Raw genomic sequence first — 922746 nt, 5'->3', positions numbered from 1 at the left:
GTCGATCATCAACATCCGCACTTCGTCCGGTCGACACGTCATCAGGATCGACGTGATGATCGCGTTGAGACAAACGCTCTTACCGGTACCGGTACGTCCGGCGATCAACAGGTGCGGCATCTTGGCTAAATCGACGACCATCGGATTGCCCGAAACGTCTTTGCCCAAGAAGACCGGAATGTTCATCTTCAACGAGCGCATGTCCGACTCTTCCATCACGTCCCGCAACCGAACGGCTTGACGTTTTTCGTTCGGCACTTCGATCCCCACCGTGTTCTTGCCGGGAATCGGCGCCACGATGCGGACGCTGGGGACGCGCAAACCGATCGCCAGGTCTTCGGCCAAACTGGTGATCTTGCTCAAACGCAATCCGGCTTCCAGCTCGATTTCGTATTGCGCGATGACGGGTCCTGTTTCGATCTCAACGACCCGGATGTTAAAGCCGAAATCGGCAAACGTCGCCTCCAGGATCTTTGCCTTGCGGCGAACTTCGCTCAGCTGTTCGTCGTAGTCGATGTCATCGCTGGCTTCCAGCAAATCGACGCGCGGCAAGTGGTACTCTTCGCTTCCCGCCGGAGCGTCTTCGACCATGTCTTCATAGAGCTGATCCAGTTCGTCTTCGGTCTTGCTTTTCTTGGGCAGTCGAATCTTGGGTCCCGGAAGATCGTGCGGCTGGTCGCCGCGCAGTGCGACGGTTTCGTCGCCGACTTCGATTTCACGAATCGCGGGATTGTCGTGTCCAGCTTCGTCACCGCCGGAATCCTCATCCTCGTATTCTTCGTAGTCGTCGTCCTGGTCGGTCGATTCTGGCGGTTGGGAAACGGCGACGGCTGAGTCCGCCTCGGCCGCGTCGCCCTCGGCAGCCCCCTTGCGACGCTTGCCCGCACGGACCTTGATCCGCGGCTCCGACCGAGACGTTTCGGACTCGTCTTCGGCGGCCTCTTGCGAATCCGTTTCCACGGTCGACACGGTCTGCGCCGGCTCGGCGGTTGCCTGGGCTTGGTCCGCGTCCGGCGACGCCACAAAGGGCGCCGGATGCTCTTGGAACGGTTTACGCCGCGGACGCAGCGCCGGTGGAATCGCTTGCGCCGCCCGCTGCACGCCGCGACGTGAGACCTGGGCACTGCCGGCAACGATGCGACGGCTGGCGTACAAGATCGCATAGTCGGTCGTCAAAAGCGTCCCAATCACCAGCAACGTCAATGTCAAAATCCACGCACCGCTGGCGTTGAAATGCTCCAAGAGCCACGTCGACGACATCGCCCCCAACACTCCCCCGGCACCAAAAATCGTGATGCCTTCGTTCTCGATCGGAAGCATCGCCGCAGCCGTGGCCGTGCCCAACAAAATGATCGTGCCGCCCAATGAACGCAGCACCGGCGCGTTCAGCCGGCCACGACGCAACAACGCAATGGCGGTCCCACCAAGCGCTGCCACCACGATCCCCGACGCCAACCCCATCGACGTCATCATCGCCGACGCGATTAACGCGCCCCAATAGCCGCACGCATTGGTGATCTGCTCGGCCGGCGGATAAACCAAGACATCCGGCAGATGCAATCCGCTGATCGGCCAAAACGGCTCCTCCAGCGGATCGGCCGGGTTGCGCGTCACCAATGAAATCGTCAACAGGATCGTCAGCGCAATCAGCATGATCGCACCGACATCGCGAGCGAAGTCCGGCGTTGCAGGAGTATCGTTGATCAGGTCGGCCGACATGCAGTGTCCGATAGGTGGGCCAATTTCAGTTTCCGAACAAGGCTTGTCGGCTAAAATCGTCCGTCAAACTCAACCGACGTGAATACCGCTGCTGGAACTGCAAAGACCCGATTGAGCGAAAAAGCCTGCCCGTGCCGCAAGGTTTGCCAAAGCCATCAAAGCTCAGTAATCGTCAAGGTTTTGCCAGCTGCTATCGGAGCGAGACGATCGGCCAGATTGCCACCAACTCCAGACGAATTTTGCTGACACGCCGGCGCCAGAGGCAACAATGGTACAGTGACCGGACATGACGGCCGGGATGATCCACGGGCTTGAGTAAATCGAACCGTTGCGAACGCCGGAAACGGCGAATCAGAACCAGCCAGGGAGCGGTGGCAGGCCAACCAAGTAGCGCCATAAAATACACGAGAACGTCAAGTGTCCATCGAACTCCTACACACCTCCTTTGGAATCCTGTTCACCTTCGTCTGGCTGTTTGTCGGCCAAATCCTGGTCGCCGGCCGCTAGGGACGTCGATTCTATTACTGCAGGATTTGGCAACCGATTGAGATTCTCTCCCTCTGGGAGAGACGGCGTTTGCGCAGCAAGCAAACGCCAGAGAGGGCCGGCACGGCGAAAGTTTTGGCGGCTTCCGCTACGATCAACTCCGACACTTATTTTCCGTGCGTTGATGAAGGGGAACATGATGAGACTCTGTTGGTTGGCGCTGCTCTCTGCCGCATTCTGTTGCCACGCTGCATCGGCCTCGGCCGACGATCGCCCCAACATCGTGGTCATCGTCGCCGATGACTTGGGGTATGGCGAAACCGGGATGATGGGCAACCGGGAAATCCCGACGCCCCACATCGACGCCCTGGCCGATGGCGGCGTCCGCTGTACCGCCGGATATGTCACGTCGTCCTACTGCAGCCCCTCTCGCGCCGGCATGCTCACCGGACGCTACCAGTCCCGGTTCGGATACGACATCAATCCGACCGGAAAACGAAATCTGCTTCCCGATGCGGGGCTGCCGACCTCTGAAACCACCTTCGTCAAAACACTCAACGAAGCGGGGTACCGGACCGGGTTGGTCGGCAAATGGCATTTGGGAGCGACCCCGTCGCGGCATCCGATGCAGCGTGGGTTCGATTCCTTTTACGGGTTCTTGCACGAGGGGCATTTCTATGTCCCGGGATCACATGTCGACGGAGTTCCGTACCCGAACGTGCTGACGATGATTCGCGACGCCAGCCTGGATGCGGGCGAGCGCGTCCGCAGCGACAATTTGATCCGTGGCAACTATGCCCGCATGAGTGAACCGTCGTACGACCAAGACAACCCGATCATGCGGGGCACGGAAGTCATCGAAGAGCCGCGTTATCTGACCGAAGCGATCACCGACGAAGCGGTTTCGTTCATCGACCGACATCACGACGATCCGTTCTGTCTGATGGTCTGCTACAACGCCGTGCACAGCCCGATGCAGGCCAAGTTAGAAGATTGCCAGGCCTTGCGCAGAATCACCGACGTCCAACGCCGCATCTTTGCCGGCATGTTGATTTCGCTCGATCGCGGCGTCGGCGCGATCACCGCAGCGATCGACGAGCACCGATTGCGCCGCAACACGCTGGTCGTCTTTCTCAGCGACAACGGCGGGCCGACCGCCGAGCTGACCAGCAGCAACGCCCCGCTGCGAGGCGGAAAGGGGTCGCTCTACGAAGGCGGTGTGCGAATCCCGATGGTCTGGAGTTTCCCAGGCCGCTTGCCCGAAGGCGTCTCCGAACCGCGACCGGTCATCAGTCTGGACATCGCGGCGACGGCACTGGATCTGGCCGGGCTGCCGGCGAACGCCCAAGCCGATGGCGTCAGCATCTTTCAATGGATCGACAACCCGATCGCGACCGGTCGTCAACATCTTTATTGGCGAATGCCCGGCGGAAAACAGGCGCTGCGGAGCGGCGACTGGAAAATCGTGCGTCCCAAACGGGGCGAACCGATCGAGCTGTACCATCTGAAAATCGATCCCTCCGAAGAGCATGATTTGGCCGCCATGCAGCGTGAGAAGCTGAGCGAGCTGATCAACCGCTGGCAGGCCTTCGATGCACAAATGGCGCCCTTGGCCCCCTGACCACACGATGAGACGCCTGGCGCTGCAGAAGTTAGCGGAACGGCGCGAGCGGGCTGTCGATTGAGTCGGGATCTGCTGAGTCAATGGTGAGCCGCTGGCCGTAAGGCCTCGGGCAGCGTCGCAGTGCCCGGCCGCTGACGCACCCGCGGCTCACAAAATCGACAGCCCTCGAGCCGTCCGGTTGCAACGTGAAAGACCGGGGGGCTCGCGCCCTGCCGCTAACAATAAACACACCGCTTGGCGTCAAAGGATGTGGCATGGGGCTGACACGACCGGCAAGCGCTGTGCCAGCCTCTCCGGGCTTCCGAGGAGCCAAAGATCGCTCTTGCACCGCGATTGTGAATCTGCGAGTTTCACGGTCCACCTTCAACTCGAGTCAGTGTAAGGAGACCGGAACCGTGGACCGTTATTGCCTCGCCATCGCATTCACCCTCGCCGCCTTGGGGTCGACCGCTCATGCCGCCGACGATGAATCGACCAAGTACTTGCTGCGTTATTCGTTGAACGGCGGGCAAAAGCTCAGCTACGAAGTCACGCATGTGGCAAAGACCAAAACGCGGCTGAAAGGTGACGAGGAAATCTCGCAGGTCCACACCGTCAGCCAACGCCATTGGGCCGTCACGCACGTCGACGGCGAAGACATGACGTTTGATCACGTCGTCGATTCCGTCGAAATGACGCAGCAGCAAGGCGACAAGGAAGAAATCCGTTGGTCCAGCGGGTCCGGTGAAGAACCGCCCCGGGTGTTCTCCAAAGTCGCCGAACAGATCGGAAAAACATTGGCCACCGTAACGATCAACCCACGCGGCCAAGAAACCGACCGCCAAGACAACGGCGGCAGCAAGGCGTCACTGGGGATGGGATCCCTATCCCTGGCATTGCCCGAAGAAGCGATCGCGATCGGCGACTCCTGGGCGATCCCCCGAGAAATCAAAACACGCACCGAGGACGGCCTGGTCAAACCGATCAAGATCCGCGAACTCTACACGCTGGAAAAAGTGAAATCCGGCGTCGCCACGCTGTCGGTCCGAAGTGAACCGCTGACGCCGATCGACGAAGAATCCGTGCGGGCCCAAGTCGTCCAACAACTCAGCAACGGCACGATCAAGTTCGACCTGGATGCCGGTCACATGATCAGCAAGGAACTCAACTGGGATGAAACCGTGGTCGGATTCCAAGGCCCCAACAGCATGATGGAATACCGCGCCCGGATGACCGAGCAATTGATCGACAGCGTCGTCCGAACCGCACGCCGGCCCTAGAACGATTCGCCGCAACCCATCCTCAGTCACCCTCCCTCGGGACGTCGATTCTATTGCTGCAGCTTTTGGCATCCGATTTAGTCTCTCTCCCTCTGGGAGAGACGGCGTTTGCGCAGCAAGCAAACGCCAGAGAGGGCCGGCAGCTCGCGAAAGTCTTAGCGTTTTCCGCTACGATCAAATCCGTCACTTATACAATTGACGTCCCCTGGGAGGGTCGAGCGAAGCAAGGGGGCTGTCGATTGACTCGGGATCTGCTGATTCAATGGTGAGCCGCTGGCCGTAAGGCCTCGGGCGGGCGTCGAAAGGCCCGGCCGCTTAGGACCGTCGGAAGAATAAGTGGGATAGGCTTCCAGCCTGTCATGGCGAAAACGACAGGCTGGAAGCCTATCCCACAATCAATCCCCGCGACGACATTCACCGAAACAACGAATCGCGATCGATCTGAATTTCGCAATCATCGCAGATCGACAGTCTGATGGTTTCGTTGACGACCTCGTGCTTCCAGTCCCCGGTCGGCGTTCGTCGGTAGGCCTCCAGCGTCTCACCATCCGGGTCGATCAGCAGATAAGTCTGCACTCCGTTTTCGCGATACAAATCACGTTTGGCTTCGCGATCACGCCCAGCCGTCGATTCCGATTGAATTTCCGCGACCAGCGCAGGCGGGCTTTCGACGTGTTTTTCGGGTGCGTCTCCGCAGATCAGCACCACATCGGGACGCACCACCGTCTCGTCGCTTACGATCCAGTCGATCTCGTACAGCACGCTCGCGCGGCATTGCTGTTTTCTGATTTGCGACTCGATCTCAAACACCACGTTCTTGGCGATCCTCTGGTGGGGACCAAACGGGCTTGGCGTCATCGACACCGGGATCCCCTGCCAAAGTTCCCAGTCGCCTTCCCACTGCCGATAGTCTGCGACGGTGTAGTGCGGCAAATAGCGAGGGGCTGCTGACATGGGGAGTTGCCGAAAGTGGGTGGGCTAGCCGGGCCGGCGAAGATCAATCAAATCCATGTTACCAAAGCGTGCCCAAGGAGCAACAATCTGCAGGCCTGCCGGAACGCTCCAGCCCCATCCCATTTTTTGACCACCCCATTTTTTGACCTTCAACTGCTTTGCCGCCAGCGCGGCGCAACGAACACCAAATTCGCGACGACCCATGCACCGAACAGCGTGTAACCGACCGTAAACGCCCACGGCTCCAGATCAAAAAACATCGCGTCATGCAGCCAATTGGCGATGAAATCCCCTTGGTAAGCCTGTCCCCCCGCGGCTGATCGAAAGTCCTTTTCCAGCGTCGTCAGCGGACACGTCACACCCGCCCAGGCTTCCAGCACGACCACCAGGATCATCGCCAAATGAATGCCACGAAACCAGCGATTCCGCACCCAACCCCAGCCCAACACCGCGCCGGCCATCGTCAACGGAACTCCCAAGACGACGAACGCGACATATCCGAAATGAATCGCGACGGTCAGATCGGCGAGTAGCTTGTAATACATCCCACATCCCTCCATTTCGAAGCCACCTGTTCAACAGACAGACGACTCCACCACGGAGACGGATTCCAAGATCACAAAATTTTGCGGAAGATACCTAGTGGTCCGTCTATCGGTAGATGTCATGCGAGAGAGCCATGGACCGTCTGGCAATCGGCTTCCCTAGATCGATCGAACAGACGATCTCCGGTACCACAGCAATGGATCACACCCACGGATGGCAGCGCGTACCCACGGATCCCAGGCTGCTTTTCATCCGTGGGTTCGCTCTGCCATCCGTGGGTTCATTTAAATCGGGCACTCGGGGCTGTCTTCAGGCTGACGCTTCCAGCGTCGCACTGCAACCCGCCGGTTTGACTCCGCGATCCAATCAGACGGATGACCGGCGCATGACGTTTACCGCTAGACGGTCCACTAGTCCGAACATCTCCCCCCCATCTTTCTGCCCCCATCTTTCTGCCCCCATCGTCTTGCCCCCATCGTCTTGCCCCCATCGTCTTGCCCCCATCGTCTTGCCCCCATCATTCTGCCCCGAATCATTCTGCCTCCACTCTCCCCGCCTCTCCCCTCCGCAGCTCCCCCAGCCCGACGCCACAAACGACAAACGTATCACTGGGTCCAAACTCCCCGGTCTCTCGAAGTTCCTGCCGCCGCTGATCGATCTGCCGCATCCGCTCGATCGCCTGCTGCTTCGTCAGCACCGATTGCCCGTAAAGCACTTGCACGGACCGCCAAGCCAGGGCCTCGTCATGGCGTCGCAATTGCTCAAGCAGTTGGATGAGTTCATCGATCTGGGCCAGACGTTCGTCGGCCGACGGCTTCAACCCGGTGGCGATCAGCTGGGTCCGCCCGATCAGCTCGGCACGCTCGGCCGCAGCATTCGACGATTCTTCACGTCCCAATTCGGCCAACGATTGACTCAGTGATTCATACGCCAGACCATCGGTTGGATCTTGCAAGACGACTTCGCAAAAACAACGCGTCGCGGACTCGTGGTCCCCGGACCGTGCATGCTGTGTCCCCAAGGCGAACCAGGTATGGACATCGTTGCGGTCCATTTTTTGGCGTACCATCCATTCATCGAGCGCCTTGGCATCCTGGACAAGTGCCAGCACGCGCGCGAGCAACGCATTTTGGTCGGCGTCTTGGATTGAGGATTCAAGCAACACCTGGCGCGCATCTTGCAGCTGGTTCTCCGCGATCAAATCGAGCGCCTTGGCACGACCATTCAGCGGGTCGATCGAGTGTGTCCCGGATAGCGGAACGGAGACTTTCAACAGGGTCAGCAACTCTGATTCGTGAATGTCACCCTGGCGACAGATGATCCGCAGATGATCGGCAGCTTCGAGACGTCTGCCCAGACCGAGCAACAAGTTGGCCAGCGCGCGATGCGGCATCGCGACTTGGGGGACTTCATCCACGAGGCGTCGCAAGCGTGATTCGGCGTCCGCGTAGTCGCCGTGCAGAACAAGCCACTCGGACGTCTGGCCCAACGCGGGCAGACGTGTTTCCGGATGCGCGACCGCCAGCCGATCCAGCATCTGGACCGCTTCGGGGAAACGGTGCCGCAGTCCCAGCACGCGTGCCATCAAGAAGATCACTTGCGGATCCTCGGGCGTTTGAGACATCGCCACCCGTGCGTGTTGGTAGGCCGCATCGATGTCCCCGGTGCGCAACGATTCGGCGGCGCGTTTGGCCGCTTCGGCTGCGGACATCGGGGACGCCGTCATCGGGGGCGTCGACATCCGGGGTGTCGACTCGGCGACATCCAGCTCCGGACTCCCAGGTTCAACCGGCTTCTGTTCCGGACTTGGCTGTTCTTCGACGCGTCTTTCGGTCACGGGTTTTGACACGGTGTCGCCGCGCGTCGATTCGGGCGTCGCGTGCTCGCAACCGGCGAGCCAAAGCAACAGGCAGCCGCCAGCCACGACGCAACGGACGCCTCGTCGATGTCGGCTCGGCCGGATCCCTTGGCAGTGCTGTGGAGACACGCCGCTCGCAGAACGGGTTTTCATTTCTCCTCCCGCACGCGAATCCAATGGTCGTGAAACACCATCCCTTGCTCGAACGTTTTGGCCGGCATGTGACATTCGATACATCCGTCCGTCGGGGACACGCTGCATGCGACATGATCATCAGAATCTGGCACGTGGCAATTGCGACAATCCTGTTCGTAGTCGGCGGTCGACTTGGTCTTTGAATCTTGATGGGGGTTATGACACGTCGAGCACATGAACGTGCCATCGGATTCCAAATAGCATTCGCTTCTCAGCAGCCCGACAGGTTGAAAACGCAGCAATTCGTTCGCGTATTCCCGGAGTGCGAGCGGGTCAATGTGTCGCGGCAATCGATGACAGTCACCACACAATTGCAGCTCGGATTCCAAATCCCACTGCTTGCGGCCCACTGAATACGGGGGCGGTGAGGATGACGTTCGTGCTTGACGCACATGTTCGCTGCCGGGGCCGTGACATTTTTCACAGTTCACGTCGGCAACCAGATTGACGATCTCCGTCCCGACGACGGTGCCGGTCGTCGTGTGACAAGAAACGCATTGCCTGACGCTCTCGCCACGAACCACATTGCCCCAATGTTCTGTTTCGTTGTCTGGGACCATGCCGACGTGTCCCGGTGTCAAACCGAAATCACCATGCGAACCGAACCAAGAGATCCGGTGTTCGACCCCGGCGACCTCGGGCCCGTTGTCGTCGATCAGCGTCAGCAGCGTCATCGCATTGCGTCCCGATCCGAGGACGTATTGCAACCGGAACGGCCCTTGATTGGGATCGGCCATTCGGCGCGTCTGCAACCCGTCTTCGCCGAACCGATACTGGAACACCCCATAGGGCTCTCCGGCATCGAGTGCCTTGTCCGCAAACCGCTTCGCCACTTCTGATTCCAGCGTGGTCGCAAACGTATCGGCGTGTCCGGAGTGTTGATGGAGTTCAAAGTTTTCTGGGTGGCATTCGCGACAGACCAGTTTGCCAACAGAGGTCGGTTGCGCGCCTCCGCTGGCGACTTGAGCGGCGACAGTGTTGCCAACGCCATTGATCGTGACGACACGACCGAGCGTCCCCAGCACGCTGCAGCTTGCGGCGACTCCCAGAATCCTCAGCCACACGCTTTTGGCGGCATCGTTCATTGACACATGCGTCATAAAGGCGGTCGTTCGTCGACCCGGCCGGCCGGATTGCCGGGGTCTTCAACCGAGGCAATCCGGCGTTGGTCCATTCGACAAAAATGGAACTCGATCACTACATCGATTTGGCCATCTCTTTGGCGTATTCCTCCTCGCTCATCCCTTCGACGGGAACATCGCTGGTCTCCGTTTCTGATGGCGCTACGACCGTGGTATCGCCGGAGCCTCCGCAACCGATGACGGGGACGAAGCAGAGGACGCAAATCGATGCCAAGAAATATTTTCGCATGAAAGAACCTTTGTGAAACATCATCATGAATAAAACAAACTTTTCAGACGCATAAAACAGTGGCCGCAAACATGAGTGGGATAGGCTTCCAGCCTGTCAATGCTGCAAGGATAGACCCAAAGCCTATCCCACTCTCAAGAGAAGACGCGTTCAACGCCTAAACCGCGAGACCACCATCGCTGGTCTCGTCCCCAAATAAATGGGGACGAGACACGATGAAAGAGGACAACGAGGCAGCCTATTGATTCAGCTGCTCTTCGATCACTTCGCTGGCAGCCTTGGTGCCGAGCGCACCCCACAGGCCATAGGGGCTTTCGGCGCCCGGGCGGGACTGGTTCTGGTCGTACCAGATCCCCGGCTCATTTTGATTCCCTGCTTCGATCGAATCGGTGATGAACGTGACCGCACCATCACCCATCAACACGTGGCAACCACCTTGGTGGAAGCTGCTGGGTGAAAAGTTGCCCAGGTTGTCGGCCCATTGCCCGATACAGAGTTCGCTGTTGGGCGGACGGACGGTAAAGACCGCTTGAATCGAAGTCCGAAACGCGGACGCCCAACTCATCCCACGACCGTTGGTCTCGTTGACCACGACCCTGACCGGCGGCGTGCATCCCCCGGTGCTTTGGCTATCACACCAAAACCGAGGTCGATCGGGATCGATCTCGTTGGATTCGATACAGTGCAGCGGTTTGAAGAAGTGATCGTCGCCGTTGCCACCGGGATCCCAGGAAATGGAACCATTGACCGCCTTGTCGCCTTGGTCGGTGACGATTTCTCCGCACGCAATCGTATTGGACAATCCGTCTTTGACATCACGAAATGCAAATTTCGTGTACGGAGCAAACATGCCGCGGTGCAGTGCCTTGGCATTCCGCGCACCGCCGGCACTGGTCGTCGGCACCATTTCGGCGGTGTTAAAGTGGGACATGATCTGGTTCTTGGGTGCCTCGCCCAAGCAGGCGCCGTAGTTGACGCGGCCACGCCCAGGAAGTCCCGACCCTCCGTCACTCGGGCAACGCAGCGTCGGAATCTCCGACTGCCAAGGGATATACCCCGGGTTGGTCGAATACGACTTGGGACTCGGACCCATCGCCGGCCAGTAATTGAGTGGGCCGGGAGGTGCGGCACCGGTCACCGTCTGGATACTTCGATTGGAAATGTGATCCCACAGGCCCTGCTGCTCAAAGTACGCCGTCAAAGGCACCCAAATACTCAGGCTTTTGCGATTGGCCGTGTTGCTCGCACGCCACCATGCCGGCGGCGTCTCCAGTCCTTTGCCCGTGCCGCCACCGTACGGCGGCAGTTGCTTGAATGCGGAATGATAATTGTGAATTGCCAAACCGAGTTGCTTGAAATTATTACTGCAACTCATGCGTCGCGCGGCTTCTCTCGCGGCCTGGACCGCGGGCAACAGAAGCCCCACTAAGATCCCGATGATGGCGATCACCACCAATAACTCAACGAGTGTAAAACCAGTAGGACGCCCTACTGAGCGAGTTCGAATCATGTCGTGCTCCGATGAAACAAAGAAGGAAGTGATAACACCACCTAGAAGCTCACATCTCGTTGTAGTTCGATCGCGTTTCAATTGCATTGCATTCGCTGAATACCAACAAATGAACATCGATAACTCTTGAACCACTCCCCCTCAAACAAGGAAAGATTCAATGTCTATTAAGCGGGTGAACGCATTGCCTCTAGGCGGGCGACCGAGTGCTGCCCCGTGGATGGGTTTGCTATCGGCCATGTTGAGCAATGAACCGTGTAGGCTAATAGAATGTTCCGCTCGAAAAGCTGCTTTTATCGTTTTTGGGCCGCGTTTTCTGCCTTTCACGCACTCTGGGGAAAACCAATCACCCATAAGTAGCATTTGTTATGTACATGTCCAAGCGGCTGTCGATCGGCGTTTCGATTCCAGCCCGCATGCGTCAGCAAGGGGCCGCGTGCGGCGTTCCTCGCTGATGCGTCGGGCCAATTGGATCTCGTTGATTTTGGTTCATCCACTCGATCGACAGGCCGCAAGCGTCCGGACGCCCATCCCGTTTGGAATCCACGCATTGCTTTGCCATCTCGATGCGATTGGCATTAGACTAACCGACCCACCGATTCATCTTCCCACTTGCAGCGTTGGGCATGACGCCTCCTACACCTCCATCTCATTCTGGCAACCTTGACATGGAGCGGCCGGGTCGTGAGTGTGGATTGGACACGTCGACGTCCGATCCTTCGGCGCGTTGTTTTTCAACACCTCGTTGGTGTCTGCTGGTCGCAATGTGTTGCGTCGTGGGTTGCGGTGCCGATTCGAAAGAGGTGATCGAAACCGAGCCTGGCAACGATCACCGACACATGCCTGATCTGATTCAGACGATGCGGCGCGCGGTTTCGGATCGCAACTGGGACGCCGCTTGGGAACACGCCCCACACGTCTTGCTTTTGCACCCCGAGGATCCGGAGAGGTTGACAGAAGTCGCCATCATCGCGGCGCAGACGGGGCGTACGTCGCAAGCGGCTGAATTAATGATCCGGGCCGCACGTCACAGCGACTTCGATCCGCAGCGGGTTGAAAATGCGATTCGAGCCAACATCGACGTCGGGCGACTCTACGACGTGATCGACTTGCTGCAAGACGCGGTCCAGGCCAATCCATCCGATCAATCGCTGCGGGTCAAGCTGGTCGGCTTTTTAAAAGAAGCCCAACGCAACGTTCTGATCGAGCCACACTACCAGACGCTCGTCCGCAACCGCAGCTTCGATCTGCAGTTGTTGGTCGCATTGACCGATGCCGAAAGCCGCAAGTTTTCAACCCAAACCGTGCAATGGATGATCGAGCGCAATCCCGATGACCGGCGAATCCGGTTGGGAGAAGCGATTGACTTGGCGGACAATCGAAAATTCGAAGCGTCGCAGATCGTCTGTCGAGAGATCCTGGAACGACATCCGGATTTTGCACCCGCCCAAGCGCTGCTTGGGTATGTCCTCGCGGTCCAGCATCGAGAATCGGACTTGGCGGCCTGGAGCGCGGGCACGTCGGATGACTGCATGGAACGGGTCGACTACTGGCTGGCCCTTGGCACCTGGTCGGCAGCAAGCCACAACCACGCCCAAGCGGCGCGCGCATTTTATGAAGCGACGCGGCGAGACCCCAATAGCAGCGTCGCCTGGACCCAATTAGCCACTTCGATACGAGTGCTTCGCAGCTCGGGAGAGAAGTTTTCTGGCTCGGTATCGGACGCCCAACTGCAGCAGATCGACCGCCGCGTGCAGAACCTGCTGCTGATGCGGAAACAGTTGAACGCCTTCACTTGGAGCGAGTACACGAGTCAACGGATTGCCCTGCAGATCGCTCAGTCGCTTTCGAGTCTGGGTAGAAACTGGGAAGCGGAAGCGTGGGCCGCGGTTGCGACGACGCTCGCGGACGACACCACTGATGATCTGGCCGGCATCCGAACACAGATCATCAACCGTCTGAAGAAGGATCAACGCTGGCAATCCACCCGTTGGAACCATGAGTTGGACATCGACCTGTCGCAACTGCCGGTTCCGGTACCGGACGACGTCGACATGCCGCGGCGATTGGCAGGCGTCCCGAAGGGTTCTGCGGATGTTGCAATCCGCCTGAGCGATGAAAGTGCCCGCTGGGGATTGACGGGCATCGGTGCCGACAGTGATCCGGACGACGATCGACGCGGCGCGCTGACGCGGTCGACGGGCGTCGGCGGTGGGGCCATCGATTACGATCTGGACGGCTGGTCGGATGTCGTCGTGATGGGGGCGGGCGGAACCATGCTGCAATCCGACTCGCACCCCAATGAATTGCTAAGAAACATGGGTGATCGACTGGCGCGGGTGTCACAGCTGGCCAATGTCGATGACACCGACTTTGGCCAGGGATGTTGCGTCGGCGATTTCAACGAAGACGGCTTCCCCGATCTGTTCTTTGCCAACCTCGGCGTCAATCGGCTGTTGCGGAACAACGGCGACGGATCGTTCAGCCATTGCGACGACCTTTTGGGCGACGAAACGCCGGCCGAATGGACAACCTGTGCCGCGTTTGTGGACATCAATGGTGACGGAATTTCCGATTTGGTGATCGGCAACTATTGTTCAACCGAGGAAGCCCCCGACCGACCGTGCCCGAACGAATCCGGAGAGTTGGGGACCTGTCATCCGCTGCGATTTCGCGCCCAGGCAAACCGTCTTTATCTGGCAAATGCTGAGGGTCGTTTTTCCGAATCAACCGATCGCCTGACCGACCACATCTCACCCGGTCGAACGATGGGTGTACTGGCGGGCATGCTCGCACCCGACGCGCTGACGATCTTTCTTGCCAACGACATGTCGTCCAATGAACTGTTGACACAAACCGTCGAAACCCAAACCGACGGAACTTCGATGCGGCTGGATCAAACGGCGGTCGCACGTGGCGTTGCCGTCGACGCCGCCTCCCGGCCCCAAGCTTCCATGGGGATCGCGTCCAGCGATTTTGACGGCGATGGGGACCTGGATTTGTACGTGACGGGTTTCGCAAATGAATACAACATCTACTACGAACAAGTCGCGCCGGGGTTTTGGAGCGATCAGACCAGCAAGGTCGGCATGTTGCAACCGACCCTGGCAACGGTGGGATTCGGGACCGAAGCGATCGACCTGGATGGTGACGGGACCGACGAAATCGTGGTGACGAACGGTCATATCGGTGAGTTTGACGACGGTGCGTATGCCTATGAACAGCCGTTCCAGATTTTTCAGCGCCACGGCGATGGCAAGTTCTCTTTGCTCCACGACGATGATTGGGGAGACTATTTTTCACGCCATCACGTCGGCCGTGCCCTGTGGACCGTTGACATCAACGGGGATCACCGCAACGACGTGATCATCACCCACACTCGCGAACATGCTCGACTGTTGATCAACCAAACCCCCGCCACCAACCGCTACCTCTCCTTTCGATTGGTGGGGCGGGATTGTTCGCGCGATGCGACCGGCGCGTTCGTTCGGTTTTCCCATGACGGCCGAAACCGATCGTTGTGGTGTTTGTCGGGCGATGGCTATCTGTGTAGCAACGAACGCATCTTGCGAGCCGGTGTCGGATCGTCCGACGAAGTCACTGACGTTCAAGTCGTCTGGGCCGACGGCTCGATCGATCACATCGGCACGCTGACAACCGACGCTCATTACTTGATCGTCCAAGGTGACGGCGCGGCGACCAAACTCCCTCGCGGACAGAAGTAAAACCCAATGCAATACGTGCGGCAAACGACGCGTCGGAGTATCACATCACTTCGCACCGATTCTCGCCGGACCCGATCAACCTGGGGCGCGGCTTGCCCGATGGTGGCGACCGTGTTGATCATCGCCTTGTCGGCATCGACCGGCTGCCACTCTCAACCGTCGGACGATCCACAGGCGACGGATCGCGGGCAGCTTGCCTCCCACGATTCGCACGATCGGATGTTGCACACCCTCGCGAAAATCAAAGCAGAGATCCCCGAGCAGAATTTCTTCCTGGGCAGCGCCGACCTGATCGAGTTACAACAACAGCTCGATACTCAACCCGAACACGCCTTCGAAATGCGGGGAGCGTTGCTGTTTGAAATCGGCAGCAGAAACGTCTTCCTCGGCCGGACGGCTCAGGGCATCGAACAGCAGAAGGCGGCGTTCAATTTGCTCCGCCAAGCCGAGGTGCCGCAGAGTGTGTTTGACAAGCTGTTCTTTTCCATCGGCGTGTCGCATCTGCGGAAAGCGGAAAATGACAACTGCATCGACAACCACACCGCGGACAGCTGCATCTTTCCGATCCGAGACGATGGAGTCCATGTCCATCAAGAAGAAGCGTTGCGGGCGATCGCCTACTTTTCTCGTGTGCTGGAGACTCGGCCCGACCATCTGCCCTCGCGGTGGCTGTTGAACCTTTCCTACATGGCGATCGGTCGCTATCCCGACGCAGTCCCCGAACCGTTTCTGATCCCACCCGAAGCGTTCGAGTCCGAACAGACGTTCCCTCGGTTCGTCGATCGCGCCCCGGATTTAGGACTGGACACGTTCAGTCTGGCTGGCGGAGCGATCGCGGATGATTTTGACGGCGACGGATTCTTGGATCTCGTCGTCTCGTCCTGGAGCCCCGCAGGACAGCTGCGTTTCTACCGCAACCATGGCGATGGAACCTACTCCGACGAAACCGAAGCTGCCGGGCTGCTGGGCATCTATGGCGGTCTGAATCTGCTGCAAGCCGACTTCGACAACGATGGGGATCTCGACCTGTTCGTTCTGCGCGGCGGTTGGTTGGGAGACACCGGCCGCCACCCCAATTCGCTTTTACGCAACGACGGCAATGGTCACTTTCGTGACGTCACGTACGACGCCGGCCTGGCCGAAGAAAACTATCCCACACAAACCGCCTCGTGGGCCGACTACGACAACGACGGCGACCTGGACCTGTACGTCGGCAACGAAGCTTTCCCGAACCAACTGTTTCAAAACCAGTCCGACGGGACCTTTGTTGAAATCGGCAAGGAGGCCGGCATTGCCGATCCGGGATTCACCAAGGGAGTCGTTTGGGGCGACTACGATGACGACCGGTTTCCCGACGTCTACGTTTCCAATATGGACGGTCCCAATCGGCTGTTTCGAAACCTGGGAAACGGCAGCTTCATCGACGTGGCACCGGAACTGGGAGTGACCGGCCCGAACGTGAGTTTTCCGCTTTGGTTTTGGGACTACAACAACGACGGTGCGTTGGACATCTTCGTCGCAAGCTTCTCACAAAGCGTTGACCCGATCGCCGCCGACTTCTTGAAGATCCCCCATCGAACGGAAATGGATTGCCTGTACCAAGGCGACGGCAGGGGCGAGTTCGACGAAGTTGCCGCGGAAAGAAACTTGCAACGGGTGACACAACCGATGGGGTCCAATTTCGGCGACCTGGACAATGACGGTTACTTGGATTTTTACCTGGGAACGGGGTTTCCAAATTTCGAAGCCCTGGTCCCCAATCAGATGTTTCGCAACGTCGATGGAAAATCGTTTTCGAACGTGACCACCGCAGGCGGATTCGGCCATTTACAGAAAGGGCACGGTGTCGCGCTGGCCGACCTGGATCACGACGGAGACCAGGACGTGTTGCACGAACTCGGCGGCTGGTTCGCCGGCGACGCGTATGGAAACGCTCTGTTCGAGAACCCGGGGTTTGGCAACCACTGGATCGTCGTCAAATTGGTCGGCACAAAGTCCAACGCGGCCGCGATCGGCGCCAGAATTCGTGTCGACACCACCGAATCGTCAACGCCGCGTTCGATCTATCGCTGGGTCAACAGCGGCGGCAGTTTCGGCGGCAACCCGCTGCGCCAACACATCGGACTGGGAAAGACGAATCGCATCGCGCGTCTGGAAGTGTTTTGGCCCACGACCGGCAAGACTCAGGTCTTCGAAGACCTGCAGGCGAACCAGTTCATCCGAATCACCGAAGGCCAATCCGACTACCAGACGCTCCCCTACAAGCCAGCCCCGTTTTCCGCAGCAGCGACCGCAACGCCCGATCATTCCCATCACCATCATCACACCACCGACGGTCAACACTAACGATTCATCCCGTTCCAAAGTTTGGAATGTCCCCCAGTTGCACCAGCCGGAACCTCGTTTTTCTCTCCTTGTTGGTGCTGTAGGTATTAGCGGAACGGCGCGAGCCGTCCGGTCGCGCTTCAAAAACACCGTGAAAGACCGGAGGGCTCGCGCCCTACCGCTAACAAGCAACACCCCGCATGGCGTCAAAGCGCGAGGCATTGGGGTTGCGTTATGCAGCGAGACACCAACGAAGATTACAACTCCATTCGGACTCGGCACATTTAATCGCAACACCATTTACCGAAACACGCCGACGATTCGCCAAAGCCCCAACAGCGCGACGCCACACACGACGAGCGCGGCCAAAAATTGACGCACCCGTCCAACCCTTTCTCCGGTCGTGCGTCCACGCCAAATCACCACCAGCAACAGAAAACAGGCGACGATCGGCAACAATAACCCGTTGGCAACTTGTGCGAATTGGATCGTCAGTGCGGGACTCTTGCCGAACCAGATCGCGACCAGTCCGCCGGCCAACACCACGCCCAGCGCGATCACTCGAAAGCGTCGGCTCGATGGATCCGCTTTCCAATCCAACGAACCACAGATCGCGTACGCGGTCGCGATCGGCGCCGTGACCGCGCTGGTCAGCCCGGCCGCAAACAGCCCCAGCGCGAATGCGACACCGCCGCCCCGGCCCAGAGCGGGTTGAAGCTGCTGGGCGATTTGATCGATCGATGTCCAAGCCGTCCCGGTCTCGTGAAACGCGGTGCTTGCGGTCACCAAGATCGACGCCGTCACCAATCCGCCCAGCGCAACCGATAGCCCGGTGTCCCAGTCCGATTGCCTGGTCGCCAGAACCGGATCGACACCCCGCCACGTTGCCGCGGCGCCGCTGGCATGCAAAAACAAGTTGTACGGCACAATCGTCGTGCCGATCAACGCGATCACGATCGTCAGGTTTTCGGCGCTGAGTCGCGGCAGGAAAAGCCCGTGCAAAATCTGTGTCGCAGACGGCATGGAGATCACGCCGGCGACCAGGAACGAGACACTCAGAAGAATCACCCAGACGACCAAGACGCGGTGCAATATCTTGTAACGTCCCAGCCAAATCACGCCCGACGTCAATGCGATCAGAATGATCAACCAAACGACGGCGTCACCATGAGTCACCGAAGTGATGCCCGCCGCCGCTCCGGTTAGATTTCCCGTCTGATACGCCGCGTTGCCCACACCGATCGCCGCGATCACCAACACCATCGCCGGACGCAGCAGACGCGACTGTGAAAGTGATTGTCGGATCGATTCGCCCAAACCCGCGCCGCTGGTGATTCCCAAGCGGGCCGCGAGCGATTGAAGCACGATCGTCCCCAAGCTGGCGAACAGAATCGTCCACAGCAATTCGCATCCGAATTGGGCGCCGGCCCGGCTGGCCGTCACGACGGTGCCCGGCCCGATGAACGCCGCGGTGACCAGCAACCCCGGGCCGATTCGAAACCGGGCTCGCGGCTGGCCTACCGTCGCATCACGGTCGACCATCGGCAACTCCGACGCCCGCGATCGCGTACAACCCGAACGTCGCCAACCAGTGATCGCCCTCGTAGTGCCCGCTGTTGATGTACGCCAATCCCGCCGCGAGATGCGACTCCGCGTTCTCTACCAAGACACGTTTGAGTGGATGATCGTCGCGCAGCGCCGACGCAACCGAACGCAGACACCAGGCGCGGTTCAAATTCAATCCCGCCAAGTGAACGATTTTCGGATCCGTCACATCGCTGACTGCAACCGGCGCGATCGTTCCGTCGGTCAGTTGCGTTGCCAGCTCAGGCACAAACCGGGCCAGCCAGTCCTCGAACGCTTGTTCCGATAACACCCGACGCATCAAATCGGCTTCGTTCCAACATGATGAGAAAAAATCGTGCCCGGAGGGTTCATAGTGCACGGGGTAGTCGAGGTCGGTTGCAAAGTACTCTTTCGCTCGATCGATGACCAAAGCCTGCAACTCCGGCATTTCCATCGCACGGGCGTAATCCAAGATCTGTCCCAAAGCGAATCCCGTGTCGGTGTGCTGGCCGGTTCGAATCGGAAACGTCAACTTCGGCAGATAGTCATTCACGCGTCGCGCCAAGACTTCTTCCAGCGGCCGCAGATTCTCCCGCCAGCGTCTCGCGTCCGCATCGTCCCAGCCGTCGAGTTCGATGACCAAGCGAAACAACCACGACCAGCCATACATCCGCTCGAACGTCTTCTGCTCGCCCCGGGCAAAAAACGCAGCCTCCTGTTTCAAGTTCTCGTCGGACAGGTGTCGCGACAGCACCTCGCGTATTCGAGGTACCGATTGCATACCGGGATAGTCTTTCAACAACCGAACCAGCACCCAATGCCCGTGCACGCTGCTGTGCCAGTCATAACACCCGTAAAACGCCGGAAAATGCTCACGCGGTGCTTTGATTTGATCCTTGTTCAGATAGACCAATGACAGCTTGTTGGGAAATTCGGTGTCGACACCCTTCAGCACCAGTCCCGCCCACGACTCCGCCATCGCCTCGTCCATGGCGACCGGAGTGGACGGCTGCGCGATCGCGTGGCCTCCGGTTTGGAGCATCGCAAACGCGACGCTGGCGACCCACCACCAACGAGCGAGTGGTGGCCAGGCTGGCGTAGAATGGATCGACAGTTTGATCGGGAGCATCGGCATTGCAGATCGGAAGCGTTGAGATTGAGGGCAAACAACGGTGCATCATGACAGATGATCCGACACCGCTTGCACGCCAGGCCCCGATTATGGGTCAAAAAAGGGATGGGTCAAAAAAGGGGTGGGTCAAAAGATGCCTGACGCGAATGGTACGGGCGTAAGCAGAATGAGATTCAGCCACCGTTGGTGTTAGCCTTCAGGCGATTCCCGGTCGCTGCTACGCAGCGACAGTGGGCGGCTAAAGCCTGCACACCAACACTTATGCCCGTGCCCTTCAAGTCTGACGCGGATTCGTCACCGTGCACGACTCCCATCTTTTGACCAACAAATCTTTTGGCCAATCCCCCACATGCCGGAGACGTGACGTGTGTCGCCGGCGTTCCGGCGTGGCCAGCGAAAACACGGACGCCGGCAAAGAACTGACCGGTGAAAGAAGATTTTTTCCAGCCGGCGGATTGTCGGCGACGAAGGGGTGCCCCGGCACGTAATCGGTAGCCAATTGATTGCTAGGGAATCAGCTTGGCACCTCGGGCTCCATTCCCTTTCCCCGGATCGCGGATTTCCACAGCGTTTTAGGATTGCTCAACGGTTGGCACGAATTCTGCAATGAGTGATGCGGAGGTTTTTGAGCACCTTCTCTCCCGCACCATGTACGACCGCTTGTTTCGGAGCTCCGCGATGTCCGCCGGCAATCTTTACCCCACCTATCTTCCGATCGGCCACGAAAAACGACGTCTGTTGCGCCCCCGTGCGGCGAGCAGGGAGACGGTGAACCACCCCTTCCGAATCGACGCGCGAGCGTGGTGGGTGATGCTGATCGTCAGCGTCGTCGCCCTGGGAACGAGCGGCTACCTGGCGTGGTCGTCCTTCACCGCGTCCCCCGTCGCCGGTTGTGATGGCGGCAGCGTCTTCAATTGTGAACATGTGCTGCACAGCCGTTGGTCGACGGTGTTGTCCCTGCCGGTCAGCGTTCCGGCGCTGGTGTTGTACTCCACGGTTCTCTCACTACTGCTTTGGAATCCGGGGTCGGAGTCCGCCACGAGAACACGTGCGTCCGTCTTGGGCGCTGCGTCGCTGACCGCCGGCATGGCTGCGATTTGGTTTGTCGGACTGCAAATCTTCTCGCTCAATCACCTTTGTCCCTACTGCCTCGTCGCACACGGCTGCGGGATCGTTCTCGCCACCACGTTCTTGTGGAACCGCCCGATCACGTCACCCGGATTGAAGTGGACGGCTGGTTTCGCAACCCTCTCGATCGCGGGTTTGATTGCTCTGCAAAGCATGAACGCAGAACCGGAAACGTTCGAAGTGATCGAGTATGCCGATCCCGTTCCGGCCCAGCTTGGAACACCCACGACGTCACCGGTCGAAACGCAAGACGAGATGCTTTTCGAATCACCGGTCGCAAATTTGAACGCGGATTCAAGTCAGCCGATTCACCAACTCGGCCGTGAACTGCAGTCCGTCCTCGGAATGCTGGCCCATCCGGCGGCGCTGTTGACGCTGCAAGTCACCGAACCGGCCGGCCAACCCCACACCGTCAGTATTCTCAACGGAACCAAACTGGACACCGCCAGCTGGCCGCTGCTGGGAAATTCCGATGCGCAGTTCGTCCTGGTGGAGATGTATGACTACACCTGCCCCCATTGCCAGCGAACTCACGCGACGATCGAAAAGGTTCGAAAACAGTACGGCGATCGCCTCGCGGTGATCACGCTGCCGGTCCCGCTAGACGGCAAGTGCAACCCGACCATCCGTTCCACCCATGCCAGCCATCGCGAATCCTGTGAGCTTGCCAAGCTGGCGATCGCCGTTTGGCTCACCGACCGAAGCCAGTTCGACGGTTTCCACCACTACTTGTTTGATGCCAAACCCGGTTACGCACAAGCGATGGCGAAGGCAAAGACGATCGTCGCCGGCGACAAACTCGATGAGCACTTGCGGAGTACCTTACCCGGTGACTTCATCAAGCAGCACATCAAGCTCTATCAAAAAGCGGGTGCGGGAACGATCCCCAAATTCCTGTTCCCCAAAGCGACAACCGCCGGGTCAATCGAATCACCCGACGCATTGATTCGTTTGATCAACCAACACCTAACGTCCTAGTGGTGTGTCAAAATTAAGTTTCCGAGTTGCATCGGTCGAGCGGAAAAGCGTTCAAGGACGAACGGCACGGGCACAAGTAACCAGGGATTCAGCAACCGTTGGTGTTTTAGCCTTTAGGCGATTCCCGGTCGCTGCGACGCAGCGACAGTGGGCGGCTAACGAGACCGTCCAGCTTAGGGAGATCGCTTTTCTGATGTACGATGGCCCTTCCGGGCCGTCGCCCGTGGGGCTCTGCGCGACGACCTAGAAAGGACGTCGTACACCCCTCCGCCGACCACCTCTCACCCATTCGGTCAGATCATTCAGATTTGTCGCGTTTCGCGCTAGCCCTAAGCTGGACGGTCTCTAAAGCCTGCACACCAACACTCTTCAGATCGTTCCCAGGCTCCGCCTCGCATGTTCGCCGGTGGAGCCGGCGAGGATGGCAAGCAGGATGCTTACCCCACTTCCACTTCGCGCCAGCCTACGCGCCCCCATCATTCTGCCCCGAATCATTCTGCCATTGCAACTCGTTCCCCGGCTCCGCCTCAGTTCGTCGCGCAAACCGTTCCGCAGCGTTTGCCCGAAGGGCATCCACAACATAGCCTGGGGTCAGGGAGCGAGCGCAGCGGAGCGACCGCCACCCCAGGAAAGGAAAGCCAAATTCTCGCCCTCCGCCTTTCGATCGGCGGCGGCTCTGCCGCCGCCGATCGAAAAGCGGAGGATTTTCTGAATCAACCTGACGGACTGCTCGACGCACGTAGCACAGAGAGCTGTTTCTGCAACTCCAACGCTTCCCTCGCATTCGGGTCCAAGGTCAACACGATACGAACCTCTCGAATCGCCTCGTCCAGTTGCCGTGATTCCAACAACCGCTGCGCCAATCGGATTCGCCAAACCACCTTGGTCGGGTCGTGATTCAGAGCCAGGCGAAGCGAATGGATTGCTTCGTCCGACTTCCCCAGTATTCCATAGCACCGGGATTGCATCTCGTGAAGCGTTCCCTCTTCGAGCCGTCGCTTGGTCGCCGAAGGCGTTGCCAACAGCTCTAGCGTCCGCCGGGCGCACTGATCACGAGCGTCGGAATCATTCTTGCGATCAAAAGCCAGCGTGGCTTCCAAGGTGACGACCGGATCCGCGGGCAACAGCCGCTCGATGATCTCATCATGGCTCAGCACGGTTTCCGCCACGCTCAAGATGCCGTGCAAGTACTTCGTTGAATAGGTCAGCGATTCGTTCCAGTGCTCGACGGCCTCGGATACCCCTGCTTGATCTAATGCCAGCTTGCCCGTCAGGAAAGCAAGGTTCGGATCGCCGGGATGAAGCGTCCTGGCCCAACGCAAGTCATCCAGTCGCTCCTGGTCGTTCGTTTGGTGACGGCCGTAGTTGGCCAGCCAAACACTCGGCTCCCAGGCAAGCGGACACAGTTTCATCGCGATGATGCTGTGTTCATTGATCAAATCGACCAACACCTCTTTCGCCGCGGGCGAATCCAACCGGTCCATCGCCAACTGGCTCGCTTTCGCGACTTGCAACTGTCGGGTGATGTCCTCAGGCGTCAACTTGGCCGCACTGACCATGTTCTCAAGTGACTGCTTCGGCATCGATTGATCCATCCGCTCGACCGCGGCGATTGAAAATCGTTCTGCCAGATGGTAACGACGCTTGGTGTAGAGAGCGAAAAAGGTGAACCCGATCACAGTCAACGCGGTGACGTTCACCCCCAGACGGGCAACGGCGTTGGCAAACGCCGGCATCGGTCGGTCTTTGGCAGGTTGCGTTTGCCGTCGACGCTCCCGTGAACCAACGCGTTGGCAGCAAAGCAGTGCGGTAACGATCACCGCGAACATCCCCGTCGCCGGAACGCGTAAACCGAAGTCGACCAGGCTGTGCAGCAGCACGGCCAGCAATCCGATGCACGCTCCTGCCGACAATGCACTGCGACGTGCCCCGATGGCGATTTGGTACACGACCACACCGGCCATCAAAACCAGCGACAGCAGGCCCACAATGCCGTACTCGTTCAAGACATCCAGAAACTCATTGTCAGCCCGGATGGACTTGTTCGTTTCGCTGGTCCACTGCGGATCCCCGGTCATCTGAATCGTTTCCCAGTAACGATACGTTTCGCCACCAGATCCGAACCAGGGAAACTCGGGAACGCTAGACAATGCCGCCTTCCACAGAATCCATCGCCCGTCGCTGGAGTAGCGATCGGAGTCGGCGAGCATGTTCAGACGGGATTCATAGAAATCGAATCCGACCCAAAGCAACAGCAGCGTGGTGGCCGCCGCGACGGCAACGCCCAAAACCAGCCAGCGTTTGACTCCGCCGACGCTCAGCCGCAACAACAACACCACGGTGATCGCGACGACCGCCGACAACACACCGCCACGCGAGACGCAGACGATCAGACTGGCAATGATAAAGATCAACGCGACCAACAACCAAGTCGCGACGCCGTCGGCGAGCAGCAACCGGTGCCAATGCCGCCCCATCTTCTCCAACCGTTCCATCAACAATCCGAGGGTCAAGCCGAGCCCCAGATTCATGAAGAATGGAAAATGGTTGCGATTGACGAACGGACCAAACCCCAATCCGCCTGGGATCTCGTACGTCCAATAGGCCAGCCCGTCGTGGGATCCGAAGTGCTGAGCGATCCCGAATACCGCAAGCGCCGAGGCAACGATGACGGCCGTGATGCTCAGACGCCGCAAACTCCGTTCGGGCGACTGAAAGCAACACACCATGCCGAACAGACAGGCCGCGGCAAGGTATCGAATCAGGAACTGGAAACTGCCGCCTGCATTCAGCCCGAGCTTCGAGCCCGCGAACCAAGCGGACGCAGCGTCAGCAGCGAGAGTGTGCTGACCAGAAAGAGAGGCCGCCGAACCATGGTCCGCCGTCCAGGTCGAGACACCGGGTGCGAGTTGGGCGATGGCCCATTCAGGAAGCGGGATCAAATGCAGTCCGGCGACGGCCGCCAGACCCAGCATGCCGACCAAGACCAGTCGCCCCGACCATCCGGCCCTCCATCCAGGCCTGGCCCCGAACATCAGCCAGACGGAGAACACCAGCAACGCGCACGCGAGGCCACAGAACAAGAAGAACTCGGCGCTTGCCCCTGCGGACCCGAAGGGCCAAGGTGAACACAACACCATCCCCAGCAGCAACGCCTCAATGACGGCTTGAGAGGACTCCCCGATACGCCCCGACGCATTCACTGAACTGAATTGTCCGCCCAATCGTTGTACGACGTCCTTTCTAGGTCGTCGGTGGAGTGTGACGCGATCAGCGAATCCGTTGTACGACGTCCTTCCCAGGTCGTCGAGGAGAGCCCCACGGACGACGGCCCGGAAGGGCCATCCTACTCCGAAAAGCGGCCGCCTAAGCCTGGACACCAGCGCGCTCCCAGCCGCTCCGCTACCGGGACATATTTCAAATCCGAGATCTTTGATTTGAAATTTGCGAACTCGATTTCGAGTTCGCAAGGCAAGACGGTTCGCCGCCCGCGAACCAGAATGCTAAGAAATTGACGGGACTCTTCCCGGAAGAATCAGAATCCGCCGGGTGAGATGATTCGGCATCGAGCCCGACGCGCCGTGAATTCCCAATCTTGCAGCAATTCCGTCTCAGCGACGTCGATGCCACTTTCGCTCGGGGAAACGGCCTCCGCCAGGTCCAACATTTCCGTGGCCGGCACCGGTGCCATCGCAACGGCAGCCGCGCTGCCGATCAGCAAAACACAGAGTCCAACACACGTTCCAATTTTCAGCTTATTCATACTTGAGGTCCTCGGATGATGAATCGGTCTAACTTTAGGGCTACGGACAATTTTTGGCAAGATAGACGACACAGAAAACTTATTCCCGTCGGCCACCTTTCGCCGTTCAGATTCGCCGCCGACGACGACGCAGTCCTGTGACCAAGCCGATCGCCGCAAATGCCAGCAGACTGCTCGGCTCGGGAACCGCCGACACGCTAAACGCGAGATCAGAGGTGTATTCTGTCTTGCTAATCGTATCACCCACCAATTCCGCGTAGTGCTCAATGGAGACGCCATCGCCAACCGTAGAACTGGAGAATGGTATCGCCCAGACGTTTCCCAGTGCGGGATCTGTCGGATCGAATTGATAAGGCAACGTGGCGACGACCGAGAACCAATACGTCTCTCCGCCCGTGATCGCGAATGGTGTGACGTCGGCCGAGTATTGATAGTAACCGGGCTGAAGCAGCGTCTCGGATGCCGTCCCCACGTCGAACGAGTACAAAGCGGTGTCAGCAGGTTGGTTCGAGAAGGGGCCCGTCGTCGTGTCGTTGGCGAAAATACTGATCGTAAACTTCTCGGCAGGAAAGATCGTCACACCTGGAGGTTCGTTGTTCTTGTAAAAGCCCAACCAACTGAATGAGGTGACAGTCAAATCCTGCGAAAAGGAAAAGTTGTCGAAAAAAGTGCTAAAGTCCTGCCTGGGATCATTATCGTCAGTACTGGCTGGAACACTTGTGTCGAACTGTGAAACACCACCGGTACCGCCAGCAACAGTCACCGGAACGAAGGGGTCCGCAATCTGATTGAAAACAACACCCGCTTTCGCGTCCGATGTCGTCACCCACGAACTCACGACGATCACCGCCGCGAGCGTCAGAAACCGAAACTTTTTTGATGAATATTTCATAAAGCACCTATTGATCTACACTGGAAAGAACACTGCAAGTTTGCCTCGACCGCGTCGAGTGTTTGTGAATATCTGGAAAGCCCGTCGTCGCACGCTCTGCCTCGGAAGTTGAACTCCGAAGCACGCGTCATCAAACCCGCCAAGGCGCTTGGTTGGTCCGACCCATTAAAGGTCCACTTTTCGATCCAACAAGGGCAACGCAGATGAAGATTGAATTCACGAGCACTAGGGACTGTCGCCACGCGGTAGCTTTCAACAATGGGCGTTGCGCCACCACTACAGATTGCTTTCTTTGATGGACTCTTGGTGGACAGTCGCGTGGTCGGTTCCAGCCCTCCCTCGCGAACCCGCGCAACGCTTGACAGGCCGTCGATGCACGTACCGATGTCAATCAACCGCATCAGGGACATCAACGCCCCCGCCCAGCGGAGCGTCATCCTGAACACGTCCGCCATCGACGAATTCATGCAGCGCGTCCACCTCGCAATAGTAAGCACTGCCGTCGCTGTTCCCGCTCGCCACTCCGATCAACCGCCCCTCAGCATCCAGCAGCGCGCTACCGGACATGCCAGGGGATGACTCTTGGCCGAGACGCCAGTAGGACACGCCAACACCGTCTTGACTACGCCGCGCGGTCTGCCGTGTCACGTTGTCAATTTTTGAAACGACCGCCGCTCCCGATCCCGTGCAATCGACGATCCACGCTTCGCTCAGGATCGATTCCACCGGCGCCGCGGAAGTGACGGAAACGCATTGAGCCGGTTGGATCAGTGCCGAAACACGCAGGTAAGCCAAATCGACGTCCGGATCCGAGCGAAGGATTGTCACGGCGGAGGGCGCATGACGAAGCGTCGTACCCACAACGGATGACGTCCGAAACGATTCGATCCCGTATCGCCCCGGCTTTTCAATCACGTGGTACGCCGTGACCACGTCGAACGATCCCTCTCGTTTTGCAACGACCACTCCGCTGCCGACGAATTGTTGGTTCGCATCCAAAATCCGCACCGCAGTTGCCCGCCCGAGCGTTTCAATGCGTTCGGCCGTCATCGCCCCCGCAGACGGCTCGCCCTGCGACTGCCTCGTGCCATCGCCATCGTGTGCATCGCCCGAGATTTCCCCCGTATGCGTTGCAACTTCGTTGACCGCAGCAGTTTCGTCCGCCATCCACGCAGGGAGTTGACTCTCGTCCAACTGGCCGTCTATATCGATCAGAGTCAGGTAGCCCAGCTGCACCACGACAAGAACCAAACAGACCGAAGCAATCAAAATTTTCATAAGAGTCAGGCAGAGTCCCAGGAGACGATGACGCACATCGGCAGCGAAAACGTGTAGGAATCAGTGACTTCCACGTTGGTTTCTAGGCCCGGGGGATATCGTTTGTATAACGGCAGCTTTTGCCAACCAATTCAGATTCTCTCCCTCTGGGGGTTCTTCCGCGAATTTAGTGGCTGCTCTCGGATACTCGGGGAAGGTTTTTTGAGGGATGACTGCGATGTCCGATGGTTCTGTTCGGTCTGATGGCGAAGCCAGCTGTAGCGGAGACGGGCTCTGCGGAGGAGCAATCCGCCTAGGAATCACCTGGTCTGCGATGCGGCGAAGGTGCTTCGTGCCCTCCACCGGCCCGCGTCGCCGGAGGGGCAATTGAACCGAGCGTTTGTCGTCCAACACCCATTCGGACATCGCAGCAATGCCTCAAAAAACCTGGGTCCTGAGTGATTAGCCATTAATATCCACGAAGAACCCCCTCTGGGAGAGACGGCGTTTGCGCAACAAGTGAACGCCAGAGAGGACCCACGGTGCGACACCCCTGAACCGATCGCCGACACCACCGGCAACCACTAAACCGAACAACTTTGGTCCGCTGCGGGAACGGACGGCGCAGCGATCCAACGGACCAGCAGCACGAGACACTCCGCCGCACCGACGCCTGCAAACGTGTACCCCACGTCGGGCCAGCTGAATCCGCGTGTCGGGATCCACAACTGCATGAACTCCAATCCGACCAACACGGTCACGACCGCGGCAAACAACACGCGTCGCCTCCGATCCGATACCTCCGACACCAGCAAGCACGCCGGGACCAGACACACGCCGAGCGCCATCACAAACGTTCGAAAGTTGAAATTCGCGTCCAACCAGGCAATGACCGGGTTCGGCAAGAGCGCCAAATCGGCCGCCGTCGTGCCGGGTTTTAAAATTGCATACGCGGCAATCGACAGTGTCATCGCCAGCCAACCGCTAACCAGACGAAACCGCCAAGGATGCACACGGTCTTGTTGCAGTTTTTCTGCAGCGATATTGATTTGATCCGTCGTGTCCACTGTTCAACGTCCTGCCGTACGAGAAGCTTCCGTGATAAACCCCTCTTGGGATTGCCCTTCGATCGCCGGGGTTCCCATCGATTCAGCCGCATCAAAACGGACGGCCTGCATGCAAGCGGTGTCGCCACGAATCGCAGAACCCGTTGAACCGACACTGTCGACGGTGACACGTCCATCATCGATCGCGCAGACGTCTTTCAAATCGCGAATCCACTTCGCCAGAATCGATCGCCGCCCCAAATGCTTGACCGCATACTGCCGCGCCGCGGCACCCATCGACTCTCGCAGGGCCGCGTCACCGGCCAATCGCGCGACCGCATCCCCGAACGCCACGTCGTCTGCCGGCGGAACCACGATCCCGTGTCCATCGACGACGTCGGCGATCTGCGTTCCCGGCGAGGCACAGGCGACGATCGGGCGGCCGGTCGCCAGCATGCCGGTCAATTTCGACGGCATCACCAGATCGGCCGCATCGGCGCGTTGGGGCAGCAAATGGATGTTCGCACAGTTCATCAATTCGTTGAAGCGTTCCATCGGCTGTGGCGGCAGGAATTGCACGTTCGACAAACCTCTCGAAGATTCCAGCAACGACTCATAAGCCGCGCCTCGGCCGCAGATGACGAAGTGCAAATCGACACGATCGGCGGATCGGCGGGCGGCCTCGATGACGATTTCCAATCCCTGTTTCGCGCCGATGTTTCCCGCATACAACGCGACGCACCGATCCGGCGGAATGTCAAACTTCGCCCGCAACTCGGCGTCCGCATCGATCGGTTTCATGACCTCGCAGTCGACCCAATTGGGGAACGAAACCACACGTTGTTCGGCGACACCTTTTTGAACCAATTTCAACAGCATGTTCGGCGAGATACTCGAGACGCGATCAAACCGCCGCATCAGAAACGCTTCCGCCGCCAAGACGAATTTCTTCAGTAGCGGTTGTTTCAGAATCCCGAGTTCAAACGCCGCATCGACCTCGAAGTCCTGCACATGCAACCAGGCTTTCGCGCCACAGAGCCGCGCGGCCAACCAGGTCGTCGGCATACAAAACGCGGCCGGTTCGACCGTCATCACCACATCCGGCCGAAACCGCAACGCCTTCCAAAGCACGACCGGAATGCTCGACAATCCGAACGAAGCAAGGTGCACAATCCGCTTCAACCCCGTGACCTTGCCCGGCACATAAAGCGGACAACGAATCACTTCGACAGGGAAGGGAGTTGGCAGTTGGCAGTCGTCAGTTGGCAGAGGGGCGGAAGAAGAAGTAGGCAGTTTGCAGTTGGCAGTTGGCAGCGGGGCATGAGGAGCGTGGAGACGCTCAGACGCGTCCTTCTCTTCTCGTCCTGACGACTGACGACTGACGACTGACGACTCCCGTTGAAAACGGGCCCCGCTGAATCCTTCGGCGATTTCCCACTGCGGGTAATACGGGGGCGTGGTGACGACGACGACCTCGTGTCCTTGTTCGGCCAGTTCCCGAACCATCTCCCCCGAGTACTTCCCGATCCCGATTTCTTCGGGAGCGTAGTTCAGACCGTGTAGCAGAATCTTCATGTAGCAGACATCAACCTAGTATAATAATCGACGCAATGGATAAACGTCGCTCGCGTGGCCTTTCGGAAGTTTGGGCTTGGAACGGCAGTCGTTAATCGGGTGACCAAGCGCATTGCCGACGTGAAAAGGCAAAACGATGGGGGCAAGACAATGAGAGAGTCCGACAAGTTGGCTGCCACCGATGCTCTCTCTTCCATCATTCTGCCATTGATCGTCTTGCCCCTATTCGTCGCGTCACACCCGTTCCTTGCAACTGCGATGACCGCGCGGCGGCAGACAGCTTCCCGAACTTCAATCAAACGACAGATACCTTTCGCGTTACAACAGTGCGTCAAGGCGTGTCATGATTTCGGGTTCCTCTTTCAGTTCCACCAGAGGAGCCAATTCGGTGCGAATGAGGTCACGATCCAAACGATCGCCCTGGCGCACAATCACCTTTTCAAGGTCGATCCAATCTTGGGGCCGGGCGGCAAACGCTTTCAACACAATCAGATCTTCCGCCGAGCAGGTGCGGATCACGCCGTGTTTGGGAACGATCCAGTCGCTCGCCCGGTTCATCATCCTTTGTTCAAACGGAAAACCACCCAAGGAAGCATCGAGACCGATTCCGCTGTCACTTTCGAGCAGCAGGATCCGATTCGCCAGCGCAAATTCCTTGGGGTTCTCGATCCGTGATTCAAAACGGTCCAGGAGTTGTTGGGCGACTACCATCTCAGCGCCAAACGTCAAGGAAATCGTGACGTCGACATCCGCCGTTTGCCTTGGCTCTCCCCATCGCTGGTTGGCAACGCCGCCGATGACGCAGCCATCCAATTCCAATTCGACCAAGACCTGTGAGATTTCGGCGGCGAAACGCAAGACATTGTTATCGCCAAAGACGTTCTTTTCAGAGCGTTTCACGACCCGACATCCTTGGAATGCCGCAGCCACCGCTGGTATTCAATCAGTCCTGATGTCTGACGAGGCACAAGGGGTTGTGGAACGCCCAAAAACGTCGCACGCCGAGTCCCCTCCGCATCCGTCAGCGCACGCAGGTCTTCGTTGCGGATCTGGCTCAGAATCGGTCCAAGCTTTTTCCACCGATCCACCCATTCTTGTTCCGGCGATTTCGTCTTCATTGTTGCAACGTAGGTGAAGCAATCTACCAATCATCATCAGCGAGTCCATGCTAACCGAACGTCACCGGCGATGCCAAATCATTTTCCCCTCTCATCTCTTTTTGCCCATTCTCGTCCGCTTCCCGGTGACCGATCTCAACTCACAAAGATAACGTCAAGTCCACGCACGGTCTGCCATCAGCAAATGTCCGCGCCGCCCATTCACACTGCCTCCATTTTCCGACCAACAGATCTTCTGACCGACACCCCGGCAGCAACTGCAGCGCCCCATCGTTTTGCCCCCATCGTTTTGCCCCCATCGTTTTGCCCCCATCGTTTTGCCCCCATCGTTTTGCCCCCATCAATCACCCCTGCGGCTCATGCGCCACCGCAGCAGCGAGCAACGAATGTGCCACCTCGGTCTGGGTCGATTCTCGTGTTTCCGCTCGAAGTTCTTGAATCTTGCAATACACCTGCGTGAAGTAGCCCATTTTCAACAGGGCAAACGCGAGTCCCCGTTTCCCATCCAAGAAGCCGCCCATCATGAAATAGGCGTCCAAGAAATAGACGATGCCCGCAAACGGAGACTCGATCAACCGATACTTGATTTTCTGCTTGAGCGTCAGCGGCATCGTCGTCTCGCCGAGCGACTGCATCTGCAAGAACCGACGTGGTTCCCACGACGAGTACTCGTTGTGCTTGGCGATGTAGTGGGACACATCGCGAAAGTCGCGGTGATCGATTTTGCTCTCGATCTTCCCCACTTCACCCTCAATGATCGGATGCTCATGAATCTCCATGTCCAGGTGACTCCATCGCGATTCATCAATCCGCTCATACTCGCCGGCCCCGACTCGAAACAGCGCCAGCTTCTTTAGCGGATCCCCATATTTCAGTTCCCGCCCCATGAAGTAGATGGAGTAGTTCATCCAATACCCGGATGCCTTTGATTCCGGCAGCGTCTTGGCAAGCTCTCGCTTGAAGATTTCATCGGCATCCAAGAACAGCACCCACTGAGTCTCCGGAGCTCGATTGCGCAGGTACCAGTTGCGTTTCTTTGGAAATCGCCCATTCCAGTCAAACTGTTCGACGACCGCGCCGGGACCCGATGCGATTTGACAGGTGCTATCGGAATTGTTTGAATCCAAGAAAAGGTCGACTTGGCAAATTTGACGCCGATCGCGTCGAGACATTGGGGAAGGCTCGACGCCTCATTCCGAGTCGGAATAACGATTGTCAAGTCGAGTGGCATGAGGTTCTTATGGATCAGTTTGAGTTGTCCTAATGATATTACGCGATTTTCTTGCAGAGACGCGTTGGGGACACAGGAGCGAGGGATTTTTGTTTGCGACATCAACTGCGACAAATACATTGGCAGGAATGCTCTTCGTCTCGCCGCACGCAACGCTGACCACGCAACGCTCTCCAATTATTACGTAAAGCACGAAAAATGCGCTCATCCTCAGGAGGACGCTGCCTCCAGAGAAAGTCATGCGGTTCGCCACAGCAAATTTCCCTCAATCAACTTTTCCATCCATGCATATTCATGTGCATTTGATACCCGCAACTTGCGGGGGTGGGATTCCGTCTCCACAATGCCAATTTGACCAATCCAAATCGCCCGGCGAGATTCATTGGGACGCCAAGTGCGGGCCGTCACTGGCTAAGCACTCCCAGCAGGTTGCTGCGACCATTCACCTGCTCAAACCGTTCTGTGCTTTCACGACGTTCCCCCAGTTTGCAGGCAGGAACCCCCCCCCAGATCTCGAGTCGTGGAATTGATTTTGTGACCACAGCTCCCGCGGCAACAATGGCTCCACATTCGATGGTAACGCCCTTAAGTACAGTAACGTTCACACCTAACCAGACATTTTCCTCGATGACGATGGCGGCTTCCCTGCCTTCCTGAATGTTCATCGGTTTGACTGTATCGGAATATCCGTGATCGTGATCAATGAATTTGCACCCCGATGCAATTAGCGCATCATCTCCAATCGATATTGATTCCCTAATATTGAATTCGACAAATCGGCCCAGGAACACTCTGTCTCCGATAATGATTGATTTGCCCTCACTCCAAATCCCATCATGCTTAAACAAGACCCCCGGTTCGATAATGCAGCTGTCTCCAATCTTCACCTTATGTGGCCATGTCATCGAAAGTGGGGGCAACTTTGTCTTTCCTATTGAGAGCCCTCGGATAACGAAGCTAGCCGTGCGTATTGGCGATGCGACAAGTGACCTAAATCTCTCGCCAACGCGGAAACACGCTTTCTGAAGCACTTTCATTGATTGCCCAACTAATACTTGATTCATTTCCTTAGCCACAGCGACATCAATGCCCCATAATCGGCTTCACGCGTAAAGCCACTCGCTTCTCAACGCGAGTGCTGACTGCGTTTATACGCCACAACCTTCCTCCCCGCTTGCAGCCCTGAATTGCTAGGCAACTATGCTGGGCTAACCAATGCCGACACGACGATCGCACCAAACCTAAGCTTCAAACACGAGTTTTTCAAGGATTTGAGTGTTCCAGCCAGCGATTTTCCGCATCCGTTTGAGACTCTTGTTGCGCTTGAGGAGCGTCGTCACAAACCGGCGAGCGGAGCTCAAGTTCGATGTCGCGTTTTTGGTTCGGAGTCGGTTGGAGTCCTCATGAAACACGACATAGAGAACCCAGTGGATGCCCCTACCCCCTAAAAACAAATGGCGACGAGCACTCGTTGAGAATTAACGTACTCGTGCCGGTCGATTTGAAATGCAGTAGCGAACGTCCCTTGATTGCCGGTCGGCACGAGTCGTGCAAGTCTCCGCTTGGCAGGTACTTTTGCTCCCTTCTACTGCCCGGTCAGTTCGCGGAGTGCTTTAGGAATTGGGAAGGTCGACAGAGGAGTTCACTAAAGCAAGGCTTCAACGAATACTGAAACAAGATTTTGGCGCGATCGTTGTGATGTTGCCTCCCGTTTGCGGTCCCAATGCTGTCGGCACCTAAATGCCGCCCCTTTTTTCAAGCTCAGAAGTCTTACCTCAGGCCGTTGAGGCGTGAAATATTCTAGAATCGTAAAGACCAAAACCGCACCGATCGTTGAGAAGCTCTTGCTCAGAAAATTAGGCGCGGAGAGTGTCGACGATTTCCCGCGAACGACTGCCTTGCCCCGTGCGGCACCTGGTATCTTAACCGGCACTACGTGTTTTCCAGGTTTGCTACTTCCAACGCAACCCAACGGCGACGGCAGGATTACCCCGGCAAATTTGATTTGCCGGCAAGCTCATTGTAACAACACTGCCCGCAGTTACCACGGTTTCAGCATCAACGGTAACGCCTGGTCCAACAAAACTCTGCGCGCCGATCCATACGCCACGTTTGAGTTCGATCGGCTCATTACGAAACGTAAATGTAGAATCTCGAAAGTTGTGATTTCCGCAACAGAGGAAGACACGCTGCGACAAACAGCAATCATCACCTATCACAACCGGCTCAAAATTGAGAATAAATAATTCTTCGCCCAGCCAACAATCATTTCCCAACGTCAGTTTCCACGGGAAATGAATGTTCACCCGGGGCTTAATGTTAATTCCGCGTCCGACTTTGGCTCCAAAAGAACGGAGGATGAAAAGTTGCAATTGGTTGGGCCACGGTATGCTTGACAGAAAAAAGAGGCACTTTGTTAGGTACCAAAGAGACTCTTTGAGTCTGGAGGCTCCCCGGTCGACCCCGCGTGAAGGATCGAAGGATTGAAGATTGACTGCGTTCATTCGATTAGAGTTAGGACCGCCGGAACAATTAGTGTCGCGGGTTTTCGCTGGATGGGGTAGACTTTCCGCGTCTCAATCCACCAGCGAGGGTGCCAAGGATGGCGTTTGTATTCGAAAATCAGCTTGACGATCTGGCTGCCAAGCGAGCAGTCGATTTTTATTCAACCTTGTCCGAAAAGGATCGCCGTCGGTTCGCGGCTGTCGAGGCACAGCGTCTCGGGCGAGGAGGTGTACCGTACATCAGTCAATTACTGGGCTGCTCGACTCGCACCATCGAACGAGGTATCGCTGAGCTCGATCAACTCTCCAATGATCCGGCGAAAGGTAGGATACGGCGGCCAGGTGCTGGACGAAAAAAAAGATCGAAACCGATCCCGACCTCGAAGACAATCTGAACGAACTATTGAGCGTTCGTGTTGGAGGCGATCCTGATGAGCCCGACGTGGTTTACACAAACCTGGCCTCCACTGAAATGGCTGAGAAGGCGGCCGAGGCCGGCACCCCTGTGAGCGACAAGACGGTCTCCGCTTGGCTGAATAGCTTGAAGATCGGTTTTCGAAAAATGATCAAAACTATTTCCGGTGGCTTGTCAGCGGATCGCGAGCAGCAGTTTGATCTCATCGCAGGACATGTGGAGAGCTATCAGGCTGCCGGCAATCCGGTCTTTTCGATCGACACAAAAAGCAAAGAATTCCTGGGCCGTCTTTACCGGGCCGGTCGCATTCGCACCACAGAGCCCATTGAAGCGTTCGACCACGACTTTCCGAGTTGGGCTGATGGCGTTGTGATTCCTCACGGAATCTACGACATCGGACGAAATGCTGGGCACGTCAACATTGGACTCTCTCACGAGACGAGTCGCTTCGCGACCGATAGCCTCAAATGGTACTGGAACCGGATAGGGAAACGTTGTTATCCGGATACCAATTCCATTTTGCTATTGTGCGATTGCGGCGGTAGCAACTCAGCTTCAAAATACATCTTCAAGCACTACCTTCAAAAGTTGGTCGACACGATCGGCATCGAAATTCGGGTAGCCCACTATCCAAGCTACTGTTCAAAATACAATCCGATTGAACGCCGTTTTTTTCCGCATCTTGGACGTGCTTGCTCCGGGATGCTTTTCGATAAGTTGGAAACAGTTGTCAAGTTGATGCGGAACACATCGACTCGGACCGGCCTTCGCACTACGGTCAACGTCTTGCGAGGGTTGTACGAGACGGGTGAGAACGCGACCGCAACAATGAAAGCAGCTCTGCGTACAGTTTTTGACGAACAAATACCGAGATGGAACTATCGATTCTCGCCAATTAACCGACACTAATTGTTCCGGCGGTCCTTAGCGGCGCGGAAATGCAAAATTTGCATCGTGCTTGGTCTGGTTCCCGATAGAAAATGCGATCACGCAATCGAGTCTGCACATACGTTCGCCCTACGTTCGCCCTACGTTCGCCCTTCAAGAGCGCTCAGCATTTGAGAAGCAGCTTGGCGGGGCTGGTAATGAGTTTGGTAACACGCGGTTGTCTGGTCCGTGATCCGCCGTCGCGATTCATCCGACATACCTAACCAAAGTGAAAGTACCTCTGAGACACCCGTTGCCGTAGTCGGTCGCACGATTCCTGCTCCAGCCGCTGATATCTCATCGCAGATATTGACTTGATCGGAGATCAACACCGCCTTACGGCATGCGAGTGCCTCGACGACCGCGATCCCAAAATTCTCTTGATGACTAGGAAGGACAAATGCTTCACAGCCGTAAAAGGCGCCCCATTTGGCATCGCCGGTAAGCATCCCTGAGAAGTGTATTGCACAGGAAGCCCCCCGCTGACGCGCCTCTTCTGCTCGGCGGCTCGCCAGCAACTGCATGGAGGAAGCATACGTAGAATCCGTCGGGCCCGCGATCACTAGATCGGGCATACTCGCCCTAACGGTATGTTGCGCCAAAGCGACATCCACATAGCCATTGATCAGCAAGTCGATGCCTTTTTTAGGGTGAATCCGGCTCAAGAACAACAGGTATGGTTTGATCTCAAGTTCAGTTCCCTTCAGCTCAATTGCACCGGAATTTACCGGAGCGGCACCGCCTGAAACGACAGCTGACACGTGCGAACCTCCCTTCCATCTTTGACTGATAGTTTGACATTCCGACGGTCCAGCTGCCATACGATTCATGGTAGCCGTAAGTGGATTGATAAGTTCTGGGCAAGTTGCCAAGAAAGCATTGCGCATCGCCGGTGTTTCAGTCGGCGGTGGGGCCACTCCATATCCCACGTTTAATTCGCGTCGAGGCCGATAGGGTCGAAAAGGCTTTCTGGCAAGCTCCAGCTCTTTTTGGCAGGTAAATAGCATTCCGTCAGCCATTTCAATCGTCTGCCGTTCGATCAGTTTCCAATATGCCCAATTCCGGTAAGCCTTTAGCCTACGCGACGGATCCTTTTGAAACCACGGATCGAGCATACCGTGCGGCATCACAAAAACACGAGGCAAACGAGAACAAGAATGGGACTCAGTCTTTTTTCGCTTTGCCAGAGTCGCGGAGGTGCCTGCAGCAAGGCGTTTGCGAAGTCGCTGCATGACGGTCGTTACTGCGTAGCTGTGGTACTGCCAAAGCCCGTGTATGATTACTATATCAAATCGCGGCAGATGTTCGGCGAGCCACGGCTTGAGGTCAGGGTGTCGTCCCCACGGGCCAGTCCCCTGCCCCAATGCGTGAATTGTCAACAGCTCATCGGTGAGGTAATCGGCGGCAGGGTCATCAAGGCACACAATCTCATTATTGCACCCTAACGCAGCCAATTCCGGAATGGAATTTCGAATGCCCTGACACGGCCCGCCCATTTTTGGATCCATGCTTGGAATCACGCGTAGAATATTCACGATTGATTCAAATCTTTCCCGGTAAACATGTCAGCTCACAGACCAACGCAGTTTTTCATTGCGAGCATCATTGACAACAGAAAGCGGTTGGAGGACATGTCGGCCGTTGCCCCTCGCCGAAGATTAAAACTGATTGACTCACACCTTGTATAAATTCGAGCACCTTGCATCAGCAATCAGCCAAGCTGAATGAGTAAAGGGCCCAATAAGTCAGGCAACACGGGAAGTTGCCAACACTTCGCGGTAGATCGCCTCGTATTGGCCTAGTGCACGCCCCGTGTCGAATCGCTTCGCGTTGATCAAGCTCGACTCGATGCCACGCTGTTTCTGATCAGATGTTTGGTTTAGACATTTCGCGATTAACTCAGCTCCGTCACGAGCCCACTGCTCTCTCTCGTCCATTGAGCTACGCCGGTGATAGATCGCTGCGTCTCCGCCGACCTCGGTCATGGGAGGTGCATTTGTCGTAATGACCTGCGTCCCGCAGGCCATCGCCTCGGCAATGGGCCAGCCAAACCCCTCTTCGAGGCTCGGGAACAAGAACAAGGACGCCATGTTGTAAGCAGCGATCACTTCCTCATTCGTCAGTCCTGTCAGAAAACGAACACGTCCCCCATTGGGGATCTGCTTGGATGCTTCGATCAGGGCCGCTGCCGGTTTCGCGCCTACCAACCACAGCGGAACCGGCCTAGAGACCATTTTGCACCAAGCACGATATAGCTCGACCACGCCGCAACGATTCTTGTACCATTGGTTTCCACCGACATGCAGCAAGAAACCGGATGCATCCTCCGCCGTCAAATGCTTTCGAAGGCATCGTTGGGCATCTTCAACAGCCAGCACTCTGAAGTCTCCATTGAGTCCATTGTGAACCACTTCGGATGCAAGCGGTTGCCTTCCAAGGAACCGATGCAGATCGTCGCGTGTCCGGTGAGAGACAGAAATGAAGTTCTGACCGCGCCGATAGCCACGACGAATCAACGCCTGATAGCGTTGACCGGTCCAACTGGTCGGATTCTCGGGAAGCTCTCCGACCGCGGAACGCTGTGCCAAAAAGTCGTGACAATGGATTACGTGGGGGCGCCGAGCGATCCGTGGCACCCACGGTCCAAGTGCATGATCGGTCACCACAAAGAGGGTGCTGCGCGGCTCCCGCCGGACACGGCGGGCCAGCATCGACGGGTAGGCGATAAACTGATCCACATAGCCCAGCCACTTACGACCACCGGCGTGCGGAACTGCTAACCTTCCCGCAAAATGCGGTGAAGTCCAGTACTCAACGTCATGGCCTTGCGCCGACATGCCCTGCCCAAGCATTCGAGCAAATCGTGGCATGCTTGCCGACGACAATCGTTCGGGATGAGTAAAGAAAACGATCTTCATGGATTGAACTTGAGCACGACACAACCGTCTTCCGCTCTCTGAACTTGGTAACGATCAATATGCAATGGAAGGCCTTGGCTTGGTTAAAACGCGAACTGGACTGCGCGAAACGTCTGGTCTTCGGGGGGCGTGCGAACAGCCGCGATGATCAATCCCGTGATCAACGTATAAAATCCGAGTGCGGTAGGCTGAGCCCATCCGCCTTGAGCTATTACCAGAAAGCCAACGCTGAGTAAGATCCAGGCCAACGGATCGCCACGGGTCAAGTTTCGATATCCTAAGCACAAGAAATGCACCGTCATCAAAACGCGAAAAAGAATCAGCGGTAAACCGAGGATCGGCCCGAGTTCACCGACTTCACGCGCCCATTCCCCTTCAGCGATTAAGAAGCGTTTTTCACCGGTTGTGTATTTCGCTCCCACGTTTGTCCCCAACCCGATTCCTTGGCCGAAAAGCGGCAAATCGGCGGCACCAAAAACTGCTCCGGCCAAGCCACCCAAAAACCGATCGACGAGAGTTCCCTCCAATCCGCCTTCGCTTCTCGCGGCATTTTCAAACCGAGCGGTGAAAACGGTGAGTCCTGTCTGAAAAGCCGTTGTCCAAGAAATGGCAGCAAGCGCGACGGCGACTGCCAGCGCAGCTCCAAGAACTCTTTTCAAGTACATCGGCTTCCGCATTATCACCAGGATCGCAAACGCCCCGGTTACCATCGCGTGAAACAACAGGGACCGACTGATTGACAACGGGATCGCAAGGATCATGCCGCCTGTCGCCAGAAGCAAGGTCACGCGATTGCACTTTCCTGGAGACAGCCAGAAATAGGCGATCCACACGCCGGCGACACTGAAGAAAAGCGTAAGTCCATTGGTAAACGAGAATGTTCCTGGTGGCCGCATGAACCCCATCGCCCCAGAGAACCCGGCCCCCCCCATGTCTCCACCTACTCCGCGGTTGACCCAAGCCGATTGCGGGCTAAAGAACTGCATCGCCATCAACGCCGCCATGGGAATTGCAAGGCAGACAATCACCCTACCGATTCGCAGGACCTCCACCCTGGACAGGTTACGGCCGATGACGAACGCCATCGGTACGTGCAAGACTAAAATCCTTGTACCAAACGCTGCCACAAACGCACTCTGGTGCCCGATCGTGATCGCAGTCACAAACCCTAAGCAACCAATCGTGATCGCAGAGATAACGTACGTATTCAACGGAAGTCGCCCGTGTCGAACCGCGAGATAGATACTCACCAGAGCAATCGGATCCCGTACCACCAGCAACGGCGTCGCCAAGCCTGGCAGCACCCACTTGCGAAGCGCACCCTCGAAAATCACGAGGAGAAAGTAGGACCAGACTCCCCAGCGGATAAGCTGGTCTGGACTTACCTTCAGGCCACGCTTTGCTTTTCGCGTGCTAGAACCTCGTCGCGAAGTTGTTGGATGGACGCGGGGGCGGGACCGCTCCGCAGCCCCGGGGAGAACCGCTATCTCGCATGACGCTGCGCATCGGGGCTCTCGGTCGCTGGATTCCACCTCGATTGGCTGACTGTGGCTATTGGCCATCGACTTCCGTTTCCAGATAGGTCTTGATCGCAGTCGCCAGGGTCTTCCCATAGGTCTCCCAGGGCCGACGCATCGCCGTCTGACGTGCATTCTCGCTGATCCTCACGATCTGGTCAGGATCATCGAGGATATTCTCGACGGCGGATCGTAACGCAGGCGTGTTGCCCGCGGGGATGATCCAGCCATCCTCACCTGACGTGATTACATCCGGCCCTGCAGTTCGATCCGTCGTGATGACCGGCGTCCCCTGCGACATGGCCTCGGTAATGACCAAGCCGAATCCCTCGAATAAGGAGGGGAACAAGAGCACGTCGTTTTCTCGCATGAGCCGCAGCACGTCATCGTGTGGCAAACTCGGAATCCATCGATGGCGCCCCAACGCGTCGTTCAAGACGTTGCAACTTTGCACCGCACTGCGTCCAACGACGGTTAAGTCCACCGCGTCGCCGAGTTGGTCAGCAATCGCAAACACATCTGCGATTCCTTTCCGCTGGGACAATCCGCCCACAAACAGCAGTTTCAACGGACGGTGATGAATGTCTTCGAAGCTCCGCTGCGGTCCCGGATCAGGAAAGCCATACGGAATCACTTCAACAGGGGCCAAAGGGCCATCAAATTCGCTCAACGTTTGTTTTGTAAATCGGCTCGCGACATAAATCCGATCGGCGAGCTGCAGTTCCTCGTCCTTGCAAGCAAGTTTCTCGTCCGAGTCCCGGAAACCCGGCATGGTCGACTCCCATTCGGGCCAACGCTCTCGTTCGGTTTCCAGTAATTTGCGAGCCGATTTCCAATAGCCGATCGGCAGGTCGTAGAGACACTTGATCCCTAGCGACTTTGCGGTCCGAAACGTTTCGAGCGCCCCATCTTCATACGAGTACACGGCTCGGAACTGGCTCCGGCCTATGCGGCGGGCAACGTGCCGATCAAGATCGCGATAAACTGCGTCCACGCTACATAAGCTTGTCTCGTGTCGCGTCAGAAATCCGAGCCCCAATCGCCCGGCGACCATCCGGGCCAATTCCCGACTGGGCCGCTGATGGGTTCGCGCCTTGGCTGCCTCGTCGAATCGGCGACGCCCGAAGTCTCGCCCCAGGCGAGTCTTTCCGAGTTGTGCCCAAATACCACGGTCAAAGGTTGCGATCGTGGTATGGAAAGCTGCCAACTGATCGGATGCCAACAGCCCCCCAAGTACGCCACGCGAGTTGGCGTTCCCAGTGGGGTGCGACAGGACAATTCCAGAATCGTCTGCTTCAGCAGGCAATCGCATGGTCAATCACGTTGATACATGTGCGGAAAGGCCGGCGCTCGAACGCTCCCGCCCAACGAATTCTTTCTAACCCAACTGGACACTGTTTTCGATCGTCTTCAGATACTTGCTGGCAACGACCGAGGGGCGATGTTTTTCCAGATGCGACACCGCCGTATCACGATAATGCTGCTGCCTTGAACGATCCTGCATCAACGCCAAGCTCTCTCGAATCATCGACTCCAAGTTGCCTCGCTGAAAAACGATCCCAGCGTCCCCGACTGCATCCGGCAATCCACCGCCATCTGATGCGATAGGAATGCAACCGCAAGCCATGCCTTCGAGGGCGACGTTGCCGAACGGCTCTTCCCATTTCGAAGGAATCCAGATGAATTTGAATCGGTTAAGCGTACTTACTAACTCCTGACCCTGCAGTGCCCCGTGGAACGTAACGGAGTCCGTCAATCCCAACTCCTTTACGGTTGACTCCAATCGCTCACGGTCCGGCCCGTCACCGATGATGGCAAGAGTGCTTGCCCGACCTTGCGGCGTCTTCCTGATCTCGTAAAACGCAGCGATTGCGTCGTCAACGCCTTTATCTGACACGAGACGGCCGAGAAAAACAAAATCTCCGTTACGTTCGATTTCTGAAGATTCAACGAACACGTCGTGCCGGTACGGATTGCCGATAACCTCAGCCGGAAGCCAGCATCGCTTGCGAACACTGTCGCTGACCGCAATGACGCCATTGGCGCGACGCAACCACATCGATTTCGCCGTTTTCCGAAGCGAGTTGCGTCTTAAATCATCCGACAACCACGTCCGCAATGCAATCACCGACCTCTTACGGAAAAGCGCCGCCGGCCATGACAACCGAAGGCAGATGTTGTTCTCATAGACGACATCCGACCATCGGTGCGCGGCAATCAACTCCGAGAGTGTTGGCTGACGCACCACGTCGAATTCCCAATCTGGCTTGTCGTCGCCCGCGGACCAAGTCAGCAAACGCACGCTGTGACCGGCACGGGAAAACTCACCGGCCAGGATCTCGGAATTCACCTCGATCCCGCCTATCTCGGGATAAAATCGGTGCGACAAAAAAAGGATTTTCAATTTAACACAACCAGTTGTTCGCGGGCAGAAAGCACAACAATCTCATCTAGATTTGGTCACAAGCAGAGAACTTCTGAGACAGATACTGCCGTGCCAGTGATTGCGGACACGCCGTTGAGGCTCATCCTCCAATGCCACGCACACCGCGCAAGCACTGGAGAATCTCATCAACGATCCCGACCAAATAAAACCTACATGGAAATCAGCAAAACCAAAAACCGATTGAAATCCCTAATTTTTGAAACCCCGTTTTTTTCCTCAGGCAGGCATGCCAATTCGACCGCGTCGATCAGATACTGAAACAGCATCGTCAACTAGGCAATCATCCGCCGCGATTCAAAAACCGGCTCGCAGACAATATGTGTGCTGTTTGATTTAATTTCAGCCATCTTCTCGATGTCGAGTCGGAATCCCTGATTCCACTTTTCAAGCATCGCCTCCGAAGAGTACTCCCCACACGGGAAGGTCTCGTTCTCGGTTTGGACTCGATTTAAAGCAAAGTTTTGAATGCAGCGTTCGGTCAAACAATAGCCCTTTCTATATTTGAACCAAAATCGATACGGTCCAAACGCTGCTTCGAGAGAATTGGGGTTCTTGCATTCAATGCTTTTTAAGAGGGCAACAACCTCACGACGGCTAAACACATTTCCGTCGAGGGCCAACGGCATGGCCCAACCTCCAATACTTTCCCTCCAAGAGAACGACCTCCAAGGTTCATACCCAGCAGCCTTCAGACGCGGAACAGGAGACTCACATTCATGTGGTTGACAGTACGTTACCTGAGAGTCAAGGCGGGTACTTGGGACAGCATTGATGAATCGAAAACGTTTCAACCACTCGGTTCGAAACTCACGGATAAACAAGATGTCATCGACAAGAAACATCACGGAACCGGCGGGGGTCTGCTCGAGAGCTTCAATCGTATCTTTGAGAAACTCACTCTCTTCGATCGATCGAATGTTCATGCCACGTAGCTGGCCGAAGACATCGCCATAGGCCGCAAGGAATCCTTCATTGCTAGCCTTCCACAACACAGTGATCTCGAAATCGCCACTGAGATGCTCTCTCACTGACCTGAGCAAGGCGTCCAACTGCAATGGACGGTCTTTGCTAAAAACGGTCAGTGCCAAGCTCGTCCCTTCGTTGCGAAACGAACCTAGAGCACCTCGAAGGAGACTCCAGATGCCGCTCAACGTGCGTCTTGATTTCATCGGTCTCAGACTCTCCTGTATTCCGCGATCATTGTGGTCCCCGCCATCCGCCGCAGGCTGTCAGACGCAGCTACAATGGAATACAGGGTCGCCAAAAAACAAAGTGCTTTCGCTGCCAAGTGCGGATTCCCAACCGAACTCAGCCGCTCACCGCGATTTGCCGTGCGCCAAGTCTCTCTGCGCAGGCCCCAATGCTGACAAGGGAACGCGTAAAATCGCCTGCAAAAACACCTGCGAAGATTCTCGAGCAAACCTCCTATGGGTGCATTGCCTCCGGGTGCGACACACCAATTCACTATCTGTTTACTTTTTGTTTTGGCGTCGCAAGGACCCTTCGCATTCTTTGCTTTAACAATGAATTGCGAATCACCGCAAAGCAAGACTTGATCAATCGAGAAATGCTTGGTTGGAAATAGTCAGAAAATATTGAGAGTGCGATCGTGAAAACGAACGCAAGGACCAATCCGCCAGTATTTGACGGGCCAGACTCAACGCTTACCGCGCCTCCTGCCGCTGCGAACAGGACCAGGACTGGGAAATGGAATAGATAGATAGGAAATGTCAGGTCTCCAGCTCTTCTTATCCACTTCGCGAACGCCCCGTTAATGTCAAACCAAAACACCTTCTCTGCGACGACCAATGCCCCCGCAATGCCGATAGCAAGAATGTTATCGGAAATGAAGCTGCTAGAAAAATTCAGCGGAGGTGTTCCTGGCTGCAAAGGAAAACGCCATCCGGAAAGAGTAGCGTAAGCGACGATCACAGCTGACACGAATGCAACGATTACGGTTGTGAATCTCGTGAACCTGAACCTCTTCGCGTGGAACGCGAAGACTCCTAAGAGCCAAGCCGGGAGCAGCAGCATGATCCCTGGCCCTGCGATCGCAGCGACAACCAATGTTGCGAAAGCCCGCGTCTTCCAATTATTCGTCAGCGTCGTGACTGCAAACAGCATGTAGTATGCAAATTCGTAACTCAACGACCAGAATGCCCCATTGATCGACGGCGACAAATGGCGAAACCAAACGCTTTGCATAAACCCTAGTGTAACAAGGTACCTGATGAAGTCGTACGGCTTCGCAATACTGACGCAAAGATCTGGGCTCAGCTGATCCAACGCGATTGTCGCAACAATCGAAAGACCGATGGCCGGAATGACTGTTGCATAAAGACGGGACACCCTAGCTTGAATAAAACTAGCCAATTCACGTTTATTGACCTGTTGGGAATAGGCAATGACATAGCCCGACAAAACAAAAAACATCACAACTGCATCATGCGTGTCCATGAAAAACGGCAAACGCACTTTGCCGAACCAGCCGAACTCAGCGTGACCGGCGAACACTGATAAAGCAGCATAGAGCCGAATGACATCCAGAAACGCAGAGTACGAACGTGATATCTGACCTGTCATGTCTAGAACGGTTGCCTTATGTGTTGACTTGACGCGATGTACATTGAATTGAGGAACTCATGGCAAATGGACGTGAGCTTCGTTGGCTCTTCTGAGGGGCGTCTTTCAAACTTCTTCAGGTCAGCAAAGCTATTGAGGACCATTTTGTGTTCGCGTTCGATGAACAGCCCAGTATGTGGATGAGCAACGGAAGTAACTGGTGCTGCGACCGGAGTGCCATGCTCAAAAAAAGCCGCAACGCTGCCACTCTTCCCAATCGCATGCCGCGGCACGGTGGTTATCCCGAGATCCATCGACCTCAGGTAGACCGAGAGTTCTTCAGGCACCATCCACCCATGAACAGCGACCTCGGCTTTGCCGGCAAGACTTTTCCGCCAATAGCTCTCCGCTGCGCTTCCCCGCGCCCCCGCAAGGTGGAGGCAAACACTGCTCCCGCCTTTCTCGGCATCCTCGGTAAATGTAACTATCCAGTCACGAACCTCTGCGACTGGATCCTGCTGCGAAAAGAATCCAATATTTACAACACCGTTGATGGCCCTATTGCCCACAAACTGCGTACTACGTGCGATGTTACTGAATAGGGGCAGTGGACTTGCGTTGATCCCGCATTGTGCCAATGCCTCCCTGTACACAGGAAGGTGTGTGTGCACGACATCGCACAGTCGCAGTTGACGGACCACCGAACGCTGCAATCGAGATATGACCCGACTCGATAGTGGCTTTCCCTCTTGAGGCCCAATCCAAAGCTCATGAAACATGATGTGCCATCGCCCCCCTACCACCGCTCTGCATTTCCAAAAGCATCGCAGGAACTGAAAGGGAAGGCCTCTTGCGTTGAAGGAGTAAGGGACAAATTGAATGCTAATCACATCGGGTGACTCCTGCCGAAGAATCTGAGCGAGCCGTCTCGTCTTCCGCGCCCAACCGTCATTTCTCGACCAACGGACGCATCGAACGGCGGTGCCCTGGTCGCTTTGATGCTTCTCGATTTCACACTTCGAGTCACTGAATAGAGGGTCTTCGCGATCGCAAAGCGCAATAACCAAGGCATCATGACCCTGTCGGATACACTCGGCAGCCAGGCGCCGTGTATAGTCACCCACACCATCACGCCCCGGTTCGAGGCTCCCGCATAGAAAGACGATCGTCAATCGCCGTGCACTTTTCGTAGGAGTTTGTGATTTCTGTCGGATGTGGTTCATGCCCGACCCGTGACTTGCCATATTTTCGATGTCATCGAACAGTGAATAGCTGAGAAAACATCCCGCTGGCCAGATGCATTCTATTGCGTGCAATGGCTGTTCCAGAATTCCATATCGGTTAGGTGAAGCGAACTGCTTTTGAGCGACTCTGGAGAAGCATTCCTCTCGAATAGCTCGGTCTGCCCTGCGGAATGATGCACAGGTCATCGCGACCAATGCGATTGCAGCCCGATACCGGTATCGCGTCTGAATTGCAAGCAGAGGAGAGTTGTCTTGTCACGGACATGTCGTGAATTCGCTACCCTCAATGCCATGAGCGTCGATAATCAATATGGTACTTTAGCTCGCAATGACGTCTTCCAATTTCACGTGCAGGCGTGCCGGCGACTATCATCATAGGGGCTACATTTCTTGTGACCACACTGCCAGCGGCCACGACTGCTCCTCGCCCTACGTGAACACCAGGCAGTAGCATGGCTCGCGTGCCAATCCATGCGTAATCATCGACCGTGACTTCAGCATGCCTCCCCGCGAAGGAGCTTGACTGCGGATCGTGGCTTGCGGTTAGGATAACGACATCTTCGCTCACCGAGACGTTTTCACCGACCCTTACTCCACCACGCGTGTCAATGCGGCAGCCGCGATTGAGGACGGAGTGTCGCCCCATCGTGAAATTCGACTTGGCATCGAAGCGGCAGGCTAAATGCACTGCACTTCCTTTGCCAATATTGAACTGCATAATCCTGCGATAGAACATCAGGCGAAAGCCGTGCGATGGCACCTGATTTACAATGCAGTTCGCCAAGTAAATGCGAAAGTTGCATAAGTTTTCTCGGAACATGCTTTTCAAGATATGACAATGCTGGTGTTTGTATGCGTCACTGTCGCAACTCCCGCCCAGGAAAGCAATTTGTCCTGGATCCCACGAGACCTTCGTGCTTAGGAGCCCACTGCGATCTCGCGGAGACGCAACGCTAGAGCGAGCATGCCGTCATTGCCGCGTCCATTTACGAGTTTACGGCAGGCCCCGTCCGTTAAAGCGAAGCTAGGAATAGCTACAGTACGCATCTGTTGCCGATCCGCCTGCAGGAAAAGTTGCCTGCGGGACAAGCCTTCGACACTTGCAACTTAGCGATTGTTGGTAGGCACGAATCTCTTCCCCGTCGCGAAGGCTGCACCCCAGACGGATCGATGCAAAATGCACACCCGCTTTCAGTCGCAGTCGGCTGCCCAGCCACATAAGACTTCTGCACGACGAACCTGTGTTCTTATCTTGTTTTCTTTAACGTTCATGTGCGTTACGTCTACTTCCTTACCAGCACCCGTAGCCCCTCGGTGATCCATGCGAGGTTCAGCAACGCTGCATAGGGCACCCCTTTTCCACTGTATCTCCAAACTCCCGGCAGTGTAACTTTTACAAAGCTGGCAACTCCGGCTCTAATGAAATACGCGGCTTCACTGCTTGGTTTCGCTTCGTGCTTCTCCCAGAACATCCGGGTGGCAGCGAAAACCATGTGCTCCTTTGATATTGCACGGGGCGCTTTCCACGGGTGAACTACACATGCGTCAGGAAGAAACTTTATTACCCTTCCTGATTTGAGGATGCGTTGCTGCAGGTCCTGGTCTTCTTTCCAGAACAAGTATTCTTCATCAAAGCCGTCCAATTCGACAAACAAACTCCTCCGTATCGCAAAATTGCAGGACCAAAGGCAGCCACCGTATTCGTTTATGGGAGCCGTCTCACTGAGCCGCACTCGCTTCCGATTCGAGGTCGTCTTGCCCTCGAGCACATCAAACTCCCCGGTATACTTCGCGTACGCGTCTATCCAGCCGGGCCGAGGTAAGCAATCATCGTCTGTAAAAACGAGCCAGTCTCCCCTAGCGTGGCGTGCTCCACTATTTCGGTTCGCTGCAGGCCCCTGCCCTGGCCCTGTGAAGTATCGGCACCATGAAAATCGATCTGCAAGCAACATTTCCAAAGACTTGTCACAAGCGTCGTCACTAACGATCACCTCGACCGCAAACGAGTCGCTGCAGCCACGATCTTCAGCGAAGTAGGGAGCCAAGCACTCCAGGCAGCGGCAAAGGTCGTCAGTGCGGTTATAGGTCGGAATAACAACCGACATCTTTTGTGGGCTAATGCTGCTCATTTTGCGTTTGCAGTTGGAAATGGACCCGATGGAACGGGGAGGCCGAGGAATTGACAAATCCTCTCAAACGTCAACTCTCCGCGTGAAATATCAATCGTGCAAAGCTTGCCTTCGCGGCCGTCGAAGTGCTCGCGGACACATTGCTCATGGTCCAAAAACGCTTTCGCTAATCTTGGTTTATCAAATCGAGCTGAGTTGTAGATGGCAAAGTGCATTTCGTCGGCTAGTTCACCAGTAGTCCACCCACGTTCGTAACGGCCGCGTTCGAGCAACCATTCCATGCTATCCAACCAGCTATCGATTTGACGCGTCGTGTATATAAACTTCGCATCTGGAAAGGCCCCGTCCAGCTCCTTGAAAAAGAGTGGAATTGGCAAATCCCCGAAAGCGTCATAAGAATTGAGTGTGACGACAGGGTCATGCAGCCTGAGCGCCTTCAACTCTTTTCGCAACTGCCAACGCCTAGACAAGCTCCGCTTGATTTTTGGGTAGAACTTCTGCGCCCAAATAACTTCCGGTCGCGCAAAAAGCTCGAATGGAAAATGCTTCGTCTTTAGCCCCAACGCTTCCAGTCCCAAGCAGAGCGAGGTCGTTCCGGTCCGAGAAAGCCCGAGGCAAAAAACCTTGCGTCCGCCCGATACACTCATGACGTCAGTGTCCTTTTCTGAGAACTGTGTTCCTTTGCTTCCAAATACGCCGCTTTTAGTCTCCCCACAACCTTCTCAACACAACCGGTGCCGCTGATATGCTTCAACCTGGAGTTCGCCCCCCAAATGTTACGCAACGTTTGCATTGCAACGGGCTTGACAAAACGCTTGGGTGTGACGGAATACCAATTTTCAGCAAATCGCGGGAACTGCCATTTCAACCAGTCCAGCCGATTTCTCGAAGAAGTCAATTCTGGCATTGGCTCACTCAGGAGCTTCATGATGCCATAAAAAATCCTTGCGTGTGGCTCACCCGAGTACCGCTGCCAAGGCTTGGGACGTTCCAGAAAGTGATAATTGTACCCCCCTCGCCCAACAAAGCTTTCGGACGGTGAATTGAGGTACGCACGGTTGAGCGAATTAAAGCAACGAGGCAATTCGGAGATACGACGGTGAAGAACCACGTTGATTGCACTTTGATCATGCCAGAGATAGTTCCCAGCATTCCCTCTTAGGAAGTTGATAGCCATGGCACTGAAATTGAATTCACGCAAACCGTCCAGATCCATCACCATCACCCCGGTATTGAAGTATGACGCGTCATCCGGAATCCCAAATTCGTGTAGATTGCTCACGTCGTCACCAAACGCGATATTTTCACTTGCGGCTGCGATCAGCGCATCCCCAATGCTTCGCCCCCAAAGCTCAACACAGTCTCGAAACACCAACAGATCCGCATCTAGCCATAAAACCCGAGGCCGTCCTACCAAATCCGGCAATGCCAATCTCGCGTATTCCAAAAAGTTTCCATTCATCGAAATTAAGCCGTTGAATTTTTCGATCCGTGGAACCAACCACCGAATGCCGTGATTGTTGCCAAATGCGACAACAAGTTGCTCCAGCTTTTCCTTTGACAGTTTGTCAATGCCTCCATCGAAAATAAAAAATTCGAATCGCTCGCGATCACGAGACGACGCCAGCGCTGTAAAAACTGTCGCTAAAAGCCCCGGGAAATATCGCTGATCAGCAGCGAGAACAACTGAAACCCTACTCTGCATGTTATTTAGCTTGCTTCAAGTGGGTGAAAAAAATCGCATTCTGCACGACTGGGGCAATGGCGGCTCGCGTCAGATCGACGTACAAGACTCCGATGAGCGTCGTTGGCTGGAAAACTGCCGCCGTAACTGCAACGATTGCAAGGTTTAGCGGAATCTGAATTTTTGGCGACATGATATACCCTCGGCTTGCATTCAGACCCACTAGCGTTCCGATTAGCACACCGAAAGCAGCGACCCCCAACTTTAACTGAAAAGCAAGGGTGAGCGATGCGTACTCAACTGGCAATATCGCGAGAATGGGGCCCGCAAGAAAGCAGCCCACTAAGCATCCAAAACCGCATACCACAAAGAGCACAAGTTGCACTTTTATATAGAACGCCTTCAATACAGATGGCGACGCTGGGAGCCGCGCAAATCGCGGAATGACAAGATAGGAAGAAATTGTCGTTAGCACACCAACCGCAACCGCGACTCGGCTTAGCGCCCCAAGTTGAGCGATTGATTCGCCGGATCCAAAAAACGAAAGCAACCAAAAGCTAAGCTGAAGAGAGAAGCTGAAATAGATAGACGATGGAAGGACACGCCGAACAATCACTAGCATCTCGTCTCTCACATTTCGATCTTCAGCCACCTGGAAATCGGCATATTCTTCGGTTCGTGCCGCAAGCCGTCGATTCCACCAAATCTGGGCGACACCAGTTGCAGCAATCGCCACCGCTGCAAGGGGAAATACCATTAGCAGAAACCCACTAGATGCAAGTCTAATGAGGTTGGTGCCGACTTGGAGCTTTTGCAGTTTCGAAATATCTTGATTTAGTTTGGGTGCTATCTCGAGCAGTTTGCCACTCAGCGTCGCAACGAAAACGGGCATTAATGAGAATGCGAGCATCGCCGAAACGCCCCACGACGCACCATGATGTCGGAGGAGGTACAATAGAACGGGTATCGCAACAAACGCACTCCCGACTGCAAATTTTCGACGTAGAGCGAATCCCGTGACCAGCACAGCTCCCAGCTTCTTCTTATCGCTCCAAACCTTTCCGCCCTGCGACATCACCCCTGACGAGACACCACCATCGGCAAGCAACGCCATGGTGCCGAGCATCGTGTTGGCAATTGTGTATAGCGCGTATTCTTGGGTTGGCAGCAACCGTATAACGAGTATTCCGGTGATGAATCCTATCGCCTGGACCGCTACCTGAGCCGAACCAGTGATTGCAATAAGCTTGCCCCACTCGCGGACGCGTGGCAAGGCCAGGATGAACGCGCGATACGCCGACTGGGGGGTGGCTATCAAGGGCACATCCGCCTGCATCTCTGAACGTTCATTCGTATTGTTTGACAATTTAGGCGGTTCACAGACAAGCGTACATCAAGCCGATGCTACTGCTGTTTGGTCAACGCCGAACCTGATGGGATTCGGGCGTTCGAAGTTATGTTCGGCGTGCGTAAGCAACGATGTTCTTGAATGCGTCAGTGCAATTGTTCGCTACCTGCATGCGGTGACGGGCAGACTACTGGCTTTATAGAGGAGGTTGCGAACCGACATAGATGAATCTTTGGTGGACCGGCAGTGTCGATCCCATGACGCTTAGACGTCGCGCTGTAGCTAGTGGTTGTTTTCGCCGATCCCACTGAGTCCTGATCAGCAACCGCAATGAGTTGCCGCCATTCAGTTTGGCGGCTGACGAAATCGGCAACTTTGCCTTTGGTGTATACGAATCATGATGAATTATTACTCCACCGCCACGCTGACGGTGTGGCCGTGGAGTTTGAGGAGGGCGTGTTTGCGGGCGTTTTCAAGATCGTTGGCGACCATTTCGGCGCACATTTGTTCGACCGTGATCTCGCATTCCCAGCCGAGTTTTTGTTTGGCTTTGGTGGGGTCGCCGAGCAGGGTTTCCACTTCGGCCGGGCGGAAGTAGCGGGGGTCGACCCGGACGATCACGTCGCCGGGGTTCACCGAGGGAGCTTTCTCGCTGTCGGTGACTTGCGTGACCGTGGCGATCTCGTCGACGCCTTCGCCCGTGAATTCGAGTTCTAAGCCGGCTTCGTTCGCCGACATCTTGACGAACTCCCGGACGCTGATCTGCTGCCCCGTTGCGATCACGAAGTCGTCGGCTTCTTCCTGCTGCAGCATCATCCACTGCATCCTTACATAGTCCTTGGCGTGCCCCCAATCTCGCAGGGCGTCCATGTTGCCCAGGTACAGGCATTCTTCGAGGCCCTGGGCAATGTTGGAGATGCCTCGCGTGATCTTGCGGGTGACGAAGGTCTCGCCCCGCCGCGGTGATTCGTGATTGAACAGGATCCCGTTGCAGGCATACATGCCGTACGACTCGCGGTAGTTGACCGTGATCCAGTACGCGTACATCTTCGCCGCCGCATAGGGCGAACGCGGATAGAACGGCGTGGTTTCTTTCTGCGGGATCTCTTGAACCAAGCCGAACAATTCTGACGTGGAGGCTTGGTAGAAACGGGTTTTCTTTTCCAGGCCAAGGAAACGAATCGCTTCGAGCAGTCGGAGCGTTCCGATCGCGTCGACGTCGGCGGTGTATTCAGGCGACTCGAACGAAACCGCGACGTGCGACTGGGCACCCAAGTTATAGACTTCGTCGGGCTGCACCGCGTTGATGATCCGCGTCAAGTTGGACGTGTCGGTCAGGTCGCCGTAGTGCAACTTGAATTGCGGTTGCTCCTCGTGCGGCGACTGATAAATGTGATCGATTCGGTCCGTGTTGAACGAGGACGCTCGACGTTTGATCCCGTGGACCTCGTAGCCTTTCTCGAGCAGGAACTCGGCGAGGTAGGATCCGTCTTGACCGGTGATACCGGTGATGAGTGCTTTTTTCATTGTAGAGTTGGCAGAGAGAGTTGGCAGTCGTCAGTTGGCAGTTGGCAGAAAGAAAAAGGCTAAGAGTGGGCAGGTGGGAGGGAGAGTTGGCAGTTGGCAGTCGTCAGTTGGCAGTCGTCAGCGGGGGACATTGCGGCGTTTGTATGTAGTCACCAAGCGAAGGCATTTGCTCCAATATGTCCGTGCTGTTTCTTCCATCTTCTTTCTGCCAACTGCCAACTTCTTACTCTTCCCGCCTCCTGATGCTTTTGATTAGGCCTTGGATCATTGCGGAGAGTTCTTTTGATTCTTGTTGCCAGTGGCGGCCATTGGATTCGTTAATAAACCCGGCTTTCATCCCGACAATGACCTGCGTTCGCACTTCTCCGCACGAACCACGTGCATAGTCCAGAAACCGACATTGGTCCGACACGGTTGATCGCTCCATCCCCTCAGCGATATTCGATGGAATCGAAAGTCCTGCCCGTGTGACCTGGTCTCGAAAACCAAAGTCTCGCAAGGACTTCGTTTCGAGATAAATACTCGCGCTCATCTCCACCGCGCGCTTCCAAACATCTAAATCCTCAAAACCAGCCATACCCCTCACACTCCATTCTTACTGCCAACTGCCTACTGCCTACTGACGACTCGCCTAACACGCTCCTTCGCGGAGCAGGGCGGTTTTGACGGTTCGCCAGAGGATGAAGATGTCCAGACCGATCGACCAGTTGTGGAGGTAGAAGCGGTCCATGAACACTCGCTGCGTGTAGCTGGTCGAATTTCGGCCGGAGACTTGCCAAAGGCCGGTGATTCCGGGCCGCACCATTTGATAGAGCTCAAAGACTTCCGGATACTCTTGGATGTATTCGCGGTCGTAGTCGCCGCTGTCGATGATCGGTCGCGGCCCGACCAGACTCATCTCTCCGACCAGCACGTTGAACAGTTGCGGCAACTCGTCCAAACTGGTCTTCCGCAAGAATTCGCCGATCTTCGTCACCCGTGGATCTTTCTGCAATTTGTGGGTTCGCTTCCACTCCTTCATCATCTGTGGATTCTTCTGCAGATATTCACTCAGCCGGCGATCCGCGTCACAGACCATGCTGCGAAATTTGATCGCGCGAAACGGGTTGCGATACCTGCCGACACGATCCTGATAGTAAAACACTGGCCCCGGATCAAAGATTTTGATGGCGATCCCGATCGCGATCATCAGTGGCAGCCAGAACGGCAGGGTCAGCAACACCAGGCCAAGGTCGATCACCCGTTTGGCCAACTGGGCATGGGGGCTGGTCAGTGCCGTGTAACAATGCAGTTCGATTCCCGATCCACGCTCCGCCAACCGCACCGATTCGGTCGGATGATAGGAAAAATCCATCGGCAGCATCACGTGCGGGATCCCGTGAAACGCGTGATAGTCCTGCCATTGCCCGGCGTCCTGCTCGGCCAGGGCGAGCCGGCACGCGCCGGTTCCACGAAGGATCGATTCCAATTCCGTCGTCGGCCCCAGCCAGCAACTCTCCGAGCGACGCACCGGTGCGCCGTTGCCGACTGGACTACCGTTAGATCGTCGCAGCCCCTCGGGTGAATCGATTCGAACGAACTGACCATCGGCTTGTTCCCGCACTCGGGACTCCGTCGTTTTTCGCTCGGGTGCATTCGTCGCCGGAAAACCGTCCCAATGTCGCGTGGGGTCGAAAACGATCCCCGCCGGTCGCAACCCTTCATGTCGCGATCGGTCCAGTCGATCAAACAGCTGTCTGCTCGCACTACCGTTGCCGACGATCACGACCGGCTGAGTCCACCAGTCAAATTGGCTTAGGAATCGCCTGGCCGTCGGACGCACCGCGGCCAGACCAAAGAACAAGGTGATCGACAGTGTGGCCCAGCAGAGCCAAGGAAAGGCGCCCACGCTGGAACTCATCAGCAACCCGAATGCGACGCCCACCGTCACAACGATACAGGTCCGCATGATCCCGCGAAACTCTTGCGCGTAACTCGCACCACAGGCCGGATACAATCCGTGGATACGATGCATCAAGACGACCAGCAGGATCACGCTCAAACTAAACGCCGGATGCGGCGTGCCACCGTTCCAGCGGTGAACCAGCGTCGCCGCCGTGACCGCGACACTGCTGGCCAGGATGTCAGAGATCAATAGCGGCAAGGTTGAACGCAGGTCATACCACGCCTGTTTCCTGCCCAAGGCCAACGCCGTCGACGTGCCGAGCTTCTGCAGCGACGCAGCATCGAGACGACTGCCCGATTCGGACGGGTGCGTCGCAGCCACGCTCTCCATCACCGGACGGGCATCCGACGGCTTCTTTGCTGTTGTGCTGATCGCGTTCATGTTCTTCCGTGACCCAGTTTCTTAAAAAACATCATTGAATTGAGAGAACGAGACACCTGATCAACGCTTGCCCGTGATCAAACGATCGCTGGCACCGCGTCCATTCATTTTGACCGCTTCTCCATTGACCCGCTTTCGCGAACGCCCGTTGGAGATCACAGCCTCTTCTTCGTCAGATTCGTAGTACCGCCGGTAACCGTCGACGTAGCCATACTGGCCTTTTCCGTAGTAGTTGTAGCTGCTGTATCCATAGCCGCGACGACGTGAATCACGACCGTTGACGATCACACCATCGATCGGCACACATTGATCGCGAAGGATTTCCGTGGCCCGCTCGACGAGCGTTCGGTTGTTTTTTTCGATCCGCACGGCCAGCAGACAGCTGTCGACATGCAGTGTGATGATCGCCGGATCGGTCACCGCCAACAGGGGCGGGGAATCAATGAAAATCATGTCAAAGGACTGCCGGGCCTCCGCGATGAATTCCCCGAAAGACTCCGACTCCAGCAACTCCGACGGGGCCGAAGTCCGCGAACCGGCCGGACACAGCGTCAGATTGATTTGCTCGCATTCGTGCAGACTTTCCGAAAAACAGACGACGTGATTCAAGTAATCAGAAAGACCGGGCGAACGTTCAATGCCAAAGTTTTTTGCGACCGTCGGCCGCCGCAAGTCCGCATCGACCAACAACACCCGCTTGCCGGCCTGGGCCATCGAGACCGCCAGGTTGGCGATCGTCGTCGACTTGCCGTCGGAGGGACTGGGACTGGTCAGCAAGAACACTTGCTTCGATTGCTTCTTTGCCAAGAACAGAACCGACGTTCGAACGACGCGAAATGTTTCAGAATCAGTCGCCCGGGGAACGTGGAACGCCGCGATCATCGGTGAAATGGCGGAATCTTTGATCGCCTGTTTCTGAAGCTTTGATTCGCGAAGCATCGGCATGTGGGCCAAGATCGGTGCGCCGACCACGCTTTCCACTTCCTCGGGATTTCGGAACGTGCGGTCGGCCAACTCGGCCAGCATTGCCAAACCCAGCCCCAACATGATTCCGCCCATGATCCCCATCATGGCGATCTTTGACTTTGCCGGCCAAACCGGCAGACTGGCCGGAACAGGCATCACCAGCAAGTCGGTCGAAAAGCCGGAGTAGTCGTTGGTGAGATTCAATTCTTGCAGACGCTTGAACACTTCGTCGTAACGAGCCTGCGCCCGGTCGAGGTTCGCCTTGAGCGCCGTCCCCTTGAGAAAACTCAACTCAACTTCTTTGGCCAGCTTGGACTCCTGCTCCGAGAGGGCGAGCAACTCGGTTTCACGTTTGGCAAACTCGTTGATGTCACTTTTGAGCACGGCATAGTAGGCGGCCAGGATTTCGGCAGGCGGGACATCGAAATCACTTTCCTTTTCCTCAGACGGTTCATCGCCTTCCTGCGGAGCGAATTTTTGGATGCTGGCGATTTCGGTATCGAGTGCGACCACACTGGGGTGCCCGGCACCATAGGTGGCGCGCATGACCTGTCGCTGACTGAGCAACCCCATCAATCGATTGACTTTTGATGTACTGGACGTGTTCGCCACGATCCGAGCGATGTCCAGACCATCGTCTTTCGCTTTCCTCTCTTTTGCGATACTGACCAGCGTTTGCAGCCGAGCCATGTCATCTTCGGTCAACAGCGTCATCACTTCGGCATCGGTCAAGTCCTCCGGCCTCTTGCCCTTGACCGCGTCGGCGATGACCAGCCTTCGCGAACGGGCCGAGGCGAGAGCCGTCCGCACGCTCGCAAGCTCGCCTTCAATACTCTTGAGCCGGGTCCGGTGAATATCCTCCAGGTTCCCCACGCCGCTGCCGCTGACGTTTAGCAACGCGGGCACCGATGCCACGAAGTCGCGGTACGCCTGATCGGCTTCCTGAAGTGCAATCTCGTTTTGGACTTGAGCCTTTGCGATCAACTCGACTGCCTCGGCTCCCACGTCGTGCGACTGACCATCGACGTAAAGCTGATACGAATCAAAAACGGCTTGCAGCACCTTGGCTGCGGTTTCTGGATCACCGTCTCGATACGTCGCCCTCAAAATACTGGCACTCGCGCCTGCCCCCTGGCCTCCCTTGCTGATCGACAGACCACCGCGAAGCTGCCCAACCGAACGGTTCAAATTCGCCCGATCGATCGCTTGCTGAAGGACCTTGGGGCTGCTGAAAAGCTCGATATGCGTTGACAAGACTTCGTCTTGCATCGTCACCGCACCATCGGATGTGCCACGCACGCCCGTGCTCGCCATCTCGCTGGACAACTGGCCCACCAAGACGGCCAAGCTCGACTCGTAAACCGGTTTTTGTTTCACAAAGTAAATCGTGGCGCACGTCGCACCGACCAAGACGCCCAACATGATCAGATGAAAACGGCGGCGAACGATGCCGAGCAAATCGATATTCAGCTCTGCGCCGTCGTCGGCATCCAGAGCTTCGTCTTGGTAACGTTTCATGGCTTCAGTGGGGAGGAAGGAGACGCGTTTGAAGCGAGAAGGGGGTCAAACGCGAGCGCGGGGCTTTGATGCGTGTTCATCAATGATTTGCATGAATGTGGCGTAAGCTTCCAGCTTGCGTTCTCCACTGTTCGACAGGCGAGCATCGCTCTGAAAGGCAAGCAAGATGCTTACCCCACTTCCTAAACCTGGACTTCGTCCGCTTGGGTGACACTCACCCCATTCACACAACAACTGTTCACTAGTCAGTATTCGATCGATCAACGTTTTGATCCCGACCCGACGCGGCGCAACGAGATCACTTACAAATTTTGGGGCACCCTGCGGTGCGCAGCTTTAGCCGCCAGCGAGCCGATTGCGAGGCTCTATTGATTGATGGGGCATGGTGGATTGAACCAACCTTATGCCGATTGATTGCTCATCGAGAGTCCCTTGATGGCGGCGGCCCGTACCACTGACTGGCACACACCGTGCCGGACGCGACTGCGGCTGATCGACCGCCATCGGCTGCTGGGGCGGTGACGCAGCGCTGAAAAAAGAGACTGTCCGTGCGACGAACGGAGGCCATTGCCCAAGCACGTTGTTGACCGACACAAACAGAGAGACCTGCGTCGGCGTGCTTCACTGGCGGTCGCCCTGCGATCTCGATGGCTCGGACCACGAGTCGCTTTATGTTACGGCAACGATCAGTCAATCGCTGCGTCATCTCCGTAATCGGTTTCAATGAGAACACGTTTACACGGTCGTCATCGGATCGTTGGCAAATCAAGTTTTCGCTCCAGCGAAGGTCTGCTCTGTTTCGATAGTGTCGCCGCCATTCGACGCCCCGATTCTACATCGATTCAAAAACTGTCAAGCAATTTGATCAGCGCCAAGATCAAGTTGGCTCGGTGTCCCCCCAATCTGCAATCAGAGAATTTTTGGGATGTGCTCCAGTTCCCCCTTACGCAACACGAAGGGGACCTCGCCGAACCGACACAAATTGATTGTCGCAGCGCTTCACCGAACATTTATTTTGCAAATTTCTTTGCGACACCAGGACGAAGCTTACGGACGAACATCGGTTCACGCATTCCTCACCAGCTGCATCATCCATCCACACATGTCGTTGCAATGCGGTTGCCGGCGCAGTGTCGGAGATTCATTCGCAGGGGACGTCGATTGAATGAATGACGTCAAGGAAAAGGCAAGACGTGCGTTCAAAACAACGGGCAAGAGTGTTGGTGTGCAGGCTTGAGCCGCCCTCGTTCGCTGCGTCGCAGCGACCGCTTTGCGCACGTACGATGGCCCTTCCGGGCCGTCGCCCGTGGGGCTCTGCGCGACGACCTAGAAAGGACGTCGTACACCCCTCCGACGACCACCTCTCACCCATTCGGTCAGATCATTCAGATTTGCCGCGTTTCGCGCTAGCCCTAAGCTGGACGGTCTCGTCAGCCAGCCGCGACGCAACCGATCATTGCTTGGGATCGATCTTGACGATCTCGGCTTGAAAGGTTTGCACGCAGGCTTGGATCCAGGGATGGGATTCAATCTCTCGCATCCGTTCCATCCGCTCTTTGGCTGTCGCCTTGGGCGCCGGCTTGGGGGCCTGGGGGCGCCCGGGCGACGCGGCGCCGGCGACCAATTGAAGGGTGACCGGATGGCCGACGATTTCGGCCAGCGCCTCAGACACCGGCCCGCGATGCTCGGGCAAATCCATCCGCTTCATCGACATCGATGACTCGGCCGGAAAGACCAAATTGATTTTGGAGCTGCCTTCCAATTGCGCCTCCGCCATCGAGGCGATCGACGCGGTCATCGGCTGAACGCCCTGGAGCGCCTGCGCCAGGACTGCTTGAACGTTCGACGCCGACAATCTCATCTTGGGCGACGGCGGCGAGCCCGACGCGTCCGCGGGTCCAGCAGGCGCCGGCGAATTGGTGGCCGGCGTACTCGTGGCTGGCGAACTCGTGGCCGGCTCGGGCGGTTCAGGCTGGGTCGGTGACGTGGCCGGAGCAGCAGAAACCGGAGCAGCCGCGACGGGGGCCAGCGGCTCGGCGGGTGCCGGCGAAGAAGACGTCGGCGTGGCGGGTTGCCCCGCGATTGGCGGCGCTGGATCAGCCGCTAGCTTTTTTTTTTGCGGTGCCGCCTGGGCAGGGGGCAGCGGTTTTCCGCTGCCAGCAGCGGCGGCCAAATCCGCTATCGCTTGCAAGTCGGGCAAGTTGCAGATCTGAATCACGGTCGACTCGAGTAACACCCGCCCGTAGACGCTGTGCCGAATCCGAACGAGCGTCTGGTCGATCAATGCGACAACGGCCAGGACGGTTTGCAGCCCCCAGGCGTCCCCCAATTTTTTCAGCTCGCCGTGCATGGAGGCAGCGGTGTGGCGTTGCAGCGTGGCGTCGCAGCCGACCGTCACGGCCATCAAGTCGCGAAAGTACCCCAACAGTTGTTCGGCGATCCGCCCGGCGTCGACACCGGCATCGACTGCCGCGTCCAATTGAGCGAGCGCGTCGGCGGCATCGCGCTCGCACATCGCTTGGGCTAGCCTGTGCAGCCGTTCATCATCGGCGGTCCCGAGCATCGAGTGAACTTGATCGGCCGTCAAATGCCCGTCACTAAAACTGAGCACTTGCTCGAGCAACGATTGGCTATCCCGCATCGAACCGGCGGCCCGGCGTGCGACCAGCTCGAGGGCCGCCTCGTCGGCCTCGGCATTTTCCGCGGCCACGATCTCCTGTAGCCGTTTGACGATTTTGGAAACTTCGACCGGCGCAAAATCGAAGCGTTGACACCGACTCAAGACCGTGATCGGCATCTTCTCCGGGTCGGTGGTGCAGAAGATGAACTTCACATGCTCGGGCGGTTCCTCCAGCGTCTTCAGCAACGCATTGAACGCCGCCTGGGTCAGCATGTGGACTTCGTCGATGATGTAAATTTTGTACCGCGAGCGGCTGGGCCGGACGCCGACGTTGGCCCTCAGGGAGCGGATTTCGTCGATCCCGCGATTGCTGGCTCCGTCGATTTCGATCACATCGATGTCTTCGCCCGAATCGATCGCCTGGGCGACATCGTCATTGTTGTCAAACGTCGCGCTGGGCCCGCCGGGGTTGTTGAGCGCCTTGGCAAAAATCCGCGCCGTGCTGGTTTTCCCGACCCCCCGAGCCCCGGTGAACAGGTAGGCATGACCGACCCGCCCGGTTTCGATCGCATTGGTCAGCGCCCGACCGACGTGCTCCTGGCCGACCAATTCTTCGAAATTGCGGGGACGATAGCGGCGAGCGACAACGACGTAGGAGGAATCGTTTGCGGGTACAGGAGGGTCGTCGGACATTCGTGATGCAATCGAATTCGAACCGTGCGGGCGTTAATCTGGGCATCCTACACGATATCGGATGGAAAAGAATCTGGTCAGAAAATGGGCGGGTCGAAAAATGGGGGGAACGAAACCTCAGCCATCGACGACAAGCCCAAAGCCGATTCTGAAATTCAGTGATGCAACCCTCCCGCACAGAGGTCGTGCAGTTTTTAAGTCGTTGAATTCAAAGGGGTTTCGCCACTCTCCCTCTGGGAGAGTCGAGCGTAGCGAGGAGAGGGTTCTCTTTGCTGCTTGGGACGCGAATCTGGCAGCTGAAGTAAAACTCGCAATTCACCGTTCGACCTCCCCTTGCTGCGCTCGACCCTCCTGCGAGGAGGGCTGCTTCGTAAACTGCACGACCTCTACACCGGAGGGTTTCTTAGGTTGTGCAGAGATCAACCGCTACCAGGAGGGTGGCTTTAGAAACTGTCCGCCTCAGGCGGGGGTGGTTGCCAGATTCGGCTTGGCGACCGGCGACTTGGGGCTCGAAAACCACAGGATGCCCAACCCGATCAACGTCGTGGTGGTCAAAACGACCATCCAGGTCGCCGGCAGATGCATTTGGTTCTCGAACCCTTCGCCGAGAAACGCGATCTTGTCCTGGTACTTCGTGGCCAGATTCAATAGGGCGTTGTGGGTGAAATGCATCAGCACACCGGGCCAAACGCTTTGGGTGCGATAGGCGATCCAGCCGAGGATCAGCCCCAGCAGCGTCGTCGGCACAAATCGCTCGATCAGCAACATGTTGCCGGTCACGACGTGGAACAGTCCAAAAATGACGGCGGTGGTCACGATCACCCGAGCCGGCGAGAGGACCTTGCGAAGTGCCGTGAACAAAAATCCGCGAAAGCACAATTCTTCGATCACCGCAGGTGCCAGCGCCAGGGTCCCCACCAGCAACCACGCCGGAGCGACTTTCAGTGCTTCGACGGTTTGCCGTGTCTTTTCGATCCGATCCACATCCAGCCCGCCGATTCCCATCTGCTTGGCAATCACAAACGACTCGTGCGCAAACCCCCAAGCTCCCAACCCGACCAGCAGCGCCCCCAGCAGTGCCAGCGGTGACGGCATCGCCAATTGATAGCTCGTCGAGAAATTGCAGCGTGCCAACACGACCGAGACAAACGGGATCAGGCCGAAGGTCAAAATCAGCGCGATGGCGTTGAGCATCAGCACCGTGGTGATGGACAGCTCGGGCACGATCCGGATCAGCACGTTGCTGACCAGATAATAGATCGGAACCAACAACGCCAGCGTCATCGCGGCGGCTTGGGGTGACGGCGTCGGCGTCGGGCGCGTCGGTCGTTTCAACATGGCGCCGAACGATTGCCCGCTGGTACGGCTGACCGCATCGCTGCCGAACAACTTCGATGCGATGGCGATCGCGGCCACGGCATATCCGATTGTACTGAGGACCGTGATCACCGCGGGCGCCGCTTGCGCCGTCCCCTGCAACACCTCACGTGCCAGCAAGACGATGTTGATCAACGGGGCAATCGCCAAGGGCCCCTTCAAGGTCACCCCGGGCATCAGCGACAACATCCCCGGAGTCAACGACAGCAGCATGACGGGAATCAAATAGGCCTGGGCTTCTTTGAACGAGCGCGCGAAGCTGGTCAGCGACAGCAGCACGGCTGCAAAGAAGCCGCTGAAGAGCACCAACAGCCCGAGGATTTGCAGCACGGCCAACCACGGAAACGCGTCTTCCCCACCGGTCAACAGTGGTAGCAGCCGGCCTGCCCACAGCGTCGTGAACATCGCCAACAGGTTCGCCATCGCGGTGAGCAAGGCGACGACGACGACGGCAACGTATTTTGAGAACAAGATGTACGAGCGGGGCACCGGCGATGCCATCAGCGACTCCATCGTGCCCCGTTCTCGCTCGCCGGCGGTCAAATCGATCGCCGGGTAAACCGCACCGGTGATCGTCATCAACACCAACACGAGCGGTACGATTGTGCCCAGCATCGACGGCTTTTCGGCGACCCCGACGTTCTCCACGGAGACCTCCGTCGGCGGCGTGTAATCACTCAATTGTGACTGGGCGAGCGTTTCGGCACGCGCCAAACGCAACCAATGCAGCCGTTCGGTCAAAATCCGTTGGGCGCCCTGGCTGGGCGGATCACCGTTGAACGCCGTCAATCGCAATCGTGGCGGATTCCCCGCTTCGATGCGGGCTGCCAAATCGATCTTTTTCTCTTGGAGGGCTTGCTTGGGATTGAGTCCGACGGACGTGGTGTTGACGACACGAAACGTGGCGAGTTTCCCCTTGCTGGCCTTCAGGATCGCCGCGGGTGGCTGGCTCATCGGGTCTTCCAGCCACGCCAGCAACAGGTTGCCTTCGTCGTCGGTTTCGACGCCGATCGTGTACGGCGTCTGCTCGGACGTTCCCGCCGTGGACGAAACCAAAAAACGATTCAGCGCCATGCTCAGCAGCGGATAGACCAGCAGGGGCATCATCACCAGCGTGATGATCGTTCGGCGGTCACGCATCGTCTCGCGGAGCTCTTTCTGGCACATCCGGACGAGCCGATTGCCGGGCTGATGACTCTGCCGGCGTGGGCGGCGCTGCGCCGTCGCGGCGCTGCGATCCTGGAGGCTGCGATCCTGGGGGCGGCGATCTTGGGGGTCGTTCGACACGCTCGGCTAATTCCTGATCAAGTCCACGAAGATGTCCACCAACGATTTCTGGCCGGTCTGTTCCTTCAACTCGTTGAGCGTGCCACAGTATTTTAGTTTGCCGGCGTGCAACAAACCGAACCGATCACACAAACGTTCGGCTTCGTCCAAACGGTGCGTGCACACGACCACCGCTTTGCCACCGCGACGCAAAATATCGATGTAGTCAAAAATGGTTTGGACACCGACGACATCCAACCCCCGCGTCGGTTCATCGAGCAGCATCACCGGCGGGTCATGAATCAGCCCGCGAACCAGCGTCACCCGTTGCCGCTGTCCCGTGCTGAGTTCACCGGCACGTCGATCCAACAGAGGCTTGATATCCATCATGTCGGCCAAACTTTCGCAGCGTTGTTCGGCCAGCGTCGCATCAACGGCGTACAGATCGGCGAAGTACAACAGCATCTCCCGGACCGTCAACCAGGGGTAAACCCCGTCGCTGGCCGAGACGAAACCGAGACGGCTTTTGACGGCCATCGGATCGGCCGCCGTGCGGACCCCGTCGACTTCCGCATAGCCCGAATCGGGCTCCAGCAATCCCAAGATCATCCGCATCGTGGTCGTCTTGCCGGCCCCATTGGGCCCCAACAACCCGAAAACCTCTCCCGGGGAAATCCGAAACGAAACGTCGTCGACGGCGGTCAAGACACCATCATCGAGGGGAAAGGACTTCGTCAGCGAATCGACATGCAGCATGGACGTCCGCAACCACGGAAAAGAGCAATGAGTGAAGAAGAGGAAACCTGACCGCCGCCCGGGAACGCCCGGGTCAGGTTACGAAGTCGACAAACGCAATACGCAGCGACTCGCGTTTCGGTGCATTGTTACAGAGAATCCGCCGACTCGACTACTCCCAGCGGCCCGTTCTGCGATAATCCACGCTGCGGACCTTCCAATCGCGGTCCACGACACCTTGAAACACCGTGTCGGATCGCAACAATCGCGAGCAACGAATTCTCGTGACGCCCCACGAAGCCCCCCGACGATCGATTCCATTGCCCGAGCCGACCGACACAAACGATCCGGCCCCCCTTCGCATCCTCTCGTTCCCGGGCGACAGCCCACGCGACGGCGGGGATGGCGCCGAACCGCCCAGCACGGACGATCCCCCGAGCACGGACGAACCGCACGACGCGACCGAACCGCAAGACGCGACCGCGTCCTTCATGACGCTGACGGGGGAGACCGAAACGCAGCCCCCCAGCACGCTGGAAAACTGTACGCTGGACACTCTCGTGAGCGAGGACGAGGGCGACGATGGAGACTCGGACGCCGAGTTGTTGGTCGGTGAACCGTCCCCGAACAAGTCCAGCGACGCCGACCCGGCGAGCTTCGCGGACAAACGCGTTGCCTTGGTCGGACGATTCGGCAGCATGAGTCGACGTGAAGCGGCGAACGTGTTGCAGTCGTTCCAAGCGGTTGCCGTCGATCTGCCACGGCGTTCCTCGGCTGCGGCGAGCGGAAAAAAACGCGACGATCCGTCCGCACCGCCCGCCGACCGCATGATGCTTGACTTGGTCGTCATCGGTGCCGACCAACCGCCGCTCTCGCAGGACGAGTTGTTGCCGCCCGGCGTGATCGATGCCGCCGGCCGCGGCGAGCTTGAAATCATCCACGAAACCGAGCTCTGGCAGCGACTGGGGTTGTTCGATGTCGGGCGCTCTGCACAGCGTTATTACACACCGGTCATGCTGGCCGACCTGCTGGGCGTTTCGGTGCGCGTGATTCGGCGGTGGCACCGCCGGGGCCTGATCACCCCGGTGACGACGTTGCACAAGCTGCAATACTTCGACTACGCGGAGGTCGCGACCGCGAAGCGTCTGGCCGGGTGGATCTCCGCCGGTGCCAGCCCAGCGGCGATCGAACGTCGACTGGTCGACTTGGTCCAAGTGCTCCCCAATATCCGCCGCCCCCTCGATCAGCTTTCCATCTTGGTCGAGGGCAAGCACGTGCTGTTGCGGCAAGGCGACGGACTGGTCGAGCCGGGCGGACAGATGCGTTTCGATTTCGATGCGTTGGAAAGCGATGGGGCATCGACGCCGGAGGTGTTGGCGTTTGAACCGCCCGACCAACCGCCGATGCTGCGCGCGGTCAGTACCGCCGAACACGATCCGATCCTGATGGCCGCCTATCAAGCCGAAGACGAGGACGACCTGGAAACCGCGATCGACCTGTACCACACCATCCTGGCCCGCGACGGGGCACGCGCCGATGTCAGTTTCCAGATCGGCGAACTGCTTTATCGCATGAATTTTTTGATCGCCGCCCGCGAACGCTACTACAGCGCGATCGAAATGGATCCGGAATTCGTCGAAGCCCGTGCCAGCCTGGGCGCCGTGCTGGCCGAACTCGGGCAATTGGAACTAGCCGTCGCCGCGTTGCGTGGCGCCCTGTCGATGCACGACGACTACGCCGACGTCCACTACACGCTCGCCAAAACGCTCGATCGAATCGGCGATGACCGGCAAGCCCTGCAGCATTGGCAACGCATCCTGCAACTCGCCCCTGATAGCCCCTGGGCCGCAGAAGCGAAAGAGCGGCTGGGGGTTTAGGGAGGGAGACAAGGAGACAAGGAGAATGCGAGCTGTGGAGCTTTAGTTGGTATCTGTCGTCTTGCCCCCATGTAAAGTTAACCCGGCCGGATCGGGCGAGACGCGAAATCGCTTGTGAGAAAATCGGAAAAGAATCCGCAACGAATCCTCGGACGCGACGACGACAGAGACCACGCAGGCGACCGAATTCTAAACGGGGATTTCAACGTGAGCTGGTCATATGACAGTGCAAGCCAAGTCTGGCGCTGCACCAACTTTTCGGATTTGCAGTACGCCGAAATCAACAATTTTGCCGAATACGGCCAACCCGTCAGCCCTTACCAACCGGGTTACGACCACGACCACGTTCCGGATTTTGGCAACGTGGTGATTGAAATGACGCAGGCGGCGGTGATGAACAGCGGTTACGGTGAGAACATCACGACGCTCGATTTCCCGCTGGTCAACCATTTCTTGGACAACGGCGTGATGATGGGTGACACCCGTTACATGCCGCAAGTGGTCGAGCGCGGTGCCGACGCCATTCTGGCCGCCGTCGGCGCGATCCCCCGATTGCCATCGGGGCGGCATCAATTGGGGCATCTGATTGCCCGCGGGAGCGTGCGAAACAGGGATCGGTTCATCTCGACCAACCTGTACGGATGGGGTTCCTACGGCATCACGCCGGGTACCATTTCAGCCGGCGACGCCGCCTACATTCACGGCACCGTCAGCTTTGCATTGAAACGTAACACCGTCTTCGTCGTGACCTCGGCAGAACGCCGCGTGGAAGCGGAGATCGGTGCCGGCGACGACAACTGGGACTTCGATTCCGGCACGATCAACCCGGTCGTCAATGCGACCGTGGCCACGCTGCTCGGCCCGGACCACTACAACCTGACCGCCCCGATCCGCATTCAATTCCGCGGCACCGGCAAACGCATGACCGCGACGAAGCGACTGTGAGTGGCGTAAGCTTCCAGCTTGCGTTGTTCGAGCGGAAAAGGGGTCAGGTACCAAAAACCTAATGGCCCGCAGGGTGCTTCGCATTTTTGGGACCTGCCCCCTTTTTCGCGGCACCCTAAATCTAAAAGTAGCCAGAGCACTAGACCATTCCCCAACGCCGTCGCAGATACCACTCCGCCGACAACATCCCGGCGAACAGCGTGAACACCAGCCAACCGCTTGCGGGGCCATCTCCCAAGCGGTTCTTTTCGATCACCGGCGTTTCGGCACTGCGGCGTTTGTTGGCAATCGCATCGATCAACGCATCGATCTGTTGCGGATCGAACGAGGCGCCGCCGTGGTCGGCGGTCAGGTCGGCCAATTGTTTCATGTACACCGGATCGGCCATCGGCCGCGCCAGCTCACGACTGGTTTCGGTGACTTGAAACGCGACTTCATCGGGCTCGATCGATTCGTCGCTGGCGCGGACGACCAACTTGTAAAAGCCCGGTTCCAATGGTGGAATCTGTCCACTGATCCGCGGCTCGCCGCCGGCCGTTGCGGTCACATCGAGCGTCGTTTCGTTGCCTTGATCGTCGACCACCGTCGCCGTCAGCGTCACGTCGGTCGCGGTCTCACCGACGCGCATCAACCTGGCCCGAAACTCCGGTCCTCGGTCGGATTCGAATCGCCGCAGGTCCAGTTCCGCGATCAAGCGATCACCGCCGGATTCTTCACGCGACATCAGCCACAACATCAGCTGGCGCCAGAACCGTTGATGGGCTTCCGCCTTGCCCGCTCGCCACCAACGAAAGGTTTCATCGATCGCCAGCGAGGCCACACGGCCCTTGCCGTAGCCGCCGATCACCAACAGCGGCTGTTGTTGATCGGTCGTCAGCAACGTTTGCACCCCGGCCGCGGCCTTGGCGCCGACCAGTCGGTTGGCGCCGGACAGTTCGGGCAACGACTTCCAAACCGACGCGGGGTCGCGTCCGCCCAGGTCGACGATGGGGTGCCGCCGGGCGACTTCGATTTTGATCGGTCCGGGAATTTGCGCCTCGGATCTCGCCGCCCGCTCCGCCGCGGTCATCACGCCACGTGTCGGTTGGCGACGCCGCGACGGATCCATTTGGATCGGCAGCACCTCGGCGAGTTGTCCGTCGGCGTAACCGCCGGTTCCATAGGTCTGCAGCCCACCGAGCGTGATCAGCCCGGCGCCCTGGCTGACCCGTTCGGCGAGTTGTTTCAACTGTGCATCGCCCAAGGCATTGGAATCCAGATCACCGATGATGAAGATGTCGTAGCGTCCCGGTTTCAAGACGGTGTCCAGCGACACCGGCCAGGTTCGGTCACCGCGGATCGGCGCGTAGTCCAGTTCCAGATCGGGAAAGCGTCGCAGCGAACGTCGCAAGAACGTTTGTTCCGGCCGCCCCGGGCCTTCTAGAATCACAATGCGACCGCCGCCTTCGCGGACGTCGACGAACGCGGTTTGAGCGTTGTTGCTGGTCACCCATTCGCCGTCTTGCGCAGCCGCTTCGACTTGCAAACGATACAACCCCGGCGCGGGCGCCGTCATCGGGATGGTCAGCGCGATGGATTCACGCGCGCCGCGGGGATCGATCTGACGCGACCGCGCTTCGGTCTTGGTGCCATCGGCATCGATCCAGGACACGGTGACGGGGATTTGTCGATTCGCCAAACCACTGGCTTCGACCGTCACGGAAACATCGAATTGGTTTCCCGCAAACAATTGAAAACTGTCAGGCAAATTAGTCAGTGCCACGTCGCGTGCCGACGCGTCGCTGCTGGGCGGCCCGATCGGGACCGTCCACAGCGGGACCGCCAGCGCATCGAGCACTTCGGCGCTGCGCCGGGCGGCGGTACTTTGGTCTGCCGTCTGGCTTTCGGAATCCGCGACCGCCGTTTGCGTTCCGTCACCGAACAAGACGACGCCCGCCATCGGTTTGCCGGCGGCCGCATCGATCGCGCCTTGCATCGCCAGCCCCAAGTTCGTTTCATCGCCGACCGGTTGCATCGAGTCCACGGTATCGGCCAGTCGCGCGATTGCATCACGTTGCCTGGCCTGGGCGATTGACTCGGATCGGGAATCATAGCGGAGCAGTTGCACGTCCAGCATTTCATCCAGCGTGCCGACATCGGACAACAAGCGCCGCAGCGCCGTCTGCTGACTGGTCCAGCGATCCGATCCGTCACCATCGGGCAGCGACATGCTGCGCGAGGTATCGACCGCCACGACCAGCGTTGCCGCGGCGGGACGATTGTCGGTTCGCACCACAGTCGGGCGGATCGCGGCGATCAACAGCACGATCGCGGCCAAGGATCGCAGCACGATCAACCATGTTCGCTTTCTCGGATCGTCCGTCGGTGGCGTGACCAGCGTGATGACGGCAACGATCGCGATCATCGCCGCCAATGCGACCCAGATCGATCCGTACAGCGGTTCCAGGGTGAATCGTGTCATGCCGCCGATCTCCGCGTCGTCGAGCCTGACTTTGACGCCGGCGAGCGTCGATAAAATCGGTTCCCCAACACTTGTTCCAGCATGAACACAAACAGCGCCAACAACATGATCGGCGACCAGAGCGAGACGACGCGGGTTTCATCGCTGGACGTCCACTCCATTTCATCGAGCGAATCGATTCGCCGCAGATGGTCGGGGCCGAGCAGACGTTCCAACCGCGCCGCATCGATCCGCGTCGTCGCCAGTTGCTGGCGGGGCAAATTGGCCGTGAAACCGAGCCCGATTTCATCGCCACGGATCCAATGCACGCCACTGTGTTTGGGTTGCCCGACCACGATCCGCAATGCCCCGCCGCCTCGCCCGTTTTCGCCTTGCGGGACGTTGATCGGAACCGGGGTCGCCCCGACCGGAGGAAACCATTGCAACCGTCGTGGTTTGCCATCGGCTTCGATCGCGATTTGATTGCGAATCGGAATCGAAACCGGCGCACCGACGCGGGTCATCCAGCCCTCGGCGCTGCGTCCGGTCACATAACGGGTGACATCGCGGACCAGCGAAAACGCCGGCCAGTACTCGTCTGCTTGAAACAGTTCGTTCCAGGCCGAGGAGGGGGGCGTGATGGCCGGGATCGGTGTGGTCATCAACACAATCCGCCCGGAGCCCGACGCGTTCTCGGCCGCCGAATCGACCCCGGCAGTTTTCAAACTCCATTCGACGAGCGCGGCATGGTCCGTGCCGGCGTAGCGCATCAACACCTGGGCGTTGTCCGAGGGTGCGAGTTGCCAATACTGGTGGATTCGAAAATCTTGGAAGGGAACACCGCCGGGCGTATTGGCCAGCGTGACCAGGGCGGGATGGGATGCGGCAGAGATTTCCAGGAACGTTCCCGGTTCGGGGACGCGCCAACGGCGGCGGAACACCGGCCAACCTTCGACCGTGACGGTTTCATCGCCCAGCCGATCGCCCGTTGCGACCCACACCGAACCACCCTGTTCACGATACCGAACCAGTTCGGGCTCAGCGAGCGCGCTGCCGGGCGGGTCGAGCAAGAGGACGCCGTCGAAGTTCGTCATCCGCGAGGCGGCCAGGTCATCGTAGCCGATGCGTTCGATCGCGTACTGGGATGCCGGGTCATCGATCGGCACCGGGGCCGACACGGCCCAGGCGATTTCCTCGGCTTCCTCCGGTTGGTCGCTGACCAACAACAATCGACTCGGCGGCAGCACCGCCACGCTAAAGTAGCTCGCGTCATCGATCGCCAAGGCGTCCGCACCGACCAATCGGATCGCACCGTGATGCAACCCGACCGGCAGCGGCGGCAAGGTCATTCGCAATTCCACGTCGCGGCCGGGTTGCATCGTCACGCTCACGCGGTCCACCGGTTTGGCCTGGGGGCGAACGATGTCGCCGTCTCGGACCACGGGCAGGGCGGGGCTGCTGGGAAACAACACGCATTCGGCCGTGACGCTGAGTGAACCCGGTGGCGTTGCGCTTGATCCACCGGGCGGGGCGTCTTGATCCGCCTCCGACTCGCCCGCGTCGTCAACGGGAATTGCCGCGGCGGCTTCGTTGAGCGACAGGACCGCCGCGACGGCGATCGACGTTTCCGGGGCGGGCGATACGTCGGAAAGGGTTGCCAGCGAGACGGAGCGATTGGTGCCGACGGGACCGCCCATGTCCCAGACCGTCACGCCGACGCCGGATGATTCCAACAGCGCCGCCATCGATTGCCCCGACGACTCCGTGGCGAAACTCGACTCGGTCAACCCGCTCAAAACCACCACTTGTCGCGACTGAATCTCGCTCGTTTGCAGCAATCTGGCTGCTGCTTCGATCCGCGATTCCAGGGGCTGCACCACTTCCAGTGCACGCAGGGCATCGGTTTTGGAGAGCGCCCCGGTCCTATCGAGTGAAAACGCGGCGGGCGCGCTCGACCGATCGATCACGGCAAGTCGGCTTTCCCGGTTGGCGGCCAGGATCAACTGTTTGGCAGCCGCGCGGAGACGATTCAGTTGTGTCTCCTCACCGGTTCGCCACGCCGCCAATGGTGCATTGTCGACGACGATGGCCAGGGCGACCGGTGACGCATCATCGATCTCAGGCTTGGTTCCACTGGCCAACGTGTATCCGCCCCAACCCACCGCAACGATCAAGGCCAAGCCTGCCGCGGCGAGCAATGAGCGGACCAGCGTTTTCTGATTCGGTTTACCGGCCGCGACCGAAGCCATCGCCAACAGCGCGATCCCGGCGATCGACAGGATTCCGATCGTCGACCAGGTCAGCGACAGCGCACCGGCGATCACGGGGCGCGCCAACGCCAACGCGACCACGGCAATGGCGGCGATACGAAGTGCCAGCAACCACCATCGTCGCACCCGGACCTTGCTGCGGTTGGTTTCGAAGCGTTGGGTCAGCAAGCGCACCGACGGAAACATCACCTGTTTGGGTTCTTTTCGCGCGATCAGATGCAACGCGATCGGAATCCCGACCGCGGCCAGCGCGAACAACAAGGCGGTGTTAACAAACGTCACGAATGAATTCTTTGATTGTAGATTGGTTGTCCAACCCGGGTGGGATAGGCTTCCAGCCTGTCACGTGCAGGGTCGACAGGCTGTAAGCCTATCCCACTTCGTAACCGTCCGATACGAACGGCGACTACTCCTCTAAAGCCCGTTTTCGCATCCGCCGAATCTTGTCCTGGTGATGACGGTGGGTGCGAAAGGCATCCAGTCCGGCGAGGATCACGATCACCATCAGGATCAACGAAACGATCGACCAGGCCGCGACAAAGACGATCCCGACGTCGGCAAACGTGGCGACAAGGATCAACAACCCACAAATTCCGATCAACACATTGACACGCAGACGAGACTTTTTGCGTCGCTGACGGTATTCGACGTCTTCCTCGCCGTCGTAGGTATCGTGGGGCCAACCGCGGTGTTCGGTCCACTGTAACCAACCGGCGAAAAACAACAGCGTGACGCCCAGCAACAACCCGCCGTAGAACATCGCAGACACTCCTATCGAGTCGGTTCGGTTGCGGCGGAACTCAACGAGAGGAGCCACTGGTGTGCGACCCAAACGACCGCCGCAATCGACTCGCCGCTGCAGTTTTCGGGCACGTCTTGTTCGGTGTGCCAGTACGACGGCGCCCCGATTCCCGGCCGCGGATAGTCGAAATCGATCACATCGATCGTGGGGATCTTGGCGATCTGGTTGAGCGGCAGATGGTCGTCGCGCAATTCATGCCGCGTCCGCATGACAAAGGCTTCAACACCGAGCTGATCCGCTTTTTTCCAAAACGATCGCGCCACCGATTTGGCCAATCGGATGCTGTTGACTTCATAATAAAGCTTCAACTCCTTGTCCCCGATCATGTCAAACAGGACCCCGGCGGCGTAGGGCACCGCGGGAGGATCGTTTCGGTACTGTTCGGCAAAGTAGGTCGATCCTAGAAAATAGCGACCGCCATCGCGTTGCCAAATGAACTCTTCGCCGTCAAACAGGACCAAATCGACGCCGATATCGCTGGGCAGATCATCCAGCTGATTGGCCAATTCCATCAGTCCGGCGGTGCCGCTGGCGCCGTCGTTGGCACCGACAAACACGCCGCGTGGATTGTTCCGATCGCGGTCCGGGTAGGGGCGGGTGTCATAGTGGGCGCAAAACAAAAACCGTTTCGGACGCTCGGGATGCCAGGACGCGATCAGATTGACCATCGTCAACGGCGAACCGTCGCGGGGGTCGCGTGTTTCAAACGCTTGCCGGGTCACCGCGGCGCCACGTTCCTTGAAGAACGCTTCCAACAGACGTTGTTGACGCACCATCGCGGCGCTGCCCGAGGGTCGCGGGCCCAGATCGCACAGCTGTTTCAAATACGACATCGCCCGCTCGGCATCATAACGATCGGGAATCGGGTTTCGCGTCGGGCTCTCCACCGCGACCGCCCCCCGCTGGAACGCGCCGGTGGAGACGAGGATCAGCCACGATCCGGCACCGAGCAACAGACCGATCATCAGCCACGCGAAGACGGGGCGTGATCGGTTGGCCGATCCGGACGGTTCCGCCCGGCCGGAATCGTCGCTCTCGGTCATCGGATGGCGGGAACGGGCACGCGGCGAAGACGTCATCGCAGCATCGGATGTTGGGGTCATTCGAAGTCCATTTGAAGACGTCAATCGGTTCGCCGGCGGCACCACCGCATGACCGGCAGTTTCATTGTACGCGCTCCTGCCGCCCTCGGGCTAGGAGTTGATGCCGGCACGACGAGCATCAAAACAGCCGGTTGTAACCGTTCAGCGCCGCGACGCGGTAGGCTTCGGCCATCGTCGGATAATTGAACGTCGTTTCGACAAAGTATTCCAACGTCAGGTCTTCGGAATCCATCACCGCCTGCCCGATGTGAACGATCTCCGACGCGTTGGCCCCGAAACAGTGCACCCCCAGGATTTTCAGGGTTTCGCGATGGAACAAAATCTTCAGCATCCCGACGGTGGTGCCCATGATTTGAGCCCGTGCCAGACTTTTGAACTGGCTCTGGCCGACCTCGTACGGAACACGCCGCTCGGTCAATTCTCGTTCGGTTTGGCCGACGGAGCTGATTTCGGGACTGGTGTAGATTCCGGTGGGCAGATCCTTGACACGCAGGTTGCCGTCTTTGCGTCCCAGGACGTGCATCCCCGCCGCCCGGCCTTGGGTGTAGGCGGCACTGGCCAGCGAGGGATAGCCGATCACGTCACCGACGGCATAGATGTGTTTCTTGGCCGTTTGAAATTGATCATCGACATCCAGTTGCCCACGCTTGTTGGGCACCAAACCGATCGCATCGAGTCCCAGATCATCGGTGTTCCCGGTCCGTCCGTTCGCCCACAGAAAGACGTCGGACTTGATCTGTTTGCCGCTTTGCAAATGCAAGACGACGCCGTCGTCTTGGCCTTCGATACGATCAAACGTCTCGTTGTGACGAATCACCACGCCCTGGTCACGCAGGTGATACGACAGTGCGTCCACGATTTCATCGTCCAAAAATTCCAGCAGCTTGCCACGCGTGTTGACCAGATTGACCTTGACGCCGATGTTGCGATACATCGAGGCATACTCGGTGCCGATCACGCCGGCGCCGTAGATGGTGATGGACGTGGGTTTTTCGGCAAGGTCCAGAATCGTGTCGCTGTCGAAGATTCGCGGATGGTCGAAATCGACTTCCGGCGGTCGATAGGGGCGGGTTCCGGTGGAAATCACGAACGCCTTGCTGCGGACGGTTTCACCGTTTTCGATCGTCACGGTGTGATCATCAACAAACCGCGCGTGGCCGAAATAAATCGGCACGCTATTGCGGTCATAAAACGATTGACGCATCGTCACCTGCTTGGCAATGATCTCGGCGGTCCCCCGTCGCAGCTGCTCCATCGTCGGGCTGGTGTGAATCCCCATTTCGCGGAACACCGGGTTTTTCATCACGTTCATCGTGCTGGTGATCGTGTAACGCAACGCTTTGCTGGGAATCGTCCCCCAGTGCGTGCATCCGCCGCCGATTTGACGGTATCGTTCAGCGATGCCGACCCGCAGACCGCCCTTGCGAGCCTGCATCGCGGCCCCTTCGCCACCGGGTCCGGTCCCGATGACGAACAGGTCAAAATCAAAGTCGTTGTCAGCCATTTGTGTCCGCTTTTTTCGTTCGAGTTTTCAGTGCTTACTCCGCTTGTTTTACGTTGTTGATCGATTGTGTCCAATCCGATGGGACGTTTGCCCGGCCGAACTCCGATTTGACGCGTGGTCTCGCCTGGATGGGAAAGGCGGCAAATGCCCCGTCCGATTCGGCGAACCGGTCCGTCGGGGCAGGCCGGCGCCGAATGAGCGTTTTTTCCCGACTGCATGCTCAGTAGAGAAACGTCTGCTTTCCCGCGCGCAGGCCCGAGGCGTGGCACCCAAAATCAACAGTCCATTTCTTTCTCAGCTCGGCGGATGCGGCGGCTGTGTTGCAAAACCATGTTGGCAGACAAGGGCCGTGATGGATCAAATCTCCGTTCGAGTTGCGTTTTTCGCAATCCAATCGACCAGCTCGTCGCGTTCCACATCACCAGCTGCAAGCTTCAAGAACAGCGATTCCGCGTCGTCGACATTGGCGTTCAATTCATGACCATTTAGAAACAGAAAGGTTTCCATCGCAGCATGACCGATCCGTTTGTTGCCATCGACAAACGGATGATTCATCACCAGCGAGAAACACAACGCAGCTGCTTTGTCGATCAACGAAGGATAGAGTTCGTCGCCGTCAAACGTCATTTGTGGTTGCACCACAGCAAACTCAACGCCAGCGAGATCGCGCACGCCTCCAGCACCACCAGTCTGCTCGATCACGCGTCGATGCAATTCAAGCACCTCCGAAAGGGTGAGACATCGCATTAACCCAGCCGTCGATACAATTCGCGATTCTTGTCAAGGACAGATCTCGCTGCGCGGTCGAAGTCCTCCGCTGGTCGCGCCAAGAGATCATTGACTGCCGCTTTCGCTAGATCACGCGGATCGACGCCGAGTTCTTGTGCACGCTGTTGCAAACGTTTGGACTGGTCGTCGTCAAGATTCAGAGAAATGGACATTGGGTCTCACTAATGTCTGCCGACGGAACCTTTGTACGACACCGTCTGCCCTAAAGAGGAAGCCTTGAACTTTCTAGATTGGCCAGTTTAGCGTCAGATGGGGCTGGTGACAAAGTCAATGGCCGTCCGTTTGGGGAGTGGGGAGCCAGTGGACATGGTGGTGGGGCTTCACGCCTGCTCCGTTGAACGCGTTACCGGACTTCGATGTTCAGCGGCGGGATCGCCGCGTAGACGCCGCGGGTAAAGATCTGTTCGATCCAATTGTCCAGACGGACGATGGGTCGCTGGGGCACGATCACCACGTCGTTGTCGCGCAGCCAGATTTCGTCCGCCGGTGTCGGTCGCTTTCCATACACCGCTCCTTGCAGATCCAGCATCGTCGAAATCAATCGCCAATCTTCGGCCCGTCGCAGCACGACGACTTGACGCATGTTCCCGCCGGGCAGGTGACCGCCGGCTTGGGCGATCGCACCGAGCACCGTCGTCGGACCTTCCAGTTGAATGCGATTGGGCGTCGCGACTTCGCCGAGCACGTAAACGAAATGACTGGCCTGCTGGGTCAAAATCGGTTCGGCTTCCAATCCGACGACCAACTCGCGATAGCGCAGGTTGATCTCTTTCTTTAATTCCGGAAGCGAGAATCCCTGGACACACAGCCCGCCGATTCCCGGCAGCCGAATCTTTCCGTCGGGCATCACGGTGACCGTGAGTGCTTGTTGCTGCAAACCGCTCTGTCCGCCGACGGCGTTTCGAATGTCATCGGCCAATCGATTGGTTCGTACGGGCGTGACATCGATCGACGGTTCGTCATAGAGTTTCTTGTACTTCTGCTCCAGCACCTGGCGCAGCTGGCTGATCGAAAGGCCGGCGGCGTGGACTTGCCCCAACAGACGAACCGTGATGGTTCCATCGGGCTGAATTTCCAGACCGCGTTCGAGCGTCCCACGCTGCAGATCCGCATCGGCCACCGACTCGATCAAGACTTCGTCGCCGGGGGCCAATCGATAGTCGCCCTGGTCTTGGCGTCGGGTGATCAAATAGATGACTTGCAGTTCATCGCCGGGCCGCAGCCGATACTCGCCCAGATGCGCGTAGCGCGATGGACCGGCATAGCCGCCCGGTCCGTAGGCATCAAAGGGCATCGGCGTCATGTCTTGCCAACGCCCTTCGGCCCCGCAATGATTCTGACAGTCGACCGCCATCATGCATTTGGGGCATCCGCCCTGGCATGGATATCCACCGGGCACGTTGCGACAGCCACAATCGGTTTCGGTACTTCTGATTCCGCCGGAAACCGGTGCCTGCGCCAGTGCCTGCGCCGGCGCCGTCACCGACGTCTGGGCCGACCCGTTCGGGCACGCGAACAGGCACGCGACGGCTGCGACGGTCACGATCAGCGTCGAGACGAGATTCAGGCGAACGGATGATGGAGACTGCATGGCCAAATCTCACGGACTCGAATGACGTTGGGAGTGGGCGACGGAAACGCTTGCGGGTGAACGCGGATGAACAACGAGCGACACGACGCTACCACAATCTTGGAAACTTGCCGAAGAACCGTTTGATCGCCGACCCTTGCTGCCCCGGCGCGGGGCCGGTCGCCGAAGCATCGTAAACCTCGTACTCATCAGCGCGATAGCGTTCATCCACGCTGGCTTCGATCACGTCGGAATCAAACGTTGACTGCTCGGTTGATGGCGGTGCCGAACTCAGTCTCGGAAACCGAAATCCGGCCAACGAGGCGGGGATGAATCGAGACTTCTTCTTGTTCGGCTGCGTCGTGACCGGGGCGGCCGGTTCGGCCGACGGTGGCTGGCGTTGGCTATCATCGCCGGACGCGGGTCGGGCGAGAGACGACGGTTGCGTCAGCGTGTTGACCGCTGGAGAGATGGATGCAAACTGGGTCGGCGACAGTTCGATCACTTTCGGAAAACGTGTCCGCGCGGCGACCGGTGTCTCGGCTTGGACCACACGTTGGTCGACGCCCCCGACCGGGTTCGTCTGTCGCGCCATCACGCTGTCTAACGCGGCTGCGATCTCTTGGGTCGGTGAAAGCGTCATCGCGTGTTGAAGCGTCCATTGTGCTTCGGCATCGAGCCCCATGTCGGCCAACTGCATGCCCAGACGCGTCGCCAGACTGGCGTTGGAAGGCTGCCCCTGGAGCGCCGCACGACGGAGACAAAGCGACGTCTCTTCGGGCAACCCTTTGGTTTCATTGCGACCGAGTTGGATCGCCGCGATTAAATCCATCGCCTGGGCGGCTTGCACGTGACGGGCGGCAAGCGGCGCCAGTTTCACGCGTGCGTAATCCAGATAGCGGTCCGCAGACTGGGTCGGTGTCAGCCCGATCGACCCTGCGTCGGCGAGCGCGGGCGTTTGGTGCGACGACGCGATCGCGGCAATCAGCTGGTCATCGACCGCCGCTCCCGATGCGACGAAATCCCGCGCTTCGCGAATCGCGGTGCGAGCGATGCGCACGTCTTTGGCAGCGGTCGCGGGCCGCTGCGTCGATGCGGCCTGTCGATCGGCAACGTCGATGCCCGTCGCGGTCAATTCCAACGCCTTCCAAGCCGACGCTTCCGCCGAGGACCATGCCCCGACGGAATACTCGCGGTACGCATCATCCAGATGTCGGCTGCCCCGAGCCAAGCACGAATCGGCCGTGATCGACTGCAACCACGGCGACGAAACCACCTGGTCCGCGGCCGGCTGCGGCGCGGCCGTAGGCAAGGGAAGTGTTGTCGATTCTTGCGGCGGTTGGGTCGGGCGAGAGTTCACCGGCGGCAAACGACGGGGCACCGTAACGGTGGGCGGGTTCACCAAAGCGACGTCGTCGAGCCCGATCGCAGCGTGATGGGGCCCGGCGTTGCCGATTCCCGCGTTGCCGATCGCAGCGGGCGGATCCGCCTGGGTGAGGTCCGCGGCGGGATGGCCTGCGGGGCCGGCCAGATCCAAGGGGCCGGCCAGATCCGAGGGGCCGGCGACTTTCGAGGGCGCGTCGCTGTAATAGGGGTTGTCGCGTGTTGCGGCGTCCGCCGTCGAAGCGGCCCCCGAGAGCACGATGCCGAGCAGCACAACGCGTGATCGATTGCGAAGCGTCATCCGTTTCCGCTTTGTTGGGTCCATGGGTCTTCCGTGTCCGTGCCGTCCGGTCAGGCGTCAACTCAAACGTGCGCACCCTGTCGGGAGAGTGATCACCGTTGTGATGATCGGACAGGTCGCAACGATGATCCCTGTCATTTCGGCGATCGGCGGCTGTCGTCGGCGGTTCTAGACGGACGATCTGATACAACCGGCATAGATTCGCCAAACGCGAAAAATGACAGCAAAGGCTGCATGCACTACAGCGGGGCGGGGCGGCCGTAGAAGTAGCCCTGGGCCAAGTCGAAACCGAGCCGTTGACAGGCCTCCGCTTCGGTCGACGTCTCGATCCCTTCGGCAAGGGCCTTGATCTCCAGGTCGCGGACCATTCGAACCAGCGTTTCGAGCATCCGATGCCGAGGCTCGTCGGCATGATCGATGGCGTGAATCAGCGAGATATCGAATTTCACGTAATCAGGACGTGCTTCGATCAATTCCGCCAACCGAGCTTGTCCGGAGCCGAAGTCGTCGAAGGCCAATTCGATTTCCAGATCTTTGACCGCGGCGGACAGTTCTCGCATCACCTTGCGATTGGTGACGCTGGCTTCGTGGATCTCCAGAACCAGGTCGGTGTTGCCGGACATCTGTCGGACTTGGACCAGCGATTCGATCAGTTTGTCGGCATCCTCCATTTCTTTGGGATGCGTGTTGACGAACAGATTTGGCCGGGTGGGCAGATCGCGTCCGACGCGAACGCCTTCCCAACGCAGCAGCTCGCTGAGTTCGACTTCCAAATTCAGTTGGCTGGCGGCGTGAAACATGGCGGCGACCGACTCGAGCCCGAACACGCTGCCGCGTCCGAGGATTTCGTGCCCGACGACGTTTTCGGTTTCGACGTCGACGATCACCTGGAAGTGCGGTCGGACGAGTTTTTCGCTCATCATTCGGTCGAATTGAACGAGCGCCAACGCTTCATCGCAGACGTTGCGGGCGATCGTTCCGGCCGACTGTCCGGTGGGCGATTGGCGAAGGACCCGAAACGGTGCTTCGGCAAAGTGGATCAAGTCTTCTTCATCGACGGTGACTTGTCCTTGGATTCGTTCGCCGTTGACGTAGGTGCCGTTGGTGCTGCCCAGATCGGTCAGCAACAATTTGCCGTCGTCGGCCGACAGGATCGCGTGCCGTCCGCTGACGGTTTTGAAGTTCAACTTGAGCGAGGACCCGGGCTTTCTGCCGATCGTGAATTCGGGCTCGTCGATCGGCAGGTGACGCAGATTGTCTCGCGGCTGGAGAGCCCCGGACAAAAACCAAACGTCACTCCCAACCACCGTGCTGTGGCAGAGTCGATCGAGTGCGGAAGTATCGAGCGAGGTCATTGGGTAACGAGCGGATGGAGGCATCAGATTGATGGGTTCGGGATGGGCAGGTCTGACGACGGACGTAGATCCCCCCGAGTGAATCGGTGTCAGGGAAACTGTAGGTTGCGAATTGGCCCCCCATCGATCGATTGCGGATTTCTTTGTGGGGGGCAGGATCTTCGGTGGAGGGAATTGGTGGTGTGGGGGCGTTGTCGCGTCGGCGGAGGCCGGCGAGGGGAGGAAAACCCGCCTGGAAAGTGTCTCCCTGGGCGCAATCGGTGTGACGCCGGCTATTGGTGAGCTAGTTTTCATGCAATCGCGTTGACAGGACCCACCCGTGCTCGCCCGCCGGTGATCACACCGCCAGTCTCGCGTCCCCAGGATCTCGATTCTCCCCACGACATCCTGCGACACCCACCCCACTCCCAATCCATTCATTCGGTATGAACGCCGCGATCCACGAAACCCATGCCGTTGATGCAGGCTTGCTCGGCAGCCTTCTGACCGACGATACGTTTTGGCCTGCCGAAACCCAATCACTCTCCGAAACCGGATTGAGCGACTCCTTCATTGAAGGGCTGATCCTGAAATCCGTGTTGAGCGTGGGCACGCTCAGCGGACGCAGCCTGTCGGAGTTCATCGGTCTGCCCTTCAAGGTGGTCGATCCGCTGCTCGATACGATGCGAACCCGCAAGATGATCGCGCACGTCCGTCCGGCGCCGTTCAACGATTATTATTATTCGTTGACCGAACTCGGACAGAATCGCGCCGCCGCTCAGATGAAGCAGTGCAGCTACGTCGGCCCCGCGCCCGTCCCGCTGTCGGATTATGTGCTCAGCGTCGAAGCCCAGTCGGCCGGTCTGGAGCCGGTCACGCAAGACCAATTGCGTCAAGCGTTGTCGGGAATCTCCTACCAGCAAGACTTGCTGGACTTTATCGGACCGGCGATCAACAGCAACACCGGGCTGTTCCTGTTCGGTGAACCCGGCAATGGCAAAACCACCATCGCCCGCTGCTTGACCCAATGTCTCGGCCAGGAGATCTGGATCCCGCACGCGATCCTGGATGACGGCAACCTGATCAAACTCCAAGACGACGCCTTTCATCGCCCCGCGCCGGTCCCCGAAACCGCCGCAAAGATTTTGAAGGCCCAGGAATGGGACCGGCGCTGGTTGCGGATCCAACGACCGACGGTGATGGTCGGCGGCGAACTGGTGATGGAAAACCTGGAAGTCCGACACGACGCCCGCAGCAACATTTGCGAAGCACCGCTGCAGATGAAGAGCAACTGCGGCTGTCTGTTGATCGATGATTTTGGACGCCAACGCATCGCACCGGAAGAATTGCTCAATCGCTGGATCGTTCCGCTGGAAAACCGCTGCGATTTCTTGACGCTACCGACGGGCAAGAAAATCCAAATGCCGTTCGAACAGATGCTGATCTTTTCGACCAACCTGGATCCCGGCGACCTGGTCGACGAAGCCTTTCTGCGGCGCGTGCCCTACAAGATTTTTGTCGGCGATCCGGCTCCGGATGAGTATCGGCAACTGATGAAAACGGTTGCCCGGCAAATGGGGTTTCCGGAAACACCCGAGGCAGCGGAATACCTGCTGTCGTTCTACCAGAAAAAAGCTCGCAAGCCTCGGCGTTGCCATCCGCGCGATCTGCTGAAACAAATCGAAGCCTTTTGCCGGTACCGCCAACTGCCCTTGGGTATCCGCCCGGAATACCTGGAACGCGCCTGTCGAAGCTACTTCAGCGACCTGTAGCGTCCACCCGAATCCAACTGAGCTGAGTCCACCAGAGCAACGGAAGATGACGACTGTCAAATCGAAACGTATTCAAGCGGGTTACGAGCCGATCGAAGGCTACGTGCTGGAAAAACGGATCGGCCGCGGCGGGTACGGCGAAGTCTGGCGTGCCGTCGCCCCCGGCGGGTTGAAGAAAGCGGTCAAGTTCGTCTTCGGACAACAGGACGAACGACGGGCCGAACAGGAACTGAAGTCGCTCGAACGCATCAAGAGTGTGCAGCACCCGTTCATCCTGACACTGGAACGATTCGAGCTGATCGAAAACCAATTGGTCATCGTGACGGAATTGGCCGACGGATCCTTGGAAGACGTGTTCAAGCAACACCAGGGCCGCGGTTCCTGCGGCATCCCCCGCGACGTGTTGCTCGGCTACATGAAAGACGCCGCCGATGCACTGGATTATCTGCACCAACTCTACAAGCTTCAGCATCTGGATATCAAACCGGCCAACCTGCTGATCGTCGGCGGACGGGTCAAAGTCGCCGACTTCGGTTTATTGAAGGATCTCGGCGAGGTCGAATGCAGCATGGTCGGCGGGCTGACACCGATCTACGCACCGCCGGAGGTTTTTGACGGACGCCCCAGCCTTCACAGCGACCAATACAGTCTGGCGGTGATGTACCAGGAACTGTTGACGAGCACTCGACCGTTCAGCGGACGGACGATCGCGCAGCTCGCGACCCAGCATGTCCACAACGCCCCGAATCTGAAGCCGCTGCCGGCCAGCGATCGCCCTTGCGTGGCACGGGCATTGGAAAAGTCGCCGGAACGGCGTTTCGCCAGCTGCACCGAATTCGTCGAAAAACTGTTCCGCCCCCACGCCGGACAGGGCGCCGACGCCAACCACACCGTCGACACCGTGGCCACCGAACCGGCCGCCCACGCGGTCGAAAACCTGCCGCAACTCGACGGCTCCGTCGGCTCGCCGAGCGATGTCCAACAATCCCAAGCGTTGGTGGTCGCCCTGGGCGGCACCGGCGCCGATTGCCTCAGTGAGCTGCGGTCGCGGGTTTATGAATTCGGCGCCGGATCTCCGGTCGTCCTGCACAGCGTCCTGATCGACACCAACCCGGTGACCACCCAGACCGCCTTGATGGTCGACGGCACCGACGTGGTCCCACGCTGCCGCGTCGTCGAAGCCCGGCTGCGGACGCCCAACGAGTATCGCAACAGCGGGACCGGTCGATTGAAGACCATTTCGCGACGCTGGATCTATAACGTTCCGCGCAACGGCCATACCGGTGGGATGCGGCCACTGGGGCGTCTGGCGCTGGTCGATCACGGCGAACAGGTGATGCAGACGTTGCGTGATGCGGTGGAAGCCTTGAAGGTTGCCAGCGGCGAAACCGGCCGGCCCAAGATCTATGTCGTCGGCTCCTTGACCGGCGGGACCGGCAGCGGGATGTATCTGGACATCGTCTACTTGCTGCGTCACTTGCTGGACGAATCGGCCATGGAAAACGAACCGATCTTGTCGTTCCTGACGACCAATCGTTTCCAAGGCGACCCCTCGCGACCGCTCGCGCTGCACTCGACCAAATCCGCGATCCGAGAATTGGCCCACTTTTTGATGCCGGGCAATAGTTATCCCGGCGACGCCGGCGTGGGTTGGCCGAGCGTTCCCGCCGCCCGAACGCCGTTGCACAACACCTACGTCATCGCGCAATCCGATCGGCCCGGTGCCCCCTCACCACTGCACTCGGTCGTCGATTACCTGTGGGCCGATGCAACCGTCTGCGGCGAGCTGTTTGCCCGGGGACGACACGAAGAAGACGATTCACCGTCGGGGCAGCGAACCATTCGGACCATGGGCGTCGCCCAAATCGGTGATCCCGGCGAACGACAACCGAGTCTGCTGGCGCCCCATTCGATCAAATTGCTGTTGCTGCGATGGCTGGGCAACCCTCGCGATTCAAAGCCCGCGGCGAAAGAATTTGCATCACGTGTATGGCGACGGTGCCGCTTGGACAGCGACGCGCTGCGTGGTCAAACCGAACAATGGTTCGGCAACAACCGCCAAGCACGCCGCAGCAAACTGATGGAGCGACTCGGCAGCCTGGACCCGTCGCTGCTGAAGAACCCCGCCGCCGTCAGGTCTCACCTGGTCAAATGGCTGACCGGCGTGATCGATCTGGACCAAACCGAGGTGCTGGCCGGACAAATCGTCGAACAGATCGAACGCGAAATCAATGCTCGAATCCAGGACGCAAGGCTGAACCTGTCATCGACGATCACCGGGCTGAACGAAATCCGTCACGCGCTGACAGAACTCCAGCAGACACTGCTGAAAAAATCGGACGACGAATTCCGCCAGCTCGCCGACGGGGGCCAAGCCTCGGCCGACCAGCCGCCAACGTCCGGAGCCGTGGCACCGCAACGGCCGATGGCATCACTCCGCAGCGCCTGTGGCATCGGCGAACAACTGGTCGCAATCATCGCCTGCCGCGCCGCCGCCTCGGTCGCGACGGCGCTCGCGGAGAAACTGGCCGACCTCACCGAAACCTATATCGACGCATCAACCCGTCTCGCCCAGGCGATCGCCAATCTGGCCGACGACGACGTCCGAGCCGTCGATCAATGGTCGACGTTGCCCCCAACGGTTCGCGATCAATTGCCCGGCATCGTGGACCAGCTCCACACCGACAATGTCGCCAGTCAACTGTTCCGCATCATTCAGACTCCGGTCCACGTGACCACGGACAGCGTGGTCAACGAAATCTCGGTCCTGGCGGCCGGTCTGATCCGCGAACGGATTGCCCCCTCGGGCGATTCACAGCCTTCCGACTCCAAGTCACGTGATTCACGGGGTTCGGACTGTCTGGACACCAAGACGTCATCGATCGCAACGACCGATGATCTTGTCGTCGGTAAAACGACGTGCTTCAACCCGCAATCCGATCCGGTCGCGATGACGCAGACCCATTCCTGGTCGTCTCCCAGCAAACCGCCAAGTCTGACCGCCGAATCCGCGTTCGAAGCCGTGCGGCCACCGCTGTTGGAATGCGGCGGCAAACAACGCATCTATCTGATCTGTCGCGATGCCTCCGAACAGACGACGTTGCAGTCGCAAATTCCGGGCTCGAAGGATGTGTCGCTGACCTCGTTCCAGGCCCGAGCTTCGATGCCCATGCTGGTCCACGAAGCCCGGGACATCAAATTGGACAACGTGTTGTCCTGGCTGGATGCGTTGACCGGCGACGACGGTCGCATCAGCGATCGCCTCGCCACGCGTTGCGATCTGGATTGGAGCTGAGCATCGAGCCGGTGGCGTAAGCTCAATGCCACTTACTTTAGCGCTGAAGGTGTTAGCGGAACGGCGTGAGCGGGCTGTCGTTTTTGTGAGCCGCGACGCGGAAGCGGCCGGGCATCCAGGCACCCGCCCGAGGCCTTACGGCCAGCGGCTCACCATTGACTCAGCAGATCCCGACTCAATCGACAGCCCGCGAGCCGTCCGGTCGCGCTTCGAAAACACCGTGAAAGACCGGGGGGCTCGTGCCCTACCGCTAACACAAGCACCCCGCTTGGCGTCCAAGGATGTGGCATCGGGTGTAAGCTTCCAGCTTACAAGCTCTACGCCCGCGGCAGACGGATCGTGAACGCCGTGCCGACGCCCACGGTGCTTTCGACTCGGATCTTGCCGCGATGCGCGTCGATGATCTCTTTGCAGGCGGCCAGCCCAAGCCCGGTGCCACCTTTGCCCGATTCGTCGGGCCCCATTTTGGTCGAAAAGAACGGATCAAAAATCTGCGGCAGCGTTTCCGCAGGAATCCCCGACCCGCTGTCCCGGACGACCAGTTCGACCCACTGGGGGTCTTCGCTGTTGGCCAGCCGGATCAACAAGTTGCCACATTCGCCGATCGCTTGTCGGGCGTTGATCAAAAGATTCAACATCACACGTTGAATCTGATTGCCACTGACGATCGCCGGGGCCACGTCCGGGGCGATTTCGGTCGTCACCGACACCCGGTACTTGTTCATCTCGCGTTCGAGCAACACCAGGGTGTCCAGAATCAAACCGCCCAGATCGGTCGGCTCGAACGATTCGCTGCGATTGCGTGCCTGGGCCAAAATCGTGCCGGTGATTTTCGAGGCACGCTCGGACGCTTCCAGAATTTTCCCGAGCGCCTTGTCGCGTGAAGCGTCGTCGCGATTGCGGATGCCGAGCCGGGCATAATTGATGATCGTCATCAACACGTTGTTGAATTCGTGCGTCGCCGTGCTCGTCAATTCCCCCAGGGTGGCCATCGATTGCGACTGTCGCAATTGGGCCTTGAGATGTTGGATGTACTGCTGCTCGTCACTCAACGGGGAACCACCGGCCAGCGCACCGGTGGAGACCGGTTTGCCGCTTGACGAGGGGTTTGACGTCGCGGGCGGCGTTGGGATGGCGTTGGGTGCGTTCATGATCCCCGGGTGGGTTGGCTGGCGATTGCATCGTGTCTCCTTTGACCTATCGTCTGCCGCGGTTGATTTGCTACACCCGGTCCTGGGCCGCAGGCAAAGCTTGCCAGTGCTGGTGACGGCCCTCACAATCGGAAAAGTTTCCGGAGAAAGAGATGCCAACCGTGCCCCAACAGTCCCACCCACGTTCTGCGACCGATTCCCCCAATATCGTTCAGAGATTGGCCCAAGCGATCGGCACCGCCAAAGAAATGGGATTTGAAGTTCGCAAAATCGTTTTGGACGACCAGCTGCCCGGCTGGTGTCAAATCGGCCCGAAAAAGATCCTGTTTCTCGACCTGACCGCCTCCACCGGCGAACAACTCGAGCAGATCGACGAGATCATCGCGTCGTATTGCAACCAACGCGAAGCACGCCACGAAGGCAGAATCGCGGCCTAGCGATTCAATCGCCGCGGCGGGATCGATACAATGTGGGTGCGCGGGTACGAGCGTCACCTCTTTTCAAACGATCTTTCAGGCGTAGCGGATGTTCTTTAGGCGAATGGGGATAGCGGCAGCCGGCGGGTTCTGTCGGCGGATGGGCATCGGATTGCGTGCCGGCGCCGATCTCCTGCGACTGCTCCAGTCTGAAACCCAATACGGTTCACCGCCACAGCGCGAAGCGATTTCCCACGTCTTGGAAAGCGTCAAAGCGGGCTTTCAGATCAGCGACGCGATGAAACAGCGCGGCAATTTTTTCCCGCGTCTGATGGTCTCGTTGACACGTGTCGGGGAAAGCACCGGCAAACTGGAGCGTACGTTTCTGACGCTGGCGGCACACTTCGAGCAACAAGTGGCGCTCAGGCGCCTGTTTCTGACCTCGATCGCCTGGCCGGTGATTCAGTTGGTGCTCGGGCTGGGCGTCATCTCGATCGTGATCTACTTGATGGGCATCCTGACACCGTCCACCGGCGGCCAGATGACCGACATCTTGGGATTCGGGCTTCGCGGCGGCAAAGGCGTGTTGATTTTCTGGGGCTACATCAGCTGTGTCGCCGCCGTCCTGTGGTCCCTGTACTACGGCTATCGACAGAATCTCGGCGGCGTCCAAAACATCGTTCCGCTGTTGTACATGATCCCGAAATTCGGCCCTTCGCTTCAAACGATCACCTTGTCCCGATTCACCCGCACCCTCTCGCTTGCCCTCGGCGCCGGCCTGGATCCGATCCGCAGCGTCAAATTGAGCTTGGATAGCACCGACAGCGACTATTACCGCAGCGGCGGCGACCAGTTCGAGACGGCGATCCGTGATCGAGGCGACACGCTCGCCGGCGGTTTGCGAGGCACCGACTTGTTTCCCGATCCGTTTCTGCACCTGGTCGAAGTGGCCGAGATGTCGGGCACCGAAAGCGAATCCATCGACCACTTGGCGGTCGAGTATGAAGAGCGCGCCAAAATGGCGATGCGAACGCTTTCGGGCGTTGCCACCGGCGTCATTTGGCTCGCCGTCGCCGGCACCCTGATCTTCTTTATCTTCCGCTTGGCGTCGGTCTACTTGGGCGCGATCAACGAAGCCGCGGGACTGAACTAAATCACCAAACCGATGTGAGCGGAAGGGCGCAAGCCCTCCGGTCTGCCCTCACCCTACCGGACGGCTCGCGGGCTGTCGATATAGTCGGGATCTGCTGCGTTAATGGTGAGCCGCTGGCCGTAAGGCCTCGGGCTTTCGTCGCAGTGCCCGGCCGCTTACGCGTCGCGGCTCACAAAACCGACAGCCCGCTCGCGCCGTGCCGCTAAAAGCACCCCATCGGACGCGGCGTTGGTCACCGACTGCCTTCGGGCCATTCCGCCGGGATCAACTGAACGCCGTGACGTCCCCTCGGTTCGGCGACCCGCAACGAATCGCGAACATAGTCGTGACATTGAATGCACAAGTTCGTCATTTGCAAGTAGGTGAACGTCACACCCTGATGATTCTGTTCCTCGGCCAACGATTCGAGTTGACTGCATTGACGACGGAACTCGGCACTGAAATGCTCGTACACCGTGTCCCGAGCCCTCGGCCATTCGGCCGCCTCGCTGATCAACTTCATCTCCTTCGCACCACGGGCGATCGCGGGGAAATCTTTGCGAAGCAACCCCTCCAAAACGTGCTGCGATCGTTTCAACTTGGAACGCATCAGCACGCCTTCGGATTGTTCGATCGGCTGAACCACCGGATCGGCCCACGTGAGCACGGCGACCGGAATGCTGGCAAGCACAGCCATCAAGACCAATTTGAATCTCATTTCAAAGCCTAGTGCGGAAGCGCATCGCAACCAAGCCTAGTGCTTCGTCAACTTTTAAACTGAGAGTGCCGCGGAAAAGGCGTCAGGTACCAAAAATGCGAAGCACCCTGCGGGCCATTGGGTTTTTGGTACCTGACCCCTTTTCCGCTCGACAAACGCACGCTCGAAATTTTAAAGCTGACCAAGCACTAGCGGCCGCGACACCATAGATCGAAGTCTCAGGGTCAAGCATCATCAATCGTTCCTCAGTAGCAAAATCACCGGACACCGAAAACGGCAACACGCCGTCTGGAACCGATTTCACGTAAAATCGCATCCGGGTGTGCAGCCACGCACACGGCAATCGCGATGCGTTCACACCGCGGCGGGGACAAACGGCGAAGGAATTCCCTCAACCGGGTGGCTTTCCCGGGTTCATGGTGAACCGCGTGTTAGCGTTCCCATGAGGAAAAGGTCAACCGACAGCGGTCGACGGCCTTTTGAATGACCGTTTCATTGCAAATCATGTTGATTTGCGTTACCGGGAGTCGGCTAGGGTGACCGTCTTATTCGTCGATGATGAACCGCAAGCGCTGCGTCAGCTGGAACGGCAGCTGATTGCGGAGGATGTCGAGTGGGAATGCGATTTCGCGACCAGCGGCGAACAGGCGATCGAGATGCTGGGGACGGCCCGATACGACGCGGTGGTCACCGACATGCGAATGCCGGGCATGGATGGCGCGGCGCTGTTGAATTATGTCGGCAAACACTATCCCAACACGGTGCGGATCATACTGTCCAAGCCGTCGGATCGCGACGCCGTGCTTCGATCGATCATGGCGATGCATCAGTTTTTGCCGAAACCGTGCGACGCCACAGAACTTCGAACGACGATCGATCGGGCTTGCTCGCTGCGAGATGTCTTGGTTTCGGATTCCCTGCAACGCCTGGTCGGCGGGCTTTCTCGGTTGCCCAGTGTCCCGGCGGTCTATCGAGAATTGACCAACGCACTTCGTAACGAAGACGCCTCGATCTCGTCGATCGGCAAGATCGTCGCCAAGGACGCGGTGATGACGGCAAAGGTGCTGCAGTTGGTCAATTCAGCGATCTTCTGTTTAAGCCATCATATCTCCGACCCGATCAAAGCGGTATCGTTGTTGGGTGCATCGACACTCAAGTCACTCGTTCTCGCGATCGGCATTTTCCAAGAATTCGAAGCACTCGGCGTGAACGGGTTTTCCGCCGACGTGCTGATGCAACATTGCTTGCGTGTCTCCCGCATGACCAAGCTGATCGGTCGGCGGGAACGTCTCGACTCCCAGGCCCTCGAAGACGCCATCACCGCGGCCACGCTCCACGATATCGGCAAGCTCGTGCTGCATTCGATCGATCCCAAGTCCTGCGCCCAAGCGGCGTTGAAAGCGGAGATCGATGACATTCCATTGTGGCGAGCCGAACGTCAGATCTTCGGTGCCGATCATGCCGCCATCGGAGCCCACTTGCTCAGCGTCTGGGGGCTGCCGCAAACCATTATCGAAATCGTCGCACTGCATCACACGCCGACCAAAGCGTTCGAGATATCGTTCTCGCCGCTAACCGCCGTCGTCGCGTCAAACTACCTCAGCCGAGCCGGCAGTCAGTTGCCGCTGCCCACCCCGGATGAGGAGCTGATTCGCTATTTCGAGATGGTCGTGTGTGGCGAAAAGCTGGAATCCTGGCACAACCTGTGCTCCGACGTCGGCCGGCGAAACGACGAACAACGCAAGACGCCGCTGCCGCAAGACGTCAGCCTCTGAACGTTTCACCGACCCGTCGCAGCTCCCTCTGCCAGAAGCTGTCCCTCCACGTCGGCCGTTAATGCCGACAGCGCTCGATCGATCGATTCCCGGTTGCCCAGTTCGGTTTGGCCATAGCGACAGCGTTCGAAGGCATCGGTCAAGCACTGCAGATCGGGATAACGCTGTCCGACGCGTTGCAACAATTCACTCGGTGTTTCGTCGGATCCTCGTGTGACGCCGGCGCGTCCGAGTTGCTTCAGCGTTTCGGCGTAAAAAGGCAACCGGGGCTGCACAACGCGTGAGTCTCCACGGACCTTGACGCGGCGCCGGAACTGCGGCAATCGCAACCGCAACAAAACGGCGAGCATCGCGATCGCGGCGCCGACGATGAAGGCGGAAATCGCCAAGGATTGCAGCGGCAAATCGATCTCCCCGTCCTCCAACCGCCCGGCGCGGATCGCAGCCAAGTTGCTTTGCAGGGCGGCCCACATGCGTTGATACGAACTCCGCACGTCGCGCAGTCCGGTCACTTGCACCAGATCATCGCTTTGACGCTGACGATCCATCTCCACGACGTAGTCTTCCCAAACATTGTTCGCCAAGTTCAACAGTCCATCGACGCCCTCCGGATTGCCGTCGTCGAGTGCACTTTCGGCGGGTGTCGGGTCCAGCCGCATCCAATACCGCGGTGCTCGACGCTGAACGGCCACGCGCTCTCCTGCCGATTCTTGATCTCGTTCGATCAACGCTTCGACCCATGCATGGGCGTGCAGCTGCCTGGCGATGTAGTACTTGCCGACGTTGTTGTATTCCTCGGTCCGATACCCCACGACGACGCGACAGGGAATGCCAACGCTGCGAAGCATCAGTGCCAACGCCGACGCGAAGTACTGGCAATGGCCACGCCGATCGACCGACAGAAACTGCTCGACCGGATCGACGCCAGGAATCGGCGTCGCGTCCAAGTTCAACGTGTAGGAAAACGCGGGATCTGTCTTCAAATACTGTTCCATCGCCACCGCGGCCAGCGACGGGCGGCGGTTCTCCTCACCGATGCCCTCCAAAACCTGGGTGGCCAAACGAACGGCGGTCGGCACACTGGCACGATCGATGCGAAGCAAGTCCTCTTCGTAGTCGCGTCTCGGCCGCGCCGCACGGCTATTGAGCCTCCGTTGCCAAGTCAACTCGTACGGCGTGATCATCCGCTCCGCCTCGGATGCTTGAGCGATCCGGCGTGTTTGAACGCCATCGAGAAACGCGCGCGTGCCGAATTCATAACTGATACGCGGAAACGGCGGATCAGAGGATTCGCGAGCAAGGGTCCAACGATCGATCGCGTGAACCACGTCGACAGCATCACCTTCACCGTCTTGATGATAGGGTGCGATCGAAAACAACGCCGGCCGGCTCATCGCTTCACAGGTGATCTTGACATGCACGCGGTCATGCGGCGGCTGGCCGGATCGTCCGCGGGGGCGATCGGCGCTGGGAATGCGGCCGCGACGGCTGATCGAATCCTGGTCGGTCGAAATCCACTTGGCGATCGGCCGATCCGTGGAGTAGTCGACCTGGTAATCCTCCAGCACCTTTCCTCGCAAGTACAAACTGTCGTTGATCAGGTAAGGTTCACCGCTGTCCTTCTCGGTCAACTTGACCCGCACCGCCGGGTCAGAGTTCTGCATCACCTGGCCCAATTGTTCCATTCGCACTTCATCATCAAATCCGACCATGGCGGGACCGCGCGCGGCCGACCGTGACGGTTGGACGCGTCGGGGCAAGACGTAAAAGAACGCCGCCGCGATCACGATCACCGCCGGCGAAAGCACCAGCAGCGCGTAGCGTGACCAAGGTCCGGCCGCCCAATAAATCGAAATCACCGATTCCGGCGACGACGTGGCCACGATCGCGTTCCGCGGCGGCACGTCTTCACGCCCCCCGATGATGAACTGGACGAAACGTCCGAATCGGGTTTTGGGAGGCTCGGGGACAGCTCGATCCAGCGTCACATCCAGACTCTCCATCATCGTGACCAGCCCCAGCAAGCTGAGCGCACTGGCGCCGACAATCGCGATCGGAATCATCCACACCCCGAAGCCGATCGCATCACTAAAGATCGCCGCGACGACCAGCTCGAGCAAACAGAACACCGCCAACTGTTCCAAGATGCGCCGCGATTTGCGTTGCATCATCAACACGCCCTGGACCAACACCAACAACAGGGCGACGGAGACCATTTGCGGTTCGCCCCGCTGTTGCAGTCCCCAGAAATCTTGCACGCAGTACACCGCGGCGCCCGCCATCGCCAAATACGCCCCGATCGGCGGCAACTCAATCAAACGCAACCAATCGACGAAGACGAATCCGACGACCGCGGAAAAGACGGCCAACAAGGCGATCCCCTCGGTACCTTGCCCGCTCGCCAGCACCACCCCGCCGGCCGCCGACAACAACGCAAACTGAAACTCCAAACGCGTCCGCACGGACGGCACCGCCAGCAATTCATCACGCAACGAATCGGGAAGATCCACCGTGTCCCGCTTAGTGATGGACATATCCAGCCCCCTCGGTCGTTCCATCGGGCACCACACGGTCCGCGTCGCCGGCCAACCACCGTCGCACCGGCGGCGAGCTGACATCGATCCAAGACAGCCGCGATCGTTGGTCAAAGTAGCGCCACACCGACAACGCCTGTCGGCCGGACGGATCCGCCGATCGGCGGTGGACGGTGTCTTTGAATCCCCGCGCGCTGACCACCACCAGGTCGTAAGCCTGGAGCTGGGAAGATCGGTCGGCGACCGCATGCGCCAACGGATCGTCTTGCGAAGATTTAAGGTGCACGGGTTTGGCAATCGCCAGTCGCTCCAGGAGCGCCGTGGCATCGGCCCCGATCGATACATCAACGTTGGATCCGGGCGATGCGTCGGCGACCAGCAACGCCACGGAACTGGTCGGCGACGCCAGCTCATTGATCAGCGTCGCGGCGACTTCCAAGACCTGTTCGACGATGCCGGGTGCGTCCGAGCGGTCAACCGCATCGACAACGAGACAGATTTGATGTCGGTTGCGCTGCTCGAATTGTCGCACGGCCGGTTCGCCGATCCGCGCCGTCGTCCGCCAGTGGATGTGTTTGATGTGGTCGCCCGATTGCCAGGGACGCAGCCCAAAGAACTCACCGTCTTCATTGCTTCCACCGGTCGACCGATGACCGTCTCCGCCCCGCCGTGGCGGCAACAGCGATTTCCACCCACGACGCAACGTGATCAGCCGCGGGTAAACGTAAAGCGGTTCGACCGCCACCGGAGAAAGTCGCTCGCAATTCATCAGACAGAACGGAAACGTCGTGGAGACAACGACCGGCCCCAACTGGTAACGCCCGCGACGATGGAAACGACACATCACCGACGTGCCGCGGGTCTGACCGGCCGGAACGTTGCCCACACTGCCGACCAATGAGACCGGCTGTTGGCGGATTGGCTGCTGATCGTCACCCGACTCGTCGATTCCATCGACATCGACACGGTCCGGGGCGATCACACGGTCTTCGATGCGTAAACACCACAGCGGAAGCAACCGCCCCGCATTGGTGATCTCGTAGCGGATCGCCATCGGTGTCCCGGCAAACACACCGGTCAATTCGTGGCGATCAAGACGCACCCGCCGAATGGCATGCCGTCCCTGTCGCCATTGCAACAGAACGATGCTGATCAGCAATCCCGCCAGCACCAGCAATAAATTGAATCCGCGCAGCGACCCGCCGATCATCGCGAACAAGGCGACGAACAAAAAATGGAATCCCAGACGCGTGATGCGGTAGCGGAACAGCGGTTTGGATCGACTTGTCGCCATCAGTCCCGTTGGAGAAGAGGTTTTTCTAGGGCTATAGTATCACGACCGGCCGATTCACGTTCGCTCCCCTCCATTGTACCGCTCGCCCTGATGCCCTCTAGCGCCGATCAAAACGACTTCATTGTGATCGGCGCCGGCATCGTCGGGCTTGCGACCGCCTGGCGTCTGGTGCAGCGTTTTCCCGACTGCTCGGTCGTCGTCGTCGAATCCGAATCCGACGTCGCCGCCCATCAAAGCGGCCACAATTCTGGCGTTTTGCATTCCGGGATCTACTACAAACCGGGGTCCATCCGGGCGGCGACCTGTCGCACCGGCAAAGCGGCGATGGAGGCGTTTTGCGAGGAACATCAGATTCCCTGGGATCGCTGCGGCAAAGTCATCGTTGCCACCGATCCGACCGAATTGGAATCAATGGAAAAGATCGCTGCCCGGGGTTCCGAAAACGGCGTCGTTTACGAACGTCTTGATAGCGACCAGTTGCGAGAACTGGAACCCAACGCGGCCGGAATCGCGGCCCTGCACGTGCCCGAAACGGGGATCGTGAATTACGCGACGGTGTGCAAGAGACTGGCCCGCTGTCTCCGCGATGCGGGCGGGCGGATCGTGTTTGGATCCGAAATCGTGGCGATCGATGCGACGGTCCGATCGATTCGTCTGACCGCGGCCGACGGCAACGTGTTCCACGCCGCGATGATGATCAATTGTGGCGGGTTGCAATGCGATCGAATCGCCGCCTTGTCGGGCGTCTCCCCCGAAATTCGAATCGTCCCGTTCCGCGGCGAATACTATGAATTGGCGCCCGGCCGCGAAACCCTGGTTCGCAACCTGATCTATCCCGTCCCCGATCCCTCGTTCCCTTTTTTGGGCGTGCATTTCACGCGGATGATCGACGGGGGTGTGGAGTGCGGCCCCAATGCCGTGCTGGCGTTCTCGCGCGAAGGATACGATTGGAAAACCATTCGGCTCACGGACCTGGCGCAAACCCTTCGATTCGGCGGGTTTCAAAAACTGGCACTGCGACATTGGAAAACCGGCTTGGGAGAAATGCACCGTTCGCTCAGCAAAGCGGCCTTTGTCACCGCCTTGCAAAAACTGATGCCGCGCTTGACCGCGTCCGATCTGGTGCGGGGCCGCGCCGGTGTTCGTGCCCAGGCGGTTTCGCGCGAGGGTCAATTGGTCGACGATTTTCTGTTTCAACGAAGCGATGCGGCCGTGCACGTCTTGAACGCACCATCGCCCGCGGCAACGGCATCGTTGGCGATCGCCCAAACCATTGTCGACCAGGTCGAGCGTTAAAGCGTGAACGTCATGTCTTCCAACGACCGGCCGGCCGCTTCCTCGATCCATTGCCGCAACGTCACGGTCCGATTCGCTCCGTCGTCGGTCGCGGTCGATCGTGTGGAACTGACGATCCAGAGCGGGGAAATCGTTTCGCTGATCGGCCCCAGCGGTTGCGGCAAGACGACCCTGCTGCGGGCGATCGCGGGCTTGCAACCGATGACCGAGGGCCAAGTCGAACTCGATCCGGTCGCCATCGCCAGCGAAGGACAAATCGGATTCGTGTTTCAACAACCCGGACTGCTGCCGTGGGCGAGCACGCTGCAAAACGTCCTGTTGCCGCTGGAGCTGATCGGACGCGGGACCTGTCGTCAGCGACGCGAGGCCGCCCAGCACGCCCTGGAGTCGGTGAAACTGGCCGACGCCCGAGACAAGCGCCCCCATGAGCTTTCCGGCGGCATGCAGATGCGGGCGTCGATCGCACGGGCCCTGGTGACCCATCCCCGCATCTTGCTGTTGGATGAACCGTTTGCCGCACTGGATGACATGCTCCGCAACGAACTGGGCCGGTTGCTGTTGTCGCTTTGGCAGCAGCAACAATTCACCGCCGTGATGGTCACCCACAATATCAGCGAGTCGATTCTGCTATCGCGTCGAATCGCCGTCATGCGCGACGGCGTCTTGGAATCGGTGATCGACAATCCGATCGCATGGCCGCGCAGCCCGTCACAGATGAGAACCCCCGAATTCGCCCAGTTCTTTGGCGTCGTCAGCGATTCGCTCCGCGGCCCCTCGTCTTCCCCGACGCTGCGAACACAGGAGGAAGCGTCATGAGCGGTGCCGCTGAACGTCCTCCGGCAACCCGAATCGCCGACGCGGCCCGCCATTGGGGCCCCGCGATCCTGGTTGCCCTGATCGCCATCGCGACGTGGTGGTTGATCGCCTGGGGATTCGACATGCCATCGGCGCTCTTGCCCAAACCGTCGGAGGTCTGGCGGGCGGCGACGGAGAACCGGATGGAATTGTTGCGGGCCTTGTACGCGACCGGCCTGGCCGCCGCAGCCGGCTTGCTGGCGGCCATCGCGTTGGGATCGCTGATCAGTGTTGCGTTTTCCCAGTCGCAGCGTATTCGACTGGCGTTTTTTCCCTATGTGATCTTTCTGCAAACCGTGCCCATCGTCGCGATCGCGCCGCTGTTGATCATCTGGAGCGGGTACCAGTTTCGCACCGTGGTCATTGTGACCGTCATCGTGTGCCTGTTCCCGATCGTCAATAGCGTGACAGCCGGACTGATGGCGATCGATCGTCAATGGTCGGACCTGTTTTCGCTGTACGGGGCCGGCCGGGCCAAAAAGTTGGCGCGTTTGCAAATCCCCGCCGCCGTGCCCTACCTGGTCTTGGGAGCTAAAACGAGCAGCGGGCTGGCAGTGATCGGAGCGATCGTGGCAGAGTTTTTTGTCGGCAACGGCACCGATTACGACGGCTTGGGAACGCTGATGACCCACTGGCAAGGCTTTGTCAAAACCGACGCCCTGATCGCCGCCGTGTTCACCTCGACGCTGTTGGGACTGTTTCTCTTTGGCCTGGTCCACGGGATCTCGCGGACCCTGCTGCGCCGCTGGATGGACGCCGCGTGACTTGTGCCCAGATGAATGGTGCAATCGACAGCCCGTAACCCCTCAATCGGTCACCTTGAGATCGCGGCGTATTTTCAGTCTCCCGTATCGGTTTTCTCCGATCAACCAAACCTGCATCTTGTCAGCATTTTGTGTCACGCCGGCAGGGATGGTCACCTTGCCCGCCTTCCGGTCAGCTTCGCTAATGAACACGTTGTGTTCGTCATGACCGTCGGCTGAGTTCTTGAAGTAAACGATGATTGCATTCATGTTGTCGGACGTGAGTGCAATCTCCCATGGCGTTCCTCGCGAGATTTTCGCGGACGGCAGACGGAAGTCGAGTTCACAGACGGCGAACTCGCAGGCCTGGCTCAGCGAACCGCCTTTCATCACGCAGTGCGCCGTGTAATCGCCGCAGGTCGTGAAGGTTCGATCCAAGACGCCCTTCTTCGGATGCTCGATCTCTTCGACAAGTTTGCCGTCACGCTTGATCACCAGCGTCTGAATCCCTTGGTCGTCACGATCCATGAGGTTGATCTTCACCGGTTGCCCTTTGTGGTAGGGAACCCAGTCGCCGCGATCGAGCAGCAGGACGCGATTGATTTGCGGCGTCGCCGAGTCGTCTTCGTAGTTGGGAAACAAGAACGCTTCGGCCCTGTTGCCCCCGCGCCAGGCGTCCAAATCGGTGATCCGGTACAACTCTCGATTCCGGGACGCCAGGTGTGCGTCAAACTCTTTCGCGGTTCGCAGCGTGTTGCTGGTGGTTTGTGGTCGACTCTCCTCAATCCGGACGTGCGTCACCCGGCCTGCGTCGTTGCGGACGACTTCCGTGACCATCTCGACGTGCGAGCCTCCGTTTTTCTTGGCCGGCGGGGTGTAAATGATATCGCCCCGCTGCGCCGCTTGCGCCGACTGCAGCTCCACGATCTGGACGCCGTCACGAACCCGGGGGCCGTGAACCTTGCTGACGTACCAGATTCCACACTGCAGTGCATAACTGGTGTACGAGGAACAGACCTTGCCGTAGTAGCACTCCGCGTTGCTCACCTTTCCGTAGAGATTCTCGGTGTAGAGAACGCTGTTGGGGTTTTCCACCGCGGCGAGGAAGGTTTTTAGAAAGATGTCGAATCCGATGTAGCGGCCAACATGCTTGACGCTCGAATAAGGAACCCCGGTGTATTCCTTTCCGGCGGTGAAGTGACCGCCGCGCCTCGGCATGCCGTCCGCCACCGGCGTCCATTTCACCCGCGACATGATGCGGGCGTACTCGACCGACTTGTCCTGCCAAGGGCGCGGACCGTCCGCCTGGCGCTGCCCGGTTTCACCACTCGTCTCGTCCGCGAATCCAGGTAGGCAGAAGACGGCGGCCAACAAAGCGATGGTGAGTGTTTTCATGCGTGCGCCTCGTGTTTGCTACTGTCTGATCAACCTACTGGGACCCTTCGACGATTCGAAACAAGTCCGCGTTTGGACAACCGTGAAACTAGCACATTTGAAATGGCGCCGCACAACACTCTTGAAAGCGACGGAACGCAACGCAGACACCGCCACCATCCCAATGACCAGGCGGCGACACCCACAAATGGCGAGACGATCGGGGGCAAAGCGATCCTAGCGCGACTCGTCGAAGCAGACCGTCACGTCAGACGATTCGAATTCAGCATCACGCACGAACGCTTCGCGCGAAACCAATTGGGCGTTCAGCGGCGTCTGTAAATCTGAATCTCGTCAAATTTGCCCGCGTATGCCTGTGCCGTCCGCTGGATGGTTCCTCGCACAATGGGACCGCGCCCCATCTTGCTGACCATTTGATTGCGTCCTCGCCATTTGGCGATTTTCCCCAAATGAACGTATTCATCGTTTGAGCCATGAATCGCGAACACGACGACATCGTTGTCACCGAGCGACTCGAGCCTATCGAGTTCATCCCACTCAATTCCCGCCAGCGGATAGGTCGCCAGAGAGTAAAAATATTCCTGCAGCAGAACGTGCGCAGGATTCTGATTGTTTGTACAACTGACCGCCTGAGTGATCAAAAAATCGGCACGTGAAAGTCCAATCACATCGCCGATCGCGAAGGTGGCACAGTTGAAAGTCGATTCGTCTTCGGGACGATGGGGCGCAACGCGCCAACGACTGTCAGGTGGAAGCACTTCTCGCACCAACTCGCTTTCTGCATCGGTCCCGCGGTATCGCTGCTGTTCTTCTTCACTTACAAGCTCGATCGGAGGACGCAGTACGACACATTCGCCGCCAGGAAACCGAAAGAGTCTGCGACCGGAATAACCGATCGGCGTCGGTATCGGGGGCAACGTCTCCACTGCCAAATCCTTTCGCTGGCGCCCCGCAATGGCGCTGTTGACCGCCAAAACGGCGACGAGCGCCATCGCCAAGGCCGCGTACCGACGCGAGCCGAAATGTCGATTCCAATCCTTCATGCTCATTGATTTCCCTGTTGAGCGAGCAACGATGACACGAGATTCAGGTATCGCTCGGCATCCACTGCGTCCCGAGCCAATTCAGCGTCCTGCGGCGATCGGTCCGTCAGTTTTTTTGCCGACAATGCAAGACGTTCAGCAACTTGCAAGGATTCAGCGTAGAGCTTGAGTTCAAGACCGAGTTGAGCGAGCAATTTGAGCTCTGGAAACAGCGAGTTGTGATACTCAAAATCCGGGACGAGCGTTGACTCTTGCAGCACATGCAACGCTGTACGAAATTCGCTTTCTGCCGACCGAACGTTTCCGCGCGCAAACTCCACATAGGCGATTTGTGCGTGGGCGTTGAGCCACAGCGAATAGAGTTCGACAAGCTTGGGGTCTGCTTGCAAGCACGCCCCAAATAAGTCTCGCGATTGCCGATAGTATTCGCAGGCCCCCTCTAATTCTCCGATCGCCTGATAACAATGCCCGATCCGTTTTGCGGCATAGGCCTTCGCAAGTCGCGTTGCCGGATTCACACTCGCCTGTGCCACGTACTGACGATCGTACACCAGAAAGGTATCCAGCAGCTTTCGATAGGACGCCAGATGCGAAGAATCCTCCTGTAGCTGCGACTCGATGACACGAAAGAGCGAGTCCAATTGTTGTGTCTTCAATAGACCTTCGCCGACCGAATCCTGGTCGGCGTCCGTTGCGACAAAGACCGGCCGGGCGACTGCCAAAATAGCGGCTCCCAGTAACATGCCGGTGCCAAGGGGGACCAGCCAGCGGCCGAGCAAGCTGGAAGCCCGTGATGGCTCCAGCGGCGGGGGTTCATCCGATTGATGGAGCGTGATCGCTGCGGTCCCATCGGATGGTTTCAGACGGCAACGCCGCCGCCGGCGCGGCGCCATCAACCCCGCCATCCCAAGGGGAGACATCGCAATAGAGATTCCATCAAACCAGACTCGCGGGCAGGGTGTCAGAGTGTTGAAGGGGTTCGCAGTGCACGCACGATCCCCGTCGATCATACGGTTTCAATTGCGATCAAAGGAGGCCATTGTTGACGGGCGTCAATGGTGTGCACGTCAGTAAAGAATCACAAAGCAATCCTCTAAGGACCGTCGGAAGAATAAGTGGGATAGGCTTCCAGCCTGTCATGGCGAAAACGACAGGCTGGAAGCCTATCCCACAATCAATCCCCGCCACTTATTCTTCCGACGGTCCTAAACCGAATGCAGCGGGGAATGCCGTTTCGACATCCATTGAAACACCGGACAAGGGCGGCGGGATCCGACGAAAACGACAAGAATGGGAAGGTTTTTGATTGCCGCCCCCCTTACGACTCTCGCGGCATCCTCTTAACGGTGGACCGAGAGCGAAGGATGCCGGGGGTCGAAGTTGATCGACTATTGCTTTGATGAAAACACGGGAGTGAATGGGGTATCACCGAGATTCGAAACCAGGCAGTGCAACGCCCCGCCGGTATGACGCAAGCGGGTGCAATCGACGAAGTGAACCTCCCAATCGGGTAGCAACGCCTCATAGGTTTCCTTCACTTTCAACTCCTTTTCTTTTGACTCGCCGGAGTAGGACGGGACGAGCAGCACGCCGTTGGCAAACACCACATTGGTGTAGCTGGGAAACGATGTCCCCGCGCCGTCGGGCATTGGGATTCGAACGACCCGGAGGGGCGTGTCATCGACGACGACCGTGCTCAGCAGAGTCGCCGTTTCATCCAGCAAGGCGGCATTTGGATCCGCTCGATCGGCGTACTCACCGACCACGACCGTGGTGGGGGAAACGAAGGTCATGAACAAATCGATGTGCTCGGTTGGCTCGCCGATGAGCGTGTTGAGAAAGAGCCATCTCCTTGCGCCGGTCACTCGCCTCAGTTCCCGGGTGATCGCTTCATCCGAGAACCCGTATTCCCGATTGACCCGGACGATCGCGGCAGATCCGACGGCCAACCCGTTTCCATTGGAGAGCAGCATCCCGCCTTCCAAGTGGATCGGCACGTCCGCGACACGCGTTTTCCAGTTGCGGCGGAGCATGGTTGGCAACGCGTCCAGAACGACGCGTCCGCTGCGATCACCACGCGTCAGACTCGAATCAAACCAGACCGCGTCCCCGGACTCGGATCGCGAAACGATCGGCCCTTGGTCACGGAACCACGGTGTTTCGCAGTCGCAGATACCAAACCGGACACGGCTGAGTGGTACCCCGGCGTCTACCAACGCAATCCGGGCTTCGTCCAGTGACTCTTCCGAGTCAGACACGATCACCAATTGAGTCCGATCATAAACGTGTTTGGCAACCGCCGTCGCAGCGGCGTGAGAGAAGTCAAGCTCGCCCCAGGCGAGCACCAGTCCAGACTGCGATTCGAACTCGGCAACCATGGTTCCTGCGACGGACAGGTGATTGGAGACCAACTCGGTCCGCAGGTCCATCAGCGGATGCCACTGCCAGCGGTGGACGGTTTTGCCCAGCGATTGTTTGGTTTTCGGGTCTGCGACGGCAGCCTCTCGCACTTGTTGCAATGCTGCCAAGTTGCGTTCGACAAAGCGAAGTGCGTTGACGTGTCGATTTCGTGCAATCAGGTGTTTGTCAACACCCAACAGATCGACGTGAATATATTTTGACTGCAGATCGTCCTGCGTTTCCCGGGCGAGCCGAACAGCCTCGTCAAGAAGACCCTGCGACCAATACATTTCACACAGTGTCATTCGCAAATCTTGCAACAATTCGCTCGTTAATCCCCAGCTTTCGCTTTCGCTTGACCGCTCGATGAGTGCAATTGCACTGCGTGTCGCCGCCGTCCCGTCGCGCCCCAGGGCACGTTCGACCAAGCCCAGATTGCGGAGCGCTATCGCGCACACATTTTCCTGGCCCTCGACATGATTCAAGACGTCCGAACACGCGCGGAACGACGCGTGCGCCGATCCATAGTCACCATCAGCCGCGGCCAAACAACCGAGCGTATTCTTGGCTTGGGCGACCAACACATTGTCATTGATCTTGACGGCCAACTCGACCGCTTGCTCAAGCCGACGACGCGCCGCATTCTGGTTGCCCTGAAGAATCATCACGCGGCCCAGGTAGTAGTTCGCTTTTGCCGTTTCGTGTGGCAAAACGGACTCGTGTCGATCGACTTCCAAAAATTCGACGAACGACTCTTTGAGTTGGTCGAGTAAATAGTTCCACTCGCCGCGAGGCTGTCGTTGTCTGGCCAGAAGCACGGTCAGTTCGTCCGTCCGCGCAAATGCGTGACCAATCGACTTCGCAGCATTGAGGTCGGAAGTCCGTAACGACGATGACACCTCGGCCAGATACCGAGATGACTGACTCAGCGCGCGAGTGCTGATGATCGCGGCCAACAGCGAGGCGATCGCCGCGGCAGCGGAAACAGCACGAACCAGTTTTCTTCGATTGTCCATCAAGTTTCCCAGGTAGCGTCCAACCAGTATGAAACGCTATGGCCGCGCAAGGAGACCGCCAAAAATTTTGAATGAATCTCGATTCTTGAACGCAACTCGGCCCCCGGGAATTCACCAGCGGTCTCCGCAGCCCATGATCAAGAGTTATCGCACGGGTTGGCCGGTGCGATACGATAAAAAGAAGCCTGCTGCTTCAATACAGTGGCAGGCTCGACGTGAAGACTTCGCTTCGTCGGATGAAAACGGATGCATCCAATCCTCTTACACCGGGCCCCGCGGTTTTCATGACCAATTTCTGGCCCCGGTCTGCGCCCCCCCTAAACTGAGGTCGGCACCGCAGGCTGAATTGAGTTTCACCGGCGCGCGCGTCTAGCCCATAGCCGATACCCGAGGCCGCCAACCTTGACACCAAACGGGTAACGCTGTGAAGCATTTATTTCCTGTGTTTTACGAGGTGTTAGCGGCAGGGCGCGAGCCCTCCGGTTCCTCATCTCTGCCAAAACACCGGAGGGCTCGCGCCCTACCGCTAAAAATGCTTCACGGCGTTGCCAAACGGAGTGTTTCTTGTCAGCGGTAGACCGCGAGCGGGCCGTCGATTGAGTCGACGCTCCGAATTGAAGTCGTTCTCAAGCTGAAACCGGATGGACAAATCCCAAGTGCCCCTCAAAGTGCCTACACTGCAACGCGTCGTGTTGCGCGCGGGTCATGCTGCCGAAAAAGACATGAGCGGGCAGCGGATCGGTGGCCTTGAATTTTTCGTACGCTTCTCGCAGATGTTGCAGCCCGTCCTCGGTCGACACCGCTTCACTCGTCCACAGAACACTCTGTGCCTTGGACGGCAACTTGAACCCGGTCATCGCCTTCCGCAACACCATCGGCCGGATCAGCCGCGACAGGACGCGCATCGGCAACGGCGAAGGCGGCATTTCTCGTTCCTTCAACACCACCTCAAACGTCCGCGCCAGGTGCTCGAAAATCTGCCCGAGTGAATACTGCCCCGTCGTCCGGGTCTCGGACGCGGCCAACCGCTCGGCTTCCGCCAGAGCCGCTGCGATGGATTCGAAACGCAGTTTACGATGCTCAGCTGCCATCAGATGATTCCTTCTCGGGGTGTGAACCGTTGTCTCACTGACAACGATTGGTCAGTGTCCCGATGCCGTCGACGATCACGCTGCAACGATCTCCCGGTTTCAAATAAACCGGCGGATCCTTGGCGTCCCCGACACCGGGCGGCGTTCCCGTGAAGATCACGTCGCCGGGTTTCAGCGTGACAAACTTGGACAGATGCGCGATCGTCGTCGGAATGTCAAAGATCAATTGCGCCGTCGTGCTGTCTTGGACGACGTCGCCATTGAGTTCCATTTGCACACGCACGTCTGACGGATCGGACAATTCCGCCGTCGTGACCACACACGGCCCCAACGGCGCAAACGTATCAAAGGTCTTGCCGAGCAACCATTGACCGCCCGGACGCCCCTTTTGCCAATCGCGTGCCGAAACGTCGTGTCCGCAGGTGTAACCATAAACGTACTGCATGGCTTCGTCGACAGAAACGTTGCGGGCTTCCCGTCCGATCACCACCACCAACTCGGCTTCATAATCAACCTTGGCAGAAATCTCCGGCAATTCGATCGCTTGCCCGTGACCAATCACCGCAGTACCGAATTTGCTGAACACGACCGGTTCGGATGGGATCGGCGAATTGGTCTCGATCGCGTGATCTCGATAATTCAATCCGATGCAGATGACTTTGCCGGGTGGTGGCACCGGCGGCAACAAGACGTCGGGCGCGGTCGACCAGTGCTCGTCGGCGATCCCGCCCAGATCCGGAATCTGACTCGATGTCACGTCAAACAATTCAAATTCGACCGGCGCGGTTTCCATCACCTGACGCAAGGGACAAACCTTGCCGTCTCGATAAAACGCGTACTCGGGGCGACCGTCGGGACCGGGGATGCGACAGATTGGCATGGGAGGATGCAGGTTGAAGTGGAGAGTGGTTCGGTCGGATCATCCTGCACTGTTCTCGCCCGATTGCCAACCCCGCGACCGTTTGACCATTGCGTCCAACGCCAACGGCCGACGGGCCTTCCGGCCCGTCGGCAGCTTCAATCTGGTGTCGCGACTCGTTCCCAGGCTCCGCCCTATGCCCTACGCCGTGAACGATTTGTTAGCGGCAGGGCGCGAGCCCTCCGGTGTGTTGGCAATAACAAGGAACCGGATAGCTCGCGGCTGCCGATTGAGTGGAATTGCTCAAGGCAAGGGTGAGCCGCTGGCCGTAAGGCCTCGGGCGGGCGCCTGGATGCCCGGCCGCTTACGCGTCGCGGCTCACTAAACCGACGGTCCGCTCGCGCCCTACCGCTAACAAAGGCTTTCCTGTGTTGCCCGTGACCGTTTGAGCGTTGCGCTGCTAGAAATCGGAAATGATTTGTTCACGCAGCTTCATCAATTCGATCACCAAATCGCTGTGCTCGCCGGCCAGGTTCTGTTGCTCGCCCGGGTCGTGATTCAAATCCACCAGAAACAGCTTTTCCTTCAGCTGTCCGCCCCGAACCTGCTCGGTCTGCGGTGGCGTGGTGTCGCGCGGATTGCCGATCAGCTTCCAATTGCCGCGGCGAACGGCCCACTGAGGCGCTCGCCCGCCGCCCATTTGCCAATAGAACTGTTCGCGCGGTGCCGGCGCGTTCTCGGTCAACACCTCAACCATCGAAACGCCGTCCAGCCCGGCCTTCGGCAACTCGACGCCACACCACTGGGCGACGGTGGGAAACCAATCACACGACGTGATGAACTGGTCGCGGGTTTCACCGGCCGGCAATCGCCCGGGAAATCGAACGACACTCGGCACCCGAATCCCGCCTTCGAATAGAGAAAATTTCGCGCCGCGATACGGCCCCGCGTCGCCGCCCCCGCCAAACGCCCGTGTTTCCGTGCTGTGCCCATGATCGGGCTGATAAATCACGATCGTATTGTCCGCCAAACCACGCTCGTCCAAATGGTCCAGCACCTTTCCGATGTACTGGTCCATCGTCGACACGAACGCACAGTACTCACGACGCGGCGTCGGCAAATCGCTGTAGTGCTGCAACCACTCGGGCGTTCCCTGATAGGGATAGTGCGGCGCGTTGAAGGCCCAGTACAACATCCACGGTTTTTCGTCCGCTCCGTCGCCGGATTGTCGGTCGATGAATTGTTTGCAACGATCGACCATCAACTGCGGAAAGTACTCGCCGGGACGATGCACTTCGGTCCCGTTGTCCCACAAGTCGTGACGGTTCGGCCCCGACCAGTAAAAGAAGTGTGAAAAGTTATCGATGCATCCTTCCAGATGACCGAACCAGCGATCAAAACCCTGGCCGGCGGGATTGATCGTTTCGGTGCGTCCCAAGTGCCACTTGCCCACATGACCGGTCGCGTAGCCGGACTGGCGAAACGCTTCGGCGATCGTCACCTCCTCCGTCTTCAGATCACCGTTCCCGGGTTGCCCCGCACGCGCGGGATAACGTCCGGTCAGCAAACCGACCCGGCTGGCCGAACACACCGGTGCGGCAGAATACATTTGGGTCAGCTTCAAACCCTGAGCCGCCAAGCGGTCCATGTTCGGCGTCTTTAAGTCCTTGACGCCAAAACACCCCATGTCGATCGAACCTTGATCGTCACCATAAATGATCAACACGTTGGGACGCTTCGCCTCCGCCACGTCTCCGATGGCAAGGGTCAACGCAATCGTCAGCAGCAAAAGAACAGTCTGTCGCATGGAGCGTGTCCGGTGGGAGCAGTCGCGTGGAAAAAGAGACGCGACAGTCTAACCCAAATTCACCCACGCGTCCCCGCCGGGATCGCATTCCAGCACGTGGCGGCAGCCAGTGGCGCGCGGCCGCCGTTTCCCACGTTCCAAGGCTCCACCCCGTCAAGTCGGTGGGGATCACGGGAGGGATGGCAGAATGATTCGGGGCAGAATGATGGGATGGCGTCGAGAAAGTGCGCCAGCCTGTCGTTTTCGCCGTGACAGCTCTGGAAGCCTATCCCACTTATTCTTCCGACGGTGCTTAGTCGCACAACTCGACCAACGCCTCCGCGTTGGCTTGATCATCGAACAACGCGGCGATCGGGATCTCGAAACCCTCCACCACCCTCGAACCGATCGAACCGCCCGCCAACTTTTGCGCCAGATGGTACTCGCGCTCGTTGTCCCGCAAGACGTACTGCTCGATCGTCTTCTCATCACAATCGACGATCCAGTATTCACCGATGCCGTGCTGGCCGTAGTCCTGAAACTTGACGCCCCGATCGCGCGACGCGGTGCTCTCGGACAACACCTCGACCACAAAATCCGGGGCCGGAAACTCCATGTGATCCGGCCCGAACGTCGAGGCTTTTTCTTTGCCGAAAAACACGACGTCGGGCTCATAATCATTGCGGGTCAAGCAGATCAGCGCCTTCTCGGAAAAGACTTCGCCGAGGCCATGTCGGTGAACATAGGTATCGAGCAGTTTGAGGAGCCTACGGGTCACTCTCAGATGTTTGGCCTTGGCGGGTGAGTGCATCACGACTTCTCCGGCAATAAACTCGGCCTTGACGCTCGGCGTCAATTCACGCCGAAACCTTTCGCGTGCCTTCCGCTCGGCGGCCAATTTGGAATTGATCACCTCCGCGATCTTCGGCAATTCGGGACTCGCAAAAATCGATTCGAGATTGGATTCGTCAAGCATCTTGGTGGTAGTCTCCTCGACCACAGTTTATCACGCCCCCCGCCAAGTTTGCCAATCGAATGAACCGTCTTTGCGTCCTTTTGTCAGGCGATCAGCTCGTTGATCACTTCGCCGCCGAATTGGCTGAGCTGTTTGAAACGGCCGCCGTGGAAATACGTCAGCTTGTTGTCGTCCAATCCCAGCAGCTTCAACAGCGTCACGTGGAAATCGCGAATCGGGTGCACACACTCGACGGCCGACGAACCGAGCTCGTCCGTTGCACCGACCACGCCCGGCTTCACTCCGCCACCGGCCATCAGCATCGTCATCGCCATGTTGTTGTGGCCGCGGCCGAGTGAGTAAACGCCGCCCCGTTTGTTGTTGTCCGGCGTGCGACCAAACTCGCCCGTCCAGATCACCAACGTGTCTTCCAACATGCCGCGTTGTTTCAGATCACGAATCAGAGCCGCCATCGGCTTGTCGACGCTCTTGATTCTGGATGAGTGACCGCGTTCCAAATAATCGTGGCTGTCCCAACCGCCGCTGAAGATCTGGACGAATCGAACGCCGCTTTCGACCAACCGCCTCGCCATCAGACATTGCCGTCCGAACGTTTCGGTCTCCGGATCGTCCATGCCGTACATTGAGATCGTGTCCTGGGACTCTTTGGCCAAATCGATCACGCCCGGAACTTCGGTCTGCATGCGGAACGCCAGCTCGTAGCTCTGCATGCGGGCGCTCAGTTTTTGATCCGCCGCACCCAAGGAATCCAGGTGGGCCTTGTTCAGACGCGCCAATTCGTCGAGCGCACGCCGTTGGTGTTCACGCGACTTGAAGTCCTGCGGCGTCAGATCCAAAATCGGCGAACCTTCCGGACGCAGACGTGTGCCCTGGTAATACGGCGGCAAAAAACCGTTGCTCCAGTTCGTCGGACCGCCCTGGGGCAACGCCAGTTCCGTCATCACCACATAACCCGGCAGATTCTGATTTTCCGTTCCCAACCCGTACGTCGCCCAAGCACCGACCGCGGGATCACCTCCCAAGCGGCTGCCCGTGTTCATGTGGAACAGGGCCTCGGGGTGGTTCAGCGATTCGGCCTGACAACCGCGATAGTTGCACAGCTCGTTGGCGACGTAGGGATCGGACAGGTATTTCCACTGGTCACACATCTCGATGCCGGTGTCACCGACCTGATTGAACCCGAACGGGCTGCCGACAAAGAACTTGAACCCTTGTTCTTGGCCCGCCTTCAGTTTTGATTCAGATTTGTGCAAGCGTGTCAATTCAGGCTTGGGGTCAAACGTGTCCATTTGGCCCGGCCCGCCTTCCATGAACAGCATGATGACGTTCTTCGCCTTGGCCGGCATCATCGGAGGCTTGGGCGATAGCGGCGAACCGCCGGCGGCCGGTTGCGCCGCGTCTTCGCCTTGAAGCAGCGCCGAAAAGGCGACCGACCCCAGAGAGGCACCGAGTCCGAATAACGCGTCGCGACGATTGAGTGATGAATTCATTTGACTAATTTCCTATGCGATGAAGTTGTATTGTTTGTGTTGAAGGTGTGTTCCACACGCGCCACTGGCTGACGCCACGTGCTGGTGTGCATATCTTCACTCCACGTACATGAACTCATTGGTGTTCCATAACAGCAAACACATGTCCGCCAACGCCCGTGTCTGTGGCGACACGTCGCTGGCCTTGCGATCGTACTCGTAATCTTCAAAGACCGGCAAAATCTCTTCGTACTCGAACACCTTGCCCGAGAACTCTTCCACCAGCGAACGCGTGATACTGGTCGGATACTCGACCGGCGCGGGATCGACCGATTCGTGGTACGTGCGCATCTCTTTGACATAGCGTGCCAACTGCGTTCGCTCGTCGTCCGAGGCAGCGCGTCCGAACGTCAAACGAAACGCCCGATCGATCTGCGCCGGCAATCCGTCACGCTCCTTTTCCAGTCGCAGCGCGAACGCGATCGATCGATCGGTCATCATGGCGCTGTTGAGCAACGTGAACACTTGAGGCGTCACCGATGCGGATTCTCTCAATTCACACGACTCGTTCGGGTTCGGCTGGTTGAACAATTCCGTGAACGGATCCGCCATCCCGCGGACGTGATAGGCATAGATCGTTCGGCGGTTGCGCTCGTCGGCCTTCCGTGACGGTTGGTACGACGGGGCAAGCGAAAACTGAATCATTCTCGGCTGCAACGCCACTTCCATGTTGATCTCCGGTTTGACCGGCACACCACCGTCGCAGTGTCGTAGTTCGCCGGTGATCGCCAACACCGAATCTCGCAGCTCCTCGGCACTCAATCGACGGCGTGGAAAATGCGAAAGCAATCGATTGTTCGGGTCCACCTCGGCAAGCGTTTCGCTGTCCGTGGGTACCGTGGATCGACGATAGGCATCCGACAGCATGATCATGCGATGCAGCCGTTTGATCGTCCAACCGTTTTCGACAAAGTCGCTAGCCAGATAATCGAGCAATTTCGGGTGCGAAGGCTTGTCGCCCTTGGCGCCGAAGTTATTGGCATTGGCAGCCAAGCCGACTCCGAAATGGTACTGCCAGATTCGATTGACGATCGAACGCAGCGCCAATGCGTTGTCCGGATGAGCGATCCATTTGGCCAGCCCCAATCGCCGTCCGTCGACTTCGGGCGTCAGCAGGAACGGGTCCTCGACCGCTGCCGGGTCCAACGTCGGACTGGCGGGCAACGCGACCGCACTCAAGACGCCCGGCAGGACCTGGTCCCCGAGTGCCGTCAATGCTCCGCCGACCAGAATGTGGCTGACGATTGATTTCGTTTCTTTCTTTGGCTTGCCGATCCGCAGCTTGCGGGCACCGTTCCAAGCCATGTCCGCATAGGCCGCGTTGTAAACGCTTTGCGCCATCGGCTCGTAGCGTTCCAGGCGACGCTTCCAGATCCATTCGTCTTGCTCGCGAACCTTCAACTGTCCCTGTTCGACATAATCCAAACCGACATGCCGTTCCGGTTTCTCTTCGTCGGGCAGATTCTTTCGCTGGTTCTCGTTTTTGTAGGGCAGACCGTGTTCGTCGAACCATTTTCTCGCCGCCGCTTCGCGTTTCTCGACCAGCTTGTTCTTTTCGGAAACCGCAAAGTCCAACATCCGTTGAACGTGCTCGCGTCCCCTTTCAAACGCGTCCGTTGATTCTTCGGCCAACAGCGGCACCGCGCGTTCAGCCATGTGCGTCGTCGAAAACGCGGCGTACATGCGGTAGTAGTCTCGCGTGGGGATCGGGTCGAACTTATGATCGTGGCACTTGCAGCATCGCATGGTGGTCGACAAGAACGTCTGGCCGGTGATGTTGACCAGGTCGTCCAGATAGATCTGTCGTGCCTCGTCGGCCTCGATCATCGCGTTGTCCCACGGCCCCAGTCGCAGGAACCCGGTCGCCACCAGCCACTCGGATTCTTCGGGCGTGTAGTTGCCGTTAAGCCGAGTTTCTTGGACGACGTTTTCATCGCCCCCGCTGCGGGCTCGCACCGATTGGTCGGCCAATTCGTCGCCAGCGAGTTGCTCGACGATGAATTCGTTGTACGGTTTGTCTTCGTTGAACGCCCGAATCACGTAATCACGGTAGCGCCACATGTTGGAGCGTTCGTAGTCGTTCGACATGCCGCCGGTGTCGGCGTAGCGTGTGACGTCCAACCAGTGACGTCCCCAACGCTCGCCGTAGCGGGGACTGGCCAGCAAGCGATCGATCGTGCTCGACCAGGCCGCGTCCGGATCTTCGCCCCACGCTTTGACGAATGCGTCGACTTCTTCGGGTGTCGGCGGCAATCCGGTCAAATCATGTGTCGCCCGACGCAACAGGTCGCGCGGCTCGGCTTGCGGCGAGGCCTTTAGATTTGCTTGTTGCAGTTTTTGCTCGACGAAGTAATCGATCGCCTGCTCTTTCGGAGTGCCTGCGGGCAACAACTCCGCCTTGGATTTCAGTTTGTCCCAAGACCACAGATCCTCGGGCTGGTAGCGGCGATCGGTCCATTGCTGGCTGGTGCCGCCGCTTGTGGCAAACAGCACGCCATCCTTTGTGGCTTTCTTGGTTCGCTCTTCGTCACGGTAACGCTGCTGGGTTTCTTCGTCGGGCCAGGGTGCACCGCTTTTAATCCAGCGGCGGAACAGTTCGACCTGCTCTTCGCTCAATCGATCGTTCTCCTTGGGCGGCATCTCCAACCCTTCCCAGGCGATCGCTTCGATCAACGTGCCCTCGTCGGGATGGCCCGGAACGATGGACGGTTCTTCCGACTCGCCGCCACGCAACAAGTCGTCGCGGCGGAGCACGCTGAATTCTCCCTTGATGTCCTCTTCGTCGCCGCCGTGGCAGCCCAGGCACTTGTCCGTCAGCAGCGGCAAGACCTTGAGCGTGAATTCGCGCTCGGCCGACTGCACCGAATCCGCAGGCCAATCACCCTCGGCCGATTCGTCCGCCCGAGCCATCCCGGCCAGCAACACCACCGCCACCACTGCCAGCGGGAAGCGTAAGCGACCGGCACGCGGGACAACGCCCATCACGCGCCACGGGCTGACGCCACGTGCTGCTAGGCTTAAACAGTTCCGCCAGCCACTCGATCGTCGTGGCGACTCGTTCGATTTCATTCCGGTGGGTCTATCGCTCATTCGGGTTTCCAACGTGATAGAGACTAGTGATTTCTTCGTGTGAAACCGCGCCGGAGAAAAGCGCGAACTCGTCCACACAACCATTCAAATTTCGGACAACAAACGTCGCATCGCTGCGGTACATCGGTTCGCTCCAATTGCATATGGATGCGGAACCGATCTTGATCGACTCGACCAACAACGCCTCCGGGATCGATTCACGACTGATCGGCTCTCCGTTGACATAGTGGGTCACCAGCTTCTGGTCGACATCGTAAACCGTCGCCAGCATGATCCACTGGCCACTCATCGAGGTCTCCCAGAACGGCGGAGAGTGAAACACTTGTCGCTCCCGTTCCGATGGCGGCAATTGGTCGATCTCGGGCGGTTTGACGGAGAAGAACAATCGGCCGTCATTCATGAGCTGCCAATGCGGCTCGCGATCTTCGTGGCCGTCGGTCAGGAACAGTGAATTGTACCAGCGGTCCAGACTGTTGATTTTCACCCAGCACATCAGCGTCAACCCGCGATGCTCGCCGGGGACCACCACTCGGACTCGGCTGCCCATCCGACTGAAATCCAGTGCGCCGCCGTCTCGCCCCCAGCGATCCTGGGTGCGTGTCGCAGCGACCACCGCCCCGTCGCCGGCGATTGCGGTGCCGTTGACCCGGCCCGCCGCCGACGCCCGGTTGATCAGTTTTCGCGACCAACCTTGGTCCGGGTCGACCAGATAGTGCGCCATCAGTCGCGGATCATTGCGCAGCAATTCCGTGGCGAGTTGCCAGCGACGAAAGTGATCAGATTGTCGTTCGGCCAAGGCGTCTTGAAATGCGGCCGGTCCGATCAACGCGATGTCGTCGGCCGACTCCTTCGCCAACGATCCGTCGGCAGCCAATTCAACCCCTTCGCCGTCGCGTAGACGCCGCACCTCGGCTTCACGCGTTCGCAATTCCACTTCGCCGTCGACCACTTTCACGCTCGAACGCGACTCATCGACATCGACGGTGAACTCGGTGCCCAAATCGACGACTTCCCCGGCACCGGTTTTCAGACGAAACCCGTGTGCGGGCTCGGGCACATGGGCCCTCGCGCTGCCTTTTCGCATGCTGACTTGCATCGGCGAATCGATCGAAAACACCGCGTCGCCGCGAATCACCATTTGCACGCCGCTGAACAACTCGACGTGGACCAGACCGGAAACGAGGTGCAATTCGCCTTGCGGTAATAATCCGCCGTTGTCGATCGGCTCGCCTTCCCAAACCGCATCGGACTGCCCGCTCAAGACGGCAAAGCCCGTGGCCGAGGGTTCATTCTTCTGGATCGTCTGCGCCAATTCGCTTCGATCATTCTGATCCGCGGGGTCGGCCGGCATCGCCACGACCAAAATCAATCCCGCCGCGATCGCGGTGAGGAGTCCGGCCCACCACAGCCCGCGGCTGAGTGTGCGTTGCGTCAACGGCTCGGAAACCGGAGGCAAACGGTGGGCTTCCTCCGCGGCCACTTCCTCAAGCAGCAGATCCATTTCCAGCCGTCGATAGTAAGCCTTGCGGACCTCGGCATCGACGCTCAGTTCGGCTTCCAGTCTCAAGAAGTCGGCTTCGCTGATGTCGCCGTCCAACAACGCATCGAACAGTGTGGATTGTTCGTCGGGGGTCATTCCGTCTCTCCCGTGGCAACCAGGCGTCGCTCGATACATTCGGCCAGCGCCGTTCTCAACCGATGCAGCGTCACTTTCACGCCACCGACGGAACGACCGACTTGGCTGGCAAATTCGGCCAACGGTTGCTGCGATGCGTAGCGCCGCATCAGCAGTTCGCGGCTGGCCGGTTTCAGCGACTGCATGCACTCGCGGAGCGCCGCTTGCCGCTCGGCCAGATCGTCGTTGACCTCCGCCAACTCGGCGGCGACGGTTTCCTCCAACTCACTCGAAAAATGCAGCCGCGCGTCACGGGCTTGGCGTTTGCGATGGTTCAGCACTTCGAACCGCGCGATCGCCATCGCCCAGGCCTTGAAATGGGTGCCGGGCTCAAAATCACCGCGTTTTTCCCAGATCTTCGCGTTGGCCTGCTGGATCACATCGCCGGCGGCGGGATCGCCCGGCAGCAGTGCGCGGATATACAACCGCAGCGGCAGCTGGCATTCGGTCAGCAGTCCCACGATGGCGGAATCTGCGGAATCGTCGGTGCGATGTTGGTTCACGGGCTCCATGATAGATAAATGCCGCCCGCGGCCCGCAGGTTAACAAGAATCTAAAAAAAATCCCCGCCTTCCCCGCCGACATCATTCCGCCCCGAATCGTTCTGCCGCCATCACCGCCCACCCCGGCTTTCCGGACCGCCCAACCCCACCGCCACAAGCTGCGTCAAACACCTGCAACAGAGCATCTCGCTCCCGCCGAGGGGGCATCACCCACCACCAAGTTGCAATCTCGACAAAAAACAGAATAATTCGGGGACGACTTATCGCCGCCCCGGGGATAAGGCCGCCAATCCAAAATCCAGCCGGGGATAAGGCGGCAGAGAATCCCCCCGGCCGGCGAGACCAGGTAATAAACAAGTTCTGCCAAGGAGTGCGAATCTTGAGGACACTTATAGCGTTTTCGCTCTTTGTTGCGTTGGGCATACCCGGAACCACGCTTGGCGAAGACAACCCGAACACAGGCGGTCAGCTTGAAAGGGTTCTCCGCGACCGTCCGCAGATGCGCGGGATTTTCCCGGATGACGACGTGGTTGTCCGCTGGGTAGAACGTAGATTCAAAACTGGTCGTTCAGGCCACGGTGTGGTTTGGGATGATAAAGAACCAACAAATGGCCTCGCCGAACACGAATCCTCACTTGCTGGCGAGCCCGCGCTAGTACGTGTCACCAAACGGGAAGACGTATCGGGAAGAGACAAGTGGTACATGCTCGTATTTGAGTTGTTCAATGAATTTCATCCGCTCGAAAACAAAGCTTTCGACCAACTAGCCGCAAGCGGAACGGTAGACCGTATCCAATTTGCATCCGCTGTTCTGAATCATGAGTACCAACGGATGCTTGTCGCAAACAGGTTCTTCAAACGGCACCCGATTTTGGGTGCAACGCCAGAGAACGCACCGCTCTATACTCAGTACATGGGAATTTTTGATGAAACCTGGGTTACTGATGCTGAGGACCAAAGCACAACGATTCCGCAACCTAGCCCCGAGTTCGCCGGACACTACGAACATTATGGTCAATGGTATGACACATTCAAAAGGTACGGTCCGAGGAAGGCAGAACCAAGCCGTGCACCGGAGCACTCGTTCACGGGATTACTAAAAGCAATATTGTCCGCTCGTGCCAGGTGACGGCGGACGTTCCCCGACTAAATGACGATGCTGACTCTGCGAACCTGCGTCCTTATCGCTGCAATTTTTGTTCGTCCATGCGCCGCAGACGAAACTGCTAGCGTTCCACGCTACCACGCTCTTGCTAGCCTCGTTCAGGCTGCTCACACGACAGATCTTCCCGTCGTTGATCGTATCGAGGTGTTTGCTCTACCCGTTTTGGATGACGAGGAGAATAGTGGACCAACCCCGCAATCGGAGACGTTTCTCGTCCGTCCGGCATCACCGAGAACCGCTGGCTCGGTGGAAATCCCGTTGTCCGAGATTTCTGTCCGCCCACTTGCATCCAAGGCCTTCGCCGCGAAGGTGGCGAAACGTATTGCCGATGACTGGCGAGCCCTCGAGTTTCAGCCAAATGGTGCGTTCTGCCACGTGCCGACTTACGGGATTCGCTTCTATCGTGGCGACGATTTGATCTTCAACGTTTCTGTATGCTGGAAGTGTCACAACTTTTACCTCCCGGCGATCGATCCAGATTCTGGACAACCTTCCGCAAAGCTGTATGGTTTCGACGACAACGCGCCTGCCAAACGACTCTTGAATGATCTGCGTCGTTTGGTTCCGCACCCGCAAATCAAACATCCGCGACTCCGATGACCGGAGAGAAGCGGGGAACCATCCCGTGCACCGGAGCCGGGCTTGCGAGTTTTCACAAATGGACAATCAACTTTCCCGGCCCGGTGACGGGTACCGTTACCCGACGCAAATGAATGCCCCGCACTCCTACGTTGTCGTTTGCGAACTACACACCGGGATCGTTCTTAAACAGGTCGACAACGGTTGGTCGCGCATTCTCAATGGGGATGGCGGCACTCACATCCCGTTTGCGTCGATCGATGAGGCGAAACGATTTGTTCGCTCCACCATTGCGTTGGACGGAACTCTCGAATGCAATTTGTTTGATGTCGACAAAGAGCACGTTGCTCGGTACTTCGAATCCAACCTTCCATAGTCGTTTCGAAATCTGTCTTGTCGATGGCGAGTTGCTGGCAATGTGTTCTACCTGAACAAAGCATGGATCCTAACTGCCCACCTATCGTGGAATGCAAAGCCTCTGTTCGGCAAACCTGTTGGGCTGAAAATCAAACAGAACTGGTGATGGCCGCAAATGCGTTGATGGAGAACTGCGAGACCGATCCGACAATCACCGTGGACGACGGTCTCGCATGCCTCGACCATCCTGGCGTTGTCGCGGAGATGGGCGCGAGGATTCTCTACGTACTGACGGGACGTGATGGTCTTGGCTGGCGTAGTGCGGGCTACAATGAACTATCGTTCCACGTCGACAAACAGAATTGGCTTCGCTACCTGGCGGACCAATCTCGGAACGGGGAACAATGAAATGCACGCGAGGACGGGAGTCGCGGATTTTGGTCTACTCGCAAGTCGATCGCCCGTCCCGCGTGATTTCCGCCGTTCACGCTCCTGAATCGTACTCGTACTTCGGCGTCAGCCGGTACTCGTACTCGATAGGATGGCAAACAGACCAACATCGGTCGGCCACGCTGCTGAACGTTGTGGCTGAACTCGGCCCATCTGATTTCACCAGACCTCTGTTTCCTAAGATTCGCATTTGATGTCACGGTTCGATAGGTGCGCGGTCGACTCGGCTGATGAAGACAAACCAATGCCTGTCGATTCGAGTAGGAGTACGAGTACCGCGTTGCTGAATACGAGGACGGCTTTCAGGCCCGGAGGGCCGGTAGAATGTCTGCCGGTGGCGTCAGCCACCGGGAGTGGATTCAAAGGAATGCTCAAGGCCCAGCGGGCCGACACAATGCCCGCGTTTGGAGTGGACCGGGAAACCCATTGTGCCGGCCTTCCAGGCCTCAGCAAATTCGTACTTTCGATACCGGTGGCTGACACCACCGGCAAGCATTGTGCCAGCCTCTCCGGGCTTCATCCCGAACCCAAAAAGAAATCGGTACAGCAAGGGGAGTGAAATTTCCCTCGGCGCTTCCGATGGAGTACATTGGCACAGAGCGACGATGGCTCAAGCCGTCGTCGAGGCCGGACGCGTGAACTAAGTGGTGCACCGCAGTCGGCGAGTGGAGTTTGTTTTTGAGTTCTGGTCCATCGCGCCGACGCGGTGACCACAGCCGTTACACCATCAAAAAGAATGTCATCTGACACACGCGATGCTCCGGCGCGATTCGGGATCACTCTGTGTCAGTGCGCGGGAGACAGTCCCGATCAATCGCAGGTGCGAATGGCGGCCGAGTCGCTGAATCGCGATCCCTACATCACCGACAACGATGGTTTCTACTGCGATCTACTGGCTGCAGCTGTTCATCCGGATGGCCACCGCCTCGCCTATGTCGAGCAGCGGGCCAAACAAGACAATCGACACATTGACATTACGATCAAAATCCATCTTCTTGGAGAAGATGAGCAGCATCGTTCGGTTGACATTAAATCCTACAATCCGTACTCGGGATGTCATGTGCGCTATTTTGCCTGGTGGGCCGATACTGCTGTGCTAATTTATCGCGAGAAACATCGAACCTACGCGGCACAGTTTGGAGCGACTTGGCCACCGGACTTCCGCGAAATTGCTGATCGATGGCTCATCGCGAGAACGACCCTCGCGTATTTGAATTCAAACGGTGGCGTCTCGCGACTCTCGCTCCCCGAACTTACTGACCTGCAGCCGATGAACATCAACGTGGCACGAGAGCAAAATTTATTACCGCCCGACCTCGATGGCTTCCTTGATTGGCCAGAGAAAGAGGTGTAACAATCGGAATCGGGATAGGGACCCGGATTGCTCCGGGTTCCCTCCCACACCACCTAGCATGCGGGTCCGCCCGGGGCAGGCTAGCACAGTGCGGTTCGCCGTTTCGGAGCAAGCGCGCTCCATCGTTCTTCAAGCGTGAATAAGCCTTGAGACTGCAGCCAGGCGTTCGATAAGGCTCGGTGAACGCCAGACGTCGTTGAGAGACGCCAAGGCCCCTTGCCCGAATGGGCCGGAGGGTAGGCTTCATCGTAGGAGCCTCCAAGAGCTTGCAGCTTCTTCAATCGGGTGCGTGGTAAGCGCCAATTGCTCCAGTAGCACGCTCGGACCCGTCGCCCCGAGTGAGTTGGGTTGGGGCACTTGTCCAAAGTGAGCGTTAGACTCTTGCGTTGCTCTAATACGAAGTAATCGATCCAACCTCGAAGGTACAGCCGAAGTTCCCGAAACCGCCGACGCATCGAAATGCCGCGGTTGCGGGTCAAAATTGCTTTTGCCCGTTGTTTGAACTTCTTGAGACTCTTCGGCCTCACTCGGATCTGGCCGCCGAAACCATGGAATTGGTAGCCGAGGAACTCGACACCGGCGGTTCGGCAGACACGACTTTTGTCGTGATTGACGACTAGTTTCAGTGTCCCAGTGAGATAGCGTTCCACCGAGCGGAAAACACGGCGTGCCGAACATTCCGATTTTACGAAGATCAGAAAATCGTCGGCGTAGCGAACAAAGCGGAGCCCCCGTCGCTCAAGAACCTTGTCAAAATCATCCAACAAGATGTTGGCCAACAAGGGAGATAATGGGCCGCCTTGCATCGTGCCTTCAGTGGAAGGTTGGAGGATGCCATCGACCATCACGCCCGCACGCAGATAGCGCCCGATCAGCTTCAGGAGTACACGGTCGTGGACTTTACGAGACACGCGTGCCATTAAGACATCGTGATGGACCCGATCGAAGAACTTCGAAAGGTCCATGTCCACGCACCAGCGGAAACCGCTGCGAATCGTTTGCTGGATCTGCTTTGCAGCCCCCGCTCACGAAGTGATTGCTGAGGGCTCTGTGCGGATCGTTTGGGTCGAAACCCGAAACTCGATTCGGAGAATCCGGGATCGAAAATCGGGGTCAAGACTTGCAGGATAGACTGTTGAATCAAGCGATCGATCACGTTTGGAATACCGAGATCTCGCGTGCCGCCATCCGGTTTGGGAATCGACTTACGCCGGGAGGGTCCCGGGCGGTAAGTTCCTTCCAAGAGTTGTCGGCGAACTTCTGGCCAATGGTGCCGGAAGGTCTCGAAGAATGCGTCAAGGGTAATGCCATCGGGCCCGGGGGCCCCTTTGTTGACTTTGACGTTCTTCCAAGCGCGCTCAATGTTAGCGTCGTCGACAACTGCTTCCATCAGAGAAGATAGAGAAACGTTCAAGGCTGACTTCTCCGTGGCCGCCGAAGCCGCAAGGCTCGACTGAGGTTTATGCGCGGTGTCGGGAAGACACGATGCGTCGGGATTCGTCGAGGTCACGGGTGGTTCGTTCCTTGTAAAATGACGTTCAGCCCTTCGCCAGGCCGTTGGAATACGGCCAGTGGCTACTATGGCTTTTGCTGACTTCTCAGAGCACGGAGTGCGTTACCGCATCCGCCCCACCTTTCGGGCAAGCCCTACTCGCGGGTACGCGTCTGAGATCTCCCCAAATAAGGGGCTCCCGCAAGCGGGAGCATCGTGATCTGTCCCTGCCCAAGCTCCCCATTTACCTACGCCCTTTCTTCCGGTTCGGCTTCGCAGTCAGCAGCCCGCTGGAACGCCTTGGGTCGCTCTGCGACGGGCCTGGAGTCGTCGGCCTCGTATGAGGTTTCTGTTCGTAGCCTGGCAGGTCTCGGCGAGAATGTGGTCGACGGCGGTGTTCAGGTCGACACTTACGCACACATTCGCAGGCTTCCTCTCCACGGTCTGTCGCCTCGCCGCAGTTGCCCTCGCCTCGTACTCTCTTTCGTTAGAATTTCATTTGGTAGACTAACCTCTCGAAAGAACCGGAACTAAGTACAGGGGACTTGCACCCCACAAGATCACGCCCATGTTGGGCGTACTGCACCAAAGTCGGGCTTGCGAGCTTTAACAAGTGGAGCATCAACCGTCCCGACTCGGTGATGTGTAACGTTCCTCGTAAGCAGCGAGGCAGTTCCAGGCACCAGTCTAACTTGCCGGATTTATTGGGCCGATTGTCTGGGCGTCGCACTTTTCAGGCGCGTGCACACCGCGTTGAGCGTTCGGCGTCGGACGGTTTCGGTCGATTGATCGATGCCGCACGTTGCGTCTGATTGCTTTGGATCGTCACGGCCCCTTGGCTGACGCAGATCGGAGACTTGGTCCGAGCCACGACGGACCTGTGCTGTGGTCCCGATGGATCGCCCGTCAACCTCTCCACGCTCCACCATGCCCGTTCTCTTTTCGTGTCTTCTCGTGTTTTTCGTGGCTATCCACCGCTGGATCGGTCCGCCAGCTTCGTGTCACTCGTTTGGCAGACAACAATTTGCTTCGTCTTTCTCGTCGCGGTATTCTCTTGCATCGGTTGCATTCAACGCTGCCGCCGAGTACTCGACGAGATCCGAGGAACAATGCCGTGCACCTGAGCACTCGATCGAGTCAGTTTTGAGTTCAAGTGTTTCCGCTCGTGCCAGGTGACGCGTGTCGTTCTGCTTACGGGAGAACCCCAATCGAATGTCGAAGTCTTGCGAAGTCGTCATCAACCGACACTCGGTGACGCTCAATCGACGCGCGCTTTCCTGCGCAGTCCCGCTCGACTCGTTCCAAGACTTTTTGGGTAGGCCAAATCGGACCGGCCCATCGATTGGCCTCGCATATGTACTCGGACATTACGGAAAGGCACACCTGTACGATAACCTTGGTCTGTTGATGCTCGAACACCACGAGACGGCATTGATCACCTCCATCGAATTGTGCGGGGAGGATCCGGATGGCATCCAGACAACCAAAGGTCCGTTCCGCGAGAAGCTTACGATTGGTGGTCTTCCGATTCACATCGGTGATCCGTTGGAAATCCTAAACGATTCGGACATTCACTTTTCGACTCGACTTCCGAAATTCCGATTTGCTGATGTACCGTCGTCTGATCGGGGAGGATTTACAATTGGTGTGTCTGTTCGACCTCGAGTCTCATTTCGACATTCGGACGACCCGTCATGTAATGATCGGGGCGCCGTTGGAAGCGTCTTGTTGATGCTGCACCATCCGTCAAAGCTCGATCGAGCAGAACCGCATGCCCATACCTGATGCCCACCGAGCCGTAGTGGAGGACGTAAAGGTGCACGACATTTGACACCAAAATCACTCGCTTTGGCGTAAAATACAGAGCGTTGGGTACTGTCGGACGTTCCGAACACCGTCCCGGTGTGGTTCTGACGGTCTGGATCGTTGAAGACGATGATCCCCCACGCCTGGTAACCGCGTATCCGGAATGACTGCCATGATCGCTGAACACTCGCTCGTTGTCCTTGACGCCGAACCGCCTCACGAAAAACTCACTCGTGGTGATGTGGGTACCGTCGTACACGTCTACAAGGACGGCAAGGGATACGAGGTGGAATTCGTCGATGGTGGTGGCCAAACAATTGCGTTGGTAACCGTTGGTTCCGACGATGTACGGCCCATCGGGGCTGGTGAGTTGCTCCACACTCGCAAGACCGCGTAGAGGCGAACCATGGGTTGCAACGGAGACGGGTGGTCCGTTTTCTCGTCTGCTTGCAAGTCGTTCGCCCGTCCCCGCTGATCGCTACCGTTCGCTCTGCTAGCCGACGCCTGACTGCACGGCCCACTTCTTCTTTTGTGTCTTCTTGTGCTTTTTGTGGCAAGTGATCTGCGGCGGTTTGACTGGTGCGCTGACGTACTTGCTGGAAGGGGCTCACGCAAAGCCGCAAAGATTAGAACCCATTCCTTGGCGGCTTGGAGGAGAAAAAGGGTCAGGAGCCTTTTTGGCAGTTTAGGGGGGCAGGTGTTGCAGCCTGTCGTCGCGTCAAGCCGTTGCACTTTCTGCGAATTGTTTTCCGATTCGATGGTTGAGGTGCGGTCGCGGTGGACTGAGGCCAGCGTGGGACTGGCAACCGTAGGCTGACGCCAGATTCTCAAGTCCACTGGCCGTAGGTCGTCAGCGTTTGGGTGCGACAGCCGTCTTGACCTCTTGTGGCCCATCGAGTAACCCTGCGGCGCATGACTCCCCCGTCACTCGCGTCGTGTGGTCGAGGGTGTTTTCTTTGACGAAGAGACGAATCCGATCGAACGCACGACGCGCCGATCCCTGGGAGTCGAGCGCCTTTGGATGTTTGAAGTGCACCCATGAGATCGAAACGCGGTTCGCATCGCGACGCTGATGAATTGCGTGCAAGTGTTTCGTGAAGCGGACGGTGCTTTGAGGGGCAAATCCTTCGGCGTGAGGCGGCGGCTTGTGCCGCGGGCTTGAGAGAGATAGCGTTGGTGTCTTCGTCAGCTTCCTCAACGCGGGTCGGAGCGGGTGTTCTGATGATGAACCGTGGGCGATGCATCGGCTGGACATGGAGGTAGGAAGATTTGGGTAGGAAAAGAGAGCGCGGTGTTTGCCGGGTGCCTGGTCTTTCAGCTCCCCGTTTTTCTAACCGAAATATTCCTACCTTCTCCCTGCATTCAGCGGGTTGGGAAAACAACTTGCTCCCAGCGATCGCCCCCAGTTTTTCGGTCGGTCTTCGAGGTTTCCATTTCGCCGGAGGCTGCGTTCGGCGGGGTGCCGGGATTCGCTACGACCCCGTCGGGACGTCAATTGTATAAGTGACGGATTTGATCGTAGCGGAAAACGCTAAGACTTTCGCAAGCCGCCGGCCCTCTCTGGCGTTTGCTTGCTGCGCAAACGCCGTCTCTCCCTGAGGGAGAGAGGCTAAATCGGATGCGTTGCCCGGAGGTGGCGCTGCGCTGACCTCCGGCTAATCGCTGCGATCCCTCCGGGATAGCTTGGACTGGTGTGCTGACGTTTTTGCCGGAGGGGCTCACTCAAAGTCGCAAAGCCGCAAAGTGTCTCAGGCCCGAAGGGCCGGTAGAGTGCCTGCCGGTGGTGTCAGCCACCGGGGGTGGATTCAATGGTATACCCAAGGCCCAGCGGGCCGACACAAGCTTCCGGCGTCCATCGCTCCAGGACGCCAACAGACCGATTGTGCCAGCCCGTCGGGCTTCGTCGCAGCTGTCCAGCGAAAACGGCAGCGCCATGGGTGCGAGATGCTCTCGGCGATTGCGATCGAGTACATTGGCACAAAGCGACGATGGCACGGGCCGTCGTCGTGGCCGGACGCGCGAACCAGATGGCGCGCCGCGTTATAACACTCGCAAATTGGAACAACGAATCATTGCTTAAGCTTGACGGCAAGTCGCTATCTGTCCTGCACGCTGACGCATCGCTATTCGCTGGTCGGTTGGGTATCGATATCGATACCGATTTCGGCGAAATTGCCTTGGACAACATCCCCGTCCGCGACATCTTTGACTTCCGCGATTTTCGTGGCTATCGCGTTCAGATACCGAATTGCGAAGACTATGGTTACGAAAATCCGTTGCTGCATCCGTGGTTCAGCACCGACTCGGGATATGCTGACATACAACGACTTGATGCATCGCTCGACCTACTGGACGACCGACTTCTCTCTGTGCAAATCGATCTCACGACATCCGAATGCGAAGACGCTCTTCCTCGAAGTCTATGCGGAACATTGATCGCTAACTGTTGTCCCTTAGATTCAACTCAACTCTTGCATTCACTGGGACCAATTCCAGTTCGATTCGCCGAACGTTACTTGCCCATGCTCGACTTGCCCGGCTTGCCTTCAGATGCTACCCAAAAGCATGCTATCGCTGCTTTTGGCCCCCCTGACCACTCCGGCGGTGGCATCTCATCAAAACAAGGTACAATCCCTGAATGGATCCGCTACGCTCTGCCGAACTGCTATTTGCGGTTCCAAATCGTACACGATCGAATCACCAATTTCACTATCATGCGACTATCGGATCCTCCGTGTGACCTGCTTAAAACAGAATCAGACATAAGCGTCGTTTAGCGGTTCGTGTTTCCGGAATTGTGCACCGCAAATGAACACTGATCCACGGTGCACCGCCGCTATGTCGCTAATCGCACAATGAACACCCGGCAACGTCTCGACTCCTTTCTCGATGCACTCGAAGCTGCACGGCAGGGCTCTCGACAAGTCGCTCGCTGCTGAGTTGCACACGCGAATGGCGACAATTGATGCCTCTTTTCGCCGTACGAAGGAATGCGAGCAGACAACACGAACGATTGCATCGATCCCTATCCGTTCGCCAACCTCGGACACACCTGATTGGTGGTCGCCTCCAACTGGTACTGGAGCCGCAACGGAGAACATGCTGTGGTATCTTGATGCAACTTACGGCGTCGCGCAGGGATGTTACACTGTTTACGATGCGGCAAATGAAACCCTTTGGGTTTACGAATACGCCGCACAGCACGACTCGCGCTGGGAGCGTGGCGCTCGTCCCGCGTATGACGCGACCGCTACTCCTACACCGGAAGAATGACAGAACCATCCGATGCAACCGAGCGGCGAAGTCGGGCGTTTTGAAGTGGTTGATCTTCCGTCGCTGCCGGCTGATCGGCAACGTTCCACAACTGAATCGATTGCTGCCGGGATTTGGCAACCACGAAGAGCACGAAGGATGGACTCTGTTTGAATACCGTCGAATGGGACCTCATCCTCAATTGACTTGCTGATCGAGTTTTTGATACGGTTTGTGGGTTTCTCGAATCACTCTTCGCGGGGAATGTCATGGATCGATCACGCTTCTGCTCAATTTCAGTCCTCGGATTCCTTTCAATATGTCTTGCCGTGGACTCGGCAACTGCAGATGCACAAGAAAGCCAGCGTTACGTCGATACTCGAGGTCAATTGAAGCATGCAAGGAATTTGTTTGATGCAGGCAAGCCTGTTGCCGCAATGGATGCCGTGAATGATGTTATTGAGCATCATCCATCCCTGGCAGAAGCTTATGCCACTCGCGGCAGTTTGCGACAATACGCCAACAATCACGAAGAAGCAGTTGACGACCTCTCGAAAGCAATTTCTCAAGGAATGTCGCGTTGCGAGATATACGTGACAAGGGCTATTTCCAAAACCGAACTAGGTGATTTCAGCGGAGCAATTGCGGACTGTTCAACTGCAATCGAACTCACCAGCGACTCGAGTTTTGCATACGCGATTCGTGGTTCCTCACGATTAAGACAGAAGGCGTACAAACGAGCAATCGACGATCTGGATATGGCCATAATGCTGGACGTCAAGTGCGAGATTGCGTATCTGTGTCGGGCAGTCTGTAGACTGAATGAGGGTGACATAGTCGGTGCGGCAGAGGATTTTCGGAAACACCAGAGTCTAAAAGCCAAATCACTCGGCCATGATGGTTACCGAGCGTACGACGGCCAGCCGTTCACAACTAAATAGCCAACGAACCATGGCATGAACGGAAGTTGCGGAGTCGAGGTCTTTGAAGTGGTTTATCTTTCGCCTCAACTCGGTTATGCCCGACGTTGAACTTAATCGAATTGCTTACCGCTTCGGCGGTTGATGTGCGGTCGCGGCGCGCTCATGTTGCGTGGGACTCCGGGCAGAAAAGCTGACGCCAGATTCTCAAGTCCACTGGCCGTAGGTCGTCAGCGTTTTGGGGCGACAGCCGTCTTGATCTCTTGTGGACCTTCGTGTGATTCAACGGCGCATGACTCCCCCGTCACTCGCGTTGTGTGGTCCGAGGGTGTTTTTCTTTGCCTCAAAGACGAATCCGACTCTGCACACGCTCACGCCGATCCTTGGGAGTTGAGCGCCTTTGGAGGTTTGAAGTGCACCTATGAGATCAAGACGCGGTTTGCACCGCGACGCCGATGAAGGGCGTTCACGAAATTCGTAAAGCGGACGGTGTTAGGAGGGACGGCTCGTTCGACTTGACCCGGCGGCTGTTCGTGCGCCCTTGCGAGAGATTGCGTTGGATCCTTGCCAACTTCCACCACGCGAAGTGGAGTGGGTGTACCGATGATGATCCCGTCGAAGATGCATCGGTTGGAGATGGAGGCAGGAAAATTGTGGGTAGGAAAAGAGAGCACGGAGTTTCCCCGTTTGCCTCGTTTTTCAACCACCGTTTTCCTACCCCGAAATTTTCCTACCTTCTTTCTGAGTCCCCGGGTTGGGAAAACAACTTGCTCTCAGTGGTCGCTCCCGATGTTTCGGTCGGTCCCCGGGGCTTCCGTTTTGCCGAAGGTTCCGTTGGGCGGGGTGCCGGAATTCGCTACGCCCCGTCCGGGGTCGAGGGAGGATCTGGGGCGTGGAGCTTGATATCATGGAAACTGGCTGGACGGCCGATGGCACGACTGGTCTGCCACAAAAAACACCACAGAATAATGACATGCCCGGGAGGACCCTTGCGGCGTTTACTTGAATGGATGCTCAACTCTCCGTTTCCTGAGATGTCTGTCGTTCGCCATGCCGCGGTGAACGTTCGTCGGATGTAATTTGATGCGATTGGCACTACTCTTCACGGCTACGATTTCATCTTTAGGTTGCATGGCAGAGTCAGCGCCGTCATGCCGCTCCATCGAGCACGCGCAGTCAAAAGGCGTTTTGATCGCGAGCTACCCACTGGATCAAGACGCTGAGTTGCCACCTTACCGCATCAAGGAAGTCTGGATCGAAAACGACCGCAACTTGGTCGTCCGGCTTGACGGCCCTCACGTCGACGACGAACCGCGAGTGAATGTCCGGGGATTGGACCGTTTCGCATATCGCACAATCTGGTCCGAACCGAATGGTCCTCCATATGAGATTTGGACGCTACCTGGATCGCCCCCAGACTCGATCGTCCTCGAACGCGAAGGCAATGTAATCGAGCTCGCAATTCAACGATAGAATTTTAGGATTCCTCGAATTCGCTTCACGGGATGATCTTTGTATGGCTGAAATCGCGGGCAACTGGAATAGTTTTTCGACGAGAACCGACGAACCAGTACAATGCACTCGATAGGAATCGTTGGTATGGATTTCGAAAATCTTGCAGCCGCACAGCTAAGAGACTACGACCGGCACCAACCCGGGACTGCTTTCGCGGAACCGGAATTTTTCCTATCGATTGAGCAGGCTTACGAGTTGCAGTTCCAAGTCGCTTCTACCATCCAGGAGTTCCTCGATTTGAATCGTCCATCTCAAAGGTCAATTGCATGGCTCGCGATGCTGCTGTTTGCAATCGCGTGGCCGCCGATCTACTCGACTTTCATTCATCTGCATGTCTATCGACAAATGGATGCGGGCTTTCTCTCCGCCGATGAACTGAAGAATCTCCTAGACGCTCGACGCTACACGATCGACGTTCCGATGGAACTGGATGGGCATTTCCTTACTTTCGATGCCATTGTTGATGGCAAGGCAACTCAGGGCGGAGGATCATCTGTCGAAGGTGGCACGAGGATCGTCTTGCTGTTACGACGTGACCGCGAATCACGTAAGATCGAATACTGCTGGCTAGGGCGCAATAGCGTGTCACGCGGAATCTTAGATGACCCACTTACAAACGCAGGAACATCCACAGAAAGAAGCGACGGCGCTATCAACCCAGGAGACTGGCTTCTTCGTGGCGGACGTTCGAGCGTCCAGATACACCCGGCCATAGAGCCCGCTGAATTTGAACTGCGTTTGGCGTTTAGCGATCCGTAGCGAAGGCAGAACCATCGCGCATACCGGAAAACACAAGCCGATCCTGTTCTTTCCACGCGTTCCCGGTGACGCGTACCGTTGAACTGAATCGAATTGCTTACCGCTTCGACGGTTGAAGTGCGGTCGCGGTGGGCTGAGGTTGCCAGGGACTTGCAACCGTAGGCTGACGCCAGCTTCTCAAGTCCACTGGCCGCAGCTCGTCAGCGTTTTGGTGCGACAAGCGTCTTGATCTCTTGTGGCCCTTTGTGTGATCCAGCGGCGCAGGACTCCCCCGTCACTCGCGTTGTGTGGTCCGAGGATGTTTTTCTTTGACGAAGAGACGAATCCGATCGAACGCACAACGCGGCGATCCTTGGGAGTCGATCGCCTTTGGATGTTTGAAGTGCACCAGTGAGATCAAAACGCGGATTGCGCCGCGACGCCGATGAAGGGCGTTCACGAAATTCGTAAAGCGGACGGTGTTAGCAGGGACGGCTCGTTCGACTTGACCCGGCGGCTTTTCGTGCGCCCTTGCGAGAGATTGCGTTGGATCCTTGCCGACTTCCACCACGCGAAGTGGAGTGGGTGTACCGATGATGATCCCGTCGGTGATGCATCGGTTGGAGATGGAGGTAGGAAAATTGCGGGTAGGAAAAGCGAGCACGGAGTTTCCCCGTTTGCCTCGTTTTTCAACCACCGTTTTCCTACCCGAAATTTTCCTACCTTCTTTCTGAGTCTCCGGATTAGGAAAACGACTTGCTCTCAGTGATCGCTCCCGGTGTTTCGATTGGTCTCCGGGGTTTCCGTTTAGCAACGCTCGGAAAATAAGTGGGATAGGCTTCCAGCCTGCCAACGCTGGAATGACAGGCTGGAAGCCTATCCCACTCGCTAGATCCGACACTTATTTTCCGTGCGTTGCTTAGCCGAAGGTTCCGTTGGTTCGGGAATTGGCTTTGCTGCGACCCCGTCCGGGGTCGAGGGGAAGAACAAGGGCGTGGTCCGGAGGTGGCGCTGCGCTGACCTCCGGCTACTCGCTGTGATCCCTTTGGGATATCGATTGTATACGTGGCGGAGTTGATCGTAGCGGAAGTCGTCAAGCCTTTCGCAAGCCGCCGGCCCTCTCTGGCGTTTGCTTGCTGCGCAAACGCCGTCTCTCCCAGAGGGAGAGAGTCTAAATCGGTTGCCAAATCCTGCAGTAAAAGAATTGACGTCCTTCGGGATGACATGGACGCTGCACCGGTGGCAAGAAAGTGCAACGAAGCCGGAGTCGGCATCACCTCCCGCCACCCAGCTCGAGCTCGCACGAGCCTGAGAAACTGGCACCGCCTGGCAGGATCCATTCTAATCAGCTTTTCTGACCGGCCCTCCTGATGGGCGACAACGTTCTGGCGCCCGATGGATCCTCGTTCCTCCGCCTGTGCGGATCGATCGCACGTCGCAATCCGAAAACACATCGTGAAATGGAGACATGAGCACACTTCATAATACGGTTGGCGGCAGTGACGCGGATTCCAAACGCAAGCGTTTCCTCGCCTCAGCAGGATTCGTATGCCTTGGCTGGCTTGTTGGGCGCTACCAGTCTTTCCACGCAATCGAAGCCTTGAAAGCGGAAAACGCGGCGATTGAAACTGCCCAAGATGGACTCGAGCGTCACCTCGCTGATACTGCACGCAGTGGCGACAGGATGGAGGACTATCCCTACGCGTACGCTGTTGCTGATCATCGTCTCGCAGCCGGCGACGAGCACTTTCTCGCAGCCTATCGCTATGCAAAACGTGACGAGACCGCAATCCCTCCGGATGACTGCGAGGTGCTGTGGTTTGATTTTGTCGCAGCAGAAGAACCGCGAGAAGGAATGGCAAGCGATTGCTTCTTAATCGTTGTCGACGGCGTGATTTGCGAAACAGGTCACGGAGAAACCCTACAATATTGACTACCAGCACTCGGATCACCAACGGAATCGGGAGAGGGATCCGGATTGCTCCGGGTTGAACTGAATCGAGTTGCTTACCGCTTCGGCAGTTGATGTGCGGTCGCGGTGGGCTGAGGTTGCGTCTGGCGGGGTGCCGGGATTTGCTGCGACCCCGTCTGGGCAACGCTGTGAAGCATTTTCCCCATGTGTTTCTTGAGGTTTTAGCGGCAGGGCGCGAGCCCTCCGGTTCTTCATCTCTGTCACAACACCGGAGGGCTCGCGCCCAATGCCATCGACTTTAACGCCAGGCGGGGTGTTTTTTGTTAGCGGTAGGGCGCGAGCCCTCCGGTCTTTCACGGTGTTTTTGAAGCGCGACCGGACGGCTCGCGCCGTTCCGCTAACACCTTTAGAGCCAAAGTGGTCCGGAGGTGGCGCTGCGCTGACCTCCGGCTAATCGCTGTGATCGCTCCGGGATACCGTGGACGCTGCGTCGGTGGCGTCCGGTTGGTGGTGCACGCCCGTCGAGGCAATCGAGGCGGATCGGTTGAGAAAAGGTGCCCGGCCGACTTGGCCACCGAAGATAAACCGACGTCTGAAGAATCGGACTCCTACCGATCGCGTGTCGACATCCGAGCGTACCCACATGTCGGTTTGAAGAGGCAGTGATAAAATAGTCGTTGTGCCGTTTTATAAACTTAATTGTTTCTTTGATTGCATTGTTAAATTAGCATACATGATGCACACGAGCATGATTCGTGGTGATTTTGCGAAAACATGAGGGCAATCATGGAAATCAGCAAGCCATTCCAGACATCGTCGAAATGGATCGGTGGAGGATTGATTGCCGCGACGCTCGCAGTCTTTGGGCTTCTCGCAGTCCCCGGCGTGACATCACCGAATCAGAAAGCCGCTCCTTATGTGAGCGACTCGACCTATCCGATCGTGCGTGGGGCCGTCAGTCTTGCGAGTTCGATGTGGGACGATCCATTTGTTCACCACGAAAGCGATCGGGTGACGGAACTTGCCGAAGACTCCGACTCGGTCAAAGAACTCGTGGCGTCGAAGTTGGGTTCATCTGGAAAGATCATGTTCTTGGTGGTCCCCGTCGACGAAGGCTTCGAATCCGAGAAGGTTGAAAGTCGTCGGCGGCGACGTCACGCGGTGGAGTTGGCGATGGCCAATCAGGGGTTCTCGTTGTCTTTCCCTGATCGCATGACGTATAGGAAAGCGACGTACACCCACTATTTTTCAGATCGCAGTCCCAATGACGTCGTTGCCGGAGCGACGTCAAACGACGTGCAGGTCAAAAGTGTTTGCGATTTGCCGACGAAATTGTATCGGCACCGAGGCCCCGATGGGGATTTGATTCTTGTCACCTGGATTCAGAATTCGCATCTCGGCAAGCGTCCGTTGGATACGATACGTCAGGTGATTGAGCCCATCGTCGCCGAACGTCTTTGCAAACGGGCTTCATTCTGTTTGCTCGGTCCACCGTCAAGCGACACCTTGCGCGAGATCGTCGCGGATGCGGGTAAGATCCGATCCCAGGTCGATGAGCGTCGACGCAGGGAGGAACTGAATTCGAGCGTCGGTACAAAAACCGATGCCCCGCCCGGTTCAGTTGACCCTCGCGGATCGGTCGAAGATTCGGAAGCCCTCAACACGCAAGAGTTCTTTAAGCAATTCAAACGGGGAAGCGTGATTTGCAACATCGTTTGCACGGCACGCAACAGCAGCATTGGAATTCGGGCGGGACAGGATTGGATCGAACTTGGCGACGATGTGGCGATCAAGATTTTTCACACCATCGGGTCCGACGATCGATTGCTATCGGCCTTGCGGCGAGAACTGGACTTGCGTGGCGTATTACCCGGACCGGAATCGCTCAGCCAGATGATCTTATTTGTGGAACAGAGTTCGCTCAGCTACATCAATGACTTGCAAGCCAGCTTTAAGGAAACCGCGGGAAACATTCCACCGGTAGTGATCCCCTATCTGAAAGGGATCGCGTCGGATCTGGCAGAATCGGCAAGCGAAACGTCCGGTTCACTCAAAGGGACGTCGTCGGTTCGCGACTATCTGGATCGTTCGATGACGGAACTGACGACCATTTCTTCTTCGCGTGGGATCAACCCCAGTCGTGTTCGGTCGGTTGGCATCATTGGCTCGAACTGGGAAGACAAGAACCTCATCCTGAAAGAGGCGCATGAGGTTTTCCCCGTCGCAACCTTCTTCACAACCGAACTGGATGCCCGTTACAACGTTCCACAAACTGTCCCGCACGCCCGCAACTTGATTGTCGCATCGCACTATGGATTAGCGGTCCATGGACGTGAAGACATTTTTGGGCGAGTGAACAACATCCCCAGTTTTCGCGACGGGTACCAAACCTCTGGATTCATAGGAACATCGATCCTTTGCTACGCGTTTCGCAACGATAAACTCAAGGATGAAACGTTGACGCTAACGTTCGGTCCCCAGTCCCAGGATCTATTTGATTTAGTCGGCCGTGGGACAACAAGCACTGCGGAATCCCCAGCCTACTTGGCGCCGCTGACGTTCGAAATTGGAAGCCGATCTCCGGTACAGTTTGGTAGCACACCGAGTGCATCCTACCTTCCGCTGAGACAACCGCCGCCGGTCAATTCCATCCTCGACGATTGGCGTTGGTTGTGGATGATCTTGATTTCCTCGATTGGCGGACTCCTGTTTGTAAATTTCCTGGCACGATTTTCCACGGACCTAACGAGGTTTCAAGCCATCGTTGTCAACACGGCGAAGGCGACCACCGGGTTTTTGCAACGGTTTGCAAGCGGAGGCAGTGTCGTGCGTGAATCCCCGGCCATCTGGCCGATCGTTTTTGGGGCACTACTGATCGTTCTGGTCATCTTGGTCATGCTTGTGAGCGATGCCACCATTCAATCGGAGCCGATCCTGTTTTTCAACGGTGTCAGTTTGTGGCCTCCGATTTGGGGTTTGACTTTCGTCGTGATCCTCAGCCTGAACGGGATTGCCCGTGCCCACCAAAACATCCCCGACAACATCCATGAATTCGCCGCAGAGACAAACTTGCAGCAGCCCGATCTCCCCGCCGCGTTCAAACTCGCGGCGACAACCGCGATCGTGTTCTATCTTGTCTCCTACATCGAAAGCGGTGTGATCCAACCTCCCGCGCGGGACTGGTTGGTCAGGTGGCTGGCTATCGGCACCCTACTCGCCGCGACATTAGGCCTGTTGACCATCACGTTCAACAGTCTTTTGTTCTGTTTGTACGCCAGGAAGATCATCACCAATGCGATCGAACGTTTGCCCCAGGAGATGTCCTCGTCCGCACAAGTCCAATTGGTCAACGGTGCGCGATGCACAATGCACTTGAGCATCGTTTCCAGTCGCAAGCTTGTCCTCCCTGCCATCCTATCGATCTTGTTGATTGCCGCACGCTGGCGCATTTGGGACGCCTGGGGGCTGGACACGAGTTGGTACATCTTGTTGGCAATCCCAATTTTCATTTCCTTTCTGGCCGCGATCGTCGTGCGATTCTCTGCGATTCGCTACCGCGATGAAGTCGTTGAGAACATCCGACAAGCCCACTACGCGTTTGTCTGCGAACAGAAGTCGACATCCTTTTCGGGCGCATCGCTGCAGGATCAAATCGACATGCTTGATGAATCAGAAGAAGAGATTACGCGTTTGCATTCCGGACCGTTCGGCCCAATTTCGCAGGACTACTTGCTCGGTGCGGGAGCGTTGGTGGTGACGATCGCAGTCACCGGGCCGGCCAGCCTTTTCTTCAACCGACTGTTGACGATTGTCCCCTAAAAGAGACCCTCATCCGCAGAATCTTTACCTGCTCCCTGTGCTCTGCGGCTTGGGAAAATGACTTGACCCCAGCGATCACCCCCGATCATTCGGTCGGTCTAGTGTTTTCCGTTTAGCCGGAGGTTGCGCCTGGCGGGGTGCCGGGATTTGCTGCGACCCCGTCCGGGGTCGAGGGAAGGATTGGGCCGTGGTCCGGAGGTGGCGATGCGCTGACCTCCGGCGACTCGCTGAAATCCCTCCGGGATACCGTGGACGCCGCGATGGGTGACGAAATCACGATCCGCATTCCGCCCGCTGGCGAATACGACGAACCTGACGGCAGGACGGACAGTCCCCGGAAAACAATCGATGATGCGGACTTTGGTCAACTGAACTGCTACATTGATTCGTTTGACAAGACGGCGAAACGAACCCGCTGGTCGACGTCGGCTCGAATTGACGAACGATAGGTCCTTGCCGTGAACCAGCCACTATCAATTGTCGTGACATTGCTCGCCTTGCTCGCTGGTTGTCAGCAGCGAGCAAGCAACCCTGCGAGCTTCATGCGGGAAGGATTGCCCGACGGCGTCTGGATCGTTGCGGAGGACCCTGTTGAACTTGGCCATCAGTGGGGAGAGATCGAGGAAACGGGTGAACCCTTCGACGACTACACGTTTGGCATGCGTTGTTTGAGCCGTGACAAGGAAATCCAATTGCTCTTCGACAATGGTTTCGTTGGCAATCCGTTTGGGCTGCAAGTTGGTGATCGTTTTCGCTTTGAGAGATCGATCGAATCCATGACTTACAATGAGTTCTGGGAAGGTTACTACGCCTTCAAGAGCGAGATTCTTCCGGTGGATGAATCCGGTGCGCTGCGGGCCGAGCGAGAGGACGAACCATAAGATGCATGGGAGGTCGGCTTTGCATGGCTCTTGGGACTCGTCGCACAGGCCGTCACTTCCTCATCAGTTCTTCAATGATGTTTGCCAGTCCATCCGGTCGGCCTTTGATGGACACGTAGCGGTGTTGCATTCTCGGGTCGGAGTACCACCGCGTGTGTCCGTCTGAATCGACGACGACGCGACCGTCCCCGCTGACGGTCCACCATTCGGGCTCGATGCCTCGCACGGCCAGCAACACCGCGGCTTGGTCATGAGCCGGTTTGCCGTGATCGATGGCGAATCCACCAAGATACGGCCGCAGCGCGAAAGCTCGTCGAATCGGGTTGTCGGCGGAGGCATCCTTGAGCTTCGCACCGCAATGCAGTGCGGCGCCGATTTCAAAGCCCTGCCAAAGGATCGGTCCCGGCCATTCGTGCACGACGGCGACCGCAGCAGGCGGATCGAGTTTGAGATTGGTTTCCGGATGGGAGGACCGCGGAAATTCCCCGCCCATGATGACCGTTTGTCGGACCTTGGCATCAATCAATTGGATTCCCGTCAATGGGCTGTGTCCATCGCCGGAAGAATTCAACAGGTCTTCCAGGTTGCTGAGTGCTCCCACGCTGCAGATCACGACCGAGTTGTCTTGTGCGGTGGCCAGCGTTTTGCGGTACACATCGAGCGCATCGGGCAGTTCGCTGTCAACCGGGCTGTCGTGCGGAAAGTCTCCAAAGAGAGTCGGCGTGTAGGTGCTGGGCTTGTTCCAACGAACCTTCGCGCCGTCCTTGTCGGTTCCGATGGGGATGTCCGGCCGACCGTAGAAGGTGTTGATCGCATCGCTTGCACCACCGGAAACGCCGGCGGCGCATTTGCGATTGGTCACCACAGCCAGGATCTGGGCTTCACCACGATCGGCCAACGCGTTCAGCACGGCCAACGCGCCGGCGTCGTCGCAGTCGCCGGCCATGTCGGTGTCAAAGATGATCGGTACGGGATCGGCAGCGACCGTGGCAACGGAAGGGAATGCAACAAGAATCAGAAGTGACAGGAGGTTTCTCATGTTAGGTATCAGGCGATGATGTCGTGAACGACGCGACCGTGAACGTCGGTCAGGCGGAAATCGCGGCCGGCGTGACGGTAGGTCAACCGCTCGTGATCGAGTCCCAACAGATGCAAAATCGTGGCGTGCAGGTCGTGCACGTGCATCTTGTCGACCATTGCACGAAACCCGAAGTCATCGGTCTCGCCGTACGTCATCCCTCCCTTGACGCCGCCGCCGGCCATCCACATCGAAAATCCATGATGGTTGTGGTCGCGGCCGTTGCCGTTTTCCGACGTCGGCGTCCGCCCGAATTCTCCGCCCCACACGATCAACGTGTCTTCCAACATGCCGCGTGACTTGAGGTCTGCGATCAACGCCGCGATCGGCTGGTCGATGTTTTTGCACAACTTGGGCACCGTGCCGTCGTGCCCGCTGTGCGTGTCCCAGGGTTGGCCGTTGCCATAGTAGACTTGGACGAATCGCACGCCGCGTTCGGCCAAACGCCGCGCCAACAGACAACCGTTGGCAAAATGTCCGTCGCCGTACGCCGCCCGGGTTTGCTTGGTTTCACGATTCAAATCGAACGCCTCGCTGCCTTCGAACTGCATGCGAAACGCCGTCTCCATCGATTCCATGCGGGCATCCAACATCGAGCGGTCGCGCTGTGTCGACGACTGCACGGCGGACTGCGCAGCGGTCTGTTCGGCACTGAGCTGCTGCAACAGATCGAGTTGCTCGCGTTGGGTCTGACGGTCCCAGCGACCGTTCCGCAGATGGGGCAGCATTTTCTCCGGATCGATGGTGGAGTGATTGATGTACGTTCCCTGGTATTCCGAAGGCAGAAACGCGCTGTTCCACAAGATGGAGAATCGAACGGGACGTCCCGGACACAACACGACATAGCCGGGAAGGTTCGCGTTCTCGCTGCCCAAGCCATACAGGAACCAGGCTCCCATGCTGGGACGCGTGGGTGTGATCGTGCCGTTGTTCATTTGCAGCAGCGCCGGCCCGTGATTCGGATTGTTGGCATGCAGCGATCGCAACACGCAGATCTCGTCGATGTGCCGGCTGAGTTTGGGCAGCAACTCGCTGACCGGAACGCCGCTTTCACCACGGCGGTGAAATTGAAACGGCGATGGCAGCAAGCCGCCGGTAGGACGCTCGGTCAGAAGGTCCGCGCCGGCTGGCCGAGTTCCGGCGTATTTCTTGAGCACGGGTTTGGGATCGAACAAGTCGCCTTGATAGGGCCCGCCGTTCATGAACAGGTGAATCACCCGTTTCGCTTTGGCCGGGAAATGCAGACCTGTGTTGCCGGTCGATTCGGATGCCAACAGGTGGGCGGCACCCAGCATTCCCATCCCGCCGCCGAGTTGTCCCAGCAGGTGGCGTCGGTCGATCGTTGGCGTCGGTTCGTTTCGCATCGGTCGGTCTCTTCGTCTGGTCACGCCGTTGGGCTCACTCGACAAACAGGGCTTGATTGGAAACCAGCAGCGCGTGGGCGTAGGGTTGCAAACGCGTGGCGGGTGAAGTTGCATCCGTCGGTTTCAGGAACTGCAAACCGATCCGCAACTCTCGGTCGTCGGGTGGTCGAGAGAACAGCAGCCAATAGAGCTGGTGGATTTGGGCGGCCGGATCGTTGGGGGCATCGCGTTGCAGTCGTGTGATTAGCGATTGCGATTGTTTTAGCAACAGCGGCCCGTTCAGGGCATACAGTCCTTGCAGCGCCGTGATCGTGGGCGTCCGTTGGGGGCTGTGCTGTGTCGGGTCGGGGAAATCGTGAACCATCAGCGTCGGCGACATGTCGCGTCGATGAACGGTCGCGTAAAGTGTGCGTCGTCGATTCGAGTTTGCGTCCAGGTCGATCGATGGGCCGCCGATCGCCAGATTCAACTCGCCGCTGGCCGACAGCATCGAATCCCGCCACTCTTCATAGGTCAACCGACGTGGATTCATCCGCGAAAGCCAACGGTTTTCCGGATCGCGTTGAAACGAATCCTGGCCGGCCGACGACGATTGTTGCCAGGTGGCCGAGAGCAGGATCTGGCGATGCAGTTGTTTCATCGACCAACCCGAAGCGATGAAACGCGCGGCCAGATCGTCCAGCAATTCCGGATGCGATGGCCGGCTGCCCTGGGTGCCGAAGTTGCTCGGCGTGTCGACCAGCCCTTGTCCGAAGTGTGCCAGCCAAATGCGATTAACGATCACACGCGCGGTCAGCGGCGCCGCGTCAGTCAGGATCGACTCGGCCAGTTCCAACCGACCGCTGCCGTTGCGATAGGGTTCGGATTGTCCCGAAAGAACGGTCAAAAAACGGCGTGGAACGACTTGTCCCGGACGATTCGGATTGCCCCGGATGAACGCCGGCAGATCGCGTGGTTGGGCGCGATACTCCAGCTTGGTTCCATCTTGTGGCGTCTTCCCGGCGCGAACGACAAACATCGATTCTTCGGTCAAGGCGTTGGCCATCGGCATGTCATACCGTGGCGTCGATGCTTTGATCGATTTGATTTTCGCGGTCAGATTGGCGATCGTTTCGGCCGGAGCCGGTTTTTCGCGTTTTCGTTTTGCGATCTCGGCTTCCAGCTCGGCAACTTGTTCGCGCGCCAGACGCACCGGCTCGTATTCTTCCTCGGGAACAAGCGGCCGTTCGACTTGGCGGCAACTGGCAAAGATGCCGGCCAACGCATAGTAATCCTCGGTGCTGATCGGATCGAATTTGTGGTCGTGACAGCGGGCACAGGCGACGGTCAGACCCAAAAAGGTTCGCGAAACCGCGTCGACGCGTTCTTCCCATTCATCGGCGACGATCACCTTGATGATCTCGCAGGGCAGTTTCAATTCTTTCCAATAGGTCGGGCTAAGGCTGATGAAACCGAGGGCGGGCAAGTCGCGTGGACCGGTCTCGGGCATCAGATCGGTGGCCAACTGTCGGCGCACGAATTCATCGTAGGACATGTCTTGATTGAACGCGTCGACGACCCAATCACGATAGAAGTGCGATTGCCCGGTCTGGTACAGCCAGCTCGCGGTACGATCGGTGTAGCGCGCCATGTCCAGCCACCAGCGGCCCCATTTTTCGCCGTATTTGGGCGAGTCCAACAGGCGGTCGACCAGTCGTCGGTACGCGTCGGGTGATGCGTCATCGACGAAGTCACGGACCATGGCGGGCGTCGGCGGTAGCCCGGTGACGTCGAAACAAAGCCGTCGAACAAGTGTCGCACGGTTGGCCGCGGACGTTGGCGTCAGGTCGTGACGCTGCATTGCGGCCAGGACAAACGAATCCAGAAGCGTTTGCGGCCAATCGGATCCGTCGACGTCGGGCAGCGGTTGAGGCTGGACCGGTTGAAACGACCAAAACCGCCGGCCTTCGTCAAAATCGATTGCCCCGTGATGGGCGTGCTCGGTTTGCTCGGAAGGTGGAAAGGATGCGCCCTGTTGAACCCAGTTCGTCAGCGTGGCCAAATCCGACGGGGAGAGTTTTCCGTCGGGCGGCATTTGGATGTCGCCGCCGTAGCGCAGCGTTTCGATCAACAGGCTCTCGTCGGGCTTTCCGGCAACGACGACGGCGCCGCTATCACCGCCCTGCCGAACGCCTTCGGCGGTGTCCAGTCGCAAGCCGCCATGGAGCGTCTTGGCCTCGGCCGAATGGCACTTATAGCAGTGCTCGACCAACAGCGGACGGACCTTGCGTTCAAACGTTTCGTAGTCGTCGGCGTCTGATGATGTTGGAACGACAAGCAGTCCAAGCAGAACCATCAGCCGCATCGCTAGGCGAGACATGGCGGGCGTCGCGGGAGGTGGGAGGAAGGCGGGCGATGCCATTGTACTCGAACAAAAGCAGTGGCGTAAGCTTCCAGCTTGCGATTGGGGACAGCACAAGCTCGAGGCTGACGCCTCGGGGATCGCAAGCTGGAAGCTTACGCCACTTTCTTAGGCTGGAAGCTTGGGCCACTCGGGTTCAGGTATGCTGGTGAGGCAATTCTCCGTTTGACTCCCACGCTTCCCAGCCATCGCCATGCGTTCTTCTTTGATCTGTTTGTTGTGGATTGCATGCTCAATCCATGTCTCGGCTGCTCCACCCCGGGCGCTACCCGGTGCAACGCGACCGGCCGACCGCCGATTGGCCGAACTGCGAAATCTAAACAGCTACTTTCCGTTCAAGCCGGTGGAGGCCCCGCAGGCCTGGCCGCAGCGCCGAGAGGAGATTCGACAACGGATTTTGTTGTCGCAAGGGTTGTGGCCGATGCCCAGCAAACCCGACTTGAACGCGGTGATCCACGGCCGAGTCGAGCGTGACGACTATGTGGTCGATCGCGTGTACTTCGAATCGATTCCGGGACATTTTGTAACCGGCAGCCTGTATCGACCGAAAGGCAGGTCTGGTCCGTTTCCTGCAATCCTGTCTCCCCACGGGCATTGGAAAGACGGTCGGTTTTACGACGCCGGTGAGGCTCCGATTCGTGCCGACTTGGCCAGCGGTGCCGAACGCTTTGAAGTCGGCGGACGGTTTCCGATTCAGGCTCGGGCGGTGCAACTCGCACGGATGGGGTGCCTGGTTTTCGTCTACGACATGACGGGAAACGCGGACTCGATCCAGATCGGACATCGCCCCGACAAGGCGGCGCATCTGGATCGCGCGACCGACCGGGGGTTTTTCAGCGCGCAAGCGGAACTGCGGTTGCAAAACATGATGGGCCTGCAAACCTGGAACTCGATTCGCGCCGTCGATTTTCTGTTGGAGCTGGACGAGACCGACGCGAGCCGCATCGGCGTGACCGGTGCCAGCGGCGGTGGAACGCAATCGATGATCTTGGGCGCGATCGACGATCGCATCGCCGCGGCCATGCCGTGCGTGATGGTGTCGACGTCGATGCAAGGCGGATGCACGTGCGAGAATGCGCCCTACATGCGGATCGATCAGGGCAACGTCGACATCGCCGCGGCGATCGCGCCGCGACCGTTGGGACTGACCGCCGCGGACGATTGGACGGTCGAATTGGAAACCAAGGGCTATCCAGACTTGCGTCAGTTGTACGCCGATCTTGGACACAAAGATCGATTGACGGCGGCATTCAATCTGCATTTCAAACACAACTACAACCACGTCAATCGCGCGGTGATGTATGCGTTTTTCAATCGTCACTTGAAGCTCGGATTCAAGGAGCCGATTTTGGAACAAGACTACGTGCCGCTTTCCCGATCCGAAGCAACGGTGTGGACGGACGAGCATCCGGCGCCCCGCGGTGACGCGATCGGCGATCCCCACGAAGTCCGGATTTTACAACTCGCCGCGGAAGAGTCTCGGCGGCAGATGGACGCGTTGATCCCTGAAACGAAGGACCAGCTTGCCGAATTTCGACGCGTCGTCGGTGGTGCTTGGGAAACGATTCTGGGACGTCGATTGAATCAGGTGCAATCGACTTCGTTTGACCAAGCGAAGGTGATCGAACAAGAAGGATTGTCGATCACGGTGGGGCTTATCGATCACGCCGGCGAACAGTTGCCGTTCGTGGAAGTCCGAGATTCCGGCGCGAAGGGGACGGTCGTGTGGATCACCGATGAAGGAAAACAAGGCCTGTTTGATGGCGATCACGTCCACCCGATGGTGGCGAAGATCGCCCGCGCGGGATACCGCGTCGTGTCGGCCGATTTGATCGGGCAAGGTGAATTTGTCTCCGGCGGTGATTCGCTCGACGCTCAACGGATGTGGTACCAGCGGGGCGGCGAATCGGCTTGGCATCGTTTCGCCGGGTACACCTACGGTTACAATCATCCGCTGTTCGTTCAGCGCGTTCATGACGTGTTGTCCGTCATCCAACACGCTTCATCGATGGGCGATCAAGACATTCATCTGGTCGGGATCGGTGGCCAAGCCGGTGCGATCGTTGCTGCCGCACGCAGCCAAGCCGGCGACGCGGTCGGGCGAACTTTCATCGATTTGAATGGGTTTCGATTTGCGTCGCTGCAGCGGCAAGACGATCCGATGTTCGTCCCCGGTGCGGTCAAATACCTGGACGTCGGCGGACTGTTATCACTGTGTGTTCCCGGGCGGTTGGACGTCGTTTCGCCCGAACTGCCGATTGTGGGGCACGTGGAACGGGCGAGCGGGACGCCGACGAGCGTTCGTTGGCATCAAACCGGTGAAGCGTTATTGTCGGCGATCGGGGAATGGGCCGTGCGTTGATCGTGTTAGGATCGTCGGAACAATAGGTGGGATAGGCTTCCAGCCTGTCATGGCGAAAACGACAGGCTGGAAGCCTATCCCACAATCAATTCCCGCCATTTGTTGCTCCGAAGTTCCTTACTCGTTCACGCGGGGATCGAGGGTTTTGACACGATTGGCTTCGACGCCCTTCGGCGTCGTGCCAAGCGGGGGCCCGATGTCCGGAGGTGTTGCTGTGCTGACCTCCGGCTACTGGCTTTGACCCCTGCGGGGTGTTGCTGTGCTGGCCTCCGGCTATTGGCTTTAAGTCCTTCGAGGTATCGCCACCGATCAGCCGCCGTTTAGTCTGCCGAGCACGGCGTTGGCACGTTGTCGTTTGCGTTGGGTCAGTGGTGGACCGTCGTGCTGGAGTGCCTGATGGAGCAATCGCTTGGCTTGATCGTGATCGCCGCGTTGGTACAAGACGATGCCGCGGTTGTAGTAGGCCCAGGCATTGGTCGGGCACAAGCTGACGGATTCCTGGTAGTCACGGTCGGATTCTTCCATGCGATCCAATCCCGCCAGGGCGAAGGCGCGGCCGTTGAGTGCGAAGGCGAGCACTTGGTGCAATCCTTCCGTACGACTCCGTTCGATCGCGGCGTCCAGGTCTTCCATCGCAAGGTTCCACTCGCCCATTTCTGCGTACACCTGTCCGCGTGAGCTGAGTAAATCCGCATCGGGCTGTTCGGAGGTCATTTCCAGCAGACGCGTGTAGTCCTCACAGGCTTCGACGTGTTGTTCGGTGTACCAGCGAATCCAACCGCGCAGGCGGTAACCGGCGGTGTGTTCGGGGGCCATCTCGATGATTTCTTCCGCGACACCGATCGCTTCGTCATAGCGTTCTTCGCTTTCCAGCCGATTGACTTTGGCGTGCAGCGACTGGATCGCCGCTTCCTGGGCGGTTTCGGGGGCGATTTCGGCGAGACGATCGATGTCGGCTTCGGCCGCTGATTCGTCGCCTTGCATCTGATGGGCGTAGGCGCGGCCGGAGTAGGCGTAGGGATCGTCGGGAAACTTTTCGATCAATTTCTCATAGTCTTCGAGGGCCTTGTCGTGGCGTTTTAACCGCATCAGCACCGCGGCCCGTCGCAATCGAGCGTCGTCATAGACGCCGGACAGGTCCAGGGTTCGGTTGAAATCTTCCAGCGCCAATTCGTCTTCCTGGCGATCCATGAAGAAGCAGCCGCGGAGGAAAAAGATATGTTCGTTTTCCGGATCGAGTTCACAGGCCCGCTGGTAGTCACGGAGGGCATCATCGTGGTTGCCCGCTTGAGTGTGCGCGAACGCTCGATTGACATAGTGGGCCGGTTGTTCGGGTTCTTGCTCGATCAACGCGGACTGTTCTTCGATGGCCGCCTGGGGATTTTCATTCATGCGGTGCAACAACGCGATCTGTTCGCGGGGTTCGGTCCATTGGGGCGCCAGCCGGCTCGCTTCGGTCAAGGCTTCCATCGCCGTTTCGAGTTCGCCTTGTTGCAGACTGAGTGATCCGAGCAAGTGCAGCGCGATCGGGTTCTCCGGGTCCAACTCCAACACCGCGTGACAATCGGCCAGGGCCAGGTCGCGTCGGTCGGTTGCCGCATAGGAAAAACCGCGCGTCAAGAACACGGCCGGCGTGTCGACGCCCAGTTCGATCGCGCGATTGCAAGCCTCGATGGCCTCATTGAACTCGCTTTGCATTTGCAGGATTCGCCCGCGGAGTGCATGCGCCTGGCCTTCGGCGGGTTCGATTTCGATCGCCTTGTCGCAGTCGTCCAGGGCGAGCGCGAACTTATTCTGCGAGGTGTAGAGCATGCTGCGGTGGAGCCGAGGCGCGATGGCACCGGGCATCAATTCAATCGCGCGTTCAAGATGCGTGAGCGCCCGCGGCTCGTCACGCTGCTCTTCTTGCTGGTACAACCATCCCAGCATCGCGTGGCTGGCGCCGTTGTGTGGATCGAGCTGCAGAATCTGGTTGAGTTCATCGATCGCCCGCGTCCCATGGTCTTGGTACAGCAGGATTTCGGCACGACGAAAACGGAAGGCCGGCTCGCGTGGCGCCCAGCGGATGGCCGTGTCCAAATCGGAAAGCGACGGGTCCCACGCCTCCAGCCCCGAGAAAATTTTTGAACGATGGAAATAAAACCAGGGAGCGAAGGGCGCCAGTTCGATCGCCCGGTTCAGGTCGCTCAAGGCGGCTTGATGGTTGCCGGCAACCAAGTGGTACCAACCGCGGCGTCCCAGCAATGGGGCGCACTCGGGGGCCAGTCCGATCGCGCCCGAATAGGCTTCGATCGCATTCTCGAATTCCTCGTTCCTTGCATGGCGTGCGGCAACCGCGACATGCAGCGCCAGCTCGAAGGGACTTTTTCGTAGCAACCGTTTCAGTTCCGCGTCGGAGGTGCTGGCATAAAGTTCTTCGGTGTATTCGATCCAGGCGCCGACTTCCTGAAACTTTTCCTCTGCCGTCGGCGGCGGCTCTTCTTGCTCGGATGGTTTGGAAACGAGTTGCCGCAGGCGGTCGCACCACGCGTTCCACCATTTGGGTGCTTGGGGAGACTTTTCTGAGGAAGGGTCGACCAACTTGGCGGCGCGCATCAACGCTTCATCGATGCCGCGTTTTTCGATTTCGTTCTGATACAGGCTGAAGGGCTTGATGCCGATTTTGGTGCAGGGGTTCGAATTGATGCGGCGGTAGACCAAGAAGGCGACCGGCCCGTCTTGGACGTCCGGGACGGCGACGGACTCAATCCGCTGGGTCATCCGATTCACGACATTCTGCCGCGCCTCGCCGTCGTTTTCATCGCTGTCCGTGGGCTCGGTTTCGATCTGCATCAACCGCGTCGCGCCGGGCAGAACCGCCAGCGACACCATCAGCTCAAACCCGTCGCCGGTCTGCGTTTCAGACAGGACCGTGTCGATCGCATCCACGACCACGCCGGAATAGTTTTCGATGGCTGTTGTCGAGACGCGTCCGGTCGATCCGATTTCGCCACAGAAATGGACATAAAAAGAACTCGGAATCTCGGACAGTTGGTTATCGGTCGCGGTTTCCACCGGGCCGATCGATTGCCCCAGAATCGGTTCGTCGCGCTGCTGACAGCGTTTCATCTCGCCCAACGATGGGACGCTGAAGCATCCGCCACAGGATTCACACTCGATCGTCGCCCCTGCCTTGGACGGCCGCACCTGGACTCGCTGGCCGCAATGGCAGGAAACGGTAAACATGATGCGAGGCTCCACGAACTCGAAAAGGCGACAGCCTGTATTCTAGGCCGCCGGTCCGTGCATTCTAGCACGGCTGCGCTCCGGCCAACGTTTCTCGTTCCACGTTCTCGTTCCAGGGCTCCGCCTTGGAACGCGATGCCTCGGTGGCTCCCGCCACCCAGGGCTGACGATCGCCAGGCGGGGACGTTGATTGTATAAGCGGCGGAGTTGATCGTAGCAGAAGTCGTTAGGACTTTCGCGGCGCCGGCCCTCTCTGGCGTTTGCTTGCTGCGCAAACGCCGTCTCTCCCAGAGGGAGAGAATCTAGATGGGTTGCTCAATCTTGCAGCGGAAGAAACGACGTCCCGATCCTGGGCGCAAGTCGCCCCGTCGTGCCAATGCGTCACGGTTGCTTGGCAAATCGAAACAAGATCTCCGCACCCTGATTGAGTTGTTCGATATCGATCCACTCGTCTTTGGTGTGCGCCTGGTCGATCGAACCGGGGCCGAAGACGACGGTCGGCAAGCCCGCCGCGGCGAACTTGGGGGCCTGGGTCGTGAACGCGACGCCGATCGCTTCGGAAACGCCGGCGACCTGTCGGGTCAGGCTGACCAACGACTCGGCCAGGGCTTCATTTCCTCCGTCCCGTAGCGGATCGCAGACCGTGTCCGGCGGCAACATCTCCAACGCGATTCCGGATTGGCGTTCCAGTGCCTGCCGGGTTTGATCCAAGATCGATTCGAATGACTCGCCGGGGACGACGCGGCGGTCGATTTCGATGACGCAGGTCTGCGGAACAATGTTGACGCTTTCGCCGCCCCGGATCGTCCCCACGCTTAGCGTGGGGCGACCGCACAGTGGATGGCCGGGGCCGGAGGTTTGGAGTTCGTCGGCGAGCTGTTCCAATCCACGGACGGTGCGTGCCATCGAGTAGATCGCGTTTTGACCGAGCCGGGGACGACTGCTATGGGCCGCGACGCCCGTCGTCCGGATCCTCCATCTCAAGACACCCTTGTGTGCGACCACGACATTCAACTCCGTCGGTTCGGCGACGATCGCCAAGTCCGGTGTGGGCGTGAGGAAGCTGTCACCGGTGCCAAACCGCCGGGCCAAATCGATCGCGCCCTTCTGTCCGAGTTCCTCATCGCAGGTCATCGAAAGGACCAGGCTGGCGTGGGATCGAGCTTCTTCGCGATGGAGACGCGCCACGGTCGATAGAATCGCGGCCATCGGGCCTTTCACGTCGCAGGCGCCGCGACCGTAGATTCGACCGTCGCGCTCGACGCCCCGGTACGGATCGATGGTCATGCCGGCAACCGGAACGGTGTCTTGATGGGCGTCCAGCAAGATCGTGGGACGATCGGGATCGCCGTCCAATTTGGCGATCACATTTCCACGCCCCGATTCGATTTGGTCGTAGCGATGGGGTATGTTGTGGCTTGCGAAAAACCGGCAAAGCCAGTCGCTCATGCCCTGTTCGCACCATTCCGGTCCCCGCTGGTCATGCCCCATCGGGTTTTGGCTCGGAATCCGAATCAGCTGGTTCAAGATCGCTAGCGGTGTATCGTCGTCCATCCAGTGAGCCTCGCAGGAAACATCATGAGTCAATTCGATTTAGCCAACACTCGGCAACGCGACCGTGCGACACTGCGTCAATCGATGGGGCGACGCGAATGGATCGCCGGCGTCGCCGCAGCCGCCGGCACGGTGGCTTTGCCGTACCATCGCGTTGCGGCAGAATCGTCCGATGATAAAGGGTACATCGATGCGCACGTGCACGTGTGGACGCCGGACACGAAAACCTATCCGCTGGACCATCGCTATGACGTTTCGGCGATGCAGCCCCCCAGTTTCACCCCCAAGCAACTGTTGCAACTTGCCGAGCCGCTGGGCGTCAGCCGGATCGTCTTGATTCAAATGAGCTTTTACGGATTCGATAATTCGTACATGTTGGATGCGATCGCAAACCATCCCGGCCGGTTTTCGGGCGTGGCGGTGATCGACCCGAATGATCATCCGGTCGAAACGATGAAATCGCTGAAGGCCAAAGGGGTGCGTGGATTCCGCATCGTGTCGGGGAAAAGCGATCCGGATACTTGGCTGTCCGGCGAAGGGATGAAAAAGATGTGGGCCTGTGCAGCGGATGAATCGATGGCGATCTGTCCGTTGATCAATCCCGAGTATTTGCCATCGGTCGACAAGATGTGCCAGCGGTATCCCGAGACGGCGGTTGTGATCGACCACTTCGCCCGGATCGGAATCGATGGATCGGTTCACGCCCGGGATTTAGATGCCCTGTGTCGTTTGGCAGAACATCGACACACCCACGTCAAAACATCCGCATTCTACGCACTGGGAAAAAAAGCGGCGCCCTACACGGATCTCGGCGCGATGATTCACCGGCTGGCCCACGCCTACGGAAGCGATCGGTTGATGTGGGCGACCGATTGTCCGTACCAAGTACAAGCCGGACACACGTATCATGATTCCCTGGATCTGATTCGATTCAAGTTGGACTTTCTGACCGAACGCGATCGCAGTTGGATGTTGCGAAAGACGGCCGAGAAGGTGTTCTTTGCGTAGTCGTTAAACGGCGTGCTTCAACACGTCGATCAACCGTTCGATGGACGCTTGATCGTTGTAGCCATGGATCGCGATTCGCAGTCGTCCGGCGTGGCACATCACGTGAATGCTCTGCTGGTGCAGCGCGTGATAAATCCGGTCTGCATCGGGGTGCATGAACGCCATGATACCGGCCAGGTGGTCCGGTTCGTCGGGGGTGATGCACTGCACCGGCAATCGTTTCAGTTCGTCCATGCACTGTCGAACCAGCGGGCGGCAATGCGCATCGATTTGTTCGACGCCCACCGATTGGATGTATTTCAATCCGGCATCGATCGCGTAGACGGCAGGATAATTGGGCATCCCGACAGAAAAACTGGCGGCGCCGTGCTTGGGAACGGCCCGTTCAAAGCGATCGGCATCAAACGCGTTTTCCAAATGAAACCAACCGCCTGCCGGTGCCGTCAGCCGCTCGGCACTCGCCGCAGGAATCCCGACCAAGCCGCCACCGTGTGTCGCCAGAATCCATTTGTGTGTGGAACTGACGACCAAATCGACATCGTTCAGATCCAGCGGAATTCGGCCGAGCGCTTGGGTGACGTCGACGGAGATCAGCGCGGGGCAATGCCGTCGGACGACGCTGGTCAGTTCGCGCAGATTGATTTTGTGCCCATTGAAAAAACTGACCAGCGATGTGGTGACCAACCGAGTTCGAGGGCTGAGCAGCGGAATCAGATCTTCGATGCGGAGTGACCAGTCGCGTGCCCGCCAGACTTTCACGGTCGCGGGACAGCTGGCGTGCAACCACGGCGTCGCCCCGGCGGGAAAATCCAGATCGTTGATCACGACCTCGTCGCCTTCGCGCAACTGCAACGCCATCGCGGCCAGGTTGTACGCTTCGGACGAACAGGAGCAAAGGCTGACTTCGCCGGCAGACAATCCGTAGGCCGAGGCGATTTGATCCTTGGCACTGCTCCAGACTTTCGCGTGTTTGTCGCGCCCGTCCATTCCCAGCAGTTTGTCTTGTCCATAGGTGTGCAGTGCGTCCAGCACCGCGGTCGGAGGAATGCCCTCGGCGGCCGTGTTGAAATAGTCTTTGCCGGTCAGGCCGGGGAAATCATGTTGTCGCGAGGACTCGGTCAGCATGGGGGAAGCCACTGTCGAAGGAGGGGGGCATTGGACGACGTCCTTTCGAGGTCGTCGGGGCGAGCCCGACGGACGACGGCCCGGAAGGGCCATCGTACTCGCAAAAGCGGTCGTCTACAGAGACCGTCCAGCTTAGGGCTAGCGCGAAACGCGACAAATCTGAATGATCTGACCGAATGGGTGAGAGGTGGTCGGCGGAGGGGTGTACGACGTCCTTTCTAGGTCGTCGCGCAGAGCCCCACGGACGACGGCCCGGAAGGGCCATCGTACTCGCAAAAGCGATCGCCTACAGGCTAGACACCAACGCGCGGAGTGCTGACACCCGCCCTTGGCGTCGGGAACTGTATTCGATGACGGCCGGGTGACAAATGGCTACAATAGGATTCCCTCCCGCCTTCGAACACCTGCCATGCACACCCTCCCCATGCACTTGCCCAGTTCTCTGCTGGACGCGTCGAAACGCTTGACCGGCCGTCTCACCGCGGTCGTGTTCGTCGTCGCCGGGTCGATCGGGCTCGGCCAAGATGCGTCACCGCAAGCGATCGCGTTTTTCGAAAAACAGGTTCGGCCGGTGTTGGTCGAGCACTGTTATGACTGCCATTCCGCCGAAGGCAGCGTCAAGGGTGGGCTTCGGCTCGATACCCGCGCGGGATTGCTTCAGGGAGGCGACTCGGGTGCCGCGATCGTCGCCGGCGACCCCGATGCGAGTCTGCTGATCGAAGCGGTCGAATACAAGAACCACGATCTGCAAATGCCGCCCCGGAATCGGTTGTCGGAAACTGCCGTCAAGGCGTTGAGGAAATGGGTCGCCGACGGTGCCCCCGACCCGAGAGCCTCGGCGCCGTCCACCCCGGCCGCCGATCGCGGACCGTCGGGGATGAGCATCGAAGAGGGCCGAGCGTTTTGGGCGTTCCAGCCGGTCCGCGCCCCGGCGATTCCGGAGCTTGCCGACACGCAGTGGACCGAAAACCCGATCGACGCGTTTGTGTTGGCGCGACTTCGCGACAACGGCCTGTCGCCGGCGCCGGCGGCCGACAAGATCACATTGATTCGCCGCATCACGCAAGACCTGATCGGGTTGCCGCCGACCCCGGAAGAGATCGATGCCTTCGTCGCCGACGAATCGCCGACGGCGTATGACAAGGTCGTCGAAAGGCTTCTCAATTCACCGCATTATGGAGTCCGCTGGGGAAGGCATTGGTTGGACGTCGCGCGGTACGCCGATTCCAACGGATTGGACGAAAACTTGGGGTTCGGCCAAGCGTGGCGTTATCGTGATTACGTCGTCGATGCCTTCAACAACGACAAACCCTTTGACCGTTTCTTGATCGAGCAAGTGGCCGGTGACTTGTTGCCCGGGGCGAATCGTGAAACCAAAACGGCGACCGGTTTCTTGTCGTTGGGGGCGAAGGTGTTGGCCGAACCGGATCGACAAAAGCTGGAAATGGACATCATCGATGAACAGCTCGACACACTCGGCAAAGCGTTCCTGGGGATGACCTTCGGCTGTGTCCGATGTCACGACCACAAATTTGATCCGATCAAGCAATCCGATTACTACGCCTTGGCCGCGATCTTTAAAAGCACCAAGACGCTCGGCGAGACGAACACCGGGGCAATCAAACACTGGTACGAGCACTCGTTTGCGTCAGACGAGGAGGCCGCAAGGCTGAAGGAGATCGATGCACAGATCGCCGAGAAGAAGAAGGCGGCGACGAGTTTCAAGAACGCCGCGATCGCCAAGATCCGCGCGGAGGCACGCGACAAGGTTGCCGACTACCTGGCCGCCGCGGCAGAGTTTGATGTTGCCACGCCGTTGACCACCGTCGCGGAAATTGCCAGGCCGCAGGGGCTGCATCCCAGGATCCTGCATCACTGCCGCATGCATTTGGATTTCCATCGCGATGACCCGCTGTTGGTCAAATGGCATCAACTGGCCGCTGAGGGAAAGGTCGATGCGATTCGCGAGCACTATGGCGATTTGTTTGGCCGTGCGGAACAAGCGTTTGCCGAGGCGAAGAAGCAGGATCCGAAAATAAAAACGCTGGACGATCCGACGTTGCAGGCCGCCCGATCGGCCTTGTTGGATGCTTCGGGGTTGCTGGCCGTGCCCTCCAAAGAAGCGTTCGCATTCGACGAGCAGACGCTTGCGCAGTACTACCGGTTGATGGACGAGGCGCGAGCGTTTGAAAGTGTCGCCGCCGACGAAACGGCAGCCATGGGCGTCAGCGAAGGAACGGTGGTTGCCGAACTGCCGATTCATATCCGTGGCAGTTACAAGAATCTGGGCGACCCGGTATCGCGAGAGTTTCCCGAAGTGATGCGGCACTCCACGGTCCGCCCCGTCTTTCCCAGCGGGCAAAGCGGCCGATTGGAACTTGCCCGCTGGATGGCCGACACCAGGCATCCCTTGACGGCGCGAGTGATCGTCAATCGCGTTTGGGGATGGCACTTTGGTGAGGCGCTGGTGCGGACGACCGAAAATTTTGGACGGCTCGGTGATCGCCCCTCCCATCCCGACTTGCTCGACTGGCTGGCCCGGCGATTCATGGCCGGCGGTTGGTCGATCAAAGACCTGCACCGTCTGATCCTCCGCTCCAACGTCTATCGGCTCGCCTCTTCGCATCCGGAAGAGGAGCGTTACGCAACCATTGATCCAGAAAATCGGCTGCTTTGGAAAGCCAACTTGCGGCGATTGGAAGCCGAGCAGATCCGCGATTCGATCCTGGCGGTCTCCGGGCGTTTGAATGGTGCGATCGGCGGAAAAACACTGCCGCTGCGGAATCGACAATTCGTCTTCAACCACACCTCCGAAGACCACACCAAATACGACAGCGTTCGACGTGCGTTGTATCTTCCGGTGATCCGAAACAACTTGTACGCGTTCTTCACGCAGTTCGATTATCCGGATCCGACGATGCCCACCGGGTCGCGCAACGCGACGGTGATCGCGCCGCAGAACTTGCTGTTGATGAACGACGCTTTGGTGATGGAGTCGGCCGACGCGCTGGCGCGGTCCGTTCTGGCGCAGTCGAAAGACGACACCGACCGTGTCGCCGACGCGTATCGACGAGCGGTCGGACGCGAGCCGTCACAGCGCGAGACCGAACGCGTGATCCGGTTTCTCTCGCAATGGACCGACGCTGAAGATGCAACGACCGATCGGGGGCACGAGCAAGCTTGGTCGCTGTTCTGTCAAAGTCTGATCGCCAGCAACGAATTCATTTATCTACGTTAGGTTCTTTCTGATGCAATCCCGACGGCAGCTCCTTCGAAACTCCGCGATCGGATTCGGTCACTTGGCGTTCTCCGCGATGCTGGGCCAGCAAGCCTCGGCCGCGGGGAACCCCTTGGCTCCCGAGGGGCCGCATTTTCCGGCTCGCGCCAAGCGGATCGTATTTCTGTTCATGAAAGGCGGTCCGTCGCACGTCGACACCTTTGACCCCAAGCCCCAATTGGATCGGGATCATGGCAAGGCTCCTCCGTTTGACCTGCCGGACGTCACCTTCGCCAAGCAGGGCAACCTGCTGAAGTCGCCGTGGAAGTTCAAGCAATACGGCGAAAGCGGATTGCCGGTCAGCGAGTTGTTCCCCAACGTCGCCCGCCATGTCGACGACCTATGTGTGTTGCGATCGGTGCATGGAACCAATCCCGCGCACGGCGGGGCGCTGTTGAAACTGCACACCGGCAGCGATCAATTCGTCCGACCCAGCATGGGGTCCTGGTTGGTTTACGGACTGGGGACGGAAAATGAAAACTTGCCGGCGTTTGTCACGATCTGTCCGACGTTGGCCCACGGTGGAGTCAACAACTGGGGCACCGCGTTCCTGCCGGCCCATTGCCAGGGCACGCCGATCGGCAACGCCAGTTTGCCGGCGACGGCGGCCAAGGTCAAACACATCCGAAACGATCGCATCGATCCCGATCTACAGCGTCGACAACTGGACTTGATCGCGTCGATGAATCGGGAACATCTTGAAATGGCCGGTCGCGATCAGGCACTCGAGGGACGATTGAATTCGTTCGAATTGGCCTATCGCATGCAAACTGCGATGCCCGAGATCCAGGACTTGGCGTCGGAGTCCGCGGCGACCCAGCGTCTGTACGGGATCGATGATCCGGTCACCGAAGATTTCGGCCGACAGTGTTTGATGGCGCGGCGGTTTCTCGAACAGGGTGTCCGGTTTGTTCAAGTGACCCACAGCGACAGTGTCGTGCAGTGGGATCAGCACTCGGGGTTGTACCAAGGTCACACCAAGAACGCAGCCGAAGTCGATCGGCCGATCGCAGGTTTCCTACAAGACCTGAAAGCGAGAGGACTGCTCGAAGACACGCTCGTTTTATGGGGAGGCGAATTCGGACGCACGCCGACGGCTCAAGGCAGCAACGGCCGCGACCACAATCCGCACGGGTTCACGATGTGGATGGCCGGCGGCGGAGTGAAGGGAGGGTACGCCTACGGCGCGACCGACGACTACGGTTATTACGCCGTAGAAAACAAGATGCACGTCCACGATCTGCACGCAACCATTTTGCACTTGATGGGGCTCGACCACGAACGGCTGACCTATCGCTACGCCGGGCGAGATTTTCGCTTGACCGATGTCGAAGGCGTGGTGGCGAAGGACATCTTTGCCTGAACCTCACCCGCCGGAAAGCGGCCGGAGCGAGTGGCACTTAGGACGACCGGTTTTTCGAGTACGATGGCCCTTCCGGGCCGTCGTCCGGAGGGCTCGCCCCGACGACCTAGAAAGGACGTCGTACAACGGTCCGCTGACCGCATCACACTCAATCGACGAGATCGTTCCTCTTTGTCGCGTTCCGCGTCTGTCTAAAGCGGGACGGTCCCTCATGGCCAAACACCAACGGATGCTGAATCCCTTTTCCATTCAACGCGGCTCATAAAAGTCGCGACCAGACCACCGCCGCGAAGCCGATCGCGATCAGGCACAAGCACCATGAGGCCAGCAAACGCCAATAGAGTCTGGGGTCTCGATAGGCGGTCCTGGGGACCTCAAAGACCAACAAGAACAGCACATAAAAGGTCAACAACGGTGGCAGGATGAAGATTCCGATGACGGCGCCGCGAAAAACGCGTGCAACCAGTTCGCCGTCACGGGAATTTTGCTCAGCCTGCGCTGAATCGGATCGTGGACCGCGATCCTCGTTGGGGATCAGGACCGGCGCGTAGGGATTGGAACTGGCCGGTTTTCGCGGCGGCTGATCGGTGACGACCACCGGGCCGGACTCTCGGATGACCGGTTGTTCTAGCTCGAGCAACGGACGCGACAGGTCCGATTCGTCCCGAGGCTTTCCGCAACTCCAGCAGAGATCGAACAAGGGTTCGTTGCGTTCGTCACAACGGCTGCACTGCCATGCCGTTCGCTCGCTGCGCTCGATCTCATCCGTTTCCAATATTTCCTTCGCCCGCTCGAAGTCCTCCGGCGCCACCTCCACCCGCACCCGGACGACCGCGGATCCGATATGGCTGAGCATCGTCGCGACCTCGCCGCCATTGACGACCGCGAAAATCCCGGCGGCATCCAGCCGCGCGCGAAGAATCTCCGCCTCTACGGCATTGCTAAAGATCTGCAACGTTCGCACCGATCCGCTCCGAAAAAGGGGCTTGCTCATTCCTTGCTTCAATATCGCGATCAGTTCCGTTGGATCAGACGCGACCTAGTTCAAGGGTAATCCATACCGCCACCAAAGTATCGCCGCGGCGCCGACAGAATAGACGGTCAATGAGACCAAGAATGCGGTGGTTTCGGTAGCGAAATTCCCCATGCCCTGCCGGTTGTGAATCCATCGTGTCGCAAGTGCCCCCGGGATAGCGGCCGGGAATGCACAGAGAAAGATCCAAGCCGAAACAAGGTTGTGATCACGACAGATCACAAAGTAAACGTAACACATCGCGATGAATCCGGCGGCGGTGGCCCGGCCATGCCAAGGCGAACCATGCGGGGCGTTTCGCCGCAACTGGGCCACGATCATCGCATGCTGGAACACCAGAAAAAGACATCCGGGCCATGTGAAGATGAATTCATTGAGGGCATGAGACAGCAGCGGACCAGCCGTCATGCAGGTAATCAGGCTAAGCGACAAGAAAACGGCATAGCGTTGCGAACGCAGGGTTCGCGGACCGATTAAACAAGCCACCGCAGTCAAGATCGCAGCGCAAGCAGTCGATGCCGTCGTTGCGATCCAACCGTAAAACATCGACCCGGCGGTCGGCATTCGAAGTGTGTCCTCTGACCGAATCCCGATCCAATTTCTTGCAGAGCCCATTTCCGGTTTCGACCTCAAACGGAAAGACCGCTGCAAAGCAGTTGCGTTGTCCCGATCGCGGCGGCCCAGGTACACACAGACTGCAGTTGAATGGTTGCGAACGAAAAGCAGCCCACGATGCAACGCGGGTGTCGCCCACGCGGTTTTACCAGCAAGGACACGTGCTCTGGCCAGTTCAATGTATTGCTCCGGCGACGCTTTGGCGAGAACGAGATCGCCGGTGTCATTGAGCAGGATTAGCTTTTCATCGGCAACAATCACCGACGCATGGCCGATTGTTTGCGACTGTTTCATCGTCTCGAATTCCACGCTGCGGCGCGGCTTCGTGTTCCCATTGGACCAAGCGATTTCGCCGGTATAGAAATTCACGCAGCGAAAACTTCCACGCGAAGGATGTCGGGCATTCGACTGGGATTCTTTCAAATCAAAACCATAGACATACTCGCCAACCAAAACACTGGATGCGACGTCATTGGACATCGATTCATATTCGCCGATCAATTCGATCGCTGGCGACTGATCGGGTCTGATCCGATACAACTGGCTGCCGCCTTGAAAGGGTGATGAGATCCAGACAAGATCGTCCCGCGTGATCGGCCAGGCAGAATGTTCGTCGTAGCCGCGTGACAGCGCGACACGAAACAATTGCGATCCCGCATGCAGATCAAATCCACAAAGACTATTTTGCAAAAGTCCGATGACGAGCTGTTTTTCGAGAACCGTAACAGGCAGCGCCGACGAATAGCTGGCCGGATCATCACCCGATTTCCAAATCAGCTCTCCGGTCCGCTTGTTCAATGCGATCATGGCGGAGTTCCTGCCTCCAACCGGAAGCAGGATTCTCTCGCTGGCAATGATGGGGCTGCACGCGTATCCGAATCCAGTGCCGCGCGACTCAAAGCGTTGCGACAGATCGACCGACCAGAGTTCCTCGCCTTCCCAATTCAGACAACCGACCGTCAAGTCGGGACTGGTAAAGTAAATGTGTTTCTCGTCAATCGTCGGCGTACTTCGTGGTCCGGGATACATCCCACCGAGTTCGTAGGGATCATCATATCGATGTTGCCAAAGCGTCGAACCGGTGGTGGCATCCAAACAGAGGACAAATTGACCCGCGAGTGTTTGGTATTGTGTGAACACGCGACCGTCGAACGCCACGAATGATGAGTAGCCCTGGCCAAGATTGCGGCGCCACAGCACCGGCGGCCCGTGGTTCGGCCACGCGTCGGCCAGATGAATTTCGTCGCTGTGCCCAGTCAGATGGGGTCCCCGAATTGTCGGCCAACCGAGGTCTTCGGCCCCTTGGGGAAGAAACGCGTTCGAATCAACCGGAGAGTGCGTGTTGGAAGATGTGAACCATACCAAGACACATGCAACGATGAGGATGATCGAAGCCGATCCGATCGATCGGGAATGCATGTTTCGCAGTTGTTTCACAAAGCAAACTCGCCCTGGCAGATCGGCGTCGGACTATTGCGGAGATGGGGGGCACATTAGCGTCTCGACGTCAGCCGACAACAATTCTTGTATTTCTTTCCGCTGCCGCACGAACAAGGATCGTTGCGTCCGGGCGTTTTGTCGGTATTTCGAATGGTCCCGACAGGCGGTTGCGGTGTCGGGTGCGGCGCCTCGTTCGTGGTCGTAGAAACCGGGACGGCTTGAGGCTTCGTGACCGACGGTTGTGGAGTTGGCCTTTTCGGTATGTCTATCGGTGCGAAACAGGCCCACCTACTCAGTTCCTCCACGACATCAAACTCTAAAGGTGGCATCTCATCCGCCTCGCGAATAGAGCTTTCGTCAAAACCGTTGATCGTTTCCTCAAGTTTTTTTTGCGACACGATCCCCTCAGCGACATTCCCCGACGCATAGGCGCGCCGAATGGTCTCCATGGAGTCAGGGACGCCGAAATTGGCCAGTTCCATACAGAGACCGGCGTTTAACTCGTAGCAGGGGAACTCCATCAGCCGATTCAAATGTCGCTCCAGCCTCTCGGCGCCGTCTTCGCGACTCAGTCGTCCTCGCCGGAACAGCAGGAAATAGGTGCAAGCCAACGACCATCTCACGTACTCGTACACGTCTTGGTTTTCGATCAGCTGTCCGATTTGATCGTAATCCGTGCCGATCAATTTGACGATGAGCCGTTGCAAATCGCCATGGATCAGGTCCCCGAGCAACGAATTGAGGGCTTCGTGCGGCAACGAAATCGCTTCGATGACTGCCGGTAGGGCGCGCGGGTCACCGATGGCACTGAGCAAAATAAATGCGAAGAATGCACCATCCGTTTCGATGGTGTTCCCCTTCGACGCGTATTCGGTTTCAGCTCGAAGGATTTCGATCAATCCGGGAACCACGGATTCGCCGCGAGATTGGAGTTCATGCAGCAGAATGCGGGGAAGACCGTCTGTGGGAGTTCTCTTCAGTTCGTCAAGCAGTTCGGCATCCGTCTTGCTTTCCAGGCTGGGTGTTGTAGCGTTCAAAAGTCTTTTCAATCTTGATTCAGAGTCTTGATTGGGTTGGTTGTCGTTCACCGACCTGGACGTCGTAGAGCTTCCGTCGAATGGGTTGGGTAGAATTGTTTAGACCGTTACGCCAGACTCGCAACGGCATCGGCATCGGCATCGGCATCGGCATCGGCATCGGCATCGGCATCGGTGATGATATCGCCAACGCGCGACAATCGCAAAACCATTGGCCGTGCTATTCGCTCCGAACGCGTCGTCTCATTTTCCTGCCCCACATTTTTCTGTCATCTCGGCGACGCATTTTGGGACCGCATGCGTTAAAACACCCCCTTCCCCTTTTTGGTGCGGGGGGCGTCTAGCAGGTCTTCGATCCGTTTGGTGATCGTTTCTCGGTGGTGGTCGGAGTCGACCAGTTGCTCTGCTGCGACACGTTGCAGTTCGGCTTGCTGAGGGTTGGCTGCGAATTGCAGGATCGCTTGGGCGAGTGACGGCGGATCGCCGGGTTCGGCCCAGAAAGCCGTGGGGGCGTCGCCCTGCAGTTCGATCGTTCCCCCGGCGCGTGTGGCGATCACCGGCGTGCCGAGCGCCATCGCTTCCAACACCACGTTCGGCATGCCTTCGAATCGGGACGGCAACACCAATGCGTCGGCCGCGTTGATCTCCGCGGCCGCACTGGCGAGGCTGCCGATGAATTGAATCGGATCGGACAAACCGAGTGATTCGGCGCGCGATTCCAGTTCGCTGCGAAGTGGTCCGTCACCGATCAGCCGCACCGTCCACGGGGGACGGTTGTCGGGCCACTGTGATTTCACCATGGCCAGCGCATCGATCAAATCCGCATGCCCTTTCTCTTCGGTCATGCGTCCGACACAAACCAGCACGGTTTGGTCTCTGGAGCGCGGCGGAGGCGTGCCGGCGGATTTGCGAAGGGCCGCAACATCGACGGGATTCTGGACGACGACGACACTGCCCTTTGCCAATCCGTAATACGTTTCGGCCGACTCGGCGGCTTGCCGGCTGACGGCGACAACGACGTCGGAGTTGCGGTAGGCCGCGGCCAATCGGCGGCGTTTGAGTGCGACGAAGCGTTTTTCGACCAGCGGCAGCGCCAGGTGCGGCGGGCTGACGATGGTCGAGACCCGGCGTCTTCCCGCCGCCGCTTTGCCGGCGATCAGCGTCATGTGGAACGTGCGGTCGTAGACGACGTCGATCTGGTTGTCGCAAATCACCTTGCGCAGAAACTCGGTCTGACGACGAAGCTGTCGCCCGGGAAAATAGAGGCCACCTGGATCCTGACAGGAATCAAAACAGTGGATCGGGACGTCAGATGGGACTTGATCCAAAAATTCGCCGGACGCTTCGGTCAGGTAGAGATGCGGTTCGAATCGCGACCGATCGAGTGCTTGTGCGAGCAACAGCACCTGACGTTCACTGCCGCCGCCGCGCATCGAGCTGACCATCAACAAGACTCGTGTGCGCTGGTTCGGCATGCTGTTTCAATCTTTGATTATAACACGTGGCGTAAGCTTCCAGCTTGCGATTCAGGCGAGCTGGCAAGCTGGAAGCTTACCCCACTGTTTATCGTTTCACGTCGATCCAGACCAGCCTGTGATCGCTGGCTTTGATCCACGTGCTTTGCGGGGCGTCGCCGGTCGGCCAGAACACCCCGCTGTCGATGACATGCAAATCCTTGCTGGGCAGGACAAAGTCGACTCGCATCAAACCGTTGCGTCCGAAATCGGCGGTCTTGTTCTGCTGGACGTCTCGGGTGCGGGGGTGATTCAACAGCCGGATAATCGCTTCACGGCGGCCGCTGCCGTCGATCGGGTCGGCGTTCAGATCGCCCATCACGACGAAACTTGCGTCGGCATCGAGCGGGCCGGCGCGGCCGTCATCGTCGATCAGCCAGGTGTCGGCGGTATCATCGTCGGACAGGTAGTGATTCCAAAATTCAATTTCGTCATGATTGCGGGCGCCGTTGCGGTCTTCGGGCCCGTCGAAGACCGGAGGCGTCGGATGGCTGGCGAGCACGTGGATCACGGTATCACCGACTAGAATCGGCACATCGATGTGATTCTTGCTGCTCAACCGCAGCTTGGACCACGTGGCGTCATCGTAATAGGACTGCCCGGTGTTGGGATCCACCGGTCGAATCGCACCGGGCAGATCTTTCCAACGCAGCTTTTGAAACGAGCGAATCGACGCGGTGTCGATCGGAAATCGGCTGTAGACGGTCATGGCATACTGACCGGGGTAGTTTCCAAAACCCCAAGCATCGTTGCCGGAACCCAATTGTCCATCGTTGTTCAAATCCAACGTCGAATCGATTCCGGTGTTGCTGGGAGCACTGTAGACGTACGGAAAAACGACGGGAGAGAGTTTGCCGTCGGCAGTGTTTTGCGCAACGGCGAAATAGTTTTCCGCAAGCAACCTGGCCGGCGCCGCATCGGGTTCGTGATCGAGTTCGTTGATCAGCAGGACATCCGGTCGTATGGTTTGAACGATGCTTGCGACCCGTTCGGCTTGCAGGTCATCGCGACGAGAGAGACGCTCTCGGATTTGTCCTTGGCGTTTGCCGTACAGCGAGACGTTGAAGGTCGCGATGCGAAGGGTGTTCACTGCCGGAGACTCCGTGGGCGACGTTTGAGCGGTCGCCGTCGCCGCCAGAAAGGAGACACCGACGAGAGCGAGGGCGAGGGCGAGGGTCATTCGAATCATGGCCGTCTTTCGATACATTGGGTCGTGTTGCGTTCCAATCGTCACACCGCCGACGTTGTCCAAACCGTAGCCTACCCTGGACGCAGACCCATGCTAAGCCAGCTGATCCATTTTTCGACATGCTTCATCAAAGCCGATGATTGATATTCACAACTGTCCCGCGATCGAAGTTCATCAACACCTGGGGGCTCGGCCACTGGCCGACGGGTCAACCTGTTTTTCGGTTTGGGCGCCGCTGGCCGATCGGGTCGGCATCGACGTGGTCGATGGACCGCAAGCGATTGAAATGACCAAGGATTCGGTCGGGTTTCATCACGCGACGGTCGCCGGGGTCACGGCCGGATCGCGTTATTTTTTTCGCGTCGACGGCGGGCCACAGCGGCCGGACCCCGCGTCACGGTTTCAACCCCAAGGGGTCCACGGACCGAGCGAAGTGGTCGATCCGAGCTTTGATTGGAGCGACCAGGACTATCGCGCCCCGAGTCGCGACGCGTTGATCATTTACGAGCTTCACGTCGGGACCTTTACCGACGAGGGCACGTTCGCCGCCGCGATCGATCGAATCGATGAACTGGTGGAATTGGGGATCACCGCGATCGAGTTGATGCCGGTCGCGGCATCGGCCGGCCGCTGGAACTGGGGATACGACGGCGTTGCGCTGTTCGCACCGTTGAATGCCTACGGGACCCCGGACGACTTTCGCCGCTTCGTCGACGCCGCCCACGCCGCGGGGTTGGCCGTGTTTTTGGACGTCGTGTACAACCACCTGGGGCCGGAAGGCAACTACTTGCCTGAATTCGGTCCGTACCTTTCGTCCAAGCATCAGACGGTTTGGGGCGATGCTCCGAATTTCGATGATCCCGTTCACGGCGATGCGGTGCGGCGTTTCTTTGCCGCCAATGCGGTGTACTGGTTGGACGAATTCCATCTGGACGGGTTGCGTGTCGACGCGATTCATTGCATGGCGGATGATCGTGAACCACACGTGGCCGCCGAGATCAGTGACGAAGTGGCATTCTGGTCGCGTCAAAACCGACGCAACGTGATGCTGATCGCCGAATCAAACGTCTATGATCCCGAGATGACGGTTCATCGTGAAAGCGGCGGGATCGGTTTCGACGCGATGTGGTGCGACGATTTTTTGCACAGCACGTTTTCGGTTCTCCGCCCCGGCGAACAGCTTTGCCATCGTCCGTACTTGCCCAAGACCGATTTGGATCACACGCTGCGGCATGGCTATGTTTACGAGGGCACCCTGCGAAGCGAACGCCGACGATCGACGCCCCCCCGTCGTGTCGACACGCATGGTTTGGTGTATTCGATTCAGAACCACGACTTCATCGGCAACCATCCGCTGGGCGTCCGCTTGCACCAGCTCACGTCCGCCGATGCCCAGCGTGCTGCCGCTGCGCTGATGATGCTGGTGCCGGCGATCCCGATGTTGTTCATGGGCGAAGAGTTCGCGTGCGAGCATCCGTTTCGGTTCTTCGTCGATTTTTCGGACCCGGGACTGCGTCAAGCGGTCGTCGAGGGCCGCCGCCGTGAGTATCCCCAACATGATTGGGACGGCGGAGTCTTGCCGACCGATCCGGCCGCGTTCACCGCGGCGAAGATTGGTTCCCGCGCCGACGGCGATGCGGTGACCTTGCAGTGGTATCGCCAGTTGATCGAACTGCGGAAACGGTGTCGCGCGAGTGGCTTGCTGGTTGATGACAACTTGACGGTCCAGACCGACCTGGAGAACAGTCTGTCTCTGCTTCGTTACGCCGACGACAACCAGACGTTGACCGTCGCCGTTCGGCTCTCACCGCTGTCCGATCCGGATGATGCGATGGAATTAAAAATCGACGGTGAGGTGATTCTCGATTCGCGTGGCGAACCGGGGGACAGTGGCTTGCGATCCAACCATGCAAGGGTTTATCGGGGTTAACGAAAATCCACGCGGACCCGTGTCAACGGATCGGGCATCAGGTGGTAGCGTCTCGGTCGGCCGGCGGCGAGCGACTGGGCTTCGACGAACCAGGTGTCTCCCTCTCGCAGCGACACGGCCAGACTGCGTTGTTCGATCGCGATCTCCGCGGTCAGGACGCCGTCGCCGGACGCATGGGTTGCCACGTACCAGGTGGGGTTCCAGCGGTCCGAGCCGTCCAGGTCGTCGTGGGTCCGGCCCCGGCGGGTGAAGCTGAGGTTCATCGCGGTCAGTAGATCACGATCGATGTCGAATCCCAATGTGACGCGATCCGATTGTGTCAGGTCCGCATCGCGACGCCCCACCGGTTCGGAATCAACCGTTTTGACGAAGTGCTCGGCGGAGCCCTGTACCGCGACATACAGGTACTGTTCGTCCCAAGCGAATCGAAGCGTCAGCGGTCTCCGGCCTCGTGTCTGCGCCGGTTGGGCATCGGTGTCGTTCCAGAACGGTTCCTGGAGTCGACCGTCCAATCGTGGAGGTGCTGCGGTTTTTACGGCGATCGCGGTCTGGCGGGAAGACGGCCGAAGCAAACTGGACCAAGGCGACTGATGATCGGCGATGCGCCGCACGTCGGCGGAGAAATCGTGCTCCGCCACGGCGCTTCGGGTGGGGGCTTTCTCGCCCTGTTCGGTCGCGGCCTGTTCGGTCGCGGCCTGTTCGGTCGCACTTCGCTGCTTCCGGGCCAATGCGTCTTCGACGATCAAACGAACCGGATGCATTTGCCAGGCCAGGTCGATCTTGTGTTCCTGCCTGTGCTCGGACGCCTGGCGAAAGGGGGTCAGCAGGCGATTGGATCGGTGCAGGCCGTTGAAGCGGTGATTGCCCAGCGGAAGCGCCGCGGAGGCTTGGATCACAGCCGGTTGCGAATCCGGGGTCGCGGTACGGTTGGACTGGAACGGTGAAACGATCGCCGCGTGACCGCCGACCGTCGGCAACAGTTCTTGGGCGGCGTCGGGCAGCGACTGGACGCCGCTTGAGGAAGTGGCGACCGGTGCACCGGATGGACGCAGGCCGTTGATCAGCGCCCGATGGCGATCCCATTCCTGGCTCTGCTGTCGCGCCCGGGCGTGGAGTCCCAGCAGTTGGGCGGCGGAGGCCCCGTCGAATCGGCGTGCGACCTCCTCCCACACCGCGATCGGATTTGATTGACCGACGGACCGCCGCGCGATCGACCAGGCGGATCGGAATTGATCTTCGCGACTGGTTTGATCAAGCAGCCGGCTGAGCGCCTCGGCAAACTTGTCGGGAGCCGTTTGTCCTGATGCGTCCGTTTGCGTCCCCAGTAACTCGATGATGGCCGCTTGCTGTTTCAGTCTTCCTTGGATGATGTGCAATCGCCGACGACTGGCTTTGCTCTGGCGCGGCGGCAAACGGTGCCCACGGTTCAGACGCACGCCCAGGCCTAAACTGTCACCGCGGGCGAATTGGGAACCACCGCTGTAACGGGTGTTGATGGCGACCCAGGGATTTTCAACGACGTCGGCGTCGCTGGCGAATTCAAAGTCTGAGACCAACATCAAACCGTCGGCAGCGAAATCACCTGCCAGCACGCCGCTTTCGGGAAGCATCGCGCTGTCGTGCAGCAGCGTCTCGCCGCGACCGTGCAGCGCGTACTCGACCACTTTTTCGGCCCCGCCGGCGACGGCGTGTTGCAACAGCGCCGTCTTGGTTTCCGCAGACAGTTCGTCGTCGAGGACCAGGATCGGCGGCTGGTGGACGTCGATCCAACGTCGCAATGTCGCCAGCGAAACGTCCTCGTCGGATGCAGCAAACGAGTCCACCGCCGCAACGCCCAGCCTCATCGCGGCTTGGTCGAGTGCATGGTCGAGTGCATGGGCCCCAGATGCGTCGAGCGTCCCGACGACCAGATTGCAACGCAATCGTTTTTCCAACGTTTCGCGTCCGATCAATGCCCACGGGACCCGGTCTTCGTTGGCGGCGATCACCAACATCGCACAGGCCCCGGGCGGTCCCTGCGAGGCGTCGTTCGACCACGCAGCCGACCGCACGGCCGACCAGGTTTGTCCGCCATCGGTGGATCGAAAGATGTTTCCGTGGTCGCCGGCACACAAGATGGTTTGGTCGTCGAGTTGGCACGAGGCGCGGATGATCGATCGCGTGTTGACGCGCTCAGACAAGTCTGCCGACTGTTCGGCGGTGGCGGTCGGTCGGATCGGCGATCGTTGCAACGCGTCGGTCGATGCAACCGCTCGCGGGGCGAGCATGGATTGCCAGCTACGTCCGCCGTCGCGTGATTGAAACGAGGTGGCTCCGGTGATCGGATCCGGGGCACCGACGGCGGTGATGGAAGAACGCCGGTCGCCGGAGTGGTTGCCACGGGTGCGCTCCACCGAGTACAGCAACGGCAACTCGGAATCAGCCGATCGACGCCACGACGCTCCTGCATCATGGCTGACCAAAATCGCGCCGCGGCTGATCCGCGTGACCACATCGACACCGCCGCCGAGCGCGACGACGATGCGGTCATCGACCCACAGGACGTCATTGAGTCGGCACTGCACGCCGCTTTCCACATCCTTCCAGGATCGTCCGCCGTCGGCGGTGACAAGGATGCTGCCGTGGTCGCCGACGGCAACGCCACGCTCCTGCCCCCAAAACTGCAGCGCCCGAATCGTCGCCGAGGTGCGCAGGGTGTCGCTATCGCAATACGGCGGAGACGTCAGCGCGGCCGGGGCGGTGCCTTTGGAGCCGGCGCCCGACGTGATCGGGAGGGCTTGAATCGGCGGTAGCGATCGCAGGCGATCGGGGCCGTTGGGGGCCGGCTGGGCCTGGGCTGCCGGGGTGCCGACCAGTGCGAGGGACAACATCGTGATCAGGGCTGCCCACGCCGGGAGAGACCTTCCCGCGCCCCTTCCGCACAAAGCCCTTCCGCACAAAGGTCGTGCGGTTTTAAAGTCACCCTCCTGGCAGGCATTGACGTCTGCACAGGTCGCAAAACGTGAAGTCACCCTCCCTCTGGGAGGGTCGCGGAGGAGTTTACGACGACGCGGGGAGGGTCTATGTGGCTCGGAATCACTCAGCAACAATCCATCAACCCTCCCCTCGCTGCGCTCGACCCTCCCTGGCAGGGAGGGTGACCGAAGTTGTGTCGACACCAATGCCCAGGGGGAGAGTGACGAACCCCCCTTGCGATCAACGACTTTGGAACCGCGCGACCTCCACACGGGAGGGTGATTCCCTGACCCGGTGCATCGGCAGGCTGTGGCGGGCGTCTTCGCCGTTTGGCGGGGAACGCGACCTCCAGATTCGTGGTCTCTCTGGTGCATCAAAGTTCTGTTGTTCATGTTTGAATCCACCACCTGACCAGGTTGCCCGCGAGAATCAGTGCCAAATAGCCGAGGATCAGATTGGCCAGGACGTAGATGCCCGATGCCCCCCAACGACCTTCGCCGGCCAGCATCGAGGACTCGGCCGTGAACGTGGAAAACGTGGTCAACGAGCCCAGGAATCCGACCCGAACGGCGAGCATTAATCGCTCAATCGACTCCGATTGGGTCGGGTCAAGGGAAGACAGGGCTCCCAAGAGGCCGCATCCGACGATGTTGGCGATCGTGGTTCCCAGCATCGTCGACCCGCCCGGCAGCGCTGCCGCGGTGAGCGTCACGCCGTAGCGGCAGAGCGATCCGATTGCCCCGCCCAGGGCGATTGCTGCCAAATTGAACCAACTAGTCATCTTTGCCGGGTGTTTTTCGCATTGCCTAAGCTTCGGCCCCCACTTACGTTAGCGGCTAGGTTCGGAAGTTCTCCCTGCCACGTAAATGTCAGTTTCCCTACTTTCGACGTCTCCATTTCCATTTCGTCCTAGCAATTTCCCACTCATGAGCACCGCAAAAGCTGCCAACACTGAAAACCGCGTGATGACCGGAGCCGACATCATTGTCAAATCACTGGTAGATCACGGGGTCGATGTACTGTTCGCCTATCCGGGCGGATGCAGCATGCCGTTGCACCAGGCCCTGACGCGTTACGGCGATTCGATTCGGACGATTTTGCCGCGTCACGAGCAGGGCGGGGCGTTTGCCGCCCAAGGCTACGCCCGTTCGACCGGCCGGGTCGGCGTGGTGCTGGCCACCAGCGGCCCCGGGGCAACCAACCTGGTCACCGCAATCGCCGACGCCAAACTGGACAGCATTCCGATGGTCTGTCTGACCGCCCAGGTTCCCACCCGAGCGATCGGTTCGGACGCGTTCCAAGAAACGCCGATGGTCGAGGTGTGCCGCGGAATCACCAAGCACCACTACCTGGTCACCGATATCAGCGAATTGCCGCGCGTGATGAAGGAGGCGTTCCACATCGCCAGTTCCGGACGCCCGGGGCCGGTGTTGGTCGATCTGCCCAAAGACGTTCAGTTGTCGGACGTGACGAGCAACCTGGATCTCGATCCGCCGATGAATCTGCCCGGCTACGAAGCGGCGCCGCCGCCGGTGGCCAGCGAAACGATCCGTCAGCTCACCGCCGCGATCCGACTCGCCCGTCGCCCGATGATCTACGCCGGTGGCGGGATCATCTTGGGCAACGCCAGCGAAGAGCTCAACGAGTTCATCAACAAAACGGGCATTCCGACCGTGACCACCGTGATGGGCATCGGTGCCGTGCCGCCGGACAACGAAAACTCGATGGACTGGTTGGGCATGCACGGCGCAGCCTATGCCAATTACGCCGTCCGAGATTGCGACTTGCTGATCGCCCTGGGCGTTCGTTTTGACGACCGCGTGACCGGGAAAGTCGAAGCGTTTGCCAAGGACGCCAAGATCATCCACGTCGACATCGACGGATCCGAGCTGAACAAGAACAAGGAAGCCCACATCCCGGTCCGTGGCGACGTCAAACAGGTGCTCAACGCTCTGAATAAAACCGTCACCAAATGCGACATCGATCCCTGGCGCGAGCACTGCAAAGAACTCAAGGCGAAGTACCCCTTCAAGTATGACTCGGAGTTCGACGGGATCTTGCAGCAACACGCGATCCGGACGCTCAGTGACATCACCGCGGACATGGATGCCCAGATCTCCGTCGGTGTCGGACAGCACCAGATGTGGGCGGCACAGTTCTACCGATTCCGACGCCCCCGCACCTGGCACTCCAGCAGCGGGCTGGGCACGATGGGATTTGGGCTGCCGTGCGCGATGGGCATTCAAGCGGCGCTGCCGAATTCGTTGGTCATCGATATCGACGGCGATGGCAGTTTCCAGATGAACGTCCAAGAACTGGCGACCTGTTTCTGCGAAGAATTACCCGTCAAAGTCTTCCTGCTCAACAACCAGCACTTGGGCATGGTGGTGCAGTGGGAAGATCGCTTCATGGATCGAAACCGAGCCCACACTTACTTGGGCCCGATCCATCACAACGAAGCCAGCGGCAACAGCGAGGCGGAACGATTTTCCTACGCCACCGAGCGCTACCCCGACTTTGTCAAGATCGCACAAGGCTACGGGTGCGGTGCGGCGACGGTGAGAAAGAAAGCCGACCTGGAAGGCGCGATTCGCGAAATGATCGCCCATCCCGGTCCCTACGTCCTGGACGTCGAAGTGCCCTACCAAGAGCACGTCCTGCCGATGATCCCCGGCGGCATGACCGTCGACGACATGATCCTGCAGTAGGGGCAAGGTCACGCTTGCGCCGCGTCCCAGCACGTGGCGTCAGCCAGTGGCGCGTGTTGGCGTTGGCTTCACTACGGACCGGTCGCTGACCGATCCGCTGATTGATCCACGATCCACCGAGTCAATGGTGAGCCGCTGGCCGTAAGACCTCGGGCAGCCGCCGCAATGCCCGGCCGCTTACGCGTCACGGCTCACAAAGCCAACAAGCCGTCACGCGGGGCGCGAAGCGGTCGACGATCGCCGCTACAATGAATCGTCCCCTCCCTTCCTGGACGACTCTTTCAAGTGATGGTCATGATCGATCCGCGTCAATGCATGCGCACTCCTCCCCTCGCCCTCCTCGTGGCATTGCTTGCTCTCGGACGCTCCATTTCCGCACAGGAGCCCGAGCACATGTACACAAACCAGTTGATCAACGAAACCAGTCCGTACCTGCTGCAACACGCCCACAACCCGGTCGATTGGCACCCCTGGGGCGAGGAAGCGTTCGCCAAGGCCAAGCGGGAGAATAAACCGATCTTTTTGTCGGTCGGCTATTCGACGTGTTACTGGTGCCACGTGATGGAGGTCGAATCGTTCGAAGACCCCGAAGTCGCCGCGGTCATCAACAAGTACTTCGTCGCCATCAAAGTCGATCGCGAAGAGCGACCAGATATCGATGAACAATACATGCTGGCCACGCAGATGATGACCGGCCGCGGGGGCTGGCCCAATTCCGTTTGGCTGACCCCCGACGGCAAGCCCTGGATGGCGGGAACGTACTTTCCCAAGCAGACCTTTATCTCGGTGCTGAAACAGATCAACGAGTTTTGGGTCAATCGCCGCGACGACGTCAATCGCCAAGCCGACGCGCTGGCCGACGCGGCCAAGCGGACGAGCACGACGGCGGCCATTGAGGCGGTCCCGCTGTCGCTGGAACTGGTGGACCAAGCCATCGCAAAACTGGTCGGTCAATTTGATCCCCAAAACGGCGGATTCGGCGGGGCACCAAAATTCCCGCCCCACGGCACTCTGGCGTTGCTGATCGACCAATACCAACGCAGCGGTGACACGTCGCTGATCGAACCGATCACCAAAACGCTCGACGCGATGTGGCTCGGCGGCATGCACGACCATCTCGGCGGCGGCTTTCACCGCTACGCGACCGATGCCGATTGGCTGTTGCCGCACTTCGAAAAAATGCTCTACGACAACGCGCAACTGATGCGCATCTACGCCGACGGGTACCAGATCACCGGCAACGAACGTTACCGTGACGCCGTCGAGGATATCGATCGCTGGGTGCGCCGCGAAATGACTTCGCCCAAAGGAGCGTTCTACAGCGCGCTCGATTCCGGTGAAGTCGGAAAGGAAGGCGAAGCGTATGTCTGGACCGCCGACAAGATCAAAGACGTACTCGGCGAAGAAGACGCGGCACTGTATTCGCAAATCTACAACATCGTCCCCGAAGGCAACTTTTTGGAGGAATCGACCGGGCACAAGACCGGCGAAAACATCCCCCACCTGAAACAGTCCCTCGACGCTGTCGCCCAATCTCATCCGCTGGGCAAGCAAGGGTTGATCGATCGAATCGAAGCGATGGAAGACAAGCTACTGCGCGATCGGCTGACCTGGCCCCAGCCACACAAGGACGACAAGATCCTGACCAGCTGGAACGGATTGATGATCGACGCCCTGGCACACGCCGGCCGAGTCTTGGAGGAACCGAAATACATCGATTCGGCCGCCGCCGCGGCCGACTTCATCCTCCAATCGATGATCCGCGATGGAAAGCTGCTCCGTACGTTCCGCGGCGGAACCGCCAAGCTGCCCGGCTACCTGGATGATTACGTCTACTTCTGCAAGGCGCTGTTAGAACTGCACGCCGCGACCGATCAGCGACGTTGGCTGGACGAAGCGACCGGGCTGGTTGATTTCATGCTCGCTGAATTCGAAGACGACGCGGACGGCGGATTCTTTTTCACCGGAGACTCGCACGAAGCCTTGATCGTGCGTTCGAAAAACCTGGGTGGCGGCGGTAACATGCCCAACACCAACGGCATCGCCGCGCAGTTGCTGGTCAATCTGGCCGAGTTGACGGGCCAAACCAAGTATCGCGACTCGGCCGAGAAAACGCTGCAGTCGTTTTCGGGGGTGATGGCCAAACAACCGCACACGACCGAACATCTGCTGATCGGAGTGTCTCGCTATCTGGCCACGTCCGCGGCGGGCTCCGAAAAGACCGCCGAAGGCAACACCAAACGCGTTGACCCGATCACGTTCACGGTCGGTCTGTCGAAGTCTCAGGCGCGCCCCGGCGAGACGTTGACGGTCACGGTGACGCTGGACATCGATGACGGCTGGCATCTTTACGCGACCAATCCCGAGGCGGAGTTTTTGATCCCGACGAAGGTTTCGGTCACGAGCGATGCGGCGATCACGGTCGGTGAAATCGTCGCGCCAAAGCCGGAGTCGCGAACCGATCCGATCCTCAAAACCGAACTCAATACTTACGCCGGGAAGATCGAGTTCAAAGTCCCGGTCACGGTCGATGAAGCGGCGAAGTCCGGCACGGCAACGTTCACCGTGGTCGTTGACTCGCAAGCCTGTGATCAAGCGAGATGTCTGCAGCCGGAGAAGACGACGTTTGAGATGAAGGTGAAAGTTCGCAGATAAGGTCGCGGAACTCGTTAAGGGTTGGGGGACCGCACCGTTGGCTTGCCGAAATACGTGGCGGCTTCCATTGCGGTCTTTCCTGAATTCTCTCGCTACTGAAATCGATAGATGCCTCCGCTGAGGCCCGGAGGGCTGGCATAATGCTTGCCGGTGGCGTTAGCCACCGGTAGATCAGCACGCGAAAGGCTGAGGCCTGAAGGGCCGGCACAAAAGGAACCAAAATCCAGGCATTGTGTCGGCCCGTTGGGCCTTGGACATTCCTTGGAATCATCTCCGGTGGCTCACGCCACCGGCAGACACTCTGCCGGCCCTCCGGGCCTTAAATTCTGTCATCAGGCAAGTTGCATGACAGACATAGAAAGGGTTGACGCCATCGGGTGTTCAGTTGCGACGCGTGAGACGGTGATGCGTGGCCGAAATCCTGGACGGCTTCCGCCACGCTGATCAACGGAACTTGAGCACCACAAACTGTTTTAAAATCGCGGAAAGCGTTCCATCACGCGTGCCGAACGTTCCGCTGTAGCCGCGGCCATCGGTGAACCAGATCGACGCGTTGCCCAATTCACATCTCTCTCCATCGGACGCGAATTGAAACGGTCCGCCTAACGGATCCAGGGTTGCGCTGGCCGGTAGGTTCACCTTGGCCAAATCGTTGAGTGTTGCCGGGTATTGGTCGAACTTTAGCTTGTACCTCGCCACCGCGGCGGCCGTCCGGGCGTACCGGCGTTCGTTGGCGACACGGGTGTAAACCGTCGCCAAGTAGTCTTTCGATTGGCCCGCGCTGTAGGGTTGATTGTACGCGGGGATCTGGAGCGCCAGATCCAACCCGGAACCTGATTCCCGACGGAACTTCTCTTGCAGTTTCATCACCCGCTTGATCGCGGCAAATGTTCCGATTCCGCCGACACGCGAGAATTGGTCGTTGCGATTGAGCCATTCGATGCGACGGCTGGGGGCGAACGTTTTCGGCATCGGGTCATGACGCCACGTCTGGACGACTTCGCCACGCAGCAACCAAGGGATCTGCGCCAGTTTGGTCGAGCGAATGCTGTCCTGCCACGCCTGGTTCAAATCCGGTGACGCCTCGATCCGATGAACGATTTCATCCAGCTCAGATTCACTCCAAATCCCCGTGGCGATCGACTCGGTGACCAACGGGAGGATGCGGTGGGAGACGAGTTCGGTCGGTCCGATACCCAGTCGCTGAAACAGTCGAAAGGCTTCCATCGCCCGATCGGTCTGTTTGTCACGAACCGCACCGCGAAATTCCGCTCGCAACAACTCGGGCAATCCACGGATGGAGCGCAGCCCGCTCGAATATCGGTTGGGATTTCCGAATTCGTTGGCATGCCAAATCGAGGACTGATCCAGTTCGAGCTGTTTGGCCATTTCCAGCAACGGTGCCGCTTCGGCCAAATAGCCGTCGAGGAACTTGTCGATCGGGTGCTCTTCGTCCAGGTTTTCAAACAGATCTTCCTGTTCATCCAGCACTTCAAACAAGATCTGGTATTGGTCGTTGAGCACGTCGATCGCAAACATCAATTCCAGGTTTGATTTCGTGTGCTCCTGACTGGTTCGGGCCGCGTAGTCGGTGGCCAGGGCAACCGGCGAATCGATCAGCTCGGGCGGGAACGACCGCTCCAGCATCGGTCTGATCTTTGCCGCACCGGACCGCCAGGTTGCGGCGGCCGAGACGCAGAACAGCACCAGCGCGATCGGCGGAGCGATCGCCAAGGCGATCATCGTTCGGTCTCGAGAGGATTTTGGTGAAGCACTCATGGTTGTTTCCCGATCTGTAATTCAACGTATTCCCAGTCGCGGCCCCAGAGTTGGCCGTAGCCGTTGACGTTTCCGAGGATCATCGTTTCGATCGCCGGCATGCTGCGCAGTTCGTCGCCGTAACGACTCGCCTGGAACACGCCACCGGTTTGATGAAGCTGGTGAAGTTTCAGTCGCCAACCGATGTCGTCACTGCGGTTGGCCGCGGCATCGATCCCCTCCAGCATGGCGGCGACCAACGAATCATAAAGCCTCGGCTGCATCCAACCGACCAGCCCCGGAGGTAGATGACCCAGCACCGTCAGATTGTGATTCAGATAGCGTCCCCGGTCGTCCTGGAACTTGTGTTGCCATGTCACCACCACCGCGCGGCGACGCGCCGCTGCCCGACTGGCCGGTGTTCCGATGGCTTGCATGGCGGTCTGAACGGCGGCGGCGTCAACACGGTCGACGGGCACCTCGTGTTGCAGCGTATCGATCAGCAACACTTCCAGGCGATCGGCAACTTCCTGGTCCGAGAGCAGGCTGCTGCGGCGGAGTGCGGGAAGCAGGATAGCGGACGCGTCCAGCCAATTCGCCAATTCGGTCCACGCTTGATCGTCTTGGGTCTGTCGCCACTGGATCCGTGCCCGCATCAGGTTGCCATGCCAACGCGAGTACTCGTGCGGACCGACGTGGGCGATCACTTTGCTGCCGGCCCTGGATCGAATCGGCTCGACGGTTTCCAGCGGGTCTAGGTTGTAGCGGCCCAGAGAACCTTCCAGCTCTTTCATCTTGTCGCGGAACGGATCGTACCGATGCGAGTCGTCTACCATGAGCCCCGTCATCCGCAGGTAGGCCGACGGGGCGTTCCCGACGGAATCACGCTGGGCTTCGCTGATCAGCTCCGATCGCAGTGTCGGATCCATGGCGGGGACCGAGAGCACGTGAGCGGTGGCAAAGCCGATCGGCAACAACACGATCAGCCCAACCACGCCGCCGCCGACGACGAACGTCAACGGTCGGTCAGACGTGTCCATGTAACGCCGCATCATCACGTACGTCGCCACCATCGGAGCGAGCCCGCAGAGAATCAAACCGTAGATCGGAAAGCCGAGTGAGACGTAGGCGAACACCAGCCAGCCGACCGTCACCAATGACAGGATCGGAGCCAGAATGACCGACAAAATCAGCGTGCGGACAAACTGGCTGACCCACTGGGAGATCGCATAGATCCAAACGACGATCATCAGCATCGTCACCAGCGACGGCAAACCCGCGGCGAAATCAGAGACCGCCTCCCGATGGATGATCGTCAGATTCCAAAGCCCATACACCAAGAGCGAACCGCAAAGGATGGCGATCGGTACCGCATGCAGTGCGAAATAAGTCTTGCCCGGTGAGACGCCACGGTCGGCCAAGAAACGCACCCGTTCGGACGCCCCGTCGTGCTTGAACACGCTGATCCCCAACCAGCAGACGGCAAGCGGAGCCATCAGCAGCAGCCATGGCAAAAGGCCGATGATCCCGCGGTACCGATCCACCGCCGCCATTTGAATCGCGGCCAGGAAGCTGACCAGCAACATGCCGATCAAGATCGCCAACATGCCCTTGGCCGAGTGAATCGATTGCCAAATGATCGGCGCGGTTTGCGTTCCAAACGTGGGGGCGATGGAATCGTTCGTTTCGCGTGCCGGGGAATGCGGCGCGACGTCCAACAACGGTGTGACCGCAGGGGCATCCGCGGCACCGAGCGTGCGGATCGCGGCTCGATAGGTGATCGGAGTGACGATCGCAATCCCCAGCAACGTGAACCCAAAGTTGATCCAATCCAATGGGCCCGTCGCCATCGGGCGATCGGAAAACTCGGAAATCAGCGACGTCGCGATCATTGGCGAGAACGCCAGCGGAATCAACGCGATCAACGAATAAAATTGATTCTTGATCCGCCAGGCGACATAAAAACCCGCCAGCAACACGAACAACGAATGGGAGATCCAAACCGGATAGCTGAACGGGTTACCGGAATAACCGGTCTGGCCGCCGATCGTCCAGTGCGATGTGTCGCGTTGCCCGAGATCAAACGCCGTGATGACCAGCAACGCAAACGCCCACATCACGGCCAGGCCGGCCATGCCGACCAGCAATTTTGTCGTCGCGAGTCGCTTGGACGAGATCGGCAGCAATGCCAGCCAATCGATCGTGCGTTGAGACCGTTCCTGGCCGACCAACAAGGGGCCTGCCCCGGTCGCGAACAGACCTGGAAAGACCAGCATTGTCACTTCATGGGGCAATTGAAATCGAAACGATTCCATCGCAACGCCCAGGATGGCGTTGATGACGATGATCAACAGCGAGACGATCGCCAGCAGCGCCACCAACGGTGCCAGCTGGCGAGTTTCCTTCCACCAGAACCACGCGGTCGAAGAAGCTTCGTGCCGCGTCGTCGTCAGTGCAGTGAGTGTTGCTTCGGTGCTCATGGTCAGATCAATTGAAGTGTTCCGCCCGGGGACGGCGGTTGCATCAACCGATGGGCGCGAGCCCACGGGCTGGTCAAAGGAGTAACTCGTTCGGGTGCCGCGGACGCTTGCGCGTTCCGACTGGTTTCAGCAATGGTCTCAGATCGCCGCCGACATCGTTGCGGTCATCGCCGGTGCGGTGCGGTCGGACGTGCAGGCGACAAAAATTTCTTCCAGTGTCGCGACACGCGTCCGGACCTCCGTCACGCCCGGCGTTTCGCGAAGCGCGTGGATCATTTCCGGTGACAGGTGTCGGACGAACAATTGGCGGGATCGGCCCGACGTCTCTTCGGTCAACACTTCGGCCGGCTCCGGAGGCGGTGCGATCGATCGCAGCGGATCATCGACGTCGATGACCACCTCGTGAATCGATTCGCGCAGCTCCGCCAGCGGGCCGAGCAACCGGATTCGGCCGTGGTGCAGGATCGCGATCGTGTCGGCGACCCGCTCGACTTCACTGATCTGATGGCTGGACAGGAACACCGTTCGCCCCGTCGCGGCGCGGTCGATCATCGATTCCAGAAAGTTGCGACGCACCTTCGGGTCCAGCCCGCTAGTGGGCTCATCCAAAATCAACAGCGACGGGTCATGGGCGAGGGCAAGTGAGAGCGCGACCTTGGCACGTTGGCCCTTGGAAAGATGGCGGATCTTCTGTTCCGGGCGGATCTCGTAGCGGCGGATCGACGCTTCATAGTTCGGCAAGAACGAGTCATCATAAAACGACGCCGTGAAGCCGCCGATCTGCGCGACCGTCATCCAATCGTAGAGCGCCGGTGCGTCGGAGACGTAACCGATTTGACGCCGTACGCCCTGAGGGTTCCGCAGCGGGTTGACGCCGCAAACCGTGCATGAGCCGCTGGTCGGTTTTTGGAACCCGGTCAGAATGCGGATCATCGTCGTCTTGCCGGCACCGTTTTCGCCCAACAGTGCGAACACCGTTCCCGGCTGGATTTCCAAGCTGACGCCCATCAGCGCGTCACAGCGGCGGAAGTGCATGGTCAGTGCGTCGGTGGTGATCACGGGTTCCATGGTCGTTTCGCTCCGTTGAGACAGACGGTCGGTTGTTGGTGCTTCGCTATTCATCGTCGGCTCCCCCGTTGTCGCTCGGTTCGGTGGACGACACCATGACGGCCGGCTCGGTATCCACCAATTGACGCAGGTGATCGTCCACAAAAGTCTTGATCTGCTTTTTCGAAAGCCCGGCATGCCAGGCCTCGGCCAAAACCGATCCGATGCGTTCGTTCAACACCGTCTCGCGCTCGCGGCGACAGATCTCGACCGCCACGTCGCGGACCACCATGCCGCGGCCACGCAAGGCCTCGATCACACCGTCGGCTTGCAGCTGGTTGAAGGCCCGGGCGACCGTGTTGGGGTTGAGCGCGACCTGGTTGCTGAGCGCACGGACGCTCGGGAGCAGTTGTCCCGGGCGGATGGTTCCCGCGGCGATGGCAAATTTGACTTGCCGAACGAGCTGCAAATAGATCGCGACGTCGCTTTGGACGTCGATCGAAAAAAACATGGCTGGACCTGAACGAGGAACCAGTGATTGAGTGTGCTATCGAGATAGTACGGTAGTTCGTATTGCCTGTCAACGAGATTTTTTGAAAATCTGTTGTCGGCCACCCGATCGCCATTTGCCGCCATTGAAGGTTTGCCAGCACCATGCCCGAAGGACACAAGACCCATTTCCTTGCCCGCCAACACACCGATTGGTTTGCCGGGCAATCGTTAAAGGTGACCAGTCCGCAAGGACGGTTTCGCGGCGACGCGCGCAAGGTTTCCGGCCGGGTGATGGATCGTTGCGAGGCGATCGGCAAGCACCTGTTTTATCACTTTGAAAACGATCGTCTGATTCATGTTCATCTCGGCCGGTACGGGAAGTATCGAATGCACTCGACGCCGCCGCCGGCTCCGGTCGGGCTGGTCCGGATGCGATGGGTGGGCCAGACATGGTCGCTGGATCTGAACGGCCCGACGACCTGCCGCGTCATCGATCGGCAAACCCGCGAGGAAGTGATCGGCAAGCTCGGCCCGGACCCGCTCGCCGAGGGTTCGCCGGCCCGCAAGAAGGCGCTTGTTTGGGAAACCGTTCGCGTCAGTGGGAAACCGATCGGGGCGCTCGTTTTGGATCAGTCCGTGGTCGCGGGTGTCGGCAACATCTTTCGCGCCGAGCTATTTTTCGAACTCGGCCTCGATCCGCGTACCCCCGGTATCGAGCTGGGCAAGGCGACGTTTGATTCGCTGTGGAAGTCGTTGGTCAAGATGATGCGAACGGGATTGAAGTATGGAAAGATCATCACCGTCACGGCCAAGGAGGCCGGCGCGCCGCGAGCGACACTGGAAGGCCGCGATCGATTCCGCGTTTATGGCAAAGCGTCTTGCCCCCGTTGTGACCGCTCCATCGAAACGATCGAAATCGCCGCGCGAAAGCTGTATTGGTGCCCGGGATGTCAGGGCTAAACAGAAGTGGGATAGGCTTCCAGCCTGTCGTCCCCTGGATTGACAGGCTGGAAGCCTATCCCACTGGATTGACAGGCTTCCAGCCTCTCCCACGGTCGCTACGCCGGTCGGACGCGTTGGACTTCGCCGCTGCGAAAGTGTCGCCGGTTGCCGTCGACGATCAACTCCAGCGATCCGTCGTCGGTGATGCCGGTGCAGTGCCCCGTGATCGTTTCGCGGCTCTGTTTCAATGACAGGTCGTGACCGGCCAGCGCGCATCGCGACCGGTACGGACCGATCCATTCATCGGGCCCCTCGTCGAGTTCCCCGAGCATTTCGGCGAGCGATTCGGCGTTGGCGGCCAGCATTGATTCGCGGCTGACGTGGCGATCGGTGAGTTCGGCGATGGACGCCGGCGGCGTGGAGTGCGGGGAATCCAGCTGCGGTTTTCCGTTCAGATTCAATCCCACCCCGACCACCATCCGCCCGCCGATGGTCGCGTTGGTTTCGATCAGGATGCCTCCCAGTTTGTGCAGCCTGGGGGGCGTGGCGGAATCACTTGACCGCAGCGTGCAGATGTCGTTGGGCCATTTGAGTGCGACGCGGCAGGGCGGGCAGCTGAACTCGATCGCGCGGGCCACTGCGACGCCGACGGCGGGCGACAGCACGGAGGCGGACGGGTGGGTCAATTCAAACGGGATGACCAGTGAAAACGTCAACGCGTCGTCCTCGCTGATCCACGCATTGCCGTGTCGGCCGCGGCCGGCGGTCTGCCGGTCGGCCAGGACCAGTCGCGGCAGCAAGCGATCGTCGATCCGGTCCGTCTGCAGCTCCGCCAGGGCATCGCTGTTGGTCGATGCGGTTGCCCTGCGATAGACCGCCGACGCGATCACCCCGTTTCGGATCAATTGATCGAGGGTGTGGCGCAGGCTCGGTGTGACGCCATCGTCACAATTCAAAACGGCATCCAAAGTCCCAGCGACATCCAAGTGTAGAGTGCAAACAGAACGAGCAGACCGATCGCGACGAGTTGCCAGTGCAGTGGCGTGCTTTTGGAACGCAGCGGCGTTCCGAACTCGCGCTCGACGAATTCGTCGTAGTCGAACTCCTCGTCTTCTTCGTCGTCGTAGCTCATCGGGGTGGGGTAAGCTTGCCGGCTTGCCATCAGGGTACGGATCGCAAGCTGCGAGCTTACGCCACGGAACGCAAGCTGGAAGCTTACGCCACTTGGGTTAGGTGAACAATCCGAGCGGGCCGGCGGTCGAGCCGGAGGAGAAGAAGTTTCGGATGTTGGGAATCACGTCGACCAGGTCTTGATTGTTGCCGACGCCGAACCACATCGCCAGGTCCGCGGCCATCTCGTCGACCGAGGTGGTCGGGATCAGGCGTCCGCGGCCGAGGTTCAGGTTGCCGGCGATCGAATCGACCGGAGTGCTGAGGCTGGTGGGGTACTTGCCGAACAGCTTGCCGCCGTCGACGCTTCCGCCGGCGACGATCTGGTTGCCGCCCCAGGCATGATCGCTGCCCTGGCCGTTGGTGCCCAGGGTGCGGGCGAAGTCCGAGGCGGTGAACAGGGCGACGTCGTTTTGGATGCCCAATTCAACGGTGGCGTCATAGAAGGACCGGATCGCGCGGCTGACTTCGGCCAGATTGGTTTGCTGGGCCCCGATCAGACCGCTGTGGTTGTCCCAACCGCCGTTGGTGACAAAGAAAATCTGGCGGGTTTGACCGAGGCTCGCTCGGGCACCGATCACCTTGGCCACCATTTTCAGTTGGTTGCTCGGGTTTTCCGATGCGAACGGTGTGTTGATGTCGACCGCATCGGTGGCGGTATTGAATTGCAGCGCGGCGTCTGCGGAGTTGCGGTTGGTTTCGGCGAATGATTTCGCCAACAGGTCGTTGTAGGTTTGATCCAGAATGTTATTGATGGCCCGGGAATTCATCCGATCCTGGCGTCCCAGGCTGCCGGCGTAACCGTTCACCTTCGTCGCGCCGTTGTTTCCGATCGCATAGGGAACCACGTCCGAACCGGTTTGGAACAGGTTCATGCCGTTGACCGAGATGTTCATCGAGACGCTCGGGTTGGAATTGGTACTCTGCAGCAGATCGGCCATGCGACCGCCCCAGCCGGTGATCTTGCTGCGTGATTGCGGGAAACCGGTCTGCCAGTGGCGTTGCAGGTCGGCGTGGGAAAACAACCCCAGGGGAAGCCCGGCCCGCGCGTTGTACTGATCCCGCGTGGTCGGTTCGATCAGCGAGCCGACGTTGGAAACGAAGCTCAATTTTCCCGCGTTGTAGAGACCGGCGACACCGGTGGTGGAAGGGTCCGGCAGCGGATCGGGTTCCGGGTCGGCAAAGGCTTGGGCGGCCATGGCCGGGTGCAGGCCAAAATTCCGTGAGTCGGGTCCGGCGATGGAGACCAGCGAGCTTTGATCCAGGGCAAGGCCACCCGGGTTGGTGTCGGGATCATTGATGCCACCGCGGACGTCCACGTAGTCGCCGTATTCGCCGCTGGTCGCGGTTCCGTCGTACGGCGTCAGCATGTTGTAGGAGTCGTTGCCCCCGAGCAGAAACAGGCAAACGATCGCCTTGTAACCGGTCGGGTTGGTTTCGGCCGCCATCAGCGACTTGGTCGCTTGCAGATTCAACAGCGTCGCCATCAACGAGGTGTTCGTCATCAGGCCGCAGCCGCCGGCGGCTTTGAGCAACGCGCGGCGCGAAGTGAAGATCGATTCGCTGGAGTGAAGATTCATGGCAAAGGATCCGGAAAAGCAGACAAGTGTTGGGGTAAAGCGCCGATCAAGCCGTTTGATTGATCGGGGCGAATGAAGACGCGGCCTCTGGCTCGGCCTATTGTTCAATCGCGCAGTCCGGGGACAGGACCACGGCGTTGAGCATCACTTCGAGACGCTCGACGTTGGAGGCGGACGGTTCGCTGGCGAGGGCGTTCTTGATGCTCGTTTTGGTCGCTTCGCTCATCGACCCGTTGCACAACCAGAGATCAAAACGCTGCAGGATTTCATCCAGGTTGGCCAGGTCTCGCGCCAACTCCAATTCCGGTTCCAGGTGGAACGTGATCCGGCACGAGCCCTTTCGCATCCCATATTCCACGTAACGCCTGTAGGTCCAGACTCGCAAACGATTCAGCGTTTTGTTGGCGGTCACGCCGTTGAGGATTTGGAACTCCGGTGCGACCAACGCGTCATAGGGGTTTCGCCGCGTCGGCGTGTAACCGATCAAGTCGCCGGGGGGCTGGAAGTCGGGCAGGTAGAAATTAAAAACGCTGGGCGAACGGAAGGGCATCTGGCCGAACTCACCGCCGACGCCGGCGGACAGCATCATGTAGCCGGCCGCGTAGTTCGTCGTCGGCCGCATCACTCGGATCAGGGAGGTCGCACGCAGGATCGGTTCACGCAGACGGCTGTATTCGGTGCCGCGAACGATCACATCCACGCGGGTCGGGCTCCGTCGCCGCACCGTACGTTGGCCGCGATACAGTTCCGGGTCCGTCAAGATTGCTTTGACCACCGCCTTGATGTCACCGCGAACGCCGCGGCCGTTGTCATTAAAAATTCGCGTCACGCGTCGCAGGTACGCCCGTGACGGATTCGATTTCACCAGCCGCTGGATCAGCAAACGGCAGATGAACGGGGCCACGTTGGGGTGACCGGCGATCGCATCGAGCCCCGCGCCGATCTCGGCTTTCACGTCCGCTTGCGTCACCGCAGACGGCAGCGGAGGCAACACCGTGCCGAACACCGTCTTGCTCGCCGGGGCACCCGGGTCTTCGGAGTAGTTCAAGTTGTTGTCGTGCTCGGCAACATGAATCTCCATCGGATCGCCGAAGTTGCGCGGCACGTAAAAGTCATTTCGAGAGTAGTGTTTGTATTTGAATCCCGTGAACAATCGCCCCAGTTCTTTGATTTGTTCGTTGTCGTAGGTGGGGATCAAGTTGCCGTCTTCATCGGTCTTCAAGCGACCATCTTGGTGCATGTGGTACAGACCGACGGAGAACAGTTGCATGATCTCTCGCGCGTAGTTCTCATCGGGGAAACGCCCCGCGCTGAGGTCAGCTTTGCGATTGCCTCGCGAACTCAGCCAATCACCCATGCAGGGATGGTAGGTGACATCTTCGAGTAGCTCGCGATACGTCCCGTCGACACCGTCGCACAACATGTCGTAATAATCGGACATCCCCAGCCAATCGGTGATCGAGACTTGGCCGGCACCGAGCGAACGTCTGTCGTCATTGTTGAAACCGGTCCCCGAGTCGCCGATCACAAAGATTTGGGAAAGCGCCCAGGCGACCCGCTGGCGCAGTTGATCTTCGCCGGTCAGGGCGATGTGCCACCAGGCTTGATAACGGTAGTTAGCAACACCGATGCCCTGTGTGTCCGGCTCGCGTCCATCGACGTGGATGATGTCGCGGGCCACGGCTTCGTGCGAGGAAGGCGCCAAATCGAATTGCTGGTCGATCCATTGCGACGTCGCGCGTTTGTAACCGACTTCACTGATTCGGCGGGCGAGTGCGTCGATCGAGGCTTGCGTCGGACCGAAGGTGGCTTTGGAAAGAAACTGCGATGCCCGAACCTTGGCTTTCATCAGCCGCACGTCGCGTGAACTTTTGACCGGAAACTCACCGGCTTGAGAAACCGCGGGGTCAAGCGATGACGAGCCGATCCATGCGACGAGGAACAGTGCAGGGAGAACCCATTGAAGTCGATCGCGTTGCTTGCGCATGATCACCACCTAGAACGAATCGGGAAAAACGCCGGCTGGGAAAAGAAAGACGAGAGGATCAATCAGCCTGGCGAGATGCGGTTTACGGCCGACTTCGCCGCCGCCAAGGCGTTCGAAATTAACGCGAAGCAAGGCCCGACGCAAAGCGCAATGCCGGCCTCATGGACCTTACACAGCAAATAATCGCCACCCCTCCCCCCTTCGGTGCTGCGTTGTGTAAGCGTTTGTATCGAAACGCCTTGTGAGACTGCTCCAATGGGTGGTCCCGCTCGCATCCCCTCTGGTCGCGTCCGCGCGATCGAGGACGTCGAAAATCCGACTGAATTCGGCTAGGCTGAAGCGACGCGACGCCTGTTGCCGGTTCTGCACTCCATCTCCCTCCTGTCGACGCGCGACGATTGACCACGCCTTCCCCTGCCGAACGTCCGACCGACAGCGCGATCGCTGACCCGCTGGTCGATCGATTCGATCGCGTCCACCGCAGTCTGCGGATCAGCGTGACCGACCGATGCAATCTGCGCTGCTTTTACTGCATGCCGGAAATCGGCGCCGAGTTCGCCCCGCGTGCGACGTTGCTGACGTTTGAAGAGATCCGGCGGATCGCCGACGTGTTGGCCTCGCGTTGCGGGATCCGGGACGTTCGTCTGACCGGTGGTGAACCGCTGGTGCGAAAGGACCTGCCCCGACTGGTCGAGATGCTGGCGTCGATCGATGCATTGGACGATTTGTCGTTGACGACCAATGGGATTCTGTTGGAGCAGTTTGCCGAACCGTTGCGGCGGGCCGGATTGAAGCGATTGAACATCAGCATCGACACCCTGGACGAAGTGAACTTTCAAAAGGTCTCGCGGCGGAGCGGTATCAACCAGGTGATCCGCGGAATCGACGCCGCGATCGCGACAGGGTTTGAAACGATCAAACTCAACACGACGGCCGTCAAAGGCGTCACCGAAAGCGAAATCATCTCGCTGGTCCAGTTTGCCATTGAACGCAACGTTCAAATTCGGTTCATCGAGTTCATGCCGCTGGACACCGACCGCTGCTGGCGGACCGAGAATGTGCTCAGCGGCGAGACGATCGGCGCGATGATCGAGCGAGCGTTTGGGCCGCTGGTGCCGGTTCCCCCGCCGGTCGCGTCCCAGCCGGCAACTGATTTCCGCTTGCCGGGCGGGCAGTCGATCGGGCTGATCCAGTCGGTGACCAAGCCGTTTTGTGATGCATGCGACCGCATTCGTTTGACAGCGGACGGCGCGATTCGAAATTGCTTGTTCTCACAGCAAGAATTTTCGATCCGAGAGTTGTTGCGACGTGGCCTTCGCGACGACGAATTGGTCGACCAGTTTCGGCGGGCGGTTGCGGCCAAGGCGGCCGGCCACGGGATCGACGACGGCGACTTTTCGCCGCCCGAGCGGCCGATGTATTCGATCGGCGGGTAAACTCCAACCCACACTGTTAGCGGGCCGCCGGACAGATTAAATTACCGCCCATGAATAATCTATTTGAACTCAATAGCGACGTCGCGGCGGTGATTGGTGGAACCGGCGAATTGGGCGGGCTGATGGCTGAAGCACTCGGCGCCGGCGGCGCCAAGGTCGCCGTGATCGGCCGCAACGCCGAGCGTGGTGAAGCGCGGGCCAAGAAGATCACCGACGGCGGCGGCGAGGCGAAATTCTTTGCCGCCGATGGATTGAGCGGCGAGTCGCTCGATGCGGCCCGGCAGGCGATTTCCCAGTGGGCCGGCGCGCCGACCTCGGTGCTGGTCAACGCGGCCGGCGGCAATCGCCCCGAGGCGACGATTCCTCCGGGAGGCGATTTCTGCAAATTGCCTCTGGACGCTTGGCGCGATGTTTTCGATCTGAACCTGGTCGGCGGTGCACTGCTGCCTTGCCAGGTGTTCGGCCAAGACATGATCGATGCGGGCGTGGGCAGCATCATCAACATCGCATCGATGAGCGGCATCATCCCGCTGTCGCGCGTCGTTGCGTATTCCGCAGCCAAGAGCGCGGTGATCAACCTGACGATGTGGCTGGCCCGTGAATGGGCGACCACGGGGGTTCGCGTCAATGCGATCAGCCCCGGCTTTTTCCCCGCCGAACAAAACCGAAAACTCCTGTTCAACGACGACGGCAGTTACACCGAGCGTGGCGGCCAGATCATCGGGCACACGCCGATGGGCCGATTCGGCAAACCGGAAGAGCTGGCCGGTGCGACCATCTGGCTGGCCAGTCGCAAGGCGTCGTCCTTCGTCACCGGACAAAACATCGCGATCGACGGCGGCTTCGCATCGGTCACCATCTGACACTCCGCACGATAGGCTCCCAGCCTGTCAAACCACTGTGGGATAGGCTTCCAGCCTGTCAAACCACTGTGGGATAGGCTTCCAGCCTGTCAAACCGCTGTGTGATAGGCTTCCAGCCTGTCAAACCGCTGTGTGATAGGCTTCCAGCCTGTCATCACAACCGCCGACAGGCCGAACCCCTACCTCTCCATTCCCCCAACCATTTCGTCGCACAACGAGACCATCGGAAATGATCGAACTTCGCAATGACGCCAAGTACGCCCTCGTCATCCCCACCAGCATGGGCACCCGGCTGACGCCGGTCGACCATCAGCCGTTCCACTGCAGCGACACCTTCAAGATGCAAGCGACGAGCGCCGAGTCGAACGTCGGCAGCGTGTCGTCCTTTCTCGGATTGCCGGTCAAGATTTTGACGGCGTTCGTCAAAGACAGTCCGATCGCGCGGTTCATCAAGGACGACTTGGCGCGGCGACACATGGACTACGAAGGCCCCGAATTCGAACAAGCCACACCCTGGGGCGTTCGGCACCAGATCAACATGGCCGACAGCGGTTGGGGCTCGCGCGGACCACGCGTCCAGAACGACCGCGCCGGTGAAGTCGGACGCCTGCTCAGCGTCAAAGACTTTGATTTGGATCGGATCTTTCGCGACGAAGGGGCAAAGATCGTTCACATGTCTGGCTTGATCGCCGCGTTGTCCGAAGAAACCAGCCAGTTCTGTTTGGAAATCGCCCGCGCGGCCAAGAAGCACGGCGCGCGGATTGCATTTGACCTCAACCACCGGGCTTCGTTTTGGGTCGGCCGCGAAGACGAATTGTCGGCCGCGTTCAAAGAGATCGCCAGCCTCTCGGACATCCTGATCGGCAACGAAGAAGACTTTCAATTGTGCCTGGATATCCAGGGACCCGAAGCCGGAGGAAAAGACATCGGGGCGAAAATCGATGGTTTCAAAGAGATGATCGGGCGGGTCAAAAAGGAGTATGCCGACACGACCTTGTTTGCCACCACGCTGCGGGAAGTCGAAAGTGCCAACTCCCACATGTGGGGCGCCATCGTCTCTCACGGAACCGACTTTACCGTCGTCGAGCCACGCCAAATCGGAGTCTTGGATCGGATCGGCGGCGGTGATGGTTTCGTCGGCGGACTGCTCTATGGCGTGCTCAACGGATGGGATGTCGAAAAGAGCACGCAATTCGGTTGGGCCACCGGGGCGCTGGCGGCAACCATGCTGACCGATTACGGCCAACCCGCCGACGAAGATCAGGTGTGGAGCATCTGGCAGGGCAACGCGCGCGTCAAACGCTAACCGTTGATTGAGTCGGCATCGGCTGAGTCAACTCGTGAGCCGCTGGCCGTAAGGCCTCGGGCCGCGTCGGAAGGCCCGGCCGCATACGCGTCACGGCTCACCTCGATTGGTGCCACCCACCAATCGCAGCCTCTACGTGGCACCGCCTAATTTGCTAGCAGCACACTCCGCGTCGCCCCCGCCACATTAAGTGGGTGGCACCAATTGGGAGCCTAACCGTTGCAGGCCCAGCCCGACATCCTAGCGGGACGCGACGGGCCGTTGATTGAGTCCGCATCGGCTGAGTCAACTCGTGAGCCGCTGGCCGTAAGGCCTCGCGGCACACTCCGCGTTGCCCCCGCCACGTTTAGTGGGTGGCACCAATTGAGAGCAAGCGCTAATCGGTCATCCTGATTGCCACTGCAGAATCGCGTCGCTGGGCCAGACCAGCATGATGATGTTCAACAGCAGACTGTCGCGGATCGTTGCTAGCAGTGCGACTTCGACGACAATCAAAATGGCCGCGCTGTAATACCACTTCAGCCGCGATGCGATGGCATACCCGGCAAGGCAGGCCAACAGATCGAAGACACTGTTGGCGATCGAGTCGCCGTAGTAGTCCAGTGAAATGGTCGCCTCGCGGTAACGCTCGATGATCATCGGCGTGTTCTCAAGAATTTCCCAAGCCGCCTCGACCACGGCCGCTGTTTTCAATCGAACGCCGGCGGGCATTCGCCGCCGAAGCGGCCACAACGCGGCAAAAAACAAGATGCCGTGCAGCACGTGGGTGAAGGTGTACGGGTCGATCAGGTGCTGGGAATTGTGCCGGGAATAAATCTCCCAGGACCAGGGTCTGTAGGACCCGCACTGGCACCAGGGCGGCTGTCCCAGCAACCACAACGTCGTCACCATCGCAGTCGCGATCAGGGTCAGGTCCAGCCACACCGGCCGCGCCCACGAGGTGGGGCCAGACCGAGGTTCCGGTTGTGGTTCGGATCGGGAGTCTTGCATCACACGGTTGCCGGAAAGTTTGGAGGAGGACGCCCCGGGTCGCGAAAATTTAAAGCTGACGAAGCGATGAAAAAAAATTTGGCCGCCACGAATGATCGTCCGGTTCGCCGCGGCCCGATGACTTTGTGAACTTGAGGGCGCGCGATCGCTTATTGCGCCGCGACAACGGCACATGCAATTCCCATCGGCGTTCGGCTCCGCGGATCCGCTGGGCAATCTGGAAGTGTCGGCTGTAACGCAATGATGGTTTCCCGCGATTATCTGACACTGGGGGGTTTCATAGGAGGCTGCGCGGGGGTTGAATACTAACGTCGGGACCAATGCCGGACTGCGGGGGCAGGCGGGCGACGGGATGAACGCAATGGTCGACAGCGCCGTTGCGGGTGATCCAATCGTGACCGCGTACTCATCCTGTCAGCCGGCCTGAAAGTCTACTTTTCTATCGGCAGTTCCATGAATCGAATTCCTCTTCTTGTGTTCGTTGTGGCATCCGTCGCCCTGCCCGGGTGTTTCTCCAGCGAGCCCACGGTGATCCAGCCGCGGACCTATCAGATGAGTGAGCAGGAGCAGGCCAATCGCGACCGCGCCACCCAAGCGCTGGCCGAGCATCGTCAGTAGACCCTCACCCGATCACTCGTCATCTCATCTCACGGATCGTCATTGATAGGGGAAGCGACAATGAAACTGAATCCATGCCGGGCCAACGCAACCCGGGCGCGAGCGTTCACGCTGGTCGAGCTGTTGGTCGTGATTGCAATCATCGGCATTCTGGTCGGTTTGTTACTACCGGCGGTTCAGTCCGCCCGCGAAGCGGCGCGGCGGATGAGTTGTAGCAACAATTTCAAACAGATCGGCTTGGCCGTTCACAACTACCACGCCGCGTACAAGCAGCTGCCGATTCATCTGAACGGAACCCGCCGTCTTCCACCCACGGGAAGTTGGTTCAGCGAATACGGCGACGATTGCAACATGATGATGCTGAGCACGTTTGTCGCCCTGACGCCGTTCTTTGAACAGCAGGGGATCTGGGATCAGATCAGCAATCCCAACTCGGTTGACCTGAACAATCCAGGGGTGACGCGCGTTCCGCCATGGCCTGCGATGGGCCCGACGCCGACCGAAGAACCCAACAGCGTTGTCATCGTCAATCAAAGCAACCATGCTTATCCACCATGGATGACGGAGATTCCCACGCTCCGCTGCCCCAGCGATCCGGGCGTCGGCCTACCGGCAATGGGACGGACCAACTACGCCGCTTGTCTGGGCGACGGGTTGCACTACACCGACAACGGTCCGTACTGGTTCAACTTGCGTGGGGTTCCCAAGATCGAGGTCCACAACAACTCCAACACCAGCTTGTTGGCTTCGGCGCGGGGCATGTTCGTGCCGCGGGTAGAGAAAAAATTTCGAGACGTGTTGGATGGCCTGTCCAACACCATCATGTACGGTGAAATTGCGACCGATCTGGGCGACCGCGACGTTCGCACCCTGGCGCACAGTTTTGCCCCGGGCACCTTCAGCGGGCTGCGCAATGCCCCCACCGCCTGCCGCGACGACATCGACCCCGACCGTCCCCGATTCTGGGATCCTTCGCTGGCCGACGTGATGGCAGGCAATCAGGGGCGAGGGTTCCGCTGGGCCAGCGGGATGCAACCCTACACGGCGATGAATACGATTCTGCCGCCCAACTCGGAAACCTGCATGTCACTCGAAGACACCACACCGGGCGTGCTGTCGGCGAGCAGCCGTCACCAAGGCGGTGTCCACCTCTTGATGGGCGACGGGGCCGTGGTTTTCATCACCGATTCCGTCGAGGCGGGCGATCCGACCATCGGAACCGTGGTCTACAACGGGACCGGAAACCGCCGCCCCGGGGCGGCAAGCCCGTACGGATTGTGGGGAGCGTTGGGGACGCGAGCCAACCACGAGGTGATCCAAGCGCAGCTCAATCAGTGAGGCCCCGCTGCGCTGCAGGCCCGTATTTTGTCGCTCCGATTCGGCATTGAAGCCGCAGTCGGCGGAACAGATGGCCTATGATTGGCCGTGCAAGTCCCGGTTCACCTCCGCCCCGCCAATCGTCATCATGGCCGATTCCACCGCGACGAATCCGTTTCGACGCAAGAAAAAACGACGAAAGCCGAAACCGGGTGACCCGATCCCCATGCCGGCGTGGCTGTTTTATCCGCTGTCACTGGGCAGCCTCGCCGCGGCGGTTCTGCTGTACCGACGCGGTGATCCCGTCACCGCCATCACGATCGTTGTCATCGCGCTGGCCGGTTGGGGCGGGTTCAGGATGGGGTTCGCCCGGATCGCGGCATCAATCCTGGCACTCGTCGCCGCGGTCGCCTACGCGCCGGCGATGGGCATGCACTACCAGGCCGCGTTTTCCGAACGATTCGGCACCACTGGGCTGACCAATCGTTTCCTTTGCATCGCCGCCATCGGCGTGCTGATCTCGTTGGTCGTCACACTCGGGATCTCGATGATCAGCAACTGGGTGTTGGCAAAACGCCGCGTCTGGAAAGGGGCCAATCAATTCGCCGGTCTCGCCATCGGATGGGTCGAAGGGGTCGCGATCTGTTACCTGCTGCTCGGTGGACTGATCAGTCTGCAAATGTGGCAGCGTGCGGACGACATCAAGGACAACGCCGTCGCGACGGCCGTCGACGATTGGGCCTCGCGAACACGTCAAAGCCTGCTCGGCCCGTTCATTCGTGACTACAACCCCTTCCAGCGCTTCGAGCCGCTGGCCGGCGTCGGCGAGTTCCGCCAAACGGTGCAACGATTGGGCGACCCCGAAAACGTCCAGCGTCTGTTGGAGGATCCCGGCATCGCAGAACTGCGATCCGATCCCGCCTTCAATGCAGCGATCGATGAGATTCGCAACGATCCGGCGCTCAACGAGTGGATCGAGCAGAATCGTCCGCCGGACCGACAGTTGCTGCTGCATTTGATGAGCAGCCCCGGCTTGATGCATCTGGTGGACCATCCCGATTTTCTGCCCAAGGCCCGTCAAGCGATCCAGGAAATGCGTTAGCCAAGTGGCGTAAGCTTCCAGCTTGCGAATCCCAGGCTGAACGCAAGCTGGAAGCTTACGCCACTTCGTTTTGCACAAAGGGGATCACGTAGGGGCCTTCGGGGATGACGGCCACGGACTTGCATGCGCTGGCGTCAATGCAAGCCTGCAGGGTGGCTTCGAGATCGTCGACAATCGAGACGCCGGTGAGCGTTTGCAATGACGGAGAAAGCGAAGAGTAGAGATGGACCGTTCCCCGCTCCGTCGCTTTGGTTTGCATTTGGGTTTGCCAGGCATCGATCTCCGCAAACGGTTGGTGCCGGATCGATTGCAAGAAACCATCAGATCCCAAGCGTGTCAGCGTCGCCTGGGCGGCGGCGTATTCCTCCGATCCCAACCCTTCGCTGCACTCGGACACGATGATCAGATGGCCGCCGGGCTGGAGGATATCGATCGCACCGACCATCCCTTTGACGGTTTGATAATACGTTTTGTCCAGCGGGTAACCGGCGGCGCTGGTGATCACCGTCGGGTAGCGCCGCGGCACGCTCACACGACAATACTGGCCGATAAACGCGACGGCATCCTGGTGGCTTGCGGTGATTTCGCCGAAGTTGACCAGGGACAGGTTTCGTTGGTCGTCGATGACCGTGTTGAGCGCGTACGCGCCGCCGATCATCTTGACGATTTCCAACTGTTCTTCGTGCAGCGGGTTGCGATGCAGGTTGCAATTGGTGGCGGCGGCGTCGGACATGAATCGATGGTTGTGAAACGTCCGGATCGTGTCGGCATGTGCCAGCCCGGGCGCGATCACTTTGCGGCCTCCCGAATAGCCGGCCATGAAATGCGGCTCGACCAGTCCGGTGGCGATCCGAAGATCGGCTTGAACGAACCGGCGATCGATTTTGACCGGTGTCTGCCGTGTCGGGGTTTGGCCCAAATCGATGTGGTCCTGATCGCACAGCGCGTCGTGGTTGACGACGTTGACGTGTTGCAACACCCAAGGGTCGCCGATCAGTTCGGCAAGCTCGTCACCGAGATTGGGGCGATGCAATCCCGTCGCGACCAAGACCGTGACTTGGTTTAGCGGCACGCCGGCCGACACGAGGGTCTCGATCATCGGTCGCAGGAACAGGTGATTCGGGACCGGCCGTGTGATGTCGCAGATCGCGATGCAGGCGCTTCCGGCCCCCTCGGCGATCTCGCGCAACCCCGCCGCACCGCTCGACCCCACGGGGCAGTTCAATGCCTGGTGAACCGCGGCAATCGGATCGCCCTGTCGCGGCATCTCCGGCTTGGCGATCAGCGTCACGTCGGCGTCGCGCGGCAAGGGCACCGTGATCCCGCTTCGACCATAAAGCAACGACACTTGCATGATGACGACGGACTCCTGGTGTTGCTACCGAGCGGGAATGATGACGATGAATCAAAGGTAGCCGATCATCGACCAAGAGACACAGCAAGTCAAGAATCAACGCTCGCTGGCAGCATTGGTGTCAACGCAGCTCGCAAGACCTGAAATCACCCTCTCATTTAGGGAGGGTCAGACGCGAGGTACAAGCGGGCGGGGACGTTTTTTGGCGGCTCGCAATCAGTCTGCGATGTCCAACCGACCCTCCCCTCGCTTCGCTCGACCCTCCCTGCCAGGGAGGGTTTCAAAGAATGTGTTGACACCGATGCTCTGATAGGGAGCGTGACAAAAAGCACTTTGAAATCAACGATGCCTTAAGCACCACGTCGCGGGAACGCGACCGGTTGGCCGTACCACGGCGGGTGCGCGCCGGTTTTGACGGCCAACAGGATGGCCTTGCCGTGCAGATGCTCCGGCCCGTGCGTGTAATCCCATTCCAAGCGTTCTTCGTAACGCAAGATCCTCAGCGCGGAGGCTTCCTCGGTGGCCCAGCCGGCGAGTTGATTGGGGGCAAAGTAATTGACCACCGCGGCGGCGGTCTCGCTTTGGGGGGCATCACTCTGCGATCCCGGCCATCGGTCGCTGCCGGGGTCTTCGGTCGTGTGGACTTCGACGTAAACCACGCCGCCGTTGCGGAGACCGGCCATCATTCGGTTCCAAACCCGCCGGGCATCGTCGGCCGGGAGATGATCCAAGACGGTCGTTGCGCAGATGGCGTCGAAGGCGTCGGGTTGGATTTCATGGTCGCAAACGTTCGCCACACAGGTCTGCACGCGTGAGCCGACGCCGGCAGCCTCGGCCCGTTGCCGGATTCGCTCGGCACCCCGCGGGCTCAGATCGACGGCGGTCACGTGAAAACCGGCTTTGGCCAATTCGATGGTGTCACGCCCGGCTCCGGCCCCCAGATCGATCGCCTGGCCGCTACAGTCCACCTGGTCCAGGTAGGCGGCCAGGGGAGCCGACGGCACGTCCCCGTAGGCGATCTGGTCGCGGTCGTAGGGTTCGAAAAACGGGTCGGTGGGGTCTGACATGAACAATCCAAGAGTTTTTTTCGGTTCCAATCATCAAGATCGGTTCATCGGGGGCGAATGGAACGAGAATCACTCGCCATTTCTGCCGCCGTTTGTGGATAATAGCGTGGGGGCTAGCGACTGTACCAGCGATGCAAAACTGACGATGCAACTAATTTGAAAATGATCTGATGAAACAATTCTTCGTCTCCGTCGCGAAGTGGAGCTGGTTCGGGCTGTTGATGCTGGTCGCGTTCGGGTACATGGCGTCCGGGCTGTCCGAATCCTCCAACGATCGACGTCGCGAGGTCGAAGCGGCCAGCGACGTTCGATTGGAAGGGACGCAGCCGTCGGCCGATTCGGAATCCACTGATCGGGAATCCGTCGATTCGGCGCCAATCGATGCTGCTGCCCCGAGCGAATCGATTGACCGCGTCGTCGCTGCGGTCAACGCGGCGCGCACCGAACAACTTGCCGAGCTCGGCTTGCAGAGTGCCCCGCCGGCCGATTGGCTGGCGTCGTGTCGCCGCATGTCGTTGGCGCTGATCGGCAGCGGCGTGTCGCTGCAAGAAATCCGCGGGTTGGAAAGTCTGCCCGAAGATCGGCGTGAATCGACACACCTGTCGAATTTACTCGGCGACCCGCGATTCCACGACTATTGGGCAGAGCGGTGGACACGGTTCGTTGTCGGTGCCGACGAAGGCCCGTTCATCGTTTATCGCAGACGCCGTTTCCGGCACTGGTTGTCCGACGAACTGGCTGCTAATCGTCCGTATGACCAGATCGTCCGCGACTTGATCACCGCCGAAGGGCTGTGGACGGACCGTCCGGAAGTGAATTTTTTGACGGTGACGTTCGACAGCAACGACGGCAACCCGGATCCGATTCGCTTGGCGGCCCGAACCAGCCGCGCGTTCCTGGGGCTGCGCATCGATTGTCTGCAATGCCACAATGACTTTTTGGGCAACGTCAATTTGGGCGATCCCGTCGAGACTCGCGAAGGCCTCCAACAAGACTTTCACCAGCTGGCCGCGTTCTACAGCAGCGCCAAAACGAACGGATTGCAAGGCGTCCGCACGGGCCAGGCCGACTACGAGTACCAGTACCTGGATGAAACCGAAGCGGTCCAGGTGACACCGGCGGTGCCCTACGCCGCCGAGTTGTTGCCGGAGGAAGGCGACGCCCGATCGCGTTTGGCGACTTGGGTGACGCATCAAGACAACCGCCAGTTTTCGCGCGCCGCCGTCGCCCGGTTTTGGGCATTGATGTTCGGACGCTCGGCAACCGAAGCGGTCGACAACCTGCCGCTGGATGAACCGCTGCCGCCGATGTTGGAGCCGATCGTGGACGATTTTGTGCAACACCGCGACATTCGACGCACGATTCGGATCATCGCGCAAAGTGATGCGTTTCGCGTTGCCAGTCGGGCGACATTCGACGTCACTGAACCGCATGAACAGCGCTATGCGGTGTTTCCCCTGACCCGTTTGCGTGCCGAACAAGTCGCCGGATCGATCGTTCAGGCTTCCAAGATCAAGGCGATCAATCGTGATTCCTCGTTGTTGGTTCAATTGATCCGATACGGATCGATCAACGACTTCTTGGAACGGTTTGGTGACTTGGGTGAAAACGAGTTTTCCAAAGACGGCATCACGATTCCGCAACGATTGTTGATGATCAACGGCAACATGCTCCGCGAAGCCGGCGAGCCGAATCCGGTTTTGAACGCGACCGGGCACATCAACCTGTTCGCACGTGACGACGCGCAAGCGATCGAGACGATTTATCTGTGTCTGCTCAATCGCTATCCCGACGCCGAAGAACGCGACTATTTCATCGACAAACTGACCGAGCGTTCCGACCGTGGAGAGGCCCTGGAAGACCTTTATTGGACGCTCGCCAATAGCACCGAGTTCACCTGGAATCATTGACGCAACGTCACTGCGACCACCAATGAAGACCGCCGATTCCCCACGTTTGCAATCATCCACCCGCCATTCCATTCCGTCTCACAGCCCGATCCCATGTCCCATCACGATCTGCTTTGCGACCCGCATGCCCATCTCTCTCGGCGAACACTGCTGGGTGCCGGTGCCGGCGGGGCGATGCTCTCCACCATCGCCCATCAACTCGCCTGGGCCGACGCGGTCGGTGTGACCGAGACGTCTCGGCCCAAAAACGTGATCCTGTTGTGGCTCGAGGGTGGACCGAGCCAATTGGAAACGTTCGACCCGCACCCGGGATCGGCCATCGGCGGCGAAGTCAAAGCGATCCCGACCAGTGTTCCCGATCTGCAGATCGCCGACACGTTGCCACGCGTGGCCGAGAAGATGCATTTGGGATCGCTGATCCGCAGCGTGACCAGCAAAGAAGGCGATCATCAACGGGCGATTTACAATATCAAGAGCGGGTATCGCCCCGATCCGACGCTGGTGCATCCGTCGATCGGTTCGATCCTGTGTCATGAGTTTCCCGAACAGTTGGACATCCCGCGACACATCTCGATCCTGCCGCAGAACGCTCCGGCCCGCGGCGGTTACCTGGGCCCGGTCTATGATGCGTTCAAAATCGGTGATCCCCAGAACCCGGTCCCGGATCTGAAATCGCCGATCGCCGAAGACCGGTTCGATCGCAGGATGAAAGATCTGCAGTGGCTCGAAGACCGGTTCCGCCGGCAGCGACTGCGTGACTTGGACCAAAACCGAACCCTGCACCAGTCGTCCACCGATGCGGCGCTGCGGATGATGTCCAGCGAACAGGTCAGCGCGTTTGATGTTTCCAGCGAATCCAAGGAGACGCTCGAACGATTCGGCCAGACGCCGTTCGGACGGGGCTGCCTGGCGGCGACGCGTTTGATCGGCGCGGGGGTGCGTTGCGTCGAGGTCACGCTGGGCGGTTGGGATTCCCACATCACCAATCACTCCTTGCAATCGGCCCGCTGTGAAATCCTGGACGCAGCCCTGGCGGCCTTGTTGGACCGGCTGGTTGAGCAGGACTTGCTGGAAACCACACTCGTCGTTTGCGGCGGCGAATTTGGTCGCACGCCACAGATCAACCCGGCCGAAGGACGGGACCACTGGCCGCACGGATTTTCAACCTTTTTGGCCGGATGCGGCATTCGCAAGGGAGGCGTGTACGGCGAGACGGCGGCCGATCCCAAACTGGATCCCGACAAGCCGCTGGCCGATGTCGCCCGTCCGATCACCATCGGTGACCTGCACGCGACGATCCTGTCGACCTTGGGCGTGCCCTATCACGAAGAACGCCAAACCCCAATCGGACGCCCGTTGAAAATCAGCGAAGGCGAACCGGTCGGGGCCGTGTTGGCATAAGGGACGTGTAGGTGATGCTGTGCATCACATTCGGCTACCATTCGGCACGCACAGCGTGCCCTACCGTGAAAGCACCTTCCGCCGCTTAGTGCGAGTGATCGAACGCGGGCTCTTTACCTTCGTAGGCGCGGTACAAATCGAAGATCGCTTTTTCGAGCACCTTGGCGGTTTCCGGATCCGCCGACTGCTTGCACTTCATCGCAGCGATGATGACGGCGTGGGCGGCGGTCAGTTTCTTGGTGTAACCTTCGCTGCCCGGTTTGATGCGTTGGGCCAAGAAGTACGCCGAGATCGTGTCTTGAATCTTCGTGGCGTGCTCTTCTTTGGTCGTGACCCAACGTCCGGCTTGGTTGATCGATTGGGCCGACATCTCGCCGTCGGCGATCTCGTTGATCTGCAGCTGAGCCTTCGAAATCGTGTGCTCATCTTCGAGCATTTGTTCAAATCGCAATTGGTCTCCGTAAATGCCGCAGGGGACCTGGCAGTGGGCCATGGCGATCGACGCGGTGATCATCAGTGCAAACGCAGCGGTCAAAATTCGGGTCATGTCGTTTTCTCTCATCAAGTCGTTTGTTCAATCAGTTAGACACAGATCGTTCGCTTCGTCGGCGGTCCGCTTTCGGAGCGCAGGCGACGAAGCGAAGCGGGTTCAGATTATAGGGCGCAAGCGGGCATTGGTGGCGGGGGGACTGTCCAGAGACCGTGAATAATCCGGTACACAGGAGCGGGGATGGTGCCGGGAGTGCGGTCGGACCGGTGCAGGTTACAATGGGCCCGGCGGTCAAAACGTTGCGTGAACGTTTCGTGTTGATCGCGTGATTTCCGCAACATCACCCCCTACCCCCAGACCGACTGCATTGTTTCAGCACGGAATTTTTCGCATTCACGCGGCGGCCCCGCCGACCGTTATCGCCGATCCGGCGGCAAACGCCGAGGCGATTTTGAATTCGATCGGAAACATCGACGCCGACTTGACCGTGCTGCCCGAACTGGCGCTGACGGGCTATACATGCGGTGACCTGTTTGGCAGCGATACGCTGCTGATCGGCGCCGCCGAGGGGTTGATGCGGATCGCCGAGTCGACTCGGGCCAGACGGGGCGCGGTGATCGTTGGATTACCGCTGGTGGTCGGGGATTGCCTGATGAACGTTGCCGCGGTCGTCTGCGGCGGCACGATCGCCGGCGTCGTGCCGAAATCGTTTTTGCCGACCTACCGCGAGTTCTACGAGGGACGGCACTTCCGCCCCGCCGGACCGGCCGACCCCGCGACCGTCGCCATCGCGGGACAGGACATTGCGTTCGGGACGGACCTTTTGTTCCGCCTGGGCGAAGCCGTCATGGCGATCGAAATTTGCGAAGACCTGTGGACGCCGATTCCACCGAGCAGCAACGCGTCGGTGGCCGGCGCCAATGTGTTGGTCAATCTTTCGGCCAGCAACGAAACGATCGGCAAGGCCGCTTGGCGTCGCGACTTGGTCAAGTCGCAATCGGGCCGTTGTATCGCCGCCTACGCGTATGTTTCCTCCGGTCCCGGCGAGTCGACGTCGGACCTGGTCTTTGGCGGGCACTGCCTGGTCGCCGAAAACGGCTCACTGATCGGCCAGTCGCGGCGGATCGGAGACGGCCGATCGCCCGAATGGGTCGCCGAGATGTCCGTCACCTGTGACATCGATCTCCAGCGACTCGCCCATGATCGACGCGTGGTCGGATCGTTTGATGATGTCGCAGATCAACTGAAACCGAGTTATCGAACGATCAAGCTGATCCAAGACGCTGCCAAGCAAGCGGCGCCCCAGACACTGCTTCGCTATGTCGATGCCCATCCCTTCGTGCCGTCCGAAGAAGGTGAATTGGCCGAGCGCTGCGGCGAAATCTTTGCGATCCAATCGGCCGGTCTGATCAAGCGACTGTCGTGTCTGCCAAAATCGACTCCGTTGGCGATCGGCATTTCCGGCGGATTGGACAGCACCCTGGCACTGCTGGTCGCGCTCAAGGCGGTCGATGCCGCCGGCTGGCCGCGGGAATCGATCCATGCGATCACCATGCCGGGATTCGGCACCACCGATCACACCCGCACCAGTGCCGATCGGTTGATCGAATCGACCGGCGTGACCGGCGATTGCATCGACATTCGCCAACTCTGTTTGGACACCTTTCACTCGCTCCGCCACCGACCGCTCGGACTGGAGATCGACGAGCACACAACGGTTGCATCGTTGCAACGTCAACTGAATCAGTTGCCCGATGACGCAGCCGATTTGACCTTCGAAAATGTCCAGGCACGCATCCGCACGATGTTGTTGATGAACCGCGGATTTGTGCTCGGCACCGGTGACATGAGCGAGCAGGCGCTCGGATGGGCGACATACAATGCCGACCACATGTCGATGTACAACGTCAACACCTCGATCCCCAAAACGCTGGTGCGATTCCTGGTACGCTACGCCGCGGATCACTACTTTGATGGTCAACTGGGCAGCTTGCTGCATCGGATCGCCGCGACGCCGATCTCACCGGAACTGTTGCCGCCGGCCAGTGACGGAACGATTCGGCAGAACACCGAAAGCTCCATCGGGGCATACGAGCTGCATGACTTTTTCCTGTACCACTTCGTCCGCAACGGATTCACACGCGACAAGATCCTCTATCTCGCCTCCCAAGCGACGTTCGATCAGCCGTATGACTCGGTGACGATCGCCGCGACGCTCGACCAATTCATCACGCGGTTCTTTCGCAATCAATTCAAACGCAATTGTGTGCCCGATGGGCCCAAAGTCGGTTCGGTCAGTCTTTCGCCACGCGGTGACTGGCGGATGCCCAGCGACGCCGGTGGCGGATCGTTTTGAACCGCGAAGGGCGGGTTTCTCGCGACAGTGTGAATAATTCGCATTCCGGTCTTGCCGGATATTCCAGAACGTCGCATTGGTCCGAATCGGATGTTCGTTCGTGTCTGAGCGGTTGACGGCGTTGGAGGGTGCTCGGAGATCGATTTTGCCGGGCCCACGCCGGTTCGATTCTCGCTCGTGGTGGCGACTCGTCGAAGCCAATGGAGCAGCAATGTGCGATCCAAGGATGGTTCGCTCGTCGGCAGACCAGCAAGGAAGCGTGAGATGTCAATCAGCAATCGTGGCGGCAAATCGGTCGCAAAACTTGCCGCGGCCCTGTGTGTGCTTTCCACAGGCGTGGTTCCGGCAGACGGGGGCGAGCTTCCCAAGTTGATCCGCACGACGTCACCGATTCGCGTCGCCCCCGCGCCCGTTGAGGATGGCGAGGGCACGTTTCGTTTTGCCGAACTGGGCGAGACCGGAGCGACCGGTATAACCGACACACTTCCCCCCGCCCGATCGGCGGCCCCTGCGCCATCGATCGCCGCTGCCCGATCGGCGGCCATCGTGCAGCGCCCCCCCAATCCGCAAACTCGAAGTCTAAGTTTGGATACCGGGCGTGGCGAGCGACTGACCAATCCGCTGGTCGTCGACGCGCCACCGAAGCTGCGTCGCTTCCGCGTCCAGGATTATCCTCTGGTGATGCCGACGATCGATTCGCAGTCCTCGGCCGACGCCGAAGTGGATCGCCGACACGTCCTGCCGCCGCAGCCGGTCGCCGACCTGGATGCCGCAATGGACGTTTTGTCGGCCCAGACCAATCCGGAACCGGCGCTGCTTGGGACCGCGATCCAAAGTGGTTTCGGCAGTTTAGCAATCGACCAAATCGGCTCGCACTTGGAGCAGCCGTCGTCACCGGGACACACGATGGACTATCCGCCGTTGGGCCGCTTTTCCACCGACCTGGTGCTTCCGCCGGGGCAACCGCTCGAATTGCACACGCCGGGCATGACCAGTTCGTTCCGCGAACAATTCGGCACGATCGACGCCGGCAGCTTGATCGAAGACACGTCCGACTTGCCGGACGAAGCCGTGCCGGCCTTGCCATCACCGACGGGGTCGCCGCAGGCCGCTGCGATCGCGAGGTCGTTGCAGGTGCTCGGCCAAGGAGCCACGCAGCCGGCAAGTCCCGCCGCGATGGAGGTTGCGTTGAACGATCGCGGGGACGGCGAGGGCCGAGTCGCGTTGGAGGTGGAGGAGCTGTTGGCGGCCAGTTCACAGCAAGCGGAAGACTCAGGATCGGAATCAAAATCGAATCAGGACGTCGGCAGCACCAAACCGTCGTTGGCCGAAAAATTCGTCGGCTGGTCCAGACGGTTGACGTCCGGTCGCACGTCGTCACAGAACCAATCCGTTTCCACGCGACTTTCTAGCGAGCGATCGTCCGACGACTCATCGGCCGATACGCCCTCCGCGGGCGGACCCACACCGCGGCAAACCACCCCGCAGCCGCGAAAACGATCCGGTGGCATCCTCACCCAGTGGCTCAACCGATCCCGCTAGACGTCGCAGACCGCGTAGGCTTCTTCGAGCGAGCGGATCGGGTCATCGCTGGTGGGAATGAATTCCTGGGCGACATAGCCGCGGTACCCAGTGGCCTTGATCGCGCGCATGACGGCCGGGTAATTGATTTCGTTGCGGCCATCGAGTTCGCGGCGTCCCGGATTGCCGGCGGTGTGGTAGTGCCCGATGATCGACTGGTATTTTTCCAAGTTCGCGATCAGGTCGCCGTTCATGATTTGAACGTGGTAGATGTCGTAGAGCAGTTTAAATCTTTCACTGCCGACTTGATTGACCAATTCGGCGCACTGGTGAATGTCGTCGCCCCAGTATCCCGGGTGTCCCTTCATCGGATGCACCGTGCCGTCGGGGTTGAGGTGTGCCTTGCTATTGAGATGCTCCAGGACCAAACCGATCCCTTTTTCTTCGGCATAGGGAATCACGCGTTTCCAGCAATCCAGACAGTTCTTGCGGGCGGCAGCGTCGCTGATGCCTTGTTTTCGCATCCCGGTGAAGGTGATGACGTTGGGGGCGCCGTATTGGACCGCCAAGTCGATTCCGTCGCGAAGTTTCTTTTCGACTTCGGCGTGATTGTCTCGGTCCAGCGGCCCGGTGGCGAAACCGTGGCTGCCGACCAAGGAGATCTTCAGTCCCATCGCGGTGACTTGGTCGTAAAGCTTTGCATTGATACCTTCCATGGCTTCCAAGCCGATGCGTTTGCACTCGACGGCCAATTTCAGCATGTCCATCGGGTTGAAGCACCAGCCCATGATGGATTGTCGAATGCGGCCACCACTTGCCGCGTCGTCGTCGCCGATCAGGTGTCCGGGGGCCAGTGCCGCACCGGCGGCGGCGATCAGATTGGCGGCGACAAAATCACGGCGTTTCACGGTGGGACCTGTACGGGTTTGGGACGATTGAAGAATTGGGGATCGTGCTTCCTATGCTAACCGAATTTCAGCTCAAGATGGAAAACGCGGTCCTGCGGCTCCGTCCCGGCGAAGTCGTCAGTTTTGGTGACATCGCGGCCGCCGCGGGCCGGCCCCGGGCGTCGCGCGCCGCCGGCCGCCTGCTTGCGCAGTCCCTGGACACCCTGCCGTGGTGGCGTGTCGTCTACAGCGACGGGCACCTGCCGCCCTGCAATCCCAGCGTCCAGGCCGAACGTCTGGCCGAAGAAGGCGTCCAGCTCAACGGCTCCCGCGTCGTCGCGTCACCCTTGGGACGCTTCAAAAAATCGCAGGGAAGCTAAGCTGCCCCGGACGAAGGAGCTGACAAAGCACTAGTGCTTCGTCAACTTTTATTCTTAGGGTACCGCGGAAAAGGGGTCAGGTACCAAAAACCAAATGGCCCACAGGGTGCTTCGCATTTTTGGTACCTGACCCCTTTTCCGCTCGACAAACGCAGGCTCGAAAATTGAAAGCTGACAAAGCACTAGTTGGTACGCACGAGTTCGACGATGAAGTGAAGGTTCGAGTGAGGTGGAATCGAGCCTGGGGAACCGCGTTCGCCATAGCCGAGTCTTGAAGGCACCCACAGTTCGATCATTCCGCCCTCACCGACCCGTTGCATGCCTTCGGTCCAACCGGCGATGACATTTCCCAAGGGAAAGGTTGTCGGTTCACCACGCTCATAGGAACTGTCGAACACTTTCCCGCTATTGAGCCAGCCGCGATAGTTGACGGTCACGGTGCTGGCGGCCGTGGGTTTCTGGCCGTCGGAATTCCGCAAGATCCGATACCTCAGGCCCGAATCGGTCGATGAGAACTCAGGCGGGTCGCCCGCATCCATGGGCCCCGTTCCGGCTTGTAATTCCGGCTTGTCGACAAACGTGAGTGGTTTCCATTGCGTGGTGGAGGCATCGGAGGTCGCCGACACTGATGAAACGTCCGGGCTGGGTTTCGCTGTCGTGCGACACCCCGGAGCGATCAACACGAAGCTCAAAAGACACCACGGCAGCCGACTCTTCATTGCCATTCCAACGCTCCATTCTCGTATCCCGCATCCATCCGCTACGCCCATCAGGAACGAACCTTGCCTTCCAGCTTCATCGACATTTTTCAATCACGGAAGGACATCCAACGACTCGCGGCCTCATCATCCGTGAACATTCTCCGCGCAATGCCGTTTCCCCCGATGGTGTTGAAGCCCTCCACCATGTCTTGCCAGTCCTCGGGCGTCCCGACGAAAACCCGCGTCGCGGGATTGGATGCCTTGGCGTCTGCGCGGTCTCGGCCAGAATTGGGGAGATTCCTGTGCTTCCTGGCCGTGGAAGCGGAGTATTTCTCCATCTTTGCAACAAAGGGATATTGCTGCCACGCAGCGTCGACGACGAAGCGGGCGCCGCCTTCCGCTACGAAAACGGCCACGTGACTTCGAATGTCACCGGCGGGGACACGCCAGCGTAGCGCGATGAATCCCTTGGAATCAAGATCATCACCAGGCGTCGCCGCAAACACTTCTTTGGCGATCACCATGCATCTCCCATTCATGAGCCGTGGCTGGGGAGTGGTGTCGGCGGCAGCTGCCTGACCGATCTCGGCAGCCGCTTGTTTGGAGAGCGTCATGAGTCTTCTTCGCTTCCTGGTGGGGAGGCATGTTTCAGAGCTTGGGCCACGAAGATGCAGTTTTCATTGTACCGATTCATTGTACCAACCATTGCGCTGCGATTCCACGACGGACGATCGCATGGGATGCAGGACCGCATCAAAGGGGGTCAGGCCTGACCGCTCTGATTTGATTCATTCCCACCATGCAAGACTCGCCCCGATTCGGCGTCTGGGCTAAAATAGCCTGCTCCCGTTGGCCGACACGTTTCGACGCTGAGGCTGATGCAACCGCCTTTCGCATGGAAGGCGGTTATCTGTTGGTCTGATACCCGCCTGAGGTAAGTCATTGGATTTTCGCCCTGCTCTCTTAACGCTGATCCATCGAGTTTTCTTCGGCATCCTACTGATAGCCAGCCCGTGCGGTTTCGCCGACGAAGCATCGCCTCCGCCGAACGTCGTCCTGGCCGATGCCCCGAAGAGCGCCGGCGTGCCGAAAGCACGGTGTCAGAAAACCAAAGCATTGCACCGCACGGCCGCTGCTCAAGCGGGGCGTGCCAAAGTGGTGTGTTTCGGCGACAGCATTACGAATCGCGGGTACTTCAAGGTGCTGGAAGAGCTGCTTGACATCGAATCGATCAACGCAGGCAAAGGCGGTCATTCCAGTGCCATGGGGTTGCGGCGTTTGCAGAGCGATGTGATGGTGCACGATCCGGATCTGGTCGTCGTGATGTTCGGAACCAATGATCTGCGGGCTGATTCCGAACGCGTGTTTGTTCCCGTCGACAAGTACAAGGAGAACCTTCAGGCGATCATGACGTCGTGCCGAGAGCACGGATCGAAAGTGGTCCTCTGCACACTTCCGCCCATCAACGAGCAGAAGTTTTTTACGCGCCACGAACGAGAGCCGTTTGCTGCGTTGGGAGGATTTTCGTCGGTCGTTCAACGTTATTGCAACGCTGCGCGGGAGGTCGCAAGCGAACACGACGTACCACTCGTCGACCTGAATCGTCTTCTCGCGAAGCAGCCTGAATGGCTCAGCCAAGACGGTGTCCACCCGAGCGAGACCGGGACGAGGTTGATCGCCGAGCACATCGCAAAAGCAGTGCAAGCGGTGATCGGCGGCGAATCAATCGGCACCGCTCCCCAGTAGCGATGACGGGCAATGATTGAAAGTCCATCGATGTCTCATAGGCAAGTTCGCTCAACGGATCGCGGGTACGATTGACCCAAGGCTGCTCAATCGGTCAAACAAAGAGTGTGCTGCAACTGATGCGAATTCATTGTGCGAGCCGCCTGAACCTTTGGACTCCGCCTGTGCTCTCTGTTGGCGGGCATCTTCGCTCGCTATAATACTCCTGGCTCGTCCGTGGGACTTTGGAGCAACTTCCGCGTTAGCCTCTGAAGCTGAAGAGCTCGTTGTTCCATCTTATTCCCCGGGCGAGCAGTTCTTCTTTCTGCAAGACCGGCATCCGTGAAAAACGCGTCGCAATCTCGGGATGAAATCTACGCTGCTCAGAAGGAAGCGAGCGAGCGAGAAGACTTGGTCATGTTCATCAACGCGTGCTTCGCGGCGACCGGGCAAGCGGAGTACTACTGCAGTCGCAGTTACGGACGTGTGTCCATCGATTTTTTGCACAGCTATGTGCTAGCGAACTACCGCAGGGTTTATCGGCGCGTGCTGGCAGCGGGCGTGAATGACTTCAACCGGGCTCGCATTGTTTTGAAGCTTCTTGCTGCAGGGGCACCTCCGGACAAGGCGGATCGCGAGGAAGAGGGCAAGCTAATTTCGGCGACGCTGCATAGCTTGCCGGCCAATCGCGTCTTCACGTTGTTTACTCGGTTGCGTGAAGCGAAGATCAACAATCGTCGAAGCCGAGCGGTCGTTCGTGACTATCTGAAGTGGCGATCCAGTCCTGCATTTGATGCGGTGAAGTACCGATCAAAGGTTCGCATCGTCGCTCGCCATACCCACCAGGACCTCGATCCGGAAACGGGCGCATTTCTGTTTGCACTGAAGGAACAGAAACAGTTTGAGACGCCACTGTTTGATTCGTTTCTGCGTGCGCACTATTCCAAGCAGGCGGTCTACGAGTTGCCCTACTCGGTCGCGGAGGGGTTCGCAGCACGACACCAAATCCCGAGGCTAGAGTTTTTGCGGAAGATCGAACCGCGGATGACTCATTCGGAACGGCAACGAGCGCAATCCAGTGCCGAGCGACTTGGAAAGGAAAAGCCAAAAGTCGATCTTGCCCGAACGCCGCTGACCAAATTGGCGATGTATGTGATCGGTTTGCCCATCGAACAACAGCGGCGACGGGCGGCGGAACTACACGATGCTTTGCGAGCCGCTGCGGCGAGAGCTTTGCGAAAGCGACCTCTCAGTCTCGGCAGAACCGCTGCGGTGTTGGACCGTAGTCGATCGACGTGGGGGTCACGAGAGCGACGTCGGCGACCTTTGGCGGTTGCAGTCGCCGTTCACTACCTGCTTGCCGCTAGTGGGAACGGGATGCAATCGTTTTGGACACCGTCTCGTTCGGGCGACTTGGAATCGGCCACGGCAGAAGACCATGTGTTTCTTGTCGAAGCGGGCGGCCAAACGGATTTGGCCACGCCGTTGTTGGCTGCGATCGAGTACCAGGTCGACAACGTTATCATTGTTTCAGATGGCTATGAAAACGCACCCGCCGACGCTGCACGCCAAATCGTTCACGCCTATCAGACGCGTCTTTCACAGACCCATCCCATCGCCTTTCTACATGCCAATCCCGTGTTCGACCCCGACCACTTTTCGCCAAAGCCGCTGGGCAGTCCATTGACTACGATCGGGTTGCGTGACGCGGAAGATCTCGGCGCGTCGCTCGGCTTTGCGAAATTTTCATCCGGAGAAGCTTCGCAAACGCAACTCGAAGCCTATCTTGGAATGCTCGCTACGGTGTTCATTGGAGTCAGTCATGACTGATCGTCAAAAGACGTCGAGCGGCATGCGACTCAACGGTCTCACCTTGGCTCCGCCACAGGTGTTGGGCGGAGTGCGGTTGGTGCCGTTGATTCGCAGCGGGCATCGCGAAGATCTGCGATTGTCACCACGCGTCTACTCGGAAGAGTTTGCGTTCGTGGAAATTGATCCGAAGACGGTCTATACCAGCTACGTGCCGCATGGGCTGGTTGCCAATTGGACGACGGACGGTGGGGCTGTCTATGGATCACAGATGGCGCTCGCGGCGAAGAAGAAAGATGGAAAGTCGTACGGGCGGTTCATGACCGCACGCGGTCTTCGCAAGATGGCGCGGCGCGAAGGCAAGACGCAATTGCGATTCCTGCCTTTGCACGTCGCAATGGAAGGCCTGCTGGCCTTGCATTTTGGCGGCCCCGACATCGCGTGGACGGAATATTCCACCGCTGTGATGCGAACGGGGCTATCGCCCAGGAGTGAAACGGTGGTCCCCGGGGACCAAATCGCTGGCCTGGACGATGCTCTGCGTTTGTTCGAAATTCATGAAAACCAGGTCGGCATGCTCGTCTTTGTTTCTGAGAGCTTGGCGTCCGCATTCGTCGTCCCCCATCCGGATGACTACACCGCTTTGCATCATACACTGATCACCGACTTCTACGGCGAGCTGATCTGGCAATTCGGGTGCTACGCGACTGAAAACGTGATGTTTCCTGAGCCAATCAACATGCAGTCGATTGAGAGCATTGCGGATTTGCGTCGTGAAGTCGATGCACTACGACGTCGGTGGAATCGATTCAACACCATGATGTCGCCTGCGCTGTTCGACCGGGCATATCACAGCGAACGTGTGTACCGTTTCAAACCATTCAGTCTAGAACGGTTCGTCACCGATTTGGATCCATCTGCGGAGAATCACATCGGGGAAGCGATCTACGCCGACGACGGAACACTGCAGTATTTAAAGACATACCGATTGTCATCCGCCCAAACCCGGAGGGCGTATTTGCTGAGCCAACTGGCAGGGCAGGACTGGGATCTGGAGCGTTGCGCCGAGACACTTGATTGTCGAAAAAACGAGCTGATCTTGCGTCTGGAAAACGCCGGCTTCGGGTACTTGCTGCACCAGCATGTGCTTGACGAAGCGAGAGCAACGGAAAAGAAACGGCTCAAAAGCGGACTTTCAGGTGTGAGTCGGGCCGACTTGCTTTCCTAGTTTTCACAGCCCGCTGCAATACCTGCACTGATACGACCAAGCCGATCGATACTCAGGACGGTCCGATCTCGTCAAGTCACTTCGAGCAGTTCGTTGACGGCCATCATGTGGACTGCCGCCGTCTACTTCGTTCCAATACGAGACAACGCCCATCGCCGCTTTCGAGAAACAACCCATGCTGACACCCTTTCACCTCGCCATTCAGGTCCGTGACATCGCAGAGGCTCGTGACTTTTACGGCACCAAACTGGGGTTTTCCGAAGGGAGAAGTGACACCTGCTGGGTCGACTACGACATGTTCGGCCACCAACTGGTCGTTCATTTGAACCCGGAGATCGGGGCAACGGGCAAAGTGGTGAACTATTGCAATCCGGTCGACAGCCATGCCGTCCCGGTGCCGCACTTCGGCGTTGTTTTGCAAGTCGACCAATGGAAGCAGCTTGCCGAGCGTGCGCGGACGTTCGTCGACACCTTTATCATCGAACCTTATGTCCGCTTTGAAGGACAACCTGGCGAACAACACACGATGTTTTTTGAAGACCCCAGCGGAAACGCATTGGAATTCAAAGCGTTTGCCGACATCCAATCACAGTTGTTCGCAAAGTAGGTGGCATCGACGATAAAAAAGGGGACGGGGGTGTATTCATGGGGACGATCACGCAAGAAGTCCCAAGCAAAACCCGTCCAACCGCCTGCGGAAAGACCCCCGTCCCTTTTTTGTCTACGGTAATGGAAAATACTCCGAATACGGATTGCAGAAAAGGGTGACGTCCATTTCACGGTACCAGGGTACGCCCACCTGGCCGACAAGGTCGCTGCAGAGATCTCGGCGGCGCTTTCGAAGCAAGAGCAAGGAATCGGAAGGAAGTAGACCATGAACATGAAGAGATCGATCGTCCCACTCAACGGAGACAACGAATGACTCAACGAGAGTTTCTTTTCAGTCAGTTTGTGTTGACGACCGCGTTTCTGGTGACAGCAGGACCGCCAATCACGGCGCAAGACACTTCAACGTCGACACTCGGACTGGCCCCGCCGGACGGGGCGGTGGTGCTGTTTGATGGCACGGACTTCGATGCCTGGAAACCGTTCTCTTGGCAGTGGATCAACCCGAACGATGATCAGCAGGAAATTCAGTGGAAGCTGGTCGATGACAAGGCGATGGAGATTGCCTTCCAATTTGAGGGCAAGCGACGCAAACAGTTTCTCTGTACGAAACAGACATTCGGTGACTATCGCCTGCACCTTGAGTTTCAGTTGCCGGAGGAAGGCAGCGGCAACAGCGGGGTTTTCTTCGGGCCGCTGTACGAGTTACAGATTCTAAACAGCACAGGCAAAGAAAGCCCGGGCATGGGCGACTGCGGCGCGATCTATCAGATCCGTGTCCCCGACGTGAATGCGGGATTGGGGCCGGGCGTATGGCAAACGATCGACCTGGAGTACCAGGCAGCGGACATCGGACGGAACGGATTCATGACCGAGAAGGGCGCTGCCCGCGTCACGATTCGGCTGAACGGCAAGTTGATTCATGACGACGTCAAGCTGTCGCTGCGGCGCAACAAGTATGCCGCCTTCCCCGAAGAACCGACTTCGCCCATCGTGCTGCAGGAACATGGATCCAACGTGAAGTTCAGAAACATCTGGGTGGTTGAGAAATCCGCCACCGCAGAGTCGCGACAAGACAAGTAGACACCGCCGTTATCCCTCATCGCCTTCCAAGGTAGAACAATGAAATTGAGTTCAATCCTTCCAGTCCTGAGCTTCCTGCTGCTGTCGACAGGTACCGCCCTGGCAGAGGAACGCTCCGATGATGCTGCCAGGCCCAACATCCTGTTCATCTTTACCGACGACTGGGGCTGGGGCGACCTCGGCTGTCACGGGCATCCGTATGTAAAAACCCCGAACATCGACCGACTCGCACGAGAGGGAACGGACTTCACGCGGTTCACGGTGGCCAGCGGCGTGTGTTCCCCGAGTCGTACGGCGGTGATGACCGGGCATTTCCCCGCGCGTTATAGCATCAACGGTCACTTTGCGACGGCCAGGAGTAACGCGAATCGCGGGATGCCGGACTGGCTCGATCCCAAGACGCCGACACTTCCGAAGATGTTGCAGTCGGCCGGCTACGCGACGGCGCATTTCGGCAAATGGCATCTTGCCAACAACATGATCCCGGATTCGCCGCTGCCGACGGATTATGGATACGACGAATACGGGGCCTTCAACTGCGCCGGCGAGCAGATGCCGGTCCATGAGGACGCTGCACGCGCGATTGCATTCATCGAGAAGAACGCCGCCGCGAAGAAACCGTTCTTCATCAATCTATGGATGCACGAGCCGCACACGCCGTTTCACACGTTGCCGGAGTATCGCAAGCGATTTCCGAGCCTGGGGGATTCGGACAATGTGTATGCGGCTGTTCTGTCCCATGCCGACGACCGGATCGGTGAAATGCTCGCGGCATTGGACCGGTTGGAACTGTCCGACAACACGCTGGTGATTTTCAGCTCAGACAACGGTCCCGCCGGGAGCGGCCGAGGCGGCAGGCTAACCACGATGTACGATTCGGCGACCGGCGAGGGGTTTGGGATTGGATGCTCCGTCGGGACAACCGGAGGCCGAAACGGACGCAAGAAGTCGATCCTGCAGGGCGGAATCGGTGTCCCGTTCATTGCCCGCTGGCCGGGAAAGATCAAGGCCGGCGCCATCGATGACGTATCGTGGATCTCCGCGGTCGACCTGCTGCCGACCTTCTGCGAGATCGCCGGCGCGAACCTGCCCGAGGGATATCGGCCCGACGGCAAAAGCCGAGTGGCGACGTTACAGGGAACCGAGCTTCCGCTGCGCGACAAGCCGTTGTTCTGGAAGGGACTGCCCAGATCGAAAGGTCCGGTCTACTCGATCCTGGATGGGCAATGGCGACTGCTCACCAGCATGAACTTCGATGTGCTCGAGCTTTACAACGTGAATCAAGATCCCTTGGAAAAGAACAATGTGAAGTCTTCGCATCCCGAGATCGCCGGTGAACTGCTCAACAAGCTTCAAGCCTGGCATGCGACGCTTCCCGAGAAACCCAACCCCGACTGTTTCTCAAAGTACCGTGCCAGGAACGCCGGCCCGCTGCCTCCCCAAGACAAGCCGCTGTTTCAGTTCGACCCGTCTCGATAAGGCTGCTCCATCGAGGTGATCGCTGTCGCCGTCGACTGGCAGAGAGCCTCAAAGCAAATCCATTTGCTTGCGTAACTTTTGACCCTGGGCCGGATTGACCATCTGGACGTAGGCGATCATTCCGGCGAGCCAAGCCGCGAAATTCGGATGGCCTTCACGATTTTGCGCTTCGAGACCCTCGTGCTTGGCGCGGTGGAGGATGGCCCGCAAGCGGCGAATCGTTTTTCGGTCAATCGAAGGCCGGTCGTTCACGACAATTCCAGTGACGCTTTGCCTGGTCGATCGCTTCAGCACCCGCGTCTTGGATTCCTTGACTCGAAATCCCTCTTCATCGGCAAAGTGGCGCACACGCGAGAGCAAGTAGCCAATTTTGGCCGATGCTTGTGCGCCTTGGTCGGTCCCGTCCTTTGCGATCGGGCAAGAGAACGACAGGTCATCGGCATAACGCGTGTATCGCCAACCGATGGACTCGGCCATTCCGACCAGGCGATTGTCCAATCGCTTGCAGATCAAGTTGGACAACGCAGGGCTGGTGCAGGCGCCTTGCGGCACGGACCGGTTACCGATGGCAACATGGAGCGTTTCATCGCCAGAGCGAATCACTCGTCTCGGTGATTCGGTGCACAGCAGCGACATGATGGTGGCGACAGCCGGCGAATATCCCATCGCGCGGAACAATCCGGCCACCCGTGCGAAATCGATCGTGGGAAAGAAGTTCTCCAGATCCATGTTTACCACGACTTGGGAACCGACATGCGGCAATGCACCGGTTAGAGTACTGCGTTGCGTGACAAAACCATGTGCGGCGTCATGGGTTGGGCGCTTGGCAAGGATGGATTCCAAAATCCAGCGTTGGGCGGATTCGAGTTTCTTTTGTGGACGACTAATCGTTCTTTCGCCGCCGGAGCGTTTGGGAACCTTCCAGTGGTGATAGTGCGTCGTTTTGCTGGCCGGATGATGGAACGACAGCCATCGCAGTGTGCCAATGGAAATGCCTAACGTGTTCGCCAGATCCGCCGGCGTCGACAGCAGTGGCAAGTCGGATGCCGCCAAGCGTTCGATGTTGGATCGGCGATCGGCCAAGCCTTTGGAGACGCCTCGCCCAAGAAACACGATGTCGGTCGCCTTGCGATGGGCGACCGCTTGTTGATGAGCCTGTTTGCGTTCGGCCGCCCGCTTCTTCATCTCCTGTTTTCGAGCGTCACGGGCCGCCTGCGACTGATCGACGGCCTGCTGTCCTGCGTCGGCAATGACGTGATAGTCTGTCCGGAACTTGGACATCCGCTGGCCGATGTCATGAATCTCGGCCAATTCGTCGGCATCGATCAGCCCCATGCCGACCATCGTTTGATCGATCACGCGGATTCGCGGCAGATGGGTCGACGGAATGACGTTCAGCGGATCCCAGTACGCCGTTTGCCAACCCGGCTGGGCGGTCGCATCAAGGGCTTCGGATGGGGTGAGCGGTTGAAAGCGACTCGCGTCCAGACCCTCCAACCCGCCGGCCGGTTTCGACGTTGCCGCCGGCGCTGGTGTTGTCGCGGGTGTTGCCGACGACAGCGGTGCGGAGGATGTCGCAGGCGACGGTTCCGCTTGTCGCGGCGGCGTCAGGCTGCCGGGATCGATCGCGGACGGGTCGCTCGGCGCACCTCGCGGTGGCCCGGGCCGCCTCTGGCCGGGTGCGAAGATCTGCTTGAGGATCTCGAACAATCCCATCGCTGAAAAAAATGACCCGAGCGGGTGACGATTCAACTTCACGTCTGCGGACCGAGGTCGTTCACCAAGGCCGACGGGGCTACCCGTTACGTCGAAAGCCTTGGCTTGCCTTGGTCGACGGAACGGGTAGCCCCGTCGGCCAAACGAACAACGACCTTGGGGACGAATGAGAAGCAAAACTCAGCCACGGCGGATCGCCGCAGCAAGGTAGGCTTGAATCGTCACCACGCTCGAATCAGGTCTCCTGTTTGTAAACGGTACGAATGGTAATTGGTAGTGGAGGTCGTGAAACCTCCGGTTCGATTCGGTGGATCTTTAACAAGACCCACTCCGTTGTTCGGAATGTCTGTGTTGCGAACGCAATGCCTGAAGGTGTCGGCAAGGTCCATTGCGGATCCCGGCTTTTCGGTGCCACGAACACAGGCACTTGCCGCGGCGGATCATGCCATCGGCATCCATCAGCACTTCGCAGGGTGTCGACTCAACCTCACCGGTCAGGATCACACCACCTCGAGGTCCTGCGATCGCTTCCTTCAGCAAAACTTTCCCTTGCTTCAGCAGAATCGTCGACGCTTGCTGCTCGGGATGTGGCGGTCCCATTTCTTTGTCAGAGAGAGCCATTGGCAGAACACTTCGCCAGCGATAGACACCGCCGTGCAGGTCAAAAACCGCTTGGCCTCGCAATGCCAATTCATTGAGCGCCGACGCTGCAACGTCGGGCGCGATCCGCACCCGATCCGCCAACTCCTCTAAGCGTCCTTGGCGACGGCTCGAAAGGCATTCCGCGATCGATGCCACGTCCGCTGGATCAGGTTTCTGCTGCGGCATCAGCATGTCGATGGCTGTGCCCGCCGACCAATCGTTTGTCGTCCAACCGCTTAGCCCCAGCGTCAATCGCATCGGCCCCAATCGGGCGACCCAGAAACTAGGCAATCCGGTGCCTAGCAAATAGACGTCGAATCCTTCCGCCAGCGGCAAGAGACGCGAAAGCGTCAGCAACCGCCGACGTCCCCAAACTCGAATCGCCTCGGTCGGCGGCCCATGATAGGTCGAACCGGTCGCTTCGATGCTTTGTTCCCAAGGCTCTAGCGTCAGACGCGGCACCTGTCCGTCGGCAAGCTCGAAGCGAATCGCGCGTGGACTCGTCTTTGCTTTGTTTCGCTTCAAGAAAGCCAGCAACGAATACATCGTCGCTGTCGGCAAGGAGACGCGACGCATTGGCATCCCCATCGCCGATTGCAGCTTCACAAACCCTCGCAGCCAGCCGTCGGGGAGATCGATTTTCTCTTCGCGATGCTCTTCGCCGCCGCCGGATGTCGTGACCTCGAACGCTGACGGATCGATTTGGAACCGCGTCTGACGATACGTCCGCAGGCTCTGAAAGCTGTCGTAGAGGTCCCACGAGTAATCGACATTCGTGGTTCCGAACTGTGTTTGACCGCTCTCGCCGAATCCATCACCGCGATCCACCGTCAGGCAACCGTAGCTGGACTGGTCCACGGAAAAGCACTCGAAGAAGACGACGTCATCGGCGACCGTGATCACCGGATCGTAGGGCATCAGACGACGCCAAAGGGCTTTGTTCTCTTTTCGTAGACGCCGGTCAAGCGTCTTTCGAGCCGACCAGTAACGTTTGAGCGCCGACGCATGAGCCGTCTTGAGATCGGAATCCGGCTTGGCGACCTTTCCGGCCGCAATCTCATCACGCTTTTGCTGCATCGCGGCTTGCCGAATGGTCCGCTCTTGCTCACGTTGCACAACGAGCCACTGTTGATACGCGGACTTGTCTCGCGGCTCGAAACGCAAATCGTTGATCACGATGTCATGCAACGCGCTGATCGCTTCGCGGAACTCCAACGGCCGATTCAGCGCCCCGTCAAACGACACCTGTTGTCGAGCCAAATTGGGAGCCATCTGCAACAGTTTGGCACCGCCGGAGATGTCCATCAAAGCACTGCGACTGGCGTAACGCATGCTGACCTTCATGTCGCCACCCCCTTTTGACCATCGCCGGTCACCGCCTCGGGCGACCAGTCCCATTCGGTCATGCGATCGGCAACGATCGATTCCAGATCACCGGAATGCGCCACCAGTCTTGCCAAAGCCGACAAGCCCGCCGCACGCTCCGGACCGCGAACACTGCGCGCGGCGATCGCAAGGACCGAAACCACCGTCGACGCATGTTGGCCGCTGGAGATCGCGAGCGAAGTCAGTTGTTCAATCGCCTTGGGTTTGCTGCGTGATCCGCGATCGACGCACAGCACGACAGCAGCCAAGACACGCAACTGTTGCTCGACCGAAAGCGATTCGAGGTAACGCTTGGGCGAACGGCTCAAAACCCCACGCAACGTTTCCACCAAGGCAAAACGCACCTGGTCATACGGTGTTTCGGTTAGCTTGACCCACAACGCGGGATCGTCTTGCAGGCGCTGGCCTGCGAATCCATCCTTCGCTTGTGCGGTCAGCCAATTGCAGGCCGCATTGCGGACGGCGTTTGACCGTGAATCAAAAAACTCGGTGATTTGATCGGCTGAATGGCTGCCCGAAGCGGCGATGTTGGTGATCGCCCACGCGGCAATCGTTTCGGCTTCCCATTCGCATTTGGCTTTCGCCAGGCGAACCAGCGATTCGGATGAAAGCGGTCGCTCATCGTGGCGTTGTTGCAGCCAGTCAAAACCGAGTCGTGCAATGGCCGCGGGCGTGGCCATCGTCAACTCGATCAACTGGTCATCACTGAGCCTGGCTGGTGCGATGTGACGCTGCATCGCTTCGCAGATCGTTGGGAGGACCGAAAAATCGGCTTGATCGAGCAATCGCAACCACGTCGATACCTCAACGCTCGAAAGCGAAGCGTGATTGCGAAACAGGTCGGCCGCAAACTCGGCAACCGTGGCATCGCTGCTCGAAAGCATTCGCAGCAACTCCTCCACCCCCAGCCGCGACAACCACTGCGAATGCTGCGTCTGCAACATCTCGATCGTCCACATTCGCACGAACTGGCTACGGGCCTCGGCCAACAGTGTCCACAAACGGCTAGCCGAATCGTCGTCGGTCCAAACCTCGGGTCGATACGGCGCCGCGGCGAGCGTCGCGAGTGCTTCGCCGACAGCGAGATTCGTATGCGATGCGGTGAACGAGATCTCCTTGGCGTGAAAGTAACAGGCGTGCATCAGGGACCAATTATCCAGGATCGCCTCGCCCGTGTCGAAAAACGAATCGTCGTACAACGCCAACACCTTGCAAACTGATTCCACGTATCGCTCGGGATCGCGGTGGGCCATCACGCGAAAGTTCCGCCACACTCGCCGACGCACGTAGGCGCGTGTTCGTTGGCTGAACAACCGGTGCCCCGGCTTGTTGCGGATGTCGGGCAACGGCACGCGATAGGTCCTCCTGCGACGCGTGTATTCCTGGTAACGCCCGGTGACCTCTCGCACCGTGCGGTTGGGCTTGGCGAACAAGTATTCCCGCCGTTGATACTGACGGGTCCTGTAGTCGTAGCTGTAGCCCGGCATCCGTTTCCGGCGGACCAGCCCGTCCATGGCCACCGTCAGATGAACGATCAACCCGATCTCACTCCTTTCCAAGGCGGTCTTGAGAACCCGTTTGACGACGACTTCATGACCAGGATGATCCAACGGTCCACGCAGGTATTCGATCAACTGGTCTTTTGCCCATTGCCGTGAGTCATCCAGCCATTTGATCGTAAAGTGCTTCAACATCTCGTACGAATCAAACTGCACGAACACTTCCAAGAAGCGATCGTCCTGGTCCGCGAAGAGTTCTTCGAGCAGGATTTTCGAGGGTCGATTGTTTTCGGCGGACTGTGGCCCGGTCATCTTTGCTAGTTCGCTCGTTCATCGCGCAAATGTGCCGCCGACGCCAGACGGACGCACAGGATTGTATCAAAATAGAAACGCCCGCGATGAATCGGAGCCTCGCAGCCGTTCTGATTTTCTAATGGTGGGCCCCTGCATCGACCAATGCCACATTTCCCACACAGCATTAGCTTGACTCGCTTGTACGATTTGTAATCGACCGCCGGAAAATTAGTGGGATAGGCTTCCAGCCTGTCGATGTCACAATGACGAGCCTGGAAGCCTTATCCCACTGGAAACTGACACTTTTTTTCCGTTCGTTGCTAAGTTCCAGATCCCCACTGAAATGAGCAGCATCATGAAACGACGAATGATCTACGTGGCAGCAACGATCGGGTTGGCCGCCGTCGCGATGGCGGCGTGGACGATCACCGCGCGGGCCGGATATGAGTCGGCGGAATACGAGGTGATCGAATCCGACGGCAACATCGAAATCCGCGAGTATCCAGATCTGATGCTGGCGGCGACGGATTCGAAAATGGACGCCCAGGGCCGTGACGGCAGTTTCATGCGTCTGTTTCGCTACATCAGCGGGGCCAATGAAGACGGTCAGAAAATCCCGATGACGACTCCGGTCTTCATGGAAGGCGATGTCGGCGAGTCGGACGTTTCGATGGGATTTGTGATGCCCAAAGAAGTCGCCGCGGAAGGCGTGCCGGAACCCAAGGGCGACGGCGTCAAGATTCGCAAACGCGAGGGCGGTCGATTTGCCGTGATCCGATTTCCCGGCCGTCTCGACTCGCGGGTGGCCGAGGAGCAGGAGGCGAAGCTCCGCGAGTGGATGAAGTCGCGTGGACTGGAAGGTGAGACGAAAGCGGAAGCCGCCGGCTACGATCCGCCCTTCACGCCGGGGCCGCTGAGGCGCAACGAGATATTGATTCGGCTGAACGACGCTGCAAACACGGATGCGGAATCATGAACGGATCGGATGACGCTGAGTGGCAAGTTGAAGTCTTCTACGACGGCGAATGCCCGCTGTGCCTCCGCGAGATCAAGTTGCTTCGCTGGCTGGATCGCAAGCAACGGATCCGATTCACGGACATCTCAGATCCCTCCTTTTGTCCGGCGGATCTGGGCAAGACGATGCAGGAGTTCATGGACGAAATCCAAGGACGATTGCCGGACGGAACATGGATCCTCGGTGTCGAAGTCTTCCGTCGGCTCTATTCGGCAGTCGGCTTACGACCTCTCGTCGCGCTAACACGGTTGCCCGGGCTTTCACAGGGTCTGGATCTTGGGTACCGATTCTTTGCAAAAAATCGGCTTCGATGGACCGGACGATGCAACGCGGGAACCTGTCAGGTCATGCGTCGACGCGAGCCCGATGCGCCAGTCGCTCCACCGGCGGACAGTCCGTAAGTTGGTGTGCAAGTACGATGGCCCTTCCGGGCCGTCGTCCGCTGGACTCCCGACGACGACCTAGAAAGGACATCGTACATCGGTCCGCTGTCGCTGCGTGGGACGTCGATTCTTTTACTGCAGGATTGGCGACCGTTTTAGATTCTCTCCCCCTGGGAGAGACGGCGTTTGCGCAGCAAGCAAACGCCAGAGAGGGTCGGCGATGGTGTGCTGGTTATCGGTTTCATTGTTGGCATCCGAATCGATCAGCAAACGAATCTTCTGGCCATCATCATTGATGTTTTTACAGTGACAGACCCAACGTACGCTTTGCAGATCGGTACATTGATCTTGCCCGATCAGCCAAGCGTACACGCGGCCGGCCTGTTCCCCGTCAAATGTCGAGGTGACAATCAGAGGCCAAGGACTAAGATAGACCGGCGACTGCTGCGTCTTCGCGCCGCCCCTCCCGTATGCCATTCGAAGGATTCAAAGAACCGATGAAGTTATTGTCACTCTCACTGATCACCGTTTGTCTCGCCGGCGCTCCACTGCGGGCCGCCGACTGGACGATCGACAGCGCGGACGACTGGACCAAGAACATTCAATCCGCCGAGGGAGCTGAAGTCGCCGATGGTTCCGTGTCGCCGACGGCGAAGCAAGCGACCCTCGCCACGAACCTTCACGCGTCGGACGTGAAGCGTTCCGCCAAGTCGCTCGCCGTGATCCAGTCGCCGATCTGGCAAAACTGGAATCCGATCGAGAATCTTGGTCCCGTCAATCTGGCCGATGCTCCCGTTCTGCTCACCGTGGGACCGGACAACTACTGGATGTTTGGTCGCTACCGGAGTGGACCGCCGCGACGAAAGAAGGGCCAGCAAGCGCAGTCTCAACCCGCGTTCCAGCCCAAGCCGGCAAGCCTGGAAGGATTCGACATCCCGCTGCAAACCACGCAGTTTCCCAATCAGTTCGACGCGCCCGGTGGGCTGAAACCCGGCAAGGGCGGATACCACGCCTGGCAGAGTCGTGACATGAAAAACTGGGTCCACCACGGTCCGGTCACCGAAGGTTTTTCGAAGTGGGTGACCAGCGCGGAATGGGTCGACGGCAAGGCGCTGATCTACTACGACTTCCCGAATGATCAGGATCCGCACGTCTATGTCGACGAGGATCTGTTTGACGGCGAGCCGGGAAAGAATATGGGCATGGCCGTCCGGGACCCGTCTCATGGAAGCGATGCCGGCTTCATTCGCGATCTTCAAGGCAATATGCATGTCATCATCGAAGACTGGAGTCCGATCAGTGCCAACAAACGCTCTTGGGATTCGCCCCTGGCCGGTCACGCGGTCAGCCCGAACGGAATCGACGGGTTCCAATTCCGAAAACCGGCCGTTGACAATCGCACGAAACCGACGGGAAAGATCGCGACGTACAAGCACCCGCACTGGGCAAAGGAAGATCCAAAGAACTACAAGACCAACGTCGCCGAGTACGAAGTGCATGAACCCGAACAGGAAGCCTATGGCGACTGGGCGGCAATCTGCATCGGCGGCCAGTACTACCTGTTCGGCGATTACGATCCGGTTGGCGGGCATCAGATGAGCGTCGGCTGGTTCACCTCGTCGTCGATCGACGAACCATTCACCTGGTGCGACAAGATCGGCAACGGACATCCCGATCCAGACGTCGCGTTCGCGGAGGGCCAATTTTACCTCGCGACCCAGCAAAACACCGACTTCGTCAGCCCCGGCCCGTGGGTGGAAACCGTGGAGGCGCGTGTCGGAGTCGATAACGACAACGACGCCGAGATCGATCAGTGGACCGACTGGACCGAGCTGAAAGAGACGTACGACTACATTCCGGGGTTCTCCAAGCAAATCGCGAGAACGCCGGCCGAACTGGATCTTTCAATGCTACCGTCCGGTTACGGATTTCAAATCGAATTGCGTCTGACCGATTCCACGGAGAATAAATCAAAGCCGATCATCGAACGCCTGTCACTGTCGTTCACCGAGTGAGTCGGCTCGGCCGGTGTTTCCGGGCATGACGAAAGAGTTGAAACGACGCGACAGCGCGACCCCGCTGGGGTCGCAGAAAGTGCTGTGACCCCGTCGGGGTCGGCCATCAATTCTTCTGCGGTTCCGGTGGTGCGCTATCGCGACCACCGGCTACTCGCTTTCACCCCTGCCGGGGTAATGCATCCATAGACCGCTCGGCGGTTTACGAATCGGTTCCCGGCTTTGTGTCCAGCCGCGGGGAGACGAGAGCCTATTCTGTCACGTCGTCCATCTCCCCCGTGTCCTCGGACTCCATGTCCAAGACGGCCTGCTCGTAGGCTTCGATTTCACTCAGCTCGACGCCCTCGGTCATCGACGTGGGGGCCGATTTTTCGCCGCAGCCGACCGAAATGATCATCGCGGTGGAGGCACAAAGAATCAGAAGCGACCTGGAAAATGTCTTCATCGGAGTTCACCAGATTGAGATGGGTTGGATCGTGACAGAATGATGGATAATGGCCGCGTCAACACGCGGCACGGAGGAGCGCCGATCGATCTATTGGTTCAATTGTTCCTCGATCGTTTCGCTACTGGCGCGAGTCCCGAGCGCTCCCCAGAGTCCATGGGGACTTTCGTTGCCGGGTGCCTGGTTGCCGGTGCCGTTTCGCCAAACATCGCCTTGATTGCGACTGCCGGCTTCAATCGAATCGGTAATGAAGATCACGGCTCCATCGGCCATCAGGACATGAGCACCACCGGTGTGCCGGCTTGACATGGGCGCGGTTCCGGACAGGTGATTGGAATTGTGTCGTCCGCAGTACACATTGTTGGGCGGCAGAATGGTGAAGCAGCCCGAAAACATCTGGTTGGCATCGGCCCATTTGAAACCACGGGCATGGGTCAGCCTGTCGCCGCCGTTGAGCCAGAACCGCGGACGGTCGGGGTCGATGAATTGGTCGCAGGTACCGGGGTTATCACGGATCATTCGAATCACCGCGAGATTGCCGCCCAGGCCTCGGCCGTCTCTCGGCGGACTGGTCGAAATGAAGCTGTCCCCCAGGTCTGTCGCGATTTCTCCCATCGCGATCGTATTGGACAAGCCGTCCAGAACGTCACGGAAACGACCGGTTTCATCGAACGGTTTGAAAAAGCCGCGGTGAGCTGCTTGCGCATCCAAGACACGACCTCGGGCACGCGTGTCACGGCGATTGTTCCAGGGGCCCCACATCGTGAAGTAGTGGCTGTCACCCAAGCAGGCGGCGTAATTGGTTCGCCCCAACGCGGGCAAGCCCACCCCGGGGTCACTGGGGCAGCGGTACGTCGGAATCTCGTAGGTCCAAGGAAGGTATTGGATGGTGCCGGGCGTCGGGCCCATCGCAGCCCAGGGCGTGGTCGGTGTGCCGACCGCTGCGCCGGTGTCGCCGTCGGTTCGCGTGGCGTTCGGATTGGAGATCTGATCCCAAAGCCCCTGCTGTTCAACAAACGGAAGGATGCCCACCAACGTGCTGAGACGTCGGTTGTTGACAAACAGCGTCCCGTTTCCCGCGGCGCTTTCTTGCCACCAAGCTCGGTTGTGGCTGGGAGTCGCGATCGTGCCGATACCCTGGGCCGGTATCCGCTTGTACGCGGCGTGATAGTTGTGCATGCCAATTCCGATCTGCTTGAAATTGTTGCTACAACTCATTCGGCGTGCGGCCTCGCGTGCGGCTTGCACCGCCGGCAACAACAGGCCGACCAAGATTCCAATGATGGCGATGACGACGAGAAGTTCCACCAGCGTGAAACCTCGTTTGTGCTGTGAGCGTCTCATAAAACGACCCGATAAGAAGTTGAATTCGGCGGGGACCCCCCCAAAAGAAGTAAGTCTTCCTTTGAACCTAGCCGCGACTCAGTTGGCGTGCAATGAGATTTTGCGTCTCCGGAATGGTGTTTTGCGACACCGTGAGTGCGAATGAAGGGACTTTGGCCGCCGTAGAGTCTTGCCGCGGCCTGCTGCTGACACCCGGAGCCCCCGGTCCCAGACTTCTTGGCGGGCGACGACGTGTTTTGCCGCGGCCGTCTTCGCGGCTTGTGTATAACCAATACCGAAGGCGATGATCGAATCCGTGCCGGAGTCATATCAGTGAGTGGTTTGCAGCGATGAGTCAAACATCAAGAACAATTCTTTTCGTCGTGCTGGCATCGGTCTGTTTCCAGACGAAGGTCATGATGGCGGCCGAGCCGCGCTATGACGGCACCTGGGAATCACTTCAAACGATGCCGGTTCCGGCGTGGTTTGATGATGGCAAGATCGGCATCTTCATCCACTGGGGACCGTACAGTGCGATCGGTTACCGCAAGGGCAACCGGGGATACGCCGAGCATGTGCCGAAGTTACTCTATGAAGACTCGGCGCATTATTACCCCTACATGAAACAGCGCTGGGGCGCGACGCCGCCGGAGTTCGGCTACAAGGACATCCTCCCCGAGTTCAAAGCCGAGAAGTGGGATCCGGACGCGTGGGCGGAGTTATTTGACGACGTCGGTGCCCGCTATGTCGTGCTGACGGCGGAACATCACGACGGCTGGGCCAATTGGGATTCCGATCTGACACCGTGGAACGCCGTCCGCATGGGGCCGAAACGGGACCTGGTCGGTGAGCTTGGCCAGGCGGTTCGCAAGCGCGGCCTCAAGTACGCGCCGTCGTACCATCGCGAGCGGCATACCGGTTTCTTTGCCAAAGACAAATACGTCGTTCACAGCGAGCCGCGCGACGATATCGCCGAAGAGATTCGTCGCGTCCCCGAGGCGGCGTCGCTATACGGGCCGTTCCACTACGACAAGGCGTTCGTCGACGACTACGTCGCCAGATGGAAGGAGATTCAAGAGAAGTATCACCCGGATTTTCTGTGGGTCGACGACTTTCCGATCTACACCCGCGACGGCAATCAGGTCCGCAACGGAAAGATGAAGTCCGAGATCAAGTACTTCGACGATCAAGTCCGCCTCATGATCACCGACTTCATGAACGACGCTGCGGCCCGCGGCCAGGAAGTGTACTGCAACAACAAAGGCGCTAACCGCAACTGGCCCGACGGCGTCGGCTGTTTGGAGAAGGACAACCTGAAGCTCAAGGTGATCGGCCCGAAGTGGCAGAGCTGCACGACGTTCGGCACGTCCTTCGGTTATCTCAAAGGCGATCGATACAAAACGGTTGAAGGTGTCATCCATGAAATGGTCGAAGTGGTCAGCCGCAACGGCAACTTCCTGATCAACATCGGACCGAAAGCGGACGGCACGCTGGTTGCCCAGCAGGTCGAGCGGCTTCGCGCGATGGGAGACTGGTTGAAGATCAACGGCGACGCCATCTATGGCACGCGTTATTGGAAAGTGAACGCTCAAGAAAATGAACGCCTCGCTTTTACGACCAAGGGGAACACGCTGTACGCCATCAAACTGGCAAGACCCTCGGCCCCCTTCACGATCGAAGCCACCGCCGGCTGGCAGGCGTCGGACGTGAACTCCGTCCGGTTGATCGGCAGCAAGTCCGCGGTCGATTGGTCCATCGGAACCGAGGGACTCCGCATCACACCGCCGAGTGAGGTTGGCACCAGCCAGTACGCCTGGGCGTTCGAAATCGTCACCAACGCACCGCAGCACCAGCCCGCCGCCATCGTTTCCGATCCCGAACAGGCCTTGAAGCGCACCCGCAAGGTCGATCTTGACGGAAGCGGCAAGTGAACGTGTTCAGCCCTTCGATCTGCCTAGAATTTCGCTCGGATCCAGAGTGTGATGATGCGAGAGGCAGACCCACGGATTGTTCTACCGATGCTGATCCGTAGGTTTTACCTATTTCCCAAATCGGGCCCAAAAAGAGGGGCAAAACGATGGGGGCAAAACAATCCCAGACTGCCATTGTTTTGCCCCCATCGTTTTGCCATTTGCGTGTCTTCCGTTTCATCAGCTCTCCCCGGCCCGGCACGATCCCGCGTCTCCATTTATCGGCGACCCAGCAATGCGTCTTTTTCCGGGATGGCCCGTCCATGTGGTGTAAGGGCAAACGGTTGCCCGAATTCACCGTCCATGTGAGGAGAAAAAATGTCCGACCAAACGTCAAAATGTTCCTTTGAATGCTCAAACGGCATGAGCGGGTGCTGCAATTGCGGGTGTTGTTGCGGGTGCTGCTGTGATTGCCGAAAATGTGACTGCGGGGACGGGCCCCCACCACAAACCGGAAACCCTGGTTGCTGCCAACGATGAACCCCAGTCCGCCATCGGTGACGACTGAACAGATCTGGCGTGAGCTGAGTGAACGGCTCCGCCATTTCGTTCAGTCTCGAATTCCTGGTGCGGGGGATGTCGACGACATTTTGCAAAACGTGTTTCTGCGAATCCATCAGAAATTCGACGCGTTACGGGACACGGAACGGATGGAATCCTGGGTGTTTCAAATCACGCGCAACGCGATCACCGACCACTATCGCGGCAAGCGAAACTTGACTCAAGAATCCGATTCGCTCTTGGAAGTGACGGAACCGAGCAGCGAAGGAAACGTGAACCAGGAAGTCGCCGCCTGCATCGCGGCGCTGATCGATCACTTGCCGGAAGTCAGCAAGCGAGCGGTTTCGATGTACGAACTGGAAGGGTTCTCCCAGGCCGAGATCGCCAGACGCGAATCGATCTCTCTTTCGGGTGCCAAGTCGCGGATTCAGCGGGGGCGAAAGAAGCTTGAAGAAATCCTTCACGCGTGTTGTCAGTTTCAGCTGGACACGCGCCGCAACGTTTTGGAGTGCGAGGCCAGGAGTAACGAAAAAACAGCCGATTGCGATCGCTGCGACTGACGGCATCAAGCTGGCCCGTCAATGGGCTTCCTGCTGGACCTCCGGTCACGCTCGGGAATAATTTCCGCAGCCGATCCGCTGCACGTTTCCTCCAAAACAGTCCGAAGTTCAGGGCAAACTGCGACGAAGCTTTTTCGCAAACTCCGAGCGGTCGATGCAACCGATGCGCCCTCAGTTGTCAGTCTTTGTTGCTCGACTGGACAACGAACGATGGGCAAGACGATGGGGGCAAAACGATCACGGCCTAAAATTGTTTTGCCCCCATTGTTTTGCCTTTGCTCCGAGGATGGGGTAACAATCGTGCAATGGGACCAATAGGACACATAGGACTTATAGGTCGCATCTGTCCTATTGGTCCTATCGATCGCGGGACCCTTCGCCGCTTCGGTTGGACCAACCGCCGCATGTTGGGCAATTCCCTTGCGCGCGGCGGTGGCGGACACCGCTGCGCACTTTGCACGATCAATTTGGGGTCTTCCGCCGAATCTGTGGGTAGATCCTAGACGAACTCGTCTTTCGCACGAGATGCGGACCGTTCGTTCGTTGGCCTTAGTCTGGACGATGCTTTCAGGATGGACACCTGCGTGAACCTATTGTGGGGACTTGGCGGGCAGCTGGACTTCGACGCGGCGAAATTGGACCCGAGTGCTGCTGGCGGAATGCTGTAGTGCAATTCGACCACGGGCGAACAGGTGCTGCGCATCAACATGGGTGGCAATCCTCTGTCCCGATAGCCGGGTCTCGATGCGGTTGCCGATCACGATGAACTCCAACGTGACCCAGGTGTCGGGCGCGATCGCCAGACTGGAGGGTTCCAGGATGCTCCAGCCACGGTCGTGCCGACTGACCGCGATGGCACCGGTTTGCCAGCCGGCCGCCAACACGGTGCCGGCCTGCAACTGTGCTTCGTAGCCCGGCAATCCGTTTTTGGTGGGGCGCTGAAACGGCGATCGGGCAATGATTCCCGCGTCGCCCCCGGCGTTGATTCGGACTTCGCAGCGCAGATGAAAGTCGGTGAAATCATCGCGGGTCGAGAACAGGTAGCCGGGATTTCCGGAAGCGGTCAGCAGACCGTTCTCGACGTGCCAGCTGCCGAGTTCGTCAGGATGCGGCTCCCATCCCGACAGGTCTGCGCCGTTGAACAGAGGAATCCAATCGTCCGTCAACAGCTGGTCGCCACCTGCCAATAGCGAACGATCCTCCACACCGGCGTCGGTCGCAGGCGGCGCGGTCGTCTCTTGTTCGACATAGGACACCAGGAACTTCACACGATCGCCGGCCCGCAGCCGCAGATTCTGCGGTGGCGAAGTCAAGTTGACCTGATGTGATCGGTGCAGCCAGTCAAGGCGGATCAGGGCCACGTCGTAGATCCGCAGCGTTGAATCGGGGTGGTGCACGCGCAGTTCATAGCTGCCCGCCGGCAAGTCGACTTCGCCGTACCCGATCTGTGTGTCGACGAGTTGCCCGTCGGCGTAGAATTCGACCGTGGTCTCTCCGGAACGATTCAGGCAGTCGACACTGGCCTGTCCCTGCCACATCAAACGGAGGACCGGCATCAGATAGACGGTTGCGGCAAGGACCAGCATGCCTGCGGTTGCGACGGCCAACTTGGTGACGGGTCCCGATCGACGCGGAGCGGACGTTTTCTTGAACGGCTGCAACCGCTTGTCGACCGGGGCCATGGCCACCACGTTTCCGGAGGCTTGCAGTTCGACCAGGCAGCGTGCCAGCAGGTCGCCGACTTCCCGCGCCGAGGCGAATCGATTCTCCGGTTGCTTTTCATGAAGTCGCCCGACGATTTGGCACAACCAGTCGGGGATGTCCGGAATGATTTCCTGCATCGGTCGCGGGACGTCTTCGGTCACCCGTTTCAGAATCGCGAGCGCGCTGGCGGCGCGAAACGGTGGGCGTCCGGTCAGCATCTGGTATAGGACGCTGCCCAGGCTAAACAGGTCTGCCCGCTGGTCCAATTTTAGACCGAGCGCTTGTTCCGGGGCCATGTAGGAAGGTGTGCCGGCAATCGTACCGCTCTGCGTCAAACTGGCATCGTTGGCGGTACGGGCCAGCCCGAAATCGGTGATTTTTACGTGGTCATCGACACCGGTTTCCAGCAGGATGTTGGCCGGTTTCACGTCACGATGAATCAGCTGGCCGGCATGGGCCGCGGCGAGTCCGTCGGCGATCTGCTTGCCCAGCCGCAGCACGTCACCGACCGGCAGCGGGCCGTGATGGTCCAGCCGATGCTGCAACGTTTCGCCGGGGATGTACTCCATGACCAAGTGCGGCAGCGGGCTCTCTTCGACGGCATGAATACTGACGACATTCTCGTGCCGAATCGCTGCCGCCGCCCGTGCCTCGCGAAGAAAGCGTTTCCGCGCCGGCGACATCACCGCGAGTTCGGGATTGAGCACCTTGATCGCCACCACGCGCTGCAGTTTCGTGTCAAATGCCTTCAGCACCGTCCCAAAGGCTCCTTGCCCGACGACCTCCAGAATCTCGTATTGGCCCAGTCGACCGAGGGAATCGGCGCGGGACGTGGGTTGAAGCCAGTTGGGTGGACACGCCGCGAAAAACTCCGTGGCGTCAGACCCGGCATCGGCAGCGGTGGGGCATTCGTCGGTGGTCGCATCCTGATTCGCGGGGCGCGGCATCGGACGTGCGTTACCCAAACCGGTTGCGCCGGCCTGGGCAGTCGGCTGGGAGTTCGCTTGGGCAGCGGCCAGCTGTTCCGGAACCGGTGCGTCGAGAAACTCACCGGTTCGTTCGTGAGCGTCCAGCAGCGTTTCGACGCGGCGCATCAATTCCAGATCCTCGCCACACGCGGATCGGAGATAGGACTGCCGGGCGACCGCGTCGGAAAGCTCCAGCGCGGAAAGAAAAAGTTCGCGTTCATTCATCGGCCAGCCCTTCAGTGACAGTAGGATCGGGGACGTTCTGAATTCAATGCGTCGCGGTGACGGGATGCACGCCAAACTTTTTTTGTTTTTTCCTACCTCTCCTCCGGATCGGACAATTCCGTCCGCAACCATGCTCGTCCGTAGGCCCAGAGTCTGTCTGCCGAACGAGGTGAAAGACTGAGTACCGAGGCGGCCTCGGCGATCGAGAGACCTGCGAAGTAACGCAACTGAACGAGTTCCACCGCGGCGGGATCGATGGATTTCAGGCGATCGAGGGCCAGGTCCAACGCGACCAAATCCTCGCGAATTTCCGGCGCGGCCAACTCTACATTATCCGCTTCCAGTCGCCGAAAGTCACCACCGTGTTTGACTCTTTTTTTGCGTCGGGCGTTGTCAACCAGGATGCGTCGCATGGCGGTCGCGGCGGCCGCAAAGAAATGCCCCCGGCTGTCCCAGTTGCGGTCACCGTTGCCGTCGACCAGCCGCAGGTACGCCTCGTGGACCAACGCCGTGGCCTGGATCGTCTGGCCCGGATGTTCCAGCGACATCTTCAACGCGGCCAGCTTGCGGAGTTCGTCATAGACCAGCGGCAGCAGCTGGTCGGCGGCCGCGCCGTCCCCATCGCGAATCTTCGATAGCAGCTTTGTCACTTCGGTCATCAGATCGGGCTTTGCCAGGGGGCCGTCGCATTCAATCCAGCCGAGCAGGTCTGGGCCAACGGTCTGATTGCAATTGTCACGCATCGGCTGGCCGGCGGAAACCGGACGGCTCGCGCCGTTCCGCTAACACGCTGAGACGATGGTTAGCGGCAGGGCGCGAGCCCTCCGGTCTTTGGAGGTGTTTTTGCGCAGCAACCGGACGGCTCGAAATGGGATCGTGACAGTTGCGATTCCATCTGGCCAATCGTGATCGGGAGCGATCTGCGTCCCATCAGACATGCAAAACCAACACCGAGCAAACAGGCAGCTGCCGATTCTGCTCATTTCCAGCAAACAAGGAGAGAGGTCAATGTTAGGGCGTCGATTCGCGATCAGCGCGTTCTCTGTGTTCGTGTTCGCAGCGTTTGTCGCCGGTGTTTCGGAGAGGCTTCAAGCACAGCCGGCGGTGGAAGCGAATGATTTTGGTGGCTTTGTCGAACCGAAGCATCCCCATCACCATCACTTCGGTGGCTGGTACTTGGGCGTCTACGGGAACTTCACGCCAGGTGGGTTGTACTTGACCCAGGTTTATCCCGGGACCGCCGCCTGGAACGTTGGACTGGAAGTCGGAGACCGAATCTTGGCGGTCAATGGCCGCCGTATCAGCATGCACTACCCGCTGAACGTGGCCTTGCAGTCGACGCACAGCGGCTGGGTGCAATTGTGGGTCCGAGACTGGAGGACCTCTCGATTGCTCAGCGTCAACGTGCGATTGACTCGCAGTCGGGTTCACTTTTAGGGCGTGGCAACGTCAACATGGGTGCGGCACAGTCTTGTTGGGGGCATTGCCTTCGATGATACTCAATGGCAAGCAGCACGGCCTTGAGAATCGAAACAACGAAGCCCTGGAACTGGACGCAGCCACCATGCGAATGAAAATCGATCGATCACTCATCGGACTGATCGCCGCAGTGCTCTCCATCATCGGTCTGTTGCCGGCAAGGCTGGATGCGGAAGAGGGTTTCGTCGAACAATTCAAATTCAGTGGCGGGATCGTCGTCGCGATTGATTTTGAGGACGGAGAGTCCATCGCGGATCTGGCGACCGAGGGACCGTTCGTCATTCATGCGTTGATGCGAGATGCGGACCGCGTCGCGGCGGCGCGGCAGACGATTCAGCGGGCGGGGCTTTACGGAAAGGTTTCCTGTGAACGCTACAACGGGCGCGACCTGCCCTACGTCGACGGTTTGGTGAATCTGGTGCTGTCCAAGGCTTCGTCCGAGGTGCCGGAGGAGGAGTTGATGCGGGTGCTCGTTCCCGGCGGTCGTTTGGTAGTGGAAGCGGCGGATGGCTGGAAGAAGCGGGCCAAGCCGATTCCCGACGGTCTGGACCAGTGGAATCAGTTCCTGCACGGCGCGGACAACAACGGCGTTTCGCTGGATGACGTCGGCCCGCCCCAGCGACTCCGCTGGCACGACACGCCGGAATACGGACGTTCCAAGTCGCTGTCGCCCTCGTTGACCAACATGGTCTCTGCCGATGGCGTGTTGCTGACCATCGAGGATCGGGCGACGACCGAAGACATCAACGCGCCGGTCGATTACCAACTGGTCGCCCGCGACGGATTCAACGGCATCGAATTGTGGAAACGACCGATGGAGCAATGGAGCCGGTGGCAGACCGGCAGCATCAAATCGATTCCGACCCAGCAGCAGCGCTGCCTGGCGGCGGTCGGCAAAACGGTCTACGTCTGTTCCGGTTTCGGCGATCCCGTCACGGCGTTGGCGATCCGCACCGGTGCTCAGAGAAGGGTTTATCGGCACACGAAGGGGGCTGCGGAGTTCGTCATCGACGGCAAGACACTTTATGTGATCAAGGGAACGCCGTACAAGCTTCCCGGAGCGGAGGCGGCCGATGGTCGTGCGGAGCTTTGTGCCGTTGATTTAAAGGACGGCGCCGTGCGGTGGAGTCGGGCGATGGCGGACGAGTACACCGGTGGCACCTTCGCGGTGAAAGGTGCCCGCGTGGTCTATCACAGCACCGGCGGAGTGAGCTGTCTGGACACGACCAGCGGGGAGGTGCTGTGGACGGAGCCGATTCCGATCAAGACCGCGCCACCGGTGACCAAGGCTGCGGGGCGGGCGCTCCGGCGCGGCAAGAAACCCCGCGATTCGGCCCTGTTTTCCGCCAACATCCATCCCACGTTGGTGCTGACCGATGAGTTGGTGTTTTGCGCCATTGGTGAAACCATGACCGCGAAGCGGCTTGTCGATGGCAAGACGCTCTGGTCGGCACCGGCCGGTACGAACTACATGAAGAGCACCGAGATCTTCGTCGCCGACGGATTGGTGTGGAGCCGCGACCTGAAAGGGCGCGATCCCAATACCGGCGACGTCGTTCGCACGTTGGCCCAGGAGATGACCGGCCCGATGTCGCATGACCGCTGCTACCGCAATCGCATCACGCATCGGTTCTACCTCAACAGCGCCTCGGGCGGCAGCGACTTTGTGAAGCTCGATGGGACGGCCGAGACGCCGAATCCCTGGGCGCGTTCGACTTGCGGGCTGGCCGTGATGCCCGCCAACGGCATGCTCTACAACGGGCCCTATGTCTGTCAGTGCGCGATCGGAACCATGGCCACCGGCGTGAACGGTTTCTACAACGGATCGGGTAATTCCGCCCGCCGCTTCACCGTCACGATCGAGCCGCGTTTGGTGAAGGGGCCTGCGTTTGGAACGGGCCAGGGCGCCGCGGCTTCGGCGGACGACTGGCCGACGTACCGCTACGCCAACACACGCAGCGGGATCGCGCCGGGGCGGACTCCGGAACAGTTGTCCGCCAAATGGAACGTCGATATCGGGTCGCATCCGACTGCGCCGGTCGTCGCCGGTGACAGTGTGTATGTCGCCGATCGGGACGGCTACACGCTTTATTCACTGGATCGCGAGAACGGTGACATCCGTTGGACGTTCATCGCCGACGGGCGCATCGACAGCCCACCGACGTATTCCAACGGTTTGATCTTGGTCGGCAGCCGCGGCGGATCGGTCTCTTGCCTGCGAGCCTCCGACGGCCAGTTGGTGTGGACGTTCAACGGGATGCCCCAGCGACGATTGATCTGCGACGCGGGGCGATTGGAATCGGCCTGGCCGGTGCACGGCAGCATCATGATGTTTGATGGCACCGCTTACTTTGCCGCCGGACGCAGCACCTTCCTGGATGGCGGCATCGCGGTGTTCGGTCTCGATCCGGTCACCGGCGCGTTGAAGCACGGCAAAATCATGCAGGGACCGTATCAAGACGACACACGCAGCTTTCCCGTCCAGGCGCGAGGCCAGTTTCAGTTAGAAGGCTGCAAAGCCGACATCTTTTCTTGTGCGGCCAACAAGCTGTTCATGCGGAACCAGGCGTTCAATCCCGATCTGGAACCCGTCGTGACCGAAAGGGTGAAGACGCTGCACCTGATGGCGTCTCCCGGCTTTCTGAACGAATCGCCCCAGCACCGCACCTACTGGACCGTGGATCGGGATCTCCGCTACGGCGGCGCGACGGGCAAGTTCAGCTCTGGTCCGGCGGGCGATGTGATCGCCTTCGACGGCAAGCTGTTCTATGAAATCCGTGGTTACGCGCCCGGACGCAATCTGCCCGGTCGTGGGCGGGGGCTCGATCCGTTGGAACTCTACAGCGTCTATTCGGGACGCTATGGCGGGATGGACGAAAAGGAAGACAAGTCGGCGATCCCCGCGATGGGCACGTGGCAGCAGCGCTGGACGACTGCGACGCCTTTTGCCGGGCACGCGATTGTCGCCGCCGACAACACGGTGATGGCCGCCGGGGTTCCCCTGCTCAAAGGCTACTCGGTGGACGACACCAATGCTTCATACGCCGGTGAGAAAGGCGGCATCGCCTGGTTGCTGGACGCCGACGACGGTCGCCCGTTGCAGGAGTTGCGTTTCGAAGCCGCGCCGGTCTGGGACGGCATCGCGATCGCCCACCACAGCTACTTCGTTTGTTTGAAGGATGGATCAGTCGTCTGCCTTTCCGCCGAGTAATGCTCGGTCAGCTTTGATAGGCACGTGCATCAGCGGACCGTTGTACGACGTCCTTTCCAGGTCGTCGGGGCGAGCCCTCCGGACGACGGTCCGGAAGGGCCATCGTACTCGCGGATCGTCGTACGACGCCCTTTCCAGGTCGTCGGGGCGAGTCCAGCGGACGACGGTCCGGAAGGGCCGTCGTACTTGTGGATCGTTGTACAACGTCCTTTCCAGGTCGTCGTCGGGAGTCCAACGGACGACGGCCCGGAAGCGCCGTCGTACTTGTGGATCGTTGTACGACGTCCTTTCCAGGTCGTCGTCGGGAGTCCAACGGACGACGGCCCGGAAGGGCCGTCGTACTTGAAAAATCGGTCGTCCTAAGCTGGACGGCTCGAGGCGAAACACCAACGGTTGCTGAATCCCTGTTTGCCCTCTCTCACGTCGAGCGGCATTGAGTCATGCGCGGCGTAAAGACGCCGCCGAAGGCTGAGCAATTCGCACGCCGATGCGAATCAAGGTAGAACGATACGAAGCGATACAATCGAAGGGGCGTTTGATACACCGTGCAGACGTTGATGGATCAGATGCCGGCCGCAAGGCGACGCAAATCGCTCGGGTGGCGTCGCAAAAATCGTTGTTTGCCGAATCGGGACGGCTATATTGAATGCTGGCGCTCCGTCGCCGCTGCGAGGTGATCGAGAGATCAAGCTGCATGAATGCCACGACGTGTGATTGCAGCCACCTTGGTATCCGGTGATGGCGGCGTGCGATCTTTTTCGTTTGCACTCTTTATCACGTTGGCTAGTCGAATGAAGTACTCACAGCGCAATCGAGGTTTCACATTAGTGGAACTTCTTGTGGTCATCGCAATCATCGGCATTCTTGTCGGATTGCTCCTACCGGCTGTTCAAGCCGCCCGCGAAGCAGCTCGGCGGATGAGTTGCAGCAACAATTTCAAGCAGCTCGGAGTTGCGCTTCACAACTATCACTCGGCGTTCAAACAAATTCCGAGACATGGAGGGGGGACTTTGCCGTGGACTGGTGCGTTTGCGCCGGGACCTTGGTTTCGTCCGTCGGACTTCGGCAATCGATTTCGTTTGAGCTCCCTGGTTGCGATGACTCCGTTTATCGAGCAACAGGCTCTGTGGGATCAAATCTCGAACCCTAACCAGGCCCGAACCGACGGTGGGCTCCAGAGTCCGCCATGGCCGGCGATGGGACCGACGCCTGACCGGATTCAGTACATCCCATGGGTCAACGAAATTCCCACCTACCGTTGTCCGAGTGATCCCGGAGTCGGATTGCCCGCTTTGGGACGGACCAACTACGCGTCGAATCTCGGCGACTCGATCTGGCTGCTTCACGTCGCTCCGTACAACAACAATCGGACGAACATCACGACGGGGCGAGCACGCCACGCCCAAGCCGCGCATCGCGGTTTTTTCAAGCCGCACCAAGATGCCAAGTTCCGCGATGTGCTCGACGGCTTGTCGAACACGATTGCGATGGGCGAGATCATCACTGACCTGCAGGACGGCGACATTCGCGGCAATGGCGTCGCGAACAACGGTGGAAATTCAGGCCCGTTCGGCTTCGCGGCATCGCGGAACAACCCCGCGCTCTGTCAGGACAATGGCTACATTGATCCGGAGCGGCCTCGATTCTGGCTGCCTGAGTGGCAACAGCGCAACCGGCGTAACTTCGCACGAGGTTACCGCTGGGCAAGTAGCTACCCGATCATGACCGGCATCACCACCATCCTGCCTCCGAACCGGGAAGCGTGTGGTCGGTACAATGCGTTGGGGACGACGTTGGTTGCCCCACCGTCGAGTCGGCATCAAGGTGGTGCACACGTCTTGATGGGCGACGGAGCAGTCATCTTTATGACCGATTCCGTTGAGGCGGGCAACTCACGCGCCCCGATGGTCTGGCTCAACGGCACCGGTGCCGCTTCCCCAGGTTCGCAAAGCCCCTATGGATTGTGGGGTGCTCTGGGAACTCGGGCCAACAGTGAGACCATTGAAGAGCAGTTGAACCAGTAGTTCGACGAATCTTGCTATTGCCCTATTGCCGCCCAGCTGCTCTGCGCTCTGGGCGGCTCTTCCCTTTTAAGTTACCTGTAAACCCAAGAAAAGAACTCGATGAAGTCTATTTACCTTTCGCTGATGGTTTTATGTGCCATTACTTTCGCCGGCTGCGCGAAGCAAGAAGAGAACGCACTTGCGACCGATGGTGCCACCGCAGACGACTACGCCAAATACGAAGAAGAACTGGCGGCCGTCTCAGGTGGCGAAAGCTATGAAGACGCGATCGATTCCGACGAATAGGTCGAATCGCTGATCGCCTTGGCAACACACGCGAAATCCAAACGTGGCCGCTGTTGAGACCGATCAGACTCCGTAAACGTGCACCCGGTCACCTCTTGCTCCCAATCAGGGTCATTCGCGACCTTGGAGCGGGGTCCGGTGCACGTGGTTTGGAACCTCGCTCTGAGATTCGACGCGTGCCGATTGAGGCTCCCCGAAGCCGGCTCTACATCTGTATCGCCATGTGTCGGGATTCGTGCTGCATGACCGTGCAACCTGCATGACCGTGCAACGACGGTTCAACTCGTTCCAAGGCTCCGCATTGGAACGCAAGGCCGCGGTGGCTCCTGCCACGCGCCGATGGCAGCTAGCAGGCGGGAGCCTCCATGGCAGTGTGTTCCCAGGCGGGAGCCCGGGAACAAGGAAAGGGTTTGCGTTGTTGCCTGGGGTCGCCCATCAAGAGTGGAGTGAACGCCGCGAATCACCGATCGACCTCCCCTCGCTTCGCTCGACCCTCCTGCCAGGAGGGTGACTTCAAAAACTGCACGACCCTCTCCTTGTCTCCTTGTCTCCTTGTCTCCTTGTCTCCTTGTCTCCTTGTCTCCTTGTCTCCTTGTCTCCCCGCCTCCCCTTCCGCCGTTCGGATGGAATCAACCAACGATGCGAACGCCGCTCCCACTCTGCGCCCTCCTCTTCCTGACTCCGCTAGCCATCTCAAACGCGGCTGAACCGGCGCAGCCGAACATCGTGGTCTTCCTGGCCGACGACATGGGCTGGGGTGATTCGGCCACCTACGGTCATGAGCTGATCCAAACGCCCAACGTCGACAAGCTGGCGTCGCAGGGTGTGAAATTCACTCAGTGTTATTCGGCCTGCGGGGTCTGCTCGCCGTCGCGATCGGCGATCCTGACCGGGCGAACGCCGTATCGCAACGGCGTCTATCGACACTTGTCGGGCAATCACGAAGCCCACTTGCGGGCCAGCGAAACCACCTATCCAAAGCTGTTGAAATCGATCGGCTATGAAACCTGCCACGTCGGCAAATGGCATCTCAATTCAAGGCCACAGTTCAATACGTCAAAGTATCCACAACCCGGCGATCATGGCTACGACTACTGGATGGCGACGCACAACAATGCCGAGCCGAGCCACAAGAATCCGAACAACTTCGTCCGCAACGGAACGCCCGTCGGCGAACTGAAGGGATTTTCGGCGCCTTTGGTTGCCGCCGAAGCGGCGCGCTGGTTGAGTGACATTCGCGATGATTCGAAGCCGTTCGCGCTTTCCATTTGGGTCCATGAGCCGCATTCACCAATCGCGACCGACCCGCAGTTCTCGGCTCTGTATGACGGTCACGAGAACAGCACCTACATGGGCAACATCACGCAACTCGATCACGCACTCGGTCAGGTGATGCGGGCGTTGGACGAAGAGGGCGTCAGCGACAACACGTTGTTGTTCTTCACGTCGGACAACGGTCCGGTCGCGAAGTTTGGCGGCACGACCGGTGGTTTGCGCGGCGGCAAGCGCAGCGATCATGAAGGCGGCATCCGTGTACCCGGTGTGGCACGCTGGCCGGACCACATCAAGCCGGGGACGGTCAGCGATGTCCCCGTTATCGGCACGGATATTTTTGCCACGGTGCTGGACATCACCGGCATCCCGCTTCCGACGGATCGCACCATCGATGGCGTCAGTATGTTACCCGCATTTGCAGGTAAACCTGTCGAGCGGAAGATCCCGCTGTTCTGGCGAACCCACGTTTCGCCGCCGGGTGACCGCGTGGCGATGCGGATCGGGGATTGGAAGATCGTCGGCGATGAAACATTGTCCGAATTTCAACTGTATGAAATCCAAAAAGACTGGAAAGAAGAGAACGACCTGTCGGTCAAGCTGCCGGAAAAAACGGAGCAGATGAAACGCACGCTCTTCCAGCTCTGGGCGGACATCGAATCCGAAGGCCCCGATCAATGGTGGAAGGACGAGCGTCAGCCACCTGTGCGAGGCGGGAAGCTAAACTATTGACTTCGCTGGCCATCGATGCGTTCGCTCGGCCCGTTGTGCCCAGGTCGCAAAATCTTACGGCCGTGGCGTAATCCATCCTCGCGGTGATGCGTGGTGCAACGAGAATTTTGCGTTGCCTCTAACAGGAATCCAAAAGGAGCATTCCCGCACCAGCGTGAAGCCCTACGCCATGAACGATTTCTTTCCCGTGTTTTAGGAGGTGTTAGCGGCAGGGCGTAACGCGAAGCCTGGGAGGAGGGGTGGCTCGCTCACCGCAGAATGGCTGTGCAACTGACCGGGGACTCGCTGGCGGAGAAATGGTCGCGTGCCGGCGTGGTATGTTGATGGCAAGATGGGCCCAACTCGGAACACATGTAAAGGAAAGGGGGGAGCGCCGGCATCAAAGCGGCCCCCACCAAGATCAAAGAGTCTCATGCAACACACTATCAAGTACTTCAGATTTCTTTCGCTGATCGCGGCCGTGTTGTTGGTTCGCGCCAACTTCTGTGCGTCGGCTCCGGCGGCCGACAACGCGTCATCCCGGCCGAACATCGTGTTTCTGTTTGCGGACGATCAGAGCACCTATTCAGTGGGATGCTATGGCAACAAGGATGTCCAAACGCCCAATATGGATCAGCTCGCTCGCGACGGAGTGGCTTTCGACAAGCACTACAACACCACCGCGATCTGCATGGCCAGTCGAGCCAGTGTGTTCACGGGAATGTATGAATACAAAACCGGATGCAACTTCACCCACGGTGACATGCGTGAAGAGGTGTGGGCGAATTCGTATCCCGTGTTGTTGCGTGAGGCCGGCTACCTGACCGCATTCGCCGGAAAGTTTGGGATCGTGGTCACGGGCAAGGCGCTTTGCGAAAGTGACTTCGATTTTTGGGGCGGCGGTCCCGGCCAGACGAATTACGCAACGGCGAAGAACCGATCGATGACGAAGTATGCAGCAAAGTATCCCCATTCGACGTTGTCTTATGGAGCTTTCGGGCAGGATGTGATTCGCGAATCGGTCAAACAGAAGAAGCCGTTCTGTCTGTCGATCAGTTTCAAAGCACCGCACAAGCCGGCGACCCCCGATCCCCGCTTCGACGACGTCTACTCAGGGAAGACGTTCACCAAACCGGATAACTTTGGCCGGGAATACGGCACACACCTTTCGCAGCAAAGCAAGTCCGGTCGTCAGTACCCTCGATTTACCGATTGGAACTATGACACAGACTACGACGGTGAAATGGCAAAGTACCATCAACAGGTTTATGGGATTGACGTCGCCGTGGGGATGATCCGCGACGAGTTGAAAGCACAGGGCGTGGCGGACAACACCGTCGTGATCTACACCAGCGACAACGGTTACATCTGCGGTTCGCACGGCTACGGATCCAAAGTCCTGCCCATGGAAGAATCGTCTCGTGTGCCGCTGATGATCTATGACCCACGAAGCCCGTTGAACGGACGTCAGATTCGCTGCGATCGATTGACCGGCAACATCGACTTCGCGCCGACGATCCTGGAGTTGGCCGGTCTGGCGATCCCGTCCAACATGGACGGCAAAAGCCTGATGGGGTTGTTGCAGAATCCGGATGAAGGCGGGCATGACCAGATGTCCTTCATCAACGTGTATGGCCCTCTGGCGACACACAGCCTGACTTGCCTCACCAGGCAACACAAATACACCTATTGGTGGTACGGCGACGACAAAATGGATCCGGTCGAGGAACTCTTTGACACTCAAAACGATCCGCTGGAACTGAAGAACCTCGCCAACAGCCCTGACAGTGCGGATGTCCTTGCATCGATGCGCAGCCGATACGATCAGGAACTCAGCAAATGGAAAAACCAGGCGGTGGACTACAACGATTACCAGCGATACGGCACGCTCTTTGATCGATTGATTCCACTGGGTCAAAAGACTGCCCTGATGAGGAAAGACCGGCCAGCGAAGCAACCCAAACGCTCGAATTGAGAGCAGCGCAGGAACGAAAGTAAGAGACAATGAACGATTTGAAACACGCGTTGTGCTTCGCCGCAGGCACCTTGGTTCTGTTGCTTGGTACCGATAGCTCAAGTGCCGAGTCCCCGAGTGCATCACGTCCCAACATCATCATGCTGTTGGCGGACGATCTCGGTTACGGCGACCTGTCTTGTTTCGGCAGCCCCGCCGTCAAGACGCCTCACCTGGATCGACTGGCAAACGAAGGCAAACGATTCACGCATTTTTACGCGGGATCCGCGGTCTGCACGCCGACGCGTGCCTCGGTGTTGACGGGGCGCTATCCCCTGCGATTCGGGATCACGAAACACTTCAACGACGTCAATCGATGGCTGCCCGAGTCGGCGACGACCGTTGCCGAGCTTCTTCAAGACGCGGGCTACCGCACCGCACACGTGGGTAAGTGGCATCTCGGTGGGCTGCATGTGGACGATCAGGGACGGCGGTTGAATAATCAGCCCGGCCCGCGCCAGCACGGTTTCGACGTCTATCAGACCCAGATTGAACAGCAACCGGTTCGCGGACGCATGGGGCGAGATCGAACCCTGTTTCGACAAGGCGGCACGGTGCTCCTTCGCAACGACCAACACGTCGGCGAAGATGACGCCTATCACTCAAAACACTTGACCGACGCCAACGGCGACTTCGCGATCGAGCTGATCGAAGGATTCGCCGCCGGGGACAAGCCGTTCTTTCTCAACCTCTGGTGGTTGGTTCCCCATAAACCCTATGAGCCCGCTCCCGAGCCGCACTGGTCCAACACCGCGGCGGAGGGCATCAGCGACGATCAGCATCGTTTCCGCTCAATGGTCCAGCACATGGATGCCAAAGTCGGAGAGATCCTCGGCAAGCTCGACGAATTGGGGATCGCAGACAACACGCTCGTCCTGTTCACCAGCGACAACGGCGCTGCCTTTGAAGGTTTCATCGGGGATCTGAAGGGCGGCAAGACCGATCTGCATGACGGGGGAATTCGCGTGCCGATGGTGGTGCGGTGGCCGGCGGCGATTCCAGCCGGTCAAACGTCGGATGCGTTTGGCCACACCAATGACCTGTTGCCCACGTTCTGCGAAGCGGCCGGAGTCGAAGTGCCGAGCGAATTGTCGATCGATGGAATGAGTTTGTTGCCGCACATGAAGGGCGGGCCTCCGCCGAGCGACGAAGCCAGGGGCACCGTGTTCTGGCAGCTCGACCTGTACAAGAAAATTCAACGCCACTATCCGAAGCCCAAGCCGTTTGCGACCGAAGTCGCCATGCGGGGAAAATGGAAGCTGCTCGCGCTCCGCGGAAACCCCGTGGAATTGTTTGACGTCGAAGCCGACCCCAACGAGCAGCAAAATGTCATCGACAACCATCCCGATCTGGTCGCTTCGTTAGCGGCCGAGCTGGAACAATGGCTGAGCACGTCGAAATAGCGACTGCTGCGCCGTGCTTCGGATTCTCCAATTGATCAGACGACAAACAATGAAAAACGTTCCCCTGATACTCTCGGCCAGCCTTGTACTGTCGTTGGCGACAGTCTCACTCTGCCGCGCCGCTGACACTCCACCCAACGTCGTGCTGATCTTTGCCGATGATCTCGGCTACGGCGACCTGGGGTGCTATGGCGCGAGCCATGTGCAAACGCCCAACATCGATCGGCTTGCCGCCGAAGGACGCCGGTTTACCGACGCGCATTCGGTCTCGGCGGTCTGCACCCCGTCACGCTACGCGCTGCTCACCGGCCAATACCCGCTGCGCGGCAACGGGGGCAGGGGCATCTGGGGCCCCGCTCCGGTGACTTCTTCGCTTCTTGTCGACACCGAAAAAACGACGATCGCGGATGTTTTTAAAAACAGCGGCTACAGCACGGCGGCTTTTGGGAAATGGCATTTGGGGTTCGGCCAGGAAAAGAACGATTGGCAGGAACCGCTCCGCCCCGGGCCGCAGGATCTCGGTTTTGATTACTACTTTGGGATGCCTGTGGTGAACAGTGCACCTCCGTATGTGTTTGTGGAAAACGATCGCATCGTCGGAAGCGATCCCGCCGACCCGTTGGTTTATCTGGGCAGGAACAACAAGGGCGCCACGCCGATCACACCGATTCCTCCGGAGGCCGCACAGCGCAGCGCCAACCAATTCGGCGGGGCGAAGGAAGCGCACAAGTTGTTCAACGATTACCGGGTCGGCACCACGCTGGCGGAGAAGTCCGTCGAGTGGATCAATGCCCGCAAGGACCATCCATTTTTTCTGTATCTGGCAACGACCAACATTCATCACCCCTTCACGCCGGCCAAGCGTTTCCAAGGCACCAGCCAGTGTGGACTCTATGGCGACTTCATCCATGAACTGGACTGGATCGTCGGTGAAGTGCTTGCGTGTCTTGAAGAAAACGGTTTGAGCGACAACACGCTGGTGATCTTTACCAGTGACAACGGCGGCATGTTCAATCGCGGCGGACAGGCCGCGTTCAAAGCCGGGCATCGACAAAACGGCGACTTGCTGGGGTTCAAGTTCGGTGTCTGGGAAGGCGGCCATCGTGTGCCGATGATCGTCCGTTGGCCGGGCAAGGTGAAGGCCGGGACGACGTCCAACCAGTTGATCGGAAACGTCGACATGCTGGCGACGTTTGCGGCACTGACGCAGCAACAGCTGGACAAGGCTGAGCAGGCTGACAGCGTCAACATGCTGCCCGCGTTCATCGGTGAACCCGAGCAACCGATCCGCGACCATCTGGTCCTCGCCCCGCACAAGGGCACGCACCTGTCGGTCCGCAAAGGGAAATGGATGTATATCCCCAGCCAAGGCAGCGGCGGATTCGGCGGACGAAAACCCGGCGACCACACGTTCGCCGGGCCGCCCGCGGTCAGTTTTGTCGGTTCGGTCAACAGCGACATCGAAGACGGAAAGATCAAGAAGGATGCGCCGTCCGCCCAGCTGTATGATCTGGAATCGGACGTCAATCAGACGCAAAATGTGATCAACGATTATCCCGAAGTGGTCAAGGAACTGAACGCACTGCGGGCACGTTATGCACCGCCGGTACAGAAACGCCGTCCCGGAAACGTGAGTCCGCGTGGGCCCGGCAACCCCGCAAAGAAAACCGCCGCGACTCCGAGTTCGCGAACCGCGTCTTTCGACTTCGAGTCCGGCAAACTGGAACCTTGGAAAGTCGTCGATGGCGAATTCGGGCACCTCATCGGCAGCCGAGACCAATTTTTCCACAATCAAAGAGAGTACAACAAGCAGGGAAAACATTACCTGACAACGCTCGAACCCTCGGCGGATGCCAAGAAAGGCACGGACATGCAGACCGGCGTGATTGTTTCGCCGCTATTCATTCCCCAAGGCAGAACGATGACCTTCCGGATCGGCGGCGGACGCGGTCCGTCCACCTATGCCGCGTTGTGCACCGCCGACGGCAAAGAAGTTGACGTCGCACGCGGCATCAACGACCAGGTCATGCAGAAAGCAGCCTGGGACCTGACCCCGTATGTCGGTCGGAAGGTGTTCATTAAAGTCGTCGACCACTCGACCGACGGCTGGGGCCATGTGACCGTAGACGACTTTCAGTTCGATGCGAAAGTGCTGGACGAATACTCCCAATCGGTGTCCGACTAAGCAACGATCGAAATCCAGTGAAGAATTGAGCCTTCGATCAGCTGGTGAGTACGACAGGAAGATGGAGGACAGGAAAATGGGCGGCAGGTGATTTGCTCCAATTCCCTGTCTTTCGAAAGCTTTGGAGGGTTCCCTGAAAAACCGATTGTGGATTTCGTCACGACGGGTGCGAAGGCTGCTTGGACGCAGAAATATCGTCGCGTAAACTCCGTCAGTGGGGAGAAAGTTGTTAGGTATCCCTATGATCTGCCATGTTGGCGATATAATGGAGTTCAGTCGATTTTCTCCCAAAGCAATTTTCAAAACCATGTCCACCACCTCCTCTTCGTCGACCAAGTGGGATTACGAAAGCTACGCGGCGATCCCTGATGATGGGCTGCGTCATGAAATCATCGCAGGAGAACATTTCATGAATCCCGCTCCCAGCCTTGATCACCAAACCGTTTCGCGACGCATTCAGTTTCAACTGTACACCGAAATCGAGTTAACCGAGCTCGGCCAAGTATTCAACGCTCCGGTGGATGTCCAGCTGAGCGATCACGACATTGTGCAACCCGATCTGGTCATCGTCAGCAAAGACCGGCGACACATTTTGACGCCCACGAAAATCAAAGGCGTCCCCAATTTGATCGTCGAGATTCTATCGCCTTCCAACTCTGACCACGATCGCAAGCGGAAACGGACGCTCTACGAGCAAAATCTGGTTCCGGAGTACTGGATCGTCGATCCAGAAGAGCATTCGATTTTGCAACTTGTGCTCACCGGCGGCGTTTACCACGAGCAGTCGTATCATGATGAGATCTCAATGACGATTCCGCCTTGTGTTTCGGTTGATCTGACGAAGGTCTGGTAGAAAGAAAAAGGGGTCAGGACTCTTTTCGGAGATCGAAGTCCCCCACGGGGAAGGCCGGAAAAACAGTCCTGCCCCCTTTTTCATGGCCGCATTCTGGATCCGATTCGGCTTAAATCGTCGATGAAGGTGTATAGCACGGGGATCGCAAGCAGCGTCAGAAGCAGCGACAATGTTTGCCCGCCGGCGGCCAACACGGCGATGGATCTGCGTTCTTCGGCGCCGGGCCCCGTGGCGATCAGCAACGGCAACAATCCCGCGACAAACGAAATGGTGGTCATCAGGATCGGACGCAGGCGGTCGCGGTTTGCCCGCATGATCGCGTCATGACGTGGCAGGCCTTGGCCGCGAAGTGCGTTGGTGTGATCGACTTGCAAGATCGCCGCCTTTTTCACCACGCCGAACAACACCAAAATCCCCAACGCGGAATAAAGATTCAGCGTTTCGCCGCCCCAATACAAACTGACCAAACCGAACGGAACGGCAATCGGCAGCGACAACAAAATGATCACGGGGTAAACCATGTTTTCGTATTGAGCCGCCAACACGATGTACATGAACACAAACGACAGCAGGAATGTCCATCCGAAATCCGCAATCGTTCGTTCCAGCTCACGTCCGCCGCCGAGGACTTCGACATTAAATCCGACCGGGATACCGATCTCTTCAGCCGTTTGTTGCAGCGCATCGATACGGTCGGCGAGCGCGTAACCGTCCGCAATGTTGGCACGCACCGAAACCATCCGTTGGCGACTGAGTCGGTCGATGCGTGACGCGGATGTGCTGAAGCCAAAGGTGACGACGTTGTCAAGTCGTGTCAGCGAAGACATGCCGGGCACATCCGACGATCCGGATGACGCCGTGTTCACACCGGAAACCGAATCCAGCGGCTCGATCTGGTTGGTCGGGTTGGTCCGTACATACAACTGCGAGATCGACGGAACATCCTTTCGGTCGACTCCCACCAATCGCAATTCCACGTCGTACGCGTCACCGGCCGTGCGGTCCAAGTATCGTGAGACCCGATCGTCGCCACCGACCGCGACCCGCAACGTATCGGCGATCTCTTGCACCTCCACGCCCATCGCTGCGGCGCGCGGTCGATCGACACGCACCAGCAACTCGGGATTGTCGATCTGCAACGTCGAATACACGTCCACCAGCCCGGGGATCTGCTTGGCTTTTTCGCGAAGTTCGTTGCTGAATGAAAGCAACCGATCGGCGTCGGGCCCGGTGATGGCAAGGTCGATATCGACCGGTGCACCTTGCCGAAGCGATGTCAGGTTTCGCACCGATAGCCGCAGGTTCGGAATGGTTTTCAAGCGACCGCGGATCTCGGTCATTTTCTCACGCTGTGTGAAATTACCTCGCCACGCGGCCCCCGGGTCGCCTGCCAAAAGTCCGTTCCAGAGGCGTGTGAGTGAAAACGAACGCTGCTGGCTATCGGTCAATCGAATGAAAAAACCGGCTTGATTCACATCGCCACCGCCTCGCGTGCCGACCGTCGCCAAAACCGTTTCGATTCCCTCGACTTCGTCCAGCACCGCCTGGACTTTGCCGATGGCTTGACGCATCGCCAAAATGCTGGCGCCTTGTCGCGCCTCGGCACGGACCTCGAATTCTGATTCATCGACGTTCAACGGTACATAGTCCCGCTGCACCAACTGGCTCAGCGGCACATTGGATGCAATCACAATCACGACGACGGCCAGCACCCCCCATCGGAAACGCAGCGCCAACGCCAGCATCCAAAGGTAAAGCCGCTCGACCAAGGCATACAGGCCTCGCCGCGATGCCGGCGCGGCCCCGGAACCCGTCGTTTTGTTCTTGCGCAGCAGCTTGCTGCACATCATCGGCGTCAATGAAAAACTGATCAGCATCGAAATCAAAATCGCGACCGTTGCCGTGACACCAAATTGAAACAGCATTCGACCGGTCACGCTGGACAGAAACGACACCGGCAGGAAAACGATCACCAACGAAATCGTGGTCGCCAGCACGGCCAATGCAATTTCGCGAGTCCCTTCGATCGATGCTTTGACCGGATCCATCCCTTTTTCTTCGATGCAATGAAACACGTTTTCTAGAACCACGATGGCATCGTCGATGACCACACCGACCATCAGCACCAGCGCCAACATCGTGACATTGTTCAACGTGAATCCGAACCAACGCATGAACGCAAAACTGGCGATGATCGATGCGGGAATCGCCACCGACGCGATGATCGTCGAACGCCACGACCGCATGAAGAGCAACACGGTCAGGCAAGCCAAAATGCTGCCGGAGATCAAGTGGCGTTCGATTTCATGGAGTGCTTCAACGATGTACCGCGATTGATCTTGGATGATCGTGACGGAAACATCATCAGGCAGCAGGGCTTCACTGCGCGACAATCGTTCTTTGATTCCTTCGATGACCGCGACGGTGTTTTCACCGGACTGCCGTTGAATTTCCAGCACCACGGCGGGCTGTCCGTTCAACAGAGCCAGCGTGCGGACTTCTTTGGTGCTGTCGGTGACGGTTCCCAAATCGTTTAATCGAACGGGCACACCATCGACCGTGGACACGACCAAGTCCGAAAACTCGGCCGAATCATCGATCCGCCCGAGTGTTCGCATGGTCAATTCACGGCCACCATTGTCGACGCGTCCGCCGGGAATTTCGGCGTTCTGTCGCACCAAGGCTTCGCGGACTTGCAAAATCGAAAGCTGATGCGCCGCCAACCGATCTGCATCGATGTTGACTTGGATGGCGCGGTCCGCGGCGCCGGCAATCAAGACTTCTCCGACACCCCGAGACGACTCGATGACGTTTTTGACGTAACGATCGGCCAACACAAACAGCTCCCGTGCCGAACGTTGCCCCGAAACCGCCAAGGTCATGATCGGTGACGAATCCAAGTCGCGTTTGTCCACGATCGGCGGATCGATCCCCGCCGGCAGACGTTTGGTCACACCGGCAACGGCATCGCGCACATCTTGAATCGCCGCGTCGATGTCGCGATCCAATTCGATCGTGATGATGACGAACGAACGACCGTCGCGCGAAATCGATCGCAGTTCTTCGATGCCGGCGACTGTCGCCACGGCATCTTCGATCACGCTACTGACCTCGGATTCGATTTCTTCGGCCGCCGCGCCCACATATTCCGTGTTCACGAAAATCTGCGGCATGTCCATGTTGGGAAAACGGTCGACTCCCAACGACGGAAACGCCACCATGCCGGCGACCACCAATGCCGTGATCAGCATCAGCGCAAAGACCGGGCGTTTCACACAAACTTCAGCCAACCAATACATCGCCGGCTCCCTTGACGAAAAAATGGGGGCGTTTCACGAAGCTTCCCTGACGTTGGAAGCGGCGTCGGCGCGGGGTTCGGACGTCTCAACCGATTCGGAAGCATCAGACGACAGTGATGTGTTCTCGGCATCCGGCAGCTTCGGTGTCAACTCGGGCGCGAGCACTTTGGCCACCATCCCTCGCTCACCATCCACCAACAGCTGGTCGCCGACGTCCACGCCCTGGTCGACACGACACAGGTTGTCGCGAGATTCCGACGTGGTCACGGTTTGTTCGGCCGCGACTCCATCGACGACCTTCCACACCTTTTGGTTGCCCGCGAACTCCACCACAGCGGACTCGGGCAACACGATGGCTTTTGCATCCGGGTCGATCACCACTTCCGCTTCGGCAAATAAACCCGTTCGCAGCTGTTGGTCTTCGTTGTCCACGTCCGCTTCGAACATCAGCGTCCGCGAACGTGGGTCCAGCATCGGGCTGATCCGCGTGACCGTCGCCATCACGGGCGTCGAGACCGATTGGATGGTCAGACGAACGTCTTGGCCCAGCCGCAACGATTGAGCAAACCGTTCCGGAACGGCACCCCGAAATCGCAGCGGATTGGTTTGAACGAGCACGGCGATCGCTTGGCCTGTCGCGACGTAGGCTCCCGGCGCGATGTCACGTTGCTGAACAAACCCGCTGAATGGAGCTTTCACGACGGAGTCCACGAGTTGCTGCTTGGCGATCGCCAATTCCGCTTCGCGAACACGAATCACGGCGAGCCGTTCTGCCACGGCGTTGAGCGACGAAACGTATTGTGCTTCGGCAACGCGTTCGGCGGCAGCGGCTTGATCGAATTCCGCCGCTGACAGTGCATTGCGATCTTTGAGCAACTTGGCACGCTCGAACACGGCGATGCCTTCGTCCCAAACCGCCTTGGCCTCACGAACCGGCGCGGCGTTTTGTGGATCCAAATCCGCCGCGTTCTGATCGGCTTCCAGACCCACCGTTGCGCGGGCTTGCAACAATTGCGCCTCGGCCTGCGTGACACGAAGCCGGGCTTCTTGTTGGTCCAAGGTCGCCAGCGAATCGCCTTGTTGGACAAAGTCGCCGATTTCGACGTGCACCTGATCCACCCGTCCGCCGATTTTCGCGCCGATCACGACTTGTTCGTCGGGATGTAAACTGCCTTGACTGCGAACGACGGTCGGCCAAGGTTGCAGCTGAACCACGATCGTTTCGGCCGTCAGTGTGGGCACGTCCTTGAACGTTTGTGCGCTCTTTGAATCGGCATTGGTGTCACCACCACATCCGCTCAGCAAGAATGTGCAGGACCACAGCAGGCAGCACCATCGGGCGGCAAACCGTCGTTTTTCGGCAAGCGTCATGTTGTCGATTAATGTTTCGTCATCGTTGGCGGGAACTGCTAGCGCATCGAACGGATCGCGATCCGTTTAGTCCGACGAGAATCAACGCGATGCCCCGTGGTTTCTCGTGGGACGTCGCTGAATAGACAACACGTTGCTGGGATGCATCTCGACGCAGTTTTTGGTGGGCAACCCGATTAAACACGACAGGACGACAGAAGTTTCGATCGTTTTACCGGCTTTGCCGTCCCCCCAAAAAATGCCGGCGGTGATCGCAGCTACTCTCGCCGAAACCCCTGGGACGCTCCTGCCATCGGTAAGTAACACAGAGGAGACAGCGTTTCCGACAGCCCCCCCCAGTTTACCAAAAAGGTGTCAGACACCTTTTTCAGGTCCGCTGCGACGCAGCGACAGGGAGTGGCTAAAGCCTGCACACCAACACGCATGGACGTGCCGTTAGTATCTGACACGTTTTTCGACCGAAGTGTCTCAGCGGTCGCCTCGAGCGCGCAGGGAATTGTTAATTTTTGATGTCACACTTTGAGCGCCTGTGACAAGGTTTTCGTATGAGACGTCAAAATCGAGCGATTTCGCCGGAGTTCACGCAGTTGGTTGCGCAGCAACACCAGCAGTTGCGTTCGTTCGTGCGGACCCTCGGCGTTGCCCCTGACTGGGTCGACGATTTGGCGCAGGAAGCGTTTTTGGTTGCCTGGCGAGAAAGAGATTCGTTTGACGCTCAGCGGGACATCGGCAAGTGGCTGCGAGGGATTGCGCGAAATCTTGTCCGGAACGAACTTCGCAAAGACCAGCGGCGGAAGCGGATTCTGCATGAACGATTGTCCGAAATCCTTGTCGGCTCGCCGGATGATGCAGCGGAAGCGGCGGACTGGGAACAGTGCCGGATGCCGGTGCTGAGGGATTGTGTGGAGCAACTCGCTCCCAAGAGTCGTCAGATCGTGGCCGGTCGCTATGGCGATGGCTGGATGGCGCCGGATCTGGCCGACCATCTGGGCATGACCGCAGCAGCCGTTCGGCAGGCACTGATGCGTATTCGGGAGCAACTCAAGCAGTGCATCGAGTTTCAGATGGCGGAGGATTAGGCCATGGCACACGATCGCTTCGACGAACTGATTGGACGGTTGCTTGACGACGACATCTCGTCCGACCAGCTTGATGAGCTGGCTCAGGTCGCGGCCGCGGATCCGCTCAAACTGCAGCGGCTTCGCGAACACCTGTTGTTCAGCGATCGTCTGTCCCAGTACGAAGATGAACTGCGTGACGAACAGCGTTTTCTGTCGGCTCTGCAGGTTCGTGCACATGCCGCCGACGACACCGCGGACTTCGTCAGCCAGGTCGTGGCATCGGTCACAGGCGAGACCGCCGGTCTTCGCAATCAAGGTCCGTCGCCACAATCGCAGCATCATGATCGGGGCTGGAGCCGGTTTCGCGGACTGGCCGGATGGGCGACCGCGGCCGCTGCATTGCTATTGCTTGCCGCGATGCTGATCAGTCAGGCGATTGACGCTGGCAAGGATGAACCGTGGCCTCAGATAGCCGGTGGAGACCTTGCCGAACTCACCGAAGTCAACGACAGCGGCGTGGCCGTGCTGACGCGGATCGCCGGCCTGCAAGAAACAACAACGTCGGATTGGCGAGTCGGCGAAACCATCCCACGAGGAACGATGGCGTGGGATGCGGGGCTGCTGCAATTGGAGTTTTATGGCGGAGCCACGGTGGTTGTGGAAGGTCCGGCGCAGCTTGAACTCCTGGATGAATCGCGGGTGACCTTGCAGCTGGGACGACTTTGGGCCCATATTCCGATACCGGCACGCGGGTTTGCCGTGCTTGCCCCGTCCTTTGAACTGGTCGACGTCGGAACCGAATTCGGACTGAATGTCTCACGCGATGGTGTGGCCGAAATCCATGTGTTTGACGGCAAGGTCGAACTCTACGATTTGGAATCGAACCGCAACCAGACAACGCGCCGGGAACTCAATGCGGGAGACGCGCTGACGATCGATCGTGACGGAACTTCGAAACCCATCGAAGCCCAAGATGCCGACTTCGTCACACCGACGCGGCTCAGTCAGATGGCGGACGTGCACAGACAGGGTCAACTTCGGGACTGGCAAGCGTTCCGCGACACGCTGCAGGACGATCCGCGAATTGTCGCGTATTTTCCGTTCGACAGAAGCGCCGACGACGATCGACTGCTGATCGGGTATGGGCCCAACGGCTCTTCCCTGACGGGTGCCATCGTCGGGTGTGAATGGTCGCAGGGACGATGGCCGGGCAAAACATCGTTGCAATTCAAACGGCCCGGCGATCGCGTGCGGATCTCCATTCCAGGCGAATTCGAATCGTTGACCTATTCGACTTGGCTGCGGGTGGACGGGCTCGACCGCCAATACAACTCGCTGTTGCTAACCGATGGTTTCCGCCGAGACAGTCCGCATTGGCAGATTCTTCAGGATGGAACGCTGATCCTCGGCATGCGACATTCCAATCGCGTCTTGCACGGCTATCGATCGGATTCAATCTTCAGCCTGTTTCGACTGGGACAGTGGGTGCATTTGGCGACCGTCTACGACTCCGGTCAAGGGCACGTGACACACTACGTCAACGGGGAACGAACCACGCGTGAGCCGCTGAAAGGCCCCGCTTTCGCTTTACTGACAATCGGCGATGCGACGATCGGCAATTGGAGTGTTCCGACCAACCGGAACCGCAGGTCGAGCATTCGCAACCTGAACGGATGCATGGATGAACTGATCGTTTTCGGCCAGGCATTGGACGATCACGAAGTGCATCGCATTTACGAGGTCGGCCGACCATGACGCCCCATCGAAAACGACACCGTCTCGTCGACAGGCCGCAAACCGTTTGCACGCCGCACACGAAGACAGGCTGACTGACAACCGAAACGACCCGAGAGAATCCAATTCGATGAACTTCCATCTAGTCACCATCGCGATCCTGTTCGGTAGCCTTGTGGCCGGCACGCCACCGCATCGCGCTGCGACGGCCCAGGAACCGACGGCGCCGGATGAACCGACGCTCGAAGAAATCAAGGCGGCGGGGGCACTTCGATCCAGTTATCGAACACCGATTCCGCAAGTCGGTGCTGATCAGACCCCGAAAGCAAACTTGCAGGCGTTTCGCGCCGAGATCGAGCCGATATTGAAGAAGGCTTGCTACGAGTGCCACGGATCGGCGACGGCCGAAGGCGACATTCGCGTCGACACGCTGGACCCCGATCTTCTGCACGGCGATGACGTGAGTTGGTGGCTGGAGGTCTCCTCGGCCGTGGGCAACGGTGAGATGCCTCCTGAAGACGGACCGGAACTGACTGGCGAAGATCGCAAAAAGATCATCGAGTGGCTCTCCGCTGAGATCCAGACCGCGTCACGAGTGCGGCGTGCCGAACAGGGGCGTTCCTCGTTTCGTCGGATGACGCGTTACGAATACAACTACGCGCTGCAAGATTTGCTCGGGCTTGATCTGGACTTCGCCAAAGACCTGCCGCCCGACCCGATCTCGCCCGATGGTTTCAAGAACAGCTCCGACATGCTGCAGATGACGGGCGGGCAGTATGCCGAATATCTGCAACTGAATCGCAACGCACTGTATCGAGCCACCGTCAGTGGCGAGCGTCCCGAGGTGTTGCACTGGGGCGTTTCGGCTCAGGCCGCATCGGCAAGTCAGTTTGCCGAGCTCGAAACGTCAAACGAATCATCCGAGAACCCGCCCCAAGCCACACAGGCACCCGCCGCTCAAAATAACAGGCAGAGAGGTGGTCGACGCGGAAGGGGTGGCAGGCGTGGCAGACCGGCTCACTACAAGAACACAAAAACCGGCCAGACGGTGCCCGCCACATGGTCGTACGTCGGAGCGGTCAATGCGTGGGCACCCACATCGGCGGCCCCTGAAGTACCTGAGCCATCCGAGGTCGTTGCCGTGCTCCCGGCAAGCCAACGGATCGTGGTCGAACTTGGAAACCGATTGCCCGACAAAGGAACCCTGCGAGTTCGTGTCCGTGCTTCGCGAGTTTCTACCGAACAAGACCCTGCTCCACGTCTCGCTTTGGAATTCGGTTGGCAAGGCGACAAAGACCAAAAGGCCACGTTTCGAATCAGCAACCGTGACCTGGTCATTGACGCGTCGCCCGAACAACCGGTGTTCTATCAATGGGAGATTCCGCTAAGCGAAATCCATCCCCGCAATCCGGTCCGCAAGACTGTGGAACTGGGCACGACCGTGGGGACCAATCCGTCCGAGTACATTCGACTGTACAACACTTCGAAGGGACAGTCCGCGGACATTCAATTCGATTACGTCGAAGTGATGGCCCCGGTCTACGATCCCTGGCCGCCCGTCTCGCATTCGGCGATTTTCATCGACAGCGAGAACTCCGATGACGAACAGGCGTATGCGAGGGAAATCATGACGCGTTTCATGCGTCGGGCCTGGCGACGCAACGTCACCGCAGCGGAAGTCGATTCGCAGCTGGAGCTGTTTGCCCAGATTCGCCCGATTTGCGAAAACTTCGAACAGGCCGTGGTCGAGACACTGGCGGCGGTGTTGTCGTCTCCCCGATTCCTGTATCTGGTTCATTCGGATCGGTCGCGGCCGGAAGCTCAACGCGGGCTGGACGAATTCGAACTGGCCACGCGTCTTGCCATGTTCCTTTGGTGCAGCGTGCCAGATGACGAACTGCTCGACCTCGCCGCCAAAGGGAAACTGGGGCATTCGGACGAGCTAGTCCGTCAGGCGCAGCGGATGCTTGCCGACCCGCGGCACGAGCGTTTTTCGAAGCACTTCGTGAGGCAATGGTTGAACATGGCGCCACTCGAGTTCGTGACCATCGACAGGGAGACGTATCCGCAGTTCGACGACACCTTGAAGCAGTCGATGCAACAAGAGCCGATCGCGCTGTTTGAGGAAATGCTGCAGAACGACTACAGCGTGATGGATTTCCTTCACTGCGATTACGCGGTGGTCAATGGGCGACTCGCCGAGCACTACGGGATCACCGGCGTTCAGGGAAACGACTTTCAGAAGATCTCGCTGAAACCGGAAGACAATCGCGGTGGGTTGCTGACGCAGGCTGGGTTGTTGGCCATGAATTCCGATGGAACGGACTCGCATCCGCTCAAACGCGGCATTTGGTTGCTGGAGAGTCTTCTCAATGACCCGCCGCCGCCGCCGCCACCGGCCGTTCCCGAGATCGACGTGGCCGATCCCGAGATCATGAAGTTGACCCTCAAACAGCGGATGGAAGATCATCGCCAACAGCCGGCCTGTTTTTCGTGTCACGTCAAGATCGACCCCTGGGGGATCGCTTTGGAGAACTTTGATGCCCTCGGCAACTGGCGGACGGAGAGCCAAGGAAAATCCATCGACGCATCCAGCCTGCTGAACAACGAGCATGAGCTTGACGGCATCGACGGAGTGAAACGTTTTCTGCTCGCCAACCGCCAAGACCAATTCGCACGGGCAATCGTTCACAAGATGACCACCTTCGCGCTCGGACGTCCACTGACCTTCGGTGACCGATCGAGCATCGACCGCCTGACCTCTGAATTAAGGAAGCAAGGGGACGGGCTGCAAACGTTGATTCGGCTGTTAGTCGTCAGCGACCTCTTTCAGAATCGTTAAGTGATGAGTTTCCCCATGATTCGAAACAAATCCAACACATTCACCACTCGCCCCGCTTCGAGATCGTGCAGTTTTCGGCGTCACCCTCCTGGCAGGCATTGGTGCCGACGCAAGTCGCAAGATTTGAAGTCACCCTCCCTTTTAGGGAGGGTCGGACGCGAGGTACGAGCGGCCGGGGAGGGTTCGTTGTGGCTCGAAATCATTCGATGGTGCGAACAGACCCTCCCCTCGCTGCGCTCGACCCTCCCTGCCAGGGAGGGTGACTTAAGTTGTGTAGACACCCATGCCCTCTGGGAGAGCGGCGAAAACCCATTGTTGTCAACAACTAAAAAGCGGCACGACCTCCCGAAGCGGGGAAAGGGGTGCCAGTGTGATTTCTTATTGAATCGTTCCTATCCCATGGATTTATGATGACCCTCAATTCACTCGACCGTCGCCGATTCGTTCGCGGAGTCGGCGGATTCGCACTCGCCCTGCCTGCTTTCGAGACGTTTTGCGGAGCTGCGGGGGCCGCTGAGAAACCGGCCACCCCTCGACGGCTGGCCTGTTTTTACTTGCCCAACGGTGTGCCGATGCCGCTCCCAGAGGATCCGGCCTACCAGGATTGGTCATGGTTTCCCCATGGCGAAGGACGGGATTTCTCATTCAGCAAATGTCTGGATCCACTGGAACCGCTGCGCGACGAGTTGACGATCCTCTCCGGTTTGTCGCACCCGGCATCGCGCAACAACCATGGCCATCACAACGCCGACCAGTTTCTCACGGGGGCCGCGATCGGCGGGGGCGGCAACTACCAGAATTCGATTTCACTCGACCAGGTCTATGCGGCACATGTAGAAGAGCAGACCCGATTCGCGTCCCTCGTCATGTCGACCGACGGAGGTACGGGGCCCCAGCGCAAGGCCCATACGATTTCGTTCAACCACGAAGGTCGCCCGATTCCGGCGGAACACAAACCGAAACGGATCTTCGACAGGCTGTTTGTGAAACAGGACGGCGACGCCGCACGGCGTTTGGCGCTCAGCGAAAGCGTGCTGGATCATCTGATGGAAGACGCGCGTTCGTTGCGAAGAGATCTATCGAAACAGGACCAGCAGACGTTCGAGGAATTTCTCGGCAGCGTGCGAGACACTGAGATCAAGGTCGCCAAGTCGGCACGGTGGATCAACCTTCCGCTTCCGACCGTCGATGTCGATCATTTGAATCTTGAGATCACGGCGGAGGACCCGCGCGAGTACATCCAAACCATGTACGAGCTGATCTACCTGGCGTTTAAAACCGATTCGACGCGAGTGGCGACCTACCAGCTCGGCAAGGAAGTCAGCAAAGGGATCAGCGACTATCTCGCTCGGGCCGTCGGGCTTCCCCTCACACACCGACTCTCGCACCTCACCAAAAAGCCCGACGGCTGGAAGAATTTCGGCACCTTCTGCCGATTCATCAGCGAAGAGTTCGGACGCTTTGCCGGCAGATTGAAGTCGACTCCAGAACCTGCCGGTGAAGGCAGCATGCTCGATAACACCTTGCTGCTGTTCGGGTCCGCGTCCAGCGCCTTCCATCTCTCCCGAAACTATCCCCTGATCTTGGCCGGTGGCAAATCGATGGGCTTCAAGCACGGACAATACCTCAACTACGCCGGCGCCGGCGCCTTCCGCGGGGGCTGGGCCCCGGGCGAAAAAGAGCCTTGGAGAATCAGGGCCAGCCACGAGGACATTCCCTTGTCGAATCTGTACGTCACCATGCTGCAACGATTAGGTGTCGAGACCGAAACCTTCGCCGACAACACCGGATCACTCGGCGAAGTTTGAACCGACAAGAATCGGGCGAGAAAAAGTGGGATAGGCTTCCAGGCTCGTCATTTCGACACCACCGAAACACAGGCAAGGCATTTACACTCCGCCCCCACGACATGCAGCACCCAAAGAAATCACAACAGAAGAAAATGAAATCGCAGATGAATCGGCAATCGCCCCTCACACTCGTCACAACCGTCGTCCTGCTCGGAGTCGTGTTGACTCATCTACGCGATCCCCAAGACGCGGTTGCAGATAGCGACAAGACGTCCGTCACCAAGGTGTTCAACATCAAGAACTTCGGCGCGATCGGCGACGGTGTTGCGATGGACACGCAAGCGGTCCAAGACTCGATCGATGCCTGTCATGATGCGGGGGGAGGGATCGTGCGCGTCCCCGCCGGCGATTTTCAAATCGGCACGATCATTTTGAAAAGCAATGTCACCCTCTCGCTCGATCACGGGGCCAGCTTGCTCGGAAGCACCGATGTGGCAGACTACCCCACTGAAAACCTCAGCCGCCCCCGAGAGGGCGCCGCCCATTGCCTGATCTACGCCGAAAACGCAAAAAACATCACCATCGAAGGACTCGGCGTGATCGATGGCAGGGGCACACACGAAAATTTCCCCCGGAACAGAAAGGGTGGTAGAAACACCGGCATCCGCCCGCGTCTGATGCGCATGGAGAGTTGTCAGGACCTCACCTTTTCTGGCGTCACCTATAAGCGTCCGGCTTTCTGGGGGCTGCACCTAATCGACTGCAAAAACATTCACTTTAGTGCCGTGACCTTGCGATTCCGCAACAACAACTACAACAATGATGGCCTGGACCTCGATGGTTGCGAGAATGTGCTGATCGAGAACTGTGATCTCAGCACCGGAGACGACGCGATCTGCTTGAAGAGTTCAAAGAACCCTTGCCGAAACATTGTGGTCCGCGGGTGTAAAATGGACAGCAATACGGCTGCGCTAAAGTTCGGCACTTCATCCCGCGGCGGGTTCATCGATGTGACGGTGACCAACTGCTATTTTCACGACTGCCCGATGGGCGCGATCAAGTTGCAGTCGGTGGACGGCGGACGCCTGGAGAATGTCGATATCTCCCGAGTGAAAATGAAAGATGTGGGATGCCCGATATTCATACGGTTGGGCAACCGCGGCAGTACCTTTGGCGATGGACGAGAAAGCCCGCCCGTCGGCACGTTGAAAAACATCCGAATCAGCGATGTGGTCGCCGAGGTCACCATCGAAGATCGAGCGAAAGCTGCCGAAGCGGTGTACAAGAATCTAAAAGTAGATCCTACCCCCGGCGTGACGGACAACGAGAAGTCGAAAGCCGGGCCGATCATGATCACGGGCATCCCCGGTCACTTCGTCGAAAACGTCGTCTTAGAGAACATCAAGATCTCCTTCCCGGGTAAGGGCACCGAAGAAGATGCACGACGAACCGTTGCTGAAGACATTGATCGCTATCCGGAGCAGTTTTTCTTTGGCGTGCTGCCGGCTTGGGGTGCGTACATTCGTCATGCCAAAAACATCGAGTTCAAGAACGTCGAATTGACGCTTCGCGACGCGGATGAACGTCAAAAGGTGGTGCTGGATGATGTGGAAGGTTTCGTGGATCTGTAATCGCGGCGCTGAGCGGAAGATTGGTGGGATAGGCTTCCAGCCTGTCGATGCCGCAATGACAGGCTGGAAGCCTATCCCACTCCAATTGATCCGACACTTATTTTCAGCTCGATACTTTGGAACAGGATCAATCACATGAGAACAAAACGTTCGTGCATTCCGTCGGCGCGGAGGGTCTTCATGTGGCTTCCGATTCTACTTGTCGTTGTTGTTCCCAAGACAAGCCTTGCGCTGGATCTCTACGTGTCCGTTGATGGAGGAGCCGATGCGGATGGCAGCTTGGCGAAACCGTACGGATCACTTTCCGATGCGGTGCAGGCGGTTAGAGCCTTGCGGGGTGCTGGCAATACGGAACCCGCCGTGATTTACCTTCGCGAGGGACGTCACCAATTAGACGAAACTTTGGTCTTGGGCCTCGCAGACGGTTCTCCTACGACGGCCGCTGACGTGATGCTTCCGCAGTATGGCGCCGGTGATAAAACAGACCCCGCCTTCTTGACCTTTGCTGCCTATCAAGACGAACGTCCGGTTGTCAGTGCAGGAGTGCCGGTTTCCGGTTGGAAACGATTGGGATCGCCGCCCGCTGATTTGCCAGCCAAAGCGGTTGGTCACGTGTGGGTCGCAGACATGCCGGCCGGATTGGAAAGATTTTACACCCTCTATGATTCGCAAGGGCGATTGAATCGTGCCAGGGGTGACGGATTTCTGCCGACCGAAAATGGAAACAACCGCACGTTGCATTTTCCTGAAGGTGCTTTGAAGAACTGGGACAACCTTGAAGACGTAGAAATCCAAGTGCGGCCAGGTGTCGCCTACGAGATCAATATGCTTCCGCTCGAATCGGTCGATGAAGCGACTGGTATCGCACAAACTCGAGTGGCGGCTGCAGGGCGAATCGGATCACTACCTCCCTATCTCTTGGGACTGATGGGGGACGAAGCGGCTTCGGTATGGGTTGAAAATGTCCTCGAAGAACTTGATGAACCCGGGGAATGGGTCGTCAACACGAAAACTCGCAAGATTTATTTGTGGCCGGCCAATCCAGCAGCGGATGGGGCTCCGCAAGGAATCCTTGCGCCCGCAACCAGCGAACTGATTCGTGTCGAAGGGAAAATTGACCTGGAAGGCGCGGCAGATACTCCGGTCCACGGAATCGCATTTTCAGGACTTACCTTCACGCATGCCGATCGTTGGGCGTGGACAAGCAATGAAGACGTTTCGGGCTGGGGATTGCAGCACTCCTGGGACATGTTCGACAAGCCCACTGCACTGCTTCGCTTCCGTGGGGCCGAGGATTGCGAAGTGTCAGAATGTCGATTTGTAAATTCCGGAGGCTCAGGAATACGTCTGGACCTTCACGCCCAGCGCAATCGCATCACCGACTCTGAATTCGCTCACCTGGGTGAGGCGGGGATTCTGCTGGTCGGATACGGAGTTGGGGCCAAAGACGTCAATCACCACAATGAGATTATCAACAACTACCTCCATCACTTCAGTGAAATCACGTGGCAATCCCCAGGCTTTTGGGCCTGGCAAAGTGGGCACAACCGGATCGCGCACAACGAATTTGCCTACAGTGGCTATTGCGCGGTGGTCATCAGCACCCGCTCCGCCGGCAACAAAACCAGACCTCAAGGAACGGGCCAAGAGATTGGAGAAAGAAGGCGAGGAGGCAATCGGGGACGGGACTATGAAGGTTGGAAACTTCGCGAAAAACAACTCCATTCCCGTCACAACCTGTTTGAATACAACGAGATTACGCATTCCGTTCAACTGCTTTCTGATGGGAACGGCGTTTACGTGTCTGGGACCGGAACGGGCAACATCATTCGCTACAACTACCTGCACGATAATCAGTCGCATTCGCTGCCGGCGGCCATCCGTTGCGATGATGACCAGCATGAGACGCTGATCTACGGAAATGTTCTCTATCGCAACGGCGGCCATGCGGCGGCAATCGCATCCAAGGGTGTCAACGACATCATCAACAATTTCATTGTTGATCAACAGAACTCGCCACGAAACGGTTACATCAGCTTTGAATGGGTTCCGGTAACCGGGTCGAAAGTCCAGCGAAACATCATCATCTCTCATCCCGATGGTGGCCTGCCCCAATCCGAAAGGTTGCGTGGGGGCCAAACCACCGGCGGACCGAAGCTTGAATCAACGGAGATGGATTCCAATCTCTACTACCATCCGACGAATCCAAGCTGGGTGGACAACCATCTGGCCAAGATGCGGGCGGTCGACAATGAGCAGGCCAGTCGTTTTGGCGATCCCCAGTTTGTGGACCCCGCGGGCGGCGATTTCAGTTTTCAACCCGGCAGTCCCGCCTTGGCGTTGGGGATTGAACCATTGAACGTTTCAAAGATGGGGCGTGTGAGCGATCGTGCCTCAGCCACAACAAATGAAAGGAAAAACTCGAGTGACTAAATGGAAATCTGTAGTTATTGTCCTTGCCTGCTCTCGCTGGCTGCGATCGCCAGGGCACAGGAAAACGCAGACGCAACTGGAAACCTGCAGCAACGGAGATGTGTGATGCCGATTAAGTTTGGGATGGTTACCTTGTTGACATTGGCTGCGTTTTGCGTGACCGCCAATGCGATGCAGGTCGGGCCGTGGGATTTGGATGAGTTGTCTAGGGTGCCGAAATGGGAGGAAACGGACAAGGCCGCCAAGGAGGGCATGACGGGGATTCTGTATTCGTCCATCCCCTATGATGGCAATCCAGTTCAGGCCTTCGCTTACTACAGTGCACCCGAGGGAACCGCTCCCGAAGGTGGCTGGCCAGCGGTTGTGTGCATCCACGGTGGCGGCGGTACGGCGTTTGATGACTGGGTAAAACGGTGGAACGAGCATGGGTATGCGGCGATTAGTATGGACCTGGAAGGGCATTTCCCGGTGAGTCAGACGAAGGGCAGCAGAAGGCCGCGTCTTTCAACGGACAATCCCGGGCCGAGTCGGGTAGGCGTGTTTGGTGACCATGCCAAGCCGATTGAGCAGCAGTGGTACTATCACGCAGTCGCGCAGGTCGTGATTGTCCACTCGCTCATACGGTCATTTCCGGAGGTCAACGCAGAGAAGATTGGCGTTACCGGCATCAGTTGGGGCGGAACCCTCACGAGCACCGTGATGGGTGTCGACAACCGATTTAAGTTTGCCGTTCCGGTCTATGGCTGCGGATTTTTGCCCGATTCGGACGGCCATCAGGGCGAAGCGATCAAACCCGGCCGGCAGACCGACGTCGTGATGACGAACTTCGATGGCTCGGCCTACTTCAAGAACGTCACGATCCCAACGCTATGGGTCAACGGCACCAACGACAATCACTTCACCATGCCGATCACGCAGCAGTCGTCCCAGGCGGTGCAGGGGCCATCGACGTTGCGGTACCAATTGGAAATGAGCCACGGTCACGGTTCTGGCTGGAGTCCAGAGGAGATCTACACCTTTGCCGATAGCGTTGTCAATGAAGGCACGCCGTTGGTGCAGTTCGACAAACCCAAGGTTGATGGCGACCAGGCTTCCGTGACCTGCACAGCTTCCACAAAAATCACCAGCGCCGAACTCTTGTACACAATGGACTCGACGAGCGTCTGGCCAGAACGCAAATGGCGCAAGATGCCCGCGACGATTCTCGGGACAACGATTAATGCATCCGTTCCGGAGAACGCCGTTGCTTTCTTTTTTTCCGCCACAGACGAGCGGAAAATGACGACGACTTCGGAATTTGTGATGTCTCCATAGACACGGTCATGACTGGTCCGATGGCACAGACGCCAACGACGTCCACGGCAAGTGGTTGAGTTTTTTCATTAGCGGAAGAAGTGATTGCGGAGATCAAGTCGCTTGAGGAAGTGACGTACGCGTGCGTCTCGAGACGCTGCACAGGCCCGAGTCGGAGGAACAGGTACTCGCTCCTAACGGTCTACTCACTTTCGATTCGGCGAATCCGAATTGATTTGAAACAGAAACTGCTGTTGAGGTGGTAGGGGTCAGTTCCACCGGCCGATCACACTGAATTCCGGCCGGTCGGAATCGGCCCTACTCCACTCCGGCGTCGGCCGCCGGAGTAGAGTGGCGGAGTGCCCGAAACTCGCATCGGTGTCCAGCACTTCCTGCAGTTCGGGGATCACCCAAAATGCTGAGGTTGGTCCAACCGATGCGGCGAACGAACGTTCGGAACTGGCTTCGGGATCTGATGGAGTACGAAATTGCGGTCTCCATTCTATGGCCTGCCTACTTTATACTGGCTCCCTTCTCCCCCTGCGATGAAAGCGAGTCGTGCTCGCTTTCATCGCAGGGGGAGAAGGGCTGGGGATGAGGGGGCACGCAGACGGCACCAACAAATCTCAGGGGCATCATGAACAGACGACCTCGACGGGATCCAGAGGCGATTTCATTCGCCCGCGATCAACGTGCCGGCGCAAATGAGTTCGCCCGAGATGTCTGGCAGATGTTGCGCAATCGCCGTTGTCGAAATCAGAAGTTTCGGCGCGAATACCCGATTGCACCGTACACCGTTGATTTCTGTTGTGTGGACTTGAAGTTGATCATTGAGGTCGATGGTAAGCAACATCAGACGGATGAGGGCCGTCAGTATGATCAGCGCCGCGCCCAGTATTTGGCCGAGCGAGGGTACCAAGTCGTGCGGATCCCGGGTTACGAGGCCTTGCAAAATCCAGTTGCGGTGCGGCACCAGATCGAACATGCAATTGATGCACTTCTGTAGCACATTGCCCCCTCATCCCCAGCCCTTCTCCCCCGCGGCAAGAGCGAGCACCACTCGCTCTCGCCGCGGGGGAGAAGGGAGCCAGAATGAAAGAGTGCGATCGCACCGAACAGAGAAAACGCGATTTCTTCGCGCAGTCGGTTGCATCGACCGAGGCGAGTTGGCTTAGATTTTTCGACGCACAGATCGTGATAGATCCGTCTCGATGTACAGGAAGTGTGCATCGAAGGAGGAATTCAAGGTGCCAGGTACCAAATCTGCAGTTTGGGCAGCCGCGGTCCTTTTGACTTGGGCGTCTGGCTGCGGTTCATCCTTGGGTTGCATCTCTCCCAAGTTGACGTGGTCCAATGTGTCTCTGAAAATCTCAAGTTGCCCCGCGTCAGCCGGTTGGGACCATTCAATCACCGAGTTTTGGAAGAAGGGCTCCTCTATGATAACGCGAGAACGCGGAGCCAGCGAAAAACCAAGCATTCAGCACGTAGGGCCGGGTTTCAATTCTGCACGATGATCCAGGACGTGATTAGCATTACACTTTGGACACCGAATCAGAGTGAGTTTTCTGGAGAAATGATGTTTGTACGCAAGTCAATGACAGCCGTCTTCGCCGTATTCACGCTGGCCTGGACGGGAGTGATGCTCGTTTCGGAGCTTTCCGCTGCGGAGCCTGCCCCTGGTTCGCTCGCAGACGAGGCCGACAAGACCCTGCGGCTCTGGTACGACGAACCTGCGCCGGACAGTGACGCCGGCTGGGTCAACCGTTCGATCCCGATGGGCAATGGCTACATGGGGGCCAACGTGTTCGGTGGCACGGCCAGCGAACGAATCCAGATCACCGAAAACAGCCTGTACGACTCGACGGAAGGTCGAGGCCTTCGCCGCGGAGGCCTGAATAATTTTGCCGAGGTCTACCTGGATTTCGGCCACAACGACACCAGCAACTACGAGCGGGAACTCAACCTAAACGAAGGCGTCTCGCATGTCAGGTATCAGCGGGACGGCGTGGAGTACTTGAGAGAGTACTTCACCAGCTACCCCGACAAGGTGTTGGCGATTCGCTTGAGTGCGTCGAAGGCGGGCATGTTGTCGTTCACACTGCGCCCCACCATCCCGTTTCTGGGGTCCGGCAAGTCCGGTTCTGTTGTGGCAAAGGATGACACCATCACGCTCTCCGGTGTCATGAACTACTTTAACGTGAAGTATGAAGGCCAGTTCAAGGTCATCCCTGCCGGTGGGACGATGATGGCCGCCAATAAGAACTCACAAGGAACCATCACCATTTCGGATGCCGACAGCGCGGTGATTTTGCTCGCGGTCGGAACCAATTACCAGTTTGACCCTCAAGTGTTCCTGACCAACGAGAACGCCGAAAAGCTATCGAGTTTCCCCCACCCCCACGCCAAAGTGACTCGGTACTTGGGCGATGCGGCGACAAAGTCGTACGAACAGTTGTTGGCGAACCATCAGGCCGACTACAAGGAGCTTTACGACCGTGTGAGCCTTGACCTCGGTGCCACGGAACCGACAGTCTGCACCGACGAACTGGTCGATGCCTACCCCGATGGCAAATCGAGCCGCTACCTTGAAGAACTCGCGTTCCAATTCGGGCGTTACATGCTGATCTGTTCCTCCAGGGCAGGCACGCTTCCGCCTCACCTGCAGGGCATCTGGAACGTCTATAGCGATCCGCCGTGGGCGTCCCAGTACCTGCACGACACGAACCTGCAGATGGCCTACGCGCCGGCCTTCAGTGCCAACATGCCGGAGCTGTTCGAGTCCTACATCGGCTACTTCAACGCCTTCGTGCCGCGGCAGCGTTTGCACGCGACGCAGTACATCGGTGAGTTCAATCCCTCGCAGCTCGACCCAGGTGGCGACAACGGCTGGGCCGGACCGTTCTGGACCAACCCGTACAACGTGCCTGGCAGGTCCATCGTTGCAGGCTTCGGCACAGGTTCTTGGATCGCTCAAATGTTCTGGGACTATTACGACTACACTCGCGATCCGTCCCTGCTGGCGGACAAGGTGTATCCCGTCATGTACGACCAGGCAAACTTTGTCTCCCGATTCGTAACCGACGTGGATGGCGTCCTGCTGGCCAACCCTTCCTCGTCCCCGGAGCAAAAGCTGCGGAACACCGTTGGTACCACCTTCGACCAGCAGATGTTCTACGAAAACCACCACAACACCTTGACGGCGGCCGAGATTCTGGGGCGTAGCGATAGCCGATTGTCCACACTCAAGACCCAGTTGCCGCTGCTGGACCCGATCCAGATCGGCAAGTCGGGGCAGATCAAGGAATTTCGTCAGGAGCAATACTACGGCGAGATCGGCGACCCCGCCCACCGGCACACCTCCATGCTGCTCGGGCTGTATCCGGGCCAATTGATCAACGACACCACGCCGGCCTGGCTTGATGCCGCCAAGGTCAGCCTGACCAAACGCACCAACAAGAGCAACATTGGATGGTCACGCGCCGAGCGGATCGCGATGTGGGCCAGAGTTCATGACGGCGAAGAAGCTTACTCGTTCTATGAAGCGTTGTTGGGCGGAAACTACCTGCACAACCTATTCAACGACCACCGGGGCGGACCGCTATTCCAAGCCGACGCGAACTATGGCGCCACGGCGGGCGTGGCTGAGATGCTTCTACAGAGCCAGGATCATGTCGTGGCTCCGTTGACGGCAATGCCCGCGGTATGGTCGCAAGGCAGCTACCGGGGCCTCTTGGCGCGGGGCAACTTCGAGGTCTCGGCGGAGTGGACCGGCGGTCACGCGAGTCGGCTGGAAGTGTTGTCAAAATCCGGCGGGAACCTGGACTTAAGGTACCCCAACGTCGCCCTGGCCGTGATCAAGACCCCGGCAGGAATGACGGTAGACTTCGTTGCCAAGGGCAGTGACCAAGTTCGCATCAAGACCACCAAGGGCCAGACCTATGTGGTCACGGACATCCCGGCCTGCACTGCGGTGCTCGCGCCCACGAATCTCAAGATCAACAAGGAATCTGCAGCAGATCAAGTCCAGCTCTCTTGGACCGGCAGCACGAATGCAGCGTCATACAAACTGTACCGCGCGGTCGGCAACGCACCGGACTATGAGCTGGTCGCTTCAGACATCACAGTCACCGATTTCGTCTACGAATCCGCCGACCTAAAGCAAGTCGAGCAGATGACCATCAAGGTCACTGCGGTGCGTGCTGATGGCCGCGAGAGCAACGAGGGAGCATCAGTGATTCGGCTGTCGCAGTAGAAAGAAGCATCCAAGAGGTCTGCCCCCTTAGATCAAGACGACTGGTCCGCTTTGCTGAAGGCTCTAGTTCAACCTTAGCGGAGCGACACCCTGGGGAACAACACGGATGTTACGGCCGGAGGGCGTTTTGACTTTCGTGTCGGTGTCGATGCCAAGCTGATCTAAAACCGTAGCCAGCAGCTTTGTGGGCGAACACGGGGAATCGATCGGTTCGTGTCCTTCCTTATCGGTTGCTCCGACTGCGGTGCCCGCAGGGAAGCCGCCGCCGGCAAGCAGGGCAGTCATGGCACGTGAGTGATGATCGCGACCGGCATTGCCATTGACGATCGGAGTCCGGCTAAACTCTCCGACACAGTAGACAATGGTCGACTCGAGTAGTCCACGTTCCTCCAGATTAAGGATCAATGCCGACAGTGCCTTGTCCAGTTGCGGAAGCAGATTCTGACGAAGCGTCGTGAAATTGCCTTGATGCGTGTCCCAGCCACCGAAGGTAGCAGTCACAAATCGAGCACCTGCTTCAATCAGCCGGCTTGCTCGAAGTGCGTTGCGGCCCAGACTTCCCGAACCAAACTTTACCAGACGTTTCGTCTTTTCAGTTTCCAAATCGAGTGCATCGCGAATCGTATCCTTTAAAAGTACATCGGCGGCTTGTTGCGAGAAGCGATGCAGCCCGTCGACGACTTCGTCCTGATTGAGCCGATCAAATCCAGAGTCGAATCGTTTGCGTAGGGCAAGTCGTTTTTGAAATTGCTTGAGTTGCAAACTTACGTTGTTGGGGTCACCGCTGCGATTCAACGAGACTCCGCGAGGCAGCTCGCGAGCATCAGGGTCTAGATCAAACGGATTCCAAGCCGATCCGAGGTATCCTGCTCCCGCCGCTGGCGGCGCGGCAAACGTCACATAAGGTGGAATGGAAACGCTCGCGTCGGCAAGTTGGCTTGAAACCAATGAACCGACGGAAGGGTAGTCGACTGCTGCAGACGGCAGCTGGCCAGTTAGCAAATATTGTGCCCCGGGGCCGTGAGCAGGAATGTTATGTGTCACACTTCGGATCAACAGACAACGATCCATGATCTTGGCGAGCTCTGGAAAGTGTTCACAGATTTGAATTCCCGACGCACGGGTGGAGATCGGTTTAAATTCGCCGCGAATGTGGTCGGGTGCCTCAGGTTTTAGATCCCACATGTCGATCGTGGAGGGCCCGCCATCGAGCCAAACCATGATCACGTTCTTGGCTTTTCCTGTTGAGGTCGCCGCGAGAGCCAAAATGGCTGGGGAAAGATTGAGCCCTACCAGTGCCGCTGGGCCGATGCACAAAGCACTTCGACGCGAGATTTTCGACTTCACGCTCATACTCTTTACCCTTCTGGTGATGGTAGGTGCTCTGTTGGATTCAGTGGTTGGTGAAAAACTCACGTGTCGTCACAAGACTCCAAGCCAAATCGACGACAGCTTCAACCCGGTCCTCGGATTCGCTCAAGTATTCCATCGCCGTTTTACGCTCGTCTCTCGTCGGCGGGCGAGAAAGCGTGGTGAAGAACAATTGCCTCACTCGTTTCCGATCCCTGCGAATGTGAGTGAAGTCTTCGGCGATTCCCTTTCGGAGGCGCTCCAAGAGCGTGTCGTCGGAGAGGAGTAGCATGGTCTGTCGCAACGAAGGAGCATCACTTCGTTCGCAATCGCATGTTGCAACTCGCTCGGGACGATCGAACACTTGGAAGTACTCCGTCGCGCCCGATGTTTTAGGGCGGAACAACGGAGATTCAACGGCCCGTTGGTCGCTGTCTCCTGCAACGTCAGCGATAGCATCTACGATGACTGCGGCTGGCAGAATCCGTACTTGGAAGCGAGAATAGTTGCGACTGTTGTTTCTGCGATCCGTTGCAATCGTGGCAGCTCTCTGCCAAGCATTCGAGTTCAAAATCATCCGCTCCAACCGGCGGATGTCATAGCCACTGGCAACAAAATCCTTTTCAAGCCAATCCAAAAGCTCTGGATGAGACGGCGGGTTTGAAGCCGAGAACGCGTCGACCGGTTCTGTGATTCCGCGACCGAAATAGAACGCCCAAACACGGTTCACAATGTTGCGAGCAAAAAAGGGATTGTCAGGCTGCAAGAGCCACTGGACGAACTGCTCGCGGCGATCTCCTTCTGGCTCGAACGGGGCGCCGCCCAGTGGCCTCGGCTTTAGTACTTCCATGGTTGTGGCATCGCGGAAGTTCGCAGAACGGTTGTCCGTGACGTAGACTTCACGGATACGCGGAATGCGGAGTGGACTTTCGCCTGCAGCGATACTTGCACGACGCTCTTCGAGCGCGTTGGCCAATCCCGAACGCAGTTCGGGGGACAAACCGTATCGAATTTGGGCAAACACATTGGCAAAGGACCGATGGTCATTCTGAGTCCAGCGATCGAACGGATGCTTGTGGCAGCGAGCACATTCCATTCGAACGCCGAGAAAGGCGGCGGCAGTGCGTTCCGACAATGACTCGAGGTTGACCCGTTCATTTGCTTCTCGGCGCGCCCAGTATAGATCCAATGTCGGCTTGGCCGCGTAGGATGCGGCATCCAACGCCACGTCGGTGGGCGTTTCCGCGCAACGTCTAATAAACTCGCCCACTGCATGCCGATCGCGGGATGTCGCTGTCAAAACGCTACGAGCGATTTGATCGTATGGCGTGTTGTCGGCAAAGCGAATGCGAAACCACTCATGCCATCGCCGCTGCTGTTTCTCTGCGACAGCGGCATCTGAAGACAAATGTTCTCGGCTGCCGGTGATTTCACACATCCGAGTCGCCCAGAGGCTCGCGTGCTGTGGCGAGACGAGTACACGATCGATCGCTCGGGAGCGTTTGTCGCCACTTGAGTCAGCAACAAACGATTGGATTTCTATCGGTGTCGGCAAACGCCCCGTTGCGATCAGATAAAGTCGTCTTAGGAATGCATAGTCGTCCGTTTTCTCTGCGGGAGAAATCTGTAGCCGCACCAGCTTGCGGTTAATCCACTCGTCGACTTCGTTTGCAGGTGGTTCCAATCTCAGTGTGTTTTCCGGATCGTCAACTAACAGAACCGCCGCGCTGGCCGAGCGTCCGCCGTAGGTGGCGATGATGGATGTGTCTCCATTACCGATGCGAGTGAGCCTTCCGCTGGTGTCAACTTTCGCTAGCGAATCATCTAAAACGTGCAACTTGGAAACGTTGGTAACGTCCAGTCTCGAGTCATCGGCGAACCGGGCGACAACTTTGAAATCGGCCTCCGGGGTGGTGGAGCTTAGATTGACTTGAGCGGGGACAATGGAAAGTTCGACCAGTGCACCGAGTACTTCGTTTTTTGCGCCTTCTCGAATCCAGCGTTTAACCAACTCATAAGAGGGTGAATCGACGTTGAATCGCGTGCCGCCTTCATGATCCAAGTTTCCGCTTGGCTTGAGAAGCAGCAAACTTTGGTCCGGTGATTTCGCCACACGCTCAGCGTCCTGATCGATGATAGCTTGGTAGTCCGCAGCAGCATCAAAGCCGAACAAACTGAGTTTGAAACCGCCTTGCCCTTCAGCGGCGCCGTGGCACGCGCCCGCGTTGCAACCGAACTTGCTAAACAGCGGCGAGATGTGCCGCTGGTAGTTGACGGTGCTCGACGGTTCAGCAGCTTCGCCGAGGGGCGATGCAAGAGCGAGCAGAAGTATGAAGCGAATCGCAGTCATCGGATCGGTCCCTCCGAATACTAATTGGCGTCTGCCGGCTTGGCGTCGTTTTGCTTGGATTCCTCTTTCCTGCCAACTCGTTTTTCCATCACGAACACAATCTCCTTCGTGTCACCTTCCGCCAACGACACGGTTTGCGCGTCGGCCACATAGTCGAACTCCTGAGACTTATCCTCGGGATCTTCACCGGGTGACGGGGACGGTGCGTCTCGATTGCCTTGATCGATCTTGACAATCGTGACTTCCAATTTGGTGTCCGGCTGCATCTGGCCAGAACGCCAGCGACCGTCCGGTTGTTTTTGAAAGTTAAGGGCCCCGCCGTAGACGAAGCTACCTCCCATCATCTTTCCGCCGTCTTTGGTTTCAATGTACTTCGTGTCGGGCTTGAAGCCATTGATCGGTTTTCCGTCCTTGTCCACGATTTTGACGAGCAGGATGGGGGCTTTGTAGCGGACCATCTCCAGCGTGGTCAGATCCTCTTCCAGGGTGCCTAGATCAATTTCACGTCCGATGGACAATGGATCTTCCGGCTTCAGTCGCCAGCGCAGGGCACTGTGCTCATTGGTCATCGTGTTGATACGAACTTCGCTGGCACCGTGAGGCACTTTGAATTCGAACCATCCGTCATCACCCGGGTGAGAGCTTTCCGTGAAGAAGAATTCGCCGTCGACCTTGCCGAACAAATGCTGAGTGTGGCTCGCGCGTGGTCTGCCTTTGGGATCGAAGAAGCGTCCTCGGACGATGACATGCGGCAGTGCGCGTATCTCAAGTGGCTCGTTGACATTGTCATCCGAGATTGTGAGCTTCATCCGTGAAAAAACGTGGCCTAACTCCCTCTTCGGCTTTCTTCCTTTATGCTCTTCCGTTGGATCGTGGGCCTGATCTTCGATGCGTAGGGAAAACTCGCCTGCTGGCAAAGGATGCAGTTGGAACCTGCCTTGATCGTCCGTCATTGCGGCAGCGCGAATGCCCCTGGAAACGGAATTTCGATTTAGAAATTCGTCGGCATCTTCGCCGTCACTCTGGCTTCTCAAGGAGACTCCGACATTCGGCACCGGCTCGCCACTGGTGCTCAACACTTGGCCGGTGACACGTTTGCCTTTTACAAGCTGGATTGGATCAAGCTTGCCACGCTTGTCACCAAGACGGATCGCTTTGGGGGCAGCGTTCTTGGGGTAGATCCAAAGCACTCCGTCACCGGGCGTTGCGACGACCACACGAAAATTGCCTTGTTCGTCTGTCACGTCGTATTGGAAGGCTCCGCGTGTCCAGCTATTGCGTTCACCTTCGGACGGTGGTTTTGTGTAAGCCATTAGACGAGTGTTCGCCGCCGGGGAACCATCAGGATTTAAGATTTTTCCAACGATCGGCTCGCCCGGAGAAAGCTTGATTGTTTCGTAGAACGGCGGCTCTCCCTTTTCCAAGTTCGTGCGGATCATCGAGTGCGAGTAGCCGCTTCTCCCCTTGGGTTGATAGTCGGGGTGATTCGCATCGACGACGATGTAAAGGGATGGCTGAGCGACTTCCTCTGGCGGCAAAGTGAACTCATACCTACCGTTTTTGTCCGAGATGTGTTTGGTCGTGTGAAGTGTGACCCACTGATTCGTTTTCGGATCGCGACTTAGCTCGTGAGTGACTTCAACCGTAGCGCCTTCGATCGGTTCCCCCGTCTTGCGATCGACCACTTTCCCAACGTAAGTGATTGGATCGGGAAGCTGCTGATCTTCCTCCGTCGTCTCGTCACCGACGCTTTTTTGATCGCTGTTGTCCTCCTCGTCCGCAATCGCCGGTGTGGCTGCAACTGCTGATCGAGACCCCAGACGCAGCAGACTTAATCCTGCGACCGAGACGATGCCTGCTAGAGCAATGGCGAGAACGGACCGTGCGTTCGCCCTGCGGATCAAAGGGACGTTTGAGGTCACAAGCACTCGGACTCGACGAAACAGATTTGACTTGCTGTCGCCGATGCCCAAGGCTAAAGCACTATGGTTAGGAATTTCGCCACGCGCCAATTCGACTAAAAACGCCGCGTAATCTTCTGCGGATTCGCCATGGTCGGTTGCGTAAGCATCTGCAAGGTAGTCTTGGCTAAGTGTCAATTGCCGTCGCAGCCACCAATAGTGAGGTTGGAAGAAGCAAACAAACTTCGCGATCCCAGCCAGGATCCAAGTTGGATAGTCACGGTTGAGGACGTGTGCCCATTCGTGTGCGATGCCCCATCGCAGGCGAGTTGGTTGGCCGTTTTCGAGCGAAGACGGAATGACAATCGTTGAGCGAATCAAACCCCACATGACTGGCGATTGGATGTCATCGCTGACAAGCAACCTAGGCAGTTTGTTTGTTCCGGCAATGCTTTGGAGCATCTCTTTGCTCGAATCCTTTGCAGGACGACTACGGCGTGTGATCGCAGATCGCCTCGCAATCGCCAGGCACCAAAGGATGCTCATGCCGGCAACCGTAGCGAGATAGAGAACTTGTGCGACGCGCCAAAGAGAACTAGCCGAAAACCAAGGCGCGGCTTCGGCCTGAGCTGTTTTCTGGGCGTTTGAGGGCGGGCTACTTCCTTGTTCAATGATGTGCCCACTTGGATGGGTTGGGGGCTGGAGTCGTTCTGTGCTTGGATCCGATTGCAGTAGAGATGATTCCTTGTGTCCCTCCGGCGTCAAATTCAACTGGACCCTTGATGACGCGACTCTCTGCATCGGAACGATTGCGTCAGCCTTCGCTGGCAGCAGCCCCAACGAATAGTTCGGCAGAAACTCGAATCGCTGGAATAGCGGGACGAGCAAGCAGGCAGTGAGCGTCCAGTGAATGATGCGAACGCGATGCACCGGCTGGCGAAACAGCAGGACCGCGATCGCACCGAGCGAAAGTAGGATGGCTCCGAAGAACATCGAATGAGCCAACCATTGTGAGAAACTTTGCAAGATCATGATCGCTTTTTCCTCTTCTTTGATTTTTTCAAGCGGGCTTCTGCGATCATCGATTCCAACTCTTGCAACTCTTTGTCGCTGAGTTTTTCAGATCGCAACATGTTCAGCATTAGCTCGTTGACGGCTCCGTCGTAGACTTGCTTTATGAATCGCGACGAGACGTCCTCACGAGTGCACTGAGGACGATAAACAAACGTTCTCCCTTCGCGTCGATGTTCGACAAGTCCTTTGTCGTCCATGATGCGGAGCTGAGTTTGGATCGTGTTGAAATGCAAACCCGACTCGGGCTCCAAAAGCTCGTGTACATCACGTACAGAGCCTTCTTGGATTTCCCAAAGTACTTTCAGGATTTCCATTTCGCGTTCTGTCGGAGCAGAGTCCATTGGCATCGCTTCCCAACGAATGAAGTCGAAGTAGTGGCAATAAAGCAGCCATCTGCAAACCGCGCGGTACCACCTAAGTCTTTAGGTATATCGTCACGCAATTCCTCCGTCAAGAAAAATACCTAAAAAGTTAGGTGATTGTTCTCGTCGGTATCCGGTGACTAATCTGTCGTCACAAATACTCTGGAATCCTTCCAGCACGGAGCACACCGTTTTTATTTTACAGCGTCCGATTGGCAAGACAGTCGAATTCGATTGGACTTGGGAAGGTGCGAACGCCTTTTGTCCGAACTCGCTTGATGACGACAAAAGCTTCACGGATCGGTTCTATGAAAAAGCCGACGATCAAGATGAGATCGACTGGTCGGGCGAGATTGTCGAAGCCGATGAGCAGAACGGATGTTTGTTCGTTGCCCTCGATGATCCAGAAGCGAGACCCAAGGTCGGTCCATTTTTTTGCGACCGTTCGAGTTCCTATCGGTGCTTGACGCCATCTACAACGGCAGCGAATTCGAGCAGGTCCGAGAACAACTGCCCGAAAGACTGAGTGCTGCCGAGGGTCATGTCCAGGTGTCGCTACAGATCGACGGATTCGCGAAGTTTGCAGACTACTTCTTCGATGGTCTGATTTCTGATTGGATCGTACAGTCAAAAATTCAGAAGGCAAAAGTCAAATGCTCCGAAACGCTCTCTCGTGTCAAAACTGCGATTCGCCAATGCAAAAGTCGTCTGGATTCGGTTTGCTCTGAGATCGAGATACTTACCGAACGCAAATGCGAAAAGCCTTTGGGCACGATGCCGGATCTGCTTTGTTTTCGCATGAGTCAACTTTGATTTGAAGTTGAGCGGTCATCGGGACAGATTCACGATTCGACGGGTTCATCACTCGACCGGCCAATGGTCGGTGCGGAACGATGATGCAGGGAGTCCGTCTTTGTTCGACAGGTTTGGTGTATCGTCGCTGTCCCAGGCGAATCGCGTTGCTGTCCTACTGAACAACAATTGTGTCGCAACGTGCGGCAGGGTTACCAAAGCAGTTCTGGAAAGTTGCCGCCACCGATGTTGTTACTCAAGTTCCTGTTTCGCCAGCACAGCGGATATTTCATGAGCGACCTTCTCCGCCAAGTGGACATAACCCGGTTGCGTAAAATGGACATCGCCGCTGCGAATTTGAGTTTCGGGCAATTTCAAGAGCGCATGGGAATGCAGGTCGTTGATCAACACCCCGTTCGCTTTCATGATCTTTTCCGCAATCCGGTTGTACTTGATGTCATCGCCCAACTTTCGACCCGCTTCATGCTCCGGGACCGGCGTTGTTGTGCACCAGATCAATTTGGCGCCGGTCTTCTTCAGTCGCTTCACAATCTTTTCCAAGTTGGCCCGGTATTGTTCCGGGGAAGCCGTCAGCGTCCCGTCTACCTTGTCCCGATTTCCCTGGGTTTTCGACTCGGGGTTTCGGTAACAAAGGTCCCACAATCCCCAGTTGAAATGGATGACATCCCATTTTCGAGTACCGATCCACTTGTTCAGATTCTGCAATCCGTATTCCGAGTATTTTCCATTGCCGCGAATGCGAAAGACATCCGCCTTCCCCGCCAATTGCCCCTGGACATGCGGCGTATAGCCAATCGATATCGAATCGCCGATTAATAGCACATTGGGAAGTTCAGGACTGTCCTCGGGAGTGGAATAGGTGGTACGGTTTTGGCTATTCGACTTTCCGTCGACTTGGATGCCAGACGCTTCCGATCCCACAAACACGAAAGCACCGACAACACAAAGTCGGAGCAGGTGCGTCAGTTTCATCTGTTTTCTTTGATGGATAGTATCTGTCATTGGTTTCACCTGTGATCCGGGTTAATTCTAGCAGTCTGAGACGATTGCGTCATCATGAACAAACAATGAAGCGACTCGACGCGGGCTGTCCACTAGACTTTGGTGAAATCGTGTGATGTCGATCGTTCTGTTTACGGTTGAGACTGCACACCAGGGTATCGCTAAACTGTGGGCAACTGAGCATCGAAGGTAGCCTTCACGCGGAGAGTGATGGCGACAGTGAATGCTACGTTTGTCTTCAGTGAATGGATTGCCGCACCCCGCCTACCGAAAGTGGACATGAAATGAACATTGCCGTTGTTGGGAGCGGGATCGCAGGAACGACAGTGGCTTGGCAGTTGGCTGATCAGGGGCACTCGGTAACACTTTTTGAACAGGCAGGCAAATGTGGTCCGATAGGAGCGGGCATTTTGTTGCAGCCTAGCGGACAGGCGGTGCTTGCGCGGTTGGGAGTGCTGGATGAAGTGACGCTGAAGACGGCGAAGATCAGCAACTTGCTGGCACAGCATCGGTCGGGCCGCACACTGGTGCATCTTCCCTACGCAAAGGTCTCTGGCTGTTCGGCGACAATTGGTTCTCCGCTTCGTGTTGCCTCAGCCGAGAAGGATACCCAAATGGAAGGACTAGAAAGAATGCTGGCATAGGGCTGCTGAGCGTAGCGAAGCCGCCCTATGCCAGCGGTTACATTTTTCATAGGCGAGCAAGACACTTAGGTCGCCGTGGTGCCCGTCACTAATTTCCTTGCCATGATATTCCGCCACTGACTCACGCGACGTTGAAGCGTTCGTAGTTGACCGCCGTTGTATTTGTCGGGCGATCGTTCGATGAGCCTTTCGAGTAACGACGACGCAGTTGCGTCTGGGGATTTTTCAAGCCATCCAAGAATCGTCGTCCAGTCTCCTTCAAAGGGGTCTGGACGCGTTCGATAATCTCGCGTTCGCATCGGCTTCGGCTGATGAGTTGGTCGGGCCTCGCCTTTCTTCCATAGCTCCGGTAACTGTGAAAGAAATTCTTCGAGATCAATCTGCTGCTCCTGGGAGAGCGAATCCTCCGTCGACAGCGAATCCAGCGCAGCTTGCGATTGTCGGATTGCGTGTAGTAGTTCTAGCGGGTCCTGTTCAAGACGGTTGCGTCGCAAATACTCTTTCGATTCGGATGATACTCGCGAGTCACTAAGTAGCCGTTCACATGGCGTTTGAGGTGAGTGAAACTTCTTGCTTACCCTGGCGCCGTCACGAGTCTTGCTTAAGAGCTTGAAGGATGGCTGAAACATGTTCACGTACCAACGAACACTATCGAAAAGATGTGCGATGGTTTGGCATGCGATCGGTCCCGAGAATCGCTGATAGCCGAGGTGTTTGCGAACGATAGAACCGTTCTTCTGCTCGATCCATGCCTGATCGTTTTTTCGATAGGGCCGTGATCGAGTAAATGTGATACTTTGGGAATCGCAGAATTTGATGACTGATTCGTTGATGAACGAACTGTCATTGTCAGTGTTTATTCCCAGGACTGGAAACGGAAATCTGTTCCGCAGCAATTCCAAAGATTCGACGACGAGAGACTGCTCGCGAATCAGAATCGGGATGCATTCCGTCCATCCAGACGCAACGTCTGTAGCAACCAAACTGTGTATGAATGGGCCGGATAGATTCCCTCCGCAGTGAGCAACAAAATCTACTTCGAGACTCCCAGGGGCGACATCATCCCATTCGGAAAAGGTCTTGACGGCAACTGCAGCGCGGACCTTTTTCTTTGGGCGAACGCGTTTCTTTCCAGTCGCTTCCTCACGTATAGGACGAAGCAGTCGGTCTATGGTTGAAGCACTTGCCGACAACACCCGCGTCTTGAGAGAATCATCAAGATTCATGTGACCGTGCGACTCCATCGACTTCAGCAACTCGGGAAGAATCGCTTTGAGGCGTTTGCCGCATAGGCGATCGGAAGATTCCCAGAGCGTTACAAGCACCTCCTTGACCGCGCAGTCGTATATTTTGCGGCCCACGACTTCACAACGCTCTGGGGTGGTGTTTTGGCGTTCAGCGAGAATTCGCAGCGCGTACTTACGTTGGTGTCCGGTAATCGCAACAAATTCATCGAGTATCCGCGACTTGTCTCGTTTCCGTGCGCCGTAGTATCGCGAACGAACGCATTGCCTCAACAATTCGGATACCGAACGATGGTGGTTGCCTCAACAGAAAGATACCCAAATCGTAGGTGGCGCCATGGAAATGCAAGCAAAAGCTGCACTGATTGACTCGATTCGTTCGCGATACTACGGCGCACGGAAACGAGACAAGTCGCGGATACTCGATGAATTTGTTGCGATTACCGGACACCAACGTAAGTACGCGCTGCGAATTCTCGCTGAACGCCAAAACACCACCCCAGAGCGTTGTGAAGTCGTGGGCCGCAAAATATACGACTGCGCGGTCAAGGAGGTGCTTGTAACGCTCTGGGAATCTTCCGATCGCCTATGCGGCAAACGCCTCAAAGCGATTCTTCCCGAGTTGCTGAAGTCGATGGAGTCGCACGGTCACATGAATCTTGATGATTCTCTCAAGACGCGGGTGTTGTCGGCAAGTGCTTCAACCATAGACCGACTGCTTCGTCCTATACGTGAGGAAGCGACTGGAAAGAAACGCGTTCGCCCAAAGAAAAAGGTCCGCGCTGCAGTTGCCGTCAAGACCTTTTCCGAATGGGATGATGTCGCCCCTGGGAGTCTCGAAGTAGATTTTGTTGCTCACTGCGGAGGGAATCTATCCGGCCCATTCATACACAGTTTGGTTGCTACAGACGTTGCGTCTGGATGGACGGAATGCATCCCGATTCTGATTCGCGAGCAGTCTCTCGTCGTCGAATCTTTGGAATTGCTGCGGAACAGATTTCCGTTTCCAGTCCTGGGAATAAACACTGACAATGACAGTTCGTTCATCAACGAATCAGTCATCAAATTCTGCGATTCCCAAAGTATCACATTTACTCGATCACGGCCCTATCGAAAAAACGATCAGGCATGGATCGAGCAGAAGAACGGTTCTATCGTTCGCAAACACCTCGGCTATCAGCGATTCTCGGGACCGATCGCATGCCAAACCATCGCACATCTTTTCGATAGTGTTCGTTGGTACGTGAACATGTTTCAGCCATCCTTCAAGCTCTTAAGCAAGACTCGTGACGGCGCCAGGGTAAGCAAGAAGTTTCACTCACCTCAAACGCCATGTGAACGGCTACTTAGTGACTCGCGAGTATCATCCGAATCGAAAGAGTATTTGCGACGCAACCGTCTTGAACAGGACCCGCTAGAACTACTACACGCAATCCGACAATCGCAAGCTGCGCTGGATTCGCTGTCGACGGAGGATTCGCTCTCCCAGGAGCAGCAGATTGATCTCGAAGAATTTCTTTCACAGTTACCGGAGCTATGGAAGAAAGGCGAGGCCCGACCAACTCATCAGCCGAAGCCGATGCGAACGCGAGATTATCGAACGCGTCCAGACCCCTTTGAAGGAGACTGGACGACGATTCTTGGATGGCTTGAAAAATCCCCAGACGCAACTGCGTCGTCGTTACTCGAAAGGCTCATCGAACGATCGCCCGACAAATACAACGGCGGTCAACTACGAACGCTTCAACGTCGCGTGAGTCAGTGGCGGAATATCATGGCAAGGAAATTAGTGACGGGCACCACGGCGACCTAAGTGTCTTGCTCGCCTATGAAAAATGTAACCGCTGGCATAGGGCGGCTTCGCTACGCTCAGCAGCCCTATGCCAGCATTCTTTCTAGTCCTTCCATTTGGGTATCCTTCTCGGCTGAGGCAACACGGCCGGGAAAACCAATCGCCGCTAGACACTGGCGAATTGTTTGGACTGGGCGTGCTGCGTAGTCACCTCTTTCAAATCTTGTTCGATCGGTGTGGGAGCGCGGGCGTGCAGGTTCGCGAAGGGCAATTGATTGCCAGTTACGTGGCGACAGACGCTGGCGTTGAACTGATCGGAAAAGACGGTGACAGAAAAGGTGGTTTTGATCTATTGATCGCGGCAGATGGAGCTCGGTCGCGACTCCGTGAGCATTCTGGTTTGACGCGATCCATTCGCGAGTACCCGGACGCAGCGTTGTGGACGATCGGTCCTTACTCGGGGCCGCAGGATCGGTTGCTACAGGTCGTGGGACGGTGCGGACGATTGCTGGGGATGTTGCCAGTGGGAGATGGACGCTGCAGTTTCTTTTGGGGTTTGAAAAAAACCGAAGAGCCACACGTGCGAGCAGATGGATTGGACGCTTGGAAACGGCAAGTGGTTGAGTTTTTTCCGTTAGCGGAAGAAGCGATTGCGGAGATCAAGTCGCTTGAGGAAGTGAGGTACGCGACCTATCGAAATAGTCGGATGCGCCGAGTAACGCAGGGGCGGGTGGTGTTCATCGGCGACGCGGCCCACGCGACAAGTCCGCATTTGGGGCAGGGTTTGAATTTGGCGTTGGTGGATGCGGCGGTCCTGGCCGAGCAAATGTCGATTCATGCAGACTACCGAGATGCGTTTGTCGCGTATGAAACTTCGCGTCGATCAACGACAGGCTACCACAGTGTTTTGACGGGAATGCTGACGCCCTTTTTTCAGACATCAAATCGAGTGCTGCAGTTTGGGCGTGACCTCTCGCTGCCCCTGATGCCGCATTTGCCTTACATTGGAAAGCAAATGGTTTACACGATGGCGGGCCTGAAAACCGGCTGGCTGGGGGCCGATCGCGGTCGAGATCATAAAGCTCTGCCTTATTGCCGTCGCAGGCTAGATCGCCGTAACCGAGGTCATCGGCCATGATGAAGATGATGTTCGGCTGGCTCGCAGATCCGATTTGGCAAGCGAGACAACACGCAAAGATTGCGAACACAAATCGATTCATTTCCAGTAGCTTGACTGGATGCGTTTGATGCTTCTTAAAGCAGAGCGGAGATTCGCGGGCGCTGATCGGTCACGCCGAATTTCGGTCGTTGGGAACCGGCCCTACGTCTCAGCATTCGTTGTGTCGCAAAGCGGACCCGGTTTACGAAAGCAATTCGGGAAAGTTGCCGGTGACCCCTGCGAAGCTGTCGGTTTCCATCCCCAGCTGCTGCAGCATCGTGACAAAGACTGGTGTCAGTGGTTGATCATCGTGGGTGATCTCTTTTTGATACGGCTCGGGGCCGCCTCGCCACGCTCCGCCGATGGGATTGGCTCCGGCATAATTCAGGTACCTGCCGTGCTTGAATCCCATGTTTTGACCACCGGCGAGGACAAGCGGGTAGTTGCGCGAAAGATGAAACGCGCTCGATGCGGAACCGAACAGGAGCAGCGAGTTATCGAGCATGGAACCTGTGCCAGCTGGCTCTGGCGTTTCTTTCAGCCGCGTTGCGAACCGGGCAAACTCTTCATTGAGGAACCGACAATACTTCCCCAGGTTTTCCCAGCCACCGGGATTCTTTGTGTCGTGCGTTAACTGGTGTGCAAGATTGAACCCAACCGCGCGGGCAAGACGGTCGCTGACCCCGGCGCCATTCTCACGTCCGATCTGATAAGTCGCGACGCGAGTCGAATCGGTTTTGAAAGCGAGATAGATCATGTCCAACATGGTCTGCACGTACAGCCTCGGAGACTCCGGCGAGATGTCTGCTTCTATTTTTGCCCGGTCGACGGTGGGAAGAGGCCGATTCACCCAGTCCTTCGCTTTCTGGACGTGAATCTCCGCTTCGCGAACGGAATCCAGGTACTCGTCGAACCGAAGCTTGTCAGCGGGCGAAAGTATTCTGCGAAGATCGTTTGCGTCTTCAAGCATTTCATCCAAAGCACTCTCGTTCTTCGCCAATCTGCGAGCCGCATCGGCGTCGCTCTTGACGAACAGCATGTCGAAAATTCGCTTCGGGCTTTGCTCTGCAGGAATCGCTCGACCCGTGCGGCTGAACGAAAGTGTTTGAGCGGCACGTGGCGTTCCGATACCACCATCGGTCGACATCACGAGCGACGAGAACCGCGTTTGATCTCCGACGTGCTCGGCGTAGACCTGATCAAGAGAGATGGAGTTTTTGTACGGACCCTCGCGACGAATCCTGGCGGCCGTCAGGAATTGGTCAGCATTGCGATGGCCGTGTACTTTGCGGGCCTCGGGGTGCGAAAACCCAGACAGCACGGTCATGTCGTGACGCAATGGCTCGAACACGTCGGTGCAGTTTGTGAAAGTGAATTCCGTTCCGGCACCATGCGGAAACCACGACCAGTCCTGGTACGCGGCGTCTTCCCGCAGCGGCATGGGAACACCGTCGGGGTAGTAAATGCAGGCCAGACGTCGTGGACATTTCTGCCCGTCGTGATTGGCCGCAGCAATCGGCAAGGTGGATCCCAGAAGCGGAAGTGCCAGCGCGGCACCGGATCCTCGGAGAAACCGACGTCGATCGAGTTGATTGAGGTTGAAAGCCATTTTTCGTGATCTCTTGAAAAATCAAAACGTGGGTCTCGGTCGCGTCAACCCGATTGTATGCGTCACGGGTTACCGTGATTCGATATTACTTTTCTTGGAACAGCTCACTCGTCACAAGGCACATCACCATGGTTGCAATGCCATCGCCTGATTCTCGCACTCGTCCCATTATATCCCTGACTGCCGCGCGATCTCCAAAATCAAGCTGTCGCCCCAGGGCGAATGACGCCATTTTCTCAAGCGTTGCTCTTACAAATTGTTCCTGGCGATCCTGAATCAGATGTTCTTTTAGTCCCTGCATCCCGTCGAGCCTGGCGTTGTTGGGCAGAATACTGGTGGCGTCAACGAGTTTCCCATCGATCTGATCACGCCAACGCCCCAACGCATCGTAGTTCTCAAAAGCGATCCCCCACGGATCGATCTTCTGATGACACGAGAGACACGCGGGATGATTGCGATGGTCTTCAATGCGTTCTTTCAAAGATAGTTTTGCGATCTCTGGATCGGCGAGATCGATCTCGGGAACGGCTGGTGGAGGCGGCGGTGGTGGATCGTTCAGCAGGTTCGTCAGCAACCACACCCCGCGTTTGACCGGATGGGAATCCTCTCCGTCGGAGTTCATCGCAAGCAAACCCGCTTGAGTCAGCAGACCACCACGTTTCAAATCAGCTGGCAAGGGAACGCGGCGGAAATGATTGCCTTGGACTCCAGGAATTCCATAGTGCTTGGCAAGACGCTCGTTCACGACCAGGTAGTCCGAATCGATGAAATCCAAAACACTCGCATCGTGCCGAACCATGTTTGCAAACAAAGCGATCGGTTCCTGCTTGATCGATTCCAGCAGTGCTTCATCGAGACCATCCTCAGCTCGGGTGGGGCTCAGGAATTCCAACGGCTGCATCTTCAGCCACTGCCCCACGAAGTGCCTGGAGAAACGTCTTGCACGAGGATCGGCGAGCATTCGTTCGACCTGCTGTCGCAGAACTTCGCGGTCGTTGAGGCGGCCGGCGGAAGCCAAATCGAGCAAACTTTTGTCGGGCAGGCTGCACCAAAGGAACAGTGAAAGCCGTGTCGCCAATTCGTTTTGCGACAGTTGATCCTTCAGTCGGTCTTGTTGCGTCTCCTGCTCACCGGGCAACACGTAAAGGAACTTCGGCGAAGTCAGAATCGTTGCAAGAACTTCGACGATTGCCTCCTGGAAATCTGTGCTGCTGGGCCGCAGCCGATGGAACAGTTGCAGCTTGCGATCGATATCACGCGTTATGGGCGGGCGTCTCCAGGCACGAGACATGAAGGCTGAAATGATTTCCTGAGCGTAGGCAGTTTCATCGTGCGAGTTCTCGCTTTCAATGAACACCTCGTGGTGCGACGGTGGCGGCCACTGGTCGTAAACCGGTGCGGCAACTTCCACATAGTCGATCAGAATTGCAGGGCTCTCCGTTTCTTCTCCGCCGTGCCCAACCGTACTGTTCGTCAAACGGATGTACTCCGACGGGCTCGGTTGATCCCCCAGTTTCATCTCGCCGCGATAGGTATTGCGGTGCTCGATCTCGCTGAGAGGGACATCCCATTGATAAATTTCCGGCTCCCCGTAGGAAGCTCGAATGGGGACGTCCTGCCCGCTCACTCGTTTGATGGATCGTCCTTGGTCGGTTGCCTGGAATCCGAAGTGCAGTTGTAAACTCGGAATCCGCTGCTCGGCATCCTTCGCACGCGACGCCCGAATGCGAACACGCATCGTTCCTTCGTCAGGCAACCTATCGCCGAGTTCAACGGTGAGTGCCTGTCTACCGCCCGGCTGCACGACGGCGAAATGTGAACCACGCTCCGGCATCGCTTTGTACGTGTCGCTGTGCTTGAATGCATAGCTTGCTTTACGGTAATTCCAGTCGGCCTCCGCTCTCAGGCCTGTCGAAAGTTCCAGGTAATGCGATCTGTCGGCAGACGCCTGAAAATTCCGATTCAGACGTTCGATCTGCTCGGCCTGTTTGTCCGGCATGTCCTCGAACTTCTTCTTGGCCGATTCAATGCCCCTGTCAAGCCGTTTCTTTTCGCGTTGGAAGGCGTTCTCCATAGGAATCGCCCAATGCACCACCGGCGGTCGATCACCACGAACCGTGACTCGACGCAATGCCTGCAGTGCAAGCTGGTGATAAGCCTGCACCTGCTTCACAGACATGTGCAGCGACTGGGCATTATTCTCGAAGGCGTCGTCCTCGCTGGCTTCAGCCGGAAGATCCCCCGCAAATGTCCACGGCACACCAAACAAGTCCTGGAGTGCGTAGTTGTATTCGTAACGAGTCAGCCGTCGAAACGAAGAGTGATTGCCACTCGCCTTGCGTTGTCTTTCCGCCGCCTGAATCTCAGTGGAAAGCCAGTCCACGATGCGGATTCGATCTTCGTCGGTGAGTTCGCTAGACTCCGGCGGCGGCATCTCGCCCTTGCTAAGAACGGAGTACAGCTCCAACCACCAGGCGATGTCTCCGCCGCCGACCAAATCAGGATCAAGCCGATCGGCGCGGAAGTTTCCCTCGACGGTGTCCCCGCTGTGGCAATCGAAGCACGCCTGCTCCAAGAGTGGCTTGATCGATTTTTCGTAACGCTGCAGGTCACCTCCGGGTCTCGCACTGGCCGGCATCGAAGTTCGTTCAGTGGCAACGACTTTGTTGTCACCGCGCGTCCTTTCCTTTGGATCCACGACCTGCGCGTCGACCGGACTCTGCGCAACAAGGCCCTGGATGAGCAGAATAGCAAGCAAAACAATGGCACAGGATCGCCATGCTTGAGTCGGGGGCATCTCAGCGTGTTGACTGGTGAATCGAGGTGGGAGCATTGTCGCGAGGGAAGGAAGGAGCGTGGCGACATAGGGAATCGAATTATACCGAAACTTCCTTCCCCGGGTTCCACAATAAGATCGCGTCCGACTGCTAAACGCGTAGAAATCAGTGAAACGGACTTCTTGACACCGATTGACCGTACCGTGCGTTGAATGAAACGCAAATTTCCGACTTGCATGCGGAGACGCGCCCACGCGCCATGCAGACGAACGACAAAGGAAGTACAGTGATTGCAGCTTGGGGGTATCGTCCAGGACGCAAGCGCTGACCCAGTCAAACATATGTACACGGTATTCCGCGAACCCGGTAACGATTACGCCGAGGACCTGCTCAGGAAACACCTGCTGGAAAGTCCACACCACCAGGAAGACAACGAGGCATCAAACCCTGACGGCTTTCGTTAAACTCGTCCACAACAGAAGAGCAAGACATGGCTGAAGATGGCGGGTCATCCGCATTCGCAACCGTTCAAGCGGGCCTGAGAAAGGCTGCGTTTACCGTTTGCGTATTGGCATGTGTGTTGATTGCATTTTGCTATCCACCCGTCTTCATCCGTTGGGGCAACTTTGAACTCAAGACGCTGATCGTCCCGCTGATTCAGTTGATCATGTTCGGCATGGGCGCGACCTTGACTCTTTCGGATTTCACTCGAATTCTGAAGATGCCGCGAGCCGTGCTGATCGGGATTGTCCTTCAGTTTTCCATCATGCCACTGCTGGGATTCTCGTTGGCCATGGCATTTGGTTTCGAGCCGGCCGTCGCCGCAGGTGTGATCTTGATTGGATCGTGTCCCGGTGGTGTTGCCTCGAATGTGATGACCTACCTTTCCAAAGGAAATGTGGCGTTATCCGTGACGATGACGGCGTGCTCCACACTGCTTGCCCCGGTCTTGACTCCGCTGTTGATGTACCTACTGGCGGGCACTCTGGTGGAAATTGTCTTCCTCGATTGGGTGATCAACATTACGAAGATCATTATCGTTCCCATCGCGTTCGGCTTGATCGCCAACAGTATTTTGCGCGCGCTGAATCGGCGCGGCCGGTGGATCGATCGAGTGTTGTCGTTGATCGCGATGGCTGGAATCTGCTTCATCGTAGGAATCATCATCGCCGGCTCACGCGACAAGCTCCTGACGATTGGTCTGGCATTGGTGGCGGCTTCCGTTTTGCACAATGCGGCCGGATACGTGCTCGGGTTCTATGGGGCTCGGCTGGCCAAGTTAGATGAGAGCAGCTGCCGTACCGTGGCTATTGAAGTGGGACTTCAGAATGGAGGCATGGCGACGGCCTTGGCGATCAACACACTGAAGGATCCGCTGGCCGCTCTCGCGCCTGCGATTTTTGGTCCATGGATGAACATTTCGGGTTCAATGCTGGCTTCGTGGTGGGGCGCTCGTCCTGCGGCAAAGGAAGCCGAATTAAAACCAGGCAAAAAATCACATTGATCATGAAACACCGCTCCTTCCATTCCCTCTTGACAGCTGTGTTCTGTCTTCTTGCGACAGGCCTCGCCCGCCAGGCTATCGCCGAAGAGAGAATTACGCCTGCACTCAATACAGAATCGACCGCTCAAGCCGGAGAGGAGATTTTGCATCAAGGTGATCTCTATCAGCGAGCCGCCATTTTTCTGTCAGAAGAAATTACTTTCGGCAAAGATGGGGCATACGCCCTGACGCCTGGGTACTACTTCCGAGGCGGGGACAGCATCGGCTGGGAAACCTATTCGCCGGCGGATGGACCTGATGCCGGTCGCGTCAAGAAAGCTCCGGGCGCGATCACGCTACAAGGGTCGTTTCACTATTCCAACGACGGCAAAACCATTGGCGTGATTACGAATTTCTACCAGGCCATCAACACCAAAGCCAAAGGCATCACCAGGACGACTCGGCCAGCCATTTCACCAGACGCACTTCAGCGGTCATTGGTTTATGGCGGCAAAACGGGGACCAAAATCAAACTGGCCTACCGGGAGATTTGGAAGAACATCACCAGGCCATCACAAGATACCTTTGTGGAATACGATCTTGCCGACTCGAAGGTAGTTGAGATCCAAGGCGCTCGCATCGAAGTCATTGAAGCGACCAACAACGGTATTCGATATCGGGTCACTCGAGCTTTCGATTCGAAAAAGAAATAGACGAGGGAACGGTTGGACAACAACCATCGGACGTTGCCCCTCCCGCTTTGGGAGGTCATGCAGCTTAGGAATTCACTCACCTACTCGGCTCACGACATGAAATTCAACTCAACTGGCCAGTCCACGATTCATTCGCTGATGTTCGCCGCGTTACTCTTCGGACCAAGCATTGCCAGCGCCCAATCAAAGACGGTGCGTCCACCGGTCGTGGGAGACGGCAAGTTTTCCGCCTTGCCGGATGACACCGTGGTTCCCCAGCAGTTCTATGTCGAGCGGCCGACGCTGAATAATGCGGGATTCGAATGGTACGTCTCCGGCGATGAAAACCACAACGCCAAGGTAACCGTCCGGTTTCGCGAGGTGGGCAAGTCCCAATGGCGCGAGGGGTTGCCTTTGTTGCGCATCCAACGAGAAAAGATTTGGGGGCACGAACAACGTGACGTGTATGAGACGCCCAACATGTTCGCCGGCAGTCTGTTTGGCCTGGATCCGGACACCACCTACGAATGTGAATTCACGATGTCCGACCCCGACGGTCTGATCGGTGTCGCGACGAACACTGAAATAATCACGACCCGCGCCGTTCCCAAGCCGTACGAACACGGCAAGGTCTACCATGTCTACCCGCTCGGTTACGAAGGACCTCGCCAAGAGCCCGCCTTCACCGGTTTGAACGAGGCCTATCACGGCTACAACGGCAGCGGTGATTGGTGGTTGTATTCCGAACCCCGCGTGAAACCCGGTGACACGATTTTGGTTCACGCGGGTCTGTACAAAGGCGAGCGATACAAATACGCCAATCCGTTGGGACTCGATTTTCACGGAACCTACGTGCTCACCCAAGACGGCACTGCGGAACGGCCCATCACCATCAAAGCCGCGGGCGACGGCGAAGTCATCTTCGACGGGGAAGGCAACTATCGCTTGTTCGATGTGATGGCTGCCGATCACCACTACTTCGAAGGCCTCACGATCGTCAATACAGAGATCGCGTTTTACGCAGGGCTAAAACGGGTATTGGGCTGCTCCGGACTTTCCGTGGTGAATTGCAAGATGGACAAAGTCGGACAGGGTGTGATGACTCACTGGGCCAAATCCAATGACTTCTACATTGCCGACAACACCATGATCGGGATGCATGACCGCGACCGGGTTCACGGTTGGGCGAGAGTCCCAGATCCCGCGCCGATTACGTCCTACAACGCCGTCAAGGTTTACGGCCAGGGACATGTCGTTTGCCACAACTACATCGCCTATTACCACGACGCGATCTGCATCGATACCCATGGGCGGCCGGAAGGAGGTCCCGGCGAGCATTGCGCCTCGATTGATTTCTACAACAACGACATCTTTGTGATGGCGGATAACTTTATCGAGACCGATGGCGGCGCCCACAATCTCCGCGTCTATGACAATCGCGGGGTCAACGTTTGGCATTCGGCCCTGAGCAGCCAACCTGTTTTTGGTGGCCCGGCCTACTTCATTCGAAACGTCATCCACACCTCCGGAGACTCGCTAAAATTCTCCGCCCGACCAACCGGGATGGTCGTCTACAACAATACGTTCTGCACTGAAACAAGGGTGCGCCAATACTCCAACGGCCATTTCAGAAACAATCTGTTCATGGGGCACCTCCCGGATCAGCCGACGCTTTCGTCGATGAGTTACACGTCGTACACCTCCTTTGACTACAATGGCTACCGAACGAAGCCCGAGGCAAAGCCGTTGTTCCAATGGGCGCAACCGACTGATCGACTCCAAGATTTCACGCTGTCCTCCCGCGGAATCAAGGATGGTCCGGGCAACGGCACGCAGTGGTTTCAATCGCTCGACGCATTCAGTGCGGCAACGGGTCAGGAGAAACACGGCGTCATGCTGGATTACGACGTGTTTGAAGGCGTGGAACCACTCGACCCGAACGATCGGTCACGCGTCTACAAGCTGGAAGAACTCGATTTCCGGCTTCGCGAGGGATCGGCTGCAGTGGATGCCGGTTGCGAGCTGCCGACGCTGACAGATGGCTTCATCGGAGAGGCGCCGGATCTTGGTGCATACGAACGTGGCAAACCACTTCCGGTCTACGGACCACGCACTTCCGCTCGATCCTAGCAAGCCGAACGGGTCAATACGGCCGAGCGGATATGGGTCAAAAGATTTGGTGGTCAAACAATTTTTCGACGCCGAAGCGACCTTTCTGGCCTGCGTTGGAGCGAAAAACGCCACGCGGCCCGCCCATTCACGCCCGCCAACGCGAGTCGCTTTCGCCCGCCGCCTGGCCCGTGACCGTCTCTTTTGCGTCCCGTTGCGTCGCCGCAGTGCCGCAATTCGTTATAACGATGTTGCGAATCAATATTCCAGAGGCGTTGGATTCAACTACCGTCTGGTTTCTGGCAGAAAATCGTTGCGACGCAAATGCTTTCTGCCGGAGGATGCCTCCGCCCACACCCCTGAGAGCATGCAGTAAGGAATCGAATGACTGACGAAGACACTCCGACGGCCGAGACGGCGACAGATGGCCCAGCGACCGATGGCCCAGCGCGCGATTTGCCCGTGGTGCCGACTCAATTCATCTATCCGTTTGTGATTGTCACGACGCTCTTTGCGCTCTGGGGATTCGCCAACGACATCACTAACCCGTTGGTGCGGGCGTTCAAAGAGATCTTCCTGATCAGCAACGCGCAGAGCAGTCTGGTTCAATGGGCGTTCTATGGCGGTTACGCGACGATGGCGATCCCGGCAGCGTTGGTGATCCGCAAGGTTTCCTACAAGTCCGGCATTATCGTCGGTTTGTTGCTGTACGCCGTCGGTGCTCTGTTGACGATTCCGGCCAGCATGATGATGAACTTCAACGTCTTCCTGGTCGGCTTTTATGTCCTGACCTTCGGGCTGGCGTTTTTAGAAACGACCGCAAACCCGTACATCCTTTCGATGGGCCCGCGCGAAACGGCGACGCAGCGACTGAATCTTGCCCAAGCCTTCAACCCGATCGGATCGCTGACCGGTATGGTGGTCGCCAGTACGTTCATCTTGCCGGCTCTCCAGGTGTCGGAGTTCCGGGAGACTGAACTGCAGGCGCACCCGGAATACGCAACGATGTTGCCCAGTGAAGTGGATGGTTTGATCACCACGGCGATGGAGCAGCATGCCGAGGAGTTTGCTGACGCTCGGCAAGCAATGGTGGCTCATGATTTGGACGTCGTGAAAACGCCGTACGTTGTGATTGCCGTCGTCGTGTTGTTGGTGCTCGTCGTATTCGCCGTCTCGAAGTTGCCCGATACGGGACATGAGGAAGAGAAGATTGAGCTAAAGGCGCTGCTCAAGCACCTGTTGACGAGTTGGCGATACGTCGGCGGTGTGGTCGCTCAAGCCTTTTACGTCGGCGCGCAGATCATGTGCTGGACGTTCATCATTCACTACGGAATGACGCTGGTGGGACTGAGCGCGGCGCAGGCCCAGAACTACAACATCATCGCGATGGTGATCTTTCTGGCCAGTCGATTCATTTGCACCTTTATCCTCAAATACCTGTCGCCCGGATTGCTGCTGGGAATCCTGGCCGTCGGCGGTGGATTGCTGACGACGGGAGCAATTTTCATCCAAGGCATGCCGGGATTGTATTGTCTGATCGGCGTTTCGGCCTGCATGTCGCTGATGTTCCCGACCATTTACGGTATCGCTCTGAGCGGGTTGACGCCCAACGACGCCAAGCTGGGATCGGCAGGATTGATCTTTGCAATCGTCGGCGGCGCGTTCATGCCACGCTATCAAGGCGGATTGATTGACGGCCCAGGGATGACGATTGCCGGGCAAGCTTTGGAATCCGTTCGCGTGTCGTTCTTCTTGCCGTTACTTTGCTTCGTCGTCATCGCGATCTTCGGATTCGCGGTCTACCTGTGCTCCGGAAAAAGCGAAACGGAAACCACGCCAGTGAATTGAGTTTTCAAGCTCGCGGTCGTTGCTTTTTTTGACGTGTAGAGAAGGGACCGGAAGATGAGAAATGGATCAACGAAACTGATTATTTTCTGTGCGCTCGCTGCATCGTTCGCACAGCCTTGCTTTTCGCAGGAAGCGACAAAGGCGAACAAGCGATTGCCGGCGGCTTTGGAGACAGCAGGCGAGCGGAAGCTCGATGTCGTCTACAAACAGGTCCGTGGCAAAAAGTTGTCGTTGGACCTTTATTACCCAACAAACAATCGTGACGGCAAGTTTCCGTTGATCCTCTACACGCATGGCGGAGGCTGGGCGGCCGGTAGCAGACATGGCGTCACCAAGGGCTTGTTCAAGCCGCTGTTTGAGAAGCTGATCGACAGAGGGTTTTGCGTGGCGACGGTCGATTACCGGCTCGTCAAGAAGGGCAGCGGGGTCGTGATGCGTGACTGCGTGATCGATTGCAAGGATGCGGCGCGGTACTTAGCCCGCAACGGCGATGCGCTGGACCTGGATTCCACTCGATTTTTTGTGATGGGCGATTCCGCCGGGGGACAGATCGCACAAATGCTGCTGCTCTCGACCCCGCAAAGCTTGCCGGGAGATCCAAGTCTCGCGGATGCCAACTACAACATCGTCGCCGGCGTCTCTTGGTATGGCCCCTGCGATTTTGAAAAAGTTGACTTGTTTCAGACGTCTGATTCCTCCAAGAAAGCAGACCGCTTTGGAGGCCGGATTCTGGAGTCGGATGCCGACCCGAAAGACAAGTTGCCCCGCTACCGCGAAATGAGCCCGATCAATTATCTGTCCAAGGACAGCCCGCCACTGCTGATGATTCAGGGTGACAAAGACACCACCATCCCGGTCAAGCACGCGTGGTACATGCAACAGAAGGCGGAAGAACTTGGGGCACCGGTCGAGGTCCTGATCGTTCGAAATGCCGGGCACAACTGGCGAAAGGTGGGCGCGGAGATTGAACCGTCATTCCATGCCATTGTCGACCGCAGCGTGCAGTTCTTCGTGGAACAGTTATCAACAGTAAGCAGCAAATGAACAACATGAAAAGTGGATTGGTTTTGTTGCTGGTCCTGGTGACCGGAAGTGTTTGCCCAGCTGCCGAGACCGATGCCGATGCCGATTGGTACGTTTCCACCAATGGATCGGACAACTGGTCGGGCACGCTGGCAGAACCCAATGCACAGGGAAACGACGGACCTTTCGCAACCTTGCAACGGGCACGTGATGCGATCCGGGAATTGGGAGAGCGTCCGTCCAAAGATCTTGTGGTCCTCGTCCGCGGCGGAACGTACCGACTGACGGAGACCGTTGTGTTCGGGTTGCAAGATTCTCCACAGGGCGATGCAACCGTCACCTATGCCGCCTATCCCGGCGAGACCCCCGTCTTCAGTTCCGGTAGAGCGATCGACGGGTGGAAGAAGGCCACCGAAGATCTGCCGGGCTTACCGGACGCGGCGATCGGTCACGTGTGGGTGGCGGACATCTCGGATCAGTTTTTTACGCTTTATGATGCCGAAGGCATGCTGCCGCGAGCCCGTTCGGCAGGTTTCATCCCGCTCCGCGGCGGCAGTCGCAACCGGCTTCATTTCCCCGAGGGCCGGTTGAAGAATTGGCCGAATGTGGAAGACGTGGAAATCATTGTCCGTCCACATCATGCCTGGATTTCCAATGTGCTGCCGTTGGCATCGGTGGACGAAAACAAACAGATGGCAAGCACGTCGATCGACGCAACCTATGCGATGAACAAGCTGCATTTCTTGCCCACCGTCGAGTCGTGCTGGGTGGAGAATGTGCTGGAGGAACTCGACGAACCGGGCGAATGGGTGCTCAATACCAAGCAGGGCAAGGTCTACCTCTGGCCGCGAAACCAGTCCCCCGTGGTGGCGCCCCAATTGACGGAGTTGATTCGCATCGAAGGTGAAATCGACAAACAAGGGCCGCAGGACATCCCGGCTCGGAATCTGTGCTTTCGCGGTCTGACGTTCATGCACGGCGAACGCTATCGGTTGACCGCGGACGATGCGGGCCTGCAGCACGATTGGGACATGCACGACAAAGCCAATGCCTTGGTTCGGCTACGCGGCACCGAGAACTGTGTGATCGAGCAATGTCGATTTGCCCACAGCGGCAGCGGCGCGATCCGCGTGGATTTGCACGGCCAAGACAACAGAATCTCGGGCAACCAGATCGAGTACCTGGGAGGGGCCGGCATCTTGCTGTGCGGATACGGCCCGGGAACCAAGGACGTGAATCGAAACAACCTCGTGTTCAACAACCACATTCATCACCTGGGGCGTATCTATCTGCATTCGCCCGGAATTCTGGTCTGGCAAAGCGGTCACAACCGTGTGGCGAACAACTTGATTCATGACATGCCCTACTGCGGAATCATCGTCTCCGGTTTCATGACGCACTTCTTTGACCGAAACGGCCGCGAGCTTTGCCGGACGATCAGGCACCACGAGGTCAGAGACTTGCCGCGCAATCCGACGCTGGAAGATGTTCGACCCTATCTTCACTCTCGTGACAACGCGATCGAATACAACGAGATCCGTCATGTGATGGAAACCATGGGTGACGGCAACGGAATCTACATTCGCGGCGCGGGTGCCGGAAATGTGATTCGTCGCAATTACATCCACCACCTGGTGACCCCGATGCTGATGCAGGCGGCGATTCGAACCGATGGCGGGCAGCGAGACACGCTGATTGCGGAGAATCTGATTTACAAGTGCATGGCGCAAGGGATCATTTTGAAGCTGAACAATCGAGCCGAAAACAACATCGTGGCCGATGTCCTTGCGCCGCCTCGGGGCTACTACCTGTCGCTGCGTGAGGGGCCGATGGAGGGTGCCGTGATCAAGCGGAACATCTTCTATTCCGTCGGCAACGAGGCAACCTTCATCGATGAATTGGCTCCCGGCAAAGGACGCAAAACCGAAGATAGCCGAGGGCGTGAGTTGGCTCGATCGAAGGACGCCGAGACCGACTTCAATCTCTACTACAGCGCGGTGGATCCCGAATTGGGGAAACAGATGCTGGAAAAACAGCAAGCCGATGGAGTAGACGCCAACAGTCGGGCTGCAGACCCGATGTTCGTCGACCCGGAACACGGCGACTTTCGATTCAAGCCGGGATCTCCCGCACTGGAAATGGGCATCGTCCCGATCGACCTGTCCCAGATCGGATTGCGCACCACCGAACACAAGAGGAAATGATCGTGAAACCGAGTGCTTTGTACCAGTGAAAGCATCTCTCATGCACAATGGCACGGACCTAAGTCAAAAGGTATTCAGCAACCGTTGGTGTTTAGCCTTGAGGCGATTCCCGGTCGCTGCGACGCAGCGAGAGTGGGCGGCTAAAGGGACCGTCCAGCTTAGGAGCGATGCGAAACGCGACGAATCCTAATGATCTCGTCGGTTGAGTGTAATGCGGTCAGCGGACCGTTGTACGACGTCCTTTCCAGGTCGTCGTCGGGAGTCCAACGGACGACGGCCCGGAAGGGCCATCGTACTCGAAAAACCGATCGAACTAAGCTGGATGGTCCCTAAAGCCTGCGAACCAACACTTGTCCCCCTGCGATTCATCTCTGAAAACTTTTACCCTTGAGGAACGGAATAAGATGAAGACATCTGGCATTGCTTTATTCGCTTTCGCGCTACTTTCGACGTTGTCGTGGGGGCTGGGGCATGTGGCCCAGGCCGCTCGTCCCAACGTGATCTTGATCATGTCCGACGACCAGGGCTACGGCGACCTCGGATGCACGGGGAACCCGATTATCAAGACGCCAAATATCGACACGTTGGCAGCGGAAAGTTCCGGCTTGCGCGATTACCACGTCGCTCCGACGTGTTCTCCCACGCGTTGCTCGCTTTTGACCGGCCACTGGACGAACCGCACCGGGGTCTGGCACACGATCATGGGGCGTTCGATGCTGCGTGAGAACGAAGTCACCGTCGGTCAGATGTTCGCCGACGCCGGCTACGAAACAGGCATGTTCGGGAAGTGGCATCTCGGCGACAACTATCCCTATCGCCCGGAGGACCGCGGTTTTACAGAGGTCTTTCGACACGGCGGTGGCGGTGTCGGCCAAACGCCGGACATCTGGGACAACGCCTACTTCGACGGGTCCTACTTTCACAACGGTGAAATCGTTCCGGCCAAAGGCTTCTGTACCGACGTCTTCTTTTCTCGTGCCTCCGACTTCATCAGCACGTGTGCGAAACAAAAGCAACCGTTCTTTGCCTACATCTCGACGAACGCTCCGCACGGCCCGCTGCATTGCCCGCAAGAATACCTCGATCTGTATCCGGACCAATCCGACAACATCGCCGCTTTCTACGGCATGATCACCAACATCGATGACAACGTCGGCAAGACCCGCAAGCTGATCGAAGAACTTGGGATCGCCGAGAACACCATCTTCATTTTCACGACGGACAACGGAACGGCCAGCGGTGCAAAGATCTACAATGCCGGGATGCGTGCCGGCAAAGGGAGCCCGTATGACGGTGGCCACCGCGTGCCGTTCTTTCTGCATTGGCCTGCCGGTGGCCTGACGAAACAGCATCATGTCGACCAACTCACCCACGCCGTCGATATCGTTCCAACCTTGCTGGAGATGACCGGGGTGCCGAAGCCTGAATCGGTGACGTTTGATGGCGTCTCGATTGCCAGCTTGCTCGACCCGACCCAAGACGTCGATTGGCCCGAGCGTTTTGTGATCAGCGATTCGCAACGCGTTCGCGATCCGATCAAATGGCGTGGCTCATCGGTCATGTCGCAACAGTATCGGCTGATCAACGGCAAAGAGCTGTACGACATCGCCGCAGACCCGGGTCAGAAGAACAACATTGCAAAAAAACGTCCGAATGTCGTCGCGAAGATGCGCGCGTTTTATGAGCAATGGTGGGCCGAACTCGAACCGACCTTCTCGCAGACGACCGAGATCTACCTCGGCCATCCCGAACACCCCGTCGTCAGCTTGACCGCGCACGACTGGATCCAGGAGGTTTATCCCCCCTGGCACCAGGGCTCCATCCGCGCGGCGATCGAACTGAAGGCCTCCGGAAAACTCGTTCACAAGGGCCACTGGGCGGTCAAGGTGATCCGGGATGGCAAGTACCAAGTCTCGCTGCGTCGCTGGCCGGCCGAGTCGGGAGCCGCGATCAACGCACCGCTTCCTGCGGGCGATGATGTTCCGGGAGCGGCGACGGCTTTTCGTGTCACGCCAGGAACCCCCATCGGTGCGACCCACGGTGTCCTGCGTCTGGACGGCAAGGATCTTGACCGGAAACCCGTCGAGCCCGACGCCGAAGAGGTCCGCTTCGTCACCGAACTGAAGCAGGGCTCGCATCAGCTCGCCCCGTATTTTGAAATCAAGGAAGGTGAGTTGGGCGCCTACTACGTCGTCGTCACCCGTCTCGATTGAGTTGGCCTTTCGGCAGACGATTTGGGTTGCGGAAATCTGTTTAATTTCTGCAACCCCGTCGTCAAATGCAAAAGAAACCCGCCAGACAAAAGGCAATCCATGATGACGCGACTGAGAACGCTCCTTGCCGTCTTGCTTTGCCTGTCCGCTCCTTCCGTCGGTGCAGGCGAAACGGTCACGATCACATCGTTGCTCGATGAAATGATTGACCGTGATTCGGTGGCGCGTTTCCCGGAACAGCAATTTCGGCTGAAACAGCACAGCAGCTACAACCGGGCCTCCAACACTCCGGAGGACCCCGAAGGCTGGTTTGCCAACGGAGATTACAATCGACCGCCCAACGGCAGGAACTTCATCCGAACGGAGGAGAACAGCGGCCGGAAAGAATGGGTCTTGATGGACCATCAGGGTCCGGGCGCGATCGTCCGCACCTGGATGCCCTGGCACAATCCAAACAATGGCGGCACGGAGATCAACCTGCGGATTTACTTGGACGGCGCCGAGGAACCGGCGTTGGAGGGCAACATGCTCAGCATGTTCGATGGCAGCGGAGTGTTCCCGTTTCCCTTTGCGCATCCCTCCCTGCGCTCGGCGGTCAGTTTTTTCCCGATCCCGTTTGCGAAACGCTGCAAGGTGACGACGGACCAAATGCCGTTCTTTTTTCAGTTCACCTTTCGGGCGTATGACGAAGGCACTCCGGTCAAGACCTTTACGATGGCCGACTTCCAGGCAGCCAAGGACTTGACGACAAAAACGGGCAAGACGCTTTTGAACCCCACCGTTTCCGGCGCAGGAGAGCCGCTTCGATTTAGTGCCAGCCTGGGCAACCAAGACGAGCAGTCACTGGAGCTTCCGGCAGGCACGGCCGCGGTGCGGGAACTTTCGGTGAAACTGGGCAGCTATGCGGATCCTAAGGTCACCCGCCAAGTCGTGCTGAAGATGCAGTTCGACGGCAAGCAAACGGTCTGGTGCCCGATCGGCGATTTCTTTGGCTCGGGCATCGGATTGAACCCCGTGCAAGGCTGGTACCGCACGGTCGCCGAAGACGGCACGATGAGTTGCCGCTGGGTGATGCCGTATCAAAACGGCGGTAAGGTCTCGCTGGTCAACTACAGTGGCGAACCCGTCGATGCCGAGTTGGAAGTCAAAACCGGCGCATGGACCTGGGACGAACGGTCCATGTATTTTCACGCCGGTTGGCGCGGACAGTATCCGGTCTCGACACGACCGTATTCCGATTGGAATTACGTCACACTGAAAGGGCGCGGTGTGTATGTCGGCGACACGCTGACGATCATGAATCCGGTCGAAAGATGGTGGGGCGAAGGCGACGAAAAAATCTGGGTCGACGGCGAAGATTTTCCTTCGATTTTCGGAACCGGGACCGAGGACTACTACGCCTATTCCTGGGGCGGACGCAGCACAGACTTTTATGAGCACCCCTTCCATGCGCAGCCGTTCTCCCACCGCTACAACAAACTGAATCGCAAAACGACCGACGAACGCAACACCCACGGCTTTAGCGTGGAAACCCGCAGCCGCTCCCTGGATACCATGCCCTTTGGCAGTTCCTTGCAACTGGACATGGAGATCTGGTCGTGGAGCGAATGCGAAATGGGCTACGGCGTCGGGATGTACTGGTATGGATTCCAGGACACAACATCGAACCGCAAACCCGAACCGGACCAGGTGCTCAACGTGCCGGTCGTGCCCAAGGTGGAAACGGCTTCGACAAATGCTGGAGCAGACGAGTTCAAGAATGCGGTGGAGATCAACGCCAAGAGCGTCATTTCCAAGCCGGACACGATTGAAATCAAGCCGCAAAACTTGAAGCGGTTGAAGCTCAAGGGCGTATGGAATCTGAATACACACGCTCTGTTCAAGAACGCCCGAGTCGGTGACGTGGTGGAGATTCGCATTCCGGCGACAAGTCCGGTAGCCGAAAAGTTGACCCTGCACGCGACGAAGAGCTGGGACTACGGCATCCTGCGTTTCTCAGTCAACGGGAAAGCGGTCGAACAGCAGGTGGACGTTTATGCGGAAAAACCGGTGCCCACCGGACCGATCACGCTGGGTGCATTTGATCCCGTTGACAGTGCGTACGTGTTGCGTGTGGAAGTGGTCGGCAAAAACCCGAACAGCCAAGACGCATTCTTCGGTCTCGATTGCGTGACCTTGAGTGCGGCCCAATAACGAGAAAACAATGAACCGGAAAAACAGCATCTTATCGATCCTTGTGGTTGCGAGCTTGAGCGGGCTGTTCGCGCCATTGGCCCCTGCCCAAGACAGCCGGCCGAATTTCGTGGTGATTTTCACCGATGACCAGGGCTACGGCGATCTCAGTTGTTTCGGTGGCGAGCACGTCAGCACGCCCCGGATCGATCAGATGGCGGCGGAAGGGGCCCGGCTGACGAGCTTTTATGTGGCCGCCCCGGTTTGCACGCCGTCCCGCGCCGCTCTGATGACCGGGTGCTATCCCAAACGCATCGACATGGCGATGGGCTCCAATTTCGGAGTGCTGCTCGCCGGCGACCGAAAGGGATTGAACCCTGATGAAATCACGATCGCCGAAGTGTTAAAGACCGCGGGCTACAAAACAGGCATGTTCGGTAAGTGGCACCTGGGAGACCAACCGCAGTTCCTGCCGACCAAGCAAGGCTTTGATGAATATTTTGGGATCCCCTACAGCCACGACATCCATCCGTTTCATCCCAGGCAAAATCACTACCAGTTTCCGCCACTGCCGCTATTGGACAACGAATCGGTCATCGAGATGGATCCCGACGCCGACTACCTGACGAAACGCATCACCGAGCGTGCGGTGTCATTCATCGAGGCCAACAAAGACGAGCCGTTTTTCCTTTATCTGCCGCATCCCATTCCCCACGCCCCATTGCACGTGTCGCCTCCGTTCATGGAAGGCGTCTCCGATGATGTTGTGGCGAAACTGAACGCGGAAGACGGCAAGATTGACTACGGCACGCGGCACAACCTGTTCCGTCAGGCGATCGCCGAGATCGACTGGTCCGTCGGGCAAATCCTGGACACACTCCAAGCCAACGGCCTCGACGAAAACACACTGGTCCTGTTCACCTCCGACAACGGTCCTCCGAAGAACACTCTCTTCGCCAGCCCCGGCCCATTGCGTGGCAACAAGGGGACGACGTTGGAAGGCGGCATGCGCGAGCCCACCGTCGTCCGCTGGCCGGGAAAAATCCCCGCCGGTAAACCCAATGACGAACTCATGACCACCATGGATTTGCTGCCGACGTTCGCAAAGCTGGCGGGCGCGGCGATTCCCACCGATCGCGTCATCGATGGCAAGGACATCTGGCCGACGCTGATCGGTGAAGCCCCGACGCCGCACGAAGCGTTCTTTTACCATGGCGGAAACCAGCTACGGGCGGTCAGGTCCGGGAAGTGGAAACTGCATACCAACAAAGGGAAACCCACGCAGCTCTACGACCTGGAGAACGACATCGGCGAGAAGAAGAATGTGATCGAGGCGAATCCGGAAGTCGCGCAGAAGCTGGTGCAGCAGTTGAAGGCGTTCGCCCAAGACATCGCCGAAAACAGCCGGCCCGCCGCATTCGTCGAACATCCGACACCCCTTTCACAATGAGTCGCAACACATGTATTTGAACCTTGGATTTGGCAGGACGATGGAGACGGGGAAATTTCGGCCCGCGGCCTTCCTGCCCCGATTGTTTTGCCCCGTCGCCATGTTGCTGTTGGGATGCTGTTTGGCCAGCGCGGCGCAGCGCCCGCCAAACTTCGTCGTCATCTTCGCCGACGATCTCGGGTACGGCGACATCAGTTGTTACAGCCCGACGGGTGTCAAAACTCCGCACCTGGACGCGCTGGCCGCCGAGGGATTTCGCAGCACAGATTTCTTCGTTCCCGCCAATGTCTGCAGCCCTTCGCGGGCCTCGCTGTTGACCGGACGCTACCCGATGCGATGCGGCATGCCAGTCGCCCGAACGGAGACGCCGGGTTCTAAGTACAAGGACTACGGATTCGCCCCCGATGAGATCACGATTCCCGAATTGCTTGGGCCCGCCGGCTATCGTTCGCTGATGGTGGGCAAGTGGCACTTGGGCATGGACGTCGAGGGCTCCCATCCGATCGACGCCGGATTCGACGAACACCTTGGCATCCCCAGCAATTACTCCAAGAACCGCGGTCCAAACTACAACACGCTGTATCGCGGCAAGAAAGTCGAACAAAAAAACGTTCGGTGTCAGGAACTGACACGACGATATACCGATGAAGTGGTCAAATTTATCAAGCGGCAGAAAGACGATCCGTTTTTCATCTACGTTTCACATCACATCGTGCATTCCCCGCTGTTGCCTAGCAAAGACTTCGTCGGCACGTCACAGAAAGGCAAGTACGGGGATTTTGTCAAAGAGCTTGATCACAGTACCGGGCGAATCATGAATGCGATCCGCGACGCCGGCCTCGATGACAACACGCTGGTGGTCTTTACCTCGGACAACGGTCCGACTCGATTCGGGTCCACGGGTGGCTTGAACGGTGGCAAGTACTGCACGATGGAAGGCGGACATCGCGTACCCGGCATCTTTCGCTGGCCTGGCAAGATTCCGCCCCAACAAGTGTCCGACGTCACGCTGACCAGCATGGACCTGTTGCCCCTGTTCTGCGAACTCGCCGGAGTGGAGCCGCCGGGTGATCGCAAGATCGACGGGAAACAGATTCTGCCTATTCTTCAAGGCAAGGTGACCGAAACGCCCCACAAGGTACTTTACTACTACAACGGCACGAACCTGCAGGCGGTACGCGAGGGCGACTGGAAACTGCATCTGCCACGGACGCCCAACGATCAGCCGTTCTGGTCCAAGAAGCCGGACAAGACGAAAGGCTTCGTGTCCCTGGATGAACCGAAGCTCTTCCATTTGAAGGACGACCTCGGCGAAAAACGCAACCTCGCCGACGCACACCCCGAGGTCATGCAACGGCTTCAAACGCGGGCCAAGGAGGCCGTCGCAGAACTCGGCGACGTCCGCGTCACCGGTTCGGATCAACGGAAAATCAACTTGGTCGACCCGCAGGAGAGATCATGATCCATCATCTGCCACTCGCCTTCTGTCTGTGCATGTTGACCGCATTGCCAGTGGGCGCCGACGAACCGACCACGAATGCCGACTCAGCCGCGACGGCGCCGATTATCGATATTAAACACAACGGAGCACAACATGAAAACATTCTTCTACGTCGCGGCAACTGTCGTGATGGCGGTTGCCACCCACGCCGACGAACCAGCCACTCGAACCGTCACCGTCACGCATTCGGCGATTGAAGGCATCGGTGCCGAACCAGGCGTCATGCGTCGCGATCCCAGCGACATCATCAAAGTCGACGACTTGTATTACGTCTGGTATTCGAAGGGAAAGATCTCTCCGGGATACGATGCGACGGTCTGGTATGCGACTTCATCGGATGGTCGCAAGTGGACCGAGAAAGGCATGGCGTTGGCAAAAGGCGAGCCCGGTAGTTGGGAAGGGGCAAGTGTCTTCACGCCCAACATTCTGGTTGCCGAAGGACGCTACTGGCTGTTCTACACGGGCACGTCCAGAGAGTACGGCAAGGGCTTCAATCCCGATTCGAAAATCGGGATCGCGGTTTCCGATTCACCCGCTGGCCCCTGGCAGCGTCTGGCCACCAATCCGGCTTTGAAAAACAGCGACAACCCGGCGGATTTCGACAGCCATCTTGTGGATGATGCCTGCCTGATTGTTCGGGAAGGCAAGTACTGGTTCTACTACAAGGGCCGCCAGTTGGGAAAAGGTCCCGGGCAAACGCAAATGGGCTTGGCGATCGCCGACCATCCGCAGGGGCCTTACGTGAGGCACGAGGCGAATCCGGTGATTCCCGGTAATCATGAAGTGTTGGTCTGGCCGCAAGGCACGGGCGTCGCCGCGATGATCGGCACGACGGGGCCGAAAGCGATCACCAATTCGATTCTCTATGCGGAGGACGGAATCGAGTTCTCAAAGACGCACAACGTGACGAACGGTCCTTGGGCCGGGGGAGCCTATCGTCCGGAGGCGTTCACGCAGAGCGGTACCGGTGATCTCCCTGAATGGGGCGTGGAGATCGGACGGCCGAAAGGCCGCAACACTCGCCTGCCTTTCATTCAGCGGTTCGATGTCTCGGAGGAACGGGAATAGATCGAAAGCCAGAACTTTGTCGGGCCTCAGGTGGGCCGGTCACAGGACCTGATTAGAACGGATCCTGCCAGACGGTGCCAGCTTCTCTGGCCCAGGCGAACTCGAACTTGTTGGCGGGAGGACGGTCCGGTTCGGACTCCGGTTCCTTTGCACTTTCTTGTTCACTTTTCGCACGACCAGTCGTACCAAGTGTGAAAAACCTTCACCCATCGCGATGCCACCGACGCAGCGTCCACGATATCCCGGAGGGATCACACCAAGTAGCCGGAGGTCAGCGCAGCGCCACCTCCGGAACACGCTCCCTGATCCTCCCCTCGACCCCGGACGGCGTCGCAGCAAGTCCCAGTATCCCGGCGAGCGTCTTGGCTTGCTGCTCGGAATCCCAGAGCCCCACCAACAAATCGGGAGTGATCACTGGGGGCAAGCCGTTTTTCCAACCCACAGAACGCAGCAGGAAGGCAGGAAAATTTCGGGTAGGAAAACGGATGCCCGAAAAACGCCACACCCGACAAACACCCGGCTCTCTTTTCCTACCCAAAATTTTCCTACCTCCATCTCCAACCGATGCATCGCCCGCGGATCATCATGAATGCCCCCAATCCTCTTCCCGTTGAGGGTGTTGGCCTGGATGCCGACGCAATCTCTCACAAGGGTGCACGACACGGCTCTTGGTCACGCCGAACGACCTGGCCCTCCGAACACCGTCCGCTTCACCAATCACTTGCACGCAGTTCATCAGCGTCGCGGTGCAGACCACGTTTTCGTCTCGTTGGTGCACTTCAGACATCCAATGGCGCTCGACTCCCAAGGATCGGCGCGACGTGCGTTCGGATTCGTCTCTTAGGACCGTCGGAAGAATAAGTGGCGGAGATTGATTGTGGGATAGGCTTCCAGCCTGTCGTTTTCGCCATGACAGGCTGGAAGCCTATCCCACTTATTCTTCCGACTGTCCTTAGTAAAAGAAAAACACCCTCGGACTTCGAAGCGGCAAGCAATTCGACTACGTTCAACGGCGGCGAGATGCGGTCTGGGAGAATCGATTTTCCATTCGTGAAACCTCGCAAGCTCGGCTCCGTTTCATCGCATGGTTCGCCGCACTCGGGCGAGAGATTCACTTTGAACCATAGAATTGTAGTGAGATCACGAAACGGTTGGTAGCTGCGTCGTATACGCCGTAGAGTTTGGGAAACCGACCACCGTATCCGAACAACACCTCAGGCGAATGATCTGGAGTGAATTCCGGCAGCTTGACCTCGCGATCCTTCAAGTAAGCAAGGATGTCGTCACGTTCGGCGATCTCCGTTCCATCTTGGGACAGCGAAACCTCTGCGCTATCGCAGAATCTTACGATGGAATCTTGGGTTGCAGTCCCAGTAATAGTAAATGTGCCGCCACCATGTGGATGTTCGTAGCCGCGGAAGTTGGCGGGTTCGATAAACTCCAGTTCGGACAGGTTCTCTCCAACAATCGGGATGTCACTCGGAGTTGTCGCGTCACCGCCAAATCGGGAACCAGTGGCGTGGTAGGCGAGCCAAGCAAGCAGTGCGATGACGAAAATGACGGTCGCGGCTTTGCGCATGTTTCAAGTTACAACTTGCAGTGTTTGTTCGCCCTCAGTCGTCGCGTCTTTTCACGCCGTCAACTTCAACCACCAATAGCGTCTCGAGACCTTCGTACGCTTCGGATGTGAAAGTCACGTTGTTCAATTCAGCGATTCGCTTGAACGTGCGGTAGACGTGGCGTTCCATCGCGTACTCGCCGCACGAGCCGCCGAAGTCAGACATGATGTCACGGAAAGTAATCGCGTCAATCCGACAGTCTTCGGCGGCACTAAAGCTACGCTGCATAACCGCAAGAGCGTTCTCTTGCGAATTGGCGATCATGCATGCGTTTTCATTGTACTCGTAGCATTCCTCAAACGTATCGAAGACAGCGTACCCCACTACCGTTTCCAATTCCTGGTGGTCCATCGAGATCAATTGCTCAGCGAAAGGTGGTGATTGATTCGGATTCAATAGCAGAACGAATTGTGATCTATCCGCGCACGCGGAGGAACGGGGATCGATCGTGCGCCAGAACTTTGTCGCTCTTCAGTGGGCCGGTCACAGGACCTGATTAAAACGAATCCTGCCAGACAGTGCCAGCTTCTCAGGTCCAGGCGAACTCGAACTGGGTGGCGGGAGAACCGTCCGGTTCGGACTCCGGTTCCTTTGCACTTTCTTGTTCACTTTTCGCACGACCAGGCGTACCAGGTGCAAAAAACCTTCACCCATCGCGATGCCACCGACGCAGCGTCCACGGTATCCCGAAGGGATTTCAGCGATTAGCCGGAGGTCAGCGCAGCGCCACCTCCGGAACACGCTCCCTGATCCTCCCCACGACCCCGGACGGGGTCGCAGCAAATCCCAGTATTTCGGCGAGCGTCTTGGCTTGCTGCTCGGAATCCCAGAGACCCACCAACAAATCGGGAGCGATCACTGGGGGCAAGTCGTTTTTCCAACCCACAGAACGCAGCAGGAAGGTAGGAAAATTTCGGGTAGGAAAACGGATGCCCGAAAAACGACACACCCGGCAAACACCCGACTCTCTTTTCCTACCCAAAATTTTCCTACCTCCATCTCCAACCGATGCATCGCCCGCGGATCATCATAAATGCCCCCAATCCTCTTCCCGTTGAGGGTGTTGGCCTGGATGCCGACGCAATCTCTCACAAGGGTGCACGACTCCCGGCGTCACGTGCAATTCATGGATCTCCGTCGGCCTGTCGTTCGGCAAAGAAATCGTGGCGTTCGTTGATCAGCGTCGCGGCTGGATCATGGCCAAACCGTGTCTTAAGCGTGGGATTTCCGAACAGCGTTGACCAAGCCGTGTCGCCGATTCCGACGATCGAGCAGAGAAGTGCGAACCAGACTACCTGCACAAATTCATCAGTGATGCGGAACCATATCAGCGCCGCGGCAAACGCGAACACTGCTGTACTGCACCATCTTGCTAAGCGAGAAGAAACCATACGAAGCCGTCGCTTGCATACTCGGCATCGCGGCACGGGTCTCATTCGATCAATTAGTCGTAAAGAAGAATCGCATACGGGGCAACATTTCCAAATCCCACAATCACCTACCGGAACGATGGAAGCGGGCTCTGATTGCGGCGGTCGATACGGGTCATGAATGTGTTCCACGATACTCGTTTGCTTATAACGCTGAGTCGGAGGCGGCATTCACGGAAAACGTTCACGATCAGCCGGCAGCGGGAGTTGACATTGATCTCACGAAAAACCACACCACCGCCGCTCCGTTGCATCCCATGGTTCGTCGTCGTTTATTTGGGCGAATCGGACGTGGTCGACAAAGCATCGGCCAAGTAGTTCCGGATGCGTTCATTCGGCTCACTGCCAACGAAGTGGCTCTCCGAACCACTCGCCAAAGTGATGACCTTCATCGGCGGGTCGCAGCTAGCAATTGTAGCGGGCCTCGTGCCCCACCGGATATTCACGAGTTCCTGTAGTTCCTCGAAGGTGAATTGATCTCCGTGCCCCGCTTCAGACTCAAATTCATCCTCCAGATCGCTCCAGTCAGATGGCCAGATATTCCCAGTTGACCGCAAGTGGCGAATCACGAACTCGGAGGTCCAGTCCACCGCGTAGGCCTCTTGCAAGTTGGTCAGCACGGCGTTAACGGTCCGGAAAGAAAAAGCAATCACAGCAAAGATCATCGCGCAAATGGCGGAGACGATCAGAAGTCTACGAATGCCGAAACGGACACCGGGTCTATTTCTCGAGCGGGGCATCGCTACATACGACGAACGGCGGCGGTCACCGCGTCGGCGCGGTCGACCTGATTTCAAAAACAAACTCGACTCGCCGACTGCAGTGCACCAAATGGTTCACGCGTCCGGCCACGACGACGGCATGAGCCATCGCCGCTGACGGCCAATGTACTCGATCGGAATCGCCGTGGGAAATCGAGTCACCCAATCAGCGGTCGGCACTTCAGGCGTCGGTTTGTCTTGGATCGTACTCGTACTCAGCATTGCGGTACTCGTGCTCGTACTCGATCGACAGGCGTCGGTTTGCCTTCGCCGGCCGAGTCGAACGCGCACCTATCGAACCGTGACATCAAATGCGAATCTCAGGAAACGGAGGTTCGATGACATCCGGTGGACGTCCTTCGGGTCACGATCAAACGACAGCAAATCAATTGCCACAAAAGAACGCGAGAAGACGCAAAAGAAGAAGTGGGCGCTGTCGTCAGGCGCCGGTTAGCAGCGTGAACGTTTACGATCAGCTGGCGGCGACGGTAGATCAACGATTTCAAAACGCCCGACTTCGCCGCTCGGTTGCATCGTTTGGTTCTGCCTCTTCGATCTCAATGACGTAGTAGTCCCTTTCGTCGTCTGTATCGGCCGTCCGAAAGCCACGAAATCGAATCCTTGCTATGCCAGGGTTAATCGTATACGAATCCTGAAGTTCCCAGGGCCAACCGAAAACACCGATCTGCCCAGATGGAACGTCAATCGCGGTCACAATGTCAAAATCAGCATTGTCATCGGGTTCACTCACCGCTTCGCGTGGGCCGTAGCTTATGACACGAGCGACAATGTCCCCGGCGGGACACAAAGCCGTAATGTGGTCATGCGTGTTGTGCCTCTGTTGGACATGGGTGTCAGTCCAGTCCTCGGGCGTCTCCGGTTCGAGAACCTGATCTGCGACATAGATTTGACGATAGGTGGAATCAACTTCGTAGGTCTTCATCTTCTTGGCAGAACGGCTGTGGTCACCGCGTCGGCGCGATGGACCAGAACTCAAAAACAAACTCCACTCGCCGACTGAGGTGCCCCACTTAGTTCACGCGTCCGGCCTCGACGACGGCTTGAGCCATCGTCGCTCTGTGCCAATGTACTCCATCGGAAGCGCCGAGGGAAATTTCACTCCCCTTGCTGTACCGATTTCTTTTTGGATTCGGGATGAAGCCCGGAGGGCTGGCACAATGCTTGCCGGTGGTGTCAGCCACCGGTATCGAAAGTACGAATTTGCTGAGGCCTGGAAGGCCGGCACAATGGGTTTCCCGGTCCACTCCAAACGCGGGCATTGTGTCGGCCCGCTGGGCCTTGAGCATTCCTTTGAATCCTCCCCCGGTGGCTGACGCCACCGGCAGACACTCTACCGGCCCTCCGGGCCTGAAAGCCGTCCTCGTACTCAGCAACGCGGTACTCGTACTCCTACTCGAATCGACAGGCATTGGCTTGTCTTCATCAGCCGAGTCGACCGCGCACCTATCGAACCGTGACATCAAATGCGAATCTTAGGAAACAGAGGTTCGACGAATTCCGGTGGGCGACCTTCGGGTCACGATCCAACGACGGCGAATCAATTGCCACAAAAGAACGCGAGAAGACACAATAGAAGAAGTGGCCGCTGCCGTCAGGCGCCGGTTGTCAGCGTGAACGTCGCCATCACCGAGGACGGCCAATGTGGTTTCCATTTGCAAACGCGTCATGCCGTCCTTCGGTGGATGGCATGGTTATTTGCTCGTTTGCGGTGAGATCGTCGGCTCACTATCGGCATTCGCATCGTCATCGAGCATTTTGAGCATCTTCTCAATGTTGGCTTTTCGACGGCGATTGAATTCGTCCTCGCGTAAATAGTCACGTGAGTAAATGTAGTAGCTATCGATCCCATATTGCGGAATCGAGAGATCGCGGTTTGTAAGCATCATGTCGTTGCCGTTCTTGACGACGATGTGTGCCCGAATTCGACTACGTTTGTCCGTTGGTCTAGCGACTGAGGCTACGCCATCAACCGGTCCACGTTCTCTGATCTCAAGTATCACCTTGCCATCGCTCTCGACCGTGAACGAACCAGCGATCCGTGATGCACCCATGCGGTGACGAATGACTCTCTCGAAGGTGCCGTCTTTGCGAAAGCTCAAAGTCTCCCAATGGCCAACACCAGGGAATGGGTGATGCCAAACTCCCGTTAGGGATTTGACCGTAACGGTTGTTGATTCGTCTGCAAACGCATTAGTCGCTACTAATGCAACCATGGCGCTCGCAACGAAGAAGCGTGTGCGCTGCATCATTTGCAAATAACGGCGGTGGTCACCGCGTCGGCGCGATGGACCTAAACTCAAAAACAAACTCAACTCGCCGACTGCGGTGCACCACTTCGTTCACGCGTCCGGCCACGACGACAGCCCGAGCCATCGCCGCTCTTTGTCAATGTACTCGATCGGAATCGCCGTGGGAAATCCAGTGTCCCAATCTGCGGTCGGCACTTCAGGCGTCGGTTTGCCTTGGATCGTACTCGTACTCAGCATTGCGGTACTCGTGCTCGTACTCGATCGACAGGCGTCGGTTTGCCTTCGCCGGCCGAGTCGACCGCGCACCTATCGAACCGTGACATCAAATGCGAATCTCAGGAAACGGAGGTTCGATGACATCCGGTGGGCGCCCTTCGGGTCACGATCAAACGACAGCAAATCAATTGCCACAAAAGAACGCAAGAAGACGCAAAAGAAGAAGTGACGCTGTCGTCAGGCGTGGGTTAGCAGCGTGAACGTTTCAGATCACCCGGTCCGAGGAGTTGAGCAACCATTGCCAAGAGAAATTCGACGACTCGGCGTGCATCCGTTGGTTCGTCGTATTGTACCGAAGCGTTGGGGTTACGTGCCGTTCTTTGGCAGGCCAGTGAAAAGCTTCATCACCTTATCGTAGTCACGCACGATCGTAACGTCACCGCCGTCCACGGAACGCTCGATTCGTGTCTCCAGAATATGGTCGCAGAGGTGTTCGAATCGTGTTTTCACCATTCCATTGCGGAGTTGCAGTGTCTCGTCTTCCAAGAGAACAGTGTGGGTAGTGCCGTCGTGATTGACTACGTGAATAAAGAAATGATAACGTGGAGCCCAACCGATAGGACCCGTCAACACTTCAAACTTTGATTCCGCCGGCCAGAGCGATGAATCAGACAGCGCCTGTATTTCGGGTTGAGAGTCAACGGCGAAGAAAATTGTGTCACCGACTATTCGATGCGCCGCGTTCGTTTCCCACGCAAGTATTTCTACACGAGTCGCTTTGCCGATTGCGGCGCGCAGAGCGTTCACCTGATAGGTACACGTTGAACGTCTACGAGCATCAACGTACCGCACAGTGGCAAACAGTGTCGCCGCGAGCACGATCAGAGCTAAGAGCGATCGAGTACGAAAGCGAATTCGCAAAATAGCACTTTGTGAGAGGTCACACGACGAACGGTTGCCGTCACCTGGGACGGACGAGTGATTTTCCACTTGTGAAACCGCGCGAGCCGCCCTCAGGTGCACGGCTTGGTTCTGGCTTGGTTCTGGCTTCCTGCCTTGATCGTACTCGTACTCGCACTCAGCATCGCGGTACTCGTACTCGGTCCCTGCATTGTACTCCACCGGCGATTCGGCCACGGCATCGGATCTCGCGATCAACCGAGTCAGCATCGAAACGATCCGATGAAGCGAACGTTTCAGTTCGTGGTGGCGTTCAACATCCAGTCCATCGGTTGCGGCAAGCACGTCTTGAATTGCGACACATTCCAGCGCCGAGCCACGAGCGATGTCAAGAAATCGACTACGATCTTTGAGGCTTCGCTTCCCGTTGCCCTCGGCGATGTTCAGCGGTATGGATTGAGCGGCGCGAAGCCATTGATCACGAGCGTGGCGATGACAGCCGCTCAAATCTCTCGCGGCGGCGAATGACGAAGCAACGTATTCGATAGAGAAACGGTAAACGTCTAGTCGATCGTGGTCGAAGATGGGTTCGGTCATTGGTGCCCCGAGTCGAGTAGGAGTACGAGTACCGGGCGGCGCCCTGAGTACGAGTACGATTTCCAATGCCAGAACGAAATGCGATCTATCCGGGTACGGAGTACACGGATAGATCGTGCGTTGAAGTTTGTCGGCACGACTTGGCCGATCTGGGGGACGCTATTAGAACAGCATTCGTTGCTGCATGCCAGTTTCTGCGGTCGTCTCGGTCATGGCGTCCAAGCCCGGGGACTCTCTTGCACTTTCAATGCCACTTTTCAGATACCACTGGTACCACTCCGAAAAACCTTCCCCCATCGCATCGTCCCAGAACCGAATCTCATCAAGTTTTTGGCTCTCACGGCACCAACCTGGGCTACACTCCGAATCGCGTCCCAAGATCTCGCTCCAGGATCGCTTCGGATACTCGTGCGTCAGACGAACCGACTCGCTGCCACAGTGCTCACAGCATAGCTCCGGCTCGGTCTCCAACTCGGCCTCCGCTTCTTCCACCGCAGCCATCACGGCCATGCGAGCCTCCGCACCGTCGGCTGCACTCAGGGAGGCAAGGCAGCGTTGCTGATACGCCACCGCTTTCGTGCTCGACCAACCTCCGAATTGACGCGTTTTGGTTAGCTGATTGGGCTGGATGTGCAAGCACCAGCGGCGAATGAACTCCGCCGTCGAAAGAGTCAACGGAACTTGAATCGACTCACCGCCCGTCGTGTATCCTTCACGTGCCCAGAGCCGTAGGCAAGCTTTCGTTCTCGGATCAGATGGAGCTGGAAGGTTCTAACGTCTTCGACGGTTGCCTGGTCGAGCGGTTTTTGGATAAAGTCGGCAAACTTTCGCACGTGATAGGTGTAGGCGTCGATGGTGGCTTCGGCCATGTTGCGGATCACCATGTCTTCGGCGAGCCGCTTGGTGAGTTTGCAGGTTCGTTTTTTGTGTGACATCACGGTTGCTTGTCCTTGTTATGAAACAGAGTTCAAAAGAAGTTCGCGCCGCAGCGTGCGGGGAACACAACAAGGGTGCGTCAACGAGCAAAAAGCGCAAGTTAAAACGCCAGGCAAGGCTTAAAGAAAGCGACAGAAAGAACGCCCAGCGCGCACAACTGGCTAACCGCAAAAGCGCCTACAGGCGCGCCGAAAGACAGACACGTTGTGACCCTCACACACTCACCGCACTGACAAGAGAAAACGGTCACGCCAATGAAGTCGCTGCCGATTAAGTTCAACGATAGCGATGACCGAGTCGCGACGAACGACGTTGCGATGGCCAAAAGATCTGACTCGCGACTTCGTGTCCATCGCTTGGTTCTGCCATTTTACACGGGTAAAGATTCATCGTGTTGCTTGAGGCGAGCGATCATATTCTACGGTTTGGATCACCCAGATCGATCTGCTATTACCGGGATCCAACTCCGTCGCCGTCTTTCAACAATCGCACAGCATCAATTGGAACGATTACGTCAGCCCCGGTTTTGCCACACTCGATTCGAAGCTGGACCTTAGGACGAATCGACTCAATCGCAATCGCGGCTCCAGTAATCCCGCGATACTCACCTGCTACGATCGCTACGGCGTCATTGATTGCGAACGGTACGTCAATCGACCTTTGCCCCGCGTAGAACGCATCGTCAACTTTCTTCGGGACGTGACGCATTGAATCAATCCTTTGCAGAACGTTGGCGATCAGCGAGCGGCGGGAGTTGACTCACCACTTGCAGAAACGTCGCCACCGCCGCTCCGTTGCTTCGCATGGTTCGCCGGCTTGCGTGAAGGTCGGCGAATGCAAGTACGCCCAGACTCGGCCTGTACACGACGAATCCGAGCAAAAATACGGTCAAGATCAAAACCATCATCCGCCGCCAGTTGATGACGGATACGCTTGATCTCAGCGGTTGGGTCAGGAATCATCGAACGCCTCCAACAGTTGTTCGGGGGTGCAAATCGTCGCCGGCTCGTAGCCCGCGTTTCGACAGATCGCGTCAATTAGGTGTTGTGTGGCAGGATTAAGTATATGCTTGAAGTTCCATGTTGCCAACAATTCGACCCCGTTCACGGCGGCAATCGCGATGTGGGTTGCGTCCCGTGGCTCGGACCGAGGAACCGCGTTTCCATCAAGCAGCAAATCAGCGAGCGATTTTGCACCGTCGCCGCCATCGACCATCGGAAGGTCGCCAATCACAGCGAGACGTTCTGAGGCAGCGGTAGGGTCGCCGCCGTTGCATTCGTCAACGGCCAGCGATGTTGCCAATGACGGTCGCTTCGAGATAGACACTTTGCATTGAAGCATCTTAGCAGGTTTCGCGCAGCGAGACCGTTACGCACCTGCCGATCGGCGAACGTTCGGACATCACCGAGCACGCGCGGTGGACCAACCACTTCAAAAAAGTCGACTCGCGTGCTTCGGTGCATGTCATTGTTCCCCGATTTCCGCGATCAGCCAACCGGCTTCGGTCAGTATGCCGTTTGGTCCCGTGGCACGTTCTGGATTGTCCTCCGACCAACGGCGCACGTTCGCGATAAATTCCCGACCCGCGTCTGTGTCAGCATAGCGTACGGCCGCCGTGCGGTCGATTCTCGCAAGCATGCGAAAAGCAACTGAACGAGCAGTATGCTCGCCGGTCGGGTCGCGTCGTGTGTCGGTTAAAGTCAGTTCGACGAGAAGATCGACGGTTGCAGCAGGTGGCGTGCCAAGGTCAGCGAGTCCCCAAATTCCTCCGATTGCACGCTCAGGGTTTCGGTGCAAGGCAAGCCGTTCAATCCAATCGAACACACGTTTGTGGAGCTGGTTGCCAACGTCGTAGCCTATCGACTGGACAATCCGCCCAGATGCGCGTGCGGCGTAGAACGTGATCCAGTGTTCCAGTTCCGATACATCGGAATCGATATCGATCCCATCGCAGATATCGAGAAGTCGAAAAAGGTGGACGCTCGATTCCGGCCCAGCGTTCATCAGTTGAACGGCAGCCCACCATTGGGATCTACGGTCAGTCGACGCGAGACGTGATGTAAACCATTCAGTGTCCATCATTCATTCGGGGAACGGTAGAAATCACGGGGAACGGGCGAACGACTTGCAAGCAGACGAGAAAACGGCCCCCCCGTTCTCCCGTGCATTTCATGGTTCCCCGCCATCTTGAATGACACCAAAAACTCTGACGCTGTAGAAATCGTCCTTAGCGGGCCAGTCAATGTCTGACATCGCCTTGATGATCGGTTGCCAGTCGTTGTTGTCAAGCAATACTTCGACGGCTGAGGGCTTGTTGTCGAACTGTGCATAGTAGCAGCGAAACCAGTGGGTGCCACGGGGAAGGTCCGTATTCTCGATTGCACGCTGGACGATTGGAAACCAATGTGTCGGAGGATCAAAGGGAGCATCTGTGAATGTCCGGACGTTCATGCCCCCAATCGTGACGCGACGTGATGTTCCTGCGATATCCCAGTTTTCGATCTCGATTTGGTCGTCCGCGTTAACATTGAATAACGAGGAAAGTAGTACGTGGAAAGAACCGCCGGTAAAGTTCTGGATGCCGTCTTTCACGGCGTCAGCCTTTGTAGCACCAAGGCCGCCAACAGATTCGATCATCAGTCGCCCGTCTTCGAGTTCAAAGTAGAAATCGAGTTGGATATTAGCTGTGCCTCTTGGAGAAGGATACTCTTTGACGACAGCTCCAGTCATGCGCATGCCGTTCTCTGCAATGAGCCAAGTTCCATCTGCGTCTGTTGGAACGCCGTGATGTTCGAGCAAGTCCTTGAGTATCGGAGCGACGATCGAATCCCCGCTCACTTGGGTAGCGGAAGTAGGGACTTCGTTGACGGCCGGCGGCTGGCATCCGGTTAGGGACGCAAGTAACGCGGCGACGATGTTTCTGAGCTTGCCAAACAAGTACGACTCGATTTTAGTCGGGGAACGTCCGCCGTCACCTGGCACGAGCGGAAACACTTGAACTCGAAACAGACGCGATCGAGTGCTCAGGTGCACGGCGTTGTTCCTCGGATCTCGTCTGGTGCTCGGCGGCAGCGTTGAATGCGACCGATGCAAGAGGATACCGCGGCGAAACAGACGACGCAAATTTTCGTCCGCGAAATGAGCGGCGCAAATCTGGCGGACCGATTCAGTGGTGGCTAACCACGAAAAACACGAATGACACGAAACGAACGGGCGCAATGACACGCGGAAAGTCTGACGTGGGTTTCATCGGAACCGCAGCGTAGGTCCGTCGTGGCGCGGACCAAGTCTCCGATTTGCGTCAGCCAAGGGGCCGTGACGATCCAAAGCAATCGGCCAAAACGTGCGGCAACGATCAATCGCCCCACACCGTCCGGCGCCGAAAGCTCAACACGGTTTGCCCGCGATGAAAAAGTGCGACGCTGAGACATTCGGCTCAGTAAATCCGGCATGTCAGCCCGACGCCTGGAACTGCCTCGTTGCTAACGAGGAACGACGGTGGTCACGTGGTCGGCGCGAACGACTCACCACTTCAATTGACTCAACTCGGCGACTCACGTGCATCCGATGGTTCGTCGCTCTTCGCAGGACCTAAGAACCACGCGGGCATTTCCGGTCGTCCACTGAACATACATTACCGGACATCAGCCGGTGGTATCGGTCTTGTCGGCTGGCCATTCAATCAGCGTGTGATCCATTGGATGGGGAGTGAAGCATCGCTGAATATTCTCGCACCAGTGTTTCCACGCAGCTGCCTTACCAGCTTCAATCGATTCACATTCAGTCGCTCGTCCACCATTCTGATATGAATAGGACCAATTCGTGCGCCCCTTGAGTTGTTTGACCATGTATTGCCCGAACTGCGTGCTAGCGAACCACGTCGTCATCCCAGATGCCTCCATGGGCCCATGCCATTTCAGCGGCGCGAGATGGTCCGTAATAGACGTCCGGTCTTTGGGTTCGGCCATGAAGCGTTGTCCAAGTGTGGATGGTTTGTCGACGAACGTTAGACATCACGCGGGACGGGCGAAAGACGTGCAAGCTGACTAACAACCGCGCCTCCCCTCCTCGCGTGCATGTCATGGTTCATCGCGGCTTGAATTCCGGATCCGATTAGTCCCCAACCCGATCAAGTCGGTATCGTTTAATGCAATCCGGCTAAGGTCCAATTTGACAATATGCTTTACCGTACTCGCATTTGTGTCGACAGGTTTTCGAATTTGCCGAGCGCCGTAGTAGTACGACACACTTGGGCCTGAAATTGCCGCACGAAGTCGTGAGTTTTGATCTCTAAGTTCACCAACCGTCCGTTGTAGTTGCCGTCTGTCGACCATCCAGCCTAAAAGAATTGCGGCCACGAATGTTAGGAGCAACAAATACCGGACGGAGAACTGCATGTGAATCTTTTGTCGTAGGTGACACGAAATCGAAACCGACAATGGCGATTCCAAGAAAACAATCACTTTCTGTGTCGATGAACGTCCGCCGTCACCTGGCACGAGCGGAAAAACTTGAACTCAAAACAGACTCGATCGAGTGCCCAGGTGCACGGCATTGTTCCTCGGATCTCGTCTGGTGCTCGGCGGCAGCGTTGAATGCGACCGATGCAAGAGGATACCGCGGCGAGACTGACGAAGCAAATTGTTGTCTGCGAAACGAGCGGCACGAACTTGGCGGAACCACACAGCGGTGGATAGCCACGAAAAACACGAGAAGACACGAAAAGAGAACAGCATGGTGGCACGTGGAGAGTTTGACGGGCGATCCATCGGGACCGCACGCAGGTCCGTCGCGGCTCGGACCAAGTCTCCGATTTGCGTCAGCCAAGGGGCCGTGACGATCCAAAGCAATCAGACGCAACGTGCGGCATCGATCAATCGGCCGAAACCGTCCGACGCCGAAAGCTCAACGCTGTGTGCACGCGACGGAAAAGTGCGACGCTCAGACAACCGGCCCAATAAATCCGGCAAGTCAGTCCGACGCCTGGAATTGCCTCGCTGCTGACGAGGAACGGCACGGATCACGCGGTCGGCGCGAGCGATCATCCACTTCAATGAAACCCGACTCGCCGACTCGTCGTGCATCCGATTGTTATCGCATGTCTAACCGAAGCACACGACTTCGTTCATACGCTACGCGCAACTATAGCCAAGAAACGAGCACATGGTCGGTGCCGCAAGAAAGTCGGGGATATTGCAACGAGTAGAGGCCACGCAAAATCCGGTTGGATATAGTCATCAATCAGCTGCTCCCTTCACGTTTCGCGTTCTCACGTTGCAATCTGATCCCTCTCAACAAAACGCCTCCACCCAACGGGATGCCAAGAAGACTTCCGAACACGTATGCCGAGTTTGACGGTTCGGGCACTAGATTATTCATCAGTAGTAGAAGGTAAGTAAGTGGGCCGACAATCCAGATTGCTCCCCAAATTAGGGATGGGGTCGCCGACGGTTGCTTCCCTGGAGCGTTCATAGGTTCTGGTGCATTGTTGGAAATTGACGAGTAGCAGTGTATGCGGTGAGAATGTAACTGGTAAGCAGTACCAACGTTTGTCGCAACTGTGGGCCACCTTTGCGATAACGGTAGAAATCACGGGGAACGGCGGTTGATTTTCCATTGTCAATTGACGACGCCCGGTCCTTCGGTGCATCGGATGGTTCGCCCTTGTTGGAAGTAGTCCAGCGGCTTTCTTTGGGGCGATAGGTGGGGTCTGGAAATGCATCTCGAAACACCCGAAACGCAATCCCTATCGTATCGTCAAACATTGTCTTTCCGAAACCGTCAAAGTCATTCGTGTGCCAGCTCCAAGGGTCGTCGTTCATGATCACGTTGCCTTTCCGGTCCAAAATCCCGGACCATTCAACGCCAGGATAATAGTTCGACCATTTGTTCGGTCTACCGCGAACCGACCCAATCCGCAGCCGACTGTCCGTGTCAACATTAGCAAACTGGTCACCCAAAAATAGCCACGGATTATCAACGGCGTACGTCAGCGTCGCCAAGAATTCTTGCGTTTCGGCGTATGTCAGGTCGTTCCATTCCTCATTGATCCAGTCTGTACCGCCGGGCCAACCATGACCGATCCTGTATCGACGCTTCAATTTGCATGCCTGAGGAGAGGCGTGTAATTCGATCTCTTCTACAACAATTCCACCGTAATCCCCCGAGCGGAACTTGAGCTTCGTTGACCATGAATCCGGCAACAGCAATGGATAGCTGGGGCAGGGCAAATTCTTGGCTCCGGGAATTTTCTTCCACGCGTCGGGATACCGTTTGCCTTCTTTTCGATACTCCTCCGCGTAGCGCTTCCCGTATACATCCCACCATTGTTTCCACTTAGCAATCGCCGACCGATGCTCCCCTTCGACATCAGAGTCCGCGTACAGAAGTTGGTCAAACTTACATCGCGAGATCGTGCGAAGTTGACTGACGATTATCACGCGGTCGCCAGCAACTCCGGGCTTGCCTTTGAATCGCGGATCAATTGCAAGTTTGAGCAGTTCAGGAAACCGCTCCAAGGTGGGGAGCGTTTTGACGTATTTGTAGTTGGAGTCGATTTCGTACGAGTAACGCATCCACTTCGTATACGACCCGGACTCGCCCCAGGAGTCAGTTTCTTGCGAGCGAGCAACGCCAACAATATAGGAGAAAACGGCAATCGCGAGCAGGATGGTTTTCATTCGATTGGGCGAACGGCAGACGTCACCGAGCCGGGACGATTGACGTTCAGTTGGTGAAATCGTGCAAGCCCGGCTTCGTGTGCACGTCATTGTTCTGCCTCATCATCGTGACAATCGGGCCACGATCGAAGTAGGCTGGTCTGTTCCTGTCGCGATCGAAATGATCAGCTTTTCCTTTTCTTTTTCAGCATCGAAACGGCCATAACTTAACTCGCTATTTACCTTCCATCCAGCGTCAACCAATGCACTTCGATAAAACTCGATAACTCGTTCATGGGCATCGCCTGTCTCCCAGAGCATTACAAAAACTCGTTTAGCCGAGTGCCCCTGTTTTGGCACGGCGCCATCGTAGACCGGGATATCGCTAGGAATCGTTGCTTCGGCTGCAGTCGACTCGTCCCACTTGGTAACGCCCGGAATGGGTGCCAGTGGGTCGTAAGCTTTTGCGTTCGCCGGTGCTATTGGATTAGGTTCATTGTCGGAATTTGATGTCTCTGCAGACGAAGGAGAATCAACTCGCGATGAAGACTCGTTGCATCCAATAAAGGCAATCGCAAAAATAGCTGGAATCGTGAGTAGTCTGAGACGAGGTATATACACAGGCTTTTCGCTTAGTTGGCAGAACGGTTGCCGTCACCGAGCGGCGACGATGGATTCTCAACTTCAACAACGACGACTTCGCCGCTTCGGTTCACGGCATGGTTATCGCAATTGCATTCAGTCGACGGTATTGCCGACAAAGCACCATTCTACGGGATCGTCCTCATCGGTGTTGGCGTAAAGCGGAAAGCAAATGCACTCGCCTCGCCCAAGCCACTCATTCGCGATACCCGCGTATTCGTGTGCTTTGGATGACAGCAGTTTTCCAGAGCCAAATTTGGCGATGACTCCGACCGGCGCAAGTGGCTTTGCCGCTGACCAACCCGCGCCGTCGTTGCCCGCTATTCCCTCTACATCCAAAATGTTGCCTATACCTTGTCCCGTGTCAGCGTGTAGTCGGCGAACCAAGTGTAGACGCCCACGGAAATCAGTTGGAATCGGTTCGGATGCAATGAGCTTTGCCCGTTCAAGTTCCGCTTTGTAGTGGTCATGCAACCCATATTCGTCACCCTCTGGTGTGTCGTCAAAGGCCCGTTGGCTGGATGCAAGGTTTGATGCGACCATTTCCGGAAGGTCGTATCCATCAAGTTCAGTCGCTTGTAGCGATTCAAGTGCGACGTTTGGGTCGCTCGTGTATGCGGATGTGTGAAAGAAAAGTTGAGCGCCCATTGCGTTCTCGGTCTCGATGGCTGGATGCGATAACGTTCGTGATCAGCGAGGACGGGCGAACGACTTGCAAGCAGACGAGAAAACGAACCACCCGTCCTTCGTTGCATCACATGGTTATCGCAAATTTTCGTCAACATCGCCATCGGCGTCTTGCGAGGCATGAAAACGGTCCTCTGAAATGTGCCAAATCATTGTACCCAGGAAATAGCCGAGTACGGGGCCACCACCAACGATCAAGACAATGTAAGGAAACGCAAGGCGAAAAAGGTGGCCGTCGATTTGCGGGCGTTCGATCAAATAGATTGCGTAGCAAATCGCAGCTGATATCAGCGGGAACGCGATGAGACTAATGATTGTCCACTCAGCGACGAACCGGCGCTTGCCACGTTGCCGTTGGTGAGACCACTGTTCGTGCTCTTTGTGCGAGTATGGAATCGGTGCTCGATACCGATGTGCGTCAGGTATGAACCATGGCACATCGGGATTGCGTTCTCCGTCAGGCATCACGCGGATTGCGAATCCTTTTCTATGCGATAACGTCGGCGGTAACCGAGTCGCCGCCAAGCAACTTTGATTTCAATAAAACGCGCTGTCGGCGACTTCGGTTCACCGCTTGGTTCGTCGGTATTCAGTGCTGCGACTTGATTCCGCAAAGTAGCGCGGCGTGAACTCCTGCTTTCCGCCGTCATGATACGCTACGTGGACAGTTGACTCACCTGCGAAAGTTCCCAGCGTTCCTGTGGAACTGCCAACTACGACGCCCTTGGAGTTCACCACGTCCGCTGCGAATGTCATGTTGCCGCCTTCTCCGCCGGAAAGAACTCTAATGTTGCCGAGATGATGAGCATCGGCAGCAATATGCTTCCACTGCGGATCGGTGATCGCTGCTGAAACTGCGGAATTGACATGCAATCGAATTGCCTCATCGTGTCCGTCTTGATGGCCGCGCATGTACGAAGCGAGGCACGCAGCAATCGCCACCACGACAAGGGCCAATGTTAGAACCGAGAATCTTGGGCTTTTGCGAGGTGCTGCGTTCATGTTCTGCATGCCGCCTTGTTGGTGATGTTGTTTGTGGATGGAAAGAGGTTCCAGACGACGAACGCCCGGGATCAGCGGGCGGCGGGAGCTGACAATGATCCCACCAGGAACTGCACCACCGCCGCTCCGTTGCATCCCTTGGTTCGTCGTCAGTTGTCAGCTAATTCTTGGGACGCATCGACACAAGAAGATCAACGATCTTGTCATGATTCTCGAGTCGTGTTGAAATCACGAGCGAAGCATTTTGCGGATATGGAGCCATTGTCGAATCGCCGCTACCCGGTTTCCAGTCCGATGGAGACACTGAGGCCTGAATCAGTCGCATCAGTACCGATGGATCATATTCCTTCTCGGACGTCCACACGGGAAGATCTCTAACCTTGTAAACCCTTGTCTGAGTTTGCTTTGCTTTCTCTACCACGCTATCGGAAGCAATTGAGTCCCGCTGAATCGCGAAAACCGTTAGCCCAAGTACTAGGATTACCGATGGCAGAACTGTGGGCAGTCTCATGATTCAATCCTTCGTTGGTGTGTGAGAAAGTGATTCCGCGGTCAGGGTATCGCATCACACATCTGGGGCCAATAGTGATCAGTCGACGAACGACCGCCGTCACCTGGCACGAGCGGAAAATCTTGAACTCAAAACAGACGCGATCGAGTGCTCAGGTGCACGGCGTTGTTCCTCGGATCTCGTCGATTGCTCGGCGGCAGCGTTGGCTGCGACCGATGCATGAGGATACCGCGGCGAGACTGACGAAGCAAATTTTTGTCCGCGAAATGAGCGGCGCGAACGTGGCGGAACCACACAGCGGTGGATCGCCACGAAAAACACGAGAAGGCACGAAAACAGAACGGGCATGGTGGCACGTGGAGAGGTTGACGGGCGATCCATCGGAACCGCAGCACAGGTCCGTCGCGGCTCGGACCAAGCCTCCGATTTGCGTCAGCCAAGGGGCCGTGACGATCCAAAGCAATCAGACGCAACGTGCGGCATCGACCAATCGGCCGAAACCGTCCGACGCCGAACGCTCGACGCGGTGTGCACGCGACAGAAAAGTGCGACGCTCCAACAATCGGTCCAGTAAATCCGTCAACTCAGACCGATGCCTGGAGTTGCCTCGCTGGTGACGAGGAACGTCCGCCGTCACCTGGCACGAGCGGAAACACTCGAACTCAAAACAGACTCGATCGAGTGCTCAGGTGCACGGCTTTGTTCCTCGACTCTGACTGTCTTCATGGTTGCTCGGGCACTCGCGTCAAACGCTGCCCGGCGGTCACAGGATAGCGTGATGAATTAGGCGAAGCAACTTTTTTGAGCGGCATTGAAATAGTCGAACGCGGAGGCTCGATGGGCGCGGGACTGAGCATTGCGATACAGCCCGAACCGAGATGTCGAAATGACCTTGCGGTGAACCACACGTCAGGTCCGTTGCGGCGGGTACCGACGTGCCGATTCGCTTCGTGGGGCAGCGCGACAAAAAGACATCCCGATCGTCATGCGGCATCGATCAATCGAGCGAAGAAGCCCGACGTCGGCAGTGCGACGATGTATCCGCCCACCGAGAGAGTGAGACGTTCAAACAATCTGCCCAGTAAATCCGTCATCACAGATTGACGTCTCGAGTCTCGGTTCTTACGAGGAACGTTCAGGATCACCGGGCGGCGAGATTCCGGCAACCATTTGGGATAGCTAACCATCGCCGCTCCGTGTGCATCCGTTGGTTATCCGTGATTGCTGATCGAAAACGGGTGTCGCCAATGCGGCTCGCACCTGGATAGGATTGCGACACTCAGGCATCATCGTCCCTTTGCCTAGATACCGCGTCAATGGAACCACCGAAGAAAACAAGCACCGCCAGAAAACCAATTAGTCCGTATACCCGTGCGGTACCCCAGTCGCCTGATTTTCCGTTCACGAACCATGCGAATGCAACGGCAGGAATAGCCAGGGCCGAAATAGCCACCGATACAGATACGCGGTTTCGCAACCAAAGCGAGGCCAACAGCCCGACGAGCAAGCCGATCGCACCAAGCCCGATGAGAGCGATCGCAAGTGCCGGCCAAAAATCAACCGGATTGCGAGGCGGAAAACGTAGCGCAAGCAAAAGACCGACGACCATCATCGCAGTGGGAGGAAGCGTGAGAGCAATCCGAGCGGCGCGTTTGCGAGTGTTCATGGGCAGCGACCAGCGAAACAACCAAGCAGGTCAGTCGGATAACGATACGGATCACGTGGTCGCCGCGAAAGACTTACCACTTCAAAAAACTCAACTCGGCGACTCACGTGCATCCGCTGGTTCGCCGCTCGTGTTTGGTTACGGATGGTCCACCACGGTTGCGTATCGCTCGATTAGTTTCCGTGCTCGAACTACAACGCCGCGTTCCGTCACGTCGCCCGTTCTTATCCATTGTCGATAGTGTACCAGTTCATGGGCAAGTGAGTGAAGAAACATCGAAAGCGCGTCATCGCGACCGTTCTCGGCAAGCAACTCCGGGTAGTCCCCCGTAGCAATGCGGATGTACGGTTCGACGCGAGGGTCAAAGGGTGCGAAAAAGGCGGCGGTTACAAGCTCGCCGTCGATCGTCTTGAGGCGCCGATGCGGAGAGAGGTAAACGGGTACACGAACCGGATATGTGTCGACTGTACGCAGCCATTTCGCGAAACGCAGGATTGCGGCGTGAACTTCAGGTTGACCACGCTGTCCACGTATTCGTAAGCCGCCAGTTCGTTGAGGCTTTGCCCACATTCGATTTTAGCCGGCGAACGTCCGCCGTCACCTGGCACGAGCGGAAACACTTGAATTCAAAACAGACGCGATCGAGTGCTCAGGTGCACGGCGTTGTTCCTCGGATCTCGTCGATTGCTCGGCGGCAACGTTGGCTGCGACCGATGCATGAGGATACCGCGGCGAAACAGACGACGCAAATTTTTGTCCGCGAAACGAGCGACGCGAACACGGTGGAACCACACCGCGGTGGATCGCCACGAAAAACACGAGAAGACACAAAAACAGAACGGGCATGGTGGAACGTGGAGAGTTTGACGGGCAATCCATCGGGACCGCAGCGTAGGTCCGTCGCGGCGCGGACCAAGTCTCCGATTTGCGTCAGCCAAGGGGCCGTGACGATCCAAAGCAATCAGACGCAACGTGTGGCATCGATCAATCGACCGAAACCGTCCGACGCCGAACGCTCAACGCGGAGTGCACGCGATGGAAAAGTGCGACACTCAGACAATCGGCCCAGTAAATCCGGCAAGTCAGTCCGACGCCTGGAACTGCCTCGCTGCTGACGAGGAACGGTACACATCACCGAGGACGCGCGAGAGACTCAGCCATTGCCAAACCGCCCAACTCGCGTCCTTCGGTGCATGTGGTGGTTCTGTCTTCTCGGGAGTCTGGGCAGGTCGAACGGCCACCAACCGTCGGAACACCATTCGTAGTATAGATCGTCCGGGTGGGACGGTGAAAGGTAGCCGAGGAACTGACGATCGATCAATTCTCCGTCGCACGAAACGGACTCGATTGAGCCATCGTATTCGCAATACCAGTAGTCGCGAAAAACACCAATACTATTCCAGTCATCGACGAGTAAGTCCCAAAAAGCGGCGGCGACGTGTTCGCGTTGCGCACGACAGGTATGACTGCAGAATGCAAGTGACGGTTCGCCATCGTATCCATAGTCGCCAACGCATCCGCGCCATGTGTCGGACAGTAGCATCAAGTCAATTTGATGTTGACCGTCGCCCGCATGTGTCACGGCGGCTATTGGGAAATTTAGGAGTGTCTGAAGGCAGTGCCCCGTTGGGTGATTGATTCCGAAAAGCGAAATCAGACGCGCTCGAACCCAAAGTGGGGTAAAGCCCTCATCGTCATCGATGAACAAGGAGGAGAGAAACGTCAGATCAGTGTGCTTGTGCAAGTAAAAGCGAGGTGTTGAAAACCGGAAGTGGCCGAGCACAGGGATAAACGTCACATTTGGTCGCACAACGGGACGGCCGATCACATCGGACAATCCAGGAACAGCACGCAATTGGTTGAGTCTCCAGTAATGACAGAACGTCCGCCGTCACCTGGCACGAGCGGAAAAACTTGATCTCAAAACAGACTCGATCGAGTGCTCAGGTGCACGGCTTTGTTCCTCGATTCTGACTGTCTTCGTATTGCTCGGGCACGTCGCGTGACGCGGGCCGGCGGACTCAGGATAGCGTGACGGATCAGCCGAGGCAAATTATCGGGCGGCATCGAATCGTTTCAATACGAAGGGCCAATGGACGCCGAACGCAGCGCTGAGCCACCGTCGGTACAGCGATGTCGAAGCGGCCCTGTTGCCGACCACACGTCAGGTCCGTTGCGGCGGGTACCAACGCTGCCAATTCCCATCAGGCGACGTGGCGACCCAAAGCAAGGTGGAACGTCATGCGGCATCGATCAAGCGAGCGAAACCATCCGTCGCCCGCAGTTCAACGATGCATGCACCCACCGAAAGAGCGACACGTTCGGGCAATCTGTCCAGTAAATCCGTCAATACAAATCGACGTCTGGAGTCGTCTCGGTCTTTACGAGGAACGTTGGACATCACGGGGAACGGACGAACGATCTTCCACTGGTAGGACCATGCAAGCCGTTCTCCCGTGCATGTCATTGTTCTGCCTTCTTAGTGTACCGAAAAGTGGCGATGTACGATTCGATCATGTCCGGCAAATCGTCGTACGAATCAAAGATCGAGTACCGAATCTCGAACCAGATCCCCTCGCGTTGAAAGCACAGTGTATAGGACATTGCCGGTGGATCATCCATGAAGCTGCCGTCTCGCGTTGTGATGTGCTCGTGCGCAGGTTGCCCCTGAAACTCGGAGTGCCGAAACCCTTCAATGTCGACGCGATCTTCGGGTAGTTGCGTGACAGACAGCGAAACTCCGTATCGTCGTGTGACGCGGGTCGACCGTGGCGAAATTGCGATAGTAGGCGGCATGTACGGATCAGACGCCAAAATAAGCTTGGATTTCCAGTTGTTGGGATTGATGATTGAAAACCCGTTCGGGTGAACAATTCGATTCGACTCGCGTGGAGGCTCCGACGGAATGTCACGACCGTCATCTTGTGCGAGCAACCACGCAGCGGCGATAAATGCGAGAATAAAAAGGCTGGCGATGGCAATGCGGCGCACATCAATTCCGTGGCAGAACGTTGGCGATATGCGGGCGGCGACGAACATCCCGAACACAGTTTAACGACGACTTCGCCGCTCCGTCATCATCGCATGGTTATCGCTTTACATCGGGATACCATAGTACATGCTGACCAGAATTAAGCCATTTGCCATTGAATCCACATGGCCAATAGCCAAGGCGAATGTATCCGAACAACAAGTCGTAGTAAGTTTCTGTCTTCCCGTGGAAAGCGCGCGAGTACGCAGTGTAAAGCAAGGTTGCCGCAATGTCTTCGCCGATGTCGGTAACGATGTCTTCATCTAGCGCGGGCGCGGTGGACAAGATTCGGTCGGAAATACTTCGCCAAGTATCACATGCCTCAAAGATCGCGCCCCTCACCTCTCGGTTTTCTCGGGCCCATTCGTGGTATTCGGTCGTCCAAACTTCCTGAGCAATCATATTGCTTAGAATGTCGCGCCAAAGCCAACCAGCGGTTTCGTCTGGGTGAGATAGGCCCATCAGTCGAATACCAGCGGCGTCCAATGGAATGAGTGGCTCAAAGTCCTGGCTAAAGCTCCGTTCCGTTGCTGATTCGACATCGGCAGTAAACACAACGTTTTCGATCGCCGCGTTGGGCGACGTCGCAGGTCTGAAACCCGATTGCGCCATCTCGAGAACGGGCATGACGAGATAAGGATTAGGGCCTTCGTACTTCATCAGTGCGAAAATCTTCGATGCGATAACGTTACCGATCAGCCGGCGGCGACGGATGATCATCCACTTGAAAACGCCCGACTTCGCCGCTCGGTTGCATCGGATGGTTCTGCTCAATTCTCGGTGACGTCCCCAAACTCGAACAGGTGAGAAGCAAGTGCCAAGTGGCTTGCGTAGCCAGACGGAGTACGCCAGTCCAATCCACGCTCAGCAAAGCGAGCAAAATCACGACGGTAATTTGAAGCGAGATCAGGACGCCGGTCAAGGAAATTCTTTGCAGCCATACGAGCAGTTCCAGCGTTCGAGAAACACATCAGGAAATCTATGACCTTGTCGATAGTGAATGACGGAACGTCCGTAATAACGACGCGTTCGATCATGGTATTGAGGTTCTCGAATTGAGCGAAGTAGGGCAACGCAATGTTGGCGATCGAGTGATTCACATTAGCGATTACAGCGTTGCGAGCATCGTTGTCCGCCAAGTTCCAATCGTTGAACACAGTTTCTTCAGTGAGATTCCCCAGTTGACCGCCGGCGACGTAGTCAGCGCCGTGCAGAAGTGGGTAGTCCGCCCGCCAACGTTTGAGGCGTTTTGAGAAGACGGTGCCTGAAATCCAAAGCTTGACCAGCTCGCCAGCTGTGTTTCGGAAGCTCGAACTGAACAATATTTGGAAGGTAAAGTCACCAAGCTTCTTAGTAGCGTGCGGTCCGCTTTTGGCATATCGAAATCCGCAAGTCGAAAGTTCGGACGCTATGGAGTCACAAGCAGCGGTGAAAACCTGTCGAGGCGATTCCATTTGTGTTGAGTGTCAATCTGTGGCAGAACGAAATGCGATCTATCCGGGCACGGGACGTGCAGGGATAGATCGTGCGTTGAAGTTTGTCGGCTCGACTTGGCCGGGTTCAGGTAGACCGCTATTAGAATAGCTGCAGTTGCCGCGTGCCAGCTTTGGCGTTTGATTCGGGTGCGGTTTCTGGGGCCGTCTGCTCCCTTGCACTTTCAATGCCACTTTTCAGATACCACGCGTACCATTGCGAAAAGCCCTCACCCATGGCCCCGTCCCAAAAGCGAATGTCGTCTTTTTCTTGACTCTCGCGGTACCAACGTGGGCTATCTTTCGAGTTCCGCCGGAAGATCTCGCTCCACGGTCGCTTCTCATACTCGTGCGTTAGACGAAGCGATTCGCTGCCACAGTGCTCACAGCACAACTTCGATTCGGGCTCGGCCTCGACCGAGTCGACTTCACCAGAGAGGAAGTCGAGAATCCCTGCCTGCGAACCGCCGGCGTTGGTGAGTGACGCTCGGCACTTCGCGAGATATTCTTCAGCTTTCGTATTCGACCAGCCTCCAAACTGACGCGTTTTGGTCAACTCTTTTGGCAGAATGTGCAGGCACCAGCGTCGGATGAACTCCGATGTCGAGAGCGTGAACGGAACTTGAATCGATTCACCACCGGTGGTGCGGCCTTCGCGGGCCCAAAACGTGACCTCGTGGTCGTCCGCGGCGATGATGCGGTAGTCACTGATCGGCCCGCCGGTCAGATAACGCGTTAAGTAACGAACCACGTGCTCGCCGCGACTGGTCGCGGTCGGAGGTGGCTCGATGTAGCTGACCCATTCCTTTGATTCCAGCTGTCCGACCAGCTCCTCCCAGGCTTCGTCACCTTGCAGGTACGCCAGCGAGCCGTCGAGTTTCAATTTGTCGTTCTTACGAAGACGTTGGAGGTGAGCCACCGCGATCTTCCGAAACGATCTTCGAAGCTTGATCGCATCGACGAGGTACTGGCGGTCATCTTCATAGCCGTCGACTTGCGGCGCCCTGGCTTTAATCCAACCTCCATCGCTTAAACTCGGCCCCGCCCCAGGAACCAATGCGTGAACATGCCAATGAGCGTCCAGCTTCTGGTTCCAGGTGTGAAGTACCATCAAGGCGGCCAGTTCGTATTGCTGTTCGGTTTCGACCGTCTTCTTGAGAGCTTTCCAAGCCGAGTGGAACAGCAACTCGGCGATCTCTTCGCGGTTCGCCAACGCCATCGTCGAGATCACGTCCGGCAACGTGAAGACGACTTGGTAGTAGTTCACACCGTCGAGGATCAGTTTCGAAGCTCTATCGGAGAAGTTCTGGCGTTTTCCGCCACTACATTGCGGACAGTGCCGATCGCCGCAGGAGTTGTGTCGTTTCGTCAGGCGATCACAATCATCACACTGATACCAACGACCACCAAGTGCAGACGTACGACACAGAGTCGTTTTGGCCAAGACACTTTGGACCGTCATCGTCGCTGCACCGTCGCGGTGCTCGTTGACGTAACGTTCGGCACCGCGACGAAGGAGTTGATGGACGGTTAGCTTTTCTTGCCTGAATCGTCCTGTTCGCCGTTCTCCTGCGGCGGCGTGTACGTCGGCAACTGCTTCACCGGCAGCCAATCGAGCGGGCTCGGGACACTGTGCAGGTGCTCCCGACGGCAATGTAGATAAACCATCGTCGTGATGAAGCTCGCGTGGCCGAGCAGCTTGCTGATCGTCAACAAGTCCACCCCGGCTTCGAGAAGTCCCGTCGCGTAGGAGTGCCTCAGGACATGCGGATAAATCCTGCGTTTGATTCCCGCTTTCACTCCGGCGTCCTTCATCGCTTTGCGAATCGTGGTGTCGGCGTAGGGCTTCCCCGGTTTCTTGCCTGGAAACAGGAAGTCGGTCGGCTTGTACTTGCGCCAGTAGATCCTGAGCTCTTTCAAGAGTCTCGGTGAGAGTGGCACCAACCGTTCCTTGTTGCCCTTGCCGTTGGCGACTCGGATCATCATCCGTTTGGAGTCGATGTCGTGGATCCTCAAGTTGGCTGCTTCGGAGAACCGCAGCCCTCCGGAGTAGAGCGTCATCAGAAAGGTTCGGTGTTTCAGATTGGCCGTGCATTGAATCAGCTGGTCGACTTCTTGTCGGCCGAGCACGGTAGGCAGCTTCTTGGGCCGTTTGCCGAAGGGAACCATCGTGACCGGCCAGGGCATGGGCTGGGTGTAGCGATAGTAAAACCGTAAAGCACAAACGGCCTGGTTGAACGAGCCGTAGGCAAGCTTTCGTTCTCGGATCAGATGGAGCTGGAAGGTTCTAACGTCTTCGACGGTTGCCTGGTCGAGCGGTTTTTCGATAAAGTCGGCAAACTTTCGCACGTGATAGGTGTAGGCGTCGATGGTTGCTTCGGCCATGTTGCGGATCAACATGTCTTCGGCAAGTCGCTTGGTGAGTTTGCAGGTTCGTTTTTTGTGTGACATCACGGTTGCTTGTCCTTGTTGTGAAACAGAGTTCAAAAGAAGTTCGCGCCGCAGCGTGCGGGGAACACAACAAGGGTGCGTCAACGAGCAAAAAGCGCAAGTTAAAACGCCAGGCAAAGCACCAAGTAAGAGACAGTAAGAACGCCCAGCACGCACAACTGGCTAACCGCAAAAGCGCCTACAGGCGCGCCGAAAGACAGACACGTTGGGACCCTCACACACTCAACGCACTGACAAGAGAAAACGGTCACGCCAATGAAGTCGCTGCCGATTAAGTTCAACGACCGCGATATGCGGGCGGCGGCGGATGACTGACCACTTCAAAAACCATAGCTCCGCCGCTCCGTCATCATCGCTTGGTTATCGGTCTGTTTCGCTACGCATCCAAGCAATCTCGGCTGGGTGCATTCCCATTTTGTTGACGCAAAAATCACGTTAATCGTCGGCCGAAATGAGTTGTTGGTCAGTGGCTTCAACTTTGCAGCTCATTGGACGAGGCTCCCAGTGCCAACTGTCGCTTGCCTGGGTGCGACGGAATTCGGCCAGCTCGCCGATTGATTCATCCCAACGATCAGGAATCAGATGAGCGCGAACTTGAAGCATCTGCTCCGCGTTTTCGCTTTTCCAAAACATTGCATTGCTCTTCAGACGCAAATTGATCACGCGGCGAATGCTGCTTTCGATCGCCCCGCTACCACAAGGGATTCCGCTGCGACGATAGGCAGGGTAACTCAACCGACCCGCTTCACCATGTCGGCAAAGGTAATGGATTTCTGTTTCCAGTTCTGTGGCCGATTTTCCGACGCGTTCTAGGCCGGCGAGCTCATCAACCACTCGCCGCCATTGACCGTTTCGCAGCAGCGTTCGGTACTGACGATAAAGCCCCTGGCGGACGTCTGCGTCGAGCCCAAGCGAAGCAATCGCTTTGGAAACGTGATGCACCGCATGGCAGCAGTCCAAGACCTGATGCGTGACGACGCTCGTTAGTCCCGCATATTGAATGATGCGATCAATACGATCCCAAATCCAGGGGGCGCCATCGGCGACGAACGTCACGCTATGTGCCTCCGCGGCTCCGAGCCGATGCAGATGCATCGCAACCAATTCGGCGATCGCGTCGGGCCCAGTCAGGGTGCCGTCGATCGTCGCTTCATGCTCCTTCACCATCCGCCCCTGCTCGTCGTGAACAAAAATCGTCATCAGTTTAGGCTCCCGCCAGTCCGCTTCAAACGAGCGTGCAGGTTTCTTTGCCGAGCGCCCGGGCGAGTCAGCTTGCCCCTGAGCGACATCATCGCTTGACGCATTGGAAGTCGATGCAGTTAGCATTTTGCCGCGTATTTTCATTCTTCCGCCATCAATTTGCACCGACACTCGTTTCCCGGCCAATTCACCGGTGCTCGCCAACTTGCCCTGCCGAAACAGTTTGAGCCGATGCCGTCGTAGTCGCAATAAGCCGTCGCCAGATTGATAGGCGATCCGTTTGACCGCCTTGATATCAAGTGTGATACCATCGCGAACCAGTTCTCGGTGAGCCACTTCGATCGAAGGACACAATGCCACTTGGCGTGCCACGCGACTCTCCAGCGCGGGCGAGACGCCTTTGCCGAACCCGAATTGAGCAAGCGAAACATGCAAGCCGACGCGGGGCGAATCGTCTCGACCAAGCAACTTTTTCTTAGGGGCACAGTAGAGCGCTGTGGCCCAGAACAGCATGCCGCCGAGCAAACGAACGGCGACCCTAGTCTCGCGCCCTTTCTGAAGCGGTCTTGAGAAGTTGACCCGACTCGATTGGCATGCCTTTTCAAAACCTTTTTCGATCATGGTCGCGGAGATCAGCCCGGCGACGACCATGTCCGCACCGCGGGCAAAGGCATCATGGATGGTTCTTTCCAGCGTTGCGAGTTGCTCGGGATGATCTGAGATCCGTTGTTTCCAGAGCGTAACTTTGGGAACCAACTGAGCGTAAAAGAGCGCGAGCATTTCTTCGGCCGACTCAATCCGTTCACCATTCTCTTGCCCCATGTCTAGTCCTTGCATTGTCGTCGGCATCCTTGCTAGGCGAGTGGAAAATCATCCTTGAATCGCCCAAGATACCGTCAGCACCGGACCCAGGAACAGCAGCCGAGCCCCCGACGGGTTGCTAGCAAAAGCGTCAACTAAATGGGAATGCACCCTCTCGGCTTCTAGTTCAGGACCTCTGTCATAATTGCCTTCTGGTCGTTTGGCATTCTGATTGAGCCAATGTTCCATTGAAGTTATGTACTCTTTGCACGCAGCGGAATCGAGATATCGTGATGCAGACTCGCGGTCAATTCGAGCCAGCATGCGAAATGCTATTGAGCGACACGTTGCAATTTCGTGATCACCTTTGAGTAAACCACCCAAAAGAATGTCGACGAGCCGTTCCTGTACCACGTGTGGTGGAACCCCAATTTCGCCAAGGACCCAAATTGCTGTCGCTCGGAGTTCGTTGTCCGCGTTTTTTGATAAGTCGAGTGTCCAGTCAATGATTTGCTTGTGCATTGCTTCGGACGAGTCGTAACCATACGCATTCAATACAGCTCCAACGGAACGCATCCCAGACAAGATGAATCCGTAGTCGGCAGGCGTTGGATCACGTAGAGCGAGAACGTCGCCACACATTTCGAAGAGCGTTGGCACATGCGCCATGCCATCGGCTCCCATGTGACGAAGATGTGCAGCGGCCAAGATGTTCCGCTTCGGTGAACTACCTGAGAACGCTCGAACAATCCAGTCATGCTCCATATTCTTTCCGATAACGTCCGCCGTCACCTGGCACGAGCGGAAACACTTGAATTCAAAACAGACGCGATCGAGTGCTCAGGTGCACGGCGTTGTTCCTCGGATCTCGTCGATTATCGGCGGCAGCGTTGAATGCGACCGATGCAAGAGGATACCGCGGCGAAACAGACGACGCAAATTTTTGTCCGCGAAATGAGCGGCGCGAACGTGGCGGAACCACACCGCGGTGGATAGCCACGAAAAACACGAGAAGACACAAAAACAGAACGGGCATGGTGGCACGTGGAGAGTTTGACGGGCGATCCTTCGGGCCCGCAGCACAGGTCCGTCGTGGCGCGGACCAAGTCTCCGATTTGCGTCAGCCAAGGGGCCGTGACGATCCAAAGCAATCGGCCAAAACGTGCGGCAACGATCAATCGACCGAAACCGTCCGACGCCGAAAGCTCAACGCGGTGTGCGCGCGACAGAAAAGTGCGACGCTCCAACAATCGGCCCAGTAAATCCGGCAAGTCAGTCCGACGCATGGAACTGCCTCGCTGCTTACGAGGAACGGCACGCGTCACCCGGTACGCGCGAAAGATTTTCCATTTCAAAACCGCCCAGCTCGCGTACTCGGGTGCACGCGATGGTTCCCCGCTCTTGCAGGCTCAGAGCGACGGACGAAGTGCTAGGATCAGTCGTTTGATTTCCGTGAATGTATCAACTGGCATCCAGACTCCAAAGTCCCAGGTGACATCGTCTTGTCCGACCACGATGGCCATAACTTTGCCGTCGCAACGGGACCAGTGCGTGGGTGCGTTGAAACAAGTCCCGGCCGTGACGGCATGGTCATCCGGCGCGACGGGCAATTCCTCACGATTGAGACGATCAACGTCATCAGCGGATAGCAGAACGTTGATTTCGTAGTTGTCTCCTTGGATTTTCACGCCGACAACGCTTTGGTTTCCAGCGAGTACGAGTTCAGCGACAACATCTGGACGTTTCACAAAGTTACAGCGTCGGTGCGAAGTTCAAGAGTGGGATCATCCCAGTCGGGGAACGTCTGCCGTCACCTGGGACGGACGAGTGATTTTCCACTTGTGAAACCGCGCAAGCCGTCCTCAGGTGCACGGCTTGGTTCTGGTTTCCTGCCTTGATCGTACTCGTACTCGTACTCGTACTCAGCATCGCGGTACTCGTACTCGGTCCCTGCATTGTACTCCACCGGCGATTCGGCCACGGCATCGGATCTCGCGATCAACCGAGTCAGCATCGAAACGATCCGATGAAGCGAACGTTTCAGTTCGTGGTGGCGTTCAACATCCAGTCCATCGGTTGCGGCAAGCACGTCTTGAATTGCGACACATTCCAGCGCCGAGCCACGAGCGATGTCAAGAAATCGACTACGATCTTTGAGGCTTCGCTTCCCGTTGCCCTCGGCGATGTTCAGCGGCATGGATTGAGCGGCGCGAAGCCATTGATCACGAGCGTGGCGATGACAGCCGCTCAAATCTCTCGCGGCGGCGAATGACGAAGCAACGTATTCGATAGAGAGACGGTAAACGTCTAGTCGATCGTGGTCGAAGACGGGTTCGGTCGTTGGTGCCCCGAGTCGAGTAGGAGTACGAGTACCGGGCGGCGCCCTGAGTACGAGTACGATTTTCAATGCCAGAACGGCGGCCGTCACCTGGCACGAGCGGAAACACTTCAACTCAAAACACACTCGATCGAGTGCTCAGGTGCACGGCATTGTTCCTCGGATCTCGTCTGGTGCTCGGCGGCAGCGTTGAATGCGACCGATGCAAGAGGATACCGCGGCGAGACTGACGAAGCAAATTGTTGTCTGCGAAACGAGCGGCACGAACTTGGCGGAACCACACAGCGGTGGATAGCCACGAAAAACACGAGAAGACACGAAAAGAGAACAGCATGGTGGCACGTGGAGAGTTTGACGGGCGATCCATCGGGACCGCACGCAGGTCCGTCGCGGCTCGGACCAAGTCTCCGATTTGCGTCAGCCAAGGGGCCGTGACGATCCAAAGCAATCAGACGCAACGTGCGGCATCGATCAATCGGCCGAAACCGTCCGACGCCGAACGCTCGACGCGGTGTGCACGCGCCTGAAAAGTGCGACGCTCAGACAACCGGCCCAATAAATCCGGCAAGTCAGTCCGACGCCTGGAATTGCCTCGCTGCTGACGAGGAACGGCACGGATCACGCGGTCGGCGCGAGCGATCATCCACTTCAATGAAACCCGACTCGCCGACTCGTCGTGCATCCGATTGTTATCGCATGTCTAACCGAAGCACACGACTTCGTTCATACGCTACGCGCAACTATAGCCAAGAAACGAGCACATGGTCGGTGCCGCAAGAAAGTCGGGGATATTGCAACGAGTAGAGGCCACGCAAAATCCGGTTGGATATAGTCATTAATCAGCTGCTCCCTTCACGTTTCGCGTTCTCACGTTGCAATCTGATCCCTCTCAACAAAACGCCTCCACCCAACGGGATGCCAAGAAGACTTCCGAACACGTATGCCGAGTTTGACGGTTCGGGCACTAGATTATTCATCAGTAGTAGAAGGTAAGTAAGTGGGCCGACAATCCAGATTGCTCCCCAAATTAGGGATAGGGTCGCCGACGGTTGTTTCCCTGGAGCGTTCATAGGTTCTGGTGCATTGTTGGAAATTGACGAGTAGCAGTGTATGCGGTGAGAATGTAACTGGTAAGCAGTACCAACGTTTGTCGCAACTGTGGGCCACCTTTGCGATAACGGTAGAAATCACGGGGAACGGCGGTTGATTTTCCATTGTCAATTGACGACGCCCGGTCCTTCGGTGCATCGGATGGTTCGCCCTTGTTGGAAGTAGTCCAGCGGCTTTCTTTGGGGCGATAGGTGGGGTCTGGAAATGCATCTCGAAACACCCGAAACGCAATCCCTATCGTATCGTCAAACATTGTCTTTCCGAAACCGTCAAAGTCATTCGTGTGCCAGCTCCAAGGGTCGTCGTTCATGATCACGTTGCCTTTCCGGTCCAAAATCCCGGACCATTCAACGCCAGGAAAATAGTTCGACCATTTGTTCGGTCTACCGCGAACCGACCCAATCCGCAGCCGACTGTCCGTGTCAACATTAGCAAACTGGTCACCCAAAAATAGCCACGGATTATCAACGGCGTACGTCAGCGTCGCCAAGAATTCTTGCGTTTCGGCGTATGTCAGGTCGTTCCATTCCTCATTGATCGGGTGCGATCCGCGTAATGCGCCCCAGAATCAGTCCGATTGGTATTTATGAAAAGAGGCTTCCCCCTGCAAAATGTTGGTTACCAAGCTAACACCGCAGGAAAGGAAGCCTCATGGATGTCAAAGTTAACGCTGGAAACCTTGTTTCGGCAATCGCAGATTCTGAAATTCAGCCGGCTGTGGACGAAATCGTCGACGAGTTTCGGAAACAAGTTTTCTCGCTGGTCCAATCGTTTGTTGCTGACCAACCGACGGCCGAACAGACTCATGGCCTCGAAAATCGACTTCATCAGCAACTCCTTGAGGCTGGCCGACGGTTGATCGAGTGGCTCTTTTCGCAACTCGAACCCGCGATTGAAGAGATGCCCGACACCGTTTCGTTTCGCGATCAGTCTCATCGGCGTTTGCCTGACAAAACGCTTCGGTCAGATATCGTGACACGGTTCGGCAAGATCTCGCTCGAGCGAGCGAGGTATCGACGCGGGCGAGCCGGCAAAGTGATCTTCCCGATGGAGATCCTGTTGGGAATTGAAAATGGGTTTACTCCGGCCGCCGCTGACCGGGTCGGCAAACAATTCGCGGCCTGCGGAAGTTCGCAGGGGCGGACGCTGGAAATGATCACCGATCAAATGGGAACCAAGATCGGTACGGAGAAGCTTCGCAAAGTCGTCGGCACGATCGCTGACGGCATGGAACCGCATCGTGAGAAAGCTCAAGTTGAGGAACTGATGAAACTGATTGGCAAGGCTCGTGACAAGAAACAAACGCCGGTATTGTCGGTCAGTCGTGACGGCGTCGCACTGGGTCTTGCGCCATGGAGCTTTTTTGAGATGGCCAGTGTCGCGTGCGTGAGCGTGTTGGCCGCCGGCAAGAAACTCGGCACGGTGTACTTGGGCTGCGTTCCCGAGACCAATCAGGCCACTCTTTCGAATCAACTTACCAATCTGCTCAAAGCAACCATTCGTGGCTGCGGCGATCGCGTCCCTGAGATTGTGTACGTCAGCGACGCGGGCAAGATCGAAACGGCTTACTGGAAAAACACGTTGCGGGCATTCTTCGTCGATGGGCGGCGGATCAGGATTGCTCGTGTGGTCGACTACTACCATGCCGCTGAACGTCTGACTGTGATCGCCGACGCATTGAAGTTTGGCGGGGACTCTGCAAAACGGGCCAAGTGGATTGAACATGCGAGGTGGTTGCTCCTACAGCCCGGTGGCCACGGACGCATGCTGCGCAGTATCGCGAAGATGCGTCAGCTCTATCGCTACACGGCATCAGCAACAGAGGAGGCGGAAAAGGCCGAACGGTACCTTCGTCGTTATCATCGTTTCATGGACTACGCGTCCATGAAATCACGAGGTTGCCCAATTGGCAGCGGCGTGGTGGAATCAGCTTGCAAGCAGATCGTCAGTGAACGGATGAAACTGTCGGGGATGCGTTGGAGCAAGGAAGGCGGTCAGCGAACGATGACGCTACGCTGCATCTTGCTGAGCGGAATCTGGGACACCGTGTATAAGAAATGGCTTACGGGAAAACCGACCGTCAGGGACCTTATCAAAACCGAAGACGCGTGATTGGCGAATCGAGCCGCGCATCACGCGGATCGCACCCTCCCACTCGATACGCTGCCTGGGCGTACGCGGATGCTATTTCGCTGCTGAAACGGTCAGGGATAGGGATACTTAGATGCTGGTCAAAGAATTGACCGTAGACTCGCATTGGACCACGCAGCATTCCTTCGACCAAGCGAGCAAAGTCAGTCTCGCGTTCATTAATCCAACAGATCTGCCATATGATTTGGGAAAAGAAACGATCGGCTGTTCGACCCTCGCAGCCGTACTGGTTAGGCCGGTGAAGGGAGTCGCGAAGTTGAGCAATTGTGATTTCACGAAATTCTTCAAGAGTTCGCATTCGCTGAGCTCCATCGGCTAACGTTAGCGATCACACGGTCGCCGCGAGTGATCATCCACTTCAACAACCACGACTCGGCGACTCGTCGTGCATCGCATGGTTATCCGATATCTACTAATCAAAAAAGTCAGAGAGCGTCCCGTCGAAGGCCTCAAAGAACTCAGCAGGATCTTGATCAGGCTCGTAACTGTACGCCTCATGCGAAAATTCATGAAGTCCTGACACCAATTCACCATCGGTTGCGTAGATAAAGCCCATCGAATTCCCATTCAGCCAATCGATGCAGGGAAGATAGCGTTTGGCAAACTCCGGATGCGTGCCGGAAAAAACGCTTCGGTTGTTCTGTACGAAATCAGGCAACAAAGAGGATGGAACCAGGAACCATGGCGACAGCAAGCTGCCAGCTCCCATTTCGAGTCCATAGCCATCGACGCTCGCATACAGCTCTGCAAGTTCATCGGGAAATACGAGCCCGATACTGTCCTGAATATCACGAAGCTGTTCGAGGCTCGCTGGATCGCCGAATTTCGGGTCGTAGCCTGAATCTCCCTGCATTCTCGAATGATGCCGTTCGAGTAGGTCTCGCCAGTTTGTCATTCTATAAATCTGAGTCGGGTTCGGATAACGAAATGCGATCTATCCGGGCACGGGACGTGCAGGGATAGATCGTGCGTTGAAGTTTGTCGGCTCGACTTGGCCGGGTTCGGGTAGACCGCTATTAGAATAGCTGCAGTTGCCGCGTGCCAGCTCTGGCGTTTGATTCGGGTGCGGTTTCGGGGGCCGTCCGCTCCCTTGCACTTTCAATGCCACTTTTCAGATACCACGCGTACCATTCCGAAAAGCCCTCACCCATTGCCCCGTCCCAAAAGCGAATGTCATCTTTTTCTTGACTCTCGCGGTACCAAAGTGGGCTATCTTTCGAGTCCCGCCGGAAGATTTCGCTCCACGGTCGCTTCTCATACTCGTGCGTCAGACGAAGCGATTCGCTGCCACAGTGCTCACAGCACAACGTCGATTCGGGCTCGGCCTCGACCGAGTCGACTTCATCAGAGAGCAAGTCGAGAGTCCCCGCCTGCGATCGGTCGGCATCGGTGAGTGACGCTCGGCACTTCGCGAGATATTCTTCAGCTTTTGTATTCGACCAGCCTCCAAACTGACGTGTTTTGGTCAACTCTTTTGGCAGAATGTGCAGGCACCAGCGACGGATGAACTCCGATGTCGAGAGAGTGAACGGAACTTGAAGCGATTCACCACCGGTGGTGCGGCCTTCGCGGGCCCAAAATGTGACCTCGTGGTCGTCCGCGGCGATGATGCGGTAGTCACTGATCGGCCCACCGGTCAGATAACGCGTTAAGTAACGAACCACGTGCTCGCCGCGACTGCTTTCGGTCGGAGGGGGTTCGATGTAGCTGACCCATTCCTTTGATTCGAGCTGATCGATCATCTCCTCCCAGGCTTCGTCACCTTGCAGATACGCCAGCGAGCCGTCGAGTTTCAATTTGTCGTTCTTACGAAGACGCTGTAGGTGAGCCACCGCGATCTTCCGAAACGATCTTCGAAGATTGATCGCATCGACGAGGTACTGGCGGTCATCTTCATAGCCGTCGACTTGCGGCGCCCTGGCTTTAATCCAACCTCCATCGCTTAAACTGGGCCCCGCCCCCGGAACCAATGCGTGAACATGCCAATGAGCATCCAGCTTCTGGTTCCAGGTGTGAAGCACCATCAGCGCAGCGAGCTCATATTGCTGTTCTGTTTCAACCGTCTTTTTGAGAGACTTCCAAGCAGAGTGGAACAGCAACTCCGCGATCTCTTGACGATTCGCCAGTGCCATCGTCGAGACCACCTCCGGCAACGTGAAGACGACTTGGTAGTAGTTCACACCGTCGAGGATCAGTTTCGAAGCTCTATCGGAGAAGTTCTGGCGTTTTCCGCCACTACATTGCGGACAGTGCCGATCGCCACAGGAGTTGTGTCGTTTCGTCAGGCGATCACAATCATCACACTGATACCAACGACCACCGAGTGCCGAAGTACGGCAGAGGCTGGTCTTGGCCAACACGCTTTGGACCGTCATGCTGGCTCCCCCGTCGCGGTGCTCGTTGACGTAACGTTCAGCACCGCGACGAATGAGTTGATGGACGGTTAGCTTTTCTTGCCTGAATCGTCCTGTTCGCCGTTCTCCGTCGGCGGCGTGTAAGTCGGAAGTTGCTTGACCGGCAACCAGTCCAGTGGACTCGGGGCACTGTGCAGGTGCTCCCGGCGGCAATGCAGATAGACCATCGTCGTGATGAAGCTCGCGTGACCAAGGAGCTTGCTGATCGTCAACAGGTCCACGCCAGCTTCCAGCAGTCCCGTCGCGTAGGAGTGTCTCAGGACATGAGGATAAATCCTGCGTTTGATCCCCGCCTTCTCCCCTGCATCCTTCATCGCTTTGCGAATCGTGGTGTCGGCGTAGGGTTTTCCCGGAATCTTTCCCGGGAACAACAAGTCGGTCGGCTTGTACTTGAGCCAGTAGATCCTGAGCTCTTTCAAGAGCCTCGGTGAGAGAGGGATCAAGCGTTCCTTTTTGCCCTTCCCATTGGCGACTCGAATCATCATCCGTTTGGAGTCGATGTCGTGGATCCTCAAGTTGGCCGCTTCGGCGAACCGCAGCCCTCCGGAGTAGAGCGTCATCAGAAAGGTTCGGTGTTTCAGATTGGCCGTGCATTGAATCAGCTGGTCGACTTCTTGTCGGCCGAGCACGGTAGGCAGCTTCTTGGGCCGTTTGCCGAAGGGAACCATCGTGACCGGCCAGGGCATGGGCTGGGTGTAGCGATAGTAAAACCGTAAAGCACAAACGGCCTGGTTGAACGATCCGTATGCAAGCTTTCGTTCTCGGATCAGATGGAGCTGGAAGGTTCTAACGTCTTCGACGGTTGCCTGGTCGAGCGGTTTTTGGATAAAGTCGGCAAACTTTCGCACGTGATAGGTGTAGGCGTCGATGGTGGCTTCGGCCATGTTGCGGATCATCATGTCTTCGGCGAGCCGCTTGGTGAGTTTGCAGGTTCGTTTTTTGTGTGACATCACGGTTGCTTGTCCTTGTTGTGAAACAGAGTTCAAAAGAAGTTCGCGCCGCAGCGTGCGGGGAACACAACAAGGGTGCGTCAACGAGCAAAAAGCGCAAGTTAAAACGCCAGGCAAGGCTTAAAGAAAGAGACAGAAAGAACGCCTAGCGCGCACAACTGGCTAACCGCAAAAGCGCCTACAGGCGCGCCGAAAGACAGACACGTTGTGACCCTCACACACTCACCGCACTGACAAGAGAAAACGGTCACGCCAATGAAGTCGCTGCCGATTAAGTTCAACGTCCGCCGTCACCTGGCACGAGCGGAAAAACTTGATCTCAAAACAGACTCGATCGAGTGCTCAGGTGCACGGCTTTGTTCCTCGATTCTGACTGTCTTCGTATTGCTCGGGCACGTCGCGTGACGCGGGCCGGCGGACTCAGGATAGCGTGACGGATCAGCCGAGGCAAATTATCGGGCGGCATCGAATCGTTTCAATACGAAGGGCCAATGGACGCCGAGCGCAGCGCTGAGCCACCGTCGGTACAGCGATGTCGAAGCGGCCCTGTTGCCGACCACACGTCAGGTCCGTTGCGGCGGGTACTACCGCTGCCAATTCTCATCAGGCGACGTCGCGACCCAAAGCGAGATGGAACGTCATGCGGCATCGATCAAGCGAGCGAAACCATCCGTCGCCCGAAGTTCAACGATGCATGCGCCCACCGAAAGAGCGAGACGTTCAGACAATCCGAACAGTAAATCCGTCAACACAAATCGATGTCTGGAGTTGCCTCGCTACTTACGAGGAACGATTCGAATCACGCGGCGACGGCGAACGACGTGAACACAGCAGCAAACTCAACTCCGTCGCTCGCGTGCATTCGCTGGTTCTGCCAATTGCTTCAACATTAATTCGATTGATTTGGCGTCATCGATACGGAGGAATCCGAGTTCTTGCATTTGCTTGTCGCCGTCGGAATCTCTCCAAGAATTACGAAATATGATAACGTCTCCCGTCCCATCTTTGTGTTCGCGGCGAAAGGTGTCGTTCAGTTTTTCAGGAGTGTACGATCGAATCGTGTAGGACATCCCTCCGTCGATTGTGATTGCTCGGCGATCAGTAATCAGGTAAACGGTCCTGAGCGAGTTGCGGTAGGCCCAGAGCGGTGAAGACAGCATTCCAATTCCAATCAGGAAGAACGGAATGCCAAAGAGCGGAAACAAGTCTTCTCCATTGTTGAACTGCGGGATCTTGAATCCGGCGGCTCCAGCCATCCAAAAAACAGAAAACGCAGTCCAAGGAATCGCGAAAAGAAACATTCCAAGAGCGGGGCCGCTGAAGTATTTAGGCTTCGGCATCTCGCTCCATACCACGCGTTCGTCGCAATCAAGTTCGCGTTGGACAATCTCTTGAAGTTTCAGTGGTATCGAGGCATCAAGCATCGCTTCTTAGCAGAACTTGTTTATTACCCGGTCTCGCGGGCCGGGGGTCTTATCTGCCGTCTTATCCCCGGGTCGATAAGAATTTGGCGGTCTTATCCCTGGCTCGGCGATAAGTATTCTTCGAATTATCCGGTTTCCTGAGAAAAACACACCCCCCCCTGGTGATGACCACGCCCCTCCGCAGCGAGAGGCTGATCTACAGCGGGCTTCGACTCCAGTTCCACAGGGAGTCAGGCCGATGGCGGGGCGCAGTGGGCCGGAAAGCAGTGGGCCGGAAAGCCGGACTGGGCGTTGATTTGGCATCAGGAGCTAGCAATCTTTCATGGCGCCGGTGGCGAATCGAATTGGCGTTTTGGCCAATCCGAAGTGATTGAATTTCTGGCGGACCGGAAAAAGAAGGGCGTGCCGGCTTTACCAGAAACGCTTTCATCGAGACTCCGGCGGGCGATTGGGCCGCATTGTGGCTCAGTTGCGTTACAAAGCCAACTGCGAGCGACGAGCGGAGCTGTCGGGCCCCGAGGTCATGGGGTTTTTGCGCGTGTCGTTAAGCATTGATGTCGTCGAAACCCGCTGGAGGGCGATGTGGGCTGGGACAGGACGATGGGCGTACGACGGTGCGGGGGAGGTTGGCAGCATGATTCGGGGCAGAGTGATCAGATAAACGAAGTGAGAACTGACCCCAACAACCGAGCTCACTCCCCGATCTGGAGACGACTGTTGAAAGACCATGGATTCGGATTCCGCACCGAGTTCCTGTCGCGATCGCTTCAGATCGTCAACCATCGGTGGCGGGCCGGAAGTAGTCTTGCCAACTTTGGTGGGGCCGCCCGGCGGCTTTTTCGAAGTGACTTTCGTTGTTGCAGGCACCGTTGCGGATGCCTTCATAGATTCCGGCGATGATGGTGCCCAGGAATTCACCGAGTTCCCCAACCCGTTCGTCTCGATACTCAGCAACCGACATCTCGCGGTACTTGAGGTCCGTGCCAAATGCCTGGTTCAGGTAATCGGCCAACGCCGCTTGCGTGATCGCTTCACCGTGCAGGTTGTAGGTTTCACCGTTGTGCTTGGGCTCGGTCAACATCCGGGCGTAGGCGGCCGCCAGCTCGCCGCGGGTGGTGTAGCCACACAGCCCCTCGCCGGCACAGTTCGCAATCTCGCCTCGCTCTTTGTACGTTTCGATGTACTCGACGTCGGGTTCGATGTAGATGCCGTTGCGGCCGATCACCCACTCGAGCCCGCTGTTGCGGACGTCTTCTTCAGTCTGGCGATTGCTTTGCACCACCGGCGAGAATGCCGTGTGCTGCTCCGCTCCCTGGATACTGGTGTAGACGATTCTTTTCACGCCCGCGTCTTTGGCCGCCTGGATGACATTGCGATGCAGCGGGATGCGTTTGTCGGGCGCGTCCATTCCCGACACCAGCAGCACCGCGTCAATGCCTTGCAGGGATCGTTCCAGATCACGTCGCGATGCATAATCGCCGGGACGAATTTCCACGCCAAGCGATTCGGCTTTGGCGGGCGTTCGAGCGAGTCCAACGACGTTTTCCGCGCCCACCTCGTCGATCGCGGCTTTTACGATTTCCGAACCGAGCTGGCCACTGGCCGCCGTCACTGCGATCTTTTTCATTGGATTATCGCTCGCATGTGTTCGCTGACATCGGCGGTGCGCTCCATCCGGTCCAGCATCTCGGTGTAGGTCTGCGCAAACCGCTCGTTGTCGGCGAGGTCACCGAACACTTGTTGGAGTTTCAAAAACGACAGGCGATCCTCGCGACTGGATTGAGCAGCATCGTGCAAGCTCTCTTTTAGTCCATCAGTGACGTCGAGTGGCTGGCCGTGTCGGTCGGCGTGTTTGTCACTGTAGTAACACCACGCTGCCACCACGAGCGCCGCGTATTGGACGCTTCCGCCCTTGGCCAGATTGTCGCGAATCGTGGGGATCAGGAAGACCGGCAGCTTGCTGGAACTTTCGAGGCAAATTCTGGCAAGGTTGTCTTTGACGTTGGGGTTTCCGAACCGCTCGATGAGCGTCGCTTTGTATTCGTCCAGGTCAATCCCTTCCACGGGATCGAGCACGGGAGTTGCCTCGACGTCGAAGAATTGGCGGAGGTACTGGCGAAACAGATCATCGCGCACACATTCGTCGATCGTCTGGTATCCGTAAACGCTGCCCAGAATCCCGAGCACCGAATGACCGGCATTGAGCAGCCGCAGCTTCATCTTTTCATACGGCGCGACGTCGGGAACGAATTGCACGTCGACGTCCTGCCAGTCCGGTCGGCCGATGGGAAAGCGATCTTCGATCACCCATTGGCAGAACGGTTCGCTGACGACCGGCCACTGGTCATCGACGTTAAACCGCGTGCGCAGAAGCTCGATGTCCGCATCGGTTGTCACCGGCGTGATGCGATCGACCATCGCGTTGGGAAAGCTGACTTCGCGTTCGATCCAATCGGCCAACTCGGAGTCTTGCAGCCGGGCAAAGCCGACCAGCATTTTTCGTGTCAAGTCGCCGTTGTGCTGAATGTTGTCACAAGACTGAACCGTGAACGCCGGCACTCCATTTTTTCGCCGTTTTTGCAGCGCCGCGGTCAAGTATCCGAACACCAACCTGGGTTGCAACGGATGGTTGACGTCGTGCACCGCGTCCGGGTTGGACGCGTCAAAATCACCGGTTTCGGCGTCAACGTTGTAGCCGCCTTCGGTGATCGACAGCGAAACAATTTTCGTCTCGGGATCGGCCATTTTGTCGATGACCGCCGCCGGATCATCGCAGCCCATCAAGAAATCAACGATCGATCCGATCACTCGGGGTTCGATCTTACCGTCGGGATGTTTGACCATCAGCGTATAGAGATAATCTTGCTGTTTCAGGATCGTCGCCATTTTGCGGTCGGACCCGCGTACGCCGACGCCGCAGATCCCCCACTGCGTATTGCCATCGCCATCGAGCAACCGATCGGTATAAAAGGCTTCATGAGAGCGATGGAATCCTCCCACGCCGACGTGGACGATCCCCGCGGTCAATCGGCCGCGGTCGTACGTCGGCCGCTCGAGTTCGTCGGGAAGGCTCGAAAGGTTTTCTTCGTTCAACGCGAGGGGCGTGTTCATGTGGGTGCCTGATGAAGCTTCTTGGTGCGTTGTAAGACCCAGTAGGCGGAGGAGAAGTAAACGATGGTCAAGACAAACGCCCAGGGATAAAAAATGGCGGCGTTGCCTTCATAGGCATCCATGTCAGAGCTGCCGAACATCACGATCAACGCCAAGATCAAGGTTGCCGTCAGGGCGAGCCATTTGACGACGCGCAGTACCCGGGTCAGCACCGAATCGTCGGCAGCCGGCTTGCTTTTGGCGAGTGCCTGTTGCGATTGAAATTCTTTGATCGCTCGATTCTGTTCCCGCTCGGCAGCCTCTTCGGCCGGATAGCTTTCGCTCGCGCCGTAGCGGCCGGCCATGAAGGTGTACACGACGATCGTGAACACCCACGTCGGCAGGAACAGGTAAAAGAACGACATGACTTGCAAGTAATTCAGCCCGAATCCGAACACCAGCCCGGCGGCCCAGGATGCGATCGCCGGAGTGCTGTGAGTCAGCCCCTTGTATTTGGCCCAATACCGTGTCAACGAGACGCGTGGAAAGATGACGTGTTCGGCGAAGACGATCGCGCCGACGGGGACCACCAGCAGCCCGGCGTAGGTCAACAGGGGCAAGATCTGTTTGTACACAAACGGGAAACAGGCGATTGCGACAGTCGCCACGCCCACGGCGAAGGTGACCCGCATCCGCGAGTGCTTGTGAAAGATCGCTTGTGCCGCCAAGCCCGCTCGGTAGAGGTTCGCGTTGGCGGTCGTCCATCCGGCGATGATGACGATCACGTAGCCCGACAAGCCCAGTGCCCGATAGGCAACGTCGCCGGGGTCCAGCTCGACGATCGTTGAATTCATCAGCACCGCCGTGCCGGCGCCCATGATGCCCGCCGCGATCCAAGCGATGTAATGACCGAACAACATGCCCGCACTGGTACAGAGCCCATAGATGGGTCGCTTGGCATAACGCAGCAGCGCCATGTCGATCAGACCGAAGTGTGTGATCGTATTGGCTGCCCAAGCGAACCCGATCACTTCCAGCAATCCGATCCCGGGGTCGCCATCGCTATTGACGCCGGTCCAGATGGATCGGTCGCCGATCGTAATGAAGTCGTCAAATCCGGTTAATTGCGCCCTGCCGAGCACCGCGTCGGCCACCGCCGGAAACAGAACCAGGGCGCCGCTGACAAACATCACGACCAACCAGGGCCCACACAGGCTGGAAAACTCGGCCACCGCATTGAAACCGTACATCGCCACCAGCACGACGATCATTCCCACCACCAGAACAACCAAAACGAACAGGCCGTCGGTCGGATACCATTGCAATTGCGCGGGGATGCCCAGCAACAACCGAACCGCCGTGCACGAAACGGTGATCATCGCGGATGAAATCACGCTGAAGATCAGCACGTTGGCCCAGTTATAGAGATCGCTCATCGAATCTCCGGCGATCTTGTGCAGATACGTGTAGAGACTGAGCCGGGTCTGAACGGCGATCGGCGTCGTGATCAAAGTCCAGCTCAGAATCGCAAGCACGTTGCCGATCAGCAGCCCGATCAGAATGTCTTGGGTCGAGGCGCCCAGTGCCACGAAGGTTGCACCGATCACGAACTCGGTCGCCGCCACGTGCTCGCCCGCATACAACCCCGCAAAGTGGGTCCATCCGTGCAGTTCGTGCTCCGCAACCGGCAACTGCTCCGGGTTCATTTCGGCAATGGAAATGGAGTCAGCTTTGTCAGGCATGGCGATCGACTGCCGAAATCAGGCTTCAAATGGAAAAGGTGATCGGCCTGGTCACGCATTGCGGGCAGGTCGTCAGCGTTATGAAGTCTAAAGGGCTGCGATCATTCCCACAAGCTCGGCGCGGCGAGTTGCGTGATCGATGCGTTTGGAAAACCACCGACCACGCGGCCGTCACGCTGGGGAGCGCGTGCTGCGTTGCGACACCAGTCCCCAAACAAAGAAAGGCTGCCGAGAACGCTTGGTCCCCGCCAGCCTTTCGGTGACAATGGTTGCAACCGCAGTTTCGTCTACTGACGGTTGGACTCACGATTGAGTCGCTTCAGTCGCTCTTTGGCGTCTTCGTTGCGGTTCACACCGTAACGCTTGTCCAATTCGCGGGCCCACCGTTTGTCGGCCATGTCGGGCCAGTTGTCCTCGTCAAAGCCTTCTTGGCCCTCGAGTTGTTGCTGTGTGACGTCGAGCACCAGCACGTAGTCATCCGCATCGACATCGTCGTCACCCACTTCGTCTGGATCGACTTGCACTTTGAAGGCTTCGAACGGCACCGCAAACAGCTTGTTACCCAAGCCGATGAAACCGCCGTAGGTCACTGCAGCGTACTTGACTTTGCCGGTTCGGGAGTCGATCACGATGTCCTTGATTTCACCGACGCTTTCGCCTTGTGAATTCTGGATATTGTAACCCATCAGTTGGCTGACCCGGATACTGGCACCACGGGTCTTTTGGTCCAGCTTTCCGGCGTCGTCGGCACGTCGTTGCAGGCGTTCGCGATTGACATTCGTCGCCTCTTGAGCCATCGCGGCAGTCACGGTCATGCATGCGATCGCAGCGGTCGCCAATAGAGTGTGAATTGCAGCTTTCATGGTTTTTGTCACTTTGTTTCTGTTCTGTAAATCGTTTTGTTACACACAGTGGGGAGGAAGTCACAGAGCCCAATCGCTGTGTTCTATTGGACTCTGTGGTTGTTGCCATTGGAGGCTAGCAGTTGCAAGACGACTCAAACTCTTGAACTTGACGTTCTGCTTCGTCGCGGGCGATGCCGTATCGTTCTTGCACCACACCGACCATCTCTTCGCGCTTGCCATCGACTCGATCGAGTTCGTCGTCGGTCAATTTTCCCCACTTCTGTTGCGCCTGACCTTTGACTTGTTTCCACTTGCCTTCGATTTGATCCCAATTCATTTTTTGTCCCTTTGTTGGTTGAGTGTCAGAAGAACGCCGCTTCGCCGAGCGGCCCAACCGACATCATGCACGTTGCGGACCAATACGGAAGAACTTGGGCAGGTGTCGCGGCAACACGGTGTTTGCGACGGTCCGCCTGTTCACGGCGAGTCGATTGGTTGCTAATCGACCACGGGCGACGTTCACGTCGCCTGTTTCGCGATCGCGCCGAACTTCAATCTCGCCATCAAGCCTGTACTGAATGGTTGGCACAGATTGTGCGGCGCATTCAGGGCGCGAACCGATTTCACTACAGACTGGAAATTGAACTGTCATGAGAAGCGACCGATTTGACCTCATTGCGATCGGAACCGGCCCGTCCGCGTCAACGATCGCGAAGAAGATTGCGGAGGATGGAAAGCGGGTCGCTGTCATCGAGTCGCGGGAATATGGCGGCACTTGTGCACTACGCGGGTGCAACCCGAAGAAGGTCTACACCAATGCCGCTGATTTGCTCGATCGGGTACGCAATGGACAGGACAAGTTCATCGAATCCGACGAGTTGCATGCCAACGGGACGAAGCTATTGCAATTCAAGCGTGAATTCACCGATCCGGTACTGGATCACAGTGAAGAATCGTTCCAGAAACGCGGAATCGCGACGTTTCATGGAGAGGCAGCGTTCATTGATCCTACGACGGTCCGTGTTGGTGAACACCAACTCTCCGGAGATCGCATTTTCATCGGCGTCGGCGCCCATCCGCGACCGCTCGGCGTGCGCGGCGACGAACTGGTGATTCGCAGTGACGAGTTTCTTGATTTAGAAACGATTCCGCAGCGCATTGCCTTCATCGGAGGCGGCTATATTTCGATGGAGTTTGCGTGTGTGGCAGCGCGGTTCGGCTCGCAGGTGACTGTTTTGGAAAGGGGTGACCGTGTGCTGTCTCCATTTGATCCGGACCTGGTCTCGCAATTGGTGGATTACGGGAAATTGCACGGAATCGACGTCCGGCCCCATGCGGAGGTCGCCGAGATTTCCCAACGGGATGACGGGGCGTTCGTCGTGCACTACGGTGAACCGGGGCGGAGCCAAGCGGCCTTGGAAGCCGATTTGGTGGTTCACGGCGCGGGGCGTGTGCCGAACCTCGGCTGCTTGAATCTGAAAGCCGGGAAGGTTGCTTTCGGCGACGATGGAATCAAAGTCGATTCGCTGATGCGAAGCATCTCCAATCCGGTCGTTTATGCTGCGGGTGACTGTGCTGAGACGGGACAGCCGCGCCTCACGCCGGTTGCCAATGAAGAGGCACGCGTCGTCGTCAAAAACCTGTTCGCCGAGATCCCGCAAGATCGGCCAGACTATGGGTTGGTTCCCAAAGTCGCCTTTACGATTCCCCCGATCGCATCGGTCGGGATGTCACAGCGCCACGCGGAAGAATCTCATCGCGTTGTGGTTCATCACCAAGACACGTCCTCATCGGGCTCGGTCCGCAAGACGCACCAGCCGTGTGGCGGGTACAAGGTACTTCTCGACAAAGACAGCGATCGTATTCTTGGAGCGCACCTGATCGGCCCGGCGGCGGACGAAACGATCAACTTGTTCGCATTGGCGATGAAGTTTGGATTAACAGCCAAAGACATCAAATCGACGTTGTTCGCATTCCCGACGCATGCGTCTGATGTGCGTCAGATGCTTTGAGTCCACCGCGAGGCATTCGTCGCGCGAAACACCCAATTAATACGCCGCAACGGTGTGCTTACGATTCGATCGGTTGAACGTCAGTCGGATGACCGGCGTACATTAAGGTGTCGAGGTGCGATGATGCCGATCGACCGCGGCGTCGTCGACGGCCACGGCGTGAATCCGAGTCACGTTGGTTCCGATCGCGCTGGTTCGACACGTCACGCGTCTCCGGCCGGCTTTCGCGGAGCTTCAACGCGGCTTGCTCGGTGTAGGGAGCTTCCAGGCCCTTGCGGTTGTGGTAGTGATTGAAGACCCGTTCGTACATTGGGCGAAGTCTGCCGCGACTGTTGTTAGAGATCGACTTGTAGTGATAGCGTCCTTCAACACTTCGGTACGCAACGTAGGGCACATCAAAACCCAAATTGTACTTCGCGGTGTATTCAAATCCCTTCAGCAGTCGGTTGTCCAGAGCGCCGTACAGATCGACGCCTTGGATCCACGCCGTCTCGCAGGTATTCGCCAGGAACTCCAATCCCATCTGGGTGTGCGCCTGGTCGCGTCCTGATTCTTGGCATTGTCCGGATTCCATGAAATAGTTTCCGATAGCACCGTTGCCTTTGCCGTGCAGAAAATACTCCTTCGCCCGGTCGAACATTTCCTGGTCATCCAGAAAGACACCCATCGCAATCATCACCTGCAACATGGACGCGTCCCAATTGCCGTTTGCCGTCGGATAAAAATCTTTGATCACCGGGTACCAGACGTTTCGAAGCATCGATTCGAATTGCGATTGTTCTTTTTCCGGCCATTGGTCCCACGTGTGTTTGAGAAGCTCCGCTGCGATACAGAAATGGTAGCCGCTCATACCGATCAACAAGCGGGCATCGTGGTTGCCGATCGACTGCAGCGTGCCGGACCAAGCGTTGATGATCTCCGCAGATTTCTTCGCGTGCCGTTCATTTCCCGACAGAGCCCAGCAGAGCGCATGATGGTAGGCCGCGTTTGCATCGTTGCTGAATTCGGACGATCCGATGTTGGGGTCGTTGTACGGGCCGCGTTCGACGTGCGCGAAAGGTTCCGGTTTCCAGTCCGTCGACGCGTAACGCGAGTTGCTGAGTTGCTGCCAGGCATCCGCCCAAGGTTGATCCCCCGCCGCGATCTTTGCTTTGACAAACTCAATGCTGGCTCGGCTGTGGGCGATCCCGGGGTGGACAAATTCACCGAACGCGGTCACAGCTTGAGTGCAGGCGAGCACCAGAAAGAAGGTGGCGAGCGACACAGTTGGCATTTTGTTCATGTGCGTGGTGTCTCGTTCGAGTGGCTGGTATTCTAAGTGGGAAATAAACAACGCAACGATCGTACGCGGCCATGAACAACAAACAAAAAATATATTCCGTCTTCATCCTCGCCGCGGCGATCTTCTGCGGGGCCTATCCTGAAGCCTCCGCAGGTACGACGGCAACCCCCAATCTTGTGGTCATTTTTGCCGACGACCTCGGATACGGGGACGTCAGTTGTTATGGAGCCACAAAGATCAACACTCCGAACATCGATCATCTGGCGAGCCAGGGGATGCGGTTTTCGGATGCCCACTCGGCGGCCTCGCTTTGTTCGCCCTCCCGTTACGGATTGCTGACCGGCCAAAGCCCCTGGCGGCTTCACAGAAAAGGTAACGGTTACCGTCTCAGTCCCGGCCAGACCACGCTCGCCTCGTTCTTGAAACAAGCGGGTTACACGTCGGCGGCGATCGGGAAATGGCACCTGGGATACAGCAAAGACTGGAACCGGTTGCCGATCACCGGGCCGTTGGAAGTCGGTTTCGATTATCACTTCGGCGTGCCCTCCAACCACAACGATTCGACCCGGGCGTTCATCGAGAATCACGATCTGGTCGGTCGCAAGCCGGGCGAACCATATCGCATCGTCAAAGGACGTGACTTCCCCGAAGGCCTGGACCAGCCGCGTGTGGAAGACCAGGTGGACAGCACGCTGACCGACAAAGCGGTTGCGTTTCTGCGAAAGAATGCGGACAAACCGTTCTTTCTGTATTTCACCCCCTGCGCCCCGCACACCCATGTCACACCGGCGGCCGAGTTCCGCGGCAGCAGCAAGGCCGGACTGTTCGGGGACCACGTCCAGGAACTGGATTCGCATGTCGGCACGATTCTGGACACGCTCGACGAGTTAGGCGTCGCCGAACAGACGCTGGTCGTGTTCACCAGCGACAACGGCTCCACGCCAAAGGATTTCAAGGGAACCCAGGGCGTCAAATTGAATCTGGCCGACGACTCGGGCGACATTCACAAGAAATTTAAAACCGCCAAAGAAGACGCGAAAAAGATGGGGCACGTCACCAACGGGCCATGGCGTGATGGAAAGGGCTATGCCTACGAGGGAGGCCATCGCGTCCCCTTGATTGCTCGCTGGCCCGGGAAAATCGAGGCCGGAAGCTCGTCGGATTGCACGGTCACTCTCACGGACTTGTTCGCCACGTCGGCCGAGTTGATCGGTCGCGAGCTTCCACATCAGGCTGCCGTCGATTCGTTCAGCCTGCTCCCGGTGTTGCTCGGCAAGGAAAGCCAAATTGCCGGGCGAGAGGCGGTGTTGATCTTGGGCAACGGCAAAGACAGTTCGATCGCGGTCTGCACCGGTCGCTGGAAATTGATCGTGCGGTACGGCAGTGATCGGGATCAAGGGAACGAGCTGTATGACTTGTCCAACGACCCGGGGGAACAGACCGATCTCTCCGCGGAACGGCCCGAGATCGCCAAACGACTGGAAGCGGTTCTTGAGAAAGCCGAGGCGGACGGACGCACCCGGTCGTGAAGGTGCCACCCGACGTCCACCACTCACGCGTCGGGCCAAGCAACCAGCGGAATAGAAGTGTCGAATCTCTTAAGGTGGGATAGGCCTGGATCGAAAACGAAGTCGCCGTAAGATGACACCGACGGCTTCGGCCGACACGTGTTGCGCCATTGAAACCGATCCAAACTTCTGCAAAAGCGATGACGAAACTTTATCACAATCCCAGGTGCAGCAAATCACGAACCGCCCTCGCATTGCTCCAATCACGGGGCGTCGAATTCGATGTCATCCAATACCTGGACGATCCGCCGAGCGAAAAAGAATTGCGTCAGATCGTCAAGATGCTGGCGATCAAGCCGAGCGAACTGGTCCGCAAGGGTGAGAAGCTTTACAAGGAATTGGGACTCGGTGACAAGACCCTGACCGACAAGCAATGGATCGCGATGCTGGCCGAGCATCCCAAGTTGATCGAACGGCCGATCGTGGTGCACAACGGCAAGGCTGCGATCGGTCGGCCGACCGAAAACATCGAAGCGATCCTGGGTTCCTGATTTGACCCGCGTCGAAACTCCGCGAAATCTTGTCTGTGTCCGACGAGTATGATCTGATCCGTCCTTGCCATGAAAGTGTTGATGAGATGAAAACGAGATGTGTTTCTTTCACGAGTTCTCTTTTGTTGATGGTTGCCACCATCCAGGTGCCTGGTCGGGCGCATGCCGCGGAACTCGTCTTCGCCGGAGTGCTGGGAAATTCGGGGGGAAGTGGTCCGTCGCTGGTGACCTTTGCCGATCAACCTGCGGCGGGCATGGGCCCGGTGATCGATGAGGATGCGGCGATTTGGGAGCGGGGTGGATCGACGCGATTGAACCGCTATGCGCTCGACGGACGGTTGTTGGCGAGCTATCCGCTGCCGGAATCGACCGGCCGCAACGATCAGTTGACGCGTGTCGGCCCCGTCATGCTGATGCAAATCCGAACGGCTCTTTACTCTTTACCGCTCGACGCGGTCGCCGGTTCAACGCCGCAACGATTGGATGGCAAGGCGGATGTGATGTCTTCCAACGCGTTTGCGGGCCGTGTCGTGGTGTTCGAAACGAATCGAGATCAATTGTTTTGGTTCGATCCTTCGACCGGCCAGCGGATGGAGATCGCGAAGCCTGGCATGCGCGTGATCGCATTGCACGTCGGCGACGACGGAACGGTTTATGCCTTCGACGGCCGGCAGGTGCAGGCGTGGCGGGACGGTGCCCCAGTGGCCGGTTTCCCCATCGGCTTTCGCGGCGAACGACCGCAACAAATCGGCCGTTATTGGTACGCGCACGGTTGGCATGGCACGATTCATCGCATGAACGAGCGGTTCGAACCGGAACCGGGAGTGGTGTTGGGCGGGGCGTCGGGATCGTTTATCGGGTATCTGCCGGAAAGTGCCGATCTGGCCAACGGGCGCGGCCTGGCGCACGTCCGCGACGACGTTTACGCAGTGTCCGGGCTCGGCGGCGTCGTTCAATTGCTGCGTTGGAACGATGTCGAACAGCGATTCGAATTGGCGCGACGCATCGGAGCTTTGGCAAAACTGACCGGCGTCGCGCTCGATGAGCGGGGCGATATTTGGACGCCGCTCGGAAGTTGGCGGTGGGACGATACCTGCGAGGTGCCGCACACCGTGGGCGACAAAGAGCCGAACGTTCACGCGCAACCGGTGGTCTTGAACGGCCAGACGCTCTGCGTGTTGAGGACACACTACCGCCAAGTGCACCTTGCGCTCGGGGCGTGCATTGATTCCAACGGTTGGTCGCGTCTGGAAACCCGACGTGTGGACGATCTTGATCTGGCGGAATCGGTCAGCGGTGCGGCGGCCATTCCGAGCGACGACGGTTTGTCGCTGCTGGTGGTCCGGCAAGACGGCCAAGCGGTTGAAATGGGGATCACGGCGGAAGGGCGGCAACGTTCGAAACCCGAACCGGTCACCATCGAAGGACTGAATCAGTGCACCAGTCTTGCCTGGTTCGATGGGCGATTGGTCGCCGCCGCCGACGGAGCGGTCATCGCCTATCAACGTGATGGTGATCAACGCTGGACGGAAACGTCACGCATCGCGGATTACGATGGGAAAGCGTACGTGCACAGCGATGGGCGGCGGTTGGCCGTGTGCGATTCCGCCGGCGGGACGCTGCGTCTGTTTGATGCCGACCTGTCCCCAGTGGCGGCCTACGACGGACTCGACGCGCCCATGCACGTGGCAGTCTCGGGGGATCGCGTTGTGGTTTACGAGGCGGGGCGCCAGCGTCTGGTGAAACTGCAACTGGCCGAACGGCACACCGATCCGCCCGTCGGGCACGCCGAAGCCTTGGCCGTCCGCCCGACGGAAACAGGCCTCCATACCGATGTCGATTTCCAGGATTTCAGTCGCCCCGCCGGTCTTCCGTTCGCCGTCGCCATCACCCCCGATCAAGAGGGGCTTGCCATTTCCATTCGCACGCGCGCGGAATCCAAACCAGAGTTGCGACTTGGTATCGCAAACGACAAACAGGCGTTTGTGCTGACGGGCGGGACTGGATGGCAAACGGCCCCAGCAACCGCTGGATCCGCCGCGGATGAACAGGGCCGAATGACGCCGCGACGGCAAGTCGATTTTCGCTTGCCCGCCGGCGACTGGTCCCGCCTCCGTTTTGCAGCAACCATTGAGACACCCCGACGACGCGAGCGATTCGGGTTCCAGGACCACCGCGCCCTCCACGCGCCGTTTTCTACCGACCCCGCGGATTGGGCGCTGTTCGATTGGGAGGACTACCGCGAATCGGTGAGCGCCCGGCGGCAAGAAATCCGCATCGCATTCCAACAGCCATCCGATGGAAAAGCGACGCTGGTCATCGAAGATGAATCCGGACGGCGGGTGCGGAATTTGGTGTCCGGGCGTTCCTTTACCGGCGGATGGCAAACGCTGGTTTGGGATGGACTGGATGAACAAGGCAAACTGGTCCCGCCGGGACGCTATCACTGGCGCGGGATCACTCATCCGGGAATCGAACCGGTCTATCGAATGAACTTCGCCAACGGCGGCGAGGACACGACTGCACCTTGGGGCCCCAATCACAGCACGTTTCATCACGCCGCCACCAATGGCGAGCTTGTGTTCTTTGCCGCACCGGTGACCGAAGGCGGTTGGGCGCTCGTCGCCCTGGACGCCGACGGCAACTTCGTCCAAGGCTACGAACACCTGCACGGTTACGGCATCGGACACGACGCCATCGCCGCGGACGACCAGTACCTGTACTGTGCTCAGGATGGGTTCACCTGGGGCGGTACCAAGGGGGTTGATCTTGGCAGCGACAACTGGACGGCAACCTGGAAACTGACCCTCGTCCGCTACGATATCGCGTCGGGCAAGATCGCGGAATTCCCCGGCAAACGGCGGGCCTTGGAAGTTGACACCATGCAAGTCGGGCCGGGCGCCAAGCACCCGAATTTAGACGAGTTCAACTTGGGCGGCCTGGCGATTCAAGACGGCAAACTGTACGTCGGATCGCGCGACAAACAAGCGGTGCTGGTGCTGGACGCCGCGACCGGCCAGCGACTGGAATCCCTGCCGCTGCCCGGTGTTCGCCATCTGACCGCGGGGACAGAAATCTACGCCGCTACCGATCACGGCGTGGTGCGAGTGCGTGATGGGAAAACCGTCGTGTCCTCCGCGGACATTGCGTCCATCTCACAGGGCGAACCACAACTAAGCGGCATCACCATCGCACCCAATGGTGACCTCCTGGTCAGCGAAGCGAAGTCCCACCAGATTTATCGCTTCGCCGCGAACGGCAGTTTGGTCGCAACGATCGGCGCACCGGGCGGGCCGTACAAGGGGGCTTACGACCCGAAGCGGATGGTCCATCCCGCCGGACTGGTGTTCGGCCCCGACGGCAAACTCTGGGTGACGGAGAAACGCTGGAACCCGAAACGCGTTCTCGCCTGGGATGCGGCGTCGACGAGCAACGTCGTCTATGAAAAATTCGGCATGCCACACTACGGCGGTGACGGTTCGGGGTTCGATCCCCAGAATCCACGCCGTTGGATTGGGCTGGGCTGTTTCTGGGATGTCGATGTTGAACAAGGCACGGCGCGGCCGACCCACATCCTGTCTTTCGAAGAAGGCCACTTCGGCAACTACGAACCACACAGCTACTTGTTTTTCCGTGAAGCCGGCCGGACCTTCGTCTGCGCCCGCGGCAAGATTTCCTTGATCTCCGAAGTCCTTCCCGACGGGACACTCCACGACATCTTGGCCGTGGCCGGGACACATCACTTCGCCTACGGATGCCAATGGGCCCCGCCGCAAGCCTACATCGATGCGTTCTACGCCAAATGGCCGGAGAAACGGGCCCGCGAAAAGCCAGGCATGAAGGGGGACGGAAAACCCTGGTCCCAGCGTGGCATGGGCGTGTTGTGGGTCGACCGCAATGGGGACGGCCAGGCACAGCAAGAAGAGTTCGATTTTTGCGGCGACAATCTGGCGCTGGGCGATGGAGCGTGGGGGCATTTGCAAACGTCGTTGACGCTGTACATGCCGCTGGCCGACAAGGATCAAGCCTCCATCGTGGCGATCCGTCCGCGTGGGTTCCTGCCCAACGGCGTACCCAATTATCCCAGCTTGGATGAAGCGATTGCCGAGGCAACGCCGATCGATCTGACGCCGGGCTACAAACGCAACGGCGTGCCCACCGTGCGTGACCGATTCGGACGCTTCATTTTCAATTCCGATCCGGAAATGAACGCGTATCAAACCGACGTCGATGGCGCCACCGCCAAGACGCTCGGGCCGCCGACCGAACCACGCCCATCGCTGTGGAGTTTTCCGAATCGGTGGAGCAACGTCCATGGATCACACCGCGCGCCGCTGCCCGAACCCGGCGTGATGCAGGGAACACTCGGCATCCTCGGCCTGGCGTCGCTGGACGATCAAAGCGATGTGTTCTTCCTGAACGGCAACCACGGCCGTTGCTTCTTGTTGACCAGCGATGGATTGTATCTCGACGAGGTCTTCGTTGACGTGCGCGTCAGTTACCAGAACAACGAATACCGGCTGGGCGGAGAGATCTTTGGCGGCAGTTTCGGTCGCTCGGAGACCGACGGAAAGTATTTCGTGCAGATCGGTCACGGGCCGTACCGCATCTATCAGCTGGCGGGTTTAAGCGACGTCGCACGTGTCGCCGGATCCATCGACGTCACCAAAGAACAGATCCTCGCGGCCCAACGGCAAAACTTGAGACGTGTTGCGGAAAGCCAAACTGCGAAGCAAGCCGATGTGCCTGGCACCGTCCGCTGGGATAAAAGTGGTCAATTCCACGTGGAGCTGGACCTGGCCGCCGATGCCACACATCTGCACCTGCACTACCGGGTGGAGGATCGTTCGCCGTGGGTCAATAACGGCCGCGACTGGACCAAGCTGTTCGCGACCGGCGACTCGGTCGATCTGCAAATCGCGACCGACCCGACGCGATCGCCCAAACGCAGCGGTCCTGCCGAAGGAGACAAACGGTTGATGATCGCGCCGCTGGAGGGCCGGCCGATCGCGGTTCTGTACGAACACCGCAAACCCGGCGGCGAAAACCCCATCGAATTCACGTCGCCCTGGCGCGGTGAAAAAGTCGACAACGTCCGGCGACTGCCCGACGCAACGATCGAAGCGAAAACCAGCGGCGGCGGTTACGAAGTCAAGGCCTCCGTCTTGCTCAGCGATCTCGGTCTACAGCCCCAGCCCGGGCAAACCTATCGGGCGGATTTCGGCGTCACCTACGGCGATGCGGAAGGCACCGACACCAACCTGCGTTCGTATTGGTCCAACCACAGCACCGGCCTGGTGGATGACATCCCCGGCGAAATCATGCTCTCGCCCAACCTTTGGGGTGAAGTACGATTTCAGCCCGATGAATCAACCCCAGCGCAATAGTCACCAACGCGTCATCATCACAAGCGTACCCGATCGGCTGACCCAACCACATGAGCATCATCACTTGGCAAGAATTCGAGAATGTCGATCTGCGCGCAGGCACGATCACTTCCGTCGACGCCTTTCCCGAAGCGCGGAAGCCTGCCTACAAGATCCGGGTCGACTTTGGGCCGGAACTGGGAACGAAACGCACCAGCGCGCAGGTCACCGAGAACTATCGGAAAGATGACCTGATCGGCCGACAAATCATCGGCGTGATGAATTTTCCGCCCAAGCAGATCGGTCCGTTCTTGTCGGAGTTCTTGCTGGTGGGGTTCTACCGCGACGATGGAACGGTCGTTCTGGCGGTGCCGCACCAGCAGGTGCCCAACGGTGCGAAACTGGCGTAGGCCCGACCGCATCGATTGGCGTGTTCAGGGTAGCGGTAGGCCGCGAGCCCCATCCCACTCGGATTGACGCCTGGCGGGGTGTGATTGTTAGCGGTAGGGCGCGAGCCCTCCGGTCGTTCACGCTGAAACCGGACGGCTCACGGGCTGTCGGTTTAGTCTGGATCTGCTGAGTCATTGGTGAGCCGCTGGCCGTAAGGCCTCGGGCAACGTCGCAGTGCCCGGCCGCTCACGCGCCCGAGGCTCACAAAATCGACTGCCCGCTGGCGCCGTTCCGCGAACAGCCTTTCAAAACCAAAGTAGGTGGCATTGGCCGCAATGCTTGCCGGTGTCGCGGACGCCCCTTCTTTCCGGCGCTGGAATGCCCCCCGCGTGCTCGGGCCCCCCGCGTGCTCGGGCCTCCCCGCGTGCTCTGTGCCGGAAGTCGCCTTATACTGTGGCGATGGCTGATGATGTCACTCAGATTTTGCAAGCGATCGACGACGGCGACCCGCAAGCGGCCGGCCGGTTGTTGCCGCTGGTCTACGACGAACTGAGGCGGCTGGCTGCGCGAAAGATGTCCCAGGAATCACCCGGGCATACCTTGCAGCCGACGGCGCTGGTCCATGAAGCCTTCTTGAGGTTGATCGGCGATGAGGTTGCCGAGCAAGCCGCCGAGCAGTGGGACAGCCGGGGGCATTTTTTCGCCGCCGCGGCCGAAGCGATGCGGAGAATCCTGATCGAAAACGCCAGACGGCGCAAAAGCTTGAAACGCGGCGGCAATCTGGCCAAAAACGAGCTACAGGACGGCGACGCGCTGCTGGACCCCGACGACCAGGACACGCTGTTGGCCCTCGACGAGGCGCTCACTCGGCTGGCGTCGGTCGATGCGGATTTGGCCCGCTTGGTGCAACTGCGGTACTTCACCGGGCTGACGATCGACCAGACCGCCAAGGTCTTGAATGTCTCGCCACGGACGACCAAACGAAATTGGGCCTACGCCCGAGCCTGGTTGCGGCGTGAGATGGAGGACACGGAGTGACGTTCGTCTCCGCAAATTTTTTTGGCCCGGCTCGGAAATGGATTTCGCATGACAGATAGAATCAAGTTGCGTCTGCGCCGTTGACGCAGCCAAGTCATAGACGCTGTCCCGGCGAAGTCATTCCGCGGCCGAATCAAAATGTTTGAATCGTCAGAACAAGCCATTTTTCTCGAAGCCCTGGATTTCGAGTCCGAAGAGGCCCGCGCGGGGTATCTGGACAAGGCCTGTGCCGGGAATGCCAAGCTTCGGGCGTCCGTCGAAAAACTGCTCGGTGCCCATGCTTTGCCGGAGAATCCGCTCGACCACCCCGTGGCGATCCTGGCGCCAGATTCAACCCAGGATCTGAGCGAGACGCTCCAAGTGAACCGGCCGATCGTGGAAGGTCCGGGCGCGTTGATCGGCCCGTATCGGTTGATGGAGCAAATCGGTGAAGGCGGTTTCGGCTTGGTCTTTGTCGCCGAGCAACAACAGCCGGTCCGTCGGAAAGTCGCATTGAAAGTCGTCAAACCGGGGATGGACTCGCGTGACGTGATCGCGCGGTTCGAGGCCGAACGGCAGGCGCTGGCGATGATGGATCATCCGAACATTGCCCGTGCGTTCGATGCCGGGACGACTTCCAACGGCCGGCCCTACTTCGTGATGGAACTGGTCCGCGGCGTTCCGATCACGGAATTTTGCGATCAACACGAGCTGAGTTTGCGGCAGCGTCTGGAGATTTTTACCACGGTCTGTCGTGCCGTTCAGCATGCTCATCAAAAAGGCGTCGTGCATCGCGACATCAAACCGTCCAATGTCCTGGTGACGCTTCACGATGAAACGCCCGTGCCCAAGGTCATCGATTTCGGTGTCGCCAAGGCGATCGGACAAAGTTTGACCGACAAGACGATCTACACCCGATTTACCGCGATGATCGGCACCCCGCTGTACATGAGCCCCGAACAGGCCGAGATGAGCGGGTTGGACATCGACACGCGGAGCGACATCTATTCGCTCGGCGTGTTGCTGTACGAATTGCTGACCGGATCGACGCCATTCGAGCGTGAGCAATTTAATTCTGTCGGTCTGGATGAGGTCCGTCGCATCATTCGCGAAGTCGACCCGCCCAAGCCGAGCACACGGCTGACCACGGTCGCGGCGACGCTTTCGACGACGTCGGCAACACGTGTTCGAAACCCGCTGCAGTTGTCCTCGGCGGTCCGCGGCGACTTGGACTGGATCGTCATGAAAGCGTTGGAAAAGGACCGCGGCCGGCGTTATGCGTCGGCCAGCGAACTGGCAGACGATGTGCGCCGTTTTCTCGCCGAGCAACCGATCGAAGCGCGGCCACCGTCCCAGCTTTATCAACTCAGCAAGTTCGCCCGTCGCAACAAAGCCGTCCTCGTCACCGTTTCGTTGATCGCCGCCGCCATGATGCTGGGAACCGCGGTCAGTCTGTGGCAGGCGTCGGTGGCCTTTGGCGAGCGAAACGATAAAGACGCGGCCTTGCAAAAGGCGCTCCGATTGCAACAGGAAGCCGATGCCGCACGCGAAGAAATCGCTCAATTCGCCACCCGGATGAAGGAAGCCAATGTGCTGGTCACCAGCGGCCGGGCCCACGTCGATGCCCAGCGCTGGGCGGCCGCCTACGCCGATTTCACCGAGGCGATCGAGCGGCAACCGAACTACTACAACGCCTGGACCGAACGCGCATCGCTGGAGGTCAAGCTGGGGCTGTGGGAGTTGGCCGCGCGGGATTTTTCCCAAGCCATCGAGTTGGGCGTGCCCGGCGATAACCCGGCCAATTGGGCCATCCCGCAACTGTTTCTGCTGACCGGCGACACCGACACGTATCGCGAGTACTGCACGACGTTACTGCAGCAGGCCGAGCAGCGCGGCGAACGCCCCTCGATCTCACTGATTCGCAGTTGTGTGCTGGCGAGCAACCCGGTCGGAGACCCCGAGCAGCTGGCCGACCAGGCCCTGGCGATCCTCGCCGAGATGGACGCAGAAAGCGCCCGGGAATCGCAACGTCGGCCGCGGTTCGCGCCCTGGGACCGCGGCGGCCCACTGGCTGGGGGCCCACTGCCTGGTGGCGCTTTGCCTGGCGGCCCATCGCTCGGAGTTCCGCCCGAACCGCCGGTCGGCAGGCCGGGTCAGTACGCTGATCCGGGGCGGCCGCGCGACGGCGGACCACCCCGACCCGATGAATTCAGACGCATGCGGATTCCTCGGGGGGTGGCACACTACACGACAGCCATCGCGATGTATCGAGCGAAACGATACGACGAAGCGATCACGTACTTGAGTGAAGCGTTAGCCGACGACCGTTGGCGAAACATGCAACCCGTGTATCCCGCGCTGGCGATGGCGTATCACCGCAGCGGCGACGCCGATCGGGCTCGGGAGGCCTATGAGAGATCGCAACAGGAGATCGACGCGCTGACGCAATCGATGGCACAAGGCCCCGTCGGCGCCATGCCGATCCCCTGGTTTGACTGGATCGAATGCCAGTTGTTGCATCGCGAAGCCTCGATTCTGTTGACCGGATTTGCGCCGGCGGATGATCCGCGACTGCGAGACATCCAACAGCGCGGCCGCAGCCAGATCGAAGCCGGCGAAGCGTCCTTCTGACACCGGGATGCTGGCGGTGGGCGGGACCATCGCGATCTTCGCGACTCGTTCCAAGGCTCCGCCTTGGAACACGATGTCGGTGTGGCTCCTGCCACACGCGGTGCACGGTCAGGAGGCGGAGCCTCCAAGACAGTGTGTTCCCAGGCCGGAGCCTGGGAACAAGATGGAGATCTTCGCGACTCGTTCCAAGGCTCCGCCTTGGAACACGATGTCGGTGTGGCTCCTGCCACACGCGGTGCACGGTCAGGAGGCGGAGCCGCCGAGACAGTGTGTTCCCAGGCCGGAGCCTGGGAACAAGATGGAGATTGCCCCCTCGTTCCAAGGCTCCGCCTTGGAACACGATGTCGGTGTGGCTCCTGCCACACGCGGTGCACGGTCAGGAGGCGGAGCCTGGGCTGCGCAAAACCGACCGGTTTTGTGTTGAAATTGCTATTTGAGAATTTGACGGAATTGGTTCTCTTATATGCAGTTTTTCCGCGTCATGGAGGTTCAGTCATGTCTCAAGCCACGATTGAGTATAAGTCACCTGTTTCCAAACTTCTTGGTTCGGCACGCCGTGGACGAGAGAAATGGAAGAACAACGCCATGCAATCCAAGCGGTTGATTAAGGAACTCAAGCAAAACCTCTGCAATGCGAGAGAGAGCCGCCAGCGATGGAGAGGCGAGGCAAGCCAACTGCGGCGGCGCGTCGCCGAGCTGCAGAGTGAATTAGAGCAGTTAAAAACGCGGAGCAGCCCCTGAAGAATCGCCCGACGCAGCCGTCGACTCAATTGCTGCCGCCGGCCCCCCAACATTCTTTTTCGTTGAGTCTCGTTGTACTCACGATTTCTTGGGTGCTCCAAGCAACCATCAGCTATCGAGCTTGTGAGAAAATTGCCCGCACGCTAGGCACCATCCATTCTGGATTGTCTCACGCCCCTACGGCAAACACGATTCAGAACTGGACGCTGCGACGGGGGCTGCATGAATTAACGCGTCCCAAAGAACAGGCCGACGATTGGATTCTCCTGGTCGACCACACGATCCAATTGGGAAACGAGAAATGTCTTTTGATCGTTGGGATTCGCCTTGAACATTGGCTCAATCTCGATCGGCCTATCCGACTGAGCGATCTCTCGGCCATCCTGATCGAGATTGTCCAGACATCCAACGGCAAGATTGTTGCCGAGCAACTGAAGAAAGCTGCTGACCGAGTCGGTCAGGTCAAGGCCATCATTTCCGACCAAGGTTCCGACTTGGTCAACGGAATCGCTGGTTTTCAACAGGAAAGCGAGTCGACGATCGCATTGACCGACATGTGTCACCGAACTGCGACGGCACTCAAACATGTCCTGCAGAAAGACCCTCAATGGGATTCGTTTCTCGGGCACTGTGGAAAGACACAACCGAAAGCCAAACAGACTGAGCTGGGATCGTTGTTGCCTCCCAAACTCAAGGTCAAGGCACGCTTCATGAATCTGCACAGTCTGATCGGGTGGGCAGAGCGGATGTTGCGTCTGCTTGACACCCCCCATGGAGAACGTCAGCAACAAGATCGACTTGGTCGCCTGGAAGAGAAATTCGCTTGGGTGCTTGACTATCGTGAATCGATCGCAGTCTGGGCACGTCTGATGCGGATGGTCGACAAGACGTTAGAGCACTCACGAACAGTCGGTTTTAACGCAGACTCGGCTGCTTCCCTGGCTGAAAAACTTTCGTGTGATGTAGGCGATTGGCAGAGCCAAGCGTTTCGCGACGAGATCGTCTCGGCGATCGAAGAGAATTCAAGCATTCTTGCCCCCGGGGAGAGGTTGCCGGCGAGCAGCGAAATCCTTGAATCCTTGATCGGTAAGGGCAAGCAGATGGGTCGACAACATTCTCGCAGCGGTTTCACCCGCAACGTCTTATCAATGGCTGCCAGCATCGCCGACGTCAGTGCGGAAGCCATTGAAACGAGCCTCGCCTCCGTTACCCACAAAACCCTATGCAATTGGGTGAAGGACAACCTCAGACAAACCATGACGATGTTCCGCCGCAGCGTACTACCGTCATCCCCAGGAACCGATACGGCCTAAATCTGCTATCCTTCTGAGTTGCAATTTTGCGCAGCCCAGGCGGAGCCTCCAAGGCAGTGTGTTCCCAGGCGGGAGCCTGGGAACAAGATGGAGACTCGTTCCAAGGCTCTGCCTTGGAACGCGATGTCGGTGTGGCTCCTGCCACACGCGGTGCACGGTCAGGAGGCGGAGCCGCCGAGACAGTGTGTTCCCAGGCGGGAGCCTGGGAACAAGTCTTGAGCCGTGGGATGTGGGTCGGAGTCGCGATCTTCATCTTTTCTTCAAAATTATTGGCCCGATCTCGAAATCGTTTTCGCATTGCCCTCCGTGAGACCCGAATGGGTCGCACACGCAACTCTTTTCCATCCAACCATCGTCGGTCGTGATCGACCGGCTCTCAACACTGAAACGGCCCATGGAGTTCCTGGAGATCCCTCTGTATGACGACGACGTTTTCAAGCTGCTGGTGCGGTTCGGAATCGATCTCGCCTTCTTGCTGCTGATCGTCGTGTTCGCGATCTACCCCAACCAGCGAGAACGGGAGTTCGCGTTCACGGCGGTGATGCTCAATGTGATCGTGTTCTTCATCTGCTTCACGATGAAAAAACTGGAACTCGATCTCGGTCTGGCGCTCGGATTGTTCGCCGTCTTCGGCGTGCTCCGCTACCGAACCGACGCGATTCGCCCCAAGGAGATGACGTACCTGTTCATCGTCATCGGCATCGGCGTCATCAACTCGCTGGCCAACAAGAAAACCAGTTATGCCGAGATCGCGTTGGTCAACTCGGTGATTTTCGCGACCACGATGCTCAAGGAGTGGATCGTCGGCAGGGTGCCGGCTGAGTCGCCTTCCAAAGCCGACGAGACCGCGAACGGCAATGGGAACAGCAACGGAAATGGCAACGGAAATGGCAACGGAAAGTCAGGCGGCGGCAAAAAAGCTCCCAAGTACACAATCGAGTATGACCGGCTGGAATGGCTGGGCGACTCGCATCGAGAAACCTTGTTGACCGATCTGCGGAATCGGATCGGCATGGACATCACGAAAGTCGAAGTCAAGTCGATCGATCTGCTGCAAAACAAAGCAACGTTAACGATTTGGACAGCGGCGGCGACTTAACGGTGAAACCCGGTTGGGCACGTTGCCCTGAACTGTATCTCTTCTCTGAACCCGAGACTCTGCACGATGAAACGACGCTTTCTACGCTTTACCCTGCTCACGGTCCTGGCCGGTTTGTCGGCCGCGGCGTTGGCCCAGCCGCCACAAGGCTTTGGCGGCCCGGGAGGCCCTGGAGATTTTGGTGCCGGCGGTCCAGGTGGCCCCGGCGGACCTGGCGGCCCCGGCGGACCCGGCGGACCAGGTGGCCCCGGCGGACAGCGCGAGGATCGAAAACTGGTCGAGCAATTCGACGAGGACGAAAACGGTTGGCTCAATCGCCAGGAGCGGGCCAAGGCGCGCGCCGCGGCGACAGAGCAGGTGGGCGATCAACGCGGAGGCTTCGGTGGTCCAGGTGGTGGACCGCCCGGCGGTGGGCGTCGCGGTCGCGGCAACCGCGAACCGGCCGAGCCCGGTCGTCGCGTCTCGGTTCACGAGGTCGAACAGTTTCCTGACGCCGGTCTGTACGACTCGACCGTGCTGCGTACGCTGTTTTTCGAGTTCGAGAATCAGGACTGGGAGAAGGAACTGGAGGACTTTCACGGCACCGACGTCGACGTTCCGGCTACGTTGACCGTTGATGGTAAAACCTATGCCAACGTCGGCATGCGTTTTCGTGGTCAGTCGTCCTACGGGATGGTCCCCAGTGGCTACAAACGGTCGTTCAACGTGTCGATCGACTTGGCGGACGAGGACCAGCGGCTCTACGGTTACAAAACCCTGAACCTGCTCAATAGCAATGGCGATCCCTCCTTCCTGAGTTCGGTGCTGTATTCACACATCGCCGGTCAGTATCTGCCGGTGCCCAAGGCGAACCATGTCCGCGTGGTGATCAATGGCGAAAGCTGGGGCGTGTACGTCAACGTGCAACAGTTCAACAAGGATTTCCTTGCCGAGCACTATGAATCGTCCAAGGGAACACGCTGGAAGGCGAGCGGAAGCCCCCGAGCCGATGCAGGCTTGCGTTACCTCGGTGACGACCTGGACGAGTACAAACAGCGTTTTGAAATGAAGTCCGACGACGGAAAGAAGGCTTGGAAGGCGCTGGCGGAGCTATGCAAAACGCTCAATGAAACACCGCTCGATGAATTGGAACGCGAACTCGCGCCGATGCTGGACATCGACGAAACGCTTCGCTTTTTGGCCTTGGATGTGGCCCTGGTCAACAGCGATGGCTATTGGACGCGATCGAGCGACTACAGCCTGTTTCTGGACAGCGACAAACAATTCCACGTGATCCCCCACGACATGAACGAAGCGTTTCAAGCCGGCGGCGGTCACGGTCCTGGAGGCCCCGGAGGTCCCGGAGGACGAGGCGGATTTGGTCCAGGAGGCCCCGAAGGCTCCGGGGGACGGGGCGGATTCGGACGGGGCGGATTCGGCCCGCCGCCGGGCGGCGGTTTTGGGCCGCCCCAAGGTGACGGTTTTGGGCCGCCGCAGGAAGACGGATTGCGGCCGCCGCCGGGTGGCGGTTTCGGCCTGGGCCGATCAGACGATGGCCCACCGAATCGCGATGCGGATGGAGAGCGTCGACGCGGTCGTGGTGGATTCGGCGGCCCGGGAGCTGGCGGCCCAGGTGGCCGTGGCGGACCAGGTGGCGGCGGCGGACCGGGCCATGGCGGCGTCGATCTCGATCCGCTGGTGGCCGTCGACAACCCGCGAATGCCGCTACACAGTCGGCTGCTGTCGGTGCCGAGTCTGCGGAGCAAGTATCTGCAGTATGTGCGTCAAATCGCAGAGCAATCGTTGGCGTGGAATGAAGTCGAACCCGTCATCGCTCAACACGCCAAGTTGATCAAGGAGGAAGTCGCCGCCGACACGCGAAAGCTGACCACGCTTGAGGCCTTCGAACAAGCGACTTCCTTGCAGGCCCCCGACGACAAGGGAAACCAACCGTCCCTGCGCAGCTTTTTCGAACAGCGGCAGAAATTCCTGCTGGAGTACGAAGCGCCCGGCGACGCCGAGCGTCGTTAGCGATCGAGCGAAATCGATGCCGAATGGTCGTGCAATCGTTAACATGAGTGGATAGATCTCGCGATCGGGCGTTCGTTTCCGATCGCGATGCCCCCCAAACACACGGAGGACTGACGATGGGAGCGATGGCCGATGCGATGGCTGCATACGCACAACCATTGATTGACGAGACCGACGGGTCACCAGAGCAGATGCAAATGGCGCTGAACGTCGCGATGGCCTGTTGGAACATCGGGAAACTTCCCGAGGACAAACGACAGTCAGCGATCAATTCGTTCGCTGACTCAATGGGGCTGGACGAAGCCGAATGTGAAGCGTTTCAGGATGATGTGCTGATGCCGATGATCAGTCGCCACGATGAAATGTTCGGCCAAGTGTTTCAGAGCAATGCGCCGGGGCGGTCAGATTGGGAATCCGGTTTGGAAGCCAAGCCGCCCAAGGCCCAGGCCCCAAAACCAGGTCGTTACGATCCCTGTCCCTGCAACAGCGGGAAAAAATACAAGTTTTGCTGCGAGCGCGCCGCACGAGCTCGCTAGCGCAGCGACACTTCCGGACTTACTGCTCATTCTATTTCGTGCCATGCTTGGGTCGAACGGGCACCGGCGGAGTCGTCGGCCGCGGGCCTTGCAGATCAAAGAACCGCATGTTCTCGCCGACATGGTTGTAGTCGCCAAGGTCCGACCGCATCGCGTCGGCGAGCGCAAGTAGATGCTTCACGACCGCGGGGTGGTCGTCCGCCACGTTCGTCGTTTCACCTGGATCATGGTCCAGGTCGACCAGAAACGGGCTCTCAAAACCGATCCGATCGGCCGGCGCAATGTGCGTATTCTTGCGGAACTCCACCGCACCGACCGGTTCGTTTTCACGCGGCAGATGCAGTTTCCATTTGCCCTGACGGACGGCCTGCAGGTGGACGCGCAGGTAGTAGAAAAACGCTTTGTCGGGGTTCGCTTTTTCAAATTCGCCGTGCAGCAAATGGCGAATGTCTTCGCCGTCGATGACGCGATCGGTGGGGAGTTCGGCACCGGCCAGGGCCGCAAGTGTGGGGAGAACGTCCAGCGTCGTGGCAATCGAATCGCACGTTTGCCCCGCCGGCACGTGACGATTTCCCCAAACAATACATGGCACTCGGACGCCGCCTTCAAAGGTCGACACTTTGCCGCTGCGTAATGGGCCCGCCGATCCGCCGTGGTCGCGGGGAAGATGCCCGTCGGCATGGTTTTTGTTCTTGATCAACCAGGGACCGTTGTCGCTGGTGAAGAAGACGTAGGTGTTGTCTTTCAGGCCCATGTCTTTGACGGCATCGAGCAGTCGGCCGACGTTGAAATCGATCTCCTCGATCACGTCGCCGTACAGACCTCGTTTGCTCTTGCCCTTGAATTGGGGCGTTGCGTCCAAACGGGTGTGCGGCATCGTGTGCGGGATATAGGCAAAGAATGGTCGCTCCTTGTTCTTTCGCATGAACGCGATCGCTTCGTCGGTGTATCGCCGGGTCAGCGTCGCCATCTCCGTCTTCGGTTCGATCAGTTCTTCATTGCGATACAAGTTGACGATCCTGTCGTTGCTTGTCGGCGTCCCGAAGAAAGAATCAAAGCCCTGTCGCGTGGGGAACAGGTCCATATAGAATCCCTGCTGAGCATGCTTGGCGAGATCCCATTTCCCGAAACAGGCGGTCGCGTAGCCTTTCGTTTTAAGAAGTTCCGCGATGGTGATTTCGTCGCTGTGAAGAATCGGGTGAACCTGTTTCGTGTTACCGCGTTCGGCGACACGCATCGGATAACAACCGGTCATCAACGCCGCCCGCGACGGCCCGCAAATCGGTTGCGCATAGAAACTGGTGAACTTCACGCCTTCGGCAGCCATCGCATCCAACCGCGGCGTGCGAATGTCGGGCGATCCGAAACAACCCGCATCGGCATAGCCCTGGTCGTCGGTGAAGAGGATCACGAAGTTGGGCGGGCGATCCTCAGCCAGCGCCACCGAGGGGCCGAAACACATCCAACAGATTGTCGCAAGACAGATGATCTTCAGTGGCATGGATCGCTTTCCTCGTTTCCTTCGTCAGGCCATGTGGTTCTAAACCTCCCCAGTTGGCAGGTATTGCAATCGGTATCTTAACTCAACTCCACGGCTACGTAGGGCATGCTGTGCATGCCGATGGGCCGTCAGGCAGACCCTGGGCTGCGCGGAATTGATTGTTGCGGCCGGTTCGAATCTGAGGCGGAAACGGTTCCGCAGCATTTGTCCAACGGGCATCAGCAACATAGCCTGGGGTCAGGGAACCAGCACAGCGGAGTGACCGCCCCCCCAGGAAAGAAAGCCAAACCAACGCCCCCCCCTTCGATCGAGGAGGTATTTCGGTGGCGCGGATTATTCTGCAGCCGGGCTGTCCAGCTTTTCGAGCGAATGCTTGATCGCACCGAGTAGCTTTTTTGAAGCATTGACGGAGAAACGATAACGATGCGTTTTTTCCTTGAGTTTGTTTTCCAGATGCACGACTCGGGTCTCATCGTCTTCGGCAGCGGTCAGGGACCAGATTGCGCCTTCGAGCGACGTCTCGATCTGCACTCCCTCCGGCTTCTCGCCGGGTTTCGATTCCACGGCATCGGTGAACGCTTTGATGAGCGTTCGGGTTTGTGCTTCGTTGAGCAACAACATCCCGCCTCCGGGAGGTTGTGTTTCTCCCGCTTTCAGTGGCAGCATGAGGGAGAGTTGCACCGCCGGATCCAGCCCCGGGTAATTCGTGGCATTGACGTGGGTGTATCCGGTACGTGATGACTGGGCATGGACAAAGGGAGAGGGATCGCCGATCCAGGATCGGTCTCCAATCACAACCGATGGAAGACTCGGATCAAAGGTGTCGTCTTCGGCACTCCAGTCATCGGCTAGCAGCAGACCGGCCGTGAGCAAGAACAATAATGAGCAAAGCGAGCGGGCCATTCTGCACCTCTTCTTCAGTTGAGTTTGCACGGCGTTGCGGCCGCGCCGTCCGAGTCCTCTCAGGATAGACAGCCTGATGGGTTTCTCCAAGCCACTCCTTCATTGTCCCCACCCTACGGCCTTCTATCCGCATAGCCTGCCAATTCGGCTCCTGACCCTTTTTCTGGTCGGCAACATTCCATCGAGCAGCTGGACTACAATCCCTTGCCCCGAAGTCCTTCCCAAACATCCTGCCCCCAAAATCCCCTGCATCGGTCATCGCGTCTCGCTCCACTCCAGCCTGCACCGCATCAGGCGATGGACGCCGAATCCATCCATCGAAACGATGCGCCCGCTGGCCGAGACGCTTCGAAATCAGCATGAGCGAATTATCCTTCCCCATCACCTGTTCGGCTGCGATGTTGTTGGCCGTAGCGCGACTGGCACTCGTGCCGGCAATTTGCACCGCACAGGTCCAAGCGACACAGGCCAAAGCGACACAGGCTCAAACCGGGCGGCCCCACGTCGTGGTCCTGCTTGCCGACGACATGGGTTGGGGCGATCCGCAATGCTACCAGGGCGACTCGAAGATCCCGACGCCGAACCTGGATCGGCTTGCCGCCGCCGGCATCCGTTTCCGTGACGCGCACACGCCGTCGTCGGTTTGCACGCCGACACGCTACACGCTGCTGACGGGACGCTACTGTTGGCGGACGTCGCTGAAAAAAGGCGTGCTCGACGGTTTTGCTCCGCCCTTGATTCAGTCCGGCGAAGACACCCTGGCCTCGATGCTCAAGCGTCGCGGCTATCGGACCGCTTGTATCGGCAAGTGGCACTTGGGGATGCAGTGGCACGACAAAGACGGCAACCCGGTTGAGCGGCGTGGGGTCGGCGTTCGCTTTCGTCCCGGAGACGGAATCGATTTTCGGCGTGACGTTACCGGCGGTCCGATGGATGTGGGGTTCGATTCCTTTTTCGGCATCTCCGCTTCGCTGGACATGGCGCCCTATGTCTACATCCGGGATCGCCGCGTCGAAACCTTGCCCACCGAAAGACACCAAGAACTCGACGGCACAATCTTTCTCAACGGCGTTTCCGGCGTGAAATCACCGGGGTTTGACATTCATGGTGTGCTGCCCCGCTTGGGTGACGAGGCCGTGAACGTGATTCAGTCGCATGCCAGTCGCGATCAACCGCTGTTTCTCTACATGCCACTCAATTCACCCCACCTGCCCATCGCACCCTCGAACAGCGCGAAAGGCAAAAGTCACGCCGGTGACTATGGTGATTTTGTTTGGCAAACCGATCAGGTCGTCGGCCGCGTCCTCGATGCGCTCGATACCGCCGGTATGACAGACAATACATTGGTTGTATTCACCAGCGACAACGGCGGCCTCTGGCATTGGTGGGATTTCCGAGCCGACGACGATGGTGGGAAAGCACCGATCACGCCTCGTGGTCAATACGTGAAAGACTTCTCCCATCAGAGCAATGCCCATTGGCGCGGCACCAAGGCCGACATCTACGAAGGCGGGCATCGGGTTCCGTTCATCGTCCGCTGGCCGGCACGTGTCAAAGCCGGACAGGTAAGCGACGAACTTGTCGAACTGACCGACATCTTTGCGACCGTGTCCGAGATCACCAACAGCGACCCCCGCGGTGAGTCCGGAATGGACAGTTTTTCCTTTCTTCCGGTGCTGGAAGGTAATCAGAAACCCACTCGCCCGTTCGCGGTTCATCATTCGGTCTCGGGGATTTTTGCGCTCAGGCAGGGGAACTGGAAACTGATCGAGGGGCGCGGCAGCGGCGGATTTACCCGTCCCAAGCACGCCCGAAACTTCAGCGACAACGTCCCCGGCCAACTGTACGATCTGGACGCGGATCCCGGTGAGCAGAAAAACCAGTGGCTCAACGAATCCGAAACGGTGCGGTCGATGAAGGTGACACTGGAACGCATCCGCACACGTCGAAACGGATGATCGCAGCGAGACCGTGATGAGCCGAAGCCAAGTCAATCACATGCCAATGATCCATCCATCAACGACCTCAATCTGCATTGCAATCCTGCTTGCCTTTTCATCGATTGCCCATGCGATCGAGGCCGAGGTCTGCGTTTACGGAGGCACATCGGGCGGCGTCGTCGCCGCGGTTCAGGCGGCGCGGATGGGAAAACGCACCGTGCTGGTGGAACCCGGGCGACACCTCGGCGGGATGACGTCTGGCGGGTTGAGTGCCGTCGATATCGGTGACCCCCGCAGCGTCGGCGGACTGACCCGCGAGTACTTCACGCGGCTGGTGGCGACGTATGGCAAGGAATTGAACTGGGGCCAGGCTTTCAAGGGAAACGGCGGTCCGGCAACCGGCGGGGCGTATTCGATCGAACCCCATGTCGCCGAGCGGATTTTTGACCAGATGGTGACCGAAGCCGGTGTCGTCGTGCTCCGCGAAGCACGTTTGAAATCGGTGCGCAAAGACGACGCCCGCATCATAGAACTGGTCACCGAGGACGGCCGCAGGATTCGCGCCGACATGTTTCTTGACACGACCTATGAAGGCGACTTGATGGCGGCAGCCGGTGTTTCCTATACGCTGACTCGCGAAGCCAATGCTCAATACGGCGAACAGTACAACGGCATTCACTACACGGCGAAATACACGCCCCGCACCGGGCACGAGCAACCGGGGGCGAACGGCCGCGTCCCCGGCGGCCAGGGTGTTTGGGATCGAGACTTCCCCCTCGACCCCTACGTCATCAAGGGAGACCCTTCCAGTGGGCTGCTGCCGCTGGTCAACGACGGTCAGCCCGGCCATCACGGCGACGCGGCTCCCGGGATCATGGCGTATTGTTTTCGTCTCTGTTTGACCACCGACCAAACCAACAGCAGGCCCATCGAAGCGCCGGACGACTACGATCCGAAACGCTACGAGTTGGTCGCTCGATTTATCGAGGCCTGTCTGGCCAACGGCGACGAGATGGACCTCCGCTGGTTCAACAAGCACGACCCGCTGCCGAACGACAAATGGGATTTCAACACCGCTACCTTCGGCGGGAATCTGCCGGGCGCCAGTTGGGAATGGCCCGAAGCGACGTACGATCGGCGCGAGCAGATCGCCAGGGAGATCGAGAACTACCATCGCGGCCTGTTCCATTTTCTGTCCACCGACCCCCGTGTTCCGCAGAAAGTACGTGACGAGGCAAGTCGATTCGGGCTGCCGAAAGACGAGTTCACCGACCACGGCGGTTGGCCGCACCAGTTGTACATTCGAGAAGGCCGCCGCATGATCAGCGATCTCGTCCTGACCGAACACCACACCTTCGGCCGACAGATTGCGCCCAAGTGCATCGGTCTCGGTTCGTACGGCACCGACGTTCACGAAATCCGACGCATCGTCAAAGACGGTGTGGTGGCGCGGGAGGGGAAAGTTGCCGGGGGACGCGGCGGGTTCGGTCCGTACAACATCGGTTACGACGCGATCGTGCCGAAGCCGTCCGAGTGTCAGAACTTGTTCGTCACGTTTGCCCTTTCCGCCAGCCACACGGCCTTTGCCAGTATTCGCATGGAACCGGTGTTGATGGTGACCAGCCAGTCCGCCGCCACCGCCGCATGCCATGCGATCGACGCGAACGTTCCGGTGCAGCAGGTCGACTACGCCAGGCTGCGGACGCGACTGATCGCCGACGGACAGGTGCTGCAGTGGAAGCACGGCACGAAGCAGCCGCCACGGGCATCGGTGAACGCCGCCGATTTGCCCGGCATCGCGATGGATGACGACGAAGCGGAGTTCACCGGCCAGTGGGTTCGAAGCTCCGGCCTGCCATCATGGATCGGTTCCTCCTATCACCACGATGCAAACTCCGGGCGCGGCAAAAAAACGATGACGTTCAAGCCGACCCTCCCCGCCGCCGGCCGCTACGAAGTGCGACTGCTCTACACTGCCGATGCCAACCGTTGCTCCACGACCAAGGTGACGATTCACTCAGGCGACGGAGTGAACGTCGTCTCGGTCAATCAACAAGCCCCGGCGATCGTCGACAACGTCCCTCCAGCGCTGGGCGTCTTTCACTTTGACAAGGGTTCGTCCGGGGCCGTAGTCATTTCGAACGACGGCGCCGACGGTTATGTTTCCGTCGACGGACTTCAACTTGTCCCGACCGAAATCGCGCGCGATGAGCGTGCCGGCAGACGATCGTCGGGGTATCTCTCCCCGCAGGCCGAATCACAGGAAGAGTCGCGGCTGAGCCCCAACAGTCAAAAGTAGTGAACTCCCAATGGTGCCCCCAACCGCCGCGAAAGTAGAAAACCGCTTCGCCATCAATCGTCAAAGTCAAAAAACGTAGGGAAGAGTGAGCGGTCGGTTCTGTTTCGTTGGTGTCTAGGCTTTGGCCAAACAGACAAGCGGTTGGTTGATGGTTTACCGAGTGGCTCGTTCCCGGCTTAACTCGCTTAGGATGGATTCCGATTTAGCAGTATCTTTGCCGATTCAGAAAGCGGCTCCCGGCCGAGCCATCTTCTTGCAAGCTCGTCCTTGTTCCTGAAGAGGACCAGAGTAGGGTCCTTTGGTAGACGAATACCTGGTAACCAATGAAACAGATGGTCTATGTCAGACGATGAAATTGCGTATCGATAGCTTACAACCACAGCTGGAATTCCCAAACCCTTACTATCTCCTAATTTCACCTGATGAAGCTCAGCTTTGTGCATTTGTGTCGCTGGATGACTTTCGGGAATGAATAGAAGAAAAAACAACGTCCCCGCTTCCTCCCGCGCATTCAGCTCCGTTAAGTTGCAGGGCGAGAACATCAGATTGGACGATACATCAACCGAGTTACTATTTCTTTCGTCGATTGGTGAACGCGAACTGCACGCTGACATGGAGAAGACAGCAAGGGCCATGGCACCAAAGGCGAGAGTATTTTCCACTGATTTTAGATACACACCAGCTCCTTTGACGTAGTCACAACCACCTGGGCCAGGTCTCACACGATTGACGCAGACCTTTGTTGCTCCAGAACTATCGTAGTCAATTTGCTCTGAGTACGTGATTTCCTTTTCGCGATCCCCAATGCACTTGCCTGATTGCAATTTGTCAAAAATGCACGGAATTGACGCGAGTGGATCGTCAGAATCACCACCGCATCTCCCGACAAAAGACGTCGTTGTAGGTGGGGCTGGTCGACGCGGTTGCTGAGGTGTAGTCCACGACGGCTTGATGGCCATTTTGCACATCGATGCTGACCGTCGTGCCATTCGTAAAAGACGGCGTCGGTCAGGCTTTTCGGTTGCCCCGTGTCCAGATACGTGAACTCCGTCGCGCCGCCGAACCGGTCGGTCTGGAGTAGAATGCCGAAATAGCACGGACTGTGCTTCAACTTGACTTGCGCGCATTAGGATTCCCGGATGAAGATGTTGACTCGTTTTTTGACTCTTTGGTTGCTAGGAGTGGTGTCCTTGTCGGCATCTGCCGACGACTCCGTTCAGTGGTCACTCGATGCGGTCGAATCACCTGACATCCAGATCCATGGCGACGCAAGTTCGGGCGACGGCATTGATCGGAAATGCCTGGTGCTGGACGGCGAGACGACGATCGAAGCGAAAGGTCTTGGAAGTGTGTTCGAGGCTGACGAATTGACCTTCACGATCTGGGTCAATCCTTACGTAACGGATCGTGATCAGCAGATGATCGCCGCCAAGAACCGGTATTCGATGGATGATCGCGAATGGTCGCTGATGGTCGACCGCGATGGGCATCTCCGTCTCTATCTCTGGCAGGATCGCTGGCTGACCGTCCAGGGGCCGCAACCACAGCCGGGCCATTGGCATCAGGTGGGTCTGGTGATGAAACGGGATCGCGCCGAGTTGTTTGTTGATGGAGCATTGACCGGCACCGCCAAGCTGGACCGTCCGATCCGATCGACCGGGGCTCCGTTAACATTCGGTGGAGTCCGCGACGACGGACGCATTCGGCAGACGTTCCTCGGGGCACTGGACGAAGCCCGGTTGTTTCCGCGGGCGCTGCGGCCGGATGAGATCGCGGCGCAGTATCGGCCGGTGACGGCGCGGCATGAGATCCCCAAACCGGCGCCGTTGTTTCCGCTCTGGGACGTCGCATCGACGCTGCCCAAGGCCGACGACCTGCCTCAACTGGGCGGCGTTGAGTTCCACGTGATCAAGAAGTGGGACCAGCCCCGAGACGGCTATCAGTTTCTGCACGGCGTTTCGCTCGCCTGGCACAAGGGGCGGCTGTTCGCATCGATCGGCCACAATCAAGGCAACGAAAACACGGTCACCGAAGAAGCCCAGTATCGTGTCAGCGACGACGCCGGAAAAACCTGGGGACCGCTGCAGGTGATCGACGCCGGTGAAGAGGAGAATCTGGCCGTCAGCCACGGCGTGTTTCTGTCTCACGAGCAAACCTTGTGGGCGTTTCACGGTGCCTATTACGGACGCATGGACCGCATTCATACCCGGGCCTATCGCTTGGATGAATCGACCGGTCACTGGCAGCCCCTGGGCGTCGTGCTGGAACAGGGGTTTTGGCCGATGAATCAGCCCGTGCGAATGGACGACGGCAACTGGATCATGCCCGGTTTTCTGGGCAAACGCTACTCCGGCAACGCGGCGTTCCCGGCCGCCGTCGCGATCAGCCACGGCGACGACTTCACCCAGTGGGACCTCGTTCCGATCCCCGTCAGCAAGCCGGTCAAACGGATGTGGGGAGAGTCTGCGCTGTTTGTCGACGGGAACACCGTTTTTAATCTCGCCCGTTACGGTGGCGCGGCGTCGGCCCTGGCCGCGATCAGCAACGACTACGGTCGCACCTGGTCGGCGTCTCGCCCCAGCAATCTTCCGATGGCGACTTCCAAGCCGGCCGCCGGCGTGTTGAGCACGGGCCAGCGGTACCTGGTCTGTACGACGGCCAAGGATAACGGGGGAAAGCGAACACCGCTGACGATCGCCGTTTCTCGCCCGAACGAAAACACGTTCAGCCGCGTGTTTGTCATCCGCCGGTCCAGGCATCAGGATCAGCCGGGAGAATCCGCGGAAAACTTGAGCCTGTCGTATCCGTGCGCCATCGAACACGAGGGCAAGCTGTACGTCGGGTATTCCAACAACGGCGGCCGACGAGCGAATCTCAATAGCGCCGAGATGGCGGTGATTCCGGTTGAGGCCCTTCGGGTCAGGTAATTGGATTGGAGCAAGAGGGTCAAAAAATGGGTTGGTCAAAAGATGAAGGCAGTTGTTCGGACTCGACTGGGAACTCGCGACTCGACGCTGCCCACAGCCCATTTTTTGACCAACTCATTTTTTGACCAACCGCCTTCCGTGCCATGGACAACGCGTTTCGATCGCGGAGATGGTATGATGCCGAACGCCGCTGATTCATTTCCGAAAGTCGCAAACGGTCTCTCCCACGCCATGATTCGATCCATCTTCTTGGTCATTTTGCTCGCGACGTCTGTTGCCGTGACCCGCGCCGCCGAACCTCCCAACGTGGTGCTGGTTGCCATCGACGACCTCAACGACTGGGTGGGATGCTTGGGGGGACATCCCCAAGTGCAAACGCCGCAGATCGACAAGCTGGCGGCCCGGGGCGTGAATTTCACCAACGCGCACTGCCAGGCACCGATCTGCAATCCGTCGCGGATCAGCATGTTGCTGGGCAAGCTGCCGTCGACGACGGGACATTACTTTCTGGCGCCCGGGTTTCGTGACGTCGACGTCACCCGCGACGCGGTGACCATGTTCCAGCACTTTCGCGCCGGCGGCTATCGCGCCGAGTCGATGGGCAAAATCTTTCACGGGCCCGCCGATGCCGCATCGTTCGATCACGTCCAGCGGTCGCGCGGCCTCAGGCGCCCGCCTGGGAAAACCGAAAAACTGCGTTATCGGGTGCCGGGTTCGCATCCCGCGTGGGACTGGGGACAAGTCGACTTTGCCGATGAGGACCAGCGGGATTATCACACCGCGGCGTGGGCTGCCAAGCGGATCCCGGAATTAGCCAAACGCGATGAGCCGTTTCTCATGGCAATCGGCTTTCACCTGCCCCACGTGCCGATCTACGCGAGCAAGAAATGGTTTGACCTGTATCCGCTGGAGACGCTGGTGATGCCGCCGGTGCCCCGAGGAGATCTTGACGACGTGCCGCCGATCGCGGTTCAGTTGAGTCTGAATCCGACGGCTCCCCGATACGAGTGGATGAAAGACAATGGCGAAGACAAACATGCCGTGCAGGCCTACTTGGCGTCCATTTCATTTGTCGATCACCTGGTCGGGATGGTGACCGATTCGATCGCAGCGGCCGGGCTGGATGACAACACGATCGTGGTGCTGTTCAGCGATCATGGTTTCCATCTCGGCGAAAAGAACAAGTGGGCCAAACGCAGCTTGTGGCAGCGAACGACGCGCGTCCCGTTGATCGTCGCCGGACCGGGGATCGCCGGCGGAGCGGATTGTGACGCACCGGTCGGCTTGATCGACGTCTATCCCACGCTGGTGGAAAGCTGTCGTTTGCCGGTCCCGGAAGGCCTGGACGGACACAGTCTAGACGGACTGTTGAAAGACGCCGCGTCGCCGTGGGAACATCCCGCGATTTGCACGTTTGGTCCCGGCAATCATTCGGTTCATTCGCGGCACTACCACTACATCCGTTATCGCGACGGTTCCGAAGAACTGTATGACCATCGAACCGACCGGGACGAGCACCGTAATCTTGCCGGCGATCCGAAGCTTGCCGCGATCATTGCGGAGCATCGCCAGTGGGTGCCTGCCGATGACGCGCCGATGGTCCCCGGTAGCCGGGGCAGCGATTCACCGCTGTACGGCGAAGCCGAAGGGCTGCAAAAAGCGATGAAGCGAGGGAAGTAGGATCGTTGTGGTCGACCTGAATGACTGGCACCTGGAACGTGATGGATTTTGTCTACTCAAGCGCGCCGTGTCCGCGGAATCGATCGCGAGCCTATTGGAGGCGTGCAGCCGCGCGTTTGACGGTGATCCCCAGGGTGTGCGGGCTCGGTCCAGTCGCGGTCATGTGTACGCGGCGCGAAATCTGATCGAGTCGATTGCCGAGGCGACAACCGTCTGGCAGAGCGATCCACTGCTGTCGTTCCTGCGTGAGCAACTCGGCGCGGAATTCGGTTTGGTGCGAGCCCTGTTCTTTGACAAGCCACCGGATCGCACTTGGGCACTGGCTTGGCACAAGGACACGTCGATCGCGGTGAAAGACAACTCGATCGCGTCTACCTCGTTTTCACGCCCCACCACCAAAGCCGGCGTGCCGCACGTGATCGCATGCGATGACGTTTTGAAGCAGATGCTGACGCTGCGGATTCACCTGGATGAGGTGACCGAAGAGAACGGCCCCCTGCGGGTGATTCCGGGATCGCATCGATCCAGCGACGGCGAAGGGGTGGGAATCGACGGTGCCGTTGATATCCACGCCGCGCCCGGCGATGTGCTGGCAATGCGTCCGCTGATCAGCCACAGCAGTGGTCCGTCCAAGCCGGGCACGACGCGTCATCGACGGATTCTGCATTTGGAGTTTGCTGCGTCGGCGAGATTGCCCGACGGAGTGCAGTGGCATGATTTCGTGCGCGGCGGATGACTCGACTGGTAGACAGACTTGGTGATCGCGTCGATACTAGATTCCTGGATTTCAAAAAGCCACAGTGTGGTGTCGTTGGTTCGCAGTGTGATTCCGAAAATGGACGAACCCCAAATTTGTCAATGCAAAGGCGGTTGCGACTCGCGCCGGTGCAAGTGCCTGAGAAACGGCCAACCGTGTACGGACGCTTGCAAATGTGTTGATTGCAAGAATCCTCTCAACGGCATGGATGTTGCGAACATGTCCGATTGTGCCATCGGAAATGCTGTCGTGGTCCGTTCTCTCACCAACGAGCAACTCGAATCCTTCATTCCGCTTCCCTGCGATCACGAATCGGTGCCCCTGAAGAAATTAATTGGCGGGTACGATTGCCCAGAATGCAAGGACGAAACTTATTTCCTCTCGTTCTGCCATAACACAGTCGAACAGGAAAGCTGCACGTGGCATTGCAGTATCTGTGGCACCTGCCGTGACTGGAGAGAATGGCATTGTGATCAGTGCAATCGATGTACCTATGGACTATCCCTTCCCTGTGCGCGATGCGGATCATGAAGAAACACGAATGGCGTGAGAAAACCGAAGAAGGCGCCACGCGTCTGGTCACCGCCACGCGGCACGGCGGCAAATGGAAGCTGCAGTCGCGACTGAAGTCGGACACCGAATGGACTCAGTTTCCGGTCATCGAGTTGGAAGACCTGGAGACGCTGCGTGAACTGCTTTGGAACAAGTATCAGCGGAATCGCATCCCCCACGAACAGGTTTTGGAAATCGACGCCCTGATCGAAGCGGCCAAACAGGGCGGCTAGTGCGAAACGCGACAAATCCGAACGATCTGACCGAATGGGTAAGAGGTGGTCGGCGGAGGGGTGTACGACGTCCTTTCTAGGTCGTCGCGCAGAGCCCCACGGGCGACGGCCCGGAAGGGCCATCGTACATCAGAAATGCGATCGCCTTAAGCTGGACGGTCTCTAAAGGCTAGACCCCAACGGTTGCTGAATCCCGTTGTACTAATGCCTGCGCCCCATTTCCGCTCGCGTACAACACAACGGATGCCATGCGTCACTTGGCTTGTTTGACCAGGTGGATCGCGCGGACGTCGAACAAGGCGCCTTTTGCGATTCGCTTGGCTTCGATTCGCAATTGATAGGTCCCGGATTTCGTGACCGTGATGTCTCCCAGGTGATTCCAGCGAAAGTTCTGAAAGTGTCCTGTATCGATGGTTTGGAATGGCAACTCGGCGACGGTGGACGCTCCCTCGCGAATACTGATCAACGCATCGCTGCCGCCCTGGCCTTCGCCACAGCCTTGCAACACGGCAACGCTGTAACGCCCCGACTGGTCCAGTTTCAATTCCCAAGTGGCGTAGTCCTTGGCGACCGTCCAATAGCCGACGGTGTTCTTGTACCACTGGGGTTCGAACCGCAGTTTTTCGCCAAAGGTTGCCGCGTGGTGGGCGTGTAGCATCACCGACGCGTCTCCGGCGGGTTCGGTCGGTGAAACTTCGTCGGGCAATAGCGGGGCGCCGTCAAACTCCACCTTGATCAACGCTTCCGCAGCGACGGCGGCATTCCAGGAGAACCGCCAGTGGTCCGGTTCAGGAACAAAACCAAGATCGCGTTTGGCATCGTCGTGCCAGTTCAACGAACGGATCGGGGCGCAAAGCCGCGGGAGATGGAAGCTGCGTGCTTCGATCGATTCCGGACTCGGCAGCAACCACAACGTTTGTCCGTCGCGATAGACGTTCAACGCATCGCTGCCGAGCGAAGGCACCCTCATTGCAGCGTCCGGCAGACCGCTGGGCCGATCCGTCGGTCGGGGTGGAATCGAATCGGTCGATTGGCCGCTGACGGTCGCGTTTGGAACGCAAGCAACGATAATGGCTGCAATCGCGAACAAACGGAATGGATTTGGGAAGGTGAAGTGCATGGTATTGGGTTGAACGAAAGATATTTCAAACGTGGGAGAGGCTTCCAGCCTGTCATCGCGGAATTGACAGGCTGGAAGCCTCTCCCACTTGGTTTTACGCCAGGATTTCGTTGACAACGCGTGCCGGTTCGACACCGGTCAGTCGGGCGTCCAGACCTTGAAACTTGACGGACAGGCGATGGTGGTCAATCCCCATCAAGTGCAACAGCGTGGCGTGAAAGTCTCGCACGTGCACGCCGTCGGAGACCACGTTGTAACCGAACGGACAGGTCTCGCCATGATTGACACCGCCCTGGATGCCGCCGCCGGCCATCCACATGGTAAAACAACGCGGATGGTGGTCCCGGCCGTAGTTCGTCGCGGTCAACGTGCCTTGGGAATAGTTCGTCCGCCCGAACTCACCGCCCCAGATCACCAACGTGTCGTCCAGCAACCCGCGTTGCTGCAGATCTTGCAGCAGCGCCGCGGACGGTTGGTCGGTGTCCCGACACTGGGTTTTCATGCCGCCGGGGATGTTTCCGTGGTGGTCCCATCCCTGGTGGTAAAGCTGGATGAAACGAACACCACGCTCGGCCAATCGTCTGGCCAACAGGCAGTTGGCGGCAAACGATCCGGGTTTCGAAACGTCGGGTCCGTAAAGATCTTTGACGCGTTGCGGTTCGTCGGCAAGGTTGGCAACGTCGGGAACACTCGATTGCATTCGATACGCCATCTCGTACTGTTCGATCCGCGTTGCCAGTGCGGGGTCGCCCAGACGGTCTTGTTCCAGTTGGTGCAGGTCGTTAAGCCGATCGAGCATGTTGCGTCGGCTGCCCGCTGAAATGCCCGGCGGATTGGACAGATACAACACCGGTTCTTTCCCCGAGCGAAACTGGACGCCTTGATAACGTGCCGGCAGGAACCCCGATCCCCATAACCGTGAATACAGCGGCTGGCCGCCCTTGCCTTTGGTCACCAACACGACAAAGGTCGGCAGGTTGTCGTTCTCGCTGCCCAGGCCGTAGTGCAACCAGGAACCGATGCTGGGGCGGCCGGAAAGCTGGTTGCCGGTTTGCAAAAACGTGATCGCCGGATCGTGATTGATCGCTTCGGTGTACATCGATTTGACCACCGCGATTTGATCGACCTGTTTCGCCATGTGCGGCATCAACTCGCTGACCCAGGTGCCGTTTTCGCCGTGTCGATTGAACTTGTACATCGAACCGGCCAACGGCAGAATCGCTTGATTGCCCGACATGCCGGTCAAGCGTTGGCCTTGGCGAACGGAGTCCGGCAGCGGCTCGCCCTGTTTCTCGTTGAGCAGTGGTTTGTAGTCCCAGGTTTCCAGCTGCGAAGGCCCGCCCGCTTGAAACAAGTAAATCACTCGTTTGGCTTTGGGGGCATGGTGCGTCGGGTTGATCACTCCGCCGCTGGGGACGCCGCCGTTCGGGGAAACCGCGGGAGCGGCAGCGGCAAAATCGCGCTGCAGCAATTGGGAGGCGGCAATCCCGCCAAGTCCCATGCCGAACTGTTGCAGCCAGTGACGTCGTGTGATTGAGGAGTCCATGGTCGTTATCGCTCGCTGATCGTGGTGCGGAGGATAAGTGGGATAGGCTTCCAGCCTGTCATTGCAAGATCGACAGGCTGGAAGCCTATCCCACAGGGTTGTTGATTGGTTAGCGGAGCATGATGGTTTCGTCATAGGCAAACAGGGCTTGGACCACGATGGTCGTCGCCGCCAGATCCGTTCGCTCGGCCGAGCCTTGCAGCGGCCGAGCACCGACGTTGAGGAACTCGCCGGCATCGGATTCGTTCTCGGAGAAATACGCCTGTTGTTCGTCGTACAACTGATTGATCACCGTTCGTTCACGGTCATGGGGCAGACGGCTGAGCAGTCTGCGGAACAATTCATTCCAACGTGCATCACGATCTGCCGGATACGTTTGCACCAATGATTCGGCCAGCACGCGTGACGCTTCGACGTATTGTGGGTCGTTCAAAAACACCAGTGCTTGCAGCGGAGTCGTCGTCAGTTCACGTCGGGGCGTGCAGCTTTCGCGACTGGTCGCATCGAGCGTCAACATGGTCGGCGGCGGCGCGGTCCGTTTCCAAAACGTGTACAGACTGCGTCGATACAGCCCATCGCCCGTCGATTGGTTGTACGATTTCCCGGTCCCCGATTCTCTCCACAGGCCGGCCGGTTGGTACGGCATCACGCTGGGACCGCCGATCTTTTTGACCAGCAATCCGCTGGCCGCCAACACGGTGTCACGCAGTTGTTCGGCCGACAGCCGATGTTTGGGGCCGCGGGTCAACCAGGTGTTGTCGCGATCGCGTTCGTAAACACTCGGGTCATCGACCTTGGACGATTGTCGATAGGTCGACGAGAGCACGATTTCGCGGCACAGCCAATGCAAATCCCAATCGTTGTCCATCAGCGAACGAGCCAGATGGTCCAGCAGTTCCGGGTGCGAGGGTGGTGTACCTTGGGAACCGAAATCTTCCAGCGTGACGACGATGCCGCGGCCGAAGAACAGGTGCCACATGCGGTTGGCGATCACGCGAGACGTCAGTGGATTCTGCGGATCGGTCATCCACTCGGCCAACGACAACCGATCGTCACCCGCATCGGGCAGTCCGCCGGCCAACTCGGGGGTGCCGGGCGAAACCTGTTCTTGTTTGTTGGTGTACTCGCCACGGCCGAGCACGTGTGTCGGCGGCGCGTTTTCGTCGTGACGCATCGTCATGATTTCACGGACAGCGGTGACGAGTTCGTTTTCGACCTCGCGAGCGTTGGCCAGCCTGCGACGCGCCTGGGCGACGGTTTCGTCGGCGGTCAACAAGTGATGCTGCAGCGCCATCCCGTCGTCCAGGTTCGGCGGATCACCCTCGGGTTGAGCGGCCGCAAAGATCGACAACACCTCGGCCGAAGAGAGTTGGAGATCAAAGACTTTTAAGTCGTCAACGCTTCCGCCACGGAAACCGATGTCACGGAAACGGGCGCCCAATGCGAGCGTCACCTTATCGACGTCCAGATCCCCCCATTCGTTTCGTTGCCGCACGTCGCGCGTCAATTTGTCACGAATGACCTCCACGTCGGCGCGCTGACCGTTGATAAACAGCTGCACGCCATCGGCACGCCCGCTGCCGTCATGCGTCACGGCAAGATGTGTCCAATCGCCGCTGGGAATCGCGTAGACGGCACGAACCCGCAGCGCATTGCCGGGCCAAAAGTGGATCATCGAGAACTGCGGGTGCCCTTCGTCGAGGGTCAATTCCACCCCGCGGAATGCGGCGTCTTCGGCGGCCCGGGATTGGTGCAGCACCATCATCCGCGGGCCTTGCGATGCGGGGCGAACCCACAGGCTGTAGGAAAACTCGTCGGTGCGTCCGAAGCGTGGAGCGTCCTTGCACTCGATGGCGTCGTCGCCGTTGCAAACGGTCGCCTTGCCGACCACGCCGACGACCGTGCCTTCCAACGGCAGCACAAACGCCGGTTCACGTGGCTCGGGAAGCGTCTCGATCGGTGCGTCGCCGCGCGATCGCCATTGTTGACGCCCCGCCTGGATCGCCGCTTCGAGTGAGGCTTCGGCTTCCGCGATCGCTTGCTTGGCGGCTGCGTGTCGCTGTTGCTGGTCACCTTCATACAACAACATTGCCGGCGTGGGTGCGGAGAAGGTGAAGTGCGAGTAGAGGCCGAATTCGTCGATGTCGGAAAAGTACGCCGACAACTGATAGAACTCCTTTTGTTTGATCGGATCAAACTTGTGGTCGTGACAGCGGCAACATTCCATGGTCAGCCCCAGCAGCGCGGTGCCCGCCGTGGTGGTCCGATCGGTGATGCCGGTCAAACGAAACTCTTCGACGACACTTCCGCCTTCGTTTGTTTGTCGGTGCAGTCGATTGAACGTCGTGGCCAGCCGTTGGGAGACCGTCGCACCGGGGATCAGATCGCCGGCGAGTTGCTCGGTGATGAATTGGTCATACGGCAGGTTTCGGTTGAAGGCTTCGATCACCCACTGCCGCCACGGCCAGACCTCCATCGGAATATCATTTTGATAGCCGAACGTGTCGGCGTAGCGTGCGATGTCCAACCACATCACCGCCATGCGTTCGCCGTAGGCCGGAGAGGTCAGCAGACGCTGCACCACGTTCTCATACGCATCGTCTGATGCGTCGGCCAGGAACGCGTCCAGTTCGGGCAACGTCGGTGGCAGCCCGGTCAAGTCGAACGTGACGCGTCGCAGCCAAGTCGCCTTGTCCGCTTCTCCATTGGGCTGAAACCCTTTTTCTCGATGCGTCTGTGCCACGAACGCGTCGACGGAAGTCCGCGGCCAATCATCCACTGACTCTGGAATCGAAACCGTCTCCGGCAGCGGTTCGAACGACCAATGCTTTTGATACTCCCCGCCTTGGCGAATCCACTCGGCGAGCAACTCCTTTTGTGCCGTCGTCAATGTCTTGCCGGTTTCCGGAGGCGGCATCAGCATGTCCGGATCGTCGGACTCGATGCGTTCGATCAACAGACTTTCGCCCGGCTCCCCTTCGACGATCGCTCCGTAATCCACCGCGGGCTCGCGTTGATCCAGCCGCAGATCCGCGGCGCGGGTTTCTTCGTCCGGCCCGTGGCAGGCAAAGCAGTAATCGGACAAGATCGGACGGATCTGCGAATTGAACGAGATCGGTGTCTGGCACCAGGCGGCCGGGCTGTCCCAGAGGACCAAGCCCAAGCACGCAGCGATGGTAAGATTCTTCAGTGCAGCCATGTCGCAAAAGCCGGGGGGGAGGAGATGGCGGGGGGCGTGGGGAAGCCTTCATTGTCGCAGATTTTTGCGCCAAGTCTTGTACCAGCCTGCGTCGATTTTGGTACGTTTTGCCGATGGGCGTCAATTCTTTTGCTGCAGCTTTTGGCAACCGATTGAGTCTCTCTCCCTCTGGGAGAGACGGCGTTTGCGCAGCAAGTAAACGCCAGAGAGGGCCCAGGTTGCGAAAGTCTTAGCGTTTTCCGCTGCGATCAAATCCGTCACTTAACCAATTGACGTCCCATGACGAATTCGGGCCCCGCAACCACCGGCAGTGCATTCAGCGAAGCATTTCTGGGGAAAAACCCCGGCGTACGCAGTGTCATCGAACTGTTCGAATCGCTGCCGCTGGTGCTGTTTTATGCCAAGGACAGTCAGCAGCGGTACATCGCGGTGAACCCCCGCACGCTGACCGATGTGTTCGGTTTGACCGACGTCGAGGAGCTTTACGGGCGGACCGACAGCGAATTTCAACCGCCCGCGTTGGCCGATGCTTACCACGCCGAAGACCGTCGTGTGATGCAATTGAAACGCACGATCCCCAACCAGGTCTGGTTGGTGCCACACGTCCGCGGCACCCCGCAGTGGTACGTCTCGACCAAGACGCCGCTGTTTTCGGCCGAGGGAGGGGTGATCGGGATCGCCGGTGCCATGTACCCGATCGCGACGCCGGCCGAAGAAGCGTCGTTCTTCAGCGAGTTGGCACCCGCGATTCGATTCATCGACGAGCATTATGCGACGACGATTTCGATGAAAGCGTTGGCCGCGATGACCGGTTTATCGACGTCGCAATTCAACCATCGCTTTCGCAGCGTTTTGCGCATGTCGCCCACGGAATACCTCCTGTCGCGTCGCATGCAAGAGGCGCGCGACCGACTGACGCGAACCTCCGAATCGATCACCGAGATTGCAGTCGCGGTCGGGTTCTTTGATCAAAGCCACTTCACCAAACGGTTTCGCCGCTTCACCGGCATGACGCCGCTGGCTTATCGCAAACGCTTTCGGCAGCGTGAGTAAACGGTCGATCGTCCGATGGGTAGCGGCAGGGCGGGAGCCCTCCGGTCTCGCGGCACCGGACGGCTCGCGCCCTACCGCTAAGACGGCAATCGAACCGGACGGATGGTAGCGGCAGGGCGCAAGCCCTCCGGTCTCGCGGCACCGGACGGCTCGCGCCGTTCCGCTAAGACGCTCGTCCGCCGTCGGCTGGCTTGCTGCTGAGGACCGTCTGGATGTCCTCCAAGATCAGGTACAAGCAGGGCACCAGGACCAGGATGATGGCGGTGGCGAACAGGATGCCGAAGCCGAGTGAGATCGCCATCGGGATAATGTATTGGGCTTGCAGCGAGTCTTCAAAGATCAGCGGCACGAGCCCTCCGAACGTGGTCAGCGTCGTCAGCAGGATCGGACGGAATCGCCGCAGTCCGGCTTGCGAAATCGCTTCAAACGGCGAGCGACCTTCAATGCGGCGGCGGTTGGCATAGTCGATCATGATCAAGGAGTCGTTGATCACGACACCGGAAAGCGCGATCACGCCCATCAGACTGACCAGCGACAGGTCGTAACCGAGCAGGATATGCCCGAGCACGGCACCGACGATCCCGAAGGGAATCGCGACCAGCACGATCAACGGTTGCACGTAACCGCGAAATGCGATGGCCAGCAACGAGTAGATCACCGCCAGGGCGAGACCGAACGATCCCCAGAGCGACGCGGTGGCCTGACGCATCTCCGCGTCACTGCCTTCGAAACTCCACGTGATGCCGGGGTAGTCGGCGCGCAATCGGGGCAGCTCTTCATTGCGAAGCGCCTCGATCACTTGAGTCACCGCGCGTTTGGGTTCGACATCCATCGACACGTTGATCACCCGCCGGCCGTCGCGGCGATCGATCGACCGAAAGGCCAGCGATTGCTCGAGCTCGGCGACATCCAGCAGCGGCACTTCGGCCCCCGACGGCGTCCGGATGATCATGTCTTCCAGGTTGTAAATGTCTTCACGCTGGTCCTCGGGCAACTTGACGCGGACTTCGATTTCGTTGGTGCCGCGCAACAGACGGAGCGCCAGGGAACCGAAAAACGCGCCGCGAAGCTGTTCGCCCAACTCTTCATCGGTCAGCCCCAGCGCGCGGCCTTCGGGGCGGAGCCGAAAGTCGTATTGGACCTTGCCCTTGTTGTAGCTGTCGTTGACATCGCGGACGTTGGCAAAGCTTTCACATCGCTCGACCAACGCTCGGGATGCCTTTTCCAACACGCCGATGTCACTGTGGCTGAGGTCGATGCTGATCGCGCGACGCGCCCCTCCGGGACCTCGTTCGGCTTCAAAGGTCACTTGGCTGACGCCCGGCAGGTCGCCGATCGATTCACGCCACAATTCGATCACTTCGCCGGCGGTCATGTCGCGCTCGTCCGGCGGCTTCATCACGATTTCCACATCGATGAAGCTCTCGCCACGGACGTTGGTTTTGATGCCCTCGGCGACTTTGTACAGGTCGTGTTCTTCGAACATCCGCAGACTGGCATCGGTCACGGCCTTGGCGATTTCTGCCGCCTGGGCTTGCGTGGTCCCGACCGGCATTCGCACACCGGCTTCGATTTCATCGGCGGACACTTCGGGCATCAGGATCATGCCCATGTGGGAACTGGTGGCATAACCGCCGACGACCAGGAACAGGCCGAGCGCGGTCGAGGCGGTGATGTAACGGAACCGCAAACAGCCGATCAGGACGGGGCGAAACGCCACGTCGACGATGCGATTGAACGCCCGGCCGAATGCCTGTTGGCCGCGGTGCAGCGTGGCGCCCAAGCCACGTTTTTTACGTCCGCCGGCACGGGCATGCGCCAGGTGTGCCGGCAAGATAAACAGCGATTCGATCAGGGACAGGGACAGCACCAGAATCACGACGATCGGCAGCGGTCCCCAAAACTTGCCGGTTTCGCCGGGGATAAACATCAGCGGGACGAAGGCCACGATGTTGGTCAGGATGCTGAAGACGACCGGACCGGCAACCTCGCGGGTTCCATCGATCGCGGCTTGCTCATCGTCGTCGCTTTCCTGCCGTTTCTCGTAGACGTTTTCGCCGACCACCACGGCGTCGTCGACGACGATGCCCAACACGACCAGAAACCCGAACAAGGAAATCATGTTGATGCTGACGTCGGCCAGGGGCAGCAGCAAGATCCCGCCGATGAAGGAGACGGCCATGCCCATCATCACCCAAAACGCGAGTCGCATCTCCAGGAACAATGCCAGGATCAACAGCACGATACAGACCGCCATCACGGCGTTTTTCAACACCAGATTCAAGCGGCGGCGAAACTCTTCGGCGTTGTTGCGATCGACCCGCCACTTCACGCCCGGCGGCAACACGCCTTCAAAGTCTTGCATCGTCTGTGCGACCGCATCAGCAACGTCGGTCGGCGACTGGGAACCGGTGCGAAAGATGTCCAGTTCCACCGACGGCGTTTGGCTGAACTGGGAATGAAAGCCGACTTCTTCGAATCCGTCGCGGATCGTGGCGATGTCGCCGAGGGTGACGGCCGGACCGTCACGACCGGAGACGATTTCCATGGTTGCAAATTCATCCGCCCACTGCTTGCGCGCCTTCACCCGCAGCAAGATCTCTCCGCCGCTGGTTTGCACCGAACCGGCAGCCACATCTTGGCTGGATGTTCGGATGATGTCCGCCACGTCGGGCAGCGTCAGCCCGTACTCACGCAGCCGTTGACGCGGGATCTCGACGTGGGTGACATAGGCCGGCACCCGTCGCAGTTCGACTTGCGTGATCTGGTCGTGGGCTTGCAGCTGGTCGCGCAACTGTTCGGCCAACTTGCGCAGGGACCACACATCGATCGGGCCGTAGATCGCCACCTGCATCGCTTCGCGCTGCTCGGACTGCAAGCTGACTTCGGGCTGTTCGATCTGATCGGGAAACGTGCGGATCCGGCTGACCGCTTGCTCGATGTCCTGGAACGCCTTCATCCGTTGCTGGCCGGCGACGATTTCGATCAGCACCTCGCCGCGACCTTCCCGTGCTTCGCTGGTGATTTCACGGATGCCTTCGACCGAGCGGACGGCACCCTCGATCGGTCGCAAGATGCCCTGTTCGACTTCCTCCGGCGCGGCGCCGGGATAATCGACCCTGACTTCGACGATGTCGAGTTCGAATTGTGGAAAGACTTCCTTCTGGATCACGGCGGCCGACCAGATTCCGCCGCCGAGCAGAATGATCATCAACAGATTGGCCGCGATCGAATTGCGCGCCATCCACGCGATCGGCCCGCGTGGCGATGGGCGGTCGACTGACTCTGGAGTCGCCGGGTCTGAAGTTGCTGACTTTTGAGTGCCCGTCGATGGATTCACGGAGCCGGCTCCCCGTCGCTGACTTCCTCGGGATCCGATGCGTCGCCGATCTTCCGCAGCCCGACGCCCTCGGCGACGGTCGCCAACGTGGTCACAACCACTTCGTCGCCATCTTCGAGACCGCCGCGAACGTAGGCGTACTCGGCGTCGCGAAACACAATCTCGGTGGGGCGGATCTCCAGCATCTCGTCTTTCATCACCCAGATCGTATCGCTATCGCGGACCAGTTTTCGTTCCAGACGCACCACGTCTGCGATCGGTTTGCCTTCGATTTCGGTTTCGATCAGCGTGTCCAAGATCAACGGCGGGGCGTCGGACGATTGCCCGAGCGGATCGGGCACGGTGACCAGGACGCGGGCCAGGCGGGTTTGTTGATCCAGCGTGCCGATCATCCTTGCGACCTGCCCCAGACGCTCGGTTCCCTCGGGCCACGAACCGGGGTTCCTCAGCCGCACCGTGGATCCTTGGCGGGAATCCCCCTCTTCGGGTTTGGGGAACTGGATCCAGGGCAAACTGCGGACCGGGACGGCAGCCATCACCCAATACTCTTCGATGCCGACCAGTCGGGCGAGTTCATCGCCGGGTGAAACCTGTGAACCGACGTTGACCGACCGGCTCAGGATCTGGGCGTCGAAGGGTGCCGTCACGCGGGTTCGTTCGAGGTCCAATTCGGCCCGCTCGACCGCCGCCTTGGCCGCATTGAACTCGGCCCGGATCGATGCGATTTGTGGCTCGCGCAGCACCAGCGAACGGTTGGCCTCGCCGATCGTTCCTTCCAGCAGGGCGAGTTCTTTTTCGGCCAGACTCTGCCGCCCCTGCTCGATCTCCAGTGAGGCTTGGGCTTGCTGCAATTCACTCTTGCGGATCGACAGGGCGTTTTCGAAGTCGGCCGGATCGATTCGCAGCAGGGAGTCGCCTTCGCGGACCATTCCGCCGGGAACGAATCGGGGGGACAGCTCGATCACTTGTCCGCTGACGCGCGGGCCGAGCACGATATCCTGGGCGGGCTGGACGGTGCCGAGCACGGACAGGCGGGGACGATAGGTTCCGCGCTGCACCGTGATCGTTTCAACCAGGGCGGCCGACTTGCGGGTGGCATTGATCGTTTGCGCCGTCGGTTCGGTTCGATTGATCACGACGATCGCGGCCGCCGATGCACCGAGAATCGCGAAACAAACAAGCACATTGGCGATCAAGCGGAGCCAACGCCAAATGGGGCGTCGTTGCGGGGCGTCATTCATTTGCATCGCGGGCGGGGAACGGCTCTACGGACCTGAGAAGTTGCTGCAATTCAGAGGCCGGCTCCGGCAGCGACTCGATTTCCGAGCCACCGTTCTCCTCCTCCTCGACAGACGCTTCTTCAGGCACGACCAACCCCTGTAACTCAAACTGCTCTTGCGGACGGGTTTCAAAATCTCCGGCCAACGCCAGATAGAGCGCGACGCGGATGAGCAGTAAGTCTAATCGGGCGGCCAGTGTTTCGCGCTGCAATCTCTGTTCGGCCGTGGTCGCGCTGAGCACATCGAGGTAGTCGGCCTCCCTAAACAGGTAGCGTCGACGTAGCTGATCGGAGGCCTGTCTGGCGTACTCCGATTGTGCTTCGAGATGCTTCAAACGTTCCAGCTGGTACCGTTCCAGTGCCAAATTGTCCTCGACTTCACGGAACGCGTTCAGCATGGTTTCACCGTACTCGTTGAAACGCTGGCGAACCACGGCGGCGGTGCGATCGATTTCGGCGCGTCGCTGTCCGCCGTCAAACAGGGGCGCGATCAATTGCCCGCCGATGCCGACAAACCAGTCGCGGAGCAGCGTTTCGGGGTGATCAGCGATGCTGAGCACCGACGCGCTCAGATTCAGTCGGGGGTAACGGGAGCTGATCGCCGATGCCAGATCACGATCGGCGGCCATGAATGCCAAATAATCGCGGCGCACGTCGGGGCGGCGTTTGAGCAATTCCGATGGCAATCCCGTGTCCGGCAGCGGGGGCAATCCGGGCAGTTCGGCCCCGGTGTAGAAGCTGGCTTGCTGGGGCAGCTGCCCGCGCAGCACGGCCAACTGGTGTTCCAGCACGTCGATTCGGGACTTGACGACCACCGATTGCTCCAGGGTCGATTCGACCAATTGGCGTTGCCGAAGCACGTCGGGGCCGCCGACCTCTCCGGAACCGAATTTCAGCTCTTGGGCGATCACGCCGTTGCGGTTGGTTTCAATCTGTTCTTCGACCAACGCCAACTGGGCACGGGCTTCGATCAGCGAGAACCAGGTGCGGGCGATTTCGGCCGATAACGTCAACGCGATCGCGTGGTAGTCCGCGCCGGTGGCGGCCGCCCGCAGTCGCTCGGCCTCGACCCGCGATTCGATTTGCCCCCACAGGTCGACCTGGTAGGACGCATCCAGCCCCAACGTGTAACTGGTTGGATCGCTGCCGGGACCAAACACACCACCGATTTCCGCGACGCCGTCGATGTCCGGCCACAAGTCCGAGGCCTCGCGACGGGTCAACGCCCGTGCGGCGGCCAACCTGTTGAGGGCGGCGGCCAACGAAAAATTATCGCCAAGGGCGGTCTCGATCTGATGATTCAGCCCGGGGTCGTCAAACGTCGTCCACCAGCGATCCGGCGTCACCGCCGATCCGCTGGCCGAAAAGGGTGGCGGAGACTCGCTGCGGAATGTGCCCGCGACGTCCGGACCGGCGCAGCCGACCAGCGACGAAAGAAGCAACAAGGCCGCCCACCCAAAGGGGCGGGGCCGAACTGGGGCGAGACGGATCATGGCCCAGATCTAGGAATCCCAGCGGGGTGGCGACAAGATCAATCGCGGCATTGAACACGAGCCTGCGGCGAGGGGACGCCCCCCTTCCAGCGAGACAAACAACCCGGCGTCCCTCAACGCATCAACACCGCCCCCCATTGATAGCAGTACCCAACCGGGGACAGACCCCATCCAACCATTAACTGCCATTGATAGCACCCGACCGGGGACAGACCCCATCCACCCATTAACTGCCATTGATAGCAACCAGCCGGGGACAGACCCCGTCCAACCGGGGACAGACCCCAACCGACCATTGATAGCAACCAACCGGGGACAGACCCCGACCGACCGTTGCATTGATAGCAACACCCGATCGGGGACAGCCCCCGACTGGCCGACCATCATCCAACCGGGGACAGACCCCATCCAACCGGGGACAGACCCCATCCAACCGGGGACAGACCCCATCCAACCGGGGACAGACCCCGACCGACCATTGATAGCATCCATCCGGGGACAGACCCCGACCTGCCATTGATAGCATCCAACCGGGGACAGTCCCCGACCTACCATTTCCGGGGACAGACCCCGACCTGCCATTGATAGCAACACCCGACCGGGGACAGACCCCGACCGACGAGCAACCATCGGGGGACAGACCCCATCCATCCGGGGACAGACCCCGACCTGCCATTGATAGCAACACCCGACCGGGGACAGACCCCGACCGACGGGGCTGCCGGGAGGGTGAATCGCGAAAACGGCACGACCGCGTCACGATTCTCCGCCGCGCGCGGCACGATCCCTTCTGCGCTTCGCCGTCTCGATTACAATCTGCGGATCTCCCCCTCGAAATTCTCCACCGACCCCATCGTTCGCCACCCCGCGATTTCCGCACGGGCATTGTTCGCTTTCAAGAACAGCCCCCAAAACAACAAGAGCCTCATGAACATCATCCGCAGCTTCGTTGCAATACCGAAGTCCACTCTCATTCCACTGTGGCTCGTTGGCGTCTTGTCCGCAGCAGTCTTTCGCCCCTCGGCCGACGCCGCCGAACCGTTCGAATTTCAGCCCAGCGACGTCGTCGCCATCTACGGCAACGGGCTGGCCGACCGAATGCAGCACGATCCCTGGGTCGAAACGGTGCTGCAGAGCCAGCTGAAGGGCAAAAACGTCAGCTTCCGGAACATGAGTTTCTCCGGGGACATGGTCAACAAACGCCCCCGTAACAAGGGGTTCACCAACGATGCCGAATACCTGCAACACGTCGGACCAGACGTCGTGTTCACTTTCTATGGCTACAACGAATCGTTTGCGGGGAAAAGCGGTGCGGCTGCCTATCAGGCCGAACTGGTGAAATTGGTCGAACGCTACACGCAGTTGCGCAAGGAAGCCGGAAAAGACATTCGCTTTGTTTTGTTCAGCCCCATCGCTTACGAATTCACCGGCGATCGGCACCTGCCCGATGGGAAAGAGCTGAACGCGAACCTGGCCGTCTACAGCGAAGCCACCCGCCAAGCCGCGGCGGAGACGGGAGCGACCTACGTCGACCTCTATACACCGACCCGTCAGTTATTCGAATCCAGTTCCGAGCGGTACACGATCAACGGCATCCATCTGAACGCCAGCGGGTACCAAAAACTGAGCGAGATCATTTCCGCCGCCTTGCTCGGCAAAACCGCACCGGCCGCCGACACCCTGGGCGATGTTTACGCCGCGGTGGAGGACAAGAACTGGCATTGGCACAATCGCTACCACGCCACCGACGGCAACGACATCTGGGGCGGCCGATCCACGCTGACGTTCGTCGATGGGCAAAGCAACGCCGACGTTCTCAAACACGAATTGGTGATGCTGGACGTGATGACCGCCAATCGTGACGAAGTGATTTGGGCGGCCACCGAAGGCCGCGACCATGCCGTCGACGACAGCAACGTCCCGCCGCCGGTGAAAGTGATTTCCAACGTCGGCGGGGGCAGCAAAAGTTCCAGTGCCGCCAAAGAAGGCAGCATCGATTATCTGAGTCCCGAAGAATCGATGGCAAAGATCAACGTGCCCGAGGGCTACGAATTGAATGTCTTTGCATCCGAGGTCCAATTTCCCGACCTGGCCAACCCCGTGCAAATGCAGGTCGACGCCAAGGGGCGGCTGTGGGCGGCAAGCTGGAACACGTACCCCAAGTGGGAACCCGGCAAGGAGATGAACGACAGCCTGATGATTTTTGAGGACACGGACAAAGACGGGACCGCGGACAGCCGCAAGATCTTTGCCCACGTCCACAATCCGCTCGGGTTCGAATTCTGGGGCGGCGGCGTGATCGTCACCTCCGGCCCCGACCTGCTGTTTTTAAAGGATACCGATGGAGACGACGTGGCAGACCTGCGTTATCCCATTTTGCAAGGGCTGGGAACCGCCGACACGCACCACGCGGCGAACAACCTGGTCTACGGCCCGGACGGCGGCATCTATTGGCAAAGCGGGATTTTCCTGGTGCACAACCACGAGACGCCATGGAAACAAAACCTGAACATCGGCGCCTCGGGGATGTATCGCTTTGACCCACGGACCTTCGTGATCACCCCGCATGCCGGCAATTCGCCCAACCCGCACGGCACCAGTTTCGACTACTGGGGTTACTGCTACGCCAACGACGGCACGGGCGGCAAGTCGTATCAGGTGCGCCCCGAAGGTAAGGGGTTCAAGATGCACACCTTGCTGGAAAAGGAATTCCGTCCCGTCGCGGCCAACGCGATCCTGTCGTCACAACATTTCCCGGAGGAACTGCAGGACGACTTTTTGATTTGCAACACGATCGGTTTCTTGGGTGTCAAACAGTATTCGCTGGATCGTGAAGGCAACGGCAAAGACCGCGCGTTCGGACACGTTTGGGGAACGCCCGGCATTGAATTGCTCAACAGCGAAGACCGCAACTTCCGTCCGACCGATGCGGTCATCGGCGCAGACGGCGCGCTGTACGTCGCCGACTGGCACAACGCCATCATCGGTCACATGCAACACAACATCCGCGACCCCAACCGCGACCACCAGCACGGACGTATTTTCCGTCTGACGGTCAAGGGCCGACCGCTGCAGGAACCCGTCAAGATTGACGGCCAACCGATCGCGGCGCTGCTGGAAAACCTCAAGCACCCCGTCAATGGCGTGCGTCACCGGACCCGCGTCGAACTCAGTGCCCGTGACTCCGACGAGGTGATCGCCGCAGCGCAGCAATGGATCAAGGATTTTGATCCCAATGACGAAACCGAGGCCCACCACCTGCTCGAAGCCCTGTGGTTGCACCAACAGCACGGCGTTCGCAATGACGACTTGCTCGATGCACTGTTAAGCTCTGACGTCAAGCACGCGGTCGTCGCGGCGGGCACCGTCAAACACTTCTGGGAGAACGTGGACGCGACCGGGGCGAGCGGATTTGCGGCTCCGGCCGAAGTGGAGTTCGTCAAATTTGATCCCCCCAAGCACCTCAGTCGCGCCGACCGCAAGGTGTACAAACTGGGCGCCGAGGTTTACCAACGTGAATCGCACTGTGCGACCTGTCACCAGGCACACGGAAAAGGAAGCGCGAACATCTATCCGTCACTGGTCGGCAGCCCCTGGGTCACCGGCAGCGAAGAGCGTCTGATCAAGATGACCTTGCACGGGCTGTGGGGCAAATTGACGGTCAACGGAAAGACCTATGACCCGTCGCGCGGCGTCCCACCGATGACCGCCTTCCGCTCGTTGCTCAAGGACGAAGAACTGGCAGCGGTGCTGACCTTCGTCCGCAACACCTGGGGCAATCAGGCCTCGCCCGTCAGCCCCGCCAGCGTCAAGCAAGTTCGCCAACAAACGACCGACCGTTCGACGTTTTGGACGCCCGACGACCTGCTCGCCGAACACCCGCTGGAACAAGCCCTGATGACGAACGATCCGGCAGCGGAAGTCGAAGAGTTTTCCAATCAAGCGTTGGAAGAGGAACTGCTCGGCACGCCGACCGCGGAACTGGTCAAGGTGGCGATCGCGGAAGGGAACCTCCGCCGGGGAAAGAAGGTCTTTTATCAGTCCGCCGCCGCCTGCTTCGCCTGTCATGACCCGCCGGGTGGTGCAGGCCGCTTGGGTCCGGATCTGGCAACCCTCAAGACCAAGCTGACCGCCGAGCAGCTGGTCGAAGCGATCCTGGATCCTTCGAAGTTGATCGACAAGGCGTACGCACAAGTCAGTGTGCTGACCGCCGACGGCAAAGTCCACACGGGCGTGCGGATCTCGGAGAACGACGACGAGATGGTGTTGAGAAACCTGGCCGAACCCGAGCCGATCAAGATCGCCCAAGACGACATTGAAGACGTCAAAGAATCCAAGGTCTCCCTGATGCCCGCCAACTTGGTCCGGCAACTGAAGAGCCGCAAGGAATTCAACGACCTGATGCGATACGTGATTGAAACGAGAAAGTGATGTTGATGTGCAGGCTTTAGCCGAGCACTTTTCGCACGTACGATGGCCCTTCCGGGCCGTCGTCCGTAGGGCTCGCCCCGACGACCTAGAAAGGACGTCGTACAACGCACCGCGTGTGGCAGAGCCACACCAACATTGCGTTACCAGGCGGAGCCTGGGAACGAGTTGGATGTTGATGTGCAGGCTTTAGCCGAGCACTTTTCGCACGTACGATGGCCCTTCCGGGCCGTCGTCCGTAGGGCTCGCCCCGACGACCTAGAAAGGACGTCGTACAACGCACCGCGTGTGGCAGAGCCACACCAACATTGCGTTACCAGGCGGAGCCTGGGAACGAGTTGGATGTTGATGTGCAGGCTTTAGCCGAGCGCTTTTCGCACGTACGATGGCCCTTCCGGGCCGTCGTCCGTAGGGCTCGCCCCGACGACCTAGAAAGGACGTCGTACAACGCACCGCGTGTGGCAGAGCCACACCAACATTGCGTTACCAGGCGGAGCCTGGGAACGAGTTGGATGAAGGCCTACTTCCTCTTCTTGCCCTTGCCGACAATCGCGGCTCGGTTTTTCGCGAAACCGGCCGCGTTGCGTTTGGCCACTAGCTGTGTTTGCATTCGCTTGAGCACGTCGGCGTACTCGGGGTTCTGGGCCAGGTTCGTGAACTCGCCCGGATCGTTTTTCAGATCGTAAAGCTCCATCCCTTTCTCGCCGAAGCCCCACTGCGTGAACCGCCAGTCGTCGGTGCGTAGGGATTCCCCGCCGCTACGGCTGATCGTAAAGGCTTGTTCCTTGGTCCATGCGGACGACTGGACATCCAGCAGCAGCGGCTTCAGACTGGTGCCCTGCAACGTGTCGGGGGCGGCAACACCGGCCAGTTCGGCCAGCGTCGGATACAGATCGACCAGCTCCGTGATCTTTGTGGTTCCACGACCGTGTTGGTCCGCCAGCCACGGCACGCTGATGAGGAACGGAACCCGCGTCGCTTCTTCGAACAGGTGCTGTTTCTGGAACTTGTGGTGATGCCCCAGCAGGTAACCGTGGTCGCTGGTGAACACCACGATCGTGTTGTCCTGTAACCCCTTTTCTTCAAGCGCATCGAGAACACGGCCGACCTGAGCATCCATGTAGGACACGCTGGCGTAATAGGCCTGCAACAATCCCTTGTGCAGTTCCGGTGTGACACCGTACGTGGTGCTGTTGGCTTTGTACCCGCGGATGATGCCCGGCACATCGTCCAGGTCATTCTCCGGAACCCGCGGCGCTTCCATGGCCTCCCGATCGTACCGATCAAAGTATTGTTCGGGGGCGACCAACGGCACGTGCGGACGGACAAAGCCCACGGCCAGAAAGAACGGTTGGTCCTTGACGCGATCGAGCATCTCGATGGCTCGGTCGGCCGCCATGCCATCGGCGTGCTCGCTGTCGCCTCCGGAGGCAACAACCGCAGTAAAGCTCTGTGACCCCTTGTCCTTGGGCGACCAATTCGTCAATTCACCCGGCGCATGCTGCTCTGGGGCTTTGATGTTGATGGCTTCGTCCCACGAAAACGGATCATCGCGTTCGGCGGTTCCCGCAATGATCTCATTGGGGATTCCCATGTGATAGATCTTGCTGACGCGACCGGCATAGTAACCACGTTTGCGAAAGGTCTGTGACAGCGTGACCACGTTCGGCATGCTGCCACGGAGGGTGCCGGCGTTGCCGAGCGTCAGGTTTGAATACGGGTACAGCCCCGACATGATCGATGCGCGCGACGCGCCGCAAACCGGATACTGACAATGCATGTTCTCGAATTTCACACCGCGATCGGCCAGCCGATCCAAATTCGGCGTTTTGCACTGTGGGTGCCCAAAACCGCTCAACGCGGTATTCAGGTCATCGGCAATCAAGAACAAGACGTTCGGTTTCCCAGGCTCTGCGAGGGCGGGGGCAGCCAGTGCCATCCCCAGTGCAGTCATCCCCATTGCAACCGCGATGGCAAGGCAGGTGTTTTTCATCAATCGACCTTTGGTTTTGTTCTCGGGGAAGCCATCGGGCAGGCGAACAGCTAAGGACCGTCGGAAGAATAAGTGGGATAGGCTTCCAGCCTGTCATGGCGAAAACGACAGGCTGGAAGCCTATCCCACAATCAATCCCCGCCACTTATTCTTCCGACGGTCCTAACTGGCGGCCAGCGGGGCAAGACCCCGTCACCTACTCCGACGCGACCGGGCCTGGGGTCATCAGGTAGGCGACTAAGTTCGTGACATCCGTTTCACTCAGATAGGTCAGAATACCATCAGGCATCAGTGACAACTGGGACAATTTTCGCTGGGCGATCAATCCCTTGTCCACCTGTTCGACCTGCTTTTGTGTTTGCAGTGTGATGACGTTGTCGTTTTCGGCCGTCACGACGCCGGAGAGCACGCGTCCGTCCTGCAACAGAAAAACGCTCATGCGATAAGCCGCCGGGACGACCGCGCTGGGGTCGAAAACGTTGCCGAGCAGGTAGTCCAGGTTGTGCCGATCGCTGCCGGTCAGGTTGGGACCGATCGGCTGCCCGTCGCCGTAAAGCTGATGGCAGGACGCACATTGTTGCAGATAGATCGCTTTGCCCGCGACCGGATCGGCGGCACCGATGCGGTCGGCGGTCAGCAAGCTTTTCCACCGCGCCATCTCCTGCTTCTTCGCTTCGGGGGTCTCACGAATGTTCCCCCAAACCTGTCGCAACCGCTCGCTCAGTTTGGCATCGCCGTGATTCTCGATCTGGCGCGCTTGATAAGGCGAAATTGCGTCGGCCGGGATCTTGCCCGCTTCGATGGCCGCAAGCAAATCGAATGCGTGCTGCTTTCGCGCCACCAATGAATCGATCGCGGCGCTGCGATCGACGACGGATCGTCGCCAGCGATTGATCAGACGAATCGAAACCCCCGGCGCGTCGTAGTGTGCCAAGGCGCGAACGACCTCGCCCGCGATGACATGATCATTGATCGCGGCGATTAGCTTGGGCAGCAGATCGTCGCTCGGCTGTCGCATCAGACTGTTCACGGCGGCCCGCCGATTCGCCGGATCCGCCGCGGTGTCAAACGCCAGCGTGACCACGGCGTCACGAGCGCGTCCGTCGCCGAAAACCAACGAGAGTTCTTGCACCAATTGTTTTTCAACGGCCGAACCATCACGCTGCACCGCCGCAGCAACCGTATCCCAGTTCGGTGGCGCTGCGGCGTGCGCTCGGCCCCGCAGTCCCTGGCCCAATCCTTGCAACACTTCGGGACGAATGCCGGCCGACTGTGATGCCAGCGACGCCGCCAACAATCGTTCGACTGCCGCCGGTTGCTCGTCGAGTGATTCGCCGAGCCGACGTGCGATCAAGGAGCGGATTTTGGGAATCCGTGTCTGGATCGCCAGCTTCACTGCATCGTCGGCATGTTCGACCACCGCTTCTTCGATACCGTACCAGATCATCAGCGGTTGTTGGCGATCGTCGGCATCCTCGCTTCGCTCGCAGAGCACCGCGGCCACTTCGATTCGGCGGTCGATCGGCAACCGTTGCAGACCCGCGGCCACTTCGCCCCGCACCAGACCCGACGCCTCGGTTCGAGCAAGGTGAACCAGACGATCGACCGTCGTCGCTTGGGCGCCAAAATCTTCGCACAAGAACCGCACGCCCATCGCACGCCGGGCTTCCTCGTCGGATTCGAGCAAGGCGTTGATCTGATCGCTCCCAAAATCCGACTCCGCCCGGGCGGTCAACCAGTCGGCGTGTTCGGGTTTCGCTTCTCCCTTGGCATCGCCGTCGTAGACGACTCGATAAATCCGACCGCTGCTGCGATGCAGCCCGGTGTTGTCGTGGCACTCGCCGGTGTCTGACCAATCATTGATCCACAGCTGGCCGTCGGGACCGGCGATGACGTCCAGCCCGCGGAAAAACGGATCCTTCATCAACAGGAAATCTTCGCCGTGATGGGCGACATAGCCACAGCCGTCACGCTCCAGGATGTCACGATTGATGCGTCGACCGTGAAGATTGCACGTGAACAGATTGCCCGCGTACTCGTCGGGCCAGACGCCGCTCTTGTAGATCAAGCATCCCATGTGGGCGTGTCCGCCGCCGAGCGCCGACGTGCTGCTGCTGAGTCCTTCGCGGATCGTGTTCCAATCTTCTTTCCCCGTGTCCCAATGAAAGTGATCCGCGGTTTGTGAGATCACTTCATAGGCATGCGGATTCACCGGGGCACCGAACATGCGTTCGTAGTACGCACCGGGGAAGGCGTGCCACAAGTGACCGATCACCGTGTTGGTGTAAAACAGTTGGCCGTCGGCGTTCCAGTCCAGCCCCCAGGGATTCGTCCCGCCGTAGCAAAACACTTCAAACGTTTCCCGCTGGGGGTGATAACGCCAGATCGCCGTGTTGACCGGTGTTCGTCGGCCGTCTGGCGTTCCGGGTTTGCCGACCAGGGAAACGGACAAGATTCCGTGACGACCGTACAGCCAACCATCGGGGCCGACTTTCAAACCGTTCGCCACATTGTGACTGCTCGTGTCGACTTCGAATCCGTCCAAGACCACTTCGGGTTCGCCGTCGGGGACGTCATCTCCATCGGCATCGGCGATGAACAGCAATTGGGGCGGACACAACGCGTAGACGCCGCCGTCGACGTGAGCGAGGCTGGTCAGACGATTCGCCTGGTCCCAAAACACGTCTCGTTTGTCGGCACGCCCGTCACCATCGGTGTCTTCCAAGATGATGATGCGATCACGCAGGTCATCGACCCATCGGTCCGGCCGTTCGGCGTAGGTGTAACACTCGGCGACCCACAGCCGGCCGCGGCCATCAAAACACATCGCGATCGGCTGTTGCACGTCCGGTTCGCTGGCGAACACTTCGCAGCGAAACCCCGGTGGCAACACGGCCGTCGCCGCCGCCTGTTCGGCCGACATCGGCGATGTTTTTTCCGGCTCGCTGTCGTACGGCTGGGGGAAGTGGTGGTCATGGTCTTCGGTCGACGTAAAAGCTGGCGTCTGCGCTGACAAGCACGGGACGAAAAACGCTCCGCAGACCAGAACGCCAAAGAAAGAATCGAGCAGTTTCGTGAAAGTCATCGGTGATCCTTCGAGAACATTTCCCGAGTCGGGTGGGGTGGGACATCGTGGCGGGCTGACATCATACATCGGTCGGTCACGCGATGCGTGACCGATGGCATGCAAAGCATGCCCTAATTTCCCCCCACTCGCCCCACTCGTTACGAGGCTCCGCCTTGTAACGCACTGCTCCGGAGGCTCCCGCCTCCAGCGACCGCGTGAGGCGGAGCCCTCACCGCCACCGCGTTCCCAGGCAGAGCCCGGGAACGAGTGGCAGATGGCATGCAAAGCATGCCCTACTTTCCCCCCACTCGTTACGAAATCTTGGTTGTTTAAACATGGGGTCAAGGTCCTCAATAGGTTCACACGCATCGTCACTCGTTTGACTTTTGCGGGTGCCAACCCCTCGGGGTTGAACAAGACTACAATACCGAATCCCTCCCTCGGAGCTGATCGGCTCCTCTCCGTTTGGCAAGGTCGCGGTTGCAAATGTCTATCGTTCGTTTTATTGCGTTGCTCGTTTGGATGCTCGTCCCCGGACTCGGTTGGGCGGTGCAACCACCGGGGAACGATTCGGCCGAACGGATCAAGATCGAGAATCCGCCGGCGATTCAGATGTTGGTGCCCGGTTTCGAAGTCCACGAGATCCCTGTCGAGCTGACGAACGTCAACAACGTGCGGTTCCGCCACGACGGGAAACTGTTCACGTTGGGCTACAACGGTGACGTCCACTTGTTGAGTGACAGCGACGGCGACGGACTGGAGGATCAGGCGAAACTGTTTTGGAAAAACGAAGGGTCGCTGCGGGGACCGATCGGTCTGTTGGTCACGCCAAAGGACTATTCGCACGGCCAAGGCATCATCACGCCCAGCAAAGGCAAGTTGTCGCTGATCGTGGACACCGACGGCGACGATCGGGCGGACGAAGAGAGGGTCGTTGCGACCGGCTGGGACGAGATTCCCCAAAACGTTGACGCCACGGGCATCGCGATGGGCTCCGACGGGTCGCTGTATTTTGGCCTGGGAACGGCAAACTATGCCAACGCCTATCTGATCGATGAACAAGGTGTCGCGCACTACGACTTGCAAAGCGACCGAGGCACCGTGCAGCGTGTCTCGCCGGATTTCAAAACGCGGGAAACGGTTTGCACCGGCATTCGTTTCCCGATCGCATTCGCGTTCAACCGCCACGGCGACTTGTTTTGTGCCGAGCAAGAGGGGGCGACGTGGTTGCCCAACGGGAATCCGTTTGATGAGCTGCTGCACATCGTTCCGGATCGTCATTACGGTTTTCCGCCACGGCACCCGCGACACAATCCAGACGTCATCGACGAACCATCGGTATTCGATTACGCCCCACAACATCAATCGACTTGCGGGATGGTTTTTAACGGTGACGATGCATCGGCGGCTCGATTCGGGCCCAGCGGATGGGCGGAAAACGCGATCGTTTGCGGCGAGTCGCGCGGCAAGATCTGGCGAACTCAACTCGCTAAAACCGAAGCCGGCTACGTCGCATCGACCCAATTGCTGGCGTGTTTGCAAATGCTGACCATCGATGCCTGTGTCGCCCCGAACGGCGACTTGGTGGTCGCGTGCCACAGCGGACCGCCGGACTGGGGCACCGGCCCGACGGGCAAGGGCAAACTGTTTCGCATCCGCATGTCCGATCCGAACGTCGCCCGCCCCCACAACGCGTGGGCAAATTCGCCGCGTGAAATCCAGATCGCATTCGATCGTCCGCTCGACGCCGCGATGCTGCAGAACATCGCCGACGAAATCGTGATTCAGTATGGCCCGTTCGTCCGCGCCGGAGATCCATTCGAAACCCTCGTGCCGCCCTATGCCGTCGTGCAGCGTCAATTGGCAACGCCACGCCGAAACCTCGCCATCCGCGGCATGGCGTTGTCCGCCGATCGTCGCAACGTGCTGCTGCAGACCGATCCGATGCTGGCCAATTCACACTATGCCGTTTCGATCCCCTATCAACCAACCGGTGACCAAACGTCGAATGGATCCATCGAGCAGGTGCGGTCGATCGACGTGGACGTGACCTTAAGCGGTGTAGAGACGACGTTCACCGGCGACTCCGATGACGGGGCGGGGGAAGTTGTTTGGACGGGTTGGTTGCCGCACGTCAGTTGGCAGGTGTCCGACGAATTCACACGCGAGAGTGCGATCCATGATGATCTCCGTTCGCTGTTGCCGGCAGGTGGCGAGATGACGATGACCTCGCGGCTTGACGTGAAAGATTTGCTGCGACCGAAAGTCCAACCGGGATCGACGTTGGATTACCAGTGGCCCGAAGAAATCGTCACGCTGACCGCCGGTTCGTCCCAGCCGATGAGTCTTGAAATCGACGGTCGCCAAATCGTGGCGACTCGCGGGGAGGACGGAAGATTCGTTGCCCGCGTCGAGATTGCCCCCGATTCGGCGGACCGCGTTTCGCTGACGATGCGTGCGCGGGTGGCCGCGAACTCCACGCCCGATTGGTCGCTCGCCGCATCAACCAACGAGGACTCGCGATTGCGTGCCCTACCGCTGCGCCGCTTCCACTTGCCGTGGACCTCGACGTCTGGGTCGGATGCCGAGCCGGTTGAATCAACGACAATCGCTGAGATCGAAGGCGGGAACTGGGGACGGGGGCGTCGCGTTTTCCACAGTGACGCGGCGGGTTGTTTCAAGTGTCACGCGATTCACGGCGGCGGTCCCAACATCGGACCCGACCTGACCAACCTGGTGCATCGCGACTACGCTTCGGTAGAGCGTGACATCACGCATCCAAGTTTTGCGATCAATCCGGATTACCTGGGCAACACGGTTCTGACCACCGACGGTCGCGTGTTGACCGGAACGCTGCAAACCCGGCAAGGGCATTTGATTTTGGGGGACACCAACGGCAAGATCACGCGACTGACCGAGGCGGAGATCGACACGATCAAGCCGGCCGACGTGTCGGTGATGCCCAAGGGCCTGGACGAAAAACTGACGCCGGACCAGTTCCGTGACCTGATGACGTTCTTGCTGTCCCCACCGCCGCAGATGCCGCTGGATTCGCCGATCGAGGCGCCGCCGGTCCGCACGCAAGCCGAAGTCGCCACCGTCCTGGCCGGGTCACAGCCGCTGCCGAGCCCGCTGGATGCGATCAACATTGTTCTGGTGGCGGGCAAGAAAGACCATGGCCCGGGGGAACACGACTACCCGGCGTGGCAGATCCAGTGGGGGCAGTTGCTCGCCGCGGCCGAAGCCGTGCACGTCGATGCGGCCTGGGATTTCCCGGATGACCAACAGCTCGCCAGCGCCGACGTCCTGGTGTTTTTCCAAAAGGGCGATTGGAACGACCAGCGACAAAGCAAGATGGACCAATTCTTTGATCGCGGCGGTGGTGCGGTTTACATTCACTGGGCGGTCAACGGAAACGACCGGGCCGCTGATTTTTCCCGCCGCATCGGGTTGGCGTCCAAGGGAGGCAGCATCGGCTACCGACATGGACCGCTCGCCTTGAACGTCCACCACACCGACCACCCGATCATGCGGAACATCGAGCCGTTGCAGTTGTACGACGAAAGCTATTGGCGACTGACGGGCGAGCCCCAGGATGTGACGTTGTTCGCGTCCAGCATTGAAGACGGCGCCGCGCGGCCGCAGATGTGGTCGTACGAGCGTTCGGCGGGGCGAGTCTTTGTCAGCATTCCCGGTCACTACAGTTGGACCTTCGACGACCCGATCTTTCGCACCATCCTGATGCGTGCGATGGCGTGGACGGCCAACCAGCCGATCGATCGTTTCAATGAACTCGTCCCGCTCGGTGCGAGGATCTCAAAGTGAACGTTGCCGGGTGAAGGCTTGCCCATTATTCTGTTGGATTGATCATGAAATTTTCCAGTGTCGTTCTCGGCGTCGTTCTCCTGCTGATTGCGGGCGCGATCGTTTGGATACCTCCACCGCCCCAGGATGACAATGCGGTCGGCAGTCGATCGAGACCAACTCGGCCAAACGAGCCAGAGACGTCTCGCTGGGAATCGTTGCCTGTGGAGACCTCGGAGCGTTGGCCGGTTGAAAGGTTGAGAATGATCCACGATCAAACCGACACGAGCTTTCGCGCTGCGATCGGCTTTGGTCGGTCGCGTCGCTTGCCTCCACTCGGCTACGATCAATCACAAGCTCATCTGCTGATCATTGTTTCCCACGTGCTTTTCATCCCGCAAGAGCTGGCGGCGGATCCTGAAGAAAACAAATTCGATCGCCTATTGGCGAGGAAAGATTTGGACGAATTGAAGATTCATTTTATCCATCTGGTCAGCACGCAGCGTAGATTGGCCTATCTGGAAGAAATCCGAAGTCGGTTTCGTGAGCCCCACGACATGGAGCGGCTTGCCGACCCATCGGTTGCCACCCGGCCATTGAATGAGTTCGAGACAGCCGGTCTCAACAAACTTATCAAGGGCGACTCTCTGGTCGTCGAGCGAGCTGGCGAATGCATCAGCATGCTCGGAGCGATCCGTGCCGACACCACTTGTGTCGAATGCCATTCCGACGCTAGCGTTGGAGACATTCTGGGCGCCTTCAGCTACCAATTCAAATCGGAACCGGAACCCTTATGAACAACCCACGAATCTCGGTGACTTGCCTGTCGGTGCTGGCCATCGGAATGATGTTGTCGACGGCAAACTGCACGATTGCCGCCGATGCGTCATCAGCAGCCAAACCCAACATCGTCCTGTTCCTGGTCGACGACATGGGCTGGATGGACAGCACGCCTTACGGGTCGCAGTATTACGAAACACCGAACATGAAACGGTTGCAGCGGCAATCGATGCGTTTCACCAATGCCTACGCCGTGCCCCTGTGCTCACCGACCCGCGCTTCGATCTTGAGCGGCCAGTACTCGTCTCGCCATCGCGTCACGTCCGCCTCCGGTCATCAGCCGGCGGCCCCCGCCGATGCGTCTCCGTATCCTGCCCGAGCGGCTGCCCATCGGCCATTGATTTACGCCAACAGCAAAAACTATTTGGACCTGAACCTGGTCAGCTTGGCCGAAGTGTTGCACGGCGCGGGGTACCGGACGGGCCACTTCGGCAAATGGCACTTGGGATTGAGCCAGCAGCACTGGCCGGAGCAGCACGGATTCGAAGTCGCCTTCCACGCCGAGCCGAGCCCCGGGCCGGCCAGCTACTTTTCACCTTATGGGGTTCATGCCAACGGCGTGCCCTCGGGGAAACATCACGTCGGAACGATCACCGATGGCCCCGACGGCGAATACATCACTGACCGGCTCACCGACGAAGCGATTCGATTTGTCGAAACCCATCAAAGTGAACCGTTCATTTTGAACTTCTGGCACTTCGCCGTGCACGGCCCCTGGGGGCACAAGGAAGAGTACACCAGGCGGTTTGCCGAAAAGACCGACTCGCGTGGTCATCAGAAGAATCCGATCATGGCCTCGATGCTCCAAAGCGTCGATGAAAGCCTCGGCCGCGTATTGGACACGTTCGACGAACTCGGGCTGACCGACAACACGCTGTTCATCTTTTACAGCGACAACGGCGGCAACACCCACAGCAACGTGCCCGGCAGTCGTCAGATCAAAAACATCAAACCGGGACATCCGAAATGGGGTTTCGTCCAGGACTGGAAAAAGTGGGCCGGCGATCAGCCACCGACCAACAACGCGCCGCTGCGTGAAGGCAAAGGAAAAATCTATGAAGGAGGTCAACGGGTTCCCTTGATGGTGCGTTGGCCCGGTCAAATCCAGCCCGGTTCGACCAGCGATGCGATCGTCGGGCCGATCGATCTGTATCCGACGATTCTTCAGGTCGCGGGTCTGAAGCAGCCCCAAGGTCACATCGTCGATGGCGAGTCGTTGATCCCCGTCTTGAAACAAACTGGCCGGCTCAAACGCCAAGCCTACTTCACCTGGTTCCCGCATTTGATTCCCGCAGTGTCGGTCCGCCAGGGCGATTGGAAATTGATTCGACGGTTTGAACCGCATCCCCAGTATCCCGAGGTCCGCGAGCTCTACAATCTGGCCGACGACATCGGGGAAACACAGAACTTGGCCGGTACGATGCCACAGAAAGTGGCGGAGCTGGATGGTTTGATCGACCGATTTATCCGTGACACGGGCGCGTTGACCCCGAAACCGAACCCCGACTTCAACGCGGACGCCAAAGCGGGCGGCACGAACGTGCCGAACTCGTCCGACATCACCGCGGGGCTGGTCGCCCGGAACTGCGAACTCGTCAAGACGGACGGTGCGATCCGTGTCGTGGGTCGGGGACGATTGCCGTTTCTGGGGACGGCCCAAGTGAAATCCAACGGCCCGCTGACCCTGCGGCTTCGTACACGCAGTGCGACCGGTGGTGAAGGACGGATTCAATGGAAGACGCTCGGTCAGGAAACGTTTCCCGAGTCGGGTCAAGTCGTCCGCTTTGATGTTCCGGCGGGAGCATCCTGGCAAGACATCACCGTTCAGATCCCCGTCGACGGCAGGACCAGCGTTGTACGCTTGTATCTTCCGGCCGAGGAAAGTGTGATGGATATTCAATCGATCAATTTTGGAGACGAAAGCGGTCGCGGAAAATCATGGGACTTCGCCGGCGTGTCACCGTAGGGCTGCGCCAACGTTTAAACTTAGGATGCCGTCGTCCGACGGCGGCCGTGCCGAGACAGTGATGGCAGAATGATGGGATGGCAGAACGATGGGGTGGCGGTCAGATTTTCGCTCCGCGATCGGAGCAGTCGGAGAATCATTCTGCCCCGTATGATTCTGCCACTTCATCTGATGAAGAAAAAACCCGCCGAGAATCGCAATGTCTGTTTCCAGGCATCGCGTTCATCGGCGGGAGGGTGTTCAACGCATCCGAGCGGATGCAGTTGAATCAAACGTGTCGATCAGTGATCGCGCTGGATCAGTTATCGAGCGACCCGTCCAATTCGGCATCGGTCGTAGCCGATCCACTTGCATCGACATCCAGACCGGAATCGAGTGACGCGTCGGCGTCGATCGATCCATCCACATTGGCCGACGTGTTTTGACCGCGACGCGTTTGGTCGCCGTCCTGGCCATTGATTTGGGCGTCACCTTGAACGCTGCCTTGGACATTGCCTTGGGCGTTGTAGTCGCCACGCAACTGATCGATCGTCGATCTCAGTCGCTTCACTTCGTCTTCCAACGCCGTGATGCGTGCTTCATAGGCGGCCGAGGCGTTCGCCGAACCGTCCAGCGCAGGTCGGTTCGCGCGATAGCGATCATTCTGATTCTGGCGTGCGGCCAACGTTGCGTTCACCGTTTGCTCTTGCCCGTTGCGGAGAACTTTGATTTGCAATTGGGCGTCGGCATCGGCGTTGCGGACCAGACGCGCCAATTGATCGGTCGACGAGATCGTTTGGCCATTGGTACTGATCACCACATCACCGGGTTGCAGTCCCGCTCTGGCGGCGGCGCTGCCCTGCATGACGTTGGTGATTCGGATGCCTTGATTGCTGTTTTGCAATCCGATACCCAATCGAGCGCGTTGTCGCGCGGCGACGTTGGATCCGGCGACGTTGCTGTTGGCGTTGATGTTGGCGTTGGCGTTGATGTTCGCGTTCGGCAGAACCTGCCGCGTCGCTCGATCGACGCCGTCGCGGATCACTTGGTCAGCACCCTGTCGAAGGGCTTGGTCGGCGCCTTGCTGAATCGCACCGCGGACGCTGCCGCCTTGCCGAATCTGATCGGCGGCGGCTCCGATTCCTCCGCGGACCGCATTATCGACGGCGTTGCCGAGACCGTTTTGGGTGGTCGGAACGGCTTGGCCGAGGTCTTGCGCGGTGGTGTTGCCGGTCGGCAATGCCATGGTCGCACCAGCCAACGCGGTGACGCAGAGTAGATTTTTGACTCGCATGTAAAAGTCTCCTTTGATTTGTTGCGAAAGAGTCGTCGGACAAGCACCTCCTTGCCCGAACGGGTTCTCCAATTTGCGATGCGGCGGAAGCCCCATCGCGTTGATGTCCCAGACAGCGGAACACCGACAACGAAACATCGACAGCGATGCGTTGCCTGGGGCGTCGAGGGACATGCAGAACGCGTGCCATTGACGTCGCAACGGCAAAAACAACTTCGTTTGATCGAAAGACGTTCAACGATCGTTCGCAAACCCGGCAAGCTGATCGACGAACGCCGCTCGCCTTCCTAAGCAACGCACGGAAAAGATGTGGGATAGGCTTCCAGCCTGTCGACGCTGGAATGACAGGCTGGAAGCCTATCCCACTCGCAGGATCCGACACTTATTTTCCGTTCGATCCTAAGCAGCACCTCCAAGCCGCACGTCGGACTCTGCCCACCCCTCCACGCTGCGAATTCGAAGGCAACAGAGCTGCAATTGCGCACACCTGTTCAGATGGTGTTTCGTGTGCAGCGTGTGAATCGTGAAATCAGGTTGTAAATCCATTGAATTCCATTGCTGGCAACCTTATAGTGACAGACGTGGCCGTTGGGGGGTTTGGCAGTCCGTCCGTTAAGGGAAGCACCAACACCGATCGAATCGAGGCCGGGGCATGGCATTGAATCAAATCTTATCGCACGTGGAAAACGTGCCTCATCGCGTTCGTCTCGCTTTTCTTCCGCTTTTGACCGCGATCGACTATGCATGTCAATCGAATTGTGACCGCTGGCAGTTTGCCGTGGAAATGGAACAGTTGACGGCTTTGAACTTGGCACCGAACGATTTTCGTTGGCTGGTGCGAAATGGATGGGTCCAACATCAGCGTGAAGTGACGTTGGAGAGCGACGACGGGCGTTCGTTCTTGCCGACGGGTGACTTGACGTTTCCCGAACGAACGTGCTTTGTGCTGACCGATCAAGGCATCGAGTTGGCGCAGGGGTTGTTGGCCAACCATCAAACCGGTGTCCCCGAGACGCAGCCTGCGATTCAACCACGCCCCGCGGCGACCGGTGCCGTTTTGCTCGGTGGCGTCTTGCCCGGCGGTGTCGGCTTGCACGCCGTCAACGGCAGACGTCCTCGCGTGGCGCAGCGCCCGCGATGGGATTCGGAGCGTCGCGTGTTGGGCGTGGGCGGAACGATCGTCAAGCGTTTCAAATGGGTCGCGGTCAACCAGCAAGCGATCCTGTGTGCGTTTGAAGAAGAAGGATGGCCGCCGAGGATCGATGACCCGCTGCCGCCGCACCCCGAGCAGGACGCCAAACGCCGTTTGAGTGACACGATCAAATGTCTCAATCGCAAGCAGACCAACCCGCTGGTGCATTTCCGCGGCGACGGCACCGGCGAAGGCATCGTCTGGGAATTCGTCGACGCCCGTGATTGACGCCGGCTTGGAATACGGGACTGTCGTGCTTCAATGGAAAACGAAATTTTCAGTCCGGTGAGTAAGTAGTCTGGCGGCATCGGCGGATAGAGAAAGGCAATGCGATGTCAGCGACCTGCCTGCTGCGTCCCGCTGCTGAGAACTCCGGGTGCCCCCTTTTGCTTTTTCTTGTCTGGCTACTTCTTTCCACCGTCCACCCTATTTTTCTGCCCCTGATTTTTCTGCCATCTCCAGAAATCGGAAGGTGGGTGGCCCTATTTATCCCGGGCGGCAGACGTTGCTCGCCGGGACAACAACCGTGCAATGGGACCAATCGGACACAGAAGACGTATGGGTCCAATAGGTCCTATTTGTCTGATCGATCGCGGGCCCCTTCGCCGGCGGAGGTTGGAACATCGTCCCAAGAGCGGGCGATCCGTTCTGGACGCCCTTCCCATTGGCTTCCGTTGAAAAAGACGTGCTGTCTTGTTCAATGATGGTCGTGCCGGATTTGCGTTGCGAGGGTTCGCCGACGATCCGGTTTGCGTTTGCCTCACGTTTTCCATTGAGTGTGCTGTGTCAACGTTTGTGCCACTCGGGTTCGGCTGGCAGCCTGATCTGCCCGACGGTCGCGACCGAACGTTCCGTGATTGCGAGATCATGGAAACGTTAAAACGCTTGCCGGCCCAGTCGGGTGTAGTGTTGCCGGACGTGGTCGATTTACGTCGTGACAGTGACGGGGTCTATTTCACCGACGTGGATGATCAGGGACCGCTGAATGCATCGTCGGCCTTTGCCGTGCTGGCCTTGCTGGAATACTTCGAGCGACGGATTCACGCCCGCACCTTCGACGGATCGAAACTGTTCCTGTATCAGGCGACCCGCCATCGCCTGGCAGCATCGCAACATCCACCGGCCGACGCGGGCGCCGAAATCCGCGGCACGCTGAAGACCTTGATGCAAATCGGGGTGCCGGCGGAAAAGAGCTGGCCCTACCTGGCGGATCGGTTCACCACCGACCCGAGTCCGTTTGTCTTTTCCGACGCCAAACCGATCGCCAACCTTTATTATGTCCGGCTCAATGATCCCAACCACAGCGGCGACCAGACTTGGGCCATCGTGAGATCCTTTCTCGCCGCCGGATTCCCGGTCGTCTTCGGCTTTTCGGTTCCCTCCTCGTTGACACTCGACGCCGACATTCCGTTCCGCCCGGAGCATGATGCCACGCGGGGTGGTCAAGCGGTCGTTGCCATCGGTTACCACGCCAATCGCTACGGCCCCGACCAAGACGCGCTGCTGATCCGCAGTTCTTGGGGAAGACGATGGGGAGACAATGGGAATGGTTGGCTTCCCGTCGCCTTTGTCCGCCATCAGCTGGCGCGAGATTTTTGGACCCTGATTTCAGCGGACTGGCTGGATAGCGGTGAATTGAGCCGGCCGGTGATTTGCGGCTAACGTGCCGTCCAACGGAAGCCACCGCACTGGTCATTTCTCCGGCTTCCTCTCCATCATGAAGTCCTCGGTCAAAATCATCGGCCGAATCGATTCGAAACAAGAATCCGCGCTGCGGCAGGTTCACGGCGTGATCAGCGTCGACGAACCCCAGGTTTATCCATTGCCCCAAGCGGTTGCGACATGCGGTAGGAGATCGACGGCCTTCCCATTCGCTTCCGGGAGCCGTCTGTAGAAGCGTCGTGGTCGGTTGTCAGACTGGCATCAGTGATCTCTTCTCACTGTGCTCATGACATGACACCATGAAATCACCTTTTGCTTTTGCCTCGACCGCGCTCATCGTCCTCTGTCTTTGCACCGCGTGCACGCCCGTAAAGCAAACGCAAACCGACGACGCCAAAAAACGAGCCACCGCGGAAAACGTTTCCAACGATTCCGCGGCAGCCTATTTCACGTACCGCGACCCCGACCCGTACGACAACGATGACTCGCCGCACGTCCCCGACTTCTTTGCGGGGATGGACGCGATCAGCCGACCCGCGATGAAGACGGAAGACACAGCGGAGAAGGATCCCCGGCCGAGTGAATTTCCCGATCCACTGTTGGACCGGTCGCGAGACGACAACGGATCGCTGGTGCGGGCGGAGGTGACGGTCGAGCCGGCCGACCTGAACCTCAACGAGAGGATCGGCCGCAACACCTGGATGGCCTGGTGCGCCGGCAACGAAGGCTTTTGGGACTGGCTGTGCACCGACAGCCTGGGGTTCATCGATCTGTTGAAACTGGTCGACTCGCGGCGGCGGGCACAGCGGTTCGCCGAAACGGGCATGATCAACGAGCCCGGCATGGAGCAAGCCCGCTCGGCCCGTGAGGAAGAATTCGGTCTGTGGCTGGATTCACCGACCGATGATCGAGTTCGCCGTTGGCGACAGGCCTACGTCCGGCAGACCTTTGCGGCGATCGCGGCGGGCAAGCACAAATCGCAAGTCGGGCTCCAGCGACGCGCGCCCTCGGGCGGCTACGACGGGCCGCCGCTCTACACCGGTGCCCCGGACGCGTTCAAAAACGAAGGCTATCGCTATCCGTCGAGCTACCTTACCAACCAAGACGCTTCCTACGGTTCGGGCAATCAGACTGGCTACGCCGGTGACGCCCCATACCGGGCCGGTGGGGATGGCCAGTCCGAATCGTCCGAGCCGTCGCAGCGGTCGATCGACGACATCATCCCACCGCCCGATCTGTACGGTTTGTCCAGCGGCGTGATCGGTCTGCGGTTGTTTCCCAATCCATACTTCGACGCCGCGGCCCAGGCCCGCTGGCAAGCGGAGCGCTTTTACAACGACGATTCTTTCTACAATGACCCGACTTTGGTCCGGCCGTATCGCGTCGGGATGAGCTGCGCGTTCTGCCATGCGTCATTCCACCCGCTCGAACCGCCGCGCGACGTGAACAATCCGCGTTGGACGAATCTTTCGGGCAACATCGGCGCGCAGTACCTGAGCATGCGGGCCACCGTCGGCGGCCAGTTGACGCCCGACCAATTTGTCTACCATCTCCTAGAAAGCCAACCGCGTGGCACGATCGACACCTCGTTGATCGCATCGGACAACATCAACAATCCCAACACGATGAACGCGGTGTTCGGGCTGCCGCAACGCGCGATCCTCTCGTTCTATAACCCGCAAGAACGTCTGTCCAACGAAAGTTCTCGGCTGCCGTCGTTGTGGAAGCACCCCAACCCGGATCGCCCCGGCGACGGCGAGGATGTGGTTCCCCCGGAGTGGGTCCAACGGGCGGAGGAACTCGACCTGGTCGACCAAGTCGTGCATTCCAATGACAACCCGCGCCACGTGCCACGCATCCTGTTGGACGGATCCGATTCGATCGGCACCTGGGGTGCACTGGCCCGCGTTTATCTGAACATCGGCAGCTACTGGGAACAATGGAACCAGTTGCATCAAGTCGTCATCGGGTTGGACGATCAAAAACCGTTTCGATTGGCCGACTGCGAGGAGTACTCGGTTTATTGGAATGCGACCGAGCAGCGTGTGCCGGGATTGCGTGACTACTTTTTAAAGATCACGCCGACGATGCCGTTGCTGTCCACCGCGGGCGGCGAAGCGCGGATGGAGCCGATCAGCGACGAGCAAGAGGCGCGATGGAAACGTCAATCCGAACGCGAAAAACGTGACGTTGAATCGCTGTCGGCTGCCGAGCGGGCCAAACGCATCGACGTCCGCCAACTCGCCAGGGGCAGAAAGGCCTTCGCCCGCAACTGCATCGTCTGCCATTCCAGCATTCAACCCGAAAGCACCGCCGCGATCGTCAAAGCGTTTCCGACGAATGCTGATTTCGACGCCTTGGTCGCCAAACGCCTGGCGGTTCGCAACGCATCGCAGATCAACGGTGAGTTTTGGGAACACGACCCGGCGCAGTGGCTGGACGATCCGAGCTATCAAGCGTGGGCCGAGGCGATTGTCGAGGAACCGACGTTCTGGACCGAAAACTATCTTTCGACCGATTATCGCATCCCCGTCAACCTGGTCAAAACCAATGCGTCGCGTGCGATGGGGACCAACGGCATGACCGGCCACATGTGGGAAGACTTTGCGTCGGAGAGTTATCGCGAACTGCCATCGCCCGGCGAGATCGAATTCTTCAATCCCTACGAGGGCGATGAAGGAACGATGCAGTCCTTCTCGCCGCGACACATCAATCCGGGCACGGGCAAGCGCGACGGGGGTGGCGGACCGGGCTACTATCGCGTGCCAAGTTTGATGTCGATTTGGGCGACCGCGCCGCTGCTGCACAACAACAGCCTGGGCCTCTACAACAATGACCCCTCGGTCGACGGTCGGTTGGCCGCGTTTGACGACGCAATCCGCAAACTGCTGTGGCCCGAAAAACGTCTCCAGAGCAGCAGCTACAACGACGCCACGCCGGAACGGCTGCGGCGCGACCACGGATTGATCTGGCGAACGACGGAGAAATCGTACTTGCGGGTCGATGCGAAACGCGTGCCCGGGTTCGTCTATCGATTGCCCTTCGTCAAAACACTGCACCAATCTCCGCGTCTGATGTGGCTCCGTTCGGTCCATCCGCTCTGGCTGCCCGGGGCGATCTTTCTTGGCGGTGCGCTGATCATTCTGTTGGTCAGCCGCATTGAATCGAAACGCTTGGTCGCCTATCTGATTGTCGCCATCGCGATCGTCTTGGCGGCCGTGCTGTGGTGGGCCAGATCCTACAGCGGCGTGCAATGGGCGGCCCCGCTGCGGAACGTGTATCCCTGGCTGCTGCCGGTGCTGACGTTGGTCGCCGTCGCGCTGGTGTTGTGGTTGCCCCTGTCGCGCCGCGTGGCCCGCTGGTGCGGCTACGGGCTTGTTATCGCCGCTCTAGTCGTCAGCGGACTGGTGTACTTCAAAGCCGGCCGTCTGGGCGATGTCAACATCGGACCGATTCCCAAGGGAACACCGGTGAACCTGCTGGCCAACTTCAATCCCGAAGCGGAATTGGCCACACAAAAGGACAGTGTCGCAACGCTGATCGCCGGGCTTGCCGAAATCGAATCGCGGCACCTCAAGCCGGACGCAGCCGATCGAGTGATGAAGGACAAGATTGCTCCGGCGCTGATGGCCGTCAACAAATGCCCCGACTTCGTCATGGACAAGGGGCACTATTTCCCCTGGTTCGACTCGATGACCGACGAAGACAAGAACGCGTTGATTGAGCTCCTCAAGACACTGTGACCACCATGAGCGACGAACAGGCGAACGACACCCCCGACGGTTTTGATTACATCATCGTCGGTTCCGGCGCCGGTGGTGCGCCGCTGGCATCCCGGCTCGCCAAGGAAGGGAAAAAGGTGTTGGTGATCGAAGCCGGATCCAACCACACCCATCGGGGGCCACGTGACGGCGGAAACGAAGTCTCGCGGGTGCCGTTGTTGCACGGAGCCTCGAGCGAACATCCCGATCTGTCCTGGCGGTTCTTCGTCGACCACTACCGGCACAACGACGCGGGGCAGCTTTCCGATCAAATCGACCGGGACCCCAAATGGCACACGCCGGATGCCAACGCCGGTGAAAACGAGACCCACGAAGGCATCTTTTATCCCCGCGCCGCGGGCATCGGCGGCTGCACGATTCACAACGCGATGATCACGATCGCCGGCCCCGAATCGGACTGGGACGATCTGGCGGAGCTTCTGCAGGACCCGAGTTGGAATGGCCGCCAAATGCGAGCCTATTTTCGTGATTTGGAACACAACGACTACCAACGTCCCCCCGATCGCAGCCGCCAGCGGAAATGGCGTCACCAGTGGCGCTATGTTTGGAACAGCCTGCGGTTTCTCCGCGGTTCGCGTCCCGACCCGACCGGCGGACGGCATGGTTTTCGGGGATGGTTGCACACCAGTTTCACCGACTTGTCGATCGGATTGCACGACCGGCAACTCGTCAAAATGCTCAAGGCGGCACTCTGGGTCTCCAAATGGGAGGGTCTGGACAGCGCCTGGTCTTGGACGCGAACGCTGCTGAAAGGTCGTGTCCGGCAATCGCTGGACCCGAATCACTGGGAAACGCAATCCAACAGTCCCGAAGGCGTGGTGTTGATCCCGACGTCGGTTTATGGGGGTGACACCACGATTCACCAAAACCGCGGCACGCCCTACGCGATGCTGGGACGCCGCAGCAGCCCACGCGAACGGTTGCTCGAAACGGTCGCCCAGCACGGCGACAAACTGACGATCTGGACCGATTGTTTGGTCACCAAAGTGATCTTGGAAGGTGACCCGCCGACCGCCGTCGGTGTGGAACTGCTGCGCGGGGAACGGTTGTATCGCGCCCATGTCGATCCGAATCAACAACCCGGACAAGCGGATTCCGTCCGGGTCCGCGCCGGCGGCGAAGTGATCCTCTGTGGCGGTGCCTTCAACACGCCGCAGTTGTTGATGCTGTCGGGGATCGGTGACCCCGAGATGCTAAAAAACATTCACGATCCCCGCCGCCCGGGACAGGACAACCAATCGATTCCGTGCACGGTCCCCTTGTCCGGTGTCGGCAAGAACCTGCAGGACCGCTACGAGGTCTCGATCGTCAGCCAGATGAAAAAGGACTTCAGCTTGCTCGAGGGGGCGACGTTTCAGGTGCCCGCCGACCCCGACGCCCCCGATCGCCATCTTCGACAGTGGCGCGAAGAAGGCACGGGGCTGTACACCAGCAACGGCGCGGTGCTGGGAATTTTTAAACGATCGCGACCCGACCTGGCCAAACCGGACTTGTTCATTTTTGGGGTTCCGTCGGAGTTCCGCGGCTATCAGCCCGGTTACTCGCGGATCGATGATCACGACCGATTCACCTGGGTGATTTTGAAATCGCACACCCGTAACCGCGAGGGCGTTGTGCGGCTGCGCAGCGTCGATCCGCTGGACACCCCCGAGATCAATTTTAATTATTTCGGAACCGGGTTGGATCTGCGCGAGCAATCCAGCGCCACGGACCCCGACCTCCGCGCGATCGTTCACGGCGTCAAATTCGTCCGCAAGATTCTACGGTCGGCGCGGTCTGTGGTTGCCCAGGAAATCCATCCGGGCCGGCAATTCGACAACGACGCGGCGGTGAATGATTGGATTCGGCGTGACGCCTGGGGACATCACGCCTGTGGGACCTGCCGGATGGGGCCCGACGGTGACAACGGCGCCGTTCTGGATAGCCGGTTTCGCGTCCGCGGGGTTGCCAACCTGCGCGTCGTGGATGCGTCGATCTTTCCAAGCATCCCGGGCTACTTCATCGTTGCCAATATCTACATGGCGAGCGAAAAGGCGGCCGACGTGATCTTGGAAGACGCCAAGTGTTCGGGGAAACAAGACAGCGTTGACTACCCGCACCGGCTGCGCGAGAAAGAAGCCGAACTGATCAAGCAGCGTCGCGAGCAAACCGAGTTCGTTGCCACCGCAGATGAACCAACCGCTGAAGAATCAACCGCTGAAGAATCAACCGCTGAAGAATCAACCGCTGAAGAGTCAGCCGCAGAAGAATCAACCCCAGCAGAGTCATCGGAATCTCCGGCGATCGACCGTGCGAGTGGATTCGCGCCGCCCTTGGGAGAGCAGGGGCAATGGAGTAGCGATGTGACCGGATTGGCGCTTTCCGGCGGTGGCATTCGCAGCGCGACGCACGCGTTGGGTGTGTTGCAGAGCATGGCCCGCAAGCGTTTGTTGCGACGTATCGATCTGATGTCGACGGTTTCCGGCGGAGGCTACATCGGTTCATTTCTCGGTCGATGCTTCGATCGTCTGCGGCCGGAAAACATCCGCAGCGCGGGAGGGTTACAATCGACTCCGCCGGCAGACCTTGTCGAACAGACGCTCAGTTCGTCGCAATCGCCCGCGATGGAGTGGTTGCGCAGCCACGGCAACTACATCGCCCCCAATGGCCCCGGCGCGATACGGCTGAATTTTGCCGTGTTCGTACGCAACCTACTCAGTCTGCATCTGGTCGTCGGTCTGGCCATCGTGACGCTATTCAGTCTGGCCAATCTGATTCGTTACGGCGGGCTGGATCAATTCTGGGGTCTGACCGGCTTGCTGGACCTGGGCGAAATGCCAATCGGCCATCTGCTGCAATCGTTGGCCGGACCGTGGCTGAGCCCCTGGTTCATCCTGGTGGAACTGTTGCTGTTGTTTCTCGTCTTGCCGCGGATCATTGGCTATTGGATCGTCTCACAAGACGAGCACGAATCGTTCAAGGCGATCCCGATGGTGATCCTGTTTGCGGTCGCGGGCGTGTTGTTGTGGATCGGCGTCACCAATGGCCTTCGACTCGAGCCGTTGCTGCTGGGGCTGGCGATGTTCTCATCACTGGGGCAAGTGGAATTGGCGTGGCGGCGTGGACGCGAGCGCGAAGCGGCAACGGGTTCGGGCGGCGTCGAAACGCAACGTCTGCGGACACGGAACTATTTGACGTACGACCTGGGGCTTGCGTTGGCGCTGACCGGTGCGGCGTTGTTGTTCGCGCTGATCGATACGTTGGGACACGGCTTGCAGGAATGGGCATTGCAAGGCAGCATCACGTACGCCGAAGCGTTCGCGTCGCTCGGAGCGGCGATCATGGCGATCATTCCCATCATGCGATGGCTGGCCGGTTTTTTTCGCGAGCAAGGCGCCGGCGGCCCCCCCTCGACGCTCAAACGCATCCTGTTGCGCGACATGACGGCGGGATTGTTGGCGGTGATTCTGTTCACGGTGCCGCTGGTCGCGTACTCGTTCGCTTCGCATGCCTTGTTCCAGGGCGGCATGACGTTTGGGCTGGGGATCGCCGTGACCGCCGGGACGTTGGCGTTGACCGTCTTGCTGGCGCTGCCCAGCACGCTCACCTTCGTCAATCGTTCGTCGCTGTCGCAGACCTATTCGGCGCGGTTGGCACGCGCCTACTTGGGGGCGTCCAACCCCGCGCGACATCGCCCCGACGGGATCAATGTGACCGAAGTCATCGAGGGAGACGACGTGGCTTCGATTCGCGACTACCGCCCCCATGAAGCCGGCGGGCCGTTGCATTTGATCAACGTCACCATCAACCAAACCGTCGACTTCGGTTCGCGTCTGCGGAAACGTGACCGCCAGGGGTTGAACATGGCGGTCAGCTCGCTGGGCGTTTCGGTCGGCGAACACTGGCACAGCGAGTGGACCGAGGCGTCGCATGCCGGTCGGTCGGGGGCGCGGAAAGTCCCCGCCGGGCTGGATCCGATCGGCAAACAACCCGGCCGTGCGCACCCCTTGGTCGACCAGATGAACCGCGCCGCCGATCGTGCCGAAATGCTGTCGCTGCGGCAATGGATCGGAATTTCTGGGGCGGCAATCGATCCCGGCCGCGGACGCACGACCCACCTCGGCACGGCGCTGTTGATGGGCATGTTGAATATGCGAACGGGACACTGGTGGGACAGCGGGATCTCCGCGGCCGACCGGATCGGCTGGCCGGTCCTGTCGCCGATGCGCCGTTTTCTGTATCTGATCCCGCGCTGCTTCGGGACGCAATCGCTGCTGATCTCCGAATGGATCGCCCGTTATCCCGGCCCCTGGGAACGCTTTTGGCACATTTCCGATGGAGGCTATTTCGAAAATCTGGCCGCGTACGAACTGATTCGCCGCCAAATCCCACGCATCATTCTGTGCGACGGCGGTGCCGACCCGAACTACGAATTCGAAGACTTCGCGGAGTTGGTCCGCAAGGTGCGAATCGACTTCGGGGCACGGATCGAATCGTTGACCAGCGCGGAATTGGACGCCTTGGTGTCCGACGGCGTGATTTCACAAGCGACACGCGATCACCTGGACACCGTTGACGAGCTTCATCCCGCCGCCGACGGCAGCGGAAACCCATCGGGGCCTTCCCAAGCACACGCGGCGTTGTGCTGGATTCACTACCCGAACGCGCCCCAGACCAACCGATCGTTGCTGCTGTATGTCAAAGCCAGCCTGACCGGAGACGAACCCGACGACGTCCGCAACTACCATCGAACCCACCCGGAATTTCCGCATGAATCGACCGGTGACCAATCCTTCGATGAAGCCCAATGGGAGAGCTATCGGAAACTGGGTGAACACGCCGGATCGTCGCTGTTTGCCAGTGATTGGTTTTGGAACGTTCCATTGCCGCCCAGCGACGGAGAACCGGCATGATCAGATCCCGATTCCTTTGCAGTCTGCTCCTGGTCTTGCTGCCGTTTGCCGCCGCCGCGTCGGACCACGCCGATCCGATCGATGTGCTGAATCGTCAACGCCAGGAGCGTGCGCTGACGGATTTGTTCGTGTTCCCCGTCAAGGCTGACGGCACGCCGGCGTTTCCGTTTGAGCGTGAAGCCAAGTTGCCGCTTCACGATCCCTTGGCCGATGTCGTGCGTGAACCACTCAGCGACGAACAGCGCCGACAGATCGATTCGCTCGTCTTCATCCTCTGCGTCCGCCGTCAATTGACCGACTCGACGACGCTCAAACTGGAACCGTACACCTACAAAATCAACATCGACTACCACAGTTTGGTTAAGTTCCCGAAACGGACCGATGCCGACCCAAATTCCGAAGCCGGGGCGTCGTCCGCGACAGCGCCGCCAACGGCTCCGACGGCGGATGACCACGGGCATGCCCACACGAAGAACAAGCTGTCGATTGTCGAAGCCTTCGCGCGGTACGGCGGAAGTATCCCGCATCCCGAAAAGATCAAAGAAGACATCGTGATCGAGTTCCGGCTCAACGACGATGGCAGGCTACAGCCGGGTTACCCGCGTTTTTCGCAACCAAAGAACTTGGACGTCGACCTCCGTCCGGACGCAGGCATCCACGACGATCCGTTCATTTTCCCTGCGTTTTTCGGCACCAACATCGTTGCCATGCAGGTCCGTCTGCCGATCAGTGTGTTTCCGAACGACCGCACGAATTTTTTGATCTGGGCAACCTCGCACAAGGGTTCCGGCGGCCCGATCGATCACGTCGGTCGATCCCTGCGGACCCAGAACCCTCGGTTCGAACTGCTCAACACCTTGCACCCCAGTCGACACGTCGCGGCGATCACTGAGGAACACAATCATCCCAGTTTGATGCGGGACATTCTGTTGCGTCTCAACTTCGGATCGCTGTTTGCCTATCGGAGTTGGGACTTTGTTCCCGATGTGATGTGCTACTCGACAATTTACCCGGTCGGGTTTCCCAACGGCCGACTGTTGACCGATGACGTGGCGGCGATCCTGGCCCAGCACGGCGACACGTTGTTGTATGAACTGTCGTTTCAAGATGATCGTTACCGCTGGCCACGGCAGACCACCAATGACGGACGCAGTGACGGATCGGAAACGTTTCTTTCGAAGGCACCGTATTTGTTGCCGGCTAATCCGCAGCGTGCCCAACCGCCGCCATTGCGGCTTTCCACAGCGAGCATCGTCAAGTTGACGTTGATCGTCATCGCGCTGCTGTCGCTTTGGGCGTTGTCCCTATGGCTGTTTGCCCGCTGGTACTACCGTCGTCAAATCCGCCGCAGGTACTTGTAGGTCATGAAATTTGACAGCGACCATCTCGGACCGCAAGGCACCGATGCGGACGACAAAGACGACGCCGGATCACGCTATGCGGACGTGAAAGCCGCGCTGTTTCACAATGCCTACTACCTGACATGGGGCGACCAGGGTGAACCAGAGCTGCCTTGCTATGCGGTGACCTTGGGGCGGATCTTGCGTGGCATCTTGCCACGTGGTTTGCCCTGGCAACTCAAAGCCGCGGCAGAACGCACTGTTGATTCGGGCGCCGACCTGCGTTGGGGTACCGACCGTCGCGGGTTCCGACGGCTGCTGCACCCCAACGGCGTCTGTCTGTTCGGACGCTGGATCATTGATGCCGAAAGTGACTTTAGCGGCTACTTTCGCCCAGGCAGCGAAGCATTGATTGTCGCCCGCTATTCGACTTGCTGTACCGAATCGAGGCGCGGTTACACGCGTTCGCTTTCGCTGGTCGGCAAACTGTATCCGACCACCGATCCGGATCACGCCGATCCGCTGCGCACCGCCAACTTCATCACCCAAGAAGACCTGGGGGGCGAACGAACGCTGTACATCAATGATGCCGAATTGCGGAACGCCCCCGACGTGACGCCATGGCGACGCGGCTGGGGAACGCCGATTCTGCTGATCAGCGGTCTGCTGTTCAAATTTGTTGATGTCGAACCGGCGATCCGCCAATTGCACAGCATCGCCGAACTGGGCAAGCCGGCGGACGAACCGACACGCACGCCGGCCTTCATGCGATTGACGGTCCCTGCGGATCAGCCGCGCATCGAGGGTGACGGATTGGATTTCCGTGACGAGATTCTGGAACAACTTTATGACCGCGGCAATTCCGCATCGACCGGGCGAAAGCTGATCTTCAACATCGATGTCACCAACCAAGGAAAACGTCGCGGTCTGCTGCGGCAACGCTGGCGGTTCGACAACTGGCAACGGATCGGCAGGATCGAATTCGACGAAGCCGTCGCATCCTACAACGGCGACTTTGTCGTTCATTTCCATCATCCCGCATGGCGCACCGACCGCAACGATCCGAACACGACGCGGCGGGCAGCACCCCCAACCCGTTGAGCACTCCCTGCTATCACAAACGGCAAGCCGAAAAAGCCGTCGATTAAGAAAGCTTCCCCCCATGCACTCTACTAGAATTGCCACCACGTGTGCACAGGCAAAACGGATGCTCGTTTCGATCCATCGCCAACCTCTCGGATGATCTGACCCATGAGTGACTCGTCGAAATCGCCGATCAATGGTTTTCTGATGCGATTGCCCGCGGCTGCATCGGGCGCACTGGCCGCTTCGGGGGACGCGTTGAAACCGGCCGGCAACAAGTTTGAATTCGAGCCGCTGTTTTCAACACCCGCTTCGAACCTCGGTCTCGCTGCCGACGGCGGCGGCGGCAAGGACTGGATCCTGGCGCGGCCCAAGGAGTCCCTCGATGGCGGCAACCCTTGGGACCTGGTGCACGAGACGCGTGAAATGATGGCCGGCGGATTGGGGCTGGCTTCGGGAGCGACCCCCGACCTGATCGAACCGGATCTCTGGCAAGACTGGCTGCCGACGATACCTGGTCAACCGGAGGCTCTGGCCGCGGCGGGTGACGTTTGCGCGTTTGAGGACCAAAATCAAGAGCTGCCCGGCCGCCGGGGCGAGTTCGCGTGGCACTTGGATGACAGGTTTTCCCAGTTGGCCGGTGCGCGTGATCTGGTCGGTTCGGATGCGGCGATCGTGCGCGTCGCGCATTTGGATACCGGCTATGACCCCGATCACCAAACCCTTCCATCCGACTTCATCGAAAAGCGACTTCAACGAAACTTCATCGACGGCGATTCACCCGACGATGCGCGCGACCCCGGCAACACCGGCCCGCTGCGAAACCCCGGCCACGGCACGGCGACACTGGCCCTGCTTGCCGGCGGACGTTTTCAGTTCAACGGCGCGGGGTATCACTTCGATGGCCTGCTGGGAGGAGCACCCCAGGTCCGTGTCGTACCGGTGCGCGTCGGCAATTCCGTCGTCCAACTGACGACCAGCAGTGTCGCCCGAGGGATTCAATACACGGTCCAGCTGAGCACGAAGAAACGCACCCGCGTGCACGTGATTTCGATGAGCATGGGCGGGGTCGCATCGCAAGCTTGGGCGGATGCCGTCAATCAGGCCTACGAAGCCGGGATCATTTATGTGGCGGCGGCGGGCAACAATTTTTCGGCGGGCTTTTTCGGAGTCCCCACGCACCAGATCGTATACCCCGCGCGGTTCCGACGTGTCATCGCGGCCTGTGGCGTGATGGCCAATCGCAAACCTTACTACGACCTCAGCTTCGGCACGATGCAGGGCAATTGGGGGCCGCGATCGAGTATGGCCACGGCGATCTCGGCCTACACTCCCAACGTTCCCTGGGCTCGAATCGGTTGCAACGAACTGGTGAACATGGATGGCGCCGGCACTTCGTCGGCGACGCCGCAAATCGCAGCCGCCGCGGCGCTTTATCTGCAAGTCCACGCGGAGGAGTTGTTCGATGCGCAACGCTACCCCGAGCCATGGATGCGCGTCGAAGCGGTCCGCCGGGCGCTGTTCTTGTCGGCCGACAAAACCGCCGACCGGGGCCGCAGCGAAAAACTGGGCAACGGATTGCTGCAAGCGATGACGGCGTTGGAAATTGCACCGGCAACCCCCACCACGCTCCGCAAGACGCCCGCCGACTCCGCCGGGTTTCCGTTTCTGAACGTCCTTTCTCGACGCGGCCTTGCCGATTCTCCCGAAGACCAGATGGTTCAGCTGGAAGCGACTCAGTTGATCCAACACTGGGAAAACACTCAACAGATCAATCCGCTGGAAAGCGCCGTCGAGGATCCCGATCGCCCGGCGGAGGACGTGTCACCCAACCAGATCATCGACTTCATGGAACGCGTTCGCGAGCATCCCAAGGCGTCCAAGGTGCTCAAGGCCAGGGCCAACGAGTACTTGGATGCGACGGTACGAACACCCAAAACGCCGAAGCGGCCGACTGAAACGGTGCCGCCAGACGAGTTGCCGCCGGGAAATCTGCCGCCGGGAAATCTGCCGCCGGGAGAATCACTGCCGGGAGAATCGCTGCCGGACAAAGCGTCTGAAACCACTCCGTCGCTCGGCAGTTTCACGCCGCCGCCCCCGCCGTTTCGATCCCTGCACGCTTATGCCGTCGACCCGAGTCTGGCAACGTCTTTGGAGACGGCGGAGATCAGCGAAGTCACACTCAAGCTGCCCTGGGAACCGCTCAAACCCGGACCGGTCGGCGAGTACTTGGAAGTGGTCGATGTTGATCCGCCCAGCGGCTGCGTCTATGAGCCCGTCGACCTGGACGCCCCGGCGTTGCTGGCGCAAGACGGATTGCCGCCGTCGGAAGGATCGCCGCAGTTTCATCAGCAAATGGTCTATTCGGTTTGCAGCCTGACGATCAACCACTTTGAGCGCGCTCTGGGACGCAAGGCATTATGGCGACCGGGACCGCCGAAGCCAGGCGTGCATCCCAAAAACGACGCCCACTATGTCGGTCAGCTACGTGTTTATCCGCATGCGTTGCGCGAGGCGAATGCCTTTTACTCGCCGTCGAAGATCGCCCTGCTGTTCGGCTACTTCAACGCCTCCTCGGATCACCCCGGCGCCCATTTGCCGGGCGGACGGATCTTCACCTGTCTGTCGCATGACATCATTGCCCATGAAACCACGCACGCCTTGCTGGACGGCATGCACCGCCAGTTTCTCTTGCCCAGCAACCGCGACGTCCATGCCTTTCATGAGGGATTCGCCGACTGCGTTGCGATGCTGCAGCACTTCACGTTTCCCGAATTGGTCACGCACCAGATCGCCAACACGCGCGGGTCGATCGACGCGCAAGAAAACTTGCTGGTGCAATTGGCGTCGCAATTCGGACACGCCACCGGCCGGCGGATGGCCCTCCGCGACGCGATCGGAAAGGTGGGGGAAAAGGGGTGGCAATTGCGCGAGCCTGATCCGCAAGAATATGAAACCACCCAAGAGCCCCACGCCCGTGGCCGCATCCTCGTTTCGGCGGTGTTCGATGCCCTGTTGTCGATCTACAAACGCCGAACCGCCGATCTGCTGCGATTGGCCACCGGCGGCACCGGCATCCTGCGGCCAGGTGCGATCCATCCCGATCTGGTTCAGCGTCTGACGCGTGAGGTAACGCGTTCAGCCCAGCATGTTTTGACGATGTGTATCCGCGCCTTGGATTACTGTCCCCCGACCGACATCACGTTCGGCGAGTACTTGCGCGCGATCATCACCGCGGACCATGACCTTGTCGCCAACGATGATTTGGGTTACCGGGTTTCGTTCATCGAAGCGTTCCGGCGGCGCGGCATCTATCCCCCGGGCATCCGCACGCTAAGCGAAGGGAGTTTGAGGTGGCGATCGCCGGAATCGGAAGACCCGATGCCGTCCAAGATGCTGTTGGACTACCTAAAGGAATTGCGTGGCGCCGGCTCCGATCACCTGTATGCCGAATCACGCAAAGAAATTTTTGATCTGCAACGCGAGATGCGTTACCAGCTTCATGCATGGCTCAGCCGGCACTTCGAATCCGGAGCGGATGCGCAGCGTGATGCCCGATTCCTGGGGCTCGATCCGGAGAAGTCCTTCGAAGTCCATTCGGCACGGATTGCGTACCGCATCAGCCCCGACGGCGGCATGTTGCCCCAATTGTTGATGGGGCTGTTGCAGACGACCACACAGCCGGTGGACCCCAACGACCCGCACGGTGACACGATGTCGTTTGAAGGCGGTTGCACCGTGGTCGCGGATCTGCGGGCCAACAACGTGCGTTACTGCATTCGCAAGAGTCTGCAGAGTCCGACGCGGTTGGAACGGCAACAGGCATTCGCGCTGGGCGAATACGATTCCTTGCAAGCGACGTACTTGGGCGCCCGTTCGCTCAACAAGGAGTCGCCCGCACAAGATGATCAGTCGTCCGCGCATGACGATCAGTCGTCCGCGCATGACGATCAGGCGTCTGTACGTGACGATGAGCCGTTCGCACTCCTCCACCGTGGTCCATCCCTCTAGGCAACTCTCATGGCAAAACGCAAATCAGCCAGTAAGAAAGTCAAAACGCCGTCGCAGGCCTCGACCAAGACAGGACGAAGCAAACGCAAGAGTGCAAAACGCAAGCGCGTGACCCGAAAAGCTGCCCAAGGGAAGACGTCAAAACGCAGGTCCACGAAACGCAAGAAAACACCAACGCAACCCGACCTGCCCGCCGTCCGCGTGCGGATGTTTCGCCAGGGGCTCGGGGACAGTTTTCTGGTGACGTTTGATGTCGGCGGCGACGAGCGTCACATGCTGATCGATTGTGGCACGCTGGGCAACAAGAACTCCGGCGTCAAAACGAACGACATCGTCAAACACCTCGAATCGACGATTCTAGACAACGGTCGGCTAGACGTCGTGGTCGCGACACACGAGCATCAAGACCATCTGTCCGCGTTCCGGACCAAGGCGATGAAAGCGTTGGTCGGCAACGTCGATCACGTCTGGTTGGCCTGGACCGAAGACCAAGATGATCCGGATGCAAAAACGCTCGTCAAGTACAGAAACGATTTGGGCAAGGCGTTGGCGGAGATCGCTCTGGCGTTACCCGAGACCGAGGTCGGCAAGCAAGTCCATGACTTGATGGGGTTTGCCGGCGAACCGTCCGACGATCCGTTGGGCTTTGCCAAGACCGTCAACGAAGCGATGGAGTTCGTCCGTAGTGGACTTGGCGTCAAACCGACCTATCACAACCAGGGAGATCTGATCGAAGCCGACTGGTTGCCCGGCTTTCGAATTTATGTGCTCGGACCTCCCCGCGACAAGGAACTGCTCAAGGATCTCGGCAAGCACGGCAGCGACGAACTGTACGGCCTGATACGTGCGGCGAAGTTGAACGCAGCGACCGCGGCAAGTCCGGCGTCGGCTGCCGACGAAGAGGCATCGGAAATGGAGCAGCCGTTCGATTCGCGATTCCGTCTTCGCGATGAAACGCAAAAACATCAATTGTATCCCAGCTACTGCGATGCGAAGCAGCACTGGCGATCGGTCGACGACGGCTGGATGAACGCGGCCACGCATTTCGCACTCCAGCTCGACAGTCTGACCAACAACACCTCGTTGGCGCTTGCGATCGAGCGGATCGCCGACGGAAAGGTGTTGCTGTTTCCCGCCGACGCCCAGCAAGGAAATTGGCTGTCCTGGCATGACCCGGAACTGCATTGGTCCGTCACCGACGCGGGCGGCGCGGTTCGCAAGGTGACGGCCGCGGACCTGCTGTCGCGAACCGTTTTTTACAAGGTGGGACACCACGCCAGCCACAACGCGACGGCCCGCGGCCAGGGCTTGGAACTGATGGCCAACGAAGACGAATTGACGGCCTTCATCCCGGTCGATCGCAAGCTCGCGCTGTCCCGCAACCCGAAGGGATCCTGGCAAATGCCCGCCCGACCGCTGTACGTTCGTCTGCTGCAAAAATGCCAAGGCCGCGTCGTCCGAGCCGACACCGGCTGGGCGGCCCCAGCCAAGTCAAACGACGAGACGGAGGAAGCACTGCGTGACCTGGCCGACGACGCGCAATGGACCAAGTGGAAAAAATCCCAAACCACCGCCAAACACATCGACACAAGCAACAAGCTGTTCGTCGAGTACACACTGGAATAGACGTGTCGTGCGAGAGCTTCATCGAAGTGGGTCACGCAGTATCGCCATCTTTTTGGCCAGGTGGCGCTGGACTCCCTTTTGCGCCGCCGGTGCTTTCGATCGCGCCGATTCGGGATTGCAGGCCATCTCGAGGATGGCCGGGACGATGTCGTCCCACATATTACCCTTGGACGTCTGTTCGGCCCAACGACAAACGATCGCCTGACTGGCACGCGCCAACTTTATCTTCTGCTGAGTAGCCCCAGACAAACCGTTCACGGTGAGTTTCCTGAGAACGAGTCTACCGTCTCTTTCCTGTCGAGGCGGGCTCAAACGAAAACCTGGAAAAGTCGGTAAAAACCTCACGAACGTTGTACTTTTCCTCTTTTCCCTCACAGGTGTTGCCGATCTCCCCCAAGTATGGAAACGCGTCCTTGAACTTCGACGCGTTTCCAATGCGGAGAATCCCATTCGTCGTCGCCCCGGAAAAGACTGAAGTCATGCAATGGAAGCGAATCATCGCTGCAGCGGGCCTCGTGATTACTTTGTCGATCGGACCGGTTGCTAATGCGGAACGTCTGTTCTGGAGTCGCGCCCGAGCATGTAATCAGTCGAGTATTCGCGGATACCGATATTCCGAAGACGAGCTGGCGAATTCTGTCTCCATTGATCTGATCAATTCTGTCGGTCAACCGGAGCTTGCAACATTGGCCGGTCCGGACGATTCCCGCACGACAGTCAGACGAAAGTCTTACTATCCAACTCGGCGAATGACTACGGTCGACGGACTGGCCGTTACCGGGATGGTTGTCCAACTTCGAGACAATGGCATGGTGACCAGCAGTTGCCACCTGGCATTTGATGGACGCGAAGAAGCCGCACTAAGGGGCACCAACGTCACGCTACGGCTTCGTGCGTACACGGGTGCGAACACAGATGATCGGGAGCAACTCACGATGATTTGGGAATCGGTCCAATCTACTTGGGTGTCAACTGGGCGGCCAAAGTCGATTCCAATCGTCCCCGTTTCCCAAGATTATCGAGTCCACTCGCGAAACACGGTGTACCCAATCGGCGCGATCGGACACGACCGAGAGACGCCTCTGCAGATTCGGGATCTTCGTTCCCGCCCCGACGCCGTACTTCGCGAACACTTCGATGCGATCGATCTTTTTGAGTTTGTTATCGAGAAGCAGACGGACCGATGATGTCTCATTACGGAGCAAGAATGATAAACCGTTGCGCCGCGATCGTTGCGTTATTGCTTGTAACGTTTGCCGGCATGCCATCCACTACGGCAATCGAACCGCTCTCCATCGGCCTGAATCAGTTGGTCGTCATCAAACCGGGAGCCCACGAACAAGGGCTTCCCGCTGTGCGATTGGAACCCGGCGACCACGACGGAACAGTTGTGGTTGACATCCCGCCGACTTTGCACGTTCATCGCTACTTCTACGACGGAGATCGAGAGTACCAAGGGCCGATCGTCGAAGGCGGACCCACGACGGTCGTTGCCAATCATCCCAAGACAGGAAAGCGGATGTATGTCAACGTTACACTCCCAGCCGGGGCTCCCACGATCGCGTATAGCGGATCAACGATCACGTATGTCTACCCGGACCGCCGGGTCCGGATCAAGTTCTGCCGAGGCGACACGGACGGTGTCGTGGTGGACTACTTTTCGGGACAAGGGGTGCGGCGGCGTGCCTCCGAAATGGTCGCGTCGGCGGTTCAGCGTTCAAAGTCTCTGCTTTCCAGATCGTCGACGCTTCAATCGGTGGCCGACGTCGCTGGCGAATCGAGGCAGACCGTCATGGGCGTTACCTCAGCGGCCGATTCGACCGTTTCAAAGCTGCTTGATGGGGCAAAGAGCCTGATGGACGCCTTCCCGGGCGTCACGCCGCTTAAGAGCATGGGCGACTCAAGCCAACAACAAGCCTACCAAGCACGACTCCGTGGGCTGACCCGCCAGCTTGACACTGAAATCGGTTCCGAGATTCGCACGAACCGGTAATCTCTTCGATACCAACACGCTTGCCGAAGTAACCCTAGCAGCAAAACCATGTTCAATACCCATGTGGTGATTAAATCGCTTGCTTCCTTGACGCTTGTCGTCGTCGGCGTGCTGGTCTTGCTGGGTCGAGGAAATGCACACCAAGGTCAATCCGGCCGTTCATCCGAAACGGAAGTCGTCGCAGTCGCAGGCAGTCCGCCCATCCTGCATCAATGGCGCGGTGCTGAAGGTGGAGCGGTGGCATCGGCCGACGACTCCCAACCGAACATGATTCGTCGCGCCGCGCACAACGAGGTCGGTCCGGGGCGTGTCATTCCTGTCAATGGCTGGTTGCCGTCAGGTTCCACCACGCGAAACGGCAATCAACTCGTCGCCGTTGCCAGTGCTGTAACGCAAGATTCACCGAATCCCCCGGCCCCAATTCCGACCACCGCGACCAACGAACCCGCCACAAATTTCAGCAGCTTCCAAATCCAAATCACAAAGAACGTCAATGATACGACCCCGCTCGATGAAGCAGCTCTCCAAACCCGGGCGGGACGCCTTGGCGTTGATTACCAAGACGGCAAAGTCAAACTCTCCATCGCTGTCGCGGGCACGGTAGCCGATACGATCGATACCGGCGTGATCGAAATTCGAAAAAAAGGCGGCTCTCGAGTGGCTGACCTGATTCAACTCCCCAAAACGGATTCGTCCGTTGTGGGGGACTTCGAACTCAGAGATATCCGCAATCAGGGCAAAGTGACCATCGAAGTCGTCGCCCTGTACGATAAGTTCCCTCGACCTGAGCTGATCAAGGAATTCACAATCGATGTTGACACGATCGGGCCCCAGCTCGTCAACGCGAAAATCGATGGGACGAATTCAATGGATGGTGTGCTGTTGGGTCCCAAAATTTTACTCGCGTTTTCCACCAACGACATCAAGAAGGAATCCATCACCGATACGAATCTGTACCGCATCGAGCGTTTCTCCGACAACAATTCGCTCAAGCAGGTCGATCTTAGCAAATCACCAACGCTGCAAACGATCTCCGTTCTTGGCGTCGAGAAGAAAGTGATCCAGCTTGAATTCGACCAACTCAATTACGGCGTCTACCGAATCACCATTCCGAAGGCAGATCAATCGGGTGACCAAGATCCGGCAAGACCCACGACGCCTGCAATCACAGATGAACACGGAAATGTCGCCGGTGGCAGCGGGCTTGTCGGGGCGGCACAAGAACAGATCGTGGAAGTTTACCCTCCGCGGCCCGCGGGCAAGCGTGTCGAGTTCCCTGAATTCTTACCCACGGCGCCGCAGCCAATCACCGAGCGTCGTATTAATCCCGCCGACAAGGTCGAGACCGCCGTCGTACGATTGTTTTATTTTCGCGACGCCCATCGCGTCGCCCAACTCGTCAACCGCAATGTTCGATCCCTGAATTATGCAGCGGTGACCCAGGCAGAACAACGGGCTTCCGACGCTCGAGACGATGCAGAACAATTGACCCTTCAGCGACGTGCTGCTGAACGCGAGGCCGCACGAGATGCCGAAGACCTTCGTCAGTCCGAGAATCGGTTGGAGGATGCGCGTCGGCGTGAAGCAAGCTTGAGCCGTGACAAAGCAGAAGCATTGCGTCAGAAGCAACGCAACGAAGAAGCGATCGAAATCCTCAAAGAACAACTCCGAGCACAACCCTCGCCAGCGGATCCTGGCCAGCCAGGGGATCCTTCGCCGACAGCAGATGAATTTGTAAGCAACCGCGATCCCGCATCGTTTAAGAATGCTTCATGGATGCTTGAAGGTGAAGAGGCGACGGCTGCCACCGAGCCAAGCGAACGCTTCGAAAACGCGCGCCCGAGTACACTCGAGTCACGAATCAACAGTCTGCTGAGGGCGAATGATCGACTGGACGCGCGGATCGGCGAGATCGAAGTGCTCCAGAAGCAGCAAATCGACATTGAAGGTCAGGTCAAAAGCTTGCGAAAGGACGCAAGAGCGTCCAACGAAGCGGCATTAAACCTGGCAGAACAGGAAGAACTTCAAAAGAAGAATCAATTTCGAGCCGAAGTTGCTGCCGCCCACGAAGATCCCGACACCTACGCTGCCGCGGAACTGTACACCGTTGACCCAGTCGCCCAAGTTTCCATCAGCGTGATCGGAGAGGGGCTGATCCAATTGCGAGGACCCAGCAAAGGAATCGACGCCATTCGCACAATGATCCACCAGATCGATGCCCCGGTGGGTCAGGTCAAGGTCGATGTCATCACCGTCCAGGTCAACGGTGAAGACGGTGCCAAAATGGAAAAGCCGGTTGGTAAGATCGATGCGCACTTGAAGATCTCACGCGGACTTGTCTCACATTCGCTGATGTTGCTTCGAAGCGCGGTTCAACAGGAAGCGACGCGAATTGCCATCGAAAGCGACCAGGGTGGTCACTATCAGATCGATCGCGACCGCAAGTACTTGTACGCGTTTTTTGGCCGCGACTTCATCGACGAACTCTACGAAATGGATTCGGAGTTTCTGAACAGCGAAAATAAGGTGTTGGGTCTGCACTCGATGGACACGATCAGTCTACATCAAGCGCTCTTTGTGCTTGCCCTGGCAAAAAACGATGTGCGTCAACGGATCCTCGCACAATTCATGATGATGGTCCGGAACGATTTGGTACAGGCGGAATTTAACCTCCGGCGATCCGCCGAAGTCTTTCCGCACAAGACTCGATTCTGGCTACCGCATCACACACGAGAGCATGCCGAACAGTGCTCAATCGAAGGCATCTCGCTCAACAACGTTCAACGCTATCATTTCACCCACGTGATGAATTTCTTTGGCGCAATGGAGCTGGCATGTGGAGGATTCGCCGGATACGAAGGCTCCAGCGACACACTCAATCCGATGCAGCGAGAATTTATCCGACTGGCCCAGATCTTCAAATCCCGTTTGGTGGCCGAACTGGAGTTGAAACAAAGATTGATCGAACGCACGATGATCGAAGACAACGTGCTCAATCAAATCAACGACGAGGAAGCCGCAGCGAATAGCTTGCGACCACGGGTCCTCGATTTGGCAAGAAGGACACAAGACGAACGTTTATCCGCGGCGCAGGACTTGGTGGAATCGAGGTTTAAAGGTCTGGGTGTGGGAGCTCAGATTCGGCGCAGCTTGGAAGTCGGAGAAGAGCGGGTCACCAATTTAATCATGCAGTGGAGTAAACAGGGCACAGGAACCATCAACTTGGCGCTTCTCGAAATACTAAATAGCCCGAGTCCGACCGTTGCAACAAGAATGAGCATCGAGGAGTTGCTCAAGCAAATACGGAGCACGAAGGTCCTTGCATCCTATGCTTCACCCCGGACCCGAAACCTTCAGAACTTACTTTCTGCGCTTGAGTCGCTTGAATCTCTGTCCCAACGCGCTCTTAATGCGAACGAGGGAGGTTGGCGGAGCATCCGGTCGGAGGTCTTACGCCAACCCGGCGTTCAGAATGACTTGGTCGCAGGTGCAAAGATCGTTTTTGACGAAACGAAGGAGTATTGGACGAAGGTGGAAAAAGCGTTTTCGAAGATGAGTGCCGCCGCCGAACCGTCGAATCTCGATTTTGAGACATTGAGCCGCAACTATGAAGACTTGAAAGAGTTGGAAAAGATGCTACTCGATCCCGATCCTCACGAAGTGAGCATCTTCGATATCGCCGATACCATTTACGAGGACTCCCTGGAGCTTGCCAAAGTCGAAGCTCAATACGAAAACGCCAAAGAGTTTCTTCGGCAAACGCGAAGTTCGTTGGAACGTCGCAAACTGCTCGATTTTCTGATCCAAGAGCAGGAAGAAAAAGTCATCGATCTGCTCGAAGGGACTCGGGCGCGAATCGCCGCCATGGACGGTTACCTCAAACGCCTTTCGGTGGCCCTCGAAGATGATTTCCAAGTTCAATTTTATGATCCGGCGTTCGTTCGGATCCGCGGTGCCGCGCGGCACATGAATGTTACCTTTGGCCAGATTGAACGGACGTCGGTGCTGACCAACAACCGCGCGTTTGCGAAAGTCAGCCCCGCCGCGACGATGGAATTCGATCTTCCCAAACGCAATATCGCGATCGTCGAAGCGCTCGATGGTGCCAAGGCGATCGCCCAGGACTTTGGTCCGCTTTTGCAGGACCCGACTTTCCTGGCTGCGTTTCAAATGATGGGTGGCGCACCGTCAAACGGAAAGGTTCAAGACGTGCTTCCCGGTCTGCCCAGCTCGGGCGACGAACAGCAAATGGGTTTCACACAGGTTCCCGACCAACAATCAGGCGCAGCCCTTCAATCGCTCGTGCCTGATCCCAGTGTTTACAAGATCGAAACCGGAACGGGCTATGAAATCCGTCCGGTCATTCAACCCGACGGAATCTCCGTCGTGTACGACTTCAATTACATGTACACGACCAACGTTCGCGAACCGGTTCAAGCGGACGAGAAACACCTGGGACGGGTGAAGCGTCACTTCATTGACACACAAGTCCAAACGACCAGCTTTGAATTGCGTCGCGTCAGTCGTTACCAAGTCGCGCTCAAGACGGCGCGAACGTCGCAAGGCGTACCGCTTCTCCAAGACATTCCCGGCGTCGGGGCCTTGTTCCGACCGGCACCGAGTGCGGAATCCGCGATCCAGGAAAATATCATCCTGTCACAATCGGTGGTCTACCCGACCGTCTTCGACGTGATGGGATTACGCTGGGCACCCAGCGTTGTGGATCTCAATCATATCTCCGTCCGTGACAGCGAGCATGTCGTACGGGGACGCCAACAAACCGTCAAGAATTCGGTCTTTGAGAACACCACACGTACCGTCGATGACGTATTGGGTCTCAACAAGAAGGACTCTCGTTTCAACCGTCCCGATCTGTACCATCGCCAAACCGATCCTTCACCGTATCATCCGGGCGGGTACGTGCATCCCGAACTGGAACCGGACGACGATCCGAGTGGCCGCGGATTCATGCACCTTGATCGTCGACCGACCGAAATGCGAGACCCTCCCTACGACTATCGTCGCAGAGTGCCTCAGCAATTTGAAACGGAAACCTATTCTCCAGAGACTGTGCCGGCTCAAATCGATCATGCGGTTCCCGGATTTCAGCAGATGCTGTTGAACTCACCGTAAGCACAAATCGTCCTCAAGCATTAACGAGTCCGATTTCACCGTTGGCGGCTTGAGCGAATCGGTAAGCCTTGTCGTTGTCAACGAGATCAAAGACGATGTCCTCAAACTCACGCTCGCCTCCCGAAAATCCCTGGTGATTGAGCACGCGAGTCTTCGCATCATTGAACGGCACGGGACCTTCCAGTTTCGCGATGCGTTTCTCAAGGACGTCGATCACGATTTCCTTGTCTGTCTGTGCCGGTCTCAGAGCCTCTAACGGCGCGGCGCCGAGCGGGCTGACTGAAAAACTGGGCATCGCAGAGGGCCCCACCGACCGGCGAGCAGAACGTGTCGATCGCGTCCCGGCCTCTCTCGTGACTGAAGCATCGTTGAGTGACAGAAAGACTTGAGAATTGATCAACCGCAAACAAAACGGCGTTGCAGTCGGATCGGTCGCCGCAGTCGTGAAGATTTCCGCAAACACCGCTGACGCGGCAGCGCCTGCGAGCGGGAAATTGACTTCAATCACCGCGCGTGCAATCTCCTTGGGCAGGGGCCCGTTGGCCAACACTTGCATGAGCAATGCCACGACGTGATCCGGATCGACTGTCACGTCGGGTGCGGAATGGTAACCCGGAGACACGTTATCGATTTGATCATCCGGTGATTGATTCATGCTTGCCCCGCTGGTTTTCGATTGACGCGACCTTGCTTTCTTCTGAGTCGACGATGGCTTGGATGCCTTCGTTCGTCGCGGACTTCCGTCCGACTTCTTCCTGGTTGTTCTTTTCTTCCGCATCGCCTTTTACTGGGTTCGTGACGAAGATTTTCGTGGCATGGGTTCGCTCCTGCTGGTTGTATTCAGCTCGAGTCGCTTTGCCGCCGGCGATTGTGGAACGGACTATTGAACGCTCGGCGTGTGTTCGATCCAAACCTCCCGACGATGTTCTCGCATTCCCGCGGGCTGATCGGGGTTTGGCGCATGGGGACGATCGATCGCATGATCCGTCTGATGGTACGATTTGAGAACCTCAGGTTGCCCCATGATCATCAGTTTTGTTTCCATGGTATCGATCGTGTGCAACGACTTGCTGGTGGCATTGTACGTATTCCACGTCTCGAGTGTTCTGGATGTCCGTATGGTGACTGGGGGACCGGACGCTTCCTCATTCACGTCCACCGGTTCTTGAGTATTCGACGAGTCGACCGGCGATTCAATTTCGACGGAGATGCTAACATCCGGTTCCCTTTGTGGGGCAAGCTGGGCTGCGTCTTCGGTTCGCGTGAGTTGTTGCGGAGCGTGATCGTTCGCGATGGCCTGGCATGCCGACTGAATCAATTCGGGGCCGAATTCCTGCTCACTGAGGACGGTGAATCCGAGAGTCGGCAAGATCGAAGTTGACGAAGACGTATCAAGCGACAAGCTATCGAACGACAGGTATTCGTCATCGTCCGGCAACAGGTACGCCGTTTTGCAACAAACCTTCAAGCGATGGCCACAGCAATCCAGATCCCCCATGTCGCCCACTAGACCCATTTCGCACCGACAATCCTGAGTGTCGCAATCGCAATTCTCGTCACGCAGGCCGACTCGGATGGTGACCTTGCGACCCCGTGGGCCGATGTCAGAAATCAGGAAGTGCCGATGTTTGTTCCAAACCCGGTTACGCGTCGGCCGGCCGTCAATCGTAATGTACGCGCCACTGGGCACGTAAAGACGCAGTCTTGCCGTCCCGCCTCCCGGCACCGGCAAGCCGCTCGATGCGGGAAGATCCGCACCGGGAGAAGACAGATTTGGCATCACGCCGTGAAACTGGTCCGCTGACTTGAATCGATGATCCGGAATGATTGGCTGTGATCTATGGCGGTCGTTTGTCGTCTCTTCGGTATTTGGCGTAATTTCGAATGCGGCTGCAGATGGGGGATTCGAAACAAGACTGCCCGCTGGTTTACTTCTCGACGCCGGCTGCTTTGCAGGTACAGGCAGCGGCTCCACAGCACCAGTAGATGGCGATTGCTGATTGATGACCGTCAAGAAAAGGAAGCCGGCTAAAAGAAACATCGTTTCACCTGATTTGATAATATCGATGAAGCAGAACAAACGTGGACACGTTGACTCCCCCCAGGTCCGAGTTTAGACGGCGAATCACCATATACAAGCTCTATCCAGGCTTTCAGTCGCCGTGGAACTTGCGCATGATTTACAGCTACGGCGTCACCACCAACTGCGTAAAGTACTGTTTCCTCTCTCCTCCCACTTTTGGAACAATGACGATTGGCACCTCCGGTTTCGTTTGCGTGAGTGACCGCAGATACTCTCGAAGCTGGTGAAAATTCTTGATGGCAATCTTGTCAATTTCCACGATTACGTCCTGATCGGGAACCAACTTGAACTTCTGACCATCCGGTTTGCCTTTCACCTCCCAAAGGTTGGTTGCGGGAAAACCTGGAATCACATTGGTTACTAGAACCCCCGTGTCATTGTTAGTGGAAAACTCGTAAAGCACTCCGGCAACGCCGAGAACGGGCCGCTTGCTCGTCACGGGTTCGACGGCGTCACTTCGCGATACCAACACAGCAATCAAACAGAGAATCGAACAAATTCGTAGCGACATCATACGCCCTCTCAAAACAGGATCGGACAATCCAGACGGAATCCAGGGACACTCACTTTGATACACATTAATCAAACAGTCGGATCTCTGTTTCAACCCTGTCACGACTCGCCGCTATCTTTTTCGAAAAACGCCCATGCCCATCTGCATTCATGATTCATTCCTACTCCCCTGCCGATGGGAGGCTCAAGTCGACTCGGCCATCGGGGTCGGTCCTGGCCGCGATTTCCGGATCGGCAACGGGACTGGATCCAATGCTCACCGCAGCCATGTCGACCGGTAGCCGGCAGAGTTGACGACGCGAGTACTTAACAACGCACGGAAAATAAGTGTGATAGGCTTCCAGCCTGTCGACGCTGGAATGACAGGCTGGAAGCCTATCCCACTCGTAGGATCCGACACTTATTTTACGTTCAATCCTTAACGACCAGGCGTCCGGCATCACTACTCCTCATTCCAATTGGTGAGGTTCTGATAGAGCGGCGTCGTGATTCGCGTCGCAGAGTTGTTGGTTGGGCCGCCATAATCGCTGAATGCTCCCACCCTCCAATCGTGATACACACTCAGAGATTTGCTAGCCGATAAGGTGTTCCCACACGCGGCTTTCCGGTGGCACCCAACCGTAGTCGGAAACGATCAACCATCATTGATACGCCGTCTCTCCAACAGGCTGCCGACCGTGACGTTTTTCTATTCCCGCGCGATTCACACCAGCTCGTCACGCAGGATCGCCATCGTTTCGGCTTGGTGGCGCTGGACTCGCTGTTGCGCCGCCTGTGCTTTCTGTCGCGCCGACGCCGGGTTGCGGGCCATCTCGAGGATGGCCGGGACAATGTTGGGCACGTCAGCGGGGTCGTCTAGGTTGAACAGCCATTCACCTAATCCGATGTCGTCCCACATGTATCCCTTGGACGTCTGTTCGGCCCAGCGGCAGACGATCGCGGGAACCCCGTGGCCGATGCACATGATCGGCGAATGCATCTCGTTGCCGAACAGCCCCGCACTGCGGACATAGACGCTGACCGCTTCACCGGTTAACCAATAGTTCGGCCGCCAGACCACGCGCTCGCGGACGTCGGCCGGCAGGTGATCCAGGATCACGTCCTTGCCCACCTGCATCTGCGTTTGGTCTTCGGGACAGAGCAACACTTTCAAGTCGGTCGTCTTGGCGATCTCGATGATTGCCGCCCGCAGTTGAGCGTGATCGTGCTCCTTCATCTCTTCATTACGGGCGTGCTTGACGGGATCAAACGGACGGTCTTTGATCAACCAATACGGCGTGTAACGCAGCCTGGGGATACAGCACAGGAACTTGCCGGTTTCCAAACCGTGCTTGGCCAGAAACGCCTCCGCACGCCGGTCATCGCGGAGGTCACAGGCGAACGCGCCGTCGGGGCCGAACTGCATGATCGGCGCCGTGCAGCCTTTGTCTTTGGCGAGCGAGAGCGAGTGTGAATCACGAAAGAACACGAACGCGACTCCGCTGAGCACGCGAATCGTTTCGGTCATCGCCGCCGCCGAGGTCGCTTGGGTCGAACTGGATTTCTTCGGCGGCAGCGTGATCCCGTAGATGCCGTACGGCTTGCCGGTTTCCTCAGCCCAACGAACGACATCGCGCTGCGCGACCAGGGACGCCCCCGATCCGTGCAACAGAAAATCGCACTCTGCAAACGCGGCCATGAGCTGATCCGCTCCCTTGGCGATCCGCAGCTTGGGGAATCGTGACAACAATAATTCTTCCACACCGTTGTCCACCTTGCTGGGCCACAACGTGACCTGCACCTCGGGAAGGTGCGTCTCCAGGATCCGCAGCACGCCCGGAGTGTGCGCGATGTCGCCGATATTGACGGTCTGCCACGACGATCGCAGCAAAATGTGTTTCGGGGCCGTCGGTTGTGCGCCCGCTAGAGTCACGTTGCATGTCGCCGCAGCCAGCAACGCCAAAAGATCTCGTCGGTTCATCGCGTTACGTTCCGCTGATGCCATCTTTCATTCCTTGGGATAGAGGTCTGTCAGTTATACGTAAATGTCAGGAACCGTCGTGGCCGAACGCTCGACAAACCAATGAAAAGTCTTTAGTTCGACGCAGCCCATAGTAGCGGTTAGGGGTGCCGATGAAGTGCGACGCCGGCGGGTTGTCATTCTTGCGAATGTCGCCTTTTAAGGTGAATCCGGCGAGAAAATGGTTGTGATGGCGAAACGATTCGCTACAAATGGCGAAGCGTTTCGCTATTTATCGCCGCATTGAGGTGTTTTTTGATGCCGGATTCGATCGCCCCCACCGACGTGGAACTGCGCATTTTACAGGTCTTGTGGAAGCAGCCTGGCGCGACCGCTCGGGTGATTCACAATGCCGTTCATGCCGACCAAGCAAAAAATTACTCCACCACCGTCAAAATGCTGTCGCTGATGCTGGAGAAGGGATTGGTACGTCGCGACGACAGCGTCAGACCCCAGACCTTCGTCGCGGCGGTCAGCGAGCGGAGGGCTCAGAAGGGGCTTGTCACTCGGCTGGTGAAAAAAGCATTCGACGGGTCGGCCGTGTCATTGGCCATGCAGGCATTGTCCGGCGGAAAGCCGTCGAAGGAAGACTTGCAGGAGATTCGGGAGCTGATTGAAAAGCTGGAGGAGCAACGATGAACACAAATCTCTTCGGCCGGCTGAATGACCTTTACGGCTCACCGCGTGCCGAGACGTGGGTCGATGTGCTCGGCTGGATGCTCGTGCATTCGCTTTGGCTCTTGCTAATTCCGGCGGCCGTGTTTGGTCTTGTGTTACTGGCAACGCCGGCGTCATGGTCTCGCGTGCGGTATGGCGCCGGCCTGGCGAGTCTGTTGACGATGATTCTTGTGCCGGCTTGCGCCGTACTGTGGATTGATTTCCCCGCGGCGGCCTTGCCGACGGACTCGGCAGTGACCGATCTGTCTGGCGGTTTCGATTTGACCGAGCAAGGTGATCGTCTTGCCGTTGACCAAGGCGAACGGCCAGATGACGATTTCGCAGTTGCGTTCGAGGAAAGCGATCGGCCGGCGATGGAGCTAAGTGGCGATCCGGGCGATGCGACGATCATCGCAACTGCACCGACGAATGCCTTGGGTTCAGCCCAACCGCCGGCGCCGGATGCTGTTGATGAGATTCGCGCGGGCGTCGACGCGCCCCCTGCTGCTGCCGGATTGGCCGAACGCATTCTTCCCTGGCTGCCGGGGGCGGTGGCCGTGTGGCTGACCGGCACACTGTTGATGACCCTCCGATTGCTGGCCGGATGGCGGGCGGCTCGTCGGGTGGCACGTGAAGGTCGATCTGAGGTACCGATTGCCGTGCGGCGTGCCTTTGAAGAGTTGCGAACATCGATTGGCGCCTCCCAGGCGGCACGCGTCGCTCAATCTGTTTTGGTGAAGGTGCCATCGGTCGTGGGGTATTTCCGTCCCATCGTCCTTTTGCCGGTGTCGGCCGTCACGGGGCTCAGCGATCAGCAGGTGCGCGCGATCCTTGCGCACGAACTCGCCCATGTGCGGCGCTACGACTATGCCGTCAACGTGCTGCAGACGACCATTGAAACCGTTCTGTTTTATCACCCGGTCGTCTGGTGGGTGTCACGAGTCGTCCGCACCGAGCGCGAACATTGTTGCGACGACATCGCTTTGGCAGCGCAGTGCGACGCCTCCGATCTCGCTCGGGCGTTGGTCGCAGTGGCCGCCGTCAACGAACAGGTCGACGAATCGGCGGCAACCGTGTTGATTCCCCCGACGCTGATGTCTGCGGCGGACGGCGGCAATCTGCTGCGCCGGATTCGGCGGCTGGCTGGCAACCCGCGCGAGGATCGTGTGTCACGCCGTTCGTGGATCGCGGGTTTGTGCGTTTTGGGGCTGCTGGCGGCGACGGGCACGCTCGCCGTACTTTCCGACGCTGTCGCCGAGGACGATCAGTCGAACACGACTCAGCAGGTCGACCCCCAAGCCGACACTCGTGATGCCGTGGCAACCGTCTCGGGCCGCCGGCTCGAATTCGACGGCGGCTACTACGTGGAGCTGTCAGCCGTCGGCGACTACGTTCGGCAGCAGGCGGAGAGTGGTTCCGATGATGGATCGCCCGCGGTGTGGAATGGCGCAGGCGAAACGATCGACCCGCCCTTCACCGGCACAAACTCCAGCGGCTACGACGTAGAATCCGACAAGATCGCGCGCAAGTTTTACCTGATGGCTCGCATGCCGTTGGAAACGACGCTTAACATCGACGTCCCCGGCGAACGGTTCGGCGGCTCCGGAGTGACGACTTCTTCCAGTCAAACATTCGTCACCGCTCAAGCCAGTTGCATGGCAGAATTCCCGCGCGATCAGCAGACTGCGGACGTCAGTGTCGAACTAAATCTGCCCGCATGGAAAACCTTCGCGACGTTCGACTTTGCCGGTGGAGTCAACAACGGCGTGATCATGGACTGGGAACGCAAAGTCACCGAGTACACGCGTTTTACCGCCACCGGCGACTTCGGTCCCGGTGCGAACGACGACAACACGCGTATCGTCGCCTTCGACCGCGATCACCAGCCGCTGAAGACCAGTCGGACCGGAGCGATGTCGAGAGGCGGCAAACTGCGGAAGCTCGACGTTTCGTATCTTAATGAAAATGGCCGACCCAACTATGTCATTGTGCAGCGACGTGAGCCGACGCGCAAAATCGTGATCCGCGACGTGCCGCTGCATCCGGGCATCAAAAGCGAAGTCCGCTGCGAGATCGATGGCGTGGACCTGGCCGGTCAACCCGCCGACGAGCCGTTGCCGTTGACCGCGCTGTTGCAGCAACCGCCCCGTCCCCTGTCGGCAACGCTTCCCGGAGTCGGCAACATCACGCTGATCGGTCTGCGTGATGCAACCGAAAACCCCCGCCCCGGTTGGCACGCTGACGGTTCACCTCGAATCGTTCCGCCAGACGTCGATCTTGATCCCCCATTGCGGTCGGCGTCGGACGGTAAGAAGAAGCTCAATGCGTTTTTCCACTTCGTGCCCGAGACGACCGATCTGACCGTCAGCAAGGTGCGGATCGATCCGGTCGATGCAACCGGCACCACAACGTCGAAGACGTTCCGCGATGAGGACGGAAAACTTAAGCGACAATCCTTCCTCCAGACGATGGACATTCTAGACGATCGCGAAGTCGATGACGTCGAAGTCACATTGTATGCCGGTCCGCCACAACGTCTGGCAACGGTGACGGTCGGCGACGTGCCGTCGGGTTTCGATAGTGACAAACGGTTCCTCTACGAACCCGGTGACGAGGTGCAGAAGACGGCGTTCCAGATCGGTCGTTCTCGTACCGGAGATCGGTTGACTCTGATGATCGTGCTTCCCAGCGATGTCCCGGATGGAACTGACGTCACGGCATTGACGTCAACGGGCGACGTACTGATTGGCGCGACGAACCACACTCGCGGCCGCACTTTGATCGCGACATTCACCGTGCCGCCGGGGCGATCGATCGAGTCCATCGACGTCACATCGGTTCCCAAGCACACCGTCATGTTTCGCAACGTCAGCGTGTGGCGAGGTCTGGGGTCGCGGGCGTTCGTGGATATCGACGGACAACCACCCCTCGTCGACCGGGCAACCACACCCACACGTATTTTCCTGCGTCCCAGTGGCCAACGGGTGACGCAGCGAGAGGACTCTGCGGCGGCATTGGAGGCTGTGGCGGAAATTGAACGCCGAGGCGGTCTGCTGCGATTCGATGATGAAGCCGAAGCGCCATCGGGCGAGACGTTGCGTTATCTGACCGAAGTCCGCTGGGACGACGTCCGGCCCGACGAGACCCAGTTGCTGCAGCCGTTGGCGGGATTGCATCGTGTGGCGTTCAGTTCCGAATACGTCGACGACGAGTGTCTGCAATCGATCGAGCATCTGACGTCGCTACAGAAGCTGCGAGTCAGTCGGTCCGATCATCTGACGACCGCCTGCTTGGCTTCCGTCGGCAAGCTGACAAATCTCCGCGAGTTGCGGCTGGTGAGTTCTCTGAAGTGGAATCAAGACGGGTACAACGCGACCGACTTCGAACACCTGCGTGGTCTGACAAAGCTGACGGATTGGGAACCATACGACTGGAGGATGGACGACGCTGGTATCGCTTGGCTGGACGAATGCGACGACCTGGAACTCGTCTACGGGTGGGCTCCGGAACTGACCGACGTCGGCTTTGCTGCGCTGGGCGGCAAATCAAACTTGCAGGTCATTCGGCTTGGACCGACAAAGATTACCGACCTGTCATTCCGAGCGCTCGAGAATCATCCGACGCTTTATTGGTTGCAGTGCAGCAGTCCGAACCTGACGGACGCGGCCATCGATTCTGCCGTGACAATCTCGAACTTGCGTGATCTGCATCTTGACGGCTCACAGGTCACCGACGCGGGCATTGAGCGGTTGATTGCGGCCATTGACGATCTGCCCAAGCTGCAAACGGTGAACGTGTCGGGGACTCGGGTCAGTGAATCGGCTGCCGATCGGCTTCGGTCCGCCAAGAAGAACCTAACCGTGATAGGCGGCATGGCTCCGTCGCCTGATGAACAGCAGACGCAATCATCGTCGACAGCCGCACCGAGCGAGGTTCCATGGCCAGTCGAAAAGTATAAGTCTTTTGCCGCCTACCCACCCAGCGGCAGCGGCATCCGTGTGAAGCTGGACGACCGTCGTTGGGTCGAACTGAACTCTCTATCGTCGTCTCCCAAACGTGATAGTGGTGAACCCAAGGTGTTCTGGCAACCCAACGGCGAGATTCTCCATCCGCCGAAAAACTTTGATCCACTGTCGTTGGTTCCGAAACGCGAGGGCGGTGAAATGCCGGCCGTCACGCGAGAAGCCGCCATCCAGATCGTCGCCCCGACCGGCACCGAGTTCACGTTGCAATCCGGCGGCAGCGGTGCCTATGGCAGGCTGTACGTTCCCATTGATGATCAATTCACCCAGGTGCCGATCCAGTACCCGATGTCGCAACTGGGACGCAACCACACCCACGTCGAAGTCCACGTGACGCAGGAAGACTGGGAACCGGTGCCGCTGGGCGGAAACGACGAGATTCGAGTGATCATGGCGCCCGAAGATCACCGGATGGTCGTTGTCGCTGCGAACGTGCAAGCGTACTCATGGAAGGTCCAAACGCAGGGCAATGACGACGACGAACCCAAATTGATCGACCCATTCACGACCGGTGTCGACGTGCACAGTGATTGGTTGGACAACGTGCTGAGCGACGGACTGCGCGAGCGATTGTCCGATTCCCCGGCCGGCCACACCGCGGTGATCTTTTCGTTCTACAAAAAGAAACCGTTCCCCAAAGTCCTGGCGCTGCGGCGCAGCCGATTGGACGTGGTTCGCTTCGATAACCTTGCCGTTTACCCGGGCCCCAAATCGGCGGTGAAGGTCAGCGTCAACGGCGTCCCCGTCGCCGCAGCGGACCGGCCGACATTGATGGACGCCGATGACGTTTCACCGATCATACCGCCGAAGCCGAAGAACGAAGCCGGCGTCATCAACCTCAGCGGTACCGTCGTCGACGCCGACGGCCAACCGGTCGCGAAGAGCTGGGTCGGCATGTTCGTAGAACCGCAATACTACAACGAACGCAAGGCGGATCAGTCCGCATTCCAGCCGCGGCCAAACTTTGTGATGGAGGCGACCACTGACAGCAAAGGCCGCTTCACCCTGTTGTTGGCGCCGAAGGATCACTTCGTATTCGACGGAAGTTTTTGGGCGGTAAGCCGAGACGGCAGATCGGGCGCCCGGCGACTCAACTGCACGTGGTCCTACCTACAGAACAACCTGGAAATTAAACTCGACGACGCCACGGCCGCGGTGAAAGTTGTTGACCCCGACGGCAACCCGGTCGTCGGAGCCGAAGTCATTCCCGAAGCGATCCGCAAGAACCGTCGTCCGGCTCATTATTTCCCGGCACGTGTCCAGCAGAAACTAAAAGCCGTCACCGATGAGGACGGCACGGTCGAAATTGCCGGCTGGTCCTCGAGCGGTATACGGGGCATCGCAGTCACCGCAGACGGCTTCGGGACTCAGTATCTGAACCCGCGAATGGCGTCGCAATGGGCCAAAGATGGTGAGCCGCTGACGTTGACCTTGCGGCCGGTCGCCGCGCTCTCGGGACGAGTCTTGGGCTTCGATCCGCAACGCGACCGCGGACTGAAACTGCAAATCCGAACCGAAGCGTACGAACGGGGAGCCCGCCCACCCCTGTCCGGTCGAGCGATCGTGAGCGTTGCCGACGATGGCAGCTTCACCGCGCCGCACATCGTCGAAGGCTATGTCTCGTTCGATGCGTCGATGCCTCCTGATTCGCTTCGCAAGGTCCGCGTCGCGTCGATTGCTCGTTTGGAAATAGGCGAACACCGCAAGCTGACCGACGACGTCTGCCCACAGATCGTCGACGCGGTCGCCGTTCGGCAGCGTCTGGTCAAGGGCGATACCGACGAAGCTGCGCCCGATGTCCAACTGCGAGTGCTCTGGGGCGACTCGATGCGGCACAATGGTTCATGGAATTCCAGTCGCACGACCGTCACCGATGAGAATGGCTGGTGGGAAGCAAAGGTGCTGCCCGGCACGATCAATGTTCGGATCAACGGTATTCCGAAAGGCTACCAGGGTACCGCTTGGTTCGACGGTCGCAACGGATCATCGGGCGTTGAACACACCGTCCCGGCGACCGATCAAGTCGTGATCCTGCCAGCGGAAGTTTACGTTCCGGCGATTGCATTGAAAGGCCGTTTGCTGCTTCCCGATGGACAACCCGCCGTCGGCTGGTCCGCCTACGGTCATCCGATTTCGTGGGACGACGTCGGCGTCGGCGGAGTCAGTACCGACAAGAATGGCAACTTCACCTGGACCTATCCTGAGGGCTACCCGCCGCGATTGTTCAAAGTCAGCAACAGAGAATGGCTGACCGAACATGATTTCAAAGACAACTACGCCTACCCAAACGTCGTTTCAGAAGCCCCATTCGTGTTGCAGATTCCAAAACTCGAGGCAGTCGCCCCGTAAACCCGGTCAAACTATCGAAGCGACTGCTGCGATGGATAAACCAGAGTGTTTCTCCGAGTCGAATCTGGGTTGAAATGGTGATCGTCGTGCGTCGCAGAGGCTGTGATGGCCAACAGTTCCCCTCGCTTGTGTCCCAAAAAGGATGGAGTTGAATTTGCTGTCCAAATGGGTTGTGCCTGCCGATAAACGCGGAACGGCCTAACCGTAGGATGGTCACGGCACAACGCAACTCCCTTGGCGGTTTAAGCCCCACCCAGAATATCGAAGAGGGTTTGTCGCTGTTGTTGTGAATCTGACGCGGCTGCCACGCCAGATCTGCTTGTTTGGTCGGAATGCCCCGTCGAGCTTGCCGTGGAGTAGACCGAGAGCTAGAATCGACAATATGAACTCACCCCTGCTTGCCCTGCTGTTGATCGTCAATTTGTTGGCGTGTCCGGTGCGTTGCCTGTCGTGCGAAACGACGGCGGCGGTGGGTGGTGAGCGCGCGGCGGAGACGTGTGCTTGCTGTTCGCATTGCGACCAGGCTCCGGTTTCGGAGCTGCCTGCCCCCTGCGGTGATGAGTGCAATTGTCAGAGCTGTATCTGCGAAGGGGCTGTCATCCAGACGGAGACCGAGCTGCCGGACACGGATCTGATGATCTGTTGGCAACAACCGACATCGGCTCCTGTCGCTTGCTCCGCTGGGCAAGACATCTTCTTGACGCGACACGGGTTTGCCTGCACCGGGCAACTTCGCTGCGGTCGCGATATGCGCGTGGCGCATCAATCCTGGCTGATCTGAACCGGCCAGATGAAATGAACACCTGCGGCGTGATCGAAGATTGCGCCCCTGTCGTTCGTTATGTTCCCTGATCGCGAACGCCAGATCGCGGACCGAATGAACCCCTGTAGGGCATGCTGTACATGCCAACTGTCGCGACTCGTTCTCAGGCTCCGCCCGACGCCGTGAACGATTTGTTAGCGGCAGGGCGCGAGCCCTCCGGTGTTTCGGCAAAGATAGCGGAACCGGAGGGCTCGCGCCCTGCCGCTAACACCTCCTAAAACACAGGAGAGAAATCGTTCATGGCGTAGGGCTCCGCCTGGGAACGCAATTCAGCGCCGGCTCCGCCGGCGGTCCGGGGAGGCAGAGCCTCCAAGACAGTGTGTTCCCAGGCGGAGCCAGGGAACAAGTCTTGACAACTGTATCCAACCGTCACGCACAGCGTGACCTACCGAGCCAACCGTCACGCACAGCGTGACCTACCGAGTACAAGGTTTAAATTCTCGTTCGATGTTACTGCCCTGGGAATACGGTGTTCGCAACCTGGCTCGACGGCCGGTGCGGACGACATTGACACTCGTCGCCTTGGCGACGGTGGTGATGTTGGTATTCGTCGTCGTCGGTTTCATTCGTGGCATGGAGCAATCCCTGTCCGTCAGCGGTGACCCGGACGTTGTCTTGGTCTATTCGGTGAACTCCGAAGAGAACATTGAAAACTCTTCGATCGCGGCTCGGACGCCGTCGTTGTTGACTGCCAGTTTGCAGGGAACGGTCAAACGGTTCGGCGTGACACACGTCTCGCCCGAACTGTACCTGGGGACGCGGGTCAAAAACGAATCGGCCGACGGCGGTTTGGGACTGGTTCGCGGCGTCACGTTGGCCGCGCCGCTGGTCCGCCGATCGGTCAAGTTGACCGACGGCGACTGGCCGGGCGCGGGTGAAGTGATGGTCGGCCGTTTGGCAGCGGCCAAACTGGGCAGTTCTGACGAAGCGATGGCGGTCGGTCAAACCATCGAGTTTGAAGGCCGGTCATGGAAGATCCGTGGCCGCTTCGCCGCGGGCGGTGCGGCGTACGAGTCGGAGATCTGGTGCAACCTGGGCGACTTGCAAACGGCAACCAAGCGACAGGATTTGAGCCTTGCGGCGATGCTCCTGTCACCGGGCAGTTCGGCTGCGGAAGTCAAGCTATTTTGTAAGGAACGCACCGATTTGGAACTGCGTGCGAGCCGCGAAACCGATTACTACGCCACGCTGCAACAACACTACAAACCCGTACGATTGCTGGCCTGGTTCGTCGTCGCGTTGGTGTCCGGCGCGGGCGTTTTTGCGGGATTGAACATGATGTACGGCGCGGTGGCCGGGCGGGTTCGTGAAATCGCGACGCTGCAAGCGATCGGATTTCGCCGGCGTGCGATCCTGGTCAGTCTGGTCCAGGAAGCCGTCTTGTTGGCGGCGGCCGGTTCGCTGTTCTCGGGCGTGATCGCATTGACCGTGCTCAATGGCATGGCCGTGCGTTTCACCATGGGTGCGTTCACCTTACGCATCGACAGCGTCGCAATCTTGATCGGCTGCGGCGTCGGTTTGTTACTGGGCGTCTTGGGCGCGTTGCCCCCGGCGCTGAAAGCGTTGCGATTACAAGTCGCAACGAGTTTGAAAGCAGTTTAGAAGTTTACCAAGGAGATTGAGAATGAAGACGTTTTTCAACGTAGGTTTGGCGGCGTTGTTTTTGTTGGCGACCGGATGCAGCGACAATGCCGACGTCGCGTCGGATCCGAGCCAAGCCGCAGCGGACTCGGCCGCGGCAGCGTCGCCGTACGCCGCCGAAAGCGAGCCCGAAGGGGCGATGCCGGTCGGTGAAGCCCGCGAGAAAACCGAAGACGGACAGGACGTGACTCTGGTCGGCCTGGTCGGCGGATCGAGCGAACCGTTTGTCGAAGGCCTGGCCGCATTCACCATCGTTGACCCCAAAGTGCCCTACTGTGCCGACGACGAGGGATGCCCGACGCCCTGGGATTACTGCTGCCAAACCGATGCGGTCAAAGACAACATTGCGACCGTCAAAATTGTCGACGACGCCGGCAAACCGGTTGCCCAAGATGCCCGTGAGTTTCTCGGCGTCAAGGAATTGTCAACCGTCGTCGTCAGCGGTAAAGCCCAGCGAGACGACCAAGGCAATTTGACGGTTGCGGCCCATCAAGTCTTCGTGCGACCGGGCAAGTAGTCATGGCGAACACTCCGCTCGACCTGAGCCAACTGGCACTCGACCGCTCGCCCCGAGAGGACGCGACGCCGACGAAGCCGCGCCGCAAGCGTTGGTTCACGCGCTACGTTCTGCCGATCGGCATCTTGTGCGGGTTCGTTGCCCTGCTGGCTGCCGCCGCAGGCCGGGGGCTGATGCCACGGCCCTCGGTGACGGTCGTGCCGGTGGTCGTCAAGCGAGCGGAGGTTCAACAAGCCGGGACGACGTTGTTCCAAGCGCCCGGATGGATCGAGCCCCGGCCTACCGCGATCAGCGTGGCCGCGTTGGCGCCGGGTGTGATCGAAGAATTGTTGGTGGTCGCGGGACAGCATGTCAAGAAAGACGAAGCGATCGCCAAGTTGATCTCGATCGACGCAGAACTGAATGTCCAGCAGGCAAAGAACTTGTTGGCGATTCGGCAAGGCGAACTGAAACGGGCCATCGCCGAACGCGACGCCGCCCAAATCCGCTTCGACAACCCGGTCCATTTGCAGGTGCAATTGGCCGACGCCCAAAGCATGTTGGCAAAAGCTCAAACGGAGTTGGCCAAGTTGCCGTTTTTGATCCAAGCTGCCGAGGCGCATCTCGACTACACCAAAAGCAGCATGGAAGGCAAGCGGTCGGCCAAGGGCGCGATCTCCGGCAATATCATCGCGCGTGCCGAAAGTGATCACGCCGCATCGCTGGCGACGCTGCAAGAACTGCGGCAACGTGGGCCGAACCTGCAGCGTGAATCCGATGCCCTCGACAAAAAAGTGACCGCGCTGAAGCGGCAACTTGAACTGCTGGTCGAGGAAACACGACAACTGCACGAGGCCGATGCCAAGGTGCAATCGGCCGAGGCGTTGCGGGATGAAGCGGAATTGCAATTGCGACAGGCCGAACTGGCACTGCGGCGAAACGTCGTTCGGGCGCCGATGGACGGACGCGTACTACGCTTGGTCGCGGCACCGGGGACTCGCGTGATGGGACTGGCTTCAAACGCCAGCCACAGTTCGAGCACGGTGATCGAGATGTACGACCCGGATCGCTTGCAAGTCCGCGCCGATGTCCGCTTGGAAGATGTCCCCATGGTCACGCGGGGGCAGCCCGTTCAGATTGAAACGGCGTCTTCGGAAGACGTCATCCAAGGCCGCGTGCTGCAATTGACCAGTTCCGCGAACATTCAAAAAAACACCTTGGAAGTCAAAGTGGAATTGATCCAGCCGCCGCCGACGGTCAGTCCCGAAATGCTGGTCACGGCGACTTTCCTCGCGCCGACGATTGCGAATTCGAAGAACGAGACGACCGAAAGCGAACGCATGTTTGTCCCCAGCCGACTCGTTCAATCGGGTGACGCGGGGGCATTCATCTGGGTCGTGGACGCCGACGATATCGCACGACAGCGGCCGGTGGAACTTGGCGGGTCGAGCGGTGATGGACTGGTCGAAATCAAGTCGGGATTGAACGTGACCGACAAGCTGATCACCAGCGGCTTGGAAGGCTTGAAACAAGACAGTACCGTTCGCGTGGCGGGCGACGATCAAAACATGGGGATCAATTAAATGGCATTGGTAGAACTGCGTGGCGTAACTAAACGTTTTCGCAAGGGCGACGAGACAATCACGCCGCTGGATCAAGTCGATTTGGACATCGTCGCGGGAGAATTCGTTTCATTGATGGGGCCGAGCGGCACGGGCAAGAGCACGCTGCTGAATTTGGTCAGCGGCATCGACCGACCCGATTCGGGCACGATCACCGTTGCCGGAACGGAAGTGACGAAGCTGTCGCGTAGCAAATTGGCCGACTGGCGGGCGGCGAACCTCGGTTACATCTTCCAGACGCACAACCTGATTCCCGTGCTGACCGCATACGAGAACGTGGAACTTCCCACATTGCTGTTGAAACTGACGGCGTCCGAACGTCGACAACGTGTCGAGTTGGCATTGGAGGCCGTTGGGCTGAGCGATCGCGCCGATCATTACCCACGCCAACTCTCCGGCGGGCAAGAGCAGCGAGTCGGGATCGCACGAGCGATCGTGGCCCACCCGCAAGTCGTTGTCGCCGACGAGCCGACCGGCAGCCTGGACGCGGAGACCAGCGAGCAGGTGCAAACGCTGCTGCAACGCCTGAACAAGGAATTGAACATCACCCTGCTGATGGTCACCCATGACAGTGACGTGGCCGCGATCGCAACCCGGCAATTGGTGCTCGATCACGGGAAGTTCTTGGAGCGGGATGGAACATCGCCGACAAGAAAAGCGGAGGGCGGCAAAATGATCAAGCAATTCGGTTAACAGACGGAGAATGGGTGGGATAGGCTTCCAGCCTGTCATTCCAGTTTCGACAGGCTGGAAGCCTATCCCACTTTGAAGGCCAGCCGCCGTGCCCGGTCGAATTCGTGCCGTCATCGTTTCGTTGCCGTTTCAATCCCGTGAATCAACCATGACCACATACGTTTTAAAAACCCTTTGGCGTCACCGCACGCGAACGTTGCTGACCGTGACCGGTGCGGCGGTCGCGATGTTCGTGTTCTGCTTTGTCGGATCGGTGCAAGAAGGCTTGCACCGGCTGACGACGGGGGCGGACGCCGATCGCAGCTTGATCGTGTTTCAAGAGAGCCGGTTTTGTCCGACCAGCAGCCGGTTGCCCGAGGACTACTCGCGGAAGATCAAGGACGTTCCCGGTGTACGGGAGGTGATGCCGATTCAGGTTTGGACGAACAACTGCCGCGCCAGTTTGGACATTGTCGTCTTTAACGGAGCGGACCCGGAGCAGATCCGCAGAACCAGACCCTTGAAGTTGACCAGCGGCGATTGGCAGACCTTTTCGTCGCAACGAGATGCTGCGATCGTCGGTCGCAACGTGGCTAAGCGACGCGGGCTGAAAACAGGGGACCAGTTTTCGATCGGGGAGATTTCAGTCCGCGTCACCGGGATCTTTGAATCATCGGTGCCCTCGGAAGAAAACCTGATCTACACCAGCCTGGCGTTTCTGCAATACACCCGTGGATTGGACGCGGCGGGACTGGTCACCCAACATGAAGTGCGGTTGACCGAAGATGCCGATCCGGATCGTGTCGCCAGCGAAATCGATGCCGAACTGCGATCCGGCCCCGTTGCCACGCGGACACGACGCAAAGGGGCGTTTCAGGCCAGCACGCTCTCGGACCTGGTCGACTTGATCGGCTTCGCCCATTGGCTCGGTTACGCCTGTGTCGGTTTGGTGCTGTCGCTCGTCGCCACCACGACCGTGATGAGTGTTCAGGACCGCATCAAGGAATACGCCGTCCTGCAAACGATCGGCGTGCGACCGCTGCGGGCGATGCGTTTGGTGTTAGCCGAAAGCACGATCTTGTGCGTCGTCGGGGGAATCAGCGGCACGTTGTTGGCGCTGGCGGCACTCGAGATCGGTGGATTCGCCATCGGCGCCGAAGGCGCCACGATTTCATTTCAGCCTTCGCTTGCGTTGGCCATCACCGGCACGCTGGTTTCGGTGGTCGTGGGCTTGGCTGCCGGAATCGCACCGGCGGTTCAGGCCGCCAGCGTGCCGATCGTCAACGCATTGCGACAAGCTTAACGTCCAGGAGTTGGTAAAGCTCTAGTTGGACGACTCACTTGTTCCCAAACTCCGCCTGCGGCGAGAACGATTTCTTTCCTGTGTTTTAGGAAGTGTTAGCGGCAGGGCGCCAGCCCTCCGGCTTGCGCATCTTTGCCAAAACACCGGAGGGCTCGCGCCCTGCCGCTAACAAGTCATTCACAGCGTAGGGCACCGCCTGCGGCGGTGGCGCCCGCCCAGAAGGGCCGGCGTACCCAGCGAGATGTACGCCGGCCCTTCCGGGCGGGCGCCGACCGGTTTACCGGGCGCCCGCTGGGACGTTGACCAGGGAAAACAGGACCAATGGGAGACATGTCCCATGGGTCCTTTTTCAGCGCCGCTATCCCGGGCAACCGCCTCGCTGGCATGGAGGCGGAGCCTGGGCTGCGCAAAATTGCAACTCAGAAGGATAGCAGATTTAGGCCGTATCGGTTCCTGGGGATGACGGTAGTACGCTGCGGCGGAACATCGTCATGGTTTGTCTGAGGTTGTCCTTCACCCAATTGCATAGGGTTTTGTGGGTAACGGAGGCGAGGCTCGTTTCAATGGCTTCCGCACTGACGTCGGCGACGCTGGCAGCCATTGATAAGACGTTGCGGGTGAAACCGCTGCGAGAATGTTGTCGACCCATCTGCTTGCCCTTACCGATCAAGGATTCAAGGATTTCGCTGCTCGCCGGCAACCTCTCCCCGGGGGCAAGAATGCTTGAATTCTCTTCGATCGCCGAGACGATCTCGTCGCGAAACGCTTGGCTCTGCCAATCGCCTACATCACACGAAAGTTTTTCAGCCAGGGAAGCAGCCGAGTCTGCGTTAAAACCGACTGTTCGTGAGTGCTCTAACGTCTTGTCGACCATCCGCATCAGACGTGCCCAGACTGCGATCGATTCACGATAGTCAAGCACCCAAGCGAATTTCTCTTCCAGGCGACCAAGTCGATCTTGTTGCTGTCGTTCTTCATGGGGGGTGTCAAGCAGACGCAACATCCGCTCTGCCCACCCGATCAGACTGTGCAGATTCATGAAGCGTGCCTTGACCTTGAGTTTGGGAGGCAACAACGATCCCAGCTCAGTCTGTTTGGCTTTCGGTTGTGTCTTTCCACAGTGCCCGAGAAACGAATCCCATTGAGGGTCTTTCTGCAGGACATGTTTGAGTGCCGTCGCAGTTCGGTGACACATGTCGGTCAATGCGATCGTCGACTCGCTTTCCTGTTGAAAACCAGCGATTCCGTTGACCAAGTCGGAACCTTGGTCGGAAATGATGGCCTTGACCTGACCGACTCGGTCAGCAGCTTTCTTCAGTTGCTCGGCAACAATCTTGCCGTTGGATGTCTGGACAATCTCGATCAGGATGGCCGAGAGATCGCTCAGTCGGATAGGCCGATCGAGATTGAGCCAATGTTCAAGGCGAATCCCAACGATCAAAAGACATTTCTCGTTTCCCAATTGGATCGTGTGGTCGACCAGGAGAATCCAATCGTCGGCCTGTTCTTTGGGACGCGTTAATTCATGCAGCCCCCGTCGCAGCGTCCAGTTCTGAATCGTGTTTGCCGTAGGGGCGTGAGACAATCCAGAATGGATGGTGCCTAGCGTGCGGGCAATTTTCTCACAAGCTCGATAGCTGATGGTTGCTTGGAGCACCCAAGAAATCGTGAGTACAACGAGACTCAACGAAAAAGAATGTTGGGGGGCCGGCGGCAGCAATTGAGTCGACGGCTGCGTCGGGCGATTCTTCAGGGGCTGCTCCGCGTTTTTAACTGCTCTAATTCACTCTGCAGCTCGGCGACGCGCCGCCGCAGTTGGCTTGCCTCGCCTCTCCATCGCTGGCGGCTCTCTCTCGCATTGCAGAGGTTTTGCTTGAGTTCCTTAATCAACCGCTTGGATTGCATGGCGTTGTTCTTCCATTTCTCTCGTCCACGGCGTGCCGAACCAAGAAGTTTGGAAACAGGTGACTTATACTCAATCGTGGCTTGAGACATGACTGAACCTCCATGACGCGGAAAAACTGCATATAAGAGAACCAATTCCGTCAAATTCTCAAATAGCAATTTCAACACAAAACCGGTCGGTTTTGCGCAGCCCAGGCGGAGCCTCCGGAAACCCCCGTTCCCAGGCAGAGCCTGGGAACGAGTCAATCCCTCCGAGATACTGCAATCGCTGACGTGATTCCCGAAGTGGCGCTGCGCTGTCCTCCGACTGGTCGTTCGCATTGTTTACGAGTGGCGTGAACGCGTCCCTCCCTTGTTGAGAACCGGTTACGGGTACAATGCTCGATCTCAAATCGACCGACAAACGCGTCCAATGGAACCTATCAACGATGCTCAAACGATACATCCTTGCTCCAGTCTTGATGCTGTTCTTGATCACTTCCACGGGGGCGGACGACGGTTGGCAAGCGGGCGTCGCGAAGCAGAACATCACACCGGACGAGCCGATGTGGATGGCGGGCTACGGCAGTCGTGACCGGCCGTCGCAAGGCAAACTGACCGACTTGTGGGCCAAGGCCCTCGTGCTGCAAGATGCCTCGGGCAATCAAGCCGTGCTGATCACGTTGGATCTGGTCGGAATCGATCGCGAACTCGCCACGGCGATCACCGACCAGATCCAGACCGTCCACCAACTCGATCGATCACAGATTGCGATTTGCTGTTCGCACACACACACCGGACCGGCGCTCAAGAAGAACCTGGCACCGCTGCACTACCTGATCGTCGACAAAGACCAGCAGCAAAAGATCGCAGCGTATGAGGAGAGACTGCAGCAGCAAATCCTGGTTGCCGTCGGCGATGCGTTCGCGAAACGACAATCGGCCAAGCTCTCTTGGGGCAGCGGAACGGCGAGCTTTGCCACCAATCGGCGTGAGAATCGGCCCGAAGGCAAGGTGGCGCAGTGGCGGTCGGAGGGAAAACTGAAAGGCCCGGTTGATCATGATGTTCCCGTTCTTGCGGTGGCGGACCCACAAGGCAAACTGGTCAGTGTCGTGTTCGGCTATGCGTGCCACGCAACGGTGCTGGGCGTTTATTCCTGGTCGGGCGACTACCCCGGTTTCGCCTGCGCGGCGCTGGAAGAATCGTATCCCGACTCCATCGCGATGTTCTGGGCAGGCTGTGGCGCGGACCAAAATCCGCTGCCGCGTCGAACCGTTGAACTCGCCAGACACTACGGACGCCGACTCGCGACCGCCGTGGAGACGGTGCTGATGACGATCCAGATGCAGCAGCTTGCCCCGACGCTGTCGTCAAGGTTTCGAGAAATCGACCTGCCGCTCGGGCCGCTTCCCTCGCGGGAACAGATCGAAGCGAACGCACGATCGAAGAACAAATGGGAGGCCGCCAGGGCAACGATGTTGCTCGAGCAACTCGATCGCGGCGAGACGCTTGCGCAAACCTATCCCTACGCCGTCGGCAGCTGGACGTTGGGTGACGACATCGACATGGTCTTTCTCGGCGGCGAAGTCGTTGTCGATTATGCGCTGCGATTGAAAAGCGAATTGCGTGGCAAGCAGTCATGGATCGCGGGCTACGCCAACGACGTGATGGCCTACATCCCTTCGCGACGCGTGTTGCAAGAGGGCGGCTACGAAGGCGGAACTTCGATGGTCTACTACGGTCTACCCGCCCACTGGTCCCCCGAGGTCGAACGCCACATCGTCGACGAAGTGCATCGGCAGATGGACGAATCGACGCGAGGTGAGTGACCAGTCGGTCATGCTGTGCATGACACCCGCGACGCGACGTCAGAGAATTTGCCTATCCCCGATTCCAACGCCCGGCCAACCGGCGCGGTACAATCATCGGCGAATCCACCTAAGCAACGCACGGAAAATAGGTGGGATAGGCTTCCAGCCTGTCGATGCTGAAATGACAGGCTGGAAGCCTATCCCACTTCAAGAGATCCGACACTTCTATTCCACTCGTTGCTAAACGCCCCCATCCCGTGGCAGCAAGGTTTGCACCCATGAGAATCCGATCCATTGCCTTCCTCACGCTGAGCCTATTCTTCGCGCTGCATGTTGGTGCGAAAGACCCGCTCAAGATCTACATCCTTGCCGGGCAGTCCAACATGCAGGGGCATGCTCAGGTTTCGACCTTTGACCACGTCGGTATGGATCCCCGGACGGCGCCGATTCTGGCCGAGATGCGAACGGCGGACGGGGCGCCGCGGGTCTGTGACCAAGTTTGGATCTCATCGATCGGCAACGACGGAACCGAACAGGAGCACCACGGTCGGTTGACGGCCGGTTATGGAGCGATGGGGCGGAAGACCAAAATTGGCCCCGAGCTGACCTTCGGGATCTACATGCAGAAACAGCTTGGGGAACCGATCCTGATCATCAAGACGGCGTGGGGTGGCAAATCGCTGCACACCGATTTCCGACCGCCGAGTGCCGGTCCCTACGAATTCAGTGAATCACAGCTGGCGTCGATGCAAAAGCAGGGCAAAGACATCGACCAGATCAAGCGAGACCGTATCCAGGCGACCGGCCGCTATTACCGGTTGATGGTGGATCACGTCAACAAAGTCGTCGCCGACATCAAACGCGTCTACCCGGATTACGATCCGAAAGCCGGGTACGAAATCGCGGGTTTCGTTTGGTTCCAGGGATGGAACGACATGGTCGCCCGCGACGTGTACCCCAACCGGGACAAACCCGGCGGGTACGATCTTTACAGCCGGTTGCTGGCCGACTTCATTCGCGATGTCCGCAAAGATCTCTCGGCACCCGAGATGCCATTCGTGATCGGCGTGATGGGGGTCGGAGGCCCGGTCGACCAGTACGGCGCGAGTCAACAGCGATACAAAAGCACTCACGATGGTTTTCGCAAAGCCATGGCCGCACCGGCGGCGATGCCGGAATTCGAGGGCAATGTCGCGGCCGTGCTGACCGAAAACTACTGGGACGCCGAACTGGACGAACTGAAAGACCGCGGCGGCAAAATCAAGGCAAAGTCCCAGGAACTGAACAAGGACCCAAGCCTCAGCCGACAGCAACGTGAACAGGCCTTGGCCACGTTCCGGGAAGAACTTTACACGCCGCGCGAGCTGGAAATCTTGAAAGGCAGCTCCAATGCCCAGTACCATTACAATGGGTCTGCCAAAATCATGGCACAGATCGGCAAAGGCTTCGCCGAAGCGATGGCGACGCTGAGCGAATCAGGGCGCGACTAAGCAACGAGCGGAATAGAAGTGTCGGATCTCTGAATGTGGGATAGGCTTCTAGCCTGTCATTTCAGCATCGACAGGCTAGAAGCCTATCCCACTAATTTTCCGTGCGTTGCTAACGCAATCGCCAGCGGACGCTGCTGCGAAGTCCGTCATCCTCGAATTGCATGTTCAACTGGATCGAATCGATCCGGTTCATCAACCCGAAGGGCTGTTGCGGGTCGAACGCCGGTTGTCGCTGCCGCGTCGGTTCGCCGTAGCTGTCGCTGACCATTCGAAAATCGCTCCAACGCCATTGGTCACCGGCCAGTTGCCTGGGGTAGAACCCGTACAATCGCTGATGTTCCGCCGCGGCCTGCTGCACGGTCTTGGATCCACTGAGCATGAAGGGATACAGTCGCCCCAGGCCGGACATGACAGCGTTGCGGTTGGCATCGGACGCGGCGGCGAACAGTCCCGGCAGTTGTGCTTTGCAAGCTGACGGAGAAACTTGCAACAGGGCGGCATTTAAATCAGCCGGTGCGACGCTGACGACGCGATCGTCGCTGGACCAGGGGATGTTGCGGATCACCAGATAATTGTCGACCACTTCCACGCCATACCGCAGTTTCACGACGCCAAACACGTCCATCGTCCAAACCCATTCGTCCCGATCTCCCACCTGGTAGAACGAGGCGTTGAAATTACGATTGCGGCGTTCGTTTGAGATTCCGGCCAGGGCTGCTTGACGCAGGTATTGCGATGTCCGCTCAGGCGATTTTGTTTCGACCAGAATGCTGCAGGGACGCGTCAACATGGAGAGCGCGACGGGGACCATCATCATTCCATTGCCGCCGCCCCGCAGGACATTACCGCCGAAGGCACCGAAGATGTCGCCACTTCCCATCGCGATGATCGGATCGGCGTCAAAGACCGCGACGTGGACACTGGGGCCAAAATCGTCCAGCATCGCGGGGCTGGCGCCGGAGTAGCGTGTGAAGAATTCTGAGAAATTGCCGGCCACCACCTGCCAAGCCATGTCTTTCAGATTCGCCGAAAACTGCAACACCGGTGTCGGCTCCACGATCGGCACACGCAGCGCGGTCTGGTCGTCCTGGTGCGCCATGAACATTTGCAGGCCGTTGTAGATCGAATTGTCGACCAGCGGCAGGATGAACGTCGACAATTCCAGTTGATCGCTACCGACTTCATCCAACCGAATCGCGATCGGATCGAAAAAGCGACGCCAATACCGGGAGTAGTTTTCGACGTACGCGCGGTACGCTTCTGCTTCGGCCGGCGTCACGTTGTCCAGCGGAACGTCGGGTAGCGTCCGCATGCGAGGCAAGGAATCATAGTGCTCGCTCCGCACCAGTCCGTTGGCGCCCACCAGCATGTTGTCATGCTGCCAGCCCTGAGGAAGATGTCCGCTGGCAACCAGTTCGGAGAGGGAATCAGGTTTGGCATGACCATCCAATCGAGCGAGCAACACCTGGGCGGTCAACGCCTCCATCTTGGCTTTGGCAATCACCCGCCTGCGTTGACCGATCTTGACGCGCGGTCCCACCAGTCGTCGCACGAACGGATCGGACAGATAGGCGTACAGACGTGTTTCTTCGTTGACCGGCAACTGGGTCAACATGTAGCGAAACTCCGCGCTCGCCCCCAGACTATCCGCACCGTGTTGCGCGTGCAGGTCGATCGCCTGTTGAAGTTCACCGCGATGGGTGCTGGCGAACAACAGGTCGTCGCGGAGGGCCAAATACGCAGGGTCACCCGATTGAGTGGGCAACTCCAAGATGGACTCGGTACCCAGATCGGATGCGCCGAGCAGCGCGAGTAGCTTGCGCAAAAGTTGTGGCTGTCTCAATCGCGCCACGATCGTCACATCGGTGCCATCGATGAAGAACAGGTCCGGCGCGAACAGCGCCATTTCGCTGGTCAGGCCGGACGTCAACACGGCGTCCACCCAATCTCGGGTCATCCCCAGTCGGGCGAGATAACGCGATTGCAGGTTGTACTGAAGGCAATTGCCCGTCAGCGTGGTTCCGATGCTGGCGATGAAGGGCGCGCCGGTATCCAGCAACGCGGAAATCGACTCGGGTTTGCCGACGTACACAAAGAAACGATCCGGCGGCACACAACGGGCGATTTCGAGACTGCCGCCGGTCTGTCCGTCCAACATTTTTTCAAACGGATGCGATTTCACTTTGACACCCGAAAGTGAATCCACATCGATCGTCGCCGCTTGGCCCGAATCGGTCGCCCGCAACATTTGCAGTTGAAGGGTTTCTTCGATGGCGGCGCGGCCTCCCAAGACGGAGAACATGGAAAGACTGCGTTGCGGGTTGGCGTCCGGCTGAGCGGTCTGCCCCGCTTGATCCCAGACCTGTAGCACGCCCCCGTCGGCTGCGATCGCGTAGGGTCCCCAAGCGAATTTCCTGGCGTCGCTGAGGGGCTTGCGAAGTTCCGCGTACGACGATTCAGATCCGCTTGACGCGTCCCATCGAATCGTCCGTTGCGTGTTCAGCACCTGGTTGTAGGTCTGCAACTCCAGCGATTGAACAACCGGTTCGCCGGACACCAGCACCAATCGGTACTGCAAATTGGGTTGCTCGGCGGCCCGTTTCGCACTGTCGCGGTTGATCATCGGGCGAATCTTGACCTGCTGGGATCGGATCAACTGCGGGTCAATGGCGACGCGTTCGCATTGGCCGTCGGTGTGCAGCACCCAGTGTTTTCCATCGTCGACAAACGGCCGCAATTCGAACGCCAAAACCGATCGGTTCTCGCGCGCGACGGATTTTCGCTGGTTCGATTGGGTCGGGGAAAACTGGAATCGAACGTCGGGGATCAAATGAACAAAGGGTCCTTCGAGCGGCTGACCGTCGATGAAGTCGGTCAAGTCCTCCGACCGATAACTTGCGGAATTCCAACGCCGTGCGACGTAGTCCCATCGCTTGTCCTTGGCCAAGTCGGCGATCGAACCTGGTCCCACCCCCTGTCCGTCCTGGGCGTACTGGCGACAGGCCTCGAACCCCATTTGCACCTGCCAGCGACTGCTTCGGATTTGCCGTTCTTCCAATGCCGCATACATCCGCTTGCCCAGCTGTCGCAGCCGCGAAGGTTCGGTCGGCACGAGGTACAGTTCGCGAACCGCGTGCTGGGATTCGGGCGTCTGAATTCGCCACAGTCCATCGGCCGGCAGTGCAACGGTCCCGACATAGGCATGCAGGGGACCGTCAGCGATTTGGCAGTGGGACGTGTCACCGACAACGGTTTCGGCCTGGCCCGAAACCGCCAACCACTGCAGCGTGACCAGGCAGGCAACCCATCGAAATTTGATCGGCCAGGATTGGAGAGTGCGATGGCTCATAACAGCGATTCCTCGGATGAGATGCAACTCGAGTCATGAGCCGAAAGCTCATGCACGACGGTTCAGCCTATGGCAACGGGGAGCCCCTGGCGAACTCCATCGTGCGCAAAATCCTCGGATTCCCCAAAACGCGTGCTCAGAAGACGCGAATCACTTCCACGACAAAATGGAGTGTGGCATTGGGCGGGATGCTGGGCGCACGGCCGTCTTCACCGTAGCCCAATTCGGATGGAATCTCCAACTCGATCATTCCGCCTTCACCGACCAACTGCAACCCTTCGGTGAATCCCGGGACGACTTGCTGAAGCGAGAAAATGACCGGTTCTCCCTGGGAATAGGAACTGTCAAAAACGGTTCCGTCGTCCAGTTTTCCCAAGTAATGGACCCGCACGTGACCACCCGGCTTGGCTCGCTTGCCGTCCGACCGACGCAGCACCCGGTACTTCAGCCCAGATTTCGTCGTCGTCAACTCTTGCGGCGCATCTGCGTCAGCCGGCCCCGGTCCGGGCATCAATCCGGAACATCCCGTCGCCGAGCAGAGGGCCATGCAAAGTAGTCCGACCAGTGACATCCGAACGGTGTGCATGGTGTGCGATCCTGACGAAAGTTTCAAAAGCATAAGAAAGGCGACCGTGTCGAGCACAAACGGGGAACGGCCATTCGGCCGGACAAAGCATAGATTCACAGGAAAGCCTTTCACAAGCCCGGCAGAAATCGCATCACCGAATACGGCCAGCAGCTATCATAAACCATGCCCGATTGCGTGTCCCACGAGCCAAAGGTGCTCCCATGAGTTCATCAACCTTGGAAAATCGTCTTGGGGTGCTGTGCACCCTGATGGCTGCGATTTTGGGTTCGTGGCCACTGGCTCAGCCGGCACTGGCTCAGCCGGCACTGGCTCAGCCGGCACTGGCTCAGCCGGCACTGGCTCAGCCGGCACTGGCTCAGCCGGCACTGGCTCAGCCGGCACTGGCTCAGCCCGGGTTGGCTCAGCCGGCGGCACGGCAGCGGATCCACCCGGTGCGACTGAGGGCCGACGACGCCGGCGAGCGGTTCGTGGACCGTCTGGTCCCCGGTTCGCACGTCAAGGTTTTCATTCCCAGCCTGCCCTACATCTACATCTCGCATGCCATCAATGGTGCGATGATCAAGCCCAGCGAAAACGCCCGGGGTTGGGATTACGACATGGCGGTGTCGCATGAGCAGATCGACGACACGACCTACGAATTCAAACTTCGCCAAGGCGTTCAGTTTCAGGATGGGACGCGATTCGATGCCGACGCGGTGGTCAGGAACATGGACGCCTTCAAACGGGCGCCCACGTTGTACAGCAAGATCGACAAGGTCTTTGACCGCTGCGAAAAAATCGACGAATTCACGGTCCGTTTTTTCCTGAAAGAAAAGTACGGCTGTTTCATGAATGATCTGATCTGGATGCAGTTCTACAGTGACGAGTATCTGAAACTCAATGGATGGAACGGAAAAGCAACCTGTCCCAATCTTTCCGCCCCGGGACCTTACGGCCTGGGGCCTTACATCTTGACCGAAGGTTACGTCGAAGGCGATCGACAAACGCCCAAGGCGGTGTTGAAAGCGAACCCGAACTACTGGGACCAGCGTTATCCAAAAATCGAAACGATCACCGTGTTCACGGAACTGGACAGTCGGCTGGCGAAGAACCGTGTCTTGGAAACCGAGGGCGAGCTGGACATCGCCTTCATCCCGCCGGAATACAAAGTCGACACGATCCTGTCCCCGTACGCCAAACTCGTCACGTCGCCGACGACCAACAACATCGCGATCCACATGAATCTGATCAACGGCAATCCCGAGCTGTTGGATGTGGACGTCCGCCGCGCACTCAACGAAGCCCTGCACCAACGCAATCTTTGGCACTTCGTCTTCGATCGTGAAGCCACGTTGTCCCCGACCCAAGCGTCGCCCTTCTTTCCCGGCATGCGCAAATCCACCCAGTTGCTCAAACCGTACTCCGAATTAGAGGATCCGTACGATGCCGGCAAACGAGCCCAGCTGAAGAAACGACTCAACGGGCTGCGTTTGAAAGTCCTGACGCAAAACCGCTACATGGACTTGTGGCGGAGCATCGAGACCCAACTGGGTTACGTCGGCGTCACGCTGGACATCGAGGAGGTCAAGAGCGAAAAGCAGATCTTTGATCCGCTGCTGACGACGAACCAAGATCAAAACGAAGTCGAGTGGGATCTGCTGGTATGGGGCAACGACGACTGGTTCTTCAACCATCCCTTCACCGCCTTTCTCGTCTATCGGACGCATAACGTTTGGAGCACCATTTTCCCGGATCCCATCCTGGATGGTTACATCGAAGAAATGTTCCAGGCGAGTGTGGAAGATCCGGGATTCGAAGACATCACCTACAAGATCGTCCAACGCGTCTATGACCAGGCCTACATGCTGTTCGTTCCAACGCCGAACAATGTCTTTGCGGTCAACAAAGAGGTCGGGTTCAAACCGTACCGAATGGCCTGTTATCCGCTGTGGAAAATCCAGGTGACCGACCAACACTGGTCGGTGCGCAAGGGGGCTTACCCGGAAGCAAGAAAAGAACCGATGGAAGTGACTCGCATTCAATTCGACGCCGGAGAAAGTCCATGAAAAACCGAGGCGTACTGGGAAAACTGTTGCTGCTGGTCGGGATTTCGGTCGTCGCGTTCTGTGCGGTGGGCATCTTTGGGATCGTCAGCAACAAGAGAATCCACGATTCCGTCGACCGTGTTCGATTGACGGCCGAACAGTTTCAAAAGGGCGCGTTAAACATCACCGACCCGCTCAGCGAACTCAGGCAACTGACGCTGACGATGGTGATGGCGCCCAATTTGGAACTGCAGGAGCAACTCAACAACGAGCAGCGATTGCTGACCAATCGGCTGGACCAGACGTTCAAGCAGTGGGACCTTGCGGCCAACAGCCGACGTGAGAAGGAAGCGTTCCAGAACCTGCGAGCCAGTTGGGAGGACTACCGAGAGATCAAAGATTTCACGGTCGACAAGGTCATGGGCGGTTATCGAGAGGAGGCGTTCATCAATGCGATCCGGGCGGAGAACGATCAGTTTCAGCTCGTCAACGATCAGGTGAAAGGGTGGCAACAGGCGATCATCGCCGACGCCGAAGCCGTCAATCAGTCGGCCGGCGAGATTGCCGACCATGCCTTGCTCGTGTTCATCTTGGCGATCGTCATCGCCACCGCGCTGATCGGCGGATTCGGTTTCCTCACCACCCGCAGGATCGTCGGTCCGATCGAAACGCTCAAGAAGACGGCGTCGAAGATCGCCGACCACGCGTCGAGTGCGACGATCGGCGAGGCACTGGACGAACGCATCAAAGTCGACTCCAACGACGAACTCGGCGCGCTCGCACATGCCTTCAACACGATGATCGGGAACATGCACGCGGCGATGGAAAAACTGGACGTGGCCGAGAAACGCACCCAAGCGATTTTAAATTCGACGGCCGATGGCATCCTGACGATCGATGCCAAGGGCACCATCCAATCGCTCAACGCGTCCTGCGAATCGCTGTTGAACTATCGGGCGTCGGAATTGCGTGGGCAGTCGGTCACCGCCATCATCCCCAGCTTTCGATTCAACGGACGCGCCCCCACTTCGACCGCCACCACCGCCGCGGGCGCGGGCTCCGGCCGAGCGCCCCGATCCGATCGCCATGGCGATGAGAGCGAAGCCTACGGCGTGGACAAACAGGGCCGTCAGGTCCCCATCGCGCTGCGCGTCACCCAAATGGAATTTTCAGGAGAACGGATCTTTATCGCGACGCTGCAAGACATCGAGCGTCGCAAACAAGACGAGCAGGAACGGACGCGATTGTTTGAAGCCATTCGGGAAACCGTCAGCCACCTGTCGGTCGCCAGTTCCGAAATCTCCGCGACGATGAAACAGCAATCCCTGGGGATCGAAGAACAGGCCAGCGCGGTCACGCAAACGTCCTCGGCCGTCGAAGAAGCCGCACGGACGGCCCAGGAGTCGATGCATTTGGCCAACGAGGTCGCCGAAGCCTCGCGGCGGGCCGACGAAGTCGGACGCTCGGGTCGCAAGGCGATTGAGGACACGAGGGTTTCGATGAACAACGTGCGGGAACGGGTCGAATCGACCGCCGACAGCATTCTGATGTTGGCCGAACGCGCCCAAGCGATCGGGGAAATCATCACGACCGTCAACGAAATCGCCGACCAAACGAATCTGCTGGCACTCAACGCGGCCATCGAGGCATCCCGGGCGGGCGAAGCCGGCAAGGGATTTTCGGTCGTCGCCGCGGAGGTCAAATCGCTGGCCCAACAAGCCAGACAATCGACCGGCCAGATCCGCGAGATCTTGAGCGAGATCCAACACGCCACCAACCACGCGGTGCTGGCGACCGAACAGGGAACGCAATCGGTCGGTGACGCCAGCGGTGTCGTCGTCAAAGCCGAGCAGACGATCGAAACCCTGGTGACCATGGTCGGCGAAGCGTCACGCGTTGCCGCACGGATCGTGACCGCGTCCAGCCAGCAAGCGACCAGCATGGACCAGATCACCGAGTCGATGAACCAGATCGATCGGACCACCCGACAGGCGATGGCGGCCACGCACCAAACCACTCATTCGGCCGAGGACTTGAATCAACTGGGAAGTCGATTGGCCGAACTGTTGGCAGACGATGCCTCCGTCGACCGACTTGCCCCGGCATCACATTCGGCCTGAGATCGGGGCTCCCCTGGCGCGTGCGGCAACGTGAAATGGACCACCAATCCGCCCTGCGGACGCGGCGTTGCCCCGATCCGGCCGTCGTGGGCTTCCACGATCGTGCGGCTGATCGACAACCCCATCCCCAGCCCGTCTTGTTTGGACGTGAAGAACGCGTCAAACAATTTGTCCCGTGCATGCTCCGACACGCCGATCCCCGTGTCCTCCACCGAGACCCGGACCATTGACTCGTCCAAGGCGGTCCGTACCGTGATCCTACGGGGCTCGCGGCCGCTGACCGCTTCAAGTCCGTTGCGAACCAGATTGACGACGACTTGTTCCAACTGCACGCGATCGGCATGGACGACGACCGGCGTGGGCGACAATTCCAGCCGGACCGATGCATCCGCGACGTGTGTCATCGGCGTCAAGATGGCCACCGCATCGCGAATCACCGCATTCATGTCCAGCGTCGAACGGACACCATCGGTTTTGCCGACGAACGCTCGCAAACGCCGGATGATCTCGCCGGCCCGCACCGCCTGCTCGGCGACCAGACGATTCAATTCTTGCAGCGTTTGACTCAGTTCATCGTGACGGTTCTCAAGCTTCTTTCCCGCGACGGCCGCAAAGTTGGCAATCGCGTAGAGCGGTTGATTGACCTCGTGCGCGATGCCGGCGACCAACTCTCCCATCGTCGAGAGCCGTGAAACATGGGCGAGCTGGGCCTCCTTTTCTCGCAGCTGATTCTCAGCCTGCTTGCGCTTCGTGACGTCACTCATGAAACAGTAGTGGCCGTCGCGCTCGCCTCGTGCATCGAAGGTTTTCACCAACAACAACTGCTTGAAAAACACCGATCCGTCTTTTCGCAGCGCCCGGCATTCCGCCGTCGCACGCCCCTCACGCAACATCGTCTCGTAACCCTCGCGCGCGAGGGGTTGACTGTCTTCGGGGACGGTCACCGTCCACGATTGGCCGAGCAACTCGTCGGGTTGATAACCCAGCATCGCGGCGTACTGCGGCTTGACCATGATGAAACGCCCCTCCCGATCCAGCCGCGAGATGCCTTGCATCGCATTCTCAATCGCCAAGTTCAGCTGGTCGAGTTCCTCGTTGGCCTGTTTCTGTTCGGTGATATCAATGTCAATTCCGATAAACCCCGTCGGGTTCCCGGCCTTGTCGGTGACCAGCGAAATGATCGTGGACGCCCAAAACTTGGTGCCATCTTTCCGCCGCTGCTGATACACGCCCTTCCATGATCCGGTCTCAAAGACCTGCCGCATGCGTTCACGTTCGACCCGCTCTTCCTCCGGTTCGACGATGAACGTGATGGATTTGCCAAGGACCTCCTCCGGCGTGTAGCCGTACAGGTGCTCTGCGCCGCGCCCCCAGTAAGTCACGTCGCCATCCAAGTTGGTGCCGATGACGGATTCTTGCACGCTATCGAGCAATTGCGATTGATAGTGCTCGCTGGTCGTCGATTGGCTTTGTCGGTTCGCCGCGTCGAACTCAGCCAACTGCGAGCGCAGCGATTCAATTTCGTTTCTTAATTCATCCATGGGCGCACGATCACACCGTCTCTTGGCTGCGAATCCGCCTGACACTTCTATTCCGCTCGATCCTTAACATAGCAGAATTGTTGGACGGAAACGTTGCCGTCTTCACTCCCCTCCGCGGCCGGCCAGCGACGTCAACAGTTCCCGCAGATCCAAACGAACGTAGGGGCGTTCTGCAGCGGGGCGTCGGTGGTCGGCGTTGGCTACATACATCACTTGATCGGCGGGGACGAACAACACGTTGTGCAGATTCGACTGCATCGCGACCGGTCGGCTCATCAGCCATTTGCCCACTTCGGCATCGATTTGACCGTGCTTTTCGTGAACACGCTGCCGCAGGACTTTCAGCCGATCCCCCGCCGAAAGCACGACCGCGTCCTGAATGCCTTCGCCCAACCGCGGATCGGCTTGGCCCGGTTGAATGAACTCAATCGAATCGGGATCGGCGGCCACACCGACGGCACGATTGGTCTTGCCGTCGGCAAACACATAGTAATATTCGCAGGTCCGTGGGCTGTCTCGCCACAACGTGATCACTTCATCCAGCGTGCTGCACTCTTCAAGCGCCCGCCGCATCAACGTCGCCATCGGCACACCGTCCCACCGGCCTTCACCACCACCACCCATCTCGCCCAGCGAGATGGCTTGGGCGTTCATCCCACTGACGCTGCCGATGAAGCCGGCGTAACCGACGTTGGCAAAGGGGATCTGCCCGTCGGCGGCAACAATGAAGGTGGTCGCCGAATCTTGCAGGCCAATCGTGGTCATGTAATCCAGCACCCGGCCATGGTAGAGCTTGCCATCTCGAGTCGCCTCGCCGAACACGGCAAAGCCGCTGCAATGAAACAGTTCCGGAAAAACGTTCAGCGAATCGACTAGATTTTCATCCAGTCCGAGCGCCCGGGCCATCGCCCGCGTCTCGATTCGATGCCGATCCGGAATGTGGGGCGACAATCGCGCGAAGGCGGCATCCAAGTCATGGCGGAACCAGCTGCCCGAGCGAATCGTTTGCACGACGCCGAACGTGTGCAGCACCGAGTCGATACAGGCCTGGGCCTCGTCGGTCAGTAATTCGCCATGGGCGCGACCGATCTCGCGAGGTGAGCCGGAGAGCAAAACAACGCGATGCCCGTCGATCCACCGCAGTCGACCACTGGCGGTTTCCCGATCCCGTTTGCTCGGGCTCGTCAGCACCTTCGACGGTGCCAAGATCTCAACGGCACGTCGGACGCCGCGAACCAGTGTCCGTTCCAATTCTTCTCGCGGGATTTCAATCTGTTTCATTCCCGGCCAGTCGTCGGCACCGGCCATGGCGCTAGGTTGATCGGCGATGAACAGATCCAACTGGGCATCCTCCACTCGAACCTGCAGCGAACCATTCGGCTCAAAGGAAAACTCCACCGATCCGTTGCCGCGTCCACGCCGGGTCGCGGGATCGTACGTGATGCCGACAAAGGTCTTCAGCGCGGCTGCGATGGCGGCCCCATCCGGAGTCGCCAGTAGCGGCGCGTAAGTCGAAAGCGTCGTTCGCGTGGAGATCAATCGTTGCGACAATCCGCTGGGCGACAGCGAATCGGCCGCTGTATCGGCTACCTCTGCATCGGCCGCTGCATCGCCTCGGCCGACATACACCACGCCATGCTTGGGCAGCGCGAATGCCGTGGCACCGTCGCGGCGGCGAATGCGTACTTCGTAATCGCGGTGCTCCAGATCCAGATCGAACGCATGATTTCCATAGCGGGCAAGACGAATCTTGATCGTCTGTGCGTCGCCATCGATCGGAACCTCCGCCCGGCAGCGAAGTTCAAATTCCTGCTGCGATCCCGAGAGCAGATCCAGGTAAGGCTGCAAGTTCGCCGCCAACGGATCGATCGTCGATCCGGCATCGCCGCCGCGGGCCGGGCCCGACAGCAACACAAGCCCCAGCAGCATCACCGGATGAACGAAACAGAAACGGGTGAACCAACGTCGGCGAGTGCCCCGAGAAAAACCTGCCACGATCGTGCTCCAGAAAGTAGATTCCGTCAAATCCAGCCGGCACGATTGTACACGATCCGTCCGTCCCAACGAACCAACACGTCATCAGGCTCAAATCGGTCCAAGAAGTGGGATAGGCTTCCAGCCTGTCATGCTCATTCCATGTACTTGGCGATGAAAGCCGGTTCGCCCATGCGATCGAGCAGGTCCAACTGCAGCTCCAACCAACTCATGTGCCCCTCTTCGTCCAAGGCGATCTTTTCGAACAGCTGCCGGGTCCCGATATCTCGGTCCTCGAACGCTCGGAACGATGCGGAGGTGTAGAACTCGATCGCTTCTTTCTCGTCGGCGAGATCCATTTCAAACATCTGCTTCAAAGAATGTGCTCGCACGGGCAACTTCGCAAACTCCAGTCTCGGTTCGCCGTTGAGAAACAAGATCCGCTGCAAGTATTCCTGCGAGTGCCCCAGCTCCTCCTGCATTTCTTCACGCATCGTTGTCGCCAACAGCCCCATTCCCCAATCATCAAGCACACAGGCGTGAAGTTGGTATTGGTGCTGGGCGGTGAGTTCCATGGACAACGCTTTCTGTAAATTCTCGATCGTCTGTGTTGTCGTCATTTTCGTTTCTCAGGTTGAAGGAAGGTTCTCGAAACTCGGCTCTGATGTCAGTGCCCTGTTGCGTCGCCAAAGCCCTTGGCGGCTTCCGGCTGTTGCAGTACGGATTCACCGAGTCGCGATGGCAGCCGCGGGAGTGCGATTTCGGGAAATCGGCCTTCCAACGCGGACAGGAACGCGACCAGTTCGGCGACTTCGTCGTCGCTCAGCTCCGCATCCAGCTGGGTGCTGGCCATCAAGCGAACGGTTTCAGACAGCGAACCGACGCGTCCGTTGTGCAGATACGGAGCGGTCAGGGTGATGTTCCGCAAAGTCGGTGTTTTAAAGTAATGGTCATCGCTGCGATCACCCGTCGCGTTGGACCGCCCCAAATCGGAAATCAGGTCATATTTTTTGACAAAAGTGGAATCGGTGATGCGAGGAAATTCGACGAATTCGCCATCGCTGCCGGGCTGCCATCCGTTGAACGCCGGACCGGAGTGGCATTCCGTGCATCCGGTCGATTCAAACAATTCCATCCCCCGGATTTGAACGTCGCTCATCGCGACTTTGTCTCCCGAGAGATACCGATCGAAAGCGGAATCCGGCGTGATCAGCGTCCGTTCAAAGGCGGCAATGGCCTCTACCGCGTTTTCAATCGTGACCGCGTCGCTGGGGCCAAACACCGATTCAAATTTACGGATGTAGCCGGGGATCGCTTGAATGCGGCCGATCACCTGATCGTGACCGGCCATTCCCATCTCGACGTCCGCAACCATCGGGCCTTTGGCTTGGTCTTCCAGCGTCGGCACGCGACCATCCCAAAACTGCGACGCCTGGAACACCGAGTTCCACACCGTCGGCGCGTTTCGCGGCCCCGTCAAACCATCGACTCCCATCGACGTGGGACGTCCGTCGTCGCCGCCTTCCATCAGATTGTGACAGGTGTTACAGGAAACCGTTCCGGTGGCCGAGAGCCGTGGATCAAAGTAGAGCTTCTTGCCCAAAGCAATTTTCTCGTCGGTGTCGCCTTGCTGCGCGGCACTCTTGGGCAGCGGTTCGAAATCTTGTGAAAGGACCTGTGTGCATCCGAGCAACAGGGTGCAGGCCAGGAGGTTGATTTGGACTCTTGAGAGGGCGTTCATTGGTCTGTACTGAGTGTTTCACTGAGGCTGCAAGTGTTTCAGTGAGGATTCGTTGAGTGAGTGAGCCTTGTCGGTAAAGCAAGTCGCCTAAACGCGACCCTGCAGCATGCCGTGCCAGTACAAGGCGGGAAGTCCAAACTTTTTCAGCAGGAAAATGGAGGCAAACTCGGGGGCGTTGATGCCCGATCAACTGCTCATCGCCGGTTGCGACTTCACACTCGGCAATCCGTCGGCCTTCCAGGCGACATATCCGCCGGTCAGGTTGATGACGTTTTTCAATCCCGCAGCCTGCAGGACGCTGGCTCCGATCGCCGAGCGTGCACCGCTGCGACACTGGACGACCAACGTCTGGTCGTTTGGCAACTGATCGGCACTCTCTGGCAAACGCCCCAGGAAGTGATGTCGAGCTTGTTCGATGTGCCCCGCATTCCATTCCTCTTGCGACCGCACGTCGATCAGTTGCACTTCACCCGCTTCGATGCTGTGCGATAGGTCGGCCGGCGATCCGGTGGCGTAGGTTTCGGTTGCCATCCCGGACGCTTGCACCGCTTCCATGTCATAGCCGCCCGCAATCTCTTCGACGCCGATCTTGTGCAGCACACGAGCCGCTTCCTCCAATTGCTCGGGCCGGCAAATCAGGTACGCCGGTCGGTCGTAATCGACCAACCATCCCGCCCAAGTCGACAACATGTCCAGGGGCAGATTGATCGTCCCGGGAACGTGCCCTTTGGCGTACTCGGGCGATGGCGTCAAATCGACCACCGTCCCCAAGCGGACGGCGTCGACAAGCCCGGCGACGTCCAGCATCTTGTGGTGGTGTCCCATGCCGAGAATGCGTGGTCCCTGCTTGTTCACACGTTTCATCACCGCAAAGTATTTGGGAGCCTCGGGCTGGTCGGCCAGAATGTATTGCACGAACGCTTCTTCGTCGCTGAACTGAAGCGCGGGGTTGAACCGTTTCTCGTAGCCCACCGTGGACGACGGGATCGCACCAAGCCCCTTGCCGCAAGCGCTGCCGGCGCCGTGGGCGGGCCAGACTTGCAGATAATCCGGCAGCGTCTTGAAACGCTCGACCGACGCGAACAGATCGCGCGCACCGCTTTGTGCTGTGCCCACCATTCCCGCGGCTTCTTCGAGCAGATCCGGTCGCCCGATCGAACCGACGAACACAAAGTCGCCGGTGAAGATGCCCATCGGTTTGTCGGCGCCGCCGCCTTGGTCGGTCAACACGAACGAGATGCTTTCGGGCGTGTGCCCGGGCGTGTGCATGACGTCGAAGCGGATGTTGCCGACCATGAAGTGATCGCCGTCGTGCAAACGTTCGCTGTCGTATCCGTCGAGGAATTGGTACTTCCACTCGTCGGGCCCTTCGTCGGACACGTACAGTTTGGCGTTGACCCGGTCGGCAAGCTCACGGGCACCGGAAACATAGTCGGCATGAAGGTGTGTCTCGGCAACCGCGGTGACTTGGAACCCCTCTTGATCCGCCATCGCCAGGTACTGATCGATGTCGCGGCCGGGATCCACGACGACGGCCACGCCCGCCCGCTGGCAGCCGACCATGTAAGACGCGTGGGCGAGTTTCTGGTCGTAAAAATATTTCAGCAACATGATTCGTGTTCCCTCCTGAAGGTACGGGGTTGGATTACAACACCACTGATTTGAAGATCACAAAGACCGCGACCAACACGACCGCGATCGAAAATGTTTTTTGAAGCGTGGGACCTTTCAGACACGTCGCGATGACGCCGCCCAGCCACATGCCCGCGAAACCACCCACCAAGAATTGCAGCGTCGTTTGAAGCGATAACTCGTTGCCGCCGGCGATGTGGGATGCCACTCCGCTGATGCTGACCAGGACGATCACAAACAACGACGTTCCGACGGCTTGATGGATCGCCATCCCGCTGAACAACACCAGCGCCGGGACGATCACAAACCCACCGCCGACGCCGAACATGCCCGACAGCACACCCGTCATCAGCCCCACGTAGACCAGCAACCGGGCACAACGAGAGGTCAACCGCAGCTTGCCGTCGGCGTCCCGCTGACATGCACTGCGGTCCCGCCCCGGTTCGCTTTCGGTCGTGCAAACTCCGCTGGCCACCTTCGGGTTCTTGGCCTTGGCCCACATGCGAGAGGCGACGACGAACATCAACAGCGCGAACATCAGCAACAGGGCATTCTCGGGAACGAGCTTCGATAAGTACGAACCCAAGGGCGCGCCCAGCATGCCGGCGACTGCGAATAGGAAACCCGTCCGCAATTCGACCTCGCCGCGAACCAAGCGTGGGATCGCCCCCGAGAGCGCCGTGCCGCCGACCGCGGCCAGCGAGATCCCGACCGCCTCGCGCGGTGCAACGCCCAGGCCGTAAACCAACAGCGGGACCGCGAACACGCCGCCGCCGCCCCCGGTCAATCCCAGCGCGAAGCCGACGATGCTGCCGAACAGGATGGCTAGGCCGAACATGACCCTTCACAACCCCCGTCGACACACTGGTTCCATGGCATCTTGGCGATCATCGACGACATCGGGCAATAACCCGTCAGCCCGGCAAACACCAGCCCCGCACCGATGAACGCGGAGAGCGCCACGAAGGCCGGGTGAACGAACTGCGCCAAGACGACGCCCAGCACCGTCAACGTCCCGGCGGTGATTTGCATCTGCTGCGGTAGCGGCAACGACTTCTTGCCGCGCACCACGGGAAGCCCCGCTTTGTCCCACGCCAGTGTGCCGCCTTCGACGTTGACGACGTTTTCAAACCCCGCGTCGATGAATGTCTGGCAGGCCTGTTTTGAACGGTTCCCGCCGCGGCAGATGACATACAAGGGCCGATCGGCAGATCCGTTTCGCTCGGCCATCACACGGCGGGGATCAAGCGATTCCAAGGGAACGTTCCGCGCACACTCCGCGTGGACCGCGCGATACTCCGTCGGCATACGGACGTCGATGACGTCGACTTCGGTACGCCCCTGTGCCTCGGCCAATCGCTTCACATCAATGGTCTGCATTCGATTTTCCTCTCGGTTCCGTTTGTGATTTCCAAATACTCGTCATGTCGCAATGCGACGAGATGTCGTGATAAAAAAAGGGGCGGGATTCCGGGGCCCGGCGTTTCACTCGATTCCGCAGGTCAAAAAGCGGCCTTCGATGCAAGCCATCAATTGCGCCAAGTGGGGTTCGGCAACTTGGTAGTAGACCTTGCGTCCCTCGCGTTGGCTGACCAAAAAGCCACAGCGTTGCAACAGCCGCAAGTGCTCCGACGCCACGTTGTCCTGGGTCTCACAGTCCTTGGCGATTTCGCCGACGGTGTAACGGACGTGCAACAACAACTGCACGATCCGCAGCCGGACCGGGTGGGCGAGTGTTTTGAGGCACTCTGCTGCCAGGGCAAAGTCACCGACATGCCCGGGCGGCTTCGTTTGATTCTGGGGGTTCGCTTTGGCGGTCATCGCATCTCCGTGGTTTTCTTATATCAATATATCGCCACGTCACGAGGTGTCAATAAATGTTTCTTGATGGAGTTGTAGGTTTTTGTCGGAAACACTCCCTCCCTTGTTCCCGGGCTCCGCCTGGGAACGAGTTGAATGATTACTGAGCCCACAGATGGCAGCGCGAACCCACGGATGACAGGGTGTAAAAAATCCGTGGGTTCACGCTGCCATCCGTGGGTCGTGTTTTTGATCGTTCGCCCAATGAAATTGCTGGAGATGCTCCGGCGCGGGCACCTCGACTGTGCACATCCGCGCAGTGACGACGATCCAGAGGGCTTGGGCGTCGCCGAAACGTATGTCGTCAACACAAAATGAACCCGGCTTATTGAAAAACACTGGAAACAGCATTCTCAAGGTCGCGTAGACTGATTCCAGATCGGAACCGGCAGACGGTCCGCCATCAGGACGCTCGTCACACGAATTCAGTTCGCCATCGACCATGGATCATTGTTCACAGACATTGTTGGCCTGGCATGCGCTGGACGTGGACGGCGTCGTGCGGAAACTCGAAGCGGGCGAGCATGGGCTCAGCGAAACCGAGGCGGCGGCGCGTTTAGCCCGATACGGTCCGAACCATCTGCCGCGAAAACCGCCGACGCCGTTGTGGGCGATTGTGCTGCGCCAGTTCCGCAGTCCGTTGATCTACATCCTCGCCTTGGCGGCATCGGTTTCGGTGGCCTTGGGGGATGTGAAGGACGCGGCGTTTATTGCCGGCGTGCTGGTGCTCAACGCCGTGATCGGTTCGTTCCAAGAATGGAAGGCCGAACAGAGTAGCCACGCGCTGAAAAAGCTGCTCCAAATCCGCGCCTCGGTGCATCGCGACGGGAAGGTGCGCGAGGTGCAAGCGGAGGACGTGGTGCCGGGAGACATCGTGTGGCTGGAATCGGGAAACCGCGTGCCGGCGGACATTCGCTTGCTCTCGGCCCACGGGCTGGAGTCGGATGAGTCGCTGTTGACGGGCGAATCGTTGCCGGTGGTGAAAGAACCCGGCTGGATTGGCGGCGAGGCGACACCGGTGGCCGATCGATTGAACATGACGTATGCCGGTTCGATCATCACTCGCGGGCGCGCCAAGGGGTTGGTGGTCGCCACGGGAACGGCGACCAGCGTGGGCCAATTGGCGTTGGACGTGCTGGGCGAATCCGGTGGGCGTCCTCCGCTGCTGGTGCGGATGGAACGCTTCACGCAAGTGATCGCGGTTGCGGTGCTCGTCGCGGCAACCATCATCGGTGCCTTGGGTGTCGGGTTCGGCGGCTATTCGGCGGAGGAGATGTTCATGTTTGCCGTCGCCTTGGCGGTCTCGGCGATTCCCGAGGGGCTGCCGGTGGCGATGACGGTGGCGTTGGCGATCGCGACGACTCGGATGGCGGGGCGTGGGCTGATCGTGCGGCGTCTGACCGCCGTGGAGGGACTCGGCAGCTGCACGCTGATCGCCACCGACAAGACCGGAACGCTGACCTGCAACGAGCTGACCGTTCGCCAGGTCTGTTTGCCCGACGGCGAAATGTTTCAAGTCACCGGGGAAGGATTTCGTCCTTCGGGTGAAGTCTTGCAAGACGGCAAACCGTTGGAACCGGGAAGTCATGAGCCGCTGGAAAGGTTGGCGCGTGCCGGGGTCCTCTGCAATGAAGCCGACCTGCATCAGCACGACGGATCGTGGACGTGGCGAGGTGATGCGGTGGACATTGCTTTCTTGGCGTTTGGTCACAAGCTTGGTTGGAACCATGAGTCGACGCTCGATTCCCATCCCCAGGTCAACCAGATTCCGTTCGAGCCGGAGTATCAGTTTGCCGCGTCCTACAACCGCGTCGCGGGTGGCGTCTCGGTGTTCATCAAGGGCGCTCCGGAACGCGTTTTGGCGATGTGCAGCGAAGCGAGTTGCGGCGAGGTCTCGCCGGCCGAGTGGGACGCGACGGCAGTGCGGATGGCGGCGCAGGGCTATCGAATTCTGGCTCTGGCGGATCAGCGACTGGATCACCCCATCGAATCCGATGAAGTCCCGCCGCCGCCTTCGCGATTGCGTTTCCTGGGCTTTGTCGGCATGATCGATCCACTCCGGCCGGGTGTCAAAAACGCCGTGCAGTCCTGCGGCGAGGCCGGCGTTTCGGTCTCGATGATCACCGGCGACCACCGCGTGACGGCGTTGGCGATCGCCCGCGACCTGGCGCTGGCCGATGACGAGAGCCAGGTGATGACGGGCGAACAGCTGCAGCAGAAAAGTCCGGACGAACTGGCGGAACTGGTTCGCAACATCCGCGTCTTTGCCCGGGTCGCACCGCGGCAGAAACTGGAGATTGTCAACGCCGCCCGCATGGCGGGTCACTTTGTTGCCGTCACCGGCGACGGCGTCAATGACGCCCCCGCGCTGCAGGCGGCAAATGTCGGTGTGGCGATGGGCAAGAGCGGCACCGACGTCGCCCGGGAAGCCGGCGAGCTGGTGATCAGCGACGACAATTTCGCCACGATCGTTGCCGGCATCGAAGAAGGCCGCGTGGCGTACGACAATATTCGCAAGGTGATCTACCTGCTGATCTCCACCGGTGCGGCTGAACTAGTGCTGATGGCCCTGGCGGTGGGAACCGGCACGCCCTATCTGCCCCTGATGCCGGTCCAAATCCTCTGGCTGAACCTGGTCACCAACGGGATTCAGGACGTCGCGCTGGCGTTTGAGCCCAATGAAGGGGGCGTGCTGTCGCGTCAACCACGCTCACCCAAGGAGCGAATTTTCAATCAGCTGATGATCGAGCGGACGGCGATCGCGGCGGTCGTGATGGGCATCATCGGATTCACCACGTTTCGCTGGTTTCTACCCGAGGGTGCAACCGACGCGGAAGTCGATTCGGCGCGAAACGCATTATTATTGTTGATGGTCTTGTTTGAGAACGTCCACATCGGCAACTGTCGCTCCGAGACGAAATCGGCCCTGGTGATGTCACCGCTCCGCAGTCCCATCTTGCTGGCCGGCGCGATCACCGCGTTCTGCATCCACTTGGCGGCCATGCACACCGCTTGGGGCCAGTTCGTGCTAGGCGCCGAACCGCTCGCCCCCAAACACTGGGGAATCTTGGTTCTATTATCGCTTACGATTCTTCCCGTGATGGAATTGCACAAATGGAGTTGGCGGAAACGCTATCCCAACCACACACAAACACGCGGGGATCGCAAACCCGACGCCGGTACGTGAAATTGGCACGAATCGTGCACACCTGAGTGATTCCAAGCCAGTCCCGCTCCCCCCATCCCAAGAGGCCGTCGATGTCCACAAGAAAAAGCGAACTCCTTGCCGCCTTGATCCACGACCTCAAACAAGAACGCGATGAACTGAAGCTGAAAGTCCACCTCGGCAAAATGGAACTGCAACAAGAATGGCAAGCACTCGAAGATAAACTTGACGAACTGAATCGCCGTTACGACCCGCTCAAAGATGCCGTCGAAGAAACCGCCGAAGACGTTTGGGATTCGCTCAAGCTGGTCGGCGGCGAGATTAGCGAAGGATTCAAACGGATTCGAAAGTCGATCTGAGCAGTGCTCCGACGGAGCGAGGCCATGACGGACCGCGTATGCTGGTGGCTGCGAAGCTGGCCGCTTGCCAATGAATTCCCGCCACCACAGAGAATCGATGCATCGATTGGCTTGGATCATCACCGTGCTCGTGATTCTGACGCTGGTCGGTGTCAGCTGGTTTTGGTTGGTGGAAGGGTGGTCGCTGCTGGATTCGGCGTACATGACGGTGATCACGTTGAGCACGGTGGGTTTCGACGAAGTCCGGCCGCTCTCGGCCAAAGGCCGTGTCTTCGTGATGGTCTATCTGGTCTTTGGATTGGGCGTGTTTTTATTCGCCGTCGTGCAATTGGGCGAAATGATCGTACGCGCCGAATTAAGAACTTGGTTGAGGAGACGAGGCATGAATTCGGCGCTCAAGGCGATGCAGGATCATTTCATTATCTGTGGCTTCGGCCGCATGGGCCGGACGATTTGTCGCCACCTGGCGGACCGGAAATTGAAGTTCGTCGTCGTCGACCAAAACGAAGAGAAACTGGCCAAGTGCGAAGAACTCGGTTGGCCTTGCGTCCGTGACGACGCGACCAGTGACCGCACGCTGCTGGACGCCGGCATCGAGCGTGCCCGCGGCATGGCGGTCGTCTTGGACAGCGATGCCGACAACCTGTACGTCGTCTTATCGGCCCGCCTGATCGCTCCAAATTTGCAGATCATTGTCCGGGCGATGGACGAGGACAGTGCGTACAAAATGGAAAAGGCGGGGGCCAACCGCGTGGTCAGCCTGCTCAGCTCCGGCGCCGCGACGATGGCGCAACTGTTGATCAATCCACAGGTCGAAGACTTTTTCGAGTTCGTCACCGGCACCGGTTCAGGCACCGCGTTGGACCTAGCCGAGATCCGCGTGACGGCCGAATCGCCGTGTGCCAATCACCCCCTATCGGCAACCGATTTTCGCAACCGCGGAGTCATCATCGTCGCCATCCGACGTGCCGACGGCGAGATCCTGCTGCCGCCAACGGCCGCGACGATGATTCGCCCCGATGACGTGTTGATCGCCCTGGGGAAAGTTTCTGCCGTGTCCCAGTTCCTGACCAGCGAACAACTCTCGTCCTAGCCGACGACCAACGCGTTGCTCTGCGAGAAACCATGAACGATCTGATCCCCGCCGTTAGCAGTTGGCAGACGATCGTCGATTATTTTGCGTTGGATACCTCGCAACTCTTCCAGGCGGACATGTTGCTGCGTTACCTGATTCAGGTGATCTTGCTGTGTGGTTCGGCGTTCTTTTCCGGTTCCGAGACGGCGTTGTTTTCCCTCTCCCACGTGGACTTTCAACAACTGCGTCAGACGCGGCATCGACATGCCGAAAAACTGCAGGCTCTGTTGGACGAACCACGGCGGCTGATCGTGTCGATATTGTGCGGAAACGAACTGGTGAACATCGCCGCGGTCGCCAACATGACCGGGATTCTGGTCGCACTCTACGGGGAAGCCAAAGCGGGTTGGATCGCGGTGCTGGTGATGTTTCCCCTGTTGCTGTTGGTCGGCGAAGTGACCCCCAAGACCATCGCGGTCACCAATCCGCGACGGATCAGTGCGGGAATCGTTGCCGGCCCACTGTGGCGGTGGGTGCGATTGATCGGGCCGATCCGTTGGCTGGTCCGCATCGTTTCCGACCGCATCACGACTTGGATCGTGGGGCCCCAACGTGAACCGTCCAACATTCTTCAAATTGACGAGTTCCGCAGCGTGATCGAAGACGTCGTCGAGACCGGCAAGCTGAACATCACCGCACGAACACTGATCAACAACCTGCTGTCCGCCGGCGCGACCGAGATCGTCAAGATCATGACACCTCGCACCAGCACGGTGTTTTTGAATGCGGATGCGGGCGTGGCCGAGATCATCCAACGTTTCAGTCAGGAGCGGCATTCACGGGTGCCGGTCTACCGCAATCACCGTGACAACCTGATCGGATTTCTGCACGATGACGACGTCGTTCGGCTGCACCTGGATGGCGCCGACTATTCGACGTTGGCGGTGGAGGACATCGTCCGCCCACCGATTGTCGTGCCGTTGACAAAAACCGTCGATGAAATGTTCGACTTTTTCGTCAAGAGCAAGGCCAGCGCCGCCGCCGTGCTGAATGAATTCGGCGGCGTGGCGGGGTTCATCACCGTCAACGACGTGCTGCGGTCGATTTTCGGATCGTTGACGCACCGCACGGATGCCCCGCAGCGAATCGTGCAGATCGGGCCAAACACTTACGAGGCCCCCGGCGACACGAAACTGGGTGAACTCGATCGCGTCACGAACTTTGACCTTCACGACCCCCGCATGACCACCATCGCCGGCGTCGCCTTCCGTCACATCGATCGGCTGCCCTGTGTCGGTGACCAAACCGTCGTCGACGGAATCACCATCACCGTTCTGGAAATGGACGAGCATCGAATCGCTCGAGTCCGTGTAAGCCGAGGCGAGACGGACGCACTGGACACCGAAACAGGAGCCCCCGAATGAGCATGCTGGACCTTGCCTGGGTCATCCCGGTGATGATCCTGATGCTGTTGCTGAAAGGGTTCTTTTCGGGATCGGAGATCGCGCTGGTCAACGCCGACAAGATCAAGTTGTCCCATCGGGCCAAGCAAGGAAACCGCGGCGCCCATCGCGTCGTCCAGCTCTTCAAGCGGCCGGAAAAACTGCTCACCACGACGTTGATCGGCACCAACATCTCCACGGTCGTTTTAACCACGCTCGGGACATTGATGTTCATTCACTTCGTGGGAAACCGGTGGGGCGACCTGATCGCGTTTTTGTTCTTCACCCCGCTGTTGTTGATCCTGGGCGAGATCGTGCCCAAAAGTATCTACCAGCAAGAATCGGACAGGATCGCACCGATCGTTGTCTTTCCCTTGAGTGCATTTGCGTGGATTTTTGCGCCGATCGTCTATGTGTTTTCGCGGATCGCGCGTGGTGCCGCGTGGCTGGCCGGCGGCGGTGCGACGTCACATCACCTGTTTATCACGCGCGACCAACTCCGCAGCGTCATTGAAATGGCCGACCGCGCGTCGAACACCACGGTCTTTGACCGATTTCGCATCGAACGCGCGATTCGCTTTTCCGAGACGACTGTCGGCGAAGAGATGATCCCCGTGGCCGACATGGTCGCCATCGACAACGAAAAAACGACCAACGATGCCGTCCAATTGATCCGTCGACGTGGTTTTCACCGGCTGCCGGCCTACCAAGGCGACACCAACAACGTGGTCGGGATCGTGACACTGACCGCATGGGATCTGCTCGATCCGACCACGATCGCAAAACCACTCTCAGATCAGATCCGGCCGGCCCACTATGTCTCGCCCCACGACCCGCTCGAAGAAGTCCTGCCGACGTTGCGCGATCGTGAGGACAAAATGGCGATTGTCGTCGATGAATACGGTTCCACGATCGGCATGATCACCATGGAAGACCTCGTCGAGGCCGTCGTCGGAGAAATCGATGTCGGCAACGAGTTCGCAGAACAGTCACCCCGTCAGGCCCGTCGGTGCCAACAGTTATCCGAAGACACGTATCTGATGGACGGCAGGCTAACCATCCACGAAGTCAACGACATCCTGGGACTGGATCTGCCCGCCACCGAATTCCATACCATTGGTGGGATGCTGGTCGCACGGCTGCATCATCTGGCCAAATCGGGCGAATCGATCGTCGAAGGCGGCTATCGGTTCACGGTCGAAGAGGCGTCCGCGACAACGGTTCGCAGAGTCAAGGTCACGCGGGAATCATTCGGCTAATCCAAGTGGAGCCAATCGCATGTATGAATCGAATCAAGAACCGCTGCCCGAGGGCGACGCGTCGGTCGTTTTCGCCGACCAGCTCGCCGAATTGAGACGACAGGCAAACGACAGCGACGACGAGTCAACCTTGGCGTCTGAAAATGTGACCCCAGAGAGTGTGGTTCGATGGGGGAACCAGAATCGACAGCTGATCGCCGGTCTCTGCCGAAGGCTGTTGCTGCCGGGCAGCAAGATCGACGGACTCTCCAACCTGCGTGAATTGGTTCGGCATGCCCAGGACGACAAGGCGTGCCTGCTCTGCCTCAACCACCGCTCCAATCTTGACGTCCCCACCTTGGATGCCCTGCTGACCGATCACGGCGAAGCCAGACTTTTTGATTCGCTGATCTGGATCGCGGGCCGAACGCTGGAAGAGGATACCGAGGTGACCCGAATGCTGGTGCAGTGTTTCAATCGCGTGGTCGTCACCCCGCATCGCTGGTTCCATTCCGGTCGCACCGAAGCAGAAGTTCATGAAGCGAAGACCATCAACGTCGCGGCCGAGCGTGCCCTTGCTCGATTGCGGCACGAAGGCTGGGTCTGCGCGTTGTTTCCCGCAGGCACACGGGCCCGACCGGACGACGAGTCGACGAAGCAGGCCATCGCGGAGACCGATAGCTACTTGCGGATGTTCGATTACCTGTTGCTGTGCCACATCGACGGCTGCACCCTGCCGGTCTCGCGAAGTCAGGATTTCACTCACGAGGTGCCGAAACTCGATCGTGTGGTTTTTACCTTCGGATCGGTGCGGCCGACCGATCAGTGGCGTGCCGAGATGGCCGCCAACTATCCCGATTTGGATCAACGGGAAGCGTCCGCCCGGGGCATCGGAGAGGAAATCGAATCGCTCGCGCCAAGCGACTGAATCCGGGGCCGCGACAAACGTATCCACCCCATCACCACGAAATCGAACCATGAAGATCACATTCCTGGGCGCCAACCGAAACGTCACCGGATCGCGTTACTGTCTGGAAGTCGGCCAGAAACGCGTCCTGGTTGACTGCGGCATGGTGCAGGAACGCGACTACGCAGCGCGAAACTGGGAACCGTGCCCCGTGGACGCGTCGAGCATCGCTGCGCTGGTCGTCACGCACGCGCACCTGGACCACATCGGGTCGATTCCCAAGTTCGTCGCAGACGGTTTTCAGGGAAAAATCTACGCGACCCGGCCAACGGTGGCGCTGGCCGAGGTGATGCTGAGAGACGCTGCGAAAATCCTGGCCGAAGACGTGAAATACAAACGGCGGCGTCATCGAGAAGAAGGACGCAAGGGGCCCCATCCGGCCGTGCCGCTGTATACCAACAAAGATGTCGACCACTCGCTGCACCTGTTCCGCGGCGTCAGCTATCGCACCCCGACCGAAATCGTCCCGGGAGTCACCGTCACCTGGCATGACGCCGGCCATATCCTTGGCTCCGCATCGCTCGAAGTGGCCGTCCGCGAGTCGGGCCGAGAACGGACGCTCATCTTTTCAGGTGATCTGGGTCAGCATGACACAGCATTGATTCACGACCCCACCTACTTTCGACAGGCCGACTATGTCGTCATGGAGTCGACCTACGGTGACCGTGATCATGAACACCACGGCAACATCGAAGAACAACTCGCGACGATCGCATCCGAAGCCATCGGTCGTGGCGGGAATTTGGTGATCCCGGTGTTCGCGATCGAACGGGCCCAGGAAATGATGCATTACTTTGGGCGATTGGTTCATCAGAATCGGATCCCCAAGGTGCCCATCTTTCTGGACAGCCCGATGGCATCGGACGTCACCGACATCTTTCGACGATTCACCAGTTGGTTGGATCAGGCAACACGCCGCGCGATCGAGGCCGACCAGGCCCCGCTGCAGTTCCCGGGGTTGACTCTGACGCGCACCGTCGATGAGTCAAAGTCGATCAACCACGTCAAAGGACCATGCATCATCATGGCCCCTGCCGGCATGTGCAACGCCGGGCGGATCAAGCATCACCTGCGAAATAACCTGCGCCGCCCCGAATCGACGCTCCTGTTCGTCGGTTTTCAAGCCAACGGGACGCTCGGCCGACGGATCCTCGATGGAGAGAAATGCGTTCGGATCCACGGACGCGAGTATCACGTCGACGCACAAGTCACGCAACTGTTCGGATTCTCGGGACACGCCGACCGGACCGGGTTGCTCAACTGGCTGGGGAACTTCGAACGATCGCCCCGCAAGCTGTTCTTGACGCATGGCGAAGAAGACGTCGCCCTCGCGCTGCAGGAGACGGTGCGCAAGCGTTTCGGGTTCGACGTGTCCGTCCCCGAGTACGCGTCCGAAGTGCTTCTCGACGACGACGGCCCCAGTCTGGTGGAACCGGGCCGAGAGATCGCGATCAACGTCCGCCGCCCCGTTGTGAAAGAGGCGGAACCGCAAGGGATCGCCGCCGTCGCAGCGAGTGATTTGGATGCCTTGCATCAAGCGGCTGCAGCTTCGCCGCCGATTGAAAGTCCCGAACACGATCCCGACCGAGAGTTTTTGGACAGCAGCGTGCATCGACCCGTCAGCTTCTTGCACGAGGATCCCTGGCGCGTCTTGCGGATTCAAAGCGACCTGATCCAGGGAATCGAAACGATGACCCGCGCGCTCGATGGACGCCGTCGCGCGGTGTCCGTTTTTGGCAGTGCCCGTTTGCCGGAAAGTGATCCCGCATACCAATTCGCTCGGCGGACGGGTCAATTGCTCGGTCAGCGAGGATTCGGAATCATCACCGGCGGAGGACCGGGAATCATGGAAGCGGCCAATCGTGGCGCCCGCGACGCCGGCAGTTTGTCGATCGGGCTGAACATCGAACTGCCGCGTGAGCAATCTCTGAATCCCTATTGTGACGCGTCCTACACCTGCCGCTATTTCTTCGTCCGTAAAATGATGTTCGCCAAATACGCACGGGGCTTCGTGATCTTTCCGGGCGGCTTCGGCACCTTCGATGAATTCTTTGAATCGTTGACGTTGATCCAAACCGAAAAACTGGCGCACTTTCCAGTCGTCTTGGCCGGAACACAGTTCTGGAAACCCCTGGTCGATTGGCTGCAGCACACGGTTCAAGAATCGGGCTGTATCGACGAGCATGACATCCGACGATTTCGTGTCCTGGATGACGCCGACGAAATCGCCGATTGGCTTGATGCGGTCATCGATGGAGGCGAACGGTAATCACGACGGGCCGCTTCGGTCACCGAGCAGAGCGCCGAAACAACCAGCACACACAAGACCGATACAATCAAAAGTGTCATTTGACAGACTTTTAGGGTTCACTAAGTCATTCGATAGAGAATCAATTCCCGCGCCGCGGCGTGCAGAACCCAAAGATGGTTGTCGCTGGACAACGCCAAATCAATCCCACCGACCCCGCACTTCAAATCCGGGTCCTCTCGATCCAAGACAGCCGGGGACTCGATCGATTCCGGTCCGGCGAGCTGCTGGAGGAATTGGCCGTTGGAGTCGAATCGCTTGATGCGCACTTGACCGGCCTCGGCCGTGACCCAGCTGCCGTCGGCAAGCTCGACCGTGGCCATCGGATTGCAGCAACCCTGGAACCCATCGATCTGACGAGAACGTTTTCCCCAGACTCCAAGACGCCTGCCACGCTGGTCGGTCATCACCACGCGATGGCGTGCCGGATCCGTGATCGCCAGTCCGCCTTGCGAGGAAGATGCGATGCGGCCGGCTACATGGATTGCCCGGTCGACGTTTTCGACGGCACGCCAATGATCGACGGCGGAATCGAGATCCAGTTGCCACAGACGCGACGCCGTCACGTCGGTCGCCATCAAGCGATCCCCTTGCTTGACGATGTCACCGACCAGACATCCCGCCCCGAGCGACGGCAGGGGCTGTGAATCGAACGACGAAAGTTCAAACCGAATCACACGGTCCCTGACACCGACAAACAGACTTTGTCGATCCACACACAGGCACCGGACGGGTCTCGAAAACTGGGACTGCCACAACACCTTGCCGTCATGATCGACTCGATGCACAGAATTACCGGCCGCGACAAAGACCGTCTGATCGGCAGCGGCGGCGATGCGCCGCGGCGACGGGCAATCGATCGGCACCCGTTTCACTTCACGCGGCGTCGGCTGAATCGTCTCGGTCGCCCCAGCACTTTCGGTCGCCCCAGCCACACCCGCAACGGCCAACGCGGTTGCGTTACAGGCGGACCCCTTCAGGAATCCGCGACGATTCTCGCCGTGCTTCGTCGTTCGGTTCATGGTCGTCTCTCGCATGCGTCAAGGTTCACGTGAAGAAAGTTGAATACAGATCAATTCGAATTGGCTGCGCAAGTACAGACGATCGCCCACGATCGCCGGATGCGACATGCTTTCGGGGTGCTCGCCTTGCATGGGCCGCCACTGGGAAACGATCGCCAACCCGTCGGCGGTTGCGTCGAGCAGCAAGAGATCACACTCGGATCCCCACAACAGCACGCGTCCGTTGCCGGCGATCAAACACGTGTGATCGTAAAATCGTTCATCGGCTTCACTCCACAACGTTTCCAGCTGATTGGATCCGTCGATGCAGAACAATTCTCCATACGCCGTACAAAAAACACGCGACGCGTCCTCCAAGTCGACCACCACCGGTGTGCAGGTGTCGGGAGCGCAATCCAAATTGTGCCAAACCGGTTGCGGATCGATCTGTCCATCGTCTTTGAACCGATACCAGCGCATCGCATTGTTTTCGGTCGCCAGCAAAACGCCGTCTTGAAAGGGAACCGGCGTTCCGACATGGAAGTCACTCTTTTCCGGCGGAATCAGTTCCCAGAGACGTCGCCCCGTCGTCAGATCCCATCCGCCCAGTCCCGGCGAATCGTAGCCGATGACCTGTTCGCGGCCGCCAAACGATCCGTAAATAAACGGCGCGTAAGCCGGTGCGTGCCCTTTCGTTTTCCAAAGCGTGGCGCCGGATTCCAAACTCAACGCGGCCAGCGACGCGTCCGCGCTGCCGGGTGCCACCACGACCCGATCACCGACGACCAGTGGCGGCACGCTGAATCCCCAGGTCGGAACTTCGCCGCCGAAATCGGCAACCAAACCATCGAGAAAAGGAAACGGGGGCTGCGGTCCGGGCGAGCCCCGCCATTCCATTGAAACAGATTTTGGCGTCGTCGGTATCGAACAAAACGCATCGAGGAGGCCAAAAATGGCCAGATCGAACGTCCGCGACGGTAACTTCCTGTCGGCCGGTGCCCCTTAAACACGCCCTAACGGTCGACGATCACCCAACGCGAACGCCTGGCCCAAAGACGGGACGCGAATCCGATAGACTGCCGACGATGAGACGGCTTCGCTCCCTTCCGCTGACCCGAAGATTCTATGCCAAACTCGTACCCCATCAGACCCTCGGTCGAAACCCTCAGCACTCGTCAAAAGGCGCTCGACGTGAACCTCGATTCGCGTCGCTATGGAACGTTCGCCGAAATCGGAGCCGGCCAGGAAGTGGTGCGGTGGTTCTTTCGCGTCGGCGCGGCTGCCGGAACGATCGCCAAAAGCATGTCGGCGTACGACATGAAGGTCAGCGATGCGATCTATGGACGCGCGTCGCGTTATGTCTGTCGCGAACGCTTGCAAGCGATGCTGGACTATGAACACGCCTTGAACCTGGATCGATTGCGTGAAACTCGTGGCGACACCACGGCGTTCTTTGCCTTTGCCGATACGGTCTCGGCGCGAAACTTTCACGGCACCAACCAATGCCACGGCTGGATGGGCATCAAATTCCAGGCACACCCGCGTGACGAAGACAGCCAAATCATCATCCATGTGCGGATGTTGGACAACGAAGCGGCGCTACAGCAGGAGGCACTCGGTATCGTCGGCGTCAATCTGGTCTACGGCGCCACGGCATTGAACCACGAACCTGAATTGTTGGTTGATTCTTTGCTGGACGGATTGACGACGTCCCGGATCGAGATCGACATGATCGAGTTTTCCGGGATCGCATTCCGACACGTCGACAACCGCCTGATGAGTCTCAAGCTGGTCGAACTCGGCCTCAGCGGCGCGGCGATGTTTGCCGCGAACGGCGAAGTGTTGCAACCGTCGGAGTTCTTCTATCGCAAAGCGATCCTGGTGGAACGGGGCAGCTTTCGACCGGTGTGCAACGTCAACCTGGACATGCTCCGCTGTGCCCACGAAAAGTTCGCCGAACTGCCGAGGGTCGAGGGCAAAGAAATTGCCCAGGTGATGGAAATCACGATGAACAACCTGAAGTCCTCCGGTGAAATCGACCTGCGAGATTTTCTCGCCCGGGCCGACGTCATCGCCGCCTGTGGCATGCCCGTCTTGATCTCCGATTACTTCGAATATTACCGTCTGGCGGCGTATTTGTGCGGCTACACCAAGGAACCGATCGCGATCACGATGGGTGCGGCAAGCATGAAGGACTTGTTTGATGAAAAGTACTACACCAAACTGCAGGGCGGCGTACTCGAATCATTCGGCAGACTGTTCAAGAATGACTTGAAGGTCTTTTGCTATCCGATGGAAGATCGCGAGACCGGCGAACTGGTGACCAGCGAGAATTTCAAGACGAAATCCGAACTGCAGCAATTGTACGACTACATTCACAACCGGGGCGACATCATCAACCTGGACAATTTCGATCCGTCCTGTTTGAAGATCTTCTCACGCGATGTGCTGGCGCAGATCAAGAAAGGGGACTCCGAATGGGAGTCCAAGGTTCCGCTGCCGGTTGCCGAAGTGATCAAGTCCAAGGCGTACTTCGGGCTGCCGACCTAGAAAGGACGTCGGGGCGAGCCCTAACGACGACGGCCCGGAAGGGCCGTCGTACTGGAACAGCAGACCGTTGTACGACGTCCTTTCTAGGTCGTCGCCCGGAGTCCAACGGACGACGGCCCGGAAGGGCCGTCGTACTGGAAAAACCGGTGGTCCTATGCGCGGCATTGCCCTCAAGCCTGCACACCAACACATCTGCCCGTGCCATTGGAGAGACTGATCACTCCGCTGCGGGCTCGGCGTCTGCATCGCCCGGGGCCGCTTCGGTCTCGTCGGCTGCGTTTTCCTCTTTCACCGCGGCAGGCTGAGGCTCGACGGCTTTCTCCTCTTGCTGACGTCGCTCTTCTTCACGCTCTTTCTTTTCTTGGGCGAGCGCCTCTTGGGCGGCTTTCAGCTGGCGGTTGGCCGCTTGCGCACGTTTTTTCAGATTCGCGTTCTGCTCTTGGGCTTGATCGAGTTGCTCCTTCGCTTTGGCCGCTGCCTGACTGGCGGCTTTCTCAGCCTTGGTGGCAGCCTGCTTGGCCTTGGCGGCAGCCTGCTTGGCCTTGGCGGCAGCCTCTTTGGCCTTGGCCAACGCGTTGGTCGCGGCGTCGGCTCGCTTGGTTTGCTCGGCCAACTTCGCGGCTTGTTCGTCCAGCTCGGCGTGCAGCTTTTCCACCACTTCCTCGGACGCTGCGAGCGCCTCGTCCTTTTCCGCCGCCTGAGCTTTCATCTCTTCCAACTGTTCACGCAGCGCGACCAGCTCGGTGGTCAGCATGATGTTCAATTGGCTGGGTTGATCGCAGTGCGACGACGTCCGACAGGGTGCGGGGGCGCAAGCGGATTTGGAAGGCCGTCGCAGCAGACGAGCGAGCGGACCGCCACAGTCGGCGGCTGCACAATTCGTCACCGCACCATCGGTCAGGAGCAGTGCCACGAGGGTGAACGTTGCGGTCAGGGTGGTTTTCATCGTCTTGGCTTGATCGGGGGGATGGGGGGTGGGCTGGCCGGCGACAATCCGGCTTGTTGATCCAAGCCCGCATGCGTCAGCAAGGGGCCACGCGGTGCCGGTCGCCTAGGCGTTTGTGCCTGGCACGATTGCGTCGACTATCGGAACGCCCATCGAAGGGGCGGGCCGACTCGGACGCGGGACACCCCTCTATCCTAATCACGAATCTCAGATGTAAAGACGGGACCTGAAAGAAGCCCCGATGGACTGAGATCGCCCCCGCGACAAACTGTCGTCAGGGTCTCGGCGAGAAACCGGCGTGAAACCGGCGAGGGATCGGCCTTCCGTCGGGCGTGCCAGCACGGCGGGCTGGAGACCGGCTCCCACGTCGGTGCATGACAGGCCGACCGGATAGCGAACGTACCGTACCACACTACGGATGTTTCGCTATCCGGCGACCTTGCCAAGTGCATCACTTGATGAACAGCATTTCCTGGTACGTCGGCAGCGGCCAGATGTCATCGGCGACGACTTCTTCCAGCTTGTCGACCGTTTCGCGCAGGGCCAGCATCGACGGCAAGATGGCGTCACAGCAGTGCCGGCACTCGTCGTCCGGCGTGGTGGCCGAGACGTCGTTGATCGCATGCTCCAGCGTGGCGATGCCTTCCTGAAGCGATTTGACCAGTTGGGTCATCGAGTCCAAGGTGTCGGTGTCAAAGTCATAGCCGACGGCTTTGAGGTTGGCACACGTCGATGCCAATTCGTTTTGATACCGAATCGCCGCCGGGAAAATCAGCGTGCGGGCGATGGACAGTGCCAGAGTGGCCTCGACACTGACCGTCATGCAGTACTGTTCTTGGTACGTTTCCAAACGGCTTTCCAGCTCTCGTTCGGACAACACGCCGTACTTGGAGAACATCTCGATGGTCTCGGGCGTTGCCAATTGCGGCAACGCGTCGGCCGTGGTTTTCAAATTCAGCAGCCCGCGTTTTTCGGCCTCCTTGTGCCACTCTTCCGAATAGCCGTCACCGTTAAAGATGATCGGAGAACACTCCGCGATGATGTCCGAGAGCAAGGTCTGGATGGCGGCGTTGAGTCCATCGGGGTTTTTGGCGACCGCTTCTTCCAGCTTCGTCGCACAGTAGTCGACCGAATCGGCAATGATCGTGTTCATCGCGACCAACGGTCCGGAGATCGATTGATTCGATCCGACGGCACGAAACTCGAAACGGTTTCCGGTGAAGGCAAAGGGACTGGTCCGGTTGCGGTCTCCGGCGTCCTTGGGCAACGGCGGCAAGACATCGACACCGACCTCCAGCGTGCCGGACGGCAGCGAACTGTTGGCACCACCGGCCTTGATCTGCTCAAACACATCGGTCAATTGATCCCCGAGGAAAATGGAGATAATCGCCGGAGGTGCTTCGTTGGCGCCCAGACGGTGGTCGTTGCCGGCGCTGGCGACGACGGCCCGAAGTAATCCCTGGTGCTTGTAGACGGCGCGAATGATCGCGGCACAAAAGACCAAGAACTGGGCGTTGTCGTGCGGCGTGTCGCCCGGATCCAACAGGTTCCCTTGCGATGAACTGCCCAACGACCAATTGACGTGCTTGCCCGAACCGTTCACGCCGGCGAAGGGTTTTTCGTGCATCAGGCACGCCATGCCGTATTTCTCGGCCGTCTTACGCAGCGTCAGCATCATCAATTGCTGGTGATCCGCCGCGACGTTGGCCGATTCGAATACCGGTGCCACTTCGAACTGCCCCGGCGCGACTTCATTGTGACGCGTCTTGACGGGAATCCCCAGCTTGAACAGCTCACGCTCGGCCTCGCACATGAACGCCAACACGCGTTCGGGAATCGCGCCGAAATAGTGGTCGTCGAACTCCTGCCCCTTGGGCGGCTTGGCACCGAACAGCGTCCTGCCGGCATTGAGCAAGTCGGGGCGTGCGTAGTAGAAGTTGCGGTCGACCAGAAAGTATTCCTGTTCCGGGCCGGCCGTCGATGCCACGAACGCGCCGTCGTCATGACCGAAGATATTGAGGATCCGCTGGGCCTGTTTGTTGAGCGCCTGCATCGAACGCAACACCGGCGTCTTCTTGTCCAGTGCCTCGCCCGTCCAAGAAACAAACGCCGTCGGAATGCACAACGTCGTCCCGTTGGGGTTCTCTAAAATGTAGGCCGGGCTGGTGACGTCCCAAATCGTGTAGCCCCGGGCCTGAGACGTGACTCGAATCCCGCCGCTGGGAAAACTCGATCCGTCCGGTTCGCCTTGGCAAAGCTGCTTGCCGCTGAATTCGGAAAGGGTGCCGCCGTCGGAGGTGGGCGAAAGAAAACTGTCGTGCTTCTCGGCGGTCGCGCCGGTCAACGGATAAAACACGTGGGCGTAGTGCGTCGCGCCTTTTTCCATCGCCCAATCTTTGATCGCCGATGCCACCACGTCGGCAATTTCGGGATCCAGTTTCTCGCCCGAATCGATCGTGCGAATCAACGACTTGAAGACGCTTTTTGGCAAACGATCTTTCATCACCGACTTGGTGAACACGTTGGCCGAATAATACTCCTGGGCCGGAACATCGACGAACTCGATCGTTTGCGGGCTGGAGATTCGATTGATGACCGCAGCCACGGCGGTTCGTCGCGGAGTCGATCCGCCGCTGCTCGAACTGGAGCCGCCGGCGGCACCTTTGGAGGGACCGGTTTCAACTGGATTGGCAAATGCTGTGCTCATGAAAAATCCTGATCATCAGGCGCGGTGAAAAAGTGGGGAAATCGACCAATGGCCTTCCATGATTTCGAACGACGTAAGCTCCACAGAAGGTTCGCCTGAGTGCCTGATGAGCGATTCAACGTGATTCGATAAAGACGAGGGACGCGCTTCATTGCATGTCCCCCAGCCCTCAACGCACGTCTCATACCGGGCCCGAACGTGATTCCTCCAACGCCCAGACTGGGGAAGTCATCCGGCCGTGCAGTGACAACTAAGGGTCTGGACTAGACCCTAACGAAAGACCTGCGACGCTGCTGTGATGAGTCCGGAGTCGGCGGGTTGCGGAGAGAATAGGCAACCGCTGCTTGATTTCTGCGCCATCGCATCGCCCCCCTCCCTACCCAGACCACCCATTGCGCCAAAAAGGTGTCGGACACCTTTTTTGTAGACGACGGCCCGATCGGTCAGTCGCTTGATCCCAACCCGACGATCTCCAACAGACGCAACGCGTTGGTCGTGGGGCTGACGCCGGAATGCATCTGATAGTCAAACGTCATCTGTTCGTTGCCCGAAGCATCCGGAGTGATCGTCTCGCGAAAGTGCACGATCTCCGATACCGCTTGCAACTCCGGTTCATCGGCGAGCTCCAAATCGTGCGTGCTGATCGCACCGATCGCGCCACACTCGATCAGATGACGCAAGACCTGGGTGACGGCAATCTGGCGTTCGCGCGAATTGGTTCCCTGCAAGATCTCGTCGAGCAGAAACAACGAGACACAGCCTTTGTTGGAAGCCATCGCCCGGGCACGATCGACGACCCCTTTGAGCCGATGCAGTTCCGCCATGTAGAACGAAACGCCTTCGGCCAAGTTATCACGGACACGAATGCTGGTCGCCAATTCGGTCGATGGCAAACTCAGTGCCGTCGCACACACCGGCGCCCCGGCGCCGGCCAAGGCGACATTCAATCCGACGCTCCGCAGCATCGTGCTCTTGCCCGACATGTTGCTGCCGGTGACCAGCAGCACCGTGCCGGCCGGACCGACCGTAACGTCGTTGCAAACGCGACTGTCATTGGGCAGCAACGGGTGCCCGAGCCCGACGGATCGGAACACCGCCGATTGGAGTTCATCCGCGCCGGCGTCGGTCCAGTCGGGAAAGACCCAATCGGGGTTTTCATCGTAAACCGCCGCCAGCGACATCAGGGCTTCCAGTTCGCCGAACGCGTCAAACCAACGCGGCACCGATTCAGAATAGGTTTTCTGCCAGGCTTCCAGTTTTTGCAGGACTCGAATGTCCCACAAGGCGAGGGCCTGGAGCGGTAGATAAAGCAGGAACGTGGACGCGGACGATCGCAACGATCCGAGCGATGCGACGCGTGCGAGGGCATGCATCCCGAGACGCGCGGATTGTTCCGGGTCATCCAACAGCACGTGATGCAGATGGCCCAGCCGATCTCCCGGCGAATGCCCTTTCGATCTGCCGTCCGCTTCGCCTTCGAGCCATTCGGCAGCGGAGAACAGTTCGCGATACGCGTCGACCGATTGACGACTGGCCATGGCGATCGAAAAGATCTGATGCACCGGCCCCAGCATGACGGTCGTGATCACGGCGTTGATCACGACCAAGCCGATCGCCACGGCGAGTGCAATCTGTGCGACCGACGTCGGGACCACGCCGATCCGTGAGGCGATCAGCACCAGGACGGAAACGGTCGCCGCCACCGCGGACGTGTTCGCCCAAACCGGCAGCCAGCGGTTCTTCTCCAGCCACGAATCGCGTTGCGACCAGCGGATGAACTCGTCGGGGTCGCCGGTCCCCTCGCCCACATGGGCGGCCAGGGAATAAAACCGAAAACGCTCTTCTCTTCGCGGCGCCAACCGGCGCACCGCCGCGCTGCGGCCACTCGCGACGCTTGCGTCGGCGACGCCGGTCAACCAATTCGCCAACGTGCGGACTCCGATCGTCGTCCCAACCATCGAGACGAATTGGAACAGCGAACTTTTGCCGAGCAGATCCAGATCATCGGCGACGTCTTTTTGGTGTTCTTCCAACTCGACGGTCTTCAGTTTCGCCCGCGTCGTTTTCCAATCCAACGCGTCCCAGTCCCGGCGGGTCCGCGCCAACAGTCGCTCGGTCACCTTGTTGGCCTGCGCCTGTTCGGCCATCGCGTCGCGAATCGGTTCATTCAAGATCGCCGCGACCAGAAAGCCGCCCAGCAGGCCAAACCCGACGATCCAGCCCGGTGTCCCGAGGTGGCCGAAGTACGTGACTGCGAGCACGGCCACCGCGGCGCCGAATAACGCCAAGCGGATCATCGCAAACCGGGCGTCCCGTGAGCGGAGTCCTTCCAGTCGCTCGGCCGACGCCTGCAGAAGGCTTTGGTAGCGGTCCGCGGCGGGCTCTGCCATCGCCTGGGTCTGTGGAGAATCAACCATGTTCGCTTCTTGCTGTTCCTAAACCGTCTGGATTCCGCCGGCTGTCCCTGATTGCCGCACCGCCTCGGATCGTCCCCGCTGGACGACCTTCAACGCAACCCGATCCTGCAAATTCGGCCGGAAGATTGTCAGCAAGAGCAACGGCAGGAACCACGCGATGTACAGCCCGCCGCCGTATCCATGCCAAAACTGAACCGCAACCATCACCGCGGCCGAACAACCGATCAGGGTGCCCAGGTTTTTCGGCGACGGCCAGGCCGCGAACAGCGTGCTGAGAATGCCGAACGCGACGATCACCGGCAACCGCCAGCGAGGGTCCCAGCCCAGCCCCCAGATCCCCCGAGGCTCCTTCGTCGGCAAAAACAACCCGAACATGCGACGCAGATGGTCGACCAGCGAATCGGTGCCGCCGAAGGTCAACAGCATGACCAGAATCGCCAGCGTCACGATCACGCCGATGGCGAACCGGCGGACGCCGCGCTGCCAGTAAAAACTGCACCACAGCGGCAACAAGAACAGCGGGTAATAGACCAGACCGGCCGCCAGCCCCAGAAAGATCCCGGCAAACACCGGGCGTCGATAATTGAGCACCGCCCACAACAACAACGCCGCCGGCAGCGCATGATCCACACGGCCGGTCATCTGGGCCGTGTAGGGAAGCATCAAATACAGCAACGCACATCCGACGCCGCTGCGCAAATTGCCGAAGTGACGATTGCCGATCAAGACCAGGCCGACGATGATCGCCAGGTGCGCCGAAATCGCCAGCACCTTGGCCAAAATCGTCCAGCTCCGCTTGCTCTGGTTCAACTCATCCGCGGTGGGCTCCTCTTCGCCGCCGAGCGCCTGGCTGACCGGACGCGTCGTGATCGTCGGCAAGCGATGCATCAACGCATACCCCGGCCCCAACTCCGGGCCTTGCCAGACACTCATTCGCGGTGTGCTGGTGGCGACATTGACCATCATGAAGATAAACAAGCAGATGCTGATAAAGTACAACCCGCCGACGGTCAGGTTGGGGTCCAACAGCGGACGCCGCACCATCAGCGGATCGATCATCAAGCGGATCAAAATCAGCATCTCGACCGCAAACAGCATGATGAACCCGCTGCGTTGCAGTCCCTTGGCCGAAAGCTCGGCATCGGATTCGGCCTGATCGGGATCCAACGACGTGGCTTCCAACCGCTCGTCCAGCGCCTGCGGTTCGGTGACCAACGGCAAGTTCGTTTCTTCGTTGATCGTCGGCCGAGTGCCGGCGGTTTCCGAGGCACTCTCCTGCAGAATGTTGGCGTTGACCGTGACCAGCACCGATGCCGATGACGACGCAGCGGGCTGGTCGGCCGCATCGGAGGTCTCTGTTTCCCGCAACGGCGTGGGTACGATGTGCCGCGGACGCGACGGTTCCTGTTCCGTATCGGACGGACCGCGCGTCGCAATCTCACCCGATTCCATCTCCCGGAGATGCCGCCGCCGCCCCTCGTGAACCATCAACAACCCCGGCGCCAGCAAAATCAGCAAGACGATATCCAGGTTGCGGATACTCCAGAATCGGTGAAAGACGAAGTACAGCCCGATCGTCAGGAACGATGAAAGATAGACCCAGGTCGTCGGGTCCGGCCGCTTGTAATAAAGCAGAAACTCGCTCATGGGACGTTTGCGACGGTGTCCTACCGCCCGCCTCGGTCAAACCCGTTGGAAGAATCGCAGCAAAAGTCGTTCCAATACAATCGCCCTAGCATACGTGCCCCGGGCGGGCGTGAAAACCACCGTGAAAAACCACGCCGCCGGAAAATCCGCCCTGGGAAGGCTGTCGCGCTCACCCGTGCCACGTCAGCAACACCACGCCCAGCAAAATGACGGCGACACAGGCCGATTTGGCGCGGAAATTCGCCTCACTGAGCGCCTTCGCCCCAAATCCCAACGCGATCACCACGCTGCTGCGGCGGACCACCGAGACCACCGACACCAATGCCTCGGGGTCCGAAAGGGCGACGAAATAAAACCAGTCGGCCAGAATCAGCAGCGGACTGACCAACGCGATGCTCCACCGCCACTGAAACGGCTGGGACGGCCCCTTGGCCCGCCCGGCGGCGGAAGCCACCGGTGCGTCGAACCGGTACCACCAGACCGCCAGCGGCACCATCACCGGAACCAAATCAATCGTAAACCAAGCCTGCATCGTGACCGGATCAAAACCCGCCTTCTGGAGCAGCCATTTGTCGTAGATCGAACTACAGGCCCCCAGCAACGTCGCCATCGTCATCATCGCGACCCAGCGATTGCGCGTGAACCGAATCCCCTCGCGACGGCCGACCAACGTGAATCGCCAAAATCCGATCAGCACGATGCCGATGCCCGCCCACTGCAGCGGCGCCGGACGCTCCCCGAAAAACAAGATCGCAATCACGATCGTCCAGAACGGGCTGGTGGCGCGAATCGGCGCAGCGATCGAAAGCGGCAAGTGTTTCAACGCCGAAAACGCAAACGTCCACGACGCCCCCACCAGAACACTTTTGGATGCGATCAATCCGTGTTCGTTCCAGCTCAACGGACGGACGACGAACCTGTCCAGCGGGATCGAATCCGCCCAGAACGTCGACCACAGTACCAGCGGCAAATACAGTGACGCGCCGATTGAGACGCAGACGAGCAACACGACGGGAACGGCATTGGCCTGAACCGACCATTTCTTGGCGGCGTCATACACCCCCAATAACGTTGCCGAGACGAGGCTCAAGAGAATCCAATTCATGCCCACCAGCATGAAGACAAATCGTTAGACTGGAAACCGTCCCCGATCCGCTCCGATCGCAAGGTCGCATCCAGACGCCTTGCCCACGCCGGTAGGTGATGCTGTGCATCACACGGACAATCGATCCCCGTTCCGCCACATGCGCGGATCGACCGCAATTCGCTATCGGACTTGCCCATTGACCGCAAATCAGGCACCGTCGCCGAGTCGCACACGTGTGTATTCCGCACCACGCAAGTTCGACCTTTCCACAACGCTTGTTGTGACGACGGCCTGCGCGATGGTCTTTGCGATACTGCGCGCCGTAAGCCTACCCATGATTGCGGTCGCGGTGGTTGCTGCATTTTTTACGTCGATTGCGCTGGGCCAAGCGATTCTATTCGGAGGAAAACATGCACGCGTGGCGTCGATGCTTGTGGGGGCCGTTTTCTTTGTCGTTGCAATGACTTTCGTCGCTCTGCGACAATCGAACGGTCAATCAGCGGAAGACTTGATTCCGCTTCTCTTCTTCAATGCGATTTTTGGAGCGTGCTGGGGGTATCTTGGGGGCGTGCTCGTCGGCTCCGTGTTCATGCTCGCTGAGAAAGTCAGAACCATCATTAATCCAGATCGTTCATAAATCAGATCAACCGTCCACGGTCGGGGAGGGCCATCGTACGTGCGAACAGCGGTCGGCTTAAGCTGGACGGTCCCTTGAACCGATCTCCGGGCATCGCACCGCTGGTTACGTTCCGGAGAGAAAGGTAGGAAAATTATGGGTAGGAAAAGTGACTGCTGGGATGCGGGGCAAGTAGACAACGGTCGCGATTGATTTTCTTACCCGCAATCTTTTGACCTGTGATCCCACTCCGAATCATCATCGGGCCGCTTGGAATGCCGGAAGCACCAGGGCACATACAGCGAGTAGCACAAACGTTACGACGAGCACCCATGTCACTCGAACGTGATTAGCTGACTTAGCGGTGCGGGGCGGTCTCTCGTGACTCCGCTCGCTGGGGGCATCGTACGGGTTGATCTTTCGCGTCAAGTCAGGATGACTCCCGTGTGCGCTTTCCAGTCGGGTGTGCTGCTTGGGGGATCAGGCGGTTAAGGTTCGCGATGGAATTCGATTCCAGAGACGCGCGGCGCAAGCCAAGGTGTGACCAGAAAAGGCCGAAGAAGGCACCAATCGCCGCCCACGCACCCGACGGTAGTTTGTTCTTCACCGGGATCATCGGTCCAACCCCGTGCATCGCAATCGCAACGACGACTGCGCCGCACAGCGGTCCCAACCACCAAAACCACATGCGCCAGAAGAACGGGCACTTTTTCCGCAACCTCCGAACGTACACCTGTAAATTCTCGCCGGTGTCCTGCCACGCGAAGTGTTTCAGTGCAGCGGTCAATGAAAGTACCGTGCAAAAAAAATAGCACGGCCGCATCAACGACCGTGCTATCCATTTTAGACGCTTCGTTTAGTTGAGCATCTTGTTGACGACTTTCATGACGCCGTTGACGTTCACCTTGTCCGCCTTGTTGAACTTACGTGCCGCGACGACTTTGCTGTCGTTGGCCAGGACGACCGTGATGGCCGCGTTTTCGTCGAGCTTGTAGTTGCTCGGTCCGGTCACATGGTCTTCGGCAATCACAACCGGAACGGAGGTCGCACCGGAGGTCTCGACGACCTTGGTCGCGACGTCCTTCAATGCCGCAGCGTCTTCGCCCATCAATGTGACAAAGCCTCTCAGTTGGGCGTCTTCGTTGGCTTTGACCGCCGCGTCAATTTCCTTGACCAAGTCATTCAGCTTTCCACCGGTGTCACGTGCGAACACCATCACCATCGGGCGTGATTGATACCTGCAGCGATAGCAAAGCCGCTCACCTTGCTCGACGCCATCATCCTCGGCACCACAGACTTTCGTGACGTGGAACGCGCCGATCGCATCGCCGGCCTTCAAACCTTTTGCGGCTTTCTTCTTCGTCTGCTCCTCAGCCGAAACCACCGAGCAAACCAGCAAACCAAAAACAGCCAAAGGCAACATCAAACGAGACATACGTTGAATCTCCAACAGGAAGGGAGGCAAGAAAGGGGGGTACGTTTTCTCTTTCTCGGAAAGGGGTCCGAGCGGACCGTCCTAACCGTAATGGGCAGAGCATCTTACCATCCGCCGGCACCGTGCGCATTATCGCCCCCCAAAATCCAGAAAAAAGAGGAGACCTTGCCAACGCATCGATTCTGACGCTCTCGACCAGCTCACCCCGTCCATGCAACGCTGTCAAAGGTACCTGATGAAGACGTTTGTCCACCCCGTCAGCCCGATCCCCGGCGGGGCAACGCTGTGAAGCATTCTTTCCCTTTGTTTCTTGAGGTTTTAGCGGCAGGGCGCGAGCGGGCTGTCGATTTAGTCAGGATCTGCTGAGTCAATGGTGAGCCGCTGGCCGTAAGGCCTCGGGCAGCGTCGCAGTGCCCGGCCGCTTACGCGTCGCGGTTCACAAAATCGACAGCCCGCGAGCCCTCCGGTGTTTTGGCAAAGAGGAGGAACCGGAGGGCTCGCGCCCTGCCGCTAACAAATGCTTCACGGCGTAGCCCGGCAAGCCCATCCACCACGGCGTTCCACGCGTCCGGTGCCATCACGGCCAAGCCGGCCGAGACGCACCAACTTCAACTCGCCCCCAAAATGTTTTTCTGAATCCATGTAAGACGGCGACATTTCATCCGTGTAGAACAATGTCAGCCACCTGCTTCGTTTTCACCGGACTCGCGTTTCACCCGTGTCAGCTCCTCCCATCACACGACCGAGTCTGCTGTTGCGGTTGCGTGACCGCGGGAACCACGCGGCGTGGAGCGAGTTTTTGCAGATCTACGAACCGGTGATCTACCGGCTCGCCCGGCGGCGACAGCTGCAAGACGCCGACGCCCGCGAGATCGTCCAAGAGGTGTTGTTACGGGTGGCGGCGGCGATCGACCGCTTCGACCCCGACGGTACAGGTTCGTTTCGGGGCTGGTTGTCGCAAACGACGCGCCGGGTGGCCGTGGATCGATTTCGACGGCTGAGTGACACCGCGCGTCCGCTCGGCGGCGAGACGAATGTGCTGGCGGACGTCGTGGACGGAATTGAAATCCCTTTGGAAACGGAGTTCGATTTGGAGCATCGCCGGCAACTCTTTCAATGTGCGGCCGAGCACGTCCGCCCGATGGTCTCGGCAACAACCTGGGACGCGTTCTGGCAAACAGCCGTCGGTGATCATCCGGCCCGCGCGGTCGCGCAGGATCTGGGGCTCAGCGAAGGAGCGGTGTACGTGGCCCGCTGCCGCGTGCTGAAACGGCTTCGAGAATTCATCGAACAGAGGGAGGCAGAATAAATGGTCGCGGCGAACCTTCCGCCACGGGACGAATCCCGTGGACTGCATTGTGACGAAGCAATCCTGCTGCGATTGCTCGATGAGACGCTCAGCGAGCACCAGCAATCCATCGCCGAAGACCATTTGGCGACCTGTCATGCGTGCCAGCATCGGCTGGAAACACTCGCCGGCGATGCAACGTTGTGGACCGAAACCCGCAGCGTGTACGGCCGGGACGAACCGGCCCACGATGAACGTCTGCCGGTGACCGAGACGGCACCGGCGACCGGCCATGATGCCGATGCGACACAGGCTTGGCTGCGCGCGATCGCTGCCCCACCGCGAGAAAACGACCCGGCGTGCCTGGGGCGGATCGACCGCTACCGAATCGACTCGGTGATCGGCTCGGGCGGCATGGGAGTCGTCGCATCGGGTTTCGACGACCAACTCGGACGCCCGGTCGCGATCAAGTTTCTGGCGTCACACTTGGCCGGCCTGGCGCCGGCCCGACGACGATTTACCCGCGAAGCCCGCGCGGCCGCCGCGATCGTGCACCCTTCGATCATGCCGATCTACGGTGTCAGCGAAAAATCCCATCCCCCGTATTTGGTGATGCCGCTGATCGGTTCGTCGTCGGCCGGTCGCAGCCTGCAATGCCGGATCGATCAGGAAGGCCCGCTGGACTTGGAAACCGCGCTCGGCATCGCGGCACAAATCGCCGAAGGGTTGGCCGCGGCACACCAGCGCGGCGTGGTGCATCGTGACATCAAACCCGGCAATATCCTGTTAGAAGAGAACAGCCCCCGCATCCTGATCGCCGACTTCGGGCTCGCCCGCGCCATCGATGACGCCACCGTCACCGTCAGCGGCATGGTCGCCGGGACGCCGCAATACATGAGCCCCGAACAGGCTGCCGGTGAAGACGTCGGGCCGCGAAGTGATCTGTTCAGCCTGGGCAGCGTGCTCTATTCGATGCTGACCGGACGCCCGCCCTTCGTCGCCGATTCCCCGATCGCGGTGCTTCGCAAAGTCATCGACACGCCGGCAAGCCCCGTCGTCGATCGCGTCGAATCGCTGCCGCCCTGGGTCGAACGCTTGGTCCAGCGATTTCTGTGCAAGGCCCCTGCACAGCGAATCGCATCGGCGATCGACGCGGCCCAGTTGCTTCGCCAAGCCGAAGCGCACGTGCGACACCCCTCCGCCAATCCCTTGCCCGTTCTGCTGCAACGCCCCCGCATGGCCCGTGGAAGATCTGTGATCGCGGCTCTGTTTGCCGTTGCCGCGTTGGCGATCCTGTTCGCGCTGGCAAAGTTTCCATGGATCGGGACGTCACCGCGATCCCCGTCGACGACGCCAGTCACCCGCGAAGCAAGCGCGCCTCCTCGACCAGCGACCACGATCACGACCGGCCCGTCAATCGAGTCGAAAGCCCCACGAGAGGAGGCCTCTCTGTCGTGGCAGTGGGAGGGGTTCGCTGACGAGATCCGGCAGATCCAACTCGGTATGAACCAGCTGGAAAACGACATCGGTTTCCCCCCCGTCGACTAAATCCAATCTCTAGAGAAGGACCCAAACCATGTTCCGATCAAAATTGAAACCCGTCACGCTCGTGGCCACCATGGTCACATCGGGTGCCGTGCTGGCCGGCATCCTGCATTTCGCTCCACCCGGCATCGCGCAAGACGCATTCATGCCGGAGCCTGCGGTATCAAAAATCCTCCGGCCCAAAGTTGAAACCAGTTATCAAAAGGTCACCCGTGAAGGGGTTACACGTTTGATCCCCCAAACCAGAGTTGTTTATGAGAACGTGGCCACGCCGGTCTACGGCTCCCCGCCACACATCAAACCGCTGCCGCACGCGGAACGCATCGGCCCGCTGGTGGAACAGATCCTCGGATCCGTAACGGGCGCCGACACCGTCCAGCTGAAAGAGCAATTGGAAAGCATGCTCGGCAACCAGTTTGACGCGATGCTCACCGAGCAAAAAGATCAGATCGACGAATTGTCTCGGCGACTCGAAAGACTGAAATCACAGCACCAGGCACGGACCGAAGCCCGACAGGAGATCATCGGACGCAGAATCAATGAACTGCTGCGTCAGCCCGATCCGCTGGCCTGGGATCCGAACGCGTCCCGGCGCAGCGACAATCGTTTCCCCCAGGATCCGGTCTCGATCTCCGACGTGTCCACAAGCGCGTCAGGCTTCGCCCTTCCAGCTCCGCTCACACAACCGCCGCCGCCCCCGGCGACACCCCCGGTGGACCCCAATTTCCGCTCCGAGGACATCGATGATGTGCCTCAACCGCAGACGATTCGACCATCAACTTCGATCCGATCGCGTGAAACGAAGGACCATCAAATCGCTACGGCGCTACGTTATTTGGAGAGCACCCCCGGCTTCAGCTCAAAGGACCTGATCTCCGGTGCAACCACGAGCATGTATTCCGCGATCGGACGCTATTCGGTCGACAAGTCCGAGGCTGCGGCGAAACAGCTTCGTTCTGCCATCGAGGACACGCAATACATGATTCGGTCACTGACGAAGTCGGGAACGTCTGACGAAGACCTCAAGCCCCTGGTCAAAGCCGTCGAAGCCGCTGCGGCACGCCTGACACAACCTGGCGAGGATTTGGACGTCGTCACGGAATTCGAAATCGAAATCGAAGCAAAGGATTCTCAGGTTCAATAGGCGTGCAAGCAGCATCCGCGAGTGGAAAAGGGGGGCAGGCACCAAGTGAAGAAGTAACCCTCCCGTCCGGAGGTCGTGCAGTTTGATAGCGACCCTCCTGGCAGGAGGGTCGCGCGAAGCGAGGCGTTCACGTCACTCTTGATGGGCGACCCCAAGCAACAACGCAAACCCTCTCCTCGCTGCGCTCGACTCTCCCAGGGGGGGGTCTTCCGCGAGTTTAGTGGCTGCTCTCGAATACTCGGGGAAGGTTTTTTGAGGGATGACTGCGATGTCCGATGGTTCTGTTCGGTAGGCTGGCGAAGCCAGGTGAAGCGGAGGCGGGCTCTGCTCTCAAGGAACTTCCTACCCAGCTAGTTCATTGGGGACCACTCGCAGGTTGAGTGCAGCTGCCCGTTTCGCCAGGTTTTCCATTGCTCGCTTCTTGTATTGCTGTTCGTAATAGTCGTTGCCGACATCGACATATTCCCTCCCGTACTTCAGCATCCCATAAACTATTTTCGCGAGCTTGTGGGCCGTCGCCGTGATCGCTTTGGGTGAACCAAGACGGGAACGGATCCTGCGAAAGAACGCTCCTAAGGCGCAGTTTGATCGTGCCAGGGACGCGGCGGCTGTTCGAAGTGCGGCGGCGGCTCGGTTCGCACTTGTACGTGTTTTACCACTGAGCAATTTCCCACCTGTCTTCTTACTGCCCGGACATAGGCAAAGCCAAGAAGTGAAATGCTTCTCTGTTGCCCACCTACTCATGTCGGTACCGATTTCAGAAATCAGTGTGATTGCGGATTGACCGCTAATCCCATCAATGGTCGTCATGTCGACGCCCAGCACCCGGTAGAGCTGATTGCGCATATCGAACCGGGGGCTATTGCTTCCAGCTTTAGGAGCCTTCAGCTTCGGCAGAATCTCACCGTCACTTCGGTCGGAAAATGTACCCAAATGTTCTTCAAGCTTGGAATCGACTTCCGACAGTTTGGAACCGTAAAAACGGTACAGTTCCAGAGCCTGTTTTAACGCAAATACATGTTCTTCACGCCAATTGCCTTCCAGAGCTTTCGCGATCGTCGACTCGTCATTTTTGCACCTTGGATCGCGAAGTTTTGCGAGTAGGTGAGGGTCTCGACTGCCCGCAACAATGGCATCCAAAATGGCAAGGCCAGTGGTGCCGGTGATGTCCGAAATGACGTGATGGAGCTGGACATTCATTTCCATCATCGCCTTCTGCATCCGTTGGATATGCTCGCTCGCGTTGGCGACGAGCATGGCTCGTTGCCGCATGTAAGAACGCAGAACACAAATTGCCGCACTCTTCCAACCAATCTGCGAGCGACGCCAGATCGGATGTAAAGGTGCCGAAGCAGCGAACGTGTGATGAGTCGCGATCGGAGGGCACGGCAACATAGTGCTGGGTCGAACCAATATCGATGCCGGCAGCGTTCAAGTTGATTGTGTCAAGTGATTGTGGAACGGGTGCGTTGTCAATCGGAAACCCACCACGTGATCGACGCTTAGGTTTCCCAGAGGATTTCTTCTTGGCCATGGCGGAACTCCGAAAGGTGACTTCAACGGAAAAACGCGGCAGGCGCGGGAGTAGGGCTCTGTTATTCTCTCAAACGGGGTCAACGCCGTGAGGCGAGCCACCAATGTCATTTTCAAGCAAACTCCCGGGACCAGGCTGAGAAGCGGGCACGAAGCACCACGTAGAGAACGGCCTCCACGACCCGCCGCGTATCCGACATGATAATCCTCACACCCAGTTCCTCGGAATCATTTGGTCACTTGTGGCCTGCGGCGGCTGAGGAGCAACCCGCCAAGGAATCACCTGGTCTGCGATGCGCCGAAGGTGCTTCGTGCCCTCGGCCGGCACCCGTGTCGGCGGAGGGTCGTTTGGACCGAGCGTTTGTCCTCGCTCTCCCCATTCGGACATCGCAGCAATGCCTCGAAAAACCTGGGTCCTGAGCGATTAGCCACCAAAATCCACGAAGAACCCCCAGGGGGAGAGTGACGAATATCCTTTACTGTCAACGACTATTTGCTGTCAAATGTGACGATCGAGAAAGAATGGAGATTTGTCCGGATTCTGTTGATTGACGGCAGCGATTCCCACCGATCATACGAGCAATGAGTGTCGTTTTCTGACGCTTGTGATGAGACCGGGGCATTGCGACGCAATGCAGTTGCCGTCGGCACGGAAGTGCCTGGACGACAAGTGAACTTTGCTTTCCAACCGTTAAGCCCAAAAGACGAATGTAGGCCGCCAACGCTTCATCACACAAATGATCTTTACGTGTGATTGATGCATCATTAAAAGTTTGCAGCACTTCCCTACCTTCGAGACTCGGCGCTGACTTTTTCGCGGGACTTTGAACCTTGCTATCATTCTCCATCATCACACCCACGCTGGGAAAAAGTCGCTTTTTGGCAGAGACACTTGAAAGCGTGTCGACTCAAGCCTGTTCAGAACGTCCGACGGAACACCTGTTGGTCGCATCACCGTTGCTGGAATCACTGGCCACGATCTCCGATCCCGATCTGCACTCACGCGTGATCCAGGCGTCTCCGGCGGGGTCCGCCGACGCATTCAACCGTGGACTGGAGCAAGCAAAGGGCGAACTCGTCGGGTGTCTCTCGGATGATGACGTGTATCTTCCAGGGGCGTTGAAGCGGGTCAAAACGGTTTTCGAAACACACCCCGAAGTCGACCTCGTCTATGGAGGGATTGAGCAGATTGACGAGGACAGCGTGGCGTACCGACGACGTATCCCACGCCACATGAACCAACGCCGCCTCATCAAAAAGTGCACGTCGTGGCATCCCAGTCTGTTCTTCCGGCGCCGGGTGCTCGATCAAGTCGGGATGCTTGACAATTCATTGGAGTACTGTTGCTGGTACGACTTTGTGATTCGTTGCTATCAACAGGGTATCGTTTCCTTGTGTGTCAAGGATTGTCTGGCTGGAAAACGCAGACACCGTGGCAATCGCCAGTTCGGTGTCACGTCGCTGGCAGTGCAGACGGCCCGGGCGATGGAACAGGCCCGTCTGTTGGCGCGTCATCTGGGCGCGGTTCCCGACGGGGTGGCGTTGCGTGTCGGACACTTTCATGCAGCCCAACAGGAAATCGATCCGCTCAGTGCCGGCTACGACGCAGCGGTGCTTCAAAACGCGATCAAGGTCAAACAATCACTCGACGCCGATCCAGCGAAGACAGGAATTCGTAGCCAGGCCGCAAAACTTCGATTGCAGGCGACGCACATTCGATTGCAAGCATCGCATTCGTTGAAGTATCCACGGGTGCTGACCAGGTTCATGCCCGACTATTTTGGGCCACGCATTCGAAACTTTTTCCGCAGCCGTCTGTTTCAGCTTCAACAGCACGCTCCACGTGCCGTGCGGCTGATCAACGACACGCCGCAGATTCCCTCAACCGATCGACTGTCAATTGGCATCGTGACGCCGAATTACAACACCGGCGAATTTTTGCAACGAACGATTGAAAGCGTCGTCCGCCAGCAATTCCCGTTGCTGCAGTATGTCGTCCAAGACGGCGGCTCGACCGACAGCAGTGTGGAGATCATCAAGCGACACGCAACGCAATTGCACCATTGGGATTCGCGTCCGGACAGCGGCCAAACCCAGGCGATCAACCGTGGAATCAGCCACATTGATACGGACATCATGGCCTATCTGAATTCCGACGACATCCTCTTGCCCGGCAGTCTTTCCTTTGTCTCCGAATACTTCCGTCGCAATCCCAAAGTCGACGTGATCTATGGTCATCGGCTGATCATCGACGGAAATGACCAAGAGATCGGACGTTGGATCCTGCCCAAGCACGATGATCACGCGATCAAGTTTGCCGACTACATTCCCCAGGAAACGATGTTCTGGCGGAGATCGGCCTGGAACGCCGTTGGCGCTACGATGGATGAATCATTTCAGTTCGCAATGGATTGGGATCTGATCCTACGGTTCCGCGCCGCCGGCATGAATTTCGTCCGAGTGCCGCGCTTCCTCGGAGCGTTTCGTGTGATCGAGACACAGAAGACGCAAGTGCTTTTGGAAACACTCGGCGCAACGGAGATGAATCGATTGCGGCGCAGAGAGTTGGGACATATTCCGACGACACGTGAAATGAGACGCGCGATTCGGCCTTATCGGTTTCGGCAGTGGGTGCAACACCATACTCACACACTTCTTGAACCCGCAGTCCGATAGGTTGATTCGAAAATAGCAATGAATCCATTCTTCCGAATTGCGCGCGGCATGACCCGCTTTCCGGCCGCGCTGTCCGCATCTATTTTATGCTCCATCGCAGTGGCAATGCTGTGGGGCGGCAACATCGGCGCCTTGTACCCCTTGCTAGAGGTTTCTCTGCGGGGCAAATCGGTTCAACAATGGATCGCGGACGACATCGCCGAAGGCGAAGCGAAACAGCGTGTGATCACGGCCGAATTGGAAGATGCAGACGCATCGTTAACACCAATCCGGCGTGAACAGTTGCAGGCGGAGTTCAAATCGCTGCAGCATGCGATCGATACCAAAATGCGACTGCGTCCTTATGCGGAACTCTTGCCGAACGATCCGTTTCAAACCGTCGCGTTGTTTGTCGCGTTGCTGTTGGCGACGACGGCTCTGAAGAACTTGTTCATCGTCGGCAACCTCGTTTCGACCTCTTGGGTGGTGCAACGAACCACGCTCGATCTGCAGAACCAATACACACAGCGCGTGTTGGGTCTGGACTTGGCAAGCTACGACCGCTTCGGGACCAGCCAGCTGGTCACCCATTTCACCGAGTCGATCGAGCATGTCAGCCGGGGCCTACAGGTCCTGTTGGGGGCATCGGTTCGAGAACCGTTGAAGATCCTCTCCTGTGCGATCGGTGCATCGCTGATCAGTTGGCGGTTGATGCTGTTCACATTAATCGTCACGCCGCCGACGGCGTTGCTGATCAGCGCACTCAATCGCAGGGTGCGACGCTCGCTCAAGGCACACGTCTCTGACTCGGTGCATCTCAATCGCCTGATTTTCCAGTCGGTGATTTCGCTTCCGACCGTCCAAGCGTACGGAATGGAGCGTGAGATGGAAAAAGAGGTCGACCTTGCCGGCGTGGATCGGATGCGGCGATCCGTCAAGATTTCACTTTGGATTGCCCTGACGAAACCCGTGACGGAATTGGCGGGAATTTTGGCGATCGGCGCGACGCTGGTGATCGGCGCCTACTTGGTGCTCAACCAGCAAACCCATCTGTTCGGCATCCAACTGACCGAACAGCCGCTGACGATCCCCTCGATGCTCGTCTTCTTTGCAATGATGGTGGGGATGAGTGATCCGGCAAGAAAGTTGACGGACATTTACAGCAACCTGCAAATCGGTATCGCTGCGGCCGACCGAGTCGCCGAAGTGTTGAACGAACCGAGCCGGCTGACGGTTCCGAACCAACCCGCGGCCGACGAAACCGTCATTGACCAACCCCCAATCGCGCCGGTCGTCCGCACGCCGGGGAATATTGAATACCGCGCGGTGTCGTTTCGGTATTGCGAGGACCAACCCGTTCTCGATGAAATCGAGTTGACCATCCGAGCGGGCGAAACCGTCTGCATCGTCGGAGAAAATGGCTGTGGAAAATCCACGCTGGGAAAACTGCTGCTGCGGTTCTACGATCCCAATCATGGCAGTGTGTTCATTGACGGCGTCGACATCAAAACGCTGGACGCCAAACAAGTTCGCCGTTCCATCAGTATGGTTTCCCAATCGCCCGCCATCATCGAAGACACCGTCGCGGCAAATATTCGCTTCGGCAGCCCCAACGCGACCGATGATCAAGTCATCGCGGCGGCCAAAATGGCGCGTGCGGAAGAATTCATCTTAAATCTGGACCAGACTTACGAAAGCGAGGTCGGATTTGACGGCAATCGATTGTCCGGCGGACAGAAACAACGCATCGCACTCGCCAGGGCCTTTTTACGTGATCCTTCCATCCTGATTCTTGACGAAGCGACCAACCAGATCGATCAGCACAGCGAACAACTGATCTATGACGCGTTGAGAGACTTTATCTCCGACCGTACCTGCATCTTCGTCTCCCATCGTCCGGAAGCCTTCAAATTGTGCGACCGAATCATCGTGATGAAGAATGGCCGAGTCGTTTCCAGCGGAGACGCTGAAACACTACGGGAAACCTGCACGACGTTCCAGAAATTGTTCCACGGCCAGCCGGACAATTCACCCGAGATCGCGTCGGACAATCTATCCGACCGTGCCGCGGCCTAGCAGTTTGTCGAACCATCCCAGTTTGACTTCCTGCTTGACGTCTCGCAAACGGTCGATTTCGGCACTGAGTTGGTGAATCACATCGAGCCGTTGCTCGGACTCGTTCTGGATCGACAGCAGCAACGGCAGAACACTCGGGGCAATCGGCACGCGCGTGTCAGCATGCGTTTCACGAAACAGTTCGACAAGCTGCCGGCCGAACTGCTGCATGTCGTTCTGATTGGCCACAAGCGAACTCGACTCGATCGCTTCGTCAAAGCCATCGGGCAGGTCGTCCCACTTGGACTTCAGTTGCTCGGCCAGATCCGTTGCGTCGGCGGGATCAAAAAACGTACCGATCCCGTCCATCTGTTCGCGGTGCACGGCGATGTCGGACAGGAAGACGCTTTTGCCCAGTGACCTGGACTCTTCGACCGACGTGCTCCAGCCTTCGAACAGCGAGGGTTGAAGGATCAGTCTTGCGCCTCGATAGAGCTGCCACTGTTGCTCGCGGGGAACCATTCCCAAGATCTTGATCTGATCCGCCAAGCCGTTGGCCCGGATGAACTGCTCCAGTGTTGCGAAATGCTCGGGGGCCCGTGCATCGACCGTCGCTCCGCTGCAGATCAGCGGATAGCGCAGGCCTTGTTTCAATAGCAACGCCCAAGCTTCGAAAACGACTCGGTGATTTTTGTGTTGCCAGAATTGATACGGCAGATAGGCGTACGGCCGGTCGATGCCAAGCTCCGACAGGACCGATTTCGGGCTGGTTTGCAACGCCGATGCAGGCGGTCGCGTGCGAAAACGCAAGATGAATCCCCGATCGTCAACCGCGGGGAAATGTTGCTCCAAGTCGTCGCGGACCGATTGGCTGCTGCACACGATGCGGCTGGACGAGCCGATCAGGAACGAGAACAAATCGTCGCGATAGTTTAACTCGGCTTCAGAAAAAAATTGCGGATAATGTTTGTGTTGTAGGTCCGTGATCCAACCGATCGTTTTCCCACCCGTTGAGACGCCCGGTGGACTGATGGCAGGGAACAGCATGTCGCACGATTCGGCGGCGACCCGATCTTGCAATTCACGCCGTCGCGACCGGTCACTCAACAGCTCGTCTTCGATCCACTTCACTTCCAGCCACGGCGCATCGCGGAACCCCGCATCGGCCAGCAGTCTGTCGCGTAGCGATTCGGGCACAAACGCGACGACCTGGGGAGCCTGGCCCTCGGGCAAGCAAGCCAGACCCTCAAGGCAATTGCGCACGTAGTGCAGTCCGGCTACCCATCCGGCCCATTGGCGAATGCTATCTTGCAGCAGCCAAAATGCGATCCGCATCGGCGTTTCCCGTTAAAGAGCGGATCCAACGTGCATAAATCGACAGCCCTTTTTTCAGGCTTGTCGGAGGTGGGGAAAATCCGAATTCGTCCAGCGGCGATGCATCGACCGCCCAATGACGCGGGTCCCCCGCGGCGCGTTCGTTCGTAAAGCAAAGCTCCGCATCACTACCGATCTGCTGCAGGAACAGGGTTGCGAGGTCTCGGATTTGAACCGATCTTCCCGACGCCAAATTGACGTACAGCGTCTTGGGCCGTGTCGTCGGCCGCTGGGCCGATTCGGGACGATGGATCATCTGGTTGACGAAGGTTGCGACGTCACGCGAAAAGATAAAATCTCTGGTCTCGGTGCCGTCACCGAACAGCGACACAGTCTGACCCGCCATCGCTTTCTTGTAAATGTCCCACAAGACCTGTTTCCGCAACCCCGGACCATACGAACTAAAGATCCGCAGATTGACCGTCTCAATTCCGTCCCGATTCCCATAACGCTCGCTGATCAATTCGCATTCACGCTTGTGAATGCCATAGGGAGAGATCGGAATGGCGGGCGTATCGAGTGTGATCGGCAGCGAGGCCGGTTGCCCGTACACGGCCGCGCTGGACAGATTGATCACCCGCGTCTTCGGCGAATGTTCGGCCAGCGTTTTAAATATGAACTCCGTCACTGCCACATTCGCTCGGCGGTCGCCCGCGGGATCTGCGAACGACGCTCGCACGCTCGCCGAACCGGCGCAGTGGATCAACCAAGTGGGCTGCTCTTTCGCGACAATGCTAGCAAAGCGTTGATCGGGGAGCCGAAAACACAATCGTTGATCGCTGATCCGCTGTGCGTCAAAGTCACCGGGTTTGGCGCAAACGATCAGACGTTTGCATCGTGCCCGGACGACGCGGGCAATCGTTCCGCCGAGAAACCCCGACGCCCCCGTGACCATCACACTCATTGGAGTCATGGCTTAATCCCGTTTTCGGATCGCCACCGCAACACCGTATCCAAGATCGCGATACTTTGCGGAACTGTAGTTGGGATGGTCCCCGATCAGGTCATCCCAGACGGTTTCCAAGTACTGATGTTGCGGATGGGTGATATCGTCCAGCACGATGATTCCGCCGAGTGCCAACTTCGGTAAAACCGTTTCCAGGTCCGCTCGGGCTCCGGCCTCGGTGTGGTCTCCATCGACGTTGATCAAATCGAAGCGAACGTCCGGATTGTCGGCGAAAAACTGGGGAACGGTTTGGTGAGAGTCGCCGGAAATCAATTCGACCGTGCCGCGATGGCCGAGATCCGCCAGTTCCTGTTTGACAAAGTCGGGTCCCGGATTCGGCATTCCCGCGTAGTCGGCGACCCACATGTCGAATCCAAAGATCTCGCAGTGGGGTGCCAGCGAAGAAACAACGGCCAAACTGCGGCCTCGGCGAACACCGATTTCAAGGTAGTTACGAGGCTTGATCAGCGACGAGGCGGCGTGCAGCACCGTCAACAGATCCGCGTAATGCCAATTGCTTCCAAATTTGGATCGTCCCGACTGGTAGTAGCCCTTCAAGTACTCCAAATAGTCATCACTGGTCAGCTTCGCCATCACGTCGGAGACTGCGCCGAGTGTTTGTTCGCTCGTCGCGAGCCGCATGACGGTCTGTGCACTGGTCTGAACGGGATCGAGCCACTGTGTACCCGGAACCCGGTAAACGGTTTGGCAGTCCGCATCAAAGTGGGTTGGTCGTGACGCGATCGCGTTGGAGGAACGCGAATCAATTTCAGTGGGGGGTGGAAGCATGGCTGGAATCCGTCGCCGTGAAGAAGGACGTCATCGCTGGGAAATCCCGTCACGAAACCGTCGTCAAATCAAATTGGATGGAGCAGCACTTGTGTCGATCAGAAAACAAGACGGCTCAAACACTTGTCGGGCACCTTAGCAATTGGCCGGCCGCAAGATCAAGTGCGTTTTCCATTCCCAAATCAGCATTGCAACCAATTCACGGGTTGCTTTACCGTCTGCCGCGACGCCCCGTTGGAACGGAACACATCAATAGTCACGACGTCCAGATTCATGACGTTGTGTGGAAAAAGGTAAGTGCATCGCATGTTCAACATTCACTCGGACGATTCGGAGCCCCTTCTGTCATCCTATCCCCAGCTCGCACCGCGCGGCGACGACGATCGCGCCGCCGTCCTCGGGATTGGAACGTTCGGGCATGACGCGGCGGCTTCCTTGGTGGAGGCCAAATCGGGACGCGTGTTGTTCGCCGTCGCCGAAGAGCGGTTGACCAATCGAAAACACGATTGGCATTTTCCGGTAGGCGCCATTGATGAATGTTGCCGAGTTGCGACAGAACGCGGGATGACCCTGGACTCTGTCGCGGTCAATTTTCGCTCAGACGAATTCGTCACCAAGACGATGTTTCAAGAAATCGGCCGGCTGGTCCCCGATTCGCTCGCGTCGCAATCGATCTGTGACTTCCTGTCCCGACGGCTCTCCGATCGCGAGTACTTGTCGGTCGACCGGCCGACCGAATGGGCTCACGAATTGCTGGCCCATCTGCAAGCACTCGGACTCGATCAAACGACCAATCATCGACTTTTGAAGCGGATGACATGGTACTGGAATTGGGCGGTCAAGTATGGCCAGATCGCCGACACGATCACCCGATACGTGGACGGTGTGCCGATTCGGTTTTTCAATCACCATGAATCCCATGCGGCTTCGGCGTACTTCAATTCCGGATTCGAAAGCGCAACGGTGATCGTGATCGACGGCATGGGAGAGGCGGACACGGTCAGCGTCTATCGAGCGGAATCGGGATCTCTAACAAGGGTTAGCGAAAGCAGTTGGCCACACAGCTTGGGCATCTTCTATCTGTTCGCCACCCAACACCTCGGCTTCCAACTCGGCGATGAATACAAGGTGATGGGAATGTCGGCGTACGGCAAACCGACGTACCGCGACGCCCTCCGCGAGATGATCAGCGTCGATTCCCAGGCAAGGCTCTGGTTGCACGAGACCGACTATTTGCGGCTCGGCGAACTCGGACCGCATGGGCATCTCGCTTATCAGTTCACCGAAGCATTTCACAAACTGTTGCCGCAACGCGCTTCGGAAGATCCGATTCAGCAACAGCACTTTGATTTGGCCGCCTCGGTTCAAGAACTGACCGAGAAGACAGGCGTCGAATTGGTTCGGCAGGCGATCGCGTTGACCGGATTGCCGAATGTGGCGCTCGCCGGAGGTGTGGCGCTCAACGGTCTGATGAACGAGGCGATTCGAACCAATAGCGGTTGCGACGGAATCTTCGTCTATCCCGCGGCAGCGGACGACGGATGCGCCGTCGGCGCGGCACAGTTGGCCGCCAACGAGTCGCATCCGATTAGCCGGCAACGAATCAAGTCTTGCTATTTCGGACACGAGGTGACCGACGCGGAAGCGGCTGAAACGATCCGACGCCGCAACGTGCGGGCCACCCGTCCGGATTCGATCCACGAGGAAATCGCACGCGCTCTTGCCGACGGGAAAATTGTCGCCCGCTGTACGAGTCGCGCCGAGTTCGGTCCGCGAGCACTGGGCCATCGCTCCTTGCTGGCTCATCCGGGGCTGGAAACAATGAAGGAGACGCTCAATGCGCGCGTCAAGCACCGCGAAGAATTTCGCCCCTTCGCCCCGGCTTGCTTGCGAGAACGCGTTTCCGATTTTTTTGAGATCCATGAAGAGTCGCCGTTCATGCTGCTGATCGGCCAGGCGCGTGAGAAAACACGCAATCTCGCACCGTCGGTGGTGCATGCCGACGGGACGGCCAGGGTACAAACCGTTTGCCAAACCGAAAATGAAGACCTGTACCAGATCATCACCCACTTCGAGAAACTGACGGGGTTGCCGATTGTCATCAACACCAGTTTCAACGTGAACGGAGAGGCGATTGTCGACACGGCCGAAGATGCATTGGAATCGTTCGGATACATGGACGTCGACTATCTCGCCCTGGGTGACCATTGGATCTCCAAGGAAGAAAACCCTTCGATCCTTCCAGAACTCAACAGCGACAATTATCTGAGCATACGGAAGCAACGATTCTCACAGCGCGATCTCGGACCGCTGACCAAGCTGGACATCGCGGAGTTTGATCAAGCGTTTTCACCGAGCGAAGCGTCTCTCAAGCAATTCGTGTCGAATGGCGATGCGAAGGACACGCAACGAAAAAAACCCGGGACATCAGAAAAACCCAAAATCAATCCGCAGCAGCTTGACGATCTGTCGCTGTTTCCGCTTCGTGAAGATCCCGACCTTTGGGAACGCTTGATTGAAGCCGAAAACGAAAACGCAAAGTCGGATCCCGTCGCCGCAAAGGTCTTGGAATCCGTCTATTGGGAATCGGACCGAGACCTCGCATTCCGACGATTCCACGAAAGCCTGGACTTCCAATCGACGCTGAAGCTTTTGCGGCTGATGGGAATCGAAAAGGACCAGCCGACCGTTGAGATCGGTGGCGGCAGCGGGTTCCTCTCCTGGGCGCTCTGCCAGGAAGGATACCAGGACATCTCGCTGTTGGAGCCCAATCCGAACTACATCACCGGCACAGGCTACTTGCGTTCACGCGTCGACGCGGCACCCATTGAGATCGAACATTCGCTCGACGCGTTCTACGATTCGGACAAGATGTACCAGACGGTCATCACTCGAAACTGCGTGCACCATTTCCCCAATATCGCGTTTGTCGCCGCCGCGATTCGTCAAAAGATGGCCCCGGGGGGAAAGTGGGTGATGATCCGAGAACCGTACGTGGAATCGGCGACGGAACTCTATCAATTCCTGCAAGGCCATCCATACAGCCAATCCTACGGCGTTTACGAATTCGGTTTCCCGCCTTCGCATTTCATACAGTGTCTTGAACTGGCAGGCCTGAAGCTGCGGAGCGTCGTGCCGGCCCACTACGCCAACAATTCGCTGGGGCTGTATAGCAACGATCGGGGCAGTCGCCGCAACCGAATGTTTAGCGACGTCGTCGACCGCGTGCTAAGCCTGATGCCGGGAATGACCAAACTCGGCTATCGAGTCGAAACGTTGCTACGCAAGATGATTCGCACTCGGGCGGCCTGCTTTACACGTCCGCAGGTCATGCTGTTCCAACGGATCGAATTGGATCCAGTTTCGGAATCGACGATCTGGTATCGGCCGGAATCGAAGTTGGCCGATCGGCGGGACACGGATCGCAACGCGTCGCGGAACAAAGCGGCCTAGCGCTTCGGCAACCTCTAAACTGAGGATGCCGCGGATGGCACAGGCATCAGTGTTGGTGTGCAGGCTTTAGCCGCCCAGCTGAAGGCGATCGCTTTTCTGATGTACGATGGCCCTTCCGGGCCGTCGCCCGTGGGACTCGCCCCGACGACCGCTTGTTCGAGTACGATGGCCCCTTCCGGGCCGTCGCCCGGAGGGCTCGCCCCGACGACCGCTTGTTCGAGTACGATGGCCCTTCCGGGCCGTCGCCCGTGGGGCTCGCCCCGGCGACCTAAAAAGGACGTCGTACAACGGTTGCTGAATCCCGTTCTACTTATGCCCGTGCCATTCGTACCTGACCCCTTTTCCGCTCGACGACCGTCGGTTTGGAACGAGAGGTCATCCACAACCCCACGGCGAACACCATCCACATCATCCAGGATGACAACTCGGGCGCGACCGGATCGCCGCCGGAGATCGTGGACGTGATCCATGACGCGTACGACGAAACCTTGATCGAACCGGCCAGATCACCATAGTCCGCATCCAGATTGCCATCCACGCTGGCGATGAACGAGTGCACCCCGGCCAGGACTTCGCCGCTGCCGAAGTCCATGAACACCGCGCCTCCGCTGTCTCCGCCGGCGATCAAGTATTCCAGATCCTGCTGCGTTGCCGTCCCAAAAACGTTGTCGCCCGCCGATCCGCTGTCGAAATCTTCAAAGAGAATATCGTCGCTGTAGCCCGAAACCGCACTGCCATCGACATCGACGACGTTTTGACCGGCCCGTTTCGTGCCCGCCGGTGCGGTGATGCCCGTCGCACCATTGCCCGTGACCCCGTACCCGACGTGGGTTGCCGTCTGCCCGACTTCGGACGTGTTGGTGTTGATGGTCGCCGGCGTCACGGTCGTTTCGCTCGTGGCCAGTCTCAACAGGGCGATGTCGGTCCCCGTTTGAAGATCGCCCGTCCAGCCCGAAAACACAAACCGCTCGGCCCCCACGTGGACCCCGCCGCCGCTATCGGTCAAATCAAACGTCCAGTCGCTCGCCGACAGACCGACCTCATCCAAACAGTGCCCGGCCGTCAGAATCCAGTCTTCTTCGATCAACGTGGCCGAACAGATCATCGAACTCCACGTCAACGCGCCCACCGCCGGATAGCTGGTGGCCAAGCTCGTGTAACTGGAATCGGAGCGATCGTGACGAATCGTGCCGCCGTTCGCGGTTTGCTCGGCACCCAGCAAAAGCACCAGCAAGAGTCCGCCACACGCACGCCCGAGCGGGCGCCCGGGGCGGCGGGTTTGCAGTTCGACGAGGCGGGTTGGTTTGATGACCGTGGGCATGGTTTGAATTTGGTTCTGGTGTCGGTTCATTTTAAATTCGGGGCCGGAATCGAGCGCTGTGTCACTCGCGTCGGTGAGGAGTCGACGGTCAGCCGAACGACTTGCCGGATCACCTGCTGAGCCTCCGCCGTCATCCCGCCGGGGTGCCGCATGGTGACGAGCAATCGTTGCAACGTCGGATGACCGGCCAGTTGAAAGCGTGGGTACCGCGGCGCCCGCCACCGCGATCCATCGTGCCAGGCGTAGGCGATCGTCAGCGCGGGTTGATCGACGTTCCGCGGCTGCAGTGTTTGAAAACGGAACCGGTCCGGCTGATCCGGCACGTTCCAAACGACGGGCTCAGTGTGCGCACGGAACTCGGTCCGCGCATAACAGGTCTCCGGCAGATGGCTGGCCAGCGGACCTCCCGGCCCCGCGATCAAGGTCACGACCACGACCTGCTTGGTCTGGCGATGTTGATAGACACATCGCCAGTGATCTCCCGCCTGCAGAATCTCCAGCTCACTCGGCTGCAATTCGCAGCGCTCGATCAGCTCCCATCCGCCGAGCGTCTCGGCCAACTCAAACGCGCATTGCGGCGGCACACCGGTGCGCGCACCAGTGGTCGCCAGACAACCGACCAGGGCAAGGGAGCAACCCAACACCGCGGCCTTCATTCGGGTCAAACGGAAATCCATCAGGCTTCGCCGCTCCGCTGCAAGGGGGGCCGTGTGGTCAATTCGTTCGGGCGAGTGAATTCGCTTTGTAGCCTGGCCCAGGCGCGCTGTTCGCTGTGATGCAGCTGATCGACGTGAAGCCGTTCGACCTGGACCGACTGATAGGATTCTCGAGCTTGATCGCGATTGCCGACCGCCAAGTAGGCGGCTGCCATGTGGAGGTGTGTGGTCGGAGCGGCACCACCGGGACCTGCGACGGCACGCCTGAACCACACCAGTGCGTCTTCGGCACGATCCATCTGGACCAAGATCCAACCCTTGGTGTCCAAGAATTCGGACACCGGACCGGTCTGTTTCAAGACGTCATCGATGTGTCGAAGTGCCCGCTGAAGATCACGCCCTTCTTCGGCCAATCGCATCGCCAAGTTGTTTGCGGCGACGACGTTGTCGGGGTGTCGCGTCACGGCGCGATCGAGCAATTCCAGCGCAGCGGTCTTGCGCCGGTGATGCGTATGCCAGGCCACGATCGCCATCAGCAGCGCCGGGTCATCGACCGCCTCGATCACGCCGCGCTGGATGATTGGTTCCAAAGTCGCCTGGTCGGCGGGTGACCATTCGGTCGTGCTGACCGCGATCACGGCGGCGGTATGAGCCCTCAGGGAAGTGTTGACCGTCCAGCGCGGATCGGAAACCAACGCGACCGCCTTGTCGGCATGCCCGTGACGCGCCAACGCGATCGCCAGCGCCGCGACGTCTTCAACACCTCGCTCGGCAACGGTCCGATAGTGCCGGATGGCGAGATCGCCTCGGCCAACCCGTTCATAGGCTTGGGCAAGCATCTCCTCCGAAGGGGCGGTTCGCTGCGTGGCAGCAGCAGTCGCGCCACCGCGTCGTTGCCGCAGCGCAATCTCCTCGAGCGCGCCGCGGACTCCGTATCGGTCGCGGAGCAAGTCGACCAGTTCCAGCCAGATTTCGTTGTCATACCCCAGTTCCGAGAGCGCACTGCGATAGCAGCGTTCGGCGGCCGGCAAGTTGCCGTCGGATCGCCAGGCTCGAGCGGCCGCCGTCCATTGATCGGCTGAACGCTTACCGTCGGCCGCACGATCGCCGTCGGCTGAACGATCGCCGTCGGCCGCACGCGACTCGAACAAGGTGGCGGCTTGGGCATAGCGGCCCAAGCGAACCAGACAGCGAGCCTGCAGCGTTTCCAGCGCCGGCAACCACGCGGCGGCCTCGTCGGCCGACGGTGCCGGCGACATCGCGATCAAGGATCGGCAACGCCCGATCGTCTCGAGCGCTCGTTCGTGCCGCCCATCGCGGGCATCCAGCCCGGCTTGAACCAGCATCCAGCGGATCCGCAGATCGCGGCTGACGGGACGAAGCGTTTGGTTTTCCTGCTTCAGCAACTGCCCCACCAACGCAGCCGACTCCGCATAACGCTCCGCTTGAAACAACGCCTCGGCCAGTTTGATCCCCAGTCCCATCGGGCGATCCCCCACCAACCGCCACGCCCGCAGGTACGCCGCGGTGCATTGCGGCCATTGTCCCTGGCTGGCGAAAACATCGCCTAAAATCGCGTAGGCCGCATGGTGATTCGGCAGCCGCTCAATCGCTCGGGTCAGAAACCGTTTCGCATCGTCGCGACGACGTTGCAACACAGCTTCCTGCGCACTGGCCAGATAAATCCGATAGGCCACCCCGGCCGGGCACTGGTTGTCGATACTCAACCGAGCCCGTTCGATGGACGGAGTTCCCGTGCCGAACACATGCGCGTATCGCCACGCTTGAAGGAAGGCGTACGTTGAACCGACCCCGTCGGCCGCATCGGCGATCGCCGGTTCGATCGCGCTGGTCACACGCCGATCCATCGACTTTGCGTGATCGCAGCAATACGATGCCACCTCGATCACCAAACGATCCCGCCACTGGGACGTGGGACCGAATCGTTCCATCCATCGGTTCAGCCGATCGACCGTGATCAACGGGTGACGGTCGCCCGAGCCGTGGGGGAATCGCAGCATGGCTTCCACACACAGCCGCAGCGAATGCGCGTCGCGGCGATCGATCCCGTAAAGGCGTTCGGCGCTGCGGCTGGCTGATTTTGCCTGATCAAGGTCCAACGCCAATTCCAAATGCGTTCGCAAGGCATCGACATGCGACGGCGCTTGCTCGAGGACGGATTCGAGTTGATAAAAGGCCTGCATGGAAGCGTCGACGGAGTCCGCTCCCTGGAGCGACGCCCAGGCATAACGATAGCGAGCGTCGATCTGTTCCGGCTGCAGCTGCAACAACGTTCGGTAACACATGGCCGCACCATCCCAGTCGGCGTTGGCTTCGTGAACGCGTGCCTCGGTCAGGGTTTCGCGGATGATGCGTTCTCGCTTGGCCGCATGATGAACCATCGCGACAGCGACGATGCCGGCGATGACCAAGGGCACAGCCCCCACCGCCACCACGGACTTGCCCCAGGCTGCCCAGCATCTGCCGCCATCGAAATCACGATCACCACCGCGCAGTCTCCGGATTGCCACTTGAGGGTTGATCCGACCGGAGGGCTCGTGGGCTGTCGCTAGCACCGTTGCGGAACGGCGCGAACCGTCCGGTCCCACGCCACGTTGAAACGTTGACAAAGCACGCGTCCTGCTGATCCAAGCCCGAAACGCCAAAAACAACAGGGCCGACAGGGGCAATGCCAACCAATCGCCCAGGTCATGGGCCCACCTTGTGTACGACTCGGTTTGGTAGCGGTCCGCCACCCAGGCGACGACTGAAATCCGGGCGGCGTTGGCCAAAATGGCCGCCGGCACTGCCAGCAACATCACCGTGGCCAAATCCCGCACCACGCTCCACCCCGGCGCGGGGCCACCTCGGTCCCGATCAGACCGCGATCGGGCGAGAAAGGTGATGATGGTCCCCAGTGCCACGACAGCCACGGTCATTCGCAATCCGCTGCAATCTTTGGTGATCCCCACCCCGCCGGTCGCCATCATCAGCGTGTAGCCGTCGGTCACGGCAAAGGTCGACGTCAGACTGAGCAGGTAACAACTGCACCAGGCGGACAACCATTGCAACGATTGATTTGCCAGCAATTCCAACTGAAACGGAAGCGGGATCATGAACCCCAGAAAGCCGATCGCCGGCAAACTCCAGCCCAACACTTCGCGGCCGGCCAGCAAACCGACCATTCCGCAGAGGTAAAGGGGCAGAGTCCAACATTGCAGCGTTGGAAGATGAAAGTATCCGCCTAGCCACAGAAAACCTTGAGCGGCTAAAAGCAACGCCAGTCCGGGTCCCCATGGCTTGCCGATCGCCGGCAGGGTCGATCTCCGCTGCCACAACAACCAAATGGCAATCGGCAGAACCGCCGGCCCATGAGAATAACTCGTCTGGGAGTGCCACTGTTGAAACAGATGCCCCATCACCTGACGGTAGCAACACAGAACCAATGCCAGCCAAGCCAATGTCAGCCAAGCCTGGATCCGCGTCGGTGAAGGCCGAGCCGAAACGCCAGTCGATTTGCCTCGCCAGCCGCGGCATGTGCCCATTCGGGGAGCCTGCAGATTCGATTGCACGAGTGGATTCTAGGGGTCAGATTCTAGGGGTCATGGGAATGGACACAGTTCTTCTGTCCATCGGCGTCACCGAAAATGCAACGCCATCGAATCGTTTTTCGTCCGCAGACCGCGACGTTTCGCTATGACCGGATTTGCAGAACGAACCCGGACAGGTGTGCAGTTCGACACGCCGAACGCGCCGTTGATGCTTGAGACATTTCCAAGACAATCCTGCGTTTTTTGCAGAACAGAGGAAAGATGTACCGGTTAGGCGGACGATAGGGTGGGTAAGCCCCATAGCACCCCGTGGAAAACGGCAATGATCAAACAGCTTCGCAATTCAACTCGACTCCGCGATCGAATCGTCCGCCCCCTCATCATGGTGCCGGTCGGCTTGGCGCTGGTTGCCTTGCCCGGATCCGCCCACGCCCAGGCACCGATGCGAGGATTCGGCGGCGGTTCCAATCGCGCGTCCACGGCGCCTTACCAACAGCGTTTGTCGCCTTATCTGGATTTGCTGCGCAGCGACAACAGCGTCTTGAGCCCCTATCACTCGTTCGTTCAGCCGCGTCAACAGATGCGTCAGAGTCAGAACCGACAAGCCGAGCAGCTTCGCAGACTGGAACGAACGATCCAGCGATCGGCGGCCCCGACGGCCCAGAGCGAACGGATGCAGACGGGACGAGGCGGGACGTTCAACAATTTCCTGCACTACTACCAGTTTAACTCCGCCCACCAGCGGTGATTGCCTGATCGATGCCGTTGCCCCCGGCCTTGCGATTCCTGCCCCACTCTCCATTGCAATCAACAACGTGAACTTCGCCGTCTGTTCTCTGCGACACCTCGCTCTCGTGCTGCTCTCGGCATGCGCGATGGCCAGTACCGGATGCCACTTGGTGCACAGGGTTGACGCTCCGCTCGGATTGCCGGCGCTGGTGGATGCGAATTGCGACTCGGACGCCGCGGTGGCGTTTGTGCCTCGCGAATTGGACAAGGTGACCACGCCGATGTATCGCATCGAGCCGCCGGATATTTTGACGATCGATGTCCAACAGAATGTCTCTCAGGAACAACACGCACTGCAGCCGGGTGACATCGTCTTGCTCACCGTGACGGGGACCTTTCCCGACGAACCGATCGAGGGCGAATACCAAGTGGAACTCGGCGGCGTGATCCAGCTCGGATTCAGCTATGGAGCGGTCGAAGTGGTCGGCGTTGGCGTCGATCAGGCCAAGCAGCGGATCGAAGCCCATCTGAAAACACAGTTGCAGCAGCCCCTTGTTTCGATGTCGTTGCGCGGCGTCGCGGGAATTCAACCCATCGCCGGCGAGCATCTCGTCGGTCCCGATGGCACCGTGACGCTTGGGCAATACGGCTCGGTTCGATTGGCCGGCATGACCTTGGACGAAGCACGTCTGGCGATCGCCGCCCAGATGTCCACGGAGTTTTCCGATCCCAAGGTCTCGGTGTCCGTTTACGCCTACAACAGCAAGGGCATCTATGTCATCACCCAGGGCGGCGGGCTGGGCGATGAACTGGTCCGGCTGCCGTACACCGGCAATGAGACCGTGATTGACGCGTTGAGCCAAATCAACGGACTCAGCTACGTCTCGTCCAGTCGGATGTGGGTCGCCCGCCCCAATCGCGAACAAGGCACCAGCGTGATGTTGCCCGTCGATTGGGAAGGCATCACGCAATTGGCCGATGTCACCACCAACTATCAGCTCCTGCCGGGTGACCGAATCTTCATCGCGCACAACAAGATCGTGGCCTTCGATTCCGCGATCGCGAAATTCACGTCGCCACTGGAGCGGATTCTGGGATTCACTCTGCTGGGCACTGGGACGGCATCACGGTTGTCCGGGAAAGTGCTTGACAAGACCAGCGGAGGCGTCGGGTTCAGTCAATAGCCTGACACAAACAACATGAACCAGCGGTCCACCCCATCGACACGAACCACGATCGGCCACCTCGCACTAGCGGGGCTGGCACTCACGCTGGCCGGTTGCCAGTCGCGTTTCCCGCACCAACGTCCCCAGACCATCACGCCAGCCGCCTACGATTCGATCGTCAACAACGCCGGCTATCGCGAGACTCAATGGACACCGTTGGATCCCTGCGATGCCTGGCAGTCGACGATCCAATATGAACCCATCGACCAGCACGTGCCAATCGACCAGCACATGCACGAGCAGTGGTACGAACACGTCAGCGACGAAACACTGCCCGACCCGATCGTCCCCGACCCGGCACTGCCCCATCCGATCGAGCAGATCAGCCACGAAGTGCCCAGCGAACTGGCCAACGTTGACTTGGCCAGCGTTGACTTGGCCGGCGTTGATCGGGCAGCCACCGCCCCACAACTTCAAGCCGATCCATCCGGCCACGCCGCCAGTGCGTCTTCAGCCAGTGCGTCTCCAGCCAGTGAAGGGACAGGCGGCGCGTCCGCATCGGTCGCGACCTCGAAGTGGTACGAAATCGAATCCGACCCGAGCGAAGAACTTGAACACGTCGAGATCGAGTATCTCCGTTAGTCGCGTGACGAGCCACGTGTGGCAGGGAAGCAACCAACCAGATGGCAACGGCGGTTTTTGACACCACCGATCACACCCACATGCCCCGCATCGACACGGACGTCGATGACCGGCACGGCTGGGGGTTTGCATTGTTGCTGGCGACGACCGCGACGCTGTTTGTGCGGCCCGCGGACTTGGTCCCGGCCTTGGACAAGTGGCCGATCTATCAAGTTCTGATCGTCGCCTGTCTCGCCGTTTCCGCCCGGGCGTCCGCCAAACAATTCAGCCACGGCCGATTGATCCACCGGCCGATCACGGCGGCGCTGCTGTTGTTGGTCATCGCGGTCGGGACATCGCATCTTTCCCACGGATTCATCTGGGCGGCAAGGATGTCGATGCTGGAAGTCAGCAAGCTGATCGCCCTGTACGTGCTGATCATCGGGCTCGTCAACACGCCGACCCGACTTCGCTTTTTCGTCAAATGGCTGACCGCTGCGATCACCACGATGGCAACACTGGTGTTGTTGGACAAATTCGGCTGGGTGTCGATCGCCGCACTGGAATCGATCCAAGACCGCGGTGTCATCCAAGACGGTGTCGCCGAGCAGGTCGAGCGGATTCGCGGGACGGGCATCTTTCAAGACCCCAATGACTTTGGATTGATCCTTGTCATGGGGCTGGTGTTTTGCGGATCGTTTCTGACCAAACCCCGGACCGGATGGATTCGCTACGGTTGGCTCGCGCCGGCCGGTGTCCTGTTGGCCGCGCTGGCGATGACCCATTCACGCGGCGCACTGCTCTCGTTGATCTGCGCGGTGTCGACGGCATTGTGCTATTTCCGCGGCGGCAAATACGGGGTTTTGGCGTTGCCGGGATTGTCGTTGTTGGCGTTGGCGTTTTCCAGCCGCATGTCGGACTTCAGCGCCATCAATCAAGGGACCGGGCAAGACCGGATTCAGATCTGGTCGGACAGCTTGAACATTTGGCGGCAATATCCGTTGTTCGGTTTGGGCGAGGGGTTGATCGCCGATGAAATCGGCGTGGTGACGCACAATTCTTTTCTGCACTGTTATGCCGAATTGGGTTTCTTCGGCGGCACCACCTTCGTCGCCTGTTTTTTGGCCGCCGGGTTCGGCCTGTGGTCACAACGGCGACCGCGAACGAAACCGCCCGCCGATGAAACGCCGGCGGCCCAAGCGGCTCGCGAACACTCACGGTTGTGCGGGTTTCTCTTCGCCGCCTTGATGGGATGCATCGCCGCGATGCTGACCATCTCGCGACAGTTCGTCGCCCCCACCTACTTGATCCTGGGGCTGGTCGCGGCCGCGATTTCCATGCCCGCCCATGCCTCGCTCCCCAGCCAGGTCGCCGGATTACGAATCGGCAACCGGTTTTTGCTGTTGTCACTTCTCGCCAGTGCCGCGTCACTGTTGCTGTTCTACGTGACCATCCGTCTGTTTGTCCGTTGGTGATTTCAAACTCAAACCTTGACTTTGATGAGTAGTTTCCGCGTCATCTCTCGAAACATACTGAGCAATTGGGTGGCTTACGTCATCCAAGTGGCGATCGCGTTTTTTTTGACGCCCTTCGTTTTGCATCAGATCGGTGATACGCGGTACGGCGTCTGGACCATCGTGATCAGCATCACGGGATATTACGGACTGTTGGATCTTGGATTGCGTGCGGGGATGACCCAGTACATCACGCGGTACTTTTCCAAGGGTGATTTTGACCGCATGAACCGTGCCGCCAGCAGCGGATTCGCCTTGCATTTGGGCTGTGCGTTGTGCGTGTGGATCGCCACGTTCGCGACCGCCGCCGCCGCCCCCGCTTTCTTTTCCTTGCCGCCCGCGTTGGAGACGGAAGCCGTTTGGTGCGTTCTGATCTTGGGCTGTTCGACGGCAATCCAATTGTTGTTGTTCCCCTTTTCGGTCGCGCTGACGGCCAAGCAACGCTTTGACCTGATCACCGTCGTCAGCCTGTTCTGCCGAATCGCCTCGGCCGCCGCGACGATCCTGGCGTTGATCGCCGGCTACGGATTGATCGGGGTCTGCGCCGCCGGCGCCGCCGGAAACCTTCTCGATTATGTGCTTCGCTGGACGGTCGGTCGTCGCGTGCTTCCCGAATTAAGAATTTCCTGGCGGTTGGCGAGTTGGGCCAGCTGCCGCGAATGCATCGGTTTCGGATTCTGGAGCGCCCTGCTTGCCGTCAGTCACTTGGTGATCAGCTTTTCCGACGCGTTGGTGATCGGGATTTTCATGCCGGTCTCGGCGATCGCCTACTTCGCTTTGGCCAATAACTTGATGAAGTACTTTGCCAACATCTTCGTTCCCGTCAGCCAGGTCTTTTATCCCGCGGCAACCGACCTCGACGCACACAACAATCTGGCCGGTCTGCAGCAACTGTACCTGAAAGGGTCGCGGATGCTTTCCTTGGTCGCGGTCAGCGCGGCGTTGATCACCGGAATCTGGGCCGGCGGTTTTTACCGCCTGTGGATCGGCGACAAATACGTCCAGACCGACATTTACCACTCCGTACCGCTGCTGTTCCAGGTCTTGCTGGTCGGTGCGTTGTTCACCGCCGCCACCGGAATCGGTTCCAAGATCTTGCTGGGCCGCCGTCGATTCAAAGGCCTGACCTGGTTGATGTGTGTCGAAGGCATCATGAACCTGGTCCTCAGCGTCACACTGATTGAACCGTTCGGATTGCTGGGCGTTGCGATCGGAACCGCGTTGCCCGCCGTCCTGTGCCGTGGCATCGCGCACCCGATCATCGTCTGCTCCGACCTGAAACTTCATTTCAACGATTACAGCCGCCAGATCCTTGGCCCCACCGTTGTCGTCGCGGTGCTGCTGGCGCCGTTGGTATTCGCCGTGCACCACATCACCGCTCAAAGCAATTGGACGGAATTGATCATCGGCGGATTGATCGCAACCCTGATTGCCGTCGTCGTGGCCTGCAGCTTCGGATTGAACACCTCCGACCGACAGCGCTACCTTTTCCCCACTCTGAGACGGATGGCGAGAATCCGCGGCGTCTTGGAGGCGAAACCTTGATTCCCATCCACGAGAAGCGTCTCGGGCCCCTTGTCAGCGAAAGGAAGACCAACCGATGAGTCATTTTTCAGCGACCTGCCGTCGAATCTCGCGTGCACCACGAACACTGGTGTCCCGCGTCTTGTCGCGGCACCGTTCCATCGCGACCAAGCGGGACCAATGGTTCGTCGACTACCACTCCGACCACGCTCGACAGGTGGTCGGATTGCGGGACAAGACGGATGCACGTTTGAAACTGTTTCGTGCCGACGACATCGCGGGCAAACGTGTGCTCGACGCCGGATGCAACATGGGAGCGATCGTCAACCATTGCATGAACTTGGGCGCCCGCCAGGTCACCGGCTTGGACTTTGACAGCGCCGCCGTGCAACGTGCCCGCGGTTTGTACGGCGACTCTACAGCGACCTTTCGTTGTGACGATCTGGACAATCCGCTGGCGGCCCTTCAACCGCACGACACCGTCATGTTTCTTTCCGTCTACGGCACCAAGGAACTGGAAGACCGCAATTCCATCCTCAGCCGGTTGGCGGGGTTGTCGCAAGTGATGTACTTCGAGGGCCATCATGGCGACAACCCCCGCGATTACGCTTGGGTGTTGCTGAAATATGGCGGGTTCCAGACCATCGAGTTCCTCGGCTACACCAACGATGAACTGCGTGAAGATTCCATCGGGCGCCCGTTCTTTCGCTGCGACCGGACGGCGCGCGACGTCGATTTCCTGCCCGCGTTTCTCGCGGACCAAGCGTCCCAAGATGCACCCCAAGACGCCACGCTGAAGGTCGCCGTGGTGGGCCGATCCGGGGCGGGCAAGAGCCACCTGGCGCGACAATTGGCGGACGACCCACGCTGCCAGGGCGTGACAATTCTGGATGACGTGAACGATCCCAATCGAATCCATGCCGCCCGGCGACTCGTTCTGTTTGACTATCGCGCGGGCACCTACATCGATCAAATCGACGCCCTGTTTTTCTTGGACGTCGACGAGAACGTTCGCGTGAAACGCTTTGCCGACGACCCCGTTCGACAAGATGACTACAACGCGCTGCTGCGCACACCGCCGGTGCGTTCAAACTTTTTGAGCTTCTTTCGAATCGAGGCACAACAAGATGGCTAGCGATCACGCCGAAGCCGCCGCAGCGATCACGCCCAACTGGACCGCATCGTCGACCCAACGCCACCGTCCGGGTCGCGTCTCGGTGATCATCCCCACCTACAACTGCGCCCGCTATCTCGTGGACGCGTTGCGGTCGGTGGCGATGCAGTCTTATGACGACCTGGAAATCGTCGTGATCGACGATGGTTCCACCGACCAGACGCGCGAAATCGTCGCACGATGCGGCGTTCCCTGCACCTACTTGATGAACGGTCGACACAAAGGCCCCGCGGGGGCGCGCAACCACGGGATCTGCTCAAGCAGCGGTCAATACATCGCCTTTCTCGATGCCGACGATGCGTGGCTGCCGAGCAAATTGGCCCTGCAAGTCGCTGCACTGCAGACCGATCCACGACTGCTGGCGATCGGTTCGATCATGATTCCCTGGGACAGCACACCGTCCTGCATCGACCAGACCACCACGTTGCGGCGATACAGCTTTGCCGAAATGGTCGTTCGCAATCGACTCGGCACACCGACGGTCGTCTGTCGTCGTGACGCGCTGCGGACGGTCGGCTTGTTCGATGAAACGATGGATATCTCCGAAGACTACGAATTGTGGCTGCGTTTGAGCCGGATCGGGACGGTCGGTCGTCTGGAAACACCGCTGGCCAGGTTCCGACAGCGGTCCGACGGCGCCAGCGCGGGAAACCGTGACCGCACCTTCGATCTGGACATGCGGTTCACCCGCTCGCTGCCGAACCGCTATGCAGACGTGCCGGGGATCCGGCGTTTCGTCAAACAGGGGCTCGCCGCCAGAGAGTTTGAACGGGCGATTGAATTGTGCGATGTGGAAAAACGCTACGGGGAAGCCTTGCGGGCGACCGTCAATTCCATCGGCAACTGGCCGTGGCCCCATCCGCTCGGCCTGGGACGTCCGCTGGCACGCCTGCGACGCGTCCGTCGCATCGTCCTGGACGCCCTGTCGGCACGGTACGGAGTAGGAGCCTGATCGATGGAATCGACGAAACCAACCACGACCGCACCCTACATTGTGGAACTCGACGCATTACGGGGAATCGCCGCGATGGCCGTGCTGTGCTGCCATCTGCCGCGCGGGTTTTGGTTCGGTGCGACGGGAGTCGATTTGTTCTTTGTGCTGTCGGGATTCTTGATCACCGGAATCATTCAACGCAATCTCGATCAGCCACAGTTCTTGCGCGCGTTCTACTGGCGCAGAAGCCTGCGGATCCTGCCGCTCTACTATCTGGTGATCCTGATGGCGTACGCCGTCAACTTGATCCGCGCCACGCCCGCCGACACGTCGGGGTTTGGTTACTACTTGGTCTATCTGCAAAACATCCATCAGTACTGGGGCGGGGAAACTCCGCCGGTAGACCTGGCATTGGGCCACACGTGGACGTTGGCGATCGAAGAACAGTTTTATCTCTTTTGGCCCGCCGCACTGTTGCTGCTTCGGGGCCGCTCGAAATGGTGGCTTGCCGGGCTGTTCGTCGTGTTGCCGATTCTGTTGCGCAGCCAGGGTTTACCCAAGACCGTGTTACTGGGACATACCGACAGCCTGGCTCTGGGTGCGATTTTGGCTTGGGTCATGCTTCGCACTCGGTCGGTCAAACGTGAGCGTCAGGCGGTTTGCTACGCGTCGATCGCCTCGGTTAGCTTCATCGTCTATGCGGCGATGTACTGGATTTTGTGCCGGAACAACCCGGCGTTGACCGGCGGCGAATACTTGCAACTGTCCCTGCCGGTTGCCGTCATCAGCCTGGCCTATTTCGGCGTGATCGGACTGTTCGTGTGCATGACCGGAACCCGGCCGCTGGCGGTGTTTCGCAATCGATACCTGGTCAGTCTGGGAACGATCAGCTACGGCTTGTACCTGTACCATTTGGTGTTGTACGAAAACCTGGACACGCTGGTAAAGTTTCGCTGGAAGATGGGCGACCCGTGGTGGCTTGATGTCACCAAGGTGATCGTGTCACTGGCCGTCGCCGCGTTGTCATGGCGGTTCTTTGAACAGCCGATCCTGCGGCTGAAAGATCGCTTCCGCTACAACGACGAATCCGTCGTCGCCAATCAAAGGACGCCGTCACTGGCGGCCCACGGGAGTTCCGGCTCATGAATAAAATCTGCGTCGCCTCATCCGGATTGGGACACGTCGCCCGCGGCATCGAAGCCTGGGCCGATGACCTGGGCAACGCGCTCGCGGCCCGGGGCGAACACGTCATCCGATGCAAGGGTGCGGGTGAACCCGAGTCCGACTTCGACCGCGTCGTTCCCTGCTGGACCCGTGATGCGGCCAAGACCCGGGCGCTGCTGCGGTCGATGCCGCCCGCGCTCGGCTGGCGGATCGGGATGGGCAGCGGCTATGCCATCGAACAGACCACGTTCGCGCGCAATCTGATCAAAGTGCTGCGGTCCGAAGACATCGATGTGCTGCACGTCCAAGACCCCTTCGTCGCGACCCAGGTGCAGAAAGCCTGGCGCCGCGGCCGCATCAAGACACGCACGATCCTGGCCCACGGGACCGAAGAATCGCTGCGGTTTCAACAACAGATCACCTATCTGCAGCACCTCGCGCCGTGGCACCACCAACAAGCCCGCGACGCCGGTTTTGACAAACACACGTGGACCACCATCCCCAACTTTATCGACACCGATCACTTCCACCCCGGCGACGGCGCACCGCTGCGTGATGAATTGCAAATTCCCCGACAAGCACTGGTGGTCCTGGTCGCCGCAGCGATCAAGCGGCGGCACAAACGGATCGATGACGTGATCGATGAATTTCACGCGTTGCTCCACCAACACCCCGAATTGCCCGCCTGGCTGGTCATCGCCGGCGGTCGCGAATCGGAAACCGACGAACTGATCGCGATGGGCAAGCGGCGACTGGCCGACCGCGTTCGATTCCTGGTTCGATTTCCACGAACCCGCATGGCGGACCTGTACCGCGCGGCCGATGTGTTCGCGCTGGGCAGTCTGAAAGAGATGATGCCGATCGCGCTCTTGGAAGCCACCGCCAGTGGTCTGCCTTGCCTGGTCCATCGGCACCCCGTCATGCAGTGGATGATCGGGCCGGGCGGCCGGTCGCTCGATTTGTCCCGGCGTGGCGGCTTGGCCAGCGCGTTGGCCCAGTTGCTGACCGATCGGAATGAAAGACGACAACTCGGACTCGCCGCACGGCAGCACTGCTGCGATCAGTTCAGCACCGACGTGGTCGTCGATCAGATCCTGCGTTACTACCGTCACGTCACCAACGACACGAGGGCGGCCGCATGAGCAACCCTACCGTCAGTGTCGTGATCCCGGCCTACAACGCCTCGGCCACCATCGCCCGGGCGATCGACAGTTGCCTGGCGCAAACGGTACCGCTGTGGCAAATCATCGTGGTCGACGACGGCAGCAGCGACGGCTTGGCCGAGTTCGTCCAGTCGCGATACTCCGATCCGGTCACCCTGATTCGCCAGGCCAATTCACGAACCGCCGCCGCCCGCAATCGTGGGCTCGACGCGGTCACCGGTGACTTCGTCGGATTCCTCGATGCCGACGATCATTGGGAACGCGACAAGATCGAACGCCAGCTTTCGATCTTTGCAGCCTATCCGGAAGTCAACGTCGTCGCGGGGCGGTTCTACAGTCAGTCGCCGGGATTGCCGCCGACACTCAATGAATCCAAATCAAACCGATGGTACGACCGCCCCCTGCGAGCCAGCGGCGCCGACGCCTTCATGCTCGGCACGCTGCACTGGACCGGGACGGTGTTGGTCCGACGCCCCGCCATCGAAAACCTGCGCTTCATTTCCGGTTTGGAACCCGCCGAAGACCGCGACCTGTGGATTCGATTGGCGGCCAACAACACCGTCTACCTGGATTCGCAACCGCTGGCGACTGCGGTCTTGGAACCGGGCAGCCTGTCCCGGGGCAGCATCGAAGTCGACTGCAGCAAGATGCTGGAGGTCATCCAACGCAATCGATCGCTGTTGAGTCTTCCTTCACGGTTGTTCTGGACCTCGTACGTCCGCTATCGCTGGGCGGCGATGGATCCGCAGCCCTCCACGGCGCTGCCGATGTTGATGCGTTCGGTTGCCGGTTGGCCCCTTCCGTTTGCCGGAATGCCCGCCATGAAGCGTCTGGGCAGGCTGAAGCGATTGCTGGTCTTGCTTCGCCAGTCGATGATGCGTCCCAATCAACCCGAAGGAGTGTCGTGATGCGTGACCGAATCAAAACGACGGTTCGATGGTTGTTGCAGTGCCATCTGCCGGTGACCGCGATCAATCGGCCGATCTTTGCGGCGCTGTACCGCATGCACGTCGTCGCGCGCGAGCTGATCGGTTGGGCGGCCAGATTCTGTTGGTACGAACCACTCTTTCGCAGCCAGTGCGTTGCCGTCGGAAAGCGTTTTCGCATGGAGCAATTGCCGTACCTGGTCGGCCGCGGAGAGCTTTCGATCGGCGACGAGGTCACGCTATCGGGAAAGTCGTCGTTTGCGTTCAGTTCGCGGCATTGCGATTCACCGTCGCTGTCGATCGGAACCGGCACGTTCATCGGGCACAACTGCGCCCTGGTCGTCGGCCGCGGTATCACGATCGGCCGCCATTGTCTGATCGCCGGCGGGGTTCGGATCAGCGATTTTGATGGACATCCGATCGACGCAGAGGATCGTCGCAACGGATTGACGACGCCTTCGCACGAGGTTTCCTCCGTCTCGATCGGTGACGACGTTTGGATCGGCCACGGAGCGATCATCTTGAAGGGCGTTCACATCGGCGATCGTGCGATCGTCGGTGCGCGGGCGGTCGTGACCAAAGACGTTCCCGCCGACACGATCGTGGCGGGCAATCCGGCGCGTCACGTCAAATCGCTTGCCCCCGGCGTCGTTCCCTTCTTGACCGAGGACGCCGCATGAGCGCTCAACACGTCGTCCACATTTCGCTCGGAACCCACGTCGGCGGGATGGAAAAACTGCTCGTCGAATTCGCCCGTTTTGCCGATCGTTCGCGATACGAATTGACGTTCGTCTCGCTGCAGCCGCGCGGCGATCTGGCACCCGAGATCGAATCGCATCGCTGGCCCGTGATCGCGATGGACAAAGGCGAAGGCCTCAAGCCCCGGCTCGTCGCACAACTTGCCAAAACGCTTCGCCGAATCAAACCGGACGTCGTCCACACCCACAATACCGCGGCCTATGTCTACGGAGTCGCCGCGGCAAGGATCGCCCGCACCCCCCGCATCATCCACACGCGGCACGGCCAGCGGTTCGATTCTTCGCGTCGCCAGACCACCCTGTTTCGCGGCCTGTCACGATGGGTCGACCGGGTGGTCAGTGTGTCCAACGACGGGGCGAGACTGACGATCGATGAAGGCATCGCGGCGGAGAAAACGACCACCATTTTCAACGGCGTCGACCTGGAACGATTCACGCTCGTCGACAACCGACCACGGGGACGGGCCGTCGTGGTGGCAAGGCTCAGTCCTGAAAAAGATATCGCGTCACTGATCCAGGCGATCCACGTCGCCAAGCAACGCCACTGTCGTCTCGCCTTGGACATCATCGGTGACGGCAGCGAGCGTCAACGCTTGGAAACTCTCACGCAAACGTTGCAATTGTGCGACCAGGTTCATTTCCACGGCATCCGTGACGACATTCCCGCGGTGTTGGCGCAAGCATCCATGTTCGTCTTGCCGTCGGTCACCGAAGGGATCTCGTTGACGCTGCTCGAAGCGATGGCGACCGGTTTGCCGGTCGTCGCCTGCGACGTCGGCGGTAATCCCGAAGTCGTTGCGGACGGGCAAACCGGAATCCTGGTGCCCCCGCGTGATCCCGCGGCGATCGCCGGAGCGATTCAGCGATTGAATGAAGACCCGCTGCTTGTCCGCCGGTTCGGCAGCGAGGGACGTGCCCGCGTCGAAGCCAAGTTCTGTGTTCGAAAAATGGTGCATGCCTACGAGAACCTTTACTCCGCCGAGGCAGCATGATGATCGATTGGGCCTATCAAAAATGGATCCTGCCCGCATTCGAATCGGGAATCAAGCGTCGCAAAACGTTCCATCATTGGCGGGACTTGGAAGCGAGCCAATGGTGGCCACGGCAGCAAATCGAATCCTTGCAAGTGCGGCGACTGCGTGACTTGCTCACCTACTGCAACGCGCATTCGGCCTGGTATCGCGATCGCTGGGCCGATCACGGAATCGACGTCGATGCCGTCTGGTCCCTGGATGATCTGAGATCCTTGCCGATCACCACCCGCGAAATGATCCGCGAAAACGCCGATGCCATTCGATCCCGCTACCCGGGCGTCGCGTTCGTTTCCAAGGCGACCGGTGGGTCCAGCGGTGCCCCGTTGCGGTTCTTGATCGAACGGGACGCCAACGACCGACGCGTGGCGGCGGCCTTTCGCGGATACGGCTGGGCAGGTGCGTCCCCGGGCACGAAACAGTCTCATCTGTGGGGCGTCAATCTGAACAAGCTGCCCTGGCGCCAGCACCTGAAAGAGTGTTTGTACGCCCGATTGCTCTACCGACGTGACATGCTGAACAGTTTTGAGATGTCAGAATCCAATGTCAGCGATTACGTCAATCGACTCAATCGTTATCGCCCCAAGGTCTTGGTCGCTTACGCCAATCCGCTGTTTGTCTTGGCCCGGGCGATCGACGAACGCGGTCTCCGCACCCACCGGCCCGAATCGATCATCGTCGGTTCCGAGAAATTGTACGACCATCAACGGGAATTGATCGAGCGCGCCTTCGGATCACCCGTCTTCGAAACCTATGGCTCGCGCGAGTTCACCCTGATTGCCGCCGAGTGTGATCGTCACCGGGGCTTACACGTGACCAGCGAAAATTTGATCGTCGAAATCGTGGACGACCACGGCAATCCATCCGCCCCCGGTGAAGAAGGTCAAATCCTGGTCACCGATCTGTTCAACACGGCGATGCCGTTTGTGCGTTATGCCATCGGGGATCGCGCCGTGGCGGGTACGGGGGATTGCGATTGTGGTCGCGGGCTGCCGTTGCTGGAAAAAATTGTCGGCCGACAGATGGATGTGTTGAAATTACCCGACGGCCGTCACCTGCCCGGCGCGTTCTTTCCCCACATCATCAAAGACATCCCGGCGATTCGCCAATTCCAAGCCGTCCAGACGCGGCGCGACGTGATCCGATTGCAAGTCGTCGTGGGTGACAACTGGAACGCCGACGACCGCGATGCGCTGCGACAGCGGATCCTTCATCACATCGGTGATTCCTCTCAATTGGAGATTCAGCAGGTCGATCAGATCCAATTGACGGCGGCGGGTAAAATGCGCGTCGTCATCGGCTACTCCGGCCCCCAACGAAGCCACCCATCCAGGATCGCGGGATGAAACGTGCGACGCTGATTTTCGCGATTTTGTATCTCGTGTTGTTGATCATCGGCGCTGCGGTGATGCACTCGAGTCTGAATTCGTATTGGCTGGTCACGCTGTTTCTGTTCTCGCCCCGCTGGGTGGCGGCGCTGCCGCTGCTGTTGCTGGTCCCATTGACCCTCAAGCTTCGATGGCGATGGACGCCGATCTATTTGATTCATGCCTTCGTCGTCCTGTTTCCGATCTTGGGGTTCCAGTTGCCGCGCCGAACCGCAACTCCCACCGGCACGGCGCGAACACTTCGCGTGCTGACTTGCAACGTCGGCGGCGGCACCCTGGATGACCGGCAACTCATTCAATTGATTCACGACAACCGAATCGATGTCTTGATGCTGCAAGAATGCACCCAAGCGGTTTCCGATCCGTTGTTCCGAAAACTGGGCTGGCAACGCCGACAAGCGCATCACGTCGTGATCGGAAGCCCGCTTGATTTGAGCGAGGCGCGCGTGCTCGGCCGGCACTCGGAAAACAATTTCCGAGCCGTGGCCGCGATCGGTTGCGAACTGGGCGGGCCCCAGGGCAGTCGCATTCAATTGGTTTCGGTGCACCTGCCCACGTTTCGACCCGCCTTAGAAAGAATCCAGCACTTGGATTTCGATCGCGGGCCGGACGCGATCCGACAGATGGGCCAACTGCGCCGCGATCTTTCCAGACAGATCGTCGATGCGATCGATGACTCGGAACTCCCCACGATCGTCGCGGGTGATTTCAACTTGCCCGCCGAAAGTACGTTTCACCGCGAGTTTTGGAACCGTTTCCAGAATGCGTTTTCGATCGCCGGAAGCGGATGGGGGTACACCAAGTACACACGCTTTCATGGCGTCAGAATCGATCACGTCCTGGCCGACCGAAACTGGATCGTCCAGAACGCCCACGTCGGCCCCGACTTGGGCGGCGATCATCGCCCCGTGATTGCTGAATTGGCCAGGACGACCACACCATGAACTTGCTGTACATCGCCACCACCTACCCGACGCCCACGAGTCCCCGCCAGGGAATGTTCAATCGCAATCTGGTTGACGCCTTGCGCGTCAACCACCGCGTGCGCGTGGTCGCGCCCGTCCCCTGGGTGGAACGACTTCGTCAACCGAAGCCCCAACCGGGATCGAGTCCTGATCCCTCGTCCGACGTGTCCCATCCCACGTACTTTTATCCGCCGAAGTTCTGGCGAAATCACTACGACGTTTTTTATTGGCGTTCGATCTTGCCGGTGCTCAAGCAGATGCAAAACACGTTCACACCGGATGTGGTGATGGGCTATTGGCTGCATCCCGATGGAAGGGCTGCCGTTCGAGCCGCCGAATTGTTTCACGTGCCGTGCGTCGTGTTTTCCGGCGGCAGTGATTTGCGGGTTCTGCCCCACCACCCCGCTCGCCGGCGAGCCATTCAAAGCGTGCTGTCGGACGCGCAGCGGCTGGTCGTGGTCAGCCGGGACTTGGCCGCGCAAGCGATCCGGCTGGGGATGCCACCCGAAGAGATCGATGTGGTGTATCGCGGCGTCGATCACCGTTGCTTTCATCCCGACGATCGTGAAGAGGCCCGCGACGTTTGTGAATTGCCCCGAGACGCGATCGTGTTGATGTGGTCCGGACGATTGGAATCGGTCAAAAATCCGACGCTGCTGTTTCGAGCGGCTCGGCGGTGGCAAATCAAGTGGGGCGATCGGTTGCGGATCTTGATCGCCGGCGATGGTTCGATGCGAAACCACTTGATCAACCTGCGCTGGCGACTGGGGTTGGATCACTGTGTGCGATTCGAAGGCAACCTCAGCCAACAAGCACTGGCCGTTCGCTACAACGCCGCCGACGCGATGGTCTTGACCAGCCACAGCGAGGGAATTCCCAACGTGCTGTTGGAGTCGATCGCCTGCGGCGTGCCCTTCGTGGCGACCGACGTGGGCGGCGTCTCGGAAATCGCGACGCCGGGTGTCGATCGACTGGTCCCCGACAACGACCTGGATGCCCTGGTCGATGCCGTCGTCGCGCAAATCGAGTCTCCGCCGGATGCCGAACGCGACTTCGTGCCCGACGGCTTGGCGGACATGGCGTCGCGTTTCGAGGCGGTCTTTCACCGAGTCCTCTCGTCGCGAGAGTCGAGAACCGGCAAGGCGGCATGATGACGCGCGATCAGCGACGGATGCTCTTGATCAGCTACGCCTACCCTCCGACCGGCGGGGGAGGGGTGCAACGCAGTGTCAAGTTTGCCAAGTACTTGCCCCGGTATGATTGGCGACCGACCGTGCTGACCGCGGCCGATCCGTCGGTTCCGGTTCGCGACAAGGATCTGTCGATGGAACTGGATCCGCAGACGACGGTGCTTCGCGCCAAAACGCTCGAACCGTCTTACCGGACCAAGCAAAAACTGATCGCGACCGATGATCCGTCATCGATTTCGTTCAAACGTTGGATGAAGCAATGCGTTCGAAAGGCGGGCATGTCGCTGCTGCAACCCGACCCCCAGATCTTGTGGAACCCGTTTGCCGCCCGACTGGCGACACAAACGCTGCGTCAGCTTCCCCATGACGTGGTGTACGTGACGGGCCCACCGTTTTCGTCGTTCTTGCTCGGCCGAACCCTCAAGCGTCGTTTCGGATTACCCCTCGTCCTGGACTTTCGCGATGAGTGGCTGTTGGCCAGCCAGCACTTTGAAAACCACCAACGATCCGGGATCGCGTTTCGACGACAACAGGTGATGCTGGGCAAGGTCTTGCGGGCAGCCGATGCGGTGGTGGCAACGACGCAAGCCAGCGCCGAGGAACTCGCCGGCCAGATCCAAGCGACCGGCGGCCGAGCGTCGGTGCACTGCATCTACAACGGTTACGACGAAGACGATTTGCCAGCCCTGCGTCCGGCCTCGAATCCGTCGGACCGATTGCGGATCGTGTACACGGGAACGCTTTGGAAGTTGACCGACATTTCACCCGTCGTGGATGCGTTGATTCAACTCGCCGCCGCAGATCCCGATTCCGCTTCGCGCATCGATTTGATCCTCGCGGGTCGACGCACGCCCCATCAAGACGCGATCGTCGCCAAACTGGATGCAACCGTCGTCAACGTCCAACGCCACGATTATCTGCCGCACGGCCAGTCCTTGGAATTGGCCGCGTCGGCCGACGTGCTGTTGCTGTTATTGGCCGATGAACCGGGCGCCGAGCGTGTGGTCCCGGCCAAACTGTTCGAATACCTGTCGCTACGAAAGCCCATCCTGTCGGTTTGCGGCAACGGCGAGACAGCCTCGTTGATCGGTCAACACGGGCACAGCTATCGATTCTCTCCCGACCAAACGAATCGCATCGCCGCGTGTTTGGTCACGTTGCTGGCCGAGCGGCCTGTTCCGTCAACAGGTCTTGACGAGGACCTCAGCCAATTCTCACGCCGGCGTCAGACGAGCCAGCTGGCGGCGGTCATGGACGCGGTCAGCCGGTGAGCGGCCGATGTCCTTTTTCCCTCATGGGATCCCTGCAGATTGAGCGTCGAAGTCGGCCCCCGAATGACGAACCTAAAGGGGGTTCGACCGTTGCCGTCACGTCGTGGCCCCTCTCTGGATCCTTGCAGTGCACGCTGTTCTCGTTTTCACGCTCCTCGGTTCTCTGCTGGGGTTATTTTATGCTTACGTCGGTTATCCGATCCTGATTGCCATGCTGGCCCGCATGCTGGGCCGCGATGAACCGCCGACGGTCTCCGACCGGGCGGAGGACCTGCCCGAGATCACGGTCCTGATCGCCGCCCACAACGCCGCGAATCACCTCACCGAACGCATTGAAAACATCTTCGACTGCGACTATCCGCCGGAGCGGTTGCACGTTCTGATCGCCTCCGATGGCAGCACCGATGCGACGCCGCGTCTGGTGTCGGGATTCAACGACGGCCGCGTCAAATCCATTACCTTTCAAACTCGCCGCGGCAAGGCGGCCACATTGGTCAACGCCGTCCAGTCTGTCGCCAGTCCCGTGATTATTTTCACCGACGCGACGACGCGTTTCGACCGCGATTCATTACAGCGGCTGGGGCGACACTTTACCGATTCGACGGTCGGCGTGGTCGCCGGCAAAGTCACGATGGTCGACGGGCAAGGGGCGCCCAGCGAATCACTGTACTGGAAACTGGAAAACAAGATCCGCGGCTTTGAAGCCCGACTGGGAATCACGCTGGGAGCCAGCGGGGCGATCTACGCCATCCGGCGATCGATGTTCGTCGCCCCGTCACGCCCCACGATCAACGATGATCTGGTGCTGCCGATGCTGGCGCGGATGACGCATCAATGTCGACTGGTGTTCGATCCCACCGCGCGGGCGTATTCACCCAGCACCGGCGGGATCCGTTGCGAGTTCCTGCGTCGCCAACGAATCGGTCTCGGCGCGATGCAATGTCTGCCCACGCTGCGTGATCTGCTGCGGTGGAAAAACCTGGACCAGGCAGCCGCATTTGCATCGCACAAGCTGACTCGTTGGTGCGGTCCGTTCCTGTTGATCGCCGCCATGGTCAGCAACCTGATGTTGGCGACCGAGCCCCGCTTTCAATTCCTTCTGCTGTTGCAAGCGTTCGCCTACGGAGCGGCCGCCTATGGCTTGGTGACATCGCGTCGCTCGCTCGCCTCGCGTTTGGCTCGCGCCGGTACGTCGTTCGTCGTCATGAACGCTGCCATCGGCTTTGGAATCTGCCGATATCTGATCGGACATGATACCGTGATTTGGAATCCGACCGAACGATCGAGTTGGAGCCACATCCCCGCGACCTCCGAACCGGTACCTGCAAGCGAAAAGCGTGCCGCTTAGGAAAGACGCGAAACGCGAAAAAGACCAACGATCTCGTCGATGGAGTGTGACGCGGTCCGCGGACAATTTTACGACGTCCTTTCTAGGTCGTCGTCGGGGGTACAGCGGACGACGGCCCGGAAGGGCCGTCGTACTCGAAAAGCTGGACGGTCCGTAAACGCTAGACACCAACGGTTGCGGAATCCCTTTACACTGATGCCAATGCCATTCGGGACCGAACCCTGATTGGCAACGCTGTGAAGCAATTTTTAGCGGTAGGGCGCGAGCGCTCCGGTAGGTCGGCAGCGATGAGGAACCGGAGGGCTCGCGCCCTGCCGCTAACACCCCGTAAAACATAGAAAATAGATGCTTCACAGCGTTTCCGTATTGGGGGAAATTTTGAGAAACAGGGCTCGCCAGTGATGCAAATCCGGGGAATGGGAACGACGACGTTCGCCCGCGCCTATCGCGCGGGACAACGGTCGCTGCCGACCCCCTCGCACGTGTTCGTCTGTGTCACCGACCATTTCGAGCCCGAGCGTGGCCGAGCGGCGTTGGAATTGCAACGACAGCGCGTGGATCGCTGGCTGAACGACTACCCGCGCACGGTCGACGGCTGTTGCGACTCGCGCGGCCGACCGCCACAGCACAGCTTTTTTTATCCGATCGAATGTTACCTCCCCGAGCATCTGGAAAAGCTCGCGACGCTGACGCGGTCGGGCTACGGGGACGTGGAGGTGCACTTGCATCACGACAACGACAACGCCGCGTCCTTGCGTGAGCTTCTGTTGCGGTCGACCGAAACCCTGCACACGCGACACGGACTGTTGCACCGAGACGCGTCCGGCCAGATCCGCTACGGATTCATCCACGGCAACTGGGCGCTGGACAATTCGCACCCCGACGGATGCCACTGCGGCGTCAACGACGAACTGACGGTCCTGCGCGAAACCGGGTGTTACGCCGACTTCACCATGCCCGCCGCTCCCCACGCGGCACAAACACGCACGATCAACAGCATCTACTACGCCATCGACGACCCCCAACGGCCCAAGTCGCACGACACCGGCATCCCCGCAACCGTCGGCGCGGCACGACCGCGGGACGGGTTGCTGATGATCCAAGGTCCGTTGGTCGTTACCCACCGGCGACCCTGGCAAAAACCGCGGATCGAAAATGGCAACGTCGCCGGCTCGCAACCGCTCTCGGAAAACCGAATCGACGACTGGCTCAAAGCACGCGTCATCGTTTCCGGGCACCCCCAGTGGCAATTCGTCAAACTGCACACACACGGCGCGCTGGAAGCCAACACCGAGGTGTGGTTGAGTTCACGGGCCACGGAGTTTCACGCCAGACTGCGGGAAACCGCCGATCGTTACGGATTCAAGTACTACTACGTGACCGCACGGGAGATGGCGGCACTCGTCGCACAGGCCGAACAGGGGCTGGCCGAACCGATCTTCGACGCCGTGAAGCTTTTTTAGCGGTAGCCCGCGAGCCGTCCGGTCGCGTTTCACAAAAACAGCGTGAAAGACCGGAGGACTCGCGCCCTGCCGCTAATACCTCAAGGAACACACGGGGAGAAATGCTTCACCGCGTTGCCCATCATTCTGCCCCGGATCATTCTGCCATCCCTCTGCTGATTCTCACCGATTTCTCAGCAGCGGTTGCTGAGTCGACACGCTGGAAGCCTCTCCCGCACGTTTTCCGTGCGTTGGTCACGCCACGTTCTGCGTCAGCTCGATCGCGGGGTCTTGCTGTGGTGCAGACTCAGATTGCTCGGCCTGCATCGTTGCCGGTCCCATCGGTGCGGCGGCCGTCGGAACACGACGCCGCGATTTCGCCCTCAGTTTGAAGGAGAGCTGCCCCGCGATGTAGGGAAGCGTCGCCAGCAACAGTTTCAGGTCTTGGTACAGACTGGCCGTGCCAATGTATTGCAGATCACACGCGACTTTCTCGGGAATTCCCACGATCGATTCGTCATAGCCCAGTTTCAGTTGTGCCAGACCGGTGATGCCGGGGCGGACCCGAGTGCGTCGCAAGTAACCCGGCACCTCTTCCGCCAAGGTCGACACAAATTCGGGGCGTTCCGGGCGGGGGCCGACCAGACTCATTTCGCCCGCCAGCACATTGATGAATTGTGGCAATTCATCCAGATGGCAACATCTCAACCAGCGGCCCGATCGGGTCACTCGCGAATCGTTCGGGCTGCTCCAGACCGGTCCGGTGTCCTTTTCAGCACCGGTCCGCATGGTGCGAAACTTCCAAATTTGGAAGTTCTTGCCGTTCTTCCCCACACGCACCTGGCGATAGAAAAGAGGGCGCCCATCGCAGACCAGGATGATGAACGCCACGATCGCCATGATCGGGATCGCGACCGACATCAACAATGCCGTGATCACCCATTCAACGAACGGCTTTGCACGAAAGTACTTCGTCGGCACCACCAACGACTCGTCTGCCGGCTCAACCGTCACCATGGAGGGCGCCATCGAAGACGCCGCGGATCCAGGTCGATGGGGCGGATGGAGAAACAAGTCTGAATCCGCTGCAAGAGCCACGAGTGATGGTACCGGGGAGGGCAAAGTGGGTTCACTCATGAAGGGGTCACGTCCTCGATTTGGGTTGCCATGGAGTCGGAATTTGGGGGGGCCGCTTGCGATTCTCCGTCGGTGCGCACCCGACGCAGTTCATCCTGCAATGCGTCGATTTCCAGACGCAGCGCCGTCTCGTTTTCGGTATCGTCGGATGCGGGCGAAGACGTCGCAGCGGTCGTGGATCGATCGGGATCCAAACGCAGACCGGATTTGCCCGTGCCTGAATAAACAATGGAACCGCTGAGCGTGATTCCCGATTGGCGGGCCGACTCTTCGCACAGCACCAGTTGATTCCAGCGGCTGTCATCGACGAACACGGCAAACACACTCGAATCGACTTCTTCGGCGAGCAACGCCCCCTCGGCCGACCCCATCAATGACGGGCCGTTGACGACGATCGCGTCGTAGCGTGGCCGCAGGACGCCGATCACGTGCCGCAACGTTCTGGGATCAATCCACGTCTGATCGTCGTCGATGGTCCCGATCGGCATGAAATCCACCTCGGTTTGATTCGTCGCAACCAACACCTCCGCGATCGTCTCCACCGCAGGAGCCTGGTTGCCGACGGGTAGTTGCCGGATTCCCCTGGATCGCGATGCTCCGAGTGCGTGGCTCAGCTGCCCCCGGTCGGTATCGCAGTCGATCAACAACACTCGACGATGGAAACTTCCCAGCAGGACGGCCATTTCTTGTGAAACCAGCTGACGCGGCTCGTTCGCGACGCAACTGGTGACCATCAGCGTGACGCTGTCCGCGGCATCCTGGTTCCGCAAAAAGACTCGTGCAACCGCCTCTCGCACACCGCCGCTCATTTGTTTTTGCCGCAACCCGAAGCCGAACTTGGACTGCGTGGCCGCATAGGAATTCGTGCCAAAGACGGGGAATCGTGATCGAGAAACCAGATCACGAGGGGATCGCACGCGACAATCCCGCCATTCCAGGTACCCGACGGCGAACATGATCAGCATCCATCCGCCCGCCCCGCTGGCCGCGGCCGCCCTCAGTTGACGCGAATGATTCGCTTGCGTGGGCAGCGTCGCCAGGGACTGCAGGGCGACACGAGGTTGCGATTGTCCTTCGATCCTAAACTCCTGCAGCGTCTTCCAAAGTCCGTCGGCCAGACGACTTTGCCGATCGACCGCGTGACGGGACATGTCCAGCGGCACAGCGGTTTTCGGGGCCGCACGGGCAACGACAGAATTCAGTTCGGTCAAACGTTCCCGCAGAAACTCTTTTTCGCTGCGATTCAATTCGATCTGCTGCTTGAGCTTCGCAAACAACTGCTGGTGTTCCGATTGGGCCTGGATCAGCAGCGTCTCGCTGATATCGGCGCGGGTGCGTTGAATCAATTGCTCCAGTTCTTCGGCAAACCGGTCGCGTTGGTCCGTCAGCCGACGCATCTGTGGCGAGTCCGCACTGGCGGCAATCTTTTCCATCTGCTGGCACTGCAGTTCCAAGCCCATCAGCTGCTTGCGCCCCGTGCTGACCTCGCGGTTCTGCCGCAACAATTTTTCGACAACGTCATCGCTGACCGTGGGCTGTTCACCATGGCTTGCCTGCAACTCGTCCAGCTGGCTTTGCAGCTGGCTGCCCCTGAGCTGTGCCGCTTGCAACTGTTGGGCGTAATCACGATAGGATTGAAACTGCAATTCGTCACGAATGGTCAACGATTCAGCACTGTCCGAGCCCACCGATCGGGCGACGCTATTGAGGTCTTCCCAGAGCTTGTCCAGCTGCATGTCCGCCGCCACCACGGCTTGCTCGAGCTGGGCTTCACGCAGCTTTCGATCCGACGAAATCCGGTGCGTGATTTCGTCCAGATACGCCCGGGTGATCGCGTTGCAAAACGCTTGGGCGACCAGCGGCGTTTCGTGATGCACCGTGATGCTGATCACTTCGGATCCCGATTGGGTCTCGACCCGCAACAACCCGTCCAGCCATTCGACGCGGTTTCCATCGGGGATCACATCGGTCAGCTGCTGGACTTCGTCGTCATCAAAGGCGGCCGAAAGGACTTGATGGGATCGCACCAAAGCGGCCTGGGAGCGAAAGAAGGCGATGTCTTCTGCCCGCGAGGTCTGCGGGGCAAACACCACGTTTTGCTTCTCGCGCACACGCACCAATGCCTCGGCATGATAGTTCGGTCGGATCCACGCCCAGGCGGCCATCGCCAGCGTGGCCGCGAACACGCTGCCGACCACGAACGTCAGCGCCGCGTGGTGGCGGCAAGCCAACATCAGGTCGCTGAATTCAGGGATACCGCGATGAAACGACGCCCCGATTGCTGGGGCCATCGTAGGTGCTTGACCGCCAGACGCCGTCATGCGGCGCCCCTCATCGGCTGGGGATTCGATTTGCATTGAGTTTGGTTTGTTGCTCGCTTCGTCTCGATCATCTGCTGCATTCGGTCGCCGTGTCTGGAAAACAAAACACACCCGGCGACTGAATCAGTGGTGGCACGAACCCCCTGACGATTTTTCGTCATCCGCGGGGGTGCTTGTGAGAGAAATGCGCCTTCCCCGCACAGGGGCAGCAACCGCACGACCTTCAATCAACGGGACGTTTTCCGTGTTCGGCAAACCGATCCGCAATTTGCGCAACACACGCGACGCCATGAGGTTCACCGGACAAACACGCGTTCTGATTCATCGCGTCGACCACACCGTCCGCAATCCCTCCCTCGTTCCAGGGCATCCCCTCGTTCCAGGGCATCCCCTCGTTCCAGGGCTCCGCCTTAGAACGCCATGCCGGTGTGGCTCGGGACGTCGATTCTTTTGCTGCAGCTTTTGGCAACCGATTTAAACTCTCTCCCTCTGGGAGAGACGGCGTTTGCGCAGCAAGCAAACGCCAGAGAGGGCAATGTCAATGCAAGCAGATGCTCTCCTGCCCGCCGACGACTGCGACGGCATGACCATGGCGCACCAGTTGCCTCGGCTCGCAGCACCAGGATCTCGATCGCCAGCCCACACCACAGCAAACGAGTGCTTCGTCAACGGTATCGCGGGATCGATGATGATTCAGTGGAGTCAGCTAGGATTTATAACTCCGACGTGCATTCGACGGGGTTTAGGATGACTGCCCATCTTCGGTCGTGGGTGGAATGACTTCGGCAAACTTTGCGGTGCCCTGTCTTTCGGCGCGGTCTCGCCTGCGCTCGCGGGCGAGTTTCTGCATGTCAACTTGGGCGTCTTGTTCATCCACAATCTCCAGCCCCAGCAGCGTTTCGACCACGTCTTCGAGCGTGACAATGCCCTCCATTCCACCGTATTTATCCGTCACCAATGCGATGTGTTCACGCTGATTCAACAACACTTCAAACGTGTCCGCGATCGAATCGTGTTCTTCCACTGCGATCAACTTGCGAGAAAAATCGGCGAGCGTCTTGTCGGTTTCCCCCGCCAGCAACGCGAGCATGATGTCATTTTGCAGGACAAAGCCGACGACGTTGTCGAGCCGCTTGTCATAGATCGGAATTCGAGAGACAGGAAGTTTTCGTAGCTCCTCGGCAAACTCAGACAGCATCGTCGATTGTTCACGAGCAATCACAACGGTTCGCGGTGTCATCACATCCTCGACAGACACCGAATCCAGCTTCAACAAATTTTTTAACACGCTCGACTCGCGTGTCCCCAACACTCCTTCCTGGGTTCCCAGCTCGGCGATGGCCGCGACCTCGCCCCGCGTCACCAGTTCTCGGTCGCCACCGCTGGATAAAACTTTGGTGATCGCTTCGGACAACCAGACCAGCGGCAGCATCAAGAGGATCAATCCGTCGATGAATCCGGCAACGACGCCCGCCAACTTTCGCCAGTGCATGGCGCCAATCGTCTTTGGAATGATTTCGCTAAAAACGAGAATCAGTAGCGTCAGCACCGCACTCGTCACGCCGACCCACTGGCTGCCGTAAACCTTGGCCGCTTGTGCCCCCACCCCCGCCGCACCGACGGTGTGAGCAATCGTGTTCAAGCTGAGAATCGCTGCCAGGGGACGATCGACGTTCTCCTTCAGCCGAATGATTCGAGCCGCCGACTTGTTGGGATCACGTTTTCGCTCCGCAAGATAGCTGGGCGTGATCGAAAGCAAAACCGCTTCGGCGATCGAACAAAGAAATGAAAATCCAATCGCAATCGTCAGGTAGATCAGTAAGAGTGCAAAGTCCATCGGTGGTCACCAGTTCCTGCGTCGCGTTGGAGATCCAGTCGGCCATGGCGGCTGAACCCGCTTCGACCACGATCGGGCCATCGGATGCCATACCTTCATTTCGAATGATATCCGACCAATGCCTTCTTCGGTAGAAGTCACCCCTCAAGCCGCATGGGACGTCGTCCCTTGGCCACCGCCTGCGATTGCAGCATCGCTTCGACCGCGTCGGCAAGCTTGCGTGCATCGTCACGACTTCGGACATCGGTGATGCCGAGACCGCGAACTGCGCCCCAAAAAATCGCAGCGAAGGGGCCAACTTGGTTGATTACCAGCCACATCCGTATGTCCAGTGATCGGAATTCGAACTTATCCACAACATTTGGTCCATTCGGTCTGCCTTTTGCGGTGTTAAAACAGACAACTCGTAGAAAACCTTGGAGAAACGATGAAACCGGAAAGCACGTCGAGCTGGCGAGAGGAGTTACAGGGAATCATGACTCGATCGGTCGCATCGGTGGATGATCTTGCCGATGTGCAGATCCGCCGACTACGAAAGCGGCTCGGTCGATCTGGACGACCAAAGATTCAACCCTATACCGGCTATGCGACCGCCGACACGATTCACCTGCACGGCCGCATACTGACCAACCCGCCACTGGACGCGAATTTTCGTAACGATCGCTGGTGGCACAATCTGGCCAATACGATCCAACGTTTCGCCAGTGACGAGGTGCCCGGCGTTACAATTCGGGCCAATTTTGGAACGGCGACCGGCGTGGCGACCAGCGACAACGAAGGCTACTTTCATCTGACAATGGATCGCAGCGAAATCGTCGATGCCATGCCGTTCTGGTCCGATGCGGTCCTTGCGGTTGTCGATCATCCCCTGACAACCGCAATCGAATCGGCAACGACCAGCAAGGTGATGGCGGTGCCGGACGAGGCAGAGTTCGTGTTGATCAGCGATGTCGACGATACGATTCTGCACACCGGGGCGACAAACATCGGCACGATGGCCAAGTTGACGTTCTTTAGCAATGCCCGAACGCGTGCACCGTTGCCCGGCGTGGCCGGATGGTACGAAGCGATGCACCGTTCGTCCGACGATGGAAATCCCACCAATCCACTGTTCTACGTCAGCAGCTCTCCCTGGAATCTGTATGATCTACTGCAGGACTTCATCGAAGTGAACGCGATTCCCGAAGGTCCGATCCTGTTGCGAGATCTCGGATTTGATGACAACAAATTCCTCAAGGGCGGACACGACCACAAACTCGACAAGGTGCGGCGATTGATGCACGAATACCCGAATTTGCCGTTTGTACTGTCCGGTGATTCTGGCCAGGAAGACGCGCGGTTGTACGCGACCGCGGCCGCAGAGTTTGGATCACGCATCAAAGCGATTTTCATTCGCGACATCGACCCCATGGGGGATAGCGAGCACGATTTGAAAGTCGACCGACACATTCACCAGAGCGAAAACATCGGTGTGCCGATGTTTGCGATCAAGGACAGCGTCGAAGCGGCTCGACACTGCGTTGATCTGGGATTGCTGGACGCCTCGCAACTTTCGGCAATCGAGACGGCCACACGCCGCGACGAACAACGTTCGGCGCCTCTGTTGAAGCCATGACCGACATGACCGATTCGACACCTGTTGTTCTGGTTCCCGGTTTTATGTCGCCGGCGTGGATGATGTGGCCGATGGCAAAGTACCTACAGGGGGCATTCCGGCAAGTCGTGCGTTGGGATTACCCCCGGATCTTCACGGACTTGGACACCAGTGTGCGGTCCTTGGCGGAACAGTTCTGTGCGTTTGATCGACCTGACTTCGCGATCGTCACCCACAGTTTCGGTGACTGGCTGACGCGATCGGCCATGCACAAGATCAAACCACCTCGACAGATCCGGTTGATCTCCGTTTGCCCCGTGACAACCGCGGTGCCAATCGTCCAGCGGACGCGATACCTCTCAAAATACATCACGCCCGAGTTTCGAATCATGTCCGTCGCGTCATCTGCCGAAGTGCCATTGCCGGACGATCTGGATATCTTCCGCACGGTGATTCACGCCAAGGGTGAAGTGCTGGTTCGACAGCAACCCAGCGATGACCAGCGTTTCGTGTTCGGCTCTCACAATTCGGTCTTATTTCAACCCAACGTGTGGAAATTGGTTCGCGATGAGTTGCAACGACCGGATGATGTTTTGTCGTCAATCGATCGTGCCGACTGAGTCGACGGCGCTAGAGGTCTGTCGATCTAGATGGGAGCTGCTGAATCAATGGTGAGCCGCTGGCCGTAAGGCCTCGGGCAGGCACCGCGGTGCCCGGCCACTTATGCGTCACGTGGCTCACAAAACCGACAGCCCGCTAATTTCTACGATGCACTCAGCAAACCTTAGTGCGTTCCGCTATCGACAGACCGCAATCAGACCAGATCGTTTCCGCTAAAAGCTGGTAGCGGGGTTGTCTGCCAACTAAAACTGACAGTTCGCTCCCGGCGAAAACCGTTTCCGCACGATCCAATCACCGCACGAACCCATGGTCGCGTTGACGGTTGTCGTTCGTGCCATGCCGAGACAAAGTGGTGCTGTCCCGCTCAGGGGCCTCCCCTGGCATACCGCTCAACACCGACGTCGCAATCGAATGAGTGAACCCACCGACGTGAAAACGTTTCAGCCGCGCGGTCGGTTCACTCTGCCGCCGACACCCGCTGACGAGACCATCCGTCGATTTGCCGGAAAAGTTTGGCGGGAAAGTTTGGCGGACCCTGCGACGCAAAACAGAAGATCCGTTCATCTCCGATGACTCGCTTCGCGTTGCGACCAAGCGGAATCTTAATCGGATTGTTCCACCGCCCGCATGCGGACCATTGCTACGTGAAATGCATGCCACGTTCGACAAGTGGTCGCGACACCCTGAACCGAAGAATTGGATGCAACTGGTGGTGCTTCCCCCTTGCGTGCCAAAACGACATCATCAGAGTGTGGGCAAAACAATCCGGGCACACGCTGATTGAACCGCCCGATCGCGCGTCGATTCTTGACTGCAGCGTGGAAGTGGGGCTTTTTGGAGAAAACGGACGCTCCACCGACGACCACTTTCTAAATGAAATCAACAAGCTTGTCGCAAATGCCACGACAATGCGACGTAATATGCGGGGTAGACAAGCGATACAGCGACCCATGCCGCCGGTGGCTGCGGAAATTGCCACAACATCACCAGCATCGCAATCGCCCAGAGCACAGCGCCGACCATCACGCTCATCTTCCACGGCTTGGGCGTCAAATTCGGGTAGATCATCCACACCGGCGATACGGTCAGCACGCTCAGTCCCCAAAGTGTCACGGCGGTCAGCCACGGTGAAACCATCGCGGACATGATCCCCGCGTACAGGGCGTAGGCATTCCAATAAGACGGGAAGCCGCGGAAGAATCCGTTTGCCTCATCTTTCGCGTCGGTATGAGCGAATCCGAACAAACTGGCCGACATGGCGAACACGACGGTCCACCCCAGCCCCGCCGGCATCCAATCCATCCGCCAGATCAATAACAGGGGGATGAAGGCGAACGTAAGGTAATCCAATAAGTCGTCGACCGTCCGCCCATCGAGGCTCGATGCGTAACGCTTGACGTGAAATCGCCTTGCCAGCGGACCATCGATCGCGTCGATCAAGGTCGCCAACAGCAACCACAGAAAGACAATTCGCGGATCACAGTACGGACTCGCAATTTCCATCATCGCCAACGCCGCGGGCACGATCCCCGATGCCGTCAGACAATGCACTGCATAGGCCGCAATGGTTTCTTGTTTCATCATTTCTCCGCCGATGAAGGCCGGATAAGCTTCTCGTACTTTGTCAGCTTTGATTTTTCGGGTTGCGTTTGTCGAGCGGAAAAGGGTTGCAGCAACCGTTGGTGTCTAGCCTTTAGGCGATTCCCGTTCGCTGCGACGCAGCGATGTGTTCGCGTATTCGGAATCGAATCGTTGATCAAAGTCAGCAAACAGCTGCAGCATCGCCGGATCATGCATCGCCTCATCGACGCGTTTTGCACCTTCCTCGACTTGTGGTGCGTTCTCGATAGGGTCTGCGGCCAAGTCACGCTTGTCCGGGTCTGCCGTGGTATCGAGCACATCGCGAGCGACAGCAATGGCCGCATCTTTCCACCCGCCGACCTGGTTCAGCGAATCGTTGACCACGGCCTTGACCGCGCGGAAGTCCATGCGTGCAAATGCAGCCTCAAATGCGACTCGCATGCGCTCCGCTTCCGCAGTGGTCGGGACCTCGCCCGATTGAAGTTTCCGATCCAGGGTGCGGCCGAGCAGAACCATCCGTGTGATTTCCAGCGGCACGCCACGAACCGAGGTCAGCACACGGACGACCTTGCGAATGGGAAACAACAACAGTTTCAGCGAAGCCTTGGCGATCATCGCCAGGCAACCAGACACGCAACCGGCGCTGCTGCCGAAATACGGCCGGACCTGATCGAGACAGGACTGGGCGTCGTGTGCCGCCAGTGTTTTTGCAACGACATAACGTTGGCAACGGTCACGAATGACGTCGTCCACAAAAGGGATCGGAATAAATCGTGACGCCGACGACACAATCCCAGCCATGACCCAGTGTCGGGTCAGTTGGGGCGTCGGGGTTTCGGGTCGCGATCGGTCGTCAGGCATCATCGCCTCAGAGGGGAATTGGCGGCACAGGTTCAGTCATCGGAAAGCTTTACAGAGACCGCTGAAATGAATTTTGACGAAGGACTTTTTGCAGTCGCTTGTTGTCGGTGGCGTCCATCGCAACTTTCATGTTCGCCCTTAACTTCATCAGGGCGGTTCGCGTTTGAACATTCAAGTTCTCGCGCGTGGTCAGTTCACTCCACACGACCTGGTTGGCGTTTAAATGAAACTGGACCCAGTGCGCATCTTGGACGTGTTTGGATCGATCGGCGGTGTAGCGGTCAAGATTGACATCTGCTGCCCCGGATCGCTTGGCTTTGGCCCCAGCACCCCTGTCGCGCGATGGGTTATCGCGAGATTGGCCTGCAGTTGGATTCCGTCTCATCGAAGCAATCAACTCGTCCTCGCCGTCAATGACCTTGGCCGGGTTCTTCGGGTCGATGTCATCGTCTTGGTCTCCCAGGTCAGCACTTTCCGGGTTGGTAAATTGAGTGCCCAGTGGGTTGTCGATGTCGTAATCGGCATCGGGATCATAATCGTCGCTATCGTAGATCGAATCTTTCGAGTAGGGCAGCGTCGCGGAACGCGTCTGGGCTTCGCGTAGACTGATTCGCCCCACCGTTCCGCGTCCCACGCCGCGACGCCCGGCCGCTGCCGCGATTGCAGCTTCGACGCCGTCTTCGGTCGCATCGGCTTGATGACGTGCTTCGCCAGGTGTCTCGTCGATCACGTCATCGACACGGTACTGGTCCAAGTCGAGCGGGGTGCGTTTACCCGTCCGTTCGTCATCGATGCCCGGATCGTCGCGGCCCGCCGGCGTTTCGGTGTCAAATCGTTTGATGCTCGGATCGAGTTCTGCTGCGTCATTGCGACGTCCCGTTCGCTCGGATCGCTTCTTCTGCGATGCTTCTTTCGATCCATCAGCGGGTCGGCCGAGCGAATCGGCCAGCGCAGCCCCCACTTCGCTCGGACTTGGAATTGAACGCTGCCCGTCCGCTGTGCTGCCCGATCGACCATCGTTCACCGTGGCCGATCGTTTGACCTGTTTCCAACCGAATTCCTCCATCGCCTTGATGATCGTGGCAGACTGACCGGAAATCTTTTGGTACCGAGTGACTTGCTGTTCCGAATCAGACTCTTTCGCAGCTTGATCGGCCAGTTTCTTTGTCAAACTGGCGTCGCTCCAGACCACACCGGCCAACGCCCAGTCGCTTATTTTCGATGGAGAGGCATCGTGAATTGATGCGGCGGGCGGTTGTGCGGCGGCAGTGGACAACGCTGCGCCGGCAATCACAGCGACGCACAGTCGAGTTAGTTTTTTCATCGGAATGTTTTATTTCTCTGGTGGAACGGGGACAGACCGAATCCCCTTCATGCAAACCCGGTGCCGACGGAAACGTCCGTTCTCGACACGTGGCGGGATTCCACACGATTTCCGATCGATACTGCGTTCGATCGATGCAACGCGATCGCTTCTCCATCAGCCCAAACCACTGGTTTCCACCTCGGTGCTGGCACGCGAGTTGCGAAGTGATTGATAGCGCCGAACCGCCCCCTACAACGCCGGAGATCGATCCATGCAAGTGCTCTCCACCACATGCCCCTACTGCAACCACGATGTTGACAGCACCATCGAGCACCTCGACGGTCCGGTCGTTTGTCCGGAATGCCACAAACCCTTCGAGCTGGAAATGCCAACCGCCGTGGTGACGTCCGTCGAAAACATCGATGGAGAATCCGTCGGCAAGCATCGCTTGGCCGCAGAGCCAGAGGAACGTACGTTGGGCACCGTTCACCCGGTCGTCTTTCGCGCTCGGCCGGTCGCGACACTGATCCTGGGAACCCTCTTCCTGGTCGCCGCGGTCGCCCTGGTCCTGTCCATCACCGGACTGGCGATCGCCGGCTATTCGCTGGACGAAACCGCAAGGCTCGGCCCAGCGTCTCTGTTGACCTGGGCATGCGCCATCACGCTCGTGGTGATCGTCGCAGTCGTCAGTTATTGGATGATACAGAGCCGGTTCACCACCCTGACCGTGACCGACGACCGAACGATTTACCAACGCGGCATCATTTCACGCGAGACTTCGGAAGTCCAGCACGACGACGTCCGGAATATCCAGCTCGACCAGTCCTTCGGCGAGCGACTGCTAAGGGTGGGCGACATCGGCATCAGCAGCTCTGGTCAAGACGACCTAGAAGTCGTCGCCAAACGTCTGCCCCATCCCGACAGCATCATCAAACTGATCCGTGGAAACCAAGGATGAGCGAGATGTATCAGAAATGGATCGCCGCACAGTGGGCCGACATTTCGGTGCTTCACACCAACGATGCAGATTCTCACGTGCACCCCGATTTCGTCAGCGGTGTGTCGGGGCATCAACGCCTGATCCATTCGAAGACCCCCATGCGGGATGACGACGAATCGAGTTGAAAGCCGCTAGAAGTGTGGCAATTGGCTGCCCAGGTCGCGTGTCGGTTCGGCGACGTAGTGGCTGCCGTAAGCTTGCAGCTTTTCAGCCGCCACCTGACCGGCTTCCGCGGCGCGGTCCTGATGCCCGCGGGTGCCGCTTTTGATCGGTGATCCGTGCTTCGGTTGAATGTAAGGCAGCGAGGACCGCGAGGCGATCGAGGTCTTGGTATCGTCGTGTGCTGAGTAAACGGTGTACCAGATGCCCGGGTGGCAGGATTCGCGAAACGCCGACGCTGGATTGTTGGCAGCCGCCGCCCATTTTGCTCCGCGTTGGTCCCAAAACGATCACGGTCGGACGATTCGCCACCTGTCGATTGTTGCGGTCGAACATTTGCCCCCTACAATCGTCGGTGTGGCAACGGAATTTTTGCGATTCCCATTGCTCAGGCTGGAAGAGGGTGATGGTCAATCCACGACGTGAGGAGAGTTGAGATGACGGCAAACCAGTCTGCAAAGGTCAGCACCGGAGTGCCGCAGCTCGATGATATTCTGCGCGGTGGGCTAACCCGGGACCGACTTTACCTGATCGAAGGCATGCCGGGGACCGGAAAGACGACTCTGGCATTGCAGTTCTTGCTCGAAGGCGCGGAAAACGGCGAACCGGGGCTTTACGTCACATTGTCGGAAACGAAACAGGAACTTCAAGGCGTTGCGGAATCTCACGGCTGGACCCTCGACGGCGTCGACCTCTACGAACTCGTCGATACCGATAGCATCGAAGATCCACGATTGCAGTACACGATGTTTGAACCGGCCGAGATCGAACTCGGCACCACGGTCGATGGCGTGCTCGATCGTGTCAAAGAGCTGCGGCCCAAACGCGTCGTTTTTGACTCGCTCTCGGAAATGCGACTGCTCTCCCAAAGCTCACTTCGTTATCGTCGACAGATCCTCTCACTGAAACAGTTCTTCGTCGGTCGTGGATGTACGGTACTGCTGCTGGACGATTATTCCGGCAGCGATGACCAGCACTTGCAAAGCATCGCTCACGGTGTCATCCGCTTAGAACACCTGTTGTCTGATTACGGCGGCGAGCGACGGCGGATCCGAATCGTCAAGCATCGCGGAAGCAGCTTCATCGGGGGGGCTCACGATATGCGAATCGCCCGCGGCGGATTGAACATCTATCCGCGTGAAGCGACCGAGCAGCCTGCCGGGCCGGTCGAGACGCATCAGGTTATGAGCGGCAACGCAGAATTCGACGCATTACTCGGCGGCGGTTTGAACGCCGGAACAAGTGCACTGTTGCTCGGACCTGCCGGTGTCGGTAAATCATCGATGGCGTTGCAGTTTGCGATCGCCGCCGCCGAGCGAGGCGAGCGGTCGGTCCTGTTTCAATTCGAAGAGAGCGAACAATCGCTGTTCGTTCGTGCCGCAGGCCTTGGTTTTGACCTGCCACGTCACATCGAGAGTGGACTGATCGCCATTCACAATCTCATTCCCGGCGAAATCACTCCCAGCGAATTTGGATGTGTGGTCCGCCAAGCAGTCATGCCGGACCGCCAAGGACGCCGGGTGAGCGTCGTTTCGATTGACAGCATCAACGGCTATCTCAATGCGATGCCGCATGAAAAGTTCCTGGTCATCCAACTGCACGAACTGCTGCAATACCTCAGCAAACGGAGCATCCTGACGTTGGTCGTTGTCGCACAGCACGGAATGCTCGGGCAAGCGATGGGTAGCCCCGTTGATGCGAGCTACCTGGCCGACTCCGTCGTTTTGTTTCGCTACTTCGAAGCCGCCGGCGAAATCCGACAAGCGATCTCGGTCGCCAAAAAGCGTACCGGCCGCCACGAACGATCGATCCGCGAGTTCAAACTGAGTGACAAAGGCGTCGAAATCGGACCGCCGCTGACGAAGTTCCATGGCATCCTGACCGGTGTCCCCAGCTTCATCGGCGAACCGAAATCGTTAATCACCAAGCCCGGGGACAGCACCAAGACCGGAGACAGTGCCTGATGGAATCGACCCCAGGCGAAATCGCATTCGAGGACGATGCATTAAACCAGCGGGTGGTGACGTTAACGCCGACACAGCACGATGCAAAATTATGCAGCCAGGTGTTGCAGCAGAACGCAATCTCCGTCTGTTGTTGTGGGACCCTCGCAGATTTTTTGGATGCAATCACCGCCGGTGCGGGACTCGCTCTGATCGCCCAAGAGCATCTCGACGATGTGGCCGTTGCCCACCTAAAACAAACGCTCTCCCGCCAACCGAAGTGGTCCGAGTTGCCAATCCTGGTGCTGCTGCAACCCGGCGAAGTCGGCTCGGCGGTTTTGCAACGGATTCTGTCCATTGAACACGTCACGCTCATCAATCGGCCGCTACGTCTCGCCATTTTCGTCACCACCGTCCGGGCAAAGTTACGAGATCGAAAGCGTCAGTTCGAGGTCCGCGATCTGCTATTGGAAAAGGACCGCGACCAACAAAGCCTGCGTCAGTCGGCCGAAACGTTCCGGCAACTCGTCGAAGACAGCCCACAGGGGCTTTATGTCGTCGATGCTGACATGAAAATCTGTTACGCAAGCGGCGGGGCGCGAGAAGCGTTTCGCAACGTCGATCGCCTCATCGGCAGTTTGCTGGAAGAGTCATTAAAAGTGTTGTGGTCCACTGACGTCGCCGAGGATGCGTGCAATCGATTTCGTCACACCCTCGAAACCGGCGAGCCATACGTCTCACCTCCGTTTGTTCATCAGCGCGCCGATTTAGGTGTCGTCGAAGCCTACGATTGGTCGCTTGAACGGATCGTCCTACCCGGTGATCGCTATGGCGTCGTCTGTCACTTCTATGACAATACCCAACGACAGCTCTCGGTCGAAATGCTGCGTCAAAGCGAAAATTATTTTCGCGAGATTGCCAATGCCTCGCCGGCGATGTTGTGGGTAACCGACGAAAATCACATGTGTACGTTTTTGTCCAAGAGCTGGCACGTTACCACGGGGCAATCCGAAGCCGAGGGCATGGGACTCGGATGGACCACAGCGACCCACCCAGGCGATCAACAGCGTACCAGGGACGAGTTCCTCGCTGCCGCAAACGCGCGACAAACGTACTCGTCTGAGTACCGACTAAAAATGGCCGATGGCAATTACCGTTGGGCCGTCGATGTCGGCCGGCCTCGTTTTGATGACGATGGCGGGTTCCTCGGATACACCGGGTACGTCATCGATGTCGACGAGCGGAAGGCATTTGAGCAATCGCTCAAACGAGCCAAACAGATTGCCGAAACCGCCAACCGTTCGCGCGGCGAGTTCCTGGCGAACATGTCGCACGAAATCCGCACTCCGATGGCAGCCATTCTCGGCCACGCCGACATCCTGAAAGATCACCTGCAAGATCCTGATAACTTGCAAGTTGTCGAGACCATCCGTCGTAACGGTAATTTCTTGCTGAACATCATCAACGACATTCTCGACTTGTCCAAAATTGATGCCGGCAAGATGGAGATCGAGAAATCAAAGGTGCGGCCGGACGGCGTGCTTGCCGAAGTCTGTTCGTTGATGAATGTAAGAGCGTTCGAGAAAGATCTTCCACTGCGAGTCGAGTTTGATGGCCCGATCCCGGAATGGGTCCAAACCGACCCCGTCAGGCTGCGGCAAATCTTGCTGAACTTGGTCGGCAACGCGATCAAATTCACCGACCGGGGAGAAGTCAACGTCATCTGCCGCTACGAAGACAGACTGACCTTCCATGTGATCGATACCGGCATCGGAATCAAGCCGCACGTTCAACAATCCTTGTTCCAGCCGTTCAAGCAAGCCGATAACACCTCCACGCGTTCGTTCGGCGGCACCGGGCTGGGACTGGCAATTTGTCGTCGACTGGCCCAGGCACTCGGCGGCGATGTATCGGTGGAGAGTGAATACGGCAAAGGCAGCACGTTCACCTTGACGATCGACAGCGCAGCGAAAGGCCCCCTGGTCGAGCCGAACCTGTCGCTCGATGTCTCGGCCGAAACGCCTGGGGAGTCCTTGACGATCTCAGCAAACATTCTGGTGGTCGATGACCGCCACGACATCCGCTACCTCGCTCAACACTTCATCGAGAAAGCGGGCGGAGAGGTCGTGACCGCGACCAACGGCCAAGAAGCGATCGACCTCATCGAATCAGACGATCGGCCACCCATTGATCTGATCGTGATGGACATGCAAATGCCGGTCATGGATGGATACAACGCCGCCGCCCAACTACGCCGAAAAGGGTACGATTTGCCGATCATCGCCCTGACCGCCAACGCCATGAAAAGCGACCGCGACGAATGTCTCGCCGCCGGCTGCACCGACTACACGACCAAGCCGCTGGACAGCCGAAAATTGATCGCAATGATTCACCGACTGACCAGACGGTAGCGGATTCGACGCCGCATTCTCTTGGGACGTCGATTCGATGCGGCCGCCGTGCGACTGGCCGCCAGTTTGACGATACCAGCGTGCTCGTCTGCTCGGCTCCAATCGAGTTCGGCGGTGTCTTGAAACCGAGGCAAGCCTGCCAAGATGAAGCCAAGGTAAATGCAAGAAGGTACTCTCCTGCCCGACCGCGACTGCGGCTGCGACGGCATGACCATGGCGCACCAGTTGCCTCGGCTCGCAGCCTGCCGCGTCAAGACAGCGCCTGCATCAGACTGAGAAGCGGCAACCCGAAGCCGATCACCACCAAGCCCAACAGGACCAGCGCCAACACGACCGCGTACCCGCCGATCCGGCGACGCGTCTCACTTGCCGCCAGAAAGAGTCTAGCGGAAACGAGCCCGACCGCGATGAAGAGGACCAGGGCACTGAATCCCGGATGCAGCAACCAACGGGTCAGCCCCGGCAACTCAACTTCGAAGTCCTCAAAAATCGAGCGCATGATCGGCCGCAGCACCATGATCTTGATCGCCAGCCCACACCACAACAAACAAGCGAACAGATAGACCATCGATCGCCGTTGCCGGCCTGTATCCATCGCACTGGGCGGTTGAAAGGGGTTGCGTCCGTGATCGTCTTCATCGCTGTGTTGGATGGTCATGGTTCGTCAGGGGCAAGCGTGGATGCGGCGGTCGGCGGCGCTTTCATGATTCACGGCCGTGGGTGCTCCACGGGCAATGGACGCCCCAGAGTGCAGCTTCACCTTCAGTAGTCGAGACTTGCACCAAAGTCCGGCCTCTGGCCCTTGTTCACCGCTTCCGTCCAGACAGCGAGCCGATCCGCGCCAAGCTCCCAGAACTTGCGACAAAGATCGAAATACTCCAGCACGACCTGCTTCTCCCCGACGGCAAGCAATTCATTCGCCAGCTGCATGTTGGGGCCAAACGAGTTCATTTGCGGTGACCCCTTGCTATCCACCGACGTCAGCAGACGCTTTTTCGCTTCTGTGACATCACCCTTTGCAAGGGCGATCCGACCCAACACCTGATTCCCGTCCTGGATGGCATTGCCGTAGTTCCAGTCATCGGTTTGTGTCTGTGCGCGTCGCAACAACTCCTCGGCAAGCTTCCGGGCCTCTTCCGTTTTTCCGGCGCTCAATGCCTTCTTCGCCGCACGGTTCAACGCGTAGAAACGCTCTTGTTCATTCCTGGCCGAATCCAGATCACCGCCGACCAGATCCATCATGCGTTTTCGTTCCGCTGGTGACGCCGTGTCGTCGGTTCCGTCGGCAGCGGCGCGTTTCATTTCCGCCGGGGCTGCCAGCAGGACAAAATTTAATGTCGAGAGGTTCGGCAGTCGTACCTTTTGCGCCAAAAACTGGATCGTGTCACCCTGCTGGAAATCACTGCGCGCCAGCGGGTCACTCACGATGACCTCAAAGTCCTTCCATTGAACCAAGTAGGCAATGAACCGATGGCCTTCGTGTTCAGCGGAGAATACTTTTAGGACCGAGCCCTCCTCCGAATCAAAACTGCTTTCGACGCCTTTCGGCAATGCAGGGGGCTGGGCCAAGAGGGGTGTGATCCCGATCATCGCGACGCTTGCCAGCACACCCGCCCAACACACGGTCAATCGGCTTCTTGTCATGGTCTTGTCCTGATTCAGATTCGAGGAAGGGTTTCGCTGAAGTCGCCGCTTCCGATTCGCGCGCTCGCAAGCGAGTCACGAACGTCGCACGGTAGAACGCAAAACCATTGTACCATCGTCAACCGCGCAGGCTCGAAGCGTCACCGCGCACTGCAAAAGTCACCCTCCTGGCAGGAGAGTCGAGCGAAGCGAGGGGAGGTCGTTGGAAGAGTAAAGTTCGAAGAGTGAAAGGTACCGTTTGGCATCAGCCGTCTGGCGCAACCCTACCGGTCAGCTCCGAACCCTTACTGCCAACTGCCAACTGCCCGCTCAACTCCGTGCCATCAACCCGACTTCGACCGAGGCGACCGCCTAGCGTTGTTGGACGCACTGCCGCTCACCTCCGGTAGCGTCACCGTTCGCCGAACTCGTCCGACGTCCTGATGGGTGATTCGACGATCGACGAAGCGGAGTCGAATGACAATGGAGTAACCCAACCATGCCGCAAACCAAACCAGAGAAAACGATGCCAGATCGCAATGCTTTCAGTTCACCCGTTGATGAGTTCCGCGTGGGCGAGCACGTTTCCCTTATCATTCCGGTGCCGGCCGCCGGGGCTCGCTTCGCCACACCGGTGACTCGCTTCGGTGTCCGCCACCTCCGCGCGCAAGCTGACACGCTTCGAGATGGCGGTCTCGTCACCGCGGCATCGAACATCGATCGAATGGGAACTGCGCAACGGCAGCGAATCCGCCAGCAACTGCCGCCAATCTTGCATGGGGGGTCTGCCAGCCCGACACGGCCGGGTACAATCAAGATGCGATTCGTTTCATCTCTGAATGCACTCGGCGTCCGATCAAAGGAGAACCAGGGTGGCCACTGAGTTCCCAAGCAAACCACAGGACCAGATTCAACAACTTTGTGTTGAGTTCAAACAAGCATGGATGCATAACGAAGCCCCTCAGATCGGCGAGTTCCTGGAACGAGTCGACCGTGATTCTCGCGAGCATCTCCTCGTTCGACTGGTCCAACTGGAGGTCAATCTCCGCCGCAATCAGGGAGAGACTGTCGATCTTGACTCTTACGTTTCACGTTTCGCTGAAAGCGAGGAATTGATCCGAGCAGTTTATTTGGATGAGAGTAAGACTGCCGTACCTTCGCCCACCGTAGCGTTTGACATGATCGATAGCGACATCGCATTCGAATCCTGGCAGGTCAAACAACTGGGAGACTATCAGCTACTCGGCCGAATCGGCCAAGGCGGTATGGGCGTCGTCTACAAGGGCAAGGATGTCAAGCTTGACAAAACGGTTGCGATCAAGGTTTTGCCCGTCAATGCGATGATCAGCAAGTCGGCGCGCACTCGGTTTCAAAACGAAGCCCGCGCGGCGGGTCAATTGGATCATCCGCATGTTGTCCCCGTCTATGCTTTCGGAATTGAAAAAGGCACGTACTACTATGCGATGCAGTACATCAACGGCAAGAACCTTGCAGGGTGGATTGCTGAATTTCGCCAAGACGCCTCGCATGGAAACCAAGGTAAATCATCGCAACATAAAATCTCAACGGCCAAAGCGCAAGAGGCTTCGACATCACAAGGCTTGAGTTCGTTTGATCTGCAGAATGCTCTGAAAAGCGGAGGCTCCACGTCCAATCGGGAATTTGTGGAAGCGTTTGCCAGGATGGGCGTCCAGGTGGCTGATGCGTTGCAGCACGCCCATGACACGGGAATCGTCCACCGTGACATTAAACCTTCAAACCTGCTGGTCGATCAGAACGGAGATGTGTTCGTCGCCGATTTCGGTTTGGCCCAAGTGCAAGGTGAAAGTGCACTCACCAAACCCGGGGATGTCATCGGTACTTGGCGCTACATGAGCCCGGAACAGGCGTATGCCAAGCGAATCGTGGTTGATCACCGAACCGATATCTTTTCTCTCGGCGCGACGTTGTATGAATTGTTGACGTTGCGGCACGCGTTCAACGGCAGGACCCGCACGGAAATTTTGCGGCAGATCGCATTTGAAGACCCTGTCGCTCCGCGCAAGATCAACCGTCGGTTACCCGAGGCTCTGGAACTGATCGTTCTCAAGTGCTTGGCAAAGAACCCGGACGAACGTTACCAGACAGCGGGAGATCTCGCGGGAGACTTGAGGGCCTGGACCAGGGACGAGCCGATCAAAGCGCGTCGGCCAACCGTTCCCCAAAAGATGGTCAAGTGGGCTCGCAGGCACCGCGCGCTCGTGAATTCGGTGACAGCGATTTTCGCAGTCATTATCGTCTCGGCGATGTCAATGTTAGCTTTCGCCGTGCAAACGGAGACCAAAGCGCGCCGCCATGTTGAATCAAAAAACAGTCAACTGACGGCCGCGCTAAAAAAATCAGAGGGCCGGCGACTCAGTGCATTGGGATCGTTGGAACTCTCGCGCAATCCCGGTCTTGCCGCAGCCCTGGCTAAAGAAGGCGCAAAACTGCACCGCGACGCTGACGCCATGACGGTGTTGGTGGCAGCACTGGACGCGAACCATGAACAGTTCGTCCGCAAACAAACAGCTCCTGTCGGCGATGTTCAGTTCAGTCCCGATGGAAAAACCATCCTGGTAACCGGTGACGTTTCCTATTTTTCAAGCGATCCCGTGCCGGCCCGGCTGTACGATGCTTCCACGGGAGTTGAACTGCTGAAACTCCAGGGTGCGAAAACGATTACCTCAGCGGCCTTTCATCCTGAGGGACGCCGGGTTTTGACGGCATCCACGCGGAGCACTCCGCTTGGATACTCTGCCGAAGTCTTAGCCGAGTCGCCTCCTCAGATCTGGGACATTGACCGTGGAGTTAGGATTGGCCAATTGGACGGTGCATTTCTGGTCGAAGCGAAGCCAGAGAGTTTTTGTCCTGTTGGTGAAGCGACCTTGATTGTTGCCCCTGCGCTGGAGAATACAGCCAAGGTCTTCAATGCTGCCGGTGATGCCACCCTCACACTGCGAGGCCATACCGATTGGGTCTTCTATGCGGGTTACTCGCCGGACGGAACCAAGATCGTGACGCTCTCGAATGATAAAACCGTTAGGGTCTGGGATGCCCAGAGTGGCGAACAACTGCGAAAGCTGGACCACTGGGCGGCCCGCAGCGACACACGGCTCCCCGTTAACCAGGTGGTCTTTACGCATGATTCCAAACAACTGCTCACTTGCTCTCCTTCCTTGGGGGTCGATCTGTGGGATCTCGCCAGCGAAGACTCCAGGCCTTGTGGCAGTGCGATCGAGGTGGCAGTCAGCCCCGATGGGGAACAGTTCGCATTGGGTTTCGCTCGCTCGATTCAGTTGGTTGACTCGGCGCAACTGTCAATCATTGGAGAAATCAAACTTGAGCACCCGGTGAAAGGGATCGTCTTTTCGCCAGACAGCCGATACCTCGCGACATGGGACACCTCAACCCGATTTCAAATCTGGGATTCTGAAGCAACGACGCTGGTCGCGGAATTGCGGGGCCACGATGGACCCGCTCTTTCCGTAGCATTCAGTCCTGACTCAAACCGACTGGTCTCTGGGTCCAACGACGGAACAACCCGCGTTTGGTACGCACAGTCCGGAGCAGAGAGGGCTCACTTTCCCGAGACGCTGCCGACCAATCTTCCCATCGTATCCCGCAGCGGCGACAACGCGCAGCACCTGATGACCACCCGCCATCAACAGCACAGCGTCGTCTTGAATGTGGAAAGCGGTCAGCCATTGTTGACACGAGCGGCCCGATTGAGCGGTCGCGAGTCAACCGAAATACTCGTCTCGACCGACGAAGAGGAGGTTCAAGTGTTGGAAGGAGCCTCTGGCAAGGTACTTGCCAAGTTTAAGCAGCGAATTGGAAGTCGACTTTCCGCTGAACTCAGCCCGGACGGCCGAACCGTTTTTATTCGATCCCTGGAAGGAACCAGTTGGATCTGGAAGTGGCAGACCGATGTACGATTTCCCATCGGCACCCCCAACGTCGATCTGAACGACAACGTCTTTCATCCTCACCAGCCGGTCGTCGCCACGGTCGATCGAAAGGGTTTGATTCGTACCTTGGAGGTGGAAACAGGGCGACTGTTAAAAAATGCCTCAGTCGATGGATGCACCGCGCTTCACTACAGCCCAGACGGAAGTCGACTGCTTGCCGTCTCCAGCCAGAATCGCGCCGTCATTTTCAACTCTCAAGACCTGATGCCCCTCTTGGAACTCGGCTCGATCGACTACCCGATGAACACGGGGAAATTCGCTGACGGTGGTGACAAAGTCTTGACCTACGCCCACTCGAGCAAAGAACTCTGCTGTTGGGATGCGGCGAATGGGAACCTGTTGCATCGAGTCACAGGTCCGGCGGGTACGCGCTCGATCAGCCTTCATCCCGAAGAGAAACTGGCCGTGGTCACTAGCACGCAGGGCGGCCTGTTCCACTGGGATCTTGTCGAAGGAAGAATCGACCAGATCAGCGAGACTCCCTACCGTGCGGCTGAGTTTTTGGACCAACAACGAATCGTCGCTGCAACAGCGTTGCCAACGGGAGCGCCGTTATCGAGCAAGATGACGACGTCGCCGGCATCCAAGCTGGAGATCTGGGACATTCAAAAAGCGGATCAGCCGACTCGGACAATCGAACTTCCCCATCTGGCATTACGATCGCTCAAAAAGTCCTCGATTGAAAATGCGGTGATCGGGCAGGGATTCAATCACAGCCTGGCTGTTTATGATTCACGAATACGAAAAAAGCGAGGCGTGATTGGCGGTCACGCGGCACCGATCAGCTTTGCGCGATTCACTCCCGGCAACAATGAAATCGTCACCTGTTCCTACGATCATTCCGTCGCAATCTGGGATGCACAAAGCCTTCAACTGAAACGTTTCCTGAAGGGTCACACCGCTCCAGTTTTGGCTGCGGTCATCAGCTCTGATGGCAAACGGTTGGCCAGCGGTGATACGACCGGCAGGGTCTTGTTGTGGAATCTTGCCGAGGACACGTCGGATCCCATTGGCGAGCTGACAGGATTATCGGATCCGATCGATGGGCTCAGTTTTTCGGCCTTCGCAGTACGACTGGCCAGTTTCACCAACAAAGGAGCCTGGCAAGTCTGGGACACGGAATCCGCAAACCCACTTCCGTATGATCATTCCGATCAACCGATGCGTTGGGTTCAGTTTCAGCCAGAGGGTAGTCGATTGCTGTTGGCCAACAAACCTGATCGCCGGAAAGAAGAGAAGGCATGGGCGATAGTGGTCTCGGCTGATGGAGAATCAACCGAAATTCCAATCGAGCGATCGGTACGACAGATTCGGTTTGATCCCACAGGCCAGCGGATCCTGGCGCTGCTTTCTCGCAAGGTGTTCCTGTATCAGCCGGCAACCGGCAAACTGGATTTGAAGATCTCCTTGCCTCGAGAGTCAATCTCGTCAGCAGAGTTTGACGAGCGAGGCGAGCGACTGCTGACGTTCCAGGGAACGTCGCTCGCCTGGTGGGATTCTAACGGCCAGCGCCTCCTCTCATTTGCCGGCGACGACTTGCTAAGAATGATTCCCTCGGTCGATCACGCTGGCAAAGAAAAGCTATTCGTGGTCTCCGCAGACAAGCGTCTGCGGAGCATTCTGCTCGACACCAAAGCGATTCTCAACACGGCGAGAGAATTGTCCAAGATGGAACGCGAACGCTATCAAGTTGACTTTGCCCGGCAACAGATCGAGCAAGTCGTGGAGGGACAATAGTGAGTTCGACTTTGGATTCACGATTGCCGAACTGTTGCCCCCATTCTTGTTACTGCGCCTCCGCGACTTCTTCCTTTTGATCAGGCCCTTTTGCAGCGTCCGAGCCACCCGAACAGCTCGAGCACCCTGGAACGACAACGTTCAACTTCGGTACGACTGGTGCAGTTCCCTCAATGCAACCGCCGTAGGCGTCAGCTAGCTCCAACAAAGCAGTCGCAGCAGCGTAGTCTGCTAGCAACTGATTATGCCCCAGCCTGACAACCTTAACATTACGAATCCCTAAATCAGTACGCACCTTGCATTTCGCAGTCCCGCGAAACGGAGGGCCACAAGTGTTCTGAAAGCTATTGTACTTCTTCGCAGGGTCAGTATGCCTTGTCTCCAAAACCGTATGCCCTTTGTGCATCAGATGCAATTCAAGTTCGATCGCTAATCGCTCTGCTGCTTGTTGTGCTTTTTCCACGGAGTCGCCAACGCAATAGGCCTCTTCAGAGTACACTTTCTTCTTAAACCGAGACTTGACGAAGACACGTGATACATAGACCCAACGGCGAACATCACGAACTTTGAGGCTTCCGGCGATGAGTCCGTTCTGTCGCGCCGCACCTTTTCGAAATCTAAGCCATGCGTGGTCGAGACTATCGGTGGAATAGCCAACAACGACGGCATTCGTCTTCTTCCCAATGCCGCGCACTTCATAAAGTCGTGGCTCACTCTCGTCCTCTATGCCGCCTTGTCTCGCTTTTATTGACATCTCCGGATCCACTGGGTTCGGGTCAGGCTCGTAGCCATCACATTCTTCGCCAGCGGCGTAACCACAACAACTTGCACTAAATGCACAGATCATTGCAGGCAGGGCCTCGCATTGGTCAGCGGCAAGTTCGATTGCATCGGTTTCGTCAGATGCCGAGACTGTGAACGTGTGATCCTGGTGCCCTATCACCTCTGGATCTTCCCCACCAGCCTTGTAGCAAATCCGCCAAATAGTGACCTCCCAATCTTGGTTTAGCGTTTCCAGAGGCTGATCCGCCCGTGTCGTTGAGAAAGAAACGCACTGAGCGGTGAAGAGAGTGAGCATTGCGATCAGAGTCAGCTTTGATTGATTCCACATCAGGTAGCATTCCAAGAGTCGTTCAGAAATCAGTTGTCGATCGACCAACCGGCCGACGCCCCCGGACCTGTGGGGGATTAGCCAATAGTAGTCCCGCCGACGTGTACCGGCAACAAACGAGCGTGGGTTTTGAGTAAATCCAGCAATTCTTCGTTGGGAGGTAAGCGTTCTATCTGCCCGGGTATCGCTTCGTGGCTTGGGCGACCTGCGACTGCTTTTCACCAATCCGAAGACTCATCGGAACGGTGTGGCGAATTGGCCGCAGTGGCGGTGTCGGCGCGTCAACATTTTGGGGCCTGTAACCAACGCAACGACGCCGGAGACATTGATCGCCACCGCAGTCCAAAATGACGCTTTGTGTTTGCGGCCTAACCGATGCGTCGGCGGCAGCTTCTCAGACTTCTTTTTTTGCGATGACGCCGGCGGGGCTGGGTTGCTTCATCGTCTTCGGCATCGTCGTTCTCGGCTTGCTGCTCACCTAAGTCAAACAGACGCAATTGCGAGTCATCTTCAACGTGCCGCTCAGAAGACCTGCCGAAGAATTTGCGACGATAGAGTTCCAGTTCTTCGCGGAGTTGTTGGTTGGCTTTCTGCAGTCGTTCAACCGTTTCGATCAGCTCAGCGTTGACCCTCAACACGCTTTGCAAGTCGTCATTGTTTTCCGAAGCAGCCATGCCGCTGTTATCGCCATCAAAACAAAACACCCAAGGCTTTGATCAGCCTTGCGTTGACGCTTTTTGAAAGATTTGTTTGATGATCTGACCAAGGCGAGACGGGGTACGTGGGGTCGAATCGAAAAATGTTGCACCGTCGGTGCCTTGCCGATCAGAGTCAACAGATTGCGAGGGCGGCGTATGGGGGGAAGTTAGCCAGTAAGCCTCCAACGGACAAGCAAACAAACGAGCCCAGAGAAGACACCGCACCACCACGCCGACAGGGTGACGGCCTTGATCGCGTCGCCACGAGAGCCGAATCAACTTAGGAGTTGGTCTGGTGTGAACGCACTGTAGACGGTCCATCCAAGTCCCCAACCGAAGGAATACAGTGCCAAAATCAACGGGAACACCTGCTCACTCTCAACAGCGTTTGGTTGGGCACAGCCGCCTGCGCAAAGACGATTCGCTTTGGAACGTCGGTGTCCACCGATGCAGATTTGATGCTCTTCTGCAAGCTTCCTCGAAAGTTGGTCCAAGATTTGGCGGAAACTGGGGCCAAGCGATTCAGCGAACTCGCGTTGGTCGATGCAACCGACTGCGTCATCAGTTGTCAATCTTTGTTGCTCGACTGGACAACGAACGATGGGCAAGACGATGGGGGCAAAACGATCAGAGCCGAAAATTGTCTTGCCCCCATTGTTTTGCCGTTGCTCCGAGGATGGGGTAACAATCGTGCAATGGGACAAATAGGACACATAAGACTTATAGGTCGCATCTGTCCTATTGGTCCTATCGATCGCGGGACCCTTCACCGCTTCGGTTGGACCAACCGAAGCGCCCTCAGCAACTCATTTCGGTAATTCGGTGCGGAAGACCTCTGCGGGCAGGGTGTCGATTTGACGACTCCAATTCACTTGTCAACAGCGTGCTAACAACGCAATCCCGAAAGTGCGCGACGAGGGCGTATCCCGAATACGCAGTCTGATCAGTCTGTCGGAACTGCGCCGACGCTGGGTACTTCCCGCACTTCATTTAACGGACTGCAGCAGACGATCGACAGAGAAACCAACGACGAACACGATTCTGCGTCAGCAGGTTAAGGCAGATCCGCCCTCAGGCCTGCCTCGGCAATGCCTTGCCCCATATTGCTAAATTAGAGCTCGAAATGCGCCATATATATTGATGGATCACCGTTAGCTTCTGGAGTTGGTGCGGATAGCCTCAGGTCCGCAGCACTCTTCTCTTTAACGCCAGTAAAACAGAGAAAGACACGGAGGAGAGAAACCGAAAGCTGCTTATGCTCAGTAGCTGCGATTGGCGGGAATTCGATGATTTGGTCGACTTTCCGCTTCTCATCTACAACCCTCGTGCTCCCAGCAAGGAGTTTCAATCCGATCTGACAAAGCTACGCTTCGAGGCGCGAGAAAGTCTCGGTATTCAAGAGCGGCGAATCAACGAAGAAAAGTTGCTTGGTTACTTGGACGTGTGGGACCTCCGCGAAGGTTGGCGTGCCGGGAGGTACGACAGAAACGCGGGGCAAACCATCGCATCGATTGCGCAGGCGCCGGGGCTGGAAAACTCGCAACGCGAAATACGCCTACCGACAAGCCTTCGAGCTGATCAGTGGGCATTCATATTCATTGGATCACAACGGTCCGTATGTATTCAGAGGGCCGCGCAGAGGCCGGTTAAAGCCTGACACGGTTCGGAACATTTTGGTTAGCGAGGTGATCACGCCACTGTCCGACCGATTTCCGAAAACGTTCCCCGGACAAAAGAGTTTTGAAGACGGGCGTCTGCATAGTCTTCGTCACTACGTCTGCAGCCGCTGTGCAAACGAACGGGTTCCCGAACGAATGGTGATTCAATGGCTTGGACATTCCGATAGCGCAATGGTAAGACACTACGACCACCTCAGCGACGACGAATCGTGTCGCAAGATGGATCAGTTGAACCTGCTTGGAGGCGACGGCGGGCGTTCCGGCGTCGACGCCGAGCAGACTTTGTAACCCGACTCAACGTTTGGTTCAGGCATCATTGTTGATGATCTTGCCTAGCGTGGGACACGAATTATGGCACACTCTTGGCACACAGGGGTGTGCCAAAGAAAAACACCTCGAAAAACACGGGGTTTTTCGAGGTGCTTTGACGACAGCGGAGGACACGGGACTCGAACCCGCAGCCCCTTACGGGGTACCTCAGTTCCAGTGAGGCCGCTCACCAATTCGCTTATCCTCCGGAAGGGCTCCAGTCTAGCGTTTCAAGTTCCATGTTCCAAGTTGGGGTGCTTGGAACTTGGAACCTGGAACCTGAAACTTGGAACTCAAGATCCTACAGCGACGTCTTGGCGCCGCTGATCAGCTTGATGAACTCGTCGTTGCTTTCGAATCGACCGAGCTGCTTGGTCAGTTGCTCCATCGCGTCACAGGGGTGCATGCTCGAAAGCGTCCGACGCAACATCGTCACCGCTTCGTAGGTCTCTTCGTCGTGCAGCAATTCTTCACGACGCGTCCCCGACTGGCTGATGTCGATCGAGGGCCAGACGCGGCGGTCGGCCAAGCGGCGATCGAGCACCAATTCCATGTTCCCGGTTCCCTTGAACTCTTGGAAAATCGCTTCGTCCATGCGACTGTTGGTGTCCACCAGGCAGGTGCCGACGATCGTCAACGAGCCGCCTTCTTGGAACGCCCGTGCGGTGGCGAACAGCTTCTTCGGAATGTCCATCGCTTTGATGTCCAAACCGCCGCTCATCGTCGCCCCGCCTCGGCCGCTGCGGCCGACCCACTTGTTGAACGCGCGGGCAAGTCGCGTGATCGAATCGAGCATCAGGAACACATCCTGCCCCATTTCGGCCAATCGACGTGCGCGGTCGATCACCAATTGGCTCAGCCGAACATGACTTTCGACGTCCATGTCCAAGCTGCTCGCGACGACTTCGCCCCCGACGACGTTGCGACGCATGTCGGTCACTTCTTCGGGGCGCTCGTCGATCAACAACACGATCAATTTCAAGTCGGGGTGATTCTCCGCAATCCCGCTGGCGATGTCCTGCAGCATGACCGTCTTCCCGCTCCGAGGCGGTGCAACGATCAACGCCCGCTGGCCCTTGCCGAGCGGTGCTAGCAAATCGATCACCCGGTTGGTGATCGGTCGCTGCCCGCGTTCCAAGACCAACCACTCTTCGGGATTGATCGGGGTCAGGGTCTCAAAGCTCTTGACGTCCGGATAGGACTCGGGCGACATGCCGTCGACGTCCAAGATCTCGCGGATCCGCGGCCCTTGCTGACGCTTGGCCTGCTGCATCATCGCTTTGATGAAGACACCTTGTCGCAAGCCGAAACGCTCGATCATCGTGCCGGGGACAAACGGATCGCTGCGCTCGCGGGAATAGTTATTGTCTCGACTGCGAAGGAATCCGTAGCCGTTGGGGTGCAGCTCCAGGATCCCCTCGCATTCTTCCAGCGGCGCATCACTGGGGATATCCGCGGGCTCACGATCCATGTTTTGATCTCTCCCGCCGGCACCGTTGTTACCACCGCCGCCGCCGCGTCGCCGTCTTCGCGAACGCGGTTTGCTACCACCCCCGCCTCCGGCTTGTCCATTGGAGCTTGGGCCGCGACGAGGAGACCGTTTCTTTTTCGCCATGTGTAATCCAGAGAGCGCCGACGCGCCATCGAGCGTCCTCCGCCGCGAGGCGGAAGTCGGCCGGCAATCATGTAAAGAATCCGCAGGATGGAACGATAAAGGACCCGAACGCGAAGCTGCGGAAACCATCCCGCGCAGGGTCAAACCAAATAGTTTTCGTGAGCCAACGTCCTGGCGTTGGCGAAAATGTTTTCACTGGCCGGTGCCGTTTCCGCACTGGCAATTCAACACACGACCGATCATTCCAGGGTCGGTCCGCCGGACACGACACTGCAACTGACCTTCTTACTTGAACGAACACGACCGAATCGCTGCCAAACCGAATCGCTGCCCAACCGCACAAGGTGATGGCGACCAATCCGCATCCCAATCACGGGCTGACGCCGAACTGGCGGGCGGCGGCACCGGCCGCCAAGCAAAATGCCGTTTCCTCTGGCTTGTGTCGATCTTAGGGTTGTCCGGTGTCCCGAGACGAATCATCCCGCGGACACTACCAATTCCTTTCCGTTTTCGTCGCCCGACACCTGGATACGTCGATGCTGGGAAACTCCCGTCTCAACTCCCACACCTGAACCGACCGGTGGCCAATCATTGGGGAAGAGAGGCAAATCAACCTTCCGGCCCTTCAAAAGCCGGATCGCAGAATCGTCGTGGAGCGACGCAATGAACTGTGGAGCGGTGTACCGTCAAATCAGCAACACCGCCGACTAAAGCTATCGGAAATATAGCCGAGCAACAGCCTGTGTCAAGCGAAGCCTTCCACCGACCCCTCTGCCGAGCGGGCCGTCCCGTTCGGCTCGCGGACCTTCGGAGAAACGATCACACTCCAGAGCGTTCGCCCACAAGCCACGATTGCGAGGGCGTGTCGATTGGATAAACCCCACCGATCGCAGCGCGGACCCGCGGATCCCGGGCTGCTCTTTAGCGGTGGGTCCGCGCCGCCAGCGGTGAGTTCCTCTCAGCCGGACATTTCCCTATGTTCTCGGGCTCCGCCCAACGCCGTCTGGAAACACACGACGATCGACGCCGCCGGCTTTTTTCATCACACCCGGTCGGCTGAACTGGCGTTAAAGTCGACCCATTCTGTACTTTCGGGTTAAGCGACAGGTTCCCGCCTGCCGATCAAGTCACCAGGCGCAATGTCCGGATGCTTTGTTCGGACGCTTCACCCCCAATAGTTTTTCCTCCCGGATCGACACAGGAACGCAGGATGCGAAACGCCGCGATCTATCTCATTGTCTTCACGCTCACCAGTCTCGGCGCGCACTCGTCTCATGCTCAGATCGCTTGGGAGGGCAAGCTTCGCGATGCCCACGCCAAGGCCAAACAGCAGGGCAAACTGATGCTGTTGCACTTCTACACCGACAACTGCATCTATTGTGATCGGCTTGAAGCCGGCGCCTTTCGCAGTGCATCGGTCTCGCAGTCGATCAACCAGAACTTCGTGCCGGTCAAAGTTCATGGGACCAAGAACCCCAAGTTGGCCGAAATGTTCAAGGTCACCAAGTATCCCACGGACGTGATCGTGACGACCGACGGCAAGGCGCTTTCCCACTCGGTCAGCCCCCAGCAGCCCGATCGCTACATCGCCATGTTGGCCGAAGCCCAAGTCAGCTTCGCCAAGACGCGTTCCACACTGGCAAGCGCCGGGCAAACCGCACCGCCAGCCAAGGCCGCGCCGGCCAATGTCGCGCCCGCTCCGGCGGCCAACGTCGCGATGACCGCGACGACGCCCACCGCAACCCCGTCGACCACCATGGCCCCCAATTCGCTGCCGGTCCAAATCCCGGCCCCCGGCGCGGTCGCCCCATCGGCATCGCCTGCCGCGGCATCTTCCGCAGCGCCGTCCGCCGTGACCGGGACGTCGCGGCAAAACCAATTCATGCTGCCCGGCGACGCGACCGGCCGCGTGCGTTCGGCCAGCGTGACCAAGTCCGGTTCGGTCCAGGCCTCGCTGGCGAGTGCAAGAACCGGCAGCATGACGCTTCCCGGTGACGCGGCAACGAAACAACCCACCGACAACGCCACCGCGTCCAAGACGACCGACGCCCCGAGCAAACCGGAACTGGCGATCCAAGGCTACTGTGCCGTGTCCGTCGTCAATCGTGGCGAATGGGTCGAAGGCAAACCCGAACTGGGCGTCATCCACCTCGGCAAACTGTACCTGTTCGCCGACAAGGACTCGATGGAATTGTTCCTGTCCGACCCGATCCCGTTCACTCCCATGCTGAACGAAATCGACGTCGTCCGGTTCTTCGAAGAAAAGAAGATCGTCCCCGGCAAACGCGAGTGGGGCGTGATCGACCCGATCCACAATCGCATGTTCTTCTTCGCCGACGAAGCCGCCATGTTGCACTTCGAAAAATCGTTCGACCGCTACCTCGATGCCGCCATCGAAGTCATGGATCAAGCGATCGAAGAAGCCAACCCGGGCGTGTAACGCACCCGTCGATCGAAGCCCGCACGCGTTAGCAAGGGGCCACGCGGCGCCACTGGCTTACGCGGCGCCACTGGCTTACGCGGCACACCTGACGTAAGGATCGCCGGAACGACAAGTGGGATAGGCTTCCAGCCTGTCATGGCGAAAACGACAGGCTGGAAACCTCTCCCACTTGACTGTTCACCGGGCACTGCCGTTGCGTGCCTGATCGGGCTTGGCAAATCCCGGGCGAACACCACTGGCGATGGCCATGCCGGCGATCAACGAGATGATCGCGACCAGGACCCAAACCGAACGCGCCGCGGACATGCCGTAACGATCCACCACGCGGGAGATCGATCGCAGGTGATACGGCTGCTGCCAAGGCCCGATCGCGACGGCCAGCGCCAACGCGCCGCCGACGAACGCGACCATCGCCACGAAGAGGTCGTTGTAGCTGGTCATTCGGTCATCCCAATTGCACCCGACGTGATCAAAGGTCGCTGCGTCAGAAGTCGCCGCGCACCATCAGACGTCGCTGCGACGCATCCGCCGCCGCAGCATCCGCAGCTGCACGCGGGCACTTTCCAAATCGGGCACGATATCGATACAACGTTCCAGCGACTTCGATGCGGCAAGGTACTCGCCGCACATGATCTGACACCGCGCCAGTCCCTGCCACGCGGTGTAATGAAATCGGCAACGCCACAAGCAAGCGACGTAGGCTTGTGATGCCTTGGGATAGTCTTCCAGCCCATGCCAACAACTGGCCAGTTGGAAATGCGCCTCGGCATACATCGGCGACTGTTCCACCAGAATCATCGCCGGCGCCAACGCCGCGGCAAACTCTCCGCCGTCGGTCAAGTGCATCACCTTGAGCAGTTGCTGATGATGGGTCGGTGCCGCATCACGCAACAACAGCCCGCGAAACGAATCATCGGCAACCAGACGAACACCGCGATCGACATCACTGAGCGCGCGGCCGAGCGGATCGATGGACCGACTGTTGCCCAACAGCCCCAATGCCATCGCCGCCGCACGACGCAGTTCGACATCCCCGCGACGAAGCAACGTCGCCAAGGTCATCGGTGAGTAATGCTCATCCACCTCGGCCGCATACCGCGGGGCATCCGCACTGGAAAGAAGTCGGCGATAGGCTGTGGCCAGTCGGGTTGTCCGCACGAGAGGTGAAGTCACTTTGCCATCCGTCGAAGTTGGGAGAGTCGTGGTGCAAGTCGCGTGTATACTAGGCACGAAGGTGTCACAGGCAACCGATCCATGCCAGATTTCCAGCCCCGGTGGTCCACGAGTCTAGTTGCCGATCAGAGCCTCCACAACTCGCCAACGCACCGAGCCACACACCAGCACGACAGGCGGATCAGCGGCGACCACTCGATCAAGCCCCTGTCTTGTCAAAAACTCAAAAAAGTGTCGCGTCATCCGCACCGCGATCCGCGCGTCCCACATCCAGGAAGACGATGCCCCATCCCCTCCGTTCAAAGCCGCTGGTTTGCACCGCCGTCTTGACGGTGATCTGCGTGCTACATCTCGCCGAACTGTCTAATCCAAACGCGGCCGCAGAACCACTGAGCCAGAAAGACGATTTCGCGCAGCGGCTTCGAGAATCACACACCGGACTCGTTGATGGACAGTCATTACGCCTCGCCATCGGAATCGTTTCCCAACACCAAACTCAACCCAATCGACACATCAACACCTGGCTGGACCGCAAGGTCAACCCAGACTATCCAGTTTCTCCCGGCAACCTGGGACCAACGCGCTACGCATCGCTTTGCAAGATCGCCGCTTCGGCCGGTTGTGTTTGCTACCCCGTGGACAACTGTGTTCTGATCGGCCGCCCTTCATGGGTCGCCGAGCTCTCGCATCGCCTCGATTCCGACGCCCAGGATGACGCCCAGAATGACGCGCCGGGCCGCCGACCCGGTCGCGGAGACGCTGAGTCGATGGACCTGCAATGGCCGGACCTGACGACCCCCGACGAAGCGTTGCAACTTGTTCGAGGACACTCTGCCGGTCGCCAATCCGGCGACCACGCGCCGCTCGCCCTGCCGCATGACCTGTGGCCGGAAACATTGCTGCGTGACATTTCACCGCAGCTGGCGCTACGATTGATCGCCGGACAGTTTCTGGGCCAGCTTTCGGACGCTCGAATCGACGTCCCTTTTGCGCGTTCCTATCAATTCGCCGGTGCCTCTCGCGCCATCGCTGAGCTTCGAAAAACGGATCCGAATCTGCAAACCAAGGTCAGCGGTGGACAGATTCGATTGCTCGCGACGCCGGCAGCCCATCAGGCGTTTTGTCGGCAAATGCTGTCAATTCCTGATGGAGAACCGGTCCCAGCCCAGGGGGCCCCGGCGGCGGGAAACGCGCTGGAACGGTTGAAGACGAACCAGCGCACCTTTTCGCTGGACGTCGCCGACAAACCGGCCGGGCCATTGATTCAGGCATTGGTGGCGCAGCTCGGCTTGCAATGTCAGTTTGATCCGGCGGCGAACCCCCAGCTCGAGAAACGAGTCTCGTTCTCGGCCGTCGACCAAACGCTTTGGCAGCTTGTACGGTTGATCACCGACCAAGCATCCTTGAAGATCGATGCAGCCGGCGACAAGCTTCGCCTTTCGGCAAAGAACTAGACGCATCGCGGTTCGGCGGTCCCAGCCGAGCACTCGCTTGGCACCGACGATCCCCATTGGAAACACAGACGTTATGGTCGAAAACATTCCCCTGATCTCGCACCACCACGATGGTCTCACGATCGAGGGTTTTTCTCGCGCGGCCGTGCAAACCTGCTGGAGAATCAACGAGCTGAAACTGTTGTTCGACGTCGGGGCGCAACCCTGGGACTTCATGGGCACGTCCACGCTGTTCATCTCCCACGCCCACTTGGACCACATCGCATCGCTGCCTTCGTATGTCTCTCGGCGTCGGATGATGAAAATGGATCCGCCGGTGATCTACCTGCCCGATTCGGCGGTCGACGAAGCCTGGAACATGCTGCAAACCTTTCGCCGCCTGGACCGTGGCGCGATGCCTTGTGAACTGGTCGGGCTGAACGCCGGGGACGAAATCGAGCACGGCCGCGAGTACTTGGTGACGGCGGTGCCGACGCGGCACACGATCACCTCGCTCGGCTTTGTGGTCTATCACCGCCGTCACAAACTCAAGCCCGAATTCGCCGAGTTGTCCGGCCCCGAAATCCGCGACCTCAAACTCGCCGGGACCGAGATCACCACCGAACATCGCGTTCCCGTCTTCGCCTACACCGGCGACACCTCACCGCCGGGACTGGACAACAACCCCGAGTTCTACAAAGCAAAGATCCTGATCAGCGAACTGACGTTTGTCGCCCCCGAACATCGCAAAGAAAAGATCCACAAGCACGGTCACATGCACGTCGATGACTATCGCCACCGCGCCGACCGGTTCGAAAATGAACTGGTGATCGCCGGGCACCTGAGCACGCGCTACCACGACAAGCAAGTCAAAACGATGGTCCGCCGCGCGCTACCCGGCATGCTCAACGACCGCATGAAACTCTGGATCTAAACATGTACGACGTCCTTTCCAGGTCGTCGCACAGAGTCCTACGGACGACGGCCCGGAAGGGCCATCGTACTTGAAGAAGTGGTGTGCGCGACGTCCCGGAAGGGACGTCGTACGTGCGAAAATCGGTCGCCTCAAACCAGACGAACACTCAAGCCCCTCCCATCAATCCTCTTCAAAGAACCGAATCGCCCCCGGGTACGACCAGAGCTCGCCGTTGTTGGCCTTGACCGCGGCCATGATCGGGAACACAAAGTCCAGGATCAGGATCAAGATGACCAAGGGGATGCCGACCAGCACAAAGCACAGCAACCCGGCCACGAACGCATAAATCAGGCTGCTGATCAGCCAGTTCATCATGCGGTTGCCGTGACGCCGGGCCAGATCGGATTCGTCTTTGCTGATCACCCACATCACGATCGGCGCGACGATGCCCAGCCCGGAAACGACCAGCAGCTGGGACAGGTGCATCAACGTGCAATAGGTTTCTTCGTTGACGCCCAGAATCTGGCCGGGCACCGACGCGCCACCGAATCCCGACATCGCCGGCTTGGGCTGCTCATGAAGCGCCTTCCGCTTGGCCTCTTCGAACTCGATTTCGGTCAACGACCCCGCATCACGAAGCGCCTGCAATCGAGCCAATTCATCTGCAATCGTCATCAGGAGGCACTCCAAACAAGAACGAGGAAGGGGGGGGGCAAAACGAAGAAGCCTTCATTTAGGCCATGAATGGTAACCGCTAGGGCGCCAAAACCAATCACGGTTCCGCCGAACGTGTTTCGGCCCCCGACAGGTCGACCTTCCGATAGAGGTCTACGACCAACAGTTCACAATTCAATGGCTTCAGCTCGACGGTGCCGCCGATTTCGTTGCATTCGCGAAGCAACCAGTTTCCGTCGTCTTGTAGAGAAAAGTGCTCCACATGAACGCGATCCTGAGAGATCAGCAGGTAGTGGCGAAGCGAGTTCAGGTGTCGATACTGCTCAAACTTTGCTCCTCGATCGTACGACTCGGTCGATTTGAAGAGCACTTCAATGAGGACGACGGGACTAAGCAGCGTGTCATTCTGGTCGTCATCAAACTCAGGGTCGCCGCAGGCGACCGAGACGTCAGGGTAAGTCACCAGGCCGGTGGCTGAAACTTTGACACGCATGTCCGATGGGTAGACCTGGCAATCGGAATCGCGGAGCCCGAGGTTGAGTGCGGTGACGGCATTTCCGACGATCAGATGGTGCCGTCGGCTGGCACCGGCCATTGCAAACACTTCACCGCGATAAAACTCGCTCTTGAAGTCTGCCTGGCGTTCTTGAGCCAAGTAATCGGCTTGGGAAAGCAGCGGTTTGGGAACGCCGGACATCGCAACACTTGGTGGCGGGGGATAAGTTAGGAGATTGAGATCCATTTTCCCGGCTTTGCCCCCTGTCGCAAGGGAAACGGCCAAAGGTCCAAAAAATTCCTCAAAACACCGCCGCTTGCACGAACCCGATTCGTGTTGAATAATCTCCCTACTCGGCCGGACGAGATTTCCCACGTCCCGGCCCACTACCGAAGCCGAAGTGGCGGAATTGGCAGACGCGCTGGATTCAAAATCCAGTTCCCGCAAGGGAGTGAGGGTTCGAGTCCCTCCTTCGGTATACCGTAAATTACGCATCGAAAGCGAATTTGCTGCTTTTTCAGTCTCAAGCTTGGTCACCACTTTGGTCACCAAATTTCGATTCATCGAAATCGATTTTCCCACTCAGGTCACCGACGTAATACCTCTCCGTCGTCGACCGGCTGCGGTGCCGGACCATCTCCTGAATCAGGGCAATCGGCATCCCCCGAATCGACCACCGCGTGACAAACGACGACCGAAAATGCTTGGCCGTCGCCGTCTTGCCCTCTTCGGCCCAAACGTCGGCCTTCTTGCCGATTGCCGCAACGACCTTGGACAGCGACGTGCGACGCTCGATCAACCCCGTCTCGCAACTCGGTTGATACAGAAAACCGCCGTCGGCCACCCGGCGCTCCACGTCGGCCGCAAAGTCCTTGGTCACCCTGGCGATCACATCCCGTCGGTTCTTCTGGGTGTTGACCCAGCAAAACTTCGGATGCTCCCCCGCCAGATTCAACGGCCGATGGCAATTACGCCGCGTCGCGTGAATCTGAAGCGGCTCGCACATCCGACACCCAGAAAGCCACAACGCCTCCAGGTAGTCCTTGACCGACTGGCCGTAACGCTTGCCGACGACCTTGTCGGTGACGTCCTTCATCTTGTCCAGTTCCTCCCTGCTGATGGGATTCAATCGCATCGCCGGCAGGACGTGTTCGACCCGACCGCGACTGCGACGACGCGGCAACGGATCCATCATTTCCATCGAAGCCGCCCAAGAGAGTCCACTTCGCAGCGTCGCGACGTAAGACGATACGCTGCCGCTGGACAGCTTCGATCGAATCAACGTCTCGACCTCGGACAAGAACAGCGGCTTGACGTCCGAAAGCATCAGCTCTCCATAAACTTGCCGGCTCTCCGCGGCCGCCTCGTGAAGAAACCTGACGACCGCATTCCATTTCTGCTGGTTCTCCGTCGAAGTGAACTTCAGATGCTCCTGCTTGTACTTCTCTTCGAACGCATCCCAGCTGAAGTCGTCTCGCCGCAGCGACTTCTTCAACTCCTGTTCTTTGGCAACCGCCAACCGATCGGCTTGCGATCGGCCGCGTTTGTTGCGGGTGAGTATTTCGGTTTGCTCCGACCGCCGTTTGCCCGTGAACGGATCCGTCCATCGCAGAAAGTAGCGGCCCTTGGATGCTTTCCAAAACACACCCACACACACCGTGGGAATTCGTTTCATTGCTCTGTTGTCTCCTTGTTTTTCGCTCGGGTCGACGCCCCCGACTTTCGTTGGCGTTCCCGTTTGTTTTCTTCTGAATCAACCAGTCCCCTCCGGCTCATCGCATCGATGTAGTCAGATCCAAGGACGTTCAGGCGGCCCTGCCAGGCCTCCGAGTAAACACAGTTTTCACGAATGAACTTTTTCATCTCCGCCAACGAAATGCCTTCGATTCGACGAAGCTTTTCGGCGTTGTAGAGAAGGTTCGGATCAATCGCTTCGATATGAGAATCCTTTGACATGACCAATACCGTATGAACGCGCCGCCGGTTGGCCGTACTTGCTTCGTACACGCCCCCCCAGCGTCCGCTCTGATCACCAGAGTCGTGGAGTTGGTGCCGGATCGCTTGAGCCCAGAAGTGGACTTCCGCGAGCCAGCGTTAAAAAACGCAGTGGTGTAAAGACAGCACGGACGGGAAGCCGTCGCGCTGAAGGGGCGCATAGCTGGAGGGCCTCGAGCGCGGGGCCCGAGCAAGTGCGCGCAGCAACACGCGCACGAAGGAGCAGCTGTCATTGATTCCGTCCGCTTAACTCGGATGGGCTTTGATGGTGGGCGGTTCGATCTGCCAGGATCGGCCGCCCCCTTCGTCGTTTTTTCAGCGTTCCAGGATACCGCCCGAGACCGGTAACGCAAACGCAGGTGGTGTCCACAGTTGTCTCTCATGTTGCATCGAGCCGTCGGGTAACGTGGCGGCTCGCCCTTCAGGTGCCCATTCATTGGAATCGCCAACCGTGGCGATCAAGCTGTCTTTTTCTTTTGCTAGGATCATCCCGACGAAAATGACACGGATGGTCAGGCCCACTTTGAGGGTGCGTGGAAAACCCGTCAGCGAAGAATCCGAAGTCCTTGGGAGCAAACGCTTAACGGAAAACCATGTCAAATTCCGCGGCCAGACTTGCCCCCTAACGCCGACCATCCGCCCCCGCGTTCAACGGACCAAACGTGTCGGCACTAGCAGCAAACTGGCTCGCTTGAGCGAATTCATCTAGAAAGGGACGCGAGTCAACACCTGCCGCCCCAACGCCAAACCGACTGACTGGTTCAGCTACGAAACCCAGAAAGCCCTTCGACTCGGCGAGCCACTGAGCATCGAAAAAGGGAGCTGCCTGTTTGAGTATCAGGCTTGGAGGAACTGCGTCCGCAAAAACCAGATCGAGGTCTTGGGAAATACCAAATCGGCCTGACATCGTTCCGCAGCGACTCCTTTGCCCTGTTCGAATTTCGTGCGGTGGCCGACCGCTGTGCGAAGCTCCCCGCTGATCGTCGCGGAAGTCTGTGCACGCTCACTCACGAAGAACGCTGTAGAATTCGCGTCGATCGGAAACACGAATGAACTCTGTTGCCGTCGATGCGTCTCTGATTGAAGTGCCGTCCTCAAGAGATGCTTCAAAAGTGTCATCGGATCCTGCGTACATGCGGGAACTGCAACGAAAATCAGTCAACCTGCGAAACTACAGGATCGGCTGCAATCAACTTTGACGCCTCATCCAGTGCCAATTGGTTTGAGCACCAGACGTGCAATCGGTCTTTGTTACCACGCGGGATCTTAATTGGTGGCCCGTCGATTGTTGGGAGATACTTTTCCATCATTTCATAAGCCTCCATCAAAGTCGCTTGCGCCCCCGCGTGATCGCCTAACTTGTAAAGTGACATCGCCCGGAATGCGAGGCAAATCGGTGTTCGTGCACCATAGTCGATGGGCAAATCATCAATCGCACTCGCGAACTCCCCACGCCGATATGCCAACATTCCAGCGGCCAACCGAAATCCCGCGCTTGAGCTAGTAAACTGTTCAGCAATCCGATGTAATTCATCCAAGTCGATTGGTGACGATTGATTCAAAGTACACAATTCAATGAGATTACAGCCATCCCACGGATTCGCGTTTCTGATAACTTTTTGCAACCGATGACAAGTTTTGCCATACGCTTCCAGGTCGCCCTGTCGGACTTGAAGTACGCCCAAACTCCGTCCGATGTTCCAAAGGTCTTGGGGATTGTCCCCCGTTAAGCTCGCAGCGAGTGTCATGTCGCGCATGGCACTATCCCAATCCTGCAGGAGTCCATGTCGGCTACCGCGATACCAGTGCAGTAACGCGATGCCTTCATGAACCACAATTAATCGATCGTAGCTCTTAATGAATTCTGACGATGTCCAGCTTTCAAAAGGATTCTTTGTCAAGCCGAGCTCATTGAGGGTCGCTCGATACAATTTTGTGAGACTGTCATCTTCATCGCCTGGCACTAGTCCAGAGGCGGCTGCGAGATAGTCCATCGCCTTGTCATGGTTTCCCAACTTCTCTTGCGTTGTTGCCAAGCTCAGCAGATGCCAGGGCGAGACCCCCTGAGAAACAGAGTTTTCTAGCACTACTCGAGCTGCTTGCCAGTCTTCAGCGCTCATCTTCGCCGTGCCAAGCGTCAACCACGTCCAACGACTTGGTTTCAAGTCGACCGCAATGTTCGCAAGCTTCACTAGCTCATCAATATCGTCGGTATTCGGACCGACGCCATCTGTCCCGACACCTTCACCATACAGCTCCCAATACACGCGCATTGCGGCCGTTGCAATTTCGTCGGCCATTTGTACACAAATTGGATGATCTGGCCCCAGCGTTTCCTTTGTCTTCTGGTAAAGCGTTAGAGCGCCTTGGACACGTCCCAGGCCTAAGCGGGCCTTGGCGAGCCCAAGCCGCAGCCTCGAGGAATTACCTGATATAGTGTCAGATGGTGATGCAGGTCGTCGATTGAGCAAGCTGGAAAACAGTTTTTCTGCCTGCTCATTCTTACCTTGTTCCACGTAGGAATTTGCTAGATCTTCCATGAGCTCAAGTAATTGCCGTTCTGATTCCTGTGCAACTTTCTCTGCCCGAGTCGCACGCACTGCAAGCCACGTGCTCACCAACGTTGCCGCAACCAACGTTGCTGCGATACAAGCAATGGTCGAAGCCGCGACGCGGTGACGGCGTGCGAATTTCCGCAGTCGGTAGCTTGCAGACGGACGACGCGCTTCGATCGGTTCGTGCTGTAAAAATCGTTGTAGATCGGCCGCAAATGCGCTAGCCGTTTCATAGCGTCGTGAACGATCCTTCTCTAGCGATTTCATCACAATCCAATCTAGGTCGCCCTTTACAAAGGATGACAACTTGAGCGGTTCTGCCATCCGCTGTTTTGCGACGTTCGGTTGTGTCTCGCGGAATGTGCTCAAACGCACACTCGGCTTGGGTGGCTCTTCCTCTCGGATTATCCGTCGGATTTCGTCAAATGCAGCTGTCGCAAACCGTTCACGGTCGAAAGGCGTCGTCCCGGTGAGTAGCTCGTAGAGTAGCACGCCGAGGCTGTAAATATCACTTCTCGTATCCACATCCAGAGCGTTTATTTCCGCCTGCTCCGGGCTCATATACAGTGGAGTTCCGATCATTTGGGAGAAGCGAGTGTATATAGTCTTTTCGGTCAATTGCTGTCCAAGCGCCTTGGCGACACCGAAGTCGATGACCTTTACAACCGGAACTCCATCATGTGGCGCTACCAAGATGTTTGATGGTTTAAGATCGCGATGGATCACTCCCTTTGAATGAGCGTGCTGCACCGCTTGGCAGACTGAGACAAATAGTTCGAGACGTTGATTCGTCGGCAGCTGTTGTTGGTCGCAATACTCGGTAATCGGAATTCCTTTGACCAATTCCATCACAAAATAGGGTCGGCCAGAACCGGTTGTACCGGCATCAAGAACTTGGGCTATGTTTGGATGCTCCATAAGCGCGAGCGCTTGTCGCTCAGCCTCAAAGCGGGCGATAACTTCTCGGGAGTCCATCCCGGGTTTGATGACCTTTAAAGCGACGTTGCGGCGCACTGGTCGTTGCTGATCCGCCACAAAAACGAGTCCAAAACCTCCTTCGCCAATCTGCTCCATGAGCTTGTAGTTTCCGATAACGACCCCTGGTCTCTCCTGGAGCTCGGATGCTTCGAGGGTGGGCATAGCTCCTGCCAGTGGCGCATCGAGAAACTCAGACTCTGCGGAATAAGCACTAAGTAGTTCATCGATCCGTTCACGAAGAGCCACATCAGTGCCCACAATTTGCTCAATATACTCCTCCCTTGCTTCCGTCGACGCGATCTTACGGGCAGTGTTAAAGATGATTTCTTCGTTCAGGTCTTCTGCCATGTCTGCGCTCCAACATTCAATTCGTGCGTTTATCGATTCCCACGATTCAATGCGTCTTCTAACTTCGAATCACCCAGACAAAGTCAGATTTTTGTTGTCCGACTAAGAATTCTTGCGACCGTTCAGCTCGATTCGCAGCCAACTCTTGGCGTAAGCCCAGTCATTATCGGCAGTTGACGTCGAAATGCCCAAGGCGGCTGCGGCCTGCGGTATTGTAAGCCCGGCGAAGTACCGCAATCGCACTACTGCCGCTTTCCGCTCGTCGATCGCCTCAAGGCCCCGCAAGGCGTCATCAAGTGCCAACAAGTCGTAGGTAGGCTCAGCCGCAGCAGGATAAGCGAGATCCAAACTTATCCGAGCCAAATTTCCACCTCGTTTTTTTGCCTTTTTTCGTCGAGCCTGTTCAACAAGAATGCGCCGCATAGCTTCGGCAGCTGCGGAAAAGAAATGCCCTCGTCCGTCCCAATTTGGAGGTGTGCTCTGATCCACAAGTCGAACGTACGCCTCGTGCACCAGGGCCGTGGCCTGCAGCGTTTGTCCTGGTTTCTCATGCAAAAGTTTGGCGGCGGCCAACTTTCTCAGTTCGTCGTACACGAGGGGTAACAGCTGCTCTGCAGCCGCAGAATCGCCGTGCTCTAGATCGGAGAGGATTCGAGTAACATCAGGCATGGAGACCAAAGTATAGCCGGGACTTCGTCGCCTTCATCAGCCCACTGGACCAGGGACTGACTGGGGAAATTGGCAGTTGTTAAACCCGAATAGCGTTCGGTTTGCCATAGGGCACCCCTGCGATGATAAATCGCTCACCAACTCCTCGCAATGGTTGCGACTTTCGCGTGTTTCCAAGAAAGGTGGTGGTGGTGGCGATGATCTCTTGTGCAGGTGCCAGGGAAAGGCATTCGAGGCGGAACCCGCGATGGCCACCCCCGCCCCCTCGGAAGGACCCGTTCGGTGCTTGGTGGGAATGGCCGGCATTGCTTGGGATTCGCCGTGTTTTCCGCGGCGTGGGGCGTTGTTGACGGGGGCCAGATTCGGCCGATGATGCCCGCGGAAACACGCCGCGCGGCGTGTAAAGAAACGCCGACCGGAAGGGATTGCAGCCCGACCGGTCGACTTGTCCGCAACGACAGAGGTTGCAAACCGTGAACGATGATACCCGAAAGCGTCTTTTGAAGCGCCGCTACCGATTCTTTTCTGACCCGTCCCACGCGTGGCTACGCGTCCCGATGGCCGACATTGTGGCGCTTCGGCTTGAAGACTCAATCACGCAATTCAGTTACACGCGTGATTCGATTGTGTACCTGGAAGAGGACAACGACGCGACGTTGTTCCGAATCGCCTACCAAAATGCGACGGGGGAGCTCCCCACAATCACCGAAGCGCCCCCGGCTAACAACGCGTCCCGGATCCGCGGCTATGCCGCATGGAATCGGCGCAACGTGCTATTGAACGTCGAACTACGCAAACAACGCGACAAGCAAACCGACGCGCTCCCCGTGTTTGAAACGCGTTTGGCCAAGATTCAAGAGGGATCGGGACGCTATGAAACGCCGATCACATCAACCCGCATCGCATGCGATACCCTGCCGGCATTGCTGCGCGACTACTTCGCGGACCGTTGCGATTGCGAGGAATTCGCGATTGTCACTCTCGACACGAAACACCGGCCGACCGGATTGGTACGCGTGACGCGTGGCACTCTTGACGCGTCGTTGGTGCACCCGCGGGAAGTGTTCCGCGCGGCCATCGCTGCGAGCGCTTCGGCCATCATCCTGGTTCACAATCACCCCTCCGGCGATACCACGCCTAGCCGGGAAGATCGGGCCGTGACGGACCGATTGACAGAATGCGGCAAAATGTTGGGTATCAACGTTCTCGATCATATTGTGATCGGTGGCGCAAACGCAACCAGCATTCGGGAGGCGGCCTAATGTTGTTACGCACCAATGCCAAGCTTGAAAAGCTAGCCGGTTTGCCCTACTTGTCGGCCGGTTTGACACTCGCGCCGCACAATCTGTCCGGGCACAACGTTTGCGCCGGATCGTCGAACGGTTGCGCCGCGTCGTGTGTCCTCTGGTTTGCCGGGTTGCGTGTTTCGTCGACGTCGCGTCATGCGGCGCTGCGCGACACGCAATGGTTGTTCGGCCATCGCCGATCGTTCATCGACCAATTGAACCGCGATATCGTCAATCTAGTGCGATTGGCGGAGCGTAAACGCGTGAAGCCGGCGGTCCGGTTGAACGTCGCGAGTGATCTAGAATGGTTTGACCTAGTCGAACGATGGCCGACCGTGCAATTCTACGATTACACGAAAATACGCTCGCGCTTCCGCGATTACTTGGCGGGGGAGCTCCCCGCGAACTACGCGTTGACGTTTAGCCGGCATGAAAAGCACCACCCCGCCACCATCGCAAGCTTCTTGCGCCGCGGCGGGAATGTGGCCCAAGTGTTCGACGTCGATTATCATCCGCAATCCGGACGGATCGGAAACCTACCCGAATCGGTCCGCATTCACGGCCGACAATGGCCGGTGATCGATGGGGACAAACACGATATCCGAATTCCGTCAATCGACGGGCGCGGCGTGGTCGTTGGTTTGCGGTTGAAAGGAACGAACGCGGCCAAGTCGCGCGCCCGCGTCAACGGTTTCGCATTCAAGGGAGAACAATGAAAGATCTACTGCAACGCGTTTCGGTATTCTTGCGTCACATCATCGACGCGCCCGAAACGATGCCGGAAACGCGTGAAGTAGCTGAAGAGCTCGAGCGCGACGTAGACGACGCAATCAACGGTAACTACCGGGAGGGCGACGACGAAGAGGAATAACGGCTAGCCGCGGCTAGCTTCAAACCATAGGGGAGACCCCTGCGCAGGGGTGTGTAAAGGTTTCCGATCGTTCATCGATCGGACCGATACGCACCCCGCGTTGCGTTAACGGGGGAGCGTATCGGCTACGCTCCCCCGTTTTTCTATGCGCGCCCGATGCATCCGCCCCATCTATCGCCGCGGCCGTTAGCGGCCGATTCTCGCGATTCTGCGCGAGCGTTCCCCACACTGCGCGGACCGCCACCGATACGCGCGGCAAACCAGTGGGATAGGCTTCCAGCCTGTCGACTCCGCCGATGACAGGCTGGAAGCCTATCCCACATCGATCGACGTGGACAATTCGCGGGCATCATCAACGATTCGCGGGAATTTTGAAAAACTTTCCCGCGAATCTTGCGGGGAAAATCCGCGCGCAATCAGCCCGGAAATCCGCCCCCTATCAGGGGTGCGGTGTAGCACGATTTCAGACCGCGTGTTTTCGCGTACCTTTTGGTGCGAATCGCAGACAGGCGAATGCACAGGGCTTCATCGCATCAAGATTCCATATTTTTTTGCTCGGAGGCAAAACTGAATCGGCGCGAGTGAATGACGAAAAGCATCATCGTGGAAAGAGGGGTATCGCTTTTGACTCGAGCATACGTGTTGGTGTCCAGGCTTCAGCCGCCCATTGTCGCTGCATCGCAGCGACCCGGAATCGCCTCAAGGCTAAACACCAACACTCACCCGGTCGCGAATGAACGTGGTCTTCGCCTCCGGACAGACCACGGCAATGCCACGGGCGACGTTTGCGATTCGCTTGGCTTGGACGGTGCAAGACTCGATAAAAATGTCGAGTCCCAACTCGCGGCAACGCTGCGCCTTCCACTGACCCAAGTCCACCATCGAACGTTCCTTCTGCGTCCGCCATGGCCCCATCACCAAGCGGCGATACTTGATTCGCCGTTCGGCAAGCCACTGTTCGGTCAACTCACGGTACTTTTCCAGCCGCGCCGTGATGATGCACGGCAATTCGGCAACACCTGGATGCCGGATACACGGCATCTCGGTCATCCGCCTGCGGTATCGCAATCCATCGTCATCCTCTTCCGGCGTGAAATCGGGACAGAGCACCCCGTCGAAATCCGTGCCGATCGGAATCGTGGTCATCAAGTACGGATTACCAAGCAAATTCCATTCGAACCAGTGGGCCAATTCCAGCGTGCGGTGATGCATATCAATCCCGCCGAGCGCTCGCGTCGTGGAATAGATCGCTCCAAACACCGTATTCGGCCGGTCGCCCAACCACTGCTTCGCTTCGTTGATCGACCTCCCACTCGCAGAAGAGTCCTCCATCACCAACAGCTTGCCGGCTTTCAGTTCGACGTTCCGCAGTCGCAATCCGGTCGCCAATCGATGCAGTCCCGATTCTTCGAGGCTGTACAGCGGCAGACCCAACCGAACGGCCAGCTCGCTGGCGACCATCATCCCCGACCGCGGCACGCCGGCGATCGCGTCGAATTGCATCACCGATAGGCGTGACGCAAAGCCCGCGATGTCTCGCCGCAATTCTTCGTACGTGATCCATGGACCGTAGAAGTGATGGTCGGTCACCCAGTCAGGATCAAACCGCGGATTGGCGTGATCGTGGCAGCCCTCGCCGTCGGCGATCAGTGACATCGACTTGCAGAGTGACCCCCGGAAAAGCCCGCAACCGCTCTTGCCGTCAGATGTCGTGTAGTGCTCACACTTCACGCATGCGGCGATCGCTCTCGTGGCGCGACTGATCCGTGGTGATGCGTTTGCGGCGACCTGGTGCCTGGAGTTGCCGTCGACCCGGATGGGTTGCCCGCAACAAGAAAATTTGGTTGCCACATCCGCTGCGAATGTCCGACCGCAACCGACACACTTTCGCGAAGTCATACCGTCCAGGTTCCTCCCACAGTCCCGTAGTAGCCAAGAATTTCGTCAGGCGTCTTGGTCTCGATCGTGCACGAGGTGCGTATTTGGAAATCCATTTCATCGGGAGGGTCGACTGGGACGCCGTCATCGTTTGCATCGTACGACAGCGTCCCGGAAACACTCAGGGTAAACCCGTTTTGCAAGTCATTGCACGCGATGTCAGCCGACGCGGAGCCGTCGGACACGATGTTGAGATTGCAGTTGTTGCCGACCCCACACGAAAACTGGTTGATGTGGGTGAACTGCGTGGAAAAGCTCGCGGTGTAATGCGGTTTTGGGTACGGCTGGGAGAACGTCGGGGTCGGCCACGTCAGAGCGAGCTGTGCCGCATAGGTGAACCCCGCATCGTAGACAGCAAGGTCGATGGTCTTGTAGGAATAAGACCCGCCGCCCTCGTCGACCCATCTGACAAAGCTTCCGCCTTGTCCGCACGGGTTTGAAAATTGATGGGTCTGCAAGGTTTCCGTCGGGTCGGGCGCGTCAGGGAACGGCCATGAAGGCGGCCCCGTCAGCACCGTTCCGGATGCCCATGCGATCGGACTTGGAACCATGCAATCAGAAAAGATCCATCCCCACGGGTCCCATCCTGTCGAAGTGATGTCTGCGACGTAGTAATCGCGGTTGTACCCCGGATCGTCTTGGTACAGATGATTCTGCGTCATCTGCTTGACCATGAAGTACGGGCACTCGAGAGATGGCTCCGTCCAGCAAAGACGCTCAAACGACGGGACGTAGTCGTCGGTCACGGTCACCGTTGACTCGCTGATCGTAAATCCTCCGATCGTCGCGTCGGTCCAGACCACCGAAAACGAATCTGGCGCATCGCTTGATCGGTCAACGGTCAGGATTGAGTGCGCATTGGATTCCGCTCCGAACACTGTTCCGACCTGATAGTTTCCATATCCGAGTAGATACGCATGCGTGGGAGTGACACGCAATCGAAACAAGAACAGATCGTCAGACGGCAAGTGCCGCTCAAACTGCCCGATTGAATCCGTGTGGCCGTCAACCGTGATCGTCTGGGCATCGGTGTCGATCACCAACTCAACCGAATCGATCGTGAACGTCGCTTGTCCCCGCATGTAGAACCGAATCTCCCACGCCTCCTTCCCCGTGACAAAGAACGCCGGGTTGACTTCGCCATCCACGTTGAACGTCTGAATCTGCTCATTCGGCGTGACCCAAAACATGCCGGCATCCGTGATCGTGCCACCGACTCCGGTCGACCACTTGCCGATCGTGTCATAGGAATTCGCCGCGCACTCCGCTTCCTGGCAACAGTTGCCGCTCAATCGGTCAGCCATCGTTCATCCTCAGCACAGTAAGACCAGAACGATGCCCAGACCATCGGCACCCAGCATCATCACGATCCGATCGGTGGGCTGGATGTCCACGTTGATCGCGTTTCGCGTTCGGATCACATCTCCGGCACTTTGCTTTCCGTACTGCCACTGAACCACACCCGCACTGACATTCGATTCGGTGTATTCGAGCGGGACCGCGCTGAAGAAATGAAACTTGTCTTCACCAGCCGGACCGACCGCTTCTTCAAACGCCGCCGCCCCGCTCGTCGCGATCGCTTCGAATGGAAATCCCGGCCGTGGTCCGCTCATTGGTTCACCTCCGGAACGGGGACACGTGCGATCAGACTCGTGATGTCCAGATCGTTGTCGATCGCGGTGATGTCCATCACATATGGAGGCGGCGAATCCGACTCGACCACCGGTGTCGAAATCCGCACTTCGCTAATCACCGCATCGACCGCCGTGCCGTTGATCGACGCGATCAAAGATCCCGTTTCGATATTCAGCGCCCGGCCGGTGCGGATCCGCGCCGTCGTGCGGGGCGTCAAGAATCGCTCCGCCGCCAGCGTTCCGAGTGCCATCAGCATGTCAAACGGATCCCGCAGCGTCCCGCCGTCACTCGTTTCCAGCGCTCCTTGATAGTCGTAGCCGACAACCGTGCCGGCAGCGATCTCGACGTGCTGCAGACCCGGATGGTCCAGCACGATGTACCGCTTGCGCACGAAGTCCGCCGACACGGTGGCCGGGAAACGGACTTCCGGTCGGCGATCGCCCACCATTGCCGCGGTGATGATCATCGTCTCGCTATCCAGTTCGCCCCAGATTTTCGGGTTCGTCTTTTCGGGGTCGGCATCATTCCCGGTGAACGATGGTCGATGAGCGTGTTGCGGCGCACCGTCGACTTCAATGCGAAACCCTGGCCCGCGATCGAAGTACGAAACCACTCTCAAATCGTACTCCAGCGCGTTGGGATGCTTTACAGGACTCAAACCGAACTCGGTAAACACCGTTTGCAGCCGGCGGTATTTGTTCGGCTGCCCCGGTTCCTCGATGAAGACCAGGATCGGCATCGTCCGCCGGCCACGTTGCTCGTCAACCGTCGCAATGTCGCCGGAATAGTCGATGCCCTTGAACAGCGGCAATCGCTGCATGAATTGGACATTCCCCAGATACGGGATGTAGTCGTCGTCGCCCGGATCCGCTTTCCAGAACAGCGGTTCGCCGTTGACCTGGCCATCCCAGTCATCGCGGATCGGAAACGTCCGATAGATGTCGCTGTATTTGGGCTGATCCCGAAAGAACTGATTCCATTCCCGCTGCTGGGCCAGCGTCCCGGCCGACCACCAAGTCTCTCCGGAGTACGCCGACACGTACTCCGACAATTCCGTCGGCGTCCAGCCGGCCACCCAATCATCCGACCAATAGAACGTCCCCACGGCGACCTCACGCGGACCGCGGACGATCACCTGGTCGACCATGTCGGAGTCGTCTTCGTCGATCGTCGCGTCTGACAAACGGTCTTCGTCCAGCGTCCACGTCTGGATGTCATGGTTCGCCGACAGATTGGTCACACCCGGCAACGTGATCGGCGATGCAGCCCGAGTGAAAAACTCGATGTTGATCGCGTTGATTGTCGGAACGTTGGTGATCGGATCCGCGCCGGGGAACGTCACTTCCGGCATCACTCGCCAGCCCAACATCCGATCCGACGGCGTCAACTCGGTCAGACAATCGTGAACCGATCGATCGTCCGTCTCCAGCTTCGGGTGGTCCCAATCCGGCAATCGATCCAAACCGACGATCGTCCAGGGAATCGATCCGGGAATGAAGTTTGACGTCGGCAGATGGAACGTCATCAAGTGCTGGGCGATGTCTTGACTGGACCACCACTCGCGAGCCTCGACACCCGGATTCTCAAACGCATAAACCGTCGGCGTCGGATCCGTATCCAGCACCTTCACCTTGGCGGAACTGCGATCGCCCTTGGTGTCCCGGTTGAACGTCGCGCCCATGTCGTTGCGAATCCACTTTTCAGAATCCACCGGGTCGACGTGGACGGTCGAGGTGATCGTCGCGTATTGCAACGCACGATCAAATCCAAAGCAGGGGATCCGCTGAATGCCGCTGACGTCGTCTTCGTCCAGCGTCACCGGATAGTCCGCATACCCCAGCCACGACAACCATTGACCCGGCCCGATCGGCTGCAGAATCAAGACGTAGTAGCCCCGCGTGGTGACTTTCGGCACGGACGCCGCGGCCGTCGCGCCCGGCACGTAGACCGTGTTCCCATACCGCCACTGCAGCGACGCAGCACTCACCTCCGGTGCGATCGTCCAGACCACTTCTTCGACAATGGCGTTTGGCTGATAGACGAACGGGTCCGACCAGACGGATTTCGTGAAAACCAGCAGGGCGGCGTTCTCGGGGTTGCCGAGTCCGTTCAGGTTGATGGTTGGCATCAGATGACCGGGTTCTCAATCGCGTACATCGTCCACTGACTGACCATCCGCAGCGCCGGCGTGAAGGAACCATAGGTCGTCCCGCGGTATCCATAGAACCCCGGAATCACTTTCCAGTCGACCATCCGGGCCTGGGTGACAACAAACTTGTGACCGCCCGGTGCCGACCAGTTGATGTCCGCACCGTTGACCCGTTCGACGATCGAAACCGTCGTGCCGATCTTCGTCACGATCGTGCTCTTTTCGACCACCAACGCCGTCGCTGCCGCAAACCGGATCAAGGTCAACGTGAAACCGGGAGACCGCTCCTGCGTCTTCTGGATCCCGATCCCTTCGATCGACTGGGACCGAAACGGGATCGCGTCCGGTTCCGGAAGCAGGATGTCGCCGCGTTTGAAATCGAATTCGATCGAGTCGATTTTGATCACGGTGCCCGCCTCCGGTCCGCCGCGCCGGCGGCACGTCGAGTCGCATCGGTCGGCCGGCGTTGATTCGGTTTCGTGTTTTCGGCGGTCTTTCGCGCTTCACCGAGTTGCTCGGCCTGCAACGCTTCGATCCGTTCCAACACCGACGCCAGCCGCAGAAACACCTCCTTGTTCGCTGAAACCACCGACGCGGCATCGCCCTGCAGGAACGAATAGTCGCCCGACTGAATCGCGCCGGCGACACGGCCGGCCCGATCGGACAACGCCGAAATCACGTCCGGTGATTCCGCAAGCGTCGCCGACGACTGCAAGGTTGCGAACGCGGTCTCCATCAGATTCGAGACGCGTCGGGCCCGCGGCGCTTCTGCCGGTGTGATCCCGCCGGCCCGCAGATCCCGCGATCGTTCCGCCAAACGGAAGATCCCGGAAAAGACTTCTTCGGGGCCTTCGCTGCCACTCAATAGCACGCCGTTGCGGACGCCAATCTCCTCGAACGACTGTTTCAAATTCTTCAACAGTCCAGAATTGCGGGTTTCCAGCAGCACGTCGGCCAACTGTTCACGAAACGCACCCTGTTGCGCCCCGATCGCATCGTACGAAAACTGCAACGCTTGCCCCGTCTCGGCTTGCCGCTGCAAATACGCTTGTTCCAGCTGCGGCGTTCCGAACCGAAGTTCTCGCAGCTTGTCGTCCAACAACGCGGTCGAGCCCCGATGACGGCGCAGGTTTTCGTAGGCCGCGATCGCGTCGTCGTAGGCTTGTCCGCCCGTGACAAACTGCTCGGTCGCACTGCGGAACCGCTGCTCCCCGAATTTGTCCTTCAAGAACGCTTCACGCAGAGCGGGATTCTGCTGCAGCACCTTCAATTGATCAAAGAACAATTCCGGCCGTCCGCCCTTGTAGCCCTTGATGCTGGCCGCCGCGATCGTGCCCTCCAATTCCGCGACCTTCTCCTGGTACGCCCGGTCCTTGTCCCCGATCCGATCCCGCAATCCCTGCAACTGGGCGGCATCGTCGTCGGAAAACTCGACACGCCTGACGCGAACCAATTCACGCCCCAGGTCCCGCTTCTGGATCCCCAGCACCCGCCGCGACTCGGCGTCCAGATCACCGGCATCCAACTTGGATTCGATGCCGTCGATTTCTGATTGCAGACGTGCGATCTCGCGATCGTTCTTGGCCTTATCGGCCTCGTTTTGACTCAGCTTGTTGAACGTGTTCCGTTGCACCGCTGTCAGCGGATCCGCTTTCTTCAGCTTCGCCAGTTCCGCCGTCGCCTCGGTCGCGTCCTTCCCCAGGTCCTGGAAGAACGACCGCAACCGAGCCTGGATTTGAATCTGAGCCGTTTGCGAAGCATCGCCCTGGGAGTCGGCACCGGCGCGGGTGACTGCCGTGAACGCCGCCGTCGCTTGCAACGCCGACTCGCTCCGCAACGCATCGGAAACCGAATTGGCCGCCGCAACTTGGACCGGCGGAAGATTCCGAAACAACTTCGACGGATCCACGATGCGGGCATCCGACCCGGCCAGCAGCAGCTGTGACGCAACCTCCTTCACGTTCTGATTCCCGGTCGCACGGATCGAATCGGCCAATGCGGTCGAAGTTTCATCGACGAACTCAGGCGTCAGCGCGGTCAAGTTTGCCGCGACGGGCAAGATCTGTTTGATTTGGTCCACCGATGCGCCGGCCGATCGAGTGTCACCGATCGCCTTGGTCAGGTTGGCCAGATCGGGAAACGCCGCAGCAACCGCCGTGTCGGGAACCAGATTCTGAAGCAAGTCCGTTCGGTCCGACTGGCTGACCGTCGCCAGGTTCTTGAGAGCTTCTTGCTGTGCGGACGCCAGTGTGCGCTGTTCCTCCGCGGCCTTCTTGAGCACATCCTGCTGTTCCTGCATCGCCTGCGTCACGAATTGAACCGCCTCCTGCACCCCGACATACGCCGCCGCGATCGATGCAATCTCGGTCAGGGCGAACGACGAAGCCTGCCTGAACGCGTTGTTGCTCTTCTTCTCGTGATCTTGCAGATGCTTGTGCCACTTCTTCGCCTCCGCCGCCAGCTTCGGATCAATCTGTTCCAGCGGCTTGATCATGTCTTTGAACGTTCTTTCGACGATCTTGCCGGAACTGACCAAGTGCGTTTTGATCTTGTCGGCCACCTGCGTGCTGACGGGGTCGCCGGCACGCAGCGCGTTCAACGCTTGCTCGTACTTCCCTTCGCCGAACTTCGCGGCCTCCGCCATGTCCCGCTTCCAGCGGTTGACCGAGCGTTTCAACTCCGGCCGCAACGCGATGATCTTTTGGGCGATCCCCTCGATGCCTCCCTCGGCCGCCAGTGACGACTCCTTCATGTCAACGCCCAGGACCTTGGCCAGCTCTCTCGCCTGCTTCGTGCCTCCCGCCAACTGCGAAACGAATTGATCCAAACGCGATTTCTCAACGTGTTTCTTGGCCTGCTTCATCGCCCGAGCGATCGCCTTGGCGGAATTCGGATCGATCCGATTCAGCTCGGCGACTAGTTTTTGGGCTTCACCGATCCGGTCCTCGGGAATCTCGGTCGCCTTCTTGATCTCCGCCCCCAGGACCTTGAAGTCGCCGCCGAGTGATTCGAGCTGCGACCGCGTCTTTTCGAACTTGTCGGCGTTATCGGTCTTCGCCCATTCGGCGAGCAGGTTTCTCGCTTGGGCGGCGAGCTTCTGATCGACCGCGTCCAGCTTTTTGACGATGTCATCGACGGACTGTTTGCCGTGTTGGCTCAGTTCACCGAACAGCTTCTTCCCTTGGGGACCGATGCCCCGCAGCTGCTTGAGAATTTTGTCGGTCGTCGCCGCGGTCGCGTTGCCGGCCTTCAGCATCGCGTCGACCATTTCCTTGCCCATTGCGTCGACTTCGACACCGGTCTTCTTCAGACCCGCGCGCAGCTCCTCATCGGCCGCTTGGGCTTTGCGAAACCCGTTCAGCAGCCGTTCCTCGTCCGAGGTGAGTTCGACGATCAGCTGAGCTTTACCCGCCATGATGCTCTACCCAGGCTGCTAATTGGCCGACGGTGGGTCGGTAGTCGCTGGACTGTCCGGCGTTGGTTCTGCGGATCCAGATCCCGTAGCGGTAGTCGGCCGGCCTTGCCGGCCATCCCAGTTTCCCACCGCGTCCCGGTAGCCCTGCCAGTCGATCGCGGCGTGAATCACCCGCAACGCATCCTCCGTCGACAGGCATGAGAGGACTCGGCTGGACAGTTCCAGCAGCGATACCCGGTAGTTGATGCCGATGCAATTGGCGGCGAATCGGATCAATTGGCTGCTGGACAATCCACCATCGTTCCCACCGGCCAGCCGCGTCAGAACCCGTAGCCCGATGTCGAACATTTCCCGGTACTGCGGGACCACCGCACCATCGATCGGATTCCCGTCGTCGTCGATGTCAATGCAAACGGGCAGCGGAGTGTTCCAGACCGCGGGCGTGTTGTCACCCTCCTGCCACATTACCAACTTGGGGACGTTCCACTTGTACCCGCCCGTCGTCTCCACCGTCACGCTGGTGACTTGGTCTTCGCGCGCCAAACCTTCGACCGTCGGTTTTGATTCGAATCCGACCCAGTAGGGCGGCGAATCTTGGCCCAGCTTCGGCGCAGGGATCCACGTTTGCGTTTCCGCATTCATGGCGTGCAACGTCTTGGGGTTGCGGCCCATGATGAATCCACGACGACCATCGGGACCGATGCATCCTTTCGACGTCGGATGGTCAATCGCGTAGCCCAGCCCCAGCCGATCGATGTCCGCCGGCGTGACCTGGTTTGCGTCGCTCGGGATAAAGTACAGAAAAGGCATGTGTCAGAGCGTTGATCAGGATTGATTGTCAGCGGTCGTTTTTTCGTCAGAGCCTGAATCGGGAACGACCGCCGGAGACTCCGACGCCTGAATCTTCCCTAGAGCGTGCGTCAGCACTCCGCGGCCGCGTTTGTTCTTGTACGCATCGAGAATCGCCGTGGCATCCTCTTTCGAAATCGCCGACGCCTGGCGCTTGGATGTCGGGACACCGCATCCCGTCATCGCACGAATCACGAACGGCAGATCGGGTTTCTTCTTGCTCATCATCGGTTCCTAAAAGTGGGATAGGCTTCCAGCCTGTCGATACAGGGGATGACAGGCTGGAAGCCTATCCCACTGGTTTACGCCAGCGTGTGGGCCAGATCCATCACGATCATGTCGTTGGTCGCGTCGTCCAGTCCGTTGACCGTCACCTGCATCGCATGCGGCGCGTGCCCGCTGGCACTGATTTCTTGAATCGTCGCCACGCCGTCGATCGTGAACTCGGCGTGATTCGCTCCGGTTTCAAACGCACCGCTACCGTGCACCTTCTTGCGGAGCACGAACGAGGTGTCGCCATGCGTGGCGTGTTTGCCGACCAGCGGAATCTTGGAATCCCGAAATTTTTCGATGTCGTAGCACGTGATTTGCACCACCGGCTTGCGTTCCGCGATGAACAACGATTTCGCGTTGATGTCACCGTCGGCCGACTGCGGTTGCACCGAAATCCCGAATCCGATCGAGATCGACGTCTTGTCCGTGAACGTTTCGCCACAGATATCCACAGGCCCCAGGTGGTAGCCGTTGACGTCGGTGATCGCCGGAGGCGTAACGGCTGCGCCCGGATACTCGATGTCCGGGGTGATGATCAATGAATCGTTTGTCTCATCCCACAGCGAGAACACTTGGGCGGACAACGATGCACGACTGCCGTGGGACACCGAAAGCGTTTGCGGAATGATCAATCCGTTCGGGATCGTCCAGCTCGTGTGCTTTCCGGCCGGCGAGACGCCCGTCAAATCGATTCCACCACAAGGCAATCGTTTGATTGCCCACATCTTGAATCCCAGGTCGCTCCCGCCGATCAGACACTCGCCCTTGGTGCCGATGACATTCAGCAACGTCTTGATGTCCATCGTGGTGAATGTCGCATCGGGCTGGACATTCCCTACTTCACCGTAGGACGCGTTTTCGCTGCCCGCGGTGACTTCGGTGTTGACCTGCACGCCGGGGCGAATGCTCTGCTGTGAAATCCCACCGATCCAGACGGATTCGCTGGGCAGCGGATCGCCGGCGCGGAGCTCGATGGCGTAGGACGTGTTGCGGGTCATCGGAAGTTCCCTTCGAAGCGGGGCGAGAATCGAGCAATGAAGTAGTGACCGAGTAGGACGGATTCTCGGTCCGGGACGCGGCGGAACTCGTCCGCCATGTCGATGTCAGAATTCGGGTGTCGGAAATTCAGCTTCCGCAGCTGGGGATAGGCGACCTTCACGCCGCCGCGGTTTTGCACTTGGCCGGTCCCCGCCCGCGCCGTGATCCGGGCCGTCGCTGCCAGCCGGCGGGCTTCACCCGTCTTCACCAACGGATACGTGTGACCGAACCGACGAAATTTTTCGCGGAGGTACTTGGGTTTCCGTTTCCCATAGTCCGCTTCCGTCGCGTGTTTGTGCGTGAACCGTTTCGGTCGATGCTGCAGATGGAAATGCCGCCCCGTGTCCTGCCATGCCGGCACCGACGCGGCGACGTAGGCCTGACGCAGTGATCGGCCGACACCTTGCCCGTGAATTTTCACTGCGTTCGGTGGACTGACCATCAGCGCACCTCAAACCGAAGCATGCCCAGCCACCGCGGCCGGTCGGGCTGAGAATCTTGTACTTCGTCCCGCTCGTCGTCCGGTTGCGGCGTCGCACCGCCGTAGGACGGATTCATCAGGCACAAGTGCGACTGTCCGGGGATCGATTCTCCGGTGCCCTGGATCGCCATGCACTCCATCAGGATGTTGCCGAATTGGTCATCGACCCAGGCTTCTTGATCGCTTTCATCGACGATTGTTTCGTCGTCAGGCACATAGATCCCGATCGCGACCATCATCGTCCGGCTTTGGACGTCACTCAGGTTGCCGTCGGTCGTCGAGTCGAATTCAACGCCCTCGCTGTCGATCAGGATCCGCGGGTACTGAAACGGTGGCAGCAGAATCGTGCCGCCGTCATCGGGAAAGTACATCGGGGCGTAGGTTTTGATCTTGGCCAGCGCCGCAGCCGCGTCCGCGACACCCAGCACCGATCGCACCGTCGCACATTCGGCCAACAGCAACCGCATTTGATGCTTGGTCGAGAAAATCCCGGTCGGCGTGTACATCAGCCCCTCCGCCCGACCGAGTGCGAAGCTTGGTGTTCTTTCTGCCGCGTGCACAACACCGATTGAACAGCCGCATCGTGGCCGATGATTCGCTTGACGTTCAATTTGATCGCCTGGTCATTTTCGGTGACGATGACACGGTCCTTGCCAGAAGAACTGATCACCAGCGGAACACAGTTCCCAGCGTCATCGATTCGATGAACGGGAAAATCGATCACCGCCGACGACCGGACCACGCGTCCCTTGTCGGCATTCAGACTGCCCCGGCCATCGCCGCGGACCTGATTCGATCCCTCTTCGTCCGACCAATCCACGATCGCATCCACTTCGAACGCATCCGCCTGGATGCCGCCAGGCCAATACTCCACCGTCTCCGCAAACCCATCGGTATCGAAGAACACCCCATTCGCCTCGGCAATCACATCACGCAAGTTCAAGTTGGTGTCCAGGCTTTAGCCGCATTCGAGTCAACGTTGGTGTCCAGGCTTTAGCCGCTCTCCGGTCTGAGTTCTGGTTCCAAGGCTCCGCCTTGGAACACACTGTCCTGGAGGCTCCGCCTCCCGAGTCAGACGTGGGATAGGCTTCCAGCCTGTCATCCCCTGAATCGACAGGCTGGAAGCCTATCCCACTGCCTACCCAATCACTTCGCCGCAACCCCCAGCGCCGTCCGAATCTGCTTCGCCCTTCCGCCAGCGATGTCGGTCAACTGCGTCAGATCAAACCCATCGGCAACCTTCACCTTCAGTTGCTCCGGATCCATCACCCAGGGATGCTCTTCCGCATTCTTCGCCAGAGCCTCAGCCAATTCGGGTGACAGTCCAGCGCCGAGCAGCTTCGACTTGTCACCAGGATCAACGTCTCCGCCATCGTCCGTCTCCTGAACCGGAGCATCCAACCCGAGAGCAGCATGAACCGCAGCCGCCGAATCAACAGTGAATCCGTCCAGCAACACCAACTCGCCGCCGTCACCGATCCACTGAGTCAAACTTTCGGCCGAAAGCGGACTCGGAAGCGAATCACCGTTCCGCTCGAGCAAATCGACCAGTTCATCCGGCAGTTCGATCGAAACAGCATCAGCATCCTTCCCAGCCTCATCCCCACGAAGATCCATCACACTCGGCGGAGGAGTCTCACTCGCACCAATCGCCCGCCGCGCCCGCGGACTGACCTCCAACTCCTGCTTATGAATCGTGTGAAAAACACCGCGAGTCGTTTCCCAATCGACGATGAAACGTCCGGGACGTTTTTCGTCCGCTTCAATGATCACCAAAGCCCGCCCGATGTCCCGTTTGACCAACTCGGCCTCTTCGCTCGACAGCCCGACCGGCTGGTCGGGATCAAACGTGATGACCTTCTTGACCTTGCCGCGTTTGTCACGCACGGCACGGTGAAAAGGCTGTTTTTTGCCGGGATGACGTGCGACGGTCAGAACGGGTTTTGGCATCAGACGACGACTCGGGTTGATGAACGATTCAGTTTGCGAGAGGGTTGGGTTGCGTTTCAGGGATTCAGGATCAGGTCAATTTGACGCGGTTCGCCAACCACCAGGCCAACACGCCCAAGTTGTAGCGCCCGTTCCCACCGACCTTGACGTCCTTCTCTTCCGGGTCGTCGTAGTTCTTGGTGAACATCGTGATCGCTTGACGATCCTGGAACACGAACGGTTTGATCGATTGTCCCGTCCGATAGACGTCGAACTGGTTGCCGGTGTACTGGACCAGCGGGATGATTTCGGGACGTGTCAGCGTGAACTTGTCGACCGCCGCGCCGGCGGTCCCGGCCGCATTGGTTTCCAAGACCAGCTTGGCCTGGAACGCCTTGTCGAAGATCGGCCACAGGTTCGGCGAGCAGGTGATGACCAGGTCGCTGAAGTCGTGGGCCGTCGGAAACACGAACGGTTCACCGCGGTCGTTCTTGTACGTCAGCATGTTCAGCAGGACCTGCGTGACCGCGTCGAGCAACTCTTCCGTGGTCGGCTTGGCCGGATCCGTCACGTTGATCGTCAACAGGTTCGACTGAACGCCGCTGTCCCCCCAGACGTGATCGGTATCGAAAAAGAACTGACCGTCGAAACATTCGATCGTTTCGGCCGCGGTCATCAACTGGAACAGCACCTTGTCCGGGTGCCGCGCGAACATCTCCACCAAGCCTTCGCCCATCCGGTTGAAGTATCCCGAGTTGCCGTCATCGATCTTCTTCTTCGGCAGCCGGATTCCGTTCGCCCAGTCCTTGTTGCGGATCTGGAACTCGGCGCTGGCGAGTTGATCGAACACCATGTCCCCGAGCCATTCGTAGACTTCGGGGAACGCGCCCAGCCAATCGTAGTCCTCCGAGTCCTGGTTCGACTCGATGACCGTGCACAGCCGCGGGTAGAACCGCTCTGCCCGTTCGAGTCCGACCTGAACCTGATGCCGGACCCGGTTCCCGACCTCGGCGTACAGAGCGTTGTTGTGAATTGTCATCCGCAAAATGTCCTAAAAAAGTGGGATAGGCTTCCAGCCTGTCAAACCAGCGTTGCTCTCTGTCTTTCCAGCTGTTCTCTACCTACGCCGCCTGAAAATCGATCGCGACCTGCCCGGTATTCGCATCCACAAATTTTTCAAGCGTACCGACGTAGGAGTTGTTGGTCGGGACGGTCGTCAGCGTCCAGTTGTCGCTGGCGTAGACTTTTTTCCCCTCGTCGGCTTGCGTGATGCCGCCGGGAAACGGCAGCACGAAGCGGTGTTTGATGTAGTGCTCGACGTCGCGATCACCATCCGCCCCGGCCGCGTTATCCGCCTCGCTGTGAACGATCCCCGCGAAGCGGTTCGCGCCCGCTGCGATCACGTTGGTGCGATGCCCGGTCGAGTCGATGAAGCACAACGTGCCGTGCGGCAGTCGGATTCCCGCGGCGACCGGTCCCGACGAAAGACCGCCCGTGCCGCCGGTCATCCGGATGCGTTGATTGAGAGTCGTAGCCATGGTTCAGTTCTGTTGAAGTAAGTTCCGTGTCACCGTTTCAAACCCGTCCGGGAAGTCACCCTCCTGGCAGGAGGGTCGAGCGAAGCGAGGGGAGGTCGGCTCGCCGATCACCGCTTCCCCGGCCGCCCTACTCGTCCGAGTCACCCCCAAGATCAATCCCACGTTCACTGGCCGTGAAGCTGACCCAATCCGCCTTGGACCAGCCCGCCGCCTGCAGCAATTCCTTCCGCTCTTCAAACTCCTTGCCGAGCGTCTCCTTCGCCGTCAGCTTCTTTCCGCCGGCACCGTCGTCGTGCCCCAGCGAGACATGGCTTTCCTGCTTCCGCTTCGCCAGACTCTGGATCGCATCATCAACCGACAGTTCGCCGGCCAACTCTTCGGTCACATCCAAGCCCGCCAGTTTCCCCAGCGCCGCGATCGTGTTCGTACGCGTTTTCTCAGCCTTTTCCGCGGTATCTTTCGCTGCGAGTTGCTCGGTCAAGTGGTCAATCTTGCTCGACAGAGCATCGACAGCGGACGTCTCTTGCTGGCTCGAAGCGGTTTCGGTGGTCGTCGTGGTCACGGAATCGATCTCCGGTTTGGGGTTTGGTTTTTTGGGGCCGAAGCGGCTTTCAAGAATTCGGTCTCGCAGTCCGTCGATCCGTGCGGACAGCACTTCGGCGGGCGCGTCGGGAAAGAGTTTGTCGACGTATTGGTCCAGCACGACGGCCAGCTTCGATGAAACGCGGCGATCGCTACCTGCCATGAAGGTGCCCAGCGATTCGACGCCGAACAGATCACCGTGCACGGCATCGCCTTCATCGACGAAGTCCGATGCCCACAGCTTGGTCGGACGGAATAGTGGCGGACGCCGATTCCCTTGTTCGTCATCTTCACGTTCCAGCTTGTCGGTGCTGATCACCACGCTGGACTGAAACGATCCGGGATCTTCATCTGCGGCATCCAACAGAAACACGCCCAGCGGAGTTTTGCCGCCGGTCGCGTTGTGCTTCATCGCCGTTTCGGTCAGATGAGCATCCGCGCGAACGATCTTGCGTCCGTCCCGCTCATCCAAACGAAAATTCTTCGCCCGAGCGACATGTTTGCCCAGGCCATCGTCGCTGTAGGATTCATGTTGGAAGTGAACCTTCACTCCCTTGGTTTGTTCGTTGCCCAGTCGAACGATCGATTGCAGGGCCTCGACGTCAAATTCACCGCGGCCCTTGCTCTTACACGGTCCCTGTTCACAGACCACATAGCCGTTGATGCGACGGTTGGCACGATCCACACCGATCCGATCATCCGAAGCAACCTTCGTCGCACGCAGTTTCGTGGGCTCAGCAGTGACCGTGGCAAGTTCCATGCCCCAATCATCCCGCACCAAAACCCCAATACAACAACCAGCGTCCTATTAGTAGGAGCCATCCCAGCACGTGGCGTCAGCCAGTGGCGCGTGACTGCTTCAGCCTGTCCATTTCACCCACGCGCCGCTCGCTTACGCTTCCCGCTGGCATGCACCCCAGCACGCCGCGTCAGCTAGTGGCGCGTGCATGATTCACGCACGATCCCTCCCCACCACGCGCCGCTCGCTCACGCTTCCCGCTGGCATCCACACAACACCATCGCGCGCACCCACCCTGGCACCTACCCTGGCACCCTTCTCCCCCGGCTTTGCGGGGGAGAAGGGCTGGGGATGAGGGGCCCGGCGTTGTGATAGACTGAGACGTGCCATGAATCCTGATCTTGGTTGATCAGGCAAGCTGACCACCGCAGCGAAAGTTGGGTTTCCACTGATCTGAGACGGGAATGTCCAAAGACCTCACGATAAGCGAGATCGTGTTCGCAAAAGCAAACTTGTGGGATGGTCATGATGGTGTGTACGATGGCAGAACTTTTGGATCGGTTGGTTTCACTGTCGTGTCGGAGACGTAATGACCAGATCAAATCTCACTCTTTTTTGGGCATTTCTGCTTGCTTGCGTTATGTGTGTATCGCGAGAAGCGATTTCAGCGGATAGGCGAAACGAGACATCAGAAGTCGAGAAGAAAGAAAATGAGATTGCGGTCAAATGGAGCACGCTTCGATCCGAGATGCTGGACACGATTAAGCCGGATCCAGTCTTTGACAACACCGCGACCGAGGCGATGAGATTGCGGAAGACGTATCAGATGTTTCGGGTTTCGGAATACCTGAAAGCGTTCGATGTCCGTCAAGAGAGAGAACTATTGAAGCTCAAAATGCGAGAGACAGACGGTCTTTCCGATTCGAAGAGCGATCAGATCGAACTGCGTCTATTGATGCTGGAGAAGCAAGCCAAGTACATAGCAGAACGGATAAAACGCCTCAATGCCGATGAGAATAGCGGGGCTGGGCTTAGAATCTATCTGAGAGAACGGCAGCAACAGTTGGATGAGATTGAGAAGAAGCAGTGGAAGATACCGCTCAACCTGAGGCAGGAATTGTCCGTGATCTGATCGCGGTTGGTTGTGATCCTGTTCGTGGGTTTGATTCTTGGCGGGACGTTCGTCTTGGCTGCGCTGTCGGTACTTCAAGAGACCGTGCAGCCTTGGTAGACACATACCCTACTGCGTGACGCTACGCTGCGCCGGCCACTTCACTCTCCTCTCCCACCTCCCCACTCCCATCTCCCACCTTCGCCCCCAACCCCGCCCGCTCCCGCTCCTCACCTTCCCACTTCTCCCGCGCGATCTCCAACCGGATCTTCTCGCGCAATTCCACATCGCGCTGCTGCATCCCTTCCAGCCAATCCTGATCCTTGTCGGCGTAGACTTCCGAAAGCGTCTCCTGGTCACTATTGATCGCGACCTCGTGCGCCGAAACCTCTTTCTCCGGGTCCACGGCACCGAACGACGTCCCGCCCCAGGAATGATCGTGGAACTCTTCCGCATGCCGCGTGTACGTCAAAACATCCGTTACGTCGTCCATGTGCCCATAGAAAAACGCATCGTCGACGATCCTACGCCACAGCGGCTTGAGCACCTGATGAATCATCGCCTGGGCGCGCATCCGAAATCCAATCCGCCCATCCAGCATCGCCAGCCGGCCGCTCGAATACGTCGTCCGAAAGAAATTCTTGGCCAGCAGCTCGTACGGATAATTCAGCGCCGCCGCGATCGCGCGTAACGAAGCCTCCACGAACGGCGCAAACGTCGAACCCGGCCGCGACGGATCGACCTTCACCAGGTCATCGTCGCTGTTGATCCGTTCGACCATCCCTGGAAAGATCTCTTCGAATGGGTTGCCCTGTTCATCGAACTCGCCCGACGCCATCCCCGCCGAAATCTCCGCGGGCGTGCCCCCACGCTTGCCGGTTTTGATCACGATCCCGAAGCAGGCTTCGATCTGCTTGCCGATCAATTCGGCTTCGTGGAAATCGTCCAAATCCTTCAGGAACGCGAACGCCGCGCACAGCCACGGGATGCCCCGCTTCTGACCAGGAAACATCGACTCGAACAAGTGGACGACTTGCTCTTGGCCGGCGGAGTTGTAACGTCGGACGAATTCGTACTCGACGTCGTAGCGTCGTCCGTTTTTGACCTGTTTGCGGATGTAGTAGCCGACGATCTGATCGGTCTTCGCGTGATAGCGAATCCCCATCCGCACGTTCTCGTCGTCTCGGTGATCCGGCGGCGTTTCCACCCGCATCGGATCGATGACTTCGACCGTCAAACCGATCGGACCCTGGAACGGCGCGTCGCGGAACAGCACAAACGCTTCGCCGAACATTGCATAGGTTCGGCAGATCAACCGCTGCGCTTCGTCGAGCGATTGACGCCGGGCGCGATCCACCCCGCGATTGCTCCAACGTTTGCAGATTCTCTTAAGCGTCTTGTTGGCAAGATCGGCCTGTTCCTTTTCCAAAATCTTGCTTTCGGTGATCTGCGGCCGGCATCCGAGTCCGACGCCGATCTCATGCGAAACGCGACCCTCGATCGCACCGTGGGCGTGCGGATTCGATTGGTACAGTTCCCGCGCGCGGAACTGCATCTCCTGCTGGCTTTCTTCCAGCTGGTCGTTGATCCCGCTGTGGTCGTTGAACCAACGTCCGTCACGGTGTGGTGCGGACCGAACCGACGGATGCGCGTGACGAGACCGCCGACCGAACCCCTTCATCCTGCCGGCCTGCTCGGCCAGAAGCCGGCGTTTCAGCCGTGACGCGATGCGTCGTTCACCCCAAGTCGGCGCGACGGTGAAGATCGCCTCATCGATCGCATTGCCAACCCGCTCGAGTCGCGACACATCCTTCCGATCCGCCGGTTTGCGAGGCCGTTTCGAACCTGTGAGAGCGATCATTTGGTCAATCGAGCCCGGTGACGCGTGGGAACCATTTTCGAGACCGATTCGAGCCGCCCAATCTCCTCATTGATCCACTGCAATAGCTTCCGACAACCCTCCAGCGACTCCATCCGATGACTGCGATTCCGAATCGAAAACTCCGCCGTTGCCCGTTTCCCACCGGAAAACGTCGTCCGCATCGCGGCAATGACGTCGTGGCGGAGTTGTTGAAGCTCGGTAAGGTAGAAGTGGTCAGCCATGACCTAAGCATGGCGGCCAGTAATCGGGACTCAACAAACAATATCCTATTTCTAGGATCCTCATTTAAACGAATGTAGATAGAATGGTTGGTGCCTGAAATGTCTCAGCAAATCGTCGAGGCGCATTCAAGGTAGCGACCACGTGTGGCGATGGTTGACACGGCATACTGTTTGCAAGACGCTTAGCGTCGATCCCCGAAGCCCAATAGGTCATTAGGGACAAGGGAATCACAAAAGTTGACTGTGTCGCGTGGAGTGGTGAGAATACGCCAGACCAATGGTGCCGCCGCGCTTCGAGAACAGGGGCGAAATGGGTGGGAATAGGTTCCCCAAATTGCATTGCCACACTAAAACCGGAAGGTCCAATCAGCGAGAATATTCTCCTTCCCCCTTTCATCCCTTATTGCGCGGCAGAATTACAAGTCGCCCCAACACGTAAAATCGATGTCGCTTCAGAAGCCATTTCACATAGCAGCGTTTGTCCTCACGCTCGGAACGCTTTCGTACCTGGCGAGTGCACTTTGGTCCGCGATTTTCATTGTGCCACTACCAATGGCACCAGATGCGGTAGTGGACGTTCTCGAAACGGAGGGTCCAAACGGCCAGCTTGAATATCGACCTATCGAATTCAAAAATCGATTGGAAGAATTGAAGTACTTCCACAACGTCAGAATGAAAGAACGCAACGGGTATTGGGTTTGGGGACAGATTATTATTGGTCTCGGCATAGGCGCGTTTTGCTTCTACTATTTACCAAAGTGGCGTTCCATCGTGCCAGAGCGTGCCGATCATGCCGGAATAGGAATTGGTGCCGCGTTTTTAGGGCTCGGAACTACATTGATTTTCCCAATGATTCTTTCCTTCTTGCTTCCTGCACCCTATAAATGGTTTCCGCAGGAAATTGTCGACATCGCAGATCTCCGTGAGGCGGCTGAACTCGAACGGCTCATAACAATCGCGGAAGGTTACGACAATTGGGTGAACCAAGTAGATTAATTCTAGATTCTGGAACATCAATGGATAGCCGAAAGCGCGAATTCGCCGTCTGGGAGTTCAGGAACTTTATCCGTAGTCTGTCTGCATTTCACGCCCGAAATGTAGGCCCGAACGACTTGGACGCTCTCCAACCCGCCTTTGTGACTGTCAGGCGGAATGATGCTGTTTCGACATTTGTCCGCCTCAATCCCGAGCATCACGACTATCCGACCGCGATGACCCGTTGACTTCGTAATCGAAGCGTCGTATTTCTTATCAAAAATCGCTGGTCGGGTATTACTTCTACAAAAATGGCGTAACAACCACGTGTGCCCACGCAGGCGAGTCAGGCAGTCTTAAAAGCCGAAATGTTTTCGCGCGTTCTGGGTGGCGTTTGCAAGCTGAGATAAGCTCTACTAAGCACGTGAGCATGTGTAGTTCATGGAAATTGGCAAGGCTTTTGCAGGTTTGTCACGATGGGCGCGGTTCGTTCTTTTGCTAGCTAATTGTCCGGTCGTCGGACGGGCCTGGCAAGGTCGGTGCCTCCCGACAATCACGGGAGACTTACCATGGCAAGACCTGCAACCGTTTTCGCGAAAATCACGAACCAGCAGCAACGTGACCGTCTGATTGAGCTTTGGAAACAGCATCCAAACCATTACACACGAATACGGGCACACGCGATTCTTCTGAGCGATGCTCAATACGAAATTGAGCAGATCGTCGATATTCTTAGTGTCAGTAGAGACAGCGTGCGAGCTTGGATCAAACACTTTGAACAAGACGGACCAGACGCCCTGCTGGACGAAAAGCGACCAGGCGGACCGAGGAAGCTCAATGAACAGGAAGAGCAAATCCTCAAAGATTTGTTGCGGCAATTTCCCTCCCGGCCTGCCACAGTCCTGTCGCGTTTGCGAACACGGACCGGCAAATCGATCAGCCGACATTCGCTGCGTCGTTACGCCCGACGATTCAATTTGAGCTGGAAGCGGTTTCGGCGCAGCCTGCGGAAAAAACGAGACGAAAAGGCTTTCCGGTTGGCTCAAGAGGAACTCGCCGAGTTGCTCAATGAACCTGAACTGGATGTCGTATACTTTGACGAAGCGGGATTTTCGCTTAAGGGCGTGGTGCCATACGGATGGCTTCCCATCGGCGAACGGACCGATGTGCCAGTCACCGGCGCCCATGGGGCGACGGTTCAGGCACTTGGCTTTGAGCATCAAGATGGAACCACCCATACCTATCTTCACAAAGGGTACGTCAACACGCAAACGGTCATTGAAATCATGGATGATTTTTGTGAGACGATTGACCAAACAACGGTGGTCATCCTCGACAATGCATCTTGCCACACCAGCGGAGCTTTTGAAGCATCGATCGAACGCTGGGCAGAGCGTGGGCTGCTGGTTTATCATCTTCCGCCGTATAGTCCCGAACTGAATTCGATCGAGCGACTATGGAGGAAACTAAAGTATCAACAAATGCCCGCCACGGCCTGGGAACGATTCAAAACCTTGTTACAAACGCTGACGACGAAGCTATGCGAAATCGGTGAGGTAACCTACATGCCATCACTTGAAAGTTATGCCGAATAACTCGTGCTGACGTGCTTAGTCGGTGCAGAATGAACAAATGGCGGCAACTATTCCCGAGAGACCTAATGCAAGCTGCTCGCTTGGGAAATCTCCGCAAGGTTCAGCAATTTTTGGAAAACGACACGTTCGATCGGTTGTATCTTTCCAAATGCCTCTCGGCCGCATCTTCCAATTATCATTTCTTGACCGCTGCTGCATTGGTGCGCGCAGGAGCCAACATTGATGTAAGAAATGAAAACGGCTTAACTCCGCTAATGCTTGCTACTTTTTGCAATAACGTGCCGTTTTTCAATTTGGTGATTAAATACGGTGCAAACGTCGATGCCACCGACTGCTCGGGAGAAACACCGCTCATCCAATCAGCTCGCGGTTTCCACAACAACTTAGCAACTGCACTGCTCGCAAACGGTGCCGACGTAAACGCAACGGGCGAGCATGGAACCGCCTTGCACGTCGCTTGCCAAAGCGGCTTCAAGTACTGTGAGCACATCTTTGTGCAATGCGGTGGAAACTTCGTTTCCACATTGATCGATCACGGAGCCGATGTAAATGTCCGTGATGCAATCGGGCAGTCGCCCCTGCATCTACTTGCCAGCGCATGGCGATTAACCAGCTCCGTTGAGGAACGACATCGATCTCTAGCGGCACAACTGATCTCGTGCGGGGCCAATGTAAACGCGATGGATTCCGATGGGCGAACTCCCTTAAGACTTGCGATTGACAATGGATACCACAATTTGGCGAGTTTTCTTACTAAGTCTGGCGCGATGCGTGATCAATCGTAGGCGACACATTATGATCTCACCATGACGAAGGCAGAGGTGCTTGTTGCGAATCTAGAAGTTGGGGCGATTGCGACTTTCTGATGCAATTCTTGACCCTTGATTTGATTACGTCCGCCTCCAGCTGACTGGTAGCAATATACTTGAAAAAATGGCCAAGCTCCAAAACACTACAGTTTCCGATGCGGACATACGCGAATTCGCTGATAGCGCGTCAGATTTTGGGTTTGAACTTAGGATACTTTCCACGCTCAAAGGGTTGTCGATCGATTGTGAGCACAGCGGGACGTACGACGATCCCGTCACGCAGCGACCGCGACAGTTCGACATTCGCGCTCTAGTCGATCTCGGGACACTGCGTATTCGGCTCGCAATTGAATGTAAAAACCTACGGGAGAATTTCCCTCTTGTAATGTTTGAAGTCCCTCGCTCTGAAACCGAGAGTTACCACGACGTTATCTTCTCGCACGAACCGCAGCGAGGCGACTCGGTTTTGTCGATTCCAATCATGGACTCGCATGGTGCGAAACTGCGGCTAGCAGGCAATTCTAGTTTTTATCCCCCGCACGAATACGTTGGGAAAGCGTGCTCTCAAGTTGGGAGATTGCTTAGCAATGACCTTACGGGAAATGATGCTGAGGTCTACGATAAATGGTACCAAGCGATTCATTCAGCCCACGATCTTGTTGATCGTGCAAACAACGATTGGGAGTCAAACGAACAGAAGGCATGTGTGACGTTTGTTCTTCCGATTCTTGTGGTTCCCAACAATCGGTTATGGCGAATCAAGTATCAGTCTGACGGAACGAGGGCGAGCGATCCGGAAAGGACTAGTCGCACTACGATGTACATTGACAAATTTGTTGCCCCAGCAGACCGCTTCGCTGGGATTGCAGCCAGTTTCTCTCACCTCGAAATCGTCACCGAACAAGGACTTGCTGATTTATGCAACGGGTTTTTGACGGGGGACCTCGCCGCGAAAGCGTTCTCCCAAGACGGGGTCAAAGCTGTATTCCCCGACGAAGAATAGAGATTAATCGGGAAGGGGGATCGGCCTACTGGCGTTCTTTCCCACGACCGCACGTGCAGGTCCACAGGTAGAGGAGAAATAAGGATCTGAATACTCTGTTGCAGGTCAAGTCTCGTTGTTCTTCATTGATCCACATCGTGGCCAGTTTGCGACTTCTAAAGCTTATGGCAACTTACTTTGCCGTCCCAGCCATGCACGTTTCATCGCAATTCGAACCGGCGCAGCGTCGAGCGACACCACGCTCTTTCTTTCCGGCCGGTAGCCACAGTTTCCGCAGCGGTAGTACCGCGTTCGGGTGTTGAACTTGCGGTTGACGCGGGTCGTTTCGACTCGCAGGGTTCCTTTTTGACAGACTGGACACAGGTCGTCGCTCATGATCGTCGCCTCCGGATGAATCGGCCTTGAGTGTTTGGCTTGCGGACGAAACCGCCCGAGGACGGCTTCGTGGCGGGTTGCTGCTTTGGGGAGGACGCGAGCTTGGTTTGGCGTTGCAGCCGTTGGTCGCGGTTCTCGGCCGGGAAGCGGCGTTCATTGGGCTGGCGTTCCCATTTGCTGTTGGTGAAGACTTCGGCCGCGGTCCGCGCGTAGCGGAAGACGTCGCGGAAATCGACGGGGATCGTGGATTCGTCGATCCGGACGTGCTTGCCTTCGAGTGGGTTGTAGCGTTCGTTGAGCAGTTGATCGAACAAGTCCAGGTCGCCGACGATCTGACGTGGCAGCATGATCGACATCGGGTCGCCCGGCAGCCGGCGGACCATCGCGTTGTCCAGCCAGTTTTGCGTCACCATCGTGTTGACCTGGATGCACTGCAGCCCCGAAATCTCGTTCGGGTTCTTGGAGTTGCTTCCGCCGAACCGATTCTCAAGCTCCCGCTTGCCGAACATCTTGATCCCCATGTTCCCGTACCGGGCTCCCTCCAACGGCCAAACCCAGGGCGAACGGGGTTGGTTCACTGACATGCAAAACGAAAACACTTCTTCTTGACGGTTCCCGTCCTTGGAATCGATCAGGTTCATCAGGCTGTAGATCGGATGGCCGTCTTCGTGCGGCCATGGCGTCTGCAGCCACATCGCCACGTCGTTCCAGCTTGGCACCGTTCCGTGCTGAATCAGGTAGCCGATTTTGCCCCGGTCCCAACCGAAGGTGCCCACGACAAAATGGTCCAGCTGGACATCGACCGCAGTCGTGACGAACACCACCGGCTTCGGTACCGTTCCTACATCCCAGTCGCCGACACACAGTCGCTGGGCCAACTCCTCCGACTTCATCTGAACCACCAGCGGAACCCAGGGCATTCCCCGCGAATTGTTCTCGAACGACCGTTCGGATTCTGAATCGCCCCGCGATTCGACGTACGCCCGCGCGTTGTCGGAAAACGAAAACGTCGGACCGTACAACCGGGAAAGCTGAAACGATTCGTCGGGCCCGTCGTTGGTCGGAGTCCCGACAAGTTCGCCCGATGAATCGACGTACTGGCCTTCGGCGCACCAGACGCCCTTGCGAATCATTTCCCGGCGCTGTTCCTCGCGGATGTCATTGCCGCATTCTTCGCAGACGTACACCGCTGTTCTTGCAGCCGTGTTCGGGTTGGAATCCCCGTTTTCGTCACGGTCCCACCACAAGCCGCCGGCCGAGCGGTCGGTGCCCTCGTTCCAGACCAATTCCTGGTGATGGCCGCAGTGCGGACAGGGAACATGAAAGCGGCGATTGGTCGCCATCGCAACGTGTTTGCCGATCCGTGATTGACCCTCGATCGTCGGCGTCGACTCGGCATACAGTTTCCGATCCGGGATCTCTTCGCCACGCGCCATCGCCAACAGGAACGGGTCGGCCTCTTCCGATTTGTCCTTGGTGTACTTGTCGACTTCGAACATCGCGATGTAACGCGGGTCCTTGTCGCCGAGCGTCGACGCGGATCCCGACCACGCGCCGTAGATCGTGAAGGTCGATGTCTTGACCTTCTGCTTGGCACGCCGCGCCACGTGCGGACACAACCCGCGGGTTTTGGGCGACTTCTCCAGCATCGGCCAAAACCGGTCCCCGATCGTTTCTTCCACGATTTTCTGGTCCGGGCCGATGATCATCCCGACGTCTGGATTGTGGTCCTGCGCCGCGTGCATGAACGACAATCCGTCTTCGGTCTTCCCCAGCCGGCTGCCGGCCATGAAGAAGATTCGTTTGACGTTGGGGTTGTCCCATGCCTCCGCGATCCCCTGCACCCATGGATAGTCAAAATAGTTGAACGGGATGCCCTTTTTGGTGTAACTGTTCTCCTTCATCCACTCCCACGTATTGATCGGCTCGACGGGCAGGATGCAGTCGAGTGTCCGGTCATCGGGCACGAACGGTTCGACTTCAATCGTCATGTTCGATCTCGCGAAGATCGGCGAGCTGGGTCCGCAGAGCACGCAGAACAATATCGATGCGCTGAGAACAATCGCGTTCCAGTTCCCGTTGGATTTCAGGGGCATAGCCGGCGGCCAATTGAGCGGGGATTTTTTGGATCTGATTGCGGCACGTCGACAAAACCCTCGCCAAGTAGTTGTTCACGGCAGATTTGTGCACGAGACCTTCGGACATCAACTGCCGTTTGAATTCCGTGATGACCGCTTCAGAGCAGACCTTGTCGGCCTTGCCCTCTTGCTCCTTCAGCTTCGCCTTCGCCATACGAAGCTTGAACTCCTCCGGATCGTCAAACTCGAATTGCGATGATTTGCGGTTCAGTTTCCTCCATGCCTTGATCGCATCGACGTCGTAACCGGCGTCGGTTTTCGGCGGCGCGTCCTCGGCCAGCCAGCTCTTGAGCGTTCGTTCATGAACGCCGATCGCCTTGGCAGCATCCGAAATCGTCTCCGCAAGAACGGGTTGATGATCGTGGTCTGACATCCATCATTCGCTGCCTGGGATCAATTCGGGTGGGATGCAAGGATGATCAGTCGCTGATCCGCCAATAGCGGCGACACTTCACCCGACCCGTTGATGTGCTCGAATTCGTATTTGCCGTAGTTGTCCGCCGGCAAATTCGTGTGCGACTCCTTCGTCAGTTCGACTTCGCCGTAGAGTGTGCCTGCATCATCAACGACGGTCCCCGTTGCTTCTCCGGTTTCGCCGCTGGATAGCGTCCATCCCAATCGAACCGTGTCACTTTTTGACACGCTGGCCTGCGTGATCTGGATCCGTACTGGACCGATCGCGGACGTCGATGTGTAGTCCTTGTTTTGCACCAGGACCAGCGTCTTGGATTTCGGATCCAGCAGCGACATCAACACGACTTTGACGGCCGACAGTTGCTGCAGTGCGCTCGCCGTAAAGGAATCGACGCTGACGTCCCCGCCGGCAGCCCCCTGTGACGCTTGGACGACCGATCCCGCAATCGCCGTTTCATCGACGTTGACGTTGAATAGCTGTTTTAGGGCTGCGATGTCGAACCCGCTGACCGTCGTGCCGTCGCCACCGGGCACCGCGACAATCACGGTCGAATTCCCATCGACCATCGGATTGCCGCCTTCGCTGAAATCGACCTTGAAATTCAGCTGCTCCACAGGGTCGGCGCTGTCGACCTCGTAATAGGCGTGGAATTGGCCGACACCGTCGCGGGCCATGAAGGACGTCGGAAAGCCGCCCGTCGCGGCCGTGTAAAGATTTCCCGAGCGATCGACGCCTGCCGCGTTCTTTGCACTGATCGTCACAAGGTTCCCATCAGGGTCCTCCATCCCCACATCATCGCGCGAGTAGATCATCAAATCGATTCGGAATCGCTGGGTTCCGCTCTCAGGCAATGGATACTCTTTCGGAACGACCAACGAAGACCGCACCGAGTTTTGGATGTTGTCCACGCTGGCTTGCGTCGCGATCGGGCCGGCTGACAGGTGGTCGATGTACGCGGCACGCGTTGCCGTCCATTCGGCCGCCAGTGCCGCGCCGTCGGTGCCCCGCATGTTTGATGCGATGGATGGCACGTAAACGGATTGGTTGTCGTGACCGATCAGCCCGATCGTCTCCTTGACGACCACCCCGCCGTCGATCGATCCGCCGAACAGGACTTCGGACGCGCCCGCGGCGAACGCCGCGTCGGGCACATCGACGCGCACGATCCCGTCGGAAATGTGCAGCATCCCGCCGTCGCTGTGGGCGTCATCGACCGCTGACAGGTCCGACAGCGCCAGCGTGACCTTCAGTCCGCCCTGACGCCGGTACCAAATCTCAATTCCCGTCGACGCGGACGTCGGTACCGGATTCAACGCCAGGCCGTCCGTGTCCAGGAACTGCAGGTAGACCGATTGGTCGGCACTTCCGTGGGTGACTTGCCTCATCCGTGCTGCCTCACCATGTTCAGTAACGGCGAGGGCGCACTGCTGTCGCCGATCGTTTCATACAAATTCTGGTGAACGTAGCCCCAGCCGGGCACGCCTCCGCCAACACTCGGGAAACTCCCTTGGGTGACCGTGTAGCACCGCCCGGTGATCGACAGCATCGACGTGTCATAATCGGCTACGGCGTAGTCGTTGATCCATTTGTCGCCGCCCACGAATTCCGAGCTGGACACCCGGTACGCGGTGCCGGCCGTCAACGTCACCGGCGGGCAGGGCTCGATGTAGTGTCCATTCAACAGCGTGCTGGCGGGTGTCACGGTGCAAGAGGCGACCTGCGCCAAGTCGCTGTCGCGCCAGACCATGATGTTGTGATTCTGCGACATCCCAGCGACTGCATCGGTCGGCCGTCCCAGATGTGTTACGGTGATGTCACGCGCCGGAGTGAACCGGTAACCGACGTCGCCGCCAAAGTCGTTGCGGTTGGCGTCGGGAGGCCCCACCTTGATGGCCGGGCGATACGCCTGCTCGATCACCTCGACGTAGGACAGGTAGTCGTCCGTGGTCGCCACCAATCGCATCGTGGTCGAGGCAAAGTCGTGAACATAGACCGATCCGTTAAATCCGCCGGCTGCCGACGCAGTCGCATGATGCACTTCCCGGCCCATCAGGTCGGTGACGTTGCCGACCGTGTGGTTCGCCAGTGTCGTCGGCACGGAGTACACCAGCGTCTCGCCGTCGTACAGGCGGAAATAGCCGTCGGTGAATGCGAGGTCGGGGCGGGCAGCAATGATGCGAATCGCGAACACACCCGCGTGGGGCAGGTCCAGTCGAAACGAATCGAAGAAATTCCCCGAGTTGTAGCGCACACTGCCGGCCGTGTTCGGATCGGCGTTGTACGGGCTTGCCAGGTCGGAACCCTGTCGCGTCGTGGTGTAGACTCCGCCGCTGTCCTCGTGACCGAACGTCAGCCCGGCGCGCGAAACGGGATAGGCATCGATCGACAAGTAATCGGAACCCAAGCAAAACGTTTCGCCGGCGTCATCGGTCGCGTGGCCGGCCGTTTCTCGAAAGTTGATTTTTGCCTCAAACGGCATTCCAAGCGGCCTCCGCGTCGGACCTAATCTTGGCCGGAGTCGCGTTCGCCTTCAGGGCCAGTTCGGCAACGCCAACTGCCGCGTTTGCCCTGGCGACGATCGATGCGTAGGCCGCGTAACGGGCTTCGGCGGCAATCAAATCAGCTTGTGCGGTTTGCACGTCGTCGCGCGTGATCGGATCGCTCCACAATCGGCTTTCCGTGTGGCCGATCCATTTCAGCTGCTGCTTCGTCGCGTCCGGGAGCTTTGCCAATTCCGGCGCGGCGATCAATTGGTCCGCCATCGCCAGCCACTGCGGATCGGTCGCGTCCAGTCCCAGCGCAGCGAACCTGGCCGCGTTGCCGGTCAGTCCCGCCGCCAGGATTGCCTGGTAGACCGCTTCACCGACCTCCGCCCCAAACACCCGCGAGATTCCGGCGATCGACCAACGACGATCGCTCTCGGGTTTCTTTTCGTGCTTCACCGCGTTCAGCGCCGCCAGCAGATCCGCCGGCGTCATGGACCGCCAATCGGGAACCGATTGGATCGCGGTTTTCAGTGATTTGCTCATCCCTTCACTCTCGCGACTTGATGATGTCCAACTCCGTTTTCACCGTCGCCAGTTCGACGCGAATGTTGGCACGATCTTCTTCGCAGGCATCGGATCGAGTTCTCAATTCGGCGTTGCTGGACTTCAGTTCCGCGATTGCGGATGAATGCTCGCGTTGAGTCTTCTGCATATCGGATTTGACGAACGACACGATGACACGCCACAGCACGGCGACCGCCCCGGCCAGCGTGACCGCAACCCAATGCCAGCCAGTGGGTGGTTCATTTTCGCTGATCATTGTTCTGCCCCCTGCAGCATTCGTCGTATTAAGTAAGCCACCCTCCTGGCAGGAGGGTCGAGCGAAGCGAGGGGAGGTCGAACAGTGAATCTCCGATCCATCCACCCGCCACTCGCCCATCCCAGCACGTGGCGTAAGCCAGTGGCGAGTGTCTGCAAACAGTGGGATAGGCTTCCAGCCTGTCAAATCCGAATGACAGGCTAGAAGCCTATCCCACACGCCGCTAACATCTACAATCCAAACAACGGCCCAGTATCGTTCCCACCACCGTCGTCCCCATCACCCTCCGGCAAGAACTTCCGAACCCTTTCCATCGCATTCGAAACCTCCGCCTGCCACTCACCGAGTTGCCGGATCATGAACTCCGCCAACTCCGGATTCGGCTCCGGATCCTCCGGCTGATCATCGTCACCGCCGTCATCCAAGTGATCCCAAATCGGCAGCGTCGTGATATTCGTCTGCTGAAAGAACCCTTCCTCCAGATCCTCGGCACGATCACTCAGCTCGACCAGATCAAGCGGTCGCGGGAATCCGACGGCCGCGCGGTTGGCATACTGCAGCCAAACAGAGCGCATCGTCTGTCCGGCACCATCACCGCCCCACGACCAGGTCAGCAATCCGTACTGCAGGTTGTCGCGGGCGCTGTGGACACCGCTTCCCGACTGTCCGCCGATGCTGATCGGTTGCCAGCGCCACACGGTTCCGTTGTGCGTAATCCGCGTCGTGTTGAGCCGCTGGTAATACGGTCCGCGACAGCGTGGGTACCCGCCGGTGTAGTGTTCGCCTTCGGGGACCTGGTTCTGCAGTTTGACGTGCGGCAGATCCAGCTTGCGATCCGCTTCCAGCACGGCCCAATCCATCATGATCCGGTCCGAGTAAGCCGCCATGATCACGGTGGCGGTCACGGTCTTGTTATTGGCGTGCGGAAACGTGCACCGCATCGACTTTCCCAGCTTCGTGCCGGCGACGTGGGCATTGGTCAGAATCAGTGATCGGCCGTTGCGAACACCGACCAGGGATCCCGAGCCGCAAACGTTCCCGTTGCTGACCTTGCAGCAACCCTGGCTGGACGGACCGAGCGGTTCGTTGGAATACGACGCCTGATCGACGTCGGCGGGTAGAGTGAGCGTCTCTGTCATCATCACGCTCCGACGCCGACGGCGATCAACAACTCGACCAGCAGCGGGATGAACACCTTCATGAACGCCCCAAAGCCTTCCCAGTCGATCGCGGTGCGATCGATCTCACCGCTGGTCTTGCGAGGCAGCTCGTCCACCGCGGGATCCCCGGAGAACGCCATCTGCGTGACCGCCAGATCCTCGGCGGCCTGCCGAAACGACGGAGAAATCAAAGCGACGCGAAGCAACGCGGCGTCACGCACCGTGATCATCCCGCTCCGTCGGGCCTCCCGAGACGCCTTGATCACCGCCCGCCGAAATCCGTCCGACGCTTCGGTCTCGATCAAATTCTCCGCCGCATCAAACGGCATCGAGCCCGCCGGCGGCGCTGCAAACGCCACCGTTCGATTCCGCGAAACCACCGGCGGCGATGGCGGAGCAAACACCACGGGACCCGCGATCGCGGACACCGACTCGCCGACAACCCACGGCGACGTTTCCGTCAATTGTGCCGCCGGGGTATTCGCACAATTCGGTCCGGTACAAACATTCCGTTCGACCTGCCGTGAAACAGACGCGTTACGAAACAGCAGTCGCCTGATCGGCCCATCGGAGAACCCGACGGCACAGAGGAAGACAACGACAAGCAGGACACCGCAGAGAGCCCGACGCATAAGATTGGCCTGAAGATTCAAAGAGAGAGGCTTACCAAAGTCCACATCTCCCGAATCCTACAGACCCCACCACGCCCCCTCCGCGTCAGCAAGCGGAGAGGGATTTTGGTAGACATAACGGCCTAGCAATTACATCTGTTGAACAGCAGTCGTTTGGAGCAAATCCCATAGAAGCAGGTGAACCTGGAAGTGGACCGGTGTCGGCCTTCGGTGCGAGTAAATGAGTCGGCTACCAACAAAAACTCTGGCTCGGCGCAATGGAGACCGTTTGCTTGATCCGCCAAGATAGCAACGAGATGTCTCGTGTCGACACCGGGCCGAAACGTTGTGCCTAGTCCTTCCACTTCCCAGCCAATGACTTCATATCGTCGTTGACCTTCTTTTTCAGTTTTCTTATTGATTCGTAGGTGCGCCTTCTTACAGCATACGGCTGTTCCGAGAGCACAGCAACAAAACCAATAGGGTCGTTTGGTAGCGTCAACACGCCGGGGTCTGTGAGTCCAAGTATGCAGTCGATCGTCCCCCAGACTTCACACGGCTGCAGATTTGCAACTGTTACACACAGCTCAATCGCCTCGGATTCTCGTTGACGACTTCGGATTGCGGCCTGCGCTTCGGCACATACCGTCCAGTTGCGGTCACTGAAGGCTATGGATCGAAGCTGTTCATCGCAAATTCCGCTCCCGCAAAACGACGCCAAAAAGGAAGCAACTCGTCGCCGTTTACTGTCGCTCGAATGTAGGGCTTTTCCAAGTTCTTCACTCAGCATGCTTGGGTCGGCTTTTTCTCGAAAGGCGCGTGCGATCTCGCTAGAAATCGTCTTCTCGTATGTCGAGCACGCGACAGCGATAAGCTCTGCGACTGCTCTGCTCGGATCAAGATCGAGAAGCACCAGGGAAATTGAATTGCGATCACGGCGATCAGAACCGAGTGTGCTAATTCCAATTTCGAAAGCAGCGTCGGGTGCCGTCGTGCCCAGCATCCTAATCGCCTGCGCCCTTTAGCCAACGTGGTGAACCGTTTGGTCGTGGTCGAGCATTCTCTCCCAAAGCAATTCTTGATGCCTGTGTTCCGAGGGATCAAGGAGAGCGACAATGTCGTGCATCGTGCTACCACTGCTGCTGACCAGATTTTCAATATGGATTTCAATCTTGGCCCGAGGGACCCCCTTGGACACGAGGTACCTGACGAGTCGCTGATCCATCTCATCGAGCTGACCATCGTCGGGTAGTAGTTGCAATAAGGTCTCGCCTGGAAGCTTACATCGTGATAACGCCTTCAACACCGCGTACTTGAAATGACCAGAATGAAACTGTTCGACAAGTCTGCCAAGCGTCCGATTGCAGTCGCCCGGAAGGTTCTCCAGTGCTAACAAGCAGTATTGGCTAAGTTCATCGTCAGGACTGCACTTTAGGAGGGTGTCTTCAATCCTCTCTCGATACTCTTGCCTGCCGCTTTGTCCGATTGCCAGTATTGCATTCGTAAAGGAAGGGGCATCTGCTTCCTGGAAAACCTTAACAGCTGCTGCAATGTCTTGATCGGACATCGGTTCTTGGCGTGCCCGAAAATCACCAATGTATGGTGAAACTCTGAGTCCCCATTTAAGTATCCCGTTTACCACTGCCGCGTCTTCGCCGATGGCCGCGAGACTATCGATAGACCGCATCTGAGTTAGATTGGTATCACTGGATCCAGTGTCCCACATTACGTCACTAATAGACTCTGCAGCCAAGGCTTCTCGAGTTGTAGCGTCAGGCCTCACGATAGCGAGTTCACATCCTTTCAGTCGTGTGTGTCGACATGGCGAAGAAATCATCGCGTTCACCAGCTTGGTAAAGCCAGTGCCGGCAATTCGCCTCAGCAAGCTTGTTGCCAGCTCAAATTGGCAGTCAACAAACTCCGAGTCTCGATTTACACGAGGTTCGGAGAACGCCAGTAGTCTGGTTTCAAGGCTGGTGCCTCGTCGTTTACGTAGAGCTTCTAGAATGACGCGACCGTGAAGCTTGTCTACCATGTCCATTTCACGCCAAGGTGTGCTGGCATTCCGCGATTTATCTGATTCGAGATATTCTCCAAGCGATGTGTCAAGTAGATCTAAAACGGCTTCTGCTACCTGAGAGGAGATGCGGTCACCTTGCGAAGCTGCGAGTCTTATGTAGGTCGTTTTCTCCGACATGCCATTCGTGATTAGAGTGAGCACATCCGTGCAAGTCTGGTCGGGTATCTCGGCAAACAGCGATTGCCCGATGGAACCCGCGTAGAGGGCAAGTTGTCGAAGCGGAACGCGACCTAGGGCCTCCAGAGCCTTAGAAGGATCACGATGTGCGAGAGCTTGCAGGGCCGTCACGCCAACGAAGTCTTCCTCCACATCCGCCCATTGCTGTAGAATCGGAAATCCGGTGGCATCGTCGTGGCTCGTAATGCATCCAATCATGCACCGTCGATCAGATGGCAATATCTCGCTTAGCAACCGTTCTTTGGTTGCATCCCATACCTCAGCTGCCGCCGACAAATCTAAGTTGCCGAGTGCAAATACGAGAAACCTAAAACACTCGTCGTTGGGATCGGACTCGTGCAACTGCGTTCTCAGCCATTCAAGGTCGTTTGCGACGACAGCTTCAAACGCCGAGCACGCTCGTTCTTGCGCCGAGTAGTCGGTTGCGTTCTCCTTTCTGGCCAAGATGCGTGAACAATAGACGGTCCAGATCCGGCCTACATTGGCAGACGACGGAAAGTGCACTGCAAGCTGCAGCCCCAATTCGATCATGGCTTCATTGCCAGATTGAAGGCAGTCGCGCGCAGTGTCAGCAATCAGTTCAGGATGATTGCGTCCAATGATTGATAAAGCCTCGGCCGCACGGCTCGGGATCGCGCTGTGCTGAAGATGTTCAATGTTTTGCACTCGCCGAACGATTGGATTGATTGCGCGTTCTCCTAGACTCGCAAGCAGATGCCGGTACAACGTTTCGCCGTCGTGGCCTAGTCCATTAGAGGTTTCCAACGCCTCGACTAGTTTCCAGCAATCGCTGTTCTTCTCAGCTCCTGACATTTGCCAGAGCAGGTCCATGGGTACGTAACCTAGTGATAATTGCCGCGTTTGACGGTTGCCTTGCACGCATGCTCGAGTTTCCTCGATCAGCTCGTCAATCGAAAGCTTCCTATTGCGGAATTCTTGGAAAAGATAGGTAGCGTATGCCCAGCAAAGGAACCGTGGATGCCAGAACGCAATATGGGTTGAGTCGGTGTACTTCAGCCACCCTTCTGTGATCAATTGCTCGACCAGTCCGGGCGCAAACCCGGATTCCAACACGGATCTCAGTTGCCATGGATACTCCTGCGTATCCTTGTATAGTCTTCCCGCTGTCCTCGTTAGCAACGCCTGCGCGATTGGGCTTGAGACACGTTGCCATGCCGCTTCCACGAGGTCGTATTCGTTTCGTGGCCTGAATTCCGCCTCGGTGCAGGCAATATTGACGAATATCTTCGACAATACCGGCCGTCGAATTAATTCCCGCACATCACTAGGTACCGTCGTCCAACCCACCCCGCGTTCCGTCAAGTAGTCACGAAGCTCGGAATAGCTAAAGTTTGGGACGGTTACGATTGGCTGGAGCTGTGTTAGGGAAAGGTCAGTTGCAAGCTTAAGAGGCGCTGTCATTCGCAGCTGTATTCCCCATCTGTCCCAATCGAGATAAAGCAGCGAGTTTGCTTCGGCGATTGATTTGATATCGTCAATGCATACGATTAACCATGGCGAAGGAGCGTCTGGCTGTGTTTGCTCCTTCCGGTTTGCCAGTCTCTCTAAACCTATTGGTGCGTCACGTTGTAGACCATAATTCCAAACCTCATGAACGACATACGCCTCAACATCCTTGCCGCCGCGGGCTGCAGGAACCCAAACGACAAGTGCTCCCGACTCGGCCATATTGCTGGCAGCTCGCGCCAACCACCAGGTTTTCCCTTGTCCGCTATCGCCGGTAACAAAAATTTCGTTTCGGAGGCTGGGCGTTTGCTTGCGAACGTCCAATTCTCTTGTGTATCCTTCCTTTTTCAGTTGCTCCGTGAGACGCTTGCTCAACCTCGTGTGAAGCCTGTCCCAATCTCGGAAGGAATAGAGCGGAATGCTTGCTCGCCGAAGAAGTGATTCCGCACTTAGCTCTTGTGGACCTTGTGACGCTGCATCTAGAAGCACGCCGCACAGTTCACGTCGTTTTGCGTCAACATCTTCTGCGAATTCAACGTGGTGGATCAAGAATTGATTTAGCTTAGCAGTTTGTAGCTCATGGTTTTCGTTTTCTTGCATCCTGAATCGGCCAAGAAGATGCCAAACTTTTCGCTTGCTTAGTTCGATCTCCTCGTCTCTGGCACCTTCTCGTTTGCGCACAGCGTTGAGGACCCAGCGGAATAACTCTAGGTCCGATATTTTCTTGCCATCTCGTTTGTGATTCTTTGAGCTGTCGTCCAGCGACTCTTCAAATCGATCAGCTGGAGGATTTCTGTCAAGCGAGCTGAAGAAGTCGTAGGCTGTAGTCCAATTCCCAATCCGTCCTTCGGTGATGAACTCGTAGCGGCAACTGCAATCCAGCTCTTCGTCTGGAACTGCGAGATACAGATCTGGCAGCACCTCTTCAACGACCTTCTTAAGCGACCATGTTCCTCCTCGTGCTTTCGCTTTCCATTGTTGGACAACACGCTCTCCACCAGACTCATACTGAAGATCTCCGCCATCGGCAGGCTCCACGATCAGGCTGGCTTCAACAACGTCGTCTCCACTGCATTGCGTTGGATGGAAGCGCAACGCCACTGTCTGGTTAAGTGTGCCAAGAATTTGGTACAGAATTCCATTGATATTTGCAGATCCGCCCACGCTCGACATTGTCCAGTTTTCCCTGCGTTTTTGATTCTCAATCGTGTTATTTGTCTTCACGGCAATGCCAATCTCAACGCAGTCACCGCAGCAAATGTTCTGATTGTTTTCAGTTGCTGTCAATTGGTGAGCGTAAAGGGGGCGGCCTCGCATCGATTTTCTATATTGTCGAGAGAGGTTAGGGCCCCATACCCAACAGGACTTATTGTCCCCAAGTCGCGAAAACCCTCCCCACCTCATCCGCGGCGTACGAGGTCTTGTTGTTTCGCCTTTGCGGGCACGCCAGTACACAAACGACCGATCGTGAAAAACACGAACTGTTCTCGAATGTGTAGACGCGTTTGCATCTTTGTGCGGGCTCCGGTGGCCGACGCCGGATGCTTGTAGTATTGTCCCGGCTTCATCGACAGAAATCGCTTTTAAACGATCGTGAGTGCGACAACGTGTCAAGTGTCGCCGGGTACCTTCTGTAATCGAGTGTCTGTCTCCGATCATACATAAACGCCCACAATCAAAGATCCTTCCGACGAAAAACAGTGCACCTGAGCTTTTGCATCTGGCTTTCGACCCAGAAGAGGAGAGAACCAATAGGCGACATCGCGTTTGAGGTAGCCGAGTTGGTGCCTTGCTGAATCGTAGACTGCGACGGCGTGCGGATCGTGCTCGTTTGTTGGCTCCCGAACGAGCACAATCGGATCTCCCGTACGAAGCTTACGGATGTAGGACTCGCGATTTCCGACGAAGTCGCCTACGACCCGGAACGTGTATCTTGGATCTGCATCCGACTGCTGGATCCTTTGTGACTGATTTGGAACGGTCGCGCTGGCATCGACCGCGACGGACTTAGGAATGAATGCCGCCGAGGGCATGAACCCGAGCACCGGTTCCCCGCTGCATGCGTGTTCGGCAATCAACGCGAATCTCGCTGGTGCCTCAGAATCCATTGGCATTTTGACAAAGACGCTTTTCCCGGAGGAACGATTGAATAAGACGCCATCGGTGTATCGGGTCACGCGCTGCACCGATGACAACGTGAACTTCTTCGACTGGAGCGCACCGACCATCGAGACTTGTTTCGTGGTCAGGTAGGCTACACCAGAACCGATTTCTTTCAGGTAGTTGTCGCCGCCAAGCGGAATGCCAGCCGGCCGCTTGAGCGTCACGATCTCGTGCCAGTACACCTTGGAGTGAGCCAAGAGTTCCTCTTTCGCCCCCATCTTGAAAGGGGCGGAGCCAGCATCTTGCGGCACAAAGTTTCCCGAATCCAATTCATAGGCCAGACGGCAGACCGCGATTCGCAGTTCATCCTCTTTTGCGAACTCCAGTTCAACGCCCAGAGAGATCGCCAATTGGCTTAACTGTTGTTCTTCCCTCGGTTCCAGAATTCCGTCTTCCAGGGCTTCCTCGAACACCTCTCTGACAAGCTGTTTGCTTTGGGACGCGAAAGCATGCGGAGGGTAGTGAGATCTTTGGCAAACGATGGCAGTTTCCAAGGCGTGTACTTGAGCTCGATGACCGCAATGACTTCTGCCTCATTGCAAATCACGATATCGGGTTTTGGTTTTTTAGGCCCACGTCGCAACTCCACATGAACTTTCGGCTCGATGATGATCTGTGATGGACGTCACGAAGTCTGGAAGCTATTTGCGTGTGTTCTTCGCGGTTCCTTTCATTTCAGAACCATCCTTACGTTTGAATTCCCATTTAGCCTCATAGGAGTCTTTGCCAGTTTTCTTAATGGAAATCTCGCCTTCACCGGTTGCACCGAGCAGCTTGCCTGACAGTGTGTCGTCGCTAACCTCCGTGAAATTGATCCTCCATCGATACCCATTTGCTGCGGAACCATATTCAAAGAACTGGCCTGAATGACCTTCGATAGCAAGGATCGTCATGAACTCACCCCAAATGCCTTTTCCTCTCGAAATGTGGGCGAGGCCGCCCGCCGCAAGTTCCCCTGTCCAAGTCGCCTTCTCTTCGGTCCAGCCTTCTTCAGTGGTCCACAACTTGCTTTCGCGAACCCAATCACCGTCGAAATACTTCATCCATTTTTCGGCGGTTTCGTCTGCGTGAACCATCGAAGCGGTAAAGAGAAAAAACGCTGAAGACAAAAGCAATGCGGTTCGACGAGACATAATTTCGCTCCGATAGAAGTTGCACAAATGTGACAAGACCACGTGAAGGGAATGCCAGCTGAAGTTCATTTCATTCGGCACCCACGCGACTGGGGGATTGAATATACCACCATCTATCACGGGGAGCAAACCTGTTACGAGATCTTCATTCAGTCACCCAAACTGTCACCAATCTCTCGTCGCGAAACGACTGCACTCCACGGACGCGACAAAGCCGCCCTAATCCCGGCAGATGCCGTTTGACGGCGTCGATCGAAAGCGGATCGGCTCCGGTTTCGTTGATCCGCCGATGAATTTCGGGAATGGTTGCCCCATCGCCAATGGATTCGATCGCGTTGATGATCTGCAGGTCGATGCGATGCGTTTCAAGCACTTTGGGCTGACTCCGATTCGTCGACCGCCGAATCACCCATCAGGACGTCGGATGCGGCGATGAGCTCGACGGATTGAATGCCGGCGATGGTGAACTGCCGTGGTTCTTCACGGCTGATGCAGAGTGCCAGCAGGTTTTGTTTTTTTGCGGTCCAGCGGATGGGGCTGATCAGCCTGTCGGCTGTGGATTGACAGGCAGGATGCCTATCCCACTTCCGAACCCAATGCGATGGTTCCTCCGGCTTGGCGGAAGAGGTGTTGTTCGAGCATGTCGCTGGCCTTTCGTCTTCGGCGTGGGCGAGTTCGTCGGTGCCTTCAACCGTCGGTGGGCGGTAGCGACGGATGGGCGCGGCGGAGTCGCCAGTAGAGGGCTCCGGCGGTCACGCGGGAACCGAGGCGGTGGTAGTGGTCGACCAGATCGAGAACGTGTCGAGGTCCGACTCCGTTTCGCTGGGCGTCCCGCAGGGCGCCGGTCCAGTCTCCCAACAATCCACACAAAACCGCCTCCACCTCCACCCACGACGGAGGTCGTGCAGTTTTTAAAGCAACCCTCCTGGCAGGAGGGTCGAGCGAAGCGAGGGGAGGTCGAAAGGTGAATCGAGCGTTTTACTTCACCTGCCAGAGTCGCGTCCCAAGAAGCAAAGAGAACCCTCCCGGCGTGGACCCTGTTTGCGCTGCTGGGATGACAGAATAATGACCGGCAGAAAAAGTTCAGCGTGCGAAACGAGACAAGAAATAGGGCAAGAGCGACCTGAAGAGCCTGGATCGGATCGGGGAAATTTTCTTGTCACCCATTTTCCTGCCCCACATTTTTCTGCCATCTTCCCCTCCCTCGTCACCACGCGCCGCTCGCTCACGCTTCCCGCTGGCATGCGTACCAACACGTGGCGTCAAACGGAATCCGCAGGCTCCTTCGTGGAGCGTTCCCGCGCTCAGCAGCTTTGAGTCCGGAGAGACAGCGACACTGGTAAATCGATAGGTGGACGTGATCACATCGCGTTGCTTCATCGCATTCGCGGTTCCAAGTTCTCCGGCCTGAGGGCACGCTTACGGACTCGACGACGTTGCTGTCTCATGGATTGATCCTTTGAAGAATTGGGAGATTGCCCCGGAATGGAGTGGGTCATCCTCTGAAACGTAAATTCGATTGCTTCGGCAAGCAGAAAACAAACATTTCACAAGATTGAGATCGAATGGGGCAACGACATCCGTTGAGCAGCAGTCGTTTGGATCAAGTTCCAGAGAAGCACGGAAACCGAGTCGTGCACCGGTGTCGGCGGCCGGTGCAGATTCACAGACCTCGAAAAACGCGGAGGTGGGAACGACCGACTGCACGAAGGCGACCGAAGAAGTCAATTCGGTTGGTCAAACTTCGGCGCCGAAGGGTCCCTCATTCGATAGGACCAATAGGACAGATGGGACCCATACGTCCTATGTGTCCTATGTGTCCATTTGGTCCCATTGCACGATTGTTACCCCATCCTCGGAGCAACGGCAAAACAATGGGGGCAAAACAATTTTCGGCTCTGATCGTTATGCCCCCATCGTCTTGCCCATCGTTCGTTGTCCAGTCGAGCAACAAAGACTGACAACTGAGGTCGCGGAGGTTGCATCGGCCGAGGCGACTTAGACGGGGTTGTTCGACGTTATTCCAGCGTCGACAGGCTGGAAGCCTATCCCACTAGATTTCCGTGCAATGATAAACTCTTGATCGAAATCGACAAGAAACATGCAGCCGGAAAACGAGCCGTGTCCCTGGGTGCGTGTCCCTGGGTGTGGCGATCCCTCATGGAGCATGGTTGCGGGCTGGTCTTGCCACCGAGGCGGATGCGGCCTCCGTACATTATCCTGTAATCGTTAGATTCTAAGCAACACCACCACCTGCATTCGAGCAACGCCAATGAACCACGACAACTCACTCGGTGACGGCGTCTACTTTGCGATGGACGACTATGCGGGGCTGGTTCGACGATTTGTTGCGATCGCTGTCGATGCCTTGATTCTGTTCGTCGGCGGAGTTGGTCTTTGGATCGCCATTGGGTTCGTGTCCTTTCAATTTGACCCCGCGTTTGACCCAAGCGGACTCTTTTTCATCGCCTGGATCGGTTTTTATTGGATGTACTTGACCCTGGTGAAACGCTCGCGATTTCGAACGATCGGCTATCGCATTTGCGGGCTGAAGATTGTGACGACGAAGGGTGAACGCCCCTCTCTGATTCGGATGACGGCCAGAATGTTGATGTGGATTCTGGGGCCATTCAATCTGTTTCTTGATTTGATCTGGATTGGGGCCGATAGCGAACGTCAATCGCTTCGAGATTGTTACCTGGGTACCTACGTCGTTCGTAACGATGCCGATCCGATCGGAGTCGCACCGATGCACCTGACGCGATACACGGCAGCCGGATGGAACCTTGCCTACCCGCGTGTCTGCCGACCGCACGATCCCAACGACGGGACGGCATGACCATCGAGGCCGGTCCATCCGGTGGGAATCAGGGGAGGGATGGCAGAATGATTCGGGGCAGAATGATGGAGTCGAACCCACCGATGGCAGCGCGTACCCACGGATGTCATCCAGCACGGAATCGACCACTTTGGTATCCCTGGGTACGCCTTGCCATCGGTGGGTAATCTTCAGAGATCACAGCTCCGGTTTCATCGACTGGAGTCAAACGGAAATATGCGGTATGGGGTGCTACCGGAGCTTCCATGTTCTGACCCAGTCATACTGTGTGGTTCTTTCTTCCCGCGTGCCGCTGGCGACAAGCCCTCCGTCTTCTGGAACGGGGTTCCAGTCATAGGTCTCGATTGCCATCTGGTAATACTTGGGCTGATCCCAGGGGGCGGGTGGTTTCAGCGAATAGGCGTATTGGCCGTCGAGGTAATATCGAATTTCGTGCGGCGATTTCCACCACGCTCCGTACACGTAGTATCGTTCCCAGTTCTTCGTCTCGGTCTCGATTGAACCTTGGACCTGCACCTTCCCAGGCTGCCCCTTGGTCGTCTTGATGAGATTGGAATGGAAAACCTGGTCCCACCCGCGAGCCCAGGATGCGGCTTCCTTCGAGAGGCGTCCGACACATTCCTGGATATCCAGTTCTTGCCGTTCTTTCACAGTGTCGTCCGTCATGAGCCAGAATGTTGACGACATCTCGGTTTGATTCGCCTTCATCCTGCACTCGTAGTACCACCCCACTTGGCCGGGATGGATCGATCGCACGATGGCACCGCCGTACAGGAATTCGTGGCCGTTGATGACTTTGGGTGCATCGAGTTTGCGGACCGTCACCTGCATTTTTCCATCTTGAAGACGCACGTTTTCAGGTTGAAAAAGCCCTGGCGGCCGACCGATCCAGCCCCAGCCTTTGGCGCCAGGATCCGCCGACCATTTGTTCGTATCCAGCGTCGATCCCTCAAACTCATCCGAAAGATCGTCGATCTTCTGCCATACCCGATCGGTCGGCTTTGGATCCTGTCCCTCGGCAAAGAACGGTTGGTTTTGGGCCATGCATGGAAGTGCCAGTGCGATCACGAAAAATGGTGTCGAAAGTAGTTTGATCATTTGAGTGGACCGATCTGTGCTCAGGGGATAAGGTGCTCGGGAATATTCGCCTGCTTGTCGTCGGCTCCCTTGGCGAAGTCGCTGATCACGTAGCTGTTCGCTTTGGACCAGTCGCACTCGACGCGTCCGTCACCGAGGATGATGTTGCCCAGCTTGCTGCGGAACCACGCGGCGAGTTCCCGATAGTCGGGATCGTTGGCCACGTTATTGCGTTCCAATGGATCATGTTTCAGGTCGTAGAGAGCCAAATCAACCTTTTCGATCGGCGCTTCGAGCGCCCATTTGATATTCTTGCCGAAATTCTGCTCGTTCACTTGTCCGGGGAACGGACGGCTGCGCATCGAGAACCGGAACCGATCGGTATACATGTAGGCCCGGGGTCCTGCGACGAGATGGATCTCCCCCAGAATATACTCGCGCTTTGGCGCGGTGCCGCCGAGCACATCGAACAGACTGACGCCGTCGAGGAAGTCGTACTTCGGGTCCTGCAAATCCACGCCGCACGCCTGGAGCATCGTGGGTGCGAAATCCACGAACTCGATCATTTGGTCGTCATGCCCGCCGGCCGGGACCAAACTTTCGTCCGAGGAAACCAGAATCGCCGCATTGGCAACCGACTGACCCCAGGGACCGAACTTGGCCTCGATGCCTTGTTCGCCGAGGTGCCAACTGTGGTCTCCGACGGTGAAAACGATCAAGTACTCTTGGTTCGCCGCTTTGCAGTAAGCCTTGAACGCCTCGACAGCCACGCCGATTTGCGCATCGCCGTGCGCGCAAAACGCGTAGTAGTCCTGGATCGCTTGCTGCTTCTCGGCTTCGGTCATGCCGTCGACCTTGCAGCTTTCGTAAAGTCGCACCAATTGCGGCGGTAGTTTGGCGAGTTCCTGCCGATCGAACTCGGGCACACGATAGTTCTTCGTTTTAAAACGGTCCCGGAACGATTTCGGCGGCAGCACCGGAGTGTGCGGGAAGTGGAACCCAAGATGAATGAACTGGGGTTTCGTCGTGTCGGCGCCCTGCGTTTCCTCGCCCCACAGAGTCTTGTAGGTACGGCCGGCATTGGCCAGGTAGTTCTTCATCGCCGTTGCGATGTGCGCGTCGGCGGTATCCGCAGCCGGCTTCGGGTTCACTCCGCCGAAGACCAGCGACTTAATCCCACCGCAGGTGTACGAGCGGAGGATTTCGAGCTCATTGTCGGTTTGCGCCACGGCGGCGAGATCGTCCTCCGTCGGTTTCCCATCCTTGCGTTTGAGAAAATAAGTTCGTTGGCTGCCATCGGGATAATAAACAACCTCGGTCTTGCCCAAGTAGCCGCCTTTGCCGAAGGATTCCAGCGTGGCGAAATCGCCGACACCGTTTCGCTGCAGGGTATGCTTGTTGTGAACCCGCACGTCATAGAACCCAGGGTCATGAAAGCCCTGACCGGGTCCCCAGCGGTAGATGTACGGATCGTCCTTGCCGAACGTGGCGGTCGCATAGCCCTGCTCGCGGAGAATCTGGGGAACGACCGGGCGTATGAAGTCCGGATTCTGATGCGTCAACTCGAAGGCGTAGTGGCCGTTGCGGAACGGATAACGCCCCGAATGCATCGAGCCCCGCGACGGACCACAAGCGGGTGAATTACACATCGCCCGAGTGAACATGATTCCTTCGGCGGCCAGTTTGTCGATGTTGGGCGATTCGACGTAACCCAGCGGACTTTCATCTTTGCCGTAAACCAACCGGTTGTAGGCGCTGACCGAATCGGGGCGCTGATCATCGGTGATGATCCACAGGATGTTGGGTTTCGACTCGGCTTGAGCGGAAGCGATCCACGGGACAACCAGCGTTGCCAGCAGAGCGGCTATTCCAATAGGTGTGTGCCTGATGATCATTGTTAGTTTTTGGTGTCAGTTCAACGTCCGGCGCGATATTCGTACATCCGTTCCGCGACTTCCCGCGCGGCGGAAACCATTTCCGGGTAGGGCGTATCACAGATATCAAGAAATCCGGTGTTGTAGTTCTCTCCATCACCGCGACCCGCGGTTGGCTCGTCGTAGTATTGGAACCAATGAGTCCCCACGAACAATGGGTTTCGCAGCGCGCTCAACACATAATTCTTGTAGCATTCTGCACGATTGGTCTGGTTCTTGGCGGGAGCCCGGGTGGGATGGAACAGGCCTCGGTCTAAGGCACCAAAATGGAACTCGCCGATCAGAATCGGCTTGTCTTCTCCCTTGGGCAGACTCATCTGATCAACCGAATACAAGTACCTGTTGAAACTCACAACATCCGCGTACCGACAGGCCGCTCGGATGGCCGTTTCGTTGTCCCAGATAAACCGACAGCCGAGATACAGTTGCCCTGGGGCGGCGGCGGCCAATTCTTCTTTGACGCTGCGGAAGTAGGTCTCGGAGGTTTTCTTCGCGAACTGGCGTAGATCTTCGTTCGCCTTGTTCACATCCGGAGTTTGTGTGGCTTCGGCAAGATCGCTCCACGTGGCATGCTCGGTTCCCCATGCCTGATTGAGTGCGTCGATGGTTTCGTATTTGGCAGTCAGGTCCTTCAAGAATTCTTGCTTGGCCGCCTGCTTGGAACTGCAACGAAGTGTCCACAAGGCCAGATCGATATCGCTGCCCCAGTACAACTCGTTGTCAACGTAGTACCCCATGCACCAGGGGTCGCCTATCGAGTACTTCACCTTTTCGATGCCATGCGCGATGGACTGTCGGAATCTCGGATCGAACACATCGTGGAACTGCGTCCACATTTTCTGTGCCCCCTCAAGCACCGGGCCATCTTCGACATAGACGAACTCGACGTAAGGAGTACGGTTTTGCCGATTGACCGATTCATCGCACCAACTGGCCAAGGTATTGAATCCCCAACTTCGGAGCCGCTTGTGCGAGACATCCTCGAACTCGGCTCGATGGTCGTCACCGTACTTGCGATGCAGATTGGCCAGCAGGTGGTTGTACATCTTGAAGGGTGTCTTATCGGCATAGAATCCGAACGCCCATGTGCTTGAGAAATAGTACTTGCCGAGCTTGCTGTCTTCCTTCGGGAGACCACGAAAGTAGTTCTCACGGTGTTCGATGCCTGTTCCCCCGAATCGGGTCGACACCGCATCCATCCCGTGGGACCAAAACCGACACCCGTCCGGATCGATCAGCCACCAACGACCATCGTGCTTCTCCACACGGAAAAACTTGGCGGGTCCGTGTTGGGACGAATCTTTCCAGCCGCCAAAGCGATTGAAGGACGCCGGTCCCGGTTTGCCGGCCAGTTCTTTCTTCTCCGCCTCTCGACTGGCGACCAGATCCTGTTGCGAAAGCGTTTTGCCAGGCCACTGCTTGTGAATGAATTGACCAAACTGGTCGATGAACGGCAAGAATTCGCCCACGTCCATTGACGTCATCGGCGTTTCAACTTTGACGTTGTCAATCGTGAAACGATAGTCCCGCTTAGGTTGCCGTAAGAATATCACGACCTGCGTGACCGAGGATGGATCGACCGTCTTCTGGCCCGGTGCCGCATGCATCCCTTGAACAACGAACGACGACGTGAATTTCCATGGCGTCGTGTAAAGCGTCCCGGAGATCTTGCGAGATTCCTTTGCGGCGATGTTGTTCATCACCGTGAAGTTCTTTTCAATTCCGTCCGCGTTGCGACTTTCAATCTTCAGCCCGATCTCGAAGGGTTGGTCACCCTGGTTGATCACGTCGAACGACAAATGCTGGAACATCCCCAAGTCCCACGTCCCTTGCGTGGGTTTCAACGTGATTCCAGGCCAATCAATCGCGTGTCCCGACTCAAGGAGCAGAGCCGATCCTGAATCGCTCTTCACACGCGAGATCTGTATGTCTCGCGTTTCGATCGATTCGAGTTGCTGATCGTCCTCGAAGTCAAACAGCACCGTTGGCTGCGGATCACTCGCTGCATCATTGCTTGCTTGATGGGTTTGGATCTGTACCGAAGTGATGGTTGTGTCCTGTTGGGGCTGAATTTCCACCTTGTTGTGATGCTGTAGAATCGAGGCGGGGATCCATGCATTCAACGGCGCGAAGTATTCCGAAAACTCGTCCGCGTCGCCGGTGTCGATGTCGATCGGATTGCCGTTGATCTTGACCAGGACCGGCTCAGTCAATCCACCGCGACGGTGGGCACCGATGATCAGCTTTGCAGAGTGTGTTTGGCTGGGATTGTCGATGCGAACGTCAAACGAAAGCGGACTGCCATCGCTCTTGACCGCCGTCTCGGTCGCGTACCAGCGATCGAGAACAAGGGTTTTCTCTGGAGCGATCGGTTTGCCGGGCATGAGCCGAATGACGGTCGTTTCATTCACGTCGACAGGAATGGCCGCCGTGTCAACATCGTGCTCCGGCTGAAACACAATCTGTCCCTGGTGGTAATTCAAACGCGTTTGCGTCGCACGTTCTGAACCAATCCTGTTTGCGACGCTCGACAGATCCACCGCGATCTGACGGCCGCCCATGTTGGTCACCGCCAGCGAGATCCGCTTTCCGTCGTGAACGGCAACGACGTCCAACCAGTCGCGGTCGAACGCAACCGGCAATCGTCGACCGTCGAAGTCTCGCCAGAGTTCAAAGTAATTCGCAATGGCTGTCGGTTCGAAATCATCGATCGTCCGATGCCGCTTGCGATCTTCCTTGGGTGTGAAGGCCGCATCACCGCTGTAGGGATTCCATGACATGTGCAGAAAGACGAAGGGCACAAACAGATCGATCTGGTCGGGGCGCTGCATCGACTTGGTCAGATACGCGTTCCAAGCGAGCAACCGCAGCCAATTGTCCGAAGGCTGGCGGCCGTTTTGCAGTGATCCGCACTCGGTGATCAGGATTGGCAGCACGTTGTCCGCTTTGTGCATGTGGGCGCGCAGCATGTCGAGGATCGCTTCGTAACGCCCGAGCAGGTAGTTGGAGTAACCCTGTCCGCGACGTTCGTGCGCGCCGAGCATCAGCGCGTTTTCATAAAAGTGGTGGGAATAGAAATCGATGTGGCCGCGAGTCTCTTCGATGAAACGAGCCTGATTGCGATAGAGGTCAAAGTCTTTGACTTGAAGCTGCATGTACGCCGACGACGGACCTCCGACTTTCACCTCGGGAGCACGCTGGTGGACCGCATCGGCGACGCGGTTGTGAAACTCAGCGAGCAGCCCCCATCCGTCGATGCCCTGGCTCTCTTTCCAGTGATGGGCCCACTCCGATTGCACGCTGCTCTCGTTTTTCACCTCCCACCACTCGGCCGTGAAACCGCCGTCTTTGATTTGGTCCTCGACATAGGCGGCGGCGAGTTCGGCCGCGTCGTCGAAATGTTCGATTTTCGGAGTCCCACGCCCGACCAGCGGCACCGACATGAATTCGGGCCAATCGTTGAAACAGAGGGCAAACGGGATGTTCTTGAATTCCGGTATCGTCTTTCGGTGTCTCACCCCGGCGTCATACTGATCGAAGAACGACAAGTCCGCGGATCCCGGTTGGTCCTCTCGTTCTTTTAACGGTTCCCAATTGCCCCAGGCACGCGTGATGGCGGGATTGAATTTGAAGGCCCCACGCCCGGGCAAGAAGTTTCGCTCCGCCGCCCATCGCTCGAACGACGGATCGACCACACCGGGCGTTTCGTGCATGCGGAACCAACGGTCTCGTTGCAACTGTGACGTTCCCCCGATCGACAATTCGTGGTCGGTGTCGATGTCGATTTCCACTCGCTCTCGGGGATATTCCGAGCCCAAATCCCGATAAGGGATCGTGTCGAATTCTGGCGGGATTTGCTTCTGAGCGATGAACACCAAATCATCGATCCGACAGGTCGCATCCTCGTCCTTCATCAGAAACCGTACTTTCATCCGTTCCGGCGGCTGATCGGACAACGGAATCGATGGCATCTGGACTCGGTAAAAATCGTTGACCTGTTGGCTGCGAGGCGGAGATTTGTCCGGCGAGAACGGAAAGACGTAAACCTCTTTGACCCGATCAAGGTTGGCTCCGTGAAATGCAAAGTGACGGAACAGCCCCGCGACCCGCTCGGCGCCCTCGGGCAGCAAGACATCGTCCCCGTGACCGAGTTCCATCGTCTCTTGCAGGATCGTGACTTCTTTCAGACCACGGTCACGCCCGCCGCCGACAAATTTGGTCGCGCGTCCTTGAAGGAACGAGTCGAACAGGTAGTCGTGGATCGCCTTTTGATCCCGGCCCTCCTTGCTCAACGTTTGAGCAAACGAGGGCATCGGAGATGCGCAGAAGATGGTGGCGGCGATGAGGGGAAGAAGATAACGAAACATTATTGGTTGAGGAGTTCTGAGGATTTCGTAGCACTAGGCGACATGATCTTCTTGCTGTGAACGGTTTTTCAGCAGGGCGACGGCGTGGGATTCTCCCCATTGCTTGAGCGCCATCAGAACCGGCTCGAGCGACTTTCCTTCTGTCGTCAACTCGTATTCGACCCGTGGAGGCACTTCCGCGTAGACGATTCGATTGACCAGTCCGCTGGCCTCCAACTCGCGCAGCTGCTTCGTCAGCATCCGTTGCGTGACACAACCGATTTTGCGTTTCAGCTCACTGAACCGGAGCCGGCCATCGAGCAGGTAGAACAGGACGATCCCCTTCCACTTGCCCCCGATCAGCTCCAGCGTCGCCTCCACCGGACACGCCGGCGGCTCGTAATCGCTGTGCCGAGATTGCTTCGCCACGGGTTTTGCATCGAGATCCCCAATAGTATCCATTCTGTGCCTACCTGCCTGAAATGTGCGTACTTGTCGGTGTGTCTGGTAGTGCTATTGTTGGCACACCAGAACGTTTTTGCAAACCGCTGGTTGTCGGAACGTTGGAATTTGCAATCGAAAAACCACATGCACAAGGATCGAAAATGAAAGCCATGTTGATCAACGCCTATGGCGCAGACGCCCCTTTCAAAGCGGCCGAAGTCGACAAGCCCGACGTCAAACCCGGTCATGTTCTCGTCAAGATCGCGGCGTCGAGCGTGAACACCGTTGACACGATGATTCGAAAGATGGGCAAAGAGTTGCCGTTGTCCCCGGACACTCCGGCCATCCTGGGAATGGACTTCGCGGGAACGGTTGAGGCCGTCGGTGACGGCGTGACCGAGTATTCGGTCGGTGATGAAGTTTACGGCTGCGCGGGCGGACTGGCGGACCTGCCGGGCACGCTGGCGGAGTTCATCGTGGCGGACAGCAAGCTGATTGCCAAGAAGCCGACCAACCTGTCGATGCGCGAGGCCGCCGCCTTGCCCCTGGTCGCGATCACGGCCTACGAAGGATTGACTCGCGCAGGGATCCAGCCGGGCCACAAAGTTCTCGTCCACGGCGGTTCAGGCGGCGTCGGTCATGTTGCCATTCAACTTGCCAAGCATTGGGGTGCCGAAGTTTACTCGACCGGCGGCGGCGAGAAGCAGCTGGCATTGATCGAACGATTGGGAGCGACCGGGATCAACTACAAAACCGAATCGGTTGAGCAGTACGTCGCCAAACACACCGGCGGGGCCGGGTTTGAATTGGTGTTCGATTCAGTTGGTGGTGCCAATCTGACGAATTCGTTTGAGGCGGCGGCGCTCAATGGCCAGATCGCCACGACGGTTTCCATGTGCGAATTGGATTTGACGCCGGCCCACTTCAAAGGGCTGTCGCTGCACGTCGTGTTCATGTTGATTCCGATGCTGCACCATTTTCAGCGCGAGCAACACGCAGAGATTTTGCGAGACCTCGCTCAGATTTCCGAGTCGGGCGGCCTGAACCCGGTGTTGGACGAAGAGCGTTTTTCGCTCGATCAGGTGGCAGACGCCTACGCCCGACTGGAAAGCGGAAAAGGCATGGGCAAAGTCGTTGTCGACTATCATTAGGCGACAAAACTGATGGAATCGCGGGTCGGTCCACGTACTGATGCGCAAACCGTCCACGAGCCCTATTCCACTCTGAAAAAATCGATGACCACCACTTACACCCACGGCCTGCGGGCACTCCTGACCTCCACGCTCTTGCTGGTCGCTCCCGGAGCCGTTCGGGCTCAGGGTGCTGCACGACCAGCCCCCCCGCAAGCGACCACCGAAGTCGTCCTTGCGTCGGAAATCAACTGGCGGCACCTGAACCCGGCACGCGGCGACGCCAGTCCGGCGGCGGGGACGTTGTGGGGCGATCAAACCAAAGACGGTGAATCGGGTTTTCTGGTCAAGTTCAACGACGGATTTTCGTCACCGCCCCACATTCACAACATTACCTATCGCGGAATCGTCCTCGCTGGCGGACTGCACAATGACGACCCCGACGCCGCGCCGCTTTGGATGCCTGCCGGTTCGTGGTGGATTCAGCCGGCCGGTGAAGTCCACATCACCGCTGCGAAAACGCTAAGCGTGGGTTACGTCGAAATCCAGAGCGGACCGTATCTGGTCAAAGCCCCCCAAGAAGCCTTCGACAACGGTGAACGACCGATCAATGTTGACGCGTCCAACATCGTTTGGCTGGATGCTTCCAACACGACATGGATTGACGGCCAGACGGAAACGCAAGCGGAAACCGACGCCGGTCCATCCGCCCGACTGACCTTTTTGTGGGGCAACCCGGACGGCGAGCAAGTCGTCGGCACGATGCTCAAACTGCCAGCCGGTTTCGACGGACAACTTCAAACCGACAGCCCTTCACTACGAGTCGTGGTCATCAAGGGCCAGACGAGACTGCATCTGGACGAAGGCGGTGAAGTTAAACCGTTGCCGAGTGGCAGCTACTTCGGATCGCACGGCCCCGCCTCGCACCGCCTCTCTTGCGACGACGCGTGCATCCTTTACGTGCGAACGCAAGGCAAATTCACACTTTCGCCGTAAGCGGCCGGGTATCAGGACCGCCGATGGCCTGACGGCCAACGCTCATTGCCGCCGCGCGCTCTTGGGGCAAGCTGCTTAGTCCTTGACGACCGGCGCTAGGTAAATATCACGGTACTTCACGCTTGTATGGTCACCTTGCAGGTGAATCGGGCCCGGCTGCGTCGGATCGGTGAAGACTGCGCCGCCGGTGGGGCCGGCAACGGGTTGGTTGTCGATCACCTTCTCGCCGTTGAGCACAACCGTGACGTGCCGATCGACCAATGTCAGGTCATAGGTCTGCCACTCGCCTCCCTTCTTGCCCGCGTTCTTAGACGGCGCGATGCTTCCAAAGATGGCTCCCACGCCTTGCTTGCCCTGCATCCGACTGTCCCGGTCGACGACTTGCGCTTCGTACATGCCGCGCAGGTAAACGCCACTGTTGCGGGACTCCCCAATGTTGAACTCGATGTGCAACCAGAAATCCTCGAAAACTGCGTCGGTCCGCAGGTTCGCATAGGCCCCCGTTGCGCTGAAGTCGGTTTTGGGGGTGGTGTTGACGAGCAAGCCGTCCTGAACACCCCACCCCATAATTTTGTCTCTCTCATGAGGTCGCCAACCTGTCAGGTCTTTGCCGTTGAAGAGCGAAATGGGGTGGCCGAAGCGGACCTTTGACAAATCGGGCGGTGTCGAAGGAACCGGCGGGATCTTCTTGCCCGTAAACGGATCCCGCTGGACCGTGCCGTCTTTGGAAGTCGAGACGATCACACCGTCAAGGATCCCGTTCTTGATGCCGACATTGACGGTCTTGGTGTCCGTCGCTTTCTTGTTTTGACGAAGCGTGAAGTTGAGCCGTCCATCCGAAAACGTGACGTCCTTGTGAGGCCCTTCGGGACCGACATGCAGTCGCAGTTTCACGTCCCATTTTCCATCCGATTGGCGAACGCTCATCCAAGCGGGCGTTCCCGATTCAAGCTTCAACGACCAGTCGCCCACGAGTTCGTGGGTGGCTCTGGCGGTTGCCGGAGAGAACCACAACAGAAAGAAAAGGGGGGCAGCGATGGTTGGTGCGATTGATTTCATGGCGTTAGTTCGAGAGAGGACGTCACGTGAGCCGCTGGCCGTCAGGCCTCGGGCCGTCAGGCCTCGGGCGGGTTCGTTTGACGATCACCGGTGGGTTGATTGTAACCGCAACGGGCCCGGCCGCTAACGCGTCGCGGCTCACGGTGAGTGGCATTGTGAGCCGCTGGCCGTCAGGCCCCGGGCGGGTTCGTTTGACGATCACCGGCTGGACCGATTCCCGAATTTCACGGCAAGCATTGACAACCCGGCCGTTACCTGTAAGATACAGCCATACGAAGCCCGCTCTCATCTCGCGGGCCAAATGAACCAACTCATCCTTTCAATTCACACGGTCTAAGTGAAATGGCTTCAAGAGAACAACGCAGCGTTCGGTTGCCACGTCTGGCCTTGGTGGTGCGACTGCTCTTTGCACTGTTTCTGTTTGGGACGGGGATCATGACGATGAGATTTGCGGTCAACGGCTATCCGGTCGGCGAATCGCCGGATGAGGTTGGGCGATTCATGATTGCGCTGCAAGAGACGGGTTATCTGATCTTCTGGGTCGGCCTGTTCAAGACGATCGCCGGCGGACTGATGTTTTTCCCGCGGACGGCGCCCCTCGCGGTCCTGATGTCGCTGCCCTACGCCTTCAACATCCTGCTGTACGTGACCTTTTTCGCTCATCAGTTCCTCGTCATCGGGATCCCCGATTTCGCGGCCTGCGCTCTGCTGATTTACTGTTACTTTGATTGGTATCGCCCGATCTTTGCCGGCCCCACAAGTTCGGCCCAGCATTCGTCCGCTGGAGTTCAGGATCCGCCTGGAGGTGAACATGCACTTTGATTCCGAATCGTCGCCCGGGTTCGCGATCGGCCGTGTCGCCCACCTGATTCGCTCCGGGATGGCAGCGGTGTTGAAGAGCGCCGGTTGGCCGTTCTCACCCGAGGAAACGCAGACGCTGATCACTTTGTCAGACGCCGGCCAGCCGCTGAGCATGAACGAGTTGGCAGCTCGGATGATTCGCGATCCGACGACGGTGAAACGCCAGCTGGATCGACTCGTTGAACAGAAGTTTGTCGAGCGGAGCGTCTCGAGCGACGACGCACGCGTTGTGATGGTCGGTTTGACTCGCCGCGGCGAACAGAGACTTCAAACGGTCCTCCCCTTATTGGACGACCTTCGGAAAACTGCGCTCAAGGGCATTGCAAAGTCGGAATTGAATGCGACGCAAAACGTTCTGCAGAAGATGCAGAAGAACTTAACGAACCAACTTTCTAAGCGGAAGGATCTTTAACAAGATCCACTGCCCGAATGACTGAACTGCGTTGACTGAGTTGACTGAGTTGCGTTGGAACACTTGTTATCGACAGGAGAATAGCGAAATGCACATAGGTTTAAAAACAGGCGTTCTGTTGCTGAGCACCGTACTGGTTGCCGCACGTGCCAGCGGACAGACACAGGTTGCCCCCGAGACGGCACTGCGGATGCTCAATGCGCAGCAGCAACAATTCGAGAAAGGCATTGTCAAAGTCTCCGACAGAGTTTTTACCGCCGTCGGGTTTCACGGGGCGAACACGTCGATGATCGTGGGAGACGACGGAGTGATCATCATTGACACGTTGATGGGACCGACCAGCGCCGCGAACGCGTGGAAGGCATTCCGCGCCTACAGCGACAAACCGGTCAAGGCGATCATTTACACCCACAGCCACGGCGATCACATCGGCGGAGCGAGCGTTTTTGCGGGCGATGAAACGCCCGACATCTATGCCACGGCGACCTTCGGTTCGGCCGAAGGCGTGACCCAAGCAGTCGGTGCAGCCAAGCAAAAGCGAGGTGCACGACAGTTTGGACGCAATCTCTCACCGAGTGAGAGCACCAATCGCGGCGTTGCTCCTTCCGGAACCATCGATCACGACCGCGGCAAAGGGTTTCTTCCCCCGACGGTCACCGTTCCCAGCGGCGGTCTGAAAACGACGATCGCGGGCGTCGAGATCGAATTCCATCTCGGACCGGGCGAAACCGACGATGCACTGTTCGTCTGGCTGCCGAAGGAAAAGGTGCTGTTGGCGGGCGACAATTTCTACAGCTCGTTTCCCAACCTGTATGCGATTCGGGGCACGGCCTATCGCGATGTGCTCAGTTGGTCCGAGAGCGTTGCGAAGATGGCCGAGCTGAAGCCACACGCTGTGGTTCCCGGTCACACGATGCCGATCATCGGAGAAGAAACGGCCACGGAAGCGTTGGAGGATTACAGCGAAGCGATTCGCAGTGTGTATGAGCAAACGGTTCGAGGCATCAACGCTGGGAAGGGGCCCGACCAACTCGCACACGAAGTCGAACTTCCCGGGCATCTGAAAGACAGACCGTATTTGATCGAATTCTATGGCTCGGTGCCCCATGCGGTACGAGCCATCTATTCAGGGCTATTGGGCTGGTACGACGGCAATCCGACAACGTTGAATCCGCTTGAGCCCAGGATGAAAGCGAAAAAAATGGCCGAATTGGCCGGTGGGACGCAAAAACTGACGGCCCAGATGGAAGCCGCTTTGGCGAACGACGACTTCCAATGGGCGTTGGAACTTTCCGATCACGTAAAATGGCTGGACGATGCCGACAGGGAACTCGCCCGCAAAGTGAAGATCAAGGCGCTGCGAGGCCTGGGGGCACGCGAGTACAACGCTCCGAACCGCAACTACTACTTCAGCTATGCTAATGAGCTTGAATCGGGGCAGTTGAGCGATCTGTGGTTTTAAATCTTTTGATGGAGATTCGCGTTGGCTAACAACACCCGAAACAGATTGTTTCAATTCGTGAAGCGAGCTGGACGACGGTTGCTATTGGTTCCTCCGCTACTGGTGGGCGTGGCGATCGCCGTCTGGATCGTGGGCAACCGCCCGCAGCCGGAGCGTGAGGTCGCCGACGAAGCATCGCGGATGCTGCGGATCATCGAAGTTCCTGTGGTTGACGTGCTGCCGCAAGTGGTCGGTTACGGAACGGCCACTCCGGGAAAAACATGGCAGGCCGTTGCGCAGGTGGACGGTCAGATTGTCGAGGTTCATCCCGAGCTTGAATCCGGTTCGTTCGTCAGCAAGAACCAATTGCTGCTGAAGATCGATCCGACGGAATATCAATATGCGGTCGCTCAGTTGGAGGCGGAAATCCTGCAGGCGAAGGCGCTGATCGAAGAGCTAACGCGGACCGAAGAAAACCTGCAAGCGTCATTGAAGATCGAGCGAGAGGCGCTGAGCGTGACGCAGCGCGAGATGGAACGCAGTGAACAACTTCTTGCACGCGACGCAATCTCGCAAACCGATGTCGACGCTCAACAGCGATCCGTCCTGACGCAACAGCAGCGGCTTCAGGAACAAACCAGCGCGTTGAACCTTTTGCCGGCTCGGAAGCTAAGCCAGCAAGCCAATCTGGAACTCAAGCAGGCCCAGTTGGCACAGGCGCAATTGGACCTGAAGCACACAGAGATTCGCGCGCCGTTCGATTGCCGGTTGGGCACGGTGACGCTGGACGTCGACCAGTACGTCGGAACGGGACAGTCGCTGTTCGAAGCGTACAGCAACGACCTGGTCGAGGTGGAAGCGCAGACGCCGATGCGCGAGGTGCGACGGCTGATTCGCAATCCGACCGGCAGGGCTGCGTTGGAGGAAATCACGATGCAGCGTGTGCGGGACATTTTCGACGTGCAAGCGATCGTCGAGATGGCTTCCACGGACATCCCGGCTCGCTGGTCGGCGAGATTCATGCGTGTGCGGGAGTCGCTCGATCCTCAAACTCGCAGCTTGAGCATGGTGGTGGGTGTCGACGATCCCTATGAGCAAGTGGTACCGGGGGTCAGGCCGCCGTTGCTGCAGGGCACGTACTGCCGGGTGACGTTCACGGGACAAGCTTGGCCTGGCCAAGTGATCGTTCCCCGACATGCCCTTCACGATGGCCATGTCTATGTGCTCGACGGCGAGCAACGTTTGCGTCGGCAGCTGGTGGAGGTCGAGTTTCAACAGGGAGAATTCGCCGTCATCAGTAGCGGGCTGGTCGGCGGAGAGACGCTGGTGGTCTCCGATCCCAGGCCGGCCATCGCGGGCATGCTGGTCGAACCGGTAACGGATCATCCACTGCGTGAGCGACTGATCGCCGGCGCCCGCGGCACCGATGCGGGTTCGCCGCCGCCATTGCCGGAGCAACGGCGCAGTGAAGTCGAAGGCAGTGAAGTCGAAGGCAGTGAAGTCGAAGGCAGTGAAGTCGAAGGCAGTGACGTCGAAGGCAGTGAAGTCGGAGGCAGCGATGATTGATCGATTCGCGCAGCATCCCACGTTAGCCAACCTGCTGATGCTGATGTTCATCATCGCGGGCTTGTTCGCATTGCCGAAACTGGAACGCGAGACCTTTCCGGAGTTTTCCGCCACGGAAATCCAGATCCGCATCCTTTATCGCGGGGCGACCGCCGAGGAGGTTGAGGAGGCGGTTTGCCAGCGCGTCGAAGACGCAATCGACGGAGTGGAAAACGTCAAAGAAGTCCGCTCGGATGCCCAGGAGGGCGTTGCCGTTGTCACGGTCGAAATGCGTGACGGCGCCGACATCGCGGTGTTTCAGGACGACATCGAATCGGAGGTCGAAGCGATCACCGAGTTTCCCGCCGATGTCGAAGATCCGGTGATCACACAGATCGGACGGACCGAACCCGTCATGGTTCTGCTCGTTTCCGGTCCGCTCTCGACGGGAGACCTAAAAATCTACTGCGAGGGCTTGAAAGATCGTTTGCAACAAGTGCCTCAAGTGTCGCTGGTGGAACTGGAGGGGTTTTCCGACCGTCAGCTCCGCGTTGAATTGTCCGATGAAGCGTTGCGACGTTACGGGCTGACGGCGGCGGAGATCGCCCGCGTCATTGCACGGCAAGGGATCGATCTGCCGGCCGGATCGTTGGAAACGCGGGAGAACGAAGTGCTGTTGCGGTTTGTCGAACAACGCCGCACGCCGGAGGAGTTGGAGGAGTTGGTCATCAAGGGCACCCGCGGCGGAGCGGAAATCCGGCTGCGCGATCTCGGCCAGGTCGTCGATGTGTTCGAGGACGAAGAGGTCAAGAGTTTGCTCGGGAGCGAGCGGGCCGGTGTGCTGCGGATCGAAAAGACGAAAACACAAGACGCCATCCGAGTCACCACGGCGGTGCGTGAGTTCCTTGAACTCGAGCGCCAGCGTCAGCCGCTCTTGGACCTGGTCGTGGTCAACGACATGTCGACGTTGATCCGCGATCGACTGCAACTGGTCCTCAAGAATGCCGTGCAAGGAATTATCCTGGTGTTCTGCACGCTGTGGATGTTCTTCAACCTGCGAATGTCGTTCTGGGTGGTGATGAGTCTGCCGGTGTCCTTTCTCGGCGCGCTGTTTTTAATGCCGATGCTGGGCTTGACCATCAACATGATCACGCTGGTGGCGATGCTGCTGGCAACGGGCATTCTGATGGACGACGGGATCGTCATCTCGGAGAACATCGCGCGGCATCTGAGTCTCGGCAAGCCGGCCATGCGGGCCGCGATCGACGGCGTGAAAGAAGTTTCTGGCGGTGTGGTTTCCTCGTTCCTGACGACGATCTGTGTGCTCGGACCGCTGGCGTCGCTGTCCGGGTTCATCGGCAAGGTACTGGAAGTCATCCCGATGGTGTTGATTCTGGTGCTGGCGGTCAGTCTGATTGAAGCGTTCATTATCCTGCCGGCCCACCTTGGTCACTCGCTCGGACACACGGGGCTGGATCGGCCCGGCCGTCTCCGTCGCGGAATCGATCAGGTGCTCGAGTGGCTCCGCGAATCCGTGACCGGCAGGTGCGTCGATTTGGCGATCCGCTGGCGGTATCTGTTTCTGGGCAGCCTGGCGGCCTTGTTTGTGGTTTCGCTGGCACTGGTCGTCAGCGGTATTGTGCCGTTCCAAGGCTTTCCCACCACCGAAGGCGAGATCGTTGAGGCGCGGATTCTGTTGCCGCAAGGCACGCCGGTGGACCGCACCGAAGAGATCGTGCAACGAATCTCGGCCGGCTTGGAAGAGGTCAACCGACGCTTCACGCCCGACCAGCCAGGCGGCAGGGACTTGGTCGAAACCGTTCAAGTCCAGTTCGGGACCAATGCCGATGCGTTTGAATCCGGTCCGCACGTGGCGACGGTGACGGCCGACCTGTTGAGTCCCGAGAATCGCGCCACCCGAATCGATGCGGTGATTCATGCATGGCGGGAAGCTGTCGGACGACTCCCTGACGTGATCAGCGTCACCTACGGCGAAGCGAGCTTCGGCCCCGCCGGGCGGCCGATTGAAATTCGATTTCAGAGTGCAGATCTGGGCGACGCCAAGCAGGCGGCGCAGCAGGCGCTGGCGTTTTTCGATCAGTACAAGGGCGTGTACAACCTGACGGATGATCTGCGGCCTGGGAAGCAAGAGTACCGGATTCGGTTGGATGGCGGCGCGGTCGGGCTGGGCCTGGACGCGACGACGATTGCCGATCAGGTACGGGCTGCGTTTCAGGGGACCACCGCCGACGAGATTCAAGTCGGTTCGGAAGCGTACGAAATCTTCGCCCGTCTGAACGCATCGGATCGCGACAGTCTGGCCGACTTCAACGATTTTCACGTCGTGTTGGCTGACGGCAGTCGTGTGCCGCTCTCGGCGGTTGCCAAAATCGAAGTCGCCACGGGCTGGTCGCGGATTGCCCGACTGGACGGCCGCCGCACGGTGACCTTGATCGGCGAAGTCGATACGCGGGTGGCGAACACGGCCAGTCTGATGGGCCTTTTTCGACGAGACGCGGTCGCGGAGATTGAACAACAACATCCCGGCGTTGACATTCAGATCGAAGGTGAGTCACAGGAGTCCGCCGAGACCGGGAACTCCATGATGCAGGCTTTTGTGCTGGGGCTGCTCGGTGTGTTCGTCATCCTCAGTTACCAGTTTGAAAGTTGGACTGAGCCGCTGATCGTGATGGCGGCGATTCCGCTGGCCTTGATCGGCGTCATCTGGGGGCACCTGATCACCGGCAACGCGCTTTCGATTCCCAGCGTCCTCGGATTTGTCTCGTTGGCCGGAGTGGTCGTGAACGATTCGATCCTGCTGGTGCTGTTTTTAAAACAGGAACGTACCACCGGAGCTGACGTGGAAGACTCCGCACGTCGCGCCAGTCGGCTCCGCTTTCGCGCCATCCTGCTCACCTCGGCCACCACCATCGCCGGACTAACGCCGCTGCTGTTCGAAACCAGCCGCCAAGCACAGGTGCTGATTCCGCTGGCCGTCAGCGTTTGCTTCGGCCTGCTCAGTTCGACGGTTCTCGTGCTGATCGCAATCCCCGCCGCCTATGTCGCCCTCGCCGATTTCGGATTGGTCACCCAGACGACGCAGAAACCAGAGGACCAGCAAGAAATGGTATGACAATGCCCCACATTTCGCTGTGACTGCTTGATCCCCCGCATTCCACGCTCGCTTCTGCTCAACCACGGACTATCGCGACGCGGTACAATTCATTCATGACAAGACGGTGGAAGGCATCAATCAGGGCCTGACGCCCGACGAACTGGTCGAGTCGGTGCAACTTCCCGAGTCGCTGGCCGGCAAGGACTATTTGCAGCCGTTTTATGGTCATCCCCAGTGGGGCATCCGCTCCGTCTTCAATGGATACCTTGGTTGGTTCGACGGCAACGCATCGAACCTGTTCCCGTTGCCGCCGAAGGCTGAAGCGATGCGGGTCGCAAAGCTGGCCGGCGGAACGGACAAACTCTTGGCCGCTGCCAAAACCGCACTCGCCGAGGACGACGACCAATGGGCTGCCCAGCTTGCCGATCATTTGTTGGCCATCAACAAAGACGACAGCGATGCGAAGCAGACCAAAGCCGACGCGCTGACAAAGCTCGCTCGAAAGATGGTCAATGCGACGGCCAGGAACTACTACCTCACGGTCGCTCGCGAGCTTCGTGAAGAGTAATGCGTTGAGCAGGCAGCCTGCAATTGTCTCAATTGTTCATCCCCTGCGAGGATGATTCAACGCTGTGGCATCACCCAGTGCCATGTCTTTGGTTGACGCTGTCGGGACTGGAGTGGTTGGGCCGGCGTTGTGCTAAACTGGCGGGTGCAATGAACCCCTACACACCACCGACCGAAACCGATCACCGTGAGCCGTCTTCGTCCGATCCGTCTTGGATCGCATGGACGGGGATGGCACTGACGATCGCAATCTTTTCCGCCTACTTCGTGGCATTAATCGCAGGGTGATGCGTCATGAATTCCTCCGCCTCAAAAACCCAACCCGGCAAGAAGAAACGAAAACGGCAGGACAAACCGAAACGGCAGCGGAAACCGGGGATCCCGAGTTCGATGAAACCCGTGATGTGGATCATCGGGCTCGTCATCGGATTTGCAGTGATCCAGACCTTGATCGTCCTGGTCAAGAGCCACTGAAAATGGATCCGGGGGACACGGGGGAGATGGCAGAAAAATGGTGGGCAGAAAAATCAGGGGCGATCGAAGACAAGAAAATGGATGACAGGAAAAGAGAGGAAGAGTGACGTGCAACGTCGGGATGGGATCGGTGAGATTTTGTTCTCACCCATTTTTCTGCCCCTGATTTTTCTGCCATCTTACCCACGGCCGCAGCCGAAATGCCGCGTTTACTCACGAAGCTCCGTTAGATAACTCTGCATGCCGCTGATGACGGCGCCCGAGTCGGATCCGTAGGCGAGTAGCCGGAACCCCTGTTCTTTGTGCTGTCGGACGAGTCCGTCCTTGGTCAGGATTCCCGCCGATTTGCCTTGCCGCTGACAACATTCGACGACGTGCTGCAACGCCTGGGTGACACTGGGGTGGCCGAAGTCGGCCGGATGTCCCAGGTTGACCGAAAGATCCAGCGGGCCGACGAACAACACGTCCACCCCTTCGACCGCCGCGATCTCCTCGGCCGCTTCGACGGCTTCGGGCGTTTCGATTTGAACGATGGCAAGACTCTTATCGTTTGCCTCGTCAAAGTACGGCTTCCAGTTTCGACCGTAGTCGGTCGCACGGATCACACCGGCCACGCCACGGCGGCCCAAGGGCGGGTACTTCATGCAGCGGACCGCCCGGCGAGCTTCATCGACCGAACTGACGTAGGGGAACATGATCCCGGCGGCGCCGCTGTCCATCACAAATTTGACGGTGTCGGGGTCGACCGAACGAAGCCGCACGACCGGCGCGGCATCGCCGCCGCGACAGGCCAGGAGCATCCCACGCAGGTCCGCCAGCGAACCAGAGCCGTGTTCAAGATCGATCAACAGCCAATCAAAGCCGACGTCGGCGACAATCTCGACGGCCGTCGCGGAACCCAAATTCAGAAACGTGCCGGCAAGTGTTTCACGCCGCAATCGTTGTTTGTCGATCCAGTGCATCTTCATACTGGTTTGCTCGCCGAAATCAATGATCCTGGTGCCGATTCGCATCATACCGCAATCGCGGACCCGGCGCTGCTGATCCGATGCGACGTTCGCATCGATGACAACATCTCTCATTGCCACGACGGGTGATCTCATTCAGACGCCCGGCCAACCGAGGTAGAATGCAAGAGCCAGCAAGCGGATTCCCCACCAATAGGATCAACCATGATGCGAAATGATATTCCCCTTCGTCAGTGGCGTGCAAATGCTGTGCGTCCGCGGTCGGATTGGCCAGCGACATTCGTCGTGCTGCTGCTGGTTGTCGTTGCCGGTTCGATCGGCAGGGGCAGATCATGCAACGCGGCGGAGACACCCCCGAACATCGTCCTGGTCTTCATCGACGACATGGGCTGGGGAGATTTTTCGAGCTTTGGCAACGATGACGCGGTGACTCCGAACATCGACCGGCTCGCGGCCGAGGGGATTCGATTTGAGCAGTTTTATGTCAACTCGCCGATCTGTTCTCCGTCGCGAGTGGCGATTTCGACCGGGCAGTATCCGCAGCGTTGGCGGATCACGTCGTACCTGAACAACCGCAAAAGCAACCAAGAGCGCGGCATGGCGCAGTGGCTGGATCCCAAAGCTCCGATGCTGGCTCGATCACTGAGCCAAGCGGGATACGCGACCGGCCATTTCGGAAAATGGCACATGGGCGGCCAGCGAGACGTCAACGATGCGCCGCCGATTACCGACTATGGTTTTGATGCGTCGCTGACCAATTTTGAAGGCATGGGACCGAAACTGCTTCCGTTGACGTTGAAACCCGGCGACAAGCAGCCGGGGCGAATCTGGGATCGTGCCGAAAGCCTGGGCGAAGGGTATCGATGGATGCTTCGGTCGGAGATCACGTCGGGCTTCGTGGATGCAGCGGTCTCGTTCATCGACCAAGCCGCGGCGGCAGAAAAACCGTTCTACATCAATCTGTGGCCCGACGACGTCCACTCGCCGTATTGGCCACCGGTGGAAACCTGGGGCGACGGTTCGATGCGGCGTCTGTACCTGTCCGTACTCGAATCCATGGACAAGCAATTCGGAGCGTTGTTCGATCGCATTCGCAACGACGAGTCTTTACGAAACAACACGCTGATCCTGATTTGTTCCGACAACGGGCCACAACCGGGTGCCGGGGAAGCCGGGCCATTTCGAGGTTACAAGACGCATCTGTACGAAGGCGGCGTGCGGTCGCCGTTAGTCGCTTGGGGGCCAAAGATCCTGAAGAAGCAGAACCACGTGGACAGCACCTCGGTGTTCGCCGCGATCGATCTGGTTCCGACGCTGTTGGAATTGACCGGCACGCCGCGACCGGAGGGCGTCAATTTCGACGGCGAAGCACTCGTCGGCACGCTGCTTGGCGAAGGCGGTTCGCGGGCCGCGCCGATCTTCTTCCGCCGGCCGCCCGATCGCGACACGTTTTATGGCGAAGACGACTTGCCGGATCTGGCCGTTCGATCGGGCAAGTGGAAATTGCTGTGCGAATATGACGGCTCGGATCCGCAACTGTACAACCTGGAAACCGATCGCTCGGAGAAGAGCAACGTTGCGTCACAGCACACGGAGGTCGTGGCAACGTTGACGGAAAAGCTGATCCGGTGGCACGAGTCGATGCCCGCAGACAACGGCGCCACGTATCGGAACAAACCGAAACGCCCCAAAAGGTGATCTCGAGACACCGCCCGACAGAGCTCGGCGGCGACGGTACTGTTGAGGGCTTTCCCTTCAATCAACAAAGCGAAGCAACGAGCGGAATAGAGGTATTGGATCTTTTGAAGTGGGAGAGGCTTCCAGGCTCGTCATTTCAGCATCGACAGGCTGGAAGCCTATCCCACTTACTTTGCGTGCGTTGCTTCGTTGCCTGTCCCTATTGTGGGTATTGGTGCTGCATCTTAGTAGGGAACGCCCTGGATCGGAACGCGATCTGGACGTTACATCCGGAGCAACCGGAACGGCAGCGGTTCGGACCACCCTCGTGATTGCATCCGGCCCGTCCTGCGCGAGATTCACTGTCCCATGTTTGCAGCGCAAGGGTGCGCCGGAGCGTGTCTGACGTCGGCCCGGATGATTCGTGGGGTGACGGAGAGTTGTGGCAAGAGTCGTGAGAGAGGCCGGGTTCAACGAAGTGAATGATCCAACCATTCAGTATCCAATCCATCAACCGTCCAGCAGCGTTGATCCCTGGCACGCCTCAGAGCAATCGGAATCGGAGTCGCAATCAGACGGTTGGAAAGGGCGGGTGATTGGCGAGTACGAAATTCAACGTTTGATTGGCCAAGGTGCGTACGGGCATGTCTACCACGCCATGCATCGATGGCTGAAGCTGCCGGTCGCGATCAAGGTTCTGCAGCACGTCGACACGAATGATCGACAGTCGCTGGATCGGTTTCAACGAGAGGCGCAAATCGCAGCGCGGCTCCGCCATCCCAATCTGGTGAGATGTACCGACGGTGGCATTGTCGGGGAAAAGACGTTTCTGGTCACCGATTTCGTTGACGGAGTCGACTTGAGAACCCTCGTGCGACGGCTTGGCCCTCTCACGGTGGCGGAGGCCAGTGAGATCATCCGCCAGACTGCCGTTGCGCTGCAATTCATTGTCGACAACCACACCATCCATCGCGACATCAAGCCGGCGAACATCATGCTGGACAGCACTGGAAACGTGCGCGTGTTGGACCTGGGGCTGGCACGATGTGCGATCACCGGAGAAACACTCACCGAAACCGGTCAGATCATGGGGACGCTCGATTACATAGCGCCCGAACAGGCCGTCGATTCTCGTCATGTTGACTTTCGAGCCGACCTCTACAGCCTTGGGTGCACGTTCTATTTCCTCTTGACCGGCCAAGCGCCTTTCTCGAGCTCTGAGAACTCATCGCTGGCGTCAAAGATCTTGGCTCATCTGGAGTCGGATCCGCCGCCGATCAAACAGTTTCGTCGCGATGTGCCTCGACCACTGATCGCCCTGATTAACCAGATGCTCGACAAGTCGCCCGAGCTTCGGCCTGATTCATTTCGGTCTGTATGCGGTGCGCTTGCGCCGTATGCTCAACGCGACAATCTTGAGGGACTGTTGACCAGGACGGGCGATCACGCAAATCGAACCGGTCGCCAGGCACCCAAACGCGTTTCGAGGTGGGCGGAACAGATGGTGGAAGGCATCACCGCGGCGGTGATCACACTGCTGCGGTTCACATTGGTCGTTCTCGGATTCCTTGATCGCAAGTCGCGTCGTACCGGTCAAAAACCGAGCTATCATTTCAGTTTTCGATGGCTCAAGTCTGCCATGGCATTGGGTGCTTTGGGTTTCGTGATCTGGTTCTCGGGGATCGAAATCGTTCCCGCCGAAAGCTTCACAGGATCACTGTTTGAGACCCGAACGAATGAACCCTCGTCGATCAAGCATTCGCCTTTCACGCCCGTGCAGTCACCGACGCATGGCCAACCTCCGACTGGCGAGGCGTTACCGCAGACACACCGACCGCCCCACTTGCAGCCGCCCCACTTGCAGCCGCCGGCACATCCGCGCCAGCCACACGGCCCCGTGCCTCCGCGGCCTCCCGCACCATCCCAAGGCGTGCAATACAACGAGTATCAATGATCAGCGATAGACCGAAGGACGCCGAGACACTGCAAAGCAGACCTGCCGAGGGCAGGGGCCTCAACCGACCAATCAAGATTGCCTTGGTTTTGTCGCCGTTTCTGCTCTATGTCGCGACGTTGTTGATCTGGGGTTTCAGCGGCGTCACCGAGTTTGTCGGTCAACTGGACGATGAGTTGGGCGTGTTGATTCATGCGGTGCCGGTGATCTGGGTGCTGTTCACGCCACTGTTCCTGGTTCCCGGTGCGTTCGCGCGACCGAAGAAGCCGATCGTCGATCACTATCAGGCAGAATTGGCAGATCGGCATTCACCAGGCGAAGTCTCGATGGCGACCGGGGCGCACAATTCGCGGAGGTTTGACGTTCGTGGTGTCGACGAACGTGTCGTGTTGACGGGGATGATGACGGCGACGTACATCCCCGCAACCATCAGGCTCGATGCCGGTGACGACCATTATGAAGTCGCTTGGGACCGAGTGTCGGAATCCGATTCATTCTTCTCAGCAGACCGCTATGGAGTGGAGCTTCGCGTTTATCGTCGCGACGCCAACACAGACCGCGACGACGGCTTGTTGATGCAATACGCTCGCTCGTCGTCTCATAGCGATCCACACCTGATCACGTTCCCCGACGCAGCGGATTTGTGGCTGAAGCCGAACCCGCCGTGCGCCTTCCCGAAACGATACGACATGGTCGTGGACGACGACGTCATCGGCCAGATCGTGATGCCGGGCAAGTTCTTGTTCTGTGGAGTGATGGTCGCGACCAGTCATTATCGCTCCAACGTGCGAGCCCTCTTGGCGGCACTGTGTTACCAGATGATGCGGAACTAGGTTTCCGTCAACTCTTAGAACTTAGGGCGAGACCGGACGGCTCGCGGGCTGTCGATTTAGTCGGAATCTGCTGAGTCAATGATGAGCCGCTGGCCGTAAGGCCTCGGGCAACGTCGCAGTGCCCGGCCGCTTACGCGTCGCGGCTCACAAAACCGACAGCCCGCTCGCGCCGTTCCGCTACGATTTTAGCGGTAGCGTGAAAGCCCTGCGGTCGGAGCGAGCCTGAGGTTCAATCGAGACGGAACCGTACGGGGCTGAAACGAATGGCCGTTTGTCGAACGGCAAAGCATGCGGGCTTCCCCACCGATGAATACGGCAAAAACGTTTTACAGTCAGATCGATTCGGTGAACACTCGGATCTCTTCCTGGTCGCTACCGTGTGCTTGCCAGAAATCCGCCAGCGGCACGTCGGGTGCGAGTTCCCAACTGTCAAACAGGTACAGTGGGTCTCCGGACGCATGATCAATGGCGCGGAAACGCGCGACCATCTGGCCATTGCCCAGGTCTTCCCAAAAAAAGGGCCAAATCGTGTGGTTCAGCTTGTAGCTCCACGTGTGCCACTTGATTCCGTGAGCGACGAAACTGGATGGCGAGGGTTTGATATTGGCTTTGAGTGTCGTCCATTCGTGCGTGAGTGTGCTCCAGTATTCAATGTCGACGTTCGCGTCGGCGGTAAGCACGGCCCCGTTGAAATGAATCGGCTCGATGATTGAATCGACATGGTGCTCGGTCAGGGGGCTGTACATACAGCCGCTCAGTCCCGATAGCAGCGCGACGACGAACACACCGCAAAGGGCTTTGCAGCGCGTGATCGTAAGCGTCGACTTTGCTCCCGCCCGATGTGAGTTGTGTGGATGAAGAATCTGTCTGGGATTGAACGTGCTGGACATTGCATTGCCTTTTCGAATGCGAGGAATTTGACGGGGACGGTTCGTCACCGTTTCACCATCACGTACGAAGGGCATTACAAACCGTCGCTCAGCTCCACTGTTGGTCATCGGACTGGTCGGCCGTCTCAGCGGCCGGGGAGAGATTCTTCAATCGTGACGATACCTATGCCTGCGACGAACGGCGCTACCTAGGCGGAGCGTCGTTTGGGACGTGGGGTGTCGCCCAATGCGTCCGGATCGGCGTGGCGGATCGCGGGCTGCGTCGGCTGGGTCTTGGCCAGCAGGTTGCGTTCGCGGAGGTTGCTGCGGACGGTTTCCAACAGCGCGAGCTGAAGTTGCCGGGCGTCGTGTCGGTCTTCGGTCCAAACGTGCAACTCATAACGCTGCGTTTTCTTGGCGATGCAGACCAACGTGACTTGGGGACCCGGCGACTGCAACACAAACCGTTCCGCCGAGGCCCATTCACCGAGCATGCGTCCGATGTCGATCGGCCGTTCTTCGCGCCGCACGTTGACTTCGATCGCGACGGTGGTCAGCTTCCCCGCGCCGCGCCAATTGGTGACTTCGTCGCTGAGAAACTTTCGGTTCGGGATCTGGAGTTCACGTCCGTCGTCATCGGCAAGGATCGTCGTCCGCAACGTTTGGCTGGCAATCCGTCCGGTCAATCGTCCGACCGTCACGCGGTCGCCGACGTTGACCGGTCGCGCGAACAGCACAACCAGACCGCCCAACACGTTTCGCACGATGTCTTGCAGCCCGAAACCGACTCCGATCGTGATGCCGACCATCAACCATTGAATCGTCACCCAGCGGACTCCGATCAGACGACAGGCGACGAAGCAACCGATCGCGAATAGCACGCATCGCCCCAGCACCAAGATCAAATGCTCCATGCCTTCGTCATAATCGACACGCTGCAGCACCAGGGCGTCGAACAAATTCGGCAACAGACGCGAAACATGAATCGCGACGAACAGGATCGCCGCGGCCCACATCACACTGAGCAGCGTGACCGGAGTGGATTGCAACACGGAATGGGCGACCGTTTGTCCCTGGCCGTCACCGGCGTAGCTGGTCACGGTGTCTTGGACCGTCCACAGAACCGGATTTGCCAGACTCATGTTGGGAATCACGTCCACCCACAGGGCGACGAAGCAAGAGATCAACGCGACGCCGGCAACGCACTGTCCCAGGAACCCGATTTGATGCTTCAACACCACGTGGGTTTCATTCACTTCCTCGTCGATTTCCGGTTCCTCGATCAATCCGTAGTCGTCATATCGGGGTTCGACTTTGGGCTGCGTCAAGTTGCGCCAAATCTGCTGGAACCCGAGCTGGCCGATTTTCCAGACCACGCCCGCCGTCATGATGAAGATCGCCGACCAGGTTGCACGTTTGATCAATTCACTGGCGGTGTAGCCGTAACCGAGCGTGGACAGGATGCCCATCAGGACAGGAAAGCTCAAGGCGATCGCGTACCAAAGGTGTCCAAAACCGGTCGCCAATCGGCCACCAAACGCTTCGATCGCCGGACAAAGAAAACCTTTGCCAGGCCGCAATGCGAAATGAGCCAATCCGGCCACCACCAGCATCATGGTCAAAAAGCCAAACCGTCCCAATGAGTCTCGCCAGATGCCATGGTCGATTTGTCCGAGCATGGTGATCGCAAACGTCCCGGGCACCAACATCAATCCGGCGATCGACCAATCCTTGAACGCTTCGGCGCGGGTCGTGAATGTCTGTGATAAATGTTTGTCGACCATTCCGAACGGCCGCAACAACTGCCGCGGCAATTCGACCAACAACGCAATCAGACTGGCGGCGAAGAACCCGCTGGCGACTTGCAAGATCAATTCAGAAACGATGCCCTGATTCAGCCACCACGCAATCGCGTAGCCTTGCAGCGGCACCACGACGGCGACTCCCAGGGTCAATGCACCGGCGGCGACCACGCGGGTCTTGCCGGCTGTTCGCATTTTCGCCCGACTGCCGATCGCCACCAACCAGCTTTTCAGCCGCCAGCGGAGAACGAACAACAGTGCGATGAATGCCAACAACAAGATTCCCGACATCTGGTCATCGGAGAGTTTGCGTTTCAGGTCACGCCCCAGTTGACGGGTATGGCGAAATTCGAACAGTGCCGCGATCCCAGCCTTGGCATCGGCGAAGTCTCGAATTCCGACCGGATCACCGCTGCGAATCCACGTCGCGTGGCGATTGATCAACTTGCGAAACTCGGCGGTCGTGGCGCTGGTGGCCGATGCGGTCGAATCGAGTCGATCCAGGTCATGATGGTACTGGCGATAGGACTGCTTCAGCTGGGCGACCAATCGGGATCGTTGATTCAGCAGGTCGAACACTTGCTGTCGCAACAGCGGCGTCGCTGGCTGGCCACTCGCCTCACCGGATTCGGCCAGCATCTGATCGGCTTGCTGTTGCAGTTGCCCTTCGCCGCCGGGGATCAATTCCAACTCCAAGGCTTCCTGTTGAGTCCGCTGCAGTTCCGCCCGCGCGAAATGGTTTTCGTTGTCTTGCGTCTGCCAGGAATCCAATTGCTCCTTGCGATGTCGCAGCAGCAGCCCGATGGTGGGCGTCAATCCGTACTCGGCCAGTTTCCCGCTGACGGATCGATAATCGGATTGGATGTCGAGCAGCTTTCGATCGGCCGCTTCGAGTCGCTGTTGCAGATCGCGAACGGACAAACCGAGTTGCGAGAGCTGTTCGGCAAGGTCGGCATTCTGGCTGGCGATCGTGGCCAGGACCGGTGCGGAACGCTCGACCAGGTCACGATTCCACTGTGCGATCTGGGCGGCGACTTCGGGGGAAATCGCTTCGCCGGGCTGATCGCCGACGGCGATGTTCTGGAGCGGAATGCCGCCCGAACTTGTTTTGCCAGCATTGACCGGGACCTGCAGCAGCGGCCGCGTCGACGGTGGCCACCGAAAGTCGTTTTGGGCGGTTGCGCATGCCGCCCCGATTGTCAGCGCGATCAGGCACGCGGAACAGAAAAGCGGACAACGGGCGAGACACAGACCGGACATTGTGAATCCAAGGGGATTGCGAAGTTTGCCAAGTCTGTAGATACGGGCCGAGCCGATCGCGAGTCAAGATTCATGTTTCACGTCAATCGCGCGCGTAGATTTTCAGATCGTCGACGACCACGTTTCGATGCACGGCCAGCCGGAGTAATCGCTTGGTGGGGTGGGCGATGCCTGGCGAGGAGAACGAACCGACTTGCTTGCCATCGATCGACACGCTCAAGGTGTCGCCGTTGACAGTCGCCACGGCGGTGTACCAGGTTCCTGTTTCGAGCTTGTGGGGAAACTTCTTCGATTTCGTCTTCAACTCGGCTTGGCGAGCGGGCGTGAGCGTGTTGGCCTTGCGAGCCTCGCGCGTTTTCAGGTCCATCACGCCGGTTTTCAGGTCGGCCAGTTCCGTTTGTTTGACACCGACGACGACTTTGAACAGATGCCCCGCCCAGACCTCTTTGCACTGCAAGTCGGCAAAGTTCAGTCCGAGCGTGTCTTTTTCGTGCTCCAGCATGAACTTCACTTCGACCGATCCGTTTCGAAACTCGGCCGGATGGGTGACGGAGACACCGTGGTCGGCATCCTTGTGCAGATAGATGTACATCGCCCCGTTGCGGAGATCGACTTGCTTGTTGCCGCCGGCGCGTCGCTCGCTGTTGGTCCCCCAGCCGTTGCCGACTTCGTCTTTCAATTCCTGAGACTCGTTGCGTTGAAAGTCATCCGCAAAAATCAGGGTCCCCCGGTCGCCGGCGTGGAGCGCCGGTGCGACCGAGCATGCTGAAAGAAGGAGCGTGCAAGCGGCAATCGTCTGTGTTTTCATCACGAAGTCCCTGTTGTTTTCGCGTCGAGTGGGTTTAGCAAAGCGTCCAACATCGTAAGCCGAACGCGTCGTCGGTCCTAGTCTGACCAGCCGACAGCTGTTTGTGGGAAAAATTTGGCGGGACGCGCTCGGCACGGTATGATGGTCGCCCCTCGCCCAGCCCCCGCGTTTCGTTTGCCGCGGCAATCGCTCCCACCTCCAAACCTTCGCCCACCTTGAACCCCATCGGGTAACGCTTTGAAGTATTCTCCCCCTGAGTTCCCCGAGGTTTTAGCGGTAGGGCGCAAGCCCTCCGGTTCTTTCGCTTTGTCAACATACCGGAGGGCTCGCGCCCTACCGCTAACAAAAACACCCCGCTCGGATCAAAGTAAGTGGCATCGGGCTCGCGGCCTGCCGCTAAAACATGATCGTCGAGAAATTTCAATGGATAGTCGGAGTCTGGAACGGATGGTGAAACATCAAAAAATGTGTTGGGGCGTTGTCTGCTGCCTCGCGGTCAGTGTGCTCGGTGTTGCCGCCCGCGTGGGCGCTCAGGATGCGGAGGTCCGGACCGTTCGTGTGCTGACGATCGGGAACAGTTTTGCTCAAAATGCCTGCCGGTATCTCGAACAGATCGCCGAATCAGACGGCTCGTGTCGCATCGTGATCGGGACGGCAAACATCGGCGGCTGCACTTTACAAAAGCATGCGGATCTGGCCGCCAAATCCGCAACGGATCCGGACGAGAAGCCTTACAGAGGTGCAGACGGAAAACGGTACAGCTTGCAAGCCTATCTGGCAGCCGATGCGTGGGATTTCGTGACGCTGCAGCAGATGAGCGCGCTCAGCTACAAGCCCGAGACGTACCATCCCTACATCGAACAATTGGTGGCGGTCGTCAACGAGCACGCGCCCAAGGCAGAGATCTTGATCCACCAGACCTGGGCGTACCGCCCCGATTCGCCGTTGCTGAAATCCGATGGTTTGACGCAGCAGCAAATGTACGAGCGTTTGGCAGCGGCCTATGACAGCGTCGCAGATCAGTTCGACAGCCGAATCATGCCCGTCGGGACCGCGTTTCAAATGGCTCGAGACACCACGGGCCGCGAGGTGTTGGTCCACGATCCTGATTACAATTATGACAACCCGGTGTATCCGAGCTTGCCGAAACAGACGAACTCACTGGTCACCGGCTGGCATTGGCGGACGAGCGGCCCGAACAAGCAGCTCCGACTCGATTTCAAGCATGGGAACACGAAAGGGTGTTTCTTGGCCGGTTTAGTTTGGTACGAGGTGCTGACCGGAAACGACGCGACCGCAACAACCTATCGGCCCAAGGGTGTGACGGAACAGGATGCCGATTTCCTTCGCCGTGCGGCTCACCAAGCGGTCGCGAGTCGGACTGCGGAGAAGGTGCGATGACGTCGCCGCTCGCTGTCAGGGAGTGCTGTAAGGCAGTTGTTAGCGGTAGGGCGCGAGCCCTCCGGTCTTTTACGGTGTTTTTGAAGCGCAACCGGACGGCTCGCGGGCTGTCGATTTTGTGCGCCGCGACGCGTAAGCGGCCGGGCACTACGACGCTGCCCGAGGCCTTACGGCCAGCGGCTCACCATTGACTCAGCAGATCCCGACTAAAACGACAGCCCGCTCGCGCCGTTCCGCTAACCCATTAGAGCTAAAGTAGATGGCATTGGGCTTGCGCCCTGCCGCCAACGCCTCGTAAAACGCAGGAATTACGTAGGCTGCCAGGGAGGGTGACTTAAGATGTTTTGTTTCATGTTCCCAGTTTGAGATTGATCGATGCGGGGTTTGCCGATTCTCGTTTGTTGCTGTTGGTTTGCGTCGCCGTGGGGTGTCGGGCAAGAACCCGTCGGTGCGGAGGGCATGACGTTTCGGTTCATCGACGGAGGGCGTTTCGTGCAGGGCATGGACGGCGGCGAACGCGCGTTGCAGCAAGCGTTTCCACTCTCCACGACGGGGCAAAGCTACGGGAACGCCGAAGGCCCCGCGCACGTGACGTGGCTGACCAAGCCCTACCAGATCGCCGAGACGGAAGTCACCGTCGGGCAATTCCGACGATTCGTCGAGGCCACCGGCTATCAGACCACGGCCGAACGCGGTTTAACCGAAATGGTTGGTTGGCAACCGACGCCGGAGGACAAGCCGCTGTATCAGTCCCATGATTTTGTGCGAGACACGAAATTCAGTTGGAAGAATCCGGGGTTTGAGCAGACCGATGACCATCCCGTCGTCGGGGTCAGTTTGACCGATGCCAAGGCGTATTGTCAGTGGTTGAGTCAACGCGATGGCGTCCGCTATCGATTGCCGACCGAAGCGGAATGGGAATTCGCCTGTCGCGCCGGCACAACGTCGTGGTTCTCGTTCGGAGATACGGCTCAAGGGGTCTCGCACCGGCACGCCAACCTGGGTCATGTCGAGCTGGAAAACCATCGCAAGCATGCCGCGGAGCGACAATGGTTGCTCGACTGGGACAATGATTCCGGCGACGGCTATCTCTTTACGGCACCCGTGGGCAGCTACACGCGCAACCCGTGGGGCATCGCCGACATGCACGGCAACGTCTGGGAATGGTGTGAAGACCTTTGGCTCGACACGGTCTACAAAGACTATGAACGGCCGCGATACGACCAGCCCGGTGGCGTCGCCGTGGACCCCGTCAATCGAGATCGACCGCAAACCACCACCAATGACTTTCACGTCATCCGCGGTGGTTGTTGGTACAACGGTGATTTGGCCTGTCGATCCTCGGCGCGAGTGCCTTGGGATGCCGACGACGCGTCCTGTTACGTCGGATTCCGCATCGTCCAAGCTGCTGATCCGGATCAGTCGACGGCAGCCCGGGAAGCATACGAAGCGGAACAAGCAGCGATCGCTGCGATCGAAGCGGCCGGCGGAAAACGTTATGCGTCACGCGGTTTGGATATCGAAGTTCGGCTTGAGGGAGCAAACGTCGATGAATCCGTGTTCCAAGGCTTGGCGAAGTTGCCGGATCTGCAGCGACTTCGTCTCGGATGGCGGGGGCGCGATGCCAAACTCTCTCAGCAGGGACTCGATGCGATTGCGAAGTTGAACCAGTTACAGGTATTGGAATTCAACAGCGGACTCGGGATCGCAGCTCTCGACCTGTCCGTGTTGACGCGGATGAACGAGCTGCAGGTGCTGCGTTTTCCACGCGATGCGCCGTTGAACGATGGGCATCTGGCGGCGCTTGCCGAATTCACGTCGCTCAGGGAGTTTCAATGCTTTGGCACCGCCGGAGGGTTGACCGACGAGGGGCTCGGCCGGTTGGGCCGCAACCAAGATCTGGAAACCTTGCTGGCTTGGGAGAATGAAGCGACCGGGGCGTATTTGAAACACTTGCAAGGCTGTCCGCTGAGCACGCTGGCCAGTACCGCACCGTATGGAAACGCTGGCACGATGGACGACGAGGGCGCGGCGAACCTATCATCGTTTCCAGGCCTTCGCTCGCTCACACTCGATGGCCAATCACAGCTCAGTGGCGCCTCGATGAAGCGGATCGCAGCACTGGACGAGCTGCGGCGATTGAGTCTGCAACGTTGCAGCGGCATCGCCGACGCCGAAATGTTTCCGCTGTCGAAACTGCAGCAACTGCGAGACATCAACTTGATGGGCAGTTCGGCGGGTGATGTCGCTGCCAAAGCCCTGGGGATGATTCCGCGTCTGGAATCGGTGCGTATGGGCAACGATGCATCCGGACCGACTGACGTGCTGACCGATGCCGGCGCCGCCGAGCTGTCCAACGCGTTTTCCATTCGGGATCTGGATCTGATGTCAAACGGGTTGACCGATCGAGGGCTGAAGTCGCTCGGTCGCATCAATCGATTGACACGTTTGACGATCACGTCGAATCAAGTCACCGGGTCGGGATTGGGACCGTTGACGCAGTTGCCCGACTTGCGAGATCTTTCCCTGCAGACACCGGGGCTGGAGGACGTCGCGTTTGAGTACTTGGCGGCTGCGAAAAGCGTTGAAAAATTGCGGCTTGCCCATCGTGGCATACGACCTCCGGCGGCACTGACCAACGACGGCATGATGAAGATCCGGGGCGCCACCTGGCTGAAAGAATTGTGGTTGCCCCGCAACGACACCGGAATCACCGAAACCAAGATCAACGAACTCAACGAGCTGTTACCCAAAACCAACGTCATCCCCTACACCGTCACCTGGAACTAACGTGGCGTAAGCTTCCAGCTTGCGATCCGTGGCGTAAGCAACGCGCGAAAAATATGTGGGATAGGCTTCCAGCCTGTCGATGCTGAACTGACGAGCCTGGAAGCCTATCCCACTTCAAGAGATCCGACACTTATATCCCGCTCGTTGCCAAGCCTCTCCCACGACCCCCAACCGCACCCCTTCATGCACCAACCTCCGCCCCACCGATTTGCCATCCTGCTTTGCAGCCTTGTCCTGCTCGCCTGCGGTATCGCGCACGCCGCCGAACCTCAGGACGTGGCGCTGGACGACGATTCGGTCACGAAGCTGATCCAGCAATTCTGCATCGACTGTCACGGCCCCGACACCCAGGAAGGCGAACTGCGACTGGACACGCTGGCCCCGAACTTTACCGATTCGCAGACGGCGTCGAAATGGATCGAAGTGATGGACAACCTGAACCTGGGGGAAATGCCTCCGCAAGACGAACGTCAACCGCCCGACGCGTTGGTCGCCCAGGTCGTCGACTGGATCGGAAGCGAATTGAATCACGCGTCGACGCTTTCAAAAGGCACCGGCGGTCGTGAGCTGATGCGACGACTCAATCGCCGAGAGTACGCCAACATTGTCGGCGATCTGCTGGCGGTCGAGTTTCTGCCCGGCGAAGGTCCGCAAGAGTTGCTGCCGCCCGACGGAACGATGAACGGGTTCGACACGGTCAGCAAAGCATTGTTGTTGGATCCTTCGTTGATGGATAAATATTTCGAAGTCGCGGCGATGGTCGCAAACAAGGCGGTGATCACCGGTCCGCCGCCGGTTCCGACACGTCGCAATCGGATGCAGTATGAGGACAGTACCGGGGGCATCGAGTACATCAAGCGTGCACGCGATACGATCACCACCGAGAATGGCATCATCACGATGAATCAGGGGATGCGCAGCGACGAAGCCTTGCGGCATCCCTGGAACGATCAATTGATTCCGATTCGCGGCAGGTACCGTTTGCGGGTCCGCTTGGGGGCTGACCCGCGCGATCGCGAGGCGCTTTACATACGCATCAAACGCAGTGGTGACGGTGACCTGTATTTCGGCAAGGTGCCCGGAACGCTGGACCGCCCCGAAGTGATCGAAATCGAACGCGCCTTCGATGTCCCCGGCGGCAATGAGATCGGCATCGACTTCGTCGACGCGCCGAAGTTTGGACGGGTCAATTATCACTTCTCGGACATACGGCGATCGGCGTTGGCTGCGACCGAAGCGGGGAACGCAAGCCTGGCGGGGCGATTGCAGGCACAGCTGGGCGCCCAGGGTTTTCCCAATCAAGGGCGGATCGAGCCGGACACGCGAACGACCGACCATTTGCCCCGGATCCTGTTCGACTGGATCGAGCTTGAAGGGCCGCTGTACGACCAGTGGCCGCCGAAAAGCACCGAACGGATCTTTCATCGCGGTTTGGACGAATCGGAATTCGGGGAATCCTACGCCCGCGAGATCTTTGCCCGGCTGCTGCCACGGGCGTTTCGGCGCAACGTCAGCGCGGCGGAGGTTGACCGAATCGTTGGTGTGGTTCGTAGCGAACTGCAATACGGCGAATCCTTTCCCGATGCGATCCAGTCCGGGATTGTCGCGATGCTGTGCAGCCCTTCGTTCTTATTGATCCGCGAAGCCGAGACATCGATCAGGAGCGATGCTCCGGCGATCAACGATGGCCAAGCCGATGGCGACGAACTCAACGACGACGAACTCGCCTTTCGTTTGAGCCGGTTCTTGTGGAGCACCATTCCAGACGACGCACTGCGTCAGGCCGCGGCGTCGCAGACCTTGACCAACACGGACGTGCTACGACGACAGGTCCGGCGGATGTTGAAACACGAAAAAGCCGACGCGTTGGTCGAGGGGTTTGCACGTCAATGGTTGAAGGCGGATGAGTTTGATCGATTTGCGATCGACCAAAACCTGTATCGCGAATTCTATCGCGCCGAGAACGCCGGTTTGAACGAAGCGATCAACGCCGAACCGATCGAGTTCTTTCGCGAGATCATGCGCAGCGGCGGCAGCTTGCTGGATTTCTTGGACAGCGACTGGACGATGGCCAACGAGACACTCGCCCGCTACTACGGGATTCCCGGCGTGACGGGCGACGCGTTGGTTCGTGTTGAGTTTCCGCAACCGTCGGTTCGCGGCGGGCTTTCCACCATGGCGGCATTGCACAAATGGGGCAGCGATGGCAATCGGACAAAACCCGTCGAACGTGGCAAATACATTTTGGATGTCCTGTTCAACGATCCGCCCAAGCCGCCGCCGCCCAACGTCGGCGAAGTTGAGCCGAACGTCAAAGGCGAATTGCTGACGGTGCGGCAGCGTTTGGACCAACATCGCACGATCGCCGCCTGTGCCCATTGCCATCGCTCGATCGACCCCTACGGTCTGGGGCTGGAAAACTTTAGCGTCACCGGCAAGTGGCGGACCAAGCAAGACGGCGAACGTCCCTGGTGGCCCGACCACGCGGTGATTGATGCCAGTGGTACGCTACCCGATGGAACTCGGTTTACAACGATCAACGACTACCGGGCGGCCCTGCGTGCCCAAAGCGATCGGTTCCTGCGGGGCTTTGCCGAGAAGATGTTGACTTACGCACTTGGCCGCATCATCGAACCGAGCGATCACGCTACAATCGACGGACTGGTCGATCGAATGAAATCCAACGGACACAGCCTGCACAGTCTGGTCGAAGGAATTGTGCTTTCGGATGCCTTTTTAAAGAAGTAGAACCATGAGCAAAATCAACGCCCCCCAACTCGGTCGACGAACGCTACTGCGAGGTACCGGTGGCGCGATGGCATTGCCGCTGCTGGAAGCAATGCTGCCCAAATCAACCGCCGCCGGTGGGGAAAACATCGCATCCGCATTACCCAAGCGGATCGGGCTGTTCTATTTCGGCACGGGCATGAACATGCGTCAGTTGGAGCCCAAGGATGAGGGGCGCGACTACACGTTGTCGCCGACGTTGAAGGTGCTGGCCGAACACAAAGGCGACTTCACCTTCATCTCGGGAACGTATTTGGAACACGGCGGCGGCCACCAGGGTGATTACACGTTTTCAACCGGCGTGAAAGCTAAAGACGGAAGCTCGATCAACAACTCCGTCTCGATGGATCAAATCGCGGCCGAGCAACTCGGACGCGCGACGCGGTTCCCCTCGCTGCAACTGTGTGTCCAACGCGGCACCGGTTTCGGCGGGAACCTCCGCACGCTCTCCTGGAACCGTGATGGTGTTCCACTGGCGTCCGAAAATGACCCACACGTCTTGTTCAATCGTCTGTTTCAAGTCGACGGCCCCGAAGAAACCGAACTGCGGAAAAAAGGATTCCGTCAACGGCGAAGCATCTTGGACCTCGTCATGGAAGATGCGAAACGGATGGAGCGTACCGTCGGCAAACGTGATCGCGTCAAGTTGGACGAATACTTCAGCAGTGTTCGCGAAGTGGAAAAACAACTGGAACGTGACATCGATTGGAACGTGAAACCCAAGCCGGAGGTCGACACCCGCGGCATGAGTGATTTTTCGGAAAGCTTTACCGTCAACATGCCCGCCGGCCAGTTCGTTTACGAAAAATACGCGCGAATGATGTACGACTTGATCGCGTTGGCCTACGAGACCGATTCCTCACGCGTGATCAGCTATGTGGTCCGCCAAGAAAGCTCGGGCGGGACGTTTCCCGAGTTCGGTGTGTCGAAAGGGTTCCACGAATTGACGCACCATGGCAACGATCCCAAAAACCTGGCCGAACTGGCCAAGGTGGACCGGATCTATCTGTCGCACTGGGATTATTTCATCCGTCGGCTGAAGTCCTTTGAGCAACCCGACGGCTCGAGTTTGCTCGATCACACGCTGTTGGGTTTCTCCAGCGGGATGGGGATCGGTCATTCCAAAGACCGCTTGCCGACCTGCCTGTTCGGCGGCAAAGCGGCCGGCGTGGCGCACCAGGGACACCTTCGATTGCCCGAGAAGACGCCGCTGTCACGCGTCTGGCACACCATGCTGGATCGGGCCGGCGTCGACCCCGGCGAGCCCTTCCAAGACTCCAGCGGAGTCATCGAACAGCTGATCAAAGTGGGGTAAGCATCTTGCTTGCCGTGCGCAGTGGGGTAAGCTTCCAGCTTGCCACCCCGCAAGCTTCAGCTTGCGACGTGCAGTGGGGGAAAGCTTTCAGCTTTCCCGGAACGCAAGCTAGAAGCTTACGCCACTTTGCGAGCGTGCAGTGGGTAAGCTTCCAGCTTGCCACCCCGCAAGCTTTAGCTTGCGACGTGTAGCGGGGGAAAGCTTTCAGCTTTCCCGGAACGCAAGCTAGAAGCTTACGCCACTTTGCGAGCGGGAAGCTTAGGTTCGTTTCGGGATGGCTTGTCCGGGTTGCAGCCGAAGTTGCGTTCGGATGCTCGCCGACGACCACGCGTACGATTCGGGGGATCGGGCTAAGCCGGCTTTCACCGGATTCCTTTCGATGTAACGGATGATCCGCAACGTTTCGGATTCATCTCGTGCCCAGTGGTCAAAGGTTTCATGCTGCCAATACACCCCCTTCGATCCGCGGATACGGTTGCACATCGTCGCGGTGTAACTTTGAATGCTATGCGAGATGATTTCGCGTGGCGTTCGGAACCTTCCGGAATGCTCCCGTTCGCGTTTCACCGCCAAGGCTGACCACTGAGTGTTTGGTAGAAACAGCCAATGATGGTGGCTGGGCATCACCACGAACGCAAGCAACGCGTACCGCTCGTCGGCAAAGTTCATGAAAGCGTCCCGGACGATCTTTGCTTGTGCATCGTCGGCGAGAGACTCAACAGGGGAGTGGCCGTCGAGTAAGTTGTCGACAAAACCGAAAAGTAATCGCTGTTTCAGGTGCTCCCAGTCTGCAAGACTCATCTCACGGGGTTTGGGACGGTTTTCGAGTTCATGCCGATACGCGTCGATACGTGAAAACCCGCTGGCAGAGAGACTCCCTTCAAGACATGCCGTGATGAAGACCGGATGCCCTTCGACGTCCTGATGGGGAAGACGACGCCGACGAAAAACCACCTCTGGCATGCTGAACCCTCCAACAGGAATCTTTTCAGCATCCGATGCTGAATCGTTGGGGAAGCATTTTGCTTGCCGCTGCTTGAGGCAAACGATTGTCAAACACTTGCGGTTTCGTGCAAGCTGAGATTATGTTCAGCTTGCCGTGTGCAGTGGGGTAAGCTTCCAGCTTGCCACCCCCGCAAGCTTCAGCTTGCGATGTGTAGGGGGGAAGCTGAAAGCTTCCCGGAGCGCAAGCTGGAAGCTTACGCCACTTTGCGAGTGTGCAGTGGGGTAAGCTTCCAGCTTGCCACCCCCGCAAGCTTCAGCTTGCGGCGTGTAGCGGGGGAAGCTGAAAGCTTCCCGGAGCGCAAGCTAGAAGCTTACGCCACTTGGAAGCATGCAGTGGGGTAAGCTTCCAGCTTGCCACCCCCGCAAGCTTCAGCTTGCGGCGTGTAGCGGGGGAAGCTGAAAGCTTCCCGGAGCGCAAGCTGGAAGCTTACGCCACTTTAGAAGCTTATGCCACGGTTAATGCCCGTTGCTCATTAGCCACGCGAACAGGTCTTGGATTTGTTGCTGGCTCAGGCTGTCGAGCAGACCATCGGGCATCAGGGACTTGGAGGTCAATTGGATCGTTTCGATCGTGTCCGTCGGGAGTTCAACGGTCTCGGTTGCGGTTTGAATCGTGGTGGATGAATCCGTTTGACGCACCACCGAACCAACCATCACGCGTCCGTCGGTGGTCAACAGGTTGGACAGACGGAAATCGGCCGGGACGGCGGCGCTGGGGTCGATGATGTTGGAAACCAGATAGTGCAGGTCGCGTCGGTTCGCGCCGGTCAATTCGGGTCCGACCGATTTGCCGTCGCCGAACAGCTTGTGGCACGACGCACAGGTCTTCTGGAATAGCTCCCGGCCGCGCGAAAGACTGGCCGTTGCAATCCGCGACGGATCCAAACGCTTTTCCAGGTCTTTGATTTGATGCACGCGTTCGGCCGGCGAACGCCGCAGCGTTCCCCAGACTTGGTGAAGTCGCCCTTGCAACGCCTTGTCGCCCAACGCATCAATCTGTCGCGATTGCCCGGCCGAAAGTTCGGCCGCTGCGATCGTCTTGCTTTCGATCGCGCTCAGCAACCGCGCTGCGCTGCGGCGACGAGCGACCAGATAATCCAGCGCGGCAACCCGTTCGTTCGGTTCCAGTTCGCCGAAGCGACTGAGCACCGTCTCCGCCAGTTTTCGGTCATCGGTCTTCGTCGCCGCACGCAATGCCGCAGTGGTCAAACGCGACGACACAATCAATCGTTCCAAGTCGCGGGCAAATCCGGCTGGATTGCGCCGGGCCAAGCCATCGAGGGCGGCTTGCCGTGTCGTACGATCTGTCTCGGCTGCATGCAGTTGTTGCCGAACACGTCGCAGTCCGGACTCGCCTCCCGTGACCGCCGCCGCACGTACAGCTGCCACACGGACTCGACGATCGTCATGTTCGATCAACGTTTCAATCACGTTTCCGACGCTTTCCGAATACTCATCCCGCGATTTTACCGAGACGCTGTCATTGAACCCTTCAAGAAGATCGGCGATGACGTCCGCTCGCGTGGTGTGCGCCAGGTGATCCAAAAGCAAGCTGGCGGACCGAGTCGAGTCGCTACCGATTCGTCGCGCCATCCAGCGGCGAATTTTCTGCGGAAACGACTCCACGGCGTCGAGGGCACGATCGGAGTTCGCGACGATGACGGGTTCGATCGCATACCAAATCATGCGTTCCAAGTTCGGTTCCGTCGCGCCGTCGTCTTTTGTTGCCAGCTCAACGGCGATCGCCCAGCGTTGTTTTATATCGATGCGTTGAAGCGCAGACGCCAATGCCATGCGGACGAGCCAGGACGTTTCGGTTTCCGCCATCTCGGCAAAACGAGCTAAATACGTTGCACGTGAAAGCGTCGCATCGTCCACCAATAGCCTGACCGCCCAACAACGCACGTGTTCATTGTCATGCGAAAGCAGTTCAGAAAGCCAGTGATCATCGATACCGCCGCTGGAGTGCAAGGCCCACAAGGCGCGAAGCTTGCGAGTGTCGTCGGGATGGCGGTGAAAGATGTCGCGCAGTGCGGCATGCGCTTCGGACAAATCATCTCCGTCGGCGTCTCGCTCTTGCAGAATCCGACGCGCATGACGGACGAACCAGTCATTGGCATGCAGCTGGAACGCGACGAGTTGCTTGTCGGTGGCTTGGCCCAAGTCGACGTCGACACGAATTGGTTTTCCCCAAGTGATTTTGTAGATCCGTCCGCTGGTACGGTGGACGCCGTCCCGGTCATGGCATTCTCCGTTGTCCGACCAGTCTGTCACGTAGACGTCTCCGTCGGGGCCGTACTCCATCGAGACGGCTCGAAACCACGGATCCCGGGCGACCAAAAAATCATCGGCATGCACGCCGCGAAACGGTCCGTCGTCGCGGACAAGTCGGTCGCGATTGATTCGCCTGCCGTGAATGTTGCTGGTCAACAAGGATCCACGATACGATTGCGGCCATCGGTCGCCGAGATAGATCATCGCGTCGCAGTGTGAATGGCCGCCGCCGAAGTCCAACGTCGATGCGTTGTGCTGATCGACCGCTTTCGCCGACGACCAATGAAGGTGATCGCTGGTCGCCGTCATCGTTTCATAAACGTGGGGGTTGGGATGCACGCCGCGGTCCTTCCAGCGTTGGTAGTGGGCTCCGGGAACAAGGTGCCAAAGGTGTTCCACCACACTGGTCGTCAAAAAACCTTGACCGTGGTCATTAAAATCCAGCCCCCACGGGTTGATCGTTCCGTCGGCCACGACTTCGAATCGGTGGTCGGTCGGATGGTAACGCCAGATCGAACAACTCAATTCGACGCGCTCTTCGATCGCATCGCCCGGCCGACCGACGCGCGACGGTTGTTTGATCCCGTGGCGGCCGTACAGCCAACCGTCGGGCCCCCATGTCAGCCCGTTGACGCTGTTGTGTTCCGCCTTGAGTGACCATCCGTCGAGGTGCACGACCGCTTCGCCATCGGGAACGTCGTCGTGGTCTGCGTCGGGCAAGAACGCCAAGTGCGGCGGCGCGGTGATCCAAACGCCACCGAACCCGAGTTCCAGTCCGGTCAAATGGGTCAGCCCCTCGCAGAACACCTTGCGCCAGTCCAGCACGCCATCGCCGTTGGTGTCTTCAAAAATCAGAATCCGGTCGTGGGGCTGGTCGGTGAACGTGCTGCCGTCGTACGAATAACTTTCGGCGACCCAGAGTCGACCGCGATCATCGAACGTGATCGCGATCGGTTGGCGGACCTCGGGCTCGGCAGCCGCCAAAGTGATTTGAAAACCATCCGGCACACGCAGTCGCGAAATCGCTTCGGCGGGAGCAAGCGGATGCTGGCCGGCCGCTTGCGTGTTGCGAGGCGTGAATTCCTGAGCACCGGCCTGGACGCAGGACAAGAGCAGCGCCAAAGTGGCGTAAGCTTCCAGCTTGCGAATCCAAAGTCCAAACGCAAGCTGGAAGCTTACGCCACGGAGGAAGCGGAGGCCATGTTGGGGATGGCTTGTCCGGGTTGGAGACGAAGTTGTTTTCGAATGTGTGCTGACGACCAAGGGTAGGCTTCGGGTGATGGGGCAAGATGATGGGGGCAAAACGATGATGGTGGCAGAATGATGATGGTGGCAGAATGATATCCTGCTACGGCGAGTCGGGTGGGCTATGCCGTCGGGACACCCCCGGAGTCAAGGGTCGTGCAGTTTTCGAATTCACCCTCCTGGCAGGAGGGTCGAGAGGAGCGAGGGGAGGTTGAACGGTGAATCGCCGCTTAACTTTAACAACGACGGACGTGGTCCGAATGCCATGGGAGTGGATGGTTTCGGCCAACGGCCGTTGACATCCCTAGCCTTGAACATCGCCCTGCGGATGCCCCAATTTCTGAAGAGCAAATCCGCCAGCGGATCAGGTTGAACCCCGAGAGGGGTTGAAGCCATTAGCCGGTGGTCGCGTTAGCGCACCACCGGAAGACGTTTCCGGCGGTTTTCGCTCCGCTCGACCGCCGGCTACTCGCTGCCATCCCATCCGGGATGCAGAGAACGAGAGGAATTGGCCAACGGCCATCAACAAATGCTAGGGATATGCATGCCCGTTGGGCAAAAGCCGACTTGTGTAGACACCAATGCCCAGGGAAGAGTGATGAAAACTTTGTGATATCAACAACTTAAAATTGCACGACCTCGTCATTAGAAGGTACATCGATCGCTCGTTAGATGGGTTTCGCAAGCTGGAAGCTTACGCCACTTTGGGGCGGAGAATTCCCAGCGTTTCAAACAACGGTGCCAAACGCCGATAGCACAGCTCGGCTGTTTCGATCGGTTCATAGTCGAGTTTTCGATGGACGTGTGAACTGACTTCGACGTTGACGAATCCGGAATAGCCGGCGTGTTTCAAAACCGTCAACAACTCGCGGTAGTCGGTCTCGCCATCGCCGGGTAGCAAGTACTCGTGCTTTGCGGGCGTGCCACGACTGTCTTTGACTTGGACGTAAGCCGTGATCGGCAGCAATTGTTTTAAGCTCGCGGCCAACGATAGGCCTTCCAGGTAGAAATGGCTGTAGTCGTACACGACTTTCAGCCACGGGCTGTCGACTTGGTGATGTACCCACAACGCCCGCTCGGGCGTGTGAACCGCGTGCGACGCATGGGGCTTAAAACAGACCACCGTTTCGCTTACCCGTCCGACCTCGGCCCAATCGGACAATTGATCCACCAGCCGCCCCTTCGTCTGTTCCCACCGATCCGTCTTGCCGGCGACGATCGACTGAACCACCGGCGGAGATTCCGGGGCAAGGTCATGCGCCAGTTCCGTCGCCCGTTTGAGCCGCTCAAGGTTTTCGGCGTGTTGCTGATCCGTCCGCAAACAAGGCAGACTCTCTAACAACGACGGTACCGACAGTTTCAGATCACGAAGCTGCTGACGAATCTCGGCCCGGTCGCGTTGGTTCAATAACGCTGGTTCGGTAGGCCAACCATTCATCAACGCCAATTCTATTCCGTCGTACCCGATCTCCGCACAGACCCTGATCGCCTCAGCCGTCTCCAGAGTTTTCATGCCATACGTGCCAAACCCAAATCCGATCGTCGGCGTGGATTCACGGTCCTCTGCGATCAGTCGGTTGGCAACGAAGGGTAACGCCAACGAGGCCAAAGCAGTTCTCCGATTGATTTCAAACATAGTCGGTGATCAAAGTGGGGTAAGCTTCCAGCTTGCCAAAACGCAAGCCAACGGCTTGGCGTGCGGCAGTGGGGTAAGCTTCCAGCTTGCCGCTTCTCAAGCCAACGGCTTGGCGTGCGGCAGGGGGCAAGCTAAAGCTTGCCAAAACGCAAGCCAACGGCTTGGCGTGCGGCAGGGGGCAAGCTAAAGCTTTCCAAAACGCAAGCTGGAAGCTTACGCCACGCTAGAAGCTTACGCCACGCGGCACGTGTCGGTGTTGCTTTCAAAGCCTCCGCAGGAAGTTCAGTCCGAACCTGCCATAATCTTGGCCGTCGACGTCGCCATCGCCGTCGGAATCCAGATCGGAATTGTAATCGTTCTCCCCGCTGGACGAAAGAAAACTTAATCCGAATCGGCCGTAGTCTTGGCCATCAACATCACGGTCTCCGTCGGTGTCGCCGAACAATCGAAAAAAGAGATCACTCGGCGTGTCTCCAAATTCTTGGTCGCGAAACAGTTGTTGTCCGTTACTCGATTGAACTTGCCCGGCAAAAATCTCCAAGCGATAGTTTCCGTCGGCCAGTGAATTCCCGATTCCGCCACGGGCAATCGTCGAGACCCCATCAAACGTCAATGTCGCGATCGTTTGATTCCCTTGGTCCGCCGCAGCAACGTGAACGCTGCCGACCACCAACCCAGTAGAAAGGTTCGTCAATTGGAACGCCATTTGAAGCTGATCGTGATCGACCAACGCATCGAACGCGACCGTCAATGACGTGACTTGAGATCGCGGCGCCGATCCGTCATTGATCGCCACAGCCGGGACGATCTCACGGGCCAGGATCGCGGCCGAGGCGACAACGACATCGGGGATCACTTCCGCGCCCGGGTCGGCCAGTTGCAGACTGTTTGCGATCGCGCCACTGGTGATGATTTTCGCAACCTCGGCCGCTGCCTCGATCGACGCTGTCGCATCGACCTGCAAGTCGATCGTGAACAAGACGGCACGCTCACCGGTTTGCAGTTGCAGTCCGGGCCCCACCCCGGCCGAGGCCGCCACGCCGTAAGCATTGGGAGATTCAAGTGCTGTCACGAATTCTGAATCATACGACGGATTGCGGTGAAAGGCATCCTGATCGCCCGAGAAAGTGATTCCCGGAACATCGATCAACAACGGAGCACTGAAGCCGGTAATCGTGACCGGTCCCCCGACGGCTTCGACCAAAAACTCCATGGCGTACATACCAGGACCCGTGAATTCTTCGACCACTCCGCTGAGTTCGATCCGCGGCCCCGGCGGAGCGAGCAATGCACCGCGCACAAAGTTTGGCGGCTCGATCACTTGGATGCCTGATCCGACGAACTGCAGTGCTGCCGCGTCGACGCCTTCGGTGACCTGGGTCACGACTTCGATGATCGACGAGACATTGAGCGCCGCGGAAACATCGACATCAATGCTGAACAGCACTTCCGGTTGCCCCTCCAAGAGTAACAGGCCGTCGCCGCCACTCGATGACGCGACGCCGAAATGATTGGCCTGGCTCAGCGGCGCGACGAAGTGATTGCTGAAGGCCGGGTTGCGAGTGAAGTCGGCGACCGTTCCCCCGAACGTGACTTCGGGGACCGGAAAACGGAGCGGCAGATTGAAACCAGTGATCGTCTGGTCGCCGCCGATGGCCGTGATCGTAAAATCAAAGGTGTAGCTGCCCGCACCGCTAAACAATTGACGCTGGCCCACCAAATCCAGCACCACCGTGGCAGCCTCGGTCGATTCACCCGCTGCTTGAACCCCCGCAGTCGATGTCGCGATCAGGTTAATGACAAACAGAGCATCGCGAGGGCTGATACTCCCATCACGATTGACGTCAAATCTCCAATCCGTCACAGCGGCGACCTGGATCGCAAGTCGATTGATCACGTTCAACGCGTCCAGCGGCGAGACCCCATCAATGCCGTTGACATCCGAGGGATTGGTGATCGTCGCTTTCGCTCGCTGCAGTGCCTCGGCGTCGGTCAATCCCGGGTCCACAGCGTCCGTCATGCCCGGGACATCGAGCTGCGTGCCGAAGTTGGCTTCCAATCCGGCGAGATCTTCGATCGTGATGCCGTCGCTGCCGTCATGGTCGACATACTCGGGGACGCCCGTCGTCTCGCCGTACCAATACACCAAGGTAGCCAGATCTCGCAGGTCGACGCTGTTGTTCCCGTCCCAGTCGCCACGGAAAACAAAGAACCGATTTTGATCATCGCCTGCCAACGTGAATGCCGAACCGCTGGTGATCTCCGCCGACAAATCCAATTGGTACCGACCGTCGGCCAATTGATTCGCGTCGAGCAAAATGGAGATCACGGTCCCCGTCGTATCGAGCGACACTTGTTCGGAACGTAGTTCAACTTCGGTGTCGGGATCCGCATCCCGGACACCGAGATGCGTCAACGTGATGGAACCGCTGGGGATTCCCGTGATCGGCGTCTGCAGCTCGATCACGATGTCGCGGATCTGGCTCCGTTGCGTATTCCACGATGTGGGCTGAATCCCCCGCGGCACGTCGGCGGGATCGACCGCCAGCGAGTTCAGGGAAACACTCGGCGGAGCGACCCCGACGATCTGCGCCGCCGACTCAATCGAGACGTTCTGAATTGTTTCGAGCGCCGCGTTGTTAAACTGCAGTGCCGCCGCGTAGGGGCCGTCGCTGATGATGCTGACGACGTCGGCTGCCGAAACCAGGTTCACACTGGGATCAACGACGAGGTCGATCGTGAACAGAATTTCGCTTTGTCCGGCATCGAGTTGCAGCCCAGGCCCGGTGGATCCCGCCACACCGAATACGGTGGGAGTTCCCAACGACGTGACGAATTCGAGATTGAAGGCCGCGTTGGGCGAGAACGCGGAATCCAGTCCTGAAAACGTGATCCCCGGCACGTCAATCAACAGCGGCGCGTTGAAGCCTGCGATCGTGACCGCTTCGCCCACCGCTTCGACATAGAAGTCCAATTGGTAGGTTCCCGGCCCGGTGAATGTTTCCATTTCGCCAAACAGTTTCAACCCCGGTGCCGCAGATTCACCTTCCGCATCGATCGACATCAGCCGGCTCGCGCCGGCGCCCACGTCCTGGCTTGTAGCGGCTGCGCCCGGTTCCGGCGGCAGGAACGTAAACTGCCGATTGTTGGCCAATCCGACGTCATTGGAAAGAACTCCTCCGGAGGCGTCGATATCGCGGCGAGGGTCATAGCCGACATTGCCGGCAAACTTGAATTGGCCTTGATTTACCATCAACACGTCGAGGGCGAGTACGCTTCCATTCCCCTCGACGTCACCCGGCAGCACATTGAAGTGGAACACAAAATTCCCTCCGGCGGCCAAATCTCCGGAAGTGGTGGAAACGCCGTCGATCCAATCGCCGTTGAGTGGATTGCCGGCGGCATCGACGATCGAATCCTCGATGCCGAGTGTGATGCGATCCGGCCCAAAGTCGGCGGCTCCGGCCAGGTTGATCGTTAGCAGATAGGGCCCATCGCCACCGCCGCCGGAGTAACTGGTCGTGATGCCAAAACCAGCCGCAGCTTCGTAGTCGGCCACGTTGACGCCGTTCAAGGTCAGGTCCGCTGCATCGACCATGCCGCCGGTCGCGTTTTGCACGTCTTCGCTGAACTCGACGTCGATCGTATCGATGTTGTGCCACGGCAACGCCCGCAATTGATCCGCCCCCGGCAGCGAGACGCCGCGCAAGTCCACCGGGTCGACGGCGGACTTGAAAGAAGACATCCAACCGGAACCCGAAACTTGAACATTCTTTACGACTGGAGGCACGACGTCGCCGGTCGGTGTGACGATGAAGTTCAGGTCGCTGATCGTGTTCAATCCATCGAGTGCGACCCGGTGTCCACCATCGACGAGCGTGTTCAGTAAGACGTTCACCGTCGCGGTCGATTTCGGGATTGCGATGATATCGATCGTGCCTGCTCCGTTGGGGCCAGACGTATCGTTATCGAAATTGGCCAGCACGATCGGCGCACGCTCAAAGATGGACGCTTGCGCGACGCCGAAACTTTCCAGTGGCTCAAACTTCACGACCAGCGGGTTGGCTGTCGTGTCGGTGATGTTGCGGAACACGGCGACACCGCCGTCAGACAGTCGGGTCGCCACGATATCCAAGTCACCGTCGTTGTCGATGTCGGCGACATCCATGCTGTCGACGCCTTTTTCACCGGTGCCGATCGGGTGTGCCGTTTCGCGAATAATCGTGCCGTCGGCGCGACCGGCGACGATCGAAAGCGTGTTTTGGCTGACGTTTGCGACGGCCAGATCCGCCAGTCCATCGCCGTTGAAATCACCGCTGACCATCTCCAACGGGCCACCTTCGACGGGCTCTCGATGCGATTCGGCAAACACGTTTGCTCCGTTACCGGTGAACAACGTCACGTCTCCGAAGGGAGAATTGGGGAACGTCGGAGACTTGTGAAGCACGGCAAGATCCAGATTGCCGTCGTTGTTAAAGTCATCCGAGACGATCGACACCGGGTCGTCGCCGGGAACGGTTACTGCGGCTTGAGCCGCAAACGTGCCGGTTCCGTCGTTGAGCAATAGTTGAAATGTTTCGTCGATCTTTGCGTACACCGGCGGCGAGGCTTGAGCCAGCGTGAATGTCCCGAAGTTCAGGACGGCCAAATCGACCGAGCCGTTTTTGTCAAAGTCGCCCGATGTCAAACTGATCGGTGCTGTCCCGACCGGCACCGAGCGACGCGTCAAGAAGTCCTGCGAATGGTTGTCGTAGTCCAGCAGGATCAGCACGTTCCCCGCGGACTGACCAACCACCGCGACATCCAGCTTGCCCGCAGCATCATGATTGAACTGACCGACGACCATCTCCAGCGGAAGCGACGTGCCGGGCAGCGCCTGGGTCTGCCCCAGCGGGATGTTGATATCGCTGGCCGCGAACCCGCCGTTCTGATCGTTCAAACGAATGGCCAGTAGATTGCCATCGCTGAGCAACACGGCGAGATCGTCAAAGCCGTCGCGGTTGAAATCCGCACTGGTCGCTTCGCTCGGCGTATCAAACGCGACAATTCCAGCGAACAGATCGAACGATTGTTGGTCAAAGGCATTCCCAAGCGGAGTCGTTTGTACGAAGTCTCCGTTCAATTCCGTTCGCAGCGAAACGATTCGCGACCCAAGTCCGTCGAGCATGAATGTACCGTCCGCAGCGGTATCCACGATCGGTTCATCGGCGCCGGCGGTATGATTGCGATCGTTGTTGGCGTCCAGGTAAATCGGCGTGTTGGCCAACGGGACGTCGACGCCGGTATCGAACAGACCGTTGCCATTCGTATCCTCAAACAATCGACCGCTGACAGAGGAAGCACTGGACTGTCCGGAACCCTCCACTGGGCGGAACGCGAAGTCGCGATCGGTGATCGCACCGTCGGGAGGCAGGAAGATGTCCCAAGAGAAGTCTTCGTTTGCACTGGGGGCAACTTGTTCATACCCGGCGATCGAGATCACGGCCAAGGTATACGAGAGGTAGGCCTCAAGCTCAGGGAACTCGTACCGGCCATCGGTACCGGTGATCGTGGAGGGCTCATCCTGATCGAGTTGTCGATTCTGGTTGAGGTCGAGAAAGACGGTTGCCTCAACCCCCAGAAACTCCCCGGGGTCGTAAACTTCGTTGGAGATAAGATCGTCGGCAAACACTCTGCCGCTGATCGACCCGGGATCGGGAACGAGGCCGAAATCCAACCCCGTCAATACGTCACCGGCCCGAAGATTTCTCGTCAGGCCAGGTTCGGCAATCGGATTGGCGGCGACGGCAATGTTCTTAAACGCATTGAAATTTCCCGGCACCAGAATGTCATCGGCAGTTTCGAACGAAACGAAACGAGCGTCGGGACTAAGTGAGAGAAAGTATGGCTCGGCGAAAAGTTCTAAATCTGTTCCTGATGTATAGATGAGTTCGAAGACCATGTCTGATCGATCATAAACATAGATTCGCGACGAGAAATCGAGCGAAGCGTCGTCAATATCGAATTCTAAAACCTCCGATTGGAACGCAATGTAGCGTCCGTCGGCACTTAGTGCAGGATGGTAGCTTCCAGTGTAGCCTTCGCCGAGTCGTTGTCCGATTTCGACTCGTTCGATCAACCCGGTGGCCTGATCGTAAACGAAGATATCAGACGTTTCATTGTCGTCGCCTGGCACCAAATCACTCGCGTCAGACGTGAATGTGATGAACCTGCCGTCTCCGCTGATCGAGACGTGTTCACTGTCGTCGTTTGCTTCATTGCCGGTATTGTCAACGCCGACACGTTGGACTTCATCCGCCAACCGGTCGTAAACAAAAATGTCATCGCGGCCATTTGTGTCCCCCGCCACAAGATTGTCCGCGGTCGATTCGTACGCTACGAAACGTCCGTCGGCACTCAACGAAGGCCATCCGCTACGAGCATTCCCCTCGGCGCCAGTCGTGCTCACGCTGACTCGCTCAATTTCGCTGTCAATTCGGTCATAAACAAAGACGTCACCCACGCCGTTGCTGTCCCCCGAAACCAGGTTGTCGGCGTGTGAGTAAAACGAAATGTATCGTCCGTCGGCAGCGATCGAGGGATTGCTGCTAAACGAATCGCCTTCTAAACCTGAATCGTCAACGCTGACACGCTCGACTGTTTTGGTTGATCGGTCGTAAACAAAGATGTCAGAAGTGTCGTTGGTGTCTGCCGGCACGAGGTTGTTGGCATCCGACTCAAACGCGACGTACCGACCATCGTGGCTGATGGACGGGGAGGTGCTGCTCGCGTTCCCCTCTGCTCCAGAGTTATTCAGGCTGACCCGTTCGATCGTTCCATTCAATCGGTCAAAGACAAAAATATCCGAAGCACTATTGGTGTCTCCAGCGACCAGGTTGTCAGCGTCGGAAACGAAGGCCGTGTAGAGTCCGTTATTGCTTGTCGAAGAGGTCGTACTGTCAGCGTTGCCCAGAATACTTCCGCTTCGCGCCAAAGCCAAAGGTGGTGTATGGACAGACCATCCGGTGGTTTCTTGAACGATAAAGTCGATCGTGCCGGGATTCAGTCCTGACAGGCTCAAACCGCCTGCTTCCAACGGTGGCGACAGGTTCTGGTCACTCTCACCGCTGGTTGTCGTTAGGTTTGTGCTCCCGTTTGCATGGATTGAGATGCCATCGATCCCCGGTTCGTCAAGATCGAATCGGCCATTGCGATTGCGATCAAAGTACACCGTTCCTTCGACCGACGCTGTGCCCGCCTCGACCGCGCCAAAGTCCGAATGGCCACGGACTTGTCGCAGTTGATCTCGACTGCCGTCTGCGGAGGAATCTGCCGAGTCGACTGCCGGGTTGTCGGCCAGTAAGGGGTGCACTGGAGGCAGGGTTCCACGACGTGTCAGGGGCGCGATCCGATTGGATTCCGATGTCGTCGACAAAACATTCTGCGCCGCTCCCGGCAAAGCACATGCATCGAAGTCGCTGATGACTTGATTGGCGGCAAACAACGATTCACTGATTGTGACTTCGCCGGCCACCGAATGGTTGACCTCGGAATTTGACGTGTAGGCGATCGTCGAGTGAATCACGTCAATCTTCGATGGCGATGGACGATAGGTCACCGACGTGACGGTTCGCGTGTCTCGATCGAATACGAAGACGTCCTCCGTGCTGGTGCCACTGTCGCCGGGCGCAAGATTGCTGGCTTTTGACTGAAACGTCACAAAACGTCCGTCGGCACTGATTGACGGATCGTCGCTCCAGTCGTTTCCATCCACCGCAGCATCGTTGACGCTGACCCGTTCAACGGTCGACGTCGATCGGTCGTACACGTAGATGTGCACGCCGAATTCGTCCCGAGGCAACAGCGTTGACGATGATGATGCAAACGTGACAAAGCGACCGTCACCGCTAATTGTTGGTGTTCTTGCGCCATACTCCGCTTCTTCGCCCGTTTCACTTACGCTGACTCGCTCCATCGCATCGAGCAGCCGATCATAAACGAATATGTCATCCCGTTCATTGGTGTCGCCGGCGACAAGGTTCGTCGCTGCGGACTCGAACGTCACAAATCGTCCGTCATCGCTGATGTCGGGAAGTTCGCTTTTTCCATTTGCTTCGACTCCGGCGCCATCCACGTTGACCCGTTCGATGGTCTGTGTTGAGCGGTCATAGACAAAGATGTCAATCACCCCATTGGAATCTGCCGGGACAAGGTTCGTGGCAGCCGATTCAAAGGCAACGTAGCGGCCATCGGCGCTGATCGACGGTTTACTGCTCCAACTGTCTCCCGCCTCTCCCGCAGCGGAGACGCTGACTAGTTCAAGTGTTCCTGTGAAACGATCAAGGACATAAATGCCTCCAAACGGGTTATCCTCTCCCCGAATCAATCCTTCTGCATTGGACGAAAATGCGACGAAACGGCCATCAGCACTGAGTGACGAATAGTTGCTTTCGCCGTCCGCCTCGCCCCCGGATGCCGTCACGCTGATGCGTTCAATCAATTTCGTCGATCGGTCAAAAAGATAGACGTCGGAAAACTCATTGTTGTCATTCGAAATCAAGTTGTCCGCTTCCGAAGAAAACGAAACGTAGCGGCCATCATCACTAACATCAGCAAAGAAATCATCCAGAACGCCGAAGCCAAAATCGAACCCCGCATGGTTGTTGTCAGTGATCCGTTCGGTGATTCCGGTCGAGCGGTCATAGACGAATAGGTCCTTCAGTTGGTTCGTATCGCCGGGGACCAAATTGTCTGCATCCGACTCGAAAACGACAATGTTTCCATCACCGCTGATCACGGGGTCTGTCGCATCCGAAAGGTTGTAAAAACCGTTGGCGATCGCCCCCAGGCCGCCGGCGTTTGCCGAAAAAGTCGAGTTGCTGACGGAAATGTCATTCGACGAAAGCGAATACAGTCCACCGCCCTGGTTATCGTCCATGGTGCTGCGTTCGACAAATCCGGACGCCTCACCGCTGACGAACAACGCCCCTCCACGATCCGCCTGGTTCTCGGTCAGCCACGATTCGGTGAGCGTCACATGCCCCTCCCAGGCTGCGATTCCACCGCCGTAGGTTGGCGATAATCCAGGCGCTTGATTGTCGCTTACCGTCACTTGGTACAGATCCAGATTCCCGATCGAAAGGATTCCGCCGCCGTCCTGACCGGCCGGTGAGATGCCTGCTTGGACCTTCAACCGTGCAAGGTCGAGAGTTGCACCGGAGTGAACTTTGAAAACTCGATCCAGTCCTTGGGCATCGATAATCGTCTCGTCGTTGTTGTCCCCAATGATCGTTACGTGTCCTGCGACGTCAAAATCTCCGGAGTCGGCATCGGACCAGCCGCCGGGATTGTAGATGCCGAGCCCATCAAGCGACGCACCGAACGAGGATGCCGGGTCAACGGTCGATGGGAGAGCGATGGTGTAGGTCCCGGGATCGAGAATGATGGTCCGCTCGGCGGGGGACGCCGCATTGGCAGCCAGGATCGCTCCGCGTAGCGAACCGCTCTCCAGTGAATCAGAGTACGAGTCGACGTAGATCACTGACGGGTCATCGTCGATACGAACATTGAACGCCCCGATCACACGCGTTTCGATCGGAACTCCGGTCGCTGCTGCTTTCACACTGTCCGCGGACGTTGAAATCAGGTAATCGCCATAGTCCAGGCTGTCCCATCGGGGAGTAAAGTCAAGCGTCCAATCTTGCAGTGATCCGCCATCTGCATCCGCAGCATCTTCGATCTCAAGCGTCCATGTGCCTAAGATGCCAGAGGAAATCAGTGGCGTGAGACTCTGTTCCGGTTTGAACGTCCCGGTAAAGGGTTCAGAGCCGTTGGCGATCGACGTCGCCGCAGAATCGTCGAAGACCGTGTCGATAAAATGATCGGACGCATCTCCACGATGGGAAACGAGTATCGCCCGCGCACCGCTTGGGGCGATCAATGTGATGGTGAGGTCACCGACGTAGGTGTGTTCGACATTGATCGAAACGGCGATGGCGGACGGGATGTCCAAAATGTCGTCGATGTGAATCGACGATGTCACCGTGTTCGGGGGGCCGTCGTCAATCACGACAGACGAGGAATTTGTGAACGTGCCGCCGCCGGGGGCCTGCATCACGTAAGTCGCTTGAACGCCGCTCGGAGTTACCGTTTTCGAGCCCGGTTTGAGCGTGACCGGGAGATCGACTTGCGGCCCCCATTGGCGGGCCACGATGATGTCGTCGTCACCGATGCTGTCGAGATCGATCCCGTCGCGGTGGCTGTATTGGACTGTAAACTCCGTCGTGGCCCCGCCCGTCGTCGTGATGTTCTGCTTGGAAATCAACCGAGCCGAGGGTGCGAACACATCTGCATTGGTTGCCTTGGCGGAATTCAACCGGCCGCCGCTGGAAAGCAGCACGTTTTCACTTGTGAACGGATCAACCGATGCTTCATTCAGCATCGCGGCGCGGACCTCTTTCAACGAGGCCTGTGGAAATGCTGACCAAATCAGTGCCGCGGTTCCCGCGACGTGCGGCGCCGCCATGCTGGTTCCGTTGGCGGTTCCGTAGCCGCCGTCCTTGAGCGTGCTGCGGATGCCGGTTCCTGGCGCGGCAATGTCGACCGAGTGATTTCCATAGTTCGAGAACGTCGCCAGTCGGCCATCGGGCGTCGCTGCCGCAACTGCGATCACGTTGTCAGAATCATAGCTGGCCGGAAAAAACGGCGTCTGGTCGTTGTTAATTCCGTTGCCGAAGATGTCACCGTTGCCTGCCGCGGCGACAAACAGGATGCCTTCGTCACCAAGCTGATTGATCGCTGTTTCAAACGCCGGTTCGTAGCCGCCCGGTTGCCCCCAGCTGTTGTTGAGCACGCGGACGTCGGCGCCTTGGACGGTGCGGTTGTCGTCGTCGACGGAATGTCGCTGGCGCATCATCCGGGCATAGTTGACCGCGCGCAAACCCGCTCCCGCGTCGCTGCGATTGTTGTTGTCAAGAATTCGCAGCGACATCATTGACGTCTGCCAGTTGACCCCCACCACACCGATCGCGTTATTACCGACCGCGCCGATGGTTCCTGCGACGTGTGTGCCGTGACTAAGCTGGTCGTCGGGCTGGTTGGCGGCAAAGGGGTCGCCTCCGCCGCTGCGGAAATTGACGCCAAAGAAATCGTCGAAGAAGCCATTCAGATCTGTATCGCGACCGTCCGACCATTTTCGATCCGCGAGCAAATCCAACGCATCGATCCGGCCATTCACATCGCTCCGGTCCCCGGCCAAGTCACGAACATAGGCTGCGTTGGCTCCGATGGCATAGGGTGTCGCGGAAGTCAACTCTGCGGCCGTCGCCAAATCTCCCGAGACGAGATTGCCGCCACCGTCGAGTACAACGGTGGACGCGACATAGATCGTTCCATCGATCACCTGCAAATTGTTCAGATCATAAAACGTGATCAATCCGTCACCATCAACATCGACTAGATCGTCCCTAAAGCTCGCCGGGATTTCGCCCTGGTTCAACCAGATGTTCAGATACAGATCGGGATGATCCAGATCGATCCCCGAATCGACCACGCCGATGACCGTTTGCATGTCCCCGATCGATTCGTCCCAGGCGGCCTCCGCACCAATTGTGGTCAACCCGCCGAGCAAACCGGCAGCAAAATCCGATTCGTTCGGCGCGGTCGCTTGCCCCGTGATGAGCGAGTTCAGGCCGAATGATTGCACCGAACCGTTGCGTCCCAAATTCAATTCAATGTCGGCCGCGGAGACGCCTTCGCCACGGACCAGGATCAGGCCTTCGGAGCCGAGCCCGGCGATGATGGTGAAGTCGTTTGTGGCATCGTCCAAGATCTCGTCGGCCGATTGCAGCACACGTATCTTTCTCGCGGCTGACTCTGTCAATTGGACGATCCATTCACCGGCGGCGAGTTCGCGTGGACCTTGGAATCCGTCGGGGTACATCGGATCGACTTCGGCCAGCGACTCGAACTCGATTCGCGAAACATCGTCAAAGGATTCGAACCAGCTGATCGGCGCCGGGGGCACGGCTGACTGCGGCGACAGATCTGGTGCGAGGTCGATGTCGCCGGCGAGCAAGTGGCGTGATTCGAGTTGCTCTAGCTGCAGTCTCAGCCGGTGCCGTTTTCCGCTTGCCAGTTTGGACGTTGATCGTAAGGATCGACAACGTTTCTCGTTTGAATTGGATTTGGGGTACGAGATTCCCATGGCCAGTTTGCTTTCCCGGTCAAGTGATGGTTGGTTGTGGCGACTCGCGCACAGTAACCAACGACTCCGGCCGGGTGGCCAGTCGCTCCCCCTAGGAACCTGCGGCTCTGCAGATCATAGAAGAAACCAAGTTTCGGTGTAGTAAGGGGTGGACTATTTTTCAGTATTTTGTGGGATTCGCCGCGTCGGTGCGAAGATTTGGTGAACCACGATTCGGCGCCGGGGACGCGACTGGTTTGGTGGCATGCGTTGGTGCCTGGCCTTGAGGGACCGTCCAGCTAAGACCGACGGCCCGGAAGGGCCGTCGTACTCGGAGCAGCTTAGAAAAGACGCGGAACGCGACAATTACAGACGATCTCGCCGTTCGAGTGAGATGTGGTTGGCGAATCATTGTACGACGTCCTTTCTAGGTCGTCGTGGAGAGACGTGCAGACGACGGCCCGGAAGGGCCATCGTACTGGAGGATCGCAAGCTGGAAGCTTACGCCACATCTTGATTACTCCCAATCACATCGCCGCGTATAATCGCCAACGCGGGCGGTACAAATGGGATCCTCCTAGCAAGCTGGAAGCTTACTCCACTTTTGACATGACAGATTCTTCGAAGCAATATTCGATCGATTCCATCTGCGATGAATTCGAATCCCACTGGGCATCTGATCGACGACCACAGCTGGAGGAATTTCTTGATCGAGTGCCAGCCGCTCTGCGTGCCGAACTGCTGACGGAATTGTTGCAGGTCGAACTCTGGCGGCGGCATCAAGAATCCTCTGGACCCGATCAGGACCACTACAAAAACCGGTTCCCCGATTTGGTCGATGCGGTCGACGCAGGGTTTCGTGCCTTCCATTCCAAGTCCGAGGCAACGATCGACGGCGTCGCGGAAATCGATGTTCAGCATCCGCCGGCTGACCCGCTCTTGACCGTGGACCCGCTGGAGACGTTTGATCCCGAATTGACCACCGACCCTCTCGGGGCGAACACTCCGACGGAAGGCGAGGGGCCGACAAAGGCCGTCGCGGGGACAGGTGGTCAGCGCGGATCCTCCACGATTCGCTCCGGAAATGGTGGGACCGGGAAAGCCGCCCCGAAACACGCCAATGATCCCAACACGCGGTACCGTCCGACTGAAATGCACGCGCGCGGCGGCTTAGGCGCGGTGTTCCGTGCCCGCGACCAAGAACTCAACCGCGTCGTTGCCCTCAAAGAAATCCTTCCCGAACACTCCGATAAACTCCGCTATCAGGAGAAATTCATCTTCGAAGCGGAGGTGACGGGGGCGCTCGAGCATCCCGGGATCGTTCCGGTTTACGGCCTCGGTCGGTACAGCGACGAACAACCGTATTATGCGATGCGGTTCATTCACGGCCGTTCGTTTCGCGAACTGATTCGTGAGTTTCACAAGCGCCACCAACCGCCGACGAGCGCGAGCTTCTTTTCCCGTGAGTTTCGGTCCCTGTTGAGGCGACTGATCGAAACCTGCAACGCGATTCATTTCGCGCACGAACACGGCGTGATCCACCGCGACATCAAGCCCGCCAATGTCATGCTGGGTGACTACGGTGAAACCCTGGTCGTCGACTGGGGATTGGCCAAGTTGTTTGATCCCCAGCACGCGTCCGTTGAGGAGTACGACCAGCCGACAAAAATCGACGTGCAAGGGAGTGGATCGTCGAAAACGGTCCACGGCACCGTCGTCGGGACGCCGATGTACATGAGCCCCGAACAAGCCTACGGGAAAATCGATCATTTGGACGGCCGGACGGATATCTACAGCTTGGGCGCCGTGTTGTTCCATTTGGTCACGGGGGAAAATCCGATCGACGGCAGGACGTCGGTCGACATCATCGTCAACGTTCGCCAGGGAAAGACGCGATCCGTGCGTGATGTGACGAAGTCGGCACCCGCTGCGCTCGCATCGATCTGTCACAAGTCGATGGCGATGGATCCGTCACAACGTTACACGACGGCGATTGCGTTGGCCGATGACATTGATCGTTGGCTGAACGATGAAGCCGTGTTGGCCCACGTGCCCCACGAAAACGTACTTGACCGCGCTGGTCGACTGATTCGCCGTTACCGTAGCTGGACGATCTCGGGGGCCATGGCGTTGCTGATGATCACCGCCATCTCCGTCGTCGCGGGGCTGCTGGTGAATCAAGCCCGCAAACAAGAACAGCTTGCCAAGGAACAAGAACGCTTGGCCAAGGTCGACGCCGTCGAGTTCAAACAGGATGCGGTTGAACGTTACCGCGAATCGAGAAATGCGATCGATACGTGGCTGGTGCAAAGTACCGATGCGCTAGAATTTTTTCCCGGGACAAGTGCGGTGCGGAAGCGATTGCTCGAGCGCGCCGTTGAAGACTACGAGCGTCTGGCACAACGCGAAAGCCGCGACCCCCAACTGACGCTCGAACGCGGGCGGGCGATCGTCAGGGTTGGCGATCTGACGCTGATGCAGCAAGATTTCCAAGCGGCGGAAAAGCACTACGCCGCCGCGATGCAGATTTTCCGCGACGCCCCAGACGACGACAATCTCTCCGTGCCATTTCAATCGGAACACGCCAACGTGCGAATCCGAATCGGCAACGCTTATGCCGAGCAAAAGAAAATACCCGAAGCCGAGCAACAGTTTCAGGCGGCGATCGAGCAACTGGTCGGGCTCATCGATCCCAACCAAGATCCGTTGTCAAACCGATTGCCGAGACGATTGTTGGCGACGGCGTATGTGAATGCCGGGAAGTTGTTCGTTGGCCTGGATTCGGAGCGTGCCATCGAGTACCTCACCGATGGATTGGACCAATACGACCTTCTTGGCGATGCAGCCGATGAAACGACCCAGCTCGGTCGGGCCACGGCACGGGATCTGCTCGGTCAGGTCTATCGCGATGCGGGCGATCACGATCAGGCGATGGTTTTCTTTGACCAAAGCGCGGACGCATTGCAGCAACTTGTCGACGCCCAACCCGATCATCCCAATTATCTCAATGCGCTCGCGTCGGTCTACGTTTCCAAAGCCGCAAGTTTTCGCACCCGCGGCCTGGACGCGGCCATGTTTGAATCGTTGTCACAGGCGATCGACTTCTATCGGGCGCTGCGAAATTCGCTTCCCGATCTACCCCGTTACGCTCTGAACCTGGCCATCGCACAGACCGCCCTGGGACTGGCCCAGCATGAAGCTGCGAGCAATCGGGAAGCCGAATTGACGTTGACCGAAGCGTTCACGTTGCTTGACGAGTTGGTCACCACCTACGGCCAGTCGTCGCGAATCCTCGAGGCGTTGGCCAGTTGCCAGGACGCTCGGGGCCAGGTCTTTTTGGACTTGCACGAAGATCCCGGCGACGCGTTGAGAACTGCGCAAGATATCCTGTTGCTACTCAGCCAGTCGGCGACATCCGACGACGAAGTGATACGCTTGTTCGAACAACTGGCGATCGCTCAAAGCCATTTGGCTCAAGCCTATCAGCGGCTGGATCAAACGGAGCTTTCGAGGCAAAAGTTCGACGAAGCGATCAAGAGGCTGGAGTCGCTGATCGGGATTCAAGGCGAGGTTCCCAGGCTCGTCAATGCACTTGCCCATACACATTATCGTGCCGGTTTGATGCTCGCCGATCAAAATGATCTCGACGCCGAGTCACAGTTCGGAATCGCCCGAGACCTTTGGATCGGCATCGATGGTGAAGGGACTGCGAGCGATGCCGACAGTCTGGCGTGGTTGCTGGCGACATGCCCCACGGATTCCATCACTGATCCTGCTGAGGCGCGCCGCTATGCCAAACAGGCCGTGAAACTCGCTCCGGAAAACCCGCGGTATCTCACGACGCTTGCCTTGGCGGCCGCGCTTGAGGGAGAAGCCGATGCAGCGATCAAATCGCTGCAGAGATGCAAGACGCTCCGCGGACACTGGGTGGATCGAGATCTTTACGTGCTCGCGATGGCTGAACAACTGGCCGGCAACACGGACAAAGCGAAGCAAGCTTTCGACGATGCAGAGACGTGGCGAATGGAACATCAACCGTTTGAACCAGAGATCCTTCGACTGCGGCAGATCGTACGTGCGGGGATGGAAGACTAGGCGGACTTTGACGATCGGTCGCATTGATTTTGCCGGGGGGGCGAAGATGGCCGATTAAGGGACAGTGCTGGCCTGTGAGTGCAGGCAATCCCGCTGTGCCCTTTGAGAAGATACCGTGTCGATTTCTTGCCGCCGAATCCTATGCACGGGCATCCTCGCGTCAACTTGGATCGGTTTGTTTGCGTCGGGGCATGCGGTCTGCGCCCAAGAATTCTTAGAAGTCACCGAACTCCCGTCGCGTGTGGCGTCGGATCCGGATGAGAATCCGGGGGTGTCGGCGACCCTTTCCGACAACACTGTGAAGCATTTTTCCCCTGTGTTTGACGAGGTTTTAGCGGCAGGGCGCAAGCCCTCCGGTTCACCATCGTTACCAAAACACCGGAGGGCTCGCGCCCTACCGCTAAAAAATGCTTCACAGCGTTTCCTTTCCGGCCGAGAGCTCGGGCCAGACAACGTGGGCGAAGCTCCGTCGGCTGACGCGATTCGTTTCGCCATTCCGAACGATGATCTGGATCGGGAAGCGGATCGGTTTCGCCGTGAAACGTCTCCACTTCGCCAGACGACGATGTTGCAGCCGACGCCGTTCGGAACACCTGTTGTCTCGGTTCAGGAACCTGTGGCGCAGACCGATCCGGCGACCAGCCTGACGACTCAACTTTTTGGTCGTTCCAGCCTGGATCGCAGCGTCTTGCGACAAGCGCGTCTGGGTGTCGCGAGTTTCAGTACAGATATCGTGCGTGGTCGGGAAGCATCGTCGGTGGTTTCAACGGATCTCGGCAGTCTGCTGCGGAAATCGCCTGGCGGGCTGAGCGTGAAGACTCAGCGGCGGACACCGATTGTGAACGATACCCGTGTGCGCAGCTCTCGCGTCGGGGCACTGGCGGCATCGGGATCACACTGGGTGCCGGCGCGAGAAGATCTGGACACGGCGCTCAGCAAGATCGATTCACGGCTGGTCAACGACGTGATCATCATCCCCGGGCCATACAGCAGCGTGTACGGTCCCGGGTTTCATTTCGTTGATTTCGAATTGCTTCAATCGCCTCGTTTTGCCGGCGGGAATGAACTCCACGGACAGACGAGTTTTGATCACCAAAGCAACGGCAATCAGTGGCTCGCCCAGCAAAGCCTGTGGGCCGGCGGTGAAGATTGGGGAATGCGCGGCAATTATTCGCATCGTTACGGCAGCGATTACGAAGACGGCGACGGAAGCAGTGTTCCGTCGAGCTATGAATCGCGGGAGTTTACCGTCGCGCTGGGACGCGATTTAGGTGACGACCGATCCATCGAGTTCTCGTTGCTGCGTCTGGACCAGACGGATGTCGAATTTCCAGGCTATGTGTTCGACATCGATTACCTGGTGACCGATGGATACGAGGTCGCCTACATCGATGCGAATCCTGAGATCGGTGATCGGGTTGAGACCGAAGTCTGGTACAACCGCACGCGTTTCGAAGGCAACGCACAGAACATCGCCAAACGTCCGCAATTCCCCTTTCTCAATCGAATTCGATACATCGGTTTCACGGATGTGGATTCGATGTCCACCGGTTATCGACGCGGTCGGACTTGGGGCGAAGCAGGCGACGACGTCAGTTGGACGGTGGGTCACGACCTTCGTTTCGTGAAACAAGAACTGAATGAGATTTCGGATGCGGTCACCCTCGGATTTCCGTTCCCCGTGACGGATCGCAACTCGCCGATCCCCAAGTCGTTCGCCGCCAACCCGGGTCTGTTTGCCGAGTACAACGAGCGGCTACTGGATTGCTACACGTTCAAGGCCGGTGCCCGTGTCGACTACGTCCAGACCGATATCACGGCCGATCCCGCTGGACTTCGCGAAGTCGGGCTCGACGCGTTCCCCGCTTCCTACGAAGAAATCGTAGGAACGTCGATTTCGCAGACGGATCGGGTGATGTGGAGCCTGTATGGCTCGTTGACGCGAGAACACAATGAAGCCTTGACGACGTCTGCCTCGCTGGGATTCGGACAACGTGCGCCGACGTTGACAGAACTCTATGCCGCCCAGCCCTTTCTGTTGCTGTTGCAGAACGGCCTGAACAATGTCACGGGGGATCCGACCCTGAAGCAAGAGAAAATGCTGCAGGCAGATTTGAGCCTTGACTTCGATGGCGACTACCTGCGCTGCGGAACGCGCGGGTTCTATGGCTGGGCATTCGATTACATCACCTTTGAAAACACGCAAGTCACGGCCGGCCCGCCTAGCGGCGACGTCCAGCAGGTCAGCTTGCGATACGTCAATACGAGCCTTGCGACGTTGGCTGGTTTCGAGTCGTTCCTGGAATTGCTTCCCCAAGAACGCTTGAGCCCGTTTGTGACGATGCGATATGTCGACGGACGGGATCGCACACGAAACGGCGACTTTGCAACGACCAACGGCGCACAGGGCTCCGCGTCGACCAAGGTCCCCGGTTTAGCACGCGGTTTTTTCAGTGGCATCACGGGAGGAGATTCCGAACCGTTGCCGGGCATTTCGCCCTTGGAAACTCGCATCGGCTTTCGGTTGCGGGATGCGACAGCCGATCCGAACTGGAACGTCGAACTGGCGGCTCGGATTGTTGATGACCAGGATCGCGTCGCGACAAGCTTGCTCGAAAACGCAACGCCCGGCTTCACCGTTTACGATGTTCGTGGAACGTACCGTCCCCGTTTCAATGATAACCTGTTGCTCGCGTTCGGCATCGAAAACTTCACCGACAAGACCTTCCGCGAGCATCTCGATTTTCGCTCGCTGACGGGTGTGTCGGTGTACCAACCCGGAATCAACTTCTACGTCGGTGCCGACCTGACCTACTAAGTGGCGTAAGCTTCCAGCTTGCGATGACGACAACCTTGATGGGCAAGGCCCGAGCCCCAAGGAAAACCCTCTCCTCGCTGACGCTCGACTCCCCCAGGGGGAGAGTGATAAAAACCCTTTGTTGTCAACGACTTGAAAACTGCACGACATCGCCGAGGGAGAGGTGACAGCACAAAATACGCCAATTTCATTTCAATATGGCGCTGTCCAGCGAGGCTACCGCCCGTTTCCACTGGCAGCTCGAATCTTTGTCATGCTGACCCGGGCGAAGCTGATGCGTTGGTAGGCACTTTTTCCTGACGCATCACCGTTTTCGAACAAGACGCCGACCGCGTCGTCGTTGATCAACACCAGGTCGCTGTAGGCGGCGGGGCCGGTGTGAATCAGTGGTCCGTCCTGCCACGATCGGGCTTGGTCGGTCGAATAGCGAAGACGCAAGTCGCTGCGTCCCGGGCCGCTGGGGCCGTTTTGGTCGGGGCCTGAGAACACGATCAGGTTGTCGGAGGCTGCAAGCAGGGAACATTGCACGACGGGCGGATCGAGTACCGCGGGCGATGGGCGAAAGGCTTTCCACTGTGGATCGCGCGAGTCAAAGGTATCACCGCCGTCGCGGCTCCATGCTTCGGCTCGTGTGCCCGGTTTTCCGCCGAGTTGGTTGCGGGTGTTGAAGTAGAGTGTCCCGTCGGCAAGTTCGACCACGGTGGTTTCGTTCGCGCCGATCCCGTCTTTGTAGGTTTCGTCGACCGCGCCCAGTCGCCACGTCTGCCCGTGATCGTCGCTGATCACCACGTGAGCCCCCAAATCGCCGCCGTCCCGACCGTCTTCCCCGAGCCGATGGTCCGTCGGGATGACCAATCGTCCGCGATGGGGGCCGCGCCGGATTTGAATCGAATGCACCGGGCCGGTCGCGTACCAGCCCCAAGCTTCTTTCTTGACGTCCTGGGTGATCTCCCGCCGCGGGGACCAACTTGCGCCGTGGTCATCGCTGGAAATCACGAACACGCGATCGTTCTCGAGCGTAAACGGCATCCAAATGCGTCCCGGATGGTCCGGGTCAAGCAGGTCGACGACGGGGGCGGGATTGCCGATCGTGATTTCATTCACGTCCTCGGCGACCAGATCGCGAAAGTCACTGTTCTTTTGGACGACCTGCAGCGGGCTCCACGTCTTACCGCCGTCGGCGGAACGTTTCATCACCAGATCGATCTCGCTGGCATCGCCGCCCTGGCGTGCTTCGCAAAACGCCAGCAGGTCATCGTTGGCCGCACGAATGACCGCCGGGATGCGATAGATTTTGTAACCGTCTTGGCCGCCGACAAACACACTGGCGACCGGAAAACCGGTGTCGGTCAACGCGGGCTGCTCGGCGACCGCGGGTTTCGCAAGGAAACTGCCCGCGATCAACAGCAGAGGGATCAAGTAGGGTTTTGAATCGATGTGGTTGTTCATGTTGGATGGTTGAATTCGTTCGTTCGGGCGTGTTGGTGTTTGGGAAATTGATGTCGTTTCTTCCTGGTTAGGGCACTCGTGGGCATACACAGGCTCAAAGGCATGCACAGCATGCCCTACCGGTCGATCCAAGATTCACCGCTCGACCTCCCCTCGCTGCGGTCGACCCTCCTGCCAGGAGGGTGACTTGAATTGCACGACCTCCATCGCGGCAGGGTGAGGTCTGGAGCATGCGGCCGGGCAACCTATTGCGGCTGATCCCAGAGACGGTAGGGGTCGTCCAGGCGACGCATCTCATCGAGCAACAGTTTTTCCATCTTGATCCGTTGACCCTTGTACTTCGGGTCGTCGGCCAAGTTGACCTGGCCGGGCGTGGGCGTCGTGCCGACCAGGGCATTGAGCGATGCGTCGTGATGTTGTCCCAGAAACTCGTGCGGATTATCGGCCAGATTGAACAGCTGTGTCTCGCGGACCTTGCCGTCCAAGACATCGTACTTGATCAGCTTCCAATCGCCCTGTTTGACGCATCGCATGCCCGGCTTGGTACCGCCACAATAGACGCCGAACAATGTGTCGCGGACGACTTGCTGCTTGCCGAACAAGACGGGGGCAAAACTGATCCCTTCGTTCGTTTCGGGGGCATCGATGCCGGTCAAGTCGCAGATCGTTGCCAGGACATCCATCAAGTAGATGTTTCCGGGCGCCCGAATCCCCTGCGGAATCCCGGGCCCGCTTGCGATGAACGGAACACGCCAGGTGTGTTCGTAAAGGTTTTGTTTTCCTTGCAAACCGTGGCGACCGATCGCCATGCCGTGGTCGGCGGTGTAGAAGATGTAGGTGTTGTCGAGTTCGCCGAGCTTTTCGAGTTTGTCGAGCACGCGACCGATCTGGTCATCGATATTTTCACCGCAAGCGAATTCGCGTCCCAGCTCGTTTCGAATCGTTCGTTCGTCGCGCCGCGTCCAGACTCCGCTGACTTTTTCTTCGTCGCGTAAGCCCGGATGACCGTGATGAAACGGGTGTTCGGGCAAGTAGTTGACCGGCAGTTGGGGTTGTTTGGGGTTGGCCGGCGGCAGCGAATCTTTGTCTTTGTGATTGACGGCGCCATATTTCGCGTTCAGTTCTGATGTTCCGTCACGCGTGTCGTGGGGATGCGAAAAACCGAAGTAGATCAAGAACGGATCGGTGTCGTTTGACGCTTCACGCTGGCCGAGGTAATCCAGGACGCGATCGGCGTGCCAGGCGCTGCCGGTTTCATGCGTTCCGCCGCGTTTGGTCGCTTCGTGAACGATCGTAAACAGCTGGTTGGCCGCGTCGTAGCTGTTGCCTCGTTTGCATGTTCGCATCGTGTCGTAGCCCGCGCGATTAAATACGGCAGCCATCGTGTGATTGGGCAGATCGGGCGGCACCAGTGCCGCGTTGTCGGCGTTGGGGTTTTGTTTGTTCCGTCCACGATTGGGCAGGTGCCAGACACTGCGACCGCTCATGATCATGTGACGCGACGGCGTGCACACCGCACCGGACCAGGACCCCATGTGGTGGGCGTTATCCAAGACGATGCCGTCGGCGGCCAATCGATCCAAGTGGGGTGTTTCCAGTTTGGATCGCTTGTTGTAGATCTGCAAATCAAAGGGCGATTGATCGTCGGCCAAGATGAACAAAATGTTGGGGCGATTCTTGGTCTTTGATTGAGCCGCTTTGTTCGCTGCCGCTTTCTTTTGAGCGGCAGTTCGCCGCGCGACGATGCCGGCCAGTTTCTCGGCTTCGGCTTTGAGGACGTCCGGGGCAATTGTTTCGGGCGTGACTTCGCTGTGTCCGATGTCTTCACCCGCGGGGATGCTGCGGATGCGGATGTTGCGGTACCAGACCGGATCACCGTGATCTTGCAGACTCAGTTGTCCGCCACGGCTGGCCACGTCACCGCCGCGCTGTTTCAGCATGTCGACGTTGAAGGCCCATTTGGGATCGTTGTAATCAAAGTCGATGACCTTTGTGCCGTTAAGCCAATGTTGGATGACGGAACCCTTGCAGACAACGCGGGCTTCGTTCCACTGGCCCACCGGACGTGTTTTGTCGGCCGACGGTTGCATGCAGAAGTACAACGAGGCGGCGCTGGTGCGCGGGTTCTTGCCATCCCTATGTTTCGAATTATCCAGAATCTGGTATTCGTATTGGCCGGGACGATAGTAGACGCCGCTGTTGCTGCCCGCGGCGACCTTCCATTCAAAGCGCAGTTCGAAATCGTCGGGGACTTTGGCGGCGTTGTAGACCAGCGATCCGCCCTTGCCGGTTCGCGTGATCACCCCGTCTTCGATGACCCAGTTCCCGCTGTGTTTCCAGCCGTCCAGGCTGCTGCCGTCGAAAAGCGTTTGAAACGTTTTGTCCTGAGCCACCGCGGGTGCGATTCCGCCCAGCAATGGCAAGAGAACGAGAGAAATAAAGATTGCGAGATGTCGCGTCATGGCGAATGCTCCCATAAGGCGGGCACGGTGGGGACATGGGGGAGGTAAGATTCTAATCGTTTCGAGTGGAGGGAGTGTGCTTGGTCCGTGAAATCCAGGATTTGTTATCCTGGTAGGGTGACTCCCACCACCGCGCCGCCATTCCATGCACACGTTTCCCGATTTCCGATGTTCCGCTGAGGCGATGGGGCTGGCCGGAATCCTGTTCAGTCTGCTCTCGATGTGGGTGGCGTTGGGACGGGGCCGCTGGTTGATTCGGTCGGCCATCGGCGTCGCCGCGCTGGGGCTGCTGCTGCCGCTGCATGCCTACCAGCCGATCGTGTTCTTTAGCTTGGCCGGATGCAGCTCGGTTGTGTTGCTCGGTCTGCTACGTTTCCTTGGCCGGCGCGATCAAGTGGGTCGACGTCATTCACGCACCGCACCTCCGATCTGGCGACGGCTGACATTTTGGTCCGGGGCGTTGGCCGGTTTGGTCGTGGCTGCGGCCGTTGTCGGATGGGCGGTCCGCGTCTATTGGAACATGGGCTCTCTGGAGACGTTGCTGGTCTTTTTGCCGGTCTATTTCACGATTCAAATTGTAGCGATGTTGTTTGGCGATTCGTTCCGGCTGGGACCCATCGTCGTGACCCGGTGCGATTCGGTCGGTCAATCGTATCGCCTTTCTGACGCGATGTCGGCGATCGTGTTGCTCGCGATTTTGTTCCTGATCAACATGTTGGCTCAGCAACGCGATCCCGTTTCACAATGGTCATCAATGCTTTCTGCCGCCGGCATGATGACCTTGGCCACCGTCTCGATCGCAGCCCTGTTTACGGCCGTTCGCTTACGCTGGCGATTTGTCGCGATGGTTGTCTTTTCGATCGTCCTGGGGCTCGCGTTCCAGTTCGGGGCGGTCGGCGGAAAGTGGTTGATGCAAGCCAGTGCCCTGAGTTTTCTGCCGGGGTCGCCCTATCACGTCATGATCTGGACTTACGCGGCCGCACTTCTGATGACGACGTTGTGCGTCGCGACGGCCGGCTGGTTGCGGTATCGACAGCTTGACTCGCCGACGGAGTGTTCGACACGGCGGTTGGCGACCATCGCATCATGGACTTTGTTGACGTTGTATGCCGTTTGTCTGTTTCCGATCGCCGTTCAAATGGCCCGGCCACTGGCTCAGCCCGATCCGATCGCCGGTGACGTAACAGTCTATGAACGGCTGGAGACGAAGATGGCTGAGTTGGCGATGCTGAATCCGAAGGAACAGACGCTGCAAGAATTTGCCAACGACGGTCGGACAGAACGTGCGAACAAGATTGCCGAGGCGTACGCATCGATTCGGCGGACGGCTCGTCAGACATTTCGTGCGCCCGATCCATTTGCCGTCGATGCCGATTTCACGGGTCTCGGACAGAAGCTGAATGTTTTTCGGTCCTGGGCACGCTGCATGGATAAAGAAGCCAGGGCAAAGGTCAAGGCAGGGCAATTTTCTGACGCCAGCGACTCGTGGCTCGATTGCATCTCTGTCGGACATGGACTCGGGCGCGGAAGCGATGTTTCCTACGCGTTGACCGGCATCGCGACCGAAGGCATCGGCCAGGAAGGCTTGGTGCGGATCCGCAACGATCTGAGTGTCGAAAAGCTCGCGGAATTGTTGCCCGTCTTGATTGCGATCGATGGCGAGCGGGAGTCACTCGAATCGATCAAACGACGAAGCGATTTGGTGATGGACCGCGAAATGAATTGGCAATACCGATTGGCGATGTACGCGCCGGCTCACTTGTCTGGGCAAAGTCCGTCCGAGACGACGACTTTGGTATCGCCGTCGATTGACGCGACCGAGGATGCGATCCACCGACGCGATGCGACGCTGCGAATGCTGATGGTGGAATTTGCCGCCCGATTGTTTGACGCAAAACACCAACGGTTGCCCACCGGCATCGATGAACTTGTGCCAGAATTTTTGCCGTCTGTTCCGATCGATCCGTTCAGCGACACCCCCCTGATCGATCGGCCGACCGAAACCGGCTTTGTCGTCTACAGCACCGGCACCAACCAAATCGACGACGGTGGCGCGTTTGGCGACATCACCACACTTCATCAAGACGACTATGACTTTGATCTCGACACCCTGATCCGAGCGACGAAGCCGATCGGGAGTGGCGGCTTCGGCGGCATGAATTAGCGACGATCGGCAGATGAGTGGGATAGGCTTCCAGCCTGTCGATGCTGAAATGACGAGCCTGGAAGCCTATCCCACTTCAAAAGATCCGACGGTTATTTTCCGCTTGATGCTTACTGCGGTGACTTCGGCAGCGGCAAACCGAGTTCGTCGCCGTTTGGCTGGAACCCGTTTCCGTCGACGTCGACGAAGATCGGGTTGCTGACGGCGATCGGCGGGCGCTTGCCGTATTGCTCACCCATGACCTTTTCCATCGTCATGCCTTCGCCGATCGTTGCCACGATCAGGTGTGCGTCTGCATCCAGTTGGACGGTGATCGTCGAATCGAATTTGGCAACGCTGTCGGAATCCGCGAACAACTCGGGAGAATTCTTGCGCGTGTAGTCGTGTTCCTCACTGCGGCGTCCATTGATGAAAATGGCAACGCGATTGACGTCCAACCAGTTCGGGCATTGGACACTCACCCGGACGGTCACCCGACCGTCGCTGGCCGAGAGGTCGTCGCCGGGAATCGCCAGCGTCTCGCTGGAACTTGACGTGCCGACGACCGACAGGAACGGGCCGGTCGACATGACGATGTGCCCCGCTTCGGCTTGACGAATCATTTCGTCGGTGGAAATCTCCGCCGGATCATCAGTGCTGCTGGCGAACCAATTTCTCAGCCAGCCGCTGCCATGGTGGTTGTAGTGCGCGTCGGTGTTGACGACACCCGGAATGCGGTAGCCTTGGTTGAGCAGTTGCATCCATTGGAACAGCGGGATTCGCATCTCCCGGACGTTCGGCGGTTTGCTGGCAACGTCTTGAAAAATCGTTTCCAGCGGATGGACTTCGATGACATCCATCCACTTGAGCATCCCCCGGAATCCCTTGTCGGGCGTTCCGTCGACGTCTAAGTCACCATAGATTTGGTGCAAATTGGGATGGTTCATCTGGACCAGTTTGTCCGAACCACCGTCCCACATCGCCAGCCGTTCGATCTGGACGACCGGGTTCGGGTCGACCCGCGGACCGCCTCCGTTTTGAGTGTGTGGATGGTGGTGCAGCGGGAACGAATTTTGATGGTTCGCGGGCAACGGATTGCCGGTCAATTCCATTCCCGTGCACGTCGCCATCAGGCGCGAACGCTGCATTTGCTTCAGATGCGGCGTGTAGCTGCTGATGCGATTGTGTTCGGTGCAGGGGGCGAATTCCAGGTGTTCGCAGAGCAGGTTTTCGACGCGTCCGTACTGGTCGGACGTGTTGTCGCCCGATGGGCTGCTGTGGCTGTGCAGCTCCGTACTGACCCAACCGCGGGTATCGACCACACGGTCGAGCTGGATGGAAATCTCGGTGATCTTTTCTTCGACGACCTGGACCTGCTTGATGACGCGGTCATATTCCGGTCCGCGGCTGAAATGGATTTCGTAGTTGCCAGGATCGAGCGGGCAATGCATTTGGCCATGCACGGCATACACGCAATTCTTGACAAAGGTCCGGGTACTGTCCGGTCCGAAGTCCGGGTGGCCTCCGTTTTCCGCGTAGATCGTCGCTTTGGCCGGGATCGGATTTCCATCGCCGTCGGTCACGGTTGCAGTGAATCCGCTCGGTGAGGATGTTCCCAGCCGAATCGTTTGGGGTTGGTCACTCGATTTGACGACCAGTATGAAAGGCGCGTTTCCGATCGCCGTGTATCCGACGAGGTACTCACCGGGAACCAACCTGGCGTGGGCGATTCCCTGGTCATCGGTTTGTAGCGTAAAGGGTGGAGATACTTTGCCCTCAGAATCCGTCTTTGATCGCAGCGAGATTTTGGCACGCCTGACGGCGGCTTGGTGATCGCCACCGGGGATCTCTAACGGCACCTCAAAGGTGTGCATTGCCGGCGAGCGATGCGACCCTTCCGCGACGGCCAGCAAGTCGATCGGGCTGGTCGCCGGATACAGCAAGACCGTCCAGGTCGTCACCCCGTCGTCGCGCTGCACGTGCTGGTCGCTGTAATGCAGCTCCGCGGGCCGACCGTTTTTCCAACGCGGCGGTTCGGTGCCCCTGGGGCTTTTGAATCCGATCGTTTGCCGAAAAAATGAATCGGTGCAATACGCGACGCTGCCGGATTGTTCCTGTGTAAAGGTGCGATCGGCGCGGACGCCGTCATACGCTTTGACCGCTTCCGCGGCATCACCCTCGATCCAAACCGTGGTCTCGACGAACGCGTTCCCGTCCATCAAGCGATACCGCACGGTCGCGGTGGTTCCATCACCGGCGAGCGATTTGGACGAACGGCACTGCCAGAACACCGCGTCGCCCTCGCGACCGGTTTGCACTTGGCTCGGGTCATGGAATTGATACCGGCCTGCCGTGGGAATGAAGGCACTCAGTTGGTCGTTGGAGGGATCGTTCAAGGTCAGATCGAGAATCGAAGCGCCGATCCCGCGAATGGTCAAATTGGCATCCCGCGTCGCGATCGGGGCGGCGATCGTGACCGAGATCTGATCGTTTTTCATCAGATAATCGCCATAGATCCAGTCGACTTCTTTGCCATCGATGTCCGGTTCCAACTCGGGATAAATGACGCGGATTTCGGCAGCGGTGGCAAGCGCGGCGGAGAGCCAGAGGAACGCGAAGACACAAGGGATGGAGCGGCGCGAGCGTGGAGGTTGCATGGCGGGTTGGCAGGGAGGGGGGGGAGGCACGAGCGTGGGGACGGGCTCAGGATCTAAGGTCGAAGATTTCAGATTTGAGAAGCCTAGCGGGCAGCCCGTGTTTTCAGTTCGTTCAATCGACGCTGCAATCGGGCGTGTTCTTGTTTGGCTTCGTCGGGCAGTTCGTCGATCGCAAGTGCTTGTTGTTCTTGGGGGTCCGTGACCAGATCGAAGAAACGTCCGTCGTCGTAGAGTCGGAACTGCGGCGAGCGAATCGATCGTTTCCCGCGGTGCTCACTGTAGATCCAGTCTCGCTGGCGTTTCCTTGTGTCACCGAACAGCAGTGGCGCGAAGCTGATTCCGTCGCGAAAGACATCTTCATCGCCCAAGCCCGCAATTTCGGCGACCGTGGGCAGGTAATCGGTCAAATCGACCATCTGGTCGGCCTGGGTGCCGGCGTCGATCCGGCCGGGCCAATTGGCGATCAACGGAACCCGTGTTCCCGTGTCGTCGTGTTTTCCCTTGCCGCCGGGAACCACCTCGCCGTTTCGGATCGAAAACACTTTGGGACGAGCCATTTTGCCATCGGCGCCGACCGACAGATAGCTCGCCGCAGGAGTTCCGTTGTCGGTGGTAAACAGGATCAACGTTTCTTCGCGAAGTTCCATTTGTTCCAGCGCCGCGACCAAACGCCCGACCATGTCGTCCATCGACGCGATCATTTCCGCGTACGTCATCCAGCGACCGTCTTTGTAGTAGGCGACCTGCCGGCCCTTTAAATCGTCGGTGACATCGTGGCACAACGCCATCGGGTAATACGCAAAAAACGGCTTGCCATCCTGTCGGCTCTGACGCATGAAGTCGATGAGAAATTCGACATACAGATCCGGGCCATATTTGCCGCGTGTGTCATCGCGGAGTTGGCCGTTTGTATAGATCAACGGATCGTTGTAGCGACCGCCTTCGTGCCAACCGAACAGACACCAAGAATCGAAACCGACCCGTCGCGGGTGTTGGAGATCATTTTTCATCATGCACAGCTGCCACTTGCCGGCGACGGCGGTTGCGTAGCCGGCCTGTTTCATGCGGTCACCGATCGAGATCCCCTCGGCGGCGTCGGGGAAATCGCCCCACTTCATCCCTTCGGCTCCGAAGCGAAACGGGTAGCGTCCGGTCATCAGGCAAACCCGCGAGGGGTGGCAGACCGGCATCGAGTAGGCATGATTGAATTTCATGCCGCCTTGGGCGAGCGCGTCGATGTGCGGAGTCGGATGACTTTGGCCGCCATAACAACCGATCGCATCGCAGCCGACGTCATCGGCCATGATCAATAGAATGTTTGGCTTCGATGCCCAGACGCTGGAGGGCAACATCAACGGTGCGAGCAGCACCACGGCGAAGACGGACGCGAGCACGTGTTTCATTGTGATCATTGTCCCAGTTTAGCGTAGTCACCATAAGCCTTGGCAATCGCATCGTCCTCCGCGCCGGAGTGGACGTACACGGCGAACCGCAGCCGAAACGTTTCGCCGGGCTGAACCACAATCCGGCTGGCCGCACCTTGTTTCATCGCCGCACGGCCGAAGGGATTGGCGGTGATCAATCCATAATCGCGGGCGTGCCACCAGGTTTCGCGAAAGTTCGTCGGGTGACTCATGACCGTGACCCCCACACGCTGGCCATCAATGACACCACTGTAATCACACCAGGCCGCGGCGTTGCCCCAAATGGTTTTTGCACCGGCACGGCCTTCGGCATCTGTCAGGTTGCCGCCTGCGACTTCAGTGACCGGCGTTGCCACGCGAACCCCCAGACCCATTTCTTCTTGATCGCCAAACGAGAACGGCTGGGTGCCACTGAAAATGGATTCCACAACAAATAAGATGGCCTCGGGTTTGGCGAGTACGGCGAACCGGAATTCTTCGTCGCAGACGATTCTGCCGTCGGAACCGGTGTATTGTTTCTTCTCGATGAACGAACCCATGTTGCGTTCGGACGCGGGTTCTTGAAGGAAGTCCACGTGTCGGACCGACGCCTTGTTGCGCCAAAAGTCCTCGCCGCCGAGATCGCCGAAGGCCAACCAGATCCCCGGGTGCATGGTGGCGTGGTCGCTGCGATCGCCGGATTGGGGCGGATGATGCCGCGTGACCTGAATTCCACCGGGCGTTTTGACGTGGGCAAAGTACGGACGCGGGATGGCATCATCGCGATAGACATAATGTGCGATCGCTTCGCCGTTCACTTCGATGACGACGCGGCCGTCGCCCTCTCGGAACGTCAGCTCGGGTCGCTGTGCCTCGACTGCTGCAGAGAAGCAAAGCCATGCTGCGATCGTCAACTTGATACGTGGATTCATAGGTCTTTTCCGGGAGGGACGGACCAATGACCTCCCGCCCGATACTTGCGTCCAAGCATCGCATTGGCCTCGAGGTCACCGTGGATCGTTTGCGTTTCGGGGTCGATGCTTAAGGATCGTCCGACCGTGACGCTGATGTTGGCTAAGTGGACCAAACTGCAAGAATCGTGACCGATTTCGATTTCGGCTGCAGGCCGTCGGTTCTCGGTGAAGGCCTGCAGGAAATCGGCTTGATGATTCTTCGGTAGTGTCGAACTGCCTGTTGATGCTGGGATCGCGATCGGTTGGTTGGAATCATCCCAGACGGCCAACTTTCCGCGTTTGCTGACAAACAACATTCCCTTGGTTCCATAGAACTCGATCCCCGTGTCGCAGTTGTGCGGCATGTTCTTGGACCAGATCCGCATTTCGAAGATCAGTTGCTTGTTGGACTGCGGCTTTCTATCGCCCGGCCACTGGAACACACAGGTCGCGGTATCGGGGAATTGTTGATCGTCGTCGAAGTAGAACTTGCCGCCGATCGCTGATGCCTTTCTCGGCAACCCTTCGACTCCCAAGCCCCATCGTGCGATGTCGAGTTCGTGCGTCCCATCGTTACCGATGTCGCCGGTTCCGAAGTTGTGCCACCAGTGCCAGTCGTAATGGAATCGATTGGATTGAAACGGCAGGAATTCCGCGGGGCCGACCCAGGTGTCGTAGTCGACATGGCTCGGCGGTGCGGAGGGTTTGGCATGTCCGATGTTTCGTCGTCGTTGGATGTTCCAGGCCTTGCCAACCAGCACGTCGCCGATCACTCCGTCTCGAAGCATGTTGATCGCACGGACCACCAACGGATGGGTGCGGCTTTGTGTTCCGTGCTGAACGACCACGTTGTTACGCCGTGCCGCTCGGACCAGCAACTGGCCTTCGCGGAAGTTGTGGCTGCAAGGTTTTTCGACGTAGACGTGTTTTCCCGCGTCGCAAGCCATGATCGAAGCCGGGGCGTGCCAGTGATCTGGGGTGGCGACCACCACCGCATCAACGGATCGATCGTCCAGAATCCGTCGCAAGTCATCGGTGACGTGTTTCGCACCGGACAACTTCTGGAAGGCTGCGGCATGCTGCTGATCGGGGTCGCAAGCCCATGTCACCGTGGCCTCACCGGAAAAGCCTTGCAACAAACTTTTCGAACGGCCGCCACATCCAATGAACCCGATTCGGGGTAGGCCCCTGTCCGACGCGGCTCGCGCGACATTGGCGTAAGACAGTGCGGATAAACCGACGGCGGATCCACGTACGATCAGTTTGCGACGTGTCAGGGATTGCATTTGAAATCTTGTGGTTCGCCAAGTTCATTCACAGCGGGGCACATCAGACGCCCCGCATTCTATATGATTGAGTTGGCGTTCGCGTCGCGAACACACGCAACACATTATCAAATTGGGATCAACGATGTCCTGCTACAATTCGGTGATCGTTCCCGCGGCGATCGATGACGTTTGGAACGAGATCCGCAATTTCCACCGTTTGGACTGGGGGCGTCCGTTTATTACCAGCGTGAAAGCGGTCGGCGGCCTGCCGGGTGATTGCGTGGGAGCCAAACGGGTGCTCAACGGCGCTTTCGAAGAAACGCTGTTGGACTTGGATGACGCCAACTACAGCATGCAGTATTCGATCGACGACGGGCCCGAGCCGGTGTCGCAGTCGTCGGTCTCCAACTACCTCGGTCAAATTCAATTGTTGCCCGTGACGTCCGACAACACCACGTTTGCCCAATGGATGTCCGAGTACACGGCGGACGATCCACAATTGGTCGCGGATTTTTGCAACCCCATCTATGCGGCCTTACTGGAAGCGTTGCGAGACCACTTTACCGCCGCGTAGCGTGGAGCTAACGTCAGTGGGATAGGCTTCCAGCCGGTCATTTCGGCAGCGACGAGCCTGGAAGCCTCTCCCACTCCTTTTCCGCTCGTTGCCTACTTCCATTGCCACACATCTGGCGGGTCGAGCGTGCCGTCGGTATGGGCGGCGTCGGATTGAAGCCAGCCTTTGGCATCTGCGTCGTCCAACAGATAAGCCTGCCAAAACTTGACACTGATCTTTTGAATCGCTGGGTGATGTTTCGGATTGCGATCGCGACGACGCAGGCCGCGGGCATCGGAGAACGTGTAATGGTTCCCGTCTTGGAAGACCAGATGGTACTTGTCCCCCTCGGGCAAGGCCTTGTAAACCAGCTGACGTGACTCCGGCGTGAACGTGGGGTCGATCGGGCTGTCGTCTTGGGTTCCCGTCATGCACAGCAGGGGACGTTTCAGCGGGGCGAACGCTTTTTCCGGCGGCGGGCCCTTACCCGGCTGGGGGCTCATCGCCAAAAACGCATCGATGCGTGGTTCTTCGATTCTCCGTCCGAAAAAGGACTGTTGGCCGGCAACGCCGAGCGTGGTGACCGCACCGAAGCTATGGCCGCTCATGCCGATGTGTTCCAGGTCAAGCTTGCCGAACAGCGGGTGGTCGTCGCGTTGATTCCATTGTTCCAGTTGATCGATCACGAAGGACACGTCCTCCAGTCGGTCGCGCGCACTTTTGTAACTGGCCGCGTTTTTGAGTGCATTGAACCGCTCGCGGAGCGGAACGTTTTTCATCACGTCACGGTCACTGCCGGCGTGCTGGATGAACACCGCGACGAACCCCGCGCCCGCCCAATGCTGCCCCAGGTACGGGTTGCCTTCACGAGAACCGCCCAGCCCGTGAGAGAACAAGACGACCGGCCGGGCCGTCGCGCCGGCTGGCAAATAGACGCGCACGGGCACCTCGCGGTCTCGTTTCGGATCACGCGGTTCAAAATCAATCGGCTTGATGAGCGAAGGCGACTGCGCCATCAGGCCCGACGGGATCACCAAACACGACAGCAGCCCGGTCATGATCAGGTGGGCTGCGATGACACGCCGCGACTGCGGCCCGATCGAATGCTGCGTCTGGACGAGTGGCATTGCTCTGATCCCCTTGGTAAAAAATCAATCAAACTACGTTTTGGCACCGAGAATCTTGATCACCTACACGGCACACAACGCCTCAATCTATGTCGATCGAAGTACGATTCACTGGTAGCAGATTTTCGTCATTCGATCCCGAGTCCGTCAGCTTGGCACACGAATCCGATGATTTTCAACAACGGCGGTCGAGATTTGCTGACCTTTCTTTCTTCACGATGGGACCGATCTGCTGATGCCCCCCAATGATGGCGTTCCGATTTGGCAAGTCGACGCCTTTGCCACGCGTCCATTTTCCGGAAACCCCGCGGCAATCTGTTTGCTGGAATCCCCCCGCGATTCGGAGTGGATGCAGCAGGTCGCGGTAGAAATGAATCTATCCGAAACGGCGTTTGTTGTCCCCACCGGCCGGCCCAATAAGTTCCACTTGCGCTGGTTCACGCCGGCGGTCGAGGTGGATTTATGTGGCCACGCGACGCTCGGAGCGGCGCACACGTTGATCGAACAGAAGCGTGTGGATCCTTCGCGACCGATTCTGTTTCAAACGCGAAGTGGCTGTCTGAGTTGCCAGTGCGAGGGGCCGTCGATCACGATGGATTTCCCGGTCACGCCACCGTCCGGCGCGGTTGATCCGGCGACGATTGCCGATCTTCAGGACGCGTTGGGGGTTGCCGTCAATCACGTCGCGAAATCCAACGAAGACGTGTTCGCCGTCGTCGAATCCGAGCAGACGCTGCGCAGCGTGTGCCCGGATTTCGGCAGACTCGCAAAGATTGAAACCCGCGGCGTCATCATCACGGCCGCATCGTCCACGGCAGGCGTCGACTTCGTGTCCCGCTTCTTTGCGCCACGGTTCGGGATCAACGAAGACCCGGTGACGGGGTCGGCCCATTGTTGCTTGGCGCCGTATTGGTCTCAGCGTCTCGGCCGCTCATCGCTGACCGGATACCAGGCTTCACGGCGTGGTGGTCTGGTGCACACCCAAGTCATCGGTGACCGGGTGCAGTTGTCGGGGCAAGCGGTGACGATGATGGAAGCGAGGTTCTTGATCGATGCCTCGGATGATCATCGCTGATCACGGTCCTTTAAACGCTCTCAGTCCCAATCGCCATGCCGACAAAGAGTTGGTTTTCCTGAATAAACGTTTCCATCGAGGCGACCATTTGTTGGAGCGGCTGTACGGGTTTCGCACAACCCTAGTGCTTCGTCAACTTTTATTCATAGGGTACCGCGGAAAAGGGGTCAGGTACCAAAAATGCGAAACACCCTGCGGGCCATTTGGTTTTTGGTACCTGACCCCTTTTCCGCTCGACAAACGCAGGCTCGAAAATTGAAAGCTGACAAAGCACTAGCTCGCTGACGCGACCGGACCCTCGGGAAAATAGATGGCAGTTTTAAAGTGTGGCGTAAGCTTCCCGTTTACGATTCCGGCAACGCAAGCTGGAAGCTTACCCCACTTGGTCTTTCGAAGTCGGATCACGCCGCCTTTCGCTGGTTCTGTTTCGGTTCACCCAACCAGCCGGAGATCGCCTTGAGGTCTTTTTTCCAGTCCTTACCGGTACGGCGTCCCAGGAACGTTTCGAACATCAAGTCCATCGTTTCGCTCAATTGACGGATCGCATCGATGCGGTCATCGTCGTCGAACTCTTCATCGTCTTCCAGATGGATTTTCGCGCCGCTGATCCCGAACGATTCTGCTTGCAGCGTCAGGTCGAACTGGCGATCGTCGCGGACAATCGTCATGCCGGCTTTGCGGGGCAATTTGCCGCTGCGGATCGCCTGCATCGCTTCGGGCAGCTTGACCGGGCTCTCCGCCGAGATGCTCTCCTTGCCTGATTCGCCCAGCGGGCATTCCAGGCTGAGCGTCTTGGCCAGCATCACGGTGACTTTGGAATCGTCGGCCAGCGTGAGCGTGTCGGTTTGATTTTCCAGTGTCCACCAAAGCCACATCAAGAACTCATTGCCCAGGAAATCGGGTGACTGTGAATGCTCGTTGGACCATTTGTGGCTGCCCATGGTTTGGCCGCTAACGAAACTCACCGGCTGCAGATCATCAACTTCGCCGTACAATTCGTTGTCGATCCCCCATTGTTCGGCCAACGATCCCGCGCTCCAGTGCCGGAGTTCCACACCGAAGGCTCGCTCGACCAAATCCAGACAATGTCGGCCGGCCGTGCCCACCGAGCCTCCGAAGTACAGCAGCTCGTTGGCGTAATCCCAAAGCATCGGAAAGGATTGCATTTTGCGATACTTGCCGGTCGCCGCTTCAGTTTCACAGCGTTGTTCCACCGCCTCCTTGGCCTCTTTGCGTTGGGCTTTGGTGACCACGCCCGTCTCGCTGTCCTTGGCGATTCCGGCCAATTCCATTTGCAGCCAAGCGGCTCGGTAGGCAGACGGGATTTGGTTGGTGTCAAATCGGGCGGAGAAGTGAATGGCTTCGTTGATCAGATTTTTGCTGTGATCAAAATCCTGGTCGAACAAGTGTTCGCCACCCAAAAAACCGACCGAGACGTTTTCCTCCGAGGCGGTTTGAAACTTGCCGGCAGCGTGCTTGGAGAGGATCTCGATGTGCTCGTCGCCGAAGCGTTCCGCTTCGAAACCGGTGACACTGAATCTTTGAAACGCGAGGCTACCGCGAAGGAATGGCATGGACGATCCCGTGACTGTTGAGAGGGCGAGCGGATGGAAGCGTCGTGGATTTATCGACGGATGCCCGTCAGGAATTTGTCTCGTTGAAGCCAATCGTCACGATCGGCAAGGTTTGACCAGTTTCAGACGGGATGGGGGGCGAAGTGGCAGAAAAATGTGGGGCAGAAAAATGGGAAGGCAAAACGATGGGGGCAAAACAATGGGAGGGCGGAATGATGGGCATTACAACCCGACGGTCGCAAGGTGGGCTGATATAGAAAACTATGCCAGCACGGACTCGATTTCGCTGCGGGGGACGAAGTGCAACACAAGCGGCTGTGAACCGTCGGGTTGTGATTGCTGCCAGGTGGCGTACATCCCCTCGGGGCGATCCAAGACGTCCACATAGCGACTGCACCCCGTACCGAACGGGCTGACAAACAAGGGCTCGTACCGAGACAGTCGTTGCGGTTGTTGCCAACGTCGGTCGAGGAACACAGCGGCACCGCCGAGTTCCTCGCACGAATGGCCGCGGGGGCGGGCAACCGATTCGGCGTGTTGCGTGTGATCGCGCACGCATTCACCGCCGTCATAGAACATCAATTGCACGTTCTGCCCGAGAAACGCACCGAGTGCAGGCACGTCGATGACCGCCGTGCCGCGAGTCATGGCGACGTCCCAGACATTGCCGCGAGGAAAAAAGTCGAAGGTTGCCGATTCGCAGCGCGTCGAGGCGCCGGAGGTTTCAGACGAGACAGAATCGTCCCGCGGGACGGCGGCGTCTGCCGGCACGAATCCCGTGTTGGAACAGCTCCAATTGAAGGGGTGCGAGCAAAACAGCAGCAACGGGCCGGTAGGTGTCTCATACAGAAACGGGTCTTTGACGTGAATCGTCTCCGGTTCCTTCGACACCAGCCACGGAACGATCGCCGCGTCTTTCAGGCCCTCAACCGAGTCGGCATCGATTCGATCGATCGACCACACCCCGGTGCCGGGTTTCAGAAACCGTTGAAACTCTGGTGGATAACCGACTCGGTCTTTTTCGGTTGAAACATACAGTTCGACCGAGTTTGGGCTAAAGCGGATCGCACTGCCTTCGATCGACAGCACCGGTGTCTCGCCGGGAGACAGTTCTTGCTTGCCCATCCCCACGACTTTTTCAAATGATCGGCCTTGATCGCGCGATCGAAAGATCGCCAATTCCAGCCCGCGACTGCCCGCAGCCAACCCGGTTCTTGAATCGCCGTGATTGCGGTAGCGGCCGACCAAATAAAGATCGCCCTGGGGTCCGACCGCCATGTTTCCGCCGCCGAACCAGAAGCCCGAACTCGCATCATAAGGCGGAACGATGACCCTGGCGCGACGTTGGTCGATCAACAGGTGGCAGAGATCGACGAGTTTGGATTGAAGTCGATGGTCCAGCATGTTACCAAACCAGCGGCAACGTTTCGTCGCCCGGTTCCATTCGCCCGGCCGGCCGGATTTCGGTTCCCTTGGTTTTCGTCAACTTGTCCCCCATCTCGTTGCGATAGCTGGCCGCTGCGGCTTCCAGTTCGGCGACGACGTCGGGGAACTCGGCCGAGACATCGGTCGTTTCAGCGATGTCGTTGTCCAAATCGTACAACGCCCGCTCGGCCATTTGGTTCTGGTACGCGATCGGCAATCCGCCTGTGCCACCGGGGTGTCCGTTGAGTGTGCGGTACTTGTGTGGAAACACCAACTTGAAGCGTTCATTCCGCACCGCTTCCAATTCGCCTTTGTAAAAACATGCGAACGAATCGTGGGGCGTCTTGGCATCGCTGTGGCCGAACATCAAGGGGCGGATGTCGTGGCCGTCGATCTTGTGGTCGGGCAATTCGGCATCGGCCAGTGCGGCGATCGTGGGCAACAAATCGATGGTGCTGGCAAAGGTATCGCAAGTGGTTCCCGCCGGGATCTTTCCTTTCCACCACATCAACGTCGGCTCGCGATAGCCGCCTTCAAACATCGTGCCCTTGCCCTCGCGCAGCGGCGTCGCTTTCCCGGCATGCGTCCCATACGAAAGCCAGGGTCCGTTGTCGCTGGTGAACACGACCAGGGTGTTGCGTTGGACGCCGATGTCTTCGATCGCGTCCAAGATTTGACCGACCGACCAATCCACTTCCATGACCACGTCACCGAACAAACCGTGTCCGCTCTTGCCGCGAAACGCGTCGGAGACGAACAACGGGACATGCACCATCGGGTGTGGCAGGTAGAGGAAAAACGGTTTATCGGAATCGCGTCGGATGAACTCGACGGCCCGCTCGGTGAACTGCTTCGTCATCTGCTGTTGGTCTTCCGGTCGGATACTGTCGATGACAACTTTCGTGTCCTTGATCATCGGCAATTCGGCCCAATTACTCGGCGCGTTGGGATTGATGCGGCGCTTGGCGACGGTGGCCGGATGCAGCGGCCACATGTCATTGCTGTACGGAATCCCGTAATACTCGTCGAAGCCGTGGTTGGTGGGCAGGAACTTGGGGTGGTGTCCGAGATGCCATTTGCCGTAAATCGCCGTGCGATACCCCTTGCTGCGGCACACTTCCGCAATCGTCGTCTCGTTGAAGTTCAGCCCGATGTTTGACTTTGGCCCCAGTGCGCCGGAAATGCCGATACGTTTGTGGTAGCACCCCGTCATCAAGGCCGAGCGTGAGGCGCTGCAGACGGCGGACGAGACGCAGAAATCGGTGAACTTGCGACCTTCGGCTGCCATGCGGTCCAGATTCGGCGTCGGATAGCCCGTGTCACCGAACGGGCCGATGTCCGCATAGCCCATGTCGTCGATGAAAATGATCACGACGTTGGGCGGCGTCTGCTGGGCTGACGTCTGCTGGGCTGACGCCTCGACGAGCCAGCCACACGCCAGCACGATCACGGCCAGTGAGCAGAAAAATGAACGTAGCGGGATTGATTTCATGGCGGTGTTGGTAAACCTTAGCATCGGGTGGGAAGCATGCTGCGTTGATGATTGAGCCGTAGCCACAGTATACAAGGAATGACCATGACATTGGCTGAAACGGAGTTGGCCCGGGAAGCACGTCAGATTCTGCGCGACCGGTTCGGGCTGGACGAGTTTCGCAGCGGGCAGGCGGCGGTGATCGAGCGTCTGTTGGCCGGAAAGAATGTCGCGGCGGTGTTTCCGACCGGCGGCGGCAAGAGTCTGTGTTACCAATTGCCCAGCCAGATGTTGAGCGGAACGACGGTCGTCGTTTCGCCGCTGATCGCGTTGATGAAGGACCAGTGTGACGCCTTGGCCGCACGTGGGATCCGCGCCGCTCGACTGGACAGTTCCTTGACAGAGCAAGAGTTTCGCGACGCGATGCGGGGAATCCGCGACGGTTCGATTCGCCTGCTGTACGTCGCCCCGGAGCGATTTTTCAACGAACGATTTCTCGCCTCGGTCGGATCCTTGGATGTCTCGCTGTTTGCGATCGACGAAGCGCACTGCATCAGTCAATGGGGACACAATTTTCGCCCGGATTATTTGAAACTGGCCGAGTTGGCCGGCACGCTCAACGCCGATCGTATCCTGGCGCTGACCGCCACGGCGACGCCCGCGGTGCTGGAGGACATTCGCAAGGCCTTTGCCATTGAACGCGACGATGCGATCCGCACCCCGTTTCATCGCTCCAATTTGCATTTAAAAAGCACCGTTGTCACCGCGGCGGATCACTACGAAACACTCCGCCAGCGGATTGAGTCGCGACCACGTGGGGCCACGTTGGTCTATGTCTCGAAACAAAAAACGGCCGAAACGATCGCCGAGCAACTCAGCGACGATGGCATCCCTGCGACCGCGTACCACGCCGGGATGGACGCCGAGACGCGGGCGACGATCCAACAAGATTTTTTGGCATCCGGCGACGGCATCATCGTCGCGACGATCGCCTTTGGGATGGGGATCGACAAAGCAAATATCCGCTACGTCTATCACTACAATCCGCCCAAATCACTGGAGGCCTACGCACAAGAGATCGGACGCGCCGGACGTGACGGCGAGCGGTCGATTTGCGAACTGTTGTTGCTGCCCGAAGATCGTGTGGTGTTAGAGAATTTCACCTATGGCGACACGCCCAGCCGTCACAGCGTGGGACGGATGATCGATTTTTGCCACGGCCAACCCGACGAATTCTTTATCTCCCATTACAAGCTGTCGTTCGAAACCGATATCCGAATCCTTGTCGTTCGCACGTTGCTGACGTACTTGGAACTGGACGGCTACTTGCAAGCGACGTCGCCGCGCTACGATTCGTACAAGATTCATCCCTTGGTGACCTCGCGCGCGATCTTGAACAACTTTGACGGCGAACGGCGAGAGTTTCTGGCCGGATTGCTGGGACAATTGACCAAGGCGCGGAAGTGGTTTTCACTCAATACCGTCACCGCAGCCAAGGCGCTCGGTCAAGATCGACAACGGATCGTCAAAGCCATCGACTTCATGGCGGCGCAAAACTGGATCGAAGTCAACGTCAGCGATCTGGTTCACGGTTACCGTTGGAAACGGCGGCTGGAGCACCCCAAGGTCATTGCCGACCAGTATTTCGAAAAAGTGGTCGGTCGTGAGCAGTCGGAGGTGTCCAGGCTGGAAGACGTGTTCGCAATCGCCAGCGCAGCGAGTTGCCAATCGCGATTGTTGGCCGAACATTTTGGCGAGACGATGGACGCAGCGTGTGGTGCCTGCAGTCATTGCCTTGGCGAAGGTCCCCACACGATTCCCGCGATCACCCATCGCGAGATCGGTGACGGCGTGCGAACCGCGCTGGCCGAGGTTTGTCGGCAGTATCCCGATCATTTTGCGACCGCGCGTCAACGGGCACGCTTTTTGTGCGGACTGTCGTCACCGCAGATGATCCGGTCGCGGCTGTCCCGGCACGCCAGTTTTGGGGTCTGTGAACAAATCCCCTTCGCCGATGTGCTTCGTCAGGTCGAACGGATCTCGCCAGAGCTTTAAAACAGAAACTTTTGGGCGGCGAGCACCAAGGCGACCAATCCGATCCCGGAAATCACAACTGCACGGGCAATTCCATCGATTTTATCAGCGTCCATTCTTCATCTTTTCCTTGTTCAATGCATGGGTGATCGCTTCAGCCACCGCTTGGCTGAGAGGATGCGGACGAGTTTGGTTCGGCCGCCGACCGACGCAACGTTACCAGGCAAAGAAAGATCAAAAAAGGTGGGCCGATGGATCGGAAAATAGCGGCCCTTCGCAACATCGTTGCCCGCTCGCGGCACCAACGGGTCGGCGTGAAGCATCGGTTTCTTGTGTTTGATGAGGTTTTAGCGGCAGGGCGCAGCCCCATGCCATCTAATTTGACGTCAAGCGGGGTGTCGATTGTTAGCGGCAGGGCGCGAGCCCTCCGGTCTTTCACGGTGTTTTTGAAACGCGACCGGACGGCTCGCGGGCTGTCGTTTTTGTGAGCCGCGACGCGTCAGCGGCCGGGCACTGCGGCGCTGCCCGAGGCCTGACGGCCAGCGGCTCACCATTGAATCAGCAGATTCCGACTCAATCGACAGCCCGCTCGCGCCCTTCCGCTAAAAGTGGACAATCCACTCCCTTGCGCTTCGTTCGTGTCAGGATTGTGTCCGTTTTGCGTGCCGTCCATCTCCAAACGGCGGAGCTGCGTCCGCGATCGCTTGCCGGTTGTTAGACTGGTTGCAGCGAAAAATGGACCAATCGATGCGATGCCCGTTGGTGGTTCGCCTTCCCATCCGTTCACGCCACCCCGACACCCCCGACGACAAGAACGCTGTTTCATGAGACGAATCCTTTCCCTGGCAATCCTGACCCTGGCAACCCTCGCTCCCGCCCTGGCCGCCGATCGCCCGAACATCTTGTTCATCTTTTCCGACGACCATGCGTTGAACGCGATCTCGGCTTACGGCGGTCGGCTGGCGGAGGTCGCGCCGACGCCCAATATCGATCGCATCGCCAACGAAGGCGCCCTGTTTCGCAATTCCTTTTGCGCCAATTCCATCTGTGGCCCGTCACGCGCTTGCATCCTGTCCGGCAAACACAGCCACAAGAATGGTTTCTTGCGCAACACCGGCGCGGGGTTCGACCAGTCTCAATGGACCGTCGCCAAGTCCTTGCACGGCGGTGGTTACCAGACCGCGGTGATCGGGAAGTGGCACTTGAAAACCGACCCCGTCGCCTTTGACTACTGGGACATCTTGCCCGGGCAAGGCAGCTATTACAATCCGGTTTTCATCTCGATGGACGGCAAACAGAAACGGTTTGACGGATACGCCACCGACATCACGACCGACAAAGCGATCCAGTGGCTCGACCGCCGCGATGCCGACAAACCGTTCTTCCTGATGTGCCAGCACAAGGCACCGCACCGAACGTTTGCCCCCGCCCTGCGCCACCTCGGCACGCTGGACGGGGTCACCATTCCCGAGCCGAGCAACTTGTTCGACGACTATGCCACGCGCAGCCGAACGTTGCCCAAGAATGAAATGGAAATCGATCGGCACATGACCTGGGCCTATGATTTGAAGCTGCGCAAAGAAGAAATGCAGGGCGTCACCTTGCCGGAGTTCCGGTCGTACGGCACCCCGGAATACAACCGCATGACGGAGTCGCAAAAGGCCACATGGGACGCCCACTTCGCACCAAAAAACAAAGCCTTTATCGACGACTACAAAGCCGGAACGATCGATCATCAAGCACTGGTGCGTTGGAAGTACCAACGCTACATGCAGAACTATCTGGAAACGGTCAAGGCAGTCGACGAGAGCGTGGGCCGACTGCTAGACTACCTGGACAATCACCAGTTGGCCGACAACACCGTCGTGATCTATTCGTCCGACCAGGGGTTTTATCTCGGCGAACATGGCTGGTTCGACAAACGATGGATGTTCGAAGAATCGTTCACAATGCCGTTTGTGATCCGCTGGCCCGGCGTGGTCCAGCCGGGCGCCAAGCCGACGGCACTGATTCAAAACATCGATTACGCCCCCACGTTCCTGGACATGGCCGGCATGGACACTCCCGACGAAGTTCAAGGGACGTCGATCATGCCGGTGCTCAAGGACAGCGATCAACAGATTCGCGATTCGGTCTATTACGCGTATTACGAACTCGGCGAACACGCCGTCCCGCAACACTTCGGCGTTCGAACGCACACGCACAAATTGTTTTACCTGCCGTGGACCGATGAGTGGCAGCTGTTCGATTTGGTCAACGACCCCACCGAGATGCGGAACGTTTACTCCGATCAGAACTACGCCGAAGTCCGCAAGCAGCTTCACGAAACCTACGACCAACTGCGTTCCCAGTACGACGCCCCGAGTTACGAAGCCTACGCACCGCCGCAGTATCGCGAGAAAGCCTCGCGTTGACGCGGGCTCAACCGCCGATGCCGTTCCGCCATGCCTTGGCCTTTGCTGCTTCATCGCCAAACTCGTTCAAATTGAGTCCCGTGCGGTTTTGCAGCAGTTCCAGCAGCTCGACGTTGCCGCAAAACTCGGGAAGCGTGAATTGGGCCGTGCATCGATTCGGTAGCCTGAGGATCAGCACCTCAACCGTGAACGTGGACCAGCCGGCGGTAGGCTTTGCAGGTCCCAGACGCGATTTGGTTTTGACCGTCTTGCGATACCGCGCCAATCCCGTGATTTCATTCAGGGCAAAACGGCGCGACCCGACCCAGCGGCTGACCACCAGATGCGTCGGCGTCAACGTGACACGGGCGGTGGCCAGATGCCGGACCAACAATCCGGCCCCGGACGAAATGACGACGCCCATAATGATCAGCAACGTTTCATCGGCTGGTAGCCCGGCGAGTCCGTTGCGCAACCCGCGGTGCAGGCCGGCTGAGAGCAGCATCAAACCGAACAGCCCGATCGAGCAGACTGCGGCCCAAGCCACGAAACGGTTCGGCAGCTCGTTGTAGAATCGATGAACGTCCGCCGGCGCGTTCGTTGCGGAATCCTTCATGCTGTTCTCGTTGCGATCCTGAACGAAGCGGTGGCGACGGGCTGTTGTAAACTTGCGCCCGACGTGCAACCGATCGATTCGGGTTGCCCGTGCAATCTACACTGAATTCGGTCTCCCGCAGGCCGTCTACGCTGCTGACGCCGAGGCAGGTGGTTCTCTCTACATTTTTAAACCCATTTCAGTTGAGCGAGAAAAACAATGCAAGTCCACTATCTAGAGTTCGTGACGCCGGACGTCGACATCGTGTGCGCAACGCTTTCCGAACTCCATGGCGTGACGTTCGGCACGGGCGATCCGGCGCTTGGCAATGCACGCACGGCCACGCTAGCGGGCGGGGGAAAGATCGGCGTGCGGGCTCCGATGCACGAATCCGAGTCGCCCATCGTCCGACCTTACGTGCTGGTCGACGACATTGATGCCGCGGTGACATCTGCCGAGGCGGCCGGGGGCCAGGTCGCGCTTGCGCCGATGGAGTTGCCCGGTCACGGGAAGTGCGCCATTTTCTTTCAGGGTGGCATTCAACACGGACTCTGGCAGGTGTGAATGTCGGGACGCGGCAGCAGTCAGGAATGGTCGAGGCGACGCATGAAACGAAGACCGAATCGGCCGTAGTCTTGACCGTCGACGTCTCCATCGCCTTCGTAATCAAGATCTGGATTGTAGATGCCCGGTGCCGATTGAAGGAACGTCAGCCCGAAGCGTCCATAGTCGTGGCCGTCGACATCCCGGTCGCCGTCGCTGTCACCATAGAATCGAAAGAATCGGTCGGCTGCGTTTTCACCATGCACCCAATCCCCGTCCAAACTCAATCCCGTCTGTAGCGATTGGATTGCGTCCGCCGGCACGGTCAATTGATAGTTCCCGTCGGCCAGCGAATTGAGCAACCCGGTGGTCCCGGACGGATCACGGGAGACCACCGATGGACCGGGCCCGAACGTCAGTTCCACGATCGTCCGGCCGTCTCGGAATGTGGCGTTCACGATCAGCGACGTGACTTTTGTGTTCGTGTCCCGGTTCGTCAACTCGATCGCCGTCTCAGCGACAAGGACTTCTTCGTCGAAGACCAAACTGATCGAATCGACCATCGAGCGCTGTTGCCGGCCGACCGGCGGATCAACGCCCGGCGGTGCTGCGACTTCCACGTCGGGGGCGACCGGTGCGTCGGCGGCAAGTCGATACAGTTCGTTTCCGATCAGGCCGTCATCGCCGACGAACAGCCAATCGTCGCCAAAGGGATGGAACCCTTCGGGATCGCTTCCGAATCGCAGGTCCCGGTTCAAGTCTTCGATCAACGACGTGTTTGCCGGCGTGCCTCCGCTACTGTAGGGCTCACGTCCGACCGATCCGTCATCGGTCACGCTGAGCAACAATCTCAACCCCGTCGAACCTTTGGGTTCGGGGTTGCTGCTTGGCAGCCCCGGTTGGAGGTCGGCGACCAATTCCGTGCCGGCGGGCGTCCCGTCGGTGCTCCACAATTCACGTCCGGTCCCCAGGTCGGTGGGTGCGACGCCGAAGCGGGTGAGATACTGTCCGCCGATCACGGTTGGTCCCAGGATTCCGGGGCCGGACCAGGCGACCGACAAGTTGTCGCCGCCGGAGCCTTCCTTCATCAACGCTTCGATGTAATACACCTGTCCGGCGACCAAGCGGATCGGCGCCGACTGCTGGTCGGTGGGGTATTTGTCGTACTGCCGAGAGCTGGTCCAGACGGGGACCGAAGCGATCTGAGCTGCGTTGGCCGGATCGTCATCCGTGCTCAACAGCAGGGAACCTTGGTCGTCCGAGGCGATCCAAAACGTGTAGTCGCCTGTCGTGGGAACGGTCAAGTACGCCCGCACACGAGCCCCGTAGTTGTTGTCGACATTGGTCGGAATCTCGAAGGAGTCGAGCAGCGCGATCGAGTCGGGGGCATCGGGATAGTTTGGTGCACCGGTTAAATTGACGAGCTGCGTCCCGCTGATTCCGGAAAAGATTTCCAGCAGTGCGCCGCGGTTGGATTGTTCGGCGGCAAAGTAGACACGCCCGTCGGATGCCGTGAATCCGTCGGGGTTGGAACTGCTGCTGAGCGGACCGACGTTGGCAATTTGCGTGGCGACGGTACCGTTGGAGAGGAAGGGTTCCGTGCCATCGACACCGTTGTCCGCTGCGAAGTAAAGGGTACCGCCGATGTCGGTGAGTTCGGCGGGGTTGGACGATCCGTTCGGATTGATGTCCAACAGGGTCCCGCCGGATGTCTGCAACTCTCGCCCGTTGGTGCCGTCGTCGGCGGCGAAGAAGAGCGTGCCGCCGCTGACCGTCAACTGTTGCGGGTCGGACCCGATGGCGCCCGGATTGATGTCTCGGACCTGTTGGATTCCTCCGCCGGCGCTTGTCGAAAACAGTTCTCGTCCGCCGACGCCGTCATCGGCAGCGAAGTAGATCTGTCCCTTGAACGACGTCAGCTCGGTCGGCTCGCTGCCGGTGTTTCCGCTGTTCAAATCCTGGACGATCGCGGTTCCCGCCAGGGTCCCGTCACTGCTCCAGAGTTCTTCGCCGCTGGCCGCATCATTGGTGACAAAGTAAACGCGGTTGTCGGCGGGATTTTCGACGAACATCGTGCCGTCCAAATTGACGGCAACGGGCGTTCCGGCCATGAATTGAGTGGTTTGGGAACCGTCGTGGTAATACATCCCGCCGCCGGAGCCAGCGATCGAGTTATAGAACACGACACCACTGCCGAATTTGGCGAGCCCTGAAACCGCGTCGATGGACGAAGCAGTCACGTCGGCGACCATGGTGACCGTTTGGCTGGTCGGGTCAGCCCTCCAAACCGCTTCGCCGTTGATCCCATCATCGGCGACGAAGTACAGCAGGTCGCCGACCGGCGTGAATTGCTGGACGTCGGCCGACTGCGTGCCGGGATTGATGTTGGCGATGGGGCGCGTGGTCAAGGCGGTGCCATTGCTGGCCCAAAGCTCGCGGTCCACCGTCCCGTCGATCGTTGTGAAGAACAAGGTTCCGCCGATGTCGGTGAGGTTTTGCGGGTCACCATCCAACGGTGCCCCGTACTCGTCGCTGCCCGGTTGCGAGTCGATCAATCGCATCGTTCCGCTTTGCGTGCCATTGCTGACCCACAACTCTCGACCGGATCCCACCGGTTCATCGGCGGAAAAGTACAGCAAGCCTCCCGACTCGGTCAATTCACTCGGGTTGGCACTGCCGTCGGTGACGAAATCGTCGATCAGGACCGTGCCGGCGGTGGTTCCATCGGTCTTGTGCAATTCGCGGCCGACCGGTAACCGTGCCGTCGTCGCCGGCGACAGGTCGGCAGTCAATGTTGCATTGACGACAATCGCTTCGGATCCGCCGTCGGCAAACGCCGGGGCTCCGTCGCGTCCGATGGTCATGCGCAGGGTGGCCGTCGTGACGGTGGGGCCGCCCGGATGGGAGATGGCAATGTTGTTGGCCGATCGCCCGGCAAACCAGTTGTCCAATTCGTCGCCGGCCAACTCCAGCACCGACGTCCGGGTGGTCGAGTGGTTGAGGAACAGTTCAAAGACCAGGCCTTCGTGCGATTGATCGAATTGATTCCCCGAGGCAAAACCGGTAAACGCGAGATTGGTCAGACCTGCGGCGTCCGAGATCGTCCATTCCCAGGAATCGTTGTCCAAGTCACCCGAATCGATGTCGGCGAGATAAAAATCATTCAGCGCGAGTGTTTCCAGTCCGACGCCGGCGTCACCGATTTTTGCACCGTTGACAACCCAGCCGGGACCATCGTTGGTACTGGTCTGGGGCTTGGCGGTGAAGACACCGTTGCCCCCGAAGGTGGCCAGGTTGCCGCGATCCGGTCCGGTGGTGAGTCCGGTCACGATCCCCGCCCAGGCCGATCCACTTAGGATCGAGTTGTCGGTCAACAGCGTCGGAGCATCGGCGCTGACGGTCGTCGCCGGCACGACTCCCTCGGCGGCAAAGAACAGTTCTTGTCCGACGACTTCCAGATCCGTCGGGTTGGAGGCGTTGCTGCCGCCGGCCGTGTTGGCGACCATCGTGGTTGTCCCCGTCGCGACCTGGCTCTTGAACAATTGACGCCCCGTCACCCCGTCGTCGGCGGAGAAAAACACGTGGCCGTCGAATGCCGTTAGATCATCGGGGTACGATGAACCGCTTGGATGGAGATCGGCAACCTGCAGGGTGCCTGCGGAGGTACCATCGCTGCGAAACAGTTCCACGCCATCGACCGGATCTTCCGCGACGAAGAACAGCACGCCGTCGACATTGGTCAAGTAGGTCGGGTAGGAACTGATCGAGGGATCCGGATCCAATGGATCACTCGTGTCGATCGCCAAGTCCTTGACCATCATGGTCCCCGCCTCGCTTCCGTCGCTCATCCACAACTCGCGATTGTAGTAGCCGTTTTCGTAGGAGGTGAAGAACAGCGTTCCGTCGACGTCCGTCAATTCTCTCGGGCGGTCAATGATGGTTTGATCCGGATTGATGTCTTTGACCAGCATCGTTCCGCCGACGGCTTGGTCGTGGATCCATAGTTCGTAGCCCGAATCGTAATGATAGGCGGTGAAGAACAGATTGCCGCCCGAGGCCGTCAAGTCGCGAAGGTAGTAGACTCCGTTGGCGTCGGCATCGAACACCATGGTGGTCCCGGCGGTCGTGCCGTCAGTTTTCCAAAGGTCTGTTTCGCCGAGTTCGTCCAGTGCCGTGAAGAACAGTTCCGCCCCCAACACGGTCAAGTCTTCGGGCAGGGAGCCATCAACGCCGGGCAACAGATCGGCGACCTGGCCGGTGCCGTCGATCGTGCCGTCACTCTTCCAGAGTTCGCTTCCGCTGCGTCCGTCATCAGCGACGAAATAGACCTCGCCTTTGAACTCCACCAAGTGATCGATCGCGGCCGAAACACCTTGTTGGTTGATGTCCGCGAACAGACCGATGTCGAAGGCCAGCAGGTCGCGCCGTTCCAGTTGCTCGATCTGCGATGAAAGGCGCTGACGTCGAATCGTGCGAGCGTTGCGGCGACGATTTCGAGCCGCCCGGGCTTGGTGCAGAAGGGGCATCATGGAGGGGAATCGATGAGCGGAGCGGGAGAAGAGAGACGAGCTGAGGAGGGCCGGCAAGGCGTGACGGCGGATCCCTAGGTTATCCGATACGACTCCCCATGGCGCGCAAAATCATCCAGGACAGAACGGGCACGACGCGAACTTGCTGGTGATCCACCCGATACAGAGAGCCACCAACCACCTCACAGGGGGTGGCGATTGGGATAACGGACGAACGACCGGAGGGCTCGCGCCCTGCCGCGAACCATTGGGGCGATCGGGTCAATCGATCGGCGAGAGCAGGTTGATGAAGGACCGAGTCAGCAGGGGCGCGAACTCGGTGCGGAAGCCTTGGAATTCGAGCGCCTGCAAGACCGACTCGACTTGGGGTGATGGATGGGCGATCGGCCAAAGTCCGGCCACCAAGGCGTGATGCTGAAAGGCAAAATCTTTGGCGTCTTCGATGGAAAAGTGTGGTGTGACCGACTGGATCGTGCCCGCGAACGCTTCGGCCGGTTCCAAGAGCGAGCGTTTGAATTCGACCAGGAAGGCTTGCGACAGGTTTCGTTCGAGTACGGCTGCGAACAGGACCATCAAGCGACAGAACCGCTGGTGACGTTGCAGCGCCGAGGTGAGCATCTCGGCGACTCGCGTGGGGGTCGGTTTTCGCAGTCGCCCCAGCCCCGTCGTCACAGTTTCCAGCCAGCGCTCAAGCTCTTCACGATACAAGGCAAGAAAGACTTCTTCTTTGGTTTTGAAGTAGTGATACAAGCTGGCTTTTCCGAGCCCCGCACGTTTAGCCACGTCACGCATCGAGATCGTGTCGTACTCGTTGTCATCCAACAGTTCGGCTGCCGCATCGAGGATCGTTGAGATCCGTTCGGCTTTTTGTTCGGGGCGTCTGGCCCGTTGCCAGTTCATGGTTCAAAAGACTCGCTGGGTGGGCTGCGGATCCTCGGTCGCGGCTTCTGCCAACACCACCGGGCGGACGCCGAATGTTTCGACCAGGATCGCATAGAAGGCGGGAACCACAAAGAGCGTCAGGAGGGTTGTCAGCAGCAGGCCGACGATCATGCACCACGCCAGGCCTTCCCAAAGTGGACCGCCGCTGAGGGCCAGGGGGATCAAGCCGCCGACGGTGGTTGCCGTGGTGAGAAAGATCGGCAAGATGCGTTGCTTGCCCGCTTCGATCAGACAACCGCGAAACTCATCGACGCTCAGACCCTGGATGGGGCCATCCCCGCTGCCCGCGTTCCGCTTCTCCGTCGCCTTTTGTGCGATCAAGATGTCGGCGAATTCGACGAAGATGATGGCCGTGTTGAGCACGATTCCGAACAGGGCCAGGATTCCCAATTGGGGCATGAAGCCCAATGATTTGTCGGACAGGAACAAGCCCAGCCAGGCACCCACCAACGCCAACGGCAGCGTGGAGAGAATGATCAACGGTTTCGACCAGCCGTTGTACTGGAAAATCAGGCACAAGATGATCAGCAAAAACGAGATCGCAAAGGACATCATCATCTGCCCGCCCGCTTCGACGCTTTCTTCATAGGCGCCGCCGGGCTCGATGGAGTAGCCGACCGGCAGACTGTCGCGAAGACGTCGCAGCTCCTCGGACTTCAAAATACGCGAAACGACGTCGTTACCCGTCACCCCCGGCTCCATCCTGGAGCTGACCTCGATCGTGCGGTTCATGTTGCGTCGCTCGATTCTTGCCAGTTCGAACGCGGGTTCCAAACTTGCGATCGATGCCAGCGGGACCTTGCCGCGATCTCCTTCGACGTAAGACTCTTGAAGTCCGGCGATTGACTCGCGCTGACTGGCGCGGAGACGAAAGTAAACGGGGACTTGATGGTCGCCTTCGCGGAACGTGGTCAAACGCAGTCCCGAATAATAGGACGTCAGGGTTTTGGCGATCTGCGAATTCGTGACGCCGGCGAGCACGGCTTGGTCCTGGTGGACGTTGACCCGAATCTGGTACCCGTCGATGCCCCAGGAATCATTCACATCCCAGGTTTCAGGTTGTTCGGCGACGAGTCGCTTGAGGCGATCGGCGGTGTTGCGGAGGATGGCGGGATCGGCAAAACCGTTTCCGGCGATCCGCAGGACCAGCGGATCAGCCGGCGGTCCCAGGGCCAATTGAACGGGGACAACTCGGGCGCCAACGATGGGGGCGATCCCCAGTGATGCGTCGCCGCGCTGGGCGACGTCGCGAACACGCTGGGCGTAGGCTTTCGTCACCGAGTCGCTGGTGGTGCGGACCAGAATTTCGGCGAACGAGCGTGATTGGGGTTCGGGATCCCAGCCCAGATGCCATCGCGAGCCTCCGCCACCGACCATCGTCCGATAGGCTCTCAGTCGGTCAGATTCCGCGCCGCCTTCGCGGCTCAGTTTTCGAAGGATCGATTCGACTTGACGAGCCGCCGCATCGGTATGGTCGATCGTCGCGGTTTCCGGCAAGATGATTTTGACCGCGAACTGGGTTCCGGCGGCTTCGGGAAAGAACTCGGAACTGACCGGCAACATCAAAATCGCGACGACCAGCACCGCAGTGGCCAAGGCGGTCAGCCATTTGGCGTTGACGGCCCAGCGGGCGACGCGGGTGTAGAGGTTGAAGGCGTGATTGCCCGTTGGTTTTGTCTCACCGTGTGGTTGCGCCGACTCAACCGCGTGGCGGTGGCGCAAGCGGGGGGACCATGCCGCCAGTTTTCGAAACCACGACACGACCGGTGATGCGGGGTAATCCGCCTCGGGCGCGCGGATCAACACCCCGGCCAGGATCACGCAAAAGGTCATCGCCAGCAACCAGCTGAGCGCCAGGGTGGTCGAGACGGTCACGGGCAGGCTGTAGATGTATTCTTTGCCGCCGCCTTCGAGTGAAAACAGCATCGGGATGAACGCCGCCATCGTCGTCAGGGTGCCGACCAGCATCGGAATGGCCAGTGTATTGGCGCCGTCGATGGCCGCGGGAAACGGCGCCATGCCGGCGATCTGGTTCGTCCGGGCTTGGTCACAGACCTGAACGGCATTGTCCACGAGCAATCCCAGCGAGATCACCAAGGCGGCAAGCGAGATCTGTTCCAGTTGGACGCCGAAGACCGCGATCAAACCGATGGAGATGATCACGACGATCGGGATGTTGGCGGCCATGACAAAGGCGGTTCGAAAGCCGACCACCAGGTAGACGATGGCGATCACGATCAACACCGCTTCGACCACGTTGAGGATCACATCCCGGATCTTTTTCGTCACGCTTTCCGATTGATCGGAAACCGCGGTCACGGCCACGTCCGATGGCAAGCGCTGTTCCCGTACGATCAATTCGTTGATGCGTTGTTTGCAATCGCGGCACACGTCGATGATGTTCGCACCGGATTTCATCGTGATCCCCAACATCACCGCCTCGGTGGCCCCCGACGCATCGCCGACGCGACAGATATAACTTGCCGGATCCTCGTACCCGCGCTCAATGGTCAGCCCGAGCTCCGTCAGGGGAACGCTGTTGTCCCCGTCGTCGGTGCGGACGGTGCTGGCGATTTGCGTGATCTCCTCCACCGCATTGAACTCCCCGCCCGGATTGACGCTGTAGTGACCGGCTCGGGTGTCGAGTTCGCCGCCGGCCTGGATGATGTTTCGTTCCTGAGCCAACGATTCAAGCCTGGCCGTGGTCAGTTCGATTTGTGCCCAATTCGCCATCTCCGTCTCGATGTAGATCGCTTCCTCTCGTGCACCAAACATCTCGACTTCGGCAACACCCGGCACCAATCGCAACGCATCCTGCACGTCTTCGGCGAAGCGTTCGAGTTCACGTGGCGAGTACCGATCTTGGGGGCGAATGAGTTCGCGGCCGCCCGAAGGGGTTTGGTGAACCGCCAACACGAGCACGGCGGTATCGCCGAATTCGTCATTGACGATCGGACGCACGTCAGCAGACGGCATCGGGACCAAGTCGACGCGGGCGCGGACCTTGTCCCACACGTTTTGGATCTTCTCCGGTGCGATGTTGTCTTCCAGTTCGACGAAAATGGTCGACAGGCCCGTCACCGTCGTCGATCGCGTCAGCTTGACTTCCTCGATGCCGGTCAGCTCTTGTTCGATTTTGTCGGTAACCAGTTCTTCCACCGTGACCGCCGGCGCGCCGGGCCAGGATGTCGACACGACACAGACGCGAATCGTAAACTCGGGGTCTTCGCGGCGTGGAATCGTGATGTACGTGGCAGCCCCCATCACCATGCCGAGCAGGACCAGGGAAAGGACGATCGGGCGATACTTGACCGCGAGCGACGCGAGTGACAGTGATGGCAACGGTGGCGAGGAAGCCGACATGGTCTAGTTCACCTCCGTCGCAACAGATGCTTGGCCGGACGGGCCGACGACGTTGACCGTTTGCCCGGAGCGCAGCAGATGCACGCCGTCGCGAACCACCTGCATGCCTTCTCGCAACTCGGGGGACATCACCTGCATCATCGACCCTTCGTCCAAATTGTCACCGGGGACCAGGGTGACCGGAATCTCGTCGACGCGTCCGTTGCGGACGACAAACAGCGATGACGTGTCCGACGTTTTAAAAATCGCTTCGACCGGGACATGAAACCCGAGTTCCGAACCTTCTTCGGACAGGTCGATGTTGACCAGGTCGCCGGGGCGAAGCATCCACTGCGAACCGCCATCAAGCACGACCGACTCTCCATCCCAGTTCGGTCCCAGCGGTCGACCGTCTTCAAGCAACCCGACGTACAGAGCGTCCGGGTCGACGCTTTCAGGGTCCCCCTGTGGATCGACGAAGGTGATCGATTGAAAGGACCAGTTGCCCAAGAACGGAATCAGCAAGTCGTTCTTGACGATCCCCTGACGCCGCACCTTGAGAATCGGCGGCAGGACCTCATCATGCTTGGCGTTGGTCACCAAGTACACGTAGCTGCCCGCCTCGTCGTTCCGGATCGATTTTTCTTCGACCAGGATCACCCCTTCGTCGGTCCCCATCATCTGGTTCAAGCGGATCGGCCAGAGGTCTTCCGAACGCACGACGCTCTCCTTGTCGATCGTGCCGGCCAATTCGTCCGCGAACCTTTCGTTCAGCATCAGCAGGGTCATGGTAAACGTTCGCGTCGTCGGGTCGGCACTCGGGTCGATGTTGTAAACGAAGGCCGTCGACTGGCGTGTCGATCCGTCCGGCAAGGCGAACGACGCCGGCAGGCTTCGACGCGTTCGCATTTTGCGAGACTGCTTGGCCGATAACTCGACTTCGACCTTGATCGGATTGGTCATCTGCAACGTCAACACCGGTGACCCGGCCGAGACCACGCTGCCCGGGACGACCGACACCTTTGAGATTTGCCCCTGGTAGGATCCGTACAAGACGGTGTTGTCCAGATCACGCTGGGCGTCACGAAGTGCCTGCCTGGCCCGTTTGATTTGCGCGTCGGCCGACTTCAGCTGCGCCTGGGCTTGTTTCTTGCTGGCCGACAACGAAAGCAGCGTGGCCGATCGCGTGGCGACTAAGTTTTTGGCCTGTTCCAGCTCGCTTTGAGACGTCGCGTTGCGGCTCTCCAATTTCTTGTTGCGCTCGTATTCCGCCTTCGCCAACTCCAAATCCGCTTCCGCCGACTCGATCTGGGCGGGCAGCGATTCATTCAGCTGGATCTCGATCTCTTCTTTGCCCAGAATCGCGACCTCCAAGTCCGCCTCGGCGGACTGCAGCGCGATTTCATAGCGGGCGGATTCGATTTGCGCCAGCTTCGTGCCCTCCATGATGACTTTGGTTTTGTCTTGGGGGTCAACCAGACGCCCATCGATGTCTTCCCCCGGCTCAAGCACCCACTCGACCCGTCCGGACACCTCGAACCCCAGGTCTTCGGTTTTCCACGATTTCACGCTTCCGGACGCCGAATACGAGGATTGGGGGACCGTTTTGGAAAGCGTCATCACCGTCACCGGCAACGGAGCTTTTTCGCGAAGCTCGGTCGTCGGTTCGTCGCATCCGGAAATCGACACGGCGAAACAGGCGACCAGGAACGCGAACGCTCCGGCCCGACGGTGGACGCCTCGGCTTGGATTGCTTGTCACGACAGGCCCCTGGAACACGCTTGTTTCTTAGGCGGGTGGATCGGAGGCGCGCTCGCGCGCGCCAATACGGCTGCGATCCTAGCGACCGAAATAGATTTAGTCGACCGCCGGTCCACTAAAAAACTGCAGGCCCCCCTCGTTACGGGGCTCCGCCTCGTAACGGGCTTCGGCCCAGGCTCCGCCCGGGACCTCGGGCGGGAAGGCGGAGCCTTTGGCGCATTGCGTTCCCAGCCCGGAGCCTGGGAACGAGGGGATGCGCGGTGCGCTACGGAACTCTGCGGAAGCGGTTGGTTTTGGCATCCACGTCGCTGGCCCCTTGGTGTTCGACTTGGACGGCCTGGTCCGTGATGCCGGTGAACAAACAACCCGCGATCTGACCGAATGCGACGTCATCGACGAGGACTCCGGCGCGAGAGAGGCGAGCAAAGCTGCAACCTTGGACGTTCACTCCGTCACAGCGGCGCAGCTGCAGTGCGGCGGGGTGCTGGAGGACTTCGCCGCCGTAGTGCTCGCCGTTGAGGGTAACGTCCTGGCAGTCTTCCAGGATCACGCCGAGCTTGGCCTTGGCCCCATCGCCGTAGTGATAGCGTGGGTTGCGATCGTACACGTTGCCGGTCATGACGACCTGTCGGCAATTCGTTGCGATCACGTTTGCCGCGTAGCCTTTCCACATCGTGTTGCCGCTGATCGTGATGCCTCGCACAGCGGTGATGTCCAAATTCGTCTGGACATCCGAGAGCACGTTGTCGGCGATGGTGATGTTTCCGGTGCGGCGTTCGTCGGTGAAGGGGCGCTCGTTGGACCAACCGTTGATGCGGATGTTTGCCGAATCGGGGGCGTCGTGCGTGTGTTGGATCGTGCAACCGACGATCGCGACTTCGCCGACGGAGGTGTCGGTGGAATCCAACAGGACATTGGCGGTGGGCGGGGATGACGCATCGCCCATGTTGCCCTCGATGTCACAGGTTCCAATTTGCAAATTGCGGATCTCGCTTCCCGTCGAAACGACTCCGCCGCCGGCGTTGTAGCTGATGTGGCAGTTGGCGATGTTGATTTGGTGCAAATTCAGACGATCCAGGAAGACTCCGATTCCGCTGTTTTCGTACAAGTGGCACTCGGACAACGTGACGTTGCGGTTGCGTCCGGTCAGGCGAACGGCATGCTTGGCCTTGCGGACGACGACGCGGGTGAGTGTCAGTTGCATGGTGCCGTCGGCTTCAATGCCACAAGCGTTTGGATGGCCACCGAGGATTTCGATGCCGTCGACCATCGGTGTCCGTTGTCGATCCCACACGTTCGGTTTGACCGTCGGCGGACTGGCCGTTCCGCCGTGTGTTCCGATGAAGCGAAAGGCGGGACCGGCCGCTTCCATTTTAAATTGTGCGACGCCGTCTCCCGACAAGCTGGTCCAGCCGACGCGGTCCAAGTCAACCGTGATCGTTTTGGTGAGTCGATAGACCCCACGCCCGAATTCGATCGAACCGGTTTTGGCATCCACGGCGGCCTGGATCGCCGCGGTGTCATCGGCGATGCCATCGCCCACCAGACCTGCCGGGGTCGCCGCATGGGCCGTAAAACCAGCCAATGTGAGGGTCAGAATGAACGAGCCGAATAGGGTGTTGGATGGGGGCATCAAAGGATCCGGGGAACACTTGGGGCGATTATGAAGGTTGACCTGGCAACCCGAACGTCGACGCGGAGAGCGTGGCAGGGCAGCGTTTGGGCGACAGGCAATCCCGTTCTATCTTTTTGCGCCGCAGGGGCGGCATGGGAACCGACGGCGATTGTAAACCTGAGCGGTTGCCGCGTGGCGCACGAGTGACTCGAACCCGTTGAGAAATTGGAACTCAAATGATGGATGCGATTCAGATTGGTACGACCGGTTGGCTATTGATCGCGACCGGACTGGCGTTCCTCTGCGCCGTGTTTGCCTGCTGGGTGTTTTCGCTGCAATTGTGCATGGCCTACTTTGGCGAAGAGATTCCGACCTATTGGGGCTGTGCCGGCGTGAAGTTGAAGATCATCGCCGCGGTCGCCGCAACCGTTTTGGTCAGCTACGCATTTTTAGGTCCGCTCGTCTTTCTCGCCGCGCCGGCTTCCTTTGTGGTGGTGCTGATGATGATTTCCAATGCGGCCCATTGTGATCGCTTTTTCGCAGCGATCATCACCCTTTCCCACTCCGCGATCTGCCTGGCTGCCACTGCGTTTTGCATGCTGGTGTTTTGGCTCGGACTCTCGTCGCTCGGTTATGACGCAGACGCTGTCGCGGAGGAGTTGCGTTCGTTGAGCGGTCATCCATCCGACAGCCGTTCCTTCACGTTCGAGAATACAGAGCACCCCGAACATCGTCGACGAAACGTTGCGCATTCCAATCCGTTCGTGGGATCGACCGGCGGGGAATCGACCGATGGGAAATCAACGGACGGGAAATCAACGGACGGGAAATCAACGGACGGGGAATCGACCGACGGGGAATCGGAGCGATGATTCCGGACAGCAGGGACGACTGGTTTACCGGCGACGATCAACGCCCGTGCGAGTCCGCCGGCCGATCAGCATCGGAACCAGCAGCAGGGACGCGACGGCGGTGGACGGTTCGGGGATCGCGACCGGATTGCCGTTCAGCACGCGAAAGTTGCTGAACACGGCATCCGCATTTCCACCGCTCCAGGCGGTCAGCGGCGTCTGAGCGTCGCTGCGGATGAAGAAACTGGCCATCAAATCATCGCCGGACCACTGGTTTTGGATCCCCGCGTAGGTATGGGACACGGTCGGGGCGGCCGCGTCGGGGGCTGTCGCGGCTCCGACGACCACGTCGCCGCTGGACGCCTCGTAGGCGACGAACAGGGTGCCCGATGACGAGGAGGGGTTCAGGAACAGACTTCCGCCGAGCGGCTCGGGGGTTTGGTCGACGTCGTTGATCCGCGCCGCGCCGCCGAACGAAAGGAACGGCGCGCCGTCGTTGGTTCCCATCGCGACGCCCGCCGCATTCATGCCGTCGCCGTCTTCACCGATCCCGAAACCCAGGCCCAGGGATCCCGATGGATTGTTGGAGAAGGTCCAGGCGTAATCGATCGCCAGCGAAAAGTCGGCGTCCGGGCGGAAGTAAAATCCGCCCGTTGACGTTTGCGGCGTCGATCCGTTGACACTTTGAAATCCGATATCGGTGCCGGCGGGAATCCCGAGGTTTCCGGCCGAAAGCGTGGCGGAGCCTCCGTGGACGGTGGCGCTGAATGCGGGATGGGCGGGGTCCTCCACAAGCGACCAGGTGCCAAAATCCGTCACGTCGGCACGGGCGATCACGCCCCAAGCCACATGCAGCGTCAGTATCAGGGCGATTCGAAAAACGTTCATCGGGGAGGACGGTCCGGGGAAGCGGGCATCGGTTAGAATCCATAGCCTAATCAGATCACCGAGGTGCATCGAGTCCATCCTGCGACGGACCGGTATCCTGACCCCAACGCCCCTTGCCCGGCACCGACAATCTCGTCATCTCTTTCCCAATTGCATTGCCATGAACCCTACGCCTCTCAAAATCTTCGCCCTTTGTCTGGTCGCGTTGGTCGGCTGCCGGAAACAGACCGCGGTGGACGAAGTTTCGCTTCGCGAAAGCGGTGTCGTGATCACCGACCGCGACCTGACAAGCCTTGGCGGCCAATGGCACCAGTGGCGTGGCCCCGGCGGGGATGGCGTGGCCGACGACCAACCACTGCCGACGACTTGGGACGAAACGACCAACGTGGCCTGGAAAGTCGATGTTCCGGGGCGCGGTCACAGCAGTCCGATTGTCATCGATGACCTGGTGGTGGTCGGTTCGGCGATCGACTCGCAATCGGAACAGATCGTGGTCGCTTATGATCGCGAAACCGGCGACAAACGCTGGCAAGCGACGATCCACAAGGGCGGGTTTCCCGGCCGCGGAGAGGTCCACCAGAAAGCCACCAACGCCAACGGGACACTTGCCAGCGACGGCAACCTGTTGGTGACCGCGCACCTGAACCGCCAGCGGATCTTTGTCACGGCTTTGGACCTGGAAGGCAATCAGGTTTGGCAGCGAGACATCGGGGCGTTCGCATCGAAGTTCGGTTACGCCCCGTCGCCCGTTCTGTACAAGTCGTTGGTCATCGTCGCGGCGGATAATTTTGGTGGCGGCTATCTGGTGGCCATGGACGTGCAGACCGGCGAGATCGCCTGGCGAAAAAAGCGCGGCAATGCAAGTTCCTATTCCAGTCCCCACGTCGCAACCGTCGGCGGCGTGGACCAGGTGCTGATCAGCGGCGGCAATCGATTGGCCAGCTATGATCCGGCAACGGGCGAGACGTTGTGGGAAACCGAGTGCATCGCCGAAGCGACTTGCGGAACCGTGGTGACGACCCAGGATCGAATCTTTGCCTCCGGCGGATTCCCCGACAACGAAACCGTTTGCCTGTCCGACAAAGGCGAGCGGATCTGGTCGGACCGCACGCGAGTCTATGAGCCATCGCTGATCACCGACCCGCAGCATCTCTTTTCAGTCGACGACGACGGGATCGCGAGGTGCTGGTCGGTCGACGACGGGACGGTCCGTTGGAAGAAACGCTTGGGCGGCAACTTCAGCAGTTCGCCCGTGCTGTGCAACGGGAACGTCTACGTCGCCGATCTGTCGGGCAACTGCTACGTGTTCCAAGCATCGGGTGAGAAGTACGAACCGATCGCAACGAATCGACTCGGCGACGATTGCTACGCCAGTCCGGCCATCGCCGACGGTTCACTCTACTTTCGTGTCGGCGTCGGCGAGGGCGACGGGCGCAAGGAACAGCTCGTGCGGGTCGCGATGGCAGACTAAGACGGCAAGGTGATCCGATGGATGGCAGAATGATTCGGGGCAGAATGATGAAAAAGAACGACCAGCCAACCCATCATTCTGCCAGCGTGTGAATCGTGCCTTGGATCACCCGTCCGAACGATCGCCCCGATTCGTCTCGCAGCTTGTACGCAATTTGAATCGTCCACGTCGGCTCGATCGAGGGAATCTGCAAGTGCACCGTCTTGCCGTCGTCGCTGACATCGACCGAGGTGACGTCTAACGTTCGCTCGTTGAACCGGCCGGATCCGTAGTTGGCGGTCCGCCGCAAGTCCCATGTTTCAACGAGATAGTTGTACGGATCCGCAGCGGCAACCCTGTCGACGGGATCGGAAAAGTTCAGCGTGAGGCCGCTTTTGTGGGCGTGCATTTCGACGGGCAGGTGCATCGATTTACCGGTCGCCCGAATCCGGTACAACCCGCCGGGGCTGGCCGTTTGGTTGCTGCCCCACGCGCTCATGCCGCAGGCGTAGAGGTGTCCGTCGCTGTGGAAGCGGCCGCGCATGACGCCGGTCTCAAATTCCGGCAGCGGCAACCGACACATTCCGCCTTGCCACTGACCGTCGACCTGTTCATGCGGCACGACGAAGACTTTGCCGTAGCCATAGGACAGGCTCAACAATCGTCCATCGAGTTCACCCCATTTCTGACTGTCGACCCACAGCAGTTCCGAGGGTGAGCGATCGAAGGGTTTGTTGGGCCAACAGAGCGGTTGCTGCATCGCCGCATCGCGGGTGTCATCGGGGGCGCCGTAGCTGTACATGTTGCCATAGAAACCGCCTTCGGTGACACGATTGATTCGGTTCATCGGCGTCCAGTGGCCTTCTTGGTCGGTGACAAAGAACGATCCGTCGGGGTTGAGACAGACCCCGTTGGCGGCCCGAAACCCGTTGGCCAGAATCGTCGTTTGGTTCCCGTCGGCGCTGACTTTCAACAGCGTTCCGTGTTGTGGGATCAGCGAGTCTTGCGCGTGCCGGGCGCTCTTGGCGTAGTACAAGTTGCCATCGTCGTCGGCTTGCAATCCCATCGCAAACTCATGAAAGTGCTCGGTGACTTGATGGTCCTGGTTGAAACATTCATAGAAATCGGTTTCCCCGTCGCCGTTGAGATCATTCAGGACAACGATTTGATCGCGGCAGCCGACAAAAATTCTGCCGTCGACGATTTTGATGCCCAGCGGATGGAACAGTCCGGATGCGATCCGCCGCCACCGCAGCGATCCGCCGGGCTGGCCGATCCCGTCGATGATCCAGACGTCACCGTCGCAACAACATGCGACCATCGAATTGCCATCGGGAAAGAAATCGAGTCCCGACATCCGCAGTCGGCTCTTCCACGGATTGGTCGTCGGGCGTGTCAGTTCGTCGACGGCGAAGGGCCCGGAGTCCGCGCCGGTCCTGGGCTCCGTGGTCAACGTCTGCGGCCACTGGGGTGGACCACCACGGGTCAGCGGTCGCAAATCTTCCGGCTCGCCAGAAAACTTGAACAACGGCTTCATTCCGCGATGGGCTAAGTGCAACTCGAGATCGACCGGCGTGCTTTCCGCGGGGATTTTTAGGATTGTCAGCCCGTCGACGTCTTCCGTTTTCAACGCCTTGGGACCATGGACGGCGACGGCGACGGTGTCTTGGGGAGCGATGCGGATCGCCATGTCTCGGGATGATTTGGCGATGTTCAAGACGCGTACCCAGGTGACGGGAACATCGAACGGTCCAGGCCCCCGCTCTTCGGTCACCCGGTGAGACTCCAGCACCGCCGCGTCGCCGACGATGTAGGACAGGACGACACGATTGCCGTGCTTGTACAAACCCTTGTAATCCATCCACGACTTGGGAAACGGACCGTACGCTTGCCCATCGCGTTCCCGCCGGCGTGTGTCTTCCAGCGAACCGGTCAACGGATCGGCCCAGCCAGGCCCCGGCAAATTCTGAAAATGCAACTCGCCCACCGTCCGTGGTGATCGCCAATGTTTTCCGTCCAACAGAATGCCTTGCCAATCGATGAATCCGGTTCCCAGCCAGGCACCGGCGACCCGCATCGTGTCATGTTCAAAGGCCAAGAAATGCGAGCCTTGCGCAACACCGCCTGCGTGTTGATCAAGCTGAATCGCGATGCCCTTGTAGGCAAAATTGGTCTCCGGCGGCCACGTTCTCTCGGCAGGACGATTCTCTCGCTGCCCCCGCTCACGGTCTTCATTGGTGACTTCCGGTCGCGGCTTGGAATGCTCGCTCGTGATCTCATAGGTCCGCGTCAGGAAAGGTCCATAGTCCATCTCGCTCCACGGTCGATGGCGGACCGGCGCGGGTCCACGCAGTCGGCCCGGGGGCAGCGAATCCAGATACGCTTTGTCGACCTCGGTGTATTGCGACGCGTTAAAGGGTTTTAAGTACGCTTCACGGATGTAGTGAATCACATCGTACTTTTCGCGCGGCACCAGCTGACGTTGCGGCAACATCATCTTGTAGCCGTGGGTCAGGGTCTTGTACATCGTCAGCGGATCACCGCCGCTTTTGAAGGTCCCGGTGGCAAAACGCAAGGCATTGGGAAGCGAACCGGCTTGCTCTCGCGTGCCATGACAATTGATGCACAGTCCTTGATAGATCGCTTTCCCGCGTTGAAACGATTTCTCATTCCAACTGACAATCAAGCCGCGGTGATCCAGGTCGTTTTCATAGTCCGGCAGCGGAGGCGGCTGGATCAGTGACGCATCGGGTTTCATCCGCGCCGCCTGGTCAGGGCCGGCTTGTCCCAGTTCCACCAGGTAGCAGACCAGGTCATAGAAATCGTTTTCGTCGTCGAGCTGGTTGATCAACCCGTTCGGCATGATGGATCCCGACGGGGCCCGCGCTTCGATGCTGTCCAAAGAAACCGTCAGCGGTTTTTCTTCGCCCGGGACCACGACGGTCAGTGCCGCATCGGTTTCCGCCGCGATCATCCCGCTGAGCACGCGACCGTCATCGAGCAACAGACGCTCGGCGCGGAAACCGGGCCGGACGACTTTGGACGGATCCAGCAACGACTCGATCACATGCGAATACGTGACTCGATCGTTCATTTGCGAAAGATCCGGACCGAGACGATTATCGCCTTCGTCGGCCACGTGGCACTGAACGCAGCTCAATCCGGTTTGGTAAAACCGAATCGCCCCGCGTGAGGAATCGCCAAAGAGGTGGGCATGACGCGCCAGTTCATCCGCGTCACGCCGCTTCAAATCCGCTTCGAGTGTCTCTTGCGCCCCCGTGACGCCCGACAGGCAGACAACGGCGCACAGAACCCACGTGAACCTAACGAGGATGGAACCGGCCGGGACGGGGGGAGACGACAGGGTGCTCAAGAGAGGGGACTCGCGTGAGAAAGTTGGCGGGCATCGGTTGCGGCACCAATTTACTCGAAATCGCATGCGATGCGGCGCGGCGATGATGCGTCGATGAGATGCGGGCCGGAATCCTCTCTCACCCTCTTTGCGGAGGTCGTGGGGTTTTTGAAGTCACCCTCCCTTTTAGGGAGGGTCGGACGCGAGGTACGAGCGGCCGGGGAGGGTTTGTTGTGGCTCGAAATCACTCCGTCACGACCGCTCGACCCTCCCCTCGCTGCGCTCGACCCTCCCTGCCAGGGAGGGTGAGTCTAAAACTGCACGACTCTCTCTAAGGAGGGTGACTTCAGTTGTGTTGACATCGATGCCCAGGGGGAGCGTTGACGAAACCCTTTTATCGTCAACAACGAAAAAACGACACGATGACTACGGCAGGGCGACGGCGTCGTAATCGTTGAGCGTCGTGCCGGTATCGGCATCGACCTCGATCAATCGCACGCGATAGCCCCATAAATTGGCGACGTGACGCAGGACTCGATTGCAGGTGCTGGAACTGAGGGTTTTGCCGTCGCGAACGCGGTGGGTCAGCACCAGACGTCGATTGCCCTTCAAGTCCGCCTCGGTCACTTCGATCTCCGGATCGCGTTTGGAGAGATCGTATTGCTGGGCCAAACGGTGTCGGATTTCACGATACCCCGATTCGTCGTGGATCGCTTCGACCGACAGGTGTGGCGAGTCGGTCTCATCGCGCACGGCGAAGAGACGCATTTTTCGAATCAGATGCGGGCTGAGAAATTGCAGCACAAAGCTTTCGTCGCGGAAGTCCGCCCAGGCGTCGCGGAGAACGCCCATAAAATCTCCCCGCCCGGCGATTTCGGGGAACCACTCCTCGTCTTCCGGTTCGGGGGTCTGGCAAATGCGTTCGATGTCTTTCATCATCGCAAAGCCCAACGCATAAGGATTCAAGCCCTTGAATCGTTGGTCATCGAAATCGGGTTGCGTGACGACCGCGGTGTGCATGTGCAGGAACTCAAGCATCGCCGCGTCATTGACTTGGCCGGTTTCGTGCAAACGATTCATGAGTTGGTAATGGACAAAGGTCGCACAGCCTTCGTTCATCAATTGCGTCTGCTGTTGGGGATAGAAGTACTGCGCCGTCTTTCGCACGATGTCCAACACTTCGCGCTGCCAATCCTTCAACTTGGGCGCGTGGAGCGAAAGAAACCGGAGCAAGTTTTCTTCGGGCAATCGCAGCGCCGCGGCGGCGAGTTGCTGTTCCACGTCGTCGTCTTTGTCGGGACTCTCCTTCGTTTTCGGAAGCGTCCGCCACAGATCGTTGTAGGTCGCTTCCTCGTGGGATCTTCGCGATTCGGCTTTGATGGCCAGATCCTTGGATCGAACCGAGCGTTGCGGGGCGTAACGACTGACGCCTTGTGACATCAGCGAGTGGGCGGCATCGAGTGTTCGTTCGACGGCCTGCATTCCATACCGTTCTTCGCATTCGGCGATGAATCGTTTGGCATAGGCCAGATCATCGAGCACACGTTCGGCATGGGTCCATTGGCGGAACAGATAGTTGTTCTTGAAAAAATGGTTGTGTCCGAAGCAGGCGTGGGCGATCACGAGCGTCTGCATCGTCATGCTGTTTTCTTCGATGACGTAGGCGACGCAAGGGTCTGAATTGATCACCAATTCATACGCCAATGACTGCGCCCCCTTGCGATACAGCAATGCTTCTCGGGAATACCGTTTGCCAAACGACCAATGAGAATACATCAGTGGCATGCCGAACGACGCGTAGGCATCGAGCATCTGATCGCTGGTGATCACCTCGATCTGGTTGCGATAGACATCCAAGCCCATCTCGCCGATCGCGATTTCTTCGATCGCATCGTGGACCCGTCGCAGGTGGTTGAAATCCCACTCCGAGCCTTCGTACAGTAACGTCCGGTTGTCCATGGTCGCTCAAGACGCCTGTCGGTTGCTGGCGAACAGTTTGTGAAACACGCGGTAGATCTCGGTGGGATCCAAGACGGTGGCGCGTGCGAAGTGGGGGTGCGCGTCCAACTGGGAATAACCGCTCCACAGTGCACTGACGTACGACGATTCTTCTTCACCGACCTCGATGTAGGCGTAGTACTGGCAGAGGTCCAAAATCTCTCGCTGCAGCAACGCGATCGTACGCGGCATGTCGTGATCGAAATTGTGTCCGTCGGAGGCCTGTGCGGCGTAGATGTTCCAGTCTTGGACGGGGTAGCGCTCTCGAATGATCCGCAGCATTTCTTCGAGTGCCGAGGAGACCACGGTTCCGCCCGTTTCGCGGCCATGGAAAAAGGTCTCTTCGTCGACTTCGGCCGCCGTGTAGGTGTGTCGAATGAAGACCAACTCGACCGACCGGTAGTGTCGATTCAAGAACAGATGCAGCAGGATGAAAAACCGCTTGGCGAGGTCCTTGAGTGATTCGGTCATCGACGCCGAGGCGTCCATCAGGCAAAACATGACCGCTTGCGTGGCGGGTTTGGGCGTCTGTTCGAAGCGGTTGTAGCGGAGGTCGACGGGGTCCAAGAACGGGACCGCCCGCATCCGATCGCGGGTTTCTTCGATCAGCCGGGCAAGCCGCTCGGTTTCTTCGTTGTGACCTTCTTCGGCGTCGGCTCGCGCCTCGGCTTGTTCCAATTCGGCTTCCAGCCGGTTCAGTTCGTCAAGCCTGGGGCGTTTGAGTGCGATCCGTCGCGCCAGGCTGCGGCGCATCGTCTGGTATTTGTTCAGCCGCTGTGGGGAGCCGTCGTTGGCGTATCCGGCACGGCTCCATTTTTCGCTGGCGACGGATTTCAGCTTGCGTTTGGCCAGATTGGGCAGTTCGAGGTCCTCGAAGAACAGGTTCAAAAATTCGTCGCGGCTGAGCATGAAGACGAATGCATCTTCGCCGTCGCCGTCGGGGCTTCCGCCGGAACCGCTTCCCGAACCGCCGCCGGGTTTGCGAATCCGGTCGCCCCGTTGGTAGTTGTGGTTCCCCGGGATGACGTAGTTGCGACTGCCCTGGGCGCCGTCGAATCCGAAGGTCGGCTCGCCGATTTCGTTTGCGGTGACCGACACTTTTTCGCCGCTATCGAGATCGGTCACGCTACGGTTTTCGATCGCATCCTTGACCGTCTTGCGAATCTGGGACTTGATGCGACGAAGAAAGCGTTGCCGGTTTCCAAGGCTCTTCGATTTCGGGTTCTGCCGGCGATCAATCACTTGCATGGCGATCGTGTTCCTATCCTGACTTGCTGACACGCATGTACCAATCGACCAGCCGACGGACCTGGCGCCGTGTGTATCCACGTTGGGTCATTCGCTCGACGAACTCGCTGTGCTTTTGCTCGGCTTCGCTGTCCTTTTTGGCGCCGAAGCTGATGACGGGAAGCAGTTCTTCGATTTGTGAAAACATTCGCTTTTCGATGACTTCGCGAATTTTTTCATAGGAGGTCCATTCCGGGTTGCGGCCGTCATGTTTGGCACGCGAACGCAGCGCGAATTTGACGATCTCGTAACGAAAGTCCTTCGCGTTGGCGATCCCGGCGGGGTGTTCGATCTTTTCCAGTTCGTCGTCCAGGACATCGCGGTCCATCAATTGTCCGGTATCGGGGTCCTTGTAATCCTGGTCGTCGATCCAGGCATCGGCGTAGGCGATGTAACGATCGAACAGGTTTTGGCCGTAGCTGTGATAGGATTCCAGGTAGGCCTTGCGGATTTCGTTGCCGATGAATTCGGCGTATCGCGACGCCAGGTCTTCTTTGACGAACTCGAGGTAACGCTGCTCGGTTTCTTCGGGCAACTGTTCGCGCAGGATTGCTTTTTCGAGCACGTAGAGCAGGTGGACGGGATCCGCGGCGACCTCGTCGGTGTCAAAGTTGTAGGTTTCCGAAAGGATCTTGTAGGCGAACCGCGTCGACACGCCTTCCATGCCTTCGGCCACACCGGCGGCGTCGCGATATTCCTGGACGGTCTTGGCGTTCGGGTCGGTGTCTTTGAGCGACTCGCCGTCGTAGACCCGCATTTTGGAATACAGGTTGGAATTTTCGTGTTCCTTCAGACGCGTCAAGACGGAGAAACGCGCCATCATTTCCAGCGTGTCGGGCGCGCACGGTGCCTCGCCCAGTTTGGAGCTTTGGATTAGCTTGTCATAGATCTTTCGTTCTTCGGTGACGCGCAGGCAGTAGGGGACTTTGACCACGCAGATGCGGTCGAGAAAGGCTTCGTTGTTGCGATTGGATTTGAACGATTCCCATTCCGATTCGTTGCTGTGGGCGACGATGATGCCTTGATAGGGCATCGCGCCGACGTTCTCGGTGCCCACATAGGTGCCGTCCTGGGTGGCCGTCAGCAGCGGGTGCAGCATCTTGAGTGGTGCTTTGAACATCTCGACGAATTCGAGCAGACCTTGGGTCGTGCGGTTGAGTCCACCGGTGTAGGCGTAGGCGTCGGCATCGTCCTGCGAAAAATGTTCCAGCTTGCGGATGTCGACCTTGCCGACCAACGACGAAATGTCCTGGTTGTTTTCGTCTCCCGGTTCGGTCTTGGTCACACAGCATCGTCGCTGTTCCGAAGGCATCACGCGGACGACGGAGAATTTGGAGATATCGCCCCCGAATTCGTCCAACCGTTTGACCGCCCACGGTGACATGTAACCGCTCAGACGTCGACGCGGGATGCCGTACTCCTCTTCCAGTAAGAAGCCCATCGAGTTGGGGTCGAACAGCCCCAGCGGGCTTTCGAAGATCGGACTCATTTCATCGCCGGCGCACAACACGTAGACCGGTTGCCGTTGGATCAAACGCTTCAGAGCGTCCGACAGAGAACTCTTGCCGCCGCCGACCGGGCCGAGCAGATACAGAATCTGTTTTCGTTCCTCGAGACCTTGAGCGGCGTGACGGAAATAACCCACGATACGTTCGATGGTTTCCTCCAATCCATAGAACTGGTCAAACGCGGGATAGACCTTGATGGTCCGGTTCATGAAGATCCGCCCGAGACGGGAATCGCTGGACGTATCGATCTGCTTGGGTTGGCCGATCGCTTGAACCATTCGCTCGGCGACGCTGCTGTACAACGACGGATCATCGCGAGCCGCCTCCAGATACTCCTTCAGCGTGTAACGAACTTGTTTTTCGCGTTCGTATGTCTCGGAATAAAGCTGCAATAAATTGGGCTTGTTCGTCATTACATTGGGTCTGCCGACTCTGCCACGAAATAGACGCGCAAGATGCATCCCCTGGAATCGATCGGAGTCGCATGCGATCGGCTTTCTTCAGTTCTGGCTGTCCCGCCTGGGAGTCCCCGCGGCGACGGGGTGACACTGAGAAACAAGAGGATGGGGCGTGTGATCATTATTACATGATCAAGCCGCAGGAAGGAACGAATTTCCTTCCGTTGCCCTTCCCCGCAAATGCATGCAACGCCTGGATCGGGAACGATTGATGCCCGTTCGACCGCCGAAACAACCGATTGGGACCGATCCTGGCGGTTCCGGGGGGATTCCCAGGCAAATCACGCGACGCAGCGGGTTCCTGGCCACCCCAAAAGCAGATTTTTAAATTCGATCACCCCGGGTGGTGGACAGCTAAGAAGACCGTTGATTTCTTCGGCAATTCGGTTCCGGGGAGATCCCGCCAACGGAGAGGGGTGGCGACGAGGGCGACGCGAAAAAAGAGGGGGCCGATCCTGCGGTCACAGATCAAATTCGCGACACAGTTCATCGATCACGTCGTCGGACATCGCTTGGACGCTGCCGATCGATCGGGCGTTGATCACCGCTTCGGCGGTGGACTCGAGCACTTCCAATCGATCAAACGCGTCCAGGACACTGCGTCCGGTGACGATCACGCCATCGTTTTCCAGGATCGCTGCCGGCGTTTTTTCGTTGACATAGTCCGCGATCTGATCGCCGTCGCCGAATTGGACGCCGTAGGGGACACGTTGCACGTCTCGCAAGAACACGTAGCTTTCCGGAATCGTGCGGACGTCGAACTCGCTCTCGGTGACACTGAATGCCGTCGCGTTGACGGGGTGTGCAAATACGATCGCATTGACGTGGGGATGACGGCGGTAGATCGCTTGATGTGCCTTGGCCGCGCGGCTGGCCAGTTTCCCCGCTTCGCGGCGATCGCCGTCGATCAAGACAAAATCATCGACGCCGAGCAATTCCCGATCCTGTTGCGTGGGCGTGATCAGGAACGCGTCGTCGCCGACCCGCGCCGAGAAACTGCCCTCGGTGCTGATCAACAACCGTTGGCGACAACCGCGGCGAACGAAGTCACAGAGTTGCCGCCGCAATTCCGTTTCGGTTGCACTGGCCGGCGGCGGGTCAAGATTGTCAAAGTCGACGCTCCGCCGGGCCGCCTGGTCCAATCGTTGATCGTCCAACAGTTTGACCTTGCCCAATGCCGACGCCTTGATCAGCGTCTTGCCGGCAAACTCGAACGCTTCGAATCGCTTGAACGCGTCGGAGAGTGATTCACCGGCGACGACGACCCCGTGGTTCTCCAGGATGACGCTGTCGGCACCCTCGGCGAACGACGCGGCGATGTTCGCGCCCAACTGCTTGCTGCCCGGACAGGCGTACGGCGCAAAACCGAGTTTTCCACAGACCGAATGCGCTTGATGGAACAACCGCGTGTCGGGCGTTTGGCGGCAGATGCTGAATGCCACCAGGGCGACCGGGTGCGCATGAACGACCGATCGAACGTCCGGACGCGCGTCGTAGATCGCCTTGTGAAAGGGAAATTCCGAGGACGGCGGATGCGGACCGTCGGTGCTGCCATCGCTGCGCACACGGATGATGTCTCGACGCGTCAAGTTTCCCTTGTCAACGCGAGCCGGTGAAATCCAAATGTCGCCCGCCGCGTCGCGGATCGACAGGTTGCCGCCGGAGGTCGTCGTCATCCGGTACCGATAGATGCGATCCATCGTCTGCATGATCTCGTCACGCGGGTGAATCACGTTTCGCGAAGTCGTCATAAAAAACCTTGACAGTCGAATGCGCGGCCGAAAACAAAACCACGGAGGTGAAATGGGGTTTGCAGCCCATACTATGACATCCGCGGGGGCACTCTGCCATCGGTGGGGCATCGGGGGGCGTCGAACGCGCTTGTGATGCAATGAAGTGGTGCGGGCGACAGGACGACCAAGCAACCGATCTGCAGCGTCCTCCGTTCACCCTTCCCATTCCGCGAGAAACTGATCGACGAAGGTTCTCATGAACGCCTCTCGCTGCCGTGCCATGCGGCGAGCCGGTTCGGTGTTGAGCAGGGCGTGCAGTCGAAACAATTTCTCGTCGAAATGGCCCAGACCGGTCTTCTGTGCCGCGTCGTTGTTGCCCGAAACGTGAAACGGCTGGCCGAACACCGCGCCGTATTCAATCGTCCGTACGATTCCGATCGCGCCCAACGCGTCCAAACGATCCGCGTCTTGCACGATCTGACCCTCCAGTGACAGCGGTTCGGCGTCACTGCCCTTGCGGAAGGAAATGTTGTCGACGATTTGTGCGACATGATCGACGGTGTCTTCGTCGACGTCCAGCTCGCCGAGGATTTGACGGGTCAACGCCGCGCTCATCTCGATCCCGTCATGGAACTTCGCATCGCCGACGTCATGCAATAGCGCGGCAAGTTCCACAATCGTCCGATCCCCGCCGACTTCCGCCTGGATCTTTCGCGCCGAACGCAGCACGCGGCCGACATGGTCAAAACCATGACCGGCCTGTTGACCAGTCATCCGCCGGCGGACAATCGTTTCGACACGCGGGATCAGGTCGTTTGGTGGTGGTTTCAACGATATTTGCTAGCGGTGTTTGATGATGGAAAAACGGCCCCCACGGATGGCAAAGCGTACCCACGGATGCCATAGTGGGCGGGGAACGGCATCGACTGCAGCGGGGGTCTGGATGAGCATTATTTACGAAAGTCGTTCACATGCGATCAGAAGCTGTTTGTTCCACGTCCAAAATGATGTCGGGGTCGGACGGGACGAAGAAGATTATCACAAAGCTCTGATCATGTGTTTTCGGCAAAACGAAATCCCGTTTGTGAGTAAGCAGCCGCACCCGCTGATGCTTTTCGGCGAAGAAGCCCATCGACTCTTTCCCGACTTCTCCGTCTGGCAGTCCATCACGTTGGAGCTTAAAGCCGTTCCACGACGACTCGGTGCGCCGGAGTTTGTTCAGCTGTTTGACTATCTTAAATGTCGCGGAGACTCACTCGGTTTGCTGGTCAATATGGGCCTTGATCGCGTCTTCATCGACCGCGTGGTGCGTCACCCTGAACAGACAAGGCTAACTGAATCTTGGCGCTATTGGTCCGGCCAAATCGATGGCAAATCTCGTGAAATCGGATTGGCAGTTCGAGACGTATTGCGTGAAATTTTTCGTCAGCACGAAACGGGCTATGGAACCGAGGTGGTCAGCAAACTCATTCATTTTGGTTTGCGATGGGGAATCGCAGCAAACTTCGGGAAGTCGCACGCGGAAATCACCGGAATGAGACGGCGGTAGAGTTGATGGTGTGACCGTTATTTTCTCGTCGGTCACCATGACATCCGTGGGTACGCTTTGCCATCCGTGGGTGCCCCTCCTTTTTCCTTTCGGTTACCGACCGGAGTCACATGCCGTGTTTCTTCATGAAGCGGAGCAGGAGTGGGTGGGCGGGGGTGGCCATTTGGCCGTGGTCGTAGCCGTCGAGTTCATAGAGTTCGGTATCGGGGTGTCCGACGACTTGCATCATCCGCCACAGGTAGGCGTTTTCTTCGTAGCGTCCGAGCATTTCCAGTTCACGGTCTCCGGTGATCAACAGCAGCGGCGGGCAATCGTCTCGGACGTGGTACAGCGGGGCCATGTCGTCGACGACCGGTTGCTTGCCGCCGACGCCTCGTTCGGCGCGGACGGTGAAGTGGGTGATGGTGTGACCGCTAAAGGGGATCAGCCCGGCGATGTCGTCGGCGTCGATGTCGTGCGCGGCCAACCAGCGTTTGTCCAGACCGAGCATGCTGGTCAGGTAGCCGCCGGCGGAGTGTCCGCTGATGAAAATTTTTTCGCTGGACCCGCCATAGCGTTCGATGTTCTGGAAGGTCCACGCGACGGCCGCCGCGGCGTCTTCGATGTAGGCCGGCGCGGTGACCTTGGGGTGCAGGCGATAGTTGACGGCGACGACGGCAATGCCCTGGTCCTTGAGTTCCTTCGGCACGGATTTCTTGCCGCCTTTCAATCCGCCGCCATGAAACCAGACGACCGTCGAGAACCCCGTTTTCGATTCGGGAACGTAGACGTCCAGCCGGCACCGCTCACGCATGTAGTCGCTCAGATTCTCACCGCTGCGGTACAGGATGTCCGCGTCGGTTTTGTCGATCGTTTGCCGGGCGGGCTGGTCTTGAGAAACAGCCGTCGTGCCGAAGCAGAGCGTAAAAAAGCACAGCGAGAGGAAGCACAGCGCGGCGCGGAGCGGGCACGCGGAAGAGGAATGCGTCATGGAGTCTGTTTCATCAAGGGGCGGTGGTGACGCTCCTTGATCAGGTGTTTGAGCCGAAGATTGCTGGGGCTAACGGAGCGACGACGGAGCAGTTTACTGAAATTGTCCACGGAAAGGGGGTCAGGAACCAAAAACCCAATGGCCGAAGGGTGCTTCGCATTTTTGGTTCCTGACCCCGTTTCCGATCCAACGCACCACCCGAAGATTGAGTTGCAACGCAGCACTAATCGTGTTGCATCGTCTGCTTCTTGGCGTTCAGCTGATCCACCGCGACGAGACGTGTGACGGGCGATCGCTCGCACATCAACGTGACTTCGCTGGAGACCGTCAAAGCGACCACGTGCTGCGGCGTGATCCATGAGTTTTCGCCGACGGGGATTTCGACCTTGACCGTGATCAGGGGCGTGAACTCCGTGATGGTATCCGGAGTGACTTCGATTGCCGCCTGAGTCAATCCGGCGGCGTCGATCAGTTGCTGTGCGACCTGCTCCGCGTCGGCGGCGGTTGCCCCGGGGACGATCGCCGATCGGGCGGCTTCATAGGCGGCGGCGTCGGCGGTGTGCTGGAGCATCAGCACACGGCCGATCTCGAGCATCGCGGTGAAGAACAGCATGATCAGCGGAAGCACCATCGCCATTTCGACCAACGCGGCCCCGGTCGGTGGTCGTTGACGCAGTTTTCGGCGAGTGGACTTGACCATGGATTCCGAGCCTAAAACGTGATCAAGGTGGGGAAACCGTGGGCGATGTCCTCGAACACCTGCTTCAATTGCTCACGGTCATCGGCATGATAATGCTTTCCCGCTGCGACCGCGGCGACGTCTTGCATCATCGCTTGGTCGGCATCATCCGTGAAGCTGATGGCATAGACCATGACGTTGTCGGCCGCGGCCTGTTCCGCAGCCTCGACCGCATCGACGCCCGTGTTTTGGGTCCCGTCGCTTAACACGATCAGAACGCGGGTCGCCCAAGGGCGTGCGTAAGAGCTGTGGTTCAACGCTTCGACTGCATCGATGATTCCATCGCCGATCGCGCTGCCGCCTCCGCCGAAAGAATCCGAATGATCATCCATCGCGTCATCGATGGACTCATAGTCGTCGGTCAATTCGACGTCGGTCGCCGGAGTGGACGCGTACGTTGTCAGCGCGATGCGTTCATCGTGGGTCGATTCTTCCATCGCATGCAGGAACTTGTCGACGGCATGGACGGCATCGATCCAACGCGAACTTCCCGGAGCCGAGTCGCCGTTTTCCCAGTCGTCGACGATTTGATCTTCATCAGCGTCCCGCGCCATGGATGTCGATCGGTCGATGACCAGCGCAACGTCTAAATTGACCTGAGTGCAGATCGCGGCTCGGATCGGTCGGAATTGAAGATTGACTCCCATTGATGGGAACAGCATTGGGACCTGATTGGTCCCGTTGGCTTCGACCTTCACCGCGTTGGGTGTGGAGCCCGGATAAAAGGTGTATCGATGGAGGTCCGAATACCGAGTCGTAAAACCAAACTCGATGTTGGTTTCGTCAGGCGTGAGCACCTGATTGGCATAGGGATTCAATGCCAGCATGTTTTCCGCAGCATTGCTGGCTTGCGATTCATCCTCGGTAACGGCCAAGGTTCGTCCCGCGGCTCGTGCCGCAACGTCCAGCGAGATTTGCAATTCGGTGCGTGCCATTTCCATGTACACGACGTTGATCGCAAACGCCGCGATGCCGATCATCACGGGCATCAAAATCGCGAGCATCGCCATCGTGGCCCCTCGCCGGCAGCCGCGGGAATGCCCCGCGATGAAACATGGCCTTGAACGAAACATCGTTTAGTACTCCGCCATGATGGTGACTGATTCCGAGACCGTTTGGCCGCCATACAGCCATGACCCCATCAACGCGTTTTCGGCCGCAGGGGCTTCGACCGTGGTGACCAAAAGATTGCCGAACTCGAGCGCCGACAGGTCGCTGGGCGTGTGAGAGAGCGTGTAGTTTTCGATGCCGCGTCCAAGCAGAATGACGTCACATTGGTCTTGCAGCGACGCCGGCGTGATTTCGGGCAGGATCCCCAGCCGTGCGCATTCGTACGCGGCCAATTTCAGCGACTGACGCAGATAGATCATCCGGCACGTTTCGAGCGTGGCGAACGTGATCAGAAGAAACACGGGCAGGCAAACCGCGAATTCGATCATCGCCGCCCCCTTTCGACGGCGTCGGACAGCAGATCGGATTCGGAGCACTCGTTTCACGTCAGCGTTTGGTCGCGATGTCAAAATGGGGGTGCAGGTTTCAAACTCGATGAAAAGCTACGTCAAGTGTGGTGGCCCAAACCCCTAGGGGGCGTTCGGATTGACGGAACTGTCTCACGCTGGGAACCGGTTTGTCCCGTTTGCGTGGATTGGCCGGTTTCTGCGTCTTTGTCAGGGGTCGTCGATGGTGGCAAGCAAGATGCTTCCCCCGCGTCAATCTGGGAACAAGGGCTCGGCGGCACGCCGCCGCGACCGGAGCTAGAATGACGGTCGCTCCATCCACATCCCCCCCTCCATCCACATCCCCCTGGCAACTCGCATGAAACCTGCCTGCTTGATCGCACTGATCGCCGCATCCGCTTTTCCATCGCTGCCGCACGTCGCTGCCGGCGATCCGATCGTCATGAATGTTTGGCCGGACAAGCCACCGGGCGAAACCCAAACGTTGCCCGAGGAAGCGGACCAGACGAAACCGGTGGACCGATTGATTGCGGGGCGACGCATCATCAAGCTGGGCAACGTCTCCACGCCCCAGATCGCGGTGTACCAACCGCCGGCGGAACACCGTAACGGAACGGCCGTCGTGATCTGCCCGGGCGGTGGACACCATATTCTGGCCTACGACCTGGAAGGGACCGAAGTCGCCGAGTGGCTCAACACGCTCGGCGTGACCGCCGTCGTGTTGAAGTACCGCGTGCCGGCGCGCGACGCCGATCGTCGTTGGCGAGCGGCCGTGCAAGACGCCCAGCGGGCGATGAGTCTGGTGCGATCCCACGCCGAGGCGTGGAAGATCGATCCGGACAGAATCGGCATCTGTGGTTTTTCCGCGGGCGGCGAGACGGCCGGATTGACCGCGATCTTTCAGGAAGACCGAACCTATGAAGCGGTGGACAAAATCGACCAGGTCTCCATCCGGCCCGATTTCGCGCTACTGATCTACGCCGCCGGCATGGTCGAAAAAGGCACCACGCAGTTGCACGATTACATCAAGGTCAATCAAGACACGCCGCCGATGTTTTTCGCACACGCGTTTGACGATCGCGTGTCGGTGCACAACTGTCTGACGCTGGCCGGTGCACTGAAAGAAGCCGGCGTGCCGGCGGAGCTTCACGTCTACGCGACCGGGGGTCATGGTTACGGGCTCCGCGTCACCGACCAACCCGTCACCCGCTGGCCCGAACAAGCCGCGAGTTGGCTCAAGACGATGAAGCTAATCCCCTAGCCGTGGAGTAAGCTTCCAGCTTGCGATCCTCGCGGCCCGCCGCGACCGTGGCCCATCACCCCGAGCGGCCGGCCGAATCGCAACATGAAGATCATGTTTACCCCCCAGAAAACGCGGCGACCGTGGATGACCGGAGTTCCCGACGCGGTTAACCTCAAGCCATCGTCCCGTTTCTGCGTCTCGATTTTTGTGGTGAATCGCAATCATGCAACTCCGCCAGTTGGTCATCGTCGCGTTCTGGATCGGGCTCGCCGTGCCGTCGCACGCCCAGGACAAACAACCGGCGGAGGAGCCGATCGGGTTTGGCGTCCGCCCCGGCGTCCGTTTTTTGACGCCGACTTCGGCCGAGATCCGCTGGGAAACGACGATCGCCGGGCCGGCCGCCGTCGCTTTTGGGCCGACCCGAAAACTGGGGCGCGTCATCGCTTCGCAATCCTCCGGCACCAGCCATCGCGTCGTGGTCGACGATCTGGTCCCGGGCAAAAACTATTGGTATCGATTCGGCCTGAATCAAGGCGGCAAACGATCGTTTAGCTCGTTTTATCAACTCGAAGGCGGCATGAACTACACGCCTCCGAAGGTTGAGGCGTCCGACGTCCCCGCGGGAGCCGACGAAGCGATCAAGCGGCTTGTCCAGCCGGGCGGGTACGCGGTCGTGTACGGCGACGTGGCCCCCTCTTGGTGCGAAGCGATCGCGGCGGGGACGTCGATGACGGTTGTCGCCGCGGTCGACGATGCTGACTCGCTCCAGAGTTTGCGTCGACGATGGTATGCCGATCAGAAGTACGGCATCCGTTTGACCGCTCAATTGAAACAAGACGTTCCAGACGCAATCGCCAACCTCGTCGTTGTCCCCGCTGAACAAATCAACGATGCCACTCGTCTGCTTGCCCCGATGGGACAGATCATCAAGCTCGGTGCCGATCATGAAATTGACGGTTTCTCATGGCAGACCGTCACCCCCGGTGTCCGTTTCGGGCGACGCGCCGCCGCCCCGCAGCTCGCTGCCTGGGGGCACCAGTACGGTTCCAGCGGCAACGCGTCGTATTCGGGCGAAATGCTCGGCGGCGTCGACGACACGGCAGACTTGGAAGTGAAATGGATCGGACGACCGGGGGCAGATTTTGGTATCGACCGCAACCCCCGCATGCCCGCGCCGCTGGCGGTCGGCGGCCGGCTGTTCCACCAGGGGATGAACCGCATGATCGCGCTCGATGCCTTCAACGGCGCCGTGCTGTGGTCGTTGGAAATCCCCGACCTGCGACGCGTCAACATCCCGCGTGACTGTGGCAATTGGTGCGCCGATGAATCGCATGTCTATGCCGCGGTCAAAGATCGCTTGTGGGTGATCGATGCCGCCAGCGGAGAAATGATTCGCACGATGTTGCTGCCCGAGGAATACGAGGGGAACAGCGAATGGGGCTACGTCGCCGTCACGGAGCATCGCGTTGTCGGAACCGCCATGAAACGAGGCAGCGGCTATTCCGGATTTTGGGACAAGGCGGCGTGGTACGACGGCAAAGACGACGCGGCGACCGCGAAAGTCTGCGGCAGCGCGATCGTGGGCTACGACAAACAATACGGCAGCATCGATTGGCAGCGTGACGCCGACGCGATTGTCCATTCCACGATCACCATCTTCGGTGATCACGTCTACTTTGTCGAAGTCGATGATCCCGCGTTGAAACAGTCGTCGAGCGGAAAACTACTCAACCGCCAGATCTGGAATGCGGCCTCCATCGTTTGTCTGGATCTCGAAACCGGCGCAGAACGGTGGACGTCGAAAGTGCCGCCGCAGGACCACGAAGCGCTGATCAGCTTCGGTCTGGCCGATGACAATCAGTTCGTCTTGCAGACTTCTGGAAAGAACGAATTTCACTTCGTTTCGCTTGATGCAAAATCCGGCAAGCCGCGTTGGAAACAGTCCGTCGAGTGGCCCGAAGACCATCACAGCGCACACATTCAGCATGCGGTGTTGATGAACGGCCAGATCTTCGTTCAACCGCATATTCTCAGCGCCGACGACGGTCGCGTGGTCAAATCGGGAACGCTGGGCAAACGTCGGGGATGTGCGACGCCGATCGGTGCGGGCAACTCGATCATCTATCGCGGCGGAACCGGCCCGCTGTCGTTGTGGTCCCTCGAAGACGAGAAACCCAGCGAGTTCACCCGTTTGCGTCCGAGCTGTTGGCTGAGCACCATTCCCGCTCAAGGCATGCTGTTTTCACCGGAGGGCGGCGGTGGATGTTCGTGCGGCGGTTGGATGGAAACCTCGATCGGTTTTGCCCCCGTCCTGTCATTGGGAGACGTGCAATGATCCAAGTTCGAACGCTGGTCATCGTTTTCAGCTGCATCGCCAGCCAAGTCGTCGGAATCACCGTCGTCGGCTCCAGCGCCTGCGCCCAATCCTGGCCGACGTATCGTCACGATGCCCGTCGCAGCGGCGTCACCGACGCACACCTGACCTTTCCGATGCAACCGCTTTGGATGCGTGTCTCGGATCAGCCCCCGCAAACCGCGTGGACGGGCCCCGCCAAGTGGGACGCCTATTCGGGCAACAGCGGTCTGCAATCGATGCGCAATTTCGACCCCTGTTTCTTTGTGACGGTCGATGGCGATCAAGTCTTTTTCGGTTCGTCGGTCGACGATGCCGTGCACGCATTGGACGTCGCGACGGGCAAAGAACGATGGGTCTTTTTCACCGGTTCCGCCGTCCGATTTCCTCCCACCTTGTCCGACGGCCGTGCCTTCTTCGGTTCCGATGACGGGTTCGTCTATTGCTGTGACCAGAATTCCGGCGATTTGATTTGGAAACGGCAAGCCGCGCCGGAGCGGAAACAGGTGACGAGCAATCGCAAGATCATTTCGATGTGGCCGGTGCGCAGCGGTGTGCTGGTCCAAGACGGCACCGCGTTGTTCGCCGCGTCGCTGGTTCCGTGGAAGGCGTCTTACCTGTGCAAGGTCGACGCGATGACCGGAGCGGTGGATGGTGAGGGCTGCTTTCGCCGCGACGTGGACGGCGTGACCATGCAAGGCGCGTTGCTGGCCTCGTCCCAGCGAATCTATGTGCCCCAAGGCCGCGCGGCACCGTTGGCGTTTGATCGGGGCGGCAGTCCCCTCGGTGCGATCGGTGAAGCCGGTGGCGTGTTCTGCGTTTTGACCGAAGATGAAATGTTATTGGCCGGCCCCCAGAACCAAAAATCGTCCAGCGATCAAATGCGTTTGGCCGATGGACGCAGCCGACAACGTCTGGCGACCTTCAGCGGCACCAATCGCATCCTGGTCGCCGGCGAACGTGCCTGGATCCCGACCGCGGGAAAGCTCAAGATGTTGAACCGATCCAGCTATGTCGCCGCACAAATCGCCGCGACCAAGGCCAACGGGATCATCAACGACAAGAAAAATACCGATGAACAAGCCAAGGCGACCGCGAAGGCGGAGTTGGCCAGGGCCATCAAACAACAAGCCGAGGCGTGGCGGTGGGAAGTGGAATGCCCCAATCCGACGGGGTTCATCAAGACCGCCGACTCGATCGTTGTCGGACTGGAAAACGAAGTCCGTGCCTATGACGCCGACGACGGCACGCTGAAGTGGTCGGCCGAAGTTGACGGCGTCGCCCACGGACTGGCGGTCGCCGACGGCCGACTGCTGGTCAGCACCGGGCTCGGCCACATCTATGCCTTCGGGTCGCAACGATGAACGCCAACACGGTGAAGCAGTCTGATTCGCTCGATTATGATGCGGTCAGCGGATCGATGTACGACACCCTTTCTAGGTCGTCGGGGAGAGTCCCCCGGACGACGGCCCGGAAGGGCCATCGTACCCGGAAAAGCCGTCGCCTGAAGCTGGAGGGTCCCTTTCGGCAAATCATTGGCGTCGTCTTGATCCTGTTGTTCGCCAGCACCGCGGACGCCTGCAAAGTTCCCGTGTTCCGCTATGCGCTCGAGCGTTGGCCGGCCGACAGGTATGAAATCGTCGCCTTGATCGACGGTGAACCGACCGGTGATGCGGCCGACGCACTGACCTCATTGCGGTCTCTCGCCGAACCGGGCGTGAACGTGGTCACCCGAATCGTCGATTTGGCAACCCTCTCCGACGCCGAACTCTGGTCGGTCGAGGGATTGGAGAGCACCGAACAAACGCCGCTGTTACAGGTCTTTTATCCCGAGCGTGACGGCCAACGAAAGCTCTGCTGGAGCGGCGCACTAACAATCGCCAATGTAAACGCCTGGATCGATTCACCGCTTCGCAACAACATCATCCGTGAAATCCAAACCGGTGCCTCCGCCGTTTGGGTCTTGGTCGACGGCCCCGACGAACATCAGAACAACGCGCTGCGGGCGGAACTGGATGCAGCGCTGCGGGAGGCTTCCGCGGCGATTTCAATTCCTGAGGGTGTGATCCGTCGAGAAGATGCCGCGCAGTATTTGCGAGACCACCCGGCGGCGTCGATGGATGACGTGTTGCGCTGTGACATTCCGCTGTCGATCAAATTCACCATCGAGCGACTTCGCAGCGACGATGAAAACGAAGTCGCCTTTCGCGCCATGGTCGATGGCTGGACCGAAACCGTCGAGGCGCCGTTCGTGTTTCCGGTGTTCGGCCGCGGACGCATGATCGAACCCTTATCCGCGGCGGACTTTAGCGCCAGTTCCATCACCGCGGCGTGCCGCTACCTGGTCGGCGAGTGCAGTTGCAGCGTCAAGGCACTCAACCCCGGCGTCGACCTGATCTTAAAAACCGATTGGCAACAGACGCTCGGCGATCAAATCGTGATGGTCCAATCCGTCAGCCAGAATGAGCCACTGGAGGTGTCGATTCCTGCCGGGAAACCCGAAACGGCGGAGGCAACCGCGGCCGATGCGACTGTCGATGGAGATCAAGACGATGGCAAGATCTGGGTGCTCGTCGTGATGGCACTGGGAGCGTTGGCGTTCACGATGAAGCTGCGGATGGGAATGAAGGCAGAATGATGCGGGGCAGAATGATTTCAGTCCGCGATCGTTCTGCCAAGCTCCCAAAAGCCCAGCTCCTGCCGTGCGTGCTATGGCTCGCTTTGCTCGATCATCGTTTGCAGCGATTGCAGTTTGCGTCGCCATTGCTCCGACGATTGGGCAAACGTTGCGATCAACTGTCGCAGATGCTTTTTCGACATCTGCAGCAACCGTTGACGCTCGTCCGGGAACGTCGTCGATCGTGCCTGCAGGATGCGGCTTTCATTGAGCTGAAAGCCCGACAAGAGCAGTCGATCGAGGTAGCGCGTTTTGTCATCGCTGTCAAAGTGCATTCGTGCCAGCGTGTGGGTCAGTTTGGCCCAGCCCCAAATCGCGTCGTCACCGCGTCCCGCGATCGCTTCGGCGAATCGGTCGGCGCTGCCGGTCGCCTTGGCGTCTTCGGTCAACACTCCGGCCGCCTTGATTTGCAGGTCGATCGCGGCAGGCGATTGCCGTAAAATCTCGGACAGCAGCGTGAGCGTTTGCCCGGCGTCTCCGGATTGCTGTGCCAGGTCGACACGTTTCAGATGCAGCGTCATTTCTTCCGCGGCCGTCAGCTCGCTCGATGCGGACGCCCGCTGAAGCAACTCGTCCGCCCGCCGGCGACAGAGCATCACGACGTCTGGGTCGCTCGCGCGCGTTGCCAGATCGGACCAGGTTTCTGCGGCCCACAGGATCACGTTGGTCGAGGGGCTCCGCTGGGGATCCAGAATCGAACGCATCAACGTCTCCAGCTGTTCGGCTTCAATGGCTGACAGCGGCTGGGCGGGATCCAGGTTGTCGACAAAATCTCGGGCGACTTTCGTTTGCAGGCTCGCGATCCGTTCCTTGCCGCCAGCGCCGTAACGTTTTGACAAGGCCGCGATCGACGACTGGATGCCCTCCACATCGCCGGATTGCGAATAGGCCTGAAACAGACTCTCCTCGGCAGCAGTGACGAATTCCTTGGACAATTTCACCTTCTTCGCCAGTTCCAGAACGCCTTGTTTTCCATCCAGCAATGAAATCGCCTGCCGTGGATCGTCACGCATCAGTGAGATTTCGGCAAGCGAAAACATGCCCGCCAACACGGGTGCCGTGATCTCGCTCTTGGTATCGATCTGGTCGATCGCGCTGCGCAGGTATTTGGCCGCGCAGCTGACGATCGCGGCACGCTGCTTCTTGACCCCCTGGTGATCGCGATGCACCGCCTCGGCCCAAAACTCTCTGCCGGCGGCCAGCTGCGCCTTTGCGTAGAGAGGTGAACGCTTGGGAATTTTGAGGTAGGTTTGCGCGGCCTTGAGATGAAATCCGTCACGCTCAAAGAACTGGCCGGTCGCAAACCGCATCGTCTCGAGCTGGGGGTGTTTGATGCCGCGACTTGCGATCAGATCACAGAGATGCTCAAGCTGATGCAGATCACCCGAGCGATCCGCACCGGTGTAGTGCACTTGATGGGCTTCTTGGAAGGCGGCAAAGGCGAGCGTCGCGGCTGCTCTGGCGACAGGTTGCGTCGGATCGGCGGACCGGGTCACGTGCAGCCCATAGACGCCGGCGGCGTACAGATGACCGGCATCGTAATAGAGGACCGCGAGTGTCGATGCGATTTGATGACGTTGTTCAAGCGTCGATTCATCGGCCGGTCGGCCGAGACACTGATCGAATAACACGATGCACTCGATGAGTAACGCTTCCGTGTCTTCCGATGTCGGATTCGACTTTTTCTGTTGCAGATAGTCTTGGTACTTTTGGAAAGCGACCGCGTAGACCCGCTCAAATGACACGAAGGCGGGAGCACGCTGCGGCAACGGGAGCGGTGCCCGCATCGGTTTTTCCGCGGCATGCTCAATCGGTTTACGATCGATCGGGACGAGCGTGCTGGGATTGGGGACGCGTGGAGAACGGGCGAAAGGTTTTGTCGGTTTGGAGGGCGCAGGTTCACCGCCAGGCGCAGTGTCGACGGTGGGTTCGGGCTGGCGAGCAACAGGCTTCTTCGACTTCGCGACGCCCCCCGCACTCTGCAGCGCAAACGAACCGTCACCGGCGTCGGCCAGGACGTCTTGAGCGATGGACTTGGCCGTCGCGGGGCCGGTTGATTCGCCGGCTGATTCGCCGGCCGACTCCACCGCCTCGGATCGATTTGCGTCCGCGGGTGCGGTGGAGGCGTCCAAGGCGGGTGGCTCGGTGGAGACCGCCGCGTTTTCGGCTGCCGAGTGCTTGGTCTGCGGTCGCTGCAGGTACATCAGCATTGCGGCGATCAGCAATCCCCCGACGGCCGCCAACCCGGTCCATTCCACCCATGAAAACCGCCTGCGTCCGCGCGGCAACGGCATTGCCTGGTCCTCCGAATCATCGGTGTCGGCGGGATGGACTTGGGGTGCCGTTTTCGTCGACAGCAACTCCATGGCCGTCGTCGGGTCGAGCGTCTGCCAACCTGCGGGCACGTTGTCGGTCGCGGAGGACTCGGGGCGTGGTTCCGGCGTGGGCTGGCCCTTCGGCTTTTCGGCCGGCTTCGTCGCCGGTTTCGCGGCCCGCTTCGTCGTCTGTTTTTCGGCCGAGCGTCCTTGCGACAAAGCCTTTGCACGCGAGCGCCAGGAGGGGGGATCAGTCATTCGGCGTCCACACTCAGTGCTACTGCATGTTCTTGTTGTTGGCCGGCAATTTTAATCCCCAGTATCCGTTTCTGGTTTTCAGTCGCGGGCGAGGCAACTGTTTGGCGATCAGTGCGGCTTGCGGATGAACGCCGACGTCTTGGTAGGTGCCGCGATGCTTGGCGGCAAGTTGCTTGAACGTTTGCGCGTTCTTTCCGCTCACCTCCATCCCCAGGGTGTGAACCACCACTTTCTTGTTGGGTCGCTCGCTGAAGTACCGGGAGGCTCCATCGGTGAAGGCGCCGTCGCCGAGCACAAACATGATGTCGGGATTGAGGTCGAACCCCAGCCGAAGCGCTTCTTTGCCGTTGGTTCTCAAACACAGCGGTACGGTTTGCAACCACTTGACCAGCAATTGCTTATTTTGCGGCGTTGCGGGGACCAGCGTTTTCGGGGCGTAGGGATGAAACAGCGGATAGGCGGTGTCGCTGTAGAAGATCACGTAGAATTTTTGACGTTTGTTGAGCTTGTCGACCGCTTTGACCAGTTCGTTCAGGGCGGTTTCGAAACGCCCCTGCGTCATGCTGTTGGAATTATCGATCACGAACACAAAATCAATCGCCTCGGTCTTTGAACCGAAAAATTGCACCTTGGCTTTGGCCGGTTTTTCCATCGCCTCGCCATCGCCTGAGGAACTCGCCGGCGCCGCAAGCAGATTGCCGTCAAAGGAGTCACTCAAGTCGACGGACACAAATTGTTCGGTGACTTCCGACAGCACTTCGATCGACTCGCTGACTTCTTCGACCACCTCGTCGACCGGTTCGGTCACCTCCAACTCCACCTGCTCGATCACGACTTCTTCGATCGCATCTTCGACGGCGGTCGAAACGGTGATGATGTCCGGCTTTGTGATTTGTTCCTCGACCAACAAGATGGTCGACAACAGCAACAGCAGCGCAACATGCAGCGCGATGCTCAATCCGCTGGTTCGGAATTGCGTCAACAATCCCTCGCGGCGTTCGAACCACCACAACCGCATCCGTGCGACGGGCTTCCAAATCAATGAGGCTGCGTCTTCGTCAGCTCGCAGTTGCTCGTGCAAGGCCTCCCGTTCCAGTTCCGCACGGCGATAGGCGGAGAGGGTCTGTGTTTTCGCTTCAGCGGTCGCGTTCGCCGTGGCCGCGTCGGCCCCCCCACCCTCTCGACCGCCCTTCGACTGACCGGGCGAGTCGATCGGATCGCAAACGATCGACGGTCGCTCAATCGCCAACACGTCTTGAAACCCATCGGCCAACGCCGCCGAGAGATCGCTGATCGGAATCTCGAAGATCTGCGTGCCGTCGGACACAATCGTTCGACTCAAAACCGCCGGTCGGTAGTACCCGGCGCGACGAGCTTGGGCAAGCTGACCGGTCGGAATGCGAAAGAACCGTTTGCCGTTGGAAACGGTGACAAGATCGGGCACAAAGCACCTCGGACGAGAAGGAAGGACCGGTTGGTACACTCCCGTGAGGAACGTGCGTGGGCGTCACCATGGACTCAGAAAAGCCGACAAAACCCCGTGTACCGACCCCGTGTACCGCGCGTCAATGGGGCAACGTCTGCAGAAACCGGATTCCGAATCGACCGTAGTCCTGCCCGTCCACGTCGCCATCAAAATCAGCGTCCAGGCGGGGGTCGAAACCCGCCTGCCCGGTCGATTTCAAGAAACTGAGTCCAAAGCAACCATAGTCCTGTCCATCGACATCGCGGTCGCCGTCGGTGTCGCCATAGAACCTGAAGAACGCGTCGGACGACTCGGCGCCGAACTGAAAATCGTCGGCTGCGTCAACGACACCGTTTCGGTTTCCATCGAGTGGAAGACCGGATGCCGTGATCAACTGGGCGTTGAGGTTCAGCACGTAATTGCCGTCAGCGACCGCCGCCGGATTCGAAAAACTGATTTCCAGAACCGTCTTGTCGTCCACGATCGATGCCGACACGCCAATCGGCAGCGAAGCATCCGTGGCTCGATTGACAATTTCAACCGCCGGATCGGGTCCAGATGCATCGATACTCACGACCTGGTCAAACCGGATGGCCACCGAATCCAACGACGACCGAGACGTGTCTCCGTCGTTGACCGTGACAGCAGCGATCGTCGGCGGCAACGGCACGTCAATCAACAGCACTTCATTGTGGGCAGCCGGTGTGACCGCGGACGTCGCCGAAAGCTGCACGACCCGATCACCCGTGATCACGCCGTCGGCGGTGGTCACGATCGGAAAGATCACGCGATCGCTGCCCGCCGGAATCGTGACCGAGTCGGGAACCGAAACCGACGCGGAATCCGAAGTCAGGTTCACCACCAACGGTTGCGACGTCCCCGTCCCCTGGTCGCCGCGGCGGACGTTGCCAAACAGCGTCGCCCCTTCGGATTCTTTTCGCTCGTTGATCCCCAGAATCAACTGCTGTGGCTGCGTGGCGGAGGTCACGATTCCTTCCACCGAGAACTCGTAAACGCCTTCGTCATCGTCGTCGGTTTCAATTCGCACCTGACCGGCGAATTGTCCCGCTGTCGTGGTCGAGAGTTGAACCGTCAGCGTGTCTGATTGACCGGCGGCCAAGGAAGCGGGAAGCGGATCGGTGATGGTGTAGCCGGCCGGAACCGAGACGTCGCCGATGTTGAGAACCGCTTCGCCATGGTTTTCGACGATAAAGCTCTGAGATGGAGCGAACGACGATTGCGGGACCGTCCCAAAATCGATCGGAGTGACGCGGTCATCAACGATCAACGCGCCGCCTTGCAAGACACGAGCCTCGGGAACACCTTGGGGAGCGATGACGAAGGATTGCTCGGCGAGTTTGACGCCGTTGACGAGCACATCAATGGTCCACGTCCCCAGTTCGGGCATGGTGGGAAAGCGATAAGAAAACCAACGCCACTGATGTGCCCAATCGTTCCCCGCCGTGGTTTCATCAACCCAGAACACCGATCCGTCGGGACGTCGCCAATCCAAGTGGATCACATCGCCCCGCTCGACACCGGAAAACCAATTCCAAGTGTAAACGAGCTGTCCGGACTTCTGCTCAAAAACGCCGACCTGCGAAGTGCCTTCACGGACATGCGCCGCGACGGGAACGTTGGAAATCCCGTTGCTGAGCACGGATTGGCTCTCGCCGATGTAGTGCAGCGAAGCGACCGAGTCGTCCAGGAAAACGGAGGGATCATACCAGGGTTCGACGGAGAACCCGTGATGTTCCAGGGCGAAGTGCAGATGCGTGATATCGGACCAACCGGAACTGGCCATGTAGCCGAGTTTGTCGCCGGCGGAGACCACGTCCCCGACGGCAACTTGGACCGAATCGCGACGCAGGTGAACGTACCTGGTTGTCCAGCCGTCGCCGTGATCGACCACGATGTAGTTGACCGGAGGGAAGGTGGACCCCAGATTGGTCTGTCGATCAAACTCGCCGTCATGGGTGTCGGTGACCACTCCGTCGGCGGCGGCATAGATTTCGATGCCGGCGTCTTGCTCGTCGTAACCCCGCACGGCAATGTCCCACGCCGAGTGGCCGTCGTAAGCATAACTGCCACCACGAAAGTCTCGGATTCCCGCTGTCGGATCGACGTCGACGTAATTCAGGAAGGCGTGGTCGGAGTAGGGGACGCCTTCCACCGGCCAGATCAACGGCTGGGCAAACGTCGCTTGGCCGGTGGTGAAGCTAAAACTGAACGTGTTGTCCGATTCATCGCTTTCGGAAATGGTGTTAAACGCGTCGACGGTCACGACCACGTTGTGGGTGCCCGGCGTCGCAAACCAGCCGGCCCGCCAACGAAACCCGGTGTAGATCGATTGCCCCGCGCCGGTCCCAACGACTCCGCTGCCGAGCGTGACCCCGTCCACGGTGAAGTGAAACGCATAGGTCTCCCCGGCTGGCAGATCTGTCGTTTCGAATTGAACTTGAATCGCCAGACGCTGACCTAAAAACGGCGCCGCGATCGGATTGCCCAGCCCGTCGCGAACGTATCCGGTGATCAAACGCAGGTTGGGCATCGAGGCGTTCTGCGGAACATCCGCGGCTAGCAGGCCAGACTGCTGGTGAGCGGTGTGGACGTCCCCGTCGCCGGACAAGACCGAATCGTGATGGGCATGTTCGGCGATCGGATCGATCTGCCAATCGCCCACCGGGTCCCCCCAATCGGCCGCAAGCAACGATCGTGATTCCAGTCGCTCGATCCGACGCATCGGGATCGGGTGATTGCGTTGCCGGTGGTTCCAAATCATGTCGGTGCCGAAGTCGAGGCGGGTGGATGGCTCGGTTGGTTTTCCCGGTTGGTTTTCCCCGGGGGGCTGCAAACGTCAAGCAAAGATCGTAATCGAACCAGACAACTCCCGCGCGGTGAAGCATTTTCCACTTGTGTTTCTCGAGGTTTTAGCGGCAGGGCGCGAGCCCTCCGGTTCTTCCTCTTTGCCAAAACACCGGAGGGCTCGCGCCCTACCGCTAAAAAATGCTTCACAGCGTTGCCCGCGCGGCCTCTGAAACCTGCGGCTGGCGGCGGTTTCTGTTGACTCGGCGGGGTAATTTGGACTATTTGGGGTGCATGAACCAGACAATCTTCTTTTCGGTGGGCGAGCCCAGTGGCGATCAGCATGCGGCTCGGTTGATTCGGGCGTTGAAGGGCCGGCAGCCGGAGTTGACGATCCGTGGCTTTGGCGGCCAGGAGATGCGTCGGGCCGGATGCGCGGTGGATTTGGACCTGACCGAGCATGCGGTCGTCGGAATCTTGGAAGTCCTTCCCAAGCTGCGGGAATTCTTTGGTTTTGCCGATCAGGCCGAAGCGATTTTTGCCGCCGGTGGGGTCGATGCCGTCGTGCTGGTCGATTTCCCGGGTTTTAACTGGCACATCGCCAAGCGTGCTAAGAAATACGGCATCCCGGTGATCTACTTCTGCCCTCCCCAGTTGTGGGCCTGGGGCGGCTGGCGGGTCAAAAAAATGAAAGCGACGGTCGATCATGTGCTGGCCGTGCTGCCGATCGAGGAACAGTTTTTCGGCGGTCACGGGATTCCCACCAGCTTCGTCGGCCACCCGTTTTTTGACGCCGTCAGCGAATCGCAGCCCGATGCGTCGTTGATGCAATCCCTGACCGCGGCGGCCCCCCAAGCCCAAACGGTGGCCGTGCTGCCGGGCTCGCGGACGCACGAGGTGCATCGAAATTGGCCGGTGATGCTCGATGCGATCGCGGAGTTATCGGCAGCCAACCCGGAGACGCGGTTTGCGGTCGCCGCGTACCGTGAAAAACATTTCGAGTTCTGCAAAACGACAGCGGCTGCCAAAACGGCGGCATCGGGCCGGCCGCTGCCGATCGATTTCTACTGGGGCGCGACCAGCGAAGTCATCGAACATGCCGCCTGTGCGATGATGGTCAGCGGCTCAGTCAGCCTGGAATTGATGGCTCGGCAAACCCCTGCCGCAGTGGTCTACCGTGTCGGTCGATTCCTGTACGCCTTCGGGAAATGCGTCGTCAAAGTCGAGAGCATGACGCTGCCGAATTTGATGCCGGAAGCCTCGGGGCCGGGCAGCGATGGTGCTGGCAGCAACGAACGGGTGTTCCCCGAAATCGTCTCCGTCGGCAACCCCGCCACGGCCAAGGATTTCCTGGTGGCGACGGTCGGGCGAATGTTAAACGACCCCCAATATCTGGCGATGAAACGTCGGCAGTTGGCAGGGTTGCGGGACCGGTACGCCAAACCGGGGGCATGCGACCGGGCCGCGGCGAAGCTATTGAAGCTTTTGGCGCCCGATGCGGTGGCCGATTTGCCGAAGCGGGCGGCATAGTGGCTTGCTTCGGTATCACCGCAACAGAGCTCTCCCCATCTCCCTTTCCCTCCATTTCGACAGGCTGAAAGCCTCTCCCACGGTGGTAGCCGGCTTTTTTTGTGAATTCTTGGGTGTGGTGGGCAAACCGGTTGCCGCCGGAAACCGTACTGTTTCGACTGTGACCCTTCGTCCGGCCGGGCCAGTCACGGCGTGTTGATTCAATCGATCCCCCCACCGCATTGATCTTTTCATCCTGATGACGACCGAAACGACTCCACCGCGTTCCCTCGGTGCTGTGATGAGCAGCGAAGCGGGTTATGAAGCCGATGTTGATGATGCTCCGCTGAGAATCTCCGGTTTCGTCGCGCTGTTGTTGTCGCTGTTGAGCGGGTTCACGATCGTGGCGTTACCGATGGTCGGATTTGCGATCGCGGCGGTGCTGTTCGGCATGTTCGCGCTGCGGAGAAGCGATTCGCAATCGGTGCCGGTTGGCACGACAGCCGCGCGGATCGGGATCGTGTTGGCGGTGCTGTTTGGCACCTGGGGTGTCGGCCGCTACGTGCTCAAGCGGAACACGTTGGGCGGACAAGCGGAATACTTTGCCCGCCAGTTCGTGCGGGTGGCCAGCAGCGGAAACGAGATCTATGCACAGGAACTTCAGAAGAGTTACGTCAATCGCTACCTGAAAACGATGCCGCTGGAGGAGACCTACGAGCTGGAGCGGCTGAAGATGGAACGTCAAATGAAGGAAGCCCAGGAGCGTGGTGAAGAGTTTTCGCCTCCGGGAGATGAGGACAACTCCACGATCACCGGTCTGGTCAAGTATCCGGTCGACAAAGAATGGGTGCTGTGGCGTCCGGTACGTGTCTTCAGTCACTATGGTCGCCAGAAAGCCGAAGTGGTTTTGGCATCCGACCACACGAAAGACGCGTACAAGCTTCGGATCGTGTTGGAGTACTTGGTCCACAAGGATCGGGGCACGTCGGAGTGGTACGTCGAAACCTGTTTGCCGTACCGTGAGCGGATCGTTGCCGAGTCGGTGCTGTAGCGAACGCCATCGAGTCGTTCGGCGAAGTCGACGGCTTCGCCGCCGTGAGTCAACTTTCGGCGGGCCGCTGATTTAGTCGGGTTCTACTGAGTCAATGGTGAGCCGTTGGCCGTAAGGCCTCGGGCGGGCGTCGCAATGCCCGGCCGCTGACGCGTCGCGGCTCACAAAAACGACAGCCCGCGAGCCGTCCGGTTGCATCGTGAAAGACCGGAGGGCTCGCGCCCTTCCGCTAACAAGAAACACCCCGGTGGGTGTCAAAGGCGAAATGACAGGCTGGAAGCCGACCCCAAGGGTTAGCGGAAATCTCGGGTGCGGAGTTGCAGGCCGCTGACTTGGGAGGACAGATCGGTGATGCGGCCGGTGATCACGTGGATGACGCCGCTGCGGTTTTCCAGTTTTCCGTCGACGAGCCAGGCATTGCTGGTCTTGGCGACCTTGAAAAACCGCTGCCAGACCTTGGGGAAAATCACCAGGTTGACCGAACCGGTTTCGTCTTCCAATGTGACAAAGGTGATGCCCTTGGCGGTGCTGGGCTGCTGACGCATCAACACCAGGCCGGCGACGCGGACGTGCCGGCCGTCGCGAAGTTCGGGCAGCTGTGCGGAAGTCACGCAGCGGAGCCGATCGAGTTCCTCGCGGGCGAAGGACATCGGATGGGCCTTCAAGCTCAGTCCCGTCGTGTTGTAGTCCGCGTACACTTCTTCCAGCGGTGACATCGGAATCAGGTCTTCAGGTAACGCTTCGTCGTCATCGACGTCATCCAGCAGCGGTGCGTCGCCGGGCTTGTCGGCTTGACCGAGCGATTGCCAGATGGCGGCGCGGCGGTCCCCCGCGATGCTCGACAGTGCATCGGCATCGGCGAGCAATGAGATCACCGCCTGGCCGATGCCGGCACGTCTGGCCAGGTCGGCGATGTCGCGGAACGGTCCGGATTGTTGCCGCGCCGCGACCAGTGATTCGGCCGCATCGGCGCGCAGTCCGCGTACCGTGTCCAGCCCCAAACGGATTGCCGGGCCGCTGCGATTAGGGTCGGGCTCAAGCGTCGATTCCCAATCACTTTGGTTGACATCGACCGAGCGAACTTGCACGCCGTGCTGCTTGGCATCAGCGATCAACTGCGCCGGCGCATAGAAACCCATCGGCTGGCTATTGAGCAACGCACAGCAATACGCCGCCGGATAATGGCACTTCAGGTAGCACGAGGCGTAGACCAGCAGCGCGAAACTGGCGGCATGGGATTCGGGGAAACCGTATTCGCCGAAGCCGCGTATCTGGTTGAACACTTGCTCGGCAAATTTCCCGGTCAGACCGTTTGCCTGCATCCCTTCGAGCAGCTTGATCCGGAACTTGTCGATCACGCCGGGGCGCCGCCAAGCCGCCATCGCGCGACGCAGTTGGTCGGCTTCGCCGGGGGTGAATCCCGCGGCGACGACGGCCAACCGCATCGCCTGTTCTTGAAAGATCGGGACGCCGAGTGTTTTTTCCAAGACGTTGCGGATCGCATCGTTGGGGTAGACGACGGCGTCGGGGTTGTCGCGGGCTTTCAAGAACGGGTGAACCATGTCGCCTTGAATCGGTCCCGGCCGCACGATCGCGACTTCGATCACCAAGTCGTAAAAACAACGGGGGCGCAAACGCGGCAGCATGCTCATCTGGGCGCGACTTTCGATCTGAAAGACGCCCATCGTGTCCGCGCGACAAATCATGTCATAGGTCGGTCGGTCGCCGTGTGGCAGCGTGGAAAGCGACCAGGCGTCGCCATGGTGATCGGCGACCAAGCCAAAACAACGATGGATCGCGGACAGCATGCCGAGCGCGAGCACGTCGACTTTCAGGATCCCCAATTCATCCAGATCGTCCTTGTCCCACTGAATCACCGTTCGCCCCGGCATGGCGGCATTTTCGATCGGACACAACTCGCACAGCCGGCCGGCCGACATCACCATGCCCCCGACGTGTTGGGAGAGGTGACGTGGAAATCCGACCAGCGTGCGGACGAGATAGCTGAATCGTTGCCCGATCGGGGATTCCGGATCCAGGCCACATTCGGCCATGCCGGTCGGCAGCGCATCGTCGCTGCGATAGCTGCTGGCGATCTTGGACAGCGAGTCGATCAGATCGGCCGACAATCCGAGTGTCTTGCCGACTTCACGGATCGCGCTCTTGCTGCGGTAGGTCGTGACGGTGGCCGTCATGCCCGCCCGATCGCGACCGTATTTGTCGTACAGATACTGCAGCACCTCTTCACGCCGTTGGTGTTCAAAATCGACGTCGATGTCGGGTGCTTCGTTGCGTTCGCGGCTGATGAATCGTTCGAACAGCAAGTCGGTTTGGCTGGGATCGACGTTGGTGATTCCGAGGCAATAACAGACCGTTGAATTGGCCGCACTGCCGCGGCCCTGGCACAAAATGTCTCGGCTGCGTGCAAATCGCACCATGTCCCAAACGGTCAAAAAATAGGCTTCGTAATGCAGTTCCGCGATCAGTTCGATTTCGTGTTTAAGAAGTTCGATGACGCGATCGGGCACGGCACCGGGCCAACGTTGTTTGGCCCCTTCCCAGGTCAGCCGTTTCAGATGTTCCAAAAGCGTCATGCCCGGCGGGGCGATTTCTTGCGGATACTCGTATCGCAATTCAGCCAAGCTGAACGTGCATCGCTGGGCGATTTGTACCGTTCGCTCGATGGCCTCGGGGACATCGCGAAACAGTTCCGCGATCTCCGCCAGCGGTCGCAGATGGTGCTGGCTGTTGGCGAAACGTTGTTCGTGCACCTGGTCGATGGTCGTGCCGTTGCGGATGGCGGTCACGCAATCGTGCATCAACATCCGATCGGCGGTGTGGTAGTGCACGTCGCCGGACGCGACCAGGGGCACGCCGGACTGCAACGACAGCGTGCGCATTTGCGCAATCGTCGCGCGGTCATCGACGCCATGATGGAGCGAGCACAGCAGGTAAGCCGAATCACCGAACTGATTGCGAAACTCGCCGCGGAGGAATTCGAGTGTCAGATCCGGGCGTGCCTGTTGAGGTCCTTTTTCAGCGACGGGGTCCTCGTCTCGGGCAGTTGCGTGCTGCGACGAAAACGCCCCGGCGATCAAACCTTCGCCGAGTTCGACAATGTCGGACCAGCTCAACTCGCAGTGTCCCTTTTCACACCGCAGGCGACCGCGTGAAAGCAATTGGCAAAGGCGTCCATAGGCGGCCCGATCGGTCGGCCAGAGGACCATGGAGGGCGCATCGATCGGATGGACTTCGGCGCCGACGATGTATTTAAATTTCAGGTCCCGCGCGGCGCCAAACCCGCGCACCACGCCGGCCAGGGTTTCCGAATCGGTCAAGGCGATTCCGTCATAGCCGAGATCCGCCGCCCGGGTGACGAGTTCGTCGGGATGCGAGGCACCGCACAGGAACGAAAAATTGCTTTTGCAGTGGAGTTCGACGTATCGCATGACACAACGGTTTGAAGTGGCGTAAGCTTCCAGCTTGCGTTTGACGAGTGAAACGAGATGGCAAGCGGGAAGCTTACCCCACTTTGAATCCTTGACCAAACGCTAGGTTTTCCCGCGGCGACTGCACAGCAGCGCAGGCAACAACATCAAATCGGCCACCAGGGCTGCGGTCAGCAGCAGGAACATCATCCAGGCGAATCGCCGGGTCGGTTCAAAGTCGCTGAGTGCGAACACGAGCAATCCCAATCCACACACGATCGTGGTTTGCGTGATCGCGCTGCCGCAGTGCTGGATCGTTTTAGCGACCGCATCGGTCGGCGCTGTGCCGCCGGCCGTTTCGCGACGGCAATACATCAGGAAATGGACCGTGTCGTCGACCGCGATTCCCAATGCGACACTGGCCGTCATCATCACCCCGATATCCAGCGACTGGTCCAGCCATCCCATCAGGCCGAACAGCACGCAAATCGGGAACACGTTGGGAATCATGGCGACCAGACCGAGACGCAGGCTGCCGAGCGCAACGAGGATGACGGCACCGATGACCAGCATCGCCGTGAAGAAACTGCCGATCAAGTCCTTGAGCAACATCTGTTGAGCACTCTCGATGACCGGCATCACGCCCGTCACCGTCACCGCGACGTCCTGCCGGTCGACCACGCCCCGATCGAGGACCGCCTGGTGGGCGGCGACCAAATCGGACAGGTAGGCCGACGCGTCGACCTGTTCAAAGGCAGGCACACGCGTGGTGACCCGCCAGAGTTGCGCGTCCGGCGTTTCATGCAAGTACCCGAGTTCCGCCAGCCGAACACGATCTTGATGAAACCGTTTTGAGATCACGCTCCGCCGCATCGAAGCGCGCAGCGTGTTGGATGTCGGCAACGAAGGCAGAAACGTCAGCGCCGAAGTCGCGCCGCGAGCCGGCGGTTGATTGGCCGCGGAGACGTGGATTTCACGGATCAACCGCAGCCGGTCGAACAACGTCATCGGCGACGCGGCGTCAAATCGGACGACCGTTTCGACCGGGATCAACGGAACGACCTCGGATTCCAACCAGCGGTGATCTTGGATGACCGGATGGTCGGCCGTCAACAGATCGAACACTTCGACCGTGGTCCGCAATCGGGCCAGCCCGAGCGCCGTGAGCGCCATGATCGAGAGGCCGGCGACGGCGATCAGTGACCGGCGGCGGACCACGACGGATGCCAACGCGGCCAACGACGTTCCCATCCAGCCAGACCGGTCCCGCCTCGTCTGGGGCCACCGCTGTAGCACGCCGGGAAGGGTCAGCAACATCAGCAAGGTGGTCAGCAACACACACCCTGCCGAGATCAACGCGAATTGCCGCACCGCCGAGATGTCGCTGACCAACAGGGACAACAATCCCGCGGCCGTCGTCGTCGCCGACAACAGGCAGGGCTTCCATCCAATCGTCAGCATCCGCTCCGCCGCCCCGGCGACACCGCGCGCGTCGACTTCGTCACGGTAGTAATTACACAGATGAATGCCGGTCGACGCGGAAAGGACGAAGATGAGCGGCGACATCACCACGAACACCGCATTCATGGTGTGCCCGGTAAAGTGGACCAGCGAGATCGCCAGCTGTTCGCCGAAGAACCCGACGCCCAAGACCAACAGGATCATTCGCCAGGAGCGCAGGAACAGACAGCACAGCAAAACAATCACCGCAGTCGATGGAAGGGAAAGCCAGAGCATCGAATCGACACTCGCGTCATCAATCGCTTTGCCGATCACCGGGGTTCCACCAATGTGGTACTCATCAGCGGACAGTTCGAGATCGATTTGCAACACCGACCGAATCCTGGCGATCGATGCATCGCGGCGGACCGCCCCATCGGCCGTCAACACCGCCATCGCGCAACTCATATCGCTGGGGCCGATCAACGAACCGCGGAGCCGCTCGATCGCTTGCCGGCGACTCAGCTCCAATGGCGGCGTCTGCAGTGCGGCGAGGGAGGATCGTCCGGACAACACGCGTTGGAAAAGTGCCTCCGAATGGACATCGGCGTGCCCGCCGTCGGCGCGCGACAACGCCGCGGCAAACCGATCCAACCGCGGGTCGTCGACCGTGCAGCCCTGCCAGGAAACCAGGATGACGTCGTGCGTTCGAAAGTCGTTGACGAATTGAAAAAACTGACGCCGCTCTTCGCTCTCCGGCGGAATCCACATGACCGGCGAGTTGTACATCGCCTCCATACTGCGACCGGCCCCCACGATCGCCAGCGGCGCGAGGAGGAGAATCAACCCCAGCGCGATCAGACTGCGATGAAAAAGCGTCAAACGCATGGCGGGGCTGAATGGGGCTGGACGAGACGGTGCAATTGGCGGCTAAAGAACGATGCGAAACGCGATGAATCCTCATGATCTCCCCGATGGAGTGTGACGTGGTCAGCGGACCGTTGTACGACGTCCTTTCTAGGTCGTCGCGCAGAGCCCCACGGGCGACGGCCCGGAAGGGCCATCGTACATCAGAAAAGCGATCGTCTTAAGCTGGACGGTCCCTGCAGGCGATTCCTGGTCGCTGCGGAGCAGCGAGAGGCGGCGGCTAAAGCCTGTACACCAACACGTATGCCCGTGATTTTAGCCTCGCAAGCTCGACCTGCGCGCGAAGTGTGACGTGGCGACGCGCGGCCAAGATTTCTCATTGACGAGACCTCACCCCCCATTACTATGGAGGCCTCGTTCGCTCGCAGACACCCCGAGAGCCCATGCAAACCTCGCCGCCAAACAAGCCAATCGCGTTGGTCGGCATGGCGTGTCGACTGCCAGGGGCCGATGACTTGGAGGGCTATTGGAAGGTCATTCGCGACGGCGTCGCGACGGCCCGACCGCTTCCGGAGGCTCGTTTCGACCGAACGCTCTACTTCGATCCGCGGCGGGGAATCCCCAACCGTTCTTATTGCGACATCGGTTGCCTGGTCAACGAAAACGCTCGTGGCCGGCACTACGATTCGCTTCCCGCGGCGGTTCAAGGTTGTCCCGAAGGGGCCTACCGCACGTTGTGCGACGTGGCCGCAGAGGCCTTGGACGATTCCGGAGCCGAACTCTATCCCGCCAGACGGCGATCCGGCGGCGTCTACTTGGGACACTCCCGCAGCAGCGGACTGGCCGGCGATCTGGCCTATGGAACTTGCATCGCACAATCGGCCCGGTTGCTGGGTGACGTGGAATCGTTCCGCGAGTTGAATGTTGACCATCAACGGGTGATCGACGAACTCGTCTCGGAAGTGCGTCGCGACATGCCGCATCGAGACGAACAAGGGCGTCCCGCCTTGGGCCCCCACGTGGCCTCGGCGATGTTGGCCGAGACCTTTGCCATGGGCGGTCCCTGCATGACGTTTAATTCCGCCTGTGCGTCCTCGCTGAGCGCCCTCCATCAGGCGGTGTTGGCATTGCAACAAGGCCGCATTGACATGGCGATGGTCGCCGGCGCATCGGTGTGCCATTTCGAAACCCTGGTGATGTTCTCCCAGGCCCAATCGCTGAGCAGTGTGATGTCCCGCCCCTTCGATGACGATGCCGACGGCCTGGTCGTCGGCGAAGGGTACGCCATCGTGATCCTCAAAACGCTTGAGCAAGCGGTCCGCGACGGCGACCGGATTCACGGGGTCATTGGCGGCATCGGAGTCTCGTCTGACGGCAAGGGCAAGAGCCTGTGGGCGCCGCGCAAAGAAGGCCAGATTTCGGCCATCCGCCGGGCCTATGGCGATGACCTGAAGACAGGAAACCTGCAATACATCGAAGCACACGCGACGTCCACACAACTCGGCGATGCCACGGAACTCACCGCGTTGGCCGAGGCATTGAAGCTTCCCGCCGGCAGCCGGATTCCGATCGGCAGTGTGAAAGCGAATATCGGTCACACGCTGGAGACCGCCGGACTGGCGGGGCTGATCAAAGCCGCGCTGTGCATGCGTCACCAGACCATCGCGCCGGCGGTCAACGTCAGACAGTTGAACCAGTCGATCGACTGGGGATCGCTGCCCTTCTATGTGCCGATGCAAGCCGAGCACTGGCCCGAACCGGCCCCCGGCGTGCCACGGCGTTCCGCGGTCAACGCATTTGGCATCGGCGGCCTGAATGTCCACGTCGTGCTCGAAGAGTTCGTCGGCGACGGATCCCGGACGGCATTGCATGCCGGTGTGGATGTGACGCATCCGACCGACCGTCGGCAACGCATCGCCAACGTTCACCGCGCCGGGGCAACCCCTGGCGAAGCCATCGCCGTTGTCGGACGGGGCGCCGTGTTGCCGGGCGCGTTGAACGTCGACGCGTTGGCCAAGTTGCTGATCAGCGGAGACGACCCCAAAGGAAGAATTCCGGAACATCGCCTCCACCCCGACGTCTACCTCGATCCCTCCCGCCCCAGACCTTGGCACTGCATCAACAACCTGGCGGGGGTCGTGCGGGGATTTCAATACGATTGGCGCAAGCACAAGATTCCGCCCAAACAGATTGCCAACGCCAACCCGTTGCAGTTCATGATCCTGGATGCGGTCGACCAGGCCTTCCGTGAAGCCGGATTGGACCGTGACGCGACCGATCGCATCGGCGTGGTGGTCGGCTCGCCGTTCGGCGGCGAGTTCGCGACCCAGTTGCTGATGGGATTGCGATTGCCGGAATTCCAACGGCGTCTGACCCGTCTGCTCGGCCGGCTCGGGTGCGATCCCCGGCAGTGCGAAGCGGTCAGCGGGCAGTTTGCCGAAACGCTGATCCAGGCGATGCCGGCGCTACTGGACGAAACCGGCAGTTTTACCAGCAGCAGTCTGGCGTCGCGCATCACCAAATCGTTCAATCTGATGGGCGGGGGCGTCGCCGTCGACGCGGGGACCTGTTCGTCTGCGGCGGCGTTGATGTGCTGCGTCGACCAACTCGCCACGGGGGCCTGCGACATGATGGTCTGCGTCGGCGGCCAGGAAGACCTCAGTGCGACCTTTTTGGAACGAGTGGGGCTGGCCGGACTGCTCGCCAAGGGGACGCCCCATTCGCCGCTGGACGCCGCGGCCGGTGGGATGGTGCCGGCGGAGGGTTGCGGGGCGCTGCTGTTGATGCGGCTGGCCGACGCGAAACGACAAAAACGCAACGTTTTGGGTATCATTCAAGCCTTGGGGGTCGCCACCGCCGACAGCCAGTCCGAAGCGTCCGAACGCGCGATCGGCGACGCCTTTGGGCGGACCACCCGCGGGGACGCACCGCTGGCAACCGGCGACGTCGCCCGGATCGAAACCACCTCGGTCGCCTGCATCCAGCGGACCGCGGAAGAATTGGAGGGGATCTACCACGCCTACGCCGAGCGCGCTCGGCAACGTCCCATTTCCCTCGATTGTCTGATGACACAAACTGGTCACCTCGGAGCCGCCTCGGCGATCACCGCGCTGATCAAATCGACTCTGGAACTTCAACACCTGAAAACGACGGCCACGTTTGGACTGACCCACCCGTTGCCGTTGATCGAATCCAACCCGCTGTTCGATGTCGCCTCCCGGCCCCAGCCGCTGGAAGCGTCCGACCGCAGCGGACGCCTCGTCACCGCCGTTCATAATGCCGAACGTCGAACCGCCTATCACATTCTTCTCCAACGAGATGCGAAAGTGCATGCTCCCAGCAAATCCCAGGCCCCCAAATCCCAGGCCCCAGTGACCGCCGACGCCACCTACGACTGCCACGTGGTCGACGGCGTGACGATCGTCGACGCGACGCGACGCCGAAAGGAATTGATGCGCGACAAGGCGATGCGTCAGTCCGTCGCCGCGTCGGATTCGCCGACGAGCGCTCCCGCTGCAGTCAGCGACCCTCGCCAGAGCATCGCCCCAGCGCCGATCGCCCCAGCGCCGATCGCCCCAGCGCCGATCAACCCAGCGCCGATCGCTCCACCACCGGTTCGCGGCTGCGACGTCGAGTCGGCATCGAAAGAAACGGCCGCGGCAGACACGGCGCATCACCCGCAGCCCCACCCCGCAACGACCGGCCTGTCCGACGACGCATTAAAAGAGTTTTTGACGCGTTTTGTCGTCGAACAAACCGGATATCCGCCGGAATTCGTCGAGATGGACGCCGACTTGGAAGCGGATTTGGGAATCGATTCGATTAAAAAAGCTCAAATGTTCGGCGAGCTGGGCGAACACTTCTCGATCACCCCCGACGAGACGCTCACGCTGGACGATTTCCCCACGCTGCAGCAGATCTTCGACTACCTCGCCGCGCCGCAAGGATCACCAGCACCAGCGGTCGAAACAAACCGTGATCCGGTTGCCACACCAGCCGTAGCGACGAGCGAGCCGCCCGCCGCTGCGCCGACAACGATTGCCCCACCCAATCCAACGGACGACCCCAGCGCTACGGACGACCCCAGCGCTGCGGCGAATCGATCGACATCAACGGAAGATCCACAACTGGATTTGACTCCCGACGCGAAACGGATCAGCCGCACCAAAGACTTGCTCGATTTGGCGGGGCTCTGCATGCCCTATTTCGCTGAACACGAATGCGTCACCCAAGACACCACGCGGGTCGACGGCAAACAGGTCGTCACGTTCTGCAGTTCGAACTACCTGGGCATGTCCGGAGACCCGATCGTCTCGGCCGCCGCCAAAGACGCGATCGATCGCTACGGCACCAGTGTGTCCGCGAGCCGTCTGATCGCGGGCAAGCCGCTGCACCGCGAACTCGAAGACGAATTGGCGGCGTTCTTGGGAGTCGAGGCGACACTTGTTTTTTCGTCGGGCTATGCCGCCAACGAATCGATCATCGGCCATCTGTTCGGCCCCGGCGATCTGGTCATCCACGATTCGCTTGCCCACAACTGCATCATCCAAGGCGCCGAACTGTCGGGGGCGCAGCGGCTGAGTTTTCCGCACAACGACGCCGCGGCGCTGGATCGGCAATTGCAGCAGATCCGGCACAAGTATCGCCGCACGTTGATCGCAATCGAGGGTGCCTACAGCATGGACGGCGATCATCCGGACCTGCCGGCATTCCTGGACATCAAGCGACGACACGACGCGTTTCTGTTGGTCGATGACGCTCATGCCATCGGCACGATGGGCACGACGGGGCGCGGCAGCCCCGAGTTCTTCCATCTCGATCCGAGTGGAATCGACTTGTGGGTCGGGACACTCAGCAAGGCGTTTGGCAGTGGCGGGGGGTTCGTCGCCGGCAGTCGCGAGTTGGTCGAGTACTTGAAATACAGCACGCCGGGATTCATCTACACGGTCGCCCTTTCACCGGGCAGCGCCGGAGCCGCCCTGGCGTCGCTGCGTCTGTTGCAGCAACAACCCGAGCGAGTTGCCAAACTGCAACGCAACGCCCGACTGTTGCTGGAACTGGCCAGGCAGCGTGGCTTGGACACCGGCCCCGCCGGCGACACACCGGTCGTTCCGATCATGGTCGGAAATTCGCACACCGCGCTGCTGCTCTCACGTCGTTTACTCAGCCGCGGCATCGACATCCAGCCGATCGTCTATCCGGCGGTGGAAAACGACGCGGCACGGTTGCGTTTCATGATCACCGCACGGCACACCGAAGCACAAATTCGCACGACGATTGATGCCCTGGCCGAAGACTTGCAAGCCGTCCAAGCGGAAAGCGTTCCGATCGCCCAGTGGCAATCGCTGTTGGCCGGCAAGAGCCCGATGCCGGATCCGATCGCGGAGCAACCTCCGGCCGGTCAGACGGCTGCGGCTCCGACCGTTGCAGCGACCGCACCGACGATGTCAGCGACAGAACGGACTGTGTCAACAACTGCATCGGCGCCGGCGGCGTCACCCGTTGCACCATCGGAGTCGAACGGGCCACACGATTGGACCAAGACCGACCTGCAGGATTACTTAGTCAATTTCATCGTCGAACAAACCGGATACCCGCCGGAGTTCGTCGAGATGGACGCCGACATGGAAGCCGACTTGGGGATCGACTCCATCAAGAAAGCGCAATTGTTCGGCGAACTCGGACAGCACTTTGAGATCACGCCGGATGAGAACCTGACGCTGGACGATTTCCCAACCTTGCAGGAAGTCTTCGATTACATCGGCGACCAAATCGGAATTGGCGCATGATCAGCAGTTGCAACCCATTATGGAAACCGGTGAGCATGCGGCTGGATCAACGCGACTCCAAACCGTCTTGGCCGCGTGCGTTCCAGTCGTGGCTGACGCCGCGCGAATTGGAAGAACTGAATTGTTTTCGAGCGCCGAATCGGCGCCTTGACTGGATCAGTGGACGGTGGTGCGCGAAACAACTGCTGGGCCAAGTGGTTCCCGAAACTACCGACTCGCCGCTCGAGTGGCAGATCCTATCGCGGGCGTCGAAGCGCGTCGGGTGCCGCCCCACCGTGTTTCGAAATGGAATCCGACAACCGATCGATCTGTCGCTCGCCCACTGTGCATCGATCACCGTTGCCGTCACATCTCACCGTCGCATCGCTGTCGATCGGCCCGATGCGTCTCGGATCGGCGTCGATGCGGTCGATCGGACTGAATTGCCCGCCAGTTTTGCGCAGACCTGGTTCTCGACCACCGAACGTCGCCTGCTGCAAGACCATCGCTGGCCGATCGCCGCGGGATGGGCTGCGAAAGAGGCGGTGTTTAAAGCCGGCAACGGTGGCGAAGCGTTTCGGCCGGGGCATCTGCGCATTCTCGAAATCAACGGCGATGGATGTCGGGTTCAAGACGAAACCCGATGCCCGGCAGACGTGCGAATCGACGTGCTTGATGACGCGATCATCGCGGTCGCAGGGGCGAATCAAAACGTGCAGCGCGGACGCCGGCTCGGGATGGATGATGCCAAACAACGATCGACCGTCTGACCCAGCCGACGGGTGCAATCTCAAATCTCAAATCTCCTGACTTTAACGGAATCTATGTATCTCATTTGGCTGGGCAGGTGGTGTTTTTTAGGCCCGGAGGGCCGGAAGAATGGATGCCGGTGGCGTGAGCCACCGGAGATGATTCAATGGAATTCCAGAGGCCCAGCGGGCCGACACAATGCCCCGGCTTCCAGTGGCGCCGCGGTTCAGGAGACAGATTGTGCCGGCCTTTCAGGCCTTCGCTCCCTTTCCTTTTCACACCGGTGGCTAACGCCACCGGCAAACATTGTGCCAGCCCTCCGGGCTTCGGCGCGGATCGACATAGAAAACGTTAGAGTCAGCAAATCTCACGTCTCCTATTTCAAATCTCTAGTTTTGCATCCCGCATCATGATTGATCTCAAAGAAAAAGTCGCATTGGTCACCGGCAGCTCGCGGGGGATCGGTCGCTCGGTGGCGATCACGTTGGCCGAAGCGGGGTGCGACGTGGTTGTGAATTATGTCACGTCGCAGAACGAGGCGTTGGCGACCGCCAAACAGGTTCAATCGCTGGGCCGTCGATGCTGGATCGTTCGCGCCGACGTCAGCGAAGAAGAGGATGTTCAATCGATGTTTGAATTCATCGAGCGAGAAATCGGACAATTGGACATCCTGGTCAGCAACGCTGCGACCGGCGGATTCCGCCCCTTACTGGCCTCCAACCCGAGACACTTCGCCGCGGCGATGAACACCAACGTGCTGGCGCTGATCCATCTGGTCAAATCCGCCGTGCCGCTGCTAGAAAAGGCACGGGACCGCGGCAAGGTGATCGCGATCTCCAGTCATGGATCGCATCTGGCCCTGCCCATGTATGGCTTGATCGGGGGATCGAAAGCCGCGTTGGAAAGCATCACACGGCACTTGGCATTGGAACTGGGGGATCTTGGCATCAACGTCAACGTGGTTAAATCGGGTCTGGTCGAAACGGATTCGACGCGTCGCATCCCGGGTGCGGAAAAGATGTTTGCCGCCCGAACCGCCAAGACCATGATGGGGAAACGTCAGTTGGATCCGTCGGACGTCGCCAACGCGGTGGCGTTTTTATCCAGCCCGATCAGCGATTTGATTCAAGCGACCACCCTCACCGTCGACGGGGGAGCCGCCGCTCACGTGTAGCTGCACACGTGTAGCCGTGTCTGTCGCTGCGGAGTCGAACCATGAATGTCGCCCCGAACTATCGATCTTCGGAAATCCGATCCGCTGACACGCCACTGGCCGTGATCGGTATGGCCTGTCGTTTGCCCGGCGCAAACGACTTGGATGAATACTGGTCGCTGATGATCGAAGGCCGCAGCGCGATCGCAGAACTTCCCGCCGAGCGGTTGGACCAGCGACGCTTTTACGACCCGAACATCGGACAGTTCGGCAAGACCTATTCCAAGATCGGCGGGATCGTCGGCGACCGACCGACGCCGATCGAACCGTTTCGTCTTTCCGACCACGACATCGAAAACGCGGACCCTTCGCATGTGGATCTGTGCCAAGTCGCGGGTCAGGCGATTCGCGACGCAGGCCTGGATCCGCACGCCACCGGTTCGACACGTGGCGGTGTGTTCGTCGGCCACCAACGCGGATCGAATTTGATCGGTGAAATGACGCTCGGCGTGATGGCCACCGAGGCGATGGATTGTCTTCGGCAAACGGAACACGTTTCACGTCTGTCCCCACGGGAGCAAGCCGCCTTGGTCGAGGAGATGGCCGCGCGGGTGCGGCGGGATCGGCCGCAGCGGCATCCGGGTGGCGGTCCGTTCTTGGAAAGCTCCGAAGCATCGCGGCTGATCTCCAGAGCGTTCGGACTGGACGGCCCCTGTCTGTCGATCAACGCCGCATGCAGTTCTTCGTTGGTCGCGTTGGCCGCCGGCGCCCACGCGCTGCAACTGGGTGACATCGACGTGGCCGTGGTCGGCGGATTGTCCTACTGCAAGCTGGACGCGTTGATCCTGTTTTCGCAGGCGCAAACCGTCAGCGCCACGGGGTCGCGGCCGTTTGATGCCGACGCCGACGGATTGGTCGCCGCGGAAGGCTACGTCGTCGCGGTCGTGAAAACACTTGAGCGAGCGTTGGCGGACAAGGATCCGATCCGCGCGGTGATCCGTGGCATCGGCGTTTCCTCCGATGGCAAAGGCAAAAGCCTGTGGGCGCCGCGGCGTGAAGGACAAATCGCGGCCGTCCGCCGCGCCTATTCGGCCGAGGTGACGCCGAGTTCGGTTCAGTATGTCGAGGCCCACGCGACGTCGACGCCGGTCGGCGATTCGACGGAAATCAACAGCCTGGCCGAAGCGTTCAACGAATCATTCGATCGGCGGCTGGATCGCAAAATCCCGATCGGCAGCGTGAAAGCCAACATCGGCCATACGCTTGAAGCCGCCGGACTGGCCGGGCTGGTCAAAACGGTACTGGCGATGCAGCACCGCATGATTCCGCCGGTGATCAATCTGCGCCAGCCGAACCCGAAAGTGGATTGGGCGGCCGCGCCGTTTCAATTGCCGACCAGCGCGATCCCCTGGCCGGATCCGCCACCGGGCGGCCCCCGGCGGGCCGGCGTCAACGCCTTCGGTATTGGCGGATTGAACGTCCACGTCGTGCTGGAGGAACACTCGACCGCGACGCCCATCCGTTTTCGTTTCCCCCACGATCCATCCGCCGAAGACCGATCGATCGCGGTGGTCGGCGCCGCGCTGTTGACACCCGGAGCGCGAACGGTCGGGCAGTTTTGGGACCTGCTGTCGACGGGACGAGACCCCAAAATCCCCGTCCCGTCCGATCGCTGGGATGTCCGATTGAATCACGGGGACGAAGGGCAATCTTGGGTCGGCGGGTTTATCCAGGATTACCAATACGATTGGCGACGGCACCGCATTCCGCCGAAACAAGTCGCCAACGCCGATCCGCTTCAGTTCATGATTCTGGACACGGTCGCCCAGGCGCTCGAAGATTCCGGATACGAATCGAAGCTGGATCATGAACACACCGCGGTGATCGTCGGCAATCTCGTCGGCGGCGAAGCCAGTTCCCAGTTGCTGGTCGGACTGCGTTTGCCGGTGCTTCGTGAAATCATCGAATCGGTGCTGAGAGACAAAGACGTTCCGCCGGCGCAGATCGCCGAGACGTCGCAGCGTTTTGCCGAGGTGTTTTTCGAACGGATGCCGGCACTGTTGGACGAAACCGGCGGATTCAGCAACAGCTCGCTGGCCTCGCGGATCACCAAGACATATGACCTGATGGGCGGTGCGTTCGCCCTGGACAGCAGCGACAACTCGTCCATCATGGCAATCAACACGGCCCGAGGGTTTCTGTTGCGCGGTGACTGCAAGATGGTGATCGCCGCCGGAGCCCAGCGCGACCTCGGCCCCCATGCGTTTGAATGCCTCCGCTTGTCCGGTCGGCTGAGCCCGTCCGGTCATGTGCGATCGCTGGATCAACACTCCGACGGCATGGCCCCGGCCGAAGGCGTCGCGGTCGTGCTGCTGAAAAAGCTCAGTGACGCGAAGGCCGACGGCGACGAAATCCTGTCGGTGATCCGCGAGATCGGTGTGGCGCGTCACGACGATCAACAAACCGCACAACGTCTGGCGATCGGTCGGGGGCTCTCGGGGGCAGAGGTCACGCCGGATCAAGTCTCAGCGATCGAGCTTTCCGCCGGCGGCGTTGCCGACGAGGACCGCGATGAGTTTGCCGCGATCGCCCAACAGTACGCCGTCAATCGCGAACGTCCGATCCATCTGCGTTCGCTGGCCGGACAGATCGGTCACGCCGGCGGCGCGGCGGGAATGATCGCGCTCGTCAAATCAACCCTGTCGCTCGTCAACCTTCAATCGCCGGTCGGTCTGCTACCCGATCAGCCGATCGACACACTGTCCGACCAATCGTGGTGTGAGTTGCCAGCTGACAACCAGGACTTGCCGCTGGTCGATCCCAGCGGACGAGTCTTTTCCACCCTGAATTCCTACGCCAGGGGCATGGCTTGTCACGTCGTCATCGAACGGGGACAACCCGTCCCAAGCACGACGTCTCAAGCCGCTCCCGGCAAAACGATTCGGCCCGTGCCCAAGACCGATCACGGCTATCGAAGCTGGGTTTGCGAAGCCAACTCCTTGTCCGATCTGATCGATGGTGCAAAGCAGATTGCCGCCGGTGGATCCGTCGATGCAGCGGACACATCCCGCGGCACTGCACGCTGCGGACTGGCGATCGTTTATCGATCCGACGACGAACTTCGCAAGCGAGCGGGGCTGTTCGTTTCCCGCCACTCGGATCCCAAACGCGCGGCCCTGTTTGAAAGCCAAGGCATCTACTGCGTCGAGCGAACGAGGCGGCCGATGGTGGCGTTCCTGTTTCCGGGACAGGGGTCACAGTACCCGTCGATGCTGACGGATCTGGTCCAAGGGCATCCCGTCGCCTCCGCCGCCGCTGCTCGAATCGATTCCATCCTGCAATCTTTGCAATTTCCGAGCTATCGAGATCTGGTCGTCGATCAAGCGGATCGTCTGGGAACCGATGTTTGGCACACACAACTCTCCTTGCTGGTCGCCGATTCGATTCTGATGGAAGTGGTCGATGCGATGGGCATCAAACCCGATCGCATTTCGGCACACAGCTATGGAGAGTTCCCGGCATTGGTCGCCGCCGGTGCGTGGAATTTCCGTGATGCGGCGCTGGCAACGTTCCATCGTTGTCGGTTGATCACCGAGTCCACCCAAATCGACGGCGCCATGCTGGCGGCCGACTTGGATCGCGGTGATGCGCAAGAATACTGCAACGCGTTTCCGGGCGAAGCCTTTGTCGCCAACTGCAACAGCGACCGACAAACCGTCATCGCCGGCAGCCATGGCGCGATTGAGAATTTAAAAACTCGGCTGATCGAAGCAGGGGTCCACGCCAAGATTCTTGACGTGCCACGTCCCTATCACACGCCCTTGATGGCACCGATGCAACCGGCCTTCCGACAGATCCTTGCCCAAATGGAAATCGCACCGCCGCGGACTCCGTTGCTGAGCAGCGTTGACAACCGCTACGTCGCTGAACCCGACACGATTCGCGAGAACCTGGTCCGGCAGTTGGTGCAGCCGGTGCTGTACACCGATCAGATCCGGCGATTGGCTGGCGAAGGCGTGAACGTGCTGGTGGAAATCGGTCCCAGCCCGGTTTTGACACGGCTGCACGAGCAGATCGTCGGCGACGAAGTGCTGTGGATCGCAACGGATCACAAGAAGCGGCACCACCAGGAAACGTTGACCCGGCTGGATGCCGCATTGCGCGCCGCGGGCGTCCCGACCGGCCGATCGGATGGCATGGAAACGCGGTTGCGGATTGCGGGCTCCGCGGGTGACGTGCAGGCAACGGCGACGAATTCCGAAGCGGGACTTCAGCTCTTGTTCCTGGAGGGTTCGCCCCGCGCGATGGGGGCCGCACACGGTCACGCGATGGCGGCGGCGATTCGCCCCATGCTCGATCGTTACCAAGAAATCGCGACGGGCAAGTTAGGCAGAACACTGCCCGATCTGTCGCGTGCCAAATCGATGCTGGACACGCTGGTCGACGAATCGGCGATCGAAGAAGTGCGTGGGATGGCCGAGGCCGCGGGTGTCCCCGTCGAAGCGCTGCTGGAACACAACCTGTACGCCTATCCGGAGATCGGCGCCGGTTGCACGCAAATTCTCGCCGGACGACCCTCATCATCGACGCGATCGGGCGACCAACCATCCGAGACACAATCAACCGAGACACAGTGGCTGCACGCGGCCAATGAAGACATGCCGCTAGGGTTGTTTCTACGCGACTCGATGCGGCGCTGCGTGCAAGTCCGGCGACCGACCGACGGGTTGCCGCACGTGTTGTTCTCCGCCGCAGGCCACGCGTTTGGAATCAACGGCGTCAATGCGGCCGGAGTGGTCGTCACCAGTTCGATGTTGTTGGACCGGCCCCGCCGCACCGAAACGCATGACGGATTGCTCCACTCGATCGTCATCCGTCGCGTCCTAGAAACGGCCGAATCGGTTGACGACGCGCTCGACATGCTGCGGCGCGAGCGCACGACCGGCGGCTGGGGCATGTGCATTTCTGACTCGATCGGCAGCAGTCCCGCCTACGTCGAATACGATTGTGGAACATTCCAATCCAAGCGGCTGATGGAACATCATTTGGTCAGCAATCATGCCCAACTGCTATCACCCGTCATCGACACCCCCAAGCACTCGCTGTTGCGCCAACAACGGCTCGAAGCACTGTGGCGGCAGAAAGGCGACGAGGCTCCGTCAACCGCGATGCTGCAGCGATGGTTGAGGGATCAGTACGACGAAGGCCGCGGCAGGGAAGTCCGCTTTGCGACCATGAACACCATTCGCAGAGTCGACAACCAGGTCAGCGTTCTGTTTGATGTCTTTTCCGCTCGGGCCTGGACGACGCCGGGCAATCACGCGACCGGGGCGGACGCGAATCAGTTTTTCGAACTCGATTTGAAGGAGCTGATCGGATTGCAACCGGGCGGGCGACTGCGTCAACACGCCGCCGCGAGCCCGATTGCCGAGAAGAAACCAGAAACTGCAACCGACCGAGTGATCTCCTGGCAAGCATTTTCGCAGCGTTCAACCGGTGTCGACGGCCGATCGCCGGTCGATGATTCGGGAAAGGCCTGCAATCGATTCGCATTGCGTTGCATCGAAACTCCGCCCGCGCCCCAGACCGATGTGGCGACGACGTTCCGCGGCGGCGTCTTAGTGCTGGGCGACAACGCCGCTGCCGACAGACTTGCCGAAACGCTGCAAAACGCTGGCGTGCGTTGTCTTCATCTGCGCCAGTTGGACGATGTTGATGTTGCGATGTCCGAATTGGAAACCTTTTGCCGGACCGGTGTGCCGACCAGCCTGTTCTTGCTGACGGCATGGGATCAAAACGCTGCGGAGGGTGCATCCAACGAGCATTGGCAACGACGCCGGCGAAGCGGCATGTTGGTTCCCTATCAACTCTGCCAACGCTGGCTGAAGCTGCTGGGCGAAAAGGATTTAGTCGGCGAGGGAACGATCGGCGGCGGCGTCCGCTTGGGCGGCATGTTGGGCTTTGACGACCACGTGAGCTCGCCCGAAGGAGGATTCACGACCGGGCTAGTCAAGGGTCTGTTGATCGAACTGGGCTTCGCCGCGCAGACAACGTTCCGTGCCCGCGTCGTCGATTTTGACGAGGATGCCGACCCGCGTTTTGTCGCGGCTCGATTGATCGACGAATCCGCCTCATCGGCCGGACGGACGGCGGAAATCGCCTATCGCGGCGGCAAACGTCACGCCGTCGCGCCCGTCAATTTCCCCGTCAGCGAACTCCCCACCGTCACGCCGGATTTCGGCCGGGTTTGGGTCATCACCGGCGGTGCCCGGGGAGTCACTGCCAAGATTGCCAAAGCGATCGGCCAACAATTCGGCGTCAAACTGCACCTGATCGGATCAAGTCCCTTGCCGGAAATCGACGACGGTTGGCGAGACTTGGACCCCGACCAGAGAAAGCGACTGCGTGCGGAGGTCGTTCGCAAGGCACTTGAGGCGGGGGAGGTTCCCATCGAGGCTTGGTCGCGCGTGGAAAAGGCCTTGGAGATCGACGAAAACCTTCGCGACTTTGCCGATTCGGGACTGGATGTCACCTACCATGCCTGTGACGTCAGCGACCATCACGCGCTGGAAACGTTACTCGACCAGATCCGCCAATCGGACGGTTCAATCGACGGCATCGTGCACGGTGCCGGCTATGAAAAGGCGGCCAGTTTCGCCAAGAAGAAGCTTTCGTCGGTCCAGCGAACGATCGTAGCGAAAGTCGACGGCGCGATCTCGCTGATGGAGTTGACGCGACAAGACGACTTGAAGGTCTTTGCCGCGTTTGCATCCATCTCGGGTCGGTTCGGCGGGGTCGGGCAAACCGATTACTGTTTGGCCAACGAGCTGCTGTGCAAACTGGTCAGCTGGTTCCGCAAGACGCGGCCCGGCGTTCATGCGGTCGCCTTTGATTGGCCGTCGTGGGATGAAGTCGGGATGGCCGTGCGCCCCGAATCTCGGCTCGCCAAGACGCTCGTCGACGCCAAGTACATGCCGGTCGATGAAGGCGTCGGACACTTCATCGATGAACTGCGACGCGGTTGCCCCGAAGCGGAGGTTTTGATCACCGATTGGGAACGCTACAAACGCTACTACACCGACGACTACGTTGCCGCCTTCAGCCCCTATCCGATGATTGACCGCGTCCGAGGTCTGGATGATCCACACGACCGCGGCATCACGACGTCGCACGTGGTCGATCCTGTTAACGATAACTTCCTGAGCCAGCACCTGTTGCGTGGCCGACCGATCTTGCCCTTCGTCGCCGCCGCAGAAGCCTGTGCCGAGGCGGCGAGTCTGCTGACCGATGGCCGGGTGGTGACGACGATCGAGAACTTTCGCATTGCCGAAGCGATGCGGTTCTTTACCGACCACCCCCAGGAAATCCGTGTCCGCGCCGAGCGGTCCGGTGACCAGGTCCGCTGTTCACTGCTGAGCGATTTTAAGAACCGCAAAGGGCAGCTGCTCCGCAAGGATCGCGTGCACGCCGAGTGCATCATCCGATCAGACCCGCCCGACGGTTCCACAGCCGAAACGGTTGACTTCCCCGATGTCCCCTACATCCCGGTCCATTACCTCGATCACAAATTGTCGGTCTATCACGGTCCGATCTATCGCCAACTGGAACACTTCTATTATTCCCAGCAGGAGTCGTGGGCGAAAATCAGAATTGCCGACCCGGCGGAATTTTTCTCGACCCGACGTGGCGATCGCATCGTGCTGCCCAGTGTGCTGATCGATACCTGCGTCTTTTCCGCAGGAGTGCATGAATGGACGATTGATCGGACGGCGATCGCGCTGCCGCATTCGATCGGCCGACTGCGGATGTTGGCGACACCCGTGGTCGGTGAACCCGTCACAGCCCAGATCGTCCCGCTCGAATCGACCGACAAACACGCGATTTTCGATATCAATGTCTGGGACCAACACGGACGTCCGGTGCTGCAGATCGAAAACTATCGCGCCAACGTGCTCGTCGCGACCATTCCACTGGATCGGGCACAATCGACCGATTGACGCTTGAACAGAGTCACAGAGCTGCCGCTAAGACCTCGTCAAACGCAGGAAAAAATCTTTCACGGCGTAGGGCGGAGCCTGGGAACAAGTCCGAATGTCAGAAGGTGACGCAACATGACATTTAGAGTTAGACAGACCACTACGTTGCCCCGCCGCCGTCCAACCACACGCCGTGGAATCCTGCCGGAACACGTTGCGGCATTTGGATGCGAGCGATGACGGGGTCGTTGTCAAATCGTCGGCAATCGAGAATCACAAATTCGGATCGATCGTCCGCTTCGTCATGCACCATCGAAACCAGATAGCCATCGTCTTCGCTGACTTGGTTCGGTCGGGGAACGAAGATGCCTTCACCGACAAGCTGACTGGCTGAAAATTCGTGACGCTGCGAGGTGTTTGCGTTCAGATCGTATTTAACCAATGCCGGAGCGTCGCTGGACAGAAACGAGGCTGCGTATCCGAATTGACATGGGGATCCCACCAAAGCATCATCCACGCGGGGAAATTCAGCGGGACGATCGTCGACGGCGCCTTCGACGACCCGGCCCGAATTCACGTCGACGACCCAGCGATACATGGTCGAATCGAGTTGCAGCTCGTCGCGAGATCTCGACTTGCGATCCAACACGCTCGGTGCACCGGGGAATCGGCAACCATAAAGCGTCAACGTGTCGCCGTTTTCCCAAGCGTTTAAGACGTGAAACAGAAACCCCGGTTCGACATCCAACCAACGCACTTCGTCGCCCGAACCGTAGCGTGGCAAAATGCCGATCCGGGCTCCGCGATCGTTCCGGTAGCGCAGCATCGCCCCTCCGACAAGCGGCATCAATGGACGCACCAGCATCGGAAAATCGAAGAAGATCGAAAAGCGACGCGTGATGGCAAAGTCGTGCATCATCACGGTCCTGCCGGTGGGGATCGTCGCCTGGTGCACCAACCGGCCTGTTCGATCCAAGATTCCATATCGGATTCGGTTGCCGCGTAGCGAATTTCCAAAAAACAACAGCTCGCCGGTGACAGGGTCAATCTTTGGATGAGCGGTCACGGCATGCTGTTGCGCGGCGAAGAAATTATTGGGTCCGACCGTTTCGAGGTCCCCGGGACGAATTTCATAGGGGGAGCCCGCTTCCCAGAGTGCGAAGAGTTTGCCGTGGTGCCAGACGAGCGAGGTGTTGGCTTTGTTGAAGAAATCGGCGCCGCCCTTTCGAGCCGCCTGCGCGAGCGTTTGCAAATGTTCCAACGGGCGGGCATTGACATAGCTTGGCGAATGGTTGCGCCCGCTCTCTTGCTGCTTTTTCCATGACGCGGTTCGGACAAAGCGATTCAGGTAGCTCGCCTTTCCGTCTTCGATTCGAACGCCATGCAACATCCCGTCACCGTCGAACCAATGATAGTGCGAACCCGGAGGAAACATCGGGTTGGGTCCATTGCGGACCCACATGCCGTTTAGATCATCGGGCAGTTTCCCGACGACGGGCAAGTCGCTTTTTGCGAGTTCGACCTGTGTGGGTGCGAGGGCGCCGGACAGATAGGCGTTCGTTGCGCGGGTCGGCGAGGGCGATTCGGCGGCGATGGAGTCGGACATATCAAGGGGATTCGTTGAGAGTGTTAACGCTCGGGTGATTTGTCACCCTTTGCAAGTCACATTCGATTCATACAACGAATCGTTACAGGCGAATCCTCGGTTTATTCGAAAAATCAGATGTCATGACTCATTGTCCGATTCAGCGCGACGTTTTTCCAAGACGTCGTCAACCGCATCGGCATCGCGAAGTGCCGAATGAAGATAACGTGGAGCACATCACCTAATGATACCGTGCCGATCGTATGCGGCTAAACCAATTCCGTAGCGCTGGTTGGAGCGATTGACTTTTCGACCTCCCCTCGATTCGCTCGACCCTCCTGCCAGGAGGGTTGCTTCGGAAACTGCACGACCTCTTCAGGGACGGTTTCATTGTTTGCGATGACGCCAGTGTGACCCTGAAACAGCAAATGTTTTAAAAATGGTGTAACAGTTCATCGGCAGCTCCCAATGTGGGGTGATTGAAACCAGAGTTCACTCCCCCAGCCCACCGGGTGATTCACCATGCCGCGCCGACGAAACCAGTTCCTCCACACGCTCAAACGGCTTCGAAAGCCAAAACACCAACGCAAAACCCGCCGGCGACGGAAACTTTCCTTGGAAGCCTTGGCTGCGCGAACCCTGATGGCTGCTGATCTGGGCCTGGTCGATGAGGGTCTAGAGGGCGCGTATTTTTCGGAGCTTCAGAGTCAGCTGAACGCTGACATCCTGAGTGTCCGAGCGCCCTTGATCGGCGATGTGCTCGGTGTCGCCGACGGCGATTCCTCGGAACTCCGATCGCAATTCGTTTCCGATCTGGGGAATCAACTGCAGGAACTATCGCTCGATGGTGGCGTCTCCGTCGCCGAGGTGCGATCGCAACTGATCGCCACGCTGGGGATCACGGAGGCGGAGATCCAGATCACAGGCCAGGATGGCGACAGCGACATCCGCTTTGAGATTCAGTTATCGGGGGCTCAACAAGTCTCCGCCGGCGTCGACCTGGATCTGGTCGGAGCGGCCCCCGAAATCGAGCTGCTTCTGGGTAATGAGAACGCGGTCGATGTGGACCTGCAGTGGCATTACGATCTGGCCTTCGGTGTGCGTGAAGGCCTGTCGGGGGAAAGTGAGTTTTATTTCGACACGTCGGCCGAAGACGAACTCTCGGTCGCCTACTCGGCGAGTGTCCGCAGTGACTTTGACGAGGGCATGGGGCGCGTCGGAGTGTTTGTGGCTGAAATCAGCGCAGGCGAGGACGCGGTTGCCGGCCAGGACGTCCCCGACTTCGCGGGAACGTACGAAATCGACATCGCCGATGGAGAGGATCATCCCTCGGTATCCGGAACCTTGCTGGGCTCGGGCGAAGTCAACCTTGCGATTGACGCCTCATTCTTCCCGAGTTTTCTGCCCGAAGGATCCAACGGGCTGGTCAATCTCGGCGTCACGGCAGACGGACGCGTCGAATATGACACGCAACTTCAGTTCACCGGGAATGGCGAGGTCGACGCGACGGGCAACGGAGTCACCGTCGCTTTTGACAACGTCAGTCTCGACTTGGGAAAGCTTTACACCGATTTTGTCGACCCCGTGATTTCGAACCTGCAGGAGAGCTTGAAACCGATCAAACCGGTCATCGACTTCCTCACCGAACCCGTCCCGATCATCAGCGATCTGTTTGAACTCGGCGGTGCCGGTCCGGTGACGGCGCTGACACTCGGTGGTGCGTCCGCGGCCCAGATCCGAGCCATCAACGTCGTCGATGCGATCCTCGACTACCGTGGATTGACGGGCGCCGACGAATCGACAAACGAATCGCTTTTTAGCTTCGAAATCTCGAAAGAACAATTTGATCCCGCGATTGAATTGGAGATTGACGACGAGGTTGCCGACAATCTGACGGATCTGGCCAACGGTGATCTGAAACTCGAGTTGGCCGAGAAACACACCGACCCCGAGAAGCACGATGATTGGCAGCAAAGCCTCGATTGGAATGCCGAATTCGATGGCAGTATCGATCTGCCGTTCTTGACTGACTTTGAGACGTTGGCGGGATTCCTGTTGGGTGACGCATCGATCGATAACGGTGCAAGTGATCAGCCGGAGGTGATCTTGGATGCTTGGGTGAAAGGCGGGGTGACGGCGGGCATCGACCTGGTCATCTTACAATTCGCGGTCGGAGGAAACCTGGAGTTTGGCGGCAGCGTCACGCTGGATCTGAATGACCTGCCCGACCCGGACGTCGATCCATCGCTGTGGGTTAACGGCCAACCACTCTGGGCGAACGCTGACACGCCGGAGGACTGGAACTATGACGGACGGGTCAGGGTTCCCGAGCTGACAACCATCGTTGATGCCGACCCCGGCGCGTTGTTCAACGTCGATGGCAGTTTGCACTTTGGTCTCAACGCGACACTTGAAGTGACGGTACTTGGGATCCCCATCATCGACGAGGAATGGGAACTGTTCCGGACAACGCTGGTCGATGGTAGCATCAGCCAGGCCGATGACGCGGAAATCATTCGAGGAATCAACCCACCACAATTGGGTGTTCTCAGCGACGGCGTGCTCACGCTGTTCGCGGGCGAGACCGCCGACCTGCGATCCAACGCCGAACCGAACGTCACCGACGAAACGTTTACCGTTCAGTCGCTCGGTGAATCAAGACTCGGCGGCGAAGTCTTGTTGGTCACTTTCGAATCAGCGTCCGAAGCGAAGTACGTGCGGCTCTTTGACGGCGTCACCAAAGTCGTCGGCGATACCGGGAGCGGCAACGACACCATTGACGTCACCCGATTGCCCCACAACGGCACGCTTGTCGGCGGCAGCGGTGATGACAAGGTCGTCCTGACGCAAGCCAATGTCGATGTCCTGTTGACGAACACTCAACTGCGGGCCGGCGTCAGCCACTCCTTGTCCTCCATTGAACGTGCCGAAATCGAAGGCGACGCAACGGACAACGTGCTCGACGCACGCGACTTCTCTGGTTCGGTGGAACGGAGGGGACTCGGCGGAGATGACACACTTTGGGCCGCCGGAGGCGATGACATCATCGACGGCGGTGACGGCATCGATACGTTGAGCGGCGGTCAAGACGGCTTGAGAGACTATCTCAACGGAGGAAGCGGAACGGACTCGGTCACTCAGTACCGACACCATTACTGGGTCACGACCTGGTGGATCTTCGGCTACTGGACCTACAAAGACCAAGAAACGCTGATTTCGACGGAAAGGGTGACCTACGTCAATTGGTAGCGTGCGATCGGAATGTGATGCCTCTCGGTCGCCAGGGCGAGACCGCTCAACGTCATCGATCGCTCAAGCCTTGTTCCCAGGCTCCGTCTGGGAACACCTTGTCTTGGAGGCTCTGCCTGGGCTGTGCGGAATTGATTGTCGCGGCCAGTTCGAATCTTAGTCAGAAACCGTTCCGCAGCATTTGCCCAAAGGGCATCAACAACATAGCCTGGGGTCAGGGAACGAGCGCAGCGGAGTGACCGCCACCCCAGGGAAAGAAAGCCAAACCCGCTCCCTCCCCCTTTCGATCGGCCGGCGGCTCTGCCGCCGGCCGATCGAAAGGGGGAGGGTTTTCGGTGGATCGTGGACCTGGGGTTACGCCCGGATTCGCTGGGGCTCATCCGGTCTCACCCCAGGCTATGTTGTTGATCGCCTTTGGCGAACCGAGCCAAGTGATCCTTGATCCACCACGGAACAATAGCGACCAAAGTCTCGTCCGGCACAACGCATGAAAGAGCGCACACTCCGCGCAGCCCAGGCAGAGCCCTACGCCGTGAACGACTTTTTAGCAGCAGGGCGCGAGCCCTCCGGTCTTTCAGGGTGTTTTTGAAGCGCAACCGGACGCCGCGCGAAACGGCCAATGCCGTAGAAGGCACCCGTAAATGGGCAGTGGTTTCGGCGATCGGGCGAACCTCCCGCCGCAAATGTTGGTCATGACAACCGGTTCGCTATAATGGCTGCTGCGGGGGGATGCGAAGATGGTTGAGGCCGGCCAGCGCCTGCTTGCGTTCGAAATACTCGGCACCTTGGGTGCCGGAGCGATGGGCGAGGTCTATCTCGCCCACGATACCACTCTGGATCGTCAAGTGGCGATCAAGGTGCTGTCGGTCGATGTGGCTGATAACGCGTCGATCGGCCAGCGTTTCAAACGCGAAGCGCAAACGTTAGCCGCGCTCAATCATCCTTGCGTGGCCCAGATTTATGGTTACCACCAGACCGACGAGCTGTGCTTTTTGTCGCTCGAGTACGTCGACGGCAAGGACCTGTCGGAGCATCTGGCCGACGGCCCGATGTCGGTCGAGGACACGATTCGATTCGCCGAGCGAATCTGTGAAGGGCTTGGTGCGGCCCATGCCAAGGGAATCATTCATCGCGACCTGAAGCCGGGCAACATCCGCATCGGACCGGACGGCAGCGTCAAGATTCTGGATTTTGGTCTGGCGCGGTTTGTAACGTCGACGGAACCGGAACCGTTCACCGCGACGTCGTCCAAGACGACGTGTCTTCCACTGACGGTTCACGGAGCGATCCTGGGGACACCGGCCTACATGAGTCCCGAACAGGCCCAGGGATTGCCGATCGATCGTCGCACGGACATCTGGTCGCTGGGCTGTGTGCTGTACGAATGCCTTGCCGGCAAGCCCGTCTTCGATGGCCGGTCGCTGCCGCAAGTGATGGCTGCCGTGCTCCAGCGCGAACCGGACTGGCAGGCACTTCCGGAGACGACGCCGGAGCCGCTGCGTGCACTGCTGAAGCGGTGTTTGCAAAAAGACCGCGAGCATCGGTTTGACAATATCGCGGAAATTCGTGCGCGAATCTTGCGGCTGGATGACGGCGCAGCGTCCGCGGGTTCCACCGCCGTCGCGCTGGCTCAGCAATCGGTGAGCCGTCGTGATTGGCCGACCGCCTACGACATCCTTCGTCAAGCCGATCAGCGAGGCGAGTTGTGCCCGGAAGGGTTGGAGATGCTCGGCGAGTGTGCTCGGTGGACCGGCCGGTTTGACGAAATCGTCGACCCGATCGAACGGGCGCATGAAGCCTACGTCGCTCGGGCCGACCAACGAGGTGCGGTGCGTACTGCGTTGGAGTTGTCCCACGCCAATGACGACGCCGGCCGGACGTCCTTGGCGACGGCGTGGTTGGGACGTGCCGACGAATTGGTCGCGAAGTTGCCCGAGGGGCCGGAACACGCTTGGCATGCGTGGTTCCACAATCGATGCTGCATGGCGGAGGGGAATCTGGATGGACAGGAACGCCAAGCTCGTCGCGCCCTCCAGCTTGCACGTCGTTATGAAGAACGCAACGTCGAAGCACTTGCGCTGGTTGACCTCAGCCACGTCGCCACGACGCGGGGCGAGAGTCAAGCGACGCTGGACCTGATTCAGCGCGCGACATCGATGGCGTTGGGTGGCGAAATTGATCTTTTCGCGACCGGCATGGTGTTCTGTAACACGATCTGGGCGTGCCGCTGTCGCGGCGAATGGCAGCGGGCGCAAGAATGGACCGAATCGGCAACACGTTGGGTCAATCGCCAGCAGATCGAGTATTTCCCCGGCATGTGCCGTGTTCACCGCAGCGAGGTGCTGCGAGTCCGTGGCGATCTGGTTGCGGCCGAACGCGAAAGTGAAGCCGCGACGCGGCAGGTTTCGCAAGCTCTACCTGCTTACGCCGTCTTTCCGTGGAGCGAACTCGGCGAAGTGCGTCGTCGCCGCGGCAATTTCGCTGCAGCGATGACCGCGTTTCAGCAAGCCATTTCACTCGGTTGGGACCCACAACCCGGGCTGGCGTTGTTGCTGATGCAACGCGGCGACGCGGCGTCGGCGCATCGCTCGATCGAACGCACCTTTCGCGAGCCGCGCCCCACCATGGTGTGCGAAGATCGAGTCAATCTGCTTGTCGCACGTGCCACGATCGCCGTCGCGGTCGACGAACTGGCGATTGCGGAATCGGCAATCGCCGAACTGGCGGGGATGGCGGATCGCAACAACACCCCGTGGGACAACGCCGCCGCCGCACACACACGCGGGCTGTTGGATCTGGCCAGCGGAGGATTCGGCCAGGCCGTCGAGCAGCTGACCCGGGCGCGACGGTGGTGGATCGAACTCAATACGCCCTACGAACTGGCCAACACCTGTGTGCTGTTGGCCAAGGCACTCCATGCCGATGGCGATCCCACACGGGCCAAGATCGAATTGGCCGCCGCCCGCGATGGGTTTGCCCGCATCGGGGCGGAATTCGATCGAGATCAAGCGCAGGCCTTGTTGGACAAGTTCGACGGCCGGGCGTTGCGACTCGATCGTCCTGGATCAACGCCAACGCCGCACCAAGCCCTGATGTCGCGGCGGGGCGACACCTGGATGTTCAAGTTCAACGGCCGGCAATTGCAGTTGCGCAACACCCGTGGATTGGAACATCTGTCCAAACTGCTGCGGCAGCCCGGCGTCGATTGTTGGGCCGTCGATCTGGCCGGTTCCGGTGGAGCCTTCGACCGCGGCGACGCCGGCGAGATGTTGGACGCCAGCGCCCGCGAGGCTTACCGCCGCCGCGCCGAAGAACTGCAATCCGAACTGGCGGACCTGGACCCGACGTCGGATCCGGTCAACACCGAACGCATTCGTACGGAATTGGACGCCATCGCCCAGACGCTCGCGGCCGCCGTCGGACTCGGCGGCCGGCCCCGCCGCGCCGGCAGCGCGATCGAACGGGCCCGTCAAAGCGTGACCAAGGGCATCCGAGGTGCCATCCGCAAGGTCACGGATGCGGACGCCGAACTCGGGCGCTACCTCGAAGCCACGATCAAGACCGGAACGGCGTGTCGCTTCGAGGCCCAACTGCGTGAAGCCGTCGACTGGGTCGTCGAGGATCCAAGTTCCGAATGAGCCTCACCGTGGGGGCTACTTCGCGGAGTTCACCGGGGCCTGGTCCAGAATCACCGCCCCCGGCTCACAGTAGCAGGACGAAGTCGGCTCGACATCCGCACGGAACCAGGCCCTGGAACGCTGCCGAACGAGCTGATCAAGGCCTTCCGTTTTTCGCTGCGCTCGCCGTGCTTTCTCAAGCCCCAACAACGACCAGCCGTTCCCCGGATTGCGCTGCAAATCCGTTTCGTAGACCGATTCGGCGCGGGCGTAGTTGCCCGACGCCATCAGCAGTGCCCCGAGTGCATGTCGCACCGGCTGCAGCCAACTCGGTGGTTCGTCATACAGCAGTCGGTCTTCCAATTCAGCCGCATCTTGCAGCACGTCGAACGCCTCGTCATGATCGCCTTTGCGAAAGGCCAGCTCGCCGTGCATCATCTTGCGCGCCAACGGGAACACCGCATGGGCAGGGTTGAATCCGATTTTCCAATCGGTCGGAACGGTCGCCGCGATTTTGTTGAACGCTTTGATCTCCTGCTCGGCTTCATCGATTCGTCCCAGCGCGGAATACGCAATGCTGCGGGCGTAACGTCTCATCGCCCGGCTGACCGGTCGCTCGGCCGGGTAGTCGTCCAGCTCGAGAATTTCCTGCCAGCGGCCGAAACGAACCAGGACATGTGGCAGGGCGGCCGCCCATCCGTCGGCGACTTGCGGGTAGCGTTGCATGAAGGTCTTTGGCACGTGCGTCTCGATCTCCCGCGCCGCCTGAATCGATTGTTCATAGCGGCCTTCCATCATCGCCGCGTACGCGAGAAAGTGCAGGTTGTGGGAAATGTACAGCCCGTAATAATCTTGCTCGGCGGCCGAGGCAAGATAGCGTCGATCGGCTGCGACCGCTCGAACGTTCGCATCGGCCGCGTCCGAATACCGCCCCACCCGGCCGTAGATATGGGACGGCATGTGAGTCAGGTGACTGGAGCCGGGAACCAAAAACGCCAGCCGATCGGCAGCCTCCACGGCACGCTCGGGTGATTTCGATGCCTCGAGCGCGTGAATGTAGTAATGCAGCGCGCCAGGATGGTCGGGATCCAACTCCATCACCGTCTCGAGCACCTGGACGATTTCGGTGGCACGTCCTTTGGGTTCTCCATCTTCGGTCCAATAATCCCAGGGCTGCAAATTCATCAAGGCTTCGGCATACAGCGTGCCCACGTCGGCATCCTCGGGGAACTGCTGCCAGACCTGCTGCATGGCGTCGGCATACCTCTGTTCGAGTTCTGCCGGATCCTCGGGGGCTGGCCAGATGTATCGTAACGCGACCGCCTCGACGAGCGCTTTCTCAACCGGTGACGCATGGTCCAGTCGCTCCAGCGCGGCGTTTCGAGCTTCCCATGCGGTCCGCGATTCCTGTTCGGTCATCGTCGGGTCATTGATGTTGATGCCGCTGGCATAAGCAATGCCCCACCAGGGAAGCACGCATTGCGGGTCAAGCCGAGCGGCTTCCCGAAAACACCGAATCGCTTCGTCGTCATTGAAACCGTACAGCCACTGCATCCCCTGATTGATGTACTTTTGCGCAGGGGGCGACGTCGTCCTGACCTCTCGCGAGTAGTTCTCGAATCCGTCATAGAGAATCGCCGGCGTGGTGTTGGGTGCCGGTGACTCAGACGCCCCGTCCGGAGAACCACGGGTGATCACGTCGTGGGTGTCACAGCCACTGGGCACAATGAATGCGAGCGATGCCAGAGCCGCATTCAAGCAGTTTCTTATCTTCTGCATGGGAGTCTCCTGTTCAATGGAACGGCGAAACGGGCCGATACACGTGGTTCCGTGATTGGCCCGGCCAGCTAAGGGGCGTGAATTCCGTTGTCACAGTGTGAATCTGGCGTTCTCATCGGATCATTAGACACCCACACGTGATACGACGCCTTCAGGTGAACTAAAATCTGCTTCCTCTCCGACCACTCGCTCCCACGGACACGAACATGATGCTCCGACCACTCCTTTGTTGTTTCGCCCTTTGCGCCGTCGTGCCAAACGTCGTGGCAGGCGAAATCTCGATCGGCAACGAATCGGGAACCCAGGTTTTCACGCTGCGTCAGGGAACAACGGTGGTCAAGTTTGCTCCCGGCGCAGGCGCCAACGCTTACTCGATACGTGTCGATGACGTCGAGTACCTGCGACAACCGGATTCGCTGGACAAGCTGCCCGGGGTCGGCTTCGGAAATCCCATTCTGTATCCGACTCCGAACCGAGTGAAAAATGCCGCGTTCGAATTCGACGGCCAAGCGGTTCGTTTCCAGCCCAATGCGGGTGGCAACTTCATTCATGGGCTGGTCAATCGCCATGCGTGGCAATTCGTTCGATCCCGTTCCGATTCAAAGCATGCGGCGATCACCTGCGTCGCCGATTTTCGTGACGGCACCGCGTTGCATTCGCGGTTCCCGTTTCCCCACGAGCTTTACTTGACCGTGACGGTCAGCGACGGCGCGGTCCGCTGGACGTATGAGGTTGACAACACCGCCGGCACGGCCGCGGTGCCTTTCGGATTTGCTCTGCATCCGTACTTCGTTTACCAGGGCCGGCGCGCGGACACGTACTTAAAGATCCCTGCGACACATTGGATGGAATCGGAAAAGCAACTGCCGTCGGGAAAACTGGTTGCCAAGGACCAGTTGGGTTTTCCGCTCGGCGAGTTCATGTCGCTCAAGGGGACGACGTTTGATGACGTGTTCTGGGGTATGAAACCGGATCAGCCCACCGTGATCGAGTACCGCGACGTGAATCGTATGATCACCATTGCCGCCTCCGAAGCATTCACGCACCTGGTCGTTTGGACTCCGGACCGACCGTATTTCGGCGTGGAAAGTCAGACCTGCAGCACGGACGCCCACAACCTGCACGCCGCGGGCAAGACCAGCGAAGCGCACCTGCAGATCTGCCAACCCGGCCAAACCCTCAGCGGTTGGGTCGAGTACCAATTCAAAAAGGTGTCCGACACCTTTTTGGCAGAATAGGTAGTTTGAAATCCAGAAAAGGTGTCCGACACCTTTTTGGCAGGAGAGGGGGTTTGGCAGGTTCGGTTGGTCCGTCGAGATGGATTAGAATCCGGTCATGTTTCATCCGTACCCGCCCCCGGTAGCTTTTATGTTTCGAACACTCCGCCTGATGATGGTTGTCTCGATGGCTAGCTCGTTGATCGGCTCGCCGACGGCCCGTCCCGTTCACGCCGAAACCGCAGGTGCGAAGCGTTGGGCGATTGTGATCCATGGCGGTGCGGGCGGAGACCCGTCGAAGTGGAGTGATGAAAAACGCAACGCACGCCGGGACGGATTGGAGGCGGCGCTGAAAATCGGACGCGACTTGCTCGCCGCAGGCGGATCGTCACTCGATGCGGTGGAAGCGGTGATCCGGTCGCTGGAAGACAACGCCAATTTCAACGCCGGCCGGGGCGCGGTGCTGACCCAAGCGGGAAACGCGGAGCTGGATGCATCGATCATGGACGGGCGGAATCGTGCCTGCGGTGCGGTCGCCGGCGTGACAACCGTCAAGAACCCGATCTCGACGGCGCGATTGGTCATGACCGACACCAAACATGTGTTGCTGGCCGGCCGCGGCGCCGATGCCTTCGCGGCTGCCCAGAAGGTCCCCTTGGTCGACCCGAAGTATTTTTTGAGCCACCGTCGGCCGACGCCGCCGCGATCGGATGCACCCGGGCATCCACACCTGGGTACCGTGGGCTGCGTCGCGCTCGATTTCGAGGGGAACCTGGCCGCGGGAACCAGCACCGGTGGCACGGCGAAGAAACTGCCCGGCCGTGTCGGCGATTCGCCGATCGTGGGCGCGGGCACGTTCGCTGACAATGCGTCCTGTGCCGTTTCCGGGACCGGCGTCGGCGAGGAGTACATTCGCAACGCCGTGGCCTATGACATCGCCGCGCAGATGCTGTATGCCGGACGGTCGCTGGAAACCGCCGTCACGGAGATCATGACCGAACGACTCCAACCGGGGATCGGCGGTCTGATCGGTGTCTCCCACGACGGCCAAATCGTGATGCAGCACAACACACCGGGGATGAGCTGCGCCGCGGCCGACAGCGGCGGTCGATTCGAAACCCATCTGGCGCGCGACAACGGCGGCCGCGTTCCAGCCGACGCTGCGAAGCCGATCGACGCTGCGAAGCCGATCGACGCCGTGAAGCCGATCGACGCCGTGAAGTCATCCGACGTCGACGAGGCCGAGATTCGTCGACTGATCGACCGGCAAGCCGACGCCTGGAACGCCGGCGACCTCGATCGCTTCATGGACGTTTATTGGAACGACGAAGCGTTGACGTTTTCCTCCGGTGGCAACGTCACACGCGGTTGGGCGGCAACCCTCCAACGCTACAAACGACGTTATCCCGACAAAGCGACGATGGGAAACGTCGCGTTCTCGGACCTTGAGTTTCAGCGTCTGGGCGACGACGCCTTTCAAGTATTGGGCGTTTGGCAACTGACACGCGACGCCACTCCGATCGGCGGTCGTTTCACCCTGGTGTTTCGCCGATTCGACGAAGGCTGGCGAATCGTGCACGACCACACTTCGGTGCGTGACGCGCCCTGAGCGCCCCAATCTTTTGACCAATCTATCTTTTGACCAATCAATCGTCCTCTTGACTGGGTCGAAAGGCGGCGATGACTTCGTCTTGAACGTTGGGCGGTGCCGGTTCTTCGTGGCTGTGCTCGACGGAGAACGCTCCGGCGCCGCCGGCGATGCTTTTTAATTGGTTCGAGTAAGCCTGCAATTCGCTTAGCGGCGCGATGGCCTTGATCACACAACTGTCCTCCTGCATTTGTGTGTCGGTGACACGGGCGCGGCGCACGGACAAGTCACTGGTGACATCGCCGAGGAATTGGCCGGGCACGTGGACTTCCACATTGCCGTAGGGTTCCAACAGGACCGGCTTGGCTTTCAAGACGGCATCGATGAACGCCTTTCTTCCCGCGGTCATGAAGGCGATCTCTTTGCTGTCGACCTCGTGGTGTTTGCCATCGTAGACTTCGACACGGACGCCCGTCATCGGGTATCCGGCGACGGCACCGTCGTCGAGCACTTGTCGGATTCCTTTTTCGATCGACGACATGAACTGTTTCGGGATCGAACCGCCGACGGTCTTGTTTTCGAACTCAAACCCCGTGGGGTGACCGTCCGGCAGGGGCGCGACGCGCAAATAGACTTCGCCGAACTGCCCCGCCCCTCCGGTTTGCTTTTTATGACGATAGTGCCCCTCGGCGGAAAGCGTGATGGTTTCTTTGTACGCGACCTTGGGCTCCGACGTTTCCAGATCAATTCCGTACTGGTTCGAGAGTTTCTCGAGCGTGATCCGGAGATGCAGCTCTCCGAGTCCGCGCAACACCGTCTGCTTGGTCGCGGGGACACGCTCCAGCACCAGACAGGGATCTTCGTCCTGCAGCTTGTGCATCGCGGCGGAAAACCTGGTTTCGTCGGCGTGGCTTTTCAGTTCCACCGCCAATCCGTACATCGGCTTGGGCAGCTCCAGCGGCAACAACAGTGGCGGATCTTCGGGAGTCGCGCCGTCATGCAGGACACCGTCGAAATGAATCTCATCGATTTTTGAAATCGCACCGATCTCACCGGGCCCGATCGCCTCGGTTTCCTTGTGGTCTTTTCCTTGCAACCGCATCACGTGACTGATGCGAAGTGGTTTGCGGCCGTCATCGATGAACAGCTCCGACTTTTGCCGCACGATGCCCTGGTGAACGCGAAAGATGCCCAGCTTGCCGACGTGTTTGTCGGTGGCGACTTGGAACACGTGCGCGATCGTGGGCTTGCCCGCGTCGAATTCCGTTTTTAATGGTTGGCCGCCCTGGACAAAGGGACGTGGATTTCCCTCCAAGGGACTTGGCAACAACGAGGCGGTGACGTGGAGCAGGTGCTCGATCCCTGCACCGGCCTTGGCCGATGCATAAACGATCGGGACCAAATGCCCTTCACGAAGCGCGCATTCAAAGGCGTCGTGCAATCGGTTCGGGTCGAGTCGTTCGGCGCCGGCGTCAAGATACGTCTCGGTCAACTGCTCGTCGACCTCGACCACCTGTTCGACGATCTGGGTGTGGGCCGCTTCGGCCGAGCTGAACGCGGTCACATCGTGTGCATCGGTCTCGAACACTTCGACCACGCCCGACAAATCGGGTTTGGGCAGGTTGATCGGCAGACAGACGTTCCCGAAGACTGATCGAATCTGTTTCGTCAATTTCTCCAGATCGGCCTCCTGGGCGTCGATCTTGTTGACCAGAATCATTCGCGGCAGGTTGCGGTCGGTTGCCACGTTCATCAGCCGTCGCGTTTCACTTTCAATCCCTTTGACCGCATCGATCACAATGACGACCGTTTCAACGGCCGGGAAACAGGCGATCGCGTGGCCGATGAAATCCGACATCCCCGGCGTGTCGATCAAATTGACGCGGTGATGTTCATGATCAAAATGAACGATGCTGGGGGCGAGCGAATGTTGGTATTGATGTTCCTCTTCGGCGAAGTCGCTAACCGTGTTGCCTTCTTCAACCGTGCCGAGTCGACTGATTTCGCCGGCGGCAAACAACAGTCGTTCACAGAGTGTGGTCTTGCCAGATCCAGTCTGACCACAAAAGCAAAGGTTTCGAATCAGTTCTGGCTTGGGGACGGCCATCGAAGAGCTCCTTATCAAGTAGGGCCGCACAGGTTTGAACGTGCGCGCCGGGGGTCGACAATCTATCGCAAGCAATGGGATCACGCAGGCCCGTTTCGATCACTTCGACACCCGAGACGAAGTGTCGCTGCAACGCTGTGCGTCATGTGCACCAACACCGATTCCCAAGGCGTCTGAAGCGTGTGGATACGTCACGCCTTGTGCGATAACGCGCGCCTTTTGTTTTCAAGAGCAAAGGGCAGAACGTTTTTCGCGGCGGTCGAACCGTCTCCCTTGGACGCAACGGACCTGGTCACGGGGTTCCCCTGCACGCGGTGTGCCTCTTTGTCGCGCAAATCGGCTAGAATGTTGGCCGGCGCACGATGCCGCCGACGTTGACACCAAACGGGTGTTGTTTGTTAGCGGTAGGGCGCGAGCCCTCCGGTCATTCAAGGTGTTTTTGAAGCGTGACCGGACGGCTCGCGCCGTTCCGCTAACCCCGAGACCCTCAGTTCTGATTGAGACCAAGGACGAAGGCTGACGGGCCGCTTGGCAGCGGCCGGGTCGCAAGCTGGCAGCTTACGCCACGGTCGGTTTTATTTTCCCACCGCCCAGATGTTGCGATAGTAGACCGGGTTGCCGTGGCCTTGCAGATACAGGGCATCCGGCTCGGGGCCTTCCTGGTGACGCCCCGGGGTGTGCTGGGGCAATTCCAGGTCATCGTGAATGACCACCCCGTTGTGCTTGACGGTGACCCGGGCATTGGCGATCTTTTTTCCCTCGGCATCGTATCGCGCCGCGGTGAAATCGATGTCATAGGTTTGCCACTGCAGCGGCGGCAGACACATGTTGACCCTGGGCTCGGCGATCTGGTAGATCCCGCCGCACTCGTTGCTCTTGCCGGCCAGCGCGAACGAATCGAGGACCTGGATTTCGTACCGGCTTTGCACATAGACACCGCTGTTGCCCCGCCCTTGGCCACGGCCACTGGGCTTGAACGGCGTGCGGAATTCCAGGTGCAACGTGTGGTCCGCGAACTTCTCTTTGCTGAACGTGTCGGCCAGCAATAATCCATCGTCGACTTGGGCGCCTTCGAACGCGTCTCCGTTGCTGCCATCAAACAACACCAAAGCGCCCTTGGGCGGCTTGGCACCGATCGTCGGACTCTTGCGGACGATGCGTTCCAGCGTCGCGACTTGCTTTCCATCGGCATTGATGACACGCAATTCGCCGCCGGAAACGGAGATTGTGAAGTCCTCATGCTGGAACGTGGCATCGTCGCCTTCGAGCGTTCCATCGGTTTCAAAGAAGATGTCTTTGTGGCTCTGGTTGTTGCCGGGTAGTCCACCCTTGTAGGCCACCATGTGGAACTGGTCATTGCCCAGCGCGATGATCTGCGCGGCGTACGTGTCGCCTTTGTCACCGGCTTGCCCCTCGTATTCGCCCTGCAACTTGTACGATTGGGGTGTCGCGTCGGGGTCGGTGTAAACGTCTTGGCCGTCCTCTTTCGCGATCGATGCGGTCGCGATCGCCACCACGATCAAAAGGCTGAGTGCTGATTTCATGGTATCCTCGAAAAACAGAAAGGTTTGGTGCCAGGGGAGAACGAGAGAGTTTATCGTGCCGATCTCGGTCCGTGTGTTTTTCCGTGGTGGCGTGGCGGCGATCCACAGGAACGCGTCCGGATAGCAAGCCGTCCCCGCGGATACCACCTACATTGGAACGGAAGAGGTTAGCGACAAAAGCAACGTGAACGAGCATTTGAAACGAATCCGCATTCGCCTGACGGGGCGCATCCAGGGGGTCGGGTTCCGACCGTTCGTCTGGACCCGCGCGAGCGAGGCGGGGCTGACCGGCTGGGTCCAAAACGACTCGCGGGGCGTCACGATCGAGGCCCAAGGGGAGCGAGACCAACTGGCAACGTTTTTGCGTGGGTTCGATCAGAGCTTGCCGCCCCTGGCGACCCTCGATTCGCTTGAGACCGCTGACTTGCCGACGATCGAGGAGTCCGGATTCACGATCCGCGACAGCGCCCCATCGCTCCACGACAGCACCGCGGTGATGGCCGACATCTCAATCTGCGCGGATTGCCTGGCGGAGATGCAAGACGGGCACAACCGCCGCCACCGCTACCCGTTTATCAACTGCACCAATTGTGGCCCACGGTTCACGATCGTCGAAGACATTCCCTATGACCGTGCCCTGACGACGATGAAGTCCTTTGAGATGTGTGGGCGATGTCGCGAGGAATACAACGATCCGTCGGACCGACGTTTTCACGCTCAACCCAACGCCTGCCCGGACTGTGGGCCGCAAATCTGGTTTGTTGCCGCGGACGAATTGACGCCCGATGCCCAAATCCGCGCATCAAAGCGCGACGATCCATCACGCGTGATCGAATCGTTTGCGGCGTGCATTGGAGACGGGGGTATCGTTGCCGTCAAAGGCATCGGCGGCTTTCACTTGGCTTGCGATGCGACCGACGTCGATGCGGTTCAAAAACTTCGCGAGCGAAAGGGCCGCATCGCCAAACCCTTTGCGATCATGGTCGCCGACGCCGAGCACGCCGAGTCGTTCGCGCAAGTCGGCAGCAGCGAACGACGCTTGTTGGAAAGCAAGGAACGCCCGATCGTGTTGCTGCAAAAACAAAAGCCCGACGTCGATGACGCCGGATACTCTCACATGCTCGACGCGGTTGCACCGGGAAATCATTGCGTCGGCGTGATGCTGCCCTATTCTCCGCTGCACCACCTGTTGATCGAAGCATGTTCCCCTTTGTTGATGACCTCGGGCAACCTCTCGGACGAACCGATCGCTCGAACGAATGACGAAGCCATGGAGCGTCTCGGCCCGCTGGTCGACGGGTTTCTGTTTCACGACCGGGACATCCACGTCGTTTGTGATGACTCCGTCACCCGACCACTCGGTGCGTCCGCGCTGCCGATCCGGCGTTCGCGTGGTTTCGCCCCGATACCGATCAAGCTCCGCCAGAACGGTCCGAGCGTGGTGGCGGTCGGCGGAGAAATGAAGTCCACGTTCTGCATCACACAGGGACAGAACGCATACATCAGCCAACACATCGGTGATGTCGGCAACCTGGAGACACTCGGCGCCCTGCAGCGGAACGTCGATCACTACTTGCAACTGTTCCGCATCGACGCGGATGCCGTCGCCGCCGACTTGCACCCCTCGTCTCTTTCTGGACAGTTTGCCGAGAACCTTGCCAAATCGCTGCGGGTGCCGTTGATTCGCGTGCAGCACCACGTTGCCCACGCGGTGTCCTTGATCGCTGAACATCAGCTCGACGCCGATCGTTCCATCATCGCCTGTTGTTTGGACGGCACCGGATATGGAACCGACGGCGCGATCTGGGGCGGAGAATTTTTGACCGCCAACTGCAAGGGCTTCGAACGGTTCGCCCACTTGGAATACTTTCCGCTACCCGGCGGCGACGCCAGCATCAGGCGGCCCTATCGCACGGCCCTGGCGTTGCTGAGTGCCCATGGATTGTCGTGGGACCAACGACTGCCCTGCGTTTCCTTTTGTCCGGCCGATGTGCGGCGTCTGTTGCGACAACAACTCCGATCGAACCTCAACTGTTTTCCGACCAGCAGCGCCGGGCGGCTCTTTGATGCGGTCGCGTCGCTGATCGGCATTCGCCACGAAGTCAGCTTTGAAGCCCAGGCGGCGATCGAGTTGGAAGCACTGGCAGCCGAAGTGATCGGCCAGGTGGATTCCAATGCGTACCGCTTTCAGATCGCCGAAGCAGCGGAACACACGCCGATGCAAATCCGATCTCACGATCTGGTCGAGTCGATTTGCCGTGACGTCATCGCCGGAGTGGACCGACGCCAGATTGCCGCACACTTCCATCATGCCGCCGCGGCGATGATCAGCGATGTGTGCCGGTTGGGGCATGAGCAAACCGGCATCGACGTCGTCGGTTTGACCGGCGGTGTTTTCCAAAACGTCTTGCTCACCACGCTGTTGACCAAGCGGCTGGAAGCATCCGGATTCAACGTGCTGGTTCATCGACAGGTTCCGCCCAACGATGGCGGACTTTCGCTGGGGCAAGCGGTCGTCGCCAGCCTGAGGACAGCCCGGTGCGCGATCTGATTGATTGAACCCACCGATCGCAGAGCGTACCCACGGATGAAAAGCAGCCTGGGATCCGTGGGTACGCCCTGCCATCCGTGGGTATCAACTCGTTCCAGGGCTCTGCCTTGGAATGCACGGCAGGTGTGGCTCCCGCCACACGCCGATAACGGGCAGGAGGCGGGAGCCTCCATGACAGTGTGTTCCCAGGCGGAGCCCGGGAACAAGGGAAACGATGAAAAAACCGCCGCCACATCGAAAACCCGCTATGCTGGACGAGGCGATGCGGAAGAAGGACGAAGCAGAATCGACCGCACAAACTCCCCTCAACAACGGTGTGAATTGATGTGTCTGGCCGTGCCCGGAAAAGTGGAATCGATCTTCGACGAAAACCAGATGCGAATGGGCAAAGTTAATTTCGGCGGCGTCGTCAAAGAAGTCTGTTTGGCGTTTTTGCCCGACATCGAAGTCGGCGAATACGCGATCGTCCACGCCGGGTTTGCGATCAGCCAGATCGACGAAGCCTCGGCGGAGGAAACGTTGCGAACGTTTGATGCCATGGAGCGTCTTGATTCATGAAACACTTGACCGAATACCGCGATGGCGAAAAAGCGAAACGACTCGCCGGTGAGATCCAACGCCTGGTGACTCGGCCCTGGGCGATCATGGAAGTCTGCGGCGGGCAAACGCATTCGATCATCCGCAACGGGATCGACCAGATCCTTCCGGACAAGATCGAGATGATTCATGGTCCCGGCTGCCCGGTCTGTGTGACCCCGCTGGACGTGATCGACAAAGCCTTGGCGATCGCGTCCCGCCCCGACGTCATCTTTTGCTCCTTCGGCGATATGTTGCGTGTGCCCGGGTCCGAAGGTGACTTGTTCAAGGTCAAAGCCGCCGGCGGTGACGTGCGCGTCGTCTATTCCCCGCTGGATGCCGTCAAGATTGCACGGGAGAATCCGGATCGCGAAGTGGTGTTTCTGGCGATCGGCTTCGAAACGACGGCGCCCGCCAATGCCATGGCCGTCAAGCTGGCCCACGATCAATGCGTCGACAACTTCTCCGCACTGGTTTCGCATGTGCTGGTGCCACCGGCGATCGAAGCGATCATGAACTCACCGGGAAACCGCGTCAACGCGTTTCTCGCCGCCGGCCACGTTTGCTCGGTGACCGGGTTTGATCACTATCGCCCCCTTTGCGATCGTTACAAGGTTCCGATCGTGATCACCGGCTTTGAACCGCTGGACTTGCTCGACGGCATCCGCCGCTGCGTCGCCCAGTTGGAATCGGGATCCGCTGCGGTTGAAAATGCGTATCCCAGGGTCGTCTCCGAGCAAGGCAACGTGGCGGCACAAACTCTCCTGGACGAAGTGTTCGAGACCACCGATCGCAACTGGCGTGGGATCGGATCGATCCCGCACAGCGGTTGGCGTCTGCGCGACACGTATCGAAACTTTGACGCGGAATCCAAATTTGACGTTGCCGCCATCTGCACGCGGGAATCGACGCTGTGCCGTGCCGGGGACGTCCTCAAGGGGGCGATCAAACCGAACCAGTGTGAAGCGTTTGGAAAACAGTGCACCCCACGAACCCCGCTCGGCGCGACGATGGTTTCCGGCGAAGGGGCTTGCGCGGCCTACTACAACTATGGTCGCTTGGTGCCACTGAACGCCCCCGACACGAACGTGGCCGAGCAAGCTTGATGGCCGACAAGACCCCAAAATCAAGTCGAAACGGCGCTGGAGATCCGATCGACTTCGGCGGACCGGTCTGCCCGGTGCCGCTGCAAGATTACCCGAACGTCATCCTCGGACACGGTGGTGGAGGAAAACTGTCGGCGGAGTTGGTCGAGCATGTGTTTCTGCCGGCGTTCAAGAATGACCACCTCGATGTTCTCAGGGATTCAGCTGTTATTCAGCTCACCGGCCAACGTTTGGCGATGTCGACGGATTCTTATGTCGTCCGGCCGCTGTTTTTTCCGGGCGGATCGATCGGCGATCTAGCGATCAACGGGACCGTCAACGACCTGGCAATGAGCGGCGCCAAACCGCTGTACTTGAGTGCGGCGTTCATCATCGAAGAAGGCTTTCCGATCGCCGAGCTCAAACGCATCGCCGACGCGATGGGCGCGGCGGCTCGCCACGCCGGTGTCACCGTCATCACAGGTGATACCAAAGTCGTCGAGCAGGGGCATGGCGACGGATGTTACATCAACACCGCCGGCGTCGGGGTGGTGCCCGACGGAATCGACATCGCCCCCAACAACGCACGTCCCGGCGATGTCGTGATCGTCAGTGGCACGCTCGGCGACCACGGCATGGCGATCATGAGTGTCCGCGAGGGGTTGGAGTTCGACGCGAAGATTCAAAGCGATTCGGCTCCCCTGGCTGACATGGTCGCGGCGATCACAGAAGTTTGCCCCGACGTCCACGTGCTGCGCGACCCGACCCGTGGCGGGCTTGCCGCATCCCTGAACGAAATCGCGGCATCGAGCGACTGTGGGATCGTGATCGAAGAGACGCGATTACCGATTCATCCGATCGTCCAATCGGCCTGCGAGATTTTGGGGTTCGACCCGCTGTTGGTGGCCAACGAAGGCAAGCTGGTCTGCATGGTGCCGGCCGCGTTCGCGGGCGCCGTCTTAAACGCGATCCAAGCGGACAAGCACGGATCCAATGCCGCCATCATCGGCCACGTCGTGGCCGAACACCCCGGCGTCGTCGTCGCCAAGACCGTGATCGGAGCCTCCCGAGTGGTCGTCACTGCGATCGGCGAGCAGTTGCCGCGGATCTGTTGATGCTACATCCCTCGGACCAGTCAGCTGCACGAAGCAGATTTGTGCCGACGATTCGGTCGAGACGCCGCTACAGATTCTGCGTTTGAACGCACACTTCGACCAATCTGGTCCCTGGTTTCCCAACGACCGTAGTGAACCATTTCATCGAACTCGCATCGGTCGATGCAACCGACTGCGTCATCAGTTGTCAGTCTTTGTTGCTCGACTGGACAACGAACGATGGGCAAGACGATGGGGGCAAAACGATCAGAGCCGAAAATTGTTTTGCCCCCATTGTTTTGCCGTTGCTCCGGGGACGGGGTAACAACCGCGCAATGGGACCAATAGGACACATGGGACTTATAGGTCGCATCTGTCCTATTGGTCCTATCGCCACGCACCCACGAACTCCAGACGGGCCACGTCGCCCGACTGAGAACGCGGAATGCCGGCATGCGGCCATCCGCGTTTTGTTGACGGCCGTATGGGCTTCGGTGACAATGCGGTGCCTCTCAAGACCGCACGCAGCGCCGTTTTCCCGCACACAGGAACCCCGCCTTGTCTCCGATTCGCTTCCCATCGCTCAAACGCTTTTCCACCACTTCACCCTGGGCCGTCGTGATCGCCGGTTTGCTGGCGATCGCCGGCATCGGCGATGTCGCCCAGGCAGCGGAGCGGCCCAACATCCTCTGGATCACCAGCGAGGACAACGGCGTCTCCTGGGTCAGCTGTTACGGCGGCACCAACGCGCAGACGCCGGCGATCGACCAACTGGCCAAGGAAGGCTTTCGCTACACGCATTGCTTTGACAACGCCGCCGTCTGTGCTCCGACGCGGTCCTGTTGGATCACCGGCATGTATGCGATCTCCAACGGCACCCAGCCGATGCGCAGCCGCAACGAAATCCCGCACGACAAGATCAAGTACTACCCCGACCTGTTACGCCAGGCCGGTTATCACACCTCCAATCCCGGCAAGACCGATTACAACGTCGGCGGTCGTGGCGACAAAGAGTGCTGGGACTTCAAGGGCGCCAAGGGCAAGTCACAGTACGGCTGGAAACATCGGAAACCGGGACAGCCGTTCTTTGCCGTCGTCAATTTTACGGACAGTCACGAAAGTCGAGCCCACGGAGACGTCGAGAACACCAAGAACGATCCGGCTGAGATGAAGCTGTTTTCTTACCATCCCGATCTGCCCGTCATCCGCAAGAATTATGCGAAGTACGCCGATGCGGTCGAGAACATGGATCGCAAGGTCCATGACACGCTCGAAGAACTCAAGAAAGACGGCCTCTACGACGACACGATCATCATTTACAACTCTGACCACGGCGGCGTGATGGCGCGGAGCAAACGGTTCCTTTACTCCAGCGGCGTTCATTGCCCGCTGGTCGTCAGGATTCCGGAGAAATGGAAACAGTTTTATCCGGCTGAAAAACCCGGCATGACGGTCGATCGAATCGTCAGTTTCGTCGACATGCCCAAAACCTGGCTCAGTTTGGCCGGTGCCGAAATCCCGGAACAATTCCAGGGCACGATTTTCTTGGGCGACGGAACCGAACCGGCGCCGAATTACCACCTCGGTTTTCGTGAACGCGCCGACGAACGGCTGGACAACGTCCGTTTGATGCGAGACGAACGCTTTGCCTATCACAAAAACTACATGCCCTACGCGCCCGCCGGACAACACCTGGCGTACCTCTGGAAAGCGCCCCTGACCCCGGCCTGGGAACAGCACCACCGCGAAGGCAAGACCGACGCCATCACCGGGCGGTTTTTCCGCCCGCGTGTTTCCGAAGAGTTTTATGACACCGAGGCCGATTTCGACAACGTCCACAACTTGATCGACGCACGCGAACATCGACAAAAGATCAACGAACTGAAACAGGCGCTGCGGGAAAAACAATTGGAACTACGTGATTCGGGATTGATGCCCGAAAAAATGCGGGAGCGCCGCGCCGCGGCCAATGACGTGACGATCTACGAAATGGTGCGCATGGATCGGCTGTACCCGCTGGCACAATACTTGGACGCCGCCGACGTGGCACTCGCCCGGGACAAAGGCCAGTTGCAAACGTTTGTCAATCAATTGACCGATTCTGACGAGGTGCTGCGTTGGTGGGCGGTCGTCGGAATCCACCTGCTGGGCGACAACGCCCGCCCCGCCGCGGCCGACTTGGAACGTGCCCTGCAAGACGATGCCCATGAAGTCCGCATGATGGCCGCATGGACGCTGATCAATCTGGGGCAAAAAGACCAAGGGCTCGCTTGCCTGGACGAATTGCTGTTCCACGGTACGAACAACGAAACGATGCTCGAAAACGTCATCGACTGGATCGGCGAGCCCGCTCTTCCGCTGGTCAAGAAGTACATCGACCAGGGCAGGACTCGGCAAGGCAAATACGGGATCGGGATCTTCGGCCGCATCGCCGAACTCAACGGCTGGTGAGGCTCTGCGGAAAAATGGTGCGTCCGTTGGACGACAGGGGCTTGGTCAAAAAATTTGCTGGTCAAAAAATGAAGAGTTCCGTCAGGTGGAGGCAGATATTATTCATCGGGAACCCCAACGAGACAATGAATCGACAATTGCGGTTCAGCACGGCCTTCGCCGTTGCCTCCCATTGATTCACTCGTACTCGTGTGCTGCATCTCTTTTCTTATTTTTTGACCAACCAATTTTTTGACCAACGTTCTTGCTCATTTGATCGCGTCGAACAACGAGATAAAATAAAACCCCTTTCCCCTTTTCAATAAAACCCCTTTCCCCTTTTTGATCTAACCCAGCAATTCCTTGATCAGCTGGCCGCCGAATTGGGAGAGTTGTTTGTGGCGGCCGGCGTGGAAGTAGGTCAGCCGGTTGTCGTCCAGCCCGAGCAGATGCAACAGCGTGACGTGCACGTCGCGAATGTGGTGCACGCACTCGACGGCGTTAGCACCGATCTCGTCGGTCGCTCCGATCGTGTGACCGGCGTTTGTCCCGCCGCCGGCGAACCACATCGCCATCGCTTTGGCGTTGTGATCACGGCCGTAGGACTGCCCCCCGCCGCGCAGCCCGTTGTCGGGTGTGCGGCCGAATTCACCGCACCAGATCACCAGCGTGTCCTTGAGCATGTCGCGCTGCTTTAAATCTCGCAACAGCGCCGCGATGGGTTTGTCGACCGAGCGAATCAACGCCCCGTGGGCTTTTTCGATGTAGTCGTGGCTGTCCCAGTTTCCGGCATAGGCTTGAACAAATCGCACACCGCTTTCGACCAACCGCCGGGCCAACAAACATTTTCTCGCAAACGAATCCGTCGCCGCTTCTCCCACCCCGTAGGCATCGAGTGTCGATTGTGACTCGCCCTCCAAATCCAGCACGCCGGGGACTTCGGTCTGCATCCGGTAGGCCAATTCATAGCTGGCGATTCGCGCTTCCAACTCACCCCGGCCGGGTCGCGTGGCGAGGTGTTGGCTGTTGAGCTGCCCCAACAGATTAAGATTTTCGCGCTGCCGCTGAGGCGACACCGCTGCCGGCGGGTTCAAATTCAGAATCGGACTGCCTTCGGGCCGTAGCGGCGTGCCTTGAAACTTGGCGGGCAGGAATCCGTTGGACCAATTCCCCGCGCCGCCCTGCGGATAGCTCGATCGCGGCAGGACCACAAATCCGGGCAGGTTCTTGTTCATCGTGCCCAAGCCGTAGGTCACCCAGGCGCCCACTGCGGGATCGCCGCCGAACTGATTGCCGGTATTGAGCTGGTAGCAGGCCGTCGGGTGGTTGACCGATTCGACTTGCGCCCCGCGATAGAAGCAGATGTCATCGACCATCTGGCTCAAGTGTTTCCACTCGGTGCAAATGTCCGCGCCACACTCGCCCGCCTTGGTGAATTGGAAGGGGCTTTTGACGAAGTAGCGTTTTCCCGACGACATCGCACTTTCCATCTCGCCGCTGCGGGTGAACGCTTTGAGATGCTGCTTGGTCAGCTCGGGTTTCGGATCGAACGTGTCCAGATGCGACGGCCCGCCTTCCATCATCAAAAAGATGCAGCGCTTGGCCTTGGCCGGATGATGAGTCTGTCCCGACTCATCGGCTTGCAGCAGCGATGTCAGCGCGACCGAACCGAGTCCCGCGCCGAGCCCATACAAAGCCTCGCGGCGGGTCGGCATCGCCAGTCGATGTGGATAGTGAGCAGCCATGATCAGTCCAGGTAGGCAAATTCGTTCAGATTAAAAATCACCAAACAGACGTGCGCCAGTCCGCGCGTTTTCGCGTCGACGTCGGCGGGCTGAAGGTCCGGCTGGTAATGGGTGTAAGCCGGCATGGTTTCGATGAAGTCGTAGGGTTGTCCCGTCTTTTCCGCCATCACCGTCCGCTCGATCTGATCCGGCCACGTTTTGGCTTCGTAGGATCGCGCCGACTCTTCAGCGGTCGCGTCGTTCCATTGATCCAGACACAGCGAACGTTCCTCAGCGGTCGGCGAACGCCCCAACGCCCATTGAAACGCGCGTTCGATCGTGGCGTCGTCAGCGAGCTGTTCATCAACCAGGCGTTTGGCAAACCCGATCGATCGGTCAAAGACCTCTTCGGAATTGAGCAGCGTCAACGCCTGGGGTGCGACCGTCGACGTCTCCCGCAACTCACAGGACTTGTCCGGACCGGGTTGGTTGAAGGACTCGAAGAACGGATCCCTCAGCCCGCGAATCTTCTCGGCGTACAGGCTGCGGCGGTTGCGTTGCCGGGGAGTCGGATCGGGCTCATACACCGAAGCCGCCCCGCCCATGATTTGGCGTGGCTGGAAAGCGACTTCCAAGTTCACGTCCGGCCGCGCCGGAATCCCGCCGACGCTGCGGTTGAGTTCACCGCTGGCGACTAACATGGCATCGCGAAGCTCTTCGGCGGTCAATCGACGCGGTAAGAACGAGGCGTAAAGATTCAGCTTGGGATCACGAGCGGCTTGCCGTTCGGGGTGCGGATGGCGGGTGCTGCGGCGATAGGCCTGGGAGGTGACGATCAGCTCATTCAGCTTTTTGATACTCCAACCGTGATCCATGAACCGGCGTGCCAGGTGGTCCAGCAACTGTGGGTGCGTCGGCAAGGCCCCGGTGCCGCCGAAGTTGTTCGGGTTGCCGGCCAGCCCTTTGCCGAAGTGCCACGACCAGACGCGGTTGACGATCACGCGGGCGGTCAATGGATTGTCCTCGGCGGCGATCCACCGTGCCAACGCCAATCGGCGTTTCCCCTTGCCGGCGGGAAACGAAGGGGGCAGCATCTGCCCGAGCGCGACCGCCGCGCTGAGTGGTCCCGGTTGGACCGGTTCGGTCGGTGAATAGACGTTGCCGCCGGCCAGGATGGCGTCGGTTTCGAGTTGCCCCTTGGTCCAAGGGTTCTCGGGCAACGCGATCCGATTTCCGACATTGTTGCGTTGGATCGTCTTTCCGGTGTAGACGGCAAAGGCGATCGGCCGGGTGCGGTCGAGTTCCCAACTGTGCCGCGCGATGTTTTTTGACATCCTGGCCAACGATGCTTCGTCGCCGGGATCCAGCCCGTTGTCGCCGACCTTCGCATCGCCGGTCTCCTGCTTGCGCGCCTTGGCGACTTTCTGATTGAGTTCCTTTTTCTGTTGCTGGTAGTCGTCGACTTTGGCTTGGACCCAATCGTCGGACGCCTCGAAACCCGCCTTGTTTTCCACCTCCAGGAACGGTGCATCCCGTTCGGCGAACTGGGTCGTCGAAAACACCGCCATCATGCTGTAGTAGTCACGGGTGGGCACGGGGTCGAATTTATGATCGTGACACTTGGCACACTGCAAGGCGTGGGCGAGAAACGTTTGGCCGACCGAATCGGTGATGTCGTCGAGCCATTGCTGACGTGTCTCCTTGAACACGCTCATGCCGGTCTGTTCCCACGGCCCCATCCGCAAAAAACCCGTCGCGATCAAATTCTCTGGATCATCGGGGTCGATCTCATCCCCGGCGATTTGTTGCTTGATGAATTCGTTGTAGGGTTTGTCGTCGTTGAAAGCTCGCACAACATAGTCGCGGTAGCGCCAGGCGTTGGGGCGGCTGTAATCGTTTGCAAACCCGGCGGTGTCGGCGTAACGAACGACGTCCAACCAACGCAGACCGAAGTGTTCGCCGTAGTGGGGCGACGCCATCAATTGCTGCGCGAACGCACGCACGGCCCCCTCGTGGTTCTTGGCGTACTCGCGGGTAAAGCGTTTGACGTCCGCGGGCGTGGGGGGCAACCCGGTCAAACCAAAACTCATCCGCCGCACCAGCTCGCCGGCACGGGCTGGCGGTGCGGGCGCGAGTTCTGCCGCGGCCAGTTTCTGGTCGATGAACCAGTCCACCGGGTGTTTGCCGGCGGGCACGTCGACGTGCTGCAGCGGCCGATAGGACCATAGTTTCTGGGGTTCATAGCGCCGGTTCTGCCAATCGTCCGACAGCGCCTTGGATGTTGCCACCTGCTCGCCTTCGGCGTATCGCTGCTGAATCAATGCGACGCGATCTTCATCCGGCCACGGCGCCCCCGCATCGATCCAATCACGAATCCACCATGTCTGGGCTTCGGTCAGCTGGTCGGCTTCCTTGGGAGGCATTTCATAGCCTTCCTCCGATCGGCTGGCGGTCCGATAGAGGTAACTCGCATCGCCCTTGCCGGGGATCAGCACTTCATCCTCGAACGAGTCACCGCCGGCGATCACGGTTTCTCGCGTCCGTAGATCCAGTCCGCCTTGGATGTCATCGGGTTCTGCCCCATGGCAGGCCAAGCACTTCTCGGCGAGCAGCGGTTTGACCTTCAACGCAAACAATTTTTCACCTTCGGTGACGTCATCGCTGGCGACGAGCGGTGGTAGGATCCACAACGGGAGCAAGATGATGGCGACGATGGTCCTCATGGACATTTACCCAAACGGGCGATCTCAAATTTGAGAGTTCGGATTTGAAATGATGCACCGAGCATTGTACCCCAAATCCCGTCCCCGCCCCCGAGGCTGGAGCCCTTGGTGTGCAGGGGGGAAAAGCACGAGCGGAATCCCACATCTCAGCACGTGGCGTGAGCCAGTGGCGCGTGCGGGTGGTGCGTCCAACACGCGCCGCTCGCTGACCGGGCTGTCGATTGAGTGAGCCGCGACGCGTAAGCGGCCGGGCATTTCGGCGCCCGCCCGAGGCCTGACGGCCAGCGGCTCACCATGGACTCCGCAGATCCCGATTCAATCGACAAGCTGTGACGCGTCCCGCTGGGGTGATGTTCAGAGTCGCTTTTGAAAAAATTCGACCATGTCGTCGAGTGAGTTTCTGTCTTTGGGCGACACCGAGTGGCCTCCCGTTTCATAGACCCGGATCTCGGCATCGACGCCGGCCTCGGTCATCGCGCGGTGCATGTCGCGTGACTGAAACCAGGGCACGGTGGAATCGTCGCGGGAGTGCAGCAGCAGGATCGGTGGATCACTCGGATCGACGTGTGTGATCGCCGAAGCGGCCAACCATTGCGGATCCTCGGGTGAAAACTCGGGGCCGATCCACTCTCCGTTGGTTTTCCGTTTTTTCTTCGCGTTCGGTTGAATCTCCAACTGTTCCTGTTTCGTGAACCGACTCACAAAATCGAACACGCCGGCGAAACAGACGGCGGCTTGGATGCGGCTGTCGGGATCGTCGTGGTCGCCGGTGACCGCCAACAGCGCGGCGAGCGTACCGCCGGCCGACCGGCCCGCTGCGCCGATCCGGTCGGCATCGATTTGATATTTCTCGGCCACGTTGCGGACGAATCGGACGGAGGCTTTCACGTCGGCCAAGGTATCGCGAAACCGATGGTCGGGACTTCCGCGATACGAGATCAACGCAGCTGTAAATCCGTGCTTCGCCAGGTGTTCGGCAAAGGGTTTGAATCGCTGTCCGTTCTGCGGACGAAAGCCGCCGCCTTGAATGACGATGACACAGGGCGACGGATCGGCAGACGCCTTGGGAAGGTACAGATCCAGTGTCAGCGCGGGGACGGTTTCGCTGAACGCCAATCCCTTCACGACCGTGAAGTCGTCGGCTCGCGCGGGACGGATCAAGCAGACGCTGAGGCAGCAAGCGATCAGCATCATCGACAAGATCCGCGATCGCATCGGACAGGCAATTCGCATGAAAGTTTCCGGACGGGTAGCGATGGTGGAACAAACCAGATTCATAAACATGGTGATTTGGAATTGGCTATACTAGCGGATCCCCCCCAGTCATTCGCCCACCGCTGATTCAACAAAATGCGTTTTCTTGCAATCGCATTGCTACTCACCTGCACATGGCACGACGCGCCGGTCCAGGCCGGGAATCCGGTCGGCTGGTCGGGCGATTGGACACGATCGCGTTCGGGAGGGACGGCGCAGTGGTTTGAAATCCGCGGGACCGGAGGGCGAAACAATCCGCTCCGACGACAGCTCCGTGTACCCTTTGATGGCGACCAACTGCTGGTTCGTTTTCAGCTCCGCTACGATTCGTCCAGCATCGACACACCCCCAAACGGAAACGGAGAGTTTCTGGTTCTGTGGCTCGACGAACAGGACGGAGGCGACGCGGCGGGGCACAACGGCGGTGTGCCGAACATCGGGCTGCATGTCGACCAGGACAAGAACGCCTTCATGGCACGCTACACGTCGACGTCGCAGCATTTTTCCGAGACCCAGCTGCAAGGCGATCGCGTTTACACCATCCTGGCCAAAGTCTCGCGATCGCAATCGGGCAGCGGACTACCGTATGACCGATTGAGCGTCTGGATCGATCCCGAAATCACCGATGCGGGAACGCCCGCCATCGAGGTCTCCGCGAAAAACGCGATTGACTCGATCGGCTGGATCGGATTCGCGACGGGGATGAAGACCGAACGTGACGATCGAATTTTGGTTTCCGAGCTATCGCTGGCGACGACCTGGATGGAATCCTTCGGGTTGCCCGCCCGGGTTGCCCCAACGCCGACGACCAAGCCGCCGGCGACGAATCCGACGACGGCGCCGACACTCACCGCAACCGTCAATTTTCGCACCGAGGTCTATCCGGTTCTCCGACAACATTGTTTCGGGTGCCACGGCGGCGACGAACCGGAATCCGGATTGCGACTGGACCATTACGACGAGGTCTTGAATCACTTGTCGCCTCGCGATGCCGATGCCAGCCATCTGATTGCGTTGATCGAATCGTCCGATCCGGCAAAGCAGATGCCTCCGCCAGGTGATGACCACACGCAACTGAGTGCGGACGAAATCCGCGTGCTACGTGATTGGATCGATGAAGGCGTCGTCTGGGACCATCAGTTGTTGCCGACGCCCGCGATGCAGACGGATCACTGGGCGCTGCAACGCGTCGATCGCCCCGAGATTCCTGCGGTCGCGACAACTCGGCCATTGCGGACACCCATTGATGCGTTCCTCGCCAGCAACCAACAGGACCTGGGCATCACGGCGACGGAAACGGCTTCGTGGCCGACGCTGCAACGTCGAATTGCATTGGACCTGACGGGGCTTCCACCCTCGGCGTTTCCGGGGTTGGAACAAGCAGCCAGTCACGAAGCACTCGATCGCTGGATCGATCAATTGCTGTGTTCACCGGCCTATGCCGAGCGTTGGGGACGATACTGGTTGGATCTGGCCAGATGGGCCGAGAGCAACGGTCATCAACACAACCGACCACGGCCATACGCCTGGCGTTACCGTGACTATGTGATCCAAAGTTTCCAAGACGACAAACCGTACGACCAGTTCATTCGGGAGCAACTTGCCGGCGACGAATTGCCGGAGGAGTCGCGTTGTTTGGAAGCGACGGGTTTCCTGGCCGCCGCCCGATACAGCGGCAATGAGCTGGACAAAGAAATTCAACGTCAAGACATTTTGGTGGACGTGGTCAACACCACGGCAAAAACATTCTTGGGCGTCACGCTGGAATGTGCCCAGTGTCACACGCACAAGTTCGACCCGTTTACGATTCGCGACTACTACCGATTGCAAGCGTTTTTTACGCGCGGGCAACCCGGCAACCTGTTGCTGGCCGATGCCCCCGCCGAAACGGAATCGTGGGTCAACGCGCGTTGGCAATTGTTCGATTCCGTTCACGCGCGAATGGTCGCCCAGAAGCGTCGTGCCGGCGTCCCCGAACCCGTCTTGGTGATCCCCAAGTCGGTGATCGGCGGAATGAATGCCCAGGAGCGCAAAGCGTTTTCCGCACTCGATTCCGCGATCGCGTCGATCCCACAAGTCTGGGGCTGGAGCGGTGGCGATTCGGACGTGACCGTCGCGCCCCACGAAATGCGTTGGCCCTTGCCGCGTGATCTCCGATCGGTCGCGGAAATGAAAACCTATCTGCGGTTGCGTGGCGATGCCAAGTCGATCGGCCCGGAAGTTCGCGCCGGCTGGCCGGCGGTTTTTGGACCGACGCCCGACGAGGTGACTTCACGGACCGATTTGGCCGACTGGATCGCGTCCCCGGACAATCCGTTGACCGCACGTGTGTGGGTCAATCGGATTTGGCAGTGGCATTTTGGCACCGGGATCGTTGCCACCTCGGGCGACTTTGGGACCCAAGGCGCTTCACCGACGCATCCCGAACTGCTCGATTGGCTGGCCGACGAATTGGTCGCCAGCGGCTGGAGCACGCGGCACATCCATCGCCTGATCCTGCGTTCGAGCACCTATCGACAATCGGCGGCGTTTTCACAACGCAATCATGACTTGGACCCCGATTGCCAATCGCTTTGGCGCTGGCCCCCGCGACGACTGGAATCCGAGGCGATTCGCGATTCGGCGTTGTCCGTCGCCGGCCGACTGGACACGACGGTGGGAGGCCCGAGCGTGGGTGACGATGATGCCGAAGACGGCTACCGGCGGAGCGTCTACCTGCCACAGCAACGCGAACGGATCGCAGAATCGTTGACGCTGTTCGATAGCCCTGCGGCCGTGACAACCTGTTCGCTGCGACGCGTGTCGACCGTCTCGCTGCAGCCGCTGTACCTGCTCAACAGCGACTTCATGAATACGATCAGCCACCACTTTGCCGAGCGCGTCCGCAACACGGCCAGGGAAGACCAATACGCCGCGACCGCGCTGCGACTGGCGCTCGGTCGAGACGCGTCCGAGGAAGAAGCTGAAAAGATGACACAGTACCTGCGCGATCATTCGCTCGAATCGTTGTGCCTGGTCATCCTGAACTTGAGCGAATTTCTGTACGTGAACTAGAGAGACGCATGACCTCAAACCATTGGATCGATCGCAGACGATTCCTGTACGGCGGCGGCCTCGGTGCCGGTGCGATGGCGCTGCAACTGTTGCGTCACGCCGAAGCGGAAGGAGCAGGCACGACGCACCACACCGCCACGGCATCAAGCGTGATCTTTTTGTTCATGTCCGGCGGCCCCAGCCAAGTCGACACGTTTGACCCCAAACCGGATCTGGACCGGTTGGCGGGCAAGGACGTCCCCGAGAGCATTGCCGACACGATTCCAAAAATCAAACGAGCCGGGCTGAAAAACTTGATGGGATCGCCGTGGTCGTTCAAACCGTACGGCGAAAGCGGCATTCCGGTTTCTGACTTGCTGCCCAAAACGGCGGAACACGTCGACGATTTGTGTGTCATCCGATCGATGCAACACAACAATCCGGTGCACGGCCCCGGCGAATGCGTCGCGCTGACGGGTACCGCCGCCGGCGACCGCCCCAGCATCGGCAGTTGGTCGCTGTATGGTTTGGGAACGGCCAACGAGACGCTGCCCGCCTTCATCGGAATGAACCTGCACACCGACGGCATGCAGTTTCCCCAAGGTGCCGGATGGGGATCGGGATTTTTGCCCTCAGGGTTCCAAGGCACCATCGTCGACCCGGCAAAAGGGATCCGACATGTGACCATGCCGGAACAGACGTCCCAACCACAGCGCCGCGACCAATTGGAATTAATTCGTTGGTTCAACCAACGGCATCTGGATCAATCCGGAGGGCAAAGCGAACTGCGGGCGCGACTGGATTCCTATGAAACCGCGTTTCAAATGCAAACGTCGGCCCCGGATTTGTTTGACCTCGCCAAAGAAACGCAGCAGACGCGAGAGCTGTATGGTTTGGATCATCCACAAGGCAAAACCGTCGGCCGGGCGTGTTTGCTGGCCCGACGGATGGTCCAACGGGGCGTGCGGTTCGTGCAAGTCCGTGTCGGCGGCTGGGACGCGCACGGCAACATCAAGGGCAACCACACCAAAATGGCTTCGCGGACCGACGTTCCGATCGCCGGGCTGCTGGCGGACCTCAAACAACGCGGTTTGCTGCAATCGACGTTGGTTGTCTGGGCCGGCGAATTCGGACGGACGCCGACGATGGAAGGCCGGGGCAAAGGCCGCGATCATTCTCCGGCTGGGTACTCGATTTGGATGGCCGGCGGCGGGGTCCAGGGCGGGCGGGTCATCGGCGCGACCGATCCGCTGGGCTACGTGGCGACCGAGCGACCGGTGTCACCCCACGACTTTCACGCGACCATCCTGCACGCGTTGGGGATCGACGCCAACCGTTTGACCTATAATCACCACGGCCGCGATGAAGTGCCGACGGTGTTCGGAGGCGAGGCGGTGGGAGAAGTGTTTGGGAGTTCTGTGGGATAGGCTTCCAGCCTGTCGTCCGCTAGATCGACGATCTCGCAGAGGGTGAGCGGCGGTATTGGCCTTGAGGCGATTTCCCGTCGCTGCTTCGCAGCAACGGCGACGGCCCAGAAGGGCCATCGTACTAACCTATGCGGCGCCGATGCCGGCCAGCCAGACCAGCAGCGCGATGACCACGAAGCAAACCGCGACGGAGATGGCGAATCCATACACGTCAGACTTGCGCGGTCGCAGCGCTTCGATGTCTGTGCCGGGAAACAGCCTGCGGTCTTCGAACCGTTTCGGATCGTTGTACGACTGTTCCAGGTTTCGCCGATCGGTTTCCGGGTCGGGATCCACTTCCGTTTTCATCTTGGCGTAATAGCGATCCAACACCGACTCACTCGTACGGGGCGTCAGGAAACTGGCCACGATCAGCACCAGGAACGGCAACAGGACGCGGGTCGGCAACCGCAGAGTTTCCAGCGTCGCTTTGGAGACATTCGCCAGATCGACGCCGATGTAGTGATAAAGCAAGAAATCGAGTTTGAATTGTCCCTCGCCCTGCAACTGGCCCGTCCGTCGCTGCGTCAAGATCGATGCGTCACCGTCTCGGACCGTGCTGATCATCTCCAACGACTCTTCACCGACCGGCTTCACACCGCCGCTCCAAAAAATCGACTTGTCGCCGGAAACCAAGATGACTTCAATCGGATCTCCGGCCTCGCATTGCGGCGGTTCTGCGCCGATCTTCTCGCGTAACTTTTTATCATCCTTGGCCTGTTCCATCGCTTCGCCCCATGCTTCATGCCGGGCGACATCGGCCGGCGTCGCCGTGCGTTTGATCGACTTGACGATGCGGTTGGTTGTGGTCGTCCAGGCCGGATCGGTCCGCATCTCGGGCGAGAGCATTGGAATCACCAGCGGCAGGATAAAAAAGAACAGCGCCGAAAACACGATCGTAATCCACACCGCGGTGGCATTGGCGCGGCGCCAAAACATGCCGATCCAAAACGGGGCGGCAAACAGAATCGGCAACTCGATCGCGAACGTAAACTGGGCGAACACGTTTGCCATCGTGATCGCCACGACCGACGCTCCCACGATGATGGCCAGCCCCGTCACGCGGGCCACTTTCACACTTTCACGGTCCGTCGCCGACGGATTCACGTAGGCCGCATACAGGTTGCGGGTGATCAGCGCGGAACTGACAATCATGTACGTGTCGGCCGAACTCATCATCGCGGCCATCAGGCAGGCCAGCATCAGACCGACCAGCCCCAGATTCAGCGGGCCCAGAATTTCGCGCGCCGCGATTCCCCACACCAGATCGGGATCCACGGCCAGCTCGGGGCGGCCGGCCAACAGCGCCAGGGCGATCAGCGCCGTGATCGCCCAACCGACGGTGCAGAGCCGTTTGAGAAAGTTGCCGACCACCAGACCGATTCGTGCTTCGTTTTCACTTTTTGCCGATCCGCCACCGGTCGCGATGAAGTGCGGCTGGACGACGATCCCGACCAGAGCGAGCAACGTCAGTGCCACGATGTACTGCAGCGGAAACTCGCCCGCACTCGGTCCAGTAAACAGGCTGAAATAGTCCGACGAAACACGCTCGTGCATGATCGTGAATCCGTCCATGAACCCCTGCGTCGACGGGTCGCCGAATTCTTTGACCAACGCCCATAGCCCATAGGGAATCAACAAGACGCTCAACAGGATGATGAAAATCCCTTGGATCAAGTCGGTCCAATAAGCCGCCGTCAGCCCGCCCAACACACCGTAGACGATCACAATCCCGGCCAACCCGGGAATCAAAACGTACTTCAGATCCAATCCCGCGATCTGATCGATCCCCATCAGTGGCACCGCGAATTTTGCGATCGCCGACAACATCGTCGACAGATAGAACATGTAGAAAATGATCGCAAAGACGGCGTAGGCGGCGCCCAATGCTTTGGACTCGTAACGCTCGACGAACCAGTCCCCGAGCGTCAAGTGCCGCATCCGCCGATACCACACCGCGGTGATCCAATAGACCGGGGTGACGAACAACCACATCAGCGCCGACCACACGCCGCTGAGCCCGCTGGTCCATCCGGTCCGCCCGACCTGGATCGGTTCGTGCGCCCCCGTCCCGGCGCCGAAGGCGGCAAAGGTTTGTAACAACTTGCCGAACCCACGCCCGCCCATGAAGTAGTCTTCTTGCCCTTTGACACGCCCCATCGCCCACAATCCGATGGCGATCATCACGATGAAGTAAACGGCAACAACGACGTAATCGATCCAGGTCATCAGTTCTACTCAGGTGGGCGTTTTCCAGACCCGGCACTGCGGTGCGAAGCATGACGTCGTCACGTCTCGCGGGCCAGCAACAGATCCATTCGAAGGGGCTCCACAGAATACACTCTTCCGATACAGCGGTGCGCATCGGTAAGCGGATCCCAACGTATTTTGCCGGCGCCGGCATGCCGGACGTCGTGCAGTTTTCAAACTCACCCTCCTGGCAGCAGGGTCAAGCGAAGCGAGGGGAGATCGAACGGTCAATGCATCTCAACGGTCAATGCATCTCAACGGTCAATGCATCTCAACGATCAGTGCATCTCAACGATCAGTGCATCTCAACGGTCAGTGCATCACATCGAATCGCTTGCCGCCCAATAGGCTGAACTCGGGGCCTTGAATCACAGCCCGGTGTGACAAGGCTTCGCTCAATCGATTCATCCCGGTGCGGGAAACTCGCGTGGATTTCAGTCCGACGGCTTTCAATCCTTCTAGCGATTGCAAATGCACCAACCCGGCGTCACTGATTTTGCAACCGGCAAGATCTAAACAGACCAAGTCGCCAAGCCGCCCCAGGTGCTCCAGCCCCGAGTCCGTCACTTTCGTCTGCGAGAGAAACAGTTGCTCAAGCATGGGTTGATGCTCGGCGATCTCCGCCAAGCCTTCGTCGTCGATCGCGGTATTTTCCAACGACAATGAAATCAGTGACGGCACGAACCGCAGCTGGGACAAGTCAGCGTTTGTCACCTTGGTTCCTGACAAATCCAATTCCGTCTGATCGCGAGTGAACGTCCCGCCGAGCTTCTCAAGGGCGACGATTGATCGACCTTCCTCGGCCACGGGTTCGGGCGCCGTGGCGGGAGCAACGGTTTCTGGCACGGGCTCGACCACAGCGTCGGACGCGGTGGCTGGGATGACATCGGCCGACACAGGCGTGACTTGGCCAACGAACTGGATGATCGCCGGGTCACTGTCCGCGCTCTGCTCCGCAACGGATTCGACGATGACGGGAACAGGTGGTTTCGGCGACGTCGCCTCGGGGCGCTCGTTCAAGACAGGCACCGTGGAAAGGGCAACGCGGTCGTTGACGGGAACCACATCGGCCGTCTCGGGTTCATCGACCGGAACGGAGGCTTGGGGATTGGCGTCGGCCGGCGGATGTTCAATGGCGATCGACAGCTTGGCGTGCGTGTCTGGTTGACCTTGCACTTGGGGGCCGCGCGAAACAAATTGCACCGAGAGGGCTGCGAATGCGATCATGGCGGCCGACGCGATCAAGCGGCGGGAGCGTCGACGCGTGCCCGTCTTTCGTTTCCGCCAGGAACCCGTCCGTCCGACGTGCGAACCCGGCGACGGCGACACCGCTGCGAATTCGTTCCCCTCGGCCGCCGTCGTCGACTGAAATCGCGGATCGATCGCGGTGGCAATCGCGTCGGGGTTGCCACCGACGCACCCCGGATCCGCGGTCGCCAGGGGAGACGATTGGGCGACGGCCTGATTCAAAGCGCGAACCATTTGGCGACAGGAATCAAACCGCGCCGTTGCGTCCAGACTGGTGGCCCGCTCGAGCACCCTTTGTTCGGCGACACCGACCTTGGAAAAATCCAGCTCGCCGCTGACGTGGCAATGGATCGCCGTGGCTTGATTGATCGCCTGAACCGAATGGTCGCCGGTGCGGAGGTAGTAATAGGTCAGCGCCAGGGAGTACTGGTCACTGGCGACCGAACCATGCCCTGCGATGCTTTCCGGTGAAATGAAGGCGGGTGAACCGATCATGCCCGTCGAGCGGATCGAATCGGCATAGCAAGGCCGGGCGACACCAAAATCGCAGAGCACTGCGGCGTCACCAACCAGCAAGATGTTGTCGGGTTTGATGTCGCGATGGGCAATCGACACCCGCCTCCCGTCGCCGAGATCGTGACGCGGCGCATTGAGAAAATCCAATCCGCGGGCCGCGTCTTCCACGTAGTCGAGCAGCTCGGCCAGGGGAATCCCCGCTTGGCCCCGCGATCGATAGTCTTGCAGCACGTCGTCCAGGCTTTTCTCGCCGACCACCATGGCAATCACCAGGGTCGCCGGTTCGCAGGGCGTCATGCGAAACCGGTTCGTTTGGCCATCACGGATCGGCTTTCCCGCCCGATCCAACAGCCAGTAACCGGTGATCGGCAACAAATTGGGATGGCGGACGTTTTTGATGGCCGAGATCGACTCGAATTCTTTGGCACCGCCGGCCTGGTGCAGATCAAGAAACTTGAGCGCGACGCGGGTTTCGCCGGGTCCATCGGCCGCCCACACCACGCCGAACGAGCCTTCGCCGAGCTTTTCAGCCAAGAAGTAGCCCGGAATCGGCTCGTCGCCTTGTTGGAGAATGACCATATCGCCGGGCCTGCAATCGTCGGTTTTGGGTAAATGAGCGTCGAAAAACGCTCCCGTACGATGGACCAAGCGGACAGCATTCGCGGGTGTTACGGAAAAAGCCGATCGTCCCCAGTGGGATAGGCTTCCAGCCTGTCGTCCACTGCAGTGGGATAAGCTTCCAGCCTGTCGACTCCAGAATTGACAGGCTGGAAGCCTATCCCACATTGGTAGCCCGCGCCTCTCGGATCAGACCTTGCTGGGATCTGGGACGACGAATCCGTCGCGATACTGACGCGTCAGCATCGCGTTGGCGGCGTCGTTGTCGGCAAAGCGTTCGCTGACCGGATCGAACTTCAGCACCGGACCGAGCGACAACTGTTCGGTTTCGGGTTTCACACCATTGTCGCGGAGGTGACGCAGCGTCCGTTGCAGCGTCGCCGAATCGTCGTCGGATGAACCGAACGCTTCGACGGCTCCGGCAATCTCGTCGGGACTGACGCGGTTTTCCTGACCAACATAGTAGGAGATGTTGCCCAGGTGCGCGATCGAAGCGGACAGGTGACCGCACATCGCATCGGCGTTCAGCTTGGATCCGTCGCGTGAAACCACCGCATCGATGAAGTTGCTCATGTGCAGTTCGTTGAGCTGACCATCCTCTTTGCTGTTGTGCTTGAATTCACGCACCGGCTTTTTATTGAGGTCAAAGACGCGTCCGTTTTCGTAATTCGGACCTTGGATCGCGTAACCTTCGCTGCCGTAGAAGACGACGCCGATCTTGTTACCCCGGTTGCTGCCGAACAGGGTGTTGATTTCGTCGTCGGCGCTATTGTCGACACTCAAGCCACGGGTTTCGAAAACGATGGTTTTGTCGCCGTAGTCGTAGATCGAGACTTGGGTGTTGGCGGTATCGCCGGCATCGACATAGCTGGGATCTTTGCGTTCGGCTTGATAACCGAGACGTCCGGCATAGGTCAGGATTGAATTGGGGTGTCGTTCCAAACCAAGGCCCCAGCGTGAGACATCGGTTTGGTGCGGCCCTTGGTTCCCCGAATCGCCGTTGCCATAATGGCGTTGCCAGTGCCAATCGTAGTGGAAACGTTGACGAGTCACCTTGGGGTCGGTGTAGGTCGCCGGACCGCTCCAGAGATTGAAGTCGATTGAATCGGGAACCGAATAGTCGCCGAGCGGGCCGATCGATTTGCGACGCTTGTAACACAGCCCGCGAGCCAGCTTGACTTCGCCGATCCCGCCGCTCTGGATAAAGTTGACCAGATCGATCACGCCGTTGCTGCTGCGGCATTGCGTACCGGTTTGAAACATCCGGCCGTACTTCTTCGCCGCCGCGACGAGCGCGCGTCCCTCGTTGACGTTATGGCTGATCGGTTTTTCAAGGTAGACGTCTTTCCCGGCTTGCATCGCCCAGACGCCGATCAACGCGTGCCAATGGTTGGGTGTTGCACAGGTCACGATTTGATAATCATCGGACTCGAGCGCTTCACGGATGTCCCGGTACACCTTCGGCTTCAGCCCCGTTCGCTTTTCGATGGAACCGGCGCGTTGCTCGGCGACCTTGGAGTCGACTTCGACGATGGCGCGGACTTCGGCCCGCGGGTCATTGCCGAATCCTGCGATGTGCGACTGCCCACGCCCGTTCACTCCGGCCACCACGACGCCCAGTTTTTCGTTGGGGCCGTCGGCTGCCTTGGCCGCCGAACTGGTGTGAACGGCGGTCGCCAGCCCGGCGAGCGAGGCGGCCGATGCGACGTTAAACTGGCGACGACTAAATGGTTTCATCTGAATAGACTCCAAGCGGATGCAGGGTTCAGGAGGGATGGATCTCGCGGCGCGAGTTTTGGTGAACCATCATAACCCATTTCACGGGGGAACGTGAGTGAAAATGCGGCGAGTGGCAGAGCCTTGGAACGAGGGCACACGCGAAAACGAGGGCACACCGGAACCCGTGCGACTCCGGGCATCGATTCACTTGCTGGTGCTTCGTTCTCCCCAACCGAGATCCGCTAGATCCAGTTTGTACATCATCTGATTGTAGTCGTAGCGGGGTGTCGGGGCGTCGTTACCCGAAAACGTCGCCGTGTACGTGCCTTCGAAAAAGATCACCCGCCCGTCGTGCTTGGCAAACATCGGATGCTGTTTCGGGTTGTAGAAACTGTACTGTTCGTGGCTAACAATCTTTCTGGCGTTGATCCACGGGCCGGTCAGTTCCACCGAATCTGCATACCAGACCTCCCCCAACATCGACGTCCCCGCGTGCTGGACCCCGATCATCACCCAGCGGCCCCGGTGTTCGTTCCAGGCCACCGATCCGCGGTGCATCGTCACCGGTTTTCCCGTTTCGTCGACCAGCCGAAACAACCCGTCGGCCGTATCCAGGTGTCCTTCCCGGATCAGTCGATCCTGAAGCATGGGCGTGAAGGGGATCGTGTCCGACTTCCAACTAAAAACGGGAGCACCGTTGCGTCGTTCCACCGCAATGGAGTCCGCACGGCTGCCCTGTTTCAAACAAGTGTACGCTTCATACCGCGACAGGTCACGCAGCGCCTCGGCGGTCGCCGGGACACGGACCAACGGGAACGGGTCACCGAAGTACACGTACTGAATCCCCTCGTCTTGATGCGTGATGGGGTGTCCGCCGGGAAACAATGGCGCATCGATCGCAATCGACTCCAGCTTCTCAAACCGATGGGTTTGATCGTTGAACTCGGCCAGCCCACGTTCATACACCGTCAGCGGTGGCTTGATCTTGACGTAGGCCGCAAACATCCGGGCACGGTCCGTACCCCCGTCGAGTGTGACCAAGCCGTTGATCCATGTCGGCCCTGCTCCAGCAAGCTTGGCCATCGGTTTTGCAAATCCGTTTCGATCGACAAAGTATTCCAGATCGACGCCGATTTCCGGATCCAGCCCACCGTCGCGTGGCAATTGGGACACCGCACCGGGCACATCAAAATTGCCCAACGGATAAGAAGGCCGATGGGTGTCTCCCCAAAACCAATGCAGTTTCCCTTTGTAGACGGCGTTGACGACGCTGTCCGATCCGAACACTTGACCGTTCAAGACCGGTTGTTTGATCGGCGTGGGATGACCGACCAGCACGCTATCGCGATAGATGCCCGCGCCGGTGATGCGATAGAGCCGCCGGGCGATGTTCAACCGTTTGATCTTCAGCGTCGCCATGCCGCCGGGCCGGACATCCAATCGTGTACCGCGATAGCCGAAACCGTCTTCGGGAAACTCGTAGCCGTGACTCCAAACGTGAAAGTAGACGGTCTGGTTCATCAATCCCGGTTCATCGAACGCCACAACGCCCGCCGAATCGGTGTAGTAGCGGACGTGATTGACGGTTTTTAATTCAACCATCGGCACCCCACGTCCGGTCTGCTGGTCCACGACCTTGATCGCAAAGTAGTCGTGCGCCGCGGCAGGAACGCAGGTCAACAGCAGGAGGAGGACGATGAAGGTCGACCGGGCCGATCGCATGTCGCTGGATCTCAAAATCGGGGTGAATCGGGCGTAGCGCACCGCCTTGGCAGCGAGAGAGTCCAGCGCACTTGCGCGTCAATCCACGTACAAGAACTCATTTGAGTTCAGCATCGCCCGGCAGAGGTCCCGCAGCGATGCACCGCTGGCCAAAAATTCCGTCGCGGCCGTCACTTCGTCGGCGTCGGGGTGTCGCGAATAGAGTCTCAGGTAGAGCGATTCGACCTGAGCGTGGACGTCGGTTTCGCCAGCGGACACGACATCGGCCAATCGCTGCGACGTCTTCATCACAAAAGCGGAATTGAGCAGCACGAGCGACTGGATGGCGGTGGTGGATTGATTCCTGCGTGCGCAAGGCTGATCGGCGGTGGGGCGATCAAACGTCGCGAAGAAAGGAAATCGCAAATTCCGTCTGGCGAAAATGTAGATACTGCGACGATCATGGTCGGCCTTGGAGGGTGTTTCTTTCCACTGTCCCGATTTCAGCGTCTTGACCATTTCCGCCGGCAGGGCGGGCCGCACGCCGGGGCCGCCCATCTCGTGATTCAGCGAGTCACTGACGGCCAGCAATCCGTCTCGGATCGCTTCGGCATCCAAGCGTCGACGAGGGAAACGACTCAGCAGTTGGTTCTCGGGATCGGCCGCCAACGCATGATCCCAAGCCCCGCGAGAGGAGCCTTCTTTGGGACGCGTGCCGGACACTTGATAAACGCTGGACATCACGATCATGCGATGAATTCGCTTGGTGCTCCAGTCTTCCCGCATCAGTTCATCGGACAGGTAGTCGAGCAACTCGGGGTGCGTCGGGCTGTCTCCCATCACGCCGAAGTCACTGGGTGTCGCCGTCAGACCGGTGCCGAAATGTTGTTGCCAGATTCGATTGACGATCACGCGGGCCGTCAGGGGGTTGGCGCGATCGGTCATCCAATCCGCCAACTCGGCCCGTGGCGAAACGTCGGGCGACGGGACCGCATTCGTATCGTTGATGACCCGGGGAAATGCCGGTTTCAGCGGGGCGCCCGGACGGCGCCAATCACCGCGAATCATCAGATGAGTTTGCGGGTAATCGCGATGGGACGTCAACACGCTGACCGACTTGTTCTGTTCCAGTCGGATCGAAGAATCAAAGAACGCCCGCAGCCGATAAAAGTCCGCCTGGCTGATCGCGTCGTACTTGTGGTCATGGCACTGGGCGCAGCCGAATTGCAAGCCCAGCAACACCGCCCCGACGGTCGACGTGATTTCATTGAGCAAGACATGGCGTCGTTCGTCCATCGAGTTGATGTCGGGCATGTCGGGCCCCGATAAACAAAACGCCGTCGCCAGTGTGGCTTGCTGGCGTGTGGCTGGGTCGCCGGCGGATTCCGCGTGGTCGCCGGCAAGCTGCCAGCGGATGAACGTGTCATAGGGCAGGTCGCGGTTGATCGCATCGATCACCCAATCGCGATACTTCCACGCTTGGTCACGGATTTTGTCGTGTTCATACCCGTCGGTGTCCGCGTAGCGTGCCAGGTCCAACCAGAATTGTCCCCAGCGTTTTCCGAATTCGGGTGACGCGAGCAGCGAATCGACCAGGCGCGAGTAGGCATCGGGCCGCTCGTCAGTCACAAACTGTTGGACTTGATCCACCGTGGGCGGCAAACCGGTCAGGTCCCAGCACAGCCTGCGAATCAAGCTGGGCCGATCGGCAGGCGGCGCGGGTTGAAGCGACTCCTTTTCCAGTCGCGCCAGAATGAACCGGTCGATCCCCGTCCGCGGCCAATCGGTTTGCGCCACCGCGGGCACGGCGGGTCGCGCGATCGGTTCATAGGCCCAATGATCGCGATCGAAGTCCGAGATTTCGTCTTCTTCGATTTCGGCGTCGTCCGCCCCGGCGGTCGAGGGCCACGGGAGCAGCAGGAAGATGGCCAACAAAGCCAACAGCAGAGTCATTCGTCTCATGTGAGCAGTCCCTCGACGATGTCGATTTCACTGGGGCCGGTCAATCGCTCGTCCAGTCCGTTATGGAAATACGTCAGGTCGCGGTGATCGAGTCCCATCAGATGGAGCAAGGTGGCGTGGAATTCGTTGACATGCACCCGGTCTTCGGCCGCCCGCAACCCGACTTCGTCGGTCGCGCCATAGGCACGCCCACCGCTGATGCCGGCCCCGGCGATCCATCCACAGTATCCCCACGGATTGTGATCGCGTCCCTTGCCTTGTTCGCTCATCGGCATGCGTCCGAACTCGCCGCACCAGACGACCAAGGTGTCATCGAGCAATCCCGATCGCTTCAGGTCTTTGAGCAGTGCGGTGACCGGTTTGTCCGTTTTAGCGCAGTACTCGCTATGGTTCTTGTCGACGTCTTGGTGCGCATCCCAACCGTTGGTGTCCCCCGAATAGACCTGGACCATCCGGACACCGCGCTGGATCATTCGTCTGGCCAGCAAGCAACGCTCGCCAAAGTCACGTGTGGTCTTGTCATCGATCCCGTACATCGAAAGCGTTGCGGCCGTCTCCTGCGAAAAATCAACGGCTTCGGGTGCGGCCGATTGCATCCGAAACGCCAGCTCATAGGCATCGATCCGGGCGGCCAAGTCGTCGTCCTGTTCGCGCCCGACCAAATGGTTTTGATTGAGTTGCTGAATGAAGTCCAGAGTCGAACGCTGACGGAGATCCGAAACACCGCTCGGCGGCGCCAGGTTGAGGATCGGCGTTTTCCCCGGACGCATCGTCGTCCCTTGGTAGGTCGCCGGCAGATAGCCATTGCCCCAGGCCGACGGCCCACCCTTGAGTCCGCCGCCGGGGTCGGGCAACACGACAAAGGCCGGCATGTCCTCGTTTTCGCTGCCCAATCCGTAGGCCAGCCAGCTACCGAAACTCGGATGCCCCATCAAGATGCTGCCGGTGTTCATCTGATACACCGACTGCGGATGATTGACGCTGTCCCCGTGCAGCGACCGGATCACACACAAGTCGTCGGCGACGGTGGACAGATGCGGCAGAAAGTCAGAGATCGGCAGCCCCGATTGGCCACGCGGCCGGAACGGGCGGACCGGGCCGAGCAATGGATTGCTGGCGACCTTGCGACGTGTCATCACCGATCCAAAACTGTCCGGAAGCGGCTGTCCGGCGTACTTGACCAGATCCGGCTTGGGGTCAAACAGATCGACCTGGCTGGGACCTCCATGCATGAACAGCCAGATCATCCGCTTGGCACGCGGACGAAAGTGGGGCTGACGAATCGAGCCGTCCAGGTTTCCCGCAATGCCGTCACCGGATAGCAGCGAAGCCAGCGCGATCATCCCGGCTCCGCCACCGGCAGACCGCAGGAAGTCACGACGAAGTGATTTGCGAATTTCGTTAGGGTTCATGCGCGTATGTTAGCCGATGCCGCGCGAGGTTGCTAATCTTGTTGGTGTCTAGGCTTACGGGACCGTCCAGCTTAGGAACGACGCGAATCGCGAGGAACCCTCATGATCTCGTCGATTGAGTGTGATGCGGTCGGCGGACCGTTGTACGACGTCCTTTCCAGGTCGTCGCGCAGAGCCCCATGGGCGACGGCCCGGAAGGGGGCATCGTACATCTGAAAAGCGATCGTCTTAAGCTGCTGCGAAACGCGACAAATCCGAACGATCTGATCGACTAGGTGAAAGGTGGTCAGCGGACCGTTGTACGACGTCCTTTCCAGGTCGTCGCGCAGAGCCCCACGAGCGACGGCCCGGAAGGGCCATCGTACTCGAAAAAGCGGTCGTCTTAAGCTGCTGCGAAACGCGACAAATCCGAACGATCTGATCGACTAGGTGAGAAGTGGTCGGCGGACCGTTGTACGACGTCCTTTCCAGGTCGTCGCGCAGAGCCCCACGGGCGACGGCCCGGAAGGGCCATCGTACTCGAAAAAGCGGTCGTCCTAAGCTGGACGGTCCCTTGAGCCGATGCTTCCATCGTTGGCACGAATACACAACACGTGTCCGCCGGATCGGTTAGACTATCCAGTCCCACCTCCAACCGATGCGTCTCCCCGTGCGTCCAATCTCCCTCCCCAAAATCGTCGCGTTCCTTGTGTTCGCAGCCCCGGCACCATCGGCTGCGATCGCCACCGACGAGGTGGATTATCTGACCCAGATCAAACCGCTGCTCAGCGAGAAGTGCTACTCCTGTCACGGCGTGCTCAAACAAGAATCCGGCCTGCGGCTGGAAACGCGATCGCTGATGATCGACGGCGATGCCCTGATTCCGGGGGATCCGAATGCCAGCGAAATGCTGGTGCGAATCACCGCCGACGAAGACGAACGCATGCCACCGGCCGAAGACGGTGCCGCGTTGCAACCCGACCAGATCGAATTGCTGCGACGTTGGATCGAGCAAGGCGCCCGAGCGCCCGAGGAAACACCGCCCCCGGCGCCGACCGAGCATTGGGCGTTTCAACCGATCACGCGGCCGACGCTGCCCGAGTCGTCTGGCCAAGCGGATCACCCGGTCGATGCATTGCTGGCCGCCAAACGCGTCGCCGGCAATGTCCGCCCCGTCGGCCCGGCCGATCGATCAATGATCATTCGGCGGCTGTACTTGGATCTGATCGGATTGCCGCCCACGACCGAGCAACTGCGAGACAAGCGTCCCTGGGAACAAATCGTCGACGACCTGTTGGCCCGCCACGAACACGGTGAACGTTGGGCACGCCACTGGATGGACGTTTGGCGGTACAGCGATTGGTACGGTTTGGGCCAACAGATTCGCTACAGCCAAAAACACATCTGGCATTGGCGCGATTGGATCGTCCGTTCGCTCAATGATGACAAGGGTTATGACCAAATGGTCTCGGAAATGTTGGCCGGTGACGAATTGGCGCCCACCGATCCCGAAGCGATCGCCGGGACCGGCTACTTGGCCAGAAACTACTACCTGTTCAACCGGACGACTTGGTTGGACGGCACGATCGAACACACCGGCAAAGCGTTTCTGGGGCTGACGTTGAATTGTGCCAAGTGCCACGATCACAAGTATGATCCGATTTCGCAGCTGGATTACTACCGATTTCGGGCGATCTTTGAACCGCACCAAGTTCGCTTGGATCCGATCCCGGGCGTGACAGATTTCGAAAAAGACGGGCTGCCGCGGGTGTTTGACGATTCGGTGGATCGGCCGACGTTCGTGCACCTGCGTGGCGACCCGATGAACCCGGACAAGGAAAACCCCGTCAGCCCCGGTGTGCCCGCCATCCTGGCCGATTTTGCGGCTCCGATCGAGCCGGTCAAATTGCCTCCGGCCGCGTTCGCCCCCGGCACCCGAACGCACGTCCAAAACGCGGCGATCCGGAAAGCCGAATCCGAAGTTGAATCCGCCCGGCGGGAACTAGCGACGGCCAAGACACGCCTGGCCGAGCAACCGGCGACAGAGTCGAGTGCGTCTGCGGTGGACCATTCGTCCTGGGCGGTCACCGATACCTTTGATGAGCCCGCACCCGAAGTGTGGCAACTGATCGGGGACGGATGGCAGTACCGCGAGGGTGCCTTGCACCAAACAACAGCGACACGTCAGCCGCAGATGGCACGACTGGTACCGTCGCTTCCGCGTGATTTCGAAGTCGACTGCGATTACACCACAACCGGTGGTTCCACGTACAAGTCGGTGACGTTTCGATTCGACCAATCCGAAGACGGCAAGGATGCGAATTACGTCTACACCAGTGCCCACGAACCCGGCCCCAAAGTCCAGGTGGCATACACGCGCGGCGGGAACAACACGTATCCACCCGACGGCCGCAAGGCAATGCCGATCAAGGTCGGCCGGCGTTACCACCTGCGAATCGCAGTCCGAGACACGTTGGTCAACGTTTGGTTGGATGATCAATTTGTCGTCGCCTATCAACTTCCCGATCGCAGCGACGGTTTCTTCAGCTTGAGCGGTTTTGATGCAACCGTTGCCTTTGACCAGATCACGATCAAAGCATTGTCGTCGGACACCCAACTGACCGCAGCGGGAAACCAAGTCACACCATCGGTCGACCCGGAAAATGCGGTGATCGCCGCGGAATTAAAATTGACAGCGGCCAACGCGGCTTTGGAATCGGTGCACGCGACGATTGCCGCCGACAACGCTCGTTATGTCGCCTCGCCATCACCGGCTGAAACCGACAGCCGGGCCAGGACCGCAGCGTCAAAACAGTTGCAGGCGAAAATTGCCGACGCGGACTACCGGATCGTTGCCGACGCCGCCGATGCGAAGAAATTAAAATCGGCGAAAGACCAGAAGTCGGCCGCCGAAACCAAGCTGCAAGCATTGCAAAAGGCCGATCCCGATGCCCGGCCGAACTATGCGTCGCTGCGTGGATCTAAAAAAGCACTCGAGACCCCGGAACACAAGGAACCCGATTACCCGGCGGTCTATCCATCGGTCAGCACTGGGCGGCGTCTCGCGCTGGCCGAATGGATCACGTCCAGGCAAAATCCGTTGACCGCCCGCGTCGCGGTGAACCACGTTTGGATGCGGCACTTTGGGACACCGCTGGTGGAGTCCGTGTTCGATTTTGGGTTGCGTGCCGAGAAGCCACTGCACGCGGAATTGCTGGATTTCCTGGCCGCCGAATTCATGCAGTCGGGCTGGAGTTTCAAACACCTGCATCGAATGATCGTGACTTCCGACGCGTACCGTTTGTCATCGTCGACACTCACCGCCGACCCGCAAACGCGAGCTGTCGATCCGACGAACCGCTATTACTGGCGGGCCAACTCCAAACGAATGGAGTCGCAACTCGTCCGCGACAGCTTGTTGTCCCTGGGCGGAAAACTGGATCCGAAAATGGAAGGCCCGTCGGTCGATCCCGGCCCGACCGCCACGCGACGCAGCGTCTACCTGAAGCACTCCCGCGACCAGCAAGACAAATTCCTGACGATGTTCGATGATGCGGACATCTTGCAGTGCTATCGACGCAGCGAAAGTATCGTTCCCCAACAGGCACTCGCGCTTTCCAACAGCAAACTGGCGATCGAAATGGCATCCCAGATCGCATCGCGAATCGCCGGCGGTGTAAAAACCGACGCGCCGTCGGACTTCATCAATGAACTGTTCTTTCAACTGCTCTGCCGCGAACCGACGGACGCGGAGCGAATGGAATGTACGGCGTTCTGGGATGCCATGTCAGAGCTTCCCGAAATGCAATCTCGCGACGCCGCCGACCGTGAGACCGTCATTCGTTCCCGCCTGACCCAAGCCATCCTCAACCACAACGACTTCGTCACCATCCGCTAAAAAGTGGCGTAAGCTTCCAGCTTGCGATACAACAACAGGTAAGCTTCCAGCTTGCGATACAACAACAGGTAAGCCTCCGGCTTGCGAGTCAGCGGAGATCGCAAGCTGGAAGCTTACGCCACTTTGTTCCCCACACCCACGATTCGACCATGCATCGCTTTGTCCTGGTTCTTGCGCTCGGCTTGACGTGTCCGGCCGTCGCATTTGCCGAACTTTCGGTTCCCCGTTTCTTCAGCGACCACATGGTGCTTCAGCGTGAGCGTTCCGCACCGATCTGGGGCACGGCCACCCCGGGCGCCGACGTGACGTTGGATTTCAATGGAACGACCGCGACGACTAAAGCTGATGCGGCTGGGAAGTGGCGGGTCGGCATCCAGACCGGTGCGGCCGATGCCTCGGGGTCGACATTGACCATCCGCAGTGGCGGCGAGACGATCAAGATCGACGACGTGTTGATCGGTGAAGTCTGGTTTGCGTCGGGACAATCCAACATGGCATTCACGATGCGAGGGGCGGCAAGCTATGACGCCGCGCGCGCCGAATCCGATCTGCCGGCGATCCGAATGTTCAATGCCGCCGCGACGACCGCGGTGGAGCCACAAGACGATATCGCGGGACAGTGGAGCGTTTGTTCGCCCGATACCCTGGCGAGCTATTCGGCGGTCGCATTTTTCTTTGCCAGGAAACTTCACCAGGAACTCGATGTGCCGGTCGGCGTGATCAAATCGGCTTGGGGCGGCAAACCGGTCGAAACGTTTACCAGTCGTCAGGCACTCGAGACGTTGCCCGGTACGAAGCGGTTGGTCGACGCGGTGATCAAGGCCGACAAGGCCTATGATCCCGAGAAAGCCAAGGTCGCCTACCAAGCTCGACTGGACCAATGGCAAGCCGACGCGGCGGAGCGGCGCAATCGACCGAACGAGCAGCGTGCCCGCGCGCCGCGGAAACCCACCCCGCCCAAACGCCCCTTGAACACCGAAGGAAAACCGGGCGTGCTCTTCAACGCCATGATTCATCCCTTCGTCGGCTATGCGATGCGCGGAGCGATCTGGTACCAGGGCGAAGCCAACGCGAAACCGGGGGCGGTGCCTTACGATCAAACGCTGCCGCTGATGATCCGCGATTGGCGACAACGCTGGGACGATGAGTTTTCGTTCTACTATGTCCAACTGGCAAATTTCCGAGGCGCCTCGACCGAGCCCGGCACCCCGGATCCCTGGGCGTTGCTGCAAGATCGAATGCGATTGATCCTGGACACCACGCCCAAGACCGGAATGGCGATCATCAACGACGTCGGCGCGGCAGGCGACATCCATCCCAAGAACAAGAAAGATCCCGGCGAGCGATTGGCACGCTGGGCTTTGGCCAAAGACTACGGACGTGACCTCGTCTACTCGGGGCCGCTGTATCGTGACAGCAAGATCGAAGGCAACGCGATTCGAGTGACATTCGACCAGGCCGGCGAGGGGCTGAAATCACGCGACGGTGAAGCGTTGAAACGGTTCGAAATCGCCGGCAAGGACCAGCAATGGCATTGGGCCGATGCCAAGACCGTCGGCAAAGACACAGTGCTGGTCAGCAGCGACGAGGTGCCCGCGCCGGTCGCCGTGCGCTATGCCTGGGCGTCCAACCCCGAAGGTGCGAACCTGGTCAACAGCGAAGGGCTGCCGGCGTCGGTGTTCCGCAGCGATGACTGGGACGACGTGACCGGCTCGGCGCGACCGTCCGCACGAAAGACGACCCGTGGACGGTGACGCTGTGCCCGGTAGGGCAACGCTGTGAAGCATTTTTAGCGGCATTGAACTTGCGCCCTGCCGCTAAAACCTTGTCAAACACAGGAAACCAATGCTTCACAGCCTGACCGACACCCAAACCCTTTGAAAGAACAAGATCATGAATCGCACCGTCAATCGTCGAACGATGCTTTGCGGCGGCCTCGGCTTTGGCAGCCTTGCCCTGAATGCGATGCTCAGCCGCGATGGGGTTGCCGACGCACCGGGTAACTCATCCGGCATCGCGGGGTGGTCGCCACCGGACGGCTTGCCGCACTTTGCCCCCAAAGCAAAAAGCGTGATCTGGCTGTTCATGCGTGGCGGTGTCAGCCACATGGAAAGTTTTGATCCCAAGCCGGCGCTGACCAAATACGCCGGCAAGACGATCACCGAGACTCCGTTTGCCGATGTCCAAGATCCGGAGAAACTGAAACGCGTTCGGGTCGTCGTCGTCAATGACGCCAACGGCCAGCAACGCAACAAGATCTATCCCCTGCAAGTCGGCTATCGAAAGCATGGCCAAAGCGGGATCGAATTCAGCGACTGGTTTCCACATCTAGGATCCTGTGTCGATGACCTGGCCGTGATCCGGTCGATGTGGACGACCGACGATAACCACGGCGCCCAAGTCCAATTTCACTCGGGACGACACATGTTGGACCCACGCGTGCCGACGATCGGCGCGTGGATCAATTATGGGCTGGGAACCTTGAACGAGAATCTGCCCCAATTCATCGGCATGGGGCCGCGTTTCTTTGACAAACGCGACGGGCATTACTTGGGGCCCGCCTACGACAGCGTTGCACTGAAAGTGGATCCCAAAAATCCGCTCGATTACGCGAGCCCCGAGGGCGACATTTCGGTCGGCCAACAGCGTCTGGGATTTGACTTGGTGCGTCGCTTGAATCACCTGACCGCCGAACAATATCCACACGATCCGGAGCTGGAGGCGAGGATCAAGTCCTACGAGTTGGCCTACCGCATGCAAACGGCCGTTCCGGACGTGATTCGATTTGACACCGAGACCGAAGCCACCAAGAAACTGTACGGGTTCGATCAAAAAGAAACGCGCCCCTTTGGCGAGCAGTTACTCGCGGCGCGCCGTTTCGCCGAGCAGGGTGTGCGTTTCATTCAAATCATGCATGGCGACGGCGCAGCGGGGGCTTGGGATCAGCACTCGAAACTGAAAGCCAATCATTCCAAATTGGCGATGCAGGTCGATCGTCCGGTCGCGGGGTTGATCCAGGATTTGAAGCAGCGTGGCATGCTGGACGAAACGCTGGTCGTGTTCGCGACAGAATTCGGACGCACGCCGGGGTCACAGAATTCCGACGGCCGCGATCATCATCCGTATGGGTTCAGCGTCCTGATGGCCGGCGGCGGAATCAAGGGCGGCGTCGTGCACGGTGCGACCGATGAAATCGGTTTCCATGCCGTGGAACATCCGCACTATGTGACCGATGTCCATGCGACGCTGCTGCATCAACTGGGTCTGCATTCCCACCGATTGAATGTGCCGGGGCATAAACGCCTGGAACAAGATTATGGGCAGGTGATCAAGGAGATCCTCGTGTGAATGGGAACGGTCGGTGTCTAGCCTAAAGAGACCGTCCGGCTTGGGGCTGGCGCGAAACACGCCCCATCCGAACGACTGAGGCGTACGACGTCCTTTCTAGGTCGTCGCGCAGAGCCCCACGGGCGACGGCCCGGAAGGGCCATCGTACGTCAGAAAAGCGATCGTCCTGAGCTGGACGGTCCCTTGAGGCGATTCTTTAACTGCAAAGTTTGGCAACCAACTGAGTTTCTCTCCCCCTGGGAGAGACGGCGTTTGCGCAGCAAGCAAACGCCAGAGAGGGCCGACGGCTCGCGAAAGTCTTTGCGTTTTTGATTGGGGGTCACCCATCAAGAGTGAAGTCAACGCCGCGATTCACCTTTCGACCTCCCCTCGCTTCGCTCGACCCTCCTGCCAGGAGGGTGACTCTAAAACTGCAAGACCTCGGCCGGGGAGCGTGACGTTCTAAGCAAATTGATTCCTGGTGATCCGTGCGATCAAACTATGGTTGGATCGTTTGCGCGTGCGGCTGACCGTCGATTTTCCCGATCGCCCGCTGTCCCTTGCCGGGGCGTCCTTGATCGCCAAGGTCTTCGCGAGCCTGGTCGGCGAGCTTCATCAATCGGTCGACCACGTCGGGATGCCGGGCCGCAACGTTTCGTTGGCAGGACACATCGCCGTACAAATGAAACAGCAACGTTTGCGGCGGGTCATTTTTCCCCAGGTGCGGATGTCCGGCGGACGGATCGATGGGCAAGAATAATTTCCAGGGTCCGGAACGAACCGCTTGCAATTGATCCCGGTGGTAATAGTAGAACGCGTCGTACGGCGACGTTGCATTCGGCTGGCTGTAGATTAGCGGAGCGATGTCGTGTCCGTCGATCTTGCGATCGCTTGGCAGTTCACCGCCGGCCAGCTTGGTCAACGTCGGCAACAAATCCATCGTCGACACGAGTTCGTCGCAGACCGTGCCCGCCCGTACGTGGCCCGGTTGCCAGATCAACGTCGGGACTCGAAAGGCACCTTCACTGGTCGTGTAACCGCGGCCGTGTAGGGGCCGATTGGAACCGCGCGACAGATCGCCCAAGTCTCGATTGATCGGAGCACCGTTGTCGCTGGTCCAGATCACAAGCGTGTTGCTGGCCAGCCCCAATTCCATCAGTTGGTCCATCAGTTGTCCGATCGACCAGTCGAGTTCTTCGATCGAGTCGCCCCAGGGGCCATTTCGGCTTTTGCCCCGAAACGCTTCGCTGGAGAACGGCGTTCGGGTGCTGCCCGGCATCGCTTGGGGGAAATACAGAAAGAACGGTTCCTCCTGATGCTCCCGGATCCATTGCATCGCGCGTTCGGTGTACCGCTTGGTCAGTCCGTTGCGGTCACAGGGGGCTTCGACGACGACTTCGTTCTCCATCAACGGCAGCGGCGGCCACTGTTTTCCGTCCAGCCGATCGCCCAGACGCTGGCCGACCGCTCGCGTCATGTCATCGCTGTAGGGGACACCGAAAAAGAAGTCGAAGCCTTGACGTGTGGGCAAGAATTCGGGCTGGTCGCCCAGGTGCCACTTGCCGATGATCGCCGTCGCGTAACCCCGGTCTTTCAGCGATTCGGCAATCGTGACTTCGTCGGGATTCAGTCCGTAGGGCGAGATCGGTCGAAGCACATGGCCGTCGCGCGGGTTTTGGTGCATGCCGACGCGTTGAGAGTAACACCCGGTGATCAGGCTGGCGCGTGACGGGGTGCAGACGCCGGCGGTCACGCAGAAGTGCGTGAACTTCCGCCCTTGTGTTGCCATCCGGTTCAAGTTCGGCGTCCGGTGCAACGTCGAGCCAAAAGGCTGGATGTCGCCGTAGCCCAGATTGTCGCAGAAGACGACGATAACGTTCGGCCGCTGGGGAAGGTCGGCGCCGATCGCGGGTCGCACGAGACCGAACAGGCTGGCCAGGGCGACGAAGAGAATGGCATTGCGGCGGGTCAAGAGTTTTCTCCGAGGGAGCTGCGGCGGGTGGATCGATCGCAGCAGGACACGCCGTTCGCCCTGAGTGGTGGTGAGGCTCATTGTCTGCTCCGATCAGTTGGCTTGCGCGCGTATTGTACTCTCCGTCCGCCACAGCGATCATGCAGTGTTCGACGTCACCCTCCCGCACAGAGGTGATGCAGTTTTTAAAGTCACCCTCCTGGCAGGAGGGTCGAGCGAAGCGAGGGGAGGTCGAACGGCGAATCGCGGCGGTCACTTCACTCTTGATGGGCGACCCCAAGCAACAACCCAAACCCTCTCCTCGCTACGCTCGACTCTCCCAGGGGGGGAGTGACGAATCCTCTTTCCGATCAAGCATCAAATGCCAATTCCTCGTCAAACCACTGCTGGCCGAGTTCTTGCTGATAGCGAAACAGCCGCTCGCCGGCAATCCGCAGTCGACGACTGACTTCGCGTCCCAAATTCATCATCACCATCGCGTACTGCTCCATATCGACCTGACAGAGTCTCATCAGTGCGGTGTAGGGAACCCGAATCACGCTGCAATCGGTTTCCGCTTTGACTCCGGCGAAGCGGCGTTGTAAATCGATCAATGACATTTCGCCGAAACAGTCACCGGGCTGAATGCGCGCCAGGACAATCGCGTTGCCCTGCCAGGTCCGCTGGACGATCGCGGTCCCGGATTGGATCACGTACAGGCAGTCTCCCGCGTCGCCTTCGCGGAAAAAGAACTCGCCCGCGGCCACCTCTAGCTCTTCGGATTGACTCAAAATCAACTGCAGCGTCTCCTTACGGAGGCCCCCGCAAACCGGAGTTTGTTGGATGAGTTCCGTTTGATCGATTAACATGCCAATGACCTTTTTTGCCGAAGTCAACGGACAGAAACCTGCCTCGCCCCCGCGTCTGGCCCCCCACATTAACGCTGTGAAGCATTTTTCCCCTGTGTTTCTTAAGGTTTTAAAGGCAGGGCGCGAGCCCTCCGGGTCTTCATCTCTGCCGAAACACCGGAGGGCTCGCGCCCTGCCGCTAAAAACTGCTTCACAGCGTAGCCCCAACATGTCGCATCGGCGGCGCACTGTCAAAGATTTTGAGCCGGCGGTGTTCCGTGAGTTGATCGGGAAGAGCAATGCCGAGACACCCGATCGGGGCCGACGAGTTACAATGTGGCCAAGCCGGGATGGTCCGGATCAATGGCGGTTCCTCCACACTACTTTTCCTGCTGCAGAATTCACGTCGTATGTATCGCAATCTTTGCCGGACGTTCACACTCGCCGGCGCGTTGGTATTTCTCCTGTCGGGGGAGATGGTTGTTGCAGACAACTGGGCCCACTGGCGCGGTCCGACGGGCAACGGTGCGGCCACCAGCGGCAACCCGCCGACGAACTGGTCCGAGACCGAGAACGTGAAATGGAAGGTGCCGATTCCCGGTCGCGGTTCCGGGTCGCCGGTGATTTGGGATGACCGCGTGTTTGTGGTCACCGCCGTCAGCGTTGGTCCGGGGACGGCGCCACCGCCGCCGGCCCCGCAGAATCGCAATCAATTTCAACGCGGCACGGCGCCGGCGCTGCCGAAACTGGACTTTCAAGTGCTCTGTTTCGACCGCCAATCCGGCCAGCAACTTTGGAAACAAACGGCCGTCACCGCCGTCCCGCACCAGGAAACCCATTCGACCAACGGGTTCGCATCGGCATCACCCTGCACCGATGGCAACCATGTCTATGCACACTTCGGCTCGCGGGGCCTGTATTGCTACACGATGGACGGCCAGCTGAAATGGAAACGCGATGATTTTGGAAAAATGATCACGCGGAGCGGGTTCGGCGAAGGCAGTTCACCGACGCTTCACGGCAACCTGATCCTCGTGCCGTGGGATCATGAAGGCGCCTCGGCGCTGTATGCGCTCAACAAGCTGACCGGCGAAACGGTCTGGAAGACCGATCGTGATGAACCGTCGTGCTGGGCCACCCCTTTGGTGATCGACGTCGCCGGCAAAAAACAGATCGTCATGAATGGTCAAAACTTTGCCCGCAGCTATGACCTTGAAACCGGTCAAGAACTCTGGCGCTGTGGCGGCCAAACGACTCGCCCGGTCGCGTCGGCAGTCGCCGCCGACGCGATGGTGTTCATCGGCAGCGGCTACCAGGGATCGTTCCTCGGCGCGTTTCGGCCCGACGGCCACGGCGACATCGAAGGCACCGACCGTGTGGTCTGGACGGTCAGCCGGGACACACCCGACATCGCGTCCCCGTTGCTCAGCGATGGCCGGCTGTATTTCCACAAAGGCAAATCCGGCAACCTCAGTTGCCTGGATGCGGCGACGGGAAAGCCCCACTATGAAGCGGTGCGATTGCCCGGGATCAGCAGAACCTATGCGTCGCCGATGGCCGCCGGCGGACACGTTTATCTGACCGGACGAAGCGGCACCACGGTTGTGATCAAGGATTCGGCGACACTACAAATCGTAGCGTCCAACTCGGTCGGTGAAACGGTCGATGCAACCCCTGCTCCGTGCGGCGATGAGCTGTTCATCCGCGGAGAGAAGCATTTGTTTTGCATCGCGAATTGAATGAATTTACATGATCAGCTTGAACTTGATGAACGATTGGGACGACGATTGTATCCGAACATGAAACCAGCCGATGATGGTTCCGGCGAATCGCCGTCGTTCGTCATGGGCATCGATCTTGGTGGCACTTCGGTCAAATTAGGACTGCTGTGCGGCGATGAAGTGGTTGCCCGCCACCAGATCTCTACGGCGCATTGCGACGAACCGTCGGATGTCTTTCGTGGAGCGCGCGAGTTCGCGATCGCGGCGCTACGTCGTCGCGGCGCAACCTTTGATGCTCTGGAATCCGTCGGATTGGCCATGGCCGGCGTGATCGACGAGACGACGGCCACGTTGATGGAAACGGCAAACTTACACGCCTGGCACGGCATCGGTTTCCATCAAGAATTGGCGAGCGTCTTTCAAAAGCCCGTGGCCGTGATCAATGACGCCAATGCCGCCGCGCTCGGTGAATCCAGCTTTGGAGAGCACCGGACCGACTCGCTTTCCTTCTTGACGTTGGGGACCGGCATCGGCGGCGGGATCATTGTTTCCGGCCGCGCGATCAATGGCAGTCACGGTTGTGGGGGCGAAATCGGCCACGTCACGATCGAGCACGGTCCCGATGCCCGACAGTGCGGCTGCGGACGCCTGGGACATTTGGAAGCCTACGCCGGCGCCGCGGGGATCGTCAAAACCGCACTCGATCTACTCAAAACCAGCGACCAGAAATCGCCGCTCCGCGCTGCCGGCGAACTGACGCCGGAGGTCATCGCGGACGCGGCCGAAGCCGGCGACGTGATCGCGATCGAGACCGTTCGCAGGACCGGCGTGCATCTGGGGCGGGCGATCGCTATGCTCGCCCACATCGCGGACCCTTCGGTCGTGTTGCTCGGAGGCGCCGTCAACTTCGGAGGAAACGAGAAGCAGACCGGAAGGGATTTTTTAAAGACGATCCACGGCGAAATGGTGCGTCTGTCGTTGGTCCAAACCGGCGCGACCTTGAAAATCGATTTCGCCACGCTCGGCAACGACGCCGGAATGCTCGGTGCGGCGCAGCACGCACGACAACTGACACGTCACGCCGATCCATCTTGCAGCAATGAATGACACCATGAGACAAGACAGACGCAGACTCAAACCCTTTCAATCCGCGGCACCGCCGTCGTCGATTCCGTATCGAGTCTTTCCCGAAGCGAGCAATGCCAGCGAAGCCGCGGCGCTTGAAATCGCCACGCTCGTTCGCAGCCGTGCCGCCGAAGGACGCACCTGCGTGCTCGGGTTGGCGACCGGATCCACCGTCGTCAACGTCTACTCCGCCATGGTGCGGATGCATCGCGAACAAGGCCTCTCGTTTGCCAACGTGGCCGTCTTTGTCCTCGATGAATTCCTGCCGATGGGGCCGGAATCGCTGCAGAGTCACGTCCGATTCATGAACGAACACTTGTTCGACCACATCGACCTGCCGCGCGATCAGATCCATATTCCCGACGGGAACACGCCGCAGGATGAATTGGCAGAATACTGCCTGATGTTCGAGAACGAGATCGCCGAACTGGGCGGCATCGACATGTTGATCCTGGGCATCGGTCGCACCGGACACATCGGTTTCAACGAACCCGGTTCAGGGACGGATTCGCGGACGCGGCCGATCACGCTCGATGCGATGACTCGGATCGACGCGGCCAGCAATTTTTTTGGGGTCGAAAATGTGCCGCGGCGTGCGATCACGATGGGTGTCGGCACGATCCTGGACGCGCGACGGATTATCCTGCTCGCCTTTGGAGAAGGCAAGGCATCGATTGTCGCCCGCGCGATCGAAGGCGAAATTGCTCCGGCGGTCCCGGCGACGTTTCTGCAACAACACGATGACGTCGAGTTCTTTCTCGATTCCGCCGCCGCCGCGAATCTGACCGAAATCCGATCGCCCTGGTTGGTCGGCGACGTCCGCTGGGATGACGTGATGGTCCGACGGGCCGTGATCGCACTCTCGCAGTCGGTCCAAAAGCCGATCCTGATGTTGACCGACGCCGATTACAACGCCAACGGGATGCAGGGCCTGCTCGCCGAGTACGGAACGGCCTATGAAATCAATCTCAGCGTCTTCCGTCATCTGCAAAACACGATCACGGGCTGGCCGGCCGGCAAACCCGACCGCCCCGATACGGTGTTCCCCAAACGGATCATCCTGTTTTCGCCACACCCCGACGACGATGTCATCTCGATGGGAGGCACGCTGACACGCTTGGCGACTCAGGGTCATGAAGTCCACGTCGCCTACCAAACCTCGGGCAATCTGGCCGTGTTTGATGGGGATGCGTTAAGGTTTGCCGAATTCGCCGCCGATTTCTGTCGCGAGTTCGAGGTCTATAGCGATGACATCCAACGCCTGACCGAGATGATGATTCACGCCATCCGCGACAAGGCATCCGGAAGCGTCGACATCAACGAAGTCCAGCGATTGAAAGGGCTGATTCGACGCGGTGAAGCGACCGCCGGGGCGCGGGTTTGCGGCGTCCGCGACGAACGCTTGCACTACTTGAACTTGCCGTTCTACGAAACCGGAGCGGTTCGCAAGAATCCGATCGGCGAACGAGACGTTCAAATCACGATCGATCTGTTGCGTCACGTGCAACCACACCAGATCTATGCCGCCGGTGACCTGAGCGATCCGCACGGCACCCACCGTACTTGCCTGGACATCATCTTTGCCGCCTGCAATGAATGCCGACACGACGACTGGTTCGCCTCGACCGCCGTTTGGCTCTACCGCGGTGCCTGGCAAGAATGGGCACCGCACGAGATTGAAATGGCCGTGCCGCTCAGCCCCCAAGAAGTCGACCGTAAACGCGACGCGATCTTCAAACACGAGTCGCAAAAAGACCGCGCCCTATTTCCCGGCTCCGATGCGCGCGAGTTTTGGCAACGCGCCGAAGCGAGAAACGCCCAAACGGCACAGATCTACGACCGACTGGGCCTGGCCCAGTATCAAGCCATCGAAGGCTTCGTCCGCTGGAAGGGGTTCGATGCGGCAGATTGATGGGGGCAAAACGATGGGGTAGGCAGAATGATGGGGGCATCGAGAATCTTAAACATGAGTGCAACCAATCACTTGGACTTTGACCGTTGAGTCGGCGTGGTGGCGAAGACTGGGAAGCGGAGCCGTTCTCCAATCATTTTGCCTTCCATCATCCTGCCCCGTATCGTTCTGCCTTCCTTCCCCGACCGCTTCCCCCAAGGCCCGTCAAACAAACAGTCTCGTGGCATCGATCTCGATCCGCCAGTCGTCGTCAAGGTCCAGTCCCATCGATTCGCCGGATCCGACGGATTGCTCCGCAGCCTTGGTGACGTCCAGCACGGTTTGGTCAGTCGGGTCGACAATCAAATAGTGTGCGACATCCTGTTCAAGATAAATCGCCCGTTTTGCAGTCAGGTCGCGTTGCCGCGTCGCATCGCTAAGCACCTCGACAACGACAACGGGCGTCTGCTCCAAATGCCGGTCGGGTTGAACGCCGCAGACGACCATCAGATCCGGTCGAACCACGGTGTCATCGTTCACGATCCAATCAAGATTGGTATAGACGCGGCAATCGCACTCATTCTCAATGAGTTGATTGAGGATTTGCCGCGACAGTTCAGCGACAACTCGCTCGTGCGGCCCAAACGGCGATGGGCTCATCGAGACCGGTACGCCATCCATCAACTCCCATTCTCCCTCCCAGCGACGGTAGTCTTCGATCGTATAATGCGGGACGTAGCGAGGTGCGCTGCTCATCGACCTACTCCGAAATCCTGTGTGTCTTGTTATTGTACCCCGCAGCCCAGATCAAACCATGGTTGGCCAAAACCGACTAAACTCATTTCAAGCGGGGCAAAAGTGAATCTAACCAAAGGGACATCGTGATGTTAGAAGAAAGCCGAGCGTATTTCTGCCGTGCCGCCAACGTTCTGGGACTTTCCGATCGCGTGCGTGACATCCTGCTGACCCCGCTGCGGATCGTGAAGGTCGGTCTGATCACCGAGAGTGACGAAGGGAAACTGATCAAGCATACGGGATACCGAGTGCAACACAGCCGTGTCCGTGGGCCGATGAAGGGTGGATTGCGGTACCACCCTTCGGTCGACGAAGACGAAGCGACGGCGCTGGCCAATTTGATGACTTGGAAAACCGCGGTCGTCGACGTCCCCTACGGCGGCGCCAAGGGCGGCATCAACTGTGACCCAACCGATTTGAGCGAGCGTGAATTGAACGAGATCACGCGGACCTTCGTCGGCCAAATCAAGGATGTCATCGGCCCCACCATCGACATCCCCGCCCCGGACGTCAACACAAACGCCAAAATCATGGGCTGGATCATGGACGAGTACTCCAAGTACGCCGGATTCTCTCCCGGCGTCGTGACGGGCAAGCCGTTGCATTTGTTCGGATCCGAAGGCCGCGAAGAGGCGACCGGGCGCGGGGTCACGATCGTGTTGGAAGAAGTGCTTCGATCACAGAAACAATCCATCACAGACGTCACGGTGGCGTTTCAAGGGTTCGGCAACGTGGGCAGTTTTGCGGCGCGGACGATGGCGGAACTGGGAGCCAAGATCGTCGCCGTCGGCGATCATGCCGGCGGCGTCTCGAATCCCGAAGGCCTCAACATCGACGAGTTGGTTGCCTGGACCGCCCGCCATGGCAGCGTCGCCAAGTTTCCCGGTGGCGACGCGTTTGAGAGCTCCGACGTGTTGACCTGGGACTGCGATGTCTTGGTCCCCGCCGCACTCGGCGACGTGCTGACCAAAGACAACGCGGAAGACGTCCGGGCGAGCATCATCGTCGAAGCCGCCAACTCGCCGACGACGCCGGAAGCCGACGAGATCTTTCGGCGACGCGGCATTCTGGTCGTGCCCGATATTTTGGCCAACGCCGGCGGCGTGACCGTCAGCTATTTTGAATGGGCGCAGAACATTCAACAATTCCGCTGGGAACTCGGACGCATCCGACACGAGTTGTCCGACCACATGCGCAAGGCCTACGAAGCGGTGGCCGCCGTTGCCAAGACACGGGACGTTGATCTGCGTACCGCCGCGTTCATTTTGGCGATCCAGCGTGTCGGCGAGGCTGCACTTTCGCGACGCCCCTACGCCGAAGCCAAAGACCTGCCACGTTGAAACAAGTGGCGTAAGCTTCCAGCTTGCGATCGATCACTTCACCGATTGATCACTTCACCGATCGAACCACCCGAAACCCGTTGTCGGCGTTCCAAGAGTACTGCCCCACCGTGATCGGAGTGGCGCTGGTCGCGTAAGTGTACGAAAACGCTTCACCGGCCTCCGGATCACTGGGCTGAGAGATGATCGACAGGAAAATAGGTGACAAGAAAATGACTTGGATCCGACACCGGATTCGCCAAACACTCCTCAGCTTAATTTCTTGTCATCCATTTTCTTGTCTCGTTTTCTACGCCGGGATTTTTCTGCCCACCGTTTTTGGGCCAACCCAGTCGGCAACGCTGTGAAGTATTTTCCCCATGCGTATCTTGAGATTTTAGCGGCAGGGCGCGAGCCCTCCGGTTCTTCATGTTTGCCAAAACACCGGAGGGCTCGCGCCCTACCGCTAAAAAATGCTTCACAGCATTGCCCAGGCGGACGAGGTTGGCTACAGCGGACGCACTCGCACGGCGCGTATGCTTAGGGTCGGCTGGGCAGCTCCGGGGAAATCAATCCCGAACACTCCCAGACCGTCGCCGGACGCCTTGACCCTATCACTGTGCAATCTGCCGTTGATCCAAACTTGACAACGCCCACCAACCACGCGAATGCGATAGCGATTCCATTGCCCCGGGGTAAATGGCACCGCATTGCCTTGCAAGTTCGATGCGGTGGGTGGAACATTGACGACGGTTCCCGCGACACGGTTGTCTTTCACGCGGGCGTGATAGCTGATCCGCATCTGCCGCGTGTCGGGCGACTTGGCTTCGAATTCCCATTCGAAGTTTTTGTACTTTGCGATCGTCGCCAGGTAGGAAGATGAATGTCCGCTGAACGTCAACGTCCCATCCTCGGATGCGACGCCACCTTTCTGCGCCCCGTAGGTCCAACGATGCAGGTCATCCAGAGACTTCCAATTCGGGCCATCACGCAACGCGATCAGCTGGTCTTTCAGTGAAGCTTTGATCGCAGCGTAAGCCGGATCGTTCGCGAGATTCGTCCACTCGCGGGGATCGGCGTCGAAGTCATACAGTTCTTCTTCACCGCTGGCACAAAGTGTGTATCGATACTGCTTGCTGCGGACGGAAAAATGCGGGAACCAGGTGCCGCCATGTCGCTCGTGTTGGCTGTGGTCTTTGCCCGGCAATGCCGTGATCGCGACATCGGGACCGTCCCAGTCACCGTCAGGCGACATCACCAGGGGGACCAGACTGTGCCCTTGCAATTTGTAACCGCCCGAAGCGGCATTGGGTTCTCGCGGCAATCCGCACAGTTCGTTTAACGTCGGATATAAATCGATCCACGAGACCGGACGGTCACACGTCACGCCTTGAGGCATCCCGTCGACACCGGCGATGATCAGCGGGATCCGCGTCGCGCCGTCCCATAAACTCTGCTTGTACAGGAACTCCTTTTCACCCATATGAAATCCGTGATCGCTGGTGAAGATCACGATCGTGTTATCGCGCTCGGGACTCGCGTCAACCGCGTCCAGAATCTTTCCGACTTGATCGTCGACGAAGGAAACACAGGCCAGATAGGCTTGCAGCCACTGCTTGTAGAGTTGCCGGTCTTTGTGACGCACGAGCATGTTGTACCGCCGGAAACCATAGAGTGATGGGTCCGCCAACGCGGTCGCACAATCGTCCAAGTCACCTTCGATCGTCTCAGGCAACTCGATCGAATCGATGGGGAAACGGTCGAAGTATTCTTGGGGCGCATAGAGCGGCGTGTGCGTCCGGACCAATCCCGTGAAGATCGCGAAGGGCCGATCATGTTCCGCGGCGATCATGCCGGCCGACCACTCGGCGCACCGTTCATCGGCCAGCTTGTCTCGGTCATCATCGCCGTTGTAACGAAACGGCTTGCCGCCCAACCGCCAGCCCTTGTAACCGGGGATTCCCGCTTGGGGATCCGGCTTCCAATCCGGGATCATCGACAGCGGACCGAAGTGGTGTTCCCACTTGTAATCCATGTCACCATCGGTGTCGTACAGGTACATCATCGCCGGATGCGGCAGATGACTTTGATTTGACTTTCCATCCCACGGCCAGGGCCCTACATCAGGCTTGGGTCCGCGCTGATCAAACGCCCCGTCGGATTGACCACCATGGTAAATCTTACCGGTGCCGAAAACGGAGTAGCCGTGGCTTTGTAGGTGTCGATTGAGCGACACGCATTGATTCAGAACGCCGTTCTCTTTCCATTTCTCGAACCAGTACAAGCCGCTGGTTTGCGGATAGAGTCCGAACAACATGCTGGCCCGCGAGGGCGCGCAGATCGGATCGTTGCAATGGGCATTGGTGAACGTGACACCGCGACGAGCGATTCGATCGATGTTCGGTGTTTTGATCACCGGTTTGCCATCGGGAGAGAGCGGCAAGTCGTTCAGATCGTCGACGATGATCATCACGACGTTGGGACGCGAGTCCTCGGCCAAGCCAACCTCGATCATCACGGATGAAGCCAACCCAAACAAAGCAAGGCTAGAAGCAATCTGGACGAGAGATCGCCGACGTTTGAATCGCATAGTATTTCACGAGAAGGTGACAAGTTCGAGGCATTTCGGGTGCAAACTATTCTAGACTCAATGACCGCCAAGGAGTAACCGTCAGCGAAAATCGTATCACAGCCGTTCTTGGCATCGACGCATCGGGGAGGAGCACACGCAAAGGCGCCAAGCCGCAAAGAAGAGGTTGGAGAATGGACCGCGGATGGAGCGACTTACGATCCACGTCCATTTCATCCGCAACCGCCTCCAGGTACTGACCTTTGCGTCTTGGCGTCTTTGCGTGAGACCTTCCAGCGTCCCCCAGCCTGATGACACACGCAAAGGCGCCAATGAGATCTCGAGGATTCCTTCCGTGACAGCTTTTCGTTCCATGCGTCGAGCGACATACTGAGCGACGTTGCCCCAATACAATTACGCGATGGAGAATTCGATGGATGAAAACCAAATTGCAAAGGTGATTGTTGACGTGGCGTATCATATGCACGTCAAACTCGGGCCCGGACTTCTTGAATCGGTTTACCAAGAGATCATGGTGTACGAATTGAGAAAACGGGGAATGAGTGTTCAGCCCAAGCACCCGGTGCCAATCGTCTGGGACGACCTTGAATTTGATAAGGGTTTTGAGGCAGATTTAGTCGTGAACGGAATGGTCGTTGTTGAACTGAAATCGGTGGAATCGATTCATCCAGTGCACAAAAAGCAACTGCTCACTTACGTCAAACTTTCTGATCGACGGCTGGGACTGCTGATTAACTTCGGAGACAAGCTAATCAAGAATGGGATCTCACGCGTGGTCAACGGTCTCCGTGATTGAATAGATTCTCTGATTCGAGAATTACTCACGAGCGGACCTGGGTACTAACCTTTGCGGCTCGGCGTCTTTGCGTGAGACCTTCCAGCGTCCCCCAGGTTGAGTCCGCACCTCTCACGGCCCACGCCGATCATTCGACAAAAGATTGTGAGCGCAAGAAGTTGGCGGCTTGCGAGGGCCAGGTCGAGATCAAGGAGCCCTCAACCGGACGGATGCCGTAGCCGTGTCCGCCGTTGCCGAACACGTGAAGCTCGGCTGCGATGTTATGTTTCTTAAGCTGCATGTAATACAAGACCGTTCCGAGCGCAGTCGAGTTATCATCATGCGTATGGACCAAAAAGGTTGGTGGCGCTGTCGCCGGTACGTTGATTCCATCGACGAAGCCATCCGTCGCTGCATCGTACATCCGCCAGGGATAGACGAGCATCGCAAAGTCAGGCCGAGGGTCGACGTCATCGATCGAATCCACTCGATCGTAGGTCAGCGTCGTCGGGTCGCTCATGAATCTGGCGGCGACTTGGCCACCGGCGGAAAAACCGAGCAGGCCGATGCGATCGGGTTTTAATTTCCAATGCTCGGCTTGGGATCGCAGCACGGCCATCGCGCGCCGGATGTCTTGCACCGGACGCCGCCATCCGACTTGTGCCGGATCGTTCTTCGTGCGGTAATTGAGCACGAAAGCCGTCACGCCCAGTGAATTGAGCCACTCGGCAGCTTCAGACCCTTCCAGATCGGGTACGACGTACGAAAAACCACCGCCCGGCAAGATCACCACGCCCGTCCCGTTTGGTTTTTTAGGGCGATAGACCTGCAGGGTTGGTCGGGTGACCCCGGCGATTCGCGTGACGTTACCCTTGCCGACCGGTCGCGGCGGCAATGCCTGGCCGACCGATCGAGTCGTTTCGCCAGGAGCCAGAGCAGGCCAGATGTCGATGGGATCGGCTGCAAAACAAATCGAGCCGACAAAAATCGCTGCCAGGGACATGAACCGGGTTGGAAGGTGTAGCATATCCTGGCCTTGAATGATGGAAGGGGGATCGCAAGCTGGAAGCTTACGCCACTGTGAAACCCGTATCTTATACCGCCCAGAGGGCAACTGTTTTGATGTTGACGAAGAATCTTGCTGTCGGACTGCTCGCTGCCGCGATGATGCTTCTCAGTGTGCATGCGGCCGCACAGGTGCCGGATTACCCGCAGGGTGTCCGCGAAGCTCGCTACCGATCCGACGGTGACGGCTCGATGCAGCCGACGTTGATCTGGACTCCGAAGTCGGAAGAGCCGGTGCCGTTGCTGGTTGCCTTGCACACCTGGTCCAGCGACTATCGTCAATCCGGTGGCGAGGCACAGTACGCGAAGTGGTGCCAGCAGGCCGGTTGGGCCTTCATCCATCCGAATTTTCGTGGCATCAACAAGACCCCCGAAGCGATGGGTTCGGATCTTGCCGTGGCCGATATCCGTAGCGCCGTCGATTTTGCCAAGTCCGAAACTTCGATCGACACGAATCGAATTTATTGCATCGGCGTTTCCGGCGGCGGTCACACGTCGATGTTGATGGCGGCGCGTGAGCCGGAGTTATGGGCCGGTGTGTCGGCCTGGTGTGGCATCTCAGACATCGCGGCCTGGCATCGCCAATGCAGAGGAACTTCGTTTGATCGATACGCCACGATGATCGAGTCGGTGCTTGGTGGCGCGCCGGATGCCTCACCGGACCTTCGTGACGCCGCCTGGCATCGTTCTCCATTGAACTGGATCGCCAAGGCCGATCGTCTGCCTCCGTTGGATCTCAATCACGGCATCAACGACGGGCGCGCCGGAAGCGTTCCGTTTACGCATTCGATGCTCGCCTTCAACGCCGCGGTTCCGCAGTCGGCCGCGTTGGACGCCGATGCGATCGAGGCCTTGTATCAAACGCGTGAGGTGTCAGACGGGCTGCAGCAAATCAACGCAGCGACGTCGGATCCGTTGTACGGGAGTCATCCCCCGATTTTTCGGCGAACCGTGGGGACGACTCGACTGACGGTGTTTGACGGCGGTCATGAAATCGTCCACGAAGCGGCGCTCCACTGGCTGGCCGCCCAAGCAAAGGGGCGGCCGGTGAATTGGAGTCCCGGCCGGTTGATTTCGTTCAAGGTCGAACCCGAAAACGAACAAAGCGGGAAGTAATCACGATGCGTCCCTGGATCCTCTCAGAAACCAATTACGGCTTCGTCAAGGACTGCGACTATCAAGTTGCCGTGCTGCCGACCGGGGCGACCGAGCCCCACAATCTTCATTTGCCGTACGGGACCGATACGTTTCAAGCCGAAGCGATCGCGAGTCGCGCCTGCGAAGCGGCTTGGGATCGCGGCGCACGTGTCGTGATGCTGCCGCCGATTCCCTACGGCACCGAAACGAATCAAGCGAAGTTTCCCCTCTCGATGAATTTGAACCCGACGACGTTGGGCATCGTCATTCGGGACCTTGCCGAGTCGCTGTCCAACAGCGGCATCAATCGACTGTTGATCTTGAACAGCCATGGCGGAAACGAGTTCAAGCCGTTGCTCCGTGAATTGTACAACCAGACGCCGTGCCGTTTGTTTTTGTGCGATTGGTTTCGAGGGATCTCGGCCGATGTGCAGCGAGAGATCTTCGAAGATGCGGGTGATCACGCCGGCGAAATGGAAACCTCGCTCGGGCTGGCGTATTTCTCCGAGTTTGTTGATGTGGATGCCGATGGCAAGATCACCGCCGATGACGGAGCGGTCAATCAAACGCGTTTTGATGCCGTCAATCAAGGCTGGGTTTCGATCACGCGCCCCTGGCATTTGCTGACCCGCCAATCCGGTTCGGGCAATCCACACCCCGCGACCGCGGAGAAGGGACGTCAATTGATGGACGTCTTGGTCGATCGATTGTCGACGTTTCTTGTCGAACTGGCCGACAGCGACGTCGACGACCGGTTTCCCTTCTGACGCCTATTTGCATCACGATGCCGAAACTTGACGATCGCCTGAAAGCGGTGGCGGTGCAGATTCGCAGTCGCGTCCACGCCGACATCGGTTCCGACCATGGGCATCTGCTCAAGGCGTTGTTGACGTCTGGACGGATCGAACGTGGCATTGCGATCGAAGTCAATCAACGCCCCTGCGAAAACTCGCGATCAACGCTGGTCGGACTGGCCGCCGACGTCCGGCTCGCCGATGGCCTGGCGGGGCTGTCGCCGGGCGAAGCCGACAGTTTAAGCATCTGTGGCATGGGCGGCGAATTGATCACACGCATTCTGGAAACCCATCCCGAACGTGTTCCGCCGGACTTGGTGTTGCAACCCAATCGCCGCCCCGATGCCGTTCGGCGTTGGGCGTTGCAAGCCGGGTTTCATCTGGTCGATGAACAGCTTGTGGTGGGGCGTCTGCGCTACGTGGTGATGCGGTACCGGCTGGATCGATCGTCCGCCGATCCGGCTTACGATGCGATGGATCACGAAGCAGCATTATTGTTTGGTCCGCTGCTGATCCAGCGTTGGGAGTCCCAATTGCAAGGCGTTCTTCTGGACGAATATCAATACTTGAAGGAGCTTCAACAGCGGACCGAGCAGTCCCAGCATCGACTCAACGTGTTGGCGAAACTGCTGCGTCTGAAAGGTCTCCTCGATTGACGCTCGCCCCCGGCACCCAACGCGATCAATCGCGCGAACGCGACACGCCGACTGGACGTCATGTGCAAAACTCCCCGACCTGACCACGCGGCATGATGCCCTCGTGATGAGGCTCCGCTTCTCTGCCATCCTGCATGACCCACGCGAGGCGGAGCCTCGGGACAGTGTGTTCCCAGGCGGAGCCTGGGAACAAGGGAAAAACAAGGGGAAGATCGGCATTGCTTAAAAACTAACCGATTCGTAGAATCCGCTTTTCAGCAAGTCACCCACCGGTCACGGATGTCGCCGATGAACCCAATCAATCCTCCGGATCGCAGCCTTCGGGGATCGGTGCGCGGCGGTTGTCGGCGAGCGTTGACGGTCCTGGAATTGCTGATCTCCGTGGCGATCATCGGCATTCTCGCCGGATTGGTGTTGCCGGCCGTGGGTAGCGTTCGCGAATCCGCGCGGCGTGTTCAGTGCGTCGACCATCTTCGCGAAACCGGGCTGGCGTTGCACTCTCACCATCATTCGCAGCGCAGTCTGCCCGCCGGTTGGACCTTTGACCAGCAGTCGGTCTCGGCATATGGCTGGGCGGTTCCGATCCTGCCCTTTTTGGGCCAACCGGCGCTTGCCGACCGGATTGAAATCGAACGATCGGTTGGCAATCCGCAGCATGAAGCGGTACGTCGCACTTCGCTCGCGGTCCTGCTGTGTCCCTCCGACATCGCCGAACCCGAGTTCACGCTGTTCGCCGATGATGGAGATGATGAAGGACTGCACGCCCAGGGGGACCATCCCGGCATCGGGACAACCACAGAATTGGTCGAGTTGCCGACGGCAAATTATGTCGGTGTATTTGGCACGTTGGAGCCCGATGATGCAATTCCCGCACCGGTCGGCGATGGGACGTTTTTGGAGAACCGGCACACGCGATTTCGTGACTTCCAGCGGGGATTGAGCGTCACCGTGGTGATCGGTGAACGCACCATGGCTCAAGTGCCGTCGACTTGGTTGGGCGTCGACTTGGCCGGCGAAGACGCGGCGGCGCGACTGGTCGGTTCGGCGCTCGAAGGCATCAACAGTCCGTTTGCCGATGAATGTGATTTTTCCAGCCGCCATCCCGGCGGCGCGAACTTTTTGTGGGGCGACGGTCATGTCAGTTTTGTCACCGAACAGATTGATTTGCGTCTGTACCACCAGTCGGCCAAGTTGCGTCGATGATCGATCGTACCTGTTTTCACCCCGTCATTATCCAGCCGTTACAGGAAGTGGTTCATTGTCCCGAACTCAGATCACCAAGTGCGAGGCGGAAGTCATGGACGTCGTCTGGGACCGCGAAAGCGTCACGGTCAACGATGTCGTGGAAGCCATCGATCGTGACTTGGCCTACACGACCGTCATGACGACGATGCGAATCCTGGAAGAAAAAGGGATCGTTCGTCGCGGGCAAAAAGAGGGCCGTGCCTACACCTATTCTGCCGCCGTGACGCGTGAAGAAGTGCGTCACGGAATGATTCATGAGCTAACCGATCGCCTGTTCGGTGGTTCCGTACAATCCTTGGTGCTCAGCCTGCTCAACAGTGAAGAGGTGTCACCGGAAGATATCGCGGCGGTCAAGCAAGCTGCCGCCAAAGCGGAACGCGGCCGATGAACGCGTCACAGCTATTCGAAACCGTTACCAGTCTGCCGCTACAGGTCCTGATCGTCGTGATCGCCGTGGTGCTTCTGAGTCGGTTTGTGGATCAGGCGGCATCGAGTTGTCGGCTGTGGACGATCGGGTTTCTATCGATCTTGGGTTTGATCGCCTGCGGGTTCCTGTTCCCCCATCTTCGGTTGATTCACAACGGCGGCGGCCTGAGTGAATCGGCCGCGCGAAACCTGTTCGTAACGCAAGTTTGGATCATCAAGATCATGGCGGTCATCTGGACCATCGGTTTTTCCAGCGTTCTGATCCGACGTCTCGGTCGCATCATCGTCTTGTCGCAATTCTTCGCTCAGCGATGTCGCGTGATGACGGACGAAGAGATCGCATCCCTGCCGCTTGATGGACAAGACGCATTGCCCGAGAACCTTCGCTGGCTCGTCTCCTTTGAAACGCACAGCCCGTTTTGCTGGCAGTTACAGCGTCCGACGATCGTGTTGCCGAGTTGTCTGTTGCGCGAAGACGAAGACGTGCTGCGGCATGTGCTGCTGCACGAACTGGAGCACTTGAGAACCAACCATCCGCTACAGCATTTCCTGCAGGGCACCTGCAACGCGCTGTTGTGGTTTCATCCGGCGATCTGGTGGGCCGCTCGAAATGCCGAATTGACTCGTGAATTCCATTGTGATGAAGTCGCCGCGAATGTCGGCAATACGATTGCAAGCTACTTGAAAACACTGGCAAAAATTGCCGAGCAGAATCGTGGTGCTCCCGCGTGCACGCTCGCGTTTGGCCGCCGCAAAAGCGCGCTCATTCGTCGCACCGAACATTTGATTTCGCGGATCGAATCGACGCAGATCCGAAATTCATCTCGCACCCAAACCCGAACACGGCTGGCGATCGGATGCCTGTTTCTCGTCGTGCTGGTCGTGTCGCAACTGTGGTTGCCGGTCAATGTGCTGGCCTCGTCACGGACACGCCTGTCGCCGTGGCCGACCTGGACCGCCAAAATCCTGCACGACTTTGGCGTTTCGGTGCGCGACTACGAACGATTCGACGCCCGGCATGATCTAAATGAACTCGCGAGCGAAGACGAGGACTGATCGTGCCGTCCCGCTATGAAGGCGAACTGGATGCCGTGTTGCAATCAATTACTAAAACAATAGTGGTTATGGCCAACGTTTCACCAACAAGAAAGATCAACCTCATCAAGATTGGGTTGGCCGCCGTGGTTGTGATGTGTACGGGGATTCCGTTGGCACGCTTGGCCGCCCAAGACGTGGTTGCGCCCGAAGTGCTCGCTCTTGGAGAGATTCCTGTGGACGAGACGCGACGCCCGCTTGGGTCACTCTACCAGCGAGTCTGGGAAGACCACCGCAATTTTCATTCCCGCGATTCACTTCTTTTACTCGGTGGATCGCCGAAAGCGGCGCCACGGGAGCGTCCGTTGAATTCCGATACTGAGAAACGAACAACCATTACCCAATGCGTCGTCGCCTTTTACTCCGTAAATATCACGTAAATCGCTATTTCTGCAGGGAACGTCGATTGAAAGACTTTGCAAAACGAACCGTCGGCTTCGTCGCTCTGGCACTGATCCTGTACGCCGGCTACCGCGTCGCCGCACACAATCAGTGGATCATCGTCACGCACGGCGAGCGAGTGGTCGAAACGGGCGAGGCGCCTCAAGTGATCGATCCGGAATCGGAGTTCAGCCTGCTGGTGATCGGGGATACCGGATACGACTCCGCCCAGCGGAAGGAGGTCGTGGCGGCAATGAGACGTCGTTCGAAAGGAGCGGCGGCCGACGCCGTCGTGCTGCTGGGCGACAACTTTTACGAGCACGGCGTCGATTCGGTCGACGACCCGCGATTCCAAACGGATTTCGAAAACCTGTTTGATGAACCTTCGTTTCCATTTCCGTTTTACGCCTGTCTCGGAAACCACGACTACGGTGGCGATGTCAATGCTCAGGTTCGGTATACGGACAAAAGCGAGCGCTGGACGATGCCGGCCAATCACTATTCCGCTGGCCACTTGATCGGTGAGGTCGCGATCGACCTGTTTGTGATCGACACCTATTTGATTGCGAACCCCGACCGCCAGGGCAAGGAGGAGCTGGATTGGCTGGATCAACAACTCGCTCAGAGCGATGCAAGGTTCAAAATCGTCATCGGGCATCATCCGGCGATTTCGGGTGGAAAACATGGTGCCTATCCCGCAATCACCGAAACACTTCCGGCATTGTTGCGTGAGCATGCGGTCGATTTGTATTTGTCAGGTCATGACCACGATTTGCAATTGAATGATTCGGGGCAAGGATGGTTGCAGATCGTCAGCGGCAGCGGAAGCAAGCTGCGCAGTACGACATGGACCGACCAGACCATTTTCGCCAAGGCCGCTCCGGGGTTCTGTTGGATTCTCATCCGGGGTGACCAACTTTGGGTCACGTTCTATTCCACCGACAGTCGTCTTTATACGACTCGTGTCGGCAACTGATCTTGTGCCACAGGATTGGCGGCCATACAAGCTAAACTACTAACCGCTTAGTACATAAGGATCGCAAGGATGCAATCACTCGCCCCATCAGATCACCGTTCCGTCCAGCCATCGATCAAGGGGGCAACGCCGAAGCGATCGCCAAGTCTCTCGCTCGTCTTGCCGGCTTGGAATGAAGCCGAGGTGATTGGCCAAGCGATCGCGGAGGCGGAGTCGGCGTTGAGCGATCTGGCTGATCGATACGAAATCATCGTCGTCGATGATGGCAGCACGGACCAAACGTCTGCGTTGGTCCGCGAGGCCGCCCGTCTGAATCCCGCGATTCGGCTGATCCGGCATGACGACAATCTCGGTTACGGCGCCGCCTTGCGAAACGGATTCGCGGCCGCGACCTGTGATCTGGTGGCGTTTACCGACGCGGACTGCCAATTCGATTTAACCGAGTTGGACCGGTTGGTGTTTTTGTCCCAGCAGTACGACATCGTGTGCGGTTATCGGATCGATCGCAAGGATAGTCGATTGCGGTGTTTTTACTCCCGCGTCTACAACGGGATCGTTCGATGTTTGCTCGGCACCGAAGTTCGCGATGTGGATTGTGCGCTCAAGCTGTTTCACCGGGAAGTAGTGCAAGACCTGACGATTTCCACGAGCGGATTCCTGGTCAACTCGGAATTGTTGACCGAAGCGAAGAAGCAGGGACACTCGGTGGTTGAAGTGGGCGTTTCCCATCGACCGCGTGCTGCCGGCAACAGCACGGTTTCGGCGGCCCACATTCCGAAGGTGCTGGCCGGACTGGTTCGCTACTGGTGGAACACGATTCAATTTCCTTCCGTGGCGACCGCAGGCGTTGTCTCCGGTCCTTTTTCAATCGTCCACGGACTGCTGTTAGTCGTCGCGGCACTCTTCCTGTTTACGAATCTCGGCTATCCGCTGATCGATCGAGATGAAACCCGTTACGCCGAAATCCCGCGTGAGATGCTTGTCAGTGGGAATTGGGTTCTGCCGCAACTCAATTTCCAGCCCTACTATGACAAACCACCGCTGCTGTATTGGTTGTGTGCGATCAGCTATCGTGTTTTCGGCGTCAGTGAATGGTCGGCACGATTGGTGCCGGCGCTGGCGGCTTTCGGGACGTTGCTGGCGACCATGTGGTTTGGCAATCGCAACTTTGGCAGCCGAATCGGATTGTTCGCAACCGGCGTGTTGATGTTGTCGGTGGGATTTGTTTTCACCAGCCGGTATCTCTTGATCGACGGTGTGTTGACGCTGTTGACCACGCTCTCGTTGTTCAGCGTCTATGAAGCGATCAAGCCTGCCGTCGGCAAGCGGACATTGCATTTGGGATGGTGGTTGGCGGCGGCAACGTTTTGTGGCTTGGCGTTTCTGACCAAGGGCCCACTCGCGTTGGTGCTGCTGCTTCCGCCCTTGATCGTTTTCAGCTGGCTCACCGAATCGTACGTCGCGCCGACCATTCGGCATTACCTGATGCTGCTGGGCGTCGTTGCCGGGATCACCGCACCCTGGTTGGTCGCCGTCTCGATGCAGGCCCCGTCTTTCTTGGTCGAATTCTTTTACCGCCACAATGTGGCGCGGTTCGCTGGGGAATTTCATGCCCGACCGATCTGGTTTTTCATCCCGGTGCTCTTGCTGGCTGGCCATCCGTGGACGTTCTTGACGATTCCCTACGCCGGGTTTCTCACGTCGCGGACACGGTCGGTGTCGCAAAGTCGTCCACCGGTGCTGGGATTCATGATGCTTTGGAGCGGATGGTGTTTCGTGTTCTTTTCGATTGCCAAGTGCAAGTTGCCGACCTATCTGTTGCCGGCCGCCCCAGCCTTGTCGTTGATGGTCGGTCACTATCTTGTTTATGTCACCAAACGATCGGCGACCCATCCGCGAGAGTGGTTTGCCCGTTTTTGGTCGGCACGAACGGCGACGGCAACGACCTGTTTGGCGGGCGTCGGGTTTTCAGCATTCATCGCCCTGACCGGAGCGAACGTTTCGATCGCGAATTACGTTTGGATTCTGATCTGGACGTCGCTGCTGGTGGGGAGTTTGCTGATGATTGCCGATCGACATCAAGTCAAATACGCGTGGGGTTCCTCGTCGGCCTTGGCCCTCTTGTTGGCAGTGATGGTGATGCATCAGATCGTTCCGGCCTACAGTCGTCGGCAAACGATCTTTGCCGCCGCGTCTCCGTCGCTGGCCAAGATACCGTTGAATGCCGAGCTTCCTATCGCCACCCTTTCCCATGAGTTTTCCGAGGTTCCCTTTTATCTTCAGCGCAGCGACGTTCGGCACTTTGATGGCAACAACGCAACAGCGCTCGGTGAGTTCATCGCCGAAAACGAGCATGCGTTGATCATCATGGAGAAGCACGTGCTGATCGGGCAGCTCCGAGAACGATTGCCTGATGGCACGCGGATTCAGCTGATCGACGAGCGAGGCCCCGCGCGGCTGCTGCAGGTCACCGCGTCGCCGTCTCGACTGGCACGTCAGAACGTGACGCATTTGCAGTAGGAAACGATTTCAACGTCGCGAGCCTGGTCCCTTGTTCGCCCCACTGAAGCGGCCGAGTCGCGGTCCGTTGGCACACGACTTGCACGTTTTCCAGATGGCTTTGCCCAATCATGCATCAAGCGAATCGACCGGGCAGAGTCAAGTTAAAAATACAGTCCAGAGAAAACTGTAACGTCAATGTTAATGGCATGTTCTATGACCGAAGGAGGTAAATGGGGATCATGAAAAGGACCATCGAAATGAAAACAGACGCGCACCTGCAGCGTGACGTTTTGGACGAATTGGATTGGGAGCCGAGTGTCGATGCCGCACAGATCGGTGTGACCGCAAAGGACGGAGTGGTGACACTGGCCGGTCACGTCCCGGTGTATTCGGTCAAACACAAAGCCGAGGAAGTGACCAAACGGATCTATGGTGTACGTGCGGTCGCCAATGAAATCGAGGTTCGACCGTCGGATGCGAGCGTTTTGGACGACCAGCAGATCGCCGCTGCAGCCGTCCACGCCCTGCAGTGGGACTCCGAAGTGCCGGACCGGAACATTCAAATCGCTGTCGAGGACGGCTGGATCAAAGCGGAAGGAGCAGTTGAATACCACTACCAAAAAGACGCCGTTGATCGCGTGCTTCGTCACCTACGAGGCGCTCGAGGAATAAAAAATGAGATTGGTGTGGTCTCGCCCCGAACGATCAGTGCGATCAAGAGTGCGATCGAAGCGGCGTTCAAACGCAGTTCGCTGTTGAATTCCAAGACCTTGGCGGTGGAGGTTGAAGATTCGAAAGTGACCATCACCGGTGATGTGCATTCCCTCAGCGAACTTGCCGAAGTCGAACGGACGGCGTGGTCGACCGGTGGAGTCCGGGAGGTGCGTAACTGCGTCACGATCACGCCGTGGGGGTCTGGGCCTGCGGAGGAATGGGGCTACTGAGCACAACGTGGCAACGAACCAACAGAAGCAGGCAGGGTAGCAATGGTGGCCAGCAACCGTCATCGGCTTTCAAGCTCGGCGGTGTTGAAGCCGCGAGCCAAGCGGGGTGTTTTTGTTAGCGGTCGGGCGCGAGCCCTCCGGTCGTTCACGTGTTTTTTGAAACGCAACCGGACGGCTCGCGCCGTTCCGCTAACACCGTTAGAGCCAAAGTAGAAGCATCGGGTCAACGCTCCGGTTGCCAAGTCTGCAGCGCCTCTGCGACCGCCTCACGGACATCGCGGATCGGAAACCCCGTGCGAATGAGTTTCGAGTTGTCCAGCATGCAACTGGAGCGTGGGACTCCACTGGTCGCGTTCAGGAACTCGGCTTCATCGCGAAAGAATTGAAAGGGGCGGCTGATCTTGCGGTGTGTCCGAATCAACTGGACGACTTCGCCGGTCGAGACCGCGCCGGAGTTGACAATGTTGTAAATGCCAAACGGGACACGGTTTTGCCAGCAGTGGAGACAGGCATCGACGAATTCATCGGCGTCGGCAAGTGAATTGGTCACCTCCAGCAAACGGTCGTAACGCATCATTTTTGACAGATAGTTGCGTGGGCCGTCGCGATTGCTGAACGGGATTCGTAATCGCCACACAAACACGTTGTCCGCGTCTTGGAGACACTCTTCGCCGAGTGCCTTGCTGCCCGAATAAAAACTGCAGGGCGGTGATCGAAAGCAGAAATTTGGCGGGTCGGTTTCACGAAACCCCGATCCATCCGGACGCGTGCCGTTGTAAATGCAGCCCGACGAGACGTGTCCCCAAGGAAGGTTGCGCAGCTCGCAGGCCTCGCGGACGATGCCCGGAAGGACGGCGTTGCCCAGCAAACAATCGGCTTGGTGGTGTTCGCAGGCTTCGACGTTGGGCTTGCCCGTGTACCCTGCGGCGTTGATTAAGAACGACGGCCGGGTTTGATCGATCAGCTCGATCAGTCGATCGCGACGGGTGTAGTCGTAGTGTCGTCGTGAAATCGCTTGAAAATCCAGCCCCCGATCTGACAGCCGCCTCGCAAATATCCTGCCGACATACCCGCTGCCGCCCAACAGTAGCATCATGGATCGGTACTCGAATGTGCGTCGACGCCCACTCCCAATTCACGATAGAGTGCCAGCATCTTGTCCAGACACTTTGGCAGCGTGTACGAATCCAAAACGGTCTGCCGTGCCGCCTTTCGCAGGGGATCAAACGCGGCCGGATCATCGAGCACCTGCAAGACAAGCTCCACCCAACGGTCGATCTGGAAAAAATCCACCAGCAATCCGTTCGTTCCATCTTCGATCAATTCTCTGACCGGAGCGGTATCGCTGCCGATCGCCAGCGCGCCGCAACTCATCGCGTTGAGCAACGACCAGCTCAATGTGAACGGGACGGTCAGGTAGAGATGAACATCCGACAGGGAAAACACTTGGACAAGCTCGGAGGGGCGGACACGTCCGACGAAGTGAATGCGTGAGAGGTCGATTGGATGTTTGCTGAGGAACCACTCTTTGAACGTCTTCCCTTCGGTGAATCGGGCGTCCCCACCGTAGGCGATCCGGTCTTCACCGATCACCAGCACGGTCACGTCCTGGCGTTCCCGGCAGACTCGATCGGCGATTTGCATGAAGATGTCGAATCCACGCATCGATTCCATGCCCCGGCTGACGTAGGTCAACACCCGATGGTCCGACGGGATGTCGATCGCAGCGACCCGACGGCTGGGACGTTCAACCGGCTTCCAGAATTCCGTATCGATCCCGTCAAAGATCGTGCGGATCTTGGGCTGGAACTCCGCCGGCAATTGAGACTGTTGAAATACGGTGGGGGCGTAACCGGCATCACAGTTTTCCAAATCCAGCAACAGCATCGCATTGCGGGTTCGGGCTCGCAGCAGCGTGGCGGTGTCGCAGGGGGGAAGGTCGACGCGGAAATCGATGTCGCTGTCGTGGGTCCGATAAAAAAACTCAAAATAGTTGATGATCGGCGCATCGTACAATTCGCGCAAGTACAGCGTTGAAACCATTCCGCTGTGTCCGACGATCAAATCGGGCTGGACGTCGGGACGTGATCTGAGGGCGTCGAACAGTGCGGTCGAATTCCAGATTTGGTTTTCGAAGGTTCGGCTGCAGAAATTTGTCTCCGCACGGGCGCCACTCCGCGGTTCGTACAGTACACGTCCGATGCCCTCGATTTCACCGCCGTGCTGTGATGCAAACGTGCATTGCCAACCGTGTTTGCGCACCAAGTGGTTGGCGATTTGCCCGAACTGGGCGGGGAAGTTCTGGTGGACAAATAAAACATGCATGGGGGAGGCAGACGGGGGATTCATTTGCCGCGGTTGTCGGGGGCTACAGCATACCCCGAACCCGGCCGCCGGGCGACCAACCGCAACGAGTCTAGTGTCGCGCGAAGACGCGGTGGAGGCTCGTTTGCTGGGCCGTCCAGATGCCCAGCAGACCGCCGGTGATCAAATCGACCAGATGGTGCTGGTAGGTCAGCCAGGCCGAGACCGCGATGGCGATCGCCCACAGGCAAAACGCAAGCCCCCAGCTGCGCCGGCGTCGCCACATCGTTGCGGCACACAAGGTCGCGTACGCCACGTGCAACGAGGGCGCACAGTTGTAGGTCAGATTGATTCGGTCAGCCCAGCGAAACGGCACGGCCGCCCATCCGACCACTTCCGGTGTCTCAAAAGCCAACTCGGCCGGATAAATCAGAAAACACACCCCGGCGATCAGTGTCATCAGAACCATTTGCGCGACAAACTGATTCAGCCGGTCTTTGGTTGGCAAGGTCAGTGCAATGAACCCAAACATCAAATAAACAGAGGAATAGACGAGACTCAATTCGGGGACAAACGGAAGCGACAATTCAAACGCAAAATGCACCGGATAACGCGTCGTTCGCAGCGACGTGATGATTTCCGCGCCCCCGTAGACGATCACAAAGAGCAGACTGAGCCCGAGCAGGGCGAGTCCCAATCGAACGCGTTGCCGCGCATCGGGCCAGACCCACAACGGCTCTCGATCGTTCGGCCCTCCCATCACTCTGTCCTCCCCATCACTCTGTCCTCCCCATCACTCTGCCCCCATCACTCTGCCCCCATCGTTCTGCCCCCATCGTTCTGCCCCCAACCTCGAACGGCCTGGACATCGCTCCGCCGACGACGAACAATAGCTATTCTAGAACGCCCAGCGCCGCCCGAGACCGCTTCCGCCGATGCTTCGATTTTCCAGCACTGCATTGACGCAATTGCCGACGGACGCATTGATCGTCGACGTGGACTGCGTCGGCGGTGAGCCGACCGCTGCGCTGCGTCGATGTTCGGCGGCATTCAGCGACGTGGCGGATGCGTACGAGCGGCATTTTAATGCCGGCGACCTGCGACCGGGCGAACTGCTTGTTTTGCCCCCCACGCCCGATCGGTCTGCGACTGTTTTCTTGGCCCCGTCGCGTGTTCATCCCCAAGGCGAACTCCGTGCCGAGGACTTCAAGCGGCTGGCAAAGACGATCTTGGAGGAGACGTTGCGGCGTGGGTTTCACTCGTTGGCTTGGTTGCCCTTTCACGTCGGACGCGGCTTGGACGAGACCGAGATTCGTCGCCAACTGCTGTACTCCTTTGCGCGGTCACCGGAGTTAGAATTGATTTATCTGTCGGAAAACTGCGACAGCGACCCGGTGGGGCGTGTGTCGATCTTCACCGACGGCGGCGCGGAAAAAGAAGGCGGCAAGGGCGGGTATGGCGTCGTCTTGCGATTCGGCGACCACCACAAAGAGATCAGTTGCGGGTTCCAGCAAACGACGGTGGAACGGATGGAATTGATGGCGGCGGTGGTCGGGCTGGAGGCGTTGAAGCGGCCGTGTCGGGTGCGGCTTCACAGCGATTCACGTTACGTCGTCGACACGGTCAACACCGGACTTCTGTTTCGCCACGCCTCCCGGCAATGGAAAGGAAAGAAATCGCGATCGATGGATCTCTGGGAACGGTTTCTCGATCAGTATCTCAAGCATGATGTCGAAGTGATTTGGATCAAGGGTCATTCGGGGATCGAAGACAACGACCGCTGCGATCAATTGGCCGGCGAAGCGAGGCAAGCGATCTCCCTGGCCATCGATGAAGGGTTTCGATCAAAACAAGCCAAACGCAAGTCCAAGCCGGCCAGCCAGGCTGCCCCGGCCACCCCCGTCAATTCATCGCCCCCCAACCCCACCACGCCCGGCCCCGCCACCACCAACGTCACCGCGCCCGCCAACGTGATGTCTGGCGGCAAGCCGAAGAAAGCGGGTGACCCCTGCCGAGCCTGCGGTCACGCGTTGGAGAAACGGATTCCCAAGAAGCACAAGGCGAACGCGGCCTATCATTTCGCCTGGTACCTGTACTGCACCCACTGCAAGCGGTTTTACCACGTCGAAGAAGCCAAGGTCGATGTGGCCGAAAGCTACAAGACGCGGTGAGTCATTGATCGCGTTTGTCGGGGCAGATCGCCGTCAGCCGCTTGGGCGCGAGCAACGCGAGTTGTCGCGCGGTGGTTTCCATGGCGTGATGGTCGGCTTGAGCACGCGCCTGTTCGTGCCGGGCTATCAGCGCAGCGACGTGTTCGGTGGCGCGAACGAGCAGGCTCAGATCGGCGTCGCAGCGACGACAAACCGGTTGCAGGGGTTGCTTCGCCCTGCAAGCGGGGCAACGAAAGTCATTGCTCGACATAAAAGATCACGTCCTCGATCTCTTGGACCAACGCATCGATCAAGTCGTCGTTTTCCTCGTCGACGGCTTCCTTCAATTGCGTGATCAAATCGTGGAGTTCTTCGGCATCTTCTTTTCCGGCCGAGCCCGCCACGCGGATCGCTTTGGCGATCAGGGCCAGTTCTTTTGCCGACGAATTCGGGTCCGCAACGTCTTGGGCGGCGTCGATTCGATGCCGCGGTTGCCAACCTGGTTGGGTTTCGGATGCGTCTTCCGCCGGAATCGGTTCGACCGTTTCGAACAGGTCGTCGATTCGCCGGAGCGCGTCGGCGCGTCCTTCCTCCTGGGACTCGGAAAGGGCGTTGTTGATCGACAATTCTTCGCTGATTCCGGAAGCCGACTGTGTGGCGGTGACTTTCAGCGTTCCGTCGAGGGTCAATTCAAATCGGACGACGATTTTGCCGCGTAGATCCGTAGGATCCTTGAGCGGCAAATCGAATTTCCCGAGCCGTTTGTTGTGCTTCAGATCGTCGTGCTCGCCTTGATAGACTTTGATTTCGGCAATCTTTTGATCGTCGGATACGGCAAAGAACGCGTCTTCGTAACGGGCCGGCAGCGGAGACCCACGGTGGAGAATCGGCACGAACTTCAGATCACCCAATCCGAATCCGCTGCCTGCGAGGGCTGCGATGCCCAAGGTGTGGGTGGCGACGTCGACCAACACCGCATCGACGGCTTGGCCTTCAATCATCGCGCCCTGAATCGCCGCCCCCAGGGCAACCGCCAGATCCGGGTCGACCGCGCGACAGGGGGCGAGTCCGAATTCCTGGCGCAAGCGGGATTCGACCAACGGTGTCCGGGTGGAGCCACCGACCAGGACCAGTTCATCGATTTGGTCCAACGTCAGTTTCGCATCCCGCAACGCTTGATCCACGCACTCGATGGTACGATCGATGAAGCCGGAAATGAGCGTTTCGTACTCATCACGCGAAACCGTGACCGACAGGTGCAGGGGTTGGCCATCCTTTTCGGCAATGAATTCTTCGGAAATCGTCACCGTTTCCTCGGTCGACAAGTCGCGTTTGGCCGACTCACAGGCGTGCAACAATCGCCATCGGGCCGACGTGTCCTCGCGCAGGTCGACCGCGTGTTTCGATTGGAACCCGTCGGCAACGTGATTCATCAGGGCAAGATCTAAATCGTCGCCGCCGAGTGCGGTGTCCCCACGACTGCTGATCACTTCGATCACGCCGGACTCCATTCGGGCGATGGAAACGTCGAAGGTCCCGCCACCGAAATCGTAGACGACGACATTGATATCGCGATCTTCGTGGACGTGATAGGCCAGCGTGGCGGCGGTCGGTTCATTGATGATCCGCTCCACCTTGAGTCCCGCCAATTCCCCGGCGTGACGAGTCGCTTGACGCTGATTTTCATCAAAAAACGCGGGCACGGTGATCACCGCGCGGTCGACCGGAACCCCGAGTGCCATCGCCGCGTGGTCCTTGAGGCGGCGGAGGATGATCGCACTGATTTCCGGAGGCGAAAATTCCTGGTCGCCCATCGGGATTTGGACCGTTTGGCCCATTTGCCGTTTCACCGACGTCACCGTCCGGTCCGGAAATGCGACTTGTTGGTTGCGTGCGACCAGGCCCGTGATCAATTTGCCACTCGGATCGATCCCGACCACCGAAGGCATGATCGACGCACCGTCGACGGCAAGGACCTTGGGCTGACCTGCGTTGACGACCGCGACAACACTGTTGGTGGTGCCGAGGTCGATGCCGATCACGGGCGAGGGGTCAGAATGAGTCACTGCAAGGGATCCAATTTAAATAAAAACAGGGGGGCGGTTACAACGCAACTTTGACTTCCGCGAATCGCAACACCCGACCGTTGTAGAGGTAGGCGGGGGCGATCTGTTCGATCACGGTTCCGGCAAGAGAATCGTCTCGCGCGGGGGATGATTCGGCGATCGTTTCGGCGGCCACGGAAGCGATCGCGTGCATGATCTCGCCGTCGAATGGTTTTCCCACGGTCTCGACCTTGGTGATCCCGCTGGTCTCGATCAGCTTTCGGACGCGATCGGCCAGCATCGCCAGTCCCTTGATCGTCGCATCCTGCGATGCAATTCCCGACAGGGCTTGGTCGAGTTGATGTTTGGCACGCTGGAGTTCCCGGTCAACCATCTCGCAGATTTGATTTGCGGCCGGGCGGGCGAACCGTCGCGCCAGCCAGCCCTGTGACGCGATCACGGTCTCGGACTGCGCGCGGATGTTTCGCTCGAGTGCTTTGATCGATTGTTCGACCTGCTCCCTCGGGGCGGAACTCGGTCGGGTGACCCTTGCGATCGCATAGGACACACAATGATCCACCTCGGCCAAGCACTCGGCCAATCGTCGTGCCGCATCATCCTCCGACGACGCAGTGGTTTTCGATTCGATGGAATCGAGCAATCCGGTGACCCGTTGGGCAAAACTTTCGACCTTCGTCGTCGATTCATTCAGCGATTGGGCGAGTTCACGGTCTTCGTTGGACCGATTGCGAAACTCTTGCCGCATCGCGGTGAAGGCTTCGATCACATCGATCAAACCGAAATCGTTTTGTCGTTCGGCGATTGAATCACCCATCTTGATCCTCCTTCGCCTTGGCCGACAGATTGCCCAGGCTGAGTAGATTGGCGGTGGGCAATCGAGGCGTCTGCGCGGCTTGTTCGTCCAGGATCTGCTTCCAAGGTCGTGGCTCCTGTTCATCGAACCAGATCAGCTGTTTGGCCAGGAACAAGGGATCGCGCGCCGCTTGATAGGCGGCTTGGATCTTACCGAACATCTCGGCGTCTTTTTCCGGCGGGTGCTCACGGACCAGTTCCAGGTATCGCGCGCGGACTTCGGATTCGTCACATCCGGCTTTTAATCCCAGCACGGCGAACGGATCGGTGACGGAGGAGGCGGTTGAGTCGTTCATCGCGATTTCCGTTTCTTCATGGGGTTTTTCGGTCGATTGCGGCGCCGTTCGGGATCGACCTCAAACTTGGGCCGCGGCGCTGGGGTGCTCGGCGGCGGAGGCTCCACGTTGGGATCTAAATTGGCCGTTGCGGCGGGCTCGCCGAAGGGGAGTGCTGCGGGATCGAGTCGCATGGACGGACCCGTCCGCTGATCAATGCCTTCGTCCCCATCCTCCTCGTTGATCGGATGCGGGATTCCCAGTCGTTCTCGAGCACGGGTGCAATGTTCGCAACCGCAATACGGGTCAAACGTGTCTTCGTCGTCCTCGTCCTCGTAGAAGTCATCGTCATCGTCGGACTCCCAATCGGGGTCGACGCCATCGATGACCCGCTCAAACATCTTGCGGAAGGAGTCTTCGAAATCGCTATCCGCGGTGCTGACCATCTCCCCTTCACGGACCAACGTATGGAACCAATGTCGTTGGAACGGATCGGTCTGTGCATCGGCTGCATCCCCGACCCGCCGCACCAAGGCAGAAAGCTGCCGCGGTTTTCGATTGAGTCTGGGGACCTGGAGGATCGCTTGCAGTTCGAGGGCCGCGGTCAGATCAGGATTGAATTTGCTTCCAGCTTTTTGCAGACCGGCGGGGAGCTTCGGTTGATAGGTCCCCGCAAACAGGGTGCGTGTCGACAACCAGCAGATGGCGGGCCACCCGGGAGCCTCCAGCTGTAGAACTTTGTTGCACTCCGCGGTGGTTTCGATTCGGCCGAACAGCTCGTCGGCGAATTTTCCGCCGTGCATTCGATAGGCGGGATAGAGCAGCCCGGTGCGATGCAGGTCGTAGAAAAACGCGCCGGCCAGAAGCAGTGTCTTGGAGGAGAGCGCCGAGGTGTTCTTCGCCGCCTCATCAACGGGAACGCGAAGCGGCTTGAGATCGGCACTGGGCACTCGCATCCGCTGGGCGGCCCCCAGCATCATCACCGCGTCGGCCAGGTCGGCATCGGCTCCATCATCTAGCGCCGCCCTCGCCTCGGCCCTCCGCTGTTGGTACTGCTCCGCGTCGCCTTGCCGCAGGGCCAGTGCGGCGCGAAGGTAACCCGACCAGGTTGGGGACAACCAACTCGGCCAACAGCCCTCGGCTTGATCGAGCTGCTCGGCGGCTTGCCCCAGCCAGGCTTTTCGTCGGCACAATCGCATGGCCTCCAAGAGGCACCATTTCCAACGCGTGGCTCGAACGCGGGGATCGCTATGACGCGACTTTCCGAGCCAATCGACGTGGGGCTGGGCGAGGTCGAGTTCTTCGTTTTCCAGATAATAGTCGACCAACCACAATCTCGGTTCGATGCTGTCGGGAACACCTTCGGACCAGTCTCGCATCGCTTCGGCGAGACACTGTTCCCAGTACGCCCGGTCGTCCTTGCGCTGGTTTGGGTCTTCGGCGAATTGACGAATCCACTTCGTCCGCTCTTGATGTGCCCGTTCAAATTTCGAAAAGCTCTTCGTCGCAGCTTCGAGTCCGCGAAAGATCTGCTCCTCCAGGTCAGTGTTTTCTTCAAACGGGTCGACGCCAAGTTGAGCGAACGGTGATTGGGCCAGCGTCGCGATGTCCTCCATCGCCCGGCCGAAATGCAATTGGGCGGCAATCGCGCCACGCATCGCAGGAGACAACTGCTGGTTCTTCGGCAGCTCCTCGTTCAGATAGCGTTCCCAAGACCGCTCGGATTTCGCGTTCGAACTCTTAAATCGCGAAAAGTAGAAATGGCTGCGAAGCGTATGGTTGGGATCGTGCGGCGGGCCAGGGATCGCCTTGATCCCCCACTCATACAAGTCGACAAAGGTCATCTGAAACAGTCGCGAGATCACTTCTTCGCCGAGGGCAGCGACGAGCCGCGGTTCGAACTGCCGATGTGCTTTGAAAAACTCGATCAGTGCATTCAATCGCTCCAAACCGATCAGCACATCGCCTCGAATCTCGGCGGGGATGATCTCTTTCTTGAGCAGGATGTCACGTGCCTCTTTCAACGCAGGTCGTTCGATCAGGACCGACCTGGCGAACGCCGTCCCCGGGCGCACTGTCTCGGCGGCGGGCTGCTGCTTGGCCTCGACGAGCGTCGCGGCGATTCGGGCGGGGCGACGATCTTGATCCAGTCGCGAGAAAGCGTCGTCAGCTTTGGCGGCATCACCGCGATACCAATCGATCAAACCGCGGATGAACATCCGCCACTGACTGTAGGGGCTTTTTCGGGGGATTTTGCTGAGCAGATCGATCGCCCGCTTGTCGTCCCCCGTTTCGACCGCGGAGAGCGATTCCCACACCGCGGCGGCTTCACCGGCCAGATCCTCGGGCAGTGACTTGAGGGCCGCGTCATCAAAAACGGCGGCGTCCTCGATCGGTTCGCCGGCCGCGATCAACGGTTTCATTCGCTGTGAGCGTTTCTCGATCCGCTCCGATGTAGCCGCCGGGGTTGCCGGTCGTTTTCGACGTCGTGGCGGCGGTTTTCGCTTCGTTTTCTTGTTCGCCATCGATACAGAATAACGAAGAGGGAACGTGCTGCTCTAGTGGGGACCGTTTCCGTAGGAAGTCGTCCAGGACAGGTCCGGTCGACGGTGATTTACAATGCAAGCAACGGATGGTCCCGCTCGGCCAAGGGGAACGAGACCGCTGCGCCAGCTTGGCGATGCGACTCGAAGACCCCGCAAATCATTTCCACGGTCAACGTGGCTTCGGCGGCACTGCACAAGGGGTCACGGTTTTCGCGGATCGCCTGGACCAGATCCGACGCGGCGACGTCATGATGTTGAACCCGATGGATCAGTTCAGGGTTCGGCTCGGCGACATCAACGCCGCCACTGGTGATCGGCAGCCAGCGTGATCCCGCATCGCGACGCTGAAAGGGATTGCCGGGGATCAAATACGCCAGCGGATTGCGGTCGGCTTGGATGGCGATCGTCCCCTCGCTGCCGATGATTTGCAAACCGAATCCGTGGTTCGCGGTCCCGTCGTTGGCCACCGAATCGAAATAGACGGTCAAGCCTCCGTCAAACAGAAACCTGGCGTGCAGTTCGTTGCCGGCCAGCGGCCCCAGACCCTCACCCCCTTGGCGGACATCCTGCTTTGTCACCGGGCGTCCGTCCTGCATCAACATTGCAGAACAGCTTTGCGGTTTGCCGGCCAGGACGGTGATCATGTTCAGCACGTGTGATCCGAGCACCCACAGATCTTCGCCTCCGCCGCGACGGTCCCCCTTGCCCCTGCCGCGGATTTCAAGCACGCGTCCGATGCGTTTTTCTGCGATCAAATCCGCGACCACTTTCATCACCGGGTGGTATCGATTGCGATGGGCGACGGCCACTTTGGTGCCATGCTCGGCACATGCCGCCAAGACCTGGTCGGCTTCGCGCGGGGTTCGAACAAACGGTTTTTCGACGTAGATGCCTTTGGCCCCCGATTCGATCGCCGCCAAGATCATGTCGCGATGCTGGTCGACATGACGCGGGCAGACGGCAACGATCCGTGGCGACGTCTTGGCGAGCATCTCACGATAGTCGGCGTAGCCAGCGGAGGCGTCGAGTCCGAGTTTTTGCAGTTCTTTTTGTCGCCCCGTCGGATTGGCATCGGCAATCGCGACGATCGACGCTCCGGGAATGCGTTTCCAAACGGTGTCGAGTCCGTGCCCATAATCCCCGCGGCCGGTGTGCCCGATCACCGCGACCGGAAACGAATTTGATTCGGACTGGCCGACTGCATGTGCGGCGGCAACGAGCCCGGCAGAAAGAGCGGCAAACTGACGACGATCCATAACTGTCTCCTGGAGGATGAAAACAGCCGAATTGTAATCGAAACAGTGGGGTAAGCTTCCAGCTTGCCAAGTGGGGTAAGCTTCCAGCTTGCCGATTCCGGTAACGCGGCGAGCTTTCAGCTCGCCGGATGGCAAGCTGGAAGCTTGCCCCACTGTTTAATAGCGGGTCCCGCGATAGGACATCTGCTCGGATTTCTGCGCGGCGCGGCGGGTGACGGCGGGCAGGTCTTCTTTGTGCGACAGGACGATCAATCGGTCGCCCGCCCCGACGACATCTTCCATTTTCGGATTGCGGATCACTTCGCCTTCGGAGCGATTGATCGCGACCACGACGTTCCCGCCATCGCCGGTCAGCTCGATGTCTTTGATTGTGCAGCCGACCAGCGCTGACTGCGCCGCGATCGGGATTTCCATCATCCCCAACCCGAATGCCTCCAGGTCCTGGTTCATTCGCGAAAACGCCTTGGCATCGCTGACGAGTGTCTCGACCGTGGGGCAGGCGATCAGCTGAGCGATTTTGGACGCGCCGATCATCGTCGGCAGGACCACTCGATTGGCACCGCTGCGAATCAGTTTTCGCTCGGTCGCTTCGGATTCGCCACGCGCGATGATCTGGATCGTTTCGTTCAACTCGCGTGCCGTCAGGGTGACGAAGACGTTTTCCGCGTCACCGGGAAGCACGGAGGCGAGCACGGAGGCGCGGTCGATGCCGGCTCGTCGCAAGATGTCTTCCTCGGACGCATCGCCGGAGACCACCAGGATTCCGTCCCGCTCCGCTTCGGCCAGCCGTTCGGTGTCACGGTCGACGACGACCAGGTCGACGCCGGCTTCCCGCAATTCGGCAACCAGGCTGCGACCGACGCGTCCGTATCCGCAAATGATGGCGTGCCCCTGGGTCTGTTCGATACCACGGCTCATTCGTCTGGCTCCCAAAGCACGTTGGATCTCTCCCTCGGCGATCATTTGCACGAACCCACCGAGGACGTAAATGCCGCTGCTGCACCCGGCGACCACGACGGCCAGGGTAAACAGTTTTAGCCCGGGATCAACGACCGGACGCACCTCACCATAACCGACACCAAAAATGGTGATCGCCACCATGTACACCGCGTCGAGCAGCGACCAACCGGCGATCACATAGCCCGTGACCGCAATCAGACACGTGCCGGCCAGAACGGCCATGCCCAGACGCATCTTGTTGATCGAAGTGGACCCATTCATGAAACGCCATGCGTGTTCGCGTCAAGGGACGAAGTGATGCAACCGAGCCTCGTCGGCTCAATCCTCCGCGTCAAGGATTGCTTCGGCCAATGCCCGCACAGGCCACGTTAAGCCGCCGCACAGGCAATCACAATCCCCCACGGTTTTCCCCTTCCCCTTCACCGCGACGCCCTCCCGGTGCTCCCTTTTCTTGTCACCCATTTTCCTGTCGTCCATCCGAACGTCATTTTTCTGCCCCCTGTTTTTCTACCATCTCGCCGCAATCGCCGTCCGCTCTACTCGATCCGCAACCCTCGGCGCCCCTGTGGTGACGTCAACGGCGGCCCATACAGCAGGCGTCCGACGTCTCGAGGCAAATCGGTTTCGATCACATCAGCGCCCCGGCCCAAGATCGCTTGATAGTCACGTCGCAGCGAGTCGGCCTCGTCTCGGACGCGCCAGTGAAACTGGCGGTCCAGGTTTCGTGAGGTCCCGATCATGGTGGACGCTCCTTTTTTGTGGACCGCCTCGTAGAGCGATTCGTCCGTCGGCGGAACGTGACCGAGAAAGGCGATCACGTTTTGCCAGGGAACACCGATGCCATCGAACGCCTCGACTTTGGCGCGACTCGGGATCATCACTTCCATCATGATGTCGCCGTTGATCCGGTGGCAGGCGGCGACGTCTTTAAAATTCCCCACAATCATCATCGCGTAGGCTTCCGCCCCATGCTCGCTGATTTTGCCGACGCGAGTTTCCAGCGGCACGTCCTTCTGATCCAAGACCAACACGGTCTTGCCCTTCGCCCAACGCAAAACTTCATCGAGCGTCGGAATCTGAAACTCTGTGACGTTCCCCTCGCTGTCCTTGAGCCGCAATTGTTTGAGTTCGGCGAGCGTCTTGTCGGCCAGTCTTCCGGATCCCGTCGTCGTTCGTTCGAGTGTCGCATCGTGATGCAGAACGACGTGGCCGTCTTTGGTCATGCGGGGATCGATCTCCAGTATCGAAAAGGTTTGCGTGAGTGTGTGCTCAAAAGTCGCAATGCAGTTTTCCGGATAGCCCGGCCCGGCGCCACCGCGATGGGCGCTGACGATCGGCAGGGGCGTCCCGGTGTAGCGAAACAGCTCGCGCAGCTCCGCAGGTGACTGGGGAGCGATCCGATGCAGCGGAGTGGTTGCCGGCGCCGCGTCTTGGGAAATGCCGCTCCGGAGAGGAAGCAAGATCGGTGCGAGCACAAGCAAGACGCGAAATTCCAATGTCATGAACCAAACCTTATCGGCAAGTAAGTGGGATAGGCTTCCAGCCTGTCAATCCACAGTGGGAGAGGCTTCCGCCTGGGGTGATACCGAATTTTAGCCGATTTTTCGACATTGCTCGCTAATCCCAACCACGTCGATTGCGGAAAGACAGTTCCGCCCGACAGATTCAGAGACGTCTCTGCAACCGATCGGTGTTGTTCGGCGCGATGCGGTTAGCAAGAACGTTGGTCACCGGGCGTACTGAATCAAATGTGGTGGCGTTCAGAAGGAAGTGGCGATTTTTCCGTAACAATCGCCGGCCAACCTCGCTTGGCATGACACCGACCTGTCTCCGCCATCGTCATTCGACCCCATCAAATCCCATGAAACATCATCGAGCCCTTGCGTTGCTGCTGATCGCATTCACCACCGCGACGACCGCGATCTCCGCCGAACCAAAGTCTTCGCTCCTGACGCCCACCCAGTCGTTCAGCACAGTGAAATCCACGCTTCCCCCAGGCCCGACACTGGAAGAAAAAGTCGCCGCCTTGGCCGCACTCGTCGCACAGCAGCAATCCCAAATCAACACGCTCGAGCAACAATTGACCAACCAGGGGAACGCGATCGAGATGCAGATCAGCGAATGCGAAGCGATCTCCGACCGAGTGACGGCCTTCGAACAAGTCTTCGATTTCTCCGACGGAGTCTTGACCATTAATTTCGCCGCGATCGCGATCAGCGCCGATCAAGTCTCCATCATCTCACCCAAAGTCGAGTTCGACGCCCAAGTCGAAGTCCACGGCTTGTTAGAAGCAGTCAGCATCAAGACAGAAAGCATCGATGCGGAGACTTACACTCCGGGTGCCGGCAACGTGTTGTAGCCTCCGGCGCGATGGGATCTGTTTACCGGGCGCAATCAGGCGTGGCATTCAGCGCGCCGTCCAGCCGCCGTCGACGACCAGCATGCTGCCGGTGGTGTAGCTCGATGCGGGGCTGGCCAGGTAGATCGCCGCGCCTTGAATCTCTTCCAGCCTTCCCCAGCGATTCAACGCCACCGCCCCGACGATGAACTTTTTTGCCTCTTCGGTCTCCGCAATCGGTTCATTCATCGGCGTCAAAAACGGGCCCGGACAAATCGCGTTGACCGTGATGCCGTCTTCGGCAAGCTCAAGCGCGAGCGCCCGCGTCATCTGCACGATCGCGCCCTTGCTGGTCGCATAAGGCGTGCGGTTGGCCAGCCCGACCAGCCCCAGCGTACTGGCCAAGTTGATGATCCGGCCCCGACCGCGTCGTTTCATGATGGGAATCACTGCTTTGCAGACCGACCAGACTCCGTCGACGTTGATTTGTTGGACCTTGCGAAAGTCCTCGTGGGTCAAGTCGCCGATCGCACCACGAATGTTGATGCCCGCGTTGTTGACCAGGATGTCGACCGCGCCAAACGCTTGCTCGACCTTGGCGACAAAGGATTCAATCTGATTTGGATCGGTCACATCGGCACCGACGCCGATCGTGCGAACCCCGTACTGGTCGCCGATCTGCGTCGCCGCTTGTTCGGCCTCTTCGGCGTTGCGGCTGCAGAGGGCAATGCCGGCACCGGCCGACGCGAGTCCCGCCGCCATCGCATACCCCAATCCTTTTGATCCCCCGGTCACCATGGCCACTTGATCGGTCAGATCAAACAGTTTGATTCCCGGCAGGACTGCGTTTTCAGGCATGCTGAACTCCTTCATGAAGTTTTCGGCGACAGATCATTCTATTGAAACGGCCCGGCGGTCATGCGACAGCCGCTTCAGACATCCGCCAGAATGTCGCGTCCGATCTTACCCGGCAAGATGACCTTGATGGGGATCTGGATCGGAAACTTTTTTCGCAGTCGAGCGATTGCCTCGGTGATCTGATCGTCGTGGTAGCGTGTCGAAAAGTGCCCCAGCACGAGCGTTCCGATGCGGCTCTGGGAGACCATCTGCATCACCTGGTCGAGCGAACTGTGTCGATTCTGACTCGGATCGTCGGGGTTCATCTCCTCGCTGGACAAAAAAGTCGCTTCGTGAATCAACACGTCCGCGTCATCGTACCGCCCATCGGTTTCGATTGGGGTATCGCCCGAAAAGACCAGCTTTGTGCGGCGGCATTCTTCCACGATCGCATCCTTACCCTGCTCTCGTTTGAGCGCCACGATCTCTTTGCCCGACTTTCCGACGTACTCGGGCTTTAGTTTTCTGCTGATCGCTTCCACGAAATAACTGAGACTCTTGGATTGGTCGGCGACTGGCGTCATGTGCCGATTGGCGACCGCACGCACCACCAAGTCGCCTCGCAGCGACACTTCGTCGCCCGGATCAAGCGGGATCCACTTGGTCCCCGACACCTGCGGATCAAATTTGCCCATGAATCCGGCCAGCGCGGGGAACGATCCGGCATGACGCGGGAAGTAGATCGACAATTCCGGTCGTGCGTTGAGCTGATGGAATTGCAGCAACCCGGCCAAGTGGTCGCGGTCGGGGTGCGAGATGAAGACGTGCCTGACTTTGCGCGCCTTTTGAAGCAGTCCCGCCGACACGCCGTCGCCGCAGTCAAACAGACAGCCCAGCTCATCGACGAAATACCACGTCGAAAACAGCGCGGTGGAATAGCCCGTGATCGTGAGGCGATGGTCTAAACTCATCGGATGGTCCCACCGTGGCGTAAGCATCCTGCTTGCGTTCCCAGCAGTGCAAAGCACTGTGCCTATATTTTTACCAGAATGGCAAGCAAGATGCTTACCCCACTCAATCTTGACCGCTGATCTCTTCGATCGCGCGTTCATACGCCCGTTTCATCCCACGGCTATCGGTTTCCTCCAGCAACTGCTTCAGAATCGGGATCGCTTCGGTGGCCCGTGGGCGGACTTTGCCCAGCATGTACAGCGAATAGTACTGTTGACGTCGGTCGTTGGATTCGATGCCTTCCAACAGGACGGGCACGGCTTCGGGACCGGCGGTGTTGATCGCGCGCAAGGCGGTCTTGGCGAAATTCGTGTCCTCGGGAACCGGCAACAACTTGAACAGCGCCGGCACGGCGGCCTTGGCGTCGGCACCCAAATCACCCAGCGCCGCCCCTGCATCGCGTCGGACCGCCCAGTCGAGGTCGTCCAGACCCTCGATCAACAGCGGCACCGACTTCTCCCGGTCCGATTCGATCTTTGCCAGACACACCAACGCGGCCGCGCGCAGATCGGCCCGCGAGTGATCGGTCAGGGCGATCACCGCGTCGGCCAACGAACCGGCTTGGCCCCCCAACGTCGTGACCGAACGCAGCGACGCGAGCACGACCGGATCCTCGTGATCGGACAGACCGTTACCCAGTGCCGCGATCAATTCCGTCGAGGGTGCGGCCGTCGTCGCCAATGCTGCGGCCGCCGCGGCGCGGACCGAGCCGTCTTCATCACCGAGTAATTGCATCAACCGCGGCGCGCAGCGTCTGGCGGATTCGCCGACCGCTTCGATCGCGATCGCCGCGTCACGACGTACCCGCGCGTCGGAATCGTCCAGCCCGACGATCAATGCGTCGATCGTTTCGGTGGACTTCGATTCCATTCTGGTCAAACCACCGATCGCGCTGCGCCGGACCTCGGGTTCGTCATCATCAAGCGCGTCGAGCAATAATTTCGTGACGCGTGACTGGTCCTCGTCCACGTTGGCCACGGCAAACACCGCCGCGGCACGCACGCCCGTTTCGGGATCCCGGCACAGCGTGCGAAGCCGCGACACCACGGCGTCATCCAGTTGCCGATAGCGTCCCAGCGACGCCGCCGCGACTTCGCGCAGACTCGGATCCACATCATCCAGGCAGGCGGCCAACGGTTCGATCGCCGACGGTGGTACCGAACGCATGGCTCCGATCGCCTGTGCCGCGATCGTTTTCGACTCGCCGGTTTCCGTCTGCAACGCGTTGATCAGCGGCGCGGTCGCGACCGGCCCGATTTGCGCGAGCGCCTTGGCCAGACGGTCTCGTGATTGGTCGACATCCGAAGCGGCGTTTAATAGCGCAGGAACCGACGCCGCCCCGATCCGTCGAAGTGCGTCGTCGATCGGCGACGGTTGATTCGCCTGAGCATCTCCCTTCGCATCGGAGTCTCGCTTCAGTGCCGCGACGAGCGGGCCGATCGCTTTCGCCCCCCTGGAGCCCAGCGTGCCGATCGCAAACGCGGCGGCGTCTCGATCGTGCGTGTCGTCACGTTGCAGAAGTTCGATCAATCGGTCGACCGCTCGATCCGATGCATCCCCCAAGTTACGCAGCGCGATCACGCCGCCGCTGCGGACTTGGACATCGGGGTCCACAACGGCATCGATGATCCACTGAATCAGCCGGTCATCCGGTTCCGCCGCGACCGAGACCGCGACGATTGCCGCGGCGCGGACCGCCGAGTCGGGGTCGTCCAGCAATTCGACCAAGCGATCCCGGTAGGGCGCCGCGCGTTGCTTCGCTTTCGCCAATCCCTCGGCCGCGAGGGCGCGAACCGATTCGTCGTCACTGCCCAGCGCCGCTCCGAGTGCATCGGCGGCGACCGGTCCCAACCGAGACAGCGACGCAGTCGCCTGACGTCGCACGTCGGCATTCTCGTCACGCACCGCATCATCCAAACTTTCCAGCAGACGATCGGCGTCACCGGCCATCCAGCCCATCGCGTCGAGCGCCGCGATTCGGCGCCGCGTCGAATCATCTTTCGCGGCGTCGACCAGCGACTCAATCGCAGCGGTGCCGATGCGTGACAGCGCCCAAGCGGATCGATAGCGTCGTTGTTCGTCATCATCACCCAGGCTGCGGACCAGGGCATCGATCGCGGGTTCTGCTTGGGGGCCGATCCGCGCGACCGCCATCGCCGATTGCATCCAAACCTGATCGTCACGATCATCCAATCCCTTGATCAACGCATCGATCGCGGGCAGCGCGTCGGGACCGAGTTTTGCGAGCGCATAGGCGGCGTCCCGTCGCTCGTCGATTTCGACACTCGACAACGCCGATGCCAGCTGGTCGATCTCCGATGCTTTCTTGCCATCGGCCGGTGAATCAGCCGGTGAATCAGCTGTGGCGGACGCGACGCAAACGGCCAGCACCAACACGACTGACAGCCATCGTTGCGCGGTGACGTTCAAATCTGCAGCTCCGAAATGCGCCCGGTGCTGTCGCCGACGAAATCGACGGGCGTTCCGAAGCGGTCCAGCATCGACAGGAACAAATTGCACATCGGGGTTTCGGGAGCGACACGCACATGCCGCCCCAAATCGATCTGGCTGCCACCGGCCAACAGGATGGGAAGGTTTTCGTTGTTGTGACGATCGCCGTCGCTGATCGCGCTGCCGTAGCAAACCGACGTGTGGTCCAGCAGCGAACCGTGCTCGCCGTCGGGCGTCGACTTCAGTTTCTGCAACAGGTACGACAGTTGGGCCACGTGGAATTGATTGATTTTTCGCAGCTTGTCGTGTTTGCCTGAATCACCACCATGATGCGACAGGTTATGGTGCCCTTCGCCGACACCGATATGACGATAGCTTCGATTGCTACCCGCGTCGGCGAACATGAAGGTCGCAATACGGGTCCGATCGGTTTGGAAGGCCAGCACCATCATGTCGCACATCAATCGAAGGTGCTCGCCGTAGTCTTTCGGAGTCCCCTCGGGGATCGGGTAGTCGACGTCTTCGGAAACATCAAACCCATCGTCCTTGCGTTCCATCCGCTTTTCGACGTCGCGAACGCCGTCCAGGTATTCATCGAGTTTGCGCTGGTCGTTGCGTCCGAGTTTGGACTGCAACCGTTTGGCGTCTTCGGCGACGTAATCGAGAATACTTTGACGCAACGCCTCGCGACGAAGTGCATTTTGGTCGTGCTTCACCGGTGTCCCGTCACCGAACAATCGCTGGAAGACCAATCGCGGGTTGATCTCCTTGCTGACCGGCGTCGATTCGGACGACCAGGCGATGTTGGACGAGTAGGCACAGCTGTAACCACTGTCGCAATTCCCAGCGCTGCGCCCCGGTTCGATCCCCAGTTCGATCGACGGAAATCGCGTCGCGTGACCGGCGGCTTGGGCGGCGACCTGGTCGACGGAAATCCCCGAACGCAAATCGCCTTCCTTTCGCGGTTGTGCTCCGGTCAAGAAGACGGATGCGCTGCGGGCATGGTCACCGGGGCCGTCGCCGTTGGCGCGTCCCTTGTCATGGGTCAGCCCGCTGATCACCAGCACGTCATCCTGGACCGGTGCCAGGGGAGAAAGAATGGACGGCAGGTCATAGCCATAACCTTCCAACTGCGGTGTCCAATCGGGCAGATGGACGCCGTTGGGCACAAAGATGAACGCCATCCGGTTTGGAGTGGTCGCGGACCCGGCGACGACTTTCGGCGCCGTCGATTCCATCCACGGCAGGGCCAGCGAAACGCCCAGCCCGCGGAGGACGGTGCGTCGTGACAGTCGGCTTGTGTGAAGACTCATTGATCTCGCTTCCTCTCACGCATCGTAAAGGGATCACTCGTGACAATCGCTGCGACGAGTGAACTGAATCGATAACCATCGTTTTCCATGGCCGCCAAGGCGGAATTGACGGTGCACCGGTCGTAGGACGTTAAACCCCGCCCCAACGCATAAGTTAGCAATTTACCGGCCAGACACTTGCAGAATTGCTGACTTTTTTCCTGCACCAGGATCTGCATCAGCTCCTCGGCCCCGTCAAACTCGACTCCGCCGGGCAACTCGCCGGAGGCGTCAATTTCATAGGCGCCGTCACGCTCGCGATACGCGCCCACGGCGTCAAAGTTCTCCATCCCGAACCCCAATGCGTCCATCTTTCGGTGGCAGACCGCGCAGGATTCGTTGGCGCGATGCTGTTCCATTTGCTCGCGCAGCGATCCCAGGACTTCGCCGCCCTCTTCCAAGTCCGGCACATCGGCAGGCGGTGGCGGCGGCGGTTCGGCCAGAAAATTCTCCAAAATCCACTTGCCGCGTTTGACCGGTGACGTCCGCGTCGGGTTGGACGTCAGCATCAAAATGCTCGAATGGGTCAACACGCCGCGACGCCCCGCCGGCAACGCAACCTTTTGAAAGGATTCGCCTTGGATCGAATCGATTCCATAGTGCCGTGCCAGGCGTTCATTGACGAACGTGTAATCCGCTTCCAGAAACTCCAAGACGCTGCGATCCTGGCGAATCATTTGCTCGAAAAACGTCTCGGTCTCGCGACGCATCGCCTGACGCAGCGGTTCATCAAAATCGGGGAACCGAACCGGGTCGGGCATCAACGATGACACGTCGCGCAGTTGCAGCCACTGTCCGGCAAAATTGTCGACCAGGGCACGCGACTTGGGATCGGCGAGCATCCGTTTCGCCTCCGCCGCCAACACGTCCTTGTTCGTCAGTTCGCCCGATGCCGCCAAATCGAACAGCCGTTGATCCGGCATGCTGCTCCACAGAAAGTACGACAACCGCGTGGCCAGCTCATAACCGTCCAGCGAGCGGATCCCGTCTTCGTCATCGGGGTCTGGGTCTCGTTCGACGCGGAACAAGAAGTTCGGATGGATCAGGATCGCGGCGACCACGGTCTGGAAGATTTCGTCACGCGGCGCCCCGCGTTCAAACGCGTCACGCATGATCGCGAACAAGCGATCGGATTCGTCATCGGTGATCGGTCGTCGAAAGGCCCGCGCGGCAAATTGACGAATGTTCTCGCGCGCGACCGCGACCTGTTCGTCGTCGTTGGCGGCTTCCCGCGGCAGCACCCGTTTCTTCGCTTGTTCGTCGGCCAGCGCTTTTTCGGCGATCGTCGCGGCGGCGTCCAAATATTTTTCAAACAGAATCGGCGGGATCGTCAGCACGTCACCGACGTTGTCGAATCCATGGGCGACGTCATCGGAAGGAAAGTTGTCGGCCAGGTGTAAATCCAAACCCAACAGATCGCGGATCGTGTTGTTGTATTCGGATTTGTTCAAGCGACGAATCGTGACGCGGCCGGGATGTTTGACCGAAGTGCAATCGAATGCGTTGAACTCCAATTCGATCGCTTGACCGAGCAAGGCGATTTCATCAGCGGTCGGCTGCGTCTGATCAGCCGGCGGCATCTGGTGCTCAACGACCAGCCGCAACACCTTTTCCCAGAACTCATAGTTGTCTTGGATGTTCGCCGAATCATCGAAGCGGTCAAAGCTGACTTCGCCCTCGAAATCGTCGCCGCTGTGACAGACGACGCAGTGATTCTCCAAAAACGGCGCGATGTTGGTTTGAAAATTCTCCTCTGCCAACGCGTTCCCGGCCGACAGCCCGATCAACAGGGCGAACGAAATCCATCGAGTCGTGCGTTGTAATGCAGTCATGGGCGGGGATGTCCGGTCGGCGGGTGCCCCTCGGCATCGCTTCGGCCATTCCTGCCGAATCAAACGCCTTGGGAAAGTTCGCCGGGAGAGCGGCGGGGGCGGGAATCGCCGGGCTCGGCCCGACGAGGTTTATTATCACCTTTCGGACAGTGGAACGCAAATTATGCAAAAAATCTCGTGTGCATCGCCTATTCCAGCAGGCTGAACGCGATCATACGAGCGACCCGGCCAGCCGACACAGCTTCCAGCTCTCCCCCCGAGCATCGCATGAAGCGTCGTTTACGAAATCGACCGCATGCCATCGGCAAGCGTTGCCAGCAATGTTTTACCATCGCCCGCCCGGATCGCCGATTCATCGATCCACAGCCCCCGAAACTCGCAGCTTTTGAACGTTCCTTCGACTGCTGCCAACTCGACGTACGCACCATTTTCCAATCGCCACCAGAGCACTTTCTGTTTTTCCGTCACGTAGACGAGGTACTCCAAGACGCCGGCTCGCTGATAAACCTGCTTTTTTTCGCCAAGGTCGTAGCTGGCGGAGGAACTTGCAATTTCAACAATCAATTCGGGCGGACCGTGAATGTATCCATTGACAAGGTGTGTGTTGCCGTTTTCCCGCCGCAAACACAAATCGGGCTGTGGGTCGTTGTTCGCATCCAATCGGACCGTCGGATTGTCGGAAAGAATCAATGACTCATGTTGCGCCGCATAGGTGCCAAGCCAAGTCGCAAACAAGGCATGCGGATCACCATGGCTGGCCGCACGCAGGGGCGACATCAAATAAACCCTCCCATTGATCCGTTCGGCTGTCACATTTCTAGGAGACGCAGCATAACGCCTGAAAAATTCATCCGAATCAAGGACGTCACCACTGTTGAGTATCGGCACCGAACTTGAATACTCAGCGCTGGTTTCGCGTACGGTTGGCTTGGACATGTGTATCCGACAGAGCGATGCTGGATGGTCACCTCCATTCTAAAGGATGTGCCACATCCGTCCAAATATTGAAATTGCACGCAAATCCACCGTTTCGTTGCAGTCTTCTGCCCAGCCGCGTGTTGCGTCTGTCGTTCGGAAGACAGGCGATCCCGCTGTAGGACGCCGCCGGTGAGCCATCCCTGGGTGCTCTATAAAATAAGCTTGACTTCCACCCGAATCCAATATCTAATTCATTCGACAATCGAATTCTTTCGATCTTGACGCAGGAGTGATCAGTGCCGCGGCGCGTTTCCAAACATCCGACCGAACTGGAGCTTGAGATCTTACAGGTACTGTGGGACTCCGGCCCGCTTTCCGGGCAAGCCGTCCGCGATGCCCTGGAGCCCACTCGGTCGCTGACTTACCAATCGGTGATGACGATTCTGGGAATCATGGAAGAAAAGAAGTTCGTCGTTCGCAAGAAATCCGGCGGCCGGTTTGAGTATCGAGCCAAGGTGACCAAGTCGACGACCGCCAAGCGGATGATGCGTGATCTGGTCGACCGTTTGTTCGATGGCTCCGCGGCAACGGCGATGATCAATTTGCTCGAAACCGCGGATCTTAGTGATCACGAGCTGGCCGAACTTCGCGCGGAAGTGAACCGTTCCCAGAACAAAGACAATCGGTGAAAAAAATGTCCCTACTCGACCATGATCTTCCGCTGCGTTTCGGATACGCATTGATGCACTTCCTTTGGCTCGCCTGCGTTCCCGCAGCGATCTTCTTTCTGGGGCTACGGTTTGCAGGACTGAAATCGCCGGCAGCAAAATACGGTTGGAGCACTTTGGCACTTGCATCCATGCTGCCGATGTTCGCTGTCGCGCTGTGGCTGGCCGAACCGGCTCAAGCAACCCGTCAGGCCCGGATCGCACCCGCGATCACTCTGGGCAGCGGTCTGGGCAGCGGCCTGGGCAGCGGTTCGTACTCACAGAGTTTGCGAGTAGAAAACATGCCAGGTGGAGGTGAGGTCGGGCCAATCACCTCCGACAACGTTGCACCGCCGGACAGTGCGACAAGAGAGGCTGAAGCGAAGACAGCGTTGACTCTTTCAACGGCAAGCAATTCTTGGATCGGTGGTAATGATTCATGGGCAAGGTACGTGACGATGGCGTACATGGTTGGCGTCACGCTGTTTACCCTCCGGCTGTTGCGGGGATACTGGCAGAGCCGTCGACTGCGTCAAGGCGCCAGTAGGGTCACAGACCCGGACGTACAACGACTCGCGGATCGCATTGCGAAACAATTCACCTTGCGAAAGACGCCATTGGTCCTGTGGTGCGACCAGACGATGGTCCCGACCGTCGTTGGCGTGCTTCGTCCGGCCGTTTTGCTGCCGGTCGCGTTGGCCAACGGAGTTTCGATCGAGCAAATCGAGCATGTCTTGCTACACGAGTTTACCCATCTGCGGCGGCATGACGCGTTGGTGAACTTCCTGCAGAGCATCGTCGAAACGCTGTTCTTCTTCCATCCATTGGTGTGGTGGATCTCACGCCAAGTGCGTTTGAATCGAGAGCTGTCCTGTGACGCATCGGTGGTGAACTGCGGAATCGATCCGAAACGCTACGCGGGGACGCTCATTGAAGTCGCCACCCGTGGCCGCGCGGCGCTGACACGAAACCACCCAGCCGTTTTGACCGCCGTACCCTCGGTTTCCTCGCGATCCCAATTGCGAATTCGGCTCGAGCGACTGATCGGCTGCTCCACGGCAAAGCCCAGCCATGGCGCGCGTCTGGCCGAAGGTGCAAGCTTGCTTGTGCTGCTGGCGGTTGTCTGTGCGTTTTTCCTAACGACGTTGACAGTATCGCTCGCCGCTCCGCAGACACAGGTTTCGCCACCCCCGACGCTTGATGACGATGTCCAGAAGATGATACCGCAGAACATCGATCCGCTTGAGCTGGCTGGGATTGTGATCGATGCGGAAGGCAACCCGCTGGCCGGAGTCACGGTTGATGCATGGAGTTGGCACCCCGGCGACGAAACCACAACCGACGAGAATGGTGTGTTCCGATTTCGCCCTGACAGTGACAATGGGCGTTCAAAAGTCGAAGTTCGCTGGATGAAACCGGGCTACTCTCCGCACTACGTCGCCCAACAACCTGTCGGTGTCGACGGCTTGATCGTCACGCTCGACTCGACAACCTACATCGAAGGCACCGTCACAGCGGCCGACGGATCCCCGGCAGCGGACGTGACCGTTCGCGGAACGCAAAAAAACATCCAAGGAGATGGCGTGCAGATCACGGACGTCGCAACGGAAACGAAAACTGACCAATTCGGCAAGTACCGCTTGTACGTGTTTCCAGACGATTACGAAATCACCGTTGCGGACGCCGTCGGCGTTGCCAGGACAAACACCTTGCAATTGAGTCACGGCCAGGCACTCGAAAAAAGTATTCAACTTGAACCGGGGGTCCGTTTTGAAGCACTGGTGAAGGACGTCAACAGTGGCGAACCGTTCGCCGGCCTGGTGCTCTGGAGTTTTGCTCAGAAACAGTTCCGCGGGACGTCGGATGCGCAAGGACGACTTGTGATTGACGGCATGCTGCCGGGTGAATTTGAATTCTCGGTCGGTGCCGGAGATCCCATCGAGTACCGCGGGATGAAGTTCCACAGAAACGGACCGTTGGGACGGTGGTGGTCACCCGATGCAAAACACGAATGGCAGCGCCGCGACGTCAAGCCGGGCAGGTTTCAGCGAAACTTTGATGACCTGGCCTTCGATCTCACGCCGGGCATGAACCCCGTCCAGATTGTTGTCGAGCAGGGTGTCGAATTCAGCGGCCACGTCTACGATCCGGACGGGAATCCACGTTCCGGCGCGACGGTGGCCCCAGCGAAAACGGGTAGCGGTAACTCGCTGACCGGCGACACGCGTTACAGCGCAAAGACCGCCGAGGACGGTTCCTACAAGGTTGTGATGCCGGCGGGCAACGAGTTCCATTACAACTTGATGGCATTTGACGGCGAATACAGCCGGTGGCGAAAGTGGGGCGCGGTCGCTCGCGACCCGTTACCGACGCAGCCGGGCCAGAAGATGGACGGTTATGATTTCACGCTCACCCGCGGCGCGACCGTTCGCGGCAAAGTCGCGTCGCTCGAGGAAGGTGCACCGCCGCGCGAAGTCCGCGCCCACCCAGCGGATCTGCGGGGAAATCGCTACTACGATCCGACGGTCGAGGTTCAAGCGGATGGAACCTTTGAGCTCCGTGGATTGCGCCCCGGCAAACACTACATCCAAGTTTCACCGTTTTGGCTTGCGGCGGAGGATGCCGAAAACGGGTCATCGGTCATCATCGAAGTCACCGACGGTGAGGTCCGTGAGGGCGTCCAGCTGCGAGTCCCCGAGCCGAAAGACGCCGGATTTATCCCTGCCGCGAAACCGCAGCAGCCGGTCAACGTCCCAGCGACAACCGAGATGATCGCCGCAGCCGCCGGAGGCGTGATCTTCAAAGCAGAAGACAAGATTTTTTCGACGCCCTGCTTTGACGAGACATCCATGTACTTCGGTGCATGCGACGGCAATTTCTACTGTCTCGACAAGCGGACCGGAAAATTGCAATGGAAGGTCGAAAATCTGCAACGGGTCGACTCCAACCCTGTTCTGTACGACGACAAGGTGTTTTTCACCAGCATTAAGAACAAACAAACTTGGGTTCATGCGGTGGAGGCAAAGTCTGGAAAGTTAGTTTGGGAAAAGCAACTCCAAGGTTGCGGGAATAGCCACCCCTTGATCCATGACGGGAAAGTCCTGGTCGCCGGGATGACGCAGCTGGTCAGTTTCGATCCTAAAAATGGACGCGAGGCATTCGTGTACCCGATCGATCGCGATGGCGGTGTCATCAATGCGGCGGTCGCGACCCAGGGGAGCAAGATATTGGTGCTCGTGACAACGGACTACGAAGCAAACGATTACACGGGCAGTGGCAGGCTGATTTGTTTCGAGACTGGAGTTCAAACTCCGACGTGGACACTGCCCCTGGGCGGATGCAGTTTTGGAAATCTACAATGCGACAAAAAACGATGTTACTTCGGCACTCGCGATGGTCTTCTCAATGCGGTTGAACTTGCCTCGGGCAAACCAGCTTGGGCGTTTGACTGCGCCGACGTCTTTGTCGACCGTGAACAGGTTTGGCCCAACAACGTGATTGACAACGGTGACAGTCTGGTCGTCACCTGCGCACATCAAAGCTTGCAGGACCCCGGGGCAATGATCTGCGTCGACAAGGCGACTGGCGTGAAACGCTGGTCGCTGATCAATTCGCTCGGATTCTCGAACTCCAGCGGCGTGACCACCGATTCGATCGTGACCGCCGGACTGGATCACCGGCTGATGCAAATCGATCCTGCCAGCGGTACCGTGCAATTCATCGGAATTCTGCCGAAGCCAGATCGTCGTTGGCAAGGGGAGTTTTATTCGGTCGTGGTGGACGGCGGGTTCGCATTTATCGTCGATGCGGAAAAACAGGTCTGGCGGTTTGATTTGGGCGAGCTGAAATGACTTTGGCAATGGTTGAACGCGACAGAGAGTATCATGCTGCAAGCGGTGGGCCTTGACCGCCGGTGATCCGTTTCGCAGAACCGCGCCATGACAGTCACAGACAAACCCAGACCGTCCATCGATTTTCATCAGGGGACGGTGCGGCTGTTCGGTTTGTCGCCACGATTCATCGAGAACGCTCTCGCCGACATTCCGTTGGCTTGGGACGAGCGCGAAGACTGCTTTCGAACCGACGCGATGCATGCCGATGCCATCCGGCGGCAGCTGGATCACTCGCTGGCCGGCGGTTTCGATTGGCAGGTCGGACGCGATGCCGGGGCGGCGGAGTTCCGCAGTTTGTCGATCAAGGACCTGCGGCAGATAACGCTCCGCGGCGATCAACAGCAAGCGGTCGAGGCCTTTGAAACCGGCGGGCGACGCGGCTTGATCGTGATGCCCACCGGCACCGGAAAAACCGTCGTTGCGATCGAGTTGATGATCCGCAATTCGTGCAGCACCTTGATCGTCGTTCCAGTCCGCGACTTGATGTACCAGTGGCACGCCAAAATCTTGGAAGCGACGGGCATCGACGCCGGGCTGATCGGTGACGGCGTGCACCGCGTCAGCCCGATCAGCGTGACGACCTACGACAGCGCCGCGATTCACATGCCACGCATCGGCGACCGTTTCCAGATGATCATCTTTGACGAAGTCCACCACTTGGCCGGTCCCTGGCGAAGCGACGCGGCGCGAATGTCGATCGCCGCCTATCGGCTCGGTTTGACCGCCACACTTCCCGGTGACATCGAACGCATCGAACGGTTACACGACTTGGTCGGGCCGACGCTGTACCGGCAGTCGATCGCCGAAGCGTCGGGCAAGTCGTTGGCCGATTACAGCGTGCATCGCATCGCCGTCCGGCTGACCGACGAAGAACAAGAACGCTATCGCGACTATGCTCAGCAGATCCAGAAATTTGTTTTCGAACAAAAGACGATCGATCCGAAGTTTAAGTGGGAGGACACGTACCCGCTGTCCGCGGCCACCGAAGCGGAGCCCGACCGCGCCCGTGATGCCGTCATTGCGATGCGAGCCTTTCGATTAAAACGTCAGATCGAAGAACACGCCGACGCCAAGCTGCGCATGCTGGAAGACCTGTTTCGACTCCACTGCGATGAATCGATCATCGTGTTCACGGGATCCAACGTGATGGCGCGCAAGATCTCGACACGGTTCCTGGTGCCCTGCCTGCTGTCCCACTGCGGAAAGAAAGAACGTCGGCAATGGCTGGAAGGATTTGCCGAAGGACGTTATCGCGTCCTGGTGGCGAATCGAGTGCTGGACGAAGGCGTCGATTTGCCGGAGGTTAAAACGGCGATCGTGTTGGGCGGGTTGTCCAGCCAGCGTCAGGCCATCCAGCGGTTGGGACGTGTGTTGCGAAAGGGCTCCGGCGGCCGGCGTGCCAGACTGTACGAAGTCGTCGTCGAAGACACACGCGAAGTCACCCGCAGCCGCGATCGTCGTCGCAACGAAGCCTACCGGCAAAAACGATGATCCGCAGCGAACACAGCATCGTTCACTACGACTTTCAACGGATGATCGTCCGGCCCGACCGACTGCGCCGCGGCACCGACGCCGACTACCTTCCGGCCGCAAAACAGATGCTGCGGATCTATCGCGACGGGATCGGCGATCCGCGTCAAGTGCTGCACTCACGGATCGAGACCTGCCTGAGTCGACTGTCCGGCTGTCCGCCACGACGGATCGCCGCGTTTTGCAAGTTGCTGGACGATCAATCCGAGTTCCCCTCCAATCGCAATGCGGCACTCCACTTGAGACGCCAGGTCTTCGACTTCGCCGCCGATCGACACCCGATCGTCGAACATCGCGAGGGAATCTTTGACCATGAATTGCAGCAGGTCCGAAGCGATCTGGCAAACGCAATCGGGCGCCCCTGGCCCGAGATCGAGGCGGATCTCTTCTGCGACGTGTTGGAATTGCAGCGTCTGAAGAGCTTCGAATCGCAGTGGACGCCACCACAACTGCTGTCGGCCTATAACGTCGCGCAGACCCAGGCGGCACTCTATCGCGCGACACGCGTCCGCATCGATGCCACCGACGACTTCAAAACGATCGTCCGGCACGCCAAGCTGGCCGGACTAATGCATCGCATCGATCGAGTTTCCTCGGCGGGACAGCCACGCTACCGGTTCATCTTCGACGGGCCGCAGAGCACGTTGCGTCAATCGACCCGCTACGGTGTTCGGTTCGCGGCGCTGGCGGCCAAGCTACTCGCCTGCCGAGGTTGGCACCTGACGGCCGAGATCCTGGGGCCGAGGAAGCAGCGTTTTCGGATGGAACTTTCCCCAGCCGATGGATTAACCGGCGCACTCAGCACTCCGGATGCGTTCGATTCATCCTTGGAAGCGGAGGTCGACGCCGCCTGGCAGAAGGCTCCGGTCGATGGCTGGACGTGGCAGCGAGAATCTCAGTTGCTGGTTCGCGGTCAATCCGTCATGACACCCGACTTTTCGTTGCACCATTCAGCACGCAATCTCCTGGTCTACGTCGAAGTGATCGGGTTCTGGACGCCCGAGTATTTGGAAGAGAAGTGTCGCCGACTGAAGGAGTTCGCCGTCGCGACTCCCGCCGACTCGCGCCCAGCCGAGACAACCAAGTGGTTGCTGATCGTTTCGAAACAACAGGAGCGTGACCTGCGGCAACGATTCGCCGAGTTGTCGTTGCCCATCGTCGGTTTCGACAAACAGACGAAACCCCAGTCCTGGATCGACGCGATCGACGAGTGACACGATAGCCTACGCACCCCATCATTCTGCCCCGAATCATTCTGCCATCCCTCACCTGATCCCCACCGACGTGACGATATAATCAACTCGCGCCCACTTCCCCTTCCATTGCCCCCATCTTTTGACCAATCCATCTTTTGACCAATCCTCGCCACTCCATGAGTCCCCAAGATGCACCACCGATTTGCCATCGTCGTTCTAGCATGGTGGGTCCCCATCACCTTGGTCCCCGCCGCCGACCTGGTGCTCCGTGGCGGCCAGATCGTGACGGTCGATCCGGAGTTCCGTGTCGTCCAGGCGATGGCGGTCCAAGACGGACGGATTCTACAATTAGGAACCGACGCGGAGATCGCTCGGCAGATTGATCCACAAACGCGAGTCGTTGACCTGGACGGCCGCATGGTGTTGCCCGGGTTGATCGATTCCCACGTCCATCCGACCGGCGCCAGCCAGTACGAAGCGGACCACGAAATCCCGCCGATGGAAACGATCGACGACGTGTTGAACTATCTCCGTCAACGGGCCGCCGTCGTTCCCAAGGGCGAGTGGATTGTGCTGCAGCAAGTCTTCATCACGCGGTTGCGAGAGCAACGATTCCCGACACGCGCCGAACTCGATTCGGTCGCCCCCGATCATCCGGTCTGGTTCCGCACCGGCCCCGACGGCAGCGCCAACTCGCTGGCGCTGGCGGAAAACGGGATCGACAAAGCGTTTGCCGCCAAGCACCCGCAGCACGTCGCGGTCGATCCCGCCACCGGCGAGCCGACCGGAGTGATCCGTCAATCGTCATCGGTCTTGAAAACGCGCCGAGACAAGAGCCGCAAGCGGCTTTCGCAAGACCAACTCGATGATCGACTCGCAGATCTGATCGACGACTACAACCGCTGGGGAATCACGGGCATCATCGATCGCAACTGCAATGATTCCGCTCGCGCTCAGTATGCCCGGCTGTTGGAGTCGGGTCGCCTGACGACGCGGACGCGGTTGTCACGTTCCCTGACCCCCAATGCCGATCTCGCCGAAATCGAACAACGGCTCGACGAGATCGCCTCCGACCCGTTGTTCAAGTCGCCCGATCCCCGGCTCGGTGTGATCGGCGTGAAGGTGTTCGAAGACGGAGGCATGTTAACCGGCAGCGCGTACTTCACGCGTCCCTGGGGGACTAGCACGATCTACGGGATCGTCGATCCGCGTTACCGGGGCATGCAGTTCATCGACGACGATCGGCTGGAGAAATTGGTTCGATTGTGCGCCAGCCGTGGACTCGCCTTCACCGCCCATTGCCAGGGCGATGCCGCGGTCGAGGCGCTCGTGGCCGCCTACGGACGTGTCAATCAAGACATCCCGATCGCACCGACGCGTTCATCGATCACCCACAGCAGTTTCATGAGTGAAAAAGCGATCGCGGGCGCGGCGAAACTGGGCGTCGGAGTCGACTTGCAGCCGGCCTGGTTGTATTTGGATGCCCGCACGTTGGTCGCCCAGTTCGGTCAAGAACGACTGAAACACTTCATCCCGCTGCGCAGTCTATTCGATGCCGGCGTGGTTGCCGGAGGCGGCAGCGATCACATGCAGAAGATCGGATCGCTTCGCAGCGTGAACCCTTACAATCCGTTTCTCGGCATGTGGGTCGCCGTGACCCGATCCGCTCGTTGGCACGACGCCCCGATCCATCGCGAACAAGCCCTCACCCGCGAGCAGATGATTCGTTTTTACACGATCAACAACGCTTGGCTGATGCGGGCCGAAGCAGAAATCGGTTCGCTGGAAATCGGCAAGCGAGCGGATTTTGTGGTGATCGACCGCGACCTGTTAACATGCAGCGACGACGAAATCCGCGACACGACGGTCGTGTCCACGTGGCTCGACGGCCAGAGCGTGTTTCCGTCGCGGCCCTGATGCTTCCTCCTTCAACAGTGTTCCAAGAGATTTCCTGATGGTCATTCCGATGTGGCTGGCAAAGACGATAGCTTGGACGGGGATCGCGCTGATCGGATTCGCGGTCATCGACGTGGCCGCATCGAGCTATTGGGGATCCAGTTTGACGGGATCCAACTGGTCCTCGCTGGCCGAGTTCGCCGGCGGATTTGTGATGAAACACTTCGGCGAAGCGCTCGATGACGAGTAGCACTGCACGACCATTCCTACCCTACCATCGGGCGGAAGAAGAAGCTCAAACGAATCGTCTCGATGTTGACTCGGATGGCGATGTCACTCAGGCCCGGAGGACCGGTAGAGTGTCTGCCTGGACCGTCAAAAATGATGCAGCGACCATCGTAAGCTACCCGAACTGGAGCAGCAGTTTCACAGTCACGTACTGATTCTGGCTCCCCTCTCCCCCAACACTCTGGCGAGCCCCAGCGAGCCAGAGTGTTGGGGGAGAGGGGAGCCATGTTCCAAATGATATACCTTCGTCAATGTAAAACGGTCGATGGAGCGGGCAACGTCGGTGAGCCGAGCGACATCGATCTATGTTTCACGCCTGAGCGTTAGCTGGGTTGCGAGTTGATTGATAGAGCGTCCAAACTCGCGCCGTGGATTAATTTTTGACGGTAGAGTGTCTGCCGGTGGTGTCAGCCACCGGGGATGGGTTCCTCGGAAGACCCAAGGCCCAGCGGGCCGGTACAATCGGTCGCCTGGCGATCAGGGGCGATTGCCACGCCGTGCGGCGAAGCTTGTGGCCGAGTGGTGCGAGATTCAATGCGACGCGTTGCTCGTGGCGTTTTTGGCAATGGACAGTCCACTCCCCGTGCCTCGCGACGTCCACCGTCGCTGACGAAGTGATGTCACCTGAACTTGAAACACTTGACCAATTGCAGGGAGGCGACCTTTCACTCAGTATCGTACGCGGGTTCTTTGCCGATGCAGGAGCGGATCGAGTACATTGATTGACCACACTTTCCTTTCGAAAGCGCTTGCAGTGGTAGCCGCAACTGGTTTTGTGACGTTCGTGCTCACGATGACAGGATCCGGCGAATCCGCTGTACGTGCGTTGCTCTTTGTTCTGTTGCCGCTGATGTGTATCTGGTTCCCAGACCAAATGGGGCGACTGACCGGAGTAGCGACGGGACTGGGACGACCCGCTATCACCGAGAGCACGCCTGGCATTTTCGTCGCGATCGGAGGTTGGATTCTGCTGATTGCCGGGATCTGTGCCTGGATCATAGTGCTAGTACAATCCTAGCGAGACTGAGCCAGAAAGTGCAAAGGAGGCGGCGTCCGAACCGGACCGTCCTCCCGCCGCCCAACTCGAGTTCACGTGGGCCTGAAAAACTGGCACCGTCTGGCAGGATCCGTTCTAATCAGGTCCTGTGACCTGCCCACCTGAGAGGTGACAAAGTTCTGGCGCACGATCTTTCCCCGTTCCCCCGCATGCGCGGATCGATCACAATTCATTCGTCGACAAAGACAGTGCTTTATTGAACGACAAAGACCAACTTGAACAACGATTCGCAATCCCAGATTCCTCCGTCGTCGTACACAAGACGCGGCGCTCAGCAGACGTAGGTTGCGATCCGTATTTTTGTTTCTGAACTCACGACATGCGTAGCTGATCAAGACTTCTCGGATGACGTTTGCCGGCACCTAGTTTCCGACCTTAAAAACTCACTGGCGGCACTCGGGGCAATCCTATGGTCGGTTCGCGAAGGAAGATCCATGACATCACCCGCAATGCAGACTTGGCTGCTTCTCATCGTGACGCTTCCTGCCATGCTGCAGTCCGCTGAGCCCAAGGCATCCACCAAGTTTCCCGCTGCGATTCGCGTCGTTGAATCCAAACCGGAATCGCCGACGCATTTCACTGTTCGGCTACAAGCCGAACGTGGCGTCGACATCTATGCGCACAACCCAAAGAACGATGCTTGGAAACACGTCGCCGCAACACTTACTATCCGCGACGCGAATGGCGACACTGTGGACGCACGTGTCACGTACCCCGATGGAAAGAAGATCGACACCGGCTATCTGGGCGACTTGTACGTCTATCGAGACTCGGTTGACATTGCTGTCGCCATTATTAACGGCAACGCCAAACACCCACTCTCGTTCGCGCTCGATGGCGCTGGATACAACCGCCTTCGATCTTTCTGCCTCGGAAAAATGCAGCTTCACACCGTTCGCAACCAATGAACAATCGCAGGGAACCATGCCGCGCACCGGAGCGGTGTTAACGTATCCCCTGATAGCAAGAATGACTCTCGCCCCACGGTGAGGGCAGACCTTCAACTATTAGCACATGCGTGATCTCCCCTCACTACTTGGCTCCATTGTGCTCGCGGCATCGATCGCGGCGCAGGACACGAAGGTTGCCATAGAATTCATGTTCACATTCACGAAATCCAACGGCCCAATGGATCGATGCAGGTGAGTCGCCAAATTGAGTTTATTGAAGTGGCAATTCGTTCGCGTCGACCGCGTGAACCTTACCGTTATGTGGAAAAATACCTATTGAGATTGTTCATCATTTCGACGCTGATTCTGACTTGCGTTAGCTGTGACGAGCAGCCTGACGACCGAGCCCAGCTTTCGACCAGCGAGCGTGGCGTCGTTGAGACTTATTACCCCAGCGAACCGTCCGAGCGTGAACTCGCACAGCGCGACGCTGCAAATGCGGTGCTGACTTCCAACCATCACCATTTCAACGGTGGCGAGAAGGTCGACGTCGGTCGGCTTGCGCTGAACAACGATGCATTCGACTTCATGCTCGGTCGTTCCGTATCAGACTTCCCAAACGTTTTTTCCACAGCTGAACTTTTCACGCAAGAAAAAGCAAAAACTTACTCCAACGGTGAGCACATGGCGCCATGGATGGATACGCTCCGCAGCCCCTTCGGAAAATCCGAATTGGTCTTTTACCACTTGTACACGGAGATCGGACTTGCCTACGGTTATGAAAGCCAGAAAGATGATCTATTGATCGCCGTAAACGCAGGTAAGATTGTGGCGTGGAGATTTTTCCCGCTTACCCTCTACTAGCTATAAGCTGTGCCTGATTGAAAGACGAACCCGACTCTGCACACGCTCACGCCGATCCTTGGGAGCCGAGCGCCTTCGAATTCTTGAAGTGCACCAATGAGATCAAAACGCAGTTTGCACCGGAACGCGGATGAACGGCGTGCAAGAGATTGGTGAAGCGTCCTAGCGAGAGATTGCTTTGACAGCTTCGCCAACTTGCTCAACGCGACGAGGGGCAGGTGCACCGATGATGATCCGCGGGTGATGCATCGGTAAGAGATGGAGGTAGGAAAAGTTTGGGTAGGAAAAGGAAGCAAGGTCGTCGCTCAGGTTTTTTGTTTTTCAAGCACCCGTTTTCCTACCCGAAATTTTCCTACCTTCTTCCTGCAGTCGGCTGGCTGAGAAAACAATCTCTCCCCAGCGATCGCCCCGGCTTTTCGGTCTGTCCCTGAAGTTTCCGTTTCGCCGAAGGTTCCGTTCGGCGACGTGTTGGATGCGCTGCGCCCCCGCCCGGCGCAACGCTGTGAAGCATTTTTTAGCGGCAGGGCGCGAACCCTCCGGTATTTTGGCAAACGATGAAGAACCGGAGGGCTCGCGCCCTTCCGCTAAACCCCCAAGAGACACATGGAAAAAATGCTTCACAGCGTTGCCCTCCGGGGTCGAGGGGAGGAATTGTGGTGCTGGTCCGGAGGTGGCGCTGCGCTGAACTCCGGTGACTCGCTGAAATCCCTCCGGGACGCCGATTGTCAAGTTGGACGTGACTTCACTTCTCTTTGAGATTGAACTTTTGATCAGCCTATCCGCGTTTTGGCTGATCCATCAGACAGGATGACGACGCACCAACAGATACACGGCGGGTCGGCGAATCGACAGGCCGGCGAGTCGGGTTTGATCGACGTGGATGATCTGTCGCGCCGTTCGCGTGATCTTTTCCGTTATGCTATTCAGTAACCCCTCTACGAAAACGGAGAACCCAATGAAACGTATGACTTGCATCTCGTTCGCTTCCGCAATCTTCCTGTCCGCCCTGCTTGCACCCTCGACTGCGCTCGCCGATGAGGGAACGAAGGAGTCGAACACCAAACCCGAAAAAATGCTCATCGGAGCGTGGCGACTCAAGGCCGCCAAAACGCCAGGCTCCCCATCAGGAATTGGCACCCGCCTGAAGCTGTTTACAGGCACGCACTGGTGCGTCATTCAACCAGATCCCGACTCAGGAAATATCGTCTTCCAGCATGGTGGTCACTACTCGTTTGACGGAACGGTTCTGAGCGAAACGATTGATTTCGCCGGCGAGTCGACATCGTCACTCATCGGAAGAACATTCAAACACAAGCTCAAGATTTCGAAGGACAGCCTTGAACAGATTGATCCGGACGGCGTGTTCAATGAAACATGGGTGCGGGAAAAAGCTGCAAAAAGCAAATAAAATGATCCCGCTGGGAAAAACCCGCAGCAAAACAATGCGACGCACGATGAGCGGCGACGTCAAGATCGACTTCCTGCAAGACAATGGGCAAGTCGATCCATTTGACGTCGCATGGACGATTCCAACGGCCGTCGCGATCGAAGCCTTTTGCTATTTCTATGATTGCATGCGCCTTCCTGACTTCGTTCATTGGCATCGCGATATCTGATCGCATGGTACACTGCAATCTGCGGGTTGAGTTTGCGTATGAGTTCACTTCGATCGCGGCGACGCGGTGACCACCAGACCTTCTGCTATGGGAAACATCGACATGCTCCACAGACTGGCAATCGTTGCCTTTTTTTCTTGCTTGTTCACTTGCGTCGCTCCCGCTGCGGATGAGTACCCAGATAGACTCGTTGGCTTTTTAACGCCGGGAATGCAAATTGGGATAAACTTCCCGAGCGTTCCAAATGGACGCATCGAAGTATTCGTTTGGTCCAAAGAGCGATTTGAAATGGAACTTGATGCCCGAAAGATATCATTCGCCAAACTGACTGAAAAATACCCGGTTGTGTCCGAGGCGGCTATCAAACTTGAATCCAACAAAGTCAACCGACTTGCACCCGCGGATTTTTCGACACGATGGGAGCCCATCTATTCGCCATCCATTGTGTTGCACGTCGGAGCCGACTTCGTCCTCCTTCAATCGGCGGAATCCCCTGGCATCCGAATGGCAATCCCCGCAGATCGCATCGCCGAAATCCGCTGGGGAGTCAATCATCCAACACTGACTCGTGGTCCGAGCAGAACAACGCGATAAACCGGAGACGCTGATGAAGGGCGTGCAAAAGATTCCAGAAGCCGACGGTGTCCGGACGGGAAGATTGTTCGACGTGACTCGGCTGCGTGGGACGCGTCCTGGCGAGAGATTGCGTTGGCAGTTTCGTCAACTTCCTCAACGCGACGAGAGGCAGGTGCACTGATGATGATCCGCGGGTGATGCATCGGTAAGAGATGGAGGTAGGAAAATTTTGGGTAGGAAAAGGAAGCAAGGTTGTCGCTCAGTTTTTTTGTTCTTCAAGCACCCGTTTTCCTACCCGAAATTTTCCTACCTTCTTTCTGCAGTCGGCTGGCCGAGAAAACAATCTCCCCCCAGCGATCGCCCCCGGCTTTTCGGTCGGTTCCTGGCGTTCTCGCTTAGCAACGAGCGGAATATAAGTGTCGGAGCTTTAAAAGTGGGATAGGCTTCCAGCCTGTCATTTCAGCATCGACAGGCTGGAAGCCTATCCCACTAAATTTCCGCTCGTTGCTTAGCCGAAGGGTCCGGTCGGCGGGGCATTGGAATTGCTGCGACCCTCCGGGGTCGAGGGGAGGAATTGTGGTTGCGGTCCGGAGGTGGCGCTGCGCTGACCTCCGGCTACTCGCTGCAATCCCTCCGGGATACCGTGGACGCCGCGATGGGTGAAGACTTTTCGCACGTGGTACGACGGGTCGTGCGAAAAGTGAACAAGAAAGTGCAAAGGAGGCCGAGTCCGAACCGGACCGTCCTCCCGTCACCCAGCGCGAGTTCGCCTGGGTTGAGAAACTGGCACCGTCTGGCAGGATCCGTTCTAATCAGGACCTGTGACCGGCCCACCTGAGGTCAACAAAGATCAGCGCACGATCTTTCCCCGTTCCTCCGCATGCGCGGATCGATCACAATTCGTTATCCGACTGATGTTGCGTTGGCGTGACACATGTGGCAAACAAACAAGTGAAACACGAACCTCACAACGTCGATACGGGATCGGCTCTTGAATCTCAATGGTGCCTTGTCGGCAACATCGTGGAGGAGCGATCTTACGGCGAGGGCGGTGTCGATACCCGTCCTGGTACAAAGCACTTTTCCGGCGGCACGAAGGTCTATTGTCTTCCAGCGCAATGGGGCGATGGATACGAACAGATTGTTGTCGTTGGTCGCCATCGCGGCTCCAAACGCTACGAGACGATGGTCGTCCATTCTGGATGCATAACGAATTGGCGTGCGAAGGTGGTATACTCGCCCACTGTGCTGCAGCGTCTTGCTCGCGGTTTCAAGGACTATTGGAATCGCCCGTGGCAATCCAAGGAAGAAATTGATGCATACATCGATCTACTGCAACGGCGCGAAGACGGATAACCATTGCGCGCGCGGAGGCCCGCTGGCTCGGCTTCACAAACGGAATGTCAACTCACGGGTCCCGGTGACGCGGGCCGTTCTCTGTACGAGGTGTTCATGAAATTCGTATTTGTCGCACTCTTGATGTGCTTGTCGTTCAGTGCCGTTGCTGATGAACCACAATCCGTTACGAAGCAGGATGTCGTTGCTGCTGCTCGCGAGTTTCGCACAGCCGTGGAACTCATCAAAGACGTGCATACCGCCATGGCTGGCAATGCGCCTGAGAACTTCGCCGTTCCGAAGTCGAAGATCGTTGTATACCAGCGGGCACGCAAGCATTTGGAAAGATCAATTGACTTGAATCCCTTTTACCCTGATGTGTACGTCTACCTCGCTAACTCGTATTGGGAGATTGAGGACGACTTGGACCGAGCGATCAAGACTTACTCCAAAGCGATCGATCTCGACCCGACATACGACGATGTGATTTCCGCACGCGCCAGCGTTTTAGTGATGCTTAATCGAATTGCCGACGCAAAGAAGGATTTGCAGCGGTTAGAATCACTAAAATCACCACACGCAGCCATGATTCGCACAGAAATTGCAACGCACAAAGAAGTCAGAGAACAATGAGAATCGGGATAGGGGCCCGGGACTTGCACTCCACAAGATCACGCCCATGTTGGGCGTACCGCACGTGATCCGTACCGTTGCTTTGCGAAAATATGCGAATACCATTCCTCATTGCTGGATGTTCCGTCGGCGCGATTGCTTTTGACGCACTGATTGCGCTGCTAAATCCTGATCGCCTCCTTCCGACGCAGCTGTGCGCAGACATCGGCGATTGGGGCATGACCGCTTCTCTGTTCCTAATCCCTGCGGCGTTTGTACTCACGCCTCCCAAACCCGCAATGAAACGCAATTGGGCGCTCCGAATTCCGCTAGCGGTGGTCGTGTCCTGGTTCGCGACGCTTGAGTTCCGGATGCAGTTCAATTTGCCTGCGTTGCGAGAGCTTGCATCCCAGCGCGATGACGATATGTATGACGGCGTCGGGCTGAACGCTGCATTGCTCGTGATGGGTTGGTTGCCTCCGTTAATCGTCACCCTTGTCATGGTCGTTGTGTTGCAATTGGTGCTCGCAATGATGCGGAGAACAGCACGTGACACTCACCATGACGGTGATGCCGAATCGTCGGCCGCGCCAATAAACGCAACACAACCATATCGTGAACCGAAGTGACTGGCGGCGCGGTGGGCTGTGCTTGCGAGAGATTGCGTTGGCAGTTTCGTCAACTTCCTCAACGCGACGAGAGGCAGGTGCACTGATGATGATCCGCGGGTGATGCATCGGTAAGAGATGGAGGTAGGAAAATTTTGGGTAGGAAAAGGAAGCAAGGTCGTCGCTCAGGTTGTTCGTTCTTCAAGCACCCGTTTTCCTACCCGAAATGTTCCTACCTTCTTCCTGCATTGGCTGGCCGAGAAAACAATCTCCCCCCAGCGATCGCCCCCGGCTTTTCGGTCGGTACCTGACGTTCTCGCTTAGCAACGAGCGGAATATATGTGTCGGATCTTTAAAAGTGGGATAGGCTTCCAGCCTGTCGTTTTCGCCATGACAGGCTGGAAGCCTATCCCACTTATTCTTCCGACGGTCCCCGGGATACCGTGGACGCCGCGATGGGTGAAGACTTTTCGCACTCGGTTACGACGGGTCGCGCGAAAAGTGAGCAAGAAAGTGCAAAGGAGGCGGAGTCCGATCCGGACCGCCCTGCCGCCACCCAGCTCGAACTCGCCTGGGCTGAGAAACTGGCACCGTCTGGCAGGACCCGTTCTAATCAGCTCTTCCGACCGGCCCACCTGAGGTCGACACAGTTTTAACGCCCGATCTATCCCCGTCCCTTCTGAACGCGGATAGTTCGCAATTCGTTACCCGACTGAAAACACATGAGTGAAAACGTCAGCACGTCGGGTACCGAAAAACCGACCGCCGCGTATTGGGGTTGGAGACGCATCATTGCCTTCGTGCTTATTCAGCTCTCTTGGACCGCGTACCTACTGGGGGCTGGCTCCTTTGGTGCCCTCTATGCGTTGGGAAGCTTACTTGGTGGCGCAAACCGCGAAGTTAATGTCATCACGGGCATCTCGTTGATGCTAGTCCTCTATGCAATCGGCGCAATGTTGATTGCCGCGGTTCTTCTCGCGGCCGTTGCATTAATCTTCTCTCGCAAGACTTTGTATTTAGGTATAGCCTATGTTCCGACCGCCATTTACGCGTACCACGTCCTATCCGTCTGAAACGGGGGCACGAGCTGGGAACCATCCGCCCGCACACACAGACACGGAGTCGACGTCCATCGAAAACACAATGCCGTTCGCCCTGCCACGGTGATCGGTGCCCGTTCGTTACAAACATCAGTATGACCAGACGAGACTTTGTCGTTGCCGCGTTGGCCTGCCTTTCATTGCTAGGACTGGCGTGGAGCGTCCTTCATGAGCGCGAACATCAGCAGACTCGCGAGACTCTTGAAAGCCAACTGAAAAACCAACGTCGGATGATCGGCACCTTGCAACGTTCGCTGTTGCAACGCCTCAATGAGATGGACCCGATTGGGATGCGAATCGAAGACATTCCAGATGCCGAAATTCTTGTCGACCAGATTTTCACACCTGAATCGGAAGGGTGGGATTTCATCACCCGAACCTATGACGGTCCTCGCAATGGCGTGTTGCGAATGTTCTGCTACGGCCTTGACGAGCGCCCGCCAGAGGAACACGTCGCGACGTTCTTCATGATCTATACGTTGGACGGTGAGATCACAGATGTTGAAGAGGTATCACCGTTGTATTGAAAATCGCACCGTCGCAAGAACGCATGCAACTGTCCGGTTCGATGGTTGATGTGAGGTCACGGTGGGCCGAGGTCGTGTGGGAGCGTGGCCCGGAGGTGGCGCTGCGCTGACGTCCGGCTACTCGCTGAAATCCCTTGGGACGTCAATCGTATAAGTGACGGATTCGATCGTAACGGTAGGCGCCAAGACTTTTGCAGCGTTGGCCCTCTCTGGCGTTTGCTTGCTGCGCAAACGCCGTCTCTCCCAGAGGGAGAGAAACTAGATGGGTTGCCAAAAGCTGCAGCAAAAGAATCGCCCCCCTTCGGGATGCCGTGGACCCCGCGTCGGTGAGCAACTTGGCAACGAACGCCCTCGACAGTCAATTGCTTGGGTGACGCTGGTTGAGATCGTCCAGCGGAAACACATGGACACCGAGTAGGCGCTGCAGCGCATTTAACGATACCCCGACCTCTTTGACCGGATCAAGAACGGCGAAGTCTTTGATATCGGCGGTCGTGATGATTTCGCGATGAGTCGGCGTTGTAGGCAAAACCATTCCGTTTTCTCCACCGCATCCTTCAACATCGGTTCAATCCTTTATGATAGCCGACCCTCGATTCCGTTTCCGGCTCGCAAGAAGGTCGCGCATCATGCTCCGTTCTCTCCCTCTCCGTTTTGCCGCGTGTTGTCTGGCGCTGATGGCAGCGTCGGCCGGCGCCGAGCGACCGAATGTGTTGTTCATCGCAATCGACGACTTGAGGGTCCAGCTGGGATGTTACGGTCACACGGCGGTGAAATCGCCGAACATCGATCAGCTTGCGTCTGGCGGCATGGTTTTCGAGCGGGCCTACTGTCAACAAACCGTCTGCAATCCCTCTCGGGCTTCGCTCTTGACGGGCATGCGGCCCGATACGCTGCGGGTCTGGGACCTGCCGACACATTTCCGTCAAAACGTGCCCGATGCGGTCACGCTTCCCCAATGGTTCAAATCCAACGGCTATCACACGCAATGCGTCGGCAAGATTTTTCATAACTGGCGACAAGACGATTGGAAAGGCGACCCCAGGTCCTGGAGCGTGCCGTCGGTACTGCACTACAACAGTCACTCCAACGACAAGCCGAGGGTCGACGGCGCCGTGCCGCCGAATCTGGCGTCGGGGAAAAATGGCATCGAATGTCGCGACGTTCCCGACGACGCCTACTTCGACGGGCGAGTTGCCAAAACCGCCGTCGAAACCATGCGGAACCTCAGCCAGAGTGACGATCCGTTCTTCCTAGCCGTCGGCTTTTGGAAGCCCCACACGCCGTTCAACGCTCCCAAAAAATACTGGGATCTGTACGATCGCAACGAAGTGCCGATCCCCAGCGACGTGCAGCCACCGAAAGATGTTCCCGACATCGCGCTGACGAGTGCCCGATACAACGGCGGGCCACAGTCGGAAGAGCTGCGGGAAATGCATCACGGGCATCTCGCCGCGATCAGCTATCTGGATGCGCAGATCGGCCGCGTGCTGGATGAGTTGGACGCACTGCAGTTGCGGGACAATACGATCATTGTGTTGTGGTCCGACCACGGGCTGCATCTGGGCGAACACGGTCTGACGCGAAAGACAACGGCGTTCGAACTTGATGCCCGTGTTCCGCTGATCATCGACGCCCCCACACACGAAGCTGCCGGGCGCACGGATGCGTTGGTGGAACTGCTGGATCTTTATCCGACGCTGACGGACCTTTGCGAATTGCAAACACCTGGCGACGTTGAAGGCGTCTCGTTGGTGCCGCTGCTGGACGATCCGTCGGCGGGTGTCCACGAAGTGGCTCTCACCCAAACACCGCGCCCCAACTATCTGCGTGGCAAACAACCCGAGGTGATGGGGTATTCGATTCGCAGCGAACAATTTCGCTACACCGAGTGGCGAGATTTCAAAACAAAACAAGTTCTCGCCCGCGAACTGTACGATCACCGGAACGACCCGCACGAGACCGTGAATGTGGTGGACCATGACGCGTTTCAAAGCACCGTCGCCGGCCTTGCAGAGAAGCTTGACCAGAAACTGGCCTCGCAGCCCACCGTCGCCGCTTCACGCTCCGATGATTTCCCGCACCCGGTGACGAACCCGAGCAGCCCGCACATGCTGGATCTGGACACCACCGGTCCCGATCCGTCGCAAATCGATTTCAGCCAACTCCCGAAGGTCCCTTCGCAGCACGCGATCATCAGTGACGTCCGAGATCGCGCCGGAACTTGGGTGCATCAGCACGCCTATCTGGCGCATTTCGACGGCCAATACTGGGCGATGTGGAGCGACGGTCCGGGCGTCCCGAGACCGGGGCTGACACCGCAGCAACTTCGCAACGTGGTGCCGGGGCACGATCGACCGGACACTCGTGTTTCTTACGCCACCAGCGATGACGGATTGCACTGGAGCGAACCGGCGGATCTGTCCGGGCCGCCGCGGACACCGGGATTCGGCTGGATCGCGCGTGGGCTGTGGGTGCGCGATGGGGAACTGCTCGCGTTGGCGAGCCACTTCAACGCGCCGGCCTACCCCGGCAAAGGGCTCAGCCTGGAAGCGTTTCGCTGGGACGCGGGCGACGAAACATGGCAGCCGCATGGCACCGTGATGGACGACACGCTCAATAATTTCCCGCCAAAGCGATTGCCGCAGGGCGAGTTCATGATGACGCGTCGCGACCATCGCCAGCAAGTTTCGGTGATGATCGGCGGTGACACCGGATTCGATGACTGGAAGATTCGGCCGTTGGCCAGCTATGACGCCAAGGGTCGACCGGAAGAACCGTATTGGTACGTGCTTCCCGACGGCCAGAACCTTGTCGGTCTGATTCGCGACAACGGACGTTCGGGACGATTGCTGCGAGCGTTTTCCAGTGACAACGGCCGGACTTGGAGCCCGATCGTGAAGACAAATTTCCCGGACGCGACGAGTAAGTTCTTTGTGCTGCGAACCTCGCGGGGCTACTATGTGATGGTGTCCAACGCCAACCCAGGGCGACGCGATCCGTTGACCTTGGCCGTCAGTTCGGACGGGCTGGTCTTCACCCACCTGTTTCAACTGGTCGGCGGCCGACACGTCGATTATCCACACCTCATTGAACACGACGATCACTTGCTGATCGCGTTTTCCGGCGCGAAGCAGACGATGGAAGTTTTGAAAGTAGCGCTCGACGATGTCGACGCGTTGCTTCGATCGCCGAATCCCTCCAGCCCGCGTTGACGATCCCCTTTGCTCGTCGTCACCGCGTCACACGCCATTTCCTCGCACGAGTCCTACCATGCCGTCACGTTGTTGCCTCTCGCTCGTCTGTTTATTGATCGGCCTGGCCAATTGTGCCCGAGCGGCCGATCGACCGCCAAACATCGTCTACATCATGTCCGACGAGTTGGCGTATTACGAACTGTCGCACATGGGCAACGAGCGACTGCGGACGCCCAACATCGACCAGATGGCGCGGCAGGGGATTCGATTCACCCAAGCCCTGGCGGCCGCACCGGTTTGTGGTCCGCTGCGCGCTTGCATGATGACGGGGAAGCACATGGGGCATTGCTCGGTTCGCGACAACCCCGGTGGCACTCCACTTCGCGCCGGCGAACCGACGATCGCCAGCATGCTAAAGCAACGTGGCTACGCGACCGGCGGGTTCGGCAAATGGGGCGCCGGCGGACGTGGATCAACCGGCGTTCCGGAACAACACGGCTTCGACGACTTCTTCGGATATTACGACCAAGTTCATGCGCACTCGTTTTATCCGCCTTACCTGGTGCGAAATAGCCGCGAGGTTCCGTTGCCGGGCAACGATGGCGGTCGCGCCGGTGAAACGTACTCGCACTACGAGATCATGAAGCAGGGCAAAGCCTTCATCCGCGAGAACAAGGATCGACCGTTCTTCTGTTATTTCCCCGTCACCCCGCCGCACGGGATGTACGACATCCCGGCGGATGATCCCGCCGTGGCCGCCTACAAAGACGACGACTGGTTCAACGATCCGAACGTTTCACAAGACGCGAAGAACTATGCGGCAATGGTCACGATGATCGACAACGATCTGCGTTCGGTCCTGGACTTGCTGCAGGAACTGAACCTCGAAGACAACACGATCGTTTTCTTTACCGGCGACAACGGCGGCCAAGATCGGTTTCGCAGCAACGAACATCCGCGCGGTTACTTCGGTCCGAACAAAGACCCCAAGACCGGCGTCGAATTCCGCGGCGGCAAGGGGAATCTTTACGAGGGCGGGCTGAGGATTCCGTATCTGGTGCGTTGGCCGGGCAAGATCAAGGCCGGTCGAGTCAGCGATTTGGTCTTCAGCCAAGTGGACGTGTTCCCGACGCTCGCCGAACTGACCGGCGCCGAAGCTCCCGAGGATCTGGATGGCATGTCGATCCTGACCGAATTGATCGGCGCCGAAGCGACCGGACACCAGCAACCGCAACACGAGTTCTTGTACTGGGAATACGGTCCACAAACGGCGGTCCGCATGGGGCAATGGAAAGCGATCCGCCCCAAACGCGACGGACCTTGGGCCTTGTATGACCTCAACAGCGACGTCAGCGAAACGACCGACGTCGCCAAGCAACATCCTGGCGTGTTGGCCAAAATGATTGCCCACGCCGAAGCCGCTCACCAACCGGTTCAACCCGGGACGTTTGAATCCAAAGAGTTGCACGAACGTGACCGGCAAGCGAAATGGGGTTCGAAAGGAAACCCCGGTCGGAAAAGCGGCAGCAATCGCAGCGCGAAGCTCAACCGATTGACCGACAAGAATCTAGTACCGGCCGACGACATGAAGCTCGTTCGTTACAGCAGCGAGAACACCGGCAACGAAAAGCATGCGGCCAATGCGGTCGATGGGAATCCCGAAACGATCTGGCACTCCCGTTTCGATCAAGGGGTTGCGCAGCCGCCCCACGAGTTGGTCATCGATCTGGGCGCGACGTACCAGATCGACGGCTTCCGCTACTTGGCCCGACAAGATGGCGGTTGGAATGGAGCCTTTGCCGAGGCGGATTTCACGGTCGGCGACGCGGCAGACTCCTTCGGTGAGCCCTCTGCCGCGGCGACCTTTGGCAAAGTGAAGACGGCCCAGAAAGCGGACTGCGACGCACCGGTGCGCGGCCGCTATGTCCGCGTACGTGTGTTTTCAGAAGTCAACGGAAAACCCTGGGCTTCGGCCGCGGAGATCGGGGTGGTCGGCAACGCTGTGAAGCATTTTTCAGCGGTAGGGCGCGAGCCCTCCGGTGTCGGGGCAGAGATGAAAAACCAGAGGGCTCGCGCCCTGCCGCTAAAACCTCAAGAAACACAGGGGGAAAATGCTTCACAGCGTTAGGTGGACGGGCAGAAAACGCCGTAGCGACGAACGAACAAAAGTGGGAGAGGCTTCCAGCCTGTCATTTCAGCTTCGACAGGCTGGAAGCCTCTCCCACACTTCAAGATGCGTCTGTCGCAGGTCCACTTGGATCTTTCGTGACCAAATAACTGCGAGTCCCCCGAGTGACGTAGATCGCTTCTTCACTCAGCCGCTGGCAGAGTTCGACCAGGAATCCGATCAGCCGGTCGAACTCGTCTTCATGATTAAACGACACTTCAAATCGTTCCAGCACGTCGTGCGAGAGCTGGGCCGATGGATCGATCCAATAGCCTTTGACGGGAGTCGGGGATTGGGTGTAGGCCCGATAGTGATGCATCAGAAACTCATGGATCGCCGAACGTGCCGTTTGGGTCCCATGATAGAAGCGGGGGTCATCCAGCTTGTGAGACGGAATGTAAAACTCCGTCATCGTCCCCAGCGCCAGGATGTGTGGCGAGTCTTTGGTACCCATCAGCTGAATTGCTTTTGCATCGCGGCGAGGAACTCATGCAATTGCTCACCGGGCAACGCGTTGATTCCCGCGGCTGCTTTGCGTCCGCCGCCGGTCGGAAACTGACGACAGAGTTCGTCGGCCCCGGTTTTGGTTGCCAGCGGGGCGCGGACGCTGACCAGGTAGTCACCCGATGGCAACAGGCTGGCCAAGGCGTGAGCACGGTTCGGGTTCTCACGCGCCAGTTGGTTGCTGTACACGCCGCTGACACGCCGCGAAAACGATTCGTTCGGAAACGTGAACGCCGCGCAGCATTCGGTTTCCAAAACCGGGGCGATCGACTTCGCCCGATTCATGTCACTTTCGAAACCGTCGCGGAGGGTTTGAAACGTGGTGTCGGCGGCAATGAATTCGAAGGGATCGGCATACGGCTGGATTTTGCGGTACAGCTGATCCGGCGGGAAATACAAGTCGTCCAGGGTGCTGCCGTAGCCGTTGTAGTTCAGCAGGGTGCCGAGCGTTTCGAGCTGATCGAGTTGCGGCTCGGTCAGATCCAGTGGTTGTGCGGCACTGCGAGCGGCGTCGTGCAAGTTGTCGCCGAACAACGCGGTCACGGCCCAGGGCAGGAACGCACCCTCAAGGTGATGATTGACAAGCAGACCGGTACAGACGTCTCCGGCGGTGTCGATTTGCACCGACAAGTTCTTTGATTCGGGGATCTCGCCGGCAAAGTGGTGGTCGAAATAGACGACTGCGACGTCCTGCTCGAGCAGCCGCACCAGTTCATCACGGTTTTTATCGAGGGAAATGTCCAGCACGGTGACGGTGTCGCCGGACCGAGCCTCGACACGTTTGAGCAGGTTGATGTCGCGTTTGACACCCGTCACCAGCGTGCTCTCTCGCGGTTGGGCCAAGCGAAGCTGGTGCAAGGCGCAAATACCGTCTGCATCACCGTTAAACACGTCGAAGTGGGCCACGTCAAACTCCTGGATCGAGAGGGAAGCAAGGAATTTAGCGTGCCGGAGCGGATCCGAAAACCGAGGTCGGGTTTTCCGGGGCTGCCAGGGAGACGGGGATGCTCTCGATTCATGATGAAGGCAGTTTGATCGTTTGGTGATTTCCCTGTGACGCTTTCGTTGTGCTTGGGTGAATTGAAGGCCGGAATCGGATTTGGTGTTCGTCCAGGCGGCTGAAAAGGCAGCAGTGGACGCTCGGCTCGGCTAAACTGTTGCTCCCCGAAAGGATGTTTCCTCCATCCGTCCCACCCAATGGCCCCTTCCATGAACGTTCGAACGATCTCCGGCGTTTCAATCCTTGCGTGTCTGTTCCTGACGTCGACCACCTTGGCCGACTGGCCGGCCTATTTGAATGGCAACGACCGGGCCGGTTTCACATCCAATTCCTTGGATCCTTCGCTGCGGCATGCCTGGACCTACAAGTCGCCGGCCAAGCCGATCAAAGCGTGGTCGGGACCGCGTGAGGAGCCGATCGAAGGCCATGTGATGAAGCATCGCGTCGATTTTGATGACGCGTTGCAAGTCGTGATGGCAGACGGGCGAGTCTACTTCGGCAGCACGGTCGATCACCGTTTGCACTGCGTCGACGCCCAATCGGGACGGCCGATCTGGGACTTTTACACCGAGGGGCCGATCCGCCTGGCGCCGACGCTGGCCCATGGCAACGTCTACTTCGGATCTGACGATGGATTGGTGTATTGCCTACGTGCCGCCGACGGTGAAATCGTTTGGCAAATGCGAGTCGGCCCCAAAGATGACCGGTTGCTCAGTCGCGGCGAAATGATCTCGCGCTGGCCGGTTCGTACCGGAGTGTTGATCGATGGCGACACGGCCTATTTCGGCGCCGGGGTCTTTCCGCATGAAACGGTTTACCTGTGTGCCGTGAACGCAAAAGACGGTTCGATCATCTGGCGTAACGACACGATCAGCGAGCAAAACGCCGGCCGAAACGATCTGTCGCCGCAAGGGTACCTGCTGGCCAACGATAAGTACTTGTACGTCCCCTCGGGCCGATCGTTGCCGGTGGCGATTTCGAAAGCAACAGGGGAGATCGTTTTTCAACGCACGCATTCCTGGCGAACCGATGCCGGTGGTGTCGTGGGCGGTACCAAAGCGCTCTTGGGTGACGGTCAAGTTTACGCCGGCGGTCCCCATCACTTTTTGGCGATGGACCAAAAGACCGGCAACGTCGGTGAGTCCTGGATCACCGGGCGACAGATGGTCTTGGCCGACGAACTGGCTTATTTGATGGACGGAGAAAAAATCTTTTGCGTCAACCGGGCCGAACACGCCAAGGCGAGTCAAGAAAAACAAAAGTGGTTTCTAAAACTTCGCGAGCGGCCGACGACTCCGGAGAAACTCGCCCACGCCAAGAAGATGATGAAGGAGGCGATGAAAGGCGGCATCCTTTGGGAATACGCCAGCGACTTTGATGATGTATTGATCGCTACCGAGAACGTCGTCATCGCCGGCGGCCTGAACGAAGTCGTCCTGCTGGATCGTTCCAGCGGCGAAAAATTGTGGCAAGCAAGCGTTGAGGGGAACGTGCGGGGACTGGCCGTCGACGGCAGTCTCCTGACGGTGAGCACCGATAGCGGGAACATCTACGCCTATCGAAGTGACGAGACGACAAATCAGGCCGCAACGTGGCCCGGCCCCGCCTCCGCACCGTTCCCCGCCGACGACCTGACCGAGTTTTACGAGTCGGCGGCACGGCAGATTCTCGAACAGAGTGGTCAGCAGACCGGATACTGTCTGGTCGTCGGAAACGGTCAAGGACGCCTGGCGCACGAATTGGCCCTGCAGAGTGAACTGACGATCTATGCGGTCGAACCGGACGCGGAAAAGGCGGCAGCGTCGCGCCAGGCACTCCAGCGGGCTGGCATCCATGCTACGCGGATCACGGTGGTCAATGCACCGATCGACGACATGCCTTTTTCCAACTACTTCGCCAACCTGATCGTGTCCGAGTCGATGCTGCTGGACGGCCAATTGCCGGGTGATCCCGAGAAAATCGCGCGGCATCTAAAACCTTGCGGCGGCGTCGTGATCCTGGGACGCCCGGCCGGCGCGGCGAACCTGCCAGAGATCGTGGCGGCCGACAAGACGCTTGCCTGGCTGACGCAGTTTTATCAACAGGAAGAAGGCGAAGTGGTCACGGGAGCGGACTGGCAACTGCTGCGACGCGGCAAGCTGCCCGGCGCGGGAAATTGGTCGCACCAATACGGCAACGTCGCCAACACTTCGTATTCGGATGATCATCGTATTCGCGACGGTCTGGGCGTGTTGTGGTACGGCGACCCCGGCCCGAGCGCGATGATCAATCGTCACGAAGCCGCCGGGGCGCCACTGTCGACCAACGGCCGCATGTTCATCCAGGGGACCGACCGGCTGATGGCCTACGACGCCTACAACGGCACGTTCTTGTGGGACTATGAAAACCCCGGCGCCATCCGCACCGGCGTGTTCAACAATCGCGAAACCCACAACCTGGCCGCCAGTGATGACGCGCTTTACGTGGCGATCGACAACCAATGCCTCGCACTCGATGCCGCAACCGGCAACGTCGACGCGACGTACCAAACCCCCGAGTCCCCCGACGGGGTGCAGCGCGCCTGGGCCTACCTGGCCTATGACGACGGACAGCTGTTCGGCACCAGCACGATTCGCGAAGAACTGGAACAACGGATGCGCCGACGCGGCTTGACCGTCAAGAGTCAGACCGACGCGGTGTTCGCCGTGGACACCGAGACCGGCGAGCGGATGTGGACGTATCGCGGCAGCAACATTCTGCACACGACCATCGCGATCGGACCGGAACGGATCTATTTCATTGACAGTTCGATCACCCCCGAAGAACGCCAACAGCTTTACCTCAAAGACAAAAGCGACTTGAAAGAGCTGACCGGCGAAGCGGCCGAGCAGGCCGAAGCGGAGATGAAGAACTATGACGTGCGTTTGGCCGTCGCGCTCGATCGCCGCAGCGGTGAAAAGCTGTGGGAGAAACCCGTCAACGTCACCGACACCACCAACGTCAGTGCCGGAGGCGGAAGCTTGACCTTGATGGTCGCCGACGGCCATGTCGTGCTGTGTGGTGCCAACGCCAACGGGCACTACTGGAAACAGTTTCTGTCTGGACAATTCGACCGCCGCAAATTGCTGGTCCTCGACGCGAACGACGGAACCGAGCTTTGGTCCAAGAATGCCAATTACATGAACCGGCCGGCCGTCATCGGCGACGAGATCTATGCCGAACCGTGGGCGTTCAACTTGCACACCGGCGAACCGAAGACGCGGCCGCATCCGTTGACCGGCGCCGACAGCCAATGGCGTTTCAGCCGCCCGGGACACCATTGCGGCATCATCACCGCGACCCCGAACATGATGTTCTTTCGCTCCGGCTTCATCGGCTACTACGACTTGTACGAAGACAGCGGCACACGGCATTTCGCCGGCCAGCGACTCGGTTGTTGGGTCAACGCCATCCCGGGCAACGGGCTGGTGATGATCCCCGAAGCCAGTGCGGGATGTGTCTGTCAATTTTCGATCGCCTCGACCGTGGTGATGGAACCCAAAACCGAAAACAAGTCTTGGGGGATTTTCAGTGCCGTGGGCCCGACCACGCCGGTCAAACGAATCGCCATCAACTTCGGTGCGCCGGGAGACCGCAAAGAAATCGCGGGCCTGGAGTGGCTCGGTTACCCCAGACCCAGCAGCCGAAAGCGGCTGGAGTTTGTCTTTGACTTGAAACCGCAACTGTCCAGCGGCGGGGGGTGGTACAGCCGCAATCTTGAATCGGTCGAACTGGGGGATTCGGACAAACCCTGGGTCTACGCGTCGGGGGCGCGGGGACTGAAACAATTTGAAATCCCGCTGTTGGGCCAAGACGATCCCAAGGCGACGTATGACGTCAAGTTCCTGTTCGCCAACTTGGACGAATCCGATACGGGCGCGTTCGCGATCAAGCTACAATCAGAAATCGTGAAGTCGGGGATCGTCATCGCGGCGACACCGGGGCAACCGGCGAAGTCGCAAACAATCGAGTTTTCCAACATCACGGTCGACGACAAACTGTTGGTTGAACTGGTTCCCGACGATCCGTCACGGTTGCCGATCGTGTCGGGAATCGAGGTCACACGAAAGGAATAGCCATGATCCCCTCCAAAAAATCCTCCCCCATCAAATCCACCGCACTGGTTTCGATGGCGCTGGCCTCGATGGCACTGATTTCGATCTCGCTGGCGGCGGTCGCCGATGCCTGCCAGGTCCCGGTGTTCCGCTACGCCCTGGAGCGCTGGCCGGCGGACAACTATGAGCTGGTCGTGTTGCACGACGGCCCGCTCGGCGAGGCGGAATCGAAGCTCGTCGAGCACTTGCGGGCGTCCGATCGTCAATCGTCGGTGGCGGCGAACTGCGGCGTCAGACTGATCGAAGTGGCCGACCTCCAAGACGACGTGCTGAAATCGGTGTGGACGGAGCATGGCAAATCCGGGAAACCGGTGTTGGTGTCGTTGTATCCGGTGACGGCCCAAGAGGTCCCCGATCGTCTGATTGCCGCCGCTCCCCTGAACGCGGAATCCGTCGGCAACTTGATCGATTCCCCGATCCGACAGGAAATCGCGAAACGGCTGGTCGCGGGAGAGTCTGCGGTCTGGATCTTTGTGCCCTGTGGTGACCCCAAACAAGACCAGGTCGCACTGGACAACTTGACTCGATTGGTGCAGCAAAACGAACAGTCATTGGAACTGCCCGAACAGGAAGAGATCGAGGACGAACAGGAACTGTTGCAGCAGGTGGCGATCGACTTGCGATTGGATTTTTCGATCCTCACGCTCCAGCGCGATGACCCCAAGGAGCAGTTTTTGCTGAAGATGCTGTTGGCCAGTGAACCGGACCTGGAGGGGCTGGATCAACCGATGGCGTTTCCGGTGCTGGGCAGGGGCCGCGTGTTGTACGCCCTGGTCGGCAAGGGGATCTCGGAATTGACGATCGGTTTGGCGTCGCGCTTCATCATCGGCCCCTGTTCCTGTCAGGTCAAAAACCAGAACCCGGGGTTTGACCTGTTGATGGCGGTCGACTGGGAAAAGAAAATCGGCACGGCAAAGTTGAGCGACCCGTTGCCGGAGACGACGTCGGCCCCGGTGCTGCTGACCATTCCCCCGGGGCGAAACGCCAAGTAATCCGCTCCGGACGCCGTGAACGCAGCTCAGTCGATCGAGGATCGAGCCGTTCCAAGGCCCCCTAAATTGACGCCAAACGGAGTATTTTTGTTAGCGTTAGGGCGCGAGCCCTCCGGTCTTTCACGGTGTTTCTGAAGCCTGACCGGACGGCTCGCGGGCTGTCGTTTTTGTCAGCCGCGACGCGTAAGCGGCCGGACATTTCCGACGCTGCCCGAGGCCTTACGGCCAGCGGCTCACCATTGACTCAGCAGATCCCAGCTAAAACGACAGCCCGCTCGCGCCGTTCCGCCAGCACCTCGAGACGCCAAAGTCGATGGCGCCATTGGGCTGACGCCATCGGCAAGCATCGTGCCAGCCTCTCCGGGCCTCCGCAAAGGCATCGACTTCGCTCGCCCCTCCTGCCAGCAGGCTGACGCATCCGAACGGCATGACCTCGCAGCCGGACGGGGCACCCGGACCATGGATCGGTTCCGCGTGTAAATCCTCGACGGTCCCCCGCCGATTCTCTGCGGCGAAACCCCATGGCGGGTCAACGGCGCGTCGATCGGGTATCATCAAAGTCTTGTCCTATTGCCCGCCGGGACCATTTATTTGATTCCACCAAGGTTGCTCTCCATGACCACCGTCCTGATCGTCGATGATTCCGCCGTCTGCCAGCGAGTCGCAGGCGCCTGTGTCCAAGCGGCCGGATGCGACGTCCGCTATGCCGCCGATGGATGTGAAGCCCTTGAATCGGTCAACGCGGAAAAGCCCGACATTGTGTTGACGGACCTGCAGATGCCCAAGATGGACGGGCTGGAGCTGGTCGAACGGCTTCGGGACGTGTATCCACAACTGCCGGTGATCCTGATGACGGGATTCGGCAGCGAAGAGGTGGCCGCACGGGCGCTGCGGGCCGGGGCATCCAGCTATGTGCCCAAAGAGAACCTCAGCAAGGGGCTCAGCGAAGCACTCCGCACGGTCATGTCGGTGGTGCACGCGATCCAGGAACGTGAAAAGGTCCTCGCGTTTTTGGAGGAAAGCCAGTCCCGTTTCGTTTTAGGGTATGAACCCGGTGGGACCCAAGCATTGGTCGGCTATCTGCACGAGCAACTGAAACTGCTGAACTACTTTGACGAATCGACGTTGGTGCAATTGACGACCGCGCTCAGCGAATCCATCACCAACGCGATCGACCACGGGAACTTGGAATTGGATTCCGATTTGCGTGAAGAGGATGACGGTTCCTACCGGGATCTCGGCGAAGAACGCATTCAGCAGCCACCGTATTGCGATCGGCGGGTGACCGTCAACGCCACACTCACGCAGTCCGAAGTCAAGTTTGTCATCAGCGACGAAGGCCCCGGATTCGATCCCTCGTCGTTGCCCGATCCGACCGATCCGGAAAACCTGCTCAAGGCCAGCGGACGCGGCATCATGTTGATCCGGACATTCTTGGACGAAGTCACGTTCAGCGAAAAAGGCAACGAAGTCACCCTGATCAAGCGTCGCGATTCCATCAAGGAAGATGAGAGCTGAGATCTGCTGAATCGAACGCAATCGATGTCTTGAATCTCAATTCACGCCACCCTCCCGCGTGGAGGCCGTGCAGTTTTAGAGTCACCCTCCTGGCAGGCATTGGTGTCGACACATCGTGCGTCACCCTCCCTGACAGGGAGGGTCGAGCGCAGTGAGGGGAGGGTCCAATGGCGGACCGCAACGTTCACTTCCGTGTGATCCGACCCCGCCGGCGCACCAGAGCAAGCCTTCACTGGGGCGTCGCACACACCTCCGCGCCCCTCCCAGCGGGAGGGTGATTCAGTTTGGGGCGTGCACCCCCGCGTCTCCGGGAGCACCGCACCGCGGAACGACGCCGGAGGTGTCTGACAGCAAATCCTGAGGCCGCGCAAACGATCCCCAATTCCGGGGAGACCTGATCCACCCACACGCATCGGGCCGAACATCGACGCCAGGAATCCCATCAACAAGTCCAACAAATCGATTGAGGCAGGCAATTTGGCGGGTCGCGTCCCGATTTCGGCGGTCGTTTCCGGGGGAACAATCGTCAAAACCGGCCAAAAACCGAACCTGGCAACGAATTTTGGAGTCTGGGGGAAGAGATCTTGTCAGTGAAAAGTCGAGAAACTAAACTTCGCGACCCACCGGGAGAAAACGCCCGGCGGCCCGGCCAATTGCCCACCCAAGGCAACCCGGCCGGTCACATCAATCCCCTGTAGCTCAGTTGGTAGAGCAGGCGGCTGTTAACCGCCTTGTCGCAGGTTCGAGTCCTGCCGGGGGAGCTTTTTGAAAAACTACGGAACGAAGTACCGTCCAGTTAACGCCCGCAAGGCCCAAATCGGCCCGCGGGCGTTTCTCGTTTTGGCCCCGATTTTCGCGGTGCCAAGCGACTTCTCGCTGGCCGGACACCTCTCGCGCGTCCGCGATCGGTCAACTCTGAGACAAGCGTGAAACCCAAGATCTCGCTCGAATCCCCGCCGAGACCGCCAAAACATCTCACTCTCTCGGAATCACAAGCCCAACCGGGTTAACGCCCGATCTCTCTTCGATGCACCGGGCCAACCTGGTCGCCGGTGCTCCCGTAGACCACTCCTCTACTTAGGTGCGAAGACGCGCTCGCAGAGGCATGCAATTGCATAGCTTCACATGGAAGAAGGGTTCTGAATGATGACAACGTGGCCGAAGAGAGGCGCACGTGAAGCAGGTGTGGTCCCACGTACCACTTCGAAGGATGGCGGTGTACAATACTCAGTTAACGCAGGACACATTTACGCCACAGGCAAGGGATCTGCGAGTTTGCTCATGTGACCGCGCACAAATGAATTCTTCTGAAGAAACCTCACCCACTGTCGCCAAGAAACTTGATGCGTTACCACGAATTCATTTTACGTCCGAAAGCATCAGTGGCGACACTGAGATATACGTAGTCGAGCACGAAGAGTTTTCGTCACCTATTGAAATCGTCTCTGGAGCCGGTATCGGCGTAACGCCGTACACAAAACTTTTGGCTCGTAATATTCCATCCAATCTTGCCGGTCAGTCAGTTGCTGATTTCGGGACTGGGACTGGTATCCAAGCGATCGTTGCTAGCCTTCTTGGAGCGAAAAAGACTGTCGCGATCGATATCTCAGCGGAAGCTGTTAGCCTTGCCGCACAAAATGCTTCTCGGAATGGTGCAGCCGTTGAATTCAAGCAGCAGGTCAATGAAATTCCAGAGACGGAAGAGTTTGATCTGCTGCTTTGCAATCCAGCTTCATTACCGAGTGATGGGTTGATTGGCCACTTCTTTGACGGCGGAGAGATGGGAAATGCGATGATCTTTCGTTTCCTGGATTTCTGCGTGAGGAATCTTTCAAGTTCGGGACATGCACTTCTAGTTCACACCAGCTTGGTTCCGCTTCACCTTACTCAGGAGTTCGCAAGGGAGCGAGATCTTGATCTGTCCTTTGTTGACCTAGAGGTTACACCGTTTAGGAAGTTTTACTCGTCGATACTTGAACGGCTTCACTCAATGCGTCGTCATCACGGAATACAGTACTTAGAAAAGGACGGCGATCTCTATGAATTGCTGTACGTTATTCGAATTCAAAAATGATTTGCAAGGAGAGACAAGTGTCGACAAAGAAGCGTATCTGTTTGCTTTACACCGGCGGAACGATCGGGATGGTGCAGCACCTCCAAGATGATGGTTCTATTGAGTTGAGGCCCCCAGAAAACATTGGGGACTTTGAGAGGAATATCCCGGAACTCAAGGATTTGTGTACCGCAGAGTTTGTTCCGATTCTCAACCTAGACAGCACCAATATGGTTCCTGAAGATTGGACGACGATAGCTA

The 922746-nt window shown here is 58.5% G+C and carries 627 protein-coding genes, 3 tRNA genes and 3 pseudogenes (2 of these 633 only partly in view); 291 read left to right on the top strand and 342 right to left on the bottom strand.

The features are described 5' to 3' along the window. Positions 1–1719, bottom strand: partial view of a DNA translocase FtsK gene (locus Enr13x_RS05470; RefSeq protein ID WP_145385069.1) — the 5' portion only. It extends 1050 nt beyond the left edge of the window; only the first 1719 of its 2769 coding nucleotides appear in the window; it begins with the start codon at positions 1717–1719; its stop codon lies off the left edge, out of view. Positions 1720–2401: 682 nt separating this feature from the next. On the opposite strand from Enr13x_RS05470, the gene Enr13x_RS05465 reads away from it, so the two are divergent. After that, complete coding sequence (locus Enr13x_RS05465; RefSeq protein ID WP_145385068.1) at positions 2402–3826, top strand: sulfatase-like hydrolase/transferase; 1425 nt, start codon at positions 2402–2404, stop codon at positions 3824–3826. A 398-nt stretch (positions 3827–4224) separates the two neighbouring features. Then, positions 4225–5088 carry a hypothetical protein gene (locus tag Enr13x_RS05460; RefSeq protein ID WP_145385067.1) on the top strand — a complete coding sequence of 288 codons (864 nt, stop codon included), beginning with the start codon at positions 4225–4227 and terminating at the stop codon, positions 5086–5088. 414 nt (positions 5089–5502) lie between these two features. Here the strand turns inward: Enr13x_RS05460 and Enr13x_RS05455 are convergent, their stop codons facing one another. From Enr13x_RS05455 to Enr13x_RS05435, 6 genes are all read right to left on the bottom strand, one after another. Beyond that, a complete protein-coding gene (locus Enr13x_RS05455) occupies positions 5503–6042 on the bottom strand; it encodes a Uma2 family endonuclease (RefSeq protein ID WP_145385066.1) in 540 nt (179 codons plus the stop codon). A gap of 149 nt (positions 6043–6191) precedes the next feature. After that, entirely contained in the window at positions 6192–6587 is a 396-nt protein-coding gene (locus Enr13x_RS05450) for a DUF2784 domain-containing protein (protein WP_145385065.1), read from the bottom strand. Positions 6588–7120: 533 nt separating this feature from the next. Then, the gene (locus tag Enr13x_RS05445; protein WP_145385064.1) at positions 7121–8599 is read right to left on the bottom strand and encodes a tetratricopeptide repeat protein; all 1479 of its coding nucleotides are present in this window, start codon (positions 8597–8599) and stop codon (positions 7121–7123) included. After that, on the bottom strand, positions 8596–9741 hold the full coding sequence (locus tag Enr13x_RS05440) for a multiheme c-type cytochrome (protein ID WP_145385063.1): 1146 nt from the start codon (positions 9739–9741) through the stop codon (positions 8596–8598). The genes Enr13x_RS05445 and Enr13x_RS05440 overlap by 4 nt, the downstream gene beginning before the upstream one ends. Before the next feature lie 97 nt (positions 9742–9838). Next, a complete protein-coding gene (locus tag Enr13x_RS37730) occupies positions 9839–10012 on the bottom strand; it encodes a hypothetical protein (RefSeq protein WP_197455809.1) in 174 nt (57 codons plus the stop codon). Positions 10013–10250: 238 nt separating this feature from the next. After that, a complete protein-coding gene (locus Enr13x_RS05435) occupies positions 10251–11522 on the bottom strand; it encodes a DUF1559 domain-containing protein (RefSeq protein WP_145385062.1) in 1272 nt (423 codons plus the stop codon). 839 nt (positions 11523–12361) lie between these two features. Here Enr13x_RS05435 and Enr13x_RS05430 point away from each other — a divergent pair. Together Enr13x_RS05430 and Enr13x_RS05425 are read left to right on the top strand one after the other, a co-directional pair. Then, complete coding sequence (locus Enr13x_RS05430; protein ID WP_197455808.1) at positions 12362–15247, top strand: FG-GAP-like repeat-containing protein; 2886 nt, start codon at positions 12362–12364, stop codon at positions 15245–15247. 6 nt (positions 15248–15253) lie between these two features. Beyond that, positions 15254–17593, top strand: coding sequence for a CRTAC1 family protein (locus Enr13x_RS05425; RefSeq protein WP_145385060.1), 2340 nt, complete (start codon positions 15254–15256; stop codon positions 17591–17593). Positions 17594–17872: 279 nt separating this feature from the next. On the opposite strand, the gene Enr13x_RS05420 is transcribed toward Enr13x_RS05425, so the two are convergent. Both Enr13x_RS05420 and Enr13x_RS05415 read right to left on the bottom strand, forming a co-directional pair. Continuing rightward, positions 17873–19114, bottom strand: a complete 1242-nt coding sequence (locus tag Enr13x_RS05420; protein ID WP_145385059.1) for an Nramp family divalent metal transporter — start codon at positions 19112–19114, stop codon at positions 17873–17875. Further along, positions 19101–20273, bottom strand: a complete 1173-nt coding sequence (locus Enr13x_RS05415) for a DUF2891 domain-containing protein (RefSeq protein ID WP_231744112.1) — start codon at positions 20271–20273, stop codon at positions 19101–19103. The genes Enr13x_RS05420 and Enr13x_RS05415 overlap by 14 nt, the downstream gene beginning before the upstream one ends. A 603-nt stretch (positions 20274–20876) precedes the next feature. On the opposite strand from Enr13x_RS05415, the gene Enr13x_RS05410 reads away from it, so the two are divergent. Then, complete coding sequence (locus Enr13x_RS05410) at positions 20877–22376, top strand: vitamin K epoxide reductase family protein (RefSeq protein ID WP_231744111.1); 1500 nt, start codon at positions 20877–20879, stop codon at positions 22374–22376. A 713-nt stretch (positions 22377–23089) separates the two neighbouring features. Here the strand turns inward: Enr13x_RS05410 and Enr13x_RS05405 are convergent. From Enr13x_RS05405 to Enr13x_RS05355, 11 genes are all read right to left on the bottom strand, one after another. After that, positions 23090–25459, bottom strand: a complete 2370-nt coding sequence (locus Enr13x_RS05405; protein ID WP_231744110.1) for an O-antigen ligase family protein — start codon at positions 25457–25459, stop codon at positions 23090–23092. A 452-nt stretch (positions 25460–25911) separates the two neighbouring features. Then, positions 25912–26139: a hypothetical protein gene (locus Enr13x_RS05400; RefSeq protein WP_145385057.1), complete on the bottom strand. Its 228-nt coding sequence runs from the start codon at positions 26137–26139 to the stop codon at positions 25912–25914. 106 nt (positions 26140–26245) lie between these two features. Then, complete coding sequence (locus Enr13x_RS37725; RefSeq protein ID WP_197455807.1) at positions 26246–26719, bottom strand: PEP-CTERM sorting domain-containing protein; 474 nt, start codon at positions 26717–26719, stop codon at positions 26246–26248. Positions 26720–27418: 699 nt separating this feature from the next. Beyond that, positions 27419–28309, bottom strand: a complete 891-nt coding sequence (locus Enr13x_RS05390) for a S1 family peptidase (protein WP_145385055.1) — start codon at positions 28307–28309, stop codon at positions 27419–27421. 563 nt (positions 28310–28872) lie between these two features. After that, entirely contained in the window at positions 28873–29355 is a 483-nt protein-coding gene (locus Enr13x_RS05385; protein ID WP_145385054.1) for a hypothetical protein, read from the bottom strand. A 3-nt stretch (positions 29356–29358) separates the two neighbouring features. After that, positions 29359–30909: a glycosyltransferase WbuB gene (locus tag Enr13x_RS05380; RefSeq protein WP_145385053.1), complete on the bottom strand. Its 1551-nt coding sequence runs from the start codon at positions 30907–30909 to the stop codon at positions 29359–29361. Positions 30910–31227: 318 nt separating this feature from the next. Beyond that, entirely contained in the window at positions 31228–31809 is a 582-nt protein-coding gene (locus Enr13x_RS05375; RefSeq protein WP_145385052.1) for a nucleotidyltransferase, read from the bottom strand. Continuing rightward, positions 31806–32027, bottom strand: a complete 222-nt coding sequence (locus tag Enr13x_RS05370) for a hypothetical protein (RefSeq protein ID WP_145385051.1) — start codon at positions 32025–32027, stop codon at positions 31806–31808. The genes Enr13x_RS05375 and Enr13x_RS05370 overlap by 4 nt, the downstream gene beginning before the upstream one ends. A gap of 344 nt (positions 32028–32371) precedes the next feature. After that, the gene (locus Enr13x_RS05365) at positions 32372–33199 is read right to left on the bottom strand and encodes a glycosyltransferase family 2 protein (protein ID WP_197455806.1); all 828 of its coding nucleotides are present in this window, start codon (positions 33197–33199) and stop codon (positions 32372–32374) included. Positions 33200–33662: 463 nt separating this feature from the next. Continuing rightward, positions 33663–34145, bottom strand: coding sequence for an acyltransferase (locus tag Enr13x_RS05360; RefSeq protein WP_231744109.1), 483 nt, complete (start codon positions 34143–34145; stop codon positions 33663–33665). 1065 nt (positions 34146–35210) lie between these two features. Continuing rightward, positions 35211–35762: a WcaF family extracellular polysaccharide biosynthesis acetyltransferase gene (locus tag Enr13x_RS05355; RefSeq protein WP_145385050.1), complete on the bottom strand. Its 552-nt coding sequence runs from the start codon at positions 35760–35762 to the stop codon at positions 35211–35213. Between the two features lie 403 nt (positions 35763–36165). On the opposite strand from Enr13x_RS05355, the gene Enr13x_RS05345 reads away from it, so the two are divergent. Continuing rightward, on the top strand, positions 36166–37086 hold the full coding sequence (locus tag Enr13x_RS05345) for an ISAzo13 family transposase (protein ID WP_231743739.1): 921 nt from the start codon (positions 36166–36168) through the stop codon (positions 37084–37086). A gap of 119 nt (positions 37087–37205) precedes the next feature. Here the strand turns inward: Enr13x_RS05345 and Enr13x_RS38805 are convergent, their stop codons facing one another. The 20 genes from Enr13x_RS38805 to Enr13x_RS05245 all read right to left on the bottom strand — a co-directional run bounded on the left by Enr13x_RS38805 (position 37206) and on the right by Enr13x_RS05245 (position 66001). Further along, positions 37206–38639 carry a glycosyltransferase gene (locus Enr13x_RS38805; RefSeq protein ID WP_231744108.1) on the bottom strand — a complete coding sequence of 478 codons (1434 nt, stop codon included), beginning with the start codon at positions 38637–38639 and terminating at the stop codon, positions 37206–37208. Positions 38640–38849: 210 nt separating this feature from the next. After that, positions 38850–40022, bottom strand: coding sequence for a glycosyltransferase family 4 protein (locus Enr13x_RS05335; RefSeq protein WP_145385047.1), 1173 nt, complete (start codon positions 40020–40022; stop codon positions 38850–38852). 83 nt (positions 40023–40105) lie between these two features. Next, positions 40106–41233 (bottom strand): hypothetical protein, encoded by a 1128-nt coding sequence (locus Enr13x_RS05330; RefSeq protein ID WP_197455804.1) that lies wholly within the window; start codon positions 41231–41233, stop codon positions 40106–40108. Between the two features lie 340 nt (positions 41234–41573). Continuing rightward, positions 41574–42851, bottom strand: coding sequence for a glycosyltransferase family 4 protein (locus Enr13x_RS05325; protein ID WP_231744107.1), 1278 nt, complete (start codon positions 42849–42851; stop codon positions 41574–41576). 66 nt (positions 42852–42917) lie between these two features. Beyond that, positions 42918–43787 carry a glycosyltransferase family 4 protein gene (locus Enr13x_RS05320; RefSeq protein WP_231744106.1) on the bottom strand — a complete coding sequence of 290 codons (870 nt, stop codon included), beginning with the start codon at positions 43785–43787 and terminating at the stop codon, positions 42918–42920. A gap of 470 nt (positions 43788–44257) precedes the next feature. Continuing rightward, positions 44258–45073 carry a hypothetical protein gene (locus Enr13x_RS05315; protein ID WP_145385046.1) on the bottom strand — a complete coding sequence of 272 codons (816 nt, stop codon included), beginning with the start codon at positions 45071–45073 and terminating at the stop codon, positions 44258–44260. Between the two features lie 376 nt (positions 45074–45449). Next, a complete protein-coding gene (locus Enr13x_RS05310) occupies positions 45450–46568 on the bottom strand; it encodes an acyltransferase family protein (RefSeq protein WP_145385045.1) in 1119 nt (372 codons plus the stop codon). Between the two features lie 2 nt (positions 46569–46570). Then, positions 46571–47770, bottom strand: coding sequence for a glycosyltransferase (locus tag Enr13x_RS05305; protein WP_197455803.1), 1200 nt, complete (start codon positions 47768–47770; stop codon positions 46571–46573). 304 nt (positions 47771–48074) lie between these two features. Further along, positions 48075–48437: an acyltransferase gene (locus tag Enr13x_RS39645; RefSeq protein ID WP_390621096.1), complete on the bottom strand. Its 363-nt coding sequence runs from the start codon at positions 48435–48437 to the stop codon at positions 48075–48077. Between the two features lie 637 nt (positions 48438–49074). Next, complete coding sequence (locus tag Enr13x_RS05295) at positions 49075–49920, bottom strand: glycosyltransferase family 2 protein (protein ID WP_145385043.1); 846 nt, start codon at positions 49918–49920, stop codon at positions 49075–49077. After that, on the bottom strand, positions 49917–50567 hold the full coding sequence (locus Enr13x_RS05290; protein WP_145385042.1) for a sulfotransferase family protein: 651 nt from the start codon (positions 50565–50567) through the stop codon (positions 49917–49919). The genes Enr13x_RS05295 and Enr13x_RS05290 overlap by 4 nt, the downstream gene beginning before the upstream one ends. Further along, entirely contained in the window at positions 50564–51625 is a 1062-nt protein-coding gene (locus Enr13x_RS05285; RefSeq protein WP_145385041.1) for a glycosyltransferase family 8 protein, read from the bottom strand. Before Enr13x_RS05285 ends, Enr13x_RS05290 begins: the two co-directional genes overlap by 4 nt. Before the next feature lies 1 nt (position 51626). After that, positions 51627–52970, bottom strand: a complete 1344-nt coding sequence (locus Enr13x_RS05280) for a lipopolysaccharide biosynthesis protein (protein ID WP_145385040.1) — start codon at positions 52968–52970, stop codon at positions 51627–51629. Positions 52971–53360: 390 nt separating this feature from the next. Continuing rightward, positions 53361–54479: a GDP-mannose 4,6-dehydratase gene (gene gmd / locus Enr13x_RS05275; protein ID WP_145385039.1), complete on the bottom strand. Its 1119-nt coding sequence runs from the start codon at positions 54477–54479 to the stop codon at positions 53361–53363. 223 nt (positions 54480–54702) lie between these two features. Beyond that, complete coding sequence (locus tag Enr13x_RS05270; RefSeq protein WP_145385038.1) at positions 54703–55056, bottom strand: four helix bundle protein; 354 nt, start codon at positions 55054–55056, stop codon at positions 54703–54705. Between the two features lie 54 nt (positions 55057–55110). Further along, positions 55111–56805, bottom strand: a complete 1695-nt coding sequence (locus Enr13x_RS05265; protein WP_231744105.1) for a sugar transferase — start codon at positions 56803–56805, stop codon at positions 55111–55113. A 60-nt stretch (positions 56806–56865) separates the two neighbouring features. Further along, positions 56866–59289, bottom strand: coding sequence for a polysaccharide biosynthesis tyrosine autokinase (locus tag Enr13x_RS05260; RefSeq protein ID WP_145385037.1), 2424 nt, complete (start codon positions 59287–59289; stop codon positions 56866–56868). Positions 59290–60742: 1453 nt separating this feature from the next. Beyond that, on the bottom strand, positions 60743–62602 hold the full coding sequence (dnaX, locus tag Enr13x_RS05255) for a DNA polymerase III subunit gamma/tau (protein WP_145385036.1): 1860 nt from the start codon (positions 62600–62602) through the stop codon (positions 60743–60745). Between the two features lie 459 nt (positions 62603–63061). Next, positions 63062–65266 carry an ABC transporter permease subunit/CPBP intramembrane protease gene (locus Enr13x_RS05250; protein ID WP_315857013.1) on the bottom strand — a complete coding sequence of 735 codons (2205 nt, stop codon included), beginning with the start codon at positions 65264–65266 and terminating at the stop codon, positions 63062–63064. Between the two features lie 6 nt (positions 65267–65272). Continuing rightward, entirely contained in the window at positions 65273–66001 is a 729-nt protein-coding gene (locus Enr13x_RS05245; RefSeq protein ID WP_145385035.1) for an ATP-binding cassette domain-containing protein, read from the bottom strand. Positions 66002–66228: 227 nt separating this feature from the next. Between Enr13x_RS05245 and Enr13x_RS05240 the strand changes: the two genes are divergently transcribed. Both Enr13x_RS05240 and Enr13x_RS05235 read left to right on the top strand, forming a co-directional pair. Then, positions 66229–67857 carry a helix-turn-helix domain-containing protein gene (locus Enr13x_RS05240; protein ID WP_231744104.1) on the top strand — a complete coding sequence of 543 codons (1629 nt, stop codon included), beginning with the start codon at positions 66229–66231 and terminating at the stop codon, positions 67855–67857. Positions 67858–68064: 207 nt separating this feature from the next. After that, the gene (locus Enr13x_RS05235) at positions 68065–68802 is read left to right on the top strand and encodes a hypothetical protein (RefSeq protein ID WP_145385034.1); all 738 of its coding nucleotides are present in this window, start codon (positions 68065–68067) and stop codon (positions 68800–68802) included. Positions 68803–68941: 139 nt separating this feature from the next. Here the strand turns inward: Enr13x_RS05235 and Enr13x_RS05230 are convergent, their stop codons facing one another. The 10 genes from Enr13x_RS05230 to Enr13x_RS05185 form a co-directional block, all read right to left on the bottom strand. After that, positions 68942–71263: a glutamine amidotransferase gene (locus Enr13x_RS05230; protein ID WP_145385033.1), complete on the bottom strand. Its 2322-nt coding sequence runs from the start codon at positions 71261–71263 to the stop codon at positions 68942–68944. After that, a complete protein-coding gene (locus Enr13x_RS05225; RefSeq protein WP_145385032.1) occupies positions 71260–73794 on the bottom strand; it encodes a BatA domain-containing protein in 2535 nt (844 codons plus the stop codon). Before Enr13x_RS05225 ends, Enr13x_RS05230 begins: the two co-directional genes overlap by 4 nt. Before the next feature lie 124 nt (positions 73795–73918). Continuing rightward, entirely contained in the window at positions 73919–74281 is a 363-nt protein-coding gene (locus Enr13x_RS05220) for a hypothetical protein (RefSeq protein ID WP_390621059.1), read from the bottom strand. A 2-nt stretch (positions 74282–74283) separates the two neighbouring features. Beyond that, the gene (locus tag Enr13x_RS05215) at positions 74284–75417 is read right to left on the bottom strand and encodes a M28 family peptidase (RefSeq protein ID WP_231744103.1); all 1134 of its coding nucleotides are present in this window, start codon (positions 75415–75417) and stop codon (positions 74284–74286) included. 118 nt (positions 75418–75535) lie between these two features. Continuing rightward, on the bottom strand, positions 75536–76921 hold the full coding sequence (gene sthA, locus Enr13x_RS05210) for a Si-specific NAD(P)(+) transhydrogenase (RefSeq protein WP_145385031.1): 1386 nt from the start codon (positions 76919–76921) through the stop codon (positions 75536–75538). 357 nt (positions 76922–77278) lie between these two features. Next, entirely contained in the window at positions 77279–77668 is a 390-nt protein-coding gene (locus tag Enr13x_RS05205; RefSeq protein WP_145385030.1) for a type II toxin-antitoxin system death-on-curing family toxin, read from the bottom strand. After that, positions 77668–77862 (bottom strand): DNA-binding protein, encoded by a 195-nt coding sequence (locus Enr13x_RS05200; RefSeq protein WP_145385029.1) that lies wholly within the window; start codon positions 77860–77862, stop codon positions 77668–77670. The genes Enr13x_RS05205 and Enr13x_RS05200 overlap by 1 nt, the downstream gene beginning before the upstream one ends. 191 nt (positions 77863–78053) lie before the next feature. Next, positions 78054–79301 carry a polysaccharide biosynthesis/export family protein gene (locus tag Enr13x_RS05195; RefSeq protein ID WP_145385028.1) on the bottom strand — a complete coding sequence of 416 codons (1248 nt, stop codon included), beginning with the start codon at positions 79299–79301 and terminating at the stop codon, positions 78054–78056. 88 nt (positions 79302–79389) lie between these two features. Beyond that, positions 79390–80988 carry a hypothetical protein gene (locus tag Enr13x_RS05190; RefSeq protein WP_145385027.1) on the bottom strand — a complete coding sequence of 533 codons (1599 nt, stop codon included), beginning with the start codon at positions 80986–80988 and terminating at the stop codon, positions 79390–79392. A gap of 215 nt (positions 80989–81203) precedes the next feature. Beyond that, the gene (locus tag Enr13x_RS05185; protein ID WP_231744102.1) at positions 81204–82343 is read right to left on the bottom strand and encodes an EAL domain-containing protein; all 1140 of its coding nucleotides are present in this window, start codon (positions 82341–82343) and stop codon (positions 81204–81206) included. Between the two features lie 401 nt (positions 82344–82744). Between Enr13x_RS05185 and Enr13x_RS05180 the strand changes: the two genes are divergently transcribed. Together Enr13x_RS05180 and Enr13x_RS05175 are read left to right on the top strand one after the other, a co-directional pair. Then, a complete protein-coding gene (locus tag Enr13x_RS05180) occupies positions 82745–84070 on the top strand; it encodes an ATP-binding protein (protein ID WP_145385026.1) in 1326 nt (441 codons plus the stop codon). Positions 84071–84116: 46 nt separating this feature from the next. Further along, positions 84117–87365, top strand: coding sequence for a protein kinase domain-containing protein (locus tag Enr13x_RS05175; RefSeq protein WP_145385025.1), 3249 nt, complete (start codon positions 84117–84119; stop codon positions 87363–87365). Between the two features lie 317 nt (positions 87366–87682). Here the strand turns inward: Enr13x_RS05175 and Enr13x_RS05170 are convergent, their stop codons facing one another. Continuing rightward, entirely contained in the window at positions 87683–88516 is an 834-nt protein-coding gene (locus Enr13x_RS05170; protein ID WP_145385024.1) for a sensor histidine kinase, read from the bottom strand. A 152-nt stretch (positions 88517–88668) separates the two neighbouring features. Here Enr13x_RS05170 and Enr13x_RS05165 point away from each other — a divergent pair, with 152 nt between their 5' ends. After that, positions 88669–88953 carry a hypothetical protein gene (locus tag Enr13x_RS05165; protein WP_145385023.1) on the top strand — a complete coding sequence of 95 codons (285 nt, stop codon included), beginning with the start codon at positions 88669–88671 and terminating at the stop codon, positions 88951–88953. Positions 88954–89041: 88 nt separating this feature from the next. Then, complete coding sequence (locus Enr13x_RS05160; RefSeq protein WP_145385022.1) at positions 89042–90085, top strand: type II secretion system F family protein; 1044 nt, start codon at positions 89042–89044, stop codon at positions 90083–90085. A 232-nt stretch (positions 90086–90317) separates the two neighbouring features. Here the strand turns inward: Enr13x_RS05160 and Enr13x_RS05155 are convergent, their stop codons facing one another. Continuing rightward, complete coding sequence (locus Enr13x_RS05155) at positions 90318–90782, bottom strand: hypothetical protein (RefSeq protein ID WP_145385021.1); 465 nt, start codon at positions 90780–90782, stop codon at positions 90318–90320. Between the two features lie 536 nt (positions 90783–91318). On the opposite strand from Enr13x_RS05155, the gene Enr13x_RS05150 reads away from it, so the two are divergent. Continuing rightward, entirely contained in the window at positions 91319–92557 is a 1239-nt protein-coding gene (locus Enr13x_RS05150) for a response regulator (RefSeq protein ID WP_197455801.1), read from the top strand. Between the two features lie 5 nt (positions 92558–92562). On the opposite strand, the gene Enr13x_RS05145 is transcribed toward Enr13x_RS05150, so the two are convergent. Together Enr13x_RS05145 and Enr13x_RS05140 are read right to left on the bottom strand one after the other, a co-directional pair. After that, positions 92563–95091, bottom strand: coding sequence for a transglutaminase TgpA family protein (locus Enr13x_RS05145; RefSeq protein WP_197455800.1), 2529 nt, complete (start codon positions 95089–95091; stop codon positions 92563–92565). Beyond that, the gene (locus Enr13x_RS05140) at positions 95078–96385 is read right to left on the bottom strand and encodes a DUF58 domain-containing protein (protein WP_145385018.1); all 1308 of its coding nucleotides are present in this window, start codon (positions 96383–96385) and stop codon (positions 95078–95080) included. Before Enr13x_RS05140 ends, Enr13x_RS05145 begins: the two co-directional genes overlap by 14 nt. A 90-nt stretch (positions 96386–96475) precedes the next feature. Here Enr13x_RS05140 and lhgO point away from each other — a divergent pair, with 90 nt between their 5' ends. The 3 genes from lhgO to Enr13x_RS05125 are packed head-to-tail and all read left to right on the top strand — an operon-like array spanning position 96476 to position 99300. Continuing rightward, positions 96476–97681, top strand: coding sequence for an L-2-hydroxyglutarate oxidase (gene lhgO / locus Enr13x_RS05135; RefSeq protein ID WP_145385017.1), 1206 nt, complete (start codon positions 96476–96478; stop codon positions 97679–97681). A gap of 12 nt (positions 97682–97693) precedes the next feature. Continuing rightward, positions 97694–98497, top strand: a complete 804-nt coding sequence (locus tag Enr13x_RS05130) for an ABC transporter ATP-binding protein (protein ID WP_145385016.1) — start codon at positions 97694–97696, stop codon at positions 98495–98497. Then, positions 98494–99300 (top strand): ABC transporter permease, encoded by an 807-nt coding sequence (locus Enr13x_RS05125; RefSeq protein ID WP_145385015.1) that lies wholly within the window; start codon positions 98494–98496, stop codon positions 99298–99300. The genes Enr13x_RS05130 and Enr13x_RS05125 overlap by 4 nt, the downstream gene beginning before the upstream one ends. 42 nt (positions 99301–99342) lie before the next feature. Here the strand turns inward: Enr13x_RS05125 and Enr13x_RS05120 are convergent, their stop codons facing one another. The 12 genes from Enr13x_RS05120 to Enr13x_RS05065 form a co-directional block, all read right to left on the bottom strand. Further along, entirely contained in the window at positions 99343–100674 is a 1332-nt protein-coding gene (locus Enr13x_RS05120) for a hypothetical protein (RefSeq protein WP_231744101.1), read from the bottom strand. A 305-nt stretch (positions 100675–100979) separates the two neighbouring features. Next, positions 100980–101717, bottom strand: coding sequence for a hypothetical protein (locus Enr13x_RS05115; RefSeq protein WP_145385014.1), 738 nt, complete (start codon positions 101715–101717; stop codon positions 100980–100982). A gap of 2 nt (positions 101718–101719) precedes the next feature. After that, a complete protein-coding gene (locus Enr13x_RS05110) occupies positions 101720–102637 on the bottom strand; it encodes a hypothetical protein (protein WP_145385013.1) in 918 nt (305 codons plus the stop codon). Positions 102638–103105: 468 nt separating this feature from the next. After that, positions 103106–105133 (bottom strand): agmatine deiminase family protein, encoded by a 2028-nt coding sequence (locus Enr13x_RS05105; protein WP_145385012.1) that lies wholly within the window; start codon positions 105131–105133, stop codon positions 103106–103108. Positions 105134–105759: 626 nt separating this feature from the next. Further along, entirely contained in the window at positions 105760–106224 is a 465-nt protein-coding gene (locus Enr13x_RS05100) for a DUF1569 domain-containing protein (RefSeq protein WP_145385011.1), read from the bottom strand. Positions 106225–106258: 34 nt separating this feature from the next. Further along, positions 106259–107104 carry a fumarylacetoacetate hydrolase family protein gene (locus Enr13x_RS05095; protein ID WP_145385010.1) on the bottom strand — a complete coding sequence of 282 codons (846 nt, stop codon included), beginning with the start codon at positions 107102–107104 and terminating at the stop codon, positions 106259–106261. A gap of 439 nt (positions 107105–107543) precedes the next feature. Then, positions 107544–108890 carry a sulfatase family protein gene (locus Enr13x_RS05090; RefSeq protein ID WP_145385009.1) on the bottom strand — a complete coding sequence of 449 codons (1347 nt, stop codon included), beginning with the start codon at positions 108888–108890 and terminating at the stop codon, positions 107544–107546. Positions 108891–109182: 292 nt separating this feature from the next. Then, positions 109183–109845 carry a Uma2 family endonuclease gene (locus Enr13x_RS05085; RefSeq protein ID WP_145385008.1) on the bottom strand — a complete coding sequence of 221 codons (663 nt, stop codon included), beginning with the start codon at positions 109843–109845 and terminating at the stop codon, positions 109183–109185. Between the two features lie 83 nt (positions 109846–109928). Continuing rightward, a complete protein-coding gene (locus Enr13x_RS05080) occupies positions 109929–111335 on the bottom strand; it encodes a DUF1501 domain-containing protein (RefSeq protein WP_145385007.1) in 1407 nt (468 codons plus the stop codon). 96 nt (positions 111336–111431) lie between these two features. Next, on the bottom strand, positions 111432–114464 hold the full coding sequence (locus Enr13x_RS05075; RefSeq protein ID WP_231744100.1) for a PSD1 and planctomycete cytochrome C domain-containing protein: 3033 nt from the start codon (positions 114462–114464) through the stop codon (positions 111432–111434). Beyond that, positions 114454–116100 carry a LamG-like jellyroll fold domain-containing protein gene (locus tag Enr13x_RS05070; RefSeq protein WP_197455798.1) on the bottom strand — a complete coding sequence of 549 codons (1647 nt, stop codon included), beginning with the start codon at positions 116098–116100 and terminating at the stop codon, positions 114454–114456. Before Enr13x_RS05070 ends, Enr13x_RS05075 begins: the two co-directional genes overlap by 11 nt. Next, positions 116097–116642: a sigma-70 family RNA polymerase sigma factor gene (locus Enr13x_RS05065; RefSeq protein WP_231744099.1), complete on the bottom strand. Its 546-nt coding sequence runs from the start codon at positions 116640–116642 to the stop codon at positions 116097–116099. Before Enr13x_RS05065 ends, Enr13x_RS05070 begins: the two co-directional genes overlap by 4 nt. A gap of 379 nt (positions 116643–117021) precedes the next feature. Between Enr13x_RS05065 and Enr13x_RS05060 the strand changes: the two genes are divergently transcribed. The 5 genes from Enr13x_RS05060 to Enr13x_RS05040 all read left to right on the top strand — a co-directional run bounded on the left by Enr13x_RS05060 (position 117022) and on the right by Enr13x_RS05040 (position 120547). Further along, positions 117022–117771, top strand: coding sequence for a hypothetical protein (locus Enr13x_RS05060; protein WP_145385004.1), 750 nt, complete (start codon positions 117022–117024; stop codon positions 117769–117771). A 21-nt stretch (positions 117772–117792) separates the two neighbouring features. Continuing rightward, positions 117793–118407, top strand: a complete 615-nt coding sequence (locus tag Enr13x_RS05055; RefSeq protein ID WP_197455797.1) for a hypothetical protein — start codon at positions 117793–117795, stop codon at positions 118405–118407. 58 nt (positions 118408–118465) lie between these two features. Beyond that, positions 118466–118762: a hypothetical protein gene (locus Enr13x_RS05050; RefSeq protein ID WP_145385002.1), complete on the top strand. Its 297-nt coding sequence runs from the start codon at positions 118466–118468 to the stop codon at positions 118760–118762. 62 nt (positions 118763–118824) lie between these two features. Continuing rightward, the gene (locus tag Enr13x_RS05045; protein WP_145385001.1) at positions 118825–119151 is read left to right on the top strand and encodes a hypothetical protein; all 327 of its coding nucleotides are present in this window, start codon (positions 118825–118827) and stop codon (positions 119149–119151) included. Positions 119152–119929: 778 nt separating this feature from the next. Beyond that, entirely contained in the window at positions 119930–120547 is a 618-nt protein-coding gene (locus Enr13x_RS05040) for a hypothetical protein (protein WP_145385000.1), read from the top strand. Positions 120548–120627: 80 nt separating this feature from the next. Here Enr13x_RS05040 and Enr13x_RS05035 read toward each other — a convergent pair whose 3' ends face one another. Continuing rightward, positions 120628–121512: a reverse transcriptase domain-containing protein gene (locus Enr13x_RS05035; RefSeq protein ID WP_197455796.1), complete on the bottom strand. Its 885-nt coding sequence runs from the start codon at positions 121510–121512 to the stop codon at positions 120628–120630. Positions 121513–123040: 1528 nt separating this feature from the next. After that, positions 123041–123277, bottom strand: a complete 237-nt coding sequence (locus Enr13x_RS05030) for a hypothetical protein (RefSeq protein ID WP_145384999.1) — start codon at positions 123275–123277, stop codon at positions 123041–123043. On the opposite strand from Enr13x_RS05030, the gene Enr13x_RS40030 reads away from it, so the two are divergent. From Enr13x_RS40030 to Enr13x_RS04990, 10 genes are all read left to right on the top strand, one after another. Continuing rightward, on the top strand, positions 123252–123824 hold the full coding sequence (locus Enr13x_RS40030; RefSeq protein WP_449337041.1) for a DUF7738 domain-containing protein: 573 nt from the start codon (positions 123252–123254) through the stop codon (positions 123822–123824). The genes Enr13x_RS05030 and Enr13x_RS40030 overlap by 26 nt on opposite strands. Before the next feature lie 53 nt (positions 123825–123877). Then, positions 123878–124012, top strand: a complete 135-nt coding sequence (locus Enr13x_RS39640) for a DUF6883 domain-containing protein (protein ID WP_390621095.1) — start codon at positions 123878–123880, stop codon at positions 124010–124012. A 5-nt stretch (positions 124013–124017) separates the two neighbouring features. After that, complete coding sequence (locus tag Enr13x_RS05025; RefSeq protein ID WP_145384998.1) at positions 124018–124242, top strand: DUF4926 domain-containing protein; 225 nt, start codon at positions 124018–124020, stop codon at positions 124240–124242. Positions 124243–125833: 1591 nt separating this feature from the next. Then, positions 125834–126622 carry a hypothetical protein gene (locus tag Enr13x_RS05020; protein WP_145384997.1) on the top strand — a complete coding sequence of 263 codons (789 nt, stop codon included), beginning with the start codon at positions 125834–125836 and terminating at the stop codon, positions 126620–126622. Between the two features lie 744 nt (positions 126623–127366). After that, positions 127367–128038 carry a tetratricopeptide repeat protein gene (locus Enr13x_RS05015; protein ID WP_145384996.1) on the top strand — a complete coding sequence of 224 codons (672 nt, stop codon included), beginning with the start codon at positions 127367–127369 and terminating at the stop codon, positions 128036–128038. A gap of 1578 nt (positions 128039–129616) precedes the next feature. Beyond that, positions 129617–130291 (top strand): hypothetical protein, encoded by a 675-nt coding sequence (locus Enr13x_RS05010; protein ID WP_231744098.1) that lies wholly within the window; start codon positions 129617–129619, stop codon positions 130289–130291. A 1447-nt stretch (positions 130292–131738) separates the two neighbouring features. Beyond that, on the top strand, positions 131739–132203 hold the full coding sequence (locus Enr13x_RS05005) for a hypothetical protein (RefSeq protein ID WP_145384995.1): 465 nt from the start codon (positions 131739–131741) through the stop codon (positions 132201–132203). A 765-nt stretch (positions 132204–132968) separates the two neighbouring features. Then, the gene (locus Enr13x_RS05000) at positions 132969–136001 is read left to right on the top strand and encodes a hypothetical protein (protein WP_145384994.1); all 3033 of its coding nucleotides are present in this window, start codon (positions 132969–132971) and stop codon (positions 135999–136001) included. A gap of 248 nt (positions 136002–136249) precedes the next feature. Beyond that, on the top strand, positions 136250–136450 hold the full coding sequence (locus Enr13x_RS04995; protein WP_145384993.1) for a hypothetical protein: 201 nt from the start codon (positions 136250–136252) through the stop codon (positions 136448–136450). A 39-nt stretch (positions 136451–136489) separates the two neighbouring features. Further along, positions 136490–136882, top strand: a complete 393-nt coding sequence (locus Enr13x_RS04990; protein ID WP_145384992.1) for a hypothetical protein — start codon at positions 136490–136492, stop codon at positions 136880–136882. Positions 136883–136934: 52 nt separating this feature from the next. Here Enr13x_RS04990 and Enr13x_RS04985 read toward each other — a convergent pair whose 3' ends face one another. From Enr13x_RS04985 to Enr13x_RS04975, 3 genes are read right to left on the bottom strand one after another with little or no spacing between them, the layout of a single operon-like run. Continuing rightward, a complete protein-coding gene (locus tag Enr13x_RS04985) occupies positions 136935–137921 on the bottom strand; it encodes a nucleoside hydrolase (RefSeq protein WP_145384991.1) in 987 nt (328 codons plus the stop codon). 8 nt (positions 137922–137929) lie between these two features. Beyond that, positions 137930–139324 (bottom strand): DUF1501 domain-containing protein, encoded by a 1395-nt coding sequence (locus Enr13x_RS04980; RefSeq protein ID WP_145384990.1) that lies wholly within the window; start codon positions 139322–139324, stop codon positions 137930–137932. Between the two features lie 34 nt (positions 139325–139358). Continuing rightward, entirely contained in the window at positions 139359–141683 is a 2325-nt protein-coding gene (locus Enr13x_RS04975) for a PSD1 and planctomycete cytochrome C domain-containing protein (protein ID WP_197455795.1), read from the bottom strand. A gap of 235 nt (positions 141684–141918) precedes the next feature. On the opposite strand from Enr13x_RS04975, the gene Enr13x_RS04970 reads away from it, so the two are divergent. Continuing rightward, a complete protein-coding gene (locus tag Enr13x_RS04970) occupies positions 141919–144087 on the top strand; it encodes an acetylxylan esterase (RefSeq protein ID WP_145384988.1) in 2169 nt (722 codons plus the stop codon). A gap of 309 nt (positions 144088–144396) precedes the next feature. On the opposite strand, the gene Enr13x_RS04965 is transcribed toward Enr13x_RS04970, so the two are convergent. Both Enr13x_RS04965 and Enr13x_RS04960 read right to left on the bottom strand, forming a co-directional pair. Then, a complete protein-coding gene (locus tag Enr13x_RS04965; RefSeq protein WP_145384987.1) occupies positions 144397–147312 on the bottom strand; it encodes a tetratricopeptide repeat protein in 2916 nt (971 codons plus the stop codon). 381 nt (positions 147313–147693) lie between these two features. After that, complete coding sequence (locus Enr13x_RS04960) at positions 147694–148866, bottom strand: M20 family metallopeptidase (RefSeq protein WP_145384986.1); 1173 nt, start codon at positions 148864–148866, stop codon at positions 147694–147696. Between the two features lie 24 nt (positions 148867–148890). Between Enr13x_RS04960 and Enr13x_RS04955 the strand changes: the two genes are divergently transcribed. Further along, on the top strand, positions 148891–149874 hold the full coding sequence (locus tag Enr13x_RS04955) for an amidohydrolase family protein (RefSeq protein WP_197455794.1): 984 nt from the start codon (positions 148891–148893) through the stop codon (positions 149872–149874). A gap of 3 nt (positions 149875–149877) precedes the next feature. Here the strand turns inward: Enr13x_RS04955 and Enr13x_RS04950 are convergent, their stop codons facing one another. Further along, positions 149878–150999, bottom strand: a complete 1122-nt coding sequence (locus Enr13x_RS04950) for an aminotransferase class V-fold PLP-dependent enzyme (RefSeq protein WP_145384985.1) — start codon at positions 150997–150999, stop codon at positions 149878–149880. Between the two features lie 409 nt (positions 151000–151408). Between Enr13x_RS04950 and Enr13x_RS04945 the strand changes: the two genes are divergently transcribed. Both Enr13x_RS04945 and Enr13x_RS04940 read left to right on the top strand, forming a co-directional pair. Next, entirely contained in the window at positions 151409–154237 is a 2829-nt protein-coding gene (locus tag Enr13x_RS04945; RefSeq protein WP_197455793.1) for a PSD1 and planctomycete cytochrome C domain-containing protein, read from the top strand. 10 nt (positions 154238–154247) lie between these two features. After that, a complete protein-coding gene (locus Enr13x_RS04940; RefSeq protein ID WP_145384984.1) occupies positions 154248–155639 on the top strand; it encodes a DUF1501 domain-containing protein in 1392 nt (463 codons plus the stop codon). A 259-nt stretch (positions 155640–155898) separates the two neighbouring features. On the opposite strand, the gene Enr13x_RS04935 is transcribed toward Enr13x_RS04940, so the two are convergent. The 5 genes from Enr13x_RS04935 to Enr13x_RS04915 form a co-directional block, all read right to left on the bottom strand. Continuing rightward, positions 155899–156633 (bottom strand): putative signal transducing protein, encoded by a 735-nt coding sequence (locus Enr13x_RS04935; RefSeq protein WP_145384983.1) that lies wholly within the window; start codon positions 156631–156633, stop codon positions 155899–155901. Positions 156634–156678: 45 nt separating this feature from the next. Further along, positions 156679–158706: an outer membrane protein assembly factor BamB family protein gene (locus Enr13x_RS04930; RefSeq protein ID WP_145384982.1), complete on the bottom strand. Its 2028-nt coding sequence runs from the start codon at positions 158704–158706 to the stop codon at positions 156679–156681. Between the two features lie 74 nt (positions 158707–158780). Beyond that, positions 158781–159764 carry a DUF1186 domain-containing protein gene (locus Enr13x_RS37720; protein ID WP_197455792.1) on the bottom strand — a complete coding sequence of 328 codons (984 nt, stop codon included), beginning with the start codon at positions 159762–159764 and terminating at the stop codon, positions 158781–158783. A gap of 302 nt (positions 159765–160066) precedes the next feature. Then, positions 160067–161239, bottom strand: coding sequence for a glycosyltransferase (locus tag Enr13x_RS04920; protein WP_145384981.1), 1173 nt, complete (start codon positions 161237–161239; stop codon positions 160067–160069). An 88-nt stretch (positions 161240–161327) separates the two neighbouring features. Next, positions 161328–162467, bottom strand: a complete 1140-nt coding sequence (locus Enr13x_RS04915) for an endonuclease/exonuclease/phosphatase family protein (RefSeq protein WP_145384980.1) — start codon at positions 162465–162467, stop codon at positions 161328–161330. A 136-nt stretch (positions 162468–162603) separates the two neighbouring features. On the opposite strand from Enr13x_RS04915, the gene treZ reads away from it, so the two are divergent. After that, positions 162604–164397 (top strand): malto-oligosyltrehalose trehalohydrolase, encoded by a 1794-nt coding sequence (gene treZ / locus Enr13x_RS04910; protein ID WP_145384979.1) that lies wholly within the window; start codon positions 162604–162606, stop codon positions 164395–164397. Here treZ and Enr13x_RS04905 read toward each other — a convergent pair. Next, on the bottom strand, positions 164394–167267 hold the full coding sequence (locus Enr13x_RS04905; protein ID WP_197455791.1) for a hypothetical protein: 2874 nt from the start codon (positions 167265–167267) through the stop codon (positions 164394–164396). The genes treZ and Enr13x_RS04905 overlap by 4 nt on opposite strands. A gap of 473 nt (positions 167268–167740) precedes the next feature. Next, positions 167741–168133 (bottom strand): fluoride efflux transporter FluC, encoded by a 393-nt coding sequence (locus tag Enr13x_RS04900; RefSeq protein ID WP_145384977.1) that lies wholly within the window; start codon positions 168131–168133, stop codon positions 167741–167743. 145 nt (positions 168134–168278) lie between these two features. On the opposite strand from Enr13x_RS04900, the gene ilvB reads away from it, so the two are divergent. Beyond that, positions 168279–170060, top strand: a complete 1782-nt coding sequence (gene ilvB, locus Enr13x_RS04895) for a biosynthetic-type acetolactate synthase large subunit (protein WP_231744097.1) — start codon at positions 168279–168281, stop codon at positions 170058–170060. Between the two features lie 393 nt (positions 170061–170453). Then, entirely contained in the window at positions 170454–172715 is a 2262-nt protein-coding gene (locus Enr13x_RS04890) for a DUF255 domain-containing protein (RefSeq protein ID WP_197455790.1), read from the top strand. A 444-nt stretch (positions 172716–173159) separates the two neighbouring features. On the opposite strand, the gene Enr13x_RS04885 is transcribed toward Enr13x_RS04890, so the two are convergent. The 4 genes from Enr13x_RS04885 to Enr13x_RS04870 form a co-directional block, all read right to left on the bottom strand. Continuing rightward, a complete protein-coding gene (locus Enr13x_RS04885; protein ID WP_145384975.1) occupies positions 173160–174494 on the bottom strand; it encodes a hypothetical protein in 1335 nt (444 codons plus the stop codon). After that, positions 174491–176953, bottom strand: coding sequence for an ABC transporter permease (locus Enr13x_RS04880; protein ID WP_145384974.1), 2463 nt, complete (start codon positions 176951–176953; stop codon positions 174491–174493). The genes Enr13x_RS04885 and Enr13x_RS04880 overlap by 4 nt, the downstream gene beginning before the upstream one ends. A 138-nt stretch (positions 176954–177091) precedes the next feature. After that, the gene (locus tag Enr13x_RS04875; protein ID WP_145392111.1) at positions 177092–178021 is read right to left on the bottom strand and encodes an ABC transporter ATP-binding protein; all 930 of its coding nucleotides are present in this window, start codon (positions 178019–178021) and stop codon (positions 177092–177094) included. 46 nt (positions 178022–178067) lie between these two features. After that, positions 178068–178511 carry a GntR family transcriptional regulator gene (locus tag Enr13x_RS04870; RefSeq protein WP_145384973.1) on the bottom strand — a complete coding sequence of 148 codons (444 nt, stop codon included), beginning with the start codon at positions 178509–178511 and terminating at the stop codon, positions 178068–178070. A gap of 143 nt (positions 178512–178654) precedes the next feature. Here Enr13x_RS04870 and Enr13x_RS04865 point away from each other — a divergent pair, with 143 nt between their 5' ends. Continuing rightward, complete coding sequence (locus Enr13x_RS04865; protein ID WP_145384972.1) at positions 178655–179452, top strand: Fpg/Nei family DNA glycosylase; 798 nt, start codon at positions 178655–178657, stop codon at positions 179450–179452. Positions 179453–179550: 98 nt separating this feature from the next. Here Enr13x_RS04865 and Enr13x_RS04860 read toward each other — a convergent pair whose 3' ends face one another. From Enr13x_RS04860 to Enr13x_RS04850, 4 genes are all read right to left on the bottom strand, one after another. Further along, positions 179551–180390 (bottom strand): biotin--[acetyl-CoA-carboxylase] ligase, encoded by an 840-nt coding sequence (locus Enr13x_RS04860; protein WP_197455789.1) that lies wholly within the window; start codon positions 180388–180390, stop codon positions 179551–179553. Then, positions 180387–180566 carry a hypothetical protein gene (locus Enr13x_RS37715; RefSeq protein WP_197455788.1) on the bottom strand — a complete coding sequence of 60 codons (180 nt, stop codon included), beginning with the start codon at positions 180564–180566 and terminating at the stop codon, positions 180387–180389. Before Enr13x_RS37715 ends, Enr13x_RS04860 begins: the two co-directional genes overlap by 4 nt. Before the next feature lie 97 nt (positions 180567–180663). Next, positions 180664–182184, bottom strand: a complete 1521-nt coding sequence (locus Enr13x_RS04855) for a DUF1501 domain-containing protein (protein WP_145384970.1) — start codon at positions 182182–182184, stop codon at positions 180664–180666. Positions 182185–182281: 97 nt separating this feature from the next. Further along, a complete protein-coding gene (locus tag Enr13x_RS04850; RefSeq protein WP_145384969.1) occupies positions 182282–184171 on the bottom strand; it encodes a DUF1800 family protein in 1890 nt (629 codons plus the stop codon). Between Enr13x_RS04850 and Enr13x_RS04845 the strand changes: the two genes are divergently transcribed. From Enr13x_RS04845 to Enr13x_RS04830, 4 genes are all read left to right on the top strand, one after another. Next, the gene (locus tag Enr13x_RS04845; RefSeq protein ID WP_145384968.1) at positions 184145–184354 is read left to right on the top strand and encodes a hypothetical protein; all 210 of its coding nucleotides are present in this window, start codon (positions 184145–184147) and stop codon (positions 184352–184354) included. The genes Enr13x_RS04850 and Enr13x_RS04845 overlap by 27 nt on opposite strands. A gap of 215 nt (positions 184355–184569) precedes the next feature. Next, a complete protein-coding gene (gene moaA, locus Enr13x_RS04840) occupies positions 184570–185607 on the top strand; it encodes a GTP 3',8-cyclase MoaA (protein ID WP_231744096.1) in 1038 nt (345 codons plus the stop codon). Positions 185608–185657: 50 nt separating this feature from the next. Then, on the top strand, positions 185658–186470 hold the full coding sequence (locus Enr13x_RS04835) for an SDR family oxidoreductase (RefSeq protein ID WP_145384967.1): 813 nt from the start codon (positions 185658–185660) through the stop codon (positions 186468–186470). A gap of 229 nt (positions 186471–186699) precedes the next feature. Then, the gene (locus Enr13x_RS04830; protein WP_145384966.1) at positions 186700–187776 is read left to right on the top strand and encodes a sugar kinase; all 1077 of its coding nucleotides are present in this window, start codon (positions 186700–186702) and stop codon (positions 187774–187776) included. Between the two features lie 384 nt (positions 187777–188160). Here the strand turns inward: Enr13x_RS04830 and Enr13x_RS04825 are convergent, their stop codons facing one another. Beyond that, positions 188161–188766: a DUF2585 family protein gene (locus Enr13x_RS04825; protein ID WP_231744095.1), complete on the bottom strand. Its 606-nt coding sequence runs from the start codon at positions 188764–188766 to the stop codon at positions 188161–188163. Between the two features lie 453 nt (positions 188767–189219). On the opposite strand from Enr13x_RS04825, the gene Enr13x_RS37710 reads away from it, so the two are divergent. The 3 genes from Enr13x_RS37710 (at position 189220) to Enr13x_RS04815 (ending at position 191803) form a co-directional block, all read left to right on the top strand. Beyond that, positions 189220–189384 (top strand): hypothetical protein, encoded by a 165-nt coding sequence (locus tag Enr13x_RS37710; protein ID WP_197455787.1) that lies wholly within the window; start codon positions 189220–189222, stop codon positions 189382–189384. Positions 189385–189444: 60 nt separating this feature from the next. Continuing rightward, entirely contained in the window at positions 189445–190722 is a 1278-nt protein-coding gene (locus Enr13x_RS04820) for a DUF1559 domain-containing protein (protein WP_145384965.1), read from the top strand. A 127-nt stretch (positions 190723–190849) separates the two neighbouring features. Then, complete coding sequence (locus Enr13x_RS04815) at positions 190850–191803, top strand: CvpA family protein (RefSeq protein WP_197455786.1); 954 nt, start codon at positions 190850–190852, stop codon at positions 191801–191803. A 55-nt stretch (positions 191804–191858) separates the two neighbouring features. Here the strand turns inward: Enr13x_RS04815 and larA are convergent, their stop codons facing one another. Together larA and Enr13x_RS04805 are read right to left on the bottom strand one after the other, a co-directional pair. Continuing rightward, positions 191859–193157, bottom strand: coding sequence for a nickel-dependent lactate racemase (gene larA / locus Enr13x_RS04810; RefSeq protein WP_145384963.1), 1299 nt, complete (start codon positions 193155–193157; stop codon positions 191859–191861). A 350-nt stretch (positions 193158–193507) separates the two neighbouring features. Next, positions 193508–194224 (bottom strand): class I SAM-dependent methyltransferase, encoded by a 717-nt coding sequence (locus Enr13x_RS04805; RefSeq protein WP_145384962.1) that lies wholly within the window; start codon positions 194222–194224, stop codon positions 193508–193510. 170 nt (positions 194225–194394) lie between these two features. Between Enr13x_RS04805 and Enr13x_RS04800 the strand changes: the two genes are divergently transcribed. After that, a complete protein-coding gene (locus Enr13x_RS04800) occupies positions 194395–196134 on the top strand; it encodes a DUF1549 domain-containing protein (RefSeq protein WP_231744094.1) in 1740 nt (579 codons plus the stop codon). 93 nt (positions 196135–196227) lie between these two features. Continuing rightward, positions 196228–197535 (top strand): DUF1501 domain-containing protein, encoded by a 1308-nt coding sequence (locus Enr13x_RS04795; RefSeq protein WP_145384961.1) that lies wholly within the window; start codon positions 196228–196230, stop codon positions 197533–197535. A gap of 85 nt (positions 197536–197620) precedes the next feature. Here the strand turns inward: Enr13x_RS04795 and Enr13x_RS04790 are convergent, their stop codons facing one another. Then, positions 197621–198082 (bottom strand): superoxide dismutase [Ni], encoded by a 462-nt coding sequence (locus Enr13x_RS04790; protein WP_095741585.1) that lies wholly within the window; start codon positions 198080–198082, stop codon positions 197621–197623. A gap of 310 nt (positions 198083–198392) precedes the next feature. Between Enr13x_RS04790 and Enr13x_RS04785 the strand changes: the two genes are divergently transcribed. Then, a complete protein-coding gene (locus Enr13x_RS04785; RefSeq protein ID WP_145384960.1) occupies positions 198393–200381 on the top strand; it encodes an NAD(+) synthase in 1989 nt (662 codons plus the stop codon). A 264-nt stretch (positions 200382–200645) separates the two neighbouring features. After that, positions 200646–201923 (top strand): hypothetical protein, encoded by a 1278-nt coding sequence (locus Enr13x_RS04780; protein ID WP_145384959.1) that lies wholly within the window; start codon positions 200646–200648, stop codon positions 201921–201923. On the opposite strand, the gene Enr13x_RS04775 is transcribed toward Enr13x_RS04780, so the two are convergent. Further along, complete coding sequence (locus Enr13x_RS04775; protein ID WP_231744093.1) at positions 201920–202810, bottom strand: TIM barrel protein; 891 nt, start codon at positions 202808–202810, stop codon at positions 201920–201922. The two genes, Enr13x_RS04780 and Enr13x_RS04775, sit on opposite strands and share 4 nt — an antisense overlap. 53 nt (positions 202811–202863) lie before the next feature. Here Enr13x_RS04775 and Enr13x_RS04770 point away from each other — a divergent pair, with 53 nt between their 5' ends. Continuing rightward, entirely contained in the window at positions 202864–203169 is a 306-nt protein-coding gene (locus tag Enr13x_RS04770) for an MGMT family protein (RefSeq protein ID WP_145392107.1), read from the top strand. Between the two features lie 182 nt (positions 203170–203351). On the opposite strand, the gene Enr13x_RS04765 is transcribed toward Enr13x_RS04770, so the two are convergent. Next, on the bottom strand, positions 203352–203894 hold the full coding sequence (locus Enr13x_RS04765) for an FKBP-type peptidyl-prolyl cis-trans isomerase (protein WP_145384958.1): 543 nt from the start codon (positions 203892–203894) through the stop codon (positions 203352–203354). Positions 203895–203977: 83 nt separating this feature from the next. Beyond that, a complete protein-coding gene (locus Enr13x_RS04760; protein ID WP_145384957.1) occupies positions 203978–204484 on the bottom strand; it encodes a hypothetical protein in 507 nt (168 codons plus the stop codon). Between the two features lie 469 nt (positions 204485–204953). Here Enr13x_RS04760 and Enr13x_RS04755 point away from each other — a divergent pair, with 469 nt between their 5' ends. The 6 genes from Enr13x_RS04755 (at position 204954) to Enr13x_RS04730 (ending at position 211800) form a co-directional block, all read left to right on the top strand. Continuing rightward, a complete protein-coding gene (locus Enr13x_RS04755; protein ID WP_231744092.1) occupies positions 204954–205616 on the top strand; it encodes an SGNH/GDSL hydrolase family protein in 663 nt (220 codons plus the stop codon). A gap of 321 nt (positions 205617–205937) precedes the next feature. Further along, entirely contained in the window at positions 205938–207425 is a 1488-nt protein-coding gene (locus Enr13x_RS04750; protein ID WP_197455785.1) for a vWA domain-containing protein, read from the top strand. Further along, the gene (locus Enr13x_RS04745) at positions 207418–208632 is read left to right on the top strand and encodes an ARPP-2 domain-containing protein (protein WP_145384955.1); all 1215 of its coding nucleotides are present in this window, start codon (positions 207418–207420) and stop codon (positions 208630–208632) included. Before Enr13x_RS04750 ends, Enr13x_RS04745 begins: the two co-directional genes overlap by 8 nt. Before the next feature lie 175 nt (positions 208633–208807). Further along, positions 208808–209239, top strand: a complete 432-nt coding sequence (locus Enr13x_RS04740) for a VOC family protein (protein WP_145384954.1) — start codon at positions 208808–208810, stop codon at positions 209237–209239. A 311-nt stretch (positions 209240–209550) separates the two neighbouring features. Continuing rightward, a complete protein-coding gene (locus tag Enr13x_RS04735; protein ID WP_145384953.1) occupies positions 209551–210321 on the top strand; it encodes a 3-keto-disaccharide hydrolase in 771 nt (256 codons plus the stop codon). Between the two features lie 39 nt (positions 210322–210360). Beyond that, a complete protein-coding gene (locus Enr13x_RS04730) occupies positions 210361–211800 on the top strand; it encodes a sulfatase family protein (RefSeq protein ID WP_145384952.1) in 1440 nt (479 codons plus the stop codon). Positions 211801–211848: 48 nt separating this feature from the next. On the opposite strand, the gene Enr13x_RS04725 is transcribed toward Enr13x_RS04730, so the two are convergent. The 3 genes from Enr13x_RS04725 to Enr13x_RS04715 all read right to left on the bottom strand — a co-directional run bounded on the left by Enr13x_RS04725 (position 211849) and on the right by Enr13x_RS04715 (position 217355). Continuing rightward, on the bottom strand, positions 211849–213516 hold the full coding sequence (locus tag Enr13x_RS04725; RefSeq protein ID WP_145384951.1) for a reverse transcriptase family protein: 1668 nt from the start codon (positions 213514–213516) through the stop codon (positions 211849–211851). Positions 213517–213831: 315 nt separating this feature from the next. Further along, positions 213832–215502 carry a metal-binding protein gene (locus tag Enr13x_RS04720; RefSeq protein ID WP_145384950.1) on the bottom strand — a complete coding sequence of 557 codons (1671 nt, stop codon included), beginning with the start codon at positions 215500–215502 and terminating at the stop codon, positions 213832–213834. Further along, positions 215499–217355 carry a hypothetical protein gene (locus Enr13x_RS04715; protein WP_145384949.1) on the bottom strand — a complete coding sequence of 619 codons (1857 nt, stop codon included), beginning with the start codon at positions 217353–217355 and terminating at the stop codon, positions 215499–215501. The genes Enr13x_RS04720 and Enr13x_RS04715 overlap by 4 nt, the downstream gene beginning before the upstream one ends. A 337-nt stretch (positions 217356–217692) precedes the next feature. On the opposite strand from Enr13x_RS04715, the gene Enr13x_RS04710 reads away from it, so the two are divergent. The 3 genes from Enr13x_RS04710 (at position 217693) to Enr13x_RS04695 (ending at position 220750) form a co-directional block, all read left to right on the top strand. Further along, positions 217693–218313, top strand: coding sequence for an SOUL family heme-binding protein (locus Enr13x_RS04710; RefSeq protein ID WP_145384948.1), 621 nt, complete (start codon positions 217693–217695; stop codon positions 218311–218313). Then, on the top strand, positions 218310–218753 hold the full coding sequence (locus Enr13x_RS04705; protein ID WP_145384947.1) for a thiol-disulfide oxidoreductase DCC family protein: 444 nt from the start codon (positions 218310–218312) through the stop codon (positions 218751–218753). The genes Enr13x_RS04710 and Enr13x_RS04705 overlap by 4 nt, the downstream gene beginning before the upstream one ends. A gap of 479 nt (positions 218754–219232) precedes the next feature. Beyond that, positions 219233–220750, top strand: a complete 1518-nt coding sequence (locus tag Enr13x_RS04695; RefSeq protein WP_145384945.1) for a hypothetical protein — start codon at positions 219233–219235, stop codon at positions 220748–220750. Between the two features lie 250 nt (positions 220751–221000). Here the strand turns inward: Enr13x_RS04695 and Enr13x_RS04690 are convergent, their stop codons facing one another. Beyond that, on the bottom strand, positions 221001–221195 hold the full coding sequence (locus Enr13x_RS04690; RefSeq protein ID WP_145384944.1) for a hypothetical protein: 195 nt from the start codon (positions 221193–221195) through the stop codon (positions 221001–221003). A gap of 90 nt (positions 221196–221285) precedes the next feature. Next, complete coding sequence (locus Enr13x_RS04685) at positions 221286–222539, bottom strand: DUF1559 domain-containing protein (protein ID WP_145384943.1); 1254 nt, start codon at positions 222537–222539, stop codon at positions 221286–221288. Between the two features lie 329 nt (positions 222540–222868). Between Enr13x_RS04685 and Enr13x_RS04680 the strand changes: the two genes are divergently transcribed. Continuing rightward, positions 222869–224449 carry an alpha-L-fucosidase gene (locus Enr13x_RS04680; protein WP_145384942.1) on the top strand — a complete coding sequence of 527 codons (1581 nt, stop codon included), beginning with the start codon at positions 222869–222871 and terminating at the stop codon, positions 224447–224449. Between the two features lie 515 nt (positions 224450–224964). After that, positions 224965–225549, top strand: coding sequence for an RNA polymerase sigma factor SigZ (sigZ, locus tag Enr13x_RS04675; RefSeq protein WP_145384941.1), 585 nt, complete (start codon positions 224965–224967; stop codon positions 225547–225549). A 590-nt stretch (positions 225550–226139) separates the two neighbouring features. Here the strand turns inward: sigZ and Enr13x_RS04670 are convergent. Next, complete coding sequence (locus tag Enr13x_RS04670) at positions 226140–228446, bottom strand: protein kinase domain-containing protein (RefSeq protein WP_145384940.1); 2307 nt, start codon at positions 228444–228446, stop codon at positions 226140–226142. Positions 228447–228538: 92 nt separating this feature from the next. Further along, positions 228539–229189 (bottom strand): ECF-type sigma factor, encoded by a 651-nt coding sequence (locus Enr13x_RS04665; RefSeq protein ID WP_315857010.1) that lies wholly within the window; start codon positions 229187–229189, stop codon positions 228539–228541. A 265-nt stretch (positions 229190–229454) separates the two neighbouring features. On the opposite strand from Enr13x_RS04665, the gene Enr13x_RS04660 reads away from it, so the two are divergent. The 9 genes from Enr13x_RS04660 to Enr13x_RS04620 all read left to right on the top strand — a co-directional run bounded on the left by Enr13x_RS04660 (position 229455) and on the right by Enr13x_RS04620 (position 243883). Beyond that, entirely contained in the window at positions 229455–229883 is a 429-nt protein-coding gene (locus tag Enr13x_RS04660; RefSeq protein ID WP_197455784.1) for a PDZ domain-containing protein, read from the top strand. Positions 229884–229938: 55 nt separating this feature from the next. After that, on the top strand, positions 229939–233136 hold the full coding sequence (locus tag Enr13x_RS04655) for an outer membrane protein assembly factor BamB family protein (RefSeq protein WP_145384938.1): 3198 nt from the start codon (positions 229939–229941) through the stop codon (positions 233134–233136). Positions 233137–233927: 791 nt separating this feature from the next. Further along, complete coding sequence (locus Enr13x_RS04650) at positions 233928–235160, top strand: DUF1559 domain-containing protein (RefSeq protein WP_145384937.1); 1233 nt, start codon at positions 233928–233930, stop codon at positions 235158–235160. Positions 235161–235259: 99 nt separating this feature from the next. Further along, entirely contained in the window at positions 235260–235445 is a 186-nt protein-coding gene (locus Enr13x_RS04645; protein ID WP_145384936.1) for a hypothetical protein, read from the top strand. A 639-nt stretch (positions 235446–236084) separates the two neighbouring features. Next, entirely contained in the window at positions 236085–237449 is a 1365-nt protein-coding gene (locus Enr13x_RS04640; protein WP_145384935.1) for a sulfatase family protein, read from the top strand. A 412-nt stretch (positions 237450–237861) separates the two neighbouring features. Further along, positions 237862–239403, top strand: coding sequence for a sulfatase family protein (locus tag Enr13x_RS04635; protein WP_197455783.1), 1542 nt, complete (start codon positions 237862–237864; stop codon positions 239401–239403). Between the two features lie 29 nt (positions 239404–239432). Further along, entirely contained in the window at positions 239433–240845 is a 1413-nt protein-coding gene (locus Enr13x_RS04630; protein ID WP_145384934.1) for a sulfatase family protein, read from the top strand. Positions 240846–240894: 49 nt separating this feature from the next. Next, positions 240895–243030 (top strand): sulfatase family protein, encoded by a 2136-nt coding sequence (locus tag Enr13x_RS04625; RefSeq protein WP_145384933.1) that lies wholly within the window; start codon positions 240895–240897, stop codon positions 243028–243030. A 307-nt stretch (positions 243031–243337) separates the two neighbouring features. Then, entirely contained in the window at positions 243338–243883 is a 546-nt protein-coding gene (locus tag Enr13x_RS04620; RefSeq protein WP_197455782.1) for a Uma2 family endonuclease, read from the top strand. 80 nt (positions 243884–243963) lie between these two features. Here Enr13x_RS04620 and Enr13x_RS04615 read toward each other — a convergent pair whose 3' ends face one another. Next, a complete protein-coding gene (locus Enr13x_RS04615; protein WP_145384931.1) occupies positions 243964–247182 on the bottom strand; it encodes an efflux RND transporter permease subunit in 3219 nt (1072 codons plus the stop codon). A gap of 33 nt (positions 247183–247215) precedes the next feature. Then, on the bottom strand, positions 247216–248553 hold the full coding sequence (locus Enr13x_RS04610) for an efflux RND transporter periplasmic adaptor subunit (protein WP_145384930.1): 1338 nt from the start codon (positions 248551–248553) through the stop codon (positions 247216–247218). 545 nt (positions 248554–249098) lie between these two features. Between Enr13x_RS04610 and Enr13x_RS04605 the strand changes: the two genes are divergently transcribed. From Enr13x_RS04605 to Enr13x_RS04590, 4 genes are all read left to right on the top strand, one after another. Then, entirely contained in the window at positions 249099–249632 is a 534-nt protein-coding gene (locus tag Enr13x_RS04605; protein WP_145384929.1) for a sigma-70 family RNA polymerase sigma factor, read from the top strand. Between the two features lie 3 nt (positions 249633–249635). Then, complete coding sequence (locus Enr13x_RS04600) at positions 249636–251369, top strand: LamG domain-containing protein (RefSeq protein ID WP_145384928.1); 1734 nt, start codon at positions 249636–249638, stop codon at positions 251367–251369. Between the two features lie 109 nt (positions 251370–251478). Beyond that, the gene (locus Enr13x_RS04595; RefSeq protein WP_145384927.1) at positions 251479–254190 is read left to right on the top strand and encodes a DUF1592 domain-containing protein; all 2712 of its coding nucleotides are present in this window, start codon (positions 251479–251481) and stop codon (positions 254188–254190) included. A 410-nt stretch (positions 254191–254600) separates the two neighbouring features. Then, complete coding sequence (locus Enr13x_RS04590; RefSeq protein ID WP_145392103.1) at positions 254601–255998, top strand: DUF1552 domain-containing protein; 1398 nt, start codon at positions 254601–254603, stop codon at positions 255996–255998. Positions 255999–256210: 212 nt separating this feature from the next. Here Enr13x_RS04590 and Enr13x_RS38800 read toward each other — a convergent pair whose 3' ends face one another. Continuing rightward, a complete protein-coding gene (locus Enr13x_RS38800) occupies positions 256211–256351 on the bottom strand; it encodes a hypothetical protein (RefSeq protein WP_231744487.1) in 141 nt (46 codons plus the stop codon). On the opposite strand from Enr13x_RS38800, the gene Enr13x_RS04585 reads away from it, so the two are divergent. The 5 genes from Enr13x_RS04585 to Enr13x_RS04565 all read left to right on the top strand — a co-directional run bounded on the left by Enr13x_RS04585 (position 256310) and on the right by Enr13x_RS04565 (position 265589). Then, positions 256310–257611 carry a glycoside hydrolase family 28 protein gene (locus Enr13x_RS04585; protein ID WP_231744385.1) on the top strand — a complete coding sequence of 434 codons (1302 nt, stop codon included), beginning with the start codon at positions 256310–256312 and terminating at the stop codon, positions 257609–257611. The two genes, Enr13x_RS38800 and Enr13x_RS04585, sit on opposite strands and share 42 nt — an antisense overlap. A gap of 180 nt (positions 257612–257791) precedes the next feature. After that, positions 257792–260044, top strand: a complete 2253-nt coding sequence (locus Enr13x_RS04580) for a right-handed parallel beta-helix repeat-containing protein (RefSeq protein ID WP_231744091.1) — start codon at positions 257792–257794, stop codon at positions 260042–260044. Positions 260045–260149: 105 nt separating this feature from the next. Then, positions 260150–261358 (top strand): alpha/beta hydrolase family protein, encoded by a 1209-nt coding sequence (locus Enr13x_RS04575; protein WP_197455781.1) that lies wholly within the window; start codon positions 260150–260152, stop codon positions 261356–261358. Between the two features lie 616 nt (positions 261359–261974). Then, complete coding sequence (locus tag Enr13x_RS39635; protein ID WP_145384924.1) at positions 261975–262343, top strand: endonuclease domain-containing protein; 369 nt, start codon at positions 261975–261977, stop codon at positions 262341–262343. A 588-nt stretch (positions 262344–262931) separates the two neighbouring features. Then, on the top strand, positions 262932–265589 hold the full coding sequence (locus Enr13x_RS04565; protein ID WP_231744089.1) for a glycoside hydrolase family 95 protein: 2658 nt from the start codon (positions 262932–262934) through the stop codon (positions 265587–265589). A gap of 63 nt (positions 265590–265652) precedes the next feature. Here the strand turns inward: Enr13x_RS04565 and Enr13x_RS04560 are convergent, their stop codons facing one another. The 5 genes from Enr13x_RS04560 to Enr13x_RS04535 all read right to left on the bottom strand — a co-directional run bounded on the left by Enr13x_RS04560 (position 265653) and on the right by Enr13x_RS04535 (position 274411). Next, complete coding sequence (locus tag Enr13x_RS04560) at positions 265653–267005, bottom strand: DUF1501 domain-containing protein (protein WP_145384922.1); 1353 nt, start codon at positions 267003–267005, stop codon at positions 265653–265655. Continuing rightward, positions 266983–269289, bottom strand: coding sequence for a DUF1549 and DUF1553 domain-containing protein (locus Enr13x_RS04555; protein WP_145384921.1), 2307 nt, complete (start codon positions 269287–269289; stop codon positions 266983–266985). Before Enr13x_RS04555 ends, Enr13x_RS04560 begins: the two co-directional genes overlap by 23 nt. A gap of 20 nt (positions 269290–269309) precedes the next feature. Further along, positions 269310–272222, bottom strand: a complete 2913-nt coding sequence (locus Enr13x_RS04550) for a carboxypeptidase regulatory-like domain-containing protein (protein ID WP_145384920.1) — start codon at positions 272220–272222, stop codon at positions 269310–269312. Next, entirely contained in the window at positions 272219–272605 is a 387-nt protein-coding gene (locus Enr13x_RS04545; RefSeq protein WP_145384919.1) for a BlaI/MecI/CopY family transcriptional regulator, read from the bottom strand. The genes Enr13x_RS04550 and Enr13x_RS04545 overlap by 4 nt, the downstream gene beginning before the upstream one ends. Before the next feature lie 1065 nt (positions 272606–273670). Beyond that, positions 273671–274411, bottom strand: coding sequence for an SGNH/GDSL hydrolase family protein (locus Enr13x_RS04535; protein WP_145384918.1), 741 nt, complete (start codon positions 274409–274411; stop codon positions 273671–273673). 314 nt (positions 274412–274725) lie between these two features. On the opposite strand from Enr13x_RS04535, the gene Enr13x_RS04530 reads away from it, so the two are divergent. After that, entirely contained in the window at positions 274726–275085 is a 360-nt protein-coding gene (locus Enr13x_RS04530) for an FAD-dependent oxidoreductase (RefSeq protein WP_145384917.1), read from the top strand. A 65-nt stretch (positions 275086–275150) separates the two neighbouring features. Here Enr13x_RS04530 and Enr13x_RS04525 read toward each other — a convergent pair whose 3' ends face one another. Next, positions 275151–276602: an integrase catalytic domain-containing protein gene (locus tag Enr13x_RS04525; protein ID WP_197455780.1), complete on the bottom strand. Its 1452-nt coding sequence runs from the start codon at positions 276600–276602 to the stop codon at positions 275151–275153. A 25-nt stretch (positions 276603–276627) separates the two neighbouring features. On the opposite strand from Enr13x_RS04525, the gene Enr13x_RS04520 reads away from it, so the two are divergent. Further along, positions 276628–278142: an integrase catalytic domain-containing protein gene (locus tag Enr13x_RS04520; RefSeq protein WP_197455208.1), complete on the top strand. Its 1515-nt coding sequence runs from the start codon at positions 276628–276630 to the stop codon at positions 278140–278142. 67 nt (positions 278143–278209) lie between these two features. Next, positions 278210–279259, top strand: coding sequence for an FAD-dependent oxidoreductase (locus tag Enr13x_RS04515; RefSeq protein ID WP_145384915.1), 1050 nt, complete (start codon positions 278210–278212; stop codon positions 279257–279259). Positions 279260–279482: 223 nt separating this feature from the next. Here the strand turns inward: Enr13x_RS04515 and Enr13x_RS04510 are convergent, their stop codons facing one another. Together Enr13x_RS04510 and Enr13x_RS04505 are read right to left on the bottom strand one after the other, a co-directional pair. Next, on the bottom strand, positions 279483–280889 hold the full coding sequence (locus Enr13x_RS04510; protein WP_145384914.1) for a DUF1552 domain-containing protein: 1407 nt from the start codon (positions 280887–280889) through the stop codon (positions 279483–279485). Between the two features lie 85 nt (positions 280890–280974). Beyond that, positions 280975–283527, bottom strand: a complete 2553-nt coding sequence (locus Enr13x_RS04505) for a DUF1592 domain-containing protein (RefSeq protein ID WP_231744088.1) — start codon at positions 283525–283527, stop codon at positions 280975–280977. 629 nt (positions 283528–284156) lie between these two features. On the opposite strand from Enr13x_RS04505, the gene Enr13x_RS04500 reads away from it, so the two are divergent. From Enr13x_RS04500 to Enr13x_RS04450, 11 genes are all read left to right on the top strand, one after another. After that, complete coding sequence (locus tag Enr13x_RS04500) at positions 284157–285170, top strand: bile acid:sodium symporter family protein (protein WP_145384912.1); 1014 nt, start codon at positions 284157–284159, stop codon at positions 285168–285170. Further along, on the top strand, positions 285074–285862 hold the full coding sequence (locus Enr13x_RS04495; protein WP_145384911.1) for a hypothetical protein: 789 nt from the start codon (positions 285074–285076) through the stop codon (positions 285860–285862). The genes Enr13x_RS04500 and Enr13x_RS04495 overlap by 97 nt, the downstream gene beginning before the upstream one ends. Positions 285863–285958: 96 nt before the next feature. Further along, positions 285959–287971, top strand: a complete 2013-nt coding sequence (locus Enr13x_RS04490; protein WP_145384910.1) for a hypothetical protein — start codon at positions 285959–285961, stop codon at positions 287969–287971. A 363-nt stretch (positions 287972–288334) separates the two neighbouring features. Continuing rightward, on the top strand, positions 288335–289798 hold the full coding sequence (gene fucP, locus Enr13x_RS04485; protein ID WP_145384909.1) for an L-fucose:H+ symporter permease: 1464 nt from the start codon (positions 288335–288337) through the stop codon (positions 289796–289798). A gap of 54 nt (positions 289799–289852) precedes the next feature. After that, a complete protein-coding gene (locus Enr13x_RS04480; RefSeq protein ID WP_145384908.1) occupies positions 289853–290842 on the top strand; it encodes an alpha/beta hydrolase in 990 nt (329 codons plus the stop codon). A gap of 5 nt (positions 290843–290847) precedes the next feature. Next, a complete protein-coding gene (locus Enr13x_RS04475) occupies positions 290848–293025 on the top strand; it encodes a right-handed parallel beta-helix repeat-containing protein (RefSeq protein WP_197455778.1) in 2178 nt (725 codons plus the stop codon). A gap of 404 nt (positions 293026–293429) precedes the next feature. Then, positions 293430–295238, top strand: a complete 1809-nt coding sequence (locus Enr13x_RS04470; protein WP_145384906.1) for an arylsulfatase — start codon at positions 293430–293432, stop codon at positions 295236–295238. 99 nt (positions 295239–295337) lie between these two features. Beyond that, positions 295338–297431, top strand: a complete 2094-nt coding sequence (locus Enr13x_RS04465; RefSeq protein ID WP_231744087.1) for a glycoside hydrolase family 172 protein — start codon at positions 295338–295340, stop codon at positions 297429–297431. A 10-nt stretch (positions 297432–297441) separates the two neighbouring features. Next, positions 297442–298860 (top strand): sulfatase family protein, encoded by a 1419-nt coding sequence (locus tag Enr13x_RS04460; RefSeq protein WP_145384905.1) that lies wholly within the window; start codon positions 297442–297444, stop codon positions 298858–298860. Between the two features lie 100 nt (positions 298861–298960). Further along, positions 298961–300322, top strand: a complete 1362-nt coding sequence (locus Enr13x_RS04455) for a sulfatase family protein (protein ID WP_231744384.1) — start codon at positions 298961–298963, stop codon at positions 300320–300322. 132 nt (positions 300323–300454) lie between these two features. Beyond that, on the top strand, positions 300455–301429 hold the full coding sequence (locus Enr13x_RS04450; RefSeq protein ID WP_145384904.1) for a family 43 glycosylhydrolase: 975 nt from the start codon (positions 300455–300457) through the stop codon (positions 301427–301429). A gap of 1111 nt (positions 301430–302540) precedes the next feature. On the opposite strand, the gene Enr13x_RS04445 is transcribed toward Enr13x_RS04450, so the two are convergent. The 11 genes from Enr13x_RS04445 to Enr13x_RS04405 all read right to left on the bottom strand — a co-directional run bounded on the left by Enr13x_RS04445 (position 302541) and on the right by Enr13x_RS04405 (position 310157). Continuing rightward, positions 302541–303008 carry a hypothetical protein gene (locus tag Enr13x_RS04445; RefSeq protein ID WP_145384903.1) on the bottom strand — a complete coding sequence of 156 codons (468 nt, stop codon included), beginning with the start codon at positions 303006–303008 and terminating at the stop codon, positions 302541–302543. Positions 303009–303042: 34 nt separating this feature from the next. Then, positions 303043–303399: a hypothetical protein gene (locus Enr13x_RS04440; RefSeq protein ID WP_145384902.1), complete on the bottom strand. Its 357-nt coding sequence runs from the start codon at positions 303397–303399 to the stop codon at positions 303043–303045. 773 nt (positions 303400–304172) lie between these two features. Continuing rightward, complete coding sequence (locus tag Enr13x_RS04435) at positions 304173–304400, bottom strand: hypothetical protein (protein WP_145384901.1); 228 nt, start codon at positions 304398–304400, stop codon at positions 304173–304175. A 350-nt stretch (positions 304401–304750) separates the two neighbouring features. Continuing rightward, the gene (locus tag Enr13x_RS04430) at positions 304751–305143 is read right to left on the bottom strand and encodes a hypothetical protein (protein ID WP_145384900.1); all 393 of its coding nucleotides are present in this window, start codon (positions 305141–305143) and stop codon (positions 304751–304753) included. A 171-nt stretch (positions 305144–305314) separates the two neighbouring features. Then, positions 305315–305461: a hypothetical protein gene (locus Enr13x_RS37705; protein ID WP_197455777.1), complete on the bottom strand. Its 147-nt coding sequence runs from the start codon at positions 305459–305461 to the stop codon at positions 305315–305317. Between the two features lie 280 nt (positions 305462–305741). After that, positions 305742–306182: a hypothetical protein gene (locus Enr13x_RS04425; protein WP_145384899.1), complete on the bottom strand. Its 441-nt coding sequence runs from the start codon at positions 306180–306182 to the stop codon at positions 305742–305744. A gap of 769 nt (positions 306183–306951) precedes the next feature. Then, complete coding sequence (locus tag Enr13x_RS04420; RefSeq protein ID WP_145384898.1) at positions 306952–307572, bottom strand: hypothetical protein; 621 nt, start codon at positions 307570–307572, stop codon at positions 306952–306954. 27 nt (positions 307573–307599) lie between these two features. Beyond that, positions 307600–307746 (bottom strand): hypothetical protein, encoded by a 147-nt coding sequence (locus Enr13x_RS37700; protein ID WP_197455776.1) that lies wholly within the window; start codon positions 307744–307746, stop codon positions 307600–307602. A gap of 345 nt (positions 307747–308091) precedes the next feature. Then, positions 308092–309222 carry a four helix bundle protein gene (locus Enr13x_RS38790; protein ID WP_145384897.1) on the bottom strand — a complete coding sequence of 377 codons (1131 nt, stop codon included), beginning with the start codon at positions 309220–309222 and terminating at the stop codon, positions 308092–308094. A 162-nt stretch (positions 309223–309384) separates the two neighbouring features. Then, positions 309385–309897, bottom strand: a complete 513-nt coding sequence (locus tag Enr13x_RS04410; RefSeq protein WP_197455774.1) for a transposase — start codon at positions 309895–309897, stop codon at positions 309385–309387. Continuing rightward, a complete protein-coding gene (locus tag Enr13x_RS04405) occupies positions 309894–310157 on the bottom strand; it encodes a phage integrase N-terminal SAM-like domain-containing protein (protein ID WP_231744086.1) in 264 nt (87 codons plus the stop codon). Before Enr13x_RS04405 ends, Enr13x_RS04410 begins: the two co-directional genes overlap by 4 nt. Positions 310158–310177: 20 nt before the next feature. Between Enr13x_RS04405 and Enr13x_RS38785 the strand changes: the two genes are divergently transcribed. Continuing rightward, complete coding sequence (locus Enr13x_RS38785) at positions 310178–310432, top strand: hypothetical protein (RefSeq protein WP_231744085.1); 255 nt, start codon at positions 310178–310180, stop codon at positions 310430–310432. A 463-nt stretch (positions 310433–310895) separates the two neighbouring features. On the opposite strand, the gene Enr13x_RS04400 is transcribed toward Enr13x_RS38785, so the two are convergent. After that, positions 310896–311120, bottom strand: a complete 225-nt coding sequence (locus Enr13x_RS04400; RefSeq protein WP_145384894.1) for a hypothetical protein — start codon at positions 311118–311120, stop codon at positions 310896–310898. Between the two features lie 103 nt (positions 311121–311223). Here Enr13x_RS04400 and Enr13x_RS04395 point away from each other — a divergent pair, with 103 nt between their 5' ends. Beyond that, positions 311224–311406, top strand: coding sequence for a hypothetical protein (locus Enr13x_RS04395; RefSeq protein ID WP_145384893.1), 183 nt, complete (start codon positions 311224–311226; stop codon positions 311404–311406). 216 nt (positions 311407–311622) lie between these two features. Here Enr13x_RS04395 and Enr13x_RS04390 read toward each other — a convergent pair whose 3' ends face one another. The 19 genes from Enr13x_RS04390 to Enr13x_RS04300 form a co-directional block, all read right to left on the bottom strand. Beyond that, complete coding sequence (locus Enr13x_RS04390; protein WP_145384892.1) at positions 311623–312240, bottom strand: hypothetical protein; 618 nt, start codon at positions 312238–312240, stop codon at positions 311623–311625. Between the two features lie 87 nt (positions 312241–312327). Further along, positions 312328–313095, bottom strand: coding sequence for a DUF6348 family protein (locus Enr13x_RS04385; protein WP_145384891.1), 768 nt, complete (start codon positions 313093–313095; stop codon positions 312328–312330). Positions 313096–313802: 707 nt separating this feature from the next. Beyond that, a complete protein-coding gene (locus Enr13x_RS04380; protein WP_145384890.1) occupies positions 313803–314126 on the bottom strand; it encodes a hypothetical protein in 324 nt (107 codons plus the stop codon). Between the two features lie 1500 nt (positions 314127–315626). Beyond that, a complete protein-coding gene (locus Enr13x_RS04375; RefSeq protein ID WP_145384889.1) occupies positions 315627–316838 on the bottom strand; it encodes a hypothetical protein in 1212 nt (403 codons plus the stop codon). Positions 316839–316940: 102 nt separating this feature from the next. Continuing rightward, a complete protein-coding gene (locus Enr13x_RS04370; RefSeq protein ID WP_145384888.1) occupies positions 316941–317438 on the bottom strand; it encodes a hypothetical protein in 498 nt (165 codons plus the stop codon). A 117-nt stretch (positions 317439–317555) separates the two neighbouring features. After that, complete coding sequence (locus Enr13x_RS04365; RefSeq protein WP_145384886.1) at positions 317556–318107, bottom strand: hypothetical protein; 552 nt, start codon at positions 318105–318107, stop codon at positions 317556–317558. 114 nt (positions 318108–318221) lie between these two features. Further along, positions 318222–318611 carry a hypothetical protein gene (locus Enr13x_RS04360; protein ID WP_145384884.1) on the bottom strand — a complete coding sequence of 130 codons (390 nt, stop codon included), beginning with the start codon at positions 318609–318611 and terminating at the stop codon, positions 318222–318224. 102 nt (positions 318612–318713) lie between these two features. Further along, entirely contained in the window at positions 318714–319283 is a 570-nt protein-coding gene (locus Enr13x_RS04355; RefSeq protein ID WP_145384883.1) for a hypothetical protein, read from the bottom strand. A 1655-nt stretch (positions 319284–320938) separates the two neighbouring features. Next, positions 320939–321325: a hypothetical protein gene (locus tag Enr13x_RS04350; RefSeq protein WP_145384881.1), complete on the bottom strand. Its 387-nt coding sequence runs from the start codon at positions 321323–321325 to the stop codon at positions 320939–320941. Positions 321326–323788: 2463 nt separating this feature from the next. Further along, a complete protein-coding gene (locus Enr13x_RS04345; RefSeq protein ID WP_145384879.1) occupies positions 323789–324121 on the bottom strand; it encodes a hypothetical protein in 333 nt (110 codons plus the stop codon). A 292-nt stretch (positions 324122–324413) separates the two neighbouring features. Next, positions 324414–325076 (bottom strand): hypothetical protein, encoded by a 663-nt coding sequence (locus tag Enr13x_RS04340; protein WP_145384878.1) that lies wholly within the window; start codon positions 325074–325076, stop codon positions 324414–324416. 50 nt (positions 325077–325126) lie between these two features. After that, positions 325127–325678, bottom strand: coding sequence for a hypothetical protein (locus Enr13x_RS04335; protein ID WP_231744084.1), 552 nt, complete (start codon positions 325676–325678; stop codon positions 325127–325129). A 253-nt stretch (positions 325679–325931) separates the two neighbouring features. After that, positions 325932–327440: an IS91 family transposase gene (locus Enr13x_RS04330; RefSeq protein ID WP_197455773.1), complete on the bottom strand. Its 1509-nt coding sequence runs from the start codon at positions 327438–327440 to the stop codon at positions 325932–325934. After that, positions 327359–328279: a tyrosine-type recombinase/integrase gene (locus Enr13x_RS04325; RefSeq protein WP_231744083.1), complete on the bottom strand. Its 921-nt coding sequence runs from the start codon at positions 328277–328279 to the stop codon at positions 327359–327361. The genes Enr13x_RS04330 and Enr13x_RS04325 overlap by 82 nt, the downstream gene beginning before the upstream one ends. A 435-nt stretch (positions 328280–328714) precedes the next feature. After that, positions 328715–330301, bottom strand: coding sequence for a hypothetical protein (locus tag Enr13x_RS04320; protein ID WP_145384871.1), 1587 nt, complete (start codon positions 330299–330301; stop codon positions 328715–328717). A 48-nt stretch (positions 330302–330349) separates the two neighbouring features. Further along, positions 330350–330988 carry a hypothetical protein gene (locus Enr13x_RS04315; RefSeq protein WP_145384869.1) on the bottom strand — a complete coding sequence of 213 codons (639 nt, stop codon included), beginning with the start codon at positions 330986–330988 and terminating at the stop codon, positions 330350–330352. A gap of 701 nt (positions 330989–331689) precedes the next feature. Further along, a complete protein-coding gene (locus Enr13x_RS04310) occupies positions 331690–332028 on the bottom strand; it encodes a hypothetical protein (RefSeq protein ID WP_145384867.1) in 339 nt (112 codons plus the stop codon). Between the two features lie 62 nt (positions 332029–332090). Next, complete coding sequence (locus tag Enr13x_RS04305) at positions 332091–332708, bottom strand: four helix bundle protein (RefSeq protein ID WP_231744082.1); 618 nt, start codon at positions 332706–332708, stop codon at positions 332091–332093. Between the two features lie 976 nt (positions 332709–333684). After that, positions 333685–334218 carry a hypothetical protein gene (locus Enr13x_RS04300; RefSeq protein WP_145384865.1) on the bottom strand — a complete coding sequence of 178 codons (534 nt, stop codon included), beginning with the start codon at positions 334216–334218 and terminating at the stop codon, positions 333685–333687. A 161-nt stretch (positions 334219–334379) separates the two neighbouring features. Between Enr13x_RS04300 and Enr13x_RS04295 the strand changes: the two genes are divergently transcribed. Beyond that, positions 334380–335840, top strand: coding sequence for a hypothetical protein (locus tag Enr13x_RS04295; protein ID WP_145384864.1), 1461 nt, complete (start codon positions 334380–334382; stop codon positions 335838–335840). Between the two features lie 451 nt (positions 335841–336291). Here the strand turns inward: Enr13x_RS04295 and Enr13x_RS04290 are convergent, their stop codons facing one another. The 9 genes from Enr13x_RS04290 to Enr13x_RS04250 all read right to left on the bottom strand — a co-directional run bounded on the left by Enr13x_RS04290 (position 336292) and on the right by Enr13x_RS04250 (position 346681). Beyond that, a complete protein-coding gene (locus Enr13x_RS04290) occupies positions 336292–336774 on the bottom strand; it encodes an SMI1/KNR4 family protein (protein ID WP_145384862.1) in 483 nt (160 codons plus the stop codon). Between the two features lie 121 nt (positions 336775–336895). Next, a complete protein-coding gene (locus Enr13x_RS04285; RefSeq protein ID WP_261344197.1) occupies positions 336896–338308 on the bottom strand; it encodes an IS91 family transposase in 1413 nt (470 codons plus the stop codon). Between the two features lie 14 nt (positions 338309–338322). Next, on the bottom strand, positions 338323–339243 hold the full coding sequence (locus Enr13x_RS38780) for a tyrosine-type recombinase/integrase (RefSeq protein WP_231743777.1): 921 nt from the start codon (positions 339241–339243) through the stop codon (positions 338323–338325). Positions 339244–340082: 839 nt separating this feature from the next. Next, positions 340083–340667: a hypothetical protein gene (locus Enr13x_RS04275; protein ID WP_145384857.1), complete on the bottom strand. Its 585-nt coding sequence runs from the start codon at positions 340665–340667 to the stop codon at positions 340083–340085. Between the two features lie 775 nt (positions 340668–341442). Beyond that, entirely contained in the window at positions 341443–342294 is an 852-nt protein-coding gene (locus Enr13x_RS04270; RefSeq protein WP_145384856.1) for an SDR family oxidoreductase, read from the bottom strand. Continuing rightward, on the bottom strand, positions 342291–343778 hold the full coding sequence (locus Enr13x_RS04265) for a mannitol dehydrogenase family protein (RefSeq protein ID WP_145384855.1): 1488 nt from the start codon (positions 343776–343778) through the stop codon (positions 342291–342293). Before Enr13x_RS04265 ends, Enr13x_RS04270 begins: the two co-directional genes overlap by 4 nt. Continuing rightward, positions 343775–345499 (bottom strand): purine-cytosine permease family protein, encoded by a 1725-nt coding sequence (locus tag Enr13x_RS04260; RefSeq protein ID WP_145384853.1) that lies wholly within the window; start codon positions 345497–345499, stop codon positions 343775–343777. Before Enr13x_RS04260 ends, Enr13x_RS04265 begins: the two co-directional genes overlap by 4 nt. Positions 345500–345786: 287 nt before the next feature. Then, on the bottom strand, positions 345787–346362 hold the full coding sequence (locus tag Enr13x_RS04255; protein ID WP_197455771.1) for a PRC-barrel domain-containing protein: 576 nt from the start codon (positions 346360–346362) through the stop codon (positions 345787–345789). A 115-nt stretch (positions 346363–346477) separates the two neighbouring features. Beyond that, positions 346478–346681 (bottom strand): CsbD family protein, encoded by a 204-nt coding sequence (locus Enr13x_RS04250; protein ID WP_145384851.1) that lies wholly within the window; start codon positions 346679–346681, stop codon positions 346478–346480. A gap of 313 nt (positions 346682–346994) precedes the next feature. Here Enr13x_RS04250 and Enr13x_RS04245 point away from each other — a divergent pair, with 313 nt between their 5' ends. Beyond that, positions 346995–348356 (top strand): dihydrolipoyl dehydrogenase family protein, encoded by a 1362-nt coding sequence (locus Enr13x_RS04245; protein ID WP_145384849.1) that lies wholly within the window; start codon positions 346995–346997, stop codon positions 348354–348356. Positions 348357–348414: 58 nt separating this feature from the next. On the opposite strand, the gene Enr13x_RS04240 is transcribed toward Enr13x_RS04245, so the two are convergent. Beyond that, on the bottom strand, positions 348415–349629 hold the full coding sequence (locus Enr13x_RS04240; RefSeq protein WP_231744081.1) for an alginate lyase family protein: 1215 nt from the start codon (positions 349627–349629) through the stop codon (positions 348415–348417). A gap of 80 nt (positions 349630–349709) precedes the next feature. On the opposite strand from Enr13x_RS04240, the gene Enr13x_RS04235 reads away from it, so the two are divergent. The 11 genes from Enr13x_RS04235 (at position 349710) to Enr13x_RS04185 (ending at position 366800) form a co-directional block, all read left to right on the top strand. Then, the gene (locus Enr13x_RS04235) at positions 349710–351167 is read left to right on the top strand and encodes a sulfatase family protein (protein WP_145384845.1); all 1458 of its coding nucleotides are present in this window, start codon (positions 349710–349712) and stop codon (positions 351165–351167) included. A 179-nt stretch (positions 351168–351346) separates the two neighbouring features. After that, positions 351347–351697, top strand: a complete 351-nt coding sequence (gene arsC / locus Enr13x_RS04230) for an arsenate reductase (glutaredoxin) (protein WP_145384843.1) — start codon at positions 351347–351349, stop codon at positions 351695–351697. Positions 351698–351825: 128 nt separating this feature from the next. Then, complete coding sequence (locus Enr13x_RS04225; RefSeq protein ID WP_145392097.1) at positions 351826–357084, top strand: FlgD immunoglobulin-like domain containing protein; 5259 nt, start codon at positions 351826–351828, stop codon at positions 357082–357084. A gap of 50 nt (positions 357085–357134) precedes the next feature. Beyond that, on the top strand, positions 357135–357473 hold the full coding sequence (locus tag Enr13x_RS04220; protein WP_145384841.1) for a tRNA-binding protein: 339 nt from the start codon (positions 357135–357137) through the stop codon (positions 357471–357473). 439 nt (positions 357474–357912) lie between these two features. Beyond that, the gene (locus Enr13x_RS04215) at positions 357913–358491 is read left to right on the top strand and encodes an ECF-type sigma factor (protein WP_145384839.1); all 579 of its coding nucleotides are present in this window, start codon (positions 357913–357915) and stop codon (positions 358489–358491) included. Between the two features lie 138 nt (positions 358492–358629). Beyond that, positions 358630–361101 (top strand): serine/threonine-protein kinase, encoded by a 2472-nt coding sequence (locus tag Enr13x_RS04210; RefSeq protein WP_145384838.1) that lies wholly within the window; start codon positions 358630–358632, stop codon positions 361099–361101. A 495-nt stretch (positions 361102–361596) separates the two neighbouring features. Beyond that, positions 361597–361842, top strand: a complete 246-nt coding sequence (locus Enr13x_RS04205) for a hypothetical protein (RefSeq protein WP_145384425.1) — start codon at positions 361597–361599, stop codon at positions 361840–361842. Between the two features lie 92 nt (positions 361843–361934). Further along, a complete protein-coding gene (locus tag Enr13x_RS04200) occupies positions 361935–363155 on the top strand; it encodes a hypothetical protein (protein ID WP_145384837.1) in 1221 nt (406 codons plus the stop codon). A gap of 394 nt (positions 363156–363549) precedes the next feature. Continuing rightward, entirely contained in the window at positions 363550–364254 is a 705-nt protein-coding gene (locus tag Enr13x_RS04195; protein WP_145384836.1) for a DUF4956 domain-containing protein, read from the top strand. 66 nt (positions 364255–364320) lie between these two features. Beyond that, positions 364321–366264, top strand: a complete 1944-nt coding sequence (locus Enr13x_RS04190) for a CotH kinase family protein (RefSeq protein WP_145384835.1) — start codon at positions 364321–364323, stop codon at positions 366262–366264. Between the two features lie 116 nt (positions 366265–366380). After that, positions 366381–366800, top strand: coding sequence for an SEC-C metal-binding domain-containing protein (locus tag Enr13x_RS04185; protein ID WP_145392096.1), 420 nt, complete (start codon positions 366381–366383; stop codon positions 366798–366800). A 31-nt stretch (positions 366801–366831) separates the two neighbouring features. Here Enr13x_RS04185 and Enr13x_RS04180 read toward each other — a convergent pair whose 3' ends face one another. Together Enr13x_RS04180 and Enr13x_RS04175 are read right to left on the bottom strand one after the other, a co-directional pair. Then, entirely contained in the window at positions 366832–368262 is a 1431-nt protein-coding gene (locus Enr13x_RS04180) for a sulfatase family protein (protein ID WP_145392095.1), read from the bottom strand. 372 nt (positions 368263–368634) lie between these two features. Next, positions 368635–369204 (bottom strand): hypothetical protein, encoded by a 570-nt coding sequence (locus Enr13x_RS04175; protein ID WP_145384834.1) that lies wholly within the window; start codon positions 369202–369204, stop codon positions 368635–368637. Positions 369205–369563: 359 nt separating this feature from the next. Here Enr13x_RS04175 and Enr13x_RS04170 point away from each other — a divergent pair, with 359 nt between their 5' ends. Both Enr13x_RS04170 and Enr13x_RS04165 read left to right on the top strand, forming a co-directional pair. Beyond that, positions 369564–371162, top strand: coding sequence for a sulfatase family protein (locus tag Enr13x_RS04170; RefSeq protein WP_145384833.1), 1599 nt, complete (start codon positions 369564–369566; stop codon positions 371160–371162). Between the two features lie 16 nt (positions 371163–371178). Next, positions 371179–373443 carry an FAD-dependent oxidoreductase gene (locus tag Enr13x_RS04165; RefSeq protein WP_197455770.1) on the top strand — a complete coding sequence of 755 codons (2265 nt, stop codon included), beginning with the start codon at positions 371179–371181 and terminating at the stop codon, positions 373441–373443. Between the two features lie 185 nt (positions 373444–373628). Here Enr13x_RS04165 and Enr13x_RS04160 read toward each other — a convergent pair whose 3' ends face one another. Next, a complete protein-coding gene (locus Enr13x_RS04160) occupies positions 373629–374402 on the bottom strand; it encodes a hypothetical protein (protein ID WP_145384832.1) in 774 nt (257 codons plus the stop codon). A 180-nt stretch (positions 374403–374582) separates the two neighbouring features. Between Enr13x_RS04160 and Enr13x_RS04155 the strand changes: the two genes are divergently transcribed. The 4 genes from Enr13x_RS04155 (at position 374583) to Enr13x_RS04135 (ending at position 379592) form a co-directional block, all read left to right on the top strand. Next, a complete protein-coding gene (locus tag Enr13x_RS04155; protein ID WP_231744079.1) occupies positions 374583–376370 on the top strand; it encodes an exo-alpha-sialidase in 1788 nt (595 codons plus the stop codon). A 231-nt stretch (positions 376371–376601) separates the two neighbouring features. Continuing rightward, entirely contained in the window at positions 376602–378050 is a 1449-nt protein-coding gene (locus tag Enr13x_RS04150) for a sulfatase (protein WP_197455769.1), read from the top strand. 7 nt (positions 378051–378057) lie between these two features. After that, positions 378058–378786: a phytanoyl-CoA dioxygenase family protein gene (locus tag Enr13x_RS04145; protein WP_231744078.1), complete on the top strand. Its 729-nt coding sequence runs from the start codon at positions 378058–378060 to the stop codon at positions 378784–378786. A 548-nt stretch (positions 378787–379334) separates the two neighbouring features. Continuing rightward, positions 379335–379592, top strand: coding sequence for a hypothetical protein (locus Enr13x_RS04135; RefSeq protein ID WP_145384829.1), 258 nt, complete (start codon positions 379335–379337; stop codon positions 379590–379592). Positions 379593–379845: 253 nt separating this feature from the next. Here Enr13x_RS04135 and Enr13x_RS04130 read toward each other — a convergent pair whose 3' ends face one another. The 3 genes from Enr13x_RS04130 to Enr13x_RS04120 form a co-directional block, all read right to left on the bottom strand. Beyond that, positions 379846–380712, bottom strand: a complete 867-nt coding sequence (locus Enr13x_RS04130) for a hypothetical protein (RefSeq protein WP_145384828.1) — start codon at positions 380710–380712, stop codon at positions 379846–379848. Between the two features lie 94 nt (positions 380713–380806). After that, a complete protein-coding gene (locus Enr13x_RS04125) occupies positions 380807–382258 on the bottom strand; it encodes a DUF1501 domain-containing protein (protein ID WP_145384827.1) in 1452 nt (483 codons plus the stop codon). Between the two features lie 109 nt (positions 382259–382367). Continuing rightward, complete coding sequence (locus tag Enr13x_RS04120; RefSeq protein WP_145384826.1) at positions 382368–385457, bottom strand: DUF1553 domain-containing protein; 3090 nt, start codon at positions 385455–385457, stop codon at positions 382368–382370. Between the two features lie 279 nt (positions 385458–385736). Here Enr13x_RS04120 and Enr13x_RS04115 point away from each other — a divergent pair, with 279 nt between their 5' ends. Further along, positions 385737–386510, top strand: coding sequence for an AraC family transcriptional regulator (locus Enr13x_RS04115; protein WP_145384825.1), 774 nt, complete (start codon positions 385737–385739; stop codon positions 386508–386510). Between the two features lie 163 nt (positions 386511–386673). On the opposite strand, the gene Enr13x_RS04100 is transcribed toward Enr13x_RS04115, so the two are convergent. The 3 genes from Enr13x_RS04100 to Enr13x_RS04090 form a co-directional block, all read right to left on the bottom strand. Continuing rightward, positions 386674–389754 carry an efflux RND transporter permease subunit gene (locus Enr13x_RS04100; protein WP_145384823.1) on the bottom strand — a complete coding sequence of 1027 codons (3081 nt, stop codon included), beginning with the start codon at positions 389752–389754 and terminating at the stop codon, positions 386674–386676. A 92-nt stretch (positions 389755–389846) separates the two neighbouring features. Next, the gene (locus Enr13x_RS04095; protein ID WP_145384822.1) at positions 389847–391091 is read right to left on the bottom strand and encodes an efflux RND transporter periplasmic adaptor subunit; all 1245 of its coding nucleotides are present in this window, start codon (positions 391089–391091) and stop codon (positions 389847–389849) included. Next, the gene (locus tag Enr13x_RS04090; RefSeq protein ID WP_390621058.1) at positions 391084–392574 is read right to left on the bottom strand and encodes a TolC family protein; all 1491 of its coding nucleotides are present in this window, start codon (positions 392572–392574) and stop codon (positions 391084–391086) included. The genes Enr13x_RS04095 and Enr13x_RS04090 overlap by 8 nt, the downstream gene beginning before the upstream one ends. Positions 392575–393549: 975 nt before the next feature. Between Enr13x_RS04090 and Enr13x_RS04080 the strand changes: the two genes are divergently transcribed. Then, positions 393550–397053, top strand: coding sequence for a PVC-type heme-binding CxxCH protein (locus Enr13x_RS04080; protein WP_145384819.1), 3504 nt, complete (start codon positions 393550–393552; stop codon positions 397051–397053). 517 nt (positions 397054–397570) lie between these two features. On the opposite strand, the gene Enr13x_RS04075 is transcribed toward Enr13x_RS04080, so the two are convergent. Both Enr13x_RS04075 and Enr13x_RS37685 read right to left on the bottom strand, forming a co-directional pair. Then, positions 397571–399043 (bottom strand): sulfatase, encoded by a 1473-nt coding sequence (locus Enr13x_RS04075; protein WP_145384818.1) that lies wholly within the window; start codon positions 399041–399043, stop codon positions 397571–397573. A 196-nt stretch (positions 399044–399239) separates the two neighbouring features. Then, a complete protein-coding gene (locus tag Enr13x_RS37685; protein ID WP_197455768.1) occupies positions 399240–402128 on the bottom strand; it encodes a PVC-type heme-binding CxxCH protein in 2889 nt (962 codons plus the stop codon). Positions 402129–402596: 468 nt separating this feature from the next. On the opposite strand from Enr13x_RS37685, the gene Enr13x_RS04060 reads away from it, so the two are divergent. The 3 genes from Enr13x_RS04060 (at position 402597) to Enr13x_RS04050 (ending at position 408720) form a co-directional block, all read left to right on the top strand. Continuing rightward, entirely contained in the window at positions 402597–405935 is a 3339-nt protein-coding gene (locus Enr13x_RS04060) for a ThuA domain-containing protein (protein ID WP_145384817.1), read from the top strand. A gap of 305 nt (positions 405936–406240) precedes the next feature. After that, positions 406241–406711 carry a hypothetical protein gene (locus Enr13x_RS04055; RefSeq protein ID WP_231744077.1) on the top strand — a complete coding sequence of 157 codons (471 nt, stop codon included), beginning with the start codon at positions 406241–406243 and terminating at the stop codon, positions 406709–406711. After that, complete coding sequence (locus Enr13x_RS04050) at positions 406708–408720, top strand: sulfatase (protein WP_231744076.1); 2013 nt, start codon at positions 406708–406710, stop codon at positions 408718–408720. The genes Enr13x_RS04055 and Enr13x_RS04050 overlap by 4 nt, the downstream gene beginning before the upstream one ends. Positions 408721–409018: 298 nt before the next feature. Here the strand turns inward: Enr13x_RS04050 and Enr13x_RS04045 are convergent, their stop codons facing one another. After that, complete coding sequence (locus Enr13x_RS04045) at positions 409019–409993, bottom strand: S1C family serine protease (protein WP_197455767.1); 975 nt, start codon at positions 409991–409993, stop codon at positions 409019–409021. A gap of 652 nt (positions 409994–410645) precedes the next feature. On the opposite strand from Enr13x_RS04045, the gene Enr13x_RS04040 reads away from it, so the two are divergent. The 8 genes from Enr13x_RS04040 to Enr13x_RS04005 all read left to right on the top strand — a co-directional run bounded on the left by Enr13x_RS04040 (position 410646) and on the right by Enr13x_RS04005 (position 429581). After that, positions 410646–411413, top strand: a complete 768-nt coding sequence (locus tag Enr13x_RS04040) for a hypothetical protein (protein ID WP_145384814.1) — start codon at positions 410646–410648, stop codon at positions 411411–411413. Positions 411414–411968: 555 nt separating this feature from the next. Next, positions 411969–412847 (top strand): C1 family peptidase, encoded by an 879-nt coding sequence (locus Enr13x_RS04035; protein WP_145384813.1) that lies wholly within the window; start codon positions 411969–411971, stop codon positions 412845–412847. A 299-nt stretch (positions 412848–413146) separates the two neighbouring features. Then, positions 413147–416590 carry a DUF2339 domain-containing protein gene (locus Enr13x_RS04030; RefSeq protein WP_145384812.1) on the top strand — a complete coding sequence of 1148 codons (3444 nt, stop codon included), beginning with the start codon at positions 413147–413149 and terminating at the stop codon, positions 416588–416590. A gap of 5 nt (positions 416591–416595) precedes the next feature. Next, the gene (locus tag Enr13x_RS37680) at positions 416596–421521 is read left to right on the top strand and encodes a GMC oxidoreductase (RefSeq protein WP_197455766.1); all 4926 of its coding nucleotides are present in this window, start codon (positions 416596–416598) and stop codon (positions 421519–421521) included. Then, positions 421518–422882: a hypothetical protein gene (locus Enr13x_RS04020; protein WP_145384811.1), complete on the top strand. Its 1365-nt coding sequence runs from the start codon at positions 421518–421520 to the stop codon at positions 422880–422882. Before Enr13x_RS37680 ends, Enr13x_RS04020 begins: the two co-directional genes overlap by 4 nt. Positions 422883–422885: 3 nt before the next feature. After that, entirely contained in the window at positions 422886–423962 is a 1077-nt protein-coding gene (locus Enr13x_RS04015; RefSeq protein WP_145384810.1) for a hypothetical protein, read from the top strand. Between the two features lie 150 nt (positions 423963–424112). Beyond that, a complete protein-coding gene (locus Enr13x_RS04010; RefSeq protein WP_145384809.1) occupies positions 424113–427955 on the top strand; it encodes a S8 family serine peptidase in 3843 nt (1280 codons plus the stop codon). A 9-nt stretch (positions 427956–427964) separates the two neighbouring features. Next, complete coding sequence (locus Enr13x_RS04005) at positions 427965–429581, top strand: MBL fold metallo-hydrolase (protein WP_145384808.1); 1617 nt, start codon at positions 427965–427967, stop codon at positions 429579–429581. A gap of 18 nt (positions 429582–429599) precedes the next feature. On the opposite strand, the gene Enr13x_RS04000 is transcribed toward Enr13x_RS04005, so the two are convergent. Continuing rightward, the gene (locus tag Enr13x_RS04000; protein ID WP_231744075.1) at positions 429600–429839 is read right to left on the bottom strand and encodes a hypothetical protein; all 240 of its coding nucleotides are present in this window, start codon (positions 429837–429839) and stop codon (positions 429600–429602) included. Between the two features lie 949 nt (positions 429840–430788). Between Enr13x_RS04000 and Enr13x_RS03995 the strand changes: the two genes are divergently transcribed. Next, positions 430789–431574 (top strand): hypothetical protein, encoded by a 786-nt coding sequence (locus Enr13x_RS03995; RefSeq protein ID WP_145384806.1) that lies wholly within the window; start codon positions 430789–430791, stop codon positions 431572–431574. A 48-nt stretch (positions 431575–431622) separates the two neighbouring features. Continuing rightward, positions 431623–436707 (top strand): hypothetical protein, encoded by a 5085-nt coding sequence (locus Enr13x_RS03990; RefSeq protein ID WP_145384805.1) that lies wholly within the window; start codon positions 431623–431625, stop codon positions 436705–436707. Positions 436708–436720: 13 nt separating this feature from the next. Here the strand turns inward: Enr13x_RS03990 and Enr13x_RS03985 are convergent, their stop codons facing one another. Continuing rightward, entirely contained in the window at positions 436721–437362 is a 642-nt protein-coding gene (locus tag Enr13x_RS03985) for a hypothetical protein (protein WP_145384804.1), read from the bottom strand. A 58-nt stretch (positions 437363–437420) separates the two neighbouring features. Here Enr13x_RS03985 and Enr13x_RS37675 point away from each other — a divergent pair, with 58 nt between their 5' ends. Then, positions 437421–437594 (top strand): hypothetical protein, encoded by a 174-nt coding sequence (locus tag Enr13x_RS37675; RefSeq protein ID WP_197455765.1) that lies wholly within the window; start codon positions 437421–437423, stop codon positions 437592–437594. Here Enr13x_RS37675 and Enr13x_RS03980 read toward each other — a convergent pair. The 3 genes from Enr13x_RS03980 to Enr13x_RS03970 all read right to left on the bottom strand — a co-directional run bounded on the left by Enr13x_RS03980 (position 437588) and on the right by Enr13x_RS03970 (position 441263). Then, positions 437588–438487, bottom strand: a complete 900-nt coding sequence (locus Enr13x_RS03980; RefSeq protein WP_145384803.1) for a hypothetical protein — start codon at positions 438485–438487, stop codon at positions 437588–437590. The two genes, Enr13x_RS37675 and Enr13x_RS03980, sit on opposite strands and share 7 nt — an antisense overlap. A gap of 406 nt (positions 438488–438893) precedes the next feature. Continuing rightward, positions 438894–439331 carry a PDZ domain-containing protein gene (locus tag Enr13x_RS03975; protein ID WP_145384802.1) on the bottom strand — a complete coding sequence of 146 codons (438 nt, stop codon included), beginning with the start codon at positions 439329–439331 and terminating at the stop codon, positions 438894–438896. A 675-nt stretch (positions 439332–440006) separates the two neighbouring features. Further along, positions 440007–441263: a polysaccharide pyruvyl transferase family protein gene (locus Enr13x_RS03970; RefSeq protein WP_145384801.1), complete on the bottom strand. Its 1257-nt coding sequence runs from the start codon at positions 441261–441263 to the stop codon at positions 440007–440009. Positions 441264–441560: 297 nt separating this feature from the next. On the opposite strand from Enr13x_RS03970, the gene Enr13x_RS03965 reads away from it, so the two are divergent. From Enr13x_RS03965 to Enr13x_RS03925, 8 genes are all read left to right on the top strand, one after another. Beyond that, the gene (locus tag Enr13x_RS03965) at positions 441561–441941 is read left to right on the top strand and encodes a BlaI/MecI/CopY family transcriptional regulator (RefSeq protein ID WP_145384800.1); all 381 of its coding nucleotides are present in this window, start codon (positions 441561–441563) and stop codon (positions 441939–441941) included. Continuing rightward, positions 441938–448330: a M56 family metallopeptidase gene (locus Enr13x_RS03960; RefSeq protein ID WP_197455763.1), complete on the top strand. Its 6393-nt coding sequence runs from the start codon at positions 441938–441940 to the stop codon at positions 448328–448330. The genes Enr13x_RS03965 and Enr13x_RS03960 overlap by 4 nt, the downstream gene beginning before the upstream one ends. A gap of 382 nt (positions 448331–448712) precedes the next feature. Further along, entirely contained in the window at positions 448713–449111 is a 399-nt protein-coding gene (locus Enr13x_RS03955) for a hypothetical protein (protein WP_145384799.1), read from the top strand. A 489-nt stretch (positions 449112–449600) separates the two neighbouring features. After that, positions 449601–450755, top strand: a complete 1155-nt coding sequence (locus Enr13x_RS03945; protein WP_145384797.1) for an ABC transporter permease — start codon at positions 449601–449603, stop codon at positions 450753–450755. Positions 450756–450777: 22 nt separating this feature from the next. Beyond that, complete coding sequence (locus Enr13x_RS03940) at positions 450778–451311, top strand: hypothetical protein (RefSeq protein WP_145384796.1); 534 nt, start codon at positions 450778–450780, stop codon at positions 451309–451311. A gap of 2 nt (positions 451312–451313) precedes the next feature. Beyond that, on the top strand, positions 451314–452873 hold the full coding sequence (locus tag Enr13x_RS03935; protein ID WP_145384795.1) for an efflux RND transporter periplasmic adaptor subunit: 1560 nt from the start codon (positions 451314–451316) through the stop codon (positions 452871–452873). Next, positions 452874–453605: an ABC transporter ATP-binding protein gene (locus tag Enr13x_RS03930; protein WP_145384794.1), complete on the top strand. Its 732-nt coding sequence runs from the start codon at positions 452874–452876 to the stop codon at positions 453603–453605. A gap of 148 nt (positions 453606–453753) precedes the next feature. Next, positions 453754–454887 (top strand): ABC transporter permease, encoded by a 1134-nt coding sequence (locus tag Enr13x_RS03925; RefSeq protein WP_145384793.1) that lies wholly within the window; start codon positions 453754–453756, stop codon positions 454885–454887. Between the two features lie 436 nt (positions 454888–455323). On the opposite strand, the gene Enr13x_RS03915 is transcribed toward Enr13x_RS03925, so the two are convergent. Further along, on the bottom strand, positions 455324–456544 hold the full coding sequence (locus Enr13x_RS03915; RefSeq protein ID WP_145384426.1) for a hypothetical protein: 1221 nt from the start codon (positions 456542–456544) through the stop codon (positions 455324–455326). A 92-nt stretch (positions 456545–456636) separates the two neighbouring features. Beyond that, the gene (locus Enr13x_RS03910; protein ID WP_145384425.1) at positions 456637–456882 is read right to left on the bottom strand and encodes a hypothetical protein; all 246 of its coding nucleotides are present in this window, start codon (positions 456880–456882) and stop codon (positions 456637–456639) included. Positions 456883–457220: 338 nt separating this feature from the next. Here Enr13x_RS03910 and Enr13x_RS03905 point away from each other — a divergent pair, with 338 nt between their 5' ends. Beyond that, positions 457221–458600 (top strand): neutral/alkaline non-lysosomal ceramidase N-terminal domain-containing protein, encoded by a 1380-nt coding sequence (locus Enr13x_RS03905; RefSeq protein ID WP_197455762.1) that lies wholly within the window; start codon positions 457221–457223, stop codon positions 458598–458600. Between the two features lie 260 nt (positions 458601–458860). Continuing rightward, on the top strand, positions 458861–460072 hold the full coding sequence (locus tag Enr13x_RS03900) for a sialate O-acetylesterase (protein WP_145384790.1): 1212 nt from the start codon (positions 458861–458863) through the stop codon (positions 460070–460072). A 109-nt stretch (positions 460073–460181) separates the two neighbouring features. Here the strand turns inward: Enr13x_RS03900 and Enr13x_RS03895 are convergent, their stop codons facing one another. The 3 genes from Enr13x_RS03895 to Enr13x_RS39630 form a co-directional block, all read right to left on the bottom strand. Next, entirely contained in the window at positions 460182–463421 is a 3240-nt protein-coding gene (locus Enr13x_RS03895) for a hypothetical protein (protein WP_145384789.1), read from the bottom strand. A gap of 136 nt (positions 463422–463557) precedes the next feature. Next, positions 463558–464007 (bottom strand): FKBP-type peptidyl-prolyl cis-trans isomerase, encoded by a 450-nt coding sequence (locus Enr13x_RS03890; RefSeq protein WP_197455761.1) that lies wholly within the window; start codon positions 464005–464007, stop codon positions 463558–463560. Positions 464008–464219: 212 nt separating this feature from the next. Further along, the gene (locus tag Enr13x_RS39630; RefSeq protein ID WP_390621094.1) at positions 464220–464438 is read right to left on the bottom strand and encodes a pentapeptide repeat-containing protein; all 219 of its coding nucleotides are present in this window, start codon (positions 464436–464438) and stop codon (positions 464220–464222) included. On the opposite strand from Enr13x_RS39630, the gene Enr13x_RS03880 reads away from it, so the two are divergent. Together Enr13x_RS03880 and Enr13x_RS03875 are read left to right on the top strand one after the other, a co-directional pair. Beyond that, entirely contained in the window at positions 464346–466055 is a 1710-nt protein-coding gene (locus Enr13x_RS03880) for an ABC transporter substrate-binding protein (protein WP_390621093.1), read from the top strand. The genes Enr13x_RS39630 and Enr13x_RS03880 overlap by 93 nt on opposite strands. Further along, positions 466052–468154 carry a methyl-accepting chemotaxis protein gene (locus Enr13x_RS03875; protein ID WP_145384786.1) on the top strand — a complete coding sequence of 701 codons (2103 nt, stop codon included), beginning with the start codon at positions 466052–466054 and terminating at the stop codon, positions 468152–468154. Before Enr13x_RS03880 ends, Enr13x_RS03875 begins: the two co-directional genes overlap by 4 nt. Here Enr13x_RS03875 and Enr13x_RS03870 read toward each other — a convergent pair. The 9 genes from Enr13x_RS03870 to Enr13x_RS37670 form a co-directional block, all read right to left on the bottom strand. Further along, on the bottom strand, positions 468073–469695 hold the full coding sequence (locus tag Enr13x_RS03870) for a PAS domain-containing sensor histidine kinase (protein WP_145384785.1): 1623 nt from the start codon (positions 469693–469695) through the stop codon (positions 468073–468075). The genes Enr13x_RS03875 and Enr13x_RS03870 overlap by 82 nt on opposite strands. Positions 469696–469797: 102 nt before the next feature. Continuing rightward, complete coding sequence (locus Enr13x_RS03865) at positions 469798–471690, bottom strand: C45 family autoproteolytic acyltransferase/hydolase (RefSeq protein ID WP_231744073.1); 1893 nt, start codon at positions 471688–471690, stop codon at positions 469798–469800. Between the two features lie 134 nt (positions 471691–471824). Continuing rightward, the gene (locus Enr13x_RS03860; RefSeq protein ID WP_095736499.1) at positions 471825–472289 is read right to left on the bottom strand and encodes a bacterioferritin; all 465 of its coding nucleotides are present in this window, start codon (positions 472287–472289) and stop codon (positions 471825–471827) included. Between the two features lie 47 nt (positions 472290–472336). Next, complete coding sequence (locus Enr13x_RS03855) at positions 472337–473410, bottom strand: cytochrome-c peroxidase (RefSeq protein ID WP_145384784.1); 1074 nt, start codon at positions 473408–473410, stop codon at positions 472337–472339. Between the two features lie 186 nt (positions 473411–473596). Then, positions 473597–475021, bottom strand: a complete 1425-nt coding sequence (locus Enr13x_RS03850; protein ID WP_145384783.1) for an MBL fold metallo-hydrolase — start codon at positions 475019–475021, stop codon at positions 473597–473599. 34 nt (positions 475022–475055) lie between these two features. Beyond that, positions 475056–475880 carry a sulfite exporter TauE/SafE family protein gene (locus Enr13x_RS03845; RefSeq protein WP_145384782.1) on the bottom strand — a complete coding sequence of 275 codons (825 nt, stop codon included), beginning with the start codon at positions 475878–475880 and terminating at the stop codon, positions 475056–475058. Further along, a complete protein-coding gene (locus Enr13x_RS03840) occupies positions 475868–476422 on the bottom strand; it encodes a rhodanese-like domain-containing protein (RefSeq protein ID WP_145384781.1) in 555 nt (184 codons plus the stop codon). The genes Enr13x_RS03845 and Enr13x_RS03840 overlap by 13 nt, the downstream gene beginning before the upstream one ends. Before the next feature lie 105 nt (positions 476423–476527). Next, positions 476528–476863 carry an ArsR/SmtB family transcription factor gene (locus Enr13x_RS03835; protein WP_145384780.1) on the bottom strand — a complete coding sequence of 112 codons (336 nt, stop codon included), beginning with the start codon at positions 476861–476863 and terminating at the stop codon, positions 476528–476530. Between the two features lie 201 nt (positions 476864–477064). Further along, a complete protein-coding gene (locus Enr13x_RS37670) occupies positions 477065–477346 on the bottom strand; it encodes a hypothetical protein (RefSeq protein ID WP_197455760.1) in 282 nt (93 codons plus the stop codon). Here Enr13x_RS37670 and Enr13x_RS03830 point away from each other — a divergent pair. The 7 genes from Enr13x_RS03830 (at position 477345) to Enr13x_RS03800 (ending at position 487418) form a co-directional block, all read left to right on the top strand. After that, the gene (locus Enr13x_RS03830) at positions 477345–480089 is read left to right on the top strand and encodes a cation-translocating P-type ATPase (RefSeq protein ID WP_145384779.1); all 2745 of its coding nucleotides are present in this window, start codon (positions 477345–477347) and stop codon (positions 480087–480089) included. The genes Enr13x_RS37670 and Enr13x_RS03830 overlap by 2 nt on opposite strands. Before the next feature lie 71 nt (positions 480090–480160). After that, positions 480161–480427, top strand: coding sequence for a hypothetical protein (locus Enr13x_RS03825; protein WP_145384778.1), 267 nt, complete (start codon positions 480161–480163; stop codon positions 480425–480427). 97 nt (positions 480428–480524) lie between these two features. Next, complete coding sequence (locus tag Enr13x_RS03820; RefSeq protein ID WP_197455759.1) at positions 480525–481520, top strand: potassium channel family protein; 996 nt, start codon at positions 480525–480527, stop codon at positions 481518–481520. Positions 481521–481552: 32 nt separating this feature from the next. Next, the gene (locus Enr13x_RS03815) at positions 481553–482926 is read left to right on the top strand and encodes a hemolysin family protein (protein WP_145384776.1); all 1374 of its coding nucleotides are present in this window, start codon (positions 481553–481555) and stop codon (positions 482924–482926) included. Beyond that, positions 482923–484203 (top strand): hemolysin family protein, encoded by a 1281-nt coding sequence (locus tag Enr13x_RS03810; protein ID WP_145384775.1) that lies wholly within the window; start codon positions 482923–482925, stop codon positions 484201–484203. Before Enr13x_RS03815 ends, Enr13x_RS03810 begins: the two co-directional genes overlap by 4 nt. Positions 484204–484222: 19 nt before the next feature. After that, a complete protein-coding gene (locus Enr13x_RS03805) occupies positions 484223–485110 on the top strand; it encodes a 1-acyl-sn-glycerol-3-phosphate acyltransferase (protein WP_145384774.1) in 888 nt (295 codons plus the stop codon). Positions 485111–485159: 49 nt separating this feature from the next. Further along, a complete protein-coding gene (locus Enr13x_RS03800) occupies positions 485160–487418 on the top strand; it encodes a TIGR00730 family Rossman fold protein (protein WP_145384773.1) in 2259 nt (752 codons plus the stop codon). A 101-nt stretch (positions 487419–487519) separates the two neighbouring features. Here the strand turns inward: Enr13x_RS03800 and Enr13x_RS03795 are convergent, their stop codons facing one another. Continuing rightward, positions 487520–488479: an NHL repeat-containing protein gene (locus tag Enr13x_RS03795; protein WP_145384772.1), complete on the bottom strand. Its 960-nt coding sequence runs from the start codon at positions 488477–488479 to the stop codon at positions 487520–487522. Positions 488480–488497: 18 nt separating this feature from the next. Next, entirely contained in the window at positions 488498–489355 is an 858-nt protein-coding gene (locus tag Enr13x_RS03790; RefSeq protein WP_145384771.1) for an outer membrane protein assembly factor BamB family protein, read from the bottom strand. Positions 489356–489583: 228 nt separating this feature from the next. On the opposite strand from Enr13x_RS03790, the gene Enr13x_RS03785 reads away from it, so the two are divergent. Continuing rightward, positions 489584–491008: a TonB-dependent receptor gene (locus Enr13x_RS03785; RefSeq protein ID WP_145384770.1), complete on the top strand. Its 1425-nt coding sequence runs from the start codon at positions 489584–489586 to the stop codon at positions 491006–491008. Between the two features lie 217 nt (positions 491009–491225). Here Enr13x_RS03785 and Enr13x_RS03780 read toward each other — a convergent pair whose 3' ends face one another. The 5 genes from Enr13x_RS03780 to Enr13x_RS03760 form a co-directional block, all read right to left on the bottom strand. Continuing rightward, the gene (locus tag Enr13x_RS03780) at positions 491226–491954 is read right to left on the bottom strand and encodes a hypothetical protein (protein WP_145384769.1); all 729 of its coding nucleotides are present in this window, start codon (positions 491952–491954) and stop codon (positions 491226–491228) included. 451 nt (positions 491955–492405) lie between these two features. Further along, positions 492406–494661, bottom strand: coding sequence for a glutamine synthetase III family protein (locus Enr13x_RS03775; RefSeq protein ID WP_145384768.1), 2256 nt, complete (start codon positions 494659–494661; stop codon positions 492406–492408). A gap of 443 nt (positions 494662–495104) precedes the next feature. After that, positions 495105–497078, bottom strand: a complete 1974-nt coding sequence (locus tag Enr13x_RS03770) for a MutS family DNA mismatch repair protein (RefSeq protein WP_231744072.1) — start codon at positions 497076–497078, stop codon at positions 495105–495107. 18 nt (positions 497079–497096) lie between these two features. Then, positions 497097–498725, bottom strand: coding sequence for a DUF2029 domain-containing protein (locus Enr13x_RS03765; protein WP_145384767.1), 1629 nt, complete (start codon positions 498723–498725; stop codon positions 497097–497099). Between the two features lie 169 nt (positions 498726–498894). Continuing rightward, entirely contained in the window at positions 498895–499830 is a 936-nt protein-coding gene (locus Enr13x_RS03760) for an EamA family transporter (RefSeq protein ID WP_145384766.1), read from the bottom strand. Positions 499831–500047: 217 nt separating this feature from the next. Between Enr13x_RS03760 and Enr13x_RS03755 the strand changes: the two genes are divergently transcribed. Next, positions 500048–500449, top strand: a complete 402-nt coding sequence (locus Enr13x_RS03755) for a hypothetical protein (RefSeq protein WP_145384765.1) — start codon at positions 500048–500050, stop codon at positions 500447–500449. 409 nt (positions 500450–500858) lie between these two features. Here the strand turns inward: Enr13x_RS03755 and Enr13x_RS03750 are convergent, their stop codons facing one another. Next, a complete protein-coding gene (locus Enr13x_RS03750) occupies positions 500859–501215 on the bottom strand; it encodes a hypothetical protein (protein WP_145384764.1) in 357 nt (118 codons plus the stop codon). 69 nt (positions 501216–501284) lie between these two features. Beyond that, positions 501285–501863, bottom strand: a complete 579-nt coding sequence (locus Enr13x_RS03745) for a hypothetical protein (RefSeq protein ID WP_145384763.1) — start codon at positions 501861–501863, stop codon at positions 501285–501287. A gap of 718 nt (positions 501864–502581) precedes the next feature. Between Enr13x_RS03745 and Enr13x_RS03740 the strand changes: the two genes are divergently transcribed. Genes Enr13x_RS03740 through Enr13x_RS03730 form a run of 3 tightly spaced genes read left to right on the top strand, consistent with a single transcriptional unit; the run spans position 502582 to position 505840 of the window. Next, complete coding sequence (locus tag Enr13x_RS03740) at positions 502582–503172, top strand: RNA polymerase sigma factor (protein ID WP_145384762.1); 591 nt, start codon at positions 502582–502584, stop codon at positions 503170–503172. Further along, positions 503173–504699, top strand: a complete 1527-nt coding sequence (locus Enr13x_RS03735) for a serine/threonine-protein kinase (RefSeq protein WP_145384761.1) — start codon at positions 503173–503175, stop codon at positions 504697–504699. Between the two features lie 28 nt (positions 504700–504727). Continuing rightward, positions 504728–505840, top strand: coding sequence for a hypothetical protein (locus tag Enr13x_RS03730; RefSeq protein WP_145384760.1), 1113 nt, complete (start codon positions 504728–504730; stop codon positions 505838–505840). Positions 505841–506182: 342 nt separating this feature from the next. Here Enr13x_RS03730 and Enr13x_RS03725 read toward each other — a convergent pair. Next, positions 506183–507317 (bottom strand): annotated as a pseudogene (locus tag Enr13x_RS03725) (transposase). Between the two features lie 887 nt (positions 507318–508204). Between Enr13x_RS03725 and Enr13x_RS03720 the strand changes: the two are divergent. Next, positions 508205–510049 (top strand): glycosyltransferase, encoded by a 1845-nt coding sequence (locus Enr13x_RS03720; RefSeq protein ID WP_145384759.1) that lies wholly within the window; start codon positions 508205–508207, stop codon positions 510047–510049. An 18-nt stretch (positions 510050–510067) separates the two neighbouring features. Next, positions 510068–512104, top strand: a complete 2037-nt coding sequence (locus Enr13x_RS03715; protein WP_145384758.1) for an ABC transporter ATP-binding protein — start codon at positions 510068–510070, stop codon at positions 512102–512104. Here the strand turns inward: Enr13x_RS03715 and Enr13x_RS03710 are convergent. The 3 genes from Enr13x_RS03710 to Enr13x_RS03700 are packed head-to-tail and all read right to left on the bottom strand — an operon-like array spanning position 512081 to position 515192. Further along, positions 512081–513418 (bottom strand): glycosyltransferase family 4 protein, encoded by a 1338-nt coding sequence (locus Enr13x_RS03710; protein WP_145384757.1) that lies wholly within the window; start codon positions 513416–513418, stop codon positions 512081–512083. The genes Enr13x_RS03715 and Enr13x_RS03710 overlap by 24 nt on opposite strands. Beyond that, the gene (locus tag Enr13x_RS03705) at positions 513387–514370 is read right to left on the bottom strand and encodes an NAD-dependent epimerase/dehydratase family protein (protein WP_145384756.1); all 984 of its coding nucleotides are present in this window, start codon (positions 514368–514370) and stop codon (positions 513387–513389) included. The genes Enr13x_RS03710 and Enr13x_RS03705 overlap by 32 nt, the downstream gene beginning before the upstream one ends. A 3-nt stretch (positions 514371–514373) precedes the next feature. Next, positions 514374–515192, bottom strand: coding sequence for a class I SAM-dependent methyltransferase (locus tag Enr13x_RS03700; protein ID WP_145384755.1), 819 nt, complete (start codon positions 515190–515192; stop codon positions 514374–514376). A 306-nt stretch (positions 515193–515498) separates the two neighbouring features. On the opposite strand from Enr13x_RS03700, the gene Enr13x_RS03695 reads away from it, so the two are divergent. After that, positions 515499–518645 (top strand): carbamoyltransferase C-terminal domain-containing protein, encoded by a 3147-nt coding sequence (locus Enr13x_RS03695; protein WP_145384754.1) that lies wholly within the window; start codon positions 515499–515501, stop codon positions 518643–518645. Between the two features lie 310 nt (positions 518646–518955). Here the strand turns inward: Enr13x_RS03695 and Enr13x_RS03690 are convergent, their stop codons facing one another. The 3 genes from Enr13x_RS03690 to Enr13x_RS03680 are packed head-to-tail and all read right to left on the bottom strand — an operon-like array spanning position 518956 to position 524167. Continuing rightward, positions 518956–519966 (bottom strand): S1 family peptidase, encoded by a 1011-nt coding sequence (locus tag Enr13x_RS03690; protein ID WP_231744071.1) that lies wholly within the window; start codon positions 519964–519966, stop codon positions 518956–518958. Positions 519967–519992: 26 nt separating this feature from the next. Beyond that, entirely contained in the window at positions 519993–520643 is a 651-nt protein-coding gene (locus tag Enr13x_RS03685) for an exosortase-associated EpsI family protein (protein ID WP_145384752.1), read from the bottom strand. After that, positions 520643–524167 carry an archaeosortase/exosortase family protein gene (locus Enr13x_RS03680; RefSeq protein ID WP_145384751.1) on the bottom strand — a complete coding sequence of 1175 codons (3525 nt, stop codon included), beginning with the start codon at positions 524165–524167 and terminating at the stop codon, positions 520643–520645. The genes Enr13x_RS03685 and Enr13x_RS03680 overlap by 1 nt, the downstream gene beginning before the upstream one ends. 328 nt (positions 524168–524495) lie before the next feature. Between Enr13x_RS03680 and Enr13x_RS03675 the strand changes: the two genes are divergently transcribed. The 19 genes and pseudogenes from Enr13x_RS03675 to Enr13x_RS03590 all read left to right on the top strand — a co-directional run bounded on the left by Enr13x_RS03675 (position 524496) and on the right by Enr13x_RS03590 (position 544502). Then, positions 524496–524921 (top strand): hypothetical protein, encoded by a 426-nt coding sequence (locus tag Enr13x_RS03675; protein WP_145384750.1) that lies wholly within the window; start codon positions 524496–524498, stop codon positions 524919–524921. 67 nt (positions 524922–524988) lie between these two features. Beyond that, a complete protein-coding gene (locus tag Enr13x_RS03670; RefSeq protein WP_145384749.1) occupies positions 524989–526086 on the top strand; it encodes a polysaccharide biosynthesis/export family protein in 1098 nt (365 codons plus the stop codon). A gap of 15 nt (positions 526087–526101) precedes the next feature. Next, positions 526102–526710: a hypothetical protein gene (locus Enr13x_RS03665; protein ID WP_145384748.1), complete on the top strand. Its 609-nt coding sequence runs from the start codon at positions 526102–526104 to the stop codon at positions 526708–526710. Between the two features lie 41 nt (positions 526711–526751). Then, positions 526752–528164 carry an O-antigen ligase family protein gene (locus Enr13x_RS03660; RefSeq protein WP_145384747.1) on the top strand — a complete coding sequence of 471 codons (1413 nt, stop codon included), beginning with the start codon at positions 526752–526754 and terminating at the stop codon, positions 528162–528164. A gap of 69 nt (positions 528165–528233) precedes the next feature. Continuing rightward, positions 528234–529748, top strand: a complete 1515-nt coding sequence (locus tag Enr13x_RS03655) for an oligosaccharide flippase family protein (RefSeq protein WP_197455758.1) — start codon at positions 528234–528236, stop codon at positions 529746–529748. 55 nt (positions 529749–529803) lie between these two features. After that, positions 529804–530862, top strand: a complete 1059-nt coding sequence (locus Enr13x_RS03650; RefSeq protein ID WP_145384745.1) for a class I SAM-dependent methyltransferase — start codon at positions 529804–529806, stop codon at positions 530860–530862. Next, on the top strand, positions 530855–531853 hold the full coding sequence (locus tag Enr13x_RS03645) for a glycosyltransferase family 2 protein (protein WP_145384744.1): 999 nt from the start codon (positions 530855–530857) through the stop codon (positions 531851–531853). Before Enr13x_RS03650 ends, Enr13x_RS03645 begins: the two co-directional genes overlap by 8 nt. 3 nt (positions 531854–531856) lie before the next feature. Next, on the top strand, positions 531857–532981 hold the full coding sequence (locus tag Enr13x_RS03640) for an acyltransferase family protein (RefSeq protein WP_145384743.1): 1125 nt from the start codon (positions 531857–531859) through the stop codon (positions 532979–532981). Continuing rightward, positions 532978–534141 (top strand): glycosyltransferase family 4 protein, encoded by a 1164-nt coding sequence (locus Enr13x_RS03635; protein ID WP_145384742.1) that lies wholly within the window; start codon positions 532978–532980, stop codon positions 534139–534141. The genes Enr13x_RS03640 and Enr13x_RS03635 overlap by 4 nt, the downstream gene beginning before the upstream one ends. Continuing rightward, positions 534138–535070, top strand: coding sequence for a glycosyltransferase family 2 protein (locus tag Enr13x_RS03630; RefSeq protein WP_145384741.1), 933 nt, complete (start codon positions 534138–534140; stop codon positions 535068–535070). The genes Enr13x_RS03635 and Enr13x_RS03630 overlap by 4 nt, the downstream gene beginning before the upstream one ends. Continuing rightward, positions 535070–535474 (top strand): annotated as a pseudogene (locus Enr13x_RS39625) (hypothetical protein); the annotation flags it as partial. The gene Enr13x_RS03630 and the pseudogene Enr13x_RS39625, both read left to right, overlap by 1 nt. A gap of 96 nt (positions 535475–535570) precedes the next feature. Further along, positions 535571–535705 (top strand): annotated as a pseudogene (locus tag Enr13x_RS39620) (DapH/DapD/GlmU-related protein); the annotation flags it as partial. A gap of 59 nt (positions 535706–535764) precedes the next feature. Continuing rightward, positions 535765–536838 (top strand): glycosyltransferase, encoded by a 1074-nt coding sequence (locus Enr13x_RS03620; RefSeq protein ID WP_145384739.1) that lies wholly within the window; start codon positions 535765–535767, stop codon positions 536836–536838. Next, complete coding sequence (locus Enr13x_RS03615; RefSeq protein ID WP_145384738.1) at positions 536835–538223, top strand: phenylacetate--CoA ligase family protein; 1389 nt, start codon at positions 536835–536837, stop codon at positions 538221–538223. Before Enr13x_RS03620 ends, Enr13x_RS03615 begins: the two co-directional genes overlap by 4 nt. After that, positions 538220–539209, top strand: a complete 990-nt coding sequence (locus Enr13x_RS03610) for an endonuclease/exonuclease/phosphatase family protein (protein ID WP_145384737.1) — start codon at positions 538220–538222, stop codon at positions 539207–539209. The genes Enr13x_RS03615 and Enr13x_RS03610 overlap by 4 nt, the downstream gene beginning before the upstream one ends. Next, positions 539206–540381 (top strand): glycosyltransferase, encoded by a 1176-nt coding sequence (locus tag Enr13x_RS03605; protein WP_145384736.1) that lies wholly within the window; start codon positions 539206–539208, stop codon positions 540379–540381. Before Enr13x_RS03610 ends, Enr13x_RS03605 begins: the two co-directional genes overlap by 4 nt. Next, positions 540378–541691 (top strand): glycosyltransferase, encoded by a 1314-nt coding sequence (locus Enr13x_RS03600; protein WP_145384735.1) that lies wholly within the window; start codon positions 540378–540380, stop codon positions 541689–541691. Before Enr13x_RS03605 ends, Enr13x_RS03600 begins: the two co-directional genes overlap by 4 nt. Positions 541692–541818: 127 nt before the next feature. After that, on the top strand, positions 541819–543039 hold the full coding sequence (locus tag Enr13x_RS03595; protein ID WP_145384734.1) for a glycosyltransferase family 2 protein: 1221 nt from the start codon (positions 541819–541821) through the stop codon (positions 543037–543039). Positions 543040–543455: 416 nt separating this feature from the next. Further along, positions 543456–544502: a hypothetical protein gene (locus Enr13x_RS03590; RefSeq protein ID WP_145384733.1), complete on the top strand. Its 1047-nt coding sequence runs from the start codon at positions 543456–543458 to the stop codon at positions 544500–544502. Between the two features lie 234 nt (positions 544503–544736). On the opposite strand, the gene Enr13x_RS03585 is transcribed toward Enr13x_RS03590, so the two are convergent. From Enr13x_RS03585 to Enr13x_RS03570, 4 genes are all read right to left on the bottom strand, one after another. Next, a complete protein-coding gene (locus tag Enr13x_RS03585; protein WP_197455757.1) occupies positions 544737–545498 on the bottom strand; it encodes a sugar transferase in 762 nt (253 codons plus the stop codon). A 116-nt stretch (positions 545499–545614) separates the two neighbouring features. Then, positions 545615–547909, bottom strand: coding sequence for a GumC domain-containing protein (locus Enr13x_RS03580; RefSeq protein WP_197455756.1), 2295 nt, complete (start codon positions 547907–547909; stop codon positions 545615–545617). A gap of 772 nt (positions 547910–548681) precedes the next feature. Beyond that, entirely contained in the window at positions 548682–549776 is a 1095-nt protein-coding gene (locus Enr13x_RS03575) for a CNNM domain-containing protein (RefSeq protein ID WP_145384730.1), read from the bottom strand. Positions 549777–549913: 137 nt separating this feature from the next. Then, entirely contained in the window at positions 549914–550096 is a 183-nt protein-coding gene (locus Enr13x_RS03570) for a hypothetical protein (RefSeq protein ID WP_145384729.1), read from the bottom strand. A 107-nt stretch (positions 550097–550203) separates the two neighbouring features. Here Enr13x_RS03570 and Enr13x_RS03565 point away from each other — a divergent pair, with 107 nt between their 5' ends. Together Enr13x_RS03565 and Enr13x_RS03560 are read left to right on the top strand one after the other, a co-directional pair. After that, positions 550204–551391 carry an App1 family protein gene (locus tag Enr13x_RS03565; protein WP_145384728.1) on the top strand — a complete coding sequence of 396 codons (1188 nt, stop codon included), beginning with the start codon at positions 550204–550206 and terminating at the stop codon, positions 551389–551391. Then, on the top strand, positions 551388–551990 hold the full coding sequence (locus Enr13x_RS03560; RefSeq protein ID WP_231744070.1) for an esterase/lipase family protein: 603 nt from the start codon (positions 551388–551390) through the stop codon (positions 551988–551990). Before Enr13x_RS03565 ends, Enr13x_RS03560 begins: the two co-directional genes overlap by 4 nt. Positions 551991–552870: 880 nt before the next feature. On the opposite strand, the gene Enr13x_RS03555 is transcribed toward Enr13x_RS03560, so the two are convergent. The 3 genes from Enr13x_RS03555 to Enr13x_RS03545 all read right to left on the bottom strand — a co-directional run bounded on the left by Enr13x_RS03555 (position 552871) and on the right by Enr13x_RS03545 (position 555757). Beyond that, the gene (locus Enr13x_RS03555; RefSeq protein ID WP_145384726.1) at positions 552871–553575 is read right to left on the bottom strand and encodes a CDP-alcohol phosphatidyltransferase family protein; all 705 of its coding nucleotides are present in this window, start codon (positions 553573–553575) and stop codon (positions 552871–552873) included. A 102-nt stretch (positions 553576–553677) separates the two neighbouring features. Further along, positions 553678–554325, bottom strand: a complete 648-nt coding sequence (locus Enr13x_RS03550) for a hypothetical protein (protein ID WP_231744069.1) — start codon at positions 554323–554325, stop codon at positions 553678–553680. A 157-nt stretch (positions 554326–554482) separates the two neighbouring features. Continuing rightward, entirely contained in the window at positions 554483–555757 is a 1275-nt protein-coding gene (locus Enr13x_RS03545; protein ID WP_145384725.1) for a hypothetical protein, read from the bottom strand. A 253-nt stretch (positions 555758–556010) separates the two neighbouring features. Between Enr13x_RS03545 and Enr13x_RS03540 the strand changes: the two genes are divergently transcribed. The 4 genes from Enr13x_RS03540 to Enr13x_RS03530 all read left to right on the top strand — a co-directional run bounded on the left by Enr13x_RS03540 (position 556011) and on the right by Enr13x_RS03530 (position 561252). Then, positions 556011–556697 (top strand): PH domain-containing protein, encoded by a 687-nt coding sequence (locus tag Enr13x_RS03540; RefSeq protein WP_145384724.1) that lies wholly within the window; start codon positions 556011–556013, stop codon positions 556695–556697. Then, positions 556694–556864, top strand: a complete 171-nt coding sequence (locus tag Enr13x_RS37665; RefSeq protein WP_197455755.1) for a hypothetical protein — start codon at positions 556694–556696, stop codon at positions 556862–556864. The genes Enr13x_RS03540 and Enr13x_RS37665 overlap by 4 nt, the downstream gene beginning before the upstream one ends. Before the next feature lie 471 nt (positions 556865–557335). Next, positions 557336–558862, top strand: a complete 1527-nt coding sequence (locus Enr13x_RS03535) for an ATPase domain-containing protein (RefSeq protein ID WP_145384723.1) — start codon at positions 557336–557338, stop codon at positions 558860–558862. Beyond that, on the top strand, positions 558862–561252 hold the full coding sequence (locus Enr13x_RS03530) for an ATP-binding protein (RefSeq protein WP_145384722.1): 2391 nt from the start codon (positions 558862–558864) through the stop codon (positions 561250–561252). The genes Enr13x_RS03535 and Enr13x_RS03530 overlap by 1 nt, the downstream gene beginning before the upstream one ends. A 250-nt stretch (positions 561253–561502) precedes the next feature. Here the strand turns inward: Enr13x_RS03530 and Enr13x_RS03525 are convergent, their stop codons facing one another. From Enr13x_RS03525 to Enr13x_RS03515, 3 genes are all read right to left on the bottom strand, one after another. After that, positions 561503–561910: a hypothetical protein gene (locus Enr13x_RS03525; RefSeq protein WP_145384721.1), complete on the bottom strand. Its 408-nt coding sequence runs from the start codon at positions 561908–561910 to the stop codon at positions 561503–561505. 104 nt (positions 561911–562014) lie between these two features. After that, on the bottom strand, positions 562015–562896 hold the full coding sequence (locus Enr13x_RS03520) for a tellurite resistance TerB family protein (RefSeq protein ID WP_145384720.1): 882 nt from the start codon (positions 562894–562896) through the stop codon (positions 562015–562017). 529 nt (positions 562897–563425) lie between these two features. After that, complete coding sequence (locus tag Enr13x_RS03515) at positions 563426–563653, bottom strand: hypothetical protein (RefSeq protein WP_145384719.1); 228 nt, start codon at positions 563651–563653, stop codon at positions 563426–563428. A gap of 166 nt (positions 563654–563819) precedes the next feature. On the opposite strand from Enr13x_RS03515, the gene Enr13x_RS03510 reads away from it, so the two are divergent. Continuing rightward, positions 563820–568601 (top strand): protein kinase domain-containing protein, encoded by a 4782-nt coding sequence (locus Enr13x_RS03510; protein WP_197455754.1) that lies wholly within the window; start codon positions 563820–563822, stop codon positions 568599–568601. Positions 568602–568650: 49 nt separating this feature from the next. Here the strand turns inward: Enr13x_RS03510 and Enr13x_RS03505 are convergent, their stop codons facing one another. Further along, the gene (locus Enr13x_RS03505) at positions 568651–569712 is read right to left on the bottom strand and encodes a hypothetical protein (RefSeq protein ID WP_145384717.1); all 1062 of its coding nucleotides are present in this window, start codon (positions 569710–569712) and stop codon (positions 568651–568653) included. Between the two features lie 368 nt (positions 569713–570080). Beyond that, positions 570081–570386 carry an IS66 family transposase gene (locus tag Enr13x_RS03500; RefSeq protein WP_145384716.1) on the bottom strand — a complete coding sequence of 102 codons (306 nt, stop codon included), beginning with the start codon at positions 570384–570386 and terminating at the stop codon, positions 570081–570083. 1490 nt (positions 570387–571876) lie between these two features. On the opposite strand from Enr13x_RS03500, the gene Enr13x_RS39325 reads away from it, so the two are divergent. After that, positions 571877–572377, top strand: a complete 501-nt coding sequence (locus tag Enr13x_RS39325; protein WP_261344168.1) for a site-specific integrase — start codon at positions 571877–571879, stop codon at positions 572375–572377. Positions 572378–572523: 146 nt separating this feature from the next. On the opposite strand, the gene Enr13x_RS03490 is transcribed toward Enr13x_RS39325, so the two are convergent. After that, positions 572524–572606, bottom strand: a tRNA-Ser gene (locus Enr13x_RS03490). A 93-nt stretch (positions 572607–572699) separates the two neighbouring features. Continuing rightward, a complete protein-coding gene (gene rho / locus Enr13x_RS03485; RefSeq protein WP_145384714.1) occupies positions 572700–574013 on the bottom strand; it encodes a transcription termination factor Rho in 1314 nt (437 codons plus the stop codon). Between the two features lie 1210 nt (positions 574014–575223). Here rho and Enr13x_RS03480 point away from each other — a divergent pair. After that, entirely contained in the window at positions 575224–576453 is a 1230-nt protein-coding gene (locus tag Enr13x_RS03480; RefSeq protein WP_197455752.1) for a thioredoxin family protein, read from the top strand. Between the two features lie 180 nt (positions 576454–576633). On the opposite strand, the gene Enr13x_RS03475 is transcribed toward Enr13x_RS03480, so the two are convergent. Next, entirely contained in the window at positions 576634–576897 is a 264-nt protein-coding gene (locus Enr13x_RS03475) for a hypothetical protein (RefSeq protein WP_145384712.1), read from the bottom strand. Between the two features lie 63 nt (positions 576898–576960). Further along, a complete protein-coding gene (locus Enr13x_RS03470) occupies positions 576961–577629 on the bottom strand; it encodes a HEAT repeat domain-containing protein (RefSeq protein WP_231744068.1) in 669 nt (222 codons plus the stop codon). A 281-nt stretch (positions 577630–577910) separates the two neighbouring features. Between Enr13x_RS03470 and Enr13x_RS03465 the strand changes: the two genes are divergently transcribed. Both Enr13x_RS03465 and Enr13x_RS03460 read left to right on the top strand, forming a co-directional pair. Then, complete coding sequence (locus Enr13x_RS03465; protein ID WP_145384711.1) at positions 577911–579083, top strand: hypothetical protein; 1173 nt, start codon at positions 577911–577913, stop codon at positions 579081–579083. 73 nt (positions 579084–579156) lie between these two features. Further along, positions 579157–579996 carry an MBL fold metallo-hydrolase gene (locus Enr13x_RS03460; protein ID WP_145384710.1) on the top strand — a complete coding sequence of 280 codons (840 nt, stop codon included), beginning with the start codon at positions 579157–579159 and terminating at the stop codon, positions 579994–579996. Between the two features lie 162 nt (positions 579997–580158). Here Enr13x_RS03460 and Enr13x_RS03455 read toward each other — a convergent pair whose 3' ends face one another. Next, on the bottom strand, positions 580159–580653 hold the full coding sequence (locus Enr13x_RS03455) for a DUF4870 domain-containing protein (protein ID WP_145384709.1): 495 nt from the start codon (positions 580651–580653) through the stop codon (positions 580159–580161). A gap of 97 nt (positions 580654–580750) precedes the next feature. After that, the gene (locus Enr13x_RS03450; RefSeq protein ID WP_145384708.1) at positions 580751–581350 is read right to left on the bottom strand and encodes a Uma2 family endonuclease; all 600 of its coding nucleotides are present in this window, start codon (positions 581348–581350) and stop codon (positions 580751–580753) included. A gap of 193 nt (positions 581351–581543) precedes the next feature. On the opposite strand from Enr13x_RS03450, the gene Enr13x_RS03445 reads away from it, so the two are divergent. Next, positions 581544–581627 (top strand) — tRNA-Leu (locus tag Enr13x_RS03445). Positions 581628–581672: 45 nt separating this feature from the next. Here the strand turns inward: Enr13x_RS03445 and Enr13x_RS03440 are convergent. From Enr13x_RS03440 to Enr13x_RS03420, 5 genes are all read right to left on the bottom strand, one after another. After that, positions 581673–582824, bottom strand: a complete 1152-nt coding sequence (locus Enr13x_RS03440; protein WP_145384707.1) for a site-specific integrase — start codon at positions 582822–582824, stop codon at positions 581673–581675. Continuing rightward, positions 582821–583105 carry a hypothetical protein gene (locus Enr13x_RS03435; protein WP_145384706.1) on the bottom strand — a complete coding sequence of 95 codons (285 nt, stop codon included), beginning with the start codon at positions 583103–583105 and terminating at the stop codon, positions 582821–582823. Before Enr13x_RS03435 ends, Enr13x_RS03440 begins: the two co-directional genes overlap by 4 nt. A 354-nt stretch (positions 583106–583459) precedes the next feature. After that, positions 583460–583666 (bottom strand): hypothetical protein, encoded by a 207-nt coding sequence (locus Enr13x_RS03430; RefSeq protein ID WP_145384705.1) that lies wholly within the window; start codon positions 583664–583666, stop codon positions 583460–583462. A 632-nt stretch (positions 583667–584298) separates the two neighbouring features. Further along, a complete protein-coding gene (locus Enr13x_RS03425) occupies positions 584299–587025 on the bottom strand; it encodes a serine/threonine-protein kinase (protein ID WP_145384704.1) in 2727 nt (908 codons plus the stop codon). A gap of 102 nt (positions 587026–587127) precedes the next feature. Continuing rightward, complete coding sequence (locus Enr13x_RS03420; RefSeq protein ID WP_145384703.1) at positions 587128–587694, bottom strand: sigma-70 family RNA polymerase sigma factor; 567 nt, start codon at positions 587692–587694, stop codon at positions 587128–587130. Positions 587695–588167: 473 nt separating this feature from the next. On the opposite strand from Enr13x_RS03420, the gene Enr13x_RS03415 reads away from it, so the two are divergent. Genes Enr13x_RS03415 through Enr13x_RS37660 form a run of 3 tightly spaced genes read left to right on the top strand, consistent with a single transcriptional unit; the run spans position 588168 to position 589851 of the window. Further along, a complete protein-coding gene (locus Enr13x_RS03415; RefSeq protein WP_231744067.1) occupies positions 588168–588956 on the top strand; it encodes a JAB domain-containing protein in 789 nt (262 codons plus the stop codon). Beyond that, positions 588956–589696: a GP88 family protein gene (locus Enr13x_RS03410; protein ID WP_145384702.1), complete on the top strand. Its 741-nt coding sequence runs from the start codon at positions 588956–588958 to the stop codon at positions 589694–589696. Before Enr13x_RS03415 ends, Enr13x_RS03410 begins: the two co-directional genes overlap by 1 nt. Continuing rightward, a complete protein-coding gene (locus tag Enr13x_RS37660) occupies positions 589693–589851 on the top strand; it encodes a hypothetical protein (RefSeq protein ID WP_197455382.1) in 159 nt (52 codons plus the stop codon). The genes Enr13x_RS03410 and Enr13x_RS37660 overlap by 4 nt, the downstream gene beginning before the upstream one ends. Positions 589852–590556: 705 nt before the next feature. Here the strand turns inward: Enr13x_RS37660 and Enr13x_RS03405 are convergent. The 16 genes from Enr13x_RS03405 to Enr13x_RS03330 form a co-directional block, all read right to left on the bottom strand. Beyond that, the gene (locus Enr13x_RS03405; protein ID WP_197455751.1) at positions 590557–591507 is read right to left on the bottom strand and encodes a hypothetical protein; all 951 of its coding nucleotides are present in this window, start codon (positions 591505–591507) and stop codon (positions 590557–590559) included. A 239-nt stretch (positions 591508–591746) separates the two neighbouring features. Next, the gene (locus Enr13x_RS03400) at positions 591747–593093 is read right to left on the bottom strand and encodes a hypothetical protein (RefSeq protein WP_145384700.1); all 1347 of its coding nucleotides are present in this window, start codon (positions 593091–593093) and stop codon (positions 591747–591749) included. A 9-nt stretch (positions 593094–593102) separates the two neighbouring features. Continuing rightward, complete coding sequence (locus Enr13x_RS03395; RefSeq protein ID WP_145384699.1) at positions 593103–593402, bottom strand: hypothetical protein; 300 nt, start codon at positions 593400–593402, stop codon at positions 593103–593105. Further along, positions 593399–595552 carry a hypothetical protein gene (locus Enr13x_RS03390; protein ID WP_145384698.1) on the bottom strand — a complete coding sequence of 718 codons (2154 nt, stop codon included), beginning with the start codon at positions 595550–595552 and terminating at the stop codon, positions 593399–593401. Before Enr13x_RS03390 ends, Enr13x_RS03395 begins: the two co-directional genes overlap by 4 nt. Next, positions 595552–595980, bottom strand: a complete 429-nt coding sequence (locus Enr13x_RS03385) for a hypothetical protein (protein ID WP_145384697.1) — start codon at positions 595978–595980, stop codon at positions 595552–595554. The genes Enr13x_RS03390 and Enr13x_RS03385 overlap by 1 nt, the downstream gene beginning before the upstream one ends. After that, the gene (locus tag Enr13x_RS03380) at positions 595977–598988 is read right to left on the bottom strand and encodes a hypothetical protein (protein ID WP_145384696.1); all 3012 of its coding nucleotides are present in this window, start codon (positions 598986–598988) and stop codon (positions 595977–595979) included. Before Enr13x_RS03380 ends, Enr13x_RS03385 begins: the two co-directional genes overlap by 4 nt. A gap of 18 nt (positions 598989–599006) precedes the next feature. Then, positions 599007–599798: a hypothetical protein gene (locus Enr13x_RS03375; protein WP_145384695.1), complete on the bottom strand. Its 792-nt coding sequence runs from the start codon at positions 599796–599798 to the stop codon at positions 599007–599009. 15 nt (positions 599799–599813) lie between these two features. Further along, a complete protein-coding gene (locus Enr13x_RS03370; RefSeq protein ID WP_145384694.1) occupies positions 599814–600065 on the bottom strand; it encodes a hypothetical protein in 252 nt (83 codons plus the stop codon). A 74-nt stretch (positions 600066–600139) separates the two neighbouring features. Further along, positions 600140–601108 carry a hypothetical protein gene (locus Enr13x_RS03365; protein ID WP_145384693.1) on the bottom strand — a complete coding sequence of 323 codons (969 nt, stop codon included), beginning with the start codon at positions 601106–601108 and terminating at the stop codon, positions 600140–600142. Then, the gene (locus Enr13x_RS03360) at positions 601105–601590 is read right to left on the bottom strand and encodes a hypothetical protein (RefSeq protein WP_145384692.1); all 486 of its coding nucleotides are present in this window, start codon (positions 601588–601590) and stop codon (positions 601105–601107) included. Before Enr13x_RS03360 ends, Enr13x_RS03365 begins: the two co-directional genes overlap by 4 nt. Further along, complete coding sequence (locus Enr13x_RS03355) at positions 601590–602135, bottom strand: hypothetical protein (protein WP_145384691.1); 546 nt, start codon at positions 602133–602135, stop codon at positions 601590–601592. Before Enr13x_RS03355 ends, Enr13x_RS03360 begins: the two co-directional genes overlap by 1 nt. Beyond that, on the bottom strand, positions 602135–602572 hold the full coding sequence (locus tag Enr13x_RS03350; RefSeq protein ID WP_145384690.1) for a hypothetical protein: 438 nt from the start codon (positions 602570–602572) through the stop codon (positions 602135–602137). Before Enr13x_RS03350 ends, Enr13x_RS03355 begins: the two co-directional genes overlap by 1 nt. 203 nt (positions 602573–602775) lie before the next feature. After that, on the bottom strand, positions 602776–603579 hold the full coding sequence (locus Enr13x_RS03345; RefSeq protein ID WP_145384689.1) for a hypothetical protein: 804 nt from the start codon (positions 603577–603579) through the stop codon (positions 602776–602778). A 70-nt stretch (positions 603580–603649) separates the two neighbouring features. Further along, positions 603650–604597 (bottom strand): Mu-like prophage major head subunit gpT family protein, encoded by a 948-nt coding sequence (locus Enr13x_RS03340; protein WP_145384688.1) that lies wholly within the window; start codon positions 604595–604597, stop codon positions 603650–603652. 82 nt (positions 604598–604679) lie between these two features. Beyond that, positions 604680–605096, bottom strand: coding sequence for a hypothetical protein (locus tag Enr13x_RS03335; RefSeq protein ID WP_145384687.1), 417 nt, complete (start codon positions 605094–605096; stop codon positions 604680–604682). A gap of 127 nt (positions 605097–605223) precedes the next feature. Next, positions 605224–606438 carry a hypothetical protein gene (locus Enr13x_RS03330; protein ID WP_145384686.1) on the bottom strand — a complete coding sequence of 405 codons (1215 nt, stop codon included), beginning with the start codon at positions 606436–606438 and terminating at the stop codon, positions 605224–605226. Positions 606439–607006: 568 nt separating this feature from the next. Between Enr13x_RS03330 and Enr13x_RS03325 the strand changes: the two genes are divergently transcribed. After that, a complete protein-coding gene (locus Enr13x_RS03325; RefSeq protein WP_145384685.1) occupies positions 607007–607549 on the top strand; it encodes a hypothetical protein in 543 nt (180 codons plus the stop codon). 121 nt (positions 607550–607670) lie between these two features. On the opposite strand, the gene Enr13x_RS03320 is transcribed toward Enr13x_RS03325, so the two are convergent. Then, positions 607671–609389, bottom strand: a complete 1719-nt coding sequence (locus tag Enr13x_RS03320; protein ID WP_145384684.1) for a phage portal protein — start codon at positions 609387–609389, stop codon at positions 607671–607673. After that, positions 609386–609631, bottom strand: coding sequence for a hypothetical protein (locus Enr13x_RS03315; RefSeq protein WP_145384683.1), 246 nt, complete (start codon positions 609629–609631; stop codon positions 609386–609388). The genes Enr13x_RS03320 and Enr13x_RS03315 overlap by 4 nt, the downstream gene beginning before the upstream one ends. 444 nt (positions 609632–610075) lie before the next feature. Between Enr13x_RS03315 and Enr13x_RS03310 the strand changes: the two genes are divergently transcribed. From Enr13x_RS03310 to Enr13x_RS03295, 4 genes are all read left to right on the top strand, one after another. Then, positions 610076–610627 carry a hypothetical protein gene (locus Enr13x_RS03310; RefSeq protein WP_145384682.1) on the top strand — a complete coding sequence of 184 codons (552 nt, stop codon included), beginning with the start codon at positions 610076–610078 and terminating at the stop codon, positions 610625–610627. Positions 610628–611175: 548 nt separating this feature from the next. After that, positions 611176–612201 (top strand): IS630 family transposase, encoded by a 1026-nt coding sequence (locus Enr13x_RS03305; protein ID WP_145384681.1) that lies wholly within the window; start codon positions 611176–611178, stop codon positions 612199–612201. A gap of 65 nt (positions 612202–612266) precedes the next feature. Then, entirely contained in the window at positions 612267–612986 is a 720-nt protein-coding gene (locus Enr13x_RS03300) for an ankyrin repeat domain-containing protein (protein ID WP_197455750.1), read from the top strand. A 148-nt stretch (positions 612987–613134) separates the two neighbouring features. Continuing rightward, the gene (locus Enr13x_RS03295; RefSeq protein WP_145384679.1) at positions 613135–614013 is read left to right on the top strand and encodes a hypothetical protein; all 879 of its coding nucleotides are present in this window, start codon (positions 613135–613137) and stop codon (positions 614011–614013) included. A 162-nt stretch (positions 614014–614175) separates the two neighbouring features. Here Enr13x_RS03295 and Enr13x_RS03290 read toward each other — a convergent pair whose 3' ends face one another. The 15 genes from Enr13x_RS03290 to Enr13x_RS03220 all read right to left on the bottom strand — a co-directional run bounded on the left by Enr13x_RS03290 (position 614176) and on the right by Enr13x_RS03220 (position 629908). Then, positions 614176–614388, bottom strand: coding sequence for a hypothetical protein (locus tag Enr13x_RS03290; protein ID WP_145384678.1), 213 nt, complete (start codon positions 614386–614388; stop codon positions 614176–614178). Next, a complete protein-coding gene (locus Enr13x_RS03285) occupies positions 614385–616379 on the bottom strand; it encodes a terminase gpA endonuclease subunit (protein ID WP_197455749.1) in 1995 nt (664 codons plus the stop codon). Before Enr13x_RS03285 ends, Enr13x_RS03290 begins: the two co-directional genes overlap by 4 nt. Further along, positions 616369–616899: a hypothetical protein gene (locus Enr13x_RS03280; RefSeq protein ID WP_145384676.1), complete on the bottom strand. Its 531-nt coding sequence runs from the start codon at positions 616897–616899 to the stop codon at positions 616369–616371. The genes Enr13x_RS03285 and Enr13x_RS03280 overlap by 11 nt, the downstream gene beginning before the upstream one ends. A 20-nt stretch (positions 616900–616919) precedes the next feature. Beyond that, on the bottom strand, positions 616920–618326 hold the full coding sequence (locus Enr13x_RS03275) for a hypothetical protein (protein ID WP_145384675.1): 1407 nt from the start codon (positions 618324–618326) through the stop codon (positions 616920–616922). Next, positions 618323–619420: a hypothetical protein gene (locus Enr13x_RS03270; protein WP_145384674.1), complete on the bottom strand. Its 1098-nt coding sequence runs from the start codon at positions 619418–619420 to the stop codon at positions 618323–618325. The genes Enr13x_RS03275 and Enr13x_RS03270 overlap by 4 nt, the downstream gene beginning before the upstream one ends. Continuing rightward, complete coding sequence (locus Enr13x_RS03265) at positions 619410–619970, bottom strand: hypothetical protein (RefSeq protein ID WP_145384673.1); 561 nt, start codon at positions 619968–619970, stop codon at positions 619410–619412. Before Enr13x_RS03265 ends, Enr13x_RS03270 begins: the two co-directional genes overlap by 11 nt. 4 nt (positions 619971–619974) lie before the next feature. After that, on the bottom strand, positions 619975–620247 hold the full coding sequence (locus tag Enr13x_RS03260; RefSeq protein WP_145384672.1) for a hypothetical protein: 273 nt from the start codon (positions 620245–620247) through the stop codon (positions 619975–619977). 230 nt (positions 620248–620477) lie between these two features. Then, positions 620478–621389 (bottom strand): S1 family peptidase, encoded by a 912-nt coding sequence (locus tag Enr13x_RS03255; RefSeq protein ID WP_145384671.1) that lies wholly within the window; start codon positions 621387–621389, stop codon positions 620478–620480. Next, complete coding sequence (locus Enr13x_RS03250) at positions 621389–622039, bottom strand: hypothetical protein (RefSeq protein WP_145384670.1); 651 nt, start codon at positions 622037–622039, stop codon at positions 621389–621391. The genes Enr13x_RS03255 and Enr13x_RS03250 overlap by 1 nt, the downstream gene beginning before the upstream one ends. Before the next feature lie 331 nt (positions 622040–622370). Next, entirely contained in the window at positions 622371–623021 is a 651-nt protein-coding gene (locus tag Enr13x_RS03245; RefSeq protein WP_145384669.1) for a hypothetical protein, read from the bottom strand. 18 nt (positions 623022–623039) lie between these two features. Beyond that, positions 623040–627029 carry an NACHT domain-containing protein gene (locus Enr13x_RS03240; RefSeq protein WP_197455748.1) on the bottom strand — a complete coding sequence of 1330 codons (3990 nt, stop codon included), beginning with the start codon at positions 627027–627029 and terminating at the stop codon, positions 623040–623042. Positions 627030–627397: 368 nt separating this feature from the next. Continuing rightward, positions 627398–628399: an HIRAN domain-containing protein gene (locus Enr13x_RS03235; protein ID WP_145384667.1), complete on the bottom strand. Its 1002-nt coding sequence runs from the start codon at positions 628397–628399 to the stop codon at positions 627398–627400. Positions 628400–628546: 147 nt separating this feature from the next. Then, complete coding sequence (locus Enr13x_RS03230) at positions 628547–629038, bottom strand: hypothetical protein (RefSeq protein WP_145384666.1); 492 nt, start codon at positions 629036–629038, stop codon at positions 628547–628549. Positions 629039–629183: 145 nt separating this feature from the next. Further along, the gene (locus Enr13x_RS03225; protein WP_145384665.1) at positions 629184–629411 is read right to left on the bottom strand and encodes a hypothetical protein; all 228 of its coding nucleotides are present in this window, start codon (positions 629409–629411) and stop codon (positions 629184–629186) included. Between the two features lie 314 nt (positions 629412–629725). Next, positions 629726–629908, bottom strand: a complete 183-nt coding sequence (locus tag Enr13x_RS03220; protein ID WP_145384664.1) for a hypothetical protein — start codon at positions 629906–629908, stop codon at positions 629726–629728. A 1402-nt stretch (positions 629909–631310) separates the two neighbouring features. Here Enr13x_RS03220 and Enr13x_RS03215 point away from each other — a divergent pair. Further along, positions 631311–631877, top strand: a complete 567-nt coding sequence (locus tag Enr13x_RS03215; protein WP_145384663.1) for an RDD family protein — start codon at positions 631311–631313, stop codon at positions 631875–631877. Positions 631878–632108: 231 nt separating this feature from the next. Here the strand turns inward: Enr13x_RS03215 and Enr13x_RS03210 are convergent, their stop codons facing one another. The 4 genes from Enr13x_RS03210 to Enr13x_RS03195 all read right to left on the bottom strand — a co-directional run bounded on the left by Enr13x_RS03210 (position 632109) and on the right by Enr13x_RS03195 (position 639615). After that, positions 632109–632975, bottom strand: a complete 867-nt coding sequence (locus Enr13x_RS03210; protein WP_145384662.1) for a LamG domain-containing protein — start codon at positions 632973–632975, stop codon at positions 632109–632111. A 20-nt stretch (positions 632976–632995) separates the two neighbouring features. Further along, the gene (locus Enr13x_RS03205) at positions 632996–634849 is read right to left on the bottom strand and encodes a sulfatase-like hydrolase/transferase (RefSeq protein ID WP_145384661.1); all 1854 of its coding nucleotides are present in this window, start codon (positions 634847–634849) and stop codon (positions 632996–632998) included. A 20-nt stretch (positions 634850–634869) separates the two neighbouring features. Continuing rightward, on the bottom strand, positions 634870–639201 hold the full coding sequence (locus tag Enr13x_RS37655) for a beta-galactosidase (RefSeq protein ID WP_197455747.1): 4332 nt from the start codon (positions 639199–639201) through the stop codon (positions 634870–634872). An 87-nt stretch (positions 639202–639288) separates the two neighbouring features. Then, positions 639289–639615, bottom strand: a complete 327-nt coding sequence (locus Enr13x_RS03195) for a winged helix-turn-helix transcriptional regulator (RefSeq protein WP_231744383.1) — start codon at positions 639613–639615, stop codon at positions 639289–639291. Positions 639616–639839: 224 nt separating this feature from the next. Between Enr13x_RS03195 and Enr13x_RS03190 the strand changes: the two genes are divergently transcribed. Together Enr13x_RS03190 and Enr13x_RS03185 are read left to right on the top strand one after the other, a co-directional pair. Further along, a complete protein-coding gene (locus tag Enr13x_RS03190) occupies positions 639840–640829 on the top strand; it encodes a zinc-dependent alcohol dehydrogenase family protein (RefSeq protein ID WP_145384659.1) in 990 nt (329 codons plus the stop codon). Between the two features lie 84 nt (positions 640830–640913). Beyond that, positions 640914–641804 (top strand): DUF4437 domain-containing protein, encoded by an 891-nt coding sequence (locus Enr13x_RS03185; protein WP_145384658.1) that lies wholly within the window; start codon positions 640914–640916, stop codon positions 641802–641804. Positions 641805–641879: 75 nt separating this feature from the next. Here the strand turns inward: Enr13x_RS03185 and Enr13x_RS03180 are convergent, their stop codons facing one another. Next, on the bottom strand, positions 641880–642863 hold the full coding sequence (locus Enr13x_RS03180; RefSeq protein WP_145384657.1) for a 3-keto-disaccharide hydrolase: 984 nt from the start codon (positions 642861–642863) through the stop codon (positions 641880–641882). A 342-nt stretch (positions 642864–643205) separates the two neighbouring features. Here Enr13x_RS03180 and Enr13x_RS03175 point away from each other — a divergent pair, with 342 nt between their 5' ends. The 8 genes from Enr13x_RS03175 to Enr13x_RS03145 all read left to right on the top strand — a co-directional run bounded on the left by Enr13x_RS03175 (position 643206) and on the right by Enr13x_RS03145 (position 651385). Further along, positions 643206–643685 (top strand): hypothetical protein, encoded by a 480-nt coding sequence (locus Enr13x_RS03175; protein WP_145384656.1) that lies wholly within the window; start codon positions 643206–643208, stop codon positions 643683–643685. Continuing rightward, positions 643675–644136, top strand: a complete 462-nt coding sequence (locus Enr13x_RS03170; RefSeq protein WP_145384655.1) for a MarR family winged helix-turn-helix transcriptional regulator — start codon at positions 643675–643677, stop codon at positions 644134–644136. The genes Enr13x_RS03175 and Enr13x_RS03170 overlap by 11 nt, the downstream gene beginning before the upstream one ends. An 88-nt stretch (positions 644137–644224) precedes the next feature. Beyond that, positions 644225–645598 carry an alkyl/aryl-sulfatase gene (locus Enr13x_RS03165; protein WP_145384654.1) on the top strand — a complete coding sequence of 458 codons (1374 nt, stop codon included), beginning with the start codon at positions 644225–644227 and terminating at the stop codon, positions 645596–645598. A 57-nt stretch (positions 645599–645655) separates the two neighbouring features. Beyond that, positions 645656–647143, top strand: coding sequence for an efflux RND transporter periplasmic adaptor subunit (locus Enr13x_RS03160; protein WP_231744066.1), 1488 nt, complete (start codon positions 645656–645658; stop codon positions 647141–647143). Continuing rightward, a complete protein-coding gene (locus Enr13x_RS03155) occupies positions 647136–650255 on the top strand; it encodes an efflux RND transporter permease subunit (protein WP_145384652.1) in 3120 nt (1039 codons plus the stop codon). Before Enr13x_RS03160 ends, Enr13x_RS03155 begins: the two co-directional genes overlap by 8 nt. A 106-nt stretch (positions 650256–650361) precedes the next feature. Further along, the gene (locus tag Enr13x_RS03150) at positions 650362–650805 is read left to right on the top strand and encodes an alkyl sulfatase dimerization domain-containing protein (protein ID WP_231744065.1); all 444 of its coding nucleotides are present in this window, start codon (positions 650362–650364) and stop codon (positions 650803–650805) included. Positions 650806–650954: 149 nt separating this feature from the next. Beyond that, a complete protein-coding gene (locus Enr13x_RS38765; RefSeq protein WP_231744064.1) occupies positions 650955–651092 on the top strand; it encodes a hypothetical protein in 138 nt (45 codons plus the stop codon). Then, entirely contained in the window at positions 651092–651385 is a 294-nt protein-coding gene (locus tag Enr13x_RS03145; protein WP_145384651.1) for a hypothetical protein, read from the top strand. The genes Enr13x_RS38765 and Enr13x_RS03145 overlap by 1 nt, the downstream gene beginning before the upstream one ends. Before the next feature lie 102 nt (positions 651386–651487). Here Enr13x_RS03145 and Enr13x_RS03140 read toward each other — a convergent pair whose 3' ends face one another. After that, positions 651488–652360, bottom strand: coding sequence for an HpcH/HpaI aldolase family protein (locus Enr13x_RS03140; RefSeq protein ID WP_197455745.1), 873 nt, complete (start codon positions 652358–652360; stop codon positions 651488–651490). A gap of 90 nt (positions 652361–652450) precedes the next feature. On the opposite strand from Enr13x_RS03140, the gene Enr13x_RS03135 reads away from it, so the two are divergent. The 3 genes from Enr13x_RS03135 to Enr13x_RS03125 all read left to right on the top strand — a co-directional run bounded on the left by Enr13x_RS03135 (position 652451) and on the right by Enr13x_RS03125 (position 656710). After that, on the top strand, positions 652451–653944 hold the full coding sequence (locus tag Enr13x_RS03135) for a sulfatase family protein (protein ID WP_145384649.1): 1494 nt from the start codon (positions 652451–652453) through the stop codon (positions 653942–653944). A 457-nt stretch (positions 653945–654401) separates the two neighbouring features. Further along, entirely contained in the window at positions 654402–655877 is a 1476-nt protein-coding gene (locus Enr13x_RS03130; RefSeq protein WP_197455744.1) for a serine/threonine protein kinase, read from the top strand. Between the two features lie 83 nt (positions 655878–655960). Further along, positions 655961–656710, top strand: a complete 750-nt coding sequence (locus tag Enr13x_RS03125; protein WP_145384647.1) for a hypothetical protein — start codon at positions 655961–655963, stop codon at positions 656708–656710. 332 nt (positions 656711–657042) lie between these two features. Here Enr13x_RS03125 and Enr13x_RS03120 read toward each other — a convergent pair whose 3' ends face one another. The 3 genes from Enr13x_RS03120 to Enr13x_RS03110 form a co-directional block, all read right to left on the bottom strand. Further along, entirely contained in the window at positions 657043–657600 is a 558-nt protein-coding gene (locus Enr13x_RS03120) for a hypothetical protein (RefSeq protein WP_145384646.1), read from the bottom strand. A gap of 188 nt (positions 657601–657788) precedes the next feature. Next, positions 657789–660641 (bottom strand): mechanosensitive ion channel domain-containing protein, encoded by a 2853-nt coding sequence (locus Enr13x_RS03115; RefSeq protein ID WP_145384645.1) that lies wholly within the window; start codon positions 660639–660641, stop codon positions 657789–657791. Between the two features lie 82 nt (positions 660642–660723). Beyond that, entirely contained in the window at positions 660724–661449 is a 726-nt protein-coding gene (locus Enr13x_RS03110) for a LamG domain-containing protein (RefSeq protein WP_231744063.1), read from the bottom strand. Positions 661450–661872: 423 nt separating this feature from the next. On the opposite strand from Enr13x_RS03110, the gene Enr13x_RS03105 reads away from it, so the two are divergent. From Enr13x_RS03105 to Enr13x_RS03090, 4 genes are all read left to right on the top strand, one after another. Further along, positions 661873–662850: a DUF4886 domain-containing protein gene (locus Enr13x_RS03105; RefSeq protein ID WP_145384644.1), complete on the top strand. Its 978-nt coding sequence runs from the start codon at positions 661873–661875 to the stop codon at positions 662848–662850. Positions 662851–663234: 384 nt separating this feature from the next. Next, positions 663235–665640, top strand: a complete 2406-nt coding sequence (locus Enr13x_RS03100) for an SUMF1/EgtB/PvdO family nonheme iron enzyme (protein WP_197455743.1) — start codon at positions 663235–663237, stop codon at positions 665638–665640. A gap of 183 nt (positions 665641–665823) precedes the next feature. Beyond that, entirely contained in the window at positions 665824–668388 is a 2565-nt protein-coding gene (locus tag Enr13x_RS03095) for a DUF1592 domain-containing protein (RefSeq protein ID WP_145384642.1), read from the top strand. 4 nt (positions 668389–668392) lie between these two features. Further along, entirely contained in the window at positions 668393–669742 is a 1350-nt protein-coding gene (locus tag Enr13x_RS03090; RefSeq protein ID WP_145384641.1) for a DUF1552 domain-containing protein, read from the top strand. A 258-nt stretch (positions 669743–670000) separates the two neighbouring features. Here Enr13x_RS03090 and Enr13x_RS03085 read toward each other — a convergent pair whose 3' ends face one another. From Enr13x_RS03085 to Enr13x_RS03070, 4 genes are all read right to left on the bottom strand, one after another. Next, positions 670001–670705, bottom strand: a complete 705-nt coding sequence (locus Enr13x_RS03085) for a hypothetical protein (protein WP_145384640.1) — start codon at positions 670703–670705, stop codon at positions 670001–670003. A gap of 498 nt (positions 670706–671203) precedes the next feature. Next, positions 671204–674143 carry a PVC-type heme-binding CxxCH protein gene (locus Enr13x_RS03080; RefSeq protein WP_145384639.1) on the bottom strand — a complete coding sequence of 980 codons (2940 nt, stop codon included), beginning with the start codon at positions 674141–674143 and terminating at the stop codon, positions 671204–671206. 817 nt (positions 674144–674960) lie between these two features. Next, on the bottom strand, positions 674961–675902 hold the full coding sequence (locus Enr13x_RS03075; RefSeq protein WP_145384638.1) for a sugar phosphate isomerase/epimerase family protein: 942 nt from the start codon (positions 675900–675902) through the stop codon (positions 674961–674963). A gap of 262 nt (positions 675903–676164) precedes the next feature. Then, on the bottom strand, positions 676165–688086 hold the full coding sequence (locus Enr13x_RS03070; RefSeq protein WP_145384637.1) for a S8 family serine peptidase: 11922 nt from the start codon (positions 688084–688086) through the stop codon (positions 676165–676167). A 588-nt stretch (positions 688087–688674) separates the two neighbouring features. On the opposite strand from Enr13x_RS03070, the gene Enr13x_RS03065 reads away from it, so the two are divergent. Both Enr13x_RS03065 and Enr13x_RS03060 read left to right on the top strand, forming a co-directional pair. After that, on the top strand, positions 688675–692160 hold the full coding sequence (locus Enr13x_RS03065; protein WP_145384636.1) for a serine/threonine-protein kinase: 3486 nt from the start codon (positions 688675–688677) through the stop codon (positions 692158–692160). 454 nt (positions 692161–692614) lie between these two features. After that, entirely contained in the window at positions 692615–694978 is a 2364-nt protein-coding gene (locus Enr13x_RS03060) for a TonB-dependent receptor domain-containing protein (RefSeq protein WP_145384635.1), read from the top strand. A gap of 216 nt (positions 694979–695194) precedes the next feature. Here the strand turns inward: Enr13x_RS03060 and Enr13x_RS03055 are convergent, their stop codons facing one another. Both Enr13x_RS03055 and Enr13x_RS03050 read right to left on the bottom strand, forming a co-directional pair. Further along, on the bottom strand, positions 695195–696427 hold the full coding sequence (locus Enr13x_RS03055; RefSeq protein WP_145384634.1) for a sialidase family protein: 1233 nt from the start codon (positions 696425–696427) through the stop codon (positions 695195–695197). Between the two features lie 245 nt (positions 696428–696672). After that, positions 696673–698889: a family 16 glycoside hydrolase gene (locus Enr13x_RS03050; RefSeq protein ID WP_231744062.1), complete on the bottom strand. Its 2217-nt coding sequence runs from the start codon at positions 698887–698889 to the stop codon at positions 696673–696675. A gap of 145 nt (positions 698890–699034) precedes the next feature. Between Enr13x_RS03050 and Enr13x_RS03045 the strand changes: the two genes are divergently transcribed. Beyond that, complete coding sequence (locus Enr13x_RS03045) at positions 699035–701053, top strand: hypothetical protein (protein ID WP_145384633.1); 2019 nt, start codon at positions 699035–699037, stop codon at positions 701051–701053. Positions 701054–701163: 110 nt separating this feature from the next. Here the strand turns inward: Enr13x_RS03045 and Enr13x_RS03040 are convergent, their stop codons facing one another. The 4 genes from Enr13x_RS03040 to Enr13x_RS03025 form a co-directional block, all read right to left on the bottom strand. Then, entirely contained in the window at positions 701164–703689 is a 2526-nt protein-coding gene (locus tag Enr13x_RS03040) for a CehA/McbA family metallohydrolase (RefSeq protein WP_145384632.1), read from the bottom strand. 83 nt (positions 703690–703772) lie between these two features. Then, positions 703773–705092: a sulfatase-like hydrolase/transferase gene (locus tag Enr13x_RS03035; RefSeq protein WP_197455742.1), complete on the bottom strand. Its 1320-nt coding sequence runs from the start codon at positions 705090–705092 to the stop codon at positions 703773–703775. Positions 705093–705097: 5 nt separating this feature from the next. Beyond that, complete coding sequence (locus Enr13x_RS03030; protein WP_145384630.1) at positions 705098–706024, bottom strand: DUF6807 domain-containing protein; 927 nt, start codon at positions 706022–706024, stop codon at positions 705098–705100. Further along, positions 706021–707331, bottom strand: a complete 1311-nt coding sequence (locus Enr13x_RS03025; RefSeq protein WP_145384629.1) for a Gfo/Idh/MocA family protein — start codon at positions 707329–707331, stop codon at positions 706021–706023. The genes Enr13x_RS03030 and Enr13x_RS03025 overlap by 4 nt, the downstream gene beginning before the upstream one ends. A gap of 124 nt (positions 707332–707455) precedes the next feature. Between Enr13x_RS03025 and Enr13x_RS03020 the strand changes: the two genes are divergently transcribed. Next, positions 707456–707887 carry an SRPBCC family protein gene (locus Enr13x_RS03020; protein WP_145384628.1) on the top strand — a complete coding sequence of 144 codons (432 nt, stop codon included), beginning with the start codon at positions 707456–707458 and terminating at the stop codon, positions 707885–707887. 92 nt (positions 707888–707979) lie between these two features. On the opposite strand, the gene Enr13x_RS03015 is transcribed toward Enr13x_RS03020, so the two are convergent. Beyond that, a complete protein-coding gene (locus Enr13x_RS03015) occupies positions 707980–708993 on the bottom strand; it encodes an alpha/beta hydrolase family protein (RefSeq protein WP_315857000.1) in 1014 nt (337 codons plus the stop codon). A gap of 235 nt (positions 708994–709228) precedes the next feature. Between Enr13x_RS03015 and Enr13x_RS03010 the strand changes: the two genes are divergently transcribed. Continuing rightward, a complete protein-coding gene (locus tag Enr13x_RS03010) occupies positions 709229–710068 on the top strand; it encodes a PhzF family phenazine biosynthesis protein (RefSeq protein WP_145384627.1) in 840 nt (279 codons plus the stop codon). Between the two features lie 401 nt (positions 710069–710469). Here the strand turns inward: Enr13x_RS03010 and Enr13x_RS03005 are convergent, their stop codons facing one another. The 3 genes from Enr13x_RS03005 to Enr13x_RS02995 form a co-directional block, all read right to left on the bottom strand. Then, positions 710470–711642: a hypothetical protein gene (locus Enr13x_RS03005; protein WP_145384626.1), complete on the bottom strand. Its 1173-nt coding sequence runs from the start codon at positions 711640–711642 to the stop codon at positions 710470–710472. 261 nt (positions 711643–711903) lie between these two features. Continuing rightward, a complete protein-coding gene (locus Enr13x_RS03000; RefSeq protein ID WP_145384625.1) occupies positions 711904–713046 on the bottom strand; it encodes an exo-alpha-sialidase in 1143 nt (380 codons plus the stop codon). 1 nt (position 713047) lies between these two features. Further along, the gene (locus tag Enr13x_RS02995; protein WP_145384624.1) at positions 713048–714559 is read right to left on the bottom strand and encodes a sulfatase family protein; all 1512 of its coding nucleotides are present in this window, start codon (positions 714557–714559) and stop codon (positions 713048–713050) included. Between the two features lie 84 nt (positions 714560–714643). Between Enr13x_RS02995 and Enr13x_RS02990 the strand changes: the two genes are divergently transcribed. Both Enr13x_RS02990 and Enr13x_RS02985 read left to right on the top strand, forming a co-directional pair. Further along, positions 714644–716593, top strand: a complete 1950-nt coding sequence (locus tag Enr13x_RS02990) for a RecQ family ATP-dependent DNA helicase (RefSeq protein ID WP_145384623.1) — start codon at positions 714644–714646, stop codon at positions 716591–716593. An 803-nt stretch (positions 716594–717396) separates the two neighbouring features. Continuing rightward, a complete protein-coding gene (locus Enr13x_RS02985; protein ID WP_145384622.1) occupies positions 717397–718986 on the top strand; it encodes a sulfatase family protein in 1590 nt (529 codons plus the stop codon). Between the two features lie 7 nt (positions 718987–718993). Here the strand turns inward: Enr13x_RS02985 and Enr13x_RS02980 are convergent, their stop codons facing one another. Next, positions 718994–719581 carry a hypothetical protein gene (locus tag Enr13x_RS02980; RefSeq protein ID WP_145384621.1) on the bottom strand — a complete coding sequence of 196 codons (588 nt, stop codon included), beginning with the start codon at positions 719579–719581 and terminating at the stop codon, positions 718994–718996. Positions 719582–719779: 198 nt separating this feature from the next. On the opposite strand from Enr13x_RS02980, the gene Enr13x_RS02975 reads away from it, so the two are divergent. Beyond that, on the top strand, positions 719780–720124 hold the full coding sequence (locus tag Enr13x_RS02975) for a VOC family protein (protein WP_145384620.1): 345 nt from the start codon (positions 719780–719782) through the stop codon (positions 720122–720124). A gap of 20 nt (positions 720125–720144) precedes the next feature. On the opposite strand, the gene Enr13x_RS02970 is transcribed toward Enr13x_RS02975, so the two are convergent. The 5 genes from Enr13x_RS02970 to Enr13x_RS02950 form a co-directional block, all read right to left on the bottom strand. Next, positions 720145–724632: a PA14 domain-containing protein gene (locus Enr13x_RS02970; RefSeq protein ID WP_145384619.1), complete on the bottom strand. Its 4488-nt coding sequence runs from the start codon at positions 724630–724632 to the stop codon at positions 720145–720147. Positions 724633–724893: 261 nt separating this feature from the next. Next, on the bottom strand, positions 724894–725532 hold the full coding sequence (locus Enr13x_RS02965; RefSeq protein ID WP_145384618.1) for a TetR/AcrR family transcriptional regulator: 639 nt from the start codon (positions 725530–725532) through the stop codon (positions 724894–724896). Between the two features lie 3 nt (positions 725533–725535). Next, positions 725536–728907 (bottom strand): efflux RND transporter permease subunit, encoded by a 3372-nt coding sequence (locus tag Enr13x_RS02960; RefSeq protein WP_145392077.1) that lies wholly within the window; start codon positions 728905–728907, stop codon positions 725536–725538. Positions 728908–728940: 33 nt separating this feature from the next. Then, entirely contained in the window at positions 728941–730677 is a 1737-nt protein-coding gene (locus Enr13x_RS02955) for an efflux RND transporter periplasmic adaptor subunit (protein WP_231744061.1), read from the bottom strand. 265 nt (positions 730678–730942) lie between these two features. Further along, positions 730943–732310: a right-handed parallel beta-helix repeat-containing protein gene (locus Enr13x_RS02950; protein WP_145384617.1), complete on the bottom strand. Its 1368-nt coding sequence runs from the start codon at positions 732308–732310 to the stop codon at positions 730943–730945. Between the two features lie 218 nt (positions 732311–732528). Between Enr13x_RS02950 and Enr13x_RS02945 the strand changes: the two genes are divergently transcribed. Beyond that, complete coding sequence (locus Enr13x_RS02945; protein ID WP_145384616.1) at positions 732529–733164, top strand: hypothetical protein; 636 nt, start codon at positions 732529–732531, stop codon at positions 733162–733164. Positions 733165–733188: 24 nt separating this feature from the next. On the opposite strand, the gene Enr13x_RS02940 is transcribed toward Enr13x_RS02945, so the two are convergent. Next, entirely contained in the window at positions 733189–734031 is an 843-nt protein-coding gene (locus tag Enr13x_RS02940) for a hypothetical protein (RefSeq protein WP_145384615.1), read from the bottom strand. Between the two features lie 160 nt (positions 734032–734191). Here Enr13x_RS02940 and Enr13x_RS02935 point away from each other — a divergent pair, with 160 nt between their 5' ends. Next, complete coding sequence (locus Enr13x_RS02935) at positions 734192–735502, top strand: PQQ-binding-like beta-propeller repeat protein (protein ID WP_145384614.1); 1311 nt, start codon at positions 734192–734194, stop codon at positions 735500–735502. 73 nt (positions 735503–735575) lie between these two features. On the opposite strand, the gene Enr13x_RS02930 is transcribed toward Enr13x_RS02935, so the two are convergent. The 6 genes from Enr13x_RS02930 to Enr13x_RS02905 form a co-directional block, all read right to left on the bottom strand. Next, positions 735576–738854: a DUF6797 domain-containing protein gene (locus Enr13x_RS02930; RefSeq protein ID WP_197455741.1), complete on the bottom strand. Its 3279-nt coding sequence runs from the start codon at positions 738852–738854 to the stop codon at positions 735576–735578. Positions 738855–739259: 405 nt separating this feature from the next. Then, positions 739260–740792, bottom strand: coding sequence for a SpoVR family protein (locus Enr13x_RS02925; protein WP_145384612.1), 1533 nt, complete (start codon positions 740790–740792; stop codon positions 739260–739262). A gap of 6 nt (positions 740793–740798) precedes the next feature. After that, positions 740799–742079 carry a YeaH/YhbH family protein gene (locus Enr13x_RS02920; protein ID WP_145384611.1) on the bottom strand — a complete coding sequence of 427 codons (1281 nt, stop codon included), beginning with the start codon at positions 742077–742079 and terminating at the stop codon, positions 740799–740801. A 13-nt stretch (positions 742080–742092) separates the two neighbouring features. After that, positions 742093–744039, bottom strand: coding sequence for a PrkA family serine protein kinase (locus Enr13x_RS02915; protein WP_145384610.1), 1947 nt, complete (start codon positions 744037–744039; stop codon positions 742093–742095). Positions 744040–744545: 506 nt separating this feature from the next. Further along, entirely contained in the window at positions 744546–745835 is a 1290-nt protein-coding gene (locus Enr13x_RS02910) for a class II aldolase/adducin family protein (protein ID WP_145384609.1), read from the bottom strand. Positions 745836–746030: 195 nt separating this feature from the next. Next, the gene (locus Enr13x_RS02905; RefSeq protein ID WP_145392075.1) at positions 746031–746591 is read right to left on the bottom strand and encodes an HD domain-containing protein; all 561 of its coding nucleotides are present in this window, start codon (positions 746589–746591) and stop codon (positions 746031–746033) included. 169 nt (positions 746592–746760) lie between these two features. On the opposite strand from Enr13x_RS02905, the gene Enr13x_RS02900 reads away from it, so the two are divergent. Then, positions 746761–747366, top strand: a complete 606-nt coding sequence (locus Enr13x_RS02900) for a GxxExxY protein (RefSeq protein WP_197455740.1) — start codon at positions 746761–746763, stop codon at positions 747364–747366. A 106-nt stretch (positions 747367–747472) separates the two neighbouring features. On the opposite strand, the gene Enr13x_RS02895 is transcribed toward Enr13x_RS02900, so the two are convergent. From Enr13x_RS02895 to Enr13x_RS02880, 4 genes are all read right to left on the bottom strand, one after another. After that, on the bottom strand, positions 747473–748336 hold the full coding sequence (locus Enr13x_RS02895; RefSeq protein WP_145384607.1) for an alpha/beta hydrolase: 864 nt from the start codon (positions 748334–748336) through the stop codon (positions 747473–747475). A gap of 223 nt (positions 748337–748559) precedes the next feature. Next, positions 748560–749036, bottom strand: a complete 477-nt coding sequence (locus tag Enr13x_RS02890; protein ID WP_145384606.1) for a TadE family protein — start codon at positions 749034–749036, stop codon at positions 748560–748562. A gap of 11 nt (positions 749037–749047) precedes the next feature. After that, entirely contained in the window at positions 749048–750085 is a 1038-nt protein-coding gene (locus Enr13x_RS02885; RefSeq protein WP_197455739.1) for a VWA domain-containing protein, read from the bottom strand. A 66-nt stretch (positions 750086–750151) separates the two neighbouring features. Then, complete coding sequence (locus Enr13x_RS02880) at positions 750152–750514, bottom strand: TadE/TadG family type IV pilus assembly protein (RefSeq protein ID WP_145384604.1); 363 nt, start codon at positions 750512–750514, stop codon at positions 750152–750154. 376 nt (positions 750515–750890) lie between these two features. Between Enr13x_RS02880 and Enr13x_RS02875 the strand changes: the two genes are divergently transcribed. The 4 genes from Enr13x_RS02875 (at position 750891) to Enr13x_RS02860 (ending at position 756766) form a co-directional block, all read left to right on the top strand. Beyond that, positions 750891–751793, top strand: a complete 903-nt coding sequence (locus Enr13x_RS02875; protein WP_145384603.1) for an alpha/beta hydrolase — start codon at positions 750891–750893, stop codon at positions 751791–751793. 205 nt (positions 751794–751998) lie between these two features. After that, on the top strand, positions 751999–754110 hold the full coding sequence (locus Enr13x_RS02870; protein WP_145384602.1) for an outer membrane protein assembly factor BamB family protein: 2112 nt from the start codon (positions 751999–752001) through the stop codon (positions 754108–754110). Further along, positions 754107–755492 carry an outer membrane protein assembly factor BamB family protein gene (locus Enr13x_RS02865; protein ID WP_197455738.1) on the top strand — a complete coding sequence of 462 codons (1386 nt, stop codon included), beginning with the start codon at positions 754107–754109 and terminating at the stop codon, positions 755490–755492. The genes Enr13x_RS02870 and Enr13x_RS02865 overlap by 4 nt, the downstream gene beginning before the upstream one ends. Then, on the top strand, positions 755489–756766 hold the full coding sequence (locus tag Enr13x_RS02860; RefSeq protein WP_145384601.1) for a hypothetical protein: 1278 nt from the start codon (positions 755489–755491) through the stop codon (positions 756764–756766). Before Enr13x_RS02865 ends, Enr13x_RS02860 begins: the two co-directional genes overlap by 4 nt. A gap of 71 nt (positions 756767–756837) precedes the next feature. Here the strand turns inward: Enr13x_RS02860 and Enr13x_RS02855 are convergent, their stop codons facing one another. The 3 genes from Enr13x_RS02855 to Enr13x_RS02845 all read right to left on the bottom strand — a co-directional run bounded on the left by Enr13x_RS02855 (position 756838) and on the right by Enr13x_RS02845 (position 763625). Continuing rightward, a complete protein-coding gene (locus Enr13x_RS02855; RefSeq protein WP_145384600.1) occupies positions 756838–759378 on the bottom strand; it encodes a hypothetical protein in 2541 nt (846 codons plus the stop codon). 19 nt (positions 759379–759397) lie between these two features. Next, a complete protein-coding gene (locus Enr13x_RS02850; protein ID WP_145384599.1) occupies positions 759398–760822 on the bottom strand; it encodes a VWA domain-containing protein in 1425 nt (474 codons plus the stop codon). 121 nt (positions 760823–760943) lie between these two features. After that, positions 760944–763625: a peptidoglycan DD-metalloendopeptidase family protein gene (locus Enr13x_RS02845; protein ID WP_145384598.1), complete on the bottom strand. Its 2682-nt coding sequence runs from the start codon at positions 763623–763625 to the stop codon at positions 760944–760946. Positions 763626–763942: 317 nt separating this feature from the next. On the opposite strand from Enr13x_RS02845, the gene Enr13x_RS02840 reads away from it, so the two are divergent. Together Enr13x_RS02840 and Enr13x_RS02835 are read left to right on the top strand one after the other, a co-directional pair. Then, positions 763943–765178 carry a lipid-A-disaccharide synthase gene (locus Enr13x_RS02840; RefSeq protein ID WP_145384597.1) on the top strand — a complete coding sequence of 412 codons (1236 nt, stop codon included), beginning with the start codon at positions 763943–763945 and terminating at the stop codon, positions 765176–765178. 238 nt (positions 765179–765416) lie between these two features. Then, a complete protein-coding gene (locus tag Enr13x_RS02835) occupies positions 765417–766208 on the top strand; it encodes a hypothetical protein (RefSeq protein ID WP_145384596.1) in 792 nt (263 codons plus the stop codon). 293 nt (positions 766209–766501) lie between these two features. Here the strand turns inward: Enr13x_RS02835 and Enr13x_RS02830 are convergent, their stop codons facing one another. Together Enr13x_RS02830 and Enr13x_RS02825 are read right to left on the bottom strand one after the other, a co-directional pair. After that, on the bottom strand, positions 766502–769657 hold the full coding sequence (locus Enr13x_RS02830; RefSeq protein ID WP_145384595.1) for an error-prone DNA polymerase: 3156 nt from the start codon (positions 769655–769657) through the stop codon (positions 766502–766504). Between the two features lie 102 nt (positions 769658–769759). Beyond that, entirely contained in the window at positions 769760–771964 is a 2205-nt protein-coding gene (locus tag Enr13x_RS02825; protein WP_145384594.1) for an efflux RND transporter permease subunit, read from the bottom strand. A 422-nt stretch (positions 771965–772386) separates the two neighbouring features. Here Enr13x_RS02825 and Enr13x_RS02820 point away from each other — a divergent pair, with 422 nt between their 5' ends. The 4 genes from Enr13x_RS02820 to Enr13x_RS02805 all read left to right on the top strand — a co-directional run bounded on the left by Enr13x_RS02820 (position 772387) and on the right by Enr13x_RS02805 (position 787611). After that, a complete protein-coding gene (locus tag Enr13x_RS02820) occupies positions 772387–777732 on the top strand; it encodes an aminotransferase class I/II-fold pyridoxal phosphate-dependent enzyme (protein ID WP_145384593.1) in 5346 nt (1781 codons plus the stop codon). Between the two features lie 35 nt (positions 777733–777767). Next, positions 777768–778481 (top strand): 4'-phosphopantetheinyl transferase family protein, encoded by a 714-nt coding sequence (locus tag Enr13x_RS02815; protein WP_197455737.1) that lies wholly within the window; start codon positions 777768–777770, stop codon positions 778479–778481. A gap of 389 nt (positions 778482–778870) precedes the next feature. Continuing rightward, positions 778871–779635 carry an SDR family oxidoreductase gene (locus Enr13x_RS02810; RefSeq protein WP_145384591.1) on the top strand — a complete coding sequence of 255 codons (765 nt, stop codon included), beginning with the start codon at positions 778871–778873 and terminating at the stop codon, positions 779633–779635. A gap of 41 nt (positions 779636–779676) precedes the next feature. Beyond that, a complete protein-coding gene (locus Enr13x_RS02805; protein ID WP_145384590.1) occupies positions 779677–787611 on the top strand; it encodes a type I polyketide synthase in 7935 nt (2644 codons plus the stop codon). Between the two features lie 139 nt (positions 787612–787750). Here Enr13x_RS02805 and Enr13x_RS02800 read toward each other — a convergent pair whose 3' ends face one another. Continuing rightward, positions 787751–789196, bottom strand: a complete 1446-nt coding sequence (locus Enr13x_RS02800) for a carotenoid oxygenase family protein (protein WP_145384589.1) — start codon at positions 789194–789196, stop codon at positions 787751–787753. Between the two features lie 501 nt (positions 789197–789697). Here Enr13x_RS02800 and Enr13x_RS02795 point away from each other — a divergent pair. Both Enr13x_RS02795 and Enr13x_RS02790 read left to right on the top strand, forming a co-directional pair. After that, positions 789698–792424, top strand: a complete 2727-nt coding sequence (locus Enr13x_RS02795) for a hypothetical protein (protein WP_145384588.1) — start codon at positions 789698–789700, stop codon at positions 792422–792424. 737 nt (positions 792425–793161) lie between these two features. After that, positions 793162–796062, top strand: a complete 2901-nt coding sequence (locus tag Enr13x_RS02790) for a serine/threonine-protein kinase (RefSeq protein WP_145384587.1) — start codon at positions 793162–793164, stop codon at positions 796060–796062. Positions 796063–796077: 15 nt separating this feature from the next. On the opposite strand, the gene Enr13x_RS02785 is transcribed toward Enr13x_RS02790, so the two are convergent. Continuing rightward, positions 796078–797820, bottom strand: a complete 1743-nt coding sequence (locus tag Enr13x_RS02785) for a tetratricopeptide repeat protein (RefSeq protein ID WP_145384586.1) — start codon at positions 797818–797820, stop codon at positions 796078–796080. Positions 797821–798026: 206 nt separating this feature from the next. Here Enr13x_RS02785 and Enr13x_RS02780 point away from each other — a divergent pair, with 206 nt between their 5' ends. Together Enr13x_RS02780 and Enr13x_RS02775 are read left to right on the top strand one after the other, a co-directional pair. Next, a complete protein-coding gene (locus tag Enr13x_RS02780; RefSeq protein WP_145384585.1) occupies positions 798027–799058 on the top strand; it encodes an aldose 1-epimerase in 1032 nt (343 codons plus the stop codon). A gap of 130 nt (positions 799059–799188) precedes the next feature. Further along, entirely contained in the window at positions 799189–800646 is a 1458-nt protein-coding gene (locus Enr13x_RS02775) for an isoaspartyl peptidase/L-asparaginase (protein WP_231744060.1), read from the top strand. Positions 800647–800683: 37 nt separating this feature from the next. Here the strand turns inward: Enr13x_RS02775 and fusA are convergent, their stop codons facing one another. Together fusA and Enr13x_RS02765 are read right to left on the bottom strand one after the other, a co-directional pair. Next, a complete protein-coding gene (gene fusA, locus Enr13x_RS02770; protein WP_145384584.1) occupies positions 800684–802732 on the bottom strand; it encodes an elongation factor G in 2049 nt (682 codons plus the stop codon). Between the two features lie 575 nt (positions 802733–803307). Then, positions 803308–804276, bottom strand: a complete 969-nt coding sequence (locus tag Enr13x_RS02765) for a 3-keto-disaccharide hydrolase (protein ID WP_145384583.1) — start codon at positions 804274–804276, stop codon at positions 803308–803310. A gap of 184 nt (positions 804277–804460) precedes the next feature. On the opposite strand from Enr13x_RS02765, the gene hypF reads away from it, so the two are divergent. From hypF to Enr13x_RS02740, 5 genes are all read left to right on the top strand, one after another. Next, entirely contained in the window at positions 804461–806827 is a 2367-nt protein-coding gene (gene hypF / locus Enr13x_RS02760; RefSeq protein ID WP_197455736.1) for a carbamoyltransferase HypF, read from the top strand. Positions 806828–807151: 324 nt separating this feature from the next. Further along, on the top strand, positions 807152–807385 hold the full coding sequence (locus Enr13x_RS02755; protein ID WP_145392071.1) for a HypC/HybG/HupF family hydrogenase formation chaperone: 234 nt from the start codon (positions 807152–807154) through the stop codon (positions 807383–807385). Beyond that, positions 807382–808509 carry a hydrogenase formation protein HypD gene (gene hypD, locus Enr13x_RS02750; protein WP_145384582.1) on the top strand — a complete coding sequence of 376 codons (1128 nt, stop codon included), beginning with the start codon at positions 807382–807384 and terminating at the stop codon, positions 808507–808509. The genes Enr13x_RS02755 and hypD overlap by 4 nt, the downstream gene beginning before the upstream one ends. Next, entirely contained in the window at positions 808509–809603 is a 1095-nt protein-coding gene (hypE, locus tag Enr13x_RS02745) for a hydrogenase expression/formation protein HypE (RefSeq protein ID WP_145384581.1), read from the top strand. Before hypD ends, hypE begins: the two co-directional genes overlap by 1 nt. Before the next feature lie 537 nt (positions 809604–810140). Then, the gene (locus Enr13x_RS02740) at positions 810141–812033 is read left to right on the top strand and encodes a sulfatase-like hydrolase/transferase (protein ID WP_231744059.1); all 1893 of its coding nucleotides are present in this window, start codon (positions 810141–810143) and stop codon (positions 812031–812033) included. Positions 812034–812359: 326 nt separating this feature from the next. Here Enr13x_RS02740 and Enr13x_RS02735 read toward each other — a convergent pair whose 3' ends face one another. From Enr13x_RS02735 to Enr13x_RS02725, 3 genes are all read right to left on the bottom strand, one after another. Further along, positions 812360–813757 carry a DUF1501 domain-containing protein gene (locus Enr13x_RS02735; protein WP_231744058.1) on the bottom strand — a complete coding sequence of 466 codons (1398 nt, stop codon included), beginning with the start codon at positions 813755–813757 and terminating at the stop codon, positions 812360–812362. Between the two features lie 2 nt (positions 813758–813759). After that, on the bottom strand, positions 813760–816465 hold the full coding sequence (locus Enr13x_RS02730) for a PSD1 and planctomycete cytochrome C domain-containing protein (protein ID WP_231744057.1): 2706 nt from the start codon (positions 816463–816465) through the stop codon (positions 813760–813762). A 348-nt stretch (positions 816466–816813) separates the two neighbouring features. Then, the gene (locus Enr13x_RS02725; protein ID WP_197455735.1) at positions 816814–817692 is read right to left on the bottom strand and encodes an alpha/beta hydrolase; all 879 of its coding nucleotides are present in this window, start codon (positions 817690–817692) and stop codon (positions 816814–816816) included. 117 nt (positions 817693–817809) lie between these two features. Between Enr13x_RS02725 and Enr13x_RS02720 the strand changes: the two genes are divergently transcribed. Both Enr13x_RS02720 and Enr13x_RS02715 read left to right on the top strand, forming a co-directional pair. Next, positions 817810–820767 (top strand): PSD1 and planctomycete cytochrome C domain-containing protein, encoded by a 2958-nt coding sequence (locus Enr13x_RS02720; RefSeq protein WP_145384579.1) that lies wholly within the window; start codon positions 817810–817812, stop codon positions 820765–820767. Positions 820768–820775: 8 nt separating this feature from the next. After that, positions 820776–822173 carry a DUF1501 domain-containing protein gene (locus Enr13x_RS02715; RefSeq protein ID WP_145384578.1) on the top strand — a complete coding sequence of 466 codons (1398 nt, stop codon included), beginning with the start codon at positions 820776–820778 and terminating at the stop codon, positions 822171–822173. Between the two features lie 126 nt (positions 822174–822299). On the opposite strand, the gene Enr13x_RS02710 is transcribed toward Enr13x_RS02715, so the two are convergent. The 6 genes from Enr13x_RS02710 to Enr13x_RS02685 all read right to left on the bottom strand — a co-directional run bounded on the left by Enr13x_RS02710 (position 822300) and on the right by Enr13x_RS02685 (position 833638). After that, complete coding sequence (locus Enr13x_RS02710) at positions 822300–824441, bottom strand: sodium:solute symporter family protein (protein WP_145384577.1); 2142 nt, start codon at positions 824439–824441, stop codon at positions 822300–822302. 333 nt (positions 824442–824774) lie between these two features. Continuing rightward, positions 824775–826805 (bottom strand): protein kinase domain-containing protein, encoded by a 2031-nt coding sequence (locus tag Enr13x_RS02705; RefSeq protein WP_197455734.1) that lies wholly within the window; start codon positions 826803–826805, stop codon positions 824775–824777. A gap of 228 nt (positions 826806–827033) precedes the next feature. Continuing rightward, on the bottom strand, positions 827034–828581 hold the full coding sequence (locus Enr13x_RS02700) for a Gfo/Idh/MocA family protein (RefSeq protein ID WP_145384575.1): 1548 nt from the start codon (positions 828579–828581) through the stop codon (positions 827034–827036). Positions 828582–828767: 186 nt separating this feature from the next. After that, a complete protein-coding gene (locus Enr13x_RS02695) occupies positions 828768–830285 on the bottom strand; it encodes a hypothetical protein (RefSeq protein ID WP_145384574.1) in 1518 nt (505 codons plus the stop codon). 78 nt (positions 830286–830363) lie between these two features. Further along, positions 830364–832226 carry a DUF1549 and DUF1553 domain-containing protein gene (locus Enr13x_RS02690; protein WP_145384573.1) on the bottom strand — a complete coding sequence of 621 codons (1863 nt, stop codon included), beginning with the start codon at positions 832224–832226 and terminating at the stop codon, positions 830364–830366. Beyond that, positions 832223–833638, bottom strand: a complete 1416-nt coding sequence (locus tag Enr13x_RS02685) for a DUF1501 domain-containing protein (protein WP_145384572.1) — start codon at positions 833636–833638, stop codon at positions 832223–832225. The genes Enr13x_RS02690 and Enr13x_RS02685 overlap by 4 nt, the downstream gene beginning before the upstream one ends. A gap of 649 nt (positions 833639–834287) precedes the next feature. Here Enr13x_RS02685 and Enr13x_RS02680 point away from each other — a divergent pair. From Enr13x_RS02680 to Enr13x_RS02670, 3 genes are all read left to right on the top strand, one after another. Beyond that, positions 834288–837515 carry a DUF1553 domain-containing protein gene (locus Enr13x_RS02680; RefSeq protein WP_197455733.1) on the top strand — a complete coding sequence of 1076 codons (3228 nt, stop codon included), beginning with the start codon at positions 834288–834290 and terminating at the stop codon, positions 837513–837515. A gap of 149 nt (positions 837516–837664) precedes the next feature. Further along, positions 837665–839269, top strand: a complete 1605-nt coding sequence (locus Enr13x_RS02675) for a sialate O-acetylesterase (RefSeq protein ID WP_145384570.1) — start codon at positions 837665–837667, stop codon at positions 839267–839269. 139 nt (positions 839270–839408) lie between these two features. Continuing rightward, positions 839409–840863: a DUF1501 domain-containing protein gene (locus tag Enr13x_RS02670; protein WP_145384569.1), complete on the top strand. Its 1455-nt coding sequence runs from the start codon at positions 839409–839411 to the stop codon at positions 840861–840863. Between the two features lie 478 nt (positions 840864–841341). On the opposite strand, the gene Enr13x_RS02665 is transcribed toward Enr13x_RS02670, so the two are convergent. Beyond that, the gene (locus Enr13x_RS02665; RefSeq protein WP_145384568.1) at positions 841342–842895 is read right to left on the bottom strand and encodes a sulfatase family protein; all 1554 of its coding nucleotides are present in this window, start codon (positions 842893–842895) and stop codon (positions 841342–841344) included. A 269-nt stretch (positions 842896–843164) separates the two neighbouring features. Further along, complete coding sequence (locus tag Enr13x_RS02660) at positions 843165–843662, bottom strand: Crp/Fnr family transcriptional regulator (RefSeq protein ID WP_145384567.1); 498 nt, start codon at positions 843660–843662, stop codon at positions 843165–843167. A 278-nt stretch (positions 843663–843940) separates the two neighbouring features. Between Enr13x_RS02660 and Enr13x_RS02655 the strand changes: the two genes are divergently transcribed. Genes Enr13x_RS02655 through Enr13x_RS02645 form a run of 3 tightly spaced genes read left to right on the top strand, consistent with a single transcriptional unit; the run spans position 843941 to position 848399 of the window. Further along, positions 843941–845380 carry a PQQ-binding-like beta-propeller repeat protein gene (locus Enr13x_RS02655; protein WP_231744056.1) on the top strand — a complete coding sequence of 480 codons (1440 nt, stop codon included), beginning with the start codon at positions 843941–843943 and terminating at the stop codon, positions 845378–845380. Beyond that, positions 845381–846469, top strand: a complete 1089-nt coding sequence (locus tag Enr13x_RS02650) for an ROK family protein (protein ID WP_231744055.1) — start codon at positions 845381–845383, stop codon at positions 846467–846469. Positions 846470–846473: 4 nt separating this feature from the next. Then, the gene (locus Enr13x_RS02645; protein WP_145384566.1) at positions 846474–848399 is read left to right on the top strand and encodes a glucosamine-6-phosphate deaminase; all 1926 of its coding nucleotides are present in this window, start codon (positions 846474–846476) and stop codon (positions 848397–848399) included. A gap of 204 nt (positions 848400–848603) precedes the next feature. On the opposite strand, the gene Enr13x_RS02640 is transcribed toward Enr13x_RS02645, so the two are convergent. Beyond that, complete coding sequence (locus Enr13x_RS02640; RefSeq protein WP_145384565.1) at positions 848604–849134, bottom strand: Uma2 family endonuclease; 531 nt, start codon at positions 849132–849134, stop codon at positions 848604–848606. Positions 849135–849262: 128 nt separating this feature from the next. Here Enr13x_RS02640 and Enr13x_RS02635 point away from each other — a divergent pair, with 128 nt between their 5' ends. After that, positions 849263–850513: a Glu/Leu/Phe/Val family dehydrogenase gene (locus Enr13x_RS02635; protein ID WP_231744054.1), complete on the top strand. Its 1251-nt coding sequence runs from the start codon at positions 849263–849265 to the stop codon at positions 850511–850513. A 49-nt stretch (positions 850514–850562) separates the two neighbouring features. On the opposite strand, the gene Enr13x_RS37645 is transcribed toward Enr13x_RS02635, so the two are convergent. Then, positions 850563–850721, bottom strand: coding sequence for a hypothetical protein (locus tag Enr13x_RS37645; protein WP_197455732.1), 159 nt, complete (start codon positions 850719–850721; stop codon positions 850563–850565). A gap of 279 nt (positions 850722–851000) precedes the next feature. Next, complete coding sequence (locus Enr13x_RS02630; RefSeq protein WP_231744381.1) at positions 851001–853007, bottom strand: sulfatase-like hydrolase/transferase; 2007 nt, start codon at positions 853005–853007, stop codon at positions 851001–851003. A gap of 487 nt (positions 853008–853494) precedes the next feature. Between Enr13x_RS02630 and Enr13x_RS02625 the strand changes: the two genes are divergently transcribed. Further along, a complete protein-coding gene (locus tag Enr13x_RS02625; RefSeq protein WP_145384562.1) occupies positions 853495–853878 on the top strand; it encodes a GxxExxY protein in 384 nt (127 codons plus the stop codon). Positions 853879–854005: 127 nt separating this feature from the next. Here the strand turns inward: Enr13x_RS02625 and Enr13x_RS02620 are convergent, their stop codons facing one another. Next, the gene (locus tag Enr13x_RS02620; RefSeq protein ID WP_145384561.1) at positions 854006–854884 is read right to left on the bottom strand and encodes an alpha/beta hydrolase; all 879 of its coding nucleotides are present in this window, start codon (positions 854882–854884) and stop codon (positions 854006–854008) included. 95 nt (positions 854885–854979) lie between these two features. Here Enr13x_RS02620 and Enr13x_RS02615 point away from each other — a divergent pair, with 95 nt between their 5' ends. The 10 genes from Enr13x_RS02615 to Enr13x_RS02570 all read left to right on the top strand — a co-directional run bounded on the left by Enr13x_RS02615 (position 854980) and on the right by Enr13x_RS02570 (position 865078). Next, a complete protein-coding gene (locus tag Enr13x_RS02615) occupies positions 854980–856038 on the top strand; it encodes an alpha/beta hydrolase family protein (protein WP_145384560.1) in 1059 nt (352 codons plus the stop codon). A gap of 5 nt (positions 856039–856043) precedes the next feature. Beyond that, complete coding sequence (locus Enr13x_RS02610; RefSeq protein WP_145384559.1) at positions 856044–856826, top strand: creatininase family protein; 783 nt, start codon at positions 856044–856046, stop codon at positions 856824–856826. 17 nt (positions 856827–856843) lie between these two features. Continuing rightward, complete coding sequence (locus Enr13x_RS02605; protein WP_145384558.1) at positions 856844–857509, top strand: tRNA (adenine(22)-N(1))-methyltransferase; 666 nt, start codon at positions 856844–856846, stop codon at positions 857507–857509. Between the two features lie 288 nt (positions 857510–857797). Then, positions 857798–858712 carry a DUF1559 domain-containing protein gene (locus tag Enr13x_RS02600; RefSeq protein WP_145384557.1) on the top strand — a complete coding sequence of 305 codons (915 nt, stop codon included), beginning with the start codon at positions 857798–857800 and terminating at the stop codon, positions 858710–858712. 55 nt (positions 858713–858767) lie between these two features. After that, entirely contained in the window at positions 858768–859142 is a 375-nt protein-coding gene (locus Enr13x_RS02595) for a BlaI/MecI/CopY family transcriptional regulator (RefSeq protein WP_231744053.1), read from the top strand. Then, the gene (locus tag Enr13x_RS02590; protein ID WP_145384555.1) at positions 859139–860236 is read left to right on the top strand and encodes a M56 family metallopeptidase; all 1098 of its coding nucleotides are present in this window, start codon (positions 859139–859141) and stop codon (positions 860234–860236) included. The genes Enr13x_RS02595 and Enr13x_RS02590 overlap by 4 nt, the downstream gene beginning before the upstream one ends. Positions 860237–860238: 2 nt before the next feature. Further along, positions 860239–860655 carry a hypothetical protein gene (locus tag Enr13x_RS02585; protein ID WP_145384554.1) on the top strand — a complete coding sequence of 139 codons (417 nt, stop codon included), beginning with the start codon at positions 860239–860241 and terminating at the stop codon, positions 860653–860655. A 26-nt stretch (positions 860656–860681) separates the two neighbouring features. Next, complete coding sequence (locus Enr13x_RS02580) at positions 860682–861632, top strand: metallophosphoesterase (protein WP_197455730.1); 951 nt, start codon at positions 860682–860684, stop codon at positions 861630–861632. Positions 861633–861701: 69 nt separating this feature from the next. Then, complete coding sequence (locus tag Enr13x_RS02575) at positions 861702–864152, top strand: glycosyltransferase (RefSeq protein WP_145384552.1); 2451 nt, start codon at positions 861702–861704, stop codon at positions 864150–864152. A 239-nt stretch (positions 864153–864391) separates the two neighbouring features. Next, complete coding sequence (locus Enr13x_RS02570) at positions 864392–865078, top strand: BON domain-containing protein (protein WP_197455729.1); 687 nt, start codon at positions 864392–864394, stop codon at positions 865076–865078. Between the two features lie 223 nt (positions 865079–865301). Here Enr13x_RS02570 and Enr13x_RS02565 read toward each other — a convergent pair whose 3' ends face one another. From Enr13x_RS02565 to Enr13x_RS02555, 3 genes are all read right to left on the bottom strand, one after another. After that, positions 865302–866174, bottom strand: a complete 873-nt coding sequence (locus tag Enr13x_RS02565) for an SDR family oxidoreductase (RefSeq protein WP_145384550.1) — start codon at positions 866172–866174, stop codon at positions 865302–865304. Beyond that, complete coding sequence (locus Enr13x_RS02560) at positions 866171–867403, bottom strand: glycosyltransferase (protein WP_145384549.1); 1233 nt, start codon at positions 867401–867403, stop codon at positions 866171–866173. The genes Enr13x_RS02565 and Enr13x_RS02560 overlap by 4 nt, the downstream gene beginning before the upstream one ends. A 91-nt stretch (positions 867404–867494) precedes the next feature. Then, a complete protein-coding gene (locus Enr13x_RS02555) occupies positions 867495–868142 on the bottom strand; it encodes a phosphatase PAP2 family protein (RefSeq protein WP_145384548.1) in 648 nt (215 codons plus the stop codon). 175 nt (positions 868143–868317) lie between these two features. Here Enr13x_RS02555 and Enr13x_RS37640 point away from each other — a divergent pair, with 175 nt between their 5' ends. Then, the gene (locus tag Enr13x_RS37640; protein ID WP_197455728.1) at positions 868318–869553 is read left to right on the top strand and encodes an RNase H family protein; all 1236 of its coding nucleotides are present in this window, start codon (positions 868318–868320) and stop codon (positions 869551–869553) included. 1 nt (position 869554) lies between these two features. Here the strand turns inward: Enr13x_RS37640 and Enr13x_RS02545 are convergent, their stop codons facing one another. The 8 genes from Enr13x_RS02545 to Enr13x_RS02515 all read right to left on the bottom strand — a co-directional run bounded on the left by Enr13x_RS02545 (position 869555) and on the right by Enr13x_RS02515 (position 878989). After that, the gene (locus Enr13x_RS02545) at positions 869555–869803 is read right to left on the bottom strand and encodes a hypothetical protein (protein ID WP_145384547.1); all 249 of its coding nucleotides are present in this window, start codon (positions 869801–869803) and stop codon (positions 869555–869557) included. Beyond that, on the bottom strand, positions 869790–871598 hold the full coding sequence (locus tag Enr13x_RS02540; protein WP_197455727.1) for an Hsp70 family protein: 1809 nt from the start codon (positions 871596–871598) through the stop codon (positions 869790–869792). Before Enr13x_RS02540 ends, Enr13x_RS02545 begins: the two co-directional genes overlap by 14 nt. Positions 871599–871635: 37 nt before the next feature. Further along, on the bottom strand, positions 871636–872412 hold the full coding sequence (gene grpE, locus Enr13x_RS02535) for a nucleotide exchange factor GrpE (protein WP_197455726.1): 777 nt from the start codon (positions 872410–872412) through the stop codon (positions 871636–871638). After that, positions 872405–872746, bottom strand: coding sequence for a J domain-containing protein (locus tag Enr13x_RS37635; RefSeq protein ID WP_197455725.1), 342 nt, complete (start codon positions 872744–872746; stop codon positions 872405–872407). The genes grpE and Enr13x_RS37635 overlap by 8 nt, the downstream gene beginning before the upstream one ends. Then, complete coding sequence (locus tag Enr13x_RS02530; protein ID WP_197455724.1) at positions 872743–875250, bottom strand: hypothetical protein; 2508 nt, start codon at positions 875248–875250, stop codon at positions 872743–872745. The genes Enr13x_RS37635 and Enr13x_RS02530 overlap by 4 nt, the downstream gene beginning before the upstream one ends. A gap of 89 nt (positions 875251–875339) precedes the next feature. Beyond that, positions 875340–876527, bottom strand: a complete 1188-nt coding sequence (locus Enr13x_RS02525; protein WP_145384543.1) for a Gfo/Idh/MocA family protein — start codon at positions 876525–876527, stop codon at positions 875340–875342. A gap of 156 nt (positions 876528–876683) precedes the next feature. After that, positions 876684–877748: a potassium channel family protein gene (locus Enr13x_RS02520; protein WP_145384542.1), complete on the bottom strand. Its 1065-nt coding sequence runs from the start codon at positions 877746–877748 to the stop codon at positions 876684–876686. A gap of 275 nt (positions 877749–878023) precedes the next feature. After that, a complete protein-coding gene (locus Enr13x_RS02515; RefSeq protein WP_145384541.1) occupies positions 878024–878989 on the bottom strand; it encodes a glycerophosphodiester phosphodiesterase family protein in 966 nt (321 codons plus the stop codon). 359 nt (positions 878990–879348) lie between these two features. Between Enr13x_RS02515 and Enr13x_RS02510 the strand changes: the two genes are divergently transcribed. Beyond that, positions 879349–879846, top strand: a complete 498-nt coding sequence (locus tag Enr13x_RS02510; RefSeq protein WP_145384540.1) for a hypothetical protein — start codon at positions 879349–879351, stop codon at positions 879844–879846. 48 nt (positions 879847–879894) lie between these two features. On the opposite strand, the gene Enr13x_RS02505 is transcribed toward Enr13x_RS02510, so the two are convergent. The 6 genes from Enr13x_RS02505 to Enr13x_RS02480 all read right to left on the bottom strand — a co-directional run bounded on the left by Enr13x_RS02505 (position 879895) and on the right by Enr13x_RS02480 (position 888244). Further along, positions 879895–880683 carry an SDR family NAD(P)-dependent oxidoreductase gene (locus tag Enr13x_RS02505; protein ID WP_145384539.1) on the bottom strand — a complete coding sequence of 263 codons (789 nt, stop codon included), beginning with the start codon at positions 880681–880683 and terminating at the stop codon, positions 879895–879897. 74 nt (positions 880684–880757) lie between these two features. Next, a complete protein-coding gene (locus Enr13x_RS02500) occupies positions 880758–881633 on the bottom strand; it encodes an MBL fold metallo-hydrolase (RefSeq protein WP_145384538.1) in 876 nt (291 codons plus the stop codon). A gap of 103 nt (positions 881634–881736) precedes the next feature. Next, positions 881737–884103, bottom strand: a complete 2367-nt coding sequence (locus Enr13x_RS02495; RefSeq protein ID WP_197455723.1) for a HEAT repeat domain-containing protein — start codon at positions 884101–884103, stop codon at positions 881737–881739. Continuing rightward, positions 884100–885437, bottom strand: a complete 1338-nt coding sequence (locus Enr13x_RS02490) for a DUF1552 domain-containing protein (protein ID WP_145384536.1) — start codon at positions 885435–885437, stop codon at positions 884100–884102. The genes Enr13x_RS02495 and Enr13x_RS02490 overlap by 4 nt, the downstream gene beginning before the upstream one ends. Then, positions 885434–887308: a DUF1592 domain-containing protein gene (locus Enr13x_RS02485; protein ID WP_145384535.1), complete on the bottom strand. Its 1875-nt coding sequence runs from the start codon at positions 887306–887308 to the stop codon at positions 885434–885436. Before Enr13x_RS02485 ends, Enr13x_RS02490 begins: the two co-directional genes overlap by 4 nt. 279 nt (positions 887309–887587) lie before the next feature. Continuing rightward, positions 887588–888244 carry a Uma2 family endonuclease gene (locus Enr13x_RS02480; RefSeq protein ID WP_145384534.1) on the bottom strand — a complete coding sequence of 219 codons (657 nt, stop codon included), beginning with the start codon at positions 888242–888244 and terminating at the stop codon, positions 887588–887590. Between the two features lie 278 nt (positions 888245–888522). Between Enr13x_RS02480 and Enr13x_RS02475 the strand changes: the two genes are divergently transcribed. The 16 genes from Enr13x_RS02475 (at position 888523) to Enr13x_RS02400 (ending at position 906921) form a co-directional block, all read left to right on the top strand. Further along, complete coding sequence (locus Enr13x_RS02475) at positions 888523–888915, top strand: BlaI/MecI/CopY family transcriptional regulator (RefSeq protein WP_145384533.1); 393 nt, start codon at positions 888523–888525, stop codon at positions 888913–888915. A 5-nt stretch (positions 888916–888920) separates the two neighbouring features. After that, positions 888921–892784 (top strand): M56 family metallopeptidase, encoded by a 3864-nt coding sequence (locus tag Enr13x_RS02470; protein ID WP_231744380.1) that lies wholly within the window; start codon positions 888921–888923, stop codon positions 892782–892784. 87 nt (positions 892785–892871) lie between these two features. Further along, positions 892872–894317, top strand: a complete 1446-nt coding sequence (locus tag Enr13x_RS02465) for a DEAD/DEAH box helicase (protein WP_145384531.1) — start codon at positions 892872–892874, stop codon at positions 894315–894317. Beyond that, a complete protein-coding gene (locus tag Enr13x_RS02460) occupies positions 894314–895570 on the top strand; it encodes a DUF790 family protein (protein WP_145384530.1) in 1257 nt (418 codons plus the stop codon). The genes Enr13x_RS02465 and Enr13x_RS02460 overlap by 4 nt, the downstream gene beginning before the upstream one ends. 171 nt (positions 895571–895741) lie before the next feature. After that, positions 895742–897469 carry an amidohydrolase gene (locus Enr13x_RS02455; protein WP_145384529.1) on the top strand — a complete coding sequence of 576 codons (1728 nt, stop codon included), beginning with the start codon at positions 895742–895744 and terminating at the stop codon, positions 897467–897469. A 37-nt stretch (positions 897470–897506) separates the two neighbouring features. Next, complete coding sequence (locus Enr13x_RS02450) at positions 897507–897698, top strand: hypothetical protein (RefSeq protein ID WP_145384528.1); 192 nt, start codon at positions 897507–897509, stop codon at positions 897696–897698. A 1529-nt stretch (positions 897699–899227) separates the two neighbouring features. Continuing rightward, on the top strand, positions 899228–899701 hold the full coding sequence (locus Enr13x_RS02445) for a protein-disulfide reductase DsbD domain-containing protein (RefSeq protein WP_145384527.1): 474 nt from the start codon (positions 899228–899230) through the stop codon (positions 899699–899701). Positions 899702–899935: 234 nt separating this feature from the next. Then, the gene (locus Enr13x_RS02440) at positions 899936–900547 is read left to right on the top strand and encodes a hypothetical protein (RefSeq protein WP_145384526.1); all 612 of its coding nucleotides are present in this window, start codon (positions 899936–899938) and stop codon (positions 900545–900547) included. Between the two features lie 955 nt (positions 900548–901502). Further along, positions 901503–901955, top strand: a complete 453-nt coding sequence (locus tag Enr13x_RS02430) for a hypothetical protein (protein WP_145384524.1) — start codon at positions 901503–901505, stop codon at positions 901953–901955. Between the two features lie 34 nt (positions 901956–901989). After that, complete coding sequence (locus Enr13x_RS37630) at positions 901990–902163, top strand: hypothetical protein (RefSeq protein WP_197455722.1); 174 nt, start codon at positions 901990–901992, stop codon at positions 902161–902163. An 87-nt stretch (positions 902164–902250) separates the two neighbouring features. Next, positions 902251–902757: a hypothetical protein gene (locus tag Enr13x_RS02425; protein ID WP_145384523.1), complete on the top strand. Its 507-nt coding sequence runs from the start codon at positions 902251–902253 to the stop codon at positions 902755–902757. Between the two features lie 933 nt (positions 902758–903690). Continuing rightward, positions 903691–904095, top strand: a complete 405-nt coding sequence (locus Enr13x_RS02420) for a hypothetical protein (protein WP_145384522.1) — start codon at positions 903691–903693, stop codon at positions 904093–904095. 96 nt (positions 904096–904191) lie between these two features. Continuing rightward, on the top strand, positions 904192–904707 hold the full coding sequence (locus tag Enr13x_RS02415) for a tetratricopeptide repeat protein (RefSeq protein ID WP_145384521.1): 516 nt from the start codon (positions 904192–904194) through the stop codon (positions 904705–904707). A gap of 278 nt (positions 904708–904985) precedes the next feature. After that, positions 904986–905315 (top strand): hypothetical protein, encoded by a 330-nt coding sequence (locus Enr13x_RS02410; RefSeq protein ID WP_145384520.1) that lies wholly within the window; start codon positions 904986–904988, stop codon positions 905313–905315. Between the two features lie 701 nt (positions 905316–906016). Then, positions 906017–906367, top strand: a complete 351-nt coding sequence (locus Enr13x_RS02405; protein ID WP_145384519.1) for a hypothetical protein — start codon at positions 906017–906019, stop codon at positions 906365–906367. Positions 906368–906489: 122 nt separating this feature from the next. Next, the gene (locus Enr13x_RS02400) at positions 906490–906921 is read left to right on the top strand and encodes a hypothetical protein (protein WP_145384518.1); all 432 of its coding nucleotides are present in this window, start codon (positions 906490–906492) and stop codon (positions 906919–906921) included. 358 nt (positions 906922–907279) lie between these two features. Here the strand turns inward: Enr13x_RS02400 and Enr13x_RS37625 are convergent, their stop codons facing one another. Beyond that, complete coding sequence (locus Enr13x_RS37625) at positions 907280–907456, bottom strand: hypothetical protein (RefSeq protein ID WP_197455721.1); 177 nt, start codon at positions 907454–907456, stop codon at positions 907280–907282. Positions 907457–907550: 94 nt separating this feature from the next. On the opposite strand from Enr13x_RS37625, the gene Enr13x_RS02395 reads away from it, so the two are divergent. Beyond that, positions 907551–910136, top strand: a complete 2586-nt coding sequence (locus Enr13x_RS02395; protein ID WP_145384517.1) for a sulfatase-like hydrolase/transferase — start codon at positions 907551–907553, stop codon at positions 910134–910136. A gap of 58 nt (positions 910137–910194) precedes the next feature. Continuing rightward, positions 910195–912246, top strand: coding sequence for a sulfatase-like hydrolase/transferase (locus tag Enr13x_RS02390; RefSeq protein WP_145384516.1), 2052 nt, complete (start codon positions 910195–910197; stop codon positions 912244–912246). A gap of 100 nt (positions 912247–912346) precedes the next feature. Here Enr13x_RS02390 and Enr13x_RS02385 read toward each other — a convergent pair whose 3' ends face one another. Together Enr13x_RS02385 and Enr13x_RS02380 are read right to left on the bottom strand one after the other, a co-directional pair. Then, a complete protein-coding gene (locus Enr13x_RS02385) occupies positions 912347–912739 on the bottom strand; it encodes a hypothetical protein (RefSeq protein WP_145384515.1) in 393 nt (130 codons plus the stop codon). Then, the gene (locus Enr13x_RS02380; protein WP_145384514.1) at positions 912739–913695 is read right to left on the bottom strand and encodes an acetyltransferase; all 957 of its coding nucleotides are present in this window, start codon (positions 913693–913695) and stop codon (positions 912739–912741) included. The genes Enr13x_RS02385 and Enr13x_RS02380 overlap by 1 nt, the downstream gene beginning before the upstream one ends. A gap of 303 nt (positions 913696–913998) precedes the next feature. On the opposite strand from Enr13x_RS02380, the gene Enr13x_RS02375 reads away from it, so the two are divergent. The 6 genes from Enr13x_RS02375 to Enr13x_RS02350 form a co-directional block, all read left to right on the top strand. After that, positions 913999–917883, top strand: a complete 3885-nt coding sequence (locus Enr13x_RS02375) for an outer membrane protein assembly factor BamB family protein (RefSeq protein WP_197455720.1) — start codon at positions 913999–914001, stop codon at positions 917881–917883. A 2-nt stretch (positions 917884–917885) separates the two neighbouring features. Beyond that, the gene (locus Enr13x_RS02370; protein ID WP_145384512.1) at positions 917886–918914 is read left to right on the top strand and encodes a hypothetical protein; all 1029 of its coding nucleotides are present in this window, start codon (positions 917886–917888) and stop codon (positions 918912–918914) included. Positions 918915–919529: 615 nt separating this feature from the next. Further along, complete coding sequence (locus Enr13x_RS02365) at positions 919530–920432, top strand: ATP-binding response regulator (protein ID WP_145384511.1); 903 nt, start codon at positions 919530–919532, stop codon at positions 920430–920432. Positions 920433–921120: 688 nt separating this feature from the next. Next, positions 921121–921193: transfer RNA gene (locus Enr13x_RS02360), tRNA-Asn, on the top strand. 536 nt (positions 921194–921729) lie between these two features. Next, positions 921730–922506, top strand: a complete 777-nt coding sequence (locus Enr13x_RS02355; RefSeq protein ID WP_197455719.1) for a 50S ribosomal protein L11 methyltransferase — start codon at positions 921730–921732, stop codon at positions 922504–922506. A gap of 17 nt (positions 922507–922523) precedes the next feature. Further along, positions 922524–922746, top strand: the beginning of a protein-coding gene (locus Enr13x_RS02350) for an asparaginase (protein ID WP_197455718.1). 848 nt of this gene lie beyond the right edge of the window; the window shows 223 of its 1071 coding nt (coding positions 1–223); it begins with the start codon at positions 922524–922526; its stop codon lies off the right edge, out of view.

The sequence above is a fragment of the Stieleria neptunia genome (genome assembly GCF_007754155.1).
GTDB lineage: Bacteria > Planctomycetota > Planctomycetia > Pirellulales > Pirellulaceae > Stieleria > Stieleria neptunia.
This window is presented reverse-complemented; position numbering and strand designations above follow the sequence as displayed.

Bases quoted from the DNA above. Each gene is read 5' to 3' on its own strand.
- Enr13x_RS04220 (WP_145384841.1), top strand. From the start codon at position 357,135: ATGAGCATCATCACTTGGCAAGAATTCGAGAATGTCGATCTGCGCGCA.
- Enr13x_RS03680 (WP_145384751.1), bottom strand. From the start codon at position 524,167: ATGGGCACATGCCGCGGCTGGCGAGGCAAATCGACTGGCGTTTCGGCT.
- Enr13x_RS03640 (WP_145384743.1), top strand. From the start codon at position 531,857: ATGGAATCGACGAAACCAACCACGACCGCACCCTACATTGTGGAACTC.
- Enr13x_RS03010 (WP_145384627.1), top strand. From the start codon at position 709,229: ATGCCCCCCAATGATGGCGTTCCGATTTGGCAAGTCGACGCCTTTGCC.
- Enr13x_RS03275 (WP_145384675.1), bottom strand. From the start codon at position 618,326: ATGAGGCAAGTCACCCACGGAAGTGCCGACCAATCGGTCTACCTGCAG.
- larA (WP_145384963.1), bottom strand. From the start codon at position 193,157: ATGCAAGTGTCGTTGCTTTATGGTCGAAGCGGGATCACGGTGCCCTTG.
- Enr13x_RS02895 (WP_145384607.1), bottom strand. From the start codon at position 748,336: ATGACGCATTCCTCTTCCGCGTGCCCGCTCCGCGCCGCGCTGTGCTTC.
- Enr13x_RS04920 (WP_145384981.1), bottom strand. From the start codon at position 161,239: ATGCCGAACCAGCGCACACGAGTCTTGTTGATGGTCAGCTCGATGCGC.
- Enr13x_RS02620 (WP_145384561.1), bottom strand. From the start codon at position 854,884: ATGCTACACCTTCCAACCCGGTTCATGTCCCTGGCAGCGATTTTTGTC.
- Enr13x_RS04740 (WP_145384954.1), top strand. From the start codon at position 208,808: ATGCTGACACCCTTTCACCTCGCCATTCAGGTCCGTGACATCGCAGAG.
- Enr13x_RS03410 (WP_145384702.1), top strand. From the start codon at position 588,956: ATGTTGTTACGCACCAATGCCAAGCTTGAAAAGCTAGCCGGTTTGCCC.
- Enr13x_RS03615 (WP_145384738.1), top strand. From the start codon at position 536,835: ATGATGATCGATTGGGCCTATCAAAAATGGATCCTGCCCGCATTCGAA.
- Enr13x_RS03075 (WP_145384638.1), bottom strand. From the start codon at position 675,902: ATGTTTGAAATCAATCGGAGAACTGCTTTGGCCTCGTTGGCGTTACCC.
- Enr13x_RS02720 (WP_145384579.1), top strand. From the start codon at position 817,810: ATGCGTTTTCTTGCAATCGCATTGCTACTCACCTGCACATGGCACGAC.
- Enr13x_RS04735 (WP_145384953.1), top strand. From the start codon at position 209,551: ATGACTCAACGAGAGTTTCTTTTCAGTCAGTTTGTGTTGACGACCGCG.
- gmd (WP_145385039.1), bottom strand. From the start codon at position 54,479: ATGAAAAAAGCACTCATCACCGGTATCACCGGTCAAGACGGATCCTAC.
- Enr13x_RS04100 (WP_145384823.1), bottom strand. From the start codon at position 389,754: ATGGCGCGCAATTCGATCGCGGCCAATCTGTTGATGATCATTCTGCTC.
- Enr13x_RS39635 (WP_145384924.1), top strand. From the start codon at position 261,975: ATGAACAGACGACCTCGACGGGATCCAGAGGCGATTTCATTCGCCCGC.
- Enr13x_RS03040 (WP_145384632.1), bottom strand. From the start codon at position 703,689: ATGCAACCTCCACGCTCGCGCCGCTCCATCCCTTGTGTCTTCGCGTTC.
- Enr13x_RS02480 (WP_145384534.1), bottom strand. From the start codon at position 888,244: ATGTCCAAGCCAACCGTACGCGAAACCAGCGCTGAGTATTCAAGTTCG.
- Enr13x_RS05115 (WP_145385014.1), bottom strand. From the start codon at position 101,717: ATGAAGGATTGGAATCGACATTTCGGCTCGCGTCGGTACGCGGCCTTG.
- Enr13x_RS05005 (WP_145384995.1), top strand. From the start codon at position 131,739: ATGAGCACACTTCATAATACGGTTGGCGGCAGTGACGCGGATTCCAAA.
- Enr13x_RS03630 (WP_145384741.1), top strand. From the start codon at position 534,138: ATGAGCAACCCTACCGTCAGTGTCGTGATCCCGGCCTACAACGCCTCG.
- Enr13x_RS04610 (WP_145384930.1), bottom strand. From the start codon at position 248,553: ATGACGCTTGCCGAAAAACGACGGTTTGCCGCCCGATGGTGCTGCCTG.
- Enr13x_RS02785 (WP_145384586.1), bottom strand. From the start codon at position 797,820: ATGCAGAAGATAAGAAACTGCTTGAATGCGGCTCTGGCATCGCTCGCA.
- Enr13x_RS03375 (WP_145384695.1), bottom strand. From the start codon at position 599,798: ATGCCTTTTCTGTACTTTATCCCGAGCGACGCAAACCAGGTCACGCCG.
- Enr13x_RS05305 (WP_197455803.1), bottom strand. From the start codon at position 47,770: ATGAACCACATCCGACAGAAATCACAAACTCCTACGAAAAGTGCACGG.
- Enr13x_RS02670 (WP_145384569.1), top strand. From the start codon at position 839,409: ATGAATCGCACCGTCAATCGTCGAACGATGCTTTGCGGCGGCCTCGGC.
- Enr13x_RS03005 (WP_145384626.1), bottom strand. From the start codon at position 711,642: ATGCCATTCCTTCGCGGTAGCCTCGCGTTTCAAAGATTCAGTGTCACC.
- Enr13x_RS02830 (WP_145384595.1), bottom strand. From the start codon at position 769,657: ATGCGATACGTCGAACTCCACTGCAAAAGCAATTTTTCGTTCCTGTGC.
- Enr13x_RS02905 (WP_145392075.1), bottom strand. From the start codon at position 746,591: ATGACTGGTCAACAGGCCGGTCATGGTTTTGACCATGTCGGCCGCGTG.
- Enr13x_RS04980 (WP_145384990.1), bottom strand. From the start codon at position 139,324: ATGCGAAACGAACCGACGCCAACGATCGACCGACGCCACCTGCTGGGA.
- Enr13x_RS02910 (WP_145384609.1), bottom strand. From the start codon at position 745,835: ATGACGACTTCGCGAAACGTGATTCACCCGCGTGACGAGATCATGCAG.
- Enr13x_RS03395 (WP_145384699.1), bottom strand. From the start codon at position 593,402: ATGAGCGGACCACGGCCGGGATTTCCATTCGAAGCGATCGCGACGAGC.
- Enr13x_RS04350 (WP_145384881.1), bottom strand. From the start codon at position 321,325: ATGAACACTCGCAAACGCGCCGCTCGGATTGCTCTCACGCTTCCTCCC.
- Enr13x_RS03525 (WP_145384721.1), bottom strand. From the start codon at position 561,910: ATGACCATCCAACACAGCGATGAAGACGATCACGGACGCAACCCCTTT.
- Enr13x_RS04905 (WP_197455791.1), bottom strand. From the start codon at position 167,267: ATGTTGTCCCTCGCACTGGTCGGCACCCCGGCAGCCCAGGCCCAGCCG.
- Enr13x_RS37665 (WP_197455755.1), top strand. From the start codon at position 556,694: ATGAGCGAGATGTATCAGAAATGGATCGCCGCACAGTGGGCCGACATT.
- Enr13x_RS02765 (WP_145384583.1), bottom strand. From the start codon at position 804,276: ATGAAATCAGCACTCAGCCTTTTGATCGTGGTGGCGATCGCGACCGCA.
- Enr13x_RS04945 (WP_197455793.1), top strand. From the start codon at position 151,409: ATGCACACCCTCCCCATGCACTTGCCCAGTTCTCTGCTGGACGCGTCG.
- Enr13x_RS03065 (WP_145384636.1), top strand. From the start codon at position 688,675: ATGACAGATTCTTCGAAGCAATATTCGATCGATTCCATCTGCGATGAA.
- Enr13x_RS05380 (WP_145385053.1), bottom strand. From the start codon at position 30,909: ATGAAGATTCTGCTACACGGTCTGAACTACGCTCCCGAAGAAATCGGG.
- Enr13x_RS03985 (WP_145384804.1), bottom strand. From the start codon at position 437,362: ATGAATCAATCACCGGATGATCAAATCGATAACGTGTCTCCGGGTTAC.
- Enr13x_RS04805 (WP_145384962.1), bottom strand. From the start codon at position 194,224: ATGTCAGACCCCACCGACCCGTTTTTCGAACCCTACGACCGCGACCAG.
- Enr13x_RS04935 (WP_145384983.1), bottom strand. From the start codon at position 156,633: ATGAGCAAGCCCCTTTTTCGGAGCGGATCGGTGCGAACGTTGCAGATC.
- Enr13x_RS02950 (WP_145384617.1), bottom strand. From the start codon at position 732,310: ATGCCCCCATCCAACACCCTATTCGGCTCGTTCATTCTGACCCTCACA.
- Enr13x_RS03970 (WP_145384801.1), bottom strand. From the start codon at position 441,263: ATGAACCGACGAGATCTTTTGGCGTTGCTGGCTGCGGCGACATGCAAC.
- Enr13x_RS03355 (WP_145384691.1), bottom strand. From the start codon at position 602,135: ATGTACACGCCGACCGGGATTTTCTCGACCAAGCATCAAATGCGGTTG.
- ilvB (WP_231744097.1), top strand. From the start codon at position 168,279: ATGAGCACCGCAAAAGCTGCCAACACTGAAAACCGCGTGATGACCGGA.
- Enr13x_RS03765 (WP_145384767.1), bottom strand. From the start codon at position 498,725: ATGAGCGAGTTTCTGCTTTATTACAAGCGGCCGGACCCGACGACCTGG.
- Enr13x_RS03935 (WP_145384795.1), top strand. From the start codon at position 451,314: ATGGCGAACACTCCGCTCGACCTGAGCCAACTGGCACTCGACCGCTCG.
- Enr13x_RS02890 (WP_145384606.1), bottom strand. From the start codon at position 749,036: ATGGTCAAGTCCACTCGCCGAAAACTGCGTCAACGACCACCGACCGGG.
- Enr13x_RS04620 (WP_197455782.1), top strand. From the start codon at position 243,338: ATGTCCACCACCTCCTCTTCGTCGACCAAGTGGGATTACGAAAGCTAC.
- Enr13x_RS03095 (WP_145384642.1), top strand. From the start codon at position 665,824: ATGCACCAACCTCCGCCCCACCGATTTGCCATCCTGCTTTGCAGCCTT.
- Enr13x_RS03020 (WP_145384628.1), top strand. From the start codon at position 707,456: ATGTCCTGCTACAATTCGGTGATCGTTCCCGCGGCGATCGATGACGTT.
- Enr13x_RS02825 (WP_145384594.1), bottom strand. From the start codon at position 771,964: ATGCGTTTGACGCTTTTTCATCGCAGTCTGATCGCGCTGGGGTTGATT.
- Enr13x_RS03475 (WP_145384712.1), bottom strand. From the start codon at position 576,897: ATGACCAGCTACAACGACCTCTTCGTGGCGATGGTCGCGTTCGTCGGC.
- Enr13x_RS03735 (WP_145384761.1), top strand. From the start codon at position 503,173: ATGGTCGCGGCGAACCTTCCGCCACGGGACGAATCCCGTGGACTGCAT.
- Enr13x_RS02810 (WP_145384591.1), top strand. From the start codon at position 778,871: ATGATTGATCTCAAAGAAAAAGTCGCATTGGTCACCGGCAGCTCGCGG.
- Enr13x_RS02510 (WP_145384540.1), top strand. From the start codon at position 879,349: ATGAAACATCATCGAGCCCTTGCGTTGCTGCTGATCGCATTCACCACC.
- Enr13x_RS04395 (WP_145384893.1), top strand. From the start codon at position 311,224: ATGCTTGAAGTTCCATGTTGCCAACAATTCGACCCCGTTCACGGCGGC.
- Enr13x_RS03815 (WP_145384776.1), top strand. From the start codon at position 481,553: ATGAACGATCTGATCCCCGCCGTTAGCAGTTGGCAGACGATCGTCGAT.
- Enr13x_RS04585 (WP_231744385.1), top strand. From the start codon at position 256,310: ATGGACACGCAAGCGGTCCAAGACTCGATCGATGCCTGTCATGATGCG.
- Enr13x_RS02390 (WP_145384516.1), top strand. From the start codon at position 910,195: ATGCCGTCACGTTGTTGCCTCTCGCTCGTCTGTTTATTGATCGGCCTG.
- Enr13x_RS02640 (WP_145384565.1), bottom strand. From the start codon at position 849,134: ATGAGCAGCGCACCTCGCTACGTCCCGCATTATACGATCGAAGACTAC.
- Enr13x_RS04470 (WP_145384906.1), top strand. From the start codon at position 293,430: ATGAAGACATCTGGCATTGCTTTATTCGCTTTCGCGCTACTTTCGACG.
- Enr13x_RS05055 (WP_197455797.1), top strand. From the start codon at position 117,793: ATGACGATGCTGACTCTGCGAACCTGCGTCCTTATCGCTGCAATTTTT.
- Enr13x_RS37680 (WP_197455766.1), top strand. From the start codon at position 416,596: ATGAGCGACGAACAGGCGAACGACACCCCCGACGGTTTTGATTACATC.
- Enr13x_RS04930 (WP_145384982.1), bottom strand. From the start codon at position 158,706: ATGCATTCCCGATCGATCGGATCGGCTTCGATCATCCTCATCGTTGCA.
- Enr13x_RS03980 (WP_145384803.1), bottom strand. From the start codon at position 438,487: ATGCCAAATCTGTCTTCTCCCGGTGCGGATCTTCCCGCATCGAGCGGC.
- Enr13x_RS04205 (WP_145384425.1), top strand. From the start codon at position 361,597: ATGTCTCAAGCCACGATTGAGTATAAGTCACCTGTTTCCAAACTTCTT.
- Enr13x_RS03635 (WP_145384742.1), top strand. From the start codon at position 532,978: ATGAATAAAATCTGCGTCGCCTCATCCGGATTGGGACACGTCGCCCGC.
- Enr13x_RS04680 (WP_145384942.1), top strand. From the start codon at position 222,869: ATGAGTCAAACATCAAGAACAATTCTTTTCGTCGTGCTGGCATCGGTC.
- Enr13x_RS04875 (WP_145392111.1), bottom strand. From the start codon at position 178,021: ATGGAACCCGTGATCACCACCGACGCACTGACCATGCACTTCCGCCGC.
- Enr13x_RS05440 (WP_145385063.1), bottom strand. From the start codon at position 9,741: ATGACGCATGTGTCAATGAACGATGCCGCCAAAAGCGTGTGGCTGAGG.
- Enr13x_RS02790 (WP_145384587.1), top strand. From the start codon at position 793,162: ATGGTTGAGGCCGGCCAGCGCCTGCTTGCGTTCGAAATACTCGGCACC.
- Enr13x_RS03440 (WP_145384707.1), bottom strand. From the start codon at position 582,824: ATGAAACGAATTCCCACGGTGTGTGTGGGTGTGTTTTGGAAAGCATCC.
- Enr13x_RS03310 (WP_145384682.1), top strand. From the start codon at position 610,076: ATGTCGCTTCAGAAGCCATTTCACATAGCAGCGTTTGTCCTCACGCTC.
- Enr13x_RS04760 (WP_145384957.1), bottom strand. From the start codon at position 204,484: ATGACGCTCTCCAAACAAGCGGCTGCCGAGATCGGTCAGGCAGCTGCC.
- Enr13x_RS05205 (WP_145385030.1), bottom strand. From the start codon at position 77,668: ATGCGATGTCTCACCCTTTCGGAGGTGCTTGAATTGCATCGACGCGTG.
- Enr13x_RS04720 (WP_145384950.1), bottom strand. From the start codon at position 215,502: ATGAAGGTCAGCATGCGTTACGCCAGTCGCAGTGCTTTGATGGACATC.
- Enr13x_RS03105 (WP_145384644.1), top strand. From the start codon at position 661,873: ATGGATAGTCGGAGTCTGGAACGGATGGTGAAACATCAAAAAATGTGT.
- Enr13x_RS03500 (WP_145384716.1), bottom strand. From the start codon at position 570,386: ATGGCTGCTTCGGAAAACAATGACGACTTGCAAAGCGTGTTGAGGGTC.
- Enr13x_RS02735 (WP_231744058.1), bottom strand. From the start codon at position 813,757: ATGGCTGCTCACTATCCACATCGACTGGCGATGCCGACCCGCCGCGAG.
- Enr13x_RS02985 (WP_145384622.1), top strand. From the start codon at position 717,397: ATGAGACGAATCCTTTCCCTGGCAATCCTGACCCTGGCAACCCTCGCT.
- Enr13x_RS02610 (WP_145384559.1), top strand. From the start codon at position 856,044: ATGCGTCCCTGGATCCTCTCAGAAACCAATTACGGCTTCGTCAAGGAC.
- Enr13x_RS04360 (WP_145384884.1), bottom strand. From the start codon at position 318,611: ATGCCTGACGGAGAACGCAATCCCGATGTGCCATGGTTCATACCTGAC.
- Enr13x_RS04870 (WP_145384973.1), bottom strand. From the start codon at position 178,511: ATGTTTTTTTCGATCGACGTCCAAAGCGACGTCGCGATCTATTTGCAG.
- Enr13x_RS05185 (WP_231744102.1), bottom strand. From the start codon at position 82,343: ATGCCTCCATCCGCTCGTTACCCAATGACCTCGCTCGATACTTCCGCA.
- Enr13x_RS03665 (WP_145384748.1), top strand. From the start codon at position 526,102: ATGAACCAGCGGTCCACCCCATCGACACGAACCACGATCGGCCACCTC.
- Enr13x_RS05245 (WP_145385035.1), bottom strand. From the start codon at position 66,001: ATGCTGCATGTCGATTCGCTGACGAAGTCCTTTCCCCTCGATGATGGT.
- Enr13x_RS04480 (WP_145384908.1), top strand. From the start codon at position 289,853: ATGAGAAATGGATCAACGAAACTGATTATTTTCTGTGCGCTCGCTGCA.
- Enr13x_RS39645 (WP_390621096.1), bottom strand. From the start codon at position 48,437: ATGGGGCGACACTCCGTCCTCAATCGCGGCTGCCGCATTGACACGCGT.
- Enr13x_RS05030 (WP_145384999.1), bottom strand. From the start codon at position 123,277: ATGACGACTTCGCAAGACTTCGACATTCGATTGGGGTTCTCCCGTAAG.
- Enr13x_RS37700 (WP_197455776.1), bottom strand. From the start codon at position 307,746: ATGCTGAGTACGAGTACGATCCAAGGCAAACCGACGCCTGAAGTGCCG.
- Enr13x_RS02525 (WP_145384543.1), bottom strand. From the start codon at position 876,527: ATGGATCGTCGTCAGTTTGCCGCTCTTTCTGCCGGGCTCGTTGCCGCC.
- Enr13x_RS03050 (WP_231744062.1), bottom strand. From the start codon at position 698,889: ATGACGCGACATCTCGCAATCTTTATTTCTCTCGTTCTCTTGCCATTG.
- Enr13x_RS03015 (WP_315857000.1), bottom strand. From the start codon at position 708,993: ATGCCACTCGTCCAGACGCAGCATTCGATCGGGCCGCAGTCGCGGCGT.
- Enr13x_RS03620 (WP_145384739.1), top strand. From the start codon at position 535,765: ATGAGCGCTCAACACGTCGTCCACATTTCGCTCGGAACCCACGTCGGC.
- Enr13x_RS03145 (WP_145384651.1), top strand. From the start codon at position 651,092: ATGCGTCATGAATTCCTCCGCCTCAAAAACCCAACCCGGCAAGAAGAA.
- Enr13x_RS05285 (WP_145385041.1), bottom strand. From the start codon at position 51,625: ATGCAGAGTAGGGTTTCAGTTGTTCTCGCTGCTGATCAGCGATATTTC.
- Enr13x_RS04150 (WP_197455769.1), top strand. From the start codon at position 376,602: ATGATTCGATCCATCTTCTTGGTCATTTTGCTCGCGACGTCTGTTGCC.
- Enr13x_RS04290 (WP_145384862.1), bottom strand. From the start codon at position 336,774: ATGACAAACTGGCGAGACCTACTCGAACGGCATCATTCGAGAATGCAG.
- Enr13x_RS04455 (WP_231744384.1), top strand. From the start codon at position 298,961: ATGTTGCTGTTGGGATGCTGTTTGGCCAGCGCGGCGCAGCGCCCGCCA.
- Enr13x_RS03175 (WP_145384656.1), top strand. From the start codon at position 643,206: ATGGCTTCAAGAGAACAACGCAGCGTTCGGTTGCCACGTCTGGCCTTG.
- Enr13x_RS05045 (WP_145385001.1), top strand. From the start codon at position 118,825: ATGGATCCTAACTGCCCACCTATCGTGGAATGCAAAGCCTCTGTTCGG.
- Enr13x_RS04340 (WP_145384878.1), bottom strand. From the start codon at position 325,076: ATGATCATCCGTCGCCGCCGGCTGATCGGTAACGTTATCGCATCGAAG.
- Enr13x_RS04765 (WP_145384958.1), bottom strand. From the start codon at position 203,894: ATGGCAATGAAGAGTCGGCTGCCGTGGTGTCTTTTGAGCTTCGTGTTG.
- Enr13x_RS03760 (WP_145384766.1), bottom strand. From the start codon at position 499,830: ATGAATTGGATTCTCTTGAGCCTCGTCTCGGCAACGTTATTGGGGGTG.
- Enr13x_RS03870 (WP_145384785.1), bottom strand. From the start codon at position 469,695: ATGGATGAATTAAGAAACGAAATTGAATCGCTGCGCTCGCAGTTGGCT.
- Enr13x_RS04855 (WP_145384970.1), bottom strand. From the start codon at position 182,184: ATGAATCTTCACTCCAGCGAATCGATCTTCACTTCGCGCCGCGCGTTG.
- Enr13x_RS03860 (WP_095736499.1), bottom strand. From the start codon at position 472,289: ATGACGACAACACAGACGATCGAGAATTTACAGAAAGCGTTGTCCATG.
- Enr13x_RS03645 (WP_145384744.1), top strand. From the start codon at position 530,855: ATGGCTAGCGATCACGCCGAAGCCGCCGCAGCGATCACGCCCAACTGG.
- Enr13x_RS03205 (WP_145384661.1), bottom strand. From the start codon at position 634,849: ATGATCATCAGGCACACACCTATTGGAATAGCCGCTCTGCTGGCAACG.
- Enr13x_RS03155 (WP_145384652.1), top strand. From the start codon at position 647,136: ATGATTGATCGATTCGCGCAGCATCCCACGTTAGCCAACCTGCTGATG.
- Enr13x_RS05270 (WP_145385038.1), bottom strand. From the start codon at position 55,056: ATGGCTGGTTTTGAGGATTTAGATGTTTGGAAGCGCGCGGTGGAGATG.
- Enr13x_RS02995 (WP_145384624.1), bottom strand. From the start codon at position 714,559: ATGAAATCAATCCCGCTACGTTCATTTTTCTGCTCACTGGCCGTGATC.
- Enr13x_RS04325 (WP_231744083.1), bottom strand. From the start codon at position 328,279: ATGTCACACAAAAAACGAACCTGCAAACTCACCAAGCGACTTGCCGAA.
- Enr13x_RS03505 (WP_145384717.1), bottom strand. From the start codon at position 569,712: ATGTGGAATCAATCAAAGCTGACTCTGATCGCAATGCTCACTCTCTTC.
- Enr13x_RS02920 (WP_145384611.1), bottom strand. From the start codon at position 742,079: ATGCAAGTGATTGATCGCCGGCAGAACCCGAAATCGAAGAGCCTTGGA.
- Enr13x_RS02690 (WP_145384573.1), bottom strand. From the start codon at position 832,226: ATGAGACGAATGACTCTGCTGTTGGCTTTGTTGGCCATCTTCCTGCTG.
- Enr13x_RS03170 (WP_145384655.1), top strand. From the start codon at position 643,675: ATGCACTTTGATTCCGAATCGTCGCCCGGGTTCGCGATCGGCCGTGTC.
- Enr13x_RS04365 (WP_145384886.1), bottom strand. From the start codon at position 318,107: ATGGGCGCTCAACTTTTCTTTCACACATCCGCATACACGAGCGACCCA.
- Enr13x_RS03590 (WP_145384733.1), top strand. From the start codon at position 543,456: ATGGGAACGACGACGTTCGCCCGCGCCTATCGCGCGGGACAACGGTCG.
- Enr13x_RS03450 (WP_145384708.1), bottom strand. From the start codon at position 581,350: ATGTCCGGCGTTCCCAAACCGCTGCTTTCCCAAGCCGATTACTTGGCT.
- Enr13x_RS02605 (WP_145384558.1), top strand. From the start codon at position 856,844: ATGCCGAAACTTGACGATCGCCTGAAAGCGGTGGCGGTGCAGATTCGC.
- Enr13x_RS03775 (WP_145384768.1), bottom strand. From the start codon at position 494,661: ATGAGCACAGCATTTGCCAATCCAGTTGAAACCGGTCCCTCCAAAGGT.
- Enr13x_RS03315 (WP_145384683.1), bottom strand. From the start codon at position 609,631: ATGGCTGACCACTTCTACCTTACCGAGCTTCAACAACTCCGCCACGAC.
- Enr13x_RS03890 (WP_197455761.1), bottom strand. From the start codon at position 464,007: ATGCACACCGTTCGGATGTCACTGGTCGGACTACTTTGCATGGCCCTC.
- Enr13x_RS05390 (WP_145385055.1), bottom strand. From the start codon at position 28,309: ATGAAAATTTTGATTGCTTCGGTCTGTTTGGTTCTTGTCGTGGTGCAG.
- Enr13x_RS02500 (WP_145384538.1), bottom strand. From the start codon at position 881,633: ATGAGTTTAGACCATCGCCTCACGATCACGGGCTATTCCACCGCGCTG.
- Enr13x_RS03110 (WP_231744063.1), bottom strand. From the start codon at position 661,449: ATGAAAACACAGACGATTGCCGCTTGCACGCTCCTTCTTTCAGCATGC.
- Enr13x_RS03805 (WP_145384774.1), top strand. From the start codon at position 484,223: ATGTATGAATCGAATCAAGAACCGCTGCCCGAGGGCGACGCGTCGGTC.
- Enr13x_RS04135 (WP_145384829.1), top strand. From the start codon at position 379,335: ATGAAGAAACACGAATGGCGTGAGAAAACCGAAGAAGGCGCCACGCGT.
- Enr13x_RS03785 (WP_145384770.1), top strand. From the start codon at position 489,584: ATGCCAAACTCGTACCCCATCAGACCCTCGGTCGAAACCCTCAGCACT.
- Enr13x_RS03745 (WP_145384763.1), bottom strand. From the start codon at position 501,863: ATGTCTCGTTTGATGTTGCCTTTGGCTGTTTTTGGTTTGCTGGTTTGC.
- Enr13x_RS03790 (WP_145384771.1), bottom strand. From the start codon at position 489,355: ATGGAATGGCGGGGCTCGCCCGGACCGCAGCCCCCGTTTCCTTTTCTC.
- Enr13x_RS03360 (WP_145384692.1), bottom strand. From the start codon at position 601,590: ATGGTCAGTCCACCGAACGCAGTGAAAATTCACGGGCAAGGTGTCGGC.
- Enr13x_RS02405 (WP_145384519.1), top strand. From the start codon at position 906,017: ATGAGTGAAAACGTCAGCACGTCGGGTACCGAAAAACCGACCGCCGCG.
- fucP (WP_145384909.1), top strand. From the start codon at position 288,335: ATGACTGACGAAGACACTCCGACGGCCGAGACGGCGACAGATGGCCCA.
- Enr13x_RS04670 (WP_145384940.1), bottom strand. From the start codon at position 228,446: ATGAATGAACGCGAACTTTTTCTTTCCGCGCTGGAGCTTTCCGACGCG.
- Enr13x_RS03320 (WP_145384684.1), bottom strand. From the start codon at position 609,389: ATGATCGCTCTCACAGGTTCGAAACGGCCTCGCAAACCGGCGGATCGG.
- Enr13x_RS03850 (WP_145384783.1), bottom strand. From the start codon at position 475,021: ATGTTGCTGAAATATTTTTACGACCAGAAACTCGCCCACGCGTCTTAC.
- Enr13x_RS04535 (WP_145384918.1), bottom strand. From the start codon at position 274,411: ATGAAACTGACGCACCTGCTCCGACTTTGTGTTGTCGGTGCTTTCGTG.
- Enr13x_RS02900 (WP_197455740.1), top strand. From the start codon at position 746,761: ATGAGCATTATTTACGAAAGTCGTTCACATGCGATCAGAAGCTGTTTG.
- Enr13x_RS04495 (WP_145384911.1), top strand. From the start codon at position 285,074: ATGGATGAACATTTCGGGTTCAATGCTGGCTTCGTGGTGGGGCGCTCG.
- Enr13x_RS02555 (WP_145384548.1), bottom strand. From the start codon at position 868,142: ATGGGAGGGCCGAACGATCGAGAGCCGTTGTGGGTCTGGCCCGATGCG.
- Enr13x_RS03245 (WP_145384669.1), bottom strand. From the start codon at position 623,021: ATGCTGGGCACGACGGCACCCGACGCTGCTTTCGAAATTGGAATTAGC.
- Enr13x_RS02820 (WP_145384593.1), top strand. From the start codon at position 772,387: ATGCAAACCTCGCCGCCAAACAAGCCAATCGCGTTGGTCGGCATGGCG.
- Enr13x_RS05310 (WP_145385045.1), bottom strand. From the start codon at position 46,568: ATGACAGGTCAGATATCACGTTCGTACTCTGCGTTTCTGGATGTCATT.
- Enr13x_RS03965 (WP_145384800.1), top strand. From the start codon at position 441,561: ATGCCGGATTCGATCGCCCCCACCGACGTGGAACTGCGCATTTTACAG.
- Enr13x_RS02570 (WP_197455729.1), top strand. From the start codon at position 864,392: ATGAAAACAGACGCGCACCTGCAGCGTGACGTTTTGGACGAATTGGAT.
- Enr13x_RS03210 (WP_145384662.1), bottom strand. From the start codon at position 632,975: ATGATCAAACTACTTTCGACACCATTTTTCGTGATCGCACTGGCACTT.
- Enr13x_RS05260 (WP_145385037.1), bottom strand. From the start codon at position 59,289: ATGAAACGTTACCAAGACGAAGCTCTGGATGCCGACGACGGCGCAGAG.
- Enr13x_RS02655 (WP_231744056.1), top strand. From the start codon at position 843,941: ATGCCGAGACACCCGATCGGGGCCGACGAGTTACAATGTGGCCAAGCC.
- Enr13x_RS05085 (WP_145385008.1), bottom strand. From the start codon at position 109,845: ATGCTTGACGAATCCAATCTCGAATCGATTTTTGCGAGTCCCGAATTG.
- Enr13x_RS04260 (WP_145384853.1), bottom strand. From the start codon at position 345,499: ATGCCTGACAAAGCTGACTCCATTTCCATTGCCGAAATGAACCCGGAG.
- Enr13x_RS02465 (WP_145384531.1), top strand. From the start codon at position 892,872: ATGACAGTCACAGACAAACCCAGACCGTCCATCGATTTTCATCAGGGG.
- Enr13x_RS02815 (WP_197455737.1), top strand. From the start codon at position 777,768: ATGCGGCTGGATCAACGCGACTCCAAACCGTCTTGGCCGCGTGCGTTC.
- Enr13x_RS03330 (WP_145384686.1), bottom strand. From the start codon at position 606,438: ATGGAACTTGCCACGGTCACTGCTGAGCCCACGAAACTGCGTGCGACG.
- Enr13x_RS03460 (WP_145384710.1), top strand. From the start codon at position 579,157: ATGGTCGAAAACATTCCCCTGATCTCGCACCACCACGATGGTCTCACG.
- Enr13x_RS03695 (WP_145384754.1), top strand. From the start codon at position 515,499: ATGTTCAACATTCACTCGGACGATTCGGAGCCCCTTCTGTCATCCTAT.
- Enr13x_RS04970 (WP_145384988.1), top strand. From the start codon at position 141,919: ATGCGTTCTTCTTTGATCTGTTTGTTGTGGATTGCATGCTCAATCCAT.
- Enr13x_RS04800 (WP_231744094.1), top strand. From the start codon at position 194,395: ATGAAACAATTCTTCGTCTCCGTCGCGAAGTGGAGCTGGTTCGGGCTG.
- Enr13x_RS03845 (WP_145384782.1), bottom strand. From the start codon at position 475,880: ATGTTCGGCCTAGCCATCCTGTTCGGCAGCATCGTCGGCTTCGCGCTG.
- Enr13x_RS02795 (WP_145384588.1), top strand. From the start codon at position 789,698: ATGCCGCGCCGACGAAACCAGTTCCTCCACACGCTCAAACGGCTTCGA.
- Enr13x_RS04120 (WP_145384826.1), bottom strand. From the start codon at position 385,457: ATGGCTGCACTGAAGAATCTTACCATCGCTGCGTGCTTGGGCTTGGTC.
- Enr13x_RS04715 (WP_145384949.1), bottom strand. From the start codon at position 217,355: ATGACCGGGCCACAGTCCGCCGAAAACAATCGACCCTCGAAAATCCTG.
- Enr13x_RS03230 (WP_145384666.1), bottom strand. From the start codon at position 629,038: ATGTCTCGTCGAACCGCATTGCTTTTGTCTTCAGCGTTTTTTCTCTTT.
- Enr13x_RS03690 (WP_231744071.1), bottom strand. From the start codon at position 519,966: ATGCCCACGGTCATCAAACCAACCCGCCTCGTCGAACTGCAAACCCGC.
- Enr13x_RS03380 (WP_145384696.1), bottom strand. From the start codon at position 598,988: ATGGCGGGTAAAGCTCAGCTGATCGTCGAACTCACCTCGGACGAGGAA.
- Enr13x_RS04075 (WP_145384818.1), bottom strand. From the start codon at position 399,043: ATGAAAAACACCTGCCTTGCCATCGCGGTTGCAATGGGGATGACTGCA.
- Enr13x_RS38765 (WP_231744064.1), top strand. From the start codon at position 650,955: ATGAACCCCTACACACCACCGACCGAAACCGATCACCGTGAGCCGTCT.
- Enr13x_RS04490 (WP_145384910.1), top strand. From the start codon at position 285,959: ATGAAATTCAACTCAACTGGCCAGTCCACGATTCATTCGCTGATGTTC.
- Enr13x_RS04655 (WP_145384938.1), top strand. From the start codon at position 229,939: ATGATACTCAATGGCAAGCAGCACGGCCTTGAGAATCGAAACAACGAA.
- Enr13x_RS05160 (WP_145385022.1), top strand. From the start codon at position 89,042: ATGTTCTTTAGGCGAATGGGGATAGCGGCAGCCGGCGGGTTCTGTCGG.
- sigZ (WP_145384941.1), top strand. From the start codon at position 224,965: ATGAACCCCAGTCCGCCATCGGTGACGACTGAACAGATCTGGCGTGAG.
- Enr13x_RS02460 (WP_145384530.1), top strand. From the start codon at position 894,314: ATGATCCGCAGCGAACACAGCATCGTTCACTACGACTTTCAACGGATG.
- Enr13x_RS02355 (WP_197455719.1), top strand. From the start codon at position 921,730: ATGAATTCTTCTGAAGAAACCTCACCCACTGTCGCCAAGAAACTTGAT.
- Enr13x_RS02755 (WP_145392071.1), top strand. From the start codon at position 807,152: ATGTGTCTGGCCGTGCCCGGAAAAGTGGAATCGATCTTCGACGAAAAC.
- Enr13x_RS03905 (WP_197455762.1), top strand. From the start codon at position 457,221: ATGCTCAAACGATACATCCTTGCTCCAGTCTTGATGCTGTTCTTGATC.
- Enr13x_RS03650 (WP_145384745.1), top strand. From the start codon at position 529,804: ATGAGTCATTTTTCAGCGACCTGCCGTCGAATCTCGCGTGCACCACGA.
- Enr13x_RS03420 (WP_145384703.1), bottom strand. From the start codon at position 587,694: ATGCCTGATGTTACTCGAATCCTCTCCGATCTAGAGCACGGCGATTCT.
- Enr13x_RS02615 (WP_145384560.1), top strand. From the start codon at position 854,980: ATGTTGACGAAGAATCTTGCTGTCGGACTGCTCGCTGCCGCGATGATG.
- Enr13x_RS37730 (WP_197455809.1), bottom strand. From the start codon at position 10,012: ATGCGAAAATATTTCTTGGCATCGATTTGCGTCCTCTGCTTCGTCCCC.
- Enr13x_RS05425 (WP_145385060.1), top strand. From the start codon at position 15,254: ATGCAATACGTGCGGCAAACGACGCGTCGGAGTATCACATCACTTCGC.
- Enr13x_RS03260 (WP_145384672.1), bottom strand. From the start codon at position 620,247: ATGATCAGCGAAAATGAACCACCCACTGGCTGGCATTGGGTTGCGGTC.
- Enr13x_RS04125 (WP_145384827.1), bottom strand. From the start codon at position 382,258: ATGGACTCCTCAATCACACGACGTCACTGGCTGCAACAGTTCGGCATG.
- Enr13x_RS03910 (WP_145384425.1), bottom strand. From the start codon at position 456,882: ATGTCTCAAGCCACGATTGAGTATAAGTCACCTGTTTCCAAACTTCTT.
- Enr13x_RS04175 (WP_145384834.1), bottom strand. From the start codon at position 369,204: ATGGCCCGCTCGCTTTGCTCATTATTGTTCTTGCTCACGGCCGGTCTG.
- Enr13x_RS05015 (WP_145384996.1), top strand. From the start codon at position 127,367: ATGGATCGATCACGCTTCTGCTCAATTTCAGTCCTCGGATTCCTTTCA.
- Enr13x_RS02965 (WP_145384618.1), bottom strand. From the start codon at position 725,532: ATGAACTGGCAACGGGCCAGACGCCCCGAACAAAAAGCCGAACGGATC.
- Enr13x_RS04030 (WP_145384812.1), top strand. From the start codon at position 413,147: ATGAAATCACCTTTTGCTTTTGCCTCGACCGCGCTCATCGTCCTCTGT.
- Enr13x_RS04355 (WP_145384883.1), bottom strand. From the start codon at position 319,283: ATGCAACGGAGCGGCGGTGGTGCAGTTCCTGGTGGGATCATTGTCAGC.
- Enr13x_RS02840 (WP_145384597.1), top strand. From the start codon at position 763,943: ATGAACCAGACAATCTTCTTTTCGGTGGGCGAGCCCAGTGGCGATCAG.
- Enr13x_RS04635 (WP_197455783.1), top strand. From the start codon at position 237,862: ATGCAACACACTATCAAGTACTTCAGATTTCTTTCGCTGATCGCGGCC.
- Enr13x_RS03835 (WP_145384780.1), bottom strand. From the start codon at position 476,863: ATGACCGCCAAAGCGAACCCCCAGAATCAAACGAAGCCGCCCGGGCAT.
- Enr13x_RS04510 (WP_145384914.1), bottom strand. From the start codon at position 280,889: ATGGCTTTCAACCTCAATCAACTCGATCGACGTCGGTTTCTCCGAGGA.
- Enr13x_RS40030 (WP_449337041.1), top strand. From the start codon at position 123,252: ATGTCGAAGTCTTGCGAAGTCGTCATCAACCGACACTCGGTGACGCTC.
- Enr13x_RS37625 (WP_197455721.1), bottom strand. From the start codon at position 907,456: ATGGTTTTGCCTACAACGCCGACTCATCGCGAAATCATCACGACCGCC.
- Enr13x_RS02365 (WP_145384511.1), top strand. From the start codon at position 919,530: ATGACCACCGTCCTGATCGTCGATGATTCCGCCGTCTGCCAGCGAGTC.
- Enr13x_RS04345 (WP_145384879.1), bottom strand. From the start codon at position 324,121: ATGCCGCCTACTATCGCAATTTCGCCACGGTCGACCCGCGTCACACGA.
- grpE (WP_197455726.1), bottom strand. From the start codon at position 872,412: ATGGGTGATTCAATCGCCGAACGACAAAACGATTTCGGTTTGATCGAT.
- Enr13x_RS04850 (WP_145384969.1), bottom strand. From the start codon at position 184,171: ATGCGCAAGCAACGCGATCGACTTCAATGGGTTCTCCCTGCACTGTTC.
- Enr13x_RS04545 (WP_145384919.1), bottom strand. From the start codon at position 272,605: ATGGACTCTGCTCCGACAGAACGCGAAATGGAAATCCTGAAAGTACTT.
- Enr13x_RS04820 (WP_145384965.1), top strand. From the start codon at position 189,445: ATGAAACTGAATCCATGCCGGGCCAACGCAACCCGGGCGCGAGCGTTC.
- Enr13x_RS05010 (WP_231744098.1), top strand. From the start codon at position 129,617: ATGGATTTCGAAAATCTTGCAGCCGCACAGCTAAGAGACTACGACCGG.
- Enr13x_RS03875 (WP_145384786.1), top strand. From the start codon at position 466,052: ATGAAAAACCGAGGCGTACTGGGAAAACTGTTGCTGCTGGTCGGGATT.
- Enr13x_RS05170 (WP_145385024.1), bottom strand. From the start codon at position 88,516: ATGAACGCACCCAACGCCATCCCAACGCCGCCCGCGACGTCAAACCCC.
- Enr13x_RS03685 (WP_145384752.1), bottom strand. From the start codon at position 520,643: ATGGATTTCCGTTTGACCCGAATGAAGGCCGCGGTGTTGGGTTGCTCC.
- Enr13x_RS03830 (WP_145384779.1), top strand. From the start codon at position 477,345: ATGGATCATTGTTCACAGACATTGTTGGCCTGGCATGCGCTGGACGTG.
- Enr13x_RS03270 (WP_145384674.1), bottom strand. From the start codon at position 619,420: ATGCCGTTTGAGGCAAAAATCAACTTTCGAGAAACGGCCGGCCACGCG.
- Enr13x_RS04185 (WP_145392096.1), top strand. From the start codon at position 366,381: ATGGGAGCGATGGCCGATGCGATGGCTGCATACGCACAACCATTGATT.
- Enr13x_RS05130 (WP_145385016.1), top strand. From the start codon at position 97,694: ATGTCTTCCAACGACCGGCCGGCCGCTTCCTCGATCCATTGCCGCAAC.
- Enr13x_RS37655 (WP_197455747.1), bottom strand. From the start codon at position 639,201: ATGCCCTCGTTTGCTCAAACGTTGAGCAAGGAGGGCCGGGATCAAAAG.
- hypE (WP_145384581.1), top strand. From the start codon at position 808,509: ATGGCCGACAAGACCCCAAAATCAAGTCGAAACGGCGCTGGAGATCCG.
- Enr13x_RS04890 (WP_197455790.1), top strand. From the start codon at position 170,454: ATGTACACAAACCAGTTGATCAACGAAACCAGTCCGTACCTGCTGCAA.
- Enr13x_RS04270 (WP_145384856.1), bottom strand. From the start codon at position 342,294: ATGAAAAAGATCGCAGTGACGGCGGCCAGTGGCCAGCTCGGTTCGGAA.
- Enr13x_RS03340 (WP_145384688.1), bottom strand. From the start codon at position 604,597: ATGACAATTCACAACAACGCTCTGTACGCCGAGGTCGGGAACCGGGTC.
- Enr13x_RS03995 (WP_145384806.1), top strand. From the start codon at position 430,789: ATGATAAACCGTTGCGCCGCGATCGTTGCGTTATTGCTTGTAACGTTT.
- Enr13x_RS03345 (WP_145384689.1), bottom strand. From the start codon at position 603,579: ATGCCAAAACCCGTTCTGACCGTCGCACGTCATCCCGGCAAAAAACAG.
- Enr13x_RS04555 (WP_145384921.1), bottom strand. From the start codon at position 269,289: ATGACTGCGATTCGCTTCATACTTCTGCTCGCTCTTGCATCGCCCCTC.
- Enr13x_RS05120 (WP_231744101.1), bottom strand. From the start codon at position 100,674: ATGAAAACACTCACCATCGCTTTGTTGGCCGCCGTCTTCTGCCTACCT.
- Enr13x_RS04725 (WP_145384951.1), bottom strand. From the start codon at position 213,516: ATGGGATTGTTCGAGATCCTCAAGCAGATCTTCGCACCCGGCCAGAGG.
- Enr13x_RS04390 (WP_145384892.1), bottom strand. From the start codon at position 312,240: ATGATGGACACTGAATGGTTTACATCACGTCTCGCGTCGACTGACCGT.
- Enr13x_RS02715 (WP_145384578.1), top strand. From the start codon at position 820,776: ATGACCTCAAACCATTGGATCGATCGCAGACGATTCCTGTACGGCGGC.
- Enr13x_RS37635 (WP_197455725.1), bottom strand. From the start codon at position 872,746: ATGAACGACTCAACCGCCTCCTCCGTCACCGATCCGTTCGCCGTGCTG.
- Enr13x_RS37715 (WP_197455788.1), bottom strand. From the start codon at position 180,566: ATGAGCTACGACGACGAAGAAGACGAGGAGTTCGACTACGACGAATTC.
- Enr13x_RS03710 (WP_145384757.1), bottom strand. From the start codon at position 513,418: ATGCGGATCGCATTTTGGCTGCTGCAAGATAGCATTCGCCAATGGGCC.
- Enr13x_RS04195 (WP_145384836.1), top strand. From the start codon at position 363,550: ATGGAGTTCCTGGAGATCCCTCTGTATGACGACGACGTTTTCAAGCTG.
- Enr13x_RS05070 (WP_197455798.1), bottom strand. From the start codon at position 116,100: ATGACCCCCGACGAACAATCCACACTGTTCGATGCGTTGTTGGACGGC.
- Enr13x_RS03435 (WP_145384706.1), bottom strand. From the start codon at position 583,105: ATGTCAAAGGATTCTCATATCGAAGCGATTGATCCGAACCTTCTCTAC.
- Enr13x_RS02430 (WP_145384524.1), top strand. From the start codon at position 901,503: ATGAAACGTATGACTTGCATCTCGTTCGCTTCCGCAATCTTCCTGTCC.
- Enr13x_RS04265 (WP_145384855.1), bottom strand. From the start codon at position 343,778: ATGAACACGCCCCTCGCGTTGAACGAAGAAAACCTTTCGAGCCTTCCC.
- Enr13x_RS04710 (WP_145384948.1), top strand. From the start codon at position 217,693: ATGAAACGACGAATGATCTACGTGGCAGCAACGATCGGGTTGGCCGCC.
- Enr13x_RS05095 (WP_145385010.1), bottom strand. From the start codon at position 107,104: ATGCCAATCTGTCGCATCCCCGGTCCCGACGGTCGCCCCGAGTACGCG.
- Enr13x_RS02885 (WP_197455739.1), bottom strand. From the start codon at position 750,085: ATGGCGATGCTCGCGATTTTGATGCCCGTGATGATCGGCATCGCGGCG.
- Enr13x_RS03540 (WP_145384724.1), top strand. From the start codon at position 556,011: ATGCAAGTGCTCTCCACCACATGCCCCTACTGCAACCACGATGTTGAC.
- Enr13x_RS04645 (WP_145384936.1), top strand. From the start codon at position 235,260: ATGAAGTCTATTTACCTTTCGCTGATGGTTTTATGTGCCATTACTTTC.
- Enr13x_RS02700 (WP_145384575.1), bottom strand. From the start codon at position 828,581: ATGAAACCATTTAGTCGTCGCCAGTTTAACGTCGCATCGGCCGCCTCG.
- Enr13x_RS02395 (WP_145384517.1), top strand. From the start codon at position 907,551: ATGCTCCGTTCTCTCCCTCTCCGTTTTGCCGCGTGTTGTCTGGCGCTG.
- Enr13x_RS05000 (WP_145384994.1), top strand. From the start codon at position 132,969: ATGGAAATCAGCAAGCCATTCCAGACATCGTCGAAATGGATCGGTGGA.
- Enr13x_RS04010 (WP_145384809.1), top strand. From the start codon at position 424,113: ATGAGTGACTCGTCGAAATCGCCGATCAATGGTTTTCTGATGCGATTG.
- Enr13x_RS04885 (WP_145384975.1), bottom strand. From the start codon at position 174,494: ATGAGTGCTTCACCAAAATCCTCTCGAGACCGAACGATGATCGCCTTG.
- Enr13x_RS02805 (WP_145384590.1), top strand. From the start codon at position 779,677: ATGAATGTCGCCCCGAACTATCGATCTTCGGAAATCCGATCCGCTGAC.
- Enr13x_RS04155 (WP_231744079.1), top strand. From the start codon at position 374,583: ATGAAGATGTTGACTCGTTTTTTGACTCTTTGGTTGCTAGGAGTGGTG.
- Enr13x_RS03530 (WP_145384722.1), top strand. From the start codon at position 558,862: ATGGAATCGACCCCAGGCGAAATCGCATTCGAGGACGATGCATTAAAC.
- Enr13x_RS05105 (WP_145385012.1), bottom strand. From the start codon at position 105,133: ATGGACAATCGAAGAAAACTGGTTCGTGCTGTTTCCGCTGCCGCGGCG.
- Enr13x_RS04730 (WP_145384952.1), top strand. From the start codon at position 210,361: ATGAAATTGAGTTCAATCCTTCCAGTCCTGAGCTTCCTGCTGCTGTCG.
- Enr13x_RS03610 (WP_145384737.1), top strand. From the start codon at position 538,220: ATGAAACGTGCGACGCTGATTTTCGCGATTTTGTATCTCGTGTTGTTG.
- Enr13x_RS04565 (WP_231744089.1), top strand. From the start codon at position 262,932: ATGACAGCCGTCTTCGCCGTATTCACGCTGGCCTGGACGGGAGTGATG.
- Enr13x_RS02935 (WP_145384614.1), top strand. From the start codon at position 734,192: ATGAACCCTACGCCTCTCAAAATCTTCGCCCTTTGTCTGGTCGCGTTG.
- Enr13x_RS37630 (WP_197455722.1), top strand. From the start codon at position 901,990: ATGCGACGCACGATGAGCGGCGACGTCAAGATCGACTTCCTGCAAGAC.
- Enr13x_RS04250 (WP_145384851.1), bottom strand. From the start codon at position 346,681: ATGAATTGGGATCAAATCGAAGGCAAGTGGAAACAAGTCAAAGGTCAG.
- Enr13x_RS05050 (WP_145385002.1), top strand. From the start codon at position 118,466: ATGGACAATCAACTTTCCCGGCCCGGTGACGGGTACCGTTACCCGACG.
- Enr13x_RS37660 (WP_197455382.1), top strand. From the start codon at position 589,693: ATGAAAGATCTACTGCAACGCGTTTCGGTATTCTTGCGTCACATCATC.
- Enr13x_RS02865 (WP_197455738.1), top strand. From the start codon at position 754,107: ATGATCCAAGTTCGAACGCTGGTCATCGTTTTCAGCTGCATCGCCAGC.
- Enr13x_RS05165 (WP_145385023.1), top strand. From the start codon at position 88,669: ATGCCAACCGTGCCCCAACAGTCCCACCCACGTTCTGCGACCGATTCC.
- Enr13x_RS02925 (WP_145384612.1), bottom strand. From the start codon at position 740,792: ATGGACAACCGGACGTTACTGTACGAAGGCTCGGAGTGGGATTTCAAC.
- Enr13x_RS02625 (WP_145384562.1), top strand. From the start codon at position 853,495: ATGGATGAAAACCAAATTGCAAAGGTGATTGTTGACGTGGCGTATCAT.
- Enr13x_RS05465 (WP_145385068.1), top strand. From the start codon at position 2,402: ATGATGAGACTCTGTTGGTTGGCGCTGCTCTCTGCCGCATTCTGTTGC.
- Enr13x_RS04780 (WP_145384959.1), top strand. From the start codon at position 200,646: ATGTCAATCAGCAATCGTGGCGGCAAATCGGTCGCAAAACTTGCCGCG.
- Enr13x_RS05410 (WP_231744111.1), top strand. From the start codon at position 20,877: ATGAGTGATGCGGAGGTTTTTGAGCACCTTCTCTCCCGCACCATGTAC.
- Enr13x_RS04215 (WP_145384839.1), top strand. From the start codon at position 357,913: ATGGCTGATGATGTCACTCAGATTTTGCAAGCGATCGACGACGGCGAC.
- Enr13x_RS05145 (WP_197455800.1), bottom strand. From the start codon at position 95,091: ATGTCCATCACTAAGCGGGACACGGTGGATCTTCCCGATTCGTTGCGT.
- Enr13x_RS03290 (WP_145384678.1), bottom strand. From the start codon at position 614,388: ATGAGCGACGACCTGTGTCCAGTCTGTCAAAAAGGAACCCTGCGAGTC.
- Enr13x_RS05265 (WP_231744105.1), bottom strand. From the start codon at position 56,805: ATGAACGCGATCAGCACAACAGCAAAGAAGCCGTCGGATGCCCGTCCG.
- Enr13x_RS04115 (WP_145384825.1), top strand. From the start codon at position 385,737: ATGACGAATTCGGGCCCCGCAACCACCGGCAGTGCATTCAGCGAAGCA.
- Enr13x_RS04575 (WP_197455781.1), top strand. From the start codon at position 260,150: ATGCCGATTAAGTTTGGGATGGTTACCTTGTTGACATTGGCTGCGTTT.
- Enr13x_RS37705 (WP_197455777.1), bottom strand. From the start codon at position 305,461: ATGCTGAGTACGAGTACGATCCAAGACAAACCGACGCCTGAAGTGCCG.
- Enr13x_RS03580 (WP_197455756.1), bottom strand. From the start codon at position 547,909: ATGGCCCCAGCAATCGGGGCGTCGTTTCATCGCGGTATCCCTGAATTC.
- Enr13x_RS02940 (WP_145384615.1), bottom strand. From the start codon at position 734,031: ATGAACGTTTTTCGAATCGCCCTGATACTGACGCTGCATGTGGCTTGG.
- Enr13x_RS03305 (WP_145384681.1), top strand. From the start codon at position 611,176: ATGGCAAGACCTGCAACCGTTTTCGCGAAAATCACGAACCAGCAGCAA.
- Enr13x_RS02415 (WP_145384521.1), top strand. From the start codon at position 904,192: ATGAAATTCGTATTTGTCGCACTCTTGATGTGCTTGTCGTTCAGTGCC.
- Enr13x_RS03565 (WP_145384728.1), top strand. From the start codon at position 550,204: ATGAAACCGGAAAGCACGTCGAGCTGGCGAGAGGAGTTACAGGGAATC.
- Enr13x_RS02455 (WP_145384529.1), top strand. From the start codon at position 895,742: ATGCACCACCGATTTGCCATCGTCGTTCTAGCATGGTGGGTCCCCATC.
- Enr13x_RS03325 (WP_145384685.1), top strand. From the start codon at position 607,007: ATGACCAGATCAAATCTCACTCTTTTTTGGGCATTTCTGCTTGCTTGC.
- Enr13x_RS04915 (WP_145384980.1), bottom strand. From the start codon at position 162,467: ATGATTCGAATGACCCTCGCCCTCGCCCTCGCTCTCGTCGGTGTCTCC.
- Enr13x_RS03070 (WP_145384637.1), bottom strand. From the start codon at position 688,086: ATGGGAATCTCGTACCCCAAATCCAATTCAAACGAGAAACGTTGTCGA.
- Enr13x_RS04255 (WP_197455771.1), bottom strand. From the start codon at position 346,362: ATGAAAGCTGCAATTCACACTCTATTGGCGACCGCTGCGATCGCATGC.
- Enr13x_RS04515 (WP_145384915.1), top strand. From the start codon at position 278,210: ATGCCAGCATTCTTTCTAGTCCTTCCATTTGGGTATCCTTCTCGGCTG.
- Enr13x_RS03370 (WP_145384694.1), bottom strand. From the start codon at position 600,065: ATGATGAGCAAGAAGAAACCCGATCTGCCGTTCGTGATTCGTGCGATG.
- Enr13x_RS02650 (WP_231744055.1), top strand. From the start codon at position 845,381: ATGAATTTACATGATCAGCTTGAACTTGATGAACGATTGGGACGACGA.
- Enr13x_RS03055 (WP_145384634.1), bottom strand. From the start codon at position 696,427: ATGAACAACCACATCGATTCAAAACCCTACTTGATCCCTCTGCTGTTG.
- Enr13x_RS03510 (WP_197455754.1), top strand. From the start codon at position 563,820: ATGCATAACGAAGCCCCTCAGATCGGCGAGTTCCTGGAACGAGTCGAC.
- Enr13x_RS04550 (WP_145384920.1), bottom strand. From the start codon at position 272,222: ATGATCTTGCAAAGTTTCTCACAATGGTTGGCTCATTCGATGTTCTTC.
- Enr13x_RS04165 (WP_197455770.1), top strand. From the start codon at position 371,179: ATGAGCCGAAGCCAAGTCAATCACATGCCAATGATCCATCCATCAACG.
- Enr13x_RS05335 (WP_145385047.1), bottom strand. From the start codon at position 40,022: ATGAAGATCGTTTTCTTTACTCATCCCGAACGATTGTCGTCGGCAAGC.
- Enr13x_RS02870 (WP_145384602.1), top strand. From the start codon at position 751,999: ATGCAACTCCGCCAGTTGGTCATCGTCGCGTTCTGGATCGGGCTCGCC.
- Enr13x_RS04600 (WP_145384928.1), top strand. From the start codon at position 249,636: ATGGCACACGATCGCTTCGACGAACTGATTGGACGGTTGCTTGACGAC.
- Enr13x_RS03180 (WP_145384657.1), bottom strand. From the start codon at position 642,863: ATGAAATCAATCGCACCAACCATCGCTGCCCCCCTTTTCTTTCTGTTG.
- Enr13x_RS05035 (WP_197455796.1), bottom strand. From the start codon at position 121,512: ATGGACCTTTCGAAGTTCTTCGATCGGGTCCATCACGATGTCTTAATG.
- Enr13x_RS02945 (WP_145384616.1), top strand. From the start codon at position 732,529: ATGATGGATGCGATTCAGATTGGTACGACCGGTTGGCTATTGATCGCG.
- Enr13x_RS05230 (WP_145385033.1), bottom strand. From the start codon at position 71,263: ATGACACGATTCACCCTGGAACCGCTGTACGGATCGATCTGGGTCGCA.
- Enr13x_RS04615 (WP_145384931.1), bottom strand. From the start codon at position 247,182: ATGTATTGGTTGGCTGAAGTTTGTGTGAAACGCCCGGTCTTTGCGCTG.
- Enr13x_RS05290 (WP_145385042.1), bottom strand. From the start codon at position 50,567: ATGAGTGTATCGGGCGGACGCAAGGTTTTTTGCCTCGGGCTTTCTCGG.
- Enr13x_RS03215 (WP_145384663.1), top strand. From the start codon at position 631,311: ATGAACCACGACAACTCACTCGGTGACGGCGTCTACTTTGCGATGGAC.
- Enr13x_RS04985 (WP_145384991.1), bottom strand. From the start codon at position 137,921: ATGAGAAACCTCCTGTCACTTCTGATTCTTGTTGCATTCCCTTCCGTT.
- Enr13x_RS05365 (WP_197455806.1), bottom strand. From the start codon at position 33,199: ATGTCTCGACGCGATCGGCGTCAAATTTGCCAAGTCGACCTTTTCTTG.
- Enr13x_RS03030 (WP_145384630.1), bottom strand. From the start codon at position 706,024: ATGAATCCACGTATCAAGTTGACGATCGCAGCATGGCTTTGCTTCTCT.
- Enr13x_RS05435 (WP_145385062.1), bottom strand. From the start codon at position 11,522: ATGATTCGAACTCGCTCAGTAGGGCGTCCTACTGGTTTTACACTCGTT.
- Enr13x_RS04965 (WP_145384987.1), bottom strand. From the start codon at position 147,312: ATGTTTACCGTTTCCTGCCATTGCGGCCAGCGAGTCCAGGTGCGGCCG.
- Enr13x_RS05295 (WP_145385043.1), bottom strand. From the start codon at position 49,920: ATGAGCAGCATTAGCCCACAAAAGATGTCGGTTGTTATTCCGACCTAT.
- Enr13x_RS03825 (WP_145384778.1), top strand. From the start codon at position 480,161: ATGTCCACAAGAAAAAGCGAACTCCTTGCCGCCTTGATCCACGACCTC.
- Enr13x_RS03960 (WP_197455763.1), top strand. From the start codon at position 441,938: ATGAACACAAATCTCTTCGGCCGGCTGAATGACCTTTACGGCTCACCG.
- Enr13x_RS04440 (WP_145384902.1), bottom strand. From the start codon at position 303,399: ATGGACCACCAGGAATTGGAAACGGTAGTGGGGTACGCTGTCTTCGAT.
- Enr13x_RS04450 (WP_145384904.1), top strand. From the start codon at position 300,455: ATGAAAACATTCTTCTACGTCGCGGCAACTGTCGTGATGGCGGTTGCC.
- Enr13x_RS03465 (WP_145384711.1), top strand. From the start codon at position 577,911: ATGCCCCATCCCCTCCGTTCAAAGCCGCTGGTTTGCACCGCCGTCTTG.
- Enr13x_RS04060 (WP_145384817.1), top strand. From the start codon at position 402,597: ATGTCTATCGTTCGTTTTATTGCGTTGCTCGTTTGGATGCTCGTCCCC.
- Enr13x_RS37710 (WP_197455787.1), top strand. From the start codon at position 189,220: ATGAATCGAATTCCTCTTCTTGTGTTCGTTGTGGCATCCGTCGCCCTG.
- Enr13x_RS04665 (WP_315857010.1), bottom strand. From the start codon at position 229,189: ATGCGTGACAATTGCAATCAGACCGTTGGCCCAGACCTGCTCGGCTGG.
- Enr13x_RS04130 (WP_145384828.1), bottom strand. From the start codon at position 380,712: ATGCACTTCACCTTCCCAAATCCATTCCGTTTGTTCGCGATTGCAGCC.
- Enr13x_RS03190 (WP_145384659.1), top strand. From the start codon at position 639,840: ATGAAAGCCATGTTGATCAACGCCTATGGCGCAGACGCCCCTTTCAAA.
- Enr13x_RS04650 (WP_145384937.1), top strand. From the start codon at position 233,928: ATGAAGTACTCACAGCGCAATCGAGGTTTCACATTAGTGGAACTTCTT.
- Enr13x_RS03135 (WP_145384649.1), top strand. From the start codon at position 652,451: ATGATGCGAAATGATATTCCCCTTCGTCAGTGGCGTGCAAATGCTGTG.
- Enr13x_RS04405 (WP_231744086.1), bottom strand. From the start codon at position 310,157: ATGTCACACAAAAAACGAACCTGCAAACTCACCAAGCGGCTCGCCGAA.
- Enr13x_RS05190 (WP_145385027.1), bottom strand. From the start codon at position 80,988: ATGGACCCAACAAAGCGGAAACGGATGACGCTTCGCAATCGATCACGC.
- Enr13x_RS03575 (WP_145384730.1), bottom strand. From the start codon at position 549,776: ATGGACTTTGCACTCTTACTGATCTACCTGACGATTGCGATTGGATTT.
- Enr13x_RS05140 (WP_145385018.1), bottom strand. From the start codon at position 96,385: ATGGCGACAAGTCGATCCAAACCGCTGTTCCGCTACCGCATCACGCGT.
- Enr13x_RS03820 (WP_197455759.1), top strand. From the start codon at position 480,525: ATGCATCGATTGGCTTGGATCATCACCGTGCTCGTGATTCTGACGCTG.
- Enr13x_RS04590 (WP_145392103.1), top strand. From the start codon at position 254,601: ATGACCCTCAATTCACTCGACCGTCGCCGATTCGTTCGCGGAGTCGGC.
- Enr13x_RS02490 (WP_145384536.1), bottom strand. From the start codon at position 885,437: ATGAGTCTTCACACAAGCCGACTGTCACGACGCACCGTCCTCCGCGGG.
- sthA (WP_145385031.1), bottom strand. From the start codon at position 76,921: ATGGCTGACAACGACTTTGATTTTGACCTGTTCGTCATCGGGACCGGA.
- arsC (WP_145384843.1), top strand. From the start codon at position 351,347: ATGACGAAACTTTATCACAATCCCAGGTGCAGCAAATCACGAACCGCC.
- Enr13x_RS03295 (WP_145384679.1), top strand. From the start codon at position 613,135: ATGGCCAAGCTCCAAAACACTACAGTTTCCGATGCGGACATACGCGAA.
- Enr13x_RS04690 (WP_145384944.1), bottom strand. From the start codon at position 221,195: ATGAAGACATTTTCCAGGTCGCTTCTGATTCTTTGTGCCTCCACCGCG.
- Enr13x_RS03945 (WP_145384797.1), top strand. From the start codon at position 449,601: ATGTTACTGCCCTGGGAATACGGTGTTCGCAACCTGGCTCGACGGCCG.
- Enr13x_RS04830 (WP_145384966.1), top strand. From the start codon at position 186,700: ATGATCGAACTTCGCAATGACGCCAAGTACGCCCTCGTCATCCCCACC.
- Enr13x_RS03255 (WP_145384671.1), bottom strand. From the start codon at position 621,389: ATGATGACAGAGACGCTCACTCTACCCGCCGACGTCGATCAGGCGTCG.
- Enr13x_RS04605 (WP_145384929.1), top strand. From the start codon at position 249,099: ATGAGACGTCAAAATCGAGCGATTTCGCCGGAGTTCACGCAGTTGGTT.
- Enr13x_RS03285 (WP_197455749.1), bottom strand. From the start codon at position 616,379: ATGACGATTGAAGTCGAACCGTTCGTGCCCGATGACCGGACACTCGAC.
- Enr13x_RS04020 (WP_145384811.1), top strand. From the start codon at position 421,518: ATGATCAGATCCCGATTCCTTTGCAGTCTGCTCCTGGTCTTGCTGCCG.
- Enr13x_RS04040 (WP_145384814.1), top strand. From the start codon at position 410,646: ATGGCATTGAATCAAATCTTATCGCACGTGGAAAACGTGCCTCATCGC.
- Enr13x_RS04240 (WP_231744081.1), bottom strand. From the start codon at position 349,629: ATGCCAACTGTGTCGCTCGCCACCTTCTTTCTGGTGCTCGCCTGCACT.
- treZ (WP_145384979.1), top strand. From the start codon at position 162,604: ATGATTGATATTCACAACTGTCCCGCGATCGAAGTTCATCAACACCTG.
- Enr13x_RS04160 (WP_145384832.1), bottom strand. From the start codon at position 374,402: ATGGCCATCAAGCCGTCGTGGACTACACCTCAGCAACCGCGTCGACCA.
- dnaX (WP_145385036.1), bottom strand. From the start codon at position 62,602: ATGTCCGACGACCCTCCTGTACCCGCAAACGATTCCTCCTACGTCGTT.
- Enr13x_RS03555 (WP_145384726.1), bottom strand. From the start codon at position 553,575: ATGATGAAACAAGAAACCATTGCGGCCTATGCAGTGCATTGTCTGACG.
- Enr13x_RS03570 (WP_145384729.1), bottom strand. From the start codon at position 550,096: ATGTGGCTGGTAATCAACCAAGTTGGCCCCTTCGCTGCGATTTTTTGG.
- fusA (WP_145384584.1), bottom strand. From the start codon at position 802,732: ATGGCCGTCCCCAAGCCAGAACTGATTCGAAACCTTTGCTTTTGTGGT.
- Enr13x_RS04975 (WP_197455795.1), bottom strand. From the start codon at position 141,683: ATGTCTCGCCTAGCGATGCGGCTGATGGTTCTGCTTGGACTGCTTGTC.
- Enr13x_RS04825 (WP_231744095.1), bottom strand. From the start codon at position 188,766: ATGCAAGACTCCCGATCCGAACCACAACCGGAACCTCGGTCTGGCCCC.
- Enr13x_RS03120 (WP_145384646.1), bottom strand. From the start codon at position 657,600: ATGTCCAGCACGTTCAATCCCAGACAGATTCTTCATCCACACAACTCA.
- Enr13x_RS02860 (WP_145384601.1), top strand. From the start codon at position 755,489: ATGAACGCCAACACGGTGAAGCAGTCTGATTCGCTCGATTATGATGCG.
- Enr13x_RS04695 (WP_145384945.1), top strand. From the start codon at position 219,233: ATGAAGTTATTGTCACTCTCACTGATCACCGTTTGTCTCGCCGGCGCT.
- Enr13x_RS05450 (WP_145385065.1), bottom strand. From the start codon at position 6,587: ATGTATTACAAGCTACTCGCCGATCTGACCGTCGCGATTCATTTCGGA.
- Enr13x_RS03660 (WP_145384747.1), top strand. From the start codon at position 526,752: ATGGCAACGGCGGTTTTTGACACCACCGATCACACCCACATGCCCCGC.
- Enr13x_RS02520 (WP_145384542.1), bottom strand. From the start codon at position 877,748: ATGAATGGGTCCACTTCGATCAACAAGATGCGTCTGGGCATGGCCGTT.
- Enr13x_RS04835 (WP_145384967.1), top strand. From the start codon at position 185,658: ATGAATAATCTATTTGAACTCAATAGCGACGTCGCGGCGGTGATTGGT.
- Enr13x_RS37640 (WP_197455728.1), top strand. From the start codon at position 868,318: ATGCTTCGATTTTCCAGCACTGCATTGACGCAATTGCCGACGGACGCA.
- Enr13x_RS04190 (WP_145384835.1), top strand. From the start codon at position 364,321: ATGAAACGACGCTTTCTACGCTTTACCCTGCTCACGGTCCTGGCCGGT.
- Enr13x_RS02775 (WP_231744060.1), top strand. From the start codon at position 799,189: ATGTTTCGAACACTCCGCCTGATGATGGTTGTCTCGATGGCTAGCTCG.
- Enr13x_RS04050 (WP_231744076.1), top strand. From the start codon at position 406,708: ATGAACAACCCACGAATCTCGGTGACTTGCCTGTCGGTGCTGGCCATC.
- Enr13x_RS04430 (WP_145384900.1), bottom strand. From the start codon at position 305,143: ATGATCTTTGCTGTGATTGCTTTTTCTTTCCGGACCGTTAACGCCGTG.
- Enr13x_RS05415 (WP_231744112.1), bottom strand. From the start codon at position 20,273: ATGCCGATGCTCCCGATCAAACTGTCGATCCATTCTACGCCAGCCTGG.
- Enr13x_RS02980 (WP_145384621.1), bottom strand. From the start codon at position 719,581: ATGAAGGATTCCGCAACGAACGCGCCGGCGGACGTTCATCGATTCTAC.
- Enr13x_RS02590 (WP_145384555.1), top strand. From the start codon at position 859,139: ATGAACGCGTCACAGCTATTCGAAACCGTTACCAGTCTGCCGCTACAG.
- Enr13x_RS02665 (WP_145384568.1), bottom strand. From the start codon at position 842,895: ATGAGCCTCACCACCACTCAGGGCGAACGGCGTGTCCTGCTGCGATCG.
- Enr13x_RS05040 (WP_145385000.1), top strand. From the start codon at position 119,930: ATGTCATCTGACACACGCGATGCTCCGGCGCGATTCGGGATCACTCTG.
- Enr13x_RS03140 (WP_197455745.1), bottom strand. From the start codon at position 652,360: ATGAGAGATGTTGTCATCGATGCGAACGTCGCATCGGATCAGCAGCGC.
- Enr13x_RS02635 (WP_231744054.1), top strand. From the start codon at position 849,263: ATGTTAGAAGAAAGCCGAGCGTATTTCTGCCGTGCCGCCAACGTTCTG.
- Enr13x_RS03800 (WP_145384773.1), top strand. From the start codon at position 485,160: ATGAAGATCACATTCCTGGGCGCCAACCGAAACGTCACCGGATCGCGT.
- Enr13x_RS04955 (WP_197455794.1), top strand. From the start codon at position 148,891: ATGAGTCAATTCGATTTAGCCAACACTCGGCAACGCGACCGTGCGACA.
- Enr13x_RS04475 (WP_197455778.1), top strand. From the start codon at position 290,848: ATGAAAAGTGGATTGGTTTTGTTGCTGGTCCTGGTGACCGGAAGTGTT.
- Enr13x_RS02730 (WP_231744057.1), bottom strand. From the start codon at position 816,465: ATGTCCATGAGGACCATCGTCGCCATCATCTTGCTCCCGTTGTGGATC.
- Enr13x_RS03280 (WP_145384676.1), bottom strand. From the start codon at position 616,899: ATGTCAGACCACGATCATCAACCCGTTCTTGCGGAGACGATTTCGGAT.
- Enr13x_RS04295 (WP_145384864.1), top strand. From the start codon at position 334,380: ATGGATGTCAAAGTTAACGCTGGAAACCTTGTTTCGGCAATCGCAGAT.
- Enr13x_RS03045 (WP_145384633.1), top strand. From the start codon at position 699,035: ATGCACACGTTTCCCGATTTCCGATGTTCCGCTGAGGCGATGGGGCTG.
- Enr13x_RS02600 (WP_145384557.1), top strand. From the start codon at position 857,798: ATGAACCCAATCAATCCTCCGGATCGCAGCCTTCGGGGATCGGTGCGC.
- Enr13x_RS04795 (WP_145384961.1), top strand. From the start codon at position 196,228: ATGTCCCATCACGATCTGCTTTGCGACCCGCATGCCCATCTCTCTCGG.
- Enr13x_RS04865 (WP_145384972.1), top strand. From the start codon at position 178,655: ATGCCCGAAGGACACAAGACCCATTTCCTTGCCCGCCAACACACCGAT.
- Enr13x_RS03795 (WP_145384772.1), bottom strand. From the start codon at position 488,479: ATGAACCGAACGACGAAGCACGGCGAGAATCGTCGCGGATTCCTGAAG.
- Enr13x_RS04400 (WP_145384894.1), bottom strand. From the start codon at position 311,120: ATGATTCCTGACCCAACCGCTGAGATCAAGCGTATCCGTCATCAACTG.
- Enr13x_RS03930 (WP_145384794.1), top strand. From the start codon at position 452,874: ATGGCATTGGTAGAACTGCGTGGCGTAACTAAACGTTTTCGCAAGGGC.
- Enr13x_RS04245 (WP_145384849.1), top strand. From the start codon at position 346,995: ATGAGAAGCGACCGATTTGACCTCATTGCGATCGGAACCGGCCCGTCC.
- Enr13x_RS02560 (WP_145384549.1), bottom strand. From the start codon at position 867,403: ATGCATGTTTTATTTGTCCACCAGAACTTCCCCGCCCAGTTCGGGCAA.
- Enr13x_RS04790 (WP_095741585.1), bottom strand. From the start codon at position 198,082: ATGACCCGAATTTTGACCGCTGCGTTTGCACTGATGATCACCGCGTCG.
- Enr13x_RS04235 (WP_145384845.1), top strand. From the start codon at position 349,710: ATGAACAACAAACAAAAAATATATTCCGTCTTCATCCTCGCCGCGGCG.
- Enr13x_RS04595 (WP_145384927.1), top strand. From the start codon at position 251,479: ATGAACTTCCATCTAGTCACCATCGCGATCCTGTTCGGTAGCCTTGTG.
- Enr13x_RS02990 (WP_145384623.1), top strand. From the start codon at position 714,644: ATGACATTGGCTGAAACGGAGTTGGCCCGGGAAGCACGTCAGATTCTG.
- Enr13x_RS02780 (WP_145384585.1), top strand. From the start codon at position 798,027: ATGATGCTCCGACCACTCCTTTGTTGTTTCGCCCTTTGCGCCGTCGTG.
- Enr13x_RS04375 (WP_145384889.1), bottom strand. From the start codon at position 316,838: ATGAAAACCATCCTGCTCGCGATTGCCGTTTTCTCCTATATTGTTGGC.
- Enr13x_RS02450 (WP_145384528.1), top strand. From the start codon at position 897,507: ATGGTCATTCCGATGTGGCTGGCAAAGACGATAGCTTGGACGGGGATC.
- Enr13x_RS03855 (WP_145384784.1), bottom strand. From the start codon at position 473,410: ATGAACGCCCTCTCAAGAGTCCAAATCAACCTCCTGGCCTGCACCCTG.
- Enr13x_RS02375 (WP_197455720.1), top strand. From the start codon at position 913,999: ATGAACGTTCGAACGATCTCCGGCGTTTCAATCCTTGCGTGTCTGTTC.
- Enr13x_RS03840 (WP_145384781.1), bottom strand. From the start codon at position 476,422: ATGCAGACCATTGATGTGAAGCGATTGGCCGAGGCACAGGGGCGTACC.
- Enr13x_RS03300 (WP_197455750.1), top strand. From the start codon at position 612,267: ATGCAAGCTGCTCGCTTGGGAAATCTCCGCAAGGTTCAGCAATTTTTG.
- Enr13x_RS04815 (WP_197455786.1), top strand. From the start codon at position 190,850: ATGGCCGATTCCACCGCGACGAATCCGTTTCGACGCAAGAAAAAACGA.
- Enr13x_RS05420 (WP_145385059.1), bottom strand. From the start codon at position 19,114: ATGGTCGACCGTGATGCGACGGTAGGCCAGCCGCGAGCCCGGTTTCGA.
- Enr13x_RS05020 (WP_145384997.1), top strand. From the start codon at position 125,834: ATGGCACGGGCCGTCGTCGTGGCCGGACGCGCGAACCAGATGGCGCGC.
- Enr13x_RS04900 (WP_145384977.1), bottom strand. From the start codon at position 168,133: ATGACTAGTTGGTTCAATTTGGCAGCAATCGCCCTGGGCGGGGCAATC.
- Enr13x_RS03520 (WP_145384720.1), bottom strand. From the start codon at position 562,896: ATGACAAGAAGCCGATTGACCGTGTGTTGGGCGGGTGTGCTGGCAAGC.
- Enr13x_RS04960 (WP_145384986.1), bottom strand. From the start codon at position 148,866: ATGGACGACGATACACCGCTAGCGATCTTGAACCAGCTGATTCGGATT.
- Enr13x_RS05400 (WP_145385057.1), bottom strand. From the start codon at position 26,139: ATGAATAAGCTGAAAATTGGAACGTGTGTTGGACTCTGTGTTTTGCTG.
- Enr13x_RS02445 (WP_145384527.1), top strand. From the start codon at position 899,228: ATGACATCACCCGCAATGCAGACTTGGCTGCTTCTCATCGTGACGCTT.
- Enr13x_RS02875 (WP_145384603.1), top strand. From the start codon at position 750,891: ATGAAACCTGCCTGCTTGATCGCACTGATCGCCGCATCCGCTTTTCCA.
- Enr13x_RS02710 (WP_145384577.1), bottom strand. From the start codon at position 824,441: ATGACCTGGATCGATTACGTCGTTGTTGCCGTTTACTTCATCGTGATG.
- Enr13x_RS04640 (WP_145384935.1), top strand. From the start codon at position 236,085: ATGCGAACGCCGCTCCCACTCTGCGCCCTCCTCTTCCTGACTCCGCTA.
- Enr13x_RS03605 (WP_145384736.1), top strand. From the start codon at position 539,206: ATGAACTTGCTGTACATCGCCACCACCTACCCGACGCCCACGAGTCCC.
- Enr13x_RS02725 (WP_197455735.1), bottom strand. From the start codon at position 817,692: ATGCGAATTGCCTGTCCGATGCGATCGCGGATCTTGTCGATGATGCTG.
- Enr13x_RS38800 (WP_231744487.1), bottom strand. From the start codon at position 256,351: ATGACAGGCATCGATCGAGTCTTGGACCGCTTGCGTGTCCATCGCAAC.
- Enr13x_RS02370 (WP_145384512.1), top strand. From the start codon at position 917,886: ATGATCCCCTCCAAAAAATCCTCCCCCATCAAATCCACCGCACTGGTT.
- Enr13x_RS03365 (WP_145384693.1), bottom strand. From the start codon at position 601,108: ATGACCCGCAACACGTCCTACGCCATCGAGCTCCGCGCCGGCGATCCG.
- Enr13x_RS03025 (WP_145384629.1), bottom strand. From the start codon at position 707,331: ATGCAATCCCTGACACGTCGCAAACTGATCGTACGTGGATCCGCCGTC.
- Enr13x_RS38785 (WP_231744085.1), top strand. From the start codon at position 310,178: ATGAAACAGAGTTCAAAAGAAGTTCGCGCCGCAGCGTGCGGGGAACAC.
- lhgO (WP_145385017.1), top strand. From the start codon at position 96,476: ATGCCCTCTAGCGCCGATCAAAACGACTTCATTGTGATCGGCGCCGGC.
- Enr13x_RS05100 (WP_145385011.1), bottom strand. From the start codon at position 106,224: ATGGCAGCTGAGCATCGTAAACTGCGTTTCGAATCCATCGCAGCGGCT.
- Enr13x_RS04770 (WP_145392107.1), top strand. From the start codon at position 202,864: ATGCTAACCGAATTTCAGCTCAAGATGGAAAACGCGGTCCTGCGGCTC.
- Enr13x_RS05215 (WP_231744103.1), bottom strand. From the start codon at position 75,417: ATGACCCCAACATCCGATGCTGCGATGACGTCTTCGCCGCGTGCCCGT.
- Enr13x_RS02835 (WP_145384596.1), top strand. From the start codon at position 765,417: ATGACGACCGAAACGACTCCACCGCGTTCCCTCGGTGCTGTGATGAGC.
- Enr13x_RS02485 (WP_145384535.1), bottom strand. From the start codon at position 887,308: ATGACTGCATTACAACGCACGACTCGATGGATTTCGTTCGCCCTGTTG.
- Enr13x_RS02845 (WP_145384598.1), bottom strand. From the start codon at position 763,625: ATGATTTGGAACCACCGGCAACGCAATCACCCGATCCCGATGCGTCGG.
- Enr13x_RS04660 (WP_197455784.1), top strand. From the start codon at position 229,455: ATGTTAGGGCGTCGATTCGCGATCAGCGCGTTCTCTGTGTTCGTGTTC.
- Enr13x_RS03600 (WP_145384735.1), top strand. From the start codon at position 540,378: ATGATGACGCGCGATCAGCGACGGATGCTCTTGATCAGCTACGCCTAC.
- Enr13x_RS03940 (WP_145384796.1), top strand. From the start codon at position 450,778: ATGAAGACGTTTTTCAACGTAGGTTTGGCGGCGTTGTTTTTGTTGGCG.
- Enr13x_RS03895 (WP_145384789.1), bottom strand. From the start codon at position 463,421: ATGAGCCATCGCACTCTCCAATCCTGGCCGATCAAATTTCGATGGGTT.
- Enr13x_RS04425 (WP_145384899.1), bottom strand. From the start codon at position 306,182: ATGAAGACCTACGAAGTTGATTCCACCTATCGTCAAATCTATGTCGCA.
- Enr13x_RS04320 (WP_145384871.1), bottom strand. From the start codon at position 330,301: ATGGGGCAAGAGAATGGTGAACGGATTGAGTCGGCCGAAGAAATGCTC.
- Enr13x_RS02855 (WP_145384600.1), bottom strand. From the start codon at position 759,378: ATGACTGATCCCCCCTCCTGGCGCTCGCGTGCAAAGGCTTTGTCGCAA.
- Enr13x_RS04630 (WP_145384934.1), top strand. From the start codon at position 239,433: ATGAACGATTTGAAACACGCGTTGTGCTTCGCCGCAGGCACCTTGGTT.
- Enr13x_RS04950 (WP_145384985.1), bottom strand. From the start codon at position 150,999: ATGCTGACCGAGTCCTCGCGACAACATGATTTCCCCGGCCTGACCGGC.
- Enr13x_RS03705 (WP_145384756.1), bottom strand. From the start codon at position 514,370: ATGACTCCAATGAGTGTGATGGTCACGGGGGCGTCGGGGTTTCTCGGC.
- Enr13x_RS04465 (WP_231744087.1), top strand. From the start codon at position 295,338: ATGATGACGCGACTGAGAACGCTCCTTGCCGTCTTGCTTTGCCTGTCC.
- Enr13x_RS03900 (WP_145384790.1), top strand. From the start codon at position 458,861: ATGAGAATCCGATCCATTGCCTTCCTCACGCTGAGCCTATTCTTCGCG.
- Enr13x_RS02915 (WP_145384610.1), bottom strand. From the start codon at position 744,039: ATGACGAACAAGCCCAATTTATTGCAGCTTTATTCCGAGACATACGAA.
- Enr13x_RS04505 (WP_231744088.1), bottom strand. From the start codon at position 283,527: ATGCCGGCCAGTGCGAGACCCGGAGGTGACCTGCAGCGTTACGAAAAA.
- Enr13x_RS03810 (WP_145384775.1), top strand. From the start codon at position 482,923: ATGAGCATGCTGGACCTTGCCTGGGTCATCCCGGTGATGATCCTGATG.
- Enr13x_RS02660 (WP_145384567.1), bottom strand. From the start codon at position 843,662: ATGTTAATCGATCAAACGGAACTCATCCAACAAACTCCGGTTTGCGGG.
- Enr13x_RS03955 (WP_145384799.1), top strand. From the start codon at position 448,713: ATGAACTCACCCCTGCTTGCCCTGCTGTTGATCGTCAATTTGTTGGCG.
- Enr13x_RS03675 (WP_145384750.1), top strand. From the start codon at position 524,496: ATGATCAAACAGCTTCGCAATTCAACTCGACTCCGCGATCGAATCGTC.
- Enr13x_RS03780 (WP_145384769.1), bottom strand. From the start codon at position 491,954: ATGAAAACCACCCTGACCGCAACGTTCACCCTCGTGGCACTGCTCCTG.
- Enr13x_RS03560 (WP_231744070.1), top strand. From the start codon at position 551,388: ATGACCGACATGACCGATTCGACACCTGTTGTTCTGGTTCCCGGTTTT.
- Enr13x_RS03990 (WP_145384805.1), top strand. From the start codon at position 431,623: ATGTTCAATACCCATGTGGTGATTAAATCGCTTGCTTCCTTGACGCTT.
- Enr13x_RS04445 (WP_145384903.1), bottom strand. From the start codon at position 303,008: ATGCGCAAAGCCGCGACCGTCATTTTCGTCATCGCACTGCTTGCTTGG.
- Enr13x_RS04015 (WP_145384810.1), top strand. From the start codon at position 422,886: ATGAAATTTGACAGCGACCATCTCGGACCGCAAGGCACCGATGCGGAC.
- Enr13x_RS02470 (WP_231744380.1), top strand. From the start codon at position 888,921: ATGTCCCTACTCGACCATGATCTTCCGCTGCGTTTCGGATACGCATTG.
- Enr13x_RS02675 (WP_145384570.1), top strand. From the start codon at position 837,665: ATGCATCGCTTTGTCCTGGTTCTTGCGCTCGGCTTGACGTGTCCGGCC.
- Enr13x_RS03585 (WP_197455757.1), bottom strand. From the start codon at position 545,498: ATGGTGACGGTTGAGCCGGCAGACGAGTCGTTGGTGGTGCCGACGAAG.
- Enr13x_RS02505 (WP_145384539.1), bottom strand. From the start codon at position 880,683: ATGCCTGAAAACGCAGTCCTGCCGGGAATCAAACTGTTTGATCTGACC.
- Enr13x_RS05445 (WP_145385064.1), bottom strand. From the start codon at position 8,599: ATGAAAACCCGTTCTGCGAGCGGCGTGTCTCCACAGCACTGCCAAGGG.
- hypD (WP_145384582.1), top strand. From the start codon at position 807,382: ATGAAACACTTGACCGAATACCGCGATGGCGAAAAAGCGAAACGACTC.
- Enr13x_RS02645 (WP_145384566.1), top strand. From the start codon at position 846,474: ATGAGACAAGACAGACGCAGACTCAAACCCTTTCAATCCGCGGCACCG.
- Enr13x_RS02425 (WP_145384523.1), top strand. From the start codon at position 902,251: ATGGGAAACATCGACATGCTCCACAGACTGGCAATCGTTGCCTTTTTT.
- Enr13x_RS02695 (WP_145384574.1), bottom strand. From the start codon at position 830,285: ATGCGATCGGCCCGGTCGACCTTCATCGTCCTCCTCCTGCTGTTGACC.
- Enr13x_RS03400 (WP_145384700.1), bottom strand. From the start codon at position 593,093: ATGGCTGACCGATTGAGCGGCAACTGTTGCCAGGAAGCGGAGTGCGCG.
- Enr13x_RS02685 (WP_145384572.1), bottom strand. From the start codon at position 833,638: ATGAACCCTAACGAAATTCGCAAATCACTTCGTCGTGACTTCCTGCGG.
- Enr13x_RS04095 (WP_145384822.1), bottom strand. From the start codon at position 391,091: ATGAATGACGCCCCGCAACGACGCCCCATTTGGCGTTGGCTCCGCTTG.
- Enr13x_RS04685 (WP_145384943.1), bottom strand. From the start codon at position 222,539: ATGAGACGCTCACAGCACAAACGAGGTTTCACGCTGGTGGAACTTCTC.
- Enr13x_RS04460 (WP_145384905.1), top strand. From the start codon at position 297,442: ATGAACCGGAAAAACAGCATCTTATCGATCCTTGTGGTTGCGAGCTTG.
- Enr13x_RS04580 (WP_231744091.1), top strand. From the start codon at position 257,792: ATGTGGCTTCCGATTCTACTTGTCGTTGTTGTTCCCAAGACAAGCCTT.
- Enr13x_RS04275 (WP_145384857.1), bottom strand. From the start codon at position 340,667: ATGCTTGATGCCTCGATACCACTGAAACTTCAAGAGATTGTCCAACGC.
- Enr13x_RS05180 (WP_145385026.1), top strand. From the start codon at position 82,745: ATGAACGCCGCGATCCACGAAACCCATGCCGTTGATGCAGGCTTGCTC.
- Enr13x_RS05110 (WP_145385013.1), bottom strand. From the start codon at position 102,637: ATGTCTCCCCTTGGGATGGCGGGGTTGATGGCGCCGCGCCGGCGGCGG.
- rho (WP_145384714.1), bottom strand. From the start codon at position 574,013: ATGGCGAAAAAGAAACGGTCTCCTCGTCGCGGCCCAAGCTCCAATGGA.
- Enr13x_RS03115 (WP_145384645.1), bottom strand. From the start codon at position 660,641: ATGTCCGGTCTGTGTCTCGCCCGTTGTCCGCTTTTCTGTTCCGCGTGC.
- Enr13x_RS03925 (WP_145384793.1), top strand. From the start codon at position 453,754: ATGACCACATACGTTTTAAAAACCCTTTGGCGTCACCGCACGCGAACG.
- Enr13x_RS04380 (WP_145384890.1), bottom strand. From the start codon at position 314,126: ATGGCCGAACCCAAAGACCGGACGTCTATTACGGACCATCTCGCGCCG.
- Enr13x_RS03185 (WP_145384658.1), top strand. From the start codon at position 640,914: ATGACCACCACTTACACCCACGGCCTGCGGGCACTCCTGACCTCCACG.
- Enr13x_RS03715 (WP_145384758.1), top strand. From the start codon at position 510,068: ATGAATCCATTCTTCCGAATTGCGCGCGGCATGACCCGCTTTCCGGCC.
- Enr13x_RS05075 (WP_231744100.1), bottom strand. From the start codon at position 114,464: ATGAGCGATAGACCCACCGGAATGAAATCGAACGAGTCGCCACGACGA.
- Enr13x_RS03770 (WP_231744072.1), bottom strand. From the start codon at position 497,078: ATGGTTGATTCTCCACAGACCCAGGCGATGGCAGAGCCCGCCGCGGAC.
- Enr13x_RS03165 (WP_145384654.1), top strand. From the start codon at position 644,225: ATGCACATAGGTTTAAAAACAGGCGTTCTGTTGCTGAGCACCGTACTG.
- Enr13x_RS03730 (WP_145384760.1), top strand. From the start codon at position 504,728: ATGTTCCGATCAAAATTGAAACCCGTCACGCTCGTGGCCACCATGGTC.
- Enr13x_RS03455 (WP_145384709.1), bottom strand. From the start codon at position 580,653: ATGACGATTGCAGATGAATTGGCTCGATTGCAGGCGCTTCGTGATGCG.
- Enr13x_RS37670 (WP_197455760.1), bottom strand. From the start codon at position 477,346: ATGGTCGATGGCGAACTGAATTCGTGTGACGAGCGTCCTGATGGCGGA.
- Enr13x_RS05125 (WP_145385015.1), top strand. From the start codon at position 98,494: ATGAGCGGTGCCGCTGAACGTCCTCCGGCAACCCGAATCGCCGACGCG.
- Enr13x_RS03405 (WP_197455751.1), bottom strand. From the start codon at position 591,507: ATGTCACTGATCGCCGACGGCGAGGGCTGCCACGATCACGCCAATCCG.
- Enr13x_RS04045 (WP_197455767.1), bottom strand. From the start codon at position 409,993: ATGCGAGTCAAAAATCTACTCTGCGTCACCGCGTTGGCTGGTGCGACC.
- Enr13x_RS03265 (WP_145384673.1), bottom strand. From the start codon at position 619,970: ATGAGCAAATCACTGAAAACCGCGATCCAATCGGTTCCCGATTGGCGG.
- Enr13x_RS02530 (WP_197455724.1), bottom strand. From the start codon at position 875,250: ATGGCGAACAAGAAAACGAAGCGAAAACCGCCGCCACGACGTCGAAAA.
- Enr13x_RS05200 (WP_145385029.1), bottom strand. From the start codon at position 77,862: ATGTCCATTTCTCTGAATCTTGACGACGACCAGTCCAAACGTTTGCAA.
- Enr13x_RS03535 (WP_145384723.1), top strand. From the start codon at position 557,336: ATGACGGCAAACCAGTCTGCAAAGGTCAGCACCGGAGTGCCGCAGCTC.
- Enr13x_RS05325 (WP_231744107.1), bottom strand. From the start codon at position 42,851: ATGCGATTGCCTGCTGAAGCAGACGATTCTGGAATTGTCCTGTCGCAC.
- Enr13x_RS03090 (WP_145384641.1), top strand. From the start codon at position 668,393: ATGAGCAAAATCAACGCCCCCCAACTCGGTCGACGAACGCTACTGCGA.
- Enr13x_RS04500 (WP_145384912.1), top strand. From the start codon at position 284,157: ATGGCTGAAGATGGCGGGTCATCCGCATTCGCAACCGTTCAAGCGGGC.
- Enr13x_RS03425 (WP_145384704.1), bottom strand. From the start codon at position 587,025: ATGGCAGAAGACCTGAACGAAGAAATCATCTTTAACACTGCCCGTAAG.
- Enr13x_RS05025 (WP_145384998.1), top strand. From the start codon at position 124,018: ATGATCGCTGAACACTCGCTCGTTGTCCTTGACGCCGAACCGCCTCAC.
- Enr13x_RS02880 (WP_145384604.1), bottom strand. From the start codon at position 750,514: ATGATCGAATTCGCGGTTTGCCTGCCCGTGTTTCTTCTGATCACGTTC.
- Enr13x_RS02975 (WP_145384620.1), top strand. From the start codon at position 719,780: ATGCAAGTCCACTATCTAGAGTTCGTGACGCCGGACGTCGACATCGTG.
- Enr13x_RS03545 (WP_145384725.1), bottom strand. From the start codon at position 555,757: ATGAAAAAACTAACTCGACTGTGCGTCGCTGTGATTGCCGGCGCAGCG.
- Enr13x_RS02410 (WP_145384520.1), top strand. From the start codon at position 904,986: ATGAAACGCAATTGGGCGCTCCGAATTCCGCTAGCGGTGGTCGTGTCC.
- Enr13x_RS38780 (WP_231743777.1), bottom strand. From the start codon at position 339,243: ATGTCACACAAAAAACGAACCTGCAAACTCACCAAGCGGCTCGCCGAA.
- Enr13x_RS03335 (WP_145384687.1), bottom strand. From the start codon at position 605,096: ATGGCTACGACTCTCAATCAACGCATCCGGATGACCGGCGGCACGGGC.
- Enr13x_RS04625 (WP_145384933.1), top strand. From the start codon at position 240,895: ATGAAAAACGTTCCCCTGATACTCTCGGCCAGCCTTGTACTGTCGTTG.
- Enr13x_RS04210 (WP_145384838.1), top strand. From the start codon at position 358,630: ATGTTTGAATCGTCAGAACAAGCCATTTTTCTCGAAGCCCTGGATTTC.
- Enr13x_RS03390 (WP_145384698.1), bottom strand. From the start codon at position 595,552: ATGCCAACCATCAACCTGAACGGACTCGGCAACCCCGAGAACGCCGCC.
- Enr13x_RS04080 (WP_145384819.1), top strand. From the start codon at position 393,550: ATGAACATCATCCGCAGCTTCGTTGCAATACCGAAGTCCACTCTCATT.
- Enr13x_RS02630 (WP_231744381.1), bottom strand. From the start codon at position 853,007: ATGATCGAGGTTGGCTTGGCCGAGGACTCGCGTCCCAACGTCGTGATG.
- Enr13x_RS05090 (WP_145385009.1), bottom strand. From the start codon at position 108,890: ATGCGACAGACTGTTCTTTTGCTGCTGACGATTGCGTTGACCCTTGCC.
- Enr13x_RS03085 (WP_145384640.1), bottom strand. From the start codon at position 670,705: ATGCCAGAGGTGGTTTTTCGTCGGCGTCGTCTTCCCCATCAGGACGTC.
- Enr13x_RS03000 (WP_145384625.1), bottom strand. From the start codon at position 713,046: ATGCTGGACCATCGACTTCAATCCAAACTCGTCGATCTCTGCCACCTG.
- Enr13x_RS02705 (WP_197455734.1), bottom strand. From the start codon at position 826,805: ATGGTCATTCTCCAACAAGGCGACGAGCCGATTCCGGGCTACTTCTTG.
- Enr13x_RS04225 (WP_145392097.1), top strand. From the start codon at position 351,826: ATGGTTGCCACCATCCAGGTGCCTGGTCGGGCGCATGCCGCGGAACTC.
- Enr13x_RS03035 (WP_197455742.1), bottom strand. From the start codon at position 705,092: ATGAAACACGTGCTCGCGTCCGTCTTCGCCGTGGTGCTGCTCGCACCG.
- Enr13x_RS02565 (WP_145384550.1), bottom strand. From the start codon at position 866,174: ATGATGCTACTGTTGGGCGGCAGCGGGTATGTCGGCAGGATATTTGCG.
- Enr13x_RS02515 (WP_145384541.1), bottom strand. From the start codon at position 878,989: ATGACATTGGAATTTCGCGTCTTGCTTGTGCTCGCACCGATCTTGCTT.
- Enr13x_RS05455 (WP_145385066.1), bottom strand. From the start codon at position 6,042: ATGTCAGCAGCCCCTCGCTATTTGCCGCACTACACCGTCGCAGACTAT.
- Enr13x_RS37685 (WP_197455768.1), bottom strand. From the start codon at position 402,128: ATGACTTTCACGAAACTGCTCGATTCTTTCTTTGGCGTTCTGGTCTGC.
- Enr13x_RS04180 (WP_145392095.1), bottom strand. From the start codon at position 368,262: ATGTGTTTCGGCCCCTCGGTGGCGCTGGCTGAGGATCGCCCGCCCAAC.
- Enr13x_RS04170 (WP_145384833.1), top strand. From the start codon at position 369,564: ATGAGCGAATTATCCTTCCCCATCACCTGTTCGGCTGCGATGTTGTTG.
- Enr13x_RS03515 (WP_145384719.1), bottom strand. From the start codon at position 563,653: ATGCAAGATTGGCGGCAGTTGCTGGCGGATTCGCTGCCGTTGCGCAGT.
- Enr13x_RS03700 (WP_145384755.1), bottom strand. From the start codon at position 515,192: ATGCTTCCACCCCCCACTGAAATTGATTCGCGTTCCTCCAACGCGATC.
- Enr13x_RS04745 (WP_145384955.1), top strand. From the start codon at position 207,418: ATGACTGATCGTCAAAAGACGTCGAGCGGCATGCGACTCAACGGTCTC.
- Enr13x_RS38790 (WP_145384897.1), bottom strand. From the start codon at position 309,222: ATGACCGAACCCATCTTCGACCACGATCGACTAGACGTTTACCGTTTC.
- Enr13x_RS02385 (WP_145384515.1), bottom strand. From the start codon at position 912,739: ATGGGTACCAAAGACTCGCCACACATCCTGGCGCTGGGGACGATGACG.
- Enr13x_RS05355 (WP_145385050.1), bottom strand. From the start codon at position 35,762: ATGAACGCAGTCAATCTTCAATCCTTCGATCCTTCACGCGGGGTCGAC.
- Enr13x_RS02545 (WP_145384547.1), bottom strand. From the start codon at position 869,803: ATGTCGAGCAATGACTTTCGTTGCCCCGCTTGCAGGGCGAAGCAACCC.
- Enr13x_RS05195 (WP_145385028.1), bottom strand. From the start codon at position 79,301: ATGCAGTCTCCATCATCCGTTCGCCTGAATCTCGTCTCGACGCTGATC.
- Enr13x_RS02800 (WP_145384589.1), bottom strand. From the start codon at position 789,196: ATGTCCGACTCCATCGCCGCCGAATCGCCCTCGCCGACCCGCGCAACG.
- Enr13x_RS02575 (WP_145384552.1), top strand. From the start codon at position 861,702: ATGCAATCACTCGCCCCATCAGATCACCGTTCCGTCCAGCCATCGATC.
- Enr13x_RS04530 (WP_145384917.1), top strand. From the start codon at position 274,726: ATGAACATTGCCGTTGTTGGGAGCGGGATCGCAGGAACGACAGTGGCT.
- Enr13x_RS05430 (WP_197455808.1), top strand. From the start codon at position 12,362: ATGCCTGATCTGATTCAGACGATGCGGCGCGCGGTTTCGGATCGCAAC.
- Enr13x_RS04880 (WP_145384974.1), bottom strand. From the start codon at position 176,953: ATGAGCACCGAAGCAACACTCACTGCACTGACGACGACGCGGCACGAA.
- Enr13x_RS04705 (WP_145384947.1), top strand. From the start codon at position 218,310: ATGAACGGATCGGATGACGCTGAGTGGCAAGTTGAAGTCTTCTACGAC.
- Enr13x_RS03250 (WP_145384670.1), bottom strand. From the start codon at position 622,039: ATGCGTCGGGCTCTCTGCGGTGTCCTGCTTGTCGTTGTCTTCCTCTGT.
- Enr13x_RS05080 (WP_145385007.1), bottom strand. From the start codon at position 111,335: ATGAATTCATCACTCAATCGTCGCGACGCGTTATTCGGACTCGGTGCC.
- Enr13x_RS05370 (WP_145385051.1), bottom strand. From the start codon at position 32,027: ATGAAGACGAAATCGCCGGAACAAGAATGGGTGGATCGGTGGAAAAAG.
- Enr13x_RS03480 (WP_197455752.1), top strand. From the start codon at position 575,224: ATGCGAAACGCCGCGATCTATCTCATTGTCTTCACGCTCACCAGTCTC.
- Enr13x_RS05155 (WP_145385021.1), bottom strand. From the start codon at position 90,782: ATGAGATTCAAATTGGTCTTGATGGCTGTGCTTGCCAGCATTCCGGTC.
- Enr13x_RS02970 (WP_145384619.1), bottom strand. From the start codon at position 724,632: ATGATGCCCCTTCTGCACCAAGCCCGGGCGGCTCGAAATCGTCGCCGC.
- Enr13x_RS04940 (WP_145384984.1), top strand. From the start codon at position 154,248: ATGCAATCCCGACGGCAGCTCCTTCGAAACTCCGCGATCGGATTCGGT.
- Enr13x_RS05175 (WP_145385025.1), top strand. From the start codon at position 84,117: ATGACGACTGTCAAATCGAAACGTATTCAAGCGGGTTACGAGCCGATC.
- Enr13x_RS02400 (WP_145384518.1), top strand. From the start codon at position 906,490: ATGACCAGACGAGACTTTGTCGTTGCCGCGTTGGCCTGCCTTTCATTG.
- Enr13x_RS04005 (WP_145384808.1), top strand. From the start codon at position 427,965: ATGGCAAAACGCAAATCAGCCAGTAAGAAAGTCAAAACGCCGTCGCAG.